Raw genomic sequence first — 918,964 nt, 5'->3', positions numbered from 1 at the left:
GAATTTGATAGACTCGATAGCTTCAACGAAGATTTAGAATGAGCGGATCGACGCAAGATACTTAGCTGCGCTGACGCAAGCCCCGCGTTCCGCGCCCGTTTTTCTCTCTCATGACGTAAAGGCGCGAGCGGCGACCAATTGACCGACTGATAAGGGAAGTTGAGCAATCCGGAATATTTGCGCAACGGGTCTGTCAGCTCTTAGGCGCGCGTGAAGCGCAGCTTCCGTCCGCCAAATGATGGAGCGGTCGGCAGGAGGCCATTTCAAGACTTGTAAATGGACGATGCGGCAAGTGAATGCCGCGTTGTCAACAGAGTGGAGAATGAAATGAAGCACACGGCCAAAGATAGACCCGATCCAATCGAACGCGCTGAGACAGATGACGAGGGAAAATCGATAGTCAAGGTAGATTACGAGGCGGGTACATCTCGGTTCTGGAACGGCGAGGACTTCCACGGCACCGGGGTTGTGTATGCCGTTAGCCCGTCCTATTCGTGAGAGTGCTTTTTTTAGTCCGATTGATGTGGCCGCACATCTGCTCTGACGAGGCGCGCGGGATTGCCTTCGGCTTTTCACCGCCTGACGACCGGTACTTTGCAACGCGCTTGAGGTGTAGGTTGGGCGAACGGGGGGCGGACGCCCCGCCGGTCAAGGACCGAGCGGCAGCAGCGCGCCTGGCAAGCCGCGGATCAGGTCGGCTTCGGGACATGCCGCGGCAAACGCAAGGCGAATGCGGCTCGTGGTCTCGACGACACGGGCAGCGAGTTTCAAGAGACGAAGACGCAGCGTCGCGAACTCGGCTGTGGCCAATTCCCGGGCTTTGGGAATCGCGTCGCGCACGGTCAGCATCAGCCAATAAGCGGCGGTGTGGAGAACGAGGCGGACTTGATTGGCGAGCGCCGAACGGCAGCTGGTGCGATCGGAGGCGAGCTGTGTCTTATGCAGCTTGATCAGATTCTCGGCTTGGCCGCGCGCGCAATACAGGCTGTCGTAGATCCACTCGGCCGAACCGACATCGAGGCTGGTGACGACGAAACGGATGTCGAGGCCGAGCATCGTCGCCTCAATACGGGCGACGGTACGCCGTTCGCGATCCCAGGACTTTGCCTTGTGGCGCGTCTCGGTATAGCCGCGCAGAACCGGCAGGTTCTCGATGGCGCGTCGCGTGCGGATGTCGTCGGCGGCCTCGTCGACTTTTCTGGCGAGCGGCTTGGTGCCGGACAGACCGAAGATGTAGTCGATGCCGTTGGTCTCGCACCACGCCATTGCCTCCGGCCGGGCATAGTGCCCGTCGCCACGGAACGTGATTCGCGTGTTGTGCCACCGCGTCCGGATATGCCGTATCAGGCGGCGCAGGTGGGCACGCACCTCGACGCCGCCCGGCGTCTTGCCGGGCCGCAGCACGACCGCCACGGGCCGGCTCTTCTCCGTGTCGTAGACGTGGATCGGCAGGAAGCAGCGTTCGTCATAATGAGCGTTGAACAGCGAGAGCTGCTGATGGCCGTGGACGACATCGCAGGTATCATCGATGTCGAGCGTGACGGATGCCGGCTCGCGCGGGTAGCTATCCATCCATGCGTCGACCAAAGTGTAGGTCAGTCGGATCACGTCGCGCAGGCGCGGAGCATTCTCCAGCCGCGACAGCGTCGGTTGGGAACACAGATCGCGACCCGTGTCCGGCAGCCGTCCGCAGGCCAGCTTGAATGCGGGATCGGACCGCAGATGATCGAGGTCGTCGGCGTCCTCGTAGCCGCAACAGATCGCGAACATGCGCGCGCGGAACATATCGACAAGGCTGTGCACGACCCGCGTCGGATCGCGCCGATCCGGGAACACCCGGGCCAAATTGTCGGCCAAGCCGAGACGCCGCTCGGCCATCGCCAGAAGCATCACGCCCCCGTTCGAGGTCAGCCGACCGCCATCGAAGGCAGCTGTGACTTTCTTGGCGTGAACGGCTGGAAACGAGAAGGGCAGAATCGTATCATCGGTCATGGCGGGCCTGGCGTTCGCGGTTGAGGTGATGGGGTTGGCTTTGCAACCGAATCCTACGCCGCATCAGCGCTTTACACCACGCTCGCCAGCCTCTCAGGCGCACTCTGACGAATAAGACGGGTTAGTAGCCTGTCAGCATCGGGACGGCTCCGAGCGCTACGCTTTCTCCAAATGGATGCGAAGGAGGCCCTCGGTGATGCCCGGATACACGTAGTACCCCTCGATCGTGGCGGAGCCAGGCGTGCGATGCAGCGTGAGACGAGCGCTGTCGCCGGTGGTGTTGACGAGCGCGTAGTGCCCGTCTTTAGTGGCCCGCCCTCGAAAAGACTGCTCGCCGTCCTCGCGAAACGAGAAGAACACCTCCTTGTCATCAATCCGAAAGACACAGGGTAGATTGCGCTCCACGCCTCCGTCGTAATTGGCGTAGTCCATCAGTGAGTTGTCGTAGTTCTCTTTCATGGCTTTCCCTTCACGACGTAACTCTCGTTCTTTCAGGTCAGAAGCAAAAGTTCACGCCTTTCTTGACCTTCTCTTCCCACCCAGACCCTAGGACCTCCCGGGCACCCACGGCCTGTTGCGCTCCCGGCTCACCTTCGTGGAACATCACGACAGCAAGACCTTGGTCATGTGAGCCAGAGACGATGGTCGGACCGGGCTGGTATGTGGTGGTCGCCTGCATCACGCCGCGCCCGTAGGTGCCCTCGGTGTTGTAGGTGCCGGGTAGTTGCGTGACGCGCACGTTGTTCTGTGCCTCACCACTCGTGATGATGTAGCGGTCGTATCCCGCGCGGATGGTTTCGATTGCAGCGAGGCGCTGAGACGCCGCAAGCGCACCTGTGCCACCACAGACCGCCGCCGCTGAAGTTTGAACGATCATCGTGTTGGCGGAAGTCCGCACCGCCTGCCCTCGTGCGCACGCGCCCAACACAAGCGCCAACGCTAACGCCGCAATAACTCTCATCTCAATTAGCCCCCCTGTCCAACGCTTCTATCGCAGGTCGTGGCGCACCAAACAACACCTTCGCTGACGGACATGCGTGCAACGGGTCCCATGATTAACGGGTCCCCCTTTCTGCAATCCGCGCGCAGCAGATTTCAAAATCAACCAGTAAAGCGCCGTGTTGCTGCTCGGGTGCGAGCGGGCTCTGAACGTTTCCTAAGTCCAACGGTAAAATGTGCCGCAAATGGACCTTTTTCTAAGTGGCCACAACTACATGACCGTTTTCTACCCTCACTAATGGGGAAGAGGCGAGCTTCGCGCGCTCTTTCGCCCCGCCACCCCACGAGAACCTGCGTCCGCTTCAGCGCGCGCAAGTCCGATGGATTTTTTCGCGAAAACTGGAAAGGACACACGATTGATCAGTGACAACGACGCCACCTTACCGCCCGGTCCCGCGTGGCAAGCGGCTCGCAAGGCATGTCTGCGCGGCGGCGATCAGGGTGAGACGCCAGCGACAATCAAGGTGAGACTGCGCCGATGGGGACGGACCGAAGGGAGGGCTGCGCCCTCCCTTCGGTCCGTCCCCATCGGCGTCGCGCGTTTTTGGACCCGTCTGGCGGCCGGGTGCGGCTGGTGCAAGCTGTTGATTCGTCTCGACAAGAGGGAATCGATGCCTTGCCTGGCCTTGACATCACCGACCACCAGATGAGGCTGTACATGACCTACCGATTGACACTGTCCCGCGAGGCCGCCGCGGCCAAGGCGGGGTTCTCGTGAGCGTCATGCGGAGACCACGCGCTGAGGGGTGATCTGGTCGGCTAGGAAGATCTCGCGGAATGGTTTGTCGCGAGGTCACAATGTCAAAGGATAGTCGTAAGGATAGCGATAAGGATAGGCATATGCCTATCCTCGAACACGGCGCCGACACGCTGCAGCGTGTCGAGATCATCACCGGGACGGGCCGACGTCGGCGCTGGTCGAGGTGCCGAGACCACTGGTCGGGAAGTGAGAATTGCTGTTCGATCGGTGGATCGTGGCGAGCAAGTTCCTCGACCCGGGCCCGCACCCGCTGCAGCGCGGCTTCCGCTGCAAGGCGCTCACCAGCAGTTCCGGCACCCACGAACAACGCCTCGATCTTCCGAAGCTTCTCGCGCAGCTGCGACTCGCTGGTCATTCTGATCCCCGTTGCCCGCTCCGAACCGGGATCAACCCATCACCGCGCGCCGGCGGCGTCAATCATCCCGACCGCGCTATCCAGAGCATTCCGCGCAAGTCAAGCCCAGGCACCCGTGATCCTCTCGTGACGCTCACGGGTTCTCGAAGGCAAGCGCGTATCGAATCGAGGGCGATTGTCGCCCGCCCTCACAGAAGAAGACGCCGAGGGGCCGGCGCCGGGCCGATCCGCTCGGGCCCTATTGGGACGCCGAGATCGTTCCGATCCTGAAGGCTGCGCCCGGCATCCGCGTGATCGGCGTGCTGGACGAGCTGCGCCGACGGCATCACGAGTTGAACCCGAACATCCGCCGCACGCTGGAGCGGCGCATCAACGCCTGGCGGGCGCTCAACGGCCCAGAACAAGACGTGATCTTCCGCCAGCAGCACGAGCCCGGTCGCCTGGGTCTGTCCGACTTCACCGACGTGAGCGCGCTCGGTATTACCATCGCGGGTGAGCCGCTCGATCACCGGCTCTATCACTTCCGGTTGGCGTTCTCCGGCTTCGAGCATGCCCATGTCGTGCTCGGCGGCGAAAGCTTCGTCGCCCTGGCGGAGGGCTTGCAGAACGCGCTGTGGGCGCTTGGCGGCGTGCCGCGGGAGCATCGCAGCGACAGCCTGTCGGCAGCGTTCCGCAATCTGGCCGCCGACGCACGGGAGGATCTGACGCAGCGCTACGCCGGGCTGATGGGCCACTATGGCATGGCGCCAACGCGCAACAATGCGGGCATCGCACATGAGAACGGCTCGATCGAGAGCGCGCACGGCCATCTCAAGCGGGCACTGGAAGATGCGCTGTTGCTGCGAGGGACGCGCGACTTCGCCAGTCTCGATGCCTACCGTGCTTTTGTCGACGAGATTGTCGGCCGGCGCAACGCCAACGTCGCCAAACCGATCGCGCTCGAGAAGGAGGCCTTGGCGCCGCTGCCAAAAGGCCGCACGACCGACTTTGAGGAGAAAGTGATCCCGGTGACGTCGTCAGGCGGCTTCATCCTGCGGCGCGTGTTCTACACCGTGCCTTCAAGATTGATCGGCCATCGCCTGCGTGTGCGCATCTTCGACGACCGGCTCGAATGCTTCGTTGGTGTCACGCCGGTCGTGACGCTGCGGCGCGGTCGGCCTGTGTCCGAGCGCCAGGGCGGTCATGTTGTGGATTACCGGCACGTCATCCATGCCCTGCGGCGCAAGCCAATGGCGCTCCTCAATCTCGTTTATCGCGACCAACTCTTCCCGCGTGCAGCTTACAAACGTCTGTTCGAGACCTTGCGGGAGCATGGTGATGACCGGCGCGCTTGCAAGGTGACGGTCGAGCTTCTGGCGCTGGCTCACGAGCGCGCCTGCGAAGCAGAACTCGCCGAGGTGATCGCGATGGATCTGGACGCCGGACAGTTACCCGATCTTGCCGCTCTGCGCGACCGCTTCCGACCTGAGGCGGCCTCGATCCCGCGAGTCGCCGTCAAGCTGGCGCCGCTCGACGTCTACGATGAACTCGCCTGCGTCAGCGTCATGTCAGGCCGCTCGAACCTGGGAGAGGCTGCATGACTGGTATCGCTACCTCCGTCGATACTGCCCGTGTCGAGCTGCTTCTCAATGAGCTCCGCCTGCCGGGCGTCAAGGCGATCTGGCCGAAGCTCGCTGCACAGTCGGACAAGGAAGGGTGGCCTGCCGCCCGCTTCCTCGCCGCCCTTGCCGAGCACGAGGCGGCCGATCGCACCCGCCGTCGGATCGAGCGACACATGGTGGAAGCGCGTTTGCCCGCCGGCAAGACGCTCGCCACCTTCGACTTCGAAAGTGTGCCGATGCTATCAAAGGCACAGGCGATGGCGCTCGCCGCTGGCGACGCCTGGTTGAAGGCCGGCGCCAATTTGCTCTTGTTCGGTCCACCGGGCGGCGGCAAGACCCATCTCGGCACGGCGATCGGCCTGGCTCTCGTCGAGAACGGTTGGCGCGTTCTCTTCGCGCGCACCACTGATCTGGTGCAACGGCTGCAGGTCGCGCGGCGCGAGCTGGCGCTGGAGTCCGCGATCGCCAAACTCGATCGCTATGACCTCCTGATCCTCGACGACATCACATATGTGAGCAAGGATCAGGCGGAAACCAGTGTGCTGTTCGAGTTGATCGCCGCCCGCTACGAACGACGCTCGCTGCTGATCACGGCCAATCAGCCATTTGGCGAATGGGGGCGTATCTTCCCGGACCAGGCAATGACGTTGGCTGCCATCGATCGTTTGGTCCACCACGCCACGATCCTCGAGATGAACGTCGAAAGTTACCGTCGAAAAGTTGCCCTCGATCGCAAGCGCGGTCCAGGCCGGCCGCCCGTTCATACGACCCCCAACGAACTCGACAAGGCAACGATTGACGCTGGCAATCCTGCGTGATTGTCGCGCAGCGTCAATCAAGGCTTGCCAAACCCGCGGCCAGCGTCAATGATCCGCCCACTCGGCTGCCTTGTCTCATCTTGATTGACGCGCCACTCTCATCCTGATTGATGTGGTGGAACGGCCCGCTCCGACAGCATCATCGTGCTAAAACGTGGTCGTTGTTCGAACGCCACAAGGAGGGACCGTTCCATGAAGCAGGTTAGCACCATCGGGTTGGATTTGGCGAAGCACATTTTTCAAGTTCACGGCGCGGGTGCCGATGGCTCGCCGGTGTTCAACCGGAGACTACGGCGCAGCGAGGTCCTGCATTTCTTCTCGAAGCAGCCGGCCTGCCTTGTCGGAATAGAAGCCTGTGGCAGCGCTCACTATTGGGCACGCGAGATTGCAACTCTCGGCCATGAAGTGCGGCTGATCCCACCAGCTTACGTCAAGCCGTTTGTGAAGCGTGGAAAAACGGATGCGGCGGATGCCGAGGCCATCAGCGAAGCCGTGACTCGCAAGACCATGCGCTTCGTTCCGATCAAAACGGCCGAGCAACAAGCCGGAACGATGGTCCTGAAGAGTCGCGCACTTCTGGTGAAACAGCAAACGCAGACGATCAACGCCCTGCGCTCGCATCTGGCTGAGTTGGGCATCATTGCCGCCGCCGGCCGGACAAAGGTCGAGGCGTTGGTTGCAATCGTACGGGATGTAGCAGATATCCGCTTGCCTGCGGCAGCGCGCTTCGCGCTGACGGCAGTTGCCGATCAGATCGAGGCTCAGGCGGACCAGATTGACAAGCTCGAGCGAGCCATTGTTGCTGCGGCAAGGACCGACAAGGACATGCGCCGACTGACTACCATCCCCGGCATTGGAGCCATTACAGCGGCGACCATCAAGGCGCTGGTGCCAGATCCCGGCGGCTTCAAATCCGCTCGTCACTTTGCTGCCTGGCTGGGACTGACGCCGCGACAGCATTCGAGTGGGGGCAAGGAGCGGATGGGGCGAATCTCGAAGATGGGAAACCCCGAACTTCGGAGCCTCCTCGTTCTTGGGGCGACATCCGTCCTGCGAATTGCCCGGAAGGCTGATCGGGCGCCGCCATGGTTGAAGTCGCTGCTCGCCAGACGTCCGTACAAGGTGGCAGCGGTCGCACTGGCCAACAAGACAGCGCGAATTGCCTGGGCGCTCTTGAACAGGGGTGGGATTTATCGGCATCCGGAGACGCTAGCCCGTCCTATTCGTGAGAGTGCTTTTTTTAGTCCGATTGATGTGGCCGCACATCTGCTCTGACGAGGCGCGCGGGATTGCCTTCGGCTTTTCACCGCCTGACCGACCCGTACTTTGCAACGCGCTTGAGGTGTAGGTTGGGCGAACGGGGGGCGGACGCCCCGCCGGTCAAGGACCGAGAGGCAGCAGCGCGCCTGGCAAGCCGCGGATCAGGTCGGCTTCGGGACATGCCGCGGCAAACGCAAGGCGAATGCGGCTCGTGGTCTCGACGACACGGGCAGCGAGTTTCAAGAGACGAAGACGCAGCGTCGCGAACTCGGCTGTGGCCAATTCCCGGGCTTTGGGAATCGCGTCGCGCACGGTCAGCATCAGCCAATAAGCGGCGGTGTGGAGAACGAGGCGGACTTGATTGGCGAGCGCCGAACGGCAGCTGGTGCGATCGGAGGCGAGCTGTGTCTTATGCAGCTTGATCAGATTCTCGGCTTGGCCGCGCGCGCAATACAGGCTGTCGTAGATCCACTCGGCCGAGCCGACATCGAGGCTGGTGACGACGAAACGGATGTCGAGGCCGAGCATCGTCGCCTCAATACGGGCGACGGTACGCCGTTCGCGATCCCAGGACTTGGCCTTGTGGCGCGTCTCGGTATAGCCACGCAGAACCGGCAGGTTCTCGATGGCGCGTCGCGTGCGGATGTCGTCGGCGGCCTCGTCGAGTTTTCTGGCGAGCGGCTTGGTGCCGGACAGACCGAAGATGTAGTCGATGCCGTTGGTCTCGCACCACGCCATTGCCTCCGGCCGGGCATAGTGCCCGTCGCCACGGAACGTAATTCGCGTGTTGTGCCACCGCGTCCGGATATGCCGTATCAGGCGGCGCAGATGGGCACGCACCTCGACGCCGCCCGGCGTCTTGCCGGGCCGCAACACGACCGCCACGGGCCGGCTCTTCTCCGTGTCGTAGACGTGGATCGGCAGGAAGCAGCGTTCGTCATAATGAGCGTTGAACAGCGAGAGCTGCTGATGGCCGTGGACGACATCGCAGGTATCATCGATGTCGAGCGTGACGGATGCCGGCTCGCGCGGGTAGCTATCCATCCATGCGTCGACCAAAGTGTAGGTCAGTCGGATCACGTCGCGCAGGCGCGGAGCATTCTCCAGCCGCGACAGCGTCGGTTGGGAACACAGATCGCGACCCGTGTCCGGCAGCCGTCCGCAGGCCAGCTTGAATGCGGGATCGGACCGCAGATGATCGAGGTCGTCGGCGTCCTCGTAGCCGCAGCAGATCGCGAACATGCGCGCGCGGAACATATCGACAAGGCTGTGCACGACCCGCGTCGGATCGCGCCGATCCGGGAACACCCGGGCCAAATTGTCGGCCAAGCCGAGACGCCGCTCGGCCATCGCCAGAAGCATCACGCCCCCGTTCGAGGTCAGCCGACCGCCATCGAAGGCAGCTGTGACTTTCTTGGCGTGAACGGCTGGAAACGAGAAGGGCAGAATCGTATCATCGGTCATGGCGGGCCTGGCGTTCGCGGTTGAGGTGATGGGGTTGGCTTTGCAACCGAATCCTACGCCGCATCAGCGCTTTACACCACGCTCGCCAGCCTCTCAGGCGCACTCTGACGAATAAGACGGGCCTAATTCCTCCAAACCCACCGTTTCCTCGACCACCGCGGTGATCGTCTTCGGCCTCGATCCGACCGGAAAGCCGAAGGCCGGCCGATTTCCGGGGAAGGATGCCACCTTGGCCAGAAAGGCCGCTCTCGCACTGAAACTGGCTGTCTGCAAGGTCAATCGGCCAAGGCTGGTCGAGCTCGTCACCCGGATCCCGCTCGGCCGGCTCCACGCTCAGGGAAGGGCCTTCCTGCCGTTCATCAGGCCGGACCTATATCAAGAGCTGGCGGCCGCGGCGACCCCCTCTATGGCCGCCGCAGCAAAGCTTGGCCCGAACGTATCGATGGCGCCGGAAGCCAAACCGCCAAAGGACCGGACCAGCATCGCCGCGGGTGACCTGGTTCTCTGCAGCGAAGGCGTCGAAGAGGGCTATTGGGAGGCAATTGTCACCGAACGGGATGGCGACAATCTCGTCTGCCGGTTCAGAGACTACCCTCGCCTTCCGCTCTTCAAGTGCACCGTCCAAGCCGTCGCCTTGATGCACGGCGGCTAGGACTTGGCCATCGAGGTCGCTCCGCACTCCGGGCCACCGCCCCTTTCCTTCATTGAAATATCAGCAGGAGACCCAACCATGTCTAGCGACAAGGCGCGGATTCGCGCGCTCAATGATGACCTCCGACAGCACTTGCTTGGTGGTGGCGCTGTCATGACGCCTGGGATTGCAGCCCTAGGCCCTGAGGCGATTCAACGGCTCGTTCAAACCATCGCAACGTTCGATGACTTTTGTACTGAGAATGACCCTCACAGCGAACACGATTTTGGTGCCTTTGATTTCGATGGCGTCAGGGTCTTCTTCAAGATCGACTACTACGACAAGACCCTCAAGAACGGCTCACCCGATCCGGCCGATCCGAGCGTCACCGAGAGGGAGAGCTGGCGCCGGTTGTTTGGACAGCGCCCCGCGGGATTTAAGTGGATTCCTGCCGGGTTATGCTGAACGCGGGGCCTTTCGATTTTGTCGTTGCGTCGGGAGGGCGTAGCCCGACCAGAGCGACGACAAAATCGTCGGCGACGGTCATGCGGCCATCACCATAGCTTGCGTGCCGAAGTAAGCCTCGTCGGGCGTGCGCCCGTCAAGGCTCGAGTGAGGGCGTCCCTGATTGTAGAAGGCCAGATACTTGGCAATTGACGCTCGCGCCTCGGACACGCTGTCGTAGGCGCGGAGATAAACTTCTTCGTATTTGACCGTGCGCCAGAGCCGCTCGACAAACACGTTGTCGCGCCAGGCGCCCTTGCCGTCCATGCTGATGGCGATCTTCGCGTCCAGCAGCACATCGGTGAACTCGAGGCTGGTGAACTGGCTGCCCTGGTCCGTGTTGAAAATCTCGGGCCTGCCGTGCTTCGCCAACGCCTCCTGGACCGCTTCGACGCAGAAGGCCGCCTCCATTGTGATCGAGACGCGATGGGCCAGGACCCGTCGGCTGAACACATCGACGACCGCCGCGAGATAGACGAAGCCACGCCGCATCGGAATGTAGGTGATGTCCATTGCCCACGCCTGGTCGGGCCGCTCGATCTTCAATCCGCGCAACAGGTACGGGTAGATCTTGTGACCCGGTGCCGGCTTACTCGTGTTCGGGCGACGATAGACCGCCTCGATCCCCATGCGCTTCATCAGCGTCGCGATGTGGCGGCGACCGGCGTATACGCCCTCCCGCCGCAGCAACGATCGCTGCATACGCGCTCCCGCGAAGGGATAATCGAGATGCAGCTCATCGAGCCGACGCATCAAGGCAAGGTCCTCGGCCGAAACTGGCCGAGGTTCATAGTAGACCGTGCTGCGAGCCAGCTTCAGGACCTTCGCCTGGCGCACGATAGAAAGATCATGACCGCGGTCGATCATCGCTTTGCGCTCAGCAGGCCCGCCTTGGTGAGCGCGCCGGACAAAAAATCGTTTTCCAACGCCAGCTCGCCGATCTTGGCATGTAACGCCTTCAAATCGACCGGCGTCTCGGCCGACGCCTTGTCATGCCCAAACACGCCGGCGGCGCCTTCCAGGAGCTGGTTTTTCCAGATCGTGATCTGGTTCGGATGAACATCAAACAGTTGCGCCAGCTCCGCCAGCGTCTTGTCGCCTTTGACCGCAGCCAAAGCAACCTTCGCCTTGAATGCCGGAGAATGCATCCGGCGGCTCTTCTTCGTCATCTTCGCTCCTGATTCGCGGCAAGAATCCTCGCCGCTGTCAGGCAGAAAATCCACTCAAGCTACTGTCCGAATTTGCGGAGCCAGCTCTATGTACCCGCCTCGTAATCTACCTTGACTATCGATTTTCCCTCGTCATCTGTCTCAGCGCGTTCGATTGGATCGGGTCTATCTTTGGCCGTGTGCTTCATTTCATTCTCCACTCTGTTGACAACGCGGCATTCACTTGCCGCATCGTCCATTTACAAGTCTTGAAATGGCCTCCTGCCGACCGCTCCATCATTTGGCGGACGGAAGCTGCGCTTCACGCGCGCCTAAGAGCTGACAGACCCGTTGCGCAAATATTCCGGATTGCTCAACTTCCCTTATCAGTCGGTCAATTGGTCGCCGCTCGCGCCTTTACGTCATGAGAGAGAAAAACGGGCGCGGAACGCGGGGCTTGCGTCAGCGCAGCTAAGTATCTTGCGTCGATCCGCTCATTCTAAATCTTCGTTGAAGCTATCGAGTCTATCAAATTCCTTCCAGTCGGGTTCGGTCGCTTCCTTCAATCTCCCTACTACACCCCCGAGGATGTTTTCGTCCCAACGTACTAGGTTTTCCAGAACACAACTTCTGACGGTGCTGGTTGTCACCTCGCCATCGCTGCCGATCAAGTCTTCAATAATTTGGTCTTCCAGGTTACGCAGTGCGAACACTGTGTGCCAAACATACTTGAGGTCTTGACTGTCACTAAAGTGTTTGATCACCGCTTTGCTGATTCCGCTCGATGTCGCCCACCGTTCCGGAATGATCTCGCCCACCGTTCCGATTTGATGTCGCCCACCATTCCGAGATGATCTCGCCCACCATTCCGGGATGATGTCGCCCGGGGTGACGAGGCCTCTTCTGGCTCCGATACGGTCCCGCCTTTCGGCTTTGCGAAGGGGGACCTGGATGCCGACGGAGAGGCTTGCGATGCGCCATGTGCGCGAAGTGATCAGATTGAAGTCGGCTGGGATGCCGACCCGCGAGATTGCGCGGCGGTTGGGGACGGCGCCTTCGACGGTGCGGTTGACGATCCGCCGTTTTGAGGCGGCGGGGCTGAGCTGGCCGTTGTCTGACGACATCACCGACACTGATCTGGAGGCCCGGCTGTTCGCCAGCGCCGGTGCGGGTTCCGGCACGCGGCGGGGCCATCGCCGGCAGGCGGAGCCGGACTGGGCGGCGGTGCACCGCGAACTCCGGCGCAAGCATGTGACGCTGTCGATCCTGTGGGAGGAGTACATCGCAAGCGAGCCCGGCGGGTATCGCTATTCGCGTTTCTGCGAGCTCTACCGCGCCTGGGAAGGCCGGCTGTCGGTGACGATGCGCCAGTCGCATGCGGCCGGCGACAAGCTGTTCGTCGATTATGCCGGTGACGGCGTGCCGGTCGTGATCGACCGGCTCAGCGGCGAGCGGCGCGCCGCGCAGATCTTCGTCGCGGTGCTCGGCGCTTCCAGCTTCACCTACGCGCAGGCGACCTGGACGCAGGGGGTCGCCGATTGGATCAACGGCCACGTCGGCGCCTTCGAGGCGATCAACGGCGTGCCGGCGCTGCTGGTGCCGGACAACACCAAAGTCGCGGTGATCAAGGCCTGCCTCTACGATCCACAGATCAACCGCAGCTACGCCGACATGGCGGCGCATTACGGCTCGGCCATTCTGCCGGCCAGGCCGCGACGACCACGAGACAAGGCAAAGGTCGAGCAGGCGGTCCTCATGGTCGAGCGCTGGCTGCTCGGGCGGCTGCGCCACCGCACCTTCCACAGCCTCGCCGAGGTCAATGCGGCGATCGCCGAGTTGCTCACCCGGCTCAACGAGGAGCGGCCGATCCGGCGGCTCGGCGTCACCCGCCGCAAGCTATTGGAGGAGATCGACCGGCCGGCGCTCAAGGCCTTGCCGGAGAACCCTTACGTGTTCGCCGAGTGGCGGATCTGCCGGGTCAGCATCGATTATCACGTCGAGGTCGAGGCGCATTATTACAGCGTTCCGCATCGCTTCGTCCGCGCCGAGGTGGAGGTGCGCTTCACGGCTCGCACCGTCGAGATCTTCCACAAGGGTGAGCGGATCGCCGCGCATCAGCGCATGAGCGGCAACCACAAGCACACGACCGTGCCGGAGCACATGGCGTCCAGTCATCGGCGCTACGCTGGCTGGACCATCGAGCGCATCCGTAAGGACGCAGCCTCGATCGGGCCGGCCACCGCGGCGCTGTGTGACCTGATCCTCGACGAGCGCGCGCATCCAGAACAGGGCTTCCGCGCCTGTCTCGGCATCATCCGGCTCGCCCGATCCTACGGGCACGAGCGGCTCGATGCCGCCGCCATGCGGGCGATCGATATCGGCGCGCGCACCTACGGCTCGGTCAAGTCGATTCTCGCCAACAATCTCGATCGGCGTCCTTCACCCAAGCGCTCCGCGGACGACGCGCCGATCCTTCATCCCAACATCCGCGGGCCGCGCTACTACAATTAGGAGATCACGTCTTGCTCACGCATCCGACCCTCGATCAACTCTACGCGCTCGGCCTTCACGGCATGGCCAAGGCCTTCGCCGACATCGAAGCCGGCGGCGAGGCCGCAAGCCTCGGCCACGCCGAATGGCTTGCGCTGCGGCTCGAACGCGAAGCGTCATTGCGACGCGACAAGCGGCTGTCGAAGCGGCTGCAATACGCCAAGCTGCGCCAGGAGGCCTGCGTCGAAGACATCGACTACCGCACCCCACGCGGCCTCGACCGCAGCCTGCTGACGATGCTGGTCGAAGGCCGCTGGATCGATGACCACGCCAACCTGCTGATCTGCGGGGCCCTCCGGCGTCGGCAAAAGCTGGCTCGCCTCAGCGCTCGGCAACAAGGCCTGCCGCGACAATCGCTCCGTGCTCTACCAGCGCGTCCCGCGGCTGTTCACCGATCTCGCTTTGGCGCGCGGCGACGGCCGCCACTCCCGCCTGCTGCGCGCGCTTGGCCGCGTCGATCTCCTCATCTTCGACGACTGGGGCCTCGAGCCGCTTGACGCCGCGGCCCGCCACGACCTCCTGGAGATCCTCGAGGACCGCTACGGCCGCCGCTCCACCATCGTCACCAGCCAGCTCCCGGTCGATCAATGGCACGCGCTGATCGGCGAGCCGATGACTTCATGATGCCTCCTTCTTCGAATGCTTGGTGCGTCGTACCCGATTGCGCAGCTGACTGATTTGTTCGTCTGAGAGCTCGATCTGCCATGGCTGACCTTTGGCTAACTGACGACCTGCCAGCAATCCGCGCGCAAGATAATCGAAAACTGTTTGCGGGGTTAATCCAAGCTCAGCCGCTGCCCCCTGAATCGAGAAGCTGCCGTCGGGCCAGCGCCTGGGATTCTTGTCCACGCCGTTGATCTTGACGGTGGGAATGCCCCAGCGGGTGCGCAACAGCCAGACATTCTCGCCTTTGAAGGCGCAGCCTCGGGCCGCGACGAAGCCTTCTTGATTGAGTATTGCCGCGATCTCGGCATCCATTTTTTGTTCAGCATTCAGCTCGACGATCCGTTGCCGCAACCGATCAATGTCGATGTAATTGCGGTAGGTGTGAACGCGCCGTTGCACGTGATGCTCGCTGGTTGCACCGGTCTGCCAGACGATCTTGAGCCACACCTGACCTCGGGTCCGCTTCTGATCAAGAACGACTTCGCGGATCACAAATCGCAGAATGCGCTTGCGATCGGCTGCCGACGTGGTGGCCGCGTTCCAAATCCGCGGCAGGTTCTCGCCGAGCGCTTGTAGCCCTGCGCATTCCGCCGGGCCAATCAGAAGCGGCTCTTGCCCGCGCCAACGCGCATGCTCCTGCTCGACCGCCTCTGCGACACGCAGCCTCTCTTCCCAAGCCCGCTCAAGTGAGCGCGCCACAAGACGGTTCTCGGGCTCTACGGCGTCATACTGGCGCCGAGCGCGCTCGGCCTCGTAGCGGGCGCGCTCCACGCGAAGCGCCCACTGGCGCTCGAGCTGACGGCTCTCCTGCTCCAGTTGGCCCGCGGCTGCGAGTGCGATCTCAATCTGATCCGGCACCAGGGCGTCGAGGACTACCCGTTGGACCAAGGCATCAACCGCTAAGGCCCGGACTTCCTGGCACAGTGCACTGCCTTCCTGATCCCGATCCGACCGGCAGCAATAGACCGGATAGTCGGCATTCGGGCCCGTGTAGCGCATGCTCATGCGCCGTCCACAACGACCGCAGACCGCAATTCCTTGTAACAGGGCTGCCCCCTTGCGTGGCACGCCAGCGTGTCCTGCCTCAAAGTGGGCGACGTTATCTGCCAGTCGCCGCTGGTTGGCCATGAACTCCTCCCAGCTGATATAACCCGGGTGAGCAGAGCGGAGGCAAACCGCCCAGTCGGCGATCGCCACCTTGACCGTTCCCGTCAGCGATCCCGGCCGGCATCGGCTCGGATCCTTTTGCCGTCGGCCATAAACGTACGCCCCAGCATAGGCCGGATTTTGAAGGACGCTAAGGACGCGTGCACTATCTGGCGCCCGCCAGACGATCTCATGTGGAGATGGTCCAAGCAGCGGTCGAACCGGCAAGGACAGTCCGTTCCTGTCCAAGTAACGCATCACACGGCGGGCGCTTTGCAATTCCTGGAATTTGGCAAAAACGAGATGAAGACGGGCCTGCACCTCCTCATCAGGATTGAGAATAATTGTGCCGGCGCGATCATAGGCGAGCCCGGCTGGCAGGGGCAGCCGCAGTTCGCCCCGCGCCGCCTTCTGGCGTTCCCCTTGGTGAAGGCGCATCCGAAGCTGATGCAACTCCGCCTCGCTCATGATGCCGGACAAGCCCAACAGCAGGCGGTCGTGGTAGGCGCGCGGATCGTAAAGCCGCTCGCCATCCGCAATGAGCACACCGAACACCGAGCACAGTTCGAGCAACTGATGCCAGTCCCGGTTGTTGCGGGCCAAGCGCGAAGCGTCGAGGCTCACCACAAGACCGGCGTTGCCAAGGCCGATCTCGGCAATGACCTGGACGCGCTCCGGCGGCCAGCCCAGACCGATGGCGCGATCGACGAGGCGGTACTGCAGCTCCGTGCTCTCCTGATGCTGGCGCACCTGGTTCACGGATGACTGCCGTACGTAGACATAGGCCAACTTGGCTCGGTGCGCAGTCGTGAGCCGCTCGTCAGCGACGTTCAAGCTGATCAGCACGACCCAGTCCCCTTCCGGGCGTGCCGGGAACCGCTTGCATCCGCCGGAGCAGCGTGGCGAGGATTTGAGCGATCTGGGTTTGCGTCGCGGTCGACAGATTCGGCCACAGGCGCGGAATGTCGTCCGTCGGACGGCCGGGTGGATTTGCCAACGTCGGCATGGGTCGATACGCAACGCGACCTGGAAGCGGTCGCGTGGGTCATCGCGAATCACCTTCTCGTCAAGAAGGCTCAGACTCGCGCTCAAATGTTGCATCAATGGGATCAGCGTACGTGCGCTGATGCGCGGCAGATCGGCGGCGTTCGGACCAGAAGTTATTGTCTCGGCAAGATCGGTCGACGCGATGCGAACCGCCCGCGGCCGGCCGTCCGGCAGCGCGACAACGACATAGGCGGGACCGCGCCCCGACCGCTCCTTCAGCACCTCAACCCGGTGCCCAAAAAGAAAATGATGCGGGTCAGTGATCGTAACGTGAGACACGACCCGCTCGAGAATAGGGGTACTTCGACGTGTTCGGTGATCCCACCTACGCCGACGCCGTCCTCGACCGCCTGGTCCATAACGCCCACCGGATCGATCTGAACGGCGAAAGCATGCGGCGAACCCGCAAACCCGACCGAAAGGCCTGAGCCTGTGGCGCTGTGGACATGCCGCTACGCTTGGACAACGCAAGAGCGTTGCCCACATGCCCACAGGAGGAGCAACAGAAAAAACCAACCCGTCGAACCGCGATTCAAGATTGACCACGCGGCTTCGCCGATGCCAGAAACCAGACAGCCAGAACGCCTCGCGCCCCGGGCGACATCAAATCGGAATGGTGGGCGAGATCATCTCGGAATCCTGGGCGAGATCAAATCGGTACACCCGGGCGAGATCATCGGAATCCGCAAGCTTCTCTTCCCGGTAGAGCCGGAACAGCTTCTTGTGGTTGATCACATAGCCCTCCCGCTTGAGCAGAACGTGGAGGCGCCGATAGCCAAAGCGGCGGCGCTCGTGGGCGATCGCCCTCATGCGTTGGCGAAGACCGGCATCGTCCGCCCGGGTCGTCTGGTATCTCATGGTCATGCGACAGCAGCCGATGGCTTTACACGCCCGCCGTTCGCTCATCCCGAAGGCATCTCGGAGATGGGCGACAGCTTTCCGCTTGGCCGCGGGCGTCACCATTTCTTTCCCACGAGGTCCTTCAAGGCTGCGTTGTCCAGCATGGCGTCGGCCAGCAACCGTTTCAGCCGCGTGTTCTCATCCTCCAGCGTCTTCAGCCGCTTGGCCTCCGAAACCTCCAGCCCGCCGAACTTGGCCTTCCATTTGTAGATGCTGGCGTCGCTGACGCCATGCTTGCGGCACAGATCGGCGACCGACACGCCGGCCTCATGCTCCTTCAAGATCCCGATGATCTGCTCTTCCGAAAAGCGGCTGCGCTTCATGCTCTGGTCCTTGTCGTGGGCCAGAACGAACTTCAAACTGGATTAAACCCGCGGGGCAAGGTCACAGCGTTCTCCAATATTGAATGCGTAATCGCTGTCTGCATCTTCCGTGGGACACGCTTCTGGCCGAATAGACAGTGCAGCATTCTGATCAAGAATTGGTATGACAGGTGGTCGAGGTCTATCTCGTCATTATGGGACCCAAGTTTCTTGGACTTGGTGTCCCGCGTTTCATGCCCGACATTCTCAAACCACTCAGGGCTGATTCCAGTGTCCAACAATCTGACGAACTCATCCTCGGTAAAAATGGGCAACCTCATTCTTCGCTCCTTGCGATGAACCATCGGACAGAACGCCTGCCGACTAGCGACCATTTACAAGATGCGTTTTGGGGCGTTTCGCCGGGCCAGATTATTGACGAACAGATTTCCATCGCCAAGAGAGCGGCCCGCTTACGGCATGGTGCGGGACGTCGACTTAGATTCATGCTCGTAGTCGTCACCGCGCAAGAATTGCGCCATTTTTTTGTCGCTTAGAAAGATACGTGTCTCTCAAAAACGGCCGACTAATTTCGCCTTCAACATCGCCTTCGAGCACCCGACCGTTTTCCAAGTTTCGCCTCGACGTTCGCCTGGGGCACACCCTCGGCTTTGCCGCCCAAGAATTCCGGCCGATGCGCACGCTAATTTTTGCAGCAGTCGTGAACTCTGGAGCCGCCAATGAAGAAAAAGTACTCGCTCATCCGGCAAATCAAACAAAGTGAAATCGACCAAATCCGGGCGCAGCTCGACCGAGTACGAAAGGTCGCCAAAAAGGCTGCGAGGAGCAAAAAGCGGTTCGCCGACTATCGGTATCTTCGAGCCGTGTATCGTACCCTCCACACCTTGGGAGACGACAACCTGTTGCCAATTCTGGCCAGGGTCGTTCGCCAGGAATACAACATCCCGAAACGAGCTGGCACTCACGCGCTACGGACGATCATCGACGCCACCGCGACTATCGCTTCTGATCTTCGCACCCGCAGTCGATGGGCTCGCGCGCTGGAATGGGCATACGATCAAGAAGTTCGCCCGAGCGAACTCATTTGGTTTCTAAAGGCGAACAACGGGATTGCTGGCTACGCGCGCCTAGCGAACATGGGGCTTCCGCTTTACCGACGTCCTCGGGATTACGCCTTCAGTGACGATCTGCCAGAGTCGAACGGCAATGATGCCTTCGGCCAACTGAGAAATCCCTATCGCTCTAAACTACCACGCCTAAGGTTACCGGCCTAGATCCGCTCAATTAGTGCCCTTCATGGGGAACCGGTGGACCAGGGTGTTTATCCGTGGCTCAATGGATACGACTCAGACAGACCTGGAGGGGCAGAAGGATGGTGTCGAAGATCGATGTAGGTGATTTGATTGCAGTCCTGATAGGAGTTCGTCGAGAGCGCTACGCTTACGAGAAACATATCGCATTGATGACGTTTGCCACGTGGCTTCAATATCCAAACGATCAAGAGGTGTTGCAGCACGCCCAAATCGTCGCAGCCGCGGCGTGCTTCCTTGATACACATGGTGAGCCTAATCGGCTGGCCACAGTTGAAAACCTTGCTATTGCCCTGCTGGCCTCTCCCCTGAATAGACCGCTACTTGATGTTACAGACTCCTCCACCACGCTGACGAGCGCTGTAACTGAGATCGTCTCTTTCTTCCTGTGCTGTCCAGCAACGGCTAAACCGAGCCTGAACAAAGCTCTATTCTTCATTGAGGGAGGCGGTTTCGACCATCTCGACCTAAAGGATAATGAGCCGGACGCCCGGTCTCTTTCGACGCTCAAGATTGCTTGGAAAGAGCGAGCATGCACAGGCCCATTCCATTGGGCCCTGGCGATTGCGGGGTTGAGCGACCTGTATGAGATGCTACCAGACAACTGGGGCGCATTCAGGCGAGCAGAGAGAATTCTCAAGAAGCCTGAAAAGCTTGCCGAATATTTTGGAATAAGCAAGTTCGTGCAAGAGCGCTTGCTTTCAATTGTCGACGCCTCCAGCCGCAACCGCTTCAATGTGAAGTTTCCAAAGCGCATTCGTACCATCGAGTGCGAGTTTACGGAGTTCGACGAAAGCCAACTAACGATCCTGCGTAGCTACCGCGCCCCTAAGTTTATGCCGGACTAGGTCAAACTGAACTTGACCTAGTTCTAGTACCTACTGTTCTTAAAGCGTGAGTCGTGATTCAAGGTCGGGATGATACCCGAAGCAAGAGAAGTCCACCTTTCGAGGAAAGATCGCAAGGTGCTTGAGGCGTGTTGCCGCTCCCCGGTGACGTTGCAGCGCGATTTGAAGCGGGCGCGGATAGTTCTGTTGGCGGCGGATGGACGCAGCACTCGGTCGATCGCCAAGGAAGTTGGGTCCAGCCGCGGATTGTCAGCCTTTGGCGGCATCGCTATGCCGACCAAGGCCTTGAAGGGCTGCAAGACAAGCCGCGACCGGGCAAGCAGCCAATCTATACGAAGGCCACCGACAAGCGGATTCTGAAGCTGCTGGACAAGCCGCCGCCGGACGGGTTCGCACGCTGGACCGGGCCCCTGCTGGCCGGGGCGCTGGGCGATGTTGACGTCCAATATGTCTGGCGGTTCCTGCGCAGCCACAAGATTGACCTCGCGGCTCGTAAGTCCTGGTGTGAGAGCAACGACCCGAACTTTACGGCCAAAGCCGCCGATGTTGTCGGCCTCTATGTCGCCCCGCCCGCGAAGGCCATTGTGCTGTGCGTGGACGAGAAGCCCTCGATCCAGGCTTTGGAGCGAGCGCAGGGTTATCTGAAGTTGCCCAATGGCCGCGCCTTGACCGGCCAGAGCCACGATTACAAGCGGCATGGCACCACAACATTGTTTGCGGCGCTCGAAGTCGCCACCGGAAAGATCATCGCGGCGCATTCAAAACGCCGACGCCGCGTCGAGTTTCTCGACTTCATGAACAGCGTCACCGCGGCTTTTCCGAACCGGAAGCTTCACGTCATCCTCGACAACCTCAACACCCACAAGAAGAACGAGCATTGGCTCAAGGCCCACCCCAACGTGCAATTTCATTTCACGCCGACAAGTGCGTCTTGGCTCAATCAGGTCGAGGTATGGTTTTCGATCTTGCAGGGGCAGTCGCTCAGCGGCACCTCCTTCACAAGCCTCACGCAGCTTCAGGAGCACATCGATGCCTACGTCAACGCATACAACGACAGAGCCGAGCCCTTCGTCTGGACCAAGAAAAAGGTCCGTCAACGCCGTTTCAAAGGCCGCCGTATCACTCAGCTCTGATTCTGGGTACTAGTTTGCCCCGGCAGATTACGCCAGCCCGTCAGCGTCGCTACGTTGCGCGTGTTCAAGAACAGGAACGCGCACATGAATACGCCAAGCCCCTGGCTTGCCAAAAATCTTGCTGACGAACGCTGGTTTGGCGACGGACAGCCCAATTGGAAGTATCTGCCCTCCGTCGAGAAAGCGCAGATCGAACGGCAGCAGCGCGTTAGGCTGCTCAAAAAGCACGGCCATCTAGAACTAATGACGGTACTTGCAGCGTGCGCGCCAGGCACACGTTGCCTGTCAGGCTGCTGCCCCGAATGTGGCCGCGCCATGCAGCGTTTCGTGGCGACAAAGGCAAGCCAGCTCCTTACCCCTTACAATGAATACGATGTAGCCTCCATCATAGGTCGCACTCAGCGGTTGCAAGGCAATCTGCGCACGCTACCGGCCGCCAAATTCCGCGATCATCTTCTCCGCACCCTGCGACGTGGACGGGCCGGGTTGGCACTCGGTGGTATCGATTTTAGCTTCAACGAGTTTCCAGCAACCGACCGACTAGCCCGTCCTATTCGTGAGAGTGCGTTTTTTTGGTCCGATTGATGTGGCCGCACATCTGCTCTGACGAGGCGCGCGGGATTGCCTTCGGCTTTTCACCGCCTGACGACCGGTACTTTGCAACGCGCTTGAGGTGTAGGTTGGGCGAACGGGGGGCGGACGCCCCGCCGGTCAAGGACCGAGCGGCAGCAGCGCGCCTGGCAAGCCGCGGATCAGGTCGGCTTCGGGACATGCCGCGGCAAACGCAAGGCGAATGCGGCTCGTGGTCTCGACGACACGGGCAGCGAGTTTCAAGAGACGAAGACGCAGCGTCGCGAACTCGGCTGTGGCCAATTCCCGGGCTTTGGGAATCGCGTCGCGCACGGTCAGCATCAGCCAATAAGCGGCGGTGTGGAGAACGAGGCGGACTTGATTGGCGAGCGCCGAACGGCAGCTGGTGCGATCGGAGGCGAGCTGTGTCTTATGCAGCTTGATCAGATTCTCGGCTTGGCCGCGCGCGCAATACAGGCTGTCGTAGATCCACTCGGCCGAACCGACATCGAGGCTGGTGACGACGAAACGGATGTCGAGGCCGAGCATCGTCGCCTCAATACGGGCGACGGTACGCCGTTCGCGATCCCAGGACTTTGCCTTGTGGCGCGTCTCGGTATAGCCGCGCAGAACCGGCAGGTTCTCGATGGCGCGTCGCGTGCGGATGTCGTCGGCGGCCTCGTCGACTTTTCTGGCGAGCGGCTTGGTGCCGGACAGACCGAAGATGTAGTCGATGCCGTTGGTCTCGCACCACGCCATTGCCTCCGGCCGGGCATAGTGCCCGTCGCCACGGAACGTGATTCGCGTGTTGTGCCACCGCGTCCGGATATGCCGTATCAGGCGGCGCAGGTGGGCACGCACCTCGACGCCGCCCGGCGTCTTGCCGGGCCGCAGCACGACCGCCACGGGCCGGCTCTTCTCCGTGTCGTAGACGTGGATCGGCAGGAAGCAGCGTTCGTCATAATGAGCGTTGAACAGCGAGAGCTGCTGATGGCCGTGGACGACATCGCAGGTATCATCGATGTCGAGCGTGACGGATGCCGGCTCGCGCGGGTAGCTATCCATCCATGCGTCGACCAAAGTGTAGGTCAGTCGGATCACGTCGCGCAGGCGCGGAGCATTCTCCAGCCGCGACAGCGTCGGTTGGGAACACAGATCGCGACCCGTGTCCGGCAGCCGTCCGCAGGCCAGCTTGAATGCGGGATCGGACCGCAGATGATCGAGGTCGTCGGCGTCCTCGTAGCCGCAACAGATCGCGAACATGCGCGCGCGGAACATATCGACAAGGCTGTGCACGACCCGCGTCGGATCGCGCCGATCCGGGAACACCCGGGCCAAATTGTCGGCCAAGCCGAGACGCCGCTCGGCCATCGCCAGAAGCATCACGCCCCCGTTCGAGGTCAGCCGACCGCCATCGAAGGCAGCTGTGACTTTCTTGGCGTGAACGGCTGGAAACGAGAAGGGCAGAATCGTATCGTCGGTCATGGCGGGCGTGGCGTTCGCGGTTGAGGTGATGGGGTTGGCTTCGCAACCGAATCCTACGCCGCATCAGCGCTTTACACCACGCTCGCCAGCCTCTCAGGCGCACTCTGACGAATAAGACGGGCTAGCTCGCTGGGTCCCTCACTTTTGGCTTTTGATCCACAACGCCAATAGGCCGCGCTGGGAGCGCGTCGTTCGAGAGACATATCTTGCGAAAGCACTAATACGACCTAGACCCATAAGAATCGATCCATGGGACGGCAACATCGAGGCGCTCGGCTATGCGCTAAAGACGAAGTTTGATCGGCGCATCTCCAAGGTCACATATCGCTTCGCGCGCGGCAAGGTACGCGAATGCAAAAATACTACTTCCGACAGATTGCGAGCCAACGAACGTGTCGAGCTATTCCTATACTTACATGAAATCGGGCTCGAAGGTCGTCTTGTTCTATTCGAAGTGACCAAAGCGAGAGGAGGCTTCGATGTCGCCTCCTAACTAGTGGAGCCACCGCAAACTGAGCCGAAAACTGACTGAACTGCACAACGATTAGCTCAACTTCGCACAACGATATCGCCGTAAACCACGTGTGCACGCTGTGCACGCGCCGCTGATGCACGGTTTGCACACCAGGAAAATCGTCATGACTAAGACCGTAACTCCACATCTAAGAAAGCTATCAACCATCGAAGACGAGGCAACAGGCGACTTTTACGTCAGGTTTAGTATACGCACTGAAGACGGATGCAAGCGTGAAATTGAGCTGCCCCGAGCTGACCTGACCGAGCCGACGACATTGGCCAAGAAGCTCTTTGGGCTAGGTGCTGTGCTGCCTCCAAAAGGTCAACGGGCCGCATATCTCTCGAAGCTTGCCGATGCGCCCTGCTCACGAAATCTGAAGCGCGTCGGGAGATCAGGGTGGCAAGATAATTTTCTTACCTTTGTCTGGCAGACGAAGGTCTTGGGTATCGACGAAGGCAGATTGATCGGTCCTCGCGTTTCGACAGACGAAAGCGAACGGGGACGGGTTCGTATCTCAGGAACTTACGAATCTTGGAAAGACAGCGTTGGCGTGCTGTCCAAGTTCTCTTCCTATGCCATGCTTGCTGTCGCTTCAGCCTTCGCCGCTCCGTTGTTGCTAGTATCAGCCGAAGATAGTTTCGCGATTTGCCTGGCCGCACGAACACGATCAGGAAAAACGGCCATTGCTCAAATGGGAGCTTCAGTCGTCGGCTTAGGGCAGAAGAGCAATTTGATGACATGGCATAATACGGAAGCAGGACTTGAGGAACAGCTTCCAAGATTCAACGACTGCTTATCCGTTATTGATGACTTCGAAACCATGAAGGGCTCGGATGTTCATAAGTATGAGCGGATTCGAAACGTTTCGTATGGCGTGGGTGCCGGGGCGGAGAAACAGCGCCATTCCTCTTTCGCTACGAGAACCAGGCTATGGCGCACCATCGTGACAAAGCGTCAGCCGCTATGGCCAGACGGCAAACGTCGCAGGTCAATTGCGATTCTGTCTGCGGACAAAGTGTAAGGGACTTCTTCTTCGATGAAGAAGACGTTGTCTGAGCAGGACAACGGAAAGACCAATGTCCCGCTCAGCATCCCAAGACTTCTGAAAAAGCAACAAGCAGCTGCTTACTGTGGAGTTAGTATCGCAACATTTGCAGCGGTTTGTCCCGTCACCCCGATTGCCCTAGGCGAGGGCAAACGACTTGAGAGGTATGACATTCGCGACTTAGATGATTGGATCGAAACTTTGAGGGGAAATAATTCCCATGGACGAAAAGATTGGCTCTCTTTGTTGAGGTAGTGCGATGGCAATAATCCGCGTGAAGGGGCTTAAGCGGTATCGGGTAAAAGGCCGGTGGTATGCATACCATCGCAAATCTGGCGTGCGACTAAAATCTGAATTTGGCACTGCGGAATTCATCGCCGAGTTGGAAACGCTGGAACGCAAGCTCAGGAAGGCCGAAGCTCTACCGGGTACGATGGGAAAGCTATTTGCATCTTACAGGGCGTCACCGGCTTTCACCGATTTGGCAATTACCTCTCGGAACGGCTATTCGCGAATGATGAATTTGCTCAACCCGCTAGACGAGATGCCACTCGTTGAATTGACACCGCAGTTCATTGCCGGGCTGAGAGATAAAATGGCCGAGCGACATGGCCGCAGGCAGGCGAATTATGTGATGGCAGTCATTTCAGTCGCCTGTGAACACGGCAAAGAACACGGGATCATTCGCGAAAACCCGGTCAAGGGCGTGAAGAGAGTCAGGCGCTCAAGGATTGCACCGGCTGCCAATAGACCTTGGACAATCGAAGAATGCAGAACCGTGCTCACGGAACTGCCACACCAATTGAAATTACCGGTGGCGCTGGCGATGTTCACTGGCCTTCGCAAAGGCGACGTACTGGCGCTTAGGAAGAGTGCCATCCGAAGTGGGCGAATTTGGCGGCGAACGAACAAGACCGGTCTAGAGCTTTCGATTCCAATCCATCCAGACTTGGCTCAAATCCTGGCTGGATCTCCGCACCACAATGCGATCACCGTCGCTGCAACGACGAACGCCACGCCATGGACCGAGAGCGGTTTCAATTCGAGTTTCATCAAGGCGATGGCCACTCTCAAACGATCAGGCAGAATTGGCGACGACCTCACGTTTCATGGCCTTCGTCACACGGTCGGCACGCTTCTCATTGAAGCAGGCTACGATATCGACACAGTGCGCCGCTGGCTTGGCCAGAAGACACTCGCGATGGCGATCCACTACTCGGAGTCAGCAGATACTTCGCAACGAATGCGGGAGGTGATCACAAAACTCGATCCGCTAGGGAGCAAATCGCGAACATAACTGTCTAACTTGTCAGCGGAAGCGTCTAACTCAACAATTGTGCTGGGCGTAAGTCATTGAAATCGTGGTGCCCAGGGGCGGGATCGAACCACCGACACTGCGATTTTCAGTCGCATGCTCTACCAACTGAGCTACCTGGGCATACTCGCGGGGCCGAAAGGCCGCAGCGAGCGGGCGGTTTATAGAGAGGTCGGGGCGCCGTGTCCACCCGCCTTCGCCAAAGGCTTCGGCGTGGCAGGCCCGGCCTGTGCACTTTCCCCAACTTGTTGGGAAATCTTGGCTATTCCCCGTCCTCTACGTCGTCCTCGCGGCCGGGGACGACGTAGCGGCCGGTCAGCCAGCGGTTGAGGTCGACGTCGCGGCAGCGCGGGGAACAGAACGGGAGAAAAGCCTGCTGGGCGGGCTTGCTGCAGATCGGGCAGGCGCGCGCGGTGGCAGGGGGTGTTCGGGCTTGGTCGGTCATGGCTGGGCGGAGTTTATACCATCTGGTGATTGAGGAGGCGGCCGCGTGTTCCGCGACCGCCGCGGGCCCACTTTCCCTTCTCCCCCTGTGGGAGAAGGTGGCGCGCAGCGCCGGATGAGGGGTTTCTGTCCGCGGAGGCAGAGACCCCTCACCCGGAATTCAAGCTGTCGCTTGAATTCCGACCTCTCCCACAAGGGGAGAGGTGCAGTGCCGACGTGGCGCCGGAAGAGAGATTCGTCAGATCTCACACCGCGACGGCGTTGAGCCAGCCGTGGCGGATCGGAAAGCCCTCGCCGCCGAGCAGGGTCACGGTCTCGTAGAGCGGCAGGCCGACCACATTGGTGTAGGAACCGACCAGCTTGACCACGAAGGATCCGGCGATGCCCTGCACGGCATAGCCGCCGGCCTTGCCGCGCCATTCGCCGGAGCCGATATAGGCTTGGATATCGTCGTCGCTGAGCCGCTTGAAGCGCACGCGCGTCTCCACCAGGCGCTGGCGGAATGCCTCGCGCGGCGTCACCACGCAGATCGCGGTGTAGACGCGATGGTTGCGGCCCGACAAAAGCCGCAGGCACTGCGCAGCCTCGTCGACCAGATTGGCTTTCGGCAAAATGCGGCGGCCGACCGCGACCACGGTGTCGGCGGCAATGATGAAGGAGCCGCGCAGATCGTCGTCGAGCTGCACCGATTTCAGCGCGGCGTCCGCTTTCGCACGCGCCAGCCGATTGGCGCAGGCGCGCGGCAACTCGCCCCGCCGCGGGGTCTCGTCGACATCGGCCGGACGCAACGCATCGGGCTCGATGCCGGCCTGGTTGAGCAGGGCCAGCCGCCGCGGCGAACCGGAAGCAAGAACGAATTTGGGACGGCCTAGCATGCGGGCTTTTGGGCTGAATCGGGGGGACGGACGCGGGCGGAACCTATCGGATGGGGCATGGATGCACAACCTTGGAACCGGCTGCGAATCGCGCTTCCCCGTGGGCGACAAGGCCCCATAAGCACAGCTGCTTGTCAGTCTGGCGACAAGCCGCGGGCCGAGTCCTTTTGTACGGTGCCGTAGGATGGGTGGAGCGCAAGCGATACCCATCATTTCGCGGCAAACGTGATGGGCATCGCTACGCTCCACCCATCCTACGATCTATCTGGCGACAGGGGCGTTCTGCGAATCGGAGCACGCCTCGCGAAGCCTCACAGGTTCGCCGCGCCCTTGGCAAAACGGCGGCGGATGCGCAGCAACAGGCCGTCGCAGACCTCGCGATAGGCAGCGAGCTTCTGCTCGCGTGTCCCCTCGGTGCCGGTCGGGTCCACCGTCGGCCAGTATTCGACATCGGCCGCGACCGTGCGGGTGAGGTCGAGCGCCCTGTGGTGGGCCTCCGGCGCCAGCGTGATGATCAGGTCGAAGTTCAGGCCTTCCCAGTCCTCGAGCTCCTCAAAGGTTTGCGGCTTGTGGGTGGAGATGTCCTGGCCGAGCTCGGCCATCACGGCGATCGCGAACGGGTCGAGCTCGCCCTTCCGCACGCCGGCCGAGCGGACATAGAGGCCTTGCGGGAACATCTGCTGCAGCAGGCTTTCGGCCATCGGTGAGCGCACGCTGTTGAGGCCGCATGCGAACAGCACAGCCTGCGGGTTGCGCGCGCGCGGCGCTTCCATGCGATCAGGCTTTTTTCGACCGGGGCGCGCCCCCGTCAAGCGTCATTCCGATCATTGCCCGCCCTCACCCTTCCAGTGCAGCACAGTGATCAGCGTGAACAGCCGCCGCGCGGTCTCGAAGTCGACGCGCACCTTGCCCTTGAGCCGCTCCTGCAGCGTGCGCGAGCCCTCGTCATGGATGCCGCGGCGGCCCATGTCGATCGCCTCGATCTTGTCCGGCGTAGCTGTCCGGATTGCCTGATAATAGCTGTCGCAGATCATGAAGTAGTCCTTCACGACGCGGCGGAACGGCGTCAGCGACAAGAGATGCGCGACCACCGGCGCGCCGTCCTCCTTGCGGATATCGAACATCAGCCGGTTGCCGGTGATCGCGATGTGCAGGGTGTAGGGCCCCGGCCCGGCGCCGCCTTCCGGCGCAAACAGATTCTGCTCGACCAGGTCGTAGATCGCGATCGCCCGCTCATGCTCGATGTCGGGCCCGGAACGGCCGATCGATTCCTCGTCGAGCGTCACCGCGACGATGCGATTGTTGGAATCCTCGTCGTCTGGTGGCTTGTTCATGAGAGGTTGAGGCGCAATCCGACGGAACGTGAATGGGCATCGAGACCCTCGGCCTGGCCGAGCGTCATCGCGGCGGGCCCGAGCGCACGAAGCTGATCCGGCCCGCACCTCAGGATCGAGGTTCGCTTCATGAAGTCAAGCACCCCGAGGCCCGAGGAGAACCGCGCCGAGCGCGCGGTCGGCAGCACATGGTTGGAGCCGCCGACATAATCGCCGATCGCCTCGGGCGTATGGGCCCCGAGGAAGATCGCCCCGGCATTGCGGACCTGCTTCGACAGGCCCTCGGCGTCCGCGGTCATGATCTCCAGATGCTCGGCCGCGATCGCGTTGGCGAGCTCGACCGCGTCGTCGAGCTTTGCGACCATGATGATCGCACCGAAATCGTCCCACGAGGCGCGCGCAATCGCCGCACGCGGCAGCGTCGCAAGCTGCGCCTCGACCGCGCGCTCGACATCGGCGGCGAGCCGCGCACTGTCGGTGATCAGGATCGACTGCGCGCTGACGTCATGCTCGGCCTGCGCCAAGAGATCGGCCGCGATCCAGTCGGCATTGCCGGTGTCGTCGGCGATCACAAGCACCTCGGACGGGCCGGCGATCATGTCGATACCGACCTTGCCGAACACCAGCCGCTTGGCGGCGGCGACATAGGCGTTGCCGGGGCCGACGATCTTGGCGACCGGCGCGATCGTCGCGGTGCCATAGGCCAGCGCCGCCACCGCCTGGGCGCCGCCGACGCGGTAGATCTCCGAGACGCCGCCGAGACCTGCTGCCGCCAGCACCAGCGGGTTGAGCTTGCCGTCCGGCGCCGGCACCACCATCACCACCCGCGGCACGCCGGCGACCTTGGCCGGCACCGCGTTCATCAGCACCGAGGACGGATAGGCCGCGGTGCCGCCGGGCACGTAGAGCCCGACCGCATCGACCGCGCTCCAGCGCCAGCCGAGCTCGACGCCGGCGGCATCGGTGAAGCGCTCGTCCTTCGGCAGCTGGCGGCGGTGAAAGGTCTCGATCCGGTCGCGCGCGAATTTTAGCGCCTCGACGGTTTTGGGGTCGCACGCGGCCACCGCGGCGTCGATCTCGGCGGCGGTGATGCGCAGGCCGGCGGCGTCGATGTCGAGCCGGTCGAATTTCTTGGTCGCCTCGAGCAGCGCCGCGTCGCCGCGAGCCGCCACGTCGTCGACGATGGCGCGGGTGGCGCGCTCGACGTCGGCCGATACCTCGCGCTTGGCCGCCAGGAAATCGCGGAAACGCTGGTCGAAATCGGCGCTCTGTCGGTCCAGGCGAACGGGCATGGCGGCTTTCTGAAGAGGATTCTGGGTCCCTGCTCAATGGCGCGGCGGATAATGGCCGTCAACCCTTGCCAGACACGCAATCCCACCGTCGTCCCGCCCACCGTCGTCCCGGCGAAGGCCGGGACCCATTACCCCTGAAGCCCGCAGCTGGAGCAGGGTGGGCCCCCCAGCGTCCCATAACAAATGGCATTTGTGATTATGGGTCCCGGCCTTCGCTGGGACGACGGCATATTTACCCCGCCGCCACCCCGAGATCATCCGTGCCGAGATCGGTCAATTCGCACTCCAGGCACTCGACATCGAGCCGCAGCGCGGCGCCCTGGCCGAACATCAGGAGCGCGCTGCCGCCCGGCGGGTCGGAGGCATAGAATTCGATCCCGAGCAGTTCCAGGGTGCCCTCCGGGGCCTCCAGGTCGATATTGCGCGACTTGCATGCCAGCACCCGGTCGAACCTGAGCGCGGCGATCAGCTGGCGCGAGCAGGCGCCGCCGGACAGGGTCTGCTCCCAGTCGAGCCGGTTCAACCCGACCACCAGGCGTTTCTCGTCCTGGCGCCAGACGATGTCGGCGGGCTGGACGCGGGCGTCCTGCACATGGGCGGAGATCACCGCAAGGTCTTCGGCATCGAGGGCGATCAGTTTCAGGGGAGCAGGTGGGGACATGCGTTAGTTATAACGCCTTGAGACGCCCGAGGTACCACGTGGCCCAAGGAAATCCGGAGCAAATCCCGCTCCAAGGGAACCGGGTCCCCGGCACGGCTCAGAGGCTGTTGATGTCCTCGCTCTCCAGCACCGGCCGGGGGTAGCCGTCGCGGACGACCTTGAGCATGGCGCGGCCGAGCTGTTCCGAGGTGGTCATGTAGGCGGGGGCGAGCCGGACCAGAAGCGACAGCAGCGGCGAGGTCGCGAGATAGATCGCCTGCACCCAGGGCGTCTTGGAACGCACGCCATGCAGCGGCTGGATGCCGGCGGGCCGGAACATGTAGGCGGCCTTGAACGGCAGTTTCAGCAGGTCGTTCTCGGTCTTGCCCTTGACCCGCGCCCACATCAGCGAGCCCTGCTCGGTGGAATCGGTGCCGCGTCCGGTGACATAGGTGAACACCATGCCGGGATTGAGCCGCGCCAGCGTCGTCGCGGCGGCCAGCGTGACGTCGTAGGTGAGATGGCGGTAGCGCGCCTCGTCCATGCCGATCGAGGAGACGCCGAGACAGAAGAAGCAGGCATCGTAGCCGGTCAGCTGCGGCTCGATCGCGCTGTAATCGACGAAATTGTCGCAGGTCAACTCGACGAGCTTGGCATCGCGCTGCCCGGTCAGGCTGCGCCCAACTGCGAGCACCCGCTCGACGCCGCCATCAAGCAGGCATTCGCGCAGCACGCCCTGCCCGACCATGCCGGTCGCGCCGAACAGGATGATTTTCATCTCGATTGCCCCTCGATGCCGCCTTGCCGCCCGATCGCGCTCAGGCGGCGGTGGCGACCTGATCGAACGATACACTGGTCAGCATCGCCGAGACATCCCAGAGCTGCTCCGCCACCACGGTGTCCCTCGCCTGCCGCATGATCCGCGCCGGCACCGGCGGTCCCTTCAATTCATAGAACCAGTCCGGCCCGTAATAGCCGCCGGGCTCGGCCGCCGGCGAGGTCGCTGCGAACAGCGTCGGCAGCGCGCCCGCGGCCGCCGAATGGCTCATGAAGGGCTGCAGATATCGGCCGAGCCGCCACGACAAGCTGTCGGTGCCTGGTCCGTTCGGGATCAGCTCGGTGCGCGCGTAGCCTGGATGCGCGGCATTGCTCATGATCCCCCAGCCATTGCGCGCGCTGCGGCGCTGCAGCTCGAGCGCGAACATCAGCATCGCAAGCTTCGACTGGCAGTAGGCACGCCATGGCACATAGTCGCGCTGCGACTGCAAATCGGCGAAACTGATCGCGCCGGTGCGGTGGGCGAGGCTCGACAGATTGACGACGCGGGTGTTTTGGCCGCGGCGCAGCTGCGGCAACAGATGCGCGGTCAGCGCGTAGTGGCCGAGATAGTTGGTGCCGAACTGCATCTCGAAGCCGTCTGACGTGACCTGCCGTTTCGGCAGCGCCATCACGGCGGCATTGTTGATCAACAGGTCGAGCGCATCGTGGCTGGCGGCAAAGCGCGCGGCGAAATCGGCGACCGATGCGAGGCTCGCGAGGTCGAGCGTCTCATAGGTGACCGCCGCATCGGGGAGCTGCGCGCGGATCCGCGCCAGCGCGTCCTGCCCCTTGGCGCCGTTGCGCCCGGTCAGCACGACATTGGCGCCGGCACGCGCCAGCGCGAGCGCGGTCTCATAGCCGAGCCCGCCGGTCGCGCCTGTTATCACGGCGGTCCTGCCGCGCTGCCGCGGAATGTCTGCAGTGCTCCAGCCGGTCATGCTTATATCTCCTTGCGACACGAATCGGTTCTGACGGTTGTTGTCGGTCTTGCGGGTTCCAGCCGCATCCGGTGAAATGTGCACTAAGTGCATTTTTGCAAGAGGTGAAAAATTTGAAACGCTCTGCGCCCGCGCGCAAATCCGCCAAGCCGCGGCAATCCAACGGGAATTCGGCGCCGCCCACGGCGACGTCCGGCCTGCGCGCGCGCAAGCGGCGGGAAACACGGGAGCGGTTGACCCGGGCGGCGATGGCACTGTTTCTCGAGCGCGGCTTCGAGGCGACCACGCTCGACGACATCGTCGCCGCAGCTGATATCTCGCGCCGCACCTTCTTTCACTATTTCGCGTCGAAGGAAGACGTCGTGTTCGCCTGGCAGGAGGACGGCAGCACGGCGCTGATCGCGGCGGTCGCAGCGCGCCCGGCCACCGAATCCATGCTGCAGGCCGCTGAGAATGCGATCGCCGAGATGGTGCGGCAGCTCGATCCGCGCGAGGCGGTCGCACTGGCAAAGCTCAAGCGCGACAATCCGGCGCTGCAGGCCCGCGATCAGGTGAAATACGAGAAGCTCGAGCGCGAGCTCGCCGACGCCTTGCTCATGCGCGCCGGCAACAAGGCCGACCGGATGAAGGCCCGGCTGGTCGCAATGATCACCACCGGCGCGATGCGCGTCGGCGGCGATCTCTGGGCCGCCGACGGCGCCCGCGAGAAGCCGGAGCTGCTCGCCAAGCGCATCTTCGCCGCGATCCGTGCGATTTTCGAGTGAGCGTGCGGAGCGACAGGATCTCTGCGCTATTCGTTAGGCGAATTCTGGAGAGGTGAGCACGCTGGTCAGGCTCCCTCCCCCTTGCGGGCCCCGCAAGGGGGGAGGGAACCTTGCCGCTGGTGGCTCCCTTACGCGATCGAAGTGACGCTGCGTTGCCTGGCGCAAGAGAGCAGCGTCACATCAGCCCCTGATGAACGCCAGCAGATCCTTGTTGATGGTCTCGGCTTCCGTCGTCGGCATGCCGTGCGGAAAGCCCTTGTAGGTCTTCAGCGTGCCGTTCTTCAAAAGCTTGGCCGAGAGCGGGCCGGAATCGGCGTAGGGCACGATCTGGTCGTCGTCGCCATGCATCACCAGCACCGGGACGTTGATCTTCTTCAGGTCCTCGGTGAAATCGGTCTGCGAGAACGCGACGATGCCGTCGTAATGCGCCTTGGCGCCGCCCATCATGCCCTGCCGCCACCAGTTCTGGATCACGGCCTCCGACGGCTTCGCACCGGGCCGGTTGTAGCCGTAGAACGGCCCGGCCGGCAGATCGCGGTAGAATTGCGAGCGGTTGGCCGCGAGTTGCGCCTGCAGGCCGTCGAACACCGACTTCGGCAGGCCGCCGGGATTGGCCGCCGTCTGCAGCATCAGGGGCGGCACCGCGCTCAGAATCGCCGCCTTCGCCACCCGGCTCTCGCCGTGGCGCGCGATGTAGTGCACGACCTCGCCGCCGCCGGTGGAATGGCCGACGTGGACCGCGTTCTTCAAATCGAGATGCGCGGTGACGGAAGCGAGGTCGTCGGCATAGTGGTCCATGTCATGGCCGTCGCCGACCTGGGCGGAGCGGCCGTGGCCGCGGCGGTCATGGGCGACGACGCGAAAGCCGTGCCCCACGAAGAACAGCATCTGGGCGTCCCAATCGTCCGACGACAGCGGCCAGCCATGGCTGAACACGATCGGCTGGCCCGAACCCCAATCCTTGTAGAAGATGTCGACGCCGTCTTTGGTGGTGATGGTGGGCATTTGATTGCTCCTCTTGTTGCTGATCCTTTGGTCCGGACACGCAGGCGTAGACGGACCTCGGGCGATGGCGCGTCGCGGACGCGCCATCGCACCTCATCTTCTATGCTGTGCGTCGCTTTGAGACGACGTCACCCGCCCTGGATCAGGCGAATGTGACCGGCCTGAACCGGCGCCAGGCACCGATGATCACGACGGCGAAGAACACCAGCACGATGCCCTGCACCACCGCAAACACCGGGCCGGCGGGCGGATTCGGCGGCACGGCCGGCGCCAGCGCCTGCAGCGCCGGCACCTTGAGGAAGCTCTGGATCACCAGCACGAAGACGTTGAGATAGAGCGAGACCATTGCGGTCACGACATAGATCGGCCGCCAGGCGCCTTTGAGCTGCATCGCATACAGCGCGATGCAGGCGATCGCGAGCAGCAGCAGCGAGAGGCCGCCGATGATGTGCGACGGCAGCAGCTTCTCGGTCACCAGCGGCGGGATCACGAACCCGGTGGCGCTGGTCAGGATCGTGAACACGAGGAAGATCGCAGTCAGCCCCGGCATCGCCCGCGAGCCGAGCAGGCCGAACATCACGATCACACCGGCGACGATTGCAATCAGGCTGATAATGACGTGCACAAGCACCAACGTCGTCATATGGCGCACTCCCCGTTGAGACCCGCACCACGTTACGATGCATCCTCGAAAATTGCTACACGGTTCGATGGCAGGATGACCGGCATCTCATGACAATTCGCCGACGCCGGCTGTTGCTGAAAATGTTCGCAGCGATGTCGCACAACGCGGCACGTGCGCCTGGTGAGACATTGAATCAGTCATAGCGCGGGATCGGCCCGTTATGCGGCGTCTTGCGCTTCGACAGATCGAACAGCACCTCGTCGACATAGCACCAGCCCCATCCTTCCGGCGGATCGTAGCCCTCGATCACGGGATGGCCGGTGGCGTGGAAATGCGCCGTCGCATGCCGGTTCGGCGAGTCGTCGCAGCAGCCGACATGGCCGCAGCTCCGGCAGATCCGCAAATGCAGCCAGCGGCTGCCGCTCTTCAGGCACTCCTCGCAGCCGAGCGCGCTCGGCGTGACGTCCTGGATGCCGGCGATGTGGGTGCAGCCTTTTGACATTTTGGCCTCTCTTTATGCATCCCTGTTCAATCCGTCATCCTGAGGTGCGAGCGGAGCGAGCCTCGAAGGATGAATCGGCCACAGACCGAGCCGTGCATCCTTCGAGGCTCGCCGAAGAGGCTCGCACCTCAGGATGACGGGGATAGAGCTACCCCAATGGATCCTTCTCTCACAGCGACGGACTGCCCGCGTCGGCGAGATAGCCATGCAGGGCGGCGACGACCTGGGCGCCCTCGCCGATCGCGCCGCCGACGCGCTTGACCGATCCGGAGCGGACGTCGCCGACCGCGAACACGCCGGGCACCGTGGTCTCGAGCAGCGGCACGGCGCGCGCGCCCTCGCCGCTCTGCACGCCGGTCATCACGAAGCCGCCGCGGTCGACCAGCACCCCGCAACCCTCGAGCCAGCCGGTGGCCGGATCGGCGCCGACGAACAAAAACAGATTGCGGATATCCATGGTGAACTCGTCGGGCGCGAGCCGGCTGCGCCAGCGCACGCGCTCCAGCGTCTCCGCGCCTTCGAGCCCGATCACCTCGGTGTTGAACATCAATTCGATGTTCGGCGTCGCCTCGATGCGCTCGATCAGGTAGCGCGACATGCTGGCCCCGAGCCCGCCGCCGCGGATCATCATGTTGACCCTGCGGGCATGCGCCGACAGGAACACCGCCGCCTGGCCTGCGGAGTTGCCGCCGCCGACCAGCACGACGTCCTGGTTGGCGCAGAGCCGCGCCTCGATCGGCGAGGCCCAGTACCAGACGCCGCGGCCCTCATAGCTCTCGAGATTATCGATCCCAGGCCGGCGATAGCGCGCGCCGCTCGCCACCACCACCGACCTGGCGCGCAACGTGTGCCCGCATCCGGTGGCGAGCGCGAACGCGCCCGACGCCTTCGTGCAGTCGAGCGATTTGATGGAGACCGGGATCAGCATCTCAGCGCCGAATTTCTGCGCCTGGTTGAAGGCGCGCCCGGCGAGCGCCTGGCCGGAGATGCCGGTCGGGAAGCCCAGATAATTTTCGATCCGCATGCTGGCGCCGGCCTGGCCGCCGAAGGCGCGGGAATCGAACACCGCGACCGACAACCCTTCCGAGGCCGCATAGACCGCGGTGGCAAGCCCGGCCGGGCCGCTGCCGACCACGGCGACATCGTAGAGCTTGTCATGCGCGCTGTTGCCGATCATGCCGAGCGCCATCGCAAGCGCGGTCTCGGACGGATTGCGCAGCACCGTGCCGTTCGGACAGACCACCAGCGGCAGCTCGGCGCGCGTCGGCGAATAGCGCGCGACGAGGTCGGCAGCGTCCTTGTCGGTCTCGGGGTCGAGGAAGTGGTGCGGCTGGCCGTTGCGCGCCAGGAAATTCTGCAGCTGCGCCATGTTGCCGACAGACGCAGGGCCGATCAGCACCGGCCCGCCGGCGCCGCCCTGGATCAAGCTGACCCGGCGCAGGATCAGTGCGCGCATGATGCGCTCGCCGAGGTCGGCCTCGGCAACCAGCAGCGCGCGCAGCCGCTCCGGCGGCAGCAGCAAGGTCTCGACAACACCGTCGGCATGGCCGTCGACCAGCGCGGGGCGGCCGGAAAGCTGGCCGATCTCGGCGAGGAATTGGCCGGGCCCCTGGTCGATCACAGGCGTGACATGGCCGAGGCCGTCGCGCTGGGTGATCGCGATTGAGCCCGACAGCACGACGAACATGCCGGGCCCCGGCTTGCCGGTTTCGAACAGCGCCTCGCCATCCCCAAACGACCGCGGCTCGCCGAAGCGACGCATCCGCTCGATCTCATGCGCCGTCAGGGTCGGAAAGGTCTGCTCATGGCGCGGGAAGGCGTAGGCGGTTGCGTTCAGCCGATCGATCGTCGTCTCATCTACAGCCATGTCGGCGACCCGCTTCTTCTTGCAACGCACGTTCTTGCAACACACGAGCCGGGTTAACGGCGCGGCTCGTTTCCGCCGGCGTCATCCAGCGAGCGGTCATCTAAGGAGTCCTCGGGCCCTTCGGAAGCCACATCCTCGCGACCGCGCGCCTGCGACTTCCGCCGCTTCAGGTTTTCGCGCAGCGCCAGCTTGAGACGATCCTGTCGTGAATCCTTCACGCGGGCCCCGGCCTGCCCGCCGCCCTTGTCTCGATCGCCCGTCATTGCAAAACTCTCGAACCGCCGACTCCTTAGCAAGCTGAGCATAGACAATGGCTGGCGTCGGCGCACCCTGCCCGGTCGGCCAGTTGTGCTCGATGGCATGATTCGGCGGGCGGCCGAATCAGGAGCTTTCCGACTGATCGGGAACCCAATCTGGCCGAAATCGGCCGGATTGGTCGGAATCGCCGGCGAGGAACGCCAATTTCTGCCGATTTCACGGGCAGCAGGGACGCTGTTTCGCTTGCGCGAAAGGGAGGCCTGTGGCAAGAACCGCCCGCTTGGACGGGCCCTTGGGGCCGATTCAATTTTTCCCGGGCATGCTGCCGTAGCTCAGTGGTAGAGCACTCCATTGGTAATGGAGAGGTCGACAGTTCAATCCTGTCTGGCAGCACCACCTATCCTATTGAGAGGCCTGGATCCTCTTGCGATTGCAGCACTAATCCCGCTTGTTTGCCACTAACCGATCGCCACAACAGGTTTGGTTTGGGTCACCCGACGAAAGCTACTTCGCGGGCATAGAGTCGATCATCGCGGGGCGCCTCGACGACCACGAGCCGCCATTCTTATCTGGCGACAACCGTTTTGCCTGGTTGATCTGCTAGACACACCCACGATCAAGCCGGCCCGAAGGGCCGCCGCGGAACGAAACTTCTCCGCATCGGCGGGGGCGGATTTTCGCGATAGACCATCGGTCTTCGGCTTCGGACGATATACATCATCTCGACTAATCGATTTGAAGATGCACGCGGAAGGCGAGTTCTTCTTTTTCGCAGATGTGTTTGTCGACTTCCTTCTTATTACAGAGGGAGAATAGGCGCTGGGTCGCGGCGACGGCGGCCTTGTCGCCTGCTTCCGGCGCGGCTTCGACTACACCGCGTCGGCCGCCCTGAGCACGCGGCAGACTGCGCTACGCACCCGCCAGCACGACAAGCTCAAGTCGAGCAAAGTTGCCACATGGACTTGCAAGCGAATTTGTGTAGACCGGTAGAGCCGGTGCAGTTCGACTTGAGAACTGGGCCGGCATCGCCTTGGGGCACAGCCAATGGGACGCTTGCGTTGCTACTGTTTTGATCAGAGCTGCCGCGCGACCGCTCCCCGCGTCGAACCGGATAATCAGGTCGCCTTGCCCGTCGTGGTCGGCCGTTCCGTGGGGCAGGGCGGGGCCAACGTCCGCAACGATGTTCTCACCATCCAGCAGGCACTGAATGCGGTCGGCACCAGTCAGGGCGGCCCGACGCCACGCCTCGCAACGGATGGCTTGATGGGCCCGTTGACGCGCGCGGCGATCGGCAGGTTCCAGAAGCAGAACATCAGTTTCGTCGATTTCCGCATCGACCCGAACGGGCCGACGATTCAGGCGCTCAATCGCATTTTACGCGCCTCGTTGCCAATCCTGGCGAGCGGATCATCGAGATCGCTTGCACCCCGCAGCGGTGTCGGCCAGGTTGCGCCGCCGGCACCGACCTTCACCGTCACGGATGAGATGATGGAGCAGATGTTCGATGACACCTTGCCCATCTCGCGGGCCTGCGTGAAGAGCGCGCTGCGCACGCTGACCGCGGCGAAAGTAATGGGTACAATCGAATCTCCGGCCCAGACGCTCGTGCGCAAGCACTTCGCGGTTCTGCTCAGCGATCCGCCGCCGCCGGATTTTGTTCTGATCGAGCGCACCTTTCGCGCCATCGATCGCGAGCTCTCGGTCGCCGCCCTGAGTCCCGCTACGACTTTCATTAAGTTCCCGTTTACGCTCTCCTTTAACGAGATGGCGGAATCCCGCACGCTGGCGCTCGCGATTTCGAACGGCGTCACCATGCGCGGCGAGACCGTTCAACTCGACCGGACGAATGGCACATCCGCCACGCTGCGGGCGGATGCGGTGGTGATCGCGCCGGTCTATTTCTTCGCGTCGAGCGACCTGCAGATCGGCACGCTCATCCACGAACTCGCGCATTTCGTGGGGCGGCCGGATGGCCATCCCGATTGCATCGACGATCCGCCGGACAGGTCATCGAGCGATGCCTCCCTGGCACGGTTGCCGCCGGATAGGCGGCCGCGCATCGCGGAGTTCTACGCGCTGTTCGCCTTCGAGGCACATTTCGGACGCAGCATGTTCCGCGTGCTACTCCAGTTCTGAGGCGGGCTGGCTCGCTTTGCTATCCCAATAAAATTCAAACTGCGACACCACCGACCCCATCCACACAAAAACCTCACGCTCTTCGACACACCCTTGCCTCCTCCTGTTCATTGCCGGCTGACGCATGTCAGCGGCCTGATCCATCTGGAGAGCAGTTCCCGCGTACTGTAAAAAATTGGCCGGTACTATCCTAAAGCGTAGTGTCAACGATATGCAGAAGCAGAGGCGGTATGATCTGGTCCCGGCTGCTCGATGGAAGCAGCGGTCAACTTGATCAATGGCAAGTGGAAGTCGGTGATCCTCTATCACCTGCTCGACGGGACTCAGAGGTTCAACGAACTGCATCGGCATTTGGCCGGTTGCACGCCGCGCCTCCTGACCAAGCAACTGCGCGAACTGGAGGAGGATGGGCTGATCCAGCGGATCGCGTATCCGGTCATTCCTCCGAAGTTGGAGTACAGCCTGACCGACGAGGGACGCTCGCTTGGTCCATTGCTGCTGCAGCTCCGGGATTGGGGCCAGGGATGGCTGAATCGGCGCGGCCGCAAGACGCTCGCCGATCGGGCCCACGACCAATCCGGCGCGGCTCACTAGCGGGGCGCTGGCAAACTACTCGCGACCTCTCTACATCTGCACGTCTGCCGTTTTCGACGGCTCAATCCAGTCCACCGGGTTTTCCACGAATCAAGGATCGCGCCGCGCGCCGCCAGGCATTTCGTGAGCAGATGCACGACGGCACGGTGCGTCAGATCATTGGCGGAGACCGCGAAGTGAGCGCTGGCATCCACGCAATGCAGACCATCATCCCGCACGGGCAAATGGGCTTGATATCGCCCCTCGGTTGCGCTTGCATGGGTTGCAGGCCAAGGACGCGCTGAATGCCTGCTAAGCGAGCACCCCAGCCCAGCGGAACTTCAAACCTCAGGAACTTGGCTCGCACCAGCGTGGCGCCCGGGAGGCACCAGCGAGAGCGAATGTCAAGTTCGCAAATTTGGTGAGCGGAGACCGCGCGGAAGTTGAGAGAATCAGATTATTCACGTCAAACCGCTTGATCGCCACGACGAGAAACCCGAGTGCAATCCCCCCGCTACAACATTTTGCTGCTGTGCGCAGCAGCAGCCCTGAAAACCAATACGGTATCGGACCATATCCGAGCGTTTCGCCAATACAGCCAGCATAAATATACGATCGTGGATTCGCTGGCGTTCGATGCGATCGGACCAGATCTGGATGCCTTTGACTGCCTGGTGTTTCACTATTCCGTCGTGATCTCGATGGAGAACTATGTTCCCGCATCGCTCCGTGACAAGATCAGGCGCTTCAACGGGGTCAAGGTCGCGTTCATTCAAGACGAATATCGATTTATCGATCGTCAAAATGCTGCATTGGCCGATCTGCAGGTCGGAGCGATTTTCACCGTTACGAACTCGGACGTCACCAGAAAAATCTATCGGGACCCTTCGACAAGGTACGTTTCGAGCATACTTTGACGGGATTTGTACCCGAGCATCTGTTGACGATGGACGTGCCGAATTATTCGGAACGTCCGCTCGACGTTTCGTATCGCGCACGCAAGGCTCCGCCTTGGTACGGATACTTCGCCGAGGAAAAATGGCGAATAGCCGACAGATTTGCCGCTGATGCAGCGCAGTACAATCTGGTCTGCGACATCGACACGAGCGAAACGTCCCGAATCTACGGCGGCTCCTGGGTTGACTTCATCGCGAGCTCGAAGGCCGTTTTGGGGACGGAGAGCGGGGTCAGTTTCATCGATTTCACCGGGGACGCCCAAATCCAGGTGGAACGCTTCTGCGCCGAAAATCCCGATGTGTCCCACGAGGTGGTGAGACAGAAATTTCTGGGAGACGACGACGGCAAGATCGTTATCCGGGTGGTTTCTCCCCGCATTTTCGAAGCTGCCGCGCTTCGTACTCTGATGATCCTCTATGAAGGTGACTATTCAGGTGCGGTAAAGCCGTGGGATCATTACGTCCCGCTCAGCCGCGACCACAGCAACATGGCGGAGGTGGTCTCGGTCATACGAAATCCTTCGAAGGCGCAATCCATCATTGATCGTGCGTTTCACGAAGTCGCGCTGTCTCCGGCGTGGACTTTCAAGCGAATGGTCGAGCGATTTGACAAAGTCGTCGTCGACGAAGCGCAACGGGTTGAGCTTGCGCGCAATGCGATTCCCGGGGCGCTCGATCCCCTGGAACTGGCCATCAGCACGCGCGGACTGGAGCTGACCGCACGCGGCCGATATCTGGAAGAACATGTTCTCCCCGTCTACAACAAGCTGATAGAAGACCATCAAGGGCTGGCCAACGCCTACGAAAGGCTGGCCACAGACCACCAAAGGCTGGCGACGGATTGCCAACGGCTAGCCATGGATCAACAGAGCCTGGCCAACATGTCCATCAAGCGCTTTGCCTATACGTGGCTTCGGCGAACCCTCGGTTCCGTCAAGAGAAAATTGACCTCGCCCCTCGGCAACTGAGGACTGTCTACGGCAGAAAGTGCCCTCGTCGGGTTCGCAGGATCAATGCGCGAGCAGCAGGCCCACGCCGCCGATCATCAGCACGACGTAGAACGCGAACACACTGCCGACCCATTTCCAATCGATGTGTCCGTGTTCGGGGCTGAGGCTTTCGATGATGCCGTGCATGATGGTTTCCTTTAGAAGTCGCATGCGCGGCGTATAGCCCGCACCCCGAGCACGTCATGTGACTCACTTCACACTTTGCGATCGCGGAGCGGACTTAAAGCGTGACCGGCCCAGAACTGAAGAAATTGCGCAAACATCTCGGCGAGGCGCTTGGCCGCGAGCTGACGGCGGCCGACATGGCGAAGCTGTGCGGGTTGCCGGCCGCCGGCGGCGCCGAGAAGCTCCGCAAATGGGAGGTCACCGGCCCGACCCCGAAGGTCGCCGCGCTGCTGCGCGTGCTGGCGATGGCGAGCGAGCACTATCCGATCCTGGAGAAGTTCGACGTGTTCGATCGCCACGACGTCCCCGTTAAGGACCGCGCCGCGCGCCGTCAGGCGTTCCGCGAGCAGATGCGCGACGACGTGCGCAAGCGACTTGGTTAGCAAGCGGCTTGATTGACGGCGGGCGGGCGTCGCACGCGCCGCGTTAAGCCTTCCTTCATTCCGGCTTAAGCGTTCGTTAGGCACAACAAAACGTTTCGCCGCAAAGCCTGCGACTTAACGCGCCGGGCGGTCTTCCGGTGACAGCATTTTATTCAAATGCGGTCTATCTCGCCGGCCATGGACGGCGCCATGTCGCTGCGCCTCCACGACTTGTCCGGAGACTGACCACATGAAGAAGATCCTGCTTGCAACCGCAGCCGCCGTCGCCGCCTTGAGCGCGACCGCCCAGGCCGCCGACCTCAACCGGGGCTATTACCAGAAGGCGCCCGCGCCCGTTACGCCGCTCCGCTCTACAACTGGACCGGCTTCTATCTCGGCGGCCATCTCGGCGGCGTGTTCTCACAGAACAACACGTTCAACGGCCTCGCGCTGTCCGACTCCAGCGCCCGCTTCATGGGCGGCGTGCAGGGCGGCTACGACTGGCAGCTGTCGCCGATGTGGGTGATCGGCCTTGAAGGCCAGTATTCCTGGGTCGGCAACCACCAGCTCAACGCGATCTTCCCCGGCGGCTATGTCTACAACAACAACCAGCGCGGCATCGCATCGATCACCGGCCGCGTCGGCTACACTTGGGGCCCGGGCCTGATCTATGTGAAGGGCGGTTACGCCTATTCCGACAACAACGAGACGGTGACGCTCGGCGGCGCGCCGGTCGGCTTCGCGCTCACCGACAATCACAGCAACGGCTGGACGATCGGCGGCGGCGCCGAATACATGTTCGCGCCGAACTGGTCGGCCAAGGTCGAGTACCAGTATTACGACTTCGGCGACAGCCGCTTCACCGCGCCGGCCGCGCTGGTGCCGTTCGGCAGCTTCCACAACGACGAGCACACGGTGAAGGCCGGCCTCAACTATCGCTTCAATCTCGGCAACCTCGGCGGCCCCGGCTACGCGCGTTACTGAGACCACGCGCCACAACCAATAATGGAAAGGCCGGCTTGCGCCGGCCTTTTTGCGTCCGGTCGCGTGCATCGATTCCGCAGAGCGAACCAAGCCAGTGCTCCCGCACGACCGCCCTGAAAAATCCCGCGGATCGTCGCAATTTTCCCGATTTTGTTAACCCGCCGCACCGATACTCCCGCGCCGGGGAAACATCCAAGAGTAGTGGCCAGGGGTAGTGGGCCAGGGGGCACGAGGGCAATGGCGTTTCGGTTCAAGCTCGGCAAACTCAATCTCAAGCGCATCGGCCTGCCGCAGATGGGCGTCAGGGGCAGCCTGTTCGCGGCATTCGCCGAGATCGCAGGCATGGCGCTCGTGATCAGCGCAGGCGCCGGCATCGTGCTGCATCAGCTCGGCGGCACCATGACCGATCTCAGCGGCCGCGACATTCCGCGGCTTGCCGCGAGCCTGCAACTGTCAGCGCAGAGCGCCTCGCTCGCAGCGCAAGGTCCCGGCCTGCTCGCCGTGCAGAGCGAGGATGCACTCAACGATCGCACCAAGAAGGTGAAGGAGGTCGCGCAGGCGACCCGCGCCAAGCTCGGCGAGATCATCGAGCTCGGCGCCGACAAGTCCGTCGTCAGCGCGCTGCAGGAGAACGTCAAGAACACCGACGAGGCCACCAATAGCCTGATCTCGGCGGCGCGCGAGCGGCTCGAAGTCGGCGCGCTGCGCGACAAGCAGTACAATGCGCTGCGCAAGGCGCAGACGGCCTTCGTCTCCGCCGCGAGCCCCGCGATGCTCGACGCGCAAACGAGACTCAACGCCATCCTCGGCGCCGCCGACGTGTCCGCCGATGACGCCACCGAGGCGGCCCGCACCGTCGGCCAGATCAGCAACGTGCTCGCCGCCGGCAATCTGATGGCCGCCGACATGACCGCCGCGCTGTCGGCCAATTCCAGCGAGACGCTCGATGCGATCGAGGCCGAGTTCAAGAACGGGCGCGAACGCATCAAGTCCAACCTCGAGGACCTGCCGAACAATCCGGCGATCGTCGCGGTGCGCGACACAGCGCAGAAGCTGCTCGTGCTCGGCGAAGGCAAGACCGGTGTGTTCAAGATCCGCCAGAAGGAGCTCGACGCGATCGATTACGGCCAGACCATTTTGGAAGAAACGCGCAAGCTCAATGTCGGGCTCGGCATCAGCGTGCAGCAGCTGGTCGAGGCCGTGCAGAAGGAAACCGATACCTCGACCTTCCAGGCGCGGCAGCAGATCTCGCTCGCGACCATGGTGATGATCGCGCTCGGCGCGCTGACGCTGGTCGGCTCGTTCCTGTTCGTCTGGCTCTATGTCGGGCGCAACATCCTGCGCCGGATCCGCGGCCTGCAGCGTTCGATGCAGCTGTTGTCCGATGGCGACCTCGACACCGAGATCCCGCAGAGCCGGCAGCGCGACGAGATCGCTGTGATGGCCGACGCGCTGCAGGTGTTCCGCGAGAGCATGATCGAGGGCCGCGAGCTCACGGAGAACCAGAACAAGGACCGCACCGCCAAGGCGGAGCGCACCACGCGCATGGAAGCGCAGATCGTCACCTTCGAGTCCAATGTCCGCAGCGCGCTCGGCAGCCTGCAGACCGCGGCGAACTCGATGCAGTCGACCGCGCAGAGCATGTCGGCGACCGCCGACCAGTCGAGCGCATTGGTCAATGCGGTGGCCGCGGCCGCCGAGGAGACCTCGGTCAACGTGCAGACGGTGTCGGCCGGCACCGAGGAGCTGTCGTCGTCGATCTCGGAGATCGGCCGTCAGGTCGTCACCTCGGCGGAGATCGCCCGCAAGGCGGTCGAGGAAGCCAGCGCCACCGACAGCACAATGCAGGGCCTTGCCGACAATGCCGCGCGGATCAGCGTCGTGGTCGACCTGATCCAGACCATCGCCTCGCAGACCAACCTGCTGGCCCTCAACGCCACCATCGAGGCGGCGCGCGCCGGCGAGGCCGGCCGCGGCTTTGCCGTGGTCGCCTCCGAGGTCAAGAACCTGGCGAGCCAGACCGCGAAAGCGACCGAGGAAATCCGCCAGCAGATCGTCAGCATGCAGGAGGTGACGACCACGGCGGTTTCCGCGATCCGCAACATCTCGAGCACGATCGGCGAGATCAACGACGTCACCACCGCGATCGCCGCCGCCGTCGAGGAGCAGGGCGCGGCGACCCGCGAGATCGCCCGCAACATCCAGCACGCCGCCGGCGGCACCAGCGAGGTGTCGAGCAACATCGTCGGCGTCTCCACCGCGTCAGCCGAAGCCGGCGCCGCCGACGGCGAGATGCTGAGCGCCTCCGACGCGCTGCGCCGCGAGGCCGACGTGCTGCGCTCGGAGATCGACGGCTTCCTGTCGAACATACGCGCGGCGTAGGAATAGGCCCCGGATAACGCTTCGCTCCATCCGGGCTACGGAATTCGGGTGCCTCGCCGCCCCATTCTCCGGACGACTATCTGATTTTTCGGCTGGCGCAGCGGGCAATGTGCCGCTAAGTCGGTAGCATGCATACGAAGACCGACAGCCTGCCCTCCTCGGCGGAGGCATTGCGATACCCCTGGGAGAACCATCCCGGCCACGATCAGGTCGTGGAGGTCGCCCCCGGCGTGCTGTGGGCGCGGCTGAAGCTGCCGTTCCGCCTCAACCATGTGAACGTCTATCTGCTCGCCGACGGCGACGGCTGGACCATGGTGGATGCCGGCTTCGGCAATGAGGAATCGATCGCGGCCTGGACCACGCTGTTCGAGGGACCGCTGAAGCACGTCAAGGTCACGCGGCTGATCGTGACCCATTCGCACCCCGACCATGTCGGTCTCGCCGGCTGGATCACCGAGCGCTTCGACTGCCCGCTGTTCATGTCGCAGGTGGAATATCTTCAGTCGGTCTATCACCAGAACCGCGGCACCGAGGAGCGGCGCAACGCGCAGCGGCTGTTCTTCCGCCGCCACGGCATGGACGAGGACCTGACTGAAAAACTGCTCGGCCGCGGCCAAGACTATCTGAAGCGCGTCTCGGTGCTGCCGCCGTCCTATCATCGCCTCACCCATGGCGACGAGGTCGTGATCGGCACGCGGCGCTTCAAGGTGATCACCGGCGGCGGACACGCGCTCGACCAGGTGATGCTGTATTGCGCGGCCGACAAACTATTCCTGTCCGCCGACCAGGTGCTGAGCAAGATCTCGCCCAATGTCAGCGTCTGGGCGGTCGAGCCCGAGCAGAATTCGCTCGGCGAATATCTGGCATCGCTGGCGAGCCTGACCACCACCCTGCCCTACGACGTGATGGTGCTGCCCGGCCATGGCGTGCCGTTCTACGGGCTGAAGACCCGGATCAAGCAGCTCGCCGATCACCATGAGGAGCGCTGCCGGCTGATCGCCGAGGCCTGCCGCGAGGTGCCGCAGACCTCCAAGGAGCTGGTGCCGGTGGTGTTCCACAAGCACGTGCTGGACGAGCACCAGATGGGCTTCGCTGCCGGCGAACTGGTTGCCCATGTCAACTACATGCTGGTCGAGGGCCGGCTGACGGCCGAGATGGCCGCCGACGGCATGCTGCGCTTCAGGACGAGCTGAGCGCCCGGCCCCGGGGCGGCCATGCCGCGTCCCGGCGATTTGACCGAAATCAAGGCGGATAGACCCCCGCTAGGGCAATTTGCCCAACTGCGGCGCATGCCCAGATGTGAGCCAATGCATGGACATTAGAGCTGGAAAAGCTCTAAGAAGAGGCAGCTTTTCCGGTCAGGTTCCGCTTTCTGGGTTCGCCGATGAATTACAGCCAGTTTTTCCAAACCGCCCTCAACCGCCTGCATGACGAGCGGCGCTACCGGGTGTTCGCCGACCTCGAGCGGATCGCGGGACGCTTCCCGCACGCGACCTGGCATTCGCCGAAGGGCAGCCGCAACGTCGTGATCTGGTGCTCCAACGACTATCTCGGCATGGGCCAGCACCCCAAGGTGGTCGGCGCCATGGTCGAGACCGCGACCCGGGTCGGCACCGGCGCCGGCGGCACCCGCAACATCGCGGGCACCCACCATCCGCTGGTGCAGCTCGAGGCCGAGCTCGCCGACCTCCACGGCAAGGAAGGCTCGCTGCTGTTCACCTCGGGCTATGTCTCGAACCAGACCGGCATCTCGACGCTCGCCAAGCTGATCCCGAACTGCCTGATCCTGTCGGACGCGCTGAACCACAATTCGATGATCGAAGGCGTCCGCCAGGCCGGCTGCGAACGCCAGATCTTCCGCCACAACGACGTCGCCCATCTCGAAGAGCTGCTGATCGCCGCCGGCCCCGACCGGCCGAAGCTGATCGTCTGCGAGAGCCTTTATTCGATGGACGGCGACGTCGCGCCGCTCGCGAAGATCTGCGATCTCGCCGAGAAATACGGCGCCATGACCTATGTCGACGAGGTGCATGCGGTCGGCATGTACGGCCCGCGCGGCGGCGGCATCGCCGAGCGTGACGGCGTGATGCACCGGATCGACGTGCTCGAGGGCACCCTTGCCAAGGCGTTCGGTTGCCTCGGCGGCTATATCGCCGGCCGCGCCGAGATCATCGACGCGGTGCGCTCCTATGCGCCGGGCTTCATCTTCACGACCGCGCTGCCGCCGGCGATCTGCTCGGCCGCGACCGCCGCGATCCGCCATCTGAAGACCTCGAACTGGGAGCGCGAGCGGCACCAGGACCGCGCCGCCCGCACCAAGGCGATCCTGACCGCCGCCGGCCTGCCGGTGATGTCGAGCGACACCCATATCGTGCCGCTGTTCGTCGGCGATCCCGAGAAGTGCAAGCGCGCCTCCGACCTGCTGCTCGAGGACCACGGCATCTACATCCAGCCGATCAACTATCCGACGGTCGCCAAGGGCACCGAGCGGCTGCGCATCACGCCCTCGCCCTACCATGACGACGGCCTGATCGACGCGCTGGCCGAGGCCCTGCTCCAGGTCTGGGACCGGCTCGGCCTGCCGCTGCGCCAGAAGTCGCTGGCCGCCGAGTAACCCTATCCTTCTCCGACCCCGAATTTGGGCCGGTCGTGCGATGCGCGGCCGGCCCTTTGCGTTATACTCGGGGCAACCGGCCCGTTCTTGGCCGGGACAGGAGATGAGCAGCGATGCTGCACGACTGGGGCGTCATCGCCACGGCGTTCGCCTACATCGGATTGTTGTTCTTCATTGCCAGCCGCGGCGACCGGACGTCGCCGGGCGCGCGCGGCCGTGCCAGCCAGTGGATCTATCCGCTGTCGCTGGCGATCTACTGCACCTCCTGGACCTTCTTCGGCTCGGTCGGCTTCGCCACCCGCACCAGCATCGACTTCCTGGCGATCTATATCGGCCCGATCGTGATGATCGGACTGTGCACGCCGCTGCTGCGCCGCGTGATCGCGCTCGCCAAGTCGCAGAACATCACGTCGATCGCCGACTTCATCGCCGCGCGCTACGGCAAGAGCCAGGCGGTCGCGGCCACCGTGGCGTTGATCGCGATCATCGGCTCCGTGCCCTACATCGCGCTGCAACTCAAGGCGATGGCGTCATCGCTGGAGACCATCCTGAGCGAGGACCAGGCGTTCTCGAAGATCCCGATCATCGGCGACATCGCGCTGATGGTGACCTTGGCGATGGCGGTGTTCGCGGTGCTGTTCGGCACCCGCCACACGGACGCCACCGAGCACCAGCACGGCCTGATCCTGGCGATCGCCGCCGAATCCATCGTCAAGCTGGTCGCCTTCATCGCCGCCGGCGCCTTCGTCACCTTCTGGATGTTCTCTCCGGTCGAGCTCTATGAGCGCGCCCTGAAGACGCCGGAGGCGGTGCGCGCGATCGAATACGTGCCGTCGATCGGCAATTTCCTGATCATGACGCTGCTGTCGTTCTGCGCGGTGATGCTGTTGCCGCGCCAGTTCCACGTCAGCGTGGTGGAGAATTCCACCAGCGCCGAGGTCAGCCGGGCGCGCTGGCTGTTCCCGCTCTACCTCGTCGCGATCAATCTGTTCGTGATTCCGATCGCGATCGCGGGCCTCGTCATCTTCCCGTTCGGCGCGGTCGATGCCGACATGTTCGTGCTGGCGCTGCCGATCGAGGGCAATTCGCAGCTGCTCAGCCTCGCCGTCTTCGTCGGCGGGCTGTCGGCCGCGACCGCGATGGTGATCGTCGAATGCGTCGCGCTCTCGATCATGGTCTCCAACGACATCGTGCTGCCGCTGGTGCTGCCGCGCAGCGACGATATCAGCGCCGGCCAGAAGGATTTCGGCGATTTCCTGCTGAAGGCGCGCCGGTTCTCGATCTTCGCCATCATGGTGCTGGCGTATTTCTACTATCGCGCGCTCGGCAACACCCAGCTGGTCGCGATCGGCCTGCTGTCGTTTGCCGCGATCACCCAGCTGGCGCCGGCCTTCTTCGGCGGCCTGTTCTGGCGGCGCGCCACCGCGCGCGGCGCCATGGCGGGCATGCTGGTCGGCTTCGCGACATGGCTCTACACGCTGTTCATCCCGAGCTTCCTGGAGACCTCGACCACAGGCCTGATGCTGCTGCAGCATGGACCGTTCGGGATCGAGGCGCTGCGGCCGCAGGCGCTGTTCGGCGCCGACCTGCCGCCGCTGCTGCACGGCGTGCTGTGGAGCCTGGCGCTCAACATCCTGACCTATGTCCTGTTCTCGCTGGCGCGCGCGCCGTCCGCGATCGAGCTGTTGCAGGCCGATGTGTTCGTGCCCAACGCGTTGGCGCCGATCGCGCCGAGCTTCCGGCGCTGGCGCACCACGGTGACGGTGCAGGACATCCAGAGCACGGTGACGCAATATCTCGGTCCCGACCGCACCCGCGAGGCCTTCGCCTCGTTCGCCGCCGATCGCAATATCGTGCTGCAGACCTCGGCGCCGGCCGATTTCGAGCTGCTGCAGCATGCCGAGCGGTTGATCGCCTCCTCGATCGGGGCCGCGTCCTCGCGCCTCGTGATGTCGCTGCTGTTGCAGCGGCGCACGGTGTCGGCCAAGGCCGCGCTGAAGCTGCTCGACGATTCCCACGCCGCGCTGCATTTCAACCGCGAGATCCTGCAGACCGCGCTCAATCATGTGCGCCAGGGCATCGCGGTGTTCGACGCCGATTTGCAGCTGATCTGTTCCAACCGCCAGTTCTCCGAATTGCTCGGGCTGCCGCCGCATCTGGTGCAGCTCGGCATCCCGCTGCCCGAGATCCTCGAATTCATGGGGGCGATCAGTCCGCCGCCGGCCGGCGACAGCGACAGCCTGTTGCAGCTGCGGCTGCGCGCCTACACCACCGAGGGCGAGCCCTATCTGGAACGCTTCACCGACCGCCATCTGGTGATCGAGGTGCGCGCCAACCGGATGCCGGGCGGCGGGCTCGTCCTCACCTTCTCCGACGTCACGCCGAGCTTCGAGGCCGCCGAGGCGCTGGAGCGCGCCAATGCGACGCTGGAAAAGCGCGTGCGCGACCGCACCGAGGAGCTGACGCGGCTGAACTCAGAGCTCGCGCTCGCCAAGGGCGTCGCGGAAGACGCCAACGCCTCCAAGACGCGCTTCCTGGCGGCAGCCAGCCACGACATCCTGCAGCCGCTCAATGCGGCACGGCTCTATGTCACGAGCCTGGTCGAGCGCCAGAACGGCGGCGAGGATTCACGGCTGGTCGAGAACATCGACGACTCGCTGGAAGCGATCGAGGACATCCTGGGCGCGCTGCTCGATATCTCCAGGCTCGACGCCGGTGCCATGACGCCGGCGATCACGAGCTTCCGGATGGCGGACCTGATGCGCTCGCTGGAGATCGAGTTCATGCCGATCGCCCGCGACAAGGGCCTCGATCTGCGCTTCGTGGCCTGCTCGCTGCCGGTCGAATCCGACCGCTCGCTGCTGCGCCGGCTGCTGCAGAACTTCATCTCCAACGCCATCAAATATACCCCGCGCGGCCGCGTGCTGATCGGCTGCCGCCGCCGCGGCGACAAGCTGCAGATCAGCATCTTCGACACCGGCGTCGGCATTCCGGTGCAGAAGCGCGGCGAGATCTTCAAGGAATTCCACCGCCTCGAGCAGGGCGCCCGGATCGCCCGCGGCCTCGGCCTCGGCCTGTCGATCGTCGAGCGGCTGGCGCGCGTGCTCAATCACCGCATCGCGATCTCGGCCAATCTGAGCGGCGGCTCGGCATTCTCGGTCACGGTGCCGGTCGCGACCGCGGTCAATCACACCGCCGCCGTCACCAGCGCCACGCCGCTGTCGAAGACGCCGATGAGCGGCTCGCTGATCGTCTGCATCGAGAACGATCCCGCGATTCTCGACGGCATGAAGACGCTGCTGACGGCGTGGGACGCCGAGGTGATCGCGGTGCTCGATGCCGACGGCGCGATCAGTGCGATCGAAACCGCCGGCGGCCGCGTCACCGGCGTGCTGGTCGACTACCATCTCGACCGCGGCAACGGCGTCGCCGCGATCCGCGATATCCGCCGCCGCTTCGGCGACGGCATCCCGGCGATCCTGATCACCGCCGACCGCAGCCCGGCAGTGCGCGCCGCCGCGCGCGAGGAGAACATCGCGGTGCTGAACAAGCCGGTCAAACCGGCCTCGCTGCGCGCCCTGCTCGGACAGTGGCGGACGCAACAGATGGTGGCGGCGGAGTAACGAGGGCAACGAGAAACCGTAGCAACCATTAAGTCGCGGACGCCTGTTCGCGCCAAGGCGTTCCGCGCTGGATGACAGTGTTGGCATAGATCAGCAGCTTTCGCGCGCAAGCGATGAGAGCTGCGTTGTGGGCCTTTCCGGCTGCGGTTAGGCGTGTGTAGAGCACAATGAGGGCCTTGTTCCAGCGGAATGCCGCCGGAAGCGCCGCAGCAAACAGCGAACGTCGCAGCCGAGCCCGACCGCCGGCGATGCGCCGTTGGCCTTTATGTTGCCCACTGTCGTTGTCGAAGGGCGCGAGCCCCGCGAGGGCCGCAGCCTCCTCGCGGCTGACACGGCCGAGTTCGGGCATGCGGATCAAGAGCGCGAGTGCGGTGCGTTCGCCGATCCCGGGAATGCTGAGCACGAGGTCAAGGCGGGCAGCGAGATCGCGGTGAGCGCGTAGTTGCCTGGCAAGGTAACGGATCTGGGCGAGCCGCCGTGCCTTCAGCCGGGCAATGTCACCCAGCACCAGGCGTCTCAGCGCGGGCTGATCGATATGCTCCAGCCGGGTCTTGCAGCGCTTGATGTCGTCCTCGATCTGCTCGAGGAAGGTCAGATGTTCGGCCAGCTCCGCCAGGCGCGGATCGGGCGCATCTCTGACCTGCTCGATCGCTGCCGCGCAGGCGGCGATCAACACCGCATCCAGCACATCGTTCTTGGCGCGTCGCAGATGCACCCGGCCGAACGCCTTGACCTGGATCGGCTGCAGCACCAGCACCGTGAAGCCTGCCGCACGCAGGTGTTCGACCGCGCCGCGCTCATAGCCCCCGGTCGCTTCGATACCGATTCGGCTCACGTCAGCCTCGGCCAGTTTGGTCGTCAGAATACGCCATCCCGCCAGTGAGTTGGCGACCTGCCAATGTTCGGTCCGGCCGTGAACCGCAACATCGAGCTTGCTCTTGGACGTATCGATTCCAGCCGTCCTTGTGCTAGTCTGTGTCATCCTCGTCGCCCCCGCCTTGTGAAGCGAACCTAACCGTTCCGGCAACCATCCGGGTCCGATGAAGGTGCTGGCGCGATCCTGCTACGGGGCAGCCACGAACTGCTCAGGATGGGTGCGATCCGATCGGCAGCGGCCTGTCGCGGTCGCTAACCGCGACAGGCCATTCCTCTCGGAATATGCCGACGATAACCGATCGCGTTATTACAAGGATGGGTGGAGCGCAGCGATACCCATCACCTTTCCGCTTGCTCAACTCCTCTCGCCAAACTCCCCATCCAGACCAGAAACGTCCCCGGCCCAATCCTCAACATAGACACCCTGCTGCACAAGGCGGTGGAACGACGAATGCGGCCAATCGCTCACACGTGTCACAAGCCCATGTTTGACGGGGTTGATGTGAACGTAATCGATGTGCCGAGTAAAATCGGTCTCATCACGGATCGTGTGCTCCCAGTATCGTCGCTGCCAGATACCTCGTTCTCCCTTGCCAGCGCGGCTAGCCGAGACCGGCTCACCGCCAGCCAGCTGTCGAGAGAATGACGTTTTGATGAGCCGCCATCGTGTCGAAAAATCTGCATCTCCGTCCGGCAGGGTCCAGACAGTGTGCAGATGGTCGGGTAGGACCACGATGGCATCGATAGTGAACGGATGGCGTCGCTGGGTCTCACGCAATGCCGTCCGCAATCTATCGACATTTTCGGTCAGCAGCCGACGTCGCCGATCCGCCAGATTAACGGTGAAGAAGAAACAGCCTCCGGCAATGAAATTGCGGCGGTAACCGGTCATACTTCCACGCCCGGCCGCCAAAATGATGGGTATCGCTGCGCTCCACCCATCCTACGCGTTCCATCACGTCGACGGGGTGCCCTGGCGCCACTGGCCGCCGGCGATCTTGGCGGCGGCGATCACGGCTTGCGTCCGGCTTTCAACGCCGAGCTTCTGCAGGATGGCCGAGACATGGGCCTTGATGGTCGCCTCTGAGACACCGAGCTCGTAGGCGATCTGCTTGTTGAGCAGCCCCTCGGACAGCATCATGAGCACCCGCACCTGCTGCGGGGTCAGCGTCACCAGGCGGTCGCGCAGCCGGGTCATGTCGGGATCGCCGCCAGCCGACAGATCGGTGTCCGGCGGAACCCAGACGTCGCCTTCCATCACCTTCATGATGGCATCACGCAGCGTCTCGACGCCGAAGCGCTTCGGGATGAAACCGGAGGCGCCGAAGTCGAGCGAGCGGCGGATGGTTCCGGCATCGTCGCTGGCAGAGACGATGACAACCGGGATCGCCGGATATTGCGCCCGCAGATAGATCAGGCCCGAGAAGCCGCTGATCCCCGGCATGCTCAGGTCGAGCAGGATCAGGTCGACCTCGGAGTCCCGTTCCAGGAGCGCGGTCAGATCCTCGAACGATCCGGCCTCGCTGATCGTGGCCGAACTCACGACGCTCGACACCGCCTGGCGCAACGCATCGCGGAACAACGGATGGTCGTCGGCGATGACAAGGTGAGTATTGGCAGCAGCAGTCATCTCAGTCCCACAAGCGGGCCTTGGCAAACCCGCACCGTTCGGTTGTCGCCCGCGCGGCAGTATCACGCAAGGGCTCGATAATACCAGATGCCAACGCAGTTAACCCGCCCAGCTTGTGCGCCGCAATAGACGCACGCCGGGGGCGTTCCATATCGCTCGTCCCTCAGAAGATAAGTTCGATCCTGAAAAGGCCAAAAGTCTTATTGGGGCGCATTTCACTGCGATGTTACCCTTTAACTCAAGCTTGGGGCTTATTCGGGCCCAACCCGGCAGACGGGAACGAGCATGGCAGCAATAATTCGGGGGGAGCGATCCAGATGTCCACAATGACTGCAACTTCGGCGCGGCCCGCCGGCATGACCAAGGATGAGCGTTTCGTCATCCTCGCGTCGTCGCTCGGCACCGTCTTCGAGTGGTACGATTTCTATCTGTACGGTTCACTGGCCGGCATCATCGGCGCGCAGTTCTTCTCCGACTATCCGCCGGCGACCCGCGATATCTTCGCGCTGCTGGCCTTTGCCGCCGGCTTCCTGGTCCGCCCGTTCGGCGCGATCGTATTCGGCCGGGTCGGCGACATCGTCGGCCGCAAATACACCTTCCTCGTCACCATCCTGATCATGGGTCTGTCGACCTTCATCGTCGGCCTGTTGCCCAACGCCAAGACCATCGGCATCGCGGCCCCGATCATCCTGATCTCGCTGCGCCTGTTGCAGGGCCTTGCGCTCGGCGGTGAGTATGGCGGTGCGGCGACCTATGTCGCCGAGCATGCGCCGCAGGGCAAGCGTGGCTACTACACCTCGTTCATCCAGACCACGGCCACGCTCGGACTGTTCCTGTCGCTGCTGGTGATTCTGTTCACCCGATCCATCATCGGCGAAAAGGACTTCGCGGAATGGGGCTGGCGCATTCCGTTCCTGGTGTCGGTGCTGCTGCTCGGCATCTCGGTCTGGATCCGGCTGCGGTTGAATGAATCGCCGGTGTTCCAGCGCATGAAGGACGAGGGCAAGGCCTCCAAGGCGCCGTTGACCGAAGCCTTCGCGACCTGGAGCAACGCCAAGATCGTGATCCTCGCGCTGTTCGGCCTGACGATGGGCCAGGCGGTGATCTGGTACACGGGCCAGTTCTACGCGCTGTTCTTCCTGCAATCGATCCTGAAGGTCGACGGCTACACCGCCAACCTCCTGATCGCCTGGTCGCTGTTGCTCGGCACCGGCTTCTTCCTGGTGTTCGGCGCGCTGTCGGACAAGATCGGCCGCAAGCCGATCATCCTGGCGGGCTGCCTGATCGGCGCACTCACACTGTTCCCAATCTTCAAGATGATCACGACCAACGCCAACCCGGCGCTGGAAAAGGCCTATGAGACGGTCAAGGTGCAGGTGGTGGCGGATCCCGCGGGCTGCGGCGATCTGTTCAACCCGGTCGGCACCCGCGTCTTCACGGCGCCTTGCGATACCGCCCGCGCCTTCCTGGCCCAGTCGTCGGTGAAGTACTCCACCGTGCCAGGCCCGGCCGGCTCGCCGGTGAAGATCATGGTCAACGACAAGGAGGTGCCGTACACGGACGCCAAGACGTCGAACCCGCTGATCACCGCGGCGGTGCAGGCGGCGGGCTATCCGAAGCCGGGCGACGCCGGCATCGTGAAGATGTCGAACCCGTTCGACGTCTTCCGTCCGCAGGTAGCCGCAGTCATCGGCCTGCTGTTCATCCTGGTGCTCTACGTCACCATGGTCTACGGACCGATCGCGGCGATGCTGGTGGAACTGTTCCCGACCAAGATCCGCTACACCTCGATGTCGCTGCCCTATCACATCGGCAACGGCTGGTTCGGCGGCCTGCTGCCGGCGACCGCGTTTGCGATCACCGCCTCGACCGGCGATATCTATTCCGGACTGTGGTACCCGGTGATCTTCGCGGCAATCACCGTCGTGGTCGGCGCATTGTTCATTCCGGAGACCAAGGACGTCGACATCAGCAAGACCTGATCGGTCGACATCTCGATCAAACAGCATCGGCCGCGGAGCGATCCGCGGCCGATGTCATTTGAGAAGCCAGGTCGAACTGAAGCGGTCGAACGCGTCAGCGCGTGGCACCGATGAATTGCAGCACGATCTCGCGCCGGTGCGGACGGGCGCGATGCTCGATCAGATAGATGCCCTGCCAGGTACCGAGCGCCATTTCATCATCAAGCACCGGAATCTGCAGCGAGGTCGCCGTCAGCATGGTCTTGATATGCGCCGGCATGTCGTCGGGACCTTCGGTGTCGTGGCGCCAGCCGCCGTCTTCGGGTGCGGCGCGATCGAGCGCCGTCATCAGATCGACCAGCACCGTCGGGTCGGCATTCTCCTGGATCGTCAGCGAGGCCGAGGTGTGACGGATGAACAGCGTCACCGCGCCCTCGCCAGCACGCACCTCGCGCAGGAATTTTGCGACCTCGCGCGTGATGTCGGTGAAGCCTGCGCCAGAGGTTTCCACCGTCAACCGCGACGAGACGATGCAGGTTGCAGCGACCGATGATGGCGCCGAGCGCGACATAGTTCTCGGTGAGTTCATCTGTACTTTCTCGACATGTCGTCCCGGCGAAGGCTGGGACCCATACTCCGCGGCCCTTCGATTTCTAAGGCTCGGAGTTGATACCTTTCGTAATCAATGTGCATCGGTGGCGATGGGTCCCGGCCCCCGTGCGCAATTGCGCACTAGGCCAAGACGACGCTGTAGAGACAGCGCCAGCACAAAATCAAATCTTGCCGCCATTGACGTCGCGCTGCACGCGGTTGGCCATCTCGATCAGCCGCCGCCAGGCTCGCTCCACGAACGACATCACGCGATCCATGTCGCGGTCGCTCGGCAGCGGAATCTCGATCTTGCGCTCGCCCTCGGCGATCTTCGGCTCGGCCTTCTTCAACGAATCCGATTTCGGCAGCGCCTCGTCGGTCTTGGCCGGCGGCGCGCGCGCCGCAAGCTCGCCCTTCAGTTTGTCATTGTCGGCCTGCAGGCGCCCGATCTCGGCGTCCAGCGCCGCGCGCTCGTCGGGCACCATGTAACAGGCCCAGCCGGCGCTGGAATTGGTGCAAGTCGACACCGCGCCGGTGCGGGTGTCGAGCCGCAGGAAGCCGTCGCCAGCCGGAGACAATGCGTAGCGACCGTTCTCGGTGTCGGGCGCGGTTTGCGCTGTCGCCGCGCCGCTCGTGATCAAAACGGCCGCAACAATTGCGATGGACGATTTTGAGAGCGACGACGCGATGGGCATGGCTTGCTCCGCCTCAACCTGATTCCTGCCCCTAGGAGCCCGTCCAGATATGTTTTCGTGACGGGCATTTGTTGTAGAGTAGCAGGCTCAGGCTGCGTTTGCGAGGTTGAACAGCTTGAGGAGGTTATGGACGGTGCAGATCATTGTCCACTCGGCGCGCACTTTCTCGATGCCCCGCAACAGGAACTGGCGGAAGCCTCTTGCCTGTTTGATCTGCCCGAACACCGGCTCCACCACTTGCTTTCGCAATCGGTAGGGTGTTTCGAAGCCGCCATCGTCGATCTTCTTTCGCATGGCCTGTGTCAGCGGGCCGCCGACTTTTCCGTTCGCTACTGTCGGGTGCTTGGCGCGACCGGGCGCGACATAGCCATCGATGCTGCGTGTGTCGAGCGCTTCGAGATTGGCTTCGCTGCAGTAGCCGGAATCCGCTGAGGCCTGCCGCGGCTTGCGGCCAAGATTGCTCTCGATGGCCTCGATCAGGGGCACCAACTGGCCCTGATCGCTGCCGTGCTGGGTCAGTTCTTGCGCGACAATGATCTGGGCATGTGCATCGACGGCCGCCTGGGCATTATAGGCCTGAACGAAGCCATCCTTCGACTTCATGATGCGGCTTTCCGGATCGGTGAAGTTGCGTTGCGCCTTGGGATTGGGTTCCTCCGATGGCAGCGCCGCCGGTTTGCCCGGCTTCTTGCGGCCTTCGGCCTGGCGCTGCTGTTCCTTTTCGGCCTCGATGCGGCGCTCTTCCTCCGCCGCCAGTTTGGCGTCCGCTTCCAGCGCCGCCATCGCTTGCTGGATCTTCGCCAGCCGTTTCTGCTTGTCGACGGTCCAGTCCGGCAGTTCGTCGCTGTTGCCGAAAGTCTCATCCTCCGAGGCATCCGCCGCCTCGGCGGCCGCCAGCATGCGAGCGACCTCGGCCTTCAATTCCGCCTCGCGCTTCTTCATGCGCTCATAACTCATCGCCTTGTGTTTCGACGCGTTCGCCTTGATCTTCGTACCATCCAGCGCGACATGACCGAGCTTGACCAGCCCGGCCGTCTCGCACAACTTCAGAACCTGCACGAATAGCGCGCCGAGCGCCTTCAAATGTCGCTTGCGAAAGTCGCTGATCGTCCGAAAATCCGGCGCATCCAGCGCCACGATCATCACAAAATCGTTCCGCTCCCGGCAGGCCTTGGCAATCCGACGCGACGAATACAGCCCACTCGCATAGCTATGCAGCAGCAGCGCCACCATCATCCGCGGATCAAACGGCGGCTGCCCAAGCCCGCTCACATAGCTGCCCATGATCTCCCTGAGATCGAGGCTCTCCCGCACCAGATCAACCATAAACCGCGAGACATGGCCTTTCGGCACGAAGTCCTGCACATTCGGCGGCAGAAGCAGCGTCTGATCGATGTTCCAAGGCCGAAAATACTTGCTCATCGCCCAATGTTGAATCAGACCCGACCAGATTTGAACAGCGACTATCCAGACAAGCTCCTAGACCACAGAGCTATAGGGCTTGCGGCCTGACTTCAACGCGTCCTCGAGCAATTCGATCCGGTCCTGGCCCCAGAAGACTTCGCCATCGAGCACATAGCCGGGCGAGCCGAACACGCCGGTGTTGAGTGCATCCTGCCGATTCTGCTCATAGGCCGCGCTGATCGCATCAGAGGGTGAGCGCTCGACAAGCTGCCGGCCGGGCAAGCCGGCATCGTCGGCGAGCTTCACCAGCGTGGCGGGATCGGCAAGGTTGAGCTCAAGCTCCCAGACCGCGGGGTAGGCCCGCTGCAAAAACGGCTCGGGGTCGAGACCCGCCTCGAGCGCCGCGATCACGACGCCATCGGCCAGGCGGCCGTTGAACGGCCAGTTGGCCGGCTGCAGATGGAAATTCAGCCCGCGCTTGTCGCGCCAGCGCTGCAACTCGATCATCCGGTAGCGCTGCCGCACCGGATGGCGCTGCGCGAGCGGCAGCCCGCCAGTCTCCGAGAACAAATCGACCAGCAGCACGGGCCGATAATTTACCTTGAGATCGTAAGTGCTTACGAGCCGAACGAAGGGCTTGTGGCCGATATAGGCCCAAGGTGATTGCAGCGAGAAGTAGTAATCGATTGGGCGCGGCATGCGGAACCTTGACTGCACGAGAGCGGGAGACTTTGGGTGATCCCAGCAGAGCAGGAAAAGCCGCGCAAGATCGCTCAATGCCACGCAAGCTGTTGCACTGCGATCACTGCGTCACTCCGACCTTGAATATCTCCAAATAAATCCAGCAGAATCAAAGCAATAACTGGTTACGACGCAATCTTGACTTGATTAGACGCGGTAAGTATGGTCCGCGCGGCTTTTGACGGGGACGGGCGCAATTTCCATCATCCGCGGCATCGGTTAGTGTTTGCAGCATGGCTGAAAGCACCAACGACGGCGCAGATGGAAGTCGCGATCATTCGTCTCCCGACGAAGCTGCGCTTTCCGCAAGGCTCGGAAGTCTCGATCATCGGTTGTCAGAAATTCGCGACAGCCGCAGGAGCAAGACTGATCAATCCGGTACTGAAAGCGGGGACAGTGCGGCCAGAGCTTCGGCGATGGCGCTCGGTTTTCGTCTTTCCTCGGAGCTGATCGCGGGCGTTGTCGTCGGGGCGGCGCTTGGCTGGGGGGTCGACCGTTTGCTGTCGACGTCGCCATTCGGATTCATCGTGTTAACGCTGCTCGGCTTTGTCGCCGGCGTGGTCAACGTGGTGAGGTCCGCGGGCGTGGCCTCGGGCAAGCGCTGAGCGCTGACGGAAGTCACGACATCTGAAATTCGATTACCGGCACGATGGCCGGTGGACCAAGAGCCGCGCGGATGAAAATCGACCCGATCCACCAGTTCAATATCGAGCCCCTCTTCACGCTCGGCCACATCGGCAATCACACGATCGCCTTCACCAATTCGACGCTCTTCATGCTCATCGCGGTGCTCTTGATCGCGCTGCTGATGCTGGCGAGCGGCCGGGAACTGGTTCCGGGACGGTTGCAGTCGGTCGCCGAAATCTCCTACGAGTTCGTCGCCACCACGATTCGCAGCACGGCCGGCGCGGAAGGCATGAAGTTCTTCCCGCTGATCTTCTCGCTGTTCATGTTCCTCTGCGTCTCGAACCTAGTGGGCGTGATCCCCTACACCTTCACGATCGCGAGCCATCTGATCGTGACCGCGGCGCTTGCGCTGCTGGTTTTCTTCACCGTCCTGATCTACGGCGTCTACAAGAACGGCCTGAAATTCTTCAGTATCTTCGTCCCCCACGGCGTTCCGATCTACATCCTGCCACTGGTCATGTTCATCGAGATCCTGTCGTTCTTCCTGCGGCCGGTCTCGCACAGCGTTCGTCTGTTCGCCAACATGCTGGCAGGCCACATCGCGCTGAAGGTGTTCGCGGGCTTCGTCGCGATGCTCGGCTTCTCGCTCGGCGCGCTCGGCTGGTTCGGCGGCGTGCTGCCGCTCGCGCTCACGGTGGCGCTGTACGCCCTCGAACTGCTGGTCGCGTTCCTGCAGGCCTATGTGTTCGCGATCCTGACCTGCATCTACCTCAACGACGCCATTCATCCGGGACACTAAGCGGTCCGGGGAATCTCCACCCACCAATCTGTCTATCTTTCTCAAGGAGCTACAAATGGAACCGGCAGCAGCAAAACTTATCGGCGCGGGCATCGCGTGCATCGGCATGGGCGGTGCGGGCGTCGGCGTGGGCATCATCTTCGGCAACTACCTCGCCGCTGCGGTGCGCAACCCCTCGGCCGCGCAGGGCCAGTTCGGCAACCTGATCTTCGGCTTCGCCGTGACCGAAGCGCTCGGCATCTTCTCGCTGCTGATCGCGCTGCTTCTGCTGTTCGTTCCGCTCTGAGCGGCACCCCGTCGCGCCGTCCCTTCGGGCGGCGCGCATGACAGCAACAGGAGAACACCATGGCTGAGAGTCATGGCGAGGCAAAAGGCCAGAAAGCCGGCGCCCACACCGAGACCGATGGCGGACATCACGGCGGAGCCTTTCCGCCGTTCGATTCGTCCAATTTCGCCTCGCAGCTGGTGTCGCTGGCGATTGCATTTGTCGCGCTCTACCTGATCGTGTCGCGTATCGCACTGCCGCGCGTCGGCGGGACGATCGATGCACGTCAGAACAAGATCGAGGGCGATCTGGCCGAGGCGCAGAAGCTGAAGGACGAGTCCGACGCGGCGCTGAAGGCCTATGAAACCGAGCTGGCGAACGCCCGCGCCAACGCGCAGGCGATCGGCAACGAGACCCGCGAGAAGCTGAACGCGGCCTCGGAAGTCGAGCGCAAGGCGCTGGAACAGAAGCTGGCGGCCAGGCTCGCCGACGCCGAGAAGCAGATCGCAACGACCCGGACCAACGCCATGAGCAACGTCCGCGGCATCGCGGCGGATGCGGCCGGCGCCATCGTCCAGCAACTCGCCGGCGTCACGCCGGACGCGAATGCGGTCAACAGCGCCGTCGACGCGTCGCTGAAGGGATAGGCCGATGTTTTACGAACCGGAAACCTGGGTTGCGATCGCCTTCGTCATTCTGATGGTCGTGTTCGGCTACCTCGGCGTCCATCGCACCCTGCTGACCGCGCTCGATCACCGTGCCGAGCGCATTAAGGCCGAGCTCGAGGACGCCCGCCGTCTGAAGGACGAGGCCAACAAGCTGCTCGGCGAGTACAAGGCGCGCCGCGCCAGCGCGGAGCGCGAGGCCGAGGAGATCATCTCCAACGCCAAGCAAGAGGCCGAGCGGATCGCGGCCGAGGCCAAGACCAAGATGGAAGATTTTGTCGCGCGGCGGACCAAGACCGCCGAGAGCAAGATCGCCCAGGCCGAGGCCCAGGCCGTGGCCGATGTCCGCGCCGCTGCGGCCAACGCCGCCGTGACCGCCGCCTCGACCATCCTGTCGCAGTCGGTCAAGGGCTCGGTCGCCGACGACTTGGTCGGCAAGGGCATCGCCGAAGTCCGCTCCAAGCTGAACTGACGCGAGCACAATTCCTTCCAACAAAGGTCGGCGCGAGCTGATCGCGCCGGCCTTTTTGCTTGTCCAAATCTGTCCGTCCAGAGCACTAGGCGCCCCGTCACCGCGGCCGCGCTACTTCTTCTTCGGCGCGCGGGGCTTGGGCTCCGGCTTCAGGGCCTGCGGGTCGAAGCCGATATAGAAGATGTAATCGTCGTTCTCCGCGGCCGTCGGCGCCGAATAGACCACATCCTCAGCGACCAGGCTGAACGGTACGCTGCCGCTCTCGTCCATCTGCACCGTGGTGGTGTAGGCCTTGGTCATGACCGTCCTCTCGCCGATGCCGCCCTTCACCACGGCGACGCGCAGCGGCACCTGGACGGTCGGCGGGGCGCCCGAGGGCCCGGCGATCACCCGCCCCTGGATGCCGATCTTGGCAGTGATCTGCCCGCTGTTCAGGCCGCATTGCCGCGCCGTGCGCGTGATCGAAGCCAGGAACTTGACGTCGTTGCCGACCGCCTCCTTGCCGTTCGCGGCCACGGAATAGGTCGAGGCCCCGGCGCGGATCTGCACCGGCGGACAGGTCAACTCGGCGTCGGCGTCGTTGAGCTGTTTTGGCGCGGCTGGCGCGGCCGGCTTGTCCGAATCGGACGAGCCGCCGCCGAACAGGCTCTTGAAGCGGTCGCTCAGCGACTGCGCCGAGCCGACCGACGGCAGCAGGGTGGCACCGAGACCGATCGTTACCGCCGCCACGAGCGCGAACCTGATCACCCTGTCACCCATGCGATATCCTTAAGCCTCCAAGTGGTCTCCGAGTGGAGTTCCCCGTTTCGCGCGCGTTATAGCAAGCCAATGGCGGCGAACCCAAGGCATCTTGAAAGGCATCGGGTGGTGCCCGCATCAGCCAAAAGGCGCAAGAATCAGCCGCGGAAATCCTCGTGCAGCAGGCCGAACAGCAGGTGGTCCTGCCAGATCCCGTTGATGCAGAGATAGCGCCGCGCCAGGCCCTCGCGGGTGAAGCCGCATTTCTCCAGCACCCGGATCGACGACGCATTGGAGGGAATGCAGGCCGCCTCGATGCGGTGCAAATTGAGCTCGCCGAACAGCGAAGGCAGCAGCACCCGCAGCGCCGTCGTCATGTAGCCGCGGTGGGCGTGCGGCAGGCCGACCCAGTAGCCGATCGTGCCGGCCTGCACGATGCCGCGGCGGACATTGGCGAGCGTGATCCCGCCGATCATCACCCCGTCCGATTCGCGGAAGATGATGAACGGGTAGGAACGGTCGGCGGCAATATCCTCGGTGTAGCGGCGCAGGCGGCGGCGGAAGCCCGCGCGGGTCAGGTCGTCGGACGGCCAGATCGGTTCCCATGGCGTGAGATAGGCGCGGCTGAATTCGCGCAATTGCGTCCATTGCGGGAAATCCGACATTTGCGGCGCGCGCAGCAACAGCCCGTGACCGCGCGGCATCAGTGCAGCGGGTCCACTAGACGGCAAACGAAACAGGGCCATGGCCCAACACTCCCCGCCAAGCTATTCCCCCTCGCCCCGCCCTTGCGGGGAGAGGGTTGGGGTGAGGGGCTCCGTCCACGAGCGAGCCGATCGCTGGGACCTGTACCCCCTCACCCGGATTGCACCGGACGATGCTTCGCATCGCCGAGAGCAATCCGACCTCTCCCCGCAAGCGGGGAGAGGTAAATCCTAGGAGCCCGTCCAGATATGTTTTCGTGACGGGCATTTGTTGTAGAGTAGCAGGCTCAGGCTGCGTTTGCGAGGTTGAACAGCTTGAGGAGGTTATGGACGGTGCAGATCATTGTCCACTCGGCGCGCACTTTCTCGATGCCCCGCAACAGGAACTGGCGGAAGCCTCTTGCCTGTTTGATCTGCCCGAACACCGGCTCCACCACTTGCTTTCGCAATCGGTAGGGTGTTTCGAAGCCGCCATCGTCGATCTTCTTTCGCATGGCCTGTGTCAGCGGGCCGCCGACTTTTCCGTTCGCTACTGTCGGGTGCTTGGCGCGTCCGGGCGCGACATAGCCATCGATGCTGCGTGTGTCGAGCGCTTCGAGATTGGCTTCGCTGCAGTAGCCGGAATCCGCTGAGGCCTGCCGCGGCTTGCGGCCAAGATTGCTCTCGATGGCCTCGATCAGGGGCACCAACTGGCCCTGATCGCTGCCGTGCTGGGTCAGTTCTTGCGCGACAATGATCTGGGCATGTGCATCGACGGCCGCCTGGGCATTATAGGCCTGAACGAAGCCATCCTTCGACTTCATGATGCGGCTTTCCGGATCGGTGAAGTTGCGTTGCGCCTTGGGATTGGGTTCCTCCGATGGCAGCGCCGCCGGTTTGCCCGGCTTCTTGCGGCCTTCGGCCTGGCGCTGCTGTTCCTTTTCGGCCTCGATGCGGCGCTCTTCCTCCGCCGCCAGTTTGGCGTCCGCTTCCAGCGCCGCCATCGCTTGCTGGATCTTCGCCAGCCGTTTCTGCTTGTCGACGGTCCAGTCCGGCAGTTCGTCGCTGTTGCCGAAAGTCTCATCCTCCGAGGCATCCGCCGCCTCGGCGGCCGCCAGCATGCGAGCGACCTCGGCCTTCAATTCCGCCTCGCGCTTCTTCATGCGCTCATAACTCATCGCCTTGTGTTTCGACGCGTTCGCCTTGATCTTCGTACCATCCAGCGCGACATGACCGAGCTTGACCAGCCCGGCCGTCTCGCACAACTTCAGAACCTGCACGAATAGCGCGCCGAGCGCCTTCAAATGTCGCTTGCGAAAGTCGCTGATCGTCCGAAAATCCGGCGCATCCAGCGCCACGATCATCACAAAATCGTTCCGCTCCCGGCAGGCCTTGGCAATCCGACGCGACGAATACAGCCCACTCGCATAGCTATGCAGCAGCAGCGCCACCATCATCCGCGGATCAAACGGCGGCTGCCCAAGCCCGCTCACATAGCTGCCCATGATCTCCCTGAGATCGAGGCTCTCCCGCACCAGATCAACCATAAACCGCGAGACATGGCCTTTCGGCACGAAGTCCTGCACATTCGGCGGCAGAAGCAGCGTCTGATCGATGTTCCAAGGCCGAAAATACTTGCTCATCGCCCAATGTTGAATCAGACCCGACCAGATTTGAACAGCGACTATCCAGACAAGCTCCTAGTGCGCAATTGCGCACGCAGGCCGGGACCCATAATCCGCGGCGGAGCCTTTCTTGCCGTGGCAGCAGTTTCTTGAACAATTGATGACGGTCGCTATGGGTCCCGGCTTTCGCCGGGACGACGCCGTTATGCGTTCGCGCCCGAGCCCTCTCCCGCTTCTCACGGCGAGATGTTATGCAGCGCTTCCCTCCCCGTAGCCGGAAGCTTGCCGATGTCCACCGCCGTCTCCCCCCTCGCCCCGCCCGACGTTCCCGAGATGCCCGTAATCGCGGGTGTGCGGCTTGCGACCGCTGCCGCCGGCATCCGCTACAAGGGGCGTACCGACGTGCTGCTCGCGCTGCTGGACAAGGGCACCACGGTGGCCGGCGTCTTCACCAAGTCGAAATGCCCGTCGGCGCCGGTCGAATGGTGCCGTGCCAAGCTGAAGGGCGGGAATGCACGCGCGCTGGTGGTCAATTCCGGCAACGCCAACGCCTTCACCGGCAAGACCGGCAAGGCGTCCACCACGCTGACCGCGCAGATCGCGGCGAAGGCGGTCGGCTGTTCGACGTCGGAGGTGTTCCTTGCCTCGACCGGCGTGATCGGCGAGCCGCTCGACGCCACCAAGTTCGACGGCGTGCTGGCGCAACTCACGGAGGCCGCGACGGCCGATTGCTGGATGGACGCCGCCAAGGCGATCATGACCACCGACACCTTCCCGAAGGTCGCCACCGCGACCGTGAAGCTCGGCAAGGCCAAGGTGACGATCAACGGCATGGCCAAGGGCGCCGGCATGATCATGCCGGACATGGCGACCATGCTGTCGTTCATCTTCACCGATGCGCCGCTGTCGGCCTCAGTGCTGCAATCGCTGCTCAAGACCGGCGTCGAGGACACCTTCAATGCGCTGACTATCGACGGCGATACCTCGACCTCGGACACGCTGCTGGCATTTGCAACCGGCGCCGCGGCTGCCAATGGCGCGCCAAAAATCTCGCGCGCCAGCGACCCGCGCCTGAAGGCCTTCACCAAGGCGTTCCAGCAGATCCTCGCCAATTTGTCCGAGCAGGTGGCGCGCGACGGCGAAGGTGCGCGCAAGCTGGTCGAGGTCGTAGTCGAGGGCGCAACGACAAAACCGTCGGCGCGCAAGATTGCGATGTCGATCGCCAATTCGCCGCTGGTGAAGACCGCGATCGCTGGCGAGGACGCCAATTGGGGCCGCGTGGTGATGGCGGTCGGCAAGGCCGGCGAGCCCGCCAACCGCGACAAGCTCTCGATCTCCTTCAACGGCATCCGCGTCGCCAAGAGCGGCGCGCGCGATCCGTCCTACGATGAGAAAGAGGTGTCGGAGGCGATGAAGGCGCCGAAGATCCAGATCAAGGTCGCGCTCGGCCTCGGCAAGGCCCGCGACCGCGTGCTGACCTGCGACCTCACCAAGGAATACGTCGCGATCAACGGCGATTACAGGTCGTAGGCATCGCCTTCATCGCGAGGAGCTCGGCACAAGCTTGCAAAGCAATTTTACGCTGAAGCGACGACCTGTCCGCCGTAGCTTTAGCGAAGGCGGAAGCAATCCATCTGTCCGCGCGTGCAGAGAGATGGATTGCTTCGCTTCGCTCGCAATGACAGAATCTCTGCCAACCGCATCTGGACCTTGGCCCCGCATGGCTGACATCAAGCTGACCCTCGTCGTCGCCTGCGCGCTGGTCGATGCCGACAAGCGTGTGCTGCTGGCGCAACGCCCTGCAGGCAAGGCGCTGGCCGGCCTGTGGGAATTCCCGGGCGGCAAGATCGAGCCCGGCGAGCGGCCGGAACAGACGCTGATCCGCGAGCTGCACGAGGAGATCGGCATCACGGTGAGCGAGCCGTGCCTCGCGCCGCTGACCTTCGCCAGCCATGCCTACGAGACCTTCCATCTGCTGATGCCGCTCTACATCTGCCGGCGCTGGGAGGGCATTGTCGTGGCGCGCGAGGGCCAGAACCTCGCCTGGGTACGCGCCAACAAGCTGCGCGACTACCCGATGCCGCCCGCGGACATCCCGCTGCTGCCGCATCTGATCGATTTGTTGCTGTGATCTTCTTCGCCTCTCCCGCTTGCGAGGGAGGCGCGCTGCCAAAATATCAAAAACAACCCCATGCAAAGTAACCGGCGGTGGCCGGCGTTCGACCAGGGTTACTTGACACGTCGGGCAACTCACGGATACTCTTCCAATATTCCGGAATCGCGCAGACGCACGCTCGCCCCAGAGCGTATGGCATTTGCGTGCTTCCACAAGCGACGTGTCCAAGTCGTCATGACCGATAGCCATATGCGATAGCCCTGTCCGCAAGCGGAGAGGGGCCGTGGCACAGTGTGTCCCTAACGCTTACTTCCCTTCACCGCCGCTTCCAGACTCGCCTTCGCCGAGCCCGGCCGCAGCGGTTTCGGCTGGCTGTCATGCGGTGCCCAGCCGGACAGCCAGACGATGTCGAAGGTGGCGCGGATGCGGCCGTCGGGATCGGCGAAACGTTCGCCATAAATTTGCGCCATGCGCAGCATGGTGGCGCGGCGGGTCGGGGAGTGACGGCGCTCGCGCAGCACATTGGTGGCCCCCATGCGCCTGAGATCAGCCATCAGCGCGAACGCGCTGGCGTAGCGCACCACGACGCGGTCGACGTCGGTGACCGGCAGCGCAAAGCCTGCCCGCTGCAACAGCGCGCCGATGTCGCGCAGATCGGCGAACGGCGCGACGCGCGGCGACACCCCGCCCTCGCATTCGGCCTCCGCCGCGGCAAAACTCTGCCTGAGCTCGGTCAGCGTGTCGCCGCCGAGCATCGCGGCGAGCAAGAGCCCGTCCGGCTTCAGCGCGCGCCGGATCTGCGCCAGCACGCCCGGCAGGTCGTTGACGAACTGGAAGGCGAGCGCGGAGACCGCTAGATCGCGCGACTCCGGCGGCAGGCCGAGCGACTCCGCCTCAGCAAAGCCGATCGTATCGACCGAGGCGACCCGCACGCGCAAGGCGTCCGCAAGCCCGTCGCCCGGCGTCCAGACGTCGACGCCTGAGGAAAAGCTGCGTGACACCGCCTGCAAGCGGTCCGCCATGTCCTCCGTGGCGCGCTCGAGCAGAAATGTCGCCGCCCCCTCGCGCCCCGCGCGCGCAAGCCGCGCACCGAGCAAGGCGCGATCGAACAGAATGGGAGCAGTTGCCGGGGTCGGTGCCATGCCCGCTCGTTACGCCGGACCGCGGTCGCAGGCAATGCGCCTTGAGCCTGCGCTGCCCAAACGCTAGCCTCGTCCGCCATGGACGCCGAGACATCACCCCCACGCTCCATTACCGGTCACTTCCAGCGCGCGCTCGGCGCGGTCGGGGGCGCGTGGCTGCGCACCGCGCGGCTCATGCTCGACATCGCGCTGCCGACGCTGTGCGTGTCCTGCCGCGAGCCGGTTCATGGCGAGGGCGTCTGCGCGGCGTGCTGGGCCAAATTGTCGTTCATCGCACAGCCGTTCTGCCCACGGCTCGGCATTCCCTTCGTCTACGATCCCGGGCCCGAATTGCTGTCGATGGAGGCGATCGCCAATCCGCCGTCCTACCAGCGTGCCCGCGCCGCGGTGCGCTATGACGACGTCGCACGCACGCTGGTGCACGCGTTGAAATACCAGGATCGCACCGATCTGGCGCCGACAATGGGCCGCTGGATGGCGCGCGCGGGGAAGGAATTGCTGCAGGAGGCCGACATGCTGGTGCCGGTTCCCCTGCACTGGCGGCGCGGCTGGAGCCGGCGCTACAACCAGTCCGGCGCGCTCGCCAAGGTGATCGCGCGCCAGAGCGGCGTCAAAATGGTCTCCGAGGCGCTGCGGCGCATCCGCGCCACCGAGCAGCAGATCGGGCTGTCGCGCAAGGACCGCGCCAGTAATGTGCAGGGCGCATTTGGGGTCGCCGCCGAACGCAAGGCTGACATCCAGGGCCGCCGCGTGATCCTGGTCGACGACGTCCTGACCTCGGGCGCGACCGTCGACGCCTGCGCGCGGGCGCTGCTGCGGGCCAAGGCAGCGCAGGTCGACGTGCTGGTGTTTGCCCGGGTTGTCGATACCCACCGCGCTCCCATATAATCTCGTATTCTGGTTCAACCGAGCGCACCATGACCGCCGACATCGAAATCTACACCCGTCCGGGTTGCGGTTATTGCACCGCGGCCAAATCGCTTTTGACGCGCAAGAACGCCGCGTTCACCGAATTGAGCGTCGCCAGCAACCCGGCCTACCGCGACGAGATGTACAACCGGGCCGGAGCCGGCACGACCTTCCCGCAGATCTTCATCGGCAAGACCCATGTCGGCGGCTGCGACGAGCTCTACGCACTCGACCGCGAAGGCAAGCTCGACGGCCTGCTCAGCAACGGAGGCGGCGCCTGATGGCCGATAGCACAACCTTCACCGCCGCCATGGTGCAGATGCGCACCGGACTGCTGCCGGAGCCGAGCCTGGAGCAGGGCACGCGGCTGATCCGCGAGGCCGCGGCGCAGGGCGCCAATTATGTGCTGACGCCTGAGGTCAGCAACATGATGCAGCTGAACCGCAAGGCGCTGTTCGAGCACTTAGCGAGCGAAGAGGACGACAAGTCGCTGAAGGCCTACCGCGCACTCGCTGCCGAATTGAAGATCCATCTGCATATCGGCTCGCTGGCGCTGCGCTACTCGCCGGAGAAGGCGGTCAACCGTTCGTTCCTGATCGGGCCCGAGGGCAATCAGCTCGCGAGCTACGACAAGATCCACATGTTCGATATCGATCTGCCGGGCGGCGAGAGCTATCGCGAATCGGCCAATTACCAGCCCGGCGAAACCGCCGTGATCTCCGACCTGCCCTGGGGCCGGATCGGGCTGACGATCTGCTACGACGTGCGTTTCCCGGCGCTCTATCGCGCGCTGGCCGAGGCCGGTGCCTCGTTCCTCACGGTGCCCTCCGCCTTCACCCGCAAGACCGGCGAGGCGCATTGGCACACGCTGCTGCGCGCCCGTGCCATCGAGACCGGATGCTTCGTGTTCGCCGCCGCCCAGGCCGGCCTGCATGAGAACAAGCGCGAGACCTTCGGCCATTCGCTGATCATCGACCCCTGGGGCGAGATCCTCGCCGAGGGCGGCGTCGAGCCGGGCGTGTTCCTGGCCGAAATCGATCCCGCCAAGGTCGAGACCGCGCGCAAGACCATCCCCTCGCTGCAGCACGGCAGGCGTTTCGGCATCGCCGACCCCAAGGCCGGCCCGGAACATCTGCACCTGGTCCGGGGTTCGGCATGATCCGCTACACGCTGCGCTGCGAGCACGGCCATCAGTTCGAGAGCTGGTTCCAGAGCTCGTCGGCCTATGAATCGCAGGAGCGGCGTCATTTGATCGATTGTCCGGCCTGCGGGTCGAGCAAGGTCGAGCGCGCGATCATGGCGCCGCAGATCATCGGCAAGAAGGGCCGCGAGAAGGCTCAGCCAGTCCCAGCAGCGGCGCCTGCCCCCGCCGAGGCACCCGCCGGCGAATCGACGTCGCTGATGATGGCGCAGGAGCGCGAGTTGCGCGCCAAGCTGAAGGAGCTGCGCGACCACATCGTCAAGAACGCCGACAATGTCGGCGAACGCTTCCCTAACGAGGCGCGCAAGATGCATTACGGCGATATCGAGCATCGGCCGATCTATGGCGAGGCCTCGCCCGAAGAGGCGCGCGCGCTGATCGACGAGGGCGTCGAGGTCTCGCCGCTGCCGACGCTGCCGGAAGATCGGAATTGACGCGCACTGCTTCGCTCTCGTCATTGCGAGGAGCGAAGCGACGAAGCAATCCAGCTTCGTGCTTGTTACGCTATGGATTGCTTCGCTTCGCTCGCAATGACGGGTGGGCTAAACCGGCCGAGCGTCCTGAATGACTCCCGAGACATTTTCTTCCTGGCAGGTCTGGGCGTTTCTTTCGGCCATCTTCGCGGCGCTGACCGCGATCTTCGCCAAGGTCGGCGTCGAAGGCATCAATTCCGATCTTGCCACGCTGATCCGCACTGTGATCGTGCTGATCACGCTGTCGGCGATCCTGTTCGCGACCGGGCAGTTCAACCAGGCCGGACCGATCTCGGCCAAAAGCTGGCTGTTCCTGCTGCTGTCCGGGCTCGGCACCGGCGCGTCATGGATCTGCTATTTCCGCGCGCTCAAGCTCGGCCCGGCGACGCTGGTGGCGCCGATCGACAAGCTCAGCGTGGTGCTGGTGGCGCTGTTCGGCGCCGTCTTCCTCGGCGAGCGCCCTTCGGCCTATGGCTGGCTCGGGATCGCGCTGATCTCGGCCGGCGCGGTGCTGGTTGCCGTCAAAGGCTGATCCATAGTGTTTTCGAGCGAAGTGGCTTACCGGTTCGCGTGAAGAAAACGCGTCAAACAAGAGTCTACGCCGCGATCAGCAGCGCGACGCCGATCACGATCAGGACAATGCCGAACACCTCACGCAGCGAGAACGGCTGCTTGAGCGAGAAATACGCCACGCCCTGCGCGAACAGCACCTCGATCAGCGCCAGCGTGCGCACATTGGCGGCCGCCGTCAGCGCGAACGCCAAGAACCAGAATTGCGAGGAGAACGCACCCATGAAGCCCGCGAACATCGAGGGCCGCCACAGCCTAAGGATTTTTCGCAGCACGTCGGGTGCGCGCAGCAACAGATAGACCGACAGGATCAGCGTCTGCACGAACAGGCTCCACATCAGCGTGTAGGAGGCCGCCGTCACAAACGAGACGCCAGGCACGGCAATGATCGCGCCGCGAAAACTCACCGCCGAGATCGCGAACACCGCGGCGGCGCCGAGGCCGAGCACCGTCGGCCGCAGATCGGCAAAACTCTTCTGCCCGCCGGGCCGCAGAGCGGTGATGACGACGCCGACGGTGGCGATCACGATCGCGATCACCTTAGGCGTCGTGAGATGATCGCCGAGGAAGATGAAGCCGAAGATCGCGGTCTGGATCGCCTCGGTCTTCATGTAGGCCGTGGTCACCACAAAGGAGCGGTCGTTCATCGCCAGCAGCATGAAGCCGGTGCCGACGATCTGGCTGAGCGCGCCGGACAGCAGCCACGGCCAGAACGACGACGCCGGCCACGGCACGGCATCGCCGGTCAGCAGCACCGCCAGCGCGAAGAACACCACCGAGAACGGCAGGCCGAACAGGAAGCGGATATTGGTCGCGCCCCAGGTGCCGAGCGGCCCGGTCAGATGCCGCTGCATCGCATTGCGCGCCACCTGCCCGAACGCAGCGACGATGGTGAAGGGGATCCAGAGCGAGGCGATCGTGAGCATGCGGGATAAGGGAAGTGTGCCGGGGCGGGAGTACGCGCGTAGCGTGCCCGGCGCAGCGCATGCGGTCAACTGACGCGCCGCATGACAGGGCTGCGCCTTAACTCCCTCGCCCCGCCCTTGCGGGGAGAGGGCTGGGGTGAGGGGCTACTTCCGCAAACTCGATGAGCAAAGCGCGCGGAGAGTCCCCCTCACCCGGATTGCTCCCGACGATGCTTCGCATCGCCGAGCGCAATCCGACCTCTCCCCGCAAGCGGGGCGAGGTGACAGGCAACTCACACCTCCTCCGCCACCACCATGTAGTTTACGTCCATGTCGGACGAGACGCTCCATTTGTCGGCGATCGGGTTGTAGACCACGCCGGCCTGCTCGGTGACGGCGAGGTTGACGTCGCCGAGATAACGTTCGAGTTCGGCGGGGGTGACGAACTTGCTCCACTCATGGGTGCCGCGCGGCAGCCAGCGCAGCACGTATTCAGCGCCGACGATCGCCAGCGCAAAACTCTTCCAGTTGCGGTTCAGGGTGGAGACGACCATCAGCCCCCCGGGCTTGAGCATCGCCGCACAGCGCTTGATGAAGGCGCCGACATCGACGACATGCTCGACGACTTCCATCGCCAGCACGATGTCGAAGCGCTCGCGCACGTCCATGTCCTCGATCGTGGTGCAGCGGTAGTCGATCGACAGATGGCCCTTGTCGGCGTGCAGCTTGGCCGCTGATATATTGGTGGCGGATGGATCGATCCCGATCACCTGGGCGCCGAGCCGCGTGAACGGCTCGCACAGCAACCCGGCGCCGCAGCCGATGTCGAGCAGGCGCAGACCGGACAGGCAGTTCAGGCTCTTGGCGTTGCGCTCGAACTTGCGGCAGGCGGCGTCGCGGATATAGGTCAGGCGCAGCGGATTGATCTTGTGCAGCGGCGCCATCTTGCCGCGCGGATCCCACCATTCATCCGACAGTTTCGAGAACTTCGCGACCTCGGCCGGATCGACCGAGTTGGCGGAGGCATTGGAGAGAGTTGTGGCCATGATTGCGCGCGCCCCTATCGCGCGGTGATCGAATTGCGGAACGATAGCGGCGAGGCGATGGTCTTGATGGTCTCGATGCCCTCGCCGACGCCGCGAATGGTGACGTCGCCATAATTGAGCAGCCGCCCCATGATGCTCTGGTTGACGTCGACGCTCTCGACCTTGTCGAGGCTCATCTCGAAGGTGCGGCGCTTGATGAAGCCGCTCTTGTGCACCACGCGGAAATTGGTGACGTCGGTTTCCGTGGTCCAGCGATGGAACCAGGCCGTGACAGTCCAGTACAGCGCCGCAACCGCGACCACGGCGGCGGCCGCCAGGCAGGCCAGCGTGAGGCCGTCGACCGCCGTCATGCGCGACAGGATCAGCAGCACCAGCACCACGATCCAGGCCCCGATCGCCGGCAGATAGAACATCCAGTGCGCGTTGGTGGAATACAGCACCTTCTCGCCAGGCTGCAGGATTTCGTCGATGTAACGCCCCATCCGATCCGCCTTCGAATTACCCTCGCGCTACCCTTGCGTTACCCTCGCGCAACAGCCCGCCCGCAACCGGTAAAAACACCCCAAAAGACCCTCAAGGGACCCCCAGGAAGCGGCTTGCCCCCGGGCGCGGCGCTATGTATACGCGCCTTTCGGTCCCCGCGCTTGCGGTTTTCGGCGTGGGTTAACCTACTTATCCTCTTAAAGGAATAGACGCGTCGTCATGGGCCGCCTCGTGATGAAATTCGGCGGTACGTCCGTCGCCAATATCGATCGCATCCGCAACGTCGCGCAGCATGTGAAGCGCGAGGTCGACGCGGGTCACGAGGTCGCCGTCGTCGTCTCCGCGATGTCCGGCAAGACCAACGAACTGGTCGGCTGGTGCACCGACGCCTCGCCGATGCACGACGCCCGCGAATATGACGCGGTGGTCGCCTCCGGCGAGCAGGTCACCTCCGGGCTGCTCGCGATCGTGCTGCAGGGCATCGGCATCCAGGCGCGCTCCTGGCAGGGCTGGCAGATCCCGATCAAGACCTCGGACGCGCATGCTTCGGCGCGCATCCTCGATATCGACGGCACCGAAATCATCACCCGCTTCAAGGAGCGCCAGGAGGTCGCCGTGATCGCCGGCTTTCAGGGCATCAACCCGCAGACCGGCCGCATCACCACGCTCGGCCGCGGCGGTTCGGACACCTCGGCGGTGGCGATCGCGGCCGCGCTGCGCGCCGACCGCTGCGACATCTACACCGACGTCGACGGCGTCTACACCACCGACCCCCGCGTGGTGCCGAAGGCGCGCCGGCTCGACAAGATCGCGTTCGAGGACATGCTGGAGCTGGCCTCGCAAGGCGCCAAGGTGCTGCAGGTTCGCTCGGTGGAACTCGGCATGGTGCACAACATGCCGATCTTCGTGCGCTCCAGCTTCGACAAGCCTGAGGATATCGACCCGCACGCCAACCAGCCGCCGGGCACGCTGATCTGCAGCGAGGAGGAAATCATGGAAATGCACGTCGTCACCGGCATCGCCTTCTCCAAGGACGAAGCCCAGATTTCCGTGCGCCAGATCGAGGACAAGCCCGGCGTCGCCGCGGCGATCTTCGGGCCGCTCGCGGATGCCAATATCAATGTCGACATGATCGTCCAGAGCGTGTCGGAGGACGGCAAGGCCACCGACCTCACCTTCACCGTGCCGGCCGCCGACTACAACCGCGCCAAGGACACGATCACCTCCGCCAAAGCCAAGATCGGCTACATCAGGCTTGACACCGCGACCGACGTCGCCAAGGTCTCGGTGATCGGCAGCGGCATGCGCAGCCACGCCGGCGTCGCGGCGAAGGCGTTCAAGGCACTGGCCGAGCGCAACATCAATATCCGCGCCATCACCACCTCCGAGATCAAGTTCTCGGTCCTGATCGACGCCGCCTACACCGAACTCGCGGTGCGCACGCTGCACACCCTGTACGGGCTGGATCAGGCGTAGGGGTTACCGCGGACCGGCGGCGGACGGAGCTCCATCCGCTGTCATTTCCCGGTGCGCAATTGCGCACCTGAGGGCGTGCGGAGCACGAGCCCGGAATCCATCGGGACGCGGATTCCGTGGGAAAATCGATTCCGGGCTCTCGCTTCGCGAGCCCCGGGGAATGACGGGGGTAGAGAGCACGGGATACCCTCCAGTACCCCCATCCCGGAGTTAGAATTTCTCTTAGCGGGCGCAGCATTGAGCTGACGCAGACGTTATTTGCTACTGGCAGGCGTTTTGCTTGGCAAAGCGAGCCTCGATTGGCTATACGGCCAGTCAGGTGGGCTGTCGCAAACTGTGGCACAGTTTCAGCGATCCCGAATCGGCGGGAACTGGCGCGAGCGGCGACGCCGAATGACTAAAATTGTTGGTTTTGACGAGTTTTGCGCCAGCGGCCGGCCGGCCCGGTGCGCCGGCCTCGTGGGGAGGGACTGAAGCATATGCGGAGCGCGTCGGGAGGCCCCCGCATCCTGTTGAGACGGCTCCGCGAAACCATGGCGGAGCAAGTCTCCGCCCAGGAGCGCCTCGACAAGATCGTGGTGCTGATCGCGGCCAACATGGTGGCCGAGGTCTGCTCCTGCTACGTGCTGCGCGTCGACAACACGCTCGAACTCTACGCCACCGAAGGTCTGAACCGCGACGCCGTGCACCGCACCGTGATGAGCGCGCATGAGGGCCTGGTCGGCCTCGTCGCCAGCGAGGCGACGCCGCTCAATTTGTCCGACGCGCAAAGCCATCCGGCCTTCGCCTACCGCCCGGAAACCGGCGAAGAGGCCTACCACTCGTTCCTCGGCGTGCCGATCCTGCGTGCCGGCAACACGCTCGGCGTGCTGGTGGTGCAGAACCGCGCCAAGCGCACCTATGTCGAGGAAGAGGTCGAGGCGCTGCAGACCACCGCCATGGTGCTGGCGGAGATGATCGCCTCCGGCGAGCTTGCTGCGCTGGCCCAGCCCGGCGCCGAGCCCGCCGCACGGCACTCGCTGCACAAGACCGGCGCGGTGCTCTCCGACGGCATCGCGCTCGGCCATGTCGTGCTGCACGAGCCGCGCGTCGTCATCACCAACTACATCGCCGAGGACCTGCCGAAGGAGGTCAAGCGGCTCGACACCGCGCTAGCCAATCTGCGCGCCGATCTCGACCGCATGCTGGAGCGCGGCGACGTCGCCGAGGGCGGCGAGCACCGCGAGGTGCTGGAAGCCTACCGCATGTTCGCCAACGACCAGGGCTGGTCGCACAAGCTGCACGAGGCGGTCGCCACCGGCCTCACCGCGGAGGCCGCCGTCGAACGCGTGCAGTCCGACACCCGCGCCCGCATGCTGCGCTCGACCGATCCCTATCTGCGCGACCGGCTGCACGACCTCGAGGATCTCGGCCATCGCCTGATGCGGCAGCTGGTCGGCCAGGACCATGCGCCGTCGCGCGAGCAATTGCCCGACAACGCCATCCTGATCGCCCGTGCGATGGGTCCCGCGGCGCTGCTCGACTACGACCGCAAGCGGCTGCGCGGCCTGGTGCTGGAGGAAGGCACCGCGAATTCCCACGTCTCGATCGTGGCGCGCGCGCTCGGCATTCCCGCGGTCGGCGAGGTGCCGAACGCGCCCGGCATCGCCGATCCGGGCGACGCCATCATCGTCGACGGCATTTCCGGCGAGATTTATGTCCGTCCCTCCGCCGAGATCGAATCGGCCTACGCCGAGCGCGTCCGCTTCCGGGCCCGGCGGCAGGCGCAATATTCGGCGCTGCGCGACAAGGCGTGCGTGACCAAGGACGGCCAGCCGATCGAGCTTCTGATCAATGCCGGCCTGACCATCGACCTGCCGCATATCGACGACACCGGCAGCGCCGGCATCGGCCTGTTCCGCACCGAATTGCAGTTCATGGTGAGCCCGAGCCTGCCGCGCTCGAGCGACCAGCTCGCGCTGTACCGCACCGTGCTCGACGCTGCGGGCAGCAAGCCCGTCACCTTCCGCACGCTCGACATCGGCGGCGACAAGGCGCTGCCCTACATGGAGACCGTGGTCGAGGAAAATCCCGCGCTCGGCTGGCGCGCGATCCGGCTCGGGCTCGACCGCCCCGGCCTGCTGCGCGGCCAGATCCGTGCGCTGTTGCGCGCCGGCGGCGGCCGCGCGCTGAAGATCATGTTCCCGATGATCTCCGAGATCGCCGAGTTCGACCAGGCCAAGGCAATCGTCGAGCGCGAGCTGACCTATCTGCGCCAGCATGGCCATTCGCTGCCCGAGCGTATCGATATCGGCACCATGTTGGAAGTGCCGGCCCTGCTCTACCAGCTCGACGAGTTGCTGAAGAAGGTCGACTTCGTCTCGGTCGGCTCCAACGACCTGTTCCAGTTCCTGTTTGCGGTCGACCGCGGCAATGCCAAGGTCTCCGAGCGCTTCGACATCCTGTCGGCGCCGATCCTGCGCGCGCTGCGCGACATCGTGCGCAAGGCCAAAATTGCGAAGAAAGCCGCCTCGCTGTGCGGCGAGATGGCCTCGAAACCGATCGGCGCGCTGGCGCTGATCGCGCTCGGCTACCGTTCGCTGTCGCTGTCGGCGACCGCGCACGGCCCGGTCAAGGCGCTGATCCTCGACCTCGACGCCAAGAAGGCCGAGGCGATGCTCAATCCGCTGCTGGACGCGCCGGTCGGCAGCGTCTCGATCCGCGCGGCGCTGACGAAGTTTGCGGAAACCGAGGGGCTGGCCTTGTAGCGACGCTGTCGCCGCCGCCCCCTTCGCGCCTTCCGCAATTCGAGACTCCAACATGCTACCCGAAGCCAAACTCGACGTCCTGCTCGCCCATCACGCCTCGCTCGAAGCCGAGCTGCTCGGCCAGGTCAATTCCGAGCGCTATGTGCAGATCACGCGCGAGCTCGCCGAGCTCAGTCCGCTGATCGACGCAGTGAAGCTCTATCGCGCCGCCCGCTCGGAGCTTGCCGATACCGAGGCAATGCTGGCGGATGCGGGGACCGATGGCGAGATGCGCAGCATGGCGGAAGCCGAGCTGGAAACGCTGCAGGCGCGCATCGGCGAGCTCGAGCAGAATATCCGGATCGCGCTGTTGCCCAAGGACGCGATGGACGACCGCAACGTGGTGCTGGAAATCCGCGCCGGCACCGGCGGCGACGAGGCCTCGCTGTTCGCCGGCGACCTGTTCCGGATGTATGAGCGCTTCGCCGGCCTGCAGGGCTGGAAGGTCGAGGTGATTTCGGCGAGCGAAGGCACCGTCGGCGGCTACAAGGAAATCATCGCCGAGGTGCAGGGCCGCGGCGCGTTCGCCAAGCTGAAATTCGAATCCGGCGTGCACCGCGTGCAGCGCGTGCCCGACACCGAGACGCAGGGCCGCATCCACACCTCGGCTGCGACCGTCGCGGTGCTGCCGGAGGTCGAGGACGTCGACGTCGACATCAAGAACGACGATCTGAGGATCGAGACCATGCGCGCCGGCGGCGCCGGCGGTCAGCACGTCAACAAGACCGAATCGGCGATCCGCATCACCCATCTTCCGACCGGCATCGTGGTGATGATGCAGGACAGCCGCTCGCAGCACAAAAACCGGGCATCGGCGATGAACATCCTGCGTTCGCGCATTTATGACGCCGAGCGCCAGCGCGTCGAGGCCGCGCGCTCGGCCGACCGCAAGGAGAAGGTCGGCTCCGGCGACCGCTCGGAGCGCATCCGCACCTATAACTTCCCGCAAGGGAGAGTCACCGACCACCGCATCAATCTGACGCTCTACAAGCTGCCGCAGGTGATCGCGGGCGAGGCGCTCGGCGAGCTGATCGATGCACTGACCACCGAGCACCAGGCCGCGCAGCTCGCGGCGCAGGGCGCGGCGGCGTGAGCGCCAGCGCGTTTTCGAGCGAAGTGGATACCGGTTCGCGTGAAGAAAACGCGTCAAAACAAGAAGCTAGGAGCTTGTCTGGATAGTCGCTGTTCAAATCTGGTCGGGTCTGATTCAACATTGGGCGATGAGCAAGTATTTTCGGCCTTGGAACATCGATCAGACGCTGCTTCTGCCGCCGAATGTGCAGGACTTCGTGCCGAAAGGCCATGTCTCGCGGTTTATGGTTGATCTGGTGCGGGAGAGCCTCGATCTCAGGGAGATCATGGGCAGCTATGTGAGCGGGCTTGGGCAGCCGCCGTTTGATCCGCGGATGATGGTGGCGCTGCTGCTGCATAGCTATGCGAGTGGGCTGTATTCGTCGCGTCGGATTGCCAAGGCCTGCCGGGAGCGGAACGATTTTGTGATGATCGTGGCGCTGGATGCGCCGGATTTTCGGACGATCAGCGACTTTCGCAAGCGACATTTGAAGGCGCTCGGCGCGCTATTCGTGCAGGTTCTGAAGTTGTGCGAGACGGCCGGGCTGGTCAAGCTCGGTCATGTCGCGCTGGATGGTACGAAGATCAAGGCGAACGCGTCGAAACACAAGGCGATGAGTTATGAGCGCATGAAGAAGCGCGAGGCGGAATTGAAGGCCGAGGTCGCTCGCATGCTGGCGGCCGCCGAGGCGGCGGATGCCTCGGAGGATGAGACTTTCGGCAACAGCGACGAACTGCCGGACTGGACCGTCGACAAGCAGAAACGGCTGGCGAAGATCCAGCAAGCGATGGCGGCGCTGGAAGCGGACGCCAAACTGGCGGCGGAGGAAGAGCGCCGCATCGAGGCCGAAAAGGAACAGCAGCGCCAGGCCGAAGGCCGCAAGAAGCCGGGCAAACCGGCGGCGCTGCCATCGGAGGAACCCAATCCCAAGGCGCAACGCAACTTCACCGATCCGGAAAGCCGCATCATGAAGTCGAAGGATGGCTTCGTTCAGGCCTATAATGCCCAGGCGGCCGTCGATGCACATGCCCAGATCATTGTCGCGCAAGAACTGACCCAGCACGGCAGCGATCAGGGCCAGTTGGTGCCCCTGATCGAGGCCATCGAGAGCAATCTTGGCCGCAAGCCGCGGCAGGCCTCAGCGGATTCCGGCTACTGCAGCGAAGCCAATCTCGAAGCGCTCGACACACGCAGCATCGATGGCTATGTCGCGCCCGGACGCGCCAAGCACCCGACAGTAGCGAACGGAAAAGTCGGCGGCCCGCTGACACAGGCCATGCGAAAGAAGATCGACGATGGCGGCTTCGAAACACCCTACCGATTGCGAAAGCAAGTGGTGGAGCCGGTGTTCGGGCAGATCAAACAGGCAAGAGGCTTCCGCCAGTTCCTGTTGCGGGGCATCGAGAAAGTGCGCGCCGAGTGGACAATGATCTGCACCGTCCATAACCTCCTCAAGCTGTTCAACCTCGCAAACGCAGCCTGAGCCTGCTACTCTACAACAAATGCCCGTCACGAAAACATATCTGGACGGGCTCCTAGGGCCTGTTTGGATTCATCTTGAATTTATCACAGCGGCGGTGAGATTGATCATGGCTTCGAAGCTGATATCTGTTTTGTCGGCTCGCATGGCGATCCGCTTGAATTCCTTGAGCTTGCAGAAGAAATTTTCGATCAGATGTCGCCATTTGTAGATTTCCGCGTCGATGGCGAGAGGTTTTGCGCGCCGCGGGTGCTGGGAGATGACGACCTTGGCGCCGCGTGCGTCGAGGTCGGCAATGATGGCGTTGCTGTCGAACGCCTTGTCGGCGATCATCGCATCGAAGGTCAGCCCTTCGATCAACGGCGGGACGCCGACCGTGTCGAAGCGCTGTCCTGGCAGCAGCACGAAACGCAGGAGATTGCCGAGCGCGTCGGTCAGTGCCAGGATTTTGGTGGTCATTCCGCCTTTCGAGCGGCCGATCGCCTGGTTTTGCGTCCCCCTTTTGCGCCCTGTCCGTGGCGGTGGACTTTGACGATGGTGGCATCAACCATGACGTACTCCATGTCCGGCTCGTCCGAGACCGCATCAAACATGCGCTTCCAGACGCCCGCCTTGGCCCAGTCGCGGAAGCGCGTGTACACGGTTATCCAGTTGCCGAAGGCGCGCGGCAGATCGCGCCACGGACTGCCCGTGCGCGCAATCCACAGCACGGCTTCGACAAACAGCCGGTTGTTATTGCCGCTCCGGCCGGGATCACCCGGCTTGCCAAGACAAAGCGGCTCCATCTTCGCCCATTGGGCATCAGTCAAAACGAATCGGTCCATCCCAAGCTTGAATCACAACCAAGCCAGGATGAGAATCCGGAATCCAAACAGGCCCTAGGGCATTTCGGTTCTGACTGAATCAGAGCCGAAGCTCCAGCTTATTGTTTTGACGCGTTTTCTCACGCGAACCGGCGTCCGCTTCGCTCGAAGACGCTCCGGCCCAACAATTCAGCCTGCAAGCGCCGCGATCATGCGTTTGGCATGATCGGCGAGCACAGCCATCTCCTCCTTGCGGGTCTGCGCGGGCAGCAGCGCGACGCCGGCCTTCACCGGCATCACGTGCATATGCAAATGGAGAACGACCTGACCGCTGGCGGGTTCGCTGAATTGCTGGATGATGATGCCGTCGGCGGAGAACGCCTTCATCGCGGCGACGGCGATGCGCTTCGCCGACCGCGCGACGGCGGCAAGATCGTCTTCCGCGATGTCCAGGATTCCGCGCGCGGGCGCTTTCGGAATGACCAGCGTATGTCCGGGCGACCGCGGCATGGTGTCGAGAAAGGCAAAGGTCCGGTCGGTTTCATGGACCTTGAAACTCGGCACCTCGCCCCGCAGGATCCTGGCGAAGATGTTCTGGTCGTCATAGCCCGTCATGGTCGTGCGTTCCGGATCGTTTTAGGCGTCGACCGTGCGCGCCGGCCGTGCGGGGTGCAAGTGATATCGACGCCGCATCGACCATCGGCTAACAACGCGCGATGAGCGCATCAGCAGGACATGGCAGCCAGACGGTCGAGAGCGCCCGGCGCGCACTCGCCGCGCGCCTCAAGGCGGCCGGCAGCGACGCCGACGAACTCGATGCGCGTCTCTTGGTCGGCGCCGCGCTGGGGCTCGATCTGACCGGCATGGTCACCGGAGCGAAACGCACGCTGACCCCTGACGAATCGGATCGCCTCGAGAGCCTCGCAGTACGCCGCCTCGCCGGCGAGCCGGTCGCGCGCATTCTCGGCAGCAAGGAATTTTGGGGACTGCCGCTGCAGCTCTCCGCCGCGACGCTGGTGCCGCGGCCCGACACCGAGACCGTGGTTGAGCGCGCGCTCGAATTGCTGCGCGCCGACGGCACCGCCGGCCGCGCCTTGCGGATCGCCGATCTCGGCACCGGGTCGGGCGCGATCCTGCTGGCGCTGCTCTCGGAACTGCCCAACGCGCTTGGCTTCGCCACCGACATCTCGGCGGAGGCATTGCAGACGGCGGGCCGGAACGCCGCCGAGCTCGGACTTGCCGATCGCGCGACATGGATCAAATGCGATTACGGCAGCGGGCTGACCGGCGCGTTCGACCTGATCGTGTCCAATCCGCCTTACATCCCCTCCGCCGACATCGCCGGCCTCGACATCGAGGTGCGCGAGCATGATCCCCGCGCGGCGCTCGATGGCGGTGCCGACGGGCTCGACGCCTACCGCACGCTGATTTCGCATACTGCGGGTCTTTTGGCATCGAACGGACTTTTGGTTGTGGAGGTCGGGCAGGGCCAGAGCGGCGACGTTGAAGCCATGATGACGGCGTCCGGGTTATCCCCAACGGGGTCGCCCAGGGCCGATCTGGGGGGCGTTCCGAGGGCCGTTTCCGCCCGCCGGCTGCCCCGATAAAGTCCTATTGGAACGCAAAAAAACCTCTTGGAATATCCCCCGGGAACGACTACGTTCCGGGCACAACATCGGTGCTGGCCCCGTAATCGTTACGGGTGATGACCAGGGTTCAGCAGAGCCCGCCGATCGAAAGGTTCCAGGAACGCAGGTCACATTGAGCGCAATGGCTGAAAGCTGCGCTGCTCTCGACCGCCAAGCGAACGAAAGCCTGTTATTGCGCTTGAAGACTTACGCACGAGAACTGGGCCTGTCTCAACGGGCGCAATGATTTGGTCGCTAGCGAGATCCGCTGGCGGCGGTTGGGGAACGCGTCTTTGCTGAACGCGACTTTGCTGAACGAGATGGTCGGCGAGATCGAAGCCACTTCGGACGGTATCGCGATTCCGTGCGCCTAGGCGCGCGCCGAATCGGACTCTGAGAATCGGACTGTGGACTGCAATAACTTCAGGGCTGGAATAAAAGGCGACAGATGAGAAACGGTCAGAACAACAAGCGGATGCGCAACCGGAATAACAATAACAACAACAACAATAACCGGCGCGGCCAGAATCCCCTGACACGGGTGTACGAATCGAACGGACCCGACATCAAGATCCGCGGCACGGCCTCCCACGTGGCCGAGAAATACGTCCAGCTGGCGCGCGATGCGCGCTCCTCCGGCGACCCGGTGGCAGCTGAAAACTACTACCAGCACGCCGAGCACTACTACCGGATCATCGCAGCGGCGCAGGAGCAGTTCAGGCAGAATCAGCAGCAGCCGCGCCCCGACGCCGAGCCGATCGCGACCGACGACAGCGACGACGACAGCGACGGCTATTCGAGCTTCGGCCAGGAGCCGGGCTTCGTGCCGCAGCAGCAACAGCCCTTCATCCGCGAGAACGGCCAGCCGCCGTACCAGCGCGAGCAGCCGCCGCGCGAGCGTGAGCAGCAGCCACGCGAGCACCGCGAGCGTGAGCATCGTCCGCAGCCGCAATATCAGCCGCAGCCGCCGAACCCGCCGCAGCCCGTGCTGGCCGATGCCGGCGGCGTCGATCGCCTGCCCTCGTTCATCACCGGTGGCGCGCAGCCGCAGGTCAATGGCGCCTATGAAGGCAATGGCGGCGCAGAACGCGGCGAACGCAGCGAACGCTTCCCGCGCCGCCGCCGCCGCCCGCACGGCCCGCGCGCCGACATTGCCGCGCAGCCCGCGCCGAGCGACGACTTCAATCCGGGCAACGAATAACCCTGAAGATCTCCCACCCTCCCTTCGCGGGGAGGGTGAATAAATCGGGTCACTGGAGCTTCGGTTCTGATTGAATCAGAACCGAAGCTCCAGCTTTCTGTTTTGACGCGTTTTCTCCAAGCGAGCCGGCATCCACTTCGCTCGAAAACGCTCTATTCCGGGTGAATGGATTTGCGCGTCGCCGTCGATGACGGCACCAGCACCGGCCGCAATGACGGGATCAGCTGTGTGCGCTCGCGGCGGGCGGGGATCGCGCGATAGACCTGCTTGCTCGCTTCCACGATATGCACGCCGGCGAACGGCATCGACAGCGCCGCGCCGAGGCGCTCCCACGCCATCGCCGAGCGCAGAAACCAGCTGCCCTGAACGGGCGGCATGAACAACGCCTCACCCCACGACGCCGGCGTGAACCAGGTCTGCCGCAACAGCTGCGTGATCTGCGCCCGCGAATAGGGCCGGCCATGGCCGAACGGCGTGGCATCGGTGCGTGTCCAGACGCCGCGCCTGTTCGGGATGATCGCGATCAGCCGCCCCGACGGCGACAGCACCCGCCACACCTCGCGCAGCAGCCGCTCCGGATCATCAGACATCTCCAGCGCATGAACCAGCAGCACGCGGTCGACCGCGGCATCCGGCAGCGGCATCGAGAATTCATCGATCAGGGTCGCCAGCGCCGGCCGGCCGGTCGGCCATTTCAGCACGCCCTGGGCCGCCGGCATGAAGGCGATGCAGCGCTCGGAGGTGTCACGGAACAGGCCGAGATAGGGCGTCGGATAGCCGAGACCGAGCACGCGCTGGCCCTCCGCATTCGGCCAGCGCGCACGGATGCCGCGGTTGATCAGCTGCCGCGCCACGATGCCGAGGCGCTGCGAATAGAAGTCGCGCAGGTCGATGACGTCCATGCCCTAGCCTAACATGCCCCCTGCTGCCGGGGAGCGCGGAAATTTGCGTTGCCGCCGGAGCGTTAACGCCATATTTCACCCCTATACTGGGTACGTTAAAAGCATGGCCCGATAGCGTGGGCACCAGCTTTTTCGAAACATCATGCTCTGACCTGTCCGCCCCGTTTGTTCGTGGAGATATCATGACCGCCGAAATTCGCACCTTCAGCTGCCTCACCGACAATTTCGGGTACCTGATCCACGATCCCGCGACCGGGGCGACGGCGTCGATCGACGCGCCGGAGGCCGGCCCGATCATCAAGGCGCTGGAGCGCGAAGGCTGGACGCTGACCGACATCCTGATCACCCATCACCATGGCGACCATGTCGGCGGTGTCGCCGAGCTGAAGCAGAAATATGGCTGCCGCGTCGTCGCCCCGCACGATAAGTCGGCGAAGATCGCCAATGTCGACCTGCGCGCCGCCAATGCCGACGTGATCAAGGTCGGCAGCCTGCTCGCGCGCGTGGTCGAGACGCCCGGCCATACGCTCGACCATATCTCCTATGTGTTCGACGGCGAGAAGGCGGTGTTCGCCGCCGACACGCTGTTCTCGATCGGATGCGGGCGGGTGTTCGAAGGCAGCTATCCGATGATGTGGGATTCGCTTTTGAAGCTGCGCTCGCTACCGGACGATTTTCGTCTGTATTGCGGCCATGAATACACCGCCTCGAACGTCAAGTTCGCGCTCACCATCGAGCCCGACAACGCAGCCTTGCAGGCGCGTGCGGAGGAAGTGACGCGGCTGCGCGCCGAGAACAAGCCGACGATACCCGTGCTGCTCGGCGACGAGAAGAAGGCCAACGTGTTCCTGCGCGCCGACGAGCCGGTGGTCGCGGCCAAGCTGCACATGAAGGGCGCCGACCCGGCCCAGGTGTTCGGCGAGCTCCGCGAGCGCAAGAACAAGTCGTGATGGCCGACCTTGATGTCTAAGTTCTCGGCTGACGACATCGTCGCCCGGCTCGAACTGAAGCCGCACCCGGAAGGCGGGCACTATCGCGAGACGTTTCGCGACGAGAATTGTGACGCCAATGGGCGCGCCCGGTCGACCGCAATCTACTTCCTGCTCGCGCGCGGCGAACGCTCGCACTGGCACCGCATCGACGCAGTCGAGATGTGGCACTATTACGCCGGCGCGCCGCTGACCCTGCGGATCGCGCAAGATGGCGCGCCGCCGCATGCGATCACGCTCGGGCCTGACGTCATCAGCGGCGAACAACCGCAGGCGATCGTACCGGCCAGCGCCTGGCAGGCCGCCGAAAGCAGCGGCGACTGGACGCTGGTCGGCTGCACCGTCGCGCCGGGATTTGAATTTGCGACATTCGAGCTGGCGCCGAAGGGCCGGGAGCCGGCTCGCTAGCTTTGTAGGATGGGTGGAGCGCAGCGATACCCATCAACTTTTATCCACGCGGCGAGATGATGGGTTTCGCTGCGCTCTACCCATCGTACGGTCCACGCTCCTCGTCATCCCCGCGCAAAGGCTGCGCCTTTGTCGCTGGAGGTGCGAGCGGAGCGAGCCTCGAAGGATGCACGGCCCCAGTCGGGCCGTCGCCCTTCGAGGCGGCCGCGTTGCGGCCTCCTCAGGGTGACGGTGAAACAGGCTTCGCTTTGCTCACCCTACTTTCTCAGCACCATGTCTTTCGCCGCGATCAAGCCGCCGCCGGCGATCAGGATCGCGGCAATCGCAATGTTGGCGCTGGGCCTGGCAAAACCCGCGAGGATCAAAAACGCCGTCGACAGCAGCGGCGTGGCGTAGGATGCGGCGCCGAGCACGCGGATGTCGCCGCGCTTCATGCCGATGTCCCAGGCAAAGAACGCAGCCCCCACCGGACCGATGCCGAGCGCCACAACGGCAAGCCATTGCAGCGGCGTTGCCGGCCACACCGTGGTCTCCACCATCATGTGCACGAGCGCGGCAAGCACCGCGGTCGCGAGGCAGAAGCCCGCCACCGCATCGGTCGGTACCGCCTTGAGCCGGCGCGACATCACCGAATAGGCGGCCCAGACAAATGCTGCGACAAAGGCCGCCGCGAATCCTGGAATCTGCTCGCTCGTGAAGGCGCCGGTATTGCCGGCGAACAGCAGCACGGTGCCGGCAAGCCCAAGCAGCGCGCCGACGATATGATGGATCGCAAGCCGCTCGCCCGGCAGCAGCGAGGAGAACAGCACGATCAACAGCGGCCAGAGATAATTCAGCAGGCCGGCCTCGGCCGGCGGCGCGAAACGCAGTGCCAGGAAGTACAGCGCGTGATAGCCGACCAGCCCGCCGACACCGACGACCCAGGCAATCGGCGACTGCTTCAATGCGCCGAAGGCTGCGGGACGGAACAGGAAGCTTGCGAACGCAACTGCGGCGCCGATCGCGAAGGTCATTGCGGCGAGCTGGAACGCCGGGATCTTGCCGGTCGCGACCGTCATGACCGACAGCAGCGACCACATCAGGATGGCGGTCAGTCCGACAAGGGTGGCAGTTCGGGTCGTCATCACGGCATATCCGGCGCGGCCGGACACAAGCGCAAGACGCCCTAGGTGCCGCAGCCAACTACATCATCGTTTTCGGCTGCCCTTGTACAGACGTGAATGCCCGGCACAAGGCCGGGCATCACGGTTCGATTGGTCGCGCCTGCGACGCGACGACGCTTGTCGCGTCAGGCGTGATACTGGCCGCCATTGATGGTCAGCGTCGAGCCGGTGATGAAACCGGCATCGTCGGCGGCGAGGAACACCACGGCGCGCGCGATCTCCTCGGGTTCACCGAGCCGGTTGACCGGGATCTGCGGGATGACGCTCTTCTCGAGCACGTCCTTCGGCACCGCCTGCACCATCTCGGTGTTGATATAGCCCGGGCAGATCACGTTGACGGTGATGCCGCCCTTGGCGTTCTCCAGCGCCAGCGCCTTGGTGAAGCCGATATCGCCGGCCTTTGCCGCGGAGTAGTTGACCTGGCCGAACTGGCCCTTCTGGCCATTGATCGAGGAGATCGAGATGACGCGGCCGAACTTGCGGGCGCGCATGCCCTCGATCACCTGGCGCGTCATGTTGAACAGCGAGCCGAGGTTGGTGTTGATAACGGCATTCCACTGCTCCAGCGTCATCTTGTGGAATGCGGTATCCTTGGTGATGCCGGCATTGTTGACGAGCACGTCGACCGGGCCGAGATCGGCCTCGACCTGCTTCACGCCGGCCGCGCAAGCGTCGAACGATGAGACATCCCACTTGTAGACGGGAATGCCGCTCTCCGCCTTGAACTTCTCCGCCGCGGCGTCATTGCCGGCGTAGCTCGCCGCCACCTTGTAGCCCGCCGCTTTCAGCGCCTTGCTGATCGCAGCTCCAATGCCCCGCGTTCCGCCCGTCACCAATGCAACACGTGCCATGTCCGTTTCCTCCTTGGCCGTCTATTATAACCGGATCGCTCCGGTCTTCGCACTCACTCAACAAAGCGCGATGAGATTAGGTTGAATTGTCATCGCGCTTTAGCTCCCTTTTTTGAGCATGATCTTTTCGGAAAACCGCTTCACACTTTTCCGGATCATGCTCTCGAAACAAAAATGCCCGGCACAAAGCCGGGCATCATGTTTATCAGCTCGCGCCGCGGTTGACAGATGATCTTTTCATCACCTAACCGACCTCGCTGCCTTTTGTTCAGTCGCGTGCAACGCACATAGCGATGCCCATGCCGCCGCCGATGCACAGCGTCGCGAGGCCCTTCTTGGCGTCGCGCTTCTGCATCTCGTGCAGCAGCGTCACCAGCACGCGCGCGCCGGACGCGCCGACCGGATGGCCGATCGCGATCGCGCCGCCATTGACGTTGACCTTGGCGGGATCCCAGCCGAGGTCCTTGTTGACGGCGCAGGCCTGCGCGGCGAACGCCTCGTTGGCCTCGATCAGGTCGAGATCGGCGATGTTCCAGCCGGCCCTCTTCAGCGCGGTGCGCGAGGCCGGGATCGGCCCGGTGCCCATGATCTTGGGATCGACGCCGGCCTGGCCCCACGAGACGATGCGGGCGAGCACCTTCTTGCCCTGCTTGGCGGCTTCCTTGGCGGTCATCAGCACGACGGCGGCGGCGCCGTCATTGATGCCCGAGGCGTTGCCGGCGGTGACGGTACCGTCCTTCTCGAAGGCCGCGCGGAGCTTGGCCATCGCATCGATCGTGGCGCCATGACGCGGATATTCGTCGGTGTCGACCACGATATCGCCCTTCCGGCTCTTGATCGTGACCGGGACGATCTCGTCCTTGAACCTGCCGGCTTTCTGCGCCGCCTCGGCCTTGTTCTGCGAGCCGACCGCGAACTCGTCCTGTTGCGAGCGGGTGATCTGGTACTGCTTGGCGACGTTCTCGGCGGTGTTGCCCATGTGGTAGCCGTTGAAGGCATCCCACAGCCCGTCCTTGATCATGGTGTCGATCAGCTCGAGGCCGCCCATCTTGACGCCGCCGCGCAGATATTGCGCGTGCGGGGCCATGCTCATGGATTCCTGGCCGCCGGCGACGACAACAGAGGAATCGCCGTTCAGCAGCGCCTGGTAGCCGAGCGCCACCGTGCGCAGGCCCGAGCCGCAGAGCTGGTTGACGCCCCAGGCCGGGCTTTCCACCGGGATGCCGGCCGCGATCGAGGCCTGCCGGGCCGGGTTCTGGCCTTGGGCGGCGGTGAGGATCTGGCCCATGATGACTTCGGAGACCTGACCGGCCTCGACGCCGGCACGCTCAAGCGCCGCCTTGATGGCGATCGCGCCGAGGTCGTGGGCCGGCGTGGTGGCGAACGCGCCGTTGAAGCTGCCGACGGGGGTGCGGGCGGCGCTGACGATGACGACATCGTCTGACATGGACATCTCCTATTGGTTGTAGCTGGGTTTCTCGACGGCGGGCGGCCGGTCTGGCGGGCCTGTCTCTTGACGGCTATCCTGTAAACCTCGTTGGGACATGTCAATCGAACTGTCACGCAAATCGCGCCGCGACGCACTCAAAATGACGCTCTTGGCACTTTCCTGAGCAATCCCATTGCTTTGAGATTAACCGTGCCGCACAAAACGGTAGCCGAACCGCTTTGAAAATGCTTACCTTTGCTGCGATGCGTTGCATTTAGCCCAGCGGCGATGCCGTTCGGGTTCCAGGTTCTTCGGTGTTGAAGTGAGAGCCCATGGCAAAATCTGAACAACCGACCACGATCAAGAAATACGCGAACCGGCGGCTCTATAATACCGGTACGAGCACCTATGTGACGCTCGAGGATCTCGCGGCGATGGTGAAGGAGGGCGAGGATTTCCTCGTCTATGACGCCAAGACCGGCGACGACATCACCCGCTCCGTGCTCGCGCAAATCATCTTCGAGCAGGAAAACAAGGCCGGGCAGAACCTGCTGCCGACCACGTTCCTGCGCCAGCTGATCCGCTTCTACGGCGACAGCATGCAGATGGTGGTGCCGAGATATCTCGAGCAGTCGATCGATCAGCTGACCCGGGAACAGGAGAGATTTCGCAAGCAGATCGCGGGCGCCCTGAGCGGTACGCCGTTTGCTCCGCTGGAAGAACAGGTCCGCCGCAACATGGAGCTGTTCCAGCAGACCTTCTCGATGTTCAAGCCGTTCGTGCCGCAGCGCGCTGGCGAGGCCGAGAAGGTGCCGGAACCGTCGCCCGACAACGGCAACATCGACGACCTGCGCCGCCAGATGAAGGACATGCAGGAACGCCTCGAGCGCATGTCGCAGCCGACGAAGAAGGACGAGTAGGTCCTTATCGCCGATCGGCCGGACGGCCTCATCGCACCGCGGATCTGATGGCGGCGAACCCGGCGTCAGGCGCCGCTGACCTCTCTTCAGCCCGCGTTCGCTGCGTCTATGCAGGCCGGCGGCAGACGAGATCGATTTCGATCAACGCACCATAGGCTAGACCGGTCACGCCAACGCAGGTGCGGGCCGGCAGGCGATCGGACGGGAAGTAGCCGCGATAGATTTCGTTCATCGCCGCATAATCGTCCTCGAAGCGCGTCAGATAGATGCGCGACATCACGATATGCTCGAAGCCGAGATCCAGGCCCGCAAGCACCACGCGCAAATTCTCCATCACCGCGCGGGTCTGCGCCGCGATGCCGTTGGGCAATATGCCGGGTGTGGCTGGCGTATCCGGCATCTGGCCGGTGACGAAGACGAAGCCGTCGGTCTCGACCGCATGGCTGAACGGCGCGACCGGCTTCGGCCCGCCGGATATCATGTGAAACTGCAACGACGTCTCCTCGTCTGATCTTTGAGCGTTAGGTTTGCGGCGCGTGATCGAAGACGCGCTTGCTGAGGATGGCATGGACGCCCCAATTGCCGTCCACCACCTGCGTCACGCCGAAATCCACCGCCACCGACATCAGCGCGATCGCCTCGTCCTCGGTGAGGCCTTTGATGTTCATCAGGAAGCGGCGCATCTTGCGAAACGCATCCTTCATCGCGAGATCGAGCGACGAGGTCGCATAGACCTCGCTCTGCCCGTTGGCGCCGAATTCGGCGAGATAGTTAGGATGACTGAAGCCCATCAGCACCCAGTCGGCTTCTGTCTCGATCAGCGGATAGGTGAGATCGGCGAAGGGCTGATTCGTGAACGCGTTCTTCTTGTGCAGGATGACCTGGAATGTGCCGGTCATCGAACATTCGATGGCGGTGCCGCCAAGTTCGCCGTCACCCTGTGCAGCATGAGGATCACCGACCGACAACAGCGCGCCTGGCACCGACACCGGCAGATAGACCGTCGAGCCCTTGCCGAGCCGCCAGTTGTCGAGATTGCCGCCGAAATATGCGGGCGGGACGGAATCGACAAGTTCGGCCTCGCGCGGCGCCAGCGCGATGACTCCGAAATGCGGACGCAGCGGAATGCGGATGCCGTCGAGCACGTCGTGGCGGCGCCGCACCGATGACGGCGGGATCGGAATGCCCGGATAGTCGTAAGTCTTGTGCAGCGTCCCGAACGGATCGGTCTGCGGTTCCCAGCGATAGGAATACAGCGCACGTGCATGCGGCGCGTCATCGTCGTCGACGATCTCGTAGATCGTCACCGCCTCATGGGCGTTCTGCTCGGCGAGGAACTCCTTGTAGTGATATCCCCACCAGGCCGCGACGCTGCTGCCGAACACGCGCCCCTCGAAGTCCGGATTGCGGCTCGCGCGCGGCGCGATGTCGAGGATGCGGATTTCCAGTACGTCGCCTGGCTCCGCGTCCTTCACGGCCACCGGCCCGGTGCAAATGTGCACGCCGAATCCCTCGCCGGCGCCGCGCCCATAGATCGAGGCATCGAGCGGGCCGGCGCCGCGACGATCGACGTTCTTCCGATCGCGCGTCCAGTGGAACACACTTTCGGCGCCTGGATCGCCCTTGATCATGCGCTCGGGATCGTCGGAGGCATGCTGGGTCAGCGTCTCAATGGTGATGGTGTCGCCGGAGCCGATCTCGACCTGCGGTGGCAACGAATGGCTGAAATAGCCCCAATGCACGCGCGAAGCGTCCGCGGCGAGATGGTGATGGCGCGGCGCGTCCGCGATCTCCACGTCATGCGCGTCAAAGGGTGCAGCGGTCTTGCGCACCAGCGCGACATGCCGGCTGCGCAGTTGCGCCAGGGCTTGTTGGGGCCAGCCGCGTTGGCCGGCTGTGGCTGTCGATGCGGTTTGGCGCTCGGCTTCATGCTGGCGGAATTCGCGCGGCGATAGACCGAAGCGCTGGCGAAAGGCGCGGCTGAAATGCGCGGAGTCGTTGAAGCCGACGCGGAAGGCGATCTCGGAGATCGAGTGATGCGCCTCGGCGGGGTTGGACAGATCGGCCCAGGTGCGCTGCAGCCTGCGTTCACGCAGGTAATGCGTGAAACTGGTGCCGGCGCCCTCGAACAGTTTTTGCAGATAGCGTTCGGAAATGCCCTCAGCGCCGGCGATTTTCGCCGGCGTCAGATCGGGATCGTCGAGGCAGCGTTCAACGGTCTCGCACAGGCGATGCAGCGTCGCCGCCTTGGAGGCGCTGCTGCCGCCGAGATCGCTTGCTGTATCGCTGTGCTGACACATGAATGTCGGCAGCAGATCGGCGAGACTTCGCGCGAGCGCGGTCCATTCGACATCGGACAGCGCTTCGAGATCGCGCGCGGCGAGTTCCATCATCTGCGCAAATACGCTGCCAAAGCCACCGGGTGGAAGCACACGCATCTCGCCGTCTTGCGGCGTGGCACGGCGGCAATACGTCGGTTCGGAAGCCACCGACAGCACCACCGCGCGCATCTCGCGCTGGAACGACACGCTCCAGTCTCCCGCGCGCGGCAGCAGCAGAAGATGTCCCGCCGCGACGATCTGATAACCGGCCGCCGTTTTCAGTGCCACCCCGTCTTCGATCGGCAGGAGCACCAGCGGATGATCGGCCACAACATCGGTGCGCGACGACACCGATTGTGGCCCTGCCGAAAGCCTGGCCAGCGTCACGCCCTGAAAATTGCGCCGCACCGCGGTGGCATGGCCGGCATGAGTGGTTGTGGCGGCCGTCGGCTGCAAGCCGACCGACGCCAAGACGTCCCGCCAGGCCTCGGGGCGGTCGCCTTCGGAGTAGGATTCACTCGTGAACGGACGCGGCCTCATGCATCGACCTTCGGAGCCGAAGCCAAGCAATCTCCATGCCAGTCCAAAGGATGACGCGTCCTGCCCTGTGGCCGGCGCGTGATCAGTCACACCGGAACACGTTCTTGCGGATGGTCCCATGCACGCCCCAATTGGCATCGACCACCTGCGTCACGCCGAAATCCGCGCCCACCGACATCAGCGAGATCGCCTCGTCCTCGCTGAGCTTGTGCACCGTCATCAGGAAGCGACGCATCTTGCGGAAGGCGTCGCGCATTGCGCGGTCGAGGCTGGAATGATCGGCGATTTCGAGCTGCGCATTGACGCCGAGCTCGGCGAGATAGTTCGGATAGGTGAAGCCGTAGACCGACCAGGCGTCGGGAGTTTCCAGCATCGGATGCGTCAGGCCTTCGAGCTGTGTGCCGGCGAGATCGCGATGCTTGTGCAGGATGAACTCGAAATCGCCGGTGAGCGAGGTCTCGATCGCCGTGCCGCCAAGCTCGCTGTCGCCCTGCGCGGCATGGGGATCACCGACCGAGAAGAACGCACCGGGCACCGCGACCGGATAGAACATCTTGGCACCCTTGCCGACGCGCCAGTCGTCGATATTACCGCCAGTATAGCTCGGCGGGATCGAGGACACGAAATCCTGCTCTGACGGCGCGAGGCCCATGGTGCCGAAATGCAGCCGCGCGGGCACACGGACATTGCTCAGAATATTCTCGCGCTTGACGATGGTGGCGTGATCAACGCGCACGCCGGGATAGTCGATGGTCGAATGCACGATGCCGTCGGGATCGGTCTGCGGCGTCCAGACATAATTGTAGACCGCCTTGGCGAAGGGTTCGCCCAACGTGTCGAGCTCGAAGATCGTCACCACCTCGCGCGGCTTCGGCGCTTCGATCAAGTCGTGATAGTGAAAGCCCCAATTGGCCGCGACATTGGAGCCGAAGCATTTGCCGGCATGGCAGGCCTTGCAGGCCGGCCTTGGACGCACGTCGAGAATGCGCACCTCCAGCACGTTGCCTGGCTCGGCGCCTTCGATCGCCACCGGGCCGGTGAGCAGATGCACGCCGACGCCTTCGCCGGAGCCGCGGATGAACGGGCCTTCGGTAGGCCCCGAGCCGCGCCGCGCCACCGCCTTGTGCTCGCGCGTCCATTTGAACACGCTCTCGGCGCCGGGATCGCCCTCGATCATGCGCTCGTAATCGTCATTGGCGTGATGCGTCAGCGTCTCGATGGTGGCGCGGTCGCCAGACTTCAGCGTCAGCGCCGGCGCAACGACCTTGCTGAAATAGCCCCAATGCACGGTCTTCGCAGATACCGACAACAGATGATGTTTCACGCAAAGGCCCTCACGCGGATGGAAGCGGACTGATTTCTGTTCATGCGATTTCGGCCTCCATGGCATTGAGGAAACGCTGCGCTACCGGATTGCGCGGATTGCCCAGCACCTCATTGGCCGGGCCCTCCTCGATGATCGCGCCGCCCGCCAGCAACACCATGCGATCGGCGACTTCACTGGCGAAGCGCAGTTGATGAGTTGAAATGATCATGGTGAGGCCATCTTCCACCGCGAGGCGACGGATGACTTCAAGCACCTCATTGACGAGTTCGGGGTCGAGCGCGGAAGTCGGCTCATCGAGCAACAGCACGCTGGGATTCGGCGCGATCGCACGGGCGATGGCGACGCGCTGCTGCTGGCCACCGGAGAGATGCCGCGGCAGTGCATCGGCGCGGTGGCTGAGGCCAACGCGCGCGAGCAATTCGGTCGCCCGGCGATCCGCATCGGGGCGCGACACGCCATGCACCCAGCGTAGCGGCCCCGCGATATTCTCCTTCGCGGTGAGGTGGCCGAACAGGTTGAACTGCTGGAACACCATGCCGACGCCGACTTCGGCACGCGCCTGCGCCAGCAGTCGCGGCGACAGCGCCTTGCCGTGATCGTTGAAGCCGAGCCGGCGACCGCCGACCTTGATGCTGCCGTCGTTCCAGAGCTCGAGATTGTTGATGCAGCGGAGCAGCGTGCTCTTGCCGGAGCCGGACGGCCCGAGCAGCGCGATCACCTCGCCGATCCGCACCGTGAGATCGACGCCGGCGAGCACCACCTGATTGTCATAGCTCTTGCGCAGCGCAGCGATATCGACGGCCACGTTGTTTCGCGCCAGCATCTCGGTGCGTTTGGCGCGATCGATACGCCCGGACTGCGAGCGCGGCGGCGGCAATTCGGCGACGCCGGCATCGGGCAGGATCTCAGGCGGCGTCTCGTCCGCCGCGGTCAGCGGATCGTCGAGCCCCTGCGCCCGATACCACGGCATCATCCGCATCAGCCTGATCTGCTTCGACGCGCGGTCGAGATCGAACAGCCATTCGAGGAACAACTGGATGCCGGCGATCGCCGCAGTGAGGAACAGATAGATCAGGCCGGAGGCGAAGAAGATCGAGAAGAAATCGAAAGTTGCCGACGCCATCTGGGTCGAACGCAACGTCAGCTCCTGCACGGCGATCACCGACGCCAGCGACGAATTCTTCAGCGCGCTGACGGTCTCGTTGCCGAAGGCGGGGATCATCGAGCGGATCGCCTGCGGCGCGATGATCCGGCGCATCAGGACGCCGGGCGTCATGCCGAGCGCCTGCCCGGCCAGCACCTGGCCGCGATCGACGCCGAGCACGCCGGAGCGCAGCATCTCGGCGATGAACGGAGCTTCGTTGCAGGCCAGCGCGAGGCCGGCGGCGAGAATGGCAGGGAGCTTGATGCCGATCTGCGGCAGGGCGTTATAGGCGAACACCATCTGCAGGATCAGTGGCGTGCCGCGAAAGATCACGGTGTAGACCCGCGCGAATGACGCCAGCGCTTTGAAGCGGCTGAGTTGCATCCACGCCAGGATCACACCGAGGACGAGGCCGCCGAGTAGACCGAGGGCAGTGACTTGCAAGGTCGCCTGAATGCCCTCGATCATATACGGCATGGTCAAATAGTGGAGGAACAGCTCCATCGAGCATGGCGTCCTTTTGCCAGTGCTGAACCTACTTGACCGTCAGCAGACCAGGCTCCATCAGGTTCTCCGGATCGAGGTTCCACTTCTTCAGCAGCGCGAGCTGATCGCCCGACTTGTAGATCTCGGTCAGCGCCGCCTTCACGGCATCGCGGAAGGCCGGCTTGTCCTTGGGCACGCCGATGCCGACCTTATACGGGATTGTCACCGCGACAGCTTTTTCGAGCTTGTCCGGATAGGCCTTCACCGCATTGTCGACGGTGTTGACGTCGTTGACATAAGTGTCGGCGCGTCCGGCCAGGATCGCCTGAATGCAGTTGGCGTTGTTGTCGTAGAGCTGAATGGTCGGCTCAGGCTTGCCCTCCTTCTTGCACTCCGGCACGAGCGCCTGGATCAGCGGAACTTCAACGTAGCCTGTGTTCTCGGCCGCTGCCGCGCCGCACATCGAGGTATTGATGCCGGAGATCTTCTTCGGATTGCCCTTGGCGACCAATACGCCGTCGAACACCTTCGAATAGGTGATGAAGTCGGCCGCCTTGGCACGCTCTTCCGTGGCGTAGATGTCAGAGATCACAATGTCGGCCTGACCACTGGCCAGCGTGGTCAGGAGTGCGGCGAAGGTAACCGCCTTGTAGGTCAGCTTGAAGCCGAGGCATTCACCAATCTGCTCGCCGAGATCAATATCGAAGCCGACATATTTGCTCGGGTCCTTCGGATCGATCGACTCGTAGCCTGGCGTATGCGGATTGATAGCGTTGACGAGGGTCTTGCCCTTCCAGTCCGGATATTTTGCCTGTAGCTCCGCACAGGCGGCCGGCGCAGCTGCCCTAGCGCTGGTTGGAGCACTGACGCCCACAACCAGCAGTGCCCCCAGCGCCGCGATATGCATGAGTTTGTACGTGCGCGGAAAAGATAACGTGACCATTCGATCCTCTTTCGACGTTGTCATGGCGCAAGCCACGGTCCAAACCTCGAAGAAGTAAACGGCGGTCTCCGCTGGAAAACTTGTCTGGGAACGCACAATAAATTGGATGAACTCCCGCCAAACCTTGGGCACGACGCGCTCATATTTTGAGCAACCCCTGTCGAGAACGGAGCGGGAGCGCGGTGATCAGCCGATCATCGCGCGTCAGCCCGCGGCAGGGACGGCCTTCTCGGCCGGCGCGTTCCACGGCCGGTCCGGCGAGGCGAGGCCGATCAGGCGGCCCTGGATGAAGTCGCAGCCCCACTCGCGCAGCATCACAGCGGCCTCTTCGTCCTGCACCCATTCGGCAACCGTCTTGATCTCAAGACGGCGCGCGAGATCGATCAGCGTCTGCACGAAGGCGCGGTCGTCGGCCGAGCGCACGATGTTCTGCACGAAGGCGCCGTCGATTTTGACAATATCGACGCCGAGCTTGCGCAAGTTTCGGAACGAGGTGTAGCCGGCGCCGAAATCGTCGATCGCGATCCGGCTGCCGAAATTCTTCAGCCGCGTGACGAAGCCGCGGACGTCGTCGATGTCCTGGATCGCAACCGTCTCGGTGATCTCGACGATCAGCCGCTCGCCGACGCCGGGATGCGCCCGCATCAGCGATTCGATGGTGGCCCACCAGTCCGGGTCCATCGTGGTGTCGGGCGAGATGTTGAGGCTGAGCTCGACATCAGGCGCGGCGGCAAGCTCCGCGACGGCTAGCTCCAGCACGCGGTGATCGACCATCCGGATCAGGCCGAGCCGCTCGGCGACCGGCACGATGTCGGGCGCGAGCAACGCGCGGCCGTCGTCCTGCTCCATGCGGACCAGGCACTCGTAGAACGAAGGCTGCCGCGAACGCGCATCGACCACCGGCTCGAAGCCGATCACGATACGGCGTTCGTTCAGCGCGGTGACGATCTCGTCGGTGACGCGGATGTTGACGCGGCGCTGGGCGTCGCGCTCGACATTCGGCTTCCACAGCGCGAACGATCCGGCGCGGCGGCTCTTGGCGGCGTCCAGCGTCTCCTGGGCGCGATTGACTGCCTCCTCCGCCGACTTGGCATGGCGCGGGATGGTGACGGCGCCGATCGAGACGGTCACCGACACCGGGCCGGATTTGGTCGGCACCACCTCGTCGCGGACTGCGGCAAGGAAGCGCTCGGCCGCGACGTTGGTGTCATCGACGGTGCAGTTGCGCAGGATCAGGCCGAACTTGTTGCCGGAGAAGCGGCCGAGCATGTCGCCGCTGCGCAGCCGGGCGCGGATCCGCTTCGCAACCTCGGCGATGACGGCGTCCGCGACATCGAAGCCGAAGGCATCATTGACCCGCGCCAGGTGATCGATGCCGATCAGCATGAAGGCGCAGGAGGTGCGGAAGCGCGCGCACTCCTCGATCGTCTCGGCGAGCGAGGCGATCAGATAGGTGCGGTTGAGCTCGTTGGTCAGCGGATCGTGCCGCGACAGCTTCATGAGCTGCTCGTCGCGGGCATGCCGTTCATTGTTGATGCGGACGACGCCCTGCACCAGCGCCGGCCTGCCGTCGGCGCCGGCAAACCAGCAGCCGGTCTCCTCGATCCAGATCACCGGCGCCGAGGTGACGGCGCGCACGCCATATTCGATCCGGTAGGGAACGCCCTCCCCGCTGCGCACAGTCGCGGCCTGGCCGAGCGCATCTGATCGAACCGAACGCAATGGCTCGATCAGCTTGGCGAGCTCGGCGCCGCTCGCGAGCGCCGCGACGGGGATATCCGGAAAGACCGTCGCCGCATTGTCGCTCCAGGCGATCGCATCGCTCGCCAGGTCCCAGGCGAATGTTGCCTGGCCGAGCGAGGCGAGGATGCTGGCAGCTGGCGGGACAGGTGGCATCGAACATGTCTCGATTTGGGACGGCGCCCGGTGATTCTGCACGCCCTCAAGATAGTGGTTCCGGCGAATCCAACGCTAGGAGAAGTTGATAAATAATCTGGAAACCACGTTTGCGACTGCCCGGGAACGAACTGGGGATGGCGGGCATGACCCTTGCCACGGGGGTGTTGCGGAGGGACGCAACGTCCCAAAGTATGACGGTCAACGGGTCTGCGTGCGATGCCTGATATCGATCAATCGGAAATCCTGGACGGCGAGGTTACAGGCGAACCTGCAGCCCCCTGCACCGCCTTGGTGCCGCTGGCCACGACCACCCATTGGGCGCCCAAGATCCCGCTACCCCACGCCGATCCGTCGTTCGTGGCCCAGCTGATCGCAACCGCCGCCCACGAACCGCAGACGTGCGAGCTGCGGCGTGGGTCATTGGCCGATGCGCAAAGCGCCTACGGCCCGCACATCGACGAACGCCGCAGCGTCGCACGGCGCACCCGGCAGATCATCTAGATTCCAGAAGAGTATCAGCGCTGCGGCGCGTCCGACGGCGGCTGGCCGCCCGGCTGCAAATCCGGCGAGGTCACCGTCGGCTTTGGCGCGGACTGATCGAGCAGCACGGATTCCGCGACCGACGTCGCCGGAGGAACGGTTGCAGCCGGCGGCGGCGCGGCGGGCGCCGGCGTAACGACAGGTGCGGGCTCGGGCCGCGCGGCGGGCTGCGCGACAGGCGCGGGCTGCGGCACCTCGGGCTGCGACTTGCTGACGCTCTGCGCCGGTGCCGCGACCACCGCACGGCGGCGGGTGCGCAGCGCAATTCCGGAAATGAAATCGACCAGCGCCAGCAGCGTGAGCAGGCCATAGGTCGAATTGCCGAATTTCGGCCAGAGCACGAATTCGGCGGCGGCCGCGCCGAACACGATCAGCGACAGCAGATGGTCGGTGAGAAATTTCGCGCCGGGCCGAGCGCCCTTGATGACCTCGAGCAGCAACAGCAGCACGCCGGCGGCGAGCAGCATGTCGCTGAGCGTGATCTGCCACTGCTCGCCCGAGAGCAATGTCAGCCTGATCAGCGGGTCCGTGAAGGACACGCCGGGCATCAGGAAGGCGATGATGTTGTAGACCGCGAGCGGAACCAGCAGCAGCGGAAAACCGACCATCGGGGCTTGCGCCTTATTCCAGGGAGAACCAGCATGCGGCGATGCCTACGCTTCGCCGCGGACGCGCCCGTCTTGACCGGCCTCGTTGGCCGAATTCGGGCGCAGCGCCGTTTTGTTCGGAGCATGATCTTATCGGAAAACCGCTACACACTTTTCCGGATCATGCTCTGCGGCGCGACAGCCGAACGTCCGATCAGGACTCTTTCTTGGCCTTCAGGACCTGGCGGCCCTTGTACATGCCGGTCTTCAGGTCGAGGTGGTGCGGGCGGCGCAGTTCGCCGGAGTCCTTGTCCTCGACATAGGTCGGGGTCTTGATCGCATCGGCCGAACGGCGCATGCCACGGCGCGACGGCGAGGTTTTTCTTCTGGGAACGGCCATGACGGTGTCCTCTAGGGTGTTGCGGAGGCATCGTCCGAAATGCGGACGGGCTCAGCGCTTCGAAGCGCAAGCTGCGATGCCGGTAAGGCCGCGCTTATAGAGGAAGGGACCGCGTAAATCTAGAGCGTTTTCAAGCGAAGTGGGCACCGGCTCGCGTGAAGAAAACGCGCCAAAACTAGAATCTAGAGCATCGGTTCTGATTTCATCAGAACCGATGCTCTGGGGCCCGGGTACAGCAAAATCCGCCCGAAATCGGCTTCAGGAGCCGCGATTTTCGCGCCAGCAGCGCTCCACCGCATTGCCCCTCGCCATATAGGTCCCGGACAGCCTGCGCACCCCCGGACCCGGGTTCCGGGCGCTCCGTTTGACCGGATTGGGCAGGATCGAAGCCAAAAGCGCGGCCTCGCGAGTTGACAGCCCGGCTGCCGACCGGCCGAAGGCATATTGGGCCCCGGCCTCGGCGCCAAACTGCCCGGATGGACCCATTTCGGCGATGTTGAGGTAGATTTCGAGGATTCGCTGCTTGGGCAGCACGAAATCGATCCAGAGCGCCAGCGGCAGTTCCAACCCCTTCCGGATCATGCTGCGGCCGGGCCACAGGAACAGGTTCTTGGCCACCTGCTGGGTGATGGTCGAGCCGCCGCGCGCCGCCTCACCATCCCCGGCACCGTCGATCACCTCGCGCAGCGCGCCCCAGTCGACGCCCCGGTGCTTGCAGAAATGGGCGTCTTCCGCGCCGACCACGGACCGCGGCAGATACGGCGACATGGCGCCGAAATCGATCCAATGCCGCGTCACCGGGGCCCCTCGCAAGGTCCGCCACGCCATCAGGGCCGAGACCGGGTGGCCGGTGCGGTAGAACGGCGTCACCAGATACGGCAGCACCAGCAGGGCCAGCAAAAGCAGCAATAAAATTCGGACGATGCGCAAAACGAGGGTTTCCGGGGAGAACCTCTCCAGGAAGGATTTGGGCCCCGCCCGCCAGGAACGGCCGGCGCTGTCAGACGTCTGTGGGATAATTCACGGTTTTTCCAGCACTTTTAAGGCGCGAATCCGTCGCAGGGTGGAATTGACGAAGCCGATGCCATCAACGATTGTCCGGCCGAAAATCGATCTGGAGCAATTCTTAATGACGACCGGTACTGCAGAGTTTTCCAAGCGGCTGGACCAGACCGCGGAGGATACCGAAGCCCTGCTCGCGAAACTTTTGTCCGACGCGACCGAAACCGACGAAATCGTGCGCCCGAAGCGGCTGATCGAGGCGATGCGCTATTCGAGCCTCGGCGGCGGCAAGCGGCTGCGGCCGTTCCTCGTGGTCGAGAGCGCGGCGGTGTTCGGCATCCCGCGCGAAGCCGCCCTGCTGGTGGGCGCCGCGCTCGAATGCATCCACTGCTATTCGCTGATCCACGACGATCTGCCGTCGATGGACAATTCCGATCTGCGCCGCGGCCGCCCGACCCTGCACAAGGCCTATGACGAGGCGACCGCGATCCTGGCCGGCGACGCGCTACTGACGATCGCCTTCGACATCATCACCCGTGATGCGATCCACAAGGACGCCCAAGTGCGCCTGCTGTTGACCCGCGCGCTGGCGCGCGCCTCTGGGATCGGCGGTATGGCCGGCGGCCAGATCCTCGACCTCGCCGGCGAAGGCCGCTTCGGCGATCGCGAGCCGGTCGACGTCGCGCGCCTGCAGCAGATGAAGACCGGCGCGCTGCTCCGCTTCGGCTGCATCGCCGGCGCGATCCTCGGCCAGTCCTCCGAGAGCGAGTATCGGGCGCTCGACGATTACGGCAAAGCGCTCGGCGAAGCCTTCCAGATCGCCGACGATCTGCTCGATGTCGAGGGCGACGCCGCTGCACTCGGCAAGCCGGCCGGTGCCGACGCTGCGCTCGGCAAGACCACCTTCGTCACCCAGCTCGGCATCGATGGCGCCAAGCAGCGCGTGCGCGACCTGCTGGCGCGCGCCGATGCCGCGCTGTCGGTGTTCGGCGATAGGGGCGACGTGCTGCGCGCCGCAGCCCGCTTCGTCGCCGAGCGCAAGAACTAACCGAAAGCAAAGCGCGAAATGAGCAAGGAGCCCGACGACCGCCTTGTTCGTTTCCGCAAGCTGCCGATGCCGGTCCGCGTCGTCGTGGGCCGGCCGCGCACCTTCGTCTCGCTTGGGGTCGGCATCCTGGCTGCCCTGCTGGTGCCGGGAGCGCCGCGCCTCGTCACGCGCCTGCTCGCCGGATGGGACGCCTTCGCCGCGCTGTATCTGGTGCTTGCCTATGCGATGATGCTGCGCTGTGGCGTCGCTTATATCAAGCGCAGCGCCATATTGCAGGACGATGGCCGGTTCCTGATCCTGCTGGTGACCGCGTTCGGCGCGCTGGCGAGCCTCGCAGCCATCGTGTTTGAACTCGGCGCAGCCAAGGGCAGCCCGGCCGGACTGGCGGCGGCGGTCGTCACCATCACGCTGTCATGGACCATGGTTCACACCGCGTTCGCGCTGCACTACGCCCATGAATTCTACCGCGGCAAGACGCCCGGCGGATTGCAGTTTCCGAGCGGCGACGAGCATGTCGACGCCGATTACTGGGACTTCATCTACTTCTCGTCGTGATCGGCATGACCGCGCAAGTCTCCGACGTCGGCATCACCGACAAGATCATCCGCCGCACCGCGACCGTGCACGGCGTCATCTCGTTCGTGTTCAACACCGCGCTGCTGGCGCTGATGGTGAACATCGCAGCGAGCGCGATCTAGCTGCTCACTAGAGCGTTTTCGAGCGAAGTGGCTACCGGTTCGCGTGAAGAAAACGCGTCAAAACAAGAATCTAGAGCATTTTCCGACCGGAATGAATCGGGTGGGGATTCCCAAAACGGCGCGAGTCAGATTCAAGCTGCATGCTGGCGAGGGAGGCCAGCATGTATGGCCAGGGCGCTTTCGGTTGATCTTCGTCAAAGGGTGATAGCCGCGATTGACGGTGGCATGTCCTGTCGACAGGCTGCTGAGCGCTTTGGTGTCAGCGCGGCCAGTGCGATCCGCTGGCGCGGTCGCCTCAAGGAAGTTGGCGACATCGTTCCTAAACGCCAGGGCGGTGACCGCAAATCGCAGCGCATCGAAGCGCATTCGCAATTGATTCTGGAGGCAGTGACAGCGAAGCCGGATATCACGCTCGCCGAGTTGCGAGAACTGTTGAAACGTCGTGGAATATCGACTGGCATCGCGTCGCTCTGGCGTTTTTTCCAGCGCAGAAAGATCACACTTAAAAAAAGACAGCGCACGCCGCCGAGCAACGGCGCGGCGATATAAATGCCGCGCGTGAGGAGTGGTTCGAAGGGCAAATCGATCTTGACCCTGAGCGTCTCGTCTTCATCGACGAAACCAGCGCCAACACCAAAATGGCGCGGCTTTACGGCCGCTCGCCACGCGGCGAGCGATGTCGTGCAGCTATCCCACACGGACATTGGAAGACGACGACATTCACCGCTGGATTGCGCTCCGACGGTCTGATCGCGCCGCTTGTTCTGGACGGTCCAATGGATGGCGACGCTTTCCTGGCCTACGTCGAGCAATTGCTCGCCCCATCGCTGCGGCCGGGCGATACCGTTATCATGGACAACTTGCCCGCTCACAAGGTCCATGGCGTTCGAGAGGCCATCCGGGCGGTCGGAGCAAGCCTGCTCTATCTTCCGCCCTACAGTCCAGACTTCAACCCGATCGAAATGGCCTTCTCTAAACTGAAAGCCCTGTTGCGGGCCGCCGCAGCGCGCACCATGCCCGATCTCTGGCAAGCAATCGCCAACGCTCTCAAGCGCTTCTCACCCGAGGAATGCCAAAATTATCTCGTCGCGGCTGGTTACGACGCAACGTGATCGGAAAATGCTCTAGAGCCCCGTTCCGATTCCATCGGAACGGGGAAGGCTCTCGTTGCAGACTCGACATTGCCGCCGCCGAGACCGGGGCAGCCGCCGTTCAATTTCAAGAACCAGACCCGTTCATGGCGACACTGCAGAAGGGACCTGCGGTTCGGATTTGGCTCGTCACGACATTTCGGGCACGATCGTGGGAACGAGAACAAAGCCACGGAGGACGTCATGCAGGGTGCAACCGCACCGGTTCCCTCCGCCCGATCCGGCACGACCGGCCGCATGGTCCGAAACCTGCTCGCCCTCGCGCTGCTGGCCGGCTGCACCGCGGGCTGCGGCATGGTCGACGCCGTGTTCGACGGCTTCAAGCACGCCAAGGCTGTGGAGGAAGACCTCCTTGCGGCGGTCGGGGTCAAACCACAGGTCGGCTTCAACTGGCGCAATGGCCGGCTCACATCGGTGACCGTCACCTTCCCCAGCCTGCTGCAGGACAAGCCGCTGCAGGAACTCTCAGACGCGGCGCGCAACGCGGTCGGCAAGGAGTTCAAGCAGCGCGCCGACAATGTCGTGCTCGCCTTCGCGTTGGGGCCGTCCAAGACGACCTCGGCACAAGCGGACCAGCCTCAGGGCACCAACTGAGCTGGCGCGGATTTATTCCGCGCCTTTGGTGACGTGCCCCTGATATTGCGGCAGGTCGTCCAATATCGCGTACCACGGCGCCTTGGAGCCGACGAAGATATGCGCAGTCGGCCGGATCGCCGGCGCATCGCGCAGCGTTCCCATCGTGACATGGACATAAGCGCCGTCGCGGACCTGCGAATAGAGCAGCGAGCCGCAGCGGCCGCAATGCTCGTCATGGGTGAGCTCATCGCCGTAGATCAGCAGACGATCGGCGCCGCTGACGATGGCGAATTTTTCGCGCGCGATTCCCGCGAACGGCTTGAACGCCGAACCCGTGGTGCGGCGGCAGTTCGAGCAGTGACAATTCAGCGCATAGCCGAACGCGTCGGCCACCTCGTAGCGCACGTCGCGGCAGAAGCATTCGCCCGTCAGGATACGATCGTTCGAATTTGCAGATGCGGTCACGGCTTTCTCCTCACGCGGAATTTTGCCGACGGCCATGGCGCAATCCGGCGGTTCATGGCTAAATCCTAGCAGACGAAAACCCTGCCGGGAGGACCAACCAATGAGCCAAGATCGATCCAGCGTCGAAAATGTCGTGCAAACCTATTTCGACGGTCTCTACGAGGGCGACGCCGACAAGCTTGCCGCGGCCTTTCATCCAAGCGCCGACCTGCGCTGGGTGGAGAAGGGCGAGCTGAAGGTCCTGACCGTGCCGGACTGGCTTGCCTGGGTGCGCAAGCGGCCGTCGGGGAAAGCCGAGGGCAAGGCCCGCGAGGATTTCATCGTCACCATCGACCGCTCCGACGACAACACCGCTTTCATCAAGGTGCGGTGCCAGCTGCCGCCGCGCTATTTCACCGACTACCTGGTGGCGATGAAGCTCGCCGATGGCTGGCAGATCGTCTCGAAGTCGTACCGCTACGACCTGCGGGACTGACCGGCGGGCCCGCCGCATCCCCACGACGGCTTTGTGACATGCCCCAGCGGTCCGGCTCCGGCCGGACCGCATTGACTGCCGGTGGTTTCCGGGCGAATTGAGCCCATTATGGAAGCCAAGTTTCAGATTTTTCTCACCCTGCTCGGCGTACTGGCGGGAACCGCGCTGGTGGCGCGGCGGACCGACATCGCGCCGGCCATCCTGCTGCTGCTGACCGGCGTCGTGCTCGCCTTCGTGCCGGGCATGCCGTCGCTGGAACTGCCGCCGGAGCTCGTGCTTCTGGTGGTGCTGCCGCCGCTGATCTATTCGGCGAGCGTCGCGATGAGCTGGCGCGAGTTCAAAGCCAATCTGCGGCCGATCATCCTGCTGTCGGTCGGCTGCGTGATCTTCACCGCCTTCATGGTCGCGGCGGCGACCCACTATTTGATAGGCCTGCCCTGGAGCGTCGGCTTCCTGCTCGGGGCGATCGTCGCGCCGCCGGACGTGGTCGCGCCGCTCGCGATCGCGCGCAAGCTCGGCCTGCCCCGGCGCGTCCTGGTGGTGCTCGAGGGCGAAGGGCTCGCCAACGACGCGACCGCGCTGATCCTCTACCGCTTCGCACTGGCCGCCATCACCACCGGGCTGTTCTCGCTGCCGAAGGCGACCGGCACCTTCCTCGTCATCGTCGCCGGCGAGATCGCGTTCGGCACGGCGATCGGCTGGCTCAGCCTGCGCGCCCGCCGCCGCGCCCGCGATCCGCAGGTCGAGATCACGCTGTCGCTGATCACGCCCTATCTCGCCTACTGGATCCCGGAGCATTTCGGCGGCAGCGGCGTGATCGCAACGGTTGCCTGCGGTCTCTACATGAGCTGGAACGGACCGCTGCTGATCTCGGCCGCGACGCGCCTGCAGGGCATCTTCTTCTGGGACCTGGTCATCTTTTTGATCGAGGGCCTGCTGTTCCTGATGACCGGCTTCCAGATGCGCTCGCTGTACGAGAAGTCGAAGTCGTTCCCGCTGCACGAGATCCTCACCGCCACCGTGCTGGTCGCCGTCATCGTGATCGTCGCGCGTTTCCTCTGGGTGTTTCCCGGCACCTATCTGCCGCGCTGGATCAGCCGGAGCATGCGCGACCGCGATCCGCTGCCGTCGTGGCGGGCGGTGTTCGTGGTCGCCTTCACCGGCGTGCGCGGCGCGGTCTCGCTCGCCGCCGCGCTGGCGCTGCCTTTGACATTACCTGGCGGAGACGCCTTCCCGTATCGCGACCTGATCCTGTTCGTCGCCTTCGGCGTGATCTTCGTGACGCTGGTCGGGCTCGGCCTCGGATTGCCGCCGGTGGTGCGCTGGCTCGGCCTCGCCAGGGACGGACGCAGCGAGCATATCGCCGAGCATGAGCAGGAGATCGCGGCGCGGCGCGAGGCGCTGAACGCCGCGCTGAAGTCGCTCGATGCCATCACCGACGACCGTGAGCTCTCCGACGAGGTGGTGAAGCTGTTGCGCTCGCGGCACGAGATCCGCTTCAACCAGCTGCCCGATACGCTCGACCCCGAGAAGCACGACGTCTCCGCGGCCGGCACCGCGCTGACGCGGGAGCTGATCTCCTCGGAGCGCAAGTTCATCCATATGCTGCTGCGCGACGGCAAGATCACCGACGAAACCAGGCGGCGCATCGAGCGCGATCTCGATCTCGAGGAGGCGAGCCTCTCCAACCGGGAGTATCGCAGGATTCCGTTGTAGGTTTGCGTCGTCCCGGGCAAGCCAACGGGTCGGCGCGAAGCGCCGCCCGATGACAGGCTCAGCGCGACCCGGGACCCATAACCACCGCTGCCGGTCCTGCGAAGGTTGGGGCCACAGCGTGGCGCAACAACAAATAGTCGTGGTTATGGGTCCCTGCTTTCGCAGGGACGACAGCAAGGATTATTCCGCCGCCGCGTTCTGCCCGGGGCCGCCGACGAAGCCTGTGGGATCGCCGAACCGTTCGATCATCACCGCGGAGAGGTCCTTGGTCTTGCTGGTGACGCAGGCGCCGGAGCGCACGGTGTAGCGATCCTGGTGCGCCGCATGCGGCGGCGCCTCGCCCTTCTGCAGCGCGCGGGCTGCCTCCATCACCAGCTTGCGGAAATGCATGATACCGAGATCGGTCGGGCCAAGATGCTCGCGGGTGCGGTCGGCGATCGGGCCCTGGCTGTCCTGCACCGCGGCGTCCTGCTCGGAGACGCCCTTGATGCCGGTATAGCTCTTGGTCCGCTGCAGCTTGCGGTCGATCAGATAGTCGTTCGCCTTGTTGCGCAGCGGCACGTAGTTCTCGTCGACCACCGCCATCACGCCGTTGCCATTGGCGTAGCCCTCACGCTCGGCGTCTGTCAGCGGGCGGTCGGGATTCCACGCATAGGTGTAGATCCAGCAACTGGTGTCGCTGACCGGCACGAAGGTCTGGCCGAACATGTTCTCGCCCGGCATCGAGCTCGGCGCGTAGCTGTGGAACGGCATCAGGAACTGGGCGATGCGCCAGTAGATGTTGTCGCTGCCGGTGAGCCGTCCGCCCGCAACCGTCAGCCCGGCCTGATGCGGATTGATCTTGATGACCGGGCGCGGATCCTCGGCGATCCAGCGCATATGGTCGGTCGCAACCCGCGTCAGCGGGTTCACGAAATGCTTCTTGATGTCGAGTATCTCGTTCTCCTCCTTCTCGAAGGAGAGGTGCGCGAAGGTGAAATGCGCGGTGTCGATCGAGCCTTCCACCGCCTGCACCCAGTTGCAGTCCTGCCACTTCTTGGTGACGAAGCGGTGCGAGGCCGGCAGCAGCGCCATCTCCAGCGCCGGCAATTCGGCTATCTGGTCTGCCGGGCCCATAAAGGCCCAGATCATCTCGCCCCATTCGCGCACCGGATAGGACTTGATGCGGATCAGATCCTTTGCATTGAGGTCCGGATAGGATGTCGGCATGTCGACGCAGCGGCCGTCGGTGTCGAACTTCCAGCCGTGATAGACGCAGCGGATGCCGCATTCCTCGTTGCGGCCGAGCCAGAGATTGGCGCCGCGATGCGGGCAGTATTGATCGATGACGCCGACCACGCCTCTGCTATCGCGGAAGGCCAGCAGCTCCTCGCCCAGCACCACGATCTTCTTCGGATCGCTGTCCGGCTCCGGGAGTTCTTCCGACAGCAACACCGGAATCCAGAACCGGCGCAGGAGCTCGCCCATTCCCGTCCCCGCACCGGACTCGGTGAGGAATTTGTTGTCTTCGGCGCGAAGCATGGACGACCTCCCGATTTGTTTCTTGTTTCAATTCGTAGCAACCATTAAGTCGCGGACGCCTGTTCGCGCCAAGGCGTTCCGCGCTGGATGACAGTGTTGGCATAGATCAGCAGCTTTCGCGCGCAAGCGATGAGAGCTGCGTTGTGGGCCTTTCCGGCTGCGGTTAGGCGTGTGTAGAGCACAATGAGGGCCTTGTTCCAGCGGAATGCCGCCGGAAGCGCCGCAGCAAACAGCGAACGTCGCAGCCGAGCCCGACCGCCGGCGATGCGCCGTTGGCCTTTATGTTGCCCACTGTCGTTGTCGAAGGGCGCGAGCCCCGCGAGGGCCGCAGCCTCCTCGCGGCTGACACGGCCGAGTTCGGGCATGCGGATCAAGAGCGCGAGTGCGGTGCGTTCGCCGATCCCGGGAATGCTGAGCACGAGGTCAAGGCGGGCAGCGAGATCGCGGTGAGCGCGTAGTTGCCTGGCAAGGTAACGGATCTGGGCGAGCCGCCGTGCCTTCAGCCGGGCAATGTCACCCAGCACCAGGCGTCTCAGCGCGGGCTGATCGATATGCTCCAGCCGGGTCTTGCAGCGCTTGATGTCGTCCTCGATCTGCTCGAGGAAGGTCAGATGTTCGGCCAGCTCCGCCAGGCGCGGATCGGGCGCATCTCTGACCTGCTCGATCGCTGCCGCGCAGGCGGCGATCAACACCGCATCCAGCACATCGTTCTTGGCGCGTCGCAGATGCACCCGGCCGAACGCCTTGACCTGGATCGGCTGCAGCACCAGCACCGTGAAGCCTGCCGCACGCAGGTGTTCGACCGCGCCGCGCTCATAGCCCCCGGTCGCTTCGATACCGATTCGGCTCACGTCAGCCTCGGCCAGTTTGGTCGTCAGAATACGCCATCCCGCCAGTGAGTTGGCGACCTGCCAATGTTCGGTCCGGCCGTGAACCGCAACATCGAGCTTGCTCTTGGACGTATCGATTCCAGCCGTCCTTGTGCTAGTCTGTGTCATCCTCGTCGACCCCGCCTTGTGAAGCGAACCTAACCGTTCCGGCAACCATCCGGGTCCGATGAAGGTGCTGGCGCGATCCTGCTACGGGGCAGCCACGAACTGCTCAGGATGGGTGCGATCCGATCGCCAGCGGCCTGTCGCGGTCGCTAACCGCGACAGGCCATTCCTCTCGGAATATGCCGACGATAACCGATCGCGTTATTACAAGGATGGGTAGAGCGAAGCGAAACCCATCACTTGCATCCGCGCGGTGAGGCGATGGGTTTCGCTGCGCTCTACCCATCCTACGCACCACGCTCATCCTCACACCGGCCGTTCCCCCTTCACCGTTACGCGGGTGCCGGAGCGGGTGTGCGGCCAGTAATCCCACATCGCGCGGTGCTGGGCGCAGCGATTGTCCCAGAACGCGATCGCGTTCTCGGTCCAGCGGAAGCGGCACTGGAACAGCGGGTTCTCGGCGTGCTGGTAGAGATAGGCCAGCATGGCGTCGCTCTCGTCGCGCGGGATGCCGACGATGAAGCGGGTGAAGCCGCGGTTGACGTAGAGCGACTTCTTGCCCGTCACCGGATGGGTGCGGACCACCGGATGCTCGGCGCGCGGATATTCCCGTTTGTCGGCGACGCCATAGTTGGCGTAGAGCCCGCGATAAGTCTGCTCGCCGTCATGCAGCGCCGTGAGCCCGTCGAGATAGGCCTTCATGCGGTCCGACAGCGCCTCATAGGCGGCGTACATGTTGGCGAACAGCGTGTCGCCGCCGCGCGGCGGGCACTGCTTGATGTAGAGGATCGAACCCATCGGCGGCTCGAGATCGCAGGACACGTCGGTGTGCCAGCCTTCGCCGTTGGCGCGCGGTGAATCCTTGTCGGCATGGATCTTCATCAGCGCCGGATCGCCCTCGTTGGGCGCGGCGGGATGCACATGCAGCTCACCGAACTTGCGGCCGAAGGCGAGATGCTGGTCGGGGCTGATGTGCTGGTCGCGAAAGAAGATGACGAGGTTTTCGGCGAGCGCGCGATGGATCTCGTCCATCTGGCGGTTGGAGCGCGCATCGTCGAAGACCAGCTTGCCGATATCGACGCCGGAGATTTCCGCGCCGATGATCGGCGTCAGCTTCTCGACGCCGATGGTCTCATAGGGCTCGGATTGGTCGGCGAGGTGGCGATAGCGCGGACCCTGCTTGCCGGACAGTGAGCTCATGGGCCTCTCCCGATCGTTCTTGATTGGGAGACATGGTAACGCGCGTCGGTGGAAGCGCACACCGCAAACATATCTGTCGTCCCGGACAAGCGCAGCGCAGATCCGGGACCCATAACCACAGGATTGTGTTTTGCGAAGATTCGTAACCCGCATCTCGCGCCACAACCACCGCCTGGGGTTATGGGTCCCTGCTCCCGTGCGCAATTGCGCACTAGGCAGGGACGACGGCTTGTGTGGGTCACGAGCGGAGTGAAGCTACTCCGCGGCGCCGGCCTGCTCCGGCACCTTGGCGCCCGCGCCGTACTTCTGATCGATGTAGTCGATCACCAGCGCCTTGAAGTCGGCGGCGATGCCCGGACCGCGCAGGGTGCGGAACTTCTTGCCGTCGACGAAGACCGGCGCTGCCGGCGCTTCGCCGGTGCCGGGCAGCGAGATGCCGATATTGGCGTGCTTGGATTCGCCGGGGCCGTTGACGATGCAGCCCATCACGGCGACGTTGAGCTCTTCGACGCCCGGATACTTGGTCTTCCAGGCCGGCATCTCGTCGCGGATGAAATCCTGGATAGAGCGCGCCAGCTCCTGGAACGTGGTCGAGGTGGTGCGGCCGCAACCGGGGCACGCAGCGACCAGCGGCACGAAGGTGCGGAAGCCCATGGTCTGCAGCAATTCCTGCGCGACCTGCACTTCCAGCGTGCGGTCGCCGCCGGGCTCCGGCGTCAGCGAGATGCGGATGGTGTCGCCGATGCCCTGCTGCAAGAGGATGCCGAGCGCGGCCGAGGACGCGACGATACCCTTCGAGCCCATGCCGGCCTCGGTGAGGCCGAGATGGATCGCGTAATCCGAGCGGCGCACGACTTCCTGATAGACCGCGATCAGATCCTGCACGGCGGACACTTTTGCCGACAGGATGATCCTGTTCTTCGGCATGCCGAGCTCTTGAGCACGCGCGGCCGACAGCAATGCCGACTGCACCATCGCCTCGCGGGTCACCGCGCGGGCGTCGCGCGGATTCGGCAAGGCGATGTTCTCGTCCATCAGCTTGGTGAGCAGCTCCTGGTCGAGCGAGCCCCAATTGGCACCGATGCGCACCGGCTTGTTGTTCTTGTTGGCGATCTCGATGATGTCGGCGAACTGGGTGTCGCGCTTGTTCTTGAAGCCGACATTGCCGGGATTGATGCGGTACTTGTCGAGCGCTTCGGCGCAGGCCGGATACTCGGCGAGCAACTTGTGGCCGATATAGTGGAAGTCACCGATCAGGGGCGTGGTGATGCCCATCTTGCGCAGGCCGTCGCGGATGTGCGGCACGGCGGCGGCGGCCTCCTCGCGATCGACGGTGATGCGCACCATCTCGGAGCCGGCGCGGGTCAAGGCCGCGACCTGGGCGATGGTGCCCTCGATGTCGGCGGTGTCGGTGTTGGTCATCGACTGCACGACGATCGGCGCACCGCCGCCGACGGCGACGTTGCCGACCATGACTTGCGTGGTTTGGTGCCGCGGCGCGGGGCCGGCGACGTCGTCTTGCGGCAAAATCTCGGGCTTGTTCATGGCGTCTCGAATATCAGGTTTTGGTGACATTCACCAAGGGGGCGATGGGCCCCGTGGGAGGCGGGCCAAACGGTCATGTTTCGGAGTGAATTCAACAGCTTATGGCGCCGATTGAGGCCAAAGGCAAGCCATGCAGCTGCGTCCTGCATGCCCAGCTATATTGGGCCGAATTGGGGGAATCAAAGGGCAAACTGACAGCTTTTCATGTGAGCTAGGGCATCTTAGCATCCCCTTAAGATCATTTCGGGAGGGCGCGACATGGCCGGCCATAGCGAGCTGATCAGCACGGCGGAACTCGCCGACATCCTGACCCGGCCGGATCTCCGCCTGTTCGACTGCACGACCTATCTGGAGCCGGCGCCCGCCGGCAGCACCGTTCCCTATGTTGTCGTCTCGGGCCGCCAGACGTTCGAGGCCGGCCACATCCCCGGCGCGAATTTCCTCGATTTGCAGGCCGAATTCTCCGATGCCCGCACCGAGCTGCGCTTCATGATGCCGCCGACAGCCCAGCTCGAGGCCGCGTTCGGCCGCCACGGCATCTCGGCCAGCAGCCGCGTGGTGCTGTATTCGATCGGCACCGCGATGTGGGCGACGCGGTTCTGGTGGATGCTGCACTCGCTCGGCTTCGTGGGTGCCGCGGTGCTCGACGGCGGCATCGACAAATGGACCGCCGAGGGACGGGACATCGAGACCGGGCTCGCCGGCGGCTATCCGCCGGCCACGTTCTCGGCGCGGCCGAAGGACGACATGTTCGTCGGCAAGCATGACGTGCTCGCCGCGACCACGGAGAGCGACACCGTCATCGTCAACGCGCTCGGCCCACAATTCTACAAGGGCCTGGAGCCGAGCCGCTACGGCAGGCCCGGCCGCATCCCCGGCAGCGTCAGCGTGCCGGCCGCAAGCTTGATCGATCCCAAGCACAAGACGTTCGTGCCGCTGGCGGAAGCCGAAGCGACATTCGCCGCGCAGGGCATCAGCAAGGACAAGCGCGTCGTCGCCTATTGCGGCGGCGGCATCTCCGCGACCATCGACCTGTTCCAGCTGCATCGGCTCGGCTACGACAATCTCACGCTCTATGACGGCTCGATGGGCGAATGGGCGAAGGATGCAAGCCTGCCGATCGAGACCGGTTAGTCGGGCAAGCGCGGCTCTCTCCACTCGTCGTCCCGGCGAAGGACGGGACCCATAACCACAGGATTGGATTGGTGAGGAAAGCTGTGGCCCCAGCGTCGCGCAACAATCACCTTCGGTGGTTATGAGTCCCGGCCTTCGCCGGGACGACACTGAATTTGTTGCGCCACTGGTGAGTCGCACAACTTGCTGAGTTGCCGGTCGGGATATTTTTTGCAGGACGCAGCGGGACTGCCCAGCAATCACGCTGACTTCTTGACGATCTCGAAACCTCGGGCAGCCAATTCCTTCAGGATGCTCTTTGCCAGATGGGAGCACTCATCCGGCTTGATCCAGCAGGCACTCCGCCAATCCGGATCATCCTCCTTGGAATATGCGGTGAACGCGGACCGGATTCCGGCTTCGATTGCATCGGTGGCATCGACTGGCATAAGCGCGCCTCCACGGCATCCCTCGCATGGGAAGACCTCACGTTAGTGGCGATGTTGACGTAGATCAACAACGTCCGGGCTCGTGACATCCGATCGGCCTGGTGCAATCGCGCCTGAAGGCTGCAAATGCGCCTGAAGGCAATAGAGAAACGTAAATCTTCGCCGCTAGGCTGCCGCCGTCTGCCCGGAGAGGTCATGCAAGCCACCACTTCGATCGCCACCTGCTTCAGGAAATTCGCCGATTTCAGCGGCCGGGCGCCGCGCGCCGAGTTCTGGTGGTTCTTCGGCTTTTGCCTGCTGGTTCTGCTCGCGGCCCAACAGTTCGACAGCGCGATCTACGTCGCCATTGCGATGGCGCTGCCGCTGTTGGCGGTGACGGCCCGGCGCTTCCACGACAGCGGCCTGACCACTGGGCTCGCGGTGTTCTTCGCGGTCGCGCCGTTCGCGATCTTCTACTTCTTTGCCGCGATCCAGGATCGCGTCGAGGCCTGGTTCGGCGTTCACGTGCCGTATGGCCTGATCACCGCCATCCCGGCGACCTGCGCCTTTGCCTTCTCTGGCTTCTGTTTCCTCGCCGCGCTCGCAAGGCGAAGCCAGCCGACCGCTTCGACGGCACCATCGGGAGCCGTTCCGCCTGATGCGGCGGTGGTCGCGAGGCAAGAGGCGGAACGCAAGGTCTCCGGTTTTTCCAAAGCCGTCATGGCCGTATTCGCCATCCCGCCGGATGGCGGGACGCAGGCCGTCGCGGACAAGGCCGACCCTAGCGTCACCGCCGCCTGCGACATCGTCGTCGATCTCTGCGCGCGTTACGGACACGGCATCTCCTCGCCGCCTTTCGACGCGCTGTTGTCAGGGACCGGGGCGCGACTTGAAGCCGCCGGCTGGCGCGTCATGGCGGACGGCGGCGCGGAGATCGATCTGAACCATCGGGCAAGCGTCAGCGTCGTGAGCAAGCACGCGGCCGAACTCCGCAAGCAGGCCGGACCAATCGACGTCGACAGCCTCCTGCAGCAGGAGAGAGCGCAGTTGCAGGCGGCCGAAACGACCACGCCGGAGCAGGATCGAACGGCGGCCTACTACACACTCCACGGAGCGGATGCGGATGCATTCATCGCGATCGAGAAGCAGTGCCAGGGCTACAACACCTATTTCAGGATACGCCTTGGCCTTGCCGAACGGCATGAGCGGGCGGCGCTGGAGGCGCTGCGCTCGTCGACGCTCTATGAGGCGTTCCGCCACGCGTTCTCCGATAGCGCGCCGACCTACCCGGCGTTCGGCCAGAGGATCATCAAGGGCTATCAGCCGATCCTGTACCGGGATGGGCTCGGCACTTCACTTGACGTCACCGATCTCGGCGCCGGCAGCGCGAAGATGCTGTTCGACCGCGGCCTGCATCACCCGGTGGTCTATGTCGACTTCGAGATGCATGAGCGGATGATGTAGCGAGCTGCGGCATTAACCATCCGCGCCAGTTCCATGCCGGAACACCGTACTGATCCGGATTTCTGATGAGCCAGGACGGTCGTAATACAATCTCTGCCGGCACGACGGTAATTTGCAGAGCATTTTTCACGTTTGGGTTTTTACAGGGCCTATTTCAACCGGCAGAAAAGGACCGTCCATGTGACGGTCCTTTTCGATTCAGCACCCCGTCTGCGCCCTACGGTATCTCGACTTCACGCCGGCACATTCGGGTCCGGCGTCACCTTCGGGTCGGGTTTGTTGACGAGATAGAGGCCGGCGATCACCAGCAGCGCGGCAACGCCGAACACCGGCGTCAGCGTGTCGTGCATGATGAAATAGGCCGCGACCACGCCGAACAAAGGCGTGATGAAGGTGAAGGCCGAGAGCTTGCTCGCGGAACACCATCGCAAACCAGATCACGAAGGTGCAGCCCACCACCCAGACCGCCTGATAGGCGAGCAGCGAGAGCGACAGCGCGCTTGGCATATGGTCGATGCGCTCGCCCGCGATCCAGGCGGCAAACCCGAGGATCGGAATCGAGATCGCGACCTGGTAGCCGAGCGCCTTTTCCGGCGCAGCCTGGCGCAGGCGCGTGCCCTTGGCGACCAGCGTGGTCGCCGCCCACAGCGCGCCGCCGCCGACCACCATGAGATCGCCGAGCAGCACCTTGGCGTCGACATTCGGTTGCGGCACGCCGATCGCGAGCGCGACGCCGGCAAAGCTCAGCGCAAGGCCGCTCCACTGCACGGTGGAGAGACGCTCGCCGAGGAACTGGTGCGAGCCGAGCGCGACGAAGAACGGCGCGGTGTAGAGGAACACCGAGGCGCGCGAGGCCGAGGTGAAGACCAGTCCGGTGAAGATCAGCACGAATTCGCAGCCGAACATCAGCCCGGCGATCACGCCTGGGACGAGCGAGCCGTCGCGCTCGAAGAATTTGACGCCGCGCAGCCAGCCTACGATCAGCATCACCGGCAGCGCGCCTGAGGAGCGGATCATCGCCTGCAGCATTGGCGGCACATCGGGCAGCGCGAGCTTGACCGCGAGTTGGTTGAAGCCCCAGCTGACGCACAGCATCACGGCGATGGCGCCGGGCGGCAGCCCATGGCCGACGCTGACGGGCCTCGTGACGTGGGCTGTGATCGCTTGGGTCGACATGTTTCCTCGCGGGCCGGCCTATCGGGCCTGTTGTTATTCTATTGAGATGAGTGGCTCAGGCGCTCATTGTTGCCTCACCTCTCCCGCTTGCGGGGGAGGTCGCATCGCATCGTAGATGCGATGCGGGTGGGGGCTCTCTCAGCAAAACGACTCGCGGTAACACCCCCACCCCGGCCCTCCCCCGCAAGCGGGAGAGGGAGCGGAGCATCTTCGCGGCAATCGTTTGCCTCAATCGCATCCGCGCATCACGTCTTCTGGCAATGCGCGCAGGTGCCGGCGATCTCGACGACGGACAGTTTCGGGATGAAGCCCGAGGCCCGCGCCGCAGCCGTCAGGCTTTGCGCGACCGGTGCGGCCGGGATCTCGCCGACCGAGCCGCAATGGTCGCAGATCAAGAACGCCACCATCGAGGCTTCGTCATGGTCGTGCGCGCAGGCGAGGAAGGCATTGCGGCTCTCGATGCGGTGCACGAGGCCGTTCTCCATCAGGAAGTCGAGCGCGCGGTAGACGGTAATTGGTGCCGGCCGCGGCATCGTCTTGGCCAGCTCGTCGATCGCCTCATAGGCGCCGAGCGGGCGATGGCTCGACAGCAGCGCCTGCAGCACCTGGCGCCGGATCGGGGTGAATTTCTGGCCGCGGCGCGCACACACCTGCTCGGCATGCGCCATCGCGTCCGCGGCGCAGCGGCCGTGGTCGTGGTCGGGGGCAGGAAAGGTCGGCTTGGCGAGGCTCATACCACCTGAAGATAGCATTCCAACCCGCGTTCCCAAAGCCCGCCGCTTTGCCGGCCCGCAGCCATGTGCGCAATGCGGGGCAGCCCCCCGTTAACCTGGCATGCAGAATTCATAAGCAAGCTTATTAAATCCAAAGCTTATGGAGGCAGATTCATGCGCGGTTCCGTGGATACGGACTTCTTGTTTACGCTGGGCGAGGTGTTCCGCCTGATCCGCGTCTATGCCGACAAGGAGGCCGCCCGCTACGGCATCACCCGCGCGCAATGGGCCGTGCTGTCCAAGGTGGAACGCCAGGAAGGGCTGAAGCAGACCGAGCTCGCTGAGCTGCTCGAGATGCAGCCGATCACGCTGACGCGGCTGATCGACAAGCTCTGTGACAATGGCTGGATCGAGCGCCGCAGCGACGACAGCGACCGCCGCGTCAACCGCCTCTATCTGAAGAAGGCCGCGCGCCCGCTGCTCGGCAAGCTGGCCGGCCTGCGCTCCGAACTCACCGCGACCGCACTCGAGGGCATCAGCCCGGCCGACGCGCACCGCCTACTCACGCAACTGGAATCGATCAAGGAAAACGTTCGCAATGCCATCCAAAGCCCAGCCGGCGAACCCTCCCGAAAGGAACAGCGCTATGGCTGAACCCGTGCTCAAGCTGGCACCCGAGCAGAAGAGCAATCCGGAAACGCCCGCGCCGTCGGGCAAGGCCAGCCGCGCGCCGCGCCGTCGCCTGATGGCGGGCCTGCGGCGCTATCGCCGCACGCTGCTGCTGGTCGTGCTGCCGACCGTCGCTGCGATCGGCGGCATCGTGTTCTATCTCAATGGCGGCCGCTATGTTGGCACCGACGACGCCTATGTCGGCGCCCAGAAGGTGCTGATCACGCCGGAGATCTCCGGCAAGATCGACAAGATCGTCGTCAAGGAAGGCCAGCACGTCAGGAAGGGCGACGAGCTGTTCGAGATCGATCCGGTGCCGTTCCGCCTCGCGGTCGCTCAGGCCAAGGCCGCGCTCGACCAGACCAGGACGACCTATGACAATCTGGTCGACAACATCAAGATCAACAGCAGGATGCTCGAATTCGCCCAGCAGAGCATCGAGTTGAAGAAGAAGGACGTCGACCGCAAGTCGACGCTCGCCAAGCAGAATTTCGGCTCGCAGCTCGACCTCGACAACGCGGCGAATGCGCAGGTGACGGCCGAGAGCCTGGGGCAATACATCAAGCAGCAGATATCCAAGGACAAGACTCAACTGCTCGGCGATGTCGATTTGCCGATCGAGCGGTTCCCGCCCTATGCCCAGGCCAAGGCCAAGCTCGACGACGCGCAGCGCAATCTCGATCACACCGTGCTGCGCGCGCCGATGGACGGCGTCGCAACCCAGGTCGACCAGATCCAGCTCGGCCGCTTCGTCGCCGCCGGTGCGCCGGTGTTTTCCGTGATCGACGTCGACCATCCCTGGGTCGACGCCAACCCGAAGGAAAGCGACTTTACTTACGTGGCGGTCGGCCAGCCGGTCGAACTCGACGTCGACGCGTTCCCGAACCATCGGTTCAAGGGCAAGATCGGCTCGCTGTCGCCCGGCACCGGCGCGCAGTTCGCAATCCTGCCGCCGCAAAACGCCACCGGCAATTTCGTCAAGGTGGTGCAGCGCGTGCCGGTGCGGATCTATTTCGACGAGAACGATCCGTTCGTGAAGAAGCTGAAGGCCGGTATGAGCGTCTATGCCACGATCGACACCAACCACCGCCGCACGCTGGCCGGCCTGCTCGGGCTGTCGCCGGCCTCGGCGCACCCGGACCACCAGGAGTGAACTGAATAAGACTCGGTCGAATTGTCGACCGCGAAAACAGTGCGCCCCCTCTCCCGCTTGCGGGCAGGGGAATCGCATATGGGGTTTCGCTGGCTATTGCATTGTAAGGCAACACCGATTCTGAAGACGACTCCCGGATTAAGGAGGGGGTCGGATGAAGAAGTTCAAGACGGCCTTTCGGCGGTTGCCGGACCCGCGCGCGGACAATGCCAGGCACGATCTGTTGGAAGTGCTGTTCATCGCACTGGCGGCGATGCTGTGCGGGGCGGAGTCGTGCTCGGACATGGCGGACTTCGGGCAGTCGAAGGAGGAGCTGTTGCGGCTCTTTCTTCGCCTGGAGCATGGCATCCCAAGCCACGATACATTCAGTCGGGTGTTCCGCCTGCTCAAACCGCAGGCCTTTGAGTGCGCATTTCGTCGCTTCATGGCGGCCTTTGCCAAGGCCAACCGCATCAAGCTGACTGGGGTCGTGGCGGTTGACGGCAAGGCCCTGCGCGGGGCCTACGAACGCGGCGGCAAGGCCACCCCGCTGCACATGGTCAACGTCTTTGCGGTGGATGCCCGCATGGCCTTGGCTCAGCAAAAGGCATCTGGTCGCAACGAGACGGCGGGCGCTCTGGAGGTACTGGACCTTCTGTCGCTGGAAGGCTGCATCGTTACCGCCAATGCGCTGCATTGTACCCGCGCCTTTGCGGCTACGGTGCGCGAGCGCGGCGGCGACTATGTTCTGGCGATCAAGGCCAACCGCGGGCGCTTGTTCACCGCGGTGACCCAACAATTTGCGCGATCGGGCAAGCGCAGCACAGCCGAGCAGATCGACCCTTCCACCCACGATCGACGCGAAGTGCGACGTGCCACAGTCATGCGCAATACCAGTTTGGCGGACCTCTATGGCTTCCCAGGGGCCGCCGCGATAGGGCGCATCACCTCGCGCAGACGCCTGCGGAAGCAGCGCGCCGATGCGCCTGTCGTGCGTCACTATAGAGCTGGCGCCGGTTGTTTGGACAGCGCCCCGCGGGATTTAAGTGGATTCCTGCCGGGTTATGCTGAACGCGGGGCCTTTCGATTTTGTCGTTGCGTCGGGAGGGCGTAGCCCGACCAGAGCGACGACAAAATCGTCGGCGACGGTCATGCGGCCATCACCATAGCTTGCGTGCCGAAGTAAGCCTCGTCGGGCGTGCGCCCGTCAAGGCTCGAGTGAGGGCGTCCCTGATTGTAGAAGGCCAGATACTTGGCAATTGACGCTCGCGCCTCGGACACGCTGTCGTAGGCGCGGAGATAAACTTCTTCGTATTTGACCGTGCGCCAGAGCCGCTCGACAAACACGTTGTCGCGCCAGGCGCCCTTGCCGTCCATGCTGATGGCGATCTTCGCGTCCAGCAGCACATCGGTGAACTCGAGGCTGGTGAACTGGCTGCCCTGGTCCGTGTTGAAAATCTCGGGCCTGCCGTGCTTCGCCAACGCCTCCTGGACCGCTTCGACGCAGAAGGCCGCCTCCATTGTGATCGAGACGCGATGGGCCAGGACCCGTCGGCTGAACACATCGACGACCGCCGCGAGATAGACGAAGCCACGCCGCATCGGAATGTAGGTGATGTCCATTGCCCACGCCTGGTCGGGCCGCTCGATCTTCAATCCGCGCAACAGGTACGGGTAGATCTTGTGACCCGGTGCCGGCTTACTCGTGTTCGGGCGACGATAGACCGCCTCGATCCCCATGCGCTTCATCAGCGTCGCGATGTGGCGGCGACCGGCGTATACGCCCTCCCGCCGCAGCAACGATCGCTGCATACGCGCTCCCGCGAAGGGATAATCGAGATGCAGCTCATCGAGCCGACGCATCAAGGCAAGATCCTCGGCCGAAACTGGCCGAGGTTCATAGTAGACCGTGCTGCGAGCCAGCTTCAGGACCTTCGCCTGGCGCACGATAGAAAGATCATGACCGCGGTCGATCATCGCTTTGCGCTCAGCAGGCCCGCCTTGGTGAGCGCGCCGGACAAAAAATCGTTTTCCAACGCCAGCTCGCCGATCTTGGCATGTAACGCCTTCAAATCGACCGGCGTCTCGGCCGACGCCTTGTCATGCCCAAACACGCCGGCGGCGCCTTCCAGGAGCTGGTTTTTCCAGATCGTGATCTGGTTCGGATGAACATCAAACAGTTGCGCCAGCTCCGCCAGCGTCTTGTCGCCTTTGACCGCAGCCAAAGCAACCTTCGCCTTGAATGCCGGAGAATGCATCCGGCGGCTCTTCTTCGTCATCTTCGCTCCTGATTCGCGGCAAGAATCCTCGCCGCTGTCAGGCAGAAAATCCACTCAAGCTACTGTCCGAATTTGCGGAGCCAGCTCTCTATCTCCTGTCCAAATACATCGCTCCCAAGCGGCTGCTCCACGTCACTCGCAGCCATTGGGGCATCGAGAACCAACTCCATTGGGTGCTCGACGTCCATTTTGCCGAGGATAGCAACCGCTCACGCTGCGACCATGCGCCCGAGAACCTTGCCATTCTGCGCAGGCTCGCCCTCAACATCCTGCGAACTCACCCGGATCCAGCCTCCCTGCGGCGCAAAATTAAGCGCGCCGGCTGGGACAATGCCTTCCTCATGGCAGCCCTCAGCCATATGCGATAGCCCTGCGCTTGCGGGGGAGGGTCGGGGTGGGGGTTCTCTCCACGAGTCTCTCTGTGGAGAGAGCCCCCACCCGGCGCTACGCGCCGACCTCCCCCGCAAGCGGGAGAGGTGATTTCGATCGCTCGAACAGGACTGACCTGAATGAATGCACCGTCACCATCCGCCGTACCCGGCATGCGCCGGAACATGGTGACGATCTGCGCGATGACCGCGACGATCATGCAGGCGCTCGACACCACCATCGCCAACGTCGCGCTGCCCTATATGCAGGGTTCGCTGTCGGCCTCGCAGGACCAGATTAACTGGGTGCTGACCTCCTACATCGTCGCGGCCGCGATCATGACCGCGCCGGTGGGCTGGATCGCCAACCGCTTTGGCCGCAAGCGCATCTTCATCATCTGCTCGGCCGGCTTCACCTTCGCGTCTGTGCTGTGCGGCGTGGCACAGGACATCAACCAGATGGTGCTGTTCCGCCTGCTGCAGGGCGTGTTCGGTGCGGCGCTGGTGCCGCTGTCGCAGGCCGTGATGCTCGATTCCTACGCGCTGCATGAGCGCGCCAAAGCGATGTCGATCTGGGGCATGGGTGTGATGATGGGCCCGATCATGGGGCCGTCATTGGGCCCTGGCTGACCGAGACCTATTCCTGGCACTGGGTGTTCTTCGTCAATCTGCCGTTCGGCGCCTTCACGGTGCTCGGTCTTGCAATCTTCATGGACGAGACCAAGCAGGACCACAATCTGCGCTTCGACTGGTTCGGCTTTGGCGCGCTCGCGGTCGCGATCGGCGCGCTGCAGCTCGCGCTCGACCGCGGCGAGCAGCTCGGCTGGCTGGAATCCAACGAGATCATGATCGAGTTCATCGTCGCGGCGGTCGGCTGCTACTTCTTCTTCGCCCATTCGTTGACGACCGACAGGCCGTTCATCCAGTTCGCGATCTTCAAGGACCGGAATTTTCTCGGCGGCGTCGTGTTCATGACGGTCATGGGCCTCGTGCTGTATTCGACCATGGCGCTGTCCTCACCCTATCTGCAGAACGTGGTCGGCTATCCGATCATTACCGCCGGCCTGCTGCTGGCGACCCGCGGCGCCGGCACCTTCGTCGCGATGATGCTGGTCGGCCGCATGATGCGCTACATCGAGGCGCGCACGCTGATCATCTCCGGCCTGGCGCTGACCGCGGCCTCGCTGTTCCAGATGACCGGCTGGACCGACATGACCCAGGCGAACGAGATCATCATCGTCAGCGTGGTCCAGGGCTTTGGCTTCGGCCTCGTCTTCGTGCCGCTCTCGACGGTGGCGTTCCTGACCTTGCCGAACCATCTGCGCACCGACGGCACCTCGATGCTGACGCTGTTCCGCAACGTCGCGAGCTCGGTCGGCATCTCGATCGTGATCGCCCAGCTGACCGAGGGCGGGCGGCGGATCTACGCAAAACTCTCGGAGCAGATCAATCCGTTCAACCATGCGCTGCAGATGCCCGACATATCCGGCATGATGAACCTCAACACCGATACCGGCCGCGCGATGGACGACAGGATGGTGGCCGCGCAGTCGCAGATCATCGCCTTCTCGCACGACTACCAGCTGGTGATGCTGTTCATCCTGGTCTCGATCCCGCTCGCGATGATGATCGGCTCAACCAAGGCCGCGCTGCGCAAGCAGTCGGCACCGCCGGACCATGCCGCGGTGATGGAGTAGGTTTTCGCCAAGCGCCCGACTATACGACCCGTCATCCTGAGGTGCTCGCGTAGCGAGCCTCGAAGGATCGACGGCCACCAGCCGGGCCGTGCATCCTTCGAGGCTCGCAAGAGCTCGCACCTCAGGATGACGGTGATGGATTTGATCGCGCGGCCCCTACCAACGAGTGAGACCCTGCAGCCGCAATCGCGTTGACTTTCCGACCTCGCCTCCCAATACTCCCTGGAAAACAAGCAATACCCGTCACAGCAATGACGGCTTCAGGGGAGGACGCGATGCCGACTTCACGCAGGACGCTGCTGAAGACTTCAGCGGCTGCCGCCGCTGCTTTCAGCTTCGATTGGACACGGGCGCAGGCGCAGGCCGAAACGGTGCGGATCGGTGTGATCTACGACCTGACCGGCCCGTTCGCCGCCGGCGGCTCGGTCGCCTCCTCGATCGGCACGCAGATCGCGATTGATCTCGTCAACGAGAAGGGCGGCGTCGGCGGCAAATACAAGATCGCGCCTGTCAACGTCGATTCCCAGAGCAAGCCCGATGTGGCGATCAACGAGGCCAATCGCCTGATCGACCAGGAGAAGGTCGACATCCTCAACGGCGTGTTCGCGAGCTCGCACGCGGTGCCGCTCGCCGCCAAGGTCGAGCAGCAGAAGCGCATCCTCTGGATCACGACGGCGGTCTCGACCGCCGTGTTCAAGGACAAGAACCTGCAATATGTGTTCCGCGCGCAGATCCATTCCGACCAATACGGCCAGGCCTTTGGCGGCTTCCTCGCCGAGCACGCCAAGGCCAAGCTCGGCATGGATCCGAAGGACGTCAAGGTCGCGCTGATCCATGAGGACGGCCCTTACGGCGTCGGCGTAGCCGCCGCCGACGAAACGTTCGCGAAAGAAGCCGGGCTGCAGGTCGTGCTCAAGGAAGGCTATTCGGCCTCGGCGCCCGACCTCTCGGTGCTGGTGACCAAGCTGAAGCGCGCCAAGGCCGACATCATCTCGCATGCCGGCTACAACCCCGACATCACGCTGTTCCTGCGCCAGGCGCGCGAGAGCGGGCTGAAGTTCAAGATGCTGTTCGGCGCCGGCGCCGGCTACAGCCAGCTCGACAAGCTGCGGACGGCGTTCGGCGCCGACATCGACAATTTCTGCAACATCGACCCCGTTCCGGCGCAGCTGCTCGATCCCGCCAAGCTGGCGCCGGGGGTCGGCGACCTCACCAAGACCATGGTTGCGCGCTATCGCGAGAAGACCAGCGCCACCGAAGTGCCGCCGCACTGCTCGATGGGTTTTAACCAGACCTGGGTGCTGCTCAACAATGTGCTGCCGGTCGCCAAGGAGAAATATGGCGGGTTCGATCCCGAGGCGATCCGCAAGGCGGCGCTCGATGTCGACATCCCGCCGGGCGGCACCATCCAGGGCTACGGCGTGAAGTTTTATCCGGCGGGCACGCCGATGTCCGGCCAGAACGAGCGCTCGACCCCGGTCGTGATGCAGAACGCCGGTGAGCGCATCACCGTGGTGTGGCCGACCAACATCCGCACGCAGGACCCGGTGTTTCCACTGCCGAAGGGATCGGTGTACGGGGCGTAAGGGGTCGATTGTTTACCGCGGCTTGTTGGGAACCATCCCCGTCATCCTGAGGTGCGAGCCTCTTCGGCGAGCCTCGAAGGATGCACGGCCCCACTCTGGCCGATTCATCCTTCGAGGCTCGCCCAGCGGCGCAAGTGCGCCGCAAGGCTCGCACCTCAGGATGACGGGGCTGGCACAGGGATCAGTGAAACGAAGGCAATCACGCTGCCGCCCCCGCGCCCGACCAGTCGCAATGCACGTATCTACAACACCACCCGCCTGCCCTCGTCCGCCGCCCAGTAGCCGGCGTAGTTCACCTTCGTCGTCTCATACGCCAGCGCCAGGTCGGCGAGCGGTTGCCGGCCGGTTGAGACGCATTCCATGAAATCCTGGATCTCCTGCAGATAGCCGCGGGTCCATTCCTCCTCGAGGCAAACATATTGCCAGCCGGTTTTGCGATCGACCTTCTCGGTGATGTAGACCGAGGCGAGCTTCTCCTCTGACGTCTGGTAGCTCGTCAGATGGGTGTTCGGCGTGATGTTGGCGAACAGCGAGCCACCGCTCGTATAGGTCTCGATCAGATTGCGCACGCCGCCCATGATCATGTCGCCGGAAAACACCGTGGCCTTGGTGCCGTCGGAGAAGGTCGCGGTCAGCGTGCCCCAGTCCTCGACGTCGACCGGATTGGCCTTGATGAAGGCGCGCTCCTCGGGCCTGAGGCCGGCCGTGACATTGCCGACGTCGCAAGTAACGCTGGCAACATTGATGATCTCGCCGCGCGCGCGCGCCTCGACCTGCTTGAGATAGAGCACCGCCGACAGCGGATGGCAGCCCATCCGGATCAGCGAGCCGCCGCCGGTCATCGCCCATTCTGCGGCGTGCGCGGCATGCGAGCCGGAATGGCTTTCCTCGCCCTTCATGAACAGGATCTTGTCGCCTGTGGCGCGGATGATCTCCGCGGTCTTGGTCACCGCCGGCGCGTAGATCCAGTCTTCGGCATACATAAAGAGTTTTCCGCTGCGCTCGATCGCGGCGCGGGTCTTTTCCATCTCCTCCATCACGCGCTGATACATCAGCGCCTTCGGCACGTGCCTGCCGATCGGCGCCTTGTCGCCGGGCTGCCCGAAATAGCCGCTGAACGGCTTTTCGCAGATCACGTGCTTGCCTCGCTGCATCGCCTCCACGATCATCGCGGCATGCAGGTTCGGCGGCGTGCAGATGTCGATGACGTCAAGCTCGCGGTCGGCAACCAGCTCGGCAAAGCTGCGATAGGCGTTCGAGATTCCGTGCTTGCGGGCGAACTCATTGACATGATCGCCGCGCGCCGAGACCGCCCTCACCTCGACATCGACGCCGTAGACGCGCCGATACGCATACATGTGCAGCTCCGACACGAAGCCGCAGCCGGCCAGACCGATCCTGATTTTTGTCATTCAATGTCTCCGCCCTTCAGGCGGGTGCAGAGTAGCGCGCAGCCATCACGGCGTCGAATGCATTTGCCATCGCGCCATGCGGCGGCGTCAATCCCGTGAATAGCTTGAACGCATCCGCCGATGCGTTGATCGCGAGATCGCGTCCGGTCAGCACGTTTGCGCCTTTGGCCTTTGCCGCCGTCAGCAGCGGCGTCCATAGCGGCGTGTAGACCACGTCGGCGACCCACATCGAGGGACGCAGCAGCGCATCCGGCACCGGCGTGTCGCGGCTCGGCAGCATGCCGACCGGCGTTGCGTTGACGAGACCTGCGGCACCGTCCACCGCGGCCGCGACACTTATGGCCTGAACCGCATGACGATCTTGCAACTGGGCCGCAAGCTGCGCGGCCTTGGCGGTATCGGCGTCGAAGATACGGAGCTCGGTGACGCCGAGGCTGGCGAGCGCGAAGGCGATCGCCTTGCCGACGCCGCCGGCACCGATCAGCGCGATCGGGCCGCGCGGCGCGGTCGCCAGCAGCGGTTCGATCGCGCGCGCAAAGCCCGTCGCGTCGGTGTTGTGCCCGACGAGCCGCGCGCCATCGACGACGATGGTGTTGACCGCGCCGATCGCGCGCGCATCCAGCGCGAGGTCATCGAGCAGCTCGACGACCGCCTCCTTGTAGGGAAAGGTGACGTTGACGCCGGCAAAGCCGAGCCGCCTGATGCCGTCGAGCATCGCGCGCAGATCATCGCGCCCGGCGCCCTTGACCTCGATCAGCTGGTAGTGACAACGAGCGCCGAGCGCCGCGGCGGCCTGCTCATGCATCGCAGGCGCCGCCGAATGCGCGATCGGATATCCAATCAGGCCCGTCAGGAAACGGTCGCGCATTGTCCCTCACGTCAGTCGCACTCAGCTCATGCGGTCGAGCCGAGCATAGCTGTCTTCCATGCCGTGCTCCATGCCGGTCGCGAGCATCGCCGTGCGCGTCCCGGCATCCGGCAGTGTCATCCGCAATGTCATGAGGGTGCCAGTGCCATCAGGCGCGAACGTGGTCTCGACATGATTGTCCGGCGTCGGATCGGGCAGATGCATGCGCCCGACATGCACGATGCGGCTGAACGGTTCGAGCGCGAGATATTCGCCGGTCTGATGGAAGCCGCGGCCCTTGCCGTCGCTCCATTCGAAACGGATCTTGCCGCCGGGCCGCGCCTCGCTGATGCAGACCGGCATGGTCCAGCCGTCAGGACCGAGCAGCCATTTTTGCAGCAGCTCAGGCTCGGTGTGCGCGCGATACACCGCCTCGGGCGGCGCAACGAAGCGCCTGGTGACGACGACATGGCGGTCGCCTTCGGTCTTCAGCGTCAGCTTGCTCATGGGGCACCTTTCACGTCTCGGGCTTCATCGCGGCCAGCACGCCGTCCAGCCGGTCGTAATTGGTTTCCAGCGCACGCCTGAGCATGCCGAGCCATTGATCGATCTCGGCGACCGCCGTCGGCGCCAGCCGGCACGGGCGCTTGGTGCCCTCGATCCGCTTCACGATCAGGCCCGCGCCCTCGAGCACCTTGAGATGGCGGGAGATCGCGGGCTGGGTCATCTCGAACGGCTCGACCAGCTCCATCACGGTCGCCTCGCCGAGAGCGAGCCGCGCCAGGATCGCCCGGCGGGTCGGATCGGCGAGCGCGGAGAAGGCGGCATCGAGGTTGGCCATGCTTGATCTCGTCCCGGTTATATAAATTGATTGTTTTATAACTAATCATACATAGTCAACGAAATCCGCTGCGGCGAAGGCGCGCAGCGGATTTGTCAGTCTTTTCAATGCTGGATTTGCGCACCGCCGACGGCGCGCCGCAGCCTCTAGACGTCGAAGAACACCGTCTCGTTGTCGCCCTGCAGATGGACGTCGAACGTGTAGACGCTGCCCGCACCGGCCTTGCGCTTGGCGATCAAGGTGGCGCGGCGGGCGGCGGGCACCAGCGCCAGCACGGAATCGCCGGCGTTGCCGGCCTCGTCGTCGAAATAGATCCGCGTGTAGAGATGCAACAGCATGCCGCGCGCGAACACCGCGAGCGCGACATGCGGCGCCTGCGGCTTGCCGTCGGCATCCGGCACCACGCCCGGCTTGATGGTGTCGAACGCATAGCCGCCGGTCTTGTCGGTGCCGCAGCGGCCAAAACCCTTGAACGAGGAGTTCGGCAGCGCGCGCGCATCCTGCGGATCGGAGAAGCGGCCCTGGCTATCGGCCTGCCAGATCTCCAGCATGCAATCCGGGATCAAAGCGCCGTCGCCGTCATAGACCTTGCCCTCGACGCGGATGCGCTCGCCCGAGACATCGCCCGTCAAGAGGTTGCTGGTGAAGGCGTCGTTCCATTCGTATTCGCCGTTCGGCGTCAGGCCGTATTTGAAATAGGGACCGACGGTCTGCGAGGGCGTGATTCCATCAGGACGCGGGTTCGACACTTACTTGGTCTCCATCGGCGTGGCGTTGCGGCCGCGCAGCACGATATCGAAGCGGTAGCACAGCGCCCATTCCGGCTTGGTGTTCTCGAGATCGAACGACGAGATCATCCGCGCCCGCGCCTTCTCGTCGGTCACCGAGTTGAAGATCGGATCGTACGGAAACAGGGGATCGCCGGGGAAATACATCTGCGTCACCAGACGCGAGACGAAGGCGTGGCCGAACACCGAGAAGTGGATGTGGGCGGGCCGCCAGGCGTTGTGGTGATTGCCCCAGGGATAGGCACCGGGCTTGATGGTGACGAACTTGTAGTAGCCCTTGGCATCGGATTGCGTGCGGCCGGCGCCGGTGAAATTCGGATCGAGCGGCGCCGGATGCTGGTCGACGACATGGATGTAGCGGCCGCAGGCATTGGCCTGCCACAGCTCGACCAGCGTGTTGGGCACGCCGCGGCCGTCTTCGTCCAGCACATGGCCGTGCACGATGATGCGTTCGCCGAGCGGCTCGCCCTTCGCCTGGATGGTGAGGTCGTTGTCGTGCTCGCGCACGGTCTCGTGACCATAGACCGGCCCGGTCAGTTCGGAGAGCGTGTGCCGCATCGGGATCAGCGGCTTTTGCGGCGAACGCTTCACGGTGGAGCGATAGTCCGGCGACAGCCGCGCCGGATGGGCCGCAAGCGATTGCAGCGGATACAGTAAGGTCATGGCGAATTCCTCCGCGGCCCACGCGCCCCGTGAGCTCACCTCAGATCATTATAATGCATAACCAAATTGGGGAAGGACTGTTTTCAGCCCTTCCAAGCTATTGGACTAGTTCAGCTTTTCGATCGCAACCGCGACGCCTTGGCCGACCCCGACGCACATAGTTGCCAAGGCAAGCTTCCCGCCCCGCTTCTCCATGCCGTGCACGGCGGTCAGCACCAGCCGTGCGCCGCTCATGCCGAGCGGATGGCCGAGCGCGATCGCGCCGCCATGCGGATTGACGAAATCGGCATCTTCCTGGACGCCGAGCTGACGCAGGACGGCGATGCCTTGCGAGGCGAAGGCCTCGTTGAGTTCGATCAGATCAAAGTCCGACACCTTGATGCCGAGACGCTCGACCAGCTTCCTCGTCGCCGGCACCGGGCCGATGCCCATGATGCGCGGCGGCACTGCGGCCGAGGCGAGGCCGAGGATTTTTGCGCGCGGGGTCAGGCCGTGCTTCTTCACCGCAGCTTCGGAAGCGAGGATCATCGCGGCGGCGCCGTCATTGACGCCGGATGCGTTGCCCGCGGTCACAGTGCCCGGATTGCGCACGATCGGCTTCAACTTGGCGAGACCTTCGAGCGTGGTCTCGGGCCGCGGATGCTCGTCCTTGTCGACGGTGATGGGGCCGGCCTTGCCGCCGGGCACCTGGATCGGGATGATCTCCTCGGCGAAATAGCCCGACGCGATTGCCGCGCCGGCGCGCTGCTGCGAGCGGATCGCCATCGCGTCCTGATCGGCGCGCGACACCTGGAATTCCTCGGCGACGTTCTCGCCGGTCTCCGGCATCGCATCGACGCCGTACTGCGCCTTCATCAAGGGATTGATGAAGCGCCAGCCGATCGTGGTGTCGTAGATTTCGGCGGAGCGCGCGAAGGCTTCCGGCGCCTTGCCCATCACGAACGGCGCGCGCGTCATCGATTCGACGCCGCCCGCGATCGCGAAGTCGATCTCGCCGGCGCGGATGGCGCGGCCCGCGGCGCCGACCGCATCGAGGCCGGAGGCGCAGAGCCGGTTCAGGGTCTGGCCGGGAACCGACTCGGGCATGCCGGCGAGCAGCAGCGCCATGCGCGCGACGTTGCGGTTATCCTCGCCGGCCTGGTTGGCGCAGCCGAAATAGACCTCGTCGACCTGATTCCAGTCGAGCGTCGGGTGCTTGGCCATCAGCGCCTTGATCGGGGCCGCCGCGAGATCGTCGGCACGCACCTTGGCAAGCGAGCCGCCGAAACGGCCTATCGGGGTCCGGACGGCATCGCAAATGAACACATCACGCATTGAATCTCTCCCTGAATGCCGCGACTTAGGCGCTGGATCGGCTGGAACTTGAGGGGAGTTTTAGGAGCGTGCCCGCGGCAGGTCAATTGACCGGGACGCGCGTCAAGCGCGCATTGCCGTGATGTCTTGTCATATCTTAGGCCGTGGAGAGGGTGGAAAACCCGGCTCTCGCGGATAGGACCGCGCGACGAAATTTTGTAGTTTCCGCCCCCTGATGACAATCCAGCAACCCATTCCCGCTCCGCCTGAACCCGCTCCCGCCGAGGCGTCGTCGCGCGTCACGCCGATGATGGAACAGTATCTTGAAATAAAGGCCGCCCATCCCGGCCTTCTGCTGTTCTACCGGATGGGCGATTTCTACGAGCTGTTCTTCGAGGACGCCGAGATCGCCTCCAAGACGCTCGGCATCGTACTGACCAAGCGCGGCAAGCATCAGGGCATGGACATCCCGATGTGCGGCGTGCCGGTCGAGCGCTCCGAGGATTATCTGCATCGCCTGATCGGCGCAGGCCACCGCGTCGCGGTGTGCGAGCAGACGGAAAATCCCGCCGAGGCAAAAGCCCGCGGCAACAAGAGCGTGGTCCGCCGCGGCGTGGTGCGGCTGGTGACGCCGGGCACGCTGACCGAAGACACACTGCTCGACGCCCGCACCAACAATTATCTGATCGCGATCGCGCGCGCCCGCGGCTCGGCTGGCGCCGACCGTCTCGGCCTCGCCTGGATCGATATCTCGACCTCGGAATTCATGGTGACGGAGTGTTCGACGGCGGAGCTCGCGGCGACGCTGGCGCGCATCAATCCGAACGAGGCCATCGTCACCGACGCGCTCTACAGCGACAACGAGCTCGCGCCGACCTTGCGCGAATTGCCGTCGGTGACGCCGCTGACCCGCGACGTGTTCGACGGCGCCACTGCCGAGCGGCGGCTGTGCGACTATTTCGCGGTCGCGACCATGGATGGCCTGTCCGCGATGTCGCGGCTGGAGGCGACCGCCGCGGCCGCGGCCGTCACCTATATCGACCGCACCCAGGTCGGCAAGCGTCCGCCGCTGTCGCCGCCGGCGCGCGAAGCCGCCGGCACCACGATGGCGATCGATCCGGCGACCCGCGCCAATCTCGAATTGACGCGGACGTTGGCGGGCGAACGCCGCGGCTCACTGCTCGATGCGATCGACTGCACCGTCACCGCCGCGGGCTCGCGGCTGCTGGCGCAGCGCCTCGCCGCGCCGCTCACCGATGTTGCCGTGATCGCGCGGCGGCTCGACGCCGTCACGGCCTTCGTTGCGGATTCGGCGGCGCGCGAGGACATCAGGACTGTGCTGCGCGCGGCGCCCGACATGTCGCGCGCGCTGGCGCGGCTCTCGGTCGGCCGCGGTGGCCCGCGCGATCTCGCGAGCCTGCGCGACGGCATCCTGGCCGCCGACCAGGCGCTGGAGCTGCTGGCGCAGCTTGCCAATCCGCCGGCCGAGGTGTCGGCCGTAATGGCGGCGTTGCAGCGCCCGTCGCGCGATCTGGCGCAGGAATTCTCCCGCGCGCTCTCCGAACAGCTTCCGCTGATCAAGCGCGACGGCGGCTTCGTCCGCGAGGGCTACGAGGCCGCGCTCGACGAGAGCCGCAATCTGCGCGACGCCTCGCGCCTCGTCGTCGCCGCGATGCAGGCGCGCTATGCCGAGGACACCGGCATCAAGACGCTCAAGATCCGGCACAACAATGTGCTCGGCTATTTCGTCGAGGTCACCGCGCAGCACGGCGACAAGCTGTTCGCGCCGGCGCTCAATGCGACCTTCATCCATCGCCAGACACTGGCCGGGCAGGTTCGCTTCACCACATCGGAGCTCGGCGAGACCGAAGCCAAGATCGCAAATGCCGGCGAGCGTTCGCTCAATCTCGAGCTCGAAATCTTCGAGCGCCTGAGCGCGATGGCGCTCGCCGCCAGCGACGATCTGCGCAACGCCGCGCATGCCTTTGCAATGCTCGATGTCGCGACCGCATTGGCGAAACTTGCGATCGACGACCATTACGTGCGGCCGGACGTCGACGGCTCGCTCGGCTTTGCGATCGAGGGCGGCCGCCATCCCGTGGTCGAGCAGGCGCTGAAGCGCGACGGCCAGCCATTCATCGCCAATGCCTGCGATTTGTCGCCGGCGCCGGGACAGAAATCCGGCCAGCTCTGGCTGATCACCGGTCCGAACATGGCCGGCAAATCGACCTTCCTGCGGCAGAACGCGCTGATCGCGCTGCTGGCGCAGATCGGCTCTTACGTGCCGGCGTCGCGGGCGCGGCTCGGCATCGTCGACCGGCTGTTCTCGCGCGTCGGCGCGGCCGACGACCTGGCGCGCGGACGCTCGACCTTCATGGTCGAGATGGTCGAGACCGCCGTGATCCTCAACCAGGCCAGCGAGCGGTCGCTCGTCATCCTCGACGAGATCGGCCGTGGCACTGCGACCTTCGACGGGCTGTCGATCGCCTGGGCTGCGATCGAGCATCTGCATGAGAGCAACCGCTGCCGCACCCTCTTTGCCACCCACTATCACGAGCTGACGGCGCTCTCGGCCAAGCTGCCGCGGATGTTCAACGCCACGGTGCGGGTCAAGGAATGGCAGGGCGACGTCGTGTTCCTGCATGAGGTGCTGCCCGGCTCGGCCGACCGCTCCTACGGCATCCAGGTCGCAAAACTCGCCGGCCTGCCGCCCGCGGTGATCACGCGCGCCAAATCGGTGCTGGCGAAGCTCGAGGCCCAGGACCGCGGCCAGACCGCGCGCGCGCTGGTCGACGATTTGCCGCTGTTCGCGGTGCCGTCGCGCGCCGCCAGTGAGGACAAGCCGCCGAGCGAGACGGATTTGCTGATCGAAGCGGTCAAGGCGCTGCATCCCGACGAAATGTCGCCGCGCGAGGCACTGGATGCGCTCTATGCGCTGAGGGCGAAGCTGCCGAAGCAGTAGCCGATGCCGTAGGATGGGTGGAGCGAAGCGATACCCATCAGTTTTTCATCTGCGCGGTGAGATGATGGGTATCGCTACGCTCCACCCATCCTTGTATTAGCGCGCTGGGTTAGACTGGCCTCGTTCCGTGAGGAATGGCCCAGCTCGGGTGGCCGCCCGGGCTGGGCCGCTGATCGATCGGATCGTTACCCATCGAAGCCTTGAGGGCTGTTATTCGTAGCAAGATCGCGATCGGCACTTCATCGGGACCCGCATGGTTGAACGAACTTTAGGTTCGCATCACAAGGGAGGGTCGAGGAAGATGGCCAAGCGTACCACAATCTGTGCCGGGATCGATACCGGCAAGCGCAAGCTCGACGTGGCGCTCGACGGCAACTCGGAGCAGCTGCAGGTGGAGAACACGGCGGAAGGTCACAAGGCGCTGCTGGAGTGGCTTGGGCGGCGCAAGGTCAAGCGGGTTGGGATCGAGGCGAGCGGTGGCTATGAGCAAGCCGTCGTCGCCGAGTTACGGCGCATGCGGTTTGTCGTCGTGGTGTTCCAGCCGGCGCAGGTGCGTGCCTATGCCAAATACCGCGGGCAACGTGCCAAGAACGATCGGATCGATGCCGCGCTGATCGCCGCCTGCGCCGCTGCGGTCAACAAGATCCACCCGGCCCCTGACGCAAGATTATCGCCCTTGGCCGGGCAGCTGACACTGATCGATCAGATCGGAGAGGATATCACGCGGTTCAAGAACCGGCTCGAGAGCTGTCGCGATGCGCGTATCCAAAAGCTCTGGAAGGAAGATATCGTCCGCCTGGCCAAGCGCGAACGCGTCGAGTTCAAGGCTTTGGTGGCAGCGATCCGCGAACAGCACGATCTCGCTGCCCGGCTCGATCTGATCTACAGCGTCGGCGGGGCCGGGCTGCCGACTGCGGTCGCCATTCTGGTGCGCATGCCGGAGATCGGCCAAATCAGCCGCGAGCAGGCCGCAGCTCTTGCGGGCCTTGCGCCTTATGATGACGACAGCGGAGAGCATATTGGCGCTCGTCACATCATCGGTGGACGCAAGCGCCTGCGAGAGGCGCTCTATGCTGCAGCGCTGGCGGCGTCGTTCCGCTGGAATCCGCAGCTCATCGCCCTTTACAAGCGACTGATCGCCGCCGGTAAGGGTCACAAGCGCGCGCTAATCGCCTGCGCCAGGAAGCTGCTCGTCTTCATCAACGCCGTAGTGGCCCGAGGCACCCCTTGGCAAGCTGACATGTCAGCTGTTCCAGCAGCCTGAAGCGTTTCTTTGTTCGACCGGGGCGCCGTTTCTTCGTCCCGACCTGCCGTCACCAGGACGTCGCGCACAGCGGCCGTCAAGGATGGCCGTCGCTCAAATGCCACCACATCCTCATCCTCAACAGGCCACGCCTTGATGGCCGCGAGCACGGCGTCAGTCTCAACGGCGATCGGACAATTCAATCGCACACAACCGAAAGAGCTAATGGTTGCTACGCTTTCTGATTACCCTTCTCCTTCCCCCTGAAAGGGGGAAGGTCGGGATGGGGGTCAGCCGCAGACGACGCTGTTTGCGGAGAGAGCGGATCCCCACCCGCTTTACTCTGGCGAGCAAAGCGACCTCCCCTCTTCAAGGGGAGGTTAAGACGCACCCTACGCTTTCGACGTCTTCGCGCTCTTCCTCCGCCCGAGCCACCACAGCACCAGATTCCACACGATGCAGGTGGCGAGCGCGCAGCTCAGCCCAATCGGCGAGCCGAACTGCGCCACCGCGACATGCAGCACGGCGACGCCGAGGCCGAAGCCCATCAGGCCCCAGGCGCTGTTGGCGAGCACGGCTGCGGTCGCAGGTCCGCCGATGCGCGGATGCAGGATCAGCATCATCGAGGAGAACACGATCGGGAACAGCGCCATCACGCCGGTGATGCGCGGGCCGACCCAGCCTGATGCCGTGACAACCGTGCCGACCAGGCTTGCAACCAGCGCGGCGCGCAGCGGAATGTCGTACCAGCGCCGCGCGATCAGCGGCATTTTGGCGACGTGGCGGTAGGGCCTGAGCAGCGGAATGCAGATCGCAAAGGTGATGGCGTTGACGAGCAGCCCGCCGGTGAGCGACCAGCCGAACTGCCGGATGATGGTGGCGAGCACCAGCCACACCGCGATCGCAGATCCCGCGCTGATCCACATGCTGCGGCGCTGCGCCAGCACGGCGTAGGTCAGGCCCATATAGATGGTGGCCGCATTGACCGGCAGGCTCGCCAGCGCGCCCTCGGCGATGAAGGCGGCGTCATGGTCGAGCGCGAGGAAGGTGTAGGACGGCCCGGCCGAGATCGGCAGGGTCGCGATCAGCGCGCCGATCACCGGCCCCGAGCGCTCCGTGATGATGGACGCACTGACCACGAACGCCGCGGCCACCGCCATACGCAGCACGAGGATCAGGACGAAGTGGAGTTCGGGGGACATTTTGTTGTTCTTGCGCAGTTCACCCTCCCCTGAAAGGGGAGGGTCGGATCGCATGGAGCGGAGCGAGATGCGATCCGGGGAGGGGTCGCTCTCTCCATTCGGGAAGCGTATTCGCGGAGAGACCTGACCCCTCCCCGCCGCTCATTTCATTCGCGTCGGCCCTCCCCTTTCAGGGGTGGGCGAGAGGTCGGCTCTGTCGGAGTGCAATTACACCCGCTGCATCGACACCAAAACCTTCGGGCCGTTCTTGATGGTCTGATAGACCACGCAATAACGCTCGGTGAGTTTCAGCAGCAGATCGAGCTTGTCCTGCGGCGCGTCGGTGCCGATCTCGAAGCGGAGGCGGATCTCGCGGAAGCCAACCGGGGTCTCCTTGTCAACGCCGAGCGTGCCGCGGAAATCGAGATCGCCTTCGGCGAGCACATTGCCGACTTTCAGCGGCACCTCGACGGCGGTCGCGACCGATTTCAAGGTGACGCCGGCGCAGGCGACCAACGCCTCCAAGAGCATGTCGCCGGAGCAGAGCTCGAGCCCGGAGCCGCCGGTGGCGGGATGCAGGCCCGCGACCGCGAGCGCGCGGCCGGTCTCGACCTTGCAGGAGATGCTCTCATTGTCGATCGAGCCCTTGGCCTTCAGCGTGATCACGGCGGCTTGGGGGTCGGTCTTGTAGCGCTCCTTGATCGGAGCCTGCATTGCGCGGAGTTCGGCGGAGTCCATGGTTCTGCTCCCGGCTGTTCTTTTTAAAGCGCGATGAGATCACGTTGAATCGTCATCGCGCTTTAGATTCTTGTTTTAGCATGATCTTTTCGGAGAACCGCTTCGCACTTTTCCGGATCATGCTCTAGCCGATGTAAGGCCTTAACGAGCCGATGTCACCACCACATCGCCTCGCCGGCGCTCGATTTGTCCGTGACGTCACGCACTTGCCGGTCCAGCGAGCGGTCGAGCGCGGTCAGCACGCGGCGCTTGAAGGTGTCGAACAGCTCCGATTGGCGGTCGCGCGGCCGCGCCAGGTTGATGGTGATCTGCTCGAACAGCCGGCCCGGCCGCGGCCGCATCACCAGCACGCGGTCGGCGAGCACCACGGCCTCGTCGACATCATGGGTGACCAGGATCAGGGTCGGCCTTGTGTCGGCCCAGAGATCGAGCAGGTGGTCCTGCAGGTCGCGGCGGGTGAAGGCATCGAGCGCCGAGAACGGCTCGTCGAGCAGCAGCACTTCGGGCTGCGGCACCAGGGCGCGGGCGATCGCGACCCGCTGCGCCTGCGCGCCGGACAATTCGCGCGGCCAGGCGGCGGCCTTGTCGCTGAGACCGACGCGGGCCAGCGCCACGGCGACCCGTTTACGCCTCGCCTCAACCGGGAGATCGGCGAGGCCGAAGCCGATATTGTCGGCGACGCTGAGCCAGGGCAACAGCCGCGGCTCCTGGAAGATGATGCCTATCTTGGCGTGCGGCGAGGTGATGACGGCATTGTCGAGTATCACGCTGCCGGTGCTGGCACGATCGAGGCCGGCGATGGCGCGCAGCAGCGTCGACTTGCCGCAACCGGAACCGCCGATGATGGCGACGATCTCGCCGGGCTGGATCTTCGCGGAGAAGCGTTCCAGCGCGTGGACGCCGTTCGGATAGGTCTTGCCGACGTCCTTCAGCGCGAGCATCACTGCCCTCCCCGCGCGCCAAACGCATCCTGCCAACGCAACAGCGGCGCGGTGGCGATTTCGATCAGCCAGTCGGTGGTCTTGCCGAGGATCGCGAAGATCACGATCGCCGCAAGGATCTGCGCCGGCTTGCCGAGCTGCTGGCCGTCGATCAGGAGATAGCCGAGCCCTTCGGACGCCCCCATGAATTCGGCGGCAACCACGAACATCCAGCCCAGGCCGAGCCCGACCCGCAGCGACACCACATAGGCCGGCAGCACCGCGGGCAAAAGGATGCGGCGGATCATCGCAACGCCGGACAGGCGGAACACGCGGCCGACCTCGACGACCTTGCGATCGACCGAGAGAATCGCGCCCATCACGCCGAGATAGACCGGAAAGAACACGCCGACCGCGATCAGCGCGATCTTCGAGGTCTCGAAGATGCCGAGCCACAGAATGAACAGCGGCACCCAGGCGATCGAGGGGATCGCGCGCAGCGCTTGTACCGTCGGGTCAAGAAGTCGGCGCGCCAGGCCCCAATAGCCGGAGATCGCACCGAGGATGGTGCCGCCCGCGACGCCGAGCGCGAAGCCTGCGCCGACCCGCCACAGCGTCGCGAGGATATGGCGCGACAGCTCGCCGCTTCGCGCGAGCGCAACGATGGTTTCAAATACTTTCGACGGCGGCGGCACCAGGCGGCCGTTGGAGTAGCCGAGCGAGACGACGAGTTCCCAGCCCAGCGCCAGCACGACCGGCAGTGCGAGCCCGAGCACCGGCCGCGCATAACGCGACCACCGCGCCGGCGCCACACGCGGCGCGGCCGTCTGTTCCAGCGCGGGCAGGTCAACGGTCATGGCCATAGCAAGAACTATTCTTCCGGCGGAATTGCAAGGTGGGTGAGCCCAACTCCACTCACGTCGTCCCGGGCAAGCGAAGCGCGACCCGGGACCCATAACCACAGGGCGAGATAGTGGAACGAGCTGGGGCCACAGCTTCGTTCAACAACAAAGCCCTGTGGTTATGGGTCCCCTGAGTTCACAAACGAAGTGCAACACTTCCTTGAGGAGGTGTTGCGATGGGGCGGAGTTACGAGCAGCTATCCCTGGACGAGCGATGCGAGATTGCCCGGCTTTCGGCCAATGGCAGCTCGGTCCGGCAAATCGCGGCAGCTCTGGATCGCTCGCCATCAACGATCTCTCGGGAGCTGACCCGCAATCGAGGCGTCCAGGTCGGCTACAAACCCAGCTATGCCCAGCAACAGATGCGAGCACGGCGCTGGACGGGCGTACGCCTCGAACGGGAGCCCGGCCTGCGCCGTGCGGTGTTGGAACGCCTGGGTCGGGGCTGGTCGCCCGAGCAGGTCGCCGGCCGGCTGGCCCGCGAACACGGCCGCAAGGTGATCTCCCACGAGACCATCTATCGCTTCATCTACGCCCAGATCCGACGCACCTCGGACTTCAGCTGGCGGCGTTATCTGCCGCGCGGCAAGAGCAAGCGCGGTTACCGCGGCAAGAAGGGCGGCAGCCCCGCAAGATTCATCGAAGGCCGTGTTTCCTTGGATCAACGGCCTATCGAGGCCGCCGATCGCAGCACTCCCGGTCATTGGGAAGCCGACCTGATGATGTTCTCCAAATACGGTCAGGCCGTCCTGACTGTGCATGAGCGCACCTCGCGCCTGCTGCTCGGCATCCGCCTCGCCAGCAAGGTTGCGCGCGGGGTCGCCCGTCATCTCGTTCGCTTGTTCGCATCCCTGCCACAGGACCTGTGCCAGACCGTCACCTTCGACAATGGCACCGAGTTCGCCTGCCACACGGCGCTGCACCGCCTCGCGATCGAGACCTTCTTCTGCGATCCGCACGCGCCCTGGCAGAAGGGCGGCATCGAGAATGCGATCGGTCGAATGCGGCGCTTCATCCCGCGCAAAACCGACCTCGCAACCCTCCCGACCCGCCGCTTCCATCAGTCCTTCAACGCCTACAACAACACCCCGCGCAAATCTCTTGACTTCCAAACTCCCGCCGAGGCCTTCTCCCAAGTGTTGCACTTCGAGTGTGAATCCACCTCCCGGCTTTCGCCGGGACGACGGCGGCGATCAATTCGTGGGCAACGGGACCTGATCGTCGATCAGGCTGTCGAGCGCGGCCTTGACGTCGGTCTTGGCGTCGATCACGCCCGCCTGCTGCAAGGCGAGGCCGGCCGCGAGGATTGATTCGCGCTGGGGCGCGCCGATCCGGCTGTGGGTCAGCTCGGTGCGCTCCTTGAGCTGCTTGTCGACCACGGCGTCCGGCAGCTTGGTCACCGCGATGAAGGTCTTCTTCAGCTCGTCATAGTTGGCCAGCGAATATTTCCGCGCCTCCTCGTAAGCCGCGAGCACGCGGCGGACGATATCCGGATGATCCTTCAAAAACTGCTCGCGCACATTGAGGATGCCCCAAGTGTTGGCGTCGGCCTTGCGGTAGAACAGTTTTGCGCCGTCCTCGACCTCGGCCTGCGCCATCATCGGGTCGAGGCCGGCCCAGGCGTCGACGTCGCCGCGGATCAGCGCGGTCTTGCCGTCGGCGTGCTGCAGCAGCACCGGCGTGATGTCCTTCTCGGTAAGGCCGGCGCCGAGCAGCGCGCGGACCAGGAAGATGTGCGGATCGGTCCCGCGGGTCACCGCCACCCGCTTGCCCTTCAGGTCGGCGACGGAGGCGATCTTGGAATCCTTGCCGGTGACCAGTGCGGTCCATTCGGGACGCGAATAGACATAGATCGACTTGATCGGGTTGCCGTTGATCCTGGCGACCAAGGCGGCCGAGCCCGCGGTCGAGCCGAGATCGATCGAACCGGCGTTGAGGAATTCGAGCGCCTTGTTGGAGCCGGCCGACTGCACCCAGACGATGCTGATGCCGTCCTTGGCGAACTCCTTCTCCAGGAGGCCCTTCTGCTTCAGCACCATCGACACCGGATTGTAGGTCGCCCAGTCGATCCGGATCTCCTTCAGCGCGTCGGCGGCAAGCGCCGCGCCGGGCAACAATGTCGAGACCGCGAGCAGCGCAGCGAAGGCGCGCCGGGAAAATTTCTGCATTCGTCGATCTCCTCGAGACGATTAAGAAACAATCTTTTATTTCAATGAGTTAGCCTTGTGGTCAACGAGAAAATCTCTACCCTTTACGCGATGGCGCGAGAACGATCTTGCCCGCAGCGCCGTTGAGAGAGCATGGAGCTGCTGTCGTTATACTTTGGTCAGTGACAGCAACAGCTTCGTCCGATATCGGATGGACGTATGGACAGCATCGTAGCCGACGACCGCGCTGAAGCGGATGATCGTTTCGAGACCGTGCGGATCACCGCGGCGGTCAACGCGCTCGCAGAGCAACATGCCGGCCGCGAGGACCAGTTCCGCGCCGCGATGGCGCAGCTGCTCAAGGCCGAACTGATCGCGGCGCGCGCCACGGCGCAGGCGCTGCTCTTGAAGGATCGCCACGGCCGCCGCTGCGCCGAACGGCTCTGCTTCGTGCAGGACGAGATCATCCGCATCCTCTACGCCGCGGCGACCCGGCATCTCTATCACTCGCCGATCCCCTCGGGCGCCGAGCGCATGGCCGTGGTCGCGACCGGCGGCTATGGCCGCGGGCTGATGGCGCCGGAATCCGACATCGATCTGTTGTTCATCCTGCCCTACAAGCAGACCGCGTGGGGCGAACAGGTCGCCGAAGCGATCCTCTATTGCCTCTGGGACATGGGGCTGAAGGTCGGCCACGCCACCCGTTCGGTCGATGAATCGATCCGCCAGGCGCGCGGCGACATGACGATCCGCACTGCGATCCTGGAGACGCGCTTCCTGACCGGCGACCAGCCGCTCTATGACGAGCTGGTCGAGCGCTTCGACAAGGAAGTGGTGCAGGGCACCGCATCGGAATTCGTCACCGCCAAACTCGCCGAGCGCGAGGAGCGGCATCGCCGCGGCGGCCAGTCGCGCTATCTGGTCGAGCCCAACGTCAAGGACGGCAAGGGCGGCCTGCGCGACCTGCACACGCTGTTCTGGATCGCCAAATACGTCTACCGCGTGCGCGAGACCGATGAGCTGCTGGAGCGCGGCGTGTTCGACGCGCAGGAGTACCGCACCTTCCGCCGCTGCGCCGATTTCCTGTGGTCGGTGCGCTGCAACCTGCACTTCTTCGCCGGACGCGCCGAGGAGCGGCTGTCGTTCGACATGCAGCGCGAGATCGCGGTCCGCCTCGGCTATACCTCGCATCCCGGCATGCAGGACGTCGAGCGCTTCATGAAGCACTACTTCCTGATCGCCAAAGACGTCGGCGACCTCACCGCGATCCTGTGCGCCAAGCTCGAGGAGGAGCACAACAAGCCGGCGCCGGTGCTGAGCCGGATGGTGGCGCGCTTCCGGCCCGGCACCAAGCGGCGGCGGGTGGCGGGCAGCGACGATTTCATCGTCGACAACAACCGCATCAACCTCGCCGCCCCCGACGTCTTCAAGCACGATCCGGTCAATCTCATCCGGATCTTCCGCCTCGCGCAGCAGAACAGCCTCGCCTTCCATCCCGACGCGATGCGCACGGTGACGCGCTCGCTGAAGCTGATCAACACCCAGCTGCGCGAGAACGACGAAGCCAACCGCCTGTTCATGGAGATCCTGACCTCCGACAATGCGGAGACCGTGCTGCGGCGGATGAACGAGACCGGCGTGCTCGGCCATTTCATCCGCGCCTTCGGCAAGATCGTGTCGATGATGCAGTTCAACATGTACCACCACTACACGGTGGACGAGCATCTGATCCGCTGCATCGGCTTCCTTCAGGACATCGAGCGCGGCGGCAACGAGGAGTTCACGGTCGCCAGCGACCTGTTCCGCAAGATCCAGCCCGAGCACCGGCCGGTGATCTATATCGCGACCTTGTTGCACGATATCGCCAAGGGCAGGCCGGAGGATCATTCGATCGCCGGCGCCAAGGTGGCGCGGCGGCTGTGCCCGCGGCTCGGCTTCTCGGCGGCCGACACCGAACTGGTGGCGTGGCTGATCGAGGAGCACCTGACGATGTCGACGGTGGCGCAATCGCGCGATTTGTCGGACCGCAAGACCATCGAGAACTTCGCCGCCGTGGTGCAGTCGGTCGAGCAGATGAAGCTGCTGACGATCCTGACCACCGCCGACATCCGCGGCGTCGGCCCCGGTGTCTGGAACGGCTGGAAGGCGCAGCTGTTGCGCACGCTGTATTACGAGACCGAGCCGGTGCTGACCGGCGGCTTCTCGGAGGTCAACCGCGCCCAGCGCATCGCGGTGGCGCAAGCCGAATTCCGCCGCGCCTTCACCGAATGGCCGGAGGCCGAGCTCAACGCCTATATCGGCCGGCACTACCCGGCCTACTGGCTCAAGGTTGAGCTGCCACGCAAGATCCGCCAGGCACGCTTCATCCGCGCCAGCGAGCAGGCCGGCCACAAGCTCGCGATCAATGTCGGCTTCGACGAGATCCGCGCCGTCACCGAGCTCACGATTCTCGCGACCGACCATCCCTGGCTGCTGTCGATCATCGCCGGCGCCTGTGCGTCTGCCGGCGCCAACATCGTCGACGCGCAAATCTACACCACGACCGACGGCCGCGCGCTCGACACCATCTCGATCTCACGCGAATACGACCGCGACGAGGATGAAGGCCGCCGCGCGACGCGGATCGGCGAGATGATCGAGCACGTGCTGGAAGGCAAGCTGCGGCTGCCCGAGGCCGTGGCGAAGCGCGCGGTGCGCAGCAAGGCGCGTCCGTTCATCGTCGAGCCTGAAGTCACCATCAACAACCAGTGGTCCGACCGCTATACCGTGATCGAGGTCTCCGGCCTCGACCGCCCCGGCCTGCTCTATCAGCTCACCACCGCGATCTCGAAGCTCAACCTCAACATCGCCTCCGCCCATGTCGCGACTTTCGGCGAACGCGCGCGCGACGTGTTCTATGTCACCGACCTGCTCGGCGCCCAGATCACGGCGCCGACCCGGCAGGCCGCGATCAAGAGCGCGCTGCTGCATCTGCTCGCGAGCGAGGACCAGGCGGCGAAGCCGGCGGCGTGAGAGCACGTATCCGTCATTCCGGGGCCGCCCGCAGGGCTGAACCCGGAATCCATCGGGCCGCGTTGTTGCTTTGAAATGGATTCCGGGTTCTCGCTTCGCGAGCCCCGGAATGACGACGTATGGAACTGAGCCCGGAATCCATCAGGGCCGGGGCTAGTCGGGGAATGGATTCCGGGCTCTCACGGAGGCTGTTATCGGACCCGTTTTGCGGGACCCAGGCGTGAGCAGCCAGCGCGTCGGTCCCGGCAGCCTGCCGGACTTAGAGTCTAGGGCGGGCTACCGCCCTGGATCTCACATGTCTGATTGCGGCTGCAGGGCCGCCAGGCTCGCCCCCAGCAAGGCCAGGTAGCTGGCATGACAGACCACAACGCCAAAATCGAAGACGTCGAGCAGATCGATCCAATCGTTGGCCCAAGGGTTGTCGGCCGGCACGCTCGCTGCTTGCTTGCCACCGTCGATCACGGAAGGCTGGAAGCTGCGGTCGCGTCTCTGACCCCGCGTCTCGTGCGCGATGTCATCGGAGCAAAGGATCAAATGCAGGCGAGCGTTCGGCATTTCAACCTCCAGATCTCTGATCGGCGACTGCTGAATCCGGGATGCCTACTGTTATCGAGTTACCCAATGAGCGTAGTCGCCGGGAGGAAACGCGCCATTGAACGGAGGTTGATCCGGCCGTTACATTGGGATGGGGACAACATACTTAGGTTTAGCCGCAACCTGAACCTGAGCGTATCGGGTGGTTTCGCTTTCCGCGCGACTCCACGCGCGCGGGCGGATTGCCACAGGCCCGCATGATCTCGTCCGGACGTCGAGAAAGCTGCTAAGGTCCGGCCTGTTGGGAGGGCGACGTTGTCGCCGCTGATGATAGCGGTCACCTAGCGACGCAGCGCGGCCCATGATGGCCAAGTGCTGGACGGCCAACTGCTGGTGCTGCCGATGATGCGCAATCCGACCACGAAGCCCTGGTCGACCGAGCAACGGCTGCTCGGCGGCATGGTGCTGGCTTGGGCGGGAACCTGCGCTGGGCTGTTGCTTGGTCCGGAGCCTGCGGCGACCGCTCATCTGGCTGCCCTGGCGGCGCTCATCGCCGCGCTCGCCGCTGCATTGCTGATGATGCGTGTGGTGGGCCGCACCCAAAGGCAGATGGAAGCCGCGTTGCGCGGCCGGGCCAGCGGCGAAGAGCGGGCGATCGAGGCGCTGCGCAACAGCAAGGCGCAATGGAAGGAGGTGTTCGAGCACAACCCGGTCATGTACTTCATGGTTGACGCAACGGGCCTCGTCCTGTCGGTCAACACGTTCGGCGCGGCGCAACTCGGCTACACCGTCGACGAATTGCTCGGACAATCCGTGCTGCAGGTCTTTGCGGCCGAAGACCGAGATATGGTTCAGCGCAACGTCGCGGCATGCCTCGACAACATCGGCCAAACCCAAGGCTGGGAAATCCGGAAGGTCCGCAAGGACGGTTCAAGGCTTTGGGTTCGTGAGAATGCCAAGGCCGTACGGCGGCTGGGCGATCAGTTGATCGTCCTGATCGCATGCGAGGATATTACCGAGCGCAAGCAGGCTGAGAATGCGCTGCAGCAGAGTGAAATGTACCTGACCGAAGCCCAGCGATTGAGTCACACCGGCAGCTTTGGCTGGCACGTCGCCAACGGCGAGATGATCTGGTCGGAAGAAACGTTCAGGATCTTCGAATTCGACAAAGCTCCTTGCATCAAGCATGGCACGGTCCTGCAACGCGTCCATCCGAACGATCGCACCCGCGTGCAACGGACCATCGACCGTGCCTCGGTCGACGGCAAGGACTTCGAGCACGGCTACCGATTGCTGATGCCCAATGGGGCGATCAAATATGTCCACGCCCGGGCGCATGCGGTGACCAACATCTCGGGCGACACCGAATTCATCGGAGCGGTCACCGACGTGACGGCCCGCAAGCGGGCCGAGTCGGAACTGCATGAAGCGCAGATGAACCTCGCGCACGTCACGCGCGTGACGGCGCTCGGCGAGCTCGCGGCATCGATCGCCCATGAAGTGAACCAGCCGCTTGCCGCCGTGGTCACCAATGCCGCGGCATGCCTGCGGTGGCTCAACCGGGCGGCTCCCGATCTGAACGAAGCCCGCGGGGCGGTCAGGTCGATCATCAGCGACGGCAACCGGGCGGGCGAGGTCATCCAGCGCGTCCGCGCCCTGGTGAACAAGACGACCGATCAGAAGGCGCCGCTCGACATCAATGCAGCCATCAACGAGGTGATCGGCCTGGTGCAGCATGAACTGCAGAGCCACCTGATTTCCCTGCAGCTGGACCTCGCTCCCGCGCTCCCGCCTGTTATCGCCGACCGTATCCAACTCCAGCAAGTCATCCTCAACCTGGTCCTCAACGGCATCGAGGCGATGCAGCCGGTCACGGACCGGCCGCGCGAACTCGTGATCCGCACACGCATCGATCCCGCCAAGCATGACGATGCCGGGCAAATCCTGGTCACGGTCACCGACTGTGGCGTCGGGATAACAACCGAGAATGCCGACCGGCTGTTCGACGCCTTCTACACCACCAAGGCCAGCGGCATGGGAATGGGCTTGTCGATCTGCCGCTCGATCGTCGAAGCTCACCGGGGTCGCCTGTCCGTGGCCGGAAATACCGGCCCCGGCGCGACATTCCAGTTCACCTTGCCATTGCGTGAAGAGGATCATGCATGGTGACCGGACCCGCGGCATCGCCTCCCACGCACGCAAGCGCCGGCGATCCGGCCGTCTTCGTCGTCGACGACGACCCGTCGGTGCGGGACTCGCTGAGCAATCTTTTCCGGTCGGTCGGGCTGCGGACCGAAGTATTCGGATCGGCCCATGAATTTCTCCAGCACAAGCCGCCGGATGTCCCGAGCTGCCTGATCCTGGACATCAGGCTGCCCCGGCTGAGCGGCCTCGACTTTCAGGCCGAACTGGCCAAGGCCGACATTCATATCCCGATCATCTTCATGACCGGCCATGGCGATATCCCGATGACGGTCAGGGCCATGAAGGCCGGAGCGGTCGACTTCCTGACCAAGCCGTTCCGCGACCAGGACATGCTGGATGCCGTCACGACAGCGATCGAGCGCGACCGAAATCGTCGCGATGAGGCCAAGGCCCTTGCACACCTGCGCGCAGCCTTCGCGACCCTGACCGCCCGCGAGCGCCAGATCATGACACTCGTGACGGCGGGGCTCATGAACAAGCAGGTCGCCGCCGAAATCGGGGTGGCCGAGATCACGGTGAAGATACACCGCGGCCACATCATGCGGAAAATGGCGGCGAAATCGCTGCCGGATCTGGTCAAAATGGCGCAGATCCTCCGGATCGGACCGGCATCCGGCGGGCCGCAAACCTAAGTATGATTCTCCGATCCCGACTGGCGACGCACTGTGCCCCGGCGTCCGCGCACAGACCAAAGCCCGTTCTGGCCGTCCCAGGAAGGACCTCCTTGTCCCACCCGCCAATGATATCCATCATCGACGACGACATGTCGGTTCGCACCGCGACCCACAATCTCGTCAGGTCGCTCGGCTACGCAGTCGAGACCTACGCGTCGGCTGAGGAATTCCTGCACTCGCCCCACCTGAATGAGACATCCTGTGTGATAGCGGACGTCCGGATGCCGGCCATGAGCGGGCTCGACCTGCAGAGCCATTTGATCGCCAGCGGACGGCGCTTTCCGTTCATTTTCGTCACCGCCTTCTCCGTCGAAAGCGATCGCGCCCGGGCCCTGAGGGCGGGAGCGATCTGCTTTCTGAGCAAGCCCTTCGACGGCGACGTCCTGATCAAATGCCTCGATACGGCCCTGGCGCAGAACGGAAGCGCGCCCGGCGAATGAGTTCACATCAGACATACGCAAGGATGATGCCGCCAAACATCAGGACAAGTTGCGCCTGGACGATGGTGGCGCGAGATTGCGCACCGTCGTCCTTCGCGAAGATCGACGGCCAGGACAACATCAGAGACAGCATCAGACATTCTGATTGGCAAATGGCAATTCCTCGGAGGGAGGTCGCCATGCGAGCGGAACCACGCTGCGCCCAGTGTAACAGCGAAGAGCCCAAGATCATCAGTTTGCGAAACCCGGCGGGCGAGCGCTACTGCGGACGCCTCTGCCTGCACAAAGCTCAGGAGGAATTCACTCGCTGGCTTTGGCGTGCGAATGCGGAGGCCGCGTCATGACCGGCCGTTGCGGGAATCCGGGGTGCAGGCGCCCGTTCGGGCTGATCCGGCACAGCTGGCATTTCGAGCAGTTCTGCTCCGTGAAGTGCCGCGAGATCTACAAACAGCAATTGGAGCGCAACAAGGCCTATTGGAAGTGGCTCTATCCCTTCCCCGGCAGCCGCGGCCCGGCGAGGAAACTGGTCTGACGGCGAGGATTAGACTTTTGTTTTGACGCGTTTTCTTCACGCGAACCGGCGTCCATCCCGCATCAAGTGCGGGACAGGCTTCGCTCGAAAACGCTCTAACAACGCTCAAAGGAGGCCCCATGACGACGGTCGATGCGATGCTGGTAGGAGCGATACTCGCATGGGTGCCTTCGCTCATTGTCTTCCTCTATATCGTGCGCGATCTGCGAAACATGCCGAGCGAAGATCTCGATTGATCGCCTCGGGCGGCTGATCAAATGGGCCGCTAGAGCATTTCGGTTCTGATTGAATCAGAACCGAAACTCCAGCTTTTTGTTTTGACGCGTTTTCTCTACGCGAACCGGAGTCCACTTCGCTCGAAAACGCTTCATATCTCCACGCCCTCATGCCGCAGCAGCCAGCGCTTGCGCTCCAGCCCGCCGCCGTATTTGACCAGTGAGCCGTTGGCGCCGATCAGGCGGTGGCAGGGCACGACGACGCTGATCGGGTTGGAGCCGTTGGCATGGCCGACCGCACGCATCGCCTTCGGCACTTTCAGTTTCGCCGCCAGCGCACCGTAGCTCATGGTGGTGCCGGGCGAAATCTTCGGCAGCGCGTGCCAGACCTTCTGCTGGAACGGCGTGCCGGCGACGCGCCATTCGACATCCGCGAGCCGATCCAGATCGCCCTTGAAGTAATCGGCGAGCGCCTCGCGCATCGCCGCCGGCGCGCGGCCGTCCCGCAGCGTCACCGCGCCATAATGCAGCCGCAGCAGCTCGAGCATGCGTCCTTCATAGTCGTCCCAGTCGAGCGCGCGCAGCACGCCGTCGTCATCGGTCACCAGCAGCGCGGTGCCGATCGGGGTCTTGAGGCGGTCGAGGTTGAAGCTCTGTGCAGTCTTGCGGTCGGCCATGTTCATCGCTCGGAAACAGGTCGCTCGGCATACAATTCACCGCCCGCGTGCTAGCGTCCACCCGAATTCCGGTTAAGGGGGACCGCATCATGCTTTTGCTTGGCAATGTTCTGGTCGCGGTGGTGGCCGCGCTGCACATCTATTTCCTTGTGCTCGAGATGTTCCTGTGGACCAAGCCGATGGGCTTGAAGACCTTTCGCAACTCGATCGAGAAGGCGACCGACTCGGCCGTGCTCGCCGCCAATCAGGGGCTCTATAACGGCTTCCTCGCCGCCGGACTGATCTGGGGCCTGGTGCACGGCAATCCGGCCTTCGCGTTCCAGATCAAGACATTCTTCCTGCTCTGCGTGATCGTCGCCGGCGTCTACGGCGCCGCCACCGTGAGCCGGCGCATCCTTTATGTGCAGGCGGCGCCTGCGGCGCTCGCGCTGATCCAGCTCTGGCTCGCTTAACGCGCGGGCGCGCTTTTGTTTTCTTGAGCATGATCCCCTCGGAAAACCGCTTCGCACTTTTGCGGATCATGCTCAAACGCGACACTGCGCGCAGGGCGCATCGCCTTGCAATGCAACCACGCTTCCTCCATCATCCCTGATAACGGTGACATCCGCCGGCTCGAGGCTTGCGGACAAGATCACCGGCAACATGGGAGGTCACGGACATGAGGAGCGTGCAATTGCTCGCTGCGACAGCGCTTGCCATCGCGTTGTCGGTTACATCGGCCGCCGCGCAGAAGAAATACGACATCGGCGCGACCGACACCGAGATCAAGATCGGCCAGACCGTGCCGTTCTCGGGCCCCGCATCCGCCTATGCCGGCATCGGCAAGACCCAGGCGGCCTACCTCAAGATGATCAACGATCAGGGCGGCATCAACGGCCGCAAGCTCAACCTGATCCAGTATGACGATGCCTATTCGCCGCCGAAGGCGGTCGAGCAGGTGCGCAAGCTGGTCGAGGGCGACGAGGTGCTGTTCACCTTCCAGATCATCGGCACGCCCTCAAATGCCGCCGTGCAGAAATATCTGAATACCAAGAAGGTGCCACAGCTGCTCGCCTCCACCGGCGCCTCGCGCTTCTCCGATCCGCAGAATGCGCCGTGGACCATCGCGTTCAACCCGAACTACCAGTCCGAGGGACGCATTTACGCCAAATACATCCTGGTCAATCCCCCCAACGCCAAGATCGGTATCTTCTACCAGAACGACGATCTCGGCCGCGACTACATCACCGGCCTGAAGAGCGGGCTCGGCGACAAGGCCGCCAGCATGATCGTCGCCGAGGTCTCCTATGAGCTGACCGACCCGACGGTGGATTCCCAGATCGTCAAGCTGAGGGCCTCCGGCGCCGATCTGATCTATGACGCCTCGACGCCGAAATTCGCCGCACAAGCGATCCGCAAGATCGCCGACCTCAACTGGACCCCGGTGCACATCCTCGACATCAATGCGAGCCCGGTGTCGGCGACGCTGAAGCCCGCGGGCCTCGATATCTCCAAGGGCATCATCTCGACCAATTACGGCAAGGACCCCGCCGATCCGCAGTGGAAGGACGATCCCGGCGTGAAGGCCTATTTCGCCTTCATGGACAAGTATTATCCGGAAGGCGACAAGCTCAACACCGTCAACACCTACGGCTACTCGACGGCCGAGCTGTTGATCCAGGTGCTGAAACAGTGCGGCGACGACCTCACCCGCGACAACCTGATGAAGCAGGTGACCAGCCTGAAGAAGTTCGTGCCTAGCCTCGCGCTGCCGGGCATGTCGATCACGACCGGACCGAACGACTATCGCATCAACAAGCAGATGCAGATGATGAAGTTCAACGGCGAGCGCTGGGAGCTGTTCGGCCCGATCATCGAGGACACCGGACCGGCGGGTTAGGTCGCGCCGCATCGAGGCTCCACTCCCTCCCCCGCAAGCGCAGGGCTATCGCATATGGCTGAGAACCTGCATGAGGAAGGCCTCGTCCCAGCCTGCGCGTCTGATCTTGAGGTTGATGGACTTGCGATCGGGGTGGGCTCGCAGGATGTTGAGGGCAAGGCGTCGGAGAATGGCGAGATTCTCCGGTGCGTGGTCCTTGCGGGAGCGGTTGCGATCCTCGGCAAAATGGACGTCGAGCACCCAATGCAGCCGGTTCTCAACGGCCCAGTGACTGCGGGTGACGTCAAGCAGCCGCTTGGCAGAGATATATCTGGACAGCAGATAGTAACGTACGACCGGCGGATCGGCGCGCTGGTCACGCAGCGCCGGCGCGAGGTGACGCGGCCCACGGCCGCCACGCCGGGGAAGCGTTCAGCCAGGGTCGTGTTGCGCATGACGGTCGCACGTCGCGCCTCGCTGCGATCATGGGCCGGGCGGTCGGTCTGCTGGACGGTGCTGCGCTGCCCCGATCGCGCAAACTGCTGCGTCACCGCCTTGAACAAGAGGCCACGGTTCGCCTTGATCGTCAGAACATAATGTCCGCCCCGATCAAGCACCGCTGCAGCAAATCCGCGGTGGCAATGCAGGGCATCGGCGGTCACAGTGCAGTCTTCAAGGGAGAGAAGATCCAGCACCTCCAAGGCGCCCGCCGTCTCGTTGCGCCCCGGCGCTTTTTGTTGCGCCAGAGCCATGCGTGCTTCGACTGCGAAGACGTTGACCAGATGCAGTGGCGTTGCCCGTCCGCCGCGTTCATAGGCACGCCGCAGAGCTTTGCCATCGACCGCAATCACGCCGGTAAGCTTGAGCCCATTGGCCTTGGCAAACGCCGCCATGAAGCGGCGGAAGGCGAACTCAAAGGCCTGCGGCTTGAGCAGACGGAACACCCGACTGAACGTATCGTGGCTGGGGATGCCGTGCTCCAGCTTCAGGAAGAGGCGCAACAAGCCTTCCTTGGACCGTCCAAACTCCTCCATCTCCGCGCAGCTGCCGGCTCCGCACAGAACCGCCGCCAGCGCGATGAACAGAACTTCCAGCAGTTCGTGGCTCGCATTGCCTGCGCGCGGGTCCGGCAAGCGCCCAAACGCCCTTCTGAACTTCCGCATCCGACTCCCTCCAGAATCCGGGAGTCGTCTTCAGAATCCTTCTTGCCTTCCAACGCAATAGCTAGCCAAAACCCATATGCGATTCCCCTGCGCTTGCGGGGGAGGGTTGGGGTGGGGGTCTCTCCACGAGTCACGTGGCGGAAAGAGCCCCCACCCGGATTGCATCTTCGATGCAATCCGACCTCCCCCGCAAGCGGGAGAGGTGAAGGAAAGGAGCACCGACTAGCGCAGCGCTTCTCCGCGGCCCACCCGCCTTTTCGCATCGCCCCCTACTTTCGTTGACTGAAATCGCTCACCTTTTCGGCGCCGCTCGTCTTGCGTTGCAGCAAGCGTTCCGCCAGTATCCGGTCCAAGCGATGGCGACCGCGGGACTTGAACCTGCGGACAAGATCATCGGCCAACCATCAGTCACGTGAGGGAAACAGCATTATGAGGAACCGGATTTTACGTCTGGTCACGGGAACGGCGCTCGCAGTCGCGCTGTCTGTAACGTCGGCCTCCGCGCAGAAGAAATACGACACCGGCGCGAGCGATACCGAGATCAAGGTCGGCCAGACCGTACCCTTCAGTGGCCCGGCCTCTGCCTACGCCACCATCGGCAAGGCCCAGGCCGCCTACATCAAGATGATCAACGATCAGGGCGGCGTGAACGGCCGCAAGATCAACCTGATCCAGTATGACGACGCCTATTCGCCGCCGAAAGCGGTCGAGCAGGTGCGCAAGCTCGTCGAGAGCGACGAGGTGCTGCTGACCTTCCAGATCATCGGCACGCCGTCGAACGCCGCCGTGCAGAAATACCTGAACGGCAAGAAGGTGCCGCAGCTGTTCGCCGCCACCGGCGCCTCGAAGTTCACCGACCCGAAGAACTTCCCCTGGACGCTCGGCTTTAACCCGAACTATTTCAGCGAAGGCCGCATCTACGGCCAGTACATCCTGAAGGAGTATCCGAACGCCAAGATCGGCGTGCTCTATCAGAACGACGACCTCGGCAAGGACTATCTGAACGGCATCAAGGCCGGCCTCGGCGACAAGGCGGCGAAGATGATCGTGGCCGAAGCCTCCTATGAGGTGTCCGACCCGACCATCGATTCGCAGATCCTCAAGATCAAGGATGCCGGCGCGGACCTGTTCTTCTCGGCCTCGACGCCGAAGCAGGCCGCGCAGGCGATCAAGAAGATCGCCGAACTCGGCTGGAAGCCGGTGCACATTCTCGACATCAACGCCACCTCAGTCGGCGCGGTGATGAAACCGGCCGGACTCGAGGCCTCCAAGGGCGTGATCAGCGTCAGCTACGGCAAGGACCCGCTCGATCCGACCTGGAAGGACGATCCGGGCATGAAGCGCTACTTCGACATGATGGCGAAATACTATCCGGACGGCGATAAGGATTCGAGCTTCAACGGCTACGGCTATTCCACTGCGCAGCTGTTGGTTCACGTGCTCAAGCAGTGCGGCGACGACCTGACCCGCGAGAACGTGCTGAAGCAGGCGACCAACCTGAAGAATGTCGAGCTCGACCTCGCGCTGCCCGGTATCAAGGGCAACACCACGCCAGACGACTACCGCGTCAACAAGCAGCTGCAGATGATGAAGTTCAACGGCGAGCGCTGGGAGCTGTTCGGCCCGATCCTCGAGGACGCCGGCCCAACGGGCTAGCGCTTCGCGCAGGTTTGAGATGCAATCGGCGGCCTCCGGGCCGCCGATTTTGTTTTCGCGGTCTATGCAGGCTCTACCACCGTCACCCTGAGGAGCGCGCTCTTGCGCGCGTCTCGAAGGGTCGACGGCCACCAGCGGGGCCGTACATCCTTCGAGGCTCGCCCAGCGGTGCAAGCGCACCGCAAGGCTCGCACCTCAGGATGACGGGGCTTCCATTGCGCTTCGCTGCGCTACTTCGGAATCTCGCCAAACGTCTTCCCCACCGGCAGCACCGCGTGGCGGATCAGCCGCGAATCCTCGACGCCGGCCTGGCGGTGCTTCACCGCCTCGCGATAGACGGGATCGCGGATCATTTCGACGAAGGCTGCGACATCAGGATACTCGGCGATGAAGCAATGGTCCCAGCGTTCCTCTTGCGGGCCGATCAGCATCAGCTCGAAGCGGCCCTGCCAGACGATGCGGCCGCCGAGCCGCTCGAACACCGGGCCGCTCTCGCGGCCGTAGGCGGCATAGGCTTCGGCGCCGGTCGCCTTGCGGCCGTCGGGATAGGCGGCCCATTCGCGCAGCCGCACCAGATTGAGCATGTGGATCGGACCCGGCCGGTTGTTGTCCCGGAATTGCGCAAACACTTCTTTTGTTGGATCGATATGGCCCATGCGGTGCTCCCTGATTCTTTGTTCCATCCTTATTTAGCAACGCGCCGCCTCACCTCCTAATCCCCCGTTAAGCTTTGCGTAACCGCCCCTTAAACTGGGAACGCTAGCGTGCCCGCGGTCAGGGTGTGAGCGTTGCGGATGGCGTGGGGACGTAAAAAAGGCGGTGCGCGCAAGGAGCCGCTGTTCGGGCTTCCGGCCGCGCTTGCCGACCTCAGACTGTCGCCGTCCGACCGCATTCCCGGCGGCGGCGACGACAAGCCCGCCAAATCCAAGCCCAAAAGCAGCGACAAGAGCAGCGATTCCGGTAGCGAGAAGCCGCGCCCGTCGCGCAGCGGCAGCAAGCGGCGGAGCAAGTCGCGCGGCTTCGGCATCGGCAGGCTGTTCTATTGGACCGCGGTGCTCGGCTTGTGGGCCGGCATTGCGGTGATCGGTGTCGTGGTGTGGGTCGGCGCGCATCTGCCGCCGATCCAGTCCCTGGAAATTCCCAAGCGCCCGCCGACCATCCAGATCGTCGGCATCGACGGCAGCGTGCTGGCGCAGCGCGGCGAAATGGCCGGCGCCAATATCGCGTTGAAGGATCTGCCGCCCTATCTGCCGAAGGCGTTCATCGCCATTGAAGATCGCCGCTTCTATTCGCATTACGGCGTGGACCCGGTCGGCATCCTGCGCGCCGCGGTGACCAACATCCTGCATCGTGGCGTCTCGCAGGGCGGCTCGACCTTGACGCAGCAGCTCGCCAAGAACCTGTTCCTGACCCAGGAGCGCACCATGCAGCGCAAGCTGCAGGAGGCCGAGCTCGCGCTGTGGCTCGAACGCAAGCATTCCAAGAACGAGATCCTCGAGCTCTACCTCAACCGCGTCTATTTCGGGTCCGGCGCCTATGGCGTCGAGGCTGCCGCGCAGCGCTATTTCGGCAAGTCGGCGAAGAACGTGACGCTGCCGGAAGCTGCGATGCTCGCGGGCCTCGTCAAGTCGCCGTCGCGGCTGGCGCCGAACCGCAACCCTGAGGGCGCGGAGCAGCGCGCGCAAATCGTGCTCGCGGCGATGGCCGACGCCAAGTTCATCACCGAGGCGCAAGCCAAGGCCTCGATTGGGCAGCCCTCGATCGCGGTGAAGCCGGCCGGCGCCGGCACCGTGAACTACGTCGCCGACTGGATCGGCGAAGTGCTCGACGATCTGGTCGGCCAGATCGACCAGGACATCGTGGTGCAGACCACGATCGATCCGAAGCTGCAGAACGTCGCGGAAGCCGCCGTCATCGACGAACTCGCCGCCAAGAGCGTGAAGTTCAATGTCAGCCAGGGTGCGCTGGTGGCGATGACGCCCGACGGCGCGGTGCGCGCCATGGTCGGCGGCCGGAACTATGCCGAAAGCCAGTACAATCGCGCCGTCACCGCGAAGCGGCAGCCCGGCTCGGCGTTCAAGCCGTTCGTCTATCTCACCGCGGTCGAGGCGGGGCTGACGCCGGACACGATCCGCACCGACGCGCCGCTCGACATCAAGGGCTGGAAGCCAGAGAACTACACCCACGAATATTTCGGCTCGGTGACCTTGACCCAGGCGCTGGCGATGTCGCTGAACACGGTCGCAGTGCGGCTCGGCGTCGAGGTCGGCGCCAAGAACGTGGTGCGCACCGCGCACCGGCTCGGCATCTCCTCGAAGCTCGAGCCCAACGTCTCGATCGCGCTCGGCACTTCGGAAGTGTCCGTGATCGAGCTGGTCGGCGCATATGCGCCGTTCGCCAATGGCGGCTACAGCGTCTCGCCGCATGTGGTGACCAAGATCCGCACCAGCACGGGCAAGCTGCTCTATGACCGCCCGGCCGATCCGCCCAACCAGGTGATCGAGCCGCGCTATGATGCGATGATGAACAGCATGATGCGCGAGACGCTGATCTCGGGCACCGCGCGCAAGGCGGAAATCCCGGGCTGGACCGCCGCCGGCAAGACCGGCACCAGCCAGGATTACCGCGACGCCTGGTTCATCGGCTACACCGCCAAGCTCGTCACCGGCGTCTGGCTCGGCAATGACGACAATTCGCCGACCAAGAAGGCAACCGGCGGCGGCCTGCCGGTCGAAGTGTGGACCCGCTTCATGAAATCAGCGCTTCAGGGCGTGCCGGTCGCGGCAATCCCGAACTCGCAAGGCAGCTGGGCGCCGGCGAACCTGATGCAGATTTCGTCGCAGATCACCGCGCCGTCGGGACCGATGCAGATCCAACCGCAGACGCAGGCACCGCCGCCGGCGCCGGTCCCATCCGGCAGCGGCTATTACCGCCCGCCCCCGCCGACGCCGGCACGCGCGTCGGTGCCACCCAACCCGAACGCGCGGCCGGAGGCTGCGGCGGGACTCGATGGCTGGCTGGCCGATCGGTTGTTTCGATAGCCGCTAGCCAGGCAGGTCGCATCACACTCCGACTGTCATCCCCGCGAATGCGGGGATCCAGTACGCCGCGGCCTATCGGCTCAATGACATATGCCTCTGAAATACTGGATCGCCCGCTTTCGCGGGCGATGACAGCAAAGGTGGCGGAGACAGCGTCGCCTACTCCTGAATCCCGTAGCGGTGCAGGTCGTTGCCGTGGGTGTCGAGCCAGTTCTTGGCGCGCGTGACCGAGGCGCAGACCTTGTCGACCACCCGCCAGAACCGCGCCGAGTGGTTCATCTCGACGAGATGGGCGACCTCGTGCGCGGCGAGGTAATCGAGCACGAAGGGCGGTGCCAGAATCAGCCGCCACGAGAACGACAGCGAACCGGCCGAGGTGCACGAGCCCCAGCGGCTGGACTGATCGCGGATCGAGATCCGGCGGACCCGCACGCCGAGTTCCGCGGCGTGCAGCTGCGCTGACTTCTGCAGATCCTTGCGCGCCTCGCGCTTGAGGAAGTCATGCACCCGGCGATCCATGTGCTCGACGCCGCCGGCGACGCACAGGATCTTCTCTCCGCTGTCGCGCGTCTCGGTCCACACCGTGCCGCGCTCGCCCGAGCGATGCACCAGCCGATGCGGCACGCCGCGCAGCGGCACCACCGTGCCGGGCTGGAACGGTGCGGCCTTCGGCAAGCGGCCGAGACGGGCGGCGATCCAGCCGCCATGGAGATTGGCGAACTCCTTGGCTTCGACAATCGTGCCGCGCGGCGGCATCGTCAGGATCGCTTCACGATCGGTCGGATGTATCCTGAGCGTATAGCGGCGCGCGCGCCTGTGCCGTCGCAGCCTGACGGTGAAGAACTGGGAGCCGTGTCTGACCAATACGGTCGCGGGTTCGGCAGGCCGCCGATAAAGGAGCGCGCGAGTAGCCATTTCTGAGAGTCCGGGGAGCAGGAGTTCGCCCGAACTTTGCCATATCCGCCGCCAGGGAAAGCGCTCGGCGCAAAAACAAATCATTTGCCCAATATACAGGGGCTGGCCGTTAATTGACCTCTACCGGCAGGGGTCGGAACCGGAATTTTTCTGATGAATCAGGCTCGCAAGCAAGGCCCATAGGATGAAACCATATTCATCCCTTGAGCCGCGCCTGATTTGAGATTCTTTTAGTTAAATCAGTAACTTGCGCGACCGCGAAAATCGCGGCCGGGGCGATACTCCTATTCGGCCGCGGCGACCAAAGAAAGCCGCGTATTGGCCGCCGAAACCATGAAATCGGAGATCCGCGGCACGATTTCGGAGCGGAAACGCGATCCGTTGAACACGCCGTAGTGCCCGACGCCCTTCTGCACATAGTGCACGCGGCGATGGTTCGGGATGGCGGTGCAGAGCGCGTGCGTCGCTTCGGTCTGGCCGAGGCCGGAGATGTCGTCCTTCTCGCCTTCCACCGTCATCAGCGCGACGCGGCGGATCTTCGAGGGATCGACCGGCTTGCCGCGATGGGTCATCTCGCCCTTCGGCAGCGCGTGCTTGACGAACACGAGGTCGACGGTCTGCAGGTAATACTCCGCTGTGAGGTCCATCACGGCGAGATATTCGTCATAGAATTCGCGGTGCTTGTCGACGAGGTCGCCGTCACCCTTCACCAGATTGGCGAACAGCGCCTTGTGCGCGTCCATGTGCCGATCCAGGTTCATGCTGATGAAACCGTTGAGCTGCAGGAAGCCCGGATAGACGTCGCGCATCACGCCGGGATGCGGGAACGGCACCTTGGTGATGACATTGTTGCGGAACCACTCGATGCCGCGCTCTTCGGCGAGGTTGTTGACCGCGGTCGGATTGCGCCTGGTGTCGATCGGGCCGCCCATCAGCGTCATCGACAGCGGCACGAACGGATCGTGGTTGGCTTCCATCACGGAGACGGCCGCAACGACCGGCACCGAGGGCTGGCACACCGCAATCACGTGCATGTTGCCGCCGAGTGCGTGCAGCATCTCAATCAGGTAATCGACATAGTCGTCGAGATCGAACCGGCCGGCCGCAAGCGGCACCATGCGCGCATCGGCCCAGTCCGTGATGTAGACTTCATGCGTCGGCAGGAACGCCTCGACCGTGCCGCGCAGCAGTGTCGCATAATGGCCCGACATCGGCGCCACGATCAGCACGCGTGGCTGCGGCGAGCGCAGCGGACGCGTCAGCTTGCGATCGAAATGCAGCAGGCGGCAGAACGGCTTCTCCCAGATCGAGCGAACCTCGACCGGCGTGCGGATGCCGTTGACCTCGGTCGTCGGCAGGTTCCAGTCGGGCTTGCCGTAGCGGCGCGTGGTGCGCTCGAACAGCTCACAGCTGGCCGCGATCGATTTGCCGAACTGGGTGTGGGTCCATGGATTGAGCGGGTTCTGAAACAGGATCTTGGTGGCGTCGGTCACCGCGCGCGCCGGATTGAGCGACGCCTGTGCCATTTCGTACATCCAGTACAGCGGCGTCGTGAGTCCCGGACCGCCTTCCGCCGCTAGTGGCGGGGCACCGCCAAATTCACCGATGGGCATAATATTTCCAGACCCCTGTTTTGCGCCGCAGCATCCTGACGAATGCGTAACAATGCGTCAATCCGCCGCTCACCGAATTTAGGGGCACTATCCTAATACACCGAGATTCCACGGGAAAGTGACATTTATTCACCACCTGACAACAGCGATCCGTTGTGCTTGGCGCTCTGCAAAAGGGCAAGGAAGGTCGCAAAAGAGGCAGCGAACAGGATGGCGTTGATGACCAGCGCCCACGCCATCAGGTCGGCGCGGAAGACGTGATCGATCAAGAGCGAGCGCATGCCTTCGAACACATAGGTCGGCGGCAACGTCCAGGCGACGACTTGCAGCCAGCCCGGCAGCACCTCGACCGGATAGTAGATGCAGGCCAGCGGCATCACCGCGAACATCAGCGTCCAGACGATGCTTTCCGCGCCGAGCCCATTGCGCAGCACGAGGCCGGAGGCGAACACGCCGACCGACCAGCTGGTGAAGATCAGGTTGCAGAAGAACGCGATCAGCGGCAGCCCGATGGCGTAGAAGTTGAAGCCGAAGAAGAACAGCGCCAGCAGCGTCATCGGGATCACGCCGATGGCGAGCCGGATCAGGCTCATGATCATCAGCGAGAGCAGGAATTCGATCGGCTTCAGCGGGCTCATCATCAGGTTGCCGAGATTGCGCGCCCACATCTCCTCCAGGAACGAGATGGAGAAACCGAGCTGGCCGCGGAACAGGATGTCCCACAGGATCACGGCGCCGATCAGCGTGCCGCCGGCTTTGGCGAAGAAACCGGATGACTGCGAGATGTAATTCTGCAGGAAGCCCCAGGTGATGATCTGCAATGCCGGCCAGTAGACCAGCTCCAGCAGCCGCGGCCATGACGACATCAACAGATACCAGTAGCGCAGCACCATCGCATTGATGCGTTGCAATGAAATCCCGCGCTGGTGGTGGCTGACGAGTTCGCTCATGGCGCGCCCTCCCGGACCCGGCCGCGCGCGACATCGAGAAACACCTCTTCCAGCGTGTCGCGGTTGTAGCGCGCCATGATCCTGTCGGGGCTGTCGTCGTCCTGGATCTTGCCGCGTTTCATGATGATGACGCGGTCGCAGAGACGCTCGACCTCCAGCATGTTGTGCGACGCCAGCAGGATGGTCGCGTTATGGGTCTTGCGGTAGGTCTCGAGATGCTGCCGCACCCAGTCGGCGGTATCCGGGTCGAGCGACGCGGTCGGCTCGTCGAGCAGCAACAGGTCCGGCTCGTTGATCAGCGCCTTCGCCAGCGCAACGCGGGTCTTCTGCCCGGCGGACAGCTTGCCATTGGAACGGTCGAGGAATTCGGTGAGATCGAGATCGGCGGCGAGCTGGTCGATCCGCTCGCGCAAATGCTTCACGGCATAGAGGCGCCCGAAGATGGTCAGGTTCTGCCGCACCGTGAGCCGCATCGGCATGTCGACATAGGGGCTCTCGAAATTCATCCGGCCCAGCACGTCATAGCGCTGCTCGGGAATTTTCGCGCCGAGCACTTCGACGCTGCCCGAGGTTGGCAGCACCAGCCCCATGATCATCGCGATTGTCGTGGTCTTGCCGGCTCCGTTGCCGCCGAGCAGTCCGGTGATGCTGCCACGCGCGATGCGGAAGGAAATGCCGTCGACCGCGCGGGTGGCCTTGTAGACCTTGACGAGATGCGCGACGTCGATCGCGGCCGATCCGCCTTGTTCAGCCGCGGGCGCTTCATGAGCCGTGGGCTGTTGCCCCTGACTTGTCTCGCTCTGTTGCATCTGGCCGTTCATTGAGCCATTGCGACAATAAGCGCAAGGCTTGCCCCGCGTCGTTGCGCTAAGTCGCGAATTTGTGCGCCGCCCACGGCACAGCTAAGGTCCCGAGATGACCGACTTCGCTTCCGATTTCCGCCAGCCCCGCCGCTATGTCCGCCTCGATACGATCCTGCGGCTGCGCTGGCTCGCCGCGCTCGGCCAGCTGGTTGCGATCTTCATCGTCGCCCAGGGACTGGAATTCGACGTCCCGATCGTCCCCTGCGTCACCATCGTGACATTCTCGGCGCTGCTCAATCTGGCGCTGCAGATCGCGTTCAACCCGATGCAGCGGCTGGAGCCGGTCTATGCCGCGGCCCTGCTCGCCTTCAATATCGTCGAGCTCGGTGGGCTCCTGTACTTCACCGGCGGGTTGCAGAACCCGTTCTCGTTCCTGTTCCTGGCCCCGGTCCTGATCTCGGCCACGGTGCTGCCGATCCGGCTGACGATCGCGCTCGGCTGCCTTGCGGTCGCCTGTGCCTCGGCGCTGTTCTTCTACCATCTGCCATTGCCCTGGGATGGCGACGATCCGCTGGTGCTGCCGCCGATCTATCTGATCGGCGTCTGGCTCTCGATCCTGCTCGCGATCGGCGTCACCAGCCTTTACGCATTCCAGGTGACCGAGGAGGCGCGTCAGCTCTCCGATGCGCTCGCAGCGACCGAGCTGGTGCTGACGCGCGAACAGCATCTGACCCAGCTCGACGGCCTCGCCGCAGCAGCAGCCCACGAGCTCGGCACGCCGCTGTCGACGATCTTCCTGATCTCGCGCGAACTCGAGAAGACGGTGCATGACCCGGCCATCACTGGCGACCTGAAGACGGTGCGGGAACAGGCGCAGCGCTGCCGCGACATCCTGAGCAAGATCGCGCAATTGTCGTCGAGCGGCGCGCCGTTCGACACCATGAAGCTGTCGACCCTGATCGAGGAGGCGGTGGCACCACATCGCGATTTCGGCATCAACATCAAGGTGCGGCTTGCTGTCGCAGCAACGAGTGAACCGGTCGCGGCACGCAATCCCGCGATCCTCTATGGCGTCGGAAACATTCTCGAAAATGCGGTCGATTTCGCGCACCAGACCGTCGAGGTGAACGCGTGGTGGAACGCTGAAACCATCGAGATCGTCGTTTCCGACGACGGCCCCGGCATCGCGCCTGATATGCTGAGGCGGATCGGCGAGCCGTATTTGTCACGCCGCCGGGGCGCAGATGAGGCCCAAAACGCCCGTGGAGGCTTGGGTCTGGGCGTTTTCATCGCAAGGACGCTGCTGGAACGGACCGGCGCCAAGGTGTCGTTTACCAATCGCACCTTCCCCGATCACGGCGCCGTGGTGCAGATCGTCTGGCCCCGCGAGCGCTTCGAGGAAGCCGCGCCTGGTGACGAAGACGCAGCTTAAGAACGATTCTTAACCGCAACTCTGGCATACCGGATGCAGCCGACGCGACTTTCGGCTGCCTTGGCAGCGCCGCAGTAGGAGCCCATATATTGGGGGTCTGCCACAGGGAAAAATGGACCGTGAACGCCATCACTGAACTGAATGACCATGCTGACCGCTCGCTCCTCATCGTCGAGGACGACAAGCCGTTCCTGGAGCGCCTGTCGCGCGCGATGGAGACGCGCGGCTTTGCGGTGAAGTCATGCGACACGGTGTCTGATGGTCTCGCCGAGATCGGCCGCGCCGCGCCCGCTTTCGCGGTCGTCGATCTCAGGCTTGGCGACGGCAACGGCCTCGACGTCGTCTCGGCGTTGAAGCGCAAGCGTCCCGACGCGCGCGCGATCGTGCTGACCGGCTACGGCAACATCGCCACCGCCGTCACCGCGGTGAAGATGGGCGCCGTCGATTATCTCTCGAAGCCCGCCGACGCCGACGACGTCGTTGCAGCCCTGCTCGCAACCGGCACCGAGAAGTCCGAGCTGCCGGCCAATCCGATGTCGGCGGACCGGGTGCGCTGGGAGCACATCCAGCGCATCTACGAGATGTGCAACCGCAACGTCTCGGAGACCGCGCGCCGCCTCAACATGCACCGCCGCACGCTGCAGCGGATCCTCGCCAAGCGCGCACCGCGCTAAGCGGTTGCTTCACATGCTTTCGCGATGGCCGGGCTCGTCCCGGCCATTTGCTTTTGTAGTGTGGGTAGAGCGAAGCGAAACCCACCAACTCCGCGCCGCGGGGACAAGCGATGGGTTTCGCTTCGCTCTACCCAATCCAGTAAGCTTCGCCGATTGCCGAGGTTTATCACCGTCACCCTGAGGAGCGCGCTCTGCGCGCGTCTCGAAGGGTCGACGGCCACCAGCCGGGCCGATTCATCCTTCGAGGCTCGCTCCGCTCGCGCCTCAGGATGACGGATTAAGATCGTACTCGTCCCTAAAACTCATGCCCCTGCGGATCGACCAGCCGGTTGATGCGCTGCGCCGCGGCCATGGCAAAGCGCACCGTCATCGCCTTGCGCGTGGCGGCCGGCAGGCGGTGCTCCGGCGCCTCGCAATGCTGATGCGCGCCGTAGGCGTCGGCGATGATCAGGCCGGTGTCCACGGGGAAGATCTCACACGGCAGATCCTGCGTGAAGGCGAAGAACAGCCGGTCGCAATGCATCCGGTAGTCCTGCCATTTCTGGTCGGCGCGCAAATCCTCGACCGACGACTTGATCTCGACGATCCAGATCTCACCGCGCTCGTTCAGCGCGACCAGATCGGCGCGGCGGCCGGACGGCAGCGGCAATTCGCTGATGCAGGAAAATCCTAGCGATCTCAGAAGCCTCGCCGTGCCGCGCGCGATCGCAAGCGCGGTGTCCGACTGGCGTCGGTCGGGCGCGGGCACAAGCGCGATCTGGCGGGCGGGCGAGTCCATCTGCCGAGAGTAGCCGATTCCACCGGCCGGCGGCAGCGCCGGAATCGGCCGCAAATTCGCACCCAGGCCGCCGCGATTTCGGCCTCAAGCCACCGCGAAGTCGGTGGAACCTTGGTTCCGAGGGACGAAACCACTGGAGGAGAGACCCATGCGGTCACGCATCTCGCTTCGCTCGCTCGTCTTCGCTCTCGCAACCCTTCCGCTGTCCGCCGGACTGTCCTCGGCCATCGCCAAGCCGGTGGTCGAGGTCGCCTTCGTGCTCGATACCACCGGCTCGATGGGCGGATTGATCGAGGGCGCCAAGCGCAAGATCTGGTCGATCGCCACTGCGATCGTCGATTCCAATCCCGATGCCGACATCCGGATGGGCCTGATCGCCTATCGCGACATCGGCGATGAGTATGTGACCAGGAAGGTCGAGCTGACGCGCGACATCCAGGATCTCTACGCCAATCTGCTGGAATTGAAGGCGCGCGGTGGCGGCGACTGGCCGGAGAGCGTCAACGAAGCGCTCGACGTCGCCGTCAACAAGATGCAATGGACGCAAGGCCGCGACAGCACCCGCATCGTGTTCCTGGTCGGCGACGCCCCGCCGCACATGGACTATGCACGGGACACCAAATACCCGGTCACGCTCGCGGTCGCCAAGCAACGCGACATCATCGTCAACGCCGTGCTCGCCGGCAACGCGCAGGACACCGAACGGGTGTGGCGCGATATCGCGCAGAACGGCAACGGCGAATTCATCCCGATCCCGCAGGATGGCGGCCAGATCGTCACCATCGAGACGCCGTTCGACGAGGACATCATCATCCTGCAGCGCGAGATCAACCGCACTGTGATCCCCTACGGCCCGCGCGCGCTGCAGAAGCGTACCGAATCCAAGACCCAGCAGCTGTCGAGCGTCGCCGCAGCTTCGCCGGCGCGCGCCTCGGAGATGGCGAGCTTCATCAACAAGCGGTCGAAGGCGACCTCGGAGGCGGTCACCGGCGATGGCGACCTGGTCGCCGACGTCGCGGCCGGCCGCAACGATGTGGCGAAGGTCAAGGAGGAGGAGCTGCCCGACAATCTCCGCGCCATGAAACCCGAAGCGCGCAGCGCCGAGATCGACAAGCAGATCACCCAGCGCAAGGCGCTGAACGAGAAGCTCGCCGCGCTGGTCGCCAAGCGCGACAAATACGTCGCCGAGCACCGCAAGAGCGCGCCAAAGGCGTCATCGTTCGATCGCGTGGTCGAGGACACGTTGAAGGCGCAGATCAAGCGGTAGGGCTGGCCATACTCTATCCATTCCCTGCCCCGCTTGCGGGGGAGGGAATGGGTGGGGACTTTCGCCGCGGTGGGAGCGGCGATTGTTTAGGAGGAATATTTCGCGCCCGCGAAGCCAACCGAAGTGTTCGCGATCGACCGTCGAGAGCCCCGTTGCGGAGCGACCCCCACCCCACCCTCCCCCGCAAGCGGGAGAGGGAGCCAGCGAGTGTGCTCACCTCACGAAGGCTACGCGAGATCCAACGGCAACCCCAGGATCACGCCTTCATTCGCGCGCAGCTCGAGCACGCCTTCGACCGTCTCGCCCTGCCGGTCCATCAAGGTCGAGAGCAGGACCTCGTTGTTGAAGCCGATCGCGCTTGAGGAGATCGACGCGGGGGCCGCGCCGAAATTCAGCGCGATCACCGCCACGCCCTCCGCGCTGCGCCGCCGGTAGAGCAGGACATCGCCCTGCGCCGCCGCCGGCTCATAGCTGCCATGGACGAGCTGCGGCAGCGTTCGCCGCAGCGCGATCAGCGCCTTGTAGAGGTTGAGGATCGACGCCGGCTCCGCCTCGAGGCTTGCGACATTGTCGCGGGCGAAATCCTGCGCGAGCGGCAGCCAAGGCCTCGCCGTCGAGAAACCGGCATGGCGCTCAGCGTTCCACTGCATCGGCGTGCGACAGCCGTCGCGGCCGACGCCGATGTCGGGCACGTTCTTCTCGAAGGGATCGCGCACCTGATCCGGCGCGATCGCAACCTGGCGCATGCCGATCTCGTCGCCGTAATAGAGCGTCGGCGTGCCGCGCAAGGTCAGCAGCAGCATCGCCGCGACCGGGGCCTGCGCCGACCCCACCCGGCTCGCCACCCGCGGCCGGTCATGATTGCCGAGCACCCAGTTCGGCCACGCGCCCGGCGGCAGCGCCTTCTCGTAATCGGCGATGATCTGCTCGACCGAGCGCGCGCTCCACAATGTCGATAGCAGCGCGAAATTGAACGGCATCTGCGCGCCGCGCAGATCGTTGCCGTAATAGGCGACCAGCCGGTGCAGCGGCAGATAGATCTCGCCGATCAGCACGCGGTTGTCGAACTCATCGGTGACGCGGCGCATCTCGGTGATAACCGCATGCACCTCGGGCTGATCGGTCGAATACTGCGTCAGCAGTTTCTCGTGCGGCGGGCGGCCCTCGCGATAATGCGGGTTCGGCGGGTTGTCGCGGAATTCGGCGTCCTTGATCAGGTGCCAGATCACGTCGACACGAAAGCCGTCGACGCCCTTGCGCAGCCAGAAGCGCATCACGTCGTAGATCGCCTCCCTGACCTCGCGATTGCGCCAGTTGAGATCGGGCTGCTGGGCGAGGAAGGCGTGATAATAATATTGGCCGGAGGCTTCGTCATACGCCCAGGCGCTGCCGCCGAACTCCGACAACCAGTTGTTGGGCACGCCGCCATCCGGCGCCGGATCGCGCCAGATGTACCAGTCGCGCTTCGGATTATCGCGCGAGCTCTTCGCCTCGATGAACCAGGGATGCTGGTCGGAGGTGTGGTTGGGCACCAGATCGAGGATCAGCTTGAGGCCGCAATCGTGCGCGGCCGCGACCAGCGCGTCGAAATCCTCGATGCTGCCGAACAGCGGGTCGATGCCGGTGTAGTCGGAGATGTCGTAGCCGAAATCGGCCATCGGCGACGGGAAGACCGGCGACAGCCAGATCGCGTCGACGCCAAGCCGCGTCAGGTAGGGCAGCCGCGCGATGATCCCCCTGAGATCGCCGACGCCATCGCCGTCGCTATCCCCGAACGAGCGCGGATAGATCTGATAGAAAATGCCGCGTCGCCACCAGTCCCTGTGGTCCTGACCCATCCCGGCCCCCCTCGCTCGTGGTCCGGCCCCGTGTCCCCGGGGCCGCCCATCGGTTCAGGGATGACGCACAATTCAGTACGGAAAAATGGCGCTGCAGCGCGTCAGTGCCGGGCGACGGCGAGCTGATAGATCGTGATCAGCACCTCGAACAGGATCAGGAAGACGATGATCAGCTCCAGCCGCAGCGAGCGGCTGGTATCGATGATATCGGTCAGCACCTGCGCGGTCTCGGCAACCACCGCAAGCTTGCGGTTGAGCGATTCCGCCCGCTCCTTCAGTTCATACTCGTCCTCGAGCCGGGCATAGAGCCGCTCGAGCTGCGGCTTGTCCCAGAGGATGTCGGGCTTCTCCGACACTTCGACCGGTCCGGCCACGCGATGCCGCACCAACAGCGCGTTGCCGATGTGCTTGAGGATCGCGACGCGGCCGCGATGGACCCGGCCGCCCTTGGCGAGCTCGCGCGCCAACGGCTCGGTCGTGTCGAAGACGGCCCGGACCTCGCGCTCATGCCGCGCCAGCACCACGCTCTTGGCCAGCGCTTCGCCGACCAGGATCAGCCGCTCCGGCGACAGGCTTTGCAGATAGATCGGGCCGCCCGGCGGAATCTGATCCTCCTTCTCGGCGGCGAGCTCGATGATCGCGGTCTCCTCCTCGCGCCTCGTGAATAGGCCGGTCATGCGCGACTGCAGGCTGCGCAGGAATTCATCTTCCTCCAGCGCATTGAGGCCGATCAAGACGACGACTCCGTAACGGAACAGGATCGCCACGCCATTTTCATTGACGCGAAATGCCAGTGGCGTCGTGGCCAGCACGTCGCCGCGCTCGAGGCCGGACGTGTTGATGCGGTCCGCGACGAAGAAGGCGCGGGCGGTGGTCCGGGGTCCGCCGAGCGGCGAGTTGGGAGCCTGGGTCATGGGGTTCCGGACGGCGAGGACTAACTCATGCGCGAGAGCAGCCGCATACCGGCCTGCTCTCGATGTGTGCTGCTGGAGGCGACCTTATCACGGTCCATTTTGGGATCACACGCCGGAGCAGACACGTTTCCGGTGCGTGTTGACGGCGTTTCCCGGTAGCCTATGGTGCCCCCCATGACCGAGACAACCGAGACCAAACCGAAGGCCGGCGCGATCATCGTGCCGGTGACGCTGTTCGAGCAGAACTGCACCATCATCTGGCACGAGCCGACCAAGAAGGCCGTGGTGATCGACCCCGGCGGCGACGTGCCGAAGATCCAGGCAGCTATCAAGCAGACCGGCGTGACGGTCGAGAAGATCTGGCTGACCCACGGCCACATCGACCATGTCGGCGGCGCCGCAGACTTGCGCGATGCGCTGCAGGTCAAGATCGAGGGCCCGCACATCGCCGACAAATATCTGCTCGACAATGTGGTCTCGAGCGGCGAGCGCTTCGGCATCACCGGGGTGCGCAATTTCGGCCCGGATCGCTGGCTCGACGAGGGCGATCAGGTCTCGATTGGCGATCTCACCTTCGACATCCTGCACTGCCCCGGCCATTCGCCGGGCAGCGTGGTGTTCTTCAACAAGGAGCTGCGCTTCGCCCATGTCGGCGACGTGCTGTTTGCCGGCTCGGTCGGGCGCACCGACCTGCCCGGCGGCAGCCATCCGACGCTAATCCAGTCGATCAAGGAGAAGCTGCTGCCGCTCGGCGACGATGTCGGCTTCATCTGCGGCCACGGCGCGGGATCGAGCATCGGCCAGGAGCGGATGACGAACCCGTTCCTGACCGGCGAGATGTAGGCGCGAGGCGCGGATATCTCAGGGCTGTTTCATCAGCCCCGCAGCCGTCAGCGCCCGGGTGATGACGGCGCCGACGTCGACGCTCTTGCCGCTCCGCTTACGCGGCCGGTCGCTCTTGCGGCCGGATGCGACCTCGGGCGCTTCGGCAGGCACCGGTATCGTCATCGAGATCGTGTCGGCGCGTTCAAGCGGGATTCCGGTCGGCGCGATATGCGGCTGACGGACCTTGTCGGTCAGGCCGAAGAAGCTCGCGATGTGATAGGACGAGGAGATACCGGCCTCGATCAGGAACGCGCCTTCCACGCCATAGCGCTCGTCATTGTCGGCGAGCCCGAGCGGCGTGCCATGCGCCATGTCGGTGATGCTGAAGTACTCGACCAGCGTCTCGCCATCGGCGTTCCACCAGACCTCGCGGGGATGACCGTCGACATCCGATTTCGACATCGCAGCCAACGGCAGGCCGTGCACGTCGAGCCACTGCCGGACGATCGCATCGGCATTGGCAGGACTGACGGTACGGTCGGCGCTGCCGTGCCACACCGAAATCTTCGGCCAGGCGCCGCTATGCGTGGACGCGTTGCGGACGAGACCGCCGAGCTCGGGCGCGGACAGCGCGCTCGCATGCATCATCGCATGCAGCGCCTCGCGCAGATCGGTGGCGACGCCGTACGGCAGGCCGGCAATGATGGCGCCGGCCGCGAACACTTCCGGATAGGCCGCGAGCATCACCGAGGCCATCGCGCCGCCGGCGGACAGCCCCGTCACATAGATGCGACGCGGGTCGACCTGATGCGCGCCGACCATATGCGCGATCATCTGCCGGATCGAACAGGCCTCGCCCTGTCCGCGCGCGATGTCTTGCGGATTGAACCAGTTGAAGCAGGTATTGCCGTTGTTGGCGGCCTGCTGCTCCGGCATCAGCAGCGCAAAGCCGTAATGCGCCGCCAGCGCCGACCAGCCGGCACCGAGATCGTAGGACGCGGCGGTCTGGCCGCAGCCATGCAGCACCACGACGAGCGCGGGTGACCGCGCCAGCTGCGCGGGCACGAACGAGAACATCTTAAGATCGCCGGGGTTGACGCCGAATTCGGTCGTCTCGACGAGCGCCGTCGGCACGGCCGGCGCGAGCGCGCCGAGACCGCTGAACGCGTTCATCTTCGGCAGATGACGCAAGAATTCGACGTTGTTGACCAAAGACAACAGCAACTCCTGAGGTGATTTATCCTTCTGGATCACCCGACCAGATAATTGCTGCAGTGCGAAATGAAAAGGCCGTGTGCTGTCTCTCCCTGGGGAAATGTGAGAATCGGCGTTAACGCGTGATCAGATGGTGAAGCGCGATGAATAGTTGCCGTAGCACCTTGTTTGAGCATGAACTTTTCGAAAGAAAGCGCCAAACCTTCGCGGATTCATGCTGTCGCGCGGCGCATCCATGACAGAAATGCGGCTGAAATAATGATCGACAGCACAAACAATGCGCATGCCGCAAACAGCGCCAGACGTGCTGATGTCGCGCTCTCGACGGCGAAGAAGACCGCACCGATCGCGGCGACGCCGGCCGCGTTGCCGATCTGCGTCGTCGTGCCGTACATGCCGGAGCCGGCACCGGCGCTTGCGGGCTTCACGCTCGACAGCACCGCACTCGACAGCGGCGCCATCACCAGCCCCTGACCGTAGCCGAAGATCATCAGCACCAGCGCGAGCAGCAGAGACGGTGGTGCGGCGAGCACCTGAACCGTCGCGACGAGCACGGCAAGTCCCACGATCTGCACGGCGCAGCCCTCGATCAGCACCAGCGTGCCGCGATGCTTGGCGCGCGCCCCGCTGTGACGCGAGGCAACGACGAAGGTCAGCGCCAGCGGCACGAACACCAGGCCGGCCTGCAACGGCGGAATCCGCAAGCCCTTCTGCATGAACATGGTCATGACCAGATAGAAGGAGAGATTTGCGAAGAAGAAGAAAAACACCGCGACCAGGCCGCGTATGAAAGCACCATCCGACAGCAGCGACAGATCGATCAGAGGCATGCCGCCACGGCGCGCGATGCTACGCTCGAGCCGCACGAAGGCCGCGATCACAGCGACGCCCGCCGCGATCACCAGCCACAGCCACGCCGTCCAGTTCAGATCGTGACCGAACAGCAGCGGGCCGATCAGGCATAGCAGGCCCACAAACAGCACGACCGCGCCGGGAATATCCAGCCGGGTGCCGGCGCGGCGCGGCGCGATCGGCATGATCTTCAGCGCGGCCGCGATGATGACGGCGCCGAACGGCACATTGACGAAGAACACCGCGCGCCAGCCGAGGCCCGCGAGATCGAGCGTCACCAGCGCGCCGCCGAGCGCGAATCCGGTCACGCCGGCAAGCCCCAGCACGATGCCGTAGATGCCGAAGGCCCGCGCGCGGGCAGCGTCGGAGAACAACAGATGCAGCGTCGCCAGCACCTGCGGCACCATCAGCGCTGCGGTTGCGCCCTGCGCGAGCCGGGCCAGAATCAGCTCCGGCCCGGATTGCGCGAGACCGCACCACAGCGACGTCGCCGAGAAGCCCGCGACGCCGGCGATGAACACGTCCCTCGCGCCGTATATATCGCCGAGCCGGCCGCCGGTGACCACCAGCGTGGCATAGGCGATCAGGTAGATCGCGATCACCGCCTCGATCTGCGCCGGCGTTGCATGCAGCTCGGCCGCAATCGTCGGGATCGCGACGTTGACGATGAAGGCATCGACGCCGAACATGAATTGCGCTGACACCACGATCGCCAGCACCCACCAGCGGCGGGAGGTCTCCGCCCGCGTCGCGACGATCTGGTGCATGCGCTGTCCTGCCCGAAATGAGGTTGCGGCCGACATCAGCAAATTTTGGTCATCCCTTCGATTACCTCCGAGGTAAGCAACCGTTCACGAGCGGTCGATCTGGCCGTGAACGCGATCGCATCTGGATGCGACCAAGCGGCATCGCTCTCGTTGCAGAGCCTTGGTGCAGAACCTTGGCGCAGAGGATTTGACATGTCTGTCTGCTTTCGGCTGCTGGCCCCGTCGGCCGCGGTCTCGCTCATTCTCGTCTCGTCGTGTTCGATAGCTCTCGCCAAGCCGTCGAAGGCGCGCGAACGCGCTACACCGGCCAAAGTGTCCAACCAGACGCCGCCCGCACCACCGCCGCGCCGATACTTTCCGGACAAACCGATTCAGCCGCTGACGCCGGAGATCGAGGCGCAGCTGCGGCCAATGGACAGCTTCAAGGAATGCACCAGCTGTCCCGAAATGGTGGTGGTGCCTGCGGGCTCGTTCATGATGGGGACGCCGGCCAATGAGCCTGATCGCTTCAAGGGCGAGGACCCGATCCATCGCGTGACCTTCGCAAAGCCGTTCGCAGTTGGCCGCTTCGCCATCAGCTTCGACGATTGGGACGCCTGCCTCGCCGATGGCGGCTGCGGCGGCATCAAGGGTGACGACAAGTTCGGCCGCGGCCGGCTGCCCGCGCAGGGCATCAGTTTCAATGCGGCCAAGCTCTATCTGGCCTGGCTGTCGAAGAAGGTCGGCCGCAGCTACCGGCTGCCGAGCGAATCCGAGCGCGAATACTTCACCCGCGCCGGCACCACGACGCCGTTCTGGTTCGGCAACACGATCACGGCGCAGAACGCCAATTATCAGGCGTCGACACCTTACGGTGGCGGCCCGCATGGGCCTGACAGCAAGGGACCTGCGGTGGTCGATTCCTATCCGCCCAATCCGTTCGGGCTCTACCAGGTGCACGGCAACGTGTTCGAATGGACTGAGGACTGCTTCAACAAGCGCTACAATGAGGACACGCCGACCGACGGCGCGCCCTGGCTCGAAGGCGATTGCAACAGACGCATGGCGCGCGGCGGGAGATGGGACTGGTCCGCCAACATGGTGCGCTCCGGCTATCGCGAGGACGGCCTCGTCGACGGCTACGGCTACAGCTTCCGCGTCGTGCGGACGCTGAACGTGCCCTAGACCCGCGGCCTGTTCCATTGCCGCCGGCCGCGTTGCATTGGCCGACGCCAATTTGCGTTGATGCGCTGGGAAACATTCCGGATGGCGGCAATCGCCGCCGATTTGCGCAACAACCATGCAGGCGCCGCAGCCCCGGAGCATTGCCTTGCCCGGGGCCACCCCGTAGGTTGGCGGAAAGCCCCCGATAACAATAGTCCGGAGAGAACGACCTATGGCGCGCCTCAAATTCGGAGCCTTCCTCGCCCCGCATCACCCGATCGGCGAGCATCCGATGCTGCAATTCCGCAGCGACCTCGATTTCGTCGAACAGCTCGACGCGCTCGGCTACGACGAATTCTGGTGCGGCGAGCACCATTCCTCGGGCTGGGAGACCATCGCCTCGCCGGAAATGTTTTTGGCCGCCGCCGGCGAGCGCACCAAGCGCATCAAGCTCGGCACCGGCGTGATCTCGCTGCCCTACCATCATCCCTTCAACGTCGCTCAGCGCATGGTGCAGCTCGACCACATGACCGGCGGCCGCGCCATCTTCGGCTCCGGCCCGGGCGCGCTGGCCTCCGACGCGCATACGCTCGGCATCGACCCGATGACCCAGCGCGACCGCCAGGACGAGGCGATCGCGGTGATCCGCCGCCTGTTCAACGGCGAGCGCGTCACCGCCAAGACCGACTGGTTCGAGATGCATGACGCCGCGCTGCAGATCCTGCCGCTGCAGGAGGACATGCCGTTCGTGGTCGCCTCGCAGATCTCGCCGTCGGGCATGACGCTCGCCGGCAAGTACGGCATCGGCATCATCTCGCTGGGCTCGATGTCGACCCAGGGTCTGATGGCGCTGCCACAGCAATGGCAGTTCGCCGAGGACGCCGCCGCCAAGGCCGGCACCACGGTGAGCCGCGCCAACTGGCGCGTGCTGCTGTCGTGGCACATCGCCGAGACCCGCGAACAGTCGCGGCGCGAGGCCGGCGGCGGGCTGATGCGCTGGCACAACGAGTATAACGTCGGCACCTTGATGCGGCCGGGCCTGACCGCGTTCGCCTCGCCGGATGAGGCGGTCGACAAGACCGCCTTCGTCGAGGGTGCCGCGTCCACCATCGGCACGCCGGATGATCTCGTGAAGATGATCAAGAATCTGGTCGATGTCTCCGGCGGCGTCGGCACCATCGTCGGCTTCGCCCACGACTGGGCCAATCCGGAAAACACCCGCCGCAGCTGGGACATGGTCGCCCGCTATGTCGTGCCCGAGATCAACGGCTATATCGACGGGCTGCGCAAATCGCGCCAGTTCCTGATCGACAACCGCGCCGTGTTCGAGCGCGCCGGCCAGGCGGTGATGGCCAAGATCATGCAGAACGACAAGGCCGCCGCCGCCCTTCAGCACACCGGCACCGGCCGCGTCGCGATCCCGGCCGTCAATGCGCCCGATCTCGCGAAAGCAGCGGCGAAGCAGAAGGTGTAAGGGCACGGGTTGGCCCCGCGCGACGCGGGAAGGATTGGGCGTCCCACCCTCCCCGCGTCGTCCTGGCGAAAGCCAGGATGTGGATTCACACTCGAAGTGCAACACTTGGGAGAAGGCCTCGGCGGGAGTTTGGAAGTCAAGAGATTTGCGCGGGGTGTTGTTGTAGGCGTTGAAGGACTGATGGAAGCGGCGGGTCGGGAGGGTTGCGAGGTCGGTTTTGCGCGGGATGAAGCGCCGCATTCGACCGATCGCATTCTCGATGCCGCCCTTCTGCCAGGGCGCGTGCGGATCGCAGAAGAAGGTCTCGATCGCGAGGCGGTGCAGCGCCGTGTGGCAGGCGAACTCGGTGCCATTGTCGAAGGTGACGGTCTGGCACAGGTCCTGTGGCAGGGATGCGAACAAGCGAACGAGATGACGGGCGACCCCGCGCGCAACCTTGCTGGCGAGGCGGATGCCGAGCAGCAGGCGCGAGGTGCGCTCATGCACAGTCAGGACGGCCTGACCGTATTTGGAGAACATCATCAGGTCGGCTTCCCAATGACCGGGAGTGCTGCGATCGGCGGCCTCGATAGGCCGTTGATCCAAGGAAACACGGCCTTCGATGAAGCTTGCGGGGCTGCCGCCCTTCTTGCCGCGGTAACCGCGCTTGCTCTTGCCGCGCGGCAGATAACGCCGCCAGCTGAAGTCCGAGGTGCGTCGGATCTGGGCGTAGATGAAGCGGTAGATGGTCTCGTGGGAGATCACCTTGCGGCCGTGTTCGCGGGCCAGCCGGCCGGCGACCTGCTCGGGCGACCAGCCTCGACCCAGGCGTTCCAACACCGCACGGCGCAGGCCGGGCTCCCGTTCGAGGCGTACGCCCGTCCAGCGCCGTGCTCGCATCTGTTGCTGGGCATAGCTGGGTTTGTAGCCGACCTGGACGCCTCGATTGCGGGTCAGCTCCCGAGAGACCGTTGATGGCGAGCGATCCAGAGCTGCCGCGATTTGCCGGACCGAGCTGCCATTGGCCGAAAGCCGGGCAATCTCGCATCGCTCGTCCAGGGATAGCTGCTCGTAACTCCGCCCCATCGCAACACCTCCTCAAGGAAGTGTTGCACTTCGTTTGTGAACTCAGGGGACCCATAACCACAGGCGATAGTTGTGAAAGGGGTCGCGGCCCCAGCGTCGCGCAATAGCGAGCGGCTGGGTAATGGGTCCTGGCTTTCGCCAGGACGACGATGAGGATAGTTCTCGATTCATGATGTCAAACAGCCAAGTTCTCGGTGTCATCACCCGCGCATGCGGGTGATCCAGTATTCCAGAGACGTCAGTGCTTGAGCCGAGGGGCCGCGGCGTACTGGATCGCCCGGTCGAGCCGGGCGATGACAGTGTGGGTAGGAACACAGCTTCGCGTTCTCGCGACATGAATTGCCCGAGCCTTGCTCTTTCGTTCCGCCCTCTCGTTGAACAGAGGGCGCAGGGAAAGCCGGGTGCCGATCGCACCCATGGGCCCCGTGCAAGGTAGAAAGCACGGGGGTAGGACCACAGATGTAACCGGAGCAATCCGCTTTCCCTGCGCGATGGGTTACGGCTTACTTCGTGCTCTCCCCGGCGAGACTGGGCTTGCTTGTCACCGCCCCCGCATCACGCCTTCGCATGTTGCGACGAGACACCTGCCGCTAGGAGCTTGTCTGGATAGTCGCTGTTCAAATCTGGTCGGGTCTGATTCAACATTGGGCGATGAGCAAGTATTTTCGGCCTTGGAACATCGATCAGACGCTGCTTCTGCCGCCGAATGTGCAGGACTTCGTGCCGAAAGGCCATGTCTCGCGGTTTATGGTTGATCTGGTGCGGGAGAGCCTCGATCTCAGGGAGATCATGGGCAGCTATGTGAGCGGGCTTGGGCAGCCGCCGTTTGATCCGCGGATGATGGTGGCGCTGCTGCATAGCTATGCGAGTGGGCTGTATTCGTCGCGTCGGATTGCCAAGGCCTGCCGGGAGCGGAACGATTTTGTGATGATCGTGGCGCTGGATGCGCCGGATTTTCGGACGATCAGCGACTTTCGCAAGCGACATTTGAAGGCGCTCGGCGCGCTATTCGTGCAGGTTCTGAAGTTGTGCGAGACGGCCGGGCTGGTCAAGCTCGGTCATGTCGCGCTGGATGGTACGAAGATCAAGGCGAACGCGTCGAAACACAAGGCGATGAGTTATGAGCGCATGAAGAAGCGCGAGGCGGAATTGAAGGCCGAGGTCGCTCGCATGCTGGCGGCCGCCGAGGCGGCGGATGCCTCGGAGGATGAGACTTTCGGCAACAGCGACGAACTGCCGGACTGGACCGTCGACAAGCAGAAACGGCTGGCGAAGATCCAGCAAGCGATGGCGGCGCTGGAAGCGGACGCCAAACTGGCGGCGGAGGAAGAGCGCCGCATCGAGGCCGAAAAGGAACAGCAGCGCCAGGCCGAAGGCCGCAAGAAGCCGGGCAAACCGGCGGCGCTGCCATCGGAGGAACCCAATCCCAAGGCGCAACGCAACTTCACCGATCCGGAAAGCCGCATCATGAAGTCGAAGGATGGCTTCGTTCAGGCCTATAATGCCCAGGCGGCCGTCGATGCACATGCCCAGATCATTGTCGCGCAAGAACTGACCCAGCACGGCAGCGATCAGGGCCAGTTGGTGCCCCTGATCGAGGCCATCGAGAGCAATCTTGGCCGCAAGCCGCGGCAGGCCTCAGCGGATTCCGGCTACTGCAGCGAAGCCAATCTCGAAGCGCTCGACACACGCAGCATCGATGGCTATGTCGCGCCCGGACGCGCCAAGCACCCGACAGTAGCGAACGGAAAAGTCGGCGGCCCGCTGACACAGGCCATGCGAAAGAAGATCGACGATGGCGGCTTCGAAACACCCTACCGATTGCGAAAGCAAGTGGTGGAGCCGGTGTTCGGGCAGATCAAACAGGCAAGAGGCTTCCGCCAGTTCCTGTTGCGGGGCATCGAGAAAGTGCGCGCCGAGTGGACAATGATCTGCACCGTCCATAACCTCCTCAAGCTGTTCAACCTCGCAAACGCAGCCTGAGCCTGCTACTCTACAACAAATGCCCGTCACGAAAACATATCTGGACGGGCTCCTAGGGCGTCAGGACCCCACGACTTCACCGTCCGCGTTGTGTGTGCTCGTCAGTATCACGCACAGCGTCCACCGCATCCCACACCGCGTTCGTGACGATCGCGAAGCGCCCCTCGATCGGGTGAGACGGGCATATTGAACATCTGAGTTGGGTGAAACGCGAAGCGGAAATTTGCCCGTCGGGTTAATTTGTCGCAGCCGGATACCCTGGCGACGCTAGCCTATTTTGTCTTGTGACCCCGGGGCGGCAGTTGACCGAACAATTGGACGAAACCAGGGGTACCGCCCGCGCACTCAGTTCCACGCAACGCGGCGTGTTGACCTAGATCAATATCGACTTCCGTTCTTCTGCATCAAGTTCGGTTAGCGGCGCATTCCACTGTTTCGGCCACGCGATAACCCGACCTTTGTTCTTCCTCGGCGCGACGGCCCAACCGGAAGAAGGCTCGTATGGCGATGCTTGGCGAAATAAGCCATACCACCACCTACCGATACGCTACGCCTGTCACCTTCGGTACCCATCGAGCTATGTTCCTACCGCGACGCGGCGCCTCCGCGCGGTTGCTGAGCTGGTCGGTAGAGACCAGCGTGCCCTCAACGATCCGCTGGGTTACCGACTCCCGGACCAACGCCATAACGGTGATGGATTTCAGTGAGCCGGCCCGCGAACTCAAAATTGCGTTCCAGGTTCGGGGAGTCTATTTCGGCGTAAAGGGAGTCGAGGCGTTTCCACTCGAGTCTCGGGCCGATGAGGTGCCCGTACAATACACCCCGGATGAGTGGACCGACCTCGCTGGCTATCTACGTCCTCATGCCGAGGATCCCGACGGCAGCGTGGCGGCATGGACCAAGAATTTCGTTGCAGGTGATCAGGATCAAACCATCGATGTTTTGCAGCGCATGCTCAGCTCGTTTCGCTCCTTCAGCTATTGCGCGAGGGATACTGAAGGGACGCAATCGCCTTCCGATACTCTCCACAAGCGATCTGGCACCTGCCGGGACTTTGCCTGGCTGATGATCGAGACCTTGCGTCGGCTCGGGTTCGCGGCGCGCTTCGTCAGCGGCTACCTCTACGATGCAGCCTTGGATGGCGGCGCCGTTGGCATGACCGGCTCCGGCGCAACGCATGCCTGGCTGCAGGTGTTTCTTCCCGGTGCCGGTTGGCTGGATTACGATCCGACCAACAGCATCAGTGCCGGATTTGATCTGATCCCGGTGGCGATCGCCCGCCATCCAGGCCAGGCGATCCCGCTGGCCGGTTCGTGGTTTGGCGATGCGAAAGACTATCTGGGGATGTCGATCGACGTCGCAGTCTGCAAGGTCGGTGAGTTCCGCGACCCTTCCGAGGGGTAGCGGCCGGCTGCGAGGCATTGATCGCCGGCCCGTATCGACGACCACCGATGGCCAATCAATCAAGCGCGCCCTTGGCGGCCCGTCACGAGGCCGTAAAGACACAGCAGAATGATTGCGCCGACAACAGCACCGATGAAGCCTGTGCTCTCCCCGGGCCCGTACCATCCAACGGCCTGGCCAAGGTAGGTCGCGACGAACGCGCCGACAATTCCCAGAACGGCCGTGAGGATGAAGCCCCTGGGCTCCGACTTGTCGCCAGGCATGATGAACTTGGCGATCACTCCGACAATAAAACCAATAATAATCGTCCAGATAACGCTCATGGATTTACCCCGCAGCTTCAGCAACAGACTGTCGGAATTGACCGGCGCCAGTTTTTCCCGCGTTGATCTACATCAAGCTTGGTCATTTGGAGTGGCCACAGGAAAGTTGGGCAAGGTGCCGGGCGGCCGGCAGGTTCGACCACGAACATCACTGCAAACGCAGGATCGTCATAGCCTGTGGAGGCGACAAGCGTGTCAGCACTGGGAGCGCAGGCTGAGGGCTCTCCTCGAACGCCGCTTTCTCGATTTCGGACTGCAATGCGCCACCTGTATTGTGGACGCAGCGCCAATTCGCGTCTCTTTCTCTATGCGCTCCTGGTCTTTGATTTGGTCTCACTTCTGTTCATCATCGGCACATCGTTCCTGCCGCGCAGCGAATTGGTGCGGGGCCTCGATGTTACTTTTGGTGTCGCCTTTCTCATCGAGTTGATTTTGCGCATGGCAGGAAGTCGTCGGGTGGGCCGCGAACTGCTCAGCATCACGACCTGGACCGACGTCGCTGCGATTGTATCCTTGCTGGCAGCAACAGCGAGCGAAGCCGCCGGCTTCTTGCGCGTACTCCGCACGTTTCGGCTGTTGCGAACGTACCGGGTGGTACAATTCCTCCGTGAGGACAGCGTCTTCTTTCGTCGCAACGAAGAACTTTTGATCGCAATCATCAATTTGTCCGTCTTCGTTTTCATTATGACGGGCGTGGTTTACGAAACGCAACGAGGCGTGAACCCCGGCATCAAGAACTACGCAGACGCACTTTATTTCACGATTACCGCGCTCACGACCACGGGGTTTGGCGATATCACTTTACCGGGAACGCCGGGTCGCATGATTACGGTCGTGATCATGATCTTCGGCGTCACGCTCTTCCTGAATCTGGCAAAGGTATTGTTCAGCCCAAGCAAGGTGCGGTTCAGATGCCCTTCCTGCGGCCTTCTTCGTCACGACATCGATGCCGTCCACTGCAAGGCGTGCGGCACCGTGCTGAATATTCCCGACGAGGGCGCCGTTTAGGAGGCGAAAGGCTATGCCGCCGCGCCGATCCCGACGACGTCGATGCCGTCGACGCGGCCGCGGATCGGGAGCCGGCCGAGATCGTGCACGGGAAACGGCGGCGCGGCGGCGAAGCGCGCCATCGCGGTGCGCGAGGCGAGAAAGCCGCCATCGACCTTGCGGCTCAACTCCTCCAGCCGCGCCGCGGTGTTCATGACGTCGCAGTTGAACACGATGGCCGGCTTGACGTCGCCGATCTCGCCAACGATCACGGGTCCGAAATGCAGGCTGCCGCGGATCTGCGGCGCTGCGCCGAACTCGCGCTCGAATTGTGACGCCGCCTTTTGCAGCGCGGCGCGCATCGCCACAAAACAGCGCAGCGGCCGGCAATCGACCGCGCCAAGGCGTTCCGGCCAGGTCACGATGATCTCGTCGCCGACATAGTTCAGCACCTCGCCGCGATAATCGACGACCGATCCCGTGAGCAGGCGAAAGGTGCGATCGAGAAAACGATGAATGCCGATGCCGCCGAGCCGCTCGGCAAGCCCGGTCGAGCCTGTGATATCGACGAACAGCACGAAGCGGTTCTCCTCGACCGGGGAGTGGTAGCGGCCGGAGACGAAATTCATGAAGACGCGCGGACCGATCAGATTGGCGATGCTGAAGCCGAGGTTCAGGAGCACCGAGACTGCGGCGGAATAGGCGATGCTGACTCCAAAATCCGCGATCGAGGTTTGCAGCGGAAACCCGGCAACCCGCTCACCGACCTGGAGCAATTGAATGACGATGATGATCCCGGCGTAGATCGCGCTGCGTACAGCAAGAAGTCCAATGAAGGACAGGCGATTGAGTCGCTCCATCATTGGGCCCCGAAGGATGAACAGTTCGCCCCCTCCGATCGCTACGCAGGTGACGAGGGCATAAGCGAAGCCCGCCATCAGCGGCCCAATTGTGTGACGGCCTTGCACGAGATTGATTCCGATGCTCGCCACCGCGCCCGCGACAATGATCGCGGCGAGATAGCGCAACCGGCTTTCAAGCTTCGCGTTCATGCGAAACATGGCCAACAGGAGATCGCAATTGCGTATGCCATCGTGTGCTCTCCCCGCGTCATTGCGAGGAGCCACCCGGTCGGCGCAAAGCGCCGCCGGATGACAGGCTCCGCGACGAAGCAATCCATTCCTCAGCTAGCGGCACCATGGATTGCTTCGCTCCGCTCGCAATGACGGAACCTACCGAACTATCCCGCCCCCTGATCGAACGCCTTGCGCAGCGTGACGTAGCCTGCCTGCTGCTGGCTCCAGTTGCGGCCGCCGGTGATGGCGCCGTCGACGACGAGGTCATGGCCGTTGATGAAGCTCGATTCGTCGCTGGCCAGAAACACCGCGGCATGCGCGATGTCGTCGGGCAGGCCCGCGCGCGGGATCGGCTGCGCTGCCTTGTAGACCTCGCGCATCACAGCCGCGGTCTGCTCGGCGGCTTCGGTCGACAGGCCGAGCGCCTTGCCGAAAATGCCGGTGGCGATCGCCCCGGGCGAGATCGAGTTGACGCGGATGCCGGACTCGCCGAGCTCCATCGCCACGCATTTGGTGAAATGAATGACCGCGGCCTTCGCCGCGCCATAGACCATCGACGAGGAGAAGCCGGCGAGCCGCCCCGCGATGCTGCCATTGTTGATGATGCTGCCGGAACCCTGTTTGCGCATGATGGGCGCGACGTGCTTCATGCCCAGCATGACGCTGCGCACCAGGGTGGCCATCGCGGCATCGAACCGCTCGACGTCGAGGCCCTCGATGCCGCCAGTCTGCGCCGGGCCGCCGGCATTGTTGAACAGGCAGTCGATCCGGCCGAATTTCTCGACCGCCAACGCGATCAGCGCCTGCATCTGTTCCTCGACCGTGACGTCGGTCTGACGAAACACGCAGGCGCCGCCGAGCTGTCGCGCCAGCGCCTCGCCTTCCGGCGCGCGGCGGCCGGCGATCACGATCTTCGCGCCTTCCGCGACAAAGACTTCCGCCGTGCGCAACCCGATGCCGCTGGTCGCCCCGGTAATCACCGCGACCTTGCCGTCCAGCCGTCCCATGCCGATCCCCCAACTGACGTATGATGTTGCAGATATTCCCCAGCCACTTCGGACAACGCAAGCACAGCCACGCTTCCGGGTTTGCGAGGTCCGCCTGTGGCCAGAAGGCCACAACTGCGGTTTTTCGGTCGCAGCGGCCTTATTTTGGGTCGCCTGTTCACGTGAACTGGAACGAGCGATGGCGAAGTGGATCGACGAATTCAGGGCGGGTTGGCGGGGCGATTCCCAGCCGTCGACGCTGCTTGCGGGCACCTTCGCGGTGCTTTGTCTCGTTTTGGCCACGGCCGCGCGCTTCGGGCTCGCCCAGATCAGGCCGGACGTGTTCTTCACGCCTTATTTCCCGGCGGTGTTCTTTGCGACCGCCCTGGGCGGTTTCCGGATCGGGATTGCGACCGCGCTGGCCAGCGGCTTGCTCGGCGTTGTCCTCAATTTCAGCGGCGCGACCGCCGATCCGGCGCGCTTTGCGTTGCTGATGATCTTCTGGGTGGTGTGCGGCATCGCGATCTGGGGCGTCGAGCACTACCGTTCCCTGGTCGCGCAGCAGCGCGAGGTCTCGAAGCAACTGATCGAGGAGGAACAGTACCGCAAGATCGTGGTCGACGAATTGCAGCACCGGCTGAAGAACAAGTCCTCGACCATTCACGCCGTGCTGCACCAGGCGCTGCAGGACCGGCCCGAGGTCTGGCAGCGCATCGACCATCGCATCCGCGCGCTCTCGGCAACCGACGATCTGATCGCGCGGGTCGACGGCTATGGTTGCGATATCAAGGATTTGCTGCGCTCGGAGCTCGGGCCTTACGGCCATGTGCGGTTCAATCTGAACGGCGAGCAGCTGTTCCTGCCCGCCAAGCTCGCGGTCTCGCTGGCGCTAATCTTCCACGAGCTCGCAACCAACGCAGGAAAGTATGGCGCCTTCTCCTCGCCGCGCGGGTTTCTGCAGGTATCGTGGTCGGTGGACGATGGACGTCTCAACGTGATCTGGGACGAAACCGAGGGACCCGTGGTCGAGGCGATCGGCGAAGCCGGCTTCGGCACCAAGCTGCTGAAGTCGGCACTGCGGCCGTTCGACGGTAAGACCGAGATCAGTTACCTGAAGACCGGTGTTCACTGCACGATGCAGTGCAAGTTGCCCAACTGTTGAAAAGTAGGCTTTCCGGCACACGCGCATTTTTTGCTCGTGCCGATGCAACCGCGCGGTCCGCAATCGCTTTCGCTGGCGGTCGAAGCCGCCATTGATACTCTATTAATGACGATTGCCGCGACGGCTTGCGAAAGCCGCCGCGGTCTCATTCTGTCACGGCATTTCGCAAGTCCGCTTAACCAAAACTACAACGGACTTTGCCAAGGTCGGCACATGCACAGTTTCACCAGGAACGATTTTCAGGCGGGCGCGGCAGCGACAGGCCAGGACGAGCAGGGCCAGTTCATCCTGGTGAACGAAGCCGCCGCAACCCAGTTGCAGCTCGCCGCCAGCGCGAACCAGACCTCGCCGGTTGATGAACGCCACGCCGCCAATCTGGACCTGCTGCGCAGCGGCCGCCCGGTGGTACTCGAGGAAGTCCTTTCCTGCGGCGCCTCCAAATACGTGTTCCTCACCTCGCACCGGCCGGTCCAGATCGCCGGACGCAATCTCCTGATCTCGACCTCGACCGACATCAGCGAGCAGAAGGCCTTCGAGGACCAGCTGTTCCGCTCGGCCTATTACGATGAACTCACCGGCCTGCCGACCCGCCGGGTGATCGAGCATCGCGTCAACGGCCTCATCCGCGACTCCTCGCAGAGCCATTTCGCGCTCGCCTTCCTCGATGTCGACAACTTCAAGCACATCAACGATTATTACGGCCACGCGATCGGCGATGCGCTGCTGGTCGAACTGTCCAAGCGGCTCGGCCACGCGCTGCGCGCCACCGATATCCTGTCGCGCATCTCCGGCGACGAATTCCTGCTGCTGTTGAACCCGATCAGCGGCAATGACGAGGTTGCCGAATTCATCGATGTCATGCAGGAGCGGCTGAAGGCGCCGTTCTTCATCGAGGAATCCGAGATCTTCGCCTCGACCTCGATCGGCGTCAGCCTCTACCCGATGCATGGCGGGAGCTACGAGGCGCTGCGCCAGAATGCCGACATCGCGATGTACCGCGTCAAGAACAACGGCAAGGGCGCGACCGCGTTCTTCGACAACAGCATGGAGCGCGAGGCGCTGGCGCGGATGAAGATCGAGCAGTCGCTGCGGCTGGCGATCCTGGAAAAGCGCTTCTGCTGCGCGTTCCAGCCCAAGGTCGATATCCGCAGCCTGGAGGTCCAGGGCATCGAGGCGCTGGTGCGGCTGCGCGACGACGAGGGCGTGATCCAGGCGCCGGGCACCTTCATCAATCTCGCCGTCGAGCTCGGACTGATCGACGAGCTGACGTTCCTGGTGCTGGCGGAGATCGTCAAGTCGATCGACCTGATCAACGACACGTTCGGTCCCACCGCGACGATCAGCATCAACGTCGCCGCCAAGCAGGCCTCCAACGTCGAATTCATGCGCCGCTTCGCACGCGCGATCGAGGAGACCGGCTTCCCGAAACGCTTCATGATCGAGGTGACCGAGGACGCGTTCGTGACCCGGTCGCATTTCCAGGACCAGATCCTGCCGATCCTGCGCGGCATCGGCGTCGGCATCTCGATCGACGATTTCGGCATCGGCTATTCGTCGCTGTCGGCGCTGGCTGATATCACCGCCGACGAGATCAAGATCGACCGCTCCTTCATCACCGACATCCATCAACGGCCGCGCAGCCAGGGCATCCTGCGCGCGATCGAATCGCTGAGCGATGCGCTCGGCATGACCGTGATCGCCGAGGGCATCGAGTCCTACGAGGAACTCACCTATCTGCAGGCGGCGACCAAGATCCGCTATGCCCAAGGCTATTACTTCGCCAGGCCGATCTTCCTCGAGGACCTCAAGCCGGCGACGCCCGTCGCCAGCGAGACGCGCGCCAGCATGTCAGCGCGCCCGTCGCAAGAGAACCGCCAGAGCTATTCGCGCGCCAGCGGTTTTCGGCGGTAGGGCGAGTCAGAGGGCAACCGCGAGGGGACTGCACTCCCTCTCCCGCTTGCGGGGGAGGGTCGGGGTGGGGGTCTACCCGCGAGTCGTTCCGTGGAGAGAGCCCCCACCCGCATCGCATCTTCGATGCGATGCGACCTCCCCCGCAAGCGGGAGAGGTAAGGCAGACAGCGCGAAAGCCCTACTTCTCCAGCACCGGCAGCGGCGGAATGCTGTCATTCGCGGAGCCGGCATGCATCGCGATCAGCGTCATCGAGACCATGTCGTAGTAGCCCATGATGCCGATGATATCCAAAATGCCGCGTTCGCCGAACTTCTCCAGCGCGGCCTTGTAGACGGCATCATTGACCTTCTTGTCGCGATAGAGCGCGATGCCGAGATCGTAGAGCGCGGCCTCGTCGTCCTTCATGGCTTCGGGCCGCATGCCCCTGGCGATCGCATCCGCGATCTTCGGATCGAGCCCACCCTTCATCGCCAGCGGATAATGCGCAGACCATTCATATTGCGCGGTCCAGTGCCGCGCCGTGATCAGGATCGCCATTTCGCTGAGCCGCGCCGGCAGCGAGGTATTCCAGCGCAGATACTCCGACAGGTTCGATAGTTTTGGCGCCAGATCGGGATTGCGGAGATAGGCGCGGTAGGGCGGCGCAGTGAATTTGGCGTTGCGCGGCGGCGCGCTGATCATGTCGACCCAGGCCTTTTGCGCCGGCGACAGCTCCTCGGCCTTGAGCGGCGGGAAGCGGGTGGCCTCCTCAGCTGGCGCGGCCTGCGTGCTCAATGCCAGCACCGCCAGAAGGCCTGCCCCAAGTAATTTTCTGATGTGAGGTATTTTTCTCGTGTGAAGTTTTTTTCTCACTGTTGCTCTCCCTTTCGCCGCGTTGCCGGCCGCGGAAGCTTAATTGCGATCAAGGGAGATGCAACGAAATGAGGGTTATCTTCAGCGCCTCAGCCGCAGCGCAGCTCACGGGTCTGCTCGCGATTTGCGCCCCGCCGCCGCTTGCGCGCGTGGGCGACACCTACCGCCACACCGGACATCAGCCTATATTGGAGACATTCGAAGCGGCGCCAAGGTGTCAGTCATGCAGCCTGTGTCTATCCTCCTGAACATCCTCTGGATTCTGATCGGTGGCGCATGGATGGCGTTCGGCTGGCTGGTCGCCGCCGTGATCATGGCCATCACCATCATCGGGCTGCCCTGGGCGCGCGCCGCCTTCAACATCGCGGTCTACACGCTGCTGCCGTTCGGCTCGCGCGCGGTGCGCCGCGACGAAGTCACCGGCATGTCCGATATCGGAACCGGACCGCTCGGCGTGATCGGCAATCTGATCTGGTTCATCCTGGCCGGCTGGTGGCTCGCGATCGGCCACGTCGTCACCGCGATCCTGCTCGCGGTGACCATCATCGGCATCCCGTTCGCCTGGGCGCATCTCAAGCTTGCCGGCATCGCGCTGTGGCCGATCGGCAAGGTGATCGTGCCGGCGTGACGCGAGCCCTGTCGGCAGGCAGCTACAGCCAATCCCGCGTTGTCTGGCTGCAAGCCTGGTAGTCGCGCCGCCAGATAAATCCACGGCCGCCGCATGGCGGAGTTGGACGCGAGGTGACCGGGCATTCGTTCCTGACCCGCGCGCTGGTGCCCCAGCCGTCAACCACGCAAGCGCCTCTTGAGGTCCTGTGGCAACCGTCGCCACAGCCCTCCGCGGCATTGGCCGCCGTCAAGCCAAGGAATGTACCGGCCGCCAGAACCACGAGCAAACGTAACCTCATGATGCCCTCCATTGCGTCGTCGGTTGTGATGCTCCACTCACATTGCGGTATGAGCGTAAGCGATATCGATTGCGCTCGCCACCGGGCCCCCGCACACATTCCGGTGTGTGCGCGGCTTCAGTGCGCCGCCTCGCAGCCGGGGATATCGAACACCGCGGTGAGGCCGCAGGGCGAGTTGAGCATCTTGCCGCCCTCGTGGCCGACGCCGGGCACATCCCAAAGCCTGTGGTTCGGCGTGCCGCCGTCGCGCGCCTGCATCGCGGCGAAATAGGAATGCCCGCGCGCGTAGCGATACGGTCCCTCGGCTTCCGCCATGCAGGATTTGTCGAGCGCGGGATGATCGGGATTGGTGTCGAGCGTTCCCAGGAGATAGATGACGCGGCGCGCGACATAGGCTTGCTCCAGCGCCGTCGGCGAAGGCTCGGCGAGATAGGGCGGACGGTCGTCCATGCCGAACTTCCATTTGTTGTAGCCATGGCAGCTCGCCGCAATCGCGGGAAGCGGCCGCTCCTTGGTGAAATAGGCGTAGGAGGACGGATTGGCGACCACGTAGCGCACACCGATGCCTTCGCGCAGCAGCACTTGCTCGCCCTTCACCGCGATCGCATAGCGCTGCACCACCTGGCCGCCGCCGGAATGGCCGAACACGACGACGTCCTTCAGGTTCGGAAACAGTCGGCGGTCGCCGAGCCTGGCCAAGATGGCGTCGAGCGCCTCGAACGAGCTCGCAGGGCTTGGCGCGATCGCTGGCTCGCCGCCCTGCCAGCCATAGAGGCTCCAGCGCAGCGTCTCCGCCGGCAGCTTGAACGCCTCGACGTCAGGCTCGATCAGGAATTGCGGCGCGATCATCAGCGTCGCCTTGCCGGCATCGCCGGCCGCGGCCTGCGCGCTCAGCGCCGCGCGGAAATAATCGTCGGCATTGCGCAGCACGCCGTGCAGCACCAGGACCGCGCGGTGACCTCCGGCAGCGGATTGGACCAGTCGGCCGAGAGGTAAAGCGGAAAGGTCGCGCTGCCGACGGCAACGCGACCGCTGGCGATTTCCTTGACCGGCTTCTGGTCGCGCTCGGTCTGCGCCTGCGTCGCCGACGCGATCGGCGCGTGAGCTGCCGTCATGACAAGCAGCGCCAGTGCCGCAAGCCAGGCCCGATGATGCATGGTTCAACTCCGTGGTGCCGCTAGCGGCGATGCGATGAAGCTTGATCATGGCGCGTCAGGCGCCGATTCACCCATGAATTTTCGGAAAGCTTCGGGACTGCGCCTCAGGCCGCGAGCCGACCGCGATTGTCGGCGGCGAGGATCGGGCGGATCAGGCGGCCGAACCGCTCGGCCTCCTCGTCATGCAGATAGCCGGACAGGCAGAAGGAGTGGCAGCCGACGTCGATGAACTGCTGCAATGTCGCGGCACATTGCGCGGGATTGCCGACCACCGCGATGCCGGCGCCGGGCCGCACCCTGGTGATGCCGGTCCCCAGATGCGGCATCAACAGATCGCCATAGTCGCGCGCGAGCTGCTGCACGCGCTGGTTGGCCTCCGAGCGGGTGTAGAGCGTCTTCATCTCCTGCTTCTGCCGTTCGGTGGCGTGGCGCACCAGCTGGTCAGCCGCCTCCCAGGCGTCCGTCTCGTCCTCGCGGCAGATCACCTGCAGCCGCATACCGAAGCCGATCGCGTCCTCGCGGTCATGCGCCCGCGCCATCCGCCGGATCTCGGCGATGTTCTCCGCGATGCGCTCGGGCAAATCGCCCCAGAACAGATGGACGTCGGAATGCTTCGCCGACACCTCCCAGGCCTGCCGCGAGCCGCCGCCGAGATAGAATTTTGGAAACGGCTGCTGCAGCGGACGCGGCCTGATATGTGCGCCCGAGATCGTGTGAAACCTGCCCTGGAAGTGCACCGGGCCGCGCGTCGTCCACAGCGCCTTGAGGATCGAGACCTCCTCCTCCATCAGCGCGTAGCGTTCTTCCTTTGCGTAGCGTACGCCTTCGGCCTCGACCTCGCTCTCGTTCTGGCCGGCGATCAGATTGATGCAGATCCGCCCGCCCGACATCTGGTCGAAGGTCGAGATCATCTTGGCCATCAGCACCGGGTTGATGTAGCCGGGCCTTGCTGCGATCAGCGGCTTGATCCGCTCCGAGCGCGCCGCCATGAAGGCGCCGGAGATCCAGGCCTCCCAGCACACCGAGCCGACCGGGATCAGGAGGTATTCAAACCCGGCGTCCTCGGCGGCCTTGACCACCCGCTCGCAGAGTTCCGGCGACCCCGCGACCTGCGCCTCCATCAGCCCATAGGCCGTGGTGTCGCCATGCGTGGGCAGATACCAGCCGAATTCCAGCGGACGCATGGGCAAACTCCCTCGAAAGACGGCCTTTTACGCAGCCTGTCATATTGGCAGCGGCAGTTTACAGCCCTTAATCGGCCGGACAACGCCGTTGCCGACCTTGGGGCAATCAGCTAAATGAACCCCTGCACGCACCCGTAGCTCAGCTGGATAGAGCGTTGCCCTCCGAAGGCAAAGGTCACACGTTCGAATCGTGTCGGGTGCGCCAATAAAATCAATGACCTGTCTAATGATTTTTGCGAAATTGCAGCGGGTAAGCACTGGGTAAGCGTCGCTCGCCGGGGAGACGAGACGTGCTGACCCACAAGCAAATTTTGGCGGGCTGTAGACTTGGTCGCCGGAGCATCTACTCCATCGGCAATTTCGATGCGGGCGTTACAGTTCTGAGTCAGCAGACACGGGCACTTAATCTGGCATGCGCAATGATTGAGGACGGCCTTGTGTCCTGCACGATCCCGGGACGCAAGCCTCCGCAGACGCGCAACATCGCCATCGTCGGCGGAGGATTTGCCGGATTAACTTTCGCCGCCGGGCTGATCGCCAAGAACGCAAACGTCAAGATTTCGATGTTCGAAGAGCGCGACGTTCTTCTGCCCCTTCAACACGGCAGCGATGCGCGGTGGCTGCATCCCAATATCTACAATTGGCCTGAGGCCGGCAGCGAAATGACTGCTGCGATGCTGCCGATCATGAACTGGACGGCAGCTCGAGCTTCCGACGTCACGGTTCAATTGCTGTCCGAGTGGAAAATCTTCGCGGCCAGACCGGTCAATGAGATTAAGCTGTTTTGCAATACTCGGCACCTTCAGATCCAGGCAATCGCGAGGCGCCAAAAGCTTCGCCTTGAGTGGGTTGGCGAACGGAGAGATCCAAGGGATGGCGGGATCCTCGATGACGCTCAGACGAGCGCGATAGGCGCATCTGAAGATTTTGATCACATCGTCCTGGCTGTCGGGTTCGGCCTTGAGCGAGGCGGCACTACGTCCTATTGGCGCAATGAAGAACTTGGTCAACCTAGCCTAAAGGAGCCGCGCAAGACCTATATGGTGTCTGGCGGTGGCGACGGCGGAATGATCGATCTGCTGAGACTTCGTGTGTCCTACTTCCGGCAGGATCGCATTTTAGATCAATTGTTCGCCGCGAGAACCGCGCTGATGACTGCCATGGAACGACTCGCATCTCGTCAGAGACGGAGACGTCCGCCGGCTCTCTTCAACGAATTCGAAGCGCTATATGCTGGTGAAGATCAAACTGGACTCGAGTTTAAGCAGGCGTGTGACGATCTGCGAGCGAGACTTCGCAGAGATACGGAGGTCATATTCCGCATCAAGCATACAAATTTTTCGGCGTTGTTTAGTCGCGGCTCATTCCAGAATCGTTTGCTTGTATACCTGCTTTTTAAGTGTGGCGGCTTCTTTCCGACCAACCAAAAAATGCAACTGATTATAGATCAGTATTCTATTTCGGAGGATTGCATTGTCACTAGCCCGTCTTATTCGTCAGAGTGCGCCTGAGAGGCTGGCGAGCGTGGTGTAAAGCGCTGATGCGGCGTAGGATTCGGTTGCAAAGCCAACCCCATCACCTCAACCGCGAACGCCAGGCCCGCCATGACCGATGATACGATTCTGCCCTTCTCGTTTCCAGCCGTTCACGCCAAGAAAGTCACAGCTGCCTTCGATGGCGGTCGGCTGACCTCGAACGGGGGCGTGATGCTTCTGGCGATGGCCGAGCGGCGTCTCGGCTTGGCCGACAATTTGGCCCGGGTGTTCCCGGATCGGCGCGATCCGACGCGGGTCGTGCACAGCCTTGTCGATATGTTCCGCGCGCGCATGTTCGCGATCTGCTGCGGCTACGAGGACGCCGACGACCTCGATCATCTGCGGTCCGATCCCGCATTCAAGCTGGCCTGCGGACGGCTGCCGGACACGGGTCGCGATCTGTGTTCCCAACCGACGCTGTCGCGGCTGGAGAATGCTCCGCGCCTGCGCGACGTGATCCGACTGACCTACACTTTGGTCGACGCATGGATGGATAGCTACCCGCGCGAGCCGGCATCCGTCACGCTCGACATCGATGATACCTGCGATGTCGTCCACGGCCATCAGCAGCTCTCGCTGTTCAACGCTCATTATGACGAACGCTGCTTCCTGCCGATCCACGTCTACGACACGGAGAAGAGCCGGCCCGTGGCGGTCGTGTTGCGGCCCGGCAAGACGCCGGGCGGCGTCGAGGTGCGTGCCCATCTGCGCCGCCTGATACGGCATATCCGGACGCGGTGGCACAACACGCGAATTACGTTCCGTGGCGACGGGCGCACTATGCTCGGCCGGAGGCAATGGCGTGGTGCGAGACCAACGGCATCGACTACATCTTCGGTCTGTCCGGCACCAAGCCGCTCGCCAGAAAACTCGACGAGGCCGCCGACGACATCCGCACGCGACGCGCCATCGAGAACCTGCCGGTTCTGCGTGGCTAGGCGCCTGCGCCTGCGCGTGCTCGCTGATCGTCGCCGCGGCCTGAGTGATGCTGCGGTGAACGGTCATTCCAAAAGACGGTCGAGGAAATGCAAATTCTCGCGCACGAAGGCCGGCCGCAAATGTGATTGGTCGGAATATTTCGGCTCCCCCGCCCCAAAAAACGGAGAGCAAGCCGCACCGGCGCCGCAGATATCAGGGAACGGATCGAGCAAGGCGGCGCCGGTGCGCGAACCGATCGCCCGAAGCCGCGCGTCTGACCTGGCTAGAACGCCCTTCAAATCAGACACGCGAATAGTGGCGTCGACGTTTGGCGCGATCCGAAAGCCCGTGATGCCGCGCGCGACCATGTTCCGCGGCGCGAAGGCCTCATGAGTAGGGAGGCCGAGCACCAGGTAAATCGCGGCCCCTTCGGACTGTAGCTCGCGCACGAACTCCTCAAGACTGGCGTAAAAGGCGTCCTGCCCCTCGCCAGTGGTCAATGACAAGCGCGTCCCGTCGCGCTTGATGCTCATTCCCTCAGCGCTGTAGCCAGACCATGCGGCTCCCAACACGACCGAACGCACCTTTTCGCGACGCACGACCTCAAGCAGCTTGGCCGTCAAGTCGCTGCATGCTGAAAATTTGTCCTCTTGCACCACCCCGGGCACCGGCGGACAGCGCGGCCCCGTCACAAAAAAGGCGCTCACCGCCAAGCGGCTGTCCTCGAGTAGCTGTTGGGCGCGCGGTCCGTAATGGAACAGCAGACTATCGCCGCTCAATGCAATCTTCCGCTCACGGGCTCCCAATCGGGCGACCAAGGTCCAATCGTGCTCCGACACTTCCATGTCGGCGGTCGGCTTGAAATCAGCGTCAAGCCTCGCCGCTCCGACCTTCTGAATGTCGACACCGGGTAGACGCGGGAAACGCTCTGGAAACCCACCGCCTGCCCACACGATCGCGCCGAATATCCCGACCGTCGCCAGGCAGGCGCAGACCAACACCGTATTGCGCCGGCGCATGGCGCCGAACCGCACGGGAAGCTCAACAAAGCGATATGTGATCCACGCCAGCAGGAAGCTGGCCGAAACAAGCGCTAGAGCGAGCAAGGGCGTAGGCGGCTTTCCGAGGCGTATGACGTAGGCGTAAGAGATCAACGGCCAATGCCAAATATAAAGCGGGTAGCTGATTAGCCCAACTGCGACGCATGCCCGACTGGAAAGCACAGCTCGATTAATCGGCGCGTCGGGCCCAGCAAAGATCATCGCGGCAGCACCGGCGACAGGGAGCAAGGCAAACCATCCGGGATACCGCAATTCAGGCGTGAACAGCGCCACGGAGGATAGCAGTGCGCCGGCGCCCGCAATCGAGGCCGCCGATCGAAGCTGCGCGCCGGCAGCGACGCGGCGACCGAACAGCGCCAAGGCGCCGCCGACGAGCAGTTCCCAAAACCGAGAAATTGGAAGGTAGAAGTCATTCGAAAGGTCGGCGATCGACAGCGCAACATTGACCCCAAACGAGACAATTAACAGCACCACCAGCAGCCACCTAAGGTTCGCTTTCAGCCGAAATGCGCCCCACAGGAGGACCGGCCACAAAATGTAAAATTGTTCCTCAATCCCGAGCGACCACAGATGCAAAAGCGGCTTGTAGGAAGCGGCGGTATCGAAGTAACCGGCCTCTGACCACAGGGCGATATTGGAGAGAAAGCCGGCTCCGAAAAACACATGCTTGCCAAGCTGCGCCAACTCGGACGGAGTGAGCGCAACGAACCCATAGGCCAGGCTGGCCGCCAAGCAGACGGTTAAGGCCGGGAAAATTCGGCGCGCGCGCCGGCTATAGAAACCGACAAACGAAAACCGATGCTCATTCAGATCATCGACGAGTATCGACGATATGAGGAACCCGGAAATAACGAAAAACACATCAACGCCGACGAACCCGCCTGGTGCCGCGGGCGGAAAGGCGTGATAGAGCACCACAGAGACCACGGCGAATGCGCGCAATCCGTCTATGTCTGCACGGTACGTTGTTGCATTCGGAAACATTCTTGGAGCGTGTTCTAATGGCAATCCGCACGCTCCGCTACTGCTCCGTTTGTATGACCCCAGTTATTTCGAGGTTCCCTGCCCCGCGCTTATGGCGGCCGGCGCCGCCGCGATCGCCTTGAAGCCCGTCCAGAACGGCCGCACAGCCCCGCTCACGGCCGCGCCGACCACGCCGGCAATGATGACGTTGTGCAGATGGCGCGCTGCGTAATGCATGTTCCGGAGGAAAGAAAACTGCCCCTGCACCGAGATCACCGTGCCGGGTTTGAAACGTCCATCCCGAGCGAGAGAAACGTTTCTGAAACGGCCTCTTTCGCCGCCATCTTCGCAATCTTCTCAAGATCGGTGTGCGCGGTTGTCATCAGCGCGCCCCGTAGCTCTTGCGCACGCCATCGTACCAGCCGGGCACCTCGCCGAGCCGCGCACTTCTAGGTCATCGGAGACCGTCAGGCGCTGCCCTTGCAGCCCGGCACCTTGAACCAGGGGAAATGACATTGAGTGTCGAGATACGGCACGGCCGGCGCCTTCGCGAGCTTATCGGGCGCCGGCGGAAGTTGGCGCGCCACTTCCGCCGGCGGCGGATCCTCCCGACGAGCCGTTGCGCACGCCGTCAAAAGGATCAAACTCGCAAGCAGGCTTAGCCGCCTTACGGTGCGGCGGCATGGTCGGCAGCGACGGGACGCAAACCACCACCTAGTCAGCGTAGCGCTCGGCGACGTGGGATCCCGCCGCAGACCGTGAAGACGCCCGGCGGATCGAACGGGAGATGTTCGGCCACAAGGTTCATGCCCTCCCAATGGGAGACCAGCACACAGCGAGCGCGGCGCCGGCGACAGACAACCCGACATGCTTTCGCGTAACAGCCATTACTGAGCCCCCGGGCGCTTGAGGTAGACCGCAACGCCATTGGCGACGGACAGCAGGACGCCGCCTACGACATACGTTCCAGTTGGGAGAGCGTCGGAAAGGTGCGGCCGACCAACACGGCTGTTCAATCGCAATGCGCCGACCGTGCCGGCGCCGATATGCGTTGATGTCGCCTTCACATGTTACCCGTTCCCGAGAGGAATTGCGTTCTCGACGGCGCCGCAGTTAGTAGATGTTTTGGCGCCAATTGCTTCAGGTTCTGCGCGCTTGCGCGATCATCCTACGGTCGTGCTATAGGATTGCCATGAAAGCGGCATACCGACCTGACATCGACGGCTTGAGGGCCGTTGCGGTTTCCGCAGTAATTCTGTTCCACGCATTTCCCGGAACGCTTCCCGGCGGCTTCGTCGGCGTCGACATCTTCTTTGTGATCTCGGGATATCTTATCACCGGCATCGTGACGTCGGACATGCACGACAAGACATTCAGCCTTGCGACGTTTTATGAAAGGCGCATACGGCGAATTTTTCCGGCCCTGATCGTCGTTTTGGCCGCAACCATGTTCGTAGGGGTGCATCTCCTGTTGCCAAACGAGCTGCATTCCCTCGGGAAGAACGCCGTCGCAAGTTCCCTATTCTCGGCCAACCTGATGTTGCTGTCCGAGGTCAACTATTTCGACATCGGCGCACATCTAAAGCCGCTTTTGCATCTTTGGTCGCTCGGCATTGAGGAGCAGTTTTACCTGGCGTGGCCGTTGATTTTGTGTGCGCTACCCCGCCGCTGGATGCCGATCGCAGCGGGCATCGGCTTAGTCGCGTCATTCTCTCTAAATGTTGCCTTGGCCAGTGACCATCCGGCGTCAGCATTCTTCCTGCTGTTCACGCGCGCGTGGGAGTTGATGGCCGGCGCCCTCCTAACATTCCTTCCCTCGCAGTCGAGAGCAGTACGGGAGGCGGCAGCGATCATCGGGATTGTCGCGATAGAGGTCTCGTTTTTCCTATTCGACGCAAAAATGACGTTCCCTGGCTGGGCGGCAGCGCTTCCAGTCGCGGGCGCCTCTCTTCTCATCATGTCAGAAGGGGCAATTGTAAATCGCATTTTGACCCTCAAGCCGTTCGTCGGCGTCGGGCTGATCAGCTATTCCCTGTACCTTTGGCATTGGCCGGTCTTGGTATTCCTCCAAATCTATCTGTTTCGTCCTCTCAACGATACTCTCGGGCTTGCAGCCGTTGCGCTGGCGTCTGCGCTCTCGGTGTTGACCTATTTTGCGGTGGAGCGACCATTGCGCCGCCAGTCCAGGGTTTTCCCGATCGGAGCCGCGATGGCAGCAGGCGGGCTGTTTGGTCTATATGCGACGTTCGTTAAGGTGCCCGACCTTCCCGGCCCGCTCCAAGCGATGATCAATACCCCAGATGGCGTCACCTCATGGCGTGTGCACGAATGCCTCCTACTTGATGGCGAGGACGGAGATTTCCGGAATTGTTCGGAGACCAAGCGTCCCTTGATCGCCATTTGGGGAGACTCGACTGCCTCCGCCCTCATCCCAGGTCTCACAAAGCTACAACAGAACCATGCATTTGGGATCGCGCAGTATTCCGTTAGTTCGTGCTCACCACTCCTGCTTCCAGCTCACTCAGCGAGCCGCTATTGCCTCGAAAAGAACGCAGAGATCGTGCGTCGCGTGTCCGAGATCAAACCTGACGTTGTAATACTGCACGCAATCTGGGACGCAGGTGACAGTGCCACCACAATCAAGCCGACGATCGACGCTCTACGTGCAGCTGGTGTTCCTCGCATCATAATGATCGGACCCGTCCCAGTTTGGCGCGGCGGCCTTCCCGATATCGCTGTCGCATACTATCGGAGGTACGATTCGGTGTTACCCGAGCGGACGTCGCAATTCGTCAATGGGAGCAGAGATGACAAGATAATCGAGGGCATCGCAGCCGCGCTCGGGGTTGAGTATATCTCCGCAAGAAACGCCCTATGCCAAACCGACGGATGTTTGACCCGTCTTGGCGATTCACTGACGGCGCGCGACACTGTACATCTTACGTCCCTAGGATCCGAGTATTTGGTTCGTCGGATCGCTGGCCAGCTCGGCATAGAGTGATTAGCGTCACGTCAAATGATCCTCATGATGTAGTTGCAGAGGAGATAGTTGGACCATGTAACCCATCGCTATCAGTCGCTTGCTATGCTCGGCCGGGATCATTGCCGGGGGGCTACGGCGGACGTATTTGCGACCGTAAGCAGGGAGGCGAACTCTTCTTGGCTAAGCAGTTTCGCTTTTGAGACCATGATTTGAGGTATGAACCCCATCTGATGTTCCGGATGCTCAATTTTGAACAGATCAGCAAATAAGGCCGCCTCAGTTGGCGCCCTCTTTCGTTTCAAAGGATACCGCTGGCATTGCTGTGAGCAAAACCGGCCGTAAACTGCGCCCCGTCCTATCGAGGAATATCGACCCGGCACTTCAAGCGTCAGTTCAGCATGGCCGATTATGTGCAGGTGAAAAGCGCCTCCTTCGACAACGGCTTGCTGTGCATCGAACTGGCACGCGAAGTGCCAGAAGCGATGAAGCCCCGGCAAATTGCTATCAACGACGCTGCGAGGACAGGGCCGCGCCAGATTGAGGGCAAGGCGGCTTAGCAATTGACGCCGCGCGCCATTTTCGGGCGCGCGGCACCAAGGTTCTGGTCAACTCGTCTGATGTGACCGGCCGAGCGCGATCAACTGGGTTATCGACAGTGCGCCGCAGCCAAGTTAGCATTTCTGCCTATCCCATTATTCCACCGTGATCGCTTGGGAGATCGATCATGTTCATCGCGGAGCGGTTTGACAGTAGGACGTTGGCGAGTATGGAAGTCGCGCTGGAAAGAGCCTGTCAGCATCTGCCGAAAGGAACCGACGATCATAAGACCCGTCGCTACATCGCTCGCCGGATTATTAAGTGTGCGGATCGTGGCGACCGAACCCTCGATGGTCTGACCGAAGCCGGGCAAGCGGCTGTGTTGGAGAAAACGCTGCATAGCGGAGGTCGTCTCAAGTTCAATCGAAGAACTGCGGACGCTCAGGGTATCCGTCCGAGGGCGGCCGTCTTGCGAGTTTTTCCGATCTGTAGCTGACTGTCCTTATGGACGGACATAAGGACAGTGCGGTGCTGAGCCGCATGGATTTGGTGGAGACCGGTCGGCGGCGACGCTGGACGCGTGCGGAGAAGCTCAGAATCGTAGAGGAGAGCTTCTCGGGGCCACGACTGGTGTCGGCGACGGCTCGCCGGTATGGGATATCACGTCAGCTTCTGCTGAGCTGGCGCAAGGCTTGGACCTGTCATGATCCGGCCGAAGAGGATTCGATCGGCCCGACATTCGTCCCTGCGATAGTTGCGGCAAGTACGCCGCCAACGACGGAAGCTGTCGAGACAGGTCAGATCGAAATCGTGAGCCCTCAGGGGCTGCGCGTGGTCTTCGGCCCCGGTGCGGATATCGAGGCGGTCGTTCGAATTGCTCGGGGCCTGGCGCGCCGATGATCCCGATCCCGACGGGCGTGCGGGTGTGGCTGGCGACGGGCCATACCGACATGCGGTGCGGCTTTCCGAGCCTGGCTCTGCGCGTGCAGGAAGTGCTCAAGCGCGACGCCATGGGCGGCGGTCTTTTCTGCTTCCGGGGCAAACGCGGTGATCTATTGAAGGTCATTTGGCACGATGGCCAGGGCGCCTGCTTGTTCACCAAAAGACTCGAGAGAGGCAGGTTCATCTGGCCATCGGTTGCTGGTGAATCGGTAACGATCTCTCCGGCGCAGTTGAGCTATCTGTTGTCCGGGATCGATTGGCGCAACCCTCAAGAAACCCAGCGTCCGACGCGGGTCGGATAGTCGTTTTACGGTTTGAATCTGCTGCTCGATCTGATTCAATGGCTCCATGATATCGAAGCCGGATGATCTTCCATCGGACCTTGTCAGTGCCCTGGCGGCGCTGCAGGCCGAGCGTGAGGCGCGACAGAAAGCCGAGGCGAAGGCCGCCAACTGGCAGGCGCAAGCCGCGAATGCGCAGGCGAAACTGTCGGATACCGAGGCGCTGATCGCTCATCTCGAGTTGCGCATCGAGAAGCTGAAACGCGAACTGCACGGGCAGCGATCCGAGCGCTCGGCACGGCTGCTCGAGCAGTTGGAGTTGGAGCTCGAAGAACTCGTCACCACGGCGAGCGAGGATGAGCTTGCCGCACAGGCCGCAGCGGCGAAGACGCAGAACGTCCGCCCCTTCATGCGCAAGCGGCCGGTGCGCAAGCCATGGCCTGACGATATCGAACGCGAGCGCGTCGTCATTGAGACTCCAACGACCTGCGCCTGCTGCGGTGGATCGCGGCTGGCGAAGATCGGTGAGGATGTGACCAAGACGCTGGAGGAGATCCCGCGCCGCTTCAAGCTGATCGAGACGGTACGCGAGAAGTTCACCTGCCGCGATTGCGAGAAGATCAGCCAGCCGCCCGCGCCGTTCCATGCCACGCCGCGCGGCTTCATCGGCCCACAATTGCTGGCGACGATCCTGTTCGACAAGTTCGGCATGCATATCCCGCTCAACCGCCAGAGTGCGCGCTTTAAGGCCGAGGGGATCGACCTGCCGTTGTCGACGCTGGCCGACCAGGTCGGCCACGGGACCTTCGCCGTCATGCCGCTCTTCCACTTGATCGAACGCCACGTGCTCGCTGCCGAGCGCCTTCATGGCGACGACACCACCATCCGTATTCTGGCGAAGGGCAAGTGCACGACCGGGCGGATCTGGACTTATGTGCGGGATGACCGGCCGTTCGCCGGGCCTGCGCCGCCGGCAGCGGTCTATTACGCCTCGAGCGACCGACGAGGCGAGCATCCACAGAGACATCTGGCCGCCTTCGCCGGCATCTTGCAGGCGGATTGCTACAGCGGCTTCGAGCCGCTGTTCGACCCGCAGAAGAAGGCGCTGCCGATTACGCCGGCGTTTTGCGTGGCCCATGCGCGGCGGGGCTTCTTCGAGCTGGCTGATATCGAGAAAAATGCTCGGGAAGGCAAGAAAGGCAAACCGGTCTCCCCGATCGCGCTGGAGGCTGTCAGACGCCTCGATACGTTGTTCGAGATCGAGCGCGCCATCAACGGCCGCGGTGCCGGCGAGCGGCGTGCCGCTCGCCAGGAACAGAGTAAGTCACTTCTCGAGGACATGCATGCCTGGCTGCTCCGCGAGCGCGAAACCCTCTCGCGTTCCTCCGAGGTCCTGAAGCCGATTAACTACATGCTCAGGCGCTGGGACGGCTTCGCCCGCTTCCTCGACGACGGCAGGATCTGCTTGACCAACAATTGCGCTGAGCGCGCATTGAGGGGCATCGCCTTGGGAAGGCGCAACTGGACCTTCGCCGGCAGCCAGCGCGGCGCCGACCGTGCCGCCATCATGCTGACGATGATCACGACCTGTCGCCTCAACGACGTCGATCCCAAGGCCTGGCTCGCCGACGTCCTGGCCCGTATCGCCGATCATCCCGCATCGCGTCTGCACGAGCTCTTGCCCTGGGAATGGAAGCTCCTGCGCCAGGCCGACAAGCCAGCCAATCAGCAGGCCGCCTGACCTTCACCCTTCACCCAATGCCATCATAGACCTCGCCGTGCCCGCGCGCATGCGTCAATCAGGCGGCCTCCGTCGTATGCGTACCGCTCAGGCTGGTCGTGCGTTGTCGCTAGCCCGTCCTATTCGTGAGAGTGCGTTTTTTTGGTCCGATTGATGTGGCCGCACATCTGCTCTGACGAGGCGCGCGGGATTGCCTTCGGCTTTTCACCGCCTGACGACCGGTACTTTGCAACGCGCTTGAGGTGTAGGTTGGGCGAACGGGGGGCGGACGCCCCGCCGGTCAAGGACCGAGCGGCAGCAGCGCGCCTGGCAAGCCGCGGATCAGGTCGGCTTCGGGACATGCCGCGGCAAACGCAAGGCGAATGCGGCTCGTGGTCTCGACGACACGGGCAGCGAGTTTCAAGAGACGAAGACGCTGCGTCGCGAACTCGGCTGTGGCCAATTCCCGGGCTTTGGGAATCGCGTCGCGCACGGTCAGCATCAGCCAATAAGCGGCGGTGTGGAGAACGAGGCGGACTTGATTGGCGAGCGCCGAACGGCAGCTGGTGCGATCGGAGGCGAGCTGTGTCTTATGCAGCTTGATCAGATTCTCGGCTTGGCCGCGCGCGCAATACAGGCTGTCGTAGATCCACTCGGCCGAGCCGACATCGAGGCTGGTGACGACGAAACGGATGTCGAGGCCGAGCATCGTCGCCTCAATACGGGCGACGGTACGCCGTTCGCGATCCCAGGACTTGGCCTTGTGGCGCGTCTCGGTATAGCCACGCAGAACCGGCAGGTTCTCGATGGCGCGTCGCGTGCGGATGTCGTCGGCGGCCTCGTCGACTTTTCTGGCGAGCGGCTTGGTGCCGGACAGACCGAAGATGTAGTCGATGCCGTTGGTCTCGCACCACGTCATGGCCTCCGGCCGAGCATAGTGCCCGTCGCCACGGAACGTAATTCGCGTGTTGTGCCACCGCGTCCGGATATGCCGTATCAGGCGGCGCAGATGGGCACGCACCTCGACGCCGCCCGGCGTCTTGCCGGGCCGCAGCACGACCGCCACGGGCCGGCTCTTCTCCGTGTCGTAGACGTGGATCGGCAGGAAGCAGCGTTCGTCATAATGAGCGTTGAACAGCGAGAGCTGCTGATGGCCGTGGACGACATCGCAGGTATCATCGATGTCGAGCGTGACGGATGCCGGCTCGCGCGGGTAGCTATCCATCCATGCGTCGACCAAAGTGTAGGTCAGTCGGATCACGTCGCGCAGGCGCGGAGCATTCTCCAGCCGCGACAGCGTCGGTTGGGAACACAGATCGCGACCCGTGTCCGGCAGCCGTCCGCAGGCCAGCTTGAATGCGGGATCGGACCGCAGATGATCGAGGTCGTCGGCGTCCTCGTAGCCGCAACAGATCGCGAACATGCGCGCGCGGAACATATCGACAAGGCTGTGCACGACCCGCGTCGGATCGCGCCGATCCGGGAACACCCGGGCCAAATTGTCGGCCAAGCCGAGACGCCGCTCGGCCATCGCCAGAAGCATCACGCCCCCGTTCGAGGTCAGCCGACCGCCATCGAAGGCAGCTGTGACTTTCTTGGCGTGAACGGCTGGAAACGAGAAGGGCAGAATCGTATCGTCGGTCATGGCGGGCGTGGCGTTCGCGGTTGAGGTGATGGGGTTGGCTTCGCAACCGAATCCTACGCCGCATCAGCGCTTTACACCACGCTCGCCAGCCTCTCAGGCGCACTCTGACGAATAAGACGGGCTAGGACTTCGCAATGCGGCCTCCAATTCAGCAACGATGTCATGCAGGAGGCCGAGCGCGAGCGGATCAGTCGCCTCGCGCTCCATCATGCGGTAGCGCATGATGCGGTCTTGAAGCTCTCGCCGTTCCTCGTCGTCCATAATTCGCTCCGCACTTGAGCAATGACGCCGAACGAGGTCGATCGTTGCGAGGAACTTGGAAAATTTTAGTCGGAATAGCGGCATCCCGATGGATCGGTCGGTATGATTAACGGGGCGGCTGTGAGCTGGCTCCGGTTGTCTGAACAGATTTTCCGCGTCGATAAGTGGAGCCTCTGCCATGGTTAGGCTGCCAAGCGGAGTGGCAGCGGGTTGAAGTAGGCTTGATCGGGGGTGACGCCGTCAAGGCTCGAATGCGGGCGCCGACCGTTGTAGAAGTCGAGGTATCGGCCGATCGACGCGAGGGCCTCGCTGACGCTGTCATAGGCCCGCAGATACACCTCCTCGTATTTGACGCTGCGCCATAGCCGTTCGACAAACACGTTGTCCCGCCAGGCTCCCTTGCCGTCCATGCTGATCGCAATGCCGTTGTCGGCGAGCACGCCGTTAAAAGCCTGTCCGGTGAACTGCGAGCCCTGATCCGTATTGAAGACGTCCGGCTTGCCGTGACGAGCCAGGGCATCCTGAAGCGTCGCGACACAGAACGCCGCCTCCATGGTGATCGATACGCGCCACGACAGCACGCGGCGGCTGAACCAGTCGAGCACAACCGCCAGATAGACGAAGCCTCGCGCCATCGGGATGTAGGTGATGTCCATCGCCCACACCTGGTTCGGCCGCGTGATCTCCATCCCGCGCAGCAGGTACGGGTAGATCTTGTGGCCCGGCTCGGGCTTTGTCGTGCGTGGACGGCGATAGAGCGCTTCTATCCCCATCCGCCGCATCAACGTCTTCACATGCCGACGGCCGATCTTGCACCCATCGGCAGCCAGCAGCCCTCGCAACATGCGAGAGCCGGCAAAAGGGAACTCCAGATGCAGCCGGTCGAGGCGCTGCATGATCGCAAGGTCGGCGTCCGGCACCGGCCGCGGCAGGTAGTACACGCTGCCGCGGCTGATGTTCAAAGCCTCCGCCTGCCTGGTGATCGACAGCTCGTGCTCACGGTCGATCATCGCTTTGCGCTCAGCAATCCCGCCTTGGTGAGCGCTCCTTCTAAAAAACTATGCGCGGCGATGCGCTCCCCCTGTGGGATAGAAACGGACCGGCGCTAGATTGCCGACCGGGAGGGAGCGGCCGATACGATTTTGGTGGCACGTGACCCCGTTAAAAAACCTGGTCCATGGGTTGTCGCGCACTTGAGAGTGGTGACGCCATCCGGCGATCCCGTTTAGGAATCTGACGTATAGCGCAGCCCAGCCCTTCCGCCGCCGTCAGCAGGAGGATTAGAGATGAACCCCAAAAGATCGAAGTCGAGGAACGGAGGTAAGATGCAGATGGTGCACCCGGACGCGGCTGCCATCGACGTCGGAGCGACTATGCACATGGCTGCCGTGAGGGCAGATCGCGCACCGGAGCCAGTCCGCAGCTTCGGTACCTTCACGGCTGATCTGCATCGGCTAGTCGACTGGTTTACTGAATGCGGCGTCGAGACTGTCGTCATGGAATCGACCAGCGTCTACTGGATTCCGATCTTCGAGCTTCTCGATGCCCGGGGATTTAACGTGTTTCTTGTCAACGCGCGCGATGCCAAGCACGTGCCGGGGCGCAAGACCGATGTCAGCGATGCGCAATGGCTGCAGCGGCTCCATTCATTCGGGTTGCTGCGGGCCAGCTTTCGGCCCAAAGGGCAGATTGCCGAGCTGCGAGCCTACGTGCGTCAGCGCGAGCGTCTGCTGGAGTACGCGGCCTCACACATCCAGCATATGCAGAAGGCCTTGACGGAGATGAATCTTCAGCTGCACCACGTCGTCACCGACATCACCGGCGTGACCGGCCTGCGTATCATACGGGCGATCCTTGCCGGCGAGCGCGATCCTGAGGCGCTGGCGTGCTTGCGCCATTATAGTTGCCGCTCCAGCGCCGAGACGATCGCGAAGGCGCTCACCGGAAGCTACCGCGCCGAGCATCTGTTTGCGCTCGAGCAGGCACTTGCGCTTTACGACGCCTACCACGAGAAGGCATCTGCCTGCGACGCCCGAATTGAAGCCGTGTTGAAGGAACTGAGCTTCCATCGGGGGCATGGCCACGGATCAGCGCCGCGGGTCTCGCGGCGTCGGAATCGAACCGATCAGGCGAACGCTCCAGCTTTCGATGTCCGCGAGGCGCTGTTCGCGTTGCTCGGAAAGGACCTCACCGCGATCGACGGCCTCGGTCCTTACCTCTCGCTGAAGCTGACCGCTGAATGCGGCGACGACCTCTCCTCGTGGCCAAGTGCAAAGCATTTTACCTCCTGGCTGGGACTGGCGCCGAGCAACAAGGTCTCCGGCGGCAAAATGCTCTCGTCCCGAACGCGCCGATCCGGCGGCCGAGCGGCGGCACTTCTGCGCCTTGCTGCCGTGACCGTGGGTCGTACAGACACTGCGCTCGGCGCCTTTTATAGACGGCTCTCAGCGCGCATCGGCAAGGCCAAGGCCGTGACCGCCACGGCCCGGAAGATCGCAGTTCTGTTCTACAATGCTGTGCGATACGGAATGGACTATGTCGATCCCGGGGCCTCGTCCTACGAGACGCGTTACCGGACGCGAGTGGTCAACAATTTGCATCGGCGTGCCAAGGCATTCGGCTTTGTTCTCCATCCCTTGGAGCCGAAAGTAGATGCTGCCGTTTCTTAGGAATCGTTCTCCAGCGTCAGTTCGCCGATCTTGGCGTGCAGCGACTTCACGTCGATGGCTGCTTGCTCCGCTCCGGAGCCGCCGCCGGGACCGAACGCATCGGCGGCCTTGCTTTCAAGCTGAGCCTTCCACGCCGTGATCTGATTGGGGTGGACGTCGAACTGCTCGGCAAGCTGAGCCAGCGTTCGATCGCCCTTCACGGCGGCGAGCGCCACCTTCGCCTTGAAGGCCGGTGTGTGGTTCCGGCGTGTTCTTCTGCTCATTGTCGCTCCTGATTCGCAGGCACAGCGTGCCCGCTGTCAGGCAGAAACTCCACTTATCGCCCTGTGCAGAATTCCGGGGCCGGCTCTTTGCGCAACTGTACGACCGATGAATCGCCCCAAGCGTTCCCGCCAGCCTTCCAAAGTGATTGTATTGCGGCGCGCGCTTTCTCAACGGCCGCACTAACAATCTCTCGATCTCCCAGGCCACGCGCGCTCAGCGAATCTTCGGCCGCGGAAAGCCCGTTTAGGACCTGATAGACGAGGGTCAACTCTGTGTTGAGTTCTCTGGAGCGGGTTCTTAGCGTGTCATATTGTGCAAACTTGTTCTGCCGAATTAGTTCGGAGAGTTGTTGCTGCATCGGAATGATTGTGCGGTATGCTGCTATACCGGCGACGGTGGCAGCGATTAGCGAAACGAATGCGCCCAAGGCATTTCCGGCGAAGCCAATCCACGGATCGGGACTGGGTGCAGCGGTCGCCATCCAAATCGGACCTGCAATGCCGAGCCATCCCACGTTCGAAATGATCCATACTATCGCCACTACCGTGGCGATGCCTGGCCAATTTGGCTTCTTCATTAAAGATCCCTAATTTTTGTTACGATTGCCGACAGTCTTTGAAGTACGCGTTGGTATTATCGGCAAGGCGACGATCTGCGGCGAGGTGAACGCGAAAAACGGTTTCGAGCCACCGTGAAAATCGCTGAACAGCATTGAGGCGAGTAAGAGCGCAGCAATTGCCCAAACTGAGCGGTACATTGAAAATGCCCCAAAAGCAGGAGGCAGACCTACCGCAACCTAAGCGGGCGGGGAAGCCGTCATGGTTCATGTCCCAAACGGATTCACGCCTCTCTCATGAGTTCATCAACGGTGCGGCCTAGTGCGTCAATGGTGAAGGGTTTCTGAAGTGAAGGAACGTCGGCAAAGTGAGGTGGAATCCCGCTCGCGCCGTAACCGGTCGAGAAAATGAAGGGGATCTTGCGCGATCTGAGAATCTCAGCCACCGGTGCACTTAATCTGCCGCCAAGATTTATGTCCAAGACGGCGAAATCGAACTCGGTGCAGTTCGCTAGCCCGTCTTATTCGTCAGAGTGCGCCTGAGAGGCTGGCGAGCGTGGTGTAAAGCGCTGATGCGGCGTAGGATTCGGTTGCAAAGCCAACCCCATCACCTTCAGCCGCGAACACCAGGCCCGCCATGACCGATGATACGATTCTGCCCTTCTCGTTTCCAGCCGTTCACGCCAAGAAAGTCACAGCTGCCTTCGATGGCGGTCGGCTGACCTCGAACGGGGGCGTGATGCTTCTGGCGATGGCCGAGCGGCGTCTCGGCTTGGCCGACAATTTGGCCCGGGTGTTCCCGGATCGGCGCGATCCGACGCGGGTCGTGCACAGCCTTGTCGATATGTTCCGCGCGCGCATGTTCGCGATCTGCTGCGGCTACGAGGACGCCGACGACCTCGATCATCTGCGGTCCGATCCCGCATTCAAGCTGGCCTGCGGACGGCTGCCGGACACGGGTCGCGATCTGTGTTCCCAACCGACGCTGTCGCGGCTGGAGAATGCTCCGCGCCTGCGCGACGTGATCCGACTGACCTACACTTTGGTCGACGCATGGATGGATAGCTACCCGCGCGAGCCGGCATCCGTCACGCTCGACATCGATGATACCTGCGATGTCGTCCACGGCCATCAGCAGCTCTCGCTGTTCAACGCTCATTATGACGAACGCTGCTTCCTGCCGATCCACGTCTACGACACGGAGAAGAGCCGGCCCGTGGCGGTCGTGCTGCGGCCCGGCAAGACGCCGGGCGGCGTCGAGGTGCGTGCCCATCTGCGCCGCCTGATACGGCATATCCGGACGCGGTGGCACAACACGCGAATTACGTTCCGTGGCGACGGGCACTATGCTCGGCCGGAGGCCATGACGTGGTGCGAGACCAACGGCATCGACTACATCTTCGGTCTGTCCGGCACCAAGCCGCTCGCCAGAAAAGTCGACGAGGCCGCCGACGACATCCGCACGCGACGCGCCATCGAGAACCTGCCGGTTCTGCGTGGCTATACCGAGACGCGCCACAAGGCCAAGTCCTGGGATCGCGAACGGCGTACCGTCGCCCGTATTGAGGCGACGATGCTCGGCCTCGACATCCGTTTCGTCGTCACCAGCCTCGATGTCGGCTCGGCCGAGTGGATCTACGACAGCCTGTATTGCGCGCGCGGCCAAGCCGAGAATCTGATCAAGCTGCATAAGACACAGCTCGCCTCCGATCGCACCAGCTGCCGTTCGGCGCTCGCCAATCAAGTCCGCCTCGTTCTCCACACCGCCGCTTATTGGCTGATGCTGACCGTGCGCGACGCGATTCCCAAAGCCCGGGAATTGGCCACAGCCGAGTTCGCGACGCTGCGTCTTCGTCTCTTGAAACTCGCTGCCCGTGTCGTCGAGACCACGAGCCGCATTCGCCTTGCGTTTGCCGCGGCATGTCCCGAAGCCGACCTGATCCGCGGCTTGCCAGGCGCGCTGCTGCCGCTCGGTCCTTGACCGGCGGGGCGTCCGCCCCCCGTTCGCCCAACCCATCCCTCAAGCGCGTTGCAAAGTACGGGTCGTCAGGCGGTGAAAAGCCGAAGGCAATCCCGCGCGCCTCGTCAGAGCAGATGTGCGGCCACATCAATCGGACTAAAAAAACGCACTCTCACGAATAGGACGGGCTAGTTCAATTGCCTGTTCGAGGAGACCAGCCTCGGCCGCGACGGTGTGACCAAGCTCCTCCAGCATTTCTACAAGCATCATCCTGATCATCGTCTCGTCTTCAACGACGAAGGCAGAATAGGCTGGTCCTGTCACGCGGAATTCCTGCTTTTCGTCGGGCGAAATGGCTTCTCAAAGCTTAGACCGGCGCGCGCGCGTCGCATCTTAATTCGGCCGTTAAGCTTGATGTTCGCATTCCAGGTTAAATCTGGAACTGGGCCGTCTATCGAGCCGTCGTCTCCATCACCCTGTGCATCGCCGGGGACCGGAGAACTACGGGGGCAGCGATAAGGCGCTTGCAGCAGCGCCACGGAAAAAGCAGAAAGAAAAACTCAGAGCCGGGTTATTTTTCAATGGCATCACCAAAGCAAAAAATTACCAAAGATCAGCTTCATCAATTGATCCAAGAACGATTTGGATTGACCATCTTCTTTCAGATCAGCGAAGACCGGCGGCTCGGGTTTCGCACAACCGTGGTAGCTGCGCCGGAGGATCTCTACGAGTTGCACTCTCGGCTCGAGCGGATCTGCATAGAGTTGCGGCCGAAATTTGAGTTGGTCGCCGAGCGGGAGTGAACATCTTCATCTCCCGGATATGAGTCTCGCGACATAGCCGGCATCTATGCATGCTCGACCAACATTTGATGCAGCTATCCTTGCGGCGGTGTTAGCCACTCGCACCCAGCGGCCTTACTTTGCGACGAACCAAACTGCGAAGGCGGCGGCCGTCAGTGCGAATGAGATCAGGATAGCGGTCGCGATCAGCTTGGCCCATTCCCAATAAGACACGGATGCAATTTCCAGTTTCCTATGCCTAGTGTTCCCGGAAAGGTTGGCGGAACGCTAGTGCATTTTATGCCAGATCGCGGCTTAACGCGCGAAGGGTTTTCGGATCGGGCAGTTGTGTTGGTAGCAGGTTAGCCGCTGGGGCCCCTTTCCAGCTGCTTGCTTACCGGGGTTGGATGAAGTCCGGCTCTTCGCGCCTCCATCTCCCCAATCGAAGCCGTAAGGCGCTCGATAGTAAGCGGGTCAAGATCACGCAATACGTGCCGCCGGAACTGCGCGATTTGCATGGCAAGCTTGTCGCATTCCTCGCACATAAAATCACCGCGGGGTTGGGCGGGAAAGCGCTCCCAGTCGTACGCACACGCGCCAACAGTGATTACCGGTTGGGCAATCATCGGCCAAGCCGCACAGTATGACGTGATGGGTGAGAAGTTTGTCCGGCGAAAGGCCACTGCAGGGCCTATGCCGAGCGCGCCCATCAAAATCGATGTATCGGCTGGGCCAGGAGAGCCCTTCGGTAAAATGGCGGCTGCACAGGCTCGGCATGACGATTCGGTTCGATTTACAGCCTCATCGCCGATTCCGTCAGAGGGCCAAAATGAAAATGCCGACGTGAGAGGAAGCTCACGCCGGCGAAATGTCGTCCCTCAACCGCAAAGCAGAGACACAACAATGCAGAAGATACTGCGCAATCGGATAGCGCGCAATCGGGCACAAAGTCAGTCTGATTTCGATCTGACTCCTCTCGGCCAATATGCAGCCAATCGTGACGCCGTCGTCCTAACCCCGGGCGGGCGATATGTTCAGCGCCGCTACAACCTGCCAGCAAACCTCGCGAATTTATATGCCGCCATAAACGGACTCGGCGAGGCGCGATGACGCGATCGATTCGGGTACCGAGGTGGCAGAATGACAAACCGGCGTGGTTACCATCAGCGCACCCGAAAAGACTGGCGAGCACGCGGGCGCTTTGTCAGTCTTACGGAACATATGCTCGGTTCGGCAGCGTGGCAGGCGCTCGACGGCAATTGCAGAGCGCTCTACGTTGAGCTGGCGAGGCGTTACAGGGGCCCGAACTCTAACAATGGTAAGATCCCCTACAGCGTTAGAGAAGCCGCCAAGGCGCTTAACGTCGGACGTAGTACGGCCCAGCGCTGCCTTCAGGGCCTGGTTGCCCATGGCTTTATTAGGGTAAGCAAGAGAAGCGGTTTCAGCATGAAGGGCCGCGTTTCAACTGAATGGCTACTGACAGAGTTTCCGGACGACACTCAAGCCACGCTTATGACAGCGAGCAAGGATTTCATGAGATGGACACCCAATAATTCATTTCACAGTCCCATGTCAGACACTAACAGTCCCATGTCAGGGCCATGACTGGCCCTCAGGCGGGACCGTGTTGCGTAGGCGTCACTTTTATGGTGCTCAGACGGGACTGTGATGCTGCATTCATCACTTTCACAGTCCCACCACAAGGACACTACTCAATTTACCATGTGGTGTGGCTTGTTTAAGCTGGGCTGGATCAACGTTGGCCACACCGATTTTCGATACGGCCGACCGCACACGCCATCACCTTCGCCAGGATGGCCTTCGCTGCCTGCCAATTGAGTTATCCGCACTATTTTCACCGCCCGGCATTCCGCAGCCTGACGTCATTTCAACTTCTCAACGTCGCCAGGCTTCCAGCTCTTGTCGATGGCGGCTTCGGTCGGGCCGTAGAGCCGGATGATGGCGAAGTATCCTCTGCCCGGCACGGTGGCGCGCCAGTTGCCCCGTTTGCCCTCGGGTGCCTGGGGTCCAAGGAAGATTTCCGTGCTGCCGTCGGCGTTCTGCGCCGGCTTGTCCTTTGAACCGAGCGACGGGAACGGCTGGCCGTTGGCGAGACCCGAAGCGTTCTCCGCCTCGTAGAGCGTCACCGACCAGAACAGGCGGGCCGGGATGTTGGCCGGCAGATTCAGGCGATAGCTGCTGCCGCCCACCAGGGGCGTGCCCTCGCTGTCAGTGAAAGCGATAACATACATGGCGGCCGCGCCCGGACTTTTGGACACCATCCCGGGGCTGATCGAGTAATAGTTGGTGAACATCCAAATCCGGGCGTCGAGGTCCAGATACGGATACGTTCCAGCGACATTCTCCCAAGCCAAGTTCAAAGTTCCTGTTGGATTGGCGGGCGTCCCGTCTGGGAATGGATTCACCCAGCGGCGGTCTGAATACATGCGATAGGAGTTGCCACTGACCTTTTCTTCGAAGCCGATGACGCGACTCATCTTGTAACCGGTCTTCGCGGCCCGCTCGAGGATCTCGCGGCTGTGCGCATCCGGAGTGAACGGCTGACCCTTGACGATGCCGATCGCCGCCAGCATGCCGAGCCAATCCGGACCGGCGAGATTGTTGCCCTCGCTGTCCACAAGCCGCTTGAGCTGCTCGAAGGCGCTGCCATCGCTCATCGGCAGCATGTTGACCGGGATGCCGGAGGCGTCGGGGAACTTCATCGCCTTGGCGCCGGTTTCGCCGTTCAGTGGATAGATTCTCGTCTTTTCAAGGTGCGCGTCGGCCGGCGTCAGATTCTTCGGGTCCTCGTAGAACCCGCGCAGGAAGATGAAGACGTTGTTGGTCCCGGAACGGTAAACGAAGTGGCCTTGCGGCACCTCGCCTTTGTAACCGGGTGGGAGGATCAAGAACTTGCCGCCCTTACCGGCATCCGGCCCGAAGAGCCCGACGTCACCAAAGAACTTGCCACCATCGACCGGGATCGGGCGCTGCCAGTAATCTAGCCCGTCTTATTCGTCAGAGTGCGCCTGAGAGGCTGGCGAGCGTGGTGTAAAGCGCTGATGCGGCGTAGGATTCGGTTGCGAAGCCAACCCCATCACCTCAACCGCGAACGCCACGCCCGCCATGACCGACGATACGATTCTGCCCTTCTCGTTTCCAGCCGTTCACGCCAAGAAAGTCACAGCTGCCTTCGATGGCGGTCGGCTGACCTCGAACGGGGGCGTGATGCTTCTGGCGATGGCCGAGCGGCGTCTCGGCTTGGCCGACAATTTGGCCCGGGTGTTCCCGGATCGGCGCGATCCGACGCGGGTCGTGCACAGCCTTGTCGATATGTTCCGCGCGCGCATGTTCGCGATCTGTTGCGGCTACGAGGACGCCGACGACCTCGATCATCTGCGGTCCGATCCCGCATTCAAGCTGGCCTGCGGACGGCTGCCGGACACGGGTCGCGATCTGTGTTCCCAACCGACGCTGTCGCGGCTGGAGAATGCTCCGCGCCTGCGCGACGTGATCCGACTGACCTACACTTTGGTCGACGCATGGATGGATAGCTACCCGCGCGAGCCGGCATCCGTCACGCTCGACATCGATGATACCTGCGATGTCGTCCACGGCCATCAGCAGCTCTCGCTGTTCAACGCTCATTATGACGAACGCTGCTTCCTGCCGATCCACGTCTACGACACGGAGAAGAGCCGGCCCGTGGCGGTCGTGCTGCGGCCCGGCAAGACGCCGGGCGGCGTCGAGGTGCGTGCCCACCTGCGCCGCCTGATACGGCATATCCGGACGCGGTGGCACAACACGCGAATTACGTTCCGTGGCGACGGGCACTATGCCCGGCCGGAGGCAATGGCGTGGTGCGAGACCAACGGCATCGACTACATCTTCGGTCTGTCCGGCACCAAGCCGCTCGCCAGAAAAGTCGACGAGGCCGCCGACGACATCCGCACGCGACGCGCCATCGAGAACCTGCCGGTTCTGCGCGGCTATACCGAGACGCGCCACAAGGCAAAGTCCTGGGATCGCGAACGGCGTACCGTCGCCCGTATTGAGGCGACGATGCTCGGCCTCGACATCCGTTTCGTCGTCACCAGCCTCGATGTCGGTTCGGCCGAGTGGATCTACGACAGCCTGTATTGCGCGCGCGGCCAAGCCAAGAATCTGATCAAGCTGCATAAGACACAGCTCGCCTCCGATCGCACCAGCTGCCGTTCGGCGCTCGCCAATCAAGTCCGCCTCGTTCTCCACACCGCCGCTTATTGGCTGATGCTGACCGTGCGCGACGCGATTCCCAAAGCCCGGGAATTGGCCACAGCCGAGTTCGCGACGCTGCGTCTTCGTCTCTTGAAACTCGCTGCCCGTGTCGTCGAGACCACGAGCCGCATTCGCCTTGCGTTTGCCGCGGCATGTCCCGAAGCCGACCTGATCCGCGGCTTGCCAGGCGCGCTGCTGCCGCTCGGTCCTTGACCGGCGGGGCGTCCGCCCCCCGTTCGCCCAACCTACACCTCAAGCGCGTTGCAAAGTACCGGTCGTCAGGCGGTGAAAAGCCGAAGGCAATCCCGCGCGCCTCGTCAGAGCAGATGTGCGGCCACATCAATCGGACCAAAAAAACGCACTCTCACGAATAGGACGGGCTAGCAGGATGCCTTGCAGCATGGGTGGGGCATCCATCACCAGCGGCCCATCTTTGCCCAGGTCAACATAGCTCATCGCGTAGAGGAGGTCGGAGTTGGGAGTCGTCACCAGCGTCTTGGCGTCGAGTCGCTGCTTCCAGATCGGCAGGACGTTGTACCCGGCGCCGAAGTGCTTTTCCTACCCGACCTGCATGCCGAGCGTGTTGATCAACGGCAACGCCCAGAGATAGGTCTGCGTTGCCCGCTGGAAGAGCAGTTCGTCGCGCAGTGTCTGCGCGGTTTCCTTCGTGGGCCGGCCTTCCGCGAATGGGAGGGTGGCCAACTTATCGAAGGAGGTCTCCTGAGCGAAAGCCTGCGTAGCAAGGCCGCTCATCGTCAAAATGCCAGCCAGTGCGGCGGCGAGGTGGCGGATGCGATGGCTTGTCATTGTCATGTCTCCCTGCACTGGATCAGTTTATCATCTTGATGGTCGGCGGCTGCCATGTGGCGTCGATGATGGCCTTGTCGGGCCAGTAGGCGCGGATGTAGAGCGAGAACGTTCCTTCAGGCGCCGGCAGCCAGTTGCTCTCCTTGTCCGTGCCGGGAGACTTGGCGCCGGCATAGAGCGTCAGCGATCCGTCCGCGTTGTATTTGAGGGTCTTGTTCTTGGTGCCGAGCGAGTAGCGTTTCAGCGGGTTCGGATTGAAGAAATGGACATCGTTGTACAACGTGAGCGACCAGAACCCCTTGACCGGCGGGACCTTCGCAAAGGTGACCGCGTAGGTGTTCTGGCCGTTGAGCTGTTTTCCCGAACTGTCATCGTCTGTGTAGATGTACTTGGTTTCCGTCGCCAGGTTGTCGAACATGTTCGATTTCGCCGTGGCGGTGCGATTGAGATAGTCCGTTCCCCACTCCGCATTATTGACCGGCGAATTCCAGCCATTGCCGGCGGAGCGCCCGTTATAGCGCCACTGCAAGAACGGTGTGATCATCTCTCGGTCGGCGGCGACGGCGGTTTCGGTCAGCGTCTTCTTGATCGCCGCGTCCTTGGCCGCCGCATCGAGCACACTGCCGATCGACGCATAGAGAGCTTCCTCGCCCGGTAACGGGGGCACGCTTTTCATCACCGCCGGCAACTCGTCGAAAAACGTGTCCGGTTTCACCCACTGAACCTCGCCTGCGCCACTGGACTTTGGCGCGGGGAAGTGGGGGAGCTTGCTCCAATCCACAGTCTTCGTTTGCCCGTCGAAGCGCGAGAGCGGGTAGAAGACGATCTGACTGATCAGCGGTTGGATGGCGGCGTGATCCTCCGGCGTGTCGTCCATGAATACGCGTGGGATGACGAAGACCACCGTCGTGGAAGATCGCAACACCGCCGTAATTCCCTTCGGCGTCTCACCCTTCCAGTTCGGGCCGACCACCATGTAGATGCCAGGCTTCGTGCCGTATTGCTTGCCGATGTTCGAGAGTTGGTCTGTACGCGCATCATAAAGCGCATAGACCCAAAAGCGGTCGCCGAAGTCTGGCACCTGGAAAACGATGGGCTCGCTATCCAGGTTGTCGAGGAAGCCGGCCCCGTACGCGACATCCTGGTTCGCGCAGGCGATGATGCGCTGGTCCGGGCTGATATAACCGGTCAGCATCGCGACCGCGTTGTGCGCGACCGGCACCACCCCGCCGGTCAGGCCGGGTTCGGGCGCCTTCGAAAAATCCGCGTGGCGGTTGGCCATGTTGACCAGCGTCCAGCCCCACAGATAGGCCGCACGTCCAACCGACTGCACGTAGGCCGTGGTCATGGCGGTGCCGCTCGGCGGGCCGGGAACCTGGGCGGCGGTTGTGGGGATCGGGACCTGCTGCGCCCAAGCTCGTCCCCCCAGCATCAGGAACGCGGCTCCGGCGCCGAGCAAAGGGATCATGGATCGACGATCAATTTCCCCGACCCAGTAGCGCCGGAGGTTGATGTCGCGAGGCTCCATTGACATGTCTCAGCTCCCATTTCGGTGATAACGATAGAAGCGCATCAAAAAGGGATAACGCTTGGAGCAGCAAGCCAACGCCGACGGTGGTGGCCTTGATATAGATCAAGATTGCCGCGCGGTTGAATCAGGGCCGATGTCCGAATTGGGTCAAACTCGGAAGTCGGAACGCGCAACCGTAACGTCCGCTTCACTCCCGACACCGGACTTTCGATTGCTCGCCAGATCTCAGGAGGTATTCCGTCCTTCGGTCGAATTGCCTCTGTAGCGGCATCGGTCCCGGCTTGTGGGGCCATGCGCAGGGTGTCCGCCGTCAGACAGTGGAGCATCCGTTCGGCACGATGAAGTGTTGGATGGGAGCAACGCACTTTCTCACGAAAAAGCTGCCAAAGGTGGCCACCGAGATGGCGCTCAACGTGCTCGCCTACAACATGAAGCGCGTGATGACGATCCTGGGCGTGGACGGATTGCTGAAGGCGATGCGAGCGTGAGGCCGGCCTCTGCGCGACCAAATCGGCGCCTACGTGACGCTCCTGATTGCCACTGAGGTCGCTTCCACCGAATTGCCAAGGCGGCACGTCGGACCCACATTGGGCAACGCGGGTCATCCAAGCACAAGCGGCCGGCCCTTTTCGGGCCGGCCGCTTCTTCTCTTGTTCTGCACTGCGGCCTGTCGCGCGCAGTTAGTCGCTGCGACCGGCCGTCTTCATTTCCCGAACCTGCTGCATCACCTGTTCCAGGTTGTAGCTGGCCGGATCCTGCAGCGGCGGGAATTTGATGTAGGTCTCGAGGTGCATCAGCCACAACTGCTGGCCGATAGGCAGCATGTTCCAGTCATAGACATAGGCGGTAGACGGAGAAGCAATCGCCCCGCCCATACCGAACAGCGTCTTCTGCTGTGAACCAACGGAGGTCTCGAAGGGATCGCGTTTGATGTTGACGACCTGTGTCCAGTGGTAGGGCAGCACACCGGAAATGAAGCCCGAGGGCGCGTCTGACACCATTGCAAAGTACATCTTCCAGTTCTGGTAGCGGACTGCCGACGGCTCCTTGCCGGAGTAATAGAGGAAATGGTCGCGTGCCGACTTCTCGGATTTGCCGGTAAGATAGTCGATCTGGTTCACGCCATCGAGCGTCGTCTTGACGAGCCCGGGATACTCACCGGCCTCGAGCCGTTGCTTCAGTCCGTCGCCCTTTGGCCCGCCGGCGATCTCCACGAACGTCGGTAGCCAGTCGAGGGAGGCAAACATTTCGTTCTTGATGGTGCCTGGCTTGATGACGCCGGGCCAGCGGATGACGGCCGGAGCGCGCATGCCGCCTTCCCAGGTGCTCAGCTTGCCACCCTTGAACGGAGTTGTGCCGCCGTCCGGGAAGGTGATTGTCTCGGCGCCGTTGTCGGTGGTGAACACGACGATCGTGTTGTTGGCCTGGCCCATGTCTTCGAGCTTCTTCAGCACCACGCCGATGTTGTCATCCATCTGCTTCATGCCGGCTTCGTTGACTCCCCAGTCCTTGCCGCCTGGCTGGCCCACCATGGCCTGGTACTTGTCCGACAGCACGGTCGTGATGTGCATGCGCGCCGGGTTGTACCAGGCGAAGAACGGCTTGTTGGTCTTCTTCGGATCGTTGCGGTCGAGGAAGTCGACGACCTTTGCTGAGATTTCTTCGTCCACCGTCTTCGAACGATCGAGGGTCAGCGGACCTTCGTCCTTGCACGTTTGTTTAGCGCCAGTGCCGTCGGATGACGTGCACGCGAGCACAGGACGCGGCGGTGTCAGGCAGACCGTGGTCTTGGGATCCACGGAGCCAAGAACCTCGGGCAGGCCGGGGACCGGGGTGTTCTTGCATGGCGGCGCGAGGCCCTGCTGGGTCGGCGTCTTGTTGATGTCGGGGAAACTCACACCTTGCATGGCGTCGAGGTGATACAGATAGCCCCAGAATTCCTGGAAGCCGTGCGCGGTGGGCAGAGAGTCGGCGTGGTCGCCCAAGTGGTTCTTGCCGAACTCGCCGGTGTTGTAGCCGAGATCGAGCAGGAACTTGGCGAGCGTCGGCGTCCCAGGCCGCAGATAGGACGGGCTGCCGGGAATTTCCGGCAAGACCATTCCAACGCGAACCGGCTGCATGCCGGTGATGAAGGCCGTACGCCCAGCCGTGCAGCTTTGCTCGGCGTAATAAGTCATAAAGGTCGCGCCTTCGTTGCCGATGCGATCGATATTGGGCGTCTCCCCGACCATAAATCCGCGGTGGTAGATGCTCGGCTGGAACAGGCCAATATCGTCGCCCATGATGAAGAGGATGTTCGGCTTCGCCGGCGCTTGGGCCACAGCCGGTGTGGTGGCCGGCCCGGACAGCGACATCAACATCGTCGCGCCGAGCAGCGTGGCACAGGACTGCTTGAGCAAACAACGCGTCTTGCGTGGCGGCGTCGCAATAAATGGCCGCTTGGCAGCGAATACGGTACTTAACATGGCTTCGCTCTCCCTTTTTTATGATGCTTCAGTCGCTCCTCGCCTGATGCATCGAAAGCCGAGGTGACTGGTGGAAGTATCGACCGGCTCCGCGTGGCGCGCTGCCGGCCGGTATCGCCGGCAATAGTTCGGCGCGCACAAATGCGAGCCGCCTTTGATGACCTTTCGTGGAATTTTCACATTGGTCGTTCTGGGGTCGTAACTGTCGGTCTCGCGGCCGCCACGCGGGTTCTGCGGAATGCAGCAGGCCTTCGGCGCATCCGCCTGATGCTTCGGTGAATACCAGTCGGCCGTCCACTCCCAGACGTTGCCGATCATGTCGTGCAACCCGTAGCCGTTCGGAGGGAATGCACTGACCGGCGAGGTGCGCTCGAAGCCATCGGCATTCGCATTCTGGCGAGGGAATTCTCCCTGCCAGGTGTTTGCCATGTGACGGCCGGCCGGCGTGAATTCATCGCCCCACGCAAATTCCGCGTCCTCGAGCCCGCCACGTGCTGCAAATTCCCATTCCGCTTCGGTCGGCAAATCCTTGCCGATCCATTTCGCGTAGGCGAGGGCGTCGTTGAACGCGACATGCACGACAGGATGGTCGTCCAATCCACGAATGTTGCTGCCCGGGCCGTAGGGGTGTCGCCAGTCAGCGCCCTTGGCGAACGTCCACCACTGGCTGAAGTCGTGCAGGCTGACCGGATGGTTGGGCCGCGAGAACATCAGCGAACCGGCATAGACCATGTGCGGGAGTATTCCGGGATAGTCCTTCGGGTCGGGCGCGATTTCGGCGAGTGTAACGTGGTCGGTAGCCTTCACGAACTCCTTGAATTGCCGGTTTGTCACCGGATAGCGGTCCATCCAGAAACCGTCCACGGTGACGCGGTGCGCCGGAGCTTCTTCGGGATAATGCCTGTCCGATCCCATGCGAAAGGTGCCGCCGGGTATCCAGATCATTTTATCGATGTCTAAAGGACCGTCACAAATGGTGACAGCGGACGCAAGCTTGGTCGCAGGGTGCGCTGTCATCAATCCGTTACCTCCCCGCCGATGCACGCGACGCGCACTCTGAGCGGAAATACGCTACGTGGAAGGATCCTGCCCCGCTATTGGACCGTGGGCCAATAGCGGGGCACAATCTGCATAGTACCTATCGGTCGACTTCCATTTTCGCGGGGGAGCAGAGTGCCGTGAAGGGCTTGCCCTCGAGGTCAATGTCGCTTCGTTGATATTGCTGACAGAATGCGACGACCCAGCTCGTTACCATCGCCTGAAAAACGCGTCGAGCCTCCGCTCGCAGCACGAAGAGGTCAAAACATGATCAGCCTATCCATTCGGCGGAAGATCATGGGCATCGCGGTCGTATTGATCGCGCTGATGGCGGTTACCGCCCTTCTATCGATGGCGTCGGTCATACAGGTGGGCGGCCAGCTAGATGAACTTACCCAGAGCTACATTCCTGCTTACGGCAATCTTGCGCGAGCCAATATTCGTTCAGTGGAGCGCGCGCTCGAGCTGCGGCGGCTCATCATCGAAAAACTCCTGTCGTCATCGAATGACGTCACCGCACTCCGCGCCAGATTCGATGCCAAGGGTGGTGAATTCGACAACGAAATAGAGGCGGCGCGCAAGCTTATCGGCGGCCTGATAGAAAAGAACGCCGCCTCCGGCGATACACGTTTGCTGGTTCGGCTTCAGGTGCGTCTCGATGCGGCCGTTGACGACTCCCGGCGACATCTGAACGATGAAATCAGCCGTCTGCTGAATCTGCTGGAAGCGGGCGACGCCTCGACGATTGACGAGAGCCTGAGCCGTGTGGATGCGCTTCGCGATGAGCTCAACAGCAAGCTCGACGGGATCCGGGCAGACATGCTGGTGCTCCTGCGCGCGGATGCGGATCTGACCGCGCAAAGGCAACGTCGTGTGACGTTGATTGCCGCATTCCTGACGCTGCTTGCCGCGGTTCTCGGACTGGTGTTTTCGCTCTTGGTCAGCGCTGGGGTCACGCGCCCGGTCAGGCGGCTACTCGAAGGCGCAAAGGCGGTGGAAGCGGGCAACCTGGATGAACAGGTGCCCATTACGTCGAAAGACGAAATTGGGCATTTGACGACGGCTTTCAATCAGATGATAGAGCAATTGCGCCTCAAGGAGCGAATCCGCGAGACCTTTGGAAAGTACATCGATCCGCGCATCGTCGAAGGACTCATTGACCGGCCCATGCTGGCGGTGGAGGGGCAGCGGCGCGTCATGACCGTGCTGTTCTGCGACGTGAGGGGATTTACCAGCACAAGCGAGGGAATGACACCGCAGGGTCTGGTGAAGGTTATGAATCGTTACTTTTCGACGATGTCTGCTCCGATCCGCGATCATGAGGGAATCATCGACAAATATATCGGCGATGCGATCATGGCGTATTGGGGCCCGCCGTTTACGGACGACGCCGCGCAAGCGCGGCTCGCCAGCCTGGCTGCCCTGAAGATGCTCGAGTTAGTTCCACAGTTGAGGACTGAGCTTCCCGAACTTCTGGGAGTTCGCACTCTTCCCACCGCATTCGATCTGCGCATAGGCATTGCGACCGGCGACGTGCTCGTGGGCAGCATCGGCTCCGAATGGATGAAGAATTACACCGTGATGGGCGACACCGTTAATCTCGCCTCCCGTCTGGAGGGCGCCAACAAGGAATATGGCGGCCGCATTCTGGTGTCGGAGGCAACGATGGCCGGCGCCTCCGACGCGGTGGACGCGCGCGAGATCGACCGAGTTGCCGTGCTGGGACAAAATCAACCCCAAGCAGTATTCGAGATCATGGCGGGCAAGGGCGAGCTTTCGCCGGCGCAGCTTAAGCTGCGTGATCGTTTCTCGGAAGGATTGTCCCGCTACCGGCGTCGAGAATGGGACGAATCGCGTCGCGCGTTTGCGGCGGCGCTCGCTATCGTCCCCAATGATGGCCCGTCGATAACCTTCATCAATCGCCTCGATAAATTCATCCTGCGCCCGCCCGGCGAGAATTGGGACGGCTCGTGGCGGCTTGAGCAGAAGTAACGCGCGAACGCGTAAGTCCATCAAAGACTTGATTGGAGAAAAGGCCATGAATCCAATACTATTCGCCATTGTTAGCCTTTCGCTGTTTATCAACCTGGCCTTGGCGCAGACGCAGCTTCCGCCGCCAACGTCCGTACCTCCCGCGACGGAATCCGCAGCCAAGGCTGCGTTTGGCGTTCTGCAGGGTCGCTGGGTCAGGGTGCAGGGAGGCTACGTGATCACGATCAATTCGGTAGACGCCGATGGCCGGCTTGACGCCAGTTACGCCAATCCGAGGCCGCTGCCTTTTCACACGGCCGTCGCTACCAGCGACGGCAACAGTCTCAAACTTTTCTTTGAGCTACGGGCCGCCGGCTACAACGGATCTACCTATACGCTGAGCTATGATGCGGCGAATGATCGACTGATAGGTGTTTACGATCAGGTCGTCGTCAAACAGAAATTCGAGGTTGTGTTCGTCCACTCCAAATCGTGACGCAGCAGCCGATTGGCGACAATATGGGGCGGTCACTGCATGCGTGGCCCGCAAAATCGAGCGGACGGGTCAGGCAAGCGACTATCCGTTTGATCGCGCTCAAGAATTGCTAGAGAGGCACGCCGGGAAACGTGGTAATGTTATGTATCTCCAGGCGCTTTGTGAATCCGCATCGGTGTATTTTCGGCGTAGCGGTCTTTTCCGGAATGACGAGGACGATGCGCATAGTTTGGCGGAGCTTGGCGCTCCTTTTTCTTTTCGCGGCGGAATCGTATGCCGCTGAGCCGCGACGCGTGCTCATGCTGCATGCGTTCAACTACACATTCCCCGCCACGACACTGATTGCAGATGGCGCTCGAAAGCGATTATTGGAACGTTCGCCGCAACCACTCGAAATCGATGCGGACTTTCTCGACCTGGCGCGAAACACGGATGCCGAATACGAATCCCGGGTAGCGATGTTTCTGCGACTAAAGTACGGGAAACGCCCCCCCGACGTCGTGATCACGCTGGGCAGCGCAGCTTTGCCATTCATTGTCAGGCACCGCGACGACATCGCGCCAAATGTCCCTGTCGTATTTACGTCCGTATCCCCACAGACTCATAACGCGTTGCGGCTACCGGCAAATATCGTCGGAATAATTTCCGAGTTTAACCTGGACAAGACGCTTGCGCTCGCGGAGCGGCTCCAGCCGGACGCTAGCCGCCTATTCGTCGTTTCCGGAAGCGGCGACGTCGATCGGCGGTGGCAATCGATCGCCCGTAAGACCATCGAGGATCGTGAACGAAAGTTCGAGGTGACATATTTGTTCGATCGCTCATATGCGAAGCTGATTGAGGAAGTCTCGAATATTCCCGGTGATGCGATCGTCATCTACCTGACGATGTTTGCCGACAGCGAACGCAACGCCTTTGTTCCCGCTCAAGTGGCAGGCTCTCTGGCTGCCGTCTCACCGGCGCCGCTCTACGCGCCATATGACACCTATATCGGCAATGGTATTGTCGGCGGCTTCGTTGAGAATTTTGAATCAGTCGGCGTCCGCGCGGCAGATTTGACACTTCAAATCCTGGCCGGAAACGACTCTGCCGCGATCGCACCCCAGCCGGATCCGGGACAGGCCTATCGAGTGGATTACAGAGCGATGGTGCGGTGGAAGCTCCAGGAGAGCAGACTTCCTCCCCACACCACGGTCCTGTTCAAAGAACCGACGATCTGGACCGAATTTCGAGGCACCGTCATCGCGGCCATCGTGATCGTTGCCGTGCAATCGTTGATCGTTGGCGCACTGCTTGCTCAGCGGCGGAGGAGATTTCGCGCTGAAACTCTGCTCAGGGAAAGCGAAGAACGGATGACGTTCGCCGCCGCTGCTGCCAATATTGGACTTTGGCAATTTGACCGTCATCGCAATGAGCTTTGGGCGACGGAACCTTGCAGGGCTATTTTTGGAATTGCGCGTGATGCGCCGTTGACCCGCGACGCGTTCCTTTCGGTCATTCACCCCGACGACCTGCAAACTGCAACGCGGTTGCTTCAAAAGTCATTCGAGACAGAGCGACCGGCCATCAGCGACGTCCGAATTGTCTTGCCGGACGGAGAGGTGCGTTGGGTACGCATGCGAGCCCGCTCGCGTTTAGAGGGCGGCACCCGACCGGGTCACCTTGGCGGCATATTTATCGATATCACCGAACAGAAGTCGGCCGAAGCTGAGGTTGCACTACAACGTCTGGAAGTTGAACATTTGATGCGCGTCTCCGTTCTCGGTGAACTTTCCGGATCGATTGCGCACGAAGTCAACCAGCCGCTCACGGCGATCTTGTCCAATGCCCAAGCGGCTCTGCATCTCCTCGCGCAAGATTCGCCGGACCTCGTCGAAATCCGCGATGCGCTCGAAGATATCGTTCATGAAGACAATCGAGCCGGCGAGGTTATCCACCGTCTCCGAACTCTTCTGAAGAAGGGGGAGCGAAAGGTGGAAAACGTCAATATCAATGACCTTGTCAGATCAACCATCAGCCTGCTGAATAGTGAGCTGATTGGCCGCGATATCGACGTCAGGTTTGATCTGGAAAATAGCGCATTTCTGACGCGGGGCGATTCTGTACAGTTGCAGCAAGTTCTGCTGAATCTTGTCATGAATGCGATGGATGCCATGGCCTCGACCCCGATAGGCCAGCGCTTTATCTTCGTCTCAACACGAACGGCTCAAACCGGAACGGTGGACGTGCTCGTGAAGGATCGGGGACATGGCATTGGTCCAAAGGAAAATGGTCGTTTGTTCGAGCCGTTCTACACTACTAAGGACAATGGTTTAGGCCTTGGTCTGACGCTGTGTTCGACGATCATACAGGCGCATCAGGGGAGGCTGGATCTGATCAACGAGGAGGGCGGAGGCGCCATGGCGATATTTTCGCTGCCCATCCAGCAGCCGGCAATCGGTGATGCATGACGGAAAAATTTATGGTCTACCTTGTCGACGATGACCTCGGAGTGCTCAAGGCACTGTCGCGATTGCTCCGCGCCAACGGCCACGACGTCAAGACATATTCTTCGCCGAAGGTATTCCTTGACGAGCACGACGTGGCCCGTCCCGGCTGCGCTGTGCTGGATGTTTCGATGCCCGGTCTTGACGGTTTGGAGATTCAGCGGGTGCTGACCGCTGGCGACTACCATCGTCCTGTCGTGTTCGTCACCGGCAAAGGCGACATTCCCACTAGCGTGCGCGCCATGAAGGCCGGCGCAATCGATTTCCTGACCAAGCCCGTAAACGATAGGGAGTTGTTCGATGCCGTGTCCCGGGCTGAAGTCAGGGACGCCGAGTCGCGTCGACTTCGTTCCGAACTGGAATCGATGCGGGCGAAGGTAAGCACCCTGACCCCGCGCGAACGCGAGGTGCTCACGCACGTGGTGGCGGGGCGGCTCAACAAGCAGATCGCCGGCGATCTGGGCACGGTCGAAAAGACCGTCAAGGTTCACCGCAGTCGGATGATGGGGAAGCTGGGCATTCGCACCGTCGCCGATCTTGTGCGCATGGCCGAGAAGCTCAGCTTTACGAAATAGGGAACATTGGCCCAAGGGCCAACTCGACGCGCACTCGCCGCACCAGCAATAATCATTTATGGTGGAGGCTTCCCCCTGGATTGCGATTGTGGACGATGATCCGGCCGTGCTCAAGGCTTTGAGCCGGTTGTTGCGTACGCACTCATTTCAGGCGCGAACTTTTGTATCTGGAAAGGAATTGCTCGCGGCATTGCCGACTGGTCTTCCCCAGTGTCTGATTGTCGATCTTCAGATGCCAGAGATGAACGGTTTGGAACTGCACCAGCATCTCGTAAGCAACGGCATAACAATTCCGACGATTCTGATTTCCGCACATGACAGCGTCGCATTGAGCGAACACAAACCAGCGTTTGTGGCCAACCTTCGAAAACCCCTGCAGGAACGGGTTTTGTTTGAGGCAATCGAAAAAGCGATCGGGACGCGGAACACAAAGTAGTGCGGGGTGAACACGCTCCGCGCTTCAAACGATCCAAGAGGCCATACTAGGAGCGCAAAGATGCCGATATCCATTTCCATGACGTCGCGAGTGCGCAGCTGGTCGTTGCGGTCGCGGACGGGGTGCCGGCGTTCAATTTCGCGAAGCTGCAGGTTCGACCTGGCGGCGACAGCAGGGCTCACTGTCGATCAGTCATCAAAGACCTGCATAGGAGACGAAACCAGGGCGCGACAGCGGCTGGCGCGCCAATGGTCGAAATATTCCGCTACCAGTACGGCGCAGTGCGTACCGCAGGAGAGTATCGGCGGCACACCGAGCTACGTCAGTCTTATGACTTGTCTAGCCCGTCTTATTCGTCAGAGTGCGCCTGAGAGGCTGGCGAGCGTGGTGTAAAGCGCTGATGCGGCGTAGGATTCGGTTGCAAAGCCAACCCCATCACCTCAACCGCGAACGCCAGGCCCGCCATGACCGATGATACGATTCTGCCCTTCTCGTTTCCAGCCGTTCACGCCAAGAAAGTCACAGCTGCCTTCGAAGGCGGTCGGCTGACCTCGAACGGGGGCGTGATGCTTCTGGCGATGGCCGAGCGGCGTCTCGGCTTGGCCGACAATTTGGCCCGGGTGTTCCCGGATCGGCGCGATCCGACGCGGGTCGTGCACAGCCTTGTCGATATGTTCCGCGCGCGCATGTTCGCGATCTGCTGCGGCTACGAGGACGCCGACGACCTCGATCATCTGCGGTCCGATCCCGCATTCAAGCTGGCCTGCGGACGGCTGCCGGACACGGGTCGCGATCTGTGTTCCCAACCGACGCTGTCGCGGCTGGAGAATGCTCCGCGCCTGCGCGACGTGATCCGACTGACCTACACTTTGGTCGACGCATGGATGGATAGCTACCCGCGCGAGCCGGCATCCGTCACGCTCGACATCGATGATACCTGCGATGTCGTCCACGGCCATCAGCAGCTCTCGCTGTTCAACGCTCATTATGACGAACGCTGCTTCCTGCCGATCCACGTCTACGACACGGAGAAGAGCCGGCCCGTGGCGGTCGTGTTGCGGCCCGGCAAGACGCCGGGCGGCGTCGAGGTGCGTGCCCATCTGCGCCGCCTGATACGGCATATCCGGACGCGGTGGCACAACACGCGAATTACGTTCCGTGGCGACGGGCACTATGCCCGGCCGGAGGCAATGGCGTGGTGCGAGACCAACGGCATCGACTACATCTTCGGTCTGTCCGGCACCAAGCCGCTCGCCAGAAAACTCGACGAGGCCGCCGACGACATCCGCACGCGACGCGCCATCGAGAACCTGCCGGTTCTGCGTGGCTATACCGAGACGCGCCACAAGGCCAAGTCCTGGGATCGCGAACGGCGTACCGTCGCCCGTATTGAGGCGACGATGCTCGGCCTCGACATCCGTTTCGTCGTCACCAGCCTCGATGTCGGCTCGGCCGAGTGGATCTACGACAGCCTGTATTGCGCGCGCGGCCAAGCCGAGAATCTGATCAAGCTGCATAAGACACAGCTCGCCTCCGATCGCACCAGCTGCCGTTCGGCGCTCGCCAATCAAGTCCGCCTCGTTCTCCACACCGCCGCTTATTGGCTGATGCTGACCGTGCGCGACGCGATTCCCAAAGCCCGGGAATTGGCCACAGCCGAGTTCGCGACGCTGCGTCTTCGTCTCTTGAAACTCGCTGCCCGTGTCGTCGAGACCACGAGCCGCATTCGCCTTGCGTTTGCCGCGGCCTGTCCCGAAGCCGACCTGATCCGCGGCTTGCCAGGCGCGCTGCTGCCGCTCGGTCCTTGACCGGCGGGGCGTCCGCCCCCCGTTCGCCCAACCTACACCTCAAGCGCGTTGCAAAGTACCGGTCGTCAGGCGGTGAAAAGCCGAAGGCAATCCCGCGCGCCTCGTCAGAGCAGATGTGCGGCCACATCAATCGGACTAAAAAAACGCACTCTCACGAATAGGACGGGCTAGAGATGGGGCAGTGGGCGTCGCTGACGGTTCTGCGGCACGCTGCGGGGCGCCACCAAACGTCAGCCAGAGGGTGAAGCCCAGGCGAACATCTTGTCCTTCACCTGGATCAGGGCCGGCACCGGCAGCAGTTTGGCCGGTGCCGCAGCTTTCTCGCCGCGCGCCACCAGCTGGGCCATCCAGATCTCGCCATCGGTGTAATAGGGATCGCCTTCGCCATTGCGGCCGTTCAAGGTCGGACCAATTCCTCTGATCTGATAAATTCTAAGCACCGAACGGCCGAGGTCCAATCCGGTAATCAGGCGGTCACGCTCTTGATCGACGTTTGGTGCAATCTTGTGCGTTACCTGTCCTGTATCGCGGCTCAGGGTTACACCGGTATCGAAGCTCGCCGATCCGAGCCAAACAGGACTGCCATCGGCGCCATTTGACAGCACCAGCCATAACCGGACGTGCTGCCGACGGTCCGCGCTTATCCCCTCTGGCTTTTCGAACGCCAGATCCTCACGTCGTCCGTCGAAGTAGAGCGGGCTGACAGGCGCCTCCTTGTAGGAGCGGTCAAGCAACACGCTGCCGATGATCTCCAGGCTGGTCCGCAACGTAATCGGATCGGCTGGATACCAACCTGCGGCATGAAATGCGAAAACCACATCCTCTCGCGTTCCGATCAGACCGACGTTGATCGGGTCCCCCGGCATGCCCTCGGCCGTCGACGTCACCATCGGCCGCTTTGATAGGCCTGGCTCATGTTCGATCCGAGCCCAGGTTGCAGGCAATATCAGATAGCTGACCAACACATAGATCGAGATCACGGCTAAGGGAAGCCAGAGATAGCGGTGCCCATGTGCCACAAGTGACGGCTTCATGGATGTACCTCCTATGAAGTGCTGACGGCGAGGCGCCCGACGCGGTTGCAGGGGGCTACCCGACAGTTGATAGTACTTGAGTAACACGCCGCGACGGCGTTGCCTTGGTCTACGGCATTCCGAAACGACAAAATTGCCTTAGTAGGTCCTACGTCACCGTCGCGAGACAGGACCCCGAGGTTGGTTTGGGCGAAGGCGTGGCGTTGCTCCGCCGCTTTCCGAAACCATTATGCTGCAGCTGAATCGTCCCATCGCACGCCGCGGCATGCGCTACCCCGGGGATCGAACTGGGCTGTGGCGTTGCCAATCACGGGCCAGCGGCCGAATAAGACGCAGAGCATCTAAGTAATCGCGTCTAGCAATAGCATCAATCCCATCCTCGAACGTGCGGATTAGACGAACTTGCAGGCCCAGGAGAAACAGAGCGTTGGCACAACCTGCATAGTGGCTCCCTGGTCTCAGTATGAACCTTTTTCCTAGCCAATCGAGCCGGGCTGATTTTTACATGGTGAGCCCTGCTTGCTCTGGGTTACGCTGTCACTGGATTCTATTCGGAGGCAACGTGCTTACGGAGTGTAACATGACAGCGGAACTGGTCGTACCGAAAAGAGGGCGGCCGACTTCAGCACATCGACGCGGACTTGGCGTTGCTGCGATCGTCTTGGCGCCTGCGATCATGCTTTCTTCCCATCGTGCGCTGGCCGACGAAGGCGGCATTAGCTTCTGGATCCCAGGCCTGTTTGGGAGCTTGGCGGCCACGCCGCAGCAGCCGGGATGGTCGCTGGCGAATATCTACTACCACACCTCCGTATCCGCCGGCGCCGACGTCGCGCGGGCGCGCGAATTTACGCTCGGCAGGGTTCCGGCCAACGTTACCGTCAACGCAAATCTGAATTTGAATGTCAACGCCACCGGCGACCTTGGCTTTGTGCTCCCGAGCTATGTATTTGCAACGCCAGTGCTCGGCGGCCAGGCGTCAGTGTCCCTCCTGGCAGCCTATGGCGTCGTCGGCACCAGCCTGGCGGGGACCTTGTCCGGCGTGGCCACGGGCCCGTTCGGCAACACCGTTCCCTTCGCGCGGTCCGACACCATCAGCGACACGACATGGGGCTTTGGGGATCTGGCGCCGCAATTCGCATTGCGCTGGAACGCCGGCGTCCACAACTACATGACCTATATCACCGGCGACATCCCGGTTGGCGCTTACCAATCCGATCGCTTGTCGAACCTGGGTATCGGACACGGCGCGATCGACGCCGGTGGCGGCTACACCTATTTCAACCCGCAGACCGGACACGAATTCTCCGGGGTGCTCGGCTTCACCTACAATTTCAAAAATACTGCGACGCAGTATCAAAACGGCGTCGACATGCATTTCGACTGGGGCGCATCGCAATTCCTGTCGAAGCAGGTCATGGTTGGCCTCGTGGGCTATGTCTACAAGGAGCTGGGCTGCGACAGCGGCTCAGGAGACCGTGTCGGCTGCTTCCAGTCCCAGGTGGTTGGCGTCGGCCCCCAGATCGGGTTTCTGTTTCCGGTCGGCGACATGCAGGGTTATCTCAATTTTAAGGCTTACGGCGAGTTCGCTGCGGAAAACCGGCCATCCGGCTGGAACACCTGGGTGACCTTCGCTATCTCGCCGCCCGCGCCCGGAGCGCCTCCGACAACAAAGCCCATCGTCAGAAAATATTAGGATCGACCAACCTGCGGCTTGATCGCTGACCGATAGTTCGGGTGGGCTGCTCGGATCGACCAAAACCCAACGGACCCGTGGTTTTCAACCGTAGCTTGTAAACTCACTAGGTGGCGTGGACACTTATCGCATCCATAGAACGATGGCTGCGAGAGTGACGACGGCAAGGTAATTTCGGGCGGTTTTTTCGAAGCGGGTTGCGACGCGACGGAACTGCTTGAGTTTGCTGAAGCAGCATTCCACGAGATGGCGCTGGGCATAGAGATGCTTGTCGAGCAGATGTTTGAGTGCCCGTGAGGCGGACATCCTGAAGAACATCTTTGGCACGCGCCGTGGTTCCTTGGGAGTTCCCGATTTCCCAAAGAAATCTGAACGTCCGTTAATTTTCCGGGAACGGATGTCGTCACAAATGATTTGACCAACGAGACCGTCGCCCGCCGTCCAACGATGGCGCATATCGCGGGATAGCCAAAGGTCCTATTGGATCCGCTGTTCAATGACACAAGCGCTCGCGCTCGATAGCCCAAAGGCGACGGTCTCCGTTTGATGCACGACAGAACTGGAGTGGCCGCTCGACCTTGATGTCGGGCACCAATGGGGTTTTGCGCAGGGAGGATGCCGTCATGCGAAACTCCATTGACATTGACCACACACATAGTCGCGCAATCGTCCTAGAGATTGGCGAAGCACTACAGGCCTTGTTAGAAATAGATCGAGAGTTACCGGCGAGCCAGAGCACGCAAATCGACCGGCTCCGCCAATCAGAAAGGGAGCCGCAGCAAAACATTGCTGGGTCAACGCGGACACCCCGCCCACCGACGGGCGAATGACTCAGTCGCGCTCCACCGCAGCCTATTGTACTTGCCCGCGTGCTCTACGGGGCTGTCCTTATCACTGAAATAGGAACGGCTCGTCGATCAGCATGCGGTCGTCGTCCAACGGGTCGCCGCACTTATCGGCCGTCTCAAGGCAGACCTTGCCTAACTCGGTGCGCACCTCGAACACGACCCGCTCGATGCTACGCCGGGCCGCAAGATCGCCACGCGGCGCGCACGGCGCAGGCAGGCTCGATAGTGCAGTCAGGCTTACACCAGCAATGCCGTCGATTAGCGCATCGACATCAGACCGGCGCACAAGGTCGCGCCGCTTCTCCATCAGCCGCATCTGCAGCATCTCGGTCTTTACTGCGACGTGTGCGGCACTCCAGGGAAAAGCCGCTAGGGCTATCGGGCAACGTGCGGCCGCTCACAAGGACTGGGTCAATGGCGCCGGCTGCGACGGTGGGCGGAGGAAGAGGTCCATCGCTTTCGTCAGGTGCTCTACCAAGACCGGTGCCATGCGGATCTCATTATCCCAAAGAACGGCCCCAGCGAGCAGGCCTCACCCAATCAGCAACCAGCCGACGCTGACGACAAGTGCGAGGAACGACGCCGCGGCAACGCCGAGGAATCTGTACTCCACTTTGTCCGTGTGTTCCGATCCAGACATGGTGCTCATTATGTATTTCCGGTCGGAAGCTCGCATTAAAATATGAAGGTCAGCCAACTTGGTCTATTTCGCCCTGGACTGAGACCGCCCCGCTAGAAACACTGATTTAAATTGCCGAACATGTTCTGTTTTGCTCAGACGAGGCTCACCGCGTCTGATTTGATCGAGCCATGTTTACAGCAGCAGAATGTCGGGAAAAGGCAGCTGAGAAGCTGGCACAGGCCGAGCGCGATATTGGGCGCCGACAGAAGAAGCTTCAGCTCGCCGCGGAAGCGTGGCTGGTCCTTGCTGCTGTTATGGAAGACTGCCCTACGCATGTGAAAATCTTAGATCACTAAGCAGCATGCACAATTTGACAGAAGTCGAAGGGCGAGGATTGCGAATCGTGCTAAGGCTCCACGATGATCCGGAAGGCCTTCCTCTGTTCGGCCGTAGCCCGGGCCCGATCCAGTGCCGCCGGGTAGATCATCTGCTCGTTGAGCTTGACCTCGTACAGGATCGCGCCGGTCTCCGAAACCAGCGTGAACAGCCAGAACCGGCGCCCGGCTGGCGGGTGCCCATGTTCGCGTTCATAGCGGGCGGTGTAGACTTCGATGTCAGCCATCAGCCTTTGTCCCTTCCGAAGCGTCCGCTGGCCGCGTCCTGCGTGTGGGTGGTGCCAGAGCAAATCACTAGCCCGTCTTATTCGTCAGAGTGCGCCTGAGAGGCTGGCGAGCGTGGTGTAAAGCGCTGATGCGGCGTAGGATTCGGTTGCAAAGCCAACCCCATCACCTCAACCGCGAACGCCAGGCCCGCCATGACCGATGATACGATTCTGCCCTTCTCGTTTCCAGCCGTTCACGCCAAGAAAGTCACAGCTGCCTTCGATGGCGGTCGGCTGACCTCGAACGGGGGCGTGATGCTTCTGGCGATGGCCGAGCGGCGTCTCGGCTTGGCCGACAATTTGGCCCGGGTGTTCCCGGATCGGCGCGATCCGACGCGGGTCGTGCACAGCCTTGTCGATATGTTCCGCGCGCGCATGTTCGCGATCTGCTGCGGCTACGAGGACGCCGACGACCTCGATCATCTGCGGTCCGATCCCGCATTCAAGCTGGCCTGCGGACGGCTGCCGGACACGGGTCGCGATCTGTGTTCCCAACCGACGCTGTCGCGGCTGGAGAATGCTCCGCGCCTGCGCGACGTGATCCGACTGACCTACACTTTGGTCGACGCATGGATGGATAGCTACCCGCGCGAGCCGGCATCCGTCACGCTCGACATCGATGATACCTGCGATGTCGTCCACGGCCATCAGCAGCTCTCGCTGTTCAACGCTCATTATGACGAACGCTGCTTCCTGCCGATCCACGTCTACGACACGGAGAAGAGCCGGCCCGTGGCGGTCGTGTTGCGGCCCGGCAAGACGCCGGGCGGCGTCGAGGTGCGTGCCCATCTGCGCCGCCTGATACGGCATATCCGGACGCGGTGGCACAACACGCGAATTACGTTCCGTGGCGACGGGCACTATGCCCGGCCGGAGGCAATGGCGTGGTGCGAGACCAACGGCATCGACTACATCTTCGGTCTGTCCGGCACCAAGCCGCTCGCCAGAAAACTCGACGAGGCCGCCGACGACATCCGCACGCGACGCGCCATCGAGAACCTGCCGGTTCTGCGTGGCTATACCGAGACGCGCCACAAGGCCAAGTCCTGGGATCGCGAACGGCGTACCGTCGCCCGTATTGAGGCGACGATGCTCGGCCTCGACATCCGTTTCGTCGTCACCAGCCTCGATGTCGGCTCGGCCGAGTGGATCTACGACAGCCTGTATTGCGCGCGCGGCCAAGCCGAGAATCTGATCAAGCTGCATAAGACACAGCTCGCCTCCGATCGCACCAGCTGCCGTTCGGCGCTCGCCAATCAAGTCCGCCTCGTTCTCCACACCGCCGCTTATTGGCTGATGCTGACCGTGCGCGACGCGATTCCCAAAGCCCGGGAATTGGCCACAGCCGAGTTCGCGACGCTGCGTCTTCGTCTCTTGAAACTCGCTGCCCGTGTCGTCGAGACCACGAGCCGCATTCGCCTTGCGTTTGCCGCGGCATGTCCCGAAGCCGACCTGATCCGCGGCTTGCCAGGCGCGCTGCTGCCGCTCGGTCCTTGACCGGCGGGGCGTCCGCCCCCCGTTCGCCCAACCCATCCCTCAAGCGCGTTGCAAAGTACGGGTCGTCAGGCGGTGAAAAGCCGAAGGCAATCCCGCGCGCCTCGTCAGAGCAGATGTGCGGCCACATCAATCGGACTAAAAAAAGCACTCTCACGAATAGGACGGGCTAGTGACCAGCAGTATGGCCGCCGCTGCCGAAGTGATGAGAACTCGACGCAACATAGCGTCCTCCTTCTTGGAGAGAGGGAAGCCGCGGGCACCTGCGCATCGCGGCGACCCCGCGGGTCCTCGAGCCTCGCGCGCGGGAGCTTCGCGCTATTGATCTAGATCAAACCACCAGTTCATCTACGTGAACAACTGCTCCATCACCGTTGCAGTGACAGTTGTAGACACGGGTTGCCTGCTTGAAGGGCTGGAAGCTGGTACGCACCGTATCAAGTTAAGGATGTCGCTGATGAAAGCGCAGGAACCACGGCCTGACATCTCCACGGCTTTGACGGTGACACAGTTTTGCCAAATGTTCGACATCGAGCCAGAGCTGTATGCCGCGCTAAAGCGAACCGGCCAAGGTCCACGCGAGGTCCGCATTGGACACTGCATTTTGATTCCTTCGGAATATGCCGCGCAGTGGCTCGTCAAGGCCGACCCACTGCAGGTGTTCGCGCAGCGCTATCTCTGCGGATGATCAACATCGCGCGTTGGGTCGAGCGCCTGCCGCGCCTTGGCTTTTTTCAATTCGTCCTTGCGCGTGTTGAGCGGTCACGCAAGGAAGCCGACCCGCTCGCCTGCCAGGAACAAGCGCATGCTCGGATTTCAGGGTCCGAAGCAAGGCCTGCCGGACACCAAGGTTGGGACCCTTACGCAGGCGCTCTATGATGAGGCAAAGAAGAAAAACTGGACAGTGATCGGCATGAAGAACGACTGGAAGAAGATTTTCTCGTTCGAGTAGAGGAGCAGAACAGATGAGTGACCTTGTCGTAATTGCATTTCCAACCGAGGCGAAGGCGGAGGAAGTTCGTCAAAAATTGCTGGCCATGCAGAAGGAGTATTTGATCGAACTCGGCGATGCCGTGATCGCGGTGAAAGACAGCAAAGGAAACATCAAACTAAATCAACTGATCAATACCACGGCTGCTGGTGCGGCTACTGGCGCCTTTTGGGGCACGCTGATTGGCCTGATCTTTTTGATGCCGCTTGCTGGTGCTGCCCTTGGCGCCGCGTCCGGCACACTCAGCGGATATTTAACGGATGTCGGCATCAATGACAAATGGATGAAAGAGACTGCTGCCGCCGTTCAACCCGGAACCGCAGCGCTCTTCGTACTGGTGCGCAAAGTCACGGCAGACAAGGTTCTTGAGAGGCTCAAAGGCGAAGGTGGTACGGTGCTAAAGACTTCTCTCGACCACACTAAGGAAGCCGCCTTGCAAGCGGCTTTGGCGGAGGTCAAAGCGGCGGTACCGGCTGCGCCTCCTGATTTGCCTGGCGTTTGAAACCATTGCGACGCCTGCCGACGACCGCTCTCGACATTACCTCAGCCCTCTCTGGCCCAATTTCGGTTTGGGCCCAAACAGGCTCGACGGTGATGCCGCGGGTGAGGTCATTGGTGCGGCTGCCGAGGGACATCGAGGCTAGCGACGTGCGTTGTAGGTGCCATCATTCTTCATTTCGTCGCGTCTTGAGACATCACAGCAACGATGCCCGTTTGGTGAAATCCAAACGAAGTGGCCCCAGCAACCCTTGGAGGCCCTGGGGGCGATTGCTGGGGCCATGGCCAGTCCCGCGTCAGTCGAGATTGGTCAACCCGACCGCACACCCGATCCAGTGGTGAGACAAGCGCGAACTGCAGTTCCGCGCCGAATGCTGGGAAAAAGTGGCAATATTGCCACTTGGACTGCCACCGGATTTACATGCGATATTGTCTGGCGCGCCCTTGCATGAAATTTAGGGCCTGCGGGGGGACAGTTGATGAGCGGGCGTGCGATTGTTCGAAGAGAGCTATGACGCAGCGGGACATCGCTCGGAAGATGGGGCGCACTGAGGCTGCGGTTAGTAACCGTCTTTCGATGATTAGAAAGCGGAAGCGAGGTGGTGCGTTACAACCGAAAACACAACGCCGACCGCTTAAAATGCATGCGGTCGGCGCTGACTCTAGCCCCAGGATGTAAAGTGCAAAATCCTGACGGATAAAATACTGCGCAGGCGCGCATTCGTTTCTTACCTCTGAGGGGTTAGCTCGCTGATCGTTGTTCGTAGGAACGAACGGATACGGCAAGAGTCGGGTTTCCAGCTTCCAGTCGCTCCTCAGCCCCCTGGTAGTAGCGATCCCTGGCGCTGTGACTAACGTCCGGCGTTGGGGTCGCTGGTTATGTTCCGAAGCGAATTCGGAACCACTTTCAGTCGTCTATCCCGCTTAATGACCAGGAGATCGTAGATTGAGCCTGTAATATTTTTGAGCGGTATCCGATATCCGTCTTCGCCTTCGTGGTGGACAGTGTCTTGAGCCACGCGCTGGAAAGCACCTAGGTCGTTCAAACCATTTCCGGCGGGCTGGATTGAGAATGTACTATCATCGACAATTGTAGCGCGGTGCAGCCGCGATCCCTTACGAAGCTTATCGAAGTAGCGCATTCGCATCTTCTCCAGAACAATTCAAATAGCAAAAGCGGCAATCCCTTATTTGGTTCCGTTCCAGCGGAGGAACCAACTTTGGCAGACCGACTTCTGATGAAAAGGAGAGATTCATGGTCAATACACCAGAACGACGCATTGTTGAGACAACTATGGAAGCTCGGCAGGCGGAGCCAGGACCAAGTGTTCTGAAATTGCTAATCGCCAGCCTTGGCCTTGCCGCGGTAACCTTGACGGTTATCTGGATGTTCTTCTTCCGCGCCTGAGCGGACACGCTGGAGTAGCCCGCTCACGATCTCCAAGTTTCTGAAAATGGCACGCGGCCTCCCATGTCATGCCAGTTAGGCGTAACGTGCACCGCGCCGGCCACACCGCAGACCTTGCAGACCAGGCGCCATCCGACGCGCGACCACGGCTGATCCTGCGGCAAGGCTTCCAAACGAACATCCACCATCCGATCGCAGCCGCCATGGCATTTGATGTTGCACGTCACGTGCCCGTCGGCGAGCCAATCCGCCGGGCTACCAGGCGGGAAACTGCGGCCGGACCATTTCGTGTATCGGCGTTGAGGCATCGGCGAATGATCGCGCCGATCGCGTGCAGAGTGAAGCCACTAGAAATTCGGGCTGTCGTCGGGTCGAATACAACAGATTGGTCTGGTTGCCCATCGAGCGCATGGGGTTAGCGGTCATCCGCTGCCGATAGGCCGCGCGCTCTTTGAAGCGCAAACTAGCCTGGCGCCGGCCCCCGGTGAGAAGTTTGGATCACCGACGCTCTCTCGCCTACCGAGACACAGGAGAGAGCGATGCGCTGCAAGCGCTCTATCCCCACTACGTTCCACGAATTCTTGTCCTTGGAAAAGGCGCGGCTGCAAGAGCAACTGAATGCAAGCCATGGACAAGAACGAGAATTGATCGAGAGAAGGCTGTTCCAGATCGAAGCGACGCTCCGAACGAGCCGATGGTGGCATCGACCGACTTACAGAGAGCCGGCCCCGGAATTCTGCACAGGGCGATAAGTGGAGTTTCTGCCTGACAGCGGGCACGCTGTGCCTGCGAATCAGGAGCGACAATGAGCAGAAGAACACGCCGGAACCACACACCGGCCTTCAAGGCGAAGGTGGCGCTCGCCGCCGTGAAGGGCGATCGAACGCTGGCTCAGCTTGCCGAGCAGTTCGACGTCCACCCCAATCAGATCACGGCGTGGAAGGCTCAGCTTGAAAGCAAGGCCGCCGATGCGTTCGGTCCCGGCGGCGGCTCCGGAGCGGAGCAAGCAGCCATCGACGTGAAGTCGCTGCACGCCAAGATCGGCGAACTGACGCTGGAGAACGATTCCTAAGAAACGGCAGCATCTACTTTCGGCTCCAAGGGATGGAGAACAAAGCCGAATGCCTTGGCACGCCGATGCAAATTGTTGACCACTCGCGTCCGGTAACGCGTCTCGTAGGACGAGGCCCCGGGATCGACATAGTCCATTCCGTATCGCACAGCATTGTAGAACAGAACTGCGATCTTCCGGGCCGTGGCGGTCACGGCCTTGGCCTTGCCGATGCGCGCTGAGAGCCGTCTATAAAAGGCGCCGAGCGCAGTGTCTGTACGACCCACGGTCACGGCAGCAAGGCGCAGAAGTGCCGCCGCTCGGCCGCCGGATCGGCGCGTTCGGGACGAGAGCATTTTGCCGCCGGAGACCTTGTTGCTCGGCGCCAGTCCCAGCCAGGAGGTAAAATGCTTTGCACTTGGCCACGAGGAGAGGTCGTCGCCGCATTCAGCGGTCAGCTTCAGCGAGAGGTAAGGACCGAGGCCGTCGATCGCGGTGAGGTCCTTTCCGAGCAACGCGAACAGCGCCTCGCGGACATCGAAAGCTGGAGCGTTCGCCTGATCGGTTCGATTCCGACGCCGCGAGACCCGCGGCGCTGATCCGTGGCCATGCCCCCGATGGAAGCTCAGTTCCTTCAACACGGCTTCAATTCGGGCGTCGCAGGCAGATGCCTTCTCGTGGTAGGCGTCGTAAAGCGCAAGTGCCTGCTCGAGCGCAAACAGATGCTCGGCGCGGTAGCTTCCGGTGAGCGCCTTCGCGATCGTCTCGGCGCTGGAGCGGCAACTATAATGGCGCAAGCACGCCAGCGCCTCAGGATCGCGCTCGCCGGCAAGGATCGCCCGTATGATACGCAGGCCGGTCACGCCGGTGATGTCGGTGACGACGTGGTGCAGCTGAAGATTCATCTCCGTCAAGGCCTTCTGCATATGCTGGATGTGTGAGGCCGCGTACTCCAGCAGACGCTCGCGCTGACGCACGTAGGCTCGCAGCTCGGCAATCTGCCCTTTGGGCCGAAAGCTGGCCCGCAGCAACCCGAATGAATGGAGCCGCTGCAGCCATTGCGCATCGCTGACATCGGTCTTGCGCCCCGGCACGTGCTTGGCATCGCGCGCGTTGACAAGAAACACGTTAAATCCCCGGGCATCGAGAAGCTCGAAGATCGGAATCCAGTAGACGCTGGTCGATTCCATGACGACAGTCTCGACGCCGCATTCAGTAAACCAGTCGACTAGCCGATGCAGATCAGCCGTGAAGGTACCGAAGCTGCGGACTGGCTCCGGTGCGCGATCTGCCCTCACGGCAGCCATGTGCATAGTCGCTCCGACGTCGATGGCAGCCGCGTCCGGGTGCACCATCTGCATCTTACCTCCGTTCCTCGACTTCGATCTTTTGGGGTTCATCTCTAATCCTCCTGCTGACGGCGGCGGAAGGGCTGGGCTGCGCTATACGTCAGATTCCTAAACGGGATCGCCGGATGGCGTCACCACTCTCAAGTGCGCGACAACCCATGGACCAGGTTTTTTAACGGGGTCACGTGCCACCAAAATCGTATCGGCCGCTCCCTCCCGGTCGGCAATCTAGCGCCGGTCCGTTTCTATCCCACAGGGGGAGCGCATCGCCGCGCATAGTTTTTTAGAAGGAGCGCTCACCAAGGCGGGATTGCTGAGCGCAAAGCGATGATCGACCGTGAGCACGAGCTGTCGATCACCAGGCAGGCGGAGGCTTTGAACATCAGCCGCGGCAGCGTGTACTACCTGCCGCGGCCGGTGCCGGACGCCGACCTTGCGATCATGCAGCGCCTCGACCGGCTGCATCTGGAGTTCCCTTTTGCCGGCTCTCGCATGTTGCGAGGGCTGCTGGCTGCCGATGGGTGCAAGATCGGCCGTCGGCATGTGAAGACGTTGATGCGGCGGATGGGGATAGAAGCGCTCTATCGCCGTCCACGCACGACAAAGCCCGAGCCGGGCCACAAGATCTACCCGTACCTGCTGCGCGGGATGGAGATCACGCGGCCGAACCAGGTGTGGGCGATGGACATCACCTACATCCCGATGGCGCGAGGCTTCGTCTATCTGGCGGTTGTGCTCGACTGGTTCAGCCGCCGCGTGCTGTCGTGGCGCGTATCGATCACCATGGAGGCGGCGTTCTGTGTCGCGACGCTTCAGGATGCCCTGGCTCGTCACGGCAAGCCGGACGTCTTCAATACGGATCAGGGCTCGCAGTTCACCGGACAGGCTTTTAACGGCGTGCTCGCCGACAACGGCATTGCGATCAGCATGGACGGCAAGGGAGCCTGGCGGGACAACGTGTTTGTCGAACGGCTATGGCGCAGCGTCAAATACGAGGAGGTGTATCTGCGGGCCTATGACAGCGTCAGCGAGGCCCTCGCGTCGATCGGCCGATACCTCGACTTCTACAACGGTCGGCGCCCGCATTCGAGCCTTGACGGCGTCACCCCCGATCAAGCCTACTTCAACCCGCTGCCACTCCGCTTGGCAGCCTAACCATGGCAGAGGCTCCACTTATCGACGCGGAAAATCTGTTCAGACAACCGGAGCCAGCTCAGTGTGTCGCCCCCATGCGGGCTTCCACGCATTCAGGAAACAGCGTGCTCTGCCCACGGTCCGCACCCTCAATGAAGCGCTTCATCGCGCGGGAATCATAGCGCGCCTCAAGCGCAGCGTTTTCACACAGCCAGGTCAGAAGCCGACCACGGCGGCCCGCTTGACCTTGGTCGGCTTCCCTCTCCAAAGCGGACATTGCAGCCTTCTGAGCGAAGGTCGGCTACGGGGCCAGGAGCAGACATTAGCTCACTATTCAAGCGCGCTGCTGCCGGTGAGCGGGTTTAGGCGCACATACCTAGGAGCTTGTCTGGATAGTCGCTGTTCAAATCTGGTCGGGTCTGATTCAACATTGGGCGATGAGCAAGTATTTTCGGCCTTGGAACATCGATCAGACGCTGCTTCTGCCGCCGAATGTGCAGGACTTCGTGCCGAAAGGCCATGTCTCGCGGTTTATGGTTGATCTGGTGCGGGAGAGCCTCGATCTCAGGGAGATCATGGGCAGCTATGTGAGCGGGCTTGGGCAGCCGCCGTTTGATCCGCGGATGATGGTGGCGCTGCTGCTGCATAGCTATGCGAGTGGGCTGTATTCGTCGCGTCGGATTGCCAAGGCCTGCCGGGAGCGGAACGATTTTGTGATGATCGTGGCGCTGGATGCGCCGGATTTTCGGACGATCAGCGACTTTCGCAAGCGACATTTGAAGGCGCTCGGCGCGCTATTCGTGCAGGTTCTGAAGTTGTGCGAGACGGCCGGGCTGGTCAAGCTCGGTCATGTCGCGCTGGATGGTACGAAGATCAAGGCGAACGCGTCGAAACACAAGGCGATGAGTTATGAGCGCATGAAGAAGCGCGAGGCGGAATTGAAGGCCGAGGTCGCTCGCATGCTGGCGGCCGCCGAGGCGGCGGATGCCTCGGAGGATGAGACTTTCGGCAACAGCGACGAACTGCCGGACTGGACCGTCGACAAGCAGAAACGGCTGGCGAAGATCCAGCAAGCGATGGCGGCGCTGGAAGCGGACGCCAAACTGGCGGCGGAGGAAGAGCGCCGCATCGAGGCCGAAAAGGAACAGCAGCGCCAGGCCGAAGGCCGCAAGAAGCCGGGCAAACCGGCGGCGCTGCCATCGGAGGAACCCAATCCCAAGGCGCAACGCAACTTCACCGATCCGGAAAGCCGCATCATGAAGTCGAAGGATGGCTTCGTTCAGGCCTATAATGCCCAGGCGGCCGTCGATGCACATGCCCAGATCATTGTCGCGCAAGAACTGACCCAGCACGGCAGCGATCAGGGCCAGTTGGTGCCCCTGATCGAGGCCATCGAGAGCAATCTTGGCCGCAAGCCGCGGCAGGCCTCAGCGGATTCCGGCTACTGCAGCGAAGCCAATCTCGAAGCGCTCGACACACGCAGCATCGATGGCTATGTCGCGCCCGGACGCGCCAAGCACCCGACAGTAGCGAACGGAAAAGTCGGCGGCCCGCTGACACAGGCCATGCGAAAGAAGATCGACGATGGCGGCTTCGAAACACCCTACCGATTGCGAAAGCAAGTGGTGGAGCCGGTGTTCGGGCAGATCAAACAGGCAAGAGGCTTCCGCCAGTTCCTGTTGCGGGGCATCGAGAAAGTGCGCGCCGAGTGGACAATGATCTGCACCGTCCATAACCTCCTCAAGCTGTTCAACCTCGCAAACGCAGCCTGAGCCTGCTACTCTACAACAAATGCCCGTCACGAAAACATATCTGGACGGGCTCCTATGCGAACTTCTTCAGTACCGCGCTGAAGCGAACGCTGCGCTTGCCGACCAGCGCAGTCGCTTCCGCGATCGCGCCTTCGTCGGTGTAGGTGCCAGAAAAGCCGATGCCGACCTCGTAGCCGCCGAACAGCGGCCGCTCGCCCACGCTTGGCGTGTGCTCGTGATTGACGAGCTCGCCCTTCCACCGGCCGTTCGCACTGATGTAGGCGCCGATGTAATCGAAGAACGCGTCGCCACCGTGGATCCGGCCGTCGTGCAGCATCATGACGCCGGTATTTCCGCCAACGATACCATCAAGCATCCGAATGTGAATGGAATAGAGGCCGTTGCTGATGCCGCCTTGTCCGACTGGCGTGATGGGCGGTGCGGCCTCCTCGGTGATGGGGGTCATCAACGCGTAGAAGGCAACGCCAGGCAATTGCGGCGCGCCACCTTCAAAATGATATTGCTCGCCCTGCTGCCGACCCTCGAGCGTCAGCGTGACCATGTCAGTCTTCAACAAAGGTTGGAAATTCGGATCGTTGTTGTGGCGCAACGTCAACATCTCAGCCAATACCTCGCCGCCAGCAGACTCCTTGAAGGTGCCGACGAATGCGAAGGCCGAACTGCCGCCCATCATCTTGCCGTCATAGAAATAGAGGACGCCACGGCGGGAACCGTGCACCGTATGCATTTCGACCTTGTAAAGTCCCTTCAGCATTTCCGCTCCGGCCCGAAATCCTGGCCTGCGGGCTGTTCTCCGCCACGCCATAAGACCGATTTCATCGCGCCTGGGCTGAACTTCAACACGGCCTGGCGCTTCCTTCGCGTCGATGGAAGTTACCCCCCGCGGCGATATAGGCGATAAGGGGAATATCGCTTGTTGAAGTAGATCAAACGAGAAATGTCACGATGTCCGAGTTGGGTCAAACTGAGAAGAACTCAGTGCGAGCAAATGTTTTCCGCTTTGCCCTCGAACTCAGACATCGCGCGATGCTGTCGGCGCTTCGCATTTGTGCCAATCGCGAGCAAAGTGCGCCGCAGCAAACTGCGCTGGCGATCACCTCATCGACACCAACATGCGGCACAGTGAAGCCAAGCATCCGGGCGGTCTGATAATGACAACTCGAACTTGGTCGACTGCACCACGCCACGGCTGGGAGTTGGGGCCGCGCTACGCCCTTTGGGACGGACCCATGACGCGTTTGACCACCATGGCCGCGATGCCCGCGAGCACGGCCTTGGCCATCGGGGATGTCAGGATGTCGGTAATCGGACTTGATCCTGACGCTTGCTCCTCAGGCTGGGCGCCGCCACCGCCGAGCATATCCCGGAGCTGCCCCGGCTTCTTATGCAGATCGGTAAGCACTTGGCCCAGTTCCTTCGGTTCGGGCGCCACATTTCCCGGCAGCTTTACGCCACGCGCCGCGGCTCGGTCCTGCAGCATCTTCACAAACTCCGCTCGCTCTTCCGGCGACAGCTTACTCAGCGCCTCTTGCGCTGCCTGAGCGTACTGGTCTGGCGGGACGGCGTGTGACACTTCACCGTACCGCTTCAGAACCTCTTGATCGGAGTAGCCCTGGGAGGGGTCCCCTTGTTCGTATCGACCAACGAAATCGCTGTACTCTTTCTGGCGTTGCCCACCGGCGAGGAACTCGTCAAGCATTCCCATGTGCAGCACTCCTTTGCGCGATGAAAGAATGTTTTGGGCCATAGATTTTGATAATTTCCCCGCCCTCAAATTCGAAGTTCGCGGATTGCAGTAACCACGCGCCCGTCAAACGAAGCATGGAGTTCACCCCGGATTGTTTGCTGTTGAAATGCTTGGCTCCCGTCGACAGGTGGTCAGATAAAGAAAGCAAGTGCAGGGCAAACTCCCAGCACGACAATGCCGATGCGAAAGAAAATTTCTGACATAGAGCAATCCTCCGGTGCTTGCTAAATCAAGCACGCGGCTCAGCTCTCGTCTGAGCAAAATTGCTCACTCTTCCTCTCTTGCAGGGGAGCGCCCGACTACATCGTAAGGATGACAATTAGGATCAGCACGGAAAGTGCGATTGTGGCGCAACCGGCTATCGTTATGCCGTCCCATTTCATGCTTTGAACGCTGGAACCGTTGCGGCCGTTCGTTGATTTGGGGTCAAGAACGAATAGCGTCCCATGGAAATTGATGGGGCCAAGCCTGTTTTGACTATGACGCGAACCACAGCCGGACCGGAGAGGTGCCGATATGATCACGATTCCGCAACTGACCGCACAAGCCTTGGGTTCGTTCCTATCGCGAGAAACAGAGGGCCAGTTCCGCTCCTCCCATTCCGATCTGGCGAAACTGCTGCCCTTTGCTGCAAGACTGACGATGGAGTGCATTGGGAATAGCGATGCACTTTACCACGATATCGAGCACACCATGCTCGTGACGCTCGTTGGGCACGACATCCTGGCTGGGCGGGCGCTGCAGCGGACCGTCACGGCCGACGATTATGCGAATTTCATCTTGGCCTGCCTCACCCACGACATCGGATATGTCCGCGGCATCGTCCAGGGCGACGAAGATGATGCCTATGTTGCGGACCTCAAGGGCCGGAAGGTCCAGTTGCCGGTTGGATCATCCGACGCCGCGCTCGCGCCTTACCATGTCGACCGCTCAAAGCTGTTCGTGATCGAGCGGCTCGACGGCGTGGAGGAAGTCGACGCGGCTCGAATTGCCCGGGCCATCGAGTACACGCGCTTTCCCTATACAACGACACCAAAGGCCGACATAGACGATCTCACCGAAGAGGAAGGATTGCTGTTGCGCGCCGCCGATCTGATCGGCCAGCTCGGCGACCCCAATTACATGCGGAAGTCGAATGCGCTGTTCTACGAGTTCGAAGAGATCGGGCTGAACAAGACGCTGGGTTACGCTACGCCCGCCGATATCGTTTATAAGTTCCCGCAGTTCTACTGGACCAATGTCGCACCGCAGATCCAGCTTGCGATCCGCTATCTGAACATCACGTCCCGTGGCCGGCAATGGATCGCCAACCTGCACAGCAATGTGTTTCGGGCAGAACGCGAATTGAACTTGTCGGGGCCGCAGCGATAGCAGTTCGAGCTAAGCGCGTCGCATATCGGCACGCTAGCCCAAATTGCTGCTTGCCAATGTCTGCTTCGCGGTCACTCCACAACCGCGCATTCCCGCGATAGCCTCAGCAGTTGTTTGAAACCTCCACGCGTTCATAATTCGTGAGTTGTGTTTACCCTTGATAGGCCCATGGTGCCTCAACCGATAAGGTCGCGTGTGGCCGAATTCGACATCCGCCAATGGATGCCACGTTTCGCATCTCGCCGTCACGCGACTTGTTTTGGCCGCTCGGCAACGCAGTGACACGCGACGGTTCGAGCCGAGTTGACACGGTTCCAAAAGGCGTTAGTCAGCCCGACCATCCAGCTTTTTCACGACACATCGGCGCAGCTGCTTGAACCCGTCGCCATTGGTGCTGCACTACGTCAAGCTACTGCTCGTCGAAGTGTAGGCCTCGCCGCAGGCAGTCGCAGCGATCAGTGTTGTTCGCGAAGTGCCATATTTTGTCAGGTTTCTGTGGGCCTCGCGACGCCGCGATGTCCACCAATGTCTCGATCTCCGGGAGTGGAGAGACATGATGAGGCGTTCGCTCAATTTTTTCACGGTGGTTGCGGCGAGCTTCGTCGTCATATTGCAGGCTGCCTGGTTTGTTCTGGATCCTCATCTGCCTTTTGAGCAGGCGAACGCCACTACATCAACAGGCGTACCATCCGGGGTATTAGCTCCCGAGCCTTTCAAAAAGGGCTACGCAGCCAACCAAACGACGACGCGGATACTTGCGCAGGATCAGGCCGGGCAGCTCGCTTTTTGGACCTCCGTTCTGAAAAAGAAAAAGCAGGCTTGCGGTGTGGTTGTTCGGAACGTGTATCAAGGCGGCACCGAATCCGGGATCGATAGCTGGAGCATTCGCTGTCGGGACGGTAACCAGTATTCGATAAGTCTTAGCCCGGACTGGCAGGGCTCTGAGGCGGAGGTTCCGGCTTCAGGTTGCAATGGAAACGCTTTCATCCGAAGTGCTGATTAGCGCCCGTCCGACGAGGAGCATCTCAGCGCGCGCAACATCGTCTCTGTACGCCAGCAGCTTTCCGCTGCGGCGGTCGCCTCGTCGCCAACCGCGAGTTTGAGCATGACGATGACCCGATCGCGGCGTGAAACGGTGCTTTTCAAGCACCCATTCCGGATCGCAAGCGTCGAGCGACTGTTACCGGCGGGCTCATACGAGGTTGTTACCGACGAAGAGTCGATGGAAGGCTTGTCATTTCCGTCCTTTCGGCCCGTTGCCACCATGATGATGGTGCCAGCGCCGCCGCCCAGCAGCTCCGTCGAGATGATAAGGATCAGTTCGATCGATCTAGCCGATTCTCGGGAACCGATGCGATGGCGCTCCGACAGTGAAGCACCTGTCGACCTCGACAAGGATCGCGGGGCCGCGTCGAGGACTGACGTCCGACGGACACTGGCGGAGATCGAACGCATTGCCAAGGTGTTGCGCGGCCGGCATCGGCAGCTCGAACCTAAGCTACTCGCGACACCTGCGAAGCCACTGGTGCCCGCACTGCCGGAGCTGAAAGTGCCCGGCCGCGACCTGCGCATCGATGCTTGCCGCGGAATTGCGCTCTGGTGCATCTTTCTCGACCATGTCCCGAACAACATCGGAAGCTGGCTGACGCTGCGGAATTACGGCTTCAGCGATACCGCGGAAGTGTTCATGTTCGTCTCGGGTGTGACCTGTGCGCTGGCCTACGGCAAGGCGCATACGCGCGGCGGCTGGACCGGCGTGATCGGCCGGACGCTGCGGCGAAGCTGGGACATTTATGCCGCATTTCTGCTGCTCACGCTTGCTTGCGCCATCGTGGTTTACCTCGCAGGCGGCGGCCGGCTTGCCGACGAGACCAATACGCGCGTTCTCTTGGAATATCCGGGAGCGACGCTCGCGCGTGCGGCGATCCTGCAATACCGTCCCGTCAACACCGACGTCTTGCCGCTCTTCGTGGTTTTCCATCTTTTGTTCGCGCCACTGCTGTGGCTGCTGCTGCGAGTGCCGAACGTAGCGCTCGGCGCCTCGCTGCTGCTTTATTCGCTGGTGCACGTCTTCGGCTGGACCGTTCCGGCGGGGCCGAACAACGTTTGGTTCTTCAATCCGCTGGCCTGGCAGGTGCTGGTTGTACTTGGAGCGTGGTGTATCATGGAGGGCAAGAGGTTCCGGCCGTGGATGACCTCACGCACGGCGCTTGTACTTGCCGTTCTCTATCTGGCTTTTAGCCTGACTATCGCATTGGGTTTGAGCATCAAACCACCGGAAGTGCTTGTCCCACAAACCCTGGCGAAGCTGCTTTACCTGGTGGACAAATCGGATCTCGATCCTTTGCGATTGCTGCATTTTATTGCCCTTGCTATTTTGGCGGTATGGCTCGTGCCTCGCACTTGGCGAGGGCTGACGACGCCAATGATGCGCGGAGCGATCTGCTGCGGCGAGAACTCGCTGGCAATCTATTGCCTCGGCGTTCTGCTGGCGCTCGCCAGCCATATAGCGCTGGTCAACATCTCGGATGGACTCGCGATGCAGATCGCGCTCAGTTTCGCTGGCATCCTGGTGATGATCGCGGCCGCAACGCTGCTGAGCTTGATTAGGATCAAACCAAGGCAGCAATCACCATTGGCGTGAGGCACTGAGAATGGCAGCGAAAGGCGCAGGAAGTCACCGATATCCCCGGCATTTCGCATTTGGGTCAATCGCATCGACTTGACGGGCGATCAGCTACTTCCGGTCTAGACCAGTCAACGCGCCAAGCATTCGTCGCGAACGTTGGAGCATGGTCCACCTTCCGCAGCGAAACCGCAGTGCGACCCGCGGACTGAAATCGCGCCTCATGGCCCTGACATGGGACTGTTAGTGTCTGACATGGGACTGTGAAATGAATTATTGGGTGTCCATCTCATGAAATCCTTGCTCGCTGTCATAAGCGTGGCTTGAGTGTCGTCCGGAAACTCTGTCAGTAGCCATTCAGTTGAAACGCGGCCCTTCATGCTGAAACCGCTTCTCTTGCTTACCCTAATAAAGCCATGGGCAACCAGGCCCTGAAGGCAGCGCTGGGCCGTACTACGTCCGACGTTAAGCGCCTTGGCGGCTTCTCTAACGCTGTAGGGGATCTTACCATTGTTAGAGTTCGGGCCCCTGTAACGCCTCGCCAGCTCAACGTAGAGCGCTCTGCAATTGCCGTCGAGCGCCTGCCACGCTGCCGAACCGAGCATATGTTCCGTAAGACTGACAAAGCGCCCGCGTGCTCGCCCGTCTTTTCGGGTGCGCTGATGGTAACCACGCCGGTTTGTCATTCTGCCACCTCGGTACCCGAATCGATCGCGTCATCGCGCCTCGCCGAGTCCGTTTATGGCGGCATATAAATTCGCGAGGTTTGCTGGCAGGTTGTAGCGGCGCTGAACATATCGCCCGCCCGGGGTTAGGACGACGGCGTCACGATTGGCTGCATATTGGCCGAGAGGAGTCAGATCGAAAGAGGACTGACTTTGTACCCGATTGCGCGATATCCGATTGCGCAGTATCTTCTGCATTGTTGCATCTCTGCTTTGCGGTTGAGGGGCGACATTTCGCCGGCGTGAGCTTCCTCTCACGTCGGCATTTTCATTTTGGCCCTCTGACGGTGACGGAAACCGGCAGCGCTGTCGGTGGCGAGGTGATCGGCGATGAGGCTGTAAATCGAACCGAATCGTCATGCCGAGCCTGTGCAGCCGCCATTTTACCGAAGGGCTCTCCTGGCCCAGCCGATACATCGATTTTGATGGGCGCGCTCGGCATAGGCCCTGCAGTGGCCTTTCGCCGGACAAACTTCTCGCCCATCACATCGAACTGAGCAGCTTTTCCTATGAGGGCACTCATCGCGACGGCTTGCGGCTTGTGAGACCAAACCATGCAGATGTGATCGTCGGGGTTGTTGCCCCGGCTCAAAAGCACTCTGCTGGCATCAAGCAGCGGCTGTCGCGTAGCGCGGCAGATCAACTCGTCGGTGTCCCGTAGATGAGCATCGAACCGATCGTGCCGGCGTCGACCACGACCATCGCACGCTGGCTTCACAATGATTGTGTGGAGCATAGCGAATCAGGCTGAGTTAGCGCGACGTACTTCGGACGTGGATCTGACCAGTGGCCCAATCTTCCTCTGGGCCCAGGCGTCGAGTCCCGATGTTGGATAGAGCGGGAAACGGCCGGCCAGGCGGAAGGGCGGCCCGTCCGAGGACGTGCAGGCAATCTTGGCCAACGTTTTAGGCTGCACGGAATGCTATAGGTCTCCGTGACGTATCGCGCAGCCTCGGTCCGTCGCAAATGCCGGTCTAGCTTAGCTACTTCATCTTTGAGGGTATCCATCGGGGCCTCGCTGTAGCGCTGAGAACGTCCCAGCAACTGCAGGAGTATGCAGCCGCGCCGACCGAGCTGATTTCTTAACTAGGTCTTTTTTTGCACCTAGTTGCGGATTCGATCCTTATAGGCGATGAAGGCCTTGCGGCAGGCTGCTTTCAAACCCCGATCAGGCCAGCCAATTCCTTCGAAGATAGCCGCGCAAAAATCGACAAGTTCTTGGCTCATTTCTAGCGGCTTACCGCCAATCCGCCACGCTTCGCAAAGGTTCACGATGAAGAACTCTCGAAGGGTGGTAGGCCGCCTCCCACCAGCCTCTTTTGTGACTGCAAGCGATTGAGAGAGGGCGACCTCGATTTCCTGTAGGATAGCGGCTAGCGTACGTGAGGGACTGTGCTTGACCGCGTGGTAGCGCCCCTTCTCGGTGTCTTCTTCGATGTAGACTTGACGGCTCCTTAATCCAGAACGCATTTCAGCGCGACCGGTCGATGGCGGCGGCAAGGCCTCCTCTTCAGGAAATTTCTCTCGTAACCATCTCGTGTTGAGCATCCGACTCACCGGTAGAGGCATCGCTGACCGCAGGCTAGAGCATTTTCCGACCGGAATGAATCGGGTGGGGATTCCCAAAACGGCGCGAGTCAGATTCAAGCTGCATGCTGGCGAGGGAGGCCAGCATGTATGGCCAGGGCGCTTTCGGTTGATCTTCGTCAAAGGGTGATAGCCGCGATTGACGGTGGCATGTCCTGTCGACAGGCTGCTGAGCGCTTTGGTGTCAGCGCGGCCAGTGCGATCCGCTGGCGCGGTCGCCTCAAGGAAGTTGGCGACATCGTTCCTAAACGCCAGGGCGGTGACCGCAAATCGCAGCGCATCGAAGCGCATTCGCAATTGATTCTGGAGGCAGTGACAGCGAAGCCGGATATCACGCTCGCCGAGTTGCGAGAACTGTTGAAACGTCGTGGAATATCGACTGGCATCGCGTCGCTCTGGCGTTTTTTCCAGCGCAGAAAGATCACACTTAAAAAAAGACAGCGCACGCCGCCGAGCAACGGCGCGGCGATATAAATGCCGCGCGTGAGGAGTGGTTCGAAGGGCAAATCGATCTTGACCCTGAGCGTCTCGTCTTCATCGACGAAACCAGCGCCAACACCAAAATGGCGCGGCTTTACGGCCGCTCGCCACGCGGCGAGCGATGTCGTGCAGCTATCCCACACGGACATTGGAAGACGACGACATTCACCGCTGGATTGCGCTCCGACGGTCTGATCGCGCCGCTTGTTCTGGACGGTCCAATGGATGGCGACGCTTTCCTGGCCTACGTCGAGCAATTGCTCGCCCCATCGCTGCGGCCGGGCGATACCGTTATCATGGACAACTTGCCCGCTCACAAGGTCCATGGCGTTCGAGAGGCCATCCGGGCGGTCGGAGCAAGCCTGCTCTATCTTCCGCCCTACAGTCCAGACTTCAACCCGATCGAAATGGCCTTCTCTAAACTGAAAGCCCTGTTGCGGGCCGCCGCAGCGCGCACCATGCCCGATCTCTGGCAAGCAATCGCCAACGCTCTCAAGCGCTTCTCACCCGAGGAATGCCAAAATTATCTCGTCGCGGCTGGTTACGACGCAACGTGATCGGAAAATGCTCTAGCCCGACCCACTGGACCAATACCGCTTAGAAGCTCGGATGCCTGTCGAATCCTTCCCACCGCATCCTCGATTTTTTGTCGATCCGCATCTCGGCTTGGCCGTAGCCGCACTTCTCGCATCAAGAGGTGCCATTCCCTTATGAGATTCAATATCCACTTCTTCGCTGCGTCGCGGCGCTCGAACTCGAATGCGAAGGCGTCGAAGATGGCCCTTAGGCAATCGTCGTCGATGGTTTTCGGTTCTGGAAGATTGGCGTCAGTGATCACAAACCCTTTGAGGGGCATCTTTGCTCCTCCGCTGGAGCAATCCGCATTGTGGTCGACGGCGGGCCGGTGCGGTACCAGCTTTTCGGGCCGTCGCCCTAGCCGCGTCGATTAGTCAAGCTCTTCTCAGATGGGTCACTTTGCCTGGCTTGCGCCCTGTCATGGCCTCGTCGATGTGACGTGCAATTTTGTCGGCCGCCGCCAGCAACGCCGAGTCGATCTTGTGGATGTAGCCTTCGGTAACCGATGCCTTCGAATGACCTATTAGTCCCTTGATCGTCGGAATCGAGTAACCAAGGTCCTCGGCCGTCGAGCTAAACGAGTGACGCAAGCCATGACTGGTAATGCCAGGCACGTCTTGTGACGATACGCCTTGTAGCCATCGCGTTAGCCCTGTGTGGTGCTTCTTGGGGTTTGTGATCGAGGGGAAGACGTATTTCGAATTGGACTTGCTCGAGGCCGTTTTCAGAACAGCAAGGGCTGCCGACCCAATCGGGCGTATACTCTTGCCGGTTTTGGTGTCGCCAAGCCTGAGCGCCATGCCTACGCCATCGACTTCCGTCTTCAGCAGCCCCTCAATCTCGTCGAGCCGACAGCCCGTCAGGGCAGGCAGCGAGCTTGCTGGCCATAACGCGCTGCCAGTGATGCCCGTTAGCTTCCGCGACAGCCAGGCATTTGCCGAGACTCCGGTACCCAGGGTCATCCAGGCGCCATTCCCGATTGCCATCCTTGGGCCGAACGATCCCGTTGATGGGATTGTCCGGCCTGTACCCCTCCGCGACTGCGTAGCTGAAGACACCGCCCAGTAAGCCCATCGTACGGGCTGCCGTGCCTTTCCCGCCCCTCACGATAGCCCGGCCTCTCGCCTTGGTCTTCACATCGGCGGCCGACTTTCCGCTGATGACGTCGCGCTGGAAACGACCGGCATCGGTGGACGTAAAGCCCTTGACGGTCTTCTTGCCAATCAACGGGATGATGTGCCGGTGGACTCTTCCCTTGTCGACGTAGAGGGTGGAGTCGCTCTTGGCCTCACCGCGGCGCGTGAGAATGAGACCCCTTTCGGCCTTATCCAAGTACTCAAGGGCCAGTTCTTCGACGGTTAAGGCGCCGCGGGCCTGCTTCTTCACCTCGGCCGGATCGCTTCCCCTCACGACGTCGCTCAGCGCGAGCTTGGCCTCTTTCCGGGCCTCCTCCGCGGTCAAGACCCCGTACCGACCGATGGTGAGGCGCCGGCTGCGGCCATTAGCGTTTCGGTACTGCACCAGGAAGGACTTCGCGCCGCTTTTCTTGACCCGCAGGCCAAATCCCGGGAGTTCGTCGTCCCAGATGAACAGGTCGGCGCCGAACGTTTCGGCAGCATCGACAGTCCTTTTGGTGAGCTTGGCCATTTTCCCTGAGGTAAGCGCTGGGTAAGCAGGCGCCGGAAAACGAGGGAAATTCAGAGCAACGACCGTAACCCTCAAATCTGGCGGCTTTCAGCCTATATCTGAGCGCCGGCAATTCCAAGGGATTTCAGGTAAGCAAGCGTAAGCTATCCACCCTTGCCCTCCGAAGGCAACGGTCACACGTTCGAATCGTGTCGGGTGCGCCACTTGCGTACAAAACCACGAACATTTCCGTTCTCAGTCTGTTTGCCGGCGACAGCAGCCAGGAGGATATCCTCGGCGCCTTCACCCTTCTCGCTCTGCAGGTGATGAAACGCCTCGCGCGCTGCCGAACGCCAGCCGCTCCGCCAGCACGGCGGCCTGGGTGCGCGATCCCACCCCGAGCTTGCGCAGGATGGTCGAGACATGGCCCTTGACGGTTTGTTCGGCGATGCCGATTTCGGCCGCGATCTGCTTGTTGAGCCTGCCTTCGACGATCATCGCCAGGATGCGCAATTGCTGCGGCGACAGCGAGGCCGCGCGCGCCGCCAGCTCCACGTCCTCGCTCTGGATCGAGCCCCGGCCGCCGATGTTCGGCGGCATCCATATTTCGCCACCGAGGATGCGCGTGATGGCGTCCGCCATCGCCGGCAGGCCGAGCGATTTCGGGATATAGCCGGAGGCGCCATAGGCGATGGCGCGGCGGATCGTGGCCGCATCCTGCCGCGCCGAGATGATCGCAACCGGCACCGTCGGAAACTGTGCGAGCAGGACGAAGAGCGCCGCAAACCCCTGGATGCCCGGCATCGTCAGGTCGAGCAGGATCAGGTCGATCTCCTCGATGCGGCCGGGCACCGCCGCCAATACCTCGTCGAGCGACTGGCAGGGAATGATCTCGAGATCGGGAAGCACGGCCGACAGTGCGCTCTGCAGCGCGGCCTGCACCAGCGGATGGTCGTCGCCAATGACGATGCGTGTGGTCATGCCGGGTGACGGTCCTCATGGGTGGCGAGCCGACGGGTCAAGGCCTCGCCGCTCAGGAAACGTCGCAGCGCAGCCGGCTTGACCGGCTTGAGCAGGATCTCGCAGCCGCGCGCCTTCGCCGCGCTGCGAACCTCCTCGCTGCGATCGCCGGTGATCAGCAGCGCGCGCACCTTGTACGCCGATGCGCGCCTGAGATCGTCGAGAAAATCAAGACCGCTGCGGCCGCCGTCAAGGTGGTGGTCGAGCAGCACGACATCCGGCGGCCCGGCGGTTGCTGCCGCCATCGCCGCGGCCGGGTCTGTCGCAGTCACGACATGATGGCCCCAGCCCCCGAGCAGCGCCGTGAGCCCCCGCAGGATCGTCGCATCGTTGTCGAGGCACAGGATCGTCAGCGGTTGCTCGGCCGTCAGCGGCGCAGCTGCAGCGCGCGCGCGGCGCAGCGTCGCACCGGGACCGGACGCCAGGGGTAAGGTGACCGCAAAACAGGAACCGTGGCCGGGACGCGAGCGCACGTTAACCGTGTGTCCGAGCAGGCGCGAGATGCGGTCGACGATTGCAAGCCCGAGGCCGAGCCCCTTGTCGGCCGCGGGCACGAGCCGCTGGAACTCCTCGAATATCCGGTCGCGGTCAGCCTCGGCGATGCCGATACCGGTGTCCCAGACCTCGATCCGGAGCGCGCCGGCCTTGCGCCGGCATCCCAGCAGGATACGGCCTTTCGGCGTGTAGCGCACCGCGTTCGACAACAAGTTCTGCAGGATTCTGCGCAGCAGATGCGGATCGCTCCGCACCACACAGGCGCAATCAACGACGTGCAAGGACAGGCCGCGCTCACGCGCCATGGCGTCGAACTCGACGCTGAGCTGCGCCAGGAGATCGGCGATCGGTAAATCGACCGGCTCGGCGCGCACCGCACCGGAATCATAGGAGGAGATGTCGAGCAGCGTGTCGAGCATATGCTCGGTCGAGCGCAGCGCCGTGATCGCGCTACCGGCCAGCCTCCGGTCCTTGTCACCGGCGCTCGGCTGTACGCGCAAGCTTTCGTCAAGCGCCGACAGGAATAACCGCGCCGCGTTCAGCGGCTGCAGCAGGTCATGGCTGGCGGCTGCGAGGAAGCGCGTCTTGCCGAGATTCGCGTGCTCGGCGTCCGCCTTGGCGCGCTCCAGCGCTTCGGTCCGCTCACGCACGCGCAGCTCCAGATCCTCATTGGCCCGGCGCAGCGCCTCGGCGGCGCGATGCCGTTCGGTGACGTCGGTGTAGGTCGAGACGTAGCCGCCGCCGGCGATGCGGTCATAGACGATTTCGAGCACGGTGCCGTCCGGGCGTTTGCGCTCGTAGACATAGGGCCACACTTGCGTCGCGACGTCGCGATTGACCAACAGCGCGGAGAACTCGGCCGCCGCGTATTCGCCGCGGTCGACGTTGAAGGCAATCAGATTGGCGAGCGGCAGGCCGACGCGCACGAGATCGCGCGGCAGATCGAGCAACTCGATGAAGCGGCCGTTCCATGCCGAGATGTTGAAGTCGGCGTCGAAGGCGCAGATGCCCTGCGGCACGCTCTCCAGCGTGCTCTGCAAGAGATGGCGGTTGAAGCGCAGCGCTTCGGAGGCCTCGTCCAGCATCGCCATCGCCGCGCGCCGCGACAGCGAATGGCCCTCGAGCGAGGCCGCGATCACCACGCGCGCCGACGCCGCGCCGATGGCGCCGGCGAGCAGGTTTTCCGTGAAGCGGATCGAATCGAGATCGACAAGGCCCGACGGGTCGAGCGCCGGCGCGTGACCGGCGCGGCGCGCGGCGAGATAGGCGTCGAAGGCGGCCACGCCGCGTTCGCTGCCGACAAAGCGGATCGCGAGCGCGCGCAGATCATCGAGCCGGACCAGGACGCGCGACGACAATGGCGAGGCGGTCCCACGCGCTGCGCCTTGCGTGAAAGCCGCGGCCTGATTGCGCTCGATGGTCGATTGCCGTCCGAGCAGCGAGAACAGCACGAAGCAGGCGATATTGACGCCGAGGCTCCACAGCGTGGCATGCGAGATCGGATCGAGCCCCTCGAGACCGAACAGCGCGCCCGGCTTGAGCCATGGCAACAATCCATCGCGCGCGATCGGCGCGAGCGCCGGCCATAACAGCCCGGTGGACGGCAGCAGCAGCGTATAGGCCCAGATCACGAAGCCGACCGCGATCCCGAACGAGGCGCCGGCCTTGTTGGCGCGCGGCCAGAACAGGCCGCCGATGAAGGCCGGCCCGAACTGCGCCACCGCCACGAACGACAACAGGCCGATCACCGTCAACGGATAGCCGTGATTGACCAGACGGTGCATCAGATAGGCCAGCAGGAGGATGCCGACGATCGAGAACCGGCGCACCGCCATCAGCGTGCGCGATACCGACCAGTTCGCCGCGCGCCGGCCGAGGAAGCGCCAGCGCAACAGCAGCGGCATGATGACGTCGTTGCAGAGCATCGTACTCAGCGCCACCGCGGTCATGATCACCATGCCGGTCGCGGCCGACAGCCCGCCCAGGAACGCGATCAGGCTGACGGTCCTGGCATCGGAGGCGATCGGCAGCGAGATCACGTATGTGTCGGGATCCATCATGCCGCCGAACCGCGCCAGGCCCGTGGCGGCAATCGGCAGGATCAGCAGGCTGAACGCCGCAAGATAGAGCGGATAGAGCCACGCAGCGGTGCGGGTATGCGCGGGCTGTTCGTTCTCGACGATCGCGACATGGAACGCCTGCGGCAGGCACAGGAAGGCGATCGCCGAGATAATGATGGTCGCCGGCCAGACCGGCTGGCCGATATCGAGCGACAGGACCTGCGCGAGCTCTGGATCGAGACGAACCTGCGACAGCAGCTCGCCCGGTCCGCCGGCGATGCCGAACAGCACGAACAGCGCCACGATCAGGAACGCGACCAGCTTGACCACGCTCTCGAACGCGATCGCCAACATCAATCCGCGATGATGCTCGCTGGCATGAACATGGCGGACGCCGAAGATGATCGCGAACAGCGCCATCGATGCGGCGACGCCAAAGGCGGAGTCCTGCCAGAACTGCAACGCCGCGCCGCCGGCCCGTTCCGGCTGCAGGATGAGATAGTCAAAACTCTTGCCGACCGCCTTCAGCTGGAGCGCGATATAGGGCAGCACGCCGAGCAGCGAGGCCAGGGTCACCAGCGCGGCCAGCGACTGGCTCTTGCCGTAGCGCGCGGCGATGAAATCGGCGATCGAGGTCACGTTCTGCGCCTTGGCGATCGCGATCACCTTGACGAGCAGCGGCTGGGCGAACAGCAGCACCAGCGTCGGGCCGAGATAGATGGTGACGAAGTCGAGCCCGCTGGTCGCGGCCCGGCCGACCGACCCGTAGAAGCTCCAGGAGGTGTTGTAGACCGCGAGCGTCAGGCAATAGCTGACCGCGGCCGTCCACGATGTCGGCGACACCAGCGGACCGTCGACGCTGCGCCGGTCGCCCCACCAGGCGATCAGGAACAGCGCGGTCACATAGGCCGCCGAGATTGCGAGAACGAACCAGCCCTGCAAGGACACCTCACGCACGAGATCGGCCCGCGACAGGTCGCGGGCCGCCGATACTAGAGCGTTTTCCAGCGAAGTGGACACCGGTTGGCGTGAACAAGGCGCGTCAAGACAAGCACCGAGGGCATCGACGGCTGGATTCGAGACCCGGCCGTCGATCGAGCCGTTGGCTTAGGCCGCTTCGCTGGCCGGGCGCGGCTGCGACAGCCCCTTGAGCGCCAGGTTGACCACGACCGCCACCACCACATTGGCCGCGAGGGCGATGAGGCCGGTGTAGATGGCAACCTTTCCCGCGCCGAAGTCGATGCTGTGCAGCGGCTTCAGACCGTCCGACCAGGCGAGCAGCGAACCGCCGACCAGACCGACCGCCCAGCCGACCAGCAGCGACGTGCTCGAGAACCAGTTCAGGTAGAGCCCGAACACCAGCGCCGGCAGGGTCTGCAGGATCCAGAGGCCGCCGAGCAGCTGCAGGTCGAGCGCGAACTGCGTCGGCATCAACAGGATCGCGAGCAGCGCGCCGACCTTCACCAGCATCGAGGTGATCTTGGCGACCTTGGCCTCGCCCGCCGGCGTGACGGCCGGGTTGACCCAGACCTTCCAGAAATTGCGCGTGAACAAATTGGCGGCGCCGATGCTCATCACCGCCGCCGGCACCAGCGCGCCGATCGCGATCGCGGAGAAGGCAAAGCCCGCGAACCAGCCCGGGAACAGGATCTTGAACAACGCCGGCACGACGTCATTGTTGCTCGCGAGCTTCAGTCCGGCCGCGTGGCCCATATAGCCGAGCAGCGCCAGCAGGCCGAGCAGCAGCGTGTAGGCCGGCAGCAGCACCGCGTTCTTGCGGATGGTGTTGCCTCCCGATGACGCGAAAATGCCGGTCAGCGTGTGCGGATACATGAAGGCCGCGAGCGCCGAACCCAGCGCCAACGAAGCATAGGGCAACACTTGCGCCGGTGCCAGCAGGATGCCGCCGGAGCCTTTGGCCTTGAAGGCAGCATCCGCCGCAGTGAAGATCTCGCCATAGCCGCCGAGCTTCGACGGCACGATCGCGATTGCGGCGATCACTACGATATAGATCATGATGTCCTTGACGAAGGCGATCAGCGCCGGTGCGCGCAGGCCCGACGAGTAGGTGTAGAGCGCGAGCACCAGGAAGGCGAGCACGAGCGGAATCTCGCCGTGCAGGCCGAGCGCCTTGATCGCGACCTCCATGCCGATCAGTTGCAGCGCGATGTAGGGCATCGTTGCCAGCACGCCGGTGGCGGCCACGGCAAGCTCGAGGCTGCGCGAATTGTAGCGGCCACGCACCACGTCGCCGGCGGTAACGTAACCCTTGTCTTTCGCGACCTTCCACAACACTGGCATCACCGCGAACACGAAGGGATAGACGATGATGGTGTAGGGCAAGGCAAAGAAGCCATAGGCGCCGACCGCATAGACCAGCGCCGGAACAGCGATCACGGTATAGGCGGTGTAGAAATCGCCACCGACCAGGAACCAGGTGATCCAAGTCCCGAACTTGCGGCCACCGAGGCCCCATTCGTCGAGATGGGCGAGCGTCTCCGGCTTGCGCCAGCGCGAGGCGACGAAGCCCATGCCGGTGACGAGCACAAACAAAGCGATGAAAACGGCGAGCGCCGCGCTGTCGACATCATTCAACATTGCGCACGCTCCTGTAGACGATCCAGGTGAGGAGCGAGGTCAGCGGCACCCAGGCAAGCTGATACCAATAGAAGAACGGGAAACCGAACAGCATCGGCTCCCTGATGTTGTAGAAGGGCACGATCATCAACCCGATGAACGGCAGCAGCAATAGCAGGCGTATCAAGCTCTCCTCCCCTGTCGTGAGAATGATGCGCGCTTCGCTGCGCGCGACTTGCGGACGCTATAGCGCCGATCGTGCTTTTTTCTGCCCCCTACATTCGCTCCGCGGCGCCCCCATACTTTCGTATCGTCGGGCAGAAGTCCGCCGCGCCCACGCGCGACGACGAGCGGGGGCTGTGCCGGCTGTTACGACAATGATGATCGGCTCAACCCGCACCCGGGTGAGCCGAGGGTGCTCGCCACCCGGGCGACTCCTGTCCTACCTCTGTTGTGGCATCCGTATTGGTGCGCCGGGGGCCAGATCAAACGGCGGATGTGGCCGAGCCAACCCGGTCGTACCCGGTGGCGCCTCATTGCTGGCCACGCGCGTATTGACGTTCTCGAACGTCGTAAAAGTCGCTGCGATAAGCGCAATCGCGAACGCGAACGCAAATATGACCAGAGCAGTTCGGTGATTGGTCATCGCAATGTACTCCAACACCACCTGACTCAACGTCATCGGCTGCAGTCGAGTTCCAATCGGTCTTCTCTGGCGTAGCCTATTTGAGCCATGCCATTTGCGTGGAAGTGTGTAGCCTCGAAGCCATCTGCTTTTCTTAACCGCCGCGTGGGGGATTTCGGTGAAAGGATTGTAGTTGGCGATAGCCGTTCTTGTGGTTCTTTACATAGCGGATCAGCAGTTCGCCCAAGGCAAATACACCTACGCCGTCCAGCGCATGGCGGCTCAGATGAGGCACTCGTTCGGAATTTGATGCCGCTGGGCCCGCGCAGGCGTGGGAGCGAGCCGGGAACGACCTGTTCGCGTGAAAAAACACCAGCGCCGAAAGCGCTGGTGCTGAAGTTCTGGGGACGTGTAGCGTTCGTCCCGTGCGGATTTTCTCGCAAAATTTGCCTTCGTAAGGCAACCCGCAATTCGTCTGATCGCAATTAGCATTAACGACGCTGAATATCGATCGTTCGGGGACCCGCCGTCGGCATGTCGGCTTGGAGAGCGATAAGCCACGGATGTGGACCGGCGACCCATAAAAGGTTCGCTGAGCACTTCATCCAAACAGAAGAGCGCCCACGCCGGTGATGAAGGATAGCAGCGCTAAACCTATGAGGCTGTACTCGACGCTATCCATCTTGATCAACTCAGAATGGGGTCCTCGGCCTGCGCCTTGAGGTGCGGGTCTGAGGGACGCGGCGACCCCAACTCAGGGGTGAGCTGGGGCTGCCGGGGCTAGTACCTACTGTTCTTAAAGCGTGAGTCGTGATTCAAGGTCGGGATGATACCCGAAGCAAGAGAAGTCCACCTTTCGAGGAAAGATCGCAAGGTGCTTGAGGCGTGTTGCCGCTCCCCGGTGACGTTGCAGCGCGATTTGAAGCGGGCGCGGATAGTTCTGTTGGCGGCGGATGGACGCAGCACTCGGTCGATCGCCAAGGAAGTTGGGGTCCAGCCGCGGATTGTCAGCCTTTGGCGGCATCGCTATGCCGACCAAGGCCTTGAAGGGCTGCAAGACAAGCCGCGACCGGGCAAGCAGCCAATCTATACGAAGGCCACCGACAAGCGGATTCTGAAGCTGCTGGACAAGCCGCCGCCGGACGGGTTCGCACGCTGGACCGGGCCCCTGCTGGCCGGGGCGCTGGGCGATGTTGACGTCCAATATGTCTGGCGGTTCCTGCGCAGCCACAAGATTGACCTCGCGGCTCGTAAGTCCTGGTGTGAGAGCAACGACCCGAACTTTACGGCCAAAGCCGCCGATGTTGTCGGCCTCTATGTCGCCCCGCCCGCGAAGGCCATTGTGCTGTGCGTGGACGAGAAGCCCTCGATCCAGGCTTTGGAGCGAGCGCAGGGTTATCTGAAGTTGCCCAATGGCCGCGCCTTGACCGGCCAGAGCCACGATTACAAGCGGCATGGCACCACAACATTGTTTGCGGCGCTCGAAGTCGCCACCGGAAAGATCATCGCGGCGCATTCAAAACGCCGACGCCGCGTCGAGTTTCTCGACTTCATGAACAGCGTCACCGCGGCTTTTCCGAACCGGAAGCTTCACGTCATCCTCGACAACCTCAACACCCACAAGAAGAACGAGCATTGGCTCAAGGCCCACCCCAACGTGCAATTTCATTTCACGCCGACAAGTGCGTCTTGGCTCAATCAGGTCGAGGTATGGTTTTCGATCTTGCAGGGGCAGTCGCTCAGCGGCACCTCCTTCACAAGCCTCACGCAGCTTCAGGAGCACATCGATGCCTACGTCAACGCATACAACGACAGAGCCGAGCCCTTCGTCTGGACCAAGAAAAAGGTCCGTCAACGCCGTTTCAAAGGCCGCCGTATCACTCAGCTCTGATTCTGGGTACTAGGAGGCTGAGCGGCCAGCCTCCACTCGTGAAGTTACGGCTTTCCCGAATTTGATCTACCAAGATCCGCACTTGCTGCGGCGCGCTACTACCATTGCCCCACGTAGGCCCCTGCCAAGCCCAGCAATCATTACTCGGTGATACGCTGAAGAGATCATATTTTTCTCATACAGCGCACCGATGCCTCGCACGCCGCGGGCCGCGGTGCGGCCATGTAGTCCATTTGGATCAGGCCCATTGGCACAGAGTGTATGACGTAAATGGGCTACGGCTACATTGGATATGCGTTGAGGCCCATCAACGAAGTCGCCCACCGCCAGGCTCGAGATCGCTCGGATTGCCTTCTGCAACAGTGCCAACCTCAGGCACCGCGGCCTCGGTGAATTCAATGATGAGCTTTCGTCTTTGGGGATCTCTAATCTTCGAGAACGCTCTGATTAACCTCAAGGTCTCGATCTCCTCGCGGTTTTCGCTCATGACAATGCTCGATTCTCATCGAAGCGTGCCAATGCTGCTTCGATGATCTCGACTTCCCCGCGGAGGATATCGCTCACGACAGACGGTCCGAAGCCGGGGACGTCGTGCGTTTGAACATCATCCAACAGCTGCCGCCGATGATGTTTGAGCTTCTCCAGCGCCTGACGATCCTTCAACGACACGAAGCCGGCGACGATTTGCTCGATGGCTTTCACTAAGAACAACTCTGCAAAATGATTAACGTAGTGCAATCGCACGAATTAAGCGGCCGAGCCGCTTCCTGACAAGGGCTAGGCTCCCATGCAGTGCTAACAGCGTTAATGCTCAGCCCGTAAAAACCACGGGGGCGCTTAAGATCACTGGGCCGTTGACTCCAAAGCGTGTGCTGAAGCGAAACTCATCACAGCGCATGCGGACGCAGATGTCCTCGAGTCGTTCGAGTTGATGCGATGACAGTCGGAATTTATTGGCTGGTGCCTCGGGACCTGCTGCGCTTCAGACGAGCGATCCGTTTGTAGTCAATCCACAACTCGATGAACTCGTGCGCGTCGAGATAATCCTCGGCTTGCCGCCTCGCCTCTTCGTCGTTGCTGCAACGAAGTTCGTACGTTGCGCGTGCGACCCCGGCAGGATCGACTCCGAATGCCACATATGGTTTGAGTCCTTCAATCATTTTTGTCTCTGTGACCTAATGCAGTACGATTGACGCTGCCTGGCGTCGGACGATCTGATTGCAATCAATGTATGTTAATGAAGAGGCCGCTGGCGCTGGACAGCGGCCTCTTGGACCTCATCTCAAATGAACGTCTTGGAAACGAAAACGCCGCCGAAGGTCCGCCACCATTTGCGCCGCGAATTCGCAACGCCGTGGAGTCCGGAGATGCTTATCCACAACCGGAACTCATGCCACGTTGCGAGCACGACACAGTTTCCCGTCGCGCGAACTCACCAAATTGCGGCGCCGCTGGGGGGTGTACCGCCACCGGTTTGAACCGTGTCGAACAACGGCGAGACATAGACTTAGGCAGTCCCCGACCTTTTGCAGGAGCCTCGTCGTGGCGTGTACGGAACCGGAGATCACTCCTTGGCCCGATCGGGTCCGGCGCACCGGCGAGCTAAAGGTATTCCCCGGGGCGAGTTTCACCCCGAGTGTCTGGGTGAATGATCTCGATACAGCGATCACGACGATCAACGACCTTCTCAAGCAGAATGGCGTCTATCTCGCCTTTAAGAAGGCTGACAGGGCGGCTGGCAGCCCGATCGTTGCCGAGACCTATCCGGGTTCCGGCCTCCACGGCAGCGCCGTGCAGACCATCATCGACTCACGCAGCGGCCCTTCGATGGATTCAGTGAAGCTGCGGGTGCCCGCAACTCCGAAAGTCGGCAGGGTTGACGCTGGGCAGGCCATGCGTCTCCACATCCTGGTGCACGAGCTCGTCCACTGCATCGGCCTCTCGAATTGCGCACACAGCAACGATGACGTTTTCGTGGGTAAGTTAGTGATCGACAGCAGCGGCTCGGTCCCGCCCCCGAAACTGGGCGGGCACACGATCTCGAGAATTAAGAAGGCATGGCCCGAGACGTGGGTCAGCGTGCAGGGCGGCGCTCTCGCCAAACAGTCGGCCGATAAATTGAGAAAGTCGATGGAAGGAATAAAACTGTAGAGTCGATAGGGTGGCTCTACATTCCCAGCGCGCGCGCGATCTGCCCGGCGGCAAGCCTCCGGGGCGCTGCCCCTTCCGGCGATGCGAATCCCGGGCGTCCGGCGATGGAGTGATTGCGCCGCCAGGGTTTGGCCGCCTACACCGCCGTGCGGCCGTTTCGGTCCGGCTGCGGAGTGCCGCCAGCTTCGACATTGCGCCAATCCGAGCGCGCGTCTTCCGCGCTTTCGAAGATGTGCGCGGCGACGCCGCGCCTTTCCAGCGCTTCGCCGAGCTTGATGCGCAGGAAGCCCGACGTGGTGTAACGGGAGACGCCGGAATAAAAACGGTCGGTCAAGCCTTGCACCATCGCCGAATATTCGTCGAGCAATTCGGGAACAATCGAGAAGTTGTCGTAATTGACGATCGCATAGACGCGGCGATCGAGGCGGCCGAGCCTGGCTTCGACGGCGTGCGCGATCGCATCGATGTCACTCCTGCTGCGCAGCGCGAAGCGTTCCAGGTTGACGAAGAACAGGTTCTGCTGCTGGTCCAGGGTGAAGCGCCGATCGAGCGGAATCGTCAGCAGATAGCTGCGCAGATCCATTGGGCCGTCCCGGAAGATCCGCGCGTCCATCAACGGCGGATCGCGCGGGATCAGCGGCCTGAAATCCATCAGGCGGAGGATGTCGCGCTCGATATCGATGCCGGGCGCCACCTCGATCAGCTCGAGCCCCCCTTCGGTCAGCGCCAGCACGCAGCGCTCGGTGACATAGTGCACGGTCTGCCCGCGCTTGGCGGCGAAGGCGCCGCTGAAGGTGACATGCTCGACTGTCTCGACGAATTTGCGGGCTTTGGCTTCCTCGGCGATGACCAGCCTGCCGTCGGTCACGCCAATGCGCTGGCGCCCCGCGCCAAACGTGCCGACGAAAATCACCTTCTTGGCGTTCTGGCTGATGTTGATGAAGCCGCCCGCACCGGCGAGCTTGGGACCAAACTTGCTGACATTGAGATCGCCGGCGCGATCGACCTGGGCGAGACCCAGGAACGCGGCGTCGAGACCGCCGCCGTCATAGAAATCGAACTGATAGGGCTGGTCGATCACCGCCTGCGTGTTGACGGCGGCACCGAAATCGATCCCGCTCGCCGGCACGCCGCCGATCACGCCGGGCTCGGCCGTCAGCGTGATCAGGTCGATCACCCGCTCCTCATTGGCAACCGAGGCGATGCCTTCGGGCATGCCGATGCCGAGATTGACGACACTGTTGGCCTTGAGCTCGAACGCGGCCCGGCGCGCGATGATCTTGCGCTCGCTCATCGGCATCGGCGGCAGCGAGCCGGCGTGCAGCCTGATCTCGCCGCTATAGGCCGGGTTGTAATGCGTGCCAAAGGTCTGCTAGTGGTTTTCCGGTTTGGCCACCACGACGCAGTCGACGAGGACACCGGGGATTTTCACCTGGCGCGGATTGAGGCTGCCGCTTTCTGCGACGCGCTCGACCTGAGCGATGACAATGCCGCCGGAATTATGCGCCGCCATGGCGATCGCCAGCGCTTCCAGCGTCAACGCCTCCTTCTCCATCGTGAGATTTCCGTCGGCGTCGCCGGTGGTGGCACGGATAATCCCGACGTCGATGGGAAAGGTCTTGTAAAACAGGCACTCCTCGCCACCGAGCGTGACCAGCTCGACCAACTCCTCGATGGTGCGGGCGTTGAGCTTGCCACCGCCCTGGCGCGGATCGACGAAGGTGCCGATGCCGACGCGCGAGATGTGGCCGGGACGCCGCGCGGCGATGTCGCGGAACAGATGTGTGATGACACCCTGCGGCAGATTATAGGCCTCGATCTGATTTGCGATCGCAAGCTGCTGCAATTTGGGCGCAAGCCCCCAGTGGCCGCCGATCACGCGCCTGACCAGGCCCTCGTGTGCGAAATGGTTGAGGCCGCGGTGCTTGCCGTCTCCCTGTCCCGCCGCATAGACCAGCGTGAGATTGCGAGGCTTGCCCTGCGCGTAGGGAGCGTCGGTTTCGTTGGCGAGATAGAGCTCCTCCAGCGCGAGGGCGATCTCTTCGGCAAAGCCGATGCCGACGAAGCCGCCGGTCGCGACCGTGTCGCCATCGCGGATCAAGCGCACCGCTTCGGCGGCCGTGACGATCTTGCCCTTCTCCGTCGTGCGCAGATAGGACAGGGCCGGATGCTGGCTCACGTCATTCCTCCCGATTAATCGTTAGATCCTGGAGCCCCGTTCCGATTCAATCAGAACCGGCTCTAGACCAACCCGGTGACGTAATAGACCGCGATCACGAAGAACACCGCCAGCGTCTTCAGGCAGGTCACCGCAAAGATGTCCTTGTAGGACTGCTGGTGCGTCAGCCCGGTCACCGCAAGCAGGGTAATGACGGCGCCGTTGTGCGGCAATGTGTCCATGCCGCCGCTCGCCATCGACGCGACGCGGTGAAGCACCTCGGGCGGGATGTGCGCCGCCTCCGCCATGGCGATGAAATCCTTTGCCATCGCGGCGAGCGCAATCGACATGCCGCCCGAGACCGAACCGGTGATGCCGGCGAGCGAGGTGACGGTGATGGCTTCGTTGACGAGCGGATTGGGGATCGTCTTCAGCGCATCCTTGATGACGATGAAGCCGGGAAGCGCCGCGATCACGCCGCCGAAGCCATATTCGTCATCGCCGCCAGCAGCGCGCCGCCGACCGCGGCCTTGCTACCCTCGGCGAAGGTCTTTCTCAATTTTGGAAACGGGAATGCGAACACGGTGAGAATGCCCGCAATCAGTGCGCCCTCTACCGCCCAAATCGCCTTGATGCTGGCGATCGGCGTCGTAATCGAATGGTCGAGCGCGAGCGTCAGATCGTACCTCGCGCCGTAGACACGCTCGATCAGGCCGCCGAACACGCCGGGAAAGCCACCGAGCAGCAGGTTGACCGCGAACACCACGATCAGCGGCAGAAAGGCAACCAACGCCGGCGCCAGTTCCTTGGTATCGACCGGTGGCGGCTCGTTGCTGTGCCCCTCACCATAGCCCTCGCCGGCAGCCACCGCCTGGCGTCGGCGCCATTCGAGATAGAGCAGGCCGAACACGAAGATGAAGATGAAGATCGCACCGATTGTGCCGAGGATCGGCGCCGCGCCGTTGGTGGTCTTGAAATAGGTGGTCGGAATGATGTTCTGGATCTGCGGGCTGAACGGCAGCGAATCCATCGTGAATGAAAAGGCGCCGAGCGCGATCGTGCCGGGAATCAGACGCTTTGGGATGTTGCCGGCCCGGAACATCTCGGCAGCGAACGGATAGGCGGCGAACACCACGACGAACAGGGAGACCCCGCCATAGGTGAGCACCGCGCAGACCAGCACGATCGCCAGCATCGCGCGCTGGCTGCCGACGAGGCCGATCACCGCCGCCACGATCGATTTGGAGAAGCCGGAGAGCTCGATCACCTTGCCGAACACCGCGCCCAGCAGGAACACCGGGAAATACAGCTTCGCGAAGCCGACCATCTTGTCCATGAAGAGACCGGTGAAGGCGGCCGGCACCGCGCCGGGGTCGGTCAGCAGCACCGCGCCCATTGCTGCGACCGGCGCGAACAGGATGACGCTGAAGCCGCGATAGGCGACGAACATCAGGAAAACGAGCGCGGCCACTGCGACCAGAAAGCTCATCTGTTTCTCTCCCGGGGTGTTGTTCTTTTCGGACTCTTCTTGCGCATTCGAGATGCGTCATCCGGGAGCAGAGCAAGCTCCAGGCCAGATGCCTCGCGATGGTGAAAAATGCTTGAAATTCCGGCAATTCGGCCGGCGGCCGGGAGGTCAGGGCTGGGAGTTGCCTGTCAACTTTCCGAGACTCGCGACAGTTTCAGTCTCGATCGTCAGACAGGCGAAGAGTCCGATGCGGCCAGTCCGAACTTGGCGAGCTTCTTGTAGAACGTCGCCCGCGAAATACGCAGCATCCGGGCCGCTTCCGCAATTTGCCCGTTGGCGGCCGCGAGCGCGCCTTCAAGCGTCCGTTTCTCGAATGCAGCCTCGGCCTGGGCATAAGGCACGACTGCGCCCGCCGCCTGCGCTGCGACGCCCTTCCCCTCGGCGCCGACGGACAGGATGCGGGCGAAGTCATCCCCGGCGAGGCGGCCCGAGTCACTGAGAATGAGCGCGCGCTCCAGCACGTTGCGCAGCTCACGGACGTTTCCAGGCCAGTCATAGCAGGCGAGCGCGGCGAGGCCCGACGGCGTGATCTTGGCGTTGAGGTAGTCACCGGACCGGACGATGTCGTCCAACAGCCTTGCGCAGATGTCCGGAAGATCGCCGGCGCAATCGCGCAACGGCGGCAGCGCGATCGTCAGCACGTTGAGGCGGTAGAACAGGTCGGCCCGGAAAGTGCCTTCGTTGACGCGCTTCAGGAGGTCGACGTTGGTCGCAGCGATGACGCGGACGTCGACTTTCGTGACCTTGTCGGACCCAACCGGCTCGATTTCCCGCTGTTGCAACACCCGCAGCAGCTTGCTCTGCAGTTGCAGCGGCATTTCACCGATTTCATCGAGGAACAGCGTGCCGCTATCGGCGCTCCTGAACTTGCCGTCCCGACCTTTGCGGTCGGCGCCGGTATAGGCCCCCGGCACTGTCCCGAAGAACTCGGACTCGATCAGCGTATCCGGGATAGCGGCGACATTGACGCTGACGAAGGGTCTTTCGGCGCGCGCCGAAGCGTTGTGGATGGCCTGCGCCAGCAGCTCCTTGCCGGTTCCGGTTTCTCCGGTTAGCAGAACCGTAACATTCTGGCGCGCCGCCCGGCGGGCGAGTTCCTTGGCGCGCCCGATGCGCTCCGTCTTGCCGACATAATCATCGAAGGTAAACCGCGCGCTGCGCGGTTGCGACAATTGCCGTTTCGCCAGCCTGAGGTCGCTTTCGAGTTGACCCATCCGCGCGATCAGCGGCTTCAAATTGTCGAGACGGTCTGACAGCACGAAGCCGATCGCGCCGATGACGTTCCTGTTCTCGTCCTCGATCGGCATGCGCGTCACCACAAGCTGCTCGCCGCCGAGTTCCATGATATCCAGAAGGATCGGCTCGCCGGTGTCGGCCACGCGGCGCATCAGACTGTTCGGGATGATCTCCTCGATGGGGCGTCCGATCGCCTCGGAGACGTGTCCAAGGCGAAGCGAGTGAAGATATTTTTCATTGACGTAAACGACGCGCCCGTCGCGATCGATCGCGATGGCGCCTTCGCAGAGATCATCCAGGCGCTCAAACAGCGTTTCCATGGCGCGTGCGCGGATGGTCGCGGGATCGCTGACGATGGGCTGGCGATCGGACATCGGTTGCGAATGGCCCTTCAACAATGAGCGAACGCGGATGGTGACCCATGCGTCCCGTCCCACGCTCCACTTGTCTCCAGAAGGGGCTGGACCTGCGAAGCAGACTGGTTTGCGGCAAATCTAGCAGGAGATTGCATGATTTCACATCAGCGCCGGACAAAACTTCGCGGCCAGCGCAGCGCCGCAACTGCATCGTCCGTACGATAATAGTATCGCAATTTCAATGATGTATTCGATATTTTGTTCTGAGCGGCGCGCCGTTCAAATCGGTGATTTGGCCAGCAACGCGTGCGAAACGCACCGTCAAGCCAACGCATCGGCCGCATCCCTGATGCCGGTGTAGATCTCATTGAGATCCGCCTCGCTGACGCATTAGGGCGGCATCACGTAGATCGTATTGCCGAGCGGCCGCGGCAGATAGCTGGCCGATGCGAGCCAACGGAAGCCTTTCAGCTTCGGCTCAGCAGCTGCCAGGTCGATGTGGCATGCGCGATCGGCTCGCCGGCCGCGGTGGAGGCCTGGGACTGCAGGAAGAAGGTCTTGCGGCCCTTCTTCAGGAAGCTCGCATGGCAGGTCACGCGCCCTTCGCGGACAGCGCCGAGATACTGCACCTTCATCTCCAGCGTGGTACCGGGGCCCGCGACGTGGTTGACGAGATGCCCCATCGAGATGTCGAGCGCCGTCGCGAGAACCCCGCCGTGCAGCGTCCCTTGCGGGTTGAACAGCGGCCTCTCGACGTCGAAGGACACGATGCAGGTCTCGCCCTGGTAGGCGATATCAAGTCCGAACAAGCGGGACAGGAAGAACGACCCGAATTCCTGCCGCTCATCCTCGATGGCGCGACGCAACATCTGCTCGGCGATATCTCTCATGGCGATGCTCTCACGACGCTCTCTTGGGCGGTCGCACGAAGTTCCGTCCAAACTCTCCGAACGCACCTTCGGCCGCGAATCTCTCGAGCCGATCGTCGGTCCAGCCGAGCCATTCCGCAAGCACCTCACTCGTGTGTTCGCCGAGCATCGGCGGCGGCGTGGAAGGCGCCGGCGGTTCGTCGCCGAACCGGGTCGGCCTGGCGATGAACCTCACGTCCCCGGCGGCCGGATGGCTGACGGTCTGGACCATTCCCCGCTGCGTGAGTTGCGGCGTCTCGCAGACTTCGCCGACCGACTTGATCGCGCCGCACGGAATGCCGGCCGCGCCCAGCGCCTGCAGCCAATCGGCGCGGGTCCTGCGGGCGAAGATCGGCGAGAGGATCGCGACGAGCTCGTTCCGGCTTGCCGCGCGTTTTGGGGCGGTTGCGAAGCTGACGTCTTCGATGAGGTCCGGACGGCCGATGACGCCGCAAAACGCCGTCCAGAACTTGTCGTTGGCGACCCCGACATTGATCCAGCCGTCGCTGGTTTCGAACGGTTCGTACGGGCTGATGGTCGGATGGACATTGCCGCGGCGTTTGGGGCTTTGCCCTGATGCGAAGTACATGCCGGCGTTGAACGTCAGCAGCGACGCCATGGCGTCGAGCATCGAGACGTCGACGCGGCCGCCCTCGCCGGTGCGGCTCTTCCGCATCAGGGCGGCTAGCACCGAATGCGAGGCGTACAGGCCGGTGACGAGATCGGCGATCGAGGTGCCGACCTTGGTCGGCGGTCCGTCCGGATCGCCGGTGATGTCCATCACGCCGGATTCGCCCTGCAGGATCAGATCGTAGCCGGGACGTCCGGCGTCGGCACCGGTGCGGCCGAACCCCGAGATGCTGCACAGGGTGATGTCGGGCTTGCGGGCGCGCAGCGCATCAAAGCCGAGCCCCCATTTGTCGAGCGTGCCCGGGCGAAAATTCTCGATGACGACATCGGCGACGGAAGCAAGATCGAGCACCGCGTCACGCCCTGCCGGCGACTTCAGATCGATGGCGCAACTTCGCTTGTTGCGGTTCACTGACAGGAAGTACGCACTCTCGCCGCCGACGAAGGGCGGCCCGTAGCGGCGGCTTTCGTCGCCTTGCCTGGGATCCTCGATCTTGACGATGTCGGCACCGAGATCGCCCAGCTGCATCGTGGCGAAGGGTCCGGAGACCACCCGGCAGAGGTCGAGGACCCTGATGCCCGACAGCGGCTCGCGATCAGACGATCGCATCGGCGAGGTCCTTCATCGTCGGCACCAGGATGTCGGGCTGGTGCGGCGTGATGCCGAACGGACGGCTGCGCCGGTCGATGAAGGCCGTCAGCATGCCGGCGGACTTGGCGCCGATGCAGTCGAAGGCATGATTGGCGACGAACAGCACCTGCTCGGGCTTCACACCCATGATCTCGGCCGCCTTGGTGTAGGTCGCGACATGCGGCTTGAACGAATTGGCCTCAGACACCGAGATCACGCGGTCGAACGGGACCTTGTGATACCGCTTTGCGGTTTCGAGCATGTCCGGATCGCCGTTCGAGAGCACCACCAGCTTGTATTTGGCTTGCAGCCGCGCGAGCGCTTCCGGCACCTCGGGAAACGGCACCAGCTTCTCGATCTCACCGACGAGGTAGCGCACATCGTCCATCGTGTAGTCGATTCCGGCGCGGTCCATGACGTGGGACACCGCGCGGTGCCCGATCTCCCGATAGGGCGTGTGCTCGCGATGCAGCAGCGCATCGATCATCGAATTCTCGAAATGGGTGCGGCGCCACCACGTGACGAAGGAATTCGGATCGCCTTTCCAACCCTTCTTCTCAAGGAACGGCGCCGCGATCCTGGTCAGGCCGCCCTGCATGTCGACGACCGTGCCGTACTGATCGAAGATGCAGATCTTCACGTCGCGCTTGATTGTCTCAAAGCTCATGGATGCCTCCTTGGTTCAGACCCACTGATACGCGCGGGATCATCATGGATGAAATGGATTTGTGATCTCTCACTATTCACGATATGAATGACGCATGAACCTTCGATCCATCGACCTCAACCTGCTCGTCGCGTTGGACGCGCTGCTGACCGAGCGTCACGTCACCAAGGCGGCCGATCGTGTCGGCCTCAGTCAACCGGCGATGAGCAACGCGCTCAACCGGTTGCGCGCGATGTTCGAGGACGAACTGCTGGTGCGGACGACGACCGGGATGCAGCCCACGCCGCGCGCGACCGAATTGGCGGAGCCCTTGCGCCAGGTGCTTCGCCAGGTCGAGCGCGTGATGGCGAGCGATGCCGGCTTCGACCCACACCGGACCGAACGCACCTTCACGATCAGGATGTCGGATATTCTCGCGTGCCTGCTGCTGCCGAGACTCGCCGCGGCGCGGCCGCCGGAGGCGCGGATCTCCTACAACACGATCCATCTGTCGCCTGCCCTGACGATCGATGCGCTCGAGCGCGACGAGATCGACGTCGCGGTCAGCATGGGTCTCGAGCACTCCGCATCGATCCGTTCGGAGACGCTGCTGCGCGACCGCATGGTCTGTCTGATGCGGCGCGGTCACGAGATCAAGCGCGGGCGGTTGACCTTCGAGCGCTTCATCGCGCAGGAGCACATGAAGGTTTCGATGAGTCCGACTGATCTGCGTTTCGTCGACGATGTGCTCGCCGAACGCGGCCATCGAAGACGTATCGCCCTGAACGTACCGCATTGGCTGGTCGTACCCCACGTCCTGAAGAAGACTGACCTGCTCGCGGTGATGCCGCGGCACCTCGCCGCCGTGCTGATGGACGATGAACTGCGAATGGAGGACCTGCCGTTCGAGTCCGCGCCATTCGACTGGATGTTGTACTGGCATCGCAGATACGACCAGAGCAATGCGAATGGCTGGCTCCGCGGCCGGCTCAGGGCGGCCTGCTCCGATCTAGGTTAGGCGCTGATGTCCGCCGGTCTCCGCGCGATCGACGGCTGACTTCCTGCGTCAGCGTCCGCGATCGCTGACGCATCCTCCAACGATCGTCCCTTGGTTTCGAAACCGAACATAAGGAAGACCACGGCCTGGAAGACGAGGATGCCGGCCAACGTCGTCAGCACGCCGGTCAAGCCTTGCCAGGCGAAGATCGCGACCACGACGTATTGAACCAGCGCGGTTGCGATGCGTCCGGACGTGGCGCAGATCGCCGTGCCGCGCAGCCGATAGCGCGTCGGGAACAGCTCCGGGACGTGCATCGCAAACCCGGTCGCCAGCATGACGTAGATCGCGGTGATGAGCAGGAAGCCGACGCCCGCGAGCGCAACGCCGTCCGGCATGGTGGGATAGGCGATACCGAGCGCCGCTGCCGCAATCGACGAGCAGACGATCGACAGCCGGCGCCCGAGCCGGTCCGCCAGCACGAGGCCGATCAGCGACCCGACCGGCCCACCGAGCGCCATCACCGTGGTGTAGCCCAGCGAGGAGACCACGCTGTGACCGCCCTTGACCATGAAGGTCGGCAGCCAGCCGATGAACCCATAGAGGCTGAAGCCGACGACGATGTGCAACAGGCTGCCGAGCAGCGTCCGGCTGAGATATGGCGGCTGGAACAGGCGCCACACCGGGCCGGGAGGCTGCTGCTCCGTCGCGCCGGCGGCGACCGGAGCGAGCGCGCCCTTGCGCGCGGCCTCCGCCTCGATTGCCGCGAGAATTTTCTCGGCTTCATCGGCGCGGCCGTTGGCGGCGAGCCAGCGCGGCGATTCCGGCATCGACTTGCGCAGGACCCAGACGATCATCGCGAGGACGCCGACGAGGCCGAACATGTAGCGCCATCCAAGCGTCGGGATCACCCACAGGCCGATCATCGACGACGCGAACAGCGAGAAGTTGGTGATCACGGCCAGCAGCCCGATCCAGCGTCCACGTGACGAGGCCGGCACGAACTCCGTCAAGGTCGCATAGCCAACCACGATTTCCGCGCCGAGCCCGATGCCGATGACGAAACGCAGGCCGATCAGGACGATCATGCTGGGTGCGAAGGCGGCCGCGATCGACGCGAGACCGAAGATCGCCAGGTTCATCTGGTAGGAGAAGCGGCGACCGAAGCGGTCGCCAAGAATGCCAGAGAACCATGCGCCGATCGTCATCCCGACGAAGGTCGCGGAGACGAAGGCGGCGTTGAACTCGAGCGTCGACCAGCCTTCCTTGAGCACCGCCCCGAGCACGCCGCCGGCCAGATAGATGTCGAATGCATCGAGGAACATGCCGGCGCCGATCAGGGCGAGGATGCGCCAGTGGAATCCACAGATCGGCAGCCTGTCGAGGCGTGCGCCCGCGTTGATGTCGATGTCGGCGGATCGCGCCATGCCAAACCTCCCTGCCCGGCCTTTCGGGAGCCGGATGCTCCAATCATCGATTGATGACGCGCAGGGGGTGGTCGTCCAATTCAAATCGAAAATTCGACTATTTGGCGCAGTGATGAAGTTGACGCGCGATAGTGCGCGGCGATCTCACTGATGTTGGCGACTGCAGACGCAAGACGCGTCAGGCCAACTCGTCAGCCGCAGCCCCGATGCCGGCGTAGATCTCATTGAGATCCGCCTCGGTGACGCAATAGGGCGGCATCACGTAGATCGTGTTGCCGAGCGGTCGCAGCAGCAGGTTTCGCCGCTCGAAGAAGGCCTGAAGTTTTGGGCCGATGCCTGCGAGATAACCCGCATCGTTTGCCTTGAGGTCGAGTGCGGTGATGGTGCCGGTGCGGCGGACGTTTTCGAAGCGCGGATCGGCGCGGAAGGGTGCGATCAGGCCTTCCTGCATCGCGGCGACCGAGGCGACGTGCTCGTGGGCGCCGCGTTGCCAAAGATCAAGATTCGCTTTTGCCGCGGCGCAGGCAACCGGGTTCGCGGTGTAGGAACTGGAATGGAAGAACATCCGCGAGCGATCGCTGGAATAATGCGCATCGTAGATGTCGGCACGGCAAAGCGTCACCGCGAGCGGCAGCGATCCGCCGGTGAGGCCCTTTGAATAACAGGCGATATCCGGCGTGACATCGGCCTGCTCGCACGCGAACAAGGTGCCGGTCCGGCCCCAGCCGGTCATCACCTCGTCGGCGATGAAGAGCACGCCAACGGTTTCGCAGATGCGCTTCATTTCCTTCAGCACCGAGGCGGGATACATCAGCATCCCGCCGGCGCCCAGAATCAGCGGCTCGACAATGAACGCAGCCACGTTTTTGTTGCTGCATGCAGCTTCGAGCGCATCGAGTGTCGCCTGTTCATGACCGGCGGCAGGAAACGGGATCGAGGCAACGTCGAACAGCAGCGGTTCGTAGGCCGCATTGAACACGCCGCGGGCGCCGACCGACATCGTGCCCACGGTGTCGCCATGATAGGAGTGCTGCATGACGACGATGCGGGTGCGCGGCACGCCGATATTGTGCCAATAGCCGAGCGCCATTTTCAGCGCCACTTCGACGCTGGTCGAGCCAGAGTCTGAGAAGAACACATAGTCTAACCCATCAGGCGCAAGCTTCAGGAGCTGCGCGGCAACCGCTTCGGCCGGATCGTGGGTATGGCCGGCAAAGATGATCTGGTTGAGCTGCTCCGCCTGGCTCTGGATCGCGCGCACGATATGCGGATGGCAGTGGCCGTGGGTCACGACCCACCAGGATGCGATCGCATCGATGATCCGGCGGTCATCCGCGGTGTAGAGATAGGCGCCCTCGCCGCGCACGATCCTGGTCATCGAGCCGTGGAGCGCGTGCTGGGTGAAGGGGTGCCAGATCGGCGACTTTCGAGAGGACATCATGGATTGAAATCGTCGCGGCGGAACGACGCCTTGAACGCTGCTTGCAGCGTGTCTGCCGCAAGCGGCGCAAGCCAGGGCAACCGGCCCAACCGGCGGACCTGCCCGATCTCGCAAATCGCCCGCTCGCTCTCCGGATTGCTGTCGCCGATGAAGGCGACGCCGAGAAGATCGATCCTGCGCTTGCGCAGCGCCTCGATCGACAGCAGCGAGTGATTGATGGTGCCGAGCGCGGTGCGGGCGCACAGCACCACCGGAAGCCGCCAGTGCTCGAAGATATCGATATAGAGCGTGTCGTCATTCAGCGGCACCATCAGCCCGCCCGCGCCCTCGATCACCAGCGGCCGGTCACAGGTCGCGGGCACATCGAGCGCAGCCGGATCGATGCGCACGCCGTCGATCGCGGCAGACTGATGCGGCGACGCCGGCGTTCGCAGCCGATAGCGCTCGGGCACGATGCGATCGGGCGCGAGACCGCCGAGCCGTGCCACCAGTTGCGCATCGGTCTCTTCTTCAAGGCCGGACTGCACCGGCTTCCAGTAGTTCGCGCCGAGGAAGCCGGCGAGGCCTGCGGAGAAGATCGTCTTTCCGATCCCGGTGTCGGTGCCGGTCACCACGATCCGGCTGGTCATCGCGACCAGCCCTTCGTCTCCTCGCCCAGCGCATCGAGCAGTGCGCGCACGTCGCCCTCGTCGACATTGAGGGTCAGTGCAATGCGCAACCGCGCGGTTCCCGCCGGCACGGTCGGCGGCCGGATGCCGCGGATGTCGAAACCACGCGCCTGCAATGCTGACGCGAGTTGCATCGCGCGCGCATTGTCGCCGACGATATAGGGCACGATCTGCGAGCGCGACGGACTTTGCCAACCGCGCAGATCGAGTTCGCGATGCGTGAACGCGACCAATTTTGCGAGGCGCTGCTGATGCTCGGGCTCCTCCTGCAGGATCAGAAGCGCCTCGCGCACGGCGACGGCCACAAGCGGCGACGGCGCGGTGGCGAAGATGAACGGGCGGCAGCGATTGACCATGAAGTCGCGCAGCACAGCTGACGCGGTGACCAGCGCGCCGGCGGCACCCAGCGCCTTGCCGCAGGTATGAACGATCACGAGATTGTCGCGCCCCTCATAGGGCGCCGTCAGCCCGCGTCCCTGCGCGCCAAAGACTCCCGTGCCATGCGCCTCGTCGACCATCAGGAATGCGTCGAGCCGATCGGCGATGGCGACGAGGTCGTCGAGCGGCGCGACATCGCCGTCCATGCTGTAGACGCTTTCGACCACGATCCAGACCCGGCCGGTCCCGCCCTGGGCGCGCCAGCTGCGAATGGTGTCTTCGACCGACCCGGGATCATTGTGTTCACTGAACCGGAATTCGGCCCGGCCGGCCCGCGCGCCTTCATGGATGCTGGCATGCACGAGGGAATCGAGCACCAGCAGGTCGCCGCGTTGCGGCAGCGTGGTCAACACGGCGAAATTGGCGACGTAGCCGCCGCCAAAGAACAGCGCGGTCTCGGCGCGGAAGAACCTGGCGGCCTCGGCCTCTAACCGTTCGTGCTCCTCGCAATTGCCGCGCAGCAGCCGCGAGCCGCCGGCGCCGATCGGCGTGCCGGCCTCGAGCGCGGCCGCAACCGCCTGCTTGATTCGCGGCGCGCTCGCCAGCGCCAGGTAGTCGTTCGATACGAAATCGATGCCCGCGCGCGGCTTGAGGCCGCGCAGCCGATCGTCCTTGCTCAGGGCATGCAAGGCCGCGGCGTAATCAGCGACCTTGGCCGCATGGATTGCGCTCATGCTTCACTCACAGGAAGATTGTGGATTGCGCGCACCAGCGTTGCGCGCCCACCGGAGATGGCGGTCAGGCGAGACGGGACGTGATGCCGAGCCGGTCCAGCAGATCGGCATCGCGATCGCGCTGCGGGTTCTTGGTGGTCAGCAGCACATCGCCGATGAAGATCGAATTGGCGCCGGCGAGGAAGCACATGGCCTGCAGCTCATCGGTCATGTATTGCCGCCCGGCCGACAACCGGACCACGCTGTTCGGCATCATGATCCGCGCGGTGGCGACCAGCCGCACCAGCGCGATCGGATCAGGCCGCTCCGCGGTGTCGTTGACCGGGACGCCCTTGACCTCGTTCCACAGATTGATCGGCACGCTCTCCGGATGGCTGGGGAGATTGGCGAGCAGCATCAGCATGCCGAGCCGGTCTTCAACCTGCTCGCCCATGCCGATAATGCCGCCGCAGCAGACCTTGATGCCGGCGTCGCGCACATGCGCTAGCGTATCGATGCGGTCCTGCAAGGTGCGGGTGGTGATGATCTTGTCGTAGAACTCCGGCGAGGTATCGACATTGTGGTTGTAGAAATCGAGCCCGGCCTCGGAGAGGCGTTCGGCCTGATCAGGCGTCAGCATGCCGAGCGTGACGCAGGTCTCCATGCCCAGCCCCTTCACCGCGCTGACCATGTCGCAGACCTGATCGAGATCGCGGTCCTTGGGACTGCGCCAGGCCGCGGCCATGCAGAAGCGGCTTGCGCCGGCGTCCTTGGCGCGCTGCGCGACGGCGACCACCTCATCCCGCGGCATCAGGCGGGTCGCCTTCAGGCCGGTGTCGTAATGCGCGCTCTGCGAGCAGTAGCCGCAATCTTCCGGACAGCCGCCGGTCTTGATGCTGAGCAGGCTCGCGGTTTCGACGTGGTTCGGATTGAAGTTGGCGCGGTGAACGCCTTGCGCCTGAAACATCAGGTCGGCGAACGGCAAATTGTAGAGCGCTTCGGCCTCGGCGCGCTCCCAGCTTTTGCGCAGCGGGGCGCTGCTGCTTCTGTCGGTCCGTTCGATTTCCACCACATCAACCATCGGGCTTGCCTTCTCGTTTGCGATGGATCATAGATAAACTGAGTTATTATCTATGATCGTTGATTTAGAATGATGCTAGCCGACGTCGAGCGGATGCGCATCCGTTTTTGCGATAGATAATCTATGGTCAGCGAAGCAGAGAACACGACCACCGCCGGGCGCATCGCCGGCGCGATCGGCGAACGCATCATCAGCGGCGAATTGCTGCCCGACGCCCCGCTCCGGCAGGATCATGTCGCGCGGGAATTCCATTCCAGCCACGTCCCGGTGCGCGAGGCCTTCAGGCAATTGGAGGCGCAGCACCTTGTCGTCGCCGTGCCGCGTCGCGGCGTACGGGTTGCTCCGCTCGACACCAAATCGGTGAAGGAGATCGCCGAGATGCGCGCCGCGCTCGAAGTGGTCGCGCTGCGCAATGCCGCCCCGAGGTTCACATCGGCGCATTTGGCGCGGATCGAACTCGCGCTCATCGAAGGCGACAACGCCGAGACGGTTCAGGATTTCGAGATGGCCAATCGCGCCTTTCATCACGCGCTGGTGGCGCCGTGCGCGATGCCGCGGCTGCTCGCCAGCCTCGACGGGTTGCAGCTGGCAAATTCGCGGCTGGTGTTCGCGATGGCGCGCAACGCCGGCTGGCGGCCGCGACCCAGCCAGGATCATCGCATGATCCTGCAGGCCGTGCGTGCGCGCAACATCGAGCAAGCCTGCAGCCTGCTCGCACGCCATATCCAGACGATCGAGCGTCTTGCGTTGCCGGCGGCGTGATCTGGGATTTGCAATCGCTTGCGGGTCGCGAGGCGGCTAGGCGATCGCCACGATCTCCAATTCCTGATCGCCTGCCCCGACGACGTCCCCCACGGCTTTCCCCATCAGCGATCTCGCCACTGGCGCGACAAAGGAAATCGAGCCTGCCTTCGGATCGGCTTCGTCCTCGCCGACAATGCGATAGGTCTGCACCCGCCCGTCGGCGCGGCTGAAGGTCACGGTGCTTCCGAACGCGACGGTTTCGGTCGAAGCGGGAGTGGGGACCACCTGCGCGGTGCGGAGACGTTCCGTGAGATAGCGCGTGTCGCGCAACGGGACCGCCGACTGTCGTCGCCGTTCGTTGACGTCGTCCAGCTGCTGCGCGGTCTCGTAGGCCTCGCGTGCCTCCTGGAGCTGACGTTCCAGCGCCTTCCGTCCTGCCTCGGTCACCAGATTGGGATGCGGCGAAATCGGACGGTCCGGCAACAGCGTCTCAGACGCGGTCTCGGCACTTTCTTCCTTGGTGAAGGCAACGCTCAATCCAGAACTCCATCAATGAGGCAGGCAGTATAGCCCCGCCCTATCAGCGCCGCTAATGCGCGATGGGATTAGGTTGGATCTAATGCGCCCCGGGTTGTTCCGTCTTGCCCCTACGCCCGAAGCGGTTCTTGGCAGCCTCGCGCCAGCCCTGGATGGTGACGTAGAGCATCGGCACCAGGAAGATGCCGATCGAGCTCGCGGCGAGCATGCCGCCGAACACCGCGGTGCCGACCGCACGGCGGCTGATTTCCGCGGCGCCGGTTGCGACCACCAGCGGCACCAGGCCGAGGATGAAGGCGATCGAGGTCATCATGACCGCGCGGAAGCGCATTTGCGCCCCCATCATCGCAGCCTCCGCGATCGGCCTGCCGGCCTCGCGCTGCTCCTTGGCGAATTCGACGATCAGAATGCCGTTCTTGGCGGCGAGCGCGATCAGCACCACGAGGCCGATCTGGCCATAGAGATCGAGATTGAGGCCCGCGAGCTTGATGCCGAGATAGGAGCCCAGCACGCCGACGGTGACCGACAGCAGCACGGGGATCGGGATCGTCCAGCTCTCATACAGCGCCACCAGGAACAGATAGGCAAACAGCACCGCGAGCGCGAGGATGATGCCGGTCTGCCCGGAGGCCGCCTGCTCCTGATAGGCGGTGCCGGTCCATTCGTAGGAATAGCCCGCCGGCAGCGTCGTCTTCGAGAGGTCGGCCATCGCCGCGATCGCGGTGCCCGACGACACGCCCGCCGCCGGTCCGCCATTCACGGTGACCGATCGATAATTGTTGTAGCGCGTGATCACCTGCGGGCCGGTGACGATCCGCAAGCTTGCAATCGAGCGGATCGGCACCATCTCGCCGCCGCTGTTGCGCACATAGATCTGCCAGATGTCGGGGATGTCGGCGCGGTTGGCCGCATCGCCCTGCACATTGACCTGCCAGGTGCGGCCAAACAGATTGAAATTGTTGACGTAGATGCCGCCGAGCGTGGCCTGCAGCGCGGTGAACACGTCGGCCATGTTGAGGCCGAGCGCCTGCGCCTTGGCACGATCGATATCGAGGAAAATCGATGGGTTGGTCGCGGTGAAGGTCGAGAACACGCGGGTCAGCCGCGGATCGCGGTTCGCCGCGGCGATGAGCCCGCCCATCACGCTGCCGAGCGCGGCCGGGTCCTGCCCCTCGAGCGCCTCAAGCTGATATTCGAAGCCGCCGGAGGTCGAGAGCCCGATGATCGGCGGCAGGTTAAACGGCAGCACCGAGGCCGAACGGATCTGCGATCCCGCGATGAAGGTCTGCCGGATCGCGGCCTGCACCGAATCGGTGACCGCCTTGCGATCCTCGAACGGTTTCATGCGCGCCACCATGAAGGCGGAATTGGGCTCGTTGCCGCCGTCGAGCAGCGAGAAGCCGATGATCGACAGCACGTGGTCGATCGCCGGGTTCTTCTTCAACAGCGCCTCGACCTGCTTGGTGACCTCGCTGGTCCGCGCCACCGAGGCACCGTCAGGCAATTGCACCGCGATGAAGAACGCGCCCTGGTCTTCTTCGGGCAGGAAGCCGGTCGGCGTGATCTTCGATACGCCGAACACCGCGGCGGCAAACACCAGCACCGCGACCAGCGACAGCACGGCGACGCGGACCAGCCGTTGCACCACACCGGCGTAGCGGTCGCGCACCCAGTCGATGCCGCCGAGCACCCGTCCCATGATGCCGCGGCGCGGCCCGCCATGGCGCAGGAACACCGCGCACAGCGCCGGCGACAGCGTCAGCGCGTTCAGCGCCGAGATCACCATCGCCGCACTGATCGTCACCGCGAACTGGCGGAACAGCGTGCCGGATATGCCGGGAATGAACGCAATCGGCACGAACACCGAGAGCAGCACCAGCGAGATCGCGATGATCGGCGCGGTGATCTGCGTCATCGCTTTCTTGGTGGCGTCGGCCGGCGACAGCTCCGGCTCCTCCTCCATCACGCGCTCGACGTTCTCGACCACGACGATGGCGTCATCGACCACGATGCCGATCGCAAGCACCATCGCCAGCAGCGAGACCGTGTTGGCGGAATAGCCGAGCGCCAGCAGCACCGCGAAGGCGCCGATCAGGCTGACCGGCACCGCAACCGCCGGGATCACCGTGGCGCGTAGATTGCCGAGGAACAGGAACACCACGATCACGACGAGCACAAAGGCCTCGCCGAGCGTCTTGATCACCTCCTTGATCGTATCGGAGACGAAGGTCGTGGAGTCGTACTGCACGAGATAGCTCAGCCCTGGCGGAAACCGCTCCGACAGCCGCGCAAGCGTGGCCTGCACGGCCTTGGCCGTGGTCACGGCGTTGGCCCCGGGCGCGAGATAGATCCCCATCGGCACGCCGGGATTGCCGTCGATCCGCGATTCCGAGTCCATGTTCTGCGCGCCGATCTCGACCCGGGCGACGTCCTTGATCCGCAGCACCGATCCGTCCGGATTGGCCCGCAGCACGATGTTGCCGAACTGCGTCGAGGTGGTCAGGCGGCCCTGGGTCTGCACGTTGAACTGGAACTGCTGATCGTTCGAGATCGGGCGCGCGCCGATGCGGCCGACCGGCGCCTGCACGCTTTGGGCGCGGATCGCGGCGATCACGTCGGACGGCGCCAGATTGAGGCTGGTCAGGCGTTGGGTGTCGAACCAGATCCGCATCGAATAGTTCAGCTTGGCAAACAGCGACGCCTGGCCGACGCCGGGCGTGCGCGAGATCGCGTCCAGCACGTTGATGATGGCGTAGTTGGTGATGAACAGCGGGTCCTGCTCGCCGCTCTTGCTGTACAGCACGATGAACTGCAGCACCGCAGAGGATTTCTTCTGCACGGTCAGGCCCTGCGCCTGCACCTCGGTCGGCAATTGCGCGAGCGCGCTCTGCACCCGGTTGTTGACGTTGACAGTGTTGATGTCAGGGTCGGTGCCGAGCGCGAACGAGACCGTCAGCGTGTAGCTGCCGTCATTGCCGCTGGTCGACTTCATGTAGAGCATCTTGTCGACGCCGACGACCTGCGCTTCCAGCGGCTGGGCAACGCTGGATTCGACGACCTCGGCCGAAGCGCCGGGGAACACGGCCGAGACCGTCACCTGCGGCGGCACGATGTCTGGAAACTGGGCGACCGGGATCTGCATCATCGCCAGCACGCCGGCGATCGTGATCACGAACGCGATGACGATCGCAAGCCGCGGACGATCGACGAAGACAGCGGAAATCATGGGTTGTTGCCCGTCGATTTCGGCGGGCTGCTGGCGCCGCCGTCCGCCGAGACCTTCATGCTCGACTGGATCAGCGCGCTGGCGGGCCCCGGCGCGACCACCTCGCCCGGCCTGACCTTCTGCAATCCCTCGACTATGACCTTGTCGCCGAGCGCGATGCCGCTCGTCACCGCCGCAATCGTCGAGGTCGATTGCCCAAGCTGGATCCGCTTTTGCTCGGCCTTGTTGTCGGCGCCGACGACGTAGACATATTCGCCCTGCTGATCCGACAACACCGCCGAGCGCGGGATCGCCAGCACCTCGACCGGCTGCACGCCTTCCAGCAGCACGGTCACGAACTCATTGTCGGTGAGCTCACGGACCGCACCGCCGGCTGCGACGGATGTGTACGTCGACAGGTTGGGAATGGTGCCGCGCAACGAGATAGTGTCGGTGTTCTGCACGATCGTGTTGTTGACGAAATTCAGCTCGCCAACCTGGTCGTAGAGCCGGCCGTTTGTCAGACGCACGCGGATGATAACGGCCTTGAAGCCGCCGCGGGTCGCGTAGCGGTCGCGCAGATCGAGCGCCTCGCGCACCGGCACGGGAAAGGTGACATACATCGGGTCCTGGCTGACGATGGTCGTCAGCGTTCCCGAATTCGGCGTCACGACATTGCCCTCGGTGACCGCGGTGCGCCCGATCCTGCCGTCGATCGGCGAGTGGATCTCGGTGTAGTCGAGATTGATCTGGGACAGGTCGACCTGGGCCTGCGCGGCCTGCACCTGCGCCTCGAGGCTTTGCTGGTTGGCGACCGCCGCATCGACGCTCGATTGCTGGCCGGCCGGTCCGCCGAGCAGGGACTTGGCGCGATCGGTAGTCAGCTTGGCGTTGACCAGGGTCGCCTGCAGTTGGGCGACCTGCGCCTTCTTCGATGCAAGGTCGGCCTCGAACGGGCCACGCTCGAGTTGATACAGCAGGTCGCCAGCCTTGACTTCGGAGCCTTCGACGAAGTTCCGCTTCTCCAGGAAGGCGGTCACACGTGCCACCACGTTGACGCGGTTGGGGGCCTCGATGCGTCCCAGAAATTCATTGGTTTCGGTGATCGGCCGCTTCACCGCCTCGAACACGCCGACGGCAGGAGGCCCGGGTGGGCCCGCCTGAGCATGCACCGCCGAAATTCCGATAACCGCCAATCCCGCCGATACCAGAAGCCCTGCCAATCCCCCGAGCATTCGTTCCGGACCACTCATGCTGTCCAACCCTTCGGCTACCAACAAGCTCTACCAGACGTCGAGTTCCCTCAGACCGAGAAGGTCAGGATGGGCAAGGTGCATTGCAGGAGATCATAACGCGCCCAATCCGACAATCCTGGAACCGGATCGCCCCGTTGCGGGGATCCGGACGACACGCCACTGTGAGAAAGCGCCGCGACGCTGCAATGACACGGCGATCACGGCCACACCGACAGGCCCGGTGCACCGTACGCTCCCGTCAACGTGATGAGGCGGTGCTACCTCGGTACGGCCAGGTCGCGCACTGGTGCCGGCAGACGATTACTGCGGACAGTTGCCCAATGCTTGCGCATGTTCGACGGCGAATTGAAGAGCGAGGCGTCGCCCATTCCGCTCACAACGCGATGGCGTTCTTCAAACGGGACGTCTCTTGAGAAGCGGGCGACTCCAGATGTTGGTACAGCCATGGCCGCGCGCGCTCGCCGCTGGCCTCGTGCACGCCGTCGAAGATGGCCATCTCGATCGCATGCGGGTGATCAGATGATGCGTAGACCGACTGCATTTCCGCGAACTTCTCATCCCGCCCCAGTTCCACCGTGTTGGCGCTGTCGCGGCTGCCAATCTCGACGAACAGCGGACACGGGCAAATCAGGTACGCCAGCTCTGCGCCTGTGTGTACCTGGCGCGGCTGCTGCTGAAATGGATGTAGGTCGCAAGTTCGACGCCGAGATTCCTGCTGATGACGGACGACATCAGAAGCTTCTTCTCGTCGCGCATATAGCCGGAGACGACGGTCGGCCGCATCCGCCCCGTGGCGGCCTCCAGATGGAGCACGAGAAACGCGCCCCACGACACCCCATACACGCCGACGTTCAAACCGGACGCTCCGGTCAGCTTCCGGCAGACGATTTCGCCGGCGTCGATCGATGCGCATGACACGTTGTGCGCGGAGACGCCATGGGATGCCAGCATCGCGGCGATGTTGTTCTGACTTGCCTGGTCTCCGATCTGGACGATGTAAGGACACCAGACGACATAGCCGTCCCGGCACAGGCTCTTGCCGAGCGCGTTCATGTAGTCGTTGTCGGCATCATCGAAGCAGCGCTCCGGCGTGCTCGCCATGCCGTGGCCGAGCAGGATCAATCCCTTGAACTCTCCGTCGGGAATCCCAAGGCATCCGCGCACCGGTACGCCGCACTCCAGATCGAACTCGACCTTCACGACCGAGAATCCGTCCGCCGGCGCGCGCCAGAGAATCCGGATCTCGTCGCGCGACGGCCGATAAAGCCGCGGTCCCTGGAAAAGAGACCGCATCTCGCGTCGAATTTCCGGGCCGGTTGCGACCGCGCGCAGCTTGCCGCTTGTCGCGATATCGAAGAACGACCGGCAGAACTTGTCGTAGCCAAGCGTCGGCAAATCGATATTCGCGCATGATCCCCTGCAATGACTCAGCGCCAGCGTGTTATTGCCGGCAACCGACGAGGGGCCGACCAGCGTCATCAACAATCCGGAAAGAGCCCTGCGGCTGATCATCGGCCCTCCCCGAGCCCGCTTGCGGCCCGATCGAATGAGACAAGGTGGCCCTAGCTGGCGCCACAGATCGCGCGGACACAAATTAAAGGATGTTCATCGTCGAATGATCGCGCGCGGCGTTGCAATCCCGCCACGCTGGAAGGCCCGGCACAGCGACAATTCACGCCGAATACGTTTCGAGACACTTCGGGGTATTTCTGACTGTCACGCGGCTTCAATTCCGCCATACAAGGCGGAGGCGCCATCGCCGGACTTCGATTGTCGGGTCTTGATCGTCAGGTCTTGCTTGTCGGGTCTTGGGATTGACCTCTGCGACTTTTGGCCGGCCGCGGACCGAGCCGCAGCCAAACGAGCAAGGCCCGGCACATCTGCGCGAGGGTGCAAACAAGACCGGCGAAACGCTGGGATTCACCATGATGCCCTACGACGCACCGGAATAGCCCGGACTCGTGGGCTGGACCGAATTGCTCTACGCAATATTTCCGAGGCCGAAGGGTTTATCTATTGGTTAACAATTTTTTCGGGATGGCCGATGGCGAACGACCTGCACGAGCGTCTGATTGAACTGGCCTATGAGGCCGCCGTCCTCCCCGAGTTGTGGCCGAACGTCCTGCATCAGGTCGGCGAGATCGCGCGTGCGCGCGGAACCGTGCTGCTGACGGCGGCTCCGCATGACGTCCGATGGATCGCATCCCCCGACATGCACGACGACACGGCGGCCTATGTCGAAGGCGGCTGGCACCAGCGCAACGGGCGGTTGCCGCGCCTGCTCGCGGCCAACCATGCCGGCTTCCTGCGCGACATCGACGTGTTCGATACGCCCGAGGAGGTGCAGCAGGATTTCCAGATCCGCGAATTCTTCCGGCCGCGTGGGCTCGGCTGGGGTGCCGGCACCGCAATCCCGGTGCCGAGCGGCGACATGCTGATCTACAGCGTCGAGCGCGAATACCAGCACGGACCGATCGAGCGCGAAGCGATCGAGCAGCTCGATGCGCTGCGCCCGCATCTGGCGCGTGCCGCATTGCTGTCGGCCCGGCTCGGGATGGAGCGCGCCAGGGCGGCAACCGAGTCGCTGGCGATGCTCGGACTGCCCGCGGCCGTGCTGCGGCGCGGCGGCCGCCTGATGGCGGCCAACACGCTGTTCGACCGCCTGGTGCCCGACGTGATGCAGGATCGCGCCGAGCGCCTGGCGCTGGCGGCGCCCACCGCCGACGCGCTGTTCGCCCAGGCGCTTGCAGCGCTGGATCACGGGCTGATCAGCGTCGAGGTCCGCTCGGTGCCGATCGCAGCACAGGACGATCGCCCGCCGCTGATCGTGCATCTGGTCCCGATCCACGGTTCGGCGCGTGACCTGTTCGATCGCGCGCTGGCGATCGTGATCGTGACGCCGGTGGTACCGGCCGAGGTGCCGACCGCGGAGGTGTTGCAGGGCCTGTTCGACCTGACGCCGGCGGAAGCGCGGGTCGCGCGCGGCATCGGCGAGGGACGAACCGTCGAGGCGATCGCGGTCGCCTTCGGCATCTCCCGCGAAACCGTGCGCAACCAGCTCAAGGCCGTGCTGGCGAAGACCGGGCTCGGCCGGCAGGTGGAGCTGGCCGGACTGCTCGCCGGCGCGAAGGTGCCGCCGGGTCCGGCTGCGGACTAAACAAAGTCCCGCGCAGCTCCCGTATCCAGGGCGATCAGGACTCAAGCCACGTTCAGGCGCGCTTGGAAAAAGCTGGCAACACGACCGACGGCATCGGCCGTCATCGGATCATTGTCCGCGAAGTCGAAACCGTGCGCCTTGCCCGGGTATCGGACGATCTCCGCCGCGGCACCGACCGACTTGCCGAGACCGACAAGCGCCTCGCCCTTGGCGAGCGGCACGTTGCGGTCCGCCTCGCCGTGCAACTCGATCATCGGCGGCAGATGCTTGACCTCTGGCACAACGTTGTCGGGCATGCCGCCATACAGCACGGCCAGCGCAGCCACCCGCTTGTCGCGGGCCGCCGCTGCCGCGGCAACGTAGCCGCCGAGCGAGAAGCCGAGCAGCCCGATCCGGCCGGAACTGTCCGCGCCCGCAAGCACCGCCGTCACTACGGACGAGACCCGCGCGGCCCAGGCGTCGAAACGCCCGGTCTCATAGGCCTCGCGGATCACGTGCGTGTGCATCGTCTCGAACGCTTGCTCGTCGGCCGGCGTATAATAGCGAACGAAATAGGCGTCGATGCCGTCCGCGGTCAGCGCATTGGCATAGCGTTCATAGGCCCGCGGCCTGAGATCGAAACCGCGCGATCCGTGCAGGACAAGCACCGCCGGCCGCTTGCCGGTGCGCCCGGAAGCAAAATGGTTGAGCGCGACGCGGCCTTCGCTGGCATCGACGCTCAGCGTCTCAGCCGGCACCGCCGCAAGCGAGGGCGATGCGGCCAGCAGGGCAAGGCCGCCAAGCAGGCTCCTTCGGCTGATTGCGTGCATCGAAACCTCGATTGGACTGCGCCGCCCCTGGCCAGGCCACGCCGCTATATCATGCCGAACGGCGCGCCCGATAGCCTGGCCGGTGATGCCGGCATGGTCGCAGCAGACGGCGGCAGCATCCGCCGGCGATCGCCAAAGGACCAGATGTTCAAACGGCGCCGGTTGCGCTAGTACCTACTGTTCTTAAAGCGTGAGTCGTGATTCAAGGTCGGGATGATACCCGAAGCAAGAGAAGTCCACCTTTCGAGGAAAGATCGCAAGGTGCTTGAGGCGTGTTGCCGCTCCCCGGTGACGTTGCAGCGCGATTTGAAGCGGGCGCGGATAGTTCTGTTGGCGGCGGATGGACGCAGCACTCGGTCGATCGCCAAGGAAGTTGGGGTCCAGCCGCGGATTGTCAGCCTTTGGCGGCATCGCTATGCCGACCAAGGCCTTGAAGGGCTGCAAGACAAGCCGCGACCGGGCAAGCAGCCAATCTATACGAAGGCCACCGACAAGCGGATTCTGAAGCTGCTGGACAAGCCGCCGCCGGACGGGTTCGCACGCTGGACCGGGCCCCTGCTGGCCGGGGCGCTGGGCGATGTTGACGTCCAATATGTCTGGCGGTTCCTGCGCAGCCACAAGATTGACCTCGCGGCTCGTAAGTCCTGGTGTGAGAGCAACGACCCGAACTTTACGGCCAAAGCCGCCGATGTTGTCGGCCTCTATGTCGCCCCGCCCGCGAAGGCCATTGTGCTGTGCGTGGACGAGAAGCCCTCGATCCAGGCTTTGGAGCGAGCGCAGGGTTATCTGAAGTTGCCCAATGGCCGCGCCTTGACCGGCCAGAGCCACGATTACAAGCGGCATGGCACCACAACATTGTTTGCGGCGCTCGAAGTCGCCACCGGAAAGATCATCGCGGCGCATTCAAAACGCCGACGCCGCGTCGAGTTTCTCGACTTCATGAACAGCGTCACCGCGGCTTTTCCGAACCGGAAGCTTCACGTCATCCTCGACAACCTCAACACCCACAAGAAGAACGAGCATTGGCTCAAGGCCCACCCCAACGTGCAATTTCATTTCACGCCGACAAGTGCGTCTTGGCTCAATCAGGTCGAGGTATGGTTTTCGATCTTGCAGGGGCAGTCGCTCAGCGGCACCTCCTTCACAAGCCTCACGCAGCTTCAGGAGCACATCGATGCCTACGTCAACGCATACAACGACAGAGCCGAGCCCTTCGTCTGGACCAAGAAAAAGGTCCGTCAACGCCGTTTCAAAGGCCGCCGTATCACTCAGCTCTGATTCTGGGTACTAGTGATAGCTCCCCTCCCTCCGTGCGCCCGCCCGGCGCCTGTCCAGTCAATGAGTGCATCTGAATGGCCGAAGCCGACCTCGACGCCGTCATCCGGCAAACCGCAAGAGCGCAGACCAAAGCCGTGATGGCGGCCGCGAAGAAGCGCCAGGCCGTCTGGGTCGCGCGCGCGGCCAAGGCCAAGGACAAGGAGACCAAGGCGCGCTTCCGCCACCTCGCCAAGAGCACGATCCTGAACGCCACCGCGACCGCCAAGCGGTTGCAGAATTCGGCGGAGAACGCAGCCGACGCCTATGCCCGCGCCATGAAGAAGGCGATGGAAGAGCCGCCGCCGGCCAAGAAGCCCGAGAAGAAGCCTGAGAACAAATCTGAGGCGAAATCTGAGAAGAAGCCCGCGAAGAAGAAAGCGGCCGCCTGATAAGGAGCACGCATGCTCACTGTCCATCATCTCGGCAAGTCGCAATCGGAACGGATCGTCTGGCTGTGCGAAGAGCTGGAGATCCCCTATGAGCTGACGTGCTACGCGCGCGATCCCGTCACGATGCTCGCGCCGGCCGACTACAAGGCGTTGCACCCGATCGGCACCGCGCCCATCATCACCGACGGCGAACTGGTGCTGGCCGAGTCCGGCGCGGTGGTCGAATACATCATCGCCAAATACGGCAACGGACGGCTGACGCTGACATCAGACCATGCTGATTTTGCGCAGTTCCTGTACTGGTTTCACTTCGCCAATGGCACGCTGCAGGCGCAGATGGGCCGCAGCATGATCCTGAACCGCCTCAACCTCGCGGCCGACAATCCGATGCTGGTGGCGACCAAAGCGCGGGTCGACCGCTCGTTCGATCTGATCGAGGCGCGGGTCGGTGGCGCGCGCTATCTCGCGGGCGACGAATTCACGACGGCCGACATCATGATCGGCTTCTCGCTCACGACCATGCGCTATTTCCTGCCCTACGACCTCGGCCGCTGCCCCAACATCAGGGACTATCTCGGCCGCATTGCCGCGCGCCCAGCCTATCAGCGCGCGATGCAGAAGGGTGATCCCGGCATGGCGCTGCTGCTGACGTGAGGCCGTGATGCCGCGTTACGTCGCCCTGTTGCGCGCAGTCAATGTCGGCGGCACCGGCAAGCTGCCGATGACCGAATTGAAGGCGATGTGCGTCGACGCGGGGTTTGCCGACGTGCAGACCTATATCGCCAGCGGCAATGTCGTGTTTTCCTCGAAGCTCGCAGCTGCAAAGGTCAAGGCCGCGCTGGAGAAGCGGCTGCAGGCCTATGCCGGCAAGCCGGTCGGCGTCGTGGTGCGGAGCGCCGACGAGATCGCCGCGGTGCTGCAGGCCAATCCGTTTCCGAACGAGCCGCCGAACCATACAGTGGCGATCTTCCTCGACGAGCCGCCGGCCAGGAACGCCCTGAAGGACGTCAAGGGCCAGCAGGACGAACAGATGCGGCTCGGCAAGCGCGAGATCTATGTCGCCTATGGCAGCGGCATGGGCCGCTCGAAGCTGAAGATCCCCGCCGCCGTCCAGGGCACCGCGCGGAATATCAACACGATCGCGAAGCTCGCCGAGTTGGCGGCGGGGGACTAGTCAAGGAGAACCGTCATCCTGAGGAGCGCGCTCTTGCGCGCGTCTCGAAGGATCGACGGCCCCGCTGGTGGCCGATTCATCCTTCGAGGCTCGCTCCGCTCGCACCTCAGGATGACGGGTTGGGTGCTTCAAACTCGCGGATGGGTATCGCGTCGCTAGCTCTCCCGCACCGCGAATCCTTCGGCGCTGAGCCTTGCCAGCACCTCTTCCAGATGGGCGCGGTCGCGGGTTTCGATCACGAGCTCGAGCAGCGTCGCCTTGGCCGGCAGATCGGAGAAGGTGCGCTGGTGCGAGACCTCGATGATGTTGGCGCCGGCGTCCGCAAGCAGGATCGACACCGCCGCCAGCTGGCCGGGCCGGTCGACGATGTCGAGCGCCAGTTGCGTCAGCCGTCCCTCGCGGGCGAGTTCGCGGGTCAGGACCGAGGCGATCAGCCTGGTGTCAATATTGCCGCCGGTCAGCACGAGGCCGACTGAGCTGCCGGCGAAGCGCTCCGGTGCAGAGAGCACCGCCGCGAGGCCGGCGGCGCCGGCGCCCTCGACCACCGTCTTCTCGATCGAGATCAGGGTCGCGACCGCGCGCTCGATCTGGTCCTCGCTGACCAGGATGATGTCGTCGACGAGCTCGCGGACGATTTTGGTGGTGATCTGCCCGGGCGACTTGACCGCGATGCCCTCGGCGAGCGTGTCGCCGCGCATCGGCAACTGCTCGCCTTTGACGGCATTATACATCGATGGATAGAGCTGCGCCTGCACACCGACGATCTGCACCGACGGCTTCAGCGCCTTGGCGGCCGTGGCGATGCCCGAGATCAGCCCGCCGCCGCCGATCGGCACCACCAGGATATCGAGCTCCGGCACCGCCGCGAGCATTTCGAGCCCGATCGTGCCCTGGCCGGCAATGATCAAGGGATCGTCATAGGGGTGGACCAGGATGAGGCCGTGCTGCGCGGCATGCGCGCTGACGAACGCAAAGCATTCTTCCAGCGTCTGTCCGGTGATGATGACCTCGGCGCCGTGCCGCCTGGTGTTCTCGATCTTCACCATCGGCGTGCCGATCGGCATCACAATGGTGGCGGGAATGCCGAGCCGCTTGGCGTGATACGCCACGCCCTGGGCATGATTGCCGGCCGACATCGCGATCACCCCGCGCTTGCGCTCCTCTGGCGAAAGCGCGTGCAGGCGATTGAGCGCACCGCGCTCCTTGAAGGTCGCGGTGAACTGCAAATTTTCGAATTTGAGGAACAGGCGGCAGCCGCAGATTTCGCCCAGCGTGCGGCTCTCGTTGCACGCCGTGACCATAACCGCGCCCTTGATGGTTTCGGCGGCGCGGCGCACGTCGGCAAAAGTTACGCTGGCGCCGGTTACGGCGGTGGTATCGGAAGGATGCGGCATCGGGTTTCGCTTTGGTCCGTTTCGTCAGACGGAACCTAGCGGGTTTCGGCGCCGAAAACGACCGCGCTATCGTGCGGTCAACATTTGTTCCTGCGGCTCTTGCTCCGGCCTGGCCGGCCCAGCCAGCTCGATCTCGTCGCATTTCAGGCATACCAGCGCAGTGCGGAAATGCCTGTCGAGTACGATGGTGCGCGTCCTGCCGCACTGGCAGCGCATCGGCTTGTCCATGGGAGATCGGCCCGGGTTCGAGATGCAAGGAAAGCGTGCGCTTAGCTATCCCGATCCGGTTAACCCAATATGACGTTGCCGCCGGAAAATTCGTCGCGCGGCCTTTTTGAGCATGATCTCCTCGGAAAACTGCTTCACACTTTTCCGGATCATGCTTCAGAAGAACCCTGCGCTGAGATCGAGGCCATAGCTTGCCCGCAGCGCCGCGACGAACAACACCGCCAAGACGAACAGCAGAGCATGCCGGGCGATGCTGCTCCGAAGCGAATTGGCCGCAAACGCGCGAGCAATCGATTGAGCCAAAGCAGTCATTTGCGACCTCCAGAGCCACGCCCCGAGATTAGGTCGCGCGCAACGCGGCGAGGTTCAATGCGGCTCGCGGAACGGCCGGCAGCGTGGCGATACGCCCTGCTCGGGATCGCGCGGCGTTCGCATTCGATTCTTGAAGCGATGACCGACCACGATGAGCTCGCCCTCGGCGCGGATCGCGCTCTCGTCCGTCGGCGTGGGCGACAGATTGTCTTGCGTCACGGCCTCCAGCGCCTGCAGGAACTCGCGTCCGGCCGATGTGATCTGCCAGCCTTCGACGTCACGCAGCACATAGAAGCTGCTGAAGATATCGAGCTCGGGAACCCGTGACGCCAGCCGCTTGATCCGCGCATGCCAATCGTCGCCGCTTGACGAGAGAATGGCGAGGTCGTGCTTGAGTGAATCGAGTGTGGCCCTGCCGCTGACGTGACTGGCCAATATTTTCAGAATCGCAACCTGGATGCTCAACTCGACGCCTCGACCGCCACGGTTCTTTTTGTTCTGCGCAGCCGATCCGGAAACTATCGCGCTGATGACTCCAAGGTCCAGTCATCAGCGCCAGTTATCCAGACCCGGCGCAACGGTATCGACTTACGCTGCGCACGATGTCCCGACGCGGCGCTCGGGCCGCTGCGACAACATCGATTCCTCTTCCATATCCTGTGGCGCGCCCCAAAATTCCTGCACCGTCGGCCCTTTCTTCAGCCTTTTGTCGCGCAGGAAGCCGAGAATTTCGTGCGGCCAGACCCGGCGTCCCATCTGCGTGTACCAGCGCATCGCATGGCGAAGTCCGGCGTCGCGGTGAAACAGCACGCGGAGCAGGGCCTTCGGGCGGCTTTGCAGCACCATCTCGGTGAACTTGAACCAGAGCAGCACGCGCCACGGCGGCATGTGCCGTGTCGCAAGCACCTGATGCTTGTAATCCCAGAGCCGGCGATCGGTCTGAATCACGCGCCGCTCGGCCGCGAGACGGAAGTACGGCGTCCAGCGATGCGGCGTGACGTAGAGCATCTGGATCTGATCGGGGTCGTAGGACAGAAGCTGCCGCAGCCCGCGCCAATGATCGCAATCGGTCTCCTCCTCGAAGCCGACCACCCAGGTTGCCATCGACAGGATGCCGTGCTGGCGCATCAGGCGGATCGCCTCGCGATCGATCGTGGTGGTCGCGCCCTTGCGGATCAGCTCCAGCGTCTTCTCGTCGGTGTTCTCCATGCCGAGCAGGAAGCGCTGCCAGCCCGCCATCTTGTAGAGATGCAGGATGTCGGCATCGCGCACGATGTCGTCGGCGCGGGTCGAGCCGACCAGGATCAGGTCGACATTCTCCGCGATCAGGGCCTCGAGGAAGGTCCGCCAGGCCTTCTTCGAGACGGTCGGATTCTCGTCGGCGAAGTTGATCACCTTGACGCCGTGCTCGCGATGGAGCCGCGCCAGGTCCTTGGCGAAGCGCACGGGATCGCGATGGCGCCATCGCGTCCAGAAGCCGCGCTGACCGCAATAATTGCAGAGATGCGGACAGCCGCGCGAGAACTGCACGACGACGGCGCGCAGGCCGCCCCAATAACTGTAGCTGTTATGATCGATCAACTCCCAGCCGACGCGATAGGCGTCGAGATCGCGGATCACAGGCGCAGGCGGCGTCACGCGCGGCCCATAGTCATCGCGGCATGCGATGCCGTTGATGATGCGCAGATCGCCGCCGGTCTCCAGCGCCCGCATCAGACGCCGCGCGGTCTCCTCGCCCTCGCCGCGCACGATCGCGGTGACGTAGCGCTCCTCGCGCAGGATCTCGCGCCAATGATAGGTCGGAAACACCCCGCCATAGACGATCCGCACATGGGGCATGGCCTTGACGACGGCCTGCGCGACCTCGGCGATCACAGGATGGCCTGACGTCGAGCCGGAATGACCGAACAGGACGGCATCCGGCGAAAACCGCGATGCCTCCATCACGATGGCTTCGGTTCGCATCGGCCCGAACTCGGCATCGAGAAGACGGACGTCGTGTCCGTCGTCGATCAGCGGCCCGCCGATCGATAGCAGGCCGAGCGGCGGCAGATGGTCATCGGGAATCCGGCTGCCGATCGCAGGGTGAGGCACGTTGACGAGAAGAATGCGCATGGATGATCGCTCCCGCTTTGGTTGGCGTGATCGTTCGTCCCCGCATTGTGTGGTAAGAGAGCCCACCCCCCCGGCCAGGCTTGAGAAGAGAGCAGCAGGCGCGGCCGGCGTGCTAGAGGTTGGGCACCTCCGCCGGCGCGATCGCGGTCAGCCCGCCGAAGCGGCGCTCGCGGCGATGGAACGAGGCGAGCGCGTCGGCGAGATCGTCGGCGTCGAATTCGGGCCACATCCGCTCGGTGAAGTGCAGCTCGGCATAGGCGCCTTCCCAGAGCAGGAAGTCCGACAGCCGCTTCTCGCCCGAGGTGCGGATGATCAGGTCGACATCGCGCAGGCCCGCCTCGCCGGTGATGAGATCGGCGAAGGTTTCGCGGCTCAGCTGGCCGACGCCGGCTGCGCGCGCGGCCGCGTTCAGGATCGCATCGCGTGCCGAATAGTCGATGGCGATGCGCAAATGCAGCGTGGTGCCGTCGGAGGTTGCGGCCTCGGCGCGCGTGATCGCGGTCGCGATGCCGTCGGGCAGCCGGTCACGGCGGCCGATCACGGTGAGGCGGACGCCGTTGCGCACCAGGGCGGCGATCTCATTGGCGAGGTAGAACCGCAACAGCCCCATCAGCGCCGTGACTTCAGCCTTCGGACGGCGCCAATTGTCGCTCGAGAAGGCATAGAGCGTCAGCGTGCCGACGCCCTGGTCCGGCGCGGCCTCGACAATGCGGCGGATCGCCTCGACGCCTGCCTCATGTCCGCGCAGCCGCGACAGGCCGCGCCGCGTCGCCCAGCGGCCGTTGCCGTCCATGATGATGCCGACGTGGAGCCGCATGGCTACCTCCGGCTCGAGCGCGACGTTGCTTCGCATTACAAAGTCTCCGGGCAAAAAATGGGATGATCAAACCGGCTGGATACCGAGGCGGCCAGACGCGCCTTCGTCCTTGCCGGCGGCCTTGGCCGCATCGCGCACCAACTGCTCGAGCACGGCGAGATAATCGAGGAAGCGGCGGCGGCCGCTCCTGGTCAGGCGGCAGGTGGTGTGCGGGCGATTGCCTTCATAGCCCTTGATGACGTCGACGAGGCCGGCCTCCTGCAGCACCTGCAGATGCCGGCTGAGATTGCCGTCGGTCAGGCCGCAGAGCTGCTTGAGATCGGCAAAGGCGAGCCCTTTCGGATGCGCCATCAGCGAGGTCAGCAAGCCGAGCCGCGCCTTCTCGTGGATGACGCGGTCGAGGCCATCATAGGCGAATGGCGCGCTGGTCATGTCAGTCTTCGGCATCATGGCCTCCGGAAGCGAAATACAACAGTGCTGCGATCAGCAACTGGCCGATCGCGAAGGGCAGTCCCATGGTCCAGGGCGACAGCGCGTGGCTCTGGCTTGCGATCAGCAGCACCGTGAAGCCGGACAGGAAATACCAGGCGCCGCCGAACGCGATGGTGCGCGGCAGCAGGCGGACCGAGGCGAACACGCCGAGGCTGACCAGCACCTGCCACAGGCCGGGCAGCATCCACAGCGTCTCAGGCGCGAATTTCCATTGCAGGATCGCCAGCAGCACGCCGGCAATCGCCGCCGGAACGAACTGCTCGATCGCCTGCTGCACCATCGCGTCGGCGAGGCCGGAATGATGCCGCCGCGAGCGCGCCTGCATCTCGGTCCAGATCAACCCCGCGGATAGCAGCGCTGCCGCCGCCCAGCCGGCGAGGAAAGCAATCGGATGCCCGGTCGGATCGTCGAGCCAGAGATATTGCGCAAGCGCCGTGACGAGTGCGATGCCACTGGTGGCCGCAACCGTCGCCGGCCCGTAGCCGCGGAATGCGGTTCCGGCCGCAATCTGGTTGCGGATCGCGAGAATGTCGGCCAACGCCTTGTCGAGGTCGCGCATGATTCGCCCGAACTTTGTATTGCAAAGTATACGGGATCACCAAGTAAACGCAAGCGGCATTGCGCCGCCTGTCGATCGGCATGTTTAACGGCCGGTTACCGCACCGATTGCGGCGAATGTGCGCCGCCTCACACTTTCACGAGGCTCGCAAAGCCGCCATAAATCATCCGCTTGGCATCGAATGGCACGTCGCCCTTGCCCATCGACGCCAGGCGCGGATCGGCCATCACCTTGGCGTTGATCCTGTCGCGCTGGGCGCGCGACTTGTAGGTGATCCAGGCGAACACGACGGTTTCGCCGGTCTTCAGTTTCACGCCCTGCGGAAATGACGTCAGCTTGCCCGGCTTGACGTCGTCGGCAACCCATTCGCGATAGTCCAGCGCACCATATTCGCGCCAGACCTTGCCGGCCTTTTTCGAGAGCTGTGCATAGGCGTTGAGTTTCTTCTTCGGCACGGCGACGATGAAGCCATCGACGTAGGGCATTGGCGATTTCCTGCTGTTTTCTGTCGTCATTCCGGGGCACGCGGAGTGTGAACCTCAGGCGCGCAACTGCGCGCCGGGAATCTCGAGATCCCCCGATGCGCAATTGCGCATCTGAGGTTCGATGCTTCGCATCGCCCCGGGATGACGAACGCCAACGCTACGCGTCAGCGTTCGTCAGCTGTGACAGCAGGATGCCTGAACCGGCGCCGGTTGGTACTGGTCACGTAGCCGCACCCAATCCATCGGATAGGGCAAGCCCTCCTCATGACGGCCGAGCGGCGTGAGGTCGAGATAGTGATAGGCCGCATTCATCATGTCGAGGCCGCGCGCGAAGGTGGAGTAGGTGTGGAACACGGTGCCGGTCTCGTCGCGGAAGAAGACGCTGATTCCCGGCAGCTCGGGCCCGTAGAGCGGGGTCGTGCCATAATTGTATTGCGCGTTCCTTGCGTCGATCTGCTGGCGCGTGAACGAGACGCCATAGTCATAGTTGAAATCATTGTCGCCGGACGAGATCCAGTCGAAGGTCCAGCCCATCCGCTTCTTGAACGCCTCGAGCTTGGCGAGCGGCGCCAACGAGACCGCGATCATCGTGGTGTCGCGTGCGGCGAGATGCGGAACCATGCGTTCGAAGCCGTCGACCCAGAACGAGCAGCTCTTGCACGCTTCGTCCCAGTCCGGCGCGAACATCACGTGCTGCACCACAAGCTGCGGCCTGCCCTTGAAGAGATCGCCGAGCGTCACCTTGCCATCGGGTCCGTCGAACACATAATCCTTGTCGACCTTGACCCAGGGCAGTTCGCGGCGCTGCCGGCTCAGCGCTTCGCGGGCTTGCGTCAGCTCCTTCTCGCGCGCCATCAGCGCCTTGCGGGCCGCAATCCATTCCTCGCGCGACACGATGTTGTGCTGTTGCATGGGGTTCTCCCTGGGATGCTCCCTATTCAGGCGTCGACGAAGTGTTCGAGATTGCCGAGGAATTCGGTCCAGCCGCGCTGGTGGTTGTCGCGCGCGGTCTCATCGACGAACTGCGCGTGATGGAAGGTGAGCAAGGTGCCGCCGGCATCGGGCTTGATCGACACTGTCACCTCCGACTCGCGCTCCGGCGTCGAATGCCAGGCCCAGCTGAACACCAGCTTCTCGTTCGGCACCACCTCGCGATAGACGCCGCCGACCTCGTGATATTCCCCATTCGTACCGGTGAACTTGATCCTGTAGCGCCCGCCGACGCGGACATCGAGCTCGGCTTGGGTCGTTCCGGGCTTGACCTGCCCCGGACCGAACCACCGCGCTAGGTTTTCCGGCTCGGTCCACGCGGCGTAGACTTTTTCCGGCCGCGCGCGGAGCCGCCGCGTGAGAGTGAGGCTTGGACGCGCGGCAAGGCCGGCGTCGGCGGCGACTGCGGACTTGTTGGCCGATTGATTGACCATGGGTCTTCCTCCACAAAAGCGGCAAGGCGATCGAGATTATCGGACCAGAATTGCGCATAGCGATTGAGCCAGCTCATCGCCTGCTCCATCGGCCTTGCGGTGAGCCGGCAGGCTACCGTGCGGCCGGTCTTTTCGCGCGCGACCAGGCCTGCATCCGTGAGCACGTCGAGATGCTTCATGATCGCCGGCAATGACATCGCGAATGGCTGCGCCAGTTCGCTCACCGACAGGCTGTCCTGCTCGCCAAGCCGCGCCAGCAGCGCCCGGCGGGTGGGATCGGAAAGCGCTGCGAAGGTGCGGTCCAGCGTTTCGTCTTGAAACTTAACCATGTGGTTTAGTATAGACGCAAACGGCGCGGCGTCAAGCGCCCGCCTTCACGATCGCGTCAAGGCCGGGGCATCATCACGCGAGGTGGCTGCGCCCTCGGATCAGACGGCTATTGCCGATGGTGCCGATGCCGGTGCCAGCGACGGTGCGGCCGCGGCTCCGCTTGCAATTGCGGGCGAAACAGGAAGCGCGGATTTTCTCCGCAGGCGAGATAGCGTCCCGACACGCTCGCGAGGCACTGATCATAGGTCTGATAGGCGCATTCGCCGGGATAGCCGAGGCTCGGGCCCTGCGCGCACCACGGATAGTCATAGGGATCGGCGGAGGCAGGCGTGATGCTCGCCGCGCCGGCAAGCGTCATCGTTGCAAGGACAAGCACTGCCAATTGCGATCTGCGCATGATCCGAATCACTCCGACTTCCCGAGATGCCGCAGTTAGTGAAGTGCGACGTCTCGGGCAAGCGTCCTCAACGAAATCCTCGCGCCTCCGGGCGTGCGAGGCCTATTCGACCTTGAGGCCGGCGAACTCGACCACCTTCTTCCACTTGTCGGTCTCGGCCTTGATGTCGTTGCCGAAGGCGTCCGGCGCCTGGATCAGCGAGTCGCCGCCGAGCTCGACCAGACGCTTGCGCATGTCGGGTTCGGCGAGAACGGCGTTGATCTCGCTGTTGAGCTTGGCGATCAGTTCCTTCGGCGTGTTCTTCGGCGCGCCCATGCCGAACAGCGCGCTCGCCTCATAGCCCTTCACGGTGTCGGCGATCGCCGGCACGTCGGGCAGCTGCGAGGAGCGCTCGGTCGTCGTCACGCCAAGCGCGCGCAGCGAGCCGGAGCGGATGTGCTGGATGATCGAAGGCATGTTGTCGAAGATCACCTGGACCTGGCCGCCGAGCATGTCGGTGATCGCAGGCGCGGCGCCGCGGTACGTGCTGCATCTTGCAGCCGGTCATCGACATGAACATCTCGCCGGACAGATGCACCGAGGTGCCGTTGCCGGACGAGGCCATGTTGACCTTTCCGGGATTGGCCTTCACGTATTCGATGAATTCGGCGACGTTCTTCGCCGGCACGTCCTTGTTGACAGTCATCACGTTCGGCACGCGGTTGAAGGAAGCGACCGGCGCGACGTCGCGCACGAAGTTGAACTTCAGATGGGCGTAGAGCGAGGCGTTGATGTAGTTCGCCGGATTGACCAGCAGCACGGTGTAGCCGTCCGGCTCGGCGTTGATCGCAGCCTCGGTGCCGATATTGTTGCCGGCGCCCGGCTTGTTCTCGATCACGAATTGCTGGCCGAGCTTCTCCGACAGCCGCTGCCCGACCAGCCGCGCGATGATGTCGGTGGCGCCGCCCGGCGGATAGCCCACGATCCAGCGCACCGGCCGCGCCGGATAGTCGGCGGCGGACGCACGGCCGATCGCGAATGTCGAAATCCCCGACCCGATCAGGCCCAGCGCGGTACGGCGTGAAATCATGAAGTTTCTCCCGATCCAGCAGGGTTTGGCGCCCTGCCCGTTTCTGTTGCGTTGCGTGCGGCGCGGTTTTAACAAACAATGTCTGAAGCGGCCAGTGCGACACGTGCGCCACCGACCGCGACGAAAGGCTAAGCTTCGGCTCTGGTTGCATCAGAACCGAAGCGCTGAATTCTTGCATTGAGGCTCTGGACCGAAAAGGATCGCGCATGTCCGTCAAGGTGAATGGGCTCGACCATCTCGTGATCAACGTCACCGATGTCGTGCGCTCGGTTGCCTGGTACAGCAGGATCCTCGGCATGGAGGTGAAGGTGTTCGACCCCGGCAACGGCAAGACACCGCGCACCTCGCTGGTGTTCGGTAACCAGAAGATCAATGTGCGGCCGCGCGATGCCGACAAGGTGGACTGGTTCACCGCCGATCATGAAGCCGCGGGCAGCGACGATCTCTGCTTCCTGACCTCAAGCACGCCGGAGGAAGTGGTCGCGCATCTGAAGGCCAATGGCGTCAAGATCGAGGAAGGCCCGGTGGCCAAGCAGGGCGCGCGCGGCACGCTGCGCTCGGTCTATTGCCGCGACCCCGACGGCAGCCTGATCGAGATCTCGTCGTATCAGGATTGATCGCGTCATTCCGGGGCGCGCAACAGCGCGAACCCGGAATCTCGAGATTCCGGGTTCGATGCTTCGCATCGCCCCGGAATGACGGCCGACTATTTGCCTACCACGCCATCCAATGTCACAAGGGCACCCGACAAGAGCAAGCAAGCAGCCGCTGGAGCGGCGCGCGGGAGGACATATGACCAATGCAAAGCCAGTGCCGGGCGTCGTGGGACCGTTTGCGGGGCTCGATGTGCCGTGGCTACTCAGGATGCGCGCTGAGGTGCGCCGCGATCATCCGTTCCTGATCTGGGCCCCGTTCGATGCGCCGGCGCGGCGCTGGAGCTACGGCGAATTCCACGAACGCGTCGGCGCACTGGCCGCGGGCCTCGCCAGGCGCGGCATCAGGCAGGGCGACTATGTCCTGATCCATCTCGATAATTGCATCGAGGCGATCATGTCGTGGTTCGCCTGCGTCGAGCTCGGCGCCATCGCCGTCACCACCAACACCCGCTCGGCCGCCGCCGAGATCGAATATTTTGCCGGCCATTGCGGCGCGGTCGCCGCGATCACCCAGCCGGCCTATGCCGAACTGCTTGCCACGAACTGCAAGGGCCTGCGCTGGATCGCAGTGACCTCGCATGATGCGGGGCAAGCGCCGGCACAGGCGCCATCACGCGGCGACAGTTTTGAAGCGCTGTTTGCCGACAGCGCCGACCGGCCGCAACGTCCGACCGATCCGCTCGCCCCCTGCAGCGTGCAATACACCTCCGGCACGACATCGCGGCCGAAGGCGGTGCTCTGGACCCATGCCAACGCATTGTGGGGCGCCAAGATCAATGCCGCGCATCAGGACCTGCACGCAACAGACGTGCACCAGACCTATTTGCCGCTGTTCCACACCAACGCGCTGGCCTATTCGATGCTGGCGAGCCTGTGGGTCGGCTCGACCTGCGTGATCCAGCCGCGCTTCTCGGCGAGCCGGTTCTGGCCGGTGGCGCTCGAGCACGGCGCAACCTGGACCTCGACGATTCCGTTCTGCATGAAGGCGCTGCTCGAGCAGGAGGTCCCGAGGAATCACAAGTTCCGGCTCTGGGGCACCGCGGTGAACGAGCCGTCGGCATTCGCGGTGTTCGGCGTCAAGATCATCGGCTGGTGGGGCATGACCGAGACCATCACCCACGGCATCATCGGCGAGGTCGACCAGCCGAACATTCCGATGTCGATCGGCCGCGCCGCGCCGGAATACGAAATCCGCATCACCAATGATGACGGCACGCCGACCGGCGTCGGCGAGACCGGCAATCTCCTGATCAAGGGCATTCCCGGCCTGTCGCTGTTCGCCGAATATCTGCACAATGAGAAGGCCACGCGCGAGAGCTTTGGCGAGCACGGCTATTTCATCACCGGCGACCGCGTCACGCTGCTCGAGCGCGGCTACATCAGGTTCGGCGATCGCTCCAAGGACATGCTGAAGGTCGGCGGCGAGAATGTCGCGGCCTCCGAGATCGAGCAGGTGATCGCCGTGGTACCGGGCGTGCGCGAAGCCGCTGTCGTGGCGAAGAAGCACCCGATGCTGGACGAGGTGCCGGTCGCCTTCATCATCCCGCAGGCCGGCGTCGCGGCGCTACCCGCCAACCTGCACGACAAGGTGATGGCCGCGTGCCGCGCGGCGCTCGCCGACTTCAAGCTGCCCCGGGAAATCCGCTTCGTCGACGAAATGCCGCGCTCGACGCTGGAGAAGGTCGCGAAGGCTGAGCTGAGGAAGATGCTGGAGTGACCCGGCCTTCGCCGCGTCACTTCACCTCGAACCGGATCGGCAGCTTCTTCGGGCCGTTGACAAAATAGGCCTGCGTCATCTTCACCTCGCCGTCGAGCGACAGCGATTTCAGATGCGGCAGCAGCTCCTCGAACAGGATGCGCATCTCGAGCTTGGCGAGATACTGGCCGAGGCAGAGATGTGCGCCATAGCCGAAAGCGACATGGCGGTTGGGTTTGCGGTCGCTGCGGAAGCGATAGGGTTCCTCGAACACCTCCTCGTCGCGATTGCCCGAGGCGTAGCACAGCATCAGCCAGTCGCCTTTTGCGATCTTGCGGCCGCCGAGCTCGGTGTCGGCGGTGGCCGAGCGCATGAAGTGCTTGACCGGCGTCATCCAGCGGATCGCCTCGTCGACCAGGCCCGGAATCAATTCCGGATTGGCCTTCACCCTGGCGAATTCCGCGGGATCGTTCGCCAGCGCCCAGATCGCGCCCGCGGTCGAGGATGAGGTGGTGTCGTGGCCCGCCGTCGCGACGATCATGTAATAGCTGGTCTGATCGTGCTCGGGCATGTAGTCGCCGCCGATCTTCGCGTTGGCGATGACGGTGGCGAGATCTTCGCGCGGATTCTGGCGGCGATTTTCGGTGATCGTGCGGAAGTAAGCTGAGAAGTCGGCGATGATCGCCTGCAACATCACGGAGACTTGTTCCGCGCTTAGCGCGTCGCGGACGCGCGCGGTGTCGGGATCCTGCGGGCCGAACAGCTCCTGCGTCAGCTTGAGCATGCGGGGCTCGTCCGCCTCGGGCACGCCGAGGATCTCCATGATGACGTGCAGCGGATAGCCGAGCGCGACGTCCTCGACGAAATCGCAGGCGCCGCCGCGGTCGAGCATGCGCTGCACCGTGGCCCGCGCGATCTCGCGGACGCGGCCTTCGAACTTGCCGAGATTGGCCGGCATGAACCAGCCCTGCGTCAGCGCGCGGTATTTCGGATGGTCGGGCGCGTCCATCTGCACCAGCGAGCGCACCAGATTGGGCCCGCCGGTGATCTTACGAACGCGTTCCTCGAGCGCCTGGTTGGTCAGCGTGGTCGGCCGGTCGGCATTGTGGAACAGATCGTTCTGGCGGCTGATCGCCTGGATATGCGCGTGCTTGGTCACCACCCAGAACGGATCAAATTTCTCCGGCCGGGCGATGCCGAGCGGATTGTTGGCGCGCAGCCAGCGATAGGCGTCGTGGATGCGATCGTCGGCATAGGCGACCGGATCGACGAGGGTTGCCGCGATGTCTGCGGGGATGTCGAGATCCCCGGTCGTTGCCGTATCCATGAATCGTCCTCACCCGCCAAAGCATCGGTCGCGCCGATGATCACCGGAATCTAGGCGGAGGTAAGGACGAGGACTTGCGTTGATTGGCTAGTGTCAAACACGTCATTCCGGGGCAACGCGCAGCGTTGAACCCGGAATCTTGAGATTCCGGGTTCGATGCTCGCGCATCGCCCCGGAATGACATGAGCTCAATAATGCCCGAACGCCACCGGGCGGAAAGCCTGCAGCAATTGCTGGTCGAGCTTGCCGCCCATCTCCTCCATCATGGAGAACGCCTTGGCGTGGGTGAACTGCAGCCGGTAGGCGCGCTTCTCGACCAGGGCGGCATAGACATCGACGATCGTGGTGACGCGGACGATGTCGCTGATCTGGTTGCCGCTGAGGCCGTTGGGATAGCCGGTGCCGTCGAGGAACTCGTGATGGTGCAGGATCACGTCGAGCATTTCCGGCGGGAATCCGCCCTGCGCGGACAGCGCTTCATAGCCGCGGCGCGGATGCTCGCGCATCTCGGCCATTTCCTCGACCGTCAGCGCGCTTGGCTTGTCGAGCAGCGCAACCGGAACGAAGGCCTTGCCGACATCGTGCAGCAGCGCGGCGCGGGCGAGCCGGCGCTGGTCGTCCTCGCGCATGCCGAGATGCTGCGAGAACGCCACCGCAAAGCCGGTCACGAACAGGCAATGGCGATAGGTCTCCTGGTGGTGGCAGCCGACCGTCGTCAGCCATTCGCGCAGCGAATTGTGCTTGATCGCCTTCAGGATCTTGTTCTCGGCGGCAACGATGTCCTCGAACTTGAGCGGCTCGCCGGCGCGCATCCGCTCGAACATCTTGACCATCACGCCGTGCGCCGCCTCGACGCCGCGGTTGAGCGCCTTGCCGCGGTCGGTCTCGTCATAGCCGCCGTTGTCGGGGAATGCGGCGCGGATGCGCTGCAGGATGCCGCGCGCATCGAACGGCCGCGAGATCGTGTCGGTGGCGCCGAGCGCCCAGGCCTGCATCGAGGCGTGATGCAGCGCATCCGCCAGCACGAACAGCCGCGGCATCTCGCGATAGGCGTCGGCCTGCAGCTTGGCGCGAACCAGCTGCACGGCTTCGGGCGATCGCAGGTTGATATCGACGACGATGCCGGAGAGATCGCGGGCCGGCTGCTCGGGAATATCAGAGGTCGGAACGGTATCGACCTCGCCCACCGAGCGCAGGATGCTGGCGAGTTCGTTGCTCTGATCGCTTCGATCTGACGCCAGCAGGAGACGGCGCTTCGAAGTCTGGTTATTGGCCAAGGCAGTCATGACATCCCCGTCGCGGTAACGACCGACGCCGGACGCTACCTGACGATGCGTTCCCTCCGACTTAATGGGGATGCTGAACGGCGGCTAAGCACAATGGATACAATTTGAGCGACCGCAAGATCCGCCAGCGAAATCAGGCCGGCCGGAAATGAAGCCAGCCGGGAGTACCGCCGGCGGATCGTGAATTTTTGCGGCGTCGGGCGCAAAAAAAACGCCGGAGAGCTGTCGCGCTCTCCGGCGCCTCCATTCGTTCAGGCCATCAAGCCTTCTTCATCGCAGACTTCACGGCCTCCGCGGTGATCGGCAGACCGCGGACGCGGGCGCCGACCGCGTTGAAGACGGCGTTGCCGATCGCCGGCGCCACCACCGTCACCGCAGGCTCGCCGACGCCGGTCGCCTTCTCGCCATTGGCGATGACGTTGACCGCGACTTCCGGCAGCTGGCTCATCCGAAGCGGCGTGTAGGTGTCGAAGTTGGTCTGCTCGATGCCGCCGTCCTTCAACGTCGCCTTCTCGAACAGCGCAAGCGACATGCCCCACAGCGCCGCGCCCTCGACCTGGGCGCGGATGCCATCGGGATTCACCTGCGTACCAACGTCGGTCGCCACCGTCAGCTTCTTCACCGTCACCTCGCCCGATGGCGCAACCGCGACATGGGCGACGCAGGCGGTCCAGCTTGCCGTGGCGCGCTCCTGCGACGACACGCAGGCCACGCCCATGCCTTCACCCTTCGGCAGCTGCTTGGTGCCGTAGCCGGCAAGTCCCATCGCAGCGAGCAAGGTGTTGCGGAGACGCTGCGCGCCGCCGTCATTCTTGCCCTTGCCGTCGAGCAACGAGATGCGCAGCTGTGCCGGGTCCTTGCCGGTCGCATGCGCGATCTCGTCGATCATGCTTTCGACCGCCCAGAACGTCCAGCCCGGCGCCACCGAACGGAGCTGACCCGACGGGGTGGCGTTGTGGGCCATCTCGTTCTTGATCGCCCGCACATAGTGGTTGGGCACGGTGTAGAAGAAGTCCGCCCCGTTCACGGTGAACGAGTCGAGCGGGCCCTTCTTGTCGACCGAGGGCGTGAGGAAATCGGGGATTCCCCAACGCTGGGTCGGCCAGGCCGAGACCACGTCATGGCTCAGCGCGACGATCTTGCCGTCGCCGTCCATGCCGGCCTTTATCTTCTGCAAGGTCAGCGGACGCGAGAAGTCCATCGTCATGTCGTTCTCGCGCGAGTAGATGACCTTGACCGGCTTGCCGACGGCCTTGGCCGCCTGCACCGCCGGCACCATCATATCGGCGTCGAGACGCCGGCCAAAGCCGCCGCCCAGCCACATCTGGTGCATCACCACGAACTTGGGATCGATCCCGGCGGCGCCGGCTGCGATCGCACCGGAGCGCGTCGCGAACTGGTTGCCGGAATAGATGTGCAGGATGTCGCCCTTGAACTCCGCGGTGGCGTTCATCGGCTCCATCGGCGCGTGGATGTTGATGTTGGTGGTGTATTCCGCCTCCAGCACCTTGGCCGCCGTGCCGAACGCCGCGTTCGGATCGCCGTCCTTGACGAAGAACTCGCCGGAATCGCTCAGTCCCTGCAGCCGCTTGGCCTCGGTGAACAACGATTCGCTCGACAGTTTTGCGTTCGGGCCGCTGTCGTAGCTGATCTTCAGCGCCTCGGCCGCCTTCTTCGCCTGCGCGAAGGTATTGGCGACCGCGACGACCCAGCCGGTCGTGGTTGCGGTCTTGTCGTCGAGGGTGACGGCCTTGATGAAGCCCGGCAGTTTCTTGGCCGCGCTATCGTCGACCGACTTCACGGTGGCGCCGTAACGCACCGGCGGAGTGACCAGCGCGCCGTAGACCATGCCCGGCACCATCACGTCGATGCCGTATTTGGCCGTGCCGTTGACCTTCAACGGAATGTCGATCTGCGGCACCGAGACGCCGATCATGGTGTACTGATCGGGCGTCTTCAGCTTGAGCGCCTTCAGGTCATCCGCCGTGAAGGTCTTGGTCGCCTTGCCGCTCTTCACCACGTCGGCAAACGACATCGACTTCTTCGACTTCGGATGGCTGATCGTGGACGCGCGCACCACCAGCTCGCTTGCCGGCACGCCCATCGCGGCCGCCGCCGCCTCGGTCAATGCGATCCGGCCGGCTGCGCCGGCGCGGCTCATGGCGTCGAAGTTCATCATCGTCGACCAGCTGCCGCCGGTGATCTGCGCGCCCAGCACGGGATCGTTGAACTTCGGATCGTTGGAGGCGAGCTGGACCCGCATGTCCTTCCAGTTCGCGCCGAGCTCTTCGGCCACGATCTGCGCCATGGTCGAGGCGACGTGCTGGCCCATATCGGCCTTGCCGCAGGTCACGGTGACGAGGCCGTCCGGCGCGATCGCGTACCACACGCTCGGCTCGAAATTGGCGGGTGCGGGCGCCGCGAGCGCGTGGTCGATGCCGGGCACGGCGGAGTAGCCGAGCACGAGGCCGGTTGCAGCGGTGCCGACCAGGAAGGAGCGGCGGCTGAGATCGGTCGTCTCGGGAGCGAGGCTTTTCACGTGCTTGTTCATGTGGCCCTCCGCTCGGATCCGGTGGCCGATGCGGTGCGCATGTCGGACGCAGCACGCATGATCGCCTTCTGGATTCGTGAATAGGTCATGCAACGGCAGAGATTGCCGTCCATATGCGCGACCACTTCCTCTTTCGTCGGATTGGTGTTCTTCGACAGCAGCGCCGCCGCCTGCATGATCTGCCCGGACTGGCAGTAGCCGCATTGCGGCACCTGCTCGGCGACCCAGGCCTTCTGCAAGGGATGATCGCCCTTGGCGGAGAGTCCTTCGATGGTGGTGATCTTCTTGCCGACGGCGTCGGCGACGGAGGTCTGGCAGGACCGCACCGCTTCGCCGTTGACGTGGACCGTGCAGGCGCCACAGAGACCGGCGCCGCAACCGAATTTGGTGCCCGTCATCTGCAATTGCTCGCGGATGCCCCAAAGCAGCGGCGTGTCATTGGCCGCTTCGACGGACATATTCCGTCCGTTGATATTGAGATTTGGCATCTCTCTCCCCTTCCGGTGTCGGAAGCCGCTTACGGCGGCTACTCACTGTTGGGTCACGCCTGGCGCCCACCGGGTAAGCGACAGTTGCCGAAACAATGATCCGGTTCCCGGCTGGAGGCAATCCAATTTGGAATTGATCGAAAAGAATAAATATCGAAAGCTGCCTGTTGTGCAATGCGGCAACGGCATGAAGCTTTTGAAATGCCAGTATTGATGCCGTATCGATGCCTCCTACCAAGGTCGGTAGCGCTGCCGGACCCGAGGTCGACAACAGAAGGAGCCCGTCAATGGCCAAGCTCAACCGCAGCGGCGTCGATATCTATTACGAGATCCACGGTAGCGGCCCGCCCCTGATCCTCACCCACGGCTATTCGTCGACCTCGGCAATGTGGCAGGGCCAGATCGAGGCGCTGTCGAAGCGGCACAAGCTCATATTGTGGGATATGCGCGGGCACGGGCTATCAGACTATCCTGACAATCCGGATGCCTACAGCGAGGCGGCGACAGTCGGCGACATCGGAGCCCTGCTCGACGCCGCCGGCGCCGATAAGGCGATCGTCGGCGGCCTGTCGCTCGGCGGCTACATGTCGCTGGCCTTTCATCGCGCCCATCCGGAGCGGGTGGGCGCGCTATTGATCATCGACACCGGCCCTGGATTCAAGAAGGGCGACGCCCGCGAGGTCTGGAACCAGCGCGCCCGCGACACCGGCGACCGCTTCGATCGCGAAGGGCTCGAGGTGCTGAAATCGCTGAGCGCCGAGCGCGCCTTGGTCACGCATCGCAACGCCCGGGGCCTCGCACTCGCCGCGCGCGGCATGCTGGCGCAGCGCGACGCGCGGGTGATCGAATCATTGCCCGGGATCAAGGTGCCTTCGCTGGTCGTGGTCGGCGCCGACGACACACCGTTCCTGGCCGCCTCCGACTACATGGCGGCGAAAATCCCGGGCGCGCAGAAGGCGGTGATTCCGAACGCCGGCCATGCCGTCAACATCGACCAGCCGCAGGCCTTCATCGCCGCGGTGTTGCCGTTCCTGGATGGCCTTGAAGCCGGCGTGCCGGGAAAGGCCAAGTGAAGAACCCGTGAAGGACAAGCCATGAAATCGATCGCCATCGCCCTGCTGCTCGTGGCGGCCGCAACAGACGCGAGCGCCGAGAAGCTGCCGCCGTTCGGCGGCCCGGCCACGCCGACCTTCACCGCGACGCTGTCGAACACCACACCGCTGGTGTTCGGGATGGGCGTCGCGGACGCGCAACGCGCGCTCGGCACCCCCCTCACCTATGTCCGCGGACGGCCCGGCAACGAGATTTTCCTGACCTTCCGCGATATCGGCGGCAGCGGACTGTTTCCGCACCACGACCGTCTCTATCTGCAATTCCGCAAGGGCCGTCTCGCCGGCTGGAAAGGCGACTGGGGCGAGAACTGGATGTGGCGATAGGGCTTCGAACGCGTCACCAAGACCTTCATGCAACCCCCAACATGACAAGGATGGACCATGGGACAAGACATCAAACTGAAAGCATCCGACGGATTTGAACTCAGCGCCTATCGCGCCGATCCGGCCGGCGCGCCGAAGGGCGCGATCGTCGTGATCCAGGAGATTTTTGGCGTCAATCACCACATCCGCTCGGTCTGCGACCGGCTGGCGAAGGAAGGCTATGTCGCGGTTGCGCCATCGATCTTCGATCGCATCACGCCGAACTTCCAGAGCGGCTATTCCCCCGATGAGGTCGCCGAAGCACGCAAATTCGTCGCCAACCCGGACTTTGCCGCGATGCTGCGCGACAGTCAGGCGGCGATCGATGCGGTGAAACCGGTCGGGCCGGTCGGCATCATCGGCTTCTGTCTCGGCGGCAGCATCGCCTATGCCGCCGCCACCAAGCTGACCGGCCCCTCGGCCGCGATCGGCTATTACGGCGGCGCGGTCGTGCGCTTCGCCGACGACAAGCCGACCGTGCCGACGCAGCTGCATTTCGGCGAGAAGGATGCCGGCATTCCCTTGAGCGATGTCGAGACCATCAAGTCGAAGCGCCCCGAGGTCGAAATCTTCATCTATCCGGGCGCCCAGCACGGCTTCCATTGCGACGAACGCGCGAGCTACGACAAGGCGAGCGCCGACATCGCCTGGCCGCGCAGCATGGATTTTTTCGCGAAGCATCTGAAGAAGTAGCGTCAGTCATTGCCGGGCGTAGCCGTCCGAAGGACGGCGTCGCTTCCGCTCGCCTATGACCCGGCAATCCATCGTCTTCGAAAAACTTTTGCGAGATGGATGCGCGGGTCAAGCCCGCGCATGACGAGCGGCGGTCAGAACCAGCGTTCGCCGACGAACACCGTGTCGCCCGGGCTCATCGGCGTGCCCAGCGGCACCACGAAGCGGCCGGAGCCGGACGCATCCGTATGCGTCAGCGTCACGCTGTCGCGCCGGGCGCGCGGCGAGAAGCCGCCGGCAATCGCGACCGCGCTTTCGACGGTCATGTTCGGCACATAGGGATACTGGCCGGGCGCTGCGACTTCGCCGAGGATGAAGAACGGCCGATAGGACTCGATCTCGACCGCCACCGACGGCTCGCGGATGAAGCCGTTGCGCAACCGCGCCGAAATCTCACCGGCGAGACCGGCGGGCGTGCGGCCGCGCGCCGGCACCGAGCCGATCAGCGGCATGGTAATCGCGCCCGCGGCGTCGATCGCATAGGAGTTGGTCAGGCCTTCCTGGCCATAGACCACGACGCGGAGCTTGTCGCCCGGGCCGAGATGATAGCCATTGTCGTAACCGGCGGGCCCACCCGGTGCGGCGGCCAAGACGATCGGGGCGGCGACCGGCGCGGCATATCCATAAGCGGGGGGAGCGCTGGCGAAGGCCGAGCGCAATGCGCTGATCGCACCACCGCCGCCTGCATCGGCAACCGGAGCGGGTGCGTAGGCCGGGCCATAGCTGACGGCATCCACACCTTGCGGGCCGACCGCAACCGGACCGGACGTGCTCATGCAGCCGGACAACGCGAGCGCAGCCATAACGGCAGTGATCGGCAATCGTAACGCGCGTGCAACCGGCACCGGACTTATCCCTCAACGGCGAGACAAGCCCAGTCTTGCACCACTTATGGTTAATAAAGGGTTTTCGAGGATCGAGCGGGAAGCCGGAAAACCCGGCCTCCCATCGATTTGCAGCATGATCCGGAAAAGTGGGAACCGGTTTTCCCTGGCGACAAACGCGAAAGCGTTTGCGCGGAGATCATGCTCAACTAAGGGGCCGCGCTCAGGCGGCGCTGACGCCGACGCCGATCGGGCACGAAACGCCGGTGCCGCCGAGCCCGCAATAGCCCGCTGGATTCTTGGCGAGATACTGCTGGTGATAGTCCTCGGCGAAGTAGAATTCGCCTGATGGCGCGATTTCGGTGGTGATCGCGCCGAGGCCCTTGGCGGCAAGCGCCTTCTGATACATCGCCTGCGACTCGTCCGCCGCTTTGCGCTGCGCGTCGCTGAACGTGTAGATCGCGGAGCGATATTGCGTGCCGATGTCGCTGCCCTGGCGCATGCCCTGCGTCGGGTTGTGGTTCTCCCAGAACGTCTTCAACAGCTTCGCGTAGGAGATCTTGTTCGAGTCGAACACGACCAGCACCACTTCGGTGTGGCCGGTGCGCCCCGAGCACACCTCCTCATAGGTCGGGTTCGGCGTATGGCCGCCGGCATAGCCGACCGCGGTGGTGTAGATGCCGTCGCCGAGTTCCCAGAACTTGCGCTCCGCGCCCCAGAAGCAGCCGAGCCCGAACACTGCCTGTTCGAGACCTTGCGGATAGGGCGGCGTCAACTTGCTGCCATTGACGAAATGGGTGGTCGCAGTCGGGATCGGCGTCGCGCGGCCCGGCAGCGCCTCGGTGGCGCTCGGCAACGCGGTGGTCTTGCGCATGAACAACATGGATACCTCCGGGCGGGACATCGGCCGACGCGGCAACGGCCTGCGGGCCGGCTGTCACCTATATATGTCCTTACGCAGATGATGGCAGCCCCGTTACTGAGGGCTGCGGCCAAGAGGGGCTGCAGCCCAGTCAGTCCCGCGCGTAGCCGATCAAGGGCTTGCGCGGCCGGAACAGGATCATCAGCAGGATGCCGGCAATGCCGAACACCGCGAACACCGGCTGCTCCAGAAGCAGGCGGATCACGTCGTTCCAGATCCAGGGTCCGAAGCGATCCACCCAGGCATGAAACGCCTGCTGGCTCGACTGATGGATATCGTTCCAGAACTGGCCGAGCTGGGTGAACCGCAGGCTCTGGTCGGCGACGTAGCGCGCCCCGTCATAGACCATGAAGATGAAGCTGCCAGCCAGCAGCAATAGCCCGATCAGACGGAAAAAACCGCGGATCATGCGTCACCCTAACTCCCTGTCGCGCCCGGCGCGCCGTCAGGCCTTACCGGGCGCCCCCCGGAAATTCAACCTCTTCAGCGGCTTATCCGGCCCCCGCGGGCCCGATTTCCGGCCTTTTTTGGGTCCCGAAAGCGTTGACGCTTGAGCCTGCGCCATCTATAAGACCGGCCGATGGCGGCGGGCGCAATCCTGCCGCCGCTGTTCTTTGGACAGTGCCGCATGCGGGGGCAGCATTATGCGCCTTGGCATGGCCGCCTCAAGGACACCTTGGACAAATACATCAGAGTTGAGATTTGAACCGGCCGGTGCGCGCAAGCCCGACCACGAGCGATCACCGCCGAAGGACAGTTAGAGAACCATGGCCAACACCACTTCCGCCAAGAAGGCGACCCGCAAGATTGCCCGCCGCACCATCGTCAACAAGTCGCGTCGCACGCAGATGCGCGGCGCGGTGCGCACCGTCGAGGAAGCGATCAAGAGCGGCGACCGCGAGGCGGCACTCAAGGCGATGAGCAAGGCCGAGCCCGAACTGATGAAGGCAGCGCAGCGCAACATCATTCACAAGAACCTCGCGAGCCGTAAGGTGTCGCGTCTCACGCAGAGCATCGCTAAGCTCGCCAAGTGAGACGACCGGTGAGCTGACGAGCAAGCTGAAAGAACACATTTGTCACGAAGCCCGGCTCGCGCCGGGCTTTTTGTTTTTGTCTCGACTTTTGTCGTGGAAGTTTCATTGCGCAAGAACAATGCGCGTTGCTGCGCAACGAACTGCGTGTCATGTTTCGTCGTGTCCGTAGTTCTACCGGCTCGGTATGCTTAACGCATCGCACTCGCGCAGATTGTTCGGCGCTAAGCGCGATAAATGGAATAACGCGCAGCATCGCGCGTTGAAAATGCGAGCGGGGTTACCCTGCAAAAGCAATCGAGAAAAATGACGTCTCGCGAGTTACTTATGCACATAGCGCTGAGCAGCGATTGGAAAAATGACCGGCGCGAGACCAAATGTAAATTTTCTATGAAAAATTTTTGGTATTGCACCGTCCTTTGTGACACGCGCGATTCTGTGCGCTGATTCAAAAACTTGCTTTCGCAACTCCGCATCCGCAACGCCGCAACAGTCGCGAAGAGTCGCGAAGAGTCGCGGTCCCCGTCGAATCCACGGATTGTCAGAAAATGCGCTTGGTGTATTTATTTGTTGTTCGCGACGCCCACGGCTCTCCAGATCAGCGCGGTTTGAGACCCAAGGGCGGACGTGCAAATCGGCGGCGGTGTGCGCGTTAGCGACGCTTTCCAAGCGAAGCTAGATTGATAACTCATAGCAATATGAGGACGGTTGGCCTGTGTCAAAATTTCTCCGGCGATGTCCCCGGCAATTTGGGGGATCGAACAAGAGAGACCAGGACAGTCGTCGGAATCCGGCATCGGGAACGCGGAGTGAGTGAACGAATTGACGGCGACACGCGGCGGCGAAGCGCCGGACATTTTTAGTGTTCGGTAGCGGCAGTTCGAAACTAAGACACTAGCAAGCTGACAACTTGCCGCGATACGTCGCGGCAGGAGGGGGGGGGGACTTATGCCTTACGGTATCATCACTGCAGTCGATCCAACGACAGCCGAAGCGCAGATTTCCAGTGGTGCCGTAATCAACCCCTCGGACGCCAGCTCTCACCCCAAGAGACCGTCGAGTACGCGCTGACCTCGCGGGACGCATCTTCTCCAAACAGCTGATCTGTCCGGTGGCGCACGGTCGCCACACGGGAGAGCTTTGTCCGGAGCAGACCGCGCCCGCTGGAGGTCGCGTCGTGGCAGGAAACCTGCACGGCGTTTTCGCAACAAATTTCTCTCAGACTTGGAAGTACGAAGGCTATGACGAATACGGAACAGGATCGCTGGTCGCGGGTGAAGGGACGTCTGCGGACGAGCGTTGGCGAGGACGTTTACACGAGCTGGTTCGCACGGATGGATCTGGAGAGCGTGCACGACGAGAGCGTGCACCTGTCGGTTCCGACCCGGTTCCTCAAGAGCTGGATCCAGGCGCATTACGCCGACCGCGTGCTCTCGTGCTGGCAGGCCGAGATGCCGGAAGTGCACAAGATCGACCTCACCGTGCGCTCCGCGATCCGCGCGATGGCCCCGGCGAAGGAGCCGGTTGCGCCCGTCGAAGCGCGCCGCGTCGAGCGCACCGACGGCCGCCCCGTGCCTGAACTGCGCTCGTTCGCGACCGCGCCGGTGTCCGCAAGCCATGACGCGCTCGGCGGCTCGCCGCTCGATCCGCGCCTGACCTTTGCAAGCTTCGTCGTCGGCCGCTCCAACACGCTGGCCCACGCGGCGGCGCGCCAGGTGGCGGAAGGACGCCGCGGCGATCCGGTGATGTTCAACCCGCTCTACATCCATGCCGGCGTCGGCCTCGGCAAGACGCATCTGCTGCAGGCAGTGACCTGGGCCGGCAATTCCGGCGGCGAGCGCAAGGTGCTGTATCTCACCGCCGAGAAGTTCATGTACGGCTTCGTCGCGGCGCTGAAGACGCAGACGGCGCTGGCGTTCAAGGAAGCGCTGCGCGGCATCGACGTGCTGGTGATCGACGATCTGCAGTTCCTGCAGGGCAAGTCGACGCAGGCCGAGTTCTGCCACACGCTGAACGCGCTGATCGACGCCGGCCGCCAGGTCGTGATCGCGGCCGACCGGCCGCCGTCGGATCTGGAAAGCCTCGACGACCGCGTGCGCTCGCGGCTCGCCGGCGGTCTGGTGGTCGAGATGGCTTCGCTTGGCGAGGAACTGCGGCTCGGCATCCTCAAGTCGCGCGTCGCCGCGGCCCGCGTTCACCACGCAAGCTTCGAGGTGCCGGAGGAAGTGCTGGACTATCTGGCGCGCACCATCACCCACAATGGCCGCGACCTTGAAGGCGCGATCAACCGCCTCTTGGCGCACTCCAAGCTCAACAACCAGCCGGTGACGCTGGAGATGGCCGAGCGCGAGGTGCGCGACCTGATCCGCCCGCAGGAGCCGAAGCGGATCAAGATCGAGGACATCCAGCGCGTGGTCGCCCGGCAGTACAATGTCAGCCGCTCCGACCTCTTGTCGTCCCGCCGTACCGCCAATGTAGTGCGCCCGCGCCAGGTTGCGATGTATCTGGCGAAGACGCTGACGTTGCGCTCGCTGCCGGAGATCGGCCGGCGCTTCGGCGGCCGCGACCACACCACGGTGCTGCACGCCGTGCGCAAGATTGAGGCACTGGTCGCCAAGGACACGACGCTGTCGGAGGAAGTCGAATCGCTGAAGCGGCAGCTGCAGGAATAAGGCCGTCGCGTCAGGCTGAAGCGTTTTCGAGCGAAGTGGGTGCCGGTTCGCGTCAAGAAAACGCGTCAAAACCAGAATCAAGAGCCTCGTTCCGATTCAAACGGAACGGGGCTCTTGCTCGTTCCATGGCCCTCCCCTTTCAAGGGGGAGGGCTAAACATTTTTCCGGCCGAAAACGTGGGGAACGGGGCCGGTTTGGCGCCCGTTTCCCTTGCACCGGCCGTCCATCCGCGCCAACTTGCGGTCCCCCCGTGGGTTTGATCAAATCCGGTATTGATCCGGCTTTTCGGGTTTCCAATGCCGCGGTGCTGCCCTGAACGGCCGCCCGGCTTTTCCATCTGAGGGATCTGGCGGGTATTGCAATGAAGGTCACCGTCGAGCGCGCGCAACTGCTGAAATCGCTGGGTCACGTTCACCGCGTGGTCGAGCGCCGCAACACCATCCCGATCCTCGGCAACGTGTTGATCCGCGCCGAGGGCGCCAAATTGTCGCTGAAGGCGACCGACCTCGACCTCGAGGTGACGGAGACGCTGGCCGCCGAGACCGGAACCGCCGGCTCGACCACGGTGCCGGCGCACATGTTCTACGACATTGTGCGCAAGCTGCCCGACGGCTCGCAGATCGTGCTGGAAGCCGACGGCGACCGCTCGGTGCTCGCGGTGAAGGCCGGGCGCTCGCGTTTCACGCTGCAGACGCTGCCCGAGAGCGATTTCCCCGGTCTTGCCGCCGGCGACATGACGCACTCGTTCTCGCTGCCGGCCTCCGACATCAAGCGCCTGATCGACCGCACGCAGTTTGCGATCTCGACCGAGGAGACCCGCTACTACCTCAACGGCATCTATCTGCACGCGGCCGGCAGCGCCAAGGCGGCAACCCTGCGCGGGGTTGCGACCGACGGCCATCGCCTGGCCCAGATCGACCTCGCGCTGCCCAAGGGCGCAACCGGCATGCCGGGCGTGATCGTCCCGCGCAAGACGGTCGGCGAGGTGCAGCGGCTGATCGAGGGCGACGACGCCGAAATCTCGATCGAGCTGTCGGACGGCAAGATCCGCTTCACGCTCGGCAATGTGGTGCTGACCTCGAAGCTGATCGACGGCACCTTCCCGGACTATGGTCGCGTCATTCCGCAGAACAACGACAAGGAACTGGTCGTCGACAAGATGGATTTCGAGGCCGCGGTCGACCGCGTCTCGACCATTTCCAGCGAACGCGGCCGCGCCGTGAAGCTGGCTTTGTCCGCCGGCAAGCTGGTGCTCTCGGTGACCAACCCGGATTCCGGCAGCGCCACCGAAGAGCTCGAGGTCGAATACGCCTCCGACGCGCTCGATATCGGCTTCAACTCGCGCTACCTGCTCGACATCGCGGCCCAGATCGAGGGCGAAGTCGCGGTGCTCAAGCTCGCCGATCCCGGCTCGCCGACCCTGGTGCAGGACAAGGACAGCAAGGGCGCACTCTACGTGCTGATGCCGATGCGGGTGTGATTTTGCTCACCACGCGGACAACTGCACCCTCTCCCCTTGTGGGAGAGGGTGGCGCCGAAGGCGCCGGGTGAGGGGTTGGTGCCGCGAACGCCGCACCATCGCCCGACCGATGAACGCCTCCGCAGTTTCGCAAGGAGGATGCGTCGTGAGCCGACCGACGCAGAGGCCAAGATGTGGCGCCTGCTGCGCGATCGCCGGCTCTCGCACCTGAAGTTTCGAAGACAGGTACCCTTTCAGAACTACATTCTCGACTTCGCGTGCTTCGAAAAGCGCGTCATCATCGAAATCGACGGAGGTCAGCACGCTTGGTCGCAACGAGATGCATCCAGGACTGACGCCCTCGCGGCGGAAGGCTTTCAGGTCTTGCGCTACTGGAACAATGACGTATTGCGGGCGCCTGGGGCAGTGCTGGAAGACATTGTCGCCAAGCTTGCCGAGCTGTGAGATACCCCTCACCCGTCGCCTCACTTCGTGAGGCGCCACCCTCTCCCACAGGGGGAGAGGGGAAGGAAGATAGATGATCCCGTCCCGCATTCATCGCCTGTCGCTGACGCATTTCCGCAATTACCGGACGGCGACGCTGCAGGTCGCGGGCGACATGGTGGTGCTGGTCGGGCCGAACGGCGCCGGCAAGACCAATTGCATGGAGGCGATCTCGTTCCTGTCGCCGGGCCGCGGCCTGCGCCGCGCGACCTTGGAGGACATCGCCGACAATCAGGGCGATGGCTCCTGGGCGGTCTCGGCGGAGGTCGAGGGCGCGCTCGGGCTCGCCACGCTCGGCACCGGCATCGATCCGCCGACCGCCGAGGCGGGCAACACACGGCGCTGCCGGATCGATCGCGAACCGGTGGGTTCCGCAACCGCGTTCGGCGATCATCTGCGCATGGTGTGGCTGACGCCCGCGATGGACGGCCTGTTCATGGGCGCCGCGTCCGAGCGGCGGCGCTTCTTCGACCGCCTGGTGCTGGCGATCGATTCCGAGCATTCCAGCCGCGTCTCGGCGCTGGAGCGTTCGCTGCGCTCGCGCAACCGGCTGCTCGAGGTGCGCAACTACGACGACCATTGGTGTGGCGCGATCGAGCGCGAGACCGCGGAGCTTGCGGTCGCGGTCGCCGCATCGCGCGGCCAGACCGCCGCCAAGCTCGCTGTGATGCTGCGCGAGCGCGGCGCAGCCTCGGCCTTCCCGTCCGCCGAGATCATGCTCGACGGCTGGATGGAGAATGCGCTGCTGCAGGAGCCTGCAACAGCGGTCGAGGACCGCTACCGCGAGATCCTGCGCGCCAGCCGGTCGCGCGACGCCGCCGCCGGACGCACGCTCGACGGCCCGCATCTGACCGATCTGCAGGTGGTCTACGCGCCGAAGAATATGCCGGCCCGCGATGCCTCGACCGGCGAGCAGAAGGCGCTGCTGATCGGGCTGGTGCTGGCGCATGCCACGATGGTCGCGGAGATGACCGGCATCGTGCCGTTGCTCTTGCTCGACGAGGTCGTCGCCCATCTCGATCCCAACAGGCGCAAGGCGTTGTTCGACGAGCTCGCCAAGCTCGGCGCGCAGGTCTGGATGACCGGCGCGGATCCGGCTGCCTTCGCCGACATCGGCCCGCGAGGCGAGATTTTCGACGTCGAATCCGGCCGCGCCACACCGCGCGGCTGAGGCGTCGAATCAGCCTCCATGAGGGGTCCGCATCTGCCGCCGAATCGGGCTTTTCAGAGCCTCCGGAATCGGCCTTTGAAGACCTTGAAAAAGGCCTAAAAAATCCCACCTATTCAATAGTTTGTGGACAGAGACTTTGCGCTAGGCGCAACTCCTCTTTCATGGCACAAATAGCATGATCAGCGCCCCATATTGCGCCGCTGATTCGGGACATCCTCGAAGGCCTCACATGACAGAACCTGCCCGGCAGACCCCTGCCGAATCTGAGCATCCCATTCCGGCCGAATACGGCGCGGAATCGATCCGGGTGCTGAAGGGCCTCGACGCCGTCCGCAAGCGGCCCGGCATGTATATCGGCGATACCGACGACGGGTCCGGCCTGCACCACATGGTCTACGAGGTCGTCGACAATGCGATCGACGAAGCACTCGCGGGCCATGCCAGCCGCGTCCTGGTCACTCTCAACGCCGACAATTCCGTCACCGTGTACGACGATGGCCGCGGCATTCCGGTCGACATCCACAAGGGCGAGGGCGTCTCAGCGGCCGAGGTCATCATGACCCAGCTCCATGCCGGCGGTAAATTCGACCAGAATTCCTACAAGGTGTCCGGCGGACTACACGGCGTCGGCGTCTCCGTGGTCAACGCGCTCTCCAGCAAGCTGGGCTTGCGGATCTGGCGCGACGACAAGGAGCACTACATCGAATTCGCCCACGGTGATGCCGTGGCGCCGCTCAAGGTGGTCGGCGATGCCCCGGGCAAGCGCGGCACCGAGGTCACTTTCCTCGCCTCCCCCGAGACCTTCAAGAACATCGAATATGATTTCGCGACGCTCGAGCACCGGCTGCGCGAGCTCGCCTTCCTCAATTCCGGCGTCAACATCGTGCTCTCCGACATGCGTCACGCCGTCGAGAAGCGCGAGGAGATGCACTATTCCGGCGGCGTCGAGGAATTCGTCAAATATCTCGATCGCAACAAGAAGGCGATCGTGCCGGCGCCGATCATGGTGCGCTCGGAAGCCAACGGCATCGGCGTCGAAGCCGCGCTGTGGTGGAACGACAGCTACCACGAGAACGTGCTGTGCTTCACCAACAACATCCCGCAGCGCGACGGCGGCACCCATCTGGCCGGCTTCCGCGGCGCGCTGACGCGCCAAGTCAACGGCTATGCCGAGGCCAACGCGAAGAAGGAAAAGATCGCGCTGACCGGCGACGATTGCCGCGAAGGCCTCACCGCGGTGCTGTCGGTGAAGGTGCCCGATCCGAAATTCTCGTCGCAGACCAAGGACAAGCTGGTGTCCTCGGAGGTTCGACCGGTGGTCGAGAACGTCCTGAACGAGGCGCTTGCCGCCTGGTTCGAGGAGAATCCGAAGGAAGCCAAGGAAATCGTCGGCAAGGTGATCCAGGCCGCCGCGGCCCGCGAGGCTGCGCGAAAAGCCCGCGAGCTGACGCGCAAGAGCCCGCTCAGCGTCTCCTCGCTGCCCGGCAAGCTCGCCGACTGCCAGGAGAAGGATCCGGCCAAATCCGAATTGTTCATCGTCGAGGGCGATTCGGCCGGCGGCAGCGCCAAGCAGGGCCGCAACCGCGAATTCCAGGCGGTGCTGCCGCTGCGCGGCAAGATCCTCAATGTCGAGCGCGTGCGTCCCGACAAGATGCTGTCGTCCGAGCAGATCGGCACGCTGATCACCGCGCTCGGCACCGGCATCAGCGACGATTTCTCGGTCGACAAGCTGCGCTATCACAAGATCATCGTGATGACCGACGCCGACGTCGACGGCGCCCATATCCGCACGCTGCTGCTGACTTTCTTCTATCGCCAGATGCGCTCGATCATCGATGGCGGCTATCTCTATATCGCCCAGCCGCCGCTCTATAAGGTCTCGCGCGGCAAGTCCGAGCAATATCTGAAGGACGAGCGCGCGCTGGAGGATTATCTGATCGCGACCGGGCTCGACGAATGCGTGTTCAAGCCGGCCTCCGGCGACGACCGCTCGGGCCGCGACCTGCGGTCGCTGGTCGAGGACGCAAGAGTGATCCGCTCGGTGCTGCGCAACCTGCACAGCCGCTACAATCGCGCGGTGATCGAGCAGGCCGCGATCGCGGGCGTGCTGACCCCCAGGATCACCGGCGATATCGAGACCGCCAACTCCGCGGCTGATTACATCGCCAAGCGGCTCGACGCAGTTGCCGACGAAGTGGAGCGCGGCTGGGTCGGCACCTTCACCGAAGGCCAGGGCTTCCAGTTCGAGCGCACCGTGCGCGGCGTCAAGGAAGTGGCCGTGATCGACGACGCCTTTCTCGGCTCGGCGGATGCACGCAAGCTCGACGAATATGCGACCAGGCTGCAAGAGATTTACGTGCGGGCGGGCAAGCTCCGGCGCAAGGATATCGAGCAAATCATCCACGGCCCGATCGACCTGTTCGAGGCCGTGACCGATGCCGCCCGCAAAGGCGTCTCGCTGCAGCGCTACAAAGGCCTTGGCGAAATGAATCCAGAGCAGCTCTGGGAGACCACGTTGGACAAAGAGGCGCGCTCGCTGCTGCAGGTGAAGATCAAGGAAGTCGACGAGGCCGACGACATCTTCACCAAGCTGATGGGCGACGTGGTCGAACCGCGCCGCGAGTTCATCCAGGACAATTCGCTCAGCGCCACCATCGACATCTAAAGGCCTGCGCCCCGACCAAATGACGCATCCGTGACGGCGCGATCGGCGCTGTCGCACGGCTACCTTTCGGGTGGATGCTGCATCGGAAACTGTGTTACGGTGCCGAGCTGCCATTGATTCCGTTGTGGAATTTTGAATGGCCGAGTCCGAATCCAAGTCTGCATGATGCGTTAGGGGACATTCCGCGTGCCGCCGATCCAATACATCGTCGAAGGCGGCCGCCGCCTTTCGGGCACCATTGAGCCGTCGGGCAACAAGAATTCCGCGCTGCCGATCATCGCCGCGGCGCTGTTGACCGAGCACCCGGTCACGCTGACCAACGTGCCGCGCATCCGCGATACCGAAACGCTGGTCGAGCTGTGCCGTTCGGTCGGCGCCGCCGCCGAATGGACCGAGCGCAACACGCTGCAGATCCATGCCAAGGAGATCCGCGCCGCCGATCTCGACCCGGCGCTGTGCGCGCGCATCCGCGCCTCGATCCTGCTCGCGGGTCCACTGCTCGCCCGTTGCGGTGAGGTCGCACTGCCACCGCCCGGCGGCGACGTGATCGGCCGCCGCCGGCTCGACACGCACTTCCTGGCCTTCGAGCAGCTCGGCGCCACCGTGACCGCGACGCACCGGCTCGAATTCCGCGCCTCGCGGCTGAAGGGCGCCGATGTGTTCCTCGACGAGCCCAGCGTCACCGCGACGGAGAACGCGCTGGTCGCCGCCGTCGCCGCCCGCGGCACCACCTATCTGCGCAACGCGGCCTCCGAGCCCCATGTGCAGGACCTCGCGAATTTCCTGGTCGCGCTCGGCGCCAAGATCGAAGGCATCGGCACCAACACCATCACCGTGCACGGGTCGGCGACGCTCGGCGGCACGACCTACGCGATCCAGCCCGACCATATCGAGGTCGGCTCGCTGATCGGGCTTGCCGCGGTGACCCGCTCGCCGCTGCGCATCGCGCGCGCCGGTGTCGAGCATCTGCGCTCGATCCGGATGGGCTTTGAGCGGCTCGGCATCGTCTGCGGCGTCGAGGGCGACGACCTCGTCGTGCCGTCGAACCAGACCATGAAGATCCAGGATGATTTCGGCGGCCATGTGCCGAAGCTCGAGGACCAGCCCTGGCCGGCGTTCCCGGCCGACCTGATGTCGATCGCGATCGTCACCGCGACGCAGTGCGACGGTGTCATCCTGATGCACGAGAAGATGTTCGAGTCGCGGATGTTCTTCGTCGACAACCTGATCGCGATGGGCGGCCGCATCGTATTGTGCGACCCGCATCGCGCGATCGTCGCCGGCCCCAGCCGGCTGCGCGGCGCGCCGATGAGCTCGCCCGACATCCGCGCCGGCATGGCGATGCTGCTTGCCGCGGTTTGTGCCGAGGGCACCTCCACCATCAACAACGCCGACCAGATCGAGCGCGGCTATGAGCGGATCGAGGAGCGGCTCAACGCGCTCGGCGCCAGGATCAAGCGGATTCCGGCGCGCTCGTGATCCGGGCATGATCCGGAAAAGTGCGAAGCGGGTTTCCCGCCGGATCATGCTCAACCAATAACTCAGGGCACGACGACCTCTGCGTGAGATCGTCGCGTTTGGGCAGCTTGGCCATCCTTCCGGCCGGTTTGCCGTGCTAAGCGTGCCATCATGACCTGCATCGACAAGATCGACCCGGCCGCGTCGCGCGCGGCCGTCGTCCCCTCTCGCAAGCTGCTCACGGCCGAGCTCGCGGAAACGCTGAAGCTCGCGGTGCCGCTTGCGCTGACGCAGCTCGGGCAGATCGCGATGATGACGACCGACCTCGCCTTCATCGGGCGGCTCGGCAGCGAGAATGTCGCCGCCGCGGCGCTGGCGCATACCGTGTACTTCGTCAGCTTCACCATCGGCATGGGCATGATGTCGGCGGTCTCGCCGCTGGCGGCGCAGGCGTTCGGCGCGCGCAACCCGCGCGTGATGCGGCGCGCGCTGCGGGTCGGGCTGTGGGCCGCCTTCTTCATGGTGCTGCCGCTGATGGCGCTGCCGTTCCACGGCGAGCGCATCCTGCTCGCGCTCGGTCAGAGCCCGGCCACCGCGCATCTGGCGCAGCAATATCTGTTCGGGCTGGCCTGGGGCATCCTGCCGGCGCTGTGGTTCATCGCGCTCCGCGGCTTCATGAGCGCGGTGAACCGGCCCGAGCCGGTGCTGTGGATCACGCTCGCCGCGATCCCGGCCAACGCGCTGATGGTCTACCTTTTGCTCTATGGCAAATGGGGCATGCCCGAGCTCGGCATGTTCGGCGCCGGACTGGCGACCACGATCGTCAATCTCGCCACCTTCGTCGCCGGCGTCTGGTTCGCGGCGCGCCGTCGCCCGTTCCGCAAGTACCACGTGTTCAGCCGCGTCTGGCGCATCGACTGGCCGCTGATGGGCAAGCTGGTCGCGGTCGGCGCGCCGATCTCGATCGCCTTCCTGCTGGAGTACGGCCTGTTCGGCGCGGCCGGCCTGTTGATGGGGCTGATCAGCACCACGGCGCTGGCTGCCCACCAGATCGCGCTGCAGATCGCGGCGATCCTGTTCATGGTGCCGTTCGGCGTCAGCATGGCCGCCACGGTGCGGGTCGGCCAGGCCGTCGGCCGCCGCGACACCGAGGCGGTGCAACGCGCCGGCTTTGTCGCGGTCGCGCTCGCCGGCGTGTTCATGAGCGTCATGACGCTCGCGGTGATCCTGGCCCGCTTCGAGATCGCGGCGCTGTTTCTCGGCGAGGCCTCTGATGCCACCGCGCAGCTCACCGCGGCACTGCTGTTGATCGGCGCCACCTTCTTCATTGCCGACGGCGTGCAGACCACCACCGCCGGCGCGCTGCGCGGCATGAACGACACCCAGGTGCCGCTGCTGTTCGCCGTCATCAGCTACTGGCTGGTGGGATTCGCATCGGCGTCCGCGCTTGCCTTCTGGGCGAAGCTCGACGCCGCCGGTGTCTGGATCGGGCTGTCGCTCGGGACTGCTGTTTATGCGACGCTCCTCATCTTGCGTTTCCGCCTGCTGGCACGCAGACTGGTTGGATGAAGGTTGCCCGATGAAGGTTGACGCGGTCACGCCGAACGTGGATCCCGCCGCGCTGCTCGCCGGCGCGCAGTTCATCGATGCGTTCAGGATCGCGACCACACGCCCCGATCTCGATGCCCGGCACGCCGCAGAGGCCATGGTGGCGCGGCAACCGCGCTGGATCGAATGGCTGGTCGCCTTGCGCAATCTCCTGGTCGCGCCGCTCGGCCTGAAGACCTCGGGCGCAGCCGACGGCGTAGTGCGCGACATGATCGGGATATTCCCGGTGGTCAGCGAAACGCCGGAGCGGCTGGTCGCGGGCTTCAACGACAAGCATCTCGACTTCCGGCTCGTCGTCGACGTCGCGCCCCAAGGACCCGCACGCAGCATCACCGCAACCACGCTGGTGCTCACCCACAACAGGCTCGGGCGCGCCTATCTCGCGGTGATCCTGCCGTTCCACCGCCTGATCGTGCCGGCGATGCTGCGCAAGGCCGGAGGCTAGCGCATGGCCCTGTCGGTCGATCTGTTCTTCTCGTTTCGCAGCCCGTACAGCTATCTGGCGCTGCCGAAGACGCTGGAGATGGTCACCGACTATGACGTCGCGGTGAATTTGCGGCCGGTCTATCCGCTCGCGGTGCGGGTGCCCGGCTTCTTCAAGAAGACCGATCCGCGCTTCGCCCGCTATGTCGTGCTCGATTCCAGCCGGGTCGCCAAGCACGAGAACATCCCGTTCCGCTTTCCGCGCCCGGACCCGATCGTGCAGGACATGACGACGCTCGACGTCGCCGAACACCAGCCCTACATCCATCGGCTGACCCGGCTCGGTGCCGCAGCCCAGCTCGAGGGCCGCTCGCTTGCCTTCACCGCCGCCATCAGCCGCGTGCTGTGGGACGGCTCGGTCAAGGGCTGGAACGAGGGCGATCATCTGGCGACGGCGGCGACCGCCGCCGGCTTCGATCTCGCCGCGATGGACACGTCGGTCGCGGCCGATCCCGATCGCTATGAGCAGGTCATCAAGGGCAACGAGGACGCGCACGCGGCGTCCGGCCATTGGGGCGTGCCGACCTTCGTATTCGCCGACGAACCATTCTTCGGTCAGGACCGTATCGACCTCCTGATCTGGCGCATGGAGAGCAAGGGCCTGACGCGCCGCACGGCGTAGTCCGCGATCATGCCGCGCTCTTCTCCGGTGTATCAGCGACGATCTTCTCGGAAGCCTCCTCGTTCGTGCACCAATTGCCGTGACAGCGCTTGAGGTCGTTGAGGTTCTGTCGCATCTGCTCGAGCGAGAAGCCGAGCGCGTAGAAGCGTTCGGCGGCGTCGACCGGCAGGCCGCGGATCAGGCCGTCCCTGCGGACCGCGCCAACCTCCTCGGTGTAGGCGTGCAGCGCGTCGTCGACCGGCGCCATGTCGGCCGGGCCGCTGCCGGCGCGCAAGGCGGTCGCGACCGCGACCATATAGGTGACGATCGCCTTGCTGACGTCGGCGAGCGGCCGCGCCAGCCTGGCCTGGATATCGGCCGGCAGCGGCACCACGCAGGCCCGCCCGATCATCACCACGTCATGTCGCAGCCGCTGGATCGTGCGCAGCAGCGGCCCGGTATCCGGCCCCGACGACAGATGCATGGAGCGCTCGCGCTCGGCCTCGAGGCCGGTCGCGTGCAGATTGGTCACCGCGGTGCCGATGCCGTCCTGGATCCGGTGCAGCGCGTCGTTGTCGAGACCGCGGGTCAGGCCGGCGAGCAATTCGGCGAACGCCGCCGAGAGCAGTTCCAGGAGCTTTGACGCATTGACCCTGATCTGGCTGACCGCACGCGACGGCAGCACCAGGAACGAGATCGCCAGCCCGGTGAGCGCGCCGACCGTGACCTCGAGGACGCGGTCGATCGCCGAATCCAGCGGGTTGGAGTGATGCATCGTCGGCAGCAGCAGCACGATCACCGCCGTCACCGTCGCCGAGTTCAGGCTGGGATTGAGTGCGGCGATGAAGGCGAGCGGCACAATCGCCAATACCAGCAGCGCCAGCAGGCTGCCCTCGCCGGAATGCGGGATCAGGACCGCGATCGCGCCACCATAGATCGCGCCGCCGATGGTGCCGAGCATGTAGTCGCGGGTCGCCTTCAGCGAACGACCGACGCTCATTTGCGTCACGATCAGCGAGGTCAGCACCGCCCATAGCGGCAGCATCAGGTTCAGCGCCAGCGCGATGGTATAGGCCGCGACGCCCGCGGACGCGATCCGGACCGCCAGCGCCAGCTGCGTCTTGCGGGTCCAAAGCTGGTCGTACATGCGTTTTGCGAAGGTCCTCATGCACCCTGATCCGCAATCAATGGAAAGGCCCGTGTTACATGATTTGAAGCTAGGCGAGTGGGAGCATGGCTGCTGCCCGCGGCGGCAAGGTGGCTTGAAAGGCCAAACCCGTCCGCCTACCCTGCGCCGCAAAATTGAGGAAACACGATGGCCCACGAAACCGCAACGCTCGCCGCCTACGTCGCCGACCTGAAATATGGCGACATCCCGCCGGAGGTGCTGGAGCGCGCCAAGGTTTTGACGCTGGACTTCCTGGGCAGCGCGATCCGCGCCCGCCGCGACGCGGAATCGACGCCCTCGCTGATGAAGATGCTGGAGGCGCTGGCGCTCGACGGCAAGGGCGAGGCCACCGTGTTCGGCGACACCAAGACCTGGACGCCGGCGGTCGCGGCGCTGCTCAACGGCGCGCTCGGCCATTCGCTCGACTTCGACGACACCCACGCCGATTCCTCGCTGCATCCGAGCGCGCCGGTGGTGCCCGCTGCGTTTGCGGTCGGCGAGATGGTCGGCGCCTCCGGCCGCGACGTGCTGACCGCGATCGTCGCCGGCTATGAAGTGTGCTGCCGGCTCGGCAACGCGCTCGACCCGACCTCGCATTACGCCCGCGGCTTCCACCCGACCGCGACCGCCGGCACCTATGGCGCCGCGGCGGCGGCGGCGAAGCTGTTCGCCCTGTCGAAGGAGCAGATCATCTCCGCCTTCGGCGTCTCCGGCAGCCAGGCCGCGGGCTCGCTGCAGTTCCTGGTCAACGGCGCCTGGAACAAGCGCTACCAGGTCGGCGCCGCCGCGATGAACGGCGTGATCGCCGCGACGCTTGCGCGCAACGACTTCGTCGGCTCGAGCGAGGCGGTCGAGGGCAAGCACGGCCTCTTGGTCGGCTACAGCGACGATGCGCATCCGGACAAGGCGGTGGCAGGCTTGGGCCACACCTACGAGACGCTGAAGATCGGCGTAAAGCCCTATCCGAGCTGCCGCTACACCCATGCCGCGATCGACGCGCTGATCGCGATGCGGCGCGAGCACAATCTGACCCCGGACCAGATCAAGAAGGTCGAGATCGGCCTGCACCGCAACGGCATCACGCTGACCGGCGACGCCGCCACCAAGCGCCACCCGACCTCGGTGGTCGGCGGCCAGTTCTCGATGTTCTTCACCGGCGCGATCGCGCTCGACCAGGGCCATTTCGGCTGGGACGATTACGACCGTCTGGGCGATGCGGCGATCGATGCGCTCGCCGACAAGTTCGACGTGGTGCAGGACGACCGCCTCGAAGTCGGCCGCACCCACCCGTTCGGCGCCCGCGTCTCGATCACCACCGACGACGGCGTGCATGAGCGCCTCTACGCCGATCCCTCGGGCGAGCCGACCTCGTTCCCCGATGCGCAGGCGATGCAGCAGAAGTTTTTGACGCTGGCCCGCCCGGTGCTCGACAAGCGCGCCGACCAGCTCGCCGACGCGATCCTGACGCTGGAGCGGTTCGACCGCGTGGAGAAGGCGACGCAGCTGGGGCGGCAGTAGGGCTGCGCTCGCGCCATCCAGGCGGTGTCATCACCCGCGCATGCGGGTGATCCAGTATTCCAGAGACAGAGGTGCTTGAACCGAGAGGCCGCGGCGTACTGGATCGCCCGGTCGAGCCGGGCGATGACAGTGTGGGTGGGGACACAGCTTCGCATTCTCGCGACATGAATCGTCCGAGCTTTGCTTCTCGTTCCGCTCTCCTCTCGCAGAGGGCGCAGGGAAAGCCGGGTGCCGATCGCACCCATGGGCCCCGTGCAAAGGTAGAAAGCACGGGGGTAGGACCACAGGTGTAACCGGAGCAATCCGACTTTCCCTGCGCGATGGGTTACGGCTTATTTCGTGCTCTCCCCGGCGAGACTGGGCTTGTTTGTCACCGCCTTCGCAGAAACGCATTCGCGTTTCGCAAGGGGACACCGGCCGCTAGGGCGTCAGGGCGTCAGGGCGTCAGGACCACACGACTTCACCGTCCGCCAGCTAACGCGCTTCGTCTCGCGCGCCGCCAACGTCCATCGCATGGACGCCGCACGTTCGTGACGATCGCGATACGCCCCTCTTGCCGGGCGGGACGGGGGAAGTTGTACAAGTGAGTTAGGGGAAAAGTCAAGAGAAATTCCGAAAATCGGAATCTGAGCCGACCGCAATAGCTTACGCGCAGACTGCATTCTTGCCTGATGTTATTTCAAGTTTGGCGATGATCAACTCTGCGGATACGAACGCAAACGCCAAGTTTTGGTTTCCTTATCCTGTTCAACAACGCCTTCCGCTTCCATGATAGCTAAGAGAGTGCGAGGGATGTGGCCCTCATGCTCCACGTGCCCCATATAGATTCCTAGTATGCGTCCAATGTCCACGTTCTTCACGCCTTGCTCGGGAGCGCGCGATAGTACTTGATGTATGGCGCTCTTAAGCTGCGCAATCGCCGTTTGAGCCAGAAAATACGGTTCCATCGTTTGCATCGTTCCCTCACACCTCGCTGACATCGTTGCTTCGATCGCCCCGATGCGGACATCGCCGGCTCCCGAAAACCGGAGTCGATGATCCGTCATTTCAGATAGTTCGGGAAAATCTTACGCTTCGCAATGCGACTCGTTACGACTTTTCGGAGCGAAGCCTCCTTCTTTGTCTCACACTCCCAAATGACGACAACCTTCCAACCCAATTCGTGAAGAAGCTTCACCGTCCGCCGGTCGCGCCGGACGTCCCGGCAAATTTCTTCGCCCAGAAAGGCGATGAAGGTGCGGTTGCCTTCGGACATCGTGGATGTCTATGCCAGTAACATCCATGGACGAACACAACCAAATGTCGGCTAGGAAATATGATATCTGGCGTACCAGGTAGATCGGTACGATGAAGTCTAAAACGAAGGCCGAAGGCATAGGCGGCTCGTCTGACGCGCAGTTCTGGAGTGGTGTTTTTTCCTTTGACCCTTGACATCAGCCAAGATCGGCGTTGTGGCGTTATTTGGAAGGATCGGACACGTTTGACGGGCTGGGGTGAGGCGTCCGTGCCCAACTACCATGGACAATTCATTGCAATCACGGGATTGGTTCTTCTTTACTCGACAGATCTCAGGAAGCTTCCATTGACGACGACTAAGCGCGGCGTCGACGCCTCATCAAATCTGTACTCGCAAGTGAAAGATCTGATGCGGGAGGCGACCAAGAGCCTGACCAGCTTCACCAACAAGTGGAAAAAATTTCCAGACAAGCTCGAGGAAATCTACAAATCTGCAAGCTACGTCGAATTGGACGATCTTCGTCGAGAATCGAGCACTCGCGAATTCACAGCGAGTCGAAAGCTCCCTGGCATAAAGAAATATGAACCCAACTATCCGTTGCCGGAGCAGGCAAATACTAGCACAAAGATTATTTTTGTTGCTCCCAAAACTCGAGTAATCCGGGCGTGGGAACGATCCACCTACCACAATTCTGTTTTGAGAACGTAGCTTCGGCCCCCAATCACCATCCAGTGAATCCCGCCCCCTCCGTGATCACGATCACGACCCCTCCCGCCCGTCCCAGGAATAACCCATCCCCCGCGTCGTTCGCGTCATGACGCGACCCGCGGTCGCGTAAACAAGAACAAGCAGGATGGGTTTGATGACGGGTTTGAACGGGACGCCGGAGGCGGCGTCGGTGGTGGCGCTGCACTGCTCGCTGGGGTCGGGACGGCAATGGACGAAGCTTGCGGCTGCCCTGAGTGGCTATCGGTTCATGGCGCCGGATATTTCCGGCTATGGCGTTGCTGCCATTGGGCGCGACTGGCCGCGGACGCTGGATGGCGAGATCGCGCTGCTCGAGCCCTGGCTCGCAAAGGCCGAGGGGCCGATCCATCTGATCGGGCATTCCTATGGCGGGGCGATCGCGTTCCGGATGGCGACGGCATCGCCGCATGCGCAGCGGATCCGCAGCCTGACGCTGATCGAGCCGGTGTTGCCGACGCTCTTGCGTGACGAGTCGTCACGCAAGAGCTCTTTGTTTGAGCATGATCCGGTCGGAAAACCGCTGCACACTTTTCCGGATCATGCTGTGCGTGATGCGTCGTCACGCAACAGTTCTTTGTTGGAGCATGATCCCCGCATAAACGCGTCCCGCGTTTGTCGCGAGGGAAAACCGCTTCGCCCTTTCCCGGATCACACGCTGCTCGACTCGCCGGCCGACGCGCGGCTCTACGAGCGCTTCGCGCGCACGGCGCACATCGTGTCGCAGGATATTTTCGATGGCGCTGTCATGGAGGCGGTCGAGGCGTTCACCGCGTTCTGGGCCGGCTCCGGCCCGCGCGAGCAGTTCTCGCCGAGCGGGCGGCTGCGGCTGATCGAGCAGGCCGACAAGCTGCCCTACGATTTCAATGCAGCGCTCGATCTGGACGGGGTGGCGGCCGCCGCGCGCGGCCTGGCGGTGCCGACGCTGCTGCTGTCGGGCGGGCTGTCGCCCTATGTGACGCAGCGCATTGTCGCAAAGCTGGCCTTGCTGATTGATGGCGCCGAGCTGCGGCATCTGCCGGCCGCCGGTCACATGCTGCCGGTGACGCATGCCGAACGGGTCAACCCGGAGATTCTGCGCCACATCTGGCGCGCCGAGGAGCTGGCGAAGCTACAGCTGGCCGCGGATGCCAGCGCGGCCGAGGCGGCCGCGACGGCGCAGCCGGCTGGCCCGGCCAGGCCGCATCTGGTATTCAGGAGGCCCTCATTTTGGGAATAGTTTGCCGATGATTTTGCGTCTCAAGCAATTGATGGGTTTCGCTTCCGCCTTCGCTCTTCGAGCTACGGCGGACAAGCCGCTCCACCCATCCTACGCAGCGACGACCGCCCTTGCCGCCTCCGCGCTGGTGCTGCTCGCCGTCTCGCCCGCGTCTGCCGCGGGCGAGACGGAGGCGGCGCCGAAGGGCGCGGCGGTGACGGTGCTGAAGGCCTCAAAATTCTGCTTCGGCAATATCGTCGAGGTGTCCGGCATCGTGCTGCCGCGCGACGAACAGCAGGTCCGCCCCGAACGGTTCGGGCTGAAGGTGGCGGAAGTGAATGCCGATCCCGGCGACACCGTCACCGCGGGCCAGGTGCTGGCGAAGCTGACCGACGGCACCAACTCGACCAACATCACGGCCCCGGTGGCGGGCACGATCTCGGCGTCGTCGGCGATCGTCGGCGCGCCGGCCTCCGGCAAGGACGCGCTGTTCTCGATCATCGCCAAGAGCGAATACGATCTGGTCGGCATGGTGCCGACCCGCGATATCGCCAAGCTGAAGGCCGAGCAGACCGCGCGGCTGAAGATCATCGGCGCCGGCGATGTCGACGGCAAGGTGCGGCGGATCGCGCCGACCATCGAGCCGAACAGCCAGCTCGGCCAGGTGTTCATCGCCATCAGCGCCAACAAGCGGCTGCTGGTGAATTCGAGCGGGCGGGCGCAGATCAAGACCGGGCAGAGCTGCGGCGTCGCGGTGCCGCTGACCGCGATCCTCTATTCCACCGCCGGCACCGTGGTGCAGGTGATCCGCGGCGGCCGCGTCGAGACGCGGCGGGTGGAGACCGGATTGATGTCGGCCGGCCAGGTCGAGATCCGCGACGGCATCCAGGAAGGCGACATCGTGGTCGCCCGCGCCGGCGCACTGCTGCGCGAAGGCGATCCGGTGCGGCCGGTGGGCGAGAGCGCGGACGCGAAGTAGACGGCGCTGCACCCACAGCGTCGTCCAGGGCAAGCGAAGCGCGACCCGGGACCCATAACCACCGATCTTTGAGATGAACGCGGCTGCGGCCCCAGCATCGCACCACAACGCACATTCGTGGTTATGGGTCCCGGCTTTCGCCGGGACGACGTGCGGGAAGACTTGGGCTCAGCCGCCGAGCTTGATGTCTTCCAGCAGCGAGGACGACACGCTCGGCACCTGCTCGCCTTCGCTCGCGCGCGAGATCGCGACGCGGGTCTTGTTGAAGGCGGTTTCGGCGCCGGCCTGGGCGTTGAGGTTGTTGATCAGCTCGGAGACCAGCACGCTGTTCGGCGCCCTGGAATCGTCGGCTACCTTGCCCGGCGTCGCCGAGGTCAGCACCAGCGTGTTCTCCGGCGGCGAGATCGGCGCCAGGCCGTGCGAGAACGCGCGGAAACGGCGCTCATAGGGATTGCGGCGCGAGGCATCGAGCACCACGAGCTTGGCTTTGGCACCGCGCTCCTTCATCGCATCGAGCACGGACTCGACGCTGACGCCGGTGCGCTTGACGTCGGCTTCCTTCCAGATCGTGGCGTCGACCGGGATCATGTAGCTCTCGCGGCCGACCTGCACGCCGTAGCCGCCGAAGAACAGCATCACGACGGTGTCGGGGCGGATCTTGGCCTTCATGCGCTCGACCGCGCGGAACATGTCGTCGCGGGTCGCGTCCTCGACCACGTCGACGTCAAAACCCTCGCGGCGCAGCGCCGACGACAGAGTGCGGGCATCGTTGATCGGCTGGGCCAGCGGGGCCGCTGCGTCCGGGTAATGGCCGTTGCCGATGATCAGCGCGAGGCGGGAGGTGCCGGCCGGGATGCTGCCGGTGGTGTCGGTGGCCACAGCCCCGACGGTCCCTTTGGCGAAATCCATCGTCCGCTTGTTGAGCGCGGCATGGGCGCCGATCGCCAGCGACACCGTGCCGGCCACCGCCACAGCAAAGGCGATGGTGCGACGGGAAATATGAGGCTGCCTAAGGTTCATAGCGTTCCTAGTCCCAATCTTTATCCCGATCACGCTCACACGAGATCGCGCCAGTTAGTCGCGTCAGAGACATTCAGGTTTAATGGGGTTGAAGCCTGTGTGCCGTCGATTGAGCTCAATTTGCGGCGCTGCAACAAACATTCCATTAACCCGACCGGGCGGCCGGAGCAACCCGGTTTGCCGCATGCTGCCGCCCGGCAGAGGCCATTGACGCCGTTAAGATCCCGTTACGTGACTTCGGTCACATTTGTATTTTGCAGGGATTCATATAGCTTTCCAACGACTTGCGGGAATCCGGGGCGGAGCGCGGGAAATACTGCCTGATGGCAGCGTTAACCGGTTCCAACAGAAAGAGTTTCATGGGCTTTCACGAGATCGCAGGCGCCGTGTGCCGGTCACTGACCGCAGCCAAGGACGGCCCGTCGCTGTACGACGTCTGCGACCCCGTGCTGCAGTCCTATCGCGGCGGCGATGCCCATCTCGGGAAGTTCTACCGGACCGCGCTCGGCAATCCGCCGCTGCGCGCGCTGCTCCGCCGCACCGGCCTGCCCGCGCTGAACGACCCCGACCGGCTCGGCGGCCTGCGCGCCGCGCTGACGCAGGCGCGCGACGCCGAGGCGCCGGACTGGGCCGCGATCGGCGCGCCCGTCGCCGCGCTGATGGACGATATCGGCGTCCGCCACCCGGCCCCGCCGGCAGCGCCGGCGCCGGGGCGGATGCCCGAGATGGCAGAGATCGACCGCGTGATCCGCCTGACCGGCGCGCATCTGCTGCGCGCGTTCGGCAAAAACGGCTTCATCCCGACCTATGCCGCCTTCAATCTGATCGGCGACCCCGACGTCGGCGGCCGCGAGATGCTGATGGCGCTGACCGGGCTCAACGCGCGCGGCTACAAGAACTCGACCCTGCTGTTCAGCCTGGCACGTATCTTCATCGCCCATTCGCCGGCGCGGGTGCTGATCAATCCGGCCTGGCGCGGCATCGCCGAGCCGATGTGGGAACCGGTGCAGATCCGCCACCGCTCGGCCTATTACGACGCGTTCTTCATCGAGGCACTGCTCGGCTTTGTCGAGACCGGGCTGGCATCGCCGGATGAGACAAGCGCGGCGCGGCGCGCGATCTCCGACATGGTCGAGTTCTGCCTGAAGACCAGCGCCGAGGAGGTGCCGTCGTATGACGGCTCCATCGTGAAAGTCGTCACCGCGCTGGCGCCGGGCCGGCATCCGCGCTTCTCGCGGTTCTTCGCCCAGATCAAGCAGGACCTCGGCTTCGGCATCTATGTGCCCGACTGCGACACCACCGCCTGCTCGTTCTCTGCCGCGACACAGGCCGGCTCCGACGATCCGATCTTCGCGCAGCCGCTGCTCGACTTCTACCGCGGCTACCAGGTGCGCGCGGGCGCCAACGAGCCGCGCGTCACGGTGCCGCTCAACGACAACATCGATTATGAAGGCGGCGTCGTCACCTGGATCGACAATCTCGCGGGCGAGCGGCCCTACGGCAACGACCTCGATCCGACGCTGAACCTTGACATTCTCGAGGTCTCGTTCCGCAACCTCACCCGCTGGAAGATCATCGAGACGCCGCAGCGGCTGGAGACGGTGCATCGCATCATCGCCTTCCAGAGGACTCTGGTCGAAAGCGGCGCGTTCAAGAATCCGCGCTCGCATATCTATTATCTGCCGGAGCTCTATTCGGCCTATTTCGGCCGCTGCTACGCCGCCTTCGTCGCGCTGCCGCTGGCAGCGCAGCGCGTCATCGATCCGGGCAACGTGTTCGCGCTGATCCGCGCCCGGGTGCTCGGCTACGTCACGAACGAGCTGATCGCCCACGAGATGAACCCGTTCGACGCCGCACTGGCGCTGATGGCGCTGGCGCATCTTGGCGCCGCGGTCTCGACCTTCACGCCGGCGCTGCACTGCATCGTGCAGGGCCTCGGCGAGGGCGGCCGCAAGGGGCCCTACAAGGCCTATGAATGGAATAAGATGAAGACCCCGTCCCGCATCCTGGTCGGCGGGCCCGAGGTGACGTCGGCCTTCGTGCTGATGGGCCTCGCGCTGGCGAAGAAGCGGATGACGCGAAGTTGAAACTGGCGGAAACACTCCAGCACTGGCACGGTTGCCCAATTGCCCGCACAATCCTTGGGCACTGACGTCGAGACGCTCAAGCCCTTTGAACGACAAGAATCTGGCCGGGAATGCCGATGTTCAAGACGCTGCTCACTGCTGGCCTGCTGCTCGCGCTGCCGACCTTGGCTGTCGCCGCCGACATCACCGGCGTGCCGAAGATCCGCGATGGCGACCAGATCCAGATCGGCAGCGCCCGCATCCGGCTCGGCGGTGTCGACGCGCCATCGACCGACCAGCTCTGCCTCAACACCAAGGGCGAACGCTGGACCTGCGGCGTCGCCGCGCGCGACGAGCTGATCAAGCATGCCGGCAACAAGAGCTGGACCTGCCATCCCCGCTCGGTCGATCGCCGCGGCCGCACCATCGCGCGCTGCGAGGTCGACGGCGAGGACATCCAGAAATGGCTGGTCAGCAATGGCTGGGCGCTGGCCTACACCCGCGTCTCGCATGATTACGAGCCGGACGAAAAGGCGGCGCGCGAGGCCAGGGCCGGGATGTGGCAAGGCGCGTTCATCGCGCCGTGGGACTGGCGCGTGCGCAACAAGAAGACAAATGTGCTCGGCGCGGTGAAGCCGCCGGATGGCGCCAGCTCGATCCTGCTCGCCTCGGCCTCGGGCCCCGTCGCGCCCTCGCCCGACTGCACCATCAAGGGCAACGTCAACCGCTCCGGCGAATGCATCTTTCATCAGCCGACCAGCCGCTGGTACGCCAAGATCGAGATGAAGATCAGCAAGGGCACGCGCTGGTTCTGCTCGGTCGAGGAAGCCGAGGCCGCCGGCTGCCGCGAGACGCGGCGTTAGGCAGAGGTGAGATTGAATCGTTCCGCATCGTCAGTGCACCCCCTCTCCCGCTTGCGGGGGAGGGTCGGGGTGGGGGCTCTCTCCACGAGTCATATTGCGGAAATAGCCCCCACCCGGATTGCATCTTCGATGCAATCCGACCTCCCCCGCAAGCGGGAGAGGTAAGGAGGCCGCTGTGACCAACGTCGAGATCAATCCGCCCGTGGTGCGCCGGCGCAAACGCCTGCGCTATCTGCAGCTGTTTCTGTTCGCCCTCTTCATCTACCTGATCGCGGCCTATCTGCTGCTGCCCGCACTGTGGACCCATTACGAACACCAGAAGGGCCTTGCCAACCTGCCGATGGTGACGCGCACCGCGCAGGGCATTCCCGGCGATCCGATGAATGTCGGGCTGATCGGCGACACCAGGGACGTGGTCTGCGCGATGCACGAAGCCGGCTGGTATCCGGCCGATCCGGTCACGCTGAAATCCTCGATCGAAATCGTAGGCTCCGTGCTGCTCGATCGTCCCTACAAGGATGCGCCGGTGAGCAACCTGTTCTATCTCGATCGCCGCGAAGACCTTGCCTTCGAGAAACCGGTTGGAACGAGCGCGGACCGCCGCAACCATGTCCGCTTCTGGAAGGTGCTCGATCAGGGCGAGGAGAAGCGCCCGGTGTGGCTTGGCGCTGCGACGCTCGACCGCGGCGTCGGCGTCAGCCACTACACCGGCGCGGTGACCCATCATATCGCGGCCGATCTCGACGCCGAACGTGCGCTGCTCGCCACCGATCTCGAGTCCGCCGGCATGGTCACCGCGAAATATCAGGTGACCGGGATCGGCCCGACCCTCGCCGGCCGCACCGGCTGCGGCGACCTCTATTACACCGACGGCGAAATCTGGGTGCTGCGGTTGGTCGAGGCCTGCCGCAAGAACCACGGCACGGTCGAGCAGATCCCAAGCCCCGCCGCGACCGAATTCAAGGACCAGGTCTGGCGCGCGGTGGTCGAATCAATCGGCAAATGAGGGCTGTGTCCCGCGCTTTTGGAAACGCTGGATTGCTTCGTGTGGCTCGCAATCGGAGCCACGATGGAATATCCTCGGCACTTGACCCCTCACACGCATGATTTGCGTTGCTTTACCCATAAGGAACAGGACGTTGCTTTACCCATAAGGAACAGGACGATGACCGTTCGCGCGGGCCGGGAATTTCTGGCCATCCCCGGGCCCACCACGATGCCCGATCAGGTGCTGCAGGCGATGCATCGCCCGGCGCTCGATATCTACTCCGCCGAGATGGTCGAACTGACCGAAAGCCTGCTGCGCGATCTCTCGAAGCTGTTCGCCACCACGGGCAAATCCTACATCTACATCGCCAATGGCCACGGCGCCTGGGAGGCGACGCTCTCCAACGTGCTGTCGCGCGGCGACAAGGTGCTGGTGCTGGAGAGCGGGCGCTTTGCGATCGGCTGGGGCCAGGCGGCGGCCGCGATGGGCGCCGATGTCGAGGTGCTGAAGGGCGACTGGCGCCGCGCGATCCGCCCCGCGGAGGTCGAAGAGCGGCTGCGCCGCGACAAGGAGCACAAGATCAAGGCGATCCTCGCCGTGCAGGTCGACACCGCGTCGGGCGCCTACAACGACATCGAGGCGATCGGCAGGGCGATCAAGGCCGCCGGCCATCCCGCGCTGTTCATGGTCGACACTGTCGCCTCGCTCGGCTGCATGCCGTTCGAGATGGACAAATGGTATGTCGACGTCGCGATGTCCGGCTCGCAGAAGGGCCTGATGACGCCGCCCGGCCTCGGCTTCGTCGCCGCCAATGACCGCGCCTGGGACGCACACAAGAAGGCCGACCTGCGCACACCCTATTGGGACTGGACCGAGCGCGAAGGCAGCGAGCACTACCGCAAATATGCTGGCACCGCGCCGGTGCATCTGTTGTTCGCGTTGCGCGAGGCGATCAACATGCTGCATGCCGAAGGCCTGGAGAATGCCTTCGAACGGCACCGGCTGCTCGGCGAAGCCGTGCGCCGCGCGGTTGCCACTTGGGCTGAGGGCCAGGTGCTCGGCTTCAACATCACTGAAGCCGCCGAGCGCTCCAACACGGTGACAACCGTGACCGTGAAGGGCGCCGATCCCGCCGCGATCCAGCGCTACGCCAAGGAGAAATGCGGCGTGGTGCTCGGCACCGGCATCGGCGATTTGCAGGGCCAGGCGCTCCGTATCGCGCATATGGGTCACGTCAACGCGCCGATGATCCTCGGCACGCTCGGCGTCGTCGAGGTCGCGCTCACCGCGCTGAATATTCCACACGGCAAGGCCGGTGCCGACGCCGCGATCCAGTGGCTCGGCGAGAACGTGAAGGCGTAAGCTTTCCCGCAAGTCAGACGTTGCGGACGCACATGCTTCACCCGTTATCCTGAGGAGGCCGCGACGCGGCCGTCTCGAAGGATCGACGGCCGCGCAGTCTCCGACGGTGCACCAGACCGGTGAGATATCGGGGCCGTGCATCCTTCGAGGCTCGCTCCGCTCGCACCTCAGGATGACGGGACCGAGTGTTTGGGGGATGATGCACTAGCACTTGCCCGTTGACCGTGACTAAGTTTGCTTCATGATCGGGCCGTGCGCTACGCGCACGGGTCTGGTGACATGGGCATCTACATCTACATGCTTCGCTGCGCAGACAACTCGTACTATGTCGGCAGCGCTACCGGCGACGATCTCCGGCCGCGCATCGAACAGCACAATGCAGGTACCTTCCCCGGCTACACCTACAATCGCCGACCCGTCGTCCTCGTCTGGTCGGAGTATTTCGATCGCGTCACTGACGGTATCGCTGCGGAACGGCAGATCAAGGGCTGGGGCCGGGCGAAGAAAGAGGCACTCATCAAATCGGATTGGAAAACCGTCAGCCGATTGGCGCGTCGTCGCGGTGGCGCACCGCGAGCTAGATCCGTGGCCGATGATCCCTCCCCGTCATCCTGAGGTGCGAGCTCTTGCGAGCCTCGAAGGATCGACGGCCCCGCTGTGGCCGCGGGTGAATCGGAGCGCGCGGAAATATCCGGGCCGTGCATCCTTCGAGGCGCGCGCAAGAGCGCGCTCCTCAGGATGACGGGGAAGGGATTGCGCGCGACGCATTACTGAGCGAGCAGCGGCACTTTCCGTCGTCATCATTTTCAGCTTTACTGCCGGCAACAGCCGGGCACGGATCCCTGCGAGACAACAAAATGGAGGGGATCGCTTGGCATCGGTGGAATTGCGCGGCCTGGTCAAGCGGTTTGGATCGTTCATCGCGGTTGATGATGTCTCGCTGACGATCGACCACGGCCAGCTGGTCTGCCTGCTTGGGCCGTCCGGCTGCGGCAAGACCACGACGCTGCGGCTGATTGCCGGCTTCCTCGAACCATCCGACGGCGAGATCCGCGTCGGCGACCGCGTGGTGTCGTCGAAAGCCCGCACGCTGCCGCCCGAGCAGCGCAACATGTCGATGATCTTCCAGAGCTACGCGCTGTGGCCGCACATGACGGTGGCCGAGAACATCGTCTACGGCCTGCGCTTGCGCAAAATGGATCGCGACACCATCGCCAAGAAGCTCGGCGCGATCCTGGCGACGACCAAGCTGGAGCCGCTGGCGCAGCGCTATCCGGGCGAGCTGTCCGGCGGCCAGCAGCAGCGCGTCGCGCTGGCGCGGGCGCTGATCGTCGGCCCCGAGACGCTGCTGCTCGACGAGCCGCTGTCCAACCTCGACGCCAATCTGCGCGAGGAGATGCGGTTCGAAATCCGCCGGCTGCACGATGAATATCGCTACACCACGGTCTACGTCACCCACGATCAGTCCGAGGCGATGACGACGGCCGATCTGATCGCGGTGATGAACGCCGGCAAGATCGACCAGCTCGGCGCGCCCGAGGACATCTATGCGCGGCCGGAATCCGAATTCGTCGCGCGCTTCATCGGCGCCGCCAACATCATCAAGGGCACCGCGCGCGATCCGAACCACGTGGAATTCGCTGGCGCGACGCTCGAGGTGGTCGGCGCGAAACTCACAGCCGGCCACAGTGCGCCGGTCGCGATCCGCCAGCACGAGATCCAGCTCTCGACACAGGCACCCGCCACAGCGCAGAACACGCTCAAGGCCATCGTGACGCGGCAGGTCTATCTCGGCATGAATCGCGACTACATGGTGGAAACCTCCGACGGCACCTCATTGCGGGTGACCACGCCGACGGAAACTGCGGTCGAGAAAGTCAGCGAGGTCTGGCTGACCTTGCCGGCGGAACGCTGCCGGGCACTCAGCCGCTGACCAACAAGAAACGGAAGCACGCGATGCGGAAACCAATTTCCAGACGCGATGTCCTGAAAGGCTCTGCGGCGCTTGCGGCCGGCACTATGTTCGCGTCGCCCGCGCGCGCTGTAGCACCCGAGCCGAGCGCGATCACGCCCGACCTCGTCGCCGCCGCGAAGAAGGAAGGCACGCTCGTCTTCTATTCGTCGATGGACCTGCCGGTCGGCGAGAAGCTCGGCAAGGCGTTCGAGGCCGCGTATCCCGGCATCACGGTGCAGATCGAGCGCTCCGGCTCGGAGCGGCTGTTCCAGCGCGTGGCGCAGGAATTCGACGCCAACATCCACGCCGCCGACGTCGTCAACAGCGCCGACGCCTCGCATTTCATTCCCTGGAAGAAGAGCGGCTGGCTGATGCCATTCGTGCCCGAGGACGTCGCGAAGTATTTTCCCGGCAATTATCGCGACCCGGGCGGGATGGCCGTGACGACGCGGCTGTGGCTGTCGTCGATCGCCTACAACACCAATCTGGTGAAGGCGGAGGACGCGCCGAAAAGCTTTGCCGACCTGCTCGACCCGAAATGGGCCGGCAAGATGGTGAAGGGCCATCCGGCCTATAGCGGCACCATCATGACCACGACGTTCCAGATCGTGCGCGAGCTCGGCTGGCCTTACCTCGAGAAGCTTGCCAAACAGCGCGTGATGCAGGTGCAGTCCTCGACCGATCCGCCGAAAAAGCTCTCGCTCGGCGAACGCGCCGTGATGGCCGACGGCAATGAATACGGCATCGTGCTGTTGAAGGAGGCCGGACAGCCGGTCGAGCCGGTCTATCCGACCGAGGGCACGCCGACAATCTCGGGACCGACGGCCATCTTCGCCGGCGCGCCGCATCCGAACGCCGCAAAGCTGTTCCAGGCCTGGCTGCACACCCGCGAGACCCAGCAATTCTTCGTCGACTTCACCGGCCAATATTCGGTGCACGCCCAGGTGCAGCCGAGGGCCGGCCGGCACAGGCTCGCCGACATCAAGCTGATGAAGGAGGATCCGGCGGGGGTGGAAGCGATGACCGAAGAGATCAAGACGCGCTATGCGCGGTTGTTTCGGGTGTAACCGATGAAAGCTGCGGCGCGCGCTCCCTGGCCTCGCCCCGCTTGCGGGGAGAGGCCAACGCGCATCGCAAGATGCGCGACGGGTGAGGGGGCCCTCCACGCGCCGTGCTCGCTGAATCAGCTACTCACCCCAACGCTCTCCCCGCAAGAGCGGGGCGAGGGAGCTGAGACAGTTCACCGCGGGTCAACATGACAACAATCACCACCTCCCCAGCCCCCCGCCCCCGCATCGACTGGACACGTCCGGTGCTCTGGCTGTTCGCGGCCGTGCTCATCCTGCTGATCCTGCTGCCGCTGTCGTGGCTTGCGGTGTTTGCCTTCACCGACAAGAATCGCCATCCGACGCTGCAGAACTTCGTCACGCTGTTCAGCAATCCCGATTTCCTCGATCCGCTGCTGACAACGGCGATCATCGCGACCACGTCGGCGGTGATCTGCTGCATCGTCGCGGCGCCGCTCAGCTGGCTGGTATCGCGCACCGACATGCCGGGCCGGCAGACCATCCGCGCGCTGGTGACGGCGTCGTTCGTGACGCCGCCGTTCCTCGGCGCGGTGGCCTGGGAATTGCTGGCCGCGCCGAATTCGGGGCTGTTGAACCAGCTCTACCGGCTGTTCGCGGGCGAGGATGCGGACGCGCTGTTCAACATCTATTCGATGACCGGGATCATCTTCGTGATCTCCTGCTACACTTTCCCGTTCGTGTTCGTGCTGGTGGCGAATGCGCTCGACACCATGCCTGGCGAGCTCGAGGACGCCTCCGCGATCATTGGCGGCAATGCCTGGACCACGGCGCGTCGGGTGACGATCCCGCTCGCCATGCCCGCGCTGGTCGCGGGCGCCCTGATCGCCTTCCTGCAGGCGATGACGCTGTTCGGCTCGCCGGCGATCCTTGCGCTGCCGGCCGGTTTCCACACCATGACGACCAAGATCTGGAGCCTGTTCCAGTATCCGCCGAAGCTCGAACTGGCGGCCGCCGCCGCCGTGCCGCTGCTGGTGCTGACCATCCTGCTGCTGCAGGGCCAGAAGGCGCTGCTCGGCAGGCGCGGCTATTCAGTGATCGGCGGCAAATATGGCGCGCCGCGCCGGGTGGAGCTGAAAGGATGGCGCTGGGCCGCGCTGGGTTTCTGCCTGCTGGTGCTGCTCAACCCGGTGTTCCTGCCCTACTTCGCGCTGCTCAACGCCGCGTTCTCGCCGAATGCGACCACGCTGGTGACGCCGTCGACGGCAACGCTGCACAACATCGTCTTCGTGTTCACCGAGCTGTCGTCGACGCAACTGGCGCTGAAGAACACCGTGATCCTGGGCGCCGCGACCGCGACGATCGGCACCATCCTGGCGCTGGTCATCGCCTATGTGACGACTCGGAAGGTGATCGCGGGGCATCGCTTGCTCGGCTTCCTTGCCACTGCGCCGGTCGCCGTTCCCGGCATCGTGCTCGGCGTCGGCCTGTTCCTGAGCTACACGCGGCCGCCCTTCGTGCTCTACGGCACGCTGTGGATCCTGCTGCTGGCGTTCCTCACCATCAACCTGCCCTCGGCCTATCAGCAATTGCAGGCGGCCTTCGCGACCATCCATCCCGAGCTCGAGGAGGCCAGCCGCATCCTCGGCGCGACGCGGTTGCAGGCGCTGCGCCAGATCACCGCCCCTCTACTGCGCACCGGCGTGATCGCGACCTGGTGCTTCATCTTCATCGGCGTGATGCGGGAACTGTCGGCCGCGATCGTGCTGTTCACCTCACAGACCAAAGTGCTGTCGGTCCTGATCTACGATCTCAACGAAGGCGGCGACCTCGCCGCGATCGCGGTGCTCGGCATCGCGATGCTGGTGATTACATTTGCCGTGGTGCTGGCGGTGAACCAGATCCCGATGTCCGGCGGTAATGCGGGCGCGAAGCTGCGGAACGGGTAGTTCGATCTCATGTCCCGGACGCGCTGCAGCGTGACAACGCTGCTGCGCAGAGCCGGGACCCGGCAACCATGGGCCCCGGCTCAGCAGTGCATCGCTGCGCGCTGCACTGCGTCCGGGGCACGGACATGTGAGCACGGTGCACCTCACGGACCAGTCGATCTGACAATCGCCACATTCATCCCGATATAAGGCGGAACCCCGCATATGAGGATCGTGTGACCAAATCCACCACCAAGAATTCGCCCCCTGTCGCGCCGCGCCGGCCGCATTCGTTCACCACTCATGGCATCACGGTGACGGACGACTATGCCTGGATCAAGGATCCGAACTGGCAGGAGGTGCTGCGCGATCCCTCGATCCTCGATCCCGATATCCGGACCTATCTCGAAGCCGAAAACGGCTACACCGAGAGCCTGCTCGGCCACACCGACGGCTTGCAGAAACAGCTCGTCAAGGAGATGCGCGGGCGGATCAAGGAGGACGATTCCAGCGTGCCGTCGCCGGACGGCCCGTTCGCCTATTTCCGCAAGTTCCGCGAGGGCGGCCAGCACGAGCTGTTCTGCCGCACGCCGCGCGACGGCGGCGATGCGCATGTCGTGCTCGATGGCGATGCGCTGGCCAAGGACCACAAATATTTCAAGTTCGGCGGTAGCCGGCATTCCAACGATCACCGGCTGCACGCCTGGAGCGCCGACACCAAGGGCTCGGAATACTTTTCCATTCGGGTGCGCGACTGGGCCGATGGCGGCGATCTCGAGGATCTCGTCGAGGAGACCGATGGCGGCGTGGTCTGGGCCGCGGATTCGAAGAGCTTCTTCTACGTCAAGCTCGACGACAATCACCGCCCGATGCAGGTGTGGCGGCACAAGCTCGGCAGCAAACAGGCCGACGACATCCTGATCTATGAAGAGCAGGATCCCGGCTGGTTCACCCATCTGCACGAGAGCGCCAGCGGCCGTTTCTGCGTGATTGCCGGCGGCGACCACGAGACCTCCGAGCAGCGGCTGATTGATCTCGCCAATCCGGACGCGCCGCCGCGGCCGGTCGCGGCGCGCGAGGAAGGCGTGCAATATTCGATCGCCGACCGCGGCGACGAACTCTTCATCCTGACCAATGCCGACGACGCCATCGACTTCAAGGTCGTCACCGCGCCGCTGGCTGCGCCCGAGCGGACCAACTGGCGCGATTTGATCCCGTATCGCGAAGGCGTCTATCTGCTCGACGTCGAGCTCTATGCCGGCCACATGGTGCGGCTGGAGCGCGCCAACGCGCTGCCGGCGATCATCATCCGCGACCTCAAGACGGGCGAGGAGCACGCGATCGCCTTCGACGAGGCCGCCTATTCGCTCGACACCATGGGCGGCTACGAGTTCGAGACCACCAATCTGCGTTTTGCCTATTCGTCGATGACGACGCCGTCGGAAGTCTATGACTACGACATGGCGACGCGGACGCGGGTGTTGCGCAAGCGCCAGGAGATTCCGTCCGGCCACAACCCGGCCGATTACGTCACCACGCGCATCATGGCGACGTCGCATGACGGCGCGCAGGTGCCGGTCTCGATCCTGCATCGCAAGGACTTTGCCCGCGACGGCAACGCGCCGCTGCTGCTCTATGGTTACGGCTCCTACGGCATGGCGATGCCGGCGTCGTTTGCGGCGAACCGGCTGTCGCTGGTCGACCGCGGCTTCGTCTATGCGATCGCGCATATCCGCGGCGGCGCCGACAAGGGCTGGGGCTGGTATCTCGACGGCAAGCGCGAGAAGAAGACCAACACCTTTGACGATTTCGCCGCTGCCGGCCGAGCGCTGATCGACGCCAAGTACACGGGTGCAAAACGCATCGTCGGCCATAGCGGCTCGGCGGGCGGCATGCTGATGGGCGCGGTCGCCAACCGCGCCGACGAGCTGTTCGCCGGCATCGTCGCCGAAGTGCCATTCGTCGACGTGCTCAACACCATGCTCGACGACACCTTGCCGCTGACGCCGCCGGAATGGCCGGAATGGGGCAACCCGATCGAAAGCGAGAAGGATTTTCGCACCATCCTGTCCTATTCGCCCTACGACAATGTCGCGGCGAAGGACTATCCGGCGATCCTCGCAATGGGTGGGCTGACCGACCCACGCGTCACCTATTGGGAGCCGGCGAAATGGATCGCGCGGCTGCGCGCCACCATGCGCGGCGGCGGCCCGGTACTGTTGCGCACCAACATGGGCGCCGGCCACGGCGGCGCCTCCGGCCGCTTCAACCGACTCGACGAAGTCGCGATCGTCTACGTGTTCGCGCTGTGGGCAGTCGGGATGGCGGAGAGGGCGGAGGTGGAGCTTTCGTAGCCCGGATGAAGCGCAGCGAAATCCGGGCAGTCCCTCCACCTGCAAGAGCCCCGGATTGCGCTTCGCTCCATCCGGGCTACGAGATGCCATTTATCTTGCGCTGATCTCACCGCGCCGTCGTCCCGGCGAAGGCCGGGACCCATACCGCGTGATCTATCCATCGCGGAAGTAGCTGTACCAAGGCGTGCAACGCAACTGCCAGCCTTCGTCAAACTCCTCCCTGTGGTTATGGGTCCCGGCTCCCGCGCGCAATTGCGCACTAGGCCGGGACGACGGCGGAATGCGTGGCGGTCGCTTATCAAGGACGACGGCGGAGAGTGAGGCGTCACCGCCCCTTGGCCGTCCGCCACGCCGCAAAATCCTTCAGCGTCTGCTCGTCGGTCGCGGGATAGAGGCCGAAGATGCCGCGGCCGTTCTGAACCTGCTCGGTGACGAAATCCTCGAACGCGGTCATCTCGAAGGTCTCATTGGCGATCTCGTCGGCGAGATGCGCCGGGATCACGATGACGCCGTCGCTGTCGCCGAGGATCACGTCGCCGGGAAACACCGGCGCGTCGCCACAGCCGATCGGAACGTTGATCTCGATCGCCTGATGCAGCGTCAGATTGGTCGGCGCGCTCGGGCGGTGATGGAAGGCCGGGAAGCCGAGCCGCGCGATCTCGATAGAATCGCGGAAGCCGCCATCGGTAACGACGCCGGCGCAGCCGCGCTTCATCAACCGCGTCACCAGGATGGCGCCGGCAGACGCGGCGCGCGCGTCCTTGCGGCTGTCCATCACCAGCACGCTGCCTGCGGGACATTCCTCGATCGCCTTGCGCTGTGGATGGGCGCGATCGCGGAATACCTCGATCGTGTTGAGGTCCTCGCGCGCCGGCATGTAGCGCAGCGTGAAGGCTTCGCCGACCATGGTCGGCTGATCGGGGCTTAGGGGGTGAACATCCTGGATCATCTGGATGCGGAAGCCGCGTTTGAACAGTGCGGTCGCGACGGTTGCGGTGGAAACGGATTTCAGTTTGTTGCGGGTGGCGTCGCTGAGTTTTGACATGGTGCATTGCTTTCTTATCGGTCGTCATTCCGGGGCGATGCGTCAGCATCGAACCTCAGGGGCGCAATTGCGCCCCGGGGAATCTCGAGGTTCCGGGTTCGATGCTGCGCATCGCCCCGGAACGACGGTCAATAAATCGAAGGCTCTCCCACCGGCTTGCCAAAACCGGTCTCCAGGAAATCGAAGTCGCAGCCCTCATTGGCCTGCTTGATGTGTTTCGAGAACCTCCAGCCATAGCCGCGCTCGAAGCGCTTTTCGGGCTGCTTCCATTCGGCGCGGCGCTTGGCCAGCTCCGCCTCCGGCACATCGAGATTGATGGTGCGCGCGGCGACGTCGAGCGTGATGCGGTCGCCGTTCCTCACCAGCGCCAGCGGGCCGCCGATATAGGATTCCGGCGAGACGTGCAGGATGCAGGCGCCGTAGCTGGTGCCGCTCATCCGCGCGTCCGACAGCCGCACCATGTCGCGCACGCCCTGCTTCACGAGCTTGGTCGGGATCGGCAGCATGCCCCATTCCGGCATGCCCGGCCCGCCCTGCGGCCCGGCATTGCGCAGGATCAGCACGTGATCGGCCGTGACGTCGAGATCGGGGTCGTCGACCGCCTTCTTCATCGACGGATAGTCGTCGAACACCAGCGCCGGCCCGGTGTGCTTGAGGAAGCGCGGATCGCAGGCGCTCGGCTTGATCACGCAGCCATCAGGCGCGAGATTGCCTTTCAACACCGCAAGCGCGCCCTCCTTGTAGATCGGATTTTCGACGGTGCGGATGACGTCGTCGTTATGGACTTCGGCGCCCTCGATATTCTCGCCCAGCGTCTTGCCTGACACGGTCATGCAATCGAGATGCAGATGCGGCTTGATCCGGTTCATCAGGCCGGGCAGCCCGCCGGCATAGAAGAAATCCTCCATCAGATAGAGGTCGCCGCTCGGCCGCACATTGGCGATCACAGGCACCTTGCGGCTCGCGATCTCGAAATCATCAAGTGAAATGTCCTGGCCGGCGCGGCGCGCCTGCGCGATCAGATGGATGATCGCGTTGGTCGAGCAGCCCATCGCCATCGCGACCGTGATCGCGTTCTCGAACGCTCTTCGGGTCTGGATCTTCTGCGGCGTGAGATCCTCCCACACCATCTCGACGATGCGGCGGCCGGCCTCCGAGCTCATGCGGATGTGGTTGGCGTCGGCCGCGGGGATCGACGAGGCGCCGGGCAAGGTCATGCCGATCGCTTCCGCGATCGCGGTCATCGTCGAGGCCGTGCCCATGGTCATGCAGGTGCCATAGCTGCGGGCGATGCCGGCCTCCATGTCGACCCAGTCCTTGTCGGAGATCTTCCCCGCACGCCGCTCGTCCCAGTATTTCCAGGCGTCCGAGCCGGAGCCCAGCGTCCTGCCCTTCCAGTTGCCGCGCAGCATCGGCCCCGCCGGCAGATAGATCGCCGGCAAATTCATGCTGGTGGCACTGAGCAGCAGCCCCGGCGTGGTCTTGTCGCAGCCGCCCATCAGCACGACGCCGTCGACCGGATGGCCGCGCAACAGCTCCTCGGCATCCATCGCCAGCATGTTGCGGTAGAGCATCGTGGTCGGCTTCAGCAGCGATTCCGACAGCGACAATGCCGGCAGCTCGAGCGGAAAGCCGCCGGCCATCAGCACGCCGCGCTTGACGTCGTCGACCCGGCTCTTGAAGTGCATGTGGCAGGGCTGTGCGTCCGACCAGGTGTTGATGATCGCGATCACCGGCCGGTCGCGCCACTCCTCCGGCGCGTAGCCCATCTGCATCGCGCGCGAGCGATGGCCGAAGGCTCTGAGATCGTCGGGCGCAAACCAGCGCGCGCTGCGCAATTGATCGGGGGTCTTGTTCTTCTTCATCATCTTCGATGCGCCATGTGCTCGATATTGCGTGCTTCGATACTGCGTGTCTCGACATTGCCTGCACGCGCGTCATCTCAGCGCATGCCCTGCGCAACGCATATACTCGATTTCCGGACCTGTCGTCCTGCGCGCGGTGCAGACGTGCCGTTCGCCGCCGGTGTGCCGGGCGTGCGCCGCACAAACTCCGCAATGTGGAAATCAGCGCGGAAACCAGCCTTTACTAGCTCTGGCGCTGCGCCGTCATCACGATGCGGACGAGATCGGCGGCGTTGCGCGCGCCGAGCTTCTTCATGATGTTGGCGCGGTGATCCTCGATCGTGCGCGGGCTGATGCCGAGATGACGCCCGGCCTCCTTGTTGGAGGCTCCCGCGGTGAATTGCTCGAGCACCTCGCGCTCGCGGCGGGTCAACGGCTCGCGCCCCGGGAAGTGCAGCGCGGCGATGCGCGATGCCGAGGTCTCGGCCTGGCGCCGCGTGTAGGCGTCGATCGCTTCATTGAGGCGGCTGACGATCTCGTTGCCGCGGAACGGCTTCTCGATGAAATCGAGCGCGCCGTTCTTGATGGCGCTGACCGCCATCTGGATGTCGCCCTGACCGGAGATCATGAAGATCGGCGCCGGATAATCCTCGCCGTGAAGCTCGCGCAGGATATCGAGGCCGGATTTGCCTGGAATATGCACGTCGAGCAGGATGCAGGCCGGCGTCCTGCTGCGCGCCACCGAGAGCAGCGCCGCACCATCCGCAAAGCAGATCACCTTGTAACCAGCGGTCGACAGGACCACGGAAAGCGTCTCGCGGACGGCGGGCTCGTCGTCGACCACGAAAATTTCTCCGCGAGGAGCGCCATTCTCAACCATTTGCATCGTCCATCAGTGGTGAAGCGTGCTGACCTGACCGCACAAGAAGTAACTCGACCATCTCGATCAATGGACCCGTATTTGTACGGGACGTCCGCTTAACGCACAAGTAGCACCGCGTTCCCTAAAAGCGGGGACGGTGGAGAAAACATGGATGGTAAATGCAGCGGCGGACGGCGTTGCAGGGCGTTGGGACGAGGGCAATGATCCCTACAACCTGATCGTGACGGACCTCGTCGCGCTGATCGGCCACGTCCGGGCGAGCCTGCGGCTGATCGAAGCGGCGATTGCGCGCGAGGCATTGCTGGCCGAGCAGGACGCCGCCGCCAACATCGCCGTGCTTGACGACGTCACCCCACGCTACGAGGCCGCGTCCACGGCGCTGAGAGCCTGCGACGCCGGCCTCGGCGCGGCACTCGATCGGATGCGCGATTCTGAGGCACCGGCGCGCCTCCTGAATTGACCCACTGGGCCGGCAGCCCCGGGTTTGGGCGCCATCACGCAGATCGTCCGACGACGCCCGACACGCCCCAACCCTTGGGGCGACCATCCGTTCCACGCATTCGGATTGACGGCAGGCCGTGCCCGCCCGGCCGGGTCAGGCCAAGTCAGATCAGGTCAAGTCGGGTCAGGCCCTGGCCCGCTCTTCGTCGGCGGCCGCCCGGCGCTTGCTCGGCTTGCCCTTGAGGAAGCTGATGTCCATTTCGGTGCCGTTGACGCGGACCAGCTCGCAACGGCGATAGGCAAGCCCGGTCGAGGACAATAGCAGGAAGAACTCCTTCAGGTTGAGCCCCTGAATGGAACCCTCGACCGTCAGCGACGCATCATTGTCCGAGATGGCGTTGAGCTGGCAGTCGCGCCGCCAGGTGCCGTCGATGGCCATGATGCAGACATCGACGCCCCGGCTGAACGTGACCCGCTCAACGGATTTGCCATCTTCGGTCATCGCTCAATATCCGACCGCCATGGCGGCCCTCGGCATGGCGAGCGCTGGCCGCACCCCGCTCGGCCGGTACAGGCCACGGCGGTCGGGAATAGGCTTGAACGTATCGGTCAGACCGACCACGGTCTCGGCGGCGCCCAGCACCAGGAAGCCGTCGGTCTCCATCGAGCGGGCGAGGCGGTTGAAGATGTTGATCTTGGTGTCCTGATCGAAATAGATCAGCACGTTGCGGCAGAACACCACATCGAAAGCGCCGAGCGCGGAGAAATCGTGCAGCAGGTTGAGCTGGCGGTGCTGCACCATCGAGCGCAACTCGGGATTGATCTGCCAGAGTTCACCCGACTGCTTGAAGTATTTGACCAGCATCTGGATCGGCAGCCCGCGCTGCACTTCGAACTGGCTGTAGATGCCGGCCTTCGCCTTCTCCAGCACCTCCTGCGACAGATCGGTCGCGATGATCTCGACCCGCCATCCCGCAAGCGCCGCGCCCATTTCCTTCAGGCTCATCGCCAGCGAATAGGGCTCCTGCCCGGTCGAGCCGGCGGCGCACCAGATCCGGACGCTGCGGCGCGCGGCACGCGCCTTCAGCACCTCCGGCATGATGGTGTCGCGGAAATGCTCGAACGGCACCTTGTCGCGGAAGAAGAAGGTCTCGTTGGTGGTCATGGCCTCGACCACCTGGACGGTGTGCGCGGACGAGCCGGCCCTGATCTTCGCCACCAGGTCGGGGATGCCGGACAGGCCGCTCTTGCGCGCCAGCGGCAGCAGGCGGCTCTCGATCAGATACTGCTTGTCCGCAGACAGATCGAGACCGGAATGGTCCTTCAGGAGCTTACGCAGATACTCGTAGTCGGGGGGCGTCACGGGAGCCTCGCAAGGACAAAAGGGTGAAACTGGGTGTCAGGCTTCGGCCGACGCATCGAGCGCCAGCAGGCCCACTTCTTGGAATTTCGCGATCACGATGTCCTTGTCGAACGGCTTCATGATGTACTCGTTGGCGCCGGCATGCAGGGCCCGCGAGATGTGGTCGATGCCGTTTTCGGTGGTGCAGAACACGACCTTGGGCTGATCGCCGCCGGGCATGCGGCGGAGCTGCACGAGGAATTCGAAGCCGTCCATGACCGGCATATTCCAGTCGAGCAGCACCGCGTCGGGCAGCGCCCGCTTGCAGGCTTCGAGCGCCACCGCGCCGTCCTCGGCCTCGATGACGGTGAACTGCATTCCTTCGAGGATGCGGCGCGCGATCTTTCGCACCACACCGGAATCGTCGACGACGAGACATGTCTTCATGTGTTGGCCTCCTTGTAGAATCCGCCGTCTACGCGACGGAGCGTTACGCTGCAGCAGCTGTCTTGGGCACCAGTTCGAGCACGCGATCGATATCGAGGACGACCATGAGCTGGCCGTCGAGGCGGTAGACGCCGCCGGCGAGCTTGGCCATGCGGGGATCGAGGTTGACCGGGTTGTCCTGGCGGCTGTCGTCGGGCAGCCGCAGCACTTCGCCGATCTGGTCGATCAGGAGGCCATAGGATTCGCCGCGCTGGTCGACCCCGACCGCCATCGGCGGCTGGCCGTCAGCGGCCTTCGGCAGCCCGAGCCGGGCGCGCATGTCGACCACGGTGACGATGCGGCCGCGCAAATTGAGCACGCCGGCGATCTCGGTCGACGACAGCGGAACCCGCGTCAGCCGCTCCGGCATGAACACGTCCTGCACCCGCGAGATCGGTAAGCCAAACAGCTGCCCGCCGATCACAGCGGTGACGTATTCGGCCATCGCGCCTTCACTGGTCTCGGTCTTGCTGGTCATCGATGCTGTTTCCCTCGGTCCCATCAGGCCGCTTTCCGGAGTTCGGCGGTCTGCTCTTTCAGCGCCGCGATCAGTCCGGGACGGTCAAACTTGGCGACATAGTCGTGGAAGCCGGCCTGCCGGCCGCGCTCGATGGCAGCCGGCGACACCATCGCCGATAGCGCGATGATCGGCAGCCCGATCAGATTGTGGTCAGAGCGGATGTTCTCGGCGAACTCGAAGCCGTTCATCTCGGGCATCTCGATGTCGGTCAGCACCACGTCGAAGGCCTGCCCCGAGCGCAGCGCGGCGAGCCCTTCCTGGGCGTTCGGCGCGGTCCGCACCTTGTAGCCGGCGGCTTTCAAGACCGGCGCCAGCATGTTGCGAAAGAACGCGCTATCATCGACCAGCAGCACCGACTGCGCTGACGCCGACGGCCGCATCTCCTTGCGCGAGAACCAGTCGGCAAACGCCATCGGCAGGAAGTGGCCGACGTCGATCACCTCGGTGGCCTGGCCCTTGATCACGGCCGAGCCGAGGATGCCGTCCTGGCTGCCTGCGACCTCGATGTTGAGCCGCTCCTCGACGATGTCGATGATCTCGTCGACCACGAGCCCCATCGAGCGGCCGTCGTCGGCGAACACCAGGATCGGCTGCGCGCCTTGCGTCTGCACCTCGACGCCGGCCATCTGCACCAGCGGCATCAGCTGCTCACGGTACTGCACCATGTAGCGGCCGTTACTGAGCTCGATCTTGTCGGTTGCGATCTCTTCCAGCCGGGTGACGAGGCCGAGCGGCACCGCCTTGGGCTGGCTCGAGCCGGCGCGGAACACCAGCAGCGAGGTCAGCTGCTCGCCGCTCGAGGCGTGCGCCGCGGCATTGTCTTCGGCCATGTCATGGGCCGAGGAGCCGGAGGCGCCGAGCGCCTTGGCGATGCCGTTGGGATCGATGATCATGATCACCGCGCCATCCCCCAGGATGGTGTTGCCGGAGAACATGTCGATGTGACGCAGCTTGGTCGACATCGGCTTGACCACGATCTCCTCGGTGTGGAACACGCCGTCGACCACGATGCCAAAGGTCTGGCTGCCGACTTGCGTCACCACGATGAAGCCGTTCTCGGCGTCGGTGGTGGTCGCGCCGTCGTCGATCTTCAGCAGCTTCTTGAGATGGATCAGCGGCAGCAGCTTGTTGCGCAGCCGCAAGACCGCGGTGTCCTTGATCCGCTCGATGCGGTGCTCGGAGTTGGCGCGGGCCCGCACCAGCTCGACCACCGAGAGCTGCGGGATCGCAAAACGGTCGCCGCCGGCTTCGACGATCAGGGCGGAGACGATCGCCAAGGTCAGCGGGATCTTGATGGTGACAGAAGCGCCCTCGCCGGCCACGCTCTTGATGTCGATGGTGCCGCCGATCTGGTCGATATTGGTGCGAACCACGTCCATGCCGACGCCGCGGCCGGACACCGAGGTCACCTGCGCTGCGGTCGAGAAGCCCGGCGCGAAGATGAACTTGTGGATCTGGGCTTCGGTCATCTTCTCCAGCTCAGCCTCGGTGACGAGACCATTCTGGAGCGCCTTGGCCTTGATCCGCTCGGTGTTGAGCCCCCTTCCATTGTCGGCGATGCAGATGATGATGTGCCGCCCTCGTGATAGGCGCTGAGGCGGATGGTGCCCTGCTCCGGCTTGCCGGCCGCGACCCGCTCGGCGGTGGTCTCCAGCCCATGGTCGGCGGAGTTGCGCACCATGTGCGTCAGGGGATCCTTGATCAGGTCGAGCACCTGGCGGTCGAGCTCGGTGTCGGCGCCGTGCATCTCCAGCTCAATCTGCTTGCCGAGTTCGCCGGAGAGGTCGCGGACGATGCGCGGCAGTTTTTGCCAGGCATTGCCGATCGGCTGCATGCGCGTCTTCATGACGCCCTCCTGCAGCTCGGCGGTGACGTTGGAGAGCCGCTGCAGCGGCACCTTGAACTCGGTGTCCTCGTTGCGCCTGCTAATCTCGAGGAGCTGGTTGCGGGTCAGCACCAGCTCGGAGACCATGGTCATGAGGTGTTCGAGGGTGTCGACATTGACCCGGATCGACTGGTTGGCGATCTTGTCGCCTTCCTGGACATCCTCACCGGCGGCCTTGCGGGTCGGCTTCTTCGCAGGCTCGGATGCTTCGGCGGCAGGCGCTGCAGGAGCGGTGATGACGGGCTTGGCGACGGGTGCGGGTGCGGCCACTTCGGTCGCGGTCTCGCGGAAGGCGCGCTCGAGCTCGTCGAGCGAGACCTCGCCCGGACGCAGCGGACGCTCCAGCGTCTGCACCACCAGCGTGCCCTCAGTCATCGCTTGGGTCATGTCAGCCTGCACGGACGGCGCTTCGACGACCGGCATGGCGTCGTCAGCAACATTCTCACCTGCAGCCATTGCGGCCATGCCGCGCTCGACCATCGCTTCCAGTTGATCGATCAGATCGCGGTCGTTGCCTTCCGGCTCGGCCTCGGTGGCCTCAAGCCCGCCAAGGATCTCCTTGATGCGGTCGATCCGCCTTCACCGGCATGCCGTCGCGGAATTTGCCCATCAAGGTCTCGCCGGCATGCGCCAGCGCCTCGAGCCGCGGCAGCCCGAGGAAGCCGCAGGTGCCCTTGATCGTGTGCACAAGGCGGAAAATGTTATCCAGGATCTTCGCGTTGTTCGGGTCCTGCTCGAACTGCACCAGCTGGTTGTCGACCGTATCCAGGCTCTCGCTGCTCTCCGTCAGGAACTCGCGCAACAGATCGTCCATGAATCGGTCCCCTCAAGGTGCTACAGAACGCTCGCCTCGCATCGATAACTGGCCGGCTTCACGGCGACGTTAATTTTGCCGTCCGTGCAACTACGGACGATGAAGCTCTTCAAGCCGTCGAACGATGCATCACGACATCACGGACAGTCTCACCAGGACAGGCCCTTACCACCCGGACGGGAAAGAGGCCGTTCCAACGGTCATCACAATTTGAACCAAATGAGCGCGAAGGACCGTTAAGCCCTGCGAAACATTCGCGGTCATGACGTCGGCCTGCATCAGGGCGCGATCGCCCATTGGTTGAAGCCGGCGGGGTGATCAACGCACGCAAAAGCAAAGGCGGCGGAGTTTCCTCCGCCGCCTCGCTATTCGATGTCTGTCGCGGCTACGCTTAGCGGAGCAGCTGCAGAACGCTCTGCTGCGACTGGTTGGCCAGAGCCAGCGCGGACACCGCGATCGACTGGCGGGTCGACAGCGCCTGGCTGTTGGCCGCTTCCTCGTTGGTGTCGGCCAGCGTCAGGTTGGACGAGCCGGTCTGCAGCACGTTGATCAGGTTCTTCGAGAAGTCCTGGCGGATCTGCACGATCGACAGGTTCGAACCGAGGGTCGAAGCCTGGGTACGCAGCAGGCCGCTCGCCGAGTTGAGCGTCTTCAGCGTAGCGTTGGCCGAGGCGTTGTCGATGAAGTCGGTGCCGGCCACGAGCTTGGTGAGGTTGAGGCCGGAGGCATCAAAGGTCACGCCCTGGATCTTCAAGGTCGAGGAGCCCGTCTCGTTGAAGGTCAGCTTGAGCTGATCGCCATTGAGCAGGTTGATGCCGTTGTACGACGCGTCCTGAGCGGTCGTGGTGATCTGATCCAGGATGTTGTTGTACTGGTTGACCAGGTTGGAGCGGTTCGCCAGCCCATTCGGATCCTGCACCGGGGCGCTGCCCGCCAGGCCGTTGAACAGCTTGCCGGAAGCGGCTGCGGTGCCACCGATCGTACCGATGGTCGCGGACGCAGCATCGTTGGTGGTGCTGATGGTGAGCGCACCGGTCGCGCTGAGCGACGCCTGCAGGTTGTTGGCCGACAGTGCGGCGTTCAGGTCGTTGAGCGACTTCACCTTGCCCGTGCCGCTGCCGAAGGTGATGTTGGTGGCGGTGCCGTTGCCGGTCGCGCCGATCGTCAGCGTCAGACCATCCAGCGGTGAAGGCGTTGCCACGGTGCGTGCCGTGGTTCCGGTCGTAAGGCCGAAAGCGGCCAGCGCCGAGCCGGAGAGGTTGAGATCCTGGTTGATGCCGGTGCTGATCTGGAGCGCGCCAGCCGACACGGTGGAGGCGGTGGTTGCGCCGGTGATGCCGTCGATCGCCGTGAGCAGGTCGCCGACCGTCAGCGTGCTGCCCGCGCCGGTGCCGAGGGTCACGTTGCCGGCCGAATCGGTCGTCGAAGTGGTCTGCGCGGTCGAGAACGTGATCGTCTTGCCGTTGACGCTGATCGTGCCAGACGGGGTCGTCGCCAGGGTATCAGCGTTGGTCGCGCTGACGAGCTTGGTGGCGGCCGTGATCGCAGCGGGCGTCGTGAGATTGTTGTTGACGACCGAACCAGCGAGCACCGTATTGCTGTAGGTGGCGGTGCCGCGGATATCGTCGGTGGTCGCGCCGGTGACAACTGCGGTCGTCACCTGCGATTTCTGAGAATAGCCGACTGCAGCCTGCAGGGCCTGGTTGGCGACCGACTTGGCGCTGTCGACGAGCTTCTGCAGCGAGGTGATGCCGGTGTTGGCGGCCTGCAGCACCTGCACGCCGTTGCCGATGCCGTCCAGCAGATTGTTGATGTCGCTGGCGCGGTTGTCGAGCGACTGCGCCGTGAAGAAGTTGGTCGGATTGTCGAGCGCAGTGTTGACCTTCTTGCCGGTGGACAAGCGGTTCTGCGTGGTGGCGAGCAGGTCGGCCGTGGACTGCAGCGAAAGCAGATTTTGACGGACCGATGCCGAAAGAACGATGCCGGACATACTGATACCCTTCTGGATGAACACGATTGACGCGACGCCGCAAGTTTCACACGGCGACCCGTGCCACACTGGTCTGTCCGCGCTACCCGTTCGTTAAAGGGCTGGTCCGTACAAATACCCAGAATGGCATCGCCGGTGGTTTACGGGCCACGCGGCGCAGCCGTTCGGCTTGGCCGCGCAAGGCCGGCAACGCGCGGTTGTCGCGGCGGCGAATTCGTCCCGCATTTGCAGGACTTGCCGCATCCTGGCGCTGCCGACCTGACAGCCGGAATCACGGCTACATCGACGCGCGGTCTGCACTGATCAGAGTTAATGGAAATCAATAAATGCGCGCCAAAGCCGCAACCTTTGGTCGCGCAATGCTTGTCGCTCGAATCGATCCCGATGGCCGCGCAGGCCGATGCGGCGCGGACCGTCTGCCCCCTAGAGGGTATAGAGTTCGCACCACAACCCTTGTGCAATTGGACAGGCAAGCTATGTTCGCGTTCATTCCACACGCCAAGAGTAGGTGATGCGAGACCGTAGTGCTCCCGCCCTCGGCAGGAGCTCCAATGTCCGCGCTATCGCGTCCGCCCAATCGTCTGTTGCAAGCACTTCCCTCCACGGAGTACGCGCAGCTCCATCCGCTTCTGGAAACCGTCGACCTGACCAAGGAAACGGTGCTCGCCGATGCCGGCGCACCGGTGCAGCGGGTCTACTTTCCGCACAGCGGCGTGGTCTCGATGATGGTCAATCTGTCCGACGGGCAATCAGTCGAGATTGCAACCGTTGGTCGCGACGGCATCGTTGGTGCGTCAGCCGCGCTGCACGAGCGGCCGCCGCTTGCCGACGCGATCGTCGTGGTGCCGGGTACGGCTTCGATGCTGCGGGCGGAGGAGTTCCGCGAGGCAGCAAATCGCAGCGCGGATTTCCGGACCCTGGTCGCGCTCTATGAGCAGGCGCTGATGGCGCAGACGCAGCAATCGGTCGCCTGCAACGTTTCGCATCCGGTGGAGGCACGGCTGTCACGATGGCTGCTGCGGGCGCGCGATCTGTGCGGCAGCGAAGCATTGCCGCTGACCCAGGAGATGCTGGCGCAGATGATCGGTGTCCGCCGCAACGCGGTTTCGATCGTCGCGCACGGGTTTCAGCAGGCCGGCATCCTCCGCTACAGCCGCGGTCATATCGAAATCACCGACATCGACGGCCTGCGGAAGGCGGCGTGTGAATGTTATGCGACCGTCAAGGCGCACGCCGAACAATTGATTGGGCCGGAAGATTGACTGGCGCCGGCCGGCCGGAGCACGCAAACCGCATCATGCGGCGATAGGTCTATTCCTTCCCATTGGAACCAACACGCGCCAGAATAGGTTGCAAGAACGTCCAGCTGCACGCGTCAGCCCTGGTGCCCAGAGACAAAGCTTGCCAGAAGGCAGGAGGTTGCTTTGGATACGGTTCCGCGATCGCCCAACGGATTCCTGTCGTCGCTCTCGGAGAGCGATTTTGAGCTGATCCGGCCGCATCTGCGGACGGTCGACCTCACCGCCGATTCGGTCCTGATCGAGACCGACGAGATGCTCAAGCGGACATACATGCCGCACAAGGGCGTGATCTCGCTGGTGGTCAAGCTGGCAAGAGGCGAGCGCGTCCAGGTCGCGATGGTCGGTCGCGACAGCATCTATGGCGCTTTCGCCCCGCTCGTAGAAGGACGGACGTTGAACAACGCGATGGTGCTGGTGCCGGGCGTCGCATCGACGATCGAGCTCGAGCCGTTGCGGGCAGCTGCCGGCCAGAGCCCGACGCTTCGCGCGATGTTGATCCGGCATGGGCTCGCCGTCTATGCCCAAATCCAGCAGACGGCCGGCTGCAACGCCGCCCACACCGTGGAGTCGCGGCTGGCACGATGCCTGCTGCAGATGCGCGATCTCTCCGGCAGCAACAAGATCATCCTGACCCAGGAGGCGATGGCGCAGATGATCGGCGCGCGCCGCAACAGCGTTTCGCTGGTCGCGCACACCCTGCAACAGGCGAACTTCATCCACTACAGCCGTGGTCACATCGAGATCACCAATGCGGATGGACTGATCAGGACCGCGTGCGAATGCTACGCCACGGTCAAGGCGCAGTATGCGCGACTGCTGAGTTGCCAGGAGACCGGCAGCTAGAGCCTTTCCGTTCCGATGGAATCGGAACGGGGCTCTAGATTCTTGTTTTGACGCGTTTTCTTTACGCGAACCGGTACCCACTTCGCTCGAAAACGCTCCAGAGCGCTAAGCCGTACTTCTACGGTTTACGATTTTCACCGTCGGATAACGCTGAATCCCCAGAATTGCGTGGACGCACGGGGGAGCTGATGTTCACGTACCAGACGACCGATCGCAAGGAGGCCCGCCGCTTCCGCATGGCCCAGTTCAACGGCCGGCCCGCCACGGTCCGGTCCGCCGGCGCGACCGTGACGGGACGCGTGCGCGCGATTGTCGAAAGCAGGTCCGGCACGACGGCAGCCTGGGTGGTCACGATCGTTCCGGACGAACCGAAGGCCGCTGCCCCGGCAGCGCGGCCCGCACCGCGTCTGTGCTTTGCCGCGGAAGACGATTTCTGAGAGCTGCCCCCCGCTCAGGCGGAGTGCAGCAGAGCCTTGCGGACGAGATCGGCGGTGTTGCGCGCACCGAGTTTGCGCATGGCCTCGGCGCGATGGCTCTCGAACGTGCGCGGGCTGATGTTCATTCGCAGCGCGCCCTGCTTGTTGGAGTAGCCGTCGCTGATCAGGCTGAGCACCTCACGCTCGCGCTTGGTCAACGGCTTGCGGCCGGCCTCCGGCGCGAACATGATTTCGGGCGACCTTGAACCCGCCGGCTTGTCGTCCCCCGGCGGCTTGAGATCGGCGGCCGGAATGGCGCTCGGATAAAGATCGGAAATCTGCTTCAGCATCGCGGACACCCGCTCGGTCTGCTCAAGCGCGTTCTCGATCACCTGGCGTAGATAGACGCCGTTGCCGGGGGCGTGCGCGAACTGATGGCTGTGCTGCTTGAGCTCATTCATATAGAGCAGCAGCGCCGTCACGGGTCCGTTGAACTGGCGGACGATCGCGGCGCCGGCGTCCGTGGTTACCTGCGCCCGCGGGGCGGCGGCCTCCGGAAGCTCAAGCGGCGGCGTTTCGAGCGTTGCGGTTCCACCCACCCAGGTCGGAAGGCGCGCCTCGGCCCGATTGTCATGTTGCGTCATAAGTATGGTTTACCAAAGGTGAACTTGTGGCCGCGTTAACGCGGGACTCCGTAAAACTACGGGTGACGCAACTGTGACCTCGGGCCCCGACCCGCCAAGCAGGCGCAGATTACCGCTGATTTGGCAACGAAAGTCGCATATTCGAGTCGAATGACAGTATTCTTACGGGCCCCGCTTTGGGTTGCACTGGGCTACACCAGCGCCGCTGGCTCGGCCCTCAGGGGCGCCGGGACCGAAGGAACTTCTGCAGGAATCGTCCCGAAAGAACGAACCTGAACCACCAATACGCCATCCGCTGGGTCGACATCGATCATCCCTCTGGGCATTGGAATGGCATCGGCATACAGCACGTCGGCGCGTTCGCGTGTGAGGCAGTTCACATCGGCCCGACGCGACCGGTCAGGCGAATGTCAATTTACAGCCCCGGCAGGCGCCCTGATGATCGCCGCCTCTCGAACAACAACAAGGGCGCGGCAATGCAGCGAGGGCGGAACCGATCCTGGATGACAATGGCGGCGCTGACCGCAGCACTGCTGGTCAGCACCACCGCGCGGTGCCCAGACCCCGCCGACCGGCGATGCAACGCCGACGGCGGACAACGCCGTGATGCTCACGATCTTCTTCAAGCATGATCAGTCACGCCCGCTCAGCGAGCTGAATGCCCAGCTGGAACGGCAGGGCTTCTACAAGGCGTTTCCGCCCGAAGGTGTCGAGGTCGTCAGCTGGTACGTGATGATGGGTGTCGGCCAGGTGGTGACACTGCGGCTGCCGGCATCGCGGTTGCGCGAGATCAACCGCATCATCGAGAACAGCGCGTGGGGCGCCTATCACACCGAGTTCTACCCGACCTATGACTACAAGGCGATCGGGATCGGCAATCACGAAAAGGCAAAGCAGTAGCTGATCGCATCAGGCGTTGGAGCCGCGGCCGCGCGCCGGGCTTGCCGGTTCTGCTGAAAACCGGCCCACGACTGGATTTGTCCCGCTATCTACGCGTGGGCCCGCGAGCGCTGGCTCAGCCGCTTTGCCAGGATCCGCAGATCTTCGCTGCGCCCGCTGCAAAGCAGGCGGGTGAATTCGTCGGGATCAATAGAGGCAGGCGGAAGATCGGCGGGGTTGCGGGCGGCGCGGCGCAGCCAGGTCAATCGGAAGAGACGCTTGAGCATCTTCATGGTTGTTAGCCCCGATGAGCGTCAGTGTTAAATCGCGGTCATGAAATTTGGTTCCGCCCCTTGTGGTCGCTCGGCGCAAAATTTGGTTCAACGCCATCAGGAGAGCAATGCCTTGCGCTTTTGTACGCGCGCAATGGATCGCTGCACCGCGGCTTGATCGAGCGCCCCGTCCTGCACCGCACGCGCGACCGCCGCGGCGATGCCGGCCATCTCCTGCTCCTGGTCGAACAGATTGTTGCCGATGCAGATCATATCCATGCCGGCGGCGATCGCCTGCAGGCTGGCCGCGCCGGTGCCCAGCGCCTTCTGCAGCCCCTGCATCTGCATGTCGTCGGTGATCAGCAGCGTCTCCGGCAAGCGGCCCCGGAGCCGGCCGATCCCTTTCGATGACAACGTCATCGGATGCTGCGCGTCCCACTGGCGGACAATGGCGTGGCTGACCAGCACCGCATCGCCGAAGGTGTGCGGCGCCAGCGCATAGAACAGCTCCTCCTGCTCCGGCCGCAACGCATCGGAAATGTCCATGAACTCCAGATGTGAATCGACGTGCGCGCCGCCGATGCCCGGAAAATGCTTGAGGCAAAGCCCTATGCCTGCCTGCCGCGCCGCGGCGTCGACCAGGCGGGCATTGGCCTCGACCTCGCCGATATCGGCCGAATAGGACCGCTTGACCCTGCCGATATTGGGATTGTCAGGGTTAAAGTCGACGTCGATGACGGGCGCGAAATTGTAGCGGATGCCGAGCCGACGCAGCTCGCGATAGCTTGCTTGCAGGATGGCCTGCTTCTCAGGGATGGCGAGCAGATTGAAGTCCTTCGCGCTCGGCATCGGCTGAAAGCCAAGGCCATCCTTGAGCCGGCGCACCAGACCGCCCTCCTGGTCGATGAAGACCAGCGGCCGCGACGGCAGCGCCGCGATCTCCGCGCAGAGCGACTGCACCTGTTCAGGCGACGCGACGTTGTTGTCGTATTGCCGGGTCTGGCAGGAATAATCGAACAGGATCACCCCGCCGAGCCCGAACCGCGCGGCAAATTCGCTCAGCCAGGGCGGGACGACCTTGCCGTAGAAGCCGAGGATGAAGAGTTCTCCGACGAACATCGCAGCTCTCTATCGGATGCGCACGGAATCGACCGTGCAACCGACGGCATAGCACGCTGCGACAGCGGTAAGAATATGACGCAAGCCGTGGCTCGACTGCGTTCCCCGTGCCTGCGTCACCATGTTAAGACAGCGCCCGCACGCCATCTGGCGCACGCCACGACAAGAAAATCCGGAAACCGCCCATGACTGCACCTTACGTCCCGCAAATGGCCCTTTACCGCCAATGGCTGAAGCAGACGCGCGGCCTCGTGTTTGCTGACTTCGAGGCGATGCGGCGGTGGTCGGTCACCGATATCGACGCCTTCTGGCAGAGCGTCTGGGATTATTTCGATCTGCGCTCGCCGACGCCGCATTCGGCAGTGCTGGCCGAACGCAAGATGCCGGGCGCGGTGTGGTTTCCCGGCGCTTCGGTGAACTATGCGCACCAGGTCTTCCGTCATGTCGCGCCGGCGCACGCGGCAGGCCTGCCGGCGCTGATCGCGAGCGGCGAGGACGGCAGGCTTTCGGAAACGAGCTGGCCCGAACTGCGGCGCAAATCGGCGGCGCTGGCGCTGCATCTGAAGGCCAACGGCGTACGCCGGGGCGATCGCGGCGCCGCCTATCTGCCGAACATCCCCGAGACCATCATCGCGTTTCTTGCGACCGCGAGCCTGGGTGCGATCTGGAGCGTCTGCGCGCCCGACATGGCGGCGCCCGCGGTGATCGACCGCTTCAAGCAGATCGAGCCGAAGGTACTGATCGCCTGCGACGCCGTGACCTATGCCGGCCGGCGCCATGACCGGCAAGGCGTGATCGAGGAGCTGCGGCGCGCGCTGCCGACGGTGCAGCACGTCATCCTGCACAGCGACGCCGCGCCCGCCGAGACGCGGCTGTCGTCCATCCTCGCGGGCGAGAGTGCGGAGATCGACGCCTTCGAGCCGGAATGGCTGCCGTTCGATCACCCGCTCTGGATCGTCTATTCCTCAGGCACCACGGGATTGCCGAAGCCGATCCTGCACAGCCATGGCGGCATCATCGTGGTGGCGCTGCCGCTCTCGACGCTGCACAACGACATCGGCTGCAGCTATCAGCCGAACTCGTTCGGCGAACGCTTTCATTGGTACTCGTCGACCGGCTGGATCATGTGGAATTGCCAGGCCAATGGCCTGCTCAACGGCACGACCTGCTGCATCTTCGACGGCAGTCCCGGCGGCAGCAAGGACAAGCCGGACTGGACCACGCTATGGCGCTTCGTCGCCGATGCCAAGGCGACCTTCTTCGGCGCGGGCGCGGCATTCTTCGCCAATTGCACCAAGGCAGAGATTGATCTCGCCGCTGTCGGCGACCTCTCTGGCCTGCGTACGCTCGGCTCGACCGGCTCACCGCTCAGCGCCGATACGCAAGCCTGGTTCAACCAGCGCTTCGCCGCGCTTTCGAAGCGCAACGGCAACGCCGCGCAGGCCGATATGTGGTGGGCCAATATTTCCGGCGGCACCGATTTCGCCGGCGCCTTCATCGGCGGCAATCGCGAACTGCCGCAGACGCCGGGCATCATGCAATGCCGCCTGCTCGGCTGCGCGGTGGAGGCCTTCGACGAGCAGGGCCGCGCCGTGATCGACGAGGTCGGCGAGCTCGTCTGCACCGAGCCGCTGCCCTCGATGCCGCTGCGGTTCTGGAACGATCCCGGCGACGCGCGCTATCTGGCGAGCTATTTCGAGACCTACCCCGACAATTTCGACGGCTCCGGCCGCGGCCCGGTGTGGCGGCATGGCGACTGGCTCAAGATCAACCCCGACGGCTCCTGCGTGATCTACGGCCGCAGCGACGCCACCATCAATCGCCACGGCTTGCGGATGGGCACCAGCGAGCTCTATTCGGCGATTGAGGCGCTGCCCGAGGTGCTGGATTCGATGGTCGTCGACCTCGAATATCTCGGACGTGACAGCTACATGCCGCTGTTCGTGGTGCTGCGCGAGGGCGTTGCCCTCGATGCCGCGATGAAGGCGAAGATCAACAAGGCGGTCGAGGCCGGGCTGTCGCGCCGCTTCCTGCCCAACGACATCTTCGTCGTCGCGGAAATTCCGCGCACGCTGTCCGGCAAGAAGCAGGAACTGCCGGTCAAGAAGCTGTTGCTCGGCCATCCCGTCGAGAAGGTCATCAACCGCGATGCGATGGCCAATCCCGGCTGCCTCGACTGGTATCTCGACTTTGCAAAAGGCTATCTGAACAAGCAGGCCGGCGCGGCGTAGGCGATCGCAGTCATCGCTGCCTGCCGCGCCACGGCGGCGGCGAGAGGCCGGCGCGCAGGTGCTCCACGAAGGCCTGCGTGCGCCGGGCCCGGCCACTGCGGCCGGGGTTGAGCAGCGCAACGATGTCGGCCGGCGGCAGACGGTGGTTCGGCAGGACACGCACCAGCCGGCCACAGGCGAGGTCCTCGGCGACATCCCATTCCGACCTGACGATCAGGCCGTGATCGGCCAGCGCCCAGGCCTTCACCACCTCACCGTCATTGCTCGACAGCATCGGCTCGATCCTGATGACATCAGGCGCCGCCGCGGCGCGCCGGCGCGAGAACCGCCAGAGCGTCACGTCCTCCTCGTTCTCGCGCAGCGCGATGCAATCATGCCCACGCAGATCCTGCGGGCTCGCCGGCGTTCCACGGCGCTTCAGATAGGCCGGCGAGGCGCAGAGATAGCGCTCGTTCGGCGCGAGACGCAGCAAGCGAAGCGTGGAATCCGTCAAGGCGCCGATGTGGATCATGACGTCCCACGCACCGGCAGCGGCACGCGCCGGCCGATCGGACAGTTCGAGCTCGACCGATACGTCGGGGTGGCGGGACCGGAGGGCAGCAACGACCGGGGCGATGTAACGCCGCCCGAAGCCGAGCGGCGCGAGGATCTTCAGATGGCCCGAGATGGTTCCGCGACGCGCCTGCAGCGCTTCGGTCAACTCGGTCGCCTCGTCGAGCAGCGCGCCGCCGCGCAGCACCAAAAGCTCGCCCTCATCGGTCAGCGTCAGCCGCCGGGCCGAACGGCTGACCAGTTGAACGCCCAGCCGCTGCTCGAGGCTCTGCAGCCGCTGCGAGACCGCCGATGCTGTCACGTCGAGCGCCCGCGCGGCAGCCGCCAGCGACCGAGCCGTGGCGATCGCTGTGAAAAAGCGGATGTCGTCGGTCGAGATCATTAAGTTCAAACTTAATATAGGAATGACATTGGGTAAATTGCGCTTAGCATGGAAACGGCTAGTCTCGCCGCATGTCATCCGCTCCTGTTTCGACGACAACGCATCCCCTCGCCGGGATCGAGACGCCCTGCCTGGTCCTCGACGAAGATCGGATGCTGCACAACATCGCGCGCCTGAAGACGCGGCTGGCGCGGCTCGGGGTGCCGCTGCGCCCGCATCTGAAGACCGCGAAATCAATTCCGGCGGCGCGTGCCGTGATGGACGGCCCAGGCGGCCCGGCCGCGGTCTCGCCCCTGCAGGAGGCCGAGGTGTTTGCCGCGGCGGGCGTGAAGGACATCCTCTATGCCGTCGGCGTCGCGCCACAGAAGCTCGATCGCGTGGCCGCGCTGCGCCGGCAGGGCGTGAACCTGTCCGTGGTGCTCGACAGCCTGGAGCAGGCGGCCGCCGTCACCGCAATGGCGCGCATGACCAACGACCGTATTCCCGTGCTGATCGAGATCGACTGCGACGGCCACCGCGCCGGGGTCGGCGCGAGCGACCCGCTGCTGGTCGAGATCGGCCGCGCACTGCATCAAGGCGATGCCGAACTGCGCGGCGTCATGGCCCACGCCGGCGAATCCTATTCCTGCCGCAGCGTGGCGGCGCTCGAGCAAGCCGCCGAAGAGGAGCGCGCCGCCGCGGTGGCCTGCGCCGAGGTGCTGCGTTCGGCCGGACTGCCGTGCCCCGTGGTCAGCGTCGGCTCGACACCGACAGCGCATTTCGCACGCCGGCTCGATGGCGTCACCGAAGTGCGCGCCGGCGTCTTCGTGATGTTCGATCTGGTGATGGCCGGAATCGGGGTCTGCGCGGTCGCGGACATTGCGCTGTCGGTGCTCGCGACGGTGATCGGCCATCGCGCCGATCGCCGCTGGACCTTCATCGACGCGGGCTGGATGGCACTGTCGCGCGATCGCGGCACCGCGAAACAGCCAATCGACCAAGGCTACGGCATCGTCTGCGACATCGATGGACGGCCCTATCCCGATTTGATCGTGACCGAAACCAATCAGGAGCACGGCATCATCGCCGTCCGCCCCGGCAGCACCGCGCCGCAGGTTACGCTGCCGGTCGGCACCAGGGTGCGGATCCTGCCGAACCATGCCTGCGCGACCGGCGCCCAGCACGACCGCTATCACGTCGTCTCGGCCGGCTCCGACGCCGTCAGGCAATGGGAACGGTTTCGCGGATGGTCGGAAGCGGAGCTCAGCCCATGATTCGAGCCTATGACGCCGTTCTGTTCGATCTCTTGACCGCGCTGCTCGACAGCTGGGTGCTCTGGAACAAGGTCGCGGGCTCCGACGAAGCCGGGCTGCGCTGGCGGGCCGAGTATCTCAAGAACACCTACGCCACCGGGCGCTATCGTCCCTATGAGGATCTGGTGGGCGAGGCCGCGCGCAATGTCGGGCTCCCGTTCGAACTTGCCGAGGAGCTTGGCGCACGCTATGCGGAGCTCGATCCTTGGCCCGAGGTCCGCGAGGTGCTGCGGACGCTACTCGAGGCCGGCATCGCGCTCGGCGTCGTGACGAACTGCTCGGAGCGGCTTGGCCGCATCGCAGCCGAGCGCATCGGCGTTCCTCTCGCTGTCTTCGTGACGGCCGAGCGCGCCGGCTATTACAAGCCGCAGCCACAACCCTACCAGCTCGCGCTCGACGAACTGCCGGTCCCGGCCAACCGATGCCTGTTTGTCGCGGGATCGGCGTATGATCTGTTCGGCACGGCACGTGTGCACTTGCCGACCTGGTGGCATAATCGGGCCCGAATGAACCTGCCGGACGGGGCGCCCGCCCCGATCATGGCTCATGACAGGCTTGCGACCCTGCCGGCTTTCGTGCTCGGTCGCGACGTGTCCGGCCAGCCCGCGACTTGAGGACTGAATTGATGCCATCACCCACCTACATCGACCCGCTCACCGGAAAGCTCTATCCGCTGGATGTCCCGCGCTGGTGCTCCGACGAGGGCAAGCCACTGCTGGTCACACCGCTACCGGGCATTTCCCGTGACGACATCGATCGCGGGACGCGGTCGCTGTGGCGCTATCGCGCGGCGCTGCCGGTCGAGATCAGGCAGCCGATCACGATGGGTGAAGGCTGCACGCCTGTCGTCGAGAAGCCGTGGGATGAGCTACGGCCGCACTTCAAGCTCGAATGGTTCAATCCGACCTCGAGCTTCAAGGATCGCGGCACCACGGTGATGCTCTCCTTGCTGCGCCAGCTCGGCGTCGATGCGGTGCTGGAGGACTCCTCCGGCAATGGCGGCGCCTCCGTTTCGGCCTATGGCGCGGCCGGCGGCATGCGGGTCCGAATTCTCGCGCCGGCCACGACATCGCCGATGAAGGTCGCGCAGATGCACGCCTTCGGCGCCGAGGTGCAGCTTGTGGAAGGACCGCGCGAGGAATCCGAGGCCGAGGCGATCCGCCAGTCCAAGCAGATTGTCTATTCCAGCCACAATTGGCAGCCGTTCTTCCTGCAGGGCACCAAGTCCTTGGCCTACGAGATCTGGGAGGATTTCGGCTTCACCGCGCCCGACAATATCATCATGCCGGTCGGCGCCGGCAGCAGCCTGCTCGGCTGCTATATCGGCTTCAAGGAGCTGCTGGCGGCCGGACAGATCGCGCGGCTGCCGCGCCTGTTCGCGGCGCAGCCGCTGAACTGCTCGCCGGTCGATGCCAGTTTTGCCGCCGGCCTCGACACGCCGGTCGATCGCGCGGTCCGCAAGACCATCGCCGAGGGCACCGCGATCAAGCATCCGCTGCGGCTCAAGCAGATGATCGCGGCGCTGAAGGAGAGCGGCGGCGGCACCGTCGCGATCCCCGAGGACGGCATCGTCGCCGCATTGAAGCGGCTCGCGCAGACCGGCCTGTTCGTCGAGCCGACCTCGGCCTCGGCCGCCGCCGCGCTCGATGTCCTGAAGCAACGCGGCGCGATCCGTCCGGCGGAGCGCACCGTCGTCATCATCAGCGGCACCGGCATCAAGGCGGCGTCGCTGATCACGGAGTTGCTCGCAAACGGCTGAAACGTCCTCAGCCGTGCGCGTGAGAGGCTGCGGGTTTCTCTAACCCGCCTTGCGCATCTTCAGGGCTTCGTAGAACGCCGTCTCGAAATTCATGTAGCCGATGAAGGATGTCGGGTCGCCGAACGGGAGGATCTGCGTCGCCCAGAATCCGCCGAAGCCGTTCTGCCGGTCGATCCAGTAGAACAGGTTGGCGAGACCGGCCCAGCCGAGCGCGCCGGCGGGGCGGCCGGTCGGGGCCTGCTCGTCATTGATCATGAAGCTCAGCGCCCAGGACTTCGATTGGCCGGGGAAGAACTCAGCGTCGTTGGCGAGCGCGGTGATCACGCCGGTAATGGCGGTGACCTTGTTGTTGCCGAGATGGTTCTTTTCCGCCATCCGCACGGTCTCCGGCTTCAGGACTCGGCCATGTTCGCCTGCCCCGTCATTCAGCCACATCCGGATGAAGCGCATGTAGTCGCCGATGGTGCCGTAAAGCCCGTGGCCGCCCATGTGGATTTCCGGATTGGCCGGCAGCTCGAAATCCATCGGCGTGAGCGAACCGTCGGCATTGCGGGCGTGAATGCCGGCGAGCCGGCGGCGCATCGCGTCGGTGAGCTCGAACGTCGTATCCTTGATGCCGAGCGGCTCGAAGATCCGCGTCCTGAAGACCTCGCCGAGCCGGCGGCCGGTGATCGCTTCGACGATCTGACCGCACCAATCCATGTTGGTGCCGTATTCCCATCGCTCACCCGGATCGAACAGCAGCGGGGTCATCAGCGACGCCTTGGACGCGGTGATGACGCTGGGCTGCCCCTTCTCCTGCGCAAGCCGGTTATAGGTGTGGTTGATGAAGTCGTAGCTCAGGCCTGCGCTATGGACCATCAGCATGCGCGTGGTGATGTCGCGCTTCGGCGGTCGCAGCCTTGGCTCGCCCTTGTCGTCAAAACCTTCGATGACCTGGAGCTTGCCGATGTCGGGCGCATAGGTCCTGGCCGGCGCGTCGAGATCGAGCTTGCCCTCCTCGACGAGTTGCAGCACGGCCGTCCCGGTGATCGCCTTGGTGGTCGAGAAGATCGCGAACACGCTGTCGGTCGTCATGTCCGCCGCCTGGTCGAGGCGGCGCTTGCCGGCGGCGCCTTCATAGATGTTGCGATGGCGGTCGGTCACCATGGCAACGACGCCGGGAACGCGCGGGCTGGATGTCACGACGCCGTCGAGAATCGCATCTGCTGCCGCACTGAAATTCGTGCTCATTGTCTTCCTCCCATATTTGTTTGATGTGGTCGATCAGGAGCGGCGCCGCCGGTCAGCAACGACCGCGGCGCCGGATCGCGATCGCGGCTCTACTGCATGACAAATCCGAGATACCCGCTTGCGGCGACCTCGTCGCATTTCTGGCGGTAGGTGCCGACGCCGCCGCAGTAGGACAGCACCCGGCGCGGCTTGCCCTCGACATTCGAGCCGAGGTACCAGGAGTTGGTCTTCGCGATCAGCGTTGCGTTGGCGGTCTCGTCGTGATGCGCCACCCACTGATCCTCGGCGTCCCTGGTCGGCTCGATGACGTGGAGGTTCTTGCCGCGCAAATGCTTGATGCAGTCGGCGATCCACTCGACCTGCTGCTGCAGGCAGGTGGTCATATTGCAGAGCGCGGCCGAGGGCGCGAGCGGCACCGCGGTCGTGAACAGGTTCGGATAGCCATGGACCTGCAGGCCCATCGTGGTGCGGATATCCCGGCCCCAATCCTCCTTCAACGACCGTCCGTCACGACCGCGGATGTCGATGCGCGTCAATGCGCCCGTGCCGGCGTCGAACCCTGTCGCCAGGATGATGACGTCGAGCTCGTGAACAGTGCCGTCGGCGGTCTGGATGCCCTCGGGCGTGATGCGCGCGATCGGATTGTCCTTGACGCTGACGATCTCGACATTGGGCCGGAGGAAGGCTTCGAGGAAATTGCTCTCCAGCGGCACGCGGTGCGTGCCAAAGCCGTAATCCGACGGAATCAGCAACTCGCACAGCTTGGGATCCTTGATCCGCTCGCGCATCTTCTCGCGCACGAATTCGGTGATCTCGGCGTTGATGGATTCGTCGAAGAACAGTTCGGCGAAGGATGCCACCCACAATTTCAGGGATCCGTCGTTCCAGCAATCCTCGATCACCTGGCGACGCTGCTGCGGCGTCAGGTCGGCCCAGACGTGCTCGAAGTCGAATTCGAATCCGGTGAACGTCTTCGGCAGCCGTTCGGTAAGGAACTTGAATTTCGACTTGTATGCTTCGGCGTCCGACGCATCCCATTTCGGGTTCTTCATCGGGATGCTGTATTGCGGCGTGCGGATGAACACCTTGAGATGACCGGACTCTCCCGCGATCGTCTGGATCACCTGGATTCCGGTCGCGCCGTTACCGACCACGCCGACGCGCTTGCCGGCGAGCTCGATCGGCCCCTTAGGCCAGCGCGCAGTGTGGAACAGCTTGCCCTTGAATGTCTCCTGTCCCGGGAAGGACACGTGCGGGGCCGAGAGCATGCCGCAGCAGGTGACCAGGAACTGGGTGTCGATCACACCGCCCTGGTCCGTCGTCACCAGCCAGCGTTGCGTCGCTTCATTGAAGTGCGCGCTCTTGACCGTGGTGCCGAACTGGATGTCCTTCTTGAGGTCGAGGCGGTCGGCGACGTAGTTCAGCCAGCGCTCGATTTCCGGCTGCCCCGGGAACCGCTCGCTCCAGCTCCAGCCTTTGTAGAGATCCTCGGAAAACAGGTACTGATAGGTGTGGCCTTCGGAATCGAAGCGCGCGCCGGGATAGCGGTTCCAGTACCAGGTGCCGCCGACGCTTGATCCGGCATCGATCGCCCGGACGTTCAGTCCCTGCTCCCGCATCGGAACAGCTGATAGAGACCGGCGACGCCGGCGCCGACGACAACGGCGTCGAGCTTGGTCGTGGCACGCGCACCATTGCTTCCATTGGACCTTGTGACGGCCTCGGTCATCGTTTCCTCCTGTGTTTTGCTTCACACACGCTCCCACCCCGCCGTGTCGCCGGACGATGGTGCGTTGCGTCAATTGGGTCTCGGCCGCACGCACTGTGCCGAAACGCAGGGCAGGCTACGGGCCGTTCGACCTGATGGCTTGGATGAAACCGACAATCTCTTGAACGCCGCCATTCAATCGAACCGCCGGCCATTGGTCGGCTTGGCAACCGGCGAAAGTGGCCTATTCTGCGCCCAGTCATCCGGCCAAGAAGCAGCGGTCAACTGCGCCAGGCATTCCAGGGACAGACTCCAAGGAGGAGGCTCGCGCGATGGGCCAGTTGATCACGGTCGAGGAGCTGCCGCGCTACGCTCCCGGTGAGCTGAAGCTGGATAGTGCGGCGGTCGGGCGGAACGATTTCCGGCTGCGGATTTTCCGTTATGCGCCGTCGGACATCTGGGTTCCGCCGTCGGCCAACTTCCTCCTCGTGCTCTATCGCGACGGCGTGACGTCGATGAACCGCCGCGTCACCGGCGCGTGGAAGCAGGATCACGTCGGTCGCGGCGTCACGTCATTGCTGACCCGCGCGGAGCCATCGAGCTGGCATTGGAAGAATGACATCGAGGTCACGCATTTCTATATCGCTCCCGCCCTCATGATGAAGACCGCGAGCGATGCCTTCGACCGCGATGCCGAGACGATCGAACTGCACGATTTGCTCAAGGCCGAAGATCCGATGCTGACCTGGATCAACGACCAGATGGTTCAGGAGGTTGCCGCAGGTGGTCCGGGCGGACGCCTGTGCTATGACGCGCTGGCGCTGCAGGCGAGCGTGCACATCCTGCGGAAATATGCGGCGATCGAATTCAAGATGCCGTGCGCGCAGGGACGTTTCAGGCCGGCGCATGCAAGGCTGATCGAGGACTATATCGAGCAGAACATCTTCCGGAACATCACGCTGGAGGAGCTGGCGAACATCTGCAATTGCACGCCGATCCAGTTCGCCCGCAAATTCCGCGTGCATTACGGCACGCGGCCACATGCCTATGTCCTGCGGCGCAAGGTGGAGCATGCCTGCCAGCATCTGCGCAAGGACCGCGTCGCGCTGAAGGAGATCGCCCTGCTGGCCGGCTTCGCCGACCAAAGCCACCTCAATCGCGTGTTCCGGCAGCACATGAACGTGACGCCGGCGGAATACCGCAGGCAAGTCTGCGAGCACAGCGCCGAGGCGTGAGACAGCGACGCCGGCGAACCTGCGACGGACTCACACCTTGTCGCGGCGGCCCTTGATCGCGGCGCCGAGAATCTCCTCCGACGCGCCGTTGCAATAGACGTCGGCGGTGTCGATGCGATTCACTCGGCCGGGCACTGCGTGGCGAGGACGACCGGTCGATCGAGACGCAGGCTCCACAGTGCGAGCAACAGCCCGATCGCGGTGATCAGCGCCGCCACCAGCGGCAGCGCGCCGAGGCCGAGGCCGCGATCGATGGTGACGCCGCCGGCCCAGGCGCCGAGCGCATTGCCGAGATTGAAGGCGGCGATGTTCAGGCTCGACGCCAGCGTCCGCCCTTCGACACCGGCGGCTTCGAGCACGCGAAGCTGCAGCGGCGCGACCGTTGCGAACGCCGCGATGCCGAGAATGAACAGCAGCGCCACCGCCAGTGCCTTGATCGAGACCACGGCAGCAAGCGCCACGAGGACGGCAGCGAGGCCACCGAGCGACACGAGCAGGGCCCGCGCAAGTCCCTTGTCGGCGAGCCTTCCGCCCGCGACATTGCCGATCGCGAGTCCAGCGCCGAACACCAGCAGGATCGGCGACACCGCGGCGTCGGAGAATCCGGTCAGCCGGGTCAGGATCGGCTGCACGTAGGTAAAGACCGCGAACAACCCACCGAAGCCGAACACCGTCATCGCAAGCCCGAGCAGCACCTGCGGGCGGCCGAGCACGGCGAGTTCATCGCGCAGCAGCGCCGGCTTGTCCTTGGCGCCGACATGGCCGGGCACCAGCACCGCCAGCACGATGAAGGCGACCACGCCGATCGCAGCCACCGCCCAGAACGCCGCGCGCCAGCCGAGCATCAGGCCGAACCAGGCGCCGAACGGCACGCCGAGCTGGGTCGCGACCGTGAGACCGATGAACATCGTGGCGATCGCCGAGGCGCGCTTGTCTTCCGGAACGAGACTTGTCGCCACGACCGAGCCGACGCCGAAGAAGGTGCCGTGCGCCAGCGAGGTCAGAATGCGCGCGGCCATCAGCAGTTCGTTGTTCGGCGCCAGCGCGCAGGCGGCATTGCCGAGCGTGAAGATCGCCATCAGTGCCAGCAGCACCGCCTTGCGCGGCATCCGTCGCGTTGCCAGCGTCAGGATCGGAGCGCCGACGAATACGCCGAGTGCGTAGCCGGAGATCAACAGCCCCGCTGCGGACACGGATACCTGCATGTCCGCGGCGACCTGCAGCAGCAGTCCCATGATGAGGAATTCGGTGGTGCCGATGCCAAAGGCACCGGCGGTCAAGGCAAGGACTGCAGCAGGCATGTGTCGCTCCGGATGAGGATTCCGCAATGCGACATAGCGAGGCCGCGCCAGAAGGATTAGAATGGCGTCAATCCAATCATTTGTGACGTGAATTCAAGATGGCCCGATCAGACACCAATCGCTCCGGCGAGATGGACGTGTTCGTCCGTGTCGTCGATCTCGGCGGCTTCACGGCTGCCGCGAACAGCCTGCGCCAGACGCCGTCGGGCGTCAGCAAGCTGGTCTCCCGGCTCGAGACGCGGCTCGGCACGCGGCTGGTCAACCGCACCACGCGCAAGCTGCAGCTCACCGAGGAGGGGCAGGCCTTCTATCAGCGCGCCCAGCGCATCCTCGCCGACATCGATGAGGCCGAACGCGAGGCCGCCTCCTGCGTGCCGCGCGGCCATCTCACCGTGAACAGCAATATCCCGTTCGGCATGCTGCATGTGATGCCGCTGCTGCCGCGCTTCATGCGCGAGCATCCCGACATCACGCTCGACATCGTGCTGACCGATACGCTGGTCGATCTGATGCAGGAGCGCGCCGACGTCGCGATCCGCGTCGGCCCGCTCGGCGCCTCGCGGCTGATTGCGCGCAAGCTCGGCACCAGCCGCATGGTGGTGGTCGCCGCGCCGTCCTATCTCGCCCGCTTCGGCACGCCGAAGACGCCGGCCGACCTCACCGCGCACCGCGGCATCGGCTGGACCTTTCCACGCAGCATCCGCGGCTGGCCGTTCCGCCGGGCCGAGCGGATCGAGGAAGCACTGCCGCCGCCGGTCGCCCGCGTCAGCGACGGCGAAGCGGCACGCCAGCTCACGCTCGGCGGCATCGGGCTGGGACGGCTGGCGCTATTCCACATCGGCTCTGATATCGAGGCCGGCCGTCTGGTGCCGGTGTTGCAAAACCTCAATCCCGGCGACCGCGAGGACATCCACGCGGTCTATGTCGGCCATGCCGGTCCGCTGCCGGCGCGGGTGCGCGCCTTCATCGATTTTCTCGCACAACACATCCGCATCGGCGACCCGGCGCTGCGCCATGGCGCCGATGGGCAATGGAAGATCGTAGCCGGCAAGTGAGGCATCGCGCGGCGATGTCGTGAACGGACCTAGACCCGCTTCAGCAAATAGAGATGCGTGACATAGGGAAACACCACCTCGTCAGCTTGGCCGAGACCAGCCTCACGCAGGACGTCGTCGACCTTGTCACGAAGGACCGCCTTTTCGGCGTCGGGAAGGTTGGCGACATAGCTCGTCGACACGACGCGCTCATAGACGCCCTGTCGCGGCATCCGATGCGGATGGTCCTGCACGATTTCCTTCTCGAGCACGAAGCGTGGATCGTTCAGGATCGAGCGCCAACGCCCCGAGCGTTGCCGTGGCGTATCTCCCGCATACTGCTCAATCATGACGGACAACGCGTCGACCCACGGCGCGCGGTCATCCCTGTTGTTCCAGACCAGCGCCAGCGTCCCGCCGGGGCGCAACAGTCGCGCGATCTCGGCGACGGACGGTTCGTTGTCGAACCAATGGAACGCCTGGGCGCAGGTGACGAGATCGACACTGCCGGTTGCAAGATCGATCGCATCGGCGCGCGTGTTGATCACCTCGATCCTGGCTTCGTTCGCCAGCCTGGCCGACATCTCCGCAACGGGCTCGACCGCGACGAGACGGGCGGTCGGGGACAGGCGTGGAAGCAGCAGCCGGGTGAACTTGCCGGTTCCGGCGCCGAGATCGACGACGCAATGCGCGGTTTGAAGTGGCAGCGCAGCGACAATATCGGCGGGATAGCTGGGACGGCCGGCCTCGTAAGCGGCGACCGCGACACGATAATTTTTGGCCGTGGGGTTGAGTGTCATCCGCTTCTCCTGCGCGCCATGCCGTGTGCCGTGAAACCCTGTCCGGCGGTATAGAGCAGCGGGCGCGCAGGACGGGAAGAGCGGGCCGATTCACGTTTCGCTGAACATCGTCATCTTGGCGTCACAGCCTGTTCCCTGGGCTGCGTCCTGCCCTGACGGCGTGCGCGCACGCGCGCCAGAAAGGGTTGGCAAGTCCGGCCAAAGCCGCTAAAGGTCCGCCCCCTTCACATCACAGATCCGAGCATAAAATGTCGAGCGCTCCGCCCGCCGTCTCGATTGGCGTCGATTTTGGCACCAGCAACACCGTGGTCGCGCTGTCCGATGCCGACGGCCGCGTCGAGGCTGTCAGATTCGACCATGGCGGCCGCACGCATAGCGTCTATGTGTCCGCGCTGTGCTTCTGGGAGGATCGGCCCGGCGCCGGCCTGCATCCGCGCGCCGAGGGCGGCCCGTGGGCTATCGAGCAATTCCTCGAGGGCCGCACGATCCATCGCTTCATCCAGTCGTTCAAATCGTTTGCGGCGAGTTCGGCCTTCAACACCACCCAGATCTTCCGGCAGCGCTACAAGTTCGAGGACCTGCTTGCGGCGTTCCTGCGCACGCTGACGCGGCATGCCGGCGAGGGCTTCGACCTCGGCGCGCCGACCATCATGGTCGGCCGCCCGGTGCGCTTTGCCGGCGGCAATCCCAATGACGAGCTCGCGATGCAGCGCTACCGGGCCGCGTTCGAGCGGCTCGGCGCCGGACACGCGCGCTATGTCTACGAGCCGGTGGGCGCCGCGTTCTCCTTTGCGCGCAGCCTCGACCACGATGCCACGGTGCTGGTCGCCGATTTCGGCGGCGGCACCAGCGACTTCTCGGTGATGCGATTCTCGCGCAAGGGCGGCTTGCTGCGCGCCGAGCCGCTGGGACACGCCGGCATCGGCATTGCCGGCGACACTTTCGACTACCGTATCGTCGACCACATCGTCTCGCCGCGGCTCGGCAAGGGCACCAACTACCGCTCGTTCGACAAGGTGCTGCCGATCCCCAACCATTATTATTCGAGCCTCGCTCGCTGGCATCAACTCGCGATGATGAGGGGCAATGGCGATTTGCGCGAATTGCAGCAGCTCGCGCGCGCCGCGCTCGATCCGGCGCCGCTGCACGACTTCATCACCATCGTCGACCACGATCTCGGCTTTGCGCTCTACCGCGCCGTATCCGACACCAAGGTCGCGCTGTCGAGCCGCGACCGCGTCGAGTTCCGCTTTGCCCGCGAAGGCATCGATATCGGCGCGACCGTGACGCGCGACGATTTCGAATCCTGGATCGCCGACGACATCGAACGTCTCGGCGCAACCGTCGACGAAGCGCTGGCAAAGTCCGGCATCACCGCGCGCGACGTGGAGAAGGTGTTCCTGACCGGCGGCACCTCGTTCGTGCCGGCCGTGCAGCGCCTGTTCGCCGAGCGCTTTGGCGCGGCGCGGCTGACCTCGGCAGACCAGTTCGAATCGATCGCCTATGGCCTCGCCTTGATCGGCCACACGCCCGATCCCGATCGCTGGACCTTCGCCGCGGCGGCGTGACAACGCGCGTCGCGCCTTGATCCCGGCTTAATACGCGACTACATCACCGCAATCATCAATCCGAGAGGATGCCGACAGCCATGGATTTCACCCTGACCGCAACGCCCATCAGCCTTGCCCACGGGGATATCCATCACCATGCCTGCATCGATCACGCTCTCGCATCTGACCCTGTCCGCGCCTGACGGCCGGGTTCTCCTTTCCAATATCGATCTCAGTTTCGGCCCTGAACGCACCGGCCTTGTCGGCAGGAACGGCGTCGGCAAGACGACGCTGCTCGACCTGATCGCGGGCCGGCGCACGCCGCACTCCGGCACGGTCTCGGTTCAGGGACGCGTCGCCATGCTGCATCAGACGGTTCAGCTGACACCGGACGAATGCGTCGTCGATCTGTTCGGTGCGCGCCACACACTGGCCGCCCTGCGCAGCGCCGAACAGGGCCTTGCGACCGCTGACGAGCTTGCGGATGTCGACTGGACGCTCGACACCCGCATCGCGTCTGCACTCGAGCGCGTCGGACTGAACGATGTGCTCGACGCGCCACTGACAACGTTGTCCGGCGGGCAAACCACCAGGGCGCGCCTCGCCGCGCTGACTTTTGCAGAGCCCGACTTTCTGCTGCTCGACGAGCCCACCAACAATCTCGATCGCGCGGGGCGCAAGGCGGTGATCGACCTGCTCGCCGACTGGCGCCATGGCGCCATCATCGTCAGCCACGACCGTGAGCTCTTGGAGAGCATGGATGCGATCGTCGAACTGACCTCGCTGGAGGCCAGACGCTATGGCGGCAATTGGAGCGCGTACCGCGCGCGCAGGGCCGTCGAGCTTTCGGCAGCAAGACACGATCTGGCCGATGCCGAGAAGCGCGTCGCCGAGATCGACCGCAAGGCGAGGGAAACGTCCGAGCGCAAGGCCCGCAAGGACGGCGCCGGCGCGAAGAAGCACGCCAAGGGCGATATGCCGCGCATCGCCGCCGGACTGCGCAAGGATCGCGCCGAAGATAGCGGCGGCGAGAACGCCCGCCTCGCCGAGCGCCGGCGGGCGCAAGCGCTCGAACTTGCCACCGCGGCACGGCAGCGCATCGAGGTGCTGCAACCGCTTTCGGTGCAACTGCCGTCGACGCATTTGCCGGCGAGCAGGATGGTGCTGCGGATCGAAGCCGCTGACGTCGGTTACACCGCGGACGCGCCGATCCTGCGTGGTCTCACCTTCTCCATGTCAGGCCCGGAGCGTGTCGCGATCACAGGCGCCAACGGCGCCGGCAAGACGACATTGCTCAAGCTCGTCAGCGGCGAGCTGTCGCCGTCGCGCGGCACCGTCGAGGTGATGACCCGCTTTGCAATGTTCGATCAGGCAGTCGGCCTGCTCGATGCGTCAGCCTCCATCCTCGATAATTTCCGGCGCATCAATCCGAATGCCGGCGAGAACGCCTGTCGGGCGGCATTGGCGCGATTCATGTTCCGCGCCGATGCCGCGCTGCAGGCCGTCTCGGGCCTCAGCGGCGGCCAGTTGCTTCGCGCCGGCCTCGCCTGCGTCCTGGGCGGCGTCACGCCGCCGCCGCTCCTGATCCTCGACGAGCCGACCAACCATCTCGACATCTCTTCCATGGAAGCGGTCGAGGCCGGACTGCGTGCCTATGACGGCGCGCTGCTGGCCGTGAGCCACGACGAGACTTTCCTCGAGGCGATCGCGATCGGGCGCAGGTTGGACCTCGCTGCGTATACCCGCTAGCGATAGACGGATTGTCCGGGTCCTCCCTCGGCACGGATCTGATTGCAGCCTGGCGGCCACGGTTCCCACCAAAATATCGAAAACAACCCCATGCAAAGTAGCCAGCGGCAATTGCTTTCACGCAATCAATAATTCGAACGATGCGGCTGATCAGAGAGTGAACAGCCGAGCACGCGTCGCCTTGGGGTAGGTGGAAGGCGCGGTGCTCGGCTGTCAGGCCGCGCGGCGGTGCGGCCATTCCGCCAGCCTCGCTCATCCCCATGAACGAGGCCGTCGGAGCTCAATCTCGCCTGTTGCTAAATTCGCGCCCTCGAATGGAGCGCGTTTCTCCAAAGGGCAAATGCGATGAAGCTGGCCAGCAACAAAGAAACGGCACCGACCGCGATCAAGAAATGCGCGAAGGCCATCTTGGAAAATCCCGATTGATAAGCGTTACGTGATGCGGCGCGAGATGCACCGCAGCCTGGCAATCAAATGCACTTCAGGAATTGATTTGCCCTGCCGGCCGCCGCCGGACAGCCCGAAAGGTGGCTGGCACTGCGCTCTGCCCACCCTTCGATTTCAGAGAGGTTGTCAAGCCACTCGGCTCTTCGCTGCCTGCAACCCAAAGCCAGACAGAACGAAGAATGGCGGTGGAGGTAGTCATCTGCGAACCGGTCTCAGCCAAAAATTCCCTGATATCAGGGAATTTACTGGGAAGATTCCCCTCCGGCCGGTCTATTTGCTGATCCTGATAAGCGATTGCCGCACAGATTCAGGCAGATGGGCAGAAGGCTCCGAAGATCCGGAGCAGGGAAATTTGCGCGCACGAGCAGGGAAATTGTCTCGCAGATATAGGCAATGTTCGTCTCCGACTTGAAAGTGCGGACCTATCAGTCTACATTCTGGTGCCTGAGATGGGTGATTGAGTGAGCGGCATGGGTCGCTAAATTCTCCCCATTGCGACAGAGAGCCGGCATGGGCCGGAGCTGATCTTAAGGTACCTCGACGCTGCATGGGCAGATTGCGCGGTTTCGGTTGATTCCCGGGGCCGCTTTTTTGTGCGCGCCGAGGCGACGGAGCCGATCGTCCTAGCCTCACCGGCAGCTTCAACCGCAAGCGAACCCTATGGAGATTGATGAAGCGCGGGAGAGCGATCATGGCAGATTCAGGCGATTACGAGGTCGGCTACGGGCGGCCTCCAAAATCAAGCCGGTTTAGAAAGGGTAAGTCGGGCAATCCGGGAGGCCGCCGAAAGAGAAGGGGTCCAATCAAAATCGATCCACTCGAGATTTTGGACGAGGTGTTTTCGGTCCAGAGAGGCGGTCAGACCAAGCAAATGTCAGCGAAGGAGATTGAGTTAAGGCGCATCCTAAAGAGGGCAGTTCAGGACAAGCATTTTCTATCAGTCGCTCATCTTCTCGCGTTGTTCGATAAGCATGCATGCACTGAACGGCCTCAGACAAGCGGAGTAGTCACCCTTCCGACCAACAGCATGCCCCATCGAATGGCTTCTTTAATTCTTGAGAAATTTCGGATCCCGCCGAACGATTGGAGAAAACGGCATATCTCCTGGGGGCGAAAGCAGTACGAGATGACAATGACAGACCACGAACGCGAATATGAAGCAGGAGGAATTCTCCCATGAGCGAGCGTAACGAGGTTGGAAGAGGTCGACCGCCTATAGGAAGGCAGTTTGGACACGGGCAGCGCCGCGCCCAGGGGCGTCCAAAGGGGGCAAGAGGTGAGAAGGCGATAGCGCACGATATTGCCAGGGAGATTCATCGCTTCCAGCGAAACGGACGCGAGGAGCAAATAACGACTTACGAGCTGCTCTTGATGACGATGCGCGATCTTGCGATGGAGGGTAATCTCAGAGCCGTAAAATGGTTGGACGATTGTCGCGCTCGCCTGAATCCTAACGGCGAAGAGGGAAGCTTGCTGCTGGTCCCGGAAGTCATGGAGCCTGAGGCCTGGATAAGACGCACTATGTTCGAAAACAGGTTCAAAACTAACCCAGAACTCTGGGACGATCCGCTATTAAGATCGGTTACTCCTCGCGAACAATAGGCGGAGAGCGGCGATGAAATCTGATCCCGATCTTTACGGGCTGTTCGGCGCTGAGACCGAGTTTAGCCCGTCCTATTCGTGAGAGTGCTTTTTTTAGTCCGATTGATGTGGCCGCACATCTGCTCTGACGAGGCGCGCGGGATTGCCTTCGGCTTTTCACCGCCTGACCGACCCGTACTTTGCAACGCGCTTGAGGTGTAGGTTGGGCGAACGGGGGGCGGACGCCCCGCCGGTCAAGGACCGAGAGGCAGCAGCGCGCCTGGCAAGCCGCGGATCAGGTCGGCTTCGGGACATGCCGCGGCAAACGCAAGGCGAATGCGGCTCGTGGTCTCGACGACACGGGCAGCGAGTTTCAAGAGACGAAGACGCAGCGTCGCGAACTCGGCTGTGGCCAATTCCCGGGCTTTGGGAATCGCGTCGCGCACGGTCAGCATCAGCCAATAAGCGGCGGTGTGGAGAACGAGGCGGACTTGATTGGCGAGCGCCGAACGGCAGCTGGTGCGATCGGAGGCGAGCTGTGTCTTATGCAGCTTGATCAGATTCTCGGCTTGGCCGCGCGCGCAATACAGGCTGTCGTAGATCCACTCGGCCGAGCCGACATCGAGGCTGGTGACGACGAAACGGATGTCGAGGCCGAGCATCGTCGCCTCAATACGGGCGACGGTACGCCGTTCGCGATCCCAGGACTTGGCCTTGTGGCGCGTCTCGGTATAGCCACGCAGAACCGGCAGGTTCTCGATGGCGCGTCGCGTGCGGATGTCGTCGGCGGCCTCGTCGAGTTTTCTGGCGAGCGGCTTGGTGCCGGACAGACCGAAGATGTAGTCGATGCCGTTGGTCTCGCACCACGCCATGGCCTCCGGCCGGGCATAGTGCCCGTCGCCACGGAACGTGATTCGCGTGTTGTGCCACCGCGTCCGGATATGCCGTATCAGGCGGCGCAGATGGGCACGCACCTCGACGCCGCCCGGCGTCTTGCCGGGCCGCAACACGACCGCCACGGGCCGGCTCTTCTCCGTGTCGTAGACGTGGATCGGCAGGAAGCAGCGTTCGTCATAATGAGCGTTGAACAGCGAGAGCTGCTGATGGCCGTGGACGACATCGCAGGTATCATCGATGTCGAGCGTGACGGATGCCGGCTCGCGCGGGTAGCTATCCATCCATGCGTCGACCAAAGTGTAGGTCAGTCGGATCACGTCGCGCAGGCGCGGAGCATTCTCCAGCCGCGACAGCGTCGGTTGGGAACACAGATCGCGACCCGTGTCCGGCAGCCGTCCGCAGGCCAGCTTGAATGCGGGATCGGACCGCAGATGATCGAGGTCGTCGGCGTCCTCGTAGCCGCAGCAGATCGCGAACATGCGCGCGCGGAACATATCGACAAGGCTGTGCACGACCCGCGTCGGATCGCGCCGATCCGGGAACCCCGGGCCAAATTGTCGGCCAAGCCGAGACGCCGCTCGGCCATCGCCAGAAGCATCACGCCCCCGTTCGAGGTCAGCCGACCGCCATCGAAGGCAGCTGTGACTTTCTTGGCGTGAACGGCTGGAAACGAGAAGGGCAGAATCGTATCATCGGTCATGGCGGGCGTGCTGTTCGCGGCTGAAGGTGATGGGGTTGGCTTTGCAACCGAATCCTACGCCGCATCAGCGCTTTACACCACGCTCGCCAGCCTCTCAGGCGCACTCTGACGAATAAGACGGGTTAGTACCTGGGAACAGCGTACTAAGCAGGGAATACTACCCACTCGCGAGCAACTGAAAGCCATTCTGCTCGCAAACGCGGGCCAACAATTTCCGGATTGGCTGCTCGGAGTAGTCATCATAGGGATTGAGGGCCGGCTCAAGGGCACTCGCGGGCGACGGAAGGAGAACGCGCTCTTGAAAAGCCGATGGACGCTCGCCGTGGCAAAATATGAATATTTGCTGCCATGGCTCCAACGGCGGGAAGAACGCTGCGGACTCCAGGGTTGGAGCGTGTTGCGCGGGAAGCATTGGTGGACGGGCCCCCCGCATGAACGAGCGGCCCGCATCGTTATTGCTCAGCTCAATCTGAGCATAGACTGGCGCGCGTTTCTCAATCGAATCTCTTCAGATAAATCTGCCGATTTGTTGTGAATGTTGGGTGCTAATCGCTCCGCTAGACCTCCTTGATCCAGGCACAGGAGGTTTTCATGCTGGAGCATGTTCAAAAACAACGACTTTCCATCGATTATTTTCCGACACATCAATTAAATCCCCGCTCAAACAATCCTCGGACCCACTCAAAGAAACAGATCGCGCAGATCGCTAACGCGATACGCCGCTTCGGCTTCACGAATCCGATTCTCGTCGACGATAACGGTGGCGTTATCGCGGGGCACGGACGGCTTGAGGCCGCCAAGCAGATCGGGCTGTCTGAGGTCCCGACCGTCCGTTTGTCCCAAATGAGCGAGGCGGAAATTCGCGCCTACGTGATCGCAGACAATAAGCTTGCCGAGAACGCCGGGTGGGACCGCAAATTGCTCGCGCTCGAATTCCGCTATTTGAGCGATCTCGATATTGACCTTGATCTCACCCTTACGGGATTCGAACTGCCCGACATCGACATTCTCATCGGGGAGCTTTCGTCCGCATCCATCGACGACGGCGCCGATACAATTATTGAGCCGTCGGGCCCAGCTGTCACCCGTCCCGGCGACATCTGGCAAATCGGCGCGCACCGCCTGATTTGCGGCGATTCGACCAAGCGCGAGACCTATCAGGCGCTCCTGCGTGGCGAGAGTGCCCAGATGGTCTTTACTGATCCCCCTTACAACGTCCCGATTCTCGGACATGTCGGCGGGCTCGGGAAAGTGCAGCACCGCGAGTTTGCAATGGCCTCCGGAGAAATGTCCGAGGCCGAGTTCACGGCCTTCCTGAACACGGTGTTTGTCCACTTGGCCGCGTTCGCCACCGATGGCGCGATTCATTTCATTTGCATGGACTGGCGCCATCTTCGAGAGGTCTCGGCAGCTGCTGCGACCGCCTATACGGAGCTAAAGAACCTCTGCGTCTGGGCCAAGAATAATGGCGGGATGGGATCGCTCTACCGCTCTCAGCACGAGCTGATTTTCGTCTTCAAATCGGGGACATCATCTCATATTAACAACGTGGAGCTCGGCAAACATGGCCGCTACCGCACGAACGTCTGGAGCTACGCGGGCGTCAACAGCTTTGGCGGCGACCGTTCTGACCTCGAGCTGCACCCGACTATTAAGCCGGTTTCGCTCGTTGCCGATGCGATTAGGGACTGTTCACATCGAAAAGGCATTATTTTAGATGCTTTTGTGGGCTCCGGGACAACTCTACTTGCTGCCGAGCAGACCGGCCGGCAGGGCTATGGTATCGAGATCGACCCGCTCTATTGCGACGTTACCTTGCAACGTTTGCAGCTTACCCACGGTCTTCAGGCAACCCTAGAAGGGACCGGCGAGAACTTTGCCGAGGTCTCTGAAGCGCGAGGGAGGCAATCGCGCCAAGAGTGACTTGGTGTAACTCGCGACCGTAAGAAGTCTTCAGATTGTCCGATCTGATAGCCAGCCGAGCAGACCAAGATCGATGACCGCCTTCGCGACACGCTCGGCCGACCAGATGTGCACGTTACGCGCACTCGTCGTGATCGGCGAGGTCGCGGTGTGATAGACATAAAAGAGGCGGTCAAATCGCCCTTCCCGGATGAAGCGATCGAGATAGTCATCGAATTCGGCCTGGCGCGAACGGGATTTTACCTGGACCCAAGCCGTTTCTTCGGTCACGGGCTGCGTCAAAAGCAGATCAACATCGGCCTGCTCGCCTCCGAGCAGACTGGTGCGCTGCCACCCACCACGCGCAAAGATCAGGTCAACCAGCGTTTCGAAATCTCGCCAGTCGAGACGTTCAATCAATCTCAGCGCCACCTTGCGGCTCTCCGAGAGTATGCGCTCGGCCTCCTGTCGAAGCGGGTCGGCCTCGGCGCGGATCCGGCGCAGCAGGTAGTCGGCGCGCCGGATCGAGCAGATCGTCATCTGATAGTTGCCGGTGCTGGTCAGCGCCGAGCTCAGCGTTCGGACGCTAAGCGGCAGGCCATGAAGATCCGTATTTCGCCACCCTGCACGTGTGCGACGATAGCGGGCAGGGTCCGATTCTTCAGCGCTATCGACCGGCAGCACACCGTCCTCGGCAAACGCCCACCAAACGTGCCCGTCCGCAAAGGTTACCCACATCGTGTCAGCAGGAAGGTCATAAAAGTCCTTTAGTTCCCGCAAGCCTTGACTGATCCCTGCTGCGCTTCGTCCCATCGCCTGCAGTTGGCTTCGCACTATTTCCCAGTCACCTCGCGCACAGGCTTCATGGTCAATCTGTCGGTAGCCGAAGGGTATCGTCCCCTCTTTGATGGCTTGGGCTGCCCATTTGCCTTTTTCGCCGAGCTTGATGTACCGGACGTCACCAACATCGAGCCCCGTGTCAGTCTCTGTCGCAGGCGCACGCGATAGCGGCGCTTCCTGTTGCACCGCGACACACGCCGGACCGCAGTCGCTCTGTTCATTCATTGCTCGTCTCTCTAAAGCCATGAATGCAATTGGCTTGCGGGCGCGCTGAAGTCGAGAGCGCAGCGAAAGGCTCGCACATCACAGTTAAGAATTATCCTGTTTTGGGATTATCCTAACATCGGATCATCTTCCCGCGGTCATGGCTAGGCGCGGGCGCATTCTCGAAAAATCGGTTCATTCTGAGCCGCAAATCGCGTTTCGCGAACTTATGACCAACGCCCGCAAGAACGCTGGCCTGACCCAATCCCAACTTGCCAAACGACTTTCCAAGCCTCAGTCGTTTGTTGCCAAGTTCGAGGGCGGAGAACGGCGAATCGACGTCATCGAATTCATCACGATTTGCCGCATGATGTCGGTCGATCCGCTCGCAATCCTTAGGAAGCTTGCGAAATCAATGTGACTTGCGCGGCTGGCTCTGTAGGAGACTTCGGGTTGGTTCGCCCAGGTTCGTAATCTCCGTTCAATCGCTATCGACTATAGACGGGAGGAACAGTGCGGTTGACGGTCATTTTCTGTCCGTTCGAGCCGAACTCAACAGGTTCGCGTCGTCGGTCTTGCGGGTCTCGTGAGCCGCTTGCCGTCGACGTGCTTCGACCCAGCCGACTGGGGGAAGTAACCCGCTGGATCGTTCAGCGGCGAAACCAACGGCGCAATTCAACCGACCTTCGAGCATTTCCGAGTTTTGCACGCTCGAAGCATGCCGACGCCCCTAAGAATGTCTGCTTTGTTGGGGTATACCGGAAGAGATCGGCCGACGGTCAAAACACCACCCAAACCGGTCATTCAAAAGCGGCACGCCCTAGACAGGGCGTCTCATCAGGGGAATTATGCGGCGGCAGACGAATGCTAGGGTTGCGAGATTTGCCGAGGAATTGCCCCACAGGGCTACCGCTTAAGGCCAAATGAGATCTCCACTGCCGATCCTAGCGAGCGCTGCCCGCGCCTTTGGCATTTTGATAGGCTGACCCGATTGAAGGTAAAACGGGGGGCACCGGATGCGGACCCCGATGTCGTCAGTTCCAGAGTGGCTGGCCACGCTCGGCCTTTCCGAGTACATGGACCGGTTTGCCGAAAATGACGTCGACATCTCCGTCCTGCACCTTTTGACCGATCAGGATCTGAAGGAGCTTGGAGTTTCGCTTGGCCATCGCCGGAAAATGCTGGCGGCGATTGCCGAGCTCGCGGGTGCGGCCCGCGCTGCCTCTCGGTCCGCGGGGCTGCCGGAAACTAAGCGGCGGGACGAAGCTGAGCGGCGCCAGCTCTCCGTGATGTTCTGTGACCTCGTGGGATCGACCAGCCTGTCCACGCGGCTCGATCCCGAAGACCTGCGTGCGGTGATCGGCGCGTATCATCGCTGCTGCACGGAGCTGATCGAGCAGAAAGGAGGTTTTGTCGCCAAGTACATGGGGGACGGCGTGCTCGCCTATTTCGGTTATCCCCTAGCTTGTCATTCGGCCTGCAATATTGACCCCCTAAGCCGGGGGATCGGCGTCCAAAATTGACCCCCTACAGATTGATCTGTTGCGCTGCCTGCTTTGGAACGAAGCAGGTGGTGGGGGATGCTGATCGTGGAGACAATTGCCCGGATCCGGCGCGAGCACTTCATCAAGGGCAAGACGATCAAGGAGATCGCCCGTGACCTGAAGGTGTCGCGGAACACGGTCCGGAAGGTGCTGAGGTCGGGAGAGACCTCCTTCGAGTACGAGCGGCAGGTGCAGCCGCGGCCAAAGCTGGGACGATGGGCAGTAGAGCTTGACGGATTGCTGGCGGCGAACGCGGCCAAATCGGCTCGTGAACAGCTGACGTTGATCCGGATCTTCGAAGAGCTGCGCGGCCGCGGCTACGACGGCGGTTACGATGCCGTGCGGCGTTACGCCAGGCGGTGGAGCAAAGAACGCGGGCAATCGACCGCGGCGGCTTATGTCCCGCTGAGCTTTGCCCCAGGCGAAGCCTACCAGTTCGACTGGAGCCACGAGGTGGTCTTGCTGAGCGGGACCACGGTGATGGTGAAGGCCGCCCATGTCCGGCTCTGTCACAGCCGCATGCTGTTCGTGCGGGCCTATCCGCGGGAGACGCAGGAGATGGTGTTCGACGCCCACGACCGGGCGTTCGCTCTGTTCAAAGGCACCTGCACCCGCGGCATCTACGACAACATGAAGACCGCCGTAGAGACGATCTTCGTCGGTAAAGGGCGTCTCTACAATCGCCGCTTCCTGCAGATGTGCAGCCACTATCTGGTCGATCCGGTCGCCTGCACGCCGGCGTCGGGCTGGGAGAAGGGGCAGGTCGAGAACCAGGTCGGGCTGGTCCGGGAGCGCTTCTTCACGCCGCGGCTGCGGTTCAAAAACCTCGACGAGTTAAACGCCTGGCTGCTCGACAAATGCATCGCCTACGCCAAGGCTCATCGCCACCCGGAGCTGGTCGATCAGACGATCTGGGAAGTGTTCGAAGCCGAGCGTCCCAAGCTCGTTCCCTATGCCGGCCGCTTCGACGGCTTCCATGCGGTGACGGCATCGGTCTCGAAGACCTGCCTGGTGCGCTTCGACAACAACAAGTACTCGGTCGCAGCCAGCGCAGTCGGACGGCCGGTCGAAGTCCAGGCTTATGCCGACCGCATCGTGATCCGTCAGGATGGACGCATCGTTGCCGAGCACCCGCGATCCTTTGGCCGCGGCGAGACGACCTATGATCCCTGGCACTATGTGCCGGTGCTGGCTCGCAAACCCGGTGCCTTGCGCAACGGCGCTCCCTTCAAAGACTGGGTGCTGCCGGCCGCGATCGAGCGGATCCGGCGCAAGCTTGCCAGCACCGACGATGGCAATCGGCAGATGGTCGACATCCTCACCGCGGTGCTGACTGACGGTCTGTCCGCGGTGGAAGCGGCCTGTGCCGAAGCGCTCGGTCATGGCGTCCATTCCGCCGATGTCGTGCTCAACATCCTGGCCCGTCAACGTGAACCCGCCCCACCGGCCAACATCATGACGCCGGCCGCACTGACGCTCCGTCATGCACCGATCGCCGATTGTGCCCGCTACGACAACCTCCGGAGGACCATCTGATGGAACGAACCCAAATCTTCGACCTCATGGGCGAGCTCAAGCTCTACGGCATGAAGGCTGCCTTCGACGAGATCATGGCAACTGCCGTCAAGCGCCAGCACGAACCTCAGCGCATTGTCGGCGACCTGCTTAACGCCGAGATCAACGAGAAGCAGGCCCGCTCGATCAAATACCAGCTGACCATTGCCAAGCTGCCGCTTGCCAAGGACATCGCCGACTTCCAGTTCGACGGCACGCCGATCAATCAGACTCTCGTCAATGATCTCGCCAGCGGCGGCTTCATCGCCCAGCAACGCAATGTCGTGCTGGTTGGCGGCACCGGCACAGGCAAGACCCACCTGGCCATTGCCATCGCCAGAAGCTGCATCCGATCCGGTGCCCGCGGCCGCTTCTTCAACGTAGTCGACCTCGTCAATCGCCTCGAGACCGAGACCCGCAACGGACGGCAAGGACGGCTCGCCGAGCATCTGACCCGGATGGACTTCATCGTGCTGGATGAACTCGGCTATTTGCCCTTCGCCCAGTCCGGTGGCCAGCTCCTCTTCCACCTCGTCAGCCGGCTCTATGAGCGCGCCTCCGTCATCGTGACGACCAATCTCGCCTTCGGCGAATGGCCGAGCGTGTTCGGCGACGCCAAAATGACCACAGCGCTGCTCGACCGATTGACCCATCACTGCGACATTGTCGAGACCGGCAACGATAGCTGGCGGTTCAAGAGCCGAGACGACGATCACGCCACCCGCGCTCGTCTCGCCTCCGCTATCCCGGCCAGCTCCGACGAGACGAGCGCTACCAGCAAAGCCCGCCGCACGAAGGGGTCAAAATTGGACGCCGATGAGGGGCGCATTGCCTCATCGAAAATGTTACCGAACAATTCCGCTGATGACTGGGGCGGCGTTACCGAATCAGGTCGGTGGCGCCAATGGCGAGCGGGATCAGCATGGGCGCAAGGCGCGAGGTGTTGGCCGTGGTGGCGAGGCGCTACCGTGCGGCTGGACGAGTTGAGAAGGGACGGATCCTTGACGAGTTGACAGCAACGACGGGTTGGCACCGCAAGCACGCGGTGCGAGCACTGTCGGTTGCCGGAAGGGACAGGCCCAGACCACCACTGGACGAAGGGGCAACGAGCCCAACCGAACCAGCGACAAGTCGGCGACGCAAATACGCCAGCGTGCGCGACGCGCTGATCGCGCTGTGGGAAGCCTCCGATCGCGTCTGCGGTAAGCGCCTCGTATCGATGATCCCAGTGCTGTTGCCCGCACTCGAGCGGCATGGCCGGCTGAAGCCAACGAGCGCAGAGCGTGCGCTGCTGACAACTCTGAGCGCGGCGACGATCGATCGGATGTTGATCGACGTTAAAATTGCGGCTGCTGGGGGGCGCCGGCGGCGAGTCGGATTCTACTCGGCGATTCGACGCGAGGTGCCGATCCGCACTTTCAATGACTGGGCAAACCCGCCGCCAGGCTTTTGCGAGATCGACATGGTCGCGCACGGTGGGACCAGCGTCGCCGGCTCGTTTATCCAGACTTTGACCATGGTGGACATCGCAACAGGATGGACGGAATGCCTGCCCCTGGTGACACGCGATGGCAGCCTCGTCGTGGAAGCGATGACGCGAGCACAGGGCCTGTTCCCGTGGGTGATCTGTGGCGCCGACTTCGATAACGACAGCGCGTTCATGAACGACGTCGTCGTTCCATGGTGCCGAGCACAGAAGATCGAGGTAACGCGGTCACGTGCCTACAAAAAGAACGATCAGGCTTTCGTGGAGCAGAAGAACGGTGCGGTGGTCCGGCGGCTCGTCGGATACGGGCGCTTCGACGGGGTCGAGACGGCCCGCGTGATGGCACGTCTCTACGCGGCGGCGCGCCTGCTGGTGAACTTCTTCCAGCCGTCATTCAAGCTCAAAGAGAAGCGCCGCGAGGGTGCCAAGATCATCAAACGCTATCATCCGCCTGCCACACCATACGAACGTGCACTGGGGCACCCGAAACTCCCATCAGCGGTCAAGCGCCGTCTGCGCCAGACGTATCGGACTCTCGATCCCATACAATTGCTTGCCACGATCCGCACGGCGCAGGAAGAGCTCGGCGAACGGATCGGCAAGCGCGGTCTTGCGAAGGTTCCCACCGTATCGCCGGCTGATCCGCTCTCGTTTGCCCGATCGCTCGGCACGGCGGCAAACACCGCCGAAGTGCGGGCCACGCACCGCCGGCCGAAACGGCGATACAAAAAGCGTATTCGCATGCCCTCGAAGCTCGATCCCCATCTCGCGATCATCGAGAACTGGCTCGCCGTCGAGCCACAGCTCACTGCACTGGCCATCGTGGGCAGGCTCGCCACGATCGATCCTTCGATGTTCAGCGACAAGCAGCATTCGATCGTTCAGCGCCTGCTTCGGTCCCTCCGGCGGAAGGTGGCGGAGACAGCCATCGTATCCATGCCCGTGGATGAAATACGGCCCGAGGCTGTGGACGGCGCTGCGTGTGATGAGCACTCCGCCCCGCCCACAGCCTCTCCACCGAGCTGGCCGCGGCTCGAGACCGGTCTGGGGCAGTTCGTAGACCTTCATCCCGGGTAACATTACTTCCTGAGGCAATACGAGGGGTCAAATTTGCAGGCCGATTGACACCTAGCTTATGAACATGACGCCGAACGCGCTGTACAAGCTGCACTTGCACTGGTCAAAGCCGTGCCCAACCTCGACACGGCAGCCGGCGTGCCGCTGCAGGTCAGGATCGGGATTGCGACCGGGTTGGTCGTGGTAGGCGACCTCGTCGGTAAGGGTGCCGCGCAGGAGCAGGCGGTCGTGGGAGAAACTCCGAATCTGGCGGCTCGGTTCCAGACCCTGGCTGAGCCCGGCACGGTGGTTATCTCGTCAACAACACGCCGGCTGACGGGGGGCCTCTTCGAGTATCGCGATCTCGGCACCGTCGCGCTCAAGGGTTTCGGCGAAAAGGTGCCGGCCTGGCAGGTGCTTGGTGCGGGGGCCGCAGAGAGTCGCTTCGAGGCGCTGCGCGCAACTGGCACTCCTCTCGTCGGCCGCGCGGAGGAGATCGAACTCCTCATGTGCCGCTGGGAACAGGCAAAAGGGGGCGGCGGATGCGTGGTGCTGTTGTCCGGCGAACCGGGCCTAGGCAAATCGCGTATCGCTCAGACGATGGTTGAACGGCTGGCTAGCGAGCCGCACACGCGGCTACGGTACTTTTGCTCTCCTCATCACCAGGACAGCCCGCTTTATCCCAGCATCGCGCAACTGAAGCGCGCTGCTGGTTTTCGGCGGGACGACAACGACGAAGAGCGTCTTGCCAAGCTCGAGGCGGTGCTGGTCCGGGCAACCGATGACCTCGGCGAGGCCTTGTCACTGCTGGCGGACCTGCTGGCCATACCGACCGGCGGCCGCTATCGGCCACTCAACCTGACGCCCCAAAAGCGCAAGGAGGAAACGATCCGCGCGCAGTTGGCGCAAGTCGAGGGACTGTCGGCGCGACAGCCGGTGCTCATGCTCTTCGAGGATGTCCATTGGAGCGATCCTACCACGCGAGAGGCGCTCGAAATGCTCATCGATCGGATACGCGGCTTGCGTGTTCTGTTGATCATCACGCTCCGGCCCGAGTTCACGCCGCCATGGATAAGCCTCTCCCACGTTACTTTGATCAGCTTGAGCCGAATGCCGCCCGACCAATGCGCCGAGATAATAGCGCATCTGACGGGAGGCACGACACTGCCGAAGGAAATCGCAGACCAGATTGTGGATCGTACGGATGGCGTTCCGCTGTTCGTCGAGGAGTTGACCAAGAACATCATGGAGAGCGGACTGGTGATGCAAGCTGGAGGCGCCTACCAGGCGGCCGGCCATGCGAGGCCGCTCGCCATTCCGACGACATTGCAAGGTTCGCTGCTCGCTCGGCTCGATCGGTTGGCGCCGACGAGGGAATTGGCGCAGATCGGTGCGGCGCTCGGCCGGCAGTTTTCGCACGAACTGATCAGTGCGGTGGCACAGATGCCGCAGCATCAATTGGATGATGCCCTGGTCCAGCTTGAGAACGCCGAGCTTATCTACCGCCGCGGCGTCCCGCCGGATTCGGAATACATCTTCAAGCATGCGCTGCTACAGGACGCTGCGTACGGCATGATGCTGAGATCCCGACGCCAGCAGTTGCATGGCCGCATCGCCGCGGTTCTCGAGGGTGAATTTCCGGAGGCGGCAAGGACGCAGCCCGAGATCCTCGCCCATCACTGTGCAGAAGCGGGTTTGGTGGAGAAGGCGATCGATTACTACCTTGCGGCATCCAAGCGCGCGACGGCGGCCTCAAATAACACGGAGGCGAGCCGACAGGTCGCAAGGGCGCGTACGCTACTCGACACGCTGCCAGCTTCAGCCCGACGAGCAACCGAGCTGCGCTGGAAAATCGAGGTCGGAGGCTGGTGGTGGTCGGTTTGACGAGGTGATCGTGCGGGATTTGCGTTGAACAGAGGGAGGAAGAGATGATCCGTGACTTCCAGGGTAAAGCAGCGTTCGTAACCGGCTCCGCCAGCGGCATCGGCCTCGCCATTGCCCGCGTTTTAGCGGCGGCCAACATGAGGGTGATGCTAGCCGACATCGAAGAGAACGCACTGTATGCGGCGCTGGAGGACCTGAAAGCTTCCGGCGCCGATGTGCGCGCCGTCGTTTGCGACGTTTCCGATCGCGCTTCCGTGCAGCGCGCGGCAGAGCACACGTTCGCTGCGTTCGGGAAGGTTCACCTCCTCTGCAATAATGCCGGTGTCGGCGTCGGAGGGCAGTTCGAGGCGATCGCCCCGGACGACTGGGAGTGGGTAATTGGGGTGAACCTTATGGGCGTCGTCTACGGTATCCAGGCTTTCCTGCCGCACATCAAAGCGCATGGTGAGGATGCTCACATCGTCAATACAGCTTCGCTTGCCGGGATCGTTTGTCCGCCCGGCACGGCTCCATACAACGCGTCGAAATTTGGGGCCGTGGCTCTCTCCGAGACATTGGCGGCCGAACTGGCGGGAACCCCGATCGGGGTCAGCGTGCTGTGTACGTCATTTGTCCGTACGCAGATCGCTACCAGTTCGCGCAATCGCCCCGCACGATTCGGCGGTCCGGCGAACCAAGCCAACGAGCAATTGGAAGCACTCGTGCAGGGCGGATTTGAGCCTGAAACGGTCGCGCGCCGCGTCATCGCGGCCGTGCGTGATGACGATCTGCATATCTTCACGCACGCGGACCCGGCATATCGCGCGGCAGTCGAGGAGCGCTTTGGCAAGATCCTTGCTGCCTTCGACAAGGCTGTGAATGCACAATAGCAGTTCGGCATGCCTTGCCGGTGCCCCTCACCACAAGAAGGGTCACCGGCCGCCTATCGTGTTTGGCTTCCTGCAGGCAGCAGGTTACTGCGGCGTCCAGTTGACGTTCCACGTGTGCGCCTTGATGCGCAAATCGGAGGCTTCCCTCTCTGCGACGAGCAGGAAGTTTCCGCTGATGTCCATTGTCTTGTCATCGGGAAGGTTGATATTCCCGGTCCAAGTCCCTTGCTCCCAAACAACGTTTCCGTCGGTCGAGCAGTGCCCCTGCTGGATCTCCAGATGGTTCCAGATTTTTGTCGCGACTACGGCCCATTCTTCAATCCCTTTGCGTCCGATCACACTCGGCTGTCCAGCCGGCACCAGAACGGCGTCGTCGGAGAACAATGCCGCCCAACGATGGGCGTCATGACCGTTGACCAGTTCGACGCATCTGGAATTCAGCTCTGCAAATGCTTGCGAAATATTCATGGTCGCCTCCTGAAATGGTGCGATGAGATTTGCGCTGCTTTGCGCCACGTCCGGCGACGATCTCAACGCACTCTGAGCCGCACGTGGCGAAACCGTCCTTTCGGAGCAGTCCGGCTTCAGGCGCCGCCGCGGTGAATCTTGTCGTAGAGCAGATAGAAACGAAACGTCGGTTCAGCCTTCGCCTTGCAGTACAGCTTCCTCTGAAGACTCCGATGCTATCTGGTTTGTCAGGCACATCGACAATCACCGATCCTCCTCTCCGTCAGAAGCGCGCCAGAAGTCGGGGTCCTTCCCTCCGCCGGCAACCCGGTTTCGACGGTACCGCGTCCCTGTCCGACTCCCGCTACGGACCGCCGCCAATTGCGACGTTGAAGGCGCGACCTCCGCCCCCTGCGGGCCTTCCCAATTCCCCGAATCACCATTCCGGCGTGCCGTGCCCACCCCGGCAGATCGAGACAGCTGCTCGTGCCGGTTGCTTCCTGTCCCACGCTGCCTTCCCCGAATCTCAGGCGGGTTGGCATCTGCAATTTCACTTTCGATATCTGCTCAGGCTTTCCTCACGTTACGGCCCAATGGATGCTCAACCGCCCTCGGCGGCCTTTGCTCAGACAAGCCGCTTGCCAGCTACCAGATCAAACCTACTGTCTGCGTGGCACCTTCCTCCATTGGTGATCCGCGCCGTTGGGCACACTGAGAATTGCGAGTTACCCGAGTCCTTGCAGCACCAGCTGGTTCAACCTCGCCGCGAACGCAGCCGGGTCTTCCGGCAACTCGCTGTCGAGGATCTGCGCCTGCTCGAGCAGTAGCAGGCTGAGGTCGTCGACGACCTCTGAGCTAGCCTGGGCCCTGGTGATCGCCGTCTCCAGCGGATGGCGCAGGTTGATCTCGAGGATCGGCTTGGTCCGCATGCCGCGGTTCTGCTGCGACAGGATGCGCTCGAGCTCGCGGCTCGGCCCCTGGCTGTCGGCAACGAGGCAGGAGGCCGAGCTGGTGAGGCGCGTCGAGGCCTTGACGTCGCTAACGCGCTCGCCGAGCGCGGCCTTGATCACGGCGATGGTGGCGGCTTCGTCGGCGGCCGGCTCGTCCTTTTTCGCCTCGTCCGCCTCGTCGACACGCGGGATCAGGTCGAGATTGAGATCGCCCTGGCTCAGCGACTTCAGCGGCTTGCCCTCGAACTCCGAGGGCATCGAGGTCCAGAAGGCGTCGACGGGATCGGACAGCAGCAGCACCTCGATGCCGCGCGCGGTCGCAGCTTCCAGCCGCGGATTGGACTTCAGCCGCTCGATGCTGTCGCCGACGAGATAATAGATCTCGGTCTGGTTCGGCTTGAAATCGGCGATGACCTGCTTCAGCGACCGCTTCTCGCCCGACGTGGTGGTGAAGCGCGACAACGCGAGCAGCTTTTCGCGACGCTCGAAATCCTCATAGATGCCTTCCTTCAGCACCGCGCCGAAGGCGTCCCAGATCTTGGCAAAGTTCTCCGGATCCTTCTCGGCGAGGCTTTCGAGCTCGGACACGACACGCGTCGCCACGGCTTTGCCGATCTGCGCGAGCTGCGGATTGTTCTGGAGCATCTCGCGGGAGATGTTGAGCGGGAGATCCTCGCTGTCGACCACGCCGCGGATGAAGCGGAGGTAACCCGGCAGCAGATCGGCATCATCGGTGATGAAGACGCGGCGGACGTAAAGCTTCACCCGGCCCTTCCGGTTCGGCTCGAACAGGTCGAACGGTTTCGTCGACGGCGCGAACAGCAGCACGGCGTAGGAATAGCGGCCCTCGGCGCGGTAGTGCAGCGTCATCGCGGGATCGTCGAAGGCGGAGGTGATCTGCTGATAGGCCTTCTTGTAGTCCTCCGCCGTCAGCTCGGATTTCGAGCGCTGCCACAGCGCGCTCGCCGAATTGATCTGGCGCGGTTCGCCCTCACCGGGCACGAGCTCAATGGGAAACAGGATGTTGTCGGAATAGGCACCGACGATGCGCTCGATCTCGTAGGTCTCGAGATATTTCTTCGCGTCGTCCTTCAGGTGCAGGACGATCTCGGTGCCGCGCACCACACGTGCCGCGTCCTCGTCGCTGGCCCGGGCAATCTCGAATCCGGAGCCGCCGGACGAGGTCCAGGTCCAGACATCGCTCTCGCCGGCGCGGCGGCTGATCACGACGATCTTGTCGGCGACCATGAAGGCGGAATAAAAGCCGACGCCGAACTGGCCGATCAGGCCGAGGCCGTCCTTGGCCTCCTTCAGCTTCGACACGAACGCCTTGGTGCCGGAGCGGGCGATGGTGCCGAGATGGTCGATCAGCTCCTGCCGCTCCATGCCAATGCCGTTGTCGGCAATGACAAGCGTTCCGGCCGTCTTGTTCGGGATGATGCGGATCTTGAGCGCCTCGCCCTCGCCCAGCAGTGCCGGACTTGCGATCGCCTCATAGCGCAGCTTGTCGCAGGCATCAGAGGCGTTGGACACGAGCTCGCGCAGAAAGATGTCGGTCTCCGAATAGACGGAGTGCACCATCAGGTGCAGAAGCTCGGAAACCTCGGCCTGGAAAGGCTGCGTGGGCGCTGTCGTATCTGTGCTCGTCATGCGTTCACCCGGTCAATCGAAGAGGAGGAAACCCGGATATAGCGCTAGGATCCGGAGGATCAAGTGGATGTGATGGGGTAGCCCCACCTTCCGAGACCCACCGCCAGGCTCAGGACTCATTGATAGAGATAGAGGCGACGGCTGCTGCGATGCAGATTGCCGAGAAGAAGGTGTGAGCAGCATCGGTCGTAGCGTGTGGCGAAGCGGCGCCAATTCTTTGAGTTTGGCGACCGGTTTTCGATTCTGTAACAGGAACGATTGAGGCCTTTATCGTAGGCGAACGGCTAGGCGAGTCTGCATCGCGCCGCCTCCGGCGGCATGAAAGATGGGATGGTTGCCGTCCATCCCTGACGGCATCGCAATGTGCCAAAAGGGTGATTCACAGCCACAGACGTCGGATCGCGGGAAGAAGGCGCGGATATTGGACGAGTTTGTCGATATCGCCGGATTCCATCGCAAGCATGCGATGCGGCTTCTTCGAGGTTAGGAAGACGCACGCCCGGGGCCGGCGGGCGCGACGCCGGGTCTAATGAGGCAGAACACCAACGCGCTCGTGCTCCTTTGGGAGGCGTCAGACCGGATCTGCGGGAAGCGGCTGAAGGCGTTAATGCCTGCGCTGATTGAGGCGATGGAACGGCACAGGCACCTCGGCCTTGCCCCCGAGATCCGCGACAAACTTTTGGCAATGAGCGCTGCCGACGGCACGCGTCGCACTCGTTACGTCGCAGTATTCCAATTCGGACGTCGGCAGGTTGGAACGATCCGGCGACGGGGTTGTCGCGCGCGGCAGCTTCATCCAGACCCTCGTGCTCACCGATATTGCTACCGCCTGGACGGAGTGCGCTCCTCTGATCGCGCGCGAACAAACGCTGTTGAGCGCGGTGTTGACGGAATTGCGCAAACAACTGCCCTTTGCGCTGGTCGGCCTCGATACAGACAATGACATCGTGTTCATGAATGCGAGGCTGAACTCTACCGATCAGCGCGGCTATTCGTTAACTTCTAAAGCAAAATGCCTCCTGAACTCCATCTCGCCAGTCTTGGGGTGAGTTCATGCGATTGTGCGGTCGGTGTTGACCGGCGGCCCGATAAGCTGCATTTCTCATCTGCCGTTCAAAAACTACCTCGCTACGGCGCTTTCGTTCGCGCTGGCCCTCAAAGCATCGTGAGGCCGTGGATGCATCCACCAAGTGTTAAAATACTCGATGCGACCACTTCGCTCTCTCCCGTGGCGATGATCTTCGAGGAGCAGCTGTCCAACGCGGACAGATCGGACAGCGAGTTACTGCTGTCGGCAGACGAGAAAGATCGTGCGGGTCGTTTCATCTTCGAGCACGATCGCGCGCGCTTCGTCGCGGCCCGCGCGTTCCTGCGTCGGGTTCTCGGCCAAGTCGTTGGCGAGCATCCTGCTGCCCTGATCTTCGCCTATGGCGCGCATGGGCGGCCCCGGCTGTCGGCATGCGCTCCGCGCCCAGATTTCAATCTGTCTCACGCGGGTGACGTGGCATTGCTGGCAGTCTGTTGGGCATCTCCAATCGGCATCGACGTGGAAGCGATCGCACCTGCGATGGACACCGGAACGCTCGCCGGCCAAGTTATGCATCCGAACGAACTCGCCGCGTTCGAGCGTCTGGCCGAACATCGGCGCACATCCGCTTTTTTTCGGCTGTGGACCCGGAAGGAGGCGGCCCTGAAGGCGCAGGGAAGCGGACTGTTTCGCGATCCGCGGTCACTTGACGTCGGCCTTGGCCAGCCCGGTGACACAACTGTCGTTTTTCTCGACGGCGCGCCTTGCGCGATCCACGACGTTCCGGCGCCGCCCGATCATGTCGCCGCAATCTGCGCCCCCTGGGGAGTGCCCTGCTGGAGTACAGCCTCGTTTTAGGTGAAGCCCTGCCGGGTGACGGTGACCGACTGCCTCGGCGACGTGCTCGCCCGGCAGGTCTGGTGCCAGCGAACTCTGCAGTGAGGGCCGGCACGATGAGGCCGCCGCCCTGCGACGGGCCCTGGAGCCGACGTCGTCCCGTCCTCAAAGGTCAAGCTGGCCCGCGCAGCGCGCCATCTCAGCCACGCAGCGCGCGTGCCGGCTCGGCCGTCTCGGGACCGGCTGGGCGAATGTCCGCGGCGCCAACAATGTCGGGCGCAATCTTCTTTAAGATCTCATACCAGAACGGAGCACCCCACAACGTCGAGGCTGCCACAACCAGCCATTCGAAAATCGCCACGCCATATGGGAATTTTCCTCCAGTTGCACTACCTCCAATCGGAACTGGCTGTAGGTCGAGCACGGCGGCCAATCCGAATCCGACGGCAAAAGTAAGAATCCTGATCCGCGACCTGTATTTCGCGGTGGTAAGGACCTGGCTGAGTGAAAACCAGTTTCCCATCTCCGTGATCATTCCGAGCAAGACGTTGGTAATCTGCTGCGCTGGCGATCCCGGGGTGGCTTTCGCTTCATTGTAATGTCGCAGCAGCATACTGTTGGCCAAATCAAAAAGCCGGGCACTGAGGTGGAGGCTAGCGAGCGTGAGTGTCAAAGAAGCTTTCGCCTCCGATTTGAAATGATCAAGGGTCGGCGCCGGATCGGCTAATTCTTTGCGCGCGACGCTCTCAAATCCCAACACTTCAATCATCGCTTGCCCAAACACTGCGGGCTTGACGCTCATCGGCAAGGCGCTCAAATCGGACAAGTCCGCTTCCGATCGTAGCTGTTCCGGCTCTACCGGGAAGAGAAGCTTGCGGTGCGTCGCCGTGACGGCCGCAAGCGGACGATCGGGACCCGGGCGCCGATGACGGTGCCGATGGCGCCGAACGACCGCTGGTCGCTCGACTTCGTATCGGATCAGCTCACCGATGGTCGCCGCTTCCGTACCCTCACCGTGGTCGACGACTGCACCCGCGAGTGCCTGGCGCTGGTGGCCGACACCTCGCTCTCGGGCACCCGGGTGGCGCGGGAGCTGGACCGGCTGATGATTGAGCGCGGCAAGCCGAAGATGGTGGTCAGCGACAACGGCAGCGAGCTCACCGGCAACGCCATCCTGACACGGGCTGATCAGAGCCGCGTGGCATGGCACTACATCGCGCCGGGCAAGCCCATGCAGAATGCCTTCATCGAAAGCTTCAACGGCCGGCTGCGCGATGAACTGTTGAACGAGACGCTGTTCACGTCGTTGGCCCAGGCCCGCGTCGCGCTCGGATGCTGGCGGGTCGATTACAACCGCGCATCAGAACACCCATTTGTCTATATTGTTGAAGAGAAGAGACTTTGGTGATTGGGATGCGATCCTGCGGGGTATCTTGGATTCTGCCGCGCTCGCTCGGCGATGGATCTGGCGGCTTCGGCAGCCGCATCTCGCTGTGAGCGCCGCCCGCCCAATGCACGACGAGAACGATCTCGGACGCTTCGTCATCGATATCGGCAACGACCTCGTGGATCAGCGTACGGACGATGCGCTTCTTCAGCCGCGCATCGGTGGTGGGCCCTGACCAGACTGACTTGAGGTTCGAAGCCAGAACGCTGAGCAGCGCTGGATCGACCGCTGTCGGTGCGAACGCCGCGTCATGCGCGGCAATCTTGCTCTCCACCTCCGCGACGCGGGCAAGCGAGCGATTCCAGCGCGCCTCAAGCTCTGCGGTAACCAGGCGGTTTGCCGGATCCGCCGTGTCATATTGCCGGAAGGCGCGATCGGCGGCGTAACGGGCCGCTTCGAGATCACGGCCGAGCGCTTCGCGAACTTGATCCCCTGATGTGTGGCCTGGGCTGCGGCGGCCGTAGCCGCCGCGACAGCGCCGGGGCCGACAACGCCGAGCAGTGCCTCTTCGATCGCATCATCGACGCGCAAGCCACCGAACGCGATGCAGCGCGATTCGCCGTTGTCCATCCAACCGCGCGAGCAGCTGTAACGGGGGATGTGATTGTTCATACCGCTGTAGCGCAGCGTCAGCTTGCGGCCACAACGCCGGCAGCGGATGAGCCCAGCGAGCAGCGCCTCGCCATGCTTGGGTGCGCCATGATGTCGGCTCGTGGGCACGTTACTGGAGACCATTGTACGGATCGCTTCGAACCTCTCCCAATTCACATAGCCTTCGTGGGCGTCGGGCTTGAGGGCGAGCCACTCCGCGCGCGACTTCCGGCGGATCTTCATGCCTGCGCCATGGACGCCGTACCCCGTCGCTACAGCTGTTCTACCATAGGCGTAGGCTCCGCCGTAGACCGGGTTCTCGACCATCCTGTGGAGAGTCGCGTAGCTGGGCCGCCGCCAGACTGTGTCGCCGTTCGGCTGCTTCACCGGTAGGTCGAGGCCGTGCTCATGGAACCACAGTAGCGCCTGCCGCGCGGTCCCGAGTTCCTCGATCTTGTCGAAGACGAGCGTAATGGCCTCCTGCACACGTCGGTCCGGATCCCTCTCGTAGCGATCACCGACCTTCACAAAACCGACCGGCGTCGACACAACCAGTTCGCCGCGGCGCGCCTTCTCGTAGCGTGCCGAGAGCGAGCGTTGTCGCAAAAGGTCCAGCTCATACTCGTTGAGGCTTCCCTTCAGCCCCAGAAGCAGTCGGTCGAGGCCGTGCCGCGGAGCATAGACAGCTTCCTGGTCAACCAGCATCGTGTCGAAGACGCGACACATCTCGATCAGCTGTTGCCAATCCCGGCTATTGCCGGCGAAGCGCGAGACCTCCCGCGCACAGACTGCGCCGACCTTGCCGAGGCAGACTTCGGCCACCATCCGCTCGAAGCCCGCGCGTTGGATGCTGCCGGCAGCGGAACGTCCAAGATCATCGTCGATCACCTCGATCTCGGACCACCCCAGCGCCGTCAATCGGTCGCGCATCGCGTATTGCAACGCGCCGCTCTCACGATTGTGCAGAACCTGATGAGCGGAGGACTGGCGCACATAGAGGATCGCCTTGCGCTCAAGGTGGTGAGGGCGGACCTTGTCACTGATCATGACCGTCATCCCTCTTCGCGAGCGTTGCGCTTACCCGCGCATGGTCCAGCACCAACTGCGTCATCAAGTTCACCAGCGCATCCTGCGCCTCCTTCGGCAGCTCCCGCCATTCCGGCACCCCGACGGCGCCGCGGGCGATGCGACCCGCGAACAGGTCCATCTGATGCATGCCGAACCGCCGGTTGCGTCGAACCGGGTTCGCCGATATCGCCGTCCTTCTTGCCATAAGCCTCTCCCCGATTCTGGTCGTGAGAAGCTCCGCGTGCGCCGAAAAGCGGATCATTCAATGATGATGCTGTGCTCTTGACCGCTGAATCGAGAAGCGCCGACAACGCGTTGAGCGCTTCCAGGCTGACAAAGGGCTCTGCCGTTAGGCTGCCACCGCGAGCACATGCCGCGCGGTCGAACATCCACGATGGGATCTCCAGAGACCGGAGCGTCTCCGATCCATCCAGCGTACAGCGGAAAACAACGCCGTCCGCCTTGTCGATCACGGCATGGACGAAAACTTCGCGACCTGCCCAAGGGTGAAGCCGGTACAGAACCTCACGGCAAACGGTCCCGTGGGCGTTCTCAAGCCTCGTTGTAATCGACCCGCCAGCATCCGAGCGCGACACGGGCCTGGGCCAACGACATGAACAGCGTCTCGTTCAACAGTTCATCGCGCAGCCGGCCGTTGAAGCTTTCAATGAAGGCATTCTGCATGGGCTTGCCCGGCGCGATGTAGTGCCATGCCACGCGGCTCTGATCAGCCCATGTCAGGATGGCGTTGCCGGTGAGCTCGCTGCCGTTGTCGCTGACCACCATCTTCGGCTTGCCGCGCTCAATCATCAGCCGGTCCAGCTCCCGCGCCACCCGGGTGCCCGAGAGCGAGGTGTCGGCCACCAGCGCCAGGCACTCGCGGGTGCAGTCGTCGACCACGGTGAGGATACGGAAGCGGCGACCATCGGTGAGCTGATCCGATACGAAGTCGAGCGACCAGCGGTCGTTCGGCGCCATCGGCACCGTCATCGGCGCCCGGGTCCCGATCGTCCGCTTGCGGCCGTCACGGCGACGCACCGCAAGCTTCTCTTCCCGGTAGAGCCGGAACAGCTTCTTGTGGTTGATCACATAGCCCTCCCGCTTGAGCAGAACGTGGAGGCGCCGATAGCCAAAGCGGCGGCGCTCGTGGGCGATCGCCCTCATGCGTTGGCGAAGACCGGCATCGTCCGCCCGGGTCGTCTGGTATCTCATGGTCATGCGACAGCAGCCGATGGCTTTACACGCCCGCCGTTCGCTCATCCCGAAGGCGTCTCGGAGATGGGCGACAGCTTTCCGCTTGGCCGCGGGCGTCACCATTTCTTTCCCACGAGGTCCTTCAAGGCTGCGTTGTCCAGCATGGCGTCGGCCAGCAACCGTTTCAGCCGCGTGTTCTCATCCTCCAGCGTCTTCAGCCGCTTGGCCTCCGAAACCTCCAGCCCGCCGAACTTGGCCTTCCATTTGTAGATGCTGGCGTCGCTGACGCCATGCTTGCGGCACAGATCGGCGACCGACACGCCGGCCTCATGCTCCTTCAAGATCCCGATGATCTGCTCTTCCGAAAAGCGGCTGCGCTTCATGCTCTGGTCCTTGTCGTGGGCCAGAACGAACTTCAAACTGGATTAAACCCGCGGGGCAAGGTCACTTCCGCCGAATAATGCCGGCGGGTCTGCCGTCGAATATCCTTTAGAACTTGTTCTGCCGGCGCTTTGCCCGGTCCGGATTTCTGTTTCATCTTCGCTCCTGGTGGCTACGATGAACCAGAAATCCTCCCTCCGCAGGTCACGGACCGCGGCTTCGACATCCTGTCGCAACTTCGACAAAAAATGTCAGAGACGCTTCGTCTCGAGTGCGCGTAACCCAGCCAAGGCGCACAGCATCAACGAGGAGGACATTTCCATGACGACCAAACTAGACGATCGATCGTAAGGACCGTATGTCCGCCTCTGCCGATGAGTGGTTCGCCCTACACTGCGCGTCCGAGGGTTGCTCGGACGGACCGAGCCGATCCTCAAGCACAGGGGGACGAGCCACCTCATCGGCAGAGGCGGACATACGGTCTTACGATCGATTCCAAGAAGCCTGCGCTGGAACTGATTGAGTATTGGCGGATTCCTCGATTGCGGTTGGCGCAACGAGGGCGACCGCCCTCCGTGACCCGGTGGGCGCTCAGCAATGGGCGTCCCTACCGCAACAGCAAATCCCGAGTTATTAGGTGTTGGCATGCGTTTTGCTGAGAGCGAGAAAACGCATAAATTACACCTGCGTTTTGGACGCCCATTGTTGGGAAATTCACAATAGGAGGCATAAATGGCTACCTCGGAAAAGACGATCGACCTCAATAAAATCCCAGTCGACTGGATCACGATCGATCTGAAGGGAGAAATAATCATAAAAGACAAAAAATTCGCAGAACATGTGAAAGAAACTATTGGCGAAGTAAAAACTATTGGCGATCCACTCAGGCTGCTCACTAACGCCTTCTGCTAAAAGCGCTTTAATTCAATAGAAGGCTTGCAAGCGCAAGCCTTCTATTATTCTCAACTATGAGATTCGTATCGGAAAACGACAATGAGCAGTTTTTCCGTCACACTTCTGCTTACAGAGAAATGCAATTTACGTTGTGACTATTGTTACGAACGCTACGAGTACAAAGGCTCCGACGAGTGCCAAGCAGATCTGATAAAAAAATTCTTCGGGGTGCTGTCGCATAAATACGACAGCGTAGATGTTTCGTTTTTCGGCGGGGAACCCATGCTCGCCTTCCACCGCATGAGAGAAATAATAGCGCACAATTCAGAGTTGAATTGCGCCTTTTCTTATTCGCTCACGTCGAACGGAACAATGTTGACGCTCACGAAACTACAGGAGCTGCTCGATGAGAATCTCGTCCAATTCCAGATTACTCTGGATGGATGGAAAGACTCTCACGACAAGGCTAGACACACGAAAATCGGCGACGGGACCTTCAACCTCATATATGAAAACCTCCTCTCCTATCGAAAAGCGGTCGGAAACTTTACGGGCGCAATTCGTGTCAATGCTTCGCCGACCAATGCGGACGATATAGGCCGGTTGGCGGAAAACATCGGGAAGGATTTCGGAGACGACCCTCGGTTCAAGACTTTCATCAGACCTGTCGGCAAGTGGGGCGGGACGAATGATGATGATCTTGCCGTGCTCGATCGTAAAACATACCGCGAGATCGAGGAATCCTTCTATCGAGTCGTTCGGGACACGATGCATTGGAGGATCGACACGGAGTTATGTTACGCGGCCATGCCCAATCACCTGCTGGTTTATCCAGACGGCCGCCTGGGGAAATGCACTGTCGGTCTTCACGACGCGCTCAATGATATCGGCCGTATTCGAGAAGACGGCGGAATACTGGTCGATTCGGAGAAGTTCTCATTTTGGTCGCGCGGGTTGATGACCGGAAATGAAGAGCAGAAAGCATGTCCCTATTGGGCGCCGGGCGAGGCTCCGTCGAGTTGATATGCTGTCCGATCGGCTATCGGCCGCTCGAGGAGAGGGTGGAAGAGCGCGGCGTCGACGTCGATCGGGGGCGGTCGAATACGCGCCCTCGAATTTTCGAACAATATCGTCGAACAGAAAATGTCGGTCGATTCTATCTTTGGAGGTATGATCATGACGACCATCGACGTCCCTCAAAACGTGCCGAAAAGCGTATCTTTGCCACAGGGAGCCAAAATCAGCGTGCTTGCGGCTTCGGCAAATATAACAATTTATTCACAACCGACAAACGAGCTGACGGTAAGCTGGCGGTTGCGGCCCGGAGACGCCAGCTTCGTGACAGTCGAAATCCAGACGAACGGGGATGCTGTGATCAACTGCAGCATACAAAATCGGCGGCCGTCGACAATCATCGACCTGCAACTGGACGTTCCCGCCAACTCGCCGTTGACGATCAAGACGAGCGGCGGTTTGATCTCCTTGGATAAGGCCGATGCGACCGTCGATGCACAGACCAGCGGTGGTACAATCGAGATCGGCGAGGGAGCCGCCGACCTGACGCTTCACACGAGTGGCGGACAAATTACCGTAGGTTCGGCCGGTAGAGTCGGCAGAGTCGGCGGTCGAATAAACGCAAACTCCTCTGGAGGGAATATCGATTTGTATTCTGTTTCAGGAAGTATACCCAATGCCCGAACGTCAGGCGGAGATATCACGGTGGAACTCCTCGACCCGCAGCCCGTCGCGACGCTCCAGACAAGCGGCGGCAACATATCGGTTCAAGTGCCGGATTCGGCGAGCTTCCAGTTGCATGCGTGCACTTCAGGAGGGAACGTGCATATAGATAGCGTATTATATCCAGGCGGTTATGACCAACAAGGGTCTTATGATGTCTCGATCCATGGCGCAGCCGGAGGAAAAATTTCAGCGGTCACTTCAGGAGGCAATATAACCATCCGATGAGCCTTCGAGAAACTGAATCGCGGCGGCGTCGCGGAAGATGGGCGAAGCCCAACCGAGATGACGCCTGCCCATCGTCGGCGTATATCTCGTTGTGAGAAATTCCCGGTTCCCGCGGGCGTGGCACATCTTATTCGAGAATTTCGATGCCGCTCGTCGGCGAACTGTTTCGTCGCTGACGCCGCCGCCGCGCGCGGCCGGAGGGCCCTCGACCATTCTCAGGCCGCACGCGTAAGCCTCGGCATGAACCTTCGCGCGGAATGTCCATTCCTGGCGCATTGGCGAAATTCAAACTGACCCACTATCAGCCGGTGAGACAGCTTGACTGTTCAGATAACGGCCACAACCGCCAGCGACAGCTGCCGCAGGCGCTCCATCAGCTGGACCGCGAGCAGCGAGTGGCCGCCTAGGAGCTTGTCTGGATAGTCGCTGTTCAAATCTGGTCGGGTCTGATTCAACATTGGGCGATGAGCAAGTATTTTCGGCCTTGGAACATCGATCAGACGCTGCTTCTGCCGCCGAATGTGCAGGACTTCGTGCCGAAAGGCCATGTCTCGCGGTTTATGGTTGATCTGGTGCGGGAGAGCCTCGATCTCAGGGAGATCATGGGCAGCTATGTGAGCGGGCTTGGGCAGCCGCCGTTTGATCCGCGGATGATGGTGGCGCTGCTGCTGCATAGCTATGCGAGTGGGCTGTATTCGTCGCGTCGGATTGCCAAGGCCTGCCGGGAGCGGAACGATTTTGTGATGATCGTGGCGCTGGATGCGCCGGATTTTCGGACGATCAGCGACTTTCGCAAGCGACATTTGAAGGCGCTCGGCGCGCTATTCGTGCAGGTTCTGAAGTTGTGCGAGACGGCCGGGCTGGTCAAGCTCGGTCATGTCGCGCTGGATGGTACGAAGATCAAGGCGAACGCGTCGAAACACAAGGCGATGAGTTATGAGCGCATGAAGAAGCGCGAGGCGGAATTGAAGGCCGAGGTCGCTCGCATGCTGGCGGCCGCCGAGGCGGCGGATGCCTCGGAGGATGAGACTTTCGGCAACAGCGACGAACTGCCGGACTGGACCGTCGACAAGCAGAAACGGCTGGCGAAGATCCAGCAAGCGATGGCGGCGCTGGAAGCGGACGCCAAACTGGCGGCGGAGGAAGAGCGCCGCATCGAGGCCGAAAAGGAACAGCAGCGCCAGGCCGAAGGCCGCAAGAAGCCGGGCAAACCGGCGGCGCTGCCATCGGAGGAACCCAATCCCAAGGCGCAACGCAACTTCACCGATCCGGAAAGCCGCATCATGAAGTCGAAGGATGGCTTCGTTCAGGCCTATAATGCCCAGGCGGCCGTCGATGCACATGCCCAGATCATTGTCGCGCAAGAACTGACCCAGCACGGCAGCGATCAGGGCCAGTTGGTGCCCCTGATCGAGGCCATCGAGAGCAATCTTGGCCGCAAGCCGCGGCAGGCCTCAGCGGATTCCGGCTACTGCAGCGAAGCCAATCTCGAAGCGCTCGACACACGCAGCATCGATGGCTATGTCGCGCCCGGACGCGCCAAGCACCCGACAGTAGCGAACGGAAAAGTCGGCGGCCCGCTGACACAGGCCATGCGAAAGAAGATCGACGATGGCGGCTTCGAAACACCCTACCGATTGCGAAAGCAAGTGGTGGAGCCGGTGTTCGGACAGATCAAACAGGCAAGAGGCTTCCGCCAGTTCCTGTTGCGGGGCATCGAGAAAGTGCGCGCCGAGTGGACAATGATCTGCACCGTCCATAACCTCCTCAAGCTGTTCAACCTCGCAAACGCAGCCTGAGCCTGCTACTCTACAACAAATGCCCGTCACGAAAACATATCTGGACGGGCTCCTAGCGCGCGTGGCTGTCGAGCCGGGAAAGGAGTAGGCTGTACCCTCTTCGCGTTCCTTGAGACAAACGTAAGCCCCGCCCTTGGTGGCGGCCATCAAAACCAAACGAGGCCATACTGATGGCTTCTTCGGTACGGGGAAAGCGTTTGACGCAGCTTCAGTGGGAGTATTGTCATGAATACTGATGAAGTTCGAAAAGTAATTGCCGAGGGAAATCGCAGCTTTGGTGCAGCCGCGGCGCGCAAGGACTATGTCGGTATGGCTGCGTTCTATACCGAAGATGCAAAAGTTCTGCCGCCGGATGCGCCAATTGTGTCGGGGAGGAAGGCGATCGAGGAATTTTGGCGTTCGGCGGCGAACGCACTCGGGCTGACCGACATCATGCTTAAGACGGTCGACCTCGAGGTCGCCGGCGACGTCGCCTACGAGATTGGCGAAGCCGACCTGACACTCGGCTCTGGGCAGGCAAAGGCAAAGTATCTTGTCGTTTGGCTCAGATCTCGCGACGGCCAGTGGCGCCTGCATCGCGACATCTGGAATGGCATGCCGGCGAGCTAGAGCCAGGGGGTAAAGCGGCACCGATCAAACAACCGTCGCGCCGCGCGCTTTATCGCCAGTGAAAGAGTCTACACGATGCAAGGCAGCGATCAGTGGACCGAGCTAGTTTCATGCCCGAACTGTGGAATGTCAGGGGCTGCCCGTCTTTCGAAGGCCAAAAAGGGAGCCTTTGATTTAGGCTGGAGGCCATTCCTGCGGACTTTAGAATGAGCCGCTTGGAATTCTGTAACACCTTCTTCTGCGGGGCATGCGATCAACCGGCGCATACCCAGATAACAAAGCAATGAGGCCGCCCCAGTTGGTGGAATTTTTCCATTTATTCATGCGACGCTATGTCGCCTCTTAACCCATCGCGTCAGCCGGATGTCCGCTTTGCCAGAAGCGGTCGTTCGGACCAAGTCGGCTTTTGATCCCAAGAGGGCATGCCGACTAGTGGGGTGATGTCAGCATCGCATCTTCAAAGATCACCTCGCCATCTACTATCGTCAACAGACTGGTCGTGGCGGGCAGCCGAGACGTCGGGACGGTCAAAACGTCTTGAGAAAGCACAGCCAGATCGGCAGCAAAGCCAGGTGCAAGCCGTCCTTTGTGCTGGTCCTGGACCTCCGCATAGGCGCCACCGGAAGTATAGGCCGTCAATGCCTGTTCGCGCGTCAGTGCTTCGGAGGGATCGCTGGGAACCAGGACAGCCAACATCAAATTGAGAAAAGGATTCTGTTCGGCTACGCCGCCGTCAGAGCCGAGCGCCAACGGAATGCCGGCGTTAACAAAACCCTTGAGCACGATCTCATGATCGAGCATTTTCTTTCCCGCGATCGGCGGAATTGCCAGGTGGGTTGGATTCTGGATCACGACCAGACCCAGTCGCGCCGCCTTTTCAAACACGTCACGCCCGATGCCGTCGCCATGTTCAGTTCGAACCCGCTTGGCGCGCCAAATTGCGACGGGAGCAACCTGCTCCATCAACTTCAGCACGCGGTCCGTTTCGGCGTCGCCGACGACGTGAAGCGCAAGCTGTGTCGGCCGCGCCAATGCGAGCTGCAAAATCTCCCGCAATTGCTCGTCGGTGAAGTTCGATCGCCCGTGCCATCCGGGGCGATCGACATAAGCGCTGCGCTGCAGGGAATTCTGTTCGATCGGTGTGCCGTCCACGATCCATTTCGGTCCTTCGACGCGGACCTTAGGCAGCGTTTGCTTTTCGACCCGATCAATTGCCGCCCACGCCTCTGGGATGCGTTGGGTTTCCCAGGTGCCCCAGGAATAAACCGTCCACTTTTGCAGCGGCTTCGCAATTGCAAGCGCAGTAAGCGTGACCTCCAGAGACTTGTCGTTGTTCATCAGGTGAATCGAAGTGACTCCCCAGCGCGCATAGCGTTGCTGCGCTTCGCCGAGTGAGATGGCGAGACTTTCCGCGGTGGCGGGACGGATGCGCGGCGTAATCGTCTCGGCTGCCTCGTAGGCCCGGCCGTCGAGATCTCCGGCTTCGTCGCGGCCCCACCAACCGCCGAGCGGATCGATGATCTCTTTGTAAATGCCGAGCCGGCGAAGTCCCTCGCTATTGACGATGCTGGTGTGGCCCCAGAAAGCTCGGAAGAACACCGGCGTGTTCGGGGCGACGGCATCCAATGCCTTGCGCCAGTTGCGGCGGTCACGCGCGATCAGCGGACCGATATAAGCGGTGACCCAGTCGGTGCGCGTCTTCGCCGCCTGTTCGACCGCGGCCAGGGCCTGCTCTGCGTTCGGACCAGGGAATGGCAGGTTCGGCATGGCTATAGGCGGCGTCGGCAACGCAACTCCGAGATGAACATGAGCTTCGGTGAGGCCCGGTGTCACCAGACGGCCGCCCGCGTCGAGGATGCGGGTATTCGGTCCGGTTAACGCGCGGACCTGTTCGTTGCTGCCGACGGCGAGGATACGACGATCTTCGATCGCGACGGCCTGTGCGTATGGTAGCGCCGGATCTGCTGTGAAGACCTTGGCGTTGACCAGGACCAGTTGAGGGGCGGCGAGAGCGGCGGAACTCACGAGGAGGATCGATACCACCTCGACACACGCCGCGAGGCGGCTCATCGTCCCACTGACAGACACAATCCTCATGACATTCTCCCTCGCCAAATCGGGGCAGGCTCCGGCCCGCCCTCGACTGTCCGATTTACGCGGCTTGAAGGTGCCTTCGCGGGTCTTGCGCGTCATGAAAGAACGCTGAAGAATTGCCGAAACTACGCTGAAGCGCTGCGATTTCCGGCCGTTTCGGCCGAAGCCAGCTCGCAAGGAACAACATCCAGATGTCGGCGGAGCGGTACCTGATCGGCAAATCCACGCTCGATGTCTCGCTGGGGGGCCTGCGCCGCAATGGCGCCGACGTGTCATTGCGTCCCAAGAGCTTCGCGTTGCTGCATTATCTGGTCACCCATGCGGGCCGCCTCGTGACCAAGGACGAGTTGCTGTCCAAGATCTGGCCCGACGTGATCGTCACGGACGATTCGCTCACGCGGTGCATCAGCGAGGTGCGGGCCGCGCTCGAGGACTCTGACCAGACTATGATCAAGACGGTGTCGAAACGGGGATATGTCTTTGCTGGACCTGTCACCCTGCTGGACGAGCACGCGGTCCCGCTGCCGCCGGCTGACGGGGTGCCGGAACACAAGACTGAGGCTCGACGAACGGGCTGGGTGTTGCCACTACTCGGCCTTGCCGCGGTTCTCGCGATGGCCGGAGTGGTTTGGTCCACCGCGTTCTGGCGGCCAGCCGCGTTACCTCCGCGGCTGTCGCTGATCGTTCTGCCGTTTTTGAATTTGAGTGCGGACCCGGCGCAGGATTATTTAGGTGACATTATCACCGACGAGCTGACGACGGCTTTGACGCAACTGCGTGGTTCGACTGTCATTTCCTCCAGCAGTGCTTTCACCCTCAAGGGCAAGCCCGTCGACATCAAGCAATTGGGCTCGGATCTCGGCGTCAGTTACGCGCTTGAGGGCAGCGTGCTGCGCAGCGACGGATCGGTACGCATTAATGCGAGGCTAGTCGATACGCAGAGCGCGAAGACATTATGGTCCGATAAGTTCGATGTGCATCGTGCCGCGCTCCTACAGACGCAGGACGACATTGTCACGCGACTCGCGAGCGCGCTTCACGTCGAACTCGTTCAGGCAGAGGCCCGGCGCGCGATAGGCACCCCTGTCGCGAACCTTGACGCTGAGGATCTGGCGATGCGGTGCGAGGGCGCCTCGTATAATCACGGCGGCGCGGTCGCTACACCAAATTACGATCTGTGTGAGCGGGCGCTGGGCATTGATCCGCGCAACGTGCGTGCGTTGATCCAGCTCGCGAGATATTACAGCTCGCGAGTGTCCCGGGTACAGAGCCCGAACCCCGCAAGCGACTTGCAGCGGGCAGACGGGCTCGTCAACCGTGCGCTCGACATCGATGCCGGATATTACGCGGCGCACTGCGTGAAGGCCGTGGTGCTGGAAGGAACGCATCACGTGCGAGATGCCGTTGTTGCTGCCGAACGTTGCCTAGCGTTGAACCCCAGTTACGCGGGCGCGTACAGAACATTAGCGTTGCAGTACTTCTTTCTCGCCGAGCCCAGCAAGATGCTTGAATACGTGGATCACGGCATCCGCCTAAGTCCGCGTGATCCTGAGACTTCAATTTTCCTGCTACTCAAGGGCTGGGCGTATCTCGTCATGGAACATGACGATGAAGCTCTAGTGTGGCTGCGCCGCGCAGCGGCCGCGTCTCCCGAAATTCCCACGATTCTTGCTGCGTTGACATCGGTCTTGGCGCTCACGGGCCAGGACGCTGAGGCCCGCGCGACGCTGGCACGATACCTTGCGCTGCCTGCGACGAGGACCCGAACGGTCGCGCAGTGGGACTACGTGCCAGACGAGAATCCCGCGTTTCTGAAATTCCATCTGCGATTTAAGAGCGGGCTAAGCAAGGCTGGAATGCCGGAGCAGTAGGCGCTCGGTGAACGCGCTGAAGGGCGAACACGGGCCGGCTAGTTCCCCGAAAGATAGCGCATCAGAGCGTCATTTCCGGCTTTGGCACTTACTTCGTCGCCCGTTAAGAAGCTTCCAGGCGACTGATCTGGAATCGTAATTTGGCTGGAATGACGTTCTGAGATTGCAAGGTTTTGGTGTTTTGGGCATCGGAACGATGCGACACATCGTGAGCCAAGTCATGTCGTGCACGACGATCATCATTCGTCATTTCGCTCCCAGCGTCTCGATCATCGCGGACGATGTCGAATCCGTGCTGTCACACTGCGCGACAACAACCGTCCGATGCAGCAAAAAGCCTATCGCGATCTCAGGCGAAGCGCGTCTGATCTCAACTCTTCCAGGATGCGCACTCCTGTGTCTCTGCCTCACGCGCCGAGCCAGCAGATCGGGCATGGCGATCTCGAACAATCCCCATAGCTGCAAAACCGCGAATAGCCTCCCGCGCCTTCGTTCAATCCGGCTTCAATGAGGTCGCGTCATAAGCGCCTGCCGCGCCCTCGCGTGAGCGCGACCTCACAGAACCCTCCAGATTCCCTCGACGGGCGAAGCATGATTCCCTGTCCGCATCGGAGGGCGCGATGCGGCCGAAGAAGCACAAAACGACGGGAGCGAACGATCTTTTCCGGGCGCGGCTCGACCAGATCATCAATCTGAAGCACGAGCTGGTCCGGCTCACCGGCAAGATCGATTGGGACTGGATCGACGGCGAGATCGCGCCGCTCTACAGCGAGAACGGCCGGCCGGGGATTGAGACCCGCTTCGTGATCGGACTGTTTGCTCAAGCACATTTTACGGGCTGTCCGATGAGGGGGTATGCGAACGCTGGGTCCACGACCCGTATTTCCAGTACTTCACTGGCGAAGAGTTCTTCCAGCACGCATTCCCGCACGAGCGCTCGGACCTGAGCCATTGGCGCAAGCGGCTCGGCGACAGACTGGAACTGCTATTGGCCGAGAGCCTGCGGGTGGCGCACGACGTCGGCGCGTTACGCGGCAAGGACCTTGAGCGGGTCACGGTCGACACCACGGTGCAGCCGAAGGCCATCACCTTTCCGACCGATGCCAAGCTGCTGCATGCGGCGATCCAGGGGCTCAACAGATCCGCTTGTCGATGTCTATAGAACGACGTTTGTCGCCTGAAAGCGTTCGCCAGAAACTCTGACTTGAAGGTATCCGCAAATGATCCGGATTGCCCGAACAGAGCAACATCGTTGCTCGTTTTTGCACTCGACTTCTACGGCATAGCAAGCATCCATGGCGTGACAGGAGAACACGCCAATGGATGCACAAGCCGACGAAACAGCCGTCCGGACGGATCTGACAGAAATTCGCACTCGTATAAGGCGGCCGGAATTGCGCGCGCGGCTGATGCCTGCGCGGGCGCGGGCTTTTGCGATAAGCCGGTTGAGATTTCGCTGGATATCGAGCAGCCGCTCTACGAGGCAACCACCCTGTTAAATGCCGTGAGCCTGATCAACCGCATCTGCAGGGATAGTTAGCTTCAAGATCAGGCTTCAGCGAGCTTCCCCCCGCAGCGCTCAGCGCGTTGGCGGGGTCAGGGTCGTGCCGGCGATGATGCCGGAATGCCCAAGGAGGTTTCCATGAAGCCCTCAAACGTTCAGCCAACTAGTTTGGATAAATCGACGAACAACAGTGAGAAGACCGCACACGCCCCTCAGTCGAAACCAGTGACTAAGGTTCGCAATCGCTCCTCGCCACGTGCGCCGGGAAAGACTTCAAAGGTGACGTCTGCCAGCCAACGCACTCACAAGCCGGCGACACGATCCAAACAGGACAATATCATCACATTGCTTAGGCGACCGGAGGGCGCCACGCTCGATGCTCTCGTCAGGGCGACCGGATGGCAGCCGCACTCGGTGCGGGGCTTTTTGGCGGGAACGGTGCGCAAAAGGCTGAAGCTGCCACTGACATCCGAGAAAGTAAAAGACACCAGATTCTATCGGATCAGCCCCGCGGGAGTCGCAAAGGCTCGCCGCGCCCGCTGATGAACGCCATGGACCAAAAATCCTCTCAATATGAAGCTCTCAAGGCTGAGATTAGGCGCTTGCCCGATCTCAGCCTGGGCGAACTTCGAATGCGTTGGAGGGAGCTGTTCGGCAACACCGCTCCTATTTCGCTTCGTCGTAGGTTTCTGGCGCAAGCCGTCGCCTACCAGATGCAGGTCGACGCCTTTGGCGACCTTTCGAGTTCTGCAAAGCGCCGCCTTAGAGAGATCGCGACTGCTGTTCACCGCCGCGACGCAAGCGCCGCTGGGGCTGCAAGGTGGATTCAGCCCGGCACCCAGATGATCCGACAGTGGCAGAAGGAGACCCACACCGTAACCGCCACGCCCGAAGGTTTTGAATGGAAAGGACAAACCTACAAATCACTTTCGGCAATAGCTCGACAGATCACCGGAACCAATTGGAACGGCTACACCTTCTTTGGAGTCAAGCGCGCGACACCCGGAAATAAGAATGCTGCCGGTTCCCGTCGGGATTCATGCGCCAAAGAAAGTCAGGCTGAAAATAATGCTCGCTCAGCTCCATCGCTGAAATCGCGAGGTCGGCGCCGTGCGTAGCTTAGTTCCGAGGCAAAGGCGGTGCGCCGTCTATACGCGCAAGTCATCCGAAGAAGGTCTGGAACAGGACTTCAATTCGTTGCATGCGCAGCGAGACGCCTGCGAGGCCTATATCAACAGCCAGAGGCACGATGGCTGGACTGCGCTCAGCACGGTTTACGACGATGGTGGCTACTCGGGCGGTTCGATGGATCGTCCGGCCTTGAAGCAGCTCCTTGCTGATGTAGAGACGGGGTCGGTCGACATCGTCGTCGTTTATAAGGTCGACCGCCTCACCCGCTCGCTTGCGGACTTCGCAAAGATTGTCGACGTGTTCGACGCTGCCAGCGTCTCGTTCGTTTCAGTAACCCAACAATTCAACACGACGAGCTCGATGGGGCGCCTTACGCTAAATGTGTTGCTATCCTTTGCTCAGTTCGAGCGCGAACTAACCGGCGAACGGATTCGCGACAAGATCACCGCCTCGAAAAAGAAGGGCATGTGGATGGGAGGCTGGGTCCCTCTCGGCTATGACCGCATGGACCGCACTCTCAAGGTCAATGATCTTGAGGCCCAGACTGTGCGCACGATCTTTGATCTATTTCTCAAATTTAAGAACGTCAGGAACGTTCAGAACGAGCTGGCTCGCCTCGATCTCCGCACAAAGCCTTACTCGATTCAGCGGGGGCGGGCTATTGGCAATCTCCCCTTCGCTCGCGGTCATATCTACAAAATCCTCTCCAACCCCCTTTATCTGGGAGAGATCGTGCATAAGGGTGCTCGTCATCCGGGACAGCATCCGGCACTCATCTCCCCGACGACCTGGGATGCCGTTCAGGCCCAGCTCAGCGCGAACGGCCATAAGAGACGATCGCGATCGAACGCCAAGAGTCCGAACTTGCTGATAGGACTCATGTACGACGACGCTGGTAACCGTCTCGCCTCGAGCCACACGAGTAAGAACGGCAAACGGTATCGATATTACGCTACCCCCAATCGCCGGGGTCGATCTCTATCATCTGAAGAACCGGATCAACTTAGAGTTCCGGCAGCGCAAGCTGACGATATTGTGCTCGGACGCCTATATGACTTTCTCACAGAGAGCGCGCAAATCTCGAGTTTCCTAGGAAGCGGTTACCGTGTCGCAGAAATTCGTGCAGCAATCAGGACTGCAAAACAGCTTGCCCAAGTGATTGCTTCCGAGCATTCAGAGCGGAAGATGGCCATCGTCTCGGACTTGGTTTCGCGCGTGATCGTCGGGAAGACGAGCCTAAAAATCAACCTCAGCTCGAGCCAATTGTGCATCGCTCTATCCAACAACGCTTCAGAACCTCCTTCCCCGCACGGGGAGGAGCGCGATATTTCGCTCGAGGTTCCGTTCGTAGGGACGGCTCGTGCCGGCTCGACCAAATTCCTGATCGACGACTATCGTCGCCCACAAGCTGACTCTGTTCTTGTGAAGGCTATCGCGCGAGCACGTAGTTGGTTCGAGCAGCTACGGACAGGGAAAGCCCAATCCATGGCTCAAATTGCCGCGCGGGAAAACATAACGGACAACTACGTCAGCAACCTGATCCACTTAGCTTGGCTGCCCCCCAAGCAAGTGCAACAGATCTTGGATGGAGATCCGGCCGCTACTGTCTTGGGTCGTAACAAGATGCGCACCCGCACCGTCGCCCCCCTATGGGCCGACTCGTGACGAGAGAACATACGATTATTCCGGTCATCCTTCGCGGTACCACCCGGCTGCGCCGCATCATATTAGTCGGCGAGACCGCGTTTGGCGCCGGCCGACGCCATCCGTGCCCCCTAAGGATCATCGCGCAACCGAAAGAGTTCGGCTGCATGTTCGGCCTGGATGAACCTCCAATGAGCCGTGCGACCTGGCGTGGACCCTCCGTGGAGGTGGTGTTGAGTTTCGGCTTCGACATCAGCTCGCGCAGGCATTCCGCGAGCGTAGACGAAGAAGGCCCGGCCACCGCGCGCCGGTCCAGCGCGCCGCCAGGTCGGAGGGCGACATGAACTTTGGGATGACTTCGCTCGACGCTCCGAAAGCGGCATCGTCGAGGACAGCCAGATGCTCATTGATCGCTCGGCCTGCGGTTTCCGGTGGAAGGTCCTTGGCGCCTTCGATCCCCTTCTGCCGATTGGCAGTGCCCTGTAGTGCCCTTACAGACTGTTGATCGCCATTGGCGGAGCGGCTCTTTTCGGACTACATTGGATCGCAGCAGGACTTATCGGTATGCGCGCCTGTTTAACAGTAGTGCTATTAGTGATAACCGCGGAAGTAGTGGTGGCGGGCTCGCTCGAAGAAGCCAAGACCGCTCATGACAACGGTGATCTCCGAAATGCAGAGCGCATCTACAGCGAGCTGTCCAATCAGGGGGATCGCATTGCACAGCTGCAGCTTGGCCTGATGTACGATGAAGGGCATGGAATCCCGGGACAGTATCAGCAAGCAGTGCGATGGCTTTCTGTGGCCGCTTCCCAAGGCGATCCTGAAGCACCTTATTATCTGGGCCGGATTTACCAGGATGGCCGGGGTGGTCCAAAAAATTACGCCAGAGCACGACAGTGGTATCGCGTCGCCTCTGAACGAGGACAAACCAAGGCCGCAGTTAATCTAGGTGTGATGCATGCGTTCGGCCTAGGTGGACCGATGAATTACCACGCGGCGGGGCAGTGGTTCTTGTTGGCTGCAAATTATGGCGACACCAAAGCCCAAGACAACCTTGGAGTCTTGTACCAGAATGGTGAGGGCGTCCGACGGGACTACATAAAGACCTACATGTGGTTCGCCCTCGCTGCGGCGCCGTCAGGTGACTCAGTGGCGGTTAAGCACCGAGACCAAATTGCTCGCTTCATGGCGCCCGCTCAGATTGAGCAGGCTCAGAAGTTATCATCTGAGAAAATGTATGCCTTGATACGCTGCAACATTGTTCCAACGCTGCCCTGTCACTGAAGGTGAATGATCGCCACTCTTCAGGAATTTCGCTTAATAGGCGTAGTCGCGTCCGCGAACGAGCGTAACTGCCACGATGCAAACGAGACATCACTCAGTGAGTCGCCGGGGGCGCTGCCGCGCGCATTTCGATCGGTCGCATTGGCGACCTCATTGCCTATCCGACAGGGGACTGAGGCAGCGGCGTCGTCTCCGCAACTGAGATGCGCATACCCACTGTTATGGAATATCGCTCGCGACGTAATCTCGTGGCGCGTTTAATGGGTCGGGCAGCCATTGCCCGAAGCGTAGGCATACAGCGCATCAAGGCGCACGGTTTCGGGTTGGAAAGACAGACGAAAGAAGCATGAATATCAGTCCGCCTGCCAGACTCAGAGAGATCGTCAAGAGTTTCAATCTGCGTCAACCTGCAAGCAACTTCGGCTTCGGTCTTCGTAATCGTCGAGGTTTGCGAAAACAATTTCGACAGCCAAAGGTCCTCCGCCACATCTGTTACGCGGTATGCAAGGGCCACTGCGATGCAGAATTGCGAAACGGGTGCGACGTAGGGGAGTGTGGGCAGCAGCATCGGCACACCAGCCCAAAGCAATGCAATAGACCAAGAGAATGAGATCGCGAATCCCACGTCGATCCAAAGCAGCGTGGGCCTTATGTAGAGAAGCTCCACGCGAAGATCGGACAATTGACGGTCGAGCGAGATTTCTTAGGAGGTCCGGAAGATGAGCGCGCCGGATCGCCGAGGATTGCTTCAGCGCGATCATGAGAGTCTATCGATCCGCCGGCAATGCCAACGGCTGAGCGTTGCGCGATCGAGCGTATAGGCCGCCGCGGCCGGCCAATGACAACGACCTTGAGCTGATGCGACGGATCGACCAGCTGTTCACGGCCTGGCCGTTCCTGGGCTCGCGGCGGATGACGGCGATGCTCAATGGCGGATGACGGCGATGCTCAATGGCGAAGGCCGGCGGATCAATCGCAAGTGCGTGCAGCGGTTGATGCGCAAGATGGGCATCGCGGCGCTGGGACCAAAACCCAGAACCACAAAGCCGGCGCCGGGACACAAGATCTTCCCGTATCTCCTGCGCCACATGGTGATCGACCGGCCAAATCAAGTGTGGGCGGCCGATATCACCTATGTGCCGATCGGCCAGGGCTTTCTATATCTGGTGGCGATCATCGATTGGGCGAGCCGTGCGGTACTGGCCTGGCGCCTTTCGAACACGATGGACACATCGTTCTGCGTATCTGCGCTCGAAGAGGCCTTGGCGCGCCTCGGCCGGCCTGAGATCTTCAATACCGACCAGGGCAGCCAGTTCACCAGCGCGGCCTTCACCGGCACGCTGGCCGCCAGCGTCATCAGGATCTCGATGGACGGTCGCGGCCGCTGGATGGACAGCGTGTTCATCGAGCGGCTGTGGCGCTCGCTCAAATACGAGGACATCTATCGCAAGGGTCATTCGGATCGCCACGAGGCCAAAGCCGGAATCGCCCGATGGATCGAGTTTTACAATTTCCAGCGCCCCCACCAGGCGCTGGAAAATCGCGCGCCGATGGCGGTCTGGCGGGCCGGTGTCACCGGCGCATTCGGCGAAGAGGCTGTGGATATGACGCTTCTCGCAAGCGAGAAGCTTGGACAACGCTACGCGTTGCCCACAGCCACAACAGCAGCAAGCAAGAGTAGCGTAAAGTATTGGGAAGAACGAACGGCAGCAGCTCCACTTAAGAACCGGACCCGGTGGTCCTCAGCAAAGGGTCCACTTCACTGTTCGCGGCTGAAGGTGATGGGGTTGGCTTTGCAACCGAAGCCTACGCCGCTTCAGCGCTTTACACCACGCTCGCCAGCCTCTCAGGCGCCCTCTGACGAATAAGACGGGCTAGGTAGAAGATTTCGTGACGGGCAGACGGCCCTTTGCCGGTAAGAAGATCTAGCTGGTTGTAGCCATCGAGGTGGTTCTTGTAGGTCTGGCCACCGATCTCCTTACCCTTCAGAAGTTCTTCGGTGATGTTTGGATTGCCAGCTGCGGCCGCGAAGGTCGGTAACCAGTCGAGTCCGGAGAACAGCCCGTTCTGGACCGTGTCGGCCGGTACCTTGCCGGGCCAGCGAATCATCGCCGGCACGCGGAAGCCACCCTCCATCACCGTTCCCTTAGATTGCGCGAACGGTGTCTGGCCGCCATCGGGCCAAGTGAAGACTTCCGTGCCGTTGTCGGTGGTGAAAACGACGATAGTATTGTCATCGACACCCATATCCTTAAGCTTTTTCATCACCAGACCGATGTCGTCATCGAGCTGGGCCATGCCGGCTTCTTCTTCCGACCAGCCGGTCTCTGCATTACGCAGCGCTTCGTACTTTGGAGAGAGATGAGTGACGATATGCATGCGCGTCGGGTTGAGCCAGACGAAGAACGGCTTGTTGTCCTTCTTGGCCTTGTCCATGAAATTGATGGCGAGGTCGCGGATTTCGTCGTCGACCGTCTCCATGCGCTTGGGATAGAGCGGACCGGCATCCTCGATCCTCTGCTTGCCGATTTTGCCCCAGCGCGGCATCTCGGTCGCATCGTCCTTGTCGGTGGCGTAGCTGTGGACAGTTGCGCGGCCCCACTACATTAAGCAGGTTCTGCGGATCGTTGGGATGCGCCGGATCTTCCATCGCGTCGAGGTGATAGAGATAGCCGAAGAATTCAGCAAAGCCGTGGACGGTAGGCAGAAACTCGTTCTTGTCGCCAAGGTGATTCTTGCCGAACTGTCCGGTGGCATAGCCCATCGACTTCAACACCGTCGCGATGGTCACCGCTTCTGCCGGTAGGCCGACCGATGCGCCGGCCTGCCCGACTGTCGTCATGCCGGTGCGGATCGGCAGCTCCCCGGTGATGAAGTTCGCGCGACCCGCCGTGCAACTTGCTTCGGCGTAATAGTCTGTGAACAACATGCCTTCCTTCGCGATCTTGTCGAGGTTGGTGTCCTCCCCGCCATCAAGCCACGGTGATAGGCGCCGATGTTCCACATGCCGATGTCGTCACCCATGATAACGACGATGTTGGGCTTCTGCGGCGGTGCCTGCGCCAATGCAGGCATCGCCGTCAGGGTCACGGCGGCAATCGACGCCAGCAAACCGTTGTGCTGCGTGCGACGGGCCACGCAGCTATGCCCACGAATTTTTGATAAAGGTCACATCCATAGCGCAGCCCAGTTGATCTAGATCAACATGTCCGGGTTGGGTCTATCACGGCGGTTCGCGCCTCCGCCCACCACTTCCGATCTTCCAGCAACAGCGGACATCCCACCTGAGGGCCAGCACTTTCGATAAGGGTGCCAAAGGCGGACCTCTGTGGGCGCACAGCGTTGGTAAGGGATCGTCGCGGTCCGATCTGGAGTAACCGTCCGGTGAGGGCCGCGGCATGATCGCGCGGTGCGGTCGCCCGATCAGGCCGCAGACTGGACGGGGCTGTTCTTCCATTCCCAAGGCAGCAGCTCATTGAGCCGACCTTGCGGGGTGCTGGCGATGCGGGCCAAGACGTCCGCCAGCCAGGCTTGCGGGTCGATGTCGTTGAGCTTTGCCGTCATGATCAGCGTCGCCATGATGGCGGCGCGGTCAGCGCCGCGTTCCGAGCCGGCGAATAGCCAGGACTTGCGGCCGAGAGCAAAACCGCGCAGCGCGCGCTCCGCCGCATTGTTTGTCAGGCAGATCCGCCCGTCATCGATGAAGCGAGTGAACCGATCCCAGCGGCGCAGCATGTAATCGATTGGCTTGGCGACCGATGAGGAGTTCGATAGCCGAGCACGCTGCTCGCGCAGCCACGCTTCCAGCACCGCCAGCAGGGGTGCGCTTTGCTCCTTGCGCACCCGCAGACGCTCTCCGGCACTTTGGCCGTTGATGCCGCGCTCAATATCGAACAGTGCATCGATGCGCTTGACCGCCTCCAGGGTGTCAATCGGCCTGCAAATTTGACCCCTCATCGGCGTCCAATTTTGACCCCTTCGTGCGGCGGGCTTTGCTGGTAGCGCTCGTCTCGTCGGAGCTGGCCGGGATAGCGGAGGCGAGACGAGCGCGGGTGGCGTGATCGTCGTCTCGGCTCTTGAACCGCCAGCTATCGTTGCCGGTCTCGACAATGTCGCAGTGATGGGTCAATCGGTCGAGCAGCGCTGTGGTCATTTTGGCGTCGCCGAACACGCTCGGCCATTCGCCGAAGGCGAGATTGGTCGTCACGATGACGGAGGCGCGCTCATAGAGCCGGCTGACGAGGTGGAAGAGGAGCTGGCCACCGGACTGGGCGAAGGGCAAATAGCCGAGTTCATCCAGCACGATGAAGTCCATCCGGGTCAGATGCTCGGCGAGCCGTCCTTGCCGTCCGTTGCGGGTCTCGGTCTCGAGGCGATTGACGAGGTCGACTACGTTGAAGAAGCGGCCGCGGGCACCGGATCGGATGCAGCTTCTGGCGATGGCAATGGCCAGGTGGGTCTTGCCTGTGCCGGTGCCGCCAACCAGCACGACATTGCGTTGCTGGGCGATGAAGCCGCCGCTGGCGAGATCATTGACGAGAGTCTGATTGATCGGCGTGCCGTCGAACTGGAAGTCGGCGATGTCCTTGGCAAGCGGCAGCTTGGCAATGGTCAGCTGGTATTTGATCGAGCGGGCCTGCTTCTCGTTGATCTCGGCGTTAAGCAGGTCGCCGACAATGCGCTGAGGTTCGTGCTGGCGCTTGACGGCAGTTGCCATGATCTCGTCGAAGGCAGCCTTCATGCCGTAGAGCTTGAGCTCGCCCATGAGGTCGAAGATTTGGGTTCGTTCCATCAGATGGTCCTCCGGAGGTTGTCGTAGCGGGCACAATCGGCGATCGGTGCATGACGGAGCGTCAGTGCGGCCGGCGTCATGATGTTGGCCGGTGGGGCGGGTTCACGTTGACGGGCCAGGATGTTGAGCACGACATCGGCGGAATGGACGCCATGACCGAGCGCTTCGGCACAGGCCGCTTCCACCGCGGACAGACCGTCAGTCAGCACCGCGGTGAGGATGTCGACCATCTGCCGATTGCCATCGTCGGTGCTGGCAAGCTTGCGCCGGATCCGCTCGATCGCGGCCGGCAGCACCCAGTCTTTGAAGGGAGCGCCGTTGCGCAAGGCACCGGGTTTGCGAGCCAGCACCGGCACATAGTGCCAGGGATCATAGGTCGTCTCGCCGCGGCCAAAGGATCGCGGGTGCTCGGCAACGATGCGTCCATCCTGACGGATCACGATGCGGTCGGCATAAGCCTGGACTTCGACCGGCCGTCCGACTGCGCTGGCTGCGACCGAGTACTTGTTGTTGTCGAAGCGCACCAGGCAGGTCTTCGAGACCGATGCCGTCACCGCATGGAAGCCGTCGAAGCGGCCGGCATAGGGAACGAGCTTGGGACGCTCGGCTTCGAACACTTCCCAGATCGTCTGATCGACCAGCTCCGGGTGGCGATGAGCCTTGGCGTAGGCGATGCATTTGTCGAGCAGCCAGGCGTTTAACTCGTCGAGGTTTTTGAACCGCAGCCGCGGCGTGAAGAAGCGCTCCCGGACCAGCCCGACCTGGTTCTCGACCTGCCCCTTCTCCCAGCCCGACGCCGGCGTGCAGGCGACCGGATCGACCAGATAGTGGCTGCACATCTGCAGGAAGCGGCGATTGTAGAGACGCCCTTTACCGACGAAGATCGTCTCTACGGCGGTCTTCATGTTGTCGTAGATGCCGCGGGTGCAGGTGCCTTTGAACAGAGCGAACGCCCGGTCGTGGGCGTCGAACACCATCTCCTGCGTCTCCCGCGGATAGGCCCGCACGAACAGCATGCGGCTGTGACAGAGCCGGACATGGGCGGCCTTCACCATCACCGTGGTCCCGCTCAGCAAGACCACCTCGTGGCTCCAGTCGAACTGGTAGGCTTCGCCTGGGGCAAAGCTCAGCGGGACATAAGCCGCCGCGGTCGATTGCCCGCGTTCTTTGCTCCACCGCCTGGCGTAACGCCGCACGGCATCGTAACCGCCGTCGTAGCCGCGGCCGCGCAGCTCTTCGAAGATCCGGATCAACGTCAGCTGTTCACGAGCCGATTTGGCCGCGTTCGCCGCCAGCAATCCGTCAAGCTCTACTGCCCATCGTCCCAGCTTTGGCCGCGGCTGCACCTGCCGCTCGTACTCGAAGGAGGTCTCTCCCGACCTCAGCACCTTCCGGACCGTGTTCCGCGACACCTTCAGGTCACGGGCGATCTCCTTGATCGTCTTGCCCTTGATGAAGTGCTCGCGCCGGATCCGGGCAATTGTCTCCACGATCAGCATCCCCCACCACCTGCTTCGTTCCAAAGCAGGCAGCGCAACAGATCAATCTGTAGGGGGTCAATTTTGGACGCCGATCCCCCGGCTTAGGGGGTCAATATTGCAGGCCGAATGACATAGAGTGGAAGTAAACATGATGGCGCTACTGTCGGCTTTGACCCGTTACGGAAGTGTCGTCACGGTGCGGCGTGGTTGGTCGCCGCTGGCTCGATGCAGCTTTCAATGCAGCGCGCTTTAGGGGGCTGCGAGATAGGAAACACATCGCGCATGTACGGCACTAGCATGTCGGTAAACGCAGACGCAGAGCGCGGCAGCGGTCGCCGCTTGCCCCGGGGGCGCGCGAAGAGTGCAAGAGGATCGCACAACGGTTTACCGCGGTATGTCAGTCGTATGCCCCGGGGCGATACGCAACGCGGACGAAATCACGGCCACGCCTTGTCCGCGCTGTGGGGGGCCCGCGGCTTTCTAATCTGATGGTCGGGGTGCCCCCTGTGAGGGGGCACGCAGCGTCGAAGTTGCGGCGGAATACCTTATGCGAAGCGTTTTTCCTTGTGAATTTAGTCGTTTGCGTCGTCGTCGATCTTGGAAAGGCCTATTCTGAAAGCGGATTGCCCTGCAATCCGAGCAGCCTTTTTGGCTGCCTCTTCCTCGTTCCCGACCCGCTGATACGCTTCCAATAAGGAGTAATCGATCCATTCTCTCTCCAGCTCGTATTCGAGCAGGGAGAGTTCCTCTTCTAGCGTGAGCAGAGTGCTCAAGCCGGACTCAAACTCCGACTGGTCAGCCGACTGCAACTTGGCTTTTGCCAAAAGGATCTTGCCGAATGTGCTTGTAAAGTTGGGTTGAATAGAAGAGCTTTGCCGCTCGATGAAACTTCTCGCCTCACGACCGATCCGTCCGTCGCGCTCCCTCGGTAACAGCAACGCCAAGGTGTTCGGATGCGAAAGAAATAACTCCGCCCCGCTTTGAATGCCGGCGAACGTACAGGCGAAGCCTTCGTCAGCCAAGTTCGCCCGAAACGGCAACCTGTCCTCCGGTACTCCACCTTTGACCATCATATCTACGATGCAGTGTGCGGTAAGAAACTGATGCGCGGCATGCAGAAATTGTCGCGGCATTTCTCGCATCGTGCTTTCAAGTGCCTTATCGACGGTTTCGAGCGCGCGCGACCGCTCGCCATGAGCGACCTCCACGAGCTTGGGGAAGGCCGCCGGATCTTTCACCATCGCCTCAAGGTACAGCCGAAGATAGGCACCGGGGTCAGTCGCCCAATCCTCTCCGATGCTGTTGTTGAGCGTAGGTGGCAACCTGAACAGCATCATTGCCATAGTGAAGTCGATTACCGTACACCGCATGCCGAACAAATATTCGTCGAACAATCGGTCGCAGAACGCTTGGTACTGCTCCCTGCTGGTAAGCCGCTCGGCGCGAATTCTGCGGCATAGTTCTAGACATGCCTGTTGGGAGTCGCCCGCGAGGATCGACTTCGCGCGGTTAAGCGCAATGCGCTCGAACCTAGACATAGGGGGGACGGTGGACGCTCGCTCGACAATCCGGCTTAAGATGCTACGCATCGAAAGGTCTCGAAATCCTTCGGGCATCTCGCGAATAGTGCACGGAAGTTCTGGTGGGGTTGTACGAAATTCGCCAGGATTGATGCTGACCCACTCTTCGCTGCCGCCAGTCTTAGAGTGCCACCAAATACGCTCCTTAGACCCTGGATCGTGTGCTTCACTCATGACCCCGACTTTGAACCGGGTCTGCTCGAGGCGTTGCTCCTTCATCATCGAGAAGACAACGCAAAATCGCTCCAAAGCGGGATAGAAGGACCATTCGAGGTGCACGCCGTCGAAGAGTTCGCCCTCTGGCACGGCTTAGCTCTTCTTTGCTGCGGCGGTGTTAGCGGCTGGCGCGACCGCGTTCTTGATCTTGTCAGCCAACACTGCTGCGTCCTGCTCATTGACGCCAATCTGCTTCAGCGCGGAAGTTAGGTTTTCCACCCCCTTTTTGGATTGATCCGACGTCACGTTGTTTGGGACAGCTTCCAGCGCGGCCAACACGGCAGCATCGACGCCTTCCGTTCGGCAGTGCTCCTCGAAGCTCGCCTTGTCCCGCCAGGCCTGAAGGAGACCGGTTACATGCTTATTGGCGACCTCACCCAATCCTTTGAAATCAAAAAATGGCTTGACGAACTCGAGCAGACAAGCAGATGCGAAGCCCCACACCACCGCTTCTGGAATCAACGGACGTTTCGTGGGCGGGTACATCACATAGGCGTTCTGCCCGACTGCGCGCTTCGCTTGCGTAAGCAACTCTTCCGCATCCATGACGATGACCTCCTAGACAGCAGCTCGGCACACTACATCAATTTTTAGTTGTCGGTTCAATGACAATCAAAGCTGGCTTACCCAGTCTGTTCGAAATCAAAGACTTAGATCGCATGGTTCTGATTATGTTGAATGATGCGGCTTGGTCGCCGAGGGCTGTCCCCCATCGATTCGCCTCGCGATCCGCGCGCGTAAACCGTCAATGGAGATTGAAGCCGGGCTCATGACCAAGTTGATGCAAGTACGATGAGCAATGAGCAGGTCACAGCCGCATTTTTCTTCGGACCAGGGAACAGCCTCACAAGAAGTAGAGCAGGGCTTGAAAAACCTTGGCGGGAAGTCTGGTTATGGGCCTTAGCTGACAACACAGAACGCGTAACCAAGGTCAGATATCCGGCTCGATGGAGACAACTTCCGTCCGCTCGACCTCAACGTTGCTCCGGATCTAAACGTGATCCGAGGATCGGTAGCCACAACGGGTCCTTCCCCGATCCCTCCCCACACGGCACAAACGCGCCCCAAAAACTCGCCAGCCGCAGATTTCAAAATCTGGGTTGACACGGTTGACAGGTTGACGCGCTACGTTGGTCAGGTTGACAGGGTTGTCAGGTCAGAAAACCGCGGCTGCGGCTGGCGAGCTTTTGGGGCGCTCTTGCACCGTAGAGGTGGCGGCCTGAGGAAGGACCCGCCCCGGGCAGTTGCTTCGCAAGGGCAAGACATGCCCACCAGTCGACTGGACCAAGCCAGCGCTTGAGTTGCTTGACGCTCTACTACAAGCGGATGGAAAACTGAGCTGCTGCCGGTTTGATGGACACCAAGATCCTGATGGCCGACCACGGCATTGTTTGCAGCATGAACCGCTCGGGAATGTCTGGGACAATGCGGCGATGGAGAGCTTGTTCTCCTCCCTCATGACCGAACGGACAACCGGCAAGATCTACCAGACCAGAGGAGGCACGAGCTGATGTGTTCGACTACATCGCCCTGGGCACTCAACCATCGGTTATCTCAGCCCAGTTGAGTTCGACCGCAGGTGGGATTAGCTTAACCCGGTGTCCATCAAACCGGCAGTAGCTCACAAGCAACAATTTACGTAAGATGGTAAGCTGGTCGGCGCCCAAGCTGCTGGTTCTCACCTTGGATAGGTGAATTGTGCGGAAGCACTTCTCGCTCTTATTGTTGCTCGTGCTGATTGCGGTTGGCGGTCTTGGTGGAGCGTTGGCGTTTAGCCTGTGCGCTGCACCGGTGGTCTTGAAACATGAGGCGGAATGGGTGCGCGCGCTGCTTCAGGTTGGCTTAGTCGGCGTGTTAGGCATCGTGACGTCTGTGGTAATTGAGCGTTTTAAGGAGAGCATTCAACAGCAGAGGGATTCCAGTAAACTGCGGCATGATATAATGACCGAACTAAGCAGATCTTATATGGATGTGAAGTTGGTAAGGCGGAGGATCCAGGCCTCTCGCACGTTCACAAACACCGACATTGACGACCTTAACCGCCTACAGGCCTCCGTGGAGCTCCACAAGCGTAACAGCGCGGGCATTTTCCGGAGAAGCAGTGAGTTAAAGCCGCACCTCAGAACGATGGAGAACTATTTAAACAAAGTGGCGAACAAGCCCGCTTCTCCAGAGCACAGTGGGTTTTCCTCCAGCGGGTTCGATACTTTTGCCGATGCTTATGAAGAAGCCGCCACGCTGATCCGGGAAGAGATCGGGGGCCGATGATGTCGCGACCGTTAGCAAATGTCTGCAATGGGATAGGCGGGCGTTCACATTTTGTAGCAGACCGGCCACGGATACATGCCAGCGCAAGGTTTGCTGGCCAACAACGTACATCTTCAAACCTAGCACTTAAAATCGCGCGCGGCGGATTATGAAGTGGATGCCGTTCACGATACGAACTCCCGATACTGCGGCGCCGTTTTATAATCGCAATACTCACGCAGACAAACGCCGTGCTTCGGCAACATTCCGCGGATCGTCGAGAACTGCACGCATCATCTGCGAGCGGCGCGAGAGTCCCATCTTCCCGAAAATGTTATGGATGTGATGTTTGACGGTCGACTCGCTCAGCGCCAGGTCGCGAGCAATTTCCTTATTGGAAAGGCCCCGTGCGACGAGCCGAGCGACGTTTTCCTCACGAGGTGTGAGACCCGAGAGATCGAACACCGGTTGCCGCGGCGCTGCGGCACTGCGAGATAGCGCCCGCATGATGCCGGCCGCCATTTCAGGCGAGCAGGAGAAGCGGCCGGCTACTGCATCTCGGACTTTTTGGTACAGTTCGGCCGTTCCATCGCTGCGGCGGATATAGCCTACGAAGCCGGCGCGGCCGTGGGCCACCACGTCCGCCTCGTGCTCACGCAGGCCAAGTGCTAGAAGGGGCAGTAGCGGATGGACGATGTGGAAGTCGCGGATTTCGTCAAGATCGATCGCCTGGGTCACATCGATAATTGCAGCGTCGAGGAACGGCTTACGCCCCGCCAAATCGCGCAACAGCGACAAATCCCAAACCACATCCGTGACGATCGACTTGTCGCAGGAGGCAATTGATATTGCGACTCCCTCGCCTAGCAGACGGACGGGAGTCATAACCCCGATACGCATACTATCCCCCGCATGAACAACGGTGGCGACAATGAATTCCGACGGCACAAACCAACGTGATATGTGACCGTGGATACCTTTAGGCGGCCAGAGCTTCCAAAGACTACTACAAGTATAGAATACCAGCACGATAGCCTGCTAAGTCATTCAACGTCAAGGAGAAGGCTTGGTCGTAGCGACGCCGTGCCGCATGGTGGCGCGAGTAACCCGCACGGGCACCCCGACAAGATGAAAGGCCGCCACGAGATGCTGCCTAACCTGTTTCGAGGCCACAGTCTTTCGTATCAAGGCCACAGCGATCCAGCACGCGCTGCCGAGAACGAAAGACTTTGGTTCGTTTGAACGGCGGTTCATCGTGTGCGTCACTTCGGACCACTCACGATGGTCCAGACAACAGTCACGTTCCTCATTCTTGGAGGCTTAAGCCGGTCGACAATCATTTGCTTGGTCTCGGGCGTCGGTTCGCCCGGGCAGAGGTAAATGTATCTTATCGGTACGTTGCTTCCGTACTTGTCAACCATCTGTTCAAGCGTCAAGAATAGCTGAGTCGCCTTGCTGTGCGACATTTTTCCACTGAAGTCTCTTGCCACTTTGCTAAAATCACGCTGAAGCGTGATCTCGACAATGAATACCTGTGTGACCCTCCCTCCTGGCCCCAAGAATTCAACTGTTGCATCGGGTGTCCGGCTGTCCTTCGCAGTCCTATGGCCACGTTGTATCTGCATTCTGGCCAGATACTCGGCTGATCGCTTTCTGGACTTCTCGAGAGTGACGTCTATCGGAACGCCAGTTTCTTCTTCCATTTGTTCGCGAAGTGGTCCGGTGACGACATTCGTTTGGACTGCTAACTCATATTCACGACCGCTTGTATTTGCCGCCTTGAGTAGGCGCTCCCATTTCGCCTGATCCTTGATCTCTATATTGCCCAGGCTGAACGCCTCTTCGGCAGCACTGGCACCACCCACGGTACTTTCGGGGCTAGCGGTATAGGTGTATTGCCAGAGCCTGCCCTTCTGATGGGCCTTCATAGTCGCGAACACCGGGTGCTGCTTGCGAGTGTCTGCGGCAATCGCTTTGGCGTCCTTCTCCTCAAGAACTGAATCGCGGAGATGCTTTGCTTCCGCGGCGTGCAGGTAGGCTAGACCCGCGTGAATCTTGATGGTCTTCTCCGGATTGTCAGGTTCCTCCTTGCTCTTGCCGCCGAACAGCCCGCCCACCTTGTTCACCAATCCCACCGCTTTGGCGATGACCCAGTCGATCGCTTTGCTCACCGGCGCCTGGATCTTGGCAACGATGGTCTTGATCTTCTCGCTCAAGCCGCCGAGGCCGAGCAGGCCGGCGAGGAAGCCGATGACTACGGGAACCGCCTTGGCAAGGGCGCCTTCGACCATCTTGGCGACGCCACCGAGTTGACCCGAGGCGATCGCGCCGAGGCTGTCGAGCACGGCGTTGACGAAGTCGGCGATCTGCTTACCCTTCTCGATGAAGAACATCACCACGTCGTAGATCGCCTTGCAGGCCTTAATGAAAGCCGAAGCCGGGTTGAGCAAGCCGATCAACCACATGACGCCGGCCTTGATGACCTGGACCATCAGCATCTCGCGGATCTGGCCGAGTACCTGTTCCTTCAGCGCCTCGAGCTTCTCCATCAGCATGTGCCAGAGGCCCATCGGCCCTTCGGTGATCAGCACCTTGAACACTTCGGCGACCATTTCCAGCCGCGCCACCATCGGCTCGCCGAGCTGCAATACGGCGCGGGCGCGGATGTTGGCGTAGGTGAGGCCGAGCACCGAGGCGATGAGACCGAAAATACCCTTGGCGTCGAACCGCTCGGGCAGCTGAATGCCGGCCGCCGAAAGCGTGCCGAACAGCCAGCTGAAGAGTCCTGCCTTCAGATGCGTGAGGATGTTGGAGACGAAGAGCTCCAGCCCCATCCTGACCCCGGTGACGAGGTTCTTGAGGAACTGAATCGGATCCGACAGAATCTTGCGGGCGACCGCCGCCGCTTTGGTAGCGATGGAGATGAGCAACGCCTTGAGTTCGCGCAGCGTCTGGATGACGGCCCTCACCGCCTCCTTGACGCGGTCCCACCACGACTTGTTCGCGTCCCGGAATGCCTGGGCGCGGGCATCGACTTCGCGGCAGGCCTCGGTGTATTTCTCGCCGAGCTTGTCGATTAGGCCGTCCCGTCGGGTGTCGATGTCGCCGGCAAGGGTGTCGAACTGCGTCGAAATTTTTTCCAGCGCCGCTTCGCCGATTGCTTTCACGCCAGTTGACAGGCCGGCGACGTATTTCTCGGCCTCGGCGCGGCCGGCGATCACGGCACCGCGGGCTGCCGCAAGCTTCTGTCCGACCAAGTTCGCGACGTCGTCGATGACACGTTCGACCACCCGGTTGTAGGCAGCCTTGGCGCCCGCGATAGCCTGCTCGACCTGTGCCTTGTCGAGGTCCCAGAAATAGCCCATTAAGGCGCCGAAGACGCCAAAATCCGACCATTCGTCGGAGCGCTTCAGCCGCATCGCCCGCTCAAGCTGGATTCGCTCCGCGTCGAAGGCCGCCAGCGCTTCGGCAAGTCCCTTCTCGAAGAGCGCGGTCGCGCCGTCGTCCATTTCCTTGAGGAATTGCTCGACCTGAGTGCGGGTCTTGACGTGGATCGCCTCCAGGTCGGCCGATATCTTGATTCGCGCCGCTTCGTCTTTTTCTTTCGTGGTGCCTAGCGCGCCCGTGACCTGTCCGAACCCCTTGACGCGGGCACCGGCAATTCCGGCGAGCCCCTGTCCCAGCAGCACTCCGGCTTGCACCTGCGCATTCGAACGGATGCCCTCTTCCGCCTGCCTGACTTCGGCCGGGCCAGTGCTCGAATGCTCCTCCGCGGCGGCGCGCGCATCGCTGGCGGCCGTGAACTGCGATTCGTTCGACTTGCGCAGCTGCTGGTCGTTGATCTCCTCCCCGGCGAGCTGCTTATCGGCGGCAACGCGGTCGGCGCCGGTGTCGAGCGCCGCGGGCGGCAATGGTGCGGGTACCGCGCCGGCGCCGCCCGGATTGGAAGGTGCCGCCGCCACCGGCAGCGGCGCCATATCGGGAGGCTGCCCCTGCGGGAATGCCGTGGGACTGGCCGGATTGGCGGCAGCGGCCGGCAGGCCGCCGGTCGCGGCATCCTTGTGCTGGCCAAGCTCGGCCTTCATCTCGACACCGACCTGCTGGGCGGTCCCGCTTTCGAGCGCCTTCTGCGCAGCCTCGGCGCTCGCGGGCGGCGCCATCTTCTGCGCGAGCTTGGCGCGCAGCGCGGTCTTGAATGCCTGCGCTTCGAACGCGGCTGTCGGCGCGGCAGCGAGGCTGATCACGCTGGCGCTCGCGGCTGCGCTCCGCGCAGCCGCGCCCGGCGCGACAGCCGCGGCCTGCGCATTGCGAACCGCGCCTCCGGCATGCGGATGCGCCGCCTGCTTGCGCGCCTCTCCCGCAACCCGGCCAGTAAGTTGGGTGAGCGCCGGGCTGGTACCAACGGGGCGCAGCGGCGCAGCGGCGACGGCCTCATCCCCGGTCGCCGCCCGAGCAGCGGCTCGCGCCGCGGCGCCGGCTGACGTGTCCTTGGCGACGGGGGTCGCTGCAGCTGCCACGCCGGGAGCCGCGCTGAGTGCGGCGCCGCCCGCTGGCGCGCCTGCCCGCGCGGCTGCGGTTGCGGCGAGCGGCGGAGTTGACTCGGCCGGCCTGGCAGATGCCTGGGCATCTCCCCGCTGTGGCGCCGTCCGTTCGGCCTCGCGTCGCAGCAGCAATTGCTGCATGCCGGAATTGCCGATCCGGCTTTGCAACGCCGCTGTACTCGATGGTGCCGGCACGCGCGCGGGCGGCCGGACAGCCGGAACGACTCGTCGTTCTGGCTGGACCGCTTTTACGGGCTGACGGACCGATGCCACAGGTTATTCACCTTTTGACGACCTGATCTTTGGCGAGCCGCTGCGCACTACGAAAGGCGACGTTTGTCATCTATCATCCAATCTATCATCGCCGCCAAGTGCCGCTGCTGATACCACGCTCAAGGAGCCTTATCCTTGATGGGATCAGGAAGCAGCGTCGGTCGGATGAAACGGCGAATACCTCGGTGGATTGGACCCCACTTCCCATTTTCGAATTTGTGTACCCACGCGAGGAGCACGGGATCACCACAACCGCAATCTCCACCGCAGCCGCAACCGGCTTCGCATTTTTCGGTTTGGGGCAGCGTGAGTTCTTTATTCCCAATCAGTACGGCGGCATGGCTATCGCTGAGGTCTGGAAAATTCGAGCTGTAACCGCACATGCACTTCGGCAGATCCGCAACGATCGTGACCTCCGCGCACGACTGTACACGCGTCGTCTGGGTCGGCATGTCCTCTTCGTCGACGTCGCAGACGACACCTCGCGGTGCACATGATTTTTCCTTGTTGCGCAGCAGAACCCAAAGGTTCTTGACTTCTGCGGTGCCGGTAGAAGCGAGATCGATTTTGCATTTGTCGAGCGCCATCGACATCTTCCGCGTCACTTCGATCGCATTCCCGCTGGCATCGAGCGCGACGCCAGGGGCGACGAAAACCTTCATGCCGCATTCATCCTTGATGACGCTTACTTCGAGCCCGCAGATGACACCGCAGCCGAACAGCGAGCGGAACAGTAGCCGATTGAGATTACGCGTGTAGTCAACGGCAGCGGTGAGGTCGGTGTCTTGCAGGATCAGCCCGGGCGAATAGCGCGGCCGTTCAAGCGTACCGCCGACTGTCTCTGCGCACTTGTCATTGCAAGTCGTGCTCATGATCTAACTCCTTAAGCGGCGGTGACAGGAGCTGCTGCGGCGGCTCCATCGGCATGGGGGGGTGGATACGTGCCGTTCGGATCAACGGTGAACCGCGAGGCGAAATCTCCGCCCGGCGTGCCGTTACCGGATGGAAAGCGCTGACCTATGGCGTTGCCGTCGACGGCTTGGCCGGCCCAATCAATGATGGAGTCGCAGTGGATATGGATTTCCACGCGATTGACACGTTCCAAGCCCGATGACGCACGCGGTTTGATCTCGCCGTCCCAATATTTCCAGCTGACCATCGGTCGGAAACTTCGTGTCGTGCCTTCAGGGTCGCCCTTCAACGGCTCCTGGATCCAGAGCCGCTCAATCGGAATACGACGAACCACACCTCTGTCGTCGTCATCCGGGCGAATAATCGCTATGCTCATCACATCAGGCGTAAGCGATGCGATCTGAACCGGCGCAGAGAAGCAGACCCAGAAGAGCGTGTCCACCGGTGGATTGCTATCCTCTCCGGCACCCCGCTGGTATGAATCATCATCGTCTATAATGCTTGGTTTCGAATTTGTAGATGGGGGAGTTACAAACTTCCGTCGGAACGCCCCGCGTCTTACGTGTTCCTGGAGTCCGTGCCAGTCACCCCAGCCCACGTCCTGGATACGCGTCAGATCGCAGCCGCGGATCAGATCGTAAAGTGCATCGTTGGGACGCATCAGGCGCCGGGGAGCGACTTCGTCAATTTCGCTGATAAAAAATCCACCGCAGCCGCCATCAGAAAAGGCAACGACGGCGAGCGGCACACCGGCCGATGGATCGAACGACAAGCCCTTCCAGGTGCAGAGCTCATGCACCGTGCAGAGATCGGAGTTTTCAAGCCAGTCGGCGCTCCATCTGGCGAGCGTCGCGTGCGGACCGCGATCAGTGGGACCGGCTACAATGGCTTTTTTCTCGTTGTCGAGATTCCATTGCTTTGCATCTGGATCATTGCACACGGTCGGGGAAAACCCGGATGTGTGGCACCGGCGATGGGCTGAATGATCGTCACGCGGCTGCAACGAATATACGACCGTCTCGCGGATGTGATTCCATTCGACCGAGGGTTCACCGCATCCCTCGTCCATCCGCACGCAATCGACGCGGCATTCCGCATAGTGGGCGGAGAGTATGTAGTTGCCGGATGATGCCGGTCTCTTGCCACCCTCGTCGTCGTAAACCTTGCCGGACTTCAGCCAAACGACGTCGTCGCGCTCGTTGAGGCGGACTTTCTCGCAGGCGACGGCTTCGCGGCCGCGCTTGTCAAAGGCGACGCCGGGCCCGATTTCGACCTTGCGCTCATCGACCGTCTTGACGCTGAACCCGGAGATCACCCCCCAGCCGAGGACGGCGCGATTGACCATGCGCCGCCGCTCAATGAAGTAGCGCTGCTCGGCCTTGTAATCGGCAACGGTCAGCAGCTTGCCCCTGAAATAGCGGTTCCGGAGCGCTGGGCTGCAGCTGCCGTGGTCGCTCGCGGTCTTAGGTCCGTGATCCTCACAAGTCATGTCGAACTCCTTCACAGCAGGCGGTGTGCGATCGGCACGATGCCGTCGGGGGCAATTCTGGGATCGCGGCGGCCGCCGATGCGCGCGTTGCCAAGCGGCTGGCCGCTGCCGATCCGCAGATCGAGGGGTGAATCGACGACGCTGAGCACGTCACTCGCCGGCTGAATGCCGGCAGGCCAGGATGACCAGCGCAGTTTCAGCCGCATTCCCGCAGGCAGCATCGCTTCGAGCATCTGACGCAGTGCGGCGCCGAGCTTTCGCCGCTCGTAGAAGGTCGCCGGGATGGTCACGATGACCTCGGCCGTCGGCACGATCAGTCCATCGTCGTCGCCGAGACTGGCGGCGCAGAGAGCCGTCTTGCCCAGCACCAGCCGAGCATTGAGCTTGGGCACTCTTATCGCCTGGCCCATCAGCAGCGCAGGAAGCGGGGAGCCGCCGAGCGTGACCGGCAGGAGCCTCGCTGCACGGTCGACGATACGGATCGGGCGCTTGGGGAACAAGGCGTTGAGCAGGACTTCGAGGCCGTGGCGCGTGCCGCGATGCTCGAAGATCTCCGGCGCGGCTTTGACCACTGCCTGTTGCATACCCGGCGGCAATGCCGCATCGAAGGGCAGACCCAACATTGCGGCGAGCGCTGGCAACCGCGAAGCGTCCGCGCGCTCAGGATCGAGGCGGCGCGCAAGATCGGCGATCCGCTCGTCGATGCTCTGGGTGGTGGCCTCAAGCACGCTGACGACGCGCCGCAATGTTCCGTCGGCATCGCCGGCGCCGCGATAGACGGCCGGGAGATGCGCCATCAGGCCATTGGCGTCGTGCGTCACCGAAAGCGCGACGATGCCGGCCGGGCCGGCCGAACCCTGCACCTCGAGCCGCAGTTCGACGTAGATTGTCGAGCCGTGCTCCGCCTCATGCAACGAGACCGAAAAGCATTCGACCGGTACCGGATCTGCTTTGATGGCCGCCGCTGCCGCAAGCGGGAGACCGTGGTAGGTGACCTCATGCCACTTGAGCAGATGCCCGATCTCGGCGATACGCTGGGCCGCGGTCAATGCGGTGTTGGCCTTGATCGCCTTGATGGTGTCGATCAGCGCTTGGTCCTTCAGTGCCGCCCACCGGATGGTCAGGGTCGCACCTTCCGGGAGGCGGGCGTTGACCTCCGCGTACAGCCAGTTGCCATGCAGAGTCTCGGTGATCAGGGCGGGGGTGAGGCGAATATCGCCACCGGCCGCCGTGCCGGCGAAGCGGAGCAGATCGTCGCCGAACAGTGCCAGGAGATCGGCCTTATCGAGCACCACGAGCGCGGGCTCGCCGCCTTCGTGCCATTCGAAACTGGTCACGATCGAACCGTCCGGTGCGACAATCACCCCGCCGGGGACCTTCTCCTCACCGCCGCCGTTCGTCCGCGACCACACGCCGCGGACCAGTGCAAGGTGCTCGCCAGAGACAAGGCGTTCGCCGGTGAATGCGCGCCAGCCCAACGGCTGATCGCGCAACACTTCCTCGAAACGCAATTCCCACGGCGGATCGCCGCCGAGCTGACGCAGACCCAGGCCCTTGTCGGTCAGTGCCATAACGGTGCCGTTGCCGCGCGCGAGATCACGAGCGGGCTCGCCGAGATCGACGGGCGGCAATGGCCGCCCAGCCGCATCGATGTGATCGGCACGTCTGCCGCGAAGAACCCACAGCCCATCCTTGCCGTCAGGCGCGATCGCTTCGGCGTCGCCCGCCGGCAATTTGCTCAGCAACTGCAACGTCCGACGGTCGAACTGCATGAAGGTGTCGGCGGCCAGGAGCCAGACGCGCTCCGGGCCGACAACCAGCTTCTCTGCATCGGGCACCTTCGGGCCGCAGACACCATCGACGGTCAGGTGGTCCGTGTCGTCGATAAACCAGATCTCCCGACCGGCAACCGCCAGCGCCTTGGTCTTCTCGGGCAAAGCCCGCACCCGCTGCCCGTCGGATTTGTCGAGTAGTCGTGTGCTGCCCGGCGTCGCCGAAAGGGCTTGCGCCCAGTGATTGACGTTCACGAAATGGTAGGTGGGACGCCGGGTCATGACCGCGCCTCCGCGGTCCGGGCGTCAATCTTCACATCAGTCAAGTCCGGAAGCTCGCCGCGCTTGAGCTTGAGGACGCCCTTGTCAATCGGTTTGCCCGTCGCGTCCAGGAACTTGAGTTCCTTGACGCGCGCTACTCCGGCTACGCGGTGGATCCAACCGCCGATCGCGACGGCGCTGACCTGGCGACCGAGCGGCCAGTTCTTGCCGCGCTCTCCGACCGGCCTCAGACGATCAAGCAGGTCATCCTTGACAGCCTTGGCAACGGTTTCCGGCTTCAGGCCGGTCGCGACGACGATCGTCGCCTCTACCCTGACCTTCCGGTAGTTCGGCGCGACGACGATCAGGCGTTCACCAAGGTCCAGCCGAGGAGCAATGCGTCTACGGATGGCGCGGATCCAGGCCGGCGATTCGGTCGCGTCCCCACCGATCGCGCGGCGCGACACGACGAGCGTGCGGGTGCGCGGAGATGCGGGCTTGTGGCGGCCGGGCTCCCAACCTTCCTCAACCTCGGCACGCGCGATGGCATAGGCATACGGTAGCTTGCGCACTGCGTCCTCGATGTCGGCGGAGATGGCGAGCGGACGCCGGGCGCGCAGCCGGACGCGCGCTTCGTCAAGCATGCCCTCCGGCTCGAGCGGATTCCTGCCGCCGCGGATCGGCGTCGTGTTGATCCAGTTGAGGCCGTGATTTTCGAGGGCCCAGTCGAGTTGCGGATGCACGTTGCCGGCGCCGCCGCGGCTAAGGCTCAGCGTCACCTTGAGGCTGTCGCGCGGCGCGAGGAGACGGCCGTTGATGCCGTTGCCGAAGCGCAGGGTGATGCGCGCACCGCTGCTCGCCTCGTTCAACGCATAGACCTCCGCGTCGGGATCGGCGGTGTCCGGGTCCCGCCGCTTCCAAGTCGTCTTGCCGACCTCGACGACCGGTGGACACTTCTCCGTGAGTCGCCACACCGCGCCATCCTGACGATCCTGATCGTCGAGCAGGTCAGACGGACCAAGTTCAAGCGTCTGGCCCGCCCGTTCGTTGCCGAACTCGGGCCTGGTGATCTTCGCGGTGACCTGCTGATCGACCGGCAGGGCGTTGACGGCGACGCGAACGAGACGCGGCAACAATGCACCCGCGCCGGTCGGCCGCAGGATGATGTGGTGGGAGTCTTCCAAGTGTGCCTTTGCAAGAATGACGATGATGACGCCGTTGCGCTGCAGGTCCCTGGTCGTGTCAAGGACCAGCTCGAGCGGACGTTCCTCGCCGGCCGCGGATCGATAGGACAGTTTGATCCTGCCCAGCAGATCGTCAGGTTCGCTGTCCGCCTCGACGGTGAAGCCGAGGGCGAGCCTGAGCTCCTCCTGATCCGGCAGCTTGACGTCCGGAATGGTTCTGAGCGTGATCCTCAGAGCCGCGTCGGGATTGGTGGGCGCGCCGAAGGGAGCAAAGCTCGCGCGCGGCCGCTCGTTGGCGGCGGTGTGGTTGATCGTGCCCGCCGGGCTCTCGGTCACCACGGCTTCGACGGTGAGCGGCAGCATGTCCATCGTCTCGGCGACGCGCAGCCGCGGCGCGGAGGAACGGATCGGCGACAGCCGCGTCCCCACCTCGATGCGACGGTAGCGCGTGTTCGGATCGTTCGATTTGGGAGGATAGAGCGTACCGGTCGCCGGTTCGGCGCCAAGTGGATGCACACCCAGCAGGCCGGCCATCGCAATGCGCTCATCGCGACGATTGCGGGAGAGCGAATAGACCTGGGTGTCGGCGATGAACGCGGCAAGATCGATCAGCGTCATGCCGGGGTCGGAGAAATTATAGTCGGTCCATACCCTAGCCTGGGATGGCAGACGGCTGCGCGCCAGTTCAACCAGCCCGTTGAATTCGGTATCGTCGAGCAGCGAGATGACCGGGATCATGCGGCAACCTCATCGGCTTTTTGGAAGTCGAACGTCACCTCGCCCAGCTGCACCAGTACGTTCGGCGCAACGACGTCGGGTATCGGTTCACCGTCTTCCTTGTAAAGCTCGACCGTCTCGATTACGGCCTTGTCTGCGACGGTGGCGAGCGCTCCGGCAATGTCCTCGGGCGTCGGCAGGCGGCCGAGAGGCCAGCCGGCGCCGTTGAAGCCGCCGCTCGCAAGATCGAAGAATGCCACAAGCCCGTCACGAATTTTCTGCGCGAGGCTGACGGACTGATCCGGATCGTCGGGGATAAGGGTGATGTTGATCAGGAGTTTCAAGAGGCGCGGGCCGATCACCGTGAGCCCGCCGGGACGCGACAGGCCATAGCCTGCGGCCTCGGTCAGCTGTCGCGTCAGAGCCCGGATGCGCGCCGGATAGGGGACCGGGTTGGCGCCGGAGAGCGCGACGATCAGTCGGACCCCGCCGCGCCAGCTGCTGGCTCGCGCCTGGGCAACGTCCTGCCCGGAAGCAAGCGCGAAATCCTCGATGTCGGCAAGCGTATGCACACGGTTGCCATGCCGGAGCTTGGCCGGCTGACGTTTGCGCGCCAGTTCATTGGTTTCGACATCCGCTCCACCGGCGGCGCGATCGAGCGCCACGACCTTGTCGACTCCTGCAATTGGCGAGATCAGTTGCAGTTCGGCGCCTGCTTGCGTACCGTTGGCCCTGGTACCGATAACGCGGCGATAGCTTCGCGCGAGGATGTCGGCGCCGAGCGGCGGGATCATGCCCCGCACGCCGTCGCCGAAGCGCACCGTGCCGGTCTCGGTATCGAGCATGTATGCCCGGTCGGTGGACTCCCAGGCACCGAGATCGTCGACTTCGCGCCACCTCACCCATGGCCCCGGCATCTCGCCGATCGTCTCCAGAATGACGTCCGCGCCGCCGTCGCGCTGCAGCGCTTCACGCTCGGCATCGCTAGGCCGTTCGCGCACGCGCAGGTCGAGGCTCTTCACCTCGATCGGCGGCTGCGCCAGCGTCAACTCCTGGCCCGGTATCCCGGAAGAGACGCCAAGCCCGGCGATTTCGCGCGTCTCGACTGACCGCGCGAGGGCGGCGTTGAGATAGAGGCCGCGAAGGTTGGGCGACCATTGCGCGCCGCCGCTTTTCGGACGGAAGCGCAGCCAACAGGCAGGTTGGCCCATGACGTCCACCTGGTCGACTGCGAAGGGGACGGGGAACGAAATGATGCCGGGTTCGCTGAAACCATAGGTGTTGTCATCGGCCTGCAAAGACTTGAACACGCCCTTGTGCAGCACCTCCGCCTCGAGTTCGCGGACCTCACCGTTGGGCACGACATCGGCATATAGCGTGACCCGTTCCGCCTGCGGGAGCCTTGCGAGCCCGATCAGCAGGCCGCGCGTAAACGGCTCTCCGGAAGCGGAAGCCTTCTGCGCAACCGGAGCCGCCGCCTTGTCCGTGGCGCAGGGGTCGCAGCACCTGGTATCGTCCGCATTATCCCCAGATGACCCCGCGTGGGAATTCATCAGGTCGGCAATGGGCGTGAAAATTTCGACTCGTTGGCCCTCGACATTGGCGCTGGTCTGATCGCGGGTTCCGAGACTGTCCTTGGTCAGGATCACTTCCGGCAGCACGAAATTCGGCGCGCAGTAACCGATACGGAATCGCGCCACATAGGGCGCGCGGATCGCGGAGATGTCGCGGTCGATCTCCTGAACGCTTTGATTGCCATTAGAAGTGGTCTTGACCTTCACCCGTGCTTGACCGTACTCGCCGCCGATCAGCCGGGCGCGAATCCAGTAGTTGACCTTGCCACCGACCTCGGTCGCGGCAATATCCGGAGGAACGATAAAATGCAGGCCGTTGCTCAACAGAAGGTGGGCGGTGCCGTCGACAAGTTTGTCGAGTGCCCACCATGCCCGGCCGTTCCAGTACTCCCACGAGAGGGTTGGGTTGTCAGGTTGGTCGGGGCCGACGTGCTGCCAGTTGCCTAAGGCATGGCGCAGACGAGCTGTATTGAAGTTCACCAGTAAGTCGTGCCTAAACTCGATCGCCCGCTTGTTTCCAAAGTCCTTGACAGTGCGAACGAAGAAGCTCGGATCGGCGTCGGATACAAGCGGTGGGGGCAGCTTGCCATCGAGGACATGCGGCTGCGCAAGTAATAGGACTTCGCGGACGTCGATGGTCTTTAAGGTCGGACCCTTCAGCAAATTGTAAGTGAGGCTGCCGCCCGCGGGCGCCGTCGGTAGATTGATCGACTTGTGCTTCCACCTCCCTTCACCATCTGCAGGGATGAGCTCCCAGACGCCCGCAGCGATGGATTTGCCTTGATCCTCGATCTGATTGAGTGCGATGAGGATCGATTCAACTTCGGGTGGACTGCTCTCCAGCTTAATGACCCTCTTGCTGACCGTCGTCGCTTTGCCCGAGTGGTCTTGGTCGACCGCGTAGAGGCCTGCCTCCCCGTTCCTCGCTACTGGCGCAGGACTGTCGGGCCGCGCAAAAGGCAAGAGCAGCACACGGCCGTCGGTTGAATGGCCGAAGGTGAAAGCGTTACCCGAGTCCGCGTCCTTGAACACCACATATTTGGTCTCCGTCGGAATATTGTCCGACGCGGCGGTGTAGCTCGGGGTTCCACGCACTTCAATAATGTCCAAAGAACCCACTGATTCCCGATAGGAGATGCCAAAATCCTCTCGCTGCACGAAGGTCAAGCGGCCAAGTTCAATGAACTGGCGATACATGTTAGTGCTGAAACCGATCGATAACGGATCAAGCGCCTGTTTCCACTCAAAATCGTTGTCACTCTTGATCCAGACGATGCGCAGCGGATTGAGGGTGGCGAAAATCAAATCGGGAGGAACTTCAGGTTTGGCCGGTTCGAGAAATGCCGTCGGAAGGCCACCACCCAGATCCGGAAGCGATTTGTCGAGAAATACCTTGGATGACTTCCTGTCCGCTTCGGGAGCGTCAGGCGGCGGGCAGAGCGTCCCCGCGCTGTCCTCGGATAGGATCACTCCAATCACTCGGAGTTGGCGTTGGGACGTGTCACTGTTGCGACCAGCTATGAATAGTTGGGGCTCCTCGCCAGTGAATCGTGCCCAAACCGCGAGGTCGTTGACAAACACTCCGGTAGCCGGCAGCAGAGCCGTGTAGTGCTTTGCGTTCGCCCTTCTCACCTGGAAGCGATAGTGAGTCGGTTCTTTCGCTTCTTTGTTTCTGTCTTTCTCCTTTGTTTTGTCGTTATGGTCCTCCTCTGTGACGACGACGACCGCTCTGTCATTCGCGGACTCCTCCTTGACCTGGGCGGTAAGCAAGCTGTTCGTCATGCCCTTACATGGCGTGGCGTCCCCCGCCCCGCCCGGCCAGCGCAATAGCCGCTTCGTCTTATCGAGCCCCAGCACATCGAACGTGGTGGCGCCGTCGAGCGGCACGAAAGCAACGTTCGTAAACTCTCCGACAGCCTCTTTGCCCGCAAGCCGCTGCCATTTCACGGTATCGACGGTGATAGGGTCGTTGAAAGCGAACGTCGCCAGGTGCACGCCGTCCTTTCCGGCTGCGGCGAGCCGGACGAAGCCGTCCTTACCCAGAAATGCAGCCAAACCGACTTGCGAAATGATTGGGCCTGAAGTCTCCGGAGGCCGCGGCAGTATCTCGAGGCGTGGAGAGACTTCAGGCTCAAAACGCGTGCTGTAGATCAGCCCATCGGTACCAATACCGAATACCCTGATCTTGAGGCCATCCTCTATCGCCATCAGCGGGCCGAGCGCTGGCCCTCCGAGGTCGAAGCACATCGTCACCTTCGCATCCGGCTTCGAGAGCGCTTCCGCGCTGCCGACGTAAAATGTGTCGAACAAACGCGGTTCGCGGCCGAAAGGATGGAATCCCTTGTTGGGCACAACCGGGGTCGTGTTGGCGATTGCTTCGAAATCGACTTTCAGGGCCTCATCGTTCGTCGTGCCCTTGCAGATCTCGCCGGGCTTATCCGAGCAAAGTCCGTTGATGGCCACCGCGACACGGATGTCGGCGCCGGTGGCGAGCGATCCGGACTCCTCGGGCAATCTCGCGCGTAGCCAGAACTTCGTCTGACCGTGCACCTCACGCATCAATGTCTTGCCCTTTGGCTTTCTCAGTTCGAGCACCGAGCCGACATTTTTCGGTTCGAAGCGACGCCAAGCAGGCTTCTCGTCATCCCCTGTCGTCCCCCACCATTCCCAGATGGTGGCTTCCGGCAACGCAAGACCGGAGATGCGGAGGCTGACCGCGGATGGCAGATCGAACAGCGTTTCGTGGCCGAGATAGAGAACATGTCTCTGCCAGTTGCGGGTGCCGGGGCCAAACGGCGCAAAGCCGCTCACGGTGGTCACTGCAAGGTTTTCCGGGACACTTTGTTCTAGCGCGGGATCGATGGTGACGAGATCGTCTTCCACCGCGGTGATGCGGTGCTGCGGCGCGCCTGCGGCCGGCCCGAGCTTGAGGATCATCCCGGCTTCAAGGCCGGCAGCGGGATTGAGCTGCAACTTGGTCGCGCCGGCGCTGGCGCCGCTCTTCAGGACTCGCACGACCGGCGGTGTCTTCGGCTCCAGCCCGGTAAAGGCGTCGGGCGGCAGCGTGATGGCGTCCTTGCCGGCGTCGACGCCCCGGATAGCCGTGATGTCGCCGCCGATCAAAGTGATGTCGCCGGCGGTTTCGAAGATCACCGGTTCGCCATCGCCAGTCATCAGGCGCGTGCCCGTCACCGCCTTGCCGTCCGCGGCGCGCTCCGCGAGAACGAAGGCGACCGGGAGCTGGGCGGGCCGTGCCGGATCGCGACCGATCCGTGCCTCGGTCAGGAAATTGGCGACCTGCTTTTCGGGCACTTTGTCGAGGCGGCGCGTCACCTCCTCGCCGATGCGCGCAACCGCATCGAACAGCGCCGCGGCGACCGTGCCGACCGGCAGAGCGCGGCCGTCATTCGACAAAAGCACGTCCGCGCGGCGCAGCAGCTCGTTCTTGAGCTGCTCATACCGCCGACCGTCGATTGCCGGTTCGTCGATCATTGCGGGCCGCCTTCGCAGAAGTAGAACGGATAAACCAAATTATCGACCTGGTTGGTACGGCGGATGCGATAAGTAAGGGTGATCAGCAGCACGCCGTCGAGCGCCTGCCGTGGGTCGACCGTCACGTTGTCGATTTCGATCCGCGCCTCGAACCTGGTCAGCGCTTCGCGCACCGAAGCTTCGACGGCCCGCAGGGTGGTGACGTTGATCTCTTCGAAGACCAGATCGTGGATACCGCAGCCGAAGTCGGGGCGCATCACGCGTTCGCCGTGCGACGTTTCCAGAATGATGCGGATGGCCTGGTGCACGTCGCGTTCGTAGCGCGCCATCGCAGCGTCGCCCGTGAGGGCATCGACGCTCACCGGGTAGGCCCAGCCGACGCCGAGGAAATCCTTTTGGTCGATATTTTCCAACTCAGCCTCCGATCAACACGTTGGGCGCGCCGGCTGCGATCGGGTTGGGAGCGCCGGCCTCGATGATCATGTCGCCCTGCCGGGCGGCGGGCAGACCGCCGATCAGCACACTGACGCTGCCCTTCGTCACTACACCGCCGACGTGCGGCTTCGGTCCGTCAGAGAGCGGGCAGATGTGGCTGTCGCTGAGCGCCCGCCAGGCTGCAAGATTGCCGATCAGCACGGTCGGACAGCCGGGGCCAGGCCCGAGCGGCGTGCCATGGCCGGTCATGTCCGTAACGCGGGCGGCCGGCTGGCTCATCAGTTGATCCTCACCATCGTGGCGTTGGCGTTGAGCGCGGAGCCGCCTTTGAGGTCGAGCTTCAGCGAAGCCTCCACACTGATCGTGGGCGCCTTCAGCGTGAGGGTTTGTCCCGCCTCGAGCGTGACGGCGCCTCCGGAGCTCTTGAAGGTGAGCTTGTTCACCTTGTCATCGATGACGATTCCGTCGTCATCGATTTCGATCCGCTTGCCATCGTTCAGCTCAATACGGATGCTGCCCTTGGAGCCGTCGTCGAAAATCACGACGTGGCCCTTGCGCGAGCAGATGACGCGCAAGTCGTTCTTATTGGCAGCGTCGTTCTTCGGAGGTTTGTCGGTCCGGCTCCAGAGCTGGCCGAGCACGTAGGGGTAGCGAATATCGTCGCGGTCGAACGCGACGAGCACCTCGTCATTCACTTCCGGCAGAAAGAAGGTGCCGCGGTCCTTGCCGGCCATCGGCATGGCAATGCGGCACCAATCGGTCTCGAATTTCTCGTGGCGCCAGGGGAGTTTCAGCTTCACCCGCCCCAATCCCTCCGGGTCATTGATGGCGGTGACAATGGCGGAGGCGACGCCGGCGACGGTGCCGCCAGCCTCGTGCGTGCTTTCCGATCGGATGGGGATGACGCTCATTTGCTTGTCGTTTCCTGGATGTTGAAGCGGGTGCGATAACCTGAGCCATCGAGGCGATGGACCGTCTTTTCGACGTAATAGGTGGTCGAGAACTTACTCCCGAGTCCGTCGAGCCGGATGTTGGTGTCGGGGATCAGCTCCGGAAAACCGAAGGTCTCACCTTCGCCGCGCACGAAATCCTTGGCGCGCTGCGCCAGTTCGGCGGCGGCACGCTCGTCCGCTTCCTGCTTGGATTTGACCGGATAGCGCAGTTGCAGCACGGACTCGCGACCGAAGATGGTTTGCTGCAGGTCTCCGCCGCTGGTGACAGTTCCGGCTTTAATTCGGCCAGGCTCATTGCCGCGCATCGCGACGCCGAGAATGGCCTCCTTCTTGACCTCATCCCAACCCCGCACCTCGACCTTGGAGACCTGATTGCCGAGATTGGCCTCCGGCTTGAAGCTCAGGAGATCGGTACCCCATTTGAGCGTGCCGACCGGCGCGATATCGGTCTGGCGCGGACGGAAATGCAGTTCGCCCCGGCCGCTCGCGGGCCGGGCGTAGAATTCCCATTTCTTTTCGGAGGTGGAGAAATTCTCGGCCAGTTTGCGCAGGAAGTCGAGGTCGCTCTGCATGTTGGAGTCGAGCGAGACATTGTTCGGCGGCGTGCCGGCAAGAGTCAGATTGAAGTTGTTGTCTTGCGCGACTGCGGCGACCGCCTCCTTGATCGACTTGTTGTTGAATTGGTGCTCGCGCGTGCCCAACGTCAGCCGGTAGGTTTCATCAACTCCCGAGACTTCGAGTTCGGGCGATCCGCCTTCGGCGAAATTGGTGGAAACGGCGGTGATGTAACCGGAGATCAGCAGGTACTGGCCACGCCGGTCTCCATAGCCCATCGAAATCCAGACTCGGGTGCCTAGCTTCAGCAGATCGAGCGCCTTGTTCCCGCGCGCCGTGAGGAAATCGCCGCGGCCGATATCGAAGGTATCGGGCACGGTAAAGCGGAACTGGCCGCTGACGCTCAATTGCAGATCCACCTCGGCTTGCGTGAAGGCGAGCCCGTACGTCTGCAGCATGTCGCGGTCGGCCGATCCGAGCGCGATCGTGCCCGAGGGCGCATAGAAATTGTGGCGCACGTCAGTTTGGGCGGCGAAGGCCATTGTCCCCCTCCCATGGTGGAACGCGCAGCCAGTCGCCCGGCTTGAGTTCGCGCGGGTCGTCGACGTCGCTGGCACTGGCAATGACGCGCCAGGCACTCACGTCGCCGTATTCCTGATTTGCGATTAGCCAGATGGTGTCGGCGCCGCGAAGCTGCCGGCGCTTGGTCTTGTCCGAGGATTCCCGGCGCGGCTCGTCGAGCTGGCGGGACAGCGGACGATATTCGCGGAAGCTGCAGGACAGCGTTGCTCGCGCCGGCGTGCCGTCGGGACGGAATAGCGTGACCTTGCGGCCGATTTTCTCGAGCACGGCATCGAAGCGCAGCGGTCCCCATACGAAGCGGACGGGGGGCGGCGCGTGCAAGGTGCGATCAATGTCGAGAAGCGAAGTGACTTCCAGGATCCGTTGGTCGACCGGCTTCGGTGGCCCGCTCTGACTGCCCTCCGCCGCCCCGCCAGCATCGGTAAGATCGTCCAGGAACAGGTCCATCGACAGCGTGGCGGCGTCGCCATTGACGAACTGGATCAGCGGGCTGCCGAGCCCGGGGACCGGGGTCGACTTGAAGGCGTTGGTGCGCTCGAGCGTGTACTCGGCGGGATTGAACAGGACGGGCAGACGGGTGCCCTGGCGCGAGCCGCCCAGTACCTCGATAAAGGCCTTCTCGAGACGCATGCTCAGAGCCCCCGCCGTTGCCGCTCGGAGCGGGTGTGCCGATCGATACGCCGCATCACCTCGTCAACGAGACGGTTGAAGTCCGGCGCCGCCGCGGTCGAAGACGAGCTGGCAATAACGGCGTTGCTACGCGTCACCGTCGTCACCGGCACCGCCTCGACGGCGCTGTGCATCATGGCCGGCATCGCATGGCTCGCTTTGACACGCGCGGGAACGGCTGCCTCCACGCGCTGCGCAGCCGTTGCGTCATCCTTCGCGCGCCAGGTCAAACTGAGGGGCGGCCGCACCTGACGGCGCGGGAGACCGACTGCGGCGGGCGCGCGGTCGAGAGGCGCGATGGCCGGCGCGGTGAGTCGAATGAAGCGGCGCCGCACGAGGGAGACCGGTGCCGGCACGTCGATCCAAAGGATCGCTGGCGAACGCCGTGACCGGCGTACCACGCTTGCCGCAGAGACCGATCGTACCGACGGCGCGATGTAAGCTTTGTCCGGCGATACCGTTTGCTGCGGGGTAGTCCGTCCGTGATGCACCAATCGTCGCTCTTTGTTCACGACATAAGTCAGGGCGGATCGGCGCACGATCCTGCTTATAGGGGCAGGCTTTGACGGCTCGGAAATAGCGAGTGCATTGCGTGGCCGAAATGCCGGAGGAACTTGCGGCAAGATGCGGGTGGTTGGCGTTGGGTCGAAATGACCGGCGATGGCGCGCCGGGACAGCACTGCCGGACGGATCGCGGCAGACGCGCTTGTCGCTGAATTGATACGTACCGGCGAAGGTGCGAACGTTGAAGTCGTCGCGAGGGGCGCCACCAAGCCGAGGCGCCAATCAAATTCCAGTCTCGCCGACCAATGATGAAAATGATCGACACGGCGGTTTGGCAGGGATCGTGGCACGGAATCCGCGACCGGTGACCAACGCTTGCGCCAACGTAACGGCACCGGCACGCGACGCGCGGCAGACGCCACGCCGATGATCGGACGAAGCGGTGCAAGCAACGTCCGAAGCGGCGCGACAAGACGAAGACGAACAGGTGTCATGCGGCCTGCCCTCCCGCTCGCCGGAGCAAGAGGCCGTGGTGGACGAACTCTACCGCTTCGACATTCACCTGACCGCTCAGCGCGTCAAGGTCGGCGGCACTCCACTTCACCGGATAGGCGCCCTGCGCGCTCCAGCTCCAGACCTCGCGCCGTTGATCGTCCTCAAGCGTGATGGTGATAGTGCGGCGCTTCACCCGCCCCTCCACCACATCCTGGTGCCAATTCCACAAGGCCGGATCGGCGAGACCGCGCTCGAGCACGAGATTGGGATAGGCGGTATGGGTCATCAGCTTGTGCTCGAAGTCGTTTACGCCCCCCTCGCGATAGGATTCGACGCGCGTTTCACGCTGCAAGCCCTTGACGCGGCTAAACCCGCCGGTCCGCACCTGATCGATGCTGACCTTGAAGCGGAAACCCGAATAGGGATCGGCGCGCGGCATCGGCTCACGACCTCGCGAACAGATCCTCAGCCGCGTTGCCACCGCGGTCGAGGGTCCGGTTGATGGTCGATATCTCACGGCACCACCGCCGCCGCTCGCCATGCTCCAGCAGTAGCAGGCTGTCCCTGCTCCAATGGAAATGGGCGGCGATGAACGCCATCTCCCCGTACAGTTGGGCCACGGGGTAGGCCATCAGGCTTCCCCCATGGTGCGAAGGCCTCCCGCCTGCCCGGCGAAACCGTTGGTCGCAATGGGGGCGACCGCCGCGATCTCGTCGGGATCGTCGAGAGCGTTGATCTTCTCGTACAGGCGGCGCAGATGCTCGAGGTCTGCTGTGAACAGGTTCTCGACGACGTGGGTGTCGACCTCGGGCAGGCTGCCGAGCTTGGTGATCACGCGCGCCAGCAGGATGACTGTCAGGTAGGCGGGGTTGGCCTGCACGCGCGGATCGCGTTGCGGCAGGATCTCGTCCGCCGCCGTCGCAAGCCGCATCGTGCCGCGGCGATGCAACACGCCGGCTTCGTCGATGAACCCCTTCGGCAATACGAAGTCGATTTCCGTCGAAAAGGCTGGTGAACGGTCCATAACAAACCTCCGGTTTAGCGGGTGCGCTCGATGCCTTCGTTGGCGAGTTCGAGCACTTCGATGAACACCTCGTTGCCTTTGCCGTTGAGATCGCTCGGATCGTATTTGGTCGGCCAGGCGTCGGTGACGACGTAGCTCGCCTTGTCGGCGCCGGCCTCGTCGATGACGATGATCTTCACCTTCTTGCGCTGTTCCTGGATCTTTCCGGCAACGACCAGCTTGTGCCAGTTGTAGAGCTCCATGGAATCGGTGACGCCCCATTTGAGCGTGATGTTGCCGTACTTGGTGAGGCCGGGCAGTTTGCGGACATGCGTCGGCTCAGTGCCCTCGCGATAGTCAATCGGCTCGGTCGTGCTCTCGCCGATCGCCACCTCGCTAAAAAAGCCTTGGGTGATCTGGTCGATTTCGAGTCGGAAGCGGAAGTTCCGCAGCGGGTCGGTACGTGGCATTGCGAGTCTCCTTTATGGCCTCGGTCGTCAGGTTTGCGACTCGGCGGTGTTCTGGAAGATTCTGAAGACCACGAACTCGGCAGGGCGCACCGGCGCGATGCCGATCTCGCAGATGAGTTGGCCGTTCAGGATTTCGTTCTGCGTCATGGTCGAACGGTCGCAGACGATGGTGAAGGCTTCCTCTTCCGTGACTCCCATCAACGCGCCTTCACGCCACTGCGATCGCAGGAACAGGCGGATGGTGTCCTTCACCCGCTCCCACAACTTTTCGTCGTTGGGCTCAAACACCACCCATTGCGTACCGTCGTAGATCGAGCGCTCGAGGAAGATGAAGAGCCGCCGGACACTGACGTACTTCCACAGCGAGTTCGAGGAGAGCGTGCGGGCGCCCCAGACCCGGATGCCGCGGCCCGGGAACTGGCGGATGACGTTGACGCCGCGAGGGTTGAGCACCTCCTGCGCGCCGGTGTCGATGTAGTATTCGAGATCGCTGATACCGCGCAGAGTGTCGTTGGCGGGCGCCTTCCAGACACCACGTTCGTTATCGGTGCGGGCGTAAAGCCCGAGCACGTGGCCGCTCGGCGGCACCAATTTCTTGGCGCCGGTTTGCTGATCGGCGGTGTAGAGCCACGGGTAGTAGAACGCGGCGTATTGCGATTCAAGTTTGCTGCGAGGATCGATAGCGCCGGAATTACCTCTGCCGCTCGGGACATCGATCACAGCAAAGCGAAATTTGTTTTTCTCGCAATGATCCTTGACGGCAAGAGCGACGTCATCGCTGGCGTTTGGCGCGGTGACAAGCGCAACTTCGCGGTATTCGTCGAGCTCGAGCGCCGAAAGACCTGTCCGCAAGCTGCTGACAAGATCCCAGCCCTTGTAGTCGTTGATTCCGGGAGCCGGAGTAGTCGTCCCACCGGTCAGCGGCGCGAAGTTGCCTGACGGTTGCGCAGTCACCCCTAGGTCCGTGACGCTAATAAAGGCCGAACTGCCCTCAAGGCGCTTTACGAAATGGTCGGGAGAGGCCGGGTCCTTCCAGACGAGGTTGTCGAAATCTTCGATCACTGTCGGTCGCGGCAGAATGCTCAACTGCAGCGGGTCGAAGGGGTCCGGATAAGCATTGTTTGGCGCAGGCGTGTTCCAGTACGCCACCTGGAGCCGGAAGCCGACGGGCGTATTGTTTGGTCCGCCCTTGATGGTGCTGTCGATGACCTTGACGAAAACCCGGTTGCCCCATTCGCCTCGGCCGACGGCATCGATCTTCAATCCGCCGATGCTGCGGCTGGCCGGCTGGCCGCCGGGCCCGATGATCCGGCACACATAGGCGCGGCGGCCGCCGTTGTCGAAGAAGCCGGAGAGCGCGTAGGGCATGTACTTGTCGTCGCCGAACGCGCCGCCGAAGTAACGGCGATAATCGTTGAAACTGGTAACGAGGCGTGGCCGCGTCGAGCCGCGTTCGGTTTCGCCCAGAAAGGCGGCGGTGCTGGTTGCAACGCCTTCGATCGGGCGCGGACCGCGCTCGATCTCTTCGATGAATACGCCAGGCGCGAGATATTCGGGCATGATTGCCTCCGGTCAGTATTGGGTCAGGGTGTGGGGGGCGCGAGCAGATCTTGGACGAGCTTTGCTTCTGTCTGCACCAGAGTGTCGAAACGAGTCTTCAGCGACGGGGCATCGTCTTTGCGCAACGTGAAATCGGCATCGGCCTCGGCAAGTTTTTCAGCGGATATTGTCCATGCCTCCAGCACTCCCTTGCGCTCCGTCTGCAACGGCATCGGGTCATCCTTGCCATCCTCCGATGACACCGGAATGAGATAAACGCTGCCGTCTTTGCGGGCTTTCCCGGAACACAGAACGCGTTTCCGTTCGGGGAAATCGACGAGGGCAGACGATAGCCGCAGGATGGCCTGCCCTACGCCGTTCTTCAGGGGCCTGTCGGCAGGCGCGACCTGGATCAGACGTGGCGCCACCTCGAACAGCAACCGGTAGATAGCGTAATCGGCGTTGGTATTGGAAAGGATGTCGGCATTGATCTTCTCGAGGTCACCTATACTGCTCCCGATCGTATCCTCGATCGACTTGCCGGGGTCGGACCACGCCTTGAAAGCATCGGCCCAACCCTTTGTCGTGTTGCGAGCGTCGCGCAGGGCGAGTTCGCGTGTCGCGAGACTTTCGTCCAACCGGCGTCCGACCTGTTTCTTCCGGAAGAACAGCCCGTACAGGGGCATGAACTTCCAATAGCAATACGGCGGCTCCGGCCGATCGCACAAATATGTCGGCGGATCCAACTGTTCGTGTAGCCACTTGTCGAACCGCGTTTTCTTTTCCTTGTCGGCGGAAGGCATTTGCCTTTCTTCGGCGGAGCAGGTCGTGCTCTTATCTTCGCACAGCAAATCCGCCATCGCAGACTCGAACATGCCTATTGCCTTCTCAAACTTGGCGCGGACGGGTCCACCGGGTTCGGGCGCGATGTCCGTCTTGTACTTCTTGAAAATGTCGTTGCGCTTCTTGACCTTGTCGGGCTCAGAAGAAAAAAGATCGTCCGTCGCGTCGGCGATGCCTTGCGTCGCCGACGCAAGCGCAGCCTTCCTCGCCTGCTCAAGGATACGAGGATCAGGTGCTTCGTCGTCAAACGGTGGATGCTTTAGTTCTGGCGGACAATCCGGATCCGGCTTCGTTTCAGATTGACAATTGCTGTCTTGGCTTCCGGTACTCATGACTCGTCTCCCGTTTGCTGGATGGCACCTGGCATGCGGCTCATGGTGGCGGTGGCTTCAGTTGCTCCCAGATCAGCCGCTCCGCCGCGCGGACCAGTCGGGCAAATCGCAAATCAGGAATTTCGTAGATCAGCTTGACGCTTCCGTTGTCGAATTCGATCCAGCAGTCAATCGTTTGGTCCTTGGACCGACGCACGGGTGTGATCTCATCGTCACCCTTCATGACCGCGACGAACCCACCGCGATCATCGGTCTTCGATACGTAGTCGGAGGACACCGTCTGTCTGTCCTCACGCAACACAAGTCTGACGGCGACGCCACGCATGGCGACCGGCGGTGTGCCCGCAAGAAGCTGGCCGGCGAACGCCGTCACACCGTCAGGCGGTTCGAGCAGACCGGTTGCGGCGAGTGGGAGTCGAAACAACAGCTTATCAGGAGTGATCTCCTTGACGTGCGCCGGCACCTTGATTTTCTCAGAGAGCGGGGCAAACCGGCCATCCGTTGATTCCGCCGTGATGACGATCTCGCGATCCGCCGGCTTCTCGATCTCGTTCCAGGCAAAGCGGCCCGAGAATGTCTTGATCGGCGGACCGTATCCCTCGGCGGCGACGCGCAGGCCGTCTCGTACGATCAAGCCGGTGATCGGATGGGTGAATTCAACGGCGAACATCGAGGCCGATGAGATGACCTCCGCGTGCAGCAGATTGAGCACCTGGCTCATTACAGCGTCTCCGCGAGCGCGCCGCCACGCAGGTCGCGGTCGATCACCGACGAGGCGCTCGGCACCGGCTTGAGCGGATCGATCCACACGGGCGACGCGCGGAAAATGAAACAAGTGCGGCAGTTGAAGTTTGGAAACAGCCCCCAGATGCGCGACAGCTCCTCGCTCGACATCGGATCGAGCGAGAGCCACACCGCGTCCTGGTAAAACAGCGGCAGCGAGAGCGGCGAGGCCGACTCGATTGCCTGGATAGCGCGCCCGAGGCGTGTAAGCCCGTAATCATAATACTTGTTGTCGGGCGAACCGCTGGTGACCAGATAGTGAAGGTCGAGTGGCACAGCGGGGTCGTACCGCTCCGGCGGCTTCGTGGAGTCCTTGGCGGGACGCAAGCGTTCCGCGTTGCGCAGTTCACCATTGGGCGTTATGCGCATGAGAAAGAGAATCAGCTCATCCATCGCCTTGCCGGTATCCGGCGGCCCGACATAAACATCGCCCGTGTCGGGTCCCGGCGGCGGCCCTCCCGGGAGATGCAATGCGTCTCGCAGCAAGTCGCGGATCGCGTATGTGACGGCTCGGATCGGCACTAGGCGACCCTCTCCAGTTTGCCAATTTCGCCATAGGCGCCGAGCCGCCGGAGTTCGATCCGCGTCGCCGCGTTGACGTGATCCTTGGCGATCATGCGTTTATCGCGAGCCGCACCCATGGCGGCATGCAGCGCGATCTGCCGGATGCTGCCGCCGGTTAGATCGAGACGACGAGCGAGAAATTCCAGACCGAGATCCTCCTCGCGGTGCTCGCCCTTCGGCAGCGACTGCTCCCAAATGGCAAGGCGCGCCGTCGCATCGGGCCGGGGAAACTCGATGCTGAAGCGCAATCGCCGCGAGAACGCCGGATCTACGTTCTCCGGATGGTTGGTGGTCAGAATCGCCAAGCCGTCGAACAGCTCCATCCGCTGCAGCAGATAAGCGACCTCGATATTGGCGTAGCGGTCGTGCGCGTCGCGCACTTCGCTGCGCTTGCCGAACAGAGCATCCGCCTCGTCGAACAGCAGGACGGCACCGGCGCGTTCCGCCTCGTTGAAGACAATGTCCAGATTCTTCTCGGTCTCGCCGATATACTTGCTGACGATGCGCGCCAGGTCGACCACGTAGAGGTCGGCTGCGAGCGCCGAGGCAACGGCGTAGGCCGCGAGCGTCTTGCCGGTGCCGCTGTCGCCCGAGAACAGCGCCGACACGCCGCGCGCCTGCAACAACGCTCCAAATCCCCACTCGTCGAGAACCTCGTGACTGTGGCGAACGTGATCGAGGATCGCGCGAAGCTGGTCCTTCTGCATCTCTGGCAGCACGACGCGGTCAAGGCACGAGCTGCCATCTTCGCGATTTGGGCAGGGTTGCGGTTCTATCCGGCGCGCCAATGCCGGCAGATGGGCACCAGCAGCGGCGCGGAATCCGGCGCGCCAGTCGTCGGCGTTCGGCGTCTCGCGGCAGGCATCCGCGGCTGCGGCCTCGGCAAGAGCCTTGGCGTCTGGCAACTGGTCGAGCCGCAGGCGATAGCGAGCCGCGAGCTCTGCGGCGAGAGGTTTATCAATCGGTCTGCCGAGTAGCAGCGCGATGGCGCCTTCCCAGTCCTTGGTCTTCACTGCCGGCAGACAAACCACCGCGAGTGCTGTCTGCGTGGTCGCGGCGAGCAGTGGCGCGGGGTTTTGCGTCAAAATAAACGGTGGCGTCGAGCTGGCAGTCAGTAGAGGCGTAAGGGCAGCCCAAAACGCTTCGGCGGCGGCGCTCCAATCGCTAAGATCGACGATCAAGCGTCGGCCCGCAAGCAAGGCTGCCTGCACGGCTTGCGCGACGGCCGCTTCTGCTCCGCTCACCGGCGAGATGCAAATCGGTTCGTCGTTTGCAAGGAATCTGGCTTCGACCTGCAGCCATCCAGGTTCGGAGCCAGTCAACAGCAGAGCCGCCGGTGCCTCGTTCGCCTCGATAATACGCCGCATGGCGACCCAAACCGCGTCGCGCCGGTCGGTCGGCAGGAGCCGGCCGACACCCGCCGGTTTAACTACGAGCGGTGCCAGTGCCGGCGCGGCCAGCAGTTGCCCGATATCCCCGGACAATATCCAGTCAAATGCGGCTGGTTCGACGTGTAGCGCGGCATCGGCGGAAGGAATGCCGCTCTTGAAACTTTCGATCAAACCGGACCTGCGCAGCCGCTCGAGACCGGCGAGGCCGATCCGAATGTTGAACGGCCGTGCGTCGCTGGTCGCCGCAGCAAGTATGGCGCATGCTAATGCCACCGTGGGATGTCGACGACTGAAATCGTCCTGCATCGCGCCAAAGATGCGATGAAAACGGAAATCTAATTCTGGACTGAGGATGATGAGCAGCAGCTTCAGCGTTAGGGGATCGTGATCAATCAAGGTCGCGATGCGGGCGAGCGGTGTTTGCCGCGCTTTTGGATCGTCAAGCACCGCGAAGAAACTTTTGAACGCGCAATCAAGCTCCTCAGTTGGTCCGTGCTGGATGCAGACGATGCGGCGCAACCACGCTCTCAGTTCCTCCCAGGTCAGGGGTAGGCCTGGCATGGATTTTGGGTCTGCCTCCCAGAATTTGAGCAATGCGTCGACCGCGGCGTCAGCCCAGATTAATGCCGCTTCCAGTGCCTTGGTAATGTAGGGGTCCGGAGTTTCAGCCATCGCCACCGAACGCGGCGCCTTGCCCAACGTCTGGCTGGAAGGGAAAGGCACGAGCACGCCCCGGTCCGAGTTTCCCGCGATCATACTGCTGCCATTCAGCAACAAGGTGATAATCTCGATAAATTCGGGAGAACCAGGCGAACCCAGAACCAATTCGATGGTGCCAACGCTTACTGGCCGGTTGAGTATTTCGACAATTCCCGGACCGTAGGGCTGCGACAGATTGAGGCTGAAAGTCGGCGCACTGGTCGGAAACGAAGCGAAGTTGATTGCCGGACGCCTCTTCCGGATTTTGTCAATGATCTGGGTGACTTGATCTTCAAAACCAACCAGCACGATGACGCCAAGTTCTTCGTGAAGGTCGACGAGAATAAGGGCTTGCTCGAGCGTGACCGGTTCCGGCGCAACGAGCGTGATCCGGCGGTCCGCCGCAAGAGAATTGAATATCTGGTCGACAAGACGATCATTGGCTAGGCAGTCTCCCCTAACAACCAACGCACTGGCTTGTCTTGGTGTCGACACTGCCGCCCTCAACTGTGCAAAGAAGTCAAGGTTATGGGGGTTAAGTCATTGCAACCATCGTCCAAAAATGTCCGAGAAGTATGGGGCCAACCGATCGAGATTCCATTGGATCCGATCTAGATGCCAACCTAGATCGGGATGGCTCAAAGGATCATCCGCCGTGAGCGTCACGAGAGGATCACGGGTGCCTGGGCTTGACTTGCGCGGAATGCTCTGGATAGCGCGGTCGGGATGATTGACGCCGCCGGCGCGCGGTGATGGGTTGATCCCGGTTCGGAGCGGGCAACGGGGATCAGAATGACCAGCGAGTCGCAGCTGCGCGAGAAGCTTCGGAAGATCGAGGCGTTGTTCGTGGGGGCCGGAACTGCTGGTGAGCGCCTTGCAGCGGAAGCCGCGCTGCAGCGGGTGCGGGCCCGGGTCGAGGAACTTGCTCGCCACGATCCACCGATCGAACAGCAATTCTCACTTCCCGACCAGTGGTCTCGGCACCTGTTTCTGGCGCTTTGCCGCCGATATGGGCTGCGGCCGTTTCGTTATCGCCGACAGCGACGTAACACGGTGATGGTCCGTGCGTCACGGGGCTTCGTTGATCGAGTCCTGCTGCCCGAGTTCACCGAGCTGGAGGGTGCGCTGCAAGTGTATCTGCACGAGGTAACGCTGCGCGTGATCCGCGAAGAGATCTACGACGACGCCAGCGATGCGCAGGAAGTTCCCGACGCCGTGCCGTCGAACTGATCAAGCGGCGAGCTTTGGCTCCGAACCATCGCGCTCGGCTTTCCAATTCCACGGCAGCAGCGTGTTCAGCTGATTGATCTTGGTACGTCCGGAGACGATGCGCTCGAGAACATCAGTAAAATAGTGCCGTGGGTCGATGTCGTGAAGCTTTGCGGAGTTGATGAGTGATGCGAGAGTGGCCCAGGTTTCGGCGCCGCCCTCACTGCCTGCGAACAGATAGTTTTTCTTTCCCAGCCCGATCGGCTTGATGCTGCGTTCGACCGTATTGCTGTCGATCTCGATGCGCCCATCATCGATGAATCGCGTCAGGCCATCCCAATGGTTGAGGGTGTAGCGGATCGCCTTGCCAAGGCCGGATTTCTTCGAGACTTCCAGCAGTCGCGCCTCGAGCCAGGGCTTGAAGTCCTCGATCAGCGGTCTGGTGTCGGATTGTCGCACCGCAGCTCGCTGCGTCGCCGGCAAACCGCGAATGCGATCCTCAATGGCGTAGAACATCGCGATCCGCTGCAGCGCTTCCGCGGCAATCGGCGATTTCGTCGCGATGTGGACGTCCCAGAACTTCCGCCGCGCATGCGCGAAGCAGAACGCCAGTTGTACCAGACGGCCGCCGTTTTTAATCAGCCCCTTGTACCCGGCGTAGCCGTCGACCTGCAGGATGCCGTCGTAGTCTCCAAACAGCTGCCTGGCGCGGATTGCCTTGCGATCCTCGGCGAACACGTAGACTACTGCCGGCGGCGCCGGGCCGCCCCACGGGCGGTCGTCGGTGGCGATCGCCCAGAACTGGCAGACTTTGGTTCTGCCACGGCCGGGATCGAGAACTGGCAGCGGCGTCTCGTCGGCAAACAGCCGCGGGTAGGACATCACTGCGCGGCGCAACAGCGCGTGAAGCGGCTTCAGCCACCAGGCGACGCGGCCCATCCACGAGGCCAGCGTTTGCCGGTCGAGCGTGATGCCTTGGGCGGCAAACATCTGTTCCTGGCGATACAGCGGCAGCTGGTAGCCGTATTTCATCACCGCGACGTGGGCCAGCAAGGCTTCCGTCACCATTCCACCGTCGATCGCCTGGGCCGGCGCGGGTGCCTGCAGAACACCCTGGCGGCATCCCCGGCAGCCGTACCGTGGACGCATGATGCGCTTGACCCGGTACTGCATCGGAATGACGTCGAAGGCTTCCTTGACGGTCTCCCCGATCTTGTGCAGCTGCTCGCCGCAGCAAGGGCAGATGTGGCTCTCGATATCGATCACGACATCGATGCGCGGCAAATGCTCCGGAAGCTTCCCCCGGTTGCGTCGCGCCGGTCGCTTTCCACGGCCCTCCGCTCCGTCAGGCAGCCTGCCTCCGGTCACGTCGTCGTTGGCGGCGGCACGAACCGCCTGTGCCCTGATGGTGAAGAGAGACAGCTGTCCGATATCCAGTGTCTCGGAGCGCGGACCGAAGATCGTGCGCTTGTACTGGGACAGGATCATCAGGAGCTTGTCGTTCTCCTGGATCGCAGCGTCGCGTTGGGCGATCGCTGCATCACGCTCGGTCGCCAGCGTGCTGCATTCCTCCGACAACGCCGCAAGCCGTGACGATAGCGTCATCACGGCTTGTCGGAGCAATGCTGGATCGGAAGGCAAATCACTCATGCAGAGCGATTCTACAACAACTCCGCATGAGTGACGAACGACTCTTGATAATGATCAACCAGCTCGCATCGGCTGATCCACAACTCGCATCGGCACACGCTTCCAGTCCGAGCCATCGAGCAGCACCGAGAGCTGAGCATGAGATAGCGACATGACGCCTTCCTTGATCGGCGGCCAGGTGAACTGCCCCTCGATTCTTTTGTAGTAAAGGACAAGGCCGCTTCCATCCCAAGTCAGGATCTTCACGCGATCTCGGCGCTTGGAGCGGAAGACATAAAGTCCGCCGTCGAACGGATCGGCTCCAAAGGCCTCGCTCACCAGCATCGCCAGCGAGTCCATGCCGCGGCGGAAATCGACCGGCTGCGTCGCAATCCAGATCGACAACCCAGCTCGAAGCCCGATCATCGACCAACCGTCCCGACCGCCGCCAGCACCTCGCACAGTGCCTCCCGGTCGACTGTCCCCCTGACACGGATGCGAATCGCGCCGACCTCGATCTCGATCGCCGCCTGCTCCTCACTCGGGCGCCCACAGCCGGTGATCGCGACCGGCACAAAGCCAGGTGGCATGCCTCTGTCCCCGCGCTCCGCGACCTGCGCCCGCGTAGCCTGGCGACGCCAGAGAAACAACAGGCTTGGACTGATGTCGTGTCGCCGCGCCACTGCGGACACGCTTGCACCCGGCGCAAAACTCTCCGCAACAATCGCCGCCTTCGCATCGGTCGACCAGCGCCGACGTCGGCCCGTCCCGGTGATGATCTCGACACGCTGCAGCGTGTCGGCGCCGTGTTCGAGGATAGGCATATGCCTATCCTTATCGCTATCCTTACGACTATCCTTTGACATTGTGACCTCGCGACAAACCATTCCGCGAGATCTTCCTAGCCGACCAGATCAACCCTCAGCGCGTGGTCTCCGCATGACGCTCACCATCCGCCAACCAGCACATACGAAAGTCATTCGGCTGCAGCGTCACTCGCAGTGGCCGCCCACGACTCGGTGCGCTCGTGACCAAGGGCATCGAGACGAAGCGTGTGTGATGGGGCTATTCTGTTGCTAACGCGTGGGCACCGCGGGACATCATCCTGGCTATCTCGACAGAGAGGCCGATTGCGGTGGCAAACTCAGTTCGATGAACCAAGAGGTCGCATATTCCGCGTCCGCTTGGCAAATATTGGCGAAAGAACATTTTTTGCAGTGACGGACGCAAATTCTGAGTCGCTGATGCGTTTTACGTATCGCGTTCATCCAAAATCGATCACGGGTATCCGCTTTTTAAGTTGAATGGCGACGCAGCAGCAGAGAAGTCCAACGATCCGCTTTTGTAAGATTATTAGGTTTTCGATTCTCGACTTCTGCAACAGCATCGGCACTTCAGCCAACTTCGTCAATTTGCCGAGTGCCCGTTTTGCGCCTCAAGGGTGGGTCAAACGCCCTTCCGAGAAGTGACACTTGCAAACTGAGGGAGGTTTGGCAGAACCAACTAGATGATCTCGTCGACGACGGCATCAAGCTTGGTCGCTAGTAGGGTATTAGGCTGGATTCTCGCTAGCCGCCAACACCGTGAAATGCGCGCCAAGCAGGAAGCGATCTTCGCAAGTGCTCACGCCAGCGCAAACGAGGGCACGGGCAATCGACCAGTCTAGCAAGTCGAAAGTCACGGAACAGCTGAGACCGTCATCAATGTCGCCTCGCTAGGCCTTCAAGCGTCATATTTTCTGCGATCACATCGTGAGGAATCAAAAGGTAAGCCCAAAGCTTTCCTCCGTGGCTACGCGCATGATCAGATGCGTGCTTGCACCAGTTGATTGCGGCATCTCGTTTCGCCAACACTTCCGGATCGGTCATCTGATTTGAAGCCTTCGGCTCCAGCATGAAAACTCGATCCGCCGTTTCGGCAACAAAATCTGGTTGGTACTCCGGATGATCCGCGCCGCTTTTGTAATAGATCTGGAATTGGCCCTTAGCAGGCTTGAACCATTTCGTCGCCTCGCGCTCTAAAATGATGGCGAGTTTGCGCTCTGCGTCGGACTGAAATTTCTGGACCGAGTAAAGGCACCGGCTAAACCCGCCAAAGAGGTACTTCGACATATTGCTCTTATCAGCAGGCGACTTCCTGAAATCCACTGGCAGTTCTCCAGCAGCAGCCGTGTAAGCGCTCGGGCGAAGCGCCGTAAACCCTCGTGTCACGACTACCTCGTAGTCGACGTCAGTATCCTGCCAGAAGTGCTTCTGCATCTGCGCATGGACAAATCTCGCGATCTCCGCCTGGTGAAGCCGAAGAACCTTTCGCGCATCGTCGACGGAAAGATAGCTTTGAAGATGCGTAACCACCTGCTCAGCCAAATCGTAGAGCAACTCGGCATGCTCATCATAGGCCACATCATTAAAATCAATCAGCCCACTGACTACATAATCTTCAAGACGCTGCTCGTCGACACTTCCACGACCGAGACCAATCACATCGACTTGCTCTGTGCGCAGATGCCTGATCCAAAGCTCGTCGTCAGGCGCCGAATAGTTGATGGTCGACAGATCCAGCGTGAAAGGCTTGAATCCTGATTTAACCTCTCCCTTTGGAACCACAAGAATACGGGGAATATCGATGGTCTGCTGGACCACCATCTCCGTCGTCTTCGCGATGACTGCCGCCAGATCGGGCTGCATCGTGATACCGATTAGCTCCATCTGCGCCGGTCGATACTGGATCGTCACCTCCTTTAGAACCGCGGCCTGCACCTCCGGTTGCTGGAGATAGGTGACACTCGGAAGCTTCTCCGGTTGGGATTCAAACTTTCGGATCACGTCATAGGCGATCTGCGCAATCTTCTGCTCTTCCACATTAAAGACGGCAGGCGCCTCGTTGAACCCCGACACTTGTGTGCTCGATGTAGGATGGTCCGGCTTGAGGCCGAGCTTGGCTGCAAGTTGGGACTGGGAGACAACCGTTACCGTCTTTTGCTCCAGTTGATCGGAACTGAGCACGACCTGCTGCAGACGGATCGTCGAATTGGGATTGTTCGCCTCCTCGACGATCTCCTGGAAGCGGTCATGCGCCACGATATTCAGTCGGTCGACGGCGGTGACGCCGGTTCGCTTGCCGTAGGGGAGACGAAGACCGCGGCCGATGGACTGCTCGATGAGCGTGCGCGCATTTGCGGCACGCAGCGGCACGATAGTGTAAAGGTTGGTGACATCCCAGCCCTCCTTAAGCATGTTTACGTGAATGACAATCTCGGTGGGTTCATCAGTGTGCTCGACCTTGAGCAGCCGCTCCACCATCTCGTCTTCTTCGGCGCCGCTCCTACTGGAGTCGACCTGGATGACCTTCGACGCATAGCGGCCTTCGAAGAACGCGTCGGACTGAATCAACTGTATCAGCTGTCTCGCGTGCGTCGTGTCTCGGGCGATGACGAGCACGAACGGCTTGACAATGAGATTCATTGTTTCGCGAGCGTAGGTTTCGAGTTCGACCTTGACGCTCTCGTGCAGCCGAACACCGTCTTCTAGCTTTAGACGCTCAACCTCCTCGACCGACATACCGGCCGGATTGAAGTTTTTCCGAGTGACGACGGCCGGCTCCTTCACGAAGCCGTCAGCCATGGCCAAACCGAGGGGATAGTCGAAAATAACATTCTTGAACGACGTCGGCCCTCGATTCGTCTCAATGAAGGGTGTGGCGGTCAGCTCAAGCCCTAGGACCGGCTTTAACTCGTTGATGGCACGAATGCCTGCTGATGCACGATAACGATGGGACTCATCCATGATGAGAACAAGATCGTCGAGCCCGGCCAGGTAGTCAAAATAGCTCTCGCCAATCTCCTCGCGAAAGCTGCGTATGCGCGGTGCGCGTCCGCCGCGCACCTCGGAATTGATTTTCGAGATATTGAAGATATTGATCGTGGTCGGGAAGAGCTGTCCGCCGCTGGCGATCTGACGCTCGTAGTTCTCTCCGGTTGTAATGACGGGTGGCGCGATGGCAAACTCAGAAATGCCTCTAAGGACATATTTTGGCATATTTGGTGTGAAATCAGAAATGAGCTTATTATAGATGGTCAAATTGGGCGCGAGGACGAAGAAGTTGTTCAATCCATGTGCCAGATGGAGATAGCCAATGAAGGCGCCCATCAATCTTGTCTTGCCTACGCCCGTCGCCAGCGCAAAGCATAGGCTGGGAAATTCTCTTTCGAAGTCGGAGACAGTTGGAAACTCAGCGCTTATCGCGGCGAGCGCAGCTTCGAGGTCAGTGCCCTTCCTCGGTGGAACTATCTCGGTGATCCGATCAAGGATTTCGAGCGATTGACGCTGCGGCGCACGAAGACTTAGGCGGCCAGCAATCGAATTCACATGACGGTTCATCGACGGCCCCCATTCTTCGGGCCGAACAAGTCTGGTTGTCCCGCAACTGCTTTTGCCGCGAAAGAAGCCTCGGGCTCCGGCCTCGGACTCGTCTTAGGCAGGTTTTCGACGTTCAGGCTGTAATCATCGTGGCCCCATTCGCAGCGGGACCGGATGTGGTTCGGAATCTTCTTTACGGTGAGATTTAGCCAACGGTCAACGTTACCTCGAAATGCCGAGCAAAGCACAAGCAAAGAACGATCTACCCCAACTTCTTCGCTCAACTGCTGGAGCTGGTCGACGCCAAGTGTCTGGGTGGTCACATAGATGAAATCGCGTTCCGTAGAACGGCCATGCTGCCAATAGATAGCGTCGCTCGGCGCGTAAGTGAAGCCTTCGATTTTGCATAGCGCCTCGGCGAGCATCTCGGCGTTGTAAGCCTTGCTGATGACCTCGCGGCCCCATTTGTCTGTTTCGAGTAGCGACGGCGCCAGCTTGAAGTAGCGGAAGCCACCGCCGCCTTGCCAGCCGACCGCCTCGGTGATGCCGCCCTTGTCGTCGCCATCGATGACCTTCTTTAGGCGTGGGATGATGTGGGTGTGGCAGTGCTCGCCCAGTTCCACTGTAATCCAGCGGCGCCCCATCTTGTGCGCAACCGCGCCAGTCGTGCCGGAACCTGCAAACGAGTCGAGCACAACGTCGCCAGGAGTCGTGGAAATATTTAAAACACGTTGAAGAAGCCGCTCCGGCTTCGGAGTATCGAAAGAAGTAACGCCTGGAAACAGCGATCGCATTTCGTTTTTTGATGTACGGTTGCTACCAACATCATTCTTTGACCAGAATGTCCGGGGCACAAGATCGCCGACCTCAGAAAGATATCGCTTTATACTTGGACGAGCATCTCCTTTTGGCCCCCACCATATGCGGCCATCCTGGTCCATTTCTCTGAGTTTCTGTTCGGAGACGCGCCAGTATCGACCAGGCGGTGGAGAAAAGCTTCGGCCTGTCGGGCCTTCAATCGAATACACCCCCCTAGAATAGGGTTTATTCGCATACGGATCACCCGCAATCCACGGTCCGCGTTCATCATCGTCTGGATTTAAATAGATGGAGTTCGCCTCCTCGGTGCGCTCCAACTTCCTTGGTACCCATTCCGGATTACGAGAGTAAACCAGGATATGATCATGATCAGTCGAGAATTGACGTGCGGAGTTTCTAGGAGAATCCGCCTTCTCCCATATTAGATTTGCGACAAAGTTGATTCGGCCAAAAATCTCATCGCACACAATCTTCAAATAATGCACTTCATTATCATCAATGGTGATCCATAGAGAGCCATCCTCCGACAATAGCCGGCGAATGAGCTCCAAACGATCACGCATCAGGGACAACCAAAGAGAGTGCTCTAATCCATCATCGTAGTGTTGGAACGCGCTGCCCGTATTATATGGAGGATCAATGAATACGCATTTGATCTTGCCGGAGAACTCCTGTTCCAAAGCCTTTAGCGCCAGCAGGTTGTCACCGAAGATCACCCGATTATCGAAAATGTCATTTTCGCCAATCCGGTTTGCGGCATGATAGGACTTGTCGGAATCTTCAAGCAGAATACGCGGCTCAAGTCGCGGCCGGTTCTCCTTGCCCACCCATGTCAGTTCTAGTTTTTGCTTTTTGCTCATGTGATATCCCGGATCTGTGGCGCTTTCGCCGACAGAAAATCGAACAGGGCTTTTTGGGGATATGGCTCCCCGGCGGTGACCTTCGCCTGGAGCGGCGCGATAGCCGGATCGGCGCCGAGGCCGTAGTGGGCCATCATCGTGTCTTTGAGAACAGGCAGGGCGTCGCCGAGGTTACGCAAAATCGCAAGCGGCCCTTTATAGGGCGTACGCTTTTGCATGGCATCCCAAAAACTTTGCCGAGCTCCGTCAAATGGTATCGAAAGCTGACTTTCGAGCTTGGCAACCTCAATTATTGATGCGCCCGCCATAACGCCTTCAAGGCTCTTGGCGAGCACGAATCCGAGCGCAAATGTGCCGTGCTTGTAGGCCAGCTTCTCGGGGCCTGCAGATTTTCCAGCCGCCTCTACCACCATTCGAGCATTCACGTAACGGGAGAACAACACCGCATTGGCTAGTCGGTAAGCAGTGAGGTCACTTGTGAACAGCGCTCGGTACGGCGTCCCCTCCACAAGCAGAAGTTGGCCTGGCTCCTTCTTCAGATAGACCGGGAACCTAGGGTCGGCCTGCACCATCGCGAGCGCCTGGGCGGCTTCCTCGATCGAAATTCGCTTAGGATCTGCTGTGCCTTCGAAGCCTTCCGGCTTATAAACGTACTGGAAACCGAGTACACCCAGTTCACAACGAAGACGTTCTTGCTGGTCATCCAAGGCAGCAAAATTCTGTGACACAACCTGATTTTGAAGATTTCTCGCTCGCGTGACCTTTTTGCTGAAATCGACATCGTTGTCGGCTTGAATTATCGTCGCATGCACCACTGCGGACGAGATATCCACCGTCGGGTTATCCCCCACAAACGAGGCTGACGAACCAACCGTCTGGGCGCCATTAATAATGGACATTCCTGTCAACCGTAACCTCTTACCAGCCTTCTTGTGGTTGTCTTTTGGATCTATCCTGTCGGCAAGAATTGTTACGCCATTGTTCAAATATTCGAATTCTTCTGGCTTTGTGCCAAGGGTATTTCGAATTGCTTTGTTAGCATCCGAACTCAGGCCAAGATGTTGACGAATGTTTTTGGCATAGAGCGCCTTGCCGTGTGTTTGGTGAAGCTTAACAAGATCAATTATCGCAGCGAACCCGATATATGTTTTGCGGCCTTCGCTACGATAGCCGGGCGCTTTGAGAACAATTGCCCCATCCACCCGCGGATAGGCTTGACCTTGCTGCAATTGAGCGACGATTCGAGCGGAATCAAAGTCGATGACTGTCGGCGCAAAGCGTTGTTCTCCGTGAGTATCGTCGTCCAGAAGTTGTTGAAGCGCCATGCCGGCGTGATGGCTTAGACCAGCTCCAACATGGACCACCACGAGTTCAATTGTTGAACAACTCTCTATCGCTCCTTCAATTGCGGTCTGCCGCTTCAGGATATGGGCATTGAAACCTGAAAAGTCTTGCGCAATCAGTTTGCGGATCCCCTGCACGAAGGCATTCGCTTCGTCCTGGCTAAACATCGAGCCAGCCTTGAGCTTCCCTTGCACAAGGTAGAGAGTTTCACTTGGCCCGTGATAGTAAACACCATCAAGGCCCAAATCGTCGTAGTCATCTACCACGGCATCAGCAGCTTCCTTTGGGCTAACATCGCAGAGTGCAGACACCGCGAAGGCCGCAAGGGCGCGAGAGAGATTCTTGACCGCGTCGTCCTGGGGAGTCTTCGGTTTGAGCAGCGGTGGCAAATTCGGGACGTAATCCGATCGCAAGACGGTTTCAAGCAAGCCACGCTGTGCGACATTTAAGCTCATATGACCCTCCAGCGCACCGTAAATAATCGTTTTGTCGAAACTTGCTGCTGAAGCCGAACTTCGATGTTTGCAATCAGCTCGGAGCGGTGCTTGTCAATCTCGTCCTGCGCGTCGAACAGCGACCGCCGTTTCTGATTTCGCAATGCCTCCAGGGATTTAATCTGTTTCTGCCTCACCAGCTTTTCCTCCAGCGTCAATGCCGTCGTTGCAGCGCGACGCGCTTCCTTGATCTGCCTGTCGATCTCCTTGATTTCACGTTCGAGGCCGACTTTAAGGTCATCCGCCCAGCCGTCGAGCTTGTCTGCTTCGGCTTCGAAAAAGCGAGCATTGCGTTCCGTTATCGAGCGCTGGATGCCCCGTTGCCGGAGGTCAAGGTCGCTGTTCAGGCGATCGATCGTATCAACTGGCGGCATCGCCTCTGGCCCGACTCGCCCCCCCAGCGTTAAAAGGCGCAATGCGGCGTCGTCACTCAACGGTTCGTCGGCATCCGACAATCCGGACAAAAGGAGATGATCTTCGGCCTGGTCGAGGGCTTCAACGGTAAGTACCGACGCGACGAGCCATCCGGCCTGACCTTTATGGAGCTCGAGCGAACTCACCTTTCCAGAGTGATTGGTGTAATCGAAGATCAGTTCCGCCGGGGCAAGCTCTCGCGCCTTTGCTCGTTCGACGATTGCTTCGCCTAAGGGGTGACTCAGACGGTAAAGGCGAGCTTCGCCGGACCGGCGCGGCAACTCGTAAAGGCCGAGTGGAACTGCCTGGCCGTCGGCCCAAGCGGGCTTGGAGTTCAAGTGAAAAGACGACACATTGAGGAAGTCGGCGCGGTCGTTCAGCTCATGCTGCGTGAGGCGCATGAGCTGCCGTTCGAAGCGGTCAAGGTAGATTTTTGCATTCTCATCGCGAATCTTGAGCTTCTCGCGGACCTCATCGTCGAAATTCTCAAGCAGCTTCTGTCGAGTTTGGCTCATCGCCTCGTTGATTTCGAGGCTGAGCTCCAGCTGGAGCTGGTCGAACGCCGTCTTGATTTCTTCCGTTTGCCGGCACTCCTGATAGATAGCGCTAATCCGTTTCTCGAAGTCTACACCGGACTCGATAGCGCCTAACACTTCATCGCTTGCGCCAAACACGCCTTCGAAGAGTTTGAATTTTTCGGACAGAAGCTGATACACGCGCTGATCGGCTTCATTCTTGCGATTAATGAAGTTGACCACGACGACGTCGTGCTTCTGGCCATAGCGATGGCACCTACCAATTCGCTGTTCAATGCGCTGCGGGTTCCAAGGGAGGTCGTAGTTTACGACCAGGGAGCAAAACTGAAGATTGATGCCCTCAGCGCCTGCCTCGGTCGCGATCATGATGCGTCCTTCCTCGCGGAAGTAATCCACCAGTGCTGATCGCATATCCGCAGTCTTTGACCCACTGGCGCGATCCGAGCCCTGATGACGCTCAATCCATCTGGCATAAATCTGCTTCGAGCGATCATCGGTGTTGGTGCCGTTGAACAGCACAATGCCGTCAGCGTAAGGGCCGTCCGCCAGGACCCGAAGCAGGTAGGCTTGGGTGCGACGGGACTCGGTGAAGATGATCGCTTTTGGCGCGGCCCCGAGCTCCTCTGCTTTGGCAAAGGCCACCCCGAGCGCCTTCAAGAGTGCCCTTCCCTTGGCATTGTGTTCAACAGAAGTGGCGAGCCTCGCGAACCCGTCCAGGTCAGCAATTTCGGACTCGATCGCTTTGCGATCCGAGTCCGTTAGCGGCTCAAGCTCCTGATCGTCTGCCCATTCCTCGGCCGTTGCATCAAGGTTCTCGTAATCCTGGCCCAGATCATCTTCGAGTGACGGCTGAACCACATGCCTCCTCAGCTTGGCCTGCATTCTTTGCGAGATTGAGGAGAGTGCCCCCGCAATGGCAAAGGTCGAGGAAGCAAGCAACTTGCGAAGTACGAGCGTCATCAAGGAACGCTGGCTGGCTGGTAGGGCTTGCAGGTTATCTCGCCGCAGATATTCCGAGACAAGCTCATAGAGCCGGTCCTCGCCGTCAGTCGGCGTGAACTCCTCGACAAGTGCCAGTCGACGCGTATAGGGGACGTAGGCTGTTACTTGCCGACGCAAAGTTCGGTGACAAAGCGGTTTAAGCCGCTCCTTTAGCTGGAGCACATGATCCTGAGCTAGGTTAGTAAATTGCTCGCGAAAGCTCTTTAGATCGCCGAATGCGTGCTCATCGATAAAGCTCATTAAGCCAAACAACTCCAGCAGTGAATTCTGAAGTGGTGTTGCCGTCAGGAGCAATTTCTGCTTCTGGGCTAGCGCGTGCTTTAACGTGTTAGCGATGATATTGGACGGCTTATAGACGTTCCGAAGTCTGTGGGCCTCATCAATGACAACTAGGTCCCACGGCATGGCGTGGACATCGGCCGCCTTGTTCCGGGCGAACTGATAGGAACAGATGACAACAGTGTCCTTCACGTCGAACGGACGAAAGCGCCCTGACTTGATTGCCTCGTTGTAAGAGCGCGACTCAAGAATCGTGCACGGTAGAAAGAACTTCTCGCTTAGTTCCTGATGCCACTGTTTTCGGAGGTTTGAAGGCGTGATGATCAGAATGCACCGCTTTCGCTCCGCCCATCGCTGAGAAATGACAAGGCCAGCTTCGATCGTCTTTCCAAGACCGACCTCATCAGCCAGAAGCGCGCCTTTCGAAAGCGGCGACGAAAACGCGAAGAGCGCCGCATCAACCTGATGCGGGTTGAGGTCCACCTGTGCACCGGCAACCGCAGCCGCAAGTTTCTCAGCACTGTCGGGGGCGCATCTTCGTGTGAGATCGTAGGCGAAGTATTTGGCTTGATAGTCAGTGGTTGGCAGAAGTGGTTCCATTGTCGCCGGATATTGTCTCTCTCGCCTGCGGACAACAGTACTGCTTTGGTCGGTACTGAGTCCGACACGCCGCGATGCAATAATTTCAGACTTCACGAATCAATTCGCCCAGATCCAAGGGATGCAATTCAACTGTAGCGAGAATTTCGTGCCGGCGCATGTTGCATCAGCGTTTATTGGGTGCGGGCAAACACCTTTCGCTTCAGATTCCGCGACCGACAATCATCTGCGCGTGAGAACCAACCACAACTCCGGATAAACCGCTGCGAGCGAGCCGGATGGGTCGACAAATGGAAATTTTCTCCCGTGGCGACTCGGTGGCGATTATTGAAAAGCAAAAAGCCGCTCTGAAGAGCGGATTTTCGAATTAACGCTGACTTATCAGCATCTTATCTCATTGCGGGATAGGATTTGAACCTATGACCTTCAGGTTATGAGCCTGACGATTTCCGCGACTTCGAGCGGTCCTACTTGGGGGCCAATGTGGGGGCCAATGAAGACGCGAACCGAATTGTTTATACAATTACAATAGGCTAGTTCGATATACTGGCGGAGAGAGTGGGATTCGAACTCCGAGTACGGTTGGCGAAGCCACCGGCGACACGCCGTTCAGAGAATGGTCTCCGGGGTTCGCCTTTTCGCGTAAGGTTTTTGGCTCTGAGGTTACCTTGACGGCATTCTATGGGCCGAAATCCGCGGCAGTGTCGCGGAATTCGCGCCGCAATCTCTTCTCGGTCTTGCTAGCGAGACTACGTGGCGGAGAGGGAGGGATTCGAACCCCCGATAGGCTTGCACCTATGCCGCATTTCGAGTGCGGTGCATTCAACCACTCTGCCACCTCTCCGATGGCCCGGGTGATTTGCGCCACCCGCGGTCGGGGCGTGTTCTAGGCGAGGATGGCGGGACAGACAAGGCGCTGCAATAATATTTCCGTCACCCGTGCCTCGCCCCACCGAAGCACCGGGGGTGATGCAAGAAAGCGCGCGGAAACAAAGCGCTAGCGGGCGGTTCTGGTTCGATCGTCGCGCGGGCGCACCAGAGGGAGCAGGAGCGGACCATGGAGCATGTGACGATTCAGGCCAATGGCGCGGCGTTCCACGTCGCGCGGACCGGGAGCGGCAAGCCGCTGCTGCTTTTGCACGGCTGGCCGGAATTCTGGCTGACCTGGAAGCCGTTGATGGCGCGCCTGGCCAACCGCTACACCCTGATCGCCCCCGACCTGCGCGGCTTCGGCGACAGCGACAAGCCCAACGGCCCCTACGGCCCCGATCAGCATACCGACGACATGCTGGCGCTGCTGGACGCGCTCGGCATCGAGAAGACCGGCATGGTCGGCCACGACGTCGGCGGCGCGGTGATGCAGCCGCTCGCCCGCAAGGCGCCCGAGCGCATCGCCGGCCTGTTTTTCTTCGATTTCGTCTATCCCGGCATCGGCCCCCGGATGGCCGCACCCGACCGGCTCAACCACATCTGGTACCAGTCGTTCCACCAGATGGAGATGGCGCCCGCGCTGGTCGGCGCCAGCCGCGAGACCTGCCGCATCTACATCGGCCATTTCCTGCACAATTGGGCGCATCGCAAGGCTGCGTTCGACGACGTGATCGAGGACTTCGCCGACAACTTCTTCAAGCCGGGCAACCTCGCCGGCGGCTTTGCGCATTATCGCGCGTCACATGCCGGGCGCGTGAAAATGATGCAGGGCGAAGCCCCCGCACTGCCGCCGATCACCGTGCCGACCTGCATCCGCTGGGCCGAGCACGATCCGCTGTTTCCTTATGCCTGGACCGACCGGCTGGGCGAGACCTTCTCCAATCTGGACCTGAAGATGTTTCCCGATGTCGGGCATTTCCCGCATCGCGAGGACCCCGACCGCGCGGCCGCCGAGATCGCCGGCTTCTTCGAACGGATCAATTGGAGGTAGAAAGTGGTGGGACCGCCAGGACGCGACAAAAACTGGCGGTCCCGTGCCGCTTCTCAATATTGCTGGCCGGGAAGTGCGGCTTCGCCGGTCGGCGGGAGCGACACGGGTCACGGTAGCGGCCGACGCCGAAACGGCAACGCGAACCCGATCTTAACCTAACCGATCAACCTTACCGCGCGATCGGCTGACACAGGCGAGGCTCAGGCGTCGGCTTTTTTGGCTTTCTTGGCCTTTTTCTCGCTCTTGTCGTCCTCGTCGTCCTTGTCCTTTTTCTCGGCTTTCTTGTCGTCCTTGCCGTTGTCTTTCTTGCGATTGGTGAAGCGGGCATTGCCGAGACCGGTTCCGATCGTCAGCACGCCCCAGCGCGTGACGTCCTGCATGAACGGGACCTCGGCCAGCCCCTGCGCCACGCCGTCATTATGCATCACGATCGCGGTGTCATGATCGCCGATCTGCGGGATCGCCTCGACCAGGCTCGCCGGCAGGTTGAATTTGCTGCTCTCCCAATTGCCCGGCAGGTTCTGCGCGCCCTTCTCGATCGAGCCGTCCTCCTTGATGACGCCGGGACAGGAGATGCCGATGAATGGCGCGAGCCTGAGATTCTCCTTCTCGGCGGCGGCGATCAGATCCTTCAGCATCTTCACCAGCCGCTTTACCGCGCCTTCGCGCGTCGGCTCGTCGTCGGCGTGGCGCCACAGCTCCGATTTCCAGACCGTTGCCTTGGAGAGATCCGGCGCCTTCTTCCAGCGCGTCTCGACGACGCCGCAGCGGATATTGGTGCCGCCGATATCGACCGCGAGCACGCCGTCATGGGCCTCGAATATCCACGATGGCGCCAGATGCAGCGTGCCGATCAGGCCGGCGTCATCGGGGTGAAAGCGGATCGGCACCAGATCGACCTTGAGACCCTCCGACTTCAGGATGATGTCGGTGCGCGCGATGGCGAGCTCGCCGAGCCGGCTGTCGCGAAAACCGCCGCCGACCACGATGCGCTCGGTCTTGGCCCAGGCCTTGGTGTTGAGGAAGCGCCGCGTCACGTAGGCGAGTTCCTGCGCGAACTCCTCGATCGCGCTGTGCACGACCGCGGAGGCCTCGGTGTCGTCGCCGACCAGCAACTCATCGAGCTTCTTCTTGCTGATCTTGTCGGATGGCTCGTCGCCGAACGGATCTTCATCCGACTTACGCAATGGCTTGCGCCAGCGGTCCAGGATCTTGCGGAACGCGCCCTTTGAGGCGCGATCGCCGAGAAAACCCTCGTCGTCCTTCAACTCGATGTTGAAACTGTCGATGTCAACAGACGGCAGCCGCGCGGCACCGTGGTGCGCGATGCCCGTGGTCAGTCCAGCGTCGTCAGCCATTTAGCCCTTGCCTGCCCGCTTGAGGTTCGCAGCACTAACGACCGGGAACTCAAATGGTTGCTTCCCGCGCTGCGGCGCTTCGGCCGGCGCGGGACGCAATCTGGCAAGGGTGTCAGGCGGCCTTCACCCCGTAACGCGCCGCAGGCGCGCTGCGGGACAAGTTCGGCATCAGCTTCTGGCGGGCGGCCTCATAGGCCTGCCAGTCAGCCGCATCTGGCAACGACGGCACGGTGATGACTTCGCCCTGATCGAGCCCGGCTAGCGCGGCATCGACCATGTCCTCCGCCTTCATCACGATCTCGCCCGGCAGATGCTCGACCGGCGTGCCGGCCAGACCCCAGAACTCGGTTGCCGTGGCGCCCGGCAGCACCGCCTGGACCCGGATGTTCTTGTCCTTCAGCTCATGCTGCAGCGACTGTGTCAGCGCGAGCACGAACGCCTTGCTGCCGCCGTAGACGCAGTTGAGCATTTCGGGCGCGACGCCAACGACCGAGGCGATGTTGACGATGGTGCCGCCGCCGCGGGCGACGAATCCCGGCACCGCCGCATAGGTCAGGCGCATCAGCGCGTCGACATTGAGCGCGATCATGTCGCTCATCTTGTCGACATCGGATGCGAGCAGCGGCGCCGTTGCACCGACGCCGGCGTTGTTCACCAGCACGCTGATGCCGGCGTTATCGCGCAGAATGGATTCGATCCGTGCAACGTCGCTGCGCTTGGCGAGGTCGGCGGCGACGATCTCGATCGAACGGCCTGTCTCCGCCGACAGACGCCTGGCGAGCCCATCGAGGCGCTCGCGGTTGCGTGCGACGAGGATCAGATCGTAGCCACGCCGTGCGAGCCGGTCCGCATAGATGGCACCGATTCCGGACGACGCACCGGTAACGAGCGCCGTTCCCTTGGCTGACTTGGTCATGTTGGTCTCCTGTTTGACCTGGACGGCCGGACTTGGCCGCTGCTCAGGTTCTACAGGCCCCCTTGTAGGTCTCAAATGTCATATATACACTTTTTTAGGACATAGATTCCCGTCGGAGGGTTCCATGCAGGAGATCGGCTTCGTCGTCTTCCCGGAGTTTCAGGTGATGGGCTTTGCCGCCATCACCGCCTTCGAGGTTGCCAACCTGATCGCAGGCGAGCGCTTCTATGAGGTCACGCTGCTGTCGGAGCATGGTGGCCCGGTGCGATCCTCCGCGGGCTTCAATGTCGAAACGGAAGCCTTTGGCGATCGCAGCTTCGACACGCTGTTCATTGGCGCCGGCCACGAGCTTCATCCGGCATCCCCTGAATTGACCGACTATATTCGCCGCGCCATGACGGTGTCGCAGCGTATCGCCGCGCCCTGCATCGGCGCTTTTTCGCTGGCTGAGGCAGGCCTGCTCGATGGCCGGCGCGTTTCCACGCACTGGCAATTTGCCGCGGAATTGCAGGCACGATTTCCCAGGCTCAAGGTCGAGCAGGACCGCATCTACATCATCGACGGGCCGATCTGGACCTCGGCCGGCATGACCGCGACGATCGATCTGGCGCTGGCGATGGTCGAGCACGATCTCGGCATCGAGGTCGCGCGCTCGGTGGCGCGCAAGCTTGTCGTCTATCACCGCCGCACCGGCGGCCAGTCGCAGTTTTCAGCGCTGCTCGAGCTCGAGCCGAAATCCGACCGCATCCAGAACGCGCTGAACTATGCCAAGGCTCACCTGCGCAACGAACTGTCGGTGGAGGAACTCGCCGAGATCGCGCGGCTCAGCCCGCGCCAGTTCAGCCGCGCCTTCCGCGCCGAGACCGGCCAGTCGCCCGCCAAGGCGATCGAGCAGCTCCGGGTCGAGACAGCCCGAGAATTGATCGGCGACGGCCGCCATTCGATGGACGAAATCGCCGGCGAGACCGGCTTTGCCGACCGCGAGCGGATGCGGCGGGCATTCCTGCGGGTGTTGGGCCAGCCGCCGCAAACCATCCGCCGGCACGCACGGGCCGCCGCGCAGACCGCGGCTTGAGGCCAATCGGGGCCAAAATCACGCCAAACCGTTCATGTTTGGCCGGTTTTTGCCCTGCTTTACCTTGACTCCCCGTCGTTTGCGGCTATAAGTCCGCCCATCCGGCGCGGGGATTTTCTCGCGCCGATCGTTTTTGTGCGATCCAGTTTGGGAATTCATTCCCTTCGCGCGAAACACATAACCCATAGCGACTGAACAAAAAGCCGACCCGGGCTAACCGTCCGAGGCCAGAACCGAACACGAAGGAATCAAACGATGTTCGCAGTCATCAAAACCGGCGGCCGGCAGTACCGTGTCGTTCCGAATGATGTACTCGAGATTGGCAAGATCGCCGGCGATGTCGGCACGATCGTGCAGCTAGGCGAAGTTCTGGTGCTCGGCGGTGACACGCCGGTGCTGGGAACGCCCACCGTGGCCGGCGCCACCGTTGCAGCCGAAGTGCTGCAGCACAAGCGCGGCGCCAAGGTGATCGCGTTCAAGAAGCGTCGCCGCAAGAATTCACGCCGCAAGCGCGGCTATCGCGACGAGCTCACGGTGCTTCGTATCACCGAGATCCTCGCCGATAACGCCCAGCCGACCGTCGGCCCGCGGCCGAAGAAGGAAAAGGTCGCAGCGCCCGCCGATGGCGAGGACGCAGCACCGAAGGCGGCCAAGAAGAAGGCGCCCGCAAAGGCGCCGGCCGCAAAGAAGGCTCCGGCCAAGAAGGCCGCGGCCAAGAGCTAACAAGAAGTGATTGTCGCGTTTTCAGATTTGAAGCGTGACAAAACGTGAAATGATTCCGTCAAGGAATTGATCTAGAGATCAAAGCGAAGTCGGAGACGAGCTATGGCTCATAAAAAAGCAGGCGGTTCATCGCGTAACGGACGTGATTCCAAGGGCAAGCGCCTTGGCGTCAAGGCGTTTGGTGGCGAGCGCGTGATCCCCGGAAACATCATCGCGCGTCAGCGCGGCACCACCTGGCATCCTGGCCTTAATGTCGGCATGGGCACCGACCATACTCTCTTCGCCAAGGTCGAGGGTCATGTCGAGTTCCGTGCCAAAGCCAACGGCCGCACATTCGTATCGGTTATTCCGATGGCGGAGGCGGCCGAGTAGACGGTGGACACACATGAGTCCGCCGGGTCCTGTTGAACCGGCGGAGTCGCAAAGGGCTCCAAGGGGAGGCGGGATGACCGGCCTCCCCTTTTCGTTGCGCGCGTTCCGGTTCGACCGCGCGTGACGTTCCAAGCGTTGCGTACCGATTGTCGCATCACAGGAGCTCGACATGTTGCAGGACATCCCGACGCCGATCTTGCGCGAGGCAAGAGCTTGCGTCCTCGAGACCGAACGGCTGACATTGCGCAAGCCGACGCTCGCGGACGTAAAAGCCATTGCGCGGCTCGCCGATGACCGCCGCATCGCGGAGAACACCCGCCGCCTGCCGCATCCCTATACGCAGGACGACGCCATCGACTTCGTGCGCGCACTCGGCGCGGGCGGACGTGAGACCGTCTTTCTGATCGAGAACAATCACACGCCGATCGGCATGGTCGGCATCGACTGGCGCGAGGAGACCGCGGCCGAACTCGGCTACTGGCTCGGCGTCGACCATTGGGGCCAGGGCTTTGGCACCGAGGCCGCGCGCGCGGTGATCGACTACTTCTTCGAGGAATTCGATCTCGACCAGCTGATCGCGGGCGCCCGCGTCGTCAACCCGTCGTCGCGCAACATCCTCGAGAAGTGCGGCTTCCAGTGGAGCGGCGTCGAGCTGCACCGCTTCGAGGCGCTGGGCTCATCGAGCCCGGTGGATGCCTTCCGGCTGTCGCGCGGCGTCTGGGCTTCGCTGAAGAGCTGGAACAACTCGACCCGGCGGCAGAGCTGATTCTTCACCCTCCCCCATGGGGAGGGTGAACATCACGCCGGCGGATTCACCGAGGAGTCTCCGCGTCCGAGCTGCTGCTCGCGCACGAAGATGTAGAGGCCGGCCGCGATGATAATCGCGGCGCCAACGATGGTGGCCCAGGACGGCACGTCGCCGAACACCACGAAGCCGAAGATCACCGCCCAGACGATCATCGAATATTGGTAAGGCACCACCACGCTCGCCGGCGCGAGTTTTAGCGAACGATTGACGCACAATAGCGCCGCAACCGAAATGATGCCGGCGGTGAAGAACAGCACGAGACTGCCGGCGCTCGGCGTCACCCAGCCGAACGGCGAGAGCACAAGGCCCAGGATGAACGTGCCGCCGAATTGCGATGTCGCCAGCACGATATCGGGCGTTGCCCGCAGCGAGCGCGTGATCAGCATCAGCACCGCAAACGACAGGCTGCCGCCAAGCGCGATCATCGCCGGCCAGCTGATCGTCTGCGCCGACGGCCGCAGCGCGATCAACACCCCGCAAAAGCCGACCAGGATCGCGGTCCAGCGCCGCCAGCCGATATGCTCGCCGAGCACGAGGCCGGACATCGCGGTGACGAAGATCGGCCCGGCCAGATAGTAGGTGATGACGTCGGCGAGCGGCAGATAGACGGTCGCCAGGAAGAAGGCGGCGACCTCAAGCGTCGACAGCGTGACCCGCAGCAATTGCAGCCACGGCCGCTCCAGATGCAGGAAATCAGCCCGCCGCTGCCAGACGATCGGCAGCAGCACGAGCAGCGCCGCGCAGGCGCGCAGCCACAGCAATTGCCCGACCGAATAGGTGGCGACGATGAATTTGCCCATCGCATCGCCGAACGAAAACATGAAGATCGACAGCAGCATCAATCCGATGCCGGCGAGCCGCGCCGATCGATCGTCATAGGAGGACAGTTTTGCGAACAGGCTCATTGTTGTCTTGTTGCCGCCGCGCGTGAATCGGGCCGGTCTTGCTGCCGGTTTTACCGACGTGGCGATGCAGGACAACCCCACCGAGGGCATATCGAACCAATTGTCGCAGTGCGGCGGCTGCGCTACCGCTAGGCCAGCCCTTCAAGAACGAGAGCAGGAAACGCCGCATGAGCGAATTCGACCCCACCCAGCATCGCATGGTCCCCGCGCAGCGCTGGTTCGAGGATTTCGTGCTCGGCGAGCGCTTCGTGATTCCGAGCCGGACCCAGACCTCGGCGGTGTTCGCGGCGTTCCAGACCGCGAGCGGCGACACCCATCCGATCCATTACGACGTCGAATATTGCCGCACGCGCGGCATGCCCGACCTGCTCGCCCATGGCTTCCAGACCCTGGTGCACACCGCGCCCGGCGCGGGGCTGTTCCCCTATGTCGTCGAGGAGTCGCTGATCGGCTTCCTGGAACAGTCGAGCAAGTTCCTGAAGCCGGTCTACGCCGGCGATACCATTTACCACGCGCTGGAGGTGATCGAGCTCGTTCCGGGCCGGACTACGGGCGTCGTGACGCTGCGCTCGACCGTGCATAACCAGCGCCGCGAGCTGATGCTTGAAGGAATGCAGAAATTCCTGGTCCGGCGCCGGCCAACAGGGGCCGCAAAAAGGCCCGACAATTAAGGCTTTTCGCCGAAGTCAGGGCCTTTCCGGGTTGCCGCAGCGGCCACCCTGCCCTAACTAGAGCACACCGGTCCTGATGAAATCAGAACCGGTGCGCTCTCGATTCTCGTTTTGACGCGTTTTCTTCACGCGAACCGGCGACCACTTCGCTTGAAAACGCTATAGTTGAACATCATGAAATTCCTCGATGAAGCAAAAGTCTATATTCGCTCGGGCGACGGCGGCAACGGCTGCGTCGCGTTCCGGCGCGAGAAGTTCATCGAGTTCGGCGGTCCCTCCGGCGGCAATGGCGGCCGCGGCGGCGACGTCATCATCGAGGCCGTCGACGGGCTGAACACGCTGATCGACTACCGCTACCAGCAGCACTTCAAGGCGCCAAAAGGCACCAATGGCATGGGCAAGGACCGCCATGGCGCCAATGGCAAGTCGATCGTGCTGAAAGTGCCGGTCGGCACCCAGGTATTCGACGAGGACCGCGAGACCCTGCTGCACGATTTCACCGAGCTCGGCGAGAAATTCGTGCTGGCTGAAGGCGGCAATGGCGGCTTCGGCAACGCGCATTTCAAGTCGTCCACCAACCGCACGCCGCGCAATGCCAATCCCGGCGCGCCGGGTGAGGAACGCTGGATCTGGCTACGGCTGAAACTGATCGCCGATGCCGGCCTTGTCGGCCTGCCCAACGCCGGCAAATCGACTTTCCTGTCGGTGGTCAGCGCGGCGCGGCCGAAGATCGCCGACTATCCCTTCACCACGCTGCATCCGCAGCTCGGTGTGGTGAACTACGGCGGCCGTGAATTCGTGCTCGCTGACATCCCTGGCCTGATCGAAGGCGCGCACGAGGGCGCAGGCCTCGGCGACCGCTTCCTCGGCCATGTCGAGCGCTGCCGCGTGCTGCTGCATCTGGTCGATGCAACCTGCGAGCATGCCGGCAAGGCCTACAAGACGGTACGCACCGAGCTCGAAGCCTATGATGGCCAACTCGCCGACAAGATCGAGATCGTCGCGCTCAACAAGATCGACGCGGTCGCGCCCGACGAGCTGAAGAGGCAGAAGGACCGCCTCAAGCGGGCGGCGAAAAAGACGCCGCTGTTGCTCTCAGGCGTGACCGGCGAAGGCGTGCAGGACGCCCTGCGCACGCTGGTCGACGTGATCGGTGAGGCGCCGGTATCCAACAAGGCCAAGGCTCAGGCGGAGCCGTGGGCGACGCCGCTGCCGCAGGGTTGAACGGCAACGGCCGAACAACACCTGTACTTCCCAAGCCACCTTGTGGCGCGTATTGCTTCCACCTTCCTGCCAGACTGCACCCATGAAACGCCCCGCGCTCAAGAACTTTCGCCGCATCGTCGTCAAGGTCGGCTCCTCGCTGCTGGTCGATTCGCAGGCCGGTGAGGTGCGCGCGTCCTGGCTCGCCGCGCTGGTCGACGACATCGCCAAGCTGCACAAGGGCGGCCGCGAAATCATGGTGGTGTCGTCGGGCTCGATCGCGCTCGGCCGCAGCCGCCTGAAGCTGCCGCGCGGACCGCTGAAGCTCGAGGAGAGCCAGGCTGCCGCTGCGGTCGGTCAAATCGCGCTGGCGCGGATATGGTCGGAGGTGCTCGGTCATCACGATATCGGCGCCGGGCAGATTCTCGTGACGCTGCAGGACACCGAGGAGCGCCGCCGCTATCTCAACGCGCGCTCGACCATCGCAAAGCTGCTCGAATGGCGCGCGGTGCCCGTGATCAACGAGAACGACACGGTCGCGACCACCGAAATCCGCTACGGCGACAATGACCGGCTTGCCGCCCGCGTCGCCACCATGACCAGCGCCGATCTGTTGATCCTGCTGTCCGACATCGACGGCCTCTACACCGCGCCGCCGGCGGTCGATCCCGACGCGAAGCTGATCCCGGTGGTCGAGAGCATCACCTCGGAGATCGAGGCGATGGCCGGCTCGGCCGGGTCGGAACTGTCGCGCGGCGGCATGACCACCAAGATCGAAGCCGCGAAGATCGCGACCACTGCCGGCACCCATATGCTGATCGCCTCCGGCAAGATCGAGCACCCGTTGCAGGCGATCGCCGATGGCGGTCGCTGCACCTGGTTTCTGACCCCGGCCAATCCGGTCACCGCGCGCAAGCGCTGGATCGCAGGCTCGCTCGAGCCGAAGGGCACGCTGACCATCGATGCCGGCGCGGTCGCAGCGCTGCGCGCCGGCAAGAGCCTGCTGCCGGCCGGCGTGATCAGGGTCGACGGCCGGTTTGCCCGCGGCGATGCCGTGGTGGTGCGCGGGCCCGACACCCATGAGATCGGCCGCGGCCTGGTCGCCTACGACGCCGAGAACGCCGAGAAGATCAAGGGCCGCTCCTCGCCTGACGTGATGGCGATTCTGGGCATCAGCGGCCGGTCCGAGATGATCCATCGCGACGATCTGGTGATCGGCCCGGCCGGAGCGATCCCGGCCAAGTAGGCCATTGGACGACAAGCCCGGCCTGCCGCCCACCTGCCATGCCGGTTCCGCGCCTCGCCAACCCATCAATTGCCATGCTAGAACATGGCCTTAATCCAAAGCTGGGACTTCCATGAGCGCGCCCCTGAAGGCGATCGACGGCAACGCCGATCTCTCCGCCCTGATGACCGACCTCGCCGCCAAGGCGCGCGCTGCCGCGCGCGTGCTGGCGCTGACGCCGCCGGAGCAGAAGGACCGCGCGCTCGCCGCGATCGAACGCGCGATCCGCGAGCATGCCGCGGCAATTCTCGCCGCCAATGCCGAGGACGTCGCGGAGGCGCGGGCTGCCGGTATGACCTCTGCCTTCGTCGACCGGCTGACACTGACGCAGGCGCGCGTCGCCGGCATGGCCGACGGCGTAGCCACCGTGCGCGAAATTGTTGATCCGGTCGGCGCCGTCACCGAAAGCTGGCAACGTCCGAACGGCATGACCATCGAGCGCGTCCGCGTGCCGCTCGGCGTGATCGGCGTGATCTTCGAAAGCCGCCCCAACGTCGCCGCCGACGCCGGCGTGCTTTGCCTGAAGTCCGGCAACGCCGTGATCCTGCGCGGCGGCTCCGACAGTTTCCGCTCCTGCCGCGCGATCCATGATTGTCTGGTGCAGGGCCTGCGTGAAGCCGGCCTGCCTGAGGCCGCGATTACCTTGGTGCCGACCCGTGACCGTGCCGCCGTCGGCCTGATGCTGACGGGATTGAACGGTGGCATCGACGTGATCGTGCCGCGCGGCGGCAAGAGCCTGGTCGCACGCGTCGAGGCGGAAGCACGCGTTCCGGTGTTCGCGCATCTCGAGGGCGTCAACCACATTTATGTCGATGCCAGCGCCAGGCTCGATATGGCCAAGGCGGTCGTGCTGAACGCCAAGATGCGCCGTCCCGGCGTCTGCGGCGCCGTCGAAACCCTGCTGGTCGATCGCAAGGCTGCCGCGACGAAGCTGAAGCCGCTGGTCGAGTTGTTGATCGATGCCGGTTGCGAGGTGCGCGGCGACGCCTCCGTGCAAAGCGCCGATGCCAGGGTGAAACCCGCATCCGACGAGGACTGGGACACCGAATATGAGGACGCGATCATCTCTGCGAAGATCGTCGACGGCCTCGATGAAGCGATTGCGCATATTCAAAATCACGGCTCGCATCACACCGATGCGATCGTGACGGAGGATATCGCTGCCGCGCAAAAATTTCTCAACGAAGTCGATTCGGCGATCGTGCTGCACAACGCCTCGACCCAGTTCGCCGACGGCGGCGAGTTCGGCTTCGGCGCGGAGATCGGAATTGCCACCGGCAAATTCCACGCCCGCGGCCCGGTCGGCGCCGAGCAGTTGACGAGCTTCAAGTACCGCGTCCACGGCACCGGGCAGACACGGCCGTGACCATTGTCGCACGCGCACGGTAGACCATTGCAGCAACCCTCGACCGTGCCGCACTCCGCAGCCCAGGCGCTTCCGTTCTATACCAACGGCATGCGCATCGGGCTGCTCGGCGGCTCGTTCAATCCGCCGCACGCCGCGCATCGCGCCATCAGTCAGTTCGCGCTCAAGCGATTGCAGCTCGACCGCGTGTGGTGGCTGCTGACACCGGGCAATCCGCTGAAGAACCATGATGGATTGCACGCGCTCGCCGAGCGAGCCGCGGCCGCACGCCGCGTCGCCGACGATCCGCGCATCGACATCAGCTGTCTCGAAGCTGTCATTGGTGTCCGCTACACTGTCGACACGATCATCCACTTGCGCCGCCGCGTCTCCGGCGTGCACTTCGTCTGGATCATGGGCGCTGACAATCTCGCGCAATTTCATCGCTGGAAAGATTGGCGGCGCATCGCCTCCGACGTGCCGATTGCCGTGATCGACCGACCGCCCCAGAGCTTCCGCGCCCTTGCCGCACCGGCGGCGCAGGCGCTCATGCGCTATCGGTTGCCCGAAAATCAGGCGACCCGGCTGGCCGATCAGCAGGCCCCGGCCTGGGTGTTCCTGACAGGAATGAAATCCAATCTGTCTTCGACCGGACTGCGGAACCCGGACGGGAGCTGGAGAACGGCGTGAAGCGCAAAAGGGTTACTGGAATATTGAAACCATTAACCCCACATGCGTAATATGGTGCGTGGGGCCGAGGATTCGGCACCCGCGATACAGTGAAAGGAATGGTCCCTGGCCACATCTGTATTGTCCAAGTCTGTTTTACCCAAGGTTCCAAAGACTGCGCGTAAAACATCGACGAAAACCGCGGCCTTGCAGGCGCAACCGGATGCCGACAAACCGGATGCCGACAAACCGGATGCCAACAAGACGCTGAGCCTGATCCTCTCCCGCCTCGAGGATATGAAGGCGGAAGAGACGGTCACCATCGACCTTCGCGGCAAATCCGCATATTCCGACTACATGATCGTCACCACCGGCCGGGTGAACCGGCACGTCGGTGCGATCGCGGAAAATGTGACGAAGGGCCTGAAGGAAAACGGGGTCAAGAGCATCCATGTCGAGGGCATGCCCAATTGCGACTGGGTGCTGATCGATTCCGGCGACGTGATCGTGCACGTGTTCAGACCCGAGGTACGTGAGTTCTACAATCTCGAGCGGTTGTGGACTCAAAACCCGGCGGTCGCGGCGGTCTAAGGGGTATCGAAGCCGATGCGAATCGGCTGCAGCGCAGCTAGTCTGCGTTGATGCGCCTCGTCGTCATCTGCATCGGCCGCCTGAAACAGGGCCCGGAACGGGAGCTCGCCGAGCGTTATCGCGAGCGCTTCGAGGATATCGGCCGCAAGCTCGGCTTTCGCGGCCTCGACATTCATGAGATCGCGGAGAGCCGCGCGCGCGACACCGGTGCGCGCATCGCCGAAGAGGCCACGGCGATCTCGGCTTTGCTGCCCGACAAGCACGCGCTGGTGGCGCTCGATGAACGCGGCAAGAGCATCGACAGCGCAGGCTTTGCCCAGCAGCTCGGCCGCTGGCGCGACGAGGGATTGGCGCATACTGTCTTCGTGATCGGCGGCGCGGACGGACTTTCGCCCGAATTGCAGCGCAAGGCTTCGTTGCGTATTGCATTCGGCTCCGCGACCTGGCCGCACCAAATGGTCCGCGTCATGCTTCTGGAACAGATTTATCGGGCCGCAACCATTTTGGCCGGCCACCCCTATCACCGCGCCTGAGGCGCGGCGACGGACAGTCGAAAGCGCTGAACGCACTCGGATGCAGCACAAGCGGGACAGAGCTTCGTATTTGGCTTCGTATCTCGGCACCGCGCGCCGCTTCTGGTTGCCGGCGTCGCTGCCGTTGTCGATCGCCATGTTCGCTGCGTATCCGCTGACAGCGGCGCACGCGCAAGCGACACCTCCAGCGCAACAATCCGCGCCGCCGGCGCAGCAGGCCACCGCGGCGGAGACATCGCCCGATGCCATCAAACAGCGCGAGCAGGAGCTCGAGGCCGCACGCGAACAGCAGCGCAAGGCGACCGAGCTGCAGGAGAAGCTGAAAGCCGACATCGCCGCGATCGGCCAGGACCGCAGCAAGCTGAACCAGCAGCTGATCGACATTGCCGGCCAGGTGCGCGGCGTCGAGACGCGGATCGCGGACGCCGAGGCACGCTTGCAGGCGCTCGACGGCCGAGAGCGTGAAATCCGCGGCTCGCTGGATTCACGCCGGTCCGAGGTGATCGAGGTGCTGGCCGCGCTGCAGCGCGCCGGACGACGCACGCCGCCGGCGCTGCTGGTGCGGCCCGAGGATGCGCTGCAATCGTTGCGCACCGCGATGCTGCTCGGCGCCGTGGTGCCGGAGTTGCGCGTTCGCGCGGAGAAGCTTGCCGCCGACCTCGGCGAACTGGTGGCGCTGCGCAAGACGATCTCGACCGAGCGCGACGCGCTGGCCGGCGACCGCGACAAGCTCAGGGACGACCAGACCCGCCTTGCGGCGCTGGTCGACGAACGGCAGCGGCAGCAGAGCGCGGCCGAAAAGGACATGGAGGCGGAAGGCGCCCGCGCCATTACGCTGTCCAAGCAGGCCGACAATTTGCAGAGCCTGATCGCCAAGATGGAGCAGGATCTCAAGAGCGCGGCCAAGGCGGCGGCCACGGCCAGCCTCCAGGGGGCGCCCGCGACGGTTAACGGCAAGCCCAATCTGGGGGCCCTGAAGGACCCCGCCCGCCTCAGCCCGGCGGTCGCCTTTGCCTCGGCCAAAGGCCTGTTCTCCTATCCCGTGAATGGCACCAAGATTCGCGAATTTGGCGGTTCCGACGGCGCTGGCGGCGTACAAAAAGGCATTTCTTTGGCAGCCAAGCCGGGCGCGCAGGTCACAACCCCGTGTGACGGCTGGGTTGTTTACGCGGGTCCCTTCCGCAGCTATGGACAACTCTTGATCCTCAATGCCGGGGGCGGGTATCATGTCCTGATCGCCGGGATGGAGCGTATTTCGGTAAACATCGGCCAGTTTGTACTTACGGGGGAGCCGGTTGCGACCATGGGGTCGACGTCCCAAGTTGCATCCATTCTCGCGACCGATGCGAGCCAGCCAGTGCTCTATGTCGAGTTCCGGAAAGACGGCACTCCAATCGATCCAGGTCCATGGTGGGCCGCAAATGAAGGCGAAAAGGTTCGCGGATGATGCGCAAGACTTCGGTAATTCTCCTTAGCGCCGCCACCGGCGCGGCCCTGACGCTTTTCGTCACGCAGCCCCGCGCGGTGCTGATGGGATCGAGCGCGCGCGCCGCGACGTCGGACACCTACCGCCAGCTCAATTTGTTCGGCGACGTGTTCGAGCGGGTGCGCAGCGACTATGTCGAGAAGCCCGATGACTCCAAGCTGGTCGAATCCGCGATCTCGGGCATGCTGTCCGGCCTCGATCCGCACTCGAGCTACATGGATGCCAAGAGCTTCCGCGACATGCAGGTGCAGACCCGCGGCGAGTTCGGCGGCCTCGGCATCGAAGTCACGATGGAAGACGGGCTGATCAAGGTTGTCTCGCCGATCGACGACACCCCGGCCTCGAAGGCCGGCATCATGGCCAACGACATCATCACCAATCTCGACGACGAGGCCGTGCAGGGCCTGACGCTGAACCAGGCCGTCGAGAAGATGCGCGGTCCGGTCAACACCAAGATCAAGCTCAAGATCATCCGCAAGGGCCAGGACAATCCGATCGACGTCACGCTGGTGCGCGACAACATCCGCGTCCGCTCGGTGCGCGCGCGCGTCGAGGCCGACGACATCGCCTATATCCGCATCACCACCTTCAACGAGCAGACCACCGAAGGCCTGAAGAAGGAGGTCGCCAATCTGCAGGGCCAGATCGGCGACAAGCTGAAGGGCTACATCATCGACCTCAGAAACAACCCCGGCGGCCTGCTCGAGGAAGCGGTCACGGTGTCCGATTCCTTCCTGGAGCGTGGCGAGATCGTCTCGACCCGTGGCCGCAATGCCGAGGAAACCCAGCGCCGCGCCGCCCATCCGGGCGACCTGACCAAGGGCAAGCCGGTCATCGTGCTGATCAACGGCGGCTCGGCTTCGGCCTCCGAAATCGTCGCCGGCGCGCTGCAGGACCACAAGCGGGCGACGCTCGTCGGCACCCGCTCGTTCGGCAAGGGTTCGGTGCAGACCATCATCCCGCTCGGCTCGGGCAACGGCGCGCTGCGCCTGACCACCGCGCGCTACTACACGCCGTCGGGCAAGTCGATCCAGGCCAAGGGCATCGTGCCCGACATCGAGGTGCTGCAGGACGTGCCGGAAGAGCTGAAGGCGCGCACCGACACCAAGGGCGAGGCCTCGCTGCGCGGCCATCTGAAGAACGATGGCGACGAGAAGACCGGCTCGCAGTCCTATGTGCCGCCGGATGCCAAGGACGACAAGGCGCTGAAGATGGCCGACGACCTGCTGCACGGCATCAAGTCGACCTCCAGCGCGACGACGCCGGCGCCTGAGGCCGCGCGCGACAAGGCCGCGGTCGACAAGCCCGGCAACAAGGCCGCGAACTGATCCATCCAATCGATCTGGCGCAAAGGGCGGCCCTCGGGCCGCCCTTTCTGCTTTCTGCACCTGTGCTTCGACCGGGAGGCCGGGGCGCGGGAATGCACCGCATCGTGCTATCGTTCGCCCTGTTGATTCGGGGAGGGTCATGGCAGAGGCGGCCGACGAACTGAGCACGCCGCTTGGGCAGACGACCAAGGGCAGGAGGCGCCGCGTCCGCCTGCCATTCACGGCGATGCAGGCGCTTGCCGTGCTGCTCGGGCTCGTGCTGGTCGGTTTCGGCGGCGTCGCGCTGTTCAACGACAATCCGCTCGGCGGCGAACCGATGGCCCGTATCGCGCTCGGCACGCCCCCGCCCGCAGTTGCCGACGACAAGCGCGCCCCGGCCGGCCAGGCCGAACCGGTGGCCAAATCCCCCGCCAAGACACCGGCCGCAGCCGGCGACGCCAAAGACGCGAAGACCGTCACCATCATCGACGGTTCCAGCGGCAAGCGCCAGGACGTGGTGATCGGCGCCGCGGATCCCGCCGACAAGGGCGATGGCGACGCGCCGGCGCTCGCGACGACCGGCATCGACCCCCGCCTGCTGGAAAAGTCGCGCTACGGCATGATCCCGGTGGTCGCCGACGGCCTGAAGCCGTTCACGGTCTATGCGGCCGACGCCGACCGCGCCAAGGCGGGCCGGATGCCGGTGGTCGCCATTGTGGTCGCCGGCCTCGGCGTCGGTGCCGCCAAGACCACTGATGCCATCATGAAGCTGCCGCCGGCCGTGACGCTGGCCTTCACGCCCTATGGCGCCGATCCCGGCAAGCTTGCGGAACGGGCCCGGACCCAGCGCCACGAGATCCTGCTGCAGATTCCGATGGAGCCGTTCGACTATCCCGACAACGATCCGGGGCCGCAGACCTTGCTGACGACGCTCGGCAGCGAGCAGAATCTCGACCGCTTTTATTGGCACCTGAGCCGCCTGCAGGGCTATGCCGGGATCGCCAATTTCATGGGTGCCCGGTTCGTCGCAACCGATCTCGTGATGCAGCCCATCGTCCGCGAAGCGGCCAAGCGCGGCCTGAGCTATTTCGATGACGGTTCCACCCCGCGCAGCGTCGCGCAGAGCCTCGCCGCCGGTCAGGCGCTGCCGTTCGCCAGGGCCGATTTCGCCATCGACGCGGTGCCGACGTCGGCGGAAATCGACCGCGCGCTGGTCAAGCTGGAGACGATCGCCAAGGAACGCGGCACCGCCGTGGGCGTCGCCTCGGCGCTGCCGGTCTCGATCGAACGGCTCGGCGCCTGGCTCAAGACACTGGACTCCAAGGGCATCATGCTTGTGCCATTGACAACGGCGATGCTGAAATCAAAATCGGGCTAAAGATCAATCCGTTGGTGCAGCTTGAGACCTTGCCGGGGGGCCGGGTCGGCGGCTCCGGAAACTGTACGAGGTAGCGGCAGCATGGCACGTTATGAAGACCTGCCCTATCGAACCTGCGTCGGCATCATGCTGCTGAACACCGCGGGGCTGGTCTTCATCGGACGCCGCGCCGGCGGCATCGAGCATGTCGACGACGCTCATGTCTGGCAGATGCCGCAAGGCGGCGTCGATCCCGGCGAGGATACGTTTCAAGCCGCGAGGCGCGAACTCTATGAAGAGACCAGCGTCAAATCAGTGGAAAAGCTCGGCGAGGTCCCGGACTGGCTGATCTATGACATCCCGCGCACCGTCGCGGGGCGCGCCTGGAAAGGCCGCTATCGCGGCCAGCGGCAAAAATGGTTCGCCTTGCGCTTCACCGGCGAGGAGAAAGAGATCAACGTCTCCAATCCCGGCGGCGGTGGCCACAAGGCCGAGTTCATGTCCTGGCGCTGGGAGCCGATGAAGAATCTGCCGGAGCTGATTGTGCCGTTCAAGCGCCCGGTCTATGAGCGCGTCGTGAAGGAATTCGCCGGTTTGGCGGCCAAATAGACCCACGACGTACGCAACCGAGATGTCATCAGATAAGCCCTATCGCCCCAACGTGGGCATTGCGCTGTTCAACGCCGCTGGACGCGTGCTGATCGGCCACCGGATCAAGGACGATGGTCCGGAGATCGTGTTGCCCGGCCTCGAATGGCAGATGCCGCAAGGCGGCATCGACGCGGGTGAGGATCCGCGCCAGGCCGTGATGCGCGAATTGTGGGAAGAGACCGGAGCCGTCAACGCCGACTATCTCGGCGAGACCGACTGGATGACCTACGAATTTCCGTCCCATCATGTGCCGGAAACACACCGTCTGGCACGATTTCGTGGCCAGCGGCAAAAGTGGTTCGCGCTGCGCTTCACCGGGCGCGACGACGAGATCGATCCGTTGACGCCGCGCAACAACCAGCCCGCGGAATTCGATCAATGGCGCTGGGAGCGCCTCGAACGCGTCGCCGATCTCGTGGTGCCGTTCCGGCGCGACGTCTATCGCGCGGTCGCGACCCGGTTTACGGAATTTGCCGGCTGATCTGCAGGCCCAACGCGCCGTGCGTCGCCCGGCGTCATGCCATAGGTCGCGCGGAACACGCGATAGAAGGTCGCGATGCTGTCGAAGCCGCATGAGAACGCGATCTCGTCAATGCCCCGCTCCTGCATGAGGTAGAGAGACCGCCTCGCCTCCTTCAGCCTTGCCGCCGTCAGCGTCCGCGCAAACGACAGGCCGGTCGGCTCGAACAGCGCATGCAATTGCCGCAGTGAAATGCAAAGCTCGGTGGCCACCGCGGCCGGCGTGAGCGACGGCCGATGCAGGTCGCGGAGCAGGATCTCGCGCGCGGCGTGGAGGTAACCCGCATGCAGCGCGGCACGGATTTCATCCTGGCGCGGCCGCACGCGCCCGCGCGCAAGCAGCGCCAGGCGCACCATATGCGTGACGTCGCCGGCGAACTGCCCGGCCTGCGCGGGATCATGCGTCATCGCGCGGAACATGGCGCCGACAAGCCGGGTCAGCCCGGCATCCCGCGACAGCATCACCGGCGGCACGTCCTCGGTCCGCGCATCGAGCACAAGCTCGCTGGTGACGGGAATCTTGAGGCTGTAGAAATGAAAGCCGTCGGTGCGTTCGGGCTTCGAGGCAAACGGAAGATTGGAGTGGCCGAACACCAGATCTCCGTTGCGCACGTACTGGACGCGATCGCGGCCAATATCCATGTGACCGGGCCCGCGCACCTGCCACGCAAGATGCAGGCTGTTGCTCGGGACGCGTGCGATATCGGACGAGGTCCGGCTGACGCGATAGGAGGATGCGAACATTTCCGCCAGCACGGCTCCGCCCACCGGCGTGGCCGAGAACCGTCCACGGAAATCGGGCCGCTTGTCACGGTCGAGCTCGATCGTGACCCCGAACAGGCTTTTGCCGCGGACCTCGCACCAGTGCTCGAAACGGTCCTGCGGGCGGAGAGCATCAGTCGAGAAAGTCAGCACAGCTTCTTGTCCGTTACATCAGGGATGAAATCGCGATGCGATTGGGCCAATTCGTCATCGCACTGCAGCTTGCCATTTGTGCACGATCCTCGCTGTAAGCTGGCTCACAATTTCCGGATCATGTCCTGAAGCGCGATGAGATTGGGTTGAATCATCATCGCGCTTCAGCTCTTTGTTTGAGCATGATCTCCGCGCAAACGCGTTCGCGTTTGTCGCGAGGGAAAACCGCTTCGCACTTTTCCGGATCATGCTTTAGTTCGGGCCGACCGCGAACGGGCCGATCGCGATGACACGACAATCGCTGTCGCGCTTGACGCACTCGCCGAGCGCCGAATTCACCGCGGTCTGTTCGTTGGCAGCCTTCAATCCGAGCCCCGGCCGTCCCTGCGCGCCGACCGCGATCGCATTCCAACCCGCCGTCGCATCGGCGAGCTTCCGTGCAACTTCATTGCGTTCGCCCGGCGCGATGACCGAGCTGTCCGCGGCCTTGAAGAAGCCCGTGACACGCAACGTGGTCGGAATCGGCACCACGAAGACATCGTCGACCACGACGATCGTGCAGGGCACGCCCGCGACCGCGCCGCAGGCTTGCAGGTTGCGGCGCGCCGATTCCTCCAGCGAATCGATGCCTGAATTGAAGAAGAAATGCCCGCCCGGACCGAGCGCGATGGTCCGCGTCCGCCCCGGCACGAACAGGTTGTCGAGCCGGGCCCTGGCCGGGTCGCGCAACAGCGGAACGTCCTTGGTGGCGTACGGCTTCTCGACCAGCGCATCGCGCTTCACCCATGGCAAGGGCGGCAGCGGAGGCTGGCCATGGGCATACACAACGGTGTTGCCGACGGCATACAGTTCGCACTTGCGCGGCGAGTTGGCATTGTCGGCGCGCTTCTGGCACAGCTCGAGTGCCGCCGTCTTCGCCGCGTCCTCGCTCGGCTGCGCCACGCTCCATCCGACGAAGCCGTTGATGTTGAGGGCCACCGCCTTGGAATCGCCTGCGGGCAAATATTCGGCCACGAGCGCGCTACGGGTGCGGTCGCTGACGAAGGGCGTGCTGTCGGCGACGAACCTATCGCCCGATGAAATCGAAGGTGGCGGTGACGGCGGCACCGGAGAGGCCGGCGCGGCCAGATTCGGCGCAGGCGCAGGTTTCGCCGGGGCAGGCGGCGCCGTCGATGCTGATGGCGACGGTGCGGCCGACGGCGCCGGTGATGCGGATGCCGCGGGCGCGGATGTCGGAGTGGAGCTCGCCACGGAAGCGGGCTTCGTCGCCGACGTTACCAGCTTGGCGTAGGTGAGGAAGCCGCCGACGCCGATCGCCGCCAAGAGCACCAGGGTGATGGCGGCGGGCCACATCCAGGCCGGCGCACCCGCAGGGGCGGCCTTGACCGGCTTCTTGACCTGCGGCGTCGCGTAGGTGCCGTCCTCGCGCCGCATCGCCACCATATAGGCGTGCACTGGGGTCGGGATGTTCTTCACTTCCTGCGCGCCGATGTCGGCGAACTGCACCGACAGCTTGTTGGCGACCTGTTCGTGCACCGCGCGCGATATGCAGATGCCGCCGACCTCGGCGAGGCCTTCGAGCCGCGCGGCGATATTGACGCCATCGCCGAGCAGATCGCCATCGCGCTCGACGACGTCGCCGATGGTGATGCCGATTCGAAACGCCATCTGCCGGCTTGGCGGATACGCCATGTTGCGCGTGCGCAGGCTTTCCTGGATGTCGATCGCGCAGCGCACGGCTTCAACGGCGCTGGGAAATTCCGCAAGCACCGCATCGCCCGCGGTGTTGAAGATGCGGCCGCCGCATTTCGCAATGAAATCGTCGGTGACCTGCCGGTAGGAGGCGAGCCGCCGCAGCGTCTCTTCCTCATCCTCGGCATATCGGCCGCAAAGATCGCCGCGATCTTGCGCTTCATGAGCACCAGCCCCGGAACCCAAATATAGCGGGCAGAATGCCGCCAGACGCTCGCAGGCGCAATAAGCATTCGGCGCCCGCCAGGATGCGGCGAGCGTTGAATTATTCAAGTTTCGTAGCCGATGACTGGAAATGTGAGCGATTTCACAAGGAGGTCCGGCTCACCCGGACGCAACGGCGCGATCGCGACTAGGCAATCGCGCCTTAGTGCATAGCCGTCGCGTTGAGCTCGTGCTGGATGCCCTTGAAGTGATCGAGCCGCTCGATCGCGTGGTCGAGTTCGGTCCCCTCGTGCTCGGAGAGCTTTTCCTCCATCTCGGCGATCGTCTCGGCAAACTTCGCACGATCGAGATCCGCAATCGCGGTCGCGACGTCGGCGAGCACGGTGAGGCCCTTGTCCGACACCTCGGCAAGGCCGCCGAGCACGATCACCTTCTCGCGCTTGCCGGCGGCCGTGATCGTCAGGATCCCCGGACGAACCGTGGCCACGACCGGAGCATGGCCGGCGAGCACACCGAAATCACCCTCCACGCCGGGGACGTCGACCTGATCGACCTCGCCGGAGAAGGCGAGCTTTTCGGGAGAGACGAGATCGAAGTGGAAGGTGGCCATGGAAAACCTACGAATAGTGAGTAGCGAATAGCGAGCGGCGGCATAGGGAGTGCGCGATTGACTATTCGCTACTCCCTATTCGCCATTCACTTGCTTAGGCCGCTTCGGCGGCGAGCTTCTTGCCCTTCTCGACGGCTTCTTCGATGGTGCCGACCATGTAGAACGCCGCTTCCGGCAGATGGTCGTACTTGCCCTGGCAGAGATCGCGGAAACCCTTGATGGTGTCGGCGAGGTCGACGAACTTGCCCGGCGAGCCGGTGAAGACTTCGGCGACGTGGAACGGCTGCGACAGGAAGCGCTCGACCTTGCGGGCGCGGGCGACTGTCAGCTTGTCCTCTTCCGACAGTTCGTCCATGCCGAGAATGGCGATGATGTCCTGCAGCGACTTGTAGCGCTGGAGGATCTGCTGGACCATGCGCGCGGTGTTGTAGTGCTCGTCGCCGACGACGAGCGCCGACAGCATGCGCGAGGTCGAGTCGAGCGGATCCACCGCCGGATAGATGCCCTTTTCCGAGATCGCGCGCGACAGCACCGTGGTGGCGTCCAAGTGCGCGAACGAGGTGGCGGGCGCCGGGTCGGTCAAGTCGTCGGCCGGCACGTAGATCGCCTGCACCGAAGTGATCGAGCCCTTCTGGGTGGTGGTGATGCGCTCCTGCAGCGCGCCCATGTCGGTCGCGAGCGTCGGCTGATAACCCACCGCCGAAGGAATACGGCCGAGCAGCGCCGACACTTCCGAGCCCGCCTGGGTGAAGCGGAAGATGTTGTCGACGAAGAACAGCACGTCCTGGCCCTGGTCGCGGAAGTGCTCGGCAACCGTCAGACCGGTCAGGCCGACGCGGGCACGGGCGCCCGGCGGCTCGTTCATCTGGCCGAACACCAGCGCGCACTTCGACTTCACGCTCGGATCCGGATTGTGCGGATCGGCGTTGACCTTCGATTCGATGAACTCGTGATAGAGGTCGTTGCCTTCACGGGTACGCTCGCCGACGCCGGCGAACACCGAGTAACCACCGTGCGCCTTCGCGACGTTGTTGATCAGTTCCTGAATCAGCACGGTCTTGCCGACGCCGGCGCCGCCGAACAGGCCGATCTTGCCACCCTTCGCGTACGGAGCAAGAAGATCGACGACCTTGATGCCGGTGACGAGGATTTCGGCTTCGGTCGACTGATCGGTGTAGGTCGGCGCTTCCTGATGGATGGCGCGCAGGCCTTCGGACTTGATCGGACCGGCTTCGTCGATCGGCTCGCCGATCACGTTGATGATGCGGCCGAGCGTGCCTTCGCCGACCGGCACCCGGATCGGCTCGCCGGTGTCGGTCACTTCCTGACCGCGGACCAGACCCTCGGTGATATCCATCGCGATGGTACGCACCGTCGACTCGCCGAGATGCTGCGCGACTTCGAGCACCAGGCGATTGCCGCCATTCTTGGTCTCGAGCGCATTCAGAATCGCCGGAAGGTGGCCTTCGAACTGCACGTCGACCACGGCGCCCGTGACCTGGGTGACGCGACCGTTCTGGTTGGCTGCTGTAGCCATGGACTGTTCTCCTTCGAAATCTGCCTTAGACCGCCTCAGCGCCGGAGATGATTTCAATCAGCTCCTTCGTGATCTGGGCCTGGCGGGTCCGGTTGTAAATCAGGGTTTGCTTGCGGATCATTTCGCCTGCGTTGCGCGTCGCGCTGTCCATCGCGCTCATCTGCGCGCCGTAGAACGAAGCGTTGTTCTCCAGCAGCGCGCGGAAGATCTGCACCGCGAGGTTGCGCGGCAACAGGCTGCCGAGAATCTCGTCTTCTTCAGGCTCGTATTCGTAGGACGTGGCGGGGGCCGCGCTGGCCGCGGGCGCAGCCACCTCGAGCGGGATGATCTGCTGCGCGGTCGGGATCTGCGCGATCACCGACTGGAAGCGTGAGTAGAACAGCGTGCAGACATCGAATTCGCCGGCGTCGAACCGCGCCAGCACCTTCTGGGCAATGTCCTCGGCATTGACAAAGCCGATCTGGCGCACCGAACGCAGGTCGAGATGCTCGACAATGCGCTTCTCGAAGGTCCGCCGCAGCTGCTCGTAGCCTTTGCGGCCGACGCAGAAGAATTTGACTTCCTTGCCCTGCGCGAGCAGCGACTGCGCCCGCTCGCGCGCCAGGCGCACGATGGCCGAGTTGAAAGCGCCGGACAGGCCGCGCTCGCCGGTGCAGACCAGCAGCAGGTGCACTTGGTCCTGACCGGTGCCCGCAAGCAGCCGTGGCGCGCCGGGCGAGCCATTGGCCGCGGCGGCGATGTTGGAAATCACCGCATCCATTTTGGTGGCATAAGGCCGCGCCGCTTCGGCGGCGTTCTGCGCGCGGCGCAGCTTCGAGGCTGCGACCATCTGCATGGCCTTGGTGATCTTCTGCGTCGCCTTGGTCGAGGCGATGCGGACCCGCATGTCTTTTAGTGACGCCATTCTTCGTTCACCCCGGCGATCCGACCACAACGGTCAGATCGCAAGCCTCCGTTCGTCACGCCCGGCGGCGAGCCGGGCGACGTCCCATTCGTTATGCAAACGTCTTGGCGAAGCCTTCGACCGCCGTCTTGAGCTTGGCGGCGGTGTCGTCGGACAGATCGCGGCTCGTGCGGATCGCATCGAGGATGTCGGCGTTCTTGCCGCGCAGCAACGACAGCAGACCGTCCTCGAACGCCTTCACCTTGTTGAGCGGCAGCGGATCGAGATAGCCGTTGGTGCCGGCCCAGATCACGCAGACCTGCTCTTCCATCTTCAGCGGCGAGAACTGCGGCTGCTTCAGGAGTTCGGTCAGGCGCGAGCCACGGTTGAGCAGGCGCTGCGTCGAGGCGTCGAGGTCCGAACCGAACTGCGCGAACGCCGCCATTTCGCGGTACTGCGCGAGTTCGCCCTTGATCTTGCCGGCCACCTTCTTGGTCGCCTTGGTCTGCGCCGACGAACCGACGCGCGACACCGACAGACCGACGTTCACGGCAGGGCGGATGCCCTGGAAGAACAGGTCGGTTTCCAGGAAGATCTGGCCGTCGGTGATCGAAATCACGTTGGTCGGGATGTAGGCCGACACGTCGTTGGCCTGGGTTTCGATGACCGGCAGCGCCGTCAGCGAGCCCAAGCCATGCTCCTTGTTGAGCTTGGCGGCGCGCTCGAGCAGGCGGGAATGCAGATAGAACACGTCGCCCGGATAGGCCTCGCGGCCCGGCGGACGGCGCAGCAGCAGCGACATCTGGCGATAGGCGACGGCCTGCTTGGACAAGTCGTCATAGATGATCACGGCGTGCATGCCGTTGTCGCGGAAGTATTCGCCCATGGTGCAGGCGGTGAACGGCGCGATGTACTGCATCGGGGCCGGATCGGACGCGGTGGCCGCGACGATGATCGAGTATTCCAGCGCGCCCTGCTCTTCGAGCACCTTGACGAACTGCGCGACGGTTGAGCGCTTCTGGCCGATCGCGACGTAGACGCAATACAGCTTGAGGTTTTCGTCCGGCTGGGCGTTGAGCGGCTTCTGGTTCAGGATGGTGTCAAGCGCGATCGCGGTCTTGCCGGTCTGACGGTCACCGATGATCAGCTCGCGCTGGCCGCGGCCGATCGGAATCAGCGCATCGATCGCCTTCAGGCCGGTGGCCATCGGCTCGTTCACCGACTTGCGCGGAATGATGCCGGGCGCCTTGACGTCGACGCGCTTGCGTTCGGTCGCCTGGATCGGACCCTTGCCGTCGATCGGGTTGCCGAGCGCATCGACGACGCGGCCGAGCAGGCCCTTGCCGATCGGCGCGTCCACGATCGCGCGGGTGCGCTTGACGGTCTGGCCTTCCTTGATTTCGCGGTCGGCGCCGAAGATCACGATACCAACGTTGTCGGTTTCGAGGTTGAGCGCCATGCCGCGCGTTCCGTTCTCGAACTCGACCATTTCACCGGCCTGAACGTTGTCGAGACCGTAGACGCGGGCAATACCGTCACCGACCGACAGCACCTGGCCAACTTCGGTGACTTCGGCTTCCTGGCCGAAATTCTTGATCTGGTCCTTGAGGATCGCAGAAATTTCTGCGGCGCGGATGTCCATCAGCCTGCCTCTTTCATCGCGTTCTTGATCGAATTGAGTTTGGTGCGAAGCGAACTATCCACCATGCGGCTGCCAAGCTTGACCACGAGGCCACCGATAATGGAGGGATCGACCTTCACGTTAAGCGCGACGTCCTTGCCCGTCACTGATTTCAGTGCGGCCTTCAGCGCGTCGAGATTCTTGTCATTGAGCTGCTCGGCGACGGTGACTTCCGCAGTCGCCTCGCCCTTGAACTTCGCCACCAGCGCGCGATAGGCGCGGATCACATCGGCAATTGCGAACAGCCGGCGATTGGCGGTGAGCACCTTGAGGAATTTGGCCGACGTGCCGGAGATACCGGCCTTGTCGAGCACCGCGGTCAGCGCCTTCAGCTGGGCATCCGCGGAAAACACCGGGCTGCGAACGAGACGCTTGAGATCGGCGCTCTCGCTGAGCATGGCCTCGAATTTGTCGAGGTCGGCCCTGACTTGATCGACGGATTGCTCGTCGCGCGCCAACTCGAACAGGGCCGTTGCGTAACGACCGGACACTCCCGAAACGGACGGATCTTCAGCAGCCACGAGCTCGCTCTTTTTTGCTGTCAAATTCGCAAGGGAAAAACCGTCGCCACCAAAGCAGCGCCTAGCGATCCAAGCCCTTGGAATTCAAGCGGGACTTCGATTTTCGACCGGCACAGGACGTGCCGGGACCGTTAAAATCGCGGCTTTGCTAACATAGCAATCGCGCAGGTGCAACATGACGGCATCGCGCGAGCCGCCTTGTCGCATGCGCTTTTTGACGACCGCAGCGAGCCGCCGAATCATGAAAATTCGGCGCGCGGAAATCCGTCCCGCCGACACCGATTCAGGTCAGCGCAGATTTGTTCCATCGAAAATCTGCATGGGCCCATGGTTCCTAGCGCAGGGAACCCAAAACGGGCGTCCGCTTCATTTGGCGATTACTTACCGAAAACTTACCAGCGCCCCTCTAATCAGTATTCATGAGTATAGTTATCGTTAAAAATTGGTTAACTGGCAAGATTACGGAACCTCGTTCGAATACCCCGAAGCGGTAACAAGATATTTCAACACGAGACAATCAGGATTTACTGCCCAATTCGTGCCTCATTGCGAAACCAAACGGCATTGGTCAACGAAGGGACGGGGGTTCCACTTGCCGTGTTAGCAGCAATACTGTCTGAGGGTCTTATCAATGCTGAATATCAAGAAGGCGGCGGGCAATAGTACCCGCTCGCGTACGGCGCTTGCTTTTGTAGCCGCAACTCTACTGGTCGGGGGCAGCGTGACGGAGGCGTCCGCGAAGTCCAGGCACCACCATCATCGCCACCACCATCATCACCACGCCCGCGCCGAAGGCTCGTCCTGGCGCGACGCCAATGCATCGATCCAGCCGTCCGGCGGCCACTCGTTCTCGGGGATGGCTTCCTTCTACGGCAATGAATCCGGCAGCCGCACCGCTTCCGGCCAGCGCTTCAATCAGAACGCCATGACCGCGGCCCACCGCTCGCTGCCGTTCGGCACCAAGCTCCGCGTCACCCATGGCGGCCGCAGCGTCGTCGTCACCATCAACGATCGTGGCCCGTTCATCCGCGGCCGCGTGCTCGACCTCTCGACCGGCGCAGCGCGCGCCATTGGCCTGACCGGTGCCGGCGTCGGCCGCGTCACTGCCGAGGTCGTCTCGTAACGCGTTCAGTAAGCGTTGCGTTGCGTAACGGCCGCGAGGCCTGCTTCGCGCCAAAGGCCTGCCGTCGCGAATGACGGCAGGCTTTTTCTTTGCAGGCAGCTTTACAGGAAACTCTGCGGATCGACGTCGACCTCGAGCTTCAGATTGCCCTTGGTCTTCGGACCCGCCTCAAGCCACTCGCGCAGATATTGCGACAGGTCGACATTGCGCAGCGACTTCACCAGCAGGCGGAAGCGGTAGCGGCCCTTGATGACCGCCAGCGGCGCCTCGGCGGGGCCGAGCACCTGGATCCGCTCATCGAGCGGCGCGACCGCGGCGAGCTTGCGCGCAAAGCCTTCCGCCGTCGGACGGTCGCCGGCAGAGACGATCAGGCTCGCCAGCCGGCCGAACGGCGGATAGCCGGTGCGCTCGCGAATCTCGATCTCGCTGGCGTAGAACGCCTCGCGGTCATTGGCGATCAAGGCCTTGATGACGGGATGCTCGGGCTGGTGCGTCTGCAGATAGCCGACGCCACGGCCCTGGTCGCGGCCGGCACGGCCGACCACCTGGTTTAACAGCTGGAACGTCCGCTCGGCGGCGCGCGGATCGCCATTGCTCAAGCCGAGATCGGCGTCGATGACGCCGACCAGATTGAGCCGGGGGAAATTGTGCCCCTTCGCCACCAGCTGTGTTCCGATGATGATGTCGACGCGGCCCTCGGCGATCTCATTCAGCTCGCTGCGCATGGTTTCGATCGAGGTGATGAGATCGCTCGACAGCACCATGGTGCGGGCCTCGGGGAAGATGTGAGCTGCCTCCTCCTGCAGGCGCTCGACACCGGGGCCGACCGCGACCAGCGATTCCTCGGCCGCGCAATGCGGGCAGATGTTCGGGCGCGGCATCGAGAAGCCGCAGTGATGGCAGACCAGCCGCTGGCGGAATCTGTGATCGACCAGCCATGCATCGCAGATCGTGCAGGCGAAGCGGTGACCGCAGGCACGGCATAACGTCAGCGGCGCGTAACCGCGGCGGTTGAGGAACAATAGCGCCTGTTCGCGGCGCTCGATCGCATGGCGAATCTGCTCGGCCAGCACCGGCGAGATGAAACGGCCGCGCGGGGGCGGCGCGCGGCGCATGTCGATCGCCTCGATATGCGGCATGTGCTGGCCGCCGAACCGCGATGGCAGCGCGACGCGCTGGTAGCGCCCCTTGCGCGCATTGACCTCGCTCTCGACCGAGGGCGTCGCCGACGCCAGCACGATCGGGATCTTGGCGATATGGGCGCGGACCACCGCCATGTCGCGCGCGTGATAATGCGCGCCCTCGTCCTGCTTGTAGGCCTGGTCGTGTTCCTCATCGACGATGATAAGGCCGAGATCGGCATAGGGCAGGAACAGCGCCGAGCGGGCGCCGACCACGACCGGCGCCTTGCCCTCGGAGATCGCAGCCCAGTTCCGCGCCCGCGTGCGCGGCGTGAGCTCCGAATGCCATTCCAGCGGCCGCACGCCGAAGCGCTGCGCAAAGCGGTCGAGGAACTGGCCGGTCAGCGCGATTTCCGGCATCAGGATCAGCGTCTGCTTGCCGCGGCGGATGTTCTCGGCGATCGCCTCGAAATAGACCTCGGTCTTGCCGGAACCGGTGACGCCGTCGAGCAGCGCGACGTGAAAGCTGCCGCTGGCAGCGAGCGTCCGCAGCACGTCGACCGCGCTGCGCTGCTCGCGCGAAAAATCCGGCTGCGCATAGGATGGATCCGGAACGGGTGGCGCTGCCGGCGGCGGCATGGCCTCGACCGTCAGCGTGCCTTCGTCGACCAGGCCGTCGATCACTCCGGAACTGACGCCGGCCTCCCGCGCCGCCTCCGACTTGCCGTGCAGCAACCGGTCCGACAGCACCTCGATCACCCGCCGGCGCGCCGGTGTCAGGCGCCGCGGCGGCTCGCCGACCAGGCGCACCCCGAGGCGCATCCGCTCGGGCCCGAGATTTTCGCCCATCCGCAGCGTCATCCGCAGCACCATGCCGCGCGCCGACAGTGTGTAATTGGAGACCCAGTCGACGAGCTGGCGCAGCTCCGCCTTCAGCGACGGAACATCGAGCTTCTCGCTGACGTCCTTGAGCCGGTTGTGCAGCCGCGGATCGGGCCTGGCGTTCTCGGCCCACACCACCGCGACGACCTCGCGCGGCCCGAGCGGAACGCAGATTACGTCGCCGGGCGCAAGCTCCATGCCGCGCGGCACGCGGTAGGAATAGGTCTGGTTCAACGCGACAGGCACCAGCACGTCGACGACGCCTGTCGTCGATGCAGAGGCTGGGCCGGGGCGCGTGGTGTGGTCCATTGAATCAGAACTTTGAAAACCCGATCGGGCTAGAGCATTTTCGGTTCTGATTGAATCAGAACCGAAGCTCTAGTACCCAGAATCAGAGCTGAGTGATACGGCGGCCTTTGAAACGGCGTTGACGGACCTTTTTCTTGGTCCAGACGAAGGGCTCGGCTCTGTCGTTGTATGCGTTGACGTAGGCATCGATGTGCTCCTGAAGCTGCGTGAGGCTTGTGAAGGAGGTGCCGCTGAGCGACTGCCCCTGCAAGATCGAAAACCATACCTCGACCTGATTGAGCCAAGACGCACTTGTCGGCGTGAAATGAAATTGCACGTTGGGGTGGGCCTTGAGCCAATGCTCGTTCTTCTTGTGGGTGTTGAGGTTGTCGAGGATGACGTGAAGCTTCCGGTTCGGAAAAGCCGCGGTGACGCTGTTCATGAAGTCGAGAAACTCGACGCGGCGTCGGCGTTTTGAATGCGCCGCGATGATCTTTCCGGTGGCGACTTCGAGCGCCGCAAACAATGTTGTGGTGCCATGCCGCTTGTAATCGTGGCTCTGGCCGGTCAAGGCGCGGCCATTGGGCAACTTCAGATAACCCTGCGCTCGCTCCAAAGCCTGGATCGAGGGCTTCTCGTCCACGCACAGCACAATGGCCTTCGCGGGCGGGGCGACATAGAGGCCGACAACATCGGCGGCTTTGGCCGTAAAGTTCGGGTCGTTGCTCTCACACCAGGACTTACGAGCCGCGAGGTCAATCTTGTGGCTGCGCAGGAACCGCCAGACATATTGGACGTCAACATCGCCCAGCGCCCCGGCCAGCAGGGGCCCGGTCCAGCGTGCGAACCCGTCCGGCGGCGGCTTGTCCAGCAGCTTCAGAATCCGCTTGTCGGTGGCCTTCGTATAGATTGGCTGCTTGCCCGGTCGCGGCTTGTCTTGCAGCCCTTCAAGGCCTTGGTCGGCATAGCGATGCCGCCAAAGGCTGACAATCCGCGGCTGGACCCCAACTTCCTTGGCGATCGACCGAGTGCTGCGTCCATCCGCCGCCAACAGAACTATCCGCGCCCGCTTCAAATCGCGCTGCAACGTCACCGGGGAGCGGCAACACGCCTCAAGCACCTTGCGATCTTTCCTCGAAAGGTGGACTTCTCTTGCTTCGGGTATCATCCCGACCTTGAATCACGACTCACGCTTTAAGAACAGTAGGTACTAGCTTCTTGTTTTGACGCGTTTTCTCCACGCGAACCGGTGCTCACTTCGCTCGAAAACGCTCTATCACCGCTGCGCCGCTTTAGCGAACGGTAAACGAAGGCAGTGCGATATAATCAGGAGAATCGCAGCGCCAATAGCCCTCAGGACATGGCCGTTCAAGACATGGCCGCTCAAGACATGGCCCGAACCGACCAGCCCATCCAGCCGCTCGAGCTCGACTGCGCCGACGCATCAGTCACGCAGGAGATGACGCGCTGGCTGTCGCATCTGCGCGCGGAGCGGCGGCTATCGCCGAAGACGCTCGAGGCCTACGCCCGCGATGTGCGCCAATGCCTGACCTTCCTGGCCGGGCACTGGGGCGCGCGCGTGACGCTCAAGGCATTTTCCGCGCTCGAGGCGAGCGATGTCCGCGCCTTCATGGCGATGCGCCGCGCAGACGAGATCGGCGGGCGATCGCTGATGCGGGCGCTGGCGGGCCTGCGCTCGTTCGGACGTTTCCTGGAACGCGAAGGCAAGGGCAAGGTCGGCGCGCTCTCGGCGATCCGCGCGCCCAAAGTGGCGAAGAGCCTGCCCAAGCCGATCCATATCGAGGCAGCGAAGCGCCTTGCCGACGCGGACGAGCGTGCTGACGAAACCCGCGAGACCTGGATTCTGGTGCGTGATGCCGCCGTCATGGCGCTGCTCTACGGTTCGGGCCTGCGCATCTCCGAGGCGCTCGGCCTGAAGCGCCGCGACGTGCCGAAGCCGGGCGAAGGCGACGTGCTTGTCGTGACCGGCAAGGGCAACAAGACCCGCATGGTGCCGGTGCTGCAGAACGTGCTGCAATTGATCGCGGACTATGCGGCGATCTGCCCGCACCAGCTCAGCCCGACCGGGCCGATGTTCGTAGGCGCCCGCGGCGGCCCCCTCAGCCCGCGCATCATCCAGCTCACCATGGAGCGGCTGCGCGGCGCGCTCGGCCTGCCCGACAGCGCGACGCCGCATGCGTTGCGGCACTCCTTTGCCACCCATCTGCTCAGCCGCGGCGGCGATTTGCGTGCGATCCAGGAATTGCTCGGCCACGCATCGCTGTCGACCACGCAGATCTACACCGGCATCGACAGCGAGCGCCTGCTCGAAGTCTATCGCTCCGCGCACCCGCGCGGCTGAACGCCCGGATCTGAGTTCAGAACACAGCGCGGGCTTCGCTCCCATCAATGCGCCGTTCATATTCATAGGACTGCTACAAACCGCCCGCCCCTTGCCTTGTGCGCCGCATTCGGCAATCGTGGCGCGGTCTCATCCGGAGGGGAATCATGAGCGCACATGAAAGTATGGAGCACGCGGAGCATGCCGAGCATGCGTCGGGTGAGAACAAGAAGATCGCACTCCTGATCGCCGTGATCGCGCTCTGCCTGGCGCTGTCGGAGACGCTCGGCAAGGGCGCCCAGACCGAATCGATCAGCAAGAACGTCGAGGCGTCCAACCTCTGGGCCTTCTTCCAGGCCAAGAGCATCCGCCGCACGTCGGTGCAGACCGCCGCCGAACAGGGCAAGCTGAACCTCGCGACCACCACCGACGAAGCGGCCAAGGCCGCGTTGCAGAAGCAGATCGACGACTGGCAGAAGACCGCGGCGCGCTATCGTTCGGAGCCGGAGACCGGCGAAGGCTCAGAGCAACTCGCCGAACGCGCCAAGCACGCCGAACATGAGCGCGACGAGGCCACCGCGAAGTATCATCACTTCGAGCTGGCCTCCGCCGCCTTCCAGATCGCTATCGTGCTGGCGTCAGCGACGATCATCACGAGCATCATCGCGCTGGCCTGGGTGTCGGGTCTGGTGACGCTGGCCGGCATCGTGATGACGCTGCTCGGCCTGTTCCAGCCGCATTTGCTGCATCTGCATTGAGGCAGCGCGGCTCCGCTCTGTGACCGTCATCCCCGCGCAACGGCATTGCCGTTGTCGCTGGAGGCGCGAGCGGAGCGAGCCTCGAAGGATCGACGGCCACCGGCCGGGCCGTGCATCCTTCGAGACGCGCGAAGCCTGTCATCGGGCCGCGCTTCGCGCGGACCCGTTGGCGCTCCTCAGGATGACGGAACGGAAAGCCTTGATCAAAGAACCTTGCTGGTCTCATGCACGCTTTTGCGGAAGCGCGCGATCAGGCGCAGCGTGCGCGCCGACCAGCCGTCGCCGTCGCCGCGGATCATCTCGAGGATGCGCCGCTTGACCGGTTCGACCAGCGCGGTGGCCTTGGCCCGCAGCCCCATGACGAAATTATAGAGTGCCTCGAACCAGGGCATCTCCAGCAGCTTCGGCCGCGTCACGTCGAACAGGAACGCCGTCACGCCGACGCCGACGATCTTGGCGAACAGGATCAGCGAGACCGCGCTGAGCCAGTATTGGTTTGCCAACAGCCAGAGCCCGACCAGCTTCAGCGGGAACAGCGGGATGACCGGCACGACGAAGACGATCAGCGTCATCGCCGGCGACAGCGAATCGACCCGGTCGGCAAGCCATTGCTTGAGCGCGCGCAGCGGAATCCACGCGACCACCCGCGCCACGATCGGTTCGACGTGGTCCCATAGCCAGGCCTCGATCAGGAAGATGATCGCAAGCAGGACCCAGAACGGCTGAAGCAGGCGGCGCAGCATCGCTATGATCTCTACCCGGCTCGCATGCCGGATGTTCGATCACATATGGATGGCGCGCTTGCCGACCGCAAGCGCGGCCTCCTTGATCGCCTCGGAGCGGGTCGGATGCGCGTGGCAGGTGCGGGCCAGATCTTCCGCCGATCCGCCGAATTCCATCAGAACGCAGGCTTCATGGATCATTTCGCCGGCTTCTCGGCCGACAATGTGCACGCCGAGCACCCGATCCGTCTTCGCATCTGCGAGAACCTTCACGAAGCCGTCGGTGGTCTGGTTGACCTTGGAGCGGCCGTTTGCAGTGAACGGGAATTTGCCGACGGTATACGCGACGCCGGCCTGCTTGAGGTCTTCCTCGGTCTTGCCGACCGACGACACTTCCGGCGTGGTATACACAACACCTGGGATGACGTCGTAGTTCACGTGGCCGGCCTGGCCCGCGATGATCTCGGCGCAGGCTACGCCTTCGTCTTCCGCCTTGTGCGCAAGCATCGGCCCGGCCACGACGTCGCCGATGGCGTAGATGCCCTTCACATTGGTCGAGAAGTGCGCGTCGATCTCGACCCGGCCGCGATTGTCGAGCGCAACGCCGGCTTCCTTCAGCCCGAGGCCCTCGGTGTAGGGCACGCGGCCGATACAGACGAGCACGACGTCGGCCTCGATGGTTTCGGCGGCACCGCCCGCGGCCGGCTCAATCTTGGCCTGCAGCGTCTTGCCCGAGGTGTCGACCGAGGTGACCTTGGCACCGAGCTTGAAGACAAAACCCTGCTTTTCCAGCATGCGCTGGAATTGCTTGGCCACTTCGCCGTCCATGCCGGGCAGGATGCGGTCGAGGAATTCCACGACGGTGACCTTGGCACCGAGGCGATGCCAGACCGAGCCGAGTTCGAGCCCGATCACGCCGGCGCCGACGATCAGGAGACTTGACGGCACCTTCTCCAGCGACAGCGCGCCGGTCGAGGACACGACGCGCTTCTCGTCGATCTCGATGCCCTTCAGCCGCGCAATATCGGAGCCGGTGGCGATCACGATGTTCTTGGTCTCGACGGTCTCGGACTTGCCGTCGCCGGAGACCTCGACCTTGCCGGCGCCGAGGATCTTGCCGGTGCCCTTGAGCACGTCGATCTTGTTCTTCTTCATCAAGAACTCGACGCCCTTGACGTTGCCGTCGATGCCCTGCTGCTTGAAATTCATCATCGCCGGCAGATCGAGCTTCGGCGCCGGGACGCTGACGCCCATCTTGGCGAAGGAGTGCGCGGCCTCCTCGAACATCTCGGAGGCGTGCAGCAGCGCCTTCGACGGCATGCAGCCGACATTGAGGCAGGTGCCGCCCAGCGTCGCATTCTTCTCGACGACGGCAACCTTCATGCCGAGCTGCGCCGCGCGGATCGCGCAGACGTAACCGCCGGGGCCAGTGCCGATGACGACGAGATCGTAAGAAGCCATGATTGAGGTCCTGTAGCTAAACTCTGTGACAGTTGGGCGGGCGCGATTCGATCGGAAGACCGCTTCCCGCTTCTTGATCGTGTTCTAGAGCCCCGTTCCGATTGAATCGGAACGGGGCTCCAGGCGCTTGTCTTGACGCGTTTTCTTCACGCGAACCGGTAGCCACTTCGCGCGAAAACGCTCTAGCGACCGCCCGACACGTCGAGGATCGCGCTGGTGACGTAGGAGGCCTCGTCCGAGATCAGCCAGACGATGGCGTTGGCGATCTCGTCGGCGGTGCCGACGCGCTTCATCGGCACCATATGGGCAAGCCGATGGGCGCGATCGGGCTCGCCGCCCGCGGCGTGGATGTCGGTATCGATCAGCCCGGGCCGGATTCCGGCGACGCGGATGCCTTCACCCGCGACCTCGTAGCCGAGGCCGACCGTGAAGGAATCGATCGCCCCCTTGGAGGCGGCATAGTCGACATAGGTGTTGGGCGCGCCGAGCCGCGCCGCGACCGAGGAGAGGTTGACGATGACGCCGCCCTCGCCGCCGTGCTTGGTCGACATCCGCTTCACCGCCTCGCGCGCGCACAGAATGCTGCCGGTGACGTTGACCGCCATCATCTGCTGGATGCGCTCGGCCGACATCTCGTCGACACGCACACCGCTCTTGCCGACGATGCCGGCATTGTTGACGAGCGCGCCGAGCGTTCCGAAGCTGTCTGCGGCCTTGAACAGCGCCAGGATGTCCTGCTCGCTGCCGACGTCGCATTTCACTGCGATCGCCTTGCCGTTCTTGGCCTCGATCGCGGCGACGACCTCATTGGCCGCCGCCTGATTGGACGCATAGCCGACCACGATGCGATAGCCGCGCGCGGCAGCAGCGAGCGCGGTGGCGCGGCCGATGCCGCGGCTACCGCCGGTGATGACAACGACCTTATCCGTCACATTGATCCCCAAATGTAAGCACCCAACAGAACGCGACGCCCGAGGTAATCGGGTGTCGCGCGCGAATGACCTTACAGGTCCAGCACCAGGCGGGCCGGATCCTCCAGGCTCTCCTTGACGCGCACCAGGAAGGTGACCGCTTCCTTGCCGTCGATCACGCGGTGATCGTAGGACAGCGCCAGATACATCATCGGCCGCACCTCGATCTTGCCGCCGACCACCATCGGCCGCTCCTGAATCTTGTGCATGCCGAGGATGCCGGACTGCGGCGCGTTGAGGATCGGCGTCGACATCAGCGAGCCGTAGATGCCGCCATTGGTGATGGTGAAGGTGCCGCCCTGCATCTCGTCGATCTTGAGCTGACCGTCGCGGGCGCGGCGGCCGAAATCGGCGATTCCCTTCTCGATCTCGGCGATCGACTTGTGGTCGCAGTCGCGCACCACCGGCACCACCAGGCCGCGGTCGGTGCCGACCGCAACGCCGATGTGATAGTAGTTCTTGTAGATCAGGTCGGAGCCGTCGATCTCGGCGTTGACGGCGGGAATGTCCTTCAAGCCCTGCACGACCGCCTTGGTGAAGAAGCCCATGAAGCCGAGCTTCGAGCCGTGCTTCTTCTCGAACGTGTCCTTGTAGAGGGCGCGCAGCTTCATCACCTCGGTCATGTCGACCTCGTTGAAGGTCGTCAGCATCGCGGCGGTGTTCTGCACGTCCTTCAGGCGGCGCGCGATAGTCTGGCGCAGCCGGGTCATCTTCACCCGTTCCTCGCGCGCGGCGTCGTCGGCCGGCGAGGGCGCACGGACCTGCACCGCGGCAGCCGGCTGATTGACCGGGGTCGGCGCCGAGGCGGCCTTCTCGATCGCGGCCAGCATGTCGCCCTTGGTGACGCGGCCGTCCTTGCCCGAACCGGGGACCGTGGAGGCATCGACGCCGCTCTCGGCGGACAGCTTACGCACCGAAGGCGCGAGCGGCGCATCCGACGGCGGCACCTTGGGCGCAGCCGGTGCGGGAGCGGCGGCAGCGGCCGCCGCAGCCGGTGCGGCGGCCTTGGCGGGCGCAGCGGCAGCAGGCTTGGCCGCAACAGCGCCGTCATTGATCTGGCCGAGCAGCGCACCGACGGCGACGGTCTCGCCATCCTTGGTGATGATCTCGCCGAGCGTGCCGGCGACCGGCGCGGGCACCTCGATGGTGACCTTGTCGGTTTCCAGCTCCACCAACGGTTCGTCCACCGCGACGGCCTCACCGGCCTTCTTGAACCAGCGGCCGATCGTGGCCTCGGTCACGGATTCCCCGAGCGTTGGAACGCGAATTTCAGTCATGGTCTTTTCCCCGATAACCTTGCGGTCGTAAAACTTGTCTCGCCACCGCCGCCAAAGCGAACGATCCGGCACTCCGTGACGACAGCGCTTGTGCTGGATGACGGGATACCGGATGCCCCGCTTTCGCGGGGCATGGTGTTCGTGAAGATCGTTAGTTCAGTGCGTCGTCGAGCAGCGCCTTGAGCTGCGCCAGATGTTTCGACATCAGGCCGGTGGCGGTCGCCGCCGACGCCGGACGGCCGGCATAGCGCGGCCGCTTGTTGGCTGCGTGGATCTGGTTCAGTACCCATTCCAGGTAAGGCTCGATGAAGTGCCAGGAGCCCATGTTGCGCGGCTCTTCCTGGCACCAGACCACCTCGGCATTCTTGAAGCGGCCGAGCTCCTGCACCAGCGCCTTCAGCGGCACCGGATACAGCTGCTCGATACGCATCAGGTAGATGTCGTCGATGCCGCGCTTCTCGCGCTCCTCGTACAGATCGTAATAGACCTTGCCGGAGCACAGCACGACGCGACGGATCTTGTCGTCGGGCACCAGCTTGATCTTCTCGTCCGGCAGCATCTGCGCGTCATCGTACAGGATGCGGTGGAACGTGGCGTTCTCGCCGAGTTCGTCGAGCCGCGACACGGCGCGCTTGTGACGCAGCAGCGATTTCGGCGTCATCAGGATCAGCGGCTTGCGGATTTCGCGATGCAGCTGGCGCCGCAGCGCGTGGAAGTAGTTCGCCGGCGTGGTCGGATAGACCACCTGCATGTTGTCCTCGGCGCACATCTGCAGGTAACGCTCGAGGCGCGCGGAGGAGTGCTCCGGTCCCTGCCCTTCGTAGCCGTGCGGCAGCAGGCAGACGAGGCCTGACATGCGCAGCCATTTGCGTTCGCCCGAGGAGATGAACTGGTCAAACACCACCTGCGCACCATTGGCGAAATCGCCGAACTGCGCTTCCCAGAGCGTCAGTGCATTCGGCTCGGCGAGCGAGTAGCCGTACTCGAAGCCGAGCACCGCCTCTTCCGACAGCAGCGAGTTGATGACCTCGTAGTGGCCGGTATCCTCGCCGCCGAGATGGTTGAACGGTGTGTAGCGGCTCTCGTCCTCCTGGTCGATCAGGACCGAATGGCGCTGCGAGAAGGTGCCGCGTTCGGAATCCTGGCCGGACAGGCGCACATGATGGCCTTCCTGCAGCAATGTGCAGAACGCCAGCGCCTCGCCGGTCGCCCAGTCGATGCCGACGCCAGTGTCGATCGCCTTGGCGCGATTGTCGAGGAAGCGCTGGATGGTGCGGTGGGCGCGGAAGCCGTCCGGCACCTTGGTGATCTTGCGGCCAATGTCCTTGAGCACGGCGACATCGACCCCGGTGACGCCACGGCGCGCGTCTTCTTCCTGATCGGCCGACTTGAACCCGGCCCATTTGCCGTCGAGCCAGTCGGCCTTGTTCGGCTTGTAGCCGGCACCGGCTTCGAGCTCGGCGTCGAGCCGTGCGCGCCAGTCGGCCTTGGCCTTCTCGACCTCGCCCTCGGTCAGCACGCCGTCGGCGACCAGCCGCTTGGCGTAGATCTCCAGCGTCGACGGATGCGAGGCGATCCGCTTGTACATCACCGGCTGGGTGAACGCCGGCTCGTCGCCCTCGTTGTGGCCGTGGCGACGGTAGCAAAACATGTCGATCACGACCGGCTTATGGAATTTCTGCCGGAACTCGATCGCGACCTTGGCCGCGAACACCACGGCCTCCGGATCGTCGCCATTCACGTGGAAGATCGGCGCGTCGATCATCTTCGCCACGTCGGACGGATAGGGCGACGAACGCGAGTAGCGCGGATAGGTGGTGAAGCCGATCTGATTGTTGACGATGAAGTGCAGCGAGCCGCCGGTGCGGTAGCCCTTCAGGTCGGACAGGCTGAAGCATTCCGCCACCACGCCCTGGCCGGCGAACGCCGCGTCGCCGTGCATCAGGAGCGGCAGCACCGAGATGCGCATGTCGGGCGGATCGCCGTGCTGATCCTGCTTGGCGCGCACCTTGCCCATCACGACGGGATCGACGATCTCGAGATGCGACGGATTGGCGGTCAGCGACAGATGGATGTTGTTGCCGTCGAACTCGCGGTCCGAGGAGGCGCCAAGGTGATACTTGACGTCGCCGGAGCCTTCGACCGAGTCCGGGTTGGCCGAACCGCCCTTGAATTCATGGAACAGCGCGCGGTGCGATTTGCCCATCACCTGGGTCAGCACGTTGAGACGGCCGCGATGCGGCATGCCGACCACGATCTCCTTCACGCCGAGATTGCCGCCGCGCTTGATGATCTGCTCGAGCGCCGGGATCAGCGATTCGCCGCCGTCGAGACCAAAACGCTTGGTGCCGGTGAACTTGGTGTCGCAGAACTTCTCGAAGCCGTCCGCCTCGATCAGCTTGTTGAGGATCGCCCGGCGCCCCTCGGGCGTAAAGCTGATCTCCTTGTCCGGCCCCTCGATGCGCTCCTGGATCCAGGCCTTTTGCGCGGCGTTGGAGATGTGCATGAACTCGACGCCGAGCGTCTGGCAATAGGTGCGCTCGCAGATCTGCACGATCTCGCGCAGCGAGCCGTATTCGAGGCCGAGCACGTGGTCGAGGAAGATCTTGCGATCGAAATCCGCCTCGGTGAAGCCGTAGGAGCGCGGGTCGAGCTCCTCGCGGTCGCGCGGCGCCTCGATGCCCAGCGGGTCGAGCTTGGCGTGGAAATGGCCGCGCATGCGGTAGGCGCGGATCAGCATCAGGGCGCGAACCGAATCGCGGGTGGCCTGATTCACGTCGGTGTCGGAGAGCGCGGCGCCCTTGGCCTGCGCCTTGGCGGCGAGCTTGGTGCCGACCGCCTTCTCGACCTGGGCCCAGTTGCCGTCGAGCGCCGAGGTCAGCTCATCGCGCGGCGTCACTGGCCAGTTGTCGCGGCCCCACGAGGCGCCCTCGGCGTTCTTCTGGACGTCGGTCAGGGCGTCCTTCAGGCTCTTGAAGAAATCCTGCCATTCGGCGTCGACCGACGACGGGTCCTGCTCGTAGCGGGCGTAGAGGTCGTCGATGTAGGCGGCGTTGGTACCCTGCAGGAAGGATGAGAGAGCAAAAGCGGCGTTCGCGTCTTGGCGAGACATGGGGCAGTCCTGGTGATTTTTTTCGGTTCGCGCGTGGAAGACGGCGCAAGTGCCGGTCTGAGAAGAGCGCCGGCTGGGTCGTTACCCTTTACCCTATCTAAGACAGATATTCCTGCCTAAAAGAACCAAGAAATGAATATATTTTCATATTTTATTGATCCGCCCAATCGGCGGTAAGACGCGCAAAAAAGCGCGGTTCCCGGAAGGGAACCCGCCGGAAACCGCGCCATAACCCGAAGGGAACCTCGCCGGAAGGCGGTTACTTCAGCATCTCTGCGAGCGTGTGCCCGAGCCGCGCTGGCGACGGCGACACCCTGATGCCGGCCGCTTCCATCGCCGCGGTCTTAGAGCCGGCGTCACCCTTGCCGCCGGAGATGATCGCACCGGCATGGCCCATGCGGCGGCCGGGAGGTGCCGTGACACCGGCGATGAAGCCAACCATCGGCTTCTTGCGGCCGCGCTTGGCCTCGTCCTTGAGGAACTGGGCGGCGTCTTCCTCGGCGGAGCCGCCGATTTCGCCGATCATGACGATCGACTTGGTCTTCTCGTCGGCCAGGAACATCTCCAGCACGTCGATGAACTCGGTGCCCTTGACCGGATCGCCGCCGATGCCGACCGCGGTGGTCTGGCCGAGGCCCTCCTGGGTGGTCTGGAACACCGCCTCATAGGTCAGGGTGCCGGAGCGGGAGACGATGCCGACCGAGCCGGGCTTGAAGATGTTGGCCGGCATGATGCCGATCTTGCACTCGCCGGCGGTCATCACGCCGGGGCAGTTCGGCCCGATCAGCCGCGACTTGGAGCCCGACAGCGAGCGCTTCACGCGCACCATGTCGAGCACCGGAATGCCCTCGGTGATGCAGACGATCAGCGGGATCTCCGCATCGATCGCCTCGCAGATCGCATCCGCCGCGCCCGGCGGCGGCACGTAGACCACGCTGGCGTCAGCGCCGGTCTTCGCGCGCGCTTCCGCGACGGTGTCGAACACCGGCAGGTCGAGATGGGTCGAGCCGCCTTTGCCCGGCGCCACGCCGCCGACCATCTTGGTGCCGTAAGCGATCGCCGCTTCCGAGTGGAATGTACCGTTCTTGCCGGTGAAGCCCTGGCAGATGACCTTGGTGTTCTTGTCGATCAGAATGGACATGGGATGCTTTCGCGAGACGAGCGGTGAAGGGTTTCAGTGAGCACGCCGGTAGACGCCGGTGAGCACGTCGGCCCACCCTTCCGCGTCAGGCGAGAATTGGATTTTCATGTTGTAGGTGTTGTCGTCGACGACCTCGTAGACATGACGGGCGTTGCCGCGCAACGAACCGCGCACCAGGATCAGCGACTTGCCCGCCCAGCCGCCGGACGCCGGTGACGGCGGGTAGTAGCCGAGCGAATCGTGCCAGAACAATTTGTAGGCCCGATCGTCGCGGTCGTAGGTGAAGACGCCGTGGGTGGCGAAGCTCTCCTTGCCGTCGCGGGTCTGCACGCTGTCCTGGATCAGGTAGAAACCGTTGAGCGCGATGCGCGCGACGACATGCGAGCTCGCCGGACCGCCCGCGGTCCAGCGCGACGGATAGACCATCTCTTCGCCATTCCACTCGCCCGCAAAAACCGCGAGCTTGCGGTGTTCTTCCAGCGGTGTCGGGGCGTCGAGATGACCGGCCATCGTTAGCCTCCCTTGACGGCTTTCACGATTTTCTGTGCAGCGTCATCGAGATTGTCGGCGGGCAGGACGTTGAGGCCGCTCTCGCGGATGATCTTCTTGCCCTGCTCGACATTGGTGCCTTCAAGGCGCACCACCAGCGGCACCTTGAGGCCGACCTGCTTCACCGCGGCGACCACGCCTTCGGCAATCACGTCGCACTTCATGATGCCGCCGAAGATGTTGACCAGAATGCCCTTCACGTTCGGATCGGCGGTGATGATCTTGAACGCGGCCGCGACCTTCTCGACGCTGGCGCCGCCGCCGACGTCGAGGAAGTTCGCCGGCTCCATGCCATAGAGCTTGATGATGTCCATGGTCGCCATGGCGAGGCCGGCGCCGTTGACCATGCAGCCGATCGTGCCGTCGAGCGCGACATAGTTGAGGTCGAATTTCGACGCCTCGATTTCCTTGGCGTCCTCCTCGGTCTCGTCGCGCAGCGCGACCACGTCCGGGTGACGATAGAGCGCGTTGCTGTCGAAGGACACCTTGGCGTCGAGCACGCGGAGCTGGCCCTGCTTGGTGACGACGAGCGGGTTGATCTCGAGCATCGCCATGTCCTTGGCGGCGAAGGCTGTGTAGAGCTGACCGGTCAGCTTCTCGGCCTGCTTGGCAAGATCGCCCTTCAGCTTCAGCGCCTCGGCGACGGTGCGACCGTGGTGCGGCATGATGCCGGTGGCGGGATCGACCGAGAACGAGACGATCTTTTCCGGGGTCGAATGCGCGACCTCTTCGATGTTGACGCCGCCTTCGGTCGACACCACGAAGGAGATTTCGGAGGTCTCGCGATTGACCAGGATCGAGAGATAGAACTCCTTGTCGATCTCGGAGCCTTCCTCGATGTAGAGGCGGTTGACCTGCTTGCCGTGCGGGCCGGTCTGCACCGTGACCAGGGTCGCGCCGAGCATCTGCTTGGCGAACGCGTCGACCTCGGCGACCGACTTGGCGATCCGGACGCCGCCCTTGTCGCCCGCGGATGCTTCCTTGAACTTGCCCTTGCCGCGGCCGCCGGCATGGATCTGGCTCTTCACCACCCAGATCGGGCCGGGAAGCTGCTTGGCTGCCGCGTCGGCTTCTTCAGCCTTCAGCACCGGCACGCCGCGCGAGATCGGCACGCCGAATTCATGCAGCAGAGCCTTGGCCTGGTATTCGTGGATATTCATGGATCGTCGCTCCCAAACCCTCGTGCGGCGAACTTCACGTCAGCCTTGATCTGGCATACCATATACCAAGGTTCGTGCAACTAGAAAATTCGCCGGAATTTCATCACCTTGCACCCGACAGCCGATCGAAATCGCCTATCGGGCCATTGCTAACTCAGATTACTTGCCGAGCAGATCGGGCGCGATCTTCTTGCAGGCGTCGACCAGGCCCTGCACCGCGCCGACCGACTTGTCGAAGGCTTCGCGGTCCTTGCCGGTCAGCTCGATCTCGACGATCCGCTCGACACCCTTGGAGCCGATCACCGTGGGCACGCCGACATACATGTCCTTCACGCCGTACTCGCCGTTGAGATAGGCGGCGCAGGGCAGCACGCGCTTCTTGTCCTTCAGGTAGCTCTCGGCCATCTGGATCGCCGACGCCGCCGGCGCGTAGAAGGCGGAGCCGGTCTTGAGCAAATTGACGATCTCGGCGCCGCCATTGCGGGTGCGATCGACGATCTCGTCGATCCGCGCCTGCGAGGTCCAGCCCATCTTGACGAGGTCGGGCAGCGGGATGCCGGCAACGGTCGAGTAGCGGGTCAGCGGCACCATGGTGTCGCCGTGGCCGCCGAGCACGAAGGCGGTGACGTCTTCGACCGAGACGTTGAATTCGTCGGCCAGGAAGTAGCGGAAACGCGCGGAGTCGAGCACGCCGGCCATGCCGACCACCTTCTTGTGCGGCAGGCCCGAAGCCTTCTGCAGCGCCCACACCATCGCATCCAGCGGGTTGGTGATGCAGATGACGAAGGCGTCGGGGGCGTACTTCTTGATGCCGGCGCCGACCTGCTCCATGACCTTGAGGTTGATCGACAGGAGATCGTCGCGGCTCATGCCCGGCTTGCGCGGCACGCCCGCGGTAACGATGCAGACCTTGGCGCCGTCGAGCGCCTCATAGGAGTTGGCGCCGACCAGATTGGAGTCGAAACCGTCGACCGGCGACGACTGCGCGATGTCGAGCGCCTTGCCCTGCGGCACGCCCTCGGCAATATCGAACAGCACGACGTCTCCGAGTTCCTTGAGGCCAACGAGGTGCGCCAGCGTTCCGCCGATCTGTCCGGAGCCAATCAGAGCAATCTTGTCGCGTGCCATGGGAAATCAGTCCTTTGAACTGGGTGCAGGAGGGAGGGAAGTCGGTTGCAGGGGTGGTTATCCCTTTCGAATGATCCATTCAAGTCGCGGCCTGCCCGATTGCGGGCCCTGCCTGGAATTCGATCAGGCATGCCAGCAACATCCGTCCCGGAGACACGGAAAGTTGCTCCGAACCGCACCGCGCGCAAGAGCGAATATCAAGGCTGAATTCAGGTCTCGACCAGGCCGGTCGACGAGCCGCTTGCGGAGGAGTCCTTCCGGCCGTGCGGCAGCGCCAAATAGGATGCCGAGCTCATTTCGATCAGGCGCGAGGACGTGCGCTTGAACTCCATCGCCTCGATGCCGTCTTCCGCAAGGTACAGCGACACCGGATCGGCCTCGGCCGAGGCCATCAACTTCACGGCATTGTCATAGAGCGTGTCGATCAGCGAGATGAAGCGCTTCGCGGCATTGCGCTCGGCGTAGTCCATCACCGGAATGTGGTCGATCAGGATCGTGTGGTAGTCGTGCGCGAGCCTGAGGTAATCGGACGCGGCAAGCGGCTTCTCGCAGATATCGGCGAAGGCAAAGCGCGCGACGCCATGCGACGAGCACGGCACAGTCAGCAGACGCTTTTTGATCTCGATAAGGCGCGCCTTGCACGGCGCGTTGCCGGTCATCTTGCGCCACGCCGCATTGAGCGCCTCGCGAGCCGCGTCATCCGCGGGCACCAGCCACATCTTCACGCCGACGAGCTTCTCGAGCCGGAAGTCGGTGCGCGCATCGAGCCGCAGCACATCCATGTGGTCTGATATCTGCGCGATGAACGGCAGGAACAGCGCGCGATTGAGCCCCCCCTTGTAGAGATCGTCGGGCGCAACGTTCGACGTCGCGACCACGACGGTGCCGAGATCGAACAGCTTTGCGAACAGCCGCCCGAGGATCATCGCGTCCGCAATGTCGGTGACGTGGAATTCGTCGAAGCAGAGCAGCCAGGCCTCGTCGAAGATCGCCTGCGCGGTGAGCGCGATCACGTCGCCGTCCGCGATCTCGCCGCGCGCGATCTGCTGACGATAGCCGTAGATCCGCTCATGCGCCTCGGCCATGAATTCGTGGAAGTGCGCGCGGCGCTTGTGCTCGACCGGACTCTGCTGGAAGAACAGATCCATCAGCATGGTCTTGCCGCGGCCGACCTCGCCATGGACGTAGAGCCCGCGCGGCGGCTTGTCGTCCTTGTCGCCGCCGAACAGCCGTCCGAACAGGCCCTGCTTGCGCTGTGGCTTGTAGCTCGCGAGCCGCTCGTCCAGCGCGCCGAACGCTTCGGCGGCGCGCGCCTGCGCAGGATCGGCCTCGATCGCGCCGGAGGCGACCAGGGCGTTGTAGTGTTCGAGAAAGGAACTCGGCGAGGTGGACAACATGGGCCCACCTTACGGCCCTAGTGCGCGGAAAAATGCAAGTCGTGAATTGTGCCGATGGCCATGCAAGCAACGGGTATGCAGGCGCGAGCCCTTGCATACCACGGCCGACCGCACCGGCCGCTGCCTGACAGCTCAAACCGCGATCTGCGATGCCTTACGCGCAGAGCGCGTAGGAATCCTCGACCACGTAAGGGCCGCCGCCTGTCGACGCCCGCGACGAGAACAGCACGAAGCGGTCCGCCAGGAAGCTGCGGCTCGGGAAGTAGCCGCGCACGGACAGATAATCCGCGACGTCCTGGCTCGACGCGTCATGCAAACGCGCGAGCGTGACATGTGGCGTGAATTTCCTGCCCTCGGGATCGAGCCCCATCCGCTGCATCATCCGCTCGAGCTCGGCCTGCAGTTCGATCAGCGGACGGCTCGGCTCGACGGCGGCAACCACCGCGCGCGGCTTGCGTCCGCCGAAGCTCGACAGGCCTTGCAGTTTGACCTCGAACGGCTTGCGGTTCACCCGGAACAGCATCGTTGCGATCTCGTTGGCCCACATGCCATCGATGTCGCCGATGAAGCGCAGAGTGACGTGATAATTTTCGGGATCGATCCAGCGTGCGCCGGGAAGGCCACCACGCAAGCTGGAGAGGGTTTGGCCGATTTCGGCCGGAATTTCCAGTCCAGTGAACAGACGCGGCATCGCAATAATCCTCGATGCTTGGCGCGAGTTTTGGGAGCCCGCACCCTGTAACAGACCCCGGTGACGAATCACCGATGCCTATTTGTACCCGAGATATGTGACTCTGCGAAGCATGACCGGTTAACAGCTCGTAAACCTACGGACACCACACGGCTCACTGCCTGCGATTCAGCTGCGTTGCCCTGATAATGCGCCGAGAAATGCCTCCACCGTGGGCAGCATGTTCTTCACGACGATGTCCACGCCCGCTGCCGTCGGATGCATGCCGTCGGCCTGGTTGAGCTTGGCATCGGCAGCAACCCCATCGAGGAAGAATGGATAGAGCGGCACGCCGAGCGATTTCGACAGCTCCGGATAGATCGCGTTGAACTTCGCTGCATAGTCGCTGCCATAGTTCGGCGGCGCCAGCATGCCGCACAAGAGCACGGCGATCTTGCGCGCCTGCAACTTTGTGATGATGTCGGAGAGCGCGGCACGCGTGACCGCGGGATCGATGCCGCGCAAGGCATCGTTGGCGCCGAGCTCGACGATCACCGCATCGGTTCCGTCAGCCACCGACCAGTCGAGCCGCTCGCGGCCGCCCGAGGCGGTGTCGCCGGACACCCCGGCATTGGTCATCTCGACCTTTATCCCCTTGGCTTCCAAGGCCTTTTGCAGCCGGACCGGGAACGCCGCCGGGCCCGGGAGACCATAACCGGCGCTCAGGGAATCGCCCAGGACCACCATTTTGATGGGTTTCGCCGAACCTCCCGCGGGGCCCTTCTCCGGTCCGCCCGTCTGCGCGCTTGCCGCCGTCATCAAGCCCATAAGCAACACGAGTATGTGCACGAAGATTCTCAACCGGCCCTCGACCGCAGCCGCGGAAGTGCCATATGACCGAACCATGGACAGTCTCATCGAATCCTCTTCACTGACCGACGTCGAGCCGGACACCATTGCCGTCAGGAACGTCAATCTCTCGCTCGGCACCGGCGCGGCACGGGTTCATATCCTCAAAGATATCAGCCTTCGTGTGGCAGCGGGTGAGGCCATCGGCCTGATCGGCCCGTCGGGCTCGGGCAAGTCGACCTTGCTGATGGTGATGGCGGGGCTTGAACGTCCTGACAGTGGAGAAGTGGTCGTCAACGGCACCTCGTTCAATGCCCTCGATGAAGATGCGCTGGCGCGCTTCCGCGGCCGCCAGGTTGGCATCGTCTTCCAGTCGTTCCATCTGATCCCGACCATGACCGCGCTGGAGAACGTCGCGGTGCCGCTCGAGCTCGCCGGCAATCCCGATGCCGCCGCGCGCGCCGCGCAGGAGCTGCAATCGGTCGGGCTCGGCGAACGCCTGCATCACTATCCGACGCAATTGTCCGGCGGCGAGCAGCAGCGCGTCGCCATCGCGCGTGCGCTCGCGCCTGATCCTGCGATCCTCGTCGCCGACGAGCCGACCGGAAATCTCGACGAGACGACGGGAAAGCAGATCGTCGATTTGCTGTTCACCAAGCACGCCGAGCGCGGCATGACGCTGGTGCTGGTGACGCACGACCTCGCGCTCGCGCAACGTTGCGACCGCGTCGTGCGGCTGCGCTCCGGCCGCATCGACGGACAATCCACGACATGAGCATCGCGTCCGAAGTCGCGCTGCAGAGCCGCGCGTCGTCGCTTGCCATCCGTTACGCGCTGCGCGAATTGCGCGGCGGCCTGCGCGGCTTCTACGTCTTCATCGCCTGCATCGCGCTCGGCGTGATGGCGATCGCCGGCGTCGGATCGGTCGCAGCAAGCCTCAGCGACGGCCTGTCCCGCGAGGGGCGCACGTTGCTCGGCGGCGACGTCGCGTTCTCGCTGATCTCGCGCGAGGCCAAGCCCGACGAGGTCGCCTACCTGCGCACGCGCGGCGAGGTTTCGGTCGCAGCCACGCTCCGCGCGATGGCGCGCAGCGGCGACGGCAAGCTGGCACTGGTCGAGCTCAAGGCGGTCGACGGCAAATATCCGTTGCTCGGCGAACTGACGCTCGAGCCGAACATGCCGGTCGCCGATCTGCTTGCCGAGCGCGACGGCGTCTATGGCGCGGCGGCCGATTCAACGCTGCTGGCGCGGCTCGACCTCAAGCTCGGCGACCGCGTCACGATCGGCAGCGCGACCTACCAGATCCGCAGCGTGGTGGCGGCCGAACCGGACAAGCTCGCCGGCGGCGTCGGCCTCGGCCCGCGCTTCCTGATCAGCGAAGCCAGCCTGCGCACCACCGACCTGCTGCAGCCGGGCAGCCTGGTGCGCTGGATCTACCGGGTGAAGCTGCCCGACGGCGCCAACGACGATCGCGCCACCACCGCGCTGATCGACGGCGCGCGGGCTGCGGCGCCGGAGGCCGGCTGGGAGGTCCGCAGCCGCAGCAACGCCTCGCCGCAGCTCGAGCGCACCATCAACCGCTTCACCCAGTTCCTGACCCTGGTCGGCCTTGCCGCCCTCCTGGTCGGCGGTGTCGGCGTCGCCAATGCCGTGAAGAGCCATATCGACCGGCGCCGCGACGTCGTCGCCTCGTTCAAGGCGCTCGGCGCCACCGGCCGCGACGTCTTCACGATCTACTGCACGCAGGTGATGGTGCTGGCCGGGATCGGTTCGGTGATCGGGCTCGTGCTCGGCGCCGCGCTGCCCTTCGTCATCGTCGGCCTGTTCGGCAAGCTGCTGCCGCTGCCCGTGGTGCCCGCGTTGCATCCCGACGAGCTTGCGCTCTCCTTCCTCTACGGCCAGCTCACCGCGCTGGCGTTCGGGCTGTGGCCGCTCGGCCGGGTGCATGACGTGCCGGTCGCGGCGCTGTTCCGCGAGACCATCACCAGCGAGTGGCACCGCCCGCGCTGGAGCTATCTGGCGCTGATGGCCGTGGTGATCGGGCTCCTGATCGGGGTTGCGATCGGACTTGCCTATGACAAGCGGGTCGCGACCGTCTTCGTCGTCGCCTCGATCGCGGTGTTCCTGCTGTTGCGCGGGATCGCCGAAATCCTGATGGCGGTGGCGCGCCGGCTGCCGCGCAGCCGTATCACCATGCTGCGGCTCGCGATCGCCAACATCCACCGGCCGGGCGCGCTGACGCCGTCGGTCGTGCTGTCGCTGGGGCTCGGGCTCGCCGTGCTCGTCACCATCACCCAGATCGACGGCAATCTGCGCCGGCAATTTTTGGCCGCGCTGCCGGACCGGGCGCCGTCGTTCTTCTTCATCGACATCCCCTCCACCGAGGCCGACCGCTTTGCCGCCTTCCTGGCGCAGATCGCGCCTGGCTCGACCGTCGAGGACGTGCCGATGCTGCGCGGGCGCATCGTCGCCGCCCGCGGCGTCAAGGGCGACCAGCTCAAGCCGTCAGTCGATTCGGAATGGGTGCTGCAGAGCGACCGCGGCCTGACCTACACCGGCGAGATTCCCAAGGGCTCGAAGATCGTCGAGGGCGAATGGTGGGGGCCGGACTACAGCGGACCACCGCTGGTCTCGATGGAGAAGAAGATCGCCGACGGCCTGGACCTGAAGATCGGCGACGAGATCGTGGTCAACGTGCTCGGCCGCGACGTGGCGGCGAAGATCGCCAACCTGCGCAACATCGACTGGCAGGGGCTCGGCATCAACTTCGTGCTGGTGTTCTCGCCGAACGCCTTCAGGGGCGCGCCGCACAGCCACGTCGCGACCCTGACGGAGCCGCATGCGGACAACGGAGACGATGCGCGCATCATCAAGCAGGTCGCCGACGCGTTCCCGATGGTGACCAGCGTGCGGGTCCGCGAGGCGCTGGAGACGGTCGGCAGCGTGGTCAGCAATCTGGTGCTGGCGATCCGCGGCGCCAGCGCGGTGACGCTGATCTCGGCGATCCTGGTGCTGGGCGGCGCGCTCGCCGCAGGTCACCGCCACCGCGTCTACGACGCCGTGATTCTCAAGACTCTCGGCGCCACGCGGGTGCGGCTGCTCGGGGCCTACGCGCTAGAGTATCTGATGATCGGTTTTGCAACCGCTTTGTTCGGGGTGATCGCCGGTTCGATCGCGGCCTGGCTGATCGTGACGCGACTGATGACGCTGAGTTTCATCTGGCAGGCCAGTAGCGCCGCGCTGGTCGTGGTCGCCGCGCTGATCGTCACGGTTGGGTTGGGGCTGGCCGGAACGCTGCTCGCGCTGAACCAGAAGCCGGCCTCGGTGCTGCGGAATTTGTGACAATTTGTAGCGGCACCGAGGCCGTTTTTCCCTATACTGTTCGCTCAGAGCGACATTCGGCCGCGCGTGGAAGCTTGCGTCGGATGTGTTAATTTCCCACATACCAATCGAGCCGGATGGTCGTCTGAATGACACGGAATTAATGTTCCGCAAACCGAGCCATCTGAGATAGATTTACGACCGGCGCCGCAAATCCCTTGCGCTCCACCGGGACCAACCACGGGAATTCGACCATGTCGGACCTAGACCGCAATTACGCTTCTCCTTTCGGCCGGGCCGCCGGGCGCATTGACGCTGCGGCCGTCGACGCCGGTCTGCGCGCCTACATGCTGCGCATCTACAACTACATGAGCATCGGCCTCGCCATCACCGGCCTGGCCGCGCTCGGCGTCTACATGGGTGCGGTGACCAGCGACCAGTCCGCCGCCGTTGCCAAGTTCGGCAACGCCTATCTGACGCAGTTCGGCTACGCGATGTTCGTGAGCCCGCTGAAGTGGCTGTTCATCCTCGCCCCTCTTGCGATGGTGTTCGTCATCTCGGCAGGCATCAACCGTCTGCAGCCCGCGACCGCCCAACTCCTGTTCTGGGTGTTCTCGGCACTGATGGGCCTGTCGCTGTCGTCGATCTTCCTGGTGTACACGCACACCTCGATCGTGCGCGTGTTCTTCATCACCGCGGCGACGTTCGGTGCGCTGAGCCTTTACGGCTACACCACCAAGCGTGACATGAGCGGCATGGGCTCGTTCCTGTTCATGGGCCTGATCGGCGTCATCATCGCGAGCTTGGTCAACCTGTTCCTGGCGAGCTCGGCGCTGCAGTTCATCGTCTCGGTGGTCGGCGTGCTGGTGTTCGCGGGCCTCACCGCCTGGGACACCCAGCGGCTGAAGAACGACTACATCTACGGCTACGCCTCGCAGGGTGGCGTGATGGCAGAGCGCGCGGCAATCACTGGTGCGCTGTCGCTCTACCTGAACTTCATCAACCTGTTCACGCTGCTGCTGCAGCTGCTCGGCCAGCGCGACTAAGCGCCTCGAGCGAAGGAATCGACCCAAGCCCCGGCCCTAGCGGCCGGGGCTTTTCTTTTGCGCGGAGCAAAAATACTGTCGCGCCATGTCCAATCCTGCGGTGTCCAATCCGGTAATCAGGCCGACCGCCGAGGCGGACCTGCCCTCGATCACGGCGATCTATGAGCAGGCGGTGCGGTTCGGCACTGCGACCTTCGAGCTGATCCCGCCCGACCTCGCCGAGATGACCCGCCGCTACAGGGCGCTGATCGATGGCGGCTTCCCCTATTTCGTTGCCGTACTCGACGGCCGCGTCGCCGGCTATGCCTATGCCGGCCCCTACCGGCCGCGGCCAGCCTATCGCTTCACGGTCGAGAACTCGGTTTATCTGGATCCTGCGCTCCATCGCCGCGGCGTCGGCCTCAAGCTGATGGAGCGCCTGATCGCCGAATGCGACGCGCGCGGCTTCCGGCAGATGATCGCGGTGATCGGGGATTCGGCCAATGCCGGCTCGATCGGACTGCACCGCCGCTGCGGTTTTGAGATGATCGGGACACACCCGGGCGTCGGCCTGAAATTCGGCCGCTGGCTCGATACCGTGATGATGCAGCGCGCGCTCGGCGAAGGCGGCGCGACCGTGCCGGCGGATTGAGCGACAATCCGTAGCCAGGATGGAGCGCAGCGCAATCCGGGATAATCTATCTTCCCCTTCCCCCTGAAAGGGGGAAGGTCGGGATGGGGGTCAGCCATGGGCGACGCTGTGTGCGGAGAGAGCAAATCCCCACCCGCTTTGCTCTGACGAGCAAAGCGACCTCCCCTTTTCAAGGGGAGGTGGGGCTAGACCAGCGACAGCTTGCGGTCGATCACGAACAGCACGCGTTCGAGTTCATGGCCACGGCGCAGGATCAGGCCCGTCGCCGAAATCACGCTGTACATGCCCTGCTTACGCGCAAGCCGGGGATCCTTCTCGATCCGGTAGATCGGCATTTCGGACGCGCGCCGAAACACCGAGAACACGGCACGGTCCTTCAGGAAGTCGATCGCATAGTCGCGCCACTCGCCGTCGGCGACCATGCGGCCGTAGAGATTGAGAATGCGGTTGAGCTCTAGTCGATTGAAGGTCACGCGGTTGGACTGCGGGATCGCGGCGGCGGGGCGCGCCGCGGCGCGGCTCCCGCTCGGATCAGTGTCCTCCGAGATCAGACTCATCGAGCGCCTCCTGTCGTCCCAGTGACGATCATGGTCCGAAAGCCGGTCCCCCCTTTTCGGGATCGTCACAACCCTGACATGATTGCGCTAAGCGAGGGGGCCTGCAAGGGGCCATTCGCGATGCAACCGGGTCTTAACCACGGTCTGACGCGGCGGATTATCCGGAAAACCAGAGAGTCACGGGAACGTTAGCGGAATCATATTGCTGCCCCACTTCCGCCCATCGCCCGCCCCGCTGCCCTGCGAAAAGAAAATCCTGCGTTGGCCCGGTCCTTTCGGTTCCGGATTCCTCAGCCCCCAGCCCCCAGCCCCCCGGGGCCGTCGGGATCGGGCCTGTTCGCAAAGGAGTTAATCCCAACACTGGGCCAACGAAAGTTGGTCCTTTTTGTTTTTGGGAACCTGCTCCGCCGCGCACGATCGCGGCGTGCGCAGAGGCTCACCGCTTTCGTTTCAGTATATCTCTGGATGGTTGTCGGCCGCCTCCCGCGTGGGCTGCACGGCAAACTGCGTGTCGCCCAATGGCGCGACCGACGGATACTGGCGCCGCGAGGCGCTAGCGAAGCGAGGTGAAAGCGGCGCCGAGCATCGGGCCCGGCTTGTCGCGATTGCCGTCCTGGACGTACACCGCCGCAGCGTCGACGCCATCTCGCGTGATGTTCTCCAACGGCACGGTCCAACTCCCGGACGAACCGTTCCAGTCACCGACCTTCAGGAGATTGCGCACCACGTTGTGGTAGGTGATCTCCTGGCCGCGGTTCTCGCCGCGCGCGATCGAGATCGGCACCGACTTCGAGATCGAGCAGATCCAGACTTCGCCGCGCGACACTGCGGGCGACTTCGACGCGGCCACCGAAACGTTGATCTGCTTGCCGGTCAGCGTCAGCGTCACCGGCACCGACATCACGCTGCCGCTCTTCTCGGTGTCCTTGATGGCGCTCTCGATGCTCGCCCGATCGCTGCCGATCACATGCGCGGAGCCATTGATCACGGCCTGCGGCGTGTAGACGTCGCGATCGCCGCGCATGTGCGAATAGGCCTTCTGGCGCGCGCTGAAACGGGAATCGGCCAGTGTGTCCTTCCAGCCGAGATAGTCCCAATAGTCGATCGGCATGCTCAGCGCGATGACGTTGGGGTCCTTGGCGAGATCGCCGATGATCTTGTCCGCGGGCGGACAGGAAGAGCACCCCTGCGAGGTGAAGAGTTCGACGACAGCACGCGGATCGGCGTGAGCGGGGCGGATGACCGCAACGATCGCGCAAATACCAAGAGCGCTGGACCATCGCGAGATCGAATTATAGGCCATCATCGCTGTCATACTGCGAACCAGTCGTGATGATTTCCATCCGTAATTGTACGGAGCATGAAGCCTGTCCCTGAACTTGCGTGCCCCAAAACGCGAGAAAGCGGCCTTGTCATAGGCCGCCTTCTTTTTAGTCGCCACTCACTAAGCGGTGAGGCACCGATCACAAATCCGCGTTAGGCCGCGAGTTTGCGCAGCACATAGTGCAGGATGCCGCCGTTGCGATAGTAATCGAGCTCGTCCAGCGTATCGATGCGGCAGAGCAGCGGGACGTCCCGCTTGCCGCCGTCGCCGGAGACGATCTCCGCGGTCAGGGTCTGGCGCGGCTTCAGGTCGCCCTGCAGCCCGCGGATCGTGACCTTCTCGTCGCCCTTCAGGCCGAGCGAGGACCACGACGTGCCGTCCTGGAAGGTGAGCGGGAGCACGCCCATGCCGACCAGGTTGGAGCGATGGATGCGCTCGAAGCTCTGGCAGATCACCGCGCGCACGCCGAGCAGGCGCGTGCCCTTCGCAGCCCAGTCGCGCGACGAGCCGTTGCCGTATTCGGCGCCGGCGAACACCACCAGCGGCACTTCCTCCTGCTGGTACTTCATCGCCGCGTCGTAGATCGACATCTGCTCGCCGTCGGGCCAGTGCTTGGTCAGACCGCCCTCCGGAATATTGCCGTCAGCGCCCTTCAGCATGAAGTTCTTGATGCGGATGTTGGCGAAGGTGCCGCGCATCATCACTTCGTGGTTGCCGCGCCGGGTGCCGTACTGGTTGAAGTCGGCGGGACGCACCTGGTGCTCACTGAGGAACTTGCCGGCGGGCGAGGTCAGCTTGATCGAACCGGCCGGGGAGATGTGGTCGGTGGTGATCTTGTCGCCGAACATCGCCAGGATCCGCGCGTCGACCACGTCGATGACCGGGTCCGGCTGCTTCTTCATGCCTTCGAAATAGGGCGGGTTCTGCACATAGGTCGAGCTCATGTTCCAGCGATAGGTCTCGCTTTCCGTGGTCTTGATCTTGCGCCAGTTGGTATCGCCCTTGAACACGTCGGCGTACTTCTTCTTGAAGATCGTCGCGGTGACGTACTTCTTCATGAAGGTGTTGATCTCCTTGGTGGTCGGCCAGATGTCCTTCAGGAACACCGGCTTGCCATCCTTGCCGATGCCGATCGGCTCGACCGCCAAATCCTTCGTCACGGTGCCGGCAAGTGCATGCGCGACCACCAGCGGCGGCGAGGCGAGGTAGTTCGCCTGCACGTCCGGTGAGACGCGGCCTTCGAAGTTGCGGTTGCCCGACAGCACGGCGGCGGCAACGATGCCGTTCTCGTTGATCGACTTCGAGATGTCTTCCGGCAGCGGGCCGGAATTGCCGATGCAGGTCGTGCAGCCGAAGCCGACCAGGTTGAAGCCGACCTTGTCGAGATCGGTCTGCAGGCCGGAATTGACGAGATATTCCGCCACCACCTGGCTGCCCGGCGCGAGCGAGGTCTTCACCCACGGCTTGGCCTTCAGGCCCTTGGCGGCCGCCTTGCGCGCCAAGAGGCCAGCGCCGATCAGCACGCTCGGATTCGAGGTGTTGGTGCAGGAGGTGATCGCCGCGATCACGACGTCGCCATGGCCGAGATCGAAGTCGCGGCCCTCGACGGCGAAGCGCTTGGATTCACCTTCGGGCTTCTTGTACTCGTTGACCAGCGCGGTGGCGAAACCGGTCGACACTGCCGGCAGCGCGATGCGGCCTTCCGGGCGCTTCGGTCCGGCCATCGACGGCACGACGTCGGCGAGGTCGAGCGTCAGCGTGGTGGTGAACACCGGATCGGCCGACTTGGCGGTGCGGAACAGACCCTGCGCCTTGGCATAGGCCTGAACCAGCTTGACGCGGTCGGCCTTGCGGCCCGAGGTCTTCAGGTAATCGATGGTCGCGGCATCGACCGGGAAGAAGCCGCAGGTCGCGCCGTATTCGGGCGCCATGTTGCCGATGGTCGCCTTGTCAGCGACCGACAGGAAATCGAGGCCCGGGCCGAAGAACTCCACGAACTTGCCGACCACGCCGAGCTTGCGCAGCATCTGGGTGACGGTCAGCACCAGGTCGGTCGCGGTGACGCCTTCCTTGAGCTGGCCCTTGAGCTTGAAGCCGACCACCTCAGGCAGCAGCATCGACAGCGGCTGGCCGAGCATGCAGGCCTCCGCCTCGATGCCGCCGACGCCCCAGCCGAGCACGGCGAGGCCGTTGACCATCGTGGTGTGCGAATCGGTGCCGACCAGCGAGTCCGGATAGGCGACCTCGAAGGTGCCGGTCTTCTTGCCGACCGTCATCTTCTCCTTCTTGGTCCACACCGTCTGCGCGAGATATTCGAGATTGACCTGGTGGCAGATGCCGGTGCCGGGCGGCACCACCGAGAAGTTCGAGAACGCCTTCTGGCCCCACTTCAGGAACTCGTAGCGCTCCTGGTTCTGCTTGTATTCCTCGGTGACGTTCTTCGCGAACGCCTTGTTGTCACCGAAGAAGTTGACGATCACCGAGTGGTCGATGACGAGATCGACCGGCACCAGCGGGTTGATCTTCTCGGCATCGCCGCCGAGGTTCTGCATCGCGTTGCGCATCGCCGCGAGATCGACTACGGCCGGGACGCCGGTGAAATCCTGCATCAGCACGCGCGCCGGGCGGAAGGCGATTTCGTGCTCGAGCTGGCGCTTCTTCAGCCACTTCGACACCGCAACAATGTCTTCCTTCTTGACGGTGCGGCCATCCTCGTTGCGCAGCAGGTTCTCGAGCAGAACCTTCATCGAATAGGGCAGCTTCGAAATTCCCTTCAGTCCGTTCTTCTCTGCCTGGGGCAGGCTGTAATAGACGTAGGACTTGCCGCCGACCTTCATGGTCTTGCGGCATTTGAAGCTGTCGAGCGAGGTCATGCGAGGAATCCCAATTTTCAGTTATACCCGGCAAGGGTAACTAAACACCGGCGAACGACACTGGCCGAGGGATGGCCTGGATGGCTTGCGGCCGCCGATTGTGTGTGCTGCATCAAGTTCCGGGCTTATAGAACCTTTCTAGAAGCACCGCCACACCGACAAGCGTGCGACAGCGTTGCGCGACCCAAAAATTCTCACGCGGTAGCGAAAGATTTCAGAGGGCTGTGACAAGACGAACCATGCAGCTCTCCGGACGAAATCTGAAATGCGTGCGCGGCGGACGCGAGGTGTTTTCCGGCCTCAATCTGTCGGCCACAGCCGGCGAGGCGCTCGCCATCACCGGTCCCAACGGCGCGGGCAAGACCTCGCTGCTGCGCGTGATCGCCGGGCTGCTAGTTCCCGCCGAGGGTTCGATCGCGCTCGAAGGCGGCGACGCCGAGCTCAGCCTGCCCGAACAGGCCCACTATCTCGGTCACCGCGACGCCCTGAAGCCGGCGCTCAGCGTGGCGGAAAATCTTTCCTTCTGGCGGGATTTCCTCGGTGGCGAGACCCGGGACGCCGGAGGCTGCCTTGCCGCCGTGGCGCTCGACCACGCCGCGCATCTGCCGGCGGCCTACCTCTCCGCCGGCCAGCGCCGCCGCCTGTCGATCGCGCGCCTGCTCTCGGTGCGGCGGCCGGTCTGGCTGTTGGACGAGCCGACATCGGCGCTCGATGCGGCCGGACAGGATCTGTTCGTCGGCCTGATGCGCGATCACCTCGCCAGCGGCGGCCTGATCGTCGCAGCGACCCATCTGCCGCTCGGCATCGCCGCGCGCGACCTGCGGATGGGAGGCGCGGCATGAGCGCGCGACGCCTCTTGTCACTAAGCAAAGGTCTCTCCGTGCCCTCCCCCCTTGCGGGGGAGGGTCAGGGAGAGGGGTGCCACACGACGTGCTCTTTCCGCCTATCCCTAAACGACGCTGGACCGAGATTGCCCGAGCGAGGTGTCTATCAACGATCTCGCCCGGGGCCACCCCTCTCCCCAGCCCTCCCCCGCAAGGGGGGAGGGAGCACACCGGTTGCGCGGCGCGACATCGGCTGGCGCAGCAACCACCGCGGAGGCGCGGCATGAGCGCGCTTGCCGCATTGATCCGGCGCGACATCCGCATCGCGCTGCGCGTTGGCGGCGGCGCGCTGATCGGGGTCTTGTTCTTCCTCACCGTCACGGTGCTGATGCCGTTCGCGGTCGGGCCGGATCTCGCGCTGCTGTCGCGGCTCGGACCTGCCATTCTCTGGCTCGGTGCGTTGCTGGCGAGCCTGCTCACCCTCGACCGGCTGTTCACGGCCGACCACGAGGACGGCTCGCTCGACCTCATCGTGATGAGCCGGACGCCGCTGGAACTCGCCTGCGCGGCCAAGGCGCTGGCGCATTGGATCGCCGCCGGCCTGCCGCTGATCATCGCGACGCCGGTGCTCGGCCTGCTGCTCAATCTCGACGGCACGGCGACACTTGCGGTGGCGGCGACCCTGCTGGCGGGAACACCGGCGCTGACCTTCACCGGCATGATCGGCGCGGCATTGGCGGTGACGCTGCATCGCGGCGGCCTGCTGCTCGCGGTGCTGGTGCTGCCGCTGTCGATCCCGGTGCTGATCTTCGGTGTTGCGGCCTCCCAGGCCGCGATATCGGGGGCGCTGCCCTTTGGAACACCGTTCTCGATCCTCTGCGCGCTGTCACTTGCCAGCTTGGTGATCGGCCCGTTTGCCGCCGCCGCGAGCCTGCGGCATGGGCTGGACTGAAATGAGCCGGATCAAATCTCGACGAGAGCAGTACGGCCAATTGCCTGCGGCACATCGGACGACTATCAGGGTGCCATGACGCTGACCGACCTCGCCAACCCGACCAAGTTCCTGGCGCTGACCGCGCGGATCCTGCCATGGCTCGTGGGCCTGACCGCGATCCTGCTCGCGATCGGGCTCTACGGGTCGGCCATGGCACCCGATGACTATCAGCAGGGCGCCACGGTGAAGATCATGTTCATCCACGTGCCGAATGCGTGGCTGTCGATGTTCGTTTGGGGCGTCATGAGCGTGGCCGCGCTCGGCACGCTGGTGTGGCGGCATCCGCTGGCCGACGTCGCGGCAAAGGCCGCCGCTCCGATCGGCGCCGCCTTCACCTTCCTTGCGCTCGTCACCGGCTCGCTATGGGGCCGGCCGATGTGGGGCACCTACTGGGAATGGGATGCCCGCCTGACCTCGGTGCTGATCCTGTTCCTGATGTATCTCGGCCTGATGGCGCTGTGGCGTGCGGTGGAGGACCCGTCGCGCGCGGCGCGGGCGGCAGCCGTCCTGACCCTGGTCGGCGCGATCAACATCCCGATCATCAAATTCTCGGTCGACTGGTGGAACACGCTGCACCAGCCGGCCTCGGTGTTTCGCGCGGGCGGACCGACGCTCGACAAGGCGTTCCTGTGGCCGCTCCTGGTGATGGCGATCGCGTTTTCGTTGCTCTTCATCACGCTGCATCTGGCGGCGATGCGCAACGAGATCCTGCGCCGGCGCGTGCGCAGCTTGCAGATGATGCAAGCTAATCAACGGGCGGCGTGACACGATGTCGCTTGGTCCCTACGCCTCCTTCATCGTGACGTCCTATGCGCTGGTCGCGGCGGTCGTACTGCTTTTGATCGTCTGGATCAGCGCCGATTATCGCCTGCAGCAGGCCCGCCTCAGGGAGATCGAGGCCAGCGGCGTCACGCGCCGCTCCGGCCGCAGCGCGGCGGACATCCGATGAGCGAGCAGGCGACAAACGGCCCGCCGCAAACCCGCCGCCTGCTGGTGGTGCTGCCGCTCATCTTTTTCCTCGGGCTCGCGGGGCTGTTCCTGCTGCGGCTCTATGGCGGGGATCCCTCGAAGATCCCGTCGGCACTGATCGGACGGCCCGCGCCGCAGACGGCCCTGCCCGCGCTCGACGGCCTGGTGCGGGACGGCGCGGCCGTGCCAGGTCTCGATCCCGCCGCCTTCAAGGGCAAGGTCAGCATCGTCAACGTCTGGGCGTCGTGGTGCGTGCCCTGCCATGACGAGGCGCCGCTGCTGACCGAGCTCGGCAAGGACAAGAGGTTCCAGATCATCGGCATCAACTACAAGGACTCGCCGGAGAATGCGCGGCGCTTCCTCGGCCGCTACGGCAATCCGTTCGGCATCGTCGGCGTCGACGGCAACGGCCGCGCCTCGATCGAATGGGGCGTCTATGGCGTGCCGGAAACCTTCGTCGTCGGGCGCGAAGGCACGATCGTCTACAAGCTCGTCGGCCCGGTGACACCTGACAACGTCAACAGCGTGCTCAAGGCCGAGATCGAGAAGGCGCTGCGCGCGAGCAAATAATCGCGCCGTCATTTGCGCGGATGCGCGACCAGATTGCGCGCGAAAGGCTGCGACGAAATAATTCGACACGTTTATCTGCGGTTCATTTCGCGACCATGGCAACGCCATGAACGCAGCCCCAACTCACTGGCGTTGACATCAACGTTCCTCTGGAGGGGACATATGCGCAAGACCACGCTCGCTTCACTGCTCGCCACCGCGCTTACGCTCGGCATGATCACCGCCACGCCGTCGTTCGCTCAAACCCCGCAGCCGGCCGCGCCCGCCGCAAAGTCCGAGACCAGGATGGCTCCGGCGCCGAAGGCGGCCGCCCCCGAATTGAAGACGACGGGCATGGCGAAGGACGACCTGCTCGACATCAACAGCGCCAGCACCGACCAGCTCGACGCGCTGCCCGGCGTCGGCAAGGCCTATTCGGCCGCGATCATCAAGGGCCGCCCCTACAAGGGCAAGGATGAGCTGGTGCAGAAGAACATCCTGCCGCAGGCGACCTACGACAAGATCAAGGACAAGATCATCGCCAAGCAGAAGAGCTGATTTCTGAGGAGCTGATCTCTAAGGCCTCGGACGCAGCGCGGCGCAATCGCCCGCGCTGCGTTCGGAGTTACTTCCGCAGATCGCCCGCGTCCGCTTCGCTGGTCTCCAGCGAGACCGGCTCCAGATGATAGCGCTTGGTCAGCGGCATCTGCGCGATGGCGAATATCATGGTCAGCGGCGTGACGCCGAACACCTTGAAATTCACCCAGAAATCGGTGGTCTGCGTCCGCCAGACGATCTCGTTGAGGATTGCCATGCCCGCGAAGAACAGCGCCCAGCGCATGGTGAGGATGCGCCAGCCCTGCGGCGTCAGATTGAACATCTGGTCGAACATCACGGCGATGAAGGAACGCCCGAACAGCAGCCCGCCACCGAGCACGGCCGCAAACAGGCCGTAGATGATGGTCGGCTTGACCTTGATGAAGGTCTCGTCGTGCAGCACCAGTGTCAGGGTGCCGAACACCAGCACGATCGCGCCGGTCACCAGCGCCATGATCGGCACGTGTTTGGTCACCACATAGGACGCGATCATCGCCGCGACAATCGCCACCATGAACGCGCCGGTTGCGACGAACAGATGGTACTTGGCGTTCGCGACAAAGAACACGAGCAGCGGCCCGAGTTCGGTCGCGAGCTTGAACAGCGGATGTGGTTGGGTCTTGTCCATCAATTCAGTCCATTGAACTCGTGTCTTGGCCATCCTTCGAGACGGCGCTCCGCGCCTCCTCAGGATGACGACCTTTCGTATCCCACCGTCATCCCCGCACAACGGCTTTGCCGTTGTTGCTGGAGGAGCGCGCACTTGCGCGCGTCTCGAAGGATGAATTACTCGATTCCAGCAATTGCCTTGGCAAAATCCTTCGCCGTGAAGGGGGCAAGATCCTCGACGCCTTCGCCGACGCCGATGAAATGCACCGGCAGCTTGTGCTTCTCCGACAGCGCGACAAGGATGCCGCCGCGCGCGGTGCCGTCGAGCTTGGTCATCACGAGGCCGGTGACGCCTGCCGTACGATGAAACGCCTCGACCTGCGACAGCGCATTTTGTCCCACCGTGGCGTCGAGCACGAGCAACACGGCGTGCGGCGCCGACGCATCGACCTTCTTGATGACGCGCACGACCTTTTCGAGCTCGTTCATCAGCTCGGACTTGTTCTGCAGCCGGCCGGCGGTGTCGATCAGCAGCACGTCGCGCTGCTGCTCTTTCGCCGCAGTCAGAGCGCTGAAGGCGAGGCTTGCCGAATCCGAGCCCTGGGCGCCGGCGATGACCGGCGACTTGGTGCGCTCGCCCCAGACCTTGAGCTGCTCGATCGCCGCGGCGCGGAACGTGTCGCCGGCCGCGAGCATGACCTTGCGGCCCTCGGCGGAAAATTTCGCGGCGAGCTTGCCGATCGTCGTGGTCTTGCCGGAGCCGTTGACGCCGACGACCAGGACGACGAATGGCTTCTTCCCGGCATCGATCTCGAGCGGCCTGGCCACCGGTGCCAGCACCTTCTCGACCTCGGTCGCGACAACCGCCTTGACCTCATCGGCCGAGATCGCCTTGTCGTAGCGGCCCTTGCCGACCGCCTCCGCGATCCGCACCGAGACCTCGGTGCCGAGATCGGCGCGCAGCAGCACATCCTCGATGTCATCGAGCATGGCGCGATCGAGCTTGCGCTTGGTGACGAGATCGGCGACCGCCGTCCCCAGCGCACCGGAGGTGCGCTTCAGGCCGCCTTTCAGGCGCTGCCACCAGCTCTGTTTTGGAGTTCCCGCAGTGGTATCGTTCATGGCGCGGACGTGTTAGCCGTTTCGGCCCATAAACGAAAGTCTCGACGAATTGATTGATGTTCCCCAATTGACCGCGGAAGAAATCCTGGGCCGCGTGCTCCACCGCGACGGACTGATGCTGGTGATCGACAAGCCGGCGGGCCTGCCGGTGCATCGCGGCCCCAAGGGCGGGGCCAATCTGGAGGCCTCGTTCGACGCGCTGCGGTTCGGCCTGCCGCGGCCGCCGGTGCTGGCACATCGGCTGGACAAGGACACCTCCGGCTGCCTCGTGCTGGGACGCCACCGCAAGGCGACCGCCTCGCTCGGGCTGTTGTTCAAGCACGGCAAGATCGCGAAGACCTACTGGACCGTGGTCGAGGGCGGGCCCGCCGAGGACGAAGGCACCATCGACATGCCGCTCGGCCGGCTCAACGCCGAGCGCGGCTGGTGGCAGAAGCCGGATCCGGACGGGCAGAAGGCGATCACCAACTGGAAGGTGCTGGGACGCGGTCAGGGCCTCGCCTGGCTCGCGATGGAGCCGGTCACCGGCCGCACCCATCAACTGCGGGTGCATTCAGCGGCGATGGGCTGGCCGATCGTCGGCGACAACATCTACGGCAACGGCCCGCGCTTCGGCGAGCCGATCCTGCACCTGCACTCCCGCGAAATCGGCATCCCGATCTCGCGCAACAAGGAGCCGGTGCATGTCGTCGCGCCCGCGCCGGACCACATGCACGAGCGGCTCAAGAGCTGCGGCTGGAACGGGCAGTGACCTCCGTGATTTTACGGACAAGTATCCTTTACGGAACATTCAGGCCCATCCGGTAGTCCTGCAGGCGGCTTAGAAAAAGCGCGCCACCACGGCTCAGGACGAGCAATGCTGAATGCTGGGCAAGGGATTGTCGACGAGGTCGAGGCCGCGATACGCGCCGGCTCCGCCGAAAAATGCATCGAAACGGCAAAGCGCGTCACCGGCCTTTTCCTCGCATCCGCCGGCAGCTTCAACAGCGAACAGGTCGAGCTGTTCGACAATGTGCTCGAGCGTCTGGTGAAGACCATCGAATTGCGGGCGCTTGCCGACATCAGCGCCCGGATGGCGCTCACCGACATCAGCGAGCAGCTCGCACCGGTCACCCAGGCACCGCCCGCGATCATTCGCCGTCTCGCGAGCAATGACGAGATCAGGATCGCCCGGCCGATACTGCAGGAATCGTCGCGTCTCAACACGGAAGATCTGGTCGAGATCGCGAAGACCAAGAGCGAGCTGCATCTGCTCGCGGTCGCCGGCCGCTGGTGGCTGAAGGAAGTCGTCACCGACGCGCTGTTGGCCCGTCGCTTCGCGAGCGTCAGTCACCGCCTGGTCAGCAATCCCGGCGCCAAGGTGTCGGCGGACGGGTTCGCAATCATTCTCGCGCAGGCCGAGCACGACCCGGTGCTTGCGGTCCAGACCGGTATCCGCGCGGATCTGCCCCCGGAGCTCCGTGTTCAGCTGCTGCACGATGCAACGGAAGAGGTGCGCAGCCGTTTGCTGCAACGCGCGCCCTCGCATCTGTTCGAGGAGATCCGCCACGCGATCGCCGCGGTCGCCGCCGGCGTCGAGCGCGAGATGTCGCGGGCCCGGGACTTCACCGCAGCCAAGCGTCACGTCGCAAGGCTGAAGGATTCCGGCGAGCTCCACGAGGCCGCCCTGCTCGGCTTCGCCAGGCAGCGAATGTATGAAGAAACCATCGCTGCCCTGGCGGAGCTTGCGCAGGCCAGCATCGAGGTGATCCGCCCCCTGATGCAAAGCCTCCGCAGCGAGGGTCTGCTGGTGCCCTGCCGGGCCGCGGGGTTGAGCTGGGAGACGACGGCCGCGGTGATGGAATGCCGCTATTCGACCGGATCGATGGGGCCGGTCGAGCTCGCCAACGCGAAGAGCCAGTTCACGCGAATAACACACGCCAACGCCGACCGCATGCTGCGGTTCTGGCAGGTCCGCGCCTCGCAGCCGCCAAAGCCCGGCGAACGCAGCCGTTGACATTCTCGCGCACAGCGCCGGGACTGATTCAGATTCGACCTGTCAAACAATGTATTCAGTGTCATCACCCGCGCATGCGGGTGATCCAGTATTCCAGAGACGCCCGTTGTTGAGCCGAGAGGCTGCGGCGTACTGGATCGCCCGGTCGAGCCGGGCGATGACAGCGCGGGTGCCACACACACACACACGATCGTCGTCCTGGCGAAAGCCAGGACCCATAGCCACCGCATTTGACGATCAACGGGATCGTCGCTCCCAGCGTCACGCAACAATTATGATTTGGGGTAATGGGTCCTGGCTTTCGCCAGGACGATACCGAATTTGTTGCACGGTCTGTGAGTCATACTTCCGCATTCTCGCGACATGAATCGTCCGAGCTTTGCATCTCTTTCCGCCCTCCTCTCGCAGAGGGCGCAGGGAAAGCCGGGTGCCGATCGCACCCATGGGGCCCCGAGCAAAAGGTAGAGAGCTCGGGGGTAGGGCCACAGGTGTAACCGGAAACAACCCGGCTTTCCCTGCGCGATGGGTTACGGCTTATTTCGTGCTCTCCCCGGCGAGACTGGGCTTGTTTGTCACCGCCTTCGCAAAGCGCTTTCGCGCTTTGCTTGGGGACACCGGCCACTAGGGCGTCAGGACCACACGACTTCACCGTCCGCGTCATGCGCACTCGTCAGTTGCGCAATCGGCGTCCACCGCATCTCGACCCGACACTCGTGACGATCGCGAAGCGCCCCTCAAGCGGGTGAGACGGCGCCATTAGACCGCTGAGTTGAGTCAAACGCGAAGCGGAATTTTGCCCGTCGGGTTAATTTGTCGCAGGCTTTTGACTGCCATTCCGGGCTCGCCGCAGGCGAGAACTACGATGCGCGATTGCGCATCGGAGAATCAATTTCATCACCTACAGTGCACAGGCACGCACGCCTCTGGCTTCTGTTGGCAACTTTGTGGGTCACACTCACCGGCACCTTGCTCGTTTGGTTCACGCTGATCCACGCACCAAGCAGGAGGTACGCCTTCGGAGGAGTGCTGCTGGACAGGAACGTCGCGAGTCCGTACTTGCTTGTGACTGCTGTAACACTCTCTCTCTTGCGCTCTTGCGGCGGGCGCCACTATCGCTCGCCGAAGGCGCTTGCTTCGGCAAACTCCCGCCAATGTCGAGAAACTAGCCGCAAGTCTTTTCAGGAGGTGTGTGGATCGGTCTGAGGCATGCTGTCATTTTGCTGGGAACCGTCGCGATGCGAAGTTCATGCGCGGAAGCTCGCCGGACTCGGCCGTCATCGACGGCTTTTGACCCATCGCGTCATTTCGCGGCGACGCCGCACTACAATCGCTTTCGGACTGAAGCGGATACAGAGCCACGCTCACCAATCCGGATTTAGAGGTACGCGTCCAAGGTCAGTCGACCCCGAACTACCTGCAGCTGCCGACGGCGCACAGCCATATTGCCGCTGTCGAACGGCGGATACGCCATCGCGTCCTGTAACAGTAGCGCGCGAACCCGCCATCTGAAGCGGATTTAACCGATGAGCCCTCTTCATCCGCACTTTGACAGCATCTTCTGGAGTATTGCCTCAACCGGCTGCGGCGAAATCCCAAGTTCGACAAGGCCAGGCATCTCCGGCGACGACACGGTATCGATCTGCATCAGCTCCACCTGATTGCGCGTGAGAATCGGGTCCGGGAGTATTTCGGAAGCCCATGCCAGGGCGTGCCAAACGGCGAGCGGGATCGGGACCAGGATGGGCGCAAGGCCAGCCTGACGCGCGATGATTCCGACCAATTCTTCGTAGGAATAAGCGCGAGGGCCGCCACACTCGAAGATCGTCGGTTGCGTCTCGGCTCGCTGGATGATCCGGACAGTCGCCTCTGCCACATCTTCCACATAGGCCGGCTGCAGTTTCATCGAGCCGCGGCCGAACATCGGATAGATCGGCAGCCGGCGGAGAAGGTTGAGGATGGTCGTAAGAAACGCATCGTCCGGTCCGAACATGACGGCGGGCCGGATGATATGTGCGCCGGCAAACGTAGCCCTGACCACCAGTTCACCTTCGCCGCGCGCTCGGATGTACCGCGATTGAGACGCGGCATCGGCGCCGATGCCTGACAAGTGAACGAGTCTTTTGACTCCGGCCCGGTGCGCTTGGGCCGCTACCCGTTGGGCGGACTCGACATGAACGGAATGAAACGTCTCACGTCCGTGCTCAACGTATAGGCTGACGGTGTTGACAGCGGCGTAAGCGCCGGCAAGCGCATTTGCGACAGACCGTTCGTCGTGAATATCGGCCTGGACGAACAGAAGTTGGGAATCATGCGGGCCAAACTGACTGCGCCCGCGATCTGGATGCCTTGACGCGATCCGGACGGGAAACTCGTGATCGCACAGATGCTGAACGATGCGGCGGCCGAGAAAACCGGTTCCGCCGAATACGGTGACGGTGCGACCGTTCGTTGCCATCCTTTGATCTTTGCTCGAGAGACCGCGCCATAGTCCGAGCCGAAGCTGACGTCAGGGCGATGGCCGTCTGTCGGAACAATACCCTCTCGCAGCGACGGTTGGAATGCAGGCCGCTTCGATCCGCTATTGGACGGAAGCCGGAAGCAAAGGTCGAGCGAAACTGAGTTCGTGGCCGTCGGGGTCAGCCAGGTGGAAGAAACGCTCACCCCATTCGGCATCGCGGGGCACAGTCGCGGGCTGGTAACCCGCCGCGAGCGCGCGTTCGTAAAGTGCGTCAACATCGGTGACGTAGAAGATGACCCGACCCCACCAGGACCAGCGTCGTTCGGCAGGTTGGTCGGTGAGGTTGAGGTAGCTCAGACCGGCTCGAAAGCTAGTGAACGACGACCATTCGCCGCCATGCAGGACCTCAAATCCCAGGGCTCGGTAGAATCGGACAGCTCGTGGCATGTCATGGGTGCCCAGCGTGAGCGCGCTGATCCCCTCGATCATGGCCAAAACTCCCCTGCTCCATCTCCCTACGCCTTTGAAGTCGCGGCGCAGAGATTAACCTCTCATGTGTGTCGAACGGTGAGCAAGTCAACGCCGAGCGCCCCTTTCCTTGCGTCGCCGCTTACGGCGAGCGGTAGATGCCCCAAACTGCTCGAACCGAAAGCGCTGACGCTCTAAACTCTCCATCGCGTCGGCCAAACATCAAGTCCAGGCGCCCACACAACCAATCGATCCCAGCGGCACCCGCGAAAAGGAGCGGAGCATGAAGGGCGATAAAGACGTTATCGAATACCTCAACAAAGCGCTGCGACACGAGCTCACCGCGGTGAACCAGTACTGGCTGCACTACCGCCTGCTCGACAATTGGGGCTACAAGGTGCTGGCCAAGGCGTGGCGCAAGGAATCGATTGAAGAGATGCAACATGCAGACAAGCTCATCGAACGCATCATCTTCCTCGATGGATCTCCCAATATGCAGACGCTGGAATCCCTTCATATTGGGAAGACCGTGAAGGCCGTGCTCCATAGCGACTTGCAAGCCGAATTGTCGGCGCACTCCCTCTACGCTGAAGCTGCGAGCCATTGCCATCAGGTCAAAGACTACGTGACACGGGATCTGTTTGAGCAACTCATGCACGATGAGGAAGAGCATATCGATTCTCTGGAAACCCAGATCGAACTCGTCGCGAGGATCGGCCTCGAGCTATATGCCCAGCGTCATATCGGAGAGCTCGACAAGGACTAAAGTGCCAACGACTGCTTTTGGTCCAAAGCCGGCATGAACTCATGTCGGCTCCACGCCCTCCTTCGAAGGCAAGGCGGACCTGGCGATTCTATGAATACAACACGTTAGATAGCGTCGCCGCACGACCCAACGAGGCGCGCACCGTCATGACCCGTCACGGCGAGCCGTCGCACCGTGCCCGGCACATCATCATTGATCGCGACTGGCAGGAAGTGCTCGGTGCGGCCCTGCCTGTTGCTTTCGATCAGCACCTCGCGCGTCGCGCCGATTTCCGCGGCGAGCCGCCGCTGCAGCGCGGCCTCGCCGGCCGCGCGCAGCCGCTTGGCGCGCTCTTTGATCGCCCCGCCTGCGACCTGCGGCATCCGCGCGGCCGGCGTGCCCGGGCGTTTCGAATAGGGAAACACGTGCAGGAAGGTGAGATCGCATTGCTCGACCAGATCGAGCGAGCGCGCGAACATCTCCTCGGTCTCGGTCGGGAAGCCCGCGATGATGTCGGCGCCGAGCGCGATATCCGGCCGCAGCCGGCGCAGTTGCGCACAGAAATCGATCGCGTCCTGCCGCGAATGCCGGCGTTTCATCCGCTTGAGGATCATGTCGTCGCCCGACTGCAACGACAGATGCAGATGCGGCATCAGCCGCGCGTCGTCGACGATGACATCTAGCAGGTCGCGGTCGGCCTCGATCGAATCGATCGATGAGATGCGCAGCCGCTTCAGCTCGGGCACATGGCGCAGGATCTGCCGGGTCAACTGGCCGAGCTTCGGCGTGCCCGGGAGATCGGCGCCGTAGCTCGTGAGATCGACGCCGGTCAGCACGATCTCGGCATGACCGCGCTCGACCAGCGTCCGGACCTGGTCAACCACCGCCCCCATCGGCACCGAGCGGGAATTGCCGCGGCCATAGGGGATGATGCAGAAGGTGCAGCGATGATCGCAGCCGTTCTGCACCTGTACGAACACCCGCGGCAGGCCGCGCTCGAAACCGTCGAGCAGATGCGGCGCCATCTCCGTCACCGCCATGATGTCGGCGACCGCGACTTTCTCGCTCGCGCCGAGATCGAACGCAGCGCGCGTCGCCTGCCAGGCAGCGCCGCGCATCTTCTCGTCATTGCCGACGACGCGATCGACCTCGGCCATGTCAGCGAACATCGCTGCCTGCGTCTGCGCCGCGCAGCCGGTGACGACGATGCGCGCCGCAGGCCGTTCGCGCTTCAGCTTGCGGATCGACTGGCGCGCCTGCGCCACCGCCTCGTTGGTGACGGCGCAGCTGTTGATGACGATGGTCTCAGTGAGCCCCGCCTGCTCGGCCTCGCGGCGAATCACCTCGGATTCGAATGCGTTGAGGCGGCAGCCAAAGGTGACGACATCGACGCCCATGCCCGATCTCATGATCGATCCCACGCCCGGTCAGGCGACGCTGGCGAACAGCGCCGGATCGAAGCGGCCCTCATATTCGAAATCGGCGGTGCCGGTCATCAACACGTGATCGTCGCGCTCGCGCCACTCGATGCCGAGCTTGCCGCCGGGCAGCGTGATCTCGACGATGCGGTTGGCGCGCTTCAGCCGCGCCGCAGCCACCGCGGTCGCGCAGGCCGCCGAGCCGCAGGCCCTGGTGAGGCCGGCGCCGCGTTCCCAGGTGCGGATCGTGATGTGGTCGCGATCGACGATATGGGCGAGCGTGATGTTGGCGCGCTCCGGGAAGATCGGATGGTTCTCCAGCAGCGGCCCGAAACGCTCGAGGTCGTAGGCATTGACGTCGTCGACCCAGAAGATCGCATGCGGATTGCCCATAGAGACCGCCGAGGGCGAATGCAGCACCGGCTTGTCGATCGGCCCGACCTGCAGCTCGATGTAGCGGGTGTCGCGGAATTCCTCCGCCAGTGGAATGTCCTGCCAGCCGAACTTCGGCGCGCCCATGTCGACGGTGTAGAGATCGGGCGCCGGCCCCTGCCAGCAATTGAGCAGGCCGGCGCGGGTCTGGAACGTCGCCGCGGTCTGGCCGGTCTTCTCGAAGATCCGGCGCACCACGCAGCGCATGCCATTGCCGCAGGCGCCGGCCTCCGAGCCGTCATTGTTGTAGATCGAGATGAATGCTTCGGTGCCGTCGAGCCGCGGCGGCTGCAGCACCATCAGCTGGTCATAGGGAACGCCGGCCGGCGAAGCCACCGCGCGCGCCTCCGCCGCCGAAACCTGTGCCTTGGAATCGCGCAGGTCGACGACGACGATCTCGTTGCCGATGCCGTTCATCTTGGCAAATGCGTGATTGGCGAGCGCGCTCATCGATTTTCCCAAATTCTGCCCGGTTATATGGCGACTGGTGGTCCATTGGCCAGTCGGAATGGCTCCGTGACACATCTGTCATGGGACGAATGCAGAACTTGCGTGTTAGGAATATCGCACCTCGCGGGCCGCGCGCGCCGGGACAGATCGAGCGGCCGTTTGAGGATGGGGATGGAGTATACCGAATGAACCGTATCAGCACGCTCCGCGCGGCCCTGGTCGCGCTGCTGCCCTTGGCCGCGATCGCACTGGCAAGCCCGGCGCCCGCCCAGTCGCCGGCCGCCTCGCCCGCTCCGGCAGCCAGCCCGAGCCCGCCCCCCGCGCCTGCGCCCTCGGCCACGCCCGTCCCGCCTCCGGCCGAGACCAAGTCGCCGGCCGACAGCCCCGCCGCATCGCAGACCCCGGCGCCGCCACCGACCGCCCCGGTGCAGACCGCCGATCCGTTCGGCGAACCGTTCACGCTGGAGCCGAAGAAGGTCGTGATGCTGAAGGGCACCGCCAACTGGGATTCGGCGTTCGACGCGCTGATCGAGGCGTTCAAGCAGCTCACCGCGCTGCTCGACAAGGGCGGCATCAAGGCATCGGGCAATCCGATGATCGTCTACACCTCGACCGACGACACCGGCTTCACCTTCATCGCCGAAATCCCGGTCGATCAGGACGTCAAGAACCTCGGCAAGAACATGAGCATGGGCAATTCGCCCGACGGCAAGGCGCTGAAATTCGTCCATCGCGGGTCCTACGACAACATGGACAACACCTATGAGGCGATCACCAATCACCTCGACGACAAGAAGCTCGAAGCCAAGGACACCTTTATCGAGGAATACATCACCGATCCGCTGAAGACCGCGGAGGACAAGCTGGTGATCAACGTTTACGTGCCATTGAAGTGAGACCCATGCCCCATCGCCTGCCCTTCGCTGCCATCCTCGTCGCGACCACGCTGCTGGCCGCGCCCGCACTCGCCAACGACGACTTTCCGCCGGCGATCTCGGTCACCGGCGAAGCCACCGTCTCGGTGGCGCCGGACCAGGCTGTGATCGACGGCGGCGTGACGACCGATGCGAAGACCGCGCGCGAGGCCGCCGACGCCAACAACATTGCGATGGCGAAAGTGCTCGGCGCGCTGAAGGGCGCGGGCATCGACGAGAAGGACTACCAGACCTCGCGGCTGTCGCTGCAGCCGCAATTCGCCAACCGCACCTCGTCGTCCCCGACTGCACCGCCCAGCATCGTCGGCTACCGCGCCAGCAACCGCGTCACCATCAAGGTGCGCGACGTCGCCAAGGTCGCCGGCGTGGTCGACGTGCTGGTCGGCGCTGGCGCCAACGAGATCGGCGGCATCAACTTCGTGGTGTCGCAGGCCTCGAAAGTGCTCGACGAAGCGCGCGACAAGGCGATCGCCGACGCCCGCCGCAAGGCGGAAATCTACGCCAAGGCCGCCGGCGTCACGCTTGGTGAGCCGATCAGCATCTCCGAGGAGGGCAACGCGCCCGTGCCGATGTACCGCAAGATGGCCGCGCCGATGGCGGCCTCCAGCGCGCCGGTCGCGCAGGGCGAGGAAACCCTCTCGGTGAGCGTCAGCGTGTCCTGGGCGATCAAGGGGAAGTAATAAGTTCCCGTCGTCCCTGCGAAAGCAGGGACCCATAACCACAAATGCGAATTGTGGAGGCAAGCTGGGACCGCAGCATCGCCCAATATTTCGCATTTGTGGTTATGGGTCCCGGGTCGCGCTTCGCTTGCCCGGGACGACGGCGGCTAAATCTCGAACACCTGCCCGGGCTTCAACGTCAAAAACTTCTCGCGCGGCACTTTTGCCGCGTCGAGCGCTTCGCCGAGGGCGGTCGCCGGTGCGTCGATCGCCTCGTCGGTCAATTGGAACGTGCCGTGGTGATGCGCCAGCGCCTGAGCGGCGCCGCAATCGGCCAGCGCCTTCACCGCATCCTCCGGATTCATGTGCTGGTCGCGCATGAACCAGCGCGGTTCATAGGCGCCGATCGGCAGGATCGCTAGCCGCAGCGGACCATGCGCGTCGGCGACGCGGCGGAAATGCCGCCCGTCGCCATAGCCGGAATCGCAGACGATGTAGAGTTTGCCGGCCGGCGTCTCCAGCACGAAGCTCGCCCACAGCGCCTTGTTGCGATCGAACAGGCCGCGCCGACCAGTGCCGCGTCGGCACCAGCGTCGCGGCAAGGCCGCTGCCGAGTTCGACGCGCTGATGCCAGTCGAACGCCTCGGCTTTGATCGCGGCATCCGATGCGCGCATCGTGACGTCGTTGCCGAGCGGTGTGATCACCCGCGGCGCAAACGTTGCCGTGAGCTTCGACAGCGTCGCGACATCGAGATGGTCGTAATGGCCGTGCGACACCAGCACGACGTCGATCTTGGGCAGCTTCTCGAAGGCGATGCCGGGATCGTTGTGCCGCACGGGACCTGCGAAGCTGAACGGTGAGGCGCGCATCGACCACACCGGATGGACCAGGATGTTGAGACCGCCGGCCTGGATCAGCCAGCTCGCATGGCCGACGAAACATAACCGCACCCCACCGCCATCGACGCGCGGCGGCGGCGTATCGGCATAGGGGCTCGGCGCCCATTCCGGCCAGACCGCGCGCTGCCGCCTGCCCCCGAACTGCCAGCGCAGCACCTCACCGAGCGATTTCGGCGGCGAGCCGTCCGGATCGAAGAAGTGCAGGCCGTCGAAATGATCGGAGACGGGGCCGTCATAGGTTTTCATGGTGGACATCCAGATCGAGGGCACGCCGAGCGCGGCAGCGGCTCCGGTCAAGGTTGCGAGAAGGCGGCGGCGGGTGACGATGGGCAAGCGGGTTCCCAAATAGGAGGCGGGCGCGGCTTATATGGGTGGCATCGACGAATTCGGAACTAACCCGACAAAATGATGTGATTTCAGCGCCTTACTGTCGTCCGCGCCGATCGCGGCGAAACTTTCCTTGACTTTGCGCCCCCGGCAGCGTTTAACGCCGCCACTTTCTCGGAAAGATCCGTCTTTTCGACCCGCCGACTGGTCCTGGAGACCAGAGGCCAACGCCCGACAGCGCGATGCGCCCTCGGGCGCGAAAGTGTTTGGACCATCGTCTTGGCAGGTTGCCAAGGCGGACTATGTGGCCATCACCCGCGAAAGCGGGTGATCCAGTATTCCAGAGCAGCTCGGATTGAACCGGGCGGCCGTGGCGTACCGGAGACCCCGCTTTCGCGGGGTATGACGAGAAACGGGTGACGCGCGCTTACGAGCGCAACGAAGGACAACGGCATTGTTCGACAATCTGTCGGAACGGCTTGGTGGCATTCTCGATCGTCTGACGGGGCGCGGTGCGCTGACCGAAAAGGACGTCGATGCCGCGATGCGCGAGGTGCGCCGCGCGCTGCTCGAAGCCGACGTCGCGCTCGAGGTCGTCCGCAGCTTCATCGACCGGGTCCGCGAGCAGGCGATCGGCGCCACCGTCGTCAAGTCGGTCACGCCCGGCCAGATGGTGGTGAAGATCGTCCATGACGAGCTCGTCGCCACGCTCGGCTCCGACGGCCAGACCATCGATATCAACTCCGTGCCGCCCGTCCCGATCATGATGGTCGGTCTGCAGGGCTCCGGTAAAACCACCACCACCGCAAAACTCGCGCGGCGCATGGTCCAGCGCGACAAGCGCAAGGTGCTGATGGCCTCGCTCGACGTCTATCGCCCGGCGGCGATGGAGCAGCTCGCGGTGCTCGGCCGCGACCTCGACATTCCGACGCTGCCGATCGTCGCCGGCCAGATGCCGCCACAGATCGCGAAGCGCGCGTTAGAGGCCGGCAAGCTCGGTGGCTATGACGTCGTGTTGCTCGACACCGCCGGCCGCACCACGCTCGACGAAGACATGATGAAGGAGGCGGCCGAGATCAAAGCCGCCGCCAACCCGCATGAAGTGCTGCTGGTCGCGGACTCCCTCACCGGCCAGGACGCGGTTAACCTCGCCCGCGCGTTCGACGAGCGCGTCGGCCTCACCGGCATTGTGCTGACAAGAGTGGATGGCGACGGCCGCGGCGGCGCCGCGCTGTCGATGCGCGCCGTCACCGGCAAGCCGATCAAGCTGCTCGGCACCGGCGAGAAGACCGACGCGCTGGAAGACTTCCATCCGAACCGCATCGCCGGCCGCATCCTCGGCATGGGCGACGTCGTCTCGCTGGTCGAGAAAGCCGCCGCCAATATCGACGCCGAGAAGGCCGCGCGCACCGCCGAGCGCATGCGCAAGGGCCAGTTCGACCTCAACGACATGCGCGAGCAGCTGCAGCAGATGGCGAACATGGGCGGCATCGGCGGCCTGATGGGCATGATGCCCGGCATCGCCAAGATGAAGAACCAGATCGCGGCGGCCGGCATCGACGACAAGATCATCAAGCGCCAGGTCGCGGTCATCGACTCGATGACACGACAGGAGCGCAAGAATCCGGACATCCTGAAGGCCAGCCGCAAGAAGCGCATCGCGGCCGGCGCCGGCCAGAGCGTCGAGCAGGTCAACAAGCTTCTGAAGATGCACCGGAACATGGCCGACATGATGAAGGCCATGGGCTCCGGCAAGCGCGGCCCGCTCGCCGGCATCGCGCAGGCGATGGGCTTTGGCGGCGGCATGAAGCCGCCCTCGGCCGAGGAGATGAAGGCGCTCGCCGAGAAGATGCAGGGCGGCGCCGGCGGTGGCCTGCCCAATTTGCCGAAGGATTTGCCGGTCGGGCTGCGCGGCGGCCTGCCGAACGTGCCGGGCCTGACCGGGCTTTCCGGCAAGCCGACGCTGCCGGGCCTCGGCGGCTTCCCGGGCAAGAAGAAATGAGGAATTCGTCGCGACGGACCGCATGCGGCCGGCGCGACGCGGAATGCCAATCAATCGAACACATCGACCTTTGAAGGAGAACTAGATGTCCGTTGTTATCCGCCTCGCTCGCGCAGGCACCAAGAAGCGTCCGGTCTATCACGTCGTCGTCGCCGACTCGCGCTTTCCGCGCGATGGCCGCTTCATCGAGCGTCTCGGCCACTTCAATCCGCTGCTGCCGAAGGACAACGAGGCGCGGCTGAAGCTCGACATGGACAAGGTGAAGGCCTGGCTCGCCAAGGGCGCGCAGCCGTCGGATCGCGTCACCCGCTTCCTCGACGCCGCCGGCGTCGTCAAGCGCACCGCGCGCAACAATCCGGAAAAGGCCGTGCCGCGCAAGGAGCGCAAGGCGCAGGCCGAAGCCGCCGCCAAGGCGTAAGCTGAACGGCTGCTGCGGTGACAGTACCGGTCTGTGTCGCCCGTATCGGCGCTGCGCATGGTGTGCGCGGCGCCGTCCGGCTATGGACCTTCACCGAAGACCCGCTGGCCGTGAAGGATTACGGCCCGCTGATGACCAAGGACGGCACGCGCCAGTTCGAGGTCACGCATGCGCGCGAGGCCAAGGATCATCTGGTGGTGACGCTGAAGGGCGTCGCCTCGCGCGATGATGCCGAACGGCTCAACGGCCTCGAACTCTACATTCCGCGCGACCGGCTGCCGGAAACCGACGACGGCGAATACTACCACACCGACCTGATCGGGCTCGCCGCGGTGACGACATCGGAGCAGCCGCTCGGCAAGGTGATCGCGATCCATAATTTCGGCGCCGGCGACATCATCGAGATCGCCCCGCCGCAGGGCGCGACGATGCTGCTGCCTTTCACCAACGCTGTGGTGCCATCAGTCGATCTCGCCGGCGGCCGCGTGGTGATCGACCTGCCGCAGGAGATCGACGGCGACGATCCGTCGGCGGCTTGATCGAGACACATTTTCAGCCCGTCACCCGGCCCTGCTGCTCGAGCCAGTCGCAGAACACCGCGCTGTGCGGATCGTTGCTGCGCCCCGCCGGAAAATACGCGAAGTAGCTCCGCGCCGGCAGGCTGATGGCGGGAACGGCGTCACCAGACGCCCGGCCGCGAGATCGTCCGCAATCAGCGCGGTCGGCCCCATTGCAACGCCGAGACCGTCGAGCGCGGCCTGTATCGTCAGATAGAAATGATCGAATGTCAGCGAGGCCGCCGGCTCCAGCGCGGATTGCCCGGCCTCGGTGAGCCAGTCGCGCCACAGCCGCGGCATCGACGTGACGTGCAGCAGCGTATGCCGGGAGAGATCTGCGATCTCATGCAGCGGCAATTGCGCTGATAGCGCCGGACTGCACACCGGCAGCCGCCGCTCCGACACCAGGAAGCGCGACGAAAAGCCGTGGAAGGTGTCGGGGCCACCGCGGATCACGACGTCGAATGGTTCGGGCAGCGCATCCACCGGATCGTTCGATGTGGCGAGACGCACCTCGATATCAGGATGCTCGGCGCGAAACCGGCTCATCCGCGGCAACAGCCAGCGCAGGCTGAAGGTCGCGAGCGCGTTGACGCGCAGCACCGCGACAGCCGCATCGCCGCGTCGCTCGCGATGCTGCTGCACGGCTGCGGAAATCCGGTCGAGCGCGGGCGCGAATTCCGCCAGCAAGGCCGCACCCGCCGGCGTTAGCACCACGCGGCGGACCGAGCGCCGGAACAGCGCTGGCGCGCCCAGCCATTCCTCGAGCAGCCGGATCTGCTGACTGACCGCGCCATGGGTCACGCTGAGCTCGGCGGCCGCTTCCTTGAAGCTGCCGAGGCGCGCGGCGGCCTCGCAGGCGCGGACCGCATTGAGCGGCGGCAGGCTGCGGCGCGGGACGAACATGACCCCTCAATACCAGATTTTCTAACGTATGATCCGATTATTACTGATTTGTGACAGCGGCTGATCGAGCGCATATTGCGCAGCAAGCTACTCACACATCTTCATTTTCTGGGACTGCGCTCCAATGCACTCCCGTTCTATCTTTAGATTTTTTCACTTCGGTTGGCGACAATGAGCGCCTCCGCGGAAATCAACGCATCCCGCCCCGAGCACGTCCGGGCGACGCGAACGCTGTCCGTGACCGGGCTCAATCACGCCCTCCACGACGGCTACACCGACCTGATCTACGTGCTGCTGCCGGTCTGGCAGGCCGAATTCGCGCTTAGCTACGGACTATTGGCACTGCTGCGCGGGCTCTACGCCGGCGCCATGGCCGGGCTGCAGATTCCGGTCGGGCGCATCGCAGAGCGGATCGACGGCAAGATCATTCTAATCGCGGGCACGGCGCTGTCGGCGCTTGGCTACGTGTTTGCCGGGCTCTCCGGCGGTGTCATCGGACTTGGTCTCGCACTCGCGCTCTCCGGCGCAGGCTCGAGCACGCAGCATCCGATCGCATCGGCCGCGGTGTCGCGCGCCTATGGTTCGGCGGCACGCGGGCCACTCGGCATCTACAATTTCTCCGGCGATCTCGGCAAGGCGGCGATCCCGGCAGCGACCTCGATCCTGCTGGTGATCATGTCGTGGCGGCACACGCTGCTCGTGCTCGCCGTGGCCGGCCTGCTCGTCGCGATCTGCATCGCGCTGTGGATGCCGTCGGTCGGCAAGGGCGCCGAGCGCAAGGCGGCCGCTGCATCGCGCCGCGCAAGCGCCGGCGGCGGCTTCATCTGGCTGCTCGCGATTGGAATCCTCGACACCGCGGTTCGGATGGGCTTTCTCACCTTCCTGCCGTTTCTGTTGCGCGACAAGGGCGCCGCGCTGCCGACCAACGGCCTCGCGCTGGCACTGGTCTTCATCGGCGGCGCTGCGGGAAAATTCATCTGCGGCTGGCTCGGCGAGCGGGTAGGCACGCTGCGCACCGTGCTGATCACCGAAGGCGGCACGGCGGCGCTGATCGCGGCGGTGCTGATGCTGCCGCTGGCGCCGACCATGATGCTGCTGCCGCTGCTCGGCGTGATGCTCAACGGCACCTCATCCGTGCTCTATGGCACGGTGCCCGAACTCACGCCGGCACATCAGACCGAACGCGCCTTCGCGCTGTTCTACACCGGGACCATCGGATCCGGCGCGATCGCGCCGGTGCTCTACGGCCTGCTCGGTGATGCGCTCGGCCCGACGCTCGCAACCGCAGCTACCGCGATCACGGCGCTGGCGATCTGTCCGCTCACCATCGCGCTGGCGCGGCATCTTCGCGACGAACCAACGACGGCGTGACGCATAACGCGCTTAAGCCCGGGCTACCGTCTGTCTTCTCCTTCCCCCTGAAAGGGGGAAGGTCGGGATGGGGGTCAGCCGCGGGCGACGGTGCAAGCTGACAGAGCTGATCCCCACCCGCTCTGCTCTTGCGAGCAAAGCGACCTCCCCTTTTCAAGGGGAGGTTGGAGCTATCGCCCGGATGGAGCCAACGGGTCGCGCGAACGCGCGCCCGATGACAGGCTCCGCGCAATCTGGGCCGTCTTCCGAGGAGAGTCGTTGCTTGCGTGATTCCCGGATTGCGCTTCGCTCCATCCGGGCTACCTAAGCAATGGTCTCACGGAGCATCCCAATGACAACTACGCACAAGGCCTGGCGGTTGCACGCCCACAATGATCTTCGCTTCGAGGATGTCGCAACGCCCAGCCCCGCGCCCGATGGCGTCGTGGTGCGGATCGAAGCCGGCATGGTGCTGTCGTATACCAACAGGCTGCTGTCGGGCGCATTGCCTTACAGCCTGCCGCCGATGCCGTTCGTGCCCGGCACCAACGCGATCGCGCGCGTCGTCGCCACCGGCGAGAACGTCACGCATGTGCAGAGCGGCGATCGTGTGTTCCTGAGCCCGCATCTGCGCGGCGACGTGCCGGATCGCGATCCGCCGCAGATCCTGATCGGGCTGACTGCGACGGTGACGACACCGGAGGCGCTGGCGCTGCAGGCACGCTGGCGCGACGGCGTGTTCGCTGAGATCGCGCACTGGCCGGCTGCCTGCGTCACGCCGCTTGCCAATCTCGACGACAGACCGGCGACCGAGCTGATCGGATTGGCAAAACTGATCGTGCCGTTCGGCGGATTGCAGCGCACCGGCCTGCGCGGCGGGCAGACCATCATCGTCAACGGCGCGACCGGCTATTTCGGCTCGGGCGGCGTGATGCTCGCGGTCGCGATGGGCGCGGGCCGCGTCGTCGCGGTCGGACGCAAAGAGGCCGCGCTCGAGCAGTTGCGCGACGCCTTCGGCCCGCGCGTCATCCCCGCTGTCGTCACCGGCGATGCCGCAGGCGATCTTTCGATCATCCGCCGCGCCGCCGGCGGCAGCGCCGATGTCGCGCTTGATTTGCTCGGCGCCGCCAGGAGCACCTCGACCACGCTGTCCTCACTGCGTGCGCTGAAGCGCGGCGGCCGGATGGTGCTGATGGGTAGCGCTGACGTGCCGCTCGAACTCTCGTTCCGCGAGATGCTGGCCAACGACTGGGAGGTGGTGGGGCAGTTCATGTATGACCGCACCGCGCCGGGCCAGCTCGCCGGCCTCGCCGCCGAAGGCCTGCTGGATCTCGGCAGGATCAATGTCGCGACCTTCGGGCTCGCCGACTTCCGCCGCGCGGTTGACGCCGCCGCCATGATGCAGAGCCTCGACCTCACGGCCGTGGTGCCGTAACCAGAGGCCATGACAACCCAAGCGACACCATGGCGCGCGACCGTGCTGACCCTGTTCCCGGACATGTTTCCGGGACCGCTCGGCGTCAGCCTGGCCGGCAAGGCGCTGGCCGGCGGGCTCTGGGCGCTGGAGGCGCGCGACATCCGCGGGTCGGCGACCGACAAGCACCGCAGCGTCGACGACACGCCGGCCGGCGGCGGTCCGGGCATGGTGCTGCGGGCCGACGTGCTGGCGGCGGCGATCGACGCCGCTGCCATTGCGCCTGACCGCCCGCGCCTCCTGATGAGCCCGCGGGGTCGGCCATTGACCCAGGAGCGGGTCGCGGAGCTTGCGGCCGCGCCCGGCCCCCTGATCGTCTGCGGCCGCTTCGAGGGCATCGACCAGCGGGTGATCGAGGCACGCGGGCTCGAGGAGGTCTCGATCGGCGATTACGTGCTGTCCGGCGGCGAAATCGCCGCGATGGCGCTGATCGACGCCTGCGTCCGCCTGCTGCCCGGAGTGATGGGCAAGCAGGCCTCGGGAACCGAGGAGAGCTTCTCCGAGGGACTACTGGAATACCCCCAATACACCCGCCCGCAGGAGTTCGAGGGCCGTCAGATCCCCGAAATCCTCATTTCCGGTGATCACGCCAAGGTCGCGGCCTGGCGGCTGGCCCAATCCGAGGCCCTCACGGCGGACCGCCGGCCGGACCTCTGGGCCCGAAAGGCCGGCCAAAAAGCCGCTCCGCCACGGACAAAAAACACGACAGACGGGTGACAAACCCTGCGCTTTGCCTTATAGGCACGGCCTAATCCGCACACGCGCAGGATAGATGGACGTTTGCGCAGCCCGCACAGGCTGGGCGCGCCGCCGATGGAGATTTCGATGAATCTGATTCAGCAGCTCGAAAAAGAGCAGTTTGACAAGCTCGCCGCCACCAAAACCATCCCGGAATTCGGACCCGGCGATACCGTCATCGTCAATGTGAAGGTGGTCGAAGGCGAACGCACCCGCGTGCAGGCCTATGAAGGCGTTTGCATCGGCCGCTCCGGCCAGGGCCTCAACGAGAGCTTCACCGTGCGCAAGATCTCCTACGGCGAGGGCGTCGAGCGCGTCTTCCCGGTGATGTCGCCGATGATCGACTCGATCAAGGTCGTGCGCCGCGGCAAGGTTCGTCGCGCCAAGCTCTATTACCTGCGCAACCTGCGCGGCAAGTCGGCCCGCATCGTCGAGAAGCAGGACCGCCCGACTGCCGTCGGCGAGTAATTCACCCCGAAAGGGTTGTGTGACCGAAAGCGCGGGGCCTGCCCCGCGCTTTTTTGTTGCGACATACCTATATCGAGGATCAGCCTCAACTCGTCATGCGCGGGCTTGACCCGCGCATCCATCAGGAAGAGGAACTTGTTGCTCAAGATGGATGGATTGCCGGGTCAAGCCCGGCAATGACGAAGAGGCGCCCCGCGCATCGATCGATTGTCGCGGGCGCAAGCCCTGTGTTAGAAATTTAGAATGGTTCCGGATCAAGCAAGCCAGCCCTGCCAGCGCGTCGTGATCGACGATCGCTCGCGGCTGCCCGGCCGCTTCTTCGGGCGCTTTGCGACGTCGGCAACGTCAGAGCTTACGCGCGCAGCGTAACGCTGCCTGGACGCTTTCGCCTGCTCGCGCGCCGCGGCGCGCTCACGCCATTCACCACTGAATTTCTTCTGGAGCACAAGCTCATGTCCAAACCGACCACGCTGTACGACAAGATCTGGAACGACCATCTGGTCCACGAGGCCGACGACGGCACCTGCCTGCTCTATATCGATCGCCATCTGGTGCACGAGGTAACCTCGCCGCAGGCGTTCGAAGGCCTGCGCGCCGCCGGCCGCAAGGTGCACGCACCGGAGAAGACGCTCGCCGTGGTCGACCACAACATCCCGACCACCGATCGGTCGAAGCCCAATCCCGACCCCGAGAGCATCGAGCAGATGCGGGTGATGGCGGAGAACGCCAAGGAATTCGGCATCGAGTATTACAACGAGTTCGACAAGCGTCAGGGCATCGTCCACGTCATCGGCCCGGAGCAGGGCTTTACGCTGCCCGGCACCACCATCGTCTGCGGTGACAGCCACACTTCGACGCATGGCGCGTTCGGCGCGCTCGCGCACGGCATCGGCACCTCCGAGGTCGAGCACGTGCTGGCGACCCAGACGCTGATCCAGAAGAAGGCCAAGAACATGCGCGCGGTCGTCGACGGCAAATTGCCCGACGGCGTGACCGGCAAGGACATCATCCTGGCGATCATCGGCGAGATCGGCACCGCCGGCGGCACCGGCTATGTGCTGGAATATGCCGGCGAGGCGATCCGTGCGCTCTCGATGGAAGGCCGTATGACGGTCTGCAACATGTCGATCGAAGGCGGCGCGCGCGCCGGCCTGGTGGCGCCCGACCAGAAGGCGTTCGACTTCCTGCGCGACCGTCCGAAGGCGCCGAAGGGCGCCGCCTGGGATGCCGCGATGCGTTACTGGGAGACGCTGCGCTCCGACGAGGGCGCGCATTTCGACCATGAACTGCGGCTTGACGCCGCCAAGCTGCCGCCGATCGTCACCTGGGGCACCTCGCCCGAGGACGTCATCTCGGTGACCGGCTTCGTGCCTGATCCCGACAAGATCGCGGACGAGGCCAAGCGGCTCTCCAAGCATCGCGCGCTGAAATATATGGGCCTGACCGCGGGCACCAAGATCACCGACATCAAGCTCGACCGCGTCTTCATCGGCTCCTGCACCAACGGCCGCATCGAGGACCTGCGTGCCGCGGCGAAGATCGCCGAGGGCAAGACCGTCAACGCCCATGTCAACGCGATGATTGTGCCGGGCTCGGGCATCGTGAAGGAGCAGGCGGAGGCCGAAGGCCTCGACAAGATCTTCGTTGCGGCCGGCTTCGAATGGCGCGAGCCGGGCTGCTCGATGTGCCTTGCGATGAATCCGGACAAGCTGAAGCCGGAAGAGCGCTGCGCCTCGACCTCGAACCGCAACTTCGAGGGCCGCCAGGGCTTCAAGGGCCGCACCCATCTGGTGTCGCCCGCGATGGCCGCCGCCGCCGCGATCGCCGGCCACTTCGTCGACGTCCGCGACTGGCGGTAAACGAAGTTTTCGCCTCAAGCTCGAGCCGTTGTGGAAACGGCTCGTTAACGGGGCGCACGCACACTGGCTCCTTGCGAGGACAAGCTTCGCGGGGAGTCGGACGTGGCTGACGACAAGCGCGAATTCGTCGACATGATCAGCGAGGCGACGCGGCAGAAGCGCCGCCGCGCCGCGCCACGCATCATCGATCCGCCTCCCGAAGTGAAGGAGACCTCGCGCCTCAGCCACTGGCCGCCGGAGCGCTGGACGCAATGGCGGATCGAAAACCTGACGCCGTGGAAGATCAAGCCCTGGAGGCTGAAGAACTGGGACTAGAGCATTTTCGGTTCTGATTGGATCAGAACCGAAGCTCTAGATTCTTGTTTTGACGCGTTTTCTTCACGCGAACCGGCCTCCACTTCGCTCGAAAACGCTCTAGGTGCCTTCGCGCGAAAAGTGTCCTGACAAAACGGCCGCCGTTTGGCGCCCGCTGTCATTTCAGCCTTCACCAATAGCCATACGGCCGCCAATGGTGACGGTGATGCCAATACGGCCGGCAGATCCGGCGCGGCCCGTAATAGGTCCAGACCACCCGGCAACGGCGGTGATGATAGTAGGCCGGATAGTAGTAGGACGATCCATAGAAGTAGCGCCGGTGATGGAAGTGCCGGCGGTAGCCGTAGCGGTAACCGCCGCCATAGAAGCGGTGGTAGCCACCGTAGTGGCGATGGATGCCACCATAGCGATGGAAGCCGCCATGGAACGCCGGCGCAGCGCGGAAGCCGCCGCCATGAAAACCTCCGCCGCCGTGACCGCCGCCACCGTGGCCGCCACCACCGCCATGCCGGACCTCTGTCGTCATGGCATCGGCCGCAGACTTCGCCGCGAGCACGGTGCCCGGGCTCGCCAGCGACAGCGCTTCGGCGCGTTGCTGCGCTGAAATCGACAGCGCGAAGACCGCGGCCGCCGCGACACCGAGACGGCGCACCAAGCCACGCCGCAAATACCCTTCCCTCATCTCAGAACCTCCCTGACAACAGCAATCACAGCCACGCTGCATGGCAGCCGGTTGCATTGCGTTCATTGCGGTCGCTCCCGCCGCAACGCTAGAAATCCCTGAGTGAATGCGTCATGAACGCGCAAAACAGTGCGACGAAAAGTCCGGGAGCAACGCAAGTGACCGTCTATGTGATCGTGCAACTCAAGATGACCGATCGTGCCGCCTATGATCGGTATCAGGCGCGCTTCTTCGACGTGTTCAGGAAGTTCAACGGGCGGCTGCTGTCGGCCGACGAACAGCCCGCGGTGCTCGAAGGCACCTGGGATCGCGACAAGCTGGTGCTGATGTCGTTCCCTGACGAAGCCGCATTCCGCGCCTGATCGGAATCGCCCGAATATGTCGAGATCTCCAGGGACCGCAAAGCGGGCGCGCAAGGCATCGTGCTTCTCGCCAAGGGCTTTGCGCCCTGATGCCGTTACCCGCTACCGGCGTGAACCCTTTGCTAAGGGTTGGTGGCTAGGGTTAACGGACAATCAATCAGAAAATTCAGGACGACTTCGGTTTCCATGGCGCGGCCAGCAGGCCAAGCCGTGGCATCGCGCCCTCACACGTGCCTCATCGGCCGGGGTGAGCCGATGGAAGCAGCAGCATTATCGTGGGACCGGAAATGACCATCAAGTTTCAGAATTTGCCCATCATTGCCAAGATCGCGGTGCCCGCGGCCATTATCGCCCTGGTCGCGATCGGCATCGTCGTCCAGGCCTCGCTCGCGCTGAGCCATTTGTCGGCGACCGCGTCCGACCTGGTGGATGGCAACGCCCGCCGCGTGCAGTACAGCCTCGAAGCCGAGAGCAACTTCAACAGCGCTGCCGTCAGCGAGAAGAATGTCATCCTCAGCGCCGCCGACACCAAGGCGATCGCCTCCAACATCGAAGCCTACAACAAGGCAACCGATGCAACGCTTGCCGCCGTCGACCGCCTGGCGTCCGTCACATCGGACGCCGGACAGCAGCAGCTGATCGACACGCTGCGCCGCGCGGTCAAGGACCGCCGCGAGGCCAGCGCAAAGGTGTTCGAGCTGGTCACCGCGGGCAAGCTGGAGGACGCCTTCGCCTACTCGCGCAATGTCGCGGCCAAGCATCGCCAGACCGCGATGGAGGCGGTCGCCAGCCTGATCGCCGCCAATGTGAAGGGCATGCAGGCCGCGCGCGACCAGGGCATCGCCACCGCCGACCAGACGCGCCTCGTGCTGCTGTTCGGCGCCGCTGCCGGACTGCTCTGTGCCTTCAATATCCTCGCCTGGATCGCGTTCAGCCAGATCGCGCGGCCGCTGTCGCGCATGACGGAGGAGATGACGAAGCTCGCCGAGGGCGATCTCGACATCGCGGTGGTCGGCGATGACAGGAGCGACGAGGTCGGCGGCCTCGCCAAGTCGCTGCGCGTGTTCAAGGAGAATGCGATCACGGCGCGCCGCCTCGAAGCCGAACAGCGCGAGGAGCAGCTGCGCAAGGAGGCCCGGCAGCGCGCGGTCGAGGGCCACATCGCGACCTTCGACAATCAGGTCTCGGAAGCGCTGAACGCCCTGACCGCGGCCTCGACCGAAATGCACGCGACCGCCGGAAGCATGTCGGCGACCGCGGAGGAAACCAGCCGGCAGGCGACCTTCGTTGCCACCGCATCCAACGAGGCCTCGGCGAACGTCCAGACCGTCGCGGTCGCAACCGAGGAACTGCACGCCTCGATCAGCGAGATCACCCGCCAGGTGACGCAGGCGGCCCAGACCGCAAGAGCGGCGGTGGACGAGACCGATCGCACCAACGCGACCATCGAGAGCCTGGCCGCGGCTGCGCAGCGGATCGGCGAGGTGATCTCGCTGATCCAGAACATCGCGTCGCAGACCAATCTCTTGGCATTGAACGCAACGATCGAGGCTGCGCGCGCCGGCGAGTCCGGCAAGGGTTTTGCGGTGGTCGCCAATGAAGTGAAGGCGCTTGCCACCCAGACCGCCAAGGCGACCGAGGACATCTCCTCGCAGATCGCGGCCATCCAGCAGGAGACCGGTCAGGCCGTCGCCGCGATCCGGGCGATCGGCGGCACCATCGGGCGGATGAGCGAAATCGCGGCGGCGATCTCCGCCGCTGTCGAGCAGCAGAGCGCTGCTACCCGCGACATCTCGAAGAACATTCAGGAAGTTTCGCGCGGCACCAGCGAGGTGTCGGCGAATGTCGGCAGCGTCAACGAAGCCGCCACCGAGACCGGATCGGCGGCCACGCAGGTGCTGACGGCTGCTGACGATCTCAGTCAGCAATCCGCAACGCTGCGCGGCAACGTCAACGCATTCCTGGACAAGATCCGCGCGGCCTGACCGGATCAGGCAGCCTCTCACTGCAAAGGGCGGCGCCGGGCGATCGGAGCCGCCCTTTCTGTTGGCTCTGCGCAGTCGCGCGCGAACCGCGGCTCACCAGAATGGGCCGAATCCGAAGCCGAAGGTGAACGGCGCCGGCGCAGCATACGGATATGGCCGGTAATAATAGGGCCGCGCGTAATAATAGGAGCCGTACGGACGGTAATAGGAGTAGGAGCGATAGTACGGCCGGTAGCTGTGGTGATAATGATGCCGATGGTAATAGTGATGATGGCGCTGCGCGCTGAAGTCAGTTGCCTTGCCCGCGTGCCGCTGTTGCGCGGCAGCCTGCGGCTTGGCTGATGCGGTCGCCGATGCCGGCGCCGTCAATGCGACGGCACAAGCGACAGCGGCAACACCGATCCATCTCATCATGATCAACTCCTGCAGATTTCGATTGATATCATCTGGCGCGCGCGAATCTGCCGGTTTGATGGCTGCAAACGACAACAGGCCCGTTGCTCACGGGCCTGTGTCTCAACTGCGCTGATACGCCGCGCGATCAGTGGCGCCAGTGGCGATGGCCCCAGCCACGGTGATGACCGCGACCCCAGCCGCGATGCCAGCCGCGGCCCCAGCGCACTTGCGTGGTCGCCTGGTTCGCATTGTCCTGAACCGTTGCGGCGGTGCCTGGCGTCGCCAGCGACATCGCATTTGCGCGCTCGGCCGGCGCCGCCAAGACCAGCACGGCACCGACAGCCGCGAGCCCCAGAACTTTCATCACCTTCATAAGTCTTCTCCTTGATCCCTTGATGTCACGTCTTGCAACGACGCCTCGCGTTCGCCCGCGAATCGACCGCCGTTGCCGCGACGCAGATCGCAAGCAGAGTGCGGATGACGTGAATGGGATGTGAATGACTGCGCCACGATTGTGAATGCTGCTGGCGCGCTCAGGTTCCGATACGTCGCGCGAATTCTCGCGTTCACACGCAAAACCCGGCCTAGACTATGGTCGTATCTCGCGTGCTCTCTGTTGCAGGAGGTTGCCGTGACACAAACAGGTACACGCGCGCGGTTGCTTCGTACCGCGCTTGCGACGCTCAGTGGTTCCATCATGCTCGCCGATGTCGCGCTCGCCTCGCAGGGACCGGGCGGCGGCATGGGAACGGCGAGCCATCTCACGCAAATGCTGATGGCGGTCGTGGTCTATGGAACGACGGGAGTGATCGCAGCTACTGCTGTGATCAGCGCGGCACGACGGCGGACGCGCAGCTAGAGCATGATGAGATTAGGTTGAGCTGGAGCGGCGTCGAAAGTTCACCTCTCCCTTGGGAGAGGTGAACCGAAATCCCGCTCTAGCCGGGCCGCCAGAAGCAGTTCATGCGCGGGGTGATCACGGTGCCGCTCGGCCGGTGCTCCTGGACATAGGTCGCGGTGCAGTCGCGCACGGCGTTCGGACCGGGATTGTAGCGCGGGATGACATCCGGTTCCCAGTGATCGGGCCGGGACCGGTAGATCGGCACGCGCTTCAGCCGGCGGCGCTCGACGACCCGCTCGCGCGCCACCGGGTCCGCCTGACCGATGCGCGCTTCAGCCGCCGCGCTCTGTGCCTGCGCCTCTCCCGCCGGAAGCGAGAGCCCGACTGCACCAGCCAACAGCACTGCCGCCACGATCCGTTTCATCACGCCCACCCAAGCCCCATCCTTGAGCCCCACTGTTGGGCCGCACGGTCTCCCATTGCACCGCCAAGGTCAACTGCGCTGGCGCCGCCTGAGGCACTCGCGCTAAAGGAGTGTCATGTGGACCACAGCCAAAGCCCCCTCGCTCGCCGAGATGGAGGCCATGGCGCACGAGATTTTCGAGCGCCTGCCGGAGACGTTCCGGGCCCTCTGCGAGGGCCTGATCATCCGCGTCGACGACTTCCCGACCGACGAGGTGCTCGACGACATGCAGGCCCAGAGCGAGTTCGACCTGCTCGGCCTGTTCCACGGCATCGGCCTGCCGCAGCAGAGCTATGGCGACGTCGCCCGGCTGCCCAACCTGGTCTGGCTCTACCGCCGGCCGATCCTGGACTACTGGGCGGAGCACGATGAGACCCTCGGCCACATCGTCCGCCACGTGCTGATCCATGAAATCGGCCACCATTTCGGCCTCTCGGACGCCGATATGGAGGCGATTGAGGCCGCTGCGGGCTAGCCCTGCAGAAATGGCCCTTTTACCGCTGTCACATTCGCGATAAATAACCGCCCCTATCCCTCATTTTGACCGGGAAGTGCAACGATGGACAAGTTCACCACGCTGGAAGGCGTCGCGGCGCCGCTGAAGATCATCAATGTCGACACCGACATGATCATTCCGAAGCAGTACCTCAAGACCATCAAGCGCACCGGCCTTGGCAAGGGGCTTTTCTCCGAGCAGCGCTACAAGGATGACGGCAGCGAGAACCCGGATTTCGTCCTCAACCAGCCTGCCTATCGCAATACGAAGGTGCTGGTCGCCGGCGACAATTTCGGCTGCGGCTCGAGCCGCGAGCACGCGCCCTGGGCGCTGCTCGACTTCGGCATCCGCTGCGTGATCTCGACCTCGTTCGGCGACATCTTCTACAACAACTGCTTCAAGAACGGCATCCTGCCGATCCGCGTGTCGCAGGAGGACCTCGACAAGCTGTTCGACGATGCCGAGCGCGGCGCCAATGCGACGCTGACCATCGATCTGCCCAACCAGGAGATCCGCGGTCCGGACGGCGGCAAGGTCAAGTTCGAGATCGATCCGTTCCGCAAGCATTGCCTGATCAACGGCCTCGACGACATCGGCCTGACGATGGAGAAGAAGACGTCGATCGACACCTTTGAGGCCAAGCTCAATGAGCGCGCCTGGGCTTGAGCGGCAGCGTGTCATCGAGCCCCGGTGCCTTGCGGCGCCGGGGCTTTTGTTTGCCGAATTGCCTCACCGCAGACTTGCTGATACCTGACGCGCATGTTGCCTGACATCGTCACCTTCTGGCACGGCTCGATGGACGCGCTGCGCCAGACCTGCCTGCGCTCGCAGGTGGCGGCGGGGCACAAGGTCACCGTCTACAGCTTCGATCCGATTCCCGGCCTGCCCGACGGCGTCGGCAATGCCGAGGCCGAGGCCGTGCTGCCGCATTCGTTCTCGGAGAGGCTGCGTCCGGCCGAGCCGGACGGTTCGTGGCGCGACTGGACCATCCTGCAGTTCAGCGACTTCTTCCGCATGCGGCTGATGAAGCAGCGCGCCGGCCTCTGGCTCGATGCCGATGTGCTGCTGCTGAAGCCTGTCGAGATCGATCCGGCAAAGCCCTATTTTGCCTGGGAACGGCCGCGCCAGCTCGGCAACTCGGTGCTGTATCTGCCGCAAAATGATCCAATCGTGCGCGCCTTCGAGGCGCTGATGCAGCAGGACGAGCTGACCCCGGACTGGCTGGCCCTGCGTCACCGCGTGACCTTTGCGATGCGCCGGCTGCGCGGCAAATCCAATCGCCTCGCCGACATCCGCGTCGCGATCTTCGGCCCGGCGGCGCTCACCGCGCTGGCGCGCCGCGAAGGCGAGTTACGGCACGCGCTGCCGAAGCGTTCGTTCTACGCGGTGCACGCGGAGCCAAAACTGTTCTTCGAGCCGTCGGATTTTTCGACGTACCTGAACGACCCCGCCATCGTCGGCCTGCACATCTCGCCAAAGGGCCGCGGCAAGGACGCGCCGATCCCTGGCAGTCTTTATGCGTGGGCGACGGAGAGGTTTGGCGCGTGACCAGGGCGCAAGTTCACCCTCTCCCCTTGTGGGAGAGGGTGGCTTCGCGAAGCGAAGCCGGGTGAGGGGTCTGCCTCCGCGGATAGAGACCCCTCATCCGTCGCGGACTGCGTCCGCGCCACCTTCTCCCACAAGGGGAGAAGGGAAGGATCCCTGCTAATGCCCCATCGCAGCGATCGCGTCGGCGATCGCGATCGTGCGCCTCGCCATCTCGGCGTGCAGGCGCTCCACCATGCGGCCGTCGAGCTGGATCGCACCGCGCGAGGCGTTCTCCGGCTGTTCGAAGGCGGCGATGATCTTGCGCGCCTCAGTGACCTCGGCCTCGGGCGGTGTGAAGATCGCGTTGCAGGCGTCGATGTGGCTCGGGTGGATCAGCGTCTTGCCGTCGAAGCCGAGATCGCGGCCCTGCGCGCATTCCTCGGCAAAGCCGTCGACATTGCTGATGTCGCTATAGGGACCGTCGAGGATTTCGAGCCCGTGCGCGCGGGTCGCCAGGATGCAATGCGTGATCATCGGGATCATCGCCGCGCGGCCCGGCTTCATCCGGATCCGGGTTTCGCGCGCAATGTCGTTCGGCCCGAACACGAAGCCGGCGAGCCGGGTTTCGGAATCTTTTGACGCCGCGGCGAGCTTGTCGGCGTCGAGCACCGCGCGCGCGGTCTCGATCATGGCCCAGACCCGGATCGAGGCGGGCGCATTGATGTCGCTGAGGCGGTCGGCAACCGCATTGAGATCGTCGACGGTGGAGATCTTGGGAACCAGGATGCCGTCCGGCTGCGCCTTGCCGGCCATGCCGATGTCGTCGACCCACCAGGGCGTGTCGAGGGCGTTGATCCGGATCAGGACCTCGCGCTTGCCGAAGCCCTTGGCGGCGACCGCCTTGGCGATCTGCTCACGGGCCACCGCCTTGGCGTCGGGGGCCACCGAATCCTCGAGATCGAGGATGATGCCGTCTGCCGGCAGCGTCCGGGCCTTTTCCAGCGCCCGTGTATTCGATCCCGGCATGAACAACAGGCTGCGGCGCGGACGGGTCATGGTGATCTCCTCAAGGCCTCTGGCAGATTGTTGTTTAAGCATGATCTTTTCGGAAAACCGCTTCGCACTTTTCCGGATCATGCTCTAGCGAAAGTCCATTGTTTAGGCACTGATCGGCCGCGGCTTTTCAAGCCCCGGCGCTATCATTTCAGCCCCGACGCCGAAAGTCTTGTTCCGGACATGCGCTTGTGGTTAGGCAGTGGCATGCAGTCCTTTCCGAAGCAATTGATCGACGGCTACCACGCCTTTGCCACGCAGCGGCTGCCGACCGAGCAGTCCCGCTACCGGGACCTGTCCGAGCGCGGCCAGTTCCCCGAGACCATGGTGATCGGCTGTTGCGACTCCCGCGTCTCGCCGGAAGTGATCTTCGATGCCGGCCCTGGCGAGTTGTTCGTGGTCCGCAACATCGCCAACCTGGTTCCGGTCTACCAGCCCGACAGCAACGCCCACGGCGTCTCGGCCGCGCTGGAGTATGCCGTGACCGTACTGAAGGTGAAGAATCTCGTGGTGCTGGGCCATGCCCAGTGCGGCGGCATCCGCGCCTTCGTCGACAAGATCAAGCCGCTCACGCCTGGCGACTTCATCGGCAAATGGATGCAGATGTTCATCAAGCCGGGCGAAGTCGTCGAGCAGCGCGAGCATGAGAGCATGCAGGACTTCGTCACCCGCATCGAGAAGGCCGCGGTGTTCCGTTCGCTGGAGAACCTGATGACCTTCCCGTTCGTGCGCGAACGCGTGGAGAGCGGTGACATGCAACTGCACGGCGCCTATTTCGGCGTCGCCGAAGGCTCGCTGTTCGTGCTCGACCGGGGCGCGAAGGAATTCGTCAGCGTTCGCTGACGCGATGAAATCGGGCCAACAGAAATCTACTCGCCTCCGTGATGGCCGCTGCCCCAGCGGTCGGAGATCGCGAGCATGAAGGACGACACCACGAACACCAGGTGCACACCGACCAGCCAGGCGAGCTTGCTGGGATCGAAGGCGGTATCGAGGTTCATGAACGCCTTCAGCACCTGAATGGCTGAGATCGCGACAATCGACGCCAGCAATTTCTGTTTCAAGCCGCCGAAATCGACCTTGGTCATCCAGTCCGGCCAATCCGGGTGCCCTTCCGGATCGATCTTCGAGACGAAATTCTCGTAGCCGGAAAACACCACGATCAGGATCAGATTGCCGGTCAGCGAGATGTCGATCAGCGAGAGCACGCCGAGGATGATGTCGGATTCCTTGGCATCCGGCACATGCAGGATGAAGTGCCACAGCTCCATGCAGAACTTGAGCAGCAATGCCGCGAGGCTGATGACGAGGCCGAAATAGAACGGCGCCATCAGCCAGCGACTGTTGAACAGCAGGTTCTCGAAACGACGTTCAACGCGCTTCAGCGTCGGATTGGGCCGATAGGTCCCCGGTTGTTCCGCCATGCCACGCGCTTCCTGACCCGTATCCCACGCTTCGCTGTTACGCCGCCTTCTTCTTGGCGGTGATCAGCTTGCGGTTGATCAGGACTTCGGCGATCTGGATCGCGTTCAGCGCGGCACCCTTGCGCAGATTGTCCGACACGCACCAGAACGACAGGCCGTTCTCCACCGTCGCATCCTCGCGGATGCGGCTGATATAGGTCGCGTCCTCGCCGGCCGCCTCATACGGCGTGACGTAGCCGCCCGGCTCGTGCTTGTCGATCACCAGGCACCCCGGCGCATTGCGCAGGATGTTGCGCGCCTCGTCCGCCGTGATCGGATTGGCGAACTCGACATTGACGGCTTCGGAGTGGCCGACGAAGACCGGCACGCGCACGCAGGTCGCGGTCAGCTTGATCTTGGGATCAAGGATCTTCTTGGTCTCCATCATCATCTTCCACTCTTCCTTGGTGAAGCCGTCTTCCATGAAGACGTCGATCTGGGGAATGACGTTGAAGGCGATGCGCTTCGGAAACTTCTTATTGATCAGCTCGTCATTGGTGTAGACGGCCTTGGTCTGCGTGAACAACTCGTCCATCGCGTCCTTGCCGGCGCCCGACACCGATTGATAGGTCGAGACCACGACGCGCGTGATCGTCGCTTTGTCGTGCAGCGGCTTCAGCGCGACGACGAGTTGCGCGGTCGAGCAGTTCGGATTGGCGATGATGTTCTTCTTGGTGAAGCCGGCGGCCGCATCCGCGTTCACCTCCGGCACGATCAGCGGCACGTCCGGGTCCATGCGCCAGGCCGAGGAATTGTCGATCACGACCGCGCCGGCGGCACCGATCCTGGGCGACCATTCCTTGGAGACCGAGCCGCCGGCCGACATCAGGCAGATGTCGACGTCGGAGAAATCATAATGCTCGAGCGCCTTCACCTTCAGCGTGCGGTCGCCATAGGAGACCTCGACGCCGACGCTGCGGCGCGAGGCCAGCACGACGACCTCGTCGGCGGGGAATTTGCGCTCGTCGAGAATGTTGAGCATTTCGCGCCCGACATTGCCGGTCGCTCCGACCACCGCGACTTTGTAACCCATCGTTCACTCTCCGACGAAAAATGCCCGTTCCCCCGCTGGCAGCGGAAAGGGAAGAGGCAGCGCTTCTATGCGAGAAACCCCGTCAAGACAACGTTGCGTAGCATTTGAGCGTTTTGATGCGTTTCTTTCAGGCCGGTCCGGCCGCACCCCATCATACGAGAACTCCGTCAGCGCTGACGAGTTTCGTCGACGAAATATACGCCACGCTCTCCCGGCTTCCTAATGTCGCCGTGCTCGCGCTGTTCGCCGTCCTCGGCAACTATCTATGGAAGCAACTGCCGGACGCAACGGCGATGGCGGCCCCCACCATCGCGGGCTGGAGCCTGGCCGGCCGTTCGACGCCGGCTTTTGCTATCAGCCGGCTCGATCCACGAGATAAAACAGAGACTTACGAAATCTTCCGGCACCCCGAGGGCGGTCGCAAGGACGTCTTCCGCTGGGCTGACGCCGATGGCGCACCGGCAGCCGAGCTCGAAATCTACCGTCCCGGCGGCGAGGCCATGGGACCCGCGGTCACCGAGATCGCCGGGCGGCCCGACCCGGGCGGCGTCCGCGAGCTCGAGGCCGCCGGGATCGTCGACAGCAAGTTCGGCAGCGTCACCTTGCTGCGTCCGGCGCGGCAGGACGGCAGCAGCAGTTGCCTCGGCTTCCTCAAGCAGGCCGACGCGCCCGATCTGCGTATCTCCGGCTGGACCTGCCAGGGCGCCAGCCTGCCGGCCCAGCGCGCCGCGATCGTCTGCATGCTGAACCGCCTGAACCTGCTGGCCGCCGGCAATGACCTGCGGCTCGCCGCGCTGTTCGCGCATGCCGAGCTGCGCCGTACCGACTGCGTTACCTCCGGCCCGCCGGCCCTGTCGGCCGACTGGGTGATGGGCAGCGAGAACCCGCTTCTGCGCGGCGCCCTTTGATGGCAAGACCGTGGCAAGACACTGGTTTACATGAAACTTTTGCTCTACCGGCCGCATTATCTGGGCCGGTGTGGCGCAATTGACCTAGTGACGGGCTTCCCACCAAGGCTACAATATGTTCCGAGTGATTTTGGCGGACGCGCCAGCCCCCCGATGGGGCCGTAATGACGAGGATGCGATGACCTTGAAATTCCCTGCCGCGAACAAGCTCGTGGTGTTGCTTGCCGCGGCTGCCGTCACCGCAACCGCGCTCAGTGTGACCGCAGCCAGCGCGCAGAGCCCGACCAAGCGCAAGCAGCAAGAGCAGTATGACCGCGACGGCCGCCGCTATTACGGCCAGCAGGGTCCGAACCGCGTCTATCAGCAGGGTCCGCGCACCCGCGTTTACGTCACCACGCGCTCGTGGCTGGACGCCGGCACCGAAGTGCTGCCGGGCGACCGCAAGTTCAACGACTACGCCTATCCGCCGGAGATCGGCTACCCCTCGTTCGGGCGCGAGAACAACAACCGTCCGATCGATCGCCAGCCGCTCAGCCCGCCGGCCGATCTCGGCGGCTATCCGCGGAACTTCCCGCTGTACTGAGAATTTCGGCAAGCAGCCGATACGAAAATGCCCGGCTCCGGCCGGGCATTTTTGTTTGTCCGTCATTCCGGGATGGTCCGAAGGACCAGACCTCAGATGCGCGATTGCGCATCGGGGAATCTCGAGATTCCGGGTTCGCGTCTTTGACGCGCCCCGGAATGACGGCAGAGCCGTCACGCGTGCAGCTTCTGCAATTCCTTCAGGATCGCTTCGCCCATCTGCGTCGTGCTGACCGGCGTGGTGCCTTCCGACTTGATGTCGGCGGTGCGCAAGCCATTGGCGAGCACGGCCGCGATCGCGGCATCGACCTTGTCGGCGAGATCGCCCATGGCGAAGGAATAGCGCAGTGCCATGCCGAACGAGGCGATCATGGCGATCGGATTGGCGAGGCCTCGGCCTGCGATATCCGGCGCCGAGCCGTGCACCGGCTCATACAATGCCTTGCGCTCGTTGGTCTTGGCGTCCGCCTTGCCGAGCGAAGCCGACGGCAGCAGGCCGAGCGACCCCGTCAGCATCGCCGCAATGTCCGACAGCATGTCGCCGAACAGATTGTCTGTGACGATGACGTCGAATTGCTTCGGCGTCTTGACGAGATTCATGCCGCCGGAATCGGCGAGCTGATGCTCGAGCGTGACGTCCTTGTATTCGCGCGCATGGACCTGGGTCATGACCTCGTTCCAGAGCACGCCCGACTTCATGACGTTGCGCTTTTCCATCGACGTCACCTTGTTACGGCGCTTGCGCGCCAGGTCGAAGGCGACACGGCCGATCCGCTCGATTTCAAAGGTGTCGTAGACCTGGGTGTCGACCGCGCGCTTCTGGCCGTTGCCGATATCAGTGATGGTCTTCGGCTCGCCGAAATAGACGCCGCCGGTGAGCTCGCGCACGATCATGATGTCGAGGCCCTCGACCACCTCGCGCTTGAGGCTCGAGGCGTCCGCCAGCGCCGGATAGCACACCGCCGGACGCAGATTGGCGAACAGGCCGAGATCCTTGCGCAGCCGCAGCAGGCCGGCCTCGGGGCGGACTTCGTAGGGCACGCTGTCCCATTTGGGACCGCCGACCGCGCCGAAGATCACGGCGTCGGCCGCCGTGGCCTTGGCCATGTCGCCCTCCGAGATCGACACCTTGTGGGCGTCATAGGCGGAGCCGCCGACCAGCCCCTGCTCGGTCTCGAACCTGGCGATGCCCTGCGCATTCAGCCAGTCGATCAGGCGCTGTACCTCGGCCATCACTTCGGGGCCGATGCCGTCGCCGGGGAGAAGCAGCAGTTTGTGGGTCGCCATGGTTCGTTCCTCACTCAATCGGGCATGCCCGTCATCGTCAGGCGCGAGTGCTAAAACGCCCCGGGCGGATTGGCAAGGCGCCTCGGACAGGGCCAAAATGGCCCCACAGAGCCAACCGCGCCCCAAGAAGCCAACAAGACGGACCTCATGACCGGAGCCATCGTCTACGCCTTCGCCTCGGCCATTTTCCTCGGCGCAGGCGTCGTGCTGGCGCAGCTTGGCTTGCGCACTGTCGAGCCGCTGTCGGGCGCCGCAATCAGCGTGCCGTCCTTCACTCTGCTGTTCCTGCTGCTGTCGCCGCTGATCCTGCATGGCGAGCCGGTGGTGTGGCGCGGCCTGCCGATCTTCATGGCGATCGGCCTGTTCTTCCCGGCCTCGCTGACGCTTTTGACTTTCGCGTCGAACCGGTCGCTGGGACCCCTCATCACCTCAACATTGGGCAATCTGGCGCCGCTGTTTGCGGTCACCGCCGCCGTGGTGCTCGAGCCGCAGCAGCTCGCCGGCCTCGTCGTCGCGGTGGCGGGGGCGGCTGTGATCACCGTGACCCGGCCGCGCGACCTCGGCCATTGGCGCAGCTGGGCCCTGCTGCTGCCGCTCGCCAGCGCGCTGGTGCGCGGCATCGTGCCCCCGATTGCCAAGCTCGGGCTTGCGATCTGGCCGAGCCCGCTCTGGGCCTGTCTGATCGGCTACATCATGTCCTCGCTGGTGGTGCTGACCGTGCAGCGGATCCGCAAGGGCAGCTTCACGGTGCAGGCCCCGCGCGAGGGCCGGTTCTGGTTCGCATTGACCGGCATCAGCAACGGGCTCAGTGCACTCAGCCTGTTCGCCGCGGTCCGCAACGGCCCGATCACGCTGGTGGCGCCGCTGGCTGCGATCTATCCGCTGGTCACCGTGGCGCTGAGCGCAATGCTGCTCAAACATGTCGAGATCACGGCGCGGATCGTCGCCGGAACCCTGCTGACCGTGATCGGTGTCGCGCTGGTCCTGATCGCTTGATTGTCTGATACGCAAGACAGTGTTGCGGCCTCCGGCGCTGGGCAGCGCCGCTGCGGCCTGCCACAATGGCGGCATTGCCGGAGTGAATTGTGAGAGCCCCCGCCCCGTCCTATCCGCATCCCGCGCGGCTGATCCTGATTCTGTCGCTCGCACCGACGGTCGGTCTCGGCATCGGCCGCTTTGCCTATTCGCTGGTGCTGCCCGACATGCGCGACTCGCTGGCCTGGTCGTATTCGGCCGCCGGCTTCATGAACACGATCAATGCCGCCGGCTATCTGGTAGGCGCGCTGTTCGCCTCGCGTCTGATCCAGCGCTTCGGGCTTGCCACATCGGTGCGCTGGTCGACGCTGGCCTGCGCGCTGTCGCTGGCGCTCTGCGCCATCTCGGGCAATTTTGCCGTGCTGAGCTTTGCCCGCCTGCTGGTCGGCTTCGCCGCCGCAATCGGCTTCGTCGGCGGCGGCGCACTCGCGGCGACCATTGCGCAGTCGCGGCCGGAGCGCGCGAACTTCCTGCTTAGCCTGTTCTATGCCGGGCCGGGCGTCGGTATCCTGGCATCCGGCCTGATCGCGCCCTTCGTGCTGCAGGGCTTTGGCGCGGGCTCCTGGTGGATCGTGTGGTGGGCGATGACCTTGCTCTCCGCGATTATGACCGTGCCGCTGCTGCTTGCGCCCTTCCACGCCGGTGCGGCCGCCGCCGGTATCGTGCGGACCAAATTCGAAATCATGCCGGTCCTGATCTACCTCGCCGCCTATTTCCTGTTCGGGGCCGGCTACATCGCCTACATGACCTTCATGATCGCCTATGTCCGCGACGGCGGCGGCGGCGCGGTCGCACAGAGCGCGTTCTGGAGCCTGATCGGCGTCAGCGCATTCGTGACGCCCTGGTTCTGGCGGCGGGTACTGGCGCTCGATCGCGGCGGGCTCGCCACCACCATCATCCTCGGCGTCAACGCGCTCGGCGCGAGCCTGCCGATCTTCGGGCATTCGCCGCTGCTGCTTACGATTTCCGCGCTGGTGTTTGGCGTCGCCTTCTTCGCGGTGGTGGGGTCAACCACCGCCTTCGTACGCTTCAACTACCCGCCGCAAGCCTGGCCGACTGCGATCGCGGCGATGACCATCGCCTTCGGCATCGGGCAGACGCTCGGGCCGATCGTGGTCGGCGCGATCACGGATGCCGTCGGCAGCCTGTCATTTGCGCTGAACGTCTCGGCCGCGATGCTCGCGCTCGGCGCACTGCTGTCGGCGTTTCAAAGGAAGGTGGGGCCTTAGACCCATTCGTCATTCCGGGGCGATGCGCAAGCATCGAACCCGGAATCTCGAGATTCCGGGTCTGGTCCTTCGGACCATCCCGGAATGACGCTTCGCGTCAGCTCCCGCTGAACGAATTGTAGCCTTGGTCTTCCCAGTAGCCGCCCTTGTAGTCGTTGGTGACTTCCATCGAGAGCACGTATTTCGGGTTCTTGAAGCCGAGCTTGGTTGGCACCCGGATCTTCATCGGGAAACCGTAGGCGCGCGGCAGGATCTCGTCGCCGAACTTGAAGGTCATCTGGGTCTGCGGATGCAGCGCCGTGCGCATGTCCAAAGGTGAATTGTAGCCGTCCTTGTCGGCGCACTGGAACCAGACATATTTGGCGCGCGTATCGGCGCCGATGATCTTGAGGAAATCGCGCAGCGGCGTGCCGGTCCAGCTGCCGATCGCGCTCCAGCCCTCGACGCAGATATGGCGCGTCACCTGCTTGACCTGCGGCAGCTTGTACAACTCGTCCAGCGTCCACGACTTCTTGTTGTCGACCAGCCCGCGCACCTCGAGCTTCCAGTCCGCGCCCGCGACCTCGGGCGCATCGTCGAGATCGTAATAGGCATTGAACGGGAACGGCTTGGTGATCATGCTCTCGGGATACGTCGGCGCCAGCGCATCCGGATTGAACATCCAGGCCTGTACCGCGTCGTTGAACTTCGAGACCCTCTTCAGCAGTTCTTCCGCCGACGACGAATCGACCACGTCGCAGCCGGTCAACAGCGTCAGCGCGCCGAGGCTGGTGCCCGCCGTGATGAAACGACGGCGCGTCAGTTCCGGCATCGTCTTCACCGCGTCGCGGACCAGCAGCTTCTTGTCGACACCGGGGATCAGGAGTTTGCGCAGGCGACCCATAGCATCCTCTCAAGAGTCTCATTTTTGGGCATGATCAACTCCGAAAACCGGTTCCCACTTTTCGGGATCATGCTCTAGCGCCCGATGATCATGGCGCGCAGGCTCTTCGGCACCAGCAGTGCGAGCGCGACATGGATCACCAGGAAGGCGACGATCAGCGCCATGCAGGTGAAATGAACATAACGGGCGAAGTCGTAGCCGCCGAACAGCGTCACCAGCCAATGCAATTGCACCGGCTTCCACATCGACAGGCCGGACAGCACGATCACGACGCCGACGATGATGATGCCGGTATAGAGCAGCTTCTGCACCGAATTGTACTTGCTGAGATCGTCATGCGACAGTTTGAAGGTCAGCGCCGCCTTGGTATCGGAGATCACGCCGCCGGGGGTGATCGGCAGCAGCTTCTTGCGGAAGCGGCCGGTGGCGAACCCGAGCGCCAGATAGATCAGGCCGTTGACCATCAACAGCCACATCGCGGCGAAGTGCCAGAGCAGCGCGCCGCCGAGCCAGCCGCCGAGCGTGATGCTCCGCGAGAAGGTGAAGCCAAACAGCGGCGAGGCGTTGTAGATCTGCCAGCCGGACATGATCATCAGGATCATCGCTAATGCGTTGATCCAGTGCACCATCCGCACCCAGATCGGCTGGATCACCTTCGCCGGCGTTGCGGTCTCTGCCTGGTGGTCGCTGACGGCAAGGCTCGTCATGGCATATCTCTGCTCGTGGTCGTTACCGGCTTATACGCCGGGAACCGGGGTTCCGTTACAGGGTCGCGCCTACTCAGTTTGATATAGGCGCCCCCATCTGGTCACAAAAATGCGAGCCGGGGCGAGGCTCCGGCTCGCTGTTTCGTAAAGCGCTCAGGGACTAAATCGGGCCGCCGGGTGTTACGTCGCCGGCATCAGCACGGTGTCGACCACATGGATGACGCCGTTCGACTGGTTGACGTTGGAAATCGTCACCATCGAGGTGCCGCCCTTGGCATCGACGATCCAGACCTTGCCGTCCTGCTTCTTCACGGTGAGTTCCTCGCCCTCCGCGGTCTTCAGCTTCTTGCCGTCGGTGAGGTCGGAGGCCTCGAGCTTGCCGGGCACCACATGGTAGGTGAGGATCTTGGTCAGCGTCGCCTTGTTCTCGGGCTTGACGAGGTTGTCGACGGTTCCGGCCGGCAGCTTGCCGAACGCGGCGTTGGTCGGCGCGAACACCGTGAACGGGCCCTTGCTTTCCAGCGTGCTGACCAGGCCCGCGGCCTTCACCGCGGCGACGAGGGTGGTGTGGTCCTTCGAATTGACGGCGTTCTGGACGATGTTCTTGGACGGGAACATCGCGGCGCCGCCGACCATCACGGTCTTTTCCTCGGCGCGGACCGGGGCCACGACAGTGGCGGTGATCGCAAGCGCGCTGAAGGCGGCGGCAGCGAGATAGGCAATACGCTTCGACATGGTTCGTCTCCCGATGAGATATCCAACCGGCGAGGCATCGCCGGCGATGATGGACAACGGCGCGTGTTGTTCGGTGTCTGCGTCGTCGTTGGCCGAGCTACGGAAGGTTTTCCCGGCGGTTTCCGGAAATAATTCTTTTTGATTCCTGAAACCGGCTGCGGCGCGCTTCGTATGCGCAGCGCAGCCCGCAACTTGTCGACCATTCCATTCAGCGGAATGGACGGGTGCGCTGCCGCGAGCAATTTGCTTGCCGCCACTGCCTGATTGGTTCAGCCTGAGATTGCAGCGCAGCTTCGCTAGCCAGGCGGGTGTGGGGAGGACGATCATGAGCAGCATCACGGCTGATGGCCACGCCGCGCCTGCGGCGAACGAGGCCAGCAGCGACGTCGGCCCGCTCGAGCAGAAGCACCTGCAATACGCCAATTACCGCGCGGTCGCCGGCGGCACCGAGGTGACGAAAACGCATTGGCACATCGCCACCGCCAACGCGCTCGGCTGGGGCTTTGACGGCATGGACGGCGTGATCTTCGCGCTGGTCTCGCCGATGGTGATCAAGGAGTTTTCGCTGAGCCTGCCGGAATATCGCTCCGGCATGCAGATCGCGCTGTTCGTCGGCATCGCCGGCCTCTATTTCTGGCCATGGCTGGCGGACCGGTTTGGCCGGCGCACGCTGCTCGCCGTCAACATCGCGCTGTTCTCGCTGTTGATGCCGGTCGCGGCGCTGTCGCCGACCTTTACAGTCTTTGTCATCGCGCGCTCGTTCCTGTTCTTCGCGCTCAACGGCGAATGGTCGCTCGGCTCAATGCTGGTGGCCGAAACCTGGCCGGCGCGGCTGCGCGGGCGGGTGATCACCATCACGCGATCGGCCTGGTGTCTCGGCGCCACGCTCGCCGGCGCCATCACCGGACTGGTCGCCGCCAATTTCGGCTGGCGTGCCGCAGTGATGGTGCCCGGCGTGATCGCACTGCTGGCGATCTATATCCGCTCCACCTGCCCGGAATCGCCCTATTGGGTGCGCGCGCAGGACCGCAAGCGGCGTATCTCGGAGACGCTGGCGCGCGGCGGCACGGTCAGCGCCGACGATGGCGCTTGGTTCGGCAAGGCCAAGTCGGTCGGCATCCGCCAGGTGTTCATGCCCGACGTGCTGCCCGCAACACTGGTTGCGCTGTTCGTGGCCTGCGCCAGCACCTGCATCTACGGCACGGTCGGCGCCTGGATGCCGCTGTATCTATCGACCGAGAAGCATTGGTCGACGACGGAATACAGCCTGTTCTACGTGTTCTACGGCCTTTGCGGCTTCCTCGGACTGTGCCTGGTCGGCTGGCTGATCGACAAGATCGGCCGCCGGCGCGCCTTCATCATCACCTTGATCGAGGGCGCGATCTTCATGACGCTCTGGGTCTATTCCGAGGACCGCGTCCTGCTCTGGACGTTCGGGCTTCTCTGGTGTCTCGGCTTCCTCGGCTTCTGGGGCCCGAGCACGACCTTGACCGCGGAAATCTTCCCGACGCGCATCCGCGGCGCCGCCAACGGCGTGGTCTGGGCGATCGCCTATTTCGTCGGCTTCGTGCTGTTCCCGTTCGTGTCCATCGCGCTCCAGCAGCACACCGGCTCGTTCGCGCTGGCGTTCCTCTGCATCCCGGTGCTGATGATCGCGATGGCGGTCGGTGTCTTCCTGTGGGTGCCCGAGCATTCCGGCAAGGAGCTGAACGAGATCATCGAGTGATCGGGGCTACGCTGCTCCAACCTCCCCTTGAAAAGGGGAGGTCGCTTTGCTCGCCAGAGCAAAGCGGGTGGGATCTGCTCTCTCCACATACACCGTCGCCTGCGGCTGACCCCCATCCCGACCTTCCCCCTTTCAGGGGGAAGGAGAAGACGGACCTAATCCCTGTTCGCCGGCGTCTGGATGAACCCGCGGTTGTGGGTCGGGCTGATCAGGATCTCGTTCATGCAGACCCGCGGCGGCATGCTGGCGACGAAAGCGATGGTGCGGCCGCAATCCTCGGGCTGCAGCATCTTGGCCTGCTCGGCTTCGCTCGGCACCACCGGCCGCTGCTTGAGGATCGGCGTTGCAACCTCGCCCGGCGACAGGCAGCAGGCGCGCAGGCCGTTGACGCATTCGTCCATGTTGAAGGAGTGGGTCAGCGCCAGCACCGCGTGCTTGGTCGTGGTGTAGGCCGGGCCCGGCATTTTCGAGACGTGACGGCCGGCCCAGGAGGCGACGTTGATGATGCAGCCGTCCTGCTGCTTGCGCATCGTCGGCAGCACCGCGCGCATGCAATAGAGCACGCCGTTGAGGTTGACCTCGACGAGCTTGTCCCAACCTTCCAGTTCCATGTCGGCCCAGCTGCGCTTCGGCACATTGATGCCGGCGCTGTTGACCAGGAGGTCGATGCGGCCGTGTTTGGCGACGATGGTCTCGGCCGCCTTGTTGACGTCGGCCTTGTTGCTGACGTCGAGCGGGATCGCCTCGGCCTTGCCGCCGTTGTTCGTGATGTTGGCCACCACGCGGTCGAGCTCTTCCTTGCGGCGGCCGGAGACCACCACCGTCCAGCCGTCCGCAGCCAGGAATTCCGCCCCGGATTCGCCGATTCCGGTGCCGCCGCCGGTGACCCAGGCCACGCGTTTCCCATTATTTGTCATGCAAACTGTCTCCGTTGCTTTCCGAAGGGCGTTTTTGCTAATCCAGCGCTAGTGCCCCGCTTCCGAAGTTCGTGATCCGCCGCGGCAGACACTGACACGAACTTCGGAAGCTTACGGGGCACTAGCGAATCTAATTAATCTAGTGCCGCTTATCGATTTGAAGTTCCTAGTAGGACTCGCGGCGCCTGGCTAGGAACTTCAAATCGGCGGCACTAGCCCGTCCTATTCGTGAGAGTGCGTTTTTTTAGTCCGATTGATGTGGCCGCACATCTGCTCTGACGAGGCGCGCGGGATTGCCTTCGGCTTTTCACCGCCTGACGACCGGTACTTTGCAACGCGCTTGAGGTGTAGGTTGGGCGAACGGGGGGCGGACGCCCCGCCGGTCAAGGACCGAGCGGCAGCAGCGCGCTTGGCAAGCCGCGGATCAGGTCGGCTTCGGGACATGCCGCGGCAAACGCAAGGCGAATGCGGCTCGTGGTCTCGACGACACGGGCAGCGAGTTTCAAGAGACGAAGACGCAGCGTCGCGAACTCGGCTGTGGCCAATTCCCGGGCTTTGGGAATCGCGTCGCGCACGGTCAGCATCAGCCAATAAGCGGCGGTGTGGAGAACGAGGCGGACTTGATTGGCGAGCGCCGAACGGCAGCTGGTGCGATCGGAGGCGAGCTGTGTCTTATGCAGCTTGATCAGATTCTCGGCTTGGCCGCGCGCGCAATACAGGCTGTCGTAGATCCACTCGGCCGAGCCGACATCGAGGCTGGTGACGACGAAACGGATGTCGAGGCCGAGCATCGTCGCCTCAATACGGGCGACGGTACGCCGTTCGCGATCCCAGGACTTGGCCTTGTGGCGCGTCTCGGTATAGCCACGCAGAACCGGCAGGTTCTCGATGGCGCGTCGCGTGCGGATGTCGTCGGCGGCCTCGTCGACTTTTCTGGCGAGCGGCTTGGTGCCGGACAGACCGAAGATGTAGTCGATGCCGTTGGTCTCGCACCACGCCATTGCCTCCGGCCGGGCATAGTGCCCGTCGCCACGGAACGTAATTCGCGTGTTGTGCCACCGCGTCCGGATATGCCGTATCAGGCGGCGCAGGTGGGCCCGCACCTCGACGCCGCCCGGCGTCTTGCCGGGCCGCAGCACGACCGCCACGGGCCGGCTCTTCTCCGTGTCGTAGACGTGGATCGGCAGGAAGCAGCGTTCGTCATAATGAGCGTTGAACAGCGAGAGCTGCTGATGGCCGTGGACGACATCGCAGGTATCATCGATGTCAAGCGTGACGGATGCCGGCTCGCGCGGGTAGCTATCCATCCATGCGTCGACCAAAGTGTAGGTCAGTCGGATCACGTCGCGCAGGCGCGGAGCATTCTCCAGCCGCGACAGCGTCGGTTGGGAACACAGATCGCGACCCGTGTCCGGCAGCCGTCCGCAGGCCAGCTTGAATGCGGGATCGGACCGCAGATGATCGAGGTCGTCGGCGTCCTCGTAGCCGCAGCAGATCGCGAACATGCGCGCGCGGAACATATCGACAAGGCTGTGCACGACCCGCGTCGGATCGCGCCGATCCGGGAACACCCGGGCCAAATTGTCGGCCAAGCCGAGACGCCGCTCGGCCATCGCCAGAAGCATCACGCCCCCGTTCGAGGTCAGCCGACCGCCATCGAAGGCAGCTGTGACTTTCCTGGCGTGAACGGCTGGAAACGAGAAGGGCAGAATCGTATCATCGATCATGGCGGGCGTGGTGTTCGCGGCTGAAGGTGATGGGGTTGGCTTTGCAGCCGAATCCTACGCCGCATCAGCGCTTTACACCACGCTCGCCAGCCTCTCAGGCGCCCTCTGACGAATAAGACGGGCTAGCCTTTCCGGCTCTTTCGCCCCTCGGGGAATGTTTGCATGAACACGACCACCAACGCCAACCTGTTTTCCCGCCTGTTCGACGGCCTCGACGACCCCAATCGGCTGGCGATCGAGCAGCTCGACGGCAGCCGCATCTCCTATGGCGACCTGATCGCGCGGACCGGCCAGATGGCGAACGTGCTGGTTGAGCGCGGCGTCAAGCCGGGCGACCGCGTCGCGGCGCAGACCGAGAAATCGGTTTCGGCTCTGGTGCTCTACCTCGCCACCGTGCGCGCTGGCGGCGTCTATTTGCCGCTCAACACCGCCTACACGCTGAACGAGCTCGAATACTTCATCAGCGACGCCGAGCCGTCGCTGGTGGTCTGCGATCCCGCCAAGCTCGAAGGCATCAAGGCGATCGCCGCCAAGGTGGGCGCCAAAGTCGAGACGCTGGATACCGGCGGCAAGGGCTCGCTGACCGAGGCCACCGACAAGGCTCGTAAGGAATTCACCACCGTGCCGCGCGGCAATGACGACCTCGCCGCCATCCTCTACACGTCAGGCACCACCGGCCGTTCCAAGGGCGCGATGCTGTCGCACGACAATCTGGCCTCGAACTCCTACTCGCTGGTCGACTACTGGCGCTTCACCGACAAGGACGTGCTGATCCACGCGCTGCCGATCTATCACACCCACGGCCTGTTCGTGGCGAGCAACGTGACGCTGTTCTCACGCGCCTCGATGATCTTCCTGCCGAAGTTCGATCCGGACCTGATCATCAAGCTGATGGCCCGCGCCACCGTGATGATGGGCGTGCCGACCTTCTACACCCGCCTGTTGCAGAACCCCGGCCTGAACAAGGACGCGACGAAGCACATGCGGCTGTTCATCTCGGGCTCCGCGCCGCTGCTCGCCGACACCCATCGCGAATGGTCGGAGCGCACCGGCCATGCCGTGCTCGAGCGCTACGGCATGACCGAAACCAACATGAACACAAGCAACCCCTATGACGGCGACCGTGTGCCCGGCGCGGTCGGCTTCGCGCTGCCCGGCGTCTCGGTGCGGGTCACCGATCCCGAGACCGGCAAGGAGCTCGCGCCCGAGACCATCGGCATGATCGAGGTCAAGGGCCCGAACGTGTTCCAGGGCTACTGGCGCATGCCGGAGAAGACCAAGGCCGAATTCCGCGGCGACGGCTTCTTCATCACCGGCGATCTCGGCAAGATCGACGGCAGGGGCTACGTCCACATCCTCGGCCGCGGCAAGGATCTCGTGATCTCCGGCGGCTTCAACGTCTACCCGAAGGAAATCGAGAGCGAGATCGACGCCATGCCCGGCGTAATCGAATCCGCAGTGATCGGCGTGCCGCATGCCGATTTCGGCGAAGGCGTCACCGCCGTGCTGGTCTGCAGCAGGGGCGCCGATGTCAGCGAAGCCTCGGTGCTGAAGGCGCTCGACGGGCGGCTCGCCAAATTCAAGATGCCCAAGCGCGTCTTCGTCGTCGACGAACTGCCGCGCAATGCGATGGGCAAGGTGCAGAAGAACATTCTGCGCGATACGTATAAGGATATTTATTCGAAGGCGTAAGGGGCGCGACGATGTCGCGATAACCGATGAACCGCAAAGAGGCTATTCGGTTGAGTGACCAGCTCATCATCGCCAACGAGGCGATGATGAAAGCCCGAACGGCTATTGCAGAACTCGGAAAAGAGGAGCAACTCGAATTCGACGGCCCGCTCTTCGAGCTTCTGGTTGAGCCGCAATGGCAAGTGATGGTGCCGCTTTACGAAAAATTCCCTGATTTGCTGCCGTCGGGGCTTCTTGAGGAATTGCCTATCCCCGCCCCCACCTCCGACGTGGCATGGAGCGATGTAAAATTGCCGCGTGCCGCCACCACAGCAGCGCTCGATGACCTCCTCATGTCGCTTCTGGAGCCATACTGGCAAAAGGCCGCATTGGTTCTGCTCAAAGGCACCAACCGTTGCGAAGAGCTGGGATTGCCGTTCACCTACCGCATGATGGCAGCACGTTTGCGATACCTATGGGATACCGGTCGAATCGAAAGTGAGGGTGACCTCCGTTCTCCGGCCCACAGCCAAGTTCGGCTGCAGGATTAGCGCGTCGTTTCGTAGCCCGATGGAACGAAGCGAAATCCGGGACCACTCTATCAGCTGCGAGAACCCCGGATTGCGCTTCGCTCCGTCCGGGCTACGCGCTGCGGGATAAGTGCAAGGATATTTACAGGACGCGGTGAGGGGACCCCCAATGGATCGAGAGCAGGCGGCCGAACTGAAAAAACGCCTACTGAACGTGGGCCAAGCACTCGATCGTACGTTCATGGCCATGGGGCAAATCGACAAGGGCGAGCGAGACGCCTTGTTGGAGCATTTCAACGAACTCCACGAAATCGTCTACCGAAAGCTGTTGGTGGGGATCTATGCCCAGCATCCGGACCTCAAACCTCTACCCAGGCCCCCGCATCTCTTCAGCGAGGTGACATGGAGCGAGGTGCTTCTCCCGCCGTCGGTGACCGAAGATCAACTGGACGAAGTCATCTTCTCGCTTTTGAAGTCCCGCTGGCGGAAAGTCGTGGCGTTCGTGACCGATGTAGAAAAACGCTTCAAGGAACTCGGTTGGACCATCACCTATGAGGCGACGGCGGCCCGATTGCAGGTGCTCTCTGATTTGGATCGTATCGAGAGCGCTGGCGATCTGCGATACTGGGGTAATAGCGAAGTACGGTTGAAGGACTGACTCCGGCTAGTGTCCGCCGACGAGGCTGATCACGAACCGCCCGCCGACGATGAAGAGATAGGCGCCGAAGGCCATCTCCAGCGCCCGCTTCGACAGCGCATGCGCCACCTTCACGCCGAGCGGCGCGGTGACCAGCGTGGTCGGCATCACCAGCAGCGCGCCGATCAGCGAGACATAGCCGAGCGCGAAGGGCAGCTGCAGCGCAGTCACATCGGGGAAGCGCGCGGCGACGGGCCAGCCGGCATAGACATAACCCAGAGCACCCGGGATCGAGATCAACACCGCAAGCGCCGAGGAGGTCGCGACCGCCTGATGGATCGGGCGGCCGTAGAAGGTCATCAAGAGATTGGCGAACAGGCCGCCGCCGATACCCATCAGCGTCGACAGCAGGCCGACGAAGAAGCCATAGACGCGCATCAGGAAACCTTTCGGCACGTCGTCGCCGAACTTCCAGGTCTCGCGCGCCAATAGCAGCCGCGCGGCCGCCGACCAGGCCACCATCACGAACACGATCTTGAACAGCCGCTCCGGCGCAAACCGCGCGGTGACGCTGCCGGCGGCGACGCCGATCACGATCGCCAGCCACCAGCGCTTCAATATTTCCATGTCGACCGCGCCGCGGCGATAGTGGGCGCGGAACGAGCTCAGCGAGGTCGGGATGATGATCGCGAGCGACGTGCCGATGCACAGCGGCATCCGCACCTCGAGCGGCACGCCGGCGAGGCGAAAGCATTCGTAAAACACCGGCACCAGGATCGCGCCGCCGCCGATGCCGAATAGGCCGGCGAGAAACCCGGACAGCGCTCCGACCGCGATCAGCAGCAGCGCAAGCTCGAGCAGTTCCTTGGGATCGAGGCCGGCCATCATCCTTCCCGTCGTCAGGAGGCGTTCGCGTCAGTGCGGTCGGCCAGCCACAACGTGACCAACGCTGCCAACGGAGCAGCCGCAATCAAAGCAAAGCGGAGTGGGTTTGAAGGCGTTGCGCCCTGCATCAGCAACGCCAGGACGTCGACTAGCAGGCCGGCGCACGAGAAAACAAGCAGGATGGCCGGATCGTCGGCACTGGCACGGCGGGCAGTTCTGCGCCGTTCAAGGGAATTCGGATGGAGGGACGTTGAGGCCATGTCGCGCTCCTCAAATCGTGGAGCGGACAGACTAGACCCTTCTCAAACGCGGGAGTATTGCTCCAGATGAGCAGGCTCTCTTGCGAAATGCGGAAGGATCGGGATTGGACCAGCTTGCGGCGATGGCGGCCTTTGTCCGCGCGGTCGATACCGGCAGCCTGTCGGCGGCGGCGCGCTCGCTGCCGAGCTCGCTGACCGCGGTGAGCCGCCAGATCAGCGCCCTGGAGGAGCATTTCGGCACCCGCCTGCTGCTGCGCACCACCCGCCAGCTCGCACTCACCGACGACGGCCGCATCCTCTACGAGCGCGCGAAATCGATTCTCGGCGAAGTCAGGGAGATCGAGGCGACGCTGGCGCGCGACCCGCACCAGCCATCGGGTCGGATTCGGATCAGCTCACCGAGCCTGATCGGGCGGCTCGTGATCGCGCCGCTGCTCAACGAGTTTCTGCGCCGTTATCCCGCTGTTGCCGTCGACCTGCTGTTGATCGACCGCGCCGTCGATATGGTCGACGAGGACATCCATCTGGCTGTTCGCATCGGCCGCTTGCGCGACTCGCAGCTGGTCGCGCGCAAGCTCACCGATCTCCAGATGATCGTGTGCGCATCGCCGGACTATCTGGCGCAGCGCGGCGAGCCGCGGACGCCGGGCGATCTTTCAACGCATGACTGCCTGGTGTTTTCCGATTCGCCTGGCAGCGCGGAGTGGCGCTTTGCCGACGGCTCGAAGACGGGTCGCAAATTCCGCATATCCGGTCGGCTCTGGATGAATAGCCTCGACGCGCTGGTTGGTGCAGCGCGGGATGGTGCGGGCATCGTTCGTGTGCCGTCGTGGCAGGTGCAGTCCGATCTCGCGAGCGGCCGGTTGCAACGGCTGCTGATCGACCATGAGCCGGCGCCGACGCCGCTGCATCTGATGCTTCAGCCGTCGCGCCTGGCATCGCCTAAGATCAGGGCATTCGTCGATTATCTGGTGGAACAGTGGGGCAAAATCGACGCGTTCCGGAGCCCGTCAGCGCGCAGCTAATGGTCTCCCGCCGCACGCAGATATTATGATTCACTTCTTGGTTCATCACGCCTTGCATCTGGTATACCACACTACGGATCAATCAGAATTCGGCAAGTCTAACAATGAACTTCGGTTCGACCGAAGGCTATTTGACCGTTGCGCGGGCTGATCCGACTCCGTAAATAGAACACCTCTACCGCGTTCCCCGATGGGCCGGCCGCGGTCCCTCACACCATGCGGTCCCTCACACCATAAAGCCCGCCGATGACCGCCAGGATCGAACGACCGCTTTCACCCCATTTGCAGACCTACCGGTGGACGCTGACGATGGCGCTGTCCATCGTCCACCGCGCCACAGGTGTGGCCCTCTATTTCGGCACCCTGCTGCTCGCCTGGTGGCTGATCGCAGCCGCCTCCGGCCCCACCGCCTATGCCAATGTCCAGGCCTTCACCGGCAGCGTGATCGGCAAGCTGATCGTGTTCGGCTACACGTGGGCGCTGATGCACCATCTGTGCAGCGGCATCCGGCATTTCGTCTGGGATCTCGGCTACGGCTTCAAGGCCAATGAGCGCGAAGCGCTGACCTGGGGTGCGCTGGTTGCCGGCATTGCGCTGACCGTGCTGGTCTGGATCATTGCCTATGCCGTTGGAGGTGGACGATGAGCGGCCCCTCTTCGATGCGCACGCCGCTGGAGCGCGTCCGCGGCCTCGGCTCCGCGCATACCGGCACCGGCGATTTCTGGCGCCAGCGCCTCACCGCGGTTGCGATGACGCTGCTGATCGTTCCGGTGATCGTCGTGGTGATCACGCTGATCGGCCGCAACCATGCCGGCGCGGCGCAGATCCTCGGCTCGATCCCGATCGCCATCATCCTGCTGCTCTTCATCATCGCCAGCACCTGGCACATGAAGATCGGCATGCAGGTCGTGATCGAAGACTACATCCACAACGAGAAGCTGAAGATCGCCAGCGTAATGGCGAACAACTTCTTCTGCGTCGCGGTCGCATTGGCCTCGATCTACGCAATCCTCAAATTGTCGTCGGGAGTATAACCCATGGCCGGTGAAGGAAACGGCAAGGCCACCAACGGTGGCCCGGCCACGAACGGCAAGGCCTACCCGATCCAGGACCACACCTACGACGTCGTCGTGGTCGGCGCCGGCGGCGCGGGCCTGCGCGCCGTGGTCGGCTGCTCGGAAGCGGGCCTGCGCACCGCCTGCATCACCAAGGTGTTCCCGACCCGCTCGCACACCGTTGCGGCGCAGGGCGGCATCTCGGCCTCGCTCGGCAACATGCACCAGGACGACTGGCGCTGGCACATGTACGACACCGTGAAGGGGTCGGACTGGCTCGGCGACCAGGACGCGATCGAATACATGGTGCGCAACGCGCCCGACGCGGTCTACGAGCTCGAGCATTGGGGCGTGCCGTTCTCGCGCACCGAGGAGGGCAAGATCTATCAGCGCCCGTTCGGCGGCATGACCATCGATTTCGGCAAGGGCCAGGCGCAGCGCACCTGCGCCGCCGCCGACCGCACCGGCCACGCCATGCTGCACACGATGTATGGCCAGTCGCTGCGACACTCGGCCGAGTTCTTCATCGAATTCTTCGCCATCGACCTGATCATGGACGACCAGGGCGTCTGCCGCGGCGTCATCGCGCTCAAGCTCGACGACGGCACGCTGCATCGCTTCCGCGCCCAGACCACGATCCTGGCGACCGGCGGCTATGGCCGCGCCTACGCCTCCTGCACCTCGGCGCACACCTGCACCGGTGACGGCGGCGGCATGGTGCTGCGCGCCGGCCTGCCGCTGCAGGACATGGAGTTCGTCCAGTTCCATCCGACCGGCATCTACGGCTCGGGTTGCCTCGTCACCGAGGGCGCCCGCGGCGAAGGCGGTTATCTCGTCAACTCCGAAGGCGAGCGCTTCATGGAGCGCTACGCGCCGTCGGCCAAGGACCTCGCCTCGCGCGACGTCGTCTCGCGCGCGATGACGATCGAGATCCGCGAAGGCCGCGGCGTCGGCAAGAAGAAGGATCACATCTTCCTGCACCTCGATCACCTCGATCCGAAGGTGCTGCATGAGCGGCTCCCGGGCATTTCCGAATCGGCGAAGATTTTCGCCAATGTCGACGTCACCCGCGAGCCGATTCCGATCGTGCCGACCGTGCACTACAACATGGGCGGCATTGCCACGAACTATCACGCCGAGGTGCTGACCAAGCGCAACGGCGACGACAATTCGGTGGTGCCGGGCCTGATGGCGATCGGCGAAGCCGCCTGCGTCTCGGTGCACGGCGCCAACCGCCTCGGCTCCAACTCGCTGATCGACCTCGTGGTGTTCGGCCGCGCCGCGGCGCTGCGCCTTGCCGACAAGCTGACGGCGAACGCCAAGCAGCCGGAACTGCCGAAGGATTCGTCCGACCTCGCACTCGGCCGGCTCGATCACTTCCGTCATGCCTCCGGCGGCACGCCGACCGCGAAGCTGCGCGACAGCATGCAGCATGTGATGCAGAACAATTGCGCGGTGTTCCGCACCGGCGACGTGCTGCAGGAAGGCCAGAACCTGATCCACAAGGTCTATGGCGGCGTCGGCGACATCTCGGTTTCGGACCGCTCGCTAGTGTGGAATTCCGATCTGATCGAGACGCTGGAATTCGACAATCTGATCGTGCAGGCGATCGTGACGATGGATTCGGCGGCCAACCGCACCGAGAGCCGCGGCGCGCATGCCCGCGAGGACTTCTCCGCGCGCGACGACAAGAACTGGATGAAGCACACGCTGACCTGGATCGATCCGGCCGGCAAGACGGCGATCGATTATCGTCCCGTCCACGACTACACGATGACCAACGACGTGCAGTACATCCCGCCGAAGGCGCGGGTCTACTGAGAACGAAGGCGAGCAAGCATGGTTGAATTCGCACTTCCGAAGAATTCGAAGATTTCCGGCGGCAAGACCTGGCCGAAGCCGGCCGGCGCCACCGAGACGCGCGAATTCCGCGTCTACCGCTGGAATCCGGACGACGGCAAGAATCCGAGTGTCGACACTTACTATGTCGACACCCATGATTGCGGCCCGATGGTGCTGGACGGTCTGATCTGGATCAAGAACCACATCGACCCGACGCTGACCTTCCGCCGCTCCTGCCGCGAAGGCGTCTGCGGCTCCTGCGCGATGAACATCGACGGCCAGAACACGCTGGCCTGCACCAAGTCGATGCACGACGTCGGCGCCGGCGGCGCGGTCAAGGTCAATCCGCTGCCGCACCAGCCGGTGGTGAAGGACCTCGTCCCCGACCTCACCAATTTCTACGCCCAGTATGCCTCGATCGAGCCGTGGCTGAAGACCACGACGCCGACGCCGCAGAAGGAGTGGAGGCAGAGCCACGAGGATCGCGAGAAGCTCGACGGTCTCTACGAGTGCATCCTGTGCGCCTGCTGCTCGACCTCCTGCCCGAGCTATTGGTGGAACAGCGAACGCTTCCTCGGCCCCGCCGCGCTGCTGCAGGCGACCCGCTGGGTCACCGACTCCCGCGACGAGGCGACCGGCGAGCGGCTCGACAATCTCGAGGATCCGTTCCGCCTCTATCGCTGCCACACCATCATGAACTGCGCCAAGGCGTGCCCGAAGGGCCTCAACCCTTCCGAAGCGATCGCCGAGCTCAAGTTCAAGCTGGTCGAACGCCAGATCTGATCCGACACGGCCGCGGCCGGCGCTGTTATCAGCGGCCGGCCGCAGCAGACCGGATCAGGATGTCGGCGCCGACGGCATCGACGCCGGGTCGATCGAGATCGAGCACGACATCGACAATGCTGTGATCGTCCGGATCCATCGTGACGGTGAAGCCGAGATCGCGGCACATCCCGATCATCGTGGTGTTCTCGGTCAGCACCTGGCCGGACAGCCGCTTCAACCCCTCCGACTTCGCGTAGTGGATCAGCAGCTGCATCAGCGCCCAGCCTAGCCCTTTGCCCTTGAGATCGGACTGCAGCAGGATCGCGTATTCGGCGTTCTGGTACAGCGAGTCCGAATGCAGCCGGACCGCGCCCATCATCTCGCCGGTGTTCGGATCCAGCGCCACGAACGCCATCGCGCGCGCATAATCGAGCTGGGTCAGGCGCGCGATGAACGCGTGCGAGAATTCCTTCATCGCATGGAAGAAGCGCAGCCGGAGATCTTCGGCCGTCACGCGCTTGAAGAACTCGCCGACCATCGGCTCGTCCTCCGGCCGCATCGGGCGCACCGTGACGCGCGAGCCGTCGCGTAACGCGAGCTCGCCCTCCCATTGCGACGGATAGGGCCGCACCGCGAGCCGTGTCTGGCCGGCAAACAGCCGCGCCGGCTTGCGGATCGCCACCCGCGCATCGAGCGCCAGCACGCCGCTCTCGTCCGCCAGCATCGGATTGATATCGAGCTCGGCGACCTCGGGAATGTCGGCCGCCATCTGCGCCAGCTTGACAAGGGTGAGCGGCACCACATCGATTGGGACGGCCGGCACATCGCGATAGCCGCCGAGCAACCGCGAGACGCGGGTGCGTCCGACCAGCTCACGCGCCAGATTCATGTCGAGCGGCGGCAGCGCCAGCGCCTTGTCGTTGATCACCTCGACCGCGGGGCCGCCGCGGCCGAACACGATCACCGGACCGAAGGTCGGATCGTCGGCAATGCCGAGGATCAGCTCGCGCGCCGCGCGCCGCACGATCATCGGCTGGATCGTCACGCCCTGCAGCTTCGCATCGGGCCGCGCACTCCGTGCACGCTCCATGACCGTCCGCGCGGCTTCGACGACGCTCTCCTTCGTGCGCAGATCGCGAATGACCCCACCGACGTCGGAGGCGTGGCGAATGTCGCGCGAGAACACCCTGACCACGATCGCGCGCCCCTCTGCAAGCAACGGCGCCGCCTTCTCGGCGGCATCCTCGGCGCTCTCAGCGACGATGGTCGTCACGATCGGAATGCCATAGGCCTCGAACAGCGCGACGATCTCGGGCGGATCGAGCCAGGCGCGTCCCTCCGACAAGGCCTTTACGACCACATGCCGCGCCGCCGCGGTCTCCGGCATGAACGCCGATGCGATACCCGGCGGGATCGCGGCGAGCGCGGTGGAGGCGTCGCGATAGCGCACGAGATACATGAAGGCGCGCACCGCATCATCCTCAGTTGGGAAATGCGGGATGCGGGCGGCCTCGAAGATCGCGCCGGTGCGCTCGTCGGCGCCGACCCACGCCGCAAGCACCAGGGCCGCGACCGCACTCCGCTTCGTCCTGCGGTCACGAACGCACTGCGCCACCGCCTCGGCAATGCCCTCGGCCGGCGCCACCGCCATTTCCACATTCGCGACCAGCACCGCATCGCTGTTGGCGTCATCGAGCAGCGCATTGAGCGCCACCACGTAGCGGGCGGCATCCGCATCGCCGGCGATGTCGACGGGATTGGCGCACGACCAGCCTGGCGGCAGCTCCTTGTCGAGCCGCGCAATCGTCTCCGCCGTCAATGTCGCGGGAACGCCGCCGAGCTCGGCCAGCCGGTCGGTCGCGAGGATGCCGAGCCCGCCGCCATTGGTCAGGATCGCCAGCCGGTTGCCGCGCGGCACGAAGCCGCGGCCGAGCAGCTCGGCGCAGTCGAACAGCTGGCGAAGGTCGTAGACCCGCAGCATGCCGGCGCGACGGAACGCGGCGTCATAGACCGCATCCGAGCCGGCCAGCGCGCCGGTGTGGGTCGCGGCCGCTCTCGCGCCCTGCGCCATCCGTCCCGACTTGACGACGATGACCGGCTTCAACCGCGCCGCGGCGCGCGCCGCCGACATGAACTTGCGCGCGTCCTTGACGGCCTCGAGGTAGATCAGGATCGCGCTGGTATGATCGTCGAGCGCGAAATAATCGAGCAGATCGGCGACGTCGACATCGAGCTGGTCGCCGATCGAGGCGATGCCGGAGAAGCCGAGCCGCCGCTCCGCCGCCCATTCGATCATCGCCGCTGCGACCGCGCCGGACTGCGAGATCAGGGCGACGTGCCCGTCGGACGGCTGATGCGCTGCAAAGCTCGCATTGAGCTTCGCATGCGGCACCATGATGCCCATGCAATTGGGCCCGATCAGGCGCATGCCATGCCGCCGCGCCGTCTGCTCCGTGGTCTCGGCGAGGGAACCCGCGCCGTGACCGAGACCGGCCGACAGGATCGCCGCACCGGCGACGCCGGCGAGCCCGGCCTCTGCCACGATCTCCGGGACCGCCGTCGCCGGTGCGCTGATGACGACAAGATCCGGTACGAACGGCAGCGACTTCAGGTCCGGAACGGTCGGCTCGCCGTCGACATCGGCATACTGCCGATTGACCACCCCGACGCGGCCGGTGAAGCCGCTCGCCTTGACGTTTCGCTGCACCGCCGCGCCGAGCGACGACGGTCGCGGGCTGCCGCCGACGATCGCGATGCTTCGCGGCGAAAATGCCCGCTCCAGGCCGAACGTCGACATGCGTGGTCTCGCAGGAACAAGCGGACGCCGGTAGCGCGCCCGCGAATGAACTCTACTTCGTCATTCGGCCAGTTGCACCCATTGAGCCGGACAGGCCCGTTAGTGCAGACCCAGCGCCTGCGCCAGGTTGAAGGTCAGGGAACTCGCGACATAGGCCAGCGCGAGCATGTAGATGAACGTCACCACCATCCACTTCGCGCTGCCGGTCTCGCGGCGGATCACCGCCAGCGTCGAGGCGCATTGCGGGGCGAAGATGTACCAGACCAGCAGCGACAGTGCGGTCGCCAGCGTCCATTTCTGCGCCAGCACCTGGCCGATCTGGTCCGCCGCCTCCTTGCCGCCCTCGATCGAATAGACGGTGCCGAGCGCCGCGACCGCGACCTCGCGCGCCGCCATGCCCGGGATCAGCGCCACCGCGATCTGCCAGTTGAAGCCGATCGGCCGCAGCAGCGGCTCGAGCGCATGGCCGATCATCGCCGCAAAGCTGTAGTTGATCGCCGGCCCTTCGGCGCCTGTGGGCGCCTGCGGGAACGACGCCAGGAACCAGATCAGCACCATCATCGAGAGAATCGTGGTGCCGGCGCGGTACAGGAACATCTTGGCGCGGGTGAACACGCCGATCGCGATGCTGCGCAGCCGCGGCACCTTGTAGTCGGGCAATTCCAGCATGAACGGCGCCGGCGCATGGTCGCGCCACATCAAGAACTTTGCGATCGCCGAGACCGTCAGCGCGCTGGTGATGCCGGCGGCATAGAGGCCGAACATCACGAGACCCTGCAGATTGACGAAACCCCACACCGTGGTCGACGGAACGAAGGCGGAGATGATCAGCGTGTAGACCGGAATCCGCGCCGAGCAGGTCATCAGCGGCGCGATCAGGATCGTGGTCAGGCGGTCGCGCCTGTTGTCGATCACCCGCGTCGCCATAATGCCGGGAATCGCGCAGGCAAAGCTCGACAGCAGCGGAATGAAGGCGCGGCCGTGCAGCCCGGCGCCGCCCATGATGCGGTCCATCAGGAACGCGGCGCGCGCCATGTAGCCGAAATCTTCCAAGAGCAGGATGAACAGGAAAATGATGATGATCTGCGGCAGGAACACGATCACGCTGCCGACGCCGGAGATCACACCGTTCTGCAGGAAGCTCTGCAGCAGGCCCCAACTCTCGGGCAGCACGCCGTGAATCAATTGCCCGAGCGCGGCAAAACTGTCCGACAGCAATTCCATCGCCGGCTGCGCCCAGGTGAACACCGCCTGGAACATCACGAACAGGATCACGGCCAGGATCACGAGACCCCAGACCGGATGCAGCACGACGGAATCGATCCGCGTCGTCAGCGTGTCGGGCTTGGCCGGCAGCGTCACGGCGGCGGCGATGATGCGGTCCGCCTCGCGCTGCGCCGCCTTGAGGTCGGCAATCGTCGGCGTGGTCCACTCGCTGGCCGCCGCTTCATGCGACCGGGCCAGGAATTCGTCGGTCCGCTTCAAGAGCTCGTCGACGCCGCCCTTGCGCACCGCGACCGAGGTCACGATCGGCAAGCCCAGCTCCTGCGACATGCGATCGATGTCGATCGTCACGCCGCGGCGCTTCGCGATGTCGATCATGTTGAGCACGAGCATCATCGGCCGGCCGACGCGCTTCAGCTCGAGCACGAGCCGCAAGGTCAGCCGCAGGTTGGTGGCGTCAGCGACGCAGAGCACGAGATCGGGCACCTCTTCGCCGTCGAAGCGGCCGAGCACGATGTCGCGGGTGATCTCCTCGTCCGGGCTGCGGCCGCGCAGCGAATAGGTGCCGGGCAGGTCGAGCACGGTGACGCTGCGGCCCTCCGGCGTGACGAAGCCGCCGGATTTGCGCTCGACCGTGACGCCGGGATAATTGGCGACCTTCTGGCTGCTGCCGGTCAACCGGTTGAACAGCGAGGTCTTGCCGGTGTTCGGGGCACCGACCAGCGCCAGACGCAGGGATGCAGTGGTCATTCGACGATCACAGCCATGGCTTCGCTCCGGCGCAGCGCGATCGTGATGTTGTCCACGCGCACCGCGATCGGATCCCGTCGGATCGTGCCCTCATGCAGGATTTCCACGCGCGCGCCCTCGACAAAACCCATCTCGACCAGGCGCTGCTCCAGCTCCTGCGGAGACAGCGATGAGCCCGTCACGAGCGCATCGAGCCTGATGATCTTTCCGACAAAACCGCGATCCGCATGTCCGAGCCGGACGTCCTGAAGATTATCCTGGGAGCTGTTTGGATCGCCTGTCATGCGGCCTGTGTTTCAGCAGGTAGTCACAGGGTCAAGCGTTTGCCCGTGAGAGGTTTTAGAACTCCTAAAAACAGCGTCGGGAAGCGTCATCCGGGTCGATTTTCCGCTTGACTGCCGACGAGGCGCTAACGGGTCCGTGATGTCGCCGGGCGGCATCGGCCCGGCGCCGCCCCGAACGCAAGCCGGCGCCCGCTTGATCGAACCGCCTCGGCCTGCGTTGCCCTTGAGCGGCCGCGGCACGGCGAAAGCGCCCCGGCGCCACACCGCAAGGCGGGGTTTCGCTTCCTCCGGCGCAACGGTTTGCGTTAAGGTCCGCAAGGAGCCGGAGCGCCCGTGCCGACTGCACAACGCAATTCGCTGAGACTGCTGCGATGGATGATGGCCGCCGCGCTGGCCCTTCCGCTGGCGCTGTTCGCGTTCGCCTCCGCGATGTCCCGGATCTCGATCAATGAGGCCGCCGACCAGGAAATCCAGCGCACGCTTGATGTCGCCCACGAGCACGCGCTCAAGGTGTTCGAGACCATCGACCGCAGCCTGGCCGAGGTCGCCGAGGCGCTTCCCCAGGTGAAATCGATCTGGGTGTTCGACGCCAACGGCCGCGCCCTGGTCAACAGCCTGGTGCAGCCGGTCCCCGACATCGATTTCTCGGACCGAGAATACTTCCGGATCCATGCTCCGGGCGACATCGGCACCTATATCGGCGAGGTGCTGACGCCGCGGCCGCCCTATCTGGGCTCGCGGTTCTTCAGCGTCGGCCGGCGGCGCAACAACGAGGACGGCAGCTTTGCCGGCGTGATCCAGGCCTCCGTGCTTCCGGAATATTTCGTCAATTTCTACGCGCGGATCGGCCGCGAGCCCGGCAGCTTCCTGGCGCTGATCCGGACCGACGGTGCGGTGCTGGCGCACTTCCCCGTCGTCGACCGCAACGTCAGGTTCGAGCCGGGCGGGCCGCTCGGGCGGCAGATCGTCGCCAATCCCGAGGCCGGCGCCATGACGATCCAGTCCCCGGCCGACGGCGTCGAACGGCGCATGCGCTATCAGCGGCTGGCCGAATACCCGATCTATGTCAGCGCCGGCCTCGAAACCTCGGCGATCCAGTCGCGCTGGATGTCGACCATGGCCCAGCACCTGATCTTCGGGATTCCGGCCACCGCGTTGCTGTTCGGCCTGCTCGCGCTCGCCTTCCGGCGCACCCAGCGCCTGCAGGAGGAGGCCAACCGGCGGATCGAGGCCGAGGACGCGCTGCGGCACGGCCAGCGGCTGGAGGCGCTCGGCCAACTCACTGGCGGCGTCGCGCATGATTTCAACAATCTGCTGACCGTGATCCGCGCCTCGGTCGACATGTTGCGGCGGCCGGACCTGCCGGAGCCGCGGCGGCAGCGCTACATCGACGCGATCTCCAACACCGTGAACCGCGCCGCCAAGCTGACCAACCAGCTGCTCGCATTCGCGCGCCGGCAGACCCTCAAGCCCGAGGTGTTCGACGCCAGCCAGAATGTGCGGACCCTGAGCGAGATGATCGCGACCCTGATCGGCTCGCGCATCGAGATCACAGCGCAGGTGCCGGACGAAACCTGTCTCGTCAACGCCGACGCCGGTCAGTTCGAGACCGCGATCATCAACATGGCGGTCAATGCACGCGACGCCATGGACGGCGTCGGCCGGCTCACGATCGCGGTCCGCCCGGTCAACAGCCTGCCGTCCGGCGCAGCGAACCCGCCGAGCCCGCACGGCCATGTCGCGGTGTCGGTAGCCGACACCGGCGTCGGCATTCCGCAGGATCTGTTCGGCCGCATCTTCGAGCCGTTTTACACCACCAAGGAAATCGGCCAGGGCACCGGCCTCGGCCTGTCGCAGGTGTTCGGCTTTGCCAAGCAATCCGGCGGCGAGGTCACCGTCACCAGCGACGTCGGCAAGGGCTCGACATTCACGCTGTATCTGCCGCGTGTCGTCGGCGAGCACCGCCCGCAATCGCTGCGCACCGAGGATGCGCCTTCGGTCGATCGGACCGCGGCGTCGGTCTTGATCGTCGAGGACAACGTCGAGGTCGGAAAGTTCGCCGCCGACACGCTGACCCAGCTTGGCTGCACCTGCGTGCTGGTGGAGAACGCCACCCACGCCTTGGAAGAGCTTGCCGTCGACCCCGACAGGTTCGACCTCGTGTTCACCGACGTCGTGATGCCCGGCATGAGCGGCATCGAGCTCGCGGGGGAGATCCGCCGGCAGGGCCTCGATCTGCCGATCGTGCTCGCCTCCGGCTACAGTCAGGTGCTGTCGCAGCAGGGCAGCGGCGGCTTCGAGCTGCTGCAGAAGCCCTATTCGGCCGAGCAGCTCGCGCGCGTGCTGCACAAGGCCGCGCGCTCGCGCCGGCTGCGACGCGACCAGGCGCCGGCTTCGTGAGGCTGTACGATAGGTTCTCGAATCCGCTGCCACAGAATCGGTGTCGTCGCCCGGCTTGCCGCCTTCGCTAAAGCTTCGGCGTGCCTGGGATTCGTGGCCTCGTCGAAGCCTTGGCGTAGACGGGACCGGGCGATCCAGTAATCCAGAGGCGCCGATGCTTGAGCCGAGAGGCTGCGGCGTACTGGATCGCCCGGTCGAGCCGGGCGATGACAGATGTAGTGGGGATGCAGCTTTGCATTCTCGCGACATGATTTGTCCGAGTCATGCTCTTCGTTCCGTCCTCTCGTTTGTCGCAGCGCTTCTCCGTCACTTCGCGAAGCGCATGGCCGCCGTCGGAACCGCGAGGAACCGTTTGATTTGCCTGGCGTTGTCGCGGCATGGGCAAAGCTTCAGCAAAATCCGGATCTTCGCGCAGGCCGTCTTCGGCCAAGACCATTTCGGACAAGACCTCTTCGGCTCGGAAACCGGGCGCGAAACGAGGCGATGCTGACGGCAGCGACACTGCGAAAGGCGAAGCGGACGACAAATCGGACTTCGTCGAGGTCATTGCCGAAGACGGCGATCACGTCGAGCCGCCGCCGCCGGAAGTTATCGAACCCGATCCCGAACTGTCGCCCGAAGAGGCCGAACAGGCGCGCAAGGACTATTTGCTGACCCGATTCTGGATCAGCGCGCGCGGCTACTGGGGCCGCAGCGGCGACCGGCTAGTATGGCTGTTCACGATCGGCCTGCTGCTGCTCATCGTCGCCAATGTCGCCGTCCAGTACGGCATCAATGTCTGGAATCGCGCGATCTTCGATGCGATCGAGAAGCGCGACTCGGCCGCGGTCTTCCAACTGACCGCCATCTTCTTTCCTCTCGCGATCGGCAGCGTGCTCCTGGGCGTCGCCCAGGTGTTCGGCCGCATGGGCATTCAGCGGCGCTGGCGTGCCTGGCTGACCAACGCCGTGGTATCGCGCTGGCTCACGAATGGCCGCTACTACCAGCTCAATCTCGTCGACGGCGATCACAAGAATCCGGAATACCGCATTGCGGAGGACCTGCGAATTGCGACCGATTCGCCGGTCGATTTCATCGCCGGGGTGACGTCGGCGCTGCTGTCCGCCGTCACATTCATCGTCGTGCTCTGGACCATCGGCGGCGCGCTGACGGTAACGTTCGGCGGCTCGTCCGTCAGCATCCCGGGCTTCCTCGTCATTGCCGCGATCATCTATGCCGCGATCGCGTCCGGCTCGATCATGGCGATCGGCCGCCGCTTCGTGCAGATATCCGAGGACAAGAACCAGGCGGAAGCCGAATTCCGCTACACGCTGACCCGCGTGCGCGAAAACGGCGAAAGCATCGCGCTGCTCGGCGGCGAAACCGAAGAGCGCGACGGCATCGACAAGACGTTCTCGAACGTGCTGCGGCAATGGGCGCGGCTTGCCGGGCAGCACATGCGCACGACGCTGGTGTCGCAGGGATCGAGTCTAATTGCGCCGGTCGTCCCCTTGCTGTTGTGCGCGCCAAAATTCCTCGACGGCAGCATGTCGCTCGGCCAGGTGATGCAGGCGGCCTCCGCCTTCACCATCGTGCAGACCGCGTTCGGCTGGCTGGTCGACAATTATCCGCGGCTCGCCGACTGGAATGCCTGCGCGCGCCGCATCGCCTCGCTGATGATGTCGCTCGACGGGCTCGAACGCGCCGAGACCGGCGACGGCTTCGGCCGCATCACGCGCAGCGAGACCGAAGGCAAGGCGATGCTGAGCCTCAACGACCTCTCCGTCACTCTCGACGACGGCACCGCCGTGGTCGGCGAGACCGAGGTCGTCGTCGAGCCAGGGGAGCGCTTGCTCGTCGCCGGCGAATCCGGCACCGGCAAGAGCACGCTGGTCCGCGCCATTGCCGGGCTGTGGCGGTGGGGCGGCGGCAGCGTCAGCCTGCATGCAGACCGCCGCCTGTTCATGCTGCCGCAAAAGCCCTACGTGCCATCGGGCACGTTGCGGCGCGCGGTGGCCTATCCCGGTGCGGGGGAAGACTGGAATCTCGAGCAGATCGGGGATGCCTTGCACAAGGTCGGCCTCGACCATCTCAAGGAGAAGATCGAGGAGGACGCACCGTGGGACCAGACGCTGTCCGGCGGCGAAAAGCAGCGCCTCGCCTTTGCCCGCCTGCTGCTGCACAGCCCTGACATCGTCGTGCTCGATGAGGCGACCTCTGCACTCGACGAGAAGAGCCAGGACAAGATGATGCAGATGGTGACGACGGAATTGCCCAAGGCAACCATCGTCAGCGTCGCCCATCGCGTCGAGCTCGAAGCGTTTCATAGTCGCAAGATCGTGCTGGAGCGCCGCAAGGGCGGGGCGAAGCTGGTCAGCGACGTCGACCTGATCCCGCGCAAGGGCAAGCGAAGGCTGCTCGGTCGCTTCCTGCGGCAACGGCGGCCATCGGGCAAGGCGGCGTAACGGGTTTGTCTTCCCCTCCCCCCTGAAAGGGGGAAGGTCGGGATGGGGGTCAGCCGCAGGCGACGCTGCACGCGGAGAGAGCAGATCCCCACCCGCTTTGCTCTGACGAACAAAGCGACCTCCCCTTTTCAAGGGGAGGTAGGAGCATCTGGGCTACTGCTCTCGATCCGTCATCCTGAGGTGCGAGCGCTTGCGAGCCTCGAAGGATGCACGGCCCGGTCCGGGGCCGTCGTGCTTCGAGACGCGCGTGATGCGCGCTCCTCAGCATGACGGTGATGATTAGGAGCGCGCGGTCGTCGGCCCTCAACTTCCCGGATGCAGGATCACCTTGCCCATCGCCTTGCGGCCGGCGAGCACCTTCAGGGCTTCTGCGGTCTGCGACAGCGGGAAGGTGCGGTCGACATGCGAGGAAATCTTGCCTTCCGCGGTCCACTGCACGAGCTTCTCGAGGTTCTTGCGATTCTTCTCCGGATTCTGCCGCGCCCAGGCGCCCCAGAACACACCGCGGATGTCGCAGCCCTTCAGCAGCGCGAGGTTGAGCGGGATCTTCGGAATGTCGCCGGCGGCAAAGCCGATCACCAGGAAGCGGCCTTCCCACGCGGTCGAGCGCAGCGCGGCCTCGGCATAGGCGCCGCCGACCGGATCGAACACGATGTCTGCGCCCTTGCCGCCCGTCAGCTTGCGCAGGCCCTCTTTAAGATCTTCCTTGGCGTAGTTCAGCGTCAGCTCGGCGCCGTGTTGCTTGGCGAATGCAAGCTTCTCGTCCGACGACGCGCAGGCAATGACTTTGAGGCCCATCAGCTTGCCGAGCTCGCACGCGGCAAGTCCGGTGCCGCCGGCGGCGCCGAGCACCGCGAGCGTCTCGCCCGGCTTCGGGCTCGCGCGATCTTCCAGCGCATGCAGTGCGGTGCCGTAGATGATGATGATGCCGGCGGCGCGATCGTAATCGAGACTGTCGGGAATCTTCACGATCGAATTCGCCGGCAGCGCGATCTTGTCGCGCGCGCCATTGTGGCCGCACGACGCGACGACGCGGTCGCCGACCTTGAGATCAGTGACGCCGGCACCGATGCTCTCGATCACGCCGGCAACTTCGGCGGCCGGCGAGAACGGGAACGGCGGCTTGATCTGGTACTTGCCCTGGATCATCAGGATGTCGAAGAAGTTCAGCGCCGCCGCCTTGATCGCGATCACGGCTTCGCCCGGACCGGCAACCGGATCGGGCACGTCAGCCAGCACGAGATCGTCGGGTTGACAGTATTGCGAGCAGAGGATGGCTTTCATGGACACACCTGAGTTTCGGACGCAAAAAGACCTGAAAGCTTCATGCCGGATTTGCGGCGGAGCGACAATACAAAGCGGAGGGATCAAACTATGTTTGAAAAAAGCCTGCTAGCGAAAAAGCGCATTCTGATCACCGGCGGCGGCTCCGGCCTGGGCGCGGCGATGGGCCGCCGCTTTGCCGAACTCGGTGCCGAATTGATCATCTGCGGACGCCGCGAGGGCCTGCTGGAGGAAACCGCAGCCAGATTCCGCAGTGAGCTCGGTGCGAAGGTCTCCACCGCGCGCTGCGATATCCGCGACGGCGCTGCGGTGGAAGCGACGATGGATCAGGTGTGGCAGGACGCGCCGATCGACGTTCTCGTCAACAATGCTGCCGCAACCTTTATTGCGCAGAGCGAACATTTGTCATTCCGTGCGGCGGACGCGATCCTCGGTCCGACATTGCATGGCACGCTGTATTGCACGCTCGCCGCCGGCCGCCGCTGGATCGAAGGCCGGCACAAGGGCGTGGTGCTCTCGATCCTCTCGACCTCGACCATCACCGGCCGCGCCTTCACCGTGCCGTCCTCGATGGCCAAGACCGCGGTGCTGGCGATGACCAGGAGCCTTGCGGTGGAATGGGGACCGAAGGGCATTCGCACCGTCGCGATCGCGCCCGGCGCGTTTCCGACGGCTGGCGCGACCGGGCAATTGCGTCCCGAAGGGCGCGGCGAGAGCTGGGCGCATCGCAATCCGCTCGGCCGCGCCGGCGAGCATTCCGAACTGGCTAATCTCGCGAGCTTCCTGATCTCCGACCAGGCCGGCTACATCAATGGCGAGATGGTGGTGCAGGACGGCGGCGCGCACCTGCGCAGTTCCGGTGCCGAGGACCTGCTGCAATGGACCGACGCGCAGTGGGAGAAGCAGCGCGCGGCGCGCGCCAAGGGCTGACGATCGACGACAAGCACCGAGCAAGCGCTAAGAAAAGGATGGACGCGCGATGCGGCTTGCGGCCAGCGCGCGCGTGCAGGCGTAACTGCCTTCCCAAACAGGCGTTTCCCGGTTATCCATCCGAGCCGGCGGAGGGGAATCGCCGGGCCATCTTCCAGTCACAATGATGAGGGAACCAGTTGGCCGTGCGGCAAATACTGACATCATTGGTTGCCTGTAGCCTGGTGTGCGGGATCATTTCGCTTGCGCCGGCGCGGGCAGCGCCCAAAAAGGATGCGGCCAAGGATACGGCCAAGGACGCAGCCAAGCCGGCGCCGTCGCCCGCCGCGGCTGCGGCCGGTGGTGCCGAGCCGACGTTGATCGGCCAGTTCGGCACCTGGGGCGCCTACACGGCGTCGCCGAACGGCAAGAAGGTGTGCTTTGCGCTCGCCAAGCCGTCGTCGTCGAAGACCAACCCGCCGAACCGGCCGCGCGATCCAGCCTATGCCTTCATCTCGACCCGTCCGGCCGAGAAGGTCGTCAACGAAGTCTCGGTCATGATCGGCTACACCGTGAAGCCGGGCTCCGAATCGACGCTCCAGGTCGGCGGCGGGACTTATGCGATGTACACGCAGGGCGACGGCCTCTGGATCAAGAATGCGGCCGAGGAGGAGCGGATGGTGGAAGCCATGCGCAAATCGGCCGAGGTGACGGTAAAAGCCGTCTCGGCGAAGGGTACCGAGACGATCGATACCTTCGCACTGAAGGGCCTGGCGCAGGCGCTTGACCGGCTGGGGCAGGATTGCCGGCGCTAAGACCGGCTCAGAAAGGCAAATTCGAGGTATTTGGTGGCTTTCCAGCACCGGCTGGAAGGCCTATTTGAGGTTTCATGACCGACATCCAGTCCACCAATGCTGTGCCCGGCGCCAATGCGCCGCTCGAAAAGGTTCCGCTCGAGACCTATGTGCCGCCGGCGAAGCCGTCGCTGATCGGGCTGTCGCGCGCCGAGATTGCCGATCGCCTCGGCGAGATCGGGGTTTCGCCGTCGCAGCGCAAGATGCGCACCCAGCAGCTCTGGAACTGGATGTATTTCCGCGGCGCCAAAAGCTTTGCCGAGATGACCAACGTCTCGAAGGACATGCGTGCCGAGCTCGAGAAGCATTTTACCGTCGACCGTCCCGAGGTGGTCGCCGAGCAGATCTCCAACGACGGAACCCGCAAATGGCTGCTGCGGCTGCCGAGCGGCGACAAGCTCGAGCGGCCGCACGAGGTCGAGTGCGTCTACATTCCCGAAACCGATCGCGGCACGCTGTGCGTTTCCTCGCAGGTCGGCTGCACGCTGAACTGCTCGTTCTGCCACACCGGCACGCAGCGGCTGGTGCGCAACCTCACCGCCGGCGAGATCGTCGGCCAGGTGATGGTGGCGCGCGACCGGTTGAATGATTGGGCCGACCGCGAAGACGGCACGCGGCGCGTCACCAACATCGTGATGATGGGGATGGGCGAGCCGCTCTACAATTTCGACGCGGTGCGCGATGCGCTTTTGATCGTCGGCGACAATGAGGGCATCGGCATTTCCCGCCGCCGCATCACGCTGTCGACCTCGGGCGTGGTGCCGAACATCAAGCGCACCGGCGACGAGATCGGCGTGATGCTCGCGATCTCGCTGCACGCGGTGCGCGACGAGCTGCGCAACGAGCTGGTGCCGCTGAACCGCAAATATCCGATCAAGGAATTGCTGCAGGCCTGCCGCGACTATCCCGGCGCGTCCAATGCGCGGCGCATCACCTTCGAATATGTGATGCTCAAGGGCGTCAACGATTCGCTCGATGACGCCAAGCTCTTGGTGAAGCTGCTCAAGGGCATTCCGGCCAAGATCAACCTGATCCCGTTCAACCCGTGGCCGGGCACCGCCTACGAGTGCTCGGACTGGGAGCAGATCGAAAAATTCTCCGAATACATCTTCAACGCCGGCTATTCCTCGCCGGTGCGCACGCCGCGCGGCCGCGACATCCTCGCTGCCTGCGGCCAGCTCAAGTCGGAGACCGAAAAGCTCTCGGCCCGCGAACGCCAGGCGCTGCGCGCGATGGCGATGACGGATTAATCAGATGGCCTTGATCGGCCGCCTGTTCGTCGTTGCCTTCGGTTTCCTGATGGCCTGCTTCGTGGCGGGGATCATCGTGGTCGTTGCGGTGCTGTATCCCGAGATCAGCGATTTCGGCGGCCAGATCGACCAGAGCGCTGTCAACATCGTGCTCGGTTTCGGCTTCATCTTCATCTCCGGCTTTGCGCTGCTGCCCGCGCTGATCGTGGTGTTGCTCACCGAGGCCTTCTACATCAGGAGCGTGCTGGCCTACGCCGTCGGCGGCGCCATTGTCGGCGCGGCCTGCTATCTCGGCCTGGTTCCGTTCGATCCTGATATGATGCAATTCCAAGGCGTCGTGCGCCGGCACATGGAGATCATGACCGGCGCCGGCATTGTCGCCGGCCTGGTCTACTGGCTGATTGCCGGCCGCAGCGCCGGCGCCTGGCGCGAGCCGCCGCGCTCGCTGCCGCCGCCTCCGCCATTGCCGTCGCAATCGCGGCAGCCGTGACCCTCGTCGGGAGAGCTCATACCAACATGGATTCGAATCAGAGAGCGGCGTCTGCAATCTTGGGAAGCGTGGTAAACGCGCAGCTGGGCAAACTGTCCCTTCCCGAGCTTGAGCAAGATATCCTCGCTCAATTGCCGGCTATTGACTCAACCTTGCCAAGAGCGACCCGGGAACTTCTGGATCGGTTAGTACTGAACGTCTTTCAGACGCAGTCGAAGAATGGTGCTGCAGCCCTCAATACTCCGCGGCAGTTTGACTACAACGAGAATGATGGCGTTGATCTCCTGTTTGACGAGGCGGCGAATGCCCTTCGGGCCTACTTGAAATGATTGCGCCGCCTCATCTGCCTCGGCTAAACCGCGCGCCATGAACCGGACCGGACTTGTCATCGCGCTGGCGCTGGCGCTCATCATCGGCATCCTGTTCGGGGCCTATCCCGAACTCGACCTGAAGCTCGCCGCGCTGTTCTACGATGCTGCGCAAAACACCTTTCCGCTGAAGCTCGACGCGGTGGCGTCGTTTGCGCGCGATGCGGCGATGTGGATCGCCTGGGCGCTGGTGCTGCCGGCGATCGTGACCATCGTCTGGAAATTCATCCGCCCGGAGCGGCCGATGTTGATGTCGGGCCGCGCCGCGGTGTTCCTGCTCACCACGATGCTGCTCTCGGCCGGCGTCCTCACCAATCTCACCTTCAAGAACTATTGGGGCCGGCCCCGGCCGGTGTTCGTGACGCAGTTCGGCGGCGACCTGCCATTCGTGCCGTGGTGGGACCCGCGCGGCGGCTGCCCGCGCAACTGCTCGTTCTTCTCCGGCGAGGGCGCCACCGCGTTCTGGACCTATGCCCCGGCGGCGCTGACGCCGCCCGCCTGGCGGCCGCTGGCCTTTGCCGGCGCCACCGTGTTCGGCATCGTCACCAGTGGCTTGCGAATGGCCTTTGGCGGGCACTTTTTCACCGACGTCGCGATCGCGGGCCTGGTGTCCTTTCTGGTGGTCTGGCTGTTCTATGCCCTGATCTACCGCTGGGCCTCGACCCGGTTGACCGACGAGGCGGTCGATGCGGCGCTGACCCGGCTTGCGATGCCAGGCTATCGGTGGATGCAGCGCTGGCGCCGGGGCAAGGCAGAGCCCAGCGAACGTGAGGCCTGATTAAAGGCGTGCCCCGCCTTCCGAAATTTGATATTCGGCCTGCCAAACACCACCCATTTTCGACCGATTGGACCATTCCATGAGCACGATTCTGAAAAGCCTGCCCACCGGCGAGAAAGTCGGCATCGCGTTCTCGGGCGGGCTCGACACGTCAGCGGCGCTGCTCTGGATGAAGCTGAAGGGCGCCAAGGTCTTCGCCTACACCGCCAATCTCGGCCAGCCCGACGAGGCCGATTACGACGCGATCCCGCGCAAGGCGATGGATTTCGGCGCCGAGAAGGCCCGCCTGGTCGATTGCCGCACCCAGCTGGTGCATGAGGGCATCGCGGCGATCCAGTCCGGCGCGTTCCACATCTCGACCGGCGGCACCACCTATTTCAACACCACCCCGCTCGGCCGCGCGGTGACCGGGACCATGCTGGTCGCGGCGATGCAGGAGGACGGCGTCAACATCTGGGGCGACGGCTCGACCTTCAAGGGCAACGACATCGAGCGCTTCTACCGCTACGGCCTGCTGACCAATCCGTCGTTGCGGATCTACAAGCCCTGGCTCGACCAGCAGTTCATCGACGAGCTCGGCGGCCGCGCCGAGATGTCGGCCTTCATGACCGCGCAGGGCTTTGCCTACAAGATGAGCGCGGAGAAGGCCTATTCGACCGACAGCAATCTGCTCGGCGCCACGCATGAAGCCAAGGATCTCGAAAGTCTTTCGAGCGGTATCACCATCGTCAATCCGATCATGGGCGTGCCGTTCTGGCGTGCCGACTGCGACGTCAAGCCTGAGAAGGTCGTGGTGCGCGTCGAGGAGGGCCAGCCGGTCGCGCTGAACGGCAAGACGTTCGCCGATCCGGTCGCGCTGTTCCTCGAGGCCAATGTGATCGGCGGCCGCCATGGCCTCGGCATGAGCGATCAGATCGAGAACCGGATCATCGAGGCCAAGAGCCGCGGCATCTACGAGGCGCCCGGCATGGCGCTGCTGCACATCGCCTACGAGCGGCTGGTCACCGGCATTCACAACGAGGATACGATCGAGCAGTACCGCATCAGCGGCATGCGGCTCGGCCGCCTGCTGTATCAGGGCCGCTGGTTCGATTCGCAGGCCTTGATGCTGCGCGAGACCGCGCAGCGCTGGGTGGCGCGCGCCGTCACCGGCGAGGTGACGCTCGAGCTGCGCCGCGGCAACGACTACTCGATCCTCAACACCGAGAGCCCGAACCTGACCTATGCGCCGGAGCGGCTCAGCATGGAGAAGGTCGAGGACGCCGCCTTCACGCCGGCCGACCGCATCGGCCAGCTGACGATGCGCAACCTCGACATCGCCGACACCCGCGCCAAGCTCGGCCTCTACAACAAGACCGGCCTGCTCTCGAGCGGCGAAGGCTCGCAGATTTTCCAGCTCGAGAACGACAAGGACTGAGGTCGCGAGCGGTAGACACAAATTCAGTGTCGTCCCGGGCTTGACCCGGGACCCATAACCACGACCGTCAACTGTTGTGCCACGCTGGGGCCGCAGCTCGCGTCAACAACGCGATACTGTGGTTATGGGTCCCGGCCTTCGCCGGGACGACGAGGGGGAGAGACGTTGGCCTACTTCACCCTGAGCGCATCGAGCAGCGAGCGAAACGCGCGCGCGTAATCCGTGCCGGTCTTGCCGATGTCCGGCCCCGCTGACACCGCAACCGCGGCCTCCGTCACCGCGCCGAGCAACAGCCGCGCCAACGGCTCGATCGGCTGTTTGGCGATCACGCCGGCGTCCATTGCGGCAGCCAGCGCGCGCGGAAATTTGCCGCCGAAGTGCTTGGCGTCGATCTCGCGCCAGCGCTCCCAGCCGAGCACGGCCGGGCCGTCGCGCAAAATGATCTGGCCCGTCGGGCCTTTCGAGCACGCCGCGAAATAACCCTGCGTCCCCGCGGCCATCGCCGCGAGCGGGTCGTTCTCGGCGCGCGAGATGCGGTCGAGATCGGAGACGAGGTCGAGCGAGACCTGCTCGAACACCGCCTCGAACACCGCCTCCTTGGTCGCGAAGTGATGATAGACCGCGCCCTTGGCGACGCGCGCTCCAGTGGCGATGTCGTCCATCGTCGCAGCCGCAAAGCCGCGCTCGCCAAAAATGCGCCGCGCCGCCTTGATGATGGCGGCTCTGGTCTTTTCGCGCCGCTCGGCCTGGGTTGCCATGGCGCCTGTCTAGCGCAGGTTCCGTATCGGCGCCAGTTGACTTACCGACTCCCAGTCGATAAATACCGACCATTGGTCGGTAAATTGGAGATGCCGTGATGCCCTCACTCAAGACACTGCAAGCCTTCGCTGACACGGTCGAGTCCAACGACCATGTTGGCGCGATCAGGAATTTCTATTCAACCGACGCCCGCACCCAGGAGAATGACGGCGAATGGCGCGTCGGTCGCGAGGCGCTGGCGGCGCGCGAGGCGGCGGTGCTGGCCGCGGTTGCCGGCGTGAAGACCACGCGGCTCGGTCCGCTGCTCGTCGACGGCGATCATTCGGCGATCTGCTGGCGGTTCGAGTTCACGGCCAAGGACGGCAAGGTCCGCAGCATGGAAGAGGTCGCCTGGCAGACCTGGCGCGGCGAGGAACTGGCCGAGGAGCGCTTCTTCTACGATCCGCAGCAGATGGCGCGGTGAAGTCACGAGGTCATGGAAGCGCTTCGACCTCCCCTTGAAAAGGGGAGGTCGCTTTGCTCGTTGGAGCGTTTTCGAGCGAAGTGGACACCGGTTCGCGTGAAGAAAACGCGTCAAAACAAGAATCTAGAGCTTTGGTTCTGATCCAATCAGAACCGAAAATGCTCTAGTCTGACTGAGTCACAAAACCGCCGGCCAGAATCAGCGATGGATGAAGCACGGACCATCAGTCGAGAGGCCGACATGAGCGGGCGTGGCACCAAGACGAGCGAGAAGCGATTTGCGACGTATTTGGAAGGGCTTGCCAGTGTCATCGGTCATGCTGATCGGAAGGCGCCGCTGCGCGACTATTGCGTCGGCCTGATGGCCTGTGGCGGTCGCAAGAGCGTGGAGTCGATGGCGGCGGTGACAGCTCCGGAACGGACGGCCGCCCAGCATCAATCGCTGCTGCATTTCGTCGGCAGCGGCGCCTGGTCGGATGAGAAGGTGCTGGGCAAGGTACGTGAGATGGTCCTGCCGGCGATTGAACGCCAGGGCCCCATCGAAGCCTGGATCATCGACGATACCGGATTTCCCAAGCAGGGCCGACATTCAGTTGGAGTTGCACGGCAATATTGCGGGCAGCTCGGCAAGCAGGATAATTGTCAGGTGGCGGTGTCACTGTCGATTGCCAACCACCACGCCAGCCTGCCTGTCGCTTATCGCCTTTATCTTCCGAAGGAATGGACTGAGGACTGCGATCGGCGGCGCAAGGTGGGCATTCCTGCCGAAGTTGGCTTCCGGACCAAGCCGGAGATCGCGCTGGAGCAGTTGCGGTGGGCCTGCGCGAGCGGCCTTCCACGCGGTGTCGTACTGATGGACGCGGGCTATGGCAATAACAGCGACCTGCGCACGGAGATCACGGCGCTGGGATTGACCTATGTGGCGGGTCTTCTGTCGAGCACAACGGTATGGGCGCCCGGTACCGGTCCCTTGCCGCCGAAGCCATGGTCGGGCCGCGGCCGTCCACCGAAACTGATGCGCCGCAACCGTCAGCATCAGCCGGCCGCCGTCAAGGCGCTCGCGATCGGCCTGCCGGCCAAAGCTTGGCGCACCATCACGTGGCGGCAAGGAACGAACGAAAAGCTGACCTCGCGCTTTGCCCGCGTGCGGGTCCGTGCCGCGCATCGTGATTATTGGCAAACCACCCGGCGATTGGAGGAATGGTTGCTGATCGAATGGCCAAAAGGCGAGGACCAGCCTACCAAATACTGGCTCTCGACATTGCCGGAGGATGTGGCATTCCGGACTCTCGTTGAGACGGCTAAATTGCGCTGGCGCATCGAACGCGACTATCAGGAACTCAAGCAGGAGGTCGGGCTCGGCCACTTCGAGGGACGCGGCTGGCGCGGCTTTCATCATCACGCAACAATGTGCATCGCAGCCTACGGATTCCTGATCTCCGAGCGGGAGACGATTCCCCCCTCAGGCACTCGGCACGCCCGGCCGATCCTGCTCGATCGCATTCCCGCAGATTACAGACCCCGCGGATTTGCCGCTGCGGACCCAACGTCACATTCCAAATTCGATCGCGACGATGCGACGGCGCCTCGAACATGGGCTCGTCCGAACGCTGTCGAGATGTCCTTGTTGTGCGATCAAGTTCGACCACTAGACAGATCATCGTTTGTGACGCAGTAGGACTAGCAGGCTGTTGAAGAAGTCGCTGGCGAAGCGGTTTAGATCGTGATTCCCTAGGATCTGGGCGTGGCGGGGGATTGCGATGCGAGGAAGCGACGAGCGGTCTGGCGCGCTATTCAGTTATATTGACCTGGAGGCTCGGGTTCGCGCCGACCACCCGCTACGGGTGATCAGGGAGCTGGCGAATGCTGCGCTGAGCGATCTGTCAGGCGAGTTCGGCAAGCTCTATACGGACTTCGGCCGGCCCTCGATTGCGCCAGAGAAGTTGCTTCGGGCGATGCTGCTGCAGGCGTTCTATGGGGTTCGCTCGGAGCGGCATCTGATGGAACGAATGGAGTTCGATCTTCTGTTCCGCTGGTTTGTCGGACTTGGGGTCGACGATGCGGTTTGGGACCATTCAACCTTCTCGAAGAACCGGGATCGGCTGCTTGAAGGCGAGATTGCGGCCAAGTTCTTAAACGCGCTTTTGGCGCAGCCGAAGGTGAAGCGTTTGCTGTCAAGCGATCACTTCTCAGTGGACGGCACGCTGATTGAAGCCTGGGCTTCGATCAAAAGCTTCCGGCTGAAGGGCGGCAGCGACAAGGACCATGACGGTCCGGGACGCAATGCCGAGCGTAGCTTCCACAAAGAGAAGCGATCCAACGAGACCCATGAGAGTACGACCGATCCCGAGGCCCGGCTCTACAGGAAGGGCGACGGCCAGCCGGCCAAGCTCTGCTACATGGGCCATGCGTTGATGGAGAATCGCAACGGTTTGGCGATTTTAGGCGGGGTGAGCCAAGCGACTGGCACAGCCGAACGGGAGGCCGCGCTCGCTATGATCGACGGGCGTGGATCCGCGAAACGGATTACTCTCGGAGCGGACAAAGCCTACGATGTCACCCAGTTCGTGTGCGACCTGAGAGAGCGGTCAGTCACTCCGCATATCGCGATCGACGGACATCTGAGCAAGACTGGCAAGCCACGCAAGACGGCGGTCGACGCCCGCACCACGCGTCACGCCGGCTATGACATCAGCCAGCGCTGCCGCAAACGCATCGAAGAAGTATTCGGCTGGATCAAGAGTTCCGCCGGTCTCGCCAAAATCAAGCTGCGCGGCCGTGCGCGTGTGGACGCCGCCTTCACACTTGCGCTGGCAGCTTATAACCTCATTCGCCTGCCCAAGCTTCTGACGGCGCCGGCATGAGCATCCGGGGTCGATGGCGCGTCGTCGAGACCCCGGGCCACGCACGAGATCGGCGGCGAATTCGCCTTCGATTGCCTCACGGGCTCCATCCACGGCTCCTTGCGACAGCGATGCCGTCCAGTTCAGTTGGGAAGGAAACGACGAAATGGAGCCAGCCGGCGGTGATGGCTGGGCCGAACTGCAGGATAACGGATCGCTCGAAGGTGAAATCTGCCTCGTCAACGGCGACGACATCCCATTCATCGCACGTCGTTCCGACATTTCTTCAACAGCCTGCTAGAGCAAAGCGGGTGGGGATCCGCTCTCTCGGCAGATACAGCGTCGCCTGTGGCTGCCCCCCATCCCGACCTTCCCCCTTTCAGGCAGGGCTGTCCGGGGAAATTCAACCATAGCAGAGTTCCATCTGGTTGAGGGGCGTTCTGCATTTGCGGCGGCTAGGGTTGATTGGCGGAGGCTTGTCGATGCTGGCGAAGGCTCGCCGGGTGAACAGGAACTGGCTGACGAGTTCGGCGAGCCTGAGCGGCAGCATTTTGATGCAGTTGGTCCGCGCGGCAATGCGCAACAGTAGGTAGGCAATCATCGCAGCAAGCACTTGCAGGCGGATTGCATTGTCGTTGGTGCCGAGGAACTTGCGGATGTCGAGGTGCTGCTTGATCCAGCGGAACAGCAGTTCGATCTGCCACCGGCTCTTGTAGAGGGCGGCGATCTCGACGGCCGTTCGGGTCGTATCGTTGGTGAGAAGCGTGATCACGCCGCCGTTCTCCCGCCTGACCTTGATGCGCCGCAGCGGTATCGGCAAACGCGAGTCGCCCTTACTGGTGAGCTTCACCTCGTCGTCGACGATGATCCTGAAGCCGTCCCCCTTGCTGTTGCGGATGGTGCGATGCCTGACCGCGCGTAGCCGGATGCTCGTCTTCGGCCGGGTCACGAAGAAAGCCTTGCTATCATTGATCTTCTGCCACCAGTCGAAACGGCAATATCCCTTGTCGAACACGTAGGTTGTGCCGGCCTGGATCGGAGTCTGGCGACCGATCTCGATATCGTTGACGTTGGCAGCCGTCACCTCGACGCACTTCGGGATATCGCCCTTGGGATCGTAGACCACGTGCAGCTTCATGCCGCGGATGCGGCCGTTCCACACCGCCCAGGTGCAAACTTTGCCAAGCGGGATCGGACTGGCGTCGATCAGGCGCACCATCTCCTTGCCTTCGCCCCGCAACTGCCGGCTTGCCATCGCCGACAATCGTGCAAAGGTTTGCGCAAAAATGCTGGACGGGCGGCGGGTATTGGCATCCGACAGCGTCGAGCGGGACAACCTGCCGGTGCCCAGATGATAGTGATGCTGAGGATTGGCGTTGAAGCCGGTCACCACGGCGCGCAGGCTGTTGTTCCCGCTCAACTGCGCATAGATCAGCGCTACCAGGTGATCCCAGCTCTTGAACGACTTGTCGTAGGCATCCCCGTCCAGACGATCCACAGCCGTCTGAAACTGCCGCCGATTGATCGGTTCAAGCAGCCTACTAAAAATGCTATCGCGAAATCGCATGCTCGGCCTTCTGTGTCTCGACAACCAGAAAAGACCGATTTGCCTCGGTTTTGCCGAGCATGCACCGCGACACAGTGAATCATTCCCCGGACAGCCCTGCCTTTCAGGGGGAAGGAGAAAAACAAAAATGGCCGGGATCGCTCCCGGCCATTTCGTATCGTGATGTCGCCCGCTCAGCGCGGCGGCGGTGCGGCGGAGGCGGTGCCGCCGTTGAGCAGCGGGGTGATGCGGCGGACGGTGACGCGCCGGTTGATGCGGCTCGGTCCGTCGGTCTGCTCCTTCAGATATTGCGAGCCATAGCCCTGCGAGGTCAGGTTCTCGGCCGGCACGCCGAACTGCTGCGTCAACAGCTCGGCCGCGGATTGCGCACGGCGGTCGGACAGCGACAGATTGTCGGTGTCGTTGCCGGTCGCGTCGGTATGGCCCTCGATCAGGAACACCTCGCGCGGATTGCGCTGGATGGCACGGTTGAGGCCGTCGGCGATCGCCTGCAGCTTCGCCGCCTGATCCGGGGGAATCTGCCAGGACCCTAAGTCGAAGTTGATGCTGTTGACGTCGATCGACGGCATCAACATGCGCACGTTCGGGCTGTAGCGGATTTCGTCGAGCGAATAGCGCCGCGCGATCCGGTCAACCGGCGGGGCCTCCATGGTGTCGTAGATCACATCAGGCGCCGCGCTGTCGGACTCGACGATATAGCGATCATAGGGGATCCGGACCACCGGTGGTGGCAGGTCGACATAGAAGCCGCCGACCGCGGCCGGATCGCGATAGGAGTTGTCGATGATGACGAGCTCGCGGCCACCCTGATCCCTGCGGATCCGGCGCAGCATCTGCCCGTCGGGACCGACCACGGTGATGATCTCGCTGCCGTCAGGACGGATCACGACGGTGCGGGTCTCGCCGCCGATCGTCTCGGTGCGGATGTCGCGGGCGCCATAGCGGAAGCGATAATTATCGTCGCCGCGGACATAGGCCTGTCCGCCCGGATCGCGGATGATGATGCGGTCCGGCTCGGTGTAGATGGTGCGGCCGCCTTCGACGACCTCCTGGCGCTGGTTGTGCAGGTCGGCGATGGTCGCGCCGATGACGGCGCCGGCCACCACGCCGGCACCGACCGCGGCGCCGATCGCGAGCGGCCTCAGATTGTCATGCCGCGGCGCCGGCGGCAGCGGTGCTGAAACCGTTGGCGCGGCCCGGAACGCCGAGGAAACCGTCGGCGGGGCGTATTGCGATTGGCCGGGCGGCGGCGTTGCGGCTGCCGAGCCGGGGACGACACCCGGCGCCGAGGGGCCGGCTGGACGCGCCGATGGTGCGCCCATCGCGGCTCCCGCGGCGGGCGGCACTGCGGGCGCAGCACCAGCGGCCGGCGGAGTGCCCGGGCGTCCCGGCTGACCGGGAGCCGGGGCTACGCTGGGAGCAGCGCCGGGAGCGCCCATTGCGGCGCCTGGGGTCGCCGGCGTTCCGGGCGGTGTGGCCGGACGTCCCTGCTGACCTGGCGCCGCTGGCGTCGGCGTTGCGCCGGGCGCGCCCATTGCGGCGCCTGGGGTCGCCGGTGTTCCGGGCGGTGTAGCCGGACGTCCCTGCTGACCCGGCGTCGGGGTCGCACCGGGTGTTGCGGCGGGCGGTGTGCCCGGTCGTGCCGGCGGCTGTCCCGCTGCGGGAGGCGTCGTCGCCGAAGGCGCGGGGGTTGCCGGAGATGTCGCGGCGGGCGGCGTGCCCGGCGGTTGCTTGGCGCCGCCAGGACGTTCACCACCAGGACGTTCACCACCCGGACGATCGCCAGGCCGGCGTTCGGCGGGCGCCGTTGTCGGAGCTGTCGGCGTCGCAGGCGCAGGCGTTGCTGCTGCGGGAGGCGGCGGCGTCGCGGGGCGTGCTGCGGGACCTGCGCCCGGTGCAGGCGTTGGCGGCGTATGCGCAGCCGGGGGTGGAGGCGGCGGAGGCGTCGCCGGACGTTGCGGTGCTGCGGCAGGCGGCGGCGTCGGACGCGCGGGAGCTGCGGCCGGCGGCGGCGGGGTCGGCTTCGCCGGTGCAGCCGCGGGCGGCTCCGGCCGTGCGGGCGCGGCGGGCGGTGTGGGGCGTGCGGGCGCAGCCGCGGGCGGCGGGGGTGGTGTGGGGCGCGCAGGTGCAGCGGCGGGCGGAGGTGGCGGCGTCGGGCGTGCCGGAGCAGCGGCGGGTGGCGGCGGTGGCGGTGTCGGACGCGCAGGCGGCGCAGCTGCCGGAGGTGGTGCCTGCGGATGCGGCGCCGCTGCGGGCGGTGCCGGATGTGCAGGAGCACCCGGCGCGGGCCGTGGCTTCGGCTTTCCGTCAGGTCCGGTTTCTTCCTTTGGCTGCGCCTGTGCGACGACCAGCGGCGAGGTTTGGGCGTGCGACGCTGAGGTGGCGAATTGCATCACCGTCAGCGCAGTCGTGGCAAGCAGCACGAGACGAAGCTTTGTCATGGTCTTGAAGTCCCCGGGCGGAAAGTTCTGGCAGGAAAGAAAACTGAGAACCGAACAATTCGGCAGGACGATGAACGGCCAGCCGTTAGGCCGGATTGTGGCGAGCCACGAATCATCGGCGAAGTTTATTTCGACATTATAACGGGTTGCATGTGCGATTGTTCACTGCGCATTCAGGAGAAACGCTCGGACATAGTTGCAACCGATGTGGAACTGAGGCGCGGAGGTGATTCACCCCGCAGCGAGTCAATCTGTCGCAGATGGTGGACCGGATGGTCCCGGCGGTCCGCGCACCGGTAATTCGTCGGGCGTGTTGCCCGGCAACTCGTCCGGTCGCGGCGGCTCGCCGGGCTCGCGCACCGGCGCTGGAATTTCAGGCTGCGGACTTCCCGGCGGAATGCCGGGTGGCGGTTCGCTCGGCGTGCCCGGCGTTGATGGTGGAGTCTCGGGAGGCTCGATCGGCATCACATCGAGACCTTGCCGTTGTCGCCGACGCAGGGTCGCGTCGTGTTCATTGATTGCTCCATCGAAATTCGAAGCGATAACGAATCGCGCGCCGCGGCGTTCCCGTGCGCCTCATCCGGGCGTGTGGCAGACCGCTTCGATATTGTGCCCGTCGGGATCGAGCACGAACGCGCCGTAATAGTTCGGGTGATAATGCGCGCGGACGCCGGGCGCACCGTTGTCGCGGCCGCCGGCTGCTATCGCAGCCTTGTAGAAGGCGTCGACGGTGGCGCGGTCCTTGGCCACAATCGCGATATGCACCGGCTTGTTCGACGCGCCTTCGCCGCCGATCCAGAAGTCCGGCTTGCCGTTGGCGCCAAACCCCGCCGCGGGCGCGTGCCCGGTCACTTCCGCCGGCACTTCCATAATCAGGCCGTAACCGAGCGGCGCCAGCGCCGTCTGGTAAAACGCCTTCGCGCGCTGATAGTCGGAGACCGAAAAGCCGATATGGTCGATCATCGCAAGCCTTCCCTGTTGTGCCGAATCTGCATCCGCGTTCTCGCTTCACCTCCCCTTGGAAAGGGGAGGTCGCTTCACTCGCGAGAGCAAAGCGGGTGGGATCTGGTCTTTCCGCACACAGTGTAGTCTGCGGCCGACCCCCATCCCGACCTTCCCCCTTTCAGGGGGAAGGAGAAGAGAGAGCTCACTCCTCCTCCGCTGGCACCCCGCGCTTCAGCGCGGCGCGCGCAATCGTGAGCAAACCTTGTGAGTTTTCTCTGAATTGGCGCGCGCTGCCGCAATCAAACCCAAATTTCTCCCGATTCGAAGCGACCAAGGTCGCTTTTTGGGCCCAATCGCAAGGCGATTAAGAGTCCGTAACGGGCGCTCAGGGACCCCAACAAGAACAACAACCAGACACCAGAGATGCCCGATTGTTGCGTCATAGTATCGGGGAAGCATCATCATGGTGGGGAAGCCAACACACGTTCACGGCAGCGATCCGCCACGCGACGCGATCAACGCTGATATCAACGATCCCGAATTTGCACCTTATCGCTACCGGCGACCGCATCGGGCAGCCATCGACATCGGCGCGGACGAACCCGCCCCGCTTTTTCTTTCGAGCCCAATCGACGACGCGGATTGGCACGGGCGCACCACGATTCCACGTTCGCGCCTCCGCACCAGCCTGCTGACGATTTCGGCCGTCGCACTTGTCGCGGCTGCGGTGGTCGGGCTGTGGTCCATCGGCAGCGTGCGCGACGCGGTCGTGAGTGCCAAGGCCGCGCTGGTCGGCGTCTCGCCGATCGAGGCCCGCGCGGAAATCGCGGAAGCGGTTCGCGCCATAGCCACCGAGGTGTCGCCCGCCACTGCAAGCCCGCCGTCACGCGCGCAGATCGCCGCCGCCTATCAGGAAGCGATCAAGAGCGACGTCGTTGCGCGCGAAACGCCTGTGGCTGCACCGATCGAGCCACCACCACCGGCGGCGCCACCGGCAAGACGCCTCGATCCGGATGACGTCGCAGGCCTCCTGAAGCGGGCCAACAGCCTGCTTGCGATCGGCGACATCGTATCGGCACGGCTGCTGCTCGAGCGGGCCGCGGATGCGCAGGACGCGGATGCGGCACTGTTGCTGGCGCGCACCTACGATCCCGACGTGCTGGGGACCTTGGACAAACGGAGCATCACGCCCGATCCGGAGGCAGCGCGCTTCTGGTATCGCAAGGCTGCCGAACTCGGCTCGCAGCCCGCACAGCAACGCCTCGCGCAATTGCAAAACTAGGCTCATCTCGAGGGACACATGCGACGCTTGTTTGGATTGGTACTTTTCACAGGCATGATGATTTGGGGCCTGGCGGCACGGGCCGAGCAGACCGAATTCGACCCGGCCAAGGTCAGCGACAGCCTGAAGGCGATCTTTCAGTACGGCTCCGCAAGCACCAAGCAGGCCCTCAACGCCAACACGGTCACGCTGATCTCGGGCACGATCGGCGGCACCTATGTTCAGTTCGGCGCCGATCTCGCCTCCGTGCTCGACGACGGCAACAAGTTGCGCATCCTGCCGATCGTCGGGCGCGGCTCGGTGCAGAGCGTCGCCGACATCCTGTTTCTGCAGGGTGTCGATCTCGGCATCGTTCGGTCTGACACGCTCGAATATCTCGAGCGGAAGGGCATCGCGAAAGATATCAAGAAACAATTCACCTACGTGACCAAGCTCTATAACGAAGAGATGCATGTGATCGCGTCGAAATCGATCCGCAATCTCAGGGACCTCGAGGGCAAGACCGTCAGCGTCGACCTTCCCAATGGCGGCACCTTCGTGACCGCGCTGACCGTGTTCGAGCGGCTCGGAATGAAGCCGAAGGTCGTCTATGTCGAGCAGCGCATCGCGCTGGAGAAATTGAAGGCCGGCGAAATCGACGCCGTGATCGTGTGTGGCGGCAAGCCTTACAAGTCCGTGAGCGGCTTCAAGGACGATCGGTTCCACCTGGTGACGGTCAACTACGAGAAGCCGTTGCAGGGCGACTATCTGCCCGCGAGCCTGTCGGCCAAGGACTATCCCAACCTGATTTCGGGCGAGGATCGCGTCGACACGATCGCCGTTCCTGCCGTGCTTGCGGCCTACAACTGGGCGCCGAACACCGAGCGCTACCACAAGCTGGCTAATTTCGTGGATGCGTTCTTCACCAAATTTCCGACATTCCAGAATCCGCCGTTCCATCCGAAGTGGCGGGAGGTCTCGCTGTCGGCACCGCTGCCGGGTTGGCAACGCCTGCCGGTGGCCCAGCAATGGCTCGACCGCCATGGCGTCGAAGCCGTCTCGCGCAGCCGTTTCGATGAATTCCTGAAGCAGAGCCCGGCGGCCGCACGTCTGCAGAGCGACGCCGACAAGGAGACGCTGTTCAAGCAGTTCCAGGCGTGGGACGCAGAAAAAAACACGCGTTCCCAACTGCGCGCCGGCGAGAAACGGTAGCCTCCCGGGACCGGATGGAGCGCAGCCTAATCCGGGCCTCGTGCGTGAGCTGACGGTCTCACCCCGGATTAGTCGTCCGTGAACAAGCCTCTAAGCGATTGAGCGGGAATCTGTTTTTCGGATGCGGAGGCATTTGAGATTGCAGGGATTGGGGGCTTGAGAAGCCCAAACCTTGCAATTTCGTTTTCCAGATTCCCTTTCGCTGCGGACCATGATTCTGTGGTGCATCGGAGGGGACGATGCGGCCGAAGAAGCACAAGACGACGGGATCGAACGATCTGTTCCGGGCGCGGCTGGACCAGATCATCAACATGAAGCACGAGCTGGTTCTGCTTGCCGGCAAGATCGATTGGGACTGGATCGACGGCGAGATCGCACCGCTCTACAGCGAGAACGGCCGGCCGGGGATCGAGACCCGGTTCATGATCGGGCTGTTGTTGCTCAAGCACATTTACGGGTTGTCCGATGAGGGGGTGTGCGAGCGCTGGGTCCACGACCCATATTTCCAGTTCTTCACCGGCGAAGAGTTTTTCCAGCACACCTTCCCGCACGAGCGCTCGGACCTGAGCCATTGGCGCAAGCGGCTCGGCGACAAGCTGGAGTTACTGCTGGCCGAGAGCCTGCGGGCGGCGCACGGCGCAGGCGCCTTGCGCAGCAACGACCTCAAGCGGGTCACGGTCGACACCACGGTGCAGCCGAAGGCCATCACCTTTCCGACCGATGCCAAGCTGCTGCATGCAGCTATCAAGGGGCTCAACCGCCTGGCGAGAAGGCACGGCGTCAGGCTGCGGCAATCCTATTCTCGCGCCGCCAAGGCCGCCGCGATGATGGCGGGTCGCTATGCCCACGCCAAACAGTTCAGGCGGCATCAGCGCCAGTTGCGTATCCTGCGCAGCCGCCTGGGCCGGATCATCCGCGACATCCGCCGCAAGATCGAGGGACAGCCGGCACTGGAGCAGGCATTCGCCCTCCCGCTTGGCCGGGCCACGCAGATCCGCTCGCAACAGCAGCGCCAGCGCGGCTGGAAGCTGTATTCCTTCCATGCCCCGGAGGTGGAGTGCATCGGCAAGGGTAAGGCCAGCGCACCTTACGAGTTCGGCGTCAAGGCCTCCATCGTCACCAACAACCGCCGGGCTCCCGGTGGCCTGTTCGTGCTGCACGCCAGGGCGCTGCCCGATAACCCCTACGACGGCCACACCTTGCGGGACGTCATGGACCGCACCGAGGCACTCACCGGCTGTCCGATCGAGCGGGCCTACGTTGACAAGGGATACCCGGCCACGACGCGCAAAATCCCCGTCGCGTCTTCATCTCCGGCCAGAAGCGCGGCGTCTTCGGTGTCATCAAACGCGAGCTGCGCCGCCGCTCCAGCATCGAGCCCATCATCGGACACCTGAAGGCCGAGGGTCATCTCGGGCGCTGCTATCTCAAAGGCCGCGCCGGTGATGCTGCCAACGTCGTCCTCTCAGCCGTGGGCCAAACTTCCGTCGCATCCTCGCCTGGCTCAGAGAATTCTTGTGCCTGTTCCTGACCGCACTCATCGCGGCCATCAGTGTTCAGTCAGCCCTCAAATCAGCTTCTTAACGGACGACGGATTACGCTGCGCTCCATCCGGGCTACGCCTCCAACCTCCCCTTGAAAAGGGGAGGTCGCTTTGCTCGCAGAGCAAAGCGGGTGGGGATCTGCTCTCTCCGCAGATACAGCGTCGCCTCCCCCCATCCCGACCTTCCCCCTTTCAGGCAGGGCTGTCCGGGGAATGATTCACTGTGTCGCGGTGCATGCTCGGCAAAACCGAGGCAAATCGGTCTTTTCTGGTTGTCGAGACACAGAAGGCCGAGCATGCGATTTCGCGATAGCATTTTTAGTAGGCTGCTTGAACCGATCAATCGGCGGCAGTTTCAGACGGCTGTGGATCGTCTGGACGGGGATGCCTACGACAAGTCGTTCAAGAGCTGGGATCACCTGGTAGCGCTGATCTATGCGCAGTTGAGCGGGAACAACAGCCTGCGCGCCGTGGTGACCGGCTTCAACGCCAATCCTCAGCATCACTATCATCTGGGCACCGGCAGGTTGTCCCGCTCGACGCTGTCGGATGCCAATACCCGCCGCCCGTCCAGCATTTTTGCGCAAACCTTTGCACGATTGTCGGCGATGGCAAGCCGGCAGTTGCGGGGCGAAGGCAAGGAGATGGTGCGCCTGATCGACGCCAGTCCGATCCCGCTTGGCAAAGTTTGCACCTGGGCGGTGTGGAACGGCCGCATCCGCGGCATGAAGCTGCACGTGGTCTACGATCCCAAGGGCGATATCCCGAAGTGCGTCGAGGTGACGGCTGCCAACGTCAACGATATCGAGATCGGTCGCCAGACTCCGATCCAGGCCGGCACAACCTACGTGTTCGACAAGGGATATTGCCGTTTCGACTGGTGGCAGAAGATCAATGATAGCAAGGCTTTCTTCGTGACCCGGCCGAAGACGAGCATCCGGCTACGCGCGGTCAGGCATCGCACCATCCGCAACAGCAAGGGGGACGGCTTCAGGATCATCGTCGACGACGAGGTGAAGCTCACCAGTAAGGGCGACTCGCGTTTGCCGATACCGCTGCGGCGCATCAAGGTCAGGCGGGAGAACGGCGGCGTGATCACGCTTCTCACCAACGATACGACCCGAACGGCCGTCGAGATCGCCGCCCTCTACAAGAGCCGGTGGCAGATCGAACTGCTGTTCCGCTGGATCAAGCAGCACCTCGACATCCGCAAGTTCCTCGGCACCAACGACAATGCAATCCGCCTGCAAGTGCTTGCTGCGATGATTGCCTACCTACTGTTGCGCATTGCCGCGCGGACCAACTGCATCAAAATGCTGCCGCTCAGGCTCGCCGAACTCGTCAGCCAGTTCCTGTTCACCCGGCGAGCCTTCGCCAGCATCGACAAGCCTCCGCCAATCAACCCTAGCCGCCGCAAATGCAGAACGCCCCTCAACCAGATGGAACTCTGCTATGGTTGAATTTCCCCGGACAGCCCTGTCCTGAAAGGGGGAAGGAGAAGAGAGAGCGAAAGTCGCACTACGCCTGCGGTGCTCCCTCGTCCGGCACCCCGCGCTTCAGTGCGGCGCGCGCGGCTTCGCGATGCTCCGGCGTGATGTGGCTCGCCACCAGGCGCAGCGCGGTTGCGAGCACCGCGGCGTCATCGGTGAAGCCGAGGATCGGCAGCATGTCCGGCACGAAATCGAACGGCAGAATGAAATAGGCGATTGCGCCAAGCAGCGCCGCCTGCACATGGCGCGGCGTCTGCCGGTCGAAGGCGCAGTAATAGGCGGCCAGCAGGTCCTCGGCGAAGGGCAGGCTCGCCACCACCTTCTTGAACTTGATCCAGAAGCGGCGGCGCACGCTTTCCGGGTCCTGCGCCAGCCGGTCGGCAGGCCCAAATCCCACATCGTGTTCGCTCGATGTCATCGATGGGTTCCTCGACGTCGCGACAGTTTCGCGGCGGACACTTCGAATCTGGGGATGTCGGCCAACCGGCGCAAGATTGCGACTGGCTGGGTCAATTGACCCCAAGCTGCCGTGCGATTGCGTTCATGGCCTTGGCGAGGTCGATGTCGCGCTCGGTCAGCCCGCCGACATCGTGGGTCGCCAGCACGACCTCGACGGTCTTGTAGACGTTCTTCCATTCAGGGTGATGGTCGTTCTTCTCGGCGACCAAAGCGGCGCGGGCCATGAAGCCGAAGGCCTCGTTGAAGTCCTTGAAGACGAAGGTCTTTGCGATCGCCTCCCGCCCGGCCAGCTCCGACCAGCCGGCCAGCTCCCAAAGGGCGGCCTTCCTTGCTTCCGCTGACAGCCGTTCGACCATGGCAATCCTCCCGTTTGACGCCGACCTTAGCCTAGAGCCTATTCCGTTCCGATTGAATCGGAACGGGGCTCTAGATTCTTGTTTTGACGCGTTTTCTTCACGCGAACCGGTGTCCACTTGGCTGGAAAACGCTCTGACAACCGGCCTCCGGGCGGGATCCAAGCCGAAAATAAGGCCAAAATCGCGTCCTATCGCCGCTGGTAACCATGAAGCAGATGTAACATCTGTATCTTCAGGAATTTGCTATAAATCTGGGATGTATGCGCGTTGGTAGTTTGCGAGATTGAGCCCCGACGATTGCGAGATCGATGACAGACGGCCCCGCCAGCATATCGCCCAAGCCGCTGCGTTCGGCAAAGCGGCGGCTGATGTTCGTCTTGATCGCGGGCGCGCTCGCCATCGTCGGCGCGCTGACCGCAGGTTATTATTTCGCGGTGCGCCCGGTGACGCTGCGGATCGCGGTCGGTCCCGCCAACAGCGATGACCTCAAGGTGGTTCAGGCGCTGGCGCAGGCCTTCAACAACCAGCAGCACACCCAGGTCAAGCTAAGACCGGTGCAGACCGACGGCGCCACCGCCAGCGCGCAGACGCTGGCCGACGGCAAGGCCGACCTCGCCATCATCCGCGGCGATCTCGAGGTGCCGAAGAATGCGCAGGCGGTCGCTGTGCTGCGCAAGAATGTCGTGGTGATGTGGGCCCCGCCGGCGGCAAAGGGGAAGGGCCGCAAAGCCGCGAAGATCACCAAGATCACGCAACTCGCCGGCCGCAAGATCGGCGTCGTCGGCCGCACCCCGGCCAATGTCAATCTGCTGAAGCTGATCCTGCAGCAGTATGGCGTCGACCCGATGAAAGTCGAGATCGTCCAGTTCCCGGCCAATGAGGCCGCGGACGCCATCAAGAACCTGAAGGCCGACGCCTATCTCGCCGTCGGTCCGGCCAACAGCAAGATCACGATCGATGCGATCACGGCGTCGATCAAGGACGGCGGCGAGCCGGCCTTCCTGCCGATCGACGCCTCCGAGGCGATCGCCCAGAACCATCCCGCCTACGAGGCCGCGGAAATCCCCGCCGGCTCGCTCGGCTCCTCCGACCGGCCCGATGACGAAGTGAAGACGATCAGCTTCTCGCACCACATTGTCGCGCGAAAGGGCGTGTCGGACGCGACGGTCGCAGCATTCACGCGGCAATTGTTCGCGATCCGGCAGTCGCTCAAGAACGATTTCCCGCTCGCGGCCAAGATCGAGACGCCCGACACCGACAAGGACGCCACCATTCCGGTGCATCCGGGCGCGGCCGCCTTCGTCGACGGCGAGGAGAAGACCTTCCTCGATCGCTACAGCGACTACATCTGGTGGAGCCTGATGGCATTCTCGGCGATGGGCTCGGCCGGCGCGTGGTTCGCCGGCTATCTCAAGCAGGACGAGCGCAACACCAACACCTCGCAGCGCGAGCGTCTGCTGGAGATGCTGAAAACCGCGCGGCAAAGCGACTCCACCGAAGAGCTCGACCAGCTGCAGGCGGAAGCCGACGATATCCTGCGCCACACGCTGGACTGCTTCGAGCATGGCGCCATCGAGGAAGGCACGCTGACCGCGTTCAACATCGCGCTCGAGCAATTCCACAACGCCGTCGCCGACCGCAAGGCGTTGCTGTTGAGCATGCCGCAGAATTTGCAGCGGACTGCGAGCCAGTTCAGGGCGGCGGGGACGGCGTAGGCATTCTATCCGCGAACTCTTTTCGCCTCTCCCGCTTGCGGGGGAGGCCGACGCGCTCGGCAGCGCTCTTGCGCGCGCGGCGGGTGGGGGCTCCCTCCGCGATATGATTCGTGGAGAGAGCCCCCACTCCCAACCCTCCCCCGCAAGGGCAGGGCTGTCCGGGGAAATTCAACCATAGCAGAGTTCCATCTGGTTGAGGGGCGTTCTGCATTTGCGGCGGCTAGGGTTGATTGGCGGAGGCTTGTCGATGCTGGCGAAGGCTCGCCGGGTGAACAGGAACTGGCTGACGAGTTCGGCGAGCCTGAGCGGCAGCATTTTGATGCAGTTGGTCCGCGCGGCAATGCGCAACAGTAGGTAGGCAATCATCGCAGCAAGCACTTGCAGGCGGATTGCATTGTCGTTGGTGCCGAGGAACTTGCGGATGTCGAGGTGCTGCTTGATCCAGCGGAACAGCAGTTCGATCTGCCACCGGCTCTTGTAGAGGGCGGCGATCTCGACGGCCGTTCGGGTCGTATCGTTGGTGAGAAGCGTGATCACGCCGCCGTTCTCCCGCCTGACCTTGATGCGCCGCAGCGGTATCGGCAAACGCGAGTCGCCCTTACTGGTGAGCTTCACCTCGTCGTCGACGATGATCCTGAAGCCGTCCCCCTTGCTGTTGCGGATGGTGCGATGCCTGACCGCGCGTAGCCGGATGCTCGTCTTCGGCCGGGTCACGAAGAAAGCCTTGCTATCATTGATCTTCTGCCACCAGTCGAAACGGCAATATCCCTTGTCGAACACGTAGGTTGTGCCGGCCTGGATCGGAGTCTGGCGACCGATCTCGATATCGTTGACGTTGGCAGCCGTCACCTCGACGCACTTCGGGATATCGCCCTTGGGATCGTAGACCACGTGCAGCTTCATGCCGCGGATGCGGCCGTTCCACACCGCCCAGGTGCAAACTTTGCCAAGCGGGATCGGACTGGCGTCGATCAGGCGCACCATCTCCTTGCCTTCGCCCCGCAACTGCCGGCTTGCCATCGCCGACAATCGTGCAAAGGTTTGCGCAAAAATGCTGGACGGGCGGCGGGTATTGGCATCCGACAGCGTCGAGCGGGACAACCTGCCGGTGCCCAGATGATAGTGATGCTGAGGATTGGCGTTGAAGCCGGTCACCACGGCGCGCAGGCTGTTGTTCCCGCTCAACTGCGCATAGATCAGCGCTACCAGGTGATCCCAGCTCTTGAACGACTTGTCGTAGGCATCCCCGTCCAGACGATCCACAGCCGTCTGAAACTGCCGCCGATTGATCGGTTCAAGCAGCCTACTAAAAATGCTATCGCGAAATCGCATGCTCGGCCTTCTGTGTCTCGACAACCAGAAAAGACCGATTTGCCTCGGTTTTGCCGAGCATGCACCGCGACACAGTGAATCATTCCCCGGACAGCCCTGCCGCAAGCGGGAGAGGGAGCCCGGCTTGCGTGGCTCACCTCACATGTGCCCGCCGCTGTAATCTCTCCGTCATGGAATTTTTCTAGGTCTTGGCACGCGTGCGGCGCATTGTCGCTGTGACCTGAGGAGGCTCCCCATGACGATCCGGTTTTCGCGAAAGCTCACCCGCCGACGCTTTCTCTCGACGGCGGCTGCGGCCGGTGCGGGTGTGATCGCGATGCCTTATCTGTCGCGTGCCGCGGATCGCCCTGTGATCACCCATGGCGTGCAGTCCGGCGATGTCGGCGTTGACGGCGGCGTGGTGTGGGCGCGTGCGGACCGGCCGGCGCAGATGATGGTCGAGGTCGCCACCACTGAGTCGTTCAAGGATGCCCGTGCGCTGCCGCCGATCACGGCGCTGCCGGAGAGCGACTTCACCGCAAAAATGCTGCTGGAGAACCTGCCCTCCGGCCAGGACATCTTCTATCGCGTCCGGTTCCGCGACCTCGCCCATATCGACATCGTCGGTGAGCCCGTGGTCGGCCGCTTCCGCACCGCGCCGAGCGACCGCCGCGACGTCTCCTTCGTGTGGGGCGGCGACGTCGCCGGCCAGGGCTGGGGCATCAACCCCGACGACGGCGGCATGATCACCTTCGCCGCGATGAAGAAGCACAATCCGGATTTCCTGCTGCACTCCGGCGACACTATCTACGCCGACGGCGTGATCCCTTCCGAGGTGAAGCTTCCTGACGGCAAGGTCTGGAAGAACGTCACGATTCCCGAAAAGGCCAAGGTCGCCGAGACGCTCGACGAGTACCGGGCCGCGCACAAATATAACTTCCTCGACAGCAATGTCCGCGCCTTCAATGCCGAGGTGCCGATCTTCGTGCAGTGGGACGACCACGAGGTGACCAACAACTGGTCGCTGTCGAAGCAGCTGCCGGCCGCCTACAAGGAGCGCGACATCAACGTGCTCGCCGCGCGCGCGGCAAAAGCCTTCCACGAGATGTATCCGATGCGCGAGAGCATCGTCGAGCCGGGCCGCGTCTATCGTACGCTGAGCTACGGGCCGCATCTCGACGTGTTCATGCTTGACGAGCGCAGCTATCGCGGCCCCAACGGTCCGAACCTGCAGGAGCAATACGGCCCCGACGCCTATTTCATCGGGCCGGACCAGATGGCCTGGCTGAAGCGCGCGCTGCTCAACTCGCGCGCCACCTGGAAGGTGATCGCCTCCGACATGCCGCTGTCGCTGATCGTCTATGACGATGCCGCCAACAAGAAGGGCTCGGAAGCGTTTGCCCAGGGCGACGGCCCGGCGCCCGCGAGCTCGAGATCGCCGACATCCTGCGCTTCATCAAGACCGCCGGCATCGTCAACACGGTGTGGCTGACCGCCGACGTGCACTACGCGGCCGCGCACTACTACAACCCGAACAAGGCGCAGTTCCAGGAGTTCGATCCGTTCTGGGAATTCGTCTCCGGCCCGCTGCACGCCGGCACGTTCGGTCCGAACGAGCTCGACAACACGTTTGGACCCGAGGTGAAATTCATCAAGGCGCCGGGCGAAGCGAACCAGAACCTGCCGCCGTCGGCCGGCATGCAGTTCTTCGGCCACGTCAGGATCGACGGCAAAAGCGGCCAGATGACGGTGAGCCTGCGCGACCGCGTCGACGCCGAGCTGTGGGCGATCACGCTCGACCCGAAGCCGGTGTAATCGGGTCGCGGCCGCGACGGAACCGCACTCACCGTCCTGTGCGCCCTTGCCCAAGGCAAGGGCGTCGCAATTGGCCGGGGATGGACGTCACCGGCCTCTTCCGGTATCGACATCAGAGCCATTATGCTGGGGGCGCCCGAAGGGGGGCGGAGCATGAGGCGCTGCGAGTTGATTCGCGTGCTGGGCGGCATCGTCGCGGGGTTGCGGCCGCGCCGCTTGGCTGTCGTTGTGATTGCCGTGTTCGCGCTGTTGCCGATCGAAGTCAGCGATGCCGGCTGGCTGCCTGATCTTTTCAAGACTTCATCCAAGCACGCCAAATCGCCAAAGCGCGCGAAGTCGGCACGGCCGGCCAAATTGGCAAGGCACCGCGCTCAGCCGAAGCACCGCGCCACGCGGCTTGCCGCCCTTGGGCCGGTCGCCCTGCCGCCGTCCGTGCTCAAGCCGGCCGCAGCCAAATGCGATCCCTCGACATTCCGGATCGTTCTGGATGTCGGACATACCGCCGAATCGGAAGGCGCGATCAGCGCGCGGAACGTCACCGAGTTCGCCTTCAACCTGCGCCTTGCACGGCTGATCGAGGAGAGGTTGAAGGCCGAAGGCTTTACTGAGACCAGGCTGCTTCTGACCGAAGGCAGGGCCAGACCCAGCCTCTTCAAGCGGGTCGCCGCCGCCAACAATTTGCACGCCGATCTCCTGCTGTCGATCCACCATGACTCCGTGCCCAACAAAATGCTCGAGGACTGGGAATTCGAGGGAAAGAAAAGCCACTTCAGCGATCGCTTCAGCGGTTACTCGGTTTTCGTCTCCCGGGACAATCCGGAGTTCAAGACGAGCCTCCGGTTCGCCGAACTGGTCGCCGGGGAAATGAAGGCCCAGGGGCTTCAGTATGCCGAGCAATACAGCCAGGCCATCATGGGTCGCTACCAGCACCCGCTGCTGAACAAGGAAACCGGCGTCTACAGCTATGACGAGCTGATCGTGCTCCGAAAGACCGCGATGCCATCAGTCCTGCTGGAGGCGGGCTCGATCATCAACCGCGACGAAGAACTCAAGATGGACTCGCCCGAGCGCCGCAACATCATCAGCAGCGGCGTCGCTTCTGCCGTGAAGGAATTCTGCGAGCCGCGATGGGCGCTCCTCGGTCCGCTCTGATCGCCCTGTGACGTCCCGAGCTCTCAGCGAAAACGCGATCCGATCGGCGCCAGCCGATGTCATCCCTGCTTGCCGGTCTCGATCTCCTTGAGCCTGGCAAGCGCCTGCTCGAACTTGGCGTTGAACAGCCACATCGCATCGAGGATTTCGCGGAAGGTCGCAGACGTTCTTGCTCTGTCGGCCCGGCCGAACGCGAAGATGCTGTTGTTTCGCAAATATCCCATGATCCTGGGATCGGAGATTCTGTAGCCGACGAGGTTGCCTGACTGCAGCGCGGCCCTGGTCGGGGTGGGAATGATCTGGATGAGCTCGAAGAGCTTCATTTGATCGATCGGATCGGGCAGAGCTTTTGCGATCGCGGGGACCTGCGGGAAAATATCCGCGTGCGCGTTCATGAGCGCATCCCGTACCGCGGTCCAGTGATTGAACCGGTGATCGAGATTGCCAGCCCGCGCTTCTTCCCTGTCGTCGCGACGGCTCAGTGCCGGATCGAGGGCTGCGATCGATCCCTTGATGGCTGACCACTTCCTTTGACCGTTGCGATCCTCGGACGGACCAGTCTGCAGGCTTCCCTTGTAGGTGTTCGACCGCGCATTGCCGGCATTTTGTTTGCCGTTCGTCTCCGCGAAGAAAAGGCCGAGGCTGATACGGCCGGCGGCGGCGGCGTTCGCGGCATCCAGCCCCCTGGCGCGCGCGATCGCGGTCGCAAGGTCGACCACGTCCTTGAACGGCGTATCGGATCCTTGTGCGCTCGCGGGCGGCGCCTCCATCACGTCAAACAGCGCCCTGTACTCATCGAGCAGCGGCTCATTGTCGGCGTCAAAATAGGCCGGAGGGATGCCGAATCTGTTGGGTCTGCCGATCCTGGACGGCAGCGCATCGGTCAGATCCTTGTATGCGCTCATCATCTCGACGCGGGCAAGATAGAGGGCCTGGCCCGGCAGGTTGGGCAGCGGCTGCCTGGAATCGATCTGAGCACGTCGCTGGCGCAGGATCGAGACGAAGGTCTTCAGGGCATTGTCGTAGGTCTCGCGCACGGCCGATTGCCCGTTCGTGAGGGCGACCGGCCCCGCGACGGCTGGAGACATGAGACCACCGATGACGGCCGAGGCCAGCGGCAGGACCGCACTGGGCCCTGTTGCAACCGGCAGCGCGAGGAGCAGCCCTAGGGATAGCGCCGCTGCGGGCGCAGCGGCAGATGTCCTGATCGCCATGACAGCTTCCCGATGCCTGTGCGTCGTCGAATCCGACACAATGGATCGTAGACGACGAACGCGCCGGCTGCGAGCACGCTCGGCCCGAAGCCGGTCCGACCCGACCACAGCGGCGACGGGATTGCTGCACTCCCTCTCCCGCTTGCGCAGGGCTGTCCGGGGAATGATTCACTGTGTCGCGGTGCATGCTCGGCAAAACCGAGGCAAATCGGTCTTTTCTGGTTGTCGAGACACAGAAGGCCGAGCATGCGATTTCGCGATAGCATTTTTAGTAGGCTGCTTGAACCGATCAATCGGCGGCAGTTTCAGACGGCTGTGGATCGTCTGGACGGGGATGCCTACGACAAGTCGTTCAAGAGCTGGGATCACCTGGTAGCGCTGATCTATGCGCAGTTGAGCGGGAACAACAGCCTGCGCGCCGTGGTGACCGGCTTCAACGCCAATCCTCAGCATCACTATCATCTGGGCACCGGCAGGTTGTCCCGCTCGACGCTGTCGGATGCCAATACCCGCCGCCCGTCCAGCATTTTTGCGCAAACCTTTGCACGATTGTCGGCGATGGCAAGCCGGCAGTTGCGGGGCGAAGGCAAGGAGATGGTGCGCCTGATCGACGCCAGTCCGATCCCGCTTGGCAAAGTTTGCACCTGGGCGGTGTGGAACGGCCGCATCCGCGGCATGAAGCTGCACGTGGTCTACGATCCCAAGGGCGATATCCCGAAGTGCGTCGAGGTGACGGCTGCCAACGTCAACGATATCGAGATCGGTCGCCAGACTCCGATCCAGGCCGGCACAACCTACGTGTTCGACAAGGGATATTGCCGTTTCGACTGGTGGCAGAAGATCAATGATAGCAAGGCTTTCTTCGTGACCCGGCCGAAGACGAGCATCCGGCTACGCGCGGTCAGGCATCGCACCATCCGCAACAGCAAGGGGGACGGCTTCAGGATCATCGTCGACGACGAGGTGAAGCTCACCAGTAAGGGCGACTCGCGTTTGCCGATACCGCTGCGGCGCATCAAGGTCAGGCGGGAGAACGGCGGCGTGATCACGCTTCTCACCAACGATACGACCCGAACGGCCGTCGAGATCGCCGCCCTCTACAAGAGCCGGTGGCAGATCGAACTGCTGTTCCGCTGGATCAAGCAGCACCTCGACATCCGCAAGTTCCTCGGCACCAACGACAATGCAATCCGCCTGCAAGTGCTTGCTGCGATGATTGCCTACCTACTGTTGCGCATTGCCGCGCGGACCAACTGCATCAAAATGCTGCCGCTCAGGCTCGCCGAACTCGTCAGCCAGTTCCTGTTCACCCGGCGAGCCTTCGCCAGCATCGACAAGCCTCCGCCAATCAACCCTAGCCGCCGCAAATGCAGAACGCCCCTCAACCAGATGGAACTCTGCTATGGTTGAATTTCCCCGGACAGCCCTGCCGCTTGCGGGGGAGGGTCGGGGTGGGGGTATCACCGCGAATCACCTAGCGGAGGGAGCCCCCACCCGGATTGCATCTTCGATGCAATCCGACCTCCCCCGCAAGCGGGAGAGGTGAAGGCAGGGCCAGCGCGGCCAGTGATGAACCGCGCGAGCGGTTCGGGCGACCATATCAGGCCCAGCCGCTTCCGGGCCGGGCCTGATTGATGAGTAGCCGATTTGAGACGCGCCACGCCATTGATTGCCGCCCTTCTCCTGCTCGCGCCGTCGCTGGCGCCGGCGCAGCCGGCACAGGATGCGCAGGCGGCGAAGATCCGCGACGCCTTCAATTCGGCCTATGGCAAGGCGTTGAGCGCCGAGTTCGGTAAATCGCTGCGCGACAATGCCGATCCCGCCTGTCTGGCGAGCAAGGGCATCGAAGCCGGCCAGCTCGAGGCGCGCGGCCGCGACGTCGTGATCAAATGGGGTGCGCGGCTGATCGACGGCACCGATGCGCTGATCGACCAGAACGTCTATGCCGAGAAATTTCCGGCGGCCGCCGAGCTCGACAGGCTGCAGCAGAATGCGGACGTCAAAAAATACCTCGCGCTGGCAGCGCCGATGCAGCAGGCGAAAATCCTCGACACGGTGTTCGAGCAGTTCGACCGCTACGCGCTGGTGAGCCGGATCAAGCTCACGGCGGTCTCGCCGCTGGCGACCGGCAACGATGAATTGCTGCGCAAGAATCCGACTGAGGCCACCGAAGATGCGCTGGAGGCGTTTTCAAAGCGCAACAAATCGAAGGCGCTGACGCGCTTCCTGGATTTGTCCGAGCAGGCCTCAGCAGTGCGCGCGGCCGCGATCGCGAAGGACAAGGTGCCACCGGGCGCGCCGCTGTCCTTCCTCAAGGGGATCGAGGCCGATCTTGCCGGGCTCTGCATCGGATCGCGGCGCTAGGCTTGTCACCTCTCTCTGCGCCTCAGCGCCGCCTCCAGCGTTTCGCTCGTACATGGCTTGGTCAGCCGCGGCTTGTCGGCGAGCGATCCCGGCAGCCTGATATCAGCGCCATAACCCGTGACGAACGCGAAAGGCACCTTCAGCGCATCGAGCCGCTCGGCGATCGCGAACGTCTTTTCGCCCCTGAGCAGGCCGACGTCGAGCAGCGCGAAATCCGGTGCCCGTTCGGCGATCAGCTCAAGCGCGCGGGCAACGTTCGCAGCGGTTCGCACCGTGCGGGCGCCGAAGCCGAGGATGGTGTCCTCGAAATAGAGCGAGATCATCGGATCGTCCTCGACCACGAGGACGTCACCGGGCATGCCGGCATTGGGTGCGAAGTCCATGGCGCGCCAGTTTCCGTTTGCTAGAGCTTGTTGTTTTGACGCGTTTTCTTCACGCGAACCGGTATCCACTTCGCTCGAAAACGCTCCAAAGCATGGATGAGAGACCGGATCAGTCCGGCCGGATGGCCCGCGACCGGCGCCTGAAAGCACGCCGGCTGTTCCCTGGATGAAACCATCACATCGCGCGCTGGCGCGTCTGTTCACTAGGAGCCCGTCCAGATATGTTTTCGTGACGGGCATTTGTTGTAGAGTAGCAGGCTCAGGCTGCGTTTGCGAGGTTGAACAGCTTGAGGAGGTTATGGACGGTGCAGATCATTGTCCACTCGGCGCGCACTTTCTCGATGCCCCGCAACAGGAACTGGCGGAAGCCTCTTGCCTGTTTGATCTGCCCGAACACCGGCTCCACCACTTGCTTTCGCAATCGGTAGGGTGTTTCGAAAGAGCTGGCGCCGGTTGTTTGGACAGCGCCCCGCGGGATTTAAGTGGATTCCTGCCGGGTTATGCTGAACGCGGGGCCTTACGATTTTGTCGTTGCGTCGGGAGGGCGTAGCCCGACCAGAGCGACGACAAAATCGTCGGCGACGGTCATGCGGCCATCACCATAGCTTGCGTGCCGAAGTAAGCCTCGTCGGGCGTGCGCCCGTCAAGGCTCGAGTGAGGGCGTCCCTGATTGTAGAAGGCCAGATACTTGGCAATTGACGCTCGCGCCTCGGACACGCTGTCGTAGGCGCGGAGATAAACTTCTTCGTATTTGACCGTGCGCCAGAGCCGCTCGACAAACACGTTGTCGCGCCAGGCGCCCTTGCCGTCCATGCTGATGGCGATCTTCGCGTCCAGCAGCACATCGGTGAACTCGAGGCTGGTGAACTGGCTGCCCTGGTCCGTGTTGAAAATCTCGGGCCTGCCGTGCTTCGCCAACGCCTCCTGGACCGCTTCGACGCAGAAGGCCGCCTCCATTGTGATCGAGACGCGATGGGCCAGGACCCGTCGGCTGAACACATCGACGACCGCCGCGAGATAGACGAAGCCACGCCGCATCGGAATGTAGGTGATGTCCATTGCCCACGCCTGGTCGGGCCGCTCGATCTTCAATCCGCGCAACAGGTACGGGTAGATATTGTGACCCGGTGCCGGCTTACTCGTGTTCGGGCGACGATAGACCGCCTCGATCCCCATGCGCTTCATCAGCGTCGCGATGTGGCGGCGACCGGCGTATACGCCCTCCCGCCGCAGCAACGATCGCTGCATACGCGCTCCCGCGAAGGGATAATCGAGATGCAGCTCATCGAGCCGACGCATCAAGGCAAGGTCCTCGGCCGAAACTGGCCGAGGTTCATAGTAGACCGTGCTGCGAGCCAGCTTCAGGACCTTCGCCTGGCGCACGATAGAAAGATCATGACCGCGGTCGATCATCGCTTTGCGCTCAGCAGGCCCGCCTTGGTGAGCGCGCCGGACAAAAAATCGTTTTCCAACGCCAGCTCGCCGATCTTGGCATGTAACGCCTTCAAATCGACCGGCGTCTCGGCCGACGCCTTGTCATGCCCAAACACGCCGGCGGCGCCTTCCAGGAGCTGGTTTTTCCAGATCGTGATCTGGTTCGGATGAACATCAAACAGTTGCGCCAGCTCCGCCAGCGTCTTGTCGCCTTTGACCGCAGCCAAAGCAACCTTCGCCTTGAATGCCGGAGAATGCATCCGGCGGCTCTTCTTCGTCATCTTCGCTCCTGATTCGCGGCAAGAATCCTCGCCGCTGTCAGGCAGAAAATCCACTCAAGCTACTGTCCGAATTTGCGGAGCCAGCTCTGAAGCCGCCATCGTCGATCTTCTTTCGCATGGCCTGTGTCAGCGGGCCGCCGACTTTTCCGTTCGCTACTGTCGGGTGCTTGGCGCGTCCGGGCGCGACATAGCCATCGATGCTGCGTGTGTCGAGCGCTTCGAGATTGGCTTCGCTGCAGTAGCCGGAATCCGCTGAGGCCTGCCGCGGCTTGCGGCCAAGATTGCTCTCGATGGCCTCGATCAGGGGCACCAACTGGCCCTGATCGAGGCCGTGCTGGGTCAGTTCTTGCGCGACAATGATCTGGGCATGTGCATCGACGGCCGCCTGGGCATTATAGGCCTGAACGAAGCCATCCTTCGACTTCATGATGCGGCTTTCCGGATCGGTGAAGTTGCGTTGCGCCTTGGGATTGGGTTCCTCCGATGGCAGCGCCGCCGGTTTGCCCGGCTTCTTGCGGCCTTCGGCCTGGCGCTGCTGTTCCTTTTCGGCCTCGATGCGGCGCTCTTCCTCCGCCGCCAGTTTGGCGTCCGCTTCCAGCGCCGCCATCGCTTGCTGGATCTTCGCCAGCCGTTTCTGCTTGTCGACGGTCCAGTCCGGCAGTTCGTCGCTGTTGCCGAAAGTCTCATCCTCCGAGGCATCCGCCGCCTCGGCGGCCGCCAGCATGCGAGCGACCTCGGCCTTCAATTCCGCCTCGCGCTTCTTCATGCGCTCATAACTCATCGCCTTGTGTTTCGACGCGTTCGCCTTGATCTTCGTACCATCCAGCGCGACATGACCGAGCTTGACCAGCCCGGCCGTCTCGCACAACTTCAGAACCTGCACGAATAGCGCGCCGAGCGCCTTCAAATGTCGCTTGCGAAAGTCGCTGATCGTCCGAAAATCCGGCGCATCCAGCGCCACGATCATCACAAAATCGTTCCGCTCCCGGCAGGCCTTGGCAATCCGACGCGACGAATACAGCCCACTCGCATAGCTATGCAGCAGCAGCGCCACCATCATCCGCGGATCAAACGGCGGCTGCCCAAGCCCGCTCACATAGCTGCCCATGATCTCCCTGAGATCGAGGCTCTCCCGCACCAGATCAACCATAAACCGCGAGACATGGCCTTTCGGCACGAAGTCCTGCACATTCGGCGGCAGAAGCAGCGTCTGATCGATGTTCCAAGGCCGAAAATACTTGCTCATCGCCCAATGTTGAATCAGACCCGACCAGATTTGAACAGCGACTATCCAGACAAGCTCCTAGTGAACATAAGTCCAGGAACTTTCTGGTTATGGTCCGCGTTGGGTTTGCAGGATTTTCCAATGATTGCCAAACGGACCGAGTTGGCCGGGACAAGTGACCGGCCGTTCAACAATCTCTTGCGCCGGCTGAACGCCGCGGACTACGAGCTGATCGCGCCGCATCTTGCGCTGGTCGAAGCGGCGGCCGGCGATCTGCTGTACAATCCCGGCGACGACGTTCAGATCGCGCATTTCCCATGCGGACCGAGTCTTGCGTCCTACATGGTGCCCAATGAGGACGGGCGCGATGTCGAGACCATCCTGGTCGGCCGCGAGGGCGCGGTCGGCGGCATCGTCAGCCAGGGCTTCCTGCCGGCCTATACCCGCATCACCGTCAAGTTCGGCGGGCCATTTGTGCGGCTGCCGGTCAGCAGACTCGACGCCGCCAAGCTGAAGTCGATCTCGGTGCGCAACATCTTCGCGCGCTATGCCGACTGCATGCTGGCGCAGATCTTCCAGTCGACCGCCTGCAATGCGATTCACTCGATCGAGCAACGCGCCGCGAAATGGATCATCTCGGCGATCGAGCGCACCAACGGCAACGGCGTGGTGCCGCTCACCCATGAGCAGCTCTCGACCTTGCTCGGCGTCGGCCGCAGCTACACCAGCCGGGTGATCCAGAACTTCAAGGCGGAAGGCGTGCTGGAGACCCGCCGCGGCGCGATCGTGATCCGCGACCCGGACACGCTGCGGCAGCGCTCCTGCCTGTGCAACGAGGCGGTGAAGGATCATTTCGAGGAAGTGCTGCGCGGGGTCTATCCGAGCGAGGACAACCCGGCGAACTAAGTCCGCTGCGGACGGCTGACTTCGCACCACAAATTCGAGGCTTTTTGTAGCTCGTCATGCCCGGGCTTGTCCCGGCCATGACGATGCGGAAAAGTCAGCGCAAGCACCAACGAAAGCTGCCGTCGGCGCAATCCTTCGAGCTCTCCTATATCGCCGCGCTGGTGTTCGGCGCCGGTATCGGTGCCTACATTTTCGGCACGCTGAACCTGTGGTTCTCAGGCATGCCGGGCATCGCCCGCTCGGTCGAGGGCGCGCTGGCCGGCGGCATCGTCGCGATCGAGCTCTATAAATGGCTGCATGGGATCTCGCTGCGCACCGGGGCGCGGTTCGCGCTGCCGCTCGCGGTCGGCGTCGCGGTCGGCCGGCTCGGCTGCTACTTCGCGGGGCTCGAGGACTTCACCTACGGCACGCCGACCACGTTGCCCTGGGGCCACGATTTCGGCGACGGCGTGCTGCGCCATCCGGTGCAGCTCTATGAGAGCCTGGCGATGGCGGCGTTCGCCGCCTTCTATGTCGTGATGGTGTTGAACCGCAACGCCGCTGTTATCACCAATGGATTCTACCTCGTGCTGTTCTATTACGGGCTGCAGCGCTTCGTCTGGGAGTTCATCAAGCCCTATGGCGCGCTGATCGGGCCGCTCTCGCTGTTCCACCTGCTGTCGCTGTTTGTCATGGTCTATGCCGCAATCATGCTGGCGACGGCCCCAAATGTGAGCTTGAAGCATGAACGCGCCGCTGCGTAAGTCTCGCCCTTACATCTTCTGGGGCCAGACCCAATCGCTTTGCGAGACCTGCCTGACCCTGGTGCCGACCAAGATCCAGATCCTCGGCAACGAGGTCTGGTACGAGAAGCGGTGCAAGCAGCACGGCGTGCAGTCGACGCTGGTCTCGACCGATTCCGCCTATTGGCGGCTGTGCAAGGATTTCATCAAGCCCGGCGACCGGCCGCTCGCCTTCCAGCGCCACACCGAATTCGGCTGCCCCTATGATTGCGGACTGTGCCCGGACCACGAGCAGCATTCCTGCCTGGCGCTGATCGAGATCACCGAGCACTGCAACCTGACCTGCCCGGTGTGCTTTGCGGATTCCTCGCCGGCACGCTCAAGCTTCACGCCGCTGGCAAAGATCGAGAAGATGCTCGACGCGCTGGTGGCGAGCGAGGGCGAGCCCGATCTCGTGCAGATCTCCGGCGGCGAGCCGACGCTGCATCCAGACTTCTTCGCCATTCTGGATGCGGTACGCGCCCGCCCGATCCGCCACGTCATGATCAACACCAACGGCCTCAGGATCGCGCGCGAGCCGGATTTCGTGGCGAAGCTTGCCGAGAACAGGCGCGGGCTGGAGGTCTATCTGCAGTTCGATTCGCTCAAGCGCGACGCGCTGGTCAATTTGCGCGGCGCGGATTTGCGCAAGATTCGCCAGCAGGCGCTGGAGAACCTCGAGCGCGAGGGCGTCTCGACCACGCTGGTCGCCACCATCAAGCGCGGCGTCAACGATGCCGAGATCGGCGACATCGTCCGCCATGCACTCTCCTGGAAGTGCGTGCGCGGCGTCACGCTGCAGCCGGTGCAGGACGCCGGCCGCAACGAGCATTTCAACAAGGACACCGACCGCATCATGCTGTCGGAGATCCGCCAGCGCGTGGTCGAGACCGGAGTATTCGGCGACAAGGACATGATCCCGCTGCCGTGCAATCCCGAGAGCATCTCGATCGGCTACGGCCTGCGCAATGGCGACAAGGTGCTGCCGCTGACCTCGCTGATCCCGCAGGAGCAGCTCGTCGCTGTCATGCCCAACACGATCAGCCCGGAAAAATATCCGGTGCTGCGGGAAAAGTTCGTCGACCTGTTCTCGCTGTCGTCGGGGCCGCTGAACACAAGCGAGCGGATCTGCGAATTGCTGTGCTGCCTGCCGAGCTTCGAGGTGCCGGAGGGCCTGACTTACGAGAACGTCTTCCGCGTCACCATCGTGCAGTTTCTCGATCGCTTCAATTTCTGCGTCGGCAACGTCAAGCGCAGCTGCATCCACTTCGTCACCGAGAGCGGCGCGATCATCCCGTTCGACACCTACAATCTGTTCTACCGCGACGGAAAGATCGACGGCATCCGCGCGAGCCTGGCCGGCCAGACTTATCGCGAAGCACGGCAGACCGAGGAGGTGCCACGATGAGCGACGAGAGCCGGCCCATCATGCCCGACGGATCGCCTCCACCCTCGCTGCCTCCACGGCTCCCTCCGCAGCGCGGCGGCTGCGCGACCGCATTCATGGCGCTGTTTGGCGTGGCGCTGCTGCTGCCGGGGCTCTGCGCGGTGCTGTTCGGGGTCGGCGCCTTCACCTCGGCGAGCCCCGATCCCGGGCTCCTCTTCCTGGCTTTGCTCGGGCTCGCGGTCGGCTTCGCCGGCGTGATGCTGATCCGCGCCGCGATCAAGGGGAGCTAGAGGTCGACAGTGATCAACAATTTCGACCAGACCCCACCGAGCCGACCGCCCGAACCGCGGCAACGCAACGGCTGCGCCACCGCTTTCATGCTTGTCGTGGGGGGGATCTTGCTGATCCCGGGCGTCCTGTGCGCCATCCTCAACGTCAAATACGGCGCCGGATCCGGCAGCGACCCCTGACCTCGTTCGGGTTGCTGGTGGCGCTTGGCGGACTTGGGCTGATCGTGTTTACGCTTACCCGGTAACATGGCCGAATCAATGCCGAAAAGTCCCTCAAAACCCGCCTTCGGGACCAAAATCAGGCTCCCAAACGGCCAATAAACCGTTGTTTTTTGGCGATTTCTGACTATATTGCGCCGCAACGCGCAAGGTGCCCGGTCCTCTGACCGGGCTTCCTTTTTGGGGTGATGCGTCCCCGTCAAATTTCTTGGGTATGAGCGTGATCCGGGCCCGGTAGGGCCACGTGAGCGAGCGGCCGGCCAAATTGGTTCGGCGAGATCGCGCATCTGACCATTGCACGACCAGAAGAAGAGCCATGAACCTTCGCAACGTCGCCATTATCGCCCACGTCGACCACGGCAAGACCACCCTTGTCGACCGCCTGCTGCAGCAATCCGGCACCTTCCGCGAAAACCAGAAGGTCACCGAACGCGCCATGGACTCCAACGATCTGGAGCGCGAGCGCGGCATCACCATCCTGGCCAAGGCCGCCTCGGTGCAGTGGAAGGACATCCGCGTCAACATCGTCGACACCCCCGGCCACGCCGATTTCGGCGGTGAGGTCGAGCGCATCCTCAACATGGTGGACGGCGCGCTGGTGCTGGTCGATGCCGCCGAGGGCCCGCTGCCGCAGACCAAGTTCGTGGTCTCGAAGGCGCTCAAGATCGGGCTGAAGCCTATCGTCGTCATCAACAAGGTCGACCGTCCCGACGCGCGCCCGACCGAGGTCATCAACGAGGTGTTCGATCTGTTCGCCGCGCTCGACGCCAGCGAGGAGCAGCTCGACTTCCCGATTCTTTATGGGTCGGCCAAGCAGGGCTGGATGGCAGAGAGCCCGGAGGGTCCGAAGGACCTCGGCATGCAGCCGCTGTTCGACCTGATCGTGCGCCATGTCGAGCCGCCGAAGGTCGAGGAAGGTCCGTTCCGGATGATCGGCACCATCCTCGAGGCCAACCCCTATCTCGGCCGCATCATCACCGGCCGCATCTCCTCCGGCTCGATCAAGCCGAACCAGCAGGTCAAGGTGCTGTCGGCCGACGGCAAGCAGATCGAGACCGGCCGCCTGACCAAGATCCTCGCCTTCCGCGGCCTCGAGCGCACCCCGCTCGAGGAAGCCGAGGCCGGCGACATCGTCGCGATCGCGGGCCTCACCAAGGGCACCGTCGCCGACACCTTCTGCGATCCCACGGTCGAGACGCCGCTGCCGGCGCAGCCGATTGATCCGCCGACGGTGTCGATGTCGTTCATCGTCAACAACTCGCCGCTCGCCGGCACCGAAGGCGACAAGGTGACCTCGCGCATGATCCGCGACCGCCTGCTGCGCGAGGCCGAGGGCAATGTCGCGCTGCGCGTCGTCGAGGCCTCCGACAAGGACTCCATGGAAGTCTCCGGCCGCGGCGAATTGCAGCTCGCGATCCTGATCGAGACCATGCGCCGCGAGGGCTTTGAGCTCTCGGTGTCGCGCCCGCGCGTCGTGCTGCAGAAGGACGAGGCGACCGGCGCCTGGCAGGAGCCGATCGAGGAGGTCGTGATCGACGTCGACGAGGAGCATTCCGGCGTCGTCGTGCAGAAGATGAGCGAGCGCAAGGCCGAGATGATCGAGATGCGCCCGTCCGGCGGCAATCGCCTGCGGCTGGTGTTCTACGCGCCGACCCGCGGCCTGATCGGCTACCAGGGCGAACTGCTCACCGACACCCGCGGCACCGCGATCATGAACCGCATCTTCCACGGCTATGCCGCCTACAAGGGCGAGATCCAGGGTCGCCGCAACGGCGTCCTGATCTCCAACGACCAGGGCGAAGCGGTGGCCTACGCGATGTTCAAGCTGGAAGACCGCGGCCCGATGATGATCGAGCCGGGCTGGAAGGTCTACAAGGGCATGATCGTCGGCGAGCACACCCGCGACAACGACCTCGAGATCAACGTGCTGAAGGGCAAGCAGCTCACCAACATCCGCACCACCTCGAAGGACGAAGCGGTGCGCCTGACGCCGCCGATCCGGATGACCCTGGAAAAGGCGCTCGCCTATATCGAGGACGACGAGCTCGTCGAGGTGACGCCGAAGTCGATCCGGCTGCGCAAGAAGCATCTCGATCCGAACGACCGCAAGCGCGCCGAGAAAGCCAAGGAAGCCGTCGCTTAGACCTTTCTGTCGTGCCCCGGCTTGACCGGGGCACCCAGTACGCCGCGGCCTGTCGGCTCAATCATCGCTGCCTCTGAAGTACTGTCGTCACCCGCATTCGCGGGTGATGACAGTCATGCATGTGGCGGCTTCAGGCCCGGCGGCGGACGTGCTAGAGCCGGGGCATGAGTTCGCCTCCCTCCACGATCGATGTCGCCATCATCGGCGCCGGCGCGGCCGGCCTCGGCGCCGCGCATGCGCTGAAGGATTCCGGCCTCTCCACCATCGTGCTGGAAGCCCGCGACCGCCTCGGCGGCCGCGCCCATACCATCCAGGCCGCGCCGGACGTGGTGTTCGACGTCGGCTGCGGCTGGCTGCATTCGGCCGACCAGAACAGCTTTATCGGCATCGCCCAACAGCTCGACTTCGAACTCAACAAGGACCTGCCGCCGTGGCGCGAGCGCGCCTATGGCAAGGCGTTCCCGCAGGCCGAGCGCGACGCGTTCATGCTTGCGCTCGACGAATTCTACGACCGCATCGAGCAGGCCGCACAGGGCGGCAAGGACGGCTCCGCCGATCGCTATCTCCAGCCCGGCAATCGCTGGAACCCGATGATCGATGCGATCTCGACCTATGTGAATGGCTGCGAGCTCGACCAGCTCTCGATCCTCGACTTCGACGCCTACCAGGACAGCAACGTCAATTGGCGGGTGCGGCGCGGCTATGGCGCGCTGGTCGCGGCCTATGGCGCCCAGGTGCCGGTCGCGCTGAACTGCATCGTCAAGCTGATCGACCACGCAGGCCCGCGCGTCCGCATCGAGACCTCGCGCGGCACCTTGGAAGCGGACAGAGTGATCGTCACCGTACCGACCAATCTGATTGCCGATGAGACAATCCGCTTTTCGCCTGCGCTGCCCGACAAGCGCGATGCCGCGCGCGCTTTGCCGCTCGGCCTCGCCGACAAGGTGACGCTGGCGCTCGCCGAGCCCGAGGCGCTGCCGAAAGAGGGCAATCTGCGCGGCGCCACCATGCGCACCGAGATGGGCACCTATCACATCCGCCCGTTCGGCCAGCCCTGCATCGAGGGCTTCTTCGGCGGACGTTTTGCGCGACAGCTGGAAGATGCCGGCGACGGCGCCATCGCCGCCCACAGCATCGACGAGATCGTCTCCTTCCTCGGCAACGATTTCCGCCGCAAGCTGAAGCCGCTCAGCGAATCGCGCTGGGCGAACGACCCGTTCGCCCGCGGCTCCTACTCGCACGCGCTGCCCGGCCACGCCGACAAACGCGCCGTGCTGGCCACCCCAGTCGACGGCCGGCTGTTCTTCGCTGGAGAGGCGACGTCACCGCATTTCTTCTCGACCGCCCATGGCGCGCGGGACTCAGGCGAGCGGGCGGCGAAGGAAGTGGTGGGTGCGGCTAGCCCGAAGACCTGACGGAGACTGGACGCCACTCCCGGATTAGTCCATTTTTCGGGCATGGCCGCGGGAGAGCGCAAGAATTGGACGGATGAGGAGCTCGACCTCATCGTCGCTGACTACTTCTCAATGCTCAGCGATGAAATGCGTCATGCGCCGTACGACAAGACCCGACATCGACAGACGTTGATCGGTCAAATCAACCGAAGCAACAGCTCCATCGAATTCAAACACCACAACATTTCGGCGGTCCTTCAGTTACTCGAAATCCCTTGGATCAACGGGTACAAGCCCAGAGCCCATTTTCAAAAATCGATTATAGGCGCAGTGGAACGGTACATTATCAATCATCCCGCGGTCCTTCATCCGGAGCAGTTGCTCTCGAAAGAGATCGGAGAGCGGCCGCAGCTCTTCGTAGAGCCACCGCCTGGGCTAGTGATTAAGCCGCCCCGTCCTAGTGCGGCTCAGCGCCTCATCCGAAAATTCAATCCTGCCGAACGTGACCTTCTGAATCGGAAGTTAGGCCACGATGGTGAGCAGATCGTCTTTCATTTTGAACAACAGCGGCTCCGAGCGCTCGATCGATCTGACCTTGCTAAGAAGGTGAGGTGGGTTTCGATGGAGGATGGCGATGGTGCAGGCTACGATGTCTTGTCGTTCGACGCGCAAGGCAAAGAGAGATTTCTGGAAGTGAAGACTACGGTCGGTTCACAAACCGCGCCCTTCTATGTGACCCGCAATGAGCTTTCATTCTCAAGAGAGCGACCCAAAGAATTTCGAATTTGCCGCTTGTATGATTTTTTGAAGGCCCCAAAGATGTTCGAATTGGCACCGCCGCTCGAGAAGTTGGTATCGCTCGAACCCCTATCGTATGAAGCTTCGTTCGACAGGCGTGATTGAACACTTCTACTCCAGCACCCTCGCCTGCATATCAGCATCCGGCACAAAGCACGTCTCGTACTTCCCGAGTATCTTGTAGCGGTTGCGGGCGATGAGGCTGTAGACCGCGTCGCGCAGCGGCTTTGGGACCGCGAACAGCGCGCGGGTCCAGCCCCAGCCGGGGAGATGGCTCAGCACCGTCAACGCGGCGTCCGACTTCATCCAGGCGATGCCGCCATGGACCACGGCGTTGGTGTCGGGGTCCTCGGGGTCGATGCCAAATGTCTTTGCCAGCCGCGTGCCATAGTCCGACTGGATCGGCGTGAAGCGGAAGCGGCGCGCGGTGTCGCGGGCGATGACGAAGCGGACCCAGCGCGAGCAGAAGATGCAGACGCCGTCGTAGAGGATCACGTCGTCGTCGGGCCAACTACTCATCTTGATTTCCTTCGACGCATTTTCTTCACGCGAACCGGTTCCCACATCGCTCGAAAACGCTATCGGTTATCCAGGATCAAGAGTGCGACCAGCATCAGCACGATCGCAGGCCCGGTCTTCACCAGCGCGCCGAGCGGCTCGATCCAGAGATCGGGGGTCAGGATCGCCGATCCCGTCATGTAGCCGAGCGAAGCGATGATGCCGGCAACAAGACCGAACGCCGCGGTGCGGCGGATCGCGATCAGCACACCGATGCTCATGTCCATCAGGCTGGTCAGCACCGTCACCGGCCCGACCAGAGCGGGCGCGAAATGGTGTGCGCGCAAGATGCCCGCCGCGGCGTCATAGGAGATCACCAGCGCGATGAAGCCGGACGCCACCCAGAACAGCACGAGGCTTGCGAAGATCAGCGCCTTGATCAGGAACAGCCGCGCGAACCATTTGTCCTGAATGGTCGCGGGGCGGCCGCCGACGGCTTTCGCGATGGTCTTCGGCACGATACCGGTCGCTGCCATCCAGGCCGTGGGATCGCCAGTGACGCCACGGCGCAATTCGGCGATCGCATTGGAGCGCAGCGGCGGCATCCAGCCGAGGCGGCTTGCGAGATCGCCGAGGCGGGCGCCGAGATCGATCAGGAAGGGCGGCGTCGGAACACGAAAATCTTTCGCTGTGCCGAACGACCAGCGAAACTGGGCGATGACGCCGCCGAGCGAGATTGGCTGCTTCTGCATCAGGTCCCACGTCACCGCGCGCACCCGCTCATCGCCGACATCGTGCGCCGCAAGCCAGGCAATGGTCGCGGCGATATCCTCGACTGCGACGGACTGGAACGCGGTCGCGGCCTCGTTGGCCGGCAGATCGACCGGCAGCGCCGCCAGCGCGCGCAGCATGGCGCTGCCGCCATAGGCCGAAGGCGCAATGACGAAGCCGGGACGCAGGATCGCGTAGGCGATGCCGGACGCCGCGATCAGCCGTTCGGCCTCGCGCTTGGTGGTGCTGAAGGCGGTGCGGTCCTCATTGGCCGCGCCGGGAATCGAGATATGGACGAGACGGATGGCGCGGTGGCTGTCGCTGATCGCCTGCAGCAGCCGCGCCACGAAGTCGCGATGCACCGCGCGCGTGTCGCTACCCGGGCCGTCCTGCAACACGCCGAGGCAATTCACGACGACGTCGGCCTCATGGGTGCGAAGCAGCTGCGCCAGCGCCGCAGCATCCATCGACATGACAGGCAGCTCGAGGTCGGCGGCGCTCATCTTTTGTGCAGGCGTGAAGTGACGCGCGATCCCGATCACGTGAAAGCCGCGCGCCCGCAGATCGTCGGTGACGTAGCGCCCGATCAGGCCGGAGGCGCCGAGCACGAGCATGTTGTGTGATGCGCCGTCACTCATGGGAGTCCTAAAATGGCTTTGCAATCATCAGCCAGAGGATGATCATCACCGATCCGAAGCCGGGAATCCCGAACAGGAACCAGCGGCGAAACAGCGCAAAGTAGCGCGGCGGCAGCGGGTGGCCCTTGTCGGCCGCCGCTTGCGCGAGGTCGCGCATCTCCCTCTGCATGAAGATGACGGGAACCCAGAACACACCGGCCAGCGCGTAGAATGCGAGCGAAACCAACAGCCAGCGCTCGGTAAGGCTCGTTGCCGACAGCATCATCAGCAGTCCGCCGCTCACCGGCTGCAGCACGGCGCTCAGCGTGAAGATCATGTCTGCGATCACGACGATCGTCGCCGTGCGTGCGATGAAAGCCGCATCATGCGTGCGATGCGCCGCCAGCATGAAGAAGGCGATCCCGGTCCCGGTGCCGAGGATCACGATGGCGCCGAGCACATGCAGATATTTGATCAGGAAGTAGAGCGTCATCTCGGTCCGCTCGTGATCAGGCCGGTTTCGGCGCGCACAGATACCGCCGCTGCCATAGGCCGGACGGGCGCGAAAATCCACTGTGGCGGCGCAGGTGCGGAAGGATCGATGCACCCGCGGCACGGTTGGATTCGCTCGCAAAAATCCGCCAGCGAATCAAATCCGGGTGGGTTTTTTTCTGGCCTGCGGCATTGTCATAGAGCGCTGGCTATCCACGCTTTTGCACAGCACCGGATCGGCGATTGGTCGCTTCAGCCCGGCGAGTGTCCTCTTTCGGTACAAGCATTCATGACAGTGATGCAAAAAATCCACACGTTAACCGATAATTAACGATGGACCTTGAAGGCGGCGCTCCGACTTGCTTTGATTACATCCATGAGCACAACGCTAATCGAGGTCCGGCCGGCCAAAGCTGCAGACGCGGCTGCGGTGGCGTCTACCCACGACGAAGCCTGGCGCTCGGCGTATCAGGGAATCATCCCCGGCGCCGAACTCGAAAAGCTGATCAATCGCCGTGGCCCGCAGTGGTGGGATAGCGCGATCCGCAAGGGCAGCCGCGTCAGCGTGCTGGTGTTCGGCGACAGGATCGCGGGCTACGCCAATTACGGCCGCAACCGCGCCCGCAGCCTGCACTTCGAAGGCGAGATCTACGAGCTCTATCTGCGGCCGGAATTCCAGGGCCTCGGCTTCGGCCGGCGCCTGTTCGCCTCCGCCCGCCGCGACCTCCTGCAGAGCGGCCTCAAGAGCATGGTGATCTGGGCGCTCTCCGACAACGAGCCGGCGACCGAATTTTACCGTGCGCTGGGCGGCCGGATGGTGGCGCGCTCCTCGGAGCGGTTCGGGCCAAAATCGCTCGACAAGGTCGCTTTCGCCTGGACCAACTGAAAATCCTGCTTCTCTCGCAGCTGCAGCAAGGCTAAACCAGCCTGAGCGTTGCACGCGACGGCCAGCCCGGCCTTACGGCCGGGCCCGAGGTTGTTTCGCGGCCCGGCGGCGCCAATAAAAATCACACCGTCCTCAACTTCCAAAGGCCACGCGGAGCAATCCATGCGTATCGACGCCATATCGATCGGAAAAAATCCGCCCCACGACGTCAATGTCATCATCGAGGTTGCTGTCGGCGGCGAGCCCATCAAGTACGAAATGGACAAGGAGGCCGGCACGCTGGTGGTGGACCGCTTCCTCTACACGCCGATGCGCTATCCCGGCAATTACGGCTTCATCCCGCACACGCTATCGGGCGACGGCGATCCCTGCGACGTGCTGATCGTCAACACCCGCGCGATCGTGCCGGGTGCCGTGATGAGCGTCCGCGTGGTCGGCGTGCTGCTGATGGAGGACGAGGCCGGCGGTGACGAGAAGATCATCGCGGTGCCGTCATCGAAGCTGACCCAGCGCTACGACAAGGTGCAGAACTACAACGACCTGCCCGACATCACGCTGCAGCAGATCCAGCACTTCTTCGAGCACTACAAGGACCTCGAGAAGGGCAAGTGGGTGAAGGTGCTGCGCTGGGGCGACGCCGACGAAGCCCGCAAGCTGATCCTCGAAGGCATCGAGCGCGCCAACGAGAAGAAGTAACGGCACACTGCCTGGGCTCCCTCGCCCCGCTCTTGCGGGGAGAGGGTTGGGGTGAGGGGCTTCCCTCCGCGAGTTGCGAACGTCGAGAGACCTGTACCCCCTCACCCGGATCGCATCTGGCGATGCAATCCGACCTCTCCCCGCAGGCGGGGCGAGGTAAGAACTACACCGCCGGCGCCGGCAGGCCGGCAATCGCGCAGGCGGCGCGCAGCGTGTTGACCAGCAGGCAGGCCACCGTCATCTGGCCGACGCCCCCCGGCACCGGCGTGATCGCGCCGGCGACGCCGAGCGCTTCCTGGAATGCGACGTCGCCGACCAGCTTCGGCTTGCCGCCGGGCACCGGAATCCGGTTGATGCCGACATCGATCACGGTCGCGCCGGGCTTCAGCCAGTCGCCCCGCACCATCTCGGGCTTGCCGACCGCCGCATAGACCAGATCGGCCTGGGCGCAGAGCTTTGGCAGGTCGCGCGAGCGCGAATGCGCGATCGTCACCGTCGCATTCTCGTTCAGCAGCAATTGCACCAAGGGACGGCCGACCAGATTGGAGCGGCCGATCACGATCGCGTTCATGCCCTCGATCGAGGCGTGCACGCTCTTGGTCAGGATGATGCAGCCGAGCGGCGTGCAGGGCGAGAGCGCAGCCAGGCCCCCGGCGAGCCGGCCGGCATTGTTCGGATGCAGGCCATCGACGTCCTTGGCCGGATCGATCGCGTTGATGATGGTCTCGGTGTGCAGCGATTTCGGCAGCGGCAGCTGCACCAGGATGCCATGCACCAGCGGATCGCGGTTGAGCCGCGCGATCAGCGCCAGCAGATCCGCCTGCGACACGTCCTCGGGCAGCTTGTGCTCGAACGAGGCCATGCCGGCGGCCTGGGTCTGGGTGTGCTTGCTGCGGACATAGACCTCGCTCGCCGGATCATGGCCGACCAGCACGACGGCAAGCCCCGGCGTGAGCGCGTGGTCGCGCTTGACGCGGGCGACCTCGTCGGCGACGCGGGCGCGGAGTTCGGCGGCGATGGCTTTTCCGTCGATGATGCGGGCAGTCATGTCAGTCCTTCGTCTCCTGGTTCGGCCCGGCCGCCGTCAACTTCCGCAATGTTTCGCCAAGCCCTTTCGGGTCGCCGTCGACGGCGACCTGCTTCAGCCGCGAGGTGGCGCCGGACAACAGCTTCACCCTGGCCTTGGGCACGCCGAGCGCCTTGGCCAACAGCTCGGTCACGGCGCGGTTGGCCTCGCCGCCTTCGGCAATGGCGCGCACCCTGACCTTCACCACCGAGCGACCGTTGGCCAGCGTCTCGATCCCGTCGATGTCGTCGCGGCCGCCGCGCGGCGTCACGCGCAAGGCGATGCTGATGCCCTCGGTGGAATAGCGCCAAGGCTCCATCAGCGAGGCTCCATCGCGAAGGATCAGATCACGTTGGGATAGATGTAATAGGCGATCACCCGCTGGATGAACATGATGATCAGGATCACGATGATCGGCGAGATATCGAGCCCGCCGAGATTCGGCATCACGTTGCGAATCGGCCGCAGCACCGGTTCGGTGATGCGGTACAGGAACTCGGCCACCGCGGAGACGAACTGGTTGCGCGTGTTGACGACGTTGAAGGCGACCAGCCAGGACAGGATGGCGGAGGCGATCAGCAGCCAGACATAGAGGTCGAGGATGATGATGACGATGTCGAGAACAGCGCGCATATGATGGGGGCTCGCGGGTGGGACGACCAATTGAGGCGCAACGAGACCGGACTGAGCCGCCATCGCGCTTCTTGTTTGACCAGGATCTTTTCGGAGAACCGCCGCACACTTTGCGCTGGCGCGGCCCGCCGGGTCCGGATCACGCTCTAAATATCGGTTCATCCCCCCGCAAACAAGGGAAGTTCCCGGCGGGAAAGGCCGAAAACCGCTGTCTCAGCGTTCTTGACTTGGCCTTGGGCGGGACTGTAAATGGCGCCCGACTGACGGCCGGGATACTCAGCAACACCCGGCCGCAATGGGGCCATAGCTCAGCTGGGAGAGCGCGTCGTTCGCAATGACGAGGTCGGCGGTTCGATCCCGCCTGGCTCCACCACGCTTCGCCCTTCGGGCTACGCGTGGCGCAGCCGCGCAGGAGCCTGAAGGGCGAAGCGTGGTGTCCGGCGAAGCCCAAAGGGCGAAGACGGACCGGTTCAGCAAGCCCAACCCTCCCCCTCACGTCCCGGTAAACCTTGGCGGGCGCTTCTCCACAAAGCTCGCGACGCCTTCCCTGAAATCATTGCCCTTGAGCGCGATCTGCATCTCGCGGTTGGCGTCGATGGTGGCTTCGGCGAGTGTCTGGAACGGCACGTCATAGACCTGGCGCTTGATCACCGCGATCGCGCTCGGCGAGACGAAATCGGCCAGGTCGCGGGCATAGGCATAGGTTTCCTCGCGCAGCTTCTCCGGCGAGGAGAGCCGGTTGACGAGGCCGATGCGCAGCGCCTCCGCGGCCGACACGCGACGCGCCGACATCAACAGATCGAGCGCGTTGGCGTGGCCGACAATGCGCGGCAGCATCCAGCTGATGCCGTGTTCGGCGATCAAGCCACGCCGCGCAAAGGCCGTGGTGAACACCGCGCTGTCGGCCGCGAAGCGCAAATCGCAATAGAGCGCGTGGACCAGGCCGATGCCGGCCGTGGCGCCGTTGAGCATCGCGATCACGGGCTTCTTGATGGCGGGGTAATAGGCGTAGCGCGTCTGCCAGTCGGCGCGCCGGTTCATGTCGAACGCAACGCCCTCACCGCGCCTGACCTCGTTGGGATCGATCCCCTTCAACGCTTCCATGTCGGCGCCGGCGCAGAAGCCGCGGCCCGCGCCGGTCAGCACGATAACGCGAACATTGTCGTCATTGGCGGCAGCCTCCATCGCGTGGCGCACGTCGCGCTCCATGATCGCCGTCCACGCATTCATGCGGTCGGGCCGGTTCAGCGTGATGGTCGCGATCCTGTCGCTGACGTCGTAGAGGATGTGTTCATAGCTCACGGCGATCTCCCTTTGCTTGTTGTTATGTTTGTCTTGTTCTGATGAGCTCGCGCGGCCATGCCGCCGCGCGCTGCAGCCGTGGCGAGACTAGCACATCGGCGCAAATGAAAAGGCGGCGCGAAATTCCGCGCGGCGGCTATTCCGCGGCTTGCAGCATCACCGGCTGTGGCACGCGCGCGATCCAGCCATCGATGAAATGCTTCAGCCAGGCGCGCTCGGCGGCATCGTGCACGGCGCGCTCAGTGAAGTGCAGATGGCCCGGTTGAGCGCCCGGAGAATCCATCCGCGCGCAACCGCGTGTGGTCCAGCGATGCATCATCGCGTAGGTCACATCAGGATGGAATTGCAGGCCGAAGGCGTTGCCGAACTGGAACGCCTGCACCGGGAAATCATCGCCCGCGGCGAGCAGCTCCGCGCCGTCGGGCAATCGAAATCCCTCGCCATGCCAGTGATAGACGCGCGCCGGCCAGTCCGGGCACAATGCACGGCCCGCGTCCGTCGGGCTGATCGGGTAATAGCCGACCTCGACCCGGCCTTGCGGATGCGGCGCGACGTCGGCGCCGAGCCGCCGCGCCAGCATCTGCGCGCCGAGGCAGATCCCGAGGAACGGGCGCTGCTCGCGCAGCGGAACGGCGATCCAGTCGATCTCGCGCCGCACATAGTCGTCGGGATCGTTGGCGCTCATCGGGCCACCGAAGATCACCGTGCCGGCATGCGCCTCGAGCGTGTCGGGCAGCGCGTCACCGAAGCGCGGACGGCGGATATCGAGGGGGTAGCCCAGCGCGCGCAGCGCGTTGCCGATCCGGCCGGGAGTCGATGTCTCCTGATGCAGCACGATCAGCACCGGCCGCAGCAACCTCTGATCCGCCGGCGTGACCGCGGCCGGCCTTCGGCTCGCGAAGGGCACCACGACACGGTTTTGGTCAGACCGGAACGACATTGCCTCTGCTTGAAGATTTGGCCTCTGCTTGAAGATTCGGCACGTAAGGCGCGATCATAGCTAAGTGGTCGTTAACATCGTGTGAGTTTGCGCACACACGGCACGAAGCAAATCGCGGGCCAGAAACAGCCTAACGGCGATGCTGGGCGTGTTTTGGAAGCTCTACCGCTTGCGCAGCTGAAAACCGCCGACCGCAGTCAGGATGAAGGAGCGCGGAAACAGCCGGAGCAGGAACGGCACCAGCTTGATGAAGGCGCCGGGCAGCACGGCGCGCTTGTTGGCCATCAGGCCGCGATAGGCCTGGCGGGCGACCTCCGCGGGCGCAACGTTGAGGATGGCAGAATCGAATCCGGGGGCAAAGCCGGCGCGGTCCTGGAACTCGGACGGCACCGGACCCGGGCAAACCACGGTGACGCGCACGCCCTTCGGCGCCAGTTCACAGCGCAACGCCTCGGAAAACGACAGCACATAGGCCTTGCTGGCGTAGTAAACCGCCATTCCGGGGCCCGGCAGGAATCCGGCGATCGAGCCGAGATTGAGGATGCCGCCGCGATTGCGGATCAGCTGGTCCGCAAAGCGCAGCGTCAGGTCGGTCAGCGCCCGGATGTTGACGTTGATTATGTTGAGCTGTTCGGCACGGTCGCGCTCGACGGCAAGGCCGAACAGGCCGAAACCGGCATTATTGACCAGATATTCGACCTCGACGCCTGCCTCGGTCAGGGCCTGCGCGATCCGATCGCCGGCATCGGTTTGCTGGAGATCACAGGGGATCACGATCGGCGCCGTGCCGCCCTTAGCCCCGAGTTCGTCGGCGAGCGCCTTCAGGCGATCGGCGCGCCGCGCCACCAGCGCCACGCGGTGACCATTTGATGCAAACACGCGCGCCAGTTCGGTGCCTATGCCCGCCGATGCCCCGGTTATCAGCGTCACACGCTCAGCCACGATCAAACTCTTACTGCAAATTCTAGTGAGGTCCCCAACAGGTCGACGAGAGCATAGGCATGCGGTGGGACGCAAGCCGTGTGTAAGCTTGTGGACAGCGGCTAGGCGCTGGTTTGGCGATGAAACGCCAGATTTTCAGTCGGATTGCCCGCAATCGCGGCGGACATTAAAGTTTCGTCATCCGCGACGCCGGAAACGGGCCTCCGCTTGCGCCGGCCATCGTGTCAGATTGCCGCGTCCGCGGTGCCCCAGGGGCCTTTTGGCAGCGCCGCCTGCTTCTCGGCGACCCGATGCTTGAGGTCGATGCGGTCGCGCGAGGAAATGCCGAGCAGATCGGCGGCGCGCCAGACCACATTGTCCTCGAACTCGCTGACCTGGCCGTCGGCATAGACCAGCTCCCACATCATCTCGACGATGCGCAGCCGTCCTTCCTCATTCACCGAGCGCATGATCACGCTGGTAAAGTGATAGAGATCCACGGCTTCGCCCTCGACCCGCATGGCGGAGGCGATCAGCTTGTCGGCGGTGCCGGGATCGAGCTGAAACCGGCTCTCGATCAGGCTGTGCAATTTGCGCTTTTCGGCCACCGTCGGTTCGCCGTCGAGCGAAACGACATGCACCAGCAGCGCGGTCGCCGCCAGCCGATAGTCGCCGTCGTCGAAGCTGCGGTCGGCCTGTGCATCGGGGGAAACGATTTCGGCAATGAATTGGCGGAGTCCGTCGAGCATCGCTCTCTCTGTGGAATGAAGCCTGGTTGATTTGAGCATGATCTATCCGGGTCATGCCCTGTTGAAATCTATATGGCGTGGAAACAGAACCGGCGCAATCGGCGCGGGTTCCCGCGGCGGCATTACGTTTCGGCAAGCATTACGTTTCAGCAATATGACTACGGTATCTCGTACACCACGAGCTTGTCGGCAATGCCGCGCAACGCCGCTTCCTTCTGGATCGGCTTGATCGCCTCGCGATCGAGAATGCCCGCGACCTCCGCCGATTCCATCACCGGCTGGGTCAGATGGATTTCCTGCGACGTCGACAGGCTCTGCACCCGCGCGGCGATATTCACGGTCTGGCCGAAATAATCCTGCCGCTCGTTCAGCGTCACCGCGAGGCACGGTCCCTCATGGATGCCGATCTTGACGATCAGATCTTCCTTGCCGCGCTCGGTGTTGAGCTTCTTCATCGCGGCGCGCATGCGCAGGCCTGCCGACAATGCGTGCTCGGGCCGGATGAAGGTTGCCATCACGGCGTCGCCGATGGTCTTCACGACAGCGCCGTGCTCGGAGGCGATGATCTCGAGCAGCGCGTGGAAATGCGCACGCACCAGATCGAATGCGGCGAGATCGCCGACCCGCTCATAGAGCGCGGTCGAGCCCTTCAGATCGGTGAACAGGAAGGTCAGCGCGGTGATCTTCAGCCGCTGGTCGACGGTGAGGTTGTCGGCCTTGAACACGTCGCGGAAGGTCTGGTTCGACAGCATCCGCTTCGCGGTCAGGATCGGCTTGCGCTTGCCGAGCAATTTGTGCAGCGGATCGCCCGCGATCCACACCGAGGGCAGCACGCGAACGTCGGCGTGATTCTCCAGCGAGAGCCGCAGCGGCCCCGGCCGCATCGTCGAGGTGCCGGTCGGCGCATGCGACTTGTTGAATGCGATCGAGAACTGCTGCCGCTCGGTGGTGGGCTCGCCCTCGACGGCAAAGAAGTGCGCAGAATGCGTCACCGGCTCGAACACGATGACGAATTGATTGGGCAGATTGAGCGACAGGATCGCCTTCTCGCCGGGCGGCAATTCGAGCCCCTCCAGCGTCACCTCGTTGATCAGGGTCGACACCGAGCTCTCGTCGAACTCGATCCCCGAACTCCAGAATATCTGCCGGAAATATTCCCAGATCGGCAGCGTGTTCGGCTCGTGCGCAGCGATGTGACGGACCCGCGGGCTGACGGTGAAGGCAACCTCGACCAGCTCGTCGACGGACGCCTCGTAGCCGGCCGCGCAGAGCGCGCAATTATAGTCGTCATGGCGCAGCGACTTCAGCGTCGAATGCGCATCGAGCACGCCGCCGCAGCCCGGGCACAGCACGTTCCAGCTCATGTCGAACAGGCCGAGCCGCGACGCATGCAGGAAGCCGGAGATCACCTTCTCCTGATCGAGGCCGGTGCGATTCGAGAAATCCAGAACGTTGATGCGGTTGAGCTCGCGATCATGTCCATCCGCGATCAACTGCTGCATGGCATCGACGACGGCCGGATCGGTCGTCTGCCTGAGGACTGAGAAATGGGCCTGCGTATCGCTCATGGTGAGCACCTAGGTCAGCATTGGGACACCGCCGCGCAAGATCAGCGCGGCTTGATCGTGAACACCGGGGAGCGGTTCGGCTGCGTCGTCACCACGCCGATCGGAAGCACCGGATCCTTGTCGGCCAGTGCGACGTGGAACGCGCCGATAAGCTTCGCAAGCGCGAGCGTCGCCTCGACCAGCGCGAAATGCGCGCCGATGCAGACCCGCGCGCCGACCCCGAACGGCAGATAGGCGAAGCGATCGGGCGGCGTCTCCGTCATGAAGCGCTGCGGCACGAACGCATTCGGCTCGCGCCACAGTTTTTCATGCCGGTGCAACAGCCACGGCGCAATCAGGATCACGTCATGCTTCCTGACCGAACGGCCCGCGATGGTGTCGGGACCGCCTGCCGCGCGCGCGATCAAAAACGCCGGCGGATAGAGCCGCATGGTTTCGTCGACCACGGCGCGGGTGAATTTCAGCCGCTCGATGTCGAGCGCGCCCGACGTCGTCGCACTCCTGACTTCTGCTGCCAATTGCTCCTGGGTCTCGGGATCGAGCGCCAGCAGATAGAGCGCCCAGAACAGCGCGGTCGCGGTCGTCTCGTGGCCGGCCAGGATCATGGTGGCGACCTGGTCGCCGAGCTGGGCGTCGGTGAAGGCCTGGCCGGTCTCGGGATCGCGCGCGGCACCCATCAGGTCGAACAGGTCGCGGCCTGGCGCGTTGTCATCCTTGCCGGCGGCGCGGCGCTCGGCCATCAGCATGCCGACAAAAGCAGTCCAGCGCTTGCGGAAACGGGCGCGCCGGAAATCCTGCGGGGTCGGCCAGCTCAATGGCAGCACCAGGTCGAGCATATGCGGCCGCGCCAGCGTGTCGCCATACTCCATCACGAAGTCGCGCAGCGCAGCACCGTGACGATCCATGCCGAACGAGAACATAGTGCGGCCTGCGATCTCCAGCGTCATGCGCTGCATCGCCTCGCGCAGATCGACGGGACCGCCGCTCGCCGCATTCAGCTTGGCAACGGTCTCGTCGACTGCCGCGATCATGTAGGGAATGAGCGTCGTCACCGCGCGCGGCGTGAATGCCGGCGCCAGCGTGCGGCGCTGATGCTTCCACGCGCGGCCCTCGGCGATCAGCAGCCCCTCGCCCAGCATCGGACGTAGTACGCGCAGCCCTGCCGGCGTGCGGGTATAGTTTTCGTAATTGTCGACCAGCACGTGGCGGATCGCATCCGGCGTGTTGAGAATGAAGCTCGAGTGGCGGAGAAAACGGCCCTGGACGATATCGTCCTCATAGGCGCGCTGCCCCCAGGTCTCGATCGGCGAGTTGCGCATCACCCGCATGCGCTGGAGCGCGGTCATATCGTCGGGCGCGCGCGGCGGCGCCGGCGGGACCAGGGGCCGCCGCGTGACCGTGATGTCGTAGACTTCGGCTATGCTCATGGTCCTCGCTTCCTGCCTCACGCAACGGCCGATCCGGCCACGCGATCCCGGCGCCATGAAGGCGCGCGGACCTTCACCAGACCTAATAAGTCAGCTCGGCAACCGCAATGCGATTCTCCGATGCCGGCCAGCTCCGCATCACGATGCGCTCCTGGTTGAAGATCGCAACCACCGGACGGCCGATATCGGCCGCGGCAAGCCGCAGCGTCGCCACCGAATCCGTCGGCACGCCGGGTTTGACGTCGGCCGGCTCCTTGCCGTCGAACAGCACGATATCGCGCGGTAGCCCGAAATAGCCGCGCGGCCGCGACATCAGCACGATGGCGCCTGCGCCGGCATCTGCGGCGAGCTGCGGCCGCGCCGCGCGCAGATGCACGATTTCGGACGAGCGCGGAAACGGCGAGCGATAGATGTGCGTCGTCACCGCATCGGGCGAGGTCAGCACGAATTCGAGCGGCCAGGACGGATCGACCTGCGCCGGGCCCCAGCGGCCGTCGGCGCTCGTCTGCGAGCTGTGCAACGGGCCGCCGATGCGCTCGCCGGTCTCCGCCGACACATGATAGATGTCGACCGTGGCACCCTTCACCGGCCGGTTGGTCTGCACGCCGCCGGGCGTGCCCGTGACGAGGCCGCTCAGCCGCACCGCTGTCTCCGGCACGATCTCGATCCGCGACGGCTCGTGCCCCGCGATGAACCGGTAGATTTCGCGGAACGCGCGCGGATGACACGCGGTCTCGCGATGGTCCACCGCGCCGAGCACCAGGTTGGTCGCGCCTTTCAGCGCCGGACCTTCGGTCGTGACGTTGGTCGGCGTGCCCGGCTTGCCGATGAAGCGGCCGTCGGCTTGGGCATATTTGTCGAGGCCGTCGCGGCGCAAGGTCAGGAATGCGGTGCCAACAGTCACTTCGCTGTCGCCGTCGTTCAGCCCGCGCAGGAACGGACCGCGTCCATTGAATTCGTTGCCGAGTCCGTCGTCCCATGCATACAAACCGTGATTGGGCGTGCCGCACAGCACCGCATGGCTGACATCGCCGCCACCACCATTCTTGATGTAATTGCGGATCGCATTGCCGCCGCGGGAATTCCCGACCAGCGCGATGCGCGCAGCGCCACTGTTCTGCTTCAGCTCCCCGACCGCCTCGGCGAGTTCGCGGCGCTGGTCCTCGGTCGAGGAGCGGTTGGCCTGCTCGACCTTGTCGTCGGTGCGCGCCAGCGGGTCGGTGAAATTGAGCGCGACCAGGCGCTCGCGCGGCAGGCCGTTCGTCTCCATCCGCCAAAGCGTCGTCATCCAGAGCGGCGCGTGATCGCCATTGCCGTGCACGAACAGGATCGGCGGGATGTCGCCGGCGGGCGCCGGCTGCGCCAGAGCCGGGGCGGCAAGCCGGCCCGCCAGCAGGGACAGCGCGCCGGCCCCTTGCAGAATTCTCCGCCGCGAGAGCGCCATTGATTCCCCTTCCCCAAGCCTTTCAGGGCTTTAGCCCGTCTTATTCGTCAGAGTGCGCCTGAGAGGCTGGCGAGCGTGGTGTAAAGCGCTGATGCGGCGTAGGATTCGGTTGCAAAGCCAACCCCATCACCTCAACCGCGAACGCCAGGCCCGCCATGACCGATGATACGATTCTGCCCTTCTCGTTTCCAGCCGTTCACGCCAAGAAAGTCACAGCTGCCTTCGATGGCGGTCGGCTGACCTCGAACGGGGGCGTGATGCTTCTGGCGATGGCCGAGCGGCGTCTCGGCTTGGCCGACAATTTGGCCCGGGTGTTCCCGGATCGGCGCGATCCGACGCGGGTCGTGCACAGCCTTGTCGATATGTTCCGCGCGCGCATGTTCGCGATCTGCTGCGGCTACGAGGACGCCGACGACCTCGATCATCTGCGGTCCGATCCCGCATTCAAGCTGGCCTGCGGACGGCTGCCGGACACGGGTCGCGATCTGTGTTCCCAACCGACGCTGTCGCGGCTGGAGAATGCTCCGCGCCTGCGCGACGTGATCCGACTGACCTACACTTTGGTCGACGCATGGATGGATAGCTACCCGCGCGAGCCGGCATCCGTCACGCTCGACATCGATGATACCTGCGATGTCGTCCACGGCCATCAGCAGCTCTCGCTGTTCAACGCTCATTATGACGAACGCTGCTTCCTGCCGATCCACGTCTACGACACGGAGAAGAGCCGGCCCGTGGCGGTCGTGTTGCGGCCCGGCAAGACGCCGGGCGGCGTCGAGGTGCGTGCCCATCTGCGCCGCCTGATACGGCATATCCGGACGCGGTGGCACAACACGCGAATTACGTTCCGTGGCGACGGGCACTATGCCCGGCCGGAGGCAATGGCGTGGTGCGAGACCAACGGCATCGACTACATCTTCGGTCTGTCCGGCACCAAGCCGCTCGCCAGAAAACTCGACGAGGCCGCCGACGACATCCGCACGCGACGCGCCATCGAGAACCTGCCGGTTCTGCGTGGCTATACCGAGACGCGCCACAAGGCCAAGTCCTGGGATCGCGAACGGCGTACCGTCGCCCGTATTGAGGCGACGATGCTCGGCCTCGACATCCGTTTCGTCGTCACCAGCCTCGATGTCGGCTCGGCCGAGTGGATCTACGACAGCCTGTATTGCGCGCGCGGCCAAGCCGAGAATCTGATCAAGCTGCATAAGACACAGCTCGCCTCCGATCGCACCAGCTGCCGTTCGGCGCTCGCCAATCAAGTCCGCCTCGTTCTCCACACCGCCGCTTATTGGCTGATGCTGACCGTGCGCGACGCGATTCCCAAAGCCCGGGAATTGGCCACAGCCGAGTTCGCGACGCTGCGTCTTCGTCTCTTGAAACTCGCTGCCCGTGTCGTCGAGACCACGAGCCGCATTCGCCTTGCGTTTGCCGCGGCATGTCCCGAAGCCGACCTGATCCGCGGCTTGCCAGGCGCGCTGCTGCCTCTCGGTCCTTGACCGGCGGGGCGTCCGCCCCCCGTTCGCCCAACCTACACCTCAAGCGCGTTGCAAAGTACGGGTCGGTCAGGCGGTGAAAAGCCGAAGGCAATCCCGCGCGCCTCGTCAGAGCAGATGTGCGGCCACATCAATCGGACTAAAAAAAGCACTCTCACGAATAGGACGGGTTAGCTGTGCCCTACGCCCGCCAAGGATAGCGTAATTGCTGGACAGGACACGCGTTTCGCGGGCATCAGTTGATGCTGCCGGAATCATTCAACAAGCTATAGCAGGCCAAGCGGAACCGGATATGACCGAAGCGCGGAAGCGTCCCGACAGTATCACTGCACCGTTGCGGCATTCAATCTTCAGGCGAATCTGGCTGGCCAGCCTGCTCTCCAATCTCGGCATCCTGATCCAGGGCGTCGGCGCCGCCTGGGCGATGACGCAGATGAGTTCGGAGGCCGACAAGGTCGCGCTGGTGCAGACCGCGCTGATGCTGCCGGTGATGCTGATCTCGATGCCGGCCGGCGCCATCGCCGACATGCATGACCGCCGCATCGTCGCGCTGGTGTCGCTGGCGATCGCGCTGACCGGCGCCACCACGCTGACGGTGCTGGCCTGGTTGAACCTGGTGACGCCGAACATCCTGCTCGCGCTGTGCTTCGTGGTCGGCAGCGGCATGGCGCTGTTCGGCCCGGCCTGGCAATCCTCGGTCAGCGAGCAGGTGCCGTCGGAGACGCTGCCCGCCGCGGTTGCGCTGAACGGCATCAGCTACAACATCGCACGCAGCTTCGGTCCCGCGATCGGCGGCATCGTGGTGGCCTCCGCGGGTGCGGTGGCGGCCTTCGCCGCCAATGCCGTGCTGTATCTGCCGCTGCTCGTCGTGCTGTTCCTGTGGAATCGCGTCAGCGAGCCGTCGCGGCTGCCGCGCGAACGGCTGAACCGGGCGATCGTCTCCGGCGTGCGCTACATCACCAATTCGCCGTCGATCAGGATCGTGCTGACCCGCACCATGGTGACGGGCATCATCGGCGGCTCGGTCTCGGCGCTGATGCCACTGGTGGCGCGCGACCTGCTGCATGGCGGCGCGCAGACCTACGGCATCATGCTCGGCGCGTTCGGCATGGGCGCCGTGATCGGCGCGCTCAACATCAGCGAGATCCGCAGCCGGCTCAGCGGCGAGGCTGCGGTGCGAACCTGCGCGCTGTTGATGGGCGCTGCGATCGCAATCGTTGCCGTAAGCAAGGAGCCGGTGATCACCGCCGCGGCACTTGTGGTTGCCGGCGCGGCATGGATGCTTGCAATCGCGCTGTTCAATATCGGCGTGCAGCTTTCGGCGCCACGCTGGGTCGCCGGCCGTTCGCTCGCCGCCTTTCAGGCCGCGATCGCCGGCGGCATTGCAATCGGAAGCTGGGGCTGGGGCCGCATCACCGACGCGGGCGGCGTCGAGATGGCGCTACTGATCTCAGCCGGATTGATGCTGCTGTCGCCGCTGGTCGGCATCTGGCTGCGGATGCCGCCGATTGGCGCGCGCAACGAGGATGCGACAGATACGCTGGCCGATCCCGAGGTGCGGCTGCAACTCACTGGACGCAGCGGTCCGCTGGTGGTCGAGATCGAATACCGGGTGGCGCAGGAGAATGCCCGCGCCTTCCACAATGTGATGCAGGATGTGCAGCTCAGCCGCCAGCGCAACGGCGCCTATGGCTGGTCAATCGCGCGCGACATCGCTGATCCCGAATTGTGGACCGAGCGCTATCATTGCCCGACCTGGCTCGATTTCCTGCGCCAGCGCAACCGCGCCACCCAGATCGAACGCGAATTGCATCAGAAGGCGGCCGACTTCCACATCGGCGCGGAGCCGGTCCGCGTGCGCCGGATGCTGGAGCGACCGTTCGGTTCGGTGCGCTGGAAGGACGAGACCCCGGACCGCGCCGCCAAGGAGGTGATCCCGGTGGTCGCGACCGCGGCGGGAAGTAGCACGTAGGTCTAGATTGTCATTCCGGGGCGATGCGAAGCATCGAACCCGGAATCTCGAGATTCCGGGCTCATCGCTCCGCGATGCCCCGGAATGACAACGAGATCATGTATTGCCCGTTATCGGCGAGGGTCTGCTGGCAGGCCTTGCTCAGGCGGCTGCGATGCTCCTTCAGGCAGGCCAGCACGACCTGATCGCCCTCGCTGAGATGGGCGCGGCAGAACCGCGACGCATCGCGTGAGCAGGCATCACGCCCCTGCTGCTGTGCCGAGGCGGCCGACGTCAACAAAACCAGCGGAACGACGGCGAACAGAAATCGGGTCATCTCTCAAAGCCTCTACAAAAGCGTTTTCGAGCGAAGTGGGTACCGGTTCGCGTAAAGAAAACGCGTCAATACAAGAATCTGGAGCCGCGCTCCGATTCCATCGGAACGGACAAAGGCTCCAGCGAATGCGACGCTGGTCTATAGCGTTTCAGTGCCGCGGAGAAGCTTGAAACGGCGGAGCGCGCCGGTTCCGCCGGAGGCGGCCGCCCGGGGACGGCCTGCGTCTCGTCGCCGCAGGCCTGCCCGCTTCGATGCGGCGCCAATCACCCGGCGGCGGCCGTGCGCTGCGCGGCGAGATCGCGATCCAGCCGAGATCCCGAACATTCCCGGGATCACCGCCTGCATGGTCAAGAATCGCTCCCAGCTGAGCGGCGGCTGGGTAAAGCCTGCTTTTTCTTGCCGTTCCGGCGCCGTGTTGGGATCGCGTTAAGACCTTGTTGGCATTAATCGCTCGTTACGGCTGTGGCGTATCCCGAGTTCCGAGAGAGTGTTAGCGATGCGTAGTGCGTTGGGCCTGATGCTGGCCAGTGTTGTAGCGGCGATCGTGATCGCCGGTGTGTGGTTCTGGACCTCCTCCCCGCGTGCCGACGCGGCTCCTCCGCAAACCACGGCCGCAGCCAAGGCCGAGCCGCTTCCGGCGGCGGCGAAACAGGGCGCCAGGGACGATGTCGAGACGACCGCGGCGCTGTCGAAGCGCGCCGACGCCACCCAGGCGGCAGCCCCGGCCGCGGCCCCCGCGCCGGCGCCGATGCCGGCTCCCGTCGCGGCCGCGCCCAAATGCGCCAATCCCGATGCGCTCGGCATCAGCCGCACCGTCGTGGTCGACACCAATGGCGGCCCGGGCTTCGGCTTCCTGCAGTACAAGCAGTACGACTTCCTGACCGACAAGGAGGTCGTGCTGACCTTCGACGACGGTCCGTGGCCGACCACGCCCGCCGTGCTCAAGGCGCTGGCGGATGAATGCACCAAGGCGGTGTTCTTCCCGATCGGCCTGCACACCACCTATCACCCGGATATCCTCCGCCAGGTCGCCGCCGCCGGCCACACCATCGGCGCCCACACCTGGTCGCATGCGCATCTGGCGAGCAAGAAGCTCACCGAGCAGCAGGCCAAGGACGAGATCGAGAAGGGCTTTAGCGCGGTAAAGCTGGCGCTGGGCGCCAACCCCGCCCCGTTCTTCCGTTTCCCGGCGCTGGCGCATACGCCGGCGACGACAGCCTATCTCGGCACCCGCAACATCGCGATGTTCTCCGTCGACGTCGACTCCAACGACTTCAAGTCCAAGAGCTCGGACGAGGTCATCAACAACGTGATGACCAAGCTCGACAAGGAGCACAAGGGCATCATCCTGATGCACGATCTGCAGAAGCACACCGCGCAGGCACTGCCGACGCTGCTGCGCAAGCTGAAGGCAGGCGGCTACAAGGTGGTCTGGATGAAAGCCAAGACCCAGCTCGAGACGCTGCCCGAATACGACGCGATGATGGCGAAGACCGAGAAGCCGATCGCAACGGGCCGGCCAATCGGCAACGTCGTGCAGACGGTCGCCGAGTAACGTAGCGGACGCACTCTCAACGCAAAGCGCCCCTGGATCCGATCCAGGGGCGCTTTCGCTTTCTGATCGCAGCCACCTTCTGCTGGTCCGCCACGGCCGGACGACGTTGAACGCTTATGCGCCTTCGAGAGTGGCACCATCACGCCCGGTGGCTGCGGCTCCCACCAAAATATCGAAAACAACCCCATGCAAAGTAGCTGGCGGGTGCCGGCGCTCGACAAGGCAACTTGACCCGTCGGGCAAATCAGGGTCATTCTTCCAATATTCCGAAATCGCGCGCCGCAGCAACGCCACCACCACCTCGGCGACGTCATGGACAGGGTAACATCCGCCGTCCCCGCCTTGCAGCAGTCTTGATCTGGATCAACGGCGGCTTTCCAATGGATCGCTCAATAGGATTGCAGGTTCCGTTCGTTGTCCAAATCGCATTTGCTTGCCTGAATATTCCCAGCCCAGCGCGGCTATCATGAAGACCTTCGATATCACCTATCGCTATAGCAGCGACGATGGCTCGATCAGGCCGCCCCCGCCCGACAGTAAAGCGGCTTTGCTCCGTCTAGAGCAGGGCAACAAAAGCTTCGCCACACTCCTTGACCACGATGAGGAAGCGGGCGGGGTACAGCAGATCATCCCGGTCGATCTGCGTGACCTGGGGGTGCTGGCTGACAGCGCCGTACCGAAGCAAAGACCGTTTGCAGCCGTGCTCGGCTGCTCCGACGCCCGCGTCCCCGTCGAACTCATTTTCAATGAAGGGCCCAATGATCTCTTCGTGGTCCGCGTCGCGGGCAACGGCCTCGGAATAGAGGTGCTTGGAAGCCTCAAATACGCCGTCGAGAACCTTGGCGGCAGCCTCAAACTCATCGTCGTGCTCGGCCACAGCGGATGCGGCGCGCTCACGACAGCCGTCGATGTATTCCTGAATCCGCGTGAATACTTGCCGCTCGCGACCAAGCGTTCGCTCCGCAGCATTCTCGACGGTGCGCTGGTCGTGGTCCAGGCTTCCGAGAGAAAGCTGGTCGCCGCGTTCGGGCCAACTGTCGTGCACCACCCTGGATATCGAAAAGCCCTGATTGAGACGTCTGTCGTCACCAACGCCGCGCTGGCGGCTTACTCGATCCAGGAAGAACTGAGGACCAACGCCTACACCGGCATCGAAGCGGTTTACGGCGTCTATCTTCTGGAGAGCCGCGCGATATGGGGTCCCCGTTCCGGTGATGCCGACGGGATGGGGCTAGCGCCGGCACCTCAAGATCTTGCAGCGTTCGTGGATCTCGGCGACGCCATCGTGCAATCGAGGCGTATTGAATCGCTCGTCAACGCGAAAGAATGATCTGAGGTGTCTTCCCCTCCCGGTCCGAATGAAATCAAGCCCTTGCCGGCAGACTAGTCACGTCGGACTCAGGATTTTGTGAGATCACGCCGGCAGGCAGTAGCTGCCAACGGGTTGGCATGGTCCAGTCGGATTGTTGGAACTTGGTCCTATCGGTGGGCCTGCATCACAGTACGGTTATGCGCCTTGAGACACGGTCTCGGCGCAACGCCGTTTGCCCGTGCACGCCAGCGTCTACAGCACCAGCTTCTATGCCACGCCTCCGATGATGACCCGGGAATAGATTCGTCGGTTTGGCCCTCTCCTTCGCACGATGCCTGAACTCTGGAGAACTCAGTGAGTTCATTTGAACAAGGTCGCGTACGGCCCGGCGACGATGGCTTGGCGAATACGGCTGCCGAAAAGCTCCGTTCGCTGATCCCGGCGGCCGGCGCGATCGCCTATCCGTTCCTGCTCGATGCATTCCACCTCGCGGTCTCTCCCGCTGATGACCCGATGTCGTTTGGGCGACTCATTCTGGCGGCGCTTTGCCTGCTGGCTGCGACGGCAGCACCCTTGCTCGGTCTTGCCCGCGCCTGGTGGATGACGACAGCAGCACCTTCGTACTTCGCGCTGCGCGCCCGGCGGCTCGGCTACATCTGCATCGCCGCGCCGCCCCTGTTCGTGCTGACCGGCGTCGGTCTCGGACTGCTGCACATCGATGTCAGCGACGAACTCGTCTGGGTCGCTGGCTGGTCGGTGGCGTGCCTCTACGTGCTGCTCGGCAGCGAGCAAGAACGCCCGGCGAAATCAACCGCGACTGCATCATCCATCGCCAAATGGCGCGTCACCCATGGCGTCGCCGCGGCGGTCATTCTGCTCTACGTCGCATTTCACCTCACCAATCATTTGCTCGGCCTGCTCGGACCCGAGGTCCATGCCGCCGTGATGAAGATCGGGCGCGTGGTCTACCGATCGTCCGTGGTCGAGCCCGTCCTCGTCGCCTTGATGCTGTTCCAGGTCGCCGTCGGCGTGCGGCTCGCCGGGCGCTGGAGCGCGCTGCCGGCGGATGCCTACCGCGTGTTCCAGATCGGCTCCGGCATCTACCTCGCGGCGTTCATCGTCACCCACCTGAATTCCGCATTCGTCTCGGCGCGGGCTGTGCACCACATCGACACCAATTGGGCCTGGGCATCCGGCGCACCAACCGGCCTGATCCACGACGCCTGGAGCATCCGCCTAGTGCCGCACTACGCGCTCAGCGTCTTCTTCGTGCTCGCGCATCTCACATCAGGATTGCGCGGCGTCCTGATCGCACATGGCGTCACCACCACAGCCGCCAACCGGATCTGGGCAACCGGGCTTGCAGCAGGCGGGCTGGTCGCGGTTGTGATCATGAGCGGACTGTGCGGCGCGCGGATCTAGGCTTCAGCCGGGGCGGCAAGAGCGAACCATCGAACCTGCGCGGAAGGTATTTGAGCGGTGGTGCCGCAAGAGGGACTCGAACCCCCGACCCCGTCATTACGAATTATGCGGTCCATAACTTATTGAGATTTCTCGCAATTTCCAATCGGCGAGAAACCGCCTTGTAACAGTGGTTTGTTTGTCTACGGTGGTTACTCAACGTTACCTCGATTTGCCGATTCGTGGTTCCTCGGTGGTTACGTGGTTCCTAGAAGGCGGCCCGTGGCGACAGGTCAAATCACCCAGCGACTGATTAAGGGGCTCGAGCCCCAAGACACCGAGTATTTTGTCTGGGACAGCTCTCTGGCCGGATTCGGCGTCCGCGTCCAGGCGACCGGCGCGAAGTCATACGTCGTCAAATACCGGGCTGGCGCTGGCCGTGGGGCTCCTACTCGACGCCTCACGTTGTCCCAGGTCGGGAAGATCACCCCCGAGGAAGCCCGGACGCTTGCCAGAAAGACGCTCGGCGCCGTAGCCAATGGTGCGGACCCAGCAGCTCAGCGCGCGGCAGAAAAGCGTGCTTCCACCCTCGCCGAAACGGCAGAACAATTTCTGAAGGAACACGTTAAGGCGAAGCGAGCCGCCTCTTCGGCGGCATCCTATCGGGACCTGCTTGAGCGGTTGGTGATCCCCGAACTCGGCAAACGGAAAGCAGAGAAGGTGACCACGGCTGAGGTGCAGCGGCTGCACTCAAAACTCGCTCACAGCCCCTATCAAGCCAACCGGATGCTGCGGGTTCTCAGCAGCCTCTACACGTTCGCGGCGAAGGCCCACATTGTCCCGCTCGGCTTTAACCCCTGCCGTGGCATCGAGTTCTTTCCCGAGGAGGGCCGCGAGCGCTATCTGACGTCTCAAGAGCTGGCTTCTATTGGTGAGGCAATCCGGGAAGCAGAAACGATCGGGCTGCCTTATACCATTGATGAGACAAAGCGAAGCGCGAAGCACGCTCCCAAAGAAGACAACCGCCGAACTGTGATTGGCCCGCATGCTGCGGCAGCAATCCGCCTCTTGATATTCACGGGCGCCAGGCTGCGCGAAATCCTGCACCTAAAATGGGAAGAAGTAGACTTCGAGCGAGGCTTGCTCCTTCTCCCAACCAGCAAGACCGGCAAGAAAACAATCGTTCTAAACGCGCCAGCCCTTGCCATCCTCAATTCCCTTCCGCGTGTCGGCGGCTATGTCATTGCCGGCACTTCTGCGGGCGCCGATGATGAGAAGCCTCGATCAGACCTAAAGAAACCTTGGAAAGCCATCTCTACGCGGGCCGATCTCAACGGCGTGAGGATCCACGATCTACGGCACACGCATGCGTCCGTCGGAGTTGGCGTTGGCCTTGGCTTGCCTATCATCGGAAAGTTACTTGGTCACACGCAGGTGGCGACGACCCAACGTTATGCTCACCTCGATAACGATCCGGTCAAGAAGGCGGCAGAGCACATCGGTAGCCGGCTTGCTGCGGCAATGGGCGACGTCAAGCCACGCGACAACGTCACCAAGCTGTCAAAGGCAAAGCGATCGAAGAACCGGCGCGGCTAGGGTAGCTCCCGAAAAGCTGGTCCGCACCAGCCTGCCGCGTCGACCACGATGCGGATGCGCCAGCGGAGTGCGAATGTCGAAGGAAGGGAAGATACCCGACGCGACACAGTTCGACCCTCTTGAACTCGTCTATTGGACGTTACCAATGACTCTCTCCTGGATCATCTGGCGGACGCCCGAGGCTGTTTGTCATTCGGCCTGCAATATTGACCCCCTAAGCCGGGGGATCGGCGTCCAAAATTGACCCCCTACAGATTGATCTGTTGCGCTGCCTGCTTTGGAACGAAGCAGGTGGTGGGGGATGCTGATCGTGGAGACAATTGCCCGGATCCGGCGCGAGCACTTCATCAAGGGCAAGACGATCAAGGAGATCGCCCGTGACCTGAAGGTGTCGCGGAACACGGTCCGGAAGGTGCTGAGGTCGGGAGAGACCTCCTTCGAGTACGAGCGGCAGGTGCAGCCGCGGCCAAAGCTGGGACGATGGGCAGTAGAGCTTGACGGATTGCTGGCGGCGAACGCGGCCAAATCGGCTCGTGAACAGCTGACGTTGATCCGGATCTTCGAAGAGCTGCGCGGCCGCGGCTACGACGGCGGTTACGATGCCGTGCGGCGTTACGCCAGGCGGTGGAGCAAAGAACGCGGGCAATCGACCGCGGCGGCTTATGTCCCGCTGAGCTTTGCCCCAGGCGAAGCCTACCAGTTCGACTGGAGCCACGAGGTGGTCTTGCTGAGCGGGACCACGGTGATGGTGAAGGCCGCCCATGTCCGGCTCTGTCACAGCCGCATGCTGTTCGTGCGGGCCTATCCGCGGGAGACGCAGGAGATGGTGTTCGACGCCCACGACCGGGCGTTCGCTCTGTTCAAAGGCACCTGCACCCGCGGCATCTACGACAACATGAAGACCGCCGTAGAGACGATCTTCGTCGGTAAAGGGCGTCTCTACAATCGCCGCTTCCTGCAGATGTGCAGCCACTATCTGGTCGATCCGGTCGCCTGCACGCCGGCGTCGGGCTGGGAGAAGGGGCAGGTCGAGAACCAGGTCGGGCTGGTCCGGGAGCGCTTCTTCACGCCGCGGCTGCGGTTCAAAAACCTCGACGAGTTAAACGCCTGGCTGCTCGACAAATGCATCGCCTACGCCAAGGCTCATCGCCACCCGGAGCTGGTCGATCAGACGATCTGGGAAGTGTTCGAAGCCGAGCGTCCCAAGCTCGTTCCCTATGCCGGCCGCTTCGACGGCTTCCATGCGGTGACGGCATCGGTCTCGAAGACCTGCCTGGTGCGCTTCGACAACAACAAGTACTCGGTCGCAGCCAGCGCAGTCGGACGGCCGGTCGAAGTCCAGGCTTATGCCGACCGCATCGTGATCCGTCAGGATGGACGCATCGTTGCCGAGCACCCGCGATCCTTTGGCCGCGGCGAGACGACCTATGATCCCTGGCACTATGTGCCGGTGCTGGCTCGCAAACCCGGTGCCTTGCGCAACGGCGCTCCCTTCAAAGACTGGGTGCTGCCGGCCGCGATCGAGCGGATCCGGCGCAAGCTTGCCAGCACCGACGATGGCAATCGGCAGATGGTCGACATCCTCACCGCGGTGCTGACTGACGGTCTGTCCGCGGTGGAAGCGGCCTGTGCCGAAGCGCTCGGTCATGGCGTCCATTCCGCCGATGTCGTGCTCAACATCCTGGCCCGTCAACGTGAACCCGCCCCACCGGCCAACATCATGACGCCGGCCGCACTGACGCTCCGTCATGCACCGATCGCCGATTGTGCCCGCTACGACAACCTCCGGAGGACCATCTGATGGAACGAACCCAAATCTTCGACCTCATGGGCGAGCTCAAGCTCTACGGCATGAAGGCTGCCTTCGACGAGATCATGGCAACTGCCGTCAAGCGCCAGCACGAACCTCAGCGCATTGTCGGCGACCTGCTTAACGCCGAGATCAACGAGAAGCAGGCCCGCTCGATCAAATACCAGCTGACCATTGCCAAGCTGCCGCTTGCCAAGGACATCGCCGACTTCCAGTTCGACGGCACGCCGATCAATCAGACTCTCGTCAATGATCTCGCCAGCGGCGGCTTCATCGCCCAGCAACGCAATGTCGTGCTGGTTGGCGGCACCGGCACAGGCAAGACCCACCTGGCCATTGCCATCGCCAGAAGCTGCATCCGATCCGGTGCCCGCGGCCGCTTCTTCAACGTAGTCGACCTCGTCAATCGCCTCGAGACCGAGACCCGCAACGGACGGCAAGGACGGCTCGCCGAGCATCTGACCCGGATGGACTTCATCGTGCTGGATGAACTCGGCTATTTGCCCTTCGCCCAGTCCGGTGGCCAGCTCCTCTTCCACCTCGTCAGCCGGCTCTATGAGCGCGCCTCCGTCATCGTGACGACCAATCTCGCCTTCGGCGAATGGCCGAGCGTGTTCGGCGACGCCAAAATGACCACAGCGCTGCTCGACCGATTGACCCATCACTGCGACATTGTCGAGACCGGCAACGATAGCTGGCGGTTCAAGAGCCGAGACGACGATCACGCCACCCGCGCTCGTCTCGCCTCCGCTATCCCGGCCAGCTCCGACGAGACGAGCGCTACCAGCAAAGCCCGCCGCACGAAGGGGTCAAAATTGGACGCCGATGAGGGGTCAAATTTGCAGGCCGATTGACAGCTGTTCAATCCCAATGGGATTTGCATGACTTTCAGCTTAGGGATCTGAACCGCGACGAAAGCGGCGCCCGACCACCATCGAAGCTGAGATCGCTGCACGACCTCCTGCTTTCAACGGAAGACGACGCACTAGATCAATCGGCGGTTCTTGTTAGAGGGCCTGCGGCTCGTGATGATCTCTGGAAAAAGCTCCTCTCAGCCAAGCTTAATGCGACCGGTATAATGGCATCGGGCAAACGCGAGCCGATCGCATGCACCGACTGGCAGGATATCCACTCGTTTGATCCGGGTCGCGGCTGGCCTTTCGACGCGGTCGGCAATGGATTCAAGGATCAGCTCAAATTTGAGAAAGTGACTGTTTCCAGCAAAGAGGTGCTCGACTTGTGGCCGCCGATTGCGAGGGAAGGACCGCTCTTTGACCCCGTTCGAGAGATACCCCTTCAGCAGGCCGTTCAATCGGCGCCAGTGGCCTTGGAGGCGTCCACGAACCAAGCGAAGAAGCATCGACAGCGGATCGCCGAGTCTCAGATTGAACCCGCATTTCTGCAATGGCGTGCGAGCCAGCCTAATGGACAAATCCCGAAGTATGCTGACGCAGTCGCCCACATGGCGAAGATTGGGGTGGGTCGTGACCGAGTGAGAGAGCTGATCAGGAAGCTCGGTGGTCGAAAACGGGGCGAGAAGGACCGCTGAAATCGGCGGGATAATCGGCAGGAGGAAATCGGCAGCAATCGTAGCCGCGTATCTTTACGGCCGATTTCTAGATGCTCCATTTACTTCGCACCTACGGAGATTGAACCGTGATGATGCGAGACTAAAATGGACACCGCTGAAACATCTCCCCATGAGCGCCACCTTCGGCGCAACGAGGCGGCGAAGTACGTGACAGACACGTACAACGTTCCCTGCTCTCCCAAGACGCTCGCGAAACTGGCCTGCGTAAGTTCGGAAGGCCCACCCTTTCGACTGGCTGGACGCTTCCCGCTATATCCTGTCTCCGGACTGGATGCGTGGGCGCAGGCCAAGATCGGTCCCCTGATCCGATCGACGTCCGAAGTTCAGCGCGTAGCTTAACTCCATCCCTTAAACGAAACCCGGCTGGCACGATCCTCTCTAGCAGGATCAGGTCGTGCGCACCGGGCACTCTAGGAGTTCTAAAGTTGAAGACCCGTATCAAACGACGTTTCAAAACACAATCGGTTTTCGATCTGCCATTGTTCGCATGGCGCATCGCAGCCGCGCGGCCGAACACTCGGGCCGGCAGCTTCCTCGCGCGTCGGTACCACGTCCGTCCGGCGGTTGCCGACTTGATCGCAAACCTCGCCGGCATCGGACCGAGGGTGGAGCAATGAGCAGGCTGACCATCTCCAAGTCGGACGGGGCGCACCAGACCTTCACGGGACGACAAGCGTGGATGTTGCGTAGGTTGATCGACGCGGGGTCCAAGGGGATCACTCTGCTAGACAACCCCGCCCCGCGTGGATCCCACTACATCTACGTGCTGAGGAAGGCCGGCTTAAATATCTCGACCACGAGCGAACCGCATTCGGGGGCATTTCCCGGAATGCACGGTCGCTATCGGCTCGAAACGGTCGTGACCGTTGTGTCGAGGGAGAACGGCCAGCAATGACCTTTCAGTCTCGATCACCGCTCACACCCGCCGAAGTCGCCAGGCGCGCCGAAGTACTCACGGCAAGCCGGGGACCGAACCTGACCTCGGAAAAGGCCGATGCTCGCCAGTACGGCGAGCGCGCGGCCGGCATCATCCGCGAATGTAAACGTGACGTTGCGTTAGCGTCCAACGATGGAAAGCTTGCGGCCTTTGAAGCCGCAGCCACGGCGCTGAGCGCTGCCGCGACCGATCGATGGCTGCCGAAAGCCATCATCGCTGATCGTCTGCAAGAAATTGCGGTCGCTCACAGCTTTTTTGGCAAATCTCAGGAGGAGATCCAGCAGATCATCTCGAATGCCGTGGCCAAGATCGATGTTCCGCCGATCGACCTGTCGGCTAAGGCACCACCGAAGCGACGGTTGATCGCACATCGCGCGAGCGAATTAGAGCCAGAGAAGCTTGTCTGGGTTTGGCCGGGCCGCATCCCGGAAGGGAAGCTTGTGTTGCTTGGCGGTCCGCCCGGGCTAGGGAAGAGCCAGTGGACTGCTTTCATATCCGCTACTGTCTCGAACGGTGGCCGCTGGCCGTGCGGTGAGGGCTCGACGCTTCCGGGCGATGTCATCTTCATGTCTGCCGAGGATGGCGTGCAGGATACCATCATCCCGCGCCTCATAGCTGCGGGGGCCGACCGCGAGCGCGTTCACATCGTGTCGGCAGCGACCAAGCCGGATGGCACGGGCAGAAAGACATTCAGCTTGAAGACGGATGTCGATCTATTGGAGGAAATGGCCAAGAGGATCGGTACGGTCAAGCTCATCATCGTTGACCCAATCTCAGCGTACATGGGTGGCAGCGACTGCAATGGAAACTCAGAAACACGTGCACTTCTGGAGCCGCTGGCAGACATGACCAACCGTCTCCGAATCGCCGTTGTCGCCGTGACGCACCTCAACAAAGGCGGTGGCGCCGGCAATCAGAGTGCATTGAACCGGTTCGTCGGCTCGATCGCATTCGTGGCCGCGGCGCGCGCTGCATTCGCCGTGATCGAGGATCCCGAAGATGATGGGCGGCGGTTCCTGCTGGAAGCCAAGAATAACCTCGGCAAGAAGTGCAAGGGGCTCGCATTCCGGCTCGAGCAACGTCTGGTCAGGAACGACGTGATGTCATCCAACGTCATGTTCGAAGGCGACCACGTCAGCGAGTCGATCGACGAGGCTTTGACAGCATCCGAGAACCGCGGGTCCAAAAAGGGGCAGTCGGGTAGTGGCAAAGAAGATGTCATGCGGTTCCTCCAGGACGTCTTGTCCGCCGGTGCCGTGGACGTCCTGGAGGTTGAACGCCAGGCGCGAGCTGCCGCTTTGCTGGAGGACGACAGGCGACTGAACAAGAGCAAGGTATTTCGGGATGCCCGCGATGCTCTGGGCGTGACGTCCTCACGGGAGGGGTTTGGTCCCGGCTCGCGGTTCGTCTTGGCCCTGTCTGCGACGCCATTGGCGCCCATTGGCGCCATAGACGTCCCTTCCCAAAACGGGGCGCCAATGGACGATATGGGCGCCAATGGAGAGTTTGGAGGTCTGCAATGACGAGCCTCCGAACTCGTCTGAAGGACCATCAGGCCACTGGCTCTTCCGGTGCCAGCCCTACACCGGCGGCGTCGGCCACCGGTTCGAGGAACCCTGGATCGCAGAGGTGTTCATCAACGATGACGAAGGTTGGCCGTAGCTAGCCCGTCTTATTCGTCAGAGTGCGCCTGAGAGGCTGGCGAGCGTGGTGTAAAGCGCTGATGCGGCGTAGGATTCGGTTGCAAAGCCAACCCCATCACCTCAACCGCGAACGCCAGGCCCGCCATGACCGATGATACGATTCTGCCCTTCTCGTTTCCAGCCGTTCACGCCAAGAAAGTCACAGCTGCCTTCGATGGCGGTCGGCTGACCTCGAACGGGGGCGTGATGCTTCTGGCGATGGCCGAGCGGCGTCTCGGCTTGGCCGACAATTTGGCCCGGGTGTTCCCGGATCGGCGCGATCCGACGCGGGTCGTGCACAGCCTTGTCGATATGTTCCGCGCGCGCATGTTCGCGATCTGCTGCGGCTACGAGGACGCCGACGACCTCGATCATCTGCGGTCCGATCCCGCATTCAAGCTGGCCTGCGGACGGCTGCCGGACACGGGTCGCGATCTGTGTTCCCAACCGACGCTGTCGCGGCTGGAGAATGCTCCGCGCCTGCGCGACGTGATCCGACTGACCTACACTTTGGTCGACGCATGGATGGATAGCTACCCGCGCGAGCCGGCATCCGTCACGCTCGACATCGATGATACCTGCGATGTCGTCCACGGCCATCAGCAGCTCTCGCTGTTCAACGCTCATTATGACGAACGCTGCTTCCTGCCGATCCACGTCTACGACACGGAGAAGAGCCGGCCCGTGGCGGTCGTGTTGCGGCCCGGCAAGACGCCGGGCGGCGTCGAGGTGCGTGCCCATCTGCGCCGCCTGATACGGCATATCCGGACGCGGTGGCACAACACGCGAATTACGTTCCGTGGCGACGGGCACTATGCCCGGCCGGAGGCAATGGCGTGGTGCGAGACCAACGGCATCGACTACATCTTCGGTCTGTCCGGCACCAAGCCGCTCGCCAGAAAACTCGACGAGGCCGCCGACGACATCCGCACGCGACGCGCCATCGAGAACCTGCCGGTTCTGCGTGGCTATACCGAGACGCGCCACAAGGCCAAGTCCTGGGATCGCGAACGGCGTACCGTCGCCCGTATTGAGGCGACGATGCTCGGCCTCGACATCCGTTTCGTCGTCACCAGCCTCGATGTCGGCTCGGCCGAGTGGATCTACGACAGCCTGTATTGCGCGCGCGGCCAAGCCGAGAATCTGATCAAGCTGCATAAGACACAGCTCGCCTCCGATCGCACCAGCTGCCGTTCGGCGCTCGCCAATCAAGTCCGCCTCGTTCTCCACACCGCCGCTTATTGGCTGATGCTGACCGTGCGCGACGCGATTCCCAAAGCCCGGGAATTGGCCACAGCCGAGTTCGCGACGCTGCGTCTTCGTCTCTTGAAACTCGCTGCCCGTGTCGTCGAGACCACGAGCCGCATTCGCCTTGCGTTTGCCGCGGCATGTCCCGAAGCCGACCTGATCCGCGGCTTGCCAGGCGCGCTGCTGCCTCTCGGTCCTTGACCGGCGGGGCGTCCGCCCCCCGTTCGCCCAACCTACACCTCAAGCGCGTTGCAAAGTACGGGTCGGTCAGGCGGTGAAAAGCCGAAGGCAATCCCGCGCGCCTCGTCAGAGCAGATGTGCGGCCACATCAATCGGACTAAAAAAAGCACTCTCACGAATAGGACGGGCTAGTCCAACAACAAAAAACACGCGGGGCCGGCTCACTCATTCGACGGGCGTTTTCCATAAAGCATGTCGAAGTGCCTATTTACAACTTATCGTAGATAAGGAATGCAGGCAGTCCCGGTTCCTTTTAGAAAGTAACGAGAATGGCTACAATTACTGCCTACACATCGCTCGATATGAGCACCCTAAATTTCTATCGCGTAACGCAAAACGCTTATGCCTCTTTTTTCGACAATACTAGCGTCCCGAACTACGTTGAAGTGGACTGGCAGTACAATGGCGCTCAGTATGCTTCTGTGTTCGGCGGATCCGGCTTCGCTCTCGATATAAGTGGCAACATCACTGCAGGGACTGTCACCGGTTACCTTGAAGCGCAATGGAATGGATCAAGTTGGGTCCCCACGTGGCTTCTTACAAATATCTCCACATCTGCTCCAGCGCTTTATCAAGCTTTCCAAACACCCAGTTTGTCCGATGATATTGCGGCTATTCAAGTTAACCTGGCCGGAAATGACTCGATCTATGGTAGCTCTGGAAGCGACACAGTTTACGGCTTCGCGGGCAACCACGTCATCGTTGGTGGTGCGGGCGATGATGTTGGGTACGGTGGCGACGGCAATGACTATTTCTATGCAGGTGCTGGAAACGATATCCTGATAGGCGATGCGGGTCTGGACGTTCTTCTTGGAGAAGGCGGCAACGATTTGATCTACGGCGGGTCGGGTTTCAATTACCTGTTCGGCGGCGATGGCTCGGACACTCTCGTCGGCTCGGGAGGCATGGCTTCCTCCGACGTTAATGTGATGTATGGGGAAGCCGGGAACGACGTTCTGTATGGTGGTGCCGGCACCAACTATTTCTATGGCGGCACCGGCGTCGACACCATGGTCGGCGGCTCGGGCCTCAACATCTTCATCTCCTCCGGTGAGACAGATGGCAACGTCATCTACGGCGGTTCTGGCCAGAACTATGTCTACGGCTCCAACGGCGGCGATACGGTGACTGGCGGAAGCGGCGTCGACGTGTTCCTGATGGGCACCGGGGCCGACAACATCAGCGGCGGCGGCGGCGTTGACTATGCCTGGGGTGGCGGTGGTGCTGATACATTCAACATCAGCGACACCAGCCAGGAGGTCATGGTCGTCCAGGACTTCAATACGGGCGGAGTAAATGACTTCGTCAACTTCGCGGGTACATCGCTGCATTCGTTCGCCGATGTTCAGGCCGCAGAGACCTACGTTGCCGGGATCAACACCACGATCATTACCGACGCGGCCGGCAGTGCGGTTTGGCTGATCGGGGTCGCGCCGGCACAGCTCGATGCAAGCATGTTCAAGTTTGCCTAAAGGAAACCGGGTGACTCTCCGAATCCAAGACGGCTGACATGTTCGCGGGTTCCTTGGACGCCTGCATTCCACGACTTCACGGTCGCCGGAGATTGCACGGTGTTTCGTGGCTGAACAGCCGGTTTGCACAATCAACCTGGCAGGAGGGTCCGCGACGGGCAGCTTAGGGGCGATGATTCTGTCCGCCGCCACACGAAGGGCGCCGGCAAGTTTCGACCGGTTCAGTTAAGCGCAACGACATCCACTGGCTCCGAGGCATTCATTATGGGCTAGGAGGCCGCGTAGAGCCGACTTGGCACCTCGGGCGTCAAATACTCGCCTCCAGGCAAATCTCTTCTCCACGCGGCCTCGCAGACGCAGGGCGCTTTCCGCCAGCGACCACGAATGGTCCCGAGGCCAGTCTGACCTCCAACTGTGCGCGGCCGGCGTAAGGTCAACGCAGGGCATGCGGCAGATGAGTCAAAATCGACCCTAAGATTGGCAGGCGCGAGTCTGCTGCAGACCTGGCAGCGAATGGAGGAGAACAGGCTCGGATCAGCGTAACAGAATTCCAGAGAAGTATCGGTCCGGGCTTAGCCCGTTTGCGTCATACAGATTGTGCCGAAAGACCATGCTTCAAATAGGTTATGCCTGCGCCGTCGACTGCTTTTTTCAGGCGCGACGTGGGGCAAAGGTATTAGCGCGCCGCAGCAACTCCGAAACTTTGTGGACGAAATTCGGGAAAGCCGTAACGTCGTGTCCTCTCGCACCCCTCTGAAGAACGGATGCCGCACCTTACCCTCGGCCGATTTGGCGCGGTACTCGATCTCCGCCAGGACCGCTGGCTCGACCCAGATGGCCTTATGCGCAATGCGCTTGGTGTAGGGCTGTGTTTTCCGGATTAGCGGTGTCAGACGCTTGCGCAGGTCGGCGGCCGACGCCTTGTCAAAACCATGATCCACCTTGCCGGCATAGATCAGATCATCGCCCTTGCGGCGGCCAACATAGATGCCGTCCCATTTGTCGCCATCCAGCACAAAGCCCGCGATCGTCAGCGTCTCGCGCTGGGCGCAGGTCTTCTTAACCCAATCGCGGCTGCGCGTACCCGTCGGGTAAATGCTGTCGGCGACCTTCGAAACAACGCCCTCATAGCCCAGCTTGCAGGCATGAGCGAACATCTCGGCGCCGTCGACTTCGAAGCTCTCGCTGAACTGGATGGCAGTCCCGGCAACCAGCTTCTTAAGCACTGCCTTGCGTTCCTTCAGCGGCAGCTTCCGCAGGTCGCGACCGTTGAGATACAGTAGATCGAAGGCGACCATGACGATCTTTGTTGATTTGCCCCGCAGCTCGTTTTGCAGCACGGAGAAGTCTGTGGTGCCGTCCACCGACGGCACGACGACCTCGCCGTCGACGATCGCAGAGGCAGCCGAGATATGCCAAGCGTCGTCGGCGATCTTCTTGAAGCGTTTGGTCCAGTCGTTGCCCCGGCGGGTGTAGATCTTCACCTCCTCATTGGCGAGATGGACCTGAACGCGATAACCATCGAACTTGATCTCATGGTGCCAGCGCGTGCCGCTCGGCACCTTCTCGATTGGCGACGCCAGGGCCGGCGCAATGAAGCCGGGAAAAAGCGCCTTGGTCCCGATTTGCTCCGGCTTTTTGCGTTGGAAGGGCATGCCTCGACCAGTCGGAGTACAAGCTGCTTCTGGTCCCGGCCCACATGGCGATCAATGAAATCCTGCAGATGTGCGGGCACCTCGGTCAGCTGCAGGTTACAGCGTCGCTGGATCTCGCATGCGACGTCCTCCGATACGTCCTCAGACCTCCGCTCCGACGTGTTGAAGGCGGCCACCCTGATAGGGTTTGCATACTCGCCGGCCCTCAGGTCCTGAATGACCGTCTCGAGGTCCGCAGTCTCGAGATCCGCCTCCCGCCAGGCGCGACCTATCCGGCCGAAGTCGTCTGCGAGGTAAACCGTTTGGTCATCAGTCGGGACAATCGAAGGCGTCCAATTCGATTTACGCATAAACAACTCCACGCAGCAGAACCGGGATTCAAGCGACCGCAGCACGATTCGTTCCCGGCGCAGTAACTTGCGAGGAACCCGCGGGATCGTACTTGCGTTTGGCCTCCGTTGGAACTGGGAGACCTCAATGGCAAAGAAAGCAATGAAGACCGCCCGCGGGCGTAAGCAGGACCGAGCCCGCGTCGCCGGAGGACAAGATTACGAGGTGCGCTACGAAGCGAGTAAAACCGGGAAGTCGGCAGCGACGGTGAAGAAGGCCATAAAAAAGGTCGGCAATAACCGGAAGCGAGTTGAGGGTCGGCTCGGGTCAGCAATCAAGAAGTCGTTGGGAACGACACCCTCGACAAAACGGTAGGCTCCGCGCTCGACAAAGCGATCAGTTTTGCGGCCTTCGAAACGGGATCACATCCCCATCCGCCGCGCGGATCACCACCCTGGACATCTCCATCACGTCAAAGCCTAGGTCGGCCACGGCATCTGCAACGCCCTGACGATCCAGTTCGCGGACGATAGCCTCAGCTACCTTCATGAGCCGCGCCGTTTCGGCGGTGGTATCGGTCATAGGTTTGTGGTCCAGCTTTCTCAACGGCGGGTTCTGCTTCTTCGACTTGACCTAAGGAGGCATCGCGCCCGCATGAAGGCCCTGGAATCACAATTTCACCGCTCCGCTGGCCACCATGTCGCCGGCGGGTGCATGGCCGAGATTTTAGTCGTCCGCAGCGCCACGAGGTGGCTCCGCTTGAACGGATAGCGACGACGTTTCAAGCAGACTATGTCCCTCGGAGAACGCCTTGCCCACGAAGCTCAAGAACTACGGCAACTAGCAAAAGGGCTTCCCCCATGTGAAGAGCGGGAGGCATTGCTGAGGAAGGCGCGGCAGGACGAAACAGCCGCCCATTTGACCGAGTGGCTAACGTCTCCAGGACTGAAGCCGGCCAGCTAAAAGCAAACTGACATTGGCAGGCCGGGCGAACAGTTCTTCTTGGCCGCGTTGGTTGCGACTTAAACGAAACGGGCCCAACCCGGGGGCCGCCAACCCGACCGATACGGGTTTTCTTCCAGCAGGCGGGGGCTTGGCTGGCTCGAAGCTGCGGATAAGACGTTTTGGAGGCAGTCGCTCTTCGGGATATACGCAGCTTCCCGGGAGTTGAGTATGTCACTTACGTCCAGGTCGACACCTCAGGGGAGGAGATCGGGCGGCTGTTGCCCGACGCCGTAATCCTTACGGCATGCCTTCTCGTTTTCCATCTTGCTATCGTCAGCCCACAATCATTTGAACCGCCTGAGGATGCTTACGTGAAAGGCCCTTTCCGAAATGGCGTGCTCGTGGGACTAATCGTCGCGGGCCTCCTCTAAAAACTGGCTGCAATGGCCCTAGGGAGCCAGACGGGCAACACCCAGCGGCCTCCGCAGAGGCACATAGGTGCTACGTCGCCCCTGCAGCGTGGGGTCCAATGGCACTGTTTTCAGATGCACACTCCGCTCAGCAAAGTCGGGCATAGGCTCATGGCTTTAGCCCGAAGTTTTTGAAGCCGGGAGCCCCATGAACACCGGCCAAGGGTCCCATTGGCATTGTGGGCGCGTGGAACGAGGACAGGCTGACGAGCTTTTCGTTATCAAGAGCGGTTACGTGCGCATTCAAGTCGGCAAAAGAACGATGGCCGATCTTACAGCTGACAATATTTTTGGTGAAATAGCATTAATTGACAGCGAGCCACGGAGCGCGACCGCTATGGCGATCACCGACGTTGAGCTTGTTCCCATCTCGGAACAGCAGTTTCTTTTTCTTGTAAGCCAAACCCCGTATTTCGCCCTCAAGGTCATAAGGATCCTTGCACGCCATCGCAGCCCTGTCGGTCTACTAAACGCCTCGCAACGCCGGCCGCCGGTGACCGCTTGCGGCGCTTGCGCGGCGCACGAGGCTCGCGGGCGCCACAGGCGGTCGGGCGTTGGGGGGGTGCATGAGCGCAGAGCAAGCCCTCGTTAAGCGTGATGTCCTGATTGTTGGTGCCGGCCTGGCCGGCTCGGCTGCAGCCACCGTGCTGGCGCGGCGCGGCCTGTCGGTCACCGTGATCGATCCTTACGCCGAATTCCCGCCGCTGTTCCGCGCCGAAAAAATCGAGCCGGACCAGGCCGCGCTGCTGCAGTCGCTGGGCTTGCTCGATAAGGTCAAGCAAAAGACCCGCATCATCAGCGAGATCATCCATGCCCGTGCCGGCCGCACGCTGCGGCGGCGGCAGATTGAGCAGTTCGGCATTTCCTACTGCGACATCGTCAACCAGGTACGGGCGCAGTTCCCGGAGCAAGTCGAATTCCGGCTGGGACGGGTAAAAAAAATTACGTCCGGTGAGAGTCGCCCCCGGGTCGAACTGGCTGACGGCAGCGTCTGCGTTGGCCGGCTGTTGATCCTTGCCACCGGCATGAGCGGCCGGCTGCCGGAACAGTTAGGCATCGAAAAACGCATGGTCAAAGAAGAGCTGTCGATGGCCTTCGGCTTTATGCTGGAGCGCACCGACGGCCAGGCCTTCCCTTTCGATGCAGTCACCTACTACACGGGCACCCTGGCCGACAAAGTCGGTTACGTCACCCTATTCCGCATGGGTAATGCGATGCGTGCCAATATTTATGCTTACTGGCCCGCCAAGGACGCCACCACCAAGGAATTGCTGCGCGAGCCCGCTACCGCCCTGCCGCGCTTGCTCCCCGGCCTGGATCAGCTTATTGGAAGCTATGCTGCGCAAGGTAAGATTGAACCGTTCAAGATCGATCTGTATCGCATGCAGCAGTGCGCGCGCGCCGACATGGTATTGATCGGCGACGCTTATCAAAGTGTCTGCCCGTCTACCGGCATGGGCCTGAGCAAGGTGCTCACCGATGTGGACGTGCTATGCAATGAGTTCGTGCCGCGCTGGATGGCTGCCGGCAGCATTGCCACCTCTGATGTGGCGGCGTTTTATGCGCATGAGCGCAAAAGCGCGTTAGATGATCGCGCGCTGCATCTGGCGCTGGCGGGACGCGACAGCGTGCTTGCGACATCCCTGCACTGGCGTGTGCAGCGCCTGGTGCGCGCATGGCGCTTTGCGCACGGGGAATGATCTGCGGCGCGCCCTGTGTAGCAATGGTTCGGTGGCCAACAACCCCTTCAGCAGTCGATGCATCATCGCGAATTGCGGGGGCGTGGATTCATGTACATATCCATTCTAATCGCAGGCGTGGTGACACCACTCACCATCGAGCCGCGAGAGCAGCGATTGCCCCCGCGTGAATGCTTCGAGGATGGCGGGGTGCTGGGTTCGCACCAGCATCCAGCGCACCCACGGTTCAAACACGGCGCGCCGCGTGGCAAGCGGAGCAAGCAACGACGGATGCAGCACGCCGCACAGACTTGTGGCTCCCCGGGACCATGCGTCATGAGCGAGGCTGTCGAAAACAGGAGCAGCCCACTCGGGATCAGCAACTAACTGCAGGACCTCGCTCCGTCCTCCACCCTTGTTCGCGTAGTACATGTACCAACCGACGACAGCGCCCTTGGCATGCAGAGTGCTCAGCACGAGTTGCCCGTGCTCCTGCATCGACCTGGCGCGCTCGACCAGCCACTCGATTGAACCATCGGTCGCATCCGGACGCAGCAAATCCTCACCCGGGAAACCTGCAATCAGTGATGCAAGCCCGGCACCGGACATGGGTGTGACCTGCAGATCCGGCACACCGAACCTGTATGGACTTCGCGGGACGTGGCGAAGCATGGCATCCATGGCGTCGGCAGGCAGCAGACACACCGGGCGCAGAACCTTTGGCATCCGGTCTGTAACAAGTGAAGCAAGGCGACGCACCGGTCGCAGCGGCAATATCCAACGAACGCTCTGCGCCATGCTGACCGTCATCCCCAGGCGTTCATGCAACGGCCGGTTGCGCTCGCCGACTTCGTCCACGAACGCGAAGTCCCGCGGCAACTCCAGATAAGCCCGAAACAGTGCGCCGCCCACTCCGCGCCCGCGGTGCGCGGGATGAACGACGAAGTTGGAATGCAGCGTTCCGGTGTAGGTTTGCCCGAGAAGCGTGAATCGACGTCCCGCAACGCCGATGAAGCCGACGACACTTCCTTCGTGCTCGTATACCAGTGGATCGTAACCCGGCAGGCGCGCCTGATTGTTCAGGAAGACCGTCTCGAGCTGGCGATACCGCTGCCGCAGCTGCGGCGTCATTGGTCGCGACGGGAAGAACACCCTGTTGTGCAGCTCGGCCACCTGGTCGATGTCCGAACCGGTGAGTGATCTCACGCCGCTCATTGAATTCCTCGATGGACCGATGTCGACGTCATGAGATCCGCAAACTGTTTCCGGACTCCAATGGTCTTTGAATCCCCTGAAACCCGGGGTCGAATTCCGAAGCTGATTCTGGACGAAGCCGAAGAGAACCATTTCCTTCAGCTTTGCCGGCGGCCAGGCGCGTAGGAATTGCTACAGGCGAGGTGCCGGACCGACCGAAGGGTACCGGAGGGACGCACTGAGGCTCAACCCAACCATAGTGCAACCAAAGACGCCTCTTCCCATTGAGAAGATCACCTGCTGCAGACAGGTCCCCGCATTTGTCATTGACGATCTGCCTTTGCTGGAGCCGGACCACCTCAGCCCAAATCCGCAAGCAGCTTAATACCGTGATCACTCCGACGTCGAAGCTCACCAAGCCGGTCAAGAAGCCCAAGGCAACCTGGGTTGAGCCGAAGTTCTATGACGACGTCGAGTACCGAGACGTCACTTCGGAGGGTCTACTGCGGGCAAGCTCATTTAAGAGACTATAACGGGAACGGGCCGGAAAAATTGAGACCCGATGAACGCGATGAACCCATTGCCCTTACCGAGGAGAGCGTGATGCCTAAAGAAAATGACGCGGAGGGCGTCCAAGATCAGGGCGGAAAGCACGGCGGTCAGGCCGGTATGCCGAAGTCTACGCCACGCCCGCGCACAACCGAGAGGGATAGGGATGTGGTGCCAAAAGGGCAGAGCGGTCCTGAGGAGCGTCAAGATTAAAAGAACCATCACGCGTACCGACCGCTATTCGATCGCCTCGAACATCGTCCTGCTCAGCGTGATAGGCGTTCAAGTGCGCCGGCATTTGAGCTGTTCGCCGATCGTTCCGCGACGGCTGCCGGGGTGGCTCGCGCTTAAGGCCCAGTAGCCAATGTCGAATTTGAGCCGGCTAAGTTTTAACCCACCGGAGCGCCGCTTTTTTGCCGCGCCTCGTTCGCTGTGCCCAACTCTGTTCATAGACCTTAGTAGGTAACACAGCCGTCATCTGTTCGCGGTCCGTTTCAGATTTTGCTGCGGACCGGTATCCAATATGACTATACCGCCTTCATGGCGCCGGTCAGGTCGTCAGTCAGCATCTGCATCAGTTGTTGGGCCTGGTCCTTGGTTAGCTTCTCGGCGAATGGGCCATTTTTCTTTGGCTGCGCTGGCCCCTTGAGTTCCCGATCATAAACCATCCAGTCGTCACCGCTTCCTCTCCGAACGAGGAACCTGTTTTGTTGGAGCGCTGTGTAATGCAACGATACCTCCCAAAATGAGCGGTTACCGGTCTCAAAAATACACACCTGATGACCGTTTGTTCCCGAACCGGGACATTGAAATTCCCAGCAGCTAATCATCAGCACAATTCATGCCGCGCCCCCTTAATTCGGTTGGCGCTTGGTCGGCATGGCGCACCAATTTCTTTAAGCTGGAGAGCTGACGAATGGCTGCTAATATATTGCCGAAATGTGCGTGCTTGAGGACGTCTACCAGTCGGCGCTTCGCGGTAGGCCGCCTCAGGGACACGTACACTATTTATCAGAGAGGCACAGCGGCGGTGTCGTTTGTCGCCCTGATCGCCAGCGTGGCGTGGCTAATGCTCGGATGAGAGGACTTTCGGCTTCGCCAAACGGCGTGTACCGCTCTGAGGCCGGTTTTTTAATCGATCACGATTTTGTTTTGGCAGATCAAATTTCAACTGCGGCGTGGAGGTTGTGTCATGGGCAGTGACAGTCTCCTTGGAAGCATCTGCATCGTATTGTTGGGGCTGAGCCCACTCGTTGTCATCGGCATCGCAATGTATGGGCAGTAAATCGGCATTGGCCCACATTGCACCAAGGGCCGGTAGAAGGCCCCAGCAGCCAGCCTCCCTCAATGCACAGGCCCCTATGGTTGCTGGGGTAGCTTAACGATAGCAATCGCGGCATGGGGCGATGGCGGGTCCGGGCTGGAAAAGCTATGCCTCGAACCGCATATTTGGCGGGATGACCGCGAGGGACCATTTCAAGGCTTATTTAAAGTGCCCGCGTTGTGGGCTTACCGGCGTCGCCAACTTAGCCGAACTTGATGAGCCGAGCCAGACAACCATGGTGGAGCAGCTTCCACGTGGCTTTAAAGTCGTGAATCAGCCTAGCAATCTCGCTAGCATCGATCTGTTCTGCGAACGGTGCGACGTGTCAGCAATCACCACAGACAACAGACCAAATGACTAGCCATCCCGAACGTCCGAGAGATCGATCTCATCCAACTCGCGACACCGCGGCGGGGAGACGTAGCCATGAACGAAGTTCCTTTGGAACTGCAGCCAAGGGGCGTGCGTTAGCCTTTATCACCGCCCGGATCAGTGGCTTTTATCGGTGATGAGACCGCCCCGTTAGCGCTCCCGCCTTCCTCGAACAGGAAAGGAGCGCCCCATGGTCATCAAGCGGCGGCGTTTCAAACAAGACCAATCCCTTCAAGAACGTCTGTGTGACGAAGGACAGCGCCTGCGGGCGATGGCCAACGAACTGCCTGTTGGCGCGGCCAAGGAGGCGGCGCTCGAAAAGGCCCGGCAGATGGAAACCGCCTCACATGTAGACGAATGGCTTTCCTCCGCCGGCTCGCAGAGTTCGAAGTGAAGCGGACGAACCAGCGTCCCATCATCGGAGACGTTGTAAGTCCCGACATTAAGCCCCGGGAACTGTTCGCTCTCGACCTTGCCGACGATGAAACCGCGAGGATGGTGGCTCGAAAGATCGCCGCTGCAACCGGGCGGCGCGTGACACTTCGGGATGCTGACATGATAGCGATAGAGACGGTTCCAGCCCCCAAAAGGCATTAAGCCCCGCGTCAGGAACCTGTTCTGCCTGCCTGCTTTGACAAGTAACGCAGTGAGGCGAACCATGACGCGCTATTATTTTGATCTGCGCGACGGTGAGGAGTTGGCCCCCGATGAGGAGGGCCTGGAACTCAACAGCATGCAGGCCGCGCAAATGGAGGCTGCTAAGTCGGTGGCGGATATGGTACGTGACGCCGTGTATCAGTCTCTGCCTGGACACAACCACCGCCTGGCGATAGAGGTCCGAGACGACAAGGGCCCTGTGATGCAGCTCAAGTTCACCTTCGAGATAGAAAAGACGTTGCAGTAAGCTCGCAACCCAGAGTCGCCTCGGTTGGCGGCCTTGGCCTTGCCACAAGCGCCTAGGTAGGCTTACGCCGTTCGCTCTCAGCTCTATTCGCCGCCTTTAGCTGGCTTGCGATGTAGTCGGAGATATCGCCGATCTCAGCCTGCAGGTCCGCTTCGGGATACCTTGTTCCTTGGTAGCATCGATGAGGCGCCGGCTCAGCTCAGCCACATCCTGCGACGCGCCGTTAGCGATATTGCTCGACAGCGTGAACGCTATTCTCGATCCAGAAATCGATAAACTCGCGCGCCTTGCTCATCGTGCATCCTCTCGGCCAACCCCAAGACCAGCGTTAGCGCCGGTGAGCAAACGCAGCAAGGCCAGCAGAGCCGACGTTCGGCAGTCAGCCAGAGACGCCTTTGGCGAAATTGATCACTTCGCCCCAGTCTAGCCGGGTATCGACCCAACCAACCTTGCCGCACGCGGTGCACTTGAGGTGCGCCGAGATATCGGACCAGTCCCAATCCGGAAGATCGGCGAGTTTCAGCCGGCCGTTGTGGTGATCGCAAGCGACACCAAAACGGTCTTGAAGCCGGCGTTTCGATCGACAGGACCGGACCAGTAGCGGAGGAAGTGAGCGGGCTTGCGGCGCCAGGGGATCGCGCATTGATTCAGCAGCTGCGGAGCGCACGCAAATTATCAAGAGGTTGGGGGCAGGGAACGGCGCTAAGCTATGCGGATCGTGGGTGCAGACGGCTCCGGCGATCGGAACATGACGCTAGTTTGACGCGCCGGCGGGCATGACCGGCATCTGTTCGTTCCGCGTTGGCACCAAGATCGACCCGCGCGCCGTCTCGGTGCATGTGGGGTGCGGGAGGGAAACGCCATCGCCGTGTCGCGGCAGGCTCGCAAAGAGGCAGGCGAGCGGCCCGGTGCGGCGACGGCCTAACCGCGCTTGAACGGGCGGCGGCCCATTGGCACGAGACGCTGACGCCGCACGATATAGCGATCTCGCGCGCGCAGGACGCGGTCCAGAAACTCGACGCATTCATGGATTCGCTCAAAGGCACCGGGCGGCTGCAGGAATTCAACCGTGTCTATCGCGCGCAACGGGCGGGCCACTGAGGGCCGCCCGATCCAATTGAGCGAACGTGACCCCGGTCCCGGCTCGCTCTAACCAATGTGCGGCCCGGGTATAGAGCATGATCGGCCGCATCGTCCGCACCCCGAAACCTTTCCGGGGCGGGGGACGGACAAGGGCATGGTCTCCGGTCCCGTTTTTTAAGACAGCTCTTTTGGGCGGGATCGGGGATCATCTCCCCCAAACGTCGGACGGGGGTTTCGGATCACGATCTGGCCGTTGGCGGAAACATCGCATCTCGGGGCGTGCCGATATAGGTCTGATAGCGCCCCTTATATCCTATGGCGACCATCAAGAAGCGCGCTGCCACCTCTCTGATGACCGCAACGTGCTCCCATAACTCCAACGGTTCGTCTTCTGCCCCTTCATAATACTTCCCGCGATGCACGATGTGGTCTCGCGCGCTTTTAGCGGCGCGCAGCATATCGTCTGAAATCCCGTCCAACGGAACGTTCCAGTGCACGGCGAGCCTCTTCAATTTGTGTAAAAAAGAACGCCGATTGAGCTGCTCAAGGTTCGGGTTCAGCTCCTTTGTGACCTCGTCCGCAATCGGCGAACCGGCGACACAAGCGCGAATGACATTCTTCAATACTTTTTGCGTTTTCTTGAATTCGCGCTTTGGAACAATGAACGCGTCGGTCTCGTCAAGGTTGGCTTCGAGAAGGTTTTCCAGTGCAGTCATTGCTGTAACTAGGCGGACCTCGTTGTAACCTGCGTCCATAGAGAGCCACTCGATAGCGAAGTGCAGATCGCTGCCGGGCACTGGCGGCTCGAAAAAGGAATGCACGGCGGCTTCAAACATTATCTCAGTGTCGTGAAGATGTATGGTATCCGTCCGAGGGCGGCCGTCTTGCGAGTTTTTCCGATCTGTAGCTGACTGTCCTTATGGACGTACATAAGGACAGTGCGGTGCTGAGCCGCATGGATTTGGTGGAGACCGGTCGGCGGCGACGCTGGACGCGTGCGGAGAAGCTCAGAATCGTAGAGGAGAGCTTCTCGGGGCCACGACTGGTGTCGGCGACGGCTCGCCGGTATGGGATATCACGTCAGCTTCTGCTGAGCTGGCGCAAGGCTTGGACCTGTCATGATCCGGCCGAAGAGGATTCGATCGGCCCGACATTCGTCCCTGCGATAGTTGCGGCAAGTACGCCGCCAACGACGGAAGCTGTCGAGACAGGTCAGATCGAAATCGTGAGCCCTCAGGGGCTGCGCGTGGTCTTCGGCCCCGGTGCGGATATCGAGGCGGTCGTTCGAATTGCTCGGGGCCTGGCGCGCCGATGATCCCGATCCCGATGGGCGTGCGGGTGTGGCTGGCGACGGGCCATACCGACATGCGGTGCGGCTTTCCGAGCCTGGCTCTGCGCGTGCAGGAAGTGCTCAAGCGCGACGCCATGGGCGGCGGTCTTTTCTGCTTCCGGGGCAAACGCGGTGATCTATTGAAGGTCATTTGGCACGGTGTGCTGCAGAGCATGAAGGAGGTGAATAACCGAATTTAATGCGTACAGCTTTATGAGAGATGGAGGATGGCCCTCCTGCATCGGCGTTTCAGGCGCAGATGCAAAACCACGACACTGTGGCTTCGCTTAAAAGGCGCGGTCATGAGCAAGTGTTGCAAAAGTCCCGGGTGTACGGGGCAGGTAAGTATCCAGAAGGCGAGCGAAAGCGAATCTTCCGATGACGCGTCGAAAATTACTAAGGCGTCGCCAAAATCAGGGGCGCGTGCCATCCCTGAGATCAATCCGTGAGGCGCCTGGATTACTGCGCGGATGGCGACCGGCGTTTAGGGGACGCGATCTGGATACAGGCTCTTGTAGAGAACTGCAGGAACCAGTCGTTGTGATGCCAAGGGAGAAGTTCAAGCGGCGCACACCGCGAGACGAGAGTACCGAAGCACAACACTGGGGCGGATCGGCTCGTAGTAGTGATGAAGGTGCTGTAATGGGACTGGAGCGAAGGGGCCGAAACAAGTGGGTTGCTCCCATATGCAACTGTGATGAGCAGGAGGACATGTGAGTGTAACCGGACGTAAGCAGTACGATATCGACAAGCAGACAGTGATGAAGGCCTACCGATTGGTCAAAGCCAATGCGGGCTCGGCCGGCGTGGATAAGGTGTCGCTCGAAGCTTTTGAGAAGGACTTGAAGGGCAACCTTTACAAGGTCTGGAATCGAATGTCTTCTGGCAGCTACTTTCCACCTGCCGTTCGGGCTGTCTCCATTCCCAAGAAGAACGGCGGGCAACGCATTCTAGGTGTGCCGACAGTAGCAGATCGCGTGGCGCAAACGGTCGTCAAGCTGCAGATTGAACAAGCACTCGAGGAAATCTTCCTTCCCGATTCCTACGGCTACCGGCCCGGAAAATCCGCGCTGGACGCCGTCGGCGTCACCCGGCAACGGTGCTGGAGGATGGACTGGGTGCTGGAGTTCGACATCAAAGGCCTGTTCGACAATATCAGCCACAAGTTGCTTATGAAGGCCGTCAGGAAGCATGTGCAAGACGAATGGGCTCTGCTCTACATCGAACGCTGGCTAACAGCGCCGATGCAAGACAGAGACGGAGCGATCACCGCTCGCGACCGGGGCACACCCCAAGGCGGCGTGATCAGTCCCGTCCTTGCCAATTTGTTCTTGCATTATGCGTTCGATACATGGATGGCGCGGAACTTCCCGCAGTCGCCGTGGTGTCGATACGCGGACGACGGGCTCGTTCATTGCCGAACCAAGGCTGAAGCGGAAGCCATCAAGGCGGCGCTGCAAGCAAGGTTTAAGGAATGCGAACTCGAAATGCATCCCGACAAGACCAAGATCGTCTACTGCAAAGACAGCAATCGCCCGGGTAGCCATGCCAGTCAGTCATTTGACTTTCTGGGATTTACCTTTCGACCGCGCAGGGCAAGAAACCATCAGAAGAAAGAAAACTTCTGTACGTTCTCGCCAGCGGTCAGCAGGGCGGCGATGACGTCTATGCGTATGACGATCCGGCAGCTCCGCCTCAGGCTTCGCTCGCAGACGGAAGTCGACGCAATTGCCTTGGAACTGAACCCCGTCCTTCGTGGATGGAGGCAGTACTACGGCAGATATGGGCGGTCAGAAATGCACAACCTGTATCGATATGTCGACGAATCTCTTAACCGCTGGGCGCGACGCAAATACAAAGGGCTGAAGAATGGAAAAGTCAGAGCCTCCACCTGGCTCAGATTGATCCGCTGCCGCAGGCCGAAGCTGTTCGCTCATTGGGCGATGTTGAGTTCTGCCTCGTTACTTGTTGAGAGCCGTATGACGTGAGAGCGTCACGTACGGTTCGGAGAGCGGCTCCGGGTGCAACCCCCGGGGCCGACTCACCATGGCCAGGGCGCCTGCTTGTTCACCAAAAGACTCGAGAGAGGCAGGTTCATCTGGCCATCGGTTGCTGGTGAATCGGTAACGATCTCTCCGGCGCAGTTGAGCTATCTGTTGTCCGGGATCGATTGGCGCAACCCTCAAGAAACCCAGCGTCCGACGCGGGTCGGATAGTCGTTTTACGGTTTGAATCTGCTGCTCGATCTGATTCAATGGCTCCATGATATCGAAGCCGGATGATCTTCCATCGGACCTTGTCAGTGCCCTGACGGCATCGATGCCCAACGGCGTGACGCTTTCGCTGGAAGGCGGCGACGCGCAGTTGCTGTCGGCGGTGATTGAAGCGCTGGGGCGTTGCGATGTTCCGACTGGCGTCTGATCTTCGGGTCTACCTTCACCGCGAACCGATTGACTTCCGGGCGGGCATCAACAGCCTGGCGATCGTGGTCGAGCAGTCGATGGGGCTGGATCCGTTCCAGCGCGCGGTGTTCGCGTTCTGCAATCGTCGCCGCGACCGGATCAAGCTGCTGATTTATGATCGGTCAGGATTTTGGATGCTGCTGAAGCGGCTGGAGGCCGACAGATTCCACTGGCCCCGAAGTCAGGAGGCGGTGCTGACGCTGACGACGGAGGAGCTGCACTGGCTGCTTGACGGCATCAACATCGCGGCGGTGCGTCGTCATCCGGTGCGGCAATATCAGAGCGTGGGCTGAGCGTGTTCGATGCGGGCGGCGTCATCGGGCTTCGGCATGGCCGTTCTCAGATGACGCGGCCGAAGACATGACGAAGACATGGGAGCCCGGTTGACGCGGCGGCATGACTTCGATTCAAGACTCCGATGAGTCGCAAGCCCACGACGCACGAACTGGAAGCCTTGATCGCGGCGCACGCGGCCGAGATCGCGGCGCTGAAGGCCGAAAACGAGAAACTCGCACAACGCGTGCTGCATCTAGAGGAGCAGTTGCGCCTGGAGCGCCTGCACCGGTATGCGCCGAAGAGCGAAAAGCTCAAGGAGCGCATCTTCAACGAAGCCGAGCAGGCCGCCGCTGAAAGCCGGGACGACGACGATGTCGAGGCGGTCGCCGTGCCGGACACGGGATTGCCGGAGGCTCCAAAGCCGGCGCCGAAGGCACGCGGCCGCAAGCCGCTGCCTGACGATCTGCCGCGCCAACGCGTCGAACACGATCTGGGTGAGGATCAAAAGGACTGTCCGTGCTGCCATAATCGGATGCATCGGATGGGCGAGACCGTCACCGAGCAGTTGCACGTCGAGGTCAAGGCGTCGGTGCTGCAACATGTGCGGTTCAAATATGCCTGCCGTCACTGCGAGCGCACCGCGCTGAACACCCCGATTGTGACCGCGCCGATGCCGGCGCAGCCGCTGCCGGGTAGCGTCGCCACGCCATCGACGCTGGCGCTGGTGCTCGCCAACAAATACGTCGACGGCACGCCGCTGTACCGTGTGGCGGACGCGCTGGGGCGCGCCGACGTCAGCATCAGCCGCGGGACGCTGGGCAACTGGGTGATCCGGGCGAGCGAGTTGCATCTGCATCGGGTCTATGACGCGCTACAGCAAAAGCTCATGTCGCAGCCCCTGGTCCACGGCGACGAAACCTGGGTCCAGGTTCTTAAAGAGGACGGCCGTGATGCGCAGGCCAAATCCTTCATGTGGGCCTATTCGCAGCGGCCAGGACTGCGCGCAGCCGGTCGTGCTGTTCGATTACCAGCCCGGTCGCGGCCAGCAACATCCTCAGGCCTTCCTGGCCGGCTATCGCGGCTTGTTGATGAGCGACGCCGCCGAAGCCTTCAGCGAGCGCGGCCTTCCGTTCGACAAGCAGAAAATTCGACGCTTGTGCCGCGCAAACGCCGTCGACGATCCCAACGGCGCACAGTTTGCGCAAATGCTCCTGGGAACTTGGCACGTGGTCATGCCAGCGTTCGACGCGTGGTGTGAACGGATTGAACGAGGCCTTGAACGCTTTTAACGTTCCCTGCGCCCCCGGTCTTGGCCCATCGTCGCGCTGTCAACCAACTGGAGCGCGCACCGATGAATTTTCGGCGATTGACCGACGCGAGCGGCGAGACCGTCTACATAAATCTGGACTTCGTGTCGTCCGTTACGGCCGGCGGCGCCGGCGGCACCGTGCCGACGGATCGTCCGCCGGCGCGCTCGTGGATCAAACTGGCGGGCATCGGCAGCGGTGTCAGCACGGTCGTAGTGCGCGAGACGCCGGAAGACATCTTGCACGGCGTTCCTGTCAAGTAAGCAAAGGAAACTGAAATGCAGGCAGCAGCCACCGCCCAAGCCGAACGCGACCGGATTGCCGCGATCAACGCGTTGCCCGAAGCGAAGGGTCGCGAAGGTCTGGCGATGAACCTCGCGACTACTACCAGCATGACGGTCGCTCAGGCGAGGGCGGCGCTCGCCGCGGCGCGCCTCAGCGCCGCCGGCATTTCGGCGCAATGGGACGCGGTTCTGAAGTCCCGCGGGATGATCGGAGGAGTTTAATAATGGCGTTGTTCTCGAAGCGAAGCGAAGAAGAGAAACGCGCGGCATCTGCGCGCGGGAATCTGGAAGCGGCGCAGAAGAAGCTTGCAAGTCTGCTGGCGCGTGAGAGCATTGCCGCGACGTCGGACGATCGCTGGGCTCAGTGGACGGCAGAGCGCGACGCGGCGTTGGCCGAAGTCACGCGCTGCACCGCGCGGCTCGGGCACCTTGAGGCCGCGGCCGAAGCCGCAAAGCGCCAAGCTGAGATCACCGAAATCACGAAGCGGGTCGAAGCATGCCGCGCCATGAATGCCGCGATAGCAGTTCGGATGCGCGGCGACGGCGCCCGCCTACTCGCCGAACTGACGACGCTGGCGCGCGACACCACAGCGGCGACGCTCGATGCACAACGGCTCAACGCGATCTTGCCGCCCGGCGTCGATCCCATCGAGGTCCGCGACTTCGCGGCACGCGAATTGCCGCGATTGCCGCGAGAAGACATCGCGACGACAGAGCAGGTTCTTTGGGTGAATGCCGCAGGCAACCTCATTGGCAGCCAGGACGACGTCGTTGCCGATCAAGGCGGTGATACCGGCCATATTGCCGTCAACAGCTTGATGCGGATCGAATGCTTCAAGCGGCGATTTCGGTCGACGACGTTCCGGTAAGCCCGCACTGGCATTGTGATCGGCGCCGGCGCCGATAGGGCCGCGACGCGATCGCGGAGCGCTGCCGCGCTCGTGATGATCGCATCAAGTTCAGCAACGATGCCGGTTACATTCCCGGCGATTGGCGCGGGTGATATTGGCGGCGGCGCAAACAGCGGCTGTACCATAATCTGCCGCGCGCTGTCGTAAACCGTAATTCTGGTCTCGGCATCGGTTAGGATCAACGCTCCCTCTTCCGCGGCACCGACGGGCGGCAGCAAAGTCACCTGCGCGGCCGGGAACAGCGGTTGGCATTGCTCGGTGGCGATCGCATAGAGCTTCGCGAGCTTCTTAGCATCAGTCATTCCGCATCCTCCGTCAAAACCGCTGAGCGACCTTGATTGCATCGATCACTGGCAGCCTTGAACTCGTCCTCGATCCGACCCAGTGCGTCGTCCAGATGCTTTTGGATTTCTGCACGTAGCGTCAGATCGCGCGTCGACGCCGCCGGTAATCCCCACAACGTCGACCGGAACATGCTCAGCGTTTCCGCCATCCACGTTTCCAGATCGTCGACTGCAATCAGCTTCCCGGCTTCCCGGGCGGTTCGAAGTTCGATCGCTTTGGCGCGCGCGTCTTGGACGCGCGCCGCGGCCGCTGACTGCGCAGACTTTCTGGTTTCGTCGCGCAGCCACCGCACGTAGGCGATCCGGCAAGCGTCCAGATCAAGCTTTCTCGTTGGCAGCGGCTTGAAGACGCCTTCACCGACGAACTGCGCGACGCGCGGCTGGGAAATGTCTAAGTGCTGGGCGACCTGCGCCTGAGAGACGCCGGGACGCTGCCCGGCGCCTCGCCTCGGTTTTGGTTTCGGTTTTGAAGCCATTTTCGATCCGGTCCAATTACATAAACGAGATTTCAAAAATTCTGGGCACGCTCAAAGATCGGGGCGCTTCGTGCCGCACCATCCGGCCGCCCGTCATACGGTCCCTAACGTCTTTGCCAGACTGCCCCGCCGTCTTCGGCAGCCCCCGCGTCGTGCGCTGGCTGTCTCTCGCCGGCGTCTGTGTACGGTCGACGGGAGCGCGCATCAGCGCGCTTCCTACCAGCTTGCGGCGGCTATCCGAGATCGGCCGGCAATTCATCGAATGCACCTTCGTCGCTGTAGTCGCCTTCGTCGCGGTCACCTTCGTCGGTGTCGCCGTCGTCATCTACCGGCGGCGCTATGGCGCGCGCCGCCGATGGACGGTCTTGCCGGGTCTGTAGCGGGTCGCCGGCGATGACCCGCCACACATCGCGCTCGATCGTGTCCCGGATCACGACGATCAGCGCATTGCCCAGTCTTCCCGTGAAATAGCAGTCGCCGTTGGTTGAGCGGCGCTGACGCAGGCTGAAGAGTTCGACGCCGTCGATCATGTTCGCCCCCCGCGACAAATTGATCCCGGGCGATTACCCGTCGCCTCTCTGTAAAAACAAAGACGGTTCCCTTCTTTCCTGTTGAGGACGGTCTTGGTTGAAGCCGGAAGGTTGATGACAGTCTTCGTTGCGGCCGGGGGCGCGCTAAGCGCTACCCGGCCCCCGGGATCGGGGCCGTCCCATTCGCCGGTGAACCAGTCTTCATCCTCAGACAGGGGAGCGGCAGCACCACTTGCCGGAAGACCTTCTTCTATTATTGATACTCTTACCTGCGGACACGGTTTTTCTATCGATAGATTTTTCGTGTCCGCAGCCTGAGTTTCCGGCTGCACTTTCGTGATCCAAGCGACCGCCAGATAACCTGCATGTTCGGCGACGACGTCCTTCCGTAATAAGCCCTGCGCGATGCCACGGGCGATTGCCCTGTGAACCGCGTCCGTGAGGGACTTCCCTTTCAAACGGGCCAACCCAAGGCGCTTTTTCTTTGCGCACAGGTCCTTCACCGTGCACCGCTCTCCCGGCTTCAGAAGATCGGCGATCAACTTCGCCCGGATCGCCGGCAGCGGTTCCTTCTTCGGCGCCGGCGTCTCTTGCCGCCGCGCCTCTCGCTTGGCCGCGGTATTCTTCATCTTGCGAACAGCCGCCATTTCGGCGTCTGTCGCGCCGGCCGGCCGGATGGCTGTTATCTCGCAATCGTCGTGTTCTTTCCACGTCAGTCCGAGCGCGTCGCCCAACGTCGCCGGCGACCAGAATTTCCGCCCCCGGAATGCGCGATCGATAGCGTCGGCGCGTTCCGCCGGCGCCATCCATGGGCAGGATTGGTCTAGGAAGGCCGTGGCTTCGCTATGACCGTCAGGACCTTGCACGAGGATGTCGAGCATGATCGCCGCATCGCGGCGGCCCGTATCGTCGTCGGATAGTTTTTCGCTGCCGTGCCGCCGTTTATGCAAGCGGCGAAGCTGTCTCGGCCACAGACGAACGAGGCGATGAACATCTTTTTGCTGACCGGGCTTCTTCCCGGTTGACGATGCGGACGCTGGTTCGTATCTGTCGAGAGTGGAAGCGCTGCCCAGCGGCTTCTTATTTCTTCGGTGGTCTGTGCCGTCCCGATTTGCCGTCGGGGCGGCACTTCCGTTTTCAGGCGGACCTTCGATCTTGAAGGCCGCGCCCCTAAGCGCGTTCATTTCGATTTACCTCAGGGTTAGGGCGTCAAAACCTGACGCCAGATTTCGCGGCGGACCGCCGCTTCAATGGTTCGGATTTCCCGATCGGCTTCGCGCTTGTCGACGCCCAGTTCGTTGAGCCGGCGCCGGATCGCATCCAGATTTCTTCGGACATGATGTTCGCCGCGCTCGGCGTCCATTGCGACGACGTAGGACACGTGGCGCCTGACATAGTCGGCGCCGCGGAAGCGGCCCGGCAGAAGCACGACTTTCGCCTTCGGCTGTGCGATGCCCCGATGCGCGTCGCGTCTGTTCGCCGAGAGTTCGCGCTGATCGACACGGACGACACTGCCCGGCGGAAACGCAAACACCTGCGCAGACGGCTTCATGGGATGGCCCTCACAGCTGTCGGGATTGAATGGCGGCGCGCCGGGCGGGGAAAAGGACCGCGGCGCGCCGCCGATGCGCCGCCGTCCATCCGGGCTGGCGCAAGGCGCCGGCGGCAGTCGGTCCGCCGGCGAAGGGAAAGGATTAGGCGGCTGCTTGATCGCCGCGAAGCAGCTGGAATAAATCTTCGACCGGAACGGCCGACGAGCGGCCGTTCTTGCGCAAGCGGATCACGCCTTTCTTCACGAGTTCATAAAACTTCGTGTTACCGATGCCGGCGACTTCGCAGAAGCGGCGCGCGGAAACGTTCGGCGGCAGGCTGTAAATTTTGATCATGTCGTGAAGTGTCATGTCGCCGGTCATCGAACGCTCGCTCCTGAATTTCGGTTCGTCCATGACCGATAGAATTCGTTGTCTCGTGATCGTTCGTCAACGGACGACGGCGCAAACAACACTCAAACACTAAAGACATCACGCTTACGCGTTTGAATTTGAATGACAAAAAAATCGAGCTGAAATTGAGGAAAAACCACTACCGGGAATGCTACCGGCAATTGAGTGGTAGAAACGACGAATGCCCGCGCATTTCGGCGCGAGCATTCGCTGCTTCGTCTAGCAGATCGGATCAGGAAGCTGATCGTGATCGCCGCGCTTTCGCGATCGACACAACGCTTCCGGACCTGCGCAGGTCGTCCAGATGGTTGGCCCACCATTGCATCATGCGGACCCGTTCGTCCCAGTGCTGGGCGCTGTTATATGCCGCGCGAACGTCGTCTTTTTTCTCATGAGCAAGCTGCCGTTCGATGACGTCGGGATGCCAAAGGCGGCTCTCGTTTAACAGCGTCGACGCAAGCCCCCGGAAGCCGTGAGAGACCATTTGCGTTTTATCGTAACCCAGCCGCCGCAAGCTGGCATTCAGCGTTCCGTCCGAAATCGGGCGGTGCCACGATCGAACTTGCGGGAATAGGTGCGGCGATGATCCGGTGATATCCCGCAAGCCGCGGATCAGCGCGATCGACTGTTTCGACAATGGGACCTTGTGCTGTCGGTCCATCTTCATTTTCTCGGCTGGAATAATCCAGACGGCGCCGTCGAGGTCGAATTCCTTCCATTCAGCATGCCGAAGTTCACCGGGACGAACGAATGTCAGGGCGAGCAGCTGAAGTGCTGCGCGGATCGCGATCTGCCCATCCAAGCCGTCAATCGCGCGCAGCAGGGCGCCGACCGCCTTGGGTTCTGTAATCGCAGGCCGATGGGCGACCGTCGGCGTAATCAGGGCGCCCATCAGATCGGCGGCGGGATTGCGTTCGGCCCGGCCGGTTGCGATCGCGAACCGAAAGACTGCCGCCGCCAGCGCCCGCGCACGACGGGCGCTTTCGTGATGCCCCCGGCGCTCGAACCGGCGCAACGCCTCCAGCAATTCGCCGGCCCGGACGTCGGCGATGGGCCGGTCGCCGATATCGCCATTGAGGACGCGAAGCATCCAGCGCTTCTTGTCCAATGTCAGTTCGTGGAGGCCTTCCGCCTCAAATTTGGAAACCAGTTCGTCCCCGACGACGCGGAAGGTGCAGGCGCGCGCGTCGCGCGCCGCGCCGCGATCAAGCTTCCGCTGGGCTGACGGGTCGACGCCTTTCGCGAGTAGCGCCTTGACCTGATCCCGGCCGGCCCGGGCGTCGGCGAGCGTCACCGCGGGATAGGCCCCGAGGGACAGCAGCTTTTGCTTACGGTCGAACCTGTACGCGACGCGCCACAAGCGCGAGCCGTTCGTTTCGACGGCAAGGTAGAGGCCGCCGGCGTCGGAGAGTTTGTACGGCTTGTCCTTCGGCTTCGCGCTCCGGACGGCCATGTCGGTCAAAGGCATCAGTACCCCCAGCTGCGGCTCCTACCAACAGCCCCTTCCGCATCTACCAGCAGCCCTACCAACAGGAGGCGCGGAAGCCGTCGGATTAACGCGGACGTCGGCGAAGGAAAAACCGCTCTATTTCAGCGACTTCTGTCGCTTTAGCGGAGGGTAGCGAATGAAGGGGAATAGTCAAATGGTGCCGCAAGAGGGATTCGAACCCCCGACCCCGTCATTACGAATGACGTGCTCTACCAACTGAGCTATTGCGGCGAACCGTTCGGCAACGGCCTGATAATTCGCGCCACCTGATATCGGGCATGACCCCGATTGGCAAGAAGATGCGGTTATTTAACCGCACAGCCGTTACCTAACCGCGAATTAGCTGCCCAAACGTGCCAGAAATCCGCGCCAGCCGCCGATCTGGGCCTTGGGCGGGCCGATTTGTTCCGCAAATTCGTCCACGGCGCCGTCCTCGTCGACCCCGGGGTCGTCGGGGGCCCTGATAATCGGGATCACCGCCGGAATGGGTGCCGGCGCGGCCTTGGGCAGGTCGGTCCGGGAGCGGAGCAGGGGAGCCGGGGCCGGGGGCGCCGGTTCGGCCGCCGGCGGCGGGGCCGGCTCCGGTGCGGCGGCTTCGGCAGGGGCCGGCTCGGCCTCGATGGCAGCCTGCAGGGGGGCGTTATCCTGCACGGGCGGTGTGGCCGGTTCCTCCACGGGCTTCATCTCAACCGGCTTCATCTCGACCGGCTGGACCTCGACCGGCTCAACCGGCTTTGCCGCCGGCGGCTCATCGGCCACCTCCTTGGGCGGCTCGACCCGCCGCGGCGCCAGCATCGCCTCCTCGAAGGGTGAGGGCTCGATGGCATGGCCCTTGTCGGACGGCAGCGCCGCCACCGGCGTCTGCCACTGGAAGGCATCAAGACGGCCGGTGACCGGCGAGACCGGACGCCAGCGATCCGAGACATAGCCGTCGGCGGTCCACACCGGATCGTGCAGCGCGCGCACCGCGCGCAAGGTCCAGGCCCGCGCCCGGCCGCTGTCGCCGTGCTCGGTACGCTCGATCTCCGCCATCAGCAGCGCGACGCGCTGCGTTGGCGCCGCAATGAACGGCTCCAGTGCCGCACGTGCCTTGGCGAACTCGGCCGCATCGATCGCGGCGCGCGCGATCGCCAATGCGCCTTCGATATGGCCCGGCGTCTTCGCTGCCAGCGTCTCGACGCGCACCAGGCGCTGGCGCGCGGCATCGCCGAGCCGGACATGGGAATAGGCATCGGCGAGATCCGGATGCGGTTGCGCGAGCCACGCGGTCTCGACGATACGCATCGCACGGCGCACCTGATGCGCCTCGCTCTCGAATTTGGCTGCGAGCACGGCGGCCGGAATCAATGTCGGCGCCTGCTTGACCGCCTCCATCGCGCTCGAGCGCGACAGGTCGCGATCGACGGTCTCGAACTCCAACGCGCGGGCCGTCAGCAGCACGCCGCGCTGCCGCCGATAGGTCGCCTTGTCGATCAATCCGGCGGTCTGGTTGTTGTCGATGATCGACAGCGCGCCGGCCCAATCGCCCTTGGCGCAGCAGAAGCCGAGCACCGCATGCGAGGCCCATGACGACGACGGCGACATTTTCAGCGCTTCCTCGGCGATCATCACGGCCGCCACCGGATCGTCGGCGCGCTGCGCCTCGATGAACAGACCGCGCAGGCCGAGCAATCGTGTGTCCGGGCGCTCCGCCATGGCGCGGAAGGCGCGCTGCGCACCGTCGCGGTCGCCGTCGAGCTGCGCCGATTGCGCGTGCAGCAACAGCGCCAGCGGATCGCCCGCGGCGTGGCGCCGCGCCACTTCGGCATGCGCGCGGGCGCCTGCGGAATCGCCGTGCCCGATCGCGAGCAGGCCTTGCGTGATGGCATGACGGCCGCGGGCGTGACGCCGTTCGCGCCGGCCACGGCGGATGTGGCCGGGGATCTTCCACAGCCCGCGCAGGATCACGCCCGCCACCATCGCGGCGACGATGACGAGGCCGAGCAGGTACATCGGCTGCTTGGAGGTCAGGCGGAAGCCGCCCCATGACATCACGAGATCGCCGGGCTGATCGGCCATCCAGGCCGCGCCCGCTGCAGCGAGCGCGATCAGCAGCAGGAACAGAATGATGCGGATCATCAAGAACCTATTGCAAAGATTTACTGGTTGACCGTGGCGAGCGCCGCCATGGCGTTGTCGGCAAATTTACGCGACGCGTCGAGCGCGGCGCGGCGCGCGTCCACCTTGTTGAGCCAGGCTTGCGCCGCGGTGCGATCGGCCGGCGGCAGCGACTTCAACTCACGCTCGGTCAATGCGAGGTCATTATGCACGGCGGCCGATGTCACGCGCGCGACGATGCTGCCGCGATCGGTCCCCGTGCCATCGGTCCGCTCGATGCGGATCAGCTTGGAGGCGCCGGCCTGCAAACGATCGACCAAGCCGGCATTCGCCGTCGCCGCTTCCGGCGCCGGCGGCGCCAGTTGCGGCACGATCTCGATCAGCTCGCGGCACAGCGCGTTCGGGCTCGGCACACCTGACGTCGCGAATGTCTCGAGCGGCTTCAGCATCGCGGGATCATCCGCGAGCGCTTTCGCGGTCTCGAGCGCAGAGCCATAGGGATCGCCATGGCGAACCGCGACGTCGAGCAGCGACGCCGCGACCACGCGGCGCAGCGGCGCATCGTCCGCCTTCGCCTCGGCCTTGGTGTCGGCGATCTTGCTGTCCTGCCTGGCGATCGCGGCGCCCTGCGCCTTCACCGCGCCCTCGACCTTGTCGATGCGCGCCGTGATGCCGGAGATGTCTGGCGCAGCTGCGCCATCGCGCGGCGCAGCCTTCGCGTCGTTGACCGCGGCGGCAAGCTTGTCGGATTGCGCCCGTGTTGCGGCAAGCTCGGTGCGCAGCGCGGCGATCGATTTGCCGAGCGCCTCCAGCCGCGCCGTCGCCGCAGGATCGGCAGCCGCCGCGGCCGGCCGGCTGGCCTTTGCTTCGAGCGCGGTCAGGCGCGTGCCGAGTTCGTCGATCGTTACCGCGCTGGGCTGCGGCGCCGAGGCCGTCTGCACCGCGGGCCAGCCGAGCAGCCAGCCGACCCCGATCACCAGCGCCGCCGCGACGGCGCCCGATACCGGCGCCACCACCCAGGGCGACACCGGCCGCGCCGGCTCAGTGTCCCGCGCCACGGAGGCGGTCTCGGGCTGCGGCTCCGCCTCAGGCGCAGCTTCGGGCTGGCGCTCGGCTTCAGCCGCGGCAGCGTCCGCCTCGGCAGCTTCCTTGACAGCGTCCTTGGGAGCCTCCTCGGCCCCCTCCGTCTTTGGCGGCTCGCTGGAGACCTCGGTCGCCTGAAGATCGATGGTCGGCGGCGCGCGCTTGGGCCGGGAATCCGGCGAAGGTCCTGGGTCGTCGGGCCTTTCTTCAGCCATCGCAGGGGGTCCTCAAAACTATTGGCCGCACATTCTAACAGAATCGGCCGAAGTTCTTAGAGCACGATCCGAAAAACCGGGCACCGCCTAACATCATGTCGAGACGAAAGAATTATACCGCTCACGGCCGCAGGGTGCGGCTGAGTGCCTCGAGCAGGGCGTTTTCGTCGGGCTGTGCCGCCACCACCACCTTGGTCGCGCCGGCGTCACGGAGCACTGCGGCTACCGCCGCCGAAATGCAGCATTGCGGCAAAGCGAGGGCCGATATCTCGACGCCATCGGCCCGTATTGCGTCCAGGAACGCCTGCGCGCTGCGGCGGGAATAATGCAGCACCGCGGTGATCCGGTTCGCCAGGAAAGCGTCGCTGACCTCCCTGGGAAAGGCCGCCACCGGCGCCATCCGGTAGGTGGTGTGGGTGACGACGGTCAGCCCCTTTTCGCCCAATTCGCCCGCCAGATCGCGCGAGGGGTCGGCGCCGGCGAGATGGAGCAGCGTCGCCGAGGCCTCGAGTTCGCCGGCCTTGACCCGCGCCAGCACGAGATCGCGCAAGCTGCCGGCGTCGCCCTTGGCCACGATCACCCTGTCGAAGCCCGCGGCGCGCGCGGCATCGGCGGTGTGCGCCCCGACCGCAAACAGCGGCAGAAGCAACAGCCGGCTGGCCGTGAGATCGACCGCGCGCAGCGCATTGGCGCTGGTCAGGATGACGGCGTCATAATCTGAATCGTCATCGTCATGGAACGGCAACGGCTCGAAGCGCAGCACCGGCGCCGCGAGGGCGTCAAAGCCGCGCCCCCGCAGCGTCGCGAGCGTCGCGTCATTGTCCGGATGCGGCCGCGTGACAAGGATCGTCACGGTTCAGGCCTCCAGTCTTGGATTGGACCTTGGATTGGACCTTGGAAAATGGACCTTGCCGACCGATTGCACTTCAAGACCTCGCAATGCTACCCCGGAGGGAACATTTCTAGTGAGCAGATCGGGCCGGAACCCGGTTCCGGCCCGTCCGGATCATGCTCGTAGCACAAGGGCCGAAATTGGGACACGAACCACCGATGCTGGTGTTGGGGATCGAGACCACCTGCGATGAAACTGCGGCCGCCGTGGTCGAGCGGCAGGCCGACGGGCAGGCAAAAATCCTCTCCAACGTCGTGCGCTCGCAGACCGATGAGCACGCCCGCTTCGGCGGCGTGGTGCCGGAGATCGCAGCGCGCGCCCATGTCGACCTGCTCGACGGCATCGTCGCCTCCGCGATGAAGGAGGCCGGCGTCAGTTATGCCCAATTGTCGGCGGTTGCGGCGGCCGCCGGACCCGGCCTGATCGGCGGCGTGATCGTCGGTCTCACCACCGCGAAGGCGATCGCGATGGTGCACGATACGCCGCTGATCGCGGTGAACCATCTCGAGGCGCACGCGCTGACGCCACGGCTGACCTGCGCGCTGGCGTTTCCCTATTGCCTGTTCCTGGCCTCGGGCGGCCACACCCAGATCGTCGCCGTGGTCGGCGTCGGAGACTATGTGCGGCTCGGCACCACGGTCGATGACGCGATGGGCGAGGCGTTCGACAAGGTGGCAAAAATGCTGTCGCTGCCCTATCCGGGCGGGCCGGAGGTCGAGCGCGCGGCCGCCGGCGGCGACCCGACGCGGTTTGCCTTTCCGCGCCCGATGCTCGGCCGCCCCGATGCGAATTTCTCGCTGTCGGGACTGAAGACCGCGGTGCGCAACGAAGCGAGCCGGCTGGAGCCGCTGGAGCCGCAGGACATCAGCGATCTCTGTGCGAGCTTCCAGGCGGCGGTGCTGGAATCGACCGCGGACCGCCTGAGCGTTGGCTTGAAACTGTTCGAGGAGCGATTCGGCACGCCGCGCGCGCTGGTCGCGGCCGGCGGCGTTGCTGCCAACCACGCGATCCGCAGCGCGCTGCAGGATGTCGCGGCAGAGGCGCAGACCACGCTGATCATCCCGCCGCCGGCGCTCTGCACCGACAATGGCGCGATGATCGCCTGGGCCGGCGCCGAGCGGATGGCGCTCGGGCTGACCGACACGATGGAAGCGCCGCCGCGCGCCCGCTGGCTGCTCGATGCCAACGCCAAGGCGCCGGCCGGCTACGCCAACAGCCGCGCCGGACATTAGGTGCTTCGACATGGAGATGAAACGCAGAGCGAGCTCCCCTTCACCTCGCCCCGCTTGCGGGGAGAGGTCGGATCGCATCAACGATGCGATCCGGGTGAGGGGGTACAGGTCTCAACGACCGGTTCGCTCGCGGATAGGCCCCTCACCCCACCCCTCTCCCCGCAAGAGCGGGGCGAGGGAGCGCAACTGAGCTAGGGGTTTTGATGCCCGCGCACAAGTCAGTCAGCGTGATCGGTGCCGGCGCCTGGGGCACTGCGTTGGCCGAGGTCGCGGCGCGCGCCGGACGCAAGGTGACGCTGTATGCGCGCAATGCCGAGCATGCGGCGCAGATCCAGACAACACGCGTCAACCCGAAGCTGGCTGGTTTTCAACTCCAGCCCGGCATCGTCGTGACGTCTGACATCGCTACTGCCGCCCGCGCCGACATCATCCTAGCCGTGACTCCGGCGCAGCATTTGCGCGCCGCGGTCGGTCATATCGCGTCGCACCTCAAGCCAGATACGCCTGTCATCGCCTGCGCCAAGGGCATCGAGCACGGCACCCACAAATTCATGACCGAGGTGATCGCGGAAGCAGCACCCGGCGCCGTGCCCGCGATCCTGTCGGGACCGAGCTTCGCCGACGACGTCGCGCGCGGCTTGCCGACTGCGGTGACGCTGGCCACCAGGGACGAGGCGCTGGCCGGCGCGCTGGTGCAGGCGCTCGGTTCAGCGACCTTCCGGCCCTATCACACCACCGATGTGCGCGGCGTCGAGATCGGCGGCGCAGCCAAGAACGTGCTGGCGATCGCCGCCGGCATCGTGGTCGGGAGGAATCTCGGCGCCTCCGCGCTCGCCGCGCTGACCACGCGCGGATTCAGCGAGCTGGCACGATTGGGCCGCGCCTGCGGCGCGCGCGCTGAAACCCTCGCCGGCCTATCGGGATTGGGCGATCTGCTGCTCAGCTGCTCGACCGCGCAATCGCGCAATTTCGCGCTCGGCCTCGCGCTCGGACGCGGTGAAGCCGCGCCGGTCGGCAAGCTCGCCGAGGGCGCGTTCACTGCGCCTGTCTTGTGCGAGCTCGCCGCTTCGCGAAAGGTCGACATGCCGGTATCGAACGCGGTCGCCGCGATCCTCAGCAACCGGCTGACCATCGACGCGGCGATCGAAGGCCTGCTGACACGTCCGTTCAAGGCGGAAGGTTAGTCAACGCCCCGTCGCGAAGGCGACGAGGTCGTTCAATCCCGATCCCATTCCGTCAGACGCGACGCCAAGCTCCTCGACTGCCGCGTTGGCGCGGTTGACCCAGAAGGTCGGATAGCCGAACCACTTCGCTCCAGCGACATCCCAACCGGCGAACGCCGCAAAGACGATCTCTTCTTTCGGCAGCCCGAACGCGTCGACGCCCATCTGGTAGGCGCGGGCATCGGGCTTGAAGGCCTGAACCCTGTCGGTTGAGAGGTGAGGCTCCAACAGCCCCTCAAGCCCGGAGTTCTTGATGGCGGCATCGAGCATCGGCGCGGTGAGATTCGACAGGAACACCATGCGAAGGCCTGCATCACGCAGCTGCCGCAGCGCCGGCCCCACGTCAGGCCACGCCTTCAGCTCCAGATAGGTCTGCATCAGGCGGTCGCGCTGCTCCGCCAACAGCTCGATCTTCAACGCCTTGGCCGCGAAGGCCAGCGCGTCCTCGGTGACGCGCCAGAAATCGGTGTAGCGTCCGCCAAGCGTCCGGAGCCAGCCGTACTCGAACTGACGCGTGCGCCACAAGGCACTCAACTCGGCACCTTTGCCAGGAAATATCTCCTCCACGCGCGCGAATACCGGACGTGGATCGATGATCGGAAAACCGTCGAAGGCGATCGCCTTGAATGACGAACGCCCTGCGGCGCGCACCTGGGACGGCAGCACTGCCGCCGTCGCGACCGAAACTGCGGTCATGGCCGTGAACGTGCGGCGATTGAGAAGCATGTGACCTCCGTCGAACAAGCGACGACCGTTCACAGAAAAAACGTATTGGCACAATCGCCCGATTTCGGCAGAGACCATTCCAGATTTCAAAACAATCGACGCCTGCTGGCGCGGCCGTTCGGGTCGGAGCAATAACCCTCCAAAGTGTCTCGCAAGCCGCCCTTCACGGCCTGAAGGCGCTGTACTAGCGTGGCGGCGAGCCGTCGGATCCCGGTCTAACAATCGAAAGCGGATCCCAAGGGAAAAACACATGCGTCAACCGCAACGCGCCATCGTTTCGCTCAGCCTTGTTTCGTTCAGCCTTGCACTCGCTGCCTCTTCCGCCACGGTCCACGCCCAAACTGCAGCCTCGTACGACGACCTTGCCAGGAGCGAGGCCGCAGCCAACGCCGACAACGGCAAGCGGGTCGCGCCGCTCAAATCGATCGGCAATCCCGCGAATGACGTCTCTCCCGAAATGCAGGCGATCATCGGCGCGCCCTATCCGCCGCATTTCAATGCCGACCCGAAGACATCAGCGGAATGGAAGGAGCTGATCGATCGCCGTGCCAAGCTCTTGGTCGCGGGTCTTCCGGCGATGAAGACGAAGCTCGGCGTCAAGGTCGAGGAAACCAAGATTGCCGGCGTACACTGCTTCATCGTCACGCCGAACAAGATCGCGCTCGAGAACCGGCGGCGCCTGCTGATCCACGTGCACGGCGGCGGTTATGTGTTCGGGCCCGGCGAGGCAGCGTTGCCGGAAGCCATCATGATGGCCGGCTTTGGCGGCTTCAAGGTGATCTCGGTCGACTACCGGATGCCGCCGGACTCCCCCTATCCGGCCGCGCTGGACGATGCGATGGCGGTCTGGAAGGCGGTCTTGAGGTCGCATGAGCGCCACCGGCTCGCGATCTTCGGCACCTCGACCGGCGGGGCGATGACGCTCGCAATGGTGTTACGCGCGAGGGATGAGAAGCTGCCGCTGCCCGCCGCCATTGCGCCGGGCACGCCATGGTCCGATATCGACAAGATCGGTGACAGCTACGCGAGCAATGAGTGGGTCGACAATGAGCTGGTGACCTGGGATGGATGGCTCGGCCGCGCGGCGAAGCTCTATGCAAACGGGACCAGTCTGAAGAATCCCTACATTTCGCCGATCTACGGCGACTTCAAGGGTTTTCCGCCGACCATCCTGACGTCAGGCACGCGCGACCTGTTCCTCAGCAACACGGTTCGCACCCATCGCAAATTGCGGCGCGCCGGCGTGATTGCTGATCTCAATGTCTATGAAGGGCAGTCGCACGCCCAGTACCAGATGAACGTCGATGCGCCCGAGACCAAAGAGGCGTTCACCGACATCGCCAAATTCTTCGATCGATATCTGAAGCAGTGAGCGTGATGGCTTCCTCATTTGACGCGTCTTCTTCGCGCGAACCGGTACCCATCCCGCATCAAGTGCGGGACAGGCTTCGCGCGAAAACGCTCTGATCAGATGCCCGCGCTTGTCGCGGGCATCTGTGTGCCTGTAGATTGCCGCGCAATCGGCGTTTTGGAACGGGGTGAGTTGCGATGAACTACTGGCTGGTGAAATCCGAGCCGTCGACCTGGTCGTGGGACCAGCAGGTCGCCAAGGGCGCGAAGGGCGAAGCCTGGACCGGCGTGCGCAACTTCACGGCGCGGCAGAATCTCGTCAACATGAAGAAGGGCGACAAGGCGTTCTTTTATCATTCCAATGAAGGCAAGGAGATCGTCGGCATCGCCGAGATCATCAAGGAAGCCTATCCGGATCCGACCGACAAGACCGCCAAGTTCGTCTGCGTCGACATCAAGGCCGACAAGCCGCTGAAGACGCCGGTGACGATGGCCGCGATCAAGGCCGATAAGAAGCTCGCCGACATGGCGCTGGTGAAGTATTCGCGGCTCTCGGTGCAGCCGGTGACGGCAGAGGAATGGAAGTACGTCTGCAAGATGGGCGGGCTGTAGCGTTCCAACGAACTCCACCGTCGTCCCGGCCTAGTGCGCAATTGCGCACGGGGGCCGGGACCCATAACCACAGGCCAGCATTATTGGAGCGCGCTGGGGCGCCAGCTCGTTTCAGCAATCAACATTTGGGGTAATGGGTCCCGGCCTTCGCCGGGACGACGGTGAGTTTGGTTCGGAGCTTACGCCCCCGCCGCCATCACCACCTGCGCCAGCAATTGCTCGCGCTTGGACTGGGTGCGGTAGCCTCCCATCGTCGCGGCGAAGCGTTCGAGGATGCCGTCCTCGAAGGCGGTGACGATGGTGTCATGGACGTAGCTCTTGCGGCAGATCGCCGGCGTGTTGGACAGCTGGTCGGCGGCGGCACGGATCGCGTCCAGCACCTGGCGCTTGCGGCCGCGCTGGCTGGTGGCCGGCGTGATCCGCGACAGCGACTCCACGACGACGGCCGACGCCATCAGCGTGCGGAAATCCTTCAGCGAGATCTTGATGCCGGCGATCTCGCGCAGGAACGCGTTGACCGCAGTGGTCGAGGCGGCGCGGACGATGCCGGAGCGGTCGTAGTACTGGAACATGCGCTTGCCCGGGACACCGCGCAGGATGCCGATCGCCCGCACCAGCTTGGCCGCGTCGCATTCCTTGCGCACCGCCTTGCCGCCCTTGGCCTTGAAGGTCAGCACCAGAGAATCGTCTTCAAGCGTGACGTTGGACTTCAAAAGCGTGGTGGCGCCGCGGGTGCCGTTGAGGCGGGCATAGGATTCGTTGCCGGGCCGGATCGCGGTGCGCGCGATCAGCTCGATCACCGCCGACAGCGCGAATTCGCGCGTCGGCTCGTCGCCGGACAGGAACGCCGAGACCTTGCGCCGGATCTTCGGCAGCGCCGCCACGAGCTTGGCCAGGCGATGCGCCTTGCGCTGCTCGCGGACCTTCTCCCAATCGGCGTGATAACGGTATTGCAAACGACCTGCGGCATCGCGGCCGACCGCCTGCAGATGCGAACTTGGATCGTTGGAGTAGCGCACCTGGCGATAGGCCGGGGGAACCGCCATCGCGTGCAGCCGGCGGATCGTCCGCGCGTCGCGGACGCGCGAACCGTTGGCACGAATGAATGAATAATTCTTGCCGCGCTTGATGCGGCGGATGGTCAGCTCGTTCTGGTCGCCGAGCCGCAGGCCCAGATCGCGCGCGAAATCCTCGACTGAGGTCTTGATGGGCGCGTCGAGGTTGAGCTTGGCTCGCGGCGGCTGCAACTTTGCCTGCGGCCGCTTGGGCCATTGGCCCAGCGCCTTCGCCAGGGCGACAGCGGGATCGGCGGACATGGGCCGCACAGCCGCGATGTTCTGCTGATCCATCATACTTCCAAGACGCCTTGTTCCGCTGTTCTCCCGGTAATGCCGTTGCTTCGGGCTTCGTTCCGGTGGGGCCGTCCGGCCTCGGATTGGCGATTTAGGGCGTCGGGGCCGACATTGCGAGTCGCGAATCAGTTATTGACGGTTTCTAATTACCTTTCATGGGTGCCATTCGCCCGTAACCTTGATTTTGGCCTGTCCGGGACCGGTCAAAATGGCGGGATCAATGCCCGGAACCGGCTTTGACAGGGCCGAGCAGGCCGGGCCGGACCGCGCAGACCAGGTCGGAGATCGTGCCCCTTCGTGCGCAATTCCGCGCTCGCACGCCGCCTGATGCCGGTGGCCGAACCGCTGGCCCGCGGGCAGGCTTTGCGGGGGTCACGAACCGGCGTCGTCTCGACAAATTTCCGGCCGCGAGCCGTCAGGTCGCGCCGGTCGCCGGCGCGGCAATTGGCGGCGTCGATCATCGGGGCGCTCGTTCAACTCTGCCTGAAGCGCTCCATCTAATTCGGCGCCAGCGTATCGTCATCGTGCGCGGTACTGCTGCTGTGGCGGCGAGCGGCGCAGAGGGCGACATCACTACGACCAAGAGACCAGTGCCGCGGAGCACGCGATCGCGCATAGGTTTCGCTCGTCAACGAGGCGCGGTAAACCGCCCGATCAGATGCGGAGGCCGGCGGAATGTCCGGCGGCTTCCCCGCGACGAAAGTGACAGTCCTTTTTCCTTGCCGGGCCGGAATGCGGCAACGCATAATCGCGGCAATGATCAAGACGGCTTGCCGTCGCGTCGTGTGCGATCGGCAATGAGTGGAGGAAAGCGATGTCCGAGAAGATCTATGACGTGTCGGCCGATTGGGCCAAGCGCGCCTACGTCAACGACGCCAAATATCGCGAGATGTACGCGCACTCGGTCAAGGACCCCAACGGCTTCTGGGCCGAGCACGGCAAGCGGATCGACTGGATCAAGCCCTTCAGCAAGGTCGAGAACGTCTCCTTCGCGCCCGGCAACATCTCGATCAAATGGTTCGAGGATGGCGTGCTGAACGTCGCCTGGAATTGCATCGACCGGCATCTCGAGAAGCGCGGCGACCAGACCGCGATCATCTGGGAGGGCGACGATCCCTCCGAATCCAGGCACATCACCTACCGCCAGCTGCACGACGAAGTCTGCAAGATGGCCAACATCCTGCGCACCCGGAACGTCAAGAAGGGCGACCGCGTCACGATCTATCTGCCGATGATTCCGGAAGCCGCCTATGCCATGCTGGCCTGCGCGCGGATCGGCGCCATCCATTCGGTGGTGTTCGGCGGCTTCTCGCCTGACAGCCTCGCCCAGCGCATCAAGGACTGCGATTCCAAGGTCGTCATCACCGCCGACGAAGGCCTGCGCGGCGGCAAGAAAGTGCCGCTGAAGGCCAATGTCGATGCCGCGATCGCCAAGACCGGCGGCGTCGACTGGGTCGTGGTGGTGAAGCGCACCGGCGGTGCGATCGACATGAACCCGACCCGCGACCTCTGGTATCACGAGGCCGCCGAGATGGTGACGACGGAATGCCCGGCCGAGCACATGCATGCCGAGGACCCGCTGTTCATCCTCTACACCTCGGGCTCGACCGGCACGCCGAAGGGCGTGCTGCACACTTCCGGCGGCTATCTGGTGTTCGCCTCGATGACGCATCAATACGTGTTCGACTATCACGACGGCGACATCTACTGGTGCACCGCCGACGTCGGCTGGGTCACCGGTCACAGCTACATCCTCTATGGACCGCTCGCCAACGGCGCGACCACGCTGATGTTCGAAGGCGTGCCGAACTATCCGGACAATTCGCGGTTCTGGAACGTGGTCGACAAGCACAAGGTCAACATCTTCTACACCGCGCCGACCGCGATCCGCGCGCTGATGCAGGGCGGCGACGAGCCGGTGAAGAAGACCTCGCGCCAATCGCTGCGCCTGCTCGGCTCGGTCGGCGAGCCGATCAATCCGGAAGCCTGGGAGTGGTACTACCGCGTGGTCGGCGACGAGCGCTGCCCGATCGTCGACACCTGGTGGCAGACCGAGACCGGCGGCATTTTGATCACGCCGCTACCCGGCGCCACCAAGCTAAAGCCGGGATCGGCGACGCGGCCGTTCTTCGGCGTGGTGCCGGAGATCGTCGACGCCGACGGCAAGACTCTGGAAGGCGAGACCTCGGGCAATCTCTGCCTGACCAAGTCATGGCCCGGCCAGATGCGCACGGTCTATGGCGATCATGCGCGGTTCGAGCAGACCTACTTCTCGACCTACAAGAACAAGTACTTCACCGGTGACGGCTGCCGGCGCGACGCCGACGGCTATTACTGGATCACCGGCCGCGTCGACGACGTCATCAACGTCTCCGGCCACCGCATGGGCACCGCCGAAGTCGAGAGCTCGCTGGTCGCGCATGAGGCGGTGTCGGAAGCCGCCGTGGTCGGCTATCCGCACGACATCAAGGGCCAGGGCATCTACGCCTATGTCACGCTGATGAAGGGCACCGAGCCGACCGAGGCGCTGCGCAAGGAGCTGGTCGCCTGGGTCCGCAAGGACATCGGCCCGATCGCCTCGCCGGATCTGATCCAGTTCGCGCCCGGCCTGCCGAAGACGCGCTCCGGCAAGATCATGCGCCGTATCCTGCGCAAGATCGCCGAGGACGAGCCGTCGAGCCTCGGCGACACCTCGACGCTGGCCGATCCCGCCGTGGTCGACGACCTCGTGCAGAACCGGCAGAACAAGAAGTAATCCGGCGACCGCAAGATCGGGACATGAAAGAAGGGCCGCGCGATCACTGCCGCGGCCTTTCGCTTTGCTGCAGCAACGAACGTCTTGGCGCTGGAATTTCCACATTCGTCATGGCCGGCATAGCCGTCCGAAGGACGGCGTCGCTTCGCTCGCCTATGTCCCGGCCATCCACGTCTTTCGCACGCGTAAGCCAAGACGTGGATGCCCGGCACTAGGCCGGGCATGACGAGTTTGTGGAGGGATCGAGCAGATATGCGATGGCCCTGCGCTTGCGGGAGAGGGAGCGCACCGCGGTCGCGACCGCTATCCAACGTAATCTCATCACACTCCGGCCCTCGCCATTTCACGGGATTGTCAGAGGCAAGGCGGCACTGAGGCGCGTTTGCGGCCAAGTGTTGTTTTCAGGTCATTTACTTTAATCCGAACTTTTTCTTCTCTCCGGCCATCAGGACGTGTCTCGCGGCCGCGATGAAAACCATCCGGTTAAGACACGCGGTTAATATTGCGTGCGCGAGACCAGCGGGCCCGGTTTTTTCAGGGCTCCGCACCTTCGTTTTTGGCCCCCTCGTCGGGGCCGTTGGGAAGTGGAGAGGTTGATGTCGTTGAAGATTGCGGTGGCGCTGGCTGCCACCCTTGGTGCTGTTGTTTCGATGTCGCAGACGGCAGAAGCGCGGCCGGAAATGGTGGGAATGCACGGCGATGCCTATGAGCCGGGCACCATCGTGGTGAAGACCAACGAACGGCGGCTGTATCTCATTCTCGATTCCGGCCATGCGGTGCGCTATCCGGTCGGCGTCGGCAGGTCCGGCAAGCAGTGGGCCGGCACCACACGGATCGATGGCAAGTATCGCTACCCGGCCTGGTCGCCGCCCGCAGAGGTCAAGCGCGACAAGCCGAGCATCCCGAACGTGATCGCAGGCGGTTCGCCGGCCAATCCGATGGGCGTGGCCGCGATGACGCTGACCGGCGGCGAATATGCCATCCACGGCACCAACAGGCCGGGCTCGGTCGGCGGCTTCGTGTCCTACGGCTGCATCCGCATGCTGAACGACGACATTACCGATCTCTATTCGCGCGTCTCGGTCGGCACGACGGTCGTCGTCACCCGCTGATTTCAGCAATAAGCTCGCGAGGAAAAAGCCGCGCATCCGCGCGGCTTTTTGTTGCCGATCCGGTGCCGTGGAACGGTGGATGTGATCGCTGGCGCTTAGCGGATCAAATTTCCGCACCAGCCGAAGCGGTGGCCACCATTGTAGGCGCGCGCATGGCCGGCCGCGAGCAGCGCGGCCGAGACGTTGTCGGTCTTCTTCGTCGCGACGTCGGCAACGACGCGTCCCTGATACTTGTCGGGACGGATATTGTAGATCGCGACATCACCCTGGCCGAGCAGATCGCGCAGCGCGACGGTTGCCGCTTCCGCCATCTGCAGTTCGCGCTGACAGGACGCCTTCAGCTCCGGCGCGTCGACGCCGCGCAACCGGACCCGCGTGTAGAGATCGGGCCCCGGCGCGAGATGCACCCGCGCCTCGAATGTGTCGCCATCGATCGTCCTGACGACGTCAACGCTGTGCCTCACGTCAGGCGCGCCGGCACGTTGCCAGATCACGTCGGTATCGCGCGACCGGTTCAACGACCAGTGCGACGGCACCCATTGAGGCACCCATTGGCGGATCGGAAGCATGCTGCCGACCGCGATGCCGAGAACGAACACCCAGGGCAGCGCCGCCGAGACGCGCCGGCCCCAAGGTGACCTTCGGAAGGGCGGACGTCCCGTCCCACGATAAGGATTTATTCTCTCGTATGGGGACATATTCCTAATTATCACCTTGACAAAGCGAATCCTAGATATAGGATGGACTCATCCACAGGGTATGAGCCATGAAACTCACCGATTCGATATTCACCGATCCAGAGGCTTCCCGGGTTTGGCTTGAAGCCCAGCGCTGGCCGGAAGGCCCGATCTGCCCTCATTGCGGCAACAGTGATCCCGACAAGATCACCAGCCTGAAGGGCGAGGCTCATCGCGCGGGCGTGTACCAGTGCAACGAACCAAAGTGCCGTGAGCAGTTCACCGTGCAGGTCGGCACGGTGATGGAGCGTTCGCACATTCCGCTCAACAAGTGGCTCGCGACCATGTTTTTGATGGCGTCCAGCAAGAAGGGCGTCTCTGCCGCGCAGGTGAGCCGCACGCTTGGTCTGCCATACAAGACGAGTTGGTTTCTCTGCCATCGCATCCGCAAAGCGATGGAGGATAACGTAACTGCAAAGGGGCCGGAAAGGTCGTCGAAGTTGACGAACTATACTACGGCCCCAAGGATAAAAAGGCGAAGTTGACGGTACGCGGAACGCCGTTCCTTAAGAGCGGCAAGCATGGACCTTCGAACAAGCGCACTATCGTTGCGCTGGTCGAGCGCGGCGGAAATGTTCGCTCTTTCCATATGGACGGCAATGCGACCGCGCAGACCGTTCGTGAGATTGTCGTTCGCAACGCATCTCGCGAGAGCACGCTGTTTACGGATCAGAGCAAACTGTATACGCGGCTCGGCGAAGAGTTCGCGACGCATGAGACGGTGAACCATCTCGCCAAAGAATATGTGCGCGACGGCAACATCCACACGAACACGATCGAGAACACGTTTTCGGTTTTCAAGCGCGGTATGCGCGGCATCTATCAGCATTGCGGCGAAGCGCATTTGCATCGCTACTTGGCTGAGTTCGACTTCCGCTACAATCACCGCTCTGCACTCGGTATCACCGATACAGAACGTACTGCCGCTATCGTGCGCGGCGCCGAGGGCAAGCGGCTGGTGTACGAAAGACTTGCGCCGCCCCAAGACGCTTAAGCAACTCGTCCGGGCTTTCCTCCGTTTTCGTGGTTAAGGCCACAATTTTCCAGACAGACGGCGTGGGGAATCCGGCCGAGTCGTGCTATAGATCGCCACGTCGGTTGTTTCGGGTACCGAATCAGAAATCTCCTTGTCGGCGTGTATGCGCCTGTAACGGGGGGCGCATTCCGCGCCCCGATAAGGAGAAATGAAAATGAAGTATCCGGCCTGCCCGACGACTCACCCCGTACCCGTCACGGACTATGTTCGCTGGCGTTTCGAGCGGTGGGAATACGTTCGTGCCCACTGCCGAGGCCTGCCAAACCGCTAATCTAGCGGCTTAACAGACCCCTTAGCAGGATGACGTCGCACTACCGGACGTGTGTTGGAGGCACCCTTCACACGTCCCCCTTTCTCTTCCTTTTCAGGTCGAGAATTCAGCACCTGGTTCGCAATCGAACGGAAGCGTCTCTCGATTTCCACATCACTGTGGGAATCCTCGACGGCGCGTTGACGCGTGTCAGGCATGTTGGAATCCTGTTGCGTTCGCTCACGGGTGATTCGGGGGCTCCCAACCATCGGATCACGTCGCTATGCGGCTCGAACTGGCGATCTCGTTTCCCCGACGCGCACCGTGAGGCGGGTTGGGGCCATTCCGTTGAATGTTTCACTCCCGAATCAGTTTGAGCCCCTATGGCTCTAACCTCTTCTTTCGACTCGCATTTCGCTGCGCAGTTCCTTGTTACCCTTATGGTAACGCTATAATCGCGGCGTTAGCAAATCGTTTCACAAAAAATGAATCCCGAGTTTTCCAATCCTGTGGACTCGTCTCACGTCACTCAATCTAGGAGCTTGTCTGGATAGTCGCTGTTCAAATCTGGTCGGGTCTGATTCAACATTGGGCGATGAGCAAGTATTTTCGGCCTTGGAACATCGATCAGACGCTGCTTCTGCCGCCGAATGTGCAGGACTTCGTGCCGAAAGGCCATGTCTCGCGGTTTATGGTTGATCTGGTGCGGGAGAGCCTCGATCTCAGGGAGATCATGGGCAGCTATGTGAGCGGGCTTGGGCAGCCGCCGTTTGATCCGCGGATGATGGTGGCGCTGCTGCTGCATAGCTATGCGAGTGGGCTGTATTCGTCGCGTCGGATTGCCAAGGCCTGCCGGGAGCGGAACGATTTTGTGATGATCGTGGCGCTGGATGCGCCGGATTTTCGGACGATCAGCGACTTTCGCAAGCGACATTTGAAGGCGCTCGGCGCGCTATTCGTGCAGGTTCTGAAGTTGTGCGAGACGGCCGGGCTGGTCAAGCTCGGTCATGTCGCGCTGGATGGTACGAAGATCAAGGCGAACGCGTCGAAACACAAGGCGATGAGTTATGAGCGCATGAAGAAGCGCGAGGCGGAATTGAAGGCCGAGGTCGCTCGCATGCTGGCGGCCGCCGAGGCGGCGGATGCCTCGGAGGATGAGACTTTCGGCAACAGCGACGAACTGCCGGACTGCACCGTCGACAAGCAGAAACGGCTGGCGAAGATCCAGCAAGCGATGGCGGCGCTGGAAGCGGACGCCAAACTGGCGGCGGAGGAAGAGCGCCGCATCGAGGCCGAAAAGGAACAGCAGCGCCAGGCCGAAGGCCGCAAGAAGCCGGGCAAACCGGCGGCGCTGCCATCGGAGGAACCCAATCCCAAGGCGCAACGCAACTTCACCGATCCGGAAAGCCGCATCATGAAGTCGAAGGATGGCTTCGTTCAGGCCTATAATGCCCAGGCGGCCGTCGATGCACATGCCCAGATCATTGTCGCGCAAGAACTGACCCAGCACGGCAGCGATCAGGGCCAGTTGGTGCCCCTGATCGAGGCCATCGAGAGCAATCTTGGCCGCAAGCCGCGGCAGGCCTCAGCGGATTCCGGCTACTGCAGCGAAGCCAATCTCGAAGCGCTCGACACACGCAGCATCGATGGCTATGTCGCGCCCGGACGCGCCAAGCACCCGACAGTAGCGAACGGAAAAGTCGGCGGCCCGCTGACACAGGCCATGCGAAAGAAGATCGACGATGGCGGCTTCGAAACACCCTACCGATTGCGAAAGCAAGTGGTGGAGCCGGTGTTCGGGCAGATCAAACAGGCAAGAGGCTTCCGCCAGTTCCTGTTGCGGGGCATCGAGAAAGTGCGCGCCGAGTGGACAATGATCTGCACCGTCCATAACCTCCTCAAGCTGTTCAACCTCGCAAACGCAGCCTGAGCCTGCTACTCTACAACAAATGCCCGTCACGAAAACATATCTGGACGGGCTCCTAGCAGACACGATGGATTGTGTCTGCTTTGCTAAAGTGATAATTAGGGACACATTCCCAATTATATACTTGACGTACCGTGGATTAGGGCTATAATCCTCGCCATAGAGGATAAGGCTATGTCATTACTCAAGATTTATACTGACGAAAACGCGGCTCGCGAGCACCTTGAGGCGCTGAATTGGCCGGATGGCCCGATCTGCCCGCACTGTGGCGTCGTCAACGAGGCTACCAAGCTTACTGGCAAGTCCACGCGTCCCGGCGTCTACAAGTGCCGCCCCTGTCAGAAGCCATTCTCTGTGACCGTTGGAACGGTTTTCGAGCGCAGCAAGATCAAGCTGAACGTTTGGGTTCATGCCGTCGATCTCTACACCGCGTCCAAGAAAGGTTTCTCTGCTCACCAGCTCCACCGCACGCTTGGCATGACCTACAAGACTGCGTGGTTCATGGCGCATCGTATTCGTGAGGCCATGACTGAGGTCAAAGGCCCAACCAATCCAATGGGCGGCGAAGGCAAGATTGTTGAGGCCGACGAAACCTATTACGGAAAGAAGGCAGACAAGCCCAAGACGACGGCGCGCGGCACTCCGTTCCTCAAGGGCGGCATGGGTGCACACAAGATCGGCATTGTCTCGCTTGTCGAGCGCGGCGGCAAAGTTCGCTCATTCCACATTCAAGGCAACACCACGGCGGACACCGTGACCAAAATCCTGCGGACGAATGTCCGCCGCGATAGCACGCTGCATACGGACGAAAGCAAGCTCTACACGAAAGTAGGCGAAGAGTTCGCGAAGCACGACACAGTGAACCATGGCAAGAAAGAATATGTTCGCTACACTGGCATCGTGAGCTTCCCGGAAGGTGAGCCCTACACCATCACCACCAACACGATTGAGGGCTTCTTCTCGATCTTCAAGCGCGGCATGAAGGGGATCTACCAGCATTGCGGCGAGCAGCATTTGCATCGCTACCTTGCGGAATTCGATTTCCGATACAACAACCGCGTTGCGCTCGGTTACAATGACAGCATGCGCGCCGAAAACGCGCTCAAGGGTATCGTGGGCAAGCGGTTGATGTATCGCAGGCCTGACGAAGCCAAAGTATCGTAAGCAGATGGCGCGAAAGTTTCTGCGCTGGCGAAAGCACAATTCTATCCGGGAATGAAGTCTGCATCCTTGACGCTGACCATTTTTCCGAAGTTTAGAGCAACGCGCAGAAATGACGTGAACGCCCAAATGAATGACGCGAACCACGTAGAGACCACCCAATACGTGATGCTTCCCTTCATGTCCAAGTTTAGAATCATCAACGGGATCGAATAGATGGTGAGGATGAAGCCCATGTACATCGCTTGAAGGACGTACCACTGAAATCTCTTCATAACCGGCGAGCCACGAATTTCTCCTATAAAACCATCTCCTTTTGTTGCCACAAAACCGAAGACACTAAAGAGAAATCCGGTTTGAATCGCAGCCCAGCCGAATACAGCAGAAAACAAGCCTCCCAGGATTATCTTTCCTGACGCGATATTCTCTACGAACCAGCCCCGAAAAACATAAGATGCAAAAAGCCAAACAGCGACTGATGCTGCCGGCCCAAATCGCTCGATTATGTAACCAATGGTATGCCGGTCAGAATTTGGCATTATGTCGCGCCATGCCCGCGTGCAACGCTGCTAAACGGATTTTGTAGCTTTCCCTCGGATCATTGCGTGGAAGGTCCAGCGTAATCTTTTCCGTTAGCACTTCTTCCAGCAAATCGATTTCCTCAGCTTGTTCAGCGCCCTTACCTTTAAGCTTCCTGAGATCGATGTCGCCATTGTCCGCGCGGCGCAAAAGGTCTTTCACGAACTCGTGCCCCTTTCTCAGTGCGCCCTTTGAGTGACCCATAGACATGGAAATTTCCATCAGGTGAGGGCTATAGCTGTCCGCCATTGTGGCTATGTTTTGATAGACAGCTTTGTGCGCGCCATCGATTTGGCTTAGGTCGGCTGGGCTTGCTATCGCAAATCGTATCTTCTTTGGTGGCGTGGAAATGAATCTATTCCACGTATCTTTGCGAACGAGCGGCGTGAAAAGATACCATACATGTGGAGGAAAGCTATTTAGGTATCCGTTCACTCGGTTCAACGACAGAGTCCTGCTATCGTATTGTGCCGCTAAAACACTTCTGTTCTCATTGTAAACGAATGCTAGGTGATGACCCAAGGGTCTCTTTGTCTGAAGAGCGGCGGTGTTGTTGTCATGCACTTCGGATGGGTACGCGCGCTCTTGCAGTCGAACAAATTCACCCTCGTAAAATCCGGCTGACGAAGACCTGAACTCTTCAAGTCTCACCTTGACGCCGTTTACGTCCTTGAGGCGCTTGCTTGGGCCGCCAAGAGTAAAAATCTTGTCTAAGGTTTTTGCAAACGCGGGGTCGTGTTTCTCGGCCCTCTCAACGCGATAATAGCGAATAGATATCCCTTGATCCATTATGCTCCCCTGTCCCTCCGGGAGGAGAACACAATCTAGGCGAGCGTGGGAAGACTATTTCGCTGTATCGCGCTTCATTCTTTTGGCGGATTTGGTTTTTCGACTTGGTGTCTTCTTCGTATGCGGCGTGGGCTTCATCTTGAGCATGCGCTTCAAGACCTCATCCCGAGAGGGCGAATCGGCCGCGCCGTCGCGCCTTGGACTCTGAGTCGTCATTTCTGGCAACTACTTTATTTAGAGGGGTTATCCACCAGATATCCTTGCGAAGCAGCGTAGGTAGAAGCATACGGGAAGGGCTAGTCGGCGGCAGTGGCTTATCGTCTCGCAAGGACACCACTGTCCGCCTCAACTAGATGGCGATCCCAGTCCGGTTGACTGGGACCTCTCTCGCGTTCGAAAGCGAGAGGCCTAAGCGAAGCCCTCCCGGTCCACCCCGGTGAGGGCTTCGTGTTTTGTAACCATTGTGGTCACACTAGAATCCTCGCACCTTGCGAGGGTGATGCGCAAGCGGGGCCTCCAAATAAATTGGATTTCTCCGTTGCCATCGAATCAACTATAGCACGCCGCCCTGTCAAATAGGAATAAATATACTCTTTTCTGGTACGTCAAGTATATAAATGGGGACATATTCCCAGACTGGCCTGAGTCGAGACGCCGGGCAAGACTCTCCACAAGACCCCTTAAGAAGTCCGGCTCTCAGAAGTCCGAGGCGATACCCTTGGTCTCCCAATCGCCGTAACGCGTCGGTTCCGGTCCCTTCGGACCCTGGAATTCCTTCGGCCGTGCGGCCGCTTCCTGCGCGGCTAGCTCCTCGGCGGCCTTGCGCCGCGCGTCGGCCTCGGCGAGCGCGCGCTGCGCCGCCGGCGTCAGCGGCTTGCGCGGCGCGGGTTCCGGCGGCGATGCCGCTTTCTCCGACACAGATTTCTCAGACATGGTAGACCTTCTTGGCAAAACTTTCCGCCTGCGGTTTTCGTATCTCTGTGTTGGCTCAGCGACGGCATCACGATCGCGAAATCCCGCAGGGTGATTCTTACATTTGGCATATTCGCATGCCAGAGGTGTTCTCGAGTTGATGGGCATGAGCCGAATGTAACTCCAGCACCTTCGAGATATCTCCGCTTCATGCCTCCTTCAAGATTTGCAGTTCCTGCCGAAGTCCCCGGTCTCGCGGCGCGCCGTATCGCGGCCGACATCCTCGATGGCGTGCTGCACAAGCACCGCACGCTCGACGATCAGCTCGACGGCGCCGGCGCGCATCCCGGCCTGAAATCGCTCGCCGATCGCGATCGCGCGCTGATGCGCCGGCTGGTCTCGACCATCCTGCGCAAGCTCGGCACGCTCGGCCATCTACTGTCGCGCCTGCTCGATCGCGGCATCCCGACCGATGCGCCGCGTGCGCAGAGCGCGCTCCTGATCGGCGCCGCGCAGATCCTCTGGATGGATGTGCCTGATCACGCCGCGGTCGATCTGTCGGTGCGGCTGGTGCAGTCGGACCGGCGCGCGGCGAAATATGCCGGGCTCGTCAACGCCGTGCTGCGCCGCTGCGCGCGCGAGGGCCAGGGCCTGATCGATGAGACCAGCACGCAGACGCTGGACCTGCCGCAATGGATGCTGACGCGCTGGAACGCGCATTATGGCGAAGCCACCGCGCGCGACATGGCGCTGGCGCTCGGCCATGAGCCGTCGCTCGACCTCACGGTGAAATCGGACGCGCCGCAATGGGCGAGCCGCCTGCATGGCGAGACGCTGCCGACGGGAACCGTGCGCACACTGCTGCAGGGCTCCGTCACGATGCTGCCGGGCTTTGCCGAAGGCCATTGGTGGGTGCAGGACGCCGCCGCCGCGCTGCCGGTGCGCCTGTTCGGGGACATCAAGGACAAGGCGATCGCCGACCTCTGCGCGGCGCCCGGCGGCAAGACCGCCCAGCTCGCGCTGGCAGGCGCGCATGTCACCGCGATCGACCGCTCGCCGGCGCGGGTCGCGCGGCTGCGCGACAATCTCACGCGGCTGGCCTTGGAGGCCGAGACGATCGTCGCCGACGCCGCCGAATGGCCCGCGGCGGCCGGAAGCTTCGACGGTATTCTGGTCGACGCACCCTGCAGCTCGACCGGAACCATCCGCCGCCATCCCGACGTCGCCTGGCTGCGCCAGGAAGGCGATATCGCGGCGCTATCGGCCCTGCAGAAGCGGCTGCTGCAAAAAGCCACCACTCTGCTGAAGCCGGGCGGCACGCTGGTCTACTGCACCTGCTCGCTGGAGCCGGAAGAAGGCGAGCAGGCGATCGCCGCGCTGCTGGCGAGCGAATCAGGCCTGCGCCGTGCGCCGGTCGAGAAGGACGAGGTCGCCGGCCTCGACGACATCATCACCGCCGACGGCGATCTGCGCACCCTGCCCTGCCATCTGCCCAACGCCGACCCACGGCTGGGCGGGCTGGACGGGTTTTACGCCGCCAGGCTGGTTAAGTCCTGATTTTAAACTTCAGTCTTCTAAGCTCGAAGTGATTCGTGCGGTATCAAGAGGGTGTCTTGGCCGCGTTTCCGGATTAAATAAGGATTCGTTGAAAATTCCCTCCCCGCAAGGTTAGGCGTGTCGGTCGCTCAAAGCAGACGCATCTCGACGCTGATTGCTGGCCGCTTCGCGCGCAGCGTGATCGCGCGCGCCAGCGGCAGCACGGTTGCGCTGTCGCGGCTGTGGCCCGGCCGCACCGACCGGCTGATCATCGCCCCGCATGATCTGAGGACCGCCGACGCCACCCGCGCCGCCGAGATCTATGCCGGGCGATTCGTCTTCGCCGGCAAGATCGTCACCTGCCACGGCCGCTCGATCTTCGACCTCGAGCCGCCGTCGGAGGATTGGGAAGCCGCCCTGCTCGGCTTCGGCTGGCTGCGCCATCTGCGCGCCGCCGACACCGCGCTGACCCGCGCCAACGCCCGCTCGCTGGTCGACGACTGGATATCCAACCAGGCGCGCAGGCGGCCGCTGGAGCGCCGCGCCGATGTCCGCGCGCGGCGCGTGATCTCGCTGTTGTCGCAGGCACCGCTGGTGCTCGGCGATACCGACGGAAAATTCTACCGCAAATATCTGCGCGGGCTGGCGCGTGAGATCCGCTATCTGCGCTACTCCATCCTCGACAATGACGGCGTGCCGCGCCTGCAGGTGCTGATCGCGCTGTGCTACGCCTCGCTCTGCCTCGCCAACCAGGCGCGCAATATCAAGACGACCACGCGCCGGCTGTCGGACGAATTGCAGCGCCAGATCCTGCCCGATGGCGGTCACATCTCGCGCAATCCCGGCGCGCTGGTCGAGCTGCTCAGCGATCTCTTGCCGCTGCGCCAGACCTTTGCTGCACGGAATATCGCGCCGCCGCCGGCGCTGCTCAACGCCATCGACCGCATGATGCCGATGCTGCGCTTCTTCCGTCACGGCGACGGCAGCTTCGCGCTGTTCAACGGCATGTCGACCGCGCCGTCAGATCTGGTCGCGACGCTGCTCGCCTATGACGACACCCGCGGCGTGCCGATGGCGAGCATGCCGCATAGCGGATTCCAGCGGCTCGATGCCGGCACCACGGCGTTGATCATCGACACCGGCCCGCCGCCGCCGCCAAGCGTCAGCCAGGATGCGCATGCCGGCTGCCTGTCGTTCGAGCTGTCCTCGGGGCCGAGCCGCATCGTCGTCAATTGCGGCATGCCGTCGACCGGGCGCGACAATTGGCGGCCGTTCGCACGCTCCACCGCGGCGCATTCGACGCTGACCTATCGCGACACCTCGTCGTGCCAGTTCGTCGAGCTGTCGGCGATGAAGCGGCTGTTGCGCGGCGCGCCGATCACCAGCGGCCCCAACAATGTCGAGAGCTACCGCGAAGCCGTCCCCGACGGCGACGTGCTCACCGCCTCGCATGACGGCTATCTCTCGCGCTTCGGCGTGATCCACCGCCGCGTGCTGATGGTCTCCCAGGATGGCACCCGGCTCGAAGGCGAGGACTCGCTGTCGCCGGCGCCGGGCGGCCGCATCAAGGGCAGCGAGGCCGATTTCGCGCTGCGCTTCCATCTGCATCCGTCGGTGAAGGCGAGCCGGCTGTCGGATGCCCGCGGCGTGATGCTGGTGCTGCCGAACCGCGACGTCTGGACCTTCGAGGCGTTGGACGACAAGGTCGACCTCGAGGACAGCGTGTTCCTGGCCGGCAATGACGGCCCGCGCCGCACCTCCCAGATCGTGATCCGGCAGGACGCCCGTCAGGCCGCCACGATCCGCTGGAGCTTCGTGCGCTCCTCGACCTCGGCCACCGCCACCAACGCGCGCCGCAACGCCCGCCGCGAGCCGGAACTGCCGCTGTAGGCGCGTACCGCCTCTATCAGAGCGACTAATCTCAGACCCGTCATCCTGAGGTGCGAGCCTCTTCGGCGAGCCTCGAAGGATCGACGGCCGCCAGCCGGGCCGTGCATCCTTCGAGGCTCGCAAGGGCTCGCACCTCAGGATGACGGGAGAATGGGCATCGGATCGTCCGCAATTTCCCGGGAATCGGCCTCGGAGACCGGTTTCGTAGGGCACCAAACCATGCTACCCGGCTGCCTTAACAGCCAGGGATTTCCTAGAATGACTGAACAGCTTCGCCGCGTGACCCGCGCTCTGTTGTCCGTTTCCGACAAGACCGGACTGATCGATTTCGCCAGGGCGTTGGCCGACCATGGCGTCGAGCTGGTCTCGACCGGCGGCACCGCCAAGGCGATCGCGGCGGCCGGGCTCAAGGTCGAGGACGTCTCCGAGCTGACCGGTTTCCCGGAGATGATGGACGGAAGGGTCAAGACGCTGCATCCGAAGGTGCATGGCGGCCTGCTCGCGATCCGCGACAACAAGGAACACGCCGCGGCGATGGCCTCGCACGGCATCGCGCCGATCGACCTTCTGGTCGTCAACCTCTATCCGTTCGAGGCCACCGTCGACAAAGGCGCCGGCTTCGAGGAGTGCATCGAGAACATCGACATCGGCGGTCCCGCGATGATCCGCGCCGCGGCGAAGAATCATGACGACGTCGCCGTGGTGGTCGAGGCGCAGGATTATCAGGCGGTGCTCGACGAGCTCGCCGCGCACAAGGGCGCGACCTCGCTCAGCCTGCGCCGCCGGCTCGCCGCCAAGGCCTATGCGCGCACCGGATCCTATGACGCCGCGATCTCGAACTGGTTTGCCAAGGAATTGAAGACCGACGCGCCGGACTTCCGCGCGATCGGCGGCCGGCTACTCCAGCCGCTGCGCTATGGCGAGAACCCGCACCAGACCGCGGCGTTCTACGCCACGCCGGAAAAGCGCCCGGGCGTTTCGACTGCGCGGCAATTGCAGGGCCGTGAACTGTCCTACAACAACATCAACGACACCGACGCCGCCTATGAATGCGTCGGCGAATTCGATCCGCAGCGCACCGCGGCCTGCGTCATCGTCAAGCACGCCAATCCCTGCGGCGTCGCCGAGGGTCCGGATCTCGCGACGGCTTACGCCCGTGCGCTCGCTTGCGACTCCACCTCGGCCTATGGCGGCATCATCGCGGTCAACCGCAAGCTCGATGCGGACGCGGCGCGCGCCATCATCGGCATCTTCACCGAAGTGATCATCGCGCCCGACGCGACCGAGGAGGCGATCGCGATCATCGCCGGCCGGCGCAATCTGCGCCTGCTGCTTGCGGGCGCGCTGCCCGATCCGCGCGCGACAGGCCTCACCGCCAAGACCGTTGCCGGTGGCCTGCTGGTGCAGAGCCGCGACAACGCTGTGGTCGAGGACATGAACCTGAAGGTCGCGACCAAGCGCGCGCCGACCGACGCCGAGCTGCGCGATCTCAAATTCGCCTTCCGTGTCGCCAAGCACGTGAAGTCGAACACCATCATCTATGCCAAGGACCTCGCCACCGTCGGTATCGGCGCCGGCCAGATGAGCCGCGTGGACTCGGCGCGCATCGCGGCGCGCAAGGCGCTGGATGCGGCGGCCGAGCTGAAGCTCGCCGAGCCGCTGACCAAGGGGTCGGTGGTCGCCTCCGATGCGTTCTTCCCGTTCGCCGACGGCATGCTCGCCTGCATCGAGGCCGGCGCCACCGCCGTGATCCAGCCCGGCGGCTCGATGCGCGACGACGAGGTGATCAAGGCGGCCGACGAACACGGCATCGCCATGGTGTTCACCGGCGTGCGGCACTTTAGGCATTGATGCAAGCTGTCGTCCCTGCCTAGTGCGCAATTGCGCACGGGAGCAGGGACCCATAACCACAGGCGCGTGTTGCTAGAACAAGCTGGCGCTCCAGCACGCTCTTCTTGAACAGCGGTGGTTATGGGTCCCGGCTCGCGCTTCGCTTGGCCGGGACGACGGCGGTGGTTTACTCGCGCACCCTTGCCAGCAACACCAACCCCACCACGAAAAACCCCACCAGCACCGCCATGCCGGCCTTCTGGCTCGCGGTCGCCGCGGTGATCGCGCCGATCAGCAGCGGGCCGATGAACGACGTCACCTTTCCGGTGAGCGCGAACAAGCCAAAATACTGCGCGATGCGATCCTGCGGCGCGAGGCGGATCAGCAGCGAGCGCGAGGCCGCCTGCAGCGGCGCGCCGGCGGCGCCGATCAGGCAGCCCAGCACGATATAGGCGCGCTCGGCAGCGCCCGCGAACAGCGGGCCGCCGGGCACCGGCGGCGCGACCGCAATGAACAGGATGGAATCCTTGTTCACGGTGAGGATCACGACGATCGCAAACAGCAGGATCACCAGGCTGCAGGTAATCACGCGCTTCGGCCCGAACGCGTCGTCGAGCTTGCCGCCGAGCCAGCCGCCGAACGTCCCGGCCACCGCCAGGATGATGCCGAAGGTACCGATCCGGATCGTGTCCCAGCCGAACGTGCCGGCGGCATAGATGCCGCCGAAGGCGAACAGCGAGACCAGCCCGTCGGTGTAGATCATGTTCGCCAGCAGAAAGCGCGCCATCGATTTCTGCTCCGGCAGGCTCGTCAATGACTCCCTGAGCCCGCGCAGGCCTGCGCCGACCGCCTCGCGCAACGGACGCTTCGCCGGATAGTCCGGCGTGAACAGGAACATCGGCGTCACGAAGATGATGAACCACAGCCCGGTCAGTGGCCCGGTGATGCGATCGCCCTCATGCGTGATGGGATCGAGACCGAACAGCGGCGTGAAGCCGAACAGCGTGCGGCCGGTCTCGGCATTGGCGGCGAGGAAGCCGAGTACCAGCACGAGGCTCAGGATGCCGCCGACATAGCCGGTGGCCCAGCCGGTGCCGGACAGACGCCCGATCCTGTCCGGCGGCACCAGCGTCGGCATCATCGCATTGTTGAAGACGGTCGCGAACTCGACGCCGACGCTCGCGATCGCATAGGCGAGCAGCAGCGCGGGGATGATGTCGGGATTGCCCGGCTTGCCGATCCACATCGCGCTCGCGCCGATCACCAGCAGCGCGCCGAAGCCCGCGATCCACGGCTTGCGGCGGCCGCTGGCGTCGGCGATCGCACCTAACACCAGTGACAGCAGCGCGATCGCAAGTCCTGCGGCTGCTGTGGCAAAACCCCACAGCGCCTGCCCGCTCGCGGGATCGGGCGCGACGAAGCTCGCGAAGTATGGCGCGAACACGAAGGTCGTGATCAGCGTGAAATAGGGCTGCGCAGCCCAGTCGAAAAAGATCCAGCTGACGACGGCTGCGCGGCCCGGATAGACCTTGGTGGTGGCCTTCGCATCACCAGCGCCCGTCTGCATTGTTGCCGTCATCGCGAAACATATTCCTCAAGTCGAACCGCAGGCAGGCTTTTGCCGCTTCAATCCGTTCCCATATAGCATGAGCTGGTTTGCTGATACCGCGATGAACAGGGCAGGACATTTCGATGGCGCTGACGGCAACGATGTCGCGACGGCTGTTTGCCGTTCTCCTGGTGATTGGCATCGCGACACCGGCCCTCGGCCAGGTGCAGCGTCGCGCCTACGAGCCCTCAGCCACCGATACGATTCAAAGCATTCGCGCCGAACACGGCATGGTGGTGGCGCAGGAGAAGCTGGCAGCGCGGGTTGGCGCCGACATCCTGCGGCAGGGCGGCAATGCGGTCGACGCCGCTGTCGCCACCGGCTTTGCGATGGCAGTGACCTATCCGCGCGCCGGCAATATCGGCGGCGGCGGCTTCATGGTGATCCATCTCGCCGGACGCAATGAAGATGTCGCGATCGATTATCGCGAGACCGCGCCGCAGGCCGCAACTCGCGACATGTTCCTGAACGCAGAGGGCAAGCCCGATCCGGACAAGTCGCGCAACTCCGCGCTCGCGATCGGCGTGCCCGGCACGGTCGCGGGCCTCGCGCTGGCGCTGGACAAATACGGCTCCGGCAAGCTCACGCTGGCGCAGATCATCAAGCCCGCCATCGATCTCGCCCGCGACGGCTTCATCGTCACCGACGACACGTCGGACACGTTGTCCGACATGTATCGCCGCATGTCGCGCTGGCCGAACTCGGCCAAAGCCTTCTCGCATGCCGACGGCACGCCGCTGCGTGAAGGCGACCGCCTGATCCAGGGCGATCTCGCGACGACGCTGACGGCGATTGCCGAACGAGGGCCGCGCGGCTTCTACGAAGGCGCGGTCGCCGAGAAGCTTGTCGCCGGAATCAAAAATGCCGGCGGCATCTTCACGATCGACGACCTGAAATCCTACCAGCCGGTGATCCGCACGCCGATCCGCGGCAGCTATCGCGGCTACGACATCGTCTCGATGCCGCAGCCGTCCTCCGGCGGCGTCGTGCTGCTGGAGATCCTCAACATCCTCGAGGGCTTTCCGATGTCCGACATGAAGCAGGGCTCCGCCGCCTCGCTGCATGTGATGATCGAGGCGAAGAAGCGCGCCTATGCCGATCGCGCCCGCTATCTCGGCGATCCCGCCTTCGTCGACGCGCCGACGCAGCTGCTGATTGACAAGGCCTATGCCGCCAGGCAGCGCGCAACCATCGACCTTATCAACGCCACGCCCTGGACCGATGTGCGGAACGCGAAACAGCCGCATGAGGGCGACAACACCACGCATTATTCCGTCGTCGATGCCGGCGGCAACGCCGTCAGCAACACCTACACGCTGAACTTCCCCTATGGGGTCGGCCTCGTCGCCGACGGCACCGGCGTGCTGCTGAACAACGAGCTCGACGATTTCACCGCGGCGCTCGGCGCCTCCAACGCCTTCGGCCTGGTCGGCTTCGAGGCCAATCTGCCGGGTCCCGGCAAGCGCCCGCTGTCCTCGATGGCACCCACCATCGTGCTGAAGGACGGCAAGCCGGTGCTGGTGACGGGATCGCCCGGCGGCAGCCGCATCATTTCGGCGGTGACGCAGATCATCGTCGACGTGATCGACTACAGGATGGATACGCAGCCGCAGTCGCCGCGCCGCGGATGCATCACCAATGGCTGCCCGACGAGGTCCGGATCGAGAAAGGCTTCCCCGACGAGGTGCTGGCCGAGTTGAAGGCCAAGGGCCACAAACCGGTCGAGCCGCTCGGCTACTCCTCCGCGAACTCGATCATGGTCACGACCAACGGTCTGCTCGGCGCCCCCGACCCGCGCACGCGCGGCTCGGAGGCCGCGGGGTACTAAAGAGCGCTTCGAGCGACGCCTGCCCCGCACCTGATGCGGGATGGACACCGGTTCGCGTGAAGAAAACGCGTCAAAACAAAAAGCTAGAGCAAACGCGGCTTTGCCCGGCCTGCGACATCGCGATAGACTGGAGGTCCGCGCAAGTCCGGCCGCGGATGCAAAGAGCCGGTGAAAGATTTCTCCGGGGAACGCGCATGAGCACGGCCGAATCCAAATCGATGGAAGTCGCAGAGATCGAGGACACCAGCCTCCTCGCCTTCTATCGCGACATGAACCTGCAGGAGCGGCGTACGTTCTGGGCCTGCGCCTCGGGCTGGACGCTCGACGGCATGGATTTCATGATCTATCCGCTCGTGATCGGCACCATCATCACGCTGTGGAAGGTCGATCCCGGCACCGCAGGCCTCGCCGGCACCGTGACGCTGCTGGCGTCCGCGGTCGGCGGCTGGCTCGGCGGCTACCTCTCCGACCGCATCGGCCGGGTCAAGACGCTGCAGCTCACCATCATCTGGTTCTCGTTCTTCTCGCTCGTCTGCGCTGTGGTGCAGAATTTCGACCAGCTGCTGATCGCCCGCGCGCTGCTCGGCCTCGGCTTCGGCGGCGAATGGGCGGCCGGCGCGGTGCTGATCGGCGAAGCGATCCGGCCGCAATATCGGGGACGCGCGGTCGGCTCGGTGCAGTCGGGCTGGGCGATCGGCTGGGGCCTTGCGGTGCTGGCGCAGGCGATCCTGTTCTCGGTACTGCCTGCGGAAAATGCCTGGCGCTGGATGTTCGCGATCGGCGCGCTGCCGGCGCTGCTGGTGTTTTATCTGCGCCGCTACGTTACCGAGCCCGAGATCTCGGCCGCGACAATGGCGCAGCAGCAGGCGACTGGCAGCAAACCCGCTGCATTGTGGGAGATTTTTCACGGGCCGATCCTGAAGACCACGCTGCTGGCCTCACTGGTCGGCACCGGCATGCAGGGCGGCTACTACGCCGTCACCTTCTGGGTGCCGCGCTTCCTCACCACCGAGCGCAAGCTCTCCGTGGTCGGCTCGACCGGCTATCTCGCCACGCTGATCATTGGCTCGTTCATCGGTTATCTGGTGGGCGCCTGGCTCGCCGACCGCATCGGCCGCCGCAACCTGTTCCTGATCTTCTCGATCGGCGCCATCGCGATCGTGCTGCTCTATACCCAGCTGCCGATCTCCAACGAGGTGCTGTGGGTGCTGGGCTTCCCGCTCGGTTTCTTTGCGTCAGGCTATTTCTCCGGCATGGGCGCGTTCCTGACCGAGCTGTATCCGACCCGGCTGCGCGGCTCCGGCCAGGGCTTTTGCTACAATTTCGGCCGCGGCATCGGCGCGCTGTTCCCGTTCCTGGTCGGCGCGCTTTCGACCACGACGACGCTCGCCAACGCGATCGCGATCTTCGCGGTGGCCGCCTACGGCGTGTTCTTCATCGCCGCCTACGCGCTGCCGGAAACGCGCGGGCGTGTGCTGCATGCGGGTGGGTAGGACGTGTAATGTGGTGATGTGATGACTGCGCCGCTCGCTCCGCTTCGCCTCTCCCCCTGTGGGAGAGGCCGGATTGCATCATTAGATGCAATCCGGGTGAGGGGTCGCGGTCCATCCATGCAGTACGCCGTGTGGAGAGGTACCCCTCACCCCCAACCCTCTCCCACAAGGGGAGAGGGGGCCACCGGTCCGTGCATCCCTAACAGGAGGCTGCCATGACATCGCTCAAAGGCAAGACGCTGTTCATCTCGGGTGCGAGCCGCGGCATCGGGCTGGCGATCGCGCTTCGTGCGGCGCGTGACGGCGCCAATGTCGCGATCGCGGCGAAGACCGCCGAGCCGCATCCGAAGCTGAAGGACACGATCTACACCGCCGCCGACGAGGTCCGCGCCGCCGGCGGCAAGGCGCTGCCGGTGCTCTGCGACATCAGGGACGAAGCACAGGTGATGGCGGCGATCGAAGCCACCGTCGCCGAGTTCGGCGGCATCGACATCTGCGTCAACAATGCCAGCGCCATCAGCCTGACCACCTCGCAGGCGACCGACATGAAGCGGTTCGACCTGATGATGGGAATCAACACCCGCGGCACCTTCATGGTGTCGAAATACTGCATCCCGCATCTGAAGAAGGCGGAGAACCCGCACATCCTGATGCTGTCGCCACCGCTCGACATGAAGACCAAATGGTTCGAGCACTCGACCGCCTACACGATGGCGAAATTCGGCATGAGCATGTGCGTGCTCGGGCTGGCCGGCGAGCTGAAATCTTCAGGCGTCGCCGTCAATGCATTGTGGCCGCGCACCACGATCGCAACCGCCGCGGTCGGCAATCTGCTCGGCGGCGACGCCATGATGCGCGCCAGCCGCACGCCCGAGATCATGGGCGATGCGGCCTATGCGATCGTCACGCGGCCGTCGCGCGAGTTCACTGGCCATTTCTGCATTGACGACAAGGTGCTCTATGCCAATGGCGTCCGCGATTTCGAGCGCTACCGCGTCGATCCCTCGGTGCCGCTGATGTTGGACTTCTTCGTGCCCGACGACGACGTGCCGCCGCCCGGCGTCACCGTGCAGCCGTTGCCGTCGCGTTGAACGCGGCTAGACCGCGGACGCCTTGAGCTGCGCGCGCCAGTGCTGCACGCGCTCCTTGAGCAGCGTCTCGCGCACATAGGCAAGCTCCTCGTCCTCGAGGCGCTCCAGCGTTTCGAGCGAGAAATTGTCCGCGCCGTGCGCCGACCACACGCGCTGCAGCTCCGAATTGCGGTGGCTCCCCATCCGCAGCGTGAACCAGATGCGGTTCTGGATCTTGTCGAGATCGAGCGCCTGCCCGACCCAGACTTCGCCGGTCGCGCGGCAGCGGATCGCGAACACGCCGGCGACTGCGGCGCGCTTCTTGTAGTCGGCGATGGCAAGCTTGCGGTCCTCGGTCTTCATGGCGGCTCCTGTCGTGTCGACAGGCTGTTTATACCCGGGTGTTATTGACAAAGCAATTCCACCCGGATAAAACATCGCCATGACCGCGGATTTATCGGCCGACCTGGTACGGCCCGCCCTTCTCCAGCGCCCGCGCATAGGCCGGGCGGGCGTGGATGCGCTCGAGGAACGCGACGCAGCGGGGATGGCCGTCCTCAAGCCCGCCGCGCGCGGCGGCCGCTTCCAGCGGAAAGCTCATCTGTATGTCGGCGCCGGAGAATTCGCTGCCGGCGAACCACTCGCTCTTGCCGAGTTCGCCTTCCCAATAGGCCATGTGCTGCTTGATCTGCGGATTGACCAGCGTCGACAGCGCCGTGTTGGACACCTTGCGCACCAGCGGCCGCAGCAGCGCCGGCGCGCGCTTCGGCATCAAGGTGAACAAGAGCTTCAGCAGCAGCGGCGTCATCGCCGATCCCTCGGCATAGTGCAGCCAATAGGTGTAGCGCAGCCGCTCCGGCGTATCGGCTTGCGGGATCAGGCGGCCATTGCCGTAGGTCGCGATGATGTATTCGAGGATCGCACCGGATTCCGCGATCGTGTTGTCATTGTCGGTGACGACGGGCGACTTGCCGAGCGGATGGATCGCGCGCAGCTCCTTTGGCGCCCGCATGTCGGGCTGCCGCTGATAGCGCACGATCTCGTACGGCACGCCCAATTCCTCGAGCAGCCACAGCACGCGCTGCGAGCGGGAATTGTTGAGATGATGAACCGTCAGCATGAGCGTCCTCTGAAATACCAGCGCAATCTGAAAGGTCTACCATGAATCCAGCCTATGTCGCCTTCGAAGGCGAGCATCGCATCGGGGCCGGTGACCTCCCCGAGGTTGCGCGCGCCGCCAGGCAATTGCTGGATCGGCGCAAGGACGCCGCGATCCTGGTGTTCGACGGCCGCACCTCGGCGTTGGTCGACATCGATTTTCGCGGCTCGATCGACGACGTGCTGGCGCGGCTGCCGAAGCCCGCGCCTCCGCTCGACGAGGAGCCGCCGGCGCCCGCTGTGCCACGCGGCCCGGGACGTCCGAAGCTTGGCGTCGTCGCGCGCGAGATCACGCTGTTGCCGCGGCACTGGGACTGGCTCGCCCAGCAGAAGGGCGGCGCTTCGGTTGCGATCCGCAAGTTGATCGACGAGGCGCGGCGCTCCAGCGGCGACAAGGACCGGACACGTAGCGCGCAGGATGCCGCCTATCGCTTCATGACAACGATGGCCGGCAACCGGCCGCATTACGAGGACGCGATCCGCGCCCTGTTCGCCCACGACCGGCGCCGCTTTGCGACGCTGATCGCGGACTGGCCGGCCGACATCCGCGATCACGCAGTCAGGCTCGCCTATAGCGATCAAGCGGACTAGGGCCTGTTTGGATTCCGGATTCTCATCCTGGCTTGGTTGTGATTCAAGCTTGGGATGGACCGATTCGTTTTGACTGATGCCCAATGGGCGAAGATGGAGCCGCTTTGTCTTGGCAAGCCGGGTGATCCCGGCCGGAGCGGCAATAACAACCGGCTGTTTGTCGAAGCCGTGCTGTGGATTGCGCGCACGGGCAGTCCGTGGCGCGATCTGCCGCGCGCCTTCGGCAACTGGATAACCGTGTACACGCGCTTCCGCGACTGGGCCAAGGCGGGCGTCTGGAAGCGCATGTTTGATGCGGTCTCGGACGAGCCGGACATGGAGTACGTCATGGTTGATGCCACCATCGTCAAAGTCCACCGCCACGGACAGGGCGCAAAAGGGGGACGCAAAACCAGGCGATCGGCCGCTCGAAAGGCGGAATGACCACCAAAATCCTGGCACTGACCGACGCGCTCGGCAATCTCCTGCGTTTCGTGCTGCTGCCAGGACAGCGCTTCGACACGGTCGGCGTCCCGCCGTTGATCGAAGGGCTGACCTTCGATGCGATGATCGCCGACAAGGCGTTCGACAGCAACGCCATCATTGCCGACCTCGACGCACGCGGCGCCAAGGTCGTCATCTCCCAGCACCCGCGGCGCGCAAAACCTCTCGCCATCGACGCGGAAATCTACAAATGGCGACATCTGATCGAAAGTTTCTTCTGCAAGCTCAAGGAATTCAAGCGGATCGCCATGCGAGCCGACAAAACAGATATCAGCTTCGAAGCCATGATCAATCTCACCGCCGCTGTGATAAATTCAAGATGAATCCAAACAGGCCCTAGCGCGTTTTCGTACGAAATAGCGGCACTCGGCGGATCGTTGATTCGTGACTGCCCCCATTCTTTGGAAGTTGAAAGTGTCCAAGCCCCCTTCCCTGCGCAAGGCCTTCCTGTCCTTTCTGGCGCCGATGCTGCTGAGCAACGTGCTGCAGTCGCTGTTCGGCACCATCAACGGCGTCTATCTCGGCCAGATGATCGGGGTCGACGCGCTCGCGGCTGCGTCGGTGTTCTTTCCGGTGATGTTCTTCTTCATCTCCTTCGTGATCGGCTTGAGCGCCGGCGCCTCCGTCATGGTCGGCCAGGCCTGGGGCGCCCGCGAGCCCGGCCGGGTGAAGGCGGTCGCCGGCACGACCATGACCGTGACGCTGCTGCTGGCGCTGGCGATCGCGATTCTCGGCGGCCTGTTCGCCCGGCCGCTATTGATCGCGCTCGCCACACCGCCGGACGTACTCGACGCCGCGGTGTCCTATGCACGGATCATGATGATCACGATGCCGGTGACCTTCGCATTCCTGCTGCTCGCGGCCATGATGCGCGGCGTCGGTGACACCGTAACCCCGCTGCTCGCCCTGGCGGTGTCGACGATCGTCGGCCTCGTGGTGACGCCGGCGCTGATCCGCGGCTGGCTCGGTCTGCCGATGCTCGGCGTAGCGAGCGCCGCCGTCGCTTCCGCCGTCTCGGGCGTCGTCACGCTGCTGTGGCTGCATGTCCACATGTTGCGGCACCGGCACCCTCTCGCCTTCGACGCGACGTTCCTGCGCGCGATGCGGCCCAACGGCGCCTTGCTGCGCATCGTGCTGCGGCTCGGCATTCCAACCGCGATCGGCATGGTGGTGGTCTCGCTCGCCGAACTGGTGCTGCTCGGCCTCGTCAACGGTTTCGGGTCGGACGCCACCGCCGCCTATGGCGCGGTCAACCAGGTGATCGGCTATGTGCAGTTTCCGGCGATCTCGATCGCAATATCAGTGTCGATCTTCGGCGCGCAGGCGATCGGCCGCGGCGATTCCGGCCGGGTCGGCGCCATCGTCAGGACCGGGATCGAGATGAACCTCGCACTGACGGGCGGACTGGTCGTGCTCGGCTATCTCTTCGCGCGGCCCCTGATGGGCTTCTTCATCGTCGACGGCGCGGTGCTCGCGCTCGCGCAGCAGCTTTTGTACATCGTACTGTGGAGCATGGTGCTGTTCGGGATGGCGACGGTGTTTTCGGGCGCGATGCGCGCCGGCGGCACGGTGTGGATGCCGCTGTTCATCTCGATCCTGGCCATAACGCTGGTCGAGGTGCCGGTTGCGATCCTGCTGAGCCGCGCCCTCGGCATCAGCGGCATCTGGATCGCCTATCCCGTCACCTTCGCAACCATGTTCGTGCTGCAGATGGCCTATTACGCCCTGGTATGGCGCAAGCAAACCATCACGCGGCTGATTTGACATCGCGCGCTGCGGCTCACATGATGGGTATCATATTCTACCGGCGGAGCCTGCGACAGCGGGCTCATGCTAAACAAGCCGAAACTAGACACGCCGTGGGAGAGACCGCCGTGAGCCCAAATCCACAATTCCTGTTCGATTTCGGCAGCCCCAACGCTTTCCTCAGCCATGAGGCGATCCCGGCGATCGAGCAGCGCACCGGCGTCAAATTCGAATATGTCCCGATCCTGCTTGGCGGCATCTTCAAGGCCACCAACAACAAGTCGCCGGCCGAGACGCTGGCGGGCGTCAAGAACAAGCCGGAGTTCCAGCAGATCGAAACCGAACGCTTCCTCAAGCGCTTCAAGGTCAAGCCCTACACCTGGAACCCGTTTTTCCCGGTCAACACGCTGAATTTGATGCGCGCGGCGGTCGCCGCCCAGCTCGAAGGCGTGTTCGAGAAGTACATCGAGGCCGCCTTCCATCATATGTGGGTCGAGCCGAAGAAGATGGACGACCTTGAGATCGCCACCAATGCCCTCACGTCCTCAGGCCTCGATGGCGCCAAGCTGCTTGCCCGCGCGCAGGACGCGGACGTCAAGGCCAAGCTGATCGCCAACACTCAGGCCGCCGTCGAGCGCGGCGCGTTCGGTTCGCCGACCTTCTTCGTCGGCAACGAAATCTTCTTCGGCAAGGAGCAGCTGCGCGAAGTCGAGGAATTGGTGTCGGGAAAGTGAGATGAGCGGGCGAAGAATAGCGGGTAGCGAATAGCCGGCTGATGCCCTTATCTATTCGCCACTCCCCGTCAGCTATTCGCCCCTCCCCCGGGCAACAACAAAGAAGGACAAATTCCCATGCGTGTTCTCGTGGTCGGCGCCGGTGCGATCGGCGGTTATTTCGGCGGCCGGATGCTTCAGGCCGGCCGCGACGTCACTTTTCTCGTCCGGCCCCGCCGCGCCTCCGAGCTCGCCTCGGCCGGACTCGTGATCAAGAGCCCGAACGGCGATGTCACGCTGAACAATCCGCCGACCGTGCAGGCCGACAAGCTCTCGGACAAATTCGACGTCGTGCTGCTGAGCTGCAAGGCGTTCGATCTCGAAGATGCGATCAAGTCGTTTGCGCCCGCCGTCGGCGACAAGACCGCGATCATCCCGTTGCTCAACGGCATGCTGCATCTCGATGCGCTCGACAAGAAATTCGGCTCGTCCCATGTGCTCGGCGGGCTCTGCGCGATCGCGGCGACGCTGAACGAGAAGCGCGAGGTGGTGCAGCTGCAGCCGATGCAGTCACTGGGGTTCGGCGAACGCGCGGGCGGCACGTCGGAGCGGGTGCGCGCAATCGCGGAGACCTTCTCGGCGATCAATGGCGCCAACGCCAGCGAGCACGTGATGCAGGACATGTGGGAGAAATGGGTGTTCCTGGCGTCGCTCGCCGCCTCCACCAGCCTGATGCGGACCTCGGTCGGCAATATCCTGGCGGCGCCCGGCGGCCAAGATTTCCTGCTCGGCATCCTCGACGAATGCAGCGCGATCGCGGCCGACGCCGGCCATGGGCCTGGCGGCCCGTTCTTCCAGCGCACCCGCGGGCTTCTGACCGCCGAGGGATCGCCGATGACCGCATCGATGTTCCGCGACATCAAGGCGGGACTGCCGGTCGAGGCCGATCACGTGATCGGCGACCTTATCGTCCGCGCCGACGCCGCCAAGATCCCGGTGCCGAAGCTGCGCACCGCTTACACGCATCTCAAGGCGTATGAGAAGCAGCGGCAGGCGTAACACAACTGGTGTCGTCCCTGCCTAGGGCCTGTTTGGATTCATCTTGAATTTATCACAGCGGCGGTGAGATTGATCATGGCTTCGAAGCTGATATCTGTTTTGTCGGCTCGCATGGCGATCCGCTTGAATTCCTTGAGCTTGCAGAAGAAACTTTCGATCAGATGTCGCCATTTGTAGATTTCCGCGTCGATGGCGAGAGGTTTTGCGCGCCGCGGGTGCTGGGAGATGACGACCTTGGCGCCGCGTGCGTCGAGGTCGGCAATGATGGCGTTGCTGTCGAACGCCTTGTCGGCGATCATCGCATCGAAGGTCAGCCCTTCGATCAACGGCGGGACGCCGACCGTGTCGAAGCGCTGTCCTGGCAGCAGCACGAAACGCAGGAGATTGCCGAGCGCGTCGGTCAGTGCCAGGATTTTGGTGGTCATTCCGCCTTTCGAGCGGCCGATCGCCTGGTTTTGCGTCCCCCTTTTGCGCCCTGTCCGTGGCGGTGGACTTTGACGATGGTGGCATCAACCATGACGTACTCCATGTCCGGCTCGTCCGAGACCGCATCAAACATGCGCTTCCAGACGCCCGCCTTGGCCCAGTCGCGGAAGCGCGTGTACACGGTTATCCAGTTGCCGAAGGCGCGCGGCAGATCGCGCCACGGACTGCCCGTGCGCGCAATCCACAGCACGGCTTCGACAAACAGCCGGTTGTTATTGCCGCTCCGGCCGGGATCACCCGGCTTGCCAAGACAAAGCGGCTCCATCTTCGCCCATTGGGCATCAGTCAAAACGAATCGGTCCATCCCAAGCTTGAATCACAACCAAGCCAGGATGAGAATCCGGAATCCAAACAGGCCCTAGTGCGCAATTGCGCACGGGGGCAGGGACCCATAACCACCGACCTCAATTGTGTTGAAGGGATATCGACCCCGACCGCCTCAAATCGTGAGGCCGCGGCGTATGGGTCCCTGCTTTCGCAGGGACGACACCGTTTTCACGGCTACAAATGCGCCAGATAATGTGCAAGCGCGGTGATCTCCTCGTCGCTCAGCGGATAGGCCACGTCGGCCATCGCGGCCTGCGCACCGCCGGAGCGGACGCCCGACTTGTAATCGTGCAGCGCCTTGACGAGATATTCCTCGCGCTGGCCGGCGATACGGGCGACCGCCTTGGTGCCGACATAGGTGTCGGTGTGGCATGAGGCGCAGCGGCGGCCGGCAGCGGCCTGCTTGCCCTTTTCGGACAATTCCGGATTGTCGTCCTTGCTGCCCTTGAACGGCGTCAGCGAGGCGAAATAGGCGCCGAGATTGCGGATGTCCTCGTTGCTGAGCTGCTCGACGATCGGCTGCATCTGCTCGTTCTTGCGCGCGCCGGCGCGGAAGAACACCAGCTGCCATTGAATGAATTGGTCGAGCTGGCCGGCCAGCGAGGGAATGTTCTCGGTCTGCGAGATGCCGTTGTCGCCGTGACAGCCGGCGCAAATCTCGGCCTTCTCCTTGCCGGCGGCAACGTCGGCGGCCTGGGCGGACGACGCCAGCAGAATTGCCGCCAATAAAACTCCGAGTGACGCACTACGCATTGCCAGTTTTCTCCGCGTGTCATTGCCGGGGCTAGATCCCGGCAACCCATCTGGCTTGAAGGGGGTTTCTTGGTTTGGATGGATGCCCGGATCAAGTCCGGGCATGACAAGGTGGTTCCGTTATCCGATCGCAACAGAGGCTGCGGCCGCCGCATGGCCACCGCAGCCTCCTGACCTTCAACCGTTACTTCTTGCTGTAGCTGATGCGATAGATCGCACCGGCCCAGTCGTCGGCGACGAGGATGGAGCCATCCTTGTCGAGCAGAATATCGGCGGGACGGCCGAGATAGCCCTGGTCACCCTGGATCCAGCCGTCGGCGAAGATCTCCTGCTTGGCGTTCTTGCCGTCGGGGCTCGCGGTGATCCGCACGATGCGGCCGCCCTGGTACTTATGCCGGTTCCAGGAGCCGTGCTCGGCGATCAGGATGCTGTTCTTGTACTCGGCCGGGAATTGGCTGCCGGTATAGAACTTCATGCCGAGCGGAGCCACATGCGCGCCGAGATTGTAGACCGGCGGGGTGAACTCCGAGCACTTGTGGCCCATCGCGAACTTGGTGTCGGGCAGGTTGCCCTGGTGGCAATAGGGATAGCCGAAATGCTCGCCGATCTTCGAGATCATGTTGAGCTTGTCGCTCGGCAGATCGTCGCTGATCCAGTCGCGGGCATTTTCGGTGAACCAGTACTTGCCGGTGCGTGGATCGACGTCGCCGCCGACCGAGTTACGCACGCCGAGCGCATAGATTTCCGCGTTGCCGGTCTTCGGATCGACGCGGCGGATCTGTGACACCGAGGTCGGCGGGACGCCGATGTTGAAGGGCGGGCCGAACGGCAGGAAGAACCAGCCTTCCTTGTCGACGGCGATGTATTTCCAGCCATGCGCCGCGTAGGACGGCATGTCGTCATACACCACCTTGCCGCTGCCAAGCTTGTCGAGATTTGCCTCGGCGTTCTCATACTTGATCAGCTTGTCGACCGCGATGACGTAGAGCGAGCCATCCTGGAAGGCGAGGCCGGTCGGCATATTGAGGCCCTTGAGGATGGTCTTGACCTCCTTCTTGCCGTTGTTGTCCTTGATCGCATAGACGTTGCCGAGGCCGAACGAGCCGACGAACAGCGTGCCCTTGTCGCCCCAGGCCATCTGGCGCGCGGCCAGCACGTTCGAGGCATAGACCTCGATCTTGAAGCCCGGCGGCAGCTTGATCTTCTTCATCATCGCCGCGAGTTCGGCATCGGAGGCGCCGGTCGGCGGACCGGACGGCGGGGCCAGGCCCTTCTGCGCTTCGGTCTCGTCGCCGAGGAACCAGTCATCCGGCGGATGGGTCCAGAATTCCTTGGTGCCAGATTCGTACTTCTTCAGCGCACGGTTCTTGTCGGTTTGTTGCTGTGCACCAGCGAAGGTTGTCCCCGCCAGCAGCGCAATCGCCGCGAACGCAAGAATTGATCGATTGAAAGCCGATTTCATCGCGTCACTCCCCTATGCAAGCCGTTGCAGCTTGCCTGTTATTGATTTTGAACGCCCTGAGAGATGATGGTGGCGGTCTGTGAGGTAGGTCAGACCGCAAAATGGTAGCACATCCATCGACGCTGAAAAGCGCATGGATCAGGGTGCACTGCGGTCAAAACAAATTGAGACGAAATTTTCCTGCGCCGGCTGCCTGAGAACAAGGCATTCCGCACTGCAGCGTAATATTCGAACGAACCTAACGCTCGTGAGCGGCGATCGCGATCGCATCCGGAATCAAGAAGGCCGCCTCGAGGGGCGGCCTTCTTTCGTGCGTGTGGCCGTCAAGCTCAACGGATCAGGGCAAAAGCCCTCAGCTGAATCGTCACCAGCCTCGATGTCGGCTCGGCCGAGTGGATCTACGACAGCCTGGTACTACGACCTCGCCATCGACGACGGCGCGCACATCGGCGCCGGAAGCTTTCAGGTCCTCCAGCGCCGCATACAGTGCGTTCTCTTCGATGTCGGCTAGCATCACCCTCATGTTGGCCGCCGCTAAAACGCGGGCAATGGCGAGGCCGATGCCGCTGGCGGAGCCGGTTACGAACGCTGCTTTACCCTGGAAGTCACGGATCATCTCTTCCTCCCTCTGTTCAACGCAAATCCCGCACGATCACCTCGTCAAACCGACCACCACCAGCCTCCGACCTCGATTTTCCAGCGCAGCTCGGTTGCTCGTCGGGCTGAAGCTGGCAGCGTGTCGAGTAGCGTACGCGCCCTTGCGACCTGTCGGCTCGCCTCCGTGTTATTTGAGGCCGCCGTCGCGCGCTTGGATGCCGCAAGGTAGTAATCGATCGCCTTCTCCACCAAACCCGCTTCTGCACAGTGATGGGCGAGGATCTCGGGCTGCGTCCTTGCCGCCTCCGGAAATTCACCCTCGAGAACCGCGGCGATGCGGCCATGCAACTGCTGGCGTCGGGATCTCAGCATCATGCCGTACGCAGCGTCCTGTAGCAGCGCATGCTTGAAGATGTATTCCGAATCCGGCGGGACGCCGCGGCGGTAGATAAGCTCGGCGTTCTCAAGCTGGACCAGGGCATCATCCAATTGATGCTGCGGCATCTGTGCCACCGCACTGATCAGTTCGTGCGAAAACTGCCGGCCGAGCGCCGCACCGATCTGCGCCAATTCCCTCGTCGGCGCCAACCGATCGAGCCGAGCGAGCAGCGAACCTTGCAATGTCGTCGGAATGGCGAGCGGCCTCGCATGGCCGGCCGCCTGGTAGGCGCCTCCAGCTTGCATCACCAGTCCGCTCTCCATGATGTTCTTGGTCAACTCCTCGACGAACAGCGGAACGCCATCCGTACGATCCACAATCTGGTCTGCGATTTCCTTCGGCAGTGTCGTGCCTCCCGTCAGATGCGCTATTATCTCGGCGCATTGGTCGGGCGGCATTCGGCTCAAGCTGATCAAAGTAACGTGGGAGAGGCTTATCCATGGCGGCGTGAACTCGGGCCGGAGCGTGATGATCAACAGAACACGCAAGCCGCGTATCCGATCGATGAGCATTTCGAGCGCCTCTCGCGTGGTAGGATCGCTCCAATGGACATCCTCGAAGAGCATGAGCACCGGCTGTCGCGCCGACAGTCCCTCGACTTGCGCCAACTGCGCGCGGATCGTTTCCTCCTTGCGCTTTTGGGGCGTCAGGTTGAGTGGCCGATAGCGGCCGCCGGTCGGTATGGCCAGCAGGTCCGCCAGCAGTGACAAGGCCTCGCCGAGGTCATCGGTTGCCCGGACCAGCACCGCCTCGAGCTTGGCAAGACGCTCTTCGTCGTTGTCGTCCCGCCGAAAACCAGCAGCGCGCTTCAGTTGCGCGATGCTGGGATAAAGCGGGCTGTCCTGGTGATGAGGAGAGCAAAAGTACCGTAGCCGCGTGTGCGGCTCGCTAGCCAGCCGTTCAACCATCGTCTGAGCGATACGCGATTTGCCTAGGCCCGGTTCGCCGGACAACAGCACCACGCATCCGCCGCCCCCTTTTGCCTGTTCCCAGCGGCACATGAGGAGTTCGATCTCCTCCGCGCGGCCGACGAGAGGAGTGCCAGTTGCGCGCAGCGCCTCGAAGCGACTCTCTGCGGCCCCCGCACCAAGCACCTGCCAGGCCGGCACCTTTTCGCCGAAACCCTTGAGCGCGACGGTGCCGAGATCGCGATACTCGAAGAGGCCCCCCGTCAGCCGGCGTGTTGTTGACGAGATAACCACCGTGCCGGGCTCAGCCAGGGTCTGGAACCGAGCCGCCAGATTCGGAGTTTCTCCCACGACCGCCTGCTCCTGCGCGGCACCCTTACCGACGAGGTCGCCTACCACGACCAACCCGGTCGCAATCCCGATCCTGACCTGCAGCGGCACGCCGGCTGCCGTGTCGAGGTTGGGCACGGCTTTGACCAGTGCAAGTGCAGCTTGTACAGCGCGTTCGGCGTCATGTTCATAAGCTAGGGGATAACCGAAATAGGCGAGCACGCCGTCCCCCATGTACTTGGCGACAAAACCTCCTTTCTGCTCGATCAGCTCCGTGCAGCAGCGATGATACGCGCCGATCACCGCACGCAGGTCTTCGGGATCGAGCCGCGTGGACAGGCTGGTCGATCCCACGAGGTCACAGAACATCACGGAGAGCTGGCGCCGCTCAGCTTCGTCCCGCCGCTTAGTTTCCGGCAGCCCCGCGGACCGAGAGGCAGCGCGGGCCGCACCCGCGAGCTCGGCAATCGCCGCCAGCATTTTCCGGCGATGGCCAAGCGAAACTCCAAGCTCCTTCAGATCCTGATCGGTCAAAAGGTGCAGGACGGAGATGTCGACGTCATTTTCGGCAAACCGGTCCATGTACTCGGAAAGGCCGAGCGTGGCCAGCCACTCTGGAACTGACGACATCGGGGTCCGCATCCGGTGCCCCCCGTTTTACCTTCAATCGGGTCAGCCTATCAAAATGCCAAAGGCGCGGGCAGCGCTCGCTAGGATCGGCAGTGGAGATCTCATTTGGCCTTAAGCGGTAGCCCTGTGGGGCAATTCCTCGGCAAATCTCGCAACCCTAGCATTCGTCTGCCGCCGCATAATTCCCCTGATGAGACGCCCTGTCTAGGGCGTGCCGCTTTTGAATGACCGGTTTGGGTGGTGTTTTGACCGTCGGCCGATCTCTTCCGGTATACCCCAACAAAGCAGACATTCTTAGGGGCGTCGGCATGCTTCGAGCGTGCAAAACTCGGAAATGCTCGAAGGTCGGTTGAATTGCGCCGTTGGTTTCGCCGCTGAACGATCCAGCGGGTTACTTCCCCCAGTCGGCTGGGTCGAAGCACGTCGACGGCAAGCGGCTCACGAGACCCGCAAGACCGACGACGCGAACCTGTTGAGTTCGGCTCGAACGGACAGAAAATGACCGTCAACCGCACTGTTCCTCCCGTCTATAGTCGATAGCGATTGAACGGAGATTACGAACCTGGGCGAACCAACCCGAAGTCTCCTACAGAGCCAGCCGCGCAAGTCACATTGATTTCGCAAGCTTCCTAAGGATTGCGAGCGGATCGACCGACATCATGCGGCAAATCGTGATGAATTCGATGACGTCGATTCGCCGTTCTCCGCCCTCGAACTTGGCAACAAACGACTGAGGCTTGGAAAGTCGTTTGGCAAGTTGGGATTGGGTCAGGCCAGCGTTCTTGCGCGCGTTGGTCATAAGTTCGCGAAACGCGATTTGCGGCTCAGAATGAACCGATTTTTCGAGAATGCGCCCGCGCCTAGCCATGACCGCGGGAAGATGATCCGATGTTAGGATAATCCCAAAACCGGATAATTCTTAACTGTGATGTGCGAGCCTTTCGCTGCGCTCTCGACTTCAGCGCGCCCGCAAGCCAATTGCATTCATGGCTTTAGAGAGACGAGCAATGAATGAACAGAGCGACTGCGGTCCGGCGTGTGTCGCGGTGCAACAGGAAGCGCCGCTATCGCGTGCGCCTGCGACAGAGACTGACACGGGGCTCGATGTTGGTGACGTCCGGTACATCAAGCTCGGCGAAAAAGGCAAATGGGCAGCCCAAGCCATCAAAGAGGGGACGATACCCTTCGGCTACCGACAGATTGACCATGAAGCCTGTGCGCGAGGTGACTGGGAAATAGTGCGAAGCCAACTGCAGGCGATGGGACGAAGCGCAGCAGGGATCAGTCAAGGCTTGCGGGAACTAAAGGACTTTTATGACCTTCCTGCTGACACGATGTGGGTAACCTTTGCGGACGGGCACGTTTGGTGGGCGTTTGCCGAGGACGGTGTGCTGCCGGTCGATAGCGCTGAAGAATCGGACCCTGCCCGCTATCGTCGCACACGTGCAGGGTGGCGAAATACGGATCTTCATGGCCTGCCGCTTAGCGTCCGAACGCTGAGCTCGGCGCTGACCAGCACCGGCAACTATCAGATGACGATCTGCTCGATCCGGCGCGCCGACTACCTGCTGCGCCGGATCCGCGCCGAGGCCGACCCGCTTCGACAGGAGGCCGAGCGCATACTCTCGGAGAGCCGCAAGGTGGCGCTGAGATTGATTGAACGTCTCGACTGGCGAGATTTCGAAACGCTGGTTGACCTGATCTTTGCGCGTGGTGGGTGGCAGCGCACCAGTCTGCTCGGAGGCGAGCAGGCCGATGTTGATCTGCTTTTGACGCAGCCCGTGACCGAAGAAACGGCTTGGGTCCAGGTAAAATCCCGTTCGCGCCAGGCCGAATTCGATGACTATCTCGATCGCTTCATCCGGGAAGGGCGATTTGACCGCCTCTTTTATGTCTATCACACCGCGACCTCGCCGATCACGACGAGTGCGCGTAACGTGCACATCTGGTCGGCCGAGCGTGTCGCGAAGGCGGTCATCGATCTTGGTCTGCTCGGCTGGCTATCAGATCGGACAATCTGAAGACTTCTTACGGTCGCGAGTTACACCAAGTCACTCTTGGCGCGATTGCCTCCCTCGCGCTTCAGAGACCTCGGCAAAGTTCTCGCCGGTCCCTTCTAGGGTTGCCTGAAGACCGTGGGTAAGCTGCAAACGTTGCAAGGTAACGTCGCAATAGAGCGGGTCGATCTCGATACCATAGCCCTGCCGGCCGGTCTGCTCGGCAGCAAGTAGAGTTGTCCCGGAGCCCACAAAAGCATCTAAAATAATGCCTTTTCGATGTGAACAGTCCCTAATCGCATCGGCAACGAGCGAAACCGGCTTAATAGTCGGGTGCAGCTCGAGGTCAGAACGGTCGCCGCCAAAGCTGTTGACGCCCGCGTAGCTCCAGACGTTCGTGCGGTAGCGGCCATGTTTGCCGAGCTCCACGTTGTTAATATGAGATGATGTCCCCGATTTGAAGACGAAAATCAGCTCGTGCTGAGTGTCATTCGGCCTGCAATATTGACCCCCTAAGCCGGGGGATCGGCGTCCAAAATTGACCCCCTACAGATTGATCTGTTGCGCTGCCTGCTTTGGAACGAAGCAGGTGGTGGGGGATGCTGATCGTGGAGACAATTGCCCGGATCCGGCGCGAGCACTTCATCAAGGGCAAGACGATCAAGGAGATCGCCCGTGACCTGAAGGTGTCGCGGAACACGGTCCGGAAGGTGCTGAGGTCGGGAGAGACCTCCTTCGAGTACGAGCGGCAGGTGCAGCCGCGGCCAAAGCTGGGACGATGGGCAGTAGAGCTTGACGGATTGCTGGCGGCGAACGCGGCCAAATCGGCTCGTGAACAGCTGACGTTGATCCGGATCTTCGAAGAGCTGCGCGGCCGCGGCTACGACGGCGGTTACGATGCCGTGCGGCGTTACGCCAGGCGGTGGAGCAAAGAACGCGGGCAATCGACCGCGGCGGCTTATGTCCCGCTGAGCTTTGCCCCAGGCGAAGCCTACCAGTTCGACTGGAGCCACGAGGTGGTCTTGCTGAGCGGGACCACGGTGATGGTGAAGGCCGCCCATGTCCGGCTCTGTCACAGCCGCATGCTGTTCGTGCGGGCCTATCCGCGGGAGACGCAGGAGATGGTGTTCGACGCCCACGACCGGGCGTTCGCTCTGTTCAAAGGCACCTGCACCCGCGGCATCTACGACAACATGAAGACCGCCGTAGAGACGATCTTCGTCGGTAAAGGGCGTCTCTACAATCGCCGCTTCCTGCAGATGTGCAGCCACTATCTGGTCGATCCGGTCGCCTGCACGCCGGCGTCGGGCTGGGAGAAGGGGCAGGTCGAGAACCAGGTCGGGCTGGTCCGGGAGCGCTTCTTCACGCCGCGGCTGCGGTTCAAAAACCTCGACGAGTTAAACGCCTGGCTGCTCGACAAATGCATCGCCTACGCCAAGGCTCATCGCCACCCGGAGCTGGTCGATCAGACGATCTGGGAAGTGTTCGAAGCCGAGCGTCCCAAGCTCGTTCCCTATGCCGGCCGCTTCGACGGCTTCCATGCGGTGACGGCATCGGTCTCGAAGACCTGCCTGGTGCGCTTCGACAACAACAAGTACTCGGTCGCAGCCAGCGCAGTCGGACGGCCGGTCGAAGTCCAGGCTTATGCCGACCGCATCGTGATCCGTCAGGATGGACGCATCGTTGCCGAGCACCCGCGATCCTTTGGCCGCGGCGAGACGACCTATGATCCCTGGCACTATGTGCCGGTGCTGGCTCGCAAACCCGGTGCCTTGCGCAACGGCGCTCCCTTCAAAGACTGGGTGCTGCCGGCCGCGATCGAGCGGATCCGGCGCAAGCTTGCCAGCACCGACGATGGCAATCGGCAGATGGTCGACATCCTCACCGCGGTGCTGACTGACGGTCTGTCCGCGGTGGAAGCGGCCTGTGCCGAAGCGCTCGGTCATGGCGTCCATTCCGCCGATGTCGTGCTCAACATCCTGGCCCGTCAACGTGAACCCGCCCCACCGGCCAACATCATGACGCCGGCCGCACTGACGCTCCGTCATGCACCGATCGCCGATTGTGCCCGCTACGACAACCTCCGGAGGACCATCTGATGGAACGAACCCAAATCTTCGACCTCATGGGCGAGCTCAAGCTCTACGGCATGAAGGCTGCCTTCGACGAGATCATGGCAACTGCCGTCAAGCGCCAGCACGAACCTCAGCGCATTGTCGGCGACCTGCTTAACGCCGAGATCAACGAGAAGCAGGCCCGCTCGATCAAATACCAGCTGACCATTGCCAAGCTGCCGCTTGCCAAGGACATCGCCGACTTCCAGTTCGACGGCACGCCGATCAATCAGACTCTCGTCAATGATCTCGCCAGCGGCGGCTTCATCGCCCAGCAACGCAATGTCGTGCTGGTTGGCGGCACCGGCACAGGCAAGACCCACCTGGCCATTGCCATCGCCAGAAGCTGCATCCGATCCGGTGCCCGCGGCCGCTTCTTCAACGTAGTCGACCTCGTCAATCGCCTCGAGACCGAGACCCGCAACGGACGGCAAGGACGGCTCGCCGAGCATCTGACCCGGATGGACTTCATCGTGCTGGATGAACTCGGCTATTTGCCCTTCGCCCAGTCCGGTGGCCAGCTCCTCTTCCACCTCGTCAGCCGGCTCTATGAGCGCGCCTCCGTCATCGTGACGACCAATCTCGCCTTCGGCGAATGGCCGAGCGTGTTCGGCGACGCCAAAATGACCACAGCGCTGCTCGACCGATTGACCCATCACTGCGACATTGTCGAGACCGGCAACGATAGCTGGCGGTTCAAGAGCCGAGACGACGATCACGCCACCCGCGCTCGTCTCGCCTCCGCTATCCCGGCCAGCTCCGACGAGACGAGCGCTACCAGCAAAGCCCGCCGCACGAAGGGGTCAAAATTGGACGCCGATGAGGGGCGCATTGCCTCATCGAAAATGTTACCGAACAATTCCGCTGATGACTGGGGCGGCGTTACCGAATCAGGTCGGTGGCGCCAATGGCGAGCGGGATCAGCATGGGCGCAAGGCGCGAGGTGTTGGCCGTGGTGGCGAGGCGCTACCGTGCGGCTGGACGAGTTGAGAAGGGACGGATCCTTGACGAGTTGACAGCAACGACGGGTTGGCACCGCAAGCACGCGGTGCGAGCACTGTCGGTTGCCGGAAGGGACAGGCCCAGACCACCACTGGACGAAGGGGCAACGAGCCCAACCGAACCAGCGACAAGTCGGCGACGCAAATACGCCAGCGTGCGCGACGCGCTGATCGCGCTGTGGGAAGCCTCCGATCGCGTCTGCGGTAAGCGCCTCGTATCGATGATCCCAGTGCTGTTGCCCGCACTCGAGCGGCATGGCCGGCTGAAGCCAACGAGCGCAGAGCGTGCGCTGCTGACAACTCTGAGCGCGGCGACGATCGATCGGATGTTGATCGACGTTAAAATTGCGGCTGCTGGGGGGCGCCGGCGGCGAGTCGGATTCTACTCGGCGATTCGACGCGAGGTGCCGTGAAATGGACCCCGATTTTGGGACCAGAGGTTAAGTTGGAAAAGGGCCGCTCCGTTTGATAGACGGAGGGCATGATGACGACGAAGACGAGACGCAAGATCGACGCGGCACTGAAGGCAAAGATTGCGCTGGAAGCGGTGCGGGAGCAGGCGACGGTGGCCGATCTGGCCCAGCGCTATGAGGTTCACCCGAACCAGATCTATGCCTGGAAGAAGCAACTGCTGGACCAGGCGGCGCGGGCCTTTGATGCGGGTGTCGGGCGCGAGAGCGAGGAAACGCGCGAACGCGAGATCGAGAAGCTGCACGCCAAGATTGGACAACTGACGGTCGAGCGCGATTTTTTAGCGCGGAGGTCCGGAAGATGAGCACGCCGGACCGTCGAGGAATGCTCGATCGCGCCGACAAGGCGCTGTCGATCCGTCGGCAATGCCTGTTGCTTGGCATCGCGCGCTTCGGGGTCTACCGGCCGCCCCGGCCGGCCAACGACAACGGCCTTGCCCTGATGCGGCGGATCGACGAGCTGTTCATCGCCTGGCCGTTCCTGGGCTCGCGGCGAATGACCGCAATGCTGAAGGCTGAGGGGCTTCAGGTCAATCGCAAGCGCGTGCAGCGGTTGATGCGCAAGATGGGCATCGCGGCGCTGGGACCGAAGCCGAACACGACGAAGCCGGCGCCGGGCCACAAGATCTATCCTTATCTGTTGCGCAACATGACGATCGACCGGCCGAACCAGGTGTGGGCCGCCGACATCACGTATCTGCCCATCGGCCGTGGCTTTCTTTATCTCGTCGCCATCATCGACTGGGCGAGCCGTGCGGTTCTGGCGTGGCGGTTGTCGAACACGATGGACGTCTCGTTCTGCGTGGCGGCTCTGGAAGAGGCGCTGGCGAAGTACGGCAGGCCGGAGATTTTCAATACCGACCAAGGCAGCCAGTTCACCAGCGCGGCCTTCACCGGCGCGTTGGCGGGCGCAGGGATCAAGATCTCCATGGATGGCCGCGGTCGTTGGATGGACAACGTCTTCATCGAGCGGCTGTGGCGGTCGCTCAAGCATGAGGACATCTATCTCAAGGGCTATGCCGACGGCCGCGAGGCCAAGGCAGGGGTCGCGAGCTGGATCGCCTTCTATAACGATCGTCGCCTTCATCAGGCGCTCGGCTATCGCACGCCGATGGCGGTCTGGCGCGAACGGATGCAGGCCGCGAAGGCTGTGGACATGGTGGACAACGCTGACGCGTTGACCACATGCCCCAGCAACAGCAGCAGACAGAGTCTCTGGCAGCGTGATAGGAAGTAATCAGGAGCGGTCAGTTTCCAACTAACAAACCGGCTCAAGCGGTCCCGCTCCGCGGGTCCATTTCTCAGGAAGAGCTCGGCGAACGGATCGGCAAGCGCGGTCTTGCGAAGGTTCCCACCGTATCGCCGGCTGATCCGCTCTCGTTTGCCCGATCGCTCGGCACGGCGGCAAACACCGCCGAAGTGCGGGCCACGCACCGCCGGCCGAAACGGCGATACAAAAAGCGTATTCGCATGCCCTCGAAGCTCGATCCCCATCTCGCGATCATCGAGAACTGGCTCGCCGTCGAGCCACAGCTCACTGCACTGGCCATCGTGGGCAGGCTCGCCACGATCGATCCTTCGATGTTCAGCGACAAGCAGCATTCGATCGTTCAGCGCCTGCTTCGGTCCCTCCGGCGGAAGGTGGCGGAGACAGCCATCGTATCCATGCCCGTGGATGAAATACGGCCCGAGGCTGTGGACGGCGCTGCGTGTGATGAGCACTCCGCCCCGCCCACAGCCTCTCCACCGAGCTGGCCGCGGCTCGAGACCGGTCTGGGGCAGTTCGTAGACCTTCATCCCGGGTAACATTACTTCCTGAGGCAATACGAGGGGTCAAATTTGCAGGCCGATTGACAGCCGAAGCGGCGTATCGCGTTAGCGATCTGCGCGATCTGTTTCTTTGAGTGGGTCCGAGGATTGTTTGAGCGGGGATTTAATTGATGTGTCGGAAAATAATCGATGGAAAGTCGTTGTTTTTGAACATGCTCCAGCATGAAAACCTCCTGTGCCTGGATCAAGGAGGTCTAGCGGAGCGATTAGCACCCAACATTCACAACAAATCGGCAGATTTATCTGAAGAGATTCGATTGAGAAACGCGCGCCAGTCTATGCTCAGATTGAGCTGAGCAATAACGATGCGGGCCGCTCGTTCATGCGGGGGGCCCGTCCACCAATGCTTCCCGCGCAACACGCTCCAACCCTGGAGTCCGCAGCGTTCTTCCCGCCGTTGGAGCCATGGCAGCAAATATTCATATTTTGCCACGGCGAGCGTCCATCGGCTTTTCAAGAGCGCGTTCTCCTTCCGTCGCCCGCGAGTGCCCTTGAGCCGGCCCTCAATCCCTATGATGACTACTCCGAGCAGCCAATCCGGAAATTGTTGGCCCGCGTTTGCGAGCAGAATGGCTTTCAGTTGCTCGCGAGTGGGTAGTATTCCCTGCTTAGTACGCTGTTCCCAGGTACTAAACTCGGTCTCAGCGCCGAACAGCCCGTAAAGATCGGGATCAGATTTCATCGCCGCTCTCCGCCTATTGTTCGCGAGGAGTAACCGATCTTAATAGCGGATCGTCCCAGAGTTCTGGGTTAGTTTTGAACCTGTTTTCGAACATAGTGCGTCTTATCCAGGCCTCAGGCTCCATGACTTCCGGGACCAGCAGCAAGCTTCCCTCTTCGCCGTTAGGATTCAGGCGAGCGCGACAATCGTCCAACCATTTTACGGCTCTGAGATTACCCTCCATCGCAAGATCGCGCATCGTCATCAAGAGCAGCTCGTAAGTCGTTATTTGCTCCTCGCGTGCGTTTCGCTGGAAGCGATGAATCTCCCTGGCAATATCGTGCGCTATCGCCTTCTCACCTCTTGCCCCCTTTGGACGCCCCTGGGCGCGGCGCTGCCCGTGTCCAAACTGCCTTCCTATAGGCGGTCGACCTCTTCCAACCTCGTTACGCTCGCTCATGGGAGAATTCCTCCTGCTTCATATTCGCGTTCGTGGTCTGTCATTGTCATCTCGTACTGCTTTCGCCCCCAGGAGATATGCCGTTTTCTCCAATCGTTCGGCGGGATCCGAAATTTCTCAAGAATTAAAGAAGCCATTCGATGGGGCATGCTGTTGGTCGGAAGGGTGACTACTCCGCTTGTCTGAGGCCGTTCAGTGCATGCATGCTTATCGAACAACGCGAGAAGATGAGCGACTGATAGAAAATGCTTGTCCTGAACTGCCCTCTTTAGGATGCGCCTTAACTCAATCTCCTTCGCTGACATTTGCTTGGTCTGACCGCCTCTCTGGACCGAAAACACCTCGTCCAAAATCTCGAGTGGATCGATTTTGATTGGACCCCTTCTCTTTCGGCGGCCTCCCGGATTGCCCGACTTACCCTTTCTAAACCGGCTTGATTTTGGAGGCCGCCCGTAGCCGACCTCGTAATCGCCTGAATCTGCCATGATCGCTCTCCCGCGCTTCATCAATCTCCATAGGGTTCGCTTGCGGTTGAAGCTGCCGGTGAGGCTAGGACGATCGGCTCCGTCGCCTCGGCGCGCACAAAAAAGCGGCCCCGGGAATCAACCGAAACCGCGCAATCTGCCCATGCAGCGTCGAGGTACCTTAAGATCAGCTCCGGCCCATGCCGGCTCTCTGTCGCAATGGGGAGAATTTAGCGACCCATGCCGCTCACTCAATCACCCATCTCAGGCACCAGAATGTAGACTGATAGGTCCGCACTTTCAAGTCGGAGACGAACATTGCCTATATCTGCGAGACAATTTCCCTGCTCGTGCGCGCAAATTTCCCTGCTCCGGATCTTCGGAGCCTTCTGCCCATCTGCCTGAATCTGTGCGGCAATCGCTTATCAGGATCAGCAAATAGACCGGCCGGAGGGGAATCTTCCCAGTAAATTCCCTGATATCAGGGAATTTTTGGCTGAGACCGGTTCGCAGATGACTACCTCCACCGCCACGTAGTCTCGCTAGCAAGACCGAGAAGAGATTGCGGCGCGAATTCCGCGACACTGCCGCGGATTTCGGCCCATAGAATGCCGTCAAGGTAACCTCAGAGCCAAAAACCTTACGCGAAAAGGCGAACCCCGGAGACCATTCTCTGAACGGCGTGTCGCCGGTGGCTTCGCCAACCGTACTCGGAGTTCGAATCCCGCTCTCCAACTGTCTGGATTATCCTACAGATATCGTTGATGAATTGGCTTAGGGGCAAGTTATGGTCCCCAAACTAGTACCTACTTTTCTTAAAGCGCGAGTCGTGATTCAAGGTCGGGATGATACCCGAAGCAAGAGAAGTCCACCTTTCGAGGAAAGATCGCAAGGTGCTTGAGGCGTGTTGCCGCTCCCCGGTGACGTTGCAGCGCGATTTGAAGCGGGCGCGGATAGTTCTGTTGGCGGCGGATGGACGCAGCACTCGGTCGATCGCCAAGGAAGTTGGGGTCCAGCCGCGGATTGTCAGCCTTTGGCGGCATCGCTATGCCGACCAAGGCCTTGAAGGGCTGCAAGACAAGCCGCGACCGGGCAAGCAGCCAATCTATACGAAGGCCACCGACAAGCGGATTCTGAAGCTGCTGGACAAGCCGCCGCCGGACGGGTTCGCACGCTGGACCGGGCCCCTGCTGGCCGGGGCGCTGGGCGATGTTGACGTCCAATATGTCTGGCGGTTCCTGCGCAGCCACAAGATTGACCTCGCGGCTCGTAAGTCCTGGTGTGAGAGCAGCGACCCGAACTTTACGGCCAAAGCCGCCGATGTTGTCGGCCTCTATGTCGCCCCGCCCGCGAAGGCCATTGTGCTGTGCGTGGACGAGAAGCCCTCGATCCAGGCTTTGGAGCGAGCGCAGGGTTATCTGAAGTTGCCCAATGGCCGCGCCTTGACCGGCCAGAGCCACGATTACAAGCGGCATGGCACCACAACATTGTTTGCGGCGCTCGAAGTCGCCACCGGAAAGATCATCGCGGCGCATTCAAAACGCCGACGCCGCGTCGAGTTTCTCGACTTCATGAACAGCGTCACCGCGGCTTTTCCGAACCGGAAGCTTCACGTCATCCTCGACAACCTCAACACCCACAAGAAGAACGAGCATTGGCTCAAGGCCCACCCCAACGTGCAATTTCATTTCACGCCGACAAGTGCGTCTTGGCTCAATCAGGTCGAGGTATGGTTTTCGATCTTGCAGGGGCAGTCGCTCAGCGGCACCTCCTTCACAAGCCTCACGCAGCTTCAGGAGCACATCGATGCCTACGTCAACGCATACAACGACAGAGCCGAGCCCTTCGTCTGGACCAAGAAAAAGGTCCGTCAACGCCGTTTCAAAGGCCGCCGTATCACTCAGCTCTGATTCTGGGTACTAGCACTGGCCCGGCAATCGTAACGATCGGTTGACTAGGCGACGAAACAAGAACCTCTCCTGTCGAAACATAGAGCGTCACGGCATCAATCGAATTTTCTTCTGACACGCTCTCAACTCGTACTGCGCCTTCCTCGTCATCAGGGCCAACAAGACTTAACACCATGTCGTTGGGCCGAACCTTTTCGATTGCCTTTCTGGAGCCATCTGCCATGACGACCGGCGTGCCCTCCGCAAAGCAATGAGTGGGCGTCGGCACCTCAGGACACGGCGTGTTTAGCGCCGAGAAGATGATTGGTTCGTCTCCGATAGCGAATATGCACGCATTATCGGGAATATCACGCGGACCGAACGCTGCGTTCTGGTTTCGCTTCCAAGCTAGGTAGAACTGATCGCCAGCAATCCCTGTAACATCGTGTGGGAATCCGTCCCAGACATTCTTGGTGTACTTAGTTAGCTGTTCCAACCGGCGCAAGAGAATCGGAGTGCGAACCGGCGAGATCAGCCGAAACGAACCGCTCGAGAGCCAAAAAATGCAAAAGCCATACAGCGGCAGAAAAGCTGCCGGGCTCAGTCAGTGCGTCGAGCTGATCAGGTGACGGAAATCCAATCGGGGCCGTTCAGGCGGATTGGAGCGGCAAGGAAATTCGAAATGTCCCACCCCTTATGCAATGATTAGAAAAATAATAAAATAATTTGGAAGCAATCTAAGCGAGAGATTTTGGGCAAGTCAACAGCCGCCGTCGTTTCTAAAGATGTCAAAGCTGTTGATTGCAACAGTTCCTTAGCCGGGAACGTGCGAACGAAAGCCGACTGTCCTGCAGCCGTTCTGCACTGCACGCAATATTCAAACGACGCCAACGCTCGCGACCGTTCTATCGCGACGAGATCCGCGCCAGGCCGAGCGCCTGCGCTTTCGCTTTCGACAACGGCCTGAACAGCACGCTGCGCTTCTGCCCGCTGGAGATCGCCGCGATCTTGAAGCCGTCATCGGCGGCGATGATGTCGCCGGTGCGAAGCGTCAAATCGTTCTCGATCGCAATCGGCGAGAGGCCGAGCGTTGCGCCGGTGCGGCATGAGCATTGCGGCACGATCTCGCGCTGAAATCGAAATGCGTTTGCGAGCGTCTTGTAGGTCTCGCCCTGCTCGGTCATGGCGCCGTCGATGTCGGAGCCGGAATACAGCTTCACCTCGGCGGCGGGACAGGCCGCCTCGCATGCCCCGACATTGGCCGTCTCGCTCACGCGCGGCAGCGGGAAGAAGCGGCCGTCGCAGGTCCTGACGCAGAAGTTCTGCCGGCCGCCACCTGATCGCGTCGTGATGTACACTCGCGGCCGCCGGCGTTCTTCGGCGGGCTCAAATTCCGGCGCGGCAGCAAAGCTGGGCGCCGCGGTATACGCCGAGTCGCTCGGCAATTGCTGTGCTGAAACCGGCGACGATGCCCAATTGCCGACAAGCGCGACCAGCGCTGCCACGCTTGCGCGCGCCAGGCGGCGGTTGAAGACGGGATCTGGCGTCCGGCTGATCGACATCATGCACTTGCTTGCCGCATCGGAAGGCGAGCGGCAGCCATTTCAACGCCGACACAACCACAGATTTCTATCAGTTTTGCGAATGCATCGTTTGACGGTTAATGAAGGGCCCGAGAGAGCGGCGCGATCGTCGGCGCAAAATCTCGCGCGCCGGCACTGCCTGACAAGCAAAAAGCCCGCTTTGACGGGCGGGCTTCATCAGGCTGTCAGCTCGGTCAGCGAGAAAGTTTGGAGCGGGCGAAGGGGCTCGAACCCTCGACCCCGACCTTGGCAAGGTCGTGCTCTACCACTGAGCTACACCCGCATCCGAACTGGCGGCGATCACTCGCCGGCAACGGCAGACCTATGCCAAATGCTGTCTGTGAATGCAACACAAGAGCGCGGTCCGGACCTCACGAAATCGCCCGGTTTCCTTAGAAATTGAGCTCGAATCGGCCGAAAACCCGGCCGGCACGATAAATTCTTCGCGTATTGGCGGGAACGGGTCTCAGACCGCCATGCTGTCGCGGAGCGATTCGAGCCAGGTCTCGAACCAGCCGGCCAGCGTCCGGGCCAGCTCGGCACGGCAGTCGGCGTCGCAATCGAACACCGCCGACCATTCGATAAAGGCGCGATCGCCGTCGACCGTATCGCCGGACTTGCCCTGCTCGATCTCGCTCACCCCCTCGCCGCGGACCCAGACCGGGCGCGGATGATTTTCCAGACCCCGCCGGCCGGCTGCTCGAACACGGCGCTGTAATAGGCCCTTGCCATGGGCGCCCCTGTTGCCGTGAAGGGTTGCCATGATCGGCCGGGCCGGAGCGCGAACCCACCCGATCTCCGATGGAACAGGACGGACGCCTAGCAATTGAATTTTGCCGGCCGACCGCCATTTATGGGCATGATCTTCGGAAAACCGGTTCCCACTTTTCCGGGATCATGCTCTAGCCTGACAGAACGGCTGAACGTGCCGTGCGGAGCGTGCTAGAACGCCCCCGGATTTCCGACCTCAGAAGACCAGGTGAGGACAACGTGACGATAATGGAGCAGGGCGGCCCCACGCCCCAGGCAGCGCCCGATTTGATCAAGGAGACGACGACCCAGACCTTCGTCAAGGACGTCATCGAGGAGTCGCGCCGCCAGCCGGTTATGATCGACTTCTGGGCGCCCTGGTGCGGTCCCTGCCGTCAGCTCACGCCGATGCTGGAAAAGGCGGTCCGCAACGCCAAGGGCCGGGTCAAGCTGGTCAAGATGAACATCGATGAGCATCCGCAGATCCCCGGCCAGATGGGCATCCAGTCGATCCCGGCCGTGATCGCTTTCGTCAACGGTCAGCCCGCCGATGGCTTCATGGGCGCGGTGCCGGAGAGCCAGATCAACGCCTTCATCGAAAAGATCACCAAGGGCGTGCCCGCCGCCGGCGAGCCGAATCTCGCGGAGATTCTGGCCGAGGCCGACGCCGTGCTCGCCGAGGGCGACGCCGAAGCGGCGGCGCAGATCTATGCCGAGGTGCTGGCGCATGACGCCACCAACATCGCGGCGCTGGCCGGCCTCGCCAAATGCTACATGACGACCGGCGCGGTCGAGCAGGCCAAGCAGACGCTCGCGATGGTGCCGGAATCCAAGCGCAACGATGCCGCGGTGAAGGCGGTGCAGGCGGCGATCGATCTCGCCGAGCAGGCGCAGTCGGTCGGACCGATCGCGGAGCTGGAACAGAAAGTCGCCGCAAACCCGCTCGATCATCAAGCTCGATTCGATCTCGCGACCGCGCTCAATGCGGCGGGCAAGCGCTCTGAGGCGACCGAGCAGCTGCTCGTGATCGTGAAGCGTGACCGCAAGTGGAACGACGACGGCGCGCGCAAGCAGCTGGTGCAGTTCTTCGAGGCGTGGGGCGGCACCGATGAGGCAACCGTCGAGGGGCGCAAGCGGTTGTCGACGATCCTGTTTTCGTAACGCACGCCCGTCACAGCAGCGGGACCGCAGATGCCGATCAATGCCGAATATCGCGGGCCCGGCGAGCTCCCGGAGGTGATCCCGGTGTTCCCGCTGCCTGGCGCGCTGCTTTTGCCGCGCGGCCAGATGCCGCTCAACATCTTCGAGCCGCGCTATCTCGCGATGATCGACGATGCGCTGCGCGACGGCCACCGCCTGATCGGCATGATTCAGCCCGACGTGACGCATTCGCACAAAGAGGCGAAGCCGGTGCTGTTCCGGATCGGCTGCGTCGGCCGCATCACCCAGCTCGCCGAATCCGGCGACGGCCGCTATATCCTCGAACTGACCGGCGTCGCGCGCTTCAAGGTGGTCGAGGAGTTGTCCGTGCAGACGCCGTATCGACAGTGCAAGGTCGACTTCTTCTCCTTCGCCGGCGACTTCACCGCGCGCAAGGGCGAGGAGGCCGTCGACCGCAAGGCGCTGCTCGAGGTGCTCGCCGATTTCCTGGAAGCCAACAATCTGAAGGTCGACTGGGAGGGCATCGAGTCCGCGCCCAACGAGGCGCTGGTCAATGCGCTGGCGATGATGTCGCCCTATGGCCCGGCCGAGAAGCAGGCCATGCTGGAGGCGCCCGACCTGAAGACCCGCGCCGAAATCCTGATCGCCGTCACCGAGATGGATCTCGCCAAGAAGCGCACCAGCGGCGATCCGCCGGTGCAATAGAGCACGATCCGGAAAAGTGCGAAGCGGATTTCCCTCGCGGCAAGCGCGCCGCGCTTGCGCGGAGATCATGCTCAAACAACGAGCCTTAGTCCCGGCAGTCTTCCACGTCAGCGATTGCGAAGCTGCTTGCGTCCGGTGAACATTGCGCGCACCAGGTTCTGGCGCTGCAGCAGCCCCACCACGATGACGCCGAGCACGTGCAGCCCAACCAGGACGAGAACAGCATCGGAGGCGTAGGCGTGGGTGTCCTCGACCCACCAGACGCCGAAGAAGGTGACGGTGACCTCCATCGCGCCCGTGATCGCCGAGACCGCGAGCAGGAGCAGCAGCAGCAGCGTCACCAGCATCACGGTGCCCGCGGGATTGAGCCCGATATAGCGCCCTGTGATGCCGCGGCGGAGATTCCAGATGTAGCGCGGCGCGGCGCGCAGCCGGACGCCAAGCCTGCCGAAGCGCGCGTAGCGGGTGCCGGCAAAGCCCCAGATCAGCCGGAACGCCAGCAGTGCGATCACGGCATAACCTGCCAGCCGGTGCAGCCGGTCATAGACGCTGGGCGTCACCCATGCGACGAGGACGAGGATGGCGAGCGCCCAGTGCCAGAGCCGCAGCGGCAGGTCCCAGACCTGCACGCTGGTCGCGCCGCGCGCACCGGACGCCGCCTCGATCATCGCGCCTGCTTCACTTCGCGATGGTGTGCTTCAGGCTGAGATCCTCCGGGCTGTAGAACAGCTCGTAGAGCTTGCCTTCCTTGACGCCGTACACCTCGTAGCAGGAGCCCTCGACCTTCGAGCGGCGCACCTCGTAGCCGGCGGCCTTGGCCTTGGCTTCGGCATCGCTTGCTGGTTTCCACGACGCCTTGTCGAGCTTGGTGCAATTCTTGTAGCCGTCGGCGAGTGCCGCCGATCCCATCAGCCCCAGAACACAAGCTGCAAGTACCGCACTCAAAATCACTTTCACGCGCATCTCCCCTCCGTTTTCGATCATGCCCGCTCCGCCGTCGCGCGGAGCACATGCGTGAACAAAACTGAGGTGATTGCCAAGTCAAGCAAGCGCGTTTGCGGCCTGGCTTTAGAGCTATTCTAACGGTTGCGAAAACCGCTTTGGTCTCCACGCGCAATCCGGTTTTGATCGCCTGCTGCGGCCTTACGCCTCACGGACCCGGTTCGCTGCCGCGGTCCGGCGGTCAGGAGGCGGCGCCCGCCATTGCCAATCGAACTGCCGGGCGTTGTGCGGATGCCATGGTCCGCCCACCGATCATTTGCGCGACCTTCTCGCTTTGCACCGGCGGGCTGAAGTGGAAGCCCTGGACTTCCACGCAGGCGTCCGCGCGGAGGATGTCAAGCTGCTCCCTGGTCTCGACGCCTTCGGCCGTCGTGGTCTTGCCGAGGCTGACGGCAAATCGAACGATCGCGCGCGCGATCCTGCGCGACTCGTCGGTTGCGCCGGCGAGTTCGGACACGAAGCTGCGGTCGATCTTGACCTTGTCGAACGGAAACTTCTGCAGGAAGCTCAGCGACGAGTAACCGGTGCCGAAATCATCGAGCGCAATCCGCGCCCCGAGATCGTGCAACTGGCTGAGTGCCGCGAACACCGCCTCGCTGTCCTGGATAATCGCCGTTTCGGTGACTTCGAGCTCGAGCCGATCAGGCGAAACTCCCGCGCTCGCCAGCGCGTGCACGATCACCGGGACCAGGTCCGGGCTCCTGAACTGCACCGGTGACAGATTGATCGCGATCTTGAGATCGTCGGGCCATTTGGCGGCCTCGGCGCAGGCGGTGCGCAGCACCCATTCGCCGAGCGGCACGATCAGGCCGGTCTCTTCCGCCAGCGGGATGAACTGGGCCGGGGATATCATGCCGCGCTGCGGGTGGTGCCACCGCAACAGCGCCTCGAAGCCGCAGGTCTCCCCGCTCGCGACAATTGATGAACGGCTGATAGTGCAACTCGAACTCGCCGTTGACGAGCGCGCTGCGCATGTCGCGCTCGAGGCTGCGCCGGGCCTGCAACAGCCGGTCGAGCTCCGGCTCGAAGAAACGGAACGAGCTGCGCCCGCCGCTCTTGGCCGAGTAGAGCGCAAGATCGGCGCTGCGCAGGACCTCGTCGGAATCGGTGCCGTCGCGCGGTGCGATCGCAATGCCGATGCTGGTCGTGGTAGTCACGCGATGATCGCCGAGATCGATCGGCTCGCTGAGCGCCTTTCTGATCTTCTCGGCAAGCAAGCCCGCTTCCGCGACCGGATCGGTGACGTAGTCGATCACTGCGAACTCGTCGCCGCCGAGCCGCGCGATCAGTGTGGTTTCGCTGACGCACCTGTGCAGCCGCGCGGCCACCGATTTGAGCAGCGCGTCGCCCGCCGGATGCCCGAGCGTGTCGTTGACGTCCTTGAAGCGGTCGAGATCGAGCATCAGCACCGCGATGCTCGGTCCGCCGCACCGGGCGCCGGAGAGCGCCTGTTCCATCCATTCCTTGAGCAGCACGCGATTCGGCAGGTCGGTCAGCGCGTCATGCTGCGCCATATGGGTGATCTTGGCCTCGGAGCGCCGCTGCTCGGTGACGTCGCGATGCGTCGCCACCCAGCCGCCGCCGGGCATCGGCTGCCGCGTCACGCAGATCAGCCGGCCGTCGGCAAGCTCGTCGACCCGGCTGCTGATCTCACCCGCCGGCAGCGCATTCAATGTCGCGAGCACCTGTGTCGCGGCGCTGTCGCTGGTCTCGCCCTTGAGGATGCCGTTGGCGATCCGATGCGTGATGATCTCGCGGTGGGCCGTACCGGGCAGCAGCAGTTCAGGCGGCAGCCGGTACATCTTGGCGTAGCGGTCATTGCACACGACGAGGCGCTTCTCCGCATCGAACATGCAGAGACCCTCGCCCATGTGGTTGATCGCCGTATCCAGCCGGAACCTGTGTTCCTCCAGCTCCTTCTGCGACGCCTCGACCTGCTGCCGCGCCAGCGAAAGCTGGCTGATGATCTCCTCGAAGCGGCGGGTGCGCAGCGCCAGGCGGCGATCCGCGAGTACGCCGACCAGGCTCATCCCGAGCACCGAAAGCGCCACGCCCGCGATCACGATGGCGAGGAAGGCCGGAGAGAGCGACAGCGCCGCAGGGGCCTGCAGCGGATCCGGAACGATCTCGACCGCGCCCATCGCCGTGAAATGATGCAACACGATCGCAAGCGTCAGCAACAGCGCCGCGGCGAGCGACATCCAGCGGTCCTGATGGCGGACCGCGATCGCCAGCGCGGCATAGCCGAACAGCATGCCGAGCACGACGGAGGCCGCTACGAGGTCGAGCGACCAGACCACATGGCCCGGCACTTCGAGCGCCCACATTCCGAGATAGTGCATGCTGGCGATGCCGGCGCCGATCACCGCGCCGCCGACCGGCGCACGCCACCGGCTGGGGTCGCTGGCGGCAAGGCCAAGGCCGCATGATGTCAGCATCATCGCCGCAGCGAGCGACAGCGCGGTCTGGACGATACCATAGCCGGTCGGCACGCCCGGCTCGTAGGCGAGCATCGCGATGAAATGCGTTGCCCAGATGCCATAGCCGATCGCAGCACCTGCGATCGCGATCCAGATCAGGCGCGTCCTCGCCTGCGTGGCGATTGCACGATGGAAGATGTTGACCGCAACGATGCTGGCAACGAAACAGACCAGTCCGGCGAGCAGGACGAGCCGCCAGTCATGCTCACCTGAAAGGCACGTAAGAACACGAAACATGCATCGGTCCATGGTTGTCCGCGCAGACACGCTAGAGCATTTTCCGACCGGAATGAATCGGGTGGGGATTCCCAAAACGGCGCGAGTCAGATTCAAGCTGCATGCTGGCGAGGGAGGCCAGCATGTATGGCCAGGGCGCTTTCGGTTGATCTTCGTCAAAGGGTGATAGCCGCGATTGACGGTGGCATGTCCTGTCGACAGGCTGCTGAGCGCTTTGGTGTCAGCGCGGCCAGTGCGATCCGCTGGCGCGGTCGCCTCAAGGAAGTTGGCGACATCGTTCCTAAACGCCAGGGCGGTGACCGCAAATCGCAGCGCATCGAAGCGCATTCGCAATTGATTCTGGAGGCAGTGACAGCGAAGCCGGATATCACGCTCGCCGAGTTGCGAGAACTGTTGAAACGTCGTGGAATATCGACTGGCATCGCGTCGCTCTGGCGTTTTTTCCAGCGCAGAAAGATCACACTTAAAAAAAGACAGCGCACGCCGCCGAGCAACGGCGCGGCGATATAAATGCCGCGCGTGAGGAGTGGTTCGAAGGGCAAATCGATCTTGACCCTGAGCGTCTCGTCTTCATCGACGAAACCAGCGCCAACACCAAAATGGCGCGGCTTTACGGCCGCTCGCCACGCGGCGAGCGATGTCGTGCAGCTATCCCACACGGACATTGGAAGACGACGACATTCACCGCTGGATTGCGCTCCGACGGTCTGATCGCGCCGATTGTTCTGGACGGTCCAATGGATGGCGACGCTTTCCTGGCCTACGTCGAGCAATTGCTCGCCCCATCGCTGCGGCCGGGCGATACCGTTATCATGGACAACTTGCCCGCTCACAAGGTCCATGGCGTTCGAGAGGCCATCCGGGCGGTCGGAGCAAGCCTGCTCTATCTTCCGCCCTACAGTCCAGACTTCAACCCGATCGAAATGGCCTTCTCTAAACTGAAAGCCCTGTTGCGGGCCGCCGCAGCGCGCACCATGCCCGATCTCTGGCAAGCAATCGCCAACGCTCTCAAGCGCTTCTCACCCGAGGAATGCCAAAATTATCTCGTCGCGGCTGGTTACGACGCAACGTGATCGGAAAATGCTCTAGGTGGTGTGGACTCTAAGGATTCCCTTTTAGGAGCAAATCAGATTCAAGGCTGCTTTTGGGGAGGCCGCCTTGGGTGTGATGGACCGTTTGGTATTGAGCGACGCGGCGTGGGAGCGGATAGCGCCGCTGATCATAGGGCGCCCCGATCAGAAGGGCTCCACCGGGCGCGACAACCGGATGTTCGTGGAAGGTGTGCTGTGGATCGTGCGTACGGGGTCTCCCTGGCGCGATCTTCCGGAGGTGTTTGGGGACTGGAACAGCGTGTTCCGGCGCTTCAGTCGATGGAGCATCAAGGGTGTTTGGTGGCGGATCTTCGAGGCGATGTCCGATGATCCGGACTTCGAATATCTGATCGTCGATTCCACCATCGTTCGGGCGCATCAGCACGCCGCCGGCGCCAAAAAGGGGGGTCTGAAGATCAAGCGGAAGATCAAGCGATCGGCCGCTCGCGCGGCGGCCTGAGCACCAAGATACATATGGCCGTTCGAGGCTTGGGATGTCCGGTGCGGTTCACGCTCACCGCAGGTCAGAAGGGCGATGCACCGCAAGCCGCCGCATTGATCGAAGGCTTATCCGCCGAGGTCGTCATGGCCGATACGGCCTATGACGCCGATCACTTGCGCCAAGCCATCGCCGCCAAAGGCGCGCTCGCCGTGATCCCCAACAACCCGTCACGCGCGCTCAAATATCCACTCGACAAGCATTTCTATGCCCAGCGTCATCTCGTCGAATGCTGCTTCTCAAAGCTCAAGCAGTTCCGCCGCGTCGCAACCCGCTTCGAAAAAACGGCCCGGAACTACCGGGCCGTCGTCACTCTCGCAGCCATCGTTCTATGGATGCGCTAGTGTCCACACCACCTAGGCCGATTGAATGTCTATCTCGATAATTTTTCTCAACTTTCGGTAGCATGGTTATCCGCGCGTAAGCCGATTCCCCACCGAAATTGATAGCTCCATCAATTTCGCACCCATACGGCAACCGGACACCTCAACCGTCCAGCGGAACCAACACGGTTTCACACCGGTTGCGACCAGCGACATCTCGCCCAGCTCGTTCTCCGCAAGCAGTTCCGCGCGCGCAAAGACCTGCCTGCGTCCCGCGCGCAGCGTGGTGCCCTTGGCGATGAAGCAGCGGCCCACGGCAGGCTTGAGACAATTCATCGAGAAATGCGATGCGGTGACGGAACCCGCGATCGACGCCGCGGCAAAGCCGCAGGCGGTGTCGAGCAGGGCCGCGATCATGCCGGCGTGTAAATGTCCCGCATATTGGGTGAGATCGTCGCGCCAGGGCATGCGCAGTTCCACCGCGCCGGCACCGGCGGAGACCACCTCGAAACCGGCCAGTCGGTTGAAGGCCGCCGACGCATTGGTCGCAATGAGACGTTCGAGATCGAATCCTGGACCAGTGGTCACGCAAAGCTCCATTGCGGCGGCCGTCGCCCGAGATTCGCCCTGACGGCCTCGATGTGATTGGGCGCGCCGAGCAGAAGCGCTTGCTCGGCGGTCTCGGCTGCGAGCCCGGTCGCCGCATCGCTATCAGCGGCCAGGTTGAGCAGCCGCTTGGCGGCGCGGATCGCGTCCGGGCTGCGGTCCGCGATCGCACGCGCCGTCTCCAGCGCGGCCTCGCGCGGCCGCTCCGCAATTCGCGTGGCGAAGCCGTAGCCAAGCGCTTCCTCGGCGGAGAACACGCGCGCGGTGTAGGTCAGTTCACGGACCACGTCCTCGCGCGCGAGATGGCGCATCAGCTGCGTGCCGGCCATGTCGGGCACCAGCCCCCATTTGGCTTCGATGACGGCAAGGCGCGTGCCGGGCGCGAGGTATCTGACATCGGCGCCGAGCATGAGCTGGAAACCGCCGCCGAAGGCGATGCCGTGGACGGCGGCAATCACCGGCACCGGCAGCTCGCGCCAGAGCCACACCAGATGCTGCGCGAAATTGGCGATGCCGTGCGTCCGCCGGCCGAGATCGGCGAAGGGCAGGATGGATTCGCCCTCGGTCGTCGCGACCAGGCGCTCCATGTCGAGGCCGGCGCAGAAGGCCTGGCCTTCGCCGGACAACACCACGGCGCGGACCTGGCGATTGTCCGCCAGCTGCGCACCGGCGTCGGCGATCGCGGTAAACATCGCGGGATCGAGCGCATTGAGCTTGTCCGGGCGGTTCAGCCTGACGTCGGCGACGCCATCGGCGATGCTCACGCTGACGCGATCATTGGTCATGATCGCCCCTCGCTAATAGCCGGCGGCCGCGAGCGCCACGACCGCGCTCATCGCCATCCAGCCGAAATGCCGGCCGCGCGTCGCCAGCGCGTTGGCCAGCGCGGCGAAGCCGAACACGACGGCGAGCGTCGCCACGATCCAGTGCCGCGCGGCATCCGACGCCATCGTAGGCGCTACGATCAGCAGCACGCCGCCGCCGATCCAGGCGACGGTGCCGGCCTGATAGACCAGGCGGAGCAGGAAGCGCAGCCGCGGCGGCTCGATCGTGGCGCGCGCGAACACCTTGGTCTCGCCGAGCACGCCATGGATCAGGCTGACCACAATGGCGAGGACGCCGGCACCCTGAAGCAAGAGATCACGCATCGGATGTCTCCATACAGTACTGTATGGATATGACACCGGCCGCTGGCGCCTGTCAATACAGTTGTGTATGGTCGGCGCGCGGACGGGGAACCATGACGGAACAGCTGTCAGTCAAGGACTGGCTCGATCAGGGCCTGAAGACATTGGCAAGGACCGGCTTCACGGCGCTGAAGGCCGAGCCGCTGGCCAAGGTCATGGGGGTGTCGCGCGGCAGCTTCTACTGGCATTTCGCCGACATCGCCGCCTACCGCAGCGCGATCCTCAGCTATTGGCGCGAGGTCGCCGCCGAGCAGGTGATCGCCGAGCTCGAGACCATCCCGAAAGGCGACGAGGCGCTGGCGCTGTTGCTGCGCCGCGCCTTCTCGGCGCGGCTGGCGCTGGAACGCGCGGTCCGCAGCTGGGCCACCGTCGATGCCGAAGCGCGCGCCGCCGTGCTGGAGGTCGACCAGCGCCGGATCGGCTACATCGAGACCCTGCTCCGGCAGGCCGGCTTCCCCGACGACGTGGCGCGCGGCCGCGCGCAGATTTTCTACTGGGCGTTCATCGGCTATGCGCTGTCCGAACAGGCGCTGCCGGAGGCGCGGCAGCAGGCCGCAATCGACGAGCTGTTGCGCATGGCGAAGCGCTGACAGCCGGTATTTGCCTGTGCTACACGATGGCTAGCCGGAGACCGCAATGAATTCCACGACCGACCATCTCGACAGCACCGCCGATCCGAAGCTGCTCGAAATCCTGGTGTGCCCGATCACCAAGGGGCCACTGGAATTCGACGCCGCGCGGCAGGAACTGATCTCGCGGTCCGCAAAACTCGCCTATCCGATCCGCGACGGCATCCCGATCATGCTGCCGGAAGAGGCGCGCAAGATCGATTAGAGCGTTTTCGAGCGAAGTGGACGCCGGTTCGCGTGAAGAAAACGCGTCAAACCAAGAATCTAGAGCATGATCCGGAAAAGTGTGAAGCGGTTTTCCTCGCGACAAACGCGGAGCGTTTGCGCGGAGATCATGCTCCGATAAGAGGACCAAATGCGCATCCTCGTCACATGGCTGCTGCTGCTCGTCTCACTGGCGAGCGCCGCAGCTGACGAGAGCAGGCTGCGCATCGGCCCCATTGACGCGGTGCTGACGGTCCCGCCTGACATCGCAAAGCCGCCGGTGGCGCTATTGATCGCCGGCTCCGGCTCTACCGATCACGACGGCAACGGGCCGCAGCTCAAGCCGGCAACGCTGAAAAAACTCTCCGAGCAGCTGGTCGCGCGCGGCATCGCGACGCTGCGCTACGACAAGCGTGGCGCCGGCGAATGGAAGAAGGAATTCGGTCGTCCCGAGGACTTTCGCTTCAAGGACTTCGTCGGCGACGCGGCGGCGCTGATCGACTATCTGCGCGGCAGCGGCCGGTTCTCTCGCGTTGCGGCGGTCGGGCACAGCGAGGGCGGCCTGGTCGCGATCCTCGCCGCGCAGCGCGGGCCGGTCGACCGGCTGGTGCTGCTGGCAACGGCGGCGCGCAAGCAGGGCGACCTGCTGAAGGCGCAGCTCGATAAGCAGCTGCCGCCGGACAAATTCGCGCCGATCGGAAAGGCCATCGATGACATCATGGCCGGGCAGATCGTCGACCCGCCGCCGGCGGCGCTTGCAATCTCGCCCGCGATGCAGCCCGCGATCGCATCCGGCTTTACCGAGGATCCGATCGATCCGATGCGAAAGATCACCGGGCCGACACTGATCATCGCCGGCGGCCGCGATCATCAGCTGGCGCGGCTCGACTTCCTCGCGCTCACCACCGCCGACGTCGCGGCCAAATCATTGTGGCTGCCGGATATGAACCACGTGCTGGTCGACGTCACCGACTCGACCGACGATGTCGCGAGCTACAATCAGCCGGAACGGCCGCTCGACCCCGACCTGATCGACGCGGTGGCGGGATTCATTTCACAGAAATGATGGTGGCGTCTCGGAGCCCGGATGGAGCGCAGCACAATCCGGGGCCGCTCCATCTGCGCAGACACTGTTCCCGGATTTCGTTACGCTGCATCCTACGGTACCGCGCAAGCCTTACAGCGCCTCGCCCTTCAACAGCCGCGGCACCTCGCCGGACAGGCCCGCCGCCTGGCGGATGAACATCTCCTTCAACGGCGGCGCGCGGTCGACGAGGCCCAATCCGATGTCGCGCACGGTGCGCAGCAGCGTCGATTCGTTGGAGAACAGGAAGTTCAGCGAATTGGTGGCAACGCCCATCGCCATCGTGTCGAAGCGCCGCCAGCGCTGATAGCGCTCGAGCACGTCGGCCTGTCCGAGATCGATGCCGAGCCGCGCCGCATCGACCACGACCTCGGCCAGCGCCGCGACATCCTTGAGGCCCATGTTGAGCCCCTGCCCCGCGATCGGATGGATCACATGCGCGGCGTCGCCGATCAGCGCCAGCCGTTCGCCGATGAAGGAACGCGCGACGAAATAGCCGAGCGGAAACGCGCGCGGCTTGTCGAGCGCTTTGATCTCGCCGAGATGCAGGCCGAAGCGCTGCTCGAGCTCGGCGTGGAATTCCGCCTCGCTCAACGCGATGATGCGCGCTGCGTCCTTGCGGGTCTCGGTCCACACCAGCGATGAGCGATTGCCGGTCAGCGGCAGGATCGCGAACGGGCCGGCCGGCAGGAAATGCTCCTCGGCGCGGCCGTGATGCGCGCGCTCATGCCCGACGGTGACGACGATGCCGGATTGATCATAGTCCCAGCCATGGGTCGCAATCCCGGCGCGCTCGCGCAGCTTCGACCGCGCGCCGTCGGCTGCAACCAGCAGGCTCGCATCGATCACGGTGCCATCGGCCAGTGTCACGGTGACGCCATCGGGCCGTGACTCGAAGCTCGACACCGCGGTGGCGCGCAGCTCGACGCCCTCGGCCTCGGCGCGAGTCGCCAGCGCATCGATCAGATAGCGGTTCTCGACCATATGGGCGAACGGCTCGCCGGGCTCGACATTGCCGGCAAAGGTCAAGAACACCGGGCGAGTCGCATCCTCCAGCTTGGAGTCGGTCACGACCATGTCCGTGATCGGCTGCGCGGTGGGCGCGACCTGCCCCCAGACCCCGAGCGTCTCGAACAGCCGCCGGCAGGCCGCCACGATCGCGGTCGCGCGCGGATCGCGGCTCGGGCGCTGGCTGAGCGCCGGATCGGCCACAACGACCGGGATGTCCGGCCCAAGCCCCTGGCGCAACGCCACGGCCAGCGCCAACCCGGCAAATGCGCCCCCGCAGATGACAATACTACGCTGTGCCGACATGCCCTTCCTTTACGCGCCCTGCGCTCTCAGACTGTGCTTGCTACCTGATAATAGCTGGGCGAAACAGGGGGCAGAAACAAGCCCGGCTGTCATTCCGGGGCTCGCGGAGCGCGAACTAAGGTGCGCAATTGCGCATCGGGGAATCTCGAGATTCCGGGTTCGATGCTGGCGCATCGCCCCGGAATGACGCCGAGACGACAACGAAAGCCCCCATGTCCAAGAGCCTGATCGACCTATTGTCCATCCTCGATCTCGAGCAGCTCGAGGTGAATTTGTTCCGCGGCAACAGCCCGAAGACGAGCTGGCAGCGCGTGTTCGGCGGCCAGGTGATCGGCCAGGCGATGGTGGCGGCCTGCCGCACCGTCGAGGGCCGCCTGCCGCATTCGATCCATTGCTATTTCATCCTGCCCGGCGATCCGCAGATCCCGATCATCTACCAGGTCGAGCGGCTGCGCGACGGCAAGAGCTACACCACCCGCCGCGTCACCGCGATCCAGCACGGCAACGCGATCTTCTCCATCATGGTGTCGTTCCATGCCGACGAAGAGAGCAACTTCAACCATCAGGAGAAGATGCCCGACGTGCCGCCGCCGGAGAAGCTGACCGCGGAGGAAGTCTCGAAGCAGCCGATGTTCAAGGAGATGCCGGAGTTCATCCGCCGCTACTACGAGAGCGACCGGCCGATCGAGCTGCGCCCTGTCGAGCTCGGCCGCTATTTCGGCCAGAAGATCGACGACGGCCGCATCCATGTCTGGATCCGCACCGCGGCGAAACTGCCCGACGATCCGGCGCTGCACCTGTGCGCGCTGGCCTATGCGTCGGATTTCTCGCTGCTCGACGCTGTGATGGCGCGCTACGGCCGCACGCTGTTCGACAGGCGCATGATGCCGGCGAGCCTTGACCACGCGATGTGGTTTCACCGCCCGTTCCGCGCCGACGAATGGCTGCTCTACGCGCAGGATTCGCCGAGTGCGCAGTCAGGCCGCGGCCTGACCCGGGGCTTGATCTTCAAGCCCGACGGCACGCTGGTGGCGTCCGTCGCGCAAGAGGGCTCGGTGCGCGAACGCAAATAGAGATTGCGCCACGCCGCCTCGTCCGCGCGATCAATCGTGCCCGGTGTCGCGCGGCACAAATGCGATTCGAAAGTCGCTGTAGTTCTTTTCGAACGCCATCCGCAGGCAGACAATCGACCAGACCACGCCAACGACGGCGCCGGCCAGGCTGCTCATGGTTTTTGTCAGGGATGGCGGCGCACCGAACAGCCTCAACCCAAAGCCGATGAAGAATCCGAGCACAAAGCCGATCACGACTGATCCGAGAAACGACCGCCAAAGAAACAGCCAGTAGAACTTCAGCAATCTCCCGAGGGTGATGTCCAGTTCCTGGATTTTTCCCGTCCCCAGGGTTTGGTCCAGCGAGGCGTCACCATTGCCGAATGATGGATCCAGCCGGGCCGCGCCTTGACCGAAGGGCTTCGTTGGCTGTGGCGCGTTGTTCAGGAGACCGGGGACGTCACCGGCTTTGGTCCAGCTCGACATCCCTTCGCTCCAGACCAGCGTATCCGCGCTCACCTTTCGCCTGGCGAAGAGGTTGCGGAGTTCAGCGTCCGAACACGGGCCCTTTTGCTGGCCTTCGGATGCATAAAACCAGGATCGGTTCGACATTTCGTTTCCTCGAGGCGGACGCACCAGCGGAAACAGGCCAGCGGGACCGTTGGCGGGGGTGAGAAAGTCGGCATTCCGCGAGCGCCCCTCTCCCCGCAAGGACGAAGAGAGGGAGCGCCCCGCGAGCTTACGCGTTGGCGTAGGCGCCGCGCTCGGTCAGCGCGAATTGCGAGATGATCCAGTTCGCGTACCAGCGCAGCACCCACGGAATCGGGATCAGGAAGCTGCAGCCGACCGCGAACACGATGGTGCGCCACAGCACCTCGAGCCCGGTCGCATTGAAGGTGACCTCGCGGCGGGTGCCTTCGATGTTGCGGCAGATCCAGCGCATCCAGGCGGTCATCACCCAGGCCCAGCCGATGATGGTGATGGCCGAGATCACCATCAGCACATACCAGCCGACATAGACGGCCGGGCTGCCCTTGAACGAGATCGGCAGCTCCTGGCCGTTCGAGCTGAGGCGGCCCGTGATCCAGCGGACGATCATCCAGCTCAGGAAGCCCTGCACCACCAGGGAGAGCAGCGAAACGATCGTGCTGTTGGCCGTGCTGGAGTAGGTCAGCAGGCCGAGGATGATAAAGACGTACCAGATGTCGAGCGGCTGTCCGGTGAAGCCGAGATTCGGCCGGCCCGGCACGCGGATGTGCGGAATGGACCAGCGATACAGGGCGATCGCGGTCCACGGCGCGGGGATCACGAAAATCTGGCCGATGAACATCAGGAGGCTGCGTCCGAACAGGCCCCAGATCGGGAAATCGGCCGACAGCGCGCCTCCGCTGTAGCTTCCGGATGCCACCACCGGCGGCGGTCCGGCCTGCGGAAACGCCGGCGGCGCGCCCGCCGCGCTCGGAACCAGGCCCGGGATCTCTCCGGCCTTCTGCCAGCCGGCCATGCCCTCGGTCCACACCAGGGTATCGGCCCCCACCATGCCACGGGTGATCAGGTCGCGGAGCTGAGCTTCAGGCAAAGGGCCCTTCTGCTGGCCTTCGGATGCATAAAACCAGTTTCGGTTCGACATTTTCTGTTTCCTCGGGGCGCGAGTGCACGCGCTGTGGCGAGAACAGGCCAGCAAGGACCGCTGGCCGGGGCGGGAAAGCCACATTGTGGCCGAGCGTTTCCATTCCGTACAGTGACGGCGCTCACCCGCTGCGCATGTTTTCCGCTTCAAGCTGCAACTTTTTTGTGCCATTTGCCCAGAAAGCTGCCAGATTTGGCGGACGCGAAATGCCGGCCCCGGGATGGCAATTTGCCGTTCCGGGCGGTGGCACGTGCAGGCCCACCGGTACGGCACGCGCCGGCTCGGGGACGGGCGTACACGGAAAACCTCAAGGGAATGAAGGCCTGAGCCATGAAACTCGTCGTCGCGATCATCAAACCGTTCAAGCTCGATGAGGTACGCCAGGCGCTGACCGCGATCGGCGTTCACGGCATGACGGTGACCGAGGTGAAGGGCTATGGCCGCCAGAAGGGCCATACCGAGATCTATCGCGGCGCCGAATATGTCGTGAATTTCCTGCCCAAGCTCCGGATCGAGATCGCCGTCGATACCGAGCTCGCCGAAAAGGCGGTCAGCGTCATCACCCAGAACGCCCGCACCGGCCAGATCGGCGACGGCAAGATCTTCGTGACGCCGATCGACCACGCTCTGCGCATCCGCACCGGCGAGACCGACAACGACGCGCTCTGAAGCATAAATCGAGATCGCCGCCGGCAACGACGCCGGCGCGCGCCAAATCCACACGCCAATAAATCACGTCAAGAAACCACGACACGCCGGGGAATAATGATGGGGGCACGAACTCTTCGTGCAGCGATATCCGCTGCGCCGATCAATGCTGCAATCCTGTTCGCATGGGCCACGCCGGCCTTCGCGCAGGATCCCGGCGCCAACGCCTCCGGCATCAACCCCGCCGACACCGCCTGGATGATCGTCGCCACCGCGCTGGTGCTGATGATGACGATCCCGGGGCTTGCGCTGTTCTATTCCGGCATGGTGCGCAAGAAGAACGTGCTGGCGACGATGGCGCAGAGCCTCACGGCCGTTGCGATCGTCTCGATCCTCTGGGTCACCTTCGGCTATTCGCTGAGCTTCGTCGGCGACGGTCCATGGCTCGGTTCGCTCGACCGCTGGTTTATGGCCGGCATCACCATCGACAGCGTCAATCCGGCGGCGAAGACCATCCCCGAAGCGCTGTTCATGCTGTACCAGATGACGTTTGCGATCATCACCGTGGCGCTGGTCGCAGGCTCGGTCGCCGACCGCATGCGGTTCTCCGCCTATGTGCTGTTCTCGATCGGCTGGTTCGTCTTCGCCTATGTGCCGCTGGCGCATTGGGTGTGGGGCGGCGGCGTCCTCGCCCAGATCGGCGTGTTGGATTTCGCCGGCGGCCTCGTCGTGCATCTGTCCGCCGGAATCAGCGGCCTGGTCGCGGCCAAGGTGATGGGCAAGCGGCACGGCTATGGCAGCGAGAATCTGTCGCCGTTCGATCTGTCGCTCGCTGTGATGGGCACCGGCCTGCTCTGGGTCGGCTGGTTCGGCTTCAATGGCGGCTCGGCACTATCAGCCAATTCGCGCGCGGTGATGGCGATCACCGCCACCCATCTTGCGGCATGTGCGGGCGCGCTGACCTGGGGCGCGATCGAATGGGCGACGCGTCGCAAGCCCTCGGTGCTCGGCATGATCTCGGGTGCGGTCGCAGGGCTCGGCACCATCACCCCGGCATCCGGTTTCGTCGCGCCGTGGCACGGCATCATCATCGGCATCATCGCCGGCCTCGTCTGCTTCTGGGCCTGCACCTGGCTGAAGCATCGCTTCCAGTATGACGATTCGCTCGACGTGTTCGGCGTCCACGGCATCGGCGGCCTGACCGGCACGCTGCTCGCCGGCGTTTTCGCAGCGTCAGCGATCGGCGGCACGGCCGGCCTGCTCGAGGGCAACCCGAACCAGCTCCTGATCCAGCTCTACGGCGTCGTCGCCACGCTGGTCTGGTGCGGCGGCGTCACCTTCGTGCTGCTGAAACTGGTCAGCGCCTTCGTCCCGCTGCGCGTCTCGATGCAGCAAGAGCTCGAGGGCCTCGACATCTCGCAGCACGGCGAGGCGCTGCAGTAGGCGCCCGCTTCAGCCAGTTCAGGCTTGCGCGACACATAAGTACGCGCTTATGTGTTGCCATGGTCGACACCGATATCTTCAAGGCACTGGCCGATCCGACCCGCCGCAAGGTCTTCGAGAAGCTGGCAGGCGGCAGTCTGAATGCCAGCGCCTTGCGCGACGGACTTCAGATCAGCCAGCCGGCGATGTCGCAGCATCTGGCGGTGCTGCGCGCGGCGGGGCTGGTGCGTGAACAGCGGCAGGGCCGCTTCGTGAATTATGAAGTCGACCCGGACGGGATCGCCAGCATCGGGACCTGGCTTGCCCGCTACCGCGCCTATTGGCCGAAGCGCATCGAAGCGCTCTCCGATCTGTTGAAGGACATGGATCAATGAGCGACACAGTTGAGCCTGAGCACGCCGACGCCGCCCTTGTCCTCGAATACGAACTCGATGCGCCGCCCGAAAAAGTATGGCGCGCGGTGACCATTCCAGCGCTGCGCGAACGCTGGCTGCCCGATTGCGATCTGTCCGCGGCCGAACCCGAATCGTCGGTGGCGGGCGAAGAAGTGCGCTATCGCCTGCGCGATTCCAGGCCGCCGTTTCGCGAAAGCCGCGTCACCTTCCGGATCGAGCCGAACGAGGCCGGCGGCACCCGGTTTCGCATCATCCAAGAGGCCTGCGACGAGCGCGAAAGGCGGCCGCGCGCAGCCAACAGCAACGGCCGCTGCCTGATGCGCGCGGCCTGATCACAAGCTTCATCATCTACTGACATGGGAGGTCGCCGATGCGCGACATGATGCAACTCGTCCCTATGGTCGTCGAGCAGTCGGCGCGCGGCGAACGGTCCTTCGACATCTATTCCAGGCTCCTGCGCGAACGCATCATCTTCCTCAACGGCGAGGTCAATGATGCGATGTCCGGACTGGTCTGCGCCCAGCTTCTGTTCCTCGAGGCTGACAACCCGAACAAGCCGATCAACCTCTACATCAACTCGTATGGCGGCGTGGTCACCAGCGGCCTTGCGATGTACGACACCATGCAGTTCATCAAGGCGCCGGTGCACACGCTGTGCATGGGCACCGCGCGTTCGATGGGATCGTTCCTGCTGATGGCCGGCGAACCTGGTCACCGCGCGGCGCTACCGAACGCCAGCCTCCACGTGCATCAGCCGCTCGGCGGCTTCCAGGGTCAGGCGTCCGACATCCTGATCCATGCCACCGAGATGCAGGCGACCAAGCGGCGAATCATCCGGCTTTATGCGCAGCATTGCGGGCGCTCCGAGGCCGATGTGGAACGAACGCTGGACCGCGATCACTTCATGTCGGCAGAGCAGGCGCTCGAATGGGGGCTGATCGACAAGGTCTTCTTTGCAGCGCGGGACGCCGCCTAATGGCCCGGCAACACCTTATTTAAATACCTATCGCTGCCCCGCTGCTGGGCAGAATTGTGTCCGGACCCTGACCTGCACTCGAATTAGACAGACCTGATTATATTTTAGGCGCGACGGAATAGCGCAGGGGCACATTCCTCCCGCAAAGCGGGAAAAGGTCCGGATTCATAATCCATTAGCGAAGTCCGGCCGTTTGGCACGGCATTTGATTCTAAGGGTCCCGGCTGTGCCCGCGTAGTGGAAGTCCTCCGCGTGGTGAACCTCAGTCGAATCTCCCGGCGTTCGTTCGCGCCGGGCCCAAGCGGGGATAGGACTCATGAAAATTGTTATGGCGATCATTAAGCCATTCAAGCTGGAAGAGGTCCGTGACGCCCTGACCGCCATTGGCGTTCACGGTCTCACGGTGACGGAAGTCAAAGGCTACGGCCGCCAGAAGGGGCACACGGAAATCTATCGGGGCGCCGAATATGCCGTGAGCTTCCTGCCCAAGATCAAGATCGAGGTCGCAGTCGCCTCCGATCAGGTCGACAAGACCATCGACGCCATCACCTCCGCCGCCAAGACCGGACAGATCGGTGACGGCAAGATCTTCGTCATCAGCCTCGAGCACGCCGTGCGCATCCGCACCGGCGAGGCCGATGCCGCGGCCCTCTGATTTCGCGCTCAAACCTTAAGACCTCAGGAGTGAAATAACATGACGTTCAAGCGTCCCTATGGCGCGGGACTGGCGGCCCTCGCAGTCGGCCTCTTCGCCGCGACCGCCGCCTACGCCGAGCCAACCGTCAACAAGGGCGACAACGCCTGGATGCTGACCTCGACGGTGCTCGTGCTGTTGATGACCATCCCCGGCCTTGCGCTGTTCTATGGCGGCCTGGTCCGCTCCAAGAACATGCTCTCGGTGCTGGCCCAGGTGTTCTACACCGTCTGCATCGTCACCGTGCTCTGGGCCCTCTACGGCTACAGCCTCGCCTTCACCGGCGGCTCCGACTTCATCGGCGGCTTCTCCAAGGCCTTCCTGATGGGTGTCACGCCGGACTCCAAGGCTGCGACCTTCTCGGTCGACGCCAACATCTCGGAACTCGTCTATATGTGCTTCCAGATGACCTTCGCGGCGATCACGCCGGCCCTCATCGTCGGCGCCTTTGCCGAGCGCATGAAGTTCTCGGCCATCGCGCTGTTCATCCCGATCTGGGTCACCGTGATCTACTTCCCGATCGCGCACATGGTCTGGTACTGGCCGGGCCCGGACGCGATCCAGGATGCCGCCAAGGCGCTCGCCGCTGCGGCTGACGGTGCGGCCAAGACCGCGGCGCAGGCCAAGCTCGACGAGATCAACGCCGATGCCGGCTGGATCTTCAAGAAGGGTGCGATCGACTTCGCGGGCGGCACCGTCGTGCACATCAACGCCGGCATTGCCGGTCTCGTCGGCGCGCTGCTGATCGGCAAGCGCACCGGCTACGGCAAGGAGCTGATGGCTCCGCACTCGCTGACCATGACCATGATCGGCGCCTCTCTGCTCTGGGTCGGCTGGTTCGGCTTCAACGCCGGTTCGAACCTCGAAGCCAATGGTGGTGCTGCGCTCGCGATGACCAACTCCTTCGTGGCCACGGCCGCGGCGGCGCTGGCCTGGATGTTCGCGGAATGGATCATCAAGGGCCATCCCTCGCTGCTCGGCGCGCTCTCGGGCGCGGTCGCAGGCCTCGTCGCGGTGACCCCGGCGGCCGGTTACGCCGGTCCGATGGGCGCCATCGTGCTCGGCCTCGTGGTCGGCGTGGTCTGCCTGTTCTTCTGCACGGTCGTGAAGAACGCGCTCGGCTATGACGACTCGCTCGATGTGTTCGGCGTCCACTGCGTCGGCGGCATCATCGGCGCGCTCGGCACCGGCATCCTGGTCAACCCGGCGCTCGGCGGTGCAGGGATCATCGACTACACCGCGATCCCGCCGAAGGTTGCCGATTACGACTTCGCGGCGCAGATGATCTCCCAGGTTTGGGGCGTCTCCACCACGCTGGTGTGGTCGGGCATCGGCTCGGCGATCCTCTACAAGTTCGTCGACGTGATCGTCGGCCTGCGCGCCAACGTCGAGACCGAGCGTGAAGGCCTCGACATCACCGAGCACACGGAGCGCGCCTACAACATGTGAGTTCTCCCGGGGCGCGACCTCCCCAAGCGGTCGTTCCCAGAACTACGGTTCGGGCACATACCCGGCAATGTCCGGACCGTTGAGGGGCTCCAGCGCAAGTTGGAGCCCCTTTCTTTTTTCGTCCGCTTGAGAAAATAATGTCGGAATTGCCTGCTATTGTGGAAAGATAGGCCACGGACAGCAAAACCGACAACAAAAACGGGAGGACGTCATGAAGGTACAAGGCAGGTGTTATTGCGGCAACGTGCGCTATGAGGCCGAGGGCGAACCGATGATGGCGGCGCAATGCCTGTGCCGCGAATGCCAGTACATCACCGGCGGCGGACCGAACATGTTCATGGCGATGCCGACCACCGGCTTCAAATACACCGCCAGCGAGCCCAAGCAGTTTACCCGCAAGGACCTCGAGCGCGCCGTGACGCGCGAGTTCTGCCCCGAATGCGGCACGCATCTCGTGACCAAGGTGCCCGGGCTGCCCGCCACGATCCTGAAGGTCGGCACCTTCGACGACCCCAGTGTGTTCACCCCGCAGATGACGATCTACACCTGCGACAAGCAGACCTTCCACCATGTGCCCGATGGCAAGCCGTCGTTCGAGAAGCTGCCGGCGCGGTAGTCGCCAGACATCCGCGGCTATGCAGCGCAAACCTCCCCTTGAAAAGGGGAGGTCGCTTTGCTCGTCAGAGCAAAGCGGGTGGGGATTTGCTCTTTCCACATACACGGTCGCCTGCGGCTGACCCCCATCCCGACCTTCCCCCTTGCAGGGGGAAGGAGAGGACAGACCGTGACTCGCGGCACGAGCGACCGCGCATAGGCTCCACAGGTTCAAGCCGCATCGCGCGCGTGCTCGACGCGGTCGCGGCCAGATTTCTCGAATGCGGCACAGTGTCCGGCGAGCCTCGTCAATCGATCAGGACTTCCTCCGCGCGCAGCTCGCCGGGTGCGCCGTCGCGCAAATATCTTTCAAGGATATCGGCGAGCGACAGCGGTGTGAGCCGCTCGCGCGCTTCGGAGAGATCAGCAACCCGCCACCAGCGGAAGCAATCGAGCACTTTCGCCTCGACCTTGTCGGCCATCACAGGTTCGAATCTGTCAGCGTGAACGATCCGGTATTGTTCCTTCTGGGATATCCGCCGGCCGCCCCAATTGAAGGTGTGGTGACGCCGCCAGACGGCAGGGCCGGGCGCGAATTCGGTCAGCCCCAATTCCTCGGCCAGTTCCCGCTTCAAGGTCGCTTCCGGCGTCTCGTCGCCCTCGATGCCGCCGCCCGGTGCGATCCAAAAACTGTCGCCGCCGTGCGGCGGGCGAATCCGCATCAGCAGGACTTCGCGTTGCGGCGCGATGATCAGGGCCCTGATGGCGCGGCGGTGAATCATGTCTCGGTGCAATTTCGGTGCGGTTCTGCGGGGCCAGTGCTGATATCACGCGCCGGCACATCGTGCCGCGCCGCCGATGGTTAATCGCGTCTTAACCTCGCCCTATCTATGGTGATTTGATCGGTTTACGGTCGGCTCCCCCTCACCCCCGACCGCAGTGAAAGTGCTGGCATTTCAACCATGGCAATGACCGCCTCATCCGGCCTGGCGCAGGGCGCCGGCGATGTCGCCTCCGCCGGCCAGGCCGAGCGTTCCCCGTTCTTGCGTACGACCGAGCTGCTGGCGCCGTATCAGCCCGCCAAGCCCTTGATTACGCTGTCGTTAGGCGAGCCACAGCACCCCGTGCCCGAGTTCGTCGGGCCGGTGCTCGCCAAGCACACCGCCGAGTTCGGCCGCTACCCGATCGCCAAAGGCATCGAGCCGTTCCGCCGCGCGGTCGCGACCTGGCTGGGAAGCCGGTTCCAACTGCCGCGGCCGGTCGATCCGGAGAGCGAGGTGATGGTGCTGAACGGCAGCCGCGAGGGGTTGTTCTTCGCCGCAATCACTGCGTCGCGCTACGTCTCGGCGCGCAAGGGCCGGCCGGCGATTCTGATGCCGAATCCGTTCTATCCGGCCTATGGCGCCGGCGCCCGCGCCGCCGGCTGCGAGCAGATCTATCTGCCGACCACGCTCGCCAACGGCTTTCTGCCCGACCTTGATTCGATCGACGAGGCGACGCTGGCGCGCACGGTGGCGTTCTTCATCGCCTCGCCCGCCAATCCGCAAGGCTCGGTCGCCTCGCGCGCCTATTTCACGCGGCTGAAGCAGCTCTCCGATCGCCATGGCTTCATCATCCTGAGCGACGAGTGCTATTCGGAGATTTACACCCGCGAAGCGCCGGGCAGCATTCTGGAATGTGGCGGTCCCGACTTTACCAATGTCGTTGCGTTCCAGTCGCTGTCGAAGCGCTCGAACCTGCCGGGCATGCGCGTCGGCTTCGCCGCCGGCGATCGAAAGTTCCTGGCCGCGTTCCACGAGCTGCGCAATGTCGCCGCACCGCAGGTGCCGGTGCCGCTGCAACATGTCGCGGTCGCCGCCTATAGCGACGAGGCGCATGTCGAAGAGAATCGCAGGCTGTATCGCATCAAGTTCGATTTCGCCGACCAGATCCTCGGCAACCGCTACGGCTACAAGCGTCCCGCCGGCGGCTTCTGCGTCTGGCTCGACGTCTCGGATCGCGGCGGCGACGAGGCCGCGGCGGTCAGGCTCTATCGCGACGCCGGCGTCCGCGTGATTCCCGGCAGCTATCTGGCGCGCGAGCAGAACGACGGTTCCAATCCGGGCGCGGGCTATATCCGCCTTGCGCTGGTCTCCGACAGTGAATCGACGGCCGAGGCGATGCATCGCCTGGTCGAAACCCTGGGTTAATCGCGAAGCGCGAAGATTGAGTATGCCTGCGATCGAACGTGTCATCCCCCTGGTCGGCCATCTGCCGCTCTCGCTGCGCGAGGCACTGGCACGGCGGCTGCGCGAACTGACCGGGCTCGGCCTGATCGCGCTGTCCGGCGCCATCACTGCCGCGCTGATGACCTGGTCGGTGCAGGATCCGTCGCTGAGCCACGCCACCTCGCGCGCGATCCGCAACGTGCTCGGCTATCCCGGTGCGATCGGCGCCGACCTGTTGATGCAGATCCTCGGGCTCGGCGCGATCATGCTGCTGCTGCCGGTGGCTGTCTGGGGCTGGCGGATGCTGACGCATCGTCCGTTCGACCGCGAGGCCTTGCGGCTCGGCTGCTGGATCCTGTGCACGGTGATCGCGGCGGGCTTTGCCAGCTGTTGGCCGCACAATACTTCATGGCCGCTGCCGACCGGGCTCGGCGGCGTGGTCGGCGACGCGCTGCTGCGCGCGCCGGCTGTGGTGTTCGGTCCGCCCGGCTTCATCTATCGCGTCGTGCTCGGCCTGATCCTGTTCGTCGCGATGGCAGCAGCTTTCCTGTTCGCCTGCGGCTGGGGCGCCAAGGAGCAGGACGACGAGCTGACGCCGATCACCGATGACGACGAGCCGTTCGTCGAGGAAGAGGACAGCGACCGCAGCTCGGTCTCGCTGGGCTGGCTGTTCCACGCGGTGATGAGCACCAAGGCACGGCTCGGCTGGTTGTTCACCACCGCCTACAAATCGCTGGTGTCGAGCGGAGCGCAGGGCCGCACGGCCGCGTTCGAGCGCCAGGAGCCCGATATCGGCGGCCGCCGCACGGCGCCCTCGATCGCGCCCGCCGCTGAAGACGACGATCATGACGAGGACGAAGCTCACACCTTCGACGACGAGGAGGAAGCTCCCGCCGCCCGCGCCCCGCGCAAGAAGGCCGAGCCGAAGCCGAAGAAGAAGAATTCCGACAAGTTCGAGCTGCCGTCGGTCTCCGTGCTCAGTGCGCCGAAGGCGAGCGACCGCCAGCCACTGAGCAAGGCCGAGCTGGAAACCAATTCGCGTGCGCTCGAAGGCGTGCTGCAGGACTTCGGCGTGCGCGGCGAGATCGTCAAGGCCAATCCTGGCCCGGTCGTCACGCTGTACGAGCTCGAGCCCGCGCCTGGCATCAAGTCGTCGCGCGTGATCGGGCTGTCCGACGACATCGCGCGTTCGATGAGCGCGCTGTCGGCTCGCGTCGCCGTCGTCGCCGGCCGCAATGCGATCGGCATCGAGCTGCCGAACGCGCATCGCGAGAAGGTCTATCTGCGCGAACTGCTGGTCGCCAAGGAGAGCGTCGATTCGGTGGCAAAACTGCCGCTGTGCCTCGGCAAGACGATCGGCGGCGATCCCGTCATCATCGACCTTGCGCGCACACCGCACATGCTGATCGCCGGCACCACCGGCTCGGGCAAATCGGTCGCGATCAACACCATGATCCTCAGCCTGGTCTACCGGCTGCGCCCGGATCAGTGCCGCCTGATCATGGTCGACCCGAAGATGCTCGAACTCTCCGTCTATGACGGCATCCCGCATCTGTTGACGCCCGTCGTCACCGATCCGAAGAAGGCGGTGGTGGCGCTGAAATGGGCCGTGCGCGAGATGGAAGAGCGTTACAAGCGCATGGCCAAGCTCGGCGTGCGCAACATCGACGGCTACAACCAGCGTCTCGTCGAAGCCAAGGGCAAGGGCGAGGAGCTGACCCGCACCGTGCACACCGGCTTCGACAAGGAGAGCGGTAAGGCGATCTACGAGGAAGAGAAGCTCGACCTCGAGCCGCTGCCCTACATCGTCATCATCGTCGACGAAATGGCCGACCTGATGATGGTCGCCGGCAAGGACATCGAAGGCGCGGTGCAGCGCCTCGCGCAGATGGCGCGCGCCGCCGGGTTGCATGTGATCCTCGCCACGCAGCGTCCGTCGGTCGACGTCATTACCGGCACGATCAAGGCGAACTTCCCGACCCGCATCGCCTTCCAGGTGACGTCGAAGATCGACAGCCGCACCATCCTGGGCGAGATGGGCGCCGAGCAGCTGCTCGGCCAGGGCGACATGCTCTATATGGCAGGCGGCGGCCGCATCAGCCGCGTCCATGGCCCGTTCGCATCCGACGAGGAAGTCGAGAAGGTGGTGCGTCACCTCAAGACGCAAGGCCAACCCGAATACCTCGAAGCCGTTACCGCGGAAGAGCCGACCGACGAGGACGGCGCCGTGTTCGACGCCACCGGCATGGGTGGCGACGGCGGCGGCGATCTGTTCACGCAGGCGGTTGCGATCGTCAAGCGCGACCGCAAGGCGTCGACCTCCTACATCCAGCGCCGCCTGCAGATCGGCTATAACCGCGCCGCCTCGCTGATGGAGCGGATGGAACTTGAGGGCATTGTCGGCCCGGCGAATCACGCCGGAAAGCGCGAAATCCTGGTCGGGGAAGAAGAAGGCCAGTTCTGATCGGGGACGATCATCACGGAAAAACCATATCTCCCTCGGAAGAGGCGGGATAAAATCCGACCAAGCGGGACGAGCGTCGAACAGAGACCTGACATATCTGATGGCAAATTACCTCATTGACCGCGGCATGCGCACCGCGCTGGCTGTTCTCGCCGCCGCCGCAATCGCCGGCGCCGCAACCGCGCAGAACACGCCGGCGCAGAAGCCCGCACCCAACGCGGCACCGAAGGCTGCGCCGAAGGCCAGGGACGCTGCGAAGGATGCCGGCGCGCAGACCAATGCGGACAAGGGCCCGACCACCACCGGCGCCACCCAAGCACCGCCGAACCCGGTGATTCCCGATCCGCGCCGCAACGTCCCCGCCAACATTTTCCAGACCTTCGACGCCAACCAGAAGGCACAGGCCGCCAAGGTCTCGGCCTATCTGTCGTCGCTGCAAACGCTGGTCGGGAATTTCGTCCAGGTCGGCCCCGACGGCACCAAGACCAAGGGCGATTTCTACATCCAGAAGCCCGGCAAGCTGCGCTTCGAATATGACGATCCGAGCCCGATCGAGGTGATCGCCGACGGCTCGTCGGTCGCGGTGCGCGACCGCAGGCTCGCCACCCAAGACGTCTATCCGCTGTCGCAGACCCCGCTGCGCTATCTGCTGTCGGACCGCATCGACCTGATGAAGGACACCAACGTCATCAGCGTCACCGCCGATGACGTGTTCGTCAGCATCACCATCGAGGAGAAGCAGGCGCTGGTCGGCACCAGCCGCTTCCTGCTGATGGTCGGCGCCAAGGACGGCAAGCTCAAGCAGTGGACCGTCACCGACCCGCAAGGCTACGACACCACAGTTGCGGTCTACAATCTCGACGCGACGCAGAAGCCCGATCCGGGGCTGTTCAAGATCGACTTCACGACCTATCCGGGCTCGTCGCCGGGCTAGCCATTTCTTCTCCCTCGCCCCGCTCTTGCGGGGAGAGGGTTGGGGTGAGGGGCTATCTCCACACAAATCCGAAAGTCATGAGTACGCGGTGCGTCCCCCTCACCCGGATCACATTGCGCTTCGCTCCATGCGATCCGACCTCTCCCCGCAAGCGGGGCGAGGTGACCTCCTGTGGACAACGCGCCAATCCGCCGCGAGAACCGTGCTAAGACGCGGTTCTCATGCGGTTCTCCGTCACCACCTGGAACATCAACTCGGTGCGCCTGCGCATCGACATCGTCGCCAAATTCCTGAAGAGCGCGCGGCCGGATGTGCTGTGCCTGCAGGAGACCAAATGCATCGACGATGCGTTTCCGTTGAAGCGCTTCAAGCGGCTCGGCTATGAGCACGTCGCGCTGAACGGACAGAAGGGCTATCACGGCGTCGCCATCGTCTCGCGACTGCCGTTCGAGACGACCGACATCCGGACGTTCTGCGACAAGATCGATTCGCGGCACATTTCGGTGTCCTTCGGAGAAAAGGCGCAGCTCGCAAAGCCTGTGGTGCTGCATAATTTCTACGTGCCGGCCGGCGGCGACATTCCCGATCCCGCGCTCAATCCGAAGTTCGAGCACAAGCTGCAATTCCTCGACGAGATGAAGGCGTGCGAGCCGCTGCATCCGCGCGGCGACGATCGCCACATCCTGGTCGGCGACCTCAACGTCGCGCCGCATGAGAACGACGTGTGGTCGCACAAGCAGCTCTTGAAGGTTGTCTCGCACACGCCTGTTGAAACCGAGAAGCTGCTCGCGGCGCAAGCGCATGGCGAATGGTTCGACATCGCGCGCGAGCGAATCCCGATGTCGGAAAAGGTCTACACCTGGTGGAGTTACCGCGCCGCCGACTGGACCGCCGGCGACCGCGGCCGCCGGCTCGATCACATCTGGGTCTCGCGCGCGCTGAAGGATCACGTCAGCGACTTCAAGATCACCCGCGACGCCCGCGGCTGGGAGCGCCCGTCGGATCATGTGCCGGTGACGGCGGTGATGGAGGTTTAGTTCTCGGTCAGAGCCGCAACTGTGTTTCCGTCACCCTGAGGAGCGCGCCCTTGCGCGCGTCTCGAAGGGTCGACGGCCACCAGCCGGGCCGTGCATCCTTCGAGGCTCGCAAGGGCTCGCACCTCAGGATGACGGGTCAGAGAGATGGCGCCCAACGAGGATAGCTACGTGCTCAGCTTCCCGCCTGCGATCAGAATATCGCTCGCGAGCTGGCTGGTGCGCAGCGCGAGTTCGTCGCGCAGCCGGCGTGCGGCGGCGGGGTCGCTTTCCAGCACGCGCTGGAACAGGCTGCGCGCGATGCGGATCACCGAGCCGCGCTCCAGTGCGGTGGCGGTCGACGGCCGCTTCATCGCGACGATCAAAGCGAGCTCGCCGATCAGCGCGCCGGGGCCGGCGATGATTTCGGCGCCACCTTCCTCGACCCGAAAGGTGCCGCGCTGCACGACATAGCCGGCATCGGCGGCGTCGCCGACCTTGAACAGCACCTCGCCTGCATTGAAATCACGTTGCTCGGAGCCGATCGCCAGCATGCGCAAGGAGCTGTCGCCCAACAGACGCATCGTCGGGACCTGCTCGAGCAGGGCTACGTCATCATCGATCGACATTCAGGGCCGGTAACCGCGGTGCGCCTCGATTTCACGAATCGTTGAGCGCGAAGCGTATCACGGCACCAGCTTGTAGCCACCGGCTTCCGTCACGAGGATTTCCGGGTTGGCGGCGTCCTTCTCGATCTTCTGGCGGAGGCGGTAGATGTGAGTTTCCAGCGTGTGGGTGGTGACGCCGGAATTGTAGCCCCAGACTTCCTGGAGCAGGGTCTCGCGCGACACCGGCATCTGGCCGGCGCGGTAGAGGAAGCGCAGGATCGCGGTTTCCTTCTCGGTCAGCCGCACCTTCCTGGCATTGGCGCCGGTCAGCATCTTCGAGCCGGGCCGGAACGAGTAGGGGCCGACCGAGAACACCGCGTCCTCGCTGGCCTCGTGCTGGCGCAGCTGCGCTCTGATCCGGGCCAGCAGCACCGCGAAGCGGAACGGCTTGGCCACATAGTCGTTGGCGCCGCTTTCCAGGCCGAGGATGGTGTCGGAATCGGTGTCGTGGCCGGTCAGCATGATGATCGGGGCCTTGAAGCCGCCCTTGCGCAAGCTGCGGACCACTTCGCGACCGTCGGTGTCGGGCAGGCCGACGTCCATCAAGACCAGATCGGGGGAATTGGCTTTGGCGGCAGTGGCGCCCTTGGCGCCGGTGTCGACTGCGGAGGCTTCGAATTCCTCATGCAGGGACAGCTGCTCGACCAGCGTATCGCGCAGATCGGTATCGTCATCCACGATCAAGATCTTGCGGGCATTGGCCATAGGGTCATCCTTCGGGGGCGGGGCGGTCAGAAGCGGGCAGCGCTTACGGCCGTACGTAGGCTAGATACGCTCTCAGGTAGGCGATCATTACCGATTCACAAGGCAACGCAGCTTACCTCAAATCCGGCGGGGCAGGACGTGAATGTCCTGTAATGCCGGGAGATAGAATGATCTGATCGTCCAAGGCAAGTTCAGTTTGGAACGATTCTTAAAGGAACATCAGATATTTCAATCACTTATATGACAGACAAACGTGATCATCCGCTCTCGCTCATCGAAGTCCGGCGTGCCGCGGGCGACCCGCGCCGCGGCTGGCTTTCGGCCGATGGCTGGACCGTGCCGGTGGCGCTCGGGCGCGGCGGAATTCTCGCCAACAAGCGCGAAGGCGACGGCGGCACCCCGCGCGGCATCTTCCATCCGAGGCAACTCTGGTGGCGCGCCGACCGGCACCGGCTGCCAAAGACCATGCTGCCGGCCCGGCCGATCCGCCGCGAGGATGCCTGGTGCGAGGACCCCGCCGATCGCCACTACAACCAGCCGATCAGGCTCGATCGGGAGCAGGGCGGCGACCGCCTGACCCGCGCGGATCATCTCTACGACTTCATTGTCGAGATCGACCACAACGCCGCACCGCGCATCGCCGGCCGCGGCAGCGCCGTGTTCCTGCATCTGGCGCGGCCGAATTTCGCGCCGACCGCGGGCTGCGTCTCTATGACGAAGGCCTCGATGCTGCGGCTGTTGCGGCGGATGTCTCCGCAGACCAGGATCGTCATCGAGTAGCCTTTTCTTTTGACGCGTTTTCTTCACGCGAACCGGTACCCACTTCGCTCGAAAACGCTCTAGCTTGGAATAGCTGAGCATCGGTTTTCCCACGCGACAAGCGCGACGCGTTTGTGCTGAGATTGCGCACAACACAAAAATATTCCCGCGGGAGCGAAAAACCATGCTCGACAGCAACCAGATCGCGGCCGCCGCAAAAATCCTGCACGATCACTGGCAGGCGGGAACAAAACTCGGCGCGCTCGACGGTGCCATGCGGCCGCGCGACCGCGCCGAGGGCTATGCGGTGCAGGCTCAGCTGGAAAAGACGTCGCGCGAAAAACTGTTCGGCTGGAAGATTGCGGCGACCAGCGAGGCCGGCCAGAAGCACATCAATGTCGCGGGACCGCTCGCCGGACGCATCCTCGCCGAGACGCTGATTGCAGATGGTGGCACCGCGTCGATGAAGGGCAACGAGATGCGCGTCGGCGAGCCGGAATACGCCTTCCGCATGGCGCGCGATCTGGCGCCGCGCACGACGCCCTACAGCGTGCAGGAGGTGCTCGACGCAGTCGCCACGCTGCATCCGGCGATCGAGATTCCGGATTCACGCTTCGCGGATTTCGTCTCCGCCGGCGAAGCGCAACTGATCGCCGACAATGCCTGCGCGCATCTGTTCGTGCTCGGAGAAGCAACGTCAGCAGACTGGCGCGCGATCGATCTGGTCGAGCAGCGCCCGACCATCACGCTGCGCGGCGAGCGCTACACCGGCCACGGCAAGAACGTGCTCGGCGATCCCCTGATAGCACTCGCCTGGTGCGCCAACGAACTGCGCGCGCTCGGGCTGACCTTGCGGGCAGGGCAGGTCGTCACCACCGGCACCTGCCACCCGCCGCCGCCGATCGCAGCCGGCGATCATTTCCAGGCGGATTTCGGCGCGATCGGAAAAGTGTCGGTGAAGTTCGCGTAGGCGGCGCACGCGCCACACACTCCGCCGTCGTCCCGGCGAAGGCCGGGACCGCGGCCATCAGACATTCTTCCAACAGCCGAGCCAACACCGTCATCCTGAGGTGCGAGCGGAGCGAGCCTCGAAGGGTGCACGGCCCGGCTGGTGGCCGTCGATCCTTCGAGACGCCGCTTCGCGGCTCCTCAGGATGACGGGTTTAATCTCGGTGTGATCCCAGCGAACCGCCCTGCAACACTACGCGTGCACCACCGTCCGTGTCCCAAAGATCGCCGAGCCGACGCGCACATGGGTGGCGCCCATCTGGATCGCCACGGCAAAATCCGCGCTCATCCCCATCGACAAATTCTTCAGCCCGTTGCGCGCGGCGATCTTGGCGCAGAGCGCGAAGTGCGGCGCCGGCGCCTGGTCGACAGGGGGGATGCACATCAGCCCGGAGATCGGCAGGCTATATTTGTCGCGGCACGCGGCGATGAAGCTATCGGCGTCCTGCGGCGCGACGCCGGCCTTCTGCGGCTCCTCGCCGGTATTGATCTGGACGAACAGGTCCGGGTGCTTCCCTTGATTTTTGATTTCCTTGGCTAACGCTTCGCAAATGCTGGTGCGATCCACCGAGTGGATCGCGTCGAACAGCGCGACCGCCTCCTTGGCCTTGTTCGACTGCAGCGGCCCGATCAGATGCAGCTTCAATCCTGGATTAACCTGGATTAACTCCGGCCACTTGCCCTTGGCCTCCTGCACGCGATTTTCGCCAAATACGCGCTGACCTGCGCCGATAATCGGCAAAATTGCGTCGGCAGCGAAGGTCTTCGACACCGCGATCAGCGTCACCGATGCGCGGTCGCGCCGCGCTTCCTTGCAGGCATGCGCGATCTCCCGCTCCACGGCGGCGAGGCCGTGTGGTGAATCGGCCGATAACGGCGTGGTCGGGCTTTGCGTCATGCTTGTGCCGTTCTCTAACAGGATGCGGGGGGTGGCTCGAATTTTACCAAATTCGGGAAAGGCTTTTTGAAGCCCTTCATTTTACCTTGCGCACGGGCAAGGGAATAGAATGTCGGGCGTCAATTTCAACCGCAACCGCGTCAAACTCAAGAAGGTTCTGGGAATTCGTACCCGGCTGGCCTTGCTTGCGCTGATGCTGGTCGCGCCCTTGATGCTCGATCGCGTCCGCACGCTGGAGAATTTCCGCTCGACGCAGCTCGCGCAGGCCGCCGCCGGCTATGCCAATCTGACCGCGCACGCCGCCGAAACCCAGCGCGAGGTGGTCTCCTCGGTCGAGACCATGCTGAAATCCGCCGCCTACATCCGCGCCTCCGGCGGCATCGCACAGAGCTGCGAGGTGCTGCGCGCCAGCCTGCCGACCGTGCTGCCCTGGATCCGCAGCATCATGTTCGTCTCCAGGGACGGGCTGGTGCAGTGCTCCACCCTCAACAGCCAGGTCGGGATGAATATCGGCGACCGCGAATATTTCAAGAAGGCGCAGGACAACCGCGGCTTCGTGTTCAGCGATTATCTGCGCGGCAGGACCAATGGCCGGGCGATGATGATGGCGGCCTATCCGGTGGCCGCGATCAATCCGGAGCAGGACGCCGTCGTGGTCGCCGGCATCAACATCGACTGGCTGTCGCAGATCATGGCCAATCTCGGCGGCCAGCCCGGCATGTCGGCGGTGCTGGTCGACAGCACCGGCGTGGTGGTAGCGGCACCGGCGGACCATGCGAGCCTGATCGGCCGCTCGCTCGACACCATCCCGTTGATGGCGGCGATTGCGGAGAAGGCGCTGAGCTATGACGAACCATCAGGCTCGGTGTCGTTCACCGCAGCCGACGGCGGCCAGCGCACGCTGAGTTTTGCGCGCATCGCCGGAACGCAGTCCCGGTTGATCGTCAGCATGGACGAGGCCAAGGTCACGGCGGCGATCAGCCGCGAGATCCGCACCGCCTATCTGCAGCTCGGCTTCGTCTGCCTTTTCGTTTTGTTGGGTGCCCTCGTCGGCGCGGAACGGCTCGTGATCCATCCGATCGAGCTGATGACCAGCATGGCGCGGCGGTTCGGCGAGGGCGACTGGTCGGCGCGCGTCGCCAAGCACAGGCTGCCGGCAGAATTCGTGCCGCTGGCGCGCGCCTTCAACGCGATGGCGGCGCAGCTCAGCCAGCGCGAGCTCGTGGCGTCCAATGACCGTCTCACCGTGATGGCCTCGATCGACGCGCTGTCCGGCCTCGCCAATCGCCGCGGCTTCCAGAGCCGGCTGGATTTCGAATGGATGCGGGCGCAGCAATATGATTGCGAGCTGTCGCTCTTGATGATCGATGTCGATCACTTCAAGCTCTACAACGACACCTACGGCCATCCCGAGGGCGATGTCTGCCTGACCAGGATCGGCGAAACGCTGGCCGGGATCGCCGGCGACACCATGGGCTTCGCCGGCCGCTATGGCGGCGAGGAATTTTGCCTGCTGCTGCCGAACACCGACGCCGCGCATGCGCTCGCGATCGGCGAGACGGTCCGCACCGCCGTGCTCGGCCTCGCGGTGCCGCATGCGCCCTCCAGCTACTGCGTCGTTACCGTCAGCGTCGGCGTCGCGACCACAAAACCAAACGACACCCAGCGCCCCGGCGACCTGATCGAAGCCGCCGACGCCGCCCTCTACGCCGCCAAGCGCCGCGGCCGCAACGCCGTGATCGAGCACGGGTTCTTGCAGACGCTGGACGAAGCCGGGATGGCGCTGGCGAGCTGACCGTATCGCCGTGCGGCGGTGGTGGACCCGCCCTCAAGCGACGCGGACGCGTCGCCATTCCAAAGCAGCGTTTTCCGGCGCAAAATCAGCTGTACGACTGCGAGCACATGGTGTTCTATCCCTTGGAACCGGCTGCCTGAGCGCAGGATTGGCAGCGACAACGGGGACTTGCCGTCTATCTGGCCTCGCGGCAGGTACGGCGGAAACAGAACATGGTGGCGTCATGAGCAGCCTGCCGAGTCCGGATCAGGCGAGCGAACCTCAGTGGACCCGGCTGCCGACGAACGTCGGGAGCGAGGCTCCGCATGCCGAACGCCGGCAGCTGACCGTGGCTTTTGTCGACATCGGCGGCTCGACACCCCTGAGTGAGCGCATCGATCCCGAAGAATTCTTTGCGATTATCAAAACCTACCGCGATATCTGCGACGAGGAGATCAGTCGCTATGGCGGTCACATCGCAGACTGATTGGCGACGGATTGTTGGCCTATTTTGGCGTGCCACAAGCCCACGAAAACGATCCCGAACGCGCGGTGCGCGCTTCGCTGGCGGTCGCCGCGGCGATCAAGGAACATCAGTTTCCGCTGTCGGATGGCAGCTTCGTCCGCCTTGGTGTGCGGATCGGCGTGAACACCGGAGTGGTCGTCGTCGGCAGCGTGCCCGGCGAGCCCCCCGAACGGCGGGAAGTGTTCGGCAGCTCCGCTCATGTCGCGGCCCGCCTGCAAGGGCTCGCCGGCGAGAATGGTGTCGTGGTCGGGGCGAGCACTTACGAGCTGACCCGCGGAACATTCAACTATGTGCCGCTGGGCAGACGACCGCTCAAGGGCGTGGAGGAGCCGGTCGACGCCTGGAGCGCGGAAGCTCTTGCGCCCAGCGAGAGCCGGTTCGACAGGGCGCAGAGGTTGCCTCTTGCTCCGATGATCAGCCGAGCCAGCGAAAGCGCACTGCTTGCCGAAATGTGGCAGCAGACGGTCGCGGGCGCGGGACACGTCGGCGTCATTTCCGGCGAGCCCGGCATCGGCAAGTCACGCCTGATCCGTCAGTTCCGCAGCTCCCTCGATGCGTCGCGCCGCGGTGTTGTGTCGCTGCAATGCTCGCCGTTCCACATCAACACGCCGCTTGCCCCGGAAATCGAGCGGCTCAGGCGCGTGACCGGCATCCAGGAGGCCGACGACGCGGAACTCGCATTGGCAAAATTGCGCTCGTTTTTGGCAAGGGAAGCCCCCAACGTCACGAACGCGCTGAGCTACTACGGGGCTGTCCTGTCGATACCCGCCTGCTCGGAATACGAACCCGTGGATCTCGGGTCGCCCTTTGAGCGCGACCGGGCTTTTCAGGCATTCATCGATGTTCTCATCGCGGCCTCGCGCAAGCGGCCCATCCTGATTGATGTGGTGGAACGGCCCGCTCCGACAGCATCATCGTGCTAAAACGTGGTCGTTGTTCGAACGCCACAAGGAGGGACCGTTCCATGAAGCAGGTTAGCACCATCGGGTTGGATTTGGCGAAGCACATTTTTCAAGTTCACGGCGCGGGTGCCGATGGCTCGCCGGTGTTCAACCGGAGACTACGGCGCAGCGAGGTCCTGCATTTCTTCTCGAAGCAGCCGGCCTGCCTTGTCGGAATAGAAGCCTGTGGCAGCGCTCACTATTGGGCACGCGAGATTGCAACTCTCGGCCATGAAGTGCGGCTGATCCCACCAGCTTACGTCAAGCCGTTTGTGAAGCGTGGAAAAACGGATGCGGCGGATGCCGAGGCCATCAGCGAAGCCGTGACTCGCAAGACCATGCGCTTCGTTCCGATCAAAACGGCCGAGCAACAAGCCGGAACGATGGTCCTGAAGAGTCGCGCACTTCTGGTGAAACAGCAAACGCAGACGATCAACGCCCTGCGCTCGCATCTGGCTGAGTTGGGCATCATTGCCGCCGCCGGCCGGACAAAGGTCGAGGCGTTGGTTGCAATCGTACGGGATGTAGCAGATATCCGCTTGCCTGCGGCAGCGCGCTTCGCGCTGACGGCAGTTGCCGATCAGATCGAGGCTCAGGCGGACCAGATTGACAAGCTCGAGCGAGCCATTGTTGCTGCGGCAAGGACCGACAAGGACATGCGCCGACTGACTACCATCCCCGGCATTGGAGCCATTACAGCGGCGACCATCAAGGCGCTGGTGCCAGATCCCGGCGGCTTCAAATCCGCTCGTCACTTTGCTGCCTGGCTGGGACTGACGCCGCGACAGCATTCGAGTGGGGGCAAGGAGCGGATGGGGCGAATCTCGAAGATGGGAAACCCCGAACTTCGGAGCCTCCTCGTTCTTGGGGCGACATCCGTCCTGCGAATTGCCCGGAAGGCTGATCGGGCGCCGCCATGGTTGAAGTCGCTGCTCGCCAGACGTCCGTACAAGGTGGCAGCGGTCGCACTGGCCAACAAGACAGCGCGAATTGCCTGGGCGCTCTTGAACAGGGGTGGGATTTATCGGCATCCGGAGACGCTAGCGACGACTACGCCTGCCGCTTGATGAATACAGCAGTTGTCAAAGAGATCTGACCGGCGCGGGCCGGCAGAGGGCAAGGAGCAATAACAGGCGATGAACCCACGGGACGAAATCCCGACACGAGTGAGGCTGGCGCGACAATGCGCTTCAAGCGCGTCTGATTGATTTAGCCCCTTGTGTCGCGGACTTCATCGAGGCCAGCGGTCATGCGCCGCGCTTTACAGGCCGTATACATGACCGCACCGCTCCCATGTGTGAAGTCGACTGAGAAAGCTCTTGCGCCCGCGGGCCGTTCCATACATGTCGCGGAGGACGTCCAGTGGATCGACCCGACCACCATCGAACTGGTGGGACGGATAACAGCTCGCTGTTCTGGCGAGCGGGTGATGATCCTGATCACGCATCGCGATGACTACCAGGCAGACTGGTTGCCGGGCTCGGCAGTTCGACGAATTGCTCTGCAAAAGCTGGCACCGCACGAATGCGAGCAAATGGTGGCAGCCGTTGCAGGCGGCGATGTCGTCTCACGCCGGATCACCAGCCAGATCGTTGCAAGAACGGATGGCGTGCCACTTTTCATCGAGGAGTTTACGCGGGCCGTGATCGATGCCCGCACGGTCGAGCGCACCGCTGACGGTTTGGCGCTGAGCAGGAAATTGCCCGAAACGCTGGTGCCGTCGAGTATTCAAGACTCGCTGATGGAGCGCCTTGATCGCCTTGGTCCGGCCAAGCGTGTCGCCCAGATCGCCTCCGTGTTCGGGCGGCAATTCAGCTATGAAGGTATTTTCAACGTCCTTCCGGGTAGGGACCAAACGCTGCAATTCGCGTTGCGGGCGCTGGAAAGCGCAGAGATCGTGTATCGCGTCGAGCAATCCCAAGGCGCCATCTTCGCGTTCAGGCACGCGATGATACAGGAGGCCGCCTACTCCTCGCTGCTCAAGGAGGAGCGGCGCGAGCTCCATGCGCGCGTCGCGTCATGGATGCTTCAGGAGGCCGCGATCCGGGAGAGCAGTCAGCCTGCCGTGCTCGGCTATCACTATGCGCGCGCAGGCAACATTCCGGAAGCGATCGAGGCCTGGCTTCAGGCCGGCAAATCGGCGCTCCGTCGATCAGCCACCAAGGAAGCCGTGGCCCATTTGCGCGAAGGTCTCTCGCTGATTCCGCGGCTGCCCGCTTCACAGCAGCGCTTCGAAGCTGAAATCGCGCTGCAATCCAACCTGGCGATGGCCTACACCGCGAACGCAGGGTGGTCCGATCCGCACGTCTATGGATCCTACAGTCGCGCACTCAAGCTTTGCGCGAGCCATGGCACCACGCGTGAGAAGGCGACGGTGCTGTGGGGAAGTGCCATAGCGAAGCTGGTCAACTGCGAGCTCACCAAGGGCCTCGAGCATGCGGAGGATTTCGTCCGGAGGGCCGAGGAGTGGCGCGACGACGAGGCTGCGCTCATGGCGTACACCGCCGCCCTGATCGCCAACTTCTTTCTCGGTCGTCTGGAGCAGGCGAGCCAGCTCGCCGCTTTGATCAGCGCCCGTTACAATTCTCGTGATCACGGCAAACTGGTCCAGATCTATCAGCATGATCCATTGATCGTGTCGCTGGTCTATTCCGGACACATCGAATGGCTGTTGGGTCGGCCCGGCCGCGCCAGAGAGTGCTGTAAGACGGCGCGGCAGCTCGCCAATGAGATCGGGCACCCCTTCATGCTGGCGTTTGCCTCCATTCTTGGCGTGTCCGATCACTGGTATGAAGGCGATCTTGCGGCCAACCTTGCCAGCGTCGAACGCGGCCTGAAGGTCGCTGATGAGTTCGGCTATCCAATGTACCGGGTCATTGGTCCCTTATGGGCGACCTCTGCGCTGGCTGCACGAGGCTCTGCGCCTGTTGTGCTCGAGCAACTGTGCGGCCTGCTGGAAAAACTACCGGTCGAGGATCGGTGCATTCAGATGCCGCTCTATCGGATTCTGCTCGCCACCGAATTCGGACGGATCGGGCAGATCGAAAGGGCTCGAAGCTTCGCGGCTTCGGCTGCATCCCTGGTGAAGCAAACCGGCGAGCGCTGGGCTGCTCCCGAGATCGATCGGATCCACGGCTCGCTGTTGTGCCAGGAGCCATTGCGAGACGACCGGGCTGCCATGCGCCTGTTCAAACGCTCGCTTGCCTCCGCCAGGAAGCTCGGGGCGGTCGGCTGGGAATTGCGCACGGCGATCAGCATCGCGCGCTTGCTCGGCGCCAGCGAGAGCGCATCCAGACGCGCCGAGGCACGAGACCTGCTGATCTCGACCCGAGCGAAATTCGCATCCGCGGAAACGTCCCGCGATCTGCGTGAGGCTGATGACCTGTTGAGAACGCTGAGCTAGAACCTTTCCGTTCCGATAGAATCGGAACGGGCTCAACGCTTGGCCGACTTACGTCGTCAGCGATCCCAAAAAGCGGATCGCCCGGAGGCTCGGCAGGAACGCGTAGGCGCCGCCCTGGGTATTGACGAATCGCGGCAAGCCCCGCAGCCGGATCGTGTTGCCGGATTTGAGCGGCAAGTCGAACCAGCTGGCGGCCGTATCGTTGGCGCCCGTGACCGGATCGTTGGATCCGGTGATGCGCGGATCCTGCAGGCCGAGGTTCAGCCAATCGCAGGACATGGCCTCGAACTGGGCGCCAAGATTTGCCCCTATGAAGTTGCCCAGCAGGCCTCGCTCCGGTTCGGGCTTGCGCGGCTGCGTCCGATCATAGGCTGGCCCGTAAGGCACGCCTCGCCGAACAAGGCGCCGGCTGTTGTTCGCCACCCGTTGCACGATCTGTCCGCCCCGCGGGTTGCTCCGGCGGATATGGGCTCCGTAGGGGCAACGGGACTCGCCGACGTAGTCGAAATTGGCCGCCTTGACCAGTTTGGGATCAGGCACGTCTGCCGAAAGGGCCAGCGGCGTGCCATCGCGCCATCGACCGCACAGGTTGGCGGCGACGATCTCGCGCAGGGCAGCACGAGGCGTCGGGCCTTCGATCGAGAGGACTTGGCAGATTTTCGCTTCAGCGCCGGGCGGCAGCAATTCGCCGACGGCCCGCGTGTCCTTGAGCAATTCGTCGGCGGCCTGATCGAGATATTCCTCGAAGCCTGCGACGTCCTGCTTCAACACGCGAAAGGCGTTGAAGGTGCCGTTGTGTCCCAACTCTTCCGGCTGAGGAACCCGCCACATCAAACCTTCCAGGTTGGTCCGATGCCCCAGCAATACGGTGCCGAGCGGAGCCCTGGGCTGACCGTCGTCATAGCGATCCGAGTCATGAATGCCCTCGAACCTTGGTTGCATGATGTTGTCGCGGTAGCCGAAGTGAACGCGGTCATCGGGGAAGCTGCAGCCCTCGCGGGTGTCGAGCAGCGTGACGGCGCTTGTGTCGGCGAGGGCGCGCTTCTGGACGTCGTCCAGCTGCTCGACCTTCTCGGCGTAGATCGTCGCGATGAGATGGATCCGCTTGGGCTCGTTGAAGGGTTTCGGCCAGTTTTCCGGCGCGGGCGGTCATGCCTTCGATGAACTCGTTCGGGAACATTTCAAGCGAAGCGATCGGCGTGCCGAGGGCGCGCAATCCCTCGTAGGTCAGGCCGATGTTGAAACAGGTGTCCGGCTTGCTTGCCCCCCAGTCTCCGCTCGTGATCTGCGGAACACCATCGTTGCGGCCGGATGTCGAGGCGGCGAACCAGCGCCTGGCCGCCACGCGATCGGCGACCTCCAGGATGAGGTAGCGCACGTACGGCTTCTTGGTGTAGCCACGCAAGATGTTGCCCTGCAGATCAGCTAAGTTGACCATGGCGTTCACCAACCTAGCTCCAATCGTTCGCGGACCTGAGCCGCCGAAAATCCAGGATAGGCTCGGTAGCCGCTGCCGAGCGAAACGTTCGGATTGGCGCGAAGCTGCAGCACCAGTTTGCGCGGCAGCAGGGTCAGATCGTCATTGACGGGTGATACGGCCCTGTCTCCATTCAAGGCTTCCTGATCTCTCAGAAAATCGGTGGCGGTGTCCGGCACCTGGTACAGGTCGCGCTCGTGCACCCATTGGATGAACGCGTCGACATTCTTCTCGCAAGGGATCACGTCATCTCCGCCTTCGACGAGCCCGACCACGGCATCGAACACGCTGCCGATCGTGGCGATGAAGTCACGAATGTAATTGGTGAAATCCCCGTCATAGACGGAGAACATGCAAATGTTGTCGCCGACGATGACGAAGCGGGCGAAGTGCACCGTGCCGACATTGTTCAATCCGGCATAGATCGCATCCTTGTTTTGCGCGATCGCCAGCGCGGCTTCCGCTCGTCCGATCGGCGACTTGACCTTGAGCGGCATGATCAGATTCATCATGCATTGGACATTGTCACCGTGCTGGAACGACGCGTGGGGACCACCGGGCAGGGGCTTCACCGGCGTTTTTCGCGCCCAGTAGGGCACCAGGATCCATGACGCCGCGCTCTTGAAGAAGAGGGTCGTGGGCAACCAGTCCACAAAACGATCGAGCACACCTGCATCACTTGGCATCATCCGGCCTCCACTTGAAGGGACACCCGCCGCGCATTTCACGCGAGGCTTCATAGGCGCCTAGGCGGGCCTTGAGGATCGGATCCTCGGAGGGTTCGATGCCGGGCGCGAGACGGTTCGGATTGAAGCTGATGCGTTCGCCGGCCTTTTCCTGATCTTCGGCCACCTCGATCAGCGTCAGGGTCCCCATGGCGATCCGGATTCGTGTCCCCGGCCAGGGCTTTGTGGGATCGTTGAGCTCATCGCCCGCCTCGCCGATCGTCATCATCAGCATGAATCGGGCCGGCCACCGCCGCAGGCGGTCTCGCAGCTCCGCGCGCAGATAGTCATCGCGCGGCGCTGCGAGAGGATCGGTGTTGCAAACGCCTGCGACCGGCTGCCAGGAAAAGCGAACGGGGCGGCGAACGCCATTGGGTGCCGTCACCCAGAAGGTGTGGACGGCGTGATAGGCCGCGCGGGCATAGCTCACCGGCGCGCCGATCAGTCCGATCTGAAATATTCCCAGCTGTGCAAACCGGTGCTGGTCGGCGTAATGGAGTGCTCCCGCATCGACACTCTTTTTCTCGCTCGGGTACGGGTTTCGCCGAGGCACCTTAAGCTGCAAGAGGTCGCCAAGCTTGCGCCACCAGGTCTCTCTTTGGTACGGCTCGAGCGTCGCGACCTCCGAGAATCCGAAAAATTCCTCGACATTACGGACGAAGAATTCGGCAAGCGTCGTGGCGATCAGGTCGCTCGCGGTCCCGTCCGACAGGTGAAAACGTGTCGCCATTCCCCGGACATCGGACCATCCATCATGCCGCTCCGGCCCCCCCAATCCGTTGGAGAATCTCACCGACGCGTCGACGGGCTTTCCGTTGAAATGCTCCGCGGTGCAATAGGTGCGCGCCACATTCGACGCCACGAATTTGCCCTTCACGCCGATGCCGAGCGTGTGAACCGGCCTCTGCCCGGGGACCGGCGCCGGCAAATTGGCAATGATGACCTCGACGAGCCGCTTTGCTACTGATGGATCGACCATGCCCCGCTCCATTGCACGGACCGCTGAGGGTGTGCCGTCGTGACGCTCGGTACTTTCAGCGTTGTCGATCGAACTCATCCTGCGCCCCTGGCGCCGATGTTACATTCGATCGCCGGCCGGATATGTGACGTCGTTCACAAAGTGCCGAACGAAGCGCCGCGCAATTCAAAGCGAACAGGTTCGACACTTTCGATGGCGCACGCGCGGATCGCTGGAGTGAGCGTTGGCGGCGCCTCCTGAAAACGTCGGCTTTTGACCCGAAGCGGAAGTCGAATCTTGTTGGCTTCTGCAACCACCGTCGTTTTTTCATCCGATCTGGCGGCGAGGGGTTTGAGCAGATTCGGCCGGAATCTCGGCAGAGAAATATGCTAGGCTTGGCCCGAAGGCCGTGGGCACGGCAATCAGACGACGCGAGTTAGTGGGTCTCCTTTGCGGACAGATTGCCGCGCTCAACGGTCGCTCAGATTAGACTTTGCGGTGCATCCGTTGGACTTGCGAGCGAGAAAATGCTGCAAATAGGCATTCGCTGATGCGGCACTGGTCCGCGCATCTTACTCGCGTGACGGCCGGCATCGGGCTCGTCGTAATCGGCGTGCTGGCGCTGGCGGCGCCGTTCGCGGTTGGCACCTGGTCCCTGCAATTCCTCGGCCTTCCCATGCTGGCGGTTGCGATGGCCGACCTTTACCAGACTCTTGCCAGTCCGCGGACTCGGACCCATCCGGCTTCGTATGTCACCAGCATTCTTGCGACCGCTGCCGCCCTTGTCCTGTATCTCAGTCCGTCCCTGGTTGCTTCTGGTGTTGTCGCGATATTTCTGACGTTTCTGGTGGTCGACGGCGTCGTAAAAGCCAGTCAAGCGGTCTTCGGGCCTCCATCGGGCACGTCGCGAACGGTCGCGATCGTAAACGGCCTGTCCAGCTTCATGCTGGCTCTGATCGGCTTTTGGGTATGGAAAACACTTGGTCTGCAGATCGCGCTCGGCGTAGCGGTCGCCGGGTATGCCGCCTCGGCGGGATGGCGCCTGCTTGTGGCGCCGACGGAGCAGCGAGAGCGTGACCACACATCCGATGCGACCAATAAGCACCCCGATAACAGGCTTAACCTCGGCAGCCATGAACTGTTTGCCGCAGGGCTCGCATCCCGTGCATCGAGCGCGCCCATCGTGGGACGCACCGAATTGCAGTGGCTGATGGTCGTGGGCGCGGTGCTGTTTGTCGTGCACCTCGCCCGCATGGAATCCAGCGATACCTGGCTCGGTCTGATCTCTCCGGTCGTGGCCACCGTCGGGGATGTCCTGATGGCCATATTGTTTGGAGCGCTGTTGGTACTACCGCTGCGCTTGGGCTGGCGGCTGCTGACCCGTCCCTTCGAGCGAATAGCATGGCGGCTGCGGTTCTCCGGACAGGATGTCAAGTTGCAAGCTTTGCCGCGGCGTCTGGTTCGGGGGTGGACCGATGCACGACTGTCGTTCGCAGCATCGCTGCGCGACGCGCGAAGTTCGCTTTCCTCAGCCGTGGGTTTGACGATCCGCCTTGGCTTGCCGCTCACTGTGTTGTTTGTTGCCGTCAACACGATCTGGGGATTCACCTGGTACTTCAACACGGAAAGCTGGGCGAGCGCTTTCTATCAGAAGATGGCCGAACTGCGCGTCGACACTTGGCGTGCCGGCATGGTCGACGGCGTCCTGTCGGCCTATGGCGGGAAAATCGACAAGCTGTTTCGGGTGGCTCCGCCAGGAATCGACGATCAGGATTTCAGCTTCATCGTCATCGGCGATCCCGGCGAAGGCGATGCGTCGCAATACGCACTGATCGAGCGTTACCTGGAGATCGGACGGCGGGACGATGTCAAGTTCCTCATCATTGCTTCCGACGTCATCTATCCGGCCGGCGCCATGGCGGATTACGAGAAGAATTTTCACCTGCCGTTCAAGGGATTCAAGAAGCCCATTTATGCGATCCCGGGCAACCATGACTGGTTCGATGCGCTGGAAGGCTTCAACGCCAACTTCCTGGAGCCGCAAGCCGCGCGGGCAGCGCTGGCGGCGCGTGCCGACACTGACCTCAATCTCACCAGTACCGGCACCAATCGTATCGATCGGCTGGTTGATCGGGCACAGCGACTTCGCGAACTCTACGGTATTCAGAACGGCCTGCAGCGGGGTCCGTTCTTCGAGATCCAGACCGCAGACTTTGCCTTGATTGCGATCGATACGGGCATTCTGCGTACGATAGACGATCGGCAACGCGCGTGGTTGACCGACGCACTGGCGCGTGCGCGCGGAAAATTCACCATGGTTATTCCAGGTCACCCAAAATATGCAGGAGGTACGGATACCAGCACCGGCGACGACGCCTTCTCTGCCCTTTTTGCAACGCTTGAGAACGCCGGCGTCGATGTCGTGATGGCCGGCGACACCCACGCCTTCGAGTTCTATGTCCAGAATAAAGACGTCGCGGGCGGCGCGCGCCCGATCTATCACTTCGTCAACGGCGGCGGCGGAGCGTATCTCAGCATCGGCGGCGCACTCGGGTGGCCGGATGTCTTGCCGGTAGAGACCTGGGCTTTCTATCCAGGTCCGGATGCCGTCCGCGCCAAACTCGACACCGAAACTCCGGCATGGAAACAACCGGTCTGGGCCTGGATCAAGCGCTTTGGCGCATGGCCCGTCTCAACCGAAACCCTGTCAGGCATCTTCGATTTCAATCATGCGCCCTTCTACCAAAGCTTCGTCGAAGTGCGCGTTGAACGCTCAAGGAAGCGCGTTGTTTTTGCGCTGCAGGCAGCCAACGGCCCGGTCCGTTGGCAGGACTTGCACGCTTCCTTCAAAGGCGTCGCCGGCATGGCCCCCGACGCGCCCGTTGAATTTATCGTCAACATGAAGGCGCCAGGCGGCTGACGTCCCTTTCCCTTCAGCGCGCGGTGTCGGGGATTTGCTTCTGGTACATTGCGGACGTGTCGTTAGACGCCGAGCGCGCTCGATATCTCGGCCAGGGTTGCCTTTTCGGCGTCGCTCACCTGAACGCCTCCACCGAACAGGCTGCCGCCCTCGCTCGAGGCTTCGGCGGTGCTTTGGCTGATCTGACGTAGCCAATCCTTGAACGCAGCTGCATCACCCGGCGCCTTGGCTCCGAGTAATGCCGAGACCTGGCGCAATGAATCGATGGATTTAGTCTTCATCTCCGGGGGCTTGCTGCCGGCGAATTCCGCCTGCAGGCCATCGCGAGCGGCGCTTCGCCCCTCGCTGGTCGAGAAATCGGCGACCACCGCTTTCACGAGGCCGTTGGCGTTGGAGCCGGTCGCAGCCTTGCTCAATGCGGCGCCGCCAGCGAATGATTCCTTGAGCAGGCCCCACAGCCCGCTGGGTTCGGCGGCCGTGATGGCCATTCCCGCAATCATTGGGCTCTTCAGAAGCAGCGTCCATTCATCCTTGGTGAAGCTCGTCTTGTCTGCCATTGGTCATCTCCTGATGCGTATGTGTGAATCATCCTTCGCCGTTGAGCGCACGCTTCTGGGCGCACGGCTCAACATCAGCGAAATCAGGATCGCGACAGTGTTTCGATCTTTCGGCGAAGCTCGTCGATCGTGGGTTTGGCAACGTCACCAACACCCGGCATTGCCAGCACGTTGTCACACATCTGGTTGATGGTCGGCTTTGCCGTTGCAATCAACTTGGCAAGAGCACTTTTTCCTTCCGGGCTGAGCTTTCCCGCAAGGTCGCTGACTTCATTCAATTGGGCTGTTGCTTCCCGGAGCTTGGGGATGGCCGCCTGGGCGGAAGCAACGTCCGTGATCGTTGGCAGCACGGATCTCAAGGTGCCGACGGACGAGTTGACCTTGTCGTCAGACTCACGCCTCCAATCGTCAGGTCTGATGGAGCGAGGCCCACGGTTGCAGTCCCAGGCTGCACTGCGGCGGGACGCGGCAACTCGGCAACCGTTTCAGTTCTTGGCTGGAAGACATACCAGGCGAGAGCACCCAGTATGGCCACCGCCACTAACCAGTACGGCAATTGCGACGACGCTGCGCTTGTTGTGGCCTGAGCTGCCCGGCTGGCCTCGGCAATGGTCCGCTCCGAGGCTCCCGCAATTCGGCTCCCGGCGGCTGAAGCTGCCGCAGCACCGCTACGCGCAACTCCCGCTGCTCTGTCGATGAGGCCGGCAGAGGTCAGATGGTCGGCGAGGCCGGACGGAATCGCCGCGACGATCTGATCTTTTTGCGAGCCGAGAAGCGAGGCGAGACCGTCCGTATCCAGGCCGGCGCTGCGCTGCTGCTGGCCCAACGTCCCGAGGACCACCGGGCCAAGCATGCCGAGCAATGACTTGCTGGCTTGGCCGTCGATTCCCGCGAACTTGCCAATCGATTGTGCGATTGTGTCCAGCGCTCCTCCGCCGAATAGACGTAAGCGCTCCTTTCTACGCACCTATGCAGTTGAGCGCGGGGATGGGATGAGGTGTCCACCATGAGCGAGGTGGACACGATCGATGATCACTCCAGAAGAACCTTTGAGACTTGAGACGGTCGGCGTGTTGCGCAATGGCCGGCGTCGCTATGATCCGGCCAGCAAACAGCGGCTGGTCGAGGCCTGTCTGCAGTCTGGCGTGTCGCTGGCGGGGCTTGCGCTGCAACACGGCGTGAACGCGAACCTGCTGCGCAAGTGGGTGGCCAAGCGACAACTTCAGAACGGGGATGGCCAGCCGGAGGCGCGGGCGCCGATTGCGCCAGCCTTTATTCCGGTTCGCGCGCCGTCGCCGTCGCCAACTCGATCTGCTGGCGCGATTGCGGTTTGCGCGACGGAGCGATCCTGTGCAGGGCGGCTGACGGCATCGATGCCCAACGGCGTGACGCTTTCGCTGGAAGGCGGCGACGCGCAGTTGCTGTCGGCGGTGATTGAAGCGCTGGGGCGTTGCGATGTTCCGACTGGCGTCTGATCTTCGGGTCTACCTTCACCGCGAACCGATTGACTTCCGGGCGGGCATCAACAGCCTGGCGATCGTGGTCGAGCAGTCGATGGGGCTGGATCCGTTCCAGCGCGCGGTGTTCGCGTTCTGCAATCGTCGCCGCGACCGGATCAAGCTGCTGATTTATGATCGGTCAGGATTTTGGATGCTGCTGAAGCGGCTGGAGGCCGACAGATTCCACTGGCCCCGAAGTCAGGAGGCGGTGCTGACGCTGACGACGGAGGAGCTGCACTGGCTGCTTGACGGCATCAACATCGCGGCGGTGCGTCGTCATCCGGTGCGGCAATATCAGAGCGTGGGCTGAGCGTGTTCGATGCGGGCGGCGTCATCGGGCTTCGGCATGGCCGTTCTCAGATGACGCGGCCGAAGACATGACGAAGACATGGGAGCCCGGTTGACGCGGCGGCATGACTTCGATTCAAGACTCCGATGAGTCGCAAGCCCACGACGCACGAACTGGAAGCCTTGATCGCGGCGCACGCGGCCGAGATCGCGGCGCTGAAGGCCGAAAACGAGAAACTCGCACAACGCGTGCTGCATCTAGAGGAGCAGTTGCGCCTGGAGCGCCTGCACCGGTATGCGCCGAAGAGCGAAAAGCTCAAGGAGCGCATCTTCAACGAAGCCGAGCAGGCCGCCGCTGAAAGCCGGGACGACGACGATGTCGAGGCGGTCGCCGTGCCGGACACGGGATTGCCGGAGGCTCCAAAGCCGGCGCCGAAGGCACGCGGCCGCAAGCCGCTGCCTGACGATCTGCCGCGCCAACGCGTCGAACACGATCTGGGTGAGGATCAAAAGGACTGTCCGTGCTGCCATAATCGGATGCATCGGATGGGCGAGACCGTCACCGAGCAGTTGCACGTCGAGGTCAAGGCGTCGGTGCTGCAACATGTGCGGTTCAAATATGCCTGCCGTCACTGCGAGCGCACCGCGCTGAACACCCCGATTGTGACCGCGCCGATGCCGGCGCAGCCGCTGCCGGGTAGCGTCGCCACGCCATCGACGCTGGCGCTGGTGCTCGCCAACAAATACGTCGACGGCACGCCGCTGTACCGTGTGGCGGACGCGCTGGGGCGCGCCGACGTCAGCATCAGCCGCGGGACGCTGGGCAACTGGGTGATCCGGGCGAGCGAGTTGCATCTGCATCGGGTCTATGACGCGCTACAGCAAAAGCTCATGTCGCAGCCCCTGGTCCACGGCGACGAAACCTGGGTCCAGGTTCTTAAAGAGGACGGCCGTGATGCGCAGGCCAAATCCTTCATGTGGGCCTATCGCAGCGGCCAGGACTGCGCGCAGCCGGTCGTGCTGTTCGATTACCAGCCCGGTCGCGGCCAGCAACATCCTCAGGCCTTCCTGGCCGGCTATCGCGGCTTGTTGATGAGCGACGGCTATGACGCCTGGCGCACGCTGACAGGCGCGACCCATCTCGGCTGTATGGCGCATGCGCGCAGGAAATTTACCGATGCGCTCAAGGCCAGGACAAAGCCTGGCGGTCCGCCATTGCAGGCGCTCAAGTTCTTCGAGGCGTTGTACGAGGTCGAGAGGGTGGCGCGCCAGACGCCGCCCGACGGCGAAACGCGCGCCGCATACACCTTGCGGCTGCGCCAGCAGCATAGCCTGCCGGTATTGGCCGCCTTCCGGACCTGGCTCGACGACCAGGCGCCGAAGGTGCTACCCGAAAGCTTGACCGGCAAGGCGATCGCCTATGCACGCAACCAATGGGATTATCTGACCCGTTACACCAGTGACGGTCTCGCCCCGATCGATAACAATGTTCTGGAGCGCGACATCAGGCCGTTTTGCACCGGACGAAAAAGTTGGCTGTTCAGCGACACCGTTGCCGGCGCCAAGGCAAGCGCCGTGATCTACAGTTTGGTGCTGACATGCCGGGCATGCGGCGTCGATCCCTATGCATGGCTACGTCACGCGCTCACCGAATTGCCCCAACGCGCGCCAGACGCCGATATCGAAGATCTGTTGCCGTTCAATTGCACCGCTCAAAAAAACCTGCCAGCTGACAACGACAGCGGCTGACCGTCAAACGCTCAGGATCAATCAAGCCGTTCCGATGATCCCGCTGGGCCCCGGCGCCACGCGACGCCGCGGCCAGCCGCGCGCGCAGCCTGTGCAGTAAAATGCGCGCTTACGAATAGACCGGAGAGCATGTTGGATCCGGTTTCCGCGAGGTTGTTCTGGCCCGAACCACCGATCAGGCTTTTGAGAATGTCGAGCGATCCGGGTTGTTGCTGGGCCAACGAGCTGCTGAGTTGGCGGGCTCCCTGGGGAGTGGCGGTAACGTCCGCCAAGCCGGCAAGCAGTGCGGGGATGGCGCCGCCAATCGCCTTTTGCGCGACATTGCGGTCGATGCCCAAGACAGAAGCGATCTTTGCGATCATGTCAGGGGTCAGGAATTGCATCACAACAGAAACGAGATTTGCGGCCATGGCATTCTCTCCATTTTGATTGTGAGGTGTGTTGTGAAGTGAGTCGGGACTGTGGCTTAATCTCCGGTCGTTCCTCCGCACCTCTTGCGTCAGGCAGATTGCGCAGGAGCGAACCTGGGTCGAACGTCGTCACCAGGACGTCGACACCAGATTGATTAGCGTCGCTGCAGCACCATCATCTCCGTGTCCGGCCCCGGGGCGCATGTGCACCCTGAGGGTGTCGGCCACGATTGATCTAAATCAATGGAACCTGTCCGCCGTGAATACACGACCAACGGATCGCGGCCTGGCGGCCCCAGAGCAGGAACAGGGCGAGAAAGCAGGACGGTATGGCTTACCCATGTGCACTCCCGTTGATGGCCCATAGCCGAAGGTCCCATTAGCCATCGTGACTGAGCTGCTGCCGGTTTGATGGACACCGAGATTAGGTGTTTCATGAAGCCGGAGGTGGCGATGAAAAGACGGAAGTTCAGCCGCGAGTTCAAGGTCGAGGCGGTCAAGCTGGTGCGGGAACGTGGGGTGTCGGTGGCGCAAGCTGGCCGTGACCTGGATGTTCATGAGAATGTTCTCCGCAAATGGGTGAAGGAGTTGGGCTCCGACCCGGCGCAAGCCTTTCCCGGCCACGGGCAGATGAAGCCGGAGCAGCAGGAGATCGAGCGGCTGCGCCGTGAGGTCGCCAAGCTGAAGGCCGAGCGGGATATCCTAAAAAAGGCCGCAGCCTACTTCGCGAAGGAAGCGACATGAAGTTCGCCTTCGTCGCGAAGCACCGGACGATCTGGCCGGTGGCATGGCTATGCGATGCGCTGGGAGTGTCGCGGTCGGGCTTCCATGCCTGGCTGAACCGCTCTCCCAGCGCCAGATCCCGCAGCGACGAGGAGCTCGGCGGCAAGGTCAAGGCCAGCTTCGCCGCCAGCGACCGCACCTATGGCGCACGCCGGGTGTGGCGTGACCTGCTCGCCGACGGGGCGGATTGCGGCCTGCACCGGATTGAGCGGCTGATGCGCCTGCAAGGCTTGCGGGCGCGGCCGCGACGTCGGCGCTTACCGAAGGACAGCGGCGATCGACAGCTCGAGACCGTACCGGCGAACCTCCTTGACCGGCAGTTCGCCGCCGAGCGGCCGAACCAGAAGTGGATCGCCGACTTCACCTATCTCTGGACGGCCGAAGGCTGGCTCTATGTCGCAGCGGTGATCGACCTGTTCTCACGCCGCGTGGTGGGCTGGTCGATGAGTGCCTCCATGACGGCACAGCTCGTGACGGACGCATTGTTGATGGCCGTCTGGCGGCGCGGCAAGCCGGATGCGCTGTTGCATCACTCCGACCAGGGCAGCCAGTACACCAGCGAGCAGTTCCAGCGCCTGATGGCCACCACGGCATCGTTTGCAGCATGAGCCGCTCCGGCAACGTCTGGGACAACGCGGCGATGGAGAGCTTCTTCTCCTCGCTCAAGACCGAGCGTACGGCCAACAAGATTTATCAAACCAGAGATGAGGCACGCGCCGATGTGTTCGACTACATCGAACGATTTTACAACACGACCCGCAGGCACTCGACCATCGGCTATCTCAGCCCGGTTGAGTTCGAGCGCAAGGTGGGATTAGCTTAAGCGGGTGTCCATCAAACCGGCAGCAGCTCAGACGTCGGCTCATTGGAGAAGAGCGAACGCTGTCCGGTTTAGTACCAAGGGCGGCTTTTGACCCCAACCGGACCTTGGCCTGCTCTCTGCCCAACGCAGATGCTGCGGGTCTCTTGTGGGCCTCACGCGTGCGCTACGCGGTTCGAGATGAACCTTGCATGACACGCTTGACCACCATGGCTGCGATGCCCGCGAGCACGGCCTTTGCCTGCGGGGACGCAAGCATGTCGATGATCGGGTTCGACGGTTGCGCTTGCTCTTGAGGCTGGGCGTCGCCACTGACGAGAATATCCCGGAGCTGACCGGGCTTCCCATGCAGATCGGTGAGCACCTCGCCCAGTTCCTTCGGTTCGGGCGCCACTTGTCCCGGTAGCGCCACGCCGCGCGCCGTGGCTCGCTCCTGCAGCATCTTCACGAACGCCGCGCGCTCTTCCGGCGAAAGCTTGCCCAACGCTTCTACCGCTGCCTGCGCGTACTGGTCAGGCGGCACGGCGTGTGACACATCACCATACCGCTTGAGAACCTCTTGATCGGAGTAGCCCTGGGACGGGTCTCCTTGTTCGTATCGATCAACGAAGTCCCGGTACTCCTTCTGGCGTTGCCCACCACCAATTAGCTCGTCAAGGATACCCATCTACAGCTCCCTCATCGGTGTTGCGCACAAGGCTAAGAGTGCAGTCGCTCCGACAGTTTGTTGCTACCTCCAAGGTAAACCCGGGGGGAGAGTATTGACCTAGCTAGGAGCCCGTCCAGATATGTTTTCGTGACGGGCATTTGTTGTAGAGTAGCAGGCTCAGGCTGCGTTTGCGAGGTTGAACAGCTTGAGGAGGTTATGGACGGTGCAGATCATTGTCCACTCGGCGCGCACTTTCTCGATGCCCCGCAACAGGAACTGGCGGAAGCCTCTTGCCTGTTTGATCTGCCCGAACACCGGCTCCACCACTTGCTTTCGCAATCGGTAGGGTGTTTCGAAGCCGCCATCGTCGATCTTCTTTCGCATGGCCTGTGTCAGCGGGCCGCCGACTTTTCCGTTCGCTACTGTCGGGTGCTTGGCGCGTCCGGGCGCGACATAGCCATCGATGCTGCGTGTGTCGAGCGCTTCGAGATTGGCTTCGCTGCAGTAGCCGGAATCCGCTGAGGCCTGCCGCGGCTTGCGGCCAAGATTGCTCTCGATGGCCTCGATCAGGGGCACCAACTGGCCCTGATCGCTGCCGTGCTGGGTCAGTTCTTGCGCGACAATGATCTGGGCATGTGCATCGACGGCCGCCTGGGCATTATAGGCCTGAACGAAGCCATCCTTCGACTTCATGATGCGGCTTTCCGGATCGGTGAAGTTGCGTTGCGCCTTGTCTTCCTCCGCCGCCAGTTTGGCGTCCGCTTCCAGCGCCGCCATCGCTTGCTGGATCTTCGCCAGCCGTTTCTGCTTGTCGACGGTCCAGTCCGGCAGTTCGTCGCTGTTGCCGAAAGTCTCATCCTCCGAGGCATCCGCCGCCTCGGCGGCCGCCAGCATGCGAGCGACCTCGGCCTTCAATTCCGCCTCGCGCTTCTTCATGCGCTCATAACTCATCGCCTTGTGTTTCGACGCGTTCGCCTTGATCTTCGTACCATCCAGCGCGACATGACCGAGCTTGACCAGCCCGGCCGTCTCGCACAACTTCAGAACCTGCACGAATAGCGCGCCGAGCGCCTTCAAATGTCGCTTGCGAAAGTCGCTGATCGTCCGAAAATCCGGCGCATCCAGCGCCACGATCATCACAAAATCGTTCCGCTCCCGGCAGGCCTTGGCAATCCGACGCGACGAATACAGCCCACTCGCATAGCTATGCAGCAGCAGCGCCACCATCATCCGCGGATCAAACGGCGGCTGCCCAAGCCCGCTCACATAGCTGCCCATGATCTCCCTGAGATCGAGGCTCTCCCGCACCAGATCAACCATAAACCGCGAGACATGGCCTTTCGGCACGAAGTCCTGCACATTCGGCGGCAGAAGCAGCGTCTGATCGATGTTCCAAGGCCGAAAATACTTGCTCATCGCCCAATGTTGAATCAGACCCGACCAGATTTGAACAGCGACTATCCAGACAAGCTCCTAGGTGAGATGCCGCTTCATCTCCGGCCGCGCCCTCAGCGCGGCGCCCTGCTTGGCCACGATCTTGGCGATCCGCTCCGGCGCAAAATTCAGGTCGACGAAGGCCGGCGCGGTGTTGGCGACCTCGTGATATTCGGTGATCTTGCCGTCGCGCAGCCGCATGATCGCGACGCCCTCGAACATCGCGCGCGCGCCTTTGGCTTCCGGCAAGGTCGAGCGGTAGCTAAACGTATAGCGCGCATAGAGCGTCGCGCCGTCGGAGACGGGATCATGCATGACCCAGCGGAAATCGGTCGCGGTCCGGTAGAACCAGTCGTCGATCATCTCGGCTATTTTGGCGTGCCCCTTGAACGCGCCGTAGAACACGTCGTGATAGACGCCATCCTCGGTGAAGAGCTTTGCAAACGCCTTGCCGTTGCGCTGCTCGACCGCGTCGCAGAACGCGCGCAGCAGCATTGTCGTTTCCATGGCGTCTCTCCCAACCACTCTGTCATGCCCCGCGCAGGCGGGGCATCCAGTATTCCAGAGCCGTTGCCTTGAATCGAGGGGGCGCGGCGTACTGGATCATCCGCTTTCGCGGATGATGACATCGCGCAAGATGAAAAACCTTAGCCGATCTCCGCCACCGCGGCGATGATCCGCGCGATGTCCTGAGGCCGCGACAGGCGGTGATAGCCGTCCTGGATCATGGTCAGCACCACGTCCTCGGCGGGCAGGCGATGCACCAGCGCGAAGGCGTGCTTCCACGGCACGTCGGGATCCTGCGCGCCCTGCAGGATGCGCACCGGACAGCCGACGTCGATCTTGCTGCCGAGCAGCAGATGATTGCGGCCCTCCTCGATCAGGTTGCGGGTGATCGGATAGGGCGAGCCGTCGCCATAGTCCGACGGCCGCAGCCACAGGCCCTTGGTCTCGATCTCGGCGCGAATCTCCGGCGGGAACGCCTTCCACATCAGCTCCTCGGTGAAATCGGGCGCCGGCGCGATCAACACGAGGCCGGCGAGCCACGCACGGCCGCTTCCGCCAGCATTGCCCCGTTTGGCGATCTCGCGCGCCAGCAGCAGCGCCATCCAGCCGCCCATCGAGGAGCCGATCACGACTTGCGGCCCGCTGCAGAACTGCGAGAACACCGCGACGCTCTCCTCGAGCCAGCGGCCGATCGTGCCGTCAGCGAAATCGCCGGCGGATTCGCCATGGCCGGAATAGTCGAACCTGACCGAGCCGCGGCCGTGCTCGGCGGCCCATGCGTCGAGCGCGATCGCCTTGGTGCCGGTCATGTCGGACTTGAAGCCGCCGAGCCAGAACAGCCCAGGCGCGCCAATTGCGCCGCCGGGAGCGGCACGGGCGCGCACCGCGATCCGGCGTGCTCCACTGCCCTCGCCGACCTCGATAAAGGCGGGTTCCTGCCCGGATGCGGCGGTTTGGCTCATGGTTCGGTCACTCGCGTGTCAGACATCTGCTTTTCAATCGTCGCGCGGCACCGGTCAACGGCGGCAAACCCGGCTTGCGGAGCTGATGCACCCGCTATATGTGCCGGGCGTGGCTAAAATGCCTCGCAATTGACGGTTTTGCCGCTTAGAAAGCGAGTTCGCTTGCCCGTTGCGGCGTCTTGCTTCAAAATATCCGCCTTCCCTTTCACAACTTTGGAGAGTTACCCATTCGCCGTCCCAATAGAGCCCCGCCCACAGTCGCCAAAGACGGGCCGCGCACCAATGATGAGATTCGCAACGCGCAAATCCAGCTGATCGATGCCGCCGGTGTCAACCAAGGCACCGTCGAAACCATGGTGGCCATCAAGATGGCCATGGAAGCCGGCATGGACCTCGTCGAGATTTCGCCGAATGTCAGTCCTCCCGTCTGCAAGATCATGGACTACGGCAAATACAAATATTCCGCGCAGAAGAAGGCCGCCGAAGCCCGCAAGAAGCAGAAGGTCGTCGAGATCAAGGAGATCAAGCTCCGCCCGATGATCGACGATCACGACTATGACGTGAAGATGCGCGCGATGCAGCGCTTCTTCGAGGAAGGCGACAAGGTCAAGATCACCTTGCGCTACCGCGGTCGTGAGATGGCGCACCAGGAGATCGGCACCAAGCTTCTGGACAAGGTGAAGGCCGACGTGGCCGAGTTCGCCAAGGTCGAGCAGGACGCGAGGTTCGAGGGCCGCCAGGTCGTGATGGTGCTGGCGCCGCGCTAGTTCGAGTTAGTCGATTTCAGCATTTGGAGCGGCCCGCCGGATCGGCGGGCTGTTTCGTTTCGTAGCCCGGATGGAGCCAACCTCCCCTAGAAAAGGGGGGGGGGCGCCTTGCTCGCCAGAGCAAAGCGGGTGGGGATCTGCTCTCTCCACGTGCGGCGGCGTCTGCGGCTGGACCCCCATCCCGGCCTTCCCCCTTTCAGGGGGAAGGAGAAGAGGCCGGGTCCCACCCGCCGGTTCCATCCCGCAAAACGTTGCAAAACCGCCGATCCTCTGGCATAAGCCGGGCCTTCGCCGCCCGGCTGATCAAGGGCTGCCGTGGCGACGTATCGTGCAGGTTCTTTCAATTCGGAAAAAACCATAGCACTTCCAACGCTCTAACGAGCATTTTAGCCGGCCGGACGCCTCTCGGGGCGATTTTCGTGCTGTGCAGTAGGAGAGCCAAATGCCCAAGTTGAAGACCAAGTCGGGCGCTAAAAAGCGCTTCAAGGTGACTGCCACTGGCAAAGTCATGCACGCCCAGCGCGGCAAGCGCCACGGCATGATCAAGCGGACGAAGAAGCAGATCCGTCAGCTCCGCGGCACCCGCGTGCTGTTCAAGACCGACGGCGACAACGTCAAGAAGTACTTCTTGCCGAACGCCTGATCGCGCTGATCCGCTTGAACCCCGCCGCAACTGTGCGGCGCCCCGTCACCTCTTCTTAGATCTCAAGGATTTCCGTCATGTCTCGCGTCAAACGCGGTGTGACCTCTCACGCCAAGCACAAGAAAGTCTTCAAGGCCGCCAAGGGCTATTACGGCCGCCGCAAGAACACGATCCGCACGGCCAAGCAGGCCGTCGAAAAGGCCGGCCAGTACGCCTTCCGCGACCGCAAGCGCAAGAAGCGCACCTTCCGCGCGCTCTGGATCCAGCGCATCAACGCCGCGGTCCGTCCGTTCGGCATGACCTACAGCGTGTTCATCAACGGCCTGTCCAAGTCGGGCGTCGTCGTCGACCGCAAGGTGCTGTCGGATCTCGCTATCCACGAGCCGGTTGCGTTCCAGGCGATCGCCGAGAAGGCCAAGGCCGCGCTGGCGGCCTGATCCTAGCGCGCGTTGGGGCCCGCGTTTAGCGCCTTGTGCGAATAGCGCTGGGCGACTTCCGCCCGGCAGAATGCCGTGAACGAGATGTACATGGTGCCGGATTGATTCCGGTACTTGCGGTCGCAGACCTGCATCTCGTGCTGGTACGCCCGCTTCGGTGCGCCCTTGAGGCCGGACAGGAAGTCCGCTTCGCATTTCTTCTCGACGGCGGCACCGAGCAGGACGTCGCCGCTCGCCCCGAACTCGCACACCCGAAACACCTTCATCGCGCCGTCACAGCTGCGCTGGGCGTTGATGGTGTCGACGATCTCGTCCTGGGTCATCGACTTGTCCATGCAGACCGCCGCCAGCGCCGGTGAGGCTGACATCGACATGATGGCGGCCAAACTGGCCATGGCAACTCGGGCAGCAGTCAGGCGGGGTCTCACGGGCATCGCGCAGTCTCCTGATATCCCACTTGGGTAGCGTCCCCTGCGCGCCGGGTTCAACCCTGCCGGTCATATGCCCGAAATGACCGGCTTTTTGCTTGACGTTACGGCCTTCGGGCGGCGACAACCCAGCCGAATTTTTGGCGCATGGTCCGCAAAGGCGAGCACCGGTTCGGGTACCGGTTTGTCCCGCCAGATCATGCGCCGCTCAAGCGCAGGAATTGACCGTGTCCGACCTCGCAACGCTCGAAAAGTCCATCCTCGACCAGATCGTCGCAGCCGGTGACGAAGCCGCCCTCGAGGCGGTGCGCGTCTCCGCCCTCGGCAAGAAGGGCTCGATCTCGGCCTTGCTCGCCACCCTCGGCAAGATGTCGCCGGAGGAGCGCAAGACCGAAGGCGCCAGGATCAACCTCGCCAAGGATGCGGTGACCCAGGCGCTCGCAGCCAGGCGCGACGTGCTGAAAGCGGCCGCGCTCGATGCGCGCCTTGCCGCCGAGACCATCGACGTCACGCTGCCGCTGCGCGAGGCGCCGGCGGAGACCGGCCGCATCCATCCGCTGAGCCAGGTGTTCGAAGAGGTCAACACCATCTTCGCCGACATGGGATTTGCAATCGCCGACGGTCCGGACATCGAGACCGACGACTACAACTTCACCAAGCTGAACTTCCCGATCGGCCATCCGGCGCGCGAGATGCACGACACCTTCTTCTTCAATCCGAAGGAGGACGGCTCGCGCATGCTGCTGCGGACCCACACCTCGCCGGTGCAGGTGCGCACGATGCTGACGCAGAAGCCGCCGATCCGCGTGATCTGCCCCGGCCGCACCTATCGCATCGACTCCGACGCGACCCACACGCCGCAGTTCCACCAGGTCGAAGGGCTCGTGATCGACAAGGGCTCGCATCTCGGCCACCTCAAATGGATCCTGCACGAGTTCTGCAAGGCGTTCTTCGAGGTCGACCACATCAACATGCGGTTCCGGCCGTCGTTCTTCCCGTTCACCGAGCCGTCGCTCGAGGTCGACATTCAGTGCCGCCGCGACAAGGGCGAGATCCGCTTCGGCGAGGGCGAGGACTGGATGGAGATTCTCGGCTGCGGCATGGTGCATCCGAACGTGCTGCGCGCCTGCGGCATCGATCCCGACGTCTACCAGGGTTTTGCCTGGGGCATGGGCATCGACCGCATCACGATGCTGAAATACGGCATCGCCGATCTGCGCCAGCTGTTCGAGAACGACGTCCGCTGGCTCAACCACTACGGCTTCAAGCCGCTCGACATCCCGACGATCGCGGGGGGATTGAGTACGTGAGCCTGAACTTCGTTCCCACCGTGGAGAAAGCCCCCACCCTAACCCTCCCCCGCAGGGAATGGATAGGACTTGCTCAAGTGGATACGAAGACTCCATCGCCGCGGACGGTCGGACTCCCTCTCCCGCTTGCGGGGGAGGGCTGGGGTGGGGGTGTCTCCGCAAAGGGGCTGGCAATGGTCGATCCTGAGCATCCCGATTGGAAGGTGTCCGATAGACTTCGGTCCAACGCGCGCGCGCTCAGACGCAACTCGACCGACGTGGAACGAATTCTCTGGTCGGAGCTCCGCGGCAATCGCCTGAACGACGCAACCTTCCGCCGCCAGGTGCCGATCGATAACTACATCGCCGACTTCGTCTGCCACGCGGCAACGCTGGTAATCGAACTCGATGGCGGCCAGCATTTTTCGAACGAAGGCGAACGCACCGATGCCGCGCGTTCGGCCGTCATCGAAGCGAAAGGCTTCAAGGTTCTTCGCTTCAGCAATCTCGACGTCATGACGAATCGCGCAGGCGTCCTTGAAACAATTGCCGCTGCCATCGCGGAGAGAGCCCCCACCCTAACCCTCCCCCGCAAGCGGGAGAGGGGACAAGAGAAATCATCGTCATGAAGTTCACCCTCTCCTGGCTGAAGGAACATCTCGAGACCGACGAGCCGCTCGACAAGCTCGCCGACAAGCTCACCATGATCGGGCTCGAGGTCGAGAACATCGAGGACAAGGCGAAGGCGCTCGCTCCGTTCACCGTCGCGCGCGTGATCTCGGCCGAGCAGCATCCGAATGCCGACCGGCTGCGGGTGTGCATGGTCGACACCGGCGACGGCGGCGCGCCGGTGCAGGTGGTGTGCGGCGCGCCGAATGCGCGTGCCGGGCTGATCAGCGTGTTCTCAGCCCCCGGCACCTACATCCCGGGCAAGAACATCACGCTCGGCGTCGGCACCATCAGAGGCGTCGAGAGCCGCGGCATGCTGTGCTCGGCGGCCGAACTGCAGATCTCCGAGGATCACGACGGCATCATGGAGCTGCCGGCCGATGCACCGCTCGGCAAGGGCTATGCGGACTGGGCCGGGCTCGGCGATCCCACCATCGAGATCAACCTGACGCCGAACCGGCAGGACTGCACCGGCGTGCACGGCATCGCGCGCGATCTCTCCGCCGCCGACATGGGCAAGTTCAAGGACCAGGGCATCAAGCAGATCAAGGGCGAATTCCCCTGCCCCGTCCAGGTGAAGGTGGAAGACGCCACGCTGTGCCCGGGCTTCGCGCTGCGGCTGGTGTGCGGGGTGAAGAACGGCCCGTCGCCGGAATGGCTGCAGAAGCGGCTGACCTCGATCGGCCTGCGCCCGATCAACGCGCTGGTCGACATCACCAACTTCATGACCTACGACCGCGCCCGCCCGCTGCACGTGTTCGACGCCAAAAAGGTGACGGGCAACCTCACCGTCCGCCGCGCCAAAGAAGGCGAGACGCTGCTCGCGCTCGACGGCCGCACCTACACGCTCGACAGCAATGTCTGCGTGATCGCCGACGAGCACGGCGTCGAATCGCTTGCCGGCATCATGGGCGGCGAGGCCTCCGGCTGCGACGACAACACCACCGACGTGCTGATCGAATCGGCGCTGTGGAACGAGATCAACATCGCGCAGACCGGCCGCAAGCTCGGCATCAATTCGGATGCGCGCTATCGCTTCGAGCGCGGCGTCGATCCGGCCTTCATGGTGCCCGGGCTCGAGCTCGCGACCAAACTGGTGCTGGAGCTGTGCGGCGGCACGCCGTCCGAGAACGTCGTGGTCGGCAAGCAGTTCGGCGAGGACCGCGTCATCGACTTCCCGCTCAGCGAGGTGAAACGCCTTGCCGGCATCGAGGTGCCGCTGGTCGAGGTGAAGCTGATCCTCACCCGGCTCGGCTTCATGCTGGCCGGCAGCGGCCCCGTGGTGAAGGTCGCGGTTCCGTCCTGGCGCACCGATGTGCACGGCAAGGCCGACATCGTCGAGGAGATCGTGCGCATCGTCGGCGTCGACAAGGTGCCGATGACGCCGTTCGAGCGTGGCGAGGAGCCGCGCAAGCCGGTGCTGACGCCGATGCAGCTGCGCACCCGCCGCGCCAAGCGTGCGCTCGGCGCGCGCGGCATGGTGGAGGCCGTGACCTGGTCGTTCATCACCAATGACGCGGCAAAGCTGTTCGGCGGCGGCCAGAGCGAGCTCGTGCTCGCCAACCCGATCGCGGCCGATCTTTCCGACATGCGGCCGAGCCTGCTGCCCGGCCTCGTCGCGGCGGCTCAGGCCAATATCAACCGCGGCTATCCCGACGTCGCGCTGTTCGAGGTCGGCCAGGTGTTCCGCGGAGACCGGCCGGAAGACCAGCTGGTGGCCGCCTCCGGCGTACGCCATGGCTATGCCTCGACGAAGGGAGCGGGCCGTTCCTGGACCGGCTCGGCGACGGCGGACGCGATGGACGCCAAGGCCGATGCCTTCGCCGTGCTGGCGGCCGCCGGCGCGCCGATGCAGGCGCTGCAGATCGTCCCCGGCGGCCCCGCCTGGCTGCATCCGGGACGTTCCGGCACCATCCAGATCGGCCCACAGAACGTGCTCGGCACTTTCGGCGAGCTGCATCCGCGTACGGCGGAGGCGCTCGGCGCCGATGGTCCGATGATCGTGTTCGAGGTGATCCTCGAGCGCATTCCGGAAGGCAAGCAGAGGGCAACACGCGCCAAGCCGGTGCTGGAGCTCTCGGCATTCCAGCCGGTGTCGCGCGACTTCGCCTTCATCGTCGACCGCAGCGTCAAGGCGGGCGACATCGTCCGTGCGGCGCAGAATGTCGACAAGAAGCTGATCACGGCCGTGACCGTGTTCGACGTCTATGAAGGCAAGGGCATCGATCCCGACAAGAAGTCGATCGCGATCACAGTCACGATCCAGCCGCGCGAGAAGACCATGACCGACCAGGAAATCGACGCCGTCGCCGCCAAGGTCGTCGCCGAGGTGACGAAGAAGACTGGCGGCACGCTCCGGGCGTGATGCCGGTCGCAGGCGCTGTATTGGCACCGTCACCCTGAGGAGGCCGCGTAGCGGCCGTCTCGAAGGGTCGACGGCCACCGGCGGGGGGCCGTGCATCCTTCGAGGCTCGCTCCGCTCGCACCTCAGGATGACGGGTTTGACGGAATACCGTCCTGATTTGAACCATACCAGCGCGCCCGTTGGACACCAGATCGAGGCTCATCGCCCACCCCTCCCATGACCCCCTTCACCCTCCTCCCCTCCGACATCTCGACCAGCATCGCGCTCGCGATCTGCGCGATCGCGTTCGTGTCGGGCACGGCGCGCGGCTTCTCGGGGTTTGGCTCGGCGCTGATCTTCATGCCGCTCGCAAGCAGCGTCGCGGGACCACGGTTGGTGGCAGCACTCCTGCTCATCATCGATTTCGTCGCCGCGGCGCCGCTGCTGCCGAACGCCTGGACCCACGCCGACCGCAAGGCGACCGCGGTGATGGTGGCCGGCGCGCTGGTCGGCGTTCCCATCGGCACCTATTTCCTGACGGTGCTCGAGCCCGTGACCACGCGCTGGATCATCTCCTGCTTCGTCGCGGCACTGCTCGCGCTGCTGCTGTCGGGCTGGCGCTACCACGGCAAGGATCACGCCGCGCTGTCGGTCGGCGTCGGCGGCCTCTCGGGCTTTTGCAGCGGACTTGCGCAGACCGGCGGCCCGCCGATCGTCGCCTACTGGCTGGGCCGCCCGATCTCGTCGATGATCTCGCGCGCCAACATCGTGCTGTTCTTCGGCGCCTCGGATTTCTTCTCGCTGGTCAGCTACTGGTTCACCGGACTGATCACGATCGAGTCGATCAAGTTCTCGCTGATCGTGGGCCCGGTCTACGGCGTCGGCGTCTGGTTCGGCGCCTCGCTGTTCGGCAAGGCGAGCGAGCAGGTGTTTCGTGCCATCTGCTACGCGCTGATCGCCGCCGCTGTCATCGTCGGCCTGCCCGCGCTTGATGGCATCTTGCGCGGCGGCTAGGGTCGCATTCAGAAAAGACCGTGGAGGAAACGATGATCGATCGCCGCAACGCATTGACACTGGCGCTCGGCAGCGCTGCCATGCTCGCGTCGCCGGTGCGCGCGCAGGGCACAAAGCCGCGCACCCGCATCGTGTTCCTCGGCACCAAGGGCGGCCCCCGCGTCGGCATCGGCGCCTCCAACCCGGCCAATCTCGTCGTCGTCAACGACACACCGTTCGTGATTGATTGCGGCATGGGCGTCAGCCGTCAACTGGTCAGCGCCGGCGTGCCGATCCCGTCGGTGAAGTACATCTTCATCAGCCACCATCATTCCGATCACAATCTCGAATACGGCAATCTGTTCTACAACGCCTGGGCGGCCGGCCTCTCGACGCCGATCCATTCGTTCGGCCCCAAGGGCATCGAGGCGATGACCAAGGACTATTGGGAGCTGAACAAGTTCGACGTCGAGACCCGGATCGAGGACGAAGGCCGGCCCGATCCGCGCAAACTGCTGATCGCGAAGGACATCACCGACGACGGCGTGGTGCTGAAAACATCAGATGTCACCGTCACCGCGTTCCGCACGCCGCATCCGCCGATCACGGACAATTTCGCCTACAAGTTCGAGACCCCGGACGGCACCATCGTGTTCTCCAGCGACACCGCCTACAATCCAAAGCTCGCCGAGTTCGCCAGGGGTGCCGACGTGCTGGTGCACGAATGCCTCTACATCCCCGCGGTCGATCGGCTGGTCGCCAAGACCAAAAACGGCGCGACGCTGAAGAAGCATCTGCTCGACAGCCATACCTCGACCGAAGACGTGGGCCGTGTCGCGGCCGCCGCAGGCGTCACGACGCTGGTGCTGAGCCACTTCGTCCCCGGCGACGATCCGCTCGTCACCGACGACGACTGGACGCGGGACGTGAAGACGAATTTCAAGGGCCGGATCGTGGTGGCAAAGGATCTGATGGAGCTGAAGCTGCCGGTGTGAAGGGCGGCCGGTGTCTCCCCGCAAAACGCGAATGCGTTTTTGCGGGGACGGTGACAAAAAAGCCCAGTCTCGCCGGGGAGAGCACGAAGTAAGCCGTAAAACCATCGCGCAGGGAAAGCCGGGATGTTTCCGGTTACGCCTGTGGTCCTACCCCCGTGCTTTCTACCTTTGCACGGGGCCCATGGGTGCGATCGGCACCCGGCTTTCCCTGCGCCCTCTGATCGAAGAGCGGCGAAACGAAAGACAAAACTCGGGCAGATCATGTCGCGAGGATGTGAAGTTGCGTCACCACCCACACCCGTCATAGCCCGGCTCGACCGGGCGATCCAGTACGCCGCGGCCTCTCGATTCAAGCACCGGCGCCTCTGGAATACTGGATCACCCGCATGCGCGGGTGATGACACCGCGTGTTTGACATCTTGAATCGAGAACCAATCCCACCGCAGCCCGCGATGTCCAATCTCACCCGACCATCAATTCATCGGCCCGGCGGAGCGATGCGGCGCGCGACGCTTTTGTTTTGCGGCGGGTGCTGCGGGCTCCGGCGCCGCATCCTTCAGTGCGCCGATCCGGCGCAGCGCGGCATCGGCGGCGCGCTCGCCGCTGTCCCAGGCGCCATCGACGGTGCCCCACAGCGTCTCATGGGTGGCTTCGCCGGCGAGATACATCGCGCCGATCGGCTCGGTCAGGATCTTGCGGGAGAACTGTGCGCCGGGCACTGCTGCCGACATCGCGCCGAGGATGAAGGGCGATGCATTCCAGCGCGTCGCGCTGATCTGCTTCACCGCAGCGCCGACCTCGCTGCCATAGAGCTTGGTCAGCCATTCCACCGCGAACGCGGACATTGCCTTCTCGCCCTGCGCCGACAGATCGCGGCCGAAGGTACCAGCGACGTCGATCGTGCACAGCGAGGAGCCGGCGATATTGCCGTAGAGCAGCGCCGTCCTGGTCGAATTGCTCTGCTCGATAATCACGTCATCGCGCGACAGTCCGAGCGGATTTCCGGGGAGCTGCAATGCGATGCGATCATAGCTGCCGAGGCTCAGCTTGGCTGCGGCATCGAGCGCACGCTTCGGAAGCTCCGGCGCAAACTTGATATTGCCGCTCGCAAGCACATTGCTCGAGACGGTGACGATGGCGGCGCGCGCGGTGATCTTGCCTGTGGGCGTCTCGACCATCACGTCGCGATTGCTCCAAAGGATGCGCTGCGCCGGCGTCGAGAGCACCATCGGCAGCTGCTCGGCAAGCTTGGCGATCAGCGTGCCGAGCCCCTGCCGGCAAGCAATCGCGGTGTTGCGATCCTGCGCGCGCACCTTGTCGACGGCGGAGAGGTCCTTCAGATCCTTGCCGCTGAAATTGGCGCCGAGCAGGAATTCCGCGGTGCCGGCCCAATCGCCGAGATCCTTCGGCATCGCCGCGGCGCAGGCAATATCGGCCTTGCGCGACGCGTCGTCGACGGCGCGGTTGGCGCGGACCAGCGCCGCCAGGAATTCCTCGGTCTCGCCCGGGCGGGCGTAGCGCCGGCCGATGCGAATCTTCTGACCTGCGGGCGCCGTGACGATGTCGAGGCCCGCCGAGCGCGCCAGCCGGATCATCGGATTGGTCTCGGGATTGTGCATCCAGCGCGCGCCACGGTCGAACGGCACGCCGAATGTCGATGCATCGGTCTGGCAGCGCCCGCCGACCTGGCCGGACGCCTCCACCACGATCACCTTGCGGTTGGCGGCGGCGATCCTCCGCGCCGCGGCAATGCCCGCGGCACCCGCGCCGATCACGACGATGTCGGCCTCGCGCGGCGGCGGCGCGGCAAGCACCCGGCCGCCCAGCGCGGGCGCCAGCGCGAGAGCTGCGGACGCCGACAGGAAATCGCGACGGGTCACTGTCATGACATAGCTTCGAGCATGGTTTCCGGGGACTTGCAGAAAACGGGAACGCTTCACGAACTGTGCCGCATCTCACCGACCGCAGCAACCATCATGGTAAATCAATCATGATTGATCCGCTGATGGCATGAACTAAATTGCAACGGCTTGCGACCATGATTAAGCCAACACAAGCGGTCGTAGAACCGCTGGGGGGAATCCATGGGCTTAATGCTCGATACCGTCGGTAAATGGATCGCGGGGTACCTGCAGAAGGAGGTCCCCGGTTACGAACCGTTCACGCCGAGCGACCCGGACCATCTGCGGAGCATCATGCAGCCCGGCGATGTGCTGCTGGTCGAAGGCAACAACCGGATTTCCGGCATCATCAAATACCTCACGCAATCAACCTGGTCGCACGCCGCACTCTTTGTCGGACCGATCGACGGTGCGTTCGAGCCTGACGGCGAACAGCATGTGCTGATCGAGGCCAATATCGGCGAGGGCGTGACCTCGGCGCCGCTTTCGAAATATCTGTCCTATCACACCCGCCTCTGCCGTCCGGTCGGCCTGTCATTCGAGGACCGCACCACGGTGTGCCGCTACGCGATCAACCGGATCGGCTTCGGCTACGACACCAAGAACATCGTCGATCTCGCGCGCTTCTTGTTTCCGCTGCCGATCCCGCAGCGCTGGCGCCGCCGCATGATCGCGTTCGGCTCCGGCGATCCGACCAAGATCATCTGCTCGGCGCTGATCGCGCAGGCGTTCGACGCCGTGCGCTATCCGATCCTGCCCAAGATCACGCGCGCCGCCAGCCGAAAGGCGCGCCGCGAGATCCTGCATATCCGCGATTCCTCGCTCTACATGCCGCGCGACTTCGACATCTCGCCCTATTTCGAAGTCGTCAAACCCACCATCGTGCACGGTTTCGACTACACGGCCCTGCACTGGGCCGACAAGCAGAAGCCGCTCCAGGAGGTAGCGGGCGAATTCAGTATGTTTCCAGAATCTAAGTCGCCGCCGCTTGTTCCTGAAGCGATTGACGAAGAGGCGACGCTTCCGGCTGCGGAAGTGATGACCACGGAGCTCACGCCGGGGTGAGCGTTCAGAACGTCGCCGCCAGCGTCAGCCTCACGGCAAGCGGCTCGGCCGGATGGACATGGCGGTCGGCGACGCCGTCGATCGGTTCGCCCGGCAGCCGCGACAGATAGTAATATTCGATCTGGTTGGTCTGTGCGTTGAAGAGATTGAGGACGTCGAGCTGCAGCCGCGTCCCGTTGTCGAATTTGTAGCCGGCGCGAGCGTTGACGATAAACGATGACAGCGAGCGGACGCTGTCATCCTCGATCAGCGGGCGCGGGCCGAAATAGCGGGCGCGCAGGCTGCCGAACCAGCCGGTCTCGCGGCCGAAGGTGACGCCGCCGCTGGCGACCCAGGCCGGCGCGCCGGGAATGAAGTTACCCACCGGATCATAATCCGTGAAGCGCGCGCGGGTATAGGCGAGGTCGAAATCGAGATTCATCCACGGCGAGAGCCTGTATTGGTTGGTCCACTCGACGCCGCCCCGCCGGCTCGGCCGGCTCGGCTCGGTGGTGCCGGCATCGCCGACGAACAGCAATTCGGAATCGAAGTCGAGCACGAACACCGCAAGCGACGAGGTCAGGCCGTCGACCGCCTTGGTGCGGATGCCGAACTCGGCGCCCTTCGAGCGTACCAGCAGCGGCACGCGATCGAGCGGCGTGACCTTGTCGTTGGGATCGACGGTAATCGTCGCGCCCCTGATGTCATTGGAGTGCAGGCCGAAGCCGGCATTGCCGTAGAACTCGGTCTTGGCCCAGGGACCGAGCACGATGCCGGCCTTCGGGCTCGTCATCGCCGCTTGCGCGTTGCCGGAATTCTGCGGCGTGTCGCTCAGCACGTGGCCGGCGAAATAATCCTCGCGGATGCCGACCGTGGTGCGCAGCCAGTCGGTCCAGCGCGCGGTCGTATCGGCCCACAGCCCGACATTGCCCTCCTGCACCTGGTCGTTGCGCACGGTGGAGAGGACCTCGCGCTGCACGGTCTTGAACAGGTCGACATTGATGTCGTCGTAGCGGGTCTGCACGCCCACCCGCGTCTGGGTGTCGATGCCGGCGACGCTGATATCGACGGCGTGGCTGGCATCGAAGCCATAGACGGCGCGCTTATCAGTCTGGCTGAACTGGTCGCCATTGACGGGGTCGTCGAGAAAATAGGTGAAGTCGTTGTAGAGCTGCAACGAGGAGCGGATCACATAGGCGTTGGCCTTGGTCTGCCCGTACGTGCTGGACTGCGCCCAATTGCCCGACAGGCTGAAGCGGCTCGAGGTGCCGCCGTCGGTCGGATTGAGCGAGCCGTAGCGGCCGATCAGGCCTTGGTCGATCGCGCGCTGCGCCACCTGGTCGGTCGAATTCCAGCCGTTGGAATAGGCCATCGCGGTCAGCGAGAAGCCGTCGGTCGCGGTGCCCTGGCTGTAGCGCAGCACGCCGTTCAGCTTGCGGATGTCGTCCGGCACGGCCCACGGGCCGTTATATTTGTTGGCCTCGAAGGCCGCGAGCAGCGTGCCGTCACCGACCTTGGTCGAGCCCGCGGCCATCGCGCGCTGGTAGCCGAAGCTGCCGGCGGTCAGCTCGACGACGTTCTTCGACAACCGGTCGAGATAGTTGATGTCGACGGCGCCGGCCGAGGCGAAATCGCCCTTGTCGGCGTAGTAGGGGCCCTTGCGGACATCCATCGACTGGATCAGCTCCGGGATCAGGAAGTTGATGTCGGCATAGCCCTGGCCGTGACCGTGGGTCGGCATGTTGACCGGCATGCCGTCGACGGTGATGGCAAGATCGGTTCCGTGATCGAGATTGAAGCCGCGCAAGAAATACTGGTTGGCTTTGCCTTCGCCGGAATGCTGGGTGACGATCAGGCCCGGCACCGCCTCAAGGACCTCGCCGACGCGCGAGACCGGCCGCGCATTCACCTCGTCGCCGCTGATCTGCCGCGCGCTGGCTGCGGTCGGCTGCAGGTTGGGAGCTACCGTCGCAGAGCCGCCGGTGATTCCGTTGGTCGTAGACGTGGCCTGGCTCGGTTGCGGCGCGGCCGGCTTGCGGCCGCTGGCAGCGACATGGTGCGGACGCTGAACCGGCCTGGCACGCTTGGGCTTCACCTGATCGGGGGACGTCACCGTCACCGGCGGCAACTGGCCGGGCGCGCCGACGGTCTGCGCTACGGCAGCGGGCACAAAGGCTGCAATGGATGCGGCGGCGGGAAATATCCGCCATACAGTCCGACGCAACGCCCATGCCCCCGCATGATACCTGCTACAGTCACGCGACGACCGCACCAGCTCCAACCAACCCGGCGAAGCGACGCTAGAGCATTTTCCGATCACGTTGCGTCGTAACCAGCCGCGACGAGATAATTTTGGCATTCCTCGGGTGAGAAGCGCTTGAGAGCGTTGGCGATTGCTTGCCAGAGATCGGGCATGGTGCGCGCTGCGGCGGCCCGCAACAGGGCTTTCAGTTTAGAGAAGGCCATTTCGATCGGGTTGAAGTCTGGACTGTAGGGCGGAAGATAGAGCAGGCTTGCTCCGACCGCCCGGATGGCCTCTCGAACGCCATGGACCTTGTGAGCGGGCAAGTTGTCCATGATAACGGTATCGCCCGGCCGCAGCGATGGGGCGAGCAATTGCTCGACGTAGGCCAGGAAAGCGTCGCCATCCATTGGACCGTCCAGAACAATCGGCGCGATCAGACCGTCGGAGCGCAATCCAGCGGTGAATGTCGTCGTCTTCCAATGTCCGTGTGGGATAGCTGCACGACATCGCTCGCCGCGTGGCGAGCGGCCGTAAAGCCGCGCCATTTTGGTGTTGGCGCTGGTTTCGTCGATGAAGACGAGACGCTCAGGGTCAAGATCGATTTGCCCTTCGAACCACTCCTCACGCGCGGCATTTATATCGCCGCGCCGTTGCTCGGCGGCGTGCGCTGTCTTTTTTTAAGTGTGATCTTTCTGCGCTGGAAAAAACGCCAGAGCGACGCGATGCCAGTCGATATTCCACGACGTTTCAACAGTTCTCGCAACTCGGCGAGCGTGATATCCGGCTTCGCTGTCACTGCCTCCAGAATCAATTGCGAATGCGCTTCGATGCGCTGCGATTTGCGGTCACCGCCCTGGCGTTTAGGAACGATGTCGCCAACTTCCTTGAGGCGACCGCGCCAGCGGATCGCACTGGCCGCGCTGACACCAAAGCGCTCAGCAGCCTGTCGACAGGACATGCCACCGTCAATCGCGGCTATCACCCTTTGACGAAGATCAACCGAAAGCGCCCTGGCCATACATGCTGGCCTCCCTCGCCAGCATGCAGCTTGAATCTGACTCGCGCCGTTTTGGGAATCCCCACCCGATTCATTCCGGTCGGAAAATGCTCTAGCAAGCACAGTATGACGTTACAAGAAAAATGTCATACCGCTGCGGCGGCCTGCCAACACGGATAGTCCATGCAACGCATCACCATCACCATCGAGGATGATCTGCTCGCGGAGATCGACGCGGCCGCCGAGGCGCGCGGCTATCAGAACCGCTCCGAGATCATCCGCGACCTGGCGCGCGCCGGCCTGCAGCAGAGCGCGGAGGAGACGCCGTCAGGGCAATGCGTCGCGGCGCTGGTCTATGTCTATGATCACGCCGCACGCGATCTGTCGAAGCGGCTGGTGCAGAATTTCCACGGCCATCACGACCTGTCGCTGGCGACGCTGCATGTCCATCTCGACGACGACAGCTGCATGGAGGTGACGGCGCTGAAGGGCGCCAGCGGCGAGGTCCGGCATCTTGCCGACCACGTCATCGCCGAACGCGGCGTGCGTTACGGCCGCGTCGTGATGATCCCGACCGCCGCGGACAAGAAGCCGCGCAAGCGGGGGCATCGGCATGATTGAACTTCGTAGCCCGGATGGAGCCCAGCGCAATCCGGGGCCTTGCGTCCGCGGATGGACTGTCCCGGATTTCGCTTCGCTTCATCCGGGCTACCCAACGAATTCGCTACGCCGCCCTCGCCTTGGTGCCGCCCGGGAGGCCGGCGCGGGCGAGGCCGCCATAGAGCGCTTCGCCCGGCATCTCGGACTTGAGGATCGCGCGCACCGCGACCAGCCGGTCGAGATCGATGCCGGTCGGAAATCCCTTGCTCTCGCAGAGGAAGACGAGATCCTCGAACACGACATTGCCTGTGGCGCCCGGCGCGAACGGGCAGCCGCCGAGGCCGCCGAGCGAACCGTCGAGCACGCGGGCGCCTTCGTCGAGCGCGGCGGAAGCGTTGGCGATGCCCATGCCGCGGGTGTCATGCAGGTGGACGCAGACCGGCCTCGATCCGGCGATCTTCACCGCGCCCCGCGTCAGCTCGCCGACCTGCTTCGGCCCGGCATAGCCGACGGTATCGGCAATTGCGACCATGTCGACGCCGGCCTCGTACAGCTTCTCGGTGAGGCGCAGCACTTCCCTGGGATCGACGGCACCGACGATCGAGCAGCCCAGCGCCATCGAGATCGCGGCATTGACCACGGGCTTGTGCGCGCTGGCGTCGCGCAGCTCGCAGAGCCGCTTGACGTTCTCGATCGCGGCTTCACGCGAGCGGTTGGCATTGGCCTGGCTGTGCTCCTCGGTCGCCGACACCACGGAGGCGATCTCGGCGACGCCGGAGGCCAGCGCCTCGTTGACGCCGCGCTCGTTCAGCGCCAGCGCGACGCCATGCGCGCCGGGCAGCGCGGCAATGGTCGTGACGACGTCGCGGACATCGACAAACTGCGGAAAGGTTTTTGCCGGCAGAAACGAGCCGACCTCGAAATGCCGGACGCCCGCGGCATATTCGTCGCGCACCCAGCGCTGCTTCGCCGCGGTCGACGGGAACGTCTTGACGAGTTGCAAGCCGTCGCGCAGGCCGACTTCGCGCAGGGTTACCTTGTCGTTGGGATAGATATCGTGGACGCGGGTCATGTCAGCCTCACGCAGCGTTTCCGGTTGATGAAATCTTCTGTTGTGCCAGCTCGGCGCGCACCGCGTCGGTATCGGCGCCAAGCACCGGCACTCTCAATCCTTCGCCGATATTGCTGCCGTTCCATTCGACCGGCAATGCGGGGACGCGGAACGGCTTGCCGTCGGCGTTCAAATTGTTGACGAGCCCGCCGGGCCGCAGCACGTGCGGGTCCTGCAACAAATCTTCGGGCCGATTGATCGGCGAGAAGCAGATATTGAGCCCGTCGAGCCTCGCCGACAGATCGGCCACGTTCCAGCCTTTGATTACCTCGGCGACACGCGGAATGATCCGGTCGCGCGCCATGATGCGGTCCGTAGTGCTGCGCAGCGTCGGATCGTCGGCGAATTCCGTCAGGCCAAACTCGCGGCAGAAGCTCTGCCAATGGCCTTCGGTGACGACCCCGATGAAGATGCGATCGCCGCCGGCGGCATCGAAGATGTCGTAGATCGGCCAGGCATGCTCGCGCTCCGGCATCGAGCGCGGCTTGCGCCCGGTCATCTCGTACTCGACCATGTGCTGGGCGACCAGGAACAGGCAGTTCTCGAACAGGCCGATACGAATATCGGCGCCGTTCCTGTTGCCGCCCCGCTTCTGGTAGAGCGCGGCCAGGATCGAGATCACCCCGAACATGCCGCCCATGATGTCGTTGGCGGAGGAACCGACGCGCTGCGGCTTGTCGCTTGTGCCGGTCATCGCCGCGAGCCCCGACATCATCTGCACGACCTCGTCGAGCGCCGGGCGATGATCGTAAGGGCCCGACAGAAAGCCCTTGTGGCCGGCAATGATCAGATGCGGATATTTTTTGCGCAGCTCCTCGGCGCCAAGACCCTGCTTGTCGAGCTGGCCGTCGCGAAAGTTCTCCAGGAACACGTCGGCGCCGGCGAGCAGCCGGTGCATCGTGTCGCGGTCCTCAGGCTTGGCGAAATCAAGCACGACGCTGCGCTTGCCGCGGTTGAACAGCGGGAAGAACGAGACGCCCATGCCGCCGAGCGAGCGGGTCTTGTCGCCGGCGGGAGGCTCGACCTTGATCACCTCGGCGCCGAGTTGCGCCAGGATCATCCCGCAGGTCGGGCCCATCACCATGTGGGTCATCTCGACGACCCTCACGCCTTCCAGCGGCAGTCCGCTCCCGGTCATCGGTTTCTCCGTGCTCGTTGCGCTCTTGTTCTGACGCGTTTTCTTCACGCGAACCGGTACCCACTTCGCTCGAAAACGCTTTGCTATCGGCGCAGGTTAGGCTTCCGCACGCTATCTGAAAAATATAATCTGTCGAATAGTGTATTCGCGGTTCTAGAACGCTAAGCCCCCATGGATTCGCGCCAGCTTCGCTATTTCATCGCGGTTTACGAGCAGCGCAACCTGTCGCGGGCGGCGGATCAGGCCAATGTCGCGCAATCGGCGCTGAGCCATCACGTCGCCAATCTCGAGGCGGAATTCGCCACGCCGCTGTTCGAGCGCAAGCCGCGCGGCATGGAACCGACCGCGGCGGGCGAGCGGCTCTATGAGCACGCCCGCATCATCCTGCGCGCGATGGCGGCGGCCGAGCGCGAGATCAAGGAAGGCGGCAGCGCGATTGCCGGTGAGATCTCGATCGGCATGGCCAATTCCGGGATGAAGGCGATCGGCGTGCCGTTGATGCGGACGGTGCTGACGAAGTATCCGAACCTGAAGCTGGCGCTGACCGAAAGTCTCTCGGGCGCGACACTGCTGCATTTGATGAGCTCGGAGGTCGACCTGGCGCTGGTCTACAATCCGCCCCCGGAAAAGGATCTGATCGCCGAGCCGGTGCTGGAGGAGCAGATGTTCTGCGTCGGCACCGAGAAATTGATCGGCAAGAAGGGACCGATCACGTTCGAGCAGGTGGCCCAGCTGCCGCTGATCCTGCTCCGGCACGGGCTGTCGGCCCGCGCCCTGCTGGACGACCCCGTGCCGCTGAAGCGGCTGGAGGCCAACGCCATCCTGCATCTCAATTCGACCAGCGGCATGATCGGCGCCTTGACCGCGGGCCTCGGCTGCACGATCGCGACGACGCACTTCGTGAGAGAGCCGTTGCAGGCAGGCGCGCTGGTCGCACGCGAGGTGATCGAACCCAAACTGAGCCGCACGCTCTATCTGTGCCGCCTGCGCAACCGACCGATGACCTATGTCATGGAGGAGATGTGCCGGCTGATCCGCTCGCTTATCGCCGAACAGGTCGGGCGTGGCGCGTGGGAGGCCACGCTGCTGATCTAAAGCGATTTCAAGCGGAGCCTGCCCCGCACTTGATGCGGGGTGGGCACCGGTTCGCGTGAAGAAAGCGCGTCGGAAACAGCGCTATCGAAAATATCGAACGATTCCTTCGATATGTTCGTCTGGATTTCTGGCTTCCGGCTGCCAAACATGCGTGACCGGCACGACCTCACAAGAAGGGCGGCCGCTGGACCATACGGGGAGGACCATCATGAGCGCCGTCGAACTCGGCTCGGTTGCCGATCTCGCCAACACGACAGCCGGGCCCGACGGGATTTCGCGGCGGCTCGAGGCGTTGCCCACCTCCGCCTATGTCTGGCGGCTGGTGATCCTGCTCTCGCTCGGCGGCTGCTTCGAGATCTACGATCTGTTCTTCACCGGCTACATCGCGCCGGGCCTCGCCCGCAGCGGGCTGATGACCACGACGACGCAGGCCTTCTTCGGCTTCTCCGGCATCGGCGCCTTCGTCGCCGCGACCTTCGCCGGCCTCTTCATCGGCACCTTCTGCCTCGGCTTCCTCGCCGATCGTTACGGGCGCAAGGCCGTCTTCACCTATTCACTGTTGTTCTACAGCGCGGCCTCGATCATCATGGCGTGCCAGACCACCCCTGGCGGCCTCTTGCTGTGGCGCTTCATCGCCGGAATCGGGATCGGCATCGAGATCATCACCATCGACGCCTATATCACCGAGCTGGTGCCGAGCTGGATGCGCGGCCGGGCCTTTGCGATCAACCAGGCGGTGATGCTGTCGGCGGTCCCGATCGTCGCAGCACTTGCATGGTGGCTGGTGCCGCTCACGCCTTATGGCATCGACGGCTGGCGCTGGGTGGTGCTGATCGGCGCGGCCGCCAGCATGGTGATCTGGGTGCTGCGGCTCTACGTGCCGGAAAGCCCGCTCTGGCTGGCCCGCCACGGCCGCGTTGCCGAGGCCGAGAGGATCATGCGGACGCTCGAGGCCTCATCAGGTGCGGTCGCGCCGCGCTCCGCCCTCACGGTCACGATGGTGCCGGCACGTGCGCCGGTCAGGACCGGCTACGCCGACCTGTTCAGGCCGCCTTACGCTTCGCTCGTCGGGCTGTTCATGATCTTCAATTTCTGTCAGGCGTTCGGCGTCTACGGCTTCTCCAACTGGGTTCCCGCACTACTGGTCGAGAAGGGCATCAACGTCACCAAGAGCCTGCAATACTCCTTCATCATCGCCTTCGCCTATCCGCTCGCGCCGCTGCTGGCAGCAACCTTCGCCGACCGCTTCGAGCGCAAATGGATCATTTGCGGCGCGGCCGCCGCGATCTCGGTGTTCGGCCTTGCGTTCGCGCAGCTCACCGAGCCGGTGCTGCTGATCTTAAGCGGCGTGCTGGTGACCGGGGCCAACATGACGCTGTCCTACGCTTACCACGCCTATCAGACCGAGGTATTCCCGACCGCGATCCGGGCCCGCGCCGCGGGGCTGGTCTATTCGATGAGCCGGCTCAGCGCGACCTTCTCCGGCTTCATCGTGGCGTTCATGTTGAAGGAGGCCGGCGTCAGCGGGGTGTTCGGCCTGATCACCGCGGCGATGCTCATCGTGATCGTTGCTGTCGGTGTCTGGGGACCCAACGTCCGCGGCAAGCCGCTCGACGCCTGATCGCGACATAAACGGCACTTGCCGAAGCCATATTGGGTGTCTACCTCTGCGCTCGTCAATCTGCAGAGGTAACCCAGTCATGTTGGACGCCGCCGTCAAGGCGCTTTCGCAAATCCTGTCGCCGCCGATGCGCACGATCCTGTGGCGTTCGATCGGGCTTGCGCTGGTGCTGATCACCGTGCTGGCGATCGGGCTGCAGCGGCTATTGAGCTGGTTCGCCGACTATGGCGAGGTCTGGGCCGAAGGCATGCTCGGCCCCAACTTCCATTCCACGCTGCACGTGCTGTCCTGGATCATCTCGATCTCGGCAGGCCTTGGCGTCGTGCTCGGCGGCATCTTCCTGATGCCCGCGATCACCTCGCTGGTGGCGAGCCTGTTTGTCGACGACGTCGCCGACCATGTCGAGCGCGAGCACTATCCGGCCGACCATCCCGGCACGGCACTGCCGGTCACAATCGCCACGATCGAGGGCGTCAAGACGGCGCTGCTGACGATTTTGGTCTACCTGGTCGCGCTGCCGTTCGTGCTGTTCGCGGGCGCGGGCTTCATCATCTTCTTCATCGCGACCGCCTGGCTGTTGGGTCGCGAATATTTCGAGCTCGCGGCGATGCGGTTCCGCTCGCCTGATGACGCCAAGGCGATGCGCAAGGAGAACGCGGCAACGGTGTTTACCGCCGGCCTGTTCATTGCGGCCTTCGTCTCGATCCCGATCGTCAATCTGGCGACACCGCTGTTCGGCATGGCGTTCATGGTGCACATGTACAAGCGGCTGTCAGGTCCCCGGCGCGAGGTGATCGAGCCGGCGCGGCGAAGCAACGTGCCCTCGGTCTAGGCCGCATCGGGAGGCACCTGCAGTGATGCGGGCGTCCGATCGCGCGCCAACGGCACCAGCAGCAGCCCGACGATCGCCACGCCGGCGAGCATGGCCCATGCCTCGTTGACGGTGAGCGCGAGCGATGCCCGCTCGACCAACGGCCGGATGAACGCGATTGTCGCTTCATCCGGTGGCCCCGGCAGACGGTCGATCAACAACTTCGGATCGAGCCCGATCGCCTGCGCCGCGGTGACATCGCCGGCCAGCAGGCGGGCACGGAAATCCTCGCCATAAATCCAGCTTCGCCCGTAGAGGATGGTGTCGATCAGGGCGATCCCGATCGCGCCACCCAGATTGCGCATCAGGTTGAACAGTCCGCTGGCGTCGGCAACCTCCGCCTCCGGCAGCGCGCCCAACGCAATGCGCGTCGGCGGCAGCAGGCAGAACATGATCGCGACGCCACGCACGATCTGCGGCCAGAACATCTCGTCGAAATCCGCCGTGCGGGGCTGAAAAGCGCTGAGGCCGAGACCTAGCGCGAACAAGGCGAAGCCCGCGCCGGTCAACAACCGCGCGCCGATGCGGCTTTCGAGGATTGCCGCGAGCGGCGCTGCGATCAGCTGCGCGACTCCCGTGACCAGCATGATGCTGCCGATCTCGAAGGCATCATGGCGGCGGACGAAGCCGAGAAACACCGGCATCAGATAGGTCGAGCCATAGAGGCCGATGCCGAGGCAGAAGCTCAGGGCGCAACCGGCCGCGAACGAACGCCGTCTGAAAAGGGTCAATTGTGCCATCGGATACGCCGCGCGGAGCGTGCGCCGGATCAGCAGCGCCATCCCGGCAATGCTTCCAATCAGCAAGCTCACGCAAAGCATCGAGAGCCAGCCGCGTTGCGGCGCTTCCTTCAGGCCAATCATGAAGCTTGCGAGTGCGGCCGCGAGCAGGACGAGCGACCACCCGTCCAGCCTGGAGAACGCGCGGAGATGCAGGCCCTGCTTCGGAAGCAGCAAGGATGTAACCGAGGCCGCAATCGCGCCCGGAAGCACATTGATCAGGAACAGCCACGGCCACGACCAGGTCTGCGTGATCCAGCCGCCGACGACGGGTCCAACAGTCGGTGCAAGCACCGCGACGACGCCGCCAATCGTGGTGGCCACCGCATGAAGGCGCGCCGGGAACAGCATGAACACAGCGGAGAACACCGCGGGAATCAGGACGCCGCCGGAAAATCCCTGCAGCACGCGAAATGTCAGCAGTACGGCAAAGCCGCCGCTGAAGGCGCAGCCGACGGAGGCGATGGTGAACAGGCTCACGGCAATGACGAACAGCCATCGCAATGACAGCGCATGCGTGAACAATCCGGTCAGCGGGATAGCGATCACCTCCGTGATCAGATAGGCGGTCTGGATCCAGCTCATCGCCGCCGGCGAGATCGCAAGCGCGCGCTGGATCGTCGGCAACGAGGTCGCGACGACCTGGATGTCGAGGATCGCCATGAACATGCCGAGGCACATCAGCAGAAAGCCGGCCCAGGTCGCAGCCGATGGGCTGTCGGTGCAGTGCTCCGCCCGGCCGCTCATGGCGTGCCTGGGCGCGGCCAGCCGGCGACGGAGAGCGCGCGGCTCTCGGCGCGAATCCGGATGGCAAGCACCGCGAGATTGAGCACGGTGAAGATCAGCGCCAACACTAGCAGATGCAGTGCGAGTGGCAGCAGCGCGATTTCACCGACGACGACGGCATAGTTTGGATGCGGGAAGATCCGGTAAGGCCCGGACGCGACCAGCGGCGCGCCCGGCAGCACGATGATCCGCGTGGTCCATCGCGGACCGAGCGCGGCGAGCACCCACAGCCGGAGGCCTTGCAGCAGTAGAAAGGCCGCGAGCGCGGCCAGATTGATATCCTGGTCGCGGCCCCAGATCCACAGTGCGATCAGCCAGCCGGCGTGCACCAGCACAATGAGCGGGTAGTGATTGGCGCCGACCTCGACCGCGCCTTGCGCCAGCAGCCGCGCCGTGTTGCGACGCGCCAGCACCAGCTCGCCGAGACGTTGCAAGGTGACCAGCGCAAGGATGATCGAAGCGAAACTCACGCCGCGTGCCTGAGCGCAACACAGCTGAGCGTGAAGCCGGGCCCGAGCGCCGTGAGCAGCGAGCGGGGCGGCAATCCCTTGGCGCAGGCGCGTTCGAGGACAAAGAGAGCCGTCGGGGCCGACATGTTCCCACACGTGGCGATGACGTCGCGTTCGTGGTCGAGCGTGCCCTGATCGAGCTTCAGCGCCCGCTCCAGCGCGGCGATGACCTTGGTGCCGCCGGGATGGCAGAGGAAGCGGTCGATATCGTCGGCCGTCAGCTGCATCCGCGCCAGAATTTCGGCAACGGCCGGCCCAAGGTTGTCGCGAACAAAATCCGGAATGGTGCGCTGAAAGACGACGCCGAATCCTTCCGGATCGACCGTCCAGCCCATGATGTCGAGCGTATCAGGCCACAGCTTTTCGCCGGTCGCCTCGATCCGGGTCGCCCCGCCGTCCCCGGCGCGCAGCACGATCGCGGCGGCGCCATCGCCGAACAGGCTGGCGGCAACGATGTTCGCCTTGGTGAGTTCGTCGTGCCGGACCGCGAGCGTGCAGAGCTCGAGCGCGACCAGCAGCACGTTGGCACCCGGCCGCGCTTCCGCCAGCCTCGATGCGATCGACAGGCCCGACACGCCGCCGGCGCAGCCGAGGCCGAACACCGGCACGCGCGACACATCCGTTCGCAGCCCGAGCTTGCCGGCGACGCGCGCATCCAGCGTCGGCGTGGCGATGCCGGTCGAACACACCGTGACCACGATATCGATGTCGCTGCCGGTCAGGTCGGCGCGGGTGATCGCCTTGCGGGCGACGTCGACATACAGCGCCTCCGCACCCTCGAGAAAGGCTTGCGTCCGCTCCGGCCAACCGCGCCGTTCGAGATACCATTCGATCGGCTTCACGCCATAGCGACGCTGAATGCCGGTGTTGGCGAACAGGCTGGAGAGCGTCTCGAATTCGGGATAGCGGTCGGCCAGGAGGTTTCGCGCGGCCTGCAGCACTTGTCCCTGATGGAATCGATGCGGTGGAACCGCCGTCGCTCATCGTAGCTCCGGTTCCCCCGCTGCGTGGAACCGCGCGATTAGCAAAATATTTCAGACGCTCACCACACAGGTGAGAGCACTGCATTCACTATAAGTTGACCCGCCGGCGATATCAGTGCCGCCTCGCGCAAATCACAGCGCACAGGCTCGATCAGGAAGCCGCTGCGCCGAACTTGCGCATCACGTTCTTCACGGAGCCAAACGGCACCGGCGACAGCGGGCCAGGCGGTGCGCGCTTGATCAGGGCGACCAGGAACAGCGCCAGCATCGCGAGCCAGAAGCAGAGCCAGAAGCCGTCAATATAGGCGAGCGTGTTGGCCTCGCGCTGCACCAGCGCCGCGAGCGTACCGACGGCGCGCCCGGTCGCCGCCCCGATGCCGTGGCCGGAAAATCCCTCCGTCAACCGCTGCAGCCGGTGCGCGACGTCGGCATCGCCACTCTGGACGTATTGCCCGAGATAGTTCGAGTGGATTTGCTCGCGAACCCGCAGCCAGGTCCCCATCAGCGCGATGCCGATCTCGGCGCCGCCGAGCCGGCAGATCTGGATATAGGCCGCGAACGCCGTCGCCCGTGACGGATCGGAGTTCGACAGCGCCATCATGATGATCGGCAGCAGCGTGAGCGCCTGCCCGACCGACAGCAACAGCACGATGCCGACAAAATCCTCCCGCGCCCAGACATGGCTCAGCTGGGTGCCCCAAAGATTGGCGGCCGCGAACGCCGAGAAGCCGAGCACCACGACGACGCGCGGATCGAGGTGGCGGAGCAGCAGGATCGAGACCGGCACCAGCACGAACATCGGCAGCGCGCCGTAGGTGAACAGCAGCACGCCGGATTGCTCCGGCCGCAGCGCACTGACGGCGCTGAGGAAGTTGGGCACCAGCGACGAATTCGACAGGCTGGTCAGCGTGTACAGCAGGATGACGATCAGCGAGAGCCCGATATTGCGCGAGAACAGCACGTTGAAATGCGCCCAGGGCTGGCGCACTAGCGTCTCGTTGATCATGAAGCCAATGATCAACAATCCGCCGCAGATCAGGAGCGCCATCACCGTGCCCGACGACAGCCAGTCCAGCCGGTTGCCCTGATCGAGCCCGGCATAGACCATCGACACCCCGGCGCCGAGCAACAGCATGCCGCCCCAATCGGCATTGCGAAGCAGGTCGCGATTGACGGGCTCGTTCGGCGTGCCGAGATAGACCATCAGGCCCATCAGCGGCGCGACCACCACGCCCTGCCAATACAGCCATTGCCAGCCGAGGTGCTCGACATAATAGCCGACAAGCGAACTCGACGAGTCCAGCGCGAAGCCGACCCGGATCGAATACATCGCAATCGCCGGCAGCCACCAGCGGATCGGCAGATTGCGCAGGATGATCATCAGCGTCGCCGGCACGAAGGTGCCGAGCAACATGCCGTGCGCGACGCTGAGCGCGATCAACGTCGTATAGTCGCGCACGAACGGAATGGTCAGCGAGACCACGGCGTACATCAGGCTCGGGATCCCGAGCACGCGGCGCAGCCCGAACGCGGTGGCGAGCCAGGCCACCGCGGGTGCGACGAAGATCTGCGAGCCGATCGCGGCGGTCGAGAGCCAGGCACCCTCGTCGAAGCTGAGCGAGAACGCGCCGCGCAGGTCGGGCAACCCGACCGTGGTCAGGCGGCTGTCGAAGTTCGCCAGGAACGCGCCGAGCAGCACCGCGACCACGGCGAACAGCGGATAGCGCGCGACGTCGCCGCGCGAGACCGGACCATGACCGCGGTCGTCACTTTCCGCCATTGCCGGCCGCCCCGCCGGTGTTGATCCGCGTCACGACCGACATGCCCGGCAGCAGGCGCTCGAGCAATGGCTGGTTCTTCTCGAACTGGATGCGCACCGGGATGCGCTGCACCACCTTGGTGAAATTGCCGGTGGCATTGTCGGGCGGCAGCAGCGCGAATTGCGATCCGCTCGCCGGCGCGATCCGCTCGACCACGCCGCGCAGCCTCTCGCCGGAGAAAGTATCCACGGTGACCTCGACCGGCTGGCCCGATCTGACGTTGGTCAGCTGGGTTTCCTTGTAGTTGGCGATCACGTAGACGTTCGGCAGCGGCACGACATTGATCAGATTGGTGCCGATGTTGACATAGTCGCCCGGCTGCACCTGGCGCTCGCCGGTGACGCCGTCGAACGGCGCTATGATCTTCGTGTAGCCGAGCTTGAGCTTGGCCGATGCGAGCAGGGCCTTGGCGGCGTCAAGATCGGCGGCGCGCTGCTTCTTGGTGCCCTGCAGGACCTCGAGCTGATGGCGCTGCGCAGCGATCACCGCGCGGCTGGCCTGAACATCGGCCTCTGCCTTGGCGTAAGATGCGGTTGCTTGCTCGAGCCGTTGCCGCGTGCCGGCATCGGTTTGCGACAGCGACTGCTGACGCTCTTCCTCCTGGCGAGCCAGCGTCTGCTGCGCTTCCGCGGACAGTCGCGAAGCCTCGGCCTGCGCGATGGTCGCATACTGCAGCTCGACCTGATTGTTGAGGTTGTCGAGCGCGGCCTGCGCGCCGACCACACCGGCCTCGGCCTGCGCGACCTGGGCCTGGTAGTCCGCGGGATCGATCTGCACCAGGAGATCGCCGGCCTTGACGCGCTGGAAATCGGAGATAGCGACGGTCAGGACTTCGCCGGACACGCGGCTGGAGAGCTGGGTCAGCTCGGCCCGCACATAGGCATCATCGGTGGTCTGGATCGTGGCGCTGCCGACCCACGCATCCCAGCGCGTGGTCGCCACCGCGACGAAGGTGAGCGCGGCGAGCACCGCAAACAGCGGAATGGCGAAGCGGCCCTAGAAACCGTTCGCCGCAGGCTGCGGCTTGGCTGGCGCCGGTACCGGTGCGGGCGCGGTCTGGCTGGCTTGTGACGGACCGCCCTGAACCTGCTCTGTCACGCCACACTCTCCTCAGTTACGCCGGAACGCGAGACAACCGGTTAGCACATGATGACGATCATGGCTCCGACGGTCTTTTCCGGCCACCGGCAAAGATCATTGATCAGACATACTTCGCAACGCGGCCCGCGCGCGAGGCAGGTATAGCGGCCATGCAGGATCAACCAGTGATGGGCGTGCAGCATGAACTCCGTCGGGATCACCTTCTCGAGTCCGAGCTCGACCTCAAGCGGCGTCTTGCCGGGCGCGAGCCCGGTGCGGTTGCCGACGCGAAACACATGGGTGTCGACCGCCATCGTGTGTTCGCCGAATGCCATGTTGAGCACCACATTCGCGGTCTTGCGACCGGCACCGGGCAATGACTCGATCTCGGCGCGCGTGCGCGGCACCTCGCCGCCGAATTCGGCGATCAACTTCTCAGAAAGCGCGATGACGTTCTTCGCCTTGTTGCGATAGAGCCCGATGGTCTTGATGTACTCGCGTACTTTGTCCTCGCCGAGCGCAAGCATCTTCTCCGGCGTGTCGGCGATCGCAAACAGCGCCCGTGTCGCCTTGTTGACGCCGGCGTCGGTCGCCTGCGCCGACAGCACCACCGCAACCAGCAGCGTGTAGGGGTTGAGATGCTCGAGCTCGCCCTTCGGCTCGGGATTGGCTTTGCGGAACCGGTCGAAGGCCTCGTAGACCTCCGCCGCCGTCCACGGCTTTGGTGTTGCGGCCTTCTTGGCGACCTTCTTGGCCGCCGTCTTTGCCGAACGTTTGGGCAGCGGCTTTGGCGTTTTCGCGGCCTTCTTCGGTGCGGACCGAACGCTTGATGAGCTGGCGCGTTGAGAGCGGATGATTTTGGCCATGAACGGGATATACTGATACGTCATGACCGCAGGCAACGACTTTGATCCGAGCGACGCCCTCAGGGCCAGTAACGTTGAGACTGGTGACCTCGAGGCTGATGACGCCGGGGCCGAGCCAAAGCTGTTCTCGGCATTGCTGACGCCGCACCGCTCGCTGAACCGCACGGGCTTCATCGTGCTGATGTCGTTCGTCACCGTGGTCAGCTTCATCGCCGGCGTGGTGTTCTGGTGGCTGGGCGCCTGGCCGATCTTCGGCTTCTTCGGGCTCGACGTGCTGGTGATCTACTGGGCGTTCAAGGTCAATTTCCGCACCGCCAGAGCCAGCGAGGAGATCACGGTGACGCCGTCGGAACTGCGGGTCCGCAGGATCAGTCACCGCGGCCATGTGGCGGAATGGGTGCTCAATCCGCTCTGGGTGCGGTTCGAGCAGATCTCGCACGAAGAATTCGGCATCGAGCGGCTTTATCTGGTGTCCCGGGGCCGCCGGATCAGCATCGGCAGCTTCCTCGCCCCCGACGAAAAGGCCAGCATTTCCAAAGCCTTGACGGCTGCGCTGAACACCGCGAAACGCGGCCCGACCTACAACCCCATCGCTTGAGTAAGCTTGTCAGAAATCGGGTGGTTTGATTGCGCCATGGCTCCTAAATCAGACACCATGATGACACTCGCCATACATGACCAGCGCCTGGCCAAGCCGGGCCCCCAGAACGCCGCGCTGCGCGACTATGATTCGGTGCGGCGCGCCATCGCGTTCATCTCGGAGCACTGGCGCGCGCAGCCGACCATCGAAGCGATGGCCGATGCCGCCGCCGTCACGCCGGATGAACTCCATCATCTGTTCCGCCGCTGGGCCGGGCTCACGCCGAAGGGCTTCATGCAGGCGCTGACCCTGGATCACGCCAAGAACCTGCTGCGCGATTCCGCCAGCGTGCTCGACGCGGCGCTCGACTCGGGTCTCTCAGGACCGGGACGGCTGCACGATCTGTTCGTCACGCATGAGGCGATGTCGCCAGGCGAATGGAAGACCGGCGGCGGCGGCATGACGCTGCGCTACGGCTTCCACCCCTCGCCGTTTGGCACCGCGATCGTGATCGCAACCGATCGCGGGCTCGCGGGACTTGCCTTCGCCGACCCCGGCGATGAGCAGACTGCATTCGCCGACATGAAGCGACGCTGGCCGAGCGCGACCTTTGTCGAGGACACCGGCGGCACCACGGCACTGGCGCAGCGCGTGTTCGATACAAGGTTGTGGCGGGCGGACCAGCCCCTGCGCGTGGTCCTGATCGGCACCGACTTCGAGGTGCGGGTGTGGGAAACGCTGCTCAAGGTGCCGATGGGGCGCGCGGTGAGCTATTCCGACATCGCCTGCAAGATCAGCAACCCGAAGGCCTCGCGCGCGGTCGGCGCCGCGGTCGGCCGCAATCCGGTGTCGTTCGTGGTGCCGTGCCATCGCGCACTCGGCAAGAGCGGCGCGCTGACCGGCTATCACTGGGGCATCACCCGCAAGCAGGCGATGCTCGGCTGGGAAGCCGGCCAGGTCGGGTTGCATTAGCCTGATTGTAGGATGGGTAGAGCGAGCCGAAACCCATCTTACGGCTGACTTCCTTAAGCCAGGCTTCCAGCCTCACACCGTCACCCTGAGGAGCGCGAAGCGCGTCTCGAAGGGTCGACGGCCCGGCTGGTGGCCGTGCATCCTTCGAGGCTCGCTCCGCTCGCACCTCAGGAGACGGGTTGAGCGGAGTGATCGCCTCGCCTACCCCGCCAGATCGACCTTGGACGCAACGGTGGAATCGGCATTGAGCCGATAGACCACCGGAGCGCCGGTCGCGAGTTCGCGCTTGAGGATCTGCTCCGGCGTCAGCTTCTCCAGCACCATGATCAGCGCGCGCAGCGAATTGCCGTGGGCGGCGATCAGCGTGCGCTGGCCGCGCAGCACGCCGGGCAGGATCTCCTGCACGTAGTAGGGCAGCGTGCGCGCCAGCGTGTCCTTCAGGCTTTCGCCGCCAGGCGGCGGCACGTCGTAGGAACGGCGCCAGATCAGGACCTGGTCCTCGCCCCACTTCTTGCGGGCGTCGTCCTTGTTGAGGCCGGAGAGATCGCCATAGTCGCGCTCGTTGAGCGCCAGATTCTTCGTGGTCGGCAATCCGGTCTGGCCGATCTCCGCGAGCATCAGCTTCAGCGTGTGCTGCGCGCGCGTCAGATCGGACGTGAAGGCGACATCGAACGACAGGTCCTGCGCCTTCAGCTTGCGGCCGGCGTCCTTGGCCTCGGCGATGCCCTGCTCGGTGAGATCAGGGTCCTTCCACCCGGTGAACAGGTTCTTCAGATTCCATTCGCTCTGACCGTGACGAACGAGCACAAGAAGGCGATCACTCATTTCAGATTCCGTTTCGCTTAGCTGGATTTCATCTCGTCGGGCGATCTCAGTCGCTCAACCCGAGCACGTCGGCCATCGAGTACATGCCGGGCTTCTTGCCATGCGCCCACAGCGCCGCCTTCAGCGCGCCCTGCGCGAACAGCGCGCGGTCCTCGGCATGATGCGACAGCGTGATGCGCTCCGACGGACCGGCAAAGATCACGCTGTGATCGCCGGCCGCGGTGCCCCCGCGCAACGAGGCAAAGCCGATATCGCCCGCACGCCGCGCGCCGGTCAGGCCATCGCGGCCGCGCGCCGAATGCTGATCGAGCGCGATCTTGCGTCCGGCAGCGGCCGCCTCGCCGAGCATCAGGGCGGTGCCCGACGGCGCGTCGATCTTGGACTTGTGATGCAGCTCGAGAATTTCGATGTCAAAGCTCTGGTCGAGCGACTGCGCGACACGCTTGACCAGCGCGGCGAGCAGATTGACGCCGAGGCTCATATTGCCCGACTTCACCACGATGGCGCGGTCGGTGACGCTCCGGATCACCGCATCGTCGGACTGCGACATGCCGGTGGTGCCGATGACGTGGACGAGGCCGCGCTCGGCCGCGATCGCGACATTGGCGATGGTCGCGGCCGGTACGGTGAAATCCAGGATGCCGTCGGCGCCCGCCGACATCGACCACAGATCGGCCGACAGCGCGACGCCATTGGCGGGAAGGCCGGCGAGCACGCCGGCGTCCTTGCCGAGCAGCTCCGAGCCCGGCGCTTCCAGCGCGCCGACCAGCACCGCCCCCGGGGTTTCGGAAATCACCCGCGTCAGCGTGCGGCCCATCCGGCCGCCGGCTCCCGCAACAATCAGACGCATGTCAGCCATGGCTCACCTCTGCAGGCCGTATAAAGCATGATCCGGAAAAGGGGAAACCGCTTTTCCGGGCCGATATCATGGCTCCAACGGACGAATCCCACGGCTGTTCCCGGCAATCGAACCGGCGGCCTGGTGTCCGGGCTACGGGCTGTCGTGCCCCTCGATGATGATGAGGTCGGCGATCGAATGCGGCTGCCGCACCTTGAGGTTGGTCTGGTATTCCGGCGAGTTGTAGCAGGCGAGCGCGGTCTGATAGTCCGGGAATTCGATCACGACGTTGCGCGAGCGGCTCTGGCCCTCGACGCCGGTGAACTTGCCGCCGCGAACAATGAACTTGCCGCCGAATTTCTGGAAGATCGCCGGGTTGGCCGCCATGTAGGGCTTGTAGCCCTCCTCATTGTGAACGTCGACGCGTCCAATCCAGTATCCCTTCGCCATCTCTGTTCTCCCTCGTTGTTGTTCAGGCGAGCGCCTCGGCGATTTCGGCGTGAATGGCTTCGGCTGCGGCCTTCGGATCGGCGGCTTCCATCACCGGACGCCCGACCACCAGATAGTCGGCGCCGGCGGCGATCGCACGGGCCGGGGTCATGATGCGCTTCTGGTCGCCGGTCGCGGAGCCCGCGGGGCGGATGCCCGGCGTCACCAGGTTCATCTGATCGCCCACGATCTTGCGCAAGGCTGCGGCTTCCTCGGGCGAGCTGACAAGGCCGTCGACACCGAGCGCCTGCGCCTGCCTGGCGCGCGCTTCGACGAGATCGGAGACGCTGAGGCCGTAGCCCGCGGCCTGAAGATCGTTGTCATCGTAGGAGGTCAGCACCGTCACCGCGAGGATCTTCAGGGTAGAGCCGGCGCGTGCCTCGACTGCCGCCTTCATGGTCTGCGGATAGGCATGCACGGTGAGGAAGGTCGCGCCGAGACCGGCGACGCTTTCGACCCCGCGCGCGACGGTATTGCCTATGTCGTGCAGCTTGAGGTCGAGAAACACCTTCTTGCCGCTGCCTGCGAGCTGCTTCGCGAGCGTGAGGCCGCCGGCATAACCGAGCTGATAACCGATCTTGTAGAAGGTGACGCTGTCGCCGAGCCTGTCGATCATCGCCTCGGCGCTAGCGACGGACGGCAGATCGAGCGCCGCAATCAACCGGTCTCTTGGAGCGATCTTGGCTGGCTGCATGTCACCTCACATCATGCGTTGGGAATGGTCGACCAGCTGCCGCACCAGCGCACGCATCGCGTCGATGTCGGCCTGGTGCTTCAGATGATCCATATCGTCATAGGCCTGCTCGGCGAATGACAGCGCGAGCTGGCTCGGGATCACGGTCGCGTGGCACGCCGACAGGATCAGGCGCAGCGCCGCCAGCGCGCGCGTGCCGCCGAGCCGGTTGCCGGATGCCGCTGCGATCGCGAAGGCGCGGCCATGGAACACCTGGCCGCGGGCCTCGTGCGGATCCTGCACGCGGCTCACCCAGTCGATCGTGTTCTTCACCAGCGCCGGCACCGAGGAATTGTATTCCGGCGTCACGATCAGGACGCCATGATGGGCGCCGATCATCCGCTTCAAATTGACCGCGTGCTGCGGCACGCCCGATTTCGCCTGCAGGCCGCCGTCATAGATCGGCAGCGGAAAATCGCCGAGCGAGATGCGCGTGACGTCGGCCCCCAGCTGCGCGAGCTCCTGCGCCAGCACGGCAGCGAGCTTCGTATTGAGCGAGCCGGATCGAAGCGATCCCGGGATCACGAGGATTTTCAGCGCGGACATTTCGAAATCGCGGTTAGGGCGCGCGCCGCCCAGCGCGACACCGCAGGGCGATCAGCCCTTGCGATACACCCAGACCCGCGCGGGCGGAAGGTTCATCCAGATCCGCTCGGACGCCTCTGTGGACACGCCGGGCAGCGACTTCGGAATCGGGGGCACCACCGAATAGGTGAACTGCACGAAGGGCGCACCGGGGGCAAGCGCCAGGAAGGCGTCGCGGACCAGCCTGAGGCGGGTCAGCATCGGCTTGGTGACCAGCGGCAGGCCGGAGACCATGGCGGAGGCAGGAGACTTCAGCACCTCCCACAGCGTATCGCGAAGCCTGTAGGCGTCACCCTGGACCACCCTGGCCTGCGGATAGCGTTCACGCAGCAATGCGCAGAAACCGGGATTGTATTCGACCAGCACGAGCCGCTTTTGATCGACGCCATGCTCGATCAGCGCGTTGGTGATCGCCCCGGTGCCGGGTCCAAGCTCGACCACCGGACCTTCCGCGTCAGGATCGACATATTGCGCCATGGTGCGAGCGAGCAGCCGTCCTGACGGCATCACTGCGCCCATATGCAGCGGCTTCTCGATCCATGAACGGAGAAAACGAACCTCGTCGTCGAGACGGAGGGGCTTCTTCGACGCACGCACGGACGATTGCAGGGGCATGTCGCTACCAGGCGGGACCGCACAATCGAGCGGTTGTCAGAAAACGGTCATAAAGACGTATAGATCGAAGCCGTTACGGTCAAGCGCAACGACAACTACTGGGTGGTGCGGTTTCCGAAGAAGTCCTTGACCTTAGAGAAGAAACCCGCTGCCTCCGGCTGGGTTGCACCGGACGACAGCTTTTCGAACTCCATCAGCAATTCCTGCTGCTTCTTCGTCAGATTCTGCGGCGTTTCGACCACGACCTGGACATACATATCGCCGGTCTGGCGCGAGCGCAGCACCGGCATACCCTTTGATGCGATGCGGAATCGCCGGCCCGACTGGGTGCCGGAGGGCACCTTCACCTTGGTCTTGCCCTTGTCGATGGTCGGCACCTCGAACTCGCCGCCGAGTGCTGCAGTCACCATCGAGATCGGCACGCGGCAGTGCAGGTCGGCGCCATCGCGCTGGAAGAACTGGTGCGTGGTCAGCGACAGGAAGATGTAGAGGTCGCCGGGCGGGCCACCGCGGACACCGGCCTCGCCTTCGCCGGCGAGACGAATGCGGGTGCCATCCTCGACTCCCGGGGGGATGTTGACCGACAGCGCGCGGTCGCGCGTCACCCGGCCGGAACCGGCGCAGGAGGTGCAGGCGTCCTCGATCATCTGACCGCGGCCCTGGCAGCCGGGGCAGGTCCGCTCCAGCGTGAAGAAGCCTTGGGCCTGCCGGATACGGCCGGCACCACCACAATGCGAGCAGGTCTTCGGCTTGGTGCCAGCCTTGGCGCCGGTGCCCGAGCAGGATTCGCAGGTGACCGAGACCGGGATCTCGATCTGCGCGGTCTTGCCCTGGAAGGCGTCCTCGAGCGTGATCTCCATGTTGTAGCGCAGATCGGCGCCGCGCTCGCGGCCGCCGCTGCGGCGCTGCCCGGCCATGCCGAACAGGTCCTCGAAAATGTCGGAGAAGGACGAGGCGAAGCCGGCGCCGAAGCCGGGACCGCCGCCGCCCATGCCCTGCTCGAACGCGGCATGGCCGAAGCGGTCATAGGCGGCGCGCTTGTCGCCGTCCTTCAGCACCTCATAGGCTTCGTTGATTTCCTTGAACCGGACCTCGCTGCTGGAGTCGCCCGGATTCTTGTCCGGATGCCACTTCATCGCGAGCTTGCGGAAAGCCGTTTTCAGCTTGGTCTCGTCCGCGTTCCGCTCGACCTCGAGGGTCTCGTAATAGCAGCGCTTGGTCGACATCCTTCAATTCCGTCCAGAGTTCATCGCCATAGCCAAGGATTGCGCCTGTCTGGAAGATGCAGCGATCGCCTTAAAGAAAAATGACCCCCACTCCTCCGAGACGCGTCGCGTGCTCTTTGGCGTGAGGGTCATCATCTCAAACCCGCTTAAGCAGATTTCTTGTTGTTCTTGTCGTCGTCGACCTCGGTGAACTCCGCGTCGACGACGTCATCCTTGGCAGCGTCCTTGGCCGCATCGGCCTCGGCCTGCTGCTTGTACATAGCCTCGCCGAGCTTCATCGAAGCCTGCGCCAGCGTGTTGGTCTTGGCCTTGATTGCCTCGGCGTCGTCGCCCTTCAGCGCTTCCTTGAGATCGCTGACGGCGTCTTCGATCGCGCGGCGGTCGGTGTCCGGGATCTTCGAGCCGTGCTCGGCCAAAGCCTTCTCGGTCGAATGAACCAGGCCGTCGGCATGGTTCTTGGCGTCGACGGCCTCGCGGCGCTTCTTGTCCTCGGCCGCATTGGCCTCGGCGTCCTTGACCATCTTGTCGATGTCGGCTTCGGACAGACCGCCGGATGCCTGGATCCGGATCTGCTGTTCCTTGCCGGTCGCCTTGTCCTTGGCCGAGACGTTGACGATGCCGTTGGCGTCGATGTCGAAGGTCACCTCGATCTGCGGCATGCCGCGCGGAGCCGGCGGAATGCCCATCAGGTCGAACTGGCCGAGCATCTTGTTGTCGGCCGCCATTTCACGCTCGCCCTGGAAGACGCGGATGGTAACGGCGCCCTGATTGTCTTCGGCCGTCGAGAACACCTGGCTCTTCTTGGTCGGGATCGTGGTGTTGCGGTCGATGATGCGGGTGAACACGCCGCCCAGCGTCTCGATGCCCAGCGACAGCGGGGTCACGTCGAGCAGCAGCACGTCCTTGACGTCGCCCTGGAGCACGCCGGCCTGGATCGCAGCGCCGATCGCGACGACTTCGTCGGGGTTGACGCCCTTGTGCGGCTCCTTGCCGAAGAACTGCTTCACGACTTCCTGAATCTTCGGCATGCGGGTCATGCCGCCGACCAGCACCACTTCGCCGATCTCGCCGGCGGTCAGGCCGGCATCCTTCAGCGCCTTGCGGCACGGCTCGATGGTCTTCTCGACGAGGTCGGCCACCAGCGCCTCGAACTTGGCGCGGGTCAGCTTCATCGTCAGATGCTTCGGACCGGTCTGGTCAGCCGTGATGAACGGTAGGTTGATTTCGGTCTGCGTGGTCGACGACAGCTCGATCTTAGCCTTTTCAGCGGCTTCCTTCAGGCGCTGCAGAGCGAGCTTGTCGTTGCGCAGGTTGATGCCCTGCTCCTTCTGGAACTCGTCGGCCAGATAACCAACAAGGCGCATGTCGAAGTCTTCACCACCGAGGAAGGTGTCGCCGTTGGTCGACTTCACCTCGAACACGCCATCGCCGATCTCGAGGATCGAGACGTCGAAGGTGCCGCCGCCGAGGTCGTACACGGCGATCGTGCCGGTCTTCGACTTGTCGAGACCGTAGGCGAGCGCGGCAGCGGTCGGCTCGTTGATGATGCGCAGCACTTCAAGGCCGGCGATCTTGCCGGCATCCTTGGTGGCCTGACGCTGTGCGTCGTTGAAATAAGCGGGAACGGTGATGACGGCCTGCTCGACCTTCTGGCCGAGATGCGCCTCAGCGGTCTCCTTCATCTTCTGCAGGATGAAGGCCGAGACCTGCGAGGGCGAATAGGTCTTGCCATCGGCTTCGACCCAGGCGTCGCCGTTCGATGCCTTGACGATCTTGTAGGGAACGAGCTTCTTGTCCTTCTCGACCATCGGGTCGTCATAGCGGCGGCCGATGAGGCGCTTCACCGCAAAGAACGTACGCTCGGGATTGGTCACCGCCTGGCGCTTCGCCGGCTGGCCGACGAGGCGCTCGCCATCGTCAGTGAAGGCAACGATCGACGGCGTCGTCCGCATGCCTTCCGCGTTCTCGATCACCTTGGCGTTTTTGCCATCCATTACGGCGACGCACGAATTCGTGGTGCCGAGGTCGATCCCAATGACCTTACCCATGGTTTTGATATCCTCTTTGTTGCGGCAGGTTGGTTGGGCCCTGACGGCGCTCCGTACCGAACCCCCAGACGTTCACATACTCGCGATATTGCGACGGTGAGCCTGATATAGGAGAGAGGGTCCTGCCCGCAAGGACTGGACGCAACGTTGAGGCCTGAAAAGACTGACGTTTGAAAGATTGTGTCAGCCCGACTGCGGCGCCAGTTCCGGCCCGAAGCAAGTCCATAACGAGCCCAAGCCACGCCCCGAGACAGGCCCAAGCCAAGTTAACAAATCGGCAATGATTTAGGGCGCCAACGTCCGCCGCGCGGCGTCACCGCTGTTGAGTGAACGCTCACAAACGTCGTATGCGAGAGCGGCGCACGGGCCGAGGCGCGCTGTTTGGCCGCTGGGCGGCCGCAGGCGGTGGGCTCGTGGACACGTCGGGAAGCTCAAAAGTGCCAGCCAATCAGGGCGAAAAGCCCATGGAATCGGGCTCGCGGGCCCGGAGCGGAGATTTGGCGGCCTGTTGCAGGGTCATCAAAACCGCTAAAAGCGGTCCGACTGAAAGAGGCCACCCAGCCCTGCACCGGGCCCGTTGCGCGGCCACCAAGCAAAACCGGTAGATCCCCCATGACGCCTTTTCGAGTTCTTGTTGCGGTTGCCTTGCTGATTGCTGCCACCTGTCGTGGCTTCGCCGCCGACGTGGTGTTTCCGCCCGGCGCGCATGTGGGGATGAAGCCGCTGGTGGGCCTCAACCGGGCCAAGTCGTTCATCGGCTTCGAGACTGAGGACCAGGGCGTGAAGGTCCTGATCGCCGACCTGCCCGCGGACGCCTACGCGGAGGTCGTGAGCGCGTTCAAGGCCAATCCCGCCGGCACCGGGAATATCAAGCCCCAGAGCCTCGAGACGCCGGCCGGCCTCGCCTACTACACCGTGGAGAGTGGGCGCGACGGCGCCAGCAATGTGCGGCGCTATTCCATGATCCTGCCCGGACCGACCTTCTCCGGCTATGTCGCGGTGCAGGTGCCGGAGAACGCGAGCAAGATCTACACCGACGACGCCGTGCGGCAGATGTTCGCCACCGCCCAGATCCGCAACGAGGTGCCGGTCGACGAGCAGCTCGGCATGATGCCGTTCAAGGTCACCGAGCTCAGCGGTTTCAAGAATATCCGCATGCTGGCGCCGGGCGCGGCACTGCTGATGGCCGACGGCGACGAGAAGGCCCTCGAGACCAAGCCCTTCTTGCTGCTTGGCATCATCGGCTCGGCCCCGGCCACACCCGATGATCGCGGCCGCTTCGCTCAGCAGATCGCGACCACGATCCCCGGCGTGCGCGACGGGCGGATCACCATGTCCGAGCCGATCCGGATCGACGGCCAGCCCGGCTTCGAGACCCGGATCGACGCCGTCAGCGGCAAGGACAACACCCCGGTGACCATCGTGCAGTGGCTGCGGTTCGGCGCGCAAACCTCGATGCGCATCATCGGCAGCTCGCCGCGCACCGATTGGGAGAAGGCCTTCCCGCGCTTCCGCGCGGTGCGCGACGGCATCCAGCCGCGCGGCTGATCCCTTTCGTAAAGCCCTCCGAAAAATCGGGCTTTCGCAGCTCCACGAACGGAACTAGCCTCCTCGCGCGATAATCACACAAAGCGAGGAGGGCGCGATGTTGGATCGACGACGGATTGTTGCAGGCCTTGGCACGATCCTTGGCACGATGGCGCTTGCGACGCTGGTTCCCAGGAATCTCTGGGCCGCCGCGATCAAGCCCCACGATGGCTCCGCGCTGCTCGTGATCGACGTGCAGAACTGCTTCCTGCCCGGCGGCAGCCTCGCGGTGAAGGACGGCGAGCAGGTGGTGCCGGTGATCAACAAGATCGCCAAGAGCTTTGCCAATGTGGTGATGACGCAGGACTGGCACACGCCCGGTCACGTCTCCTTTGCCTCGGTCCATGCCGGCAAGAAACCGTTCGAGACCATCGACCTCGCCTATGGCAAGCAGGTGCTGTGGCCCGACCACTGCGTCCAAGGCACCGACGGCGCCGCGCTGTCGAAGGAACTTGCGATTCCGCAGGCCGAGCTGATCATCCGCAAGGGTTTTCACAAGGACGTCGACAGCTACTCCGCCTTCACCGAAGCCGACGGCAAGACCACCACCGGGCTTGGCGCCTATCTGACGGCGCGCAAGATCAATCGCGTGTTCGTCGCCGGGCTCGCCACCGATTTCTGCGTGGCCTGGACCGCGCTCGATGCGCGCAAGGCCGACTTCGAAACCTATGTGGTGGAGGATGCCTGCCGCGGCATCGACACCCAGGGATCGCTGGCCAAGGCCTGGGCCGATATGGACAAGGCCGGCGTCAAGCGCATCCAGTCGTCGGATATCGCCTAAGACATTGGATCAGGCGGTGATGTCGGCGCTTGGGGCGGCCTTGGCGCCGCCCTTGGAGACGCCGACCAGTGCCGGACGCAGGATGCGCTCGCCGATCATGTAGCCGGCTTGCACGACCTGCACCACGGTGCCCGACGGCACCGACGGATCAGGCACCTCGAACATCGCCTGCTGGAAGTTCGGATCGAACTTCTCGCCGATCGGGTCGAACTTCTTGACACCGTTCTTTTCCAGCGTGTTGAGCAGCGAGCGCTCAGTCAGCTCGACGCCTTCGAGCAGCGCCTTCAGGCCGGGATCGGCGGCTTCCTTGGTCTCGGCCGGCACGGCGTCGAGCGCGCGCTGCAGATTGTCGGCGATGTCGAGCACGTCGCGGGCAAAGCCGGTGATGCCATAGGTCTTGGCGTCGGCAACCTCGCGGCGGGTGCGCTGACGGAGGTTCTCCATCTCGGCCAGCGTGCGCAGCGTCCGGTCGCGCGCCTCGGCGAGTTCCTTGGTCAGCGCTTCAGCCGATCCCACCTCGGGATCGTCAGGCATGATGTAGGGCTTCGAGACCACGGGTTCACCCGTCGGCGCCGAATTCTCGGTGTTGTCATTGGCCCGGTTCGGATCGGTCATGGCTTGCCTTCTCGAAAACTCGCGTCGGTTCAAATCTTGGGGATTGCTGCCCGGGATATCGTGCTTTGAGCGGCGAAAATCAAGCGCAACATACCGGTTAGGGCCAGCGCACCTCCACTTCGCGTCAAGAAACCCGTCAAATGAAACCGAATTTCGCTCCGATCAGCCGCCCAGCATCTTGCTGACGATGCGCGCGGCATAATCCACCGTCGGGATTACCCGCGCATAGTTCAGCCGCGTCGGTCCGATCACGCCGAGCACGCCGACGATCCGGCCCTGGGCGTCGCCGTATGGCGCGATGATGGTGGAGGAACCCGACAGCGAGAACAGCTTGTTCTCCGAACCGATGAAAATCCGCACGCCCTCGCCGCGTTCGGCGCGGCCGAGCAGATCGATCACGCCGCGCTTGGTCTCGAGATCGTCGAACAGCGACTTGATGCGCTCGAGGTCGTCGAGCGCATGCAGATCCTCGAGCAGATTGGCGTGGCCGCGCACGATCAGCTGGCGGTCCTCGTTCGCGCCGCCGGACCAGCTCGCGATGCCGGCCGCGACCACCTTTTGCGTGAGCTGATCGAGCTCGGCGCGGTTTTGCGTCAATGCCGTCTCGAGCTCGAGCCGCGCTTCGGCCAGCGTCCGGCCACGGATCCGCGCATTGAGGAAATTGGTCGCTTCGGTCAGCGCCGACGATGGAACGCCCGGCGGCAGCGCCAGCACCCGGTTTTCGACCTGGCCGTCTTCGCCGACCAGCACGACCAGCGCCTTCTCCGGCTCCAGCCGCACGAATTCGATGTGCTTCAGCCGCGCATTCGACTTTTGCGTCAGCACCACCGCCGCGGCACGGGTCAGCCCCGACAGTTGCGTCAGCGCTTCGCCAAGCGCGGCCTCGACGGATTGCGCACGGCCGACCGCGGCAAGCTGGGTCTGGATCGATTGCCGCTCGGCCTCGGTGAGGTCGCCGACCTGCATCAGGGCGTCGACGAAGAAACGCAGGCCGAGTTCGGTCGGCAGCCGGCCCGCCGAGGTGTGCGGCGCATAGATCAGGCCGAGCTGCTCGAGGTCCGACATCACGTTGCGGACCGAGGCCGGCGACAACGGTAATGCGATCAGGCGCGAGATGTTGCGCGAGCCGACCGGCTCACCGGTCGCAAGATAGCTTTCGACGATTTGACGAAAAATATCGCGCGATCGCTCGTTGAGCTGGGCGAGCCCCGCATGCGGTGCGATCAGGCCAATCGGATCGTGATGAGTCACACGCCAGTCCCTCACAATTGCCGCCTAATTTGTCGCTCCCGGAGGCCGGTGACAAGCATGCATTCAGCCCCCCCGGGGACCGGGCCAACCCGGGGCCGAAAACCCTTGCCGCTGCCCGTTCCCCCTCCTACAAGCACGCCCAGCCATATATCTCGGATTTTTGGAGGATTTCATGCGGCCAAGCCGCCGTGCGCCCGATGAACTGCGTCCCGTGTCGCTGGAACGCGGCGTCGTCAAATATGCCGAGGGTTCCTGCATGGTGAAGTTCGGCGACACCCATGTGCTGGTGACCGCCACGCTGGAAGAGCGGCTGCCGCCCTGGCTGAAGGGCCAGGGCCGCGGCTGGGTGACCGCCGAATACGGCATGCTGCCGCGCGCCACCCTGGAACGCACCCGCCGCGAGGCCTCCGCCGGCAAGCAGGGCGGCCGCACGGTCGAGATCCAGCGGCTGATCGGCCGTTCGCTGCGCGCGGCCGTCGATCTGGAGGCGCTCGGCGAGCGCCAGATCACGGTCGATTGCGACGTCATCCAGGCCGATGGCGGCACCCGCACCGCCTCGATCACCGGTGCCTGGGTGGCGCTGGCCGACTGCATCAACTGGATGAAGGCCCGCAACATGCTGAAGACCAACGTGTTGCGCGACAATGTGGCGGCGATCTCCTGCGGCATCTACCAGGGCACGCCGGTCCTCGACCTCGACTATGCCGAGGACTCCGAGGCCGACACCGACGCCAATTTCGTCATGACCGGCGACGGCCGCATCATCGAGGTGCAGGGCACCGCCGAGAAGACGCCGTTCTCGCAGGACGAGTTTCTGGCGCTGATGGCGCTGGCGCGCAAAGGTGTCGCGCGTCTGGTCGACTTGCAAAAGATCGCGGTGGCGTAGTCAGATTGGTCATGCATCGCCGAATCACCGGAAGGCTCGTCATCGCCACCCATAATCCCGGCAAGCTCGCCGAGATGCGGGAACTGCTGGCGCCGCATGGCGTGGAGGCGGTGTCGGCCGGCGAGCTCGGCCTCGCCGAGCCCGAGGAGACCGGTGACAGTTTTCGCGCCAATGCGGCGATCAAGGCGATCGCCGCGGCGAAAGCGACCGGACTGCCGGCTTTCGCGGACGATTCCGGCCTCGTGGTCGACGCGCTCGACGGCGCACCCGGGATCTATTCGGCGCGCTGGGCCGGCGAAGGCAAGGATTTCATGGCGGCGATGACGCGGATCGAACGTTTGCTGCAGGAGCGCGGCGCCACCGCGCCGGACCGGCGAAGTGCGCATTTCGTCTCCGCCCTGTGCGTGGCGTGGCCCGATGATCACCTCGAGGAGGTCGAGGCCCGCGCCGACGGAACCCTGGTTTGGCCGCCACGCGGCACCGCCGGCTTCGGCTATGATCCGGCCTTCCTGCCCGACGGCCATACGCGGACCTTCGGCGAGATGACCAGCATCGAGAAGCACGGCCTGCCGCCGCTCGGGCTTGGCCTGTCGCATCGCGCCCGCGCCTTCGTGAAGCTCGCGGAGATTTGCCTTGAGCCACGCTGAACGGAAAGCCTTTGGCGTCTACGTGCACTGGCCGTTCTGCCTGTCGAAATGCCCGTATTGCGATTTCAACAGCCACGTGCGGCATGCGCCCGTCGACGAGGAGCGCTTCGTGCGCGCCTTCGCCCGCGAGATCGAGACCACGGCCGCGCGGGTGCCGGGGCGCGAGGTCACCTCGATCTTCCTCGGCGGCGGCACGCCGTCACTGATGCAGCCGCAGACCGTCGGCGCCGTGCTCGACGCCATCGGTAAGCACTGGTCGGTGGCGCGCGACGTCGAGGTCACGCTCGAAGCCAACCCGACCAGCGTCGAGGCGACGCGCTTTCGCGGCTATCGCGCGGCCGGCGTCAATCGCGTCTCGCTCGGCGTGCAGGCACTTGATGACGCATCGCTGAAGGCATTGGGCCGCCTGCACACCGCGCGCGAAGCGCTCGACGCGGTTGCGATCGCGCGAAGCGCGTTCGACCGTTACTCGTTCGATCTGATCTATGCGCGGCCCGACCAGACGCCGCAGATGTGGGCGAGCGAGTTGAAGCAGGCGATCTCGGAAGCCGCCGAGCATCTGTCGCTCTATCAGCTCACGATCGAGGAAGGCACGCCGTTCTTCGGGCTGCATGCCGCCGGCAAATTGCAGACGCCGGATGAAGCGACCGCGCGCGCGCTCTACGACGTGACGCAGGAGGTCTGCGCCCGCGAGGGATTGCCGGCCTACGAGATCTCCAATCACGCCCGCACTGGGGCGGAGTGCAAGCACAACCTCGTCTACTGGCGCGGTGAGGAATATGCCGGCATCGGCCCCGGTGCGCATGGCCGGCTCGACATCGATGGCGTCAGGCACGCGACCGCGACCGAGCGGCGCCCCGAGGCCTGGCTGTTGAATGTCGAGGAACGCGGCCACGGCGTCGTCACCGATGACAGCCTCAACAGCGAAGAGCGTGCCGACGAATTTTTGCTGATGGGGCTGCGGCTTGCCGAGGGCATCGACCCCAAGCGCTATGCGGCACTGTCCGGCCGCCAGCTCGACCCGCAGCGGATCACAATGCTGCGCGAGGAAGGCGCGATCGCCGTCGACGCCGACGGACGGCTGCGCGTGACGAAGTCAGGATTCCCGGTGCTCGACGCCGTCGTCGCGGATCTCGCCGCCTAGGTGCACGCTGCCAAAATATCGAAAACAACCCCATGCAAAGTAGCTGGCGGGTTCCGGCGCTCGACAAGGCAGCTTGCCCGCCTAAGCCCCAAAACTCTTCGGCGACCCCGCAACCGGTGTGCCGCCGCCGGACGCCACCTTCATGACCGCAAGGCCGCGTTCATTGGTGCCGTCGGAGCGGAAGCGGAACAGGCCGTCGATGCCGGCAAAGCCGGATGGATTGGTCAGCGTCTCCGGCGCGAAGCGCTGTGCGCCTTGGGTGCGCGCCAGCGCCGCCATCAGCGCGACGGCATCATAGGCCAGCGTCGCGGTCCGCACCGGCTCGCCGCCATATTTGGCGCGGTAGCGGCCGGCGAAGCTGCGGAAGCCGGACGGGTCTGGCGCGGCGTAGAGGCCGCCCTGCAGCACGGGGCTCGCGAACACCCGCGGATTGTCCCACAGCCCGGTGCCGAGCAGCTGGATGTTGCGCAGATTGGCGCCGGCCGCGGTCAGCGCATCGGCGGTCGCGACGACCGAATCGCCATCGTCGGCAATCAGCAGCGCGTCGGCCTGGCCAAGCGCCTGCGCCACGGTCCGTGCCGGCGTTGCGCGATCGGCGCCGTATTTCTCGAACGCGACGACGCGGCCGTTCTTGCGGCCGACCGCCTGCTTGAACGCGGCCTCGACCACATTGCCATAGGCGTTGTCGGGCACCATCGCGGCGAATGAGCGCTTACCGATCCCGGCGGAATAATCGACGATCCGATTGATGTCGGACTCCGGCAGGAAGCTCAAGAGATAGACGCCGCGTCCGGCCACGCTTGAATCGGTGGAGAACGCGATCACCGACGTTCCGCGCGGCCGCGTGAGTTGCGCCGTGGCCGGCACGGAGCCCGCGAACAGCGGTCCCAGAATGATCTCGGCCCCTTCCGACAGCGCCTGCTGGGTGCCCTGCGCCGCGCCTTGCGAACTGCCGCCATCGTCCTTGATCAGCAGCTGAATGTTCGGGTTCTGAAATTCCGCCAGCGCCATTTCGGCGGCGTTCCGCATCGACTGCGCGGCGAGCCCGGCATTGCCGGATGCCGACAGCGGCAGGATCAGCCCGATCTTGACTTGCCCGGTACCGACCGCTTGCGGCTGTTGCTGCGGGCCGGCGGGTCCCGCCTCCTGGCCGCCGCCGAACGGACTGGAGAACTGGCTCAGGCTTTGCTGGATACCGGAGCAGGCCGACAGCAGCGGCGCGCCCACGATAAGACCAAGCGCGGTCCGCCGGGTCGTGCCCGACGGCGGGGACTTGTGGTGATGCGGGCCTTCCATCGTCTCTCTTCTCTTGGCCGACCATGATCGGCCAGGACTCCATCCGGCTCTGATGAGGCGGGTGGATTCAGGCATATTGTCGGCGAATAGTTAACCGGAACAAAAGGATTATGGCCCCGCGGCGCCGTTGCCGCGGCCCACATTTCCGGCGCAGCGACCTTCAAGCAACACCCCTGCGGGTGTGGCGCAAGCGCTGCCATCCCACTAGGAGCCCGTCCAGATATGTTTTCGTGACGGGCATTTGTTGTAGAGTAGCAGGCTCAGGCTGCGTTTGCGAGGTTGAACAGCTTGAGGAGGTTATGGACGGTGCAGATCATTGTCCACTCGGCGCGCACTTTCTCGATGCCCCGCAACAGGAACTGGCGGAAGCCTCTTGCCTGTTTGATCTGCCCGAACACCGGCTCCACCACTTGCTTTCGCAATCGGTAGGGTGTTTCGAAGCCGCCATCGTCGATCTTCTTTCGCATGGCCTGTGTCAGCGGGCCGCCGACTTTTCCGTTCGCTACTGTCGGGTGCTTGGCGCGTCCGGGCGCGACATAGCCATCGATGCTGCGTGTGTCGAGCGCTTCGAGATTGGCTTCGCTGCAGTAGCCGGAATCCGCTGAGGCCTGCCGCGGCTTGCGGCCAAGATTGCTCTCGATGGCCTCGATCAGGGGCACCAACTGGCCCTGATCGCTGCCGTGCTGGGTCAGTTCTTGCGCGACAATGATCTGGGCATGTGCATCGACGGCCGCCTGGGCATTATAGGCCTGAACGAAGCCATCCTTCGACTTCATGATGCGGCTTTCCGGATCGGTGAAGTTGCGTTGCGCCTTGGGATTGGGTTCCTCCGATGGCAGCGCCGCCGGTTTGCCCGGCTTCTTGCGGCCTTCGGCCTGGCGCTGCTGTTCCTTTTCGGCCTCGATGCGGCGCTCTTCCTCCGCCGCCAGTTTGGCGTCCGCTTCCAGCGCCGCCATCGCTTGCTGGATCTTCGCCAGCCGTTTCTGCTTGTCGACGGTCCAGTCCGGCAGTTCGTCGCTGTTGCCGAAAGTCTCATCCTCCGAGGCATCCGCCGCCTCGGCGGCCGCCAGCATGCGAGCGACCTCGGCCTTCAATTCCGCCTCGCGCTTCTTCATGCGCTCATAACTCATCGCCTTGTGTTTCGACGCGTTCGCCTTGATCTTCGTACCATCCAGCGCGACATGACCGAGCTTGACCAGCCCGGCCGTCTCGCACAACTTCAGAACCTGCACGAATAGCGCGCCGAGCGCCTTCAAATGTCGCTTGCGAAAGTCGCTGATCGTCCGAAAATCCGGCGCATCCAGCGCCACGATCATCACAAAATCGTTCCGCTCCCGGCAGGCCTTGGCAATCCGACGCGACGAATACAGCCCACTCGCATAGCTATGCAGCAGCAGCGCCACCATCATCCGCGGATCAAACGGCGGCTGCCCAAGCCCGCTCACATAGCTGCCCATGATCTCCCTGAGATCGAGGCTCTCCCGCACCAGATCAACCATAAACCGCGAGACATGGCCTTTCGGCACGAAGTCCTGCACATTCGGCGGCAGAAGCAGCGTCTGATCGATGTTCCAAGGCCGAAAATACTTGCTCATCGCCCAATGTTGAATCAGACCCGACCAGATTTGAACAGCGACTATCCAGACAAGCTCCTAGAGACGGAATTCCTCGCCAAGGTAAAGCCGACGTACATCGGGATCATTAACGATCTCCTCCGGGCTTCCCTCAGTCAAGATCTCACCGGCATAGACGATGTAGGCGCGGTCGGTCAGGCCGAGCGTCTCGCGGACATTGTGGTCAGTGATGAGGACGCCGATGCCGCGGTTGGTGAGATGGCGGACGAGATCCTGGATGTCGCCGACCGCGATCGGGTCGATGCCGGCGAACGGCTCGTCGAGCAGCATGTAGTTCGGGCGTGTCGCCAGCGCGCGCGCGATCTCGACACGGCGGCGCTCGCCGCCGGACAGCGCGATCGACGGGCTTTTGCGCAGCCGCGTGATGTTGAATTCGTCGAGCAGCGAATCGAGCTCATGCTCGCGCTTCTTCTTCGAGGGCTCGACGACCTCGAGCACGGCACGGATGTTCTGCTCGACCGAGAGGCCGCGGAAGATCGAGGCTTCCTGCGGCAGATAGCCGATGCCGAGGCGCGCGCGCTGATACATCGGCAGCTTGGTGACGTCGTGGCCATCGAGCTCGATCGCGCCGCGATCGGCCTTGATCAGGCCGGTGATCATGTAGAACACGGTGGTCTTGCCGGCGCCGTTGGGCCCGAGCAGGCCGACCGCTTCGCCGCGGCGCACATAGATGCTGACGCCGCGCACGACCTGCCGGCTGCCAAAACTCTTTTCCACGCTATGCACAGCCAGATAGCCCGGCCGCTTGATCAGCTGCGGCGCAGCCGGAGCGCTGTTCCTCGCGGGCCGCGCACGCGCCGGCGCTGCAGCGGGCTGCGATCGCGGCAACTCGACGTCGGGAACGGGGGCGGCGCGCGCCATCGGCGGCGCGTCGCGCACCGGTGACGTCAGCATCTCGCCGAAGGAATCGCCGAGCGCCGTGATGTCGTCATGCGAGCGCGCAAATCCGGTGCTGCGTTTCGCAGGGCGCCGCCGGAACATGCCGAGAAAATCCACCATCCCCGCTTCGCTTCAGCCTTTCACGGTAATCCCGCGACTTTGCCTGCGGACCAATCGATTCGCACGCGAAGGCGCAAGCATGATCCGGAAATCTGGATTCCGGCCTCCCCTCGCGACAACAGCGGACGCGTTTGCGCGGAGATCATGCTCAAACAACACGGCAAGGCGCGATCACCCGCGCCTTGAATGAATGGATGCCCCTGACCGGCCAACATGCGCCCCCAAGGCGCATCGTTCGGCCGGACCGCTGCAGTAGATACAGCCTCACCCCGCGCGCTTCAACCTCGCGGCCGCAAAATATTATCTAATGCATTGATTTATCTTGATTTTGGTGGCTTGGCGGAAGCTGACGGGGGGGCTTACGGGCGCCGGCGCGCCGCCGCAGTCTTGTCCCTGAGCGACCATGGCCTGCACCCTGCCGGTGTCGGATTCCACGCGCGAGACGCCGGTCGTCATGTCCACAAGCAGGCGATCGCCGCGCACCACGTTCTGGCACTGGGTCAGCACCACCTGGCTGCCGCTGCCGCCGAGCATGGTGATCAAATTGGTCTTGGTGTCGAAGATCGCGGTCGTGCCGGTGACGACCTGATCCTTCTGGGTCACGACGACGTCGCCCTTTGCCTCCAGCCGCTTGATCGAGGACGCGCCGGCGGGGCGTCGCCGGTTGCACCGCAGGATCCTTGGGCGCCCCCTTGGCCGCGGGTGACCCCGTGGCAGTCGCCGGCGGCTGGGTCGATTTATCCTCGTAGAACACGACCAGGATCTTCGAGGTCATGGTGGTGTCGCCCTGCACGACCTTCACATTGCCGGAGAAAGTCGCCTCCTTCTTCTTGTCACGCATTTCGAGCAAGGCCGCCTCGATCTTGACCGGCTGGTTGCGGTTCTGCGCGAAGCCCTGCATGGCATTGGGCACCGACGCAGTGCCCTGTCCGCGCGCGGTGTCGGACGCCATCAGAGTGAGGACGGCGACGATTGCGGCACGCGAAAGCAGCATCGGCATGACGATCCTCGCGCCACCGGCGCCTATTTTGGCTTGCCCGGGATGAGCTGAAGCGGCGACGGCGCCGCTGGGGCAGCAGGAGCGGCGGCAGGGGCTGCGCCAGGGGCGGGCGGCGTTGCGCAGCCTCCCTTGCCGCTCTGGCCGCCCTGAGACTGGATGAACAGGCCCTGCACCTTGCCGCTGCTGGATTCCACCCGCGAGACGCCGGTGGTCATGTCGACCAGCAGACGGTCGCCGCGCAGCACGTTCTGGCACTGGGTCAGTACCACCTGGCCGCCGGCGCCGCCGAGCATGGTGATCAGATTGGTCTTGGTGTCGAAGATCGCGGTCTCGCCAGTGACGACCTGGTCCTTCTGGGTCACGACGACATCGCCCTTCGCCTCCAACCGCTTGATCGAGGACGCGCCGCCGGGGCCGGGCGTGGCCGACTGCATCGGCGCAGCACCCTTGGCGGCCGCGGCCTTGCCGGCCGGCGCAGGTGCCGGCGCCTGGGTCGACTTATCCTCGTAGAACACGACCAGGATCTTCGAGGTCATGGTGGTGTCGCCCTGCACGACCTTCACATTGCCGGCGAAGGTCGCCTCCTTCTTCTTGTCGCGCATTTCGAGCGACGCCGCCTCGATCTGGATCGGCTGGTCGCGGTTCTGCGAAAAGCCCTGCATGGCGTTGGGAACGCCGGTCATCGTGCCCTGCGCGGACGCATGACTCACTGCGAACAGCGCGAGCAGAGAGGCCGCCATTGCGATGCCGTGCGGAAAACGTCTCATCATCAAAATCATTTCGTGTTGGCGGATTTGCGCGCCTTCGGCGGCGGAGGAGGCGGCGCGGGCTCGGCAGGCGGGTTGTTGTCGCCGAGCTTGTCCAGATTCATCACGACATTGCCTTCGAACCGCACCAGCTCGCCGCTGTTGTAGATCCGCAGGCGATCGGAGGTCAGCGTGCCCTCGAGCAGCTTGACGTCGACATGCTCGTCCGACGACACATTGCCCTTGTTGATGTCGACGAAGGCCTGCGTCAGCTTCGCCTCATAGCCGGTGGACGATTGCAGGAAGATATCCTGGCGCAGGTCGAGCAATTGCTTCTTGTTGTCGAAGAAGCCGGTGCGCGCATCCATCGTCACCGTCGACTGATCCTGCTGCGCCACCTTGGCGCGGATGGTCTTCAGCTCGACATGGTCGGGATCGGTGACGTCCTGGATCGCCGCCTTGGCCCACATCTCATAGGGCCGCCCGTCGGCCGAGAAGCCGGCGATATGCGGCGATTCCATCGTGATCTTGGTGCCCGACACCACGAGGTTGTCCATCTCGAGCGGCAGCTTGGGGATCACGTCGTGGAATGGATTGAACACCGAGATCGAGATGATCGAGGCCATCGACAGCCCGACCACCGCCGGCACCGCGATGCGCAGGATCCGCACCATACGGCTGTGCCGCGCGGCGGCGGCAAAGCGCGCCTCGAGGCCCGTGACATAGGCTGGATTCTGAACCGAATTCACCTGAGCTCCAGAGGCGCGAAATCGCCCCTATTCTAGCCGGAGCCGCCCAAATATGCAGCCCGGACCCGGCGTCGCGCCCCCGCTGGGGGACCACGCGTGAACAGTTTGGCCGAAACGGGGCGGAATCGCCCCTGCTGCGACGAATTCGGCGCCCATTATGAATGGGCGAAAATGTCCTCGGCCTCCCAGCCGTCGAGATCGAGCCTGGCGCGCGTCGGCAGGAATTCGAAGCAGGCCCTGGCGAGATCCGTCCGTCCCTCGCGCGCCAGCATGACATCGAGCTTGTCGCGTAGCGCGTGCAGGTGCAGCACGTCGGAGGCGGCGTAGGCGAGCTGGGCCTCGCTCAGGCTTTGCGCGCCCCAGTCGCTCGACTGCTGCTGCTTCGACAATTCGACGTTCAGCACCTCGCGCACCAGATCCTTCAGGCCGTGGCGGTCGGTGTAGGTGCGCGACAGGCGCGAGGCGATCTTGGTGCAATAGACCGGCGCCGGCATCACGCCGAAAGTGTTGTAGAGCACCGCGACGTCGAACCGCGCGAAATGGAAAATCTTGGTGATCTTGGGATTGGCGAGCAGCGCCTTCAGGTTCGGCGAATCGGTGTGTCCCTTCGGAATCTGGATCACGTCGGCGGTGCCGTCGCCGTTCGACATCTGCACCACGCAGAGCCGGTCACGATGCGGATGCAGTCCCATGGTCTCGGTGTCGATCGCCACCGAATCGGTGTAGCGGGACAGATCGGGCAGGTCGCCGCGATGCAGGCGGATGGTCATGCTGTCAAAAACCTCGTCGAATCGCTGTCGGGACAGGCTATCGCTGGCACAGTTGGTTCACGGTGTAGCGCCATTGTGCAGCGGAGACAATGGCTTGCTGCCCCACACCGTCCGACGCCAGCGCACCGCTACTGCCAGCTGACGCGCAGCCCGAACCGGCCGGTGATGTCCTCGCGATGCATCGAGTCCACCGAGGTCGTATAGCCCGCGCTCGCATAGGCGCTGACCGCGCGATTGAGCTGCGCGGAGACGCCGGCGCCGATCTCGACCGCGGTGCCGCGGCTTTGCACGCCGATCAGGTCTGTCGTGGCGAAGGCGATGCTGCGGTCGTTCGCGGCGGTGTGCCAGAGATTGGCCTCGAGATAGGGACGCAGTTCGGCGGTGCCAACCGTGAAGGTCGCGGGAACGCGGACCCCGAGCCGGCCAGTCAGCGTATCGGCGCTGCCGAGTGCGACGCTGGAGAACATGTCGTTGAAGCTGTCGAACGATTGGCGTTGCCAGATCAGCTGCGCCTGCGGCTCGATCGCGACAAACCGATTCAGTGGGATCGGTACCCCTGCTTCCAGCGACGCCGCGACGCCGGTGCCCGACACACGCGCGCCGACCTGGCGATCCGATTGCGGACTTGCACCGTAGAAGCTGCCCATCAGAACGGCGTCGACATACCAGCCCGAGGGCCCGATATGGGTCCAGTAGCCGCCGACATTCTGGCTGTCGATCGAGAGCGTGCCGGTGCGGACATCATTCAAGCCGAGCGCAAAACCGTTAACGGTGCCGCTGGCCCAGCCATAGGCATAGAAGAAGCCGGCGCGATCATGGTGATCGGGCGCGGACTGAAAGCGCAGGATGTCGACGCCGACCTGCACGCCGGCCATGGTGCCGTCGAACGAGGGGCTGACCGTACCGGCCCAGCCCTGCGAGCTGTGCGAGCCATAGGCGCGCGCCCACGCTGCCGGCTGCTCGCCGCTGCCGGTCAGCAGGGCCTGATCGCCCTGGCGCTGATGGAAGGTGCCGAGCGTCGCAAGCCCGAGCTTCTGCGCGACCTGCGGCAGCGCCGAATAGACCGAGGCTTCCTCGCGATAGAGCTCGACTGGCGCTGCGCCCGCCGGCGGCGGCGTCAGCGCCGACACCTCGGGTGCGAGCGGCGTCGATGGCGGCGGGACCACATCGGGCGATGCCGGCGGCGGCGGCGGAGGCGGAGGCGCAAGCCGCGGCGCAGGCGCAGCCGTGCCGGGCAACAACGTTGAGCGCAGATACCAATTGTCGGCGCTGCCCGCGGACACGCCGCCACGGAACAGGAGATATTCGTGCGCACCCGCCACCACGGCGTTGGTCAGACCGAATGCGCCTGCCGCCGTGGTGCCGCCATTGACGGCCTGCACCACCATGATTCCGTCGGCGGTGGTGAGCGCGCCCGCGCCGCCGGCATTGCTGACGGTGACGGCAGTCGAGCCCGACGCATTGCCGCCGGAGATGACGAGACGATCCGACGGCGAACCGTCGCCACCGAGCACGGTGCGCAGAAAGAGCCCGCCGCCATTGCCGACATAGTTGCCCGCGATCGTGAGACTGTTCGCAGCGGTGGCGCCGCCATTGGTCAGGTTGATGACGCCGGCATTGGTGACGGTAACAGGCGGTCCGCCCGGAAACGGCGTGATCGACGGATTGGCGCCGTTGCCGGCCAGCAGGCTGGTGCCTGATGCAATCGTCACATTGCCGGTCAGCGACGTCTGCAGCGTCAGCGAGCCGCTGTTGATGAAGGTGTTGGCGAAGGTGCCGGTGCCGGCCCAGGTCCAGTCGGCACCTTCCATCGTCAGCGTCTGGAATCGCGTGAACGGGTTGTTCACCGTGCCGCTGCCCTGCAGCCGCACCTGGTTGTTGCCGCCGCCGCCATCCGCGAGGCCAACGATCTGCGAGCCGGTTTGCAGGATCATCGTCACCGCACCGCCGCCGCCCGCGAGCGCCGTGCCGCTGTTGCCGGCGATCAGGCCGGCATTGACGATGGTGGTGGCGCCGTTGAGCGTGCGGATCGCGGGCCCCGACTGGCTAATGATCCGGCCGCCGGCGAGATTCTCGATGCGGGCGGTGAATGACGATCCCGCGGTGTTGGAGAACACGCCGTCGGCATTGACGCCGCGCGCCTCGATGGTGCCGCTGTTGCGCAGCACGCCGGCATTGCCTTGCATGAAAACGGTGTTGTTGGCGGTGCCGCCGGCATCGCCGCCGGTCGTCAGCAGCGTGCCGGTGTTGGTCATGTTTGCGAACTGTCCGGCGGAGAAGATCGCGCGCGCGCCTGCGCCCGCCGTGGTGACGGTGCCGCTGTTGGTGAAGCTGTTGCTGTCGCCGGTCTGCACATAGAGGCCGTGCGACTGCGGCCCCTGGGTCGTGATCGTGCCGGTATTGATCAGCGTATTGTTGTTGTGTTGCGTCAGGCCGGTGATGGCAAGCCCGCGCGAGGTGCCGTTCTGCGTCGTGATGGTGCCGTTGTTGATCAGCGTGTTGCCATTGCTGCTGGCGGCGATCGCGTTGCTGCCGGCACCTGTGGTCGCGATCACACCGGACGCACCGTTGGTGAAGACATTGCCGTTGCCGCTGCCAAAGATTCCGGTGCCGCCGTCGCTGATGGACAGCGTGCCGTTGTTGGTGGCGGCGCTGCCCGCGACAAGGCCGATCGCGGTCGCTCCGGCGCCCGGCGTGATGCCGGCGCCCGGCAGCACGTTCACGGTGACGTTCGAGCTGCCGGCTGCAGCCTGCACGCCGACGGCCGAGGGATTCGGCGCAGCGGTCGAGCAGGTCACCGTCTGACCGCTCACCGGCGCGAAACTGTCGCAGGCGGCGAACGCCTGCGAGACGGATAGAAGACAGCCGCCACCCAGAGTGCACGACAGAATCGTCGCTAGCCGCGATGAAACCATGCCCTTCTCCAATACCGGCGCGAACCCGAGCCCCCGGCCTCGCGCCCCCTGCTACCCCCTGCCCCGCTCTCAGCGTCGGCTGATCACTCCGTTCAAGCTTGAGACGATTTGCAGCGATCTGTTGCGCCATTGCCACAGATGGAACCATGAGCTGCATCGTTTCGATTCACACCCTTGACGTGCGTACGCTTTCAAGGTTGTGAAGACCACCACTCACCCGTTGCAGTTATCGTCCGACACAACCGGAAACAAATGCCGTTGCGGGCCGGACGTCCGGCTGTCCGCGTTTTCGCTCCAGTTTCCACGTGATGCGCACGGCCAAGCCATTCCTCAAGCTCTCGATTTCGATGGAACTGTTGCCCGCGCGCCCCATGAAATCCTCCCGCGCCCTCCCTATCTGTGGCCAGCCCCACCCAGCCTCGCAGTGAAATGAGCCTCATGTCGGAACAGACCATTGCCGCGCCGATCGACGACGACCAGCAGGAGCGCGGCTTTACGCGCTATCAATCGTTCCTGATCGCGCTGCTTGCCTTCACGCAATTCACCCTGATCCTCGACTTCATCATCATGTCGCCGCTCGGCGCCATCCTGATGCCGTCGCTCAACATCACGGCCGGGCAGTTCGGCGTCGCGGTGTCCGCCTACGCTTTCGCCGCCGGATTTTCCGGCATCCTCGCTGCCGGCTTTGCCGATCGCTTCGACCGCAAGCGGCTGCTGCTGTTCTTCTATGTCGGCTTCATGCTCGGCACCGTGCGTGGCGCAGAATTTCCAAGTGCTGCTGCTCGGCCGCATCGTCACCGGCCTGTTCGGCGGCGTGATCGGGTCCGTCGTGCTTGCGATCGTCACCGACCTGTTTCCGCTGCAACAGCGCGGCCGCGCGATGGGCGTGCTGCAGACGGCGTTCGCCGCGAGCCAGGTGCTCGGCGTCCCGGCCGGACTTTTCTTGGCCAATCACTGGAACTGGCACATCTGCTTTGTCGCCATCGTCGGCCTGTCGATCGCGGCAATCGCCGTCATCGCGCTGGTGATGGAGCCGGTCGACGGGCATCTCAAGCTGCAGCACGACAGCAATCCGTTCCGCCATCTGGTCGCAACCGTCGGGCAGCCGCGCTACACGCTGGCCTTCCTGGTGACGACGCTGCTGGCGACCGGCGGCTTCATGCTGATGCCGTTCGGCAGCGCCTTCACCGTGCACAATCTCGGCATCGATATTGTCCATCTGCCGACGATCTATCTGGTCTCCGGGCTGTTCAGCATCCTCATCGGGCCGCTGGTCGGCCGCGCCAGCGACAAATTCGGCAAATATCCGACCTTCGCGTTCGGCTGCGTGGTGTCCGTCATCATGGTGCTGATCTACACCAATCTCGGCCACGTCTCGCTGCTGACCGCGATCGTCGTCAATGTGCTGATGTTCGTCGGCATCTTCTCGCGCATGATCCCGTCGCAGGCGCTGATGTCGGCGATCCCCGATGCCAGCCAGCGCGGCTCGTTCAGCGCGGTCTCAGCGTCCGTGCAGCAGCTGTCGGGCGGCTTGGGCTCGGTGTTCGCGGCAGCGATCATCGCCGAGAACCCGGACGGTTCGCTGCTGCACTTCGACCGTCTCGGCTACATCGTCGTTGCCACGACCCTGATCTCGCTGACTGCGATGTATTTCGTGCAGCGGCCGATCGCGCGCCGCGCCGGCCGGCGCATCGTCTGACGGGAGGTGCCGGGCGGTTGACGAAGTTCGACGGCTACATTTGAAGCAGGGAAACGAGAGGAATTGCGCAGAATGCCTTGTCAAGCAAGACCTTGCGAAGGTGCTGCGCAACGCCGCGGAGCTTCGGGTGGTGCTCCACCAACCGCTTGGTGCGATCGACCGCGGACATCACTCCGGCGGCTTGTCGGCCGAGCCTGGTGAGCGGAATGAAACTGTCGAACAATGGTTCGTCGTCCTTACAGAACAGCCGCTTGTATTCATGCGAGCCGAGGCCGAAGTCGAAGGCGCGATACTGCCGGCCGGCAAAATGATGGATGATTTCCTGCATCAAGAGCAGGCCGGGGCTGAATTTCGCATTTTCCGACAAAGTGTAGGTGTTGAACATCGTCGAGAAGCGGTGGCCGTCGGCAACCACGGCGAAGATCGCGATCACTTCCTCGTCGCTTTCGAGCGCGTGGATTTCGATGGCACGGCCGCCGTGGGGCAGCTTTGTCATGCAGGCTGTGCGGATGAATGTCTCTACGGCGCGTTCGGCGAACACATTGAACAGCTTCCGCTCGGCCAACCGCTCCGACTTCACACGAAAGAACCAGTCGAGCAGACGGGCGATGTCGGCGTCGGCAGAGGCGACGTGATAGCGGTAGCCGGTCAGCTCCAGCAGTTTGCGCTGCTTGAGCTTCATGCGGCGGGAGGGATTGCCGATCAGGTTCGCGGCCGTTGCGCCCGGCTCGATTGTGCGCATCGGGCAGTTGAAGACCGGGGGTTCATGAGGCAGCAGCGCCAGCGGATTTTGCACGTCGCGCCACTGGGCCGGCTGTTGGCGCAGCACCAGTACGTCGGCCTCGTCGCGCTTGGCGAGCATCGCGATGACTGCGTCGAGATCGGCCTTCGTGGCACCGGCAGCGAACTCGCGATCCCACAAGCCTATGTTGAAGGTTGCGTGCTCGCCGCCCATGAAGCTCGCGCGGCGCACGCCGAGCGCTGTTTGCAGAGCAAGCGGCAGCAAGCCCCGTGGTTGGCCGTCGCCGTCACGCATAATAACGATGAAAGGCGATAATCCCTCGCGCTCACCGACCTCACGCTGCCACGGGGCGAGGAAGTCGAAGCGCTGAAAGGGCGTGATGGAATGGTTGGAGTTCTCGAGACTCCGCCAGATCGCCTCGGCGGCGTCGAGATCGTGGACGATGTCGACGGTGGCGATGCGCGCTGGTTGAGCCCGCGCCGCGTGGCTTTCGATCGCGATCATCCCCTAGCCCTGTCGTAGTGCATAGTCCCAGCGCAGCTGAGGCCGTCCGGTCGGCGCGCCATCTGAGCGTAATTCGATGTCGGGACAAAAATGGTAAAGTGTCGCAGGACGAGAGAAGGGGGTTACCTCCATCGTTTACCTGCTGGTCATGAGGCTATCGGTTCCGTTTTGGCTACACCGACCGTCAGGCTCCATGTTGACAACGGAACGACGTATTCGGCGGCCACGTGTCAACATGCGCGACCTCGGCTAGGAGCTTGTCTGGATAGTCGCTGTTCAAATCTGGTCGGGTCTGATTCAACATTGGGCGATGAGCAAGTATTTTCGGCCTTGGAACATCGATCAGACGCTGCTTCTGCCGCCGAATGTGCAGGACTTCGTGCCGAAAGGCCATGTCTCGCGGTTTATGGTTGATCTGGTGCGGGAGAGCCTCGATCTCAGGGAGATCATGGGCAGCTATGTGAGCGGGCTTGGGCAGCCGCCGTTTGATCCGCGGATGATGGTGGCGCTGCTGCTGCATAGCTATGCGAGTGGGCTGTATTCGTCGCGTCGGATTGCCAAGGCCTGCCGGGAGCGGAACGATTTTGTGATGATCGTGGCGCTGGATGCGCCGGATTTTCGGACGATCAGCGACTTTCGCAAGCGACATTTGAAGGCGCTCGGCGCGCTATTCGTGCAGGTTCTGAAGTTGTGCGAGACGGCCGGGCTGGTCAAGCTCGGTCATGTCGCGCTGGATGGTACGAAGATCAAGGCGAACGCGTCGAAACACAAGGCGATGAGTTATGAGCGCATGAAGAAGCGCGAGGCGGAATTGAAGGCCGAGGTCGCTCGCATGCTGGCGGCCGCCGAGGCGGCGGATGCCTCGGAGGATGAGACTTTCGGCAACAGCGACGAACTGCCGGACTGGACCGTCGACAAGCAGAAACGGCTGGCGAAGATCCAGCAAGCGATGGCGGCGCTGGAAGCGGACGCCAAACTGGCGGCGGAGGAAGAGCGCCGCATCGAGGCCGAAAAGGAACAGCAGCGCCAGGCCGAAGGCCGCAAGAAGCCGGGCAAACCGGCGGCGCTGCCATCGGAGGAACCCAATCCCAAGGCGCAACGCAACTTCACCGATCCGGAAAGCCGCATCATGAAGTCGAAGGATGGCTTCGTTCAGGCCTATAATGCCCAGGCGGCCGTCGATGCACATGCCCAGATCATTGTCGCGCAAGAACTGACCCAGCACGGCAGCGATCAGGGCCAGTTGGTGCCCCTGATCGAGGCCATCGAGAGCAATCTTGGCCGCAAGCCGCGGCAGGCCTCAGCGGATTCCGGCTACTGCAGCGAAGCCAATCTCGAAGCGCTCGACACACGCAGCATCGATGGCTATGTCGCGCCCGGACGCGCCAAGCACCCGACAGTAGCGAACGGAAAAGTCGGCGGCCCGCTGACACAGGCCATGCGAAAGAAGATCGACGATGGCGGCTTCGAAACACCCTACCGATTGCGAAAGCAAGTGGTGGAGCCGGTGTTCGGGCAGATCAAACAGGCAAGAGGCTTCCGCCAGTTCCTGTTGCGGGGCATCGAGAAAGTGCGCGCCGAGTGGACAATGATCTGCACCGTCCATAACCTCCTCAAGCTGTTCAACCTCGCAAACGCAGCCTGAGCCTGCTACTCTACAACAAATGCCCGTCACGAAAACATATCTGGACGGGCTCCTAGCGCCGTCATTCCCCGGTGCGCAATTGCGCACCTGAGGGCATCGCGCAGCGATGAACTCGGAATCTGGAAGTTGTGGCGCGAGATTCCGGGCTCGCGCTTCGCGCGCCCCGGAATGACGACGATTGTTACGGCGGCGGCGGATTGGTCATCGGCTTGCGCTGCGCCAGCGCCGCCACGGTCGACGTGCCGACCGGGCCCTGCTCGTCATAGAGCCAGCATTCGCCGATCGCGACGCCGTCGGTGGCGTGGTGGTTGACGACCTCGAAGCCGATCCAGTTGATCACCGGCAAACGGTGCAGATAGATCGTGACGTCGCTGTTGATGTAGCCGAGCCCTTGGTCGCCGGCATTGGCGAAGGGGCTCGCGAAATCCGCGCCGGTCGCGACATGGACGAACGGCGTCGTCTTCACGCCGGCGACGAGCTCGCGCACCTCGCTCATCCAGAGCCGGCGCTCGCCGAGCGAACCCATGTGGCCGACAATTGGCCGCGTCTCCCATTTGCCGTTCATGCCGAGCCTGGGATCGGACGGCTTCGGAATCTCCGCGGGCGCCGGCACCCGCCAGTTCGGCGGCGACCACACATTGCCCGGCGCATTTTCCGTCCGGCGCAACAACTGGCAGGAGGCGCGCGCCATGCTGGTGCCGCCGGAGACAAACTCGGCCTCGATCACCTTGATGCGGAGCCCGTCGCGGACGAGCTTCGTCGTCACCTCGACCGGCGTCGTGATGTTGGGCAGCCGGAACATGTCGACTGTCAGCCGCGCCGGGACGAAGTCGTCGGAGCCGTGACGCTCCTCGATGGCGAAGCCGAGCAGGCCGATCACGACGCGGCCGTGCATCGATTCCGGACTCCACGGTCCGTTCGCAACGGATGTCGGCATGAAGCCGTCGCCGTGCCTGGTGAAGAAGGGCTGGTTTGTCATGGTCCGCGACCATGACGGGAATGCCGCGATGAAATCAAGAGGCCGCTGCCGCGCGCCACTCCTGCTGCACGCTGACGTCGGGCTCGCCGCCGGCGCGTGAGGCCAGCGCCGCGAACGCATCGCGGGCGATCAGTTGCGACAGCGCCCATACCGCGGCGCCGCGCACCAGCGGGCTCGCATCGTCGAGCAGGCGCCGCGCCTCAGTGGCAAGGTTTGCATCGCCGGAATTGCCGATCGCGATCAGCACATTGCGGATGAAGCGGTCGCGGCCGATGCGCTTGACCGGCGACTTCGTGAACAGCGCGCGAAAAGCTGCATCGTCGAGCCGCGCCAGCTCGGCGAGCGCTGGCGCGCGCAACGCATCGCGCGCGGCAAGCTTCTGCTCGCGTCCCGCTTGCGCGAACTTGTTCCACGGACACACCGCGAGGCAATCGTCGCAGCCATAGATGCGGTTGCCGATGCTCCTGCGGAATTCGTGCGGGATCGGGCCTTTGTTCTCGATCGTCAGATACGAGATGCAGCGCCGCGCATCGAGCTTGTAGGGGCCCGGAAACGCCGCGGTCGGGCAGATGTCCTGGCAGGCGCGGCAGCTGCCGCAATGATCGGCTTCGCTGGAGTCGCTCGGCAGTTCGGTGGCGGAATAGATCGCGCCGAGAAACAGCCATGAGCCGAATTCGCGCGACACCAGATTGGTGTGCTTGCCCTGCCAGCCGATGCCGGCGGCCTGCGCCAACGGCTTCTCCATTACGGCAGCGGTGTCGACGAACACCTTCACCTCGTCGCCGGTCGCAGCAGCGAGCCAGCGCGCCAGTGTCTTCAGCCGCTTCTTGATCACGTCGTGATAGTCGTCGCCCTGGGCATAAACCGAGATCGCGCCATGCGATCGGCGCGCGAGAATTTTTAGCGGATTGTCGTCTGGCCCGTAATTGACGCCGAGCATGATGATCGAGCGCACGCCGCCCCACAGCACGCGCGGATCGGCGCGCCGCTCCGGATTGGCGGCAAGCCAGTCCATGTCGCCATGGCCGCCGGAGCCGAGGAACTCGAGGAAAGACTGTCCGGCTTCGCCCGTCGCGTCAGGAGCGGTGAAGCCGATGGCATCGAAGCCGAGCGCACGCGCCTCGCGCGTCAGTGCCGCCTTGAGATCGGCAGGAGAGAGCCGGACCGCCGGGTTCAGAAGTCGAGGTCCACATAGGTCCGCGACGCCGGCACCCCCGCCAGCCATTCGCTGAGCAGCGGGCGGAACGACGGGCGGGATTTCACCCGCGCGTACCACGCCTTTGCTGCGTCGTCCTCGCTCCATGGCACGTCGCCCAGATAGTCGATCGCCGAAAGATGCGCCGCGGCGGCGAGGTCCGCGTAGGTGAGGCGGTCGCCGGCGAGATAGTTCCGGGTCTTCGCGAGCCAGCCGATATAGCTCAGATGATAGCGCACATTGACCTTGGCGGCGCGCATGATGTCGGGGGCCGGCGGGCCGCCGCCATTGTCCTCGCTCATAAAGCGCTTGTAGATCCGCTCGGTCACCAGCGGGTTGGAGGCTTCCTCGAAGAATTTCTCATTGAACCACGCCATCAGCCGGCGCACCTCGACGCGCTCGGCGGTCGACGTCGGCAGCAGCCGCCGCTCGCCGGCATCGAGCCCATGCGCCTCGTCGACATATTCGGCGATCACAGGCGCGCCCGGAACCGGCGGAAAGCCCTCGGCGATCAGCACCGGCGTGGTTGCCGCCGGATTGAGCGCGAGATACGCCTCGCGCCGCTCCCACACCCGCTCCTCCACCAGCCGCAGATCGAGCCCGTACTCGCCGAGCACGAGGCGAATGAATCGCGAATGCGGACAGAACGGATGGTGATACAGCGTGTACATGAAGTCCTTGGTAGTTCCGCGGCGATTAAGAAACCATCAACCTGTGTGACCTGAGCCTGCAATTTGGCCAGACCTGCTCCGGTCGTCTCTATGTCGCGTCAGCACGCAAACCGGTAGCCACCCCCGCAGATGGTGCGGGTCACAAAAACGCTATAGCCCAGCAAATCGATCAGGTAACCCATTGTTTGACGATTTTTTGCGATTGCGGCCAATGTGCGAATAAGCGAGAAGAATCCCGTTTTCCACACAGGGCAGGCCACATCATGATGACGGATATGCTGCGAGCGGTGATTCTCGGCATCGTCGAGGGCGTCACAGAGTTCCTGCCGGTCTCCTCGACAGGCCACCTGCTGCTCGCGGAACGCTTCTTCAATCTCGGCGAAGGCAATTTCTGGAAGAGCTTTGCGATCCTGATTCAGCTCGGTGCGATCCTCGCGATCCTCGCGCTCTACTTCACCAAATTGTGGCGCGTCGCGCTCGGCATGTTCTCCAATCCCGACGACCGCCGCTTCGTGATCGGCGTGCTGGTCGCCTTCCTGCCTGCCGTCGTGATCGGCCTGATCGCCGGCAAATACATCAAGGAATTCCTGTTCAATCCGTGGGTGGTCTGCTTCACGCTGATCGTCGGCGGCGCCGTCCTGCTCTGGGTCGATCAGCTCGATCTCAAGGTGTACGAGGACGATGCGACCCGGTTCCCGCTGTTGATGTATTTCTGGATCGGCGTCGCGCAGTGCCTGGCGATGATCCCCGGCGTGTCGCGCTCCGGCGCCAGCATCGTGGCCGCGATGCTGCTCGGCGCCGACAAGCGCTCGGCGGCGGAGTTCTCGTTCTTCCTCGCGATCCCGACCATGGTCGGCGCGTTCGCCTATGATTTCTACAAGAACCGCGCCGACTTCACGTCGGACAATCTCAGCGTCATCGCGGTCGGCTTCGTGGTGTCGTTCATCACCGCGATGATCGTGGTGCGGGCGTTCCTCAACTTCGTCACCCGCCGCGGCTTCACCTTCTTTGCCTGGTGGCGCGTGATCGTCGGCACCCTCGGCCTGATCGCGCTGGCGATGGGGCGGTAACGCGTTGTCTTACCTCGCCCCGCTTGCGGGGAGAGGCTTGCAGCTCAGGCACAGCGTGAATTTCCATCCATCACCGTCATCCTGAGGAGCCGCGGAGCGGCGTCTCGAAGGATGCACGGACCAGCTCTCGGCCGTTCATCCTTCGAGGCTCGCTGCGCTCGCACCTCAGGATGACGGGGAGAATTGGGGAGCGCAGGCTAAGCGCTCTTCTTCTGGAACTGCCCGGTCGCGCGGAAGCGCCAGAGATATTGCGGGGCGATCGCCTCCATCGAATCGGGTGTGATGCCGAGACCGGCGAAAGTGAGCCCGGCGGCCTTGGCGGCATCCGACACCACATTGTCCGAACGCAGCATCGCGACCTGGTCGGGCGTCAGCGTGAAGGGGCCCGGCGCGAATTGCAGGACATACGATTGCAGCTTGGCGAGGCCGAACGGCAGCGGCGCCAGCATGCGGTCGCGCTGGGTGATCTGGAGGATGATCTCCATCACCTCGCGCATGGTCAGCACCTCAGGACCGCCGAGCTCGTAGGTCGCGCCCGGCTTGGCCTTGCCGTCGACGGCATCGGCCACTGCGTCGGCGACGTCGGCGACATAGGCCGGCTGCAGCTTGTTGGTGCCGCCGCCGACCAGCGGCAGCACCGGCGACATCCGCGCCAGCGCCGCAAAGCGGTTGGTGAACTGATCCTCCGGCCCGAACAGCAGCGACGGCCGCATGATGGTGGCCTGTGGCAAGGCCGCCTGCACCGCCGCCTCGCCGGCCGCCTTGGCGCGGTAGTAACCCGACAGCGAATTCTCGTCAGCGCCGATCGCCGAGACATGGACCATCCGGGCGCCGGCCGTGGCCGCTGCCTTGGCGATGGTCTCGGCGCCCTTCACCTGCACGGCGTCAAAGCTCTGTCCGCCGCCCTCGGCCAGGATGCCGACCAGATTGATCGCGATATGCGAATCGCGCATCGCCGCCTCGACCGAGGCCGGATAGCGCAGATTGGCCTGAACCGCATGAATCTGCCCGACGCGGCCGAGCGGCTGCAGATGGAAGGCCAGTTCGGGCCGCCGCACCGCGACTCGCACGCGATAATCGCGCTTGCAGAGCGCCCGGACCACGTTCCGTCCCAGAAAACCCGATCCGCCGAAGACCGTGACGAGCGTTTCCAGGTTCGATGCCATGAGGTAAATTCCTGCCGGATTCGAGAGCGATTGAGCGTATTTAGCGCCTCTCGCGATACGCCATCAGCCCAATCCTGTACAGGCTATTTGAATTTCCAATCTCGAATTTGACAAGCGCGTAACCGATCCTTACTAAGCCGCTCCACATGCCCAGGTGGCGGAATTGGTAGACGCGCTGGCTTCAGGTGCCAGTGGCTTAACGGCCGTGAAGGTTCGAGTCCTTTCCTGGGCACCACCCCCTTTTTAAGCGATTGAAATCGCTCAGCATCCACAGGGGTGGGTGCAGCGCAGCCGTCACCCGCGAGGGTGCGTCGTGACGGCGGATTACGCCCTCGCCATCTCCTTAAGCGTTCTGCGTCGCCTCGAAGATCGTCCCACTTCAATCGGGCCGGTAGGGCTACACCGTGATCCCGATATCAGCGCCGGCCCGTCCTATCTGGAGCAGCAAATCGGCCGGGATTGTCGTGTCCAGCGCAGGGTAATCGTGTTCTCCCTCAAATCCGTAGGAGAAGGTACGGGAGGTGCACTCCTTCCAGAGCTCGCGATTGCGTCGGGAAATTCGTCAATGATCGTCAGAAACTGCTGTGTGCACCATCGTGCGTCCTGAGCTGACTCATCTCCGGCCAGTTCGAGAACGAGCAGAAACTGCCGTTCAAATTCCTGGTGCGAGATGACGACGGCTCTTCGATCCAGATACTCGACGGGCGCGCCGAGATCCGAGTTCGACTTCAGAACCAGGTCCAGATTCAGGAACTGAGCGGGTGTCATCAATTTCGTGCCTCACAGCGCCACAGCGTAACGCTACCTAATCAACATCGACAAACCAGCGAGCGAGACCGGCGAGCCGCTCAGCAATCGGTCTGGCTGGCCGCTTCAGGCTCTTCTCGGCCGACATAATCCCCGCTAGGAGCCCGTCCAGATATGTTTTCGTGACGGGCATTTGTTGTAGAGTAGCAGGCTCAGGCTGCGTTTGCGAGGTTGAACAGCTTGAGGAGGTTATGGACGGTGCAGATCATTGTCCACTCGGCGCGCACTTTCTCGATGCCCCGCAACAGGAACTGGCGGAAGCCTCTTGCCTGTTTGATCTGCCCGAACACCGGCTCCACCACTTGCTTTCGCAATCGGTAGGGTGTTTCGAAGCCGCCATCGTCGATCTTCTTTCGCATGGCCTGTGTCAGCGGGCCGCCGACTTTTCCGTTCGCTACTGTCGGGTGCTTGGCGCGTCCGGGCGCGACATAGCCATCGATGCTGCGTGTGTCGAGCGCTTCGAGATTGGCTTCGCTGCAGTAGCCGGAATCCGCTGAGGCCTGCCGCGGCTTGCGGCCAAGATTGCTCTCGATGGCCTCGATCAGGGGCACCAACTGGCCCTGATCGCTGCCGTGCTGGGTCAGTTCTTGCGCGACAATGATCTGGGCATGTGCATCGACGGCCGCCTGGGCATTATAGGCCTGAACGAAGCCATCCTTCGACTTCATGATGCGGCTTTCCGGATCGGTGAAGTTGCGTTGCGCCTTGGGATTGGGTTCCTCCGATGGCAGCGCCGCCGGTTTGCCCGGCTTCTTGCGGCCTTCGGCCTGGCGCTGCTGTTCCTTTTCGGCCTCGATGCGGCGCTCTTCCTCCGCCGCCAGTTTGGCGTCCGCTTCCAGCGCCGCCATCGCTTGCTGGATCTTCGCCAGCCGTTTCTGCTTGTCGACGGTCCAGTCCGGCAGTTCGTCGCTGTTGCCGAAAGTCTCATCCTCCGAGGCATCCGCCGCCTCGGCGGCCGCCAGCATGCGAGCGACCTCGGCCTTCAATTCCGCCTCGCGCTTCTTCATGCGCTCATAACTCATCGCCTTGTGTTTCGACGCGTTCGCCTTGATCTTCGTACCATCCAGCGCGACATGACCGAGCTTGACCAGCCCGGCCGTCTCGCACAACTTCAGAACCTGCACGAATAGCGCGCCGAGCGCCTTCAAATGTCGCTTGCGAAAGTCGCTGATCGTCCGAAAATCCGGCGCATCCAGCGCCACGATCATCACAAAATCGTTCCGCTCCCGGCAGGCCTTGGCAATCCGACGCGACGAATACAGCCCACTCGCATAGCTATGCAGCAGCAGCGCCACCATCATCCGCGGATCAAACGGCGGCTGCCCAAGCCCGCTCACATAGCTGCCCATGATCTCCCTGAGATCGAGGCTCTCCCGCACCAGATCAACCATAAACCGCGAGACATGGCCTTTCGGCACGAAGTCCTGCACATTCGGCGGCAGAAGCAGCGTCTGATCGATGTTCCAAGGCCGAAAATACTTGCTCATCGCCCAATGTTGAATCAGACCCGACCAGATTTGAACAGCGACTATCCAGACAAGCTCCTAGATTGGCATTATGCGCGCAAAAGCCAGTTCCCTCCACAGTCCTGACGCCACGGCGGGCGCTGCGGCCAAAACCTTTTCGATCGGCGGCCAGCTGCTGGCGGCGCCAAGGGCCACGCCCGGGCTCCATCTGGTCGCGACCCCGATCGGAAATCTCGCCGACATCACCCTGCGCGCGCTGGAGACGCTGGCGGGCGTCGACATCATTGCCTGCGAGGACACAAGAATTACGCGCCGGCTGACCGAGCGTTACGCGATCACGGCCGAGCTTGCGCCCTATCACGAGCATAACGCCGCGCAGGCGCGGCCGAAGATCCTGGAACGGCTGGCGCAGGGCGCCTCGATCGCGCTGGTCTCGGACGCCGGCACGCCGCTGATCTCAGATCCCGGCTTCAAGCTGGTGCGTGAGGTCTGCGCCGCCGGGCATGCCGTCATCGCGGTGCCGGGGCCGTCGTCGGTATTGACGGCGCTGTCGGTCGCGGCGCTGCCGACCGACCGGTTCTTTTTCGAGGGATTTTTGCCAACGAAGGAGCACGCGCGCCGCGCTCGGCTGACCGAGCTGGCGCGGATCGATGCGACGCTCGTGATGTTCGAATCGGGCAATCGCGTGCAGGACACGCTGCGCGATCTCGCCGCGATCATGGGTAGTCGCGATGCCGCGATCTGCCGCGAGCTGACCAAGCTGCATGAGGAGGTCAAGCGCGCGCCGGTCGCCGAGCTTGCGGCAGGCGCCGATGTGCTGGAAACGCGCGGCGAATTCGTGCTCGTCGTCGGACCGCCGGCCGATGATGCCGGCGTGATGGACCAGGGCGCGCTCGACGATCTCCTGCGCGCGCAGCTCGCCCGCGGCAGCGTTAAGGATGCGGTCGCGCACGCGGTCGAACTGTCGGGCCGCCCGCGCCGCGAGGTCTACGCCCGCGCCCTCGAACTGGCGAAGACCGTCGGGGACGGCGATGGCGAAAACTGACAGCGCCTCGCCCGAGCGCGTCGCGGCATTCCGCACCGGCATATCGGCCGAAAGCCGCGCCGCCGCCCTGTTGATCGCCAAGGGCTATCGCATCCTGGCAAGACGCTTCCGCACCCCCTATGGCGAGATCGACCTGGTGGTGCGCCGGCGCAATCTGCTCGCCTTCGTCGAGGTCAAGGCTCGTGCCAGCCTCGATGACGCCGCCTATGCGGTGACGCCACGCCAGCAGCAGCGCATCGTCAATGCCGCCCAGGCCTGGCTGATGGCGCATCCCGAACATGCCGAATTTGATCTCAGATTCGACGCCGTGCTGATTGCGCCGAAGAGCCTGCCGCGCCATCTGTTAGCGGCATTCGACGCCAGCCCTTAAAGTTACCTCCAGACCTCGCGGGATACGCTTATGAAATTGAAGATCGCCGTCCAGATGGATCCCATCGCGCGCATCAATATCCGCGGCGATTCCACCTTTGCGCTGCTGCTCGAAGCCCAGAAACGCGGCCACGGCATTTCCTATTACACGCCAGATAGACTGTCGCTGCGCGGCGAGGAGCTGGTGGCACCGATGCAGTCTCTCGCCGTGCGCGACGAGGTCGGCAATCACTTCACGCTGGGCGAGCCGAAGCGCGAGGCGCTCAATGGCTTCGACGTCGTGCTGCTGCGGCAGGATCCGCCGTTCGACCTCGCCTATATCACCTCGACCCATTTCCTCGAGCGCATTCATCCGAAGACGCTGGTGGTCAACAACCCGGCCAGCGTGCGCAACGCGCCGGAAAAGCTGTTCGTGATGAATTTCCCGCAGCTGATGCCGCCGACCCTGATCTCGCGCGACCTCGACGAGATCAACGCATTCCGCGATCAGCATGGCGCCGTCGTCATGAAACCGTTGCACGGCCATGGCGGCGCCGCGGTGTTCCGCGTGATGCCGCAGGACATGAATTTCGGCTCGCTGTTCGACATGTTCTCGGTCACCTTCAAGGAGCCCTGGGTGATCCAGCGCTTCCTCCCCGAGGTGAAGCATGGCGACAAGCGCATCATCCTGGTCGACGGTGAGTTCGCCGGCGCCGTCAACCGCGTGCCGGCGCCGGATGACCTGCGCTCCAACATGGTGCGCGGCGGCGCGGCCGCGGCGACCGAGCTCTCGGATCGCGAGCGCGAAATCTGCGCCACCGTCGGACCCGCGCTGCGCGAACTTGGCCTGCTATTCGTCGGCATCGACGTGATCGACGGCAATCTCACCGAGATCAACGTCACCTCGCCGACCGGCATCCGCGCAATTCAGCGGCTCAACGGCCCCGACGTCGCGGCCAGGGTCTGGGATGCCATCGAGAAGAAGCGCGCCGCCAAATAACCCTCCCTTGTGCGCCGCACATGCCGGTTGAATTCTAAAAGCGCGATGAGATCGGGTTGAATCATCATCGCGCTTTAGTTCTTGTTCGAGCATGATCTTTTCGGAAAACCGCGTCACACTTTTCCGGATCATGCTTTAGCCGGACACCGACCGCGCCAGCGTTCGCCTTATTCTTCTTGCCAGCTTGCGCGGGCGAGGGCAGCATTCTCTTGCCTGCGTCAGGTCAAGCGGCGGGTCAATGGGCAGGCATCAACGCGAAAATCTCATAAAAAATGTGGAGGAAGACGTTATGACGCTCAATGTCTCACGACGATCCTTGCTCGCGCTTGGCGCCGGTCTCGGCGCCAGCACCATCCTCGGCGGCACGGCCGAGGCGCGCGCTCCCAAACTCGGCACGCAGACACCCTATTGGCATCGTTTCACGCTCGGCGATGCGGAAGTGACCGTCGTCTCCGACGGCCCGCTGCCGCTCGGCGATCCCTCCGGCACCTTCACCGGCGTGCCGAAGGAAGAAGTGAAGAAGATGCTGTCCGACAACTTCCTCTCGCCCGACAATGTCGTGCTCGAGCAGAACTCGCCGATCGTCAACACGGGCGACAAGCTGATCCTGTTCGATACCGGCATGGGTACTTCCAAGGCGTTCGGTCCGACCACCGGCCGGCAGCAGAAGAGCATGAAGGAAGCCGGCATCAAGCCGGAGGACATCGACGCCGTCGTGCTGTCGCACGCGCATATCGGCGGCATCGTCGATGCCGACAACAAGCCGCTATTCCCGAACGCGCAGTACTACATCGCCCAGAGCGATCTCGATTTCTGGACCGACGAAGGCAAGATGGGCAGTCCGTTGAAGGACTTCATCGTGCACGCGCGCAAGAACCTGCTGCCGGTGCGCGACCGCATCGTGTTCTTCAAGGATGGCCAGGAATTCCTGCCCGGCGTGCAGGCGATCGCGGCGCCCGGCCACACCGTCGGCCACACCATCTTCATGGTGAGCTCGGGCGGCAAGTCCTTCGCCTTCCTCGGCGATCTCTCGCATCACGCGGTGCTGCTGCTGGAGCGGCCGCGGATGGAATTCTCCTACGACACCGATCCGAAGCAGGCGGCGGCCTCGCGGGTCAAGCTCCTGGAGATGCTGGCCGCGAACAAGACGCCGGTGATGTCCTATCACTTCGCCTGGCCGGGCTATGGCCACGTCGCCAAGGCCGGCGAGGGTTTCCATTACTATCCGGAGCCGATGCAGATGAATCTGTGAACGGCGGCGCATCCGGGGACGGCGCATGCCGTCCCCGGATGTTCCCTTAATGTTCTTGCGTTGGGCATCCCGCTCCGCTACCTTGGGTGGCGGAAGATAGGGGCAGCATGGTCCAGCGGGTTTCTACCGTCGCTTTCGAGGGGATCGAGGCCCGCGCGGTCGACGTGCAGGTGCAGGTCGCGCCGGGACTGCCGGCGTTTGCGATCGTGGGCCTGCCCGACAAGGCGGTGTCGGAGGCGCGGGAGCGGGTGCGCTCGGCGCTGATCGCCTCTGGCCTCGCGCTGCCCGCCCGCCGCATCACCGTCAACCTCGCGCCCGCCGACCTGCCCAAGGAAGGCAGCCATTACGACCTGCCGATTGCGCTCGGCCTGATGGCGGCGATCGGGGCGATCCCGCCGGATGCGCTGGGCGGCTTCACGGTGCTCGGCGAGCTCGGGCTCGACGGTTCGATCGCGCCGGTGGCGGGCGTGCTGCCTGCGGCGATCGGCGCCAATTCGCGCGACGAGGGATTGATCTGCCCGGCCGCCTGCGGCTCGGAAGCCGCCTGGGCGAGCCCTGACATCCAGATCATCGCAGCCCACTCGCTGATCCAGATCGCCAACCACTTCAAGGGCACGCATCTGCTGTCACGCCCGCAGCCGAAGGTGCATGAGCGCGAGGAGACGCTGCTCGACCTGCGCGACATCAAGGGCCAGGAAAGCGCAAAACGCGCGCTCGAGATCGCGGCCGCCGGCGGGCATCATCTGCTGATGATCGGCTCGCCCGGCGCCGGCAAGTCGATGCTGGCGGCGCGACTGCCCTCGATCCTGCCGCCGCTGTCGCCCTCGGAGCTGCTCGAAGTCTCGATGATCGCCTCCGTCGCCGGCGAGATCCGCGACGGCGCCCTGACCGCGCGGCGCCCGTTCCGCAGCCCGCATCATTCCGCCAGCATGGCCGCGCTGACCGGCGGCGGCATGCGTGCCAAGCCCGGCGAGATCTCACTCGCGCATCAGGGCGTGCTGTTCCTCGACGAGTTGCCGGAGTTCGATCCGCGCGTGCTGGATTCGCTGCGCCAGCCGCTGGAGAACGGCGAGGTCTCGGTGAGCCGGGCCAACCATCGCGTCACCTATCCGGCGCGCTTCATGCTGGTCGCGGCGATGAACCCGTGCCGCTGCGGCCATGCCTATGAGCCCGGCTATTCCTGCAAGCGCGGCCGGCTCGACCGCTGCACTGCCGACTACCAGATGCGGATCTCCGGCCCGCTGATGGATCGCATTGATCTGCGGATCGAGGTGCCGGCGGTGACCGCGGCCGATCTGATCCTGCCGCCGCCGGCGGAGGGCTCGGCCGAGGTCGCCCGCCGCGTCGCGGCCGCGCGCGACATCCAGCTCGCGCGTTACGCGGCGGCCGGCATGCCGCAGGTCCGCACCAACGCGGAAGCGCCGAGCTCGCTGCTCGAGACCATCGCGCAGCCCGACGCGCATGGACAGAAGCTGCTCCGCGAGGCGGCCGACACCATGCATCTCACCGCCCGCGGCTATCACCGCGTGCTGCGGGTGGCGCGCACGCTGGCCGATCTCGACGGCGCCGAGACGATCGGCCGGCTGCACCTCGCCGAAGCGTTGTCCTATCGTGCATTGGCCGACGATTTGCGCCGCGCGGCGTAGCGTTTTCCAGCGAAGCCTGTCCCGCACTTGATGCGGGATGGGCACCGGTTCGCGTGAAGAAAACGCGTCAGAACCGAAGCTCTCTCCCGTTTTCCGCCCGATGCCCGCCGCGTCAACGCGACGGTAACCACTCTCATTTACGCTCCGCAAACCATAAGCACCGCGATCCGCGGAAAGCTTGGGTCGAGCGAGTTGTGTCATGTTGCGTTTGAAGATTCTGGCCTCGGTGGTCCCGCTTGCCGTGGCCGCGGTATTTGCCCGCGCCGAATTGCTGCCGGGTCCCCGGCCCTGCATCGAGATCGGCGGCGCAACGATGCAGATCGCATCGATCTCCTGGCTGGCCCAGCTTCACGTCAGCTTCACCGACGATCCCGGCCTTGCCACGGTCCGGGTCCAGATCGCCGACAGCGCCGAGGCCGCCGACTTCACCGTCATCGACGACATCGACGATGCCGAGGCCGGCGCCTGCGAAAGCAACGCCGTTCCGCAGCTGATCGGGATTTCCGGCAATCCTTCGGCGAGCGATCCGGTGATCTACCTTTCGCATGACGGTCCGTCGGACTATCGCGTCTTCGTGCAGTCGAAGACGTTCTCGGCCCGCGATGCCGCGGCCCTGATCGTCAGCGCCCGCGGTGAACACCGCCGCCTCGAATCAGCGTCGCTTGCACCTCGCGCGCCCTCCGCCGCTCGGGTCCTGGCAGAGTTAACCCTCCGCTAACCCTGTTCCGAGGGCACCGCGAAACGGCCACCAACTTCAAGCACTTTGCAAGGTGACCGACGCATCGTCATCGGCAGATCAAGCACTCTCAGGGCCACCATTGATGGGGCGTTTCTTCCGGATCAAGTTACGCCTTCGCCGCTTCCTGCGGCGCCATTCCTGGGTCGCGACGATCGTCCGGTCCTTCACGATCTTCTCCATCGCATTCGGCAGCGCCTTCGGGTTCATTTCGGGCGCCCTCTCGCAGCAAAGCGGCTACGACCCCAATGCATTCGCGATCGGGGTCAGCTTCCTGTTCGCGCTCGCCTGCCTCTGGATCGTGACGCTCGGCATCCGCCTGCGGCTGATGCGCAGGAGGTTGCGCACCATCGCAATGCATAATGAGGCGATGGCCGACCGCAACTGGGAACTGCAGGAAGCCGAACAGCGCGCCTCTACCCTGTTCGAGGCGCAGGACGATTTGATCGTGCTGCGCGACATCGACGGCCGCATCACCTACGCCAACGACGCCTATTGCGAGCTGGCGCAGTCCTCCCGCAGCGAATTGATCGGCAGCAGCGCCACGCTCAAGGTGCTCGAACAGGGCGACACCGCGCTCGAAGCCAACGGTACGCGGGTCTACGACCAGAAGATCGAAGGCCCGCTCGGGCCGCGCTGGATCGCCTGGCGCGAGGGCCTCGTGCGCAACGATGCCGGCGCGCCTGCCGAGATGCAGAGCGTCGGCCGCGACGTCACCGACCGCACCGAGAGCGAACGGGCACTGGCCGAAGCGCGCGATCAGGCCGATGCCGCCAACCGCGCCAAGTCGCGCTTCCTGGCGATGGCGAGCCACGAGATCCGCACCCCGCTGAACGGCATCATCGGCATGAGCGGACTGTTGATGGACACCCAGCTGACGCCGGAGCAGACGACCTACGTCAAGGCGGTCAAGACCTCCGGCGACGCGCTGCTGGCGCTGATCGAGGAGCTGCTCGACTATTCCAAGATCGAAGCCGGCAAGATCGATCTCGAGCACCGCGCCTTTGCGCTGTCCGGCCTGATCGAGGACATCACCGAGCTGCTGGCGCCGCGCGCGCAGGCCAAGGGCATCGAGATCGCCGCCTATGTCGACGAGCGGCTGCCGATGCAGGTGACCGGCGACGCCGCGCGGCTGCGTCAGGTGCTGCTCAACCTCGCCGGCAACGCCATCAAGTTCACCGCGAGCGGCGGCGTCGCGCTGGTCGTCGAGCCCGGCATCTGGCCGAACGAGATCAGCTTCCTGGTCCGCGACACCGGCATCGGCATAGCACCGGAAGCCCAGCAGCGCATCTTCCGGGAGTTCGAGCAGGCCGACGACCGCATCGCGCGCAGCTATGGCGGCACCGGCCTCGGACTTTCGATCAGCGACCGCATCGTCAAGCGAATGGGCGGCCGCATCACGCTCGCCAGCACGCCGGGCTCCGGCTCGACGTTCGAAGTATCGATCCCGCTCGCCGCCGCCGACACCGGCGCGGCCAACAGCTTCGCCGCGCCCGACCTCACCAGCCAGTCGATCATGCTGGTTGCACCGCACAGCATCGAGGTCTCGCTGATCTCGCGGCGGTTGCAGCGCTGGGGTGCGCAGACCTGCATCGTGTCGGACACCGGTGTCGCCGAGGCGCTGTTGCCGGAACGAAGCTGGCACGCCGTCCTGATCGACCACACGCTCGGCGCGCCGGCGATGGAGGCGTTTGCCCGCGCGGCGCGCCTCCATGCGACCCATCGCATCGTGATGTTCACGCCGGCCACGCGGCAGGAGCTGTCGGCCTCCGAGACAGCCATGTTCACCGGCTATCTGGTCAAGCCGCTGCGTGCGGCATCGCTCGCCGCACGCCTGATCGCGTCGCCCGAGATCGCGGCACCGAGCCTTGTCGGAGATCAAAGCCTTGCGATCGAGGCGATGGCCGAGCCCACGGCGGCCGCGGCCCCGGACAAGGGGCTCTCGATCCTGGTCGCCGAGGACAATGAGATCAACGCGCTCTTGATGCGCTCGCTTCTCACGAGGCTCGGCCACAACGTGGTCATCACCACCAATGGCGAGCAAGCGATGGAATCCTGGCTGTCGGCGACGTCAGCCGGCACGCCCTATGATCTCGTGCTGATGGACATCCAGATGCCGCGCCTCAACGGCATCGAGACCACCAAGCAGATCCGCGCGCATGAAGCCGGCCAGTCCGGACGCCGGACCCCGATCCTGGCGCTGACCGCCAACACGCTGGTGGAGGACCGCTACGCCTGCTTCGAAGCCGGCATGGACGGTTTTCTGATCAAGCCGCTCGACCGCGAGAAGCTGGAAGAAGCGCTCGCCGGCCTCGCCGCCGCGCGGCATATCGCGGCGTAGTCCACAAACTCCGCGTCGTCCCTGCGAAAGCAGGGACGACGGCTGTGATGTGGTCTGCTTACTCCGGAAACACTACAGCCGGCGCAGTGCGACCGACTGCACCACGTGGTCGGCGCCCTTCTTGAGGATCAGCGTCGCGCGGGGGCGGGTCGGCAGGATGTTGTCCTCGAGATTGGCGAGGTTGGTGCGCTCCCAGATCGCGATCGCGGTCGCGGTCGCTTCCTCGTCCGACAGCGGCGCATAGCGGTGGAAGTAGGATCTTGGATCGGTGAACGCGGTGTCGCGCAGCGCCAGGAAGCGCTTGATGTACCACTGCCGCAGCGCGGCCTCGTCGGCGTCGATATAGACCGAGAAGTCGAAGAAGTCGGAGACGAACGGCACTGCCTTGCCGTCGCGCGGCAGCCGCCCGGTCTGCAGCACGTTGACGCCCTCGACGATCAGGATATCAGGCTGGTCGATCTCGACCCATTTGTTCGGCACGATGTCATAGGTCAGGTGCGAATAGACCGGCGCGCGCACGCGACGCCGGCCCGCCTTGATGTCGCTGAGGAACGACAGCAGCGTTGGCAGGTCGTAGCTTTCCGGAAAGCCCTTCTTCTGCATGATGCCCTGCCGCTCGAGCACGGCATTCGGAAACAGGAAACCGTCAGTCGTGATCAGGTCGACCTTCGGCCGCGGCGACCAGCGCGCCAGCAGCGCCTGCAGCACGCGGGCCGTGGTCGACTTGCCGACGGCGACCGATCCGGCGACGCCGACGATGTAGGGCATCTTGCGGTCGCGGATGTTGAGGAACTGGCGCTGCGAATAATACAGCCGCTGGGTCGCGTCGACATAGATCGAGAGCAGCCGTGACAGCGGAAGGTAGATGTCCTCGACCTCCTGCAAATCGAGGCGGTCGTGCATCGAACGCAGGCGGTCGAATTCGCCCGGCTCGAGCGTCATCGGCGTATCGTCGCGCAAATGCGACCATTGCTGGCGCGTGAAGGTGCGATAGGGGTTGTATTGCTGATCTGGTGCCCGGATGTCCATGAGGCTGCCCCTCTCAATGCGCTCGGTCATGTGCGCTAGTCGCGCTTGCGCGACGCTTTCTCTTCCAGTCCCGACATCGAGGTGCGCTTCTCCAGCGCGGCCTCGACATCCTCCAGCTTCACGCCGCGTGATTTCAACAGAACCAGCAGGTGAAATACGAGATCGGCACTTTCCGCGATGAGATGATCGCGGTCATTCTCGACCGCGGCGATCACGGTCTCGACCGCTTCCTCGCCCAGTTTCTTGGCACAGTGCTCCGCGCCCTTGTCGAGCAGCTTGCGGGTATAGGACGCCTCGCCGCCCGCTGCAGCGCGGGCGTCGATGGTGGCGGCCAGATCGTGGACCGTGAAACGCGACATCAACTCAACTCAAACATGCGCACTGGCACCGCTCTTGTGCCATCCCTAAGTGGGGACTTAGCATTTTTGTGACAAGGAGTCCCAGATCACTCTGTTTCCGGACCACGCTCTACGGATCGAGCCGCATCGGCAGGCCGGCGCGCACCATGTGATCCTTGGCCTGGCGGATGGTAAATTCCCCGAAGTGGAAGATCGACGCGGCCAGCACGCCGGTGGCATGACCCTCGCGGACGCCAGCGACCAGGTGATCGAGATTACCGACGCCACCGGACGCGATGACCGGTACGGGAACACTGTCCGCGATCGCCCGGGTCAGCGGCAGGTCAAAGCCCTGCCTGGTGCCGTCGCGGTCCATCGAGGTCAGCAGGATTTCGCCGGCGCCGAGCGAGACGACCTCCTGGGCATATTCGATGGCCTCGATCCCGGTGGCATTACGCCCACCATGGGTGAAGATCTCCCAGCGGTCGGAGCCGCCGGCGCGCTTGACCCGCTTGGCGTCGATCGCGACCACGATGCATTGCTCGCCGTACTTCTCGGCCGCTTCCTTGACGAATTCGCGCCGGCTGACCGCCGCCGAATTGATCGAGACCTTGTCGGCGCCGGAGCGCAGCAGGGTCTTGATGTCATCGACGGTGCGGACGCCGCCGCCCACGGTCAGCGGCATGAAGCAGGCCTCCGCCGTCCGCCGCACCACATCCAGCATGATGCCGCGGTTCTCATGGGTGGCGGTGATGTCGAGGAAAGTGAGCTCGTCGGCGCCGGCGGCGTCGTAGGCGATCGCGGCCTCGACCGGGTCGCCGGCGTCGCGCAGGTCGACGAAGTTGACGCCCTTGACCACGCGCCCGTCCTTGACGTCGAGACAGGGGATCACGCGAACCTTGAACATATCTCTGTCTCCTAGGCGGCCGCGCTGCGGATCAGCTTGAGCGCGGCAGCGGGATCAAGCCGCCCGTCATAGAGCGCGCGGCCGACGATGGCGCCGGCGAGCTTTTTCGCGCGCGGCTCCAGCAATGCCTTGACGTCATCGATCGAGGCAAAGCCGCCGGAGGCGATCACCGGAATGGAAATGCGATCGGCGAGCGCGATGGTCGCATCGAGGTTGAGGCCCTTGAGCAGGCCGTCGCGGGCGATGTCGGTGAAGATGATCGCAGCGACCCCGGCATCCTCGAAGCGCTGCGCGATCTCGAGCGCCGTCACATGCGAGGTCTCGGCCCAGCCTTCGACCGCGACCTTGCCGTCGCGCGCATCGAGGCCCACCGCCACGCGGCCGGGGAATGTCTTCGCCGCGCCCTTCACGAGCTCGGGATCGCGTACCGCCGCGGTGCCGATGATGACGCGCGTGATGCCCTTGTCGAGCCAGGCCTCGATGGTCTTGAGGTCGCGGATGCCGCCGCCGAGCTGCACCGGCATGGTGACGGCCTTCAGCATCGCCTCCACCGCATGCGCATTCATCGGCTTGCCGGCGAAGGCGCCATCGAGATCGACGACGTGGAGATATTCGAAGCCCTGCGCCGCGAAGCTCGCCGCCTGCGCCGCCGGATCGAGATTGAACACGGTGGCGCGCGCCATGTCGCCTTGCTCCAGGCGCACGCACTGGCCGTTCTTCAGATCAACCGCTGGAAAGAGAATCACGGCTTCCACTTCAGGAAATTGGCGATCAAAGCGAGGCCGAAGCGCTGGCTTTTCTCGGGGTGAAACTGGGTGCCGATCGCGGTGTCCTTGCCGACGATCGCGGTCACCGGCCCGCCGTAGTCGGCGCGCGCCAGCACGTCCGCCTCGTTGGCGGCGTTGAGGTGATAGGAGTGCACGAAATAGGCGTGGCGCCCCTTCGGCCCGAGCGGCAGCCGCTCCAGCACCGGATGCTCGCGCACCATGTCGAGCGTGTTCCAGCCCATATGCGGGACCTTCAGGCTTTCGTCGCGCGGCGCGATCTTCTCGACATCGCCGCCGATCCAGTTGAAGCCCTCGGTGATCACGTGCTCCTTGCCGCGTGTCGCCATCAGCTGCATGCCGACGCAGATGCCGAAGAACGGCCGCGCCTTGACCCGCACCGCTTCGGTGAGCGCTTCCAGCATGCCGTCGACCGCGTCGACACCGCGGCGGCAATCGGCGAACGCGCCGACACCGGGCAGCACGATGCGATCGGCGCGATACACCGCATCGGGATCGCGCGTCACCTTGATGGCTTGCGGATCCTCCATGCTGCGCGCGGCGCGCTCAAACGCCTTGGCCGCCGAATGCAGATTGCCGGAGCCGTAATCGATGATTGCAACCGTCATCGCGATCCTCCTGGCTCTGGAAACAATCCGATAATGCCGCCCTGCGGCATCGGCGGCGGTTTTGAGAATGACTGGCCCGGAACGTCCCGGGTCGGCGGCGGCCCGCCGCGATCCACCGACCGCTGATCATTGACGACGCCGCGATGCCGCGCGCTCCAGCGCTCGAAGAAGCGGTGCTCGGCAGCTAACACATTGTCGGCCACGACGATGTCGAGCTGGCGCCATTTGCGCCGCGACAGGGTCCAGCGCTGCAGGGTCGCGGCCTCCAGCCCGAGCAACAGCATCAGCACGAGGTCGACCAGGAAGATCGCTCCGCGGCAGACGCCGAGCTTGGCCAGGGCGAAATCGATCGCAAGGGTCAGCACGAGCCAGCCGATCAGTGCCAGCCAGAGCCTGTTCCAGGCCAGCCAGATCACGCCCGCAACCGCGGCCCAGAAATGGAAGCCGTCGCGCACGAAGACGATTTTGTCGGCCGCCGAAAGATCGGCGCCGTTGGCCACGGGGGCATGCACTGTATAGACCGGCATCGAACGCTCCGCCGAGGATGGACTCTACTTAAGGCATGATCTTCCGGAAAACCGGCACCACCTTTTCCGGATCATGCACCCGGAGATCAGCCGCCGAGCTGACCCTTGGTCGAGGGCACTTCGCCCTGGGCCCGCGGATCGATCGCGACCGCCGTCCGGAGCGCCCTCGCCAAACCCTTGAAACAGGATTCGGCGATATGATGGCTGTTCTCGCCATATAGGGTCTCGACGTGGAGAGTCACGCCGGCGTTCATCGCGAAGGCATTGAACCATTCGCGCACCAGCTCGGTGTCGAACTCGCCGATCTTGTCGCGGGGGAATTCGGCCTTGAACACCAGCACCGGACGGCCGGAAATGTCGATCACGACGCGCGACAGCGTCTCGTCCATCGGCATGTGGATCGAGGCGTAGCGGGTGATGCCGGCCATGTTGCCGAGCGCCTGCTTCACGGCCTGGCCGAGCGCGATTCCGACGTCCTCGGTGGTGTGGTGGTAATCGACATGGAGATCGCCATCCGCCTTCACCGTGATGTCGATGCGCGAATGGCGGGCCAGGAGGTCGAGCATGTGGTCGAAGAAGCCGATCCCGGACGAAACCGTGGATACGCCTGCTCCGTCGAGGTTGACCGTCACCTCGATGTCGGTCTCCTTGGTCTTGCGCTTGATGGTTGCGGTGCGCATGAAGATTAAGCTTTCCCGTGCCGAAAACGCCGGTCTTTTAACAGGCTGATGTCACCTTCGCTACTGCGGGATGACCTCGAAACGCCCCAACTTCCGGCCATGGTGACCGGAAATCCTTGTAGATTTAGTTCTGACGCGTTTTCTTCACGCGAACTGGTGCCCACTTCGCTCGAAAACGCTCCGATTTTACCCCGATTGTAACCCCCTGCCCGACCGCCTAAATCTGCCCGGAAGAGAGGTAACCTATGCAAGCATCCCAAAATGAGCTGCCGGTCTGGCATGGCACCACGATCTGCACGGTCCGCAAGGGCGGCAAGGTGGTGATCGGCGGCGACGGGCAGGTCTCGATCGGCCAGACCGTTATCAAGGCCAACGCCAAGAAGGTCCGCCGGATCGGCAAGGGCGACGTGATCGGCGGCTTTGCCGGCGCCACCGCCGATGCCTTTACCCTGTTCGAGCGGCTGGAAAACAAGCTGGAGCAATATCCGGGGCAGCTGACCCGGGCGGCCGTCGAGCTGGCCAAGGACTGGCGGACCGACCGCTATCTGCGCCGGCTGGAGGCGATGATGATCGTGGCCGACAAGGACGTCTCCCTGGTGCTGACCGGCACCGGCGACGTGCTGGAGCCCGAGTCGGGCGTCATGGCGATCGGTTCCGGCGGCAATTATGCCCTCGCCGCGGCCCGTGCCCTGGTCGACACCGACAAGGATGCCGAGACCATCGTCCGCCGCGCGCTCGATATCGCCGCCGATATCTGCGTCTACACCAACCGCAATGTGACGATCGAGACGATCGGCGGCTGAGCATGGCCGGCCCTTATCATTTCCGACCAATGACGCGGGACGACCTGCCGCAGATCAAGCGGTGGCTGGCGTTGCCGCATGTCCGGGAGTGGTGGGGCGAGCCGGCCGAGCATATGCGCTGGTCAGCGGCGACCTCGACGAGCCGGCAATGGACCAGTTCATCGTCGCGACCGATGAGGGCGATATCGGCTATATCCAGTGCTACGACCTGACGGCGTGGAACGCCGGCTTCGGCACGCATCCGGCCGGCACGCGCGGCATCGATCTCTTCATCGGCGAGCCGACGATGATGCAGGGCGGCCACGGCTCGGCGCTGATCCGCGCCTTTGTCGACGAGCGGCTGGCGCAGGGCGCGCCACGCATCGTCACCGATCCCAATCCGGAGAACCCGCGCGCGATCCGCGCCTATGAGAAGGCCGGTTTTCAGAAGCTGCGCATGGTCGAGACGCCTGACGGTCCGGCGCTTCTGATGGCTCGCGACGCATGACGCTCGCGCGCAGGCCCGTCACCAGCGTTTCAGCGTGGCAATGGCTGGCGATCGCGGCCGCGCTGCTCGCGCTGCAGGCGGCGCTGCTCTATGCGATGGGCCGTTTGCCGATCTGCGCCTGCGGCTATGTCAAACTCTGGCATGGCACGGTGCAGAGCTCGGAGAATTCGCAGCACATCGCCGATTGGTACACGCTGTCGCATGTGCTGCACGGCCTGCTGTTCTACGGTCTGACCTTCCTCCTGCTGCCGCGCCTCGCCTGGCCGGGGCGGCTGATTGTCGCGATGCTGATCGAGGGCAGCTGGGAGCTCGTCGAAAACTCCAACTGGATCATCGAGCGCTACCGCGCTGGCACGATCTCGCTGGACTATTATGGCGATACCATCGTCAATTCGGTATCGGATACGCTTGCGATGGTTTTAGGCTTCCTGCTGGCACGCAAGCTGCCGATCGCCGTAACCGTCGCGCTCGGCGTCCTGTTCGAACTCGTGATGCTGCTCCACATTCGCGACAATTTGACACTGAACATCATCATGCTGATCCACCCGTTCGAGGCGATCAGGCAGTGGCAGGCAGGGCCGCCCATCATTTAGCGGATCATGCCTTGGAAGACCGCCGCTTGCCGAGACCGCCATTTCAACCTAGCTAGAGCCAATGACCGACTTCTCCCCCCGTGAAATCGTTTCCGAACTAGACCGCTTCATCGTCGGCCAGACCGACGCCAAGCGCGCAGTGTCGATTGCGCTGCGTAACCGCTGGCGGCGGCTGCAGCTTGCCGGTTCCTTGCGTGAGGAGGTTCTGCCCAAGAACATCCTGATGATCGGGCCGACCGGCGTCGGCAAGACCGAGATCGCGCGGCGGCTGGCCAAGCTTGCCGGCGCGCCGTTCCTCAAGGTCGAGGCAACCAAATTCACCGAGGTCGGCTATGTCGGCCGCGATGTCGAGCAGATCGTCCGCGACCTCGTCGAGGTGGCGATCGCGCAGACCCGCGAACGCAAGCGCAAGGACGTCCAGGCCCGTGCCCAGCTGGCCGCCGAGGAGCGCGTGCTGGATGCGCTGGTCGGCCCGGGATCGAGCCCGGCGACGCGGGAGTCGTTCCGCAAGAAGCTGCGCGCCGGCGAACTCAACGACAAGGAAATCGAGATCGAGACGCAGTCGGGTGGCAGCGGCATGCCGATGTTCGAGATCCCCGGCATGCCCGGCGCCCAGATGGGCGCAATCTCGCTCGGCGACATCTTCGGCAAGATGGGCGGCCGCAGCAAGACCCGCCGCCTGACGGTGGAAGGTTCGCACGAGATCCTCGTCAACGAAGAATCCGACAAGCTGCTCGACACCGATCAGCTGGTGCAGGAGGCGATCAGCGCGGTCGAGAACAATGGCATCGTCTTCCTCGACGAGATCGACAAGATCTGCGTGCGCGAGAACCGCCAGGGCGGCGACGTCTCGCGCGAAGGCGTGCAGCGCGACCTGCTGCCGCTGATCGAGGGCACCACGGTCTCGACCAAGCACGGTGCGGTCAAGACCGACCACATCCTGTTCATCGCCTCCGGCGCCTTCCATATCGCCAAGCCGTCGGACCTGCTGCCGGAGCTGCAGGGCCGCCTGCCGATCCGCGTCGAGCTGCAGGCGCTGTCGCGCGACGACATGCGCCGGATCCTGACCGAGCCGGAAGCGTCGCTGATCAAGCAATATGTCGCGCTGTTGAAGACCGAGGGCGTCACGCTCGACATCACCGACGGCGCGATCGACGCGCTGGCCGACATCGCGGTCGCGGTCAATTCCACGGTCGAGAACATCGGGGCGCGGCGGCTGCAGACCGTGATGGAACGGGTGCTGGACGAGATCTCCTTCACCGCGCCCGATCGCCACGGCGAGACCATCCAGGTCGACGCCGACTACGTCACCAAGCATGTCGGCGACCTCGCTAAGAACGCCGATCTGAGCCGGTTTATTTTGTAGGCAGTCGAGTTAGAATCGTCGTCCCTGCGAAAGCAGGGACCCATAACCACCGGCGCCCATTGTTGAAGCAAGCTGCAGCCCCAGCGTTGGTCAAACGCAGGCCTGTGGTTATGGGTCCCGGCTCGCGCTTCGCTTGGCCGGGACGACAATGAGTTTGAACGTGGGATGGTGGCAAAACCCCTGGCGCCTGATGCTGGCGGTCAACGCGGCCGTGCTGGTCGGGGTGTTCCTGCACAAGATCGCGCTGCCGCCCTTCGTCCCCTACATCCATCTGCTGGTTGATTATCATTACGGCTTCACCAAGCGCGCGCTGATCGGCGCGATCGTCTCGCTGTTCACCGACAAGGTGCCGGTGTGGCTGGTGTTCGCGCTGGCCGGCGCGATCTGGCTGATCACGCTTGGCCTGTTCATCAGGCTGTTCCAGCGGACATTCGGCTTCGACAACGCGCATTGGCCGCTGTTCGTCTTCATCGCGGGATCACCGTTCTTCCTGAAGAATTTCATGCACACGCTCGGCCATTTCGATATCTATGGCTGTGCGCTGGCGATCGTGCTGCTGCTGATCCCGGCGCGCTCGGTCATGTACGTGGTGATCGCGGCGCTGGTCTCGATTCTGCTGATCCTGGTCCACCACATCAACGTGCTGATGTATGTGCCGACGATTGCGGCAATCGTGGTGCTGCGCTTCTACCTGGTGCAGGGCGCGACGCCGCGAAACATCGTCATTGGACTGGTGATGCTGGCCGCAGTCGGCATCCTGTTCCTGGTTGCGCAGTTCGCCGGCACGGTCGACGTGCCCTACGACGAATTCATCCGCTACCTGCAAAGCCGGATGGCCGATCCATCGCGCACCGACCTGCTGGAGTTCGGCTATATCTGGTACCAGCCGCTGTCAAAGGAGTTCGCCGACACCTGGACGCGCATGCCCTCGAACATCCTCGGTGTTCCGGTCTTTGCCCTCTTGATCTGGCTGCACACACCGCTGTGGCGCTATTTCGCGCGGCTGATCGAAGCGCTCGCGAGCGAACTGCACCGCCGGATCGTGATGTCAGCGCTCGCCGTGATCAGCACCGGCTATTTCGTGATGTTCGTGACCGTGTTCGACTATTCGCGCTGGATCTCGAACTGGGCGGTCTGCATGTTCCTGATGCTGCACGCAACCAAGATGCTGCCGGCGTCGAAGGACGTGCCGCTGATCCCGGCAAACGATCGCAAGACGACGATCTTCGGCTGGATCGTCACGCTGATCCCGCGCGTCGGGATCGTCCGACCGTTCTAATATTTTCAGCGCGCGCGCCGGACACGCACATAGAGCGCGCCCTCGCCGCCATGGCCGATATGCGCTTCCTCGAAGCCGACGACCAGCGAGCGGAATTCCGGCAGGCTGAGCCATTCCGGCACCTGGCGGCGCAGCACGCCGCGCTCGGAATCCAGGCCGCCGACCTTGCCCTTGCCGGTGATGACCAGCACGAAGGTGAGCCCGTCGCTGTGCGCGCGTTGCAGGAAGGTGAACAGCACGCGATGCGCGCGGATCTGCGTCATGCCGTGCAGATCGAGCCGGGCATCGATCTCCTGCCGGCCTCGCGACAGCTTTGCCCGCTCGCGGCGGCCGATCGGTGCCAGCGGCGGCGCTTGCGGGCGCGGCGGCGGCGCAGCCTTGAGTGAATTAACCGGCTTGACCGGGACGGGTTTCGCCGCGGCGTGATGGCTGGCCGGATCAGAGGCCGCGGCATGTGCCTTGGCGGCGGCCGGTCGCTTGCGCAGCGGCTTGACCTGTTTCGCCACGCTCTCCCAGAGCGCACGCTCCTCTTCGCTCAGCGCACGCTTGCGCCGCGACGGAGCGGACAGATCGGGGATCGGCGTGGGTCGTTTCATTGATCGCGGTGATGGCGAGTGCGCCGATATCGCCGCTTCTCCGGTTGCGGAATGTCCGGCCGGGCTACCGGCAACGGCACCGGTTCTGCCACAGGCGCCGCCTGTGCAACAGAGGTCGTTGCAGCCGGCGCCGGGGGCGCGGCATCCTTCGTGGCCGGAGTCTGGGCGGCGTGATTGGCCGCGTCTTTCGTCGCACCCTTGGCGAGGCCTGCCGTCGGCACATCCGCGGCCTTCGCCGCCGGTTGGTCCTTCTGCGGATCGGTCTGCGGAAACAGTTTTGCGATCTTGGCCGACGGCCGCTCGTCCGGGACGGGCAGCTTGTGGCCGCGCACGACGGGGTCGAGACCCCTGGGCACCAGCATGACGAACTGCATGTTGTGCCGCAGCCGGCCCGAGACCTTTCCGGCGTCGGCGCCGGCGCCGAAATAGAGATCGGCGCGCGCCGGGCCGACGATCGCCGATCCGGTGTCCTGCGCGATCATCAGCCGGTGGAACGGCGTCTTCGATTGCTCGGAATCGATCGGCAGCTCGCCGGCGATGAAGAACGGCGTGCCGTAGACATGCAGCGCCTTGTCGACCGCGATCGAGCGGCCCGGCGTCAGCGGCACGCCCTGCGCGCCGACGGCCTCGTCCTTGTCGGACAGCGGGACCTGCCGGAAGAACACGTAGGAGCGGTTCGATCGCCGCAGCTCGTTGGCGCCGTCAGGGTTCTGCTCCATCCATTCCCTGATCTTCTGCATCGACATCTGGTCCTTCGGGATGATGCCGCGATCGATCAGGGCGCGGCCGACCGCCGTATAGGGATAGCCGTTATGCGCGTCGTAATTGATGCGCAGCGTGGTGCCGTCCTCGAACTTGATCCGCGCCGAGCCCTGGATCTGCGCGAATAGGAGATCGGTCTGGCTCTTCAGCCAGGCGAGCTCGAGCCCGCGGCCGGCGATCGCGCCATCCTCGATCTGGGCGCGGTCGTAATAGGGCACGAGCTTGCGCCGGCCGATCTTGCGATACACCGCGCCGCCATTGGGCAGGCCAGTCGAAGCCTGCGTCTTGCCGCGCACGAACAGGTTGGAGGGACGGCGATAGACCGGAACGTTGTAGACGTCGGTCTGGGTCCGCGATCCCTCGAGCACCGGCTCGTAGTAACCGGTGACGAAGCCGGCGTCCTCGCCGAGCCGCGAGATGCGCAGCGGGACGAAATTCTGCTCGAAGAACTCCTTGGCCTTGACGCCGTCGCCGAGCTCGAGCCCCTTGGCGATCCGGCACGGATCGCGCAGCGAGCTGCCGAGCGCCTTGGAGTCCGCCGGCGCGCCCTGCTGGGCCGCGATCGGCTTGCAGCTGGTGCGAAACGCCTTGTAGGCGGCGAGATGGTCGTCGTCGCTCCAGCCGGAGACGTTGGCCCAGGCGAGCGGCTCATACTGGCTGCCGCTGACCTGCAGCGGCAATTCCAGATTGGGATAGGGGATCGGGTGAGAATGCTCGTGCCGCGGCGGCGGGTGCCGGCTCGACCGGTAACGCGCAGCGATCGCCGCGGTAGAGCACAGCACCGCGAGCGCGCAGCACGCGACGGCGAGGCGCCCGTAGCTGAGATGTTTAGTGAGCGCTTCCAGTGCCAACCAGCTTCCAATTCGGATCGCGGGAAGTCGAGTCGCGGGCGAATGTCCAGATGTCGGTGATGTCGGCAACCTTGTCCGGGCTGCCGTCAACGATGGTGCCCGCCTTGTCGCGCGTCACCGAGATCATCTGCGACACGAAACGGACGGTGAGCTGGGTCGAGCGATCGCGCGCCTCGGCGCTGACGATCTCGGCCTTGTCGATCGAAACGAACCGCGTCTCGGTCTTCTGCTCGTGCTTCTCGCGATCCTTGATCGCGGTCTCGAAGCTTTCATAGACCTCGGTCGACAGCAGGTCGCGCAGCGCGCGGCGATCGCCATTGGCGAAGGCCAGCACGATCATTTCATAGGCCGAGCGGGCGCCTGAGAGGAAATGCTGCGGATCGAACGAGGGGTCCTGGACAGCGACAGCGTCGAGACCCTGCGCGAGCGGCGTGCCCGGTTCGGCAGTGCCCTTCCAGCGGTCGGAAGGTTCCGCCGGCTCGGCTGACGGCACCGGCGGCGGCTGGTCGATGACCGATCCCGGCATCGGCACGACGTTGTTATCCTGGCCACGCTGCAAGACGTTGGGAGCGGCGCGATCATAGGGCGGCCGCTCGCTTCCCGTGCGCTGTCCAAGAACGCTGCGCAGGCGCAGGAAGATGAACACGGCCAGCGCCAGGAAGATGATGGTGTAGATATCCACGTCGAATTCGCTTTCTGGTCTCTGCCGGCAACCGGCCGGGCGTCAAAGCGTTCCCGGTCGGGAACGGCAGAGATTACATCACCGTTTGAGTCCGCAGCATGTAGGCACGAAACTAAGCCCGGCCAATGGCGCTTTTTGGCACGGGCAAGTGTAGCGCGTTTTAACCCCGGGGGGAAACCCGTTCCTTTCAGGAAATCACGCATCTTCAATAATTTAGGAAGCTGTTAAGAGATTGGGCGGAGTTGCGCCGGCAGCGCTTTGCCAAGGAATTTGGCCGCACCCCCGCCCCGGCGCGCTCGCTCGTCCTGCTTGTGGACCGAGCCGGGCCTATGATAGCCACTCGCCCGGCATCGGCATTCCCAACACCTTAACGCGTGCCGTCGGACACTCTGTCCATCGAGCGCTGCTCCAGGAGACATTTATGACCAATGGCAACGGCGCCCCCGTCGAACAGGCCCCTCCCCAGCTCAACGTGCTGGCGCAGTACACCAAGGACCTGTCGTTCGAGAACCCGAATGCGCCGGCCTCGCTCGGCCAGCAGCAGCAGCAGCCGGCGATCAACATCCAGATCAACGTCTCCGCCAACAACCTGTCGGAAAACGAGTACGAGGTGATCCTCTCGGTCGAGGGCAAGGCCGAGACGGCTGGCAAGGTGATGTTCAGCTTCGATCTCGCCTATGCCGGCGTGTTCCGGATCGTGAATGTGCCGAAGGAGAACCTGCACCCGCTGGTCATGATCGAGTGCCCGCGGCTGCTGTTCCCGTTCGCCCGCGAGATCGTCGCGACCTCGGTCCGCGACGGCGGCTTCCCGCCCCTGTTGCTCGACCCCGTCGACTTCCTCGGCCTCTACCGCCAGAACATGGAGCGGCAGGCCGCCGCCCAGGCCGCCTCCGGCGTCAAGCCGAGCTGAGTCACGGTTCGAGAAGTATAACGCCCGGGGAAGTGTAATCCGTCATCCTGATGAGGAGGCCGCACTTGCGGGCGTCTCGAAGGATCGACGGCCACCAGCCGGGCCGTGCATCCTTCGAGGCTCGCCCAGCGGCGCAAGTGCGCCGCAAGGCTCGCACCTCAGGATGACGGAACTAAGAGTTCAAGCCGCCGGGGCTTCGGCCGGCGCTGGCGGCGGCAAATAATCATTCCAGATCGGCTTGTCGCCGAGCGTGGCAACGAAGGCCCGGTGGGCTTCTCGATCCGCGTCGCTGACCCGCGCCAGTAGCGGCGTCTCGCGCTGCCGCCGAGGCGAATCACCATGGCTGCCCGCACGCGCATCCGAAGTTTCCGACGCCAGGATGAGCTGCGACTGCCGCGCCCCGATCAGGTCGATATAGACCTCGGCCAGCAACTCGGCGTCGAGCAGAGCGCCGTGCTTGGTGCGACGGGAATTGTCGATCTGATAGCGCGAGCAGAGATCGTCGAGCCGGTTCGACACGCCGGGATGCTTGCGGCGCGCCAGCAGCAGCGTATCGACCAGCCGGTCCTTCGGGATTGCCCGCCGCTTGATACGGTCGAGCTCGGCGTTGATGAAGCTGATGTCGAATGACGCGTTGTGGATCACCAGCGGCGTATCGCCGATGAAGGCCAGGAACTCGTCGACCACTTCATTGAACAGCGGCTTGGAGGCCAGGAACTCGGTCGACAGCCCGTGCACAGCGAACGCTTCCGCCGGCATGTCGCGCTCGGGATTGATGTAGACGTGGTAGGTCTGACCGGTCGGCATGCGGTTGAATATCTCGACGCAACCGATCTCGACCAGCCGGTCGCCGCGCAGCGGATCGAGGCCGGTGGTTTCGGTATCGAGAACGATTTCGCGCATGACGTGAAGCAATCCGAAAAGCGGCGAATCAGGCGCGCCGCTTCGGCATCTTAGCAACCTCGGCCAGAATGTCGCGGATGCGCGCCCGCACCGGATCAAGTCCGTGCGAGGTATCCACGACGAAATCCGCGCGCTTGCGCTTCTCGGCGTCGGGCATCTGCTTGGCGATGATGGCGTCGAGTTTCGCGGCATCCATCGTGCCGCGCGCCAGCACGCGCTCGCGCTGCAGTTCCGGCGATGTCGTCACGACCACAACGGCATCGACGCGCTTCTCGCCGCCGGTCTCGAACAGCAGCGGTATATCGACGACGACGATCGAGGCGCCGGCGGCCTCCGCATCGGCAAAGAATTTCTGCCGCGACGCGCCGAGCATCGGATGCACAATCTGCTCGAGCTGCTTTATCGCCGCAGCGTTGTGCACCACGCGTGCCGACAGCTTGGCGCGGTCGACCTTGCCATTGGCGGTGGTGCCGGGAAAAGCGGCTTCGATCGCCGGCGCGGCTTCGCCTTCGTAGAGTTGATGCACGGCCGCATCGGCGTCGTAGACCGGCACGCCGGCCTCCATGAATAATTTGGCCGTGGTGGATTTCCCCATCCCGATCGAGCCGGTCAGTCCAAGAATCAGCATCGGATCAACATCGCGTCAACATCGGTTCAGCATCTCTCCGTTACCATACGCCTCATACCGCGAGCAGCTTCTCGCGGCGCAGGAACGCAAGCAGCGACAATAGCGGCAGGCCGAGAATGGTGAAATGGTCGCCTTCGATCCGCTCGAACAGATGCACGCCCAGACCCTCGAGCTGGTAGGCGCCGACGCTGGTCGTCACCGCCGCCCCGGCCTGGTCGAGATAGGCCTCGATTTCGCCGGCCGCGAGCCGCCGCATCGTCATGCGGGCCACGCTCACGTCGTCGAACAGAGCCCTTCCGTCACGCGCCACCGCGACGGCTGAATGCAGCTCATGGGTCTCTCCGGCGAGCAGACCGAGCTGCTCGGCGGCCTGCGCGCGGCCGGCAGGCTTGCTGAACATCCGCTGCCCCAGTGCCAGGGTCTGATCGGCGCCGACGACATATTGGCCCGGCTTCTGCCTTGAAATGAACAGCGCCTTCTCGCGCGCCAGCAGCGATGCGATCTCGCCCGGCGCCGAAAGTCCGGAATCCTTCTGCACCGCGCGCTCGTCGATATCGGCCGGCAACGCCTCGAAATCGAGCCCGGCGTTTTCGAGCAGCATCTTTCGCGCGCGGCTTTGCGATGCGAGGATCAGCTGCTGTGGGCCGCGCCAGATACTCATGACGTGAAGATCACTCCGACGGCCGAGCGCGCTGGCGATCGTTATAGAGCTTCATGATCGCGGCGGCCGTCTCCTCGATCGAACGCCGCGTCACGTCGAGCAGCGCCCAGTTGAACTTCGCGCTCAGGCGCCGCGCAAACGCGACCTCGTCGGCCACCGCCTGCTTGTCGATGTAGGTGTCGTTGTCGCGGTCGCCCATGGTGAGCAGGCGGTTCTGCCGGACCTGGATCAGGCGCTCCGGCGTCGCATGCAGGCTGACCACCAAGGGCTTCTTCAGGGTCTCGAGCTGATGCGGCAACGGGATGCCCGGCACCAGCGGCACATTCGCGGTGCGGATGCCGCGGTTGGCGAGATAGATCGAGGTCGGCGTCTTCGACGTACGGGACACGCCGACCAGGACGACGTCGGCGTCCTCGAGGCCTTCGACATGCTGACCGTCGTCATGGATCATCGTGTAGTTCAGCGCGTCGATCCGGGCGAAATATTCCGCGTTGAGCACGTGCTGTGCGCCGACACGTCCGGTCGTCGCGGCGCCCAGATACGCCTCGAACAACTGCATCACCGGCCCGATGATCGACAGGCTCGGAACGTTGATTTCCTTGCACTTGCCCTCGAGCCGGCCGACCAGGTCCTTCTCGAGCAGCGTGAATAGGACGATGCCGGGCGATTCCTCGATCTCGTCAAGCACGCGATCGAGCTGCTTCTGGCTGCGCACCAGCGGATAGACGTGCTCGACCGCAGTCACGTTGGCGTATTGCGCGGCGACCGCGCGCGCCACCGTGATCAGCGTCTCGCCGGTCGAATCAGACACCAGATGCAGGTGGAAATAGTTGGAGGTCGTCGGCACCAGAGCCCCTGTCTATCCTGTGAATCCCTGTGGAGGTCGAGGAGAACAATCCGGGTCCGCCGGCCGGCCCCTGTATATCTCGCCCAGTTCTTCACAGCACTGCCGAAAAGGACAAGTCGACGTCATGGCAAGGATGATAGTGAACCGGTGTGGATTTGTCTCTTGATAAGCTGGCCACAGACGTACGCAACCAATTGAGTCGAGGAACAGATTCCCGACATCCGTCTACGCCGGCCGCAATGTTGAGGAATGTGAACAAGACCGTGAGAGGCACTGGACCGCGTTGCATGAGTCAAATTCACCGCTACTTAGACTCAAACCTTAGATTCTAAACTTAATTAGTTTTAGGAAAGCCGTGTGAGCGGATATGTATCCGTCCCTCGCTTGCAGCGCTTGCTCGCAACGCTGAACCCGCCCGAGCTGTTCCCCGAAAGGCATCCCTGCGATGTACGACTGGATCAAGGCCCTGCACGTCGTTGCCGTGATCTCGTGGATGGCGGGAATGCTCTATCTGCCGCGGCTGTTCGTCTATCATTGCGATTCCGAAGCCGGCTCGAAGCAGTCCGAGACCTTCAAGGTCATGGAGCGGCGGCTTTTGAAGGCAATCATCAACCCGGCGATGATCGTGACCTGGCTGGCCGGGCTTTATTTGGCCTGGGCCGGACACTGGTACCTATCGGGCTGGTTTCACGTCAAATTTACGCTGGTGCTCGTCATGTCGGGTATCCACGGCTTTTTGTCCCGCTGCGTGAAGGATTTCACCGCCGACCGGAATCAACGTAGCCAGAAATTCTACCGCATTATCAACGAGGTGCCGACGCTTCTGATGGTCCTGATCGTGATCATGGTGGTCGTGAAGCCGTTCTAGACATTGCGATGCCTGGGAAGCATGCTTCAGTTCTTCTTGCGAAGGACGGATCGATTTTCTATATAGGTTTTATCCCACCCCACGCAGGCGGATGTGGTCGCGTTTCGGTTCTTTTCGGGCCGGCGCCGCATCAGGTTTGAAGCCCAAACGGCACTTTCCTGGCTGAGACCTGCGGACCTTCCTTTGGCGTCCGCTTTTTCCAAGCCACCTCGCACCCCTTCCCTACCTACTTCCTCACAGGACGACCCCAATGCGGGAAATCAAACTCCAGGACCTCAAATCGAAAACGCCGGCCGAGCTCGTCTCGTTTGCGGAAGAGAACGGGGTCGAGAATGCCAGCACCATGCGCAAGCAGGAGCTGATGTTCGCAATTCTCAAGCAGCTCGCGATCGCCGAGACCGACATCATCGGTGAAGGCGTTGTCGAGGTGCTGTCCGACGGCTTCGGCTTCCTTCGTTCGCCCGACGCGAACTATCTGCCCGGCCCCGACGACATCTACGTTTCACCGTCGCAGATCCGCCGTTTCGGCCTGCGCACCGGCGACACGATCGAAGGCCACATTCGCAGCCCGAAGGAAGGCGAACGCTATTTCGCGCTGCTGAAGGTCAACACGCTCAATTTCGAAGACCCGGAAAAGTCGAAGCACAAGGTCAATTTCGACAACCTCACGCCGCTGTTTCCCAATCAGCGTTTCCGCATGGAGCTTGAGGATTCCACCAAGAAAGACCTTTCAGCACGCGTGATCGATATCGTCGCGCCGATCGGCAAGGGCCAGCGCGCGCTGATCGTGGCGCCGCCGCGCACCGGCAAGACGGTGCTGATGCAGAACATCGCGCACTCCATCACCGCCAATCATCCCGACTGCTATCTGATCGTGCTGCTGATCGACGAACGTCCGGAAGAAGTCACGGACATGCAGCGCTCGGTGAAGGGCGAGGTGGTGTCGTCGACCTTCGACGAACCCGCCGTGCGTCACGTCCAGGTCGCGGAGATGGTGATCGAGAAGGCGAAGCGCCTCGTCGAGCACGGCCGCGACGTCGTGATCCTGCTCGATTCGATCACGCGCCTCGGCCGCGCCTACAACACCGTGGTGCCGTCATCCGGCAAGGTGCTGACCGGCGGTGTCGACGCCAACGCGTTGCAGCGCCCGAAGCGCTTCTTCGGCGCCGCGCGCAACATCGAGGAGGGCGGTTCGCTGACCATCATCGCGACCGCGCTGGTCGATACCGGCAGCCGTATGGACGAAGTCATCTTCGAAGAGTTCAAGGGCACCGGTAACTCCGAGCTGATTCTCGACCGCAAGGTCTCGGACAAGCGGACCTTCCCGGCGATCGATATTGCTCGCTCCGGCACCCGCAAGGAGGAGCTCATCACCGATCCTCAGGTGCTGAAGAAGATGTACGTCCTGCGCCGCATCCTCAATCCGATGGGCACCATGGATGCGATCGACTTCCTGCTCGACAAGCTCCGGAACACGAAGAGCAACTCGGAATTCTTCGATTCCATGAACACCTGAGGCCACGGCCGAAGAGGATAGGGCGCTCCGCACAAGCGGGGCGCTTTTTTCATGCTGCGGATTTGCTGCAGCAGGGTGCAGCATAAACTGGGCCATCTGGCGTACCGAATATTTATACAACTGTCTGATATAATTTATATTTCTGTCGCATAGGTGTGCCCCGGGCAGCGTTGCTGCAGCAAAATTGCTGCGCGGCTGCTGCAAAGAAACTCGGTCATACTGCAATGCAGCATTAAGCGATATTGCCTGCGAAATGGAAGCGGCATTGCCTTTGCCGATTTGCTGGAAGAAATAGGCGATGCATCCGCGCGACCAAACCATCTTTGCGCTGTCCTCGGGACGGCCACCGAGCGCGATCGCCATCATCAGGCTGTCTGGCCCAATGGCCGAGTCGGTCATTGCCGGCTTGGCCGGCAAGACGCCGGTTCCGCGAATGGCGACCCGGGCGCTGCTGCGTGATCCGAAACACCAACCGATCGATGACGCGGTGGTGTTGTGGTTTCCCGGCCCGGCAAGTGCCACCGGCGAAGATGTGGCCGAATTCCATGTCCATGGCGGACGCGCGGTTTTGTCGGCGATGTTCGACGTGATCGCGGCATTCGAGAATGTGCGGCCGGCGGAGCCCGGCGAGTTCACGCGGCGGGCTTTTGAGAACGGCAAGCTCGACCTGACCGAGGCCGAAGGCCTCGACGATCTGATCCACGCCGATACCGATCGCCAGCGGCGCCAGGCGCTGCGTCAGCTGAAGGGGCTGCTTGGCGATCGCGCGCGGGACTGGCGCGAGCGGATCATCGCGGCGTCGGCGTTGATCGAGGCCGGCATCGATTTCTCCGATGAAGGCGACGTGCCGGCGGAGCTGGTCGCGCCGGCGCTCGAGCGGATCCGGGCGCTGCATGATGAAATCAAGCAAGTGCTTGCGGGGCAGGGGCAAAGCGAGCGGCTGCGCGACGGCCTGGTGGTCGCGATCGCAGGCCCGCCCAACGTTGGCAAATCGACCCTGATCAATCAGCTCGTCCGGCGCGAGGTCGCGATCGTCTCGCCGCATGCCGGCACGACGCGGGATGTGATCGAGGTGCAGCTCGATCTCGACGGCTATCCCGTCACGGTGATCGACACCGCGGGGATCCGCGAGACCAATCACCCGGTCGAGCAGGAGGGCGTCCGCCGCGCCCGCGCCCGCGCCGCCGAAGCGGACCTCGTGCTGTGGCTGGCCGACAGCGGCGGCGCCAAGGTCGGGCATGGCGGAACGACGCCAACCTGGCTGGTACGAAACAAAATTGACCTCGTCAGGGCTCCGTCGGGTGAGGGAGGCAATCACCCCGAATTCAGGATCTCGGCTGCCCGCGGCGACGGCCTCTCCGAGCTCGTCGCCGCACTGGTGGGTTTCGCTCACGACTATTTTGCGACCAGCGAAGGCGGTTTGATCAGCCGGACCCGGCAGCGCGGATTGCTCCAGGAGACCGTCGAATCTCTCCAGCGCAGCATCGACGTGGTGGGGCAGGGCGAGGAACTCGCTGCCGAGGAACTTCGTAGGGCGGCCTATTCGCTGGGCCGCCTGCTCGGCCGGGTCGACGTCGAGGACATCCTGGACGTCATCTTCCGCGAATTCTGCATAGGGAAGTAGCGGACAACCCATTTGTTTCACGTGAAACATGGTTTCGATCTGGTTGACGACCCCTCTTCCCGTTCACGTGAAACAACCGCGTGGCGTGATCGTGCTGTTTCACGTGAAACACCACCGTCCGTCATTGAGCGCGAAGCGAGTTGTCCCGCGGAAGTCTAGCGAAGGTGGAAGCAGTCGATATCTGCTCCAGCCTGGGTCTCAGCCTGACGACCCCAACTTCGTTCTTCCGGCTTTCGTCACTCCGCGATAGAAGTCCCGCCATGACTTCCAGGGCAGACTCATTCGACGTCATCGTCATCGGCGGCGGCCATGCCGGCTGCGAGGCCGCGAGCGCGTCTGCCCGGATGGGCGCGAAGACCGCCTTGGTGACCCATCGTTTTGCGACCATCGGCGCGATGTCCTGCAATCCGGCCATCGGCGGGCTCGGCAAGGGCCATCTGGTCCGCGAGGTCGATGCTTTGGACGGCCTGATGGGCCGGGTTGCCGACGCCGGCGGCATCCAGTTCCGCATGCTCAATCGCCGCAAGGGTCCGGCAGTCCGCGGCCCCCGGGCCCAGGCCGACCGCAAGCTCTATGCCGCCGCGATGCAGGCGGCGATCACCGAGACTGCGAACCTGAGCGTCATCGAAGGCGAGGCAGACGAGCTGATCGTCGTTGATGGCCGCGTCACCGGCATTCGCCTGGGCGACGGCCGTCAGCTTTCAGCGGGTGCGGTTGTCATCACGACCGGCACCTTCCTCCGTGGCCTGATTCATCTCGGCGAGAAGAACTGGCCGGCGGGCCGGGTCGGCGAAGCACCGGCCATGGGCCTGTCAGCCTCGTTCGAGCGGGCAGGATTTGTGCTCGGCCGGCTCAAGACCGGGACGCCTCCGCGCCTCGACGGCACCACGATCGACTGGTCGGCGGTCGAAATGCAGCCCGGGGACGACCCGCCGGAGCCGTTTTCGGTCATGACGGACCGGATCACGACGGCACAGATCCAGTGCGGCATCACCCGGACCACGCCGGCGACCCATGAGGTGATCCGGGCCAATGTGCATCGTTCGCCGATGTATTCCGGCCAGATCAAGAGCTCCGGACCGCGCTATTGCCCCTCGATCGAGGACAAGATCGTCCGGTTCGGCGATCGCGACGGCCATCAGATCTTCCTGGAGCCGGAGGGGCTCGACGACACCACGGTCTATCCCAACGGGATCTCGACCTCGCTGCCGGAAGAGGTCCAGCTCGCCATCCTCGCCAGCATCCCCGGCCTTGAGCGGGTAAAGATGGTCCGGCCAGGCTATGCGATCGAATACGACCACGTCGATCCCCGCGAGCTCGATCCGACCCTGCAGACCAAGCGTCTACGTGGGCTTTTCCTGGCCGGCCAGATCAATGGCACCACAGGTTATGAGGAGGCGGCGGGGCAGGGCATCGTCGCCGGGCTCAATGCCGCCCTGGCGGCCGGCGGGGCCGACCCGATCGTGTTCGACCGCGCCGACGGCTATCTCGGGGTGATGATCGACGACCTCGTGACCCGCGGGATCACTGAACCCTATCGTATGTTCACCTCACGCGCCGAATATCGGCTGACACTGCGGGCCGATAATGCCGACCAGCGGCTGACCGACAAGGGTATCGCACTCGGATGCGTCGGTGCGGCGCGCGCGGGGCGTCACCGGACCAAGATGGCGGCGCTGGAGGGCGCCAAGACCTTGGCGAAGTCGCTCGCGATCACCCCCAACGAAGCTGCGAAGCACGGGCTGTCGCTCAACCGCGACGGGCACCGTCGCACGGCGTTTGAGCTGCTGGCTTATCCCGAGATTGAGTGGCCTGCGGTCCAGGCGATCTGGCCGGAGCTGTCGGCCATTGACACTGCTATCGCGGTGCATCTCGAGATCGATGCCAAATACGATGTCTATCTGAAGCGCCAGACCGCTGACGTCGACGCCTTCCGGCGCGATGAGGGCCTGGTCCTGACCGATGTCGACTATGCCGACGTGCCGGGTCTCTCGAATGAAGCGCGCGCCAAGCTGCAGAAGGCGCAGCCGCGCACGGTCGGGCAGGCGGGCCGGATCGACGGCATGACGCCGGCGGCGCTGGGTATTTTGGCCGCCTATCTGCGGCGCGAAGCGCGACGGAAATCAGCCAAGGCCATCGCCTGACGTTTCACGTGAAACGTACGAGCTGAGCGCTTATCTTTTGCGGGGCGGAGGCGATTCCATCGCCTCCTAGACCCGAGATCTACCTCCCTTTCGTTCAGATAGCCGACCTCCGCCCAGAATGGCTCCAGCCTCGCAACCCGCAGAACTCACCGTCTCCGCCAAGGACAAGGCGGCAGCGCTCGCGCTCACCCCCGTTTCACGTGAAACGGAAGCGCGGCTCGACCGCTACATCGCCCTCCTCCTGGAATGGCAAGCCAAGACCAATCTCGTCGCGCCATCGACCCTGCCGAATCTCTGGACGCGTCATGTCTCCGATTCGCTGCAGCTCCTGAGCCTCGCGCCCTCTGCCAAATCCTGGGTCGATCTCGGCAGCGGCGGCGGGTTTCCCGGCGTCGTGCTGGCCTGTGCTTTGGCCGAGACATCAGGCGCTTCGATCCATCTGGTTGAGCGAATCGCCAAGAAGGCCGCATTCTTGCGCGAGGCTGTACGGGTGACGTCGTCTCCGGGGACGGTGCATTTGGCTGATATCGGGGATACTGTGGATAGAATCGCAGGCCCGATCGATTGCGTCACCGCACGAGCGCTGGCTCCGTTACATCAACTGATCGGCTTTGCGGAGCCGTGGGTCAAAAAGGGCGCCAAGGCGCTGTTTTTGAAGGGTCAAGATGTAGAGGCCGAATTGACCGAGGCCACTAAATATTGGAATATTGAGCCAAAGCTACACGCCAGCCGTACCGGCGGACAGGGCTGGATCGTCGAACTCGGGTTAATCGAGCGGCGCTAGGGGACTCCGCGAGAAATGGTATTTTGGTATGACTGTGATGGACGAGGTTTATCAAGAGGATAGGGCGACCCAGCCGCCCGGCCATCCGCGCATCCTGTCGCTCGCGAACCAGAAGGGCGGCGTTGGCAAGACAACCACAGCGATCAATCTTGGAACGGCACTCGCCGCGATTGGCGAACGGGTCCTGATCGTCGATCTCGATCCCCAGGGCAACGCCTCGACCGGCCTGGGTATCGATCGTCGCAACCGCAGCTGCTCGACCTACGACGTCTTGATCGGCGAGGCACCGCTGCGCGATGCCGTGGTCGCGACCGCGGTGCCGCGGCTGCATATCGCCGCCTCCACCATGGATCTTTCCGGCCTCGAGCTTGAGCTCGGCACCACGCCGGGCCGCGCCTTCCGGCTGCGCGATGCGATCGCCGGGCTGAACAACAACGTCTCGCCGGAAGCCGACTACACCTACGTGTTGATCGACTGCCCGCCCTCGCTCAACCTGCTCACGGTGAATGCGATGGCGGCGTCGGATGCGATCCTGGTGCCGCTGCAATGCGAGTTCTTCGCGCTCGAAGGTCTGTCGCAATTGCTGCAGACCGTGGAGCAGGTGCGCTCGACGCTCAATCCGAGCTTGTCGATCCACGGCATCGTGCTGACCATGTTCGACTCGCGCAACAACCTCTCCAACCAGGTCGTTGCCGACGTGCGCCAGTTCATGGGCGACAAGGTCTACGACACCATGATCCCGCGCAACGTGCGCATCTCGGAGGCGCCGTCCTACGGCAAGCCCGTGCTGGTCTACGATCTCAAATGCGCCGGCAGCGACGCGTATCTCAAGCTCGCCACCGAAGTGATCCAGCGCGAGCGCGAGCTGCGCGCGCATTGACGATGCGCAGGATGGGTGGAGCGAAGCGAACCCCATTGCAGCACATGACGGCAGCGATGGGCTTCGCTGCGCTCGACCCATCCACCGATTCTGAAATTCAAGTCTGGAGTACTGCGCGTGAATCCAAGGGAGCTCGCAACAATGGCCGATGAAGCGCGTTCGCGACTGGGGCGCGGGCTGGCAAGCCTGATCGGAGATGTCGGCGGCGAGGCCGCGCATGTCGAGCGGCCGCGCAACCAGCGCAAGGTGCCGATCGAATTCCTCAAGGCCAATCCGCGCAACCCGCGGCGCAGCTTCGCCGACGCCGAGCTCGGCGAGCTTGCCGATTCGATCAAGGCGCGCGGCGTGATCCAGCCGATCGTGGTGCGCGCCATCAAGGGCGTGCAGGACCGCTACGAGATCATCGCCGGCGAGCGCCGCTGGCGCGCCTCGCAGCTCGCCGGCCTGCACGAAGTGCCGATCGTGCCGGTCGAGGTCTCTGATTCCGACGCGCTCGAGATCATGATCATCGAGAACGTCCAGCGCGAAGACCTGAATGCGATGGAAGAGGCGCAGGGCTATCACGCGCTTGCCGACGAGTTCAAACGCGGCCAGGAAGACATCGCCAAGATCGTTGGCAAGAGCCGCAGCCACGTCGCCAACATGATGCGGCTGACCAAGCTGCCCGCCGAGGTGCAGGCGCTGATCTCCAAGGGCGATCTGTCCGCCGGCCACGCCCGCGCGCTGATCGGCGTGCCGGATCCGCTCGCTGCCGCGAAGCGTATCGTCGCCGAGGGCCTCAACGTCCGCCAGGCCGAGGCGCTGGCGCATGAGGAGGGCGTCCCTGAGCGCAAGCCGCAGAAGGCGCGCGCTGGCGCCGCGGCCAAGGTCGACAAGGATGCCGATACGCTGGCGCTGGAGAAGCGCGTCAGCGATGCGCTCGGCCTTGCCGTCACCGTCAGCCATCGCGATCCCGGCGGCACCGTCCAGATCAGCTACCGCAACCTCGAGCAGCTCGACGAGGTGGTGCGGCGGCTCGAGGGCGGCTAGCGGTTTCGTCAGGGGCGCGCGTCAGCGCGAACTATGGTGCGCAATTGCGCACCTGAGAATCTCGCTTCACCACATCCAGATTCCGGGTTCATGCTTCGCATGCCCCGGAATGACTCCATCAAATTCACCCCCTCCGCTTCGCATTGGCCGCGATCGACAGCAGCGCGCGTTGCGCGATCACGGCGGCGAGCGAGGCCTGCTTGCGCATGTCGAGTGCCGCGGTCGCGAGCTGATCGATCACATTCACCAGCCGCGGCGGCGTGAAATTGCGCAGCGCGATTTCCACCATGGGCTTGCGCGAGAAGTGCAGCCGGGGAAATCCGCCTTCGAGCACGGTTGACGCCGGCGTGCCTTCTGCGATGGCCAGCGCCGATTTGTGCAGCCAAGCCGCCTGGCGCTGCGCGGCCGAGATGATCACGCCGGGATAGGTGCCGGCGACCATTGCCTTGGTGAACTCGGTCTCGACCAGCGCGGCATTGCCGGCGAAGGCGCCGTCGACGATCGGATCGAGTTTCAGCTCGGAGGCGTCGGAGACTACGGTCATGACGTCGTCAAGCGTGATCTCGCCCTTGCCGTGCGCGAACAGCGCGAGCTTGCGCAGCTCGTTGCGCGACGCCATGCGGTCGCCGCCGAGCAGCGACATCAGCACCGCGCGCGCATCTTGAGCAAGCCGCAGATTGGAGAGGCGCAGCTCGTCCTCGATCAGCTTGGTGAGGTCGCGTTCGGTGTCGGGATAGCAGCCGATCGCGACCGCATTCTTGGCGCGCTCGCAGATCTTGCGAAGCGGCGATTCCGGCCTGAGCTCTCCGGCCTCGATCACGATGCGGCAATCCCTGAGCGCGGCAGTCTCGGTCAGCGACTCGACGCCGCTTGCGAAATTGCGGGAGCCGGCGCGGACGCGGATGGCGCGGCGGCCGCCGAACAGCGGCACGGTCATGGCTTCATCGACCAACCGCGACGGTTCGGCGGCGAGCTCGTCGCCATCGAGCCGCACCAGCGAGAACGGATCGTTGGGATCGTCGACGGCGGAGGCCATCAGCGCGTCGGCGCGCTCGCGCACCAGGCCTAAGTCCGGACCGTAAAGCAGGATGATCGGCCGGCCGGCGTCGGGCCGGGCGAGGAAGCTGTCGATCTCTTTTCCGCGAAGTGCGACCAATGCGGCGATCAGGTTCCGGTGGCGAAGAAGGAGGCGAGCCGGGTCTGGATGTTGTCGGCGATTTCCTGCGCGGCGCGGTCCTCGGCGTCGCGGAAGGCGCGGGCGCGGGCGTAGCGCTGGTAGGAGCCCGGCATGTCATAGGACACGCGCGAGAACGTGGTGCCGGTCATGACCGACTTGTTCGACGCGATCTCGACCAGGTTGAACTGGGCGTCGATGCCGTAGTTCTCGCTGGTCGGCAGCGCGGTGGTCGGATCGAGCATCAGCGAGGAGCGGCTGGTGGTGAAACGCAACACCAGCCGGTGCGTCGGCGGCACGCCGGTGGCGGTGCCATAGAGCTTGAAGGCGAGCGCGTTGCGGACTTCGACGCCGACCCGGGCCTCGCGCGATGCGTTCGGCTTGTCGACCGGCGGAACCTCGACGGCCAACAGCTTTTCGCGCAGCGCGGACGACGACCCGTCGAGGGTGCGCTCGGCATACATCGGCTGGAAGCATCCGGCCGTCAGCGCGGCCAAGGCGGCCACGGCCACGAGCCGGGCGGCGATCCCAATCCTAGCCGACAACATTGACGATCCTCATGGGCACTACGATCACCTTGCGGACGGGTTTCCCGGCCAGGGCGACTTTTACCGCATCGAGCGCCAAAACGGCAGCCTCTATATCCGCATTTTGCGCCGCCCGTGGCACGGTAACATCACCTCGTTTTTTACCGTTGACCTGGACGACCAGGGTCACGCTGTCTTCGACCAGCAAATCGCGTTCGATTTGCGGCCAATCGGCCTCCGAAACCAGCCCCTCATGGCCCAAAACCACCCAGCACTCCTCGGCCAGATGCGGCATCATCGGCGAAAACAGCTGAACCAGGATGGTCGCGGCCTCTTTCACCGCCCAGGCCACATCCGGGGCCGGCTTGTCGCCCTTCGCCAGCACTTCGGCCAGCGCATTGGCGAATTCGCGGATATGGGCGAGACACACATTGAAATGCAGCCGCTCGATCCCGGACGACACCTTGTCGAGCGCGCCATGGGCCGCCTTGCGCAGCGCCAGCGCCTCCGGCCCGAACGTCGCCGGCCGGCTCGCCGGCGCCGCCTTGGCGATTTCGGCCGATTCGTTCACCAGCCGCCACAGCCGCTGCACGAAGCGGGCGGCGCCCTGGACGCGTTCGTCGCTCCAGATCACGTCGCGATCCGGCGGCGAGTCCGACAGCATGAACCAGCGCGCCACGTCGGCGCCGTAGCTCGCGATGATGTCGTCGGGGTCGACGGTGTTCTTCTTCGACTTCGACATCTTCTCGATCGGGCCGATCTCGACGTCTTCGCCGGTCGCCAGCAGCACCGCGCGGCGGCCGTTGCCGCCCACCTCGATCTTCACCTCGGCCGGCGTGACCCAGTTGCCGTCGGCCTTCTGGTAGGTCTCGTGCACCACCATGCCCTGGGTGAACATGCCGGCGAACGGCTCGGTCATGTCGATATGGCCGGTCGCCTTCATCGCGCGGGTGAAGAAGCGGCTGTAGAGCAGATGCAGGATCGCGTGCTCGACGCCGCCGATATACTGGTCGACCGGCATCATCCGGTTGGCGACCGCCGGCGTGGTCGGCGCCGTCTCGTTCCAGGGATCGGTGAAGCGCGCGAAGTACCAGGACGAGTCCACGAAGGTGTCCATCGTGTCGGTCTCGCGCACCGCCTTGCCGCCGCACTTGGGACAAGTGACGTGCTTCCAGGTCGGATGATGGTCGAGCGCGTTGCCGGGCTTGTCGAAGCTGACATCCTCCGGCAGCGTCACCGGCAGCTGGTCGTCCGGCACCGGCACCACGTCGCAAGTCGGGCAGTGGATCACCGGGATCGGGCAGCCCCAATAGCGCTGGCGTGAAATGCCCCAGTCGCGCAGGCGGAAATTGACCTGCCGCTCGCCGACCGGCGCATTGCCGCGCAATTCGCTCTCCAGACGCTTGGCGACCTCTTCCTTGGCCTGGTCGATGGTCATGCCGTCGAGGAAGCGGGAATTGATCATGCGGCCGTCACCGTCATAGGCGGTGTCGGTGATGAAGAACGTCTTCGGGTCCTGGCCCTCGGGGCAGACCACCGGCACATTGCCGAGGCCGTATTTATTGACGAAGTCGAGGTCGCGCTGGTCATGCCCCGGGCAGCCGAAGATCGCGCCGGTGCCGTATTCCATCAGCACGAAGTTCGCGACATAGACCGGCAGCTTCCAGTTCGGATCGAACGGATGCACCGCCTTGATGCCGGTATCGAAACCCTGCTTCTCGGCGGTGTCGATAATCGACTGCGCGGTGCCGATCTTCTTGATGTCGGCGATGAACTCGGCGAGCTTCGGATTCTTCGCGGCAGCGGCGACCGCCAGCGGATGATCCGCCGAGATCGCCATGAATTTTGCGCCGAACAGCGTGTCCGGCCGCGTGGTGAAGATCTTCAGCTCGCTCTCGCCGGCCGGCGTCGTCGCCGCATCCAGCGCGAAGCGGATCAAGAGGCCCTCGGAGCGGCCGATCCAGTTGCGCTGCATCAGCCGCACCTTGTCGGGCCAGCGATCCAGACCGTCCAGCGCCTCCAGCAGCTCCTGCGAGTACTTCGTGATCTTGAAGACCCACTGGCTCATTTCCCGTTGTTCGACAACGGCGCCCGAGCGCCAGCCGCGGCCGTCGATCACCTGCTCGTTGGCGAGCACGGTCATGTCGACCGGATCCCAGTTCAGCTTGCGCTTCTCGCGTTCGGCGAGGCCTGTGCGCAGCATGTCCAGGAACATCTTCTGCTGATGCTTGTAGTAGCTAGGGTCGCAGGTCGCGAATTCGCGTGACCAGTCGAGCGACAGCCCGATCGAGCGCAGCTGTTTCTTCATCGCGGCGATGTTGTCGTAGGTCCAGGCCTTCGGCGCCACCTTGCGCTCGATCGCGGCATTCTCCGCCGGCAGGCCGAACGCGTCCCAGCCCATCGGGTGCAGCACGTTGAAGCCCTTGGCACGCATGAAGCGCGCCAGCACGTCGCCGAGCGTGTAGTTGCGGACATGGCCGATATGGATGCGCCCCGACGGGTAGGGGAACATCTCGAGCACGTAGTATTTCGGCCGTTTATCGTCGATCTTGGAGGCGAAGATCGCCTTTTCGTCCCACAGGCGCTGCCAGCGGGGTTCGGATTCACGGGCGTTGTAGCGTTCGGCGGTCATGAAATCGCAAGGCTTTTGGTGGCTTTGGGTGATTTTCGGGTCCCGTTCGGGGACGGCGGACTAGGCCATAAAATCGCCCATGGGGTCAACGGCTTGAGCTCCGCCAAATGCTCATTGTGAGGGGTGCGGAATGCGCGTCTTGATGATGCCGGCCTGGGCGGGTGAGGGAGCTCCCGGATCCCCATCCGGTGTCGTCACCCGGCTGGACCGGGTGACCCAGTACGCCGCGGCCCATCGGCTCAGTAACGGCTGCCTCTGGAATACTGGATCGCCCGGTCAAGCCGGGTGATGACAGCGTGATATGGGGCGCGTTCTCGCATCCTCGCGACATGTTTTGCCCGAGTTCTGCCGTTCGTTCCGCCCTCCTCCGATCAGAGGGCGCAGGGAAAGCCGGGCGCCGATCGCACCCATGGGTCCGGTGCAACAAAAAGCACCGGGGTAGGACCACAGGTGAAACCGGAAGCATCCCGGCTTTCCCTGCGCGATGGGTTACGGCTTATACGTGCTCTCCCCGGTGATACTGGGCTTGCTTGTCACCGCCTTCGCAATAGCGCTACGCGCTTTTGCGAGAGGACACCTGCCACTAGGGCGTCAGGACCACACGATTTCACCGTCCGCCTCGGCTCACGTTCGTCGCGTGCACTTCGGCGTCCACCGCATCCCACCGCAACGTTCGTGACGATCGCGAGCGCCCCTCAATCGGGTGAGACGGGTAATTCATACACTGAGTTGGGTATTCCGATAAACCGAAATATTTTTGCTACGGGGGCTTGCGCCGTCGGGCAACTCAGCGCTAGGGGGCTGTCCCATCCATCCGCATTCCGGGGCGTGCGAGGCACGAAGCTGGCATCCGTTGGGCCGCAGAACTAGGACACGTACTCGCAAATGAGGCGTCTGCTTTACCCATCAAGAGGCGACACAGAACCGATCTGGATGCGTGTCGGCCTTGGGTCAATAGCGATCATTGACGCGCGCGTGGAATGTCCACTCACGCCTCACAGGCAAACATTAATTTGCGCGGCCGCCATGACCCTTTGACCTAGGAGCTTGTCTGGATAGTCGCTGTTCAAATCTGGTCGGGTCTGATTCAACATTGGGCGATGAGCAAGTATTTTCGGCCTTGGAACATCGATCAGACGCTGCTTCTGCCGCCGAATGTGCAGGACTTCGTGCCGAAAGGCCATGTCTCGCGGTTTATGGTTGATCTGGTGCGGGAGAGCCTCGATCTCAGGGAGATCATGGGCAGCTATGTGAGCGGGCTTGGGCAGCCGCCGTTTGATCCGCGGATGATGGTGGCGCTGCTGCTGCATAGCTATGCGAGTGGGCTGTATTCGTCGCGTCGGATTGCCAAGGCCTGCCGGGAGCGGAACGATTTTGTGATGATCGTGGCGCTGGATGCGCCGGATTTTCGGACGATCAGCGACTTTCGCAAGCGACATTTGAAGGCGCTCGGCGCGCTATTCGTGCAGGTTCTGAAGTTGTGCGAGACGGCCGGGCTGGTCAAGCTCGGTCATGTCGCGCTGGATGGTACGAAGATCAAGGCGAACGCGTCGAAACACAAGGCGATGAGTTATGAGCGCATGAAGAAGCGCGAGGCGGAATTGAAGGCCGAGGTCGCTCGCATGCTGGCGGCCGCCGAGGCGGCGGATGCCTCGGAGGATGAGACTTTCGGCAACAGCGACGAACTGCCGGACTGGACCGTCGACAAGCAGAAACGGCTGGCGAAGATCCAGCAAGCGATGGCGGCGCTGGAAGCGGACGCCAAACTGGCGGCGGAGGAAGAGCGCCGCATCGAGGCCGAAAAGGAACAGCAGCGCCAGGCCGAAGGCCGCAAGAAGCCGGGCAAACCGGCGGCGCTGCCATCGGAGGAACCCAATCCCAAGGCGCAACGCAACTTCACCGATCCGGAAAGCCGCATCATGAAGTCGAAGGATGGCTTCGTTCAGGCCTATAATGCCCAGGCGGCCGTCGATGCACATGCCCAGATCATTGTCGCGCAAGAACTGACCCAGCACGGCAGCGATCAGGGCCAGTTGGTGCCCCTGATCGAGGCCATCGAGAGCAATCTTGGCCGCAAGCCGCGGCAGGCCTCAGCGGATTCCGGCTACTGCAGCGAAGCCAATCTCGAAGCGCTCGACACACGCAGCATCGATGGCTATGTCGCGCCCGGACGCGCCAAGCACCCGACAGTAGCGAACGGAAAAGTCGGCGGCCCGCTGACACAGGCCATGCGAAAGAAGATCGACGATGGCGGCTTCGAAACACCCTACCGATTGCGAAAGCAAGTGGTGGAGCCGGTGTTCGGGCAGATCAAACAGGCAAGAGGCTTCCGCCAGTTCCTGTTGCGGGGCATCGAGAAAGTGCGCGCCGAGTGGACAATGATCTGCACCGTCCATAACCTCCTCAAGCTGTTCAACCTCGCAAACGCAGCCTGAGCCTGCTACTCTACAACAAATGCCCGTCACGAAAACATATCTGGACGGGCTCCTAGCGCATGATCCGCCAAAGTGTGAAGCGGTTTGGCGACAAGATCATGCGCTAATTAGAGAATCTGACGCGCGATCTGACGCAAAACCGGGCGTTCACTCTTGCTGGTCGCGCTTACCCCAAAAATTGCATCCGTCAAGCCGTATACAAGCTTCGCGGACTAAGATAAGCAAGAATCGAGCCAACTTTTAGGGTCGTTCTTGCCTCCATGGCGCTGACGCAAAGACTAGAGTTCCGCCAGTCGCAGTCGCTGGTGATGACGCCGCAGCTGATGCAGGCGATCAAGCTGCTGCAACTGTCGAACCTCGATCTGTCGGCCTTTGTCGAGGAAGAGCTGGAACGCAACCCGCTGCTCGATCGCGCCGCCGACGGGCCGGAACCGCCGGTGGCGGGCGAGCCGGCCATGGAACGGTCCGACTACGGCGATTCTGACGGTTCCAGCAGCTACGGGGATGACGGCGACCATTCCGACATGGCGGCAGGCTCGGGCGGCGAGACCGCCTTCGAGTCCGGCCAGGAGGAATGGATGAACCGCGACCTCGGCACCCGCGCCGAGATCGAGCAGACGCTAGATACCGGTCTCGATAACGTGTTCTCCGAGGAGCCGGCGGAGGCGGCGGCGCGCGCCGCGCAGGACGCGCCACCGTCGGTCTATACCGAATGGGGCGGTGGCGCCTCCAGCGACGACGAGTACAATCTGGAAGCCTTCGTGGCCGCCGAACTGACGCTCACCGACCATCTCGCCGAACAGCTTGCGGTGGCGTTCTCGGCGCCGGCGCAGCGCATGATTGGGCAGTATCTGATCGACCTGGTCGACGACGCCGGCTATTTGCCCGCCGATCTCGGCCAGGCCGCCGAGCGGCTCGGTGCGTCGCAGCAGGCGGTCGACGAAGTCGTCGCGGTGCTGCAGAAATTCGATCCGCCGGGTGTGTGCGCGCGAAACCTGAGTGAGTGCCTGGCGATCCAGCTGCGTGAGTTCGATCGCTACGATCCGGCGATGCAGGCGCTGGTCGAGCATCTCGACCTGCTCGCCAAGCGCGACATCGCGGCCTTGCGAAAGCTCTGCGGTGTCGACGACGAAGACATCACCGACATGATCGCGGAGATCCGCCGGCTCGATCCGAAGCCCGGTCTGAAGTTCGGCACCGCGCGGACGCAGACCATGGTGCCCGACGTCTATGTCCGTCCCGGCCCCGACGGCGGCTGGCATGTCGAGCTCAATAGCGACACTCTGCCACGCGTGCTGGTCAATCAGACCTATTACGCTGAACTGTCGAAGACGATCCGCAAGGACGGTGACAAGTCGTACTTCACCGACTGCCTGCAGAACGCGACCTGGCTGGTGCGCGCGCTGGATCAGCGCGCCCGCACCATCCTGAAGGTCGCGACTGAAATCGTCCGCCAGCAGGACGGGTTCTTCACCTATGGCGTCGCGCATTTGCGGCCGCTCAATCTGAAGGCGGTGGCGGATGCGATCCAGATGCATGAATCGACGGTGTCGCGCGTCACCGCCAACAAATACATGGCGACCAATCGCGGCAGTTTTGAATTGAAGTATTTTTTCACCGCCTCGATCGCGTCTGCCGACGGCGGCGAGGCGCATTCGGCCGAAGCGGTGCGTCACCACATCAAGCAACTGATCGACGGCGAGGCGCCGTCGGCGATCCTGTCGGACGACACGATCGTGGAACGTTTGCGCGCCTCGGGCATTGATATTGCCCGCCGCACCGTCGCGAAGTACCGCGAAGCGATGCGGATCCCATCTTCGGTGCAGCGCCGCCGTGATAAACAGAGCATGCTTGGCAACGCCCTTTCGGCTCCCGCCTCCTCGTCCGACCGGTCGCGCGATACAGCCCCCGTTTAGGTTACTCTTTGAGCATGACCCCGTCCAAGTACGGACCGGACCATGCTCTCGTTGCGTTCGCGTCAAATCGCGATAGTCTCAACCTTTCCAGGTGAAGCGTCGTCCAGGAAGGAAGGTGACCGGAATCCCAGCAAGCATCATGCTCCTGCAAGAGTGATCGAGGCATCCAGCAATTGAGGCATCAAATGACCCTTCGTATCTCGGGAAAGAGCATCAGCATCGGCGAGGCGCTTCGCGCGCGCGTCAGCGAGCGCACCGACGAGGTCCTGCGAAAGTATTTTGATGGCAACTATTCGGGTCACATCACGCTGAGCAAAGATGGCTTCGGCTTCCGAACCGATTGCTCGCTGCATCTGGATTCCGGCATCACGCTGGAAGCCGAATCCAACGCCGCCGACGCCTATGCCAGCGCGGATGTTGCGCTCCTGATGATCGAGAAGCGCCTGCGCCGCTACAAGAGCCGGCTCAAGGATCGCTCCCACCGCAAGACCTATGCCGCCAACGCGGCGCTTGCCGAATTGAACGGCGTCGGGCTCGACGCGCCGAGCTACGTCATTGAGGCGCCCGAGAACGACGACGAGGTCACCGAATACAGCCCGGTGATCATTGCCGAGGCAACCACCGCGCTGAAGCGGCTGTCGGTCAGCGAAGCGGTGATGGAGCTCGACCTGTCCGGCGCCTCCTGCCTGGTGTTCCAGCATGGCGGCAGCGGCCGGGTGAACATCATTTACCGCCGTACGGACGGCAATGTCGGCTGGGTCGACCCGCCCGCGGTGAGCCCTTGAGGATAGTTGGTAGATGGCATTGACGTCCGAAGCCGGCCCTGCTTATGGTCCGCCGCCTCCAGGAATAAGGGGGGCGGAACAGGGTTCGCAGGTGTTGGCACCGCCGATACGTTGGAGTAGAAGCCCTGCCAGCTGGACCCGGGCTAAGCCCGCATCCCACCTCAACTTCTTGACGCCGCCGCTGTAAAGCCTATTTCGCAACCTGACGGTTCATTCACCTCGGAACGTCCCAATGCCGATTACCGATTTGGTCGCACCCGAGGCGATTCTCCCGGCTTTAAAAGTCATCAGCAAGAAGCAGGCGCTGCAGGAACTTGCCGCGCGCGCGTCGGCTCTGACCGGGCAGAACGAGCGCGCCGTCTTCGAGGTGCTGCTGCAGCGCGAGAAGCTCGGCACCACGGCGGTCGGCTATGGCGTCGCCATTCCGCACGGCAAGCTGCCCAAGCTGGAGAAGCTGTTCGGCTTCTTCGCCCGCCTCGAGCGCCCGATCGATTTCGAGGCGATGGACGGCCAGCCGGTCGATCTGATCTTCCTGTTGCTGGCGCCCGAAGGCGCCGGTGCCGACCACCTCAAGGCGCTGGCGCGGATCGCCCGCCTGCTGCGCGACCAGGACGTCGCCAAGAAGCTGCGTGCCTCGCGCGACGCGCAGGCGATCTACTCGGTGCTCGCACTGCCGCCGGCGAGCGCGGCGTAATCATTCGCATTCGCGAACCCATTTCGCATTCGGGCGACTGTCATCACGGCAAACGTGCTTTATTGCGCGTCCGCGCAACAAAGCACTGTCGCATTCAATCCGTAGCACGCATGCAGCGAGGCATCCTCATCTTCTCCTTCCCCTGAAAGGGGGATGGTCGGGATGGGGGTCAGTCGCGGACAACGGTGTTTGCGGAGAGAGCAGATCCCCACCCGCTTTGCTCTGACGAGCAAAGCGACCTCCCCTTTTCAAGGGGAGGTTGGAGCCATTCTGCGATCTTTGCCGCGTAGCCCCGGATTTCGCTGCGCTTCATCCGGGCTACGAAAGATTCGCAATCGTTTCAGCAGATCGTCGGCAGCAGACGACGGACTTCGTCGAGCAGATCCGGAACGGCCATCTCGTCGTTGGCGAGGTGCCTGAGCAGCGCGCTCTGGAACAGGCCGTCGAGCAACGCGTAGAGCGCGGCCGGAGAGGATGCCGGCTG

797 protein-coding genes, 8 tRNA genes and 68 pseudogenes (2 of these 873 only partly in view) are annotated in these 918,964 nt (G+C 63.3%); 441 read left to right on the top strand and 432 right to left on the bottom strand.

The window, feature by feature from the left end:
* Together HAP54_RS15945 and HAP54_RS15940 are read left to right on the top strand one after the other, a co-directional pair.
* On the top strand, positions 1-42 hold the 3' end of the coding sequence (locus tag HAP54_RS15945) for a hypothetical protein (RefSeq protein WP_224742088.1). Its footprint begins 588 nt before the window's first position; only the last 42 of its 630 coding nucleotides appear in the window; its start codon lies off the left edge, out of view; the stop codon is at positions 40-42.
* Between the two features lie 234 nt (positions 43-276).
* The gene (locus tag HAP54_RS15940) at positions 277-498 is read left to right on the top strand and encodes a hypothetical protein (RefSeq protein ID WP_166301523.1); all 222 of its coding nucleotides are present in this window, start codon (positions 277-279) and stop codon (positions 496-498) included.
* A gap of 150 nt (positions 499-648) precedes the next feature.
* On the opposite strand, the gene HAP54_RS15935 is transcribed toward HAP54_RS15940, so the two are convergent.
* The 3 genes from HAP54_RS15935 to HAP54_RS15925 form a co-directional block, all read right to left on the bottom strand.
* Positions 649-1,992 carry an IS1380-like element ISBdi2 family transposase gene (locus HAP54_RS15935; RefSeq protein ID WP_166297949.1) on the bottom strand — a complete coding sequence of 448 codons (1,344 nt, stop codon included), beginning with the start codon at positions 1,990-1,992 and terminating at the stop codon, positions 649-651.
* Positions 1,993-2,148: 156 nt separating this feature from the next.
* Entirely contained in the window at positions 2,149-2,451 is a 303-nt protein-coding gene (locus HAP54_RS15930; protein WP_166301520.1) for a hypothetical protein, read from the bottom strand.
* Positions 2,452-2,488: 37 nt separating this feature from the next.
* Positions 2,489-2,890 (bottom strand): hypothetical protein, encoded by a 402-nt coding sequence (locus HAP54_RS15925; protein WP_224741918.1) that lies wholly within the window; start codon positions 2,888-2,890, stop codon positions 2,489-2,491.
* 1,356 nt (positions 2,891-4,246) lie between these two features.
* Between HAP54_RS15925 and istA (HAP54_RS15920) the strand changes: the two are divergent.
* From istA (HAP54_RS15920) to HAP54_RS15910, 3 genes and pseudogenes are all read left to right on the top strand, one after another.
* Positions 4,247-5,686, top strand: a pseudogene (gene istA / locus HAP54_RS15920) (IS21 family transposase); the annotation flags it as partial.
* On the top strand, positions 5,683-6,525 hold the full coding sequence (gene istB / locus HAP54_RS15915) for an IS21-like element helper ATPase IstB (RefSeq protein ID WP_166214584.1): 843 nt from the start codon (positions 5,683-5,685) through the stop codon (positions 6,523-6,525). The pseudogene istA (HAP54_RS15920) and the gene istB (HAP54_RS15915), both read left to right, overlap by 4 nt.
* Positions 6,526-6,717: 192 nt before the next feature.
* Complete coding sequence (locus tag HAP54_RS15910; protein ID WP_166301514.1) at positions 6,718-7,800, top strand: IS110 family transposase; 1,083 nt, start codon at positions 6,718-6,720, stop codon at positions 7,798-7,800.
* A gap of 105 nt (positions 7,801-7,905) precedes the next feature.
* Here the strand turns inward: HAP54_RS15910 and HAP54_RS15905 are convergent, their stop codons facing one another.
* Positions 7,906-9,249, bottom strand: coding sequence for an IS1380-like element ISBdi2 family transposase (locus HAP54_RS15905; RefSeq protein WP_166204320.1), 1,344 nt, complete (start codon positions 9,247-9,249; stop codon positions 7,906-7,908).
* A 160-nt stretch (positions 9,250-9,409) separates the two neighbouring features.
* Here HAP54_RS15905 and HAP54_RS15900 point away from each other — a divergent pair, with 160 nt between their 5' ends.
* Both HAP54_RS15900 and HAP54_RS15895 read left to right on the top strand, forming a co-directional pair.
* Entirely contained in the window at positions 9,410-9,901 is a 492-nt protein-coding gene (locus tag HAP54_RS15900) for a hypothetical protein (RefSeq protein ID WP_166301511.1), read from the top strand.
* Positions 9,902-9,979: 78 nt separating this feature from the next.
* On the top strand, positions 9,980-10,345 hold the full coding sequence (locus HAP54_RS15895) for a DUF3768 domain-containing protein (protein WP_166301508.1): 366 nt from the start codon (positions 9,980-9,982) through the stop codon (positions 10,343-10,345).
* 78 nt (positions 10,346-10,423) lie between these two features.
* Here the strand turns inward: HAP54_RS15895 and HAP54_RS15890 are convergent.
* From HAP54_RS15890 to HAP54_RS15880, 3 genes are all read right to left on the bottom strand, one after another.
* Positions 10,424-11,553 (bottom strand): IS3-like element ISRj2 family transposase gene (locus HAP54_RS15890; RefSeq protein WP_166204126.1). Its coding sequence is split into 2 segments (ribosomal slippage): positions 10,424-11,301 and positions 11,301-11,553, totalling 1,131 coding nucleotides; the frame shifts between segments, so codons are not numbered across the junction.
* Between the two features lie 86 nt (positions 11,554-11,639).
* Positions 11,640-11,792 carry a hypothetical protein gene (locus HAP54_RS15885; RefSeq protein WP_166301505.1) on the bottom strand — a complete coding sequence of 51 codons (153 nt, stop codon included), beginning with the start codon at positions 11,790-11,792 and terminating at the stop codon, positions 11,640-11,642.
* 234 nt (positions 11,793-12,026) lie between these two features.
* Positions 12,027-12,656: a hypothetical protein gene (locus HAP54_RS15880; RefSeq protein ID WP_224742088.1), complete on the bottom strand. Its 630-nt coding sequence runs from the start codon at positions 12,654-12,656 to the stop codon at positions 12,027-12,029.
* On the opposite strand from HAP54_RS15880, the gene istA (HAP54_RS15875) reads away from it, so the two are divergent.
* A complete protein-coding gene (gene istA, locus HAP54_RS15875) occupies positions 12,547-14,043 on the top strand; it encodes an IS21 family transposase (protein WP_224742069.1) in 1,497 nt (498 codons plus the stop codon). The two genes, HAP54_RS15880 and istA (HAP54_RS15875), sit on opposite strands and share 110 nt — an antisense overlap.
* Here istA (HAP54_RS15875) and HAP54_RS15870 read toward each other — a convergent pair.
* Positions 14,040-14,162: a hypothetical protein gene (locus HAP54_RS15870; RefSeq protein WP_312022856.1), complete on the bottom strand. Its 123-nt coding sequence runs from the start codon at positions 14,160-14,162 to the stop codon at positions 14,040-14,042. The two genes, istA (HAP54_RS15875) and HAP54_RS15870, sit on opposite strands and share 4 nt — an antisense overlap.
* On the opposite strand from HAP54_RS15870, the pseudogene HAP54_RS15865 reads away from it, so the two are divergent.
* Positions 14,106-14,694: pseudogene (locus HAP54_RS15865) on the top strand (ATP-binding protein); the annotation flags it as partial. The gene HAP54_RS15870 and the pseudogene HAP54_RS15865 sit on opposite strands and share 57 nt — an antisense overlap.
* A 6-nt stretch (positions 14,695-14,700) precedes the next feature.
* Here HAP54_RS15865 and HAP54_RS15860 read toward each other — a convergent pair.
* On the bottom strand, positions 14,701-17,220 hold the full coding sequence (locus tag HAP54_RS15860) for a recombinase family protein (RefSeq protein WP_224741919.1): 2,520 nt from the start codon (positions 17,218-17,220) through the stop codon (positions 14,701-14,703).
* 32 nt (positions 17,221-17,252) lie between these two features.
* Here HAP54_RS15860 and HAP54_RS15855 point away from each other — a divergent pair.
* Positions 17,253-17,369 (top strand): annotated as a pseudogene (locus tag HAP54_RS15855) (ATP-binding protein); the annotation flags it as partial.
* Between the two features lie 259 nt (positions 17,370-17,628).
* Here HAP54_RS15855 and HAP54_RS15850 read toward each other — a convergent pair.
* Positions 17,629-18,164 (bottom strand): annotated as a pseudogene (locus HAP54_RS15850) (transposase); the annotation flags it as partial.
* Positions 18,165-18,334: 170 nt separating this feature from the next.
* On the opposite strand from HAP54_RS15850, the gene HAP54_RS15845 reads away from it, so the two are divergent.
* From HAP54_RS15845 to HAP54_RS15825, 5 genes and pseudogenes are all read left to right on the top strand, one after another.
* Positions 18,335-18,700: a hypothetical protein gene (locus tag HAP54_RS15845; RefSeq protein WP_166301493.1), complete on the top strand. Its 366-nt coding sequence runs from the start codon at positions 18,335-18,337 to the stop codon at positions 18,698-18,700.
* A gap of 183 nt (positions 18,701-18,883) precedes the next feature.
* The gene (locus HAP54_RS15840; protein WP_166301490.1) at positions 18,884-19,438 is read left to right on the top strand and encodes a hypothetical protein; all 555 of its coding nucleotides are present in this window, start codon (positions 18,884-18,886) and stop codon (positions 19,436-19,438) included.
* A 98-nt stretch (positions 19,439-19,536) separates the two neighbouring features.
* Positions 19,537-20,322 carry a hypothetical protein gene (locus tag HAP54_RS15835; RefSeq protein WP_166301487.1) on the top strand — a complete coding sequence of 262 codons (786 nt, stop codon included), beginning with the start codon at positions 19,537-19,539 and terminating at the stop codon, positions 20,320-20,322.
* 69 nt (positions 20,323-20,391) lie between these two features.
* A pseudogene (locus HAP54_RS15830) lies at positions 20,392-21,455 on the top strand (IS630 family transposase).
* Between the two features lie 84 nt (positions 21,456-21,539).
* Entirely contained in the window at positions 21,540-22,040 is a 501-nt protein-coding gene (locus HAP54_RS15825) for a hypothetical protein (RefSeq protein WP_166301483.1), read from the top strand.
* 126 nt (positions 22,041-22,166) lie between these two features.
* Here the strand turns inward: HAP54_RS15825 and HAP54_RS15820 are convergent, their stop codons facing one another.
* Positions 22,167-23,510: an IS1380-like element ISBdi2 family transposase gene (locus HAP54_RS15820; protein WP_166297949.1), complete on the bottom strand. Its 1,344-nt coding sequence runs from the start codon at positions 23,508-23,510 to the stop codon at positions 22,167-22,169.
* A gap of 638 nt (positions 23,511-24,148) precedes the next feature.
* On the opposite strand from HAP54_RS15820, the gene HAP54_RS15815 reads away from it, so the two are divergent.
* On the top strand, positions 24,149-25,048 hold the full coding sequence (locus tag HAP54_RS15815; protein WP_166301480.1) for a DUF927 domain-containing protein: 900 nt from the start codon (positions 24,149-24,151) through the stop codon (positions 25,046-25,048).
* A gap of 283 nt (positions 25,049-25,331) precedes the next feature.
* Positions 25,332-26,369 (top strand): tyrosine-type recombinase/integrase, encoded by a 1,038-nt coding sequence (locus HAP54_RS15810; RefSeq protein WP_176422240.1) that lies wholly within the window; start codon positions 25,332-25,334, stop codon positions 26,367-26,369.
* 65 nt (positions 26,370-26,434) lie between these two features.
* Here the strand turns inward: HAP54_RS15810 and HAP54_RS15805 are convergent.
* From HAP54_RS15805 to HAP54_RS15765, 9 genes are all read right to left on the bottom strand, one after another.
* Positions 26,435-26,510, bottom strand: a tRNA-Phe gene (locus HAP54_RS15805).
* 139 nt (positions 26,511-26,649) lie between these two features.
* Positions 26,650-26,832 carry a DNA gyrase inhibitor YacG gene (yacG, locus tag HAP54_RS15800; protein ID WP_166301474.1) on the bottom strand — a complete coding sequence of 61 codons (183 nt, stop codon included), beginning with the start codon at positions 26,830-26,832 and terminating at the stop codon, positions 26,650-26,652.
* Positions 26,833-27,076: 244 nt separating this feature from the next.
* Positions 27,077-27,706: a Maf-like protein gene (locus tag HAP54_RS15795; RefSeq protein ID WP_166301471.1), complete on the bottom strand. Its 630-nt coding sequence runs from the start codon at positions 27,704-27,706 to the stop codon at positions 27,077-27,079.
* Positions 27,707-28,017: 311 nt separating this feature from the next.
* Positions 28,018-28,479 carry a low molecular weight phosphatase family protein gene (locus HAP54_RS15790; protein ID WP_166301468.1) on the bottom strand — a complete coding sequence of 154 codons (462 nt, stop codon included), beginning with the start codon at positions 28,477-28,479 and terminating at the stop codon, positions 28,018-28,020.
* Positions 28,480-28,530: 51 nt separating this feature from the next.
* The gene (locus tag HAP54_RS15785) at positions 28,531-29,040 is read right to left on the bottom strand and encodes a UPF0262 family protein (RefSeq protein WP_166301465.1); all 510 of its coding nucleotides are present in this window, start codon (positions 29,038-29,040) and stop codon (positions 28,531-28,533) included.
* Positions 29,037-30,332, bottom strand: coding sequence for a histidinol dehydrogenase (gene hisD / locus HAP54_RS15780; protein ID WP_166301462.1), 1,296 nt, complete (start codon positions 30,330-30,332; stop codon positions 29,037-29,039). Before hisD ends, HAP54_RS15785 begins: the two co-directional genes overlap by 4 nt.
* A gap of 232 nt (positions 30,333-30,564) precedes the next feature.
* Positions 30,565-30,993: a DUF2948 family protein gene (locus HAP54_RS15775; protein WP_166301459.1), complete on the bottom strand. Its 429-nt coding sequence runs from the start codon at positions 30,991-30,993 to the stop codon at positions 30,565-30,567.
* Between the two features lie 97 nt (positions 30,994-31,090).
* Positions 31,091-31,750, bottom strand: coding sequence for an epimerase (locus HAP54_RS15770; RefSeq protein ID WP_166301456.1), 660 nt, complete (start codon positions 31,748-31,750; stop codon positions 31,091-31,093).
* Positions 31,751-31,790: 40 nt separating this feature from the next.
* On the bottom strand, positions 31,791-32,729 hold the full coding sequence (locus HAP54_RS15765; protein ID WP_166301453.1) for an SDR family oxidoreductase: 939 nt from the start codon (positions 32,727-32,729) through the stop codon (positions 31,791-31,793).
* A gap of 113 nt (positions 32,730-32,842) precedes the next feature.
* Here HAP54_RS15765 and HAP54_RS15760 point away from each other — a divergent pair, with 113 nt between their 5' ends.
* Positions 32,843-33,493: a TetR family transcriptional regulator gene (locus HAP54_RS15760; RefSeq protein WP_414646196.1), complete on the top strand. Its 651-nt coding sequence runs from the start codon at positions 32,843-32,845 to the stop codon at positions 33,491-33,493.
* 180 nt (positions 33,494-33,673) lie between these two features.
* Here HAP54_RS15760 and HAP54_RS15755 read toward each other — a convergent pair whose 3' ends face one another.
* From HAP54_RS15755 to HAP54_RS15735, 5 genes are all read right to left on the bottom strand, one after another.
* A complete protein-coding gene (locus HAP54_RS15755) occupies positions 33,674-34,498 on the bottom strand; it encodes an alpha/beta fold hydrolase (protein WP_029079848.1) in 825 nt (274 codons plus the stop codon).
* A 142-nt stretch (positions 34,499-34,640) separates the two neighbouring features.
* Positions 34,641-35,141, bottom strand: coding sequence for a hypothetical protein (locus HAP54_RS15750; protein WP_166301450.1), 501 nt, complete (start codon positions 35,139-35,141; stop codon positions 34,641-34,643).
* A gap of 175 nt (positions 35,142-35,316) precedes the next feature.
* A complete protein-coding gene (locus HAP54_RS15745; protein ID WP_166301447.1) occupies positions 35,317-35,625 on the bottom strand; it encodes a UBP-type zinc finger domain-containing protein in 309 nt (102 codons plus the stop codon).
* A 169-nt stretch (positions 35,626-35,794) separates the two neighbouring features.
* The gene (locus HAP54_RS15740) at positions 35,795-37,492 is read right to left on the bottom strand and encodes an FAD-dependent oxidoreductase (protein WP_166301444.1); all 1,698 of its coding nucleotides are present in this window, start codon (positions 37,490-37,492) and stop codon (positions 35,795-35,797) included.
* Positions 37,493-37,545: 53 nt separating this feature from the next.
* Positions 37,546-37,755 (bottom strand): hypothetical protein, encoded by a 210-nt coding sequence (locus HAP54_RS15735; protein ID WP_166301441.1) that lies wholly within the window; start codon positions 37,753-37,755, stop codon positions 37,546-37,548.
* 316 nt (positions 37,756-38,071) lie between these two features.
* Between HAP54_RS15735 and HAP54_RS15730 the strand changes: the two genes are divergently transcribed.
* The 5 genes from HAP54_RS15730 (at position 38,072) to HAP54_RS15710 (ending at position 42,383) form a co-directional block, all read left to right on the top strand.
* Positions 38,072-38,146: transfer RNA gene (locus tag HAP54_RS15730), tRNA-Thr, on the top strand.
* Positions 38,147-38,794: 648 nt separating this feature from the next.
* Positions 38,795-39,886 carry a peptidoglycan-binding protein gene (locus HAP54_RS15725; RefSeq protein ID WP_166301438.1) on the top strand — a complete coding sequence of 364 codons (1,092 nt, stop codon included), beginning with the start codon at positions 38,795-38,797 and terminating at the stop codon, positions 39,884-39,886.
* Between the two features lie 252 nt (positions 39,887-40,138).
* A complete protein-coding gene (locus HAP54_RS15720; RefSeq protein ID WP_166301435.1) occupies positions 40,139-40,480 on the top strand; it encodes a winged helix-turn-helix transcriptional regulator in 342 nt (113 codons plus the stop codon).
* Positions 40,481-40,959: 479 nt separating this feature from the next.
* Entirely contained in the window at positions 40,960-41,376 is a 417-nt protein-coding gene (locus HAP54_RS15715; RefSeq protein WP_166301432.1) for a hypothetical protein, read from the top strand.
* A 23-nt stretch (positions 41,377-41,399) separates the two neighbouring features.
* On the top strand, positions 41,400-42,383 hold the full coding sequence (locus HAP54_RS15710) for a hypothetical protein (protein WP_166301429.1): 984 nt from the start codon (positions 41,400-41,402) through the stop codon (positions 42,381-42,383).
* 42 nt (positions 42,384-42,425) lie between these two features.
* On the opposite strand, the gene HAP54_RS15705 is transcribed toward HAP54_RS15710, so the two are convergent.
* Positions 42,426-42,551, bottom strand: a complete 126-nt coding sequence (locus HAP54_RS15705) for a hypothetical protein (protein ID WP_283843209.1) — start codon at positions 42,549-42,551, stop codon at positions 42,426-42,428.
* A gap of 101 nt (positions 42,552-42,652) precedes the next feature.
* Between HAP54_RS15705 and HAP54_RS15700 the strand changes: the two genes are divergently transcribed.
* From HAP54_RS15700 to HAP54_RS15675, 6 genes and pseudogenes are all read left to right on the top strand, one after another.
* Entirely contained in the window at positions 42,653-42,973 is a 321-nt protein-coding gene (locus HAP54_RS15700; protein WP_029079854.1) for a hypothetical protein, read from the top strand.
* A 229-nt stretch (positions 42,974-43,202) separates the two neighbouring features.
* A pseudogene (locus tag HAP54_RS15695) lies at positions 43,203-43,936 on the top strand (outer membrane protein).
* Between the two features lie 237 nt (positions 43,937-44,173).
* Positions 44,174-46,318, top strand: coding sequence for a methyl-accepting chemotaxis protein (locus HAP54_RS15690; RefSeq protein WP_166301426.1), 2,145 nt, complete (start codon positions 44,174-44,176; stop codon positions 46,316-46,318).
* A gap of 128 nt (positions 46,319-46,446) precedes the next feature.
* Positions 46,447-47,511: an MBL fold metallo-hydrolase gene (locus HAP54_RS15685; protein WP_166301423.1), complete on the top strand. Its 1,065-nt coding sequence runs from the start codon at positions 46,447-46,449 to the stop codon at positions 47,509-47,511.
* A gap of 191 nt (positions 47,512-47,702) precedes the next feature.
* Complete coding sequence (hemA, locus tag HAP54_RS15680; protein ID WP_166301420.1) at positions 47,703-48,932, top strand: 5-aminolevulinate synthase; 1,230 nt, start codon at positions 47,703-47,705, stop codon at positions 48,930-48,932.
* A gap of 113 nt (positions 48,933-49,045) precedes the next feature.
* Positions 49,046-52,555 carry a PAS domain-containing hybrid sensor histidine kinase/response regulator gene (locus HAP54_RS15675; protein ID WP_166301417.1) on the top strand — a complete coding sequence of 1,170 codons (3,510 nt, stop codon included), beginning with the start codon at positions 49,046-49,048 and terminating at the stop codon, positions 52,553-52,555.
* 28 nt (positions 52,556-52,583) lie between these two features.
* On the opposite strand, the gene HAP54_RS15670 is transcribed toward HAP54_RS15675, so the two are convergent.
* The 3 genes from HAP54_RS15670 to HAP54_RS15660 form a co-directional block, all read right to left on the bottom strand.
* On the bottom strand, positions 52,584-53,537 hold the full coding sequence (locus HAP54_RS15670; RefSeq protein WP_166297397.1) for an IS110 family transposase: 954 nt from the start codon (positions 53,535-53,537) through the stop codon (positions 52,584-52,586).
* Positions 53,538-53,786: 249 nt separating this feature from the next.
* Positions 53,787-54,323, bottom strand: a complete 537-nt coding sequence (locus tag HAP54_RS15665; RefSeq protein ID WP_166301414.1) for an REP-associated tyrosine transposase — start codon at positions 54,321-54,323, stop codon at positions 53,787-53,789.
* 63 nt (positions 54,324-54,386) lie between these two features.
* A complete protein-coding gene (locus tag HAP54_RS15660; RefSeq protein WP_166213677.1) occupies positions 54,387-55,061 on the bottom strand; it encodes a response regulator in 675 nt (224 codons plus the stop codon).
* A 356-nt stretch (positions 55,062-55,417) separates the two neighbouring features.
* Here HAP54_RS15660 and HAP54_RS15655 point away from each other — a divergent pair, with 356 nt between their 5' ends.
* Positions 55,418-57,043 carry an MFS transporter gene (locus HAP54_RS15655; protein ID WP_175619786.1) on the top strand — a complete coding sequence of 542 codons (1,626 nt, stop codon included), beginning with the start codon at positions 55,418-55,420 and terminating at the stop codon, positions 57,041-57,043.
* A gap of 94 nt (positions 57,044-57,137) precedes the next feature.
* Here the strand turns inward: HAP54_RS15655 and HAP54_RS15650 are convergent, their stop codons facing one another.
* The 4 genes from HAP54_RS15650 to HAP54_RS15635 form a co-directional block, all read right to left on the bottom strand.
* Positions 57,138-57,611, bottom strand: coding sequence for a secondary thiamine-phosphate synthase enzyme YjbQ (locus HAP54_RS15650; protein ID WP_166301408.1), 474 nt, complete (start codon positions 57,609-57,611; stop codon positions 57,138-57,140).
* A 184-nt stretch (positions 57,612-57,795) separates the two neighbouring features.
* A complete protein-coding gene (locus HAP54_RS15645; protein WP_166301405.1) occupies positions 57,796-58,308 on the bottom strand; it encodes a hypothetical protein in 513 nt (170 codons plus the stop codon).
* An 87-nt stretch (positions 58,309-58,395) separates the two neighbouring features.
* The gene (locus HAP54_RS15640; protein WP_166202952.1) at positions 58,396-59,730 is read right to left on the bottom strand and encodes an IS1182 family transposase; all 1,335 of its coding nucleotides are present in this window, start codon (positions 59,728-59,730) and stop codon (positions 58,396-58,398) included.
* A gap of 57 nt (positions 59,731-59,787) precedes the next feature.
* Positions 59,788-60,411, bottom strand: coding sequence for a 2-hydroxychromene-2-carboxylate isomerase (locus HAP54_RS15635; protein WP_166301402.1), 624 nt, complete (start codon positions 60,409-60,411; stop codon positions 59,788-59,790).
* 275 nt (positions 60,412-60,686) lie between these two features.
* Between HAP54_RS15635 and HAP54_RS15630 the strand changes: the two genes are divergently transcribed.
* The 5 genes from HAP54_RS15630 (at position 60,687) to HAP54_RS15610 (ending at position 63,281) form a co-directional block, all read left to right on the top strand.
* Positions 60,687-61,058, top strand: a complete 372-nt coding sequence (locus HAP54_RS15630) for an AtpZ/AtpI family protein (protein WP_166301399.1) — start codon at positions 60,687-60,689, stop codon at positions 61,056-61,058.
* 71 nt (positions 61,059-61,129) lie between these two features.
* Positions 61,130-61,879: a F0F1 ATP synthase subunit A gene (locus tag HAP54_RS15625; protein WP_166301396.1), complete on the top strand. Its 750-nt coding sequence runs from the start codon at positions 61,130-61,132 to the stop codon at positions 61,877-61,879.
* A 55-nt stretch (positions 61,880-61,934) separates the two neighbouring features.
* Complete coding sequence (locus HAP54_RS15620; protein ID WP_016847054.1) at positions 61,935-62,165, top strand: F0F1 ATP synthase subunit C; 231 nt, start codon at positions 61,935-61,937, stop codon at positions 62,163-62,165.
* A 59-nt stretch (positions 62,166-62,224) separates the two neighbouring features.
* A complete protein-coding gene (locus HAP54_RS15615; RefSeq protein ID WP_166301393.1) occupies positions 62,225-62,791 on the top strand; it encodes a F0F1 ATP synthase subunit B in 567 nt (188 codons plus the stop codon).
* A gap of 4 nt (positions 62,792-62,795) precedes the next feature.
* A complete protein-coding gene (locus tag HAP54_RS15610) occupies positions 62,796-63,281 on the top strand; it encodes an ATP F0F1 synthase subunit B (RefSeq protein WP_166301390.1) in 486 nt (161 codons plus the stop codon).
* Positions 63,282-63,392: 111 nt separating this feature from the next.
* On the opposite strand, the gene HAP54_RS15605 is transcribed toward HAP54_RS15610, so the two are convergent.
* The 3 genes from HAP54_RS15605 to HAP54_RS15595 all read right to left on the bottom strand — a co-directional run bounded on the left by HAP54_RS15605 (position 63,393) and on the right by HAP54_RS15595 (position 66,345).
* Entirely contained in the window at positions 63,393-64,040 is a 648-nt protein-coding gene (locus HAP54_RS15605; RefSeq protein ID WP_175619433.1) for a hypothetical protein, read from the bottom strand.
* 137 nt (positions 64,041-64,177) lie between these two features.
* Entirely contained in the window at positions 64,178-64,765 is a 588-nt protein-coding gene (locus HAP54_RS15600; protein WP_166301387.1) for a GNAT family N-acetyltransferase, read from the bottom strand.
* Between the two features lie 245 nt (positions 64,766-65,010).
* On the bottom strand, positions 65,011-66,345 hold the full coding sequence (locus HAP54_RS15595) for an IS1182 family transposase (protein ID WP_166202952.1): 1,335 nt from the start codon (positions 66,343-66,345) through the stop codon (positions 65,011-65,013).
* A 270-nt stretch (positions 66,346-66,615) separates the two neighbouring features.
* On the opposite strand from HAP54_RS15595, the gene argJ reads away from it, so the two are divergent.
* Entirely contained in the window at positions 66,616-67,857 is a 1,242-nt protein-coding gene (argJ, locus tag HAP54_RS15590) for a bifunctional glutamate N-acetyltransferase/amino-acid acetyltransferase ArgJ (protein WP_166301384.1), read from the top strand.
* A gap of 190 nt (positions 67,858-68,047) precedes the next feature.
* Positions 68,048-68,458, top strand: a complete 411-nt coding sequence (locus HAP54_RS15585) for a (deoxy)nucleoside triphosphate pyrophosphohydrolase (protein ID WP_166301381.1) — start codon at positions 68,048-68,050, stop codon at positions 68,456-68,458.
* Between the two features lie 284 nt (positions 68,459-68,742).
* Here the strand turns inward: HAP54_RS15585 and HAP54_RS15580 are convergent, their stop codons facing one another.
* Positions 68,743-69,585: a methyltransferase domain-containing protein gene (locus HAP54_RS15580; RefSeq protein ID WP_166301378.1), complete on the bottom strand. Its 843-nt coding sequence runs from the start codon at positions 69,583-69,585 to the stop codon at positions 68,743-68,745.
* Positions 69,586-69,663: 78 nt separating this feature from the next.
* On the opposite strand from HAP54_RS15580, the gene HAP54_RS15575 reads away from it, so the two are divergent.
* From HAP54_RS15575 to HAP54_RS15555, 5 genes are all read left to right on the top strand, one after another.
* Positions 69,664-70,473, top strand: a complete 810-nt coding sequence (locus HAP54_RS15575; RefSeq protein WP_166301375.1) for a ComF family protein — start codon at positions 69,664-69,666, stop codon at positions 70,471-70,473.
* Positions 70,474-70,502: 29 nt separating this feature from the next.
* A complete protein-coding gene (grxC, locus tag HAP54_RS15570) occupies positions 70,503-70,775 on the top strand; it encodes a glutaredoxin 3 (protein ID WP_029079567.1) in 273 nt (90 codons plus the stop codon).
* Entirely contained in the window at positions 70,775-71,653 is an 879-nt protein-coding gene (locus HAP54_RS15565) for a carbon-nitrogen hydrolase family protein (protein WP_029079566.1), read from the top strand. The genes grxC and HAP54_RS15565 overlap by 1 nt, the downstream gene beginning before the upstream one ends.
* Positions 71,650-72,129: a DUF1178 family protein gene (locus tag HAP54_RS15560; protein ID WP_166301372.1), complete on the top strand. Its 480-nt coding sequence runs from the start codon at positions 71,650-71,652 to the stop codon at positions 72,127-72,129. Before HAP54_RS15565 ends, HAP54_RS15560 begins: the two co-directional genes overlap by 4 nt.
* A 130-nt stretch (positions 72,130-72,259) precedes the next feature.
* Positions 72,260-72,700, top strand: a complete 441-nt coding sequence (locus HAP54_RS15555; protein WP_166301369.1) for an EamA family transporter — start codon at positions 72,260-72,262, stop codon at positions 72,698-72,700.
* A 64-nt stretch (positions 72,701-72,764) separates the two neighbouring features.
* Here HAP54_RS15555 and HAP54_RS15550 read toward each other — a convergent pair whose 3' ends face one another.
* The 3 genes from HAP54_RS15550 to HAP54_RS15540 all read right to left on the bottom strand — a co-directional run bounded on the left by HAP54_RS15550 (position 72,765) and on the right by HAP54_RS15540 (position 75,171).
* Complete coding sequence (locus HAP54_RS15550) at positions 72,765-73,664, bottom strand: DMT family transporter (RefSeq protein ID WP_166301366.1); 900 nt, start codon at positions 73,662-73,664, stop codon at positions 72,765-72,767.
* Between the two features lie 272 nt (positions 73,665-73,936).
* On the bottom strand, positions 73,937-74,689 hold the full coding sequence (gene ubiG / locus HAP54_RS15545; RefSeq protein ID WP_166301363.1) for a bifunctional 2-polyprenyl-6-hydroxyphenol methylase/3-demethylubiquinol 3-O-methyltransferase UbiG: 753 nt from the start codon (positions 74,687-74,689) through the stop codon (positions 73,937-73,939).
* A gap of 14 nt (positions 74,690-74,703) precedes the next feature.
* A complete protein-coding gene (locus HAP54_RS15540) occupies positions 74,704-75,171 on the bottom strand; it encodes a PH domain-containing protein (protein WP_166212122.1) in 468 nt (155 codons plus the stop codon).
* A gap of 220 nt (positions 75,172-75,391) precedes the next feature.
* Here HAP54_RS15540 and HAP54_RS15535 point away from each other — a divergent pair, with 220 nt between their 5' ends.
* From HAP54_RS15535 to HAP54_RS15520, 4 genes are all read left to right on the top strand, one after another.
* Complete coding sequence (locus tag HAP54_RS15535; protein WP_166301360.1) at positions 75,392-76,648, top strand: aspartate kinase; 1,257 nt, start codon at positions 75,392-75,394, stop codon at positions 76,646-76,648.
* 479 nt (positions 76,649-77,127) lie between these two features.
* Positions 77,128-79,395, top strand: a complete 2,268-nt coding sequence (gene ptsP, locus HAP54_RS15530) for a phosphoenolpyruvate--protein phosphotransferase (RefSeq protein ID WP_166301357.1) — start codon at positions 77,128-77,130, stop codon at positions 79,393-79,395.
* Between the two features lie 52 nt (positions 79,396-79,447).
* Complete coding sequence (gene prfA / locus HAP54_RS15525; RefSeq protein ID WP_166301354.1) at positions 79,448-80,527, top strand: peptide chain release factor 1; 1,080 nt, start codon at positions 79,448-79,450, stop codon at positions 80,525-80,527.
* A 127-nt stretch (positions 80,528-80,654) separates the two neighbouring features.
* Positions 80,655-81,989: an IS1182 family transposase gene (locus HAP54_RS15520; protein WP_166202952.1), complete on the top strand. Its 1,335-nt coding sequence runs from the start codon at positions 80,655-80,657 to the stop codon at positions 81,987-81,989.
* Positions 81,990-82,058: 69 nt separating this feature from the next.
* On the opposite strand, the pseudogene HAP54_RS15515 reads toward HAP54_RS15520, so the two are convergent.
* A pseudogene (locus HAP54_RS15515) lies at positions 82,059-82,771 on the bottom strand (IS5 family transposase).
* A gap of 207 nt (positions 82,772-82,978) precedes the next feature.
* Entirely contained in the window at positions 82,979-83,404 is a 426-nt protein-coding gene (locus HAP54_RS15510) for an HIT family protein (RefSeq protein ID WP_166301351.1), read from the bottom strand.
* A gap of 101 nt (positions 83,405-83,505) precedes the next feature.
* Here HAP54_RS15510 and prmC point away from each other — a divergent pair, with 101 nt between their 5' ends.
* Positions 83,506-84,396, top strand: coding sequence for a peptide chain release factor N(5)-glutamine methyltransferase (prmC, locus tag HAP54_RS15505; RefSeq protein WP_166301348.1), 891 nt, complete (start codon positions 83,506-83,508; stop codon positions 84,394-84,396).
* A gap of 469 nt (positions 84,397-84,865) precedes the next feature.
* Complete coding sequence (locus HAP54_RS15500; RefSeq protein WP_166301345.1) at positions 84,866-85,618, top strand: DUF4167 domain-containing protein; 753 nt, start codon at positions 84,866-84,868, stop codon at positions 85,616-85,618.
* A 152-nt stretch (positions 85,619-85,770) separates the two neighbouring features.
* Here the strand turns inward: HAP54_RS15500 and HAP54_RS15495 are convergent, their stop codons facing one another.
* Positions 85,771-86,520 (bottom strand): class I SAM-dependent methyltransferase, encoded by a 750-nt coding sequence (locus HAP54_RS15495; protein WP_166212163.1) that lies wholly within the window; start codon positions 86,518-86,520, stop codon positions 85,771-85,773.
* Positions 86,521-86,702: 182 nt separating this feature from the next.
* Between HAP54_RS15495 and gloB the strand changes: the two genes are divergently transcribed.
* Positions 86,703-87,470 carry a hydroxyacylglutathione hydrolase gene (gene gloB, locus HAP54_RS15490; RefSeq protein WP_166301342.1) on the top strand — a complete coding sequence of 256 codons (768 nt, stop codon included), beginning with the start codon at positions 86,703-86,705 and terminating at the stop codon, positions 87,468-87,470.
* A gap of 12 nt (positions 87,471-87,482) precedes the next feature.
* Complete coding sequence (locus HAP54_RS15485) at positions 87,483-87,917, top strand: cupin domain-containing protein (protein WP_166301339.1); 435 nt, start codon at positions 87,483-87,485, stop codon at positions 87,915-87,917.
* A 257-nt stretch (positions 87,918-88,174) separates the two neighbouring features.
* Here the strand turns inward: HAP54_RS15485 and HAP54_RS15480 are convergent, their stop codons facing one another.
* The 3 genes from HAP54_RS15480 to HAP54_RS15470 all read right to left on the bottom strand — a co-directional run bounded on the left by HAP54_RS15480 (position 88,175) and on the right by HAP54_RS15470 (position 91,378).
* Complete coding sequence (locus HAP54_RS15480; protein WP_166301336.1) at positions 88,175-89,041, bottom strand: DMT family transporter; 867 nt, start codon at positions 89,039-89,041, stop codon at positions 88,175-88,177.
* A gap of 164 nt (positions 89,042-89,205) precedes the next feature.
* Positions 89,206-89,931, bottom strand: a complete 726-nt coding sequence (gene phbB, locus HAP54_RS15475; protein WP_166301333.1) for an acetoacetyl-CoA reductase — start codon at positions 89,929-89,931, stop codon at positions 89,206-89,208.
* 268 nt (positions 89,932-90,199) lie between these two features.
* Positions 90,200-91,378, bottom strand: a complete 1,179-nt coding sequence (locus tag HAP54_RS15470; RefSeq protein ID WP_166301330.1) for an acetyl-CoA C-acetyltransferase — start codon at positions 91,376-91,378, stop codon at positions 90,200-90,202.
* 314 nt (positions 91,379-91,692) lie between these two features.
* Between HAP54_RS15470 and phaR the strand changes: the two genes are divergently transcribed.
* Complete coding sequence (gene phaR, locus HAP54_RS15465) at positions 91,693-92,280, top strand: polyhydroxyalkanoate synthesis repressor PhaR (protein ID WP_166301327.1); 588 nt, start codon at positions 91,693-91,695, stop codon at positions 92,278-92,280.
* 106 nt (positions 92,281-92,386) lie between these two features.
* Here the strand turns inward: phaR and HAP54_RS15460 are convergent, their stop codons facing one another.
* The 6 genes from HAP54_RS15460 to HAP54_RS15435 all read right to left on the bottom strand — a co-directional run bounded on the left by HAP54_RS15460 (position 92,387) and on the right by HAP54_RS15435 (position 100,937).
* Positions 92,387-92,773, bottom strand: coding sequence for a RidA family protein (locus HAP54_RS15460; RefSeq protein ID WP_166301324.1), 387 nt, complete (start codon positions 92,771-92,773; stop codon positions 92,387-92,389).
* 28 nt (positions 92,774-92,801) lie between these two features.
* Complete coding sequence (locus tag HAP54_RS15455) at positions 92,802-95,141, bottom strand: acetamidase/formamidase family protein (protein ID WP_166301321.1); 2,340 nt, start codon at positions 95,139-95,141, stop codon at positions 92,802-92,804.
* Between the two features lie 82 nt (positions 95,142-95,223).
* Positions 95,224-96,465 carry an acetamidase/formamidase family protein gene (locus tag HAP54_RS15450; RefSeq protein WP_166301319.1) on the bottom strand — a complete coding sequence of 414 codons (1,242 nt, stop codon included), beginning with the start codon at positions 96,463-96,465 and terminating at the stop codon, positions 95,224-95,226.
* 40 nt (positions 96,466-96,505) lie between these two features.
* The gene (locus HAP54_RS15445; protein WP_166301317.1) at positions 96,506-98,116 is read right to left on the bottom strand and encodes an amino acid ABC transporter permease/ATP-binding protein; all 1,611 of its coding nucleotides are present in this window, start codon (positions 98,114-98,116) and stop codon (positions 96,506-96,508) included.
* Positions 98,117-98,147: 31 nt separating this feature from the next.
* The gene (locus HAP54_RS15440) at positions 98,148-99,041 is read right to left on the bottom strand and encodes an ABC transporter substrate-binding protein (protein ID WP_166307905.1); all 894 of its coding nucleotides are present in this window, start codon (positions 99,039-99,041) and stop codon (positions 98,148-98,150) included.
* A gap of 204 nt (positions 99,042-99,245) precedes the next feature.
* Positions 99,246-100,937 (bottom strand): bifunctional diguanylate cyclase/phosphodiesterase, encoded by a 1,692-nt coding sequence (locus HAP54_RS15435; RefSeq protein WP_166301315.1) that lies wholly within the window; start codon positions 100,935-100,937, stop codon positions 99,246-99,248.
* A gap of 219 nt (positions 100,938-101,156) precedes the next feature.
* Between HAP54_RS15435 and HAP54_RS15430 the strand changes: the two genes are divergently transcribed.
* A complete protein-coding gene (locus HAP54_RS15430; protein ID WP_166301313.1) occupies positions 101,157-101,441 on the top strand; it encodes a hypothetical protein in 285 nt (94 codons plus the stop codon).
* 14 nt (positions 101,442-101,455) lie between these two features.
* On the opposite strand, the gene HAP54_RS15425 is transcribed toward HAP54_RS15430, so the two are convergent.
* From HAP54_RS15425 to mtgA, 3 genes are all read right to left on the bottom strand, one after another.
* Complete coding sequence (locus HAP54_RS15425; RefSeq protein ID WP_166301311.1) at positions 101,456-102,088, bottom strand: hypothetical protein; 633 nt, start codon at positions 102,086-102,088, stop codon at positions 101,456-101,458.
* Positions 102,089-102,281: 193 nt separating this feature from the next.
* A complete protein-coding gene (rpmF, locus tag HAP54_RS15420) occupies positions 102,282-102,467 on the bottom strand; it encodes a 50S ribosomal protein L32 (RefSeq protein WP_021077536.1) in 186 nt (61 codons plus the stop codon).
* Between the two features lie 258 nt (positions 102,468-102,725).
* Positions 102,726-103,397: a monofunctional biosynthetic peptidoglycan transglycosylase gene (gene mtgA / locus HAP54_RS15415; protein WP_166301309.1), complete on the bottom strand. Its 672-nt coding sequence runs from the start codon at positions 103,395-103,397 to the stop codon at positions 102,726-102,728.
* Positions 103,398-103,596: 199 nt separating this feature from the next.
* Between mtgA and HAP54_RS15410 the strand changes: the two genes are divergently transcribed.
* From HAP54_RS15410 to HAP54_RS15395, 4 genes and pseudogenes are all read left to right on the top strand, one after another.
* Entirely contained in the window at positions 103,597-104,517 is a 921-nt protein-coding gene (locus HAP54_RS15410) for a polyprenyl synthetase family protein (RefSeq protein WP_166301307.1), read from the top strand.
* A gap of 18 nt (positions 104,518-104,535) precedes the next feature.
* Positions 104,536-105,215 (top strand): annotated as a pseudogene (locus tag HAP54_RS15405) (DUF1345 domain-containing protein).
* A gap of 165 nt (positions 105,216-105,380) precedes the next feature.
* Positions 105,381-106,327 (top strand): IS630 family transposase gene (locus tag HAP54_RS15400; protein ID WP_166293531.1). Its coding sequence is split into 2 segments (ribosomal slippage): positions 105,381-105,720 and positions 105,720-106,327, totalling 948 coding nucleotides; the frame shifts between segments, so codons are not numbered across the junction.
* 222 nt (positions 106,328-106,549) lie between these two features.
* Positions 106,550-106,960 (top strand): hypothetical protein, encoded by a 411-nt coding sequence (locus HAP54_RS15395; RefSeq protein ID WP_224741920.1) that lies wholly within the window; start codon positions 106,550-106,552, stop codon positions 106,958-106,960.
* Between the two features lie 12 nt (positions 106,961-106,972).
* Here the strand turns inward: HAP54_RS15395 and HAP54_RS15390 are convergent, their stop codons facing one another.
* Positions 106,973-107,407 carry a GFA family protein gene (locus tag HAP54_RS15390; RefSeq protein WP_166301305.1) on the bottom strand — a complete coding sequence of 145 codons (435 nt, stop codon included), beginning with the start codon at positions 107,405-107,407 and terminating at the stop codon, positions 106,973-106,975.
* 100 nt (positions 107,408-107,507) lie between these two features.
* On the opposite strand from HAP54_RS15390, the gene HAP54_RS15385 reads away from it, so the two are divergent.
* Complete coding sequence (locus HAP54_RS15385) at positions 107,508-107,882, top strand: nuclear transport factor 2 family protein (protein WP_029079533.1); 375 nt, start codon at positions 107,508-107,510, stop codon at positions 107,880-107,882.
* Positions 107,883-107,990: 108 nt separating this feature from the next.
* Entirely contained in the window at positions 107,991-109,598 is a 1,608-nt protein-coding gene (locus HAP54_RS15380) for a Na+/H+ antiporter (protein WP_166301304.1), read from the top strand.
* Positions 109,599-109,778: 180 nt separating this feature from the next.
* Here HAP54_RS15380 and HAP54_RS15375 read toward each other — a convergent pair whose 3' ends face one another.
* The 4 genes from HAP54_RS15375 to ispG form a co-directional block, all read right to left on the bottom strand.
* Positions 109,779-111,119 (bottom strand): Rieske 2Fe-2S domain-containing protein, encoded by a 1,341-nt coding sequence (locus HAP54_RS15375; protein ID WP_166301302.1) that lies wholly within the window; start codon positions 111,117-111,119, stop codon positions 109,779-109,781.
* Between the two features lie 44 nt (positions 111,120-111,163).
* On the bottom strand, positions 111,164-112,117 hold the full coding sequence (locus tag HAP54_RS15370; RefSeq protein WP_166297397.1) for an IS110 family transposase: 954 nt from the start codon (positions 112,115-112,117) through the stop codon (positions 111,164-111,166).
* A 303-nt stretch (positions 112,118-112,420) separates the two neighbouring features.
* Positions 112,421-113,314, bottom strand: a complete 894-nt coding sequence (locus HAP54_RS15365; RefSeq protein ID WP_166301300.1) for a TauD/TfdA dioxygenase family protein — start codon at positions 113,312-113,314, stop codon at positions 112,421-112,423.
* Between the two features lie 255 nt (positions 113,315-113,569).
* Entirely contained in the window at positions 113,570-114,859 is a 1,290-nt protein-coding gene (ispG, locus tag HAP54_RS15360) for a flavodoxin-dependent (E)-4-hydroxy-3-methylbut-2-enyl-diphosphate synthase (RefSeq protein ID WP_166301298.1), read from the bottom strand.
* Between the two features lie 258 nt (positions 114,860-115,117).
* Between ispG and HAP54_RS15355 the strand changes: the two genes are divergently transcribed.
* Positions 115,118-115,993, top strand: a complete 876-nt coding sequence (locus tag HAP54_RS15355) for a sulfurtransferase (protein WP_166301296.1) — start codon at positions 115,118-115,120, stop codon at positions 115,991-115,993.
* Positions 115,994-116,232: 239 nt separating this feature from the next.
* Here the strand turns inward: HAP54_RS15355 and HAP54_RS15350 are convergent, their stop codons facing one another.
* Positions 116,233-116,421, bottom strand: coding sequence for a hypothetical protein (locus HAP54_RS15350; RefSeq protein WP_166301294.1), 189 nt, complete (start codon positions 116,419-116,421; stop codon positions 116,233-116,235).
* A gap of 195 nt (positions 116,422-116,616) precedes the next feature.
* On the opposite strand from HAP54_RS15350, the gene HAP54_RS15345 reads away from it, so the two are divergent.
* A complete protein-coding gene (locus HAP54_RS15345) occupies positions 116,617-117,864 on the top strand; it encodes a DUF805 domain-containing protein (protein ID WP_166301292.1) in 1,248 nt (415 codons plus the stop codon).
* Positions 117,865-118,097: 233 nt separating this feature from the next.
* Here the strand turns inward: HAP54_RS15345 and HAP54_RS15340 are convergent.
* A pseudogene (locus HAP54_RS15340) lies at positions 118,098-119,040 on the bottom strand (DMT family transporter).
* Between the two features lie 245 nt (positions 119,041-119,285).
* Positions 119,286-119,774 (bottom strand): Fur family transcriptional regulator, encoded by a 489-nt coding sequence (locus tag HAP54_RS15335; protein ID WP_166307899.1) that lies wholly within the window; start codon positions 119,772-119,774, stop codon positions 119,286-119,288.
* Between the two features lie 153 nt (positions 119,775-119,927).
* Between HAP54_RS15335 and HAP54_RS15330 the strand changes: the two genes are divergently transcribed.
* The 3 genes and pseudogenes from HAP54_RS15330 to HAP54_RS15320 all read left to right on the top strand — a co-directional run.
* Positions 119,928-120,407 (top strand): MarR family winged helix-turn-helix transcriptional regulator, encoded by a 480-nt coding sequence (locus tag HAP54_RS15330; RefSeq protein ID WP_166301278.1) that lies wholly within the window; start codon positions 119,928-119,930, stop codon positions 120,405-120,407.
* Entirely contained in the window at positions 120,400-121,575 is a 1,176-nt protein-coding gene (locus HAP54_RS15325) for an HlyD family secretion protein (protein ID WP_166301276.1), read from the top strand. The genes HAP54_RS15330 and HAP54_RS15325 overlap by 8 nt, the downstream gene beginning before the upstream one ends.
* 154 nt (positions 121,576-121,729) lie before the next feature.
* A pseudogene (locus HAP54_RS15320) lies at positions 121,730-122,557 on the top strand (ISAs1 family transposase); the annotation flags it as partial.
* Between the two features lie 146 nt (positions 122,558-122,703).
* Here the strand turns inward: HAP54_RS15320 and HAP54_RS15315 are convergent.
* Positions 122,704-123,833 (bottom strand): IS3-like element ISRj2 family transposase gene (locus tag HAP54_RS15315; protein WP_166204126.1). Its coding sequence is split into 2 segments (ribosomal slippage): positions 122,704-123,581 and positions 123,581-123,833, totalling 1,131 coding nucleotides; the frame shifts between segments, so codons are not numbered across the junction.
* Between the two features lie 68 nt (positions 123,834-123,901).
* Here HAP54_RS15315 and HAP54_RS15310 point away from each other — a divergent pair.
* The 3 genes and pseudogenes from HAP54_RS15310 to HAP54_RS15300 all read left to right on the top strand — a co-directional run.
* A pseudogene (locus HAP54_RS15310) lies at positions 123,902-124,201 on the top strand (ISAs1 family transposase); the annotation flags it as partial.
* 141 nt (positions 124,202-124,342) lie between these two features.
* Positions 124,343-125,898: pseudogene (locus HAP54_RS15305) on the top strand (MDR family MFS transporter).
* Positions 125,899-126,173: 275 nt separating this feature from the next.
* The gene (locus HAP54_RS15300; protein WP_166301273.1) at positions 126,174-127,484 is read left to right on the top strand and encodes an ABC transporter substrate-binding protein; all 1,311 of its coding nucleotides are present in this window, start codon (positions 126,174-126,176) and stop codon (positions 127,482-127,484) included.
* Between the two features lie 242 nt (positions 127,485-127,726).
* Here HAP54_RS15300 and HAP54_RS15295 read toward each other — a convergent pair whose 3' ends face one another.
* The 7 genes from HAP54_RS15295 to pcaF all read right to left on the bottom strand — a co-directional run bounded on the left by HAP54_RS15295 (position 127,727) and on the right by pcaF (position 133,349).
* Positions 127,727-128,896, bottom strand: a complete 1,170-nt coding sequence (locus HAP54_RS15295; RefSeq protein WP_166301271.1) for a Gfo/Idh/MocA family protein — start codon at positions 128,894-128,896, stop codon at positions 127,727-127,729.
* 16 nt (positions 128,897-128,912) lie between these two features.
* The gene (locus tag HAP54_RS15290) at positions 128,913-129,764 is read right to left on the bottom strand and encodes a shikimate dehydrogenase (protein WP_166301269.1); all 852 of its coding nucleotides are present in this window, start codon (positions 129,762-129,764) and stop codon (positions 128,913-128,915) included.
* Between the two features lie 21 nt (positions 129,765-129,785).
* Positions 129,786-130,250, bottom strand: a complete 465-nt coding sequence (locus HAP54_RS15285) for an SRPBCC domain-containing protein (RefSeq protein ID WP_166301266.1) — start codon at positions 130,248-130,250, stop codon at positions 129,786-129,788.
* Positions 130,251-130,260: 10 nt separating this feature from the next.
* Entirely contained in the window at positions 130,261-130,584 is a 324-nt protein-coding gene (locus HAP54_RS15280) for an ArsR/SmtB family transcription factor (protein ID WP_029079517.1), read from the bottom strand.
* 146 nt (positions 130,585-130,730) lie between these two features.
* A complete protein-coding gene (pcaG, locus tag HAP54_RS15275; RefSeq protein WP_166301264.1) occupies positions 130,731-131,333 on the bottom strand; it encodes a protocatechuate 3,4-dioxygenase subunit alpha in 603 nt (200 codons plus the stop codon).
* Complete coding sequence (gene pcaH, locus HAP54_RS15270; RefSeq protein WP_166301261.1) at positions 131,334-132,035, bottom strand: protocatechuate 3,4-dioxygenase subunit beta; 702 nt, start codon at positions 132,033-132,035, stop codon at positions 131,334-131,336.
* 105 nt (positions 132,036-132,140) lie between these two features.
* Positions 132,141-133,349, bottom strand: a complete 1,209-nt coding sequence (pcaF, locus tag HAP54_RS15265; protein ID WP_166301259.1) for a 3-oxoadipyl-CoA thiolase — start codon at positions 133,347-133,349, stop codon at positions 132,141-132,143.
* Positions 133,350-133,563: 214 nt separating this feature from the next.
* Here pcaF and mutS point away from each other — a divergent pair, with 214 nt between their 5' ends.
* A complete protein-coding gene (gene mutS / locus HAP54_RS15260) occupies positions 133,564-136,290 on the top strand; it encodes a DNA mismatch repair protein MutS (RefSeq protein WP_166301257.1) in 2,727 nt (908 codons plus the stop codon).
* Between the two features lie 301 nt (positions 136,291-136,591).
* Complete coding sequence (locus HAP54_RS15255) at positions 136,592-137,554, top strand: IS110 family transposase (protein WP_166301254.1); 963 nt, start codon at positions 136,592-136,594, stop codon at positions 137,552-137,554.
* A gap of 371 nt (positions 137,555-137,925) precedes the next feature.
* Here the strand turns inward: HAP54_RS15255 and HAP54_RS15250 are convergent, their stop codons facing one another.
* The 4 genes from HAP54_RS15250 to HAP54_RS15235 form a co-directional block, all read right to left on the bottom strand.
* On the bottom strand, positions 137,926-138,735 hold the full coding sequence (locus HAP54_RS15250) for a hypothetical protein (protein WP_166301252.1): 810 nt from the start codon (positions 138,733-138,735) through the stop codon (positions 137,926-137,928).
* Between the two features lie 207 nt (positions 138,736-138,942).
* Entirely contained in the window at positions 138,943-139,452 is a 510-nt protein-coding gene (locus tag HAP54_RS15245; protein WP_166301250.1) for an OsmC family protein, read from the bottom strand.
* Positions 139,453-139,607: 155 nt separating this feature from the next.
* Positions 139,608-140,393, bottom strand: a complete 786-nt coding sequence (locus HAP54_RS15240) for an ABC transporter ATP-binding protein (RefSeq protein WP_166301247.1) — start codon at positions 140,391-140,393, stop codon at positions 139,608-139,610.
* Complete coding sequence (locus tag HAP54_RS15235) at positions 140,393-141,229, bottom strand: ABC transporter permease (RefSeq protein WP_166307896.1); 837 nt, start codon at positions 141,227-141,229, stop codon at positions 140,393-140,395. Before HAP54_RS15235 ends, HAP54_RS15240 begins: the two co-directional genes overlap by 1 nt.
* Before the next feature lie 221 nt (positions 141,230-141,450).
* Here HAP54_RS15235 and HAP54_RS15230 point away from each other — a divergent pair.
* Positions 141,451-142,437 (top strand): annotated as a pseudogene (locus tag HAP54_RS15230) (IS30 family transposase); the annotation flags it as partial.
* Positions 142,438-142,467: 30 nt separating this feature from the next.
* Here HAP54_RS15230 and HAP54_RS15225 read toward each other — a convergent pair.
* Entirely contained in the window at positions 142,468-143,442 is a 975-nt protein-coding gene (locus tag HAP54_RS15225) for an aliphatic sulfonate ABC transporter substrate-binding protein (protein ID WP_166301244.1), read from the bottom strand.
* Positions 143,443-143,640: 198 nt separating this feature from the next.
* Between HAP54_RS15225 and HAP54_RS15220 the strand changes: the two genes are divergently transcribed.
* Positions 143,641-146,433 carry a [protein-PII] uridylyltransferase gene (locus tag HAP54_RS15220; protein ID WP_166301241.1) on the top strand — a complete coding sequence of 931 codons (2,793 nt, stop codon included), beginning with the start codon at positions 143,641-143,643 and terminating at the stop codon, positions 146,431-146,433.
* A 291-nt stretch (positions 146,434-146,724) separates the two neighbouring features.
* Here the strand turns inward: HAP54_RS15220 and HAP54_RS15215 are convergent, their stop codons facing one another.
* Positions 146,725-146,988: a hypothetical protein gene (locus HAP54_RS15215; RefSeq protein WP_166301238.1), complete on the bottom strand. Its 264-nt coding sequence runs from the start codon at positions 146,986-146,988 to the stop codon at positions 146,725-146,727.
* A 351-nt stretch (positions 146,989-147,339) separates the two neighbouring features.
* Here HAP54_RS15215 and HAP54_RS15210 point away from each other — a divergent pair, with 351 nt between their 5' ends.
* The 3 genes from HAP54_RS15210 to HAP54_RS15200 all read left to right on the top strand — a co-directional run bounded on the left by HAP54_RS15210 (position 147,340) and on the right by HAP54_RS15200 (position 150,286).
* Positions 147,340-149,136 carry a PAS domain-containing sensor histidine kinase gene (locus HAP54_RS15210; protein ID WP_224741922.1) on the top strand — a complete coding sequence of 599 codons (1,797 nt, stop codon included), beginning with the start codon at positions 147,340-147,342 and terminating at the stop codon, positions 149,134-149,136.
* Positions 149,130-149,804, top strand: coding sequence for a response regulator transcription factor (locus HAP54_RS15205; protein ID WP_166301235.1), 675 nt, complete (start codon positions 149,130-149,132; stop codon positions 149,802-149,804). The genes HAP54_RS15210 and HAP54_RS15205 overlap by 7 nt, the downstream gene beginning before the upstream one ends.
* 107 nt (positions 149,805-149,911) lie before the next feature.
* Complete coding sequence (locus HAP54_RS15200; RefSeq protein ID WP_166301232.1) at positions 149,912-150,286, top strand: response regulator transcription factor; 375 nt, start codon at positions 149,912-149,914, stop codon at positions 150,284-150,286.
* A 7-nt stretch (positions 150,287-150,293) separates the two neighbouring features.
* Here the strand turns inward: HAP54_RS15200 and HAP54_RS15195 are convergent, their stop codons facing one another.
* Positions 150,294-150,419 carry a hypothetical protein gene (locus tag HAP54_RS15195; RefSeq protein ID WP_275949047.1) on the bottom strand — a complete coding sequence of 42 codons (126 nt, stop codon included), beginning with the start codon at positions 150,417-150,419 and terminating at the stop codon, positions 150,294-150,296.
* A 207-nt stretch (positions 150,420-150,626) separates the two neighbouring features.
* Here HAP54_RS15195 and HAP54_RS15190 point away from each other — a divergent pair, with 207 nt between their 5' ends.
* Positions 150,627-150,818 carry a hypothetical protein gene (locus HAP54_RS15190; RefSeq protein ID WP_166301229.1) on the top strand — a complete coding sequence of 64 codons (192 nt, stop codon included), beginning with the start codon at positions 150,627-150,629 and terminating at the stop codon, positions 150,816-150,818.
* A gap of 367 nt (positions 150,819-151,185) precedes the next feature.
* Here the strand turns inward: HAP54_RS15190 and HAP54_RS15185 are convergent, their stop codons facing one another.
* Entirely contained in the window at positions 151,186-151,710 is a 525-nt protein-coding gene (locus HAP54_RS15185; protein ID WP_166301226.1) for a methylated-DNA--[protein]-cysteine S-methyltransferase, read from the bottom strand.
* A gap of 89 nt (positions 151,711-151,799) precedes the next feature.
* Between HAP54_RS15185 and HAP54_RS15180 the strand changes: the two genes are divergently transcribed.
* Positions 151,800-152,162: a DUF1304 domain-containing protein gene (locus HAP54_RS15180; RefSeq protein WP_166301223.1), complete on the top strand. Its 363-nt coding sequence runs from the start codon at positions 151,800-151,802 to the stop codon at positions 152,160-152,162.
* A gap of 206 nt (positions 152,163-152,368) precedes the next feature.
* Positions 152,369-153,589: an ABC transporter substrate-binding protein gene (locus HAP54_RS15175; protein WP_166301220.1), complete on the top strand. Its 1,221-nt coding sequence runs from the start codon at positions 152,369-152,371 to the stop codon at positions 153,587-153,589.
* A 45-nt stretch (positions 153,590-153,634) separates the two neighbouring features.
* Here HAP54_RS15175 and HAP54_RS15170 read toward each other — a convergent pair.
* Positions 153,635-154,731: pseudogene (locus HAP54_RS15170) on the bottom strand (ISAs1 family transposase).
* 429 nt (positions 154,732-155,160) lie between these two features.
* Here HAP54_RS15170 and HAP54_RS15165 point away from each other — a divergent pair.
* The gene (locus HAP54_RS15165; protein ID WP_166301217.1) at positions 155,161-156,387 is read left to right on the top strand and encodes an ABC transporter substrate-binding protein; all 1,227 of its coding nucleotides are present in this window, start codon (positions 155,161-155,163) and stop codon (positions 156,385-156,387) included.
* A 230-nt stretch (positions 156,388-156,617) separates the two neighbouring features.
* Here the strand turns inward: HAP54_RS15165 and HAP54_RS15160 are convergent, their stop codons facing one another.
* The gene (locus tag HAP54_RS15160) at positions 156,618-157,043 is read right to left on the bottom strand and encodes a DUF1330 domain-containing protein (protein WP_166301214.1); all 426 of its coding nucleotides are present in this window, start codon (positions 157,041-157,043) and stop codon (positions 156,618-156,620) included.
* Positions 157,044-157,181: 138 nt separating this feature from the next.
* On the opposite strand from HAP54_RS15160, the gene HAP54_RS15155 reads away from it, so the two are divergent.
* A complete protein-coding gene (locus HAP54_RS15155) occupies positions 157,182-159,428 on the top strand; it encodes a transglycosylase domain-containing protein (protein ID WP_166301211.1) in 2,247 nt (748 codons plus the stop codon).
* 159 nt (positions 159,429-159,587) lie between these two features.
* Here the strand turns inward: HAP54_RS15155 and HAP54_RS15150 are convergent, their stop codons facing one another.
* The 4 genes from HAP54_RS15150 to HAP54_RS15135 all read right to left on the bottom strand — a co-directional run bounded on the left by HAP54_RS15150 (position 159,588) and on the right by HAP54_RS15135 (position 163,715).
* Positions 159,588-160,427: a M48 family metallopeptidase gene (locus HAP54_RS15150; RefSeq protein ID WP_166301208.1), complete on the bottom strand. Its 840-nt coding sequence runs from the start codon at positions 160,425-160,427 to the stop codon at positions 159,588-159,590.
* Positions 160,428-160,627: 200 nt separating this feature from the next.
* Positions 160,628-161,956 carry a polyhydroxyalkanoate depolymerase gene (locus HAP54_RS15145; protein WP_166301205.1) on the bottom strand — a complete coding sequence of 443 codons (1,329 nt, stop codon included), beginning with the start codon at positions 161,954-161,956 and terminating at the stop codon, positions 160,628-160,630.
* Positions 161,957-162,081: 125 nt separating this feature from the next.
* Entirely contained in the window at positions 162,082-162,906 is an 825-nt protein-coding gene (locus HAP54_RS15140; protein WP_029079493.1) for an ABC transporter permease, read from the bottom strand.
* Entirely contained in the window at positions 162,903-163,715 is an 813-nt protein-coding gene (locus HAP54_RS15135) for an ABC transporter ATP-binding protein (protein WP_166307893.1), read from the bottom strand. The genes HAP54_RS15140 and HAP54_RS15135 overlap by 4 nt, the downstream gene beginning before the upstream one ends.
* 106 nt (positions 163,716-163,821) lie before the next feature.
* Between HAP54_RS15135 and HAP54_RS15130 the strand changes: the two genes are divergently transcribed.
* On the top strand, positions 163,822-165,141 hold the full coding sequence (locus HAP54_RS15130; RefSeq protein WP_166301202.1) for an ActS/PrrB/RegB family redox-sensitive histidine kinase: 1,320 nt from the start codon (positions 163,822-163,824) through the stop codon (positions 165,139-165,141).
* Between the two features lie 119 nt (positions 165,142-165,260).
* Positions 165,261-165,815, top strand: a complete 555-nt coding sequence (locus tag HAP54_RS15125; protein WP_029079490.1) for an ActR/PrrA/RegA family redox response regulator transcription factor — start codon at positions 165,261-165,263, stop codon at positions 165,813-165,815.
* A gap of 295 nt (positions 165,816-166,110) precedes the next feature.
* On the opposite strand, the gene HAP54_RS15120 is transcribed toward HAP54_RS15125, so the two are convergent.
* Positions 166,111-166,593, bottom strand: coding sequence for an MmcB family DNA repair protein (locus tag HAP54_RS15120; RefSeq protein ID WP_166307890.1), 483 nt, complete (start codon positions 166,591-166,593; stop codon positions 166,111-166,113).
* Positions 166,594-166,741: 148 nt separating this feature from the next.
* Between HAP54_RS15120 and HAP54_RS15115 the strand changes: the two genes are divergently transcribed.
* Positions 166,742-167,860, top strand: a complete 1,119-nt coding sequence (locus HAP54_RS15115) for a vWA domain-containing protein (RefSeq protein WP_166301199.1) — start codon at positions 166,742-166,744, stop codon at positions 167,858-167,860.
* A 227-nt stretch (positions 167,861-168,087) separates the two neighbouring features.
* Here the strand turns inward: HAP54_RS15115 and HAP54_RS15110 are convergent, their stop codons facing one another.
* A complete protein-coding gene (locus HAP54_RS15110) occupies positions 168,088-169,698 on the bottom strand; it encodes an alpha-amylase family glycosyl hydrolase (RefSeq protein ID WP_166301196.1) in 1,611 nt (536 codons plus the stop codon).
* Positions 169,699-169,799: 101 nt separating this feature from the next.
* Positions 169,800-170,612: an RMD1 family protein gene (locus tag HAP54_RS15105; RefSeq protein WP_166301192.1), complete on the bottom strand. Its 813-nt coding sequence runs from the start codon at positions 170,610-170,612 to the stop codon at positions 169,800-169,802.
* 174 nt (positions 170,613-170,786) lie between these two features.
* On the opposite strand from HAP54_RS15105, the gene HAP54_RS15100 reads away from it, so the two are divergent.
* Positions 170,787-171,455 carry an MBL fold metallo-hydrolase gene (locus HAP54_RS15100; protein WP_166301189.1) on the top strand — a complete coding sequence of 223 codons (669 nt, stop codon included), beginning with the start codon at positions 170,787-170,789 and terminating at the stop codon, positions 171,453-171,455.
* Positions 171,456-171,473: 18 nt separating this feature from the next.
* Here HAP54_RS15100 and HAP54_RS15095 read toward each other — a convergent pair whose 3' ends face one another.
* A complete protein-coding gene (locus tag HAP54_RS15095) occupies positions 171,474-172,655 on the bottom strand; it encodes a PHB depolymerase family esterase (RefSeq protein ID WP_166301186.1) in 1,182 nt (393 codons plus the stop codon).
* A gap of 209 nt (positions 172,656-172,864) precedes the next feature.
* Positions 172,865-174,271: an MFS transporter gene (locus HAP54_RS15090; protein WP_166301183.1), complete on the bottom strand. Its 1,407-nt coding sequence runs from the start codon at positions 174,269-174,271 to the stop codon at positions 172,865-172,867.
* Positions 174,272-174,463: 192 nt separating this feature from the next.
* Here HAP54_RS15090 and HAP54_RS15085 point away from each other — a divergent pair, with 192 nt between their 5' ends.
* Together HAP54_RS15085 and HAP54_RS15080 are read left to right on the top strand one after the other, a co-directional pair.
* On the top strand, positions 174,464-175,435 hold the full coding sequence (locus tag HAP54_RS15085) for a formylglycine-generating enzyme family protein (protein WP_166301180.1): 972 nt from the start codon (positions 174,464-174,466) through the stop codon (positions 175,433-175,435).
* Positions 175,436-175,646: 211 nt separating this feature from the next.
* Positions 175,647-176,888 (top strand): LLM class flavin-dependent oxidoreductase, encoded by a 1,242-nt coding sequence (locus HAP54_RS15080; protein WP_166301177.1) that lies wholly within the window; start codon positions 175,647-175,649, stop codon positions 176,886-176,888.
* Positions 176,889-176,966: 78 nt separating this feature from the next.
* Here HAP54_RS15080 and HAP54_RS15075 read toward each other — a convergent pair.
* Positions 176,967-177,953 (bottom strand): annotated as a pseudogene (locus tag HAP54_RS15075) (IS30 family transposase); the annotation flags it as partial.
* Between the two features lie 651 nt (positions 177,954-178,604).
* Here HAP54_RS15075 and HAP54_RS15070 point away from each other — a divergent pair.
* Both HAP54_RS15070 and HAP54_RS15065 read left to right on the top strand, forming a co-directional pair.
* A complete protein-coding gene (locus tag HAP54_RS15070) occupies positions 178,605-179,936 on the top strand; it encodes an IS1182 family transposase (RefSeq protein ID WP_166297236.1) in 1,332 nt (443 codons plus the stop codon).
* Positions 179,937-180,437: 501 nt separating this feature from the next.
* Entirely contained in the window at positions 180,438-181,340 is a 903-nt protein-coding gene (locus tag HAP54_RS15065) for a transglutaminase family protein (protein WP_166301174.1), read from the top strand.
* A 59-nt stretch (positions 181,341-181,399) separates the two neighbouring features.
* Here the strand turns inward: HAP54_RS15065 and HAP54_RS15060 are convergent, their stop codons facing one another.
* On the bottom strand, positions 181,400-181,663 hold the full coding sequence (locus HAP54_RS15060) for a GlsB/YeaQ/YmgE family stress response membrane protein (RefSeq protein WP_166307887.1): 264 nt from the start codon (positions 181,661-181,663) through the stop codon (positions 181,400-181,402).
* Between the two features lie 258 nt (positions 181,664-181,921).
* Here HAP54_RS15060 and HAP54_RS15055 point away from each other — a divergent pair, with 258 nt between their 5' ends.
* On the top strand, positions 181,922-182,671 hold the full coding sequence (locus HAP54_RS15055; protein ID WP_166307884.1) for an ion transporter: 750 nt from the start codon (positions 181,922-181,924) through the stop codon (positions 182,669-182,671).
* An 11-nt stretch (positions 182,672-182,682) separates the two neighbouring features.
* Here the strand turns inward: HAP54_RS15055 and HAP54_RS15050 are convergent, their stop codons facing one another.
* Positions 182,683-183,702, bottom strand: coding sequence for an adenylate/guanylate cyclase domain-containing protein (locus HAP54_RS15050; protein ID WP_166301171.1), 1,020 nt, complete (start codon positions 183,700-183,702; stop codon positions 182,683-182,685).
* 188 nt (positions 183,703-183,890) lie between these two features.
* Positions 183,891-184,733 (bottom strand): SDR family NAD(P)-dependent oxidoreductase, encoded by an 843-nt coding sequence (locus tag HAP54_RS15045; protein WP_166301168.1) that lies wholly within the window; start codon positions 184,731-184,733, stop codon positions 183,891-183,893.
* 178 nt (positions 184,734-184,911) lie between these two features.
* Here HAP54_RS15045 and HAP54_RS15040 point away from each other — a divergent pair, with 178 nt between their 5' ends.
* Both HAP54_RS15040 and HAP54_RS15035 read left to right on the top strand, forming a co-directional pair.
* Positions 184,912-185,874, top strand: a complete 963-nt coding sequence (locus tag HAP54_RS15040) for a sensor histidine kinase (protein WP_166301165.1) — start codon at positions 184,912-184,914, stop codon at positions 185,872-185,874.
* A gap of 213 nt (positions 185,875-186,087) precedes the next feature.
* The gene (locus HAP54_RS15035; RefSeq protein WP_166301162.1) at positions 186,088-187,785 is read left to right on the top strand and encodes a putative bifunctional diguanylate cyclase/phosphodiesterase; all 1,698 of its coding nucleotides are present in this window, start codon (positions 186,088-186,090) and stop codon (positions 187,783-187,785) included.
* Between the two features lie 178 nt (positions 187,786-187,963).
* On the opposite strand, the gene HAP54_RS15030 is transcribed toward HAP54_RS15035, so the two are convergent.
* Positions 187,964-188,638, bottom strand: a complete 675-nt coding sequence (locus HAP54_RS15030; RefSeq protein WP_339156843.1) for a carboxymuconolactone decarboxylase — start codon at positions 188,636-188,638, stop codon at positions 187,964-187,966.
* Positions 188,639-188,861: 223 nt separating this feature from the next.
* Between HAP54_RS15030 and HAP54_RS15025 the strand changes: the two genes are divergently transcribed.
* On the top strand, positions 188,862-189,266 hold the full coding sequence (locus HAP54_RS15025) for a YccF domain-containing protein (RefSeq protein ID WP_166301159.1): 405 nt from the start codon (positions 188,862-188,864) through the stop codon (positions 189,264-189,266).
* A gap of 22 nt (positions 189,267-189,288) precedes the next feature.
* Here HAP54_RS15025 and HAP54_RS52495 read toward each other — a convergent pair whose 3' ends face one another.
* From HAP54_RS52495 to HAP54_RS15015, 3 genes and pseudogenes are all read right to left on the bottom strand, one after another.
* On the bottom strand, positions 189,289-189,546 hold the full coding sequence (locus HAP54_RS52495; RefSeq protein WP_371261146.1) for a GCG_CRPN prefix-to-repeats domain-containing protein: 258 nt from the start codon (positions 189,544-189,546) through the stop codon (positions 189,289-189,291).
* Between the two features lie 117 nt (positions 189,547-189,663).
* Positions 189,664-190,703 (bottom strand): annotated as a pseudogene (locus HAP54_RS15020) (alpha/beta hydrolase).
* Between the two features lie 104 nt (positions 190,704-190,807).
* The gene (locus HAP54_RS15015; protein ID WP_166301156.1) at positions 190,808-191,887 is read right to left on the bottom strand and encodes an LLM class flavin-dependent oxidoreductase; all 1,080 of its coding nucleotides are present in this window, start codon (positions 191,885-191,887) and stop codon (positions 190,808-190,810) included.
* A gap of 128 nt (positions 191,888-192,015) precedes the next feature.
* Between HAP54_RS15015 and HAP54_RS15010 the strand changes: the two genes are divergently transcribed.
* The 3 genes and pseudogenes from HAP54_RS15010 to HAP54_RS15000 all read left to right on the top strand — a co-directional run.
* Positions 192,016-192,092, top strand: a tRNA-Arg gene (locus HAP54_RS15010).
* Positions 192,093-192,177: 85 nt separating this feature from the next.
* Positions 192,178-193,398, top strand: a complete 1,221-nt coding sequence (locus HAP54_RS15005; RefSeq protein WP_166301153.1) for an NAD(P)-binding protein — start codon at positions 192,178-192,180, stop codon at positions 193,396-193,398.
* Between the two features lie 93 nt (positions 193,399-193,491).
* Positions 193,492-194,357: pseudogene (locus tag HAP54_RS15000) on the top strand (IS1380 family transposase); the annotation flags it as partial.
* Between the two features lie 66 nt (positions 194,358-194,423).
* Here the strand turns inward: HAP54_RS15000 and HAP54_RS14995 are convergent.
* Together HAP54_RS14995 and HAP54_RS14990 are read right to left on the bottom strand one after the other, a co-directional pair.
* Complete coding sequence (locus HAP54_RS14995) at positions 194,424-196,385, bottom strand: acyltransferase family protein (RefSeq protein WP_166301150.1); 1,962 nt, start codon at positions 196,383-196,385, stop codon at positions 194,424-194,426.
* A gap of 63 nt (positions 196,386-196,448) precedes the next feature.
* Positions 196,449-196,640 carry a hypothetical protein gene (locus HAP54_RS14990; protein WP_166301147.1) on the bottom strand — a complete coding sequence of 64 codons (192 nt, stop codon included), beginning with the start codon at positions 196,638-196,640 and terminating at the stop codon, positions 196,449-196,451.
* 916 nt (positions 196,641-197,556) lie between these two features.
* Between HAP54_RS14990 and HAP54_RS14985 the strand changes: the two genes are divergently transcribed.
* The 5 genes and pseudogenes from HAP54_RS14985 (at position 197,557) to tnpC (HAP54_RS14965) (ending at position 202,848) form a co-directional block, all read left to right on the top strand.
* Entirely contained in the window at positions 197,557-199,365 is a 1,809-nt protein-coding gene (locus HAP54_RS14985; RefSeq protein ID WP_166301144.1) for an acyltransferase family protein, read from the top strand.
* A gap of 338 nt (positions 199,366-199,703) precedes the next feature.
* Positions 199,704-199,904: pseudogene (locus HAP54_RS14980) on the top strand (Hsp20 family protein); the annotation flags it as partial.
* 484 nt (positions 199,905-200,388) lie between these two features.
* Complete coding sequence (gene tnpA, locus HAP54_RS14975) at positions 200,389-200,784, top strand: IS66-like element accessory protein TnpA (protein WP_166202956.1); 396 nt, start codon at positions 200,389-200,391, stop codon at positions 200,782-200,784.
* Complete coding sequence (gene tnpB / locus HAP54_RS14970; RefSeq protein WP_063676425.1) at positions 200,781-201,128, top strand: IS66 family insertion sequence element accessory protein TnpB; 348 nt, start codon at positions 200,781-200,783, stop codon at positions 201,126-201,128. The genes tnpA (HAP54_RS14975) and tnpB (HAP54_RS14970) overlap by 4 nt, the downstream gene beginning before the upstream one ends.
* Before the next feature lie 46 nt (positions 201,129-201,174).
* The gene (tnpC, locus tag HAP54_RS14965) at positions 201,175-202,848 is read left to right on the top strand and encodes an IS66 family transposase (RefSeq protein ID WP_166205228.1); all 1,674 of its coding nucleotides are present in this window, start codon (positions 201,175-201,177) and stop codon (positions 202,846-202,848) included.
* Between the two features lie 280 nt (positions 202,849-203,128).
* Here the strand turns inward: tnpC (HAP54_RS14965) and HAP54_RS14960 are convergent, their stop codons facing one another.
* The 3 genes and pseudogenes from HAP54_RS14960 to HAP54_RS14950 form a co-directional block, all read right to left on the bottom strand.
* Positions 203,129-204,472: an IS1380-like element ISBdi2 family transposase gene (locus HAP54_RS14960; RefSeq protein ID WP_166301141.1), complete on the bottom strand. Its 1,344-nt coding sequence runs from the start codon at positions 204,470-204,472 to the stop codon at positions 203,129-203,131.
* Between the two features lie 93 nt (positions 204,473-204,565).
* The gene (locus HAP54_RS14955) at positions 204,566-204,913 is read right to left on the bottom strand and encodes a hypothetical protein (protein ID WP_339156842.1); all 348 of its coding nucleotides are present in this window, start codon (positions 204,911-204,913) and stop codon (positions 204,566-204,568) included.
* A 2-nt stretch (positions 204,914-204,915) separates the two neighbouring features.
* Positions 204,916-205,791 (bottom strand): annotated as a pseudogene (locus HAP54_RS14950) (IS3 family transposase); the annotation flags it as partial.
* A 228-nt stretch (positions 205,792-206,019) separates the two neighbouring features.
* Here HAP54_RS14950 and HAP54_RS14945 point away from each other — a divergent pair.
* Positions 206,020-207,402 carry an IS110 family transposase gene (locus tag HAP54_RS14945; RefSeq protein ID WP_175619428.1) on the top strand — a complete coding sequence of 461 codons (1,383 nt, stop codon included), beginning with the start codon at positions 206,020-206,022 and terminating at the stop codon, positions 207,400-207,402.
* 2 nt (positions 207,403-207,404) lie between these two features.
* Here HAP54_RS14945 and HAP54_RS14940 read toward each other — a convergent pair.
* Positions 207,405-207,665: pseudogene (locus tag HAP54_RS14940) on the bottom strand (transposase); the annotation flags it as partial.
* Positions 207,666-207,718: 53 nt separating this feature from the next.
* Positions 207,719-208,243, bottom strand: a complete 525-nt coding sequence (locus tag HAP54_RS14935) for a hypothetical protein (RefSeq protein WP_166301135.1) — start codon at positions 208,241-208,243, stop codon at positions 207,719-207,721.
* A 616-nt stretch (positions 208,244-208,859) separates the two neighbouring features.
* On the opposite strand from HAP54_RS14935, the gene HAP54_RS14930 reads away from it, so the two are divergent.
* On the top strand, positions 208,860-210,203 hold the full coding sequence (locus HAP54_RS14930; RefSeq protein ID WP_166296351.1) for an IS1380-like element ISBdi2 family transposase: 1,344 nt from the start codon (positions 208,860-208,862) through the stop codon (positions 210,201-210,203).
* Between the two features lie 135 nt (positions 210,204-210,338).
* On the opposite strand, the gene HAP54_RS14925 is transcribed toward HAP54_RS14930, so the two are convergent.
* Positions 210,339-210,506 carry a hypothetical protein gene (locus tag HAP54_RS14925; protein ID WP_175619430.1) on the bottom strand — a complete coding sequence of 56 codons (168 nt, stop codon included), beginning with the start codon at positions 210,504-210,506 and terminating at the stop codon, positions 210,339-210,341.
* 200 nt (positions 210,507-210,706) lie between these two features.
* Here HAP54_RS14925 and HAP54_RS14920 point away from each other — a divergent pair, with 200 nt between their 5' ends.
* Positions 210,707-210,985: a hypothetical protein gene (locus HAP54_RS14920; RefSeq protein ID WP_166301132.1), complete on the top strand. Its 279-nt coding sequence runs from the start codon at positions 210,707-210,709 to the stop codon at positions 210,983-210,985.
* Positions 210,986-212,104: 1,119 nt separating this feature from the next.
* Positions 212,105-212,569 carry a helix-turn-helix domain-containing protein gene (locus tag HAP54_RS52490; protein ID WP_166301129.1) on the top strand — a complete coding sequence of 155 codons (465 nt, stop codon included), beginning with the start codon at positions 212,105-212,107 and terminating at the stop codon, positions 212,567-212,569.
* Between the two features lie 278 nt (positions 212,570-212,847).
* Here HAP54_RS52490 and HAP54_RS14915 read toward each other — a convergent pair.
* A pseudogene (locus HAP54_RS14915) lies at positions 212,848-213,969 on the bottom strand (DUF1214 domain-containing protein); the annotation flags it as partial.
* A gap of 121 nt (positions 213,970-214,090) precedes the next feature.
* On the opposite strand from HAP54_RS14915, the gene HAP54_RS14910 reads away from it, so the two are divergent.
* Positions 214,091-215,434 (top strand): IS1380-like element ISBdi2 family transposase, encoded by a 1,344-nt coding sequence (locus tag HAP54_RS14910; RefSeq protein ID WP_166301127.1) that lies wholly within the window; start codon positions 214,091-214,093, stop codon positions 215,432-215,434.
* A gap of 144 nt (positions 215,435-215,578) precedes the next feature.
* Here HAP54_RS14910 and HAP54_RS14905 read toward each other — a convergent pair.
* A pseudogene (locus HAP54_RS14905) lies at positions 215,579-216,034 on the bottom strand (DUF1254 domain-containing protein); the annotation flags it as partial.
* A gap of 16 nt (positions 216,035-216,050) precedes the next feature.
* The gene (locus HAP54_RS14900) at positions 216,051-217,562 is read right to left on the bottom strand and encodes a DUF1254 domain-containing protein (RefSeq protein WP_175619429.1); all 1,512 of its coding nucleotides are present in this window, start codon (positions 217,560-217,562) and stop codon (positions 216,051-216,053) included.
* A 299-nt stretch (positions 217,563-217,861) separates the two neighbouring features.
* On the opposite strand from HAP54_RS14900, the pseudogene HAP54_RS14895 reads away from it, so the two are divergent.
* A pseudogene (locus HAP54_RS14895) lies at positions 217,862-218,047 on the top strand (transposase); the annotation flags it as partial.
* A 192-nt stretch (positions 218,048-218,239) separates the two neighbouring features.
* Here the strand turns inward: HAP54_RS14895 and HAP54_RS14890 are convergent.
* On the bottom strand, positions 218,240-219,913 hold the full coding sequence (locus HAP54_RS14890; RefSeq protein WP_029084452.1) for an arylsulfatase: 1,674 nt from the start codon (positions 219,911-219,913) through the stop codon (positions 218,240-218,242).
* 129 nt (positions 219,914-220,042) lie between these two features.
* On the bottom strand, positions 220,043-220,969 hold the full coding sequence (locus HAP54_RS14885) for a formylglycine-generating enzyme family protein (RefSeq protein ID WP_165128415.1): 927 nt from the start codon (positions 220,967-220,969) through the stop codon (positions 220,043-220,045).
* A gap of 360 nt (positions 220,970-221,329) precedes the next feature.
* Between HAP54_RS14885 and HAP54_RS14880 the strand changes: the two genes are divergently transcribed.
* The 6 genes from HAP54_RS14880 (at position 221,330) to HAP54_RS14855 (ending at position 228,831) form a co-directional block, all read left to right on the top strand.
* Positions 221,330-223,054 (top strand): adenylate/guanylate cyclase domain-containing protein, encoded by a 1,725-nt coding sequence (locus HAP54_RS14880; protein WP_166301124.1) that lies wholly within the window; start codon positions 221,330-221,332, stop codon positions 223,052-223,054.
* 46 nt (positions 223,055-223,100) lie between these two features.
* The gene (locus HAP54_RS14875; RefSeq protein ID WP_210297540.1) at positions 223,101-223,529 is read left to right on the top strand and encodes a hypothetical protein; all 429 of its coding nucleotides are present in this window, start codon (positions 223,101-223,103) and stop codon (positions 223,527-223,529) included.
* 299 nt (positions 223,530-223,828) lie between these two features.
* A complete protein-coding gene (locus HAP54_RS14870) occupies positions 223,829-225,976 on the top strand; it encodes a sensor histidine kinase (protein ID WP_166301121.1) in 2,148 nt (715 codons plus the stop codon).
* The gene (locus tag HAP54_RS14865) at positions 225,973-226,587 is read left to right on the top strand and encodes a response regulator transcription factor (protein ID WP_166301118.1); all 615 of its coding nucleotides are present in this window, start codon (positions 225,973-225,975) and stop codon (positions 226,585-226,587) included. The genes HAP54_RS14870 and HAP54_RS14865 overlap by 4 nt, the downstream gene beginning before the upstream one ends.
* Before the next feature lie 88 nt (positions 226,588-226,675).
* Entirely contained in the window at positions 226,676-227,023 is a 348-nt protein-coding gene (locus HAP54_RS14860) for a response regulator (RefSeq protein WP_248114498.1), read from the top strand.
* Positions 227,024-227,487: 464 nt separating this feature from the next.
* Positions 227,488-228,831, top strand: coding sequence for an IS1380-like element ISBdi2 family transposase (locus HAP54_RS14855; protein ID WP_166301112.1), 1,344 nt, complete (start codon positions 227,488-227,490; stop codon positions 228,829-228,831).
* A 230-nt stretch (positions 228,832-229,061) separates the two neighbouring features.
* On the opposite strand, the gene HAP54_RS14850 is transcribed toward HAP54_RS14855, so the two are convergent.
* A complete protein-coding gene (locus HAP54_RS14850; protein WP_166301109.1) occupies positions 229,062-229,865 on the bottom strand; it encodes an LssY C-terminal domain-containing protein in 804 nt (267 codons plus the stop codon).
* Between the two features lie 676 nt (positions 229,866-230,541).
* On the opposite strand from HAP54_RS14850, the gene HAP54_RS14845 reads away from it, so the two are divergent.
* The gene (locus HAP54_RS14845) at positions 230,542-231,558 is read left to right on the top strand and encodes a SphA family protein (protein WP_166307872.1); all 1,017 of its coding nucleotides are present in this window, start codon (positions 230,542-230,544) and stop codon (positions 231,556-231,558) included.
* 123 nt (positions 231,559-231,681) lie between these two features.
* Here the strand turns inward: HAP54_RS14845 and HAP54_RS14840 are convergent.
* Together HAP54_RS14840 and HAP54_RS14835 are read right to left on the bottom strand one after the other, a co-directional pair.
* Positions 231,682-231,855, bottom strand: a pseudogene (locus tag HAP54_RS14840) (transposase); the annotation flags it as partial.
* A gap of 594 nt (positions 231,856-232,449) precedes the next feature.
* Positions 232,450-232,731, bottom strand: coding sequence for a hypothetical protein (locus tag HAP54_RS14835; protein WP_166301107.1), 282 nt, complete (start codon positions 232,729-232,731; stop codon positions 232,450-232,452).
* A 485-nt stretch (positions 232,732-233,216) separates the two neighbouring features.
* Here HAP54_RS14835 and HAP54_RS14830 point away from each other — a divergent pair, with 485 nt between their 5' ends.
* A complete protein-coding gene (locus tag HAP54_RS14830; protein WP_176422243.1) occupies positions 233,217-233,384 on the top strand; it encodes a hypothetical protein in 168 nt (55 codons plus the stop codon).
* A gap of 50 nt (positions 233,385-233,434) precedes the next feature.
* On the opposite strand, the gene HAP54_RS14825 is transcribed toward HAP54_RS14830, so the two are convergent.
* The gene (locus HAP54_RS14825; protein ID WP_166301105.1) at positions 233,435-233,650 is read right to left on the bottom strand and encodes a hypothetical protein; all 216 of its coding nucleotides are present in this window, start codon (positions 233,648-233,650) and stop codon (positions 233,435-233,437) included.
* A 192-nt stretch (positions 233,651-233,842) separates the two neighbouring features.
* On the opposite strand from HAP54_RS14825, the gene HAP54_RS14820 reads away from it, so the two are divergent.
* The 4 genes from HAP54_RS14820 (at position 233,843) to HAP54_RS14805 (ending at position 236,676) form a co-directional block, all read left to right on the top strand.
* On the top strand, positions 233,843-235,186 hold the full coding sequence (locus tag HAP54_RS14820) for an IS1380-like element ISBdi2 family transposase (protein WP_166204320.1): 1,344 nt from the start codon (positions 233,843-233,845) through the stop codon (positions 235,184-235,186).
* A gap of 445 nt (positions 235,187-235,631) precedes the next feature.
* Entirely contained in the window at positions 235,632-235,871 is a 240-nt protein-coding gene (locus HAP54_RS14815) for a hypothetical protein (protein ID WP_166301102.1), read from the top strand.
* Between the two features lie 117 nt (positions 235,872-235,988).
* Positions 235,989-236,135 carry a hypothetical protein gene (locus tag HAP54_RS14810; protein WP_210297541.1) on the top strand — a complete coding sequence of 49 codons (147 nt, stop codon included), beginning with the start codon at positions 235,989-235,991 and terminating at the stop codon, positions 236,133-236,135.
* 13 nt (positions 236,136-236,148) lie between these two features.
* A complete protein-coding gene (locus tag HAP54_RS14805; RefSeq protein ID WP_029084302.1) occupies positions 236,149-236,676 on the top strand; it encodes a DUF1269 domain-containing protein in 528 nt (175 codons plus the stop codon).
* Between the two features lie 847 nt (positions 236,677-237,523).
* On the opposite strand, the gene HAP54_RS14800 is transcribed toward HAP54_RS14805, so the two are convergent.
* Positions 237,524-237,814 carry a hypothetical protein gene (locus HAP54_RS14800; protein ID WP_166301100.1) on the bottom strand — a complete coding sequence of 97 codons (291 nt, stop codon included), beginning with the start codon at positions 237,812-237,814 and terminating at the stop codon, positions 237,524-237,526.
* A 113-nt stretch (positions 237,815-237,927) separates the two neighbouring features.
* Between HAP54_RS14800 and HAP54_RS14795 the strand changes: the two genes are divergently transcribed.
* Together HAP54_RS14795 and HAP54_RS14790 are read left to right on the top strand one after the other, a co-directional pair.
* Positions 237,928-238,080, top strand: coding sequence for a hypothetical protein (locus tag HAP54_RS14795; protein WP_166301097.1), 153 nt, complete (start codon positions 237,928-237,930; stop codon positions 238,078-238,080).
* An 805-nt stretch (positions 238,081-238,885) separates the two neighbouring features.
* A pseudogene (locus HAP54_RS14790) lies at positions 238,886-239,146 on the top strand (transposase); the annotation flags it as partial.
* A gap of 2 nt (positions 239,147-239,148) precedes the next feature.
* Here the strand turns inward: HAP54_RS14790 and HAP54_RS14785 are convergent.
* Positions 239,149-240,531: an IS110 family transposase gene (locus HAP54_RS14785; RefSeq protein ID WP_175619428.1), complete on the bottom strand. Its 1,383-nt coding sequence runs from the start codon at positions 240,529-240,531 to the stop codon at positions 239,149-239,151.
* 228 nt (positions 240,532-240,759) lie between these two features.
* On the opposite strand from HAP54_RS14785, the pseudogene HAP54_RS14780 reads away from it, so the two are divergent.
* Positions 240,760-241,635 (top strand): annotated as a pseudogene (locus tag HAP54_RS14780) (IS3 family transposase); the annotation flags it as partial.
* A gap of 58 nt (positions 241,636-241,693) precedes the next feature.
* On the opposite strand, the gene HAP54_RS14775 reads toward HAP54_RS14780, so the two are convergent.
* Positions 241,694-241,891, bottom strand: coding sequence for a hypothetical protein (locus tag HAP54_RS14775; RefSeq protein WP_166301091.1), 198 nt, complete (start codon positions 241,889-241,891; stop codon positions 241,694-241,696).
* 160 nt (positions 241,892-242,051) lie between these two features.
* Here HAP54_RS14775 and HAP54_RS14770 point away from each other — a divergent pair, with 160 nt between their 5' ends.
* The gene (locus HAP54_RS14770) at positions 242,052-243,386 is read left to right on the top strand and encodes an IS1182 family transposase (RefSeq protein WP_166202952.1); all 1,335 of its coding nucleotides are present in this window, start codon (positions 242,052-242,054) and stop codon (positions 243,384-243,386) included.
* A gap of 52 nt (positions 243,387-243,438) precedes the next feature.
* Here HAP54_RS14770 and HAP54_RS14765 read toward each other — a convergent pair whose 3' ends face one another.
* Positions 243,439-244,140, bottom strand: coding sequence for a hypothetical protein (locus tag HAP54_RS14765; RefSeq protein ID WP_166301088.1), 702 nt, complete (start codon positions 244,138-244,140; stop codon positions 243,439-243,441).
* A 191-nt stretch (positions 244,141-244,331) separates the two neighbouring features.
* On the opposite strand from HAP54_RS14765, the gene HAP54_RS14760 reads away from it, so the two are divergent.
* Positions 244,332-244,535, top strand: a complete 204-nt coding sequence (locus tag HAP54_RS14760; RefSeq protein WP_166301085.1) for a hypothetical protein — start codon at positions 244,332-244,334, stop codon at positions 244,533-244,535.
* A gap of 58 nt (positions 244,536-244,593) precedes the next feature.
* Here the strand turns inward: HAP54_RS14760 and HAP54_RS14755 are convergent, their stop codons facing one another.
* Positions 244,594-245,091 carry a hypothetical protein gene (locus HAP54_RS14755; RefSeq protein WP_166301082.1) on the bottom strand — a complete coding sequence of 166 codons (498 nt, stop codon included), beginning with the start codon at positions 245,089-245,091 and terminating at the stop codon, positions 244,594-244,596.
* Between the two features lie 558 nt (positions 245,092-245,649).
* Between HAP54_RS14755 and HAP54_RS14750 the strand changes: the two genes are divergently transcribed.
* The 3 genes from HAP54_RS14750 to HAP54_RS14740 all read left to right on the top strand — a co-directional run bounded on the left by HAP54_RS14750 (position 245,650) and on the right by HAP54_RS14740 (position 249,148).
* Positions 245,650-246,504 carry a metal-dependent phosphohydrolase gene (locus HAP54_RS14750; RefSeq protein WP_166301079.1) on the top strand — a complete coding sequence of 285 codons (855 nt, stop codon included), beginning with the start codon at positions 245,650-245,652 and terminating at the stop codon, positions 246,502-246,504.
* Positions 246,505-247,060: 556 nt separating this feature from the next.
* A complete protein-coding gene (locus HAP54_RS14745) occupies positions 247,061-247,507 on the top strand; it encodes a hypothetical protein (RefSeq protein ID WP_166301076.1) in 447 nt (148 codons plus the stop codon).
* A gap of 102 nt (positions 247,508-247,609) precedes the next feature.
* Entirely contained in the window at positions 247,610-249,148 is a 1,539-nt protein-coding gene (locus HAP54_RS14740) for an OpgC domain-containing protein (protein ID WP_166301073.1), read from the top strand.
* A 203-nt stretch (positions 249,149-249,351) separates the two neighbouring features.
* Here HAP54_RS14740 and HAP54_RS52485 read toward each other — a convergent pair whose 3' ends face one another.
* Positions 249,352-249,735 carry a helix-turn-helix domain-containing protein gene (locus HAP54_RS52485; RefSeq protein WP_224742073.1) on the bottom strand — a complete coding sequence of 128 codons (384 nt, stop codon included), beginning with the start codon at positions 249,733-249,735 and terminating at the stop codon, positions 249,352-249,354.
* Positions 249,736-250,959: 1,224 nt separating this feature from the next.
* Entirely contained in the window at positions 250,960-251,412 is a 453-nt protein-coding gene (locus tag HAP54_RS14735; protein WP_224741928.1) for a hypothetical protein, read from the bottom strand.
* A gap of 120 nt (positions 251,413-251,532) precedes the next feature.
* Here HAP54_RS14735 and HAP54_RS14730 point away from each other — a divergent pair.
* A protein-coding gene (locus HAP54_RS14730; RefSeq protein WP_166293531.1) for an IS630 family transposase occupies positions 251,533-252,479 on the top strand; the annotation gives its coding sequence in 2 pieces (ribosomal slippage) (positions 251,533-251,872 and positions 251,872-252,479; 948 coding nt in all).
* A 393-nt stretch (positions 252,480-252,872) separates the two neighbouring features.
* Here the strand turns inward: HAP54_RS14730 and HAP54_RS14725 are convergent.
* From HAP54_RS14725 to HAP54_RS14700, 6 genes are all read right to left on the bottom strand, one after another.
* Positions 252,873-253,325: a tyrosine-type recombinase/integrase gene (locus HAP54_RS14725; RefSeq protein ID WP_339156879.1), complete on the bottom strand. Its 453-nt coding sequence runs from the start codon at positions 253,323-253,325 to the stop codon at positions 252,873-252,875.
* A gap of 7 nt (positions 253,326-253,332) precedes the next feature.
* The gene (locus HAP54_RS14720) at positions 253,333-254,145 is read right to left on the bottom strand and encodes an Arm DNA-binding domain-containing protein (RefSeq protein WP_224741929.1); all 813 of its coding nucleotides are present in this window, start codon (positions 254,143-254,145) and stop codon (positions 253,333-253,335) included.
* Positions 254,146-254,427: 282 nt separating this feature from the next.
* Entirely contained in the window at positions 254,428-255,105 is a 678-nt protein-coding gene (locus tag HAP54_RS14715) for a response regulator transcription factor (protein WP_166301064.1), read from the bottom strand.
* On the bottom strand, positions 255,102-258,719 hold the full coding sequence (locus tag HAP54_RS14710; RefSeq protein WP_414646195.1) for a NahK/ErcS family hybrid sensor histidine kinase/response regulator: 3,618 nt from the start codon (positions 258,717-258,719) through the stop codon (positions 255,102-255,104). Before HAP54_RS14710 ends, HAP54_RS14715 begins: the two co-directional genes overlap by 4 nt.
* Before the next feature lie 87 nt (positions 258,720-258,806).
* A complete protein-coding gene (mctP, locus tag HAP54_RS14705; RefSeq protein WP_166301061.1) occupies positions 258,807-260,297 on the bottom strand; it encodes a monocarboxylate uptake permease MctP in 1,491 nt (496 codons plus the stop codon).
* On the bottom strand, positions 260,287-260,463 hold the full coding sequence (locus HAP54_RS14700; RefSeq protein ID WP_166301058.1) for a DUF3311 domain-containing protein: 177 nt from the start codon (positions 260,461-260,463) through the stop codon (positions 260,287-260,289). Before HAP54_RS14700 ends, mctP begins: the two co-directional genes overlap by 11 nt.
* Positions 260,464-261,727: 1,264 nt before the next feature.
* On the opposite strand from HAP54_RS14700, the gene HAP54_RS14695 reads away from it, so the two are divergent.
* On the top strand, positions 261,728-262,792 hold the full coding sequence (locus HAP54_RS14695; protein ID WP_166204319.1) for an IS630 family transposase: 1,065 nt from the start codon (positions 261,728-261,730) through the stop codon (positions 262,790-262,792).
* A gap of 307 nt (positions 262,793-263,099) precedes the next feature.
* Here the strand turns inward: HAP54_RS14695 and HAP54_RS14690 are convergent, their stop codons facing one another.
* Positions 263,100-263,279, bottom strand: a complete 180-nt coding sequence (locus HAP54_RS14690) for a hypothetical protein (RefSeq protein WP_166301056.1) — start codon at positions 263,277-263,279, stop codon at positions 263,100-263,102.
* The gene (locus tag HAP54_RS14685; protein WP_166301053.1) at positions 263,276-263,494 is read right to left on the bottom strand and encodes a hypothetical protein; all 219 of its coding nucleotides are present in this window, start codon (positions 263,492-263,494) and stop codon (positions 263,276-263,278) included. Before HAP54_RS14685 ends, HAP54_RS14690 begins: the two co-directional genes overlap by 4 nt.
* A gap of 942 nt (positions 263,495-264,436) precedes the next feature.
* Between HAP54_RS14685 and HAP54_RS14680 the strand changes: the two genes are divergently transcribed.
* Entirely contained in the window at positions 264,437-264,943 is a 507-nt protein-coding gene (locus HAP54_RS14680) for a hypothetical protein (RefSeq protein ID WP_166301050.1), read from the top strand.
* Between the two features lie 136 nt (positions 264,944-265,079).
* Here HAP54_RS14680 and HAP54_RS52480 read toward each other — a convergent pair.
* The 6 genes and pseudogenes from HAP54_RS52480 to HAP54_RS14645 form a co-directional block, all read right to left on the bottom strand.
* Positions 265,080-267,122, bottom strand: a pseudogene (locus tag HAP54_RS52480) (acyl CoA:acetate/3-ketoacid CoA transferase).
* Positions 267,123-267,184: 62 nt separating this feature from the next.
* Positions 267,185-268,590, bottom strand: a pseudogene (locus HAP54_RS14665) (GntP family permease).
* A gap of 206 nt (positions 268,591-268,796) precedes the next feature.
* Positions 268,797-270,239, bottom strand: coding sequence for a sigma-54 interaction domain-containing protein (locus HAP54_RS14660; protein ID WP_166301047.1), 1,443 nt, complete (start codon positions 270,237-270,239; stop codon positions 268,797-268,799).
* 449 nt (positions 270,240-270,688) lie between these two features.
* Positions 270,689-271,111: a PaaI family thioesterase gene (locus HAP54_RS14655; RefSeq protein WP_166301044.1), complete on the bottom strand. Its 423-nt coding sequence runs from the start codon at positions 271,109-271,111 to the stop codon at positions 270,689-270,691.
* Positions 271,112-271,121: 10 nt separating this feature from the next.
* Complete coding sequence (locus HAP54_RS14650) at positions 271,122-272,369, bottom strand: CaiB/BaiF CoA transferase family protein (protein WP_166301041.1); 1,248 nt, start codon at positions 272,367-272,369, stop codon at positions 271,122-271,124.
* The gene (locus HAP54_RS14645) at positions 272,356-273,057 is read right to left on the bottom strand and encodes a haloacid dehalogenase type II (protein ID WP_166301038.1); all 702 of its coding nucleotides are present in this window, start codon (positions 273,055-273,057) and stop codon (positions 272,356-272,358) included. Before HAP54_RS14645 ends, HAP54_RS14650 begins: the two co-directional genes overlap by 14 nt.
* Positions 273,058-273,151: 94 nt before the next feature.
* Between HAP54_RS14645 and HAP54_RS14640 the strand changes: the two genes are divergently transcribed.
* Positions 273,152-274,054 (top strand): LysR family transcriptional regulator, encoded by a 903-nt coding sequence (locus tag HAP54_RS14640; protein WP_166301036.1) that lies wholly within the window; start codon positions 273,152-273,154, stop codon positions 274,052-274,054.
* Here the strand turns inward: HAP54_RS14640 and HAP54_RS14635 are convergent.
* The 5 genes from HAP54_RS14635 to bioB form a co-directional block, all read right to left on the bottom strand.
* The gene (locus tag HAP54_RS14635; protein WP_166301033.1) at positions 274,051-275,460 is read right to left on the bottom strand and encodes an MFS transporter; all 1,410 of its coding nucleotides are present in this window, start codon (positions 275,458-275,460) and stop codon (positions 274,051-274,053) included. The two genes, HAP54_RS14640 and HAP54_RS14635, sit on opposite strands and share 4 nt — an antisense overlap.
* Before the next feature lie 178 nt (positions 275,461-275,638).
* Entirely contained in the window at positions 275,639-276,901 is a 1,263-nt protein-coding gene (locus HAP54_RS14630) for an adenosylmethionine--8-amino-7-oxononanoate transaminase (RefSeq protein WP_166301030.1), read from the bottom strand.
* Positions 276,898-277,530, bottom strand: a complete 633-nt coding sequence (bioD, locus tag HAP54_RS14625) for a dethiobiotin synthase (protein ID WP_166301027.1) — start codon at positions 277,528-277,530, stop codon at positions 276,898-276,900. Before bioD ends, HAP54_RS14630 begins: the two co-directional genes overlap by 4 nt.
* Positions 277,527-278,681, bottom strand: a complete 1,155-nt coding sequence (locus HAP54_RS14620; RefSeq protein WP_166301024.1) for an 8-amino-7-oxononanoate synthase — start codon at positions 278,679-278,681, stop codon at positions 277,527-277,529. Before HAP54_RS14620 ends, bioD begins: the two co-directional genes overlap by 4 nt.
* 64 nt (positions 278,682-278,745) lie before the next feature.
* Positions 278,746-279,741: a biotin synthase BioB gene (gene bioB, locus HAP54_RS14615; protein ID WP_166301021.1), complete on the bottom strand. Its 996-nt coding sequence runs from the start codon at positions 279,739-279,741 to the stop codon at positions 278,746-278,748.
* 123 nt (positions 279,742-279,864) lie between these two features.
* Here bioB and HAP54_RS14610 point away from each other — a divergent pair, with 123 nt between their 5' ends.
* Positions 279,865-280,503 carry a GntR family transcriptional regulator gene (locus HAP54_RS14610; RefSeq protein WP_166301018.1) on the top strand — a complete coding sequence of 213 codons (639 nt, stop codon included), beginning with the start codon at positions 279,865-279,867 and terminating at the stop codon, positions 280,501-280,503.
* Between the two features lie 36 nt (positions 280,504-280,539).
* Here the strand turns inward: HAP54_RS14610 and greA are convergent, their stop codons facing one another.
* From greA to HAP54_RS14585, 5 genes are all read right to left on the bottom strand, one after another.
* Positions 280,540-281,022: a transcription elongation factor GreA gene (gene greA / locus HAP54_RS14605; RefSeq protein WP_166301015.1), complete on the bottom strand. Its 483-nt coding sequence runs from the start codon at positions 281,020-281,022 to the stop codon at positions 280,540-280,542.
* Between the two features lie 79 nt (positions 281,023-281,101).
* Positions 281,102-284,248: an efflux RND transporter permease subunit gene (locus HAP54_RS14600; protein WP_166301012.1), complete on the bottom strand. Its 3,147-nt coding sequence runs from the start codon at positions 284,246-284,248 to the stop codon at positions 281,102-281,104.
* Complete coding sequence (locus HAP54_RS14595) at positions 284,245-285,462, bottom strand: efflux RND transporter periplasmic adaptor subunit (RefSeq protein ID WP_414646220.1); 1,218 nt, start codon at positions 285,460-285,462, stop codon at positions 284,245-284,247. The genes HAP54_RS14600 and HAP54_RS14595 overlap by 4 nt, the downstream gene beginning before the upstream one ends.
* 394 nt (positions 285,463-285,856) lie before the next feature.
* Complete coding sequence (locus HAP54_RS14590) at positions 285,857-286,024, bottom strand: hypothetical protein (RefSeq protein ID WP_166301006.1); 168 nt, start codon at positions 286,022-286,024, stop codon at positions 285,857-285,859.
* A gap of 86 nt (positions 286,025-286,110) precedes the next feature.
* The gene (locus HAP54_RS14585; RefSeq protein ID WP_166301003.1) at positions 286,111-286,995 is read right to left on the bottom strand and encodes a hypothetical protein; all 885 of its coding nucleotides are present in this window, start codon (positions 286,993-286,995) and stop codon (positions 286,111-286,113) included.
* 532 nt (positions 286,996-287,527) lie between these two features.
* On the opposite strand from HAP54_RS14585, the gene HAP54_RS14580 reads away from it, so the two are divergent.
* Positions 287,528-288,640 carry a helix-turn-helix transcriptional regulator gene (locus tag HAP54_RS14580; protein WP_166301000.1) on the top strand — a complete coding sequence of 371 codons (1,113 nt, stop codon included), beginning with the start codon at positions 287,528-287,530 and terminating at the stop codon, positions 288,638-288,640.
* Between the two features lie 41 nt (positions 288,641-288,681).
* Here the strand turns inward: HAP54_RS14580 and HAP54_RS14575 are convergent, their stop codons facing one another.
* A complete protein-coding gene (locus tag HAP54_RS14575) occupies positions 288,682-289,377 on the bottom strand; it encodes a dienelactone hydrolase family protein (RefSeq protein WP_248114500.1) in 696 nt (231 codons plus the stop codon).
* Between the two features lie 285 nt (positions 289,378-289,662).
* Between HAP54_RS14575 and HAP54_RS14570 the strand changes: the two genes are divergently transcribed.
* From HAP54_RS14570 to HAP54_RS14555, 4 genes are all read left to right on the top strand, one after another.
* Positions 289,663-290,727, top strand: coding sequence for an IS630 family transposase (locus HAP54_RS14570; protein WP_166204319.1), 1,065 nt, complete (start codon positions 289,663-289,665; stop codon positions 290,725-290,727).
* A 74-nt stretch (positions 290,728-290,801) separates the two neighbouring features.
* Positions 290,802-291,155 carry a hypothetical protein gene (locus HAP54_RS14565; protein ID WP_166300995.1) on the top strand — a complete coding sequence of 118 codons (354 nt, stop codon included), beginning with the start codon at positions 290,802-290,804 and terminating at the stop codon, positions 291,153-291,155.
* A gap of 12 nt (positions 291,156-291,167) precedes the next feature.
* On the top strand, positions 291,168-291,809 hold the full coding sequence (locus HAP54_RS14560; RefSeq protein ID WP_166300992.1) for a glutathione S-transferase family protein: 642 nt from the start codon (positions 291,168-291,170) through the stop codon (positions 291,807-291,809).
* Between the two features lie 7 nt (positions 291,810-291,816).
* Positions 291,817-292,329: a DUF1697 domain-containing protein gene (locus HAP54_RS14555; protein ID WP_166300989.1), complete on the top strand. Its 513-nt coding sequence runs from the start codon at positions 291,817-291,819 to the stop codon at positions 292,327-292,329.
* Positions 292,330-292,484: 155 nt separating this feature from the next.
* Here HAP54_RS14555 and HAP54_RS14550 read toward each other — a convergent pair whose 3' ends face one another.
* From HAP54_RS14550 to HAP54_RS14490, 13 genes and pseudogenes are all read right to left on the bottom strand, one after another.
* Positions 292,485-293,723, bottom strand: a complete 1,239-nt coding sequence (locus HAP54_RS14550; protein ID WP_166300986.1) for a threonine ammonia-lyase — start codon at positions 293,721-293,723, stop codon at positions 292,485-292,487.
* Positions 293,724-294,107: 384 nt separating this feature from the next.
* Positions 294,108-294,263, bottom strand: a complete 156-nt coding sequence (locus tag HAP54_RS14545) for a response regulator (RefSeq protein WP_166300983.1) — start codon at positions 294,261-294,263, stop codon at positions 294,108-294,110.
* Positions 294,264-294,317: 54 nt separating this feature from the next.
* Positions 294,318-294,728 (bottom strand): aminoacyl-tRNA deacylase, encoded by a 411-nt coding sequence (locus HAP54_RS14540; RefSeq protein ID WP_224741931.1) that lies wholly within the window; start codon positions 294,726-294,728, stop codon positions 294,318-294,320.
* A 123-nt stretch (positions 294,729-294,851) separates the two neighbouring features.
* Complete coding sequence (bchE, locus tag HAP54_RS14535) at positions 294,852-296,378, bottom strand: magnesium-protoporphyrin IX monomethyl ester anaerobic oxidative cyclase (protein ID WP_166300980.1); 1,527 nt, start codon at positions 296,376-296,378, stop codon at positions 294,852-294,854.
* Between the two features lie 112 nt (positions 296,379-296,490).
* Positions 296,491-297,231, bottom strand: a complete 741-nt coding sequence (locus tag HAP54_RS14530) for a di-trans,poly-cis-decaprenylcistransferase (protein WP_166300977.1) — start codon at positions 297,229-297,231, stop codon at positions 296,491-296,493.
* A 30-nt stretch (positions 297,232-297,261) separates the two neighbouring features.
* Entirely contained in the window at positions 297,262-297,642 is a 381-nt protein-coding gene (locus HAP54_RS14525; protein WP_166300974.1) for a transcriptional regulator, read from the bottom strand.
* On the bottom strand, positions 297,629-298,246 hold the full coding sequence (locus tag HAP54_RS14520; RefSeq protein ID WP_166212509.1) for a hypothetical protein: 618 nt from the start codon (positions 298,244-298,246) through the stop codon (positions 297,629-297,631). The genes HAP54_RS14525 and HAP54_RS14520 overlap by 14 nt, the downstream gene beginning before the upstream one ends.
* A gap of 128 nt (positions 298,247-298,374) precedes the next feature.
* Positions 298,375-298,731 (bottom strand): DUF1428 domain-containing protein, encoded by a 357-nt coding sequence (locus tag HAP54_RS14515; RefSeq protein ID WP_166300972.1) that lies wholly within the window; start codon positions 298,729-298,731, stop codon positions 298,375-298,377.
* A gap of 174 nt (positions 298,732-298,905) precedes the next feature.
* A complete protein-coding gene (locus tag HAP54_RS14510) occupies positions 298,906-299,643 on the bottom strand; it encodes a DUF899 domain-containing protein (RefSeq protein ID WP_166300969.1) in 738 nt (245 codons plus the stop codon).
* Between the two features lie 26 nt (positions 299,644-299,669).
* Positions 299,670-300,155, bottom strand: a complete 486-nt coding sequence (locus tag HAP54_RS14505) for an SRPBCC family protein (protein WP_248114501.1) — start codon at positions 300,153-300,155, stop codon at positions 299,670-299,672.
* Between the two features lie 137 nt (positions 300,156-300,292).
* Positions 300,293-300,484: pseudogene (locus HAP54_RS14500) on the bottom strand (ArsR/SmtB family transcription factor); the annotation flags it as partial.
* 107 nt (positions 300,485-300,591) lie between these two features.
* A complete protein-coding gene (locus HAP54_RS14495) occupies positions 300,592-300,882 on the bottom strand; it encodes a DUF3551 domain-containing protein (RefSeq protein WP_166300963.1) in 291 nt (96 codons plus the stop codon).
* Between the two features lie 102 nt (positions 300,883-300,984).
* Positions 300,985-301,951, bottom strand: a pseudogene (locus HAP54_RS14490) (Bug family tripartite tricarboxylate transporter substrate binding protein).
* A 206-nt stretch (positions 301,952-302,157) separates the two neighbouring features.
* Between HAP54_RS14490 and HAP54_RS14485 the strand changes: the two are divergent.
* Together HAP54_RS14485 and HAP54_RS14480 are read left to right on the top strand one after the other, a co-directional pair.
* On the top strand, positions 302,158-302,568 hold the full coding sequence (locus HAP54_RS14485) for a VOC family protein (protein WP_029079428.1): 411 nt from the start codon (positions 302,158-302,160) through the stop codon (positions 302,566-302,568).
* Positions 302,569-302,743: 175 nt separating this feature from the next.
* On the top strand, positions 302,744-304,324 hold the full coding sequence (locus HAP54_RS14480) for an AMP-binding protein (protein WP_166300960.1): 1,581 nt from the start codon (positions 302,744-302,746) through the stop codon (positions 304,322-304,324).
* Between the two features lie 16 nt (positions 304,325-304,340).
* Here the strand turns inward: HAP54_RS14480 and HAP54_RS14475 are convergent, their stop codons facing one another.
* The 4 genes from HAP54_RS14475 to HAP54_RS14460 form a co-directional block, all read right to left on the bottom strand.
* On the bottom strand, positions 304,341-305,630 hold the full coding sequence (locus HAP54_RS14475; RefSeq protein ID WP_166300957.1) for a cytochrome P450: 1,290 nt from the start codon (positions 305,628-305,630) through the stop codon (positions 304,341-304,343).
* A 188-nt stretch (positions 305,631-305,818) separates the two neighbouring features.
* A complete protein-coding gene (locus tag HAP54_RS14470) occupies positions 305,819-306,916 on the bottom strand; it encodes an HD-GYP domain-containing protein (protein WP_166300954.1) in 1,098 nt (365 codons plus the stop codon).
* Between the two features lie 259 nt (positions 306,917-307,175).
* On the bottom strand, positions 307,176-309,467 hold the full coding sequence (locus tag HAP54_RS14465) for a xanthine dehydrogenase family protein molybdopterin-binding subunit (protein WP_166300951.1): 2,292 nt from the start codon (positions 309,465-309,467) through the stop codon (positions 307,176-307,178).
* Positions 309,464-309,955 carry a (2Fe-2S)-binding protein gene (locus HAP54_RS14460; RefSeq protein WP_166300948.1) on the bottom strand — a complete coding sequence of 164 codons (492 nt, stop codon included), beginning with the start codon at positions 309,953-309,955 and terminating at the stop codon, positions 309,464-309,466. The genes HAP54_RS14465 and HAP54_RS14460 overlap by 4 nt, the downstream gene beginning before the upstream one ends.
* Before the next feature lie 287 nt (positions 309,956-310,242).
* Between HAP54_RS14460 and HAP54_RS14455 the strand changes: the two genes are divergently transcribed.
* Genes HAP54_RS14455 through HAP54_RS14445 form a run of 3 tightly spaced genes read left to right on the top strand, consistent with a single transcriptional unit; the run spans position 310,243 to position 312,123 of the window.
* Positions 310,243-311,028, top strand: a complete 786-nt coding sequence (locus tag HAP54_RS14455; RefSeq protein ID WP_166300945.1) for an alpha/beta fold hydrolase — start codon at positions 310,243-310,245, stop codon at positions 311,026-311,028.
* Positions 311,029-311,049: 21 nt separating this feature from the next.
* Entirely contained in the window at positions 311,050-311,391 is a 342-nt protein-coding gene (locus HAP54_RS14450) for a hypothetical protein (RefSeq protein WP_166300943.1), read from the top strand.
* Positions 311,392-311,448: 57 nt separating this feature from the next.
* Positions 311,449-312,123 (top strand): dienelactone hydrolase family protein, encoded by a 675-nt coding sequence (locus HAP54_RS14445; protein WP_166300940.1) that lies wholly within the window; start codon positions 311,449-311,451, stop codon positions 312,121-312,123.
* A gap of 134 nt (positions 312,124-312,257) precedes the next feature.
* Here the strand turns inward: HAP54_RS14445 and HAP54_RS14440 are convergent, their stop codons facing one another.
* The 3 genes from HAP54_RS14440 to HAP54_RS14430 all read right to left on the bottom strand — a co-directional run bounded on the left by HAP54_RS14440 (position 312,258) and on the right by HAP54_RS14430 (position 314,317).
* Positions 312,258-312,965 (bottom strand): polysaccharide biosynthesis/export family protein, encoded by a 708-nt coding sequence (locus HAP54_RS14440; RefSeq protein WP_175619779.1) that lies wholly within the window; start codon positions 312,963-312,965, stop codon positions 312,258-312,260.
* 244 nt (positions 312,966-313,209) lie between these two features.
* Positions 313,210-313,869, bottom strand: a complete 660-nt coding sequence (msrA, locus tag HAP54_RS14435; RefSeq protein WP_166300934.1) for a peptide-methionine (S)-S-oxide reductase MsrA — start codon at positions 313,867-313,869, stop codon at positions 313,210-313,212.
* Between the two features lie 130 nt (positions 313,870-313,999).
* The gene (locus tag HAP54_RS14430; protein ID WP_166300931.1) at positions 314,000-314,317 is read right to left on the bottom strand and encodes a hypothetical protein; all 318 of its coding nucleotides are present in this window, start codon (positions 314,315-314,317) and stop codon (positions 314,000-314,002) included.
* Positions 314,318-314,675: 358 nt separating this feature from the next.
* Between HAP54_RS14430 and rpsT the strand changes: the two genes are divergently transcribed.
* The 10 genes from rpsT (at position 314,676) to HAP54_RS14380 (ending at position 327,581) form a co-directional block, all read left to right on the top strand.
* Entirely contained in the window at positions 314,676-314,942 is a 267-nt protein-coding gene (rpsT, locus tag HAP54_RS14425; RefSeq protein ID WP_029079417.1) for a 30S ribosomal protein S20, read from the top strand.
* A gap of 1,238 nt (positions 314,943-316,180) precedes the next feature.
* The gene (dnaA, locus tag HAP54_RS14420; RefSeq protein ID WP_166300928.1) at positions 316,181-317,611 is read left to right on the top strand and encodes a chromosomal replication initiator protein DnaA; all 1,431 of its coding nucleotides are present in this window, start codon (positions 316,181-316,183) and stop codon (positions 317,609-317,611) included.
* Between the two features lie 361 nt (positions 317,612-317,972).
* Complete coding sequence (gene dnaN / locus HAP54_RS14415; protein ID WP_166300926.1) at positions 317,973-319,091, top strand: DNA polymerase III subunit beta; 1,119 nt, start codon at positions 317,973-317,975, stop codon at positions 319,089-319,091.
* Positions 319,092-319,169: 78 nt separating this feature from the next.
* On the top strand, positions 319,170-319,535 hold the full coding sequence (locus tag HAP54_RS14410; RefSeq protein WP_166307863.1) for an endonuclease domain-containing protein: 366 nt from the start codon (positions 319,170-319,172) through the stop codon (positions 319,533-319,535).
* Positions 319,536-319,608: 73 nt separating this feature from the next.
* A complete protein-coding gene (recF, locus tag HAP54_RS14405) occupies positions 319,609-320,745 on the top strand; it encodes a DNA replication/repair protein RecF (RefSeq protein ID WP_166300923.1) in 1,137 nt (378 codons plus the stop codon).
* Positions 320,746-320,974: 229 nt separating this feature from the next.
* A complete protein-coding gene (gene gyrB / locus HAP54_RS14400; protein WP_166300920.1) occupies positions 320,975-323,410 on the top strand; it encodes a DNA topoisomerase (ATP-hydrolyzing) subunit B in 2,436 nt (811 codons plus the stop codon).
* 186 nt (positions 323,411-323,596) lie between these two features.
* Positions 323,597-324,889, top strand: a complete 1,293-nt coding sequence (murA, locus tag HAP54_RS14395) for a UDP-N-acetylglucosamine 1-carboxyvinyltransferase (protein WP_166300917.1) — start codon at positions 323,597-323,599, stop codon at positions 324,887-324,889.
* Between the two features lie 150 nt (positions 324,890-325,039).
* Positions 325,040-326,437 (top strand): MATE family efflux transporter, encoded by a 1,398-nt coding sequence (locus HAP54_RS14390; protein WP_166300914.1) that lies wholly within the window; start codon positions 325,040-325,042, stop codon positions 326,435-326,437.
* Positions 326,438-326,447: 10 nt separating this feature from the next.
* A complete protein-coding gene (locus HAP54_RS14385) occupies positions 326,448-326,921 on the top strand; it encodes a DUF2867 domain-containing protein (protein ID WP_166300911.1) in 474 nt (157 codons plus the stop codon).
* 3 nt (positions 326,922-326,924) lie between these two features.
* Positions 326,925-327,581, top strand: coding sequence for a 2-hydroxychromene-2-carboxylate isomerase (locus HAP54_RS14380; protein ID WP_166300908.1), 657 nt, complete (start codon positions 326,925-326,927; stop codon positions 327,579-327,581).
* Between the two features lie 7 nt (positions 327,582-327,588).
* On the opposite strand, the gene HAP54_RS14375 is transcribed toward HAP54_RS14380, so the two are convergent.
* Positions 327,589-328,728, bottom strand: a complete 1,140-nt coding sequence (locus HAP54_RS14375; RefSeq protein ID WP_166300905.1) for an FUSC family protein — start codon at positions 328,726-328,728, stop codon at positions 327,589-327,591.
* A gap of 147 nt (positions 328,729-328,875) precedes the next feature.
* On the opposite strand from HAP54_RS14375, the gene HAP54_RS14370 reads away from it, so the two are divergent.
* Positions 328,876-330,246 carry an MmgE/PrpD family protein gene (locus HAP54_RS14370; protein WP_166300902.1) on the top strand — a complete coding sequence of 457 codons (1,371 nt, stop codon included), beginning with the start codon at positions 328,876-328,878 and terminating at the stop codon, positions 330,244-330,246.
* 695 nt (positions 330,247-330,941) lie between these two features.
* Here HAP54_RS14370 and HAP54_RS14365 read toward each other — a convergent pair.
* The 3 genes from HAP54_RS14365 to HAP54_RS14355 all read right to left on the bottom strand — a co-directional run bounded on the left by HAP54_RS14365 (position 330,942) and on the right by HAP54_RS14355 (position 331,680).
* Positions 330,942-331,193 carry a hypothetical protein gene (locus tag HAP54_RS14365; protein WP_166300899.1) on the bottom strand — a complete coding sequence of 84 codons (252 nt, stop codon included), beginning with the start codon at positions 331,191-331,193 and terminating at the stop codon, positions 330,942-330,944.
* Positions 331,194-331,288: 95 nt separating this feature from the next.
* A complete protein-coding gene (locus HAP54_RS14360) occupies positions 331,289-331,501 on the bottom strand; it encodes a hypothetical protein (RefSeq protein WP_312022852.1) in 213 nt (70 codons plus the stop codon).
* Positions 331,420-331,680, bottom strand: coding sequence for a hypothetical protein (locus HAP54_RS14355; protein ID WP_312022738.1), 261 nt, complete (start codon positions 331,678-331,680; stop codon positions 331,420-331,422). The genes HAP54_RS14360 and HAP54_RS14355 overlap by 82 nt, the downstream gene beginning before the upstream one ends.
* Here HAP54_RS14355 and HAP54_RS14350 point away from each other — a divergent pair.
* From HAP54_RS14350 to HAP54_RS14340, 3 genes are all read left to right on the top strand, one after another.
* Positions 331,652-332,191: a hypothetical protein gene (locus HAP54_RS14350; protein ID WP_166293479.1), complete on the top strand. Its 540-nt coding sequence runs from the start codon at positions 331,652-331,654 to the stop codon at positions 332,189-332,191. The two genes, HAP54_RS14355 and HAP54_RS14350, sit on opposite strands and share 29 nt — an antisense overlap.
* A gap of 154 nt (positions 332,192-332,345) precedes the next feature.
* Entirely contained in the window at positions 332,346-333,446 is a 1,101-nt protein-coding gene (locus tag HAP54_RS14345; protein ID WP_166300896.1) for an alpha/beta fold hydrolase, read from the top strand.
* Positions 333,447-333,477: 31 nt separating this feature from the next.
* On the top strand, positions 333,478-334,404 hold the full coding sequence (locus HAP54_RS14340) for an efflux RND transporter periplasmic adaptor subunit (protein WP_224741264.1): 927 nt from the start codon (positions 333,478-333,480) through the stop codon (positions 334,402-334,404).
* Positions 334,405-334,572: 168 nt separating this feature from the next.
* Here the strand turns inward: HAP54_RS14340 and HAP54_RS14335 are convergent, their stop codons facing one another.
* Entirely contained in the window at positions 334,573-335,424 is an 852-nt protein-coding gene (locus HAP54_RS14335; RefSeq protein ID WP_166300893.1) for a caspase family protein, read from the bottom strand.
* 359 nt (positions 335,425-335,783) lie between these two features.
* On the opposite strand from HAP54_RS14335, the gene HAP54_RS14330 reads away from it, so the two are divergent.
* From HAP54_RS14330 to HAP54_RS14290, 9 genes are all read left to right on the top strand, one after another.
* Complete coding sequence (locus tag HAP54_RS14330; RefSeq protein WP_166300890.1) at positions 335,784-337,511, top strand: hypothetical protein; 1,728 nt, start codon at positions 335,784-335,786, stop codon at positions 337,509-337,511.
* A gap of 116 nt (positions 337,512-337,627) precedes the next feature.
* Positions 337,628-338,353, top strand: a complete 726-nt coding sequence (locus HAP54_RS14325; protein ID WP_175619777.1) for a thermonuclease family protein — start codon at positions 337,628-337,630, stop codon at positions 338,351-338,353.
* 175 nt (positions 338,354-338,528) lie between these two features.
* Entirely contained in the window at positions 338,529-339,359 is an 831-nt protein-coding gene (locus tag HAP54_RS14320) for an LssY C-terminal domain-containing protein (RefSeq protein ID WP_166300884.1), read from the top strand.
* A gap of 159 nt (positions 339,360-339,518) precedes the next feature.
* The gene (locus HAP54_RS14315; protein ID WP_166300881.1) at positions 339,519-340,703 is read left to right on the top strand and encodes a pyridoxal-phosphate-dependent aminotransferase family protein; all 1,185 of its coding nucleotides are present in this window, start codon (positions 339,519-339,521) and stop codon (positions 340,701-340,703) included.
* 279 nt (positions 340,704-340,982) lie between these two features.
* Complete coding sequence (locus HAP54_RS14310; protein ID WP_166300878.1) at positions 340,983-341,318, top strand: GIY-YIG nuclease family protein; 336 nt, start codon at positions 340,983-340,985, stop codon at positions 341,316-341,318.
* A gap of 265 nt (positions 341,319-341,583) precedes the next feature.
* Positions 341,584-342,636, top strand: a complete 1,053-nt coding sequence (locus HAP54_RS14305; protein ID WP_224741932.1) for an ABC transporter ATP-binding protein — start codon at positions 341,584-341,586, stop codon at positions 342,634-342,636.
* 23 nt (positions 342,637-342,659) lie between these two features.
* Positions 342,660-343,724, top strand: a complete 1,065-nt coding sequence (locus tag HAP54_RS14300) for a substrate-binding domain-containing protein (RefSeq protein WP_166300872.1) — start codon at positions 342,660-342,662, stop codon at positions 343,722-343,724.
* Between the two features lie 245 nt (positions 343,725-343,969).
* Positions 343,970-345,631: an ABC transporter permease gene (locus HAP54_RS14295; RefSeq protein ID WP_224741265.1), complete on the top strand. Its 1,662-nt coding sequence runs from the start codon at positions 343,970-343,972 to the stop codon at positions 345,629-345,631.
* Between the two features lie 215 nt (positions 345,632-345,846).
* Entirely contained in the window at positions 345,847-347,964 is a 2,118-nt protein-coding gene (locus HAP54_RS14290) for a S9 family peptidase (protein WP_166300866.1), read from the top strand.
* Between the two features lie 325 nt (positions 347,965-348,289).
* On the opposite strand, the gene HAP54_RS14285 is transcribed toward HAP54_RS14290, so the two are convergent.
* From HAP54_RS14285 to HAP54_RS14275, 3 genes are all read right to left on the bottom strand, one after another.
* Positions 348,290-349,009 (bottom strand): ribonuclease activity regulator RraA, encoded by a 720-nt coding sequence (locus tag HAP54_RS14285; RefSeq protein WP_166300863.1) that lies wholly within the window; start codon positions 349,007-349,009, stop codon positions 348,290-348,292.
* A 128-nt stretch (positions 349,010-349,137) separates the two neighbouring features.
* Positions 349,138-350,877: an L-arabinonate dehydratase gene (gene araD / locus HAP54_RS14280; RefSeq protein ID WP_166300860.1), complete on the bottom strand. Its 1,740-nt coding sequence runs from the start codon at positions 350,875-350,877 to the stop codon at positions 349,138-349,140.
* A gap of 220 nt (positions 350,878-351,097) precedes the next feature.
* Complete coding sequence (locus HAP54_RS14275; protein ID WP_029084264.1) at positions 351,098-351,733, bottom strand: response regulator transcription factor; 636 nt, start codon at positions 351,731-351,733, stop codon at positions 351,098-351,100.
* 139 nt (positions 351,734-351,872) lie between these two features.
* On the opposite strand from HAP54_RS14275, the gene HAP54_RS14270 reads away from it, so the two are divergent.
* Positions 351,873-352,196 (top strand): hypothetical protein, encoded by a 324-nt coding sequence (locus tag HAP54_RS14270; protein ID WP_248114231.1) that lies wholly within the window; start codon positions 351,873-351,875, stop codon positions 352,194-352,196.
* Between the two features lie 165 nt (positions 352,197-352,361).
* Here HAP54_RS14270 and HAP54_RS14265 read toward each other — a convergent pair whose 3' ends face one another.
* The 6 genes and pseudogenes from HAP54_RS14265 to HAP54_RS14240 form a co-directional block, all read right to left on the bottom strand.
* Positions 352,362-352,679: a PilZ domain-containing protein gene (locus HAP54_RS14265; RefSeq protein ID WP_166300857.1), complete on the bottom strand. Its 318-nt coding sequence runs from the start codon at positions 352,677-352,679 to the stop codon at positions 352,362-352,364.
* A 3-nt stretch (positions 352,680-352,682) separates the two neighbouring features.
* The gene (locus tag HAP54_RS14260; RefSeq protein ID WP_166300854.1) at positions 352,683-353,540 is read right to left on the bottom strand and encodes a CheR family methyltransferase; all 858 of its coding nucleotides are present in this window, start codon (positions 353,538-353,540) and stop codon (positions 352,683-352,685) included.
* A gap of 36 nt (positions 353,541-353,576) precedes the next feature.
* Complete coding sequence (locus HAP54_RS14255) at positions 353,577-353,966, bottom strand: response regulator (protein WP_029084260.1); 390 nt, start codon at positions 353,964-353,966, stop codon at positions 353,577-353,579.
* 43 nt (positions 353,967-354,009) lie between these two features.
* Complete coding sequence (locus HAP54_RS14250; protein ID WP_029084259.1) at positions 354,010-354,483, bottom strand: chemotaxis protein CheW; 474 nt, start codon at positions 354,481-354,483, stop codon at positions 354,010-354,012.
* 23 nt (positions 354,484-354,506) lie between these two features.
* Positions 354,507-357,224, bottom strand: a pseudogene (locus HAP54_RS14245) (hybrid sensor histidine kinase/response regulator).
* A gap of 391 nt (positions 357,225-357,615) precedes the next feature.
* Positions 357,616-359,214, bottom strand: a complete 1,599-nt coding sequence (locus tag HAP54_RS14240) for a flagellin (protein ID WP_166300851.1) — start codon at positions 359,212-359,214, stop codon at positions 357,616-357,618.
* A 551-nt stretch (positions 359,215-359,765) separates the two neighbouring features.
* On the opposite strand from HAP54_RS14240, the gene HAP54_RS14235 reads away from it, so the two are divergent.
* From HAP54_RS14235 to HAP54_RS14225, 3 genes are all read left to right on the top strand, one after another.
* Positions 359,766-360,476, top strand: coding sequence for a Crp/Fnr family transcriptional regulator (locus HAP54_RS14235; protein ID WP_224741266.1), 711 nt, complete (start codon positions 359,766-359,768; stop codon positions 360,474-360,476).
* A gap of 162 nt (positions 360,477-360,638) precedes the next feature.
* Complete coding sequence (locus tag HAP54_RS14230; RefSeq protein WP_166300848.1) at positions 360,639-361,358, top strand: Crp/Fnr family transcriptional regulator; 720 nt, start codon at positions 360,639-360,641, stop codon at positions 361,356-361,358.
* Positions 361,359-361,546: 188 nt separating this feature from the next.
* The gene (locus HAP54_RS14225) at positions 361,547-361,795 is read left to right on the top strand and encodes a hypothetical protein (RefSeq protein WP_166300845.1); all 249 of its coding nucleotides are present in this window, start codon (positions 361,547-361,549) and stop codon (positions 361,793-361,795) included.
* A gap of 14 nt (positions 361,796-361,809) precedes the next feature.
* Here HAP54_RS14225 and HAP54_RS14220 read toward each other — a convergent pair whose 3' ends face one another.
* On the bottom strand, positions 361,810-362,418 hold the full coding sequence (locus HAP54_RS14220) for a helix-turn-helix domain-containing protein (RefSeq protein ID WP_166300842.1): 609 nt from the start codon (positions 362,416-362,418) through the stop codon (positions 361,810-361,812).
* A 606-nt stretch (positions 362,419-363,024) separates the two neighbouring features.
* On the opposite strand from HAP54_RS14220, the gene HAP54_RS14215 reads away from it, so the two are divergent.
* A complete protein-coding gene (locus HAP54_RS14215; RefSeq protein WP_414646194.1) occupies positions 363,025-363,318 on the top strand; it encodes a hypothetical protein in 294 nt (97 codons plus the stop codon).
* An 89-nt stretch (positions 363,319-363,407) separates the two neighbouring features.
* On the opposite strand, the gene HAP54_RS14210 is transcribed toward HAP54_RS14215, so the two are convergent.
* Positions 363,408-363,590 carry a hypothetical protein gene (locus HAP54_RS14210; RefSeq protein WP_166300840.1) on the bottom strand — a complete coding sequence of 61 codons (183 nt, stop codon included), beginning with the start codon at positions 363,588-363,590 and terminating at the stop codon, positions 363,408-363,410.
* A gap of 96 nt (positions 363,591-363,686) precedes the next feature.
* Positions 363,687-364,688, bottom strand: coding sequence for a glycoside hydrolase family 3 protein (locus HAP54_RS14205; RefSeq protein ID WP_166300837.1), 1,002 nt, complete (start codon positions 364,686-364,688; stop codon positions 363,687-363,689).
* 170 nt (positions 364,689-364,858) lie between these two features.
* Between HAP54_RS14205 and HAP54_RS14200 the strand changes: the two genes are divergently transcribed.
* A complete protein-coding gene (locus tag HAP54_RS14200) occupies positions 364,859-366,919 on the top strand; it encodes an acetoacetate--CoA ligase (RefSeq protein ID WP_224741933.1) in 2,061 nt (686 codons plus the stop codon).
* 10 nt (positions 366,920-366,929) lie between these two features.
* Here the strand turns inward: HAP54_RS14200 and HAP54_RS14195 are convergent, their stop codons facing one another.
* A complete protein-coding gene (locus HAP54_RS14195; protein WP_166300832.1) occupies positions 366,930-367,853 on the bottom strand; it encodes a LysR substrate-binding domain-containing protein in 924 nt (307 codons plus the stop codon).
* A gap of 71 nt (positions 367,854-367,924) precedes the next feature.
* On the opposite strand from HAP54_RS14195, the gene HAP54_RS14190 reads away from it, so the two are divergent.
* Genes HAP54_RS14190 through HAP54_RS14180 form a run of 3 tightly spaced genes read left to right on the top strand, consistent with a single transcriptional unit; the run spans position 367,925 to position 370,904 of the window.
* Entirely contained in the window at positions 367,925-369,106 is a 1,182-nt protein-coding gene (locus HAP54_RS14190; protein ID WP_166300829.1) for a DSD1 family PLP-dependent enzyme, read from the top strand.
* Entirely contained in the window at positions 369,103-369,759 is a 657-nt protein-coding gene (locus tag HAP54_RS14185) for an HAD-IA family hydrolase (RefSeq protein WP_166300826.1), read from the top strand. The genes HAP54_RS14190 and HAP54_RS14185 overlap by 4 nt, the downstream gene beginning before the upstream one ends.
* 11 nt (positions 369,760-369,770) lie before the next feature.
* Positions 369,771-370,904, top strand: coding sequence for a threonine synthase (locus HAP54_RS14180; protein ID WP_166300823.1), 1,134 nt, complete (start codon positions 369,771-369,773; stop codon positions 370,902-370,904).
* Positions 370,905-370,943: 39 nt separating this feature from the next.
* On the opposite strand, the gene HAP54_RS14175 is transcribed toward HAP54_RS14180, so the two are convergent.
* Together HAP54_RS14175 and HAP54_RS14170 are read right to left on the bottom strand one after the other, a co-directional pair.
* Complete coding sequence (locus HAP54_RS14175) at positions 370,944-372,137, bottom strand: serine hydrolase domain-containing protein (protein WP_166300820.1); 1,194 nt, start codon at positions 372,135-372,137, stop codon at positions 370,944-370,946.
* 89 nt (positions 372,138-372,226) lie between these two features.
* Positions 372,227-373,866, bottom strand: a pseudogene (locus HAP54_RS14170) (flavin-containing monooxygenase).
* A 311-nt stretch (positions 373,867-374,177) separates the two neighbouring features.
* Between HAP54_RS14170 and HAP54_RS14165 the strand changes: the two are divergent.
* Positions 374,178-375,080, top strand: a complete 903-nt coding sequence (locus HAP54_RS14165) for a helix-turn-helix transcriptional regulator (RefSeq protein WP_166300817.1) — start codon at positions 374,178-374,180, stop codon at positions 375,078-375,080.
* Positions 375,081-375,113: 33 nt separating this feature from the next.
* On the opposite strand, the pseudogene HAP54_RS14160 reads toward HAP54_RS14165, so the two are convergent.
* Positions 375,114-375,203 (bottom strand): annotated as a pseudogene (locus HAP54_RS14160) (aldo/keto reductase); the annotation flags it as partial.
* The gene (locus tag HAP54_RS14155; RefSeq protein ID WP_166300814.1) at positions 375,200-376,381 is read right to left on the bottom strand and encodes an MFS transporter; all 1,182 of its coding nucleotides are present in this window, start codon (positions 376,379-376,381) and stop codon (positions 375,200-375,202) included. The pseudogene HAP54_RS14160 and the gene HAP54_RS14155, both read right to left, overlap by 4 nt.
* Positions 376,382-376,479: 98 nt before the next feature.
* Here HAP54_RS14155 and HAP54_RS14150 point away from each other — a divergent pair, with 98 nt between their 5' ends.
* Positions 376,480-377,436 carry a LysR family transcriptional regulator gene (locus tag HAP54_RS14150; protein WP_166300811.1) on the top strand — a complete coding sequence of 319 codons (957 nt, stop codon included), beginning with the start codon at positions 376,480-376,482 and terminating at the stop codon, positions 377,434-377,436.
* A 29-nt stretch (positions 377,437-377,465) separates the two neighbouring features.
* Here the strand turns inward: HAP54_RS14150 and HAP54_RS14145 are convergent, their stop codons facing one another.
* Positions 377,466-378,215 carry a class I SAM-dependent methyltransferase gene (locus tag HAP54_RS14145; RefSeq protein ID WP_166300808.1) on the bottom strand — a complete coding sequence of 250 codons (750 nt, stop codon included), beginning with the start codon at positions 378,213-378,215 and terminating at the stop codon, positions 377,466-377,468.
* A gap of 248 nt (positions 378,216-378,463) precedes the next feature.
* On the opposite strand from HAP54_RS14145, the gene HAP54_RS14140 reads away from it, so the two are divergent.
* The 4 genes from HAP54_RS14140 to HAP54_RS52475 all read left to right on the top strand — a co-directional run bounded on the left by HAP54_RS14140 (position 378,464) and on the right by HAP54_RS52475 (position 383,563).
* Entirely contained in the window at positions 378,464-379,783 is a 1,320-nt protein-coding gene (locus HAP54_RS14140) for an Hsp70 family protein (protein WP_166300805.1), read from the top strand.
* A 138-nt stretch (positions 379,784-379,921) separates the two neighbouring features.
* A complete protein-coding gene (locus HAP54_RS14135) occupies positions 379,922-381,514 on the top strand; it encodes an ABC-F family ATP-binding cassette domain-containing protein (RefSeq protein ID WP_166300802.1) in 1,593 nt (530 codons plus the stop codon).
* Positions 381,515-382,652: 1,138 nt separating this feature from the next.
* Positions 382,653-383,141: a DUF5681 domain-containing protein gene (locus HAP54_RS14130; protein ID WP_166300319.1), complete on the top strand. Its 489-nt coding sequence runs from the start codon at positions 382,653-382,655 to the stop codon at positions 383,139-383,141.
* Entirely contained in the window at positions 383,138-383,563 is a 426-nt protein-coding gene (locus HAP54_RS52475; RefSeq protein WP_224741267.1) for a DUF5681 domain-containing protein, read from the top strand. Before HAP54_RS14130 ends, HAP54_RS52475 begins: the two co-directional genes overlap by 4 nt.
* Before the next feature lie 233 nt (positions 383,564-383,796).
* Here HAP54_RS52475 and HAP54_RS14125 read toward each other — a convergent pair.
* A pseudogene (locus tag HAP54_RS14125) lies at positions 383,797-385,139 on the bottom strand (IS1380-like element ISBdi2 family transposase).
* 591 nt (positions 385,140-385,730) lie between these two features.
* Here HAP54_RS14125 and HAP54_RS14120 point away from each other — a divergent pair.
* Complete coding sequence (locus HAP54_RS14120; protein WP_166300799.1) at positions 385,731-387,062, top strand: site-specific DNA-methyltransferase; 1,332 nt, start codon at positions 385,731-385,733, stop codon at positions 387,060-387,062.
* Between the two features lie 30 nt (positions 387,063-387,092).
* On the opposite strand, the gene HAP54_RS14115 is transcribed toward HAP54_RS14120, so the two are convergent.
* A complete protein-coding gene (locus HAP54_RS14115) occupies positions 387,093-388,106 on the bottom strand; it encodes a restriction endonuclease (RefSeq protein WP_175619420.1) in 1,014 nt (337 codons plus the stop codon).
* 139 nt (positions 388,107-388,245) lie between these two features.
* Here HAP54_RS14115 and HAP54_RS14110 point away from each other — a divergent pair, with 139 nt between their 5' ends.
* From HAP54_RS14110 to HAP54_RS14075, 8 genes and pseudogenes are all read left to right on the top strand, one after another.
* Complete coding sequence (locus tag HAP54_RS14110) at positions 388,246-388,506, top strand: helix-turn-helix domain-containing protein (RefSeq protein ID WP_166300327.1); 261 nt, start codon at positions 388,246-388,248, stop codon at positions 388,504-388,506.
* A gap of 607 nt (positions 388,507-389,113) precedes the next feature.
* Positions 389,114-389,608: an adenylate/guanylate cyclase domain-containing protein gene (locus HAP54_RS14105; protein WP_166300797.1), complete on the top strand. Its 495-nt coding sequence runs from the start codon at positions 389,114-389,116 to the stop codon at positions 389,606-389,608.
* 57 nt (positions 389,609-389,665) lie between these two features.
* A pseudogene (istA, locus tag HAP54_RS14100) lies at positions 389,666-391,156 on the top strand (IS21 family transposase); the annotation flags it as partial.
* A gap of 8 nt (positions 391,157-391,164) precedes the next feature.
* Positions 391,165-392,007 (top strand): annotated as a pseudogene (gene istB, locus HAP54_RS14095) (IS21-like element helper ATPase IstB); the annotation flags it as partial.
* Between the two features lie 329 nt (positions 392,008-392,336).
* Positions 392,337-393,746: an integrase catalytic domain-containing protein gene (locus tag HAP54_RS14090; RefSeq protein WP_166293515.1), complete on the top strand. Its 1,410-nt coding sequence runs from the start codon at positions 392,337-392,339 to the stop codon at positions 393,744-393,746.
* Positions 393,747-393,818: 72 nt separating this feature from the next.
* Positions 393,819-394,112 (top strand): annotated as a pseudogene (locus HAP54_RS14085) (adenylate/guanylate cyclase domain-containing protein); the annotation flags it as partial.
* Between the two features lie 12 nt (positions 394,113-394,124).
* Positions 394,125-395,609 (top strand): AAA family ATPase, encoded by a 1,485-nt coding sequence (locus HAP54_RS14080; RefSeq protein ID WP_339156876.1) that lies wholly within the window; start codon positions 394,125-394,127, stop codon positions 395,607-395,609.
* A 44-nt stretch (positions 395,610-395,653) separates the two neighbouring features.
* Positions 395,654-396,478, top strand: a complete 825-nt coding sequence (locus HAP54_RS14075) for an SDR family NAD(P)-dependent oxidoreductase (protein ID WP_166300794.1) — start codon at positions 395,654-395,656, stop codon at positions 396,476-396,478.
* Positions 396,479-396,562: 84 nt separating this feature from the next.
* Here HAP54_RS14075 and HAP54_RS14070 read toward each other — a convergent pair whose 3' ends face one another.
* Together HAP54_RS14070 and htpG are read right to left on the bottom strand one after the other, a co-directional pair.
* Positions 396,563-396,946 (bottom strand): YybH family protein, encoded by a 384-nt coding sequence (locus HAP54_RS14070; protein ID WP_166300790.1) that lies wholly within the window; start codon positions 396,944-396,946, stop codon positions 396,563-396,565.
* 704 nt (positions 396,947-397,650) lie between these two features.
* Positions 397,651-399,525: a molecular chaperone HtpG gene (htpG, locus tag HAP54_RS14065; RefSeq protein WP_166300787.1), complete on the bottom strand. Its 1,875-nt coding sequence runs from the start codon at positions 399,523-399,525 to the stop codon at positions 397,651-397,653.
* Between the two features lie 325 nt (positions 399,526-399,850).
* Here htpG and HAP54_RS14060 point away from each other — a divergent pair.
* Positions 399,851-400,499 (top strand): annotated as a pseudogene (locus HAP54_RS14060) (ISNCY family transposase); the annotation flags it as partial.
* A gap of 260 nt (positions 400,500-400,759) precedes the next feature.
* Entirely contained in the window at positions 400,760-401,410 is a 651-nt protein-coding gene (locus tag HAP54_RS14055; RefSeq protein WP_224741934.1) for a 4'-phosphopantetheinyl transferase family protein, read from the top strand.
* Positions 401,411-401,588: 178 nt separating this feature from the next.
* Here HAP54_RS14055 and HAP54_RS14050 read toward each other — a convergent pair whose 3' ends face one another.
* Positions 401,589-402,215 carry a hypothetical protein gene (locus HAP54_RS14050; protein ID WP_166300781.1) on the bottom strand — a complete coding sequence of 209 codons (627 nt, stop codon included), beginning with the start codon at positions 402,213-402,215 and terminating at the stop codon, positions 401,589-401,591.
* A gap of 18 nt (positions 402,216-402,233) precedes the next feature.
* Between HAP54_RS14050 and HAP54_RS14045 the strand changes: the two are divergent.
* Positions 402,234-402,797, top strand: a pseudogene (locus tag HAP54_RS14045) (integrase core domain-containing protein); the annotation flags it as partial.
* A gap of 186 nt (positions 402,798-402,983) precedes the next feature.
* Here HAP54_RS14045 and HAP54_RS14040 read toward each other — a convergent pair.
* From HAP54_RS14040 to HAP54_RS14030, 3 genes and pseudogenes are all read right to left on the bottom strand, one after another.
* Positions 402,984-404,474, bottom strand: a complete 1,491-nt coding sequence (locus HAP54_RS14040; protein WP_224741269.1) for a recombinase family protein — start codon at positions 404,472-404,474, stop codon at positions 402,984-402,986.
* A complete protein-coding gene (locus HAP54_RS14035; RefSeq protein ID WP_166300778.1) occupies positions 404,464-404,700 on the bottom strand; it encodes a hypothetical protein in 237 nt (78 codons plus the stop codon). The genes HAP54_RS14040 and HAP54_RS14035 overlap by 11 nt, the downstream gene beginning before the upstream one ends.
* A gap of 356 nt (positions 404,701-405,056) precedes the next feature.
* Positions 405,057-406,072, bottom strand: a pseudogene (locus HAP54_RS14030) (IS3 family transposase); the annotation flags it as partial.
* Between the two features lie 730 nt (positions 406,073-406,802).
* Here HAP54_RS14030 and HAP54_RS14025 point away from each other — a divergent pair.
* From HAP54_RS14025 to HAP54_RS14005, 5 genes are all read left to right on the top strand, one after another.
* Positions 406,803-406,982 carry a hypothetical protein gene (locus HAP54_RS14025; RefSeq protein ID WP_166300775.1) on the top strand — a complete coding sequence of 60 codons (180 nt, stop codon included), beginning with the start codon at positions 406,803-406,805 and terminating at the stop codon, positions 406,980-406,982.
* 81 nt (positions 406,983-407,063) lie between these two features.
* Positions 407,064-407,987, top strand: coding sequence for a radical SAM protein (locus HAP54_RS14020; RefSeq protein WP_166300772.1), 924 nt, complete (start codon positions 407,064-407,066; stop codon positions 407,985-407,987).
* Positions 407,988-408,140: 153 nt separating this feature from the next.
* Positions 408,141-408,929 carry a DUF4097 family beta strand repeat-containing protein gene (locus HAP54_RS14015; protein WP_166300769.1) on the top strand — a complete coding sequence of 263 codons (789 nt, stop codon included), beginning with the start codon at positions 408,141-408,143 and terminating at the stop codon, positions 408,927-408,929.
* Between the two features lie 464 nt (positions 408,930-409,393).
* Positions 409,394-410,728 carry an IS1182 family transposase gene (locus HAP54_RS14010; RefSeq protein WP_166202952.1) on the top strand — a complete coding sequence of 445 codons (1,335 nt, stop codon included), beginning with the start codon at positions 409,394-409,396 and terminating at the stop codon, positions 410,726-410,728.
* A 225-nt stretch (positions 410,729-410,953) separates the two neighbouring features.
* Positions 410,954-411,337, top strand: a complete 384-nt coding sequence (locus tag HAP54_RS14005; protein WP_166300766.1) for a YybH family protein — start codon at positions 410,954-410,956, stop codon at positions 411,335-411,337.
* 429 nt (positions 411,338-411,766) lie between these two features.
* Here HAP54_RS14005 and HAP54_RS14000 read toward each other — a convergent pair whose 3' ends face one another.
* Complete coding sequence (locus HAP54_RS14000; protein ID WP_166300764.1) at positions 411,767-413,530, bottom strand: amidohydrolase; 1,764 nt, start codon at positions 413,528-413,530, stop codon at positions 411,767-411,769.
* Positions 413,531-413,622: 92 nt separating this feature from the next.
* On the opposite strand from HAP54_RS14000, the gene HAP54_RS13995 reads away from it, so the two are divergent.
* From HAP54_RS13995 to HAP54_RS13970, 6 genes and pseudogenes are all read left to right on the top strand, one after another.
* Entirely contained in the window at positions 413,623-415,302 is a 1,680-nt protein-coding gene (locus HAP54_RS13995) for a winged helix-turn-helix domain-containing tetratricopeptide repeat protein (RefSeq protein ID WP_166300761.1), read from the top strand.
* Positions 415,303-415,922: 620 nt separating this feature from the next.
* Positions 415,923-416,455: pseudogene (locus tag HAP54_RS13990) on the top strand (transposase); the annotation flags it as partial.
* Positions 416,456-416,506: 51 nt separating this feature from the next.
* Positions 416,507-416,842 (top strand): hypothetical protein, encoded by a 336-nt coding sequence (locus HAP54_RS13985; protein WP_166300758.1) that lies wholly within the window; start codon positions 416,507-416,509, stop codon positions 416,840-416,842.
* A gap of 84 nt (positions 416,843-416,926) precedes the next feature.
* Positions 416,927-417,349: a DUF3489 domain-containing protein gene (locus HAP54_RS13980; protein ID WP_339156841.1), complete on the top strand. Its 423-nt coding sequence runs from the start codon at positions 416,927-416,929 to the stop codon at positions 417,347-417,349.
* Positions 417,349-417,924, top strand: a complete 576-nt coding sequence (locus HAP54_RS13975; RefSeq protein WP_176422247.1) for a DUF2924 domain-containing protein — start codon at positions 417,349-417,351, stop codon at positions 417,922-417,924. The genes HAP54_RS13980 and HAP54_RS13975 overlap by 1 nt, the downstream gene beginning before the upstream one ends.
* Positions 417,917-419,602: a recombinase family protein gene (locus HAP54_RS13970; RefSeq protein ID WP_166300749.1), complete on the top strand. Its 1,686-nt coding sequence runs from the start codon at positions 417,917-417,919 to the stop codon at positions 419,600-419,602. Before HAP54_RS13975 ends, HAP54_RS13970 begins: the two co-directional genes overlap by 8 nt.
* Before the next feature lie 254 nt (positions 419,603-419,856).
* Here the strand turns inward: HAP54_RS13970 and HAP54_RS52800 are convergent.
* Positions 419,857-420,058 (bottom strand): annotated as a pseudogene (locus HAP54_RS52800) (IS5/IS1182 family transposase); the annotation flags it as partial.
* A 138-nt stretch (positions 420,059-420,196) separates the two neighbouring features.
* Here HAP54_RS52800 and HAP54_RS13960 point away from each other — a divergent pair.
* Both HAP54_RS13960 and HAP54_RS13955 read left to right on the top strand, forming a co-directional pair.
* The gene (locus HAP54_RS13960) at positions 420,197-420,865 is read left to right on the top strand and encodes a tetratricopeptide repeat protein (RefSeq protein ID WP_166300747.1); all 669 of its coding nucleotides are present in this window, start codon (positions 420,197-420,199) and stop codon (positions 420,863-420,865) included.
* 652 nt (positions 420,866-421,517) lie between these two features.
* Positions 421,518-422,415, top strand: a pseudogene (locus HAP54_RS13955) (IS3 family transposase); the annotation flags it as partial.
* A gap of 328 nt (positions 422,416-422,743) precedes the next feature.
* Here HAP54_RS13955 and HAP54_RS13950 read toward each other — a convergent pair.
* From HAP54_RS13950 to HAP54_RS13925, 6 genes and pseudogenes are all read right to left on the bottom strand, one after another.
* Positions 422,744-423,940, bottom strand: a pseudogene (locus HAP54_RS13950) (arylsulfatase); the annotation flags it as partial.
* A gap of 348 nt (positions 423,941-424,288) precedes the next feature.
* Positions 424,289-424,819: pseudogene (locus HAP54_RS13945) on the bottom strand (IS66 family transposase); the annotation flags it as partial.
* Entirely contained in the window at positions 424,794-425,657 is an 864-nt protein-coding gene (istB, locus tag HAP54_RS13940; protein ID WP_166294386.1) for an IS21-like element helper ATPase IstB, read from the bottom strand. The gene istB (HAP54_RS13940) and the pseudogene HAP54_RS13945, both read right to left, overlap by 26 nt.
* Positions 425,658-425,665: 8 nt before the next feature.
* Positions 425,666-427,156 (bottom strand): annotated as a pseudogene (gene istA / locus HAP54_RS13935) (IS21 family transposase); the annotation flags it as partial.
* A 554-nt stretch (positions 427,157-427,710) separates the two neighbouring features.
* On the bottom strand, positions 427,711-429,024 hold the full coding sequence (locus HAP54_RS13930; RefSeq protein WP_166300741.1) for a hypothetical protein: 1,314 nt from the start codon (positions 429,022-429,024) through the stop codon (positions 427,711-427,713).
* A 3-nt stretch (positions 429,025-429,027) separates the two neighbouring features.
* Complete coding sequence (locus HAP54_RS13925; RefSeq protein WP_166300738.1) at positions 429,028-429,480, bottom strand: hypothetical protein; 453 nt, start codon at positions 429,478-429,480, stop codon at positions 429,028-429,030.
* An 822-nt stretch (positions 429,481-430,302) separates the two neighbouring features.
* Here HAP54_RS13925 and HAP54_RS13920 point away from each other — a divergent pair.
* A pseudogene (locus HAP54_RS13920) lies at positions 430,303-430,523 on the top strand (IS3 family transposase); the annotation flags it as partial.
* Positions 430,524-430,632: 109 nt separating this feature from the next.
* On the top strand, positions 430,633-431,202 hold the full coding sequence (locus tag HAP54_RS13915; protein WP_166300735.1) for a hypothetical protein: 570 nt from the start codon (positions 430,633-430,635) through the stop codon (positions 431,200-431,202).
* Between the two features lie 213 nt (positions 431,203-431,415).
* Here the strand turns inward: HAP54_RS13915 and HAP54_RS13910 are convergent, their stop codons facing one another.
* The 22 genes from HAP54_RS13910 to HAP54_RS13805 form a co-directional block, all read right to left on the bottom strand.
* Positions 431,416-432,210, bottom strand: coding sequence for a LuxR C-terminal-related transcriptional regulator (locus tag HAP54_RS13910; protein ID WP_224741270.1), 795 nt, complete (start codon positions 432,208-432,210; stop codon positions 431,416-431,418).
* Between the two features lie 233 nt (positions 432,211-432,443).
* On the bottom strand, positions 432,444-435,890 hold the full coding sequence (locus tag HAP54_RS13905; protein ID WP_166300729.1) for a phage tail protein: 3,447 nt from the start codon (positions 435,888-435,890) through the stop codon (positions 432,444-432,446).
* 224 nt (positions 435,891-436,114) lie between these two features.
* A complete protein-coding gene (locus tag HAP54_RS13900) occupies positions 436,115-436,867 on the bottom strand; it encodes a hypothetical protein (RefSeq protein ID WP_166300726.1) in 753 nt (250 codons plus the stop codon).
* An 11-nt stretch (positions 436,868-436,878) separates the two neighbouring features.
* Positions 436,879-438,411 carry a hypothetical protein gene (locus tag HAP54_RS13895; RefSeq protein ID WP_166300696.1) on the bottom strand — a complete coding sequence of 511 codons (1,533 nt, stop codon included), beginning with the start codon at positions 438,409-438,411 and terminating at the stop codon, positions 436,879-436,881.
* The gene (locus HAP54_RS13890) at positions 438,408-440,450 is read right to left on the bottom strand and encodes a phage tail protein (RefSeq protein ID WP_166300694.1); all 2,043 of its coding nucleotides are present in this window, start codon (positions 440,448-440,450) and stop codon (positions 438,408-438,410) included. Before HAP54_RS13890 ends, HAP54_RS13895 begins: the two co-directional genes overlap by 4 nt.
* Positions 440,447-442,351, bottom strand: coding sequence for a hypothetical protein (locus HAP54_RS13885; RefSeq protein WP_166300692.1), 1,905 nt, complete (start codon positions 442,349-442,351; stop codon positions 440,447-440,449). The genes HAP54_RS13890 and HAP54_RS13885 overlap by 4 nt, the downstream gene beginning before the upstream one ends.
* Complete coding sequence (locus HAP54_RS13880; protein WP_166300690.1) at positions 442,348-447,396, bottom strand: baseplate J/gp47 family protein; 5,049 nt, start codon at positions 447,394-447,396, stop codon at positions 442,348-442,350. Before HAP54_RS13880 ends, HAP54_RS13885 begins: the two co-directional genes overlap by 4 nt.
* Positions 447,393-447,809 (bottom strand): GPW/gp25 family protein, encoded by a 417-nt coding sequence (locus HAP54_RS13875; RefSeq protein ID WP_224741271.1) that lies wholly within the window; start codon positions 447,807-447,809, stop codon positions 447,393-447,395. Before HAP54_RS13875 ends, HAP54_RS13880 begins: the two co-directional genes overlap by 4 nt.
* Position 447,810: 1 nt before the next feature.
* Positions 447,811-448,110, bottom strand: a complete 300-nt coding sequence (locus tag HAP54_RS13870; RefSeq protein WP_166300688.1) for a PAAR domain-containing protein — start codon at positions 448,108-448,110, stop codon at positions 447,811-447,813.
* On the bottom strand, positions 448,110-448,742 hold the full coding sequence (locus tag HAP54_RS13865) for a phage baseplate assembly protein V (protein ID WP_166300687.1): 633 nt from the start codon (positions 448,740-448,742) through the stop codon (positions 448,110-448,112). Before HAP54_RS13865 ends, HAP54_RS13870 begins: the two co-directional genes overlap by 1 nt.
* A complete protein-coding gene (locus tag HAP54_RS13860; RefSeq protein WP_166300685.1) occupies positions 448,739-449,881 on the bottom strand; it encodes a phage late control D family protein in 1,143 nt (380 codons plus the stop codon). Before HAP54_RS13860 ends, HAP54_RS13865 begins: the two co-directional genes overlap by 4 nt.
* Complete coding sequence (locus HAP54_RS13855) at positions 449,859-450,551, bottom strand: LysM peptidoglycan-binding domain-containing protein (RefSeq protein ID WP_166300683.1); 693 nt, start codon at positions 450,549-450,551, stop codon at positions 449,859-449,861. Before HAP54_RS13855 ends, HAP54_RS13860 begins: the two co-directional genes overlap by 23 nt.
* A gap of 2 nt (positions 450,552-450,553) precedes the next feature.
* A complete protein-coding gene (locus HAP54_RS13850; RefSeq protein WP_166300681.1) occupies positions 450,554-451,588 on the bottom strand; it encodes a hypothetical protein in 1,035 nt (344 codons plus the stop codon).
* Positions 451,585-452,028, bottom strand: coding sequence for a phage tail protein (locus tag HAP54_RS13845; protein ID WP_166300679.1), 444 nt, complete (start codon positions 452,026-452,028; stop codon positions 451,585-451,587). The genes HAP54_RS13850 and HAP54_RS13845 overlap by 4 nt, the downstream gene beginning before the upstream one ends.
* Before the next feature lie 4 nt (positions 452,029-452,032).
* Positions 452,033-452,221 (bottom strand): DUF6760 family protein, encoded by a 189-nt coding sequence (locus HAP54_RS13840; RefSeq protein ID WP_224741272.1) that lies wholly within the window; start codon positions 452,219-452,221, stop codon positions 452,033-452,035.
* Positions 452,221-452,613, bottom strand: a complete 393-nt coding sequence (locus HAP54_RS13835) for a hypothetical protein (RefSeq protein WP_166300677.1) — start codon at positions 452,611-452,613, stop codon at positions 452,221-452,223. The genes HAP54_RS13840 and HAP54_RS13835 overlap by 1 nt, the downstream gene beginning before the upstream one ends.
* 14 nt (positions 452,614-452,627) lie before the next feature.
* Positions 452,628-453,062: a phage tail protein gene (locus HAP54_RS13830; protein ID WP_166300674.1), complete on the bottom strand. Its 435-nt coding sequence runs from the start codon at positions 453,060-453,062 to the stop codon at positions 452,628-452,630.
* Positions 453,063-453,089: 27 nt separating this feature from the next.
* Positions 453,090-454,622 carry a phage tail sheath family protein gene (locus HAP54_RS13825; RefSeq protein WP_166300671.1) on the bottom strand — a complete coding sequence of 511 codons (1,533 nt, stop codon included), beginning with the start codon at positions 454,620-454,622 and terminating at the stop codon, positions 453,090-453,092.
* A gap of 23 nt (positions 454,623-454,645) precedes the next feature.
* The gene (locus HAP54_RS13820; protein WP_166300668.1) at positions 454,646-455,776 is read right to left on the bottom strand and encodes a hypothetical protein; all 1,131 of its coding nucleotides are present in this window, start codon (positions 455,774-455,776) and stop codon (positions 454,646-454,648) included.
* Positions 455,777-455,816: 40 nt separating this feature from the next.
* A complete protein-coding gene (locus HAP54_RS13815; protein WP_166300666.1) occupies positions 455,817-456,497 on the bottom strand; it encodes a hypothetical protein in 681 nt (226 codons plus the stop codon).
* A complete protein-coding gene (locus HAP54_RS13810; protein ID WP_166300663.1) occupies positions 456,497-457,081 on the bottom strand; it encodes a Pvc16 family protein in 585 nt (194 codons plus the stop codon). Before HAP54_RS13810 ends, HAP54_RS13815 begins: the two co-directional genes overlap by 1 nt.
* Positions 457,081-459,708, bottom strand: a complete 2,628-nt coding sequence (locus HAP54_RS13805; protein WP_166300660.1) for an ATP-binding protein — start codon at positions 459,706-459,708, stop codon at positions 457,081-457,083. The genes HAP54_RS13810 and HAP54_RS13805 overlap by 1 nt, the downstream gene beginning before the upstream one ends.
* A 297-nt stretch (positions 459,709-460,005) precedes the next feature.
* On the opposite strand from HAP54_RS13805, the gene HAP54_RS13800 reads away from it, so the two are divergent.
* Positions 460,006-460,443, top strand: a complete 438-nt coding sequence (locus HAP54_RS13800) for a hypothetical protein (RefSeq protein WP_166202962.1) — start codon at positions 460,006-460,008, stop codon at positions 460,441-460,443.
* Here the strand turns inward: HAP54_RS13800 and tnpC (HAP54_RS13795) are convergent, their stop codons facing one another.
* The 8 genes from tnpC (HAP54_RS13795) to HAP54_RS13760 form a co-directional block, all read right to left on the bottom strand.
* Positions 460,444-462,027, bottom strand: coding sequence for an IS66 family transposase (tnpC, locus tag HAP54_RS13795; RefSeq protein ID WP_166215215.1), 1,584 nt, complete (start codon positions 462,025-462,027; stop codon positions 460,444-460,446).
* A 99-nt stretch (positions 462,028-462,126) separates the two neighbouring features.
* Complete coding sequence (gene tnpB / locus HAP54_RS13790) at positions 462,127-462,477, bottom strand: IS66 family insertion sequence element accessory protein TnpB (protein WP_166202960.1); 351 nt, start codon at positions 462,475-462,477, stop codon at positions 462,127-462,129.
* Entirely contained in the window at positions 462,474-462,875 is a 402-nt protein-coding gene (gene tnpA / locus HAP54_RS13785) for an IS66-like element accessory protein TnpA (RefSeq protein WP_166202958.1), read from the bottom strand. Before tnpA (HAP54_RS13785) ends, tnpB (HAP54_RS13790) begins: the two co-directional genes overlap by 4 nt.
* An 876-nt stretch (positions 462,876-463,751) precedes the next feature.
* The gene (locus tag HAP54_RS13780; RefSeq protein WP_166300658.1) at positions 463,752-466,430 is read right to left on the bottom strand and encodes a DEAD/DEAH box helicase; all 2,679 of its coding nucleotides are present in this window, start codon (positions 466,428-466,430) and stop codon (positions 463,752-463,754) included.
* Positions 466,427-468,088, bottom strand: coding sequence for a site-specific DNA-methyltransferase (locus HAP54_RS13775; protein ID WP_166300655.1), 1,662 nt, complete (start codon positions 468,086-468,088; stop codon positions 466,427-466,429). Before HAP54_RS13775 ends, HAP54_RS13780 begins: the two co-directional genes overlap by 4 nt.
* Positions 468,085-469,887 (bottom strand): AIPR family protein, encoded by a 1,803-nt coding sequence (locus HAP54_RS13770; RefSeq protein WP_166300652.1) that lies wholly within the window; start codon positions 469,885-469,887, stop codon positions 468,085-468,087. Before HAP54_RS13770 ends, HAP54_RS13775 begins: the two co-directional genes overlap by 4 nt.
* A complete protein-coding gene (locus HAP54_RS13765) occupies positions 469,884-472,853 on the bottom strand; it encodes an SNF2-related protein (protein ID WP_248114232.1) in 2,970 nt (989 codons plus the stop codon). Before HAP54_RS13765 ends, HAP54_RS13770 begins: the two co-directional genes overlap by 4 nt.
* 658 nt (positions 472,854-473,511) lie before the next feature.
* A tRNA-Ser gene (locus tag HAP54_RS13760) sits at positions 473,512-473,601 on the bottom strand.
* Between the two features lie 213 nt (positions 473,602-473,814).
* Here HAP54_RS13760 and HAP54_RS13755 point away from each other — a divergent pair.
* Positions 473,815-474,678 carry an alpha/beta fold hydrolase gene (locus tag HAP54_RS13755; protein ID WP_166300650.1) on the top strand — a complete coding sequence of 288 codons (864 nt, stop codon included), beginning with the start codon at positions 473,815-473,817 and terminating at the stop codon, positions 474,676-474,678.
* A 200-nt stretch (positions 474,679-474,878) separates the two neighbouring features.
* Here the strand turns inward: HAP54_RS13755 and HAP54_RS13750 are convergent, their stop codons facing one another.
* Positions 474,879-476,036 (bottom strand): ROK family protein, encoded by a 1,158-nt coding sequence (locus tag HAP54_RS13750; RefSeq protein WP_166300648.1) that lies wholly within the window; start codon positions 476,034-476,036, stop codon positions 474,879-474,881.
* A 112-nt stretch (positions 476,037-476,148) separates the two neighbouring features.
* A complete protein-coding gene (locus tag HAP54_RS13745) occupies positions 476,149-476,952 on the bottom strand; it encodes an SDR family NAD(P)-dependent oxidoreductase (RefSeq protein ID WP_166300646.1) in 804 nt (267 codons plus the stop codon).
* A gap of 124 nt (positions 476,953-477,076) precedes the next feature.
* On the opposite strand from HAP54_RS13745, the gene HAP54_RS13740 reads away from it, so the two are divergent.
* From HAP54_RS13740 to HAP54_RS13725, 4 genes are all read left to right on the top strand, one after another.
* Positions 477,077-478,027, top strand: coding sequence for a GlxA family transcriptional regulator (locus HAP54_RS13740; protein ID WP_166300644.1), 951 nt, complete (start codon positions 477,077-477,079; stop codon positions 478,025-478,027).
* Positions 478,028-478,282: 255 nt separating this feature from the next.
* Entirely contained in the window at positions 478,283-478,750 is a 468-nt protein-coding gene (gene rplU / locus HAP54_RS13735; RefSeq protein WP_166300642.1) for a 50S ribosomal protein L21, read from the top strand.
* Between the two features lie 102 nt (positions 478,751-478,852).
* On the top strand, positions 478,853-479,122 hold the full coding sequence (rpmA, locus tag HAP54_RS13730; RefSeq protein WP_166300640.1) for a 50S ribosomal protein L27: 270 nt from the start codon (positions 478,853-478,855) through the stop codon (positions 479,120-479,122).
* Positions 479,123-479,291: 169 nt separating this feature from the next.
* A complete protein-coding gene (locus HAP54_RS13725) occupies positions 479,292-479,888 on the top strand; it encodes a GNAT family N-acetyltransferase (protein ID WP_166300638.1) in 597 nt (198 codons plus the stop codon).
* Between the two features lie 32 nt (positions 479,889-479,920).
* On the opposite strand, the gene HAP54_RS13720 is transcribed toward HAP54_RS13725, so the two are convergent.
* A complete protein-coding gene (locus HAP54_RS13720) occupies positions 479,921-480,835 on the bottom strand; it encodes a DMT family transporter (protein WP_166300636.1) in 915 nt (304 codons plus the stop codon).
* A 167-nt stretch (positions 480,836-481,002) separates the two neighbouring features.
* Between HAP54_RS13720 and HAP54_RS13715 the strand changes: the two genes are divergently transcribed.
* From HAP54_RS13715 to HAP54_RS13660, 12 genes are all read left to right on the top strand, one after another.
* Complete coding sequence (locus HAP54_RS13715) at positions 481,003-481,506, top strand: MaoC family dehydratase (RefSeq protein ID WP_166300634.1); 504 nt, start codon at positions 481,003-481,005, stop codon at positions 481,504-481,506.
* Between the two features lie 174 nt (positions 481,507-481,680).
* Positions 481,681-482,730: a GTPase ObgE gene (gene obgE, locus HAP54_RS13710; protein ID WP_166300633.1), complete on the top strand. Its 1,050-nt coding sequence runs from the start codon at positions 481,681-481,683 to the stop codon at positions 482,728-482,730.
* Between the two features lie 82 nt (positions 482,731-482,812).
* Entirely contained in the window at positions 482,813-483,955 is a 1,143-nt protein-coding gene (gene proB, locus HAP54_RS13705; protein WP_166300631.1) for a glutamate 5-kinase, read from the top strand.
* A 112-nt stretch (positions 483,956-484,067) separates the two neighbouring features.
* Positions 484,068-485,360: a glutamate-5-semialdehyde dehydrogenase gene (locus tag HAP54_RS13700; RefSeq protein ID WP_166300630.1), complete on the top strand. Its 1,293-nt coding sequence runs from the start codon at positions 484,068-484,070 to the stop codon at positions 485,358-485,360.
* 45 nt (positions 485,361-485,405) lie between these two features.
* Entirely contained in the window at positions 485,406-486,029 is a 624-nt protein-coding gene (locus tag HAP54_RS13695; protein ID WP_166307839.1) for a nicotinate-nucleotide adenylyltransferase, read from the top strand.
* A 186-nt stretch (positions 486,030-486,215) separates the two neighbouring features.
* Positions 486,216-486,599 (top strand): ribosome silencing factor, encoded by a 384-nt coding sequence (rsfS, locus tag HAP54_RS13690; RefSeq protein ID WP_166307836.1) that lies wholly within the window; start codon positions 486,216-486,218, stop codon positions 486,597-486,599.
* A gap of 50 nt (positions 486,600-486,649) precedes the next feature.
* The gene (rlmH, locus tag HAP54_RS13685) at positions 486,650-487,132 is read left to right on the top strand and encodes a 23S rRNA (pseudouridine(1915)-N(3))-methyltransferase RlmH (RefSeq protein ID WP_166300628.1); all 483 of its coding nucleotides are present in this window, start codon (positions 486,650-486,652) and stop codon (positions 487,130-487,132) included.
* Positions 487,133-487,172: 40 nt separating this feature from the next.
* Positions 487,173-488,579, top strand: coding sequence for a murein hydrolase activator EnvC family protein (locus HAP54_RS13680; protein ID WP_166300626.1), 1,407 nt, complete (start codon positions 487,173-487,175; stop codon positions 488,577-488,579).
* On the top strand, positions 488,576-489,946 hold the full coding sequence (locus tag HAP54_RS13675; protein WP_029081348.1) for a S41 family peptidase: 1,371 nt from the start codon (positions 488,576-488,578) through the stop codon (positions 489,944-489,946). Before HAP54_RS13680 ends, HAP54_RS13675 begins: the two co-directional genes overlap by 4 nt.
* A gap of 139 nt (positions 489,947-490,085) precedes the next feature.
* Complete coding sequence (locus HAP54_RS13670) at positions 490,086-491,303, top strand: divergent polysaccharide deacetylase family protein (RefSeq protein WP_166300624.1); 1,218 nt, start codon at positions 490,086-490,088, stop codon at positions 491,301-491,303.
* 81 nt (positions 491,304-491,384) lie between these two features.
* Positions 491,385-491,891: an RNA pyrophosphohydrolase gene (locus tag HAP54_RS13665; RefSeq protein ID WP_029081346.1), complete on the top strand. Its 507-nt coding sequence runs from the start codon at positions 491,385-491,387 to the stop codon at positions 491,889-491,891.
* A 22-nt stretch (positions 491,892-491,913) separates the two neighbouring features.
* A complete protein-coding gene (locus tag HAP54_RS13660; protein ID WP_166300623.1) occupies positions 491,914-492,414 on the top strand; it encodes an RNA pyrophosphohydrolase in 501 nt (166 codons plus the stop codon).
* Here HAP54_RS13660 and HAP54_RS13655 read toward each other — a convergent pair.
* The 7 genes and pseudogenes from HAP54_RS13655 to HAP54_RS13625 form a co-directional block, all read right to left on the bottom strand.
* Positions 492,372-493,367 (bottom strand): helix-turn-helix transcriptional regulator, encoded by a 996-nt coding sequence (locus HAP54_RS13655; protein ID WP_166300621.1) that lies wholly within the window; start codon positions 493,365-493,367, stop codon positions 492,372-492,374. The genes HAP54_RS13660 and HAP54_RS13655 overlap by 43 nt on opposite strands.
* 252 nt (positions 493,368-493,619) lie before the next feature.
* Positions 493,620-495,283, bottom strand: a pseudogene (locus HAP54_RS13650) (adenylate/guanylate cyclase domain-containing protein).
* 203 nt (positions 495,284-495,486) lie between these two features.
* Positions 495,487-495,894 (bottom strand): F0F1 ATP synthase subunit epsilon, encoded by a 408-nt coding sequence (locus tag HAP54_RS13645; RefSeq protein WP_166300619.1) that lies wholly within the window; start codon positions 495,892-495,894, stop codon positions 495,487-495,489.
* A gap of 94 nt (positions 495,895-495,988) precedes the next feature.
* A complete protein-coding gene (gene atpD / locus HAP54_RS13640) occupies positions 495,989-497,431 on the bottom strand; it encodes a F0F1 ATP synthase subunit beta (RefSeq protein ID WP_029081341.1) in 1,443 nt (480 codons plus the stop codon).
* A gap of 25 nt (positions 497,432-497,456) precedes the next feature.
* Positions 497,457-498,335 (bottom strand): F0F1 ATP synthase subunit gamma, encoded by an 879-nt coding sequence (locus HAP54_RS13635; protein ID WP_166300617.1) that lies wholly within the window; start codon positions 498,333-498,335, stop codon positions 497,457-497,459.
* 91 nt (positions 498,336-498,426) lie between these two features.
* On the bottom strand, positions 498,427-499,956 hold the full coding sequence (atpA, locus tag HAP54_RS13630; RefSeq protein WP_038384679.1) for a F0F1 ATP synthase subunit alpha: 1,530 nt from the start codon (positions 499,954-499,956) through the stop codon (positions 498,427-498,429).
* Complete coding sequence (locus HAP54_RS13625; protein WP_166300615.1) at positions 499,956-500,516, bottom strand: F0F1 ATP synthase subunit delta; 561 nt, start codon at positions 500,514-500,516, stop codon at positions 499,956-499,958. The genes atpA and HAP54_RS13625 overlap by 1 nt, the downstream gene beginning before the upstream one ends.
* 631 nt (positions 500,517-501,147) lie before the next feature.
* Here HAP54_RS13625 and HAP54_RS13620 point away from each other — a divergent pair.
* Positions 501,148-501,639, top strand: a complete 492-nt coding sequence (locus tag HAP54_RS13620) for a septal ring lytic transglycosylase RlpA family protein (RefSeq protein WP_166300613.1) — start codon at positions 501,148-501,150, stop codon at positions 501,637-501,639.
* A gap of 101 nt (positions 501,640-501,740) precedes the next feature.
* Here the strand turns inward: HAP54_RS13620 and HAP54_RS13615 are convergent, their stop codons facing one another.
* Both HAP54_RS13615 and HAP54_RS13610 read right to left on the bottom strand, forming a co-directional pair.
* Positions 501,741-503,951: a primosomal protein N' gene (locus HAP54_RS13615; protein ID WP_166300611.1), complete on the bottom strand. Its 2,211-nt coding sequence runs from the start codon at positions 503,949-503,951 to the stop codon at positions 501,741-501,743.
* A gap of 82 nt (positions 503,952-504,033) precedes the next feature.
* Positions 504,034-505,098, bottom strand: a complete 1,065-nt coding sequence (locus HAP54_RS13610; RefSeq protein WP_166204319.1) for an IS630 family transposase — start codon at positions 505,096-505,098, stop codon at positions 504,034-504,036.
* 222 nt (positions 505,099-505,320) lie between these two features.
* Here HAP54_RS13610 and HAP54_RS13605 point away from each other — a divergent pair, with 222 nt between their 5' ends.
* The gene (locus tag HAP54_RS13605; protein ID WP_166307833.1) at positions 505,321-506,292 is read left to right on the top strand and encodes a tyrosine recombinase XerC; all 972 of its coding nucleotides are present in this window, start codon (positions 505,321-505,323) and stop codon (positions 506,290-506,292) included.
* Between the two features lie 146 nt (positions 506,293-506,438).
* A complete protein-coding gene (locus HAP54_RS13600) occupies positions 506,439-507,029 on the top strand; it encodes a DUF4337 domain-containing protein (protein WP_166300610.1) in 591 nt (196 codons plus the stop codon).
* A gap of 203 nt (positions 507,030-507,232) precedes the next feature.
* Here the strand turns inward: HAP54_RS13600 and HAP54_RS13595 are convergent, their stop codons facing one another.
* The 12 genes from HAP54_RS13595 to HAP54_RS13540 form a co-directional block, all read right to left on the bottom strand.
* Positions 507,233-507,772: a hypothetical protein gene (locus HAP54_RS13595; protein ID WP_029081333.1), complete on the bottom strand. Its 540-nt coding sequence runs from the start codon at positions 507,770-507,772 to the stop codon at positions 507,233-507,235.
* A 39-nt stretch (positions 507,773-507,811) separates the two neighbouring features.
* Complete coding sequence (gene lpdA, locus HAP54_RS13590; protein ID WP_166300608.1) at positions 507,812-509,212, bottom strand: dihydrolipoyl dehydrogenase; 1,401 nt, start codon at positions 509,210-509,212, stop codon at positions 507,812-507,814.
* A gap of 182 nt (positions 509,213-509,394) precedes the next feature.
* Positions 509,395-510,144 (bottom strand): SDR family oxidoreductase, encoded by a 750-nt coding sequence (locus tag HAP54_RS13585; protein WP_166300606.1) that lies wholly within the window; start codon positions 510,142-510,144, stop codon positions 509,395-509,397.
* A gap of 71 nt (positions 510,145-510,215) precedes the next feature.
* On the bottom strand, positions 510,216-511,460 hold the full coding sequence (gene odhB, locus HAP54_RS13580) for a 2-oxoglutarate dehydrogenase complex dihydrolipoyllysine-residue succinyltransferase (RefSeq protein WP_166300604.1): 1,245 nt from the start codon (positions 511,458-511,460) through the stop codon (positions 510,216-510,218).
* A 151-nt stretch (positions 511,461-511,611) separates the two neighbouring features.
* Positions 511,612-514,572: a 2-oxoglutarate dehydrogenase E1 component gene (locus HAP54_RS13575; RefSeq protein WP_166300602.1), complete on the bottom strand. Its 2,961-nt coding sequence runs from the start codon at positions 514,570-514,572 to the stop codon at positions 511,612-511,614.
* 259 nt (positions 514,573-514,831) lie between these two features.
* Positions 514,832-515,713 (bottom strand): succinate--CoA ligase subunit alpha, encoded by an 882-nt coding sequence (sucD, locus tag HAP54_RS13570; protein ID WP_166300600.1) that lies wholly within the window; start codon positions 515,711-515,713, stop codon positions 514,832-514,834.
* A 33-nt stretch (positions 515,714-515,746) separates the two neighbouring features.
* Positions 515,747-516,223, bottom strand: a complete 477-nt coding sequence (locus HAP54_RS13565; RefSeq protein ID WP_166300599.1) for a DUF1579 family protein — start codon at positions 516,221-516,223, stop codon at positions 515,747-515,749.
* Positions 516,224-516,225: 2 nt separating this feature from the next.
* Positions 516,226-517,422: an ADP-forming succinate--CoA ligase subunit beta gene (gene sucC / locus HAP54_RS13560; RefSeq protein WP_029081326.1), complete on the bottom strand. Its 1,197-nt coding sequence runs from the start codon at positions 517,420-517,422 to the stop codon at positions 516,226-516,228.
* Positions 517,423-517,581: 159 nt separating this feature from the next.
* Entirely contained in the window at positions 517,582-518,550 is a 969-nt protein-coding gene (gene mdh / locus HAP54_RS13555; protein ID WP_166300597.1) for a malate dehydrogenase, read from the bottom strand.
* Positions 518,551-518,759: 209 nt separating this feature from the next.
* Entirely contained in the window at positions 518,760-519,947 is a 1,188-nt protein-coding gene (zapE, locus tag HAP54_RS13550) for a cell division protein ZapE (RefSeq protein WP_166300595.1), read from the bottom strand.
* Positions 519,948-520,101: 154 nt separating this feature from the next.
* A complete protein-coding gene (gene thpR, locus HAP54_RS13545) occupies positions 520,102-520,638 on the bottom strand; it encodes an RNA 2',3'-cyclic phosphodiesterase (protein WP_166213279.1) in 537 nt (178 codons plus the stop codon).
* A 168-nt stretch (positions 520,639-520,806) separates the two neighbouring features.
* A complete protein-coding gene (locus tag HAP54_RS13540; RefSeq protein ID WP_166307830.1) occupies positions 520,807-521,466 on the bottom strand; it encodes an arylesterase in 660 nt (219 codons plus the stop codon).
* A gap of 55 nt (positions 521,467-521,521) precedes the next feature.
* Here HAP54_RS13540 and HAP54_RS13535 point away from each other — a divergent pair, with 55 nt between their 5' ends.
* The 4 genes from HAP54_RS13535 to HAP54_RS13520 all read left to right on the top strand — a co-directional run bounded on the left by HAP54_RS13535 (position 521,522) and on the right by HAP54_RS13520 (position 526,464).
* A complete protein-coding gene (locus HAP54_RS13535) occupies positions 521,522-522,241 on the top strand; it encodes an ABC transporter ATP-binding protein (RefSeq protein ID WP_028336302.1) in 720 nt (239 codons plus the stop codon).
* Positions 522,238-524,808 (top strand): ABC transporter permease, encoded by a 2,571-nt coding sequence (locus HAP54_RS13530; RefSeq protein WP_166300593.1) that lies wholly within the window; start codon positions 522,238-522,240, stop codon positions 524,806-524,808. Before HAP54_RS13535 ends, HAP54_RS13530 begins: the two co-directional genes overlap by 4 nt.
* Positions 524,809-525,041: 233 nt before the next feature.
* The gene (locus tag HAP54_RS13525) at positions 525,042-525,833 is read left to right on the top strand and encodes a Bax inhibitor-1/YccA family protein (protein ID WP_166300591.1); all 792 of its coding nucleotides are present in this window, start codon (positions 525,042-525,044) and stop codon (positions 525,831-525,833) included.
* Positions 525,834-525,933: 100 nt separating this feature from the next.
* Positions 525,934-526,464, top strand: a complete 531-nt coding sequence (locus HAP54_RS13520; protein ID WP_166300589.1) for a GNAT family N-acetyltransferase — start codon at positions 525,934-525,936, stop codon at positions 526,462-526,464.
* Positions 526,465-526,649: 185 nt separating this feature from the next.
* On the opposite strand, the gene HAP54_RS13515 is transcribed toward HAP54_RS13520, so the two are convergent.
* From HAP54_RS13515 to acnA, 3 genes are all read right to left on the bottom strand, one after another.
* Complete coding sequence (locus tag HAP54_RS13515) at positions 526,650-527,021, bottom strand: DUF2794 domain-containing protein (protein WP_166300587.1); 372 nt, start codon at positions 527,019-527,021, stop codon at positions 526,650-526,652.
* Between the two features lie 553 nt (positions 527,022-527,574).
* Entirely contained in the window at positions 527,575-528,336 is a 762-nt protein-coding gene (locus tag HAP54_RS13510) for a DUF1223 domain-containing protein (RefSeq protein ID WP_166213274.1), read from the bottom strand.
* Between the two features lie 161 nt (positions 528,337-528,497).
* A complete protein-coding gene (gene acnA, locus HAP54_RS13505; protein WP_166300585.1) occupies positions 528,498-531,218 on the bottom strand; it encodes an aconitate hydratase AcnA in 2,721 nt (906 codons plus the stop codon).
* Positions 531,219-531,457: 239 nt separating this feature from the next.
* On the opposite strand from acnA, the gene ccmA reads away from it, so the two are divergent.
* The 6 genes from ccmA to HAP54_RS13475 all read left to right on the top strand — a co-directional run bounded on the left by ccmA (position 531,458) and on the right by HAP54_RS13475 (position 535,112).
* On the top strand, positions 531,458-532,060 hold the full coding sequence (gene ccmA / locus HAP54_RS13500; protein ID WP_166300583.1) for a heme ABC exporter ATP-binding protein CcmA: 603 nt from the start codon (positions 531,458-531,460) through the stop codon (positions 532,058-532,060).
* 265 nt (positions 532,061-532,325) lie between these two features.
* A complete protein-coding gene (gene ccmB / locus HAP54_RS13495; protein ID WP_166300581.1) occupies positions 532,326-532,994 on the top strand; it encodes a heme exporter protein CcmB in 669 nt (222 codons plus the stop codon).
* Positions 532,995-533,069: 75 nt separating this feature from the next.
* A complete protein-coding gene (locus HAP54_RS13490) occupies positions 533,070-533,801 on the top strand; it encodes a heme ABC transporter permease (RefSeq protein ID WP_166300580.1) in 732 nt (243 codons plus the stop codon).
* 4 nt (positions 533,802-533,805) lie between these two features.
* Positions 533,806-533,985, top strand: coding sequence for a heme exporter protein CcmD (ccmD, locus tag HAP54_RS13485; protein ID WP_166300578.1), 180 nt, complete (start codon positions 533,806-533,808; stop codon positions 533,983-533,985).
* Positions 533,982-534,575, top strand: coding sequence for a DsbE family thiol:disulfide interchange protein (locus HAP54_RS13480; protein ID WP_166300576.1), 594 nt, complete (start codon positions 533,982-533,984; stop codon positions 534,573-534,575). Before ccmD ends, HAP54_RS13480 begins: the two co-directional genes overlap by 4 nt.
* A gap of 162 nt (positions 534,576-534,737) precedes the next feature.
* A complete protein-coding gene (locus tag HAP54_RS13475) occupies positions 534,738-535,112 on the top strand; it encodes a ComEA family DNA-binding protein (protein ID WP_166300574.1) in 375 nt (124 codons plus the stop codon).
* A 67-nt stretch (positions 535,113-535,179) separates the two neighbouring features.
* On the opposite strand, the gene HAP54_RS13470 is transcribed toward HAP54_RS13475, so the two are convergent.
* Positions 535,180-535,779, bottom strand: coding sequence for a septation protein A (locus HAP54_RS13470; RefSeq protein ID WP_165127125.1), 600 nt, complete (start codon positions 535,777-535,779; stop codon positions 535,180-535,182).
* Positions 535,780-535,937: 158 nt separating this feature from the next.
* Complete coding sequence (ftsY, locus tag HAP54_RS13465; protein WP_166300572.1) at positions 535,938-536,882, bottom strand: signal recognition particle-docking protein FtsY; 945 nt, start codon at positions 536,880-536,882, stop codon at positions 535,938-535,940.
* A 49-nt stretch (positions 536,883-536,931) separates the two neighbouring features.
* Between ftsY and HAP54_RS13460 the strand changes: the two genes are divergently transcribed.
* The gene (locus HAP54_RS13460; RefSeq protein WP_166300570.1) at positions 536,932-537,633 is read left to right on the top strand and encodes an RluA family pseudouridine synthase; all 702 of its coding nucleotides are present in this window, start codon (positions 536,932-536,934) and stop codon (positions 537,631-537,633) included.
* Between the two features lie 105 nt (positions 537,634-537,738).
* The gene (locus HAP54_RS13455; protein WP_166300568.1) at positions 537,739-538,878 is read left to right on the top strand and encodes a DUF2336 domain-containing protein; all 1,140 of its coding nucleotides are present in this window, start codon (positions 537,739-537,741) and stop codon (positions 538,876-538,878) included.
* Between the two features lie 1,534 nt (positions 538,879-540,412).
* Here the strand turns inward: HAP54_RS13455 and HAP54_RS13450 are convergent.
* The gene (locus HAP54_RS13450; protein ID WP_166300566.1) at positions 540,413-541,333 is read right to left on the bottom strand and encodes a complex I NDUFA9 subunit family protein; all 921 of its coding nucleotides are present in this window, start codon (positions 541,331-541,333) and stop codon (positions 540,413-540,415) included.
* Positions 541,334-541,456: 123 nt separating this feature from the next.
* Positions 541,457-541,825 (bottom strand): VOC family protein, encoded by a 369-nt coding sequence (locus HAP54_RS13445; RefSeq protein WP_166300565.1) that lies wholly within the window; start codon positions 541,823-541,825, stop codon positions 541,457-541,459.
* 262 nt (positions 541,826-542,087) lie between these two features.
* Here HAP54_RS13445 and bfr point away from each other — a divergent pair, with 262 nt between their 5' ends.
* Positions 542,088-542,570 (top strand): bacterioferritin, encoded by a 483-nt coding sequence (bfr, locus tag HAP54_RS13440; RefSeq protein WP_166300563.1) that lies wholly within the window; start codon positions 542,088-542,090, stop codon positions 542,568-542,570.
* Between the two features lie 104 nt (positions 542,571-542,674).
* On the opposite strand, the gene mtaB is transcribed toward bfr, so the two are convergent.
* On the bottom strand, positions 542,675-543,946 hold the full coding sequence (gene mtaB / locus HAP54_RS13435) for a tRNA (N(6)-L-threonylcarbamoyladenosine(37)-C(2))-methylthiotransferase MtaB (protein WP_166307827.1): 1,272 nt from the start codon (positions 543,944-543,946) through the stop codon (positions 542,675-542,677).
* Between the two features lie 30 nt (positions 543,947-543,976).
* Positions 543,977-544,849, bottom strand: a complete 873-nt coding sequence (gene dapF, locus HAP54_RS13430; protein WP_166300561.1) for a diaminopimelate epimerase — start codon at positions 544,847-544,849, stop codon at positions 543,977-543,979.
* Between the two features lie 185 nt (positions 544,850-545,034).
* On the opposite strand from dapF, the gene HAP54_RS13425 reads away from it, so the two are divergent.
* Together HAP54_RS13425 and HAP54_RS13420 are read left to right on the top strand one after the other, a co-directional pair.
* Positions 545,035-545,745, top strand: coding sequence for a GyrI-like domain-containing protein (locus HAP54_RS13425; RefSeq protein ID WP_166300560.1), 711 nt, complete (start codon positions 545,035-545,037; stop codon positions 545,743-545,745).
* A 5-nt stretch (positions 545,746-545,750) separates the two neighbouring features.
* Positions 545,751-546,464: an SIMPL domain-containing protein gene (locus HAP54_RS13420; protein ID WP_166300558.1), complete on the top strand. Its 714-nt coding sequence runs from the start codon at positions 545,751-545,753 to the stop codon at positions 546,462-546,464.
* A 146-nt stretch (positions 546,465-546,610) separates the two neighbouring features.
* Here HAP54_RS13420 and HAP54_RS13415 read toward each other — a convergent pair.
* A pseudogene (locus HAP54_RS13415) lies at positions 546,611-547,676 on the bottom strand (MBL fold metallo-hydrolase).
* Positions 547,677-548,124: 448 nt separating this feature from the next.
* Between HAP54_RS13415 and ffh the strand changes: the two are divergent.
* The 3 genes from ffh to rimM all read left to right on the top strand — a co-directional run bounded on the left by ffh (position 548,125) and on the right by rimM (position 550,629).
* Entirely contained in the window at positions 548,125-549,672 is a 1,548-nt protein-coding gene (ffh, locus tag HAP54_RS13410; RefSeq protein WP_166300556.1) for a signal recognition particle protein, read from the top strand.
* An 85-nt stretch (positions 549,673-549,757) separates the two neighbouring features.
* The gene (gene rpsP, locus HAP54_RS13405) at positions 549,758-550,090 is read left to right on the top strand and encodes a 30S ribosomal protein S16 (RefSeq protein ID WP_029081296.1); all 333 of its coding nucleotides are present in this window, start codon (positions 549,758-549,760) and stop codon (positions 550,088-550,090) included.
* 17 nt (positions 550,091-550,107) lie between these two features.
* Entirely contained in the window at positions 550,108-550,629 is a 522-nt protein-coding gene (gene rimM, locus HAP54_RS13400; protein ID WP_166300554.1) for a ribosome maturation factor RimM, read from the top strand.
* Between the two features lie 13 nt (positions 550,630-550,642).
* Here the strand turns inward: rimM and HAP54_RS13395 are convergent.
* A pseudogene (locus HAP54_RS13395) lies at positions 550,643-551,553 on the bottom strand (LysR substrate-binding domain-containing protein).
* Positions 551,554-551,724: 171 nt separating this feature from the next.
* Between HAP54_RS13395 and HAP54_RS13390 the strand changes: the two are divergent.
* From HAP54_RS13390 to HAP54_RS13365, 6 genes are all read left to right on the top strand, one after another.
* A complete protein-coding gene (locus HAP54_RS13390) occupies positions 551,725-552,924 on the top strand; it encodes an MFS transporter (protein WP_166300552.1) in 1,200 nt (399 codons plus the stop codon).
* A gap of 331 nt (positions 552,925-553,255) precedes the next feature.
* On the top strand, positions 553,256-554,338 hold the full coding sequence (locus HAP54_RS13385) for a quinone oxidoreductase family protein (RefSeq protein WP_166300551.1): 1,083 nt from the start codon (positions 553,256-553,258) through the stop codon (positions 554,336-554,338).
* Positions 554,339-554,347: 9 nt separating this feature from the next.
* Entirely contained in the window at positions 554,348-555,094 is a 747-nt protein-coding gene (gene trmD / locus HAP54_RS13380) for a tRNA (guanosine(37)-N1)-methyltransferase TrmD (RefSeq protein ID WP_166300549.1), read from the top strand.
* A gap of 108 nt (positions 555,095-555,202) precedes the next feature.
* Complete coding sequence (gene rplS / locus HAP54_RS13375) at positions 555,203-555,583, top strand: 50S ribosomal protein L19 (protein ID WP_029081289.1); 381 nt, start codon at positions 555,203-555,205, stop codon at positions 555,581-555,583.
* A 452-nt stretch (positions 555,584-556,035) separates the two neighbouring features.
* Positions 556,036-557,442 carry a 3-isopropylmalate dehydratase large subunit gene (gene leuC, locus HAP54_RS13370; RefSeq protein ID WP_166300547.1) on the top strand — a complete coding sequence of 469 codons (1,407 nt, stop codon included), beginning with the start codon at positions 556,036-556,038 and terminating at the stop codon, positions 557,440-557,442.
* 102 nt (positions 557,443-557,544) lie between these two features.
* Positions 557,545-557,757, top strand: coding sequence for a hypothetical protein (locus HAP54_RS13365; RefSeq protein WP_414645665.1), 213 nt, complete (start codon positions 557,545-557,547; stop codon positions 557,755-557,757).
* A 169-nt stretch (positions 557,758-557,926) separates the two neighbouring features.
* Here HAP54_RS13365 and HAP54_RS13360 read toward each other — a convergent pair whose 3' ends face one another.
* Positions 557,927-558,439 carry a hypothetical protein gene (locus tag HAP54_RS13360; protein WP_166300545.1) on the bottom strand — a complete coding sequence of 171 codons (513 nt, stop codon included), beginning with the start codon at positions 558,437-558,439 and terminating at the stop codon, positions 557,927-557,929.
* 158 nt (positions 558,440-558,597) lie between these two features.
* Here HAP54_RS13360 and HAP54_RS13355 point away from each other — a divergent pair.
* Together HAP54_RS13355 and HAP54_RS13350 are read left to right on the top strand one after the other, a co-directional pair.
* Positions 558,598-558,891: pseudogene (locus tag HAP54_RS13355) on the top strand (DUF1330 domain-containing protein).
* Positions 558,892-559,088: 197 nt separating this feature from the next.
* Positions 559,089-560,786 carry a methyl-accepting chemotaxis protein gene (locus tag HAP54_RS13350; protein WP_166300544.1) on the top strand — a complete coding sequence of 566 codons (1,698 nt, stop codon included), beginning with the start codon at positions 559,089-559,091 and terminating at the stop codon, positions 560,784-560,786.
* A 93-nt stretch (positions 560,787-560,879) separates the two neighbouring features.
* On the opposite strand, the gene HAP54_RS13345 is transcribed toward HAP54_RS13350, so the two are convergent.
* Positions 560,880-561,275, bottom strand: a complete 396-nt coding sequence (locus HAP54_RS13345; protein ID WP_175619231.1) for a hypothetical protein — start codon at positions 561,273-561,275, stop codon at positions 560,880-560,882.
* Between the two features lie 52 nt (positions 561,276-561,327).
* Complete coding sequence (locus HAP54_RS13340; protein ID WP_166300542.1) at positions 561,328-561,555, bottom strand: hypothetical protein; 228 nt, start codon at positions 561,553-561,555, stop codon at positions 561,328-561,330.
* A gap of 258 nt (positions 561,556-561,813) precedes the next feature.
* Between HAP54_RS13340 and HAP54_RS13335 the strand changes: the two genes are divergently transcribed.
* Positions 561,814-562,041, top strand: a complete 228-nt coding sequence (locus HAP54_RS13335; protein ID WP_166293477.1) for a hypothetical protein — start codon at positions 561,814-561,816, stop codon at positions 562,039-562,041.
* A gap of 79 nt (positions 562,042-562,120) precedes the next feature.
* On the opposite strand, the gene HAP54_RS13330 is transcribed toward HAP54_RS13335, so the two are convergent.
* Entirely contained in the window at positions 562,121-562,447 is a 327-nt protein-coding gene (locus HAP54_RS13330; protein ID WP_166300541.1) for a hypothetical protein, read from the bottom strand.
* Between the two features lie 115 nt (positions 562,448-562,562).
* Between HAP54_RS13330 and HAP54_RS13325 the strand changes: the two genes are divergently transcribed.
* The 3 genes from HAP54_RS13325 (at position 562,563) to HAP54_RS13315 (ending at position 564,530) form a co-directional block, all read left to right on the top strand.
* A complete protein-coding gene (locus HAP54_RS13325) occupies positions 562,563-562,961 on the top strand; it encodes a metallopeptidase family protein (protein ID WP_166300539.1) in 399 nt (132 codons plus the stop codon).
* 84 nt (positions 562,962-563,045) lie between these two features.
* Positions 563,046-563,648: a 3-isopropylmalate dehydratase small subunit gene (gene leuD, locus HAP54_RS13320; RefSeq protein ID WP_166300537.1), complete on the top strand. Its 603-nt coding sequence runs from the start codon at positions 563,046-563,048 to the stop codon at positions 563,646-563,648.
* A gap of 93 nt (positions 563,649-563,741) precedes the next feature.
* Positions 563,742-564,530: a hypothetical protein gene (locus tag HAP54_RS13315; protein WP_166300535.1), complete on the top strand. Its 789-nt coding sequence runs from the start codon at positions 563,742-563,744 to the stop codon at positions 564,528-564,530.
* 156 nt (positions 564,531-564,686) lie between these two features.
* On the opposite strand, the gene HAP54_RS13310 is transcribed toward HAP54_RS13315, so the two are convergent.
* Positions 564,687-565,565 (bottom strand): HpcH/HpaI aldolase/citrate lyase family protein, encoded by an 879-nt coding sequence (locus HAP54_RS13310; protein WP_166300533.1) that lies wholly within the window; start codon positions 565,563-565,565, stop codon positions 564,687-564,689.
* Positions 565,566-565,769: 204 nt separating this feature from the next.
* Here HAP54_RS13310 and HAP54_RS13305 point away from each other — a divergent pair, with 204 nt between their 5' ends.
* Entirely contained in the window at positions 565,770-566,405 is a 636-nt protein-coding gene (locus tag HAP54_RS13305) for a carbonic anhydrase (RefSeq protein WP_166300531.1), read from the top strand.
* A 26-nt stretch (positions 566,406-566,431) separates the two neighbouring features.
* Here the strand turns inward: HAP54_RS13305 and HAP54_RS13300 are convergent, their stop codons facing one another.
* Positions 566,432-566,986 (bottom strand): TIGR00645 family protein, encoded by a 555-nt coding sequence (locus tag HAP54_RS13300; protein WP_166300529.1) that lies wholly within the window; start codon positions 566,984-566,986, stop codon positions 566,432-566,434.
* 37 nt (positions 566,987-567,023) lie between these two features.
* The gene (locus HAP54_RS13295; protein ID WP_166300527.1) at positions 567,024-568,058 is read right to left on the bottom strand and encodes an aspartate-semialdehyde dehydrogenase; all 1,035 of its coding nucleotides are present in this window, start codon (positions 568,056-568,058) and stop codon (positions 567,024-567,026) included.
* A gap of 116 nt (positions 568,059-568,174) precedes the next feature.
* Between HAP54_RS13295 and HAP54_RS13290 the strand changes: the two genes are divergently transcribed.
* The gene (locus HAP54_RS13290) at positions 568,175-568,966 is read left to right on the top strand and encodes a hypothetical protein (RefSeq protein ID WP_166300525.1); all 792 of its coding nucleotides are present in this window, start codon (positions 568,175-568,177) and stop codon (positions 568,964-568,966) included.
* A gap of 178 nt (positions 568,967-569,144) precedes the next feature.
* Positions 569,145-569,549 carry a hypothetical protein gene (locus HAP54_RS13285; RefSeq protein WP_166300523.1) on the top strand — a complete coding sequence of 135 codons (405 nt, stop codon included), beginning with the start codon at positions 569,145-569,147 and terminating at the stop codon, positions 569,547-569,549.
* A gap of 173 nt (positions 569,550-569,722) precedes the next feature.
* Here the strand turns inward: HAP54_RS13285 and leuB are convergent, their stop codons facing one another.
* Complete coding sequence (leuB, locus tag HAP54_RS13280; protein ID WP_166300521.1) at positions 569,723-570,835, bottom strand: 3-isopropylmalate dehydrogenase; 1,113 nt, start codon at positions 570,833-570,835, stop codon at positions 569,723-569,725.
* Between the two features lie 147 nt (positions 570,836-570,982).
* On the opposite strand from leuB, the gene HAP54_RS13275 reads away from it, so the two are divergent.
* Together HAP54_RS13275 and HAP54_RS13270 are read left to right on the top strand one after the other, a co-directional pair.
* Positions 570,983-571,831, top strand: a complete 849-nt coding sequence (locus HAP54_RS13275) for an EamA family transporter (RefSeq protein WP_166300519.1) — start codon at positions 570,983-570,985, stop codon at positions 571,829-571,831.
* A gap of 89 nt (positions 571,832-571,920) precedes the next feature.
* The gene (locus HAP54_RS13270) at positions 571,921-573,099 is read left to right on the top strand and encodes a YbfB/YjiJ family MFS transporter (protein ID WP_166300517.1); all 1,179 of its coding nucleotides are present in this window, start codon (positions 571,921-571,923) and stop codon (positions 573,097-573,099) included.
* 97 nt (positions 573,100-573,196) lie between these two features.
* Here the strand turns inward: HAP54_RS13270 and HAP54_RS13265 are convergent, their stop codons facing one another.
* From HAP54_RS13265 to HAP54_RS13255, 3 genes are all read right to left on the bottom strand, one after another.
* The gene (locus HAP54_RS13265) at positions 573,197-573,982 is read right to left on the bottom strand and encodes a molybdopterin-binding protein (protein ID WP_166213236.1); all 786 of its coding nucleotides are present in this window, start codon (positions 573,980-573,982) and stop codon (positions 573,197-573,199) included.
* Between the two features lie 74 nt (positions 573,983-574,056).
* Complete coding sequence (locus HAP54_RS13260; RefSeq protein ID WP_166300516.1) at positions 574,057-574,689, bottom strand: cytochrome b/b6 domain-containing protein; 633 nt, start codon at positions 574,687-574,689, stop codon at positions 574,057-574,059.
* A gap of 180 nt (positions 574,690-574,869) precedes the next feature.
* A complete protein-coding gene (locus HAP54_RS13255; RefSeq protein WP_166307821.1) occupies positions 574,870-575,424 on the bottom strand; it encodes a fasciclin domain-containing protein in 555 nt (184 codons plus the stop codon).
* Between the two features lie 325 nt (positions 575,425-575,749).
* Here HAP54_RS13255 and HAP54_RS13250 point away from each other — a divergent pair, with 325 nt between their 5' ends.
* A complete protein-coding gene (locus HAP54_RS13250) occupies positions 575,750-577,150 on the top strand; it encodes an MFS transporter (RefSeq protein WP_166300514.1) in 1,401 nt (466 codons plus the stop codon).
* A gap of 155 nt (positions 577,151-577,305) precedes the next feature.
* Here HAP54_RS13250 and HAP54_RS13245 read toward each other — a convergent pair whose 3' ends face one another.
* Positions 577,306-578,067 carry an SDR family oxidoreductase gene (locus HAP54_RS13245; protein ID WP_166300512.1) on the bottom strand — a complete coding sequence of 254 codons (762 nt, stop codon included), beginning with the start codon at positions 578,065-578,067 and terminating at the stop codon, positions 577,306-577,308.
* 383 nt (positions 578,068-578,450) lie between these two features.
* Positions 578,451-579,794 (bottom strand): IS1380 family transposase, encoded by a 1,344-nt coding sequence (locus HAP54_RS13240; protein WP_166300510.1) that lies wholly within the window; start codon positions 579,792-579,794, stop codon positions 578,451-578,453.
* A 162-nt stretch (positions 579,795-579,956) separates the two neighbouring features.
* Here HAP54_RS13240 and HAP54_RS13235 point away from each other — a divergent pair, with 162 nt between their 5' ends.
* The 3 genes from HAP54_RS13235 (at position 579,957) to HAP54_RS13225 (ending at position 582,653) form a co-directional block, all read left to right on the top strand.
* Positions 579,957-581,486: a malonate--CoA ligase gene (locus HAP54_RS13235; protein WP_166300508.1), complete on the top strand. Its 1,530-nt coding sequence runs from the start codon at positions 579,957-579,959 to the stop codon at positions 581,484-581,486.
* A 26-nt stretch (positions 581,487-581,512) separates the two neighbouring features.
* Positions 581,513-582,016, top strand: coding sequence for a hypothetical protein (locus HAP54_RS13230; RefSeq protein ID WP_166300506.1), 504 nt, complete (start codon positions 581,513-581,515; stop codon positions 582,014-582,016).
* A 148-nt stretch (positions 582,017-582,164) separates the two neighbouring features.
* The gene (locus HAP54_RS13225) at positions 582,165-582,653 is read left to right on the top strand and encodes a hypothetical protein (protein WP_166300505.1); all 489 of its coding nucleotides are present in this window, start codon (positions 582,165-582,167) and stop codon (positions 582,651-582,653) included.
* Positions 582,654-582,659: 6 nt separating this feature from the next.
* Here the strand turns inward: HAP54_RS13225 and HAP54_RS13220 are convergent, their stop codons facing one another.
* Together HAP54_RS13220 and HAP54_RS13215 are read right to left on the bottom strand one after the other, a co-directional pair.
* A complete protein-coding gene (locus HAP54_RS13220; protein ID WP_166300503.1) occupies positions 582,660-583,520 on the bottom strand; it encodes a sulfite exporter TauE/SafE family protein in 861 nt (286 codons plus the stop codon).
* 11 nt (positions 583,521-583,531) lie between these two features.
* Positions 583,532-583,777, bottom strand: coding sequence for a hypothetical protein (locus HAP54_RS13215; RefSeq protein ID WP_166300501.1), 246 nt, complete (start codon positions 583,775-583,777; stop codon positions 583,532-583,534).
* A 122-nt stretch (positions 583,778-583,899) separates the two neighbouring features.
* Between HAP54_RS13215 and HAP54_RS13210 the strand changes: the two genes are divergently transcribed.
* From HAP54_RS13210 to HAP54_RS13190, 5 genes are all read left to right on the top strand, one after another.
* Complete coding sequence (locus tag HAP54_RS13210) at positions 583,900-584,802, top strand: LysR family transcriptional regulator (protein ID WP_248114504.1); 903 nt, start codon at positions 583,900-583,902, stop codon at positions 584,800-584,802.
* A 246-nt stretch (positions 584,803-585,048) separates the two neighbouring features.
* Entirely contained in the window at positions 585,049-585,447 is a 399-nt protein-coding gene (gene sdhC, locus HAP54_RS13205; RefSeq protein ID WP_044540759.1) for a succinate dehydrogenase, cytochrome b556 subunit, read from the top strand.
* A gap of 14 nt (positions 585,448-585,461) precedes the next feature.
* Positions 585,462-585,836 carry a succinate dehydrogenase, hydrophobic membrane anchor protein gene (gene sdhD / locus HAP54_RS13200; RefSeq protein WP_085964893.1) on the top strand — a complete coding sequence of 125 codons (375 nt, stop codon included), beginning with the start codon at positions 585,462-585,464 and terminating at the stop codon, positions 585,834-585,836.
* Positions 585,837-585,839: 3 nt separating this feature from the next.
* Positions 585,840-587,678 carry a succinate dehydrogenase flavoprotein subunit gene (gene sdhA, locus HAP54_RS13195; RefSeq protein ID WP_029081256.1) on the top strand — a complete coding sequence of 613 codons (1,839 nt, stop codon included), beginning with the start codon at positions 585,840-585,842 and terminating at the stop codon, positions 587,676-587,678.
* A gap of 18 nt (positions 587,679-587,696) precedes the next feature.
* Positions 587,697-588,482 (top strand): succinate dehydrogenase iron-sulfur subunit, encoded by a 786-nt coding sequence (locus HAP54_RS13190; RefSeq protein WP_166300497.1) that lies wholly within the window; start codon positions 587,697-587,699, stop codon positions 588,480-588,482.
* Between the two features lie 28 nt (positions 588,483-588,510).
* On the opposite strand, the gene HAP54_RS13185 is transcribed toward HAP54_RS13190, so the two are convergent.
* From HAP54_RS13185 to HAP54_RS13175, 3 genes are all read right to left on the bottom strand, one after another.
* Complete coding sequence (locus HAP54_RS13185) at positions 588,511-591,261, bottom strand: bifunctional acetate--CoA ligase family protein/GNAT family N-acetyltransferase (protein ID WP_166300495.1); 2,751 nt, start codon at positions 591,259-591,261, stop codon at positions 588,511-588,513.
* A 99-nt stretch (positions 591,262-591,360) separates the two neighbouring features.
* Complete coding sequence (gene feoB, locus HAP54_RS13180) at positions 591,361-593,235, bottom strand: ferrous iron transporter B (protein ID WP_166300494.1); 1,875 nt, start codon at positions 593,233-593,235, stop codon at positions 591,361-591,363.
* Positions 593,232-593,519 carry a FeoA family protein gene (locus HAP54_RS13175; RefSeq protein ID WP_166300492.1) on the bottom strand — a complete coding sequence of 96 codons (288 nt, stop codon included), beginning with the start codon at positions 593,517-593,519 and terminating at the stop codon, positions 593,232-593,234. Before HAP54_RS13175 ends, feoB begins: the two co-directional genes overlap by 4 nt.
* A gap of 333 nt (positions 593,520-593,852) precedes the next feature.
* Here HAP54_RS13175 and HAP54_RS13170 point away from each other — a divergent pair, with 333 nt between their 5' ends.
* Both HAP54_RS13170 and HAP54_RS13165 read left to right on the top strand, forming a co-directional pair.
* A complete protein-coding gene (locus tag HAP54_RS13170) occupies positions 593,853-595,919 on the top strand; it encodes a hybrid sensor histidine kinase/response regulator (protein ID WP_166300490.1) in 2,067 nt (688 codons plus the stop codon).
* Between the two features lie 377 nt (positions 595,920-596,296).
* A complete protein-coding gene (locus HAP54_RS13165) occupies positions 596,297-598,363 on the top strand; it encodes an ABC transporter ATP-binding protein/permease (protein WP_175619424.1) in 2,067 nt (688 codons plus the stop codon).
* Between the two features lie 303 nt (positions 598,364-598,666).
* Here the strand turns inward: HAP54_RS13165 and HAP54_RS13160 are convergent, their stop codons facing one another.
* Positions 598,667-599,647: an NADPH:quinone oxidoreductase family protein gene (locus tag HAP54_RS13160; RefSeq protein WP_166300488.1), complete on the bottom strand. Its 981-nt coding sequence runs from the start codon at positions 599,645-599,647 to the stop codon at positions 598,667-598,669.
* 90 nt (positions 599,648-599,737) lie between these two features.
* Between HAP54_RS13160 and HAP54_RS13155 the strand changes: the two genes are divergently transcribed.
* The 7 genes from HAP54_RS13155 (at position 599,738) to argG (ending at position 605,713) form a co-directional block, all read left to right on the top strand.
* Positions 599,738-600,577: an SDR family oxidoreductase gene (locus HAP54_RS13155; protein ID WP_166300486.1), complete on the top strand. Its 840-nt coding sequence runs from the start codon at positions 599,738-599,740 to the stop codon at positions 600,575-600,577.
* 221 nt (positions 600,578-600,798) lie between these two features.
* Positions 600,799-601,371, top strand: a complete 573-nt coding sequence (locus HAP54_RS13150; RefSeq protein ID WP_249817813.1) for an invasion associated locus B family protein — start codon at positions 600,799-600,801, stop codon at positions 601,369-601,371.
* Between the two features lie 74 nt (positions 601,372-601,445).
* Positions 601,446-602,660 (top strand): 23S rRNA (adenine(2503)-C(2))-methyltransferase RlmN, encoded by a 1,215-nt coding sequence (gene rlmN, locus HAP54_RS13145; RefSeq protein WP_166300482.1) that lies wholly within the window; start codon positions 601,446-601,448, stop codon positions 602,658-602,660.
* A gap of 4 nt (positions 602,661-602,664) precedes the next feature.
* Positions 602,665-603,150, top strand: coding sequence for a hypothetical protein (locus HAP54_RS13140; RefSeq protein ID WP_166300480.1), 486 nt, complete (start codon positions 602,665-602,667; stop codon positions 603,148-603,150).
* Between the two features lie 26 nt (positions 603,151-603,176).
* Complete coding sequence (locus HAP54_RS13135; protein WP_166300478.1) at positions 603,177-603,479, top strand: hypothetical protein; 303 nt, start codon at positions 603,177-603,179, stop codon at positions 603,477-603,479.
* A 37-nt stretch (positions 603,480-603,516) separates the two neighbouring features.
* On the top strand, positions 603,517-604,296 hold the full coding sequence (locus HAP54_RS13130; RefSeq protein WP_166300477.1) for a phosphatase PAP2 family protein: 780 nt from the start codon (positions 603,517-603,519) through the stop codon (positions 604,294-604,296).
* Between the two features lie 79 nt (positions 604,297-604,375).
* Positions 604,376-605,713 carry an argininosuccinate synthase gene (gene argG / locus HAP54_RS13125; RefSeq protein WP_166300475.1) on the top strand — a complete coding sequence of 446 codons (1,338 nt, stop codon included), beginning with the start codon at positions 604,376-604,378 and terminating at the stop codon, positions 605,711-605,713.
* Positions 605,714-605,883: 170 nt separating this feature from the next.
* Here the strand turns inward: argG and HAP54_RS13120 are convergent, their stop codons facing one another.
* Entirely contained in the window at positions 605,884-606,471 is a 588-nt protein-coding gene (locus HAP54_RS13120; RefSeq protein WP_166300474.1) for a TetR/AcrR family transcriptional regulator, read from the bottom strand.
* 98 nt (positions 606,472-606,569) lie between these two features.
* Here HAP54_RS13120 and HAP54_RS13115 point away from each other — a divergent pair, with 98 nt between their 5' ends.
* The 4 genes from HAP54_RS13115 to HAP54_RS13100 all read left to right on the top strand — a co-directional run bounded on the left by HAP54_RS13115 (position 606,570) and on the right by HAP54_RS13100 (position 610,078).
* Complete coding sequence (locus HAP54_RS13115) at positions 606,570-606,935, top strand: nuclear transport factor 2 family protein (RefSeq protein ID WP_166300472.1); 366 nt, start codon at positions 606,570-606,572, stop codon at positions 606,933-606,935.
* Positions 606,936-607,175: 240 nt separating this feature from the next.
* Entirely contained in the window at positions 607,176-608,612 is a 1,437-nt protein-coding gene (locus tag HAP54_RS13110) for an IS701 family transposase (protein ID WP_166306603.1), read from the top strand.
* 82 nt (positions 608,613-608,694) lie between these two features.
* Entirely contained in the window at positions 608,695-609,798 is a 1,104-nt protein-coding gene (locus tag HAP54_RS13105) for an IS5 family transposase (RefSeq protein WP_166300471.1), read from the top strand.
* Between the two features lie 145 nt (positions 609,799-609,943).
* Positions 609,944-610,078: a hypothetical protein gene (locus HAP54_RS13100; protein ID WP_283843061.1), complete on the top strand. Its 135-nt coding sequence runs from the start codon at positions 609,944-609,946 to the stop codon at positions 610,076-610,078.
* Between the two features lie 102 nt (positions 610,079-610,180).
* Here the strand turns inward: HAP54_RS13100 and HAP54_RS13095 are convergent, their stop codons facing one another.
* From HAP54_RS13095 to HAP54_RS13080, 4 genes are all read right to left on the bottom strand, one after another.
* The gene (locus tag HAP54_RS13095) at positions 610,181-611,344 is read right to left on the bottom strand and encodes an IS4 family transposase (RefSeq protein WP_166298459.1); all 1,164 of its coding nucleotides are present in this window, start codon (positions 611,342-611,344) and stop codon (positions 610,181-610,183) included.
* A gap of 173 nt (positions 611,345-611,517) precedes the next feature.
* On the bottom strand, positions 611,518-613,785 hold the full coding sequence (locus tag HAP54_RS13090; protein WP_166300469.1) for an OmpA family protein: 2,268 nt from the start codon (positions 613,783-613,785) through the stop codon (positions 611,518-611,520).
* Positions 613,786-614,031: 246 nt separating this feature from the next.
* Positions 614,032-614,250 carry a hypothetical protein gene (locus tag HAP54_RS13085; protein WP_166300467.1) on the bottom strand — a complete coding sequence of 73 codons (219 nt, stop codon included), beginning with the start codon at positions 614,248-614,250 and terminating at the stop codon, positions 614,032-614,034.
* Between the two features lie 111 nt (positions 614,251-614,361).
* Positions 614,362-614,748: a VOC family protein gene (locus HAP54_RS13080; RefSeq protein ID WP_166300465.1), complete on the bottom strand. Its 387-nt coding sequence runs from the start codon at positions 614,746-614,748 to the stop codon at positions 614,362-614,364.
* 445 nt (positions 614,749-615,193) lie between these two features.
* Here HAP54_RS13080 and HAP54_RS13075 point away from each other — a divergent pair, with 445 nt between their 5' ends.
* The 4 genes and pseudogenes from HAP54_RS13075 (at position 615,194) to HAP54_RS13060 (ending at position 620,206) form a co-directional block, all read left to right on the top strand.
* Positions 615,194-616,012 carry an SEL1-like repeat protein gene (locus tag HAP54_RS13075; RefSeq protein ID WP_166300463.1) on the top strand — a complete coding sequence of 273 codons (819 nt, stop codon included), beginning with the start codon at positions 615,194-615,196 and terminating at the stop codon, positions 616,010-616,012.
* An 18-nt stretch (positions 616,013-616,030) separates the two neighbouring features.
* Positions 616,031-617,203 (top strand): TAXI family TRAP transporter solute-binding subunit, encoded by a 1,173-nt coding sequence (locus tag HAP54_RS13070; protein WP_166300461.1) that lies wholly within the window; start codon positions 616,031-616,033, stop codon positions 617,201-617,203.
* A 239-nt stretch (positions 617,204-617,442) separates the two neighbouring features.
* Positions 617,443-618,787, top strand: a pseudogene (locus HAP54_RS13065) (IS5 family transposase).
* A gap of 255 nt (positions 618,788-619,042) precedes the next feature.
* Entirely contained in the window at positions 619,043-620,206 is a 1,164-nt protein-coding gene (locus HAP54_RS13060) for an IS4 family transposase (RefSeq protein ID WP_166298459.1), read from the top strand.
* A 58-nt stretch (positions 620,207-620,264) separates the two neighbouring features.
* Here HAP54_RS13060 and HAP54_RS13055 read toward each other — a convergent pair whose 3' ends face one another.
* Both HAP54_RS13055 and HAP54_RS13050 read right to left on the bottom strand, forming a co-directional pair.
* A complete protein-coding gene (locus tag HAP54_RS13055; protein WP_166300460.1) occupies positions 620,265-620,654 on the bottom strand; it encodes a YkvA family protein in 390 nt (129 codons plus the stop codon).
* 91 nt (positions 620,655-620,745) lie between these two features.
* The gene (locus HAP54_RS13050; RefSeq protein WP_166300458.1) at positions 620,746-621,051 is read right to left on the bottom strand and encodes a 4a-hydroxytetrahydrobiopterin dehydratase; all 306 of its coding nucleotides are present in this window, start codon (positions 621,049-621,051) and stop codon (positions 620,746-620,748) included.
* Between the two features lie 308 nt (positions 621,052-621,359).
* Here HAP54_RS13050 and HAP54_RS13045 point away from each other — a divergent pair, with 308 nt between their 5' ends.
* On the top strand, positions 621,360-622,766 hold the full coding sequence (locus HAP54_RS13045; RefSeq protein WP_224741274.1) for a TAXI family TRAP transporter solute-binding subunit: 1,407 nt from the start codon (positions 621,360-621,362) through the stop codon (positions 622,764-622,766).
* A gap of 168 nt (positions 622,767-622,934) precedes the next feature.
* On the opposite strand, the gene HAP54_RS13040 is transcribed toward HAP54_RS13045, so the two are convergent.
* Positions 622,935-624,098, bottom strand: coding sequence for an IS4 family transposase (locus tag HAP54_RS13040; protein WP_166298459.1), 1,164 nt, complete (start codon positions 624,096-624,098; stop codon positions 622,935-622,937).
* A 235-nt stretch (positions 624,099-624,333) separates the two neighbouring features.
* On the opposite strand from HAP54_RS13040, the pseudogene HAP54_RS13035 reads away from it, so the two are divergent.
* Together HAP54_RS13035 and HAP54_RS13030 are read left to right on the top strand one after the other, a co-directional pair.
* Positions 624,334-625,892 (top strand): annotated as a pseudogene (locus tag HAP54_RS13035) (alkaline phosphatase D family protein).
* A 153-nt stretch (positions 625,893-626,045) separates the two neighbouring features.
* Positions 626,046-627,044: an N-acetylmuramoyl-L-alanine amidase gene (locus HAP54_RS13030; protein WP_224741275.1), complete on the top strand. Its 999-nt coding sequence runs from the start codon at positions 626,046-626,048 to the stop codon at positions 627,042-627,044.
* Positions 627,045-627,103: 59 nt separating this feature from the next.
* Here HAP54_RS13030 and HAP54_RS13025 read toward each other — a convergent pair whose 3' ends face one another.
* Complete coding sequence (locus HAP54_RS13025) at positions 627,104-628,132, bottom strand: hypothetical protein (protein WP_224741937.1); 1,029 nt, start codon at positions 628,130-628,132, stop codon at positions 627,104-627,106.
* A gap of 372 nt (positions 628,133-628,504) precedes the next feature.
* On the opposite strand from HAP54_RS13025, the gene HAP54_RS13020 reads away from it, so the two are divergent.
* Together HAP54_RS13020 and HAP54_RS13015 are read left to right on the top strand one after the other, a co-directional pair.
* Positions 628,505-629,668: an IS4 family transposase gene (locus tag HAP54_RS13020; RefSeq protein WP_166298459.1), complete on the top strand. Its 1,164-nt coding sequence runs from the start codon at positions 628,505-628,507 to the stop codon at positions 629,666-629,668.
* A 255-nt stretch (positions 629,669-629,923) separates the two neighbouring features.
* Complete coding sequence (locus tag HAP54_RS13015; protein WP_166300456.1) at positions 629,924-630,622, top strand: hypothetical protein; 699 nt, start codon at positions 629,924-629,926, stop codon at positions 630,620-630,622.
* 5 nt (positions 630,623-630,627) lie between these two features.
* On the opposite strand, the gene HAP54_RS13010 is transcribed toward HAP54_RS13015, so the two are convergent.
* From HAP54_RS13010 to HAP54_RS12995, 4 genes are all read right to left on the bottom strand, one after another.
* On the bottom strand, positions 630,628-631,005 hold the full coding sequence (locus HAP54_RS13010; protein ID WP_166307805.1) for a response regulator: 378 nt from the start codon (positions 631,003-631,005) through the stop codon (positions 630,628-630,630).
* A 259-nt stretch (positions 631,006-631,264) separates the two neighbouring features.
* Entirely contained in the window at positions 631,265-631,483 is a 219-nt protein-coding gene (locus tag HAP54_RS13005) for a transposase (RefSeq protein WP_414646219.1), read from the bottom strand.
* A gap of 107 nt (positions 631,484-631,590) precedes the next feature.
* A protein-coding gene (locus tag HAP54_RS13000; RefSeq protein ID WP_166307802.1) for an IS3-like element ISRj2 family transposase occupies positions 631,591-632,720 on the bottom strand; the annotation gives its coding sequence in 2 pieces (ribosomal slippage) (positions 631,591-632,468 and positions 632,468-632,720; 1,131 coding nt in all).
* 37 nt (positions 632,721-632,757) lie between these two features.
* A complete protein-coding gene (locus tag HAP54_RS12995) occupies positions 632,758-633,966 on the bottom strand; it encodes an IS1182 family transposase (RefSeq protein WP_166300454.1) in 1,209 nt (402 codons plus the stop codon).
* 120 nt (positions 633,967-634,086) lie between these two features.
* On the opposite strand from HAP54_RS12995, the gene HAP54_RS12990 reads away from it, so the two are divergent.
* The 8 genes from HAP54_RS12990 (at position 634,087) to HAP54_RS12955 (ending at position 641,948) form a co-directional block, all read left to right on the top strand.
* A complete protein-coding gene (locus HAP54_RS12990; protein WP_166300452.1) occupies positions 634,087-634,851 on the top strand; it encodes a Crp/Fnr family transcriptional regulator in 765 nt (254 codons plus the stop codon).
* Between the two features lie 77 nt (positions 634,852-634,928).
* Positions 634,929-635,594, top strand: a complete 666-nt coding sequence (locus tag HAP54_RS12985) for a prolipoprotein diacylglyceryl transferase (protein WP_224741938.1) — start codon at positions 634,929-634,931, stop codon at positions 635,592-635,594.
* Positions 635,575-637,020 carry a radical SAM protein gene (locus HAP54_RS12980; RefSeq protein ID WP_166300450.1) on the top strand — a complete coding sequence of 482 codons (1,446 nt, stop codon included), beginning with the start codon at positions 635,575-635,577 and terminating at the stop codon, positions 637,018-637,020. Before HAP54_RS12985 ends, HAP54_RS12980 begins: the two co-directional genes overlap by 20 nt.
* The gene (locus HAP54_RS12975) at positions 637,017-637,289 is read left to right on the top strand and encodes a hypothetical protein (RefSeq protein WP_224741276.1); all 273 of its coding nucleotides are present in this window, start codon (positions 637,017-637,019) and stop codon (positions 637,287-637,289) included. Before HAP54_RS12980 ends, HAP54_RS12975 begins: the two co-directional genes overlap by 4 nt.
* A gap of 9 nt (positions 637,290-637,298) precedes the next feature.
* Positions 637,299-637,469, top strand: a complete 171-nt coding sequence (locus tag HAP54_RS12970; protein WP_166293475.1) for a hypothetical protein — start codon at positions 637,299-637,301, stop codon at positions 637,467-637,469.
* Between the two features lie 355 nt (positions 637,470-637,824).
* A complete protein-coding gene (gene typA / locus HAP54_RS12965; RefSeq protein ID WP_166300448.1) occupies positions 637,825-639,651 on the top strand; it encodes a translational GTPase TypA in 1,827 nt (608 codons plus the stop codon).
* 164 nt (positions 639,652-639,815) lie between these two features.
* The gene (locus HAP54_RS12960) at positions 639,816-641,066 is read left to right on the top strand and encodes a flavin monoamine oxidase family protein (RefSeq protein ID WP_166300446.1); all 1,251 of its coding nucleotides are present in this window, start codon (positions 639,816-639,818) and stop codon (positions 641,064-641,066) included.
* A gap of 42 nt (positions 641,067-641,108) precedes the next feature.
* The gene (locus tag HAP54_RS12955) at positions 641,109-641,948 is read left to right on the top strand and encodes a DUF3883 domain-containing protein (RefSeq protein ID WP_166300444.1); all 840 of its coding nucleotides are present in this window, start codon (positions 641,109-641,111) and stop codon (positions 641,946-641,948) included.
* 6 nt (positions 641,949-641,954) lie between these two features.
* On the opposite strand, the gene HAP54_RS12950 is transcribed toward HAP54_RS12955, so the two are convergent.
* From HAP54_RS12950 to HAP54_RS12940, 3 genes are read right to left on the bottom strand one after another with little or no spacing between them, the layout of a single operon-like run.
* Positions 641,955-642,362, bottom strand: coding sequence for a thiol-disulfide oxidoreductase DCC family protein (locus HAP54_RS12950; RefSeq protein ID WP_166300443.1), 408 nt, complete (start codon positions 642,360-642,362; stop codon positions 641,955-641,957).
* 59 nt (positions 642,363-642,421) lie between these two features.
* Complete coding sequence (locus HAP54_RS12945; RefSeq protein ID WP_166300441.1) at positions 642,422-643,750, bottom strand: SDR family oxidoreductase; 1,329 nt, start codon at positions 643,748-643,750, stop codon at positions 642,422-642,424.
* Between the two features lie 7 nt (positions 643,751-643,757).
* Entirely contained in the window at positions 643,758-644,222 is a 465-nt protein-coding gene (locus HAP54_RS12940; protein WP_166307799.1) for a DUF2269 family protein, read from the bottom strand.
* Here HAP54_RS12940 and HAP54_RS12935 point away from each other — a divergent pair.
* The 3 genes from HAP54_RS12935 to ppa all read left to right on the top strand — a co-directional run bounded on the left by HAP54_RS12935 (position 644,115) and on the right by ppa (position 645,803).
* The gene (locus tag HAP54_RS12935) at positions 644,115-644,552 is read left to right on the top strand and encodes a hypothetical protein (protein WP_166293473.1); all 438 of its coding nucleotides are present in this window, start codon (positions 644,115-644,117) and stop codon (positions 644,550-644,552) included. The genes HAP54_RS12940 and HAP54_RS12935 overlap by 108 nt on opposite strands.
* A 45-nt stretch (positions 644,553-644,597) precedes the next feature.
* On the top strand, positions 644,598-645,107 hold the full coding sequence (locus HAP54_RS12930; RefSeq protein WP_166213193.1) for a GNAT family N-acetyltransferase: 510 nt from the start codon (positions 644,598-644,600) through the stop codon (positions 645,105-645,107).
* Positions 645,108-645,269: 162 nt separating this feature from the next.
* Positions 645,270-645,803 carry an inorganic diphosphatase gene (gene ppa / locus HAP54_RS12925; protein WP_029081215.1) on the top strand — a complete coding sequence of 178 codons (534 nt, stop codon included), beginning with the start codon at positions 645,270-645,272 and terminating at the stop codon, positions 645,801-645,803.
* Between the two features lie 163 nt (positions 645,804-645,966).
* Here ppa and folD read toward each other — a convergent pair whose 3' ends face one another.
* Genes folD through HAP54_RS12910 form a run of 3 tightly spaced genes read right to left on the bottom strand, consistent with a single transcriptional unit; the run spans position 645,967 to position 647,502 of the window.
* Positions 645,967-646,851 carry a bifunctional methylenetetrahydrofolate dehydrogenase/methenyltetrahydrofolate cyclohydrolase FolD gene (gene folD / locus HAP54_RS12920; RefSeq protein ID WP_166300439.1) on the bottom strand — a complete coding sequence of 295 codons (885 nt, stop codon included), beginning with the start codon at positions 646,849-646,851 and terminating at the stop codon, positions 645,967-645,969.
* A gap of 1 nt (position 646,852) precedes the next feature.
* Complete coding sequence (locus HAP54_RS12915; RefSeq protein ID WP_175619423.1) at positions 646,853-647,188, bottom strand: DUF167 domain-containing protein; 336 nt, start codon at positions 647,186-647,188, stop codon at positions 646,853-646,855.
* 23 nt (positions 647,189-647,211) lie between these two features.
* Positions 647,212-647,502: a YggT family protein gene (locus tag HAP54_RS12910; RefSeq protein WP_016847252.1), complete on the bottom strand. Its 291-nt coding sequence runs from the start codon at positions 647,500-647,502 to the stop codon at positions 647,212-647,214.
* A 297-nt stretch (positions 647,503-647,799) separates the two neighbouring features.
* On the opposite strand from HAP54_RS12910, the gene HAP54_RS12905 reads away from it, so the two are divergent.
* Positions 647,800-647,875 (top strand) — tRNA-Ala (locus HAP54_RS12905).
* 119 nt (positions 647,876-647,994) lie between these two features.
* On the opposite strand, the gene HAP54_RS12900 is transcribed toward HAP54_RS12905, so the two are convergent.
* From HAP54_RS12900 to HAP54_RS12870, 7 genes are all read right to left on the bottom strand, one after another.
* Positions 647,995-648,804: an enoyl-CoA hydratase gene (locus HAP54_RS12900; protein ID WP_166300437.1), complete on the bottom strand. Its 810-nt coding sequence runs from the start codon at positions 648,802-648,804 to the stop codon at positions 647,995-647,997.
* Positions 648,805-648,940: 136 nt separating this feature from the next.
* The gene (locus HAP54_RS12895; RefSeq protein WP_166300435.1) at positions 648,941-649,744 is read right to left on the bottom strand and encodes a glutamine amidotransferase; all 804 of its coding nucleotides are present in this window, start codon (positions 649,742-649,744) and stop codon (positions 648,941-648,943) included.
* Between the two features lie 162 nt (positions 649,745-649,906).
* Positions 649,907-650,686, bottom strand: a complete 780-nt coding sequence (locus HAP54_RS12890; protein ID WP_166300433.1) for an SDR family NAD(P)-dependent oxidoreductase — start codon at positions 650,684-650,686, stop codon at positions 649,907-649,909.
* 224 nt (positions 650,687-650,910) lie between these two features.
* The gene (locus HAP54_RS12885; RefSeq protein WP_166300432.1) at positions 650,911-651,414 is read right to left on the bottom strand and encodes a TerB family tellurite resistance protein; all 504 of its coding nucleotides are present in this window, start codon (positions 651,412-651,414) and stop codon (positions 650,911-650,913) included.
* 158 nt (positions 651,415-651,572) lie between these two features.
* Complete coding sequence (locus HAP54_RS12880; RefSeq protein ID WP_166300430.1) at positions 651,573-652,982, bottom strand: adenylate/guanylate cyclase domain-containing protein; 1,410 nt, start codon at positions 652,980-652,982, stop codon at positions 651,573-651,575.
* A 41-nt stretch (positions 652,983-653,023) separates the two neighbouring features.
* Positions 653,024-654,409 (bottom strand): cytochrome P450, encoded by a 1,386-nt coding sequence (locus HAP54_RS12875; RefSeq protein WP_166300428.1) that lies wholly within the window; start codon positions 654,407-654,409, stop codon positions 653,024-653,026.
* 82 nt (positions 654,410-654,491) lie between these two features.
* On the bottom strand, positions 654,492-655,853 hold the full coding sequence (locus HAP54_RS12870; RefSeq protein ID WP_166300426.1) for a hydrolase: 1,362 nt from the start codon (positions 655,851-655,853) through the stop codon (positions 654,492-654,494).
* 155 nt (positions 655,854-656,008) lie between these two features.
* Here HAP54_RS12870 and HAP54_RS12865 point away from each other — a divergent pair, with 155 nt between their 5' ends.
* Together HAP54_RS12865 and HAP54_RS12860 are read left to right on the top strand one after the other, a co-directional pair.
* The gene (locus tag HAP54_RS12865; RefSeq protein ID WP_166204320.1) at positions 656,009-657,352 is read left to right on the top strand and encodes an IS1380-like element ISBdi2 family transposase; all 1,344 of its coding nucleotides are present in this window, start codon (positions 656,009-656,011) and stop codon (positions 657,350-657,352) included.
* Between the two features lie 289 nt (positions 657,353-657,641).
* Positions 657,642-659,321, top strand: coding sequence for an MFS transporter (locus tag HAP54_RS12860; protein WP_166300425.1), 1,680 nt, complete (start codon positions 657,642-657,644; stop codon positions 659,319-659,321).
* Between the two features lie 61 nt (positions 659,322-659,382).
* Here the strand turns inward: HAP54_RS12860 and HAP54_RS12855 are convergent, their stop codons facing one another.
* Positions 659,383-659,637, bottom strand: coding sequence for a cysteine rich repeat-containing protein (locus HAP54_RS12855; RefSeq protein WP_166300423.1), 255 nt, complete (start codon positions 659,635-659,637; stop codon positions 659,383-659,385).
* 496 nt (positions 659,638-660,133) lie between these two features.
* Here HAP54_RS12855 and HAP54_RS12850 point away from each other — a divergent pair, with 496 nt between their 5' ends.
* The 12 genes and pseudogenes from HAP54_RS12850 (at position 660,134) to HAP54_RS12795 (ending at position 674,481) form a co-directional block, all read left to right on the top strand.
* Positions 660,134-661,192 carry a polysaccharide deacetylase family protein gene (locus HAP54_RS12850; RefSeq protein ID WP_166300422.1) on the top strand — a complete coding sequence of 353 codons (1,059 nt, stop codon included), beginning with the start codon at positions 660,134-660,136 and terminating at the stop codon, positions 661,190-661,192.
* Between the two features lie 466 nt (positions 661,193-661,658).
* Positions 661,659-662,522 carry a carbonic anhydrase gene (locus HAP54_RS12845; RefSeq protein ID WP_166300420.1) on the top strand — a complete coding sequence of 288 codons (864 nt, stop codon included), beginning with the start codon at positions 661,659-661,661 and terminating at the stop codon, positions 662,520-662,522.
* A 336-nt stretch (positions 662,523-662,858) separates the two neighbouring features.
* Positions 662,859-663,926 (top strand): hypothetical protein, encoded by a 1,068-nt coding sequence (locus tag HAP54_RS12840; protein ID WP_166300418.1) that lies wholly within the window; start codon positions 662,859-662,861, stop codon positions 663,924-663,926.
* A gap of 261 nt (positions 663,927-664,187) precedes the next feature.
* Positions 664,188-665,501 carry a site-specific integrase gene (locus HAP54_RS12835; protein WP_166300417.1) on the top strand — a complete coding sequence of 438 codons (1,314 nt, stop codon included), beginning with the start codon at positions 664,188-664,190 and terminating at the stop codon, positions 665,499-665,501.
* 301 nt (positions 665,502-665,802) lie between these two features.
* Positions 665,803-667,293 (top strand): annotated as a pseudogene (gene istA, locus HAP54_RS12830) (IS21 family transposase); the annotation flags it as partial.
* A gap of 8 nt (positions 667,294-667,301) precedes the next feature.
* The gene (gene istB / locus HAP54_RS12825; protein WP_166294386.1) at positions 667,302-668,165 is read left to right on the top strand and encodes an IS21-like element helper ATPase IstB; all 864 of its coding nucleotides are present in this window, start codon (positions 667,302-667,304) and stop codon (positions 668,163-668,165) included.
* Positions 668,162-668,860 carry a hypothetical protein gene (locus HAP54_RS12820; RefSeq protein ID WP_166300415.1) on the top strand — a complete coding sequence of 233 codons (699 nt, stop codon included), beginning with the start codon at positions 668,162-668,164 and terminating at the stop codon, positions 668,858-668,860. The genes istB (HAP54_RS12825) and HAP54_RS12820 overlap by 4 nt, the downstream gene beginning before the upstream one ends.
* Positions 668,861-669,327: 467 nt before the next feature.
* Positions 669,328-669,519: a hypothetical protein gene (locus HAP54_RS12815; protein ID WP_166300413.1), complete on the top strand. Its 192-nt coding sequence runs from the start codon at positions 669,328-669,330 to the stop codon at positions 669,517-669,519.
* Positions 669,516-669,797 (top strand): winged helix domain-containing protein, encoded by a 282-nt coding sequence (locus HAP54_RS12810; protein ID WP_176422252.1) that lies wholly within the window; start codon positions 669,516-669,518, stop codon positions 669,795-669,797. The genes HAP54_RS12815 and HAP54_RS12810 overlap by 4 nt, the downstream gene beginning before the upstream one ends.
* Positions 669,794-671,362, top strand: a complete 1,569-nt coding sequence (locus HAP54_RS12805; protein WP_166300412.1) for an AAA family ATPase — start codon at positions 669,794-669,796, stop codon at positions 671,360-671,362. The genes HAP54_RS12810 and HAP54_RS12805 overlap by 4 nt, the downstream gene beginning before the upstream one ends.
* A 264-nt stretch (positions 671,363-671,626) precedes the next feature.
* Positions 671,627-672,970 (top strand): IS1380-like element ISBdi2 family transposase, encoded by a 1,344-nt coding sequence (locus tag HAP54_RS12800; RefSeq protein WP_166204320.1) that lies wholly within the window; start codon positions 671,627-671,629, stop codon positions 672,968-672,970.
* Positions 672,971-673,278: 308 nt separating this feature from the next.
* On the top strand, positions 673,279-674,481 hold the full coding sequence (locus HAP54_RS12795; protein WP_166300410.1) for a calcium-binding protein: 1,203 nt from the start codon (positions 673,279-673,281) through the stop codon (positions 674,479-674,481).
* 737 nt (positions 674,482-675,218) lie between these two features.
* Here HAP54_RS12795 and ligD read toward each other — a convergent pair.
* Positions 675,219-676,136: pseudogene (ligD, locus tag HAP54_RS12790) on the bottom strand (non-homologous end-joining DNA ligase); the annotation flags it as partial.
* A 477-nt stretch (positions 676,137-676,613) separates the two neighbouring features.
* Here ligD and HAP54_RS12785 point away from each other — a divergent pair.
* Positions 676,614-676,841 carry a DUF3606 domain-containing protein gene (locus HAP54_RS12785; protein WP_166300407.1) on the top strand — a complete coding sequence of 76 codons (228 nt, stop codon included), beginning with the start codon at positions 676,614-676,616 and terminating at the stop codon, positions 676,839-676,841.
* Between the two features lie 21 nt (positions 676,842-676,862).
* On the opposite strand, the gene HAP54_RS12780 is transcribed toward HAP54_RS12785, so the two are convergent.
* Positions 676,863-677,048 (bottom strand): hypothetical protein, encoded by a 186-nt coding sequence (locus HAP54_RS12780; protein WP_166300405.1) that lies wholly within the window; start codon positions 677,046-677,048, stop codon positions 676,863-676,865.
* A gap of 981 nt (positions 677,049-678,029) precedes the next feature.
* On the opposite strand from HAP54_RS12780, the gene HAP54_RS12775 reads away from it, so the two are divergent.
* Positions 678,030-678,473, top strand: coding sequence for a cyclic nucleotide-binding domain-containing protein (locus HAP54_RS12775; RefSeq protein WP_224741277.1), 444 nt, complete (start codon positions 678,030-678,032; stop codon positions 678,471-678,473).
* Positions 678,448-679,581, top strand: coding sequence for an FAD-dependent oxidoreductase (locus HAP54_RS12770; protein WP_166300404.1), 1,134 nt, complete (start codon positions 678,448-678,450; stop codon positions 679,579-679,581). The genes HAP54_RS12775 and HAP54_RS12770 overlap by 26 nt, the downstream gene beginning before the upstream one ends.
* 105 nt (positions 679,582-679,686) lie before the next feature.
* Here HAP54_RS12770 and HAP54_RS12765 read toward each other — a convergent pair whose 3' ends face one another.
* On the bottom strand, positions 679,687-680,775 hold the full coding sequence (locus HAP54_RS12765; RefSeq protein ID WP_166300402.1) for a GNAT family N-acetyltransferase: 1,089 nt from the start codon (positions 680,773-680,775) through the stop codon (positions 679,687-679,689).
* Positions 680,776-681,143: 368 nt separating this feature from the next.
* Here HAP54_RS12765 and HAP54_RS52470 point away from each other — a divergent pair, with 368 nt between their 5' ends.
* Positions 681,144-681,287 carry a hypothetical protein gene (locus HAP54_RS52470; RefSeq protein ID WP_248114505.1) on the top strand — a complete coding sequence of 48 codons (144 nt, stop codon included), beginning with the start codon at positions 681,144-681,146 and terminating at the stop codon, positions 681,285-681,287.
* A 543-nt stretch (positions 681,288-681,830) separates the two neighbouring features.
* Here HAP54_RS52470 and HAP54_RS12755 read toward each other — a convergent pair.
* Entirely contained in the window at positions 681,831-682,034 is a 204-nt protein-coding gene (locus HAP54_RS12755) for a hypothetical protein (protein ID WP_210292686.1), read from the bottom strand.
* Positions 682,035-683,189: 1,155 nt separating this feature from the next.
* On the opposite strand from HAP54_RS12755, the gene HAP54_RS12750 reads away from it, so the two are divergent.
* Both HAP54_RS12750 and HAP54_RS12745 read left to right on the top strand, forming a co-directional pair.
* Positions 683,190-683,393 (top strand): hypothetical protein, encoded by a 204-nt coding sequence (locus HAP54_RS12750; RefSeq protein ID WP_166300399.1) that lies wholly within the window; start codon positions 683,190-683,192, stop codon positions 683,391-683,393.
* A gap of 264 nt (positions 683,394-683,657) precedes the next feature.
* Complete coding sequence (locus HAP54_RS12745) at positions 683,658-683,903, top strand: DUF6894 family protein (RefSeq protein WP_166300397.1); 246 nt, start codon at positions 683,658-683,660, stop codon at positions 683,901-683,903.
* 1,322 nt (positions 683,904-685,225) lie between these two features.
* Here HAP54_RS12745 and HAP54_RS12740 read toward each other — a convergent pair.
* Entirely contained in the window at positions 685,226-685,822 is a 597-nt protein-coding gene (locus HAP54_RS12740) for a hypothetical protein (RefSeq protein ID WP_166300395.1), read from the bottom strand.
* Between the two features lie 83 nt (positions 685,823-685,905).
* On the opposite strand from HAP54_RS12740, the gene tnpA (HAP54_RS12735) reads away from it, so the two are divergent.
* The 10 genes and pseudogenes from tnpA (HAP54_RS12735) (at position 685,906) to HAP54_RS12690 (ending at position 691,514) form a co-directional block, all read left to right on the top strand.
* On the top strand, positions 685,906-686,301 hold the full coding sequence (tnpA, locus tag HAP54_RS12735) for an IS66-like element accessory protein TnpA (RefSeq protein WP_166204038.1): 396 nt from the start codon (positions 685,906-685,908) through the stop codon (positions 686,299-686,301).
* On the top strand, positions 686,298-686,516 hold the full coding sequence (gene tnpB / locus HAP54_RS12730) for an IS66 family insertion sequence element accessory protein TnpB (protein WP_166293648.1): 219 nt from the start codon (positions 686,298-686,300) through the stop codon (positions 686,514-686,516). The genes tnpA (HAP54_RS12735) and tnpB (HAP54_RS12730) overlap by 4 nt, the downstream gene beginning before the upstream one ends.
* Positions 686,517-687,077: 561 nt before the next feature.
* Complete coding sequence (ltrA, locus tag HAP54_RS12725) at positions 687,078-688,304, top strand: group II intron reverse transcriptase/maturase (protein WP_166306448.1); 1,227 nt, start codon at positions 687,078-687,080, stop codon at positions 688,302-688,304.
* A 33-nt stretch (positions 688,305-688,337) separates the two neighbouring features.
* Positions 688,338-688,532 (top strand): IS66 family insertion sequence element accessory protein TnpB, encoded by a 195-nt coding sequence (gene tnpB / locus HAP54_RS12720; RefSeq protein ID WP_166293650.1) that lies wholly within the window; start codon positions 688,338-688,340, stop codon positions 688,530-688,532.
* Positions 688,533-688,578: 46 nt separating this feature from the next.
* Positions 688,579-688,737, top strand: coding sequence for a hypothetical protein (locus tag HAP54_RS12715; RefSeq protein WP_210297543.1), 159 nt, complete (start codon positions 688,579-688,581; stop codon positions 688,735-688,737).
* The gene (gene tnpB / locus HAP54_RS12710; protein ID WP_166205730.1) at positions 688,718-689,071 is read left to right on the top strand and encodes an IS66 family insertion sequence element accessory protein TnpB; all 354 of its coding nucleotides are present in this window, start codon (positions 688,718-688,720) and stop codon (positions 689,069-689,071) included. The genes HAP54_RS12715 and tnpB (HAP54_RS12710) overlap by 20 nt, the downstream gene beginning before the upstream one ends.
* 125 nt (positions 689,072-689,196) lie before the next feature.
* Positions 689,197-690,166, top strand: a pseudogene (gene tnpC, locus HAP54_RS12705) (IS66 family transposase); the annotation flags it as partial.
* Positions 690,167-690,420: 254 nt separating this feature from the next.
* Positions 690,421-690,624 (top strand): hypothetical protein, encoded by a 204-nt coding sequence (locus tag HAP54_RS12700; RefSeq protein WP_156928942.1) that lies wholly within the window; start codon positions 690,421-690,423, stop codon positions 690,622-690,624.
* Between the two features lie 15 nt (positions 690,625-690,639).
* Positions 690,640-690,867 carry a hypothetical protein gene (locus HAP54_RS12695; protein WP_166300394.1) on the top strand — a complete coding sequence of 76 codons (228 nt, stop codon included), beginning with the start codon at positions 690,640-690,642 and terminating at the stop codon, positions 690,865-690,867.
* Positions 690,822-691,514 (top strand): hypothetical protein, encoded by a 693-nt coding sequence (locus HAP54_RS12690; RefSeq protein WP_176422254.1) that lies wholly within the window; start codon positions 690,822-690,824, stop codon positions 691,512-691,514. The genes HAP54_RS12695 and HAP54_RS12690 overlap by 46 nt, the downstream gene beginning before the upstream one ends.
* Before the next feature lie 340 nt (positions 691,515-691,854).
* On the opposite strand, the gene HAP54_RS12685 is transcribed toward HAP54_RS12690, so the two are convergent.
* The 10 genes from HAP54_RS12685 to HAP54_RS12640 form a co-directional block, all read right to left on the bottom strand.
* On the bottom strand, positions 691,855-692,376 hold the full coding sequence (locus tag HAP54_RS12685) for a hypothetical protein (protein WP_166300390.1): 522 nt from the start codon (positions 692,374-692,376) through the stop codon (positions 691,855-691,857).
* Between the two features lie 233 nt (positions 692,377-692,609).
* Positions 692,610-692,906, bottom strand: coding sequence for a hypothetical protein (locus tag HAP54_RS12680; RefSeq protein ID WP_166300389.1), 297 nt, complete (start codon positions 692,904-692,906; stop codon positions 692,610-692,612).
* Positions 692,903-694,090 (bottom strand): hypothetical protein, encoded by a 1,188-nt coding sequence (locus HAP54_RS12675; protein ID WP_166300387.1) that lies wholly within the window; start codon positions 694,088-694,090, stop codon positions 692,903-692,905. The genes HAP54_RS12680 and HAP54_RS12675 overlap by 4 nt, the downstream gene beginning before the upstream one ends.
* Before the next feature lie 17 nt (positions 694,091-694,107).
* Positions 694,108-694,458, bottom strand: a complete 351-nt coding sequence (locus HAP54_RS12670; RefSeq protein ID WP_166300385.1) for a DUF6074 family protein — start codon at positions 694,456-694,458, stop codon at positions 694,108-694,110.
* 142 nt (positions 694,459-694,600) lie between these two features.
* Positions 694,601-694,852: a hypothetical protein gene (locus tag HAP54_RS12665; protein WP_166300383.1), complete on the bottom strand. Its 252-nt coding sequence runs from the start codon at positions 694,850-694,852 to the stop codon at positions 694,601-694,603.
* 229 nt (positions 694,853-695,081) lie between these two features.
* Entirely contained in the window at positions 695,082-696,317 is a 1,236-nt protein-coding gene (locus HAP54_RS12660; RefSeq protein ID WP_166300381.1) for a tyrosine-type recombinase/integrase, read from the bottom strand.
* 176 nt (positions 696,318-696,493) lie between these two features.
* Positions 696,494-696,569, bottom strand: a tRNA-Thr gene (locus tag HAP54_RS12655).
* Positions 696,570-696,677: 108 nt separating this feature from the next.
* The gene (locus HAP54_RS12650) at positions 696,678-698,456 is read right to left on the bottom strand and encodes a heme biosynthesis protein HemY (protein WP_166300379.1); all 1,779 of its coding nucleotides are present in this window, start codon (positions 698,454-698,456) and stop codon (positions 696,678-696,680) included.
* Positions 698,457-698,476: 20 nt separating this feature from the next.
* Entirely contained in the window at positions 698,477-699,733 is a 1,257-nt protein-coding gene (locus tag HAP54_RS12645; RefSeq protein ID WP_166300377.1) for a COG4223 family protein, read from the bottom strand.
* Between the two features lie 121 nt (positions 699,734-699,854).
* Complete coding sequence (locus HAP54_RS12640; protein ID WP_166300375.1) at positions 699,855-700,586, bottom strand: uroporphyrinogen-III synthase; 732 nt, start codon at positions 700,584-700,586, stop codon at positions 699,855-699,857.
* A 197-nt stretch (positions 700,587-700,783) separates the two neighbouring features.
* Between HAP54_RS12640 and tsaD the strand changes: the two genes are divergently transcribed.
* Both tsaD and HAP54_RS12630 read left to right on the top strand, forming a co-directional pair.
* A complete protein-coding gene (gene tsaD, locus HAP54_RS12635; protein ID WP_166307791.1) occupies positions 700,784-701,857 on the top strand; it encodes a tRNA (adenosine(37)-N6)-threonylcarbamoyltransferase complex transferase subunit TsaD in 1,074 nt (357 codons plus the stop codon).
* A gap of 203 nt (positions 701,858-702,060) precedes the next feature.
* Positions 702,061-703,041 carry an NAD(P)H-dependent glycerol-3-phosphate dehydrogenase gene (locus tag HAP54_RS12630; RefSeq protein WP_166300373.1) on the top strand — a complete coding sequence of 327 codons (981 nt, stop codon included), beginning with the start codon at positions 702,061-702,063 and terminating at the stop codon, positions 703,039-703,041.
* Here HAP54_RS12630 and HAP54_RS12625 read toward each other — a convergent pair whose 3' ends face one another.
* The gene (locus tag HAP54_RS12625) at positions 703,042-703,938 is read right to left on the bottom strand and encodes a haloacid dehalogenase type II (protein WP_248114233.1); all 897 of its coding nucleotides are present in this window, start codon (positions 703,936-703,938) and stop codon (positions 703,042-703,044) included.
* Positions 703,939-704,056: 118 nt separating this feature from the next.
* Between HAP54_RS12625 and HAP54_RS12620 the strand changes: the two genes are divergently transcribed.
* Both HAP54_RS12620 and HAP54_RS12615 read left to right on the top strand, forming a co-directional pair.
* Positions 704,057-705,178: an alpha/beta hydrolase gene (locus tag HAP54_RS12620; RefSeq protein ID WP_166300371.1), complete on the top strand. Its 1,122-nt coding sequence runs from the start codon at positions 704,057-704,059 to the stop codon at positions 705,176-705,178.
* A 176-nt stretch (positions 705,179-705,354) separates the two neighbouring features.
* Complete coding sequence (locus tag HAP54_RS12615) at positions 705,355-705,768, top strand: EVE domain-containing protein (protein WP_166300369.1); 414 nt, start codon at positions 705,355-705,357, stop codon at positions 705,766-705,768.
* Between the two features lie 179 nt (positions 705,769-705,947).
* Here the strand turns inward: HAP54_RS12615 and HAP54_RS12610 are convergent, their stop codons facing one another.
* Entirely contained in the window at positions 705,948-707,120 is a 1,173-nt protein-coding gene (locus HAP54_RS12610; RefSeq protein WP_166300367.1) for a DNA topoisomerase IB, read from the bottom strand.
* 814 nt (positions 707,121-707,934) lie between these two features.
* Here HAP54_RS12610 and acs point away from each other — a divergent pair.
* Together acs and HAP54_RS12600 are read left to right on the top strand one after the other, a co-directional pair.
* Positions 707,935-709,875 (top strand): acetate--CoA ligase, encoded by a 1,941-nt coding sequence (gene acs, locus HAP54_RS12605; RefSeq protein ID WP_166300366.1) that lies wholly within the window; start codon positions 707,935-707,937, stop codon positions 709,873-709,875.
* Positions 709,876-710,471: 596 nt separating this feature from the next.
* A complete protein-coding gene (locus tag HAP54_RS12600) occupies positions 710,472-710,987 on the top strand; it encodes a L,D-transpeptidase (RefSeq protein WP_166300364.1) in 516 nt (171 codons plus the stop codon).
* A 95-nt stretch (positions 710,988-711,082) separates the two neighbouring features.
* Here the strand turns inward: HAP54_RS12600 and HAP54_RS12595 are convergent, their stop codons facing one another.
* Positions 711,083-711,685 carry a thermonuclease family protein gene (locus HAP54_RS12595; protein WP_175619421.1) on the bottom strand — a complete coding sequence of 201 codons (603 nt, stop codon included), beginning with the start codon at positions 711,683-711,685 and terminating at the stop codon, positions 711,083-711,085.
* A gap of 68 nt (positions 711,686-711,753) precedes the next feature.
* On the opposite strand from HAP54_RS12595, the pseudogene HAP54_RS12590 reads away from it, so the two are divergent.
* The 3 genes and pseudogenes from HAP54_RS12590 (at position 711,754) to HAP54_RS12580 (ending at position 716,101) form a co-directional block, all read left to right on the top strand.
* A pseudogene (locus HAP54_RS12590) lies at positions 711,754-712,718 on the top strand (IS1595 family transposase).
* An 887-nt stretch (positions 712,719-713,605) separates the two neighbouring features.
* Entirely contained in the window at positions 713,606-714,940 is a 1,335-nt protein-coding gene (locus tag HAP54_RS12585; protein WP_166300360.1) for an IS1182 family transposase, read from the top strand.
* Positions 714,941-715,111: 171 nt separating this feature from the next.
* Positions 715,112-716,101, top strand: a complete 990-nt coding sequence (locus HAP54_RS12580) for an IS1595 family transposase (protein WP_166300358.1) — start codon at positions 715,112-715,114, stop codon at positions 716,099-716,101.
* Between the two features lie 41 nt (positions 716,102-716,142).
* Here the strand turns inward: HAP54_RS12580 and HAP54_RS12575 are convergent, their stop codons facing one another.
* From HAP54_RS12575 to HAP54_RS12565, 3 genes are all read right to left on the bottom strand, one after another.
* Positions 716,143-716,637, bottom strand: a complete 495-nt coding sequence (locus HAP54_RS12575) for a hypothetical protein (protein WP_166300356.1) — start codon at positions 716,635-716,637, stop codon at positions 716,143-716,145.
* Entirely contained in the window at positions 716,624-717,466 is an 843-nt protein-coding gene (locus HAP54_RS12570; protein ID WP_166300355.1) for a DUF6731 family protein, read from the bottom strand. Before HAP54_RS12570 ends, HAP54_RS12575 begins: the two co-directional genes overlap by 14 nt.
* Positions 717,467-718,162: 696 nt before the next feature.
* On the bottom strand, positions 718,163-718,399 hold the full coding sequence (locus HAP54_RS12565; RefSeq protein ID WP_166300353.1) for a DUF1674 domain-containing protein: 237 nt from the start codon (positions 718,397-718,399) through the stop codon (positions 718,163-718,165).
* A gap of 189 nt (positions 718,400-718,588) precedes the next feature.
* On the opposite strand from HAP54_RS12565, the gene HAP54_RS12560 reads away from it, so the two are divergent.
* The 3 genes from HAP54_RS12560 to purH all read left to right on the top strand — a co-directional run bounded on the left by HAP54_RS12560 (position 718,589) and on the right by purH (position 723,655).
* The gene (locus tag HAP54_RS12560) at positions 718,589-719,935 is read left to right on the top strand and encodes an RsmB/NOP family class I SAM-dependent RNA methyltransferase (RefSeq protein ID WP_166300351.1); all 1,347 of its coding nucleotides are present in this window, start codon (positions 718,589-718,591) and stop codon (positions 719,933-719,935) included.
* 117 nt (positions 719,936-720,052) lie between these two features.
* Positions 720,053-721,804 carry a heparinase II/III domain-containing protein gene (locus tag HAP54_RS12555; RefSeq protein ID WP_166300349.1) on the top strand — a complete coding sequence of 584 codons (1,752 nt, stop codon included), beginning with the start codon at positions 720,053-720,055 and terminating at the stop codon, positions 721,802-721,804.
* Positions 721,805-722,062: 258 nt separating this feature from the next.
* Complete coding sequence (purH, locus tag HAP54_RS12550) at positions 722,063-723,655, top strand: bifunctional phosphoribosylaminoimidazolecarboxamide formyltransferase/IMP cyclohydrolase (RefSeq protein ID WP_166307785.1); 1,593 nt, start codon at positions 722,063-722,065, stop codon at positions 723,653-723,655.
* 166 nt (positions 723,656-723,821) lie between these two features.
* Here the strand turns inward: purH and HAP54_RS12545 are convergent, their stop codons facing one another.
* Positions 723,822-725,201 (bottom strand): MFS transporter, encoded by a 1,380-nt coding sequence (locus HAP54_RS12545; protein ID WP_166307782.1) that lies wholly within the window; start codon positions 725,199-725,201, stop codon positions 723,822-723,824.
* Between the two features lie 125 nt (positions 725,202-725,326).
* On the opposite strand from HAP54_RS12545, the pseudogene ggt reads away from it, so the two are divergent.
* The 3 genes and pseudogenes from ggt to HAP54_RS12530 all read left to right on the top strand — a co-directional run bounded on the left by ggt (position 725,327) and on the right by HAP54_RS12530 (position 729,655).
* Positions 725,327-727,071, top strand: a pseudogene (gene ggt / locus HAP54_RS12540) (gamma-glutamyltransferase).
* A 194-nt stretch (positions 727,072-727,265) separates the two neighbouring features.
* Positions 727,266-728,564: an MFS transporter gene (locus HAP54_RS12535; protein ID WP_029080914.1), complete on the top strand. Its 1,299-nt coding sequence runs from the start codon at positions 727,266-727,268 to the stop codon at positions 728,562-728,564.
* A gap of 215 nt (positions 728,565-728,779) precedes the next feature.
* Positions 728,780-729,655 carry an SDR family oxidoreductase gene (locus HAP54_RS12530; protein ID WP_166300347.1) on the top strand — a complete coding sequence of 292 codons (876 nt, stop codon included), beginning with the start codon at positions 728,780-728,782 and terminating at the stop codon, positions 729,653-729,655.
* A gap of 6 nt (positions 729,656-729,661) precedes the next feature.
* On the opposite strand, the gene HAP54_RS12525 is transcribed toward HAP54_RS12530, so the two are convergent.
* Together HAP54_RS12525 and HAP54_RS12520 are read right to left on the bottom strand one after the other, a co-directional pair.
* A complete protein-coding gene (locus tag HAP54_RS12525; protein ID WP_166300345.1) occupies positions 729,662-729,997 on the bottom strand; it encodes a GIY-YIG nuclease family protein in 336 nt (111 codons plus the stop codon).
* A 91-nt stretch (positions 729,998-730,088) separates the two neighbouring features.
* On the bottom strand, positions 730,089-730,754 hold the full coding sequence (locus HAP54_RS12520; protein ID WP_166300343.1) for a glutathione S-transferase family protein: 666 nt from the start codon (positions 730,752-730,754) through the stop codon (positions 730,089-730,091).
* 41 nt (positions 730,755-730,795) lie between these two features.
* Here HAP54_RS12520 and HAP54_RS12515 point away from each other — a divergent pair, with 41 nt between their 5' ends.
* The 5 genes and pseudogenes from HAP54_RS12515 to panE all read left to right on the top strand — a co-directional run bounded on the left by HAP54_RS12515 (position 730,796) and on the right by panE (position 735,384).
* Complete coding sequence (locus HAP54_RS12515) at positions 730,796-731,383, top strand: DUF2239 family protein (RefSeq protein ID WP_166300341.1); 588 nt, start codon at positions 730,796-730,798, stop codon at positions 731,381-731,383.
* A gap of 54 nt (positions 731,384-731,437) precedes the next feature.
* Positions 731,438-732,189 (top strand): annotated as a pseudogene (locus HAP54_RS12510) (IS5 family transposase).
* Positions 732,190-732,274: 85 nt separating this feature from the next.
* Entirely contained in the window at positions 732,275-733,630 is a 1,356-nt protein-coding gene (locus HAP54_RS12505) for an MATE family efflux transporter (RefSeq protein ID WP_166307779.1), read from the top strand.
* A gap of 110 nt (positions 733,631-733,740) precedes the next feature.
* Positions 733,741-734,346: a 2-hydroxychromene-2-carboxylate isomerase gene (locus tag HAP54_RS12500; protein WP_166300339.1), complete on the top strand. Its 606-nt coding sequence runs from the start codon at positions 733,741-733,743 to the stop codon at positions 734,344-734,346.
* A 117-nt stretch (positions 734,347-734,463) separates the two neighbouring features.
* Complete coding sequence (gene panE / locus HAP54_RS12495; RefSeq protein WP_166300337.1) at positions 734,464-735,384, top strand: 2-dehydropantoate 2-reductase; 921 nt, start codon at positions 734,464-734,466, stop codon at positions 735,382-735,384.
* A 38-nt stretch (positions 735,385-735,422) separates the two neighbouring features.
* Here panE and HAP54_RS12490 read toward each other — a convergent pair.
* The 6 genes and pseudogenes from HAP54_RS12490 to HAP54_RS12465 form a co-directional block, all read right to left on the bottom strand.
* A pseudogene (locus HAP54_RS12490) lies at positions 735,423-736,135 on the bottom strand (IS5 family transposase).
* Between the two features lie 236 nt (positions 736,136-736,371).
* Positions 736,372-736,950: a c-type cytochrome gene (locus tag HAP54_RS12485; RefSeq protein WP_166300335.1), complete on the bottom strand. Its 579-nt coding sequence runs from the start codon at positions 736,948-736,950 to the stop codon at positions 736,372-736,374.
* A gap of 184 nt (positions 736,951-737,134) precedes the next feature.
* Positions 737,135-738,412 carry a PQQ-dependent sugar dehydrogenase gene (locus HAP54_RS12480; protein ID WP_166300333.1) on the bottom strand — a complete coding sequence of 426 codons (1,278 nt, stop codon included), beginning with the start codon at positions 738,410-738,412 and terminating at the stop codon, positions 737,135-737,137.
* A gap of 364 nt (positions 738,413-738,776) precedes the next feature.
* On the bottom strand, positions 738,777-739,028 hold the full coding sequence (locus HAP54_RS12475; protein WP_166300331.1) for an SDR family NAD(P)-dependent oxidoreductase: 252 nt from the start codon (positions 739,026-739,028) through the stop codon (positions 738,777-738,779).
* A gap of 44 nt (positions 739,029-739,072) precedes the next feature.
* Complete coding sequence (locus HAP54_RS12470) at positions 739,073-741,316, bottom strand: adenylate/guanylate cyclase domain-containing protein (protein WP_166300329.1); 2,244 nt, start codon at positions 741,314-741,316, stop codon at positions 739,073-739,075.
* A 607-nt stretch (positions 741,317-741,923) separates the two neighbouring features.
* The gene (locus HAP54_RS12465) at positions 741,924-742,184 is read right to left on the bottom strand and encodes a helix-turn-helix domain-containing protein (protein ID WP_166300327.1); all 261 of its coding nucleotides are present in this window, start codon (positions 742,182-742,184) and stop codon (positions 741,924-741,926) included.
* Positions 742,185-742,323: 139 nt separating this feature from the next.
* On the opposite strand from HAP54_RS12465, the gene HAP54_RS12460 reads away from it, so the two are divergent.
* Entirely contained in the window at positions 742,324-743,337 is a 1,014-nt protein-coding gene (locus HAP54_RS12460) for a restriction endonuclease (protein ID WP_175619420.1), read from the top strand.
* A 30-nt stretch (positions 743,338-743,367) separates the two neighbouring features.
* Here the strand turns inward: HAP54_RS12460 and HAP54_RS12455 are convergent, their stop codons facing one another.
* Complete coding sequence (locus HAP54_RS12455; protein WP_224741282.1) at positions 743,368-743,742, bottom strand: DNA-methyltransferase; 375 nt, start codon at positions 743,740-743,742, stop codon at positions 743,368-743,370.
* A gap of 170 nt (positions 743,743-743,912) precedes the next feature.
* Here HAP54_RS12455 and istA (HAP54_RS12450) point away from each other — a divergent pair.
* The 5 genes and pseudogenes from istA (HAP54_RS12450) to HAP54_RS12430 form a co-directional block, all read left to right on the top strand.
* Positions 743,913-745,403 (top strand): annotated as a pseudogene (gene istA / locus HAP54_RS12450) (IS21 family transposase); the annotation flags it as partial.
* A gap of 8 nt (positions 745,404-745,411) precedes the next feature.
* Positions 745,412-746,254, top strand: a pseudogene (gene istB, locus HAP54_RS12445) (IS21-like element helper ATPase IstB); the annotation flags it as partial.
* A 329-nt stretch (positions 746,255-746,583) separates the two neighbouring features.
* Positions 746,584-746,841 (top strand): hypothetical protein, encoded by a 258-nt coding sequence (locus tag HAP54_RS12440; RefSeq protein ID WP_166300325.1) that lies wholly within the window; start codon positions 746,584-746,586, stop codon positions 746,839-746,841.
* Between the two features lie 71 nt (positions 746,842-746,912).
* Positions 746,913-748,135 (top strand): IS3 family transposase gene (locus HAP54_RS12435; RefSeq protein WP_224741283.1). Its coding sequence is split into 2 segments (ribosomal slippage): positions 746,913-747,189 and positions 747,189-748,135, totalling 1,224 coding nucleotides; the frame shifts between segments, so codons are not numbered across the junction.
* Positions 748,136-748,368: 233 nt separating this feature from the next.
* Positions 748,369-748,704, top strand: coding sequence for a hypothetical protein (locus HAP54_RS12430; RefSeq protein ID WP_166300323.1), 336 nt, complete (start codon positions 748,369-748,371; stop codon positions 748,702-748,704).
* A 244-nt stretch (positions 748,705-748,948) separates the two neighbouring features.
* Here the strand turns inward: HAP54_RS12430 and HAP54_RS12425 are convergent, their stop codons facing one another.
* Together HAP54_RS12425 and HAP54_RS12420 are read right to left on the bottom strand one after the other, a co-directional pair.
* On the bottom strand, positions 748,949-749,410 hold the full coding sequence (locus HAP54_RS12425) for a hypothetical protein (RefSeq protein WP_166300321.1): 462 nt from the start codon (positions 749,408-749,410) through the stop codon (positions 748,949-748,951).
* Positions 749,411-749,845: 435 nt separating this feature from the next.
* Entirely contained in the window at positions 749,846-750,334 is a 489-nt protein-coding gene (locus HAP54_RS12420) for a DUF5681 domain-containing protein (RefSeq protein WP_166300319.1), read from the bottom strand.
* 824 nt (positions 750,335-751,158) lie between these two features.
* Here HAP54_RS12420 and HAP54_RS12415 point away from each other — a divergent pair.
* Positions 751,159-752,223, top strand: a complete 1,065-nt coding sequence (locus HAP54_RS12415) for an IS630 family transposase (RefSeq protein WP_166298619.1) — start codon at positions 751,159-751,161, stop codon at positions 752,221-752,223.
* A gap of 884 nt (positions 752,224-753,107) precedes the next feature.
* Here the strand turns inward: HAP54_RS12415 and HAP54_RS12410 are convergent.
* From HAP54_RS12410 to HAP54_RS12400, 3 genes are all read right to left on the bottom strand, one after another.
* On the bottom strand, positions 753,108-753,767 hold the full coding sequence (locus HAP54_RS12410) for a DUF2865 domain-containing protein (protein WP_224741285.1): 660 nt from the start codon (positions 753,765-753,767) through the stop codon (positions 753,108-753,110).
* 226 nt (positions 753,768-753,993) lie between these two features.
* Positions 753,994-754,068 (bottom strand) — tRNA-Gly (locus HAP54_RS12405).
* A gap of 183 nt (positions 754,069-754,251) precedes the next feature.
* Complete coding sequence (locus HAP54_RS12400; RefSeq protein ID WP_224741286.1) at positions 754,252-754,425, bottom strand: hypothetical protein; 174 nt, start codon at positions 754,423-754,425, stop codon at positions 754,252-754,254.
* A 350-nt stretch (positions 754,426-754,775) separates the two neighbouring features.
* On the opposite strand from HAP54_RS12400, the gene trxA reads away from it, so the two are divergent.
* Positions 754,776-755,696, top strand: a complete 921-nt coding sequence (gene trxA, locus HAP54_RS12395; RefSeq protein ID WP_166300317.1) for a thioredoxin — start codon at positions 754,776-754,778, stop codon at positions 755,694-755,696.
* A gap of 30 nt (positions 755,697-755,726) precedes the next feature.
* A complete protein-coding gene (locus tag HAP54_RS12390) occupies positions 755,727-756,401 on the top strand; it encodes an LON peptidase substrate-binding domain-containing protein (protein WP_166300315.1) in 675 nt (224 codons plus the stop codon).
* A gap of 107 nt (positions 756,402-756,508) precedes the next feature.
* Here HAP54_RS12390 and HAP54_RS12385 read toward each other — a convergent pair whose 3' ends face one another.
* The 4 genes and pseudogenes from HAP54_RS12385 to HAP54_RS52460 form a co-directional block, all read right to left on the bottom strand.
* Positions 756,509-757,069 (bottom strand): cytochrome b/b6 domain-containing protein, encoded by a 561-nt coding sequence (locus HAP54_RS12385; protein ID WP_166300313.1) that lies wholly within the window; start codon positions 757,067-757,069, stop codon positions 756,509-756,511.
* Positions 757,070-757,079: 10 nt separating this feature from the next.
* Positions 757,080-757,364, bottom strand: coding sequence for a PepSY domain-containing protein (locus HAP54_RS12380; protein ID WP_156928573.1), 285 nt, complete (start codon positions 757,362-757,364; stop codon positions 757,080-757,082).
* Between the two features lie 220 nt (positions 757,365-757,584).
* Positions 757,585-758,256 carry an EAL domain-containing protein gene (locus HAP54_RS52465; protein WP_414646193.1) on the bottom strand — a complete coding sequence of 224 codons (672 nt, stop codon included), beginning with the start codon at positions 758,254-758,256 and terminating at the stop codon, positions 757,585-757,587.
* Between the two features lie 238 nt (positions 758,257-758,494).
* A pseudogene (locus tag HAP54_RS52460) lies at positions 758,495-759,916 on the bottom strand (diguanylate cyclase domain-containing protein); the annotation flags it as partial.
* A 330-nt stretch (positions 759,917-760,246) separates the two neighbouring features.
* Between HAP54_RS52460 and HAP54_RS12370 the strand changes: the two are divergent.
* Both HAP54_RS12370 and HAP54_RS12365 read left to right on the top strand, forming a co-directional pair.
* Positions 760,247-761,193 (top strand): IS630 family transposase gene (locus HAP54_RS12370; protein WP_166300311.1). Its coding sequence is split into 2 segments (ribosomal slippage): positions 760,247-760,586 and positions 760,586-761,193, totalling 948 coding nucleotides; the frame shifts between segments, so codons are not numbered across the junction.
* Between the two features lie 94 nt (positions 761,194-761,287).
* A pseudogene (locus tag HAP54_RS12365) lies at positions 761,288-762,054 on the top strand (IS5 family transposase).
* Positions 762,055-762,120: 66 nt separating this feature from the next.
* Here HAP54_RS12365 and HAP54_RS12360 read toward each other — a convergent pair.
* From HAP54_RS12360 to HAP54_RS12350, 3 genes are read right to left on the bottom strand one after another with little or no spacing between them, the layout of a single operon-like run.
* On the bottom strand, positions 762,121-762,621 hold the full coding sequence (locus tag HAP54_RS12360) for a PaaI family thioesterase (RefSeq protein ID WP_312022740.1): 501 nt from the start codon (positions 762,619-762,621) through the stop codon (positions 762,121-762,123).
* Complete coding sequence (locus tag HAP54_RS12355; protein ID WP_166300309.1) at positions 762,618-763,424, bottom strand: crotonase/enoyl-CoA hydratase family protein; 807 nt, start codon at positions 763,422-763,424, stop codon at positions 762,618-762,620. The genes HAP54_RS12360 and HAP54_RS12355 overlap by 4 nt, the downstream gene beginning before the upstream one ends.
* Positions 763,425-763,436: 12 nt before the next feature.
* Entirely contained in the window at positions 763,437-763,787 is a 351-nt protein-coding gene (locus tag HAP54_RS12350; RefSeq protein ID WP_166300307.1) for a hypothetical protein, read from the bottom strand.
* 92 nt (positions 763,788-763,879) lie between these two features.
* On the opposite strand from HAP54_RS12350, the gene HAP54_RS12345 reads away from it, so the two are divergent.
* The 3 genes from HAP54_RS12345 (at position 763,880) to HAP54_RS12335 (ending at position 765,725) form a co-directional block, all read left to right on the top strand.
* Positions 763,880-764,416, top strand: coding sequence for a TetR/AcrR family transcriptional regulator (locus HAP54_RS12345; RefSeq protein WP_166300305.1), 537 nt, complete (start codon positions 763,880-763,882; stop codon positions 764,414-764,416).
* A gap of 46 nt (positions 764,417-764,462) precedes the next feature.
* Positions 764,463-764,660 (top strand): Trm112 family protein, encoded by a 198-nt coding sequence (locus HAP54_RS12340; protein WP_029080935.1) that lies wholly within the window; start codon positions 764,463-764,465, stop codon positions 764,658-764,660.
* A 150-nt stretch (positions 764,661-764,810) separates the two neighbouring features.
* Positions 764,811-765,725, top strand: coding sequence for an alpha/beta hydrolase family protein (locus HAP54_RS12335; protein ID WP_166300303.1), 915 nt, complete (start codon positions 764,811-764,813; stop codon positions 765,723-765,725).
* Positions 765,726-765,836: 111 nt separating this feature from the next.
* Here the strand turns inward: HAP54_RS12335 and HAP54_RS12330 are convergent, their stop codons facing one another.
* Complete coding sequence (locus HAP54_RS12330) at positions 765,837-767,057, bottom strand: ubiquinone biosynthesis hydroxylase (RefSeq protein ID WP_166300301.1); 1,221 nt, start codon at positions 767,055-767,057, stop codon at positions 765,837-765,839.
* Positions 767,058-767,269: 212 nt separating this feature from the next.
* On the opposite strand from HAP54_RS12330, the gene tesB reads away from it, so the two are divergent.
* Positions 767,270-768,130, top strand: a complete 861-nt coding sequence (gene tesB / locus HAP54_RS12325) for an acyl-CoA thioesterase II (RefSeq protein WP_166213056.1) — start codon at positions 767,270-767,272, stop codon at positions 768,128-768,130.
* 30 nt (positions 768,131-768,160) lie between these two features.
* Here tesB and HAP54_RS12320 read toward each other — a convergent pair whose 3' ends face one another.
* Positions 768,161-768,721, bottom strand: a complete 561-nt coding sequence (locus tag HAP54_RS12320) for a GYF domain-containing protein (protein WP_166300299.1) — start codon at positions 768,719-768,721, stop codon at positions 768,161-768,163.
* 127 nt (positions 768,722-768,848) lie between these two features.
* Complete coding sequence (locus tag HAP54_RS12315; RefSeq protein ID WP_166300297.1) at positions 768,849-769,739, bottom strand: DUF4339 domain-containing protein; 891 nt, start codon at positions 769,737-769,739, stop codon at positions 768,849-768,851.
* A 330-nt stretch (positions 769,740-770,069) separates the two neighbouring features.
* On the opposite strand from HAP54_RS12315, the gene HAP54_RS12310 reads away from it, so the two are divergent.
* The 8 genes from HAP54_RS12310 to HAP54_RS12275 all read left to right on the top strand — a co-directional run bounded on the left by HAP54_RS12310 (position 770,070) and on the right by HAP54_RS12275 (position 775,960).
* A complete protein-coding gene (locus HAP54_RS12310) occupies positions 770,070-770,408 on the top strand; it encodes a P-II family nitrogen regulator (protein ID WP_029080941.1) in 339 nt (112 codons plus the stop codon).
* Between the two features lie 99 nt (positions 770,409-770,507).
* Complete coding sequence (locus tag HAP54_RS12305; protein ID WP_166300295.1) at positions 770,508-771,830, top strand: ammonium transporter; 1,323 nt, start codon at positions 770,508-770,510, stop codon at positions 771,828-771,830.
* A gap of 59 nt (positions 771,831-771,889) precedes the next feature.
* Positions 771,890-772,204, top strand: a complete 315-nt coding sequence (locus tag HAP54_RS12300) for an ArsR/SmtB family transcription factor (protein WP_029080943.1) — start codon at positions 771,890-771,892, stop codon at positions 772,202-772,204.
* Positions 772,201-772,557: an SRPBCC family protein gene (locus HAP54_RS12295; RefSeq protein WP_166300293.1), complete on the top strand. Its 357-nt coding sequence runs from the start codon at positions 772,201-772,203 to the stop codon at positions 772,555-772,557. Before HAP54_RS12300 ends, HAP54_RS12295 begins: the two co-directional genes overlap by 4 nt.
* 38 nt (positions 772,558-772,595) lie before the next feature.
* Entirely contained in the window at positions 772,596-773,201 is a 606-nt protein-coding gene (locus tag HAP54_RS12290; RefSeq protein WP_166300291.1) for an ATP-dependent Clp protease proteolytic subunit, read from the top strand.
* Between the two features lie 316 nt (positions 773,202-773,517).
* A complete protein-coding gene (locus HAP54_RS12285; protein WP_029080945.1) occupies positions 773,518-773,856 on the top strand; it encodes a P-II family nitrogen regulator in 339 nt (112 codons plus the stop codon).
* Positions 773,857-773,895: 39 nt separating this feature from the next.
* Complete coding sequence (locus HAP54_RS12280; protein WP_166300289.1) at positions 773,896-775,344, top strand: ammonium transporter; 1,449 nt, start codon at positions 773,896-773,898, stop codon at positions 775,342-775,344.
* Positions 775,345-775,555: 211 nt separating this feature from the next.
* Positions 775,556-775,960, top strand: coding sequence for a GFA family protein (locus HAP54_RS12275; protein WP_050401313.1), 405 nt, complete (start codon positions 775,556-775,558; stop codon positions 775,958-775,960).
* A 286-nt stretch (positions 775,961-776,246) separates the two neighbouring features.
* On the opposite strand, the gene HAP54_RS12270 is transcribed toward HAP54_RS12275, so the two are convergent.
* The gene (locus HAP54_RS12270; protein ID WP_166300287.1) at positions 776,247-776,720 is read right to left on the bottom strand and encodes an NUDIX hydrolase; all 474 of its coding nucleotides are present in this window, start codon (positions 776,718-776,720) and stop codon (positions 776,247-776,249) included.
* A gap of 180 nt (positions 776,721-776,900) precedes the next feature.
* Here HAP54_RS12270 and HAP54_RS12265 point away from each other — a divergent pair, with 180 nt between their 5' ends.
* The 4 genes from HAP54_RS12265 to HAP54_RS12250 all read left to right on the top strand — a co-directional run bounded on the left by HAP54_RS12265 (position 776,901) and on the right by HAP54_RS12250 (position 782,580).
* Entirely contained in the window at positions 776,901-778,127 is a 1,227-nt protein-coding gene (locus HAP54_RS12265; protein ID WP_166300285.1) for an aminotransferase class I/II-fold pyridoxal phosphate-dependent enzyme, read from the top strand.
* 16 nt (positions 778,128-778,143) lie between these two features.
* Complete coding sequence (locus HAP54_RS12260; protein ID WP_166300283.1) at positions 778,144-780,609, top strand: DNA translocase FtsK; 2,466 nt, start codon at positions 778,144-778,146, stop codon at positions 780,607-780,609.
* 100 nt (positions 780,610-780,709) lie between these two features.
* A complete protein-coding gene (locus tag HAP54_RS12255) occupies positions 780,710-781,543 on the top strand; it encodes an outer membrane lipoprotein carrier protein LolA (RefSeq protein WP_166300281.1) in 834 nt (277 codons plus the stop codon).
* 221 nt (positions 781,544-781,764) lie between these two features.
* Positions 781,765-782,580 (top strand): exodeoxyribonuclease III, encoded by an 816-nt coding sequence (locus HAP54_RS12250; RefSeq protein ID WP_166300279.1) that lies wholly within the window; start codon positions 781,765-781,767, stop codon positions 782,578-782,580.
* 164 nt (positions 782,581-782,744) lie between these two features.
* Here the strand turns inward: HAP54_RS12250 and HAP54_RS12245 are convergent, their stop codons facing one another.
* Entirely contained in the window at positions 782,745-783,185 is a 441-nt protein-coding gene (locus tag HAP54_RS12245; RefSeq protein WP_166300277.1) for a cyclic nucleotide-binding domain-containing protein, read from the bottom strand.
* A 57-nt stretch (positions 783,186-783,242) separates the two neighbouring features.
* Positions 783,243-783,929 carry a response regulator transcription factor gene (locus tag HAP54_RS12240; protein WP_016841446.1) on the bottom strand — a complete coding sequence of 229 codons (687 nt, stop codon included), beginning with the start codon at positions 783,927-783,929 and terminating at the stop codon, positions 783,243-783,245.
* 240 nt (positions 783,930-784,169) lie between these two features.
* Between HAP54_RS12240 and HAP54_RS12235 the strand changes: the two genes are divergently transcribed.
* Together HAP54_RS12235 and HAP54_RS12230 are read left to right on the top strand one after the other, a co-directional pair.
* Positions 784,170-784,709 carry a L,D-transpeptidase family protein gene (locus tag HAP54_RS12235; protein ID WP_166300275.1) on the top strand — a complete coding sequence of 180 codons (540 nt, stop codon included), beginning with the start codon at positions 784,170-784,172 and terminating at the stop codon, positions 784,707-784,709.
* A 163-nt stretch (positions 784,710-784,872) separates the two neighbouring features.
* Positions 784,873-785,658 (top strand): 2-keto-4-pentenoate hydratase, encoded by a 786-nt coding sequence (locus HAP54_RS12230; protein WP_166300273.1) that lies wholly within the window; start codon positions 784,873-784,875, stop codon positions 785,656-785,658.
* Between the two features lie 231 nt (positions 785,659-785,889).
* On the opposite strand, the gene HAP54_RS12225 is transcribed toward HAP54_RS12230, so the two are convergent.
* Positions 785,890-786,594 (bottom strand): YggS family pyridoxal phosphate-dependent enzyme, encoded by a 705-nt coding sequence (locus HAP54_RS12225; RefSeq protein ID WP_166300271.1) that lies wholly within the window; start codon positions 786,592-786,594, stop codon positions 785,890-785,892.
* Positions 786,595-786,703: 109 nt separating this feature from the next.
* Between HAP54_RS12225 and HAP54_RS12220 the strand changes: the two genes are divergently transcribed.
* The 5 genes from HAP54_RS12220 (at position 786,704) to HAP54_RS12200 (ending at position 793,238) form a co-directional block, all read left to right on the top strand.
* A complete protein-coding gene (locus HAP54_RS12220) occupies positions 786,704-788,389 on the top strand; it encodes a sensor domain-containing diguanylate cyclase (protein WP_166300269.1) in 1,686 nt (561 codons plus the stop codon).
* 223 nt (positions 788,390-788,612) lie between these two features.
* Positions 788,613-788,855, top strand: coding sequence for a hypothetical protein (locus tag HAP54_RS12215; protein ID WP_224741287.1), 243 nt, complete (start codon positions 788,613-788,615; stop codon positions 788,853-788,855).
* A 14-nt stretch (positions 788,856-788,869) separates the two neighbouring features.
* Positions 788,870-789,817 carry an AAA family ATPase gene (locus HAP54_RS12210; RefSeq protein WP_248114235.1) on the top strand — a complete coding sequence of 316 codons (948 nt, stop codon included), beginning with the start codon at positions 788,870-788,872 and terminating at the stop codon, positions 789,815-789,817.
* Positions 789,818-789,858: 41 nt separating this feature from the next.
* Complete coding sequence (locus HAP54_RS12205; RefSeq protein ID WP_166214583.1) at positions 789,859-790,902, top strand: IS110 family transposase; 1,044 nt, start codon at positions 789,859-789,861, stop codon at positions 790,900-790,902.
* A 362-nt stretch (positions 790,903-791,264) separates the two neighbouring features.
* The gene (locus tag HAP54_RS12200) at positions 791,265-793,238 is read left to right on the top strand and encodes an ATP-binding protein (protein WP_224741289.1); all 1,974 of its coding nucleotides are present in this window, start codon (positions 791,265-791,267) and stop codon (positions 793,236-793,238) included.
* Positions 793,239-793,286: 48 nt separating this feature from the next.
* Here the strand turns inward: HAP54_RS12200 and HAP54_RS12195 are convergent, their stop codons facing one another.
* From HAP54_RS12195 to HAP54_RS12180, 4 genes are read right to left on the bottom strand one after another with little or no spacing between them, the layout of a single operon-like run.
* Positions 793,287-794,180 carry a hypothetical protein gene (locus HAP54_RS12195; protein WP_166300267.1) on the bottom strand — a complete coding sequence of 298 codons (894 nt, stop codon included), beginning with the start codon at positions 794,178-794,180 and terminating at the stop codon, positions 793,287-793,289.
* 31 nt (positions 794,181-794,211) lie between these two features.
* Positions 794,212-794,685, bottom strand: coding sequence for a hypothetical protein (locus tag HAP54_RS12190; RefSeq protein ID WP_166300265.1), 474 nt, complete (start codon positions 794,683-794,685; stop codon positions 794,212-794,214).
* Complete coding sequence (locus tag HAP54_RS12185; RefSeq protein WP_166300263.1) at positions 794,682-795,404, bottom strand: hypothetical protein; 723 nt, start codon at positions 795,402-795,404, stop codon at positions 794,682-794,684. Before HAP54_RS12185 ends, HAP54_RS12190 begins: the two co-directional genes overlap by 4 nt.
* A complete protein-coding gene (locus HAP54_RS12180) occupies positions 795,391-796,497 on the bottom strand; it encodes a catalase (RefSeq protein ID WP_339156840.1) in 1,107 nt (368 codons plus the stop codon). The genes HAP54_RS12185 and HAP54_RS12180 overlap by 14 nt, the downstream gene beginning before the upstream one ends.
* 451 nt (positions 796,498-796,948) lie before the next feature.
* On the opposite strand from HAP54_RS12180, the gene HAP54_RS12175 reads away from it, so the two are divergent.
* Entirely contained in the window at positions 796,949-799,318 is a 2,370-nt protein-coding gene (locus HAP54_RS12175; protein ID WP_166300259.1) for a metallophosphoesterase, read from the top strand.
* A gap of 62 nt (positions 799,319-799,380) precedes the next feature.
* Here HAP54_RS12175 and HAP54_RS12170 read toward each other — a convergent pair whose 3' ends face one another.
* The gene (locus tag HAP54_RS12170; RefSeq protein WP_312022741.1) at positions 799,381-799,806 is read right to left on the bottom strand and encodes a hypothetical protein; all 426 of its coding nucleotides are present in this window, start codon (positions 799,804-799,806) and stop codon (positions 799,381-799,383) included.
* A 152-nt stretch (positions 799,807-799,958) separates the two neighbouring features.
* Positions 799,959-800,225, bottom strand: a complete 267-nt coding sequence (locus HAP54_RS12165) for a hypothetical protein (protein ID WP_176422257.1) — start codon at positions 800,223-800,225, stop codon at positions 799,959-799,961.
* A gap of 365 nt (positions 800,226-800,590) precedes the next feature.
* Here HAP54_RS12165 and HAP54_RS12160 point away from each other — a divergent pair, with 365 nt between their 5' ends.
* From HAP54_RS12160 to tnpC (HAP54_RS12145), 4 genes are all read left to right on the top strand, one after another.
* Positions 800,591-800,740, top strand: a complete 150-nt coding sequence (locus HAP54_RS12160) for a hypothetical protein (protein WP_166300253.1) — start codon at positions 800,591-800,593, stop codon at positions 800,738-800,740.
* Between the two features lie 163 nt (positions 800,741-800,903).
* Positions 800,904-801,350, top strand: coding sequence for an IS66-like element accessory protein TnpA (tnpA, locus tag HAP54_RS12155; RefSeq protein WP_166205731.1), 447 nt, complete (start codon positions 800,904-800,906; stop codon positions 801,348-801,350).
* Positions 801,331-801,684, top strand: coding sequence for an IS66 family insertion sequence element accessory protein TnpB (gene tnpB, locus HAP54_RS12150; RefSeq protein WP_166205730.1), 354 nt, complete (start codon positions 801,331-801,333; stop codon positions 801,682-801,684). The genes tnpA (HAP54_RS12155) and tnpB (HAP54_RS12150) overlap by 20 nt, the downstream gene beginning before the upstream one ends.
* 125 nt (positions 801,685-801,809) lie before the next feature.
* Positions 801,810-803,411, top strand: coding sequence for an IS66 family transposase (tnpC, locus tag HAP54_RS12145; RefSeq protein ID WP_166205729.1), 1,602 nt, complete (start codon positions 801,810-801,812; stop codon positions 803,409-803,411).
* A gap of 17 nt (positions 803,412-803,428) precedes the next feature.
* Here tnpC (HAP54_RS12145) and HAP54_RS12140 read toward each other — a convergent pair whose 3' ends face one another.
* A complete protein-coding gene (locus tag HAP54_RS12140; RefSeq protein WP_166300251.1) occupies positions 803,429-803,821 on the bottom strand; it encodes a DUF937 domain-containing protein in 393 nt (130 codons plus the stop codon).
* 453 nt (positions 803,822-804,274) lie between these two features.
* Here HAP54_RS12140 and HAP54_RS12135 point away from each other — a divergent pair.
* Positions 804,275-805,427: pseudogene (locus HAP54_RS12135) on the top strand (IS3 family transposase).
* Between the two features lie 163 nt (positions 805,428-805,590).
* On the opposite strand, the gene HAP54_RS12130 reads toward HAP54_RS12135, so the two are convergent.
* The 4 genes from HAP54_RS12130 to HAP54_RS12115 form a co-directional block, all read right to left on the bottom strand.
* Positions 805,591-806,091: a hypothetical protein gene (locus HAP54_RS12130; protein ID WP_166300249.1), complete on the bottom strand. Its 501-nt coding sequence runs from the start codon at positions 806,089-806,091 to the stop codon at positions 805,591-805,593.
* Between the two features lie 159 nt (positions 806,092-806,250).
* Entirely contained in the window at positions 806,251-807,489 is a 1,239-nt protein-coding gene (locus tag HAP54_RS12125; RefSeq protein WP_166300247.1) for an IS1182 family transposase, read from the bottom strand.
* A gap of 57 nt (positions 807,490-807,546) precedes the next feature.
* A complete protein-coding gene (locus tag HAP54_RS12120; RefSeq protein WP_166300245.1) occupies positions 807,547-808,014 on the bottom strand; it encodes a nuclear transport factor 2 family protein in 468 nt (155 codons plus the stop codon).
* 140 nt (positions 808,015-808,154) lie between these two features.
* Positions 808,155-808,976: an alpha/beta hydrolase gene (locus tag HAP54_RS12115; RefSeq protein WP_166300243.1), complete on the bottom strand. Its 822-nt coding sequence runs from the start codon at positions 808,974-808,976 to the stop codon at positions 808,155-808,157.
* A gap of 227 nt (positions 808,977-809,203) precedes the next feature.
* Here HAP54_RS12115 and infC point away from each other — a divergent pair, with 227 nt between their 5' ends.
* The 3 genes from infC to rplT all read left to right on the top strand — a co-directional run bounded on the left by infC (position 809,204) and on the right by rplT (position 810,823).
* Entirely contained in the window at positions 809,204-809,743 is a 540-nt protein-coding gene (infC, locus tag HAP54_RS12110; RefSeq protein WP_029081034.1) for a translation initiation factor IF-3, read from the top strand.
* 442 nt (positions 809,744-810,185) lie between these two features.
* Positions 810,186-810,386 (top strand): 50S ribosomal protein L35, encoded by a 201-nt coding sequence (gene rpmI, locus HAP54_RS12105; RefSeq protein ID WP_008539890.1) that lies wholly within the window; start codon positions 810,186-810,188, stop codon positions 810,384-810,386.
* 77 nt (positions 810,387-810,463) lie between these two features.
* A complete protein-coding gene (rplT, locus tag HAP54_RS12100; RefSeq protein WP_029081033.1) occupies positions 810,464-810,823 on the top strand; it encodes a 50S ribosomal protein L20 in 360 nt (119 codons plus the stop codon).
* Positions 810,824-810,825: 2 nt separating this feature from the next.
* Here rplT and HAP54_RS12095 read toward each other — a convergent pair whose 3' ends face one another.
* The gene (locus tag HAP54_RS12095) at positions 810,826-811,218 is read right to left on the bottom strand and encodes a hypothetical protein (protein WP_175619418.1); all 393 of its coding nucleotides are present in this window, start codon (positions 811,216-811,218) and stop codon (positions 810,826-810,828) included.
* A 260-nt stretch (positions 811,219-811,478) separates the two neighbouring features.
* Here HAP54_RS12095 and pheS point away from each other — a divergent pair, with 260 nt between their 5' ends.
* From pheS to HAP54_RS12070, 5 genes are all read left to right on the top strand, one after another.
* Positions 811,479-812,561 carry a phenylalanine--tRNA ligase subunit alpha gene (gene pheS / locus HAP54_RS12090; protein ID WP_166300239.1) on the top strand — a complete coding sequence of 361 codons (1,083 nt, stop codon included), beginning with the start codon at positions 811,479-811,481 and terminating at the stop codon, positions 812,559-812,561.
* A gap of 173 nt (positions 812,562-812,734) precedes the next feature.
* On the top strand, positions 812,735-813,169 hold the full coding sequence (locus HAP54_RS12085) for an endonuclease domain-containing protein (protein ID WP_166300237.1): 435 nt from the start codon (positions 812,735-812,737) through the stop codon (positions 813,167-813,169).
* Positions 813,166-815,574, top strand: coding sequence for a phenylalanine--tRNA ligase subunit beta (gene pheT / locus HAP54_RS12080; protein WP_166300235.1), 2,409 nt, complete (start codon positions 813,166-813,168; stop codon positions 815,572-815,574). The genes HAP54_RS12085 and pheT overlap by 4 nt, the downstream gene beginning before the upstream one ends.
* Before the next feature lie 216 nt (positions 815,575-815,790).
* Positions 815,791-816,567 (top strand): sulfite exporter TauE/SafE family protein, encoded by a 777-nt coding sequence (locus tag HAP54_RS12075; RefSeq protein ID WP_166300233.1) that lies wholly within the window; start codon positions 815,791-815,793, stop codon positions 816,565-816,567.
* 32 nt (positions 816,568-816,599) lie between these two features.
* On the top strand, positions 816,600-817,541 hold the full coding sequence (locus HAP54_RS12070) for an MBL fold metallo-hydrolase (RefSeq protein ID WP_166300231.1): 942 nt from the start codon (positions 816,600-816,602) through the stop codon (positions 817,539-817,541).
* Positions 817,542-818,014: 473 nt separating this feature from the next.
* On the opposite strand, the gene HAP54_RS12065 is transcribed toward HAP54_RS12070, so the two are convergent.
* Positions 818,015-819,427, bottom strand: coding sequence for a flavin monoamine oxidase family protein (locus HAP54_RS12065; protein ID WP_166300229.1), 1,413 nt, complete (start codon positions 819,425-819,427; stop codon positions 818,015-818,017).
* A gap of 198 nt (positions 819,428-819,625) precedes the next feature.
* On the opposite strand from HAP54_RS12065, the gene HAP54_RS12060 reads away from it, so the two are divergent.
* Complete coding sequence (locus HAP54_RS12060; RefSeq protein ID WP_224741291.1) at positions 819,626-820,507, top strand: YiiX/YebB-like N1pC/P60 family cysteine hydrolase; 882 nt, start codon at positions 819,626-819,628, stop codon at positions 820,505-820,507.
* A gap of 4 nt (positions 820,508-820,511) precedes the next feature.
* Here HAP54_RS12060 and HAP54_RS12055 read toward each other — a convergent pair whose 3' ends face one another.
* A complete protein-coding gene (locus HAP54_RS12055) occupies positions 820,512-822,656 on the bottom strand; it encodes a TonB-dependent receptor (RefSeq protein ID WP_224741292.1) in 2,145 nt (714 codons plus the stop codon).
* A gap of 146 nt (positions 822,657-822,802) precedes the next feature.
* Positions 822,803-823,749, bottom strand: a protein-coding gene (locus tag HAP54_RS12050; RefSeq protein ID WP_166300311.1) for an IS630 family transposase whose coding sequence is annotated in 2 segments (ribosomal slippage) — positions 822,803-823,410 and positions 823,410-823,749 — 948 coding nt in all. Because the reading frame shifts where the segments join, the coding sequence is not laid out codon by codon here.
* A 162-nt stretch (positions 823,750-823,911) separates the two neighbouring features.
* Between HAP54_RS12050 and nikR the strand changes: the two genes are divergently transcribed.
* The gene (nikR, locus tag HAP54_RS12045; RefSeq protein WP_166300225.1) at positions 823,912-824,349 is read left to right on the top strand and encodes a nickel-responsive transcriptional regulator NikR; all 438 of its coding nucleotides are present in this window, start codon (positions 823,912-823,914) and stop codon (positions 824,347-824,349) included.
* Positions 824,350-824,452: 103 nt separating this feature from the next.
* Here the strand turns inward: nikR and HAP54_RS12040 are convergent, their stop codons facing one another.
* Together HAP54_RS12040 and HAP54_RS12035 are read right to left on the bottom strand one after the other, a co-directional pair.
* Positions 824,453-825,400 carry a hydroxymethylglutaryl-CoA lyase gene (locus HAP54_RS12040; protein WP_166300223.1) on the bottom strand — a complete coding sequence of 316 codons (948 nt, stop codon included), beginning with the start codon at positions 825,398-825,400 and terminating at the stop codon, positions 824,453-824,455.
* A 7-nt stretch (positions 825,401-825,407) separates the two neighbouring features.
* Positions 825,408-826,577 carry a CaiB/BaiF CoA transferase family protein gene (locus tag HAP54_RS12035; protein ID WP_166300221.1) on the bottom strand — a complete coding sequence of 390 codons (1,170 nt, stop codon included), beginning with the start codon at positions 826,575-826,577 and terminating at the stop codon, positions 825,408-825,410.
* Positions 826,578-826,748: 171 nt separating this feature from the next.
* Between HAP54_RS12035 and HAP54_RS12030 the strand changes: the two genes are divergently transcribed.
* From HAP54_RS12030 to HAP54_RS12020, 3 genes are all read left to right on the top strand, one after another.
* Positions 826,749-827,672, top strand: a complete 924-nt coding sequence (locus HAP54_RS12030; RefSeq protein WP_166300219.1) for a LysR family transcriptional regulator — start codon at positions 826,749-826,751, stop codon at positions 827,670-827,672.
* Between the two features lie 208 nt (positions 827,673-827,880).
* Complete coding sequence (locus HAP54_RS12025) at positions 827,881-829,293, top strand: MFS transporter (RefSeq protein ID WP_166300217.1); 1,413 nt, start codon at positions 827,881-827,883, stop codon at positions 829,291-829,293.
* Between the two features lie 79 nt (positions 829,294-829,372).
* A complete protein-coding gene (locus tag HAP54_RS12020; protein ID WP_166300215.1) occupies positions 829,373-830,125 on the top strand; it encodes a sulfate transporter family protein in 753 nt (250 codons plus the stop codon).
* On the opposite strand, the gene HAP54_RS12015 is transcribed toward HAP54_RS12020, so the two are convergent.
* The 6 genes from HAP54_RS12015 to nth form a co-directional block, all read right to left on the bottom strand.
* Positions 830,122-831,690 carry a DHA2 family efflux MFS transporter permease subunit gene (locus tag HAP54_RS12015; protein ID WP_414646192.1) on the bottom strand — a complete coding sequence of 523 codons (1,569 nt, stop codon included), beginning with the start codon at positions 831,688-831,690 and terminating at the stop codon, positions 830,122-830,124. The two genes, HAP54_RS12020 and HAP54_RS12015, sit on opposite strands and share 4 nt — an antisense overlap.
* Complete coding sequence (locus tag HAP54_RS12010; protein ID WP_166300213.1) at positions 831,687-832,199, bottom strand: isoprenylcysteine carboxyl methyltransferase family protein; 513 nt, start codon at positions 832,197-832,199, stop codon at positions 831,687-831,689. Before HAP54_RS12010 ends, HAP54_RS12015 begins: the two co-directional genes overlap by 4 nt.
* Positions 832,196-833,179, bottom strand: coding sequence for a type III polyketide synthase (locus tag HAP54_RS12005; protein ID WP_224741293.1), 984 nt, complete (start codon positions 833,177-833,179; stop codon positions 832,196-832,198). The genes HAP54_RS12010 and HAP54_RS12005 overlap by 4 nt, the downstream gene beginning before the upstream one ends.
* A gap of 193 nt (positions 833,180-833,372) precedes the next feature.
* Complete coding sequence (locus tag HAP54_RS12000) at positions 833,373-835,001, bottom strand: MFS transporter (RefSeq protein WP_166300211.1); 1,629 nt, start codon at positions 834,999-835,001, stop codon at positions 833,373-833,375.
* Positions 834,988-836,025: an HlyD family secretion protein gene (locus tag HAP54_RS11995; RefSeq protein ID WP_224741941.1), complete on the bottom strand. Its 1,038-nt coding sequence runs from the start codon at positions 836,023-836,025 to the stop codon at positions 834,988-834,990. The genes HAP54_RS12000 and HAP54_RS11995 overlap by 14 nt, the downstream gene beginning before the upstream one ends.
* A gap of 155 nt (positions 836,026-836,180) precedes the next feature.
* Positions 836,181-836,987, bottom strand: coding sequence for an endonuclease III (gene nth, locus HAP54_RS11990; protein ID WP_175619416.1), 807 nt, complete (start codon positions 836,985-836,987; stop codon positions 836,181-836,183).
* A 22-nt stretch (positions 836,988-837,009) separates the two neighbouring features.
* Between nth and HAP54_RS11985 the strand changes: the two genes are divergently transcribed.
* Together HAP54_RS11985 and HAP54_RS11980 are read left to right on the top strand one after the other, a co-directional pair.
* Entirely contained in the window at positions 837,010-837,585 is a 576-nt protein-coding gene (locus tag HAP54_RS11985) for a DUF2244 domain-containing protein (RefSeq protein WP_175619415.1), read from the top strand.
* Positions 837,586-837,642: 57 nt separating this feature from the next.
* On the top strand, positions 837,643-838,539 hold the full coding sequence (locus HAP54_RS11980; RefSeq protein ID WP_166307752.1) for a methylated-DNA--[protein]-cysteine S-methyltransferase: 897 nt from the start codon (positions 837,643-837,645) through the stop codon (positions 838,537-838,539).
* Between the two features lie 201 nt (positions 838,540-838,740).
* On the opposite strand, the gene HAP54_RS11975 is transcribed toward HAP54_RS11980, so the two are convergent.
* The 8 genes from HAP54_RS11975 to dnaK form a co-directional block, all read right to left on the bottom strand.
* Positions 838,741-839,364, bottom strand: coding sequence for a 2,3-bisphosphoglycerate-dependent phosphoglycerate mutase (locus HAP54_RS11975; RefSeq protein WP_166300205.1), 624 nt, complete (start codon positions 839,362-839,364; stop codon positions 838,741-838,743).
* A gap of 46 nt (positions 839,365-839,410) precedes the next feature.
* Entirely contained in the window at positions 839,411-840,223 is an 813-nt protein-coding gene (gene dapB, locus HAP54_RS11970; RefSeq protein WP_166300203.1) for a 4-hydroxy-tetrahydrodipicolinate reductase, read from the bottom strand.
* Between the two features lie 132 nt (positions 840,224-840,355).
* On the bottom strand, positions 840,356-840,652 hold the full coding sequence (locus HAP54_RS11965) for a DUF1330 domain-containing protein (RefSeq protein ID WP_166300201.1): 297 nt from the start codon (positions 840,650-840,652) through the stop codon (positions 840,356-840,358).
* A 22-nt stretch (positions 840,653-840,674) separates the two neighbouring features.
* Positions 840,675-841,385: an orotidine-5'-phosphate decarboxylase gene (gene pyrF / locus HAP54_RS11960; RefSeq protein WP_166300199.1), complete on the bottom strand. Its 711-nt coding sequence runs from the start codon at positions 841,383-841,385 to the stop codon at positions 840,675-840,677.
* Positions 841,386-841,391: 6 nt separating this feature from the next.
* Entirely contained in the window at positions 841,392-841,970 is a 579-nt protein-coding gene (locus HAP54_RS11955) for an NADPH-dependent FMN reductase (protein ID WP_166300197.1), read from the bottom strand.
* A 51-nt stretch (positions 841,971-842,021) separates the two neighbouring features.
* Positions 842,022-842,624, bottom strand: a complete 603-nt coding sequence (locus HAP54_RS11950; RefSeq protein ID WP_029081008.1) for a class I SAM-dependent methyltransferase — start codon at positions 842,622-842,624, stop codon at positions 842,022-842,024.
* A 95-nt stretch (positions 842,625-842,719) separates the two neighbouring features.
* The gene (dnaJ, locus tag HAP54_RS11945; RefSeq protein WP_166300195.1) at positions 842,720-843,850 is read right to left on the bottom strand and encodes a molecular chaperone DnaJ; all 1,131 of its coding nucleotides are present in this window, start codon (positions 843,848-843,850) and stop codon (positions 842,720-842,722) included.
* Between the two features lie 146 nt (positions 843,851-843,996).
* Positions 843,997-845,898, bottom strand: coding sequence for a molecular chaperone DnaK (dnaK, locus tag HAP54_RS11940; protein WP_029081006.1), 1,902 nt, complete (start codon positions 845,896-845,898; stop codon positions 843,997-843,999).
* Positions 845,899-846,510: 612 nt separating this feature from the next.
* On the opposite strand from dnaK, the gene HAP54_RS11935 reads away from it, so the two are divergent.
* A complete protein-coding gene (locus HAP54_RS11935) occupies positions 846,511-847,446 on the top strand; it encodes a hypothetical protein (protein ID WP_166300193.1) in 936 nt (311 codons plus the stop codon).
* A 97-nt stretch (positions 847,447-847,543) separates the two neighbouring features.
* Complete coding sequence (pncA, locus tag HAP54_RS11930) at positions 847,544-848,266, top strand: bifunctional nicotinamidase/pyrazinamidase (RefSeq protein ID WP_166300191.1); 723 nt, start codon at positions 847,544-847,546, stop codon at positions 848,264-848,266.
* A 9-nt stretch (positions 848,267-848,275) separates the two neighbouring features.
* On the opposite strand, the gene grpE is transcribed toward pncA, so the two are convergent.
* Positions 848,276-848,881, bottom strand: a complete 606-nt coding sequence (grpE, locus tag HAP54_RS11925; protein WP_166212907.1) for a nucleotide exchange factor GrpE — start codon at positions 848,879-848,881, stop codon at positions 848,276-848,278.
* 162 nt (positions 848,882-849,043) lie between these two features.
* On the bottom strand, positions 849,044-850,132 hold the full coding sequence (gene hrcA / locus HAP54_RS11920) for a heat-inducible transcriptional repressor HrcA (RefSeq protein WP_029081002.1): 1,089 nt from the start codon (positions 850,130-850,132) through the stop codon (positions 849,044-849,046).
* 172 nt (positions 850,133-850,304) lie between these two features.
* On the opposite strand from hrcA, the gene rph reads away from it, so the two are divergent.
* The 3 genes from rph to hemW are packed head-to-tail and all read left to right on the top strand — an operon-like array spanning position 850,305 to position 852,809.
* Positions 850,305-851,018: a ribonuclease PH gene (rph, locus tag HAP54_RS11915; protein WP_166300189.1), complete on the top strand. Its 714-nt coding sequence runs from the start codon at positions 850,305-850,307 to the stop codon at positions 851,016-851,018.
* A gap of 11 nt (positions 851,019-851,029) precedes the next feature.
* The gene (rdgB, locus tag HAP54_RS11910; RefSeq protein WP_166300187.1) at positions 851,030-851,665 is read left to right on the top strand and encodes an RdgB/HAM1 family non-canonical purine NTP pyrophosphatase; all 636 of its coding nucleotides are present in this window, start codon (positions 851,030-851,032) and stop codon (positions 851,663-851,665) included.
* Complete coding sequence (hemW, locus tag HAP54_RS11905; protein ID WP_166300185.1) at positions 851,652-852,809, top strand: radical SAM family heme chaperone HemW; 1,158 nt, start codon at positions 851,652-851,654, stop codon at positions 852,807-852,809. The genes rdgB and hemW overlap by 14 nt, the downstream gene beginning before the upstream one ends.
* 81 nt (positions 852,810-852,890) lie before the next feature.
* On the opposite strand, the gene HAP54_RS11900 is transcribed toward hemW, so the two are convergent.
* The 8 genes and pseudogenes from HAP54_RS11900 to HAP54_RS11865 all read right to left on the bottom strand — a co-directional run bounded on the left by HAP54_RS11900 (position 852,891) and on the right by HAP54_RS11865 (position 862,918).
* Positions 852,891-854,105, bottom strand: a complete 1,215-nt coding sequence (locus HAP54_RS11900; RefSeq protein ID WP_166300183.1) for a penicillin-binding protein activator — start codon at positions 854,103-854,105, stop codon at positions 852,891-852,893.
* Between the two features lie 260 nt (positions 854,106-854,365).
* Positions 854,366-855,700, bottom strand: a complete 1,335-nt coding sequence (locus tag HAP54_RS11895; protein WP_166202952.1) for an IS1182 family transposase — start codon at positions 855,698-855,700, stop codon at positions 854,366-854,368.
* 57 nt (positions 855,701-855,757) lie between these two features.
* On the bottom strand, positions 855,758-856,738 hold the full coding sequence (gene lptB / locus HAP54_RS11890) for an LPS export ABC transporter ATP-binding protein (RefSeq protein ID WP_166300181.1): 981 nt from the start codon (positions 856,736-856,738) through the stop codon (positions 855,758-855,760).
* A 300-nt stretch (positions 856,739-857,038) separates the two neighbouring features.
* A pseudogene (locus HAP54_RS11885) lies at positions 857,039-857,738 on the bottom strand (LptA/OstA family protein).
* Positions 857,739-857,761: 23 nt separating this feature from the next.
* Positions 857,762-858,517: an LptA/OstA family protein gene (locus HAP54_RS11880; protein WP_414646191.1), complete on the bottom strand. Its 756-nt coding sequence runs from the start codon at positions 858,515-858,517 to the stop codon at positions 857,762-857,764.
* Positions 858,514-859,233: an LPS export ABC transporter periplasmic protein LptC gene (gene lptC, locus HAP54_RS11875; RefSeq protein WP_166300177.1), complete on the bottom strand. Its 720-nt coding sequence runs from the start codon at positions 859,231-859,233 to the stop codon at positions 858,514-858,516. The genes HAP54_RS11880 and lptC overlap by 4 nt, the downstream gene beginning before the upstream one ends.
* 155 nt (positions 859,234-859,388) lie before the next feature.
* The gene (locus HAP54_RS11870) at positions 859,389-860,003 is read right to left on the bottom strand and encodes a ribonuclease D (protein WP_166300175.1); all 615 of its coding nucleotides are present in this window, start codon (positions 860,001-860,003) and stop codon (positions 859,389-859,391) included.
* Positions 860,004-860,131: 128 nt separating this feature from the next.
* Positions 860,132-862,918, bottom strand: a complete 2,787-nt coding sequence (locus tag HAP54_RS11865; protein ID WP_166300173.1) for an autotransporter outer membrane beta-barrel domain-containing protein — start codon at positions 862,916-862,918, stop codon at positions 860,132-860,134.
* A 438-nt stretch (positions 862,919-863,356) separates the two neighbouring features.
* Here HAP54_RS11865 and HAP54_RS11860 point away from each other — a divergent pair.
* Positions 863,357-864,617, top strand: a pseudogene (locus HAP54_RS11860) (MFS transporter).
* A 34-nt stretch (positions 864,618-864,651) separates the two neighbouring features.
* On the opposite strand, the gene HAP54_RS11855 reads toward HAP54_RS11860, so the two are convergent.
* On the bottom strand, positions 864,652-865,863 hold the full coding sequence (locus tag HAP54_RS11855; RefSeq protein ID WP_166300171.1) for a GNAT family N-acetyltransferase: 1,212 nt from the start codon (positions 865,861-865,863) through the stop codon (positions 864,652-864,654).
* A 310-nt stretch (positions 865,864-866,173) separates the two neighbouring features.
* Here HAP54_RS11855 and HAP54_RS11850 point away from each other — a divergent pair, with 310 nt between their 5' ends.
* Positions 866,174-867,508, top strand: a complete 1,335-nt coding sequence (locus HAP54_RS11850) for an IS1182 family transposase (protein WP_166202952.1) — start codon at positions 866,174-866,176, stop codon at positions 867,506-867,508.
* A gap of 181 nt (positions 867,509-867,689) precedes the next feature.
* Here HAP54_RS11850 and HAP54_RS11845 read toward each other — a convergent pair whose 3' ends face one another.
* From HAP54_RS11845 to HAP54_RS11835, 3 genes are read right to left on the bottom strand one after another with little or no spacing between them, the layout of a single operon-like run.
* Positions 867,690-868,487: an acyl-CoA thioesterase domain-containing protein gene (locus HAP54_RS11845; protein ID WP_166300169.1), complete on the bottom strand. Its 798-nt coding sequence runs from the start codon at positions 868,485-868,487 to the stop codon at positions 867,690-867,692.
* Between the two features lie 34 nt (positions 868,488-868,521).
* Positions 868,522-869,712, bottom strand: coding sequence for a tRNA epoxyqueuosine(34) reductase QueG (gene queG, locus HAP54_RS11840; protein ID WP_166300167.1), 1,191 nt, complete (start codon positions 869,710-869,712; stop codon positions 868,522-868,524).
* Entirely contained in the window at positions 869,661-870,353 is a 693-nt protein-coding gene (locus HAP54_RS11835) for a glutathione S-transferase family protein (RefSeq protein WP_029081039.1), read from the bottom strand. Before HAP54_RS11835 ends, queG begins: the two co-directional genes overlap by 52 nt.
* A gap of 263 nt (positions 870,354-870,616) precedes the next feature.
* Here HAP54_RS11835 and HAP54_RS11830 point away from each other — a divergent pair, with 263 nt between their 5' ends.
* Positions 870,617-871,423, top strand: a complete 807-nt coding sequence (locus HAP54_RS11830; protein ID WP_166300165.1) for an undecaprenyl-diphosphate phosphatase — start codon at positions 870,617-870,619, stop codon at positions 871,421-871,423.
* 197 nt (positions 871,424-871,620) lie between these two features.
* Here HAP54_RS11830 and HAP54_RS11825 read toward each other — a convergent pair whose 3' ends face one another.
* Complete coding sequence (locus HAP54_RS11825; protein WP_166300163.1) at positions 871,621-872,589, bottom strand: complex I NDUFA9 subunit family protein; 969 nt, start codon at positions 872,587-872,589, stop codon at positions 871,621-871,623.
* A 148-nt stretch (positions 872,590-872,737) separates the two neighbouring features.
* Here HAP54_RS11825 and HAP54_RS11820 point away from each other — a divergent pair.
* Positions 872,738-872,824 (top strand) — tRNA-Leu (locus tag HAP54_RS11820).
* A 724-nt stretch (positions 872,825-873,548) separates the two neighbouring features.
* Here the strand turns inward: HAP54_RS11820 and HAP54_RS11815 are convergent.
* The gene (locus tag HAP54_RS11815) at positions 873,549-874,883 is read right to left on the bottom strand and encodes an IS1182 family transposase (protein WP_166202952.1); all 1,335 of its coding nucleotides are present in this window, start codon (positions 874,881-874,883) and stop codon (positions 873,549-873,551) included.
* 70 nt (positions 874,884-874,953) lie between these two features.
* On the opposite strand from HAP54_RS11815, the gene rsmI reads away from it, so the two are divergent.
* The 7 genes from rsmI (at position 874,954) to HAP54_RS11780 (ending at position 883,230) form a co-directional block, all read left to right on the top strand.
* On the top strand, positions 874,954-875,907 hold the full coding sequence (gene rsmI, locus HAP54_RS11810) for a 16S rRNA (cytidine(1402)-2'-O)-methyltransferase (protein WP_166300161.1): 954 nt from the start codon (positions 874,954-874,956) through the stop codon (positions 875,905-875,907).
* Positions 875,894-876,277 carry a YraN family protein gene (locus tag HAP54_RS11805; RefSeq protein WP_166212917.1) on the top strand — a complete coding sequence of 128 codons (384 nt, stop codon included), beginning with the start codon at positions 875,894-875,896 and terminating at the stop codon, positions 876,275-876,277. The genes rsmI and HAP54_RS11805 overlap by 14 nt, the downstream gene beginning before the upstream one ends.
* Positions 876,278-876,307: 30 nt before the next feature.
* On the top strand, positions 876,308-877,255 hold the full coding sequence (gene gshB / locus HAP54_RS11800) for a glutathione synthase (RefSeq protein WP_166300159.1): 948 nt from the start codon (positions 876,308-876,310) through the stop codon (positions 877,253-877,255).
* Positions 877,256-877,544: 289 nt separating this feature from the next.
* Positions 877,545-878,507, top strand: coding sequence for an MBL fold metallo-hydrolase (locus tag HAP54_RS11795; protein WP_166300157.1), 963 nt, complete (start codon positions 877,545-877,547; stop codon positions 878,505-878,507).
* A 107-nt stretch (positions 878,508-878,614) separates the two neighbouring features.
* Entirely contained in the window at positions 878,615-880,153 is a 1,539-nt protein-coding gene (locus tag HAP54_RS11790) for a YifB family Mg chelatase-like AAA ATPase (protein ID WP_166300155.1), read from the top strand.
* 199 nt (positions 880,154-880,352) lie between these two features.
* Positions 880,353-880,871, top strand: a complete 519-nt coding sequence (locus tag HAP54_RS11785) for a hypothetical protein (RefSeq protein WP_166300153.1) — start codon at positions 880,353-880,355, stop codon at positions 880,869-880,871.
* A gap of 103 nt (positions 880,872-880,974) precedes the next feature.
* The gene (locus tag HAP54_RS11780) at positions 880,975-883,230 is read left to right on the top strand and encodes a PAS domain-containing hybrid sensor histidine kinase/response regulator (RefSeq protein WP_166300151.1); all 2,256 of its coding nucleotides are present in this window, start codon (positions 880,975-880,977) and stop codon (positions 883,228-883,230) included.
* A 72-nt stretch (positions 883,231-883,302) separates the two neighbouring features.
* Here HAP54_RS11780 and coaA read toward each other — a convergent pair whose 3' ends face one another.
* The 7 genes from coaA to hisB form a co-directional block, all read right to left on the bottom strand.
* Complete coding sequence (gene coaA / locus HAP54_RS11775; RefSeq protein WP_029080991.1) at positions 883,303-884,259, bottom strand: type I pantothenate kinase; 957 nt, start codon at positions 884,257-884,259, stop codon at positions 883,303-883,305.
* A gap of 35 nt (positions 884,260-884,294) precedes the next feature.
* A complete protein-coding gene (locus tag HAP54_RS11770) occupies positions 884,295-884,618 on the bottom strand; it encodes a phosphoribosyl-ATP diphosphatase (RefSeq protein WP_029080990.1) in 324 nt (107 codons plus the stop codon).
* A 109-nt stretch (positions 884,619-884,727) separates the two neighbouring features.
* Positions 884,728-885,504, bottom strand: a complete 777-nt coding sequence (gene hisF, locus HAP54_RS11765; protein ID WP_166300149.1) for an imidazole glycerol phosphate synthase subunit HisF — start codon at positions 885,502-885,504, stop codon at positions 884,728-884,730.
* A gap of 11 nt (positions 885,505-885,515) precedes the next feature.
* Entirely contained in the window at positions 885,516-886,250 is a 735-nt protein-coding gene (gene hisA, locus HAP54_RS11760; RefSeq protein WP_166300147.1) for a 1-(5-phosphoribosyl)-5-[(5-phosphoribosylamino)methylideneamino]imidazole-4-carboxamide isomerase, read from the bottom strand.
* Entirely contained in the window at positions 886,247-886,897 is a 651-nt protein-coding gene (hisH, locus tag HAP54_RS11755) for an imidazole glycerol phosphate synthase subunit HisH (protein WP_166300145.1), read from the bottom strand. The genes hisA and hisH overlap by 4 nt, the downstream gene beginning before the upstream one ends.
* Positions 886,894-887,424, bottom strand: a complete 531-nt coding sequence (locus HAP54_RS11750; protein ID WP_166300143.1) for a DUF2628 domain-containing protein — start codon at positions 887,422-887,424, stop codon at positions 886,894-886,896. The genes hisH and HAP54_RS11750 overlap by 4 nt, the downstream gene beginning before the upstream one ends.
* A gap of 86 nt (positions 887,425-887,510) precedes the next feature.
* Positions 887,511-888,104 (bottom strand): imidazoleglycerol-phosphate dehydratase HisB, encoded by a 594-nt coding sequence (gene hisB, locus HAP54_RS11745; RefSeq protein WP_166300141.1) that lies wholly within the window; start codon positions 888,102-888,104, stop codon positions 887,511-887,513.
* A gap of 245 nt (positions 888,105-888,349) precedes the next feature.
* Between hisB and hslV the strand changes: the two genes are divergently transcribed.
* The 5 genes and pseudogenes from hslV to HAP54_RS11720 all read left to right on the top strand — a co-directional run bounded on the left by hslV (position 888,350) and on the right by HAP54_RS11720 (position 892,632).
* Complete coding sequence (gene hslV / locus HAP54_RS11740; protein WP_166300139.1) at positions 888,350-888,907, top strand: ATP-dependent protease subunit HslV; 558 nt, start codon at positions 888,350-888,352, stop codon at positions 888,905-888,907.
* 2 nt (positions 888,908-888,909) lie between these two features.
* Positions 888,910-889,394 (top strand): annotated as a pseudogene (locus HAP54_RS11735) (GNAT family N-acetyltransferase).
* A complete protein-coding gene (locus tag HAP54_RS11730; RefSeq protein WP_166300137.1) occupies positions 889,391-889,987 on the top strand; it encodes a DUF2585 domain-containing protein in 597 nt (198 codons plus the stop codon). Before HAP54_RS11735 ends, HAP54_RS11730 begins: the two are co-directional and overlap by 4 nt.
* Before the next feature lie 61 nt (positions 889,988-890,048).
* Positions 890,049-891,353 (top strand): ATP-dependent protease ATPase subunit HslU, encoded by a 1,305-nt coding sequence (hslU, locus tag HAP54_RS11725; protein WP_166212972.1) that lies wholly within the window; start codon positions 890,049-890,051, stop codon positions 891,351-891,353.
* Positions 891,354-891,501: 148 nt separating this feature from the next.
* Positions 891,502-892,632, top strand: a complete 1,131-nt coding sequence (locus HAP54_RS11720) for a hypothetical protein (RefSeq protein ID WP_166300135.1) — start codon at positions 891,502-891,504, stop codon at positions 892,630-892,632.
* A 5-nt stretch (positions 892,633-892,637) separates the two neighbouring features.
* Here HAP54_RS11720 and HAP54_RS11715 read toward each other — a convergent pair whose 3' ends face one another.
* Genes HAP54_RS11715 through HAP54_RS11705 form a run of 3 tightly spaced genes read right to left on the bottom strand, consistent with a single transcriptional unit; the run spans position 892,638 to position 895,523 of the window.
* Positions 892,638-893,228, bottom strand: a complete 591-nt coding sequence (locus HAP54_RS11715) for a Smr/MutS family protein (RefSeq protein WP_166300133.1) — start codon at positions 893,226-893,228, stop codon at positions 892,638-892,640.
* Positions 893,225-894,841 carry a murein transglycosylase A gene (locus HAP54_RS11710; RefSeq protein ID WP_249817781.1) on the bottom strand — a complete coding sequence of 539 codons (1,617 nt, stop codon included), beginning with the start codon at positions 894,839-894,841 and terminating at the stop codon, positions 893,225-893,227. Before HAP54_RS11710 ends, HAP54_RS11715 begins: the two co-directional genes overlap by 4 nt.
* The gene (locus tag HAP54_RS11705; RefSeq protein WP_029080979.1) at positions 894,819-895,523 is read right to left on the bottom strand and encodes a Tim44/TimA family putative adaptor protein; all 705 of its coding nucleotides are present in this window, start codon (positions 895,521-895,523) and stop codon (positions 894,819-894,821) included. Before HAP54_RS11705 ends, HAP54_RS11710 begins: the two co-directional genes overlap by 23 nt.
* Before the next feature lie 421 nt (positions 895,524-895,944).
* Between HAP54_RS11705 and secB the strand changes: the two genes are divergently transcribed.
* A complete protein-coding gene (gene secB, locus HAP54_RS11700; protein ID WP_029080978.1) occupies positions 895,945-896,433 on the top strand; it encodes a protein-export chaperone SecB in 489 nt (162 codons plus the stop codon).
* 180 nt (positions 896,434-896,613) lie between these two features.
* Here secB and dnaQ read toward each other — a convergent pair whose 3' ends face one another.
* The 4 genes from dnaQ to HAP54_RS11680 are packed head-to-tail and all read right to left on the bottom strand — an operon-like array spanning position 896,614 to position 899,472.
* Positions 896,614-897,336 (bottom strand): DNA polymerase III subunit epsilon, encoded by a 723-nt coding sequence (dnaQ, locus tag HAP54_RS11695; protein ID WP_166300131.1) that lies wholly within the window; start codon positions 897,334-897,336, stop codon positions 896,614-896,616.
* Between the two features lie 28 nt (positions 897,337-897,364).
* Positions 897,365-897,964: a dephospho-CoA kinase gene (gene coaE, locus HAP54_RS11690; protein ID WP_166300129.1), complete on the bottom strand. Its 600-nt coding sequence runs from the start codon at positions 897,962-897,964 to the stop codon at positions 897,365-897,367.
* Between the two features lie 52 nt (positions 897,965-898,016).
* Positions 898,017-898,625, bottom strand: a complete 609-nt coding sequence (locus HAP54_RS11685) for a Maf family protein (protein WP_166300127.1) — start codon at positions 898,623-898,625, stop codon at positions 898,017-898,019.
* Positions 898,626-898,635: 10 nt separating this feature from the next.
* Positions 898,636-899,472, bottom strand: coding sequence for a pyruvate, water dikinase regulatory protein (locus HAP54_RS11680; RefSeq protein WP_029080974.1), 837 nt, complete (start codon positions 899,470-899,472; stop codon positions 898,636-898,638).
* Positions 899,473-899,917: 445 nt separating this feature from the next.
* Here HAP54_RS11680 and hemJ point away from each other — a divergent pair, with 445 nt between their 5' ends.
* The 7 genes from hemJ (at position 899,918) to HAP54_RS11645 (ending at position 908,317) form a co-directional block, all read left to right on the top strand.
* Complete coding sequence (gene hemJ / locus HAP54_RS11675) at positions 899,918-900,340, top strand: protoporphyrinogen oxidase HemJ (protein ID WP_166300125.1); 423 nt, start codon at positions 899,918-899,920, stop codon at positions 900,338-900,340.
* 250 nt (positions 900,341-900,590) lie between these two features.
* Positions 900,591-901,856: a transcription termination factor Rho gene (rho, locus tag HAP54_RS11670; protein ID WP_021078151.1), complete on the top strand. Its 1,266-nt coding sequence runs from the start codon at positions 900,591-900,593 to the stop codon at positions 901,854-901,856.
* A gap of 298 nt (positions 901,857-902,154) precedes the next feature.
* On the top strand, positions 902,155-903,480 hold the full coding sequence (gene mnmE / locus HAP54_RS11665; RefSeq protein WP_166300123.1) for a tRNA uridine-5-carboxymethylaminomethyl(34) synthesis GTPase MnmE: 1,326 nt from the start codon (positions 902,155-902,157) through the stop codon (positions 903,478-903,480).
* Positions 903,481-903,740: 260 nt separating this feature from the next.
* Complete coding sequence (gene mnmG, locus HAP54_RS11660; protein ID WP_166300121.1) at positions 903,741-905,624, top strand: tRNA uridine-5-carboxymethylaminomethyl(34) synthesis enzyme MnmG; 1,884 nt, start codon at positions 903,741-903,743, stop codon at positions 905,622-905,624.
* Positions 905,625-905,742: 118 nt separating this feature from the next.
* Positions 905,743-906,408 carry a 16S rRNA (guanine(527)-N(7))-methyltransferase RsmG gene (gene rsmG, locus HAP54_RS11655; RefSeq protein ID WP_166300119.1) on the top strand — a complete coding sequence of 222 codons (666 nt, stop codon included), beginning with the start codon at positions 905,743-905,745 and terminating at the stop codon, positions 906,406-906,408.
* 28 nt (positions 906,409-906,436) lie between these two features.
* Positions 906,437-907,288 carry a ParA family protein gene (locus tag HAP54_RS11650; protein ID WP_166300117.1) on the top strand — a complete coding sequence of 284 codons (852 nt, stop codon included), beginning with the start codon at positions 906,437-906,439 and terminating at the stop codon, positions 907,286-907,288.
* 141 nt (positions 907,289-907,429) lie between these two features.
* A complete protein-coding gene (locus HAP54_RS11645) occupies positions 907,430-908,317 on the top strand; it encodes a ParB/RepB/Spo0J family partition protein (protein ID WP_166300115.1) in 888 nt (295 codons plus the stop codon).
* Between the two features lie 124 nt (positions 908,318-908,441).
* Here HAP54_RS11645 and holA read toward each other — a convergent pair whose 3' ends face one another.
* The 3 genes from holA to leuS are packed head-to-tail and all read right to left on the bottom strand — an operon-like array spanning position 908,442 to position 912,650.
* Positions 908,442-909,473: a DNA polymerase III subunit delta gene (gene holA, locus HAP54_RS11640; RefSeq protein WP_166300113.1), complete on the bottom strand. Its 1,032-nt coding sequence runs from the start codon at positions 909,471-909,473 to the stop codon at positions 908,442-908,444.
* Between the two features lie 8 nt (positions 909,474-909,481).
* Positions 909,482-910,039, bottom strand: coding sequence for an LPS assembly lipoprotein LptE (lptE, locus tag HAP54_RS11635; protein ID WP_166300111.1), 558 nt, complete (start codon positions 910,037-910,039; stop codon positions 909,482-909,484).
* On the bottom strand, positions 910,026-912,650 hold the full coding sequence (gene leuS, locus HAP54_RS11630) for a leucine--tRNA ligase (RefSeq protein WP_166300109.1): 2,625 nt from the start codon (positions 912,648-912,650) through the stop codon (positions 910,026-910,028). Before leuS ends, lptE begins: the two co-directional genes overlap by 14 nt.
* Before the next feature lie 1,100 nt (positions 912,651-913,750).
* Here leuS and HAP54_RS11625 point away from each other — a divergent pair.
* The 4 genes from HAP54_RS11625 to ptsN all read left to right on the top strand — a co-directional run bounded on the left by HAP54_RS11625 (position 913,751) and on the right by ptsN (position 918,480).
* Positions 913,751-915,085, top strand: a complete 1,335-nt coding sequence (locus HAP54_RS11625; protein ID WP_166202952.1) for an IS1182 family transposase — start codon at positions 913,751-913,753, stop codon at positions 915,083-915,085.
* 260 nt (positions 915,086-915,345) lie between these two features.
* Positions 915,346-917,001 carry an RNA polymerase factor sigma-54 gene (rpoN, locus tag HAP54_RS11620; RefSeq protein WP_166300107.1) on the top strand — a complete coding sequence of 552 codons (1,656 nt, stop codon included), beginning with the start codon at positions 915,346-915,348 and terminating at the stop codon, positions 916,999-917,001.
* A 185-nt stretch (positions 917,002-917,186) separates the two neighbouring features.
* The gene (hpf, locus tag HAP54_RS11615; RefSeq protein WP_166300105.1) at positions 917,187-917,786 is read left to right on the top strand and encodes a ribosome hibernation-promoting factor, HPF/YfiA family; all 600 of its coding nucleotides are present in this window, start codon (positions 917,187-917,189) and stop codon (positions 917,784-917,786) included.
* Between the two features lie 232 nt (positions 917,787-918,018).
* Entirely contained in the window at positions 918,019-918,480 is a 462-nt protein-coding gene (gene ptsN / locus HAP54_RS11610; protein WP_029082506.1) for a PTS IIA-like nitrogen regulatory protein PtsN, read from the top strand.
* Positions 918,481-918,820: 340 nt separating this feature from the next.
* Here ptsN and HAP54_RS11605 read toward each other — a convergent pair whose 3' ends face one another.
* Positions 918,821-918,964, bottom strand: partial view of a TetR/AcrR family transcriptional regulator gene (locus HAP54_RS11605; protein ID WP_166300103.1) — the 3' portion only. 495 nt of this gene lie beyond the right edge of the window; only the last 144 of its 639 coding nucleotides appear in the window; its start codon lies beyond the right edge, outside the window; the stop codon is at positions 918,821-918,823.

The organism is Bradyrhizobium sp. 2S1 (assembly GCF_011516625.5).
Lineage (GTDB): Bacteria > Pseudomonadota > Alphaproteobacteria > Rhizobiales > Xanthobacteraceae > Bradyrhizobium > Bradyrhizobium septentrionale.
The sequence above is the reverse complement of the archived record's forward strand: the minus strand, read 5'-3'. Positions and strand labels throughout refer to the sequence as shown.

Excerpts from the sequence above, each read along its gene's own strand:
- HAP54_RS15940 (WP_166301523.1), top strand. The coding sequence starts at position 277 with ATGGACGATGCGGCAAGTGAATGCCGCGTTGTCAACAGAGTGGAGAAT.
- HAP54_RS15935 (WP_166297949.1), bottom strand. The coding sequence starts at position 1,992 with ATGACCGATGATACGATTCTGCCCTTCTCGTTTCCAGCCGTTCACGCC.
- HAP54_RS15930 (WP_166301520.1), bottom strand. The coding sequence starts at position 2,451 with ATGAAAGAGAACTACGACAACTCACTGATGGACTACGCCAATTACGAC.
- istB (WP_166214584.1), top strand. The coding sequence starts at position 5,683 with ATGACTGGTATCGCTACCTCCGTCGATACTGCCCGTGTCGAGCTGCTT.
- HAP54_RS15910 (WP_166301514.1), top strand. The coding sequence starts at position 6,718 with ATGAAGCAGGTTAGCACCATCGGGTTGGATTTGGCGAAGCACATTTTT.
- HAP54_RS15905 (WP_166204320.1), bottom strand. The coding sequence starts at position 9,249 with ATGACCGATGATACGATTCTGCCCTTCTCGTTTCCAGCCGTTCACGCC.
- HAP54_RS15895 (WP_166301508.1), top strand. The coding sequence starts at position 9,980 with ATGTCTAGCGACAAGGCGCGGATTCGCGCGCTCAATGATGACCTCCGA.
- HAP54_RS15885 (WP_166301505.1), bottom strand. The coding sequence starts at position 11,792 with ATGGACGATGCGGCAAGTGAATGCCGCGTTGTCAACAGAGTGGAGAAT.
- istA (WP_224742069.1), top strand. The coding sequence starts at position 12,547 with ATGCCGACCCGCGAGATTGCGCGGCGGTTGGGGACGGCGCCTTCGACG.
- HAP54_RS15880 (WP_224742088.1), bottom strand. The coding sequence starts at position 12,656 with ATGTCGTCAGACAACGGCCAGCTCAGCCCCGCCGCCTCAAAACGGCGG.
- HAP54_RS15840 (WP_166301490.1), top strand. The coding sequence starts at position 18,884 with ATGAAGAAAAAGTACTCGCTCATCCGGCAAATCAAACAAAGTGAAATC.
- HAP54_RS15835 (WP_166301487.1), top strand. The coding sequence starts at position 19,537 with ATGGTGTCGAAGATCGATGTAGGTGATTTGATTGCAGTCCTGATAGGA.
- HAP54_RS15825 (WP_166301483.1), top strand. The coding sequence starts at position 21,540 with ATGAATACGCCAAGCCCCTGGCTTGCCAAAAATCTTGCTGACGAACGC.
- HAP54_RS15820 (WP_166297949.1), bottom strand. The coding sequence starts at position 23,510 with ATGACCGACGATACGATTCTGCCCTTCTCGTTTCCAGCCGTTCACGCC.
- HAP54_RS15815 (WP_166301480.1), top strand. The coding sequence starts at position 24,149 with ATGACTAAGACCGTAACTCCACATCTAAGAAAGCTATCAACCATCGAA.
- HAP54_RS15810 (WP_176422240.1), top strand. The coding sequence starts at position 25,332 with ATGGCAATAATCCGCGTGAAGGGGCTTAAGCGGTATCGGGTAAAAGGC.
- yacG (WP_166301474.1), bottom strand. The coding sequence starts at position 26,832 with ATGACCGACCAAGCCCGAACACCCCCTGCCACCGCGCGCGCCTGCCCG.
- HAP54_RS15795 (WP_166301471.1), bottom strand. The coding sequence starts at position 27,706 with ATGCTAGGCCGTCCCAAATTCGTTCTTGCTTCCGGTTCGCCGCGGCGG.
- HAP54_RS15790 (WP_166301468.1), bottom strand. The coding sequence starts at position 28,479 with ATGGAAGCGCCGCGCGCGCGCAACCCGCAGGCTGTGCTGTTCGCATGC.
- HAP54_RS15785 (WP_166301465.1), bottom strand. The coding sequence starts at position 29,040 with ATGAACAAGCCACCAGACGACGAGGATTCCAACAATCGCATCGTCGCG.
- hisD (WP_166301462.1), bottom strand. The coding sequence starts at position 30,332 with ATGCCCGTTCGCCTGGACCGACAGAGCGCCGATTTCGACCAGCGTTTC.
- HAP54_RS15775 (WP_166301459.1), bottom strand. The coding sequence starts at position 30,993 with ATGTCCCCACCTGCTCCCCTGAAACTGATCGCCCTCGATGCCGAAGAC.
- HAP54_RS15770 (WP_166301456.1), bottom strand. The coding sequence starts at position 31,750 with ATGAAAATCATCCTGTTCGGCGCGACCGGCATGGTCGGGCAGGGCGTG.
- HAP54_RS15765 (WP_166301453.1), bottom strand. The coding sequence starts at position 32,729 with ATGACCGGCTGGAGCACTGCAGACATTCCGCGGCAGCGCGGCAGGACC.
- HAP54_RS15755 (WP_029079848.1), bottom strand. The coding sequence starts at position 34,498 with ATGCCCACCATCACCACCAAAGACGGCGTCGACATCTTCTACAAGGAT.
- HAP54_RS15750 (WP_166301450.1), bottom strand. The coding sequence starts at position 35,141 with ATGACGACGTTGGTGCTTGTGCACGTCATTATCAGCCTGATTGCAATC.
- HAP54_RS15745 (WP_166301447.1), bottom strand. The coding sequence starts at position 35,625 with ATGTCAAAAGGCTGCACCCACATCGCCGGCATCCAGGACGTCACGCCG.
- HAP54_RS15740 (WP_166301444.1), bottom strand. The coding sequence starts at position 37,492 with ATGGCTGTAGATGAGACGACGATCGATCGGCTGAACGCAACCGCCTAC.
- HAP54_RS15735 (WP_166301441.1), bottom strand. The coding sequence starts at position 37,755 with ATGACGGGCGATCGAGACAAGGGCGGCGGGCAGGCCGGGGCCCGCGTG.
- HAP54_RS15725 (WP_166301438.1), top strand. The coding sequence starts at position 38,795 with ATGGGACGCTTGCGTTGCTACTGTTTTGATCAGAGCTGCCGCGCGACC.
- HAP54_RS15720 (WP_166301435.1), top strand. The coding sequence starts at position 40,139 with ATGGAAGCAGCGGTCAACTTGATCAATGGCAAGTGGAAGTCGGTGATC.
- HAP54_RS15705 (WP_283843209.1), bottom strand. The coding sequence starts at position 42,551 with ATGCACGGCATCATCGAAAGCCTCAGCCCCGAACACGGACACATCGAT.
- HAP54_RS15690 (WP_166301426.1), top strand. The coding sequence starts at position 44,174 with ATGGCGTTTCGGTTCAAGCTCGGCAAACTCAATCTCAAGCGCATCGGC.
- HAP54_RS15685 (WP_166301423.1), top strand. The coding sequence starts at position 46,447 with ATGCATACGAAGACCGACAGCCTGCCCTCCTCGGCGGAGGCATTGCGA.
- hemA (WP_166301420.1), top strand. The coding sequence starts at position 47,703 with ATGAATTACAGCCAGTTTTTCCAAACCGCCCTCAACCGCCTGCATGAC.
- HAP54_RS15675 (WP_166301417.1), top strand. The coding sequence starts at position 49,046 with ATGCTGCACGACTGGGGCGTCATCGCCACGGCGTTCGCCTACATCGGA.
- HAP54_RS15670 (WP_166297397.1), bottom strand. The coding sequence starts at position 53,537 with ATGACACAGACTAGCACAAGGACGGCTGGAATCGATACGTCCAAGAGC.
- HAP54_RS15665 (WP_166301414.1), bottom strand. The coding sequence starts at position 54,323 with ATGACCGGTTACCGCCGCAATTTCATTGCCGGAGGCTGTTTCTTCTTC.
- HAP54_RS15660 (WP_166213677.1), bottom strand. The coding sequence starts at position 55,061 with ATGACTGCTGCTGCCAATACTCACCTTGTCATCGCCGACGACCATCCG.
- HAP54_RS15655 (WP_175619786.1), top strand. The coding sequence starts at position 55,418 with ATGACCAAGGATGAGCGTTTCGTCATCCTCGCGTCGTCGCTCGGCACC.
- HAP54_RS15650 (WP_166301408.1), bottom strand. The coding sequence starts at position 57,611 with ATGAACTCACCGAGAACTATGTCGCGCTCGGCGCCATCATCGGTCGCT.
- HAP54_RS15645 (WP_166301405.1), bottom strand. The coding sequence starts at position 58,308 with ATGCCCATCGCGTCGTCGCTCTCAAAATCGTCCATCGCAATTGTTGCG.
- HAP54_RS15640 (WP_166202952.1), bottom strand. The coding sequence starts at position 59,730 with ATGAGCAAGTATTTTCGGCCTTGGAACATCGATCAGACGCTGCTTCTG.
- HAP54_RS15635 (WP_166301402.1), bottom strand. The coding sequence starts at position 60,411 with ATGCCGCGCCCAATCGATTACTACTTCTCGCTGCAATCACCTTGGGCC.
- HAP54_RS15630 (WP_166301399.1), top strand. The coding sequence starts at position 60,687 with ATGGCTGAAAGCACCAACGACGGCGCAGATGGAAGTCGCGATCATTCG.
- HAP54_RS15625 (WP_166301396.1), top strand. The coding sequence starts at position 61,130 with ATGAAAATCGACCCGATCCACCAGTTCAATATCGAGCCCCTCTTCACG.
- HAP54_RS15620 (WP_016847054.1), top strand. The coding sequence starts at position 61,935 with ATGGAACCGGCAGCAGCAAAACTTATCGGCGCGGGCATCGCGTGCATC.
- HAP54_RS15615 (WP_166301393.1), top strand. The coding sequence starts at position 62,225 with ATGGCTGAGAGTCATGGCGAGGCAAAAGGCCAGAAAGCCGGCGCCCAC.
- HAP54_RS15610 (WP_166301390.1), top strand. The coding sequence starts at position 62,796 with ATGTTTTACGAACCGGAAACCTGGGTTGCGATCGCCTTCGTCATTCTG.
- HAP54_RS15605 (WP_175619433.1), bottom strand. The coding sequence starts at position 64,040 with ATGGGTGACAGGGTGATCAGGTTCGCGCTCGTGGCGGCGGTAACGATC.
- HAP54_RS15600 (WP_166301387.1), bottom strand. The coding sequence starts at position 64,765 with ATGGCCCTGTTTCGTTTGCCGTCTAGTGGACCCGCTGCACTGATGCCG.
- HAP54_RS15595 (WP_166202952.1), bottom strand. The coding sequence starts at position 66,345 with ATGAGCAAGTATTTTCGGCCTTGGAACATCGATCAGACGCTGCTTCTG.
- argJ (WP_166301384.1), top strand. The coding sequence starts at position 66,616 with ATGTCCACCGCCGTCTCCCCCCTCGCCCCGCCCGACGTTCCCGAGATG.
- HAP54_RS15585 (WP_166301381.1), top strand. The coding sequence starts at position 68,048 with ATGGCTGACATCAAGCTGACCCTCGTCGTCGCCTGCGCGCTGGTCGAT.
- HAP54_RS15580 (WP_166301378.1), bottom strand. The coding sequence starts at position 69,585 with ATGGCACCGACCCCGGCAACTGCTCCCATTCTGTTCGATCGCGCCTTG.
- HAP54_RS15575 (WP_166301375.1), top strand. The coding sequence starts at position 69,664 with ATGGACGCCGAGACATCACCCCCACGCTCCATTACCGGTCACTTCCAG.
- grxC (WP_029079567.1), top strand. The coding sequence starts at position 70,503 with ATGACCGCCGACATCGAAATCTACACCCGTCCGGGTTGCGGTTATTGC.
- HAP54_RS15565 (WP_029079566.1), top strand. The coding sequence starts at position 70,775 with ATGGCCGATAGCACAACCTTCACCGCCGCCATGGTGCAGATGCGCACC.
- HAP54_RS15560 (WP_166301372.1), top strand. The coding sequence starts at position 71,650 with ATGATCCGCTACACGCTGCGCTGCGAGCACGGCCATCAGTTCGAGAGC.
- HAP54_RS15555 (WP_166301369.1), top strand. The coding sequence starts at position 72,260 with ATGACTCCCGAGACATTTTCTTCCTGGCAGGTCTGGGCGTTTCTTTCG.
- HAP54_RS15550 (WP_166301366.1), bottom strand. The coding sequence starts at position 73,664 with ATGCTCACGATCGCCTCGCTCTGGATCCCCTTCACCATCGTCGCTGCG.
- ubiG (WP_166301363.1), bottom strand. The coding sequence starts at position 74,689 with ATGGCCACAACTCTCTCCAATGCCTCCGCCAACTCGGTCGATCCGGCC.
- HAP54_RS15540 (WP_166212122.1), bottom strand. The coding sequence starts at position 75,171 with ATGGGGCGTTACATCGACGAAATCCTGCAGCCTGGCGAGAAGGTGCTG.
- HAP54_RS15535 (WP_166301360.1), top strand. The coding sequence starts at position 75,392 with ATGGGCCGCCTCGTGATGAAATTCGGCGGTACGTCCGTCGCCAATATC.
- ptsP (WP_166301357.1), top strand. The coding sequence starts at position 77,128 with ATGCGGAGCGCGTCGGGAGGCCCCCGCATCCTGTTGAGACGGCTCCGC.
- prfA (WP_166301354.1), top strand. The coding sequence starts at position 79,448 with ATGCTACCCGAAGCCAAACTCGACGTCCTGCTCGCCCATCACGCCTCG.
- HAP54_RS15520 (WP_166202952.1), top strand. The coding sequence starts at position 80,655 with ATGAGCAAGTATTTTCGGCCTTGGAACATCGATCAGACGCTGCTTCTG.
- HAP54_RS15510 (WP_166301351.1), bottom strand. The coding sequence starts at position 83,404 with ATGACGGGCTATGACGACCAGAACATCTTCGCCAGGATCCTGCGGGGC.
- prmC (WP_166301348.1), top strand. The coding sequence starts at position 83,506 with ATGAGCGCATCAGCAGGACATGGCAGCCAGACGGTCGAGAGCGCCCGG.
- HAP54_RS15500 (WP_166301345.1), top strand. The coding sequence starts at position 84,866 with ATGAGAAACGGTCAGAACAACAAGCGGATGCGCAACCGGAATAACAAT.
- HAP54_RS15495 (WP_166212163.1), bottom strand. The coding sequence starts at position 86,520 with ATGGACGTCATCGACCTGCGCGACTTCTATTCGCAGCGCCTCGGCATC.
- gloB (WP_166301342.1), top strand. The coding sequence starts at position 86,703 with ATGACCGCCGAAATTCGCACCTTCAGCTGCCTCACCGACAATTTCGGG.
- HAP54_RS15485 (WP_166301339.1), top strand. The coding sequence starts at position 87,483 with ATGTCTAAGTTCTCGGCTGACGACATCGTCGCCCGGCTCGAACTGAAG.
- HAP54_RS15480 (WP_166301336.1), bottom strand. The coding sequence starts at position 89,041 with ATGACGACCCGAACTGCCACCCTTGTCGGACTGACCGCCATCCTGATG.
- phbB (WP_166301333.1), bottom strand. The coding sequence starts at position 89,931 with ATGGCACGTGTTGCATTGGTGACGGGCGGAACGCGGGGCATTGGAGCT.
- HAP54_RS15470 (WP_166301330.1), bottom strand. The coding sequence starts at position 91,378 with ATGTCAGACGATGTCGTCATCGTCAGCGCCGCCCGCACCCCCGTCGGC.
- phaR (WP_166301327.1), top strand. The coding sequence starts at position 91,693 with ATGGCAAAATCTGAACAACCGACCACGATCAAGAAATACGCGAACCGG.
- HAP54_RS15455 (WP_166301321.1), bottom strand. The coding sequence starts at position 95,141 with ATGAGGCCGCGTCCGTTCACGAGTGAATCCTACTCCGAAGGCGACCGC.
- HAP54_RS15445 (WP_166301317.1), bottom strand. The coding sequence starts at position 98,116 with ATGGAGCTGTTCCTCCACTATTTGACCATGCCGTATATGATCGAGGGC.
- HAP54_RS15440 (WP_166307905.1), bottom strand. The coding sequence starts at position 99,041 with ATGGTCACGTTATCTTTTCCGCGCACGTACAAACTCATGCATATCGCG.
- HAP54_RS15435 (WP_166301315.1), bottom strand. The coding sequence starts at position 100,937 with ATGCCACCTGTCCCGCCAGCTGCCAGCATCCTCGCCTCGCTCGGCCAG.
- HAP54_RS15430 (WP_166301313.1), top strand. The coding sequence starts at position 101,157 with ATGCCTGATATCGATCAATCGGAAATCCTGGACGGCGAGGTTACAGGC.
- HAP54_RS15425 (WP_166301311.1), bottom strand. The coding sequence starts at position 102,088 with ATGGTCGGTTTTCCGCTGCTGCTGGTTCCGCTCGCGGTCTACAACATC.
- rpmF (WP_021077536.1), bottom strand. The coding sequence starts at position 102,467 with ATGGCCGTTCCCAGAAGAAAAACCTCGCCGTCGCGCCGTGGCATGCGC.
- HAP54_RS15410 (WP_166301307.1), top strand. The coding sequence starts at position 103,597 with ATGACGACCGGTACTGCAGAGTTTTCCAAGCGGCTGGACCAGACCGCG.
- HAP54_RS15395 (WP_224741920.1), top strand. The coding sequence starts at position 106,550 with ATGCAGGGTGCAACCGCACCGGTTCCCTCCGCCCGATCCGGCACGACC.
- HAP54_RS15385 (WP_029079533.1), top strand. The coding sequence starts at position 107,508 with ATGAGCCAAGATCGATCCAGCGTCGAAAATGTCGTGCAAACCTATTTC.
- HAP54_RS15380 (WP_166301304.1), top strand. The coding sequence starts at position 107,991 with ATGGAAGCCAAGTTTCAGATTTTTCTCACCCTGCTCGGCGTACTGGCG.
- HAP54_RS15375 (WP_166301302.1), bottom strand. The coding sequence starts at position 111,119 with ATGCTTCGCGCCGAAGACAACAAATTCCTCACCGAGTCCGGTGCGGGG.
- HAP54_RS15370 (WP_166297397.1), bottom strand. The coding sequence starts at position 112,117 with ATGACACAGACTAGCACAAGGACGGCTGGAATCGATACGTCCAAGAGC.
- HAP54_RS15365 (WP_166301300.1), bottom strand. The coding sequence starts at position 113,314 with ATGAGCTCACTGTCCGGCAAGCAGGGTCCGCGCTATCGCCACCTCGCC.
- ispG (WP_166301298.1), bottom strand. The coding sequence starts at position 114,859 with ATGAACAAGCCCGAGATTTTGCCGCAAGACGACGTCGCCGGCCCCGCG.
- HAP54_RS15355 (WP_166301296.1), top strand. The coding sequence starts at position 115,118 with ATGGCCGGCCATAGCGAGCTGATCAGCACGGCGGAACTCGCCGACATC.
- HAP54_RS15350 (WP_166301294.1), bottom strand. The coding sequence starts at position 116,421 with ATGCCAGTCGATGCCACCGATGCAATCGAAGCCGGAATCCGGTCCGCG.
- HAP54_RS15345 (WP_166301292.1), top strand. The coding sequence starts at position 116,617 with ATGCAAGCCACCACTTCGATCGCCACCTGCTTCAGGAAATTCGCCGAT.
- HAP54_RS15335 (WP_166307899.1), bottom strand. The coding sequence starts at position 119,774 with ATGAGCCTCGCCAAGCCGACCTTTCCTGCCCCCGACCACGACCACGGC.
- HAP54_RS15330 (WP_166301278.1), top strand. The coding sequence starts at position 119,928 with ATGCGCGGTTCCGTGGATACGGACTTCTTGTTTACGCTGGGCGAGGTG.
- HAP54_RS15325 (WP_166301276.1), top strand. The coding sequence starts at position 120,400 with ATGGCTGAACCCGTGCTCAAGCTGGCACCCGAGCAGAAGAGCAATCCG.
- HAP54_RS15300 (WP_166301273.1), top strand. The coding sequence starts at position 126,174 with ATGCCGACTTCACGCAGGACGCTGCTGAAGACTTCAGCGGCTGCCGCC.
- HAP54_RS15295 (WP_166301271.1), bottom strand. The coding sequence starts at position 128,896 with ATGACAAAAATCAGGATCGGTCTGGCCGGCTGCGGCTTCGTGTCGGAG.
- HAP54_RS15290 (WP_166301269.1), bottom strand. The coding sequence starts at position 129,764 with ATGCGCGACCGTTTCCTGACGGGCCTGATTGGATATCCGATCGCGCAT.
- HAP54_RS15285 (WP_166301266.1), bottom strand. The coding sequence starts at position 130,250 with ATGAGCAAGCTGACGCTGAAGACCGAAGGCGACCGCCATGTCGTCGTC.
- HAP54_RS15280 (WP_029079517.1), bottom strand. The coding sequence starts at position 130,584 with ATGGCCAACCTCGATGCCGCCTTCTCCGCGCTCGCCGATCCGACCCGC.
- pcaH (WP_166301261.1), bottom strand. The coding sequence starts at position 132,035 with ATGACCTTACTGTATCCGCTGCAATCGCTTGCGGCCCATCCGGCGCGG.
- pcaF (WP_166301259.1), bottom strand. The coding sequence starts at position 133,349 with ATGCGTGATGTGTTCATTTGCGATGCCGTCCGGACCCCGATAGGCCGT.
- mutS (WP_166301257.1), top strand. The coding sequence starts at position 133,564 with ATGACAATCCAGCAACCCATTCCCGCTCCGCCTGAACCCGCTCCCGCC.
- HAP54_RS15255 (WP_166301254.1), top strand. The coding sequence starts at position 136,592 with ATGGCCAAGCGTACCACAATCTGTGCCGGGATCGATACCGGCAAGCGC.
- HAP54_RS15250 (WP_166301252.1), bottom strand. The coding sequence starts at position 138,735 with ATGTCCCCCGAACTCCACTTCGTCCTGATCCTCGTGCTGCGTATGGCG.
- HAP54_RS15245 (WP_166301250.1), bottom strand. The coding sequence starts at position 139,452 with ATGGACTCCGCCGAACTCCGCGCAATGCAGGCTCCGATCAAGGAGCGC.
- HAP54_RS15240 (WP_166301247.1), bottom strand. The coding sequence starts at position 140,393 with ATGCTCGCGCTGAAGGACGTCGGCAAGACCTATCCGAACGGCGTCCAC.
- HAP54_RS15235 (WP_166307896.1), bottom strand. The coding sequence starts at position 141,229 with ATGACCGTTGACCTGCCCGCGCTGGAACAGACGGCCGCGCCGCGTGTG.
- HAP54_RS15225 (WP_166301244.1), bottom strand. The coding sequence starts at position 143,442 with ATGCAGAAATTTTCCCGGCGCGCCTTCGCTGCGCTGCTCGCGGTCTCG.
- HAP54_RS15220 (WP_166301241.1), top strand. The coding sequence starts at position 143,641 with ATGGACAGCATCGTAGCCGACGACCGCGCTGAAGCGGATGATCGTTTC.
- HAP54_RS15215 (WP_166301238.1), bottom strand. The coding sequence starts at position 146,988 with ATGCCGAACGCTCGCCTGCATTTGATCCTTTGCTCCGATGACATCGCG.
- HAP54_RS15205 (WP_166301235.1), top strand. The coding sequence starts at position 149,130 with ATGGTGACCGGACCCGCGGCATCGCCTCCCACGCACGCAAGCGCCGGC.
- HAP54_RS15200 (WP_166301232.1), top strand. The coding sequence starts at position 149,912 with ATGATATCCATCATCGACGACGACATGTCGGTTCGCACCGCGACCCAC.
- HAP54_RS15195 (WP_275949047.1), bottom strand. The coding sequence starts at position 150,419 with ATGCTGTCTCTGATGTTGTCCTGGCCGTCGATCTTCGCGAAGGACGAC.
- HAP54_RS15190 (WP_166301229.1), top strand. The coding sequence starts at position 150,627 with ATGACCGGCCGTTGCGGGAATCCGGGGTGCAGGCGCCCGTTCGGGCTG.
- HAP54_RS15185 (WP_166301226.1), bottom strand. The coding sequence starts at position 151,710 with ATGGCCGACCGCAAGACTGCACAGAGCTTCAACCTCGACCGCCTCAAG.
- HAP54_RS15180 (WP_166301223.1), top strand. The coding sequence starts at position 151,800 with ATGCTTTTGCTTGGCAATGTTCTGGTCGCGGTGGTGGCCGCGCTGCAC.
- HAP54_RS15175 (WP_166301220.1), top strand. The coding sequence starts at position 152,369 with ATGAGGAGCGTGCAATTGCTCGCTGCGACAGCGCTTGCCATCGCGTTG.
- HAP54_RS15165 (WP_166301217.1), top strand. The coding sequence starts at position 155,161 with ATGAGGAACCGGATTTTACGTCTGGTCACGGGAACGGCGCTCGCAGTC.
- HAP54_RS15160 (WP_166301214.1), bottom strand. The coding sequence starts at position 157,043 with ATGGGCCATATCGATCCAACAAAAGAAGTGTTTGCGCAATTCCGGGAC.
- HAP54_RS15155 (WP_166301211.1), top strand. The coding sequence starts at position 157,182 with ATGGCGTGGGGACGTAAAAAAGGCGGTGCGCGCAAGGAGCCGCTGTTC.
- HAP54_RS15150 (WP_166301208.1), bottom strand. The coding sequence starts at position 160,427 with ATGATTTGTTTTTGCGCCGAGCGCTTTCCCTGGCGGCGGATATGGCAA.
- HAP54_RS15145 (WP_166301205.1), bottom strand. The coding sequence starts at position 161,956 with ATGCCCATCGGTGAATTTGGCGGTGCCCCGCCACTAGCGGCGGAAGGC.
- HAP54_RS15140 (WP_029079493.1), bottom strand. The coding sequence starts at position 162,906 with ATGAGCGAACTCGTCAGCCACCACCAGCGCGGGATTTCATTGCAACGC.
- HAP54_RS15135 (WP_166307893.1), bottom strand. The coding sequence starts at position 163,715 with ATGCAACAGAGCGAGACAAGTCAGGGGCAACAGCCCACGGCTCATGAA.
- HAP54_RS15130 (WP_166301202.1), top strand. The coding sequence starts at position 163,822 with ATGACCGACTTCGCTTCCGATTTCCGCCAGCCCCGCCGCTATGTCCGC.
- HAP54_RS15120 (WP_166307890.1), bottom strand. The coding sequence starts at position 166,593 with ATGGACTCGCCCGCCCGCCAGATCGCGCTTGTGCCCGCGCCCGACCGA.
- HAP54_RS15115 (WP_166301199.1), top strand. The coding sequence starts at position 166,742 with ATGCGGTCACGCATCTCGCTTCGCTCGCTCGTCTTCGCTCTCGCAACC.
- HAP54_RS15110 (WP_166301196.1), bottom strand. The coding sequence starts at position 169,698 with ATGGGTCAGGACCACAGGGACTGGTGGCGACGCGGCATTTTCTATCAG.
- HAP54_RS15105 (WP_166301192.1), bottom strand. The coding sequence starts at position 170,612 with ATGACCCAGGCTCCCAACTCGCCGCTCGGCGGACCCCGGACCACCGCC.
- HAP54_RS15100 (WP_166301189.1), top strand. The coding sequence starts at position 170,787 with ATGACCGAGACAACCGAGACCAAACCGAAGGCCGGCGCGATCATCGTG.
- HAP54_RS15090 (WP_166301183.1), bottom strand. The coding sequence starts at position 174,271 with ATGCACCAGATCGTCGCGACGCGGGCGGAGACCTCCCGCCGCTGGTGG.
- HAP54_RS15085 (WP_166301180.1), top strand. The coding sequence starts at position 174,464 with ATGTCTGTCTGCTTTCGGCTGCTGGCCCCGTCGGCCGCGGTCTCGCTC.
- HAP54_RS15080 (WP_166301177.1), top strand. The coding sequence starts at position 175,647 with ATGGCGCGCCTCAAATTCGGAGCCTTCCTCGCCCCGCATCACCCGATC.
- HAP54_RS15070 (WP_166297236.1), top strand. The coding sequence starts at position 178,605 with ATGAGCAAGTATTTTCGGCCTTGGAACATCGATCAGACGCTGCTTCTG.
- HAP54_RS15065 (WP_166301174.1), top strand. The coding sequence starts at position 180,438 with ATGGCGATGCTTGGCGAAATAAGCCATACCACCACCTACCGATACGCT.
- HAP54_RS15060 (WP_166307887.1), bottom strand. The coding sequence starts at position 181,663 with ATGAGCGTTATCTGGACGATTATTATTGGTTTTATTGTCGGAGTGATC.
- HAP54_RS15055 (WP_166307884.1), top strand. The coding sequence starts at position 181,922 with ATGCGCCACCTGTATTGTGGACGCAGCGCCAATTCGCGTCTCTTTCTC.
- HAP54_RS15050 (WP_166301171.1), bottom strand. The coding sequence starts at position 183,702 with ATGAACGCGAAGCTTGAAAGCCGGTTGCGCTATCTCGCCGCGATCATT.
- HAP54_RS15045 (WP_166301168.1), bottom strand. The coding sequence starts at position 184,733 with ATGGGACGGCTGGACGGCAAGGTCGCGGTGATTACCGGGGCGACCAGC.
- HAP54_RS15040 (WP_166301165.1), top strand. The coding sequence starts at position 184,912 with ATGGCGAAGTGGATCGACGAATTCAGGGCGGGTTGGCGGGGCGATTCC.
- HAP54_RS15035 (WP_166301162.1), top strand. The coding sequence starts at position 186,088 with ATGCACAGTTTCACCAGGAACGATTTTCAGGCGGGCGCGGCAGCGACA.
- HAP54_RS15025 (WP_166301159.1), top strand. The coding sequence starts at position 188,862 with ATGCAGCCTGTGTCTATCCTCCTGAACATCCTCTGGATTCTGATCGGT.
- HAP54_RS52495 (WP_371261146.1), bottom strand. The coding sequence starts at position 189,546 with ATGAGGTTACGTTTGCTCGTGGTTCTGGCGGCCGGTACATTCCTTGGC.
- HAP54_RS15015 (WP_166301156.1), bottom strand. The coding sequence starts at position 191,887 with ATGCGTCCGCTGGAATTCGGCTGGTATCTGCCCACGCATGGCGACACC.
- HAP54_RS14995 (WP_166301150.1), bottom strand. The coding sequence starts at position 196,385 with ATGTTTCCGAATGCAACAACGTACCGTGCAGACATAGACGGATTGCGC.
- HAP54_RS14985 (WP_166301144.1), top strand. The coding sequence starts at position 197,557 with ATGAAAGCGGCATACCGACCTGACATCGACGGCTTGAGGGCCGTTGCG.
- tnpA (WP_166202956.1), top strand. The coding sequence starts at position 200,389 with ATGGACGGACATAAGGACAGTGCGGTGCTGAGCCGCATGGATTTGGTG.
- tnpB (WP_063676425.1), top strand. The coding sequence starts at position 200,781 with ATGATCCCGATCCCGACGGGCGTGCGGGTGTGGCTGGCGACGGGCCAT.
- tnpC (WP_166205228.1), top strand. The coding sequence starts at position 201,175 with ATGATATCGAAGCCGGATGATCTTCCATCGGACCTTGTCAGTGCCCTG.
- HAP54_RS14960 (WP_166301141.1), bottom strand. The coding sequence starts at position 204,472 with ATGACCGACGATACGATTCTGCCCTTCTCGTTTCCAGCCGTTCACGCC.
- HAP54_RS14955 (WP_339156842.1), bottom strand. The coding sequence starts at position 204,913 with ATGGCAGAGGCTCCACTTATCGACGCGGAAAATCTGTTCAGACAACCG.
- HAP54_RS14945 (WP_175619428.1), top strand. The coding sequence starts at position 206,020 with ATGAACCCCAAAAGATCGAAGTCGAGGAACGGAGGTAAGATGCAGATG.
- HAP54_RS14935 (WP_166301135.1), bottom strand. The coding sequence starts at position 208,243 with ATGAAGAAGCCAAATTGGCCAGGCATCGCCACGGTAGTGGCGATAGTA.
- HAP54_RS14930 (WP_166296351.1), top strand. The coding sequence starts at position 208,860 with ATGACCGATGATACGATTCTGCCCTTCTCGTTTCCAGCCGTTCACGCC.
- HAP54_RS52490 (WP_166301129.1), top strand. The coding sequence starts at position 212,105 with ATGACAAACCGGCGTGGTTACCATCAGCGCACCCGAAAAGACTGGCGA.
- HAP54_RS14910 (WP_166301127.1), top strand. The coding sequence starts at position 214,091 with ATGACCGACGATACGATTCTGCCCTTCTCGTTTCCAGCCGTTCACGCC.
- HAP54_RS14900 (WP_175619429.1), bottom strand. The coding sequence starts at position 217,562 with ATGTCAATGGAGCCTCGCGACATCAACCTCCGGCGCTACTGGGTCGGG.
- HAP54_RS14890 (WP_029084452.1), bottom strand. The coding sequence starts at position 219,913 with ATGTCGCTGTCCGGGCCGGCCACCACACCGGCTGTGGCCCAAGCGCCG.
- HAP54_RS14885 (WP_165128415.1), bottom strand. The coding sequence starts at position 220,969 with ATGATCTGGATACCCGGCGGCACCTTTCGCATGGGATCGGACAGGCAT.
- HAP54_RS14880 (WP_166301124.1), top strand. The coding sequence starts at position 221,330 with ATGATCAGCCTATCCATTCGGCGGAAGATCATGGGCATCGCGGTCGTA.
- HAP54_RS14875 (WP_210297540.1), top strand. The coding sequence starts at position 223,101 with ATGAATCCAATACTATTCGCCATTGTTAGCCTTTCGCTGTTTATCAAC.
- HAP54_RS14870 (WP_166301121.1), top strand. The coding sequence starts at position 223,829 with ATGCTGCATGCGTTCAACTACACATTCCCCGCCACGACACTGATTGCA.
- HAP54_RS14865 (WP_166301118.1), top strand. The coding sequence starts at position 225,973 with ATGACGGAAAAATTTATGGTCTACCTTGTCGACGATGACCTCGGAGTG.
- HAP54_RS14855 (WP_166301112.1), top strand. The coding sequence starts at position 227,488 with ATGACCGATGATACGATTCTGCCCTTCTCGTTTCCAGCCGTTCACGCC.
- HAP54_RS14850 (WP_166301109.1), bottom strand. The coding sequence starts at position 229,865 with ATGAAGCCGTCACTTGTGGCACATGGGCACCGCTATCTCTGGCTTCCC.
- HAP54_RS14845 (WP_166307872.1), top strand. The coding sequence starts at position 230,542 with ATGCTTTCTTCCCATCGTGCGCTGGCCGACGAAGGCGGCATTAGCTTC.
- HAP54_RS14835 (WP_166301107.1), bottom strand. The coding sequence starts at position 232,731 with ATGCTGCAGATGCGGCTGATGGAGAAGCGGCGCGACCTTGTGCGCCGG.
- HAP54_RS14830 (WP_176422243.1), top strand. The coding sequence starts at position 233,217 with ATGTTTACAGCAGCAGAATGTCGGGAAAAGGCAGCTGAGAAGCTGGCA.
- HAP54_RS14825 (WP_166301105.1), bottom strand. The coding sequence starts at position 233,650 with ATGGCTGACATCGAAGTCTACACCGCCCGCTATGAACGCGAACATGGG.
- HAP54_RS14820 (WP_166204320.1), top strand. The coding sequence starts at position 233,843 with ATGACCGATGATACGATTCTGCCCTTCTCGTTTCCAGCCGTTCACGCC.
- HAP54_RS14815 (WP_166301102.1), top strand. The coding sequence starts at position 235,632 with ATGTCGCTGATGAAAGCGCAGGAACCACGGCCTGACATCTCCACGGCT.
- HAP54_RS14810 (WP_210297541.1), top strand. The coding sequence starts at position 235,989 with ATGCTCGGATTTCAGGGTCCGAAGCAAGGCCTGCCGGACACCAAGGTT.
- HAP54_RS14805 (WP_029084302.1), top strand. The coding sequence starts at position 236,149 with ATGAGTGACCTTGTCGTAATTGCATTTCCAACCGAGGCGAAGGCGGAG.
- HAP54_RS14800 (WP_166301100.1), bottom strand. The coding sequence starts at position 237,814 with ATGCGCTACTTCGATAAGCTTCGTAAGGGATCGCGGCTGCACCGCGCT.
- HAP54_RS14795 (WP_166301097.1), top strand. The coding sequence starts at position 237,928 with ATGGTCAATACACCAGAACGACGCATTGTTGAGACAACTATGGAAGCT.
- HAP54_RS14785 (WP_175619428.1), bottom strand. The coding sequence starts at position 240,531 with ATGAACCCCAAAAGATCGAAGTCGAGGAACGGAGGTAAGATGCAGATG.
- HAP54_RS14775 (WP_166301091.1), bottom strand. The coding sequence starts at position 241,891 with ATGTCCGCTTTGGAGAGGGAAGCCGACCAAGGTCAAGCGGGCCGCCGT.
- HAP54_RS14770 (WP_166202952.1), top strand. The coding sequence starts at position 242,052 with ATGAGCAAGTATTTTCGGCCTTGGAACATCGATCAGACGCTGCTTCTG.
- HAP54_RS14765 (WP_166301088.1), bottom strand. The coding sequence starts at position 244,140 with ATGCTGAAGGGACTTTACAAGGTCGAAATGCATACGGTGCACGGTTCC.
- HAP54_RS14760 (WP_166301085.1), top strand. The coding sequence starts at position 244,332 with ATGTCCGAGTTGGGTCAAACTGAGAAGAACTCAGTGCGAGCAAATGTT.
- HAP54_RS14755 (WP_166301082.1), bottom strand. The coding sequence starts at position 245,091 with ATGGGAATGCTTGACGAGTTCCTCGCCGGTGGGCAACGCCAGAAAGAG.
- HAP54_RS14750 (WP_166301079.1), top strand. The coding sequence starts at position 245,650 with ATGATCACGATTCCGCAACTGACCGCACAAGCCTTGGGTTCGTTCCTA.
- HAP54_RS14745 (WP_166301076.1), top strand. The coding sequence starts at position 247,061 with ATGAGGCGTTCGCTCAATTTTTTCACGGTGGTTGCGGCGAGCTTCGTC.
- HAP54_RS14740 (WP_166301073.1), top strand. The coding sequence starts at position 247,610 with ATGACGATGACCCGATCGCGGCGTGAAACGGTGCTTTTCAAGCACCCA.
- HAP54_RS52485 (WP_224742073.1), bottom strand. The coding sequence starts at position 249,735 with ATGCTCGGTTCGGCAGCGTGGCAGGCGCTCGACGGCAATTGCAGAGCG.
- HAP54_RS14720 (WP_224741929.1), bottom strand. The coding sequence starts at position 254,145 with ATGGCCAAGCTCACCAAAAGGACTGTCGATGCTGCCGAAACGTTCGGC.
- HAP54_RS14715 (WP_166301064.1), bottom strand. The coding sequence starts at position 255,105 with ATGACCACACGCATCGTCATTGGCGACGACCATCCGCTGGTGCAGGCC.
- mctP (WP_166301061.1), bottom strand. The coding sequence starts at position 260,297 with ATGTTGAATGATGTCGACAGCGCGGCGCTCGCCGTTTTCATCGCTTTG.
- HAP54_RS14695 (WP_166204319.1), top strand. The coding sequence starts at position 261,728 with ATGATACCCGAAGCAAGAGAAGTCCACCTTTCGAGGAAAGATCGCAAG.
- HAP54_RS14690 (WP_166301056.1), bottom strand. The coding sequence starts at position 263,279 with ATGAGCGAAAACCGCGAGGAGATCGAGACCTTGAGGTTAATCAGAGCG.
- HAP54_RS14660 (WP_166301047.1), bottom strand. The coding sequence starts at position 270,239 with ATGTCCGATCGCCAGCCCATCGTCAGCGATCCCGCGACCATCCGCGCA.
- HAP54_RS14655 (WP_166301044.1), bottom strand. The coding sequence starts at position 271,111 with ATGAGAGATATCGCCGAGCAGATGTTGCGTCGCGCCATCGAGGATGAG.
- HAP54_RS14650 (WP_166301041.1), bottom strand. The coding sequence starts at position 272,369 with ATGCGATCGTCTGATCGCGAGCCGCTGTCGGGCATCAGGGTCCTCGAC.
- HAP54_RS14645 (WP_166301038.1), bottom strand. The coding sequence starts at position 273,057 with ATGAGCTTTGAGACAATCAAGCGCGACGTGAAGATCTGCATCTTCGAT.
- HAP54_RS14640 (WP_166301036.1), top strand. The coding sequence starts at position 273,152 with ATGAACCTTCGATCCATCGACCTCAACCTGCTCGTCGCGTTGGACGCG.
- HAP54_RS14635 (WP_166301033.1), bottom strand. The coding sequence starts at position 275,460 with ATGGCGCGATCCGCCGACATCGACATCAACGCGGGCGCACGCCTCGAC.
- HAP54_RS14630 (WP_166301030.1), bottom strand. The coding sequence starts at position 276,901 with ATGATGTCCTCTCGAAAGTCGCCGATCTGGCACCCCTTCACCCAGCAC.
- bioD (WP_166301027.1), bottom strand. The coding sequence starts at position 277,530 with ATGACCAGCCGGATCGTGGTGACCGGCACCGACACCGGGATCGGAAAG.
- HAP54_RS14620 (WP_166301024.1), bottom strand. The coding sequence starts at position 278,681 with ATGAGCGCAATCCATGCGGCCAAGGTCGCTGATTACGCCGCGGCCTTG.
- bioB (WP_166301021.1), bottom strand. The coding sequence starts at position 279,741 with ATGGTTGATGTGGTGGAAATCGAACGGACCGACAGAAGCAGCAGCGCC.
- HAP54_RS14610 (WP_166301018.1), top strand. The coding sequence starts at position 279,865 with ATGGTCAGCGAAGCAGAGAACACGACCACCGCCGGGCGCATCGCCGGC.
- HAP54_RS14600 (WP_166301012.1), bottom strand. The coding sequence starts at position 284,248 with ATGATTTCCGCTGTCTTCGTCGATCGTCCGCGGCTTGCGATCGTCATC.
- HAP54_RS14595 (WP_414646220.1), bottom strand. The coding sequence starts at position 285,462 with ATGCTCGGGGGATTGGCAGGGCTTCTGGTATCGGCGGGATTGGCGGTT.
- HAP54_RS14590 (WP_166301006.1), bottom strand. The coding sequence starts at position 286,024 with ATGCAGTCGGTCTACGCATCATCTGATCACCCGCATGCGATCGAGATG.
- HAP54_RS14585 (WP_166301003.1), bottom strand. The coding sequence starts at position 286,995 with ATGATCAGCCGCAGGGCTCTTTCCGGATTGTTGATGACGCTGGTCGGC.
- HAP54_RS14580 (WP_166301000.1), top strand. The coding sequence starts at position 287,528 with ATGGCGAACGACCTGCACGAGCGTCTGATTGAACTGGCCTATGAGGCC.
- HAP54_RS14570 (WP_166204319.1), top strand. The coding sequence starts at position 289,663 with ATGATACCCGAAGCAAGAGAAGTCCACCTTTCGAGGAAAGATCGCAAG.
- HAP54_RS14565 (WP_166300995.1), top strand. The coding sequence starts at position 290,802 with ATGGCCGAAGCCGACCTCGACGCCGTCATCCGGCAAACCGCAAGAGCG.
- HAP54_RS14560 (WP_166300992.1), top strand. The coding sequence starts at position 291,168 with ATGCTCACTGTCCATCATCTCGGCAAGTCGCAATCGGAACGGATCGTC.
- HAP54_RS14555 (WP_166300989.1), top strand. The coding sequence starts at position 291,817 with ATGCCGCGTTACGTCGCCCTGTTGCGCGCAGTCAATGTCGGCGGCACC.
- HAP54_RS14550 (WP_166300986.1), bottom strand. The coding sequence starts at position 293,723 with ATGCCGCATCCTTCCGATACCACCGCCGTAACCGGCGCCAGCGTAACT.
- HAP54_RS14545 (WP_166300983.1), bottom strand. The coding sequence starts at position 294,263 with ATGACTGCTTTGGCTCAATCGATTGCTCGCGCGTTTGCGGCCAATTCG.
- bchE (WP_166300980.1), bottom strand. The coding sequence starts at position 296,378 with ATGCGCATTCTTCTCGTCAACGTGCCTCACCCTGCGATCGGCAGCCGG.
- HAP54_RS14530 (WP_166300977.1), bottom strand. The coding sequence starts at position 297,231 with ATGCGAAGCAACGTCGCGCTCGAGCCGGAGGTAGCCATGCGGCTCCAC.
- HAP54_RS14525 (WP_166300974.1), bottom strand. The coding sequence starts at position 297,642 with ATGCCGAAGACTGACATGACCAGCGCGCCATTCGCCTATGATGGCCTC.
- HAP54_RS14520 (WP_166212509.1), bottom strand. The coding sequence starts at position 298,246 with ATGCGCGACCTCGACAAGGCGTTGGCCGACATTCTCGCGATCCGCAAC.
- HAP54_RS14515 (WP_166300972.1), bottom strand. The coding sequence starts at position 298,731 with ATGCCCTACGTCGATGGCTTCATCGTCGCCGTGCCGAAGAAGAAACTC.
- HAP54_RS14510 (WP_166300969.1), bottom strand. The coding sequence starts at position 299,643 with ATGCAACAGCACAACATCGTGTCGCGCGAGGAATGGATTGCGGCCCGC.
- HAP54_RS14505 (WP_248114501.1), bottom strand. The coding sequence starts at position 300,155 with ATGGTCAATCAATCGGCCAACAAGTCCGCAGTCGCCGCCGACGCCGGC.
- HAP54_RS14495 (WP_166300963.1), bottom strand. The coding sequence starts at position 300,882 with ATGCGCAGATCGCAATTGGCAGTGCTTGTCCTTGCAACGATGACGCTT.
- HAP54_RS14485 (WP_029079428.1), top strand. The coding sequence starts at position 302,158 with ATGTCCGTCAAGGTGAATGGGCTCGACCATCTCGTGATCAACGTCACC.
- HAP54_RS14480 (WP_166300960.1), top strand. The coding sequence starts at position 302,744 with ATGACCAATGCAAAGCCAGTGCCGGGCGTCGTGGGACCGTTTGCGGGG.
- HAP54_RS14475 (WP_166300957.1), bottom strand. The coding sequence starts at position 305,630 with ATGGATACGGCAACGACCGGGGATCTCGACATCCCCGCAGACATCGCG.
- HAP54_RS14470 (WP_166300954.1), bottom strand. The coding sequence starts at position 306,916 with ATGACTGCCTTGGCCAATAACCAGACTTCGAAGCGCCGTCTCCTGCTG.
- HAP54_RS14465 (WP_166300951.1), bottom strand. The coding sequence starts at position 309,467 with ATGAACAAGCACGTGAAAAGCCTCGCTCCCGAGACGACCGATCTCAGC.
- HAP54_RS14460 (WP_166300948.1), bottom strand. The coding sequence starts at position 309,955 with ATGCCAAATCTCAATATCAACGGACGGAATATGTCCGTCGAAGCGGCC.
- HAP54_RS14455 (WP_166300945.1), top strand. The coding sequence starts at position 310,243 with ATGGCCAAGCTCAACCGCAGCGGCGTCGATATCTATTACGAGATCCAC.
- HAP54_RS14450 (WP_166300943.1), top strand. The coding sequence starts at position 311,050 with ATGAAATCGATCGCCATCGCCCTGCTGCTCGTGGCGGCCGCAACAGAC.
- HAP54_RS14445 (WP_166300940.1), top strand. The coding sequence starts at position 311,449 with ATGGGACAAGACATCAAACTGAAAGCATCCGACGGATTTGAACTCAGC.
- HAP54_RS14440 (WP_175619779.1), bottom strand. The coding sequence starts at position 312,965 with ATGGCTGCGCTCGCGTTGTCCGGCTGCATGAGCACGTCCGGTCCGGTT.
- msrA (WP_166300934.1), bottom strand. The coding sequence starts at position 313,869 with ATGTTGTTCATGCGCAAGACCACCGCGTTGCCGAGCGCCACCGAGGCG.
- HAP54_RS14430 (WP_166300931.1), bottom strand. The coding sequence starts at position 314,317 with ATGATCCGCGGTTTTTTCCGTCTGATCGGGCTATTGCTGCTGGCTGGC.
- rpsT (WP_029079417.1), top strand. The coding sequence starts at position 314,676 with ATGGCCAACACCACTTCCGCCAAGAAGGCGACCCGCAAGATTGCCCGC.
- dnaA (WP_166300928.1), top strand. The coding sequence starts at position 316,181 with ATGACGAATACGGAACAGGATCGCTGGTCGCGGGTGAAGGGACGTCTG.
- dnaN (WP_166300926.1), top strand. The coding sequence starts at position 317,973 with ATGAAGGTCACCGTCGAGCGCGCGCAACTGCTGAAATCGCTGGGTCAC.
- recF (WP_166300923.1), top strand. The coding sequence starts at position 319,609 with ATGATCCCGTCCCGCATTCATCGCCTGTCGCTGACGCATTTCCGCAAT.
- gyrB (WP_166300920.1), top strand. The coding sequence starts at position 320,975 with ATGACAGAACCTGCCCGGCAGACCCCTGCCGAATCTGAGCATCCCATT.
- HAP54_RS14390 (WP_166300914.1), top strand. The coding sequence starts at position 325,040 with ATGACCTGCATCGACAAGATCGACCCGGCCGCGTCGCGCGCGGCCGTC.
- HAP54_RS14385 (WP_166300911.1), top strand. The coding sequence starts at position 326,448 with ATGAAGGTTGACGCGGTCACGCCGAACGTGGATCCCGCCGCGCTGCTC.
- HAP54_RS14380 (WP_166300908.1), top strand. The coding sequence starts at position 326,925 with ATGGCCCTGTCGGTCGATCTGTTCTTCTCGTTTCGCAGCCCGTACAGC.
- HAP54_RS14375 (WP_166300905.1), bottom strand. The coding sequence starts at position 328,728 with ATGAGGACCTTCGCAAAACGCATGTACGACCAGCTTTGGACCCGCAAG.
- HAP54_RS14370 (WP_166300902.1), top strand. The coding sequence starts at position 328,876 with ATGGCCCACGAAACCGCAACGCTCGCCGCCTACGTCGCCGACCTGAAA.
- HAP54_RS14365 (WP_166300899.1), bottom strand. The coding sequence starts at position 331,193 with ATGGAACCGTATTTTCTGGCTCAAACGGCGATTGCGCAGCTTAAGAGC.
- HAP54_RS14360 (WP_312022852.1), bottom strand. The coding sequence starts at position 331,501 with ATGTCCGAAGGCAACCGCACCTTCATCGCCTTTCTGGGCGAAGAAATT.
- HAP54_RS14355 (WP_312022738.1), bottom strand. The coding sequence starts at position 331,680 with ATGTCAAGGGTCAAAGGAAAAAACACCACTCCAGAACTGCGCGTCAGA.
- HAP54_RS14345 (WP_166300896.1), top strand. The coding sequence starts at position 332,346 with ATGACGGGTTTGAACGGGACGCCGGAGGCGGCGTCGGTGGTGGCGCTG.
- HAP54_RS14340 (WP_224741264.1), top strand. The coding sequence starts at position 333,478 with ATGGGTTTCGCTTCCGCCTTCGCTCTTCGAGCTACGGCGGACAAGCCG.
- HAP54_RS14335 (WP_166300893.1), bottom strand. The coding sequence starts at position 335,424 with ATGAACCTTAGGCAGCCTCATATTTCCCGTCGCACCATCGCCTTTGCT.
- HAP54_RS14330 (WP_166300890.1), top strand. The coding sequence starts at position 335,784 with ATGGGCTTTCACGAGATCGCAGGCGCCGTGTGCCGGTCACTGACCGCA.
- HAP54_RS14325 (WP_175619777.1), top strand. The coding sequence starts at position 337,628 with ATGTTCAAGACGCTGCTCACTGCTGGCCTGCTGCTCGCGCTGCCGACC.
- HAP54_RS14315 (WP_166300881.1), top strand. The coding sequence starts at position 339,519 with ATGACCGTTCGCGCGGGCCGGGAATTTCTGGCCATCCCCGGGCCCACC.
- HAP54_RS14310 (WP_166300878.1), top strand. The coding sequence starts at position 340,983 with ATGGGCATCTACATCTACATGCTTCGCTGCGCAGACAACTCGTACTAT.
- HAP54_RS14300 (WP_166300872.1), top strand. The coding sequence starts at position 342,660 with ATGCGGAAACCAATTTCCAGACGCGATGTCCTGAAAGGCTCTGCGGCG.
- HAP54_RS14285 (WP_166300863.1), bottom strand. The coding sequence starts at position 349,009 with ATGTCAAAACTCAGCGACGCCACCCGCAACAAACTGAAATCCGTTTCC.
- araD (WP_166300860.1), bottom strand. The coding sequence starts at position 350,877 with ATGATGAAGAAGAACAAGACCCCCGATCAATTGCGCAGCGCGCGCTGG.
- HAP54_RS14275 (WP_029084264.1), bottom strand. The coding sequence starts at position 351,733 with ATGGTTGAGAATGGCGCTCCTCGCGGAGAAATTTTCGTGGTCGACGAC.
- HAP54_RS14265 (WP_166300857.1), bottom strand. The coding sequence starts at position 352,679 with ATGACCGAAGATGGCAAATCCGTTGAGCGGGTCACGTTCAGCCGGGGC.
- HAP54_RS14255 (WP_029084260.1), bottom strand. The coding sequence starts at position 353,966 with ATGAAGACATGTCTCGTCGTCGACGATTCCGGTGTGGTGCGAAAGATC.
- HAP54_RS14250 (WP_029084259.1), bottom strand. The coding sequence starts at position 354,483 with ATGACCAGCAAGACCGAGACCAGTGAAGGCGCGATGGCCGAATACGTC.
- HAP54_RS14240 (WP_166300851.1), bottom strand. The coding sequence starts at position 359,214 with ATGTCCGGCATCGTTCTTTCGGCATCGGTCCGTCAAAATCTGCTTTCG.
- HAP54_RS14235 (WP_224741266.1), top strand. The coding sequence starts at position 359,766 with ATGTCCGCGCTATCGCGTCCGCCCAATCGTCTGTTGCAAGCACTTCCC.
- HAP54_RS14225 (WP_166300845.1), top strand. The coding sequence starts at position 361,547 with ATGTTCACGTACCAGACGACCGATCGCAAGGAGGCCCGCCGCTTCCGC.
- HAP54_RS14220 (WP_166300842.1), bottom strand. The coding sequence starts at position 362,418 with ATGACGCAACATGACAATCGGGCCGAGGCGCGCCTTCCGACCTGGGTG.
- HAP54_RS14215 (WP_414646194.1), top strand. The coding sequence starts at position 363,025 with ATGCTCACGATCTTCTTCAAGCATGATCAGTCACGCCCGCTCAGCGAG.
- HAP54_RS14210 (WP_166300840.1), bottom strand. The coding sequence starts at position 363,590 with ATGAAGATGCTCAAGCGTCTCTTCCGATTGACCTGGCTGCGCCGCGCC.
- HAP54_RS14205 (WP_166300837.1), bottom strand. The coding sequence starts at position 364,688 with ATGTTCGTCGGAGAACTCTTCATCCTCGGCTTCTACGGCAAGGTCGTC.
- HAP54_RS14195 (WP_166300832.1), bottom strand. The coding sequence starts at position 367,853 with ATGATCTCGACCGACGACATCCGCTTTTTCACAGCGATCGCCACGGCT.
- HAP54_RS14190 (WP_166300829.1), top strand. The coding sequence starts at position 367,925 with ATGTCATCCGCTCCTGTTTCGACGACAACGCATCCCCTCGCCGGGATC.
- HAP54_RS14185 (WP_166300826.1), top strand. The coding sequence starts at position 369,103 with ATGATTCGAGCCTATGACGCCGTTCTGTTCGATCTCTTGACCGCGCTG.
- HAP54_RS14180 (WP_166300823.1), top strand. The coding sequence starts at position 369,771 with ATGCCATCACCCACCTACATCGACCCGCTCACCGGAAAGCTCTATCCG.
- HAP54_RS14175 (WP_166300820.1), bottom strand. The coding sequence starts at position 372,137 with ATGAGCACGAATTTCAGTGCGGCAGCAGATGCGATTCTCGACGGCGTC.
- HAP54_RS14165 (WP_166300817.1), top strand. The coding sequence starts at position 374,178 with ATGGGCCAGTTGATCACGGTCGAGGAGCTGCCGCGCTACGCTCCCGGT.
- HAP54_RS14155 (WP_166300814.1), bottom strand. The coding sequence starts at position 376,381 with ATGCCTGCTGCAGTCCTTGCCTTGACCGCCGGTGCCTTTGGCATCGGC.
- HAP54_RS14150 (WP_166300811.1), top strand. The coding sequence starts at position 376,480 with ATGGCCCGATCAGACACCAATCGCTCCGGCGAGATGGACGTGTTCGTC.
- HAP54_RS14145 (WP_166300808.1), bottom strand. The coding sequence starts at position 378,215 with ATGACACTCAACCCCACGGCCAAAAATTATCGTGTCGCGGTCGCCGCT.
- HAP54_RS14140 (WP_166300805.1), top strand. The coding sequence starts at position 378,464 with ATGTCGAGCGCTCCGCCCGCCGTCTCGATTGGCGTCGATTTTGGCACC.
- HAP54_RS14135 (WP_166300802.1), top strand. The coding sequence starts at position 379,922 with ATGCCTGCATCGATCACGCTCTCGCATCTGACCCTGTCCGCGCCTGAC.
- HAP54_RS14130 (WP_166300319.1), top strand. The coding sequence starts at position 382,653 with ATGGCAGATTCAGGCGATTACGAGGTCGGCTACGGGCGGCCTCCAAAA.
- HAP54_RS52475 (WP_224741267.1), top strand. The coding sequence starts at position 383,138 with ATGAGCGAGCGTAACGAGGTTGGAAGAGGTCGACCGCCTATAGGAAGG.
- HAP54_RS14120 (WP_166300799.1), top strand. The coding sequence starts at position 385,731 with ATGCTGGAGCATGTTCAAAAACAACGACTTTCCATCGATTATTTTCCG.
- HAP54_RS14115 (WP_175619420.1), bottom strand. The coding sequence starts at position 388,106 with ATGAATGAACAGAGCGACTGCGGTCCGGCGTGTGTCGCGGTGCAACAG.
- HAP54_RS14110 (WP_166300327.1), top strand. The coding sequence starts at position 388,246 with ATGGCTAGGCGCGGGCGCATTCTCGAAAAATCGGTTCATTCTGAGCCG.
- HAP54_RS14105 (WP_166300797.1), top strand. The coding sequence starts at position 389,114 with ATGTCGTCAGTTCCAGAGTGGCTGGCCACGCTCGGCCTTTCCGAGTAC.
- HAP54_RS14075 (WP_166300794.1), top strand. The coding sequence starts at position 395,654 with ATGATCCGTGACTTCCAGGGTAAAGCAGCGTTCGTAACCGGCTCCGCC.
- HAP54_RS14070 (WP_166300790.1), bottom strand. The coding sequence starts at position 396,946 with ATGAATATTTCGCAAGCATTTGCAGAGCTGAATTCCAGATGCGTCGAA.
- htpG (WP_166300787.1), bottom strand. The coding sequence starts at position 399,525 with ATGACGAGCACAGATACGACAGCGCCCACGCAGCCTTTCCAGGCCGAG.
- HAP54_RS14055 (WP_224741934.1), top strand. The coding sequence starts at position 400,760 with ATGATCTTCGAGGAGCAGCTGTCCAACGCGGACAGATCGGACAGCGAG.
- HAP54_RS14040 (WP_224741269.1), bottom strand. The coding sequence starts at position 404,474 with ATGATCAGTGACAAGGTCCGCCCTCACCACCTTGAGCGCAAGGCGATC.
- HAP54_RS14035 (WP_166300778.1), bottom strand. The coding sequence starts at position 404,700 with ATGGCAAGAAGGACGGCGATATCGGCGAACCCGGTTCGACGCAACCGG.
- HAP54_RS14025 (WP_166300775.1), top strand. The coding sequence starts at position 406,803 with ATGGCTACCTCGGAAAAGACGATCGACCTCAATAAAATCCCAGTCGAC.
- HAP54_RS14020 (WP_166300772.1), top strand. The coding sequence starts at position 407,064 with ATGAGCAGTTTTTCCGTCACACTTCTGCTTACAGAGAAATGCAATTTA.
- HAP54_RS14015 (WP_166300769.1), top strand. The coding sequence starts at position 408,141 with ATGACGACCATCGACGTCCCTCAAAACGTGCCGAAAAGCGTATCTTTG.
- HAP54_RS14010 (WP_166202952.1), top strand. The coding sequence starts at position 409,394 with ATGAGCAAGTATTTTCGGCCTTGGAACATCGATCAGACGCTGCTTCTG.
- HAP54_RS14005 (WP_166300766.1), top strand. The coding sequence starts at position 410,954 with ATGAATACTGATGAAGTTCGAAAAGTAATTGCCGAGGGAAATCGCAGC.
- HAP54_RS14000 (WP_166300764.1), bottom strand. The coding sequence starts at position 413,530 with ATGACGCGCAAGACCCGCGAAGGCACCTTCAAGCCGCGTAAATCGGAC.
- HAP54_RS13995 (WP_166300761.1), top strand. The coding sequence starts at position 413,623 with ATGTCGGCGGAGCGGTACCTGATCGGCAAATCCACGCTCGATGTCTCG.
- HAP54_RS13980 (WP_339156841.1), top strand. The coding sequence starts at position 416,927 with ATGCCCAAGGAGGTTTCCATGAAGCCCTCAAACGTTCAGCCAACTAGT.
- HAP54_RS13975 (WP_176422247.1), top strand. The coding sequence starts at position 417,349 with ATGAACGCCATGGACCAAAAATCCTCTCAATATGAAGCTCTCAAGGCT.
- istB (WP_166294386.1), bottom strand. The coding sequence starts at position 425,657 with ATGGAACGAACCCAAATCTTCGACCTCATGGGCGAGCTCAAGCTCTAC.
- HAP54_RS13925 (WP_166300738.1), bottom strand. The coding sequence starts at position 429,480 with ATGGATGCGGAAGAGTTGCTTACGCAAGCGAAGCGCGCAGTCGGGCAG.
- HAP54_RS13900 (WP_166300726.1), bottom strand. The coding sequence starts at position 436,867 with ATGAGCACGACTTGCAATGACAAGTGCGCAGAGACAGTCGGCGGTACG.
- HAP54_RS13890 (WP_166300694.1), bottom strand. The coding sequence starts at position 440,450 with ATGACCCGGCGTCCCACCTACCATTTCGTGAACGTCAATCACTGGGCG.
- HAP54_RS13885 (WP_166300692.1), bottom strand. The coding sequence starts at position 442,351 with ATGATCCCGGTCATCTCGCTGCTCGACGATACCGAATTCAACGGGCTG.
- HAP54_RS13880 (WP_166300690.1), bottom strand. The coding sequence starts at position 447,396 with ATGATCGACGAACCGGCAATCGACGGTCGGCGGTATGAGCAGCTCAAG.
- HAP54_RS13870 (WP_166300688.1), bottom strand. The coding sequence starts at position 448,110 with ATGAGCCAGCCGGCCGCCCGCGTTACGGACATGACCGGCCATGGCACG.
- HAP54_RS13865 (WP_166300687.1), bottom strand. The coding sequence starts at position 448,742 with ATGAGCGTCATCCCCATCCGATCGGAAAGCACGCACGAGGCTGGCGGC.
- HAP54_RS13860 (WP_166300685.1), bottom strand. The coding sequence starts at position 449,881 with ATGGCCTTCGCCGCCCAAACTGACGTGCGCCACAATTTCTATGCGCCC.
- HAP54_RS13855 (WP_166300683.1), bottom strand. The coding sequence starts at position 450,551 with ATGCGTCTCGAGAAGGCCTTTATCGAGGTACTGGGCGGCTCGCGCCAG.
- HAP54_RS13850 (WP_166300681.1), bottom strand. The coding sequence starts at position 451,588 with ATGACACCTGTTCGTCTTCGTCTTGTCGCGCCGCTTCGGACGTTGCTT.
- HAP54_RS13845 (WP_166300679.1), bottom strand. The coding sequence starts at position 452,028 with ATGCCGCGCGCCGATCCCTATTCGGGTTTCCGCTTCAAGGTCAGCATC.
- HAP54_RS13840 (WP_224741272.1), bottom strand. The coding sequence starts at position 452,221 with ATGGCCTACCCCGTGGCCCAACTGTACGGGGAGATGGCGTTCATCGCC.
- HAP54_RS13835 (WP_166300677.1), bottom strand. The coding sequence starts at position 452,613 with ATGGACCGTTCACCAGCCTTTTCGACGGAAATCGACTTCGTATTGCCG.
- HAP54_RS13830 (WP_166300674.1), bottom strand. The coding sequence starts at position 453,062 with ATGCCACGTACCGACCCGCTGCGGAACTTCCGCTTCCGACTCGAAATC.
- HAP54_RS13825 (WP_166300671.1), bottom strand. The coding sequence starts at position 454,622 with ATGCCCGAATATCTCGCGCCTGGCGTATTCATCGAAGAGATCGAGCGC.
- HAP54_RS13820 (WP_166300668.1), bottom strand. The coding sequence starts at position 455,776 with ATGAGTACCGGAAGCCAAGACAGCAATTGTCAATCTGAAACGAAGCCG.
- HAP54_RS13815 (WP_166300666.1), bottom strand. The coding sequence starts at position 456,497 with ATGAGCCAGGTGCTCAATCTGCTGCACGCGGAGGTCATCTCATCGGCC.
- HAP54_RS13800 (WP_166202962.1), top strand. The coding sequence starts at position 460,006 with ATGACCAGCGAGTCGCAGCTGCGCGAGAAGCTTCGGAAGATCGAGGCG.
- tnpC (WP_166215215.1), bottom strand. The coding sequence starts at position 462,027 with ATGACGCTATCGTCACGGCTTGCGGCGTTGTCGGAGGAATGCAGCACG.
- tnpB (WP_166202960.1), bottom strand. The coding sequence starts at position 462,477 with ATGATCGGGCTTCGAGCTGGGTTGTCGATCTGGATTGCGACGCAGCCG.
- tnpA (WP_166202958.1), bottom strand. The coding sequence starts at position 462,875 with ATGCCTATCCTCGAACACGGCGCCGACACGCTGCAGCGTGTCGAGATC.
- HAP54_RS13780 (WP_166300658.1), bottom strand. The coding sequence starts at position 466,430 with ATGAACCGTCATGTGAATTCGATTGCTGGCCGCCTAAGTCTTCGTGCG.
- HAP54_RS13775 (WP_166300655.1), bottom strand. The coding sequence starts at position 468,088 with ATGAGCAAAAAGCAAAAACTAGAACTGACATGGGTGGGCAAGGAGAAC.
- HAP54_RS13770 (WP_166300652.1), bottom strand. The coding sequence starts at position 469,887 with ATGAGCTTAAATGTCGCACAGCGTGGCTTGCTTGAAACCGTCTTGCGA.
- HAP54_RS13755 (WP_166300650.1), top strand. The coding sequence starts at position 473,815 with ATGGAGCATGTGACGATTCAGGCCAATGGCGCGGCGTTCCACGTCGCG.
- HAP54_RS13750 (WP_166300648.1), bottom strand. The coding sequence starts at position 476,036 with ATGGCTGACGACGCTGGACTGACCACGGGCATCGCGCACCACGGTGCC.
- HAP54_RS13745 (WP_166300646.1), bottom strand. The coding sequence starts at position 476,952 with ATGACCAAGTCAGCCAAGGGAACGGCGCTCGTTACCGGTGCGTCGTCC.
- HAP54_RS13740 (WP_166300644.1), top strand. The coding sequence starts at position 477,077 with ATGCAGGAGATCGGCTTCGTCGTCTTCCCGGAGTTTCAGGTGATGGGC.
- rplU (WP_166300642.1), top strand. The coding sequence starts at position 478,283 with ATGTTCGCAGTCATCAAAACCGGCGGCCGGCAGTACCGTGTCGTTCCG.
- rpmA (WP_166300640.1), top strand. The coding sequence starts at position 478,853 with ATGGCTCATAAAAAAGCAGGCGGTTCATCGCGTAACGGACGTGATTCC.
- HAP54_RS13725 (WP_166300638.1), top strand. The coding sequence starts at position 479,292 with ATGTTGCAGGACATCCCGACGCCGATCTTGCGCGAGGCAAGAGCTTGC.
- HAP54_RS13720 (WP_166300636.1), bottom strand. The coding sequence starts at position 480,835 with ATGAGCCTGTTCGCAAAACTGTCCTCCTATGACGATCGATCGGCGCGG.
- HAP54_RS13715 (WP_166300634.1), top strand. The coding sequence starts at position 481,003 with ATGAGCGAATTCGACCCCACCCAGCATCGCATGGTCCCCGCGCAGCGC.
- obgE (WP_166300633.1), top strand. The coding sequence starts at position 481,681 with ATGAAATTCCTCGATGAAGCAAAAGTCTATATTCGCTCGGGCGACGGC.
- proB (WP_166300631.1), top strand. The coding sequence starts at position 482,813 with ATGAAACGCCCCGCGCTCAAGAACTTTCGCCGCATCGTCGTCAAGGTC.
- HAP54_RS13700 (WP_166300630.1), top strand. The coding sequence starts at position 484,068 with ATGAGCGCGCCCCTGAAGGCGATCGACGGCAACGCCGATCTCTCCGCC.
- rlmH (WP_166300628.1), top strand. The coding sequence starts at position 486,650 with ATGCGCCTCGTCGTCATCTGCATCGGCCGCCTGAAACAGGGCCCGGAA.
- HAP54_RS13680 (WP_166300626.1), top strand. The coding sequence starts at position 487,173 with ATGCAGCACAAGCGGGACAGAGCTTCGTATTTGGCTTCGTATCTCGGC.
- HAP54_RS13675 (WP_029081348.1), top strand. The coding sequence starts at position 488,576 with ATGATGCGCAAGACTTCGGTAATTCTCCTTAGCGCCGCCACCGGCGCG.
- HAP54_RS13670 (WP_166300624.1), top strand. The coding sequence starts at position 490,086 with ATGGCAGAGGCGGCCGACGAACTGAGCACGCCGCTTGGGCAGACGACC.
- HAP54_RS13665 (WP_029081346.1), top strand. The coding sequence starts at position 491,385 with ATGGCACGTTATGAAGACCTGCCCTATCGAACCTGCGTCGGCATCATG.
- HAP54_RS13660 (WP_166300623.1), top strand. The coding sequence starts at position 491,914 with ATGTCATCAGATAAGCCCTATCGCCCCAACGTGGGCATTGCGCTGTTC.
- HAP54_RS13645 (WP_166300619.1), bottom strand. The coding sequence starts at position 495,894 with ATGGCCACCTTCCACTTCGATCTCGTCTCTCCCGAAAAGCTCGCCTTC.
- atpD (WP_029081341.1), bottom strand. The coding sequence starts at position 497,431 with ATGGCTACAGCAGCCAACCAGAACGGTCGCGTCACCCAGGTCACGGGC.
- HAP54_RS13635 (WP_166300617.1), bottom strand. The coding sequence starts at position 498,335 with ATGGCGTCACTAAAAGACATGCGGGTCCGCATCGCCTCGACCAAGGCG.
- atpA (WP_038384679.1), bottom strand. The coding sequence starts at position 499,956 with ATGGACATCCGCGCCGCAGAAATTTCTGCGATCCTCAAGGACCAGATC.
- HAP54_RS13620 (WP_166300613.1), top strand. The coding sequence starts at position 501,148 with ATGCTGAATATCAAGAAGGCGGCGGGCAATAGTACCCGCTCGCGTACG.
- HAP54_RS13615 (WP_166300611.1), bottom strand. The coding sequence starts at position 503,951 with ATGGACCACACCACGCGCCCCGGCCCAGCCTCTGCATCGACGACAGGC.
- HAP54_RS13610 (WP_166204319.1), bottom strand. The coding sequence starts at position 505,098 with ATGATACCCGAAGCAAGAGAAGTCCACCTTTCGAGGAAAGATCGCAAG.
- HAP54_RS13605 (WP_166307833.1), top strand. The coding sequence starts at position 505,321 with ATGGCCCGAACCGACCAGCCCATCCAGCCGCTCGAGCTCGACTGCGCC.
- HAP54_RS13600 (WP_166300610.1), top strand. The coding sequence starts at position 506,439 with ATGAGCGCACATGAAAGTATGGAGCACGCGGAGCATGCCGAGCATGCG.
- HAP54_RS13595 (WP_029081333.1), bottom strand. The coding sequence starts at position 507,772 with ATGCTGCGCCGCCTGCTTCAGCCGTTCTGGGTCCTGCTTGCGATCATC.
- lpdA (WP_166300608.1), bottom strand. The coding sequence starts at position 509,212 with ATGGCTTCTTACGATCTCGTCGTCATCGGCACTGGCCCCGGCGGTTAC.
- odhB (WP_166300604.1), bottom strand. The coding sequence starts at position 511,460 with ATGACTGAAATTCGCGTTCCAACGCTCGGGGAATCCGTGACCGAGGCC.
- HAP54_RS13575 (WP_166300602.1), bottom strand. The coding sequence starts at position 514,572 with ATGTCTCGCCAAGACGCGAACGCCGCTTTTGCTCTCTCATCCTTCCTG.
- sucD (WP_166300600.1), bottom strand. The coding sequence starts at position 515,713 with ATGTCCATTCTGATCGACAAGAACACCAAGGTCATCTGCCAGGGCTTC.
- HAP54_RS13565 (WP_166300599.1), bottom strand. The coding sequence starts at position 516,223 with ATGGCCGGTCATCTCGACGCCCCGACACCGCTGGAAGAACACCGCAAG.
- sucC (WP_029081326.1), bottom strand. The coding sequence starts at position 517,422 with ATGAATATCCACGAATACCAGGCCAAGGCTCTGCTGCATGAATTCGGC.
- mdh (WP_166300597.1), bottom strand. The coding sequence starts at position 518,550 with ATGGCACGCGACAAGATTGCTCTGATTGGCTCCGGACAGATCGGCGGA.
- zapE (WP_166300595.1), bottom strand. The coding sequence starts at position 519,947 with ATGTTGTCCACCTCGCCGAGTTCCTTTCTCGAACACTACAACGCCCTG.
- thpR (WP_166213279.1), bottom strand. The coding sequence starts at position 520,638 with ATGCCGCGTCTGTTCACTGGACTGGAAATTCCGGCCGAAATCGGCCAA.
- HAP54_RS13535 (WP_028336302.1), top strand. The coding sequence starts at position 521,522 with ATGGACAGTCTCATCGAATCCTCTTCACTGACCGACGTCGAGCCGGAC.
- HAP54_RS13530 (WP_166300593.1), top strand. The coding sequence starts at position 522,238 with ATGAGCATCGCGTCCGAAGTCGCGCTGCAGAGCCGCGCGTCGTCGCTT.
- HAP54_RS13525 (WP_166300591.1), top strand. The coding sequence starts at position 525,042 with ATGTCGGACCTAGACCGCAATTACGCTTCTCCTTTCGGCCGGGCCGCC.
- HAP54_RS13515 (WP_166300587.1), bottom strand. The coding sequence starts at position 527,021 with ATGAGTCTGATCTCGGAGGACACTGATCCGAGCGGGAGCCGCGCCGCG.
- HAP54_RS13510 (WP_166213274.1), bottom strand. The coding sequence starts at position 528,336 with ATGACAGCGATGATGGCCTATAATTCGATCTCGCGATGGTCCAGCGCT.
- acnA (WP_166300585.1), bottom strand. The coding sequence starts at position 531,218 with ATGACCTCGCTCGACAGCTTCAAATGCCGCAAGACCATGAAGGTCGGC.
- ccmA (WP_166300583.1), top strand. The coding sequence starts at position 531,458 with ATGCAGCTCTCCGGACGAAATCTGAAATGCGTGCGCGGCGGACGCGAG.
- ccmB (WP_166300581.1), top strand. The coding sequence starts at position 532,326 with ATGAGCGCGCTTGCCGCATTGATCCGGCGCGACATCCGCATCGCGCTG.
- HAP54_RS13490 (WP_166300580.1), top strand. The coding sequence starts at position 533,070 with ATGACGCTGACCGACCTCGCCAACCCGACCAAGTTCCTGGCGCTGACC.
- ccmD (WP_166300578.1), top strand. The coding sequence starts at position 533,806 with ATGTCGCTTGGTCCCTACGCCTCCTTCATCGTGACGTCCTATGCGCTG.
- HAP54_RS13480 (WP_166300576.1), top strand. The coding sequence starts at position 533,982 with ATGAGCGAGCAGGCGACAAACGGCCCGCCGCAAACCCGCCGCCTGCTG.
- HAP54_RS13475 (WP_166300574.1), top strand. The coding sequence starts at position 534,738 with ATGCGCAAGACCACGCTCGCTTCACTGCTCGCCACCGCGCTTACGCTC.
- HAP54_RS13470 (WP_165127125.1), bottom strand. The coding sequence starts at position 535,779 with ATGGACAAGACCCAACCACATCCGCTGTTCAAGCTCGCGACCGAACTC.
- ftsY (WP_166300572.1), bottom strand. The coding sequence starts at position 536,882 with ATGAACGATACCACTGCGGGAACTCCAAAACAGAGCTGGTGGCAGCGC.
- HAP54_RS13455 (WP_166300568.1), top strand. The coding sequence starts at position 537,739 with ATGCTGAATGCTGGGCAAGGGATTGTCGACGAGGTCGAGGCCGCGATA.
- HAP54_RS13450 (WP_166300566.1), bottom strand. The coding sequence starts at position 541,333 with ATGGCAACGAACGGTCGCACCGTCACCGTATTCGGCGGAACCGGTTTT.
- HAP54_RS13445 (WP_166300565.1), bottom strand. The coding sequence starts at position 541,825 with ATGATCGAGGGGATCAGCGCGCTCACGCTGGGCACCCATGACATGCCA.
- bfr (WP_166300563.1), top strand. The coding sequence starts at position 542,088 with ATGAAGGGCGATAAAGACGTTATCGAATACCTCAACAAAGCGCTGCGA.
- mtaB (WP_166307827.1), bottom strand. The coding sequence starts at position 543,946 with ATGGGCGTCGATGTCGTCACCTTTGGCTGCCGCCTCAACGCATTCGAA.
- dapF (WP_166300561.1), bottom strand. The coding sequence starts at position 544,849 with ATGAGCGCGCTCGCCAATCACGCATTTGCCAAGATGAACGGCATCGGC.
- HAP54_RS13425 (WP_166300560.1), top strand. The coding sequence starts at position 545,035 with ATGAACCGTATCAGCACGCTCCGCGCGGCCCTGGTCGCGCTGCTGCCC.
- HAP54_RS13420 (WP_166300558.1), top strand. The coding sequence starts at position 545,751 with ATGCCCCATCGCCTGCCCTTCGCTGCCATCCTCGTCGCGACCACGCTG.
- rpsP (WP_029081296.1), top strand. The coding sequence starts at position 549,758 with ATGTCCGTTGTTATCCGCCTCGCTCGCGCAGGCACCAAGAAGCGTCCG.
- HAP54_RS13390 (WP_166300552.1), top strand. The coding sequence starts at position 551,725 with ATGAGCGCCTCCGCGGAAATCAACGCATCCCGCCCCGAGCACGTCCGG.
- HAP54_RS13385 (WP_166300551.1), top strand. The coding sequence starts at position 553,256 with ATGACAACTACGCACAAGGCCTGGCGGTTGCACGCCCACAATGATCTT.
- trmD (WP_166300549.1), top strand. The coding sequence starts at position 554,348 with ATGACAACCCAAGCGACACCATGGCGCGCGACCGTGCTGACCCTGTTC.
- rplS (WP_029081289.1), top strand. The coding sequence starts at position 555,203 with ATGAATCTGATTCAGCAGCTCGAAAAAGAGCAGTTTGACAAGCTCGCC.
- leuC (WP_166300547.1), top strand. The coding sequence starts at position 556,036 with ATGTCCAAACCGACCACGCTGTACGACAAGATCTGGAACGACCATCTG.
- HAP54_RS13360 (WP_166300545.1), bottom strand. The coding sequence starts at position 558,439 with ATGAGGGAAGGGTATTTGCGGCGTGGCTTGGTGCGCCGTCTCGGTGTC.
- HAP54_RS13350 (WP_166300544.1), top strand. The coding sequence starts at position 559,089 with ATGACCATCAAGTTTCAGAATTTGCCCATCATTGCCAAGATCGCGGTG.
- HAP54_RS13340 (WP_166300542.1), bottom strand. The coding sequence starts at position 561,555 with ATGAAGGTGATGAAAGTTCTGGGGCTCGCGGCTGTCGGTGCCGTGCTG.
- HAP54_RS13330 (WP_166300541.1), bottom strand. The coding sequence starts at position 562,447 with ATGAAACGGATCGTGGCGGCAGTGCTGTTGGCTGGTGCAGTCGGGCTC.
- HAP54_RS13325 (WP_166300539.1), top strand. The coding sequence starts at position 562,563 with ATGTGGACCACAGCCAAAGCCCCCTCGCTCGCCGAGATGGAGGCCATG.
- leuD (WP_166300537.1), top strand. The coding sequence starts at position 563,046 with ATGGACAAGTTCACCACGCTGGAAGGCGTCGCGGCGCCGCTGAAGATC.
- HAP54_RS13315 (WP_166300535.1), top strand. The coding sequence starts at position 563,742 with ATGTTGCCTGACATCGTCACCTTCTGGCACGGCTCGATGGACGCGCTG.
- HAP54_RS13310 (WP_166300533.1), bottom strand. The coding sequence starts at position 565,565 with ATGACCCGTCCGCGCCGCAGCCTGTTGTTCATGCCGGGATCGAATACA.
- HAP54_RS13305 (WP_166300531.1), top strand. The coding sequence starts at position 565,770 with ATGCAGTCCTTTCCGAAGCAATTGATCGACGGCTACCACGCCTTTGCC.
- HAP54_RS13300 (WP_166300529.1), bottom strand. The coding sequence starts at position 566,986 with ATGGCGGAACAACCGGGGACCTATCGGCCCAATCCGACGCTGAAGCGC.
- HAP54_RS13295 (WP_166300527.1), bottom strand. The coding sequence starts at position 568,058 with ATGGGTTACAAAGTCGCGGTGGTCGGAGCGACCGGCAATGTCGGGCGC.
- HAP54_RS13290 (WP_166300525.1), top strand. The coding sequence starts at position 568,175 with ATGCGTTTCTTTCAGGCCGGTCCGGCCGCACCCCATCATACGAGAACT.
- HAP54_RS13285 (WP_166300523.1), top strand. The coding sequence starts at position 569,145 with ATGACCTTGAAATTCCCTGCCGCGAACAAGCTCGTGGTGTTGCTTGCC.
- leuB (WP_166300521.1), bottom strand. The coding sequence starts at position 570,835 with ATGGCGACCCACAAACTGCTGCTTCTCCCCGGCGACGGCATCGGCCCC.
- HAP54_RS13275 (WP_166300519.1), top strand. The coding sequence starts at position 570,983 with ATGACCGGAGCCATCGTCTACGCCTTCGCCTCGGCCATTTTCCTCGGC.
- HAP54_RS13265 (WP_166213236.1), bottom strand. The coding sequence starts at position 573,982 with ATGGGTCGCCTGCGCAAACTCCTGATCCCCGGTGTCGACAAGAAGCTG.
- HAP54_RS13260 (WP_166300516.1), bottom strand. The coding sequence starts at position 574,689 with ATGACGAGCCTTGCCGTCAGCGACCACCAGGCAGAGACCGCAACGCCG.
- HAP54_RS13255 (WP_166307821.1), bottom strand. The coding sequence starts at position 575,424 with ATGTCGAAGCGTATTGCCTATCTCGCTGCCGCCGCCTTCAGCGCGCTT.
- HAP54_RS13250 (WP_166300514.1), top strand. The coding sequence starts at position 575,750 with ATGAGCAGCATCACGGCTGATGGCCACGCCGCGCCTGCGGCGAACGAG.
- HAP54_RS13245 (WP_166300512.1), bottom strand. The coding sequence starts at position 578,067 with ATGACAAATAATGGGAAACGCGTGGCCTGGGTCACCGGCGGCGGCACC.
- HAP54_RS13240 (WP_166300510.1), bottom strand. The coding sequence starts at position 579,794 with ATGATCGATGATACGATTCTGCCCTTCTCGTTTCCAGCCGTTCACGCC.
- HAP54_RS13235 (WP_166300508.1), top strand. The coding sequence starts at position 579,957 with ATGAACACGACCACCAACGCCAACCTGTTTTCCCGCCTGTTCGACGGC.
- HAP54_RS13230 (WP_166300506.1), top strand. The coding sequence starts at position 581,513 with ATGAACCGCAAAGAGGCTATTCGGTTGAGTGACCAGCTCATCATCGCC.
- HAP54_RS13225 (WP_166300505.1), top strand. The coding sequence starts at position 582,165 with ATGGATCGAGAGCAGGCGGCCGAACTGAAAAAACGCCTACTGAACGTG.
- HAP54_RS13220 (WP_166300503.1), bottom strand. The coding sequence starts at position 583,520 with ATGATGGCCGGCCTCGATCCCAAGGAACTGCTCGAGCTTGCGCTGCTG.
- HAP54_RS13215 (WP_166300501.1), bottom strand. The coding sequence starts at position 583,777 with ATGGCCTCAACGTCCCTCCATCCGAATTCCCTTGAACGGCGCAGAACT.
- HAP54_RS13210 (WP_248114504.1), top strand. The coding sequence starts at position 583,900 with ATGGCGGCCTTTGTCCGCGCGGTCGATACCGGCAGCCTGTCGGCGGCG.
- sdhC (WP_044540759.1), top strand. The coding sequence starts at position 585,049 with ATGACCGCCAGGATCGAACGACCGCTTTCACCCCATTTGCAGACCTAC.
- sdhD (WP_085964893.1), top strand. The coding sequence starts at position 585,462 with ATGCGCACGCCGCTGGAGCGCGTCCGCGGCCTCGGCTCCGCGCATACC.
- sdhA (WP_029081256.1), top strand. The coding sequence starts at position 585,840 with ATGGCCGGTGAAGGAAACGGCAAGGCCACCAACGGTGGCCCGGCCACG.
- HAP54_RS13190 (WP_166300497.1), top strand. The coding sequence starts at position 587,697 with ATGGTTGAATTCGCACTTCCGAAGAATTCGAAGATTTCCGGCGGCAAG.
- HAP54_RS13185 (WP_166300495.1), bottom strand. The coding sequence starts at position 591,261 with ATGTCGACGTTCGGCCTGGAGCGGGCATTTTCGCCGCGAAGCATCGCG.
- feoB (WP_166300494.1), bottom strand. The coding sequence starts at position 593,235 with ATGACCACTGCATCCCTGCGTCTGGCGCTGGTCGGTGCCCCGAACACC.
- HAP54_RS13175 (WP_166300492.1), bottom strand. The coding sequence starts at position 593,519 with ATGACAGGCGATCCAAACAGCTCCCAGGATAATCTTCAGGACGTCCGG.
- HAP54_RS13165 (WP_175619424.1), top strand. The coding sequence starts at position 596,297 with ATGGGCAAAGCTTCAGCAAAATCCGGATCTTCGCGCAGGCCGTCTTCG.
- HAP54_RS13160 (WP_166300488.1), bottom strand. The coding sequence starts at position 599,647 with ATGAAAGCCATCCTCTGCTCGCAATACTGTCAACCCGACGATCTCGTG.
- HAP54_RS13155 (WP_166300486.1), top strand. The coding sequence starts at position 599,738 with ATGTTTGAAAAAAGCCTGCTAGCGAAAAAGCGCATTCTGATCACCGGC.
- rlmN (WP_166300482.1), top strand. The coding sequence starts at position 601,446 with ATGACCGACATCCAGTCCACCAATGCTGTGCCCGGCGCCAATGCGCCG.
- HAP54_RS13140 (WP_166300480.1), top strand. The coding sequence starts at position 602,665 with ATGGCCTTGATCGGCCGCCTGTTCGTCGTTGCCTTCGGTTTCCTGATG.
- HAP54_RS13135 (WP_166300478.1), top strand. The coding sequence starts at position 603,177 with ATGGATTCGAATCAGAGAGCGGCGTCTGCAATCTTGGGAAGCGTGGTA.
- HAP54_RS13130 (WP_166300477.1), top strand. The coding sequence starts at position 603,517 with ATGAACCGGACCGGACTTGTCATCGCGCTGGCGCTGGCGCTCATCATC.
- argG (WP_166300475.1), top strand. The coding sequence starts at position 604,376 with ATGAGCACGATTCTGAAAAGCCTGCCCACCGGCGAGAAAGTCGGCATC.
- HAP54_RS13120 (WP_166300474.1), bottom strand. The coding sequence starts at position 606,471 with ATGGCAACCCAGGCCGAGCGGCGCGAAAAGACCAGAGCCGCCATCATC.
- HAP54_RS13115 (WP_166300472.1), top strand. The coding sequence starts at position 606,570 with ATGCCCTCACTCAAGACACTGCAAGCCTTCGCTGACACGGTCGAGTCC.
- HAP54_RS13110 (WP_166306603.1), top strand. The coding sequence starts at position 607,176 with ATGAGCGGGCGTGGCACCAAGACGAGCGAGAAGCGATTTGCGACGTAT.
- HAP54_RS13105 (WP_166300471.1), top strand. The coding sequence starts at position 608,695 with ATGCGAGGAAGCGACGAGCGGTCTGGCGCGCTATTCAGTTATATTGAC.
- HAP54_RS13100 (WP_283843061.1), top strand. The coding sequence starts at position 609,944 with ATGGAGCCAGCCGGCGGTGATGGCTGGGCCGAACTGCAGGATAACGGA.
- HAP54_RS13095 (WP_166298459.1), bottom strand. The coding sequence starts at position 611,344 with ATGCGATTTCGCGATAGCATTTTTAGTAGGCTGCTTGAACCGATCAAT.
- HAP54_RS13090 (WP_166300469.1), bottom strand. The coding sequence starts at position 613,785 with ATGACAAAGCTTCGTCTCGTGCTGCTTGCCACGACTGCGCTGACGGTG.
- HAP54_RS13085 (WP_166300467.1), bottom strand. The coding sequence starts at position 614,250 with ATGCCGATCGAGCCTCCCGAGACTCCACCATCAACGCCGGGCACGCCG.
- HAP54_RS13080 (WP_166300465.1), bottom strand. The coding sequence starts at position 614,748 with ATGATCGACCATATCGGCTTTTCGGTCTCCGACTATCAGCGCGCGAAG.
- HAP54_RS13075 (WP_166300463.1), top strand. The coding sequence starts at position 615,194 with ATGGTGGGGAAGCCAACACACGTTCACGGCAGCGATCCGCCACGCGAC.
- HAP54_RS13070 (WP_166300461.1), top strand. The coding sequence starts at position 616,031 with ATGCGACGCTTGTTTGGATTGGTACTTTTCACAGGCATGATGATTTGG.
- HAP54_RS13060 (WP_166298459.1), top strand. The coding sequence starts at position 619,043 with ATGCGATTTCGCGATAGCATTTTTAGTAGGCTGCTTGAACCGATCAAT.
- HAP54_RS13055 (WP_166300460.1), bottom strand. The coding sequence starts at position 620,654 with ATGACATCGAGCGAACACGATGTGGGATTTGGGCCTGCCGACCGGCTG.
- HAP54_RS13050 (WP_166300458.1), bottom strand. The coding sequence starts at position 621,051 with ATGGTCGAACGGCTGTCAGCGGAAGCAAGGAAGGCCGCCCTTTGGGAG.
- HAP54_RS13045 (WP_224741274.1), top strand. The coding sequence starts at position 621,360 with ATGACAGACGGCCCCGCCAGCATATCGCCCAAGCCGCTGCGTTCGGCA.
- HAP54_RS13040 (WP_166298459.1), bottom strand. The coding sequence starts at position 624,098 with ATGCGATTTCGCGATAGCATTTTTAGTAGGCTGCTTGAACCGATCAAT.
- HAP54_RS13030 (WP_224741275.1), top strand. The coding sequence starts at position 626,046 with ATGAGGCGCTGCGAGTTGATTCGCGTGCTGGGCGGCATCGTCGCGGGG.
- HAP54_RS13025 (WP_224741937.1), bottom strand. The coding sequence starts at position 628,132 with ATGTCTCCAGCCGTCGCGGGGCCGGTCGCCCTCACGAACGGGCAATCG.
- HAP54_RS13020 (WP_166298459.1), top strand. The coding sequence starts at position 628,505 with ATGCGATTTCGCGATAGCATTTTTAGTAGGCTGCTTGAACCGATCAAT.
- HAP54_RS13010 (WP_166307805.1), bottom strand. The coding sequence starts at position 631,005 with ATGGACTTCGCACCCAATGCCGGCATGCCCGGTGACGTCCTCGTGGTC.
- HAP54_RS12995 (WP_166300454.1), bottom strand. The coding sequence starts at position 633,966 with ATGAGCAAGTATTTTCGGCCTTGGAACATCGATCAGACGCTGCTTCTG.
- HAP54_RS12990 (WP_166300452.1), top strand. The coding sequence starts at position 634,087 with ATGATTGCCAAACGGACCGAGTTGGCCGGGACAAGTGACCGGCCGTTC.
- HAP54_RS12985 (WP_224741938.1), top strand. The coding sequence starts at position 634,929 with ATGACGATGCGGAAAAGTCAGCGCAAGCACCAACGAAAGCTGCCGTCG.
- HAP54_RS12980 (WP_166300450.1), top strand. The coding sequence starts at position 635,575 with ATGAACGCGCCGCTGCGTAAGTCTCGCCCTTACATCTTCTGGGGCCAG.
- HAP54_RS12975 (WP_224741276.1), top strand. The coding sequence starts at position 637,017 with ATGAGCGACGAGAGCCGGCCCATCATGCCCGACGGATCGCCTCCACCC.
- typA (WP_166300448.1), top strand. The coding sequence starts at position 637,825 with ATGAACCTTCGCAACGTCGCCATTATCGCCCACGTCGACCACGGCAAG.
- HAP54_RS12960 (WP_166300446.1), top strand. The coding sequence starts at position 639,816 with ATGAGTTCGCCTCCCTCCACGATCGATGTCGCCATCATCGGCGCCGGC.
- HAP54_RS12955 (WP_166300444.1), top strand. The coding sequence starts at position 641,109 with ATGGCCGCGGGAGAGCGCAAGAATTGGACGGATGAGGAGCTCGACCTC.
- HAP54_RS12950 (WP_166300443.1), bottom strand. The coding sequence starts at position 642,362 with ATGAGTAGTTGGCCCGACGACGACGTGATCCTCTACGACGGCGTCTGC.
- HAP54_RS12945 (WP_166300441.1), bottom strand. The coding sequence starts at position 643,750 with ATGAGTGACGGCGCATCACACAACATGCTCGTGCTCGGCGCCTCCGGC.
- HAP54_RS12935 (WP_166293473.1), top strand. The coding sequence starts at position 644,115 with ATGCGTGCGATGCGCCGCCAGCATGAAGAAGGCGATCCCGGTCCCGGT.
- HAP54_RS12940 (WP_166307799.1), bottom strand. The coding sequence starts at position 644,222 with ATGACGCTCTACTTCCTGATCAAATATCTGCATGTGCTCGGCGCCATC.
- HAP54_RS12930 (WP_166213193.1), top strand. The coding sequence starts at position 644,598 with ATGAGCACAACGCTAATCGAGGTCCGGCCGGCCAAAGCTGCAGACGCG.
- ppa (WP_029081215.1), top strand. The coding sequence starts at position 645,270 with ATGCGTATCGACGCCATATCGATCGGAAAAAATCCGCCCCACGACGTC.
- folD (WP_166300439.1), bottom strand. The coding sequence starts at position 646,851 with ATGACTGCCCGCATCATCGACGGAAAAGCCATCGCCGCCGAACTCCGC.
- HAP54_RS12915 (WP_175619423.1), bottom strand. The coding sequence starts at position 647,188 with ATGGAGCCTTGGCGCTATTCCACCGAGGGCATCAGCATCGCCTTGCGC.
- HAP54_RS12910 (WP_016847252.1), bottom strand. The coding sequence starts at position 647,502 with ATGCGCGCTGTTCTCGACATCGTCATCATCATCCTCGACCTCTATGTC.
- HAP54_RS12895 (WP_166300435.1), bottom strand. The coding sequence starts at position 649,744 with ATGTCGTTCCGGTCTGACCAAAACCGTGTCGTGGTGCCCTTCGCGAGC.
- HAP54_RS12885 (WP_166300432.1), bottom strand. The coding sequence starts at position 651,414 with ATGCTCGACGGACTCCGCCAATTCATTGCCGAAATCGTTTCCCCCGAT.
- HAP54_RS12880 (WP_166300430.1), bottom strand. The coding sequence starts at position 652,982 with ATGAGCGATACGCAGGCCCATTTCTCAGTCCTCAGGCAGACGACCGAT.
- HAP54_RS12875 (WP_166300428.1), bottom strand. The coding sequence starts at position 654,409 with ATGAGCATAGCCGAAGTCTACGACATCACGGTCACGCGGCGGCCCCTG.
- HAP54_RS12870 (WP_166300426.1), bottom strand. The coding sequence starts at position 655,853 with ATGGCGCTCTCGCGGCGGAGAATTCTGCAAGGGGCCGGCGCGCTGTCC.
- HAP54_RS12865 (WP_166204320.1), top strand. The coding sequence starts at position 656,009 with ATGACCGATGATACGATTCTGCCCTTCTCGTTTCCAGCCGTTCACGCC.
- HAP54_RS12860 (WP_166300425.1), top strand. The coding sequence starts at position 657,642 with ATGACCGAAGCGCGGAAGCGTCCCGACAGTATCACTGCACCGTTGCGG.
- HAP54_RS12855 (WP_166300423.1), bottom strand. The coding sequence starts at position 659,637 with ATGACCCGATTTCTGTTCGCCGTCGTTCCGCTGGTTTTGTTGACGTCG.
- HAP54_RS12850 (WP_166300422.1), top strand. The coding sequence starts at position 660,134 with ATGCGTAGTGCGTTGGGCCTGATGCTGGCCAGTGTTGTAGCGGCGATC.
- HAP54_RS12845 (WP_166300420.1), top strand. The coding sequence starts at position 661,659 with ATGAAGACCTTCGATATCACCTATCGCTATAGCAGCGACGATGGCTCG.
- istB (WP_166294386.1), top strand. The coding sequence starts at position 667,302 with ATGGAACGAACCCAAATCTTCGACCTCATGGGCGAGCTCAAGCTCTAC.
- HAP54_RS12810 (WP_176422252.1), top strand. The coding sequence starts at position 669,516 with ATGAGCAGGCTGACCATCTCCAAGTCGGACGGGGCGCACCAGACCTTC.
- HAP54_RS12805 (WP_166300412.1), top strand. The coding sequence starts at position 669,794 with ATGACCTTTCAGTCTCGATCACCGCTCACACCCGCCGAAGTCGCCAGG.
- HAP54_RS12800 (WP_166204320.1), top strand. The coding sequence starts at position 671,627 with ATGACCGATGATACGATTCTGCCCTTCTCGTTTCCAGCCGTTCACGCC.
- HAP54_RS12795 (WP_166300410.1), top strand. The coding sequence starts at position 673,279 with ATGGCTACAATTACTGCCTACACATCGCTCGATATGAGCACCCTAAAT.
- HAP54_RS12785 (WP_166300407.1), top strand. The coding sequence starts at position 676,614 with ATGGCAAAGAAAGCAATGAAGACCGCCCGCGGGCGTAAGCAGGACCGA.
- HAP54_RS12780 (WP_166300405.1), bottom strand. The coding sequence starts at position 677,048 with ATGACCGATACCACCGCCGAAACGGCGCGGCTCATGAAGGTAGCTGAG.
- HAP54_RS12775 (WP_224741277.1), top strand. The coding sequence starts at position 678,030 with ATGAACACCGGCCAAGGGTCCCATTGGCATTGTGGGCGCGTGGAACGA.
- HAP54_RS12770 (WP_166300404.1), top strand. The coding sequence starts at position 678,448 with ATGAGCGCAGAGCAAGCCCTCGTTAAGCGTGATGTCCTGATTGTTGGT.
- HAP54_RS12765 (WP_166300402.1), bottom strand. The coding sequence starts at position 680,775 with ATGAGCGGCGTGAGATCACTCACCGGTTCGGACATCGACCAGGTGGCC.
- HAP54_RS12750 (WP_166300399.1), top strand. The coding sequence starts at position 683,190 with ATGGTCATCAAGCGGCGGCGTTTCAAACAAGACCAATCCCTTCAAGAA.
- HAP54_RS12745 (WP_166300397.1), top strand. The coding sequence starts at position 683,658 with ATGACGCGCTATTATTTTGATCTGCGCGACGGTGAGGAGTTGGCCCCC.
- HAP54_RS12740 (WP_166300395.1), bottom strand. The coding sequence starts at position 685,822 with ATGTTTGAAGCCGCCGTGCATTCCTTTTTCGAGCCGCCAGTGCCCGGC.
- tnpA (WP_166204038.1), top strand. The coding sequence starts at position 685,906 with ATGGACGTACATAAGGACAGTGCGGTGCTGAGCCGCATGGATTTGGTG.
- tnpB (WP_166293648.1), top strand. The coding sequence starts at position 686,298 with ATGATCCCGATCCCGATGGGCGTGCGGGTGTGGCTGGCGACGGGCCAT.
- ltrA (WP_166306448.1), top strand. The coding sequence starts at position 687,078 with ATGAAGGCCTACCGATTGGTCAAAGCCAATGCGGGCTCGGCCGGCGTG.
- HAP54_RS12715 (WP_210297543.1), top strand. The coding sequence starts at position 688,579 with ATGATATCGAAGCCGGATGATCTTCCATCGGACCTTGTCAGTGCCCTG.
- tnpB (WP_166205730.1), top strand. The coding sequence starts at position 688,718 with ATGTTCCGACTGGCGTCTGATCTTCGGGTCTACCTTCACCGCGAACCG.
- HAP54_RS12695 (WP_166300394.1), top strand. The coding sequence starts at position 690,640 with ATGCAGGCAGCAGCCACCGCCCAAGCCGAACGCGACCGGATTGCCGCG.
- HAP54_RS12690 (WP_176422254.1), top strand. The coding sequence starts at position 690,822 with ATGGGACGCGGTTCTGAAGTCCCGCGGGATGATCGGAGGAGTTTAATA.
- HAP54_RS12685 (WP_166300390.1), bottom strand. The coding sequence starts at position 692,376 with ATGGCTTCAAAACCGAAACCAAAACCGAGGCGAGGCGCCGGGCAGCGT.
- HAP54_RS12680 (WP_166300389.1), bottom strand. The coding sequence starts at position 692,906 with ATGATCGACGGCGTCGAACTCTTCAGCCTGCGTCAGCGCCGCTCAACC.
- HAP54_RS12675 (WP_166300387.1), bottom strand. The coding sequence starts at position 694,090 with ATGAACGCGCTTAGGGGCGCGGCCTTCAAGATCGAAGGTCCGCCTGAA.
- HAP54_RS12670 (WP_166300385.1), bottom strand. The coding sequence starts at position 694,458 with ATGAAGCCGTCTGCGCAGGTGTTTGCGTTTCCGCCGGGCAGTGTCGTC.
- HAP54_RS12665 (WP_166300383.1), bottom strand. The coding sequence starts at position 694,852 with ATGGACGAACCGAAATTCAGGAGCGAGCGTTCGATGACCGGCGACATG.
- HAP54_RS12660 (WP_166300381.1), bottom strand. The coding sequence starts at position 696,317 with ATGCCTTTGACCGACATGGCCGTCCGGAGCGCGAAGCCGAAGGACAAG.
- HAP54_RS12650 (WP_166300379.1), bottom strand. The coding sequence starts at position 698,456 with ATGATCCGCATCATTCTGTTCCTGCTGCTGATCGCGCTCGCTGCAGCG.
- HAP54_RS12645 (WP_166300377.1), bottom strand. The coding sequence starts at position 699,733 with ATGGCTGAAGAAAGGCCCGACGACCCAGGACCTTCGCCGGATTCCCGG.
- tsaD (WP_166307791.1), top strand. The coding sequence starts at position 700,784 with ATGCTGGTGTTGGGGATCGAGACCACCTGCGATGAAACTGCGGCCGCC.
- HAP54_RS12630 (WP_166300373.1), top strand. The coding sequence starts at position 702,061 with ATGCCCGCGCACAAGTCAGTCAGCGTGATCGGTGCCGGCGCCTGGGGC.
- HAP54_RS12620 (WP_166300371.1), top strand. The coding sequence starts at position 704,057 with ATGCGTCAACCGCAACGCGCCATCGTTTCGCTCAGCCTTGTTTCGTTC.
- HAP54_RS12615 (WP_166300369.1), top strand. The coding sequence starts at position 705,355 with ATGAACTACTGGCTGGTGAAATCCGAGCCGTCGACCTGGTCGTGGGAC.
- HAP54_RS12610 (WP_166300367.1), bottom strand. The coding sequence starts at position 707,120 with ATGATGGATCAGCAGAACATCGCGGCTGTGCGGCCCATGTCCGCCGAT.
- acs (WP_166300366.1), top strand. The coding sequence starts at position 707,935 with ATGTCCGAGAAGATCTATGACGTGTCGGCCGATTGGGCCAAGCGCGCC.
- HAP54_RS12600 (WP_166300364.1), top strand. The coding sequence starts at position 710,472 with ATGTCGTTGAAGATTGCGGTGGCGCTGGCTGCCACCCTTGGTGCTGTT.
- HAP54_RS12595 (WP_175619421.1), bottom strand. The coding sequence starts at position 711,685 with ATGTCCCCATACGAGAGAATAAATCCTTATCGTGGGACGGGACGTCCG.
- HAP54_RS12585 (WP_166300360.1), top strand. The coding sequence starts at position 713,606 with ATGAGCAAGTATTTTCGGCCTTGGAACATCGATCAGACGCTGCTTCTG.
- HAP54_RS12580 (WP_166300358.1), top strand. The coding sequence starts at position 715,112 with ATGTCATTACTCAAGATTTATACTGACGAAAACGCGGCTCGCGAGCAC.
- HAP54_RS12575 (WP_166300356.1), bottom strand. The coding sequence starts at position 716,637 with ATGCCAAATTCTGACCGGCATACCATTGGTTACATAATCGAGCGATTT.
- HAP54_RS12570 (WP_166300355.1), bottom strand. The coding sequence starts at position 717,466 with ATGGATCAAGGGATATCTATTCGCTATTATCGCGTTGAGAGGGCCGAG.
- HAP54_RS12565 (WP_166300353.1), bottom strand. The coding sequence starts at position 718,399 with ATGTCTGAGAAATCTGTGTCGGAGAAAGCGGCATCGCCGCCGGAACCC.
- HAP54_RS12560 (WP_166300351.1), top strand. The coding sequence starts at position 718,589 with ATGCCTCCTTCAAGATTTGCAGTTCCTGCCGAAGTCCCCGGTCTCGCG.
- purH (WP_166307785.1), top strand. The coding sequence starts at position 722,063 with ATGACTGAACAGCTTCGCCGCGTGACCCGCGCTCTGTTGTCCGTTTCC.
- HAP54_RS12545 (WP_166307782.1), bottom strand. The coding sequence starts at position 725,201 with ATGCAGACGGGCGCTGGTGATGCGAAGGCCACCACCAAGGTCTATCCG.
- HAP54_RS12535 (WP_029080914.1), top strand. The coding sequence starts at position 727,266 with ATGAGCACGGCCGAATCCAAATCGATGGAAGTCGCAGAGATCGAGGAC.
- HAP54_RS12530 (WP_166300347.1), top strand. The coding sequence starts at position 728,780 with ATGACATCGCTCAAAGGCAAGACGCTGTTCATCTCGGGTGCGAGCCGC.
- HAP54_RS12525 (WP_166300345.1), bottom strand. The coding sequence starts at position 729,997 with ATGAAGACCGAGGACCGCAAGCTTGCCATCGCCGACTACAAGAAGCGC.
- HAP54_RS12520 (WP_166300343.1), bottom strand. The coding sequence starts at position 730,754 with ATGCTGACGGTTCATCATCTCAACAATTCCCGCTCGCAGCGCGTGCTG.
- HAP54_RS12515 (WP_166300341.1), top strand. The coding sequence starts at position 730,796 with ATGAATCCAGCCTATGTCGCCTTCGAAGGCGAGCATCGCATCGGGGCC.
- panE (WP_166300337.1), top strand. The coding sequence starts at position 734,464 with ATGCGTGTTCTCGTGGTCGGCGCCGGTGCGATCGGCGGTTATTTCGGC.
- HAP54_RS12485 (WP_166300335.1), bottom strand. The coding sequence starts at position 736,950 with ATGCGTAGTGCGTCACTCGGAGTTTTATTGGCGGCAATTCTGCTGGCG.
- HAP54_RS12480 (WP_166300333.1), bottom strand. The coding sequence starts at position 738,412 with ATGAAATCGGCTTTCAATCGATCAATTCTTGCGTTCGCGGCGATTGCG.
- HAP54_RS12475 (WP_166300331.1), bottom strand. The coding sequence starts at position 739,028 with ATGATCCGTGACTTCCAGGGTAAAGCAGCGTTCGTAACCGGCTCCGCC.
- HAP54_RS12470 (WP_166300329.1), bottom strand. The coding sequence starts at position 741,316 with ATGTCGTCAGTTCCAGAGTGGCTGGCCACGCTCGGCCTTTCCGAGTAC.
- HAP54_RS12465 (WP_166300327.1), bottom strand. The coding sequence starts at position 742,184 with ATGGCTAGGCGCGGGCGCATTCTCGAAAAATCGGTTCATTCTGAGCCG.
- HAP54_RS12460 (WP_175619420.1), top strand. The coding sequence starts at position 742,324 with ATGAATGAACAGAGCGACTGCGGTCCGGCGTGTGTCGCGGTGCAACAG.
- HAP54_RS12430 (WP_166300323.1), top strand. The coding sequence starts at position 748,369 with ATGCCCTCGAAGCTCGATCCCCATCTCGCGATCATCGAGAACTGGCTC.
- HAP54_RS12425 (WP_166300321.1), bottom strand. The coding sequence starts at position 749,410 with ATGAAATCTGATCCCGATCTTTACGGGCTGTTCGGCGCTGAGACCGAG.
- HAP54_RS12420 (WP_166300319.1), bottom strand. The coding sequence starts at position 750,334 with ATGGCAGATTCAGGCGATTACGAGGTCGGCTACGGGCGGCCTCCAAAA.
- HAP54_RS12415 (WP_166298619.1), top strand. The coding sequence starts at position 751,159 with ATGATACCCGAAGCAAGAGAAGTCCACCTTTCGAGGAAAGATCGCAAG.
- HAP54_RS12410 (WP_224741285.1), bottom strand. The coding sequence starts at position 753,767 with ATGATGTCGATCAGCCGGACGCCAGATCCCGTCTTCAACCGCCGCCTG.
- HAP54_RS12390 (WP_166300315.1), top strand. The coding sequence starts at position 755,727 with ATGCCGATCAATGCCGAATATCGCGGGCCCGGCGAGCTCCCGGAGGTG.
- HAP54_RS12385 (WP_166300313.1), bottom strand. The coding sequence starts at position 757,069 with ATGATCGAGGCGGCGTCCGGTGCGCGCGGCGCGACCAGCGTGCAGGTC.
- HAP54_RS12380 (WP_156928573.1), bottom strand. The coding sequence starts at position 757,364 with ATGCGCGTGAAAGTGATTTTGAGTGCGGTACTTGCAGCTTGTGTTCTG.
- HAP54_RS52465 (WP_414646193.1), bottom strand. The coding sequence starts at position 758,256 with ATGATATCCCCGGCCCAGTTCATCCCGCTGGCGGAAGAGACCGGCCTG.
- HAP54_RS12355 (WP_166300309.1), bottom strand. The coding sequence starts at position 763,424 with ATGACCAATGATCGCGTCAGCGTGAGCATCGCCGATGGCGTCGCCGAC.
- HAP54_RS12350 (WP_166300307.1), bottom strand. The coding sequence starts at position 763,787 with ATGCGTGATCTCTTGCTTCAGGGTGCCGGCGTCCTCGCCATTGTGGTC.
- HAP54_RS12345 (WP_166300305.1), top strand. The coding sequence starts at position 763,880 with ATGACGGAACAGCTGTCAGTCAAGGACTGGCTCGATCAGGGCCTGAAG.
- HAP54_RS12340 (WP_029080935.1), top strand. The coding sequence starts at position 764,463 with ATGAATTCCACGACCGACCATCTCGACAGCACCGCCGATCCGAAGCTG.
- HAP54_RS12335 (WP_166300303.1), top strand. The coding sequence starts at position 764,811 with ATGCGCATCCTCGTCACATGGCTGCTGCTGCTCGTCTCACTGGCGAGC.
- HAP54_RS12330 (WP_166300301.1), bottom strand. The coding sequence starts at position 767,057 with ATGTCGGCACAGCGTAGTATTGTCATCTGCGGGGGCGCATTTGCCGGG.
- tesB (WP_166213056.1), top strand. The coding sequence starts at position 767,270 with ATGTCCAAGAGCCTGATCGACCTATTGTCCATCCTCGATCTCGAGCAG.
- HAP54_RS12320 (WP_166300299.1), bottom strand. The coding sequence starts at position 768,721 with ATGTCGAACCGATCCTGGTTTTATGCATCCGAAGGCCAGCAAAAGGGC.
- HAP54_RS12315 (WP_166300297.1), bottom strand. The coding sequence starts at position 769,739 with ATGTCGAACCGAAACTGGTTTTATGCATCCGAAGGCCAGCAGAAGGGC.
- HAP54_RS12310 (WP_029080941.1), top strand. The coding sequence starts at position 770,070 with ATGAAACTCGTCGTCGCGATCATCAAACCGTTCAAGCTCGATGAGGTA.
- HAP54_RS12305 (WP_166300295.1), top strand. The coding sequence starts at position 770,508 with ATGGGGGCACGAACTCTTCGTGCAGCGATATCCGCTGCGCCGATCAAT.
- HAP54_RS12300 (WP_029080943.1), top strand. The coding sequence starts at position 771,890 with ATGGTCGACACCGATATCTTCAAGGCACTGGCCGATCCGACCCGCCGC.
- HAP54_RS12295 (WP_166300293.1), top strand. The coding sequence starts at position 772,201 with ATGAGCGACACAGTTGAGCCTGAGCACGCCGACGCCGCCCTTGTCCTC.
- HAP54_RS12290 (WP_166300291.1), top strand. The coding sequence starts at position 772,596 with ATGCGCGACATGATGCAACTCGTCCCTATGGTCGTCGAGCAGTCGGCG.
- HAP54_RS12285 (WP_029080945.1), top strand. The coding sequence starts at position 773,518 with ATGAAAATTGTTATGGCGATCATTAAGCCATTCAAGCTGGAAGAGGTC.
- HAP54_RS12280 (WP_166300289.1), top strand. The coding sequence starts at position 773,896 with ATGACGTTCAAGCGTCCCTATGGCGCGGGACTGGCGGCCCTCGCAGTC.
- HAP54_RS12275 (WP_050401313.1), top strand. The coding sequence starts at position 775,556 with ATGAAGGTACAAGGCAGGTGTTATTGCGGCAACGTGCGCTATGAGGCC.
- HAP54_RS12270 (WP_166300287.1), bottom strand. The coding sequence starts at position 776,720 with ATGATTCACCGCCGCGCCATCAGGGCCCTGATCATCGCGCCGCAACGC.
- HAP54_RS12265 (WP_166300285.1), top strand. The coding sequence starts at position 776,901 with ATGGCAATGACCGCCTCATCCGGCCTGGCGCAGGGCGCCGGCGATGTC.
- HAP54_RS12255 (WP_166300281.1), top strand. The coding sequence starts at position 780,710 with ATGGCAAATTACCTCATTGACCGCGGCATGCGCACCGCGCTGGCTGTT.
- HAP54_RS12250 (WP_166300279.1), top strand. The coding sequence starts at position 781,765 with ATGCGGTTCTCCGTCACCACCTGGAACATCAACTCGGTGCGCCTGCGC.
- HAP54_RS12245 (WP_166300277.1), bottom strand. The coding sequence starts at position 783,185 with ATGTCGATCGATGATGACGTAGCCCTGCTCGAGCAGGTCCCGACGATG.
- HAP54_RS12240 (WP_016841446.1), bottom strand. The coding sequence starts at position 783,929 with ATGGCCAATGCCCGCAAGATCTTGATCGTGGATGACGATACCGATCTG.
- HAP54_RS12235 (WP_166300275.1), top strand. The coding sequence starts at position 784,170 with ATGACAGACAAACGTGATCATCCGCTCTCGCTCATCGAAGTCCGGCGT.
- HAP54_RS12230 (WP_166300273.1), top strand. The coding sequence starts at position 784,873 with ATGCTCGACAGCAACCAGATCGCGGCCGCCGCAAAAATCCTGCACGAT.
- HAP54_RS12225 (WP_166300271.1), bottom strand. The coding sequence starts at position 786,594 with ATGACGCAAAGCCCGACCACGCCGTTATCGGCCGATTCACCACACGGC.
- HAP54_RS12220 (WP_166300269.1), top strand. The coding sequence starts at position 786,704 with ATGTCGGGCGTCAATTTCAACCGCAACCGCGTCAAACTCAAGAAGGTT.
- HAP54_RS12215 (WP_224741287.1), top strand. The coding sequence starts at position 788,613 with ATGAGCAGCCTGCCGAGTCCGGATCAGGCGAGCGAACCTCAGTGGACC.
- HAP54_RS12205 (WP_166214583.1), top strand. The coding sequence starts at position 789,859 with ATGAAGCAGGTTAGCACCATCGGGTTGGATTTGGCGAAGCACATTTTT.
- HAP54_RS12200 (WP_224741289.1), top strand. The coding sequence starts at position 791,265 with ATGATCCTGATCACGCATCGCGATGACTACCAGGCAGACTGGTTGCCG.
- HAP54_RS12195 (WP_166300267.1), bottom strand. The coding sequence starts at position 794,180 with ATGCAACCAAGGTTCGAGGGCATTCATGACTCGGATCGCTATGACGAC.
- HAP54_RS12185 (WP_166300263.1), bottom strand. The coding sequence starts at position 795,404 with ATGATGCCAAGTGATGCAGGTGTGCTCGATCGTTTTGTGGACTGGTTG.
- HAP54_RS12180 (WP_339156840.1), bottom strand. The coding sequence starts at position 796,497 with ATGAGTTCGATCGACAACGCTGAAAGTACCGAGCGTCACGACGGCACA.
- HAP54_RS12175 (WP_166300259.1), top strand. The coding sequence starts at position 796,949 with ATGCGGCACTGGTCCGCGCATCTTACTCGCGTGACGGCCGGCATCGGG.
- HAP54_RS12170 (WP_312022741.1), bottom strand. The coding sequence starts at position 799,806 with ATGGCCATCACGGCCGCCGAACCCAGCGGGCTGTGGGGCCTGCTCAAG.
- HAP54_RS12160 (WP_166300253.1), top strand. The coding sequence starts at position 800,591 with ATGGTCGGCGAGGCCGGACGGAATCGCCGCGACGATCTGATCTTTTTG.
- tnpA (WP_166205731.1), top strand. The coding sequence starts at position 800,904 with ATGATCACTCCAGAAGAACCTTTGAGACTTGAGACGGTCGGCGTGTTG.
- tnpB (WP_166205730.1), top strand. The coding sequence starts at position 801,331 with ATGTTCCGACTGGCGTCTGATCTTCGGGTCTACCTTCACCGCGAACCG.
- tnpC (WP_166205729.1), top strand. The coding sequence starts at position 801,810 with ATGAGTCGCAAGCCCACGACGCACGAACTGGAAGCCTTGATCGCGGCG.
- HAP54_RS12140 (WP_166300251.1), bottom strand. The coding sequence starts at position 803,821 with ATGGCCGCAAATCTCGTTTCTGTTGTGATGCAATTCCTGACCCCTGAC.
- HAP54_RS12130 (WP_166300249.1), bottom strand. The coding sequence starts at position 806,091 with ATGGGTATCCTTGACGAGCTAATTGGTGGTGGGCAACGCCAGAAGGAG.
- HAP54_RS12125 (WP_166300247.1), bottom strand. The coding sequence starts at position 807,489 with ATGAGCAAGTATTTTCGGCCTTGGAACATCGATCAGACGCTGCTTCTG.
- HAP54_RS12120 (WP_166300245.1), bottom strand. The coding sequence starts at position 808,014 with ATGGAAACGACAATGCTGCTGCGCGCGTTCTGCGACGCGGTCGAGCAG.
- HAP54_RS12115 (WP_166300243.1), bottom strand. The coding sequence starts at position 808,976 with ATGAGCCAAACCGCCGCATCCGGGCAGGAACCCGCCTTTATCGAGGTC.
- rpmI (WP_008539890.1), top strand. The coding sequence starts at position 810,186 with ATGCCCAAGTTGAAGACCAAGTCGGGCGCTAAAAAGCGCTTCAAGGTG.
- rplT (WP_029081033.1), top strand. The coding sequence starts at position 810,464 with ATGTCTCGCGTCAAACGCGGTGTGACCTCTCACGCCAAGCACAAGAAA.
- HAP54_RS12095 (WP_175619418.1), bottom strand. The coding sequence starts at position 811,218 with ATGGCCAGTTTGGCCGCCATCATGTCGATGTCAGCCTCACCGGCGCTG.
- HAP54_RS12085 (WP_166300237.1), top strand. The coding sequence starts at position 812,735 with ATGGTCGATCCTGAGCATCCCGATTGGAAGGTGTCCGATAGACTTCGG.
- pheT (WP_166300235.1), top strand. The coding sequence starts at position 813,166 with ATGAAGTTCACCCTCTCCTGGCTGAAGGAACATCTCGAGACCGACGAG.
- HAP54_RS12075 (WP_166300233.1), top strand. The coding sequence starts at position 815,791 with ATGACCCCCTTCACCCTCCTCCCCTCCGACATCTCGACCAGCATCGCG.
- HAP54_RS12070 (WP_166300231.1), top strand. The coding sequence starts at position 816,600 with ATGATCGATCGCCGCAACGCATTGACACTGGCGCTCGGCAGCGCTGCC.
- HAP54_RS12065 (WP_166300229.1), bottom strand. The coding sequence starts at position 819,427 with ATGACAGTGACCCGTCGCGATTTCCTGTCGGCGTCCGCAGCTCTCGCG.
- HAP54_RS12060 (WP_224741291.1), top strand. The coding sequence starts at position 819,626 with ATGGGCTTAATGCTCGATACCGTCGGTAAATGGATCGCGGGGTACCTG.
- nikR (WP_166300225.1), top strand. The coding sequence starts at position 823,912 with ATGCAACGCATCACCATCACCATCGAGGATGATCTGCTCGCGGAGATC.
- HAP54_RS12040 (WP_166300223.1), bottom strand. The coding sequence starts at position 825,400 with ATGACCCGCGTCCACGATATCTATCCCAACGACAAGGTAACCCTGCGC.
- HAP54_RS12035 (WP_166300221.1), bottom strand. The coding sequence starts at position 826,577 with ATGACCGGGAGCGGACTGCCGCTGGAAGGCGTGAGGGTCGTCGAGATG.
- HAP54_RS12030 (WP_166300219.1), top strand. The coding sequence starts at position 826,749 with ATGGATTCGCGCCAGCTTCGCTATTTCATCGCGGTTTACGAGCAGCGC.
- HAP54_RS12025 (WP_166300217.1), top strand. The coding sequence starts at position 827,881 with ATGAGCGCCGTCGAACTCGGCTCGGTTGCCGATCTCGCCAACACGACA.
- HAP54_RS12020 (WP_166300215.1), top strand. The coding sequence starts at position 829,373 with ATGTTGGACGCCGCCGTCAAGGCGCTTTCGCAAATCCTGTCGCCGCCG.
- HAP54_RS12015 (WP_414646192.1), bottom strand. The coding sequence starts at position 831,690 with ATGAGCGGCCGGGCGGAGCACTGCACCGACAGCCCATCGGCTGCGACC.
- HAP54_RS12000 (WP_166300211.1), bottom strand. The coding sequence starts at position 835,001 with ATGGCGGAAAGTGACGACCGCGGTCATGGTCCGGTCTCGCGCGGCGAC.
- nth (WP_175619416.1), bottom strand. The coding sequence starts at position 836,987 with ATGGCCAAAATCATCCGCTCTCAACGCGCCAGCTCATCAAGCGTTCGG.
- HAP54_RS11985 (WP_175619415.1), top strand. The coding sequence starts at position 837,010 with ATGACCGCAGGCAACGACTTTGATCCGAGCGACGCCCTCAGGGCCAGT.
- HAP54_RS11980 (WP_166307752.1), top strand. The coding sequence starts at position 837,643 with ATGATGACACTCGCCATACATGACCAGCGCCTGGCCAAGCCGGGCCCC.
- HAP54_RS11975 (WP_166300205.1), bottom strand. The coding sequence starts at position 839,364 with ATGAGTGATCGCCTTCTTGTGCTCGTTCGTCACGGTCAGAGCGAATGG.
- dapB (WP_166300203.1), bottom strand. The coding sequence starts at position 840,223 with ATGGCTGACATGCGTCTGATTGTTGCGGGAGCCGGCGGCCGGATGGGC.
- HAP54_RS11965 (WP_166300201.1), bottom strand. The coding sequence starts at position 840,652 with ATGGCGAAGGGATACTGGATTGGACGCGTCGACGTTCACAATGAGGAG.
- pyrF (WP_166300199.1), bottom strand. The coding sequence starts at position 841,385 with ATGCAGCCAGCCAAGATCGCTCCAAGAGACCGGTTGATTGCGGCGCTC.
- HAP54_RS11955 (WP_166300197.1), bottom strand. The coding sequence starts at position 841,970 with ATGTCCGCGCTGAAAATCCTCGTGATCCCGGGATCGCTTCGATCCGGC.
- HAP54_RS11950 (WP_029081008.1), bottom strand. The coding sequence starts at position 842,624 with ATGCCCCTGCAATCGTCCGTGCGTGCGTCGAAGAAGCCCCTCCGTCTC.
- dnaJ (WP_166300195.1), bottom strand. The coding sequence starts at position 843,850 with ATGTCGACCAAGCGCTGCTATTACGAGACCCTCGAGGTCGAGCGGAAC.
- dnaK (WP_029081006.1), bottom strand. The coding sequence starts at position 845,898 with ATGGGTAAGGTCATTGGGATCGACCTCGGCACCACGAATTCGTGCGTC.
- HAP54_RS11935 (WP_166300193.1), top strand. The coding sequence starts at position 846,511 with ATGACGCCTTTTCGAGTTCTTGTTGCGGTTGCCTTGCTGATTGCTGCC.
- pncA (WP_166300191.1), top strand. The coding sequence starts at position 847,544 with ATGTTGGATCGACGACGGATTGTTGCAGGCCTTGGCACGATCCTTGGC.
- grpE (WP_166212907.1), bottom strand. The coding sequence starts at position 848,881 with ATGACCGATCCGAACCGGGCCAATGACAACACCGAGAATTCGGCGCCG.
- rph (WP_166300189.1), top strand. The coding sequence starts at position 850,305 with ATGCGGCCAAGCCGCCGTGCGCCCGATGAACTGCGTCCCGTGTCGCTG.
- rdgB (WP_166300187.1), top strand. The coding sequence starts at position 851,030 with ATGCATCGCCGAATCACCGGAAGGCTCGTCATCGCCACCCATAATCCC.
- HAP54_RS11900 (WP_166300183.1), bottom strand. The coding sequence starts at position 854,105 with ATGGAAGGCCCGCATCACCACAAGTCCCCGCCGTCGGGCACGACCCGG.
- HAP54_RS11895 (WP_166202952.1), bottom strand. The coding sequence starts at position 855,700 with ATGAGCAAGTATTTTCGGCCTTGGAACATCGATCAGACGCTGCTTCTG.
- lptB (WP_166300181.1), bottom strand. The coding sequence starts at position 856,738 with ATGGTGGATTTTCTCGGCATGTTCCGGCGGCGCCCTGCGAAACGCAGC.
- HAP54_RS11880 (WP_414646191.1), bottom strand. The coding sequence starts at position 858,517 with ATGATTTTGATGATGAGACGTTTTCCGCACGGCATCGCAATGGCGGCC.
- HAP54_RS11870 (WP_166300175.1), bottom strand. The coding sequence starts at position 860,003 with ATGACCATCCGCCTGCATCGCGGCGACCTGCCCGATCTGTCCCGCTAC.
- HAP54_RS11865 (WP_166300173.1), bottom strand. The coding sequence starts at position 862,918 with ATGGTTTCATCGCGGCTAGCGACGATTCTGTCGTGCACTCTGGGTGGC.
- HAP54_RS11855 (WP_166300171.1), bottom strand. The coding sequence starts at position 865,863 with ATGATCGCGATCGAAAGCCACGCGGCGCGGGCTCAACCAGCGCGCATC.
- HAP54_RS11850 (WP_166202952.1), top strand. The coding sequence starts at position 866,174 with ATGAGCAAGTATTTTCGGCCTTGGAACATCGATCAGACGCTGCTTCTG.
- HAP54_RS11845 (WP_166300169.1), bottom strand. The coding sequence starts at position 868,487 with ATGACAAACCAGCCCTTCTTCACCAGGCACGGCGACGGCTTCATGCCG.
- queG (WP_166300167.1), bottom strand. The coding sequence starts at position 869,712 with ATGGCTGGCGGGGGTGCCGGCGTCGCGGACCTATGTGGACCTCGACTT.
- HAP54_RS11835 (WP_029081039.1), bottom strand. The coding sequence starts at position 870,353 with ATGTACACGCTGTATCACCATCCGTTCTGTCCGCATTCGCGATTCATT.
- HAP54_RS11830 (WP_166300165.1), top strand. The coding sequence starts at position 870,617 with ATGATGACGGATATGCTGCGAGCGGTGATTCTCGGCATCGTCGAGGGC.
- HAP54_RS11825 (WP_166300163.1), bottom strand. The coding sequence starts at position 872,589 with ATGGCATCGAACCTGGAAACGCTCGTCACGGTCTTCGGCGGATCGGGT.
- HAP54_RS11815 (WP_166202952.1), bottom strand. The coding sequence starts at position 874,883 with ATGAGCAAGTATTTTCGGCCTTGGAACATCGATCAGACGCTGCTTCTG.
- rsmI (WP_166300161.1), top strand. The coding sequence starts at position 874,954 with ATGCGCGCAAAAGCCAGTTCCCTCCACAGTCCTGACGCCACGGCGGGC.
- HAP54_RS11805 (WP_166212917.1), top strand. The coding sequence starts at position 875,894 with ATGGCGAAAACTGACAGCGCCTCGCCCGAGCGCGTCGCGGCATTCCGC.
- gshB (WP_166300159.1), top strand. The coding sequence starts at position 876,308 with ATGAAATTGAAGATCGCCGTCCAGATGGATCCCATCGCGCGCATCAAT.
- HAP54_RS11795 (WP_166300157.1), top strand. The coding sequence starts at position 877,545 with ATGACGCTCAATGTCTCACGACGATCCTTGCTCGCGCTTGGCGCCGGT.
- HAP54_RS11790 (WP_166300155.1), top strand. The coding sequence starts at position 878,615 with ATGGTCCAGCGGGTTTCTACCGTCGCTTTCGAGGGGATCGAGGCCCGC.
- HAP54_RS11785 (WP_166300153.1), top strand. The coding sequence starts at position 880,353 with ATGTTGCGTTTGAAGATTCTGGCCTCGGTGGTCCCGCTTGCCGTGGCC.
- HAP54_RS11780 (WP_166300151.1), top strand. The coding sequence starts at position 880,975 with ATGGGGCGTTTCTTCCGGATCAAGTTACGCCTTCGCCGCTTCCTGCGG.
- coaA (WP_029080991.1), bottom strand. The coding sequence starts at position 884,259 with ATGGACATCCGGGCACCAGATCAGCAATACAACCCCTATCGCACCTTC.
- HAP54_RS11770 (WP_029080990.1), bottom strand. The coding sequence starts at position 884,618 with ATGTCGCGTTTCACGGTCCACGATCTGGCCGCCACCATCGACGCCCGC.
- hisF (WP_166300149.1), bottom strand. The coding sequence starts at position 885,504 with ATGTTCAAGGTTCGCGTGATCCCCTGTCTCGACGTCAAGGACGGGCGC.
- hisH (WP_166300145.1), bottom strand. The coding sequence starts at position 886,897 with ATGACGGTTGCAATCATCGATTACGGCTCCGGCAATCTGCATTCGGCG.
- HAP54_RS11750 (WP_166300143.1), bottom strand. The coding sequence starts at position 887,424 with ATGCCGGTCTATACAGTGCATGCCCCCGTGGCCAACGGCGCCGATCTT.
- hisB (WP_166300141.1), bottom strand. The coding sequence starts at position 888,104 with ATGCGCACCGCAACCATCAAGCGCAAGACCAAGGAGACCGACATCGAG.
- hslV (WP_166300139.1), top strand. The coding sequence starts at position 888,350 with ATGCAAGCATCCCAAAATGAGCTGCCGGTCTGGCATGGCACCACGATC.
- HAP54_RS11730 (WP_166300137.1), top strand. The coding sequence starts at position 889,391 with ATGACGCTCGCGCGCAGGCCCGTCACCAGCGTTTCAGCGTGGCAATGG.
- hslU (WP_166212972.1), top strand. The coding sequence starts at position 890,049 with ATGACCGACTTCTCCCCCCGTGAAATCGTTTCCGAACTAGACCGCTTC.
- HAP54_RS11720 (WP_166300135.1), top strand. The coding sequence starts at position 891,502 with ATGAGTTTGAACGTGGGATGGTGGCAAAACCCCTGGCGCCTGATGCTG.
- HAP54_RS11715 (WP_166300133.1), bottom strand. The coding sequence starts at position 893,228 with ATGAAACGACCCACGCCGATCCCCGATCTGTCCGCTCCGTCGCGGCGC.
- secB (WP_029080978.1), top strand. The coding sequence starts at position 895,945 with ATGACCAATGGCAACGGCGCCCCCGTCGAACAGGCCCCTCCCCAGCTC.
- dnaQ (WP_166300131.1), bottom strand. The coding sequence starts at position 897,336 with ATGCGCGAAATCGTTCTCGATACCGAAACCACCGGCCTCGATCCGCTG.
- coaE (WP_166300129.1), bottom strand. The coding sequence starts at position 897,964 with ATGCTGATTCTTGGACTGACCGGCTCGATCGGGATGGGGAAATCCACC.
- HAP54_RS11685 (WP_166300127.1), bottom strand. The coding sequence starts at position 898,625 with ATGAGTATCTGGCGCGGCCCACAGCAGCTGATCCTCGCATCGCAAAGC.
- hemJ (WP_166300125.1), top strand. The coding sequence starts at position 899,918 with ATGTACGACTGGATCAAGGCCCTGCACGTCGTTGCCGTGATCTCGTGG.
- rho (WP_021078151.1), top strand. The coding sequence starts at position 900,591 with ATGCGGGAAATCAAACTCCAGGACCTCAAATCGAAAACGCCGGCCGAG.
- mnmE (WP_166300123.1), top strand. The coding sequence starts at position 902,155 with ATGCATCCGCGCGACCAAACCATCTTTGCGCTGTCCTCGGGACGGCCA.
- mnmG (WP_166300121.1), top strand. The coding sequence starts at position 903,741 with ATGACTTCCAGGGCAGACTCATTCGACGTCATCGTCATCGGCGGCGGC.
- rsmG (WP_166300119.1), top strand. The coding sequence starts at position 905,743 with ATGGCTCCAGCCTCGCAACCCGCAGAACTCACCGTCTCCGCCAAGGAC.
- HAP54_RS11650 (WP_166300117.1), top strand. The coding sequence starts at position 906,437 with ATGACTGTGATGGACGAGGTTTATCAAGAGGATAGGGCGACCCAGCCG.
- HAP54_RS11645 (WP_166300115.1), top strand. The coding sequence starts at position 907,430 with ATGGCCGATGAAGCGCGTTCGCGACTGGGGCGCGGGCTGGCAAGCCTG.
- lptE (WP_166300111.1), bottom strand. The coding sequence starts at position 910,039 with ATGTTGTCGGCTAGGATTGGGATCGCCGCCCGGCTCGTGGCCGTGGCC.
- leuS (WP_166300109.1), bottom strand. The coding sequence starts at position 912,650 with ATGACCGCCGAACGCTACAACGCCCGTGAATCCGAACCCCGCTGGCAG.
- HAP54_RS11625 (WP_166202952.1), top strand. The coding sequence starts at position 913,751 with ATGAGCAAGTATTTTCGGCCTTGGAACATCGATCAGACGCTGCTTCTG.
- rpoN (WP_166300107.1), top strand. The coding sequence starts at position 915,346 with ATGGCGCTGACGCAAAGACTAGAGTTCCGCCAGTCGCAGTCGCTGGTG.
- hpf (WP_166300105.1), top strand. The coding sequence starts at position 917,187 with ATGACCCTTCGTATCTCGGGAAAGAGCATCAGCATCGGCGAGGCGCTT.
- ptsN (WP_029082506.1), top strand. The coding sequence starts at position 918,019 with ATGCCGATTACCGATTTGGTCGCACCCGAGGCGATTCTCCCGGCTTTA.